Genomic DNA, 671,729 nt, shown 5'->3' with positions numbered 1-671,729 from the left:
GTGGCGCCTGGGTCTCGGGAGCTGGTGGGTTCTGCGGCCGCGGCCGAGCCCCGCCCGCCGCGCAACCTCCGTCCCGACGCGCCGCCGCCGGCTCCGCCGCGGCCGCAGAACCCACCAGCTCCCGAGACCCAGGCGCCACAGGCCCGGCCGGGCGCGCCGCGCCGCGGCCCGGAAGGCGGCCAGCCGCCGGTGCCCCCGGCTTCTCCAGGCGTGCGCGGTTTCCGCGACATCACCGCGGACGCCGACGATCTCGGCCGCGCCGCGGCGCAAGCCAGCCGCAACGCGCGCAAGACCTACGCCAACGTGCCGTCGCCCTCGCCGGAGTTCGACCGGCTGGAGCCGAGCCTGGAAAACCGCGGCGGCGATGGCGAGGCGCCGTATTCCTACGACGAGTCGATCGAGGAAGCCGAGCGCTACACCCCGCAGCCGCCGCAGGGCCCGCCGCCGCAACGGTCGCGGGTCGGCAGCGCCGATCGCGAGCCGAAGCGGCCGCCGCGCGTCGGCTCGATGTTCCCGTTCAAGACCGCGATCGTGATCGGCATCCTGCTGATCCTGGTCGGTACCGGCATCCTGTTCCGGCAGCAGGCCACGACCCTGGTCAGCAGCCTGTTCAAATCCTCCGCGCCCGTCGAGGCTCCGAAGGATGCGTCGACGCCAGCGAGCAAGAAGATCACCGACCGCGTCGGCCAGCCCTCGTCGTCGGGCGAGCCGGTTGCCCCGGTGGCGCAGCGCGTGGTGCTCTATGACGAGGACCCGTCGGATCCGAAGGGCAAGCAATATGTCGGCTCGGTGGTCTGGCGCACCGAGCAGGTCAAGGGATCTGGCAACCAGAAGCCCGACATCGCCGTGCGTGCCGACATCGACATTCCCGATCGCAAGTTCAAGATGACGATGTCGTTCCGCCGCAACACCGATTCATCGCTGCCGGCGAGCCACACCGCGGAATTGACCTTCATCCTGCCGCAGGATTTCGCCAATGGCGGCGTCGGCAACGTTCCGGGCATCCTGATGAAGTCCAACGAGCAGGCCCGCGGCACGCCGCTGGCAGGCCTCGCGGTCAAGGTCACCGACGGCTTCTTCCTGGTCGGCCTCTCCAACGTCGACGCCGACCGCTCGCGCAATCTGCAGCTCCTCAAGGAGCGGTCCTGGTTCGACGTGCCGCTGGTCTACACCAACCAGCGCCGCGCCATCATCGCGATCGAAAAGGGCGCACCGGGCGAGCGCGCCTTCAACGACGCGTTCGCGGCGTGGGGTGAGTAACCGGCGTTGGCCCGCCTCTCGTTCCGCTGTCGTCGCCCGGCTCGACCGGGCGACCCAGTATTCCAGAGACGCCGGCGATTGAATCGACAAGCCGCGGCGTACTGGATGCCCCGCTTTCGCGGGGCATGACACCCGAGGAACGTTGGCGGCCCCTTCCGATTTTCCCCTAGCACCGTCGCGCGACTGCGTTACACTTGACCGACGCCGGGCAAGGGCACGCCATGAAACGCTATCTGATCTTCGCAGCCATCGGGCCGTTCATCGGCGGCTTCCTGCTGCTGCTCATGACCACCTATCAGTCCGGCTACTGGACCGAGACCGATCGCGGCGAGGTGACGAAGCTGCTCGTCGTGTTCGTGAAGTCGCTGCAATACAATTATCTGTTCGGCATCGTGCCGTCGCTGATGTTCGGCGCGATCGACGACATCCTGATGCATGTGCGGCGGATCGCGCCGACGCTGCGGATGCTGATCGTCGGCGCGGTGGCGTTCGTCGGCGCGGCGCTGACCTACGCCTCGCACGGCTCCGAAAGCGGCGCGGTGCAGTTCATCCTGTACGGGCTGGTCGGCTTCATCCCGGGTGTGATCACGTCCTGGCTGGCGCACAAATATGCCGAAGAGCTGCATGTGCCGGCGCAGCCGGCATCGCAGCACTAGATAAAATATACCAAGCCTGTCAGCGAATTAGGCGTCGGGCGGAAGCCTAGCGCGCTGCCTTCATACAACTGTCACATGGACGTCATGTAAACGTAGTCCCAATGTCACATGGCCGCTTTTGTCCTCCCGCGGCCGTGAGGGCGATCAGATGAGCGATGTAGCGTTACCTGGTTCGATCGAGCCTGCGCGGCGACGTGGCGGCCCGGATCTCGAGAAAGGCTTTCATCCGCTCACCGGCATTATCTACCTGGGGGTGATCGGAGCCGCGCTTCTGTTCGTGGCTTACAGCATCTACAGCGATGTCGGCGCGACTACGGCCGGCAAGACCTCCTATGTCGCGTTCCTGCTGCTGTTCGTTGCGCTGCTGATCTCGCTCGGCTTCGAATTCGTCAACGGCTTCCACGACACGGCGAACGCCGTCGCGACCGTGATCTACACGCGCTCGATGCCGGCCCATATCGCCGTCGTCTGGTCGGGCCTGTTCAATCTGATCGGTGTCCTGCTGTCGAGCGGCGCGGTCGCTTTCGGCATTGTCTCCCTGTTGCCGGTCGAACTGATCCTTCAGGTCGGCAGCAGCGCCGGCTTCGCAATGGTGTTCGCACTGCTGATCGCCGCCATCATCTGGAACGTCGGCACCTGGTATTTTGGATTGCCGGCCTCGAGCTCGCACACCCTGATCGGATCGATCATGGGGGTGGGCATCGCGAACGCCCTGATGCACGGACGCGAGGGGACGTCCGGCGTGGACTGGTCGCAGGCCGTCAACACCGGCAAGGCGCTTTTGCTGTCGCCGCTGTTCGGGTTCATGCTTGCGGCGATCCTGCTCTACGGGCTGAAGACTGCATTGCTGCGCGCAACGCCGGCGCTGTTCGGCGAGCCGAGAGGCGATCAGCCGCCGCCGTGGTGGATCAGAGGCATCCTGATCCTGACCTGTACCCTGGTCAGTTTCTTTCATGGATCGAACGACGGCCAGAAAGGCATGGGTCTCATCATGCTGATCCTGATCGGCGTGGTCCCGACCGCCTACGCGCTCAACCGCGCGATGCCCGCGAGCCAGATCGAGGCGTTCACCGCGAATTCGATTGCGGCGAGCAAGGTCGTCGAGGATCGGGGAGCCGATCGCAAGGTCACGGGCAATCCGCGTCCGGTCGTGACGAACTACATCGCGCTTCGGCAGCTCACCGACGATACCTATCCGGCACTCGCCGTTCTGGTCCGCGAAATCAGCGACCAGGTCACTCAGTACGGTTCGCTGGCAAAATTCCCGGCCGAGACCGTCGGCAACACCCGCAACGACATGTACCTGGTATCGGAGGCGCTGCGCTTGCTCATCAAGAGCGGCGATAGCGGGCTGAACGATGCCGATATTGCGACGCTCAACCGCTACAAGGGCTCGCTGGATGCCGCCACCAAATTCATTCCGTCCTGGGTGAAGATCGCGGTCGCCATCGCGCTCGGCCTCGGCACGATGGTCGGCTGGAAACGGATTGTCGTGACGGTCGGCGAGAAGATCGGCAAGACCCATCTGACTTACGCGCAGGGTGCCTGCGCCGAGATCACCGCCGCTATGACCATCGCCGCGGCGGACGGATACGGCTTGCCGGTGTCGACCACGCATGTGCTGTCGTCAGGCATCGCCGGCACCATGACTGCGAACGGGTCCGGCCTGCAATGGTCGACGATCCGCAACATCGCGATGGCCTGGGTCCTGACATTGCCGATGGCGATGCTGATCTCGGGCATTCTCTACTTTGTTTTTGCGCATTTGTTCTAGCCGGCGCCGCAGGGATCTGCGTCCGGGTTCGAGGAAGGGGATTTCGCGTGGCAGATGCAAGTTTCAGCCTTCTGACGGGCAACGATATCGAAACGCGGCTGGTCCGAGCCGGCGGTATCATTTTTCGCGAGGGCGAGCAGGCCAACGAGCTGTTCGTGATCAAGAGCGGCTATGTGCGCATTCAGGTCGGCAACAAGACCATGGCGGACCTCGCGCCTGACACGATCTTTGGCGAAATGGCGTTGATCGACAACGAGCCGCGGAGTGCGACCGCCACGGCGCTGACCGATGTCGAGCTCGTCCCGGTCTCGGAAAAGCAGTTTCTCTTCCTCGTCAGCCAGACGCCGCATTTTGCCCTGAAGGTGATGAGGACGCTGGCCCAGCGGCTCAGAACCATGAACAAGGGCGTCTACTAGAGCGCGAATGAGACAAGGTTGAATCGGAACGCTGCAAACAAAAAGCGGCGGACGTTTCCGTCCGCCGCCGGCGTGATGCAAAGGCCTGCGTGCCCAAATGCTCAGGTGCCATTGGCGCGGCAGCGCCCGCCCGGTCCGAGATACCAGCCGCGCGGACAGGCATGCATCCACGGCTGCGCGTAGTTGCGGCGGCAGCCGCCATAGGGGCCGCGATGCCAGCCGCCGCCGCAGCCGCCGGCGACCGCGATGACATCGGGGTTCTCGGTGGTTGTCACCGGCGCGAGCGGCATGGCGCCGGCGCTGCCGAGCGTCGCGAGAAGGAAGGCGGCCGCAATCAATCTGGTCATGAGTATCGTCCTCTGCTGATGTCAAAAGTCGTTCTTTGAACTCTCAAAAAGATCCGCTGCGCACTCTGCTCATGGTCTCCTCTGGCTGGCCCGCTTGTGTGCGGAGGCTCACGTTGAGCGGCTCTTCCGGCTGCGAGCCGGCGCCATCGGTAAGCCCCCGGCGGCACGCGCGTCTTGGACTGGGAAGCGCCGGAAGATTCCGGACTTGGACTATCCGGCGCTGTGCACAGGGCCGGTGGCTTTCATCCGCCGTTCATCTCGCGGCAGCCAGACTGTCGGCCAGCACCTTGGTCCCGTCCTTCCGATGTCCGTCATCAAGAAAAGGCTGTCGACCGACATGCTGCCGCCAGGTCTCGGCGAGCGGCAGCGCTACATGTTCTTCGCCGAACTGTTCGAGCATTTTTCCAACACCGGCGAGCTCGACCCGTCGCCAGCGGTGCCGTTTCGCGCGACGATGAATTCGATTCATATCGGCACCACCATGCTCGGCCGTTGCAACGGCAGCTTCACCAGGGTGCGGCGCGAGCGGCGCCAGGTGCTGGCGACCAATGACGACCGCTATTGCCTGGCGCGCAACACCGGCGACCGGGCCTCGACCGTGAGCCATCGCGGGCGCGAATTCCAGATGCGGCCGGGCGCGATGGTGCTGTTCAAGCTCGACGAGCCGTTCTTCACGGCCGACGGCGCCCACCACAAGCGCTTCACCAACGTGCATCTGCCGATGACGACGTTGCGATCCATGGTCGCCGGCGTCGATGACCTGGTCGGCCGCGAGCTCGCGCCGGGCGGCGCGCTGTCGCTGGCGATGGACTATAGCGATCTGCTGCTGCAATCGCCCGATGCCGTCGATGAGGCCGGCTTCGCCATCGCGGCGCATCTGCTGGATCTCGCAGCCCTCGGCCTCGGCGCCCGCGGCGATCTTGCGGCCGCAGCGCAACGCCGCGGGCTTCGCGCAGTCAGGCTGAAGTCGCTGCTGACGATCGTCGCCAAGCGCTTCACCGAGCCGGATTTCTCCGCCCACAAGCTCGCCGCCGCGACCGGCCTGTCGGAGCGCTATGTCAACGAGCTGCTCTATGAGGCCGGCGCGAGCTTCACCATGCGGCTGACCGAATTGCGGTTGACCAAGGCTGCTGAGTTGCTGGTCCGTGACGCCGAGCGGCGGATCAGCGACATCGCGTTCGATTGCGGGTTCAACGATCTGTCCTACTTCAACCGCTGCTTCCGCCGCCGCTTCGGCTTGACGCCGTCGGCGGCGCGCGGCACGTGATGCTTGAACGCGACACGGCCTTGAATGTGACACAGTGGTAATGTGACGCAACTTGAACCGACTGCCTGCGTTACCATGTGATGGCCATGCCCGAGGACGACATCTTCACGCCCCACGCCACGCGATCGCGGCCGCCCTTTGGCGGGGCGCAGGCGCGCGGCAAGGTCATCGATCAGGATGGGCACGAGCTCGCCGACGGCCTGCTGCATCCGCAGTTCCAAGGGTTTCAACAAGGCTTTCAGTTCGACTTCCGCAACTCCACCGCCAACCCGTTCGGCAATCTGACGCGCGAGGAGCGGCTGGCGCGGCTCGAGATGATCGCAAGGCTGCTCGACGTCGCCTTCGTCGTGCCGGGCACCAATGTCCGCTACGGCATCGACGGGCTGATCGGCCTGATCCCGGTGGTCGGCGATATCATCACCACGGCGATCTCACTGTGGCTGGTGCGCGAGGCCCGCCTGCTCGGCGCGCCCTGGCACATCACCGCGCGGATGCTCGCCAATGTCGCGGTCGACGGCGTGATCGGCATGGTGCCGGTGGCGGGCGACGCTTTCGACGTCATGTTCCGCGCCAATATCCGCAATGTGCGGATGCTGCGGCGCTGGCTCGACAAGCAGCCGCGCCGCGCATAATCCGGAAAACCGTGCGGCGGTGTTCCTTCGCGACAAACGCAAGGCGTTTGCACCGAGATGATGCGCCGGAGAGTTCCTTCAAAAAACAAAAGCCCCCGGATCGATCCGAGGGCTTTTCGTTGGGCGAGGCGCGGAAGCTTATGCGGCGTCAGCGTCGGTCTGGCTGGCGGCCGGGCGCGGACGACGCGGCAGCGGGAAGGCCTCGCTCTCATAGAGCGAGCGGATGCCGTTCTGGTCGAAACGGGCTTCCTCGACCTGCAGATAGGCGCCGTTCAGCGAATCCGACGGCAACTGCTCCATCGCGAACTGCACGGCCTCGGCAGCGGTGCCGAAACGGCGGTAGGCGAAACCCGCCCGCTTCTTCTTGCGGATCGCGGCAGGGAACAGTTCGGCTGATGTGTTATAGTTGAACGGACGCAGGGGACGCATGGTCGACGACCTCTTGTGTTCTTGTCAGTTAGCGTGGCGCAAGGGGTTTTGGGGGACGGCGGCCTATTCTCGGCGGCGCACCGTACATGTCATTTCGATCCCTAATATAGGCCTCTTTGACAAAAATGCGACCCCAGAAGCGCCCCTGACAGGGCACATGCTGAATCCGCGCATAGCACGCGGTTCGATCGAATAAGTTCATCTATTTCAGTGACTTATAGGCCTCAAATCTTGTCGAGCCAGGCCAGGATCGCGACCACGATCAAAATCACCCCGAAAAGGCCCATTCCGGAGTGGCCGAGCCCATAGCCATAGCCGCGGATCCGGCCGCTATAGCCGCCCAACAGGACAATCAGCAGAACGATGATGAGGATCAGTCCAAGCGACATGGCGCCCTCCTCAGAACGGGCGGCAGCCGCACGGGCGAGACGCCTACGGCCCCGCAATTCCGGATCAAAGCACATTCCGGCCCGCGAGTCGTTAAAGCCTCCGGCCGATCCTGAGGATGTAGTGGTGCCGTCCGCCGAAAACAAAGCCCCGCGCAACCGATTCCGGTCGCGCGGGGCGTCGATGACTGCCTGCCGCTACTTCTTCTCGTCCAGCTTCAGCGCCGCCGAGTTGATGCAGTAGCGCAGGCCGGTCGGGCCGGGGCCGTCGTTGAAGACGTGGCCGAGATGGCCGTCGCATTTCGAGCACAGCACCTCGGTGCGGATCATGCCGTGGCTCATGTCGCGCTCCTCGTCGACATGGCTCTCGGCCGCGGGCTTGGAGAAGCTCGGCCAGCCGCAGCCGGAATCGAACTTCTGATCGGACTCGAACAGCGTCTGGCCGCAGCCGGCGCAGACATAGGTGCCCTCGCGGGGATCGTGCTCATATTCGCCGGTGAAGGGCCGCTCGGTCGCCTTCTCGCGCAGCACGGCGTACTGCATCGGCGACAGTTCCTTGCGCCACTCGGCTTCGCTCTTGCGGACCTTGCCGTCGGTTTTGGTATCGGACATTCAACCTCCTTTGCGAGATGCTCAGTTGGTGGCCTTGGTGCTGCCCACCAACGTCGGCTTCTCGATGTAGTTCTCTGCAAAAATCTTCTTCAGGTTCTCGACCTTCGGGATGTCGTTATAGGCAATATAGGGCTGGCTCGGGTGCAGCGTCAGATAGTCCTGGTGGTAGCCCTCCGCCGGATAGAACGCCTCCAGCGCGCCGACCTTGGTGACGATCGGCTTCTTGTAGACCTTGGCGGCGTTGAGCTGGGCGATATAGGCGTCCGCCACCTTCTTTTGCTCGTCGCTGGTGGTGAAGATCGCCGAGCGATATTGCGTGCCGGAGTCGGGGCCCTGGCGGTTCAGCTGGGTCGGGTCGTGCACGACCGAGAAGAAGATCTGCAGGATCTTGCCGTAGGAGATCTTCTGCGGGTCGTACTTGATCTCGACCGACTCGGCATGGCCGGTGCTGCCGGTCGAAACCTTCTCGTAGTCGGCATTCGCCTTGCTGCCGCCGGAGTAGCCGGACACCGCGCTGACGACGCCGGCGGTGTGCTGGAACACACCCTGCACACCCCAGAAGCAGCCGCCGGCGAGCACCGCGGTCTTGATGCCGGTTTCCGGCGCGCTCGCGGCCGACGGCGGGATGATCACGGCGTCCTCGGCGGCAAGCGAGGGCGCAACGGCAAAAGCTGTGACGGCCAGCGCGCCGATCGCGGCGGCGCACAGCGTGAGACGGCTGAGGGAGCTCTTGGGCATGGGTTCCTCGTGGGATCGCAATTGGGGGCCAGTCTAGAGCGGGAGCCGGCATTGGGAAATCGGGCCGGTGCGCGCTGACGTCTCAAAATACGGGCACAGGGGCGTTTTGTTACAGCGCCGGCCACACGGTTTCGTGAGGGAAATCAGCGAGGTTCAGGGCTGGCGGTGATGGATTTTTGCCCGCGGCCTCTCCACGCCCGTCGTCCTGGCGAAGGCCAGGACCCATAACCACCGAATGCAACTGCAGGCGGGGTCGTGGCCCCAGCGTCCCGCACAACAAGCGGCCGGGGTAATGGGTCCTGGCTTTCGCCAGGACGACGCTGAATGTTGGTGTCGCCTGCGAGGCTTTCACACCACCACGCTCAGACGCTTCGCCGCCCGTGTGATCCCCGTATAGAGCCACCTTGCGCGGCTGTCCTGGAACGCAAAGCTCTCGTCGAACAGCACGACGTCGTCCCATTGCGAACCCTGCGACTTGTGCACGGTCAGTATGTATCCGTAGTCGAACTCGTCATAGGGCTTGCGCTGCTCCCACGGAATGCCCTCGATGCCGCCGTCGAAGCATTCGCCGCGCACCGAGACCTTGGTGACCTTGTGGCCGAAATCCTCATCCGGCATCACGCGCATGGTGATGATCCTGGATTTCGACTGCGCCCGCGCCTTGACCCGCCACAGCCCGCCGTTGAACAGCGCCTTCTTGCGGTTGTTGCGCAGGCAGACCAGCTTGTCGCCGGCGACGGGGAGGGGATCCTCGATGTTCAGCCGTTGCCGCATCCGCATGTTGTAGGCGCGGCGGGTGTTGTTGCGGCCGACCAGCACCTGGTCGGCGCCCATCACGCGGTCCGGATCGAGCTCCTTGCGCGACACCACCTCGCTCTCGCCGTGCCGGCCGATCTCGAGCTCGCGGCCCTCGCGGATGTCCATCGACATCCGCACGATCGGATCGTCCTGGGCCTGGCGGTGCACTTCGGTCAGCATCGCGTCGGGCTCGGCATCGGTGAAGAAGCCGCCGCCCTGGATCGGCGGCAATTGCGCGGGATCGCCGAGCACCAGCAGCGGGCACTCGAACGACATCAGATCGCGGCCGAGCTCGGCGTCGACCATCGAGCATTCGTCGATCACGATCAGCTTGGCCTTCGAGGCCGGCGCATCGTCCCACAATTCGAAGCTCGGCTGCTCGACGCCGGACTCGCGGGCGCGGTAGATCAGCGAATGGATCGTGGAGGCGCTGTCGCAGCCCTTGTTGCGCATCACCAGCGCCGCCTTGCCGGTGAAGGCCGCAAATTTCACCTCGCCGTCGACGCCCTCGGCGATGTGCTGGGCGAGCGTGGTCTTGCCGGTTCCGGCATAGCCGAACAGGCGGAACACCGGCGGCGTGCCGTTCTTGCCCGGCTTGGCCTTGAGCCAGTCGGCAACGGCTTTCAGCGCGGAGTCCTGGTGCGGCGTAAAGGTGGTCATGGGGCTTTCGGAAGAATGAGCGCGCGACCGATAGCGCCGCGACTCAACGCAGCACAAGCTAAACATTCATGCGTTCCAGGCAAGCCGCCTCCCGCTGCACGGAATTGGAGTTTCGCCCCCGAGGCTGGACTTGGCTTGCCCCGCCACTAGACTGACCGAAAACAACAAGCGGTCGGGACCACGACAAGTGGTCGAGCACCCGGCCTTGGGAGTGACGCCATGAAATTCGGCATCTTTTACGAGCTGCAACTGCCGCGCCCCTGGAACGACGGCGACGAGCTCCGTCTCTACCAGAACGCGCTGACGCAACTGGAGACCGCTGACCGGCTCGGCTACGACTACGCTTGGGTCGTCGAGCATCATTTCCTCGAGGAATATTCGCACTCGCCGGCGCCGGAATCCTTCCTCGCCGCCGCGAGCCAGCGCACCAGGAACATCCGGCTCGGCCACGGCATCTTCCAGCTCACCACCAATCATCCGGCGCGCGTCGCCGAGCGGGTCGCGGTGCTCGATCTGCTCTCGAATGGCCGCTGCGAGTTCGGCATGGGCGAGAGCGCCTCGATCACCGAGCTGACGCCGTTCGGCCGCGACATGGAGACCAAGCGCGAGGTGTTCGAGGAGGCGGTCAGCGCGATCTTCCCGATGTTCACCAAAGTCGGCACCGAGCATCACGGCAAGTATTTCGACATCCCGCTGCGCAACGTCGTGCCGAAGCCGGTGCAGAAGCCGCATCCGCCGCTGTGGATGGCGTGCTCGCAATTGCCGACCATCGAACGCGCCGGGCAGAACGGGTTCGGCGCGCTCGGCTTCCAGTTCGTCAGCGCCGAGGCGGCGCACGCCTGGGTGCACGCCTATTACAACGCGATCACCAAGCGGCTGAACAAGCTCGCCGACTATGAGATCAATCCCAACATGGCGCTGGTCTCGTTCTTCATGTGCGCGGAAACGGATGAAGAGGCGCGCCGCCGCGCCGACGGCGCGACGTTCTTCCAGTTCGCGCTGCGTTATTACGGCCAGGCGCAGAACCGGCAGCGGCCGGCGCCCGGGACCGTCAACATGTGGGACGAGTACAACAAGTGGAAGCGCGAGAATCCCGAGGCACAGGAGGCCGCATTGCGCGGCGGCCTGATCGGTTCGCCCGAAACATTGCGCAAGAAGCTGCGACGCTTCCGCGCCTCGCATATCGATCAGGTGATTCTGCTCAACCAGGCCGGCAAGAACACCCATGAGCACATCTGCGAGTCGCTCGAATTGTTCGGCAAGGAGGTGATGCCGGAGTTCCAGCGCGATCCCGAGCATGATGCCTGGAAGAAGGGCGTGCTCGACGGCTCGATCCAGCTCGAGGAGATCGACACCCAGGCGTTCTCGGACCGCTACGGTAAACTCGCGGTCAATGTCGGCCCGAAGACCGCAGCCGCGGGCTGATCAATTCCTGAAGCTTGGGCTCTGATTGAATCAGAGCCCAAGCTTCAGATTCTTGTTTGACGCGTTTTCTTCACGCGAACCGGTGTCCACTTCGCTCGAAAACGCTCCTGTGCAGCCACCTCGCGATCGCGTGAAGAAAATAATTCGCTACGCGCGACCTGCGCCTTGAACGAAACGGCACGCGCGATGCCTGCACCGAAGTGCGGGCATCGCTATTTTTGTGCGGTGCTCGACAGCTTCATTCGCGCGCCCCATCATCCTGACAACACGTGATCGTGCAGCGCGAGTGCGCGCGTGATCGTCAGGAGATTCTTGGAATGAAGCGTCGTGAGTTCCTTAGACTTTCGCTCGGCACTGCCGCGGCGGCTGCGCTGTCGCAGCGCGCGCTGGCGCAGACGGGCGTGAAGGAAATTCGTATCGGCTATCAGAAGAACGGCGTGCTGGTCATCGCGCGGCAGCGGGCGACCTTGGAAAATCATTTCAAGCCGCAGGGTATCGAAGTGAGGTGGGTCGAGTTTTCCTCCGGCCCGCCGATGATGGAGGCGATGAACGTCGGTAGCATCGACTATGGCGCGGTCGGCGATTCACCCCCGGTGTTCGCGCAGGCCGCAGGTGCTGCGATCGTCTACGCCGCGGGGCAGCCGATCACCAATGGGCAGGGCATCCTGGTGCCGCAGACCTCGCCGATCCAGTCGATCGCCGAGCTCAAGGGCAAGCGCATCGGTTTCACCAAGGGCTCCAGCGCCCATAACATTACGGTGCAGACGCTGGAGAAGGCGGGGCTGACCTATGCCGATATCACGCCGGTCTATCTGACGCCGCCGGACGCGGGTCCTGCGTTCGCCAATGGCAGCATCGATGCCTGGGCGATCTGGGATCCCTACTTTGCGATCGGCGAGACCAAGCAGAACGGCCGCGTGCTGGTCAACGCGCACGAGATCACCAAGACCAACTCGTTCTACATCGCCAATCGCGACTTCGCGAAGAACAACGGAAGCATCCTGCAACAGATCATCGACGTCACGGCATCCACTGCGGCTTGGGCGGAGACGCACCGCGACGAGGTTGCCAAATCGTTGAGCGCGGTCACCGGCATCGCGCTGGATATCCAGACCATCGCCGCCGACCGGTCGTCGTTCAAGGTCGGCCCCGTCACCGACGACATCATCGCGACCCAGCAGGGTGTCGCCGACCGCTTCTTCAAGCTGGGCCTGATTCCAAGGCAGATCGCGATCCGCGACATCGTCTGGCGCAACACCCAGACCTGATCGCACGGCTCAGTCAGTTCTTGGTCAATTCAATGCAGGGGACATTTCCATGACGCGTTTGTTTCGACGCTGGGTTGCCCGCGCGGTGCTGTCGGTGAGCATCGTCGCCGCGACCGTCGGCGCCTCCTACGGCCAGGACAAGGTCGTCCGCATCGGCTACCAGAAATACGGCAAGCTGGTGCTGTTGAAGAGCAAGGGCTCGCTCGAGGAGAAGCTGAAATCGGTCGGCTACAAGGCGGTGTGGACCGAGTTTCCGTCCGGGCCGCCGCTGCTCGAGGCGCTCAATGTCGGTGCGATCGATTTCGGCAACACCGGCGAGGCGCCGCCGATCTTCGCACAGGCCGCAGGGGCGCCGATCCAGTATGTCGCCTACGAGCCGCCGGCGCCGAAGGGCGAAGCGATCCTGGTGCCGAAGGACAGCCCGATCAAGTCGGTCGCTGATCTCAGAGGCAAGAAGGTCGCGCTGAACAAGGGCTCCAACGTCCACTATCTGCTGGTGAAGGCGCTGGAGAAAGCCGGCGTCAAATATTCCGATGTCGAGGTGGCCTATCTCGCGCCCGCCGATGCGCGCGCGGCGTTCGAGCGCGGCGCAGTCGACGCCTGGGTGATCTGGGATCCGTTCCAGGCCGCGGCGGAGGCGGCGACCGCGCCCGCACGCTTGCCGACGGCACCGGCATCGTCGCCAACTATCAGTTCTACTTCGCCTCGAAGCAGTTCCTGCAGACCGATCCGAAGATCGTCGAGCTGGTGCTGGCGCAGCTCGGCGAGGTCGATGACTGGGCCAGGGGCGATATCCACGCCGTTGCCGAACAGCTGGCGCCGACCATCGGCCTGTCGGTGCCGGTGGTGGAGGTCGCGCTGAAGCGGCAGTCCTATGGCATCAAGCCGGTCACCGATGGCGTGATCGCCGATCAGCAACAGGTCGCCGACACGTTCTTCGCGCTCGGCCTGATCCCCAAACACATCAAGATTTCCGACGTCGCATGGAGACCGGGCACGTGAGCACCCCAACCAACGCCAACGCCAATATCCTCTGGTTCCTGCCGACCCACGGCGACAGCCGCTATCTCGGCACGTCGATCGGCGGCCGCGAGGTGAACTTCAACTATCTGCGCCAGATCGCGCAGGCCGCGGATCAGCTCGGCTATTACGGCGTGCTGCTGCCGACCGGGCGCAGCTGCGAGGACTCCTGGGTGGTGGCGTCAGCCGTCGCGCCCTGGACCGAGCGTCTGCGCTATCTGGTGGCGGTCAGGCCCGGCCTGCAATCGCCGAGCGTGGCCGCGCGCATGACCGCGACCTTGGACCGGCTGTCGAACGGCCGTCTGTTGATCAACGTCGTCACGGGTGGCGATCCGATCGAGAACAAGGGTGACGGCATCTTCCTCGACCACGATGAGCGCTACGCGGTGACGCGTGAGTTCCTCAACGTCTACAGCGATCTGCTCGCGGGCAAGACCGTCAATGTCGAGGGCCAGCATATCCGGATCGAGGACGGCCGCCTGCTGTTCAATCCCGTGCAATCGCCGCGGCCGCCGCTGTATTTCGGCGGCTCGTCGGATGCGGGCATCGACGTCGCGGTCGACACCGTCGACAAATATCTGACCTGGGGCGAGCCGCCGGCGCAGGTCGCCGAGAAGATCGCCAAGGTCAAGGCCGTCGCCGCGCAGCGCGGCCGCAAGCTGTCGTTCGGTATCCGCCTGCATGTCATCGTGCGCGAGACCAATGCCGAGGCGTGGAAGGCAGCCGACGAGCTGATCCAGTACGTCACCGACGACACGGTGGCCGCCGCGCAGAAGATCTTCGCGCGGATGGACTCGGTCGGCCAGCAGCGCATGGCCGAGCTGCATGGCGGCCGTCGCGACCAGCTCGAGATCAGCCCGAACCTGTGGGCCGGCGTCGGCCTGGTGCGCGGCGGCGCCGGCACCGCGCTGGTCGGCGATCCCCAGACTGTGGCCGCGCGGATCAAGGAGTATCAGGACATCGGCGTCGATAGCTTCATCATGTCGGGCTATCCGCATCTCGAGGAGGCCTACCGCTTCGCCGAGCTGGTGTTCCCGCTGTTGTCGCTGACGCAAGGCGGCAACGTGACGCCGATCCGCGTCAACACCGGGCCGTTCGGTGAGACCGTCGGCAATGACTACCGTCCGCAGAAGCAGGCATCGCAATCATGAGCTTGATCGATTCACTCCCGCGCCGCAAAGCGTTTTCTAGCGAAGTGGATGCCGGTTCGCGTGAAGAAAACGCGTCAAAGCAAAAATCTGGAGATCCGTTCCGATCCGATCGGAACGGAAATAGCTCCAGCGCGCCAAAGTTACCCAAGGTCGACGGCCTGATTCCCTGGATCGTGCCGCTTGCCATCGTTTTGATCTGGCAGCTGGCATGCGTCACCGGCTTCGTTCCCTCGCGCGTGTTGCCGGCGCCGACCGATGTCGCGCTCGCCGGCTGGAAGCTGCTGCTCTCGGGCGAACTCGTCCGCAACATCTGGGTCAGCTTCTGGCGGGCCTCGATCGGCTTTTTGATCGGCGGCGGCATCGGCTTTGCCTTTGGCCTCGCCAACGGGTGGTCGCAGCTGTCGGCCAAGCTCACCGACACCACCTTGCAGATGGTGCGCAACATCCCGCATCTGGCGCTGATCCCGCTGGTCATCCTGTGGTTCGGCATCGACGAGTCGGCCAAATTGTTCCTGGTCGCGCTCGGCGTGTTCTTCCCGATCTATCTCAACACGCTGCACGGCATCCGCACCGTCGATCCGCAGCTGATCGAGATGGGCCGCATCTACGGCATGACCGACGGCGAGCTGTTCCGCCGGGTGATCTTCCCGGGCGCGCTGCCCTCGATCTTCGTCGGCCTGCGCTTCGCGCTCGGCATCATGTGGCTGACCCTGATCGTCGCCGAGACCATCGCGGCCTCGTCGGGCCTCGGCTACATGGCGATGCAGGCGCGCGAGTTCATGCTGATCGACGTCGTCGTGCTGTCGATCCTGATCTACGCCTTGCTCGGCAAGCTCGCCGACAGCGCCTCGCGGGGGCTGGAGCGGCTGACCCTGTCGTGGCACCCCGCATTCCAGAAGAAGTGAGAATGAGCATGCAAGAAGCACTTCGTTTCCGGCCCGTCGACGCCGAACCGGTCGACCGCGCCGACATCGTCGCGAAGTCGCGGCATTTGCGGCGCGTGACGGAAGGTACGGCCCGCGGCCTGTCGCTGACCATCCGCGGCCTGCGCAAGGCGTTCGGCGACAATGAGGTGCTGCGCGGCATCGACCTGCATATTCCCGCGGGACAGTTCGTCGCGATTGTCGGCCGCAGCGGTTGCGGCAAGAGCACGCTGCTGCGCCTGATCGCCGGCCTCGACGCACCGACGGCGGGCAGCATCGCCTTCGGCGAACAGCCGCGGGCGCAGGACGTCCGCGTCATGTTCCAGGAGCCCCGCCTGCTGCCGTGGGCGCGGGTGCTGTCCAATGTCGAGGTCGGTCTGGGGCGCGAGCGCTCGTCCGCCGACGCGCAGGCGCGCGCCGAGCGGGCGCTGGTCGAGGTCGGCCTCGGCGACAAGCGCGGCCAGTGGCCGTCGGTGCTCTCGGGCGGCCAGAAGCAGCGCGTGGCGCTGGCCCGCGCGCTGGTCAGCCAGCCGCGCGTGCTGGCGTTCGACGAGCCGCTCGGTGCGCTCGACGCGCTGACCCGGATCTCGATGCAGCAATTGCTGGAGCGGGTCTGGCGCGACCAGGGCTTTACCGCGATCCTGGTGACGCATGACGTTGCCGAGGCGGTCGCGCTTGCCGACCGCGTGCTTGTCATCGAGGACGGCCGCATCGCCGAGGACGTCACGATCGACCTGCCGCGGCCTCGCCGGCGCGGTTCAGCCGAACTCGCCGCGCTGGAAGGCGAGATCCTGAAACATCTGCTCGAAGGCAGCGAAGACCCGCAGTGAGGTTGCCATGAACTCCGTCGTCCGCAACGTTTCGATCGAGCCCGCGGTGTCGGCCGCTGACCTCCGTGGCGCGATGCGTCAGCTTACCGGCGGCGTCAGCGTCATCACGGCCGGCAGGGGCAGAGACATCTCGGGAATGACGGTGACCTCGGTATCGTCGCTGTCGGTCGAGCCGCCGTCGCTGATCGTCAGCATCAACCGCGCCGCCTCGTCATGGCCGCTGATCGCGCGCCACGGCGTGTTCGGCGTCAACATCCTGAACGCGGACCAGCGCGAGATCGCCGAGCGCTTCACCGGCATGGGCGGCCTGAAGGGCGCCGAGCGGTTCACCGGCGCCGAATGGACGACGCGCGCGTCAGGCGTGCCGCTGCTGGTCGGCGCGCTCGCGGCGGTCGATTGCGAGGTCGAGGAGATCATCGAGCGGCATTCGCACGCGATCGTCATCGGCCGCGTGCTCGACGTGATCGCGTCGCAACGCACCGCCGCGCTGGCGTATTGGCACGGCGAGTATGTCGCGATCGACCACGAGGAAGACGCCGCCAGGCTGGCCGAGGTCAGCCTGCCGTCGCGCCACGTCCACGGCCGCGGCGTGCGTTAGAGCGCTTTCGGCGAAGTGGATAGCGGTTCGCGTGAAGAAAACGCGTCAGAACAACAGGCTGGAGCCTCGGCTCTGAAGCGCTAGCTCATGATCGCGGTCAAGGTCGCGGGCGTGTCGATGACCACGGTGCTGCCGCGGACACCGGACCAGACCGCCTGAACAGTCTGCGCCGCGTTGCCGAGCGGAACGCCAACGACCAGCGTGGTCGGGACGCGGCCAAAGCTCGCAGGCGTGCCCTCGTTGTAGGTGAAGCCTGCGACGACCCCGGACATCACGCCATTGACGGTGATCCCGAAGCTCCCGCCAGGCGTATTGTTGCCCTCGGCGTAGGGGAACGGGACGTTCAGGATGACGATGGAGGTTATGCCGACGCCCTCGGGGAGCGTTATCGAAAGGCCGTTGATCGGGGTAAAGGAAGCCGAGTTGGTGGACAGGGTGCCGCTGGTCTGCGCGTAAAGGGCCATATCACTCTCCAGTTGTCAAAGAACGCTAAAGCAATAGGAGATTGTGTAAGGCAACCGCGTTCGGGTTTCAAGGGAGGAACGGCGACAAGGCCGGCGCGGCATGTTGGCCGTGGCGCTTTCCCGATCGGCGCATTAAATGGCGCGGATGTTTCGGAGAGGTGACGGCTGGATGAAGCGCGCAGGAACCTGGCTGTTCTATCTCGTCGGCGCAATCGCCGTCGCCTATCTCGCGCTCTATGCCTATGTGACGTTCACCGGCCGGGAGATCACGCCGGGTGACCCGATCCGGATCTTCCGCAAGCCCGACGCGCCCAGCTATTCCTGATCCGAGGCGAGCGGCTGGACCTGCTCCGCCGCTTCCGCTGTCTCAGCCGGCGCTCGCCATGCGCTGATAATCGGGCGCGCCATTGCCGGCCGGGGTGATCGGGATGCCGCCGTCGGCATATTCGTTCAGCTTGTTGCGCAGCGTGCGGATCGAGATGCCGAGGATGTTGGCGGCATGGGTCCGGTTGCCGAGGCAGTGCTTCAGGGTTTCCAGGATCAGGTCGCGCTCGACGTCGGCAACGGTGCGGCCGACCAGCGCGCGTGTGACCTGCTCGGCGGCCAGCGTGGCGTGCGCCACGGCGGGTGCGGTCTTGGCGAGGTCGAGACGGTCGCCGTCGGGGGTCAGGATCGCGTCGGCGCCGATCTCGTCGCCCTGTGCCATCAGCACCGAGCGGTGGATGGTGTTCTCGAGCTCGCGGACGTTGCCCTGCCAGCGGTTGGTCGACAGCACCCGGCGGGCTTCGGCCGAGATCGGGCGAACCGGCACGCCGTTGGCCTCGGCATATTTCTTGGCGAAGTGCAGCGACAATTCGAGGATGTCGGCCGGCCGGTCGCGCAGCGGCGGGATCTTCAGATTGACGACGTTGAGGCGGAACAGCAGGTCCTCGCGGAACGAGCCCTCGCGCACCGCCTCCGACAGGTTGCGGTTCGAGGTCGCGATGATGCGGATGTCGACCGGGACCGGCTTGGTGCCGCCGACCCGGTCGATCACGCGCTCCTGGATCGCGCGCAGCAGCTTGGATTGCAGCCGCACGTCCATCTCGGAGATTTCGTCGAGCAGCAGCGTGCCGCCGGTGGCTTCCTCGAACTTGCCGATGCGGCGGGCCACCGCGCCGGTGAAGGCGCCCTTCTCATGGCCGAACAGCTCGGATTCCAGCAGGTGCTCCGGGATCGCGGCGCAGTTGATCGAGATGAACGGCCGCTTGGCGCGGGCCGAGCGGGAATGGACGTAGCGCGCCAGCACCTCCTTGCCGGTGCCGGACTCGCCGGTGATCATCACCGAGGCGTCGGAGCCCGCGATCTGCTGCGCCAGCTTGATCACCCGGCCCATCGCCTCGTCGCGCCAGATCAGGTCGCGGGCGTCGTTGGCGACCGCGGCGAGCACCGCTGCGATCAGCTCGGGGTCGGGCGGCAGCGGGATGTATTCCTTGGCGCCGGCATGGATCGCGGCGACCGCGGCACGGGCGTCGTTGGAAATGCCGCAGGCGACGATCGGAACGTGGATGTGCTCGGCCTCGAGCCGCATCACGAGGTCGCGGATGTCGAGCCCGACATCGACCAGCAAGAGGTCGGCGCCCTTGCCGCCGCGCAGCACGTTCATCGCCTGTTCGGCGGCCTCGGCGTGGGTCACCGAGGCGCCGTTGTCCATCGCGATCTTGGTCGCGGTCGTGAGCTGGCCCTTCAGGGTGCCAACGATGAGAAGCCGCATGATGATCTCCTGTTCGTCTGGTCGCGCAGGTTCCGCGCGCTACCGTTGCATTCGTTTAAGAGCGTTCTGCCTTGATGATTTCGGTCATGGTCACGCCGAGCTTGTCTTCCACCAGCACCACTTCGCCACGCGCCACCAGGCGGTTGTTGACGTAGATGTCGATCGCCTCGCCGACGCGGCGGTCGAGCTCGAGCACGGTGCCCGGTCCGAGCTTCAGCAGGTCGCCGACGTCCATCTTGGACCGGCCGAGCACCGCCGAGACCTGCACCGGCACGTCGAACACGGCTTCGAGGTCGGCCGCGATGCGGGCGGCGTTTTCATCCTCGTTGTAGCCGATGTCGTCGATCCCGGGCGCGTCGGCGGCGTTGAGATCGGGAAGCGGGACTTGGGTGTCGGTGTCGCTCATGGTTCAGCCCTCAATCCTTCAGCCGGTCTGGCCGCGGGACGCCAGATAGCGCCCGACGAGTTCGTTGATCTTGCCTTCGATCGCGGCGCGCTCCAGCACCACGCCGCCATCGGCCCATTCGATCCGGCAGTCGCCGTTCGCGATCGCCGGCTCCGCCAGGATCACCAGCCGGCCCTGGAAGCCGGAATGCGCCGCCATCTGCTCGATGCTCTGATGCGCCGCGTCGTACAGCGCGTCGTTGATGCGGACCACGAGATGCGGGGTCGCCACCAGATGCGAGAAGCAGTCGGAGACCAGCGCGGTGATCTCGCCGAGCGGCTCGCGCGCGATCAGCTCGGAGCAGAGCTTGCGGGCGACCGCGACCGCGACATCGACGGCCTCGGTCTCCATCCGCGTCTCGATGCCGGCAAAGCGGGCCGCGATGGCCTTGATCGCGGTGCCGATCTCCTCCAGCGCCAGCGCCGTGCGGCGGTCGCTCTCGACCTTGGCTTCGCGCAGCGCGGCTTCATAGCCGGCGCGATAAGCCCGCGCCTCGGCGTCGGCGACCTTCTGCGCGACTTCGGCCGGGGTCGGCGCGCGCTCGCGGGCGCGGTCCGGGGCCGAGAAGTCGGTGTCGAACAGGAATTTTGCGGGTGCGGCCATCAGTACACCAGCTCGTCGTCGGCGCGGTTCTTGGTCAGCGTGATCTCGCCGCGGGCGGCGAGATCCTTGGCGAGGTTGACCAGCAGCGCCTGCGCCTCGTCGACGTCGCGCAGCCGCACCGGGCCCATCGCCGCCATGTCGTCCATCAGCATCTTGCCGGCGCGCGAGGACATGTTGCCGAGGAAGAAGCTGCGCACCTCCTCATTGGCGCTCTTCAGCGCGACGCCGAGCTTGTCCTTGTCGATGTTGCGCATCAGGGTCTGGGCCGAGGCGGCATCGAGCTTGATCAGATCGTCGAAGGTGAACATCAGCGCCTTGATGCGCTCGGCGGATTCGCGGTTTTCCTCTTCCAGCGAGGTGATGAAGCGGGTCTCGGTCTGGCGGTCGAAATTGTTGAAGATCTCGGCCATCACCTCGTGGGCGTCGCGGCGGCGGGTCTGCGACAGGTTCGACATGAACTCGGTGCGCAGCGTCTGCTCGACGCGCTCGATGACTTCCTTCTGCACCGCCTCCATCCGCAACATGCGGCCGACCACGTCGAGCGCGATGTCCTCGGGCAGGATCGCCAGCACGCGGGCGGCGTGCTCCGGCTTCAGCTTCGACAGCACCACGGCGATGGTCTGCGGGTACTCGTTCTTGAGATAGTTGGCGAGCACCTCTTCCTGCACGTTGGAGAGCTTCTCCCACATGTTGCGGCCGGCGGGGCCACGGATCTCGTCCATGATGCCGGTGACGCGCTCGGCCGGCAGGTACTGCTGCAGCAGCCGCTCGGTGGCGTCGAAATTGCCCATCAGCGCGCCGGAGGCCGACATCCGCGAGACGAATTCCAGCATTAGGTCCTCGACCACGTCGGCCTCGACCGTGCCGAGCGTCGACATGTGCACCGACAGCTCGCGGACCTCCTCGTCGTCGAGCATCGACCAGATCTTGCCGCCATACTGCTCGCCGAGCGCCAGCATCAGGATCGCGGCGCGCTTCGGGCCGGGCAGCGGCTTGCCCTTGGGGCGCGCGCTCTGCCGGTTCGCCAGCGTCGACAGGACGGTGGCGATATCGTTGGCGTTGGTGGTCTGGGGTACGGCGGCCATGTCAGTTCTCTACCGGCTCGCTCAGCCATTGACGGACGATGGAGACGGTTTCGTTCGGATTGCGTTCGGCGAGTTCGCCGACCCGGTGCACGGCCTGGGCGTGGACCTGGCCCTGGATCTGGGCGACGTCGATCAATTGGGCCGCGCCGCTGCCGCTCGGGATCAGCGCCTGGCTGGATGAACCGGCGCTCTCGGCATGGGCTTCGGCGAGCGCCGGCAGGCCGGCGCCGGCCAGCGACGGAATGGCGTCGGCGGCGACGATGCGCTTGACCAGCGGGCGGACCACCATGAACAGCACGACCAGGCCGAGCATCATCATGACGCCGAGCTCGATGACGTACATCACGTCGTCCTTGGTGAATTGCAGCATGCCGAGCAGGCCGGTCGGCTCGGCGATCGGCTGCGCGGTCGGCGGTTCGGCGAAGCGCAGGTTGACGACCTCGACCTGGTCGCCGCGCTTCTGGTCGAAGCCGATCGCGGAGCGCACCAAAGCGGCGATGCGGTCGAGCTGCTCCTTGGTGCGGTCCTGGTAGACCATCTCGCCTTTTTCGTTCTTGGCGTAGCTGCCGTCGACCAGGACCGCGACCGAGATGCGGTTGACGCGGCCGGCCTCGGTCACCTCGGTCTTGGTGGTGCGGGAAATCTCGTAATTGTTGGTCTCTTCGCTCTTCTTGCTCTGGTCGCGGGCGCGGACGGCGTTGTCCTGGTTCTGGTTGCCCGGCAGCTCGTTGGCGACGGTGACCTGGCCGGAATTGTCGGCGGTGGCGCTCGATTCCTCGCGGGTCTGGGTCGAGCGCAGCACGCGGCCCTCGGGGTCGAACTTGTCCGAGGTCTGGGTGATCTTGTTGTAGTCGAAGTCGGCGGAGAGCTGGACGCGGGCGCGGCCGCTGCCGACCACCGAGGAGACGATGTCCTCGACCTGCTTGCGCATCCGCTTCTCGAAGGCGGCGCGGCGCTCGTCGCCGACCGCTGCATCGGCGTCGGACTGGGCGCCGTCGGCGAGCAGCTGGCCGGCCTCGTCGACGATCGAGACCCGCTGCGGCTTCAGCCCGTTGACGGCGGAGGCGACGACATGGCGGATCGCCCGGATCTGCTGCGGCTCCAGTGCGCCGCGCACCCTGAGCACGATCGCGGCCGACGGCTCCGGCGTCTCGCGCGAGAACAGCGGCTTTTCCGGCAGCACGAGGTGGACGCGCGCGGCCTGGACGCGGTCGATGGCGCGGATGGTGCGGGCGAGCTCGCCCTCCAGCGCGCGCAAATGATTGATGTTCTGGACGAAGCTCGTGGTGCCCAAGGCGTCCGATTTGTCGAAGATCTCGTAGCCGACGCCGCCGCCCTTGGGCATGCCGCCCTCGGCGAGCTTCATCCGGAGCCGCGTCACCTTGTCCTTCGGCACCATGATCGCGGCGCCGTCACTGCGCAGCTCGAACGGGATCGCCTGGCGCTCCAGCTCCTTGATAATGGCCGAGGAATCCTCGGTCGACAGGTCGGTAAAGAGGGTGGTCATCTGTGGCGTGGTGACGCGCATGATGACGAAGGCGAAGAAACCGATCAGGGCCGCGGTGACCGCAACCATGGCCACGAGGCGGGCCGCACCAAGACCTCTCAGGAAAGCAACCAGACTTTGCACCAACGGCCCCCAGGGATTCGGCCCACGCGGGTCCGACTGGGCAAATATTGCCTAGGGTATGGTTTCCATATGGTTAACGAAGGTTAAGAACCGCGGCAAAAACGCGGACATGAAAAAAACCGGCTTCGCAAAGCGAGGCCGGTTTTCTTCAAATGCCTCTTTTCAGGCGAAACCTACTGCCGGTACTGCTGGATACGTGTGGTGCGCAGTCCGGCCAGACCATGCTGGTCGATCGAGAACTGCCAGGAAAGGAATTCATCGACGGTCAATGTGTAGCGGCTGCAGGCCTCCTCGAGGGAGAGCAGGCCGCCGCGGACCGCAGCGACAACTTCGGCCTTGCGGCGGATGACCCACCGTTTGGTACCGGGGGCCGGCAAATCCGCAATCGTTAACGGGCTGCCGTCAGGCCCGATGACGTATTTCACCCTCGGGCGATGGGGTTCTGTCATGGCGTACTCACAAACTCTCAACCACTGAACTCGCGAGAGGTAAGCTACGCCCACCGGTTTAAAATTTGCCTAAGCCCAAGGCTTCAATACGATTCTCGTTGGACGGGCCGGGAACAGGGGGTGGATTGGGGGCTAGACGCTGGGCTCAGCGCCGAGTTTCCCGGGTTCGTCGGGCTCCTGAACAAGCGGTACCCCTCTCCCTAACCCTCCCCCGCAAGGGGGGAGGGAACCCTGCCGCACGTGCGTCCCTCACGTTTCTGATGCGCATGGGTTGCGTGAGGTGAGCACACTTTTCAGGCTCCCTCCCCCCTTGCGGGGGAGGGTTAGGGAGAGGGGTAGCTCCGGGCGAGATGATCGATTGGAGACTTTCCTCAGCAATCACGCCGCGCCCGCGCAGCATGAACGATCGTCGAGTCTCCCGCTCGTTCAACTATCGTTGATGGCCATCCTTTCGGCAGCGCCGCATGTAACCATATGCCATTGCCTGCGTAGGAGAGATTGTCCGTGCACCGCAGGCCGGTGCGCTTCCCGATTCACTCCATCCGAGCTCCAATCATGATGATGAACAGACGCACTTTCTCGACCGCCTTGCTTGCAGGTGCGGCAGCTTCGCTGGTGTCCTCGCGCGGCATCGCCGCAACCACGCCGCCGGTGAAGGCGCGCAACGTCGTGCTGGTGCATGGCCTGTTCGCCGACGGCTCGTGCTGGTCCGAAGTCATTCCGCGCTTGCAGGCGGCCGGGCTCAATGTGACGTCGGTGCAAAATCCCTTGACCACGCTGCCGGACGCGGTCGCATCCGCGCAGCGTGTGCTGGATCGCCAGGACGGCCCGACCGTTCTGGTCGGCCATTCCTTCTCCGGCATGATCGTCACCGAGGCCGGCGTGCATCCGAACGTCTCGGCGCTGGTCTATGTCGCCGCGCGCGCGCCCGATGCCGATGAGGACTACACTGCACTTGCAAAGACCTATCCGACGCCGCCGGCGAGCGCCGGCATCGTGTTCGACGGCGACGAGGGCCGGCTCAGCGAAGCGGCGTTCCTGCGCGATTTCGCCGGCGACATCCCGGAAGCCAAAGCAAAAGTGCTCTATGCCGTGCAGCAGCCGTTCCACAAACAATTGCTGACCGGCAAGACCAGCCATGCGGCGTGGCGCAGCAAGCCGAGCTACTACGCGGTGTCGACCGAGGACCGCACCATCAATCCCGATCTCGAGCGCTTCATGGCGAAGCGGATGGGCGCCACCACGATCGAGGTGAAGGCCAGCCATCTCGCGCTGATCTCGCAGCCTGAGCCGATTGCGCGGCTGATCCTCGCCGCCGCAGGGCGGGCGGAGTAACAGGCGCCGGCAATCGCGGTGCTTTCCTTTGCGACAACGAAAACGGCCCCGGGAACGTCGAGACGTTTCCGGGGCCGCATTGCGTGTGCCGCTAGATGATATGCGCACCATGGCTGTTGAGAATGCCGTGATCGCCCGCAAGCGGAATCAGGTCATGCACGACGGCATCGACATCGACCGGCGCACTCGTCGTATTGCCGGAAGCGATGTTGCCGGACAGCGCGTGGCTGAGGTTGAGCCCGCCGAGCAGATTGCCCACCAGCCCATCCGTTCCGGTACCGCCGAGCGAGGCAATGCTGAGCGGGCTATTGCTGCCGGTCAGTGCGCCGAGATCGAGCAGATGCGGGCCGTTCGCGCCGACATCCACCGCGTTGACCTCGACGGTGTGATGATCGCCTGAGGTCGGCGCGGCCAGGATATCGATCGCCTGTCCGTTCGGCTGCGTCGGACCGACGTCGAGATCGACGAGATGGCCGCTGGTCGAGCTGCCGAGGCTGCCGACGATGCCGCCGAGCAGGCCGCCGTCGCCGGCATTGTTGCCGCCATTCACGGTCGCGAGCGGCAGGGTTTGCAGGTCGTGGCCGAGACTCTGGATCAGATTGTCGACCGGATTGGCCGGATCGTCCTTGCCACTGACGACCCCGGTCAACAATTCGGACGGCACGGCATCGACCGCATGCACGGTGTCGGTGAGATCGGCGCCGAGATGCGTCACGGCGTCGGCGGTATGGCCGGCCAGAACTTCGCCCGGCGTGTTGAGCACGTCGGTCAAGAGATTGGAGTGCTCGTCGGCAGCAGGCGTGGCGCCGAGTTGGCCCAAACCGACGGTGCCGGCGAGGTTCGTGACGGCGTGAACCGCGTTGTCCAGCCCGGCCTCGTGGCCGATCGTGGTGAGGAGACCGCCGGTGTCGGACGCGGCCGCGTTGACCGCATTCAGCACCGGTTGCAGCAGCCCGTCCTGTCCGGCGAGCGTCAGGCCGCCGTTCTGGCCGAGACCGGCGGGGATAGTGCCAACCGCATTCACGATATCGGTGAGATCGGCGCCGAGATGCGTCACGGCGTCGGTCGCGTGACCCGACAGGACTTCACCCGGCGTGTTGAGCACGTCGGTCAGGAGATTGGAGTGCCCGTCGGCAGCAGGCGTGGCGCCGAGCTGCCCGAGCCCGATGGTGCCGGCGAGGCCGGTGACGTTGTGAACCGTGCTGTCCAGTCCGGTCTGCTGCCCGATCGCGGTGAGAAGACCGCCCGCGTTGGACGCGGCCGCATTGATCGGGTTCAGCACGGGCTGCAGCAGCCCGTCCTGTCCGGCGAGCACCAGGCCGCTGTCGAGGCCGGGCGATCCGCCGCTTCCGGAGCCGCCGCCCGATGAGGTGCCGCCGCCGGAGCTGCCACCACCCGACGTACCGCCACCCGACGAGCCATCGCCGCCGCCGGCCTGGTGTCCGGAGCCGCCATCCGTTCCGCCGCCGGCGGATGTGCCGCCGCCCGAGCTACCTCCGCCCGACGTGCTGCCGCCTGCTGAGGTGCCGCCGCCTGATGTGCCGCCACCCGTGCCACCGGCGGAGCCGCCGCCGCCCGAGGCCCCAGTGCCGCTGCCCGACGTGCCCGAACCCGGTGATCCCGTCATGCCGCCCGATGGGGAGCCACCGCTTCCGCCATCTGCGCCGCTACCGCCCGACGATTGTCCTGGTGATCCGGAGCCGCTCGATCCGGACGAGGAGCCTCCGGAAGAGCTGCCCTGTCCCATGGCCAGGTACTGATCAGCATACGCATTCGGGTCGCTCATGTGGTTGTCTCCGTGTTGCGTCTAACCGGAGCAAAAACCGAAGCGCGAACGGAATGGTTGCGTCGCCAGGGCGCGGGCGCCCGAACGTGGCAAACAGCCGATCTCCGCCACGATTCAAATTTTCATCAAGGGCGTCAGGTTTGACGGAGCGGTGACGGCTGTCGGCTCTCGGCCGGAAGCGGTACTGCCTGCGCGAACGCCGGCTTTCCGGTTCGTCGCGGCGACGGATATCTCCCGGCCGACCGCACCCGCCGCGGGCTTGCGTCCGGTGCCGAGCGCGCTCAGAAGCGTCGCGACGGCGGTCATCAGCAGCACACCGACGAGACTGAGCGCGATCTGCATCGCAAGCCGGTTCGCGACGTCGAACAGATCGAGCTGGCTGACGAGCGCCAGCAGCACGCCGAGACCATAGATCGGCAGCGAATTCTCGCCACAGCGCCGCGCGCCGCGCAGCATCGGCGTCGATAGCCCGCGCCAGTCCGCCGGCACGAGCCATGAGGCCACGATCGCAACAGCCAGGAAATGCAGCAGCCGCAGCGGGCTCAGATTCGATTTGTCCAACGGAAACAGCAAATCCGTCAAAGCCTGCGGCACCGGCAGCTTGACGTGCTGGCCGAGTGCAAGGACGAGGCTGATCGCCAGAACGAACGCGGAGACGACCAGCGCCGAGCGCGACGTCACCCATCCGCGGATTGTCTTGCCCTCGATCACGTACCATGCGCCCAGCACGACCAGAAACTGCCATGCCAGCGGATTGAAGAACCAGACGCCGCCGGGCCAGGCAGCAACCCGCCAGCCGAAGACGTGCACCAGCGCATAGAGCGATAGCGAGACGCCAAGCGTCGCGTTCGGTGCGCGCAGCAGCAGCCACAACAGCGGTGCGAACAGGACGTGGCAGATCACAAAGACCGGCAGGACATCGGTATTGACGGGGTGGAATTGCAGGATCGCGGCCTGCGCAAGCGTCGCACCCGGACGCTCGAACAGGACCCGCATATTGCTCTCGTCGGCAAGACGATCGTTGCCTGAGACGTCGACGAGCACGGCGCAGGCGAGCACAAGCAGCAGAAATGCGGCATAGATGTCCCATCCCCGCCGCAGCGAGCGGCCGACCATGCCTGTCCAGCCGTCGCGCTGACGTGCCCTGCCGTAGGCCAGCGCGCAAGTCACGCCCGAAATGAACATGAAGATTTCGGCGGCATCGCAGAAGCCGTAGTTGCGCAGCGTCAGCCAGCTCGCTGCATTGTCGGGAACGTGGTCGAGAAAGATCCACCACAGCGCGATCCCGCGGCAGACGTCGATGCGCGCATCGCGGCCGGTCGATCTGAATGCCGGCGGAATTTCGCCGGTCAAGCGCTTCGAGCTGTGGGTTCGATCGTGCATCTGTCGATCTGTCTGGCGTGCGTGCGCGGCCTGGTCGGACATCGGCGCACCGGATGCTCCGCGGTGTGCGCGTGCCGGACGAGCCTCCGACCGGCCAAAGGGATTGGGTTGTCGAGCTAGCCGACGGTCGGTGACTGTTTCGTCATCCAGTCGGGATCATTGGGGCCGGAGGGATGATCGCCCTCCGGCGGCGGCGGCAGGATATCGCCGATGACCGGTATCAAGAACTGCTTCCGCATTTCGACGAGGCGGGCACGGCAGTATTCGCGATACAGCATTTCGAATAGGGTGGACATGATCGAACCTCTTCCTGTTCACCAAGGTGGATTTCCCATGTGACAGATTTCGACCATTTCAACCGGCGGCCAAAGCCAACAGTGCCGCTGGCATTTCATGTCCGACGAATCCTGCTAGCGATTTGGCTAAAGCAGCGAAATAAATCGGTATCCGCAATCTTTCAAACGAGCCTGCGCGCGGCGCCGTGAACCGGATCTGCTACGAACAGGGCACAGAGCTGATTTGCGCCTGCATGCCGCCGGGATGTCCAATGACTCCGATGGCGGCAATTACAGATAGAGCGCTCACGGCCGTCTCTTCCTAAAGGAGAAATAAAGGCCGCGACTTTCGCGATCAGTATAAACGTATTATTCTGACCGACAGGTGAACCAGTTCACATCAGCATCGATCACAGGCAAATGAGGCTAGCAGATCGATAGCATGGCATCTTGGACTTGCGCGCACGGATCGAGGCAATGCCGGTGCGTGAATCGCAAAATGCCGACGTCGATTGTGGTACCGCAGCATTTCATCCTGACGTTTTGTGAAAGCCGGAGGTCCCCATGCCTACGGACGCAGCCAATTTCACATCGTATCGATTTTCGACGAGCGACCTTCCGGAGCGTATTCGTATCCCGCTGTGGCGCGAGCACTTCGGACGATGCGTCGTGCACGCCGATATCGAGCCTCTGTCGAACGTTCCGCTCCAGGCCGATGCATCGCTGCGGGTCGTCGAGGGCCTGCGTACGCTCGCGCTGAAGGGCACTCCGATGCGCTTCAAGCGCTTGCAGGCGAACCTCGCCGACGGCGACGATTCCGTCGGCATCATCTTCTGCGCTCCCGGCAGCAGTCAGCTGACGCAGCGCGGCCGGGACGTCGAGCTTTGCGCAGGCGATGCAATCGCAATTCTGCATTCCGAGCCGGCCAGCGTCACCTACGTCGATGGCCTGCAATTCGGTCTGGCGGTGCCGCGCGCAGAGCTCGAGCAGCGCGTAACGAATCTCGAAAGCCTGGCCATGCGGCCGATCGGGCGCCGAACGGAAGCGTTCCGGCTGTTCGCGGCATATCTGAAGTCGGTGTTCAAGACGCGCGCACTGACCGCCCCGAAGCTTCGCCACAAGGTCGTGACCCACATCCATGATCTCGTCGCTCTCGCGATCGACGAGTGTCCTGAATTGGGCGAGAGCAGTGCGAGCGCCGTCGTGGCTGCGCGGCACAGTGCGGCACTCGAGTACATCACCGTGCACTTTCAGGAACCGGGGCTCAGCGTTCAAACGGTCGCACGTTGCCAGGGCATCTCGCCTCGCTATCTGCAGCGCCTGATGGCCTCATCGGGAACGTCGTTCACGGAGCGCTTGAACGAATTGCGTCTGCAGCGGGCGTTCGAATTGCTGACCGGGTCGCACACCGGCCGTCAGCGTATCTCCGACGTCGCGCTGGAGGTCGGCTTCTCCGACGTTTCGTATTTCAATCGCTTGTTCCGAATTCGTTTCGGAGAAACTCCGCGCGGCGTTCGGCTCGTCCGCAAGGCAGCCAACTGAGCCGTTTTGCTCGCCGCTGCCTGACGTGCCCGAACCCAGTGATCCTGCCATGCCGCCCGACGCGCAGCTGCCGCTATCTGCGCCGCTACCGCACGACGATGGCCCCGATGATCCGGCGTCGCTTGGTCCGGACGAGGAGCGTCCGGAGAGCTGCCCTGTCCCATGGCCAGATACTGATCGGCGCATACGTATTCGCGTCGCTCATGGCCATGTGAATGGCTTCACAGGTCGCGCCCTCTATCAATGATAGCATTGTTTCGATTTACAACGTTTGTTTCACGCATTTCTCATTTTCAGGAGACATTTTCATGCGCACCGTTTTCGCCGCCGCCGTCTTGCTTGCAAGCGTCCTGCCGTGCCACGCCCAGCAAGCGGTTTCCGGAACGCTGACTCAAATCCGCACCGGCTGGAACGACGACGCCTTCGGCGTCATGCTCAATGTCCCGCAGATCAATCCCGCCCATTGTACGCAAAACACCTTGGGCTATATCAGCACGACCAACAACGCCGGATACCACACGTATTATTCGGCGGCCTTGACCGCATATGTGGCAAGAAAGCCGGTCACGGTCACGGTGCACAATACCGAGTGCATCGACGGGTTTCCCAAGATCATCGGAATAAACATGCCCTGAGATTCGGCGAAGCTTCATTCGTCGTCCTCGACCTATGCTCAACCGGCTAGGGAGCATGCCTGTGTCTCCGATCAATTTGTCACGTCTGTGTGCCAGACTCGTGCCTCTGCTGCTAATCGCATCTTTCGTGCCGGCGATATCAATTTCGGCCCGGGCGCAGGACATTCAGAATGTCGTTGTGTTGCCTGCTGCGCCCGATCTCCACGTGGTGACGCCAGGCACGCCGGATGCCGTCCCGACGCTGGCCGCACCTGCGCGGCCGCTCGTCATCGTCCCCGTCCTGTCGGACGACGTGTTTCCGATCCCGCAGGCGTCGGAAGATGTCCTGACGCAACGAAACGACAACAATCGCACCGGAACGTCTCATGTGCCCGGTATCAATCAGCAGACGGTTCAGAGATTCAAGCGGCTCGGGTCCTTTGCCGTTCGAGGCGTCGTGCTTTCGCAGCCGCTATTCATGAGGGATGCCACGGTCAACAACGCGCGGCAGCCCGTGCTCATCGTCGCGACCTCGCACAACGATGTCTATGCCTTCTCGCCGTCGGAGGCTCGAACAACACCGCTATGGCACGCTTGGCTCGGTCGCCCGGTGGTCAGCAAAAAGCCCCTTCATCCGGGAGAGGATCCGCCTCCGGCCGATGGCGCCGCGTGCGCGCCAAACTCCCTGGCCGCCTGGCAGGAGGACGGAACGCTTGACGGGCTCGAGACCGGTCTGATCGGAATCGAGTCGACGCCTGTCATCGACCCGGCTCTCGGCCGGATCTTCGTCAGCTACAAGACTTTCGAAGGGCTGCAGCATGTTGCCGCCATATCGATGAACGACGGCACGGTGCTCAAATCCGTTATCGTGCCGGCTCCAAATCAGGAGTGGCACAAGCTGCACCGCAATCGCACGAGCCTCGTGCTGGCCAATGGCGTGGTTTTCGTTGGCTATTCGAGCTTGTGCGAGGGCTCGCCGATCCGGATGCACGGTTCGATCAGCGCATTCGACGCGGCCACGCTCGATGCGGTCGGCCGTTACCAGGTCACGGACGACAACACCGATGGCGGCGGCATCTGGCAGGGATCGACCGGTCTTGCGGCCGACAACGCGGGCAATCTCTATTTCACGACGGGCAATCGCCGGCTCTGCTTTGGTGTTCCGCCGGGGGAGCTGGACCAGCCCGACAAGGCCAGTCTCGCCAGCAGCGTTGTCCGGGTTCATACCGAGCGGACAGCCCCGCAAGGAAGCGAGCCCTACCATCTGAGCATGGAGGCGGCCGACTATTTCACGCCGTATCGGCGAACCATGGAGGATTGCTACGATCTCGACATGTCGGCGGCAGGCGTGGTGCTGATTCCGGGGACGCGCTATCTGGGCGCCGGTGGCAAGGAGGGGGTGTTCTATGTCCTCGATCGTGCCGACATGGGCGGACCGGAGACCTCCGACCCGGCGTGGACTTACGGTAGCGTAACCACCTGGCAGGAGCGGGTTAAGCACAAGGACTCGCTGGACGACGCGGCGCGCGACCACGTTCGCCAGAAGTTTCAGGCGACGCAGGTTCGTTGGCCGGCCGGTCAAGACTATCTGCTGAACAGCTGGATGGAATGGCCGCACATCCACGGCACGCCTGCTTTTGCGAGCTTCGGAAATGACCAGTTCATGTTCCTGTGGGGTGAAAAGGACAAGCCGAAGCGGTTTCGCTGGCACGACGGCAAGTTTGAACTGCCTCCGCTGGAAGGCGAACCGATCGCGCCTCCCTACGTGGACATGAGGTTGAACGGAATGCCCGGCGGTTTCATTTCGGTCAACGTCGATCCGACCGGCGGCAGTTCAGGCGTGGTGTTTGCATCGGCAGAAATTTGCGACGAACCCGGCTACCCGTCGTGCCGGACAAGCCAGGACAATGGTGTGCTGAGGGCCTACGACCCCTTCACGATGCGACAGTTGTGGAACGACACCACGGAACCGCAGAAGTACTGGTTCTCAAAGCTGGTCCCGCCGACGATTGCGGGCAACCGGGTCTTCCTCGCGACGAGATCCGGCAAGGTCTTGATCTACGGAGTGCCGTAGCAGGATTCGTCGGTTGTGTCGTTGAGTGATGTATCTCACGGCGCGAACGCGGGCAGCGCATCATCGTTGGGGCGTCGCATGGAGCGACGAATGGAAAACGAAGGACCCAACGTCATGGCCAATATCGACCACAAGCAAGGAACCTATACGATCGCCGCCAATTCGAGCCAGCCCTTCACGTTCTGGTGGGGACGGGATTCGAAGGCGCCGAACGAATTCTTCGACGTCTCGATCGCGCCGCATCTCGACACCAAGCATGCCTCGATGGAGCCCCTGCTTGAGACCAACAAGGCCGTGTATTGGGATCACCGCGGCGGCGTCGGCGTCGTGCTGATCCTGACACTGCAGAATCGCAATAATTTCCCGGTCACGTTCGAGGCCAATCACGTCCGCATCTATTGATGCGGCAGGCAGATGGAGCGGGCCGCGTCGGTTGCGCGGCCGGTGCCGTGCGTTGGCGGCCGGGGCTGGTACGGCGCCTGTTTTTTGCGCGGCGGGGATGGATTGTAAGGCGTCGGTCGGGGCGCAAGGGTGGCGCGAGACGACAGAACAGGCCGCAATGCTGGGGATTTGCCGGGGTTCGAAGCGGCAGGCCGCTTGTTTCGCTTGGCCCGTTTCCTGCTTTCTGAATGTCAGCGGGGAGCGAACAATGATTGCTGAGCACTTTTTGGTTTGGATTGGATTGCTGGCTGTGATGGCTTTTTTGGCCTTCCGATCGCCGGGGCACGGACGCGGCTAGGTTCACGCGAGCGCGAAATTGCGTCCCCACCCATAACTGTCATCGCCCGGCTTGACCGGGCGATGACACCGCGTGGCGTGACAACTTGAATCCAGAGCCATCATCCGCGTCGTCCCTGCGCAGGGACGACAGCTGTGGATGCGGCACCTCGTGACGCAAAGGCGCAAGTGCAATTCGCGCGAAGCTGAACGCCGGATTGGCGCAGATAGCGATGATACGACCTAGCTCGAGCTCGACGTGCCGCGTACCACGCGCTTGATCTTGTCGGTGGTGTAGGTCTGGCCGCCGATCGAGAGCAGCGGCGGCGACGCGGTGAGGTCGACGGAGTCGACCACGCCCTGAACCTCGGTCGAGATGGCGATGGGGTTGCCCTTGGAATCCTTGCCGGTGGCGGTCAGCGTGTAGGTGCCGGCCGGCCATTGCGTGCCGTCATTGCCCTTGCCGTCCCAGACGAAGCTGGCGTTGCCCTGCTTCAGGCTGAAATTGCCGGAATAGGCGGTCTGGCCGGTCGCGCTGGTGATCGTGACGGTGGCGCTGGTGGCTTGCGGCGACACCAGGTTCCAGGTCGCGGATTTGTCGAACTGCGTCTTGCTGCCGTCGACCGCGACGGTGTTGCCGACATAGACCAGCGCCTGGGTCGACTGCGCGCTCTTCTCGATATCGATCAGCGACTTCAGCTGATCGTTGGATTTCAGCTGCTGCTCGACGCCGGCGAATTGCACGAGCTGCTGGGTGAACTGGTTGGTGTCGAGCGGATCGAGCGGGTTCTGGTTCTGCAACTGCGTGGTCAGCAGCGTCAGGAAGGTCTGGAAATTGTCGGCGATGCCCTGCGACGAGTTCGTCAGGCCGCTGTTCTTCGTGCTGCTGCTTCCGGAGTTGCCGGTGCCCGGTGCTGAGACGACCGGCGTTGGCATGGTTGCATCGACTGCCATGGTGAACTCCTTACACTCTGATATCGACGCCGCCGAGGGCGCCGGTTGCGCGGCCGTAGGAGCGACCAGCCACCGCGGCGGGCGCGCTGTCCTCCTCGGTGACGATCAAACGGTGGGCGTTCGGATTGGACTGGCCGTTGTTGTTCTGGCCCGACTGCGACTGGTCGCGCAGGCTGAACTGCAATCCGCCATTGCCGGTCGACAGGCCGGCATTGTCGAGCGCGCGCTGCAGCTGGTTGGCGTCCTGGCGCAGCATCGACAGCGTTTCCGGGCGTTCGACGGTGAGATGCGAGGTCACCTGGCCGTTGCGGTCGACATCGATGCGGACATCGATGCGGCCGAGCTCGGCAGGGTCGAGCCGGATCTCGAAGCGGCTCTTGCCGCTCTTGGCGGAGGCGGCGATCTGCATCGCAAGGCCGCTGAGCGGCACCGCGGCGGCTTGCGCTGCGTTGGTCACGGTCAATTGCGCGGTCGCGGACGGCGTCGTCTGGCTGCTCGCCAATTGCGCCTGGAAGGTATTGGCCGCCTGCGCGCTGGAATCGGGCGTCGCGAGCGCGGGCTGCGCGGCCGCCTGGCCGCCGACCGTCGGCGTGGCGCTGCCGTCGCCCTTGGCATCGGACTTGATGGCATCGGCAGCACCGTCCGCGGCGGCCTTCGCCTTGCCGGCAACCGCGGCCGGTTGCGCGACCGGGGCAACGACGGTGGTCGGCGCGGCCGGCGCGGTATTGGCGCTGCCCTGGGCCGCACCGTCCTGGTCGGCAGGTGCCGTCGCAGCCGCGTCCGCGGTGGCGACCTGCGCCTTGACCTGCGTCGTCGTCTTGGTGGCCGGCGTTCCGGCGGCAACGGTGGCAGCGAGTGTCGCATCGCCGGTCGCGGTCGCGGCGCCCGGAACTGTCGTCGCATCGGCGGTGGTGATGATCTGCGCCTCGGTCTTGACGCCGGCCGTCTTGGCGACCTTGTCGGCGTTCGCCGTGGTGGTCGCCGCCGTTGCGGTGTCGGCGCCGGCTGGCGCACCGGTGCCGGCCGCGGCACCCGTGCCGGCGACCGCCGCGCTTGCCGCGATGGCCGCTGCCGCAATCGCGAGCGGTGCGGCGGGCTGGTCGGATGGCGCAGTCGCCGGTGCCGTTGCTGGCGCTGTCGCCGCTGTCGCGGCGACCGGAGCAATCACGGCATTGACCGCCGCCGCGTTGGATGGCTGCGGCTGCGCGGCGGCTTGCGTCGCGTCGGTCTTGTCGCCGGTGGATTGCGCATCGGTGCTCGACGTCTGGTCGTCGGATTTCGATTTCGGCTTGGTCTTGCGCGGCGCGCCGCTGTCGTTGTCGTCATCGACCGTCTTGTCGTCCCGCGCGCTGTTGGACGCGCGGTCGGGAGCGGTGCTGTTGTCGCGGGAGCGTGTGTCGGTCGTCGACGACGAATCGTCGGACCGGCGCGAGGGCGGTGGCGGCGAGTCGTACCGGCTGCTGTCGCTCGTGGACGTAGTATTGCTGTCGACCAGCGCGGCAAAGCCGTCGTTGCCCGCCTGGGACGCGGGATCGGGCCGCGCCGACCGCTGGGTCGCGCCCTGAAAAGACCGGCCTGCCAATGCTTCCGACGTGACGCTGACCACCGCAACCCTCGCAAATGAGACTTCCGGCGTTTTGTCAGCAAGGAGCGGGCCAACCATCGCGTGGAGAAAATAGCAAGGTATTTCAAATGGTTGGTGGTCGCGCGCACAGCCAGGAACGGGTTCCCGACGGGTCTCCTTTTTGCCCGGCGGCAAGATTTGCCGTCCGCGCGTGGCCAGGCTCGGATTGCGCCGGATTGCCTCCCCGGAATACGGCCTATATTAAAAGGTGGCCTCCGACGCGTCCCGAACCGACCGACCCGGCCTTGGACGCGTTCTAAGGCTTTCTGGACAAAGGCTTTTTCCAATTTCGTCGCGGAGCGCATAAGCTCGCCGCGACACTGACCAATGACCGCTTAGAGATGCTCAACAGTCTGGATCTTGAAGGCCGCCCTGAAGACACACGGATCGTCGTTGCCATGTCCGGCGGCGTCGACTCGTCGGTGACGGCTGCGCTGTTGAAGTCGCAGGGTTACGACGTGGTCGGGATCACGCTGCAGCTCTACGACCATGGCGCCGCGACCCATCGCAAGGGCGCCTGCTGCGCCGGCCGCGACATCCACGATGCGCGCAATGTCGCCGAACGGATCGGCATTCCGCATTACGTGCTCGACTACGAAAGCCGCTTCAAGCAATCGGTGATCGACAATTTCGCCGACAGCTACGCGCTCGGCGAGACGCCGGTGCCGTGCATCGAGTGCAACCGGTCGGTCAAGTTCCGCGACCTGCTCGCGACCGCGCGCGAGCTCGGCGCGCAGGCGCTCGCCACCGGACATTATGTCGCCTCGCGCCGGCTCGCCGACGGATCGCGCGCGCTGGTCTGCGCGGCGGATGCCGATCGCGACCAGAGCTATTTCCTGTTCGCGACCACGCGCGAGCAGCTCGACTTCCTGCGCTTCCCGCTCGGCGACATGACAAAGCCGCAGACCCGCGAGCTGGCGCGTCGCTTCGACCTCGAGGTCGCCGACAAGCAGGACAGCCAGGACATCTGCTTCGTGCCGACCGGCCGCTACACCGACATCATCGGACGGCTGAAGCCGAATGCGATCGCGCCGGGCGAGATCGTCGATCTCGCCGGCAACGTCGTCGGCCAGCACCAGGGCATCGTTCATTTCACCGTCGGCCAGCGCAAGGGCCTCGGCATCGCCTCCGGCCATCCGCTCTATGTGGTCAAGCTCGACGCGGCGACGCGCCGGGTCGTGGTCGGGCCGCGCGAGGCGCTGCGGATGGATCGCATCGCGCTGCGCGACGTCAACTGGATCGGCGACGGCGCGCTGGATCGCGTGATCGGCGAAGGCATCGAGATCTATGTTCGCGTCCGTTCGACGCGTGCGCCGCAGCCGGCGTGGTTGCGCGCCACTGACGCCGGCTATGAGGTCGAGCTCGTCGCCGGCGAGGAGGGCGTGTCGCCCGGCCAGGCCTGCGTGTTCTACGACGCAGCCTCCGGTCAGGCGCGTGTGCTCGGCGGCGGCTTCATCAAGAGTGCGAGCGCGAGCCGCGTGGCGCGGGCCGCGACGCAGGATGCGACAGCGCCGCTCGCGGAAGCGGTTCGCGGCTAGACAGAAGAAGCATCGGGGCAGGGGAATGGCTGGGGACATCGACCGCGAGGGGGTCGAAAAAGCGTATGGCCGCTGGGCACCGATCTACGATCTCGTGTTCGGCAAGGTGTTCGACCAGGGCCGTCAGTCGACCATCGCGGAAGCCGACCGGATCGGCGGACGGGTGCTCGACGTCGGCGTCGGCACCGGATTGTCGTTGTCGGACTATGCGCGCACGACGAAGCTCTGCGGCGTCGATATTTCCGAGCCGATGCTGCGGCGGGCGCTGAAGCGCGTGCACGCGCTGGGCCTCTCCAATGTCGAGACGCTGGCGGTGATGGACGCCAAGAACCTGGCGTTTCCGGATGCGTTCTTCGATGCGGTGGTCGCGCAATACGTCATCACCGCGGTGCCCGATCCGGAAGCGACGCTGGATGATTTCATTCGCGTGCTGAAGCCCGGCGGTGAATTGATCCTGGTCAATCACATCGGCGCCGAGAGCGGACCGCGTCGCGTCTTCGAGCTCGCCTTCGCGCCGCTGGCGCGGCGGCTCGGCTGGCGTCCGGAATTTCCCTGGGAGCGGCTGACCAATTGGGCCGCGAAGCATGGCGGCGTCAGCCTCGCGGAACGCCGGCCGATGCCGCCGATGGGGCATTTCTCGCTGATCCGCTTCCGCAAATCGTGAGGCCTGCCGCGATTTGACCGGGAACAACGGCGCCTCATCCCGGTTTTCTCGTCATGAGGATCAACCGAACACTCGCTTTGTCCTGTGTGCTGACGCTGGCGCCGGTTGTGGCCGCGGCGCAGGCGCCGCCGACATCAGCGACACCGCCGGCACAGACCGCGCCGCCAGCGCCGCAGCGCGCCGCCGCGAATTGCGCGCCGCAGCAGCCGTCGCATCCAGGCGCTGTGGTTCCGGAGGGAACCACCACCGGGCAGGGCGGCCAGCCGCTCGGCGACAAGCTCGCCAGATCCGACGGGGTGCTGTGCCCGCCGGCCGGCGTCGATCCCGAAATGCGGGCGCCGACCCCGCAGGGCGGCAACACGCCGGTGATTCCACCGCCCGGCAGCCCCGGAGGCGACCCCTCGGTCAGGCCGAAATAGCCTCTGTCTGCAATAAGTTGCCGCCTCGTCCGCCTTTGCTTGACAGGCGCGCATGCCACTCTTTATATGCCGCGCGTTCGCAACGTGCGGCTGATGCCGCCGATCGCGAGCCGATGGCGGGGTAGCTCAGCTGGTTAGAGCACGGGAATCATAATCCTGGGGTCGGGGGTTCAAGTCCCTCTCCCGCTACCATTGGCCCGTTCCCAGCCGAACGACGCATGACCCGTCGGGGCCTTTAGCAAACTATCGACATGTCCGCGCAGCTCGATTTCGAGCGTCGCGTGCTGCGGTGACGCGATTACCAATCATCCAGTTGTAAACCGCGCCGATGGCTGGTGACGCTTTGTCGATCAGGTCGAGCGCTTTCCCGATGGTCTTGGCGACTTCGGTGATCGTCGATCGATCTCAATCCGATGGGGCCGCCGCAGCATCTCGCGGATGGTTCGGTCATCAACGGCTTGACGAGCTTCACGCGTAGCGATGGCACGGCCGGTGTCGCCGCGGACACGAGTCTTGCCTATGCTGCCGCAACGCTGGCCGGCGGGATCAGTTCGCAGTTCAACCAGCTGATCCAGGCCATGGCGACATACTCGGCCGGCGGCGCCGCTTCCGAGCAGATCACGACCGCGGCTGCCCAGCCAGGCGAGCACACCGCGCCGATCATCGCACCTTCCTGGCATTGACGGCGCGGGTTCGGCGGCTGGTCGTATTGGAGCTTTCGCCATTTGGCGAAAACGGAAGTCATCTGCGGACGCGGCTGATCGCGCTGCTAGCTACGTCGCGGGGCGCGTTTGCTCAACCGGGATGACCGCTACCCAGCCTCGGGACCGTGACGCAACCTGCCCTTCGGCCATCCGTCGGAGGTGCGCCCTCAATGCCGAACGTTGTCGCAAGGCCTCTCACACCAAGAGGCGTCACGACGAGCGCGCGGCTGTCCCTGACATGCTCGACCCAATCGTGCTCGAGCGCGTGACGAAGAATGGCTGCGCCGAGTGCCCCGGCCAGATGCGGCCGGCGCTCGCTCCAGTCGAGACAGGGGCGACAGAACACCCGGCGCTTCGAGGCGAGGCGAAGATCGACGCCGAACTCATCGAAGAATGACCGACCGGCATCGGTCAGTTGTCCGCCATCCTCGTCGAGCAGAATATGCGATTGCCGGACCAGCCGGTCGGCGATCGCGACGGCGATGCGGCCAGCCATGTGGTCATAGCAGGTGCGCGCGTGTCGGAGCGTCTCTCCGCCGCGCCAGAGGTTGCGCTGCCGGGCGGGGCCGTCCTGCGCCACCACCATGAGACCTTCCAGCACGCGCGCGACGTGCGGAGAGGCCAGGCGGAAATATCGGCGTCGGCCCTGCTTTGCGAGCGCGAGCAATCCGGCGTCGTTGAGTTTCGCAAGATGGCCGCTCGCCGTCTGCGGCGCCACGCCGGACACATAGGCGAGCTCCGAGGCGGTCAAGGTTCGGCCGTCCATCAGCGCACTGAGCATGTTGGCGCGCGCCGGATCGCCGATGAGTGCCGCGACCTGGGCGATTTTGGGTCCCGTGTCCATGTCTTGTTTTAAGCCGACGGGGACGCAGTGCCAAGCACGAATACTTCGGCCAAGATCGTAGTGTTTCTGCAAGACCGGTTCAATCGCGGGACATAGGTTGTCCGGACACCACCAAGCCCCGGCGAAAGACATCGCCGCGATGGGACGAAAATCTCGCGGCTCCAAATGTTCGATTGGCATCGAACGATAATCGCGAAGCGGGCTGGTCTGATCCGTCAAAATCTCGCAGACAACCGAGTGTGATCAATGCAAACGACTTCGCTCGACACAAGGCAGCCGGAACAAGCCGGCTCTGACCGCGCATCATCCCGTTCGCCTCTCGCCGCGGCGCTGGCGCTTGCCGCCACGAGCCTCGGCCTCGGCGTGGTGCAGTTGGATATCACCATCGTCAATACCGCGCTCAGCAGCATCGGCACCTCGCTCGGCGGCAGCGTGGCCGAGCTGCAATGGGTGGTGACCGCCTATACGATCGCATTCGCTGCCTTCATCTTGACCGCCGGTGCGCTCGGTGATCGCGTCGGTGCCAAACGGATATTCATCGGGGGCTTCGCAATCTTCACGTTGGCTTCGCTCGCCTGCGCCCTGGCTCCGTCGGCGATGTTCCTGATCGTTGCTCGTTCGGTGCAGGGCCTGGCGGCGGCAATCCTGGTGCCGAACTCGCTGACGCTGCTCAATCACGCCTATACCGATCCGAAGGCGCGCGGCCGCGCGGTCGGCTTCTGGGCCGCAGGTGCGAGCGTCGCACTGACTGCGGGGCCGCTGGTTGGCGGCGCGCTGATCGCGCTGGTCGGCTGGCGCGCGATCTTTCTCGTCAACTTGCCGATCGGCGCCGCCGGCCTCTGGCTTGCCTGGCGCTACGCCGAGGAGACGCCGCGGGTCGCGCAGCGCGAGATCGATCTGCTCGGACAAATTGCGGCGATTGCAACCCTCGGCACGCTGGCCGGCGCCCTGATCGAGGGCGGCGCGGTGGGCTGGAGCCATCCGCTCGTCATCACGGGCTTCGTCGGGGCGGCCGTGATCGGACTGCTGTTCGTATGGCGCGAGGCGCGCGCGCCGCAACCGATGCTGCCGCTGTCGCTGTTCCGCCGTCACATGTTCGCGCTGACCGCGCTGGTCGGGCTCCTCTTCAACATCGCCTTCTACGGCCTGATCTTCGTGCTCAGTCTCTACTTCCAGAACGTCAATGGCTGGTCGCCGTTCGCAACAGGCCTCGCCTTCGTGCCCATGATGGCCATGGTGCTGCCCGCCAACCTGATCGCCGCGGCGGTCAGCGAGCGCCTCGGCGCGCCGCAAACCATTGCGCTGGCTTGCATGATCACTGCCGCGGGCTGCGTTGCGCTGCTGCCGATGGCTTCAGGCACCAGCTACGGGGCGATCTGCGCTCAGCTGATGGTGCTCGGCGGCGGGCTCGGCCTGCTCGTGCCGTCCTTGACCTCGACGCTGCTCGGCAGTGTCGAGAAGTCGCGATCCGGCATCGCCGCGGGTGTGCTGAACGCGACGCGGCAGACCGGCAGCGTGCTTGGCGTTGCCCTGTTCGGCTCGCTGGTCGGAGGGGACAACGCGTTCATGGCAGGCGCACATGCCTCGCTGGTGATATCGGCCGCTGTGTTGCTCGCAGGTGCGGTCGCGATCGTGCAGGGCCGTGCAAAGGAGGGGCGATGAAGCCGGAGGTGCAGGTCGAGCTCGTGTGGTGCCGGGAGGCCGGCCGACGGTTCGTCGCTTTCCACCGCGACGAAGCGCGCGCGTGCGGCGCGAGCGCTTTTTTTCCCTGAGCAGAGCCTCGTCAGTCGGCCGACCTGACCGTATTATGCGAATTCCAGCACATCGGCCACCGGACGGCGCGGCTTCTGCGGCCAGTTTCCCGGACGTTCCGGCCCGACTGACAACAGCATGACCGGCACCTCGTCATCGGCCAGCGCGAACTCGCGGGCCACTGCCTCGGCATCGAAGCCGATCATCGGCGTCGAACCGAGGCCCAGCGAGCGGGCCGCATAGATCATTGCCGCCGCGCCGAATGTGCCGGTGCGTACGGCTTCGTCGCGCTGGCGCTGCGGGTACTCCATATACAGATCGCGTGCGGGGATTTCCCATTCCGGCACCATCTTGGCCGGCATGATGCCGGCGTCGACCAGCGGTGCCAGGCGCTGCGGTACGACGCTGGAATCGGCCAACTGGCCGCAGACGATGAAGGTGACGGCTGCTTCGGTGATGGCGGGCTGGTCCCACGCGATCGGACGCAACCGAGCCTTGGCTTCAGCCGTGCGTACGGCGATGAAGCGCCAGTTCTGCAAGTGGAAGGAGGTCGGCGCGCTGGTGCCGATCCGCACCAGGTCGCGGATCTGGTCGTCGGTCAAAGCGGCAGCCGGGTCGTAGTACTTGGCGGCGCTGCGGCTCAGGATGCATTCGATGACGGCGTTGGTCATGGTGATTCCGATAGGTGAGGGGATAGGTCGAAATGCAGGCGTGTTTTCGCTGCATGCAGAGCTGCTTTCGTTCTGCATGCAACGATCGGCGTGCGCCGCTCAGGGGCGAATCCGGATGATCGTCTTTCCCTTGCGTCGCTGCTTCGGGTTCAGGGTGGCGACGGCCTCGTCGAGGGTCGAGACGTTGCCGATGTTGGTCCGCAGCCGTCCGTCCCGCACCCGCCGGACGATCTCGTTGAGCTGGGCGGGATCGGACTCGACGACGAAGTCGATCGCGAGGCCGTGCGCGGGCGGTGCCTCGGCCGGCCCGACGATGGAGACCAGCCTTCCTCCGGCCCGGATCAGGCCCGCCGATCGCTTCCCGATGTCGCCGCCGATGCCATCGAACACCAGATCGACTCCACCGACGTCTTCCAGGGCGTCGTTGCCGAGATCGACGAACTCGTTCGCGCCGAAGTCGAGCGCCGCCTGACGGTCGGCGGCGCGTCCGGTGCCGATGACGTAGGCGCCGAACTCTCGTGCGAGCTGTGTCACCATCGAACCGACGGCACCGGCCGCGCCGTGCACGAGGACGCTCTGCCCCGCCTGCAGGCGGCCGTGCTGGAACAGTCCCTGCCATGCGGTGAGGCCCGAGATCGGCAGGCTGGCGCCCACCGTGAAGTCGACGTCGCCCGGCAGCGGCGCGAGGTTGCGCGCCTCCATGGCGACGTATTCCGCCAGCGTGCCGTCACGATACCAATCGGCGAGGCCGAACACCCGCTGTCCCACCGACAGCCCCGTCGTGCCGTAGCCGAGCGCGGTGACCACTCCGGCCAGCTCGTGACCGGGGATCGACGGCGTTCGGTTGCGGTCGAGGCGATCGGTCCAGGTCGACGGCCACTCCAGCTCGGTCGGAACGAATCCCGACGCATGAACCTGAACGATGACGTCGTTTATCGCGGCCTGCGGCTCGGGCCGTTTCACCAGCCGCATGCCGGCCGTTCCCGCCGCCTGCTCCGTCACAACGATTGCCTTCATGATCTTCTCCTCCTCGTCGTTTGTCGCTTTGCCGCAGGAAGCGTGAACGCGCCGGCCATCTCCAGGATGTCGGCCATCGTCGAACGCGCGTCTCCGTGTCTGCGATGCTTGCGATGACCGGGGCTTTTCGCGAAGCCTGATGGATCGGGCTCGCTCCGGTCGCTGGTGTCAGCGAACAGATGCGTTACTGCCTGGTCATAAAACAGTACCAAGATTGCCGATTTGGGCTGTACCATCGCGCGATGGCTGCCCTTCCCATCCAACTCGATCGTGCCAGACGGGCTCCGCTGGCCGCCCAGATTTATTCGGCGATCCGGGAAAGCATCGAGAACGGGCGGCTTGCCTCAGGTGCGCGGTTGCCCTCTTGGCGCGACCTCGCCGCCCAGCTCGGCGTCTCGCGCGGAACCGTGCGCGTGGCCTACGAACGTCTCATCGCGGAGCAATTCGCAATCGGTCTCGGACCGGCAGGCACGCGTGTGGCCGAGCGCCCGTCGCGATCCTCAGCGCCGGACTGGTCGCCGGAGGCCTCGCCTCTGCCGGACCTGTTCTATGGGTTCGGAACCGCTCCGCTGCCATTTCAGATGGGTGTTCCCGCTCAGGATGCCTTCCCGTTCAAGCTGTGGTCACGCATCCTGACGCGTGAAACCCGGCGAACTGCCGCAGCGCCGGTGTCGTATCCGGATCCGCGTGGCGATCCGGAGCTGCGAAAAGAGATCGCTGCCTACCTGGGGCTCGCGCGCGGCATTCGGTGCAGTCCCTCCCAGGTGCTGGTCACGGGCGGATTCTCCGGTGCGCTGGGTCTGGCGATCCGCGGGCTTGAACTTCAAGGAGCGGGGGCCTGGATCGAGGATCCAGGCTTTCCGCTCACCCGCATCGCGCTCGGCCTTGCGGCGATGACGGTGACAGCGATCCCGGTTGATGCGCAGGGACTGGACGTTGCCGCCGCGATCCGGACTGCCGCCGGAGCGACATTGGCGGTTGTGACGCCGGGCCAGCAGGCGCCGCTCGGCATGACGATGTCGCTGCCACGGCGGCTTGCGCTGCTTGACTGGGCACGGCGAAGCAACGCCTGGATCATCGAGGACGATTACCTCAGCGAACTGCAGCTCAATGGACGGGCGGCTCCGGCCCTTGCGTCTCTCGATCATGGCGGACGGGTGCTGCACATCGGCAGTTTCAGCAAAACGATCAGCCCGACGCTGCGCCTGGGCTTCATGGTCGTGCCGCCGGAACTGGGGCGCCGGTTCGGTGAACTCGCCGCTTGCCTGGCGCCGGCGCCGGCCGCCGGCGTGCAGCGCGCTGTGGCGGGCTTCCTGCGCGAAGGCCACTATCTTCGCCATCTGCGCCGCATGAAGCGGCTCTACGCCTCAAGGCGGGCGGCCTTGCTTCGTTGCCTCGGAGAGATCGCGTCGGACTCGATCAAGGTTCAAGCAACTGCCGGTCTCGCACTGGTGATCTCGCTTCCCGAGTTTGCGTCGGACGTGGATATCGCTTCCCGCGTCCACACGTTCGGCCTGGCGCCGTCTCCCTTGTCGCCGTGGTACGTGGGTTCCCCCCGGCAAGGGCTGCTGCTCTGCGTGACCAACCTCAATGAACGGCGGCTGGCGGCCGACTGCCGCCGGCTGTTGGAGTTGACGCGATAGCAAGCGCAACCGGTGGGCCCACGGGTACGAGCGTCTGCATGATTTCGGAATATTGGAAATGTACCCCTGAGTTGCCCGACGTGTCAAGGCGCCTGGTCGAACGCCGGCGGCCGCGGCCTACTGTGCATGGGGTTGTTTTCGATATTTTGGCGGCGCGCACCGCGCGCCGGCATTGGTCGGTTGCCGGGTGATGCAGCCGACCCGGCTGCCAAGGGCTCGGAATCTCCGAGCCCTTGCGCGATGTCGCCTCGAACGGGCGGCGCCGGATCGGGCCTCCGTGCCTACTTCAGCATTGCCGCGACATTGTCCTTCGTCACGACGTCGAGGCCGGTGTAGATGATCTGCGGCACCTTCTGGCCCTTCTTGATGGCAAGCAGCGTATCCATCGCTTTCTCGCCCATCTCGAACGGACGTTGCCCGATCAGCGCATTGGCATAGCCCTCGTTCAGAAGCTCGAGCTGCATCCTGAGCGTGTCGGCGACGACAAGCGTGAACTTGCCGGCGTCGATGTCCTTCTTGCTCTTGCTGGCGAACGCCTTGAAGCCTTCCGGCGCGAACATCGGCCAGCCGCCGATCGGGACGATCGCCGCGAGGTCGGGCGTCGCGGTGCGCAGGTCGGTCATCTGCTGGACGCCGAGCGCGGGGTCGTCATTGCAGAAGGTCGGCGAACCCCCGACTTCGGTCCACTTCGAGCCCTTGAGCGCTTCACGGACGCCGTCGACGCGTTCGGCGAGGTTTTTCGCACCCGGTCCGCCTGAAATCATCGCGTACTTGCCGCCATCGGGCCGCAGCTTCAGCAATTGCTTGCCGAGCTGCACGCCGAACTCCTTGTTGTCGGTGCCGATATAGGCGATCCGCTTCGAGCCAGGGGCGTCCGCATCGAACGTGATGACGGCGATGCCGGCCGCATTGGCCGCCTCGATCGACTTGGTCATCGCTGCGACATCGGCGACCGAGATGGCGAGGCCGTCCACCTTCTGGGTGATGAAATCCTGGATGATCTGCGCCTGCGTCGCCGGTTCGTGCTCGACAGGGCCCTTGTAGATGCATTCGATGTTGCCGAGCTCCTTGGCGCGCTTCTGGCAGCCGTCGCGCGCGAAATCGAAGAACGGATTGTTCATCGCCTTGGGCACGATCACGAATTTGTAGTTCTGGGCAAAGCCGGGCGTCGCCATCATGGCGAGCACCGCGGCGACAGAAAATGTCTTCCTCATTGCTTCCCTCCACATTGTTCTTGTGTGCCTGTCCCTGAAATCAGCGGCTCCCGGAGGCGGGCAGGCGGACATTTGCGATCCTCCAGGACGAACTTGTCAGGCCATGCGCGAGCGGAGACGATCGACCAGCACGGCTGCGATGATGATCACGCCCACCAGGGTCTGCTGCCAATAGGAGTTGACCTGCGCGAGCACGAGGCCGTTGCGGATCACCTCGAGCAGCACGCAGCCGACGATGGCCCCGAGCGGGCCGCCGATGCCGCCGGCGAGATTGGCGCCGCCGATCACGGCGGCCGCGATGACGTTGAGCTCGTAGGACGTCGCCATGTTGGCCGGCGCCGATCCGAGCCAGCCCGAGATGATGATGCCCTGCAGACCCGCGGCGAGCGCGCAGATCACGTAGATCTCGATCTTCACGCGGACGACCGGAATGCCGGTCAGGGCGGCGGCTTTCTCGTTGCCGCCGATCGCAAAGACGTGGCGGCCGAAGCTGGTGTGGTGCAGCACCACCGCCATCGCCGCCGCGAGCACCACCAGATAGATGAACGGCGCCGGCATGCCGAGCACGACGCCCGATGTCAACGTGTAGAAGTAACTGGCTTCGGGGCCGCTCGGAAAGCTGCCGCGGCCGTTGGAGACGACGTAGCCGAGGCCGCGCACGATCGAGAGCATGCCGAGCGTGGTGACGAACGGCGACAATCCGAGCACCGCGATGCAGAAGCCGTTGACGAGGCCGACGATCAATGCGACGGCGAGCCCGGCCAGGACCGAGACCAGCAGGATCAGCCCTGGCCAATTGGCGATCACGGTCTTGCCGTCATCGGCCAAATGCACGAACCACTCCGCGCCAGGCATGCCCGGTGTCGAGATCTGCGTCATCACCATCGAGGTGATCATTGCGGAGAAGCACATCACCGAGCCGACCGAGAGATCGATGCCGCCGGTGATGATGACGAAGGTGACCCCGAGCGTGGCGATCGCGATGAAGGAAAAATTCTTCGCCACATTCTGCAGATTGCCCTCGGTGAGGAAGTAGGGGCTGGCGAAGTTCATCACCACGAACAGCGCCACCAGCGCCAGCAGCACGTAGCCGGTCTGCGAAGCGAACAGGCCGCTCCGCCACCATCTGGCCTTGCCGACATTGCTGAAGGTGATGGGCGATTCCAGGGGCGTGGCCATTACGCAGCCTCCTTCGCTCCCGTGATGAGGGAGGTGACTTCCTCGGGGCTGGTGTCGGCGATCGCCTTGTCGGCGCGTTTCTCGCCGCGGCGCATGACGACGACGCGGTCGCAGACCGCGAACACGTCGGGCATGCGGTGCGAGATCAGCACGACCGCGACGCCTTGTTCCTTCAGGCGATGGATCAGGCTCAGCACCTGCTCGACCTGGCGGACCGAGATCGCGGCCGTCGGCTCGTCCATCATGACGAGCTTGGCGTTGGAGAGCCGCGTCCGTGCGATCGCGACCGCCTGACGCTGGCCGCCCGACATCTGCCTGACGAGGTCGTGCGGACGGGTCTCCGAGCGCAACTCGCCGAACAGCTCCAGCGCGCGCGCCGCCATCGCCTTGTGGTCGAGCAAGGCGAACGGACCAAGCTTGCGCTTGAGCTCACGGCCGAGGAAGACATTGGCCGCCGCCGTGAGATTGTCGGCGAGCGCGAGGTCCTGGTAGACCACCTCGATGCCCACCGCGCGGGCATCGATCGGACGGACGAAATGAACCGGCCTGCCGTCGAAGCGGATCTCGCCGTGACTCGGCGGGAAGTTGCCGGCGATGATCTTGACCAGCGTCGACTTGCCGGCGCCGTTGTCGCCCATCAGGCCGACCACCTCGCCGGGAGAGATGCGCAGGTCGACGCCATGCAACGCACGAATGGCGCCGAACTCCTTGCCGATGCCCTTCAGCTCCAGGACCGCCAGCCCGGCGTCGTGAGGTGTTACCATGGCTGGCCTCGTTCGGGCATGCGGGCAGACTGCCTCTGGCTCAGAAGTGCACCAGCGTGCGCAGACCAAGCACCCAGGCATTCTCGGTCTTGATGCCGGCAGCATTGTAGCCGCGTCCGCCGGGATTGATCACGTACTGGGCGTCGAACTTGAGGTTCATCCAGCCAGTCGCCTGCCACCCGTACCAGGCTTCGATCGGAACTTCGTTGCCACCCGCATTCAGGGTGAGCGCAGCCGAATTCACGTGGGTCGTACCGACCGCGAAGCCGACTTCGTCCTCGGGGCGCCAGGAGAACGTTCCGGTGTGCCGGAAGCCCAGGGCGACCTGGTAGTCCTGATACGACGTCCGGTGATCGGCGACGGTCGTATTGAGGAACATGTACCAACCCTGTGCCTTCGCACCCTCGACGGTCAACCGCTGCAGGATCGATTCATAGATGCCATAGCGGCCGCGTTGATCGCCCAGATTCTGGTCCGAGACGCCACCGATGCCCGGCGCGATCGCGATGATGCCGGGAAGGCCACCGTCAATCGTCGAGGCGCTGTCATACCAGCCGCCGAATCGCCAGGTGCCGTTCAGCGGACCGCTCGGCGCCCAGACCACCTCGACCGGCACCAGCACGCCGGAGGCCCGGCTCGAGCCGGGGACGCCCGGCAGGAAATACGTCGCGGAGTCCGACGTCGTCAGATAGTTCGGATTGGCGTCGTAGACGCCGACCGACAGCTGCCATTCCTTGGCGAAGTTGTAGTGCGCGACGCCGGCCCATTGGCTCACCGGCCAGTTGTAGATGTAGCCGCCCTGGATGTTGCCGGGCTGGCCGCCGCAGAAGGTCAGGTTGATGAACTCGCACAGGCCGAAGAAGAAGTCGGAGCCGACCGGAAGACGGCCGCCCTTCAGTTCAAGGCGGTCATCGAACAGCTTCTGCGAATAGTAGAGTTCGGTGAGGCGCAGGATGTTGCCGCGGCCGAACACTTCGTTGGTCAGCTGCAGGGCCGGAATGCCCGCGTCGTCGTTCAAATTGTGGCCGAAGCGGTCGACCAGCGTGAGGCCGATCAGGCCGCCCTGAATGCCGGCGAGCTTCGCCATGTCGAACTTGGCCTGAAAGAACAGCTGTCCGGCGTTGGCGCCGACGTTCTTGTTTCCGCCCGACAGATTGCCGACGGCTTCGTCGCCGAGCGTCAGGGCCAGCGAGATGCCGCGCTCCTTCAGCTGCGTCCTGCCGAGATCGCCGAACAGGTAAGGTCTGGTCCAGAAATCATCGGTCTCCGTGTAAGGCACAGGCGGAGCCTTCGTTAAGAGATCGGCCGCGTGCGCGCCGCCGCCGAATAGAGATGACAAGGCGATCCCCGCGCCGCACGCCCACGCGGTGCTCACAGACCTAAATGACATTTTCTGCACTCCCAGCGTCCCCGGCTTTGTCCATTTTGTGTCGCGTTCCCGCCCAAAGCCCTTTAGCCCGAACGCGCCCCGTCAATGTATCGATCCGTCAACTTGAGATAGAAGCCGCGCGCGCACCTCAAACGATCTTGCACGCCGAACTCCCCCTCAAGCTCCTCTCCTCAAGTCACCGCGACCATGCTCGCTGCTCCCCGGTCGCGGTGGTTCCTGATCGTGTCGTCATGTCTGCTCGCCCGTGCCGGTTCGCACCGCAGCCGCGCTGAGCGTCGACGTGCTCTGCTTGCCTTGCCCCGGTGTCGCTTTCGGCGCTGTGCGGGCGAGGCCGGCCAGGGCGGCCTTGCGCCGCCGGCGGGCCTGCAATTGCTGATCCGCAAGCACGCCGATCAGGATCACCGTCCCCATCACCGCGAAGTTCAGCGAATTCGGAATGCCCAGGATGTTGACCAGGTTCTGCAGCACCTGCAGCAACGCGGTCCCCAGCACGATGCCGAGAATCGAACCCTCGCCGCCGCGCAGGCTGCACCCGCCGAGCACGGCGGCCGCAATCGCATAGAGTTCGTAGAAGTTGCCGAACGAGCTCGGTGAGACCGAGTTGGTGTAGAACACGAACATCACGGTCGAGACGCCGGCGAGGCCGCCGCTGATGACGTAGGCGGTCGCGATCACGACGTTGGTGTTGATGCCGGAGAAGCGCGCCGCTTCCTCGTTCTTGCCCACCGCATAGAGCCAGCGCCCGTAGACCGAGCGATGCAGCAGCACGCCGAGGATCAGCGCCAGGATGATCAGGAAGATGAAGGTGTTCGGAATGCCTGCGACATTGCCGGACGCGATGTTGCTCAGCGTGCTGGCCTCGTCACCGTAGCCGAAGCCGCGCGTCGAATCGCTGGTGTAGTAGCGCGCGGCGCCGCGATAGATCAGCAGCCCGCACAGCGTCACGATGAAGGGCTGCATTTTCAGCCGTGTGATCAGGAAGCCCTGGATGCCGCCCAGCGCCAGCCCGCCCATCAGCACCAGCAACAGCGCAAGCGGCCAGGGCACCTGATACGTCGTCAGCAGGTCGATGAAGATGACGCCAAGCAGCGCGAACATCGAGCCGAGCGAAAGATCGATGCCTCCGGTGATGATGACCAGCCCTTCACCGAGCGCGAATACCCCGAACAGGCCGATCAGATTGGCCATGTTCAAGAGGTTCACGAACGACAGGAAGGCCGGGTTGATCGCGCCGGTGATCGCCGAGATCACCGCGAGCAGCAAGAACAGGCCGAGTTCCTTCTTCATCATGGCGCCGCGGCCTCCATCGGTTCGAGCGCCTGGCCGACCGCCAGCCTCAACACGTTGTATTCGCTGAACTGGTCACGCTCGAGCACGCCGCTGACGCTGCCTTCGTGCATCACCGCGACCCGGTCGGAGACGCCGATGACTTCCTCCATGTCCGATGAGATCATCACGATCGCGACGCCCTGGTCGGCGAGGCTGCGCATCAGCGCATAGATCTCGCTCTTGGCACCGACGTCGATGCCGCGGGTCGGCTCGTCGAAGAACATCACGCGCGGCTGCATCGAGAGCCACTTGCCGAGCACCACCTTCTGCTGGTTGCCGCCGGACAGCGTCACGGCTTCCATGTCGACGCTCGGCGCCTTGATGGACAGGCGCCTGGCCTGGTCTTTCGCGATCTTGCGCTCGGCCGTGCCGTTGACCAGCCACATCCGCGCATGATCCAGCAGGCTCGCAAGCGTCACGTTCTCCCGGATCGGCAATTCCAGCACCAGCCCGGATTTCTTGCGATCTTCCGGCACCAGGTAGATCCCCAGCCTGATCGCATCCCGCGGCGTCGCGACGCCGACCGGCGCGTTGTCGATCCTGATCTCGCCGCCGAGCAGCGGGTCGACACCGAACACCGCGCGGGCAAGCGAGGTGCGGCCGGCACCAACGAGTCCGGCGAGGCCGAGGATCTCGCCGCGCCGTACCGACAGGTTGATCTGCCGGTCGGGAAAGGCCGATGTCACGACGCCGTCAATATCGCAGCCGCCCGGCTGCGGCGCTTGCGCCGGCGGCGTGTACAGCGCCTTCAGGTCGCGGCCGATCATCAGCCGGATCATGGCGGCATGGCTCAGTTCGTCCCGCGCCAGCTCTCCCACGGTGCGCCCGTCGCGCAGCACCACGACGCGATCGGCGCAAGTCATGATCTCGCACAGCCGGTGAGAGATGTAGATCACCGAGATGCCGTGCGTCTTCAGGTCGGCAATCACCCCCAGCAGCCGTTCCGTCTCCGAAATCGTCAGGCTGGAGGTCGGCTCGTCCATGATGATCACGCGTGCGTCGATCGAGAGCGCCTTGGCGATCTCGACCATCTGGCGCTCCGCGATCGACAGATTCTCGACCAGCGTGCTCGGCGTGAAATCGGCGCCCAGCCGTTCCAGCAGCGGCATCACGCGGGCGTGCATCTCAGCATTGTCCACCAGCTTCAGCGGGCCGCCGGCCAGCTTCTCGCGTCCGATGAAGACATTGGCTGCGACGTCGAGATTTTCAAACAGGTTCAGCTCCTGGTGCACAAAGGCGATGCCGCATTGCGTCGCCTCGGTCACCGTCATCCGGGCGTGCTCGTTGCCGCCGATGCGGATCACGCCGGCGCTCGGTGCGATCACGCCGGCCAGCACGCGCATCAGCGTCGACTTGCCGGCGCCATTCTCGCCGATCAGGCCCAGCACCTCGCCGCGGCAGACGCGCAAATTGACGTCGTCGAGCGCCCTGACGCCGGGATAGGTCTTGCTGATTCCGCTGAGTTCGAGCAGCATCTCCGCCATGCGGCATGTCCTCCTGCACCCGCCCGGCCGCCATCGCGGCCGGGCGGTGATGCCGGTAAAGTTATTTCTTCAGCAGTTCCTTCAGATGTCCGGCGAATTCCGCGACGTTGGTCTTGCTGATCACCTTGGTCGGCACGATCAGCTTGCTGTCCTTCGGAATCCAGGATTTGTCGCCGTTCAGCGTCTTGATGATGTTGGTGGCGGAGAGGTAGCCGAACTCGTAGGGCTGCTGCACGACCGTGGACTCGATGGTGCCGTCGGAGATGCCGCGCAGCGTGCGCTGGTCCTCGTCGAAGCCGACGATCTTCACCTTGCCGGCCTTGCCCGCGGCCTTGACCGCGTCATAGATCAGCGGCGTCTCGTAGCTCCACAGCCCGGACAGCAGCGCGATGTCGGGATATTTGACGAGCACGTTTTCCATGTTCGCCTTGGCCTTGGCAAAGTCCACCTGGTCGGTGAACACGTCGACCAGCTCGACCTTGGTGCCGGCGATGGCTTCCTTGATGCCCTGCACCCGCTCGCGGGCGTTGTCGGCATCCATGGTGCCGACGAACAGCGCGATCTTGCCGCCGTTCGGCAGCGCCTTCTTGATCTCCTCGCCGGCCTGCCGCCCGGCCGCGACGTTGTCGGTGCCGATATAGGCGAGGCGATTGCTCTGCGGCGCATCGCTGTCCGTCGTGATCAGGACGGTCTTGGCCGCAACCTTGTTGAGCTCTTCGGTTGCATGCGGCGCATCGTCGACGGAGATCGAGATGCCGGCGACACCGCGCACGAGCAGATCGTCGAGCTCGCGCCGCTGGCCCGCCGCCGTCCCTTCATTGGTGACGATCAGCTCGATATTGTATTCCGGGTGCTCCTTCTGCGCCTTCTCAAGCCCGCGGCCCGCGATGGTCCAGAAATCGGCCGCGACATTGGTCACCAGCGCGATGGTTTTTTTCTGCTGTGCCTGTGCTACTCCCGTTGCCATCGCGAGCGCGGCCGCGCCCGCCAACAGCGGCACGATCAATCTTTTCATTGAGTCATTCATATGCACCTCCCTGACGACACCCCCGATGAGGGGATTCACGCTTGGCGCTTTTCACGCCTTATTTTATTCACGTAACTAATAAATTAGCGCGACAAAATGTCCAGTCAAGGATGTTCGTGTCCATGTCTTCAAGCAATAATAGTATTAGGGTGATGTATTTTGGCCGCTATGTGCGCTTTTTAACCAACATCCGGGTTGTGTCCGTTGAATAATTTCATCAAGCGAATTAAAAAAGTCGGCATGAATGAGCAGTCCGAGCCGCTGAGACGTGCTTCAAATCTGGCCCGCGGATCGAACCGCGGCCGTCTCGTTGAAGTCTTGCGGCGTCAGGGGCCATTGCCGCGCGTCGAGTTGGCACGCAGCACGGGGCTGAGCTTCCCGGCCATTTCGGCCATCACGTCGAAGCTGATGGCGGAAGACCTGCTGTGCGAAGCCGAGCCGGATGCGGCGACGTTGTGGACCGACGATAGCGACGACGAGGATACCGATGGCCTGAGCGGGCGCCGCCGCGGCCGGCCGGCAGTCCTGCTGACCTTGAATCCCGAGTTCGGCCGCATCATTGCGGTCTCGCTGCGGATGAATCTGATCGAGACATTGATTGCCGATTTCAGCGGCTCCGCCCTGGCGCAATCGCGGCTTGAACTGACGACGCGCGGGCTCGATGCAGGCGCATTGTGCGACCTCGTGACCGCGCAGATCGAGGCCATGCTCGATGAGACCGCCACGCCGCGAGACCGGCTGCTCGGAATCGGGATTGCGCTGCAGGGCATCGTCGATGCCGACACCGGACGCCATCTGTGGAGCCCGGCGCTGTCGATCACCGATGTCGATCTGGCGACCCCGATCCGCCAGGAATTCGGCGTCGAAGTCGTGATGGCGAACGACGCGGTCGCGGTGGCACTGGCGCTCGTCGCGGCCGAACCGGCGCTGGCGCAGGGCCTGACGGCCACGCTCATGGTCGGTCACGGCATCGGCATGGGTATCATCGTCGATGGTGAAGCGCGCTGGGGCGCCGGCGCTGGCAGCGAGATCGGCCATGTCAAGCTGGCGGCGAACGGTCCGCAATGCCGCTGCGGCCAGCGCGGCTGCATCGAGGCGCATCTCGCCGACTATGCGCTCTACCGCGACGCCCGCACCTTTCTCGACCTGCCGCCGGCGGTGTCGCAGCAGCCGTCCGAGGCGCAGATGGCTCTGCTGCGCGCGCGTGCGCGCGCCGGAGATCCCCGTCTCGAGCAGCTATTCCGCCAGGCAGGCCACGCGCTTGCCGAGGCGGTCGCCACAACGATATCGGTGCTGCGCCCGCACCATCTCGTCCTCGCAGGCCCCGGCCTGCAGGCTTTCGACATGATGCGCAGTGCTTACGAGGAGCGGCTCGACCAGGCGGTGCTGCCGTGGCTGCTCAAGTCCACGGCGATCCACGTACGTCCCAGCGAGTCCGCGACGATTGTCGACGGCATGGTGCGGCGGACGCTGCGGGTCGTGGACCGAAACCATATGGAGACAACCGAGTAATTCTCGGGAGCTGTGGTCCATTGTTGGGCCGTAGCCAACCAACCGACGCCGTTCAGGCGTCCAATCGAGAGTATGCCAATGCAGGGTGCCATCTATCCAAGCCTCAAGGACCGGACCGTATTGGTCACCGGTGGCGGTTCCGGCATCGGCGAGGCGATCGTCCGCCAGTTCATCGGCCAGGGCGCGCGGGTCGGCTTCATCGACCTCGATCAGACCGCATCAAAGCAGCTGCTTGACAGCCTGCCGGCGCAGTCCCGCGTGCATTTCGAGCACGCCGACCTGCGCGACATCGCTGCCCTGCGACGCGCGATCGCTGGCATCCGCGAAGCGCTCGGCCCGATCACCATCCTGGTCAACAACGCGGCGCGCGATGATCGTCACGCGATCGAAGACGTCACCCCGGAGTATTGGGACGAGCGGTTCGCCACCAATCTGAAGCATCAGTTCTTCAGCGCCCAGGCGGTTGCCCCTGACATGAAGCAGGCAGGCGGCGGTTCGATCATCAACATGGGCTCGGTGAGCTGGGTGATCGGCCAGGGCAACATGCCCTGCTACACCACAGCCAAGTCGGCGGTTCAGGGGCTCACCCGTGCGCTCGCCCGCGATCTTGGGCCGAGCAATATACGGGTCAATTCCATCCTGCCCGGATGGATCATGACACAGCGGCAGCAGGATAACTGGCTGACGCCCGAAGGCGTGGCCGAGCTGATGCAGCGGCAATGCCTCAAGCGCAAACTCGTGCCTGATGAGATCGCCCGCGTCGTGCTGTTCTTCGCGGCCGATGACAGCGGCGCGTGCACCAACCAGAGCCATATCGTCGACGGTGGCTGGGTCTAGCGCTTGCGGGCCGGACAACAGGTAATCCGGCAACGTGAACCCGTCATAGAACCGATCCGACAGGATCGCGCTGTTGAAGGTCTGTGATCTGTAGCCGGCGACGATGTCCTGGGGAGAGTTCGCGTTGGCCGTCTTCACCGCGACCATCCCGGCGGGTTTCGGCAGCCAGGCGTCCGCTCGCGCGTGGCGTCCCTCCGCTTGGGACTCGCCGGCATTGCCGGCGAGTCGCGCCGCAAGGGCAGCGCACTGGTTGCGAATGTCCGGAATAGGAGCAGGCCGTTAGCCGTGCGGGCCGAAGAGAAAAATCTCGTGAAGGTTGTCGCGGCCTTCGGCTGCGGCGGATCGCGCTAGCTTGCGGCGCCAAGCCTGCAGGCGCCGCGTCATTCGACCAAAAGCGTAAAGCCAGGAAGAAGATGTTCGCCGCATAGAACCTCCTTCGCGTTGCAGTGCTCGCGGAGGATAGCATGGCTTGTCGGCGCTCGAGCGCGAATGTCGGTCGCCATCGCAACTTTGCAATCAAAGATACGCATTGATGGGTCCTGCAACAGACTATTTCTGTCGGCGAGGCGCGTCGAGAAAAAGCCTTCCCAAGCCGATCGCCAATCGGCCTCCCGCAATGCTGCGAATATGGCGGCATTGGCGGCGGATTCGGAATCTGGGATTTCCAGGCGATCAACCGCCTGCGGTTTGGGCAACGCGTTGCCGGGTTCCGGCGAGGGCGGACTTGCAATGGCCGGATTGCAACGCCGCGGCCCATTTCCTATACGTCGTAGAATTGTCCGACCGGATGGTCAATAAATGGCCGCCCCGGACGTAGCCCCCTGCGGGCGGACAGGGATGCTTGTGCCAGGCATTCCGTTGCCGGTTCGCAGCTGAAGACGAGGGCCGGATAGCCGGCCGATGGAACGCAAAAACATGGCCCGATCGCGCGCCAAGGACTACGACGACAAGCGCCTCTCGATGCTGCATCGCTCGGCCGAGCTGTTTGCTGCTTCGGGATATGTCGGGACGTCGATGAACACCATCGCGGAGGCGTGCGGGGTCTCGAAGGCGCTGCTCTATCACTATTATCCCGACAAGGAGGCGATCCTGTTCGATATCCTGTCGTCGCATCTAGAGAAGCTGGTGGCGGCGGTTCGCAAGGCGAGCGCGTCGGCCGGCGATCCGGTTGAGCGCTTCCGGACCATCGTTGCGACCCTGCTCGAGCTGTACCGGCATGCCGACGCCGAGCATCAGGTGCAGATCGCAAGCCTGAAGCTGTTGCCGAAGGAGAAGCAGCTGCCGCTGCTGGCGAGCGAGCGGATCCTGGTCGGGATCATGTCGGAGGCGCTGGCGGCGGCGGTGCCGGCGGCGAAGCAGAAGCGCGTCCTCAAGCCGCTGACCATGAGCGTCTTCGGCATGCTGAACTGGCATTATATGTGGTTTCGCGAGGGCGGGCCGATGACCCGCGCCGAGTATGCCGACTTCGTCGCGCAGCTGGTGCTGGCCGGTGCGGAGGAGGCGGCAGCCGCCGCCAACCGGCCGCGCGGTAAGGCGAAGCCCGCCGGCCGAAGCCGTCAGGCCGCGCTGCTCTGATGCGATACGCCCGGATCCGCGGTGCGGATCCTAGCTTCGCATCGCGTTCATCGTCAGCAACTCATAGGTCGCCGCGGTCTCGCCGGTGCCGGTCGTGATCTCGACGTCCCAGCGCACTTCGCCATACTGCTTGTTGCGCGGCGTCTTCTCCTTCGCGGTCAGCCGCACCTGGATCTGCTCGCCCGGCTGCACCGGCTTGATGAAGCGCAGCGAGTCGAGGCCGTAATTCGCCAGCACCGGGCCGTAGTCGGGATCGACGAACAGGCCCGCCGCGAACGACAGCAGCAGGTAGCCATGTGCGACGCGGCCCGGGAAGAACGGATGTCCCTTGGTCGCTTCCTCGTCCATATGGGCGTAGAAGGTGTCGCCGGTGAAATGCGCGAAGTGCTCGATGTCGTCGAGCGTGATCTGCCGCGATTTCGAGACCAGCGTGCGGCCGATCTCGAGATCGTCGTAGTGATAGCGGAACGGGTGCAGGTCGCCCTCGAGCATCGGGCTGCCCTTGAACCAGCGGCCGGTGACGCCGCTCAGCATGCGAGGGGAGCCCTGCAACGCGGTGCGCTGCATGTAGTGTTGCAGGCTGCGGACGCCGCCCAATTCCTCGCCGCCGCCGGCGCGGCCCGGGCCGCCATGAACCATCTGCGGCATTGGCGAGCCGTGTCCGGTGTGCTCGGTCGCGCAGTCGCGGTCGATGATCGCGACGCGGCCGTGAAAACTGCCGATGCCGAACGCGAGCTCGGTCGCGGCCGCGATGTCGTGGGTGTAGACCGATGCGACCAGGCTGCCGCCGCCGCGATTGGCCAGCGCGACGGCCTGGTCGAGATCGTCATAGCCCATCACGGTGCTGACCGGCCCGAACGCCTCGATCTCGTGCACAGCGGTTGCGGCGAGCGCCTTCGCGCAGTGCAGCAGCAGCGGCGGCACGAAAGCACCGCGCCTGGCGTCGGCGTCGATCAGCGGGAAGTTATCGGGATCGCCCGCCACCAGTTCGGCCTCGGCGCGAAGCCTCGCCACATGGCCGAGCACGTCGCTGCGCTGGGCGAGGCCGACCAGCGGCCCCATTCTGACCTTCTCGTTCTCGGGATTGCCGATCGCGACCTTGGCGAGGCGCTCGCGCAGCGCCGTGATCACGGCATCGATCTGCGCCGACGGCGCCAGCGCGCGGCGGATCGCGGTGCATTTCTGCCCGGCCTTGACCGTCATCTCCTTCGCCACCTCCTTGATGAAGAGGTCGAACTCCGGGCTTCCCGGCACGGCGTCCGGCGCCAGGATGGCCGCGTTGAGCGAATCCCGCTCGGCGATGAACCTGACCGCCTCGCGCGCGATGACCGGGTGCCGTTGCAGCTTCTGCGATGTGTCGGCCGAGCCGGTGAACGACACCACATCCTGGCAGGTGAGGTGATCGAACAGGTCGCCGGTCGATCCGACGATGAATTGCAAGGCGCCTTCCGGCAATACGCCGGATTCGGTGATCATCCGCACCAGCTCGTAGGCCACGTAGGAGGTGACGGTCGCCGGCTTGGTGACGACGGGAACGCCGGCAAGCAGCGCGGGCGCCAGCTTCTCCAGCATGCCCCAGCACGGGAAGTTGAACGCGTTGATATGCACGGCAACGCCGTGCAGCGGCGTGACGATGTGCTGACCGGCGAACGCGCCGCCCTTGGAGAGCCCCTCGACATTGCCGTCGAGCAGGAATTTGGTGTTCGGGAGCTCGCGGCGTCCCTTGCTGGCGTAGACGAACAGCGTGCCGATGCCGCCGTCGACGTCAATGGCAGCGTCGGTGCGGGTCGCTCCCGCATGCAGCGACAATCTGTAGAGCCGGTCCTTGTGCTGGTTCAGATAGTCGGCCAGCGCCTTCAGCAGGCCCGCCCGCTGATGGAACGACAGCTTGCGAAGATTCTTGCCGCCGACCGCGCGGCCGTAGGCCAGGATCTCGCGCATCTCGAGATCGCTCCGCGTCGTGAGCGCCACCACGTCGCCGGTCACGGCGCTGTGAATCTCCGCCGCAGGCTCGCCGGCGCCGCTCCATTTTCCCCGGATGAAGCTGTCAAGTTTCATGATGGTGTCCGCGGTCCGTGCGCCGCCGGATTGAGGCTGTGTCATCGAAATCGAATCCCTTGACCTGTGATCTCTGTTGCGTCTTGCCTTGTCGGCGGAACGTTCAATGCTACGCCCGTCCGACAAAGCGCGGCGAGCGCTTTTCGAGGAATGCGGTGACGCCTTCGGCGAAGTCGGACGTTCGCCCGGCGCGGCCCTGGAAGTCGCGCTCGAGCTCGAGTTGAGCATCGAGCGTGTTGGTCTCGGATGCATCGAGTGCCTGCTTGATCAGGGCAAGGCCGTCGGTCGGTTGGGTTGCGAGATTGGCGGCGAGGGCATGGGCCTCGGCCATCAGCTCCGCATCCTCGACCATCCTCCAGATCATGCCCCAGGCTTCCGCGCGTTCGGCGGAGACCGGCTCGGCCAGCAAGGTCAGGGCGCGCGCCCGCGCCGGGCCGACCAGCCGCGGCAGGAACCAGGTGCCGCCGGAGTCCGGGACGAGGCCGAGCTTCGCGAATGCCTGGATGAACTTGGCCGACCGCGCGGCGAGTACGATATCGCAGGCGAAGGCGACATTCGCCCCGGCACCCGCGGCCACGCCGTTGACGGCGCACACCACCGGCATCGGAAGGTTGCGCAGCTTGCGCACCAGCGGGTTGTAGAATTTTTCGATAGGCACCGAGAGATCTGGCGTTTCGCCCGGCGTGAACACGCCGTCCGAGAGATCCTGCCCGGCGCAGAATCCGCGTCCGGCCCCAGTCAGGATCAGCGCGCGGCAGGATTTGTCCTGCTCGGCCGCGACCAGCGCGGCCATCAATGCGGCGTGCAGCTCGGCGCTGAACGAATTCAGCCGGTCGGGCCTGTTGAGCGTCAGGACGCGATATCCGGCGCGGATATCGGTCAACACCAAATCGCTGACCATGATGACCTCCCGTTGCGGCTTCTGATGACCGAGCCTGTAAAGCCCGTGACCGGATTACTATTGACCGTCCGGTCAGTCAATTATAATTCCGCGCTCGATGGACGGCGTCTTCGGGCCTATCGGAGCGAGGACGATTTTAGTCCCGGCCGCGAATTCGGGCACGACCAACACGGCAAGATCGGAACAATTTCGCGCGCGCTGCACGGTGCTGCGTATTTGCGAAGCTTATGCGCTGCGCGCTTGACACTTGTCAGAACGAGGCATCGGCGGAACCCTCGAAAGGTTCATGTTTGCCTCCGGTTGCATGGCCCCCATGCTTCGCTGTGCGCGGCCACAAATCAGCCGTATATCGGCGGCGATTTCCGCCGCCATGAAAGCGAGCCAATGACAATGCAGTCGGGCGATATCACAGGGTTTCGGTTCTCGACTGCGCATCTCGGCGCGCGTGACCGCTTGCCGATCTTTCGCGAGCAGATCGGGCGGATGATCGTGAAGCTCGATCCGGAGCCGCTCGACGACGGCGGCTTTCATGCCGAAGCGAATGTGCGCGAATTATCCGGGCTCGGCATCGGATCCTGGGCGTGCAGCAATCTCAGGATCGCAAGACCGCGCGAGCTGCTCGACGGCACCGACGATTTGGTGCTGACCATCATCACGAGCGGCAACACCCGTGCCTCGCAACGCGGCCGCGACATCGATCTCGGTCCCGGGCAGGCCGTGCTGCAGACGAGCGCGGAGGCCGGCAACATGGTGGTGCCGGTTTCGCCGAGCCGCTTCGTCGGGCTCCGCCTGCCGCGCAAGGCGCTGGCATCGCTGGTCAGCGATCCCGAAGACATGCTGATCCGCCCGTTGCCGGCGAACACCGAAGCCATGCGTCTGCTGGCGCTCTACATCAGGGAACTCGACGATAGCTACCAGCTTTCGACTCCCGAGTTGCGAGGCGCCGTCGTCAAGCATCTGATCGATCTCGGCGCGCTGATCATCGGCGCCAACCGCGATGCCGCGGTGGCTGCGGAAGACGGGGGACTGGCGGCCGCCCGGCTCGCCGCGGTCAAGGCCGACATCAGCGACAATCTCGGCTATGGCGACCTCACTCTGCCCGCGGTGGCTGCCCGGTTGAGGCTCACGCCGCGTCATATCCAGCGACTGTTCGAAAGCGCCGGCTCGACATTCTCCGAATTCGTGCTCGGCCAGCGCCTGGCGCGCGCGCATCATCTGCTGACCGATCCGCGCCACAGCCGCAGCACCATCGGCACGATCGCGTTCGAGGTCGGGTTCGGCGATCTGTCCTACTTCAACCGTACCTTCCGCCGGAAATACGGCATGACGCCGTCCGATATTCGCGCGGTGCCGCGGCACTCCTGACCAGGTGTCTCAATTCCTGCGCCGCCGGACTGCGGGCAGCCATGCAGCGACAAGTTCGATCCACGTCGTGGAGCGATGTCGCTTACGTCCAAATCGATGTCGCATTGGTCCGTGCCGCATATCCCCGAACCACATAAAAGGCAGCTTCCGCGTGGTCTTGCCTGCGGGACGATGCCGCTCAGGCCGGTATTGGCACCATGGGCGTAGCATCGCGTGCATCGGCTCTAATACAGGAAGTAGCATGGCTCCGCCTCGCTTGATCGCCCGCCATCTCGCCCATCCGCGCGGCGTATTCGGCCGCTTTGTGGGTGGCCTGATGAACCGGCACAACAGTCGGATGAACCGCTTTGCGCTGGAGTTGCTCGATGTGAAGCCCTCCGACCGCGTGGCCGAGATCGGGTTCGGCGGCGGCGCGACGCTCGCCCCATTGCTCGACCGCGCTGCGCATCTGACAGCAGTCGATCGCTCGCAAGACGTGGTGGCGTGGGCGACGGCGCGATACCGGACTGCGATCGATGCCGGGCGCGCCGACTTTCGCACCGGAGAGATCGAGGCCCTGCCGCTTCAGAACGGTCAGTTCGATAAGGTGTGCAGCGTCAACACGGTGTACTTCTGGCGGTCGCTTTCCGCGGGCGCCAGCGAGATCAGACGGGTGCTCAAGACCGACGGCGTGCTCGCGCTCGGCTTCCTGCCGGGTGATGCGATGGAGCGCTCGGGATATCCCGAGGACATCTTCGCCTTTCGAGCCGTCGACGATGTTGGACATGCCTTGCGGCAAGCCGGATTCGGAACCGTCGAGATCCATCGTCCCGAGCCCGGCACGGCGTGGAATGTGCTCGTCGCGCGATAGCAAGCGTATCCACCGTTCAATGCCGCTTGCAACGAAGGCTGCGTGTGCATCGACATTGCTTCCGGAGAAGGATCACGACGCAGCGAACCTGTTCGGCGTTGGGCGCACTCATTCAGGAAGGATCGCGCGCATGTCGGCCTCACTCATTCGATCAGCATCGGTCTGCCTGCTACCGGGAATAGCGCCGATCGCCACCGAAGCCGCGGGTGCGGTCAAGGACGGATGCGACTGACTGCTGCGAGTTTGCTCCCCCAATCAAGAGAGAAGGAATGACCATGCCTCCGATAGCCAAAGGGGCCTTTCTGGTCCTGCTCACCGGGCTGACGTCCTGGTGCGCGCGGGCGAACGATACATCCGCCGCGCTAGAAACCGGGGGACTCCGCTTCAAGCAGGACCGCGATATCGTGATGCGCTCGGAGGATCTTTTCATCTCCGAGAAGCAGATCCGGATCGTCTACCGATTCTTCAACACCTCGGCCGCCGACAAGACGATCATGATCGCGTTCCCGATGCCCGATGTCGCTGGCAAAGCGAGCGACGAGAATGTCGCAATCCCCACCAACGATCCCGAGAACATCTTTGATTTCCACGTCTCCGTCGACGGCGAGGCGGCCTCGCCGCATCTCGAGCAGACCGCGCTGGCGAACGACGTGGACCAGACGGCGCTGCTGCGCAAGCTCGGCATTCCGCTGATGCCGATCAGGGGTCCCGCCGGCGAGCTGCTCGACAAATTGCCGAAATCGAACTGGCCGGAGCTCGTCAAGCTCGGTGTCGGCACCATCGAGACCTATGGGTCGGGTGGCCCGATGCAGGACCATCTGCTGCCGGCCTGGACGTTGCGCTCGGCCTATACCTGGACGCAGACCTTCCCTGCCGGCCGCGAGATCACGCTCGAGCAGACCTATCGTCCGAGCGTCGGGGGCTCGGTGCAGACGATCATCGGCGCCGACAACTGGCGCAGCAATCCGGAGGCGCCGGCGTTTCTCGCGTCATATTGCATCGACGACGACCTGATCCGCAGCCTGGAGCGGGCGCGTGCGACCAGGCGCGCTCCCTATCCCCCGTTCAGCGAACGGTCGATCGCCTATGTGCTCTCGACCGGCGCCAACTGGGCGGCGCCGATCGGCGAATTCCATCTCACCATCGACAAGGGCGAGCCCGGCAATTTCGTCAGCTTCTGTGCGGATGGCGTCAAGAAGACCGGTCCGACGCGCTTCGAAGTCCGGCACACGAACTTCACCCCGTCGCGAGATCTGAAGATCGTCATCTTCGTGCCGAACCCGAACTAGCTCCGGTGCAGCCATGAGGCGTGTACTCGAGATGGCGCTGGCGCCGGCCGTGTGCCTGCTGCACTGCATCGGCGCGTTCGCCGCGCCGGCATCGGCGCAGTCGACCGATCCGCATCATCCGGCGGCGCTTGGTCCGGGTATCAACCGTGCCAACATCACCAACGATGTCAGCGGCCATTACTACACCTTCATGGCAGGGCCGGGCCATGTCGATGTCGAGCTCGCCTTCAAGGAGATGGGCGTGTTCGGCCGTCCGCTGCCGCAGCATCTCAATTTCGATTTCTGGAACGCGGACGGCGTCCGGCTGTCCCACATCGAAGTCCTGTCTCAGGGCGGCATCGCCCACCGGCACACCGACGCCGATCTGCCGGCACGACAAAAGATCAATCTGGCGGTCTCGACGCAATGGGGCGCGATCAAGGTCGGCGGCTACTACGAGATCGAGTTGAAAGGTGCCGTCGAGAACGCGGCGCCGGTCGGGACTGACGTCAAGCCGGCAGAGCCCCAACCGCTGGTGCGGCCGTGATCGGGAGCCCGACTTCTATGTGCTCTCATGCACACAAGACTAATTCCAATCGCGCCGGTCTTGCGCATCATTCCAGGCACCAATGCACGGCAACGTGTTTCACATTGTTGCCCGATGTCGCATATGTCCAATCCCCCGTCGCCCCAGTCCGAGCCGGCCGGCTGCCGCGCGCATACAAGGCAGCCCCCGGTGATCGTCGCACCCAGCGAAATGAGTCGGTTGCGATGCATTGAGGCGACTTGAGACCATCGAGGAGAATGTGATGAAGTTTGCACTTGGATATTTTCTTGCGCTCGGCGCGAGCCTGGCCTTGTCCGGCGCGGCCATGGCCCAGGATATCAGTGTTGCCGTGGTCGGGCCGATGACCGGCTCGGAGGCGAGCTTCGGCCAGCAGTTCAAGAATGGCGCCGATCTCGCGATTGCCGACATCAACGCGGCGGGCGGCGTGCTGGGAAAGAAGCTGAAGCTGGAAGTCGGCGACGACGCCTGCGATCCGAAGCAGGCGGTGTCGGTTGCGGAGAAGATGGCGGGTGCGAAGATTCCGTTCGTCGTCGGGCACTTCTGCTCGTCGACCTCGATTCCCGCCTCGGACGCCTATGCCGAGGGCAATGTGCTGCAGATCACGCCGGGCTCGACCAACCCGCTGTTCACCGAGCGCGGGCTGTGGAACACGTTCCGCGTCTGCGGCCGCGACGACCAGCAGGGCATGGTCGCTGCGGCCTATATCATCAAGAACTACAAGACCAAGAACGTCGCGATCATCCACGACAAGACGACCTATGGCAAAGGCCTTGCCGACGAAACCAAGAACGCCATCAATGCGGCAGGCGTGAAGGAAAAGCTCTATGAAGCCTACACCAAGGGCGACAAGGACTTTGCGGCGCTGGTGTCCCGCTTCAAGAAGGAGTCGATCGATTTCGTTTATGTCGGTGGCTACTACGCCGAGGCCGCGCTGATCCTGCGCCAGATGCGAGAGCAGGGCGTCAATGCCGTGCTGATGGGGGGCGACGCCCTGGTCGACAAGCAGTTCGCGGCGATCGCGGGTCCGCTCGCCGAGGGTTCGCTGTTCACCTTCTCGCCGGATCCGCGCAAGAGGGTGACCGCGGCCGCGACCTTGAAGAAGTTCAAGGACAAGGGCATCGATCCGGACGGCTATACGCTCTACAGCTATGCCGCCTTCCAGATCTGGAGTCAGGCGGCAACCCGCGCTCAGACCACGGATGCCAAGAAGGTCGCAGCCGCCATCAAGGCCGGAAGCTGGGACACCGTGCTCGGCAACATCAGCTACACGCCGAAGGGTGACATCACCCTGATCGACTACGTCGTGTACCGCCGCGACAAGGACGGCAACTACGCCGAACTGGCGGCCGGTCAATGATCGCTGGCCGCGACATCGGCGCTCCTCCCCGATCGATGTCGCGGCAGCTTTTGTCCAGCTGCGCCGGCTCACAGCGCCAACGGACCAACCCTTTGCCAGCCCCGGGGTGTTGGCGCTGTGAGGCCTGGCGGAGCGATCACCGGCCTGCCGGCACCGATCGCCGGCACCGCGGCCGACGATGCTGCGAAGAGAGCCAGCGCATTCCGACAATCGAAGAGAGTCCATATGTCTGATATGAGTCTGACCAACGACGGCGGTCGGGGTGGCGGCGGTTCAGCCGAATGGCGCGGCGCCGGGACGTCGCAGGGATCGTCTCAAGGGCCGTCGCATTCCTATCCGCTGCTGGTGCGTGACCACGGCCTTGGCACCGCGCTGAAGCTGTTGTTCGAGACGCTGCCTTATGCGCTGGCGCGCTGGGGCGTGTTGCTCGGCTTTGCCGCGGCGTGCGCGGCTTGGGCCATCGTCGCCGTGGGCGGCGCGGTGTGGCTCGGCACCTATGTCGCCAGCGTGTTCGGTTATTGCTGGCTGCTCGGCATCCTGCTGCTCGGCGGCTGGATCTGGGGTGCCATCCTGCGCTACACGCTGCATGTGATCGCCTGCGGCCATGTCGCCGTGCTGACCGAGCTGATCACGCGTGGCCGTATCGGCAACGGCAGCGAAGGGCAGTTTGCCTATGGCCGCCGGATCGTGATGGACCGCTTCGGCGAGGTCGCAATCCTGTTCGGGCTCAATGCGCTGATCCGCGCCGTGCTGCGCGCATTCCACAATGCACTCGATACGCTCGGCGAATGGCTGCCGGCGCCCGGCATGAAGGCGATCGTCGGTCTGCTCAACACCATCCTGTCGGCCGCGACGCGCTATTTGGACAAGGTGGTGCTGTCCTACGACCTGGCGCGCGGCGGCGACGATCCCCGGCGCAACATCCAGGATGGCCTGGTCTATTACTGCCAGAACGCCAAGCCGATCCTGACGACGTCGGTCTGGATGGTCATCGTCGAGCGGATCCTGAGCATCCTGCTGTGCCTGCTGCTGCTCGTCCCCGCCGGCGTGGCGACGGTCTGGCTGCCGGAGGCGGTCAGGGAGTATGGCGCCCTGGTCACCGTGTTCATCGCGGCCCTGCTGGCGGTGACGGTGCGCGCGGCGTTCATCCAGCCGCTGTTCCTGATCTGCATGATGATCCGCTTTCATGCGCTGATCGAGCACCAGCCGATCAATTCGACCTGGGTCGGATATCTCGATGGCTTGTCCGACAAGTTCCGGCAGATCGGCCGCTGAGGCCGGCGGACGACAGGCATGCATCCGGGGCGTCGGTGCCCGATGCCGATCGTATTTTGGTAACGGAGGATTTGGTGACCGATCTCACGCTCGACAATGATGGCGTCAGGCTTGCCGCATCGGTCGACGGCCCGACGGACGGTGAGCCGATCCTGTTTCTGCACGGCCTGTCGCTGAGCCGCGACACGTGGCAGGAAATCGGCGGTCGGCTCAGCGATCGGTACCGGGTCTGGACCCTGGACTTCCGCGGACACGGCCACTCCGATCGGGCCGCGCGCTACGCGCTCGCCGACTATGTTTCGGACGCGGAGACGGTGCTGGCTGCAATCGGGCGCCCGACGGTGATCGTCGGGCACTCGCTCGGCGGCTGCGTTGCCGGCGTGCTGGCGCAGCGTAATGATGTCAATGTGCGTGCCGCCTTGCTCGAGGATCCGCCATGGTATCTCGGCCAGCCGGGCGAGTGGGAGAAATCGGCATTCCCAAAACTGTTTGCGATCGTCAGCGCGCGTCAGGCGGCGTGGCAGCAGGCGTGCGCGCCGCTCGGCACCTACCTTGCGTTCCTTGCCGACTCTCCGACGCCGATGGGCGGGATCGGCCGCGATCATTTCGGCTCCCGTCATCTGCTGAGCCATGCGTCGGCGCTGCAACGGCAGGACGGGCGGTGCTGGGCGGACGGAAACGTTGCGGCCTCGGTGCTTGCGGCGATTCCGACCGAGCGGGAATTCCTCTGTCCCGTCAGGATTATCCAGGCCGATCCCGGATGTGGGGCGGCCCTGCTCGAGGGCCACGAGGCGCGCTTCGCGCACGCCAATCCGCGCGCCGACATCGTCCGCTATGAGGGCTGCGGCCATTCACCCCACCGCGCCATCGCGTTCGAGCAGCGCTTCGCGGCGGACCTGCAGGCTTTCTTGTCGCGTGTATAGCCGGAGTGAGCACGGCGCGACAACGAAGCCGCGATGACGAACGGCAATCCGACCCCTGCCATTCACGAACTGACGCGGGTACTTCCATGCAAGAGACATCCGGCTACGACCCGAACTACGTGATGGGGCGCTCGACCGCGGAGACCGACAGGCTCAAGCGGCAGTCGCAGCTTTACGACGCATCGACCTGGCAGCTGCTGCGGGAGGCCGGACTCTCGCCGGGCATGAAGGTGCTCGATATCGGAAGCGGGGCCGGCAACGTGTCCTTCATCGCCGCAAGCCTGGTCGGCGAGAGCGGGGCGGTCGTCGGCGTCGACAGCAATCCCGCCATCGTCGCGGAGGCCGCGAGCACGGCGCGTTCGCTCGGCCTGAGCCAGGTCTCGTTCCGGGTCGGCGACATCACCGCGATCGAGCTGGAGCGCGATTTCGATGCGGTGGTCGGCCGGCTCGTGCTGATCTATGTCAGGGATCCCGCGGCGCTGGTTCGGCAGCTGCTTGAGCACGTCAAGCCCGGCGGCATCGTGGCGTTCCAGGATCTCGACTGGGGCGAGGGACCGATCGCCAATCCGCCGTCGCCGCTGCTGTCGCAGGCATGGGGCCAGGTGAGGGAGATGTTCCGGCGCGCGGGGTTGAACAACCGGATGGGTCTTGCGCTGCGTGGCGTCTTCGTCGCAGCCGGGCTTGCGGAGCCGCGCATGAGCCTGTTTGCGCCGGTCGGCGGCGGCGCTGATTTCGACGGCTATGACTACATGGCGAGCGGGATGCGCAGCAACCAGCCACACATCCTCAAGCTTGGCGTCGCCACCGAGGCGGAGCTCGCGCTGGACAGCTTTGCCGAGCGGCTGCGCGCCGAGGTGGTTGCGGCGAACGGCGTGTTCGCGCTGCCGACCTTTGTCGGGGCCTGGTCGCGCAAGCCGCCGCGCTAAGCGCGGCAGGCCCGGCCGTCACGCATTCTGCGCAAAGCGCGTGGTGCCTGCGACCGGCGCAAGCCATGGGACGGCGTGGTCGGTGTAGATCTCGATCTGCGGCTGCAGCCCGTCGGTGCTGTCGAGCGTGCCGGCCTTGACCACGACCTTGCCCGGCATCAGCGCCGTCTTCGCCAGGATCGGCGAGCCGCAGGCTGCACAGAAATGGCGATGCACCGGCTGGCCGCTGTCGCCGGTATCGATGAATACGGCAGTCTCGCCGGATTGCCGGTAGTCGGTCTCGCGGATCACGAGGTTGAAGGAAAACAGGCTGCCGCTCTGTCGCCGGCAGTGCGTGCAATGGCAGATCGCGATGCCGCGCGGCTCGGCCTTCAATTCGTAGCGCACCGCGCCGCACAGGCAGCCGCCCTTTCGATCCGTCATGATGATCCCTCCTGGAATGTCGACCAGACAAATCTCGCTCAGGCGCCCACCACCGCGTCGACAAAAGTCGCGGCTGACTCCTTTAACTGCTTTCGGCTGTCGCCGGCGCGTTCCATCACGGCGAGGCCGCGCGTGAAGGTCACGATGACCCGCGCCAGCCGGTGGGCGTCGGCCGCCCGCCGCCCGCCCGGCGTGGCACCGAGGGTCTTGCCGATCAGCTGCTCGAGCCGGCCCAGCACATCCTGCACGCGCTGGCGCACTGCGGCGCTCGAAATCCCGGCATCGAGCGCGGTGCGCGTGGTCAGGCAGCCGCGCGCCGGCGAGCCGTCGGTCATGTTGACGATGATCATGTCGAAGAAATTTTGCAGGGCCGTCGTCGTGTCGCGGTGGGCCAGCGCATTGCCGGCCGCTTCCAGGAACTGCGCGGCATACCGATCGAAGGCGCGCAGGAAGATCGCTTCCTTGTCGCCATAGGCGTTGTAGAGGCTGCCGCGCTGCACGCCGGTCGCCGCCGCGAGGTCCTGCATGGTCGCGTCGTGCAATCCCTTGCGCCAGAACACGTCGAGCGCGGTTGCGATCACCTCGTCCTCGTCGAATTGGCGCACGCCTACCATGTGATTTCGCTCCAGCAAGCCATTCTTGACACGATCGTCAATATTGACAATGATGTCAAGAATGATGCCGCAGGAGATCGAAATGATTACCGCCGTCACGACGTTCAGATTGCCAAAGCCGATCACGCGCGAGGAAGCCCGCAGCATCTTCCTGAGCACCGCGCCGATCTATCGCGGCGTTCAGGGGCTGTTTCGCAAGACCTACGTGCTGTCCGAGGACGGCATGACGGCCGGCGGGATCTATTTCTGGAACTCGCGGGGCGAGGCGGAAGCACTGTACACCGATGCATGGCGCGCCGGTGCCCGCGAGAAATATGGCGCCGATCCGACGGTCGCCTATTTCGAGAGCCCCGTGGTGGTCGACAACATCGCCGAGGAGATCCGCTCCGGCGACGAATAGGAAGGCGCCGTCATCGCAGATCGGCGGTGGTACGGAACTTTTGACCGTCGGTCGGCCCGTTGCCTGCATGTGAAGCGCGACGCGCGTCCGCTTGTGCTCGGCGCGCCTGCGAGGCTAGTGTCCCCTGCAAGCAAGAAAACTGCACGGGAGCCGTCACGGTGAACCAATCTTCATCCTCACATCTGGCGCCTGCTTCGGCGCTGCCGCGTCGCAGGCTCGGTCGCACCGGGCTCGATGTCTCCATCCTCGGCTTCGGCACCGCGCCGCTCGGCGATCTCTTCGTGCAGCTCGATGATGCGACCGCGATCGCGGCGGCGGAGCGGGCCTTCGCGCTGGGGGTCAACCTGCTGGATTCCTCCCCGCTCTATGGCCATGGCCTCGCCGAGCATCGCAGCGGCACCGCGCTGCGTCGCGTGGCACGCGACGAAATCGTCGTCTGCACCAAGGTCGGTCGCTGGATGGACCCATTTCACGGCCGCGGCGATGGCTCCAATTTCGCCGGCGGCGCGCCGCACCGCGCGGTGTTCGACTATTCCTATGACGGTACCATGCGCTCGGTCGAGCAGTCGTTGCTGCGGCTCGGCACCGATCGCATCGAGCTGCTGCTGATCCACGACGTCGACGTCTGGACCCACGGAGCCGACGCGATCGAGGCGCGGTTTCGCGAGGCGATGGAGGGTGCCTACGTCGCGCTCGACAAGCTTCGCGCCGAGCGCGTGGTCAAGGGCATCGGGATCGGTGTCAACGAGGCCGAGATGTGCGTGCGCTTCGCCAAGGCGGGCACCTTCGACACCATGCTGCTGGCCGGCCGCTACTCGCTGCTGGAGCAGCCGGCGCTCGCCGAGTTCCTGCCGCTGGCAGAGAAGCAAGGCATCGGCATGATGCTCGGCGGCGTGTTCAATTCCGGCATCCTGGCGACCGGCGCGGTTGCCGGCGCCAAGTACAATTACAAGGACGCGCCGCCCGACGTGATGCAGAAGGTCGCGGCGATCGAGCGCGTCTGCCGCGCCCATGGCGTGCCGCTGCCGACCGCGGCGCTGCATTTCGCGCTCGGCCATCCCGCGGTCGCGAGCCTCGTGCTCGGCGCGCAGACGCCGCAGGAGGTTGAGCGCAACGTCGCCGCCTTGTCGTCGCCCGTCCCGGCCGCGCTGTGGCGTGATCTGAAGGCCGAGCGGCTGCTCGACCTGCACGCGCCGGTGCCGGCATGATGCGGATCGATGCCCATCACCACGTCTGGACCCTGGCCCGCGCCGATTACGGCTGGCTGACGCCCGAGCGCGGGCCGATCTATCGCGACTTCGGCCTGGCCGATCTGGCGCCGCACCTCGCAGCGGCCGCGATCGAAGGCACCATCCTGGTGCAGGCCGCACCGACTGAAGCCGAGACGGCGTTCATGCTCGATGTGGCCAAAGGCACCGAGCAGGTGCGCGGCGTGGTCGGCTGGATCGATTTCGATGCTGACGACGCCGCGACGCGGGTCGACGCGGCAGCCGATCGCGAACTGCTGGTCGGCCTGCGGCCGATGGTGCAGGACATCGCCGACGATGACTGGCTGCTGCGGCCGGAACTGGCCGCGCCGCTCGAGGCTATGGCGCAGTACGGCCTCGTGTTCGACGCACTGGTGCTGCCGCGCCATTTGCCGCGGCTCATTCAGGTGGTCGATCGTCATCCCGACCTGCAATTCGTGCTCGACCATTTCGGCAAGCCGCAGCTCGCAACCGGTGACATCGCGGCCTGGAAGGACGACATCGCAAGCCTGGCCACCCGCTCCAACGTCGTCTGCAAGCTGTCGGGTCTTGCGACGGAGGCGGCGCCGAACTGGCAGCTCGCCGACTTGCGCGAGGCGGTGGATCATGCACTGGCATGTTTCTCCCCGCAACGGATGCTGTGGGGCAGCGATTGGCCTGTCATCAATCTCGCCGGCGGCTATGCACACTGGTTCGAGGCGGCGGAGACTCTGCTGGCTGATTTGTCAAGTGACGCAAAGGCCGCGATTTTCGGCGGCAATGCGGCGCGGGTTTATTTGTCAAGCCGCGGGCGTCAAACATCCCGGAAATAGATTGCGGCGTGCGCCCAATTTGATCCACAGCGCGCCTTGATGAATCATTCCGGGATGGTCCATAAGCGGCGTCCGCGCCGTCGGTGATCCGGCGACGCAATGGAATTTCAGAGAGATGAGCGTGGCAAAGATTCATCATCAGATTGCGCAGGAGCTGGGGGTTCGCGACGAGCAGGTCGAGGCGGCGGTGACGCTGCTCGACGGCGGCGCTACGGTGCCGTTCATCGCGCGATACCGCAAGGAGCTCACCGGCGCGCTCGATGACGCACAGCTGCGCACGCTGGAGGAGCGGCTGACATACTTGCGCGAGCTCGAGGAACGCCGCACCGCGGTGCTCAACTCGATCCGCGAGCAGGGCAAGCTCGATGCCGCGCTCGAAGCCCAGATCATGGCGGCCGACAGCAAGGGCCGTCTGGAAGACATCTACCTGCCGTACAAGCCGAAGCGCCGCACCAAGGCCGAGATCGCCAAGGAGGCCGGGCTCGAGCCGCTCGCCGATCAGCTCCTGAGCCAACCGCAGCACGACCCGAACGAGGCGGCTGCCCCCTTCGTCAATGCCGAGAAGCAGGTCGCCGACGTCGCCGCCGCGCTGGACGGCGCCCGCGCCATCCTGGTCGAGCGCTTCGCCGAGGATGCCGACCTGATCGGCGCGCTGCGCGAGGAGATGTGGTCGAACGGCATCATGGCCTCGACCGTCCGCACCGGCAAGAAAACCGAGGGCGAGAAGTTCAAGGACTATTTCGATTTCTCCGAACCGTTGCCGAAGCTGCCGTCGCACCGCATCCTGGCGCTGTTCCGCGGCGAGAAGGAAGAGATACTCGATCTCGCGATCAAGCCGGAAGCGCAGGAGCCTGTGGTCGGCGTGCCCGGTCTCTACGAGCTCCGGATCATGAACCGCTTTGCGATCTCCAGCCAGGGCCGCAAGGGCGACAAGTGGCTGACGGAGACCGTGCGCTGGGCCTGGCGCACCAAGATCCAGATTCATCTCAACATCGACCTGCGGATGCGGCTTTGGACCGCGGCCGAGACCGAAGCGGTGCGGGTGTTCGCTTCCAATCTGCGCGACCTGCTGCTGGCGGCGCCGGCCGGCCCGCGCGCCACCATGGGGCTCGATCCCGGCTATCGCACCGGCGTCAAGGTCGCGGTAATCGATGCCACCGGCAAGGTGGTGGCGCATACCGCGATCTTCCCGCACGAGCCGCAGCGGCGCTGGGACGAGGCGCTGGCGATCCTCGGCAAGCTCGCGATCGAGCACGGCGTCGAGCTGATCGCGATCGGCAACGGCACGGCTTCACGCGAGACCGACAAGCTCGCCGCCGAGCTGGTGAAGCGGCTGCCCGAGCGCAAGATGACCAAGATCGTGGTCTCCGAGGCCGGCGCGTCGGTCTATTCGGCCTCCGCCTTCGCCTCGAGCGAATTGCCCGACCTCGACGTCACCATTCGCGGTGCGGTCTCGATCGCGCGGCGCCTGCAGGATCCGCTGGCCGAATTGGTCAAGATCGAACCGAAGGCGATCGGCGTCGGTCAGTACCAACACGATCTCGGCGAGGCCAAGCTGGCGCGCTCGCTCGATGCGGTGGTGGAAGACTGCGTGAACGCCGTCGGCGTCGATGCCAACACGGCCTCGGTGCCGCTGCTGGCGCGGGTGTCGGGCATCGGGCAGGGGCTCGCGCAGAGCATCGTGCAGCACCGCGACGCCAACGGCCCGTTCAAGTCGCGCAAGGCGCTCAAGGAGGTGCCGCGGCTCGGACCGAAGGCGTTCGAGCAATGCGCCGGCTTCCTGCGCATCAGCAATGGCGAGGACCCGCTCGATTCATCCGGCGTGCATCCGGAAGCCTATCCGGTGGTGCGCCGCATCCTCGAGGCGACCAAGAGCGACATCAAGGCGCTGATCGGCAACGCCGACGTGGTGCGCGGGCTCAGGCCGCAATCCTTTGTCGACGATACGTTCGGCCTGCCGACCGTCACCGACATTCTGCGCGAGCTGGAAAAGCCCGGCCGCGACCCGCGTCCGGCGTTCAAGGCGGCAGTGTTCAAGGACGGCGTCGAGGAGGTCAAGGACCTCAAGAAGGGCATGATCCTCGAGGGCACGGTGACCAACGTCGCCGCCTTTGGCGCGTTCGTCGATATCGGCGTGCACCAGGACGGGCTGGTGCACATCTCGGCGATGTCGCGGAATTTCATCAAGGACCCGCGCGAGGTGGTGAAGCCGGGCGACATCGTCAAGGTCAAGGTGCTGGACGTCGAGGTCGCGCGCAAGCGCATCGCGCTGACCTTGCGGCTTGACGACGAGATCGGTCCGAAGAAGGACAACGCGGGACCGTCACGCGATTTCTCGCGCGGCTCCGCCAAGATGACGTCGTCGGCGCCGCGCCGTCCGCAGGAGCAGTCCGGCGGCGGCGCGCTCGCCGAGGCGCTACGCCGCGCCGCCGAGAAGAGCGGCCGCGGCAAGCCGACTTAGGTCCGCTATGCGGGCGCAATCCCCGTCATGCTGAGGAGGCCGCGTAGCGGCCGTCTCGAAGCACGACGGCCAGACTGTGCCCGTGCATCCTTCGAGACGCGCTGCGCGCTCGTCCAGCGACAATGGCTGCGCCATTGCGCGGGGATGACGGAGCGAAAGCGGTACTTGATCCGTCCCGGCTTGCGCTAAAGCTTTCCCGCCGCAAACCGCGCGAGCGCGTCAGCGACACCCTTGCCGTAACCCGGATCGGCCTTGCTGCAATTCGCGACATGCCGGTCCTGGATGTGCTTCGACGCCTGGCCGACCTGGCGGGCGGTGTTGTCGAACAGCGCCTGCTTTTGGGCCGCACTCATCTTGCGGAACAGATTTCCCGGCTGCTGCCAGTGGTCCTCATCAACGCGATGATCCCAATGCGCGGCCGCGCCTGAGATTTCCAGCGGCGGCTCGTTGAGCTGCGGCTGGTCGGTCCATTCGCCATGGCTGTTCGGCCAATAGGTCAGCGTGGCGCCGAGATTGCCGTCGGTGCGCATCGCGCCGTCGCGGTGATAGCTGTGGAACGGGCATTTCGGTGCGTTGACCGGGATCTGGTGGTGGTTGACGCCGAGCCGGTAGCGCTGCGCGTCGCCATAGGAGAACAGGCGGGCCTGCAGCATCTTGTCCGGTGAATAGCCGATCCCGGGCACGACGTTGGCCGGCGTGAACGCGGCCTGCTCGACCTCGGCGAAGAAATTCTCCGGGTTGCGATTGAGCTCGAAATACCCGACCTCGATCAGGGGATACTCCGCCTTCGGCCATACCTTGGTCAGATCGAACGGGTTGAACTTGAAGGCCTCGGCTTGCGCGTCCGTCATCACCTGGATGAACAGCGTCCAACGCGGGAAATCGCCATGCTCGATGCTGTTGAACAGGTCGCGCTGGTGGCTTTCGCGGTCCTTGCCGACCAGCGCCTCGGCCTCGGCGTCGGTCAGATTCTCGACGCCCTGCCGGGTGCGGAAGTGGAACTTCACCCAGACCCGCTCGTTGCCGGCGTTGATGAAGCTGTAGGTGTGGCTGCCGAAGCCGTGCTGATGGCGGAAGCTCCTGGGGATACCGCGCTCGCTCATGACGATGGTGACCTGGTGCAGCGCTTCCGGCAGCAGCGTCCAGAAATCCCAGTTCATGTCGGGGTCACGCACGCCAGTGCGCGGATGGCGCTTGATCGCGTGGTTGAGGTCGATGAAGCGCAGGGGATCGCGGAAGAAGAACACCGGCGTGTTGTTGCCCACCACATCCCAATTGCCTTCATCGCTGTAGAATTTCAGCGCGAAGCCGCGGATGTCGCGCTCGGCATCGGCGGCGCCGCGTTCGCCGGCGACGGTCGAGAACCGCGCGAACATCGGCGTCTGCTTGCCGATCTCCGCGAAGATGCTGGCCTTGGTGTAGCGCGTGATGTCGTGGGTGACGGTGAAGGTGCCGTGCGCGCCGGCGCCCTTGGCGTGCATCCGGCGCTCCGGGATCACTTCGCGGTGAAAATGCGCGAGCTTCTCGATCAGCCAGACGTCCTGCAGCAGCGCCGGGCCGCGCGGACCCGCGGTCATGATGTTCACATTATCGGCAACGGGTGCGCCGGAGGCGTGGGTCAAAAACGGGCGTTTGGTCTCGTCGCTCATCGATAGCTCCTTGCTGGAAGTCAGCACTCGTCGTCCCGGCGCTGAGAGAAGCCCGGTGAAGACGATTGCATCGTGGATGGGTTGCGGCCGGCGCGACGGAAACCCGGCGATCGACAAATTGTGAACCGGACCGGCGATCCCGCCACGACGACGTCGTGTTTTGGATAGGTGCAGGATTAAGAAACCCGGCGGATCGAATCAACGCGCGCCAGCCGCTGATTCCAGCCAAATGTCCGTCGATCTCGGCCAACGCAGTCGTGGCCTTGATCCAGCCATTTGCCGCACCTGCCGGCGCGTTCGCCAATCCTAAATCGGATGTCAGAATCTGGCGCATTTGTCAGTTGAAGTCGGCCTCACGCTTGCGTCTTCTGATCGTCCTCTGCATGCGGCGACGAGAGGTTCGCCGCGGTCCCAATCAGGGAGGGTTTCATGAAGAACAGGCTTCTCACGTGTCTCACGGCTGCGACGCTCGCAGTCAGCGTTGCGTTCGCACCCGCTGCCCTCGCCAGAGGCGGCGGTGGTGGAGGTGGTGGCGGACATGGCGGCGGCGGTGGCTTCGGTGGCGGCCACGGCGGTGGCTTTGCTGGTGCCATGGGCGGCGGCATGCACGGTGGCGGCTTTGGCGGCGGCATGCATGGCGGTGGTTTCGGCGGCGGTATGCGTGGCGGCGGCATGGCGTTTGCCGCCATGGGCGGCGGCGGGCATTTCGGCGGCGCGCGCTTCGCAGGCGCTCCCGCGTTCGGCCCGCGATTTGCCGGCGCCGGTTTCCACGGCGGTCGCTTCTTCCATCATGGCGGCTTCTTCCATCATCACCGCTTCCATCGCTTCGCATTCTTCGGCGGGCCTTACGTCTATGCCGATTATTACGACGGCTGTTACCGCAGGGTATGGACGGCCTACGGCCTGCAATGGGTCAATGTGTGCGGGGACTATTGGTGATCGCCCAACCAACCGCACCGTTGTCGCGGTCGTCGCCAGGCGTTCCATCCAGCCCCGGAATGGGATAGTCTGGCGGCGATCGTCGCGGGGCGCGGGCGCTCGGAGAGTGTGAGAACTCGGAGAGTTCAAGACAACTCGGAGAGTTCAACAAGATGACCGGAGCTCACCGCCGCATTCTCGTCGTCGAGGACGATCCTGAAACCGCGGATCAGCTCGTCGAGGAGCTCACCATCAGTGGCTACGAGGTGGACCTGGCGGCGAACGGCCGTGAGGCGCTCAGCCAGGGGGCGGCGCGCGACTATGCCGTGATCACGATCGATCGCATGTTGCCCGATATCGACGGCATTGCGGTGATGCGCCAGATGCGCGACGACGGCATCGCGGTGCCGTTCCTGATCATCAGCGCGCTCGGCGAGGTCGATGATCGCGTGCGCGGCTTGCGTGCCGGCGGCGACGACTATCTGGTCAAGCCGTTCTCCTTCGTCGAGCTGCTGGCGCGGCTGGAAGCGCTGGGCCGCCGTAGCGAGACCGTTGCCAAGGAGACCATTCTGCGGGTCGGCGATCTCGCGGTCGATCTGATCGCGCGGACGGCGAGCCGCCGTGGCCGGAAGATTCCGCTATTGCCGAAGGAATTCCAGCTGCTCGAGTATCTCGCGCGCAACGAGGGCCGCGTGGTATCGCGCGCCATGCTGTTGCAGCACGTTTGGGACCTGCACTTCGATCCCTCGACCAACATCATCGACGTCTATGTCGGGCGGGTGCGCCGCAAGGTCGACGATCAGCAGGCCTATCCGCTGATCCACACCATCCGCGGCATCGGGTACTGCCTCCGTGCTCCTGGCTAAGACCCTCAGGTCATCGACCTTCCGCCTGGCGTTGATCGCCATCGGCGTGTTCGGCCTGATCGTGTCCGCGATCTTCGCCTATGTCTACTGGTCGACGCTGTCCTATGTGCGCGACAGGTCCGACCGCGCCATCGTCACGGAGCAGGCGAGCCTCGACGATGCCTATGCGCGGTCCGGCCGCGATGGTCTGGCCGCGTTGATCGCGCAGCGCATCGCGGACAAGGGCTTTGCGGATCACATCTACCTGCTGGTTGGCCCAGGATCGGAGGTGCTGGCCGGAAATCTCAAACAATGGCCGGCGGACGTCGTCGGGCAGGGATGGCAGGAATTTCGGACCTCGTTGCCGCGGCTCGCTTCGGGAACCGCGCAGGTGCGAGCCGTGGCGGAGACCTTGTCGAACGGCGATCGGTTGCTGGTCGGCTACGACATCAGCGATCTCGACGGCTTCATGGCGCAGATCAGGGCCGCAGGCATTGCGGCCGTCGTGCTGATCATCGGGCTTGCGGCTGCCGCCAGCATCGGGGTCACGCGGCGAACCGTGGGGCGGATCGAATCGATCAATGCGACCAGCCGCGCCATCATGCTCTCCGGCCTCGACCAGCGCATCCCGCTGCATGGAAGCCACGACGAATGGGATCGCGTCGCCGAGAACCTCAATCTGATGCTGGACCGCATCCAGACCCTGATGGGCGACGTCAAGCAGGTCAGCGAGAACATCGCCCACGACCTGCGTACGCCGCTGACCCGGATGCGCGGCCGGCTCGAGAAGGCCTATCATACGCCGCGTAACGGGGAGGGCGACGCGGCGCTGATCGGCGACACCATCGCCGATCTCGACGCGGTGCTCGGGATGTTCGCGTCGATCACGCGGATCTCCGAAATCGAGACGCGGGCCCGCAAGGGCGCGTTTCGCACCGTCAATCTGGTCGAGATCGCCGGCGAGGTGGTCGAGCTCTACGATGCCGCGGCTGAAGAGGTCACCACCCGCCTTGATCTCGCCGGTGATGCGGCGGTGCTGGTGACCGGCGACCGTGACCTGCTGTTCGACGCCATCGCCAATCTCGTCGACAACGCCATCAAGCACGGCCGACCGGGCGGACGGGTGACGGTGACCTGCGACAATGATGAACGCGGCGCGGTGATTTCGATCACGGATGACGGCCCTGGCATCCCCGCCGAGCAGCACGATCGGGTGTTCAAGCGATTCTACCGGCTCGAGCAGAGCCGCTACACCCCGGGCAACGGCCTCGGCCTCAGCCTGGTCGCGGCAGTCGCGAGCCTACACGGCGCACGGATCGAATTGCGCGACAACGCGCCGGGATTGTTGTGCAGGCTGGTGTTTCCGGCAGCGGAAACGTAGGGAGGAGCACGGCGTAACCCACCAACGCCATCACCATCCGGCGACGATGCGGGTTACGCTGTGCTGACCCACCCTACGATTTACCATCGACCACACACTCGCCGTCGTCCTGGCGAAAGCCAGGACCCATTATCCCAATCGGCAATTGTCATGCGACGCTGGGGCAACGATCTCATTCACAATCAAATTCGGTGATTATGGGTCCTGGCTTTCGCCAGGACGACAGTGTGTGAGAGCCAGTCAAAACCTCCCCGCCATCTCCGTCAGCCGCCGCTGCGCCGCCTCGCGCGCTACACGGATCGGCTCCGCGGGCCCGGTGGTTGGGCCGATCGGCACGAAGCGCACGTCGCTGATACCGATGAAGCGCAGCACCTCGCGCAGATAGGGCGTCGCCATGTCGATACGGCCGCGGTTCATGCCGGTGACGAAATCGCTGCCACTGGCGACGATCACGACGGTGGGCCGATCCTTGAGCAGCGGCAGATAACCTAACGCCGGATCGAAGCGGAAGGTCAGCCCGGGCTGGATGATGACGTCGAGCCACTGCTTGAGCTTGTAGGGAATGGAAAAATTCCACATCGGGGTCGAGACCAGTACGCGATCGGCCAGCGACAGCCGCAGCGCCAGGCGCTCGGCGATGGCGAAGGCATCATGCTGCGAATTGGTGAAGGCCTTGCCGCCGATCCGGGCGTACTTGGCCTCGAGCAGATAACCCTCGAACTCCGGCAACGGTTCGCGCCAGAGATTCATCGCGTCGATCTCCCAGTCCGGCCGCGCCTCGCGGAAGCGATCGAGAAAGATCCGCGCGCCGGCTGCCGATTCCGAATCGGCACGGGGTGAGCAGTTCAGATGCAGCAGCTTCGGCACCGCGCCTCCTCAACCCAGCGCCTTGATGACGGTGTCGGCGTTGGTGACCACGGAGACGTTCTGCAGCGCGAAATTGATCGCGGCGTTGTGCCAGTCGGCATTCATGGTCGAGCAGCAATCCTCCGGCACGATCATGAAATAGCCCTTGTCGGCGCCGGTGCGCGCGGTGTGCTCGACCGACATGTTGGTCCAGGCCCCGGTGTTGATGATCATGTCGCGGCCGGTGGCTTTCAGGATGGTTTCCAGCCTGGTGCCCTCCCAGGCGCTCATCCGCATCTTCTCGACCACGAAATCGCCCGGACGCGGCTCGAGCCCCGAGACCGGAGCGGCGCCCCAACTGCCGCGCACCATCGCCTTGCTGTCGACCAGCCCCTCGAACAGCGGCGCGTTCAAGGTGACGCCGGGCGCCCCCGGCTCGACCACGAACCAGACATGGATGATGGCGACGCCGCGCGCGCGCGCGGCCTCGGCGACGCGGCGGACATTCTCGACGACATGCTGCTGGCGGGCATGCGCGGGCGCGCCGGATTCGGCGAAGGCGCCCCCGTCCATGATGACGTCGTTCTGCATGTCCTGGATGATCATCGCGCAGCGCTGCGGATCGAGTTGCATCTCGGCGGCCGTCAGGTTCGGCGCGGACGCGGACGTTGCGGCACTCGTGCCGCCGCGTTTGCCGCTCATATAGGGCTCGTGGCGCGGCCCGACCTTGGTCGGGATCGCGTAGACCGAATGGGTCGCGGTCAGATACAGCGTACGGAACTCGGCGCCGCCCCAGGCGAGATTGGCGACCAGTTCGGGCAGGCGGACTTTGCCGAGCAGGTTGCCGTCAGGCGAATAGACCCAGACGCCGCCGGGGGCGGTGACCCAGACATTGCCGCGCTGGTCGCACTTCATTCCGTCGGGCACGCCCGGCTCGAGCTCGGAGCGGATGCCGGAGGCGAACACCCGCGGATTGCCGAGCGCGCCGTCGGCGCCGACATCGAAGGCGCGGATCAGCGCCTGCACCGTGTCGTTGACATAGAGGATGCGTTCGTCGGGCGAGAAGCACAGCCCGTTCGGCTGCTCGAACAGATAACGATCGACCAGCAGCTTTGGCGCGCCGCCGCCCGGCGGCACGCGATAGACGCCTTGGAAGCCGAGCTGGCGCGGCCGCTCGACGCCGTAGACCGGCATGCGGCCGTACCAGGGATCGGAGAAATAGATCGCGCCGGAAGAATGCACGCAGACATCGTTCGGACTGTTGAGCTCCTGGTTCTCGTAATGCGACGCCAGTACCTCGCGTCGTCCGTCGGGCCGCTCGCGGATCAGCGAGGACGTCGCATGCTCGCAGACGATCAGATTGAGGTCGGCATCATAGGTCATGCCGTTGCATTTGTTCGATGGGCGCTTGACCTCGACCACGCCGCGCCGCGCATCCCAGCGCCGGCGCACGTCGCCGGGCATGTCGGAGAACAGCAGGAAGTGCTCGAGGGGATGCCAGATCGGGCCCTCGGTGAAATCGAAGCCGGTCCCGACCTGGCCGACCGGCGCATAGGGATCGATCAGGTCTTCGAACGCGCTGCGCAGCGTGACATGCGTCATCGCCTCAATCCTCTACGCCGGGAACCAGTTGCGCTGCGGCAGGCTCTGCACGACCGGCCCGGGCACCTGGTCGTGCAGACGACCGACCACCATGCCACCCTCGATCTTGGCCGGGCGATCATGCACCGGCAGCAGATAGCGCGAGCTGGAGAGCAGCTTCTTGATCGCGGCCTTCTCGGCGCGCTTGCTGGTGCCGTGGTTGCCGGTGGTGCGCGGCTCGGCGTCGTGGATCTCGTTGAAGGGATTCACGATCTGGTCGTTGAAATCATAGATCACGTCGCCGCAGATCGTCGCGATCCCGTCCGCGGTGTGGACGTGGATGTTCATCGAGCCCTCAGTGTGCGCATTGGCGGCGTCGCAATAGACGCCCGGCATCAATTCCGCCGGGCCGGTGATCTCGAGGTCGAGGAAGCGCAGCGCGCTCTTGGTGTGCAGGCGGTCGATCAAATGCTTGATGTCGGGCGCCGGGTATTGCGGATGCATCAGGCCGGAGACGGAGTATTCCAGCTCCTTGCGGTTGACCACGACGGTGGTGTTCATCGGGAACAGATCGTCCTTGCCGGCATGATCGATGTGCAGATGGGTGTGGCAGACGAAGCGAACGTCGCCCATCCGCACGCCGTGGCGGGCGAGCTGGTTTTCGATCATGTTCTCGTGGAACTGAAGGCCGCGCATGCCGAGCGTCTCCATGATCTGGTTGGAGCGATAACCGGTGTCGACCAGCACAGGGTAGGGGCCGCCGAGGATCAGGAAGCCGAGCGTCAGCACGCGGCGGGTGCGGCCGCAATTGTGCCCGAGCACGAGGAAGCTCGATTCCAGCTCGATATCGCCATAGTCCAGAATCTTGATCTCCAACGGCATCTCTGTCCCTCCCAATTCGTGTTCGTTGTTATGTCCGTGTGCGCGTCGCGCCTATGGCCCCAGCCGGTAGACCCGCGCTGCCGTTGTGCTGAAGATCGCTTCACGCTGCTCCGTGCTGAGCCGTTCGGCCGCCGTCTTGAAGGCGCCGATGAGATCGCGATAGCTGGTCCACAGCTTCTCGATCGGAAAGTTCGAGCCGAACAGGCAGCGCTCCGCGCCGAAGATCGCGACCGTGTCCATCACGATGCCGGCGATGTGCGCGGCATCGTTGCGATGAATGAAGGTGCCAAGCCCGGACAGCTTCGACACCACGTTCGGGCATTGCGCGAGCCGCGCCATGCCGGCGCGCCAGGCGGCGCGGCCCTGCGGCGACAGATCCTCCAGCATGCCGGCATGCTGCAGGATGAAGGTGACGTCCGGGCAGGCTGCGGCAAGGCCGGCGGCATCGGCCATCTGCGGCGCGAACACCTGCAGATCGAAGCTCCAGCCATAGTCGGTGAGGTGCGCGATATTGCGCCGGATCACCGGATCGGTGCAGAGATCGGGACGGGCCGCAAAGCGGTAAAGCGGGTTCTCGTGCCAGTGCAGCTGCATGCGCACGCCGCGCACCAGCGGATAGCGCCGCAACCGATCGAGCTGCGGCCGGACGTCGTCGACGGAGAAATCGGCATAGGCGACCAGCGCGTGCGGCCAGCCGTGCGCATCTGCGGTCTGCTGCACCCAGGCGGCTTCGTTCTCGAACTGGCCGTTCGGCCAGTTGGTCTGGACATAGACCGAGCGGGTGGCGCCGGTGTCCTTGAGGTCGTCGAGATACTCTTGAATCGGATAGTCGCGGCGGATCGGCTCATATGGCCCGAAGATGCGCGGCTGCATCGGGCCCGACAGCCAGGCGAGATCGGCCTGACGCCAGATGTGATGATGTCCGTCGATAATTCCAGTCACGCAGCTCTCCTCGCTCCGAGCGACAGCAGATGGGCGACCACCGCCGCGCTCGATCCGCCGTCCAAGAGATCATCGACAAAGCGCTGGATCGCGATCAGCGCCTCGGTCTGCGGCTTGAAGCCGGGCGCACTCGCGAGCGGCGTCAGCCAGCTCACCCGCCAGGCCCGCCGCGACAGCTTTGCCACCGCATCGCGCAGCGCGGTCGGATCGCCGCGCTCGAGGCCGTCGGAGACGATCACGACCGCGGCGCCGCGGGCATAGCCGCCGAACCGCGGCACCGCGAGGAACGCCTGCAGCGCGTCGCCGATGCGGGTGCCGCCGTCCCAGTCGCTGACCAGGAACGAGGCCGCGCTCAACGCCTGCTCGCGCCGCTTCAGCCGCAGCGCCGATGTGACCCGGGTCAGCCGCGTGCCGAAGGTGAACACCTCGACATTGCCGGCCGCCTGCACCAGCGCGTGCGCCAGCCGCATGTTCTCCTCGGTGCGCGCCTTCATCGAGCCGGAGACGTCGATCAGGAACAGGATCTTGCGTGGGCGCTGGCGGCGGCGCATCCGGCCGAGCCGCAGCACCTCGCCGTCATTGCGCACGCTGTCACGCAGCGTGCGGCGCAGATCGGCGAACGGTCCGCTGCGCGCACGCCGCCGCCGGTGGCCGCGCCGTCGCGGCAACCGCCGTGCTGCTTCGCGCGAGAGTTGCCGCAGCGGATCGCTGATCGGGACTTGCGCAAATCTGCGCTCGACCAGCGCCTTGGCGCGCGCCGCGGCGAGGCCCGATTCGTTGGCTTCGTCGGCGAGCGGCGGCTCGTCCTCGCCGCTTCCTTCCTCTTGCAGGCGGACGGTCTCCTCGTCCTCGCCCTCGGCCCGCTCGATCGCCTCGGCTCCGCGGAAATGGATGTCGAACAGCCGGTCATACGTCGTGCGGCGCTCGGGCGGCGGCGCCAGCGTGGCAAGCCCGGCCTGGTGGATGTGCTCGAGGCTGCGCGGCCCGAGCAGTTCGATCGCAGCCAGGAAGCTCGTGGTCTGCTCCGGCGCGACCGAGAAGCCGTTGGCGCGCAGCAGCGCGACGAACGACACGAAGATCCGCGCGGCGCGCGGCAACTGGAGGTCGTCACTCACGCGGCCGCCTCCGCGATGATCGCATCGAGCCGGGGAGAAATGTAATGCAGGTCCTCCTCGTCCTTCAACGCGACGCCGATCGAGCGCTTGAACGCGTCCGGCCAGCGCGCGCCGCCCTTGTTGAGCAGGGTCGCGGCCTCCGCCCAGTCGACCGCCTCGGCTATACCCGGCGCCTTGCTCAGCGGCTCGCGACGCAGCCGGCCGACGGCGGCGACCACGGCGCGGGCAGTGGCCTCGGCGACGCTGGAAGCGCGCATCATCACGATCCGCGCCTCGCGCTCGGCATTCGGATAGTCGATCCAGTGATAGACGCAGCGCCGCCGCAGCGCCTCGTGCAAATCGCGCGTCCGGTTCGAGGTCAGCACCACCACCGGATGCTCGGCGGCGCGGATGGTGCCGCGCTCGGGGATCGAGATCTGGAAGTCGGAGAGGAATTCGAGCAGGAACGCCTCGAACTCCTGATCGGCGCGGTCGATTTCATCGATCAGCAATACGGTCGCGTCGGGTGCGCGCAATGCGGCCAGCATCGGGCGTTCGATCAGGAACGACTCGCCGTAGATGTCGATGCTCTCCTCGCCGGCCTGCCGGATCGCCAGCATCTGGCGCGGATAGTTCCACTCGTAGAGCGCAGCCGAGGCGTCGATGCCCTCATAACATTGCAGGCGGATCAACCGGCGGCCGAGCACGGCGGCGATCGCTTTCGCAGCCTCGGTCTTGCCGACGCCCGGCGCGCCCTCGAGCAGCAGCGGCTTTCCGAGTGCGAGCGAGAGATAGGAGGCCGTCGCGATGCCGTCGTCGGCGAGGTAATAGGCCGCGCGCAGCGCCTTCTCCAGCGCCTCGGGGCTGTCGATGCCGACGATGTTGCTGCGGACCGGCATGAAGCGACCTCAGCGCCGCGGTTGCGGCCGCGCGCCGCCCTGCGCCTTGATCGCGCGCAACACTTTCTCCGGCGTGATCGGCAAATCGTCGATCCGCACCCCGACTGCGTTGAAGATCGCGTTCGCGACGGCGGGCAGCACCGGGTTGGCGCACATCTCGCCGGGCCCCTTGGCACCGAACGGGCCGTCGGGCGCGGGGCGTTCCAGCACCGCGATGTCGTGCGGGCAGATATCGCCAGGGCCTGGCATCAGATATTCGACGAAATCGCGCGGGCCATGAACCGGCTCCGGATAATAAGGCTCCGGCGTCTCGTAGAGCGCGTGGCTGACGCCCATCCAGGCGCCGCCGACCAGCTGCTGCTCGACCAGCCGCGGATTGAGCGCGCGGCCGAGCTCGTAGGCGGAATCCATCCGGACCATGTCGACCTCGCCGGTCTCGTCGTCGACCTCGACCTCGGCGACCAGGCAGGCATGCGCGTAGCACGTCGCCGGCGACATCTCGCCGGTTTCGGGGTCGACGTCGGAGAGCGGCACCAGGAAGATGCCGCGGCCCGAGATCGTCTTGCCCTGCTTGAACTGCGCGGCGATCGCGACGTCCTTGGTCGAGATCGAGCGGTGCGGCGCGCCTTTCACATGGATGTTGCCGCGGCCGTCGGTCTCGAGATCGGCGGCATTCACCTCAAGCTCTTCGGCGGCGGCCTCCATCATGACGCCGCGGGCTTCCCGCGCCGCCGCCATCACGGCATTGCCGACGCGATGGGTGCCGCGCGAGGCGAACGAGCCCATGCAATGCGGGCCGGTGTCGGAGTCAGCGGTGTCGACATAGACGTCCTCGACCGGCACGCCGAGCGTTTCGGCGCAGATCTGCCGGGTCACCGACTTCATGCCCTGGCCGAGATCGATCGAGGACAGCGCCACCGTGAACTTGCCGCTTGGGTTGGAATGCACCAGCGCCTGACTCGGATCGCCGCCGAGATTCATGCCGATGGGGTAATTGACCGACGCGATGCCGCGTCCGCGATGCCTGGTCATGGTCAGCGCCTCCTGGTGCCGAAGACGGAAGAGAAGCGGGTAGCGCCATGCGATGGCGCGCTCGGCCGCGGCGGGGAGGGAGGCGCCGGCGGAGGTGGCGGCGGCTCGCGGCTCGCTGCCGGGGCGCGATCATATGTCGTACGCGGCTGGGATGGCGTGACCGGCGGTGCATGTGATTCACGTGGCGTCGACGGCACCGCGGCACGGATCCCGCCGCCATCCTTGCGCGACGACATCCGCTTGAACTCCTCGCGGAGCGGCCATTTGGCCTTCTCCGCGGCGACCTGCACGCATTCGATCAGGGCGGTGTTCTTGGCCTCGCGGCGATGCGCCTTCATGTCGCCGTCGCGATACGCATTGAGAATCCGGAACTCCATCGGGTCCATGCCGACCAGGTGAGCCAGCTTGTCCATCTGGCATTCGATCGCAAAGTCCATCGCCGTGACGCCGAATCCGCGCATCGCGGTTGCGGGCGTGCGGTTGGTGAAGACGCAGTAGACGTCGCCATGGACGTTCGGGATCGTGTAGGGGCCGGGCAGATGCGCGGCGCATTTCACCGCCGCGTAGCTCGACAGCCGCGTATAGGCGCCGCTGTCGAAATAGGCGCGCACCTTGCGCGCGACGACGCGGCCGTCGCGCATCACGCCATCCTTGATGTAGATGCGCTCGGCGCCACGCGGTGGGCCGTATTGCATCTCCTCCTCGCGCCCGAACACGTAGCGTACCGGGCGGCCGGTCAGCATCGCGCCGAGGATGCAGAGCGGCTCGGTCAAGGTATCGACCTTGCCGCCGAAGCCGCCGCCGACGGTGCCGCCGATGAAGTGGAAGGTGTTGGAGGGAACGTCGAGGATCTTGGCGCAGGTGTCGACCGAGAAGAACAGCGCCTGCGTCGAGGTGTAGACGATGTAGCGGCCATTGGTGTCGGGCGCCGCGATCGAGCCGTTGGTCTCGGTCGGCGCGTGCTCGATCGGCGACATCTGGTAGCGCTGCTCCAGCACATGATCGGCGGTGGCGAGCGCGCGGTCGGCATCACCGAAGCGCAGCTGCTGGCGATCGTAGGTCTCGTGATAGGTGAAGGTGTTCTTGGGGTAGACCTCGTTGACCACGGGTGCGCCGGGCTTCAGCGCCTCCTCGACGTCGAACACCGCCGGCAGCGGTTCATAGTCGATCTTGACCTTCGCAATCGCCTCAAAGGCCTCGCGCGGGCTGTCGGCGACGATGGCGACGATCGGTTCGCCCTTGTAGCGCACCTTGTCGACGGCAAGCGACGGCTCGTCGTCCTTGCCGAAATTGATCAGGCTGAGAAGCGTGTTCAGGTTGCGCGGCACGTCGGTGGCGCGGATCACCCGCCGCACGCCCTGCGACCGTTCGGCCTCGGACGTGTCGATGCGCCGCAGCCGCGCATGGGAATGGGCGCTGCGCACCACCTTCAGATGCAGCATGCCTTGCAGCTTGTGGTCGTCGAAATAGGGCGAGGTGCCGGTGACATGGCCGAGCATGTCCTGGCGCTGCGTGCCCTTGCCGATTTCCTTCAGATTATCGTCGCGCTCGTCGGCGAAGAGGTCCTTGCGCAATTCCAGCATGGCACTGTTCCCTTACGCGCGAGCCCGGCCGCCGGAGGCGGCAGCCAGCACGGCGTTGATGATCGGCTCGTAGCCGGTGCAGCGGCAGATATTGCCGGAGATCGCCTCGACGACCTCTGCGCGGCTCGGCTGCGGATTGCGGTCGAGCAGCGCCTTCGCGGCCATCAGCATGCCCGGCGTGCAATAGCCGCATTGCGCGGCGAAATTGTCGGCGAAGGCGCGCTGCAGCGGGTGCAGATTGGGACCGTCCTTGATGCCGTCAAGCGTCTCGACCGACCGGCCGGCGACCATCTCTGCCAGCGTCAGGCAGGAGAGATGCAGTTCACCGTCGATCAGCACGCTGCAGGTGCCGCAGCCGCCCTGACCGCAGCCGAATTTCGGCGTCATGTCGCCGATCAGCTCGCGCAGCGCGACCAGGAGATTGGTGCCGCCGTCGACGAAGATCGCGACGTCGCGGCCGTTATGCTGGAATTGGAGGGCGGTCTTGGCCATCGCGATTATTCCTGACCGGACAATAGACGGCGGAGATGCACGCCGACGATCTCGCGGCGATACCACGCGCTGGCGAGCGCATTGTCGCCGGGGGAGGTTCCTTCGACCGCCGCCGACGCGGCCGAGTTGATCGCGGACGCATCGAGCGCGCGGCCTTCCAGCGCGCGTTCGGCAGCGCGGGCACGAATCGGCGTCGGTGCCATCGAGCCGAGCGCGACGCGGGCGCCGACGATGCGGCTGCCGTTGACCGGCAGGTGCGCCGCGAGCGTGATCACCGCGCCCCCCTTGGGCTTGATGCGCGCGATCTTGCGGTAGCGGAAAGCGTCCGCGCTGCCGGGCTTGGCGAAGGAGATCGCCAGCACCAGCGTGCCGGCCTGTCGATCGCGCGATTGCAGGAATTCCTCGAGCGCAATTTCACGGCCGCCAAGCCCACCCTGCACTGACACGACCGCATCGAGCGCGAGCATCGCGACCGTGAAGTCGCCATACGGCACCGGCGCGAACAGGTTGCCGCCGACCGTGCCCATGTTGCGCACCGCCGGTCCGCCGATCGAGCGGGCAGGGGCGTGCAGGAAAGCGAGATCGCGCTCGGCCAGGATGCGGGCGAAGGTGACGCCGGCACCGAGCGTGATGCGCGAGCCGGACGCATCGACCCGCGTCATCGCCTGGTCGCTGGCGCGCACCACGGTCGAGATCGAAATGTCGCCCTCGTTCAGCGCCCGCATCACCAGCGTGCCGCCGCCGAGATAGCGGGCGCTGTGATCCGACGACAGCGCCGCCGCGGCGTCATGGGTGCTGGTGAAGGTCTTCACCGTGACTGGCATGATGTGTTTTCCGCTTACGCGGCCTCCTTCAGATGCCGGCGGATCGCCTCAAAGCCGGCCTGGTAAATGTCTTCCGAAACCATCTGCGTGATGCGATCCCGGTCCTCGGTCCGCGTCGTGAAGCGCGATTCCCAGTGCCAGAAGGTGCGGTCGCCGTCGGTGACCGGCAGCAGGCGGACATGCGCCACGTAGTTGAACATCGGGATCGGCGTATCGAGCAGGCAGTAGCTGAAGCTCTGTTCCAGGTCGGACAGCGCCAGCAGCTGTTCGCGCAGCTCGGCGCCGTCCTTTAGCTTGAACCGCCGGACGCAGCCGATCTTGTCGGAGGGCTGCGCGCGCTCGATGCCGCTGGTCGCGACCGCCGGGTGCCAGCGGTCATGGCCGTTGAAATCGCGCAGCACGGCCCAGACCGCATCGGTCGGTGCATCCAGGATCGTGCTTTTGACGATATGCGGCACGGCCTAGCCCCCGAACGCCCGCTTCAGCGCGTCGAACCCGCCCTGGAACACGCCGCCGCCGATATTGTTGACGAGCTCGGTCTCACGCTCCGGCGCACAGTCGAACTCGGCCGTCCATTCCAGGAAGGTCTGGTCGCCGTCAGTGACTGGCGTGAGCCGCAAGGTCGCCACGTAGTTCTCGACGCCCATCGGCGATTCCAGGATCGAGTAGGTGCAGAACATGTCGTAGTCGGACAGGCCGAGCAGCTTCTCGCGGATCCGGTCACCGTTGCGCAGCCGGAAATCCCTGACGCAGCCGATCTTGTCGGATGGCTCGCCGCCCTCGATGCGGCTCTCCGCGATTGCGGGATGCCAGTTCGGCAGCCCGTTGAAATCGCGCACACGAGCCCAGACCCGGTCATTGCGGGCGTTGACGACAGTGGAGACGTAAACCCGTGCCATGTTGCGAGCTCAGTCCTTCTTGCGCGGCGTGCGTTCGGGGCGCGGCTCGCCGCCGCCCTCGGGCGCTGCCGGCTTGGCCTCACCGCCGCCCTTCCTTGCGGAGTCCTTGATGCCCTGCATGTCGCGGGCCTCACGGATCAGGCCGGGCATCTTGGCGAGGCTGCCGCCCTCGACGCCGATGTCGGACAGGATCGAGTCGATCAGCGGCGCCTGCACCCGGTAGCGCAGCGCGGAGTCGATCACCTCGTCGGTAGCGCTGCGGCCGGCGCCGCCGCCATTGCCGTTGAGGCCGTCGACCTGGAGGATGCGGATGCCCTCGATCTTCTCCATCGGCTTGACGCTCTCGCGCACGATGCCTTCGATCCGGTCGAGCAGTTTGCGGCGGAACAGCGAGTAGCGCGCCTGGTCGGTCAGCACGTTCTCGGCCTCGTTGAGCATACGCTGGGCCTCGGCCTCGACCGCGGCGCGCACCCGTTCCGCTTCGGCGGCGATCCTGGTCTCCTCGGCCTGCTTCTCGGCCAGCAGCACCTCGACGGTCTTGCGCCGCTTGGCGATCTCGCTTTCACGCGCCGTGATGACACGCTCGGCGGCCTCGGTCGCGCCCACACGCGCGTCTTCCGCCGCGGCCTTGGCGGCCGATTCTTCCAGGGACTTCTGGTAAAGCGCGATTGCCTTTTCCATCAATGCCGTTTCGACTTCCTTCTCGCGGTTGACCTCGAGCTTACGCAGGTCGCGCTCGCGACCGACCCTTGCCTCGTCGAGGCCGCGGTCCGACGCAATGCGGGCGCGCTCGACCTCCTCGCGGGCGGCGATTTCGGCCTCCTGCAGCGACTGGTTGCGGGCGACCTCGAGCTGCTCGATCGCACGGCGCCGCTCGATCCGCGCCGCCTCCAGCGCCTGCTCGCGCGAGACGTCGGTGGTGTCGACTTCCTTGCGGGCCACGATCTCGGCCTGCCGGACCTGCCGGTCGGCATCGATGCGCTCGGAACGTTTGGCGGCGAGCGCGATCACGCGCTCCTCGTCCGCGAGCTCGATCGCTCGCTTCTGGTCGATGTTGAGCACCTCGCGGGCCCGTGACGAGGCGATGCGCTCGCTTTCCAGCGTCAGCTCGACATCGATCCGCTGCCGCTCGATGGCGTCGCGGCGCTTCAACTCGGCGGCCTCGATCGCCTCGGTGCGCGCGATCTCCAGTCCACGGGTCTCACGTTCGGCGCGGATGCGCTGTGCCGCGACCGACTTCTCCTGCGAGATCCGTGCCGCCTCGATCGCCTCGCGCGAGGCGATATCGGCTTCCTCGATCGCGCGGGTGCGTGCGATCTCGAGTGAACGGACATGTTCCTCCTGCGCGATACGCGACGCTTCGGTGGCGTCGCGCGCAGTGATGCCGGCGATCTCGATTGCCTGGTTGCGCTCGATCTCGAGCTTACGCGTGGTGTGGTCGGCGGCAATGCGCTCGGCGGCCAGCGTCTTCTCTCTGACGATACGGGCGGCCTCGACCGACTTCTGCGCCTCGATCTCGGCTTCCTGGATGGTGCGGACCTGCTGGATCTCCAGCGCCCGGGTGCGCTCGTCGGAGGAGATGCGTTCGACATTGACCGTCATGGTCTGGGCGATACGCGCCTTCTCGGTGGCCTCGCGGGCCGCGATCTCGGCCTCGTCGACCGCGCGGGTCCGCTCGATCTCGCGCCGGCGGGTCTCTTCCTCATTGGCGATGCGCGCGTCGGTGATGACGCGGTCCTGCTGGATCCGGGCCTTCTCGATCGCCTCGCGGGCAGAAATTTCGGCTTCCTCGACCGTGCGCATCCGCTCGATCTCGCGCTGGCGCACCTCACGCTCCGATGCGATGCGGGTGGTGTCGACCGAGCGCTGGTTGGCGATCCTGGCCTTCTCGATCTCCTCGCGCGCCAGCAGTTCCCGCTCCTCGACGGCGCGGGTGCGCTCGATCTCCCGATGCCGGGTCTCGCGCTCCGAGGCGATCCGGGCCTCGGTGATCGCCTGCTCGTTGGCGATGCGCGCCTTCTCGATGGCTTCCCGCGCGGTGATCTGGGCCTGCTCGGCCTCGGTCTCGCGCAGCGCGCGCTCGCGGGCGACTTCGGTACGCTGCAGGGCGCGCCGCATCTCGATGTCGCGTTCCTGCTCGAGGCGTGCGGTCTCGCTCTCGCGCTCGATCTCCAGTGCCTGCCGCTCGGCTTCAAGATTGCGGGAGCGAATCTTGATCATCGAGTCCTGCTCGATGTCGTTGCGCAGCTTGCGCTTGGCTTCGATGTCCTCCATCAGCCGGGTCAAGCCCTCGGCGTCGAAGCGGTTCGAGGGATTGAAGTATTCGAGGTCGGTCTGGTCGAGATCGGTGATCGCGACCGACTCCAGCTCGAGGCCGTTCTGCGCCAGCGCCTCGGCGGCATTGGCCTTGACGCGCGCGACATAGTCGCCGCGCTGCTCGTGCATCTGCTCCATCGTCATTTCCGAGGCCACCGAGCGGATCGCGGAGATGAACTTGCCGGAAAGCAGGGTGTGCAGCTGCTCGGGCTCCATGGTGCGGCGGCCGAGCGTGGCGGCGGCGATCGAGACCGCCTCGCGGGTCGGCTCGACCCGGACGTAGAAATCGGCCTCGATGTCGACGCGCATGCGGTCGCGGGTGATCACGGCGTCCTGCCGGGAGCGCACGATGCCCATCGGCAGCACGTTCATGTTGACCGGCGTGTAGTCGTGGATGAACGGCAGCACGAAGGCGCCGCCATTGATCACCACGCGTTCGCCGAGGAATCCGGTGCGGACGAAGGAGACTTCCTTCGACGAGCGGTGATACAGCCAGTTCACGACGTAAACGATGATGACGATCGCGACGATTGCGACGATGAGCCAGAGGATCAATTCACCGACCAACATCCCCGACATCTCTTCCTCCCTTGGTCACAGCGGCTCTAGCGCGCGCCGATCGCCTTGAACTTGCGAACCTGATCCGTCAGCGCCCGCTCCACCGGCAGGCGCTCCATCGAGGAAGCGCCGTAGAATCCGTGGCAGTTGCGGGTCTGCTTCATGATGAAATCGGCATCTGCGGGATCCGCGATCGGACCGCCATGCGCGAGCACGATGATCTCGGAATTGACGCTGAGCGCGGCGTCGGCCCAGGCCTCGATCCGGGCCGGGCAATCGACGAGCTTCGGCGCAGTCTGCGCGCCGATCGTGCCGCCCGTCGTCAGCCCCATGTGGCAGACGATGATGTCGGCGCCGGCGATCGCCATTGCGGTCGCCTCCTGCTCGCTGAACACATAGGGCGTGGTCAGCATGTTCTTGTCATGCGCCTTCGCGATCATGTCGATCTCGAGCGCATAGGACATTCCGGTCTCTTCGAGATTGGCGCGGAAGGTGCCGTCGATCAGCCCGACGGTCGGAAAGTTCTGCACCCCGGAGAAGCCGAGCGCCTTCAATTGGTCGAGGAATGCGTCCATGTCGCGGAACGGATCGGTTCCGTTGACGCCGGCCAGCACCGGCGTTTTTGTCACCACCGGCAGGACCTCGCCGGCCATCTCGACGACGATGGCGTTGGCGTCGCCGTAAGGCATCAGCCCGGCGAGCGAGCCGCGGCCGGCCATGCGGTAGCGGCCGGAATTATAGATCACGATCAGGTCGACGCCGCCGGCCTCCTCGCATTTTGCCGACAGCCCGGTGCCGGCGCCGCCGCCGACGATCGGCTCGCCGCGTGCGATCATGGCGTGAAACTTCTTCAACAGCGCCGCGCGTTCAAACCTGGGCATGGGTCACCTCGCCACTCTCCGCCGGCCACCGGCGCGTCCGAGCAATGGCCGGAACGCGTTGACGATGCCGGCGGTGAACTCGGGATCGTTGATGTTGCGCTTGATGCGGATGATCTGCCGGCTGCCGGTCTGGCGCACGGTCCGCTCCAGCGCGCTGAACAGCGCCGCGTCGGCATCCGGATCCCAGAACGGCTGGCCGGGCGCATCCAGCGCGGAGACGCCGCCCTCGGCCAGGAAGAAGCGCACCGGCCCATCCATCTGGTTGAGCCGCTCGCCGATCCAGCGGCCGATCCGCTCGTTCTCTTCCGGCGTGGTCCGCATCAGGGTGACCTGCGGATTGTGGACGTGGAATTTGCGTTGCCGGTAGCGTTCCGGAATCGTGTCGGGTGCGCCGAAGTTCACCATGTCCAGCGCGCCGACCGAGCCGACATAGGGCACGCGGCTGCGGATGATGGCGCCGAAGCGATCCTCGGTCGCCGGGAACACGCCGCCCATCAAGAGGTCGCAGACCTCCGTCGTGGTGAGATCGATCACGCCGGCGAGTTGTCCGGACTCGACCAGCTTCTCCATCGAGCGGCCGCCGACGCCGGTGGCGTGGAAGACCAGGCACTCGAAATCTTGACGCAGGTCGGCCGCGATTTTCTGCACCGCCGGCGTGGTGACGCCGAACATCGTGATGCCGATAGCTGGAAGATTTGTCGCCGTATCGCGCTGCTTGCTCACCTGCGCGTCGAGCCGCGCCTTGACCATGCCGGCCAGCGCGTGGGCGCCATTGCCGAGCACGGTGCGCGAGATCGAGTTCAGGCCCTGCACGTCGGTCACCGAATACATCATGGTGATGTCGGCGGGGCCGACATAGGGCCCGACGTCGCCGGAGGCGACCGAGGAGATGATCAGCTTCGGTACGCCGACCGGGAGCGCGCGCATGCCGGGCGCGACCAGCGATGCGCCGCCCGAACCGCCCGCGGAGATGATGCCGGCGACGTTACCCTGGCGGCGCAGCCATCGCTCGAACGCGTCCGCCATTGCGGTCACCGAGGCGCCGCGATCGGCACCGAACACGCCGGAGCCGCCGCGGCCATGATTCAGTGCGATCTCCTGCGCGGTGACGTCGCAGCTCGCCGCCTTGCCGCTGGTCGAGACGTCGACCAGCCGCGTGCGCAGCCCGCTGCCCGCGATGATGTCGCGAATGAAGCGCAGCTCAGCGCCTTTGGTATCGAGTGTGCCGACGACCAGCACGACAGGCGGTCCGGAGATCCGGGACGTTGTTGCCGGCTCGCGCCGCTGGCGCGTCGCCTCTTCGAGTCTCGTAACTCCCGTGGACTGGGTCCGCGCCGCAGCTTCGATGCGAGCGATCGGCACCGGCTGCGACCAGCGCGTCGGCAGCACGGGATTGGATATGTAGACGCGGGTCGGCCCCTTGCGCTCCGGCTGCGCCGTGCCTGCGGCTTCGGCTCTCGCCGGCGCCGTCTCGGCGTCGGTCTCGTCCGCGCCGTGGGTGCCGACGCCGAGCAAGCGCTGCTGCAGCTCGCGGTCGGTGGCGAGACGTGCGGAGTCGATGATGCGGTTGATCCGGCCATTGACCATGATGGCGACGTTGCGCGACACCGCCGTCGCGACGCCGATATTCTGCTCGATGACGAGGATCGAGATATCGCCCTCATCGCCGAGCCGCAGCAGCATCTCCTCGACCTGCGCGACGATGACGGGTGCAAGGCCCTCGGTCGGCTCGTCCATGATCAGGAGCTGCGGGTTGGTGAGCAGGGCGCGCGAGATCGCGAGCATCTGCTGTTCGCCGCCGGAGAGCTGGTTGCCGCCATTGGTCTTGCGCTCGGCGAGGCGCGGGAAGGTGTCGTAGATCCGCTCGATGGTCCAGGCGCCGCGGCGCAGGCCGCCGGCCAGCGCGAGGTGCTCGTCGACGGTGAGCGAGCGCCACAGCCGCCGGCCCTGCGGCACGTAGCCGACGCCGAGCCGGGCGATCCGCGCCGGATTGAGCCGCGTGACTTCCTCGCCGCGGATCCGGATCGAACCGCTGCTGGCGCGGACCAGGCCCATGATCGCCTTGCACAGCGTGGTCTTGCCCATGCCGTTGCGGCCGACCACCGAGAACACGCCGCTGTCGAGCGTGAGATCGACGCCCTGCAGCGCGTGCGAATGGCCGTAATAGACGTCGAGGCCCTTCACCTCGAGCGCGGGCGCGGCGCGGCGGTCATTCATGGCCGCCTCCGAGATAAAGCTGCTGCACCTCGGGATCGGATTCGATCTCGCGCGGCAGGCCTTCCTTGAAGATGCGGCCGTTGTGCATCATCGTTACGCTCTCGACCACGCGCAGCGCGACGTCCATGTCGTGCTCGATGATGATGTAGCCGATATGCGCCGGCAGCGAGGTCAGGATCTCGATCAGCTCGCGCCGCTCGGTCGGTGACAGTCCCGCCGCCGGCTCGTCGAACAGGATGAAGCGCGGCGCGCCGGCCAGCGCCAGCGCGATCTCGAGCTGGCGTTGCTGGCCATGCGCGAGTTCGGCGACGCGCTGGTCCTTGACGCCGGCAAGGTGCACGGCCTGCACCAGCGTTTCGGTCGCGTGCATCAGCGCGTCGTTCTGTCCAGGGCGCAGCAACGAGAAGCGGCCGCGCGAGACGCCGCGGCAGGCGAGATAGACGTTGTCCTGCACCGTGAGACCGGGGAACAGCGCCGAGATCTGGTAGGTGCGGCGCAAGCCCCGGCGGATCCGCTCATAGGGCGGGAACTGGGTGATGTCCTCGCCGAAGAAGCGGATCGTGCCGGAGGAGGGTGGAAAGTCGCCGGTGATGCAATTGAACAGCGTGGTCTTGCCGGCGCCGTTCGAGCCGAGCACCGCGCGGCGTTCGCCGGGGCGCACGGTGATGGTGACGTCGGTCAGCGCCGCGAGCGCGCCGAACAGCCGGGTCACGCCGCGCAGCTCCAGCGCAGCACCGGCGCCGACCACGGACAGCCGCTGCGCGACGCTATCCATGGCGGCCTCCGCCTGAACGTTGTGCCGGGGATACATTGCGGCGTCGCCAGCGCTCCCAGAGGCCGATCACGCCGTCGGACGACCAGAACACGATGGCGAGGAAGCCGAGCCCGATCAGCAGGCGGAAGCGGTTGCCGTCGAGGCCGAACTTGATCAGCACGTCGAGCGCGAAGGTGCGCAGCAGCACGAAGATCAGCGCGCCGATGAACGGGCCGATCGGCCGCGTGATGCCGCCGACCACGGCGATGATCAGGACGTCGATGCAGGCGCCGACGCTGACCGAGCCGGGCGAGATCTGCCGGTAGTTCCAGACCTGCAGCACGCCGCCGAGTGCCGCGATGAAGGCGGCGAAGGCGTAGGCCGCGATGCGGTGCGCGTTCGGATTGAAGCCGAGCGCCGCCATGCGGCGGGAATTGTCGCGGACGCCCTGCAGCGCGAGGCCGAACGGCGCGCGCGAGACGTACTGGACGGCGAAGTAGCAGATCGCGGCGACGCCGAGTGTCACGTAGTAGAAGGCGATGTCGCTGCGCCAGTCGACGCCCCAGAAATGCGGCGTCGCGACGGTGTTGATGCCGGTGTGGCCGTTGAAGATCGCCCAGTTCTGGTTGGTGAAGTAGTAGAAGGCGGCACCGATCGCGAGCGTGATCATGATGGTGTAGATGCCCTCGGTGCGCACCGCGAGCGCGCCGCCGAGCGTGCCGAACAGCGTCGCCAGCGCCAGCGCCATCGGCGTTGCCAGCCACCACGGCCAGCCGAGGCTGATGTTGGCGTTGCCGCTGACGCCGAACACCGCGACCATGTAGCCGGCGAAACCGGCGATGGTGAGCTGCATCAGGCTGACCATGCCGCCATAGCCGGCGAGGAACATCAGGCTCAGCGCGATGATGCCGAGGATCAGCGTGGTGGCGAAGATCTCGATCAGGAAGAAGCCGTTGGCGATCAGCGGCATGATCACCAGGATCAGCGCGACCAGCCAGGCGGCCGGATTCTGGAATTCCGGCCAGGCCCGGATCAAGGCGCGGCGGGTTGCGTTGGCGGACGGGTCGGGGCGCAGCTGGGTGCTCTGAAGCAGAGACATCTGTCATCGCCTCGCGAGCAGGCCCTGCGGGCGGACTGCCAGCACCAGCACCATGATCAGGAAGGTGACGACGATGGCGTAGGTCGGGATGTAGACCGAGCCGAGCTGTTCGGCGAGGCCGATGATGACGGCGCCGAGCGCAGCTCCCGGGATCGAGCCCATGCCGCCGACGATCACGACGACCAGCGAAGCGAGCAGGAACCGGGTGTCCTCGCCCGGCGACAGCGACTGGAAGGTGCCGCCGACCACGCCGGCGATGCCGGCAAGGCCCGCGCCGAGCGCGAACACCAGCACGAATACCAGCTGGATCCGCACCCCGGTCGCGGCCAGGATGTCGCGGTCGTCGACCCCGGCGCGCACGATCATGCCGATCCGCGTGCGGTTGAGCGCCAGCCACATCGCGATCCCGATCACGACGGAGGCGGCGAAGATCACCAGCCGCACCAGCGGATATTGCAGATAGACCGGCTCGCCCGACGATTTGATCGCGGTGAGCAGCGGCAATTGTATCGGGCCGATCAGCCAGCTCGGGGTCTGGACCTGGTAGAAGTCGCCGCCGAACACCCACAGCATCAGATCGGCGAACACGATCGACAGCCCGATCGTCACCATGGTCTGCCTGAGGTCCTGCCCCTCCATGCGGCGGAACACGGCGAGTTGCAGGATCACGCCGACCAACGCCACCGCGATGAAGGCGACGATGAAGGAGAGGATCCACGATCCGGTCCAGGTGCTGACAGCGTAGCCGATATAGCCGCCGAACAGATAGAGCGAGCCGTGCGCGAGGTTGACGTTGCGCATCAACCCGAAGATCAGCGTGAAGCCGCTGGCGACCAGGAAATACAGCCCGCCGAGCGTGATGCCGTTCAAGACGGCATTGAGGAACACGCGCTTGCGGCCGATCGCGGCCTCCAGCCCCGGCGGCCAGATCGCGAACACCAGCCACGCGAGTACCGCGACCGCGATGATCACGATCAGCGCCCAGGCCGGATGGCGTTCGATGAACCTGGCCATCTCCGTCGCGTTCCCTCGGATGTCGCGACCGTCTGCCGGGCCGCGTGTCCGTTCATCCTACCGAGGGTGAAAGCGTGGGATTTGATCGAGAGTATCTTTTATCGTCTGCTCCGGAACTCCGTTACGGCCGCAACACCTTGGCGGCGCGGCGATAGTCGGTCGGGGCCATGCCGACATTGGCGGCGAAGAAGCGGGTGAAACCGCTCTGCGAGGAGAAGCCGAGATCGAAGCCGATGTCGGCGATCGGCGCCTCGGTCGCGACCAGCGCATCCAGCGCCTGCTCCATGATCAGCGTGTTCATGTAGAGGTGAGGGGTGACGCCGGTCTGGGTGCGGAACAGCCGGTAGAAGTGTGGCCGCGACAGCCCGGCTTCGCGCGCGATCGCGTCGAGCTCGATCTCGGCGCCGGGGCTTTCCGACATCAGCTTGATCGATTTGCGGACCCGGAAATCGGTCACGGCGGCAGCGGCGCGCGCATCCTGCGTCGCCTGCCAGCTCTCCTCGTAGCAGGAATCGATCAGCTGCCTGAGCTCGCAATCCAGGCTGCGCAGCGAGGGCGCGCCGCACACGAGTGCTGCGGTGCGGCGGATCAGCCGGTCGAGCGCCTCGGTGCGCGGAAAGAAGGTGCGGCCGAAGCGCAGCCCCTGCGCACTGGCGGGCTGCGGCGTGAACCATTCGGCGTTGACATAGAGCACGAAGAAGATCGCGCCGTGGTCCATATCGGTCGGCAGGAAATTGTGCGGTTCCCACGGGTTGACCGCGACCACGGTGTCGTCCTTGAGCAGCAGGCGCTGCTCCGAGACGTCGATCTGGGCCGGCGTGCCGCCGACATGAAAGATCAGGTGCCCTTCGCGGTGCGCATGCACGTTGAAGGGACGGTTCAACTGATAGACCGTCGCGCGACCGAACCGGCCGTGGAAGACGGCAAGCGCCCTGCTCATGCCTCCCCTCCCGCGGGATGTTCTTGTCTTTTCGACAAGCGTTCATCATCCGCCCGCGGAAAGCAAGGGCGAGCAGGGCTGTTCATGCAACCGCGCGCCTTCGTCACGGCCGGCTTGCTCGCACCTGCAGCAAATACGTCAGTACTTCTTGCACTCCGGGACCGTGCGGCTCGGCAGGCCGATCTTGGCGAACACCGCCGGATCGTAGCCCAGCGTCTGGTTGACGTTCGGGATCACCTTCACGACCTTGGAGAACAGCGCGCCCTTGCCGTCATCGACCACCTCGGTGACGAAGTTGGTGCCGATCGCCTGGCGGTTGGAATCGAGCTTGATCTTGCCGTTGGGCGCGTCGATCTCGATCTTGGCCAGCGCGTCCTTCAGCTTGGCCTGGTTGTTGGAGAGGTCGCCATTGACCTGCCGCAGCGCCAGGATCAGCGCCATCGTCGAGCCGTAATAGTTGGTGGCGAGCAGCGACGGGCTCGGGAAGCGTTTGTTCTCCGGGAAGGAGTCCTGATAGGCCTTCACGAATTTCTGCCAGCCCGGATCCTCCCAGGTATCGGCCTGGCCGCTCGCGGCGATGGTGCCGATCAGCGCGTTCTTGGCGCTGCCCTTCGAGGACAGGATGGTCTGGTCGATCATGATCGAGCCGCCCATCAGATGCGCCTTGCCGCCGGCCTGCTGATACTGGTTGAGGAAGTTGACGGCGTCGGCGCCGCCGAGGCCGAGATAGATCGCATCGACATCGTCGGGAAGCGCAGCGATCACGGAGGCGAAGTCCTTGGTGCCGAGCGGCACCCATTGCCGGTTGGTGACCTGGCCGCCGGCGCCGCAGAATTCGAGCACCAGGCCGAACACCTGGGTGTAGATGAAGGAGTAGTCCTCGCCGACGGTGGCGATCTTGCGATAGCCCTTGGTCTCATAGGCGTATTTGCCGAGGCCGACCTGCCACTGCGCGCCGTCCATGTTGTAGCGGAAGAAGTTCGGCGCCGGATCGACATAGGTCGTCTCCTGCGCGCCGGAGGCGGCGTTGACGAAAGTCAGCTCCGGATGGGTTTTTGCAAAATTCTTGACCGCGATGCCCTCGTCGCCGGACAGCGGCGACAGCAGGATCTGCACCTTGTCCTGCTCGATCAGCTTGCGCACCGCGCGCACCGCGGAGTCCGGCGTTGCGTCGGTCGAGGCGACGATGAATTCGAGCTCCTTGTCGCCGATCTTCTTGCCGAGCACGTTGAGCGCGGTCTGGTGCCCGCGCATGCCATCCTCGCCGAGCACGGTATAGGTGCCTTCGAGCGTTGCGGTGACGCCGACCTTGATCTTCTCCTGAGCGAACGCCGTGCCCGAAAGCAACAGGCTGCTCAATGCAATCAGTCCTAAACTGCCCTTCAACATCGCGGTCCTCCCTCTGTGTTGTCGCCGGCGTCCACCTGGCCTGAACAAGGCTGACGGACGTCCGGTTGTTGCCGGCAAAGCTAGCCGAAGGCGGGCGCGGCGCGGATGTCGTCGCCGCCATGTGGCTTAACGGGCAGTCTCATTTTGATTGTTGCGCCGCAGCGCGATTCGCGGCGCAATGTCGCGGAGTTCTGTTCGGTCTTGTTCGGTGTCATCACCCGCGAAAGCGGGTGATCCAGTATTCCAGAGGCAGCAGTGCTTGAATCGCGAGGCCGCGGCGTACTGGATCGCCCGGTCCATGTGCGCAATTGCGCGCAGGCCGGGCGATGACAGTTGAGGATAAGGACGCAGCTTCGCATTCTCGCGACATGTTTGCCCGAGCTTTGCTCTTCATTTCGCCGCCCTGAAATCAGAGGGCGCAGGCAAAGCCGGGTGCCGATCGCACCCATGGGTCCCGCGTAATGAAAAACGCGGGAGGTAGGACCACAGGTGTAACCGGAAACAACCCGGCTTTCCCTGCGCGATGGGTTACGGCTTATACGTGCTCTCCCCGGCGAGACTGGGCTTGCTTGTCACCGCCCGTGCATGACGCAACGCGTCTTGCACGAAGACACCTGCCGCTAGGGCGTCAGGACCACACGACTTCACCGTCCGCTCCAATCACGCGTCGTCTGTCGTGACCTCGGCGTCCACCGCATCTCACCGCAACACTCCTGACGATGCGCAGCGTCCCTCGATCGGGTGAGACGCGCGCATTAGACCGCTGAGTTGGGTGTCGCGTCAACAGTAAGTTCTGAAAAAGCGAATAATTGTGATTGCGCGGCCTGGAGCCGACCCGTGAGAGTTCGACATCCGCCCGCAAGCTAGAACCGATCAGTCTGCGCTGGATGTCGGCCGGTTTCGAACCGCGATGCGCGCGCACTGCCGAATGTGTGTCGTACTCGCAACGTCACAAGAGTTCCGTTGATCGGGGAGCCTGTTCGCGCTTCACAGCGCGGCAGATTCTCGGTCTAATCATGGCGGACCTGAGATGATTATTTTGATCACAGAGACGTTCATTTGAGACCAGGTTCAAGAGGCCGCTGACCAGCGCCAGCGGCCTCTTCGTGTTGCTTCATTGATTGCGGAGAGCCGTCCGATGCCGATGCAGGTATGGGCCGTTGCGGCGTCGATCGGTTGGACGGCCGTCGTGGGCGTGACGCTGCTATACATCATCTTCGGGCCCGGCTAACGCCACGCCACAAAAGGCGAGAGCGATCTGCTGCCAATGTAGACAGCGCGCCTTACTTCGGCGCCTGCAGGCCCTTCGATCTGGCCCAGTCGTCCAGGTGCGAGGCCGTATCGGCCTGCCGAGCCTTCTTCAGAAGTGCGTCACGTTCCCGGCCGGGCGAGAGCTTGGTTGCTTCCGCGCGCGCCGCTTCGGCGAACGAAGCGAGCCGTTGTTGAAGGGATTCTGTCTGCGTAAACCGCCGTCGTCTCATGTTCTGAACTCCCTCTGGGGTGGGCGGGAGCGCAACCGGCGTTCTCATCACCGATAGAAGCCAGGAGTCGTGCGGTGATGGAACCATGATGGCAGGTCGCCATGGAAAGTTATGTCCAATAGTGCACACAGGGCGAAGGTTCTTCGATGGTAAGCCCCCGAACGATCGACCCGAAATGGCGCTTCGCTGACGCGGGCCGCCCGCCGGGTCGATCCGTCCTATGGCATGTGATGGCCGGCAGCCTGTCCGCCGTCGACGTGGAGCACCTCTCCGGTCACGAAGCTTGCGCTATCGAGATAAAGCACCGCGCCGACGACGTCGGAGATCTCTCCCATTCTGCCGACCGGGTGAAGCGCTGCCAGCGCTGGATGCGCCTCCGCTGGGTGCATCGGGGTCTTGATGATTCCGGGCGACACCGCGTTGACGCGGATTCCGGTTCTTGCGTATTCGATGGCGAGCGCGCGGGTTGCGGCGTTCAAGGCGCCCTTGGTCAGCGAGGCGAGGGCGGCGGGAACGCTGCTCATCGGTTGGTCGACGAGACTGGTCGTGATGCTGACGACGTGACCGTGGCCCTGCCTGCTCATCAGCTCCAGCGCACGTTGGGTCATGTGGAAGAAGCCGGTCACGTTGGTCGAGATGTAGCTCGCGTAGTCATCCTGCGTGTAGGCCGTGAACGGCTTCGCCATGAAGATGCCGGCGTTGTTGACCAGCGTGTCGACGCGGCCGAAGCGCTCCAGTGCCGCCTTGAACACGTCGTCCGCCGTACCGGCTGCGCCGACGTCGGCCGCCACCGTGACGATGTCGGGGTCGGTGGCTGGCTTGATCGCGCGCGACGTCGCAACCACCCGGCAGTTGCGATCCCTGAAGGCCTGAACGAGGCCGGCGCCGATCCCCTGGGATGCGCCGGTGACGACCGCCACCTTCCGTTCTGTGCTCATGATTGCGCTCCTTCTTCACGCCGCGCCGCTTGCGGCGAGCGGGCTGTAGTCGCGGCTCTTGAACATCGTGTGCAGTTGCCGCCGCCGGATGCCGAGATTGCCGCCGTCGAAGATCGGCAGCGCAAGCGCGTCCTGCAGCAGGCCGCCGAATGGCGCCTCATGGTCATAGCTGTCGATCCCGACCACCCGCATCAGATCGGTGATGACGCGCACGGCGGCCTCGGAGCCGAAGATCTTGGCCTGCACCGAAAGCTCCTCGGCCGCCGGGGACTGGGTGTCCAGCGCGTGGCAGGCGCGCCAGCTCAGATAGCGGGCCGCCTCGATCGTGGTCTTGGCATCGGCGAGGGCGTATCCGACCGCCTGATGCTCGATGATGGGGTGGACGCCGCCGCGCTTTTCGCTGCGGGCAAAATCCAGCGCGAACGCGAACGCCGCGCGCATCAGCGCGACGCCGAAGATTCCGACCAGCGCCGCGGTGCCGGTGAACGCCGCGGCGGTCAGCGCCAAACCTGAGCCTTGCTGACCGAGTAGATTGTGGTGCGGTGCCGCGACATTCTGCAAACCAAATTGCGGGACAAGGTGCGCGCGATGGCCGATGCTGTCGATCGCGCGTTCGAACACGAGGCCCTCTACCGGTCCTTGCACGGCAATGATCGAGATGGCCGCGTCCGCCGCCGCCGCCGGATCGGTCCGGCATACGATGGTCAGGAGATCGGCGCCCTTGCGATTCCAGCCGGTCGCCGACGACACCCATTTCTTGCGGCCGTTGATCAGCCAGCTGTCGCCCTCTCGCCGGGCCGTGGTGCGCACCCCCTCGCCGGGCGGTGGCGAGGCGGCATTGGCGCTGCCGCCCGGCTCGCTGGAGCAAAAGGCGGCGAGCGGGGCGCCGCTGGTCTTCAGGAACGGAGGAAGCAAGCGCTGGCACTGTTCCGGCGTGCCGCCGAGCAGCAGCGGCAGCAGGCCGAGCACGCTGCCGAGCATGGTCAGCGTCACGCTGGGGTTCACGCTGTAGAATTCCTCGGCCAGGATTGCCATGTCGATCATGCCGGCATTGTCGCCACCCGCCGGCGCCGGAATGCATTTGCGCAGATAGCCGGCCGCGACCATCGCCTCGTAGGTCGGCTTGGTGGCGAGGAAGCGTTGCTCCGGCGTTGCCAGCTTTTCGGCGGCCCTGGCCTCGGCCAGCACCTCCCTGGCAAATTTGCGGGAGGCGAGTTGCAGCTCGCGCTGCTGTGCCGTGAGCGTGAAATCGATCGCCATGCCAATGCCCTCCGTGTCGGCCGTTTGCGCCATGGCTATCGTGGTGCGGTCCGGAAATCTTGGACGGCAGCGCCAGATTTCTTGGCGCGGAGTGAACCGGGCGCACGGATTGGACAAGTGGGATGCGCTCAAACCGAAACATCAGGGGCAAGATCCTAATGCATCGCAGCACGTGAAGCGGGTCCGATCCCGTCAAATTTCCTGGCCGGGCTGCTGCACGGCGTTACGGGTCGGACAGAGAGCGGCGAAACAGACGCCTTTCCATAGTCCGGGAACTCGCCTAGTTTTGTGCCGAGCCACCGAGACGAGAACGCCGAATCTACGTTTGGGCGAACCGGTAGCGCGCATGCCGTCGGCAGGCATCGGCAGCTTTTCAGCGGGCCTCGCTTTTTTTGACCTGCGCATTTTTTGTTTTAGGGAGATTGGCCATGAGAGCTCTGTTTGCGAGCGCTGGTATGGCGCTGTTAATGGCTTTGGCGTCAGGCGTCAGCGCTCAGGAGGCGCCTGAATGGATGAAGCAGACACTTCCCGATCAAGCGTTCAAGGCGCATTGGGACGAACAGCAGGCGTGATGAATCCAACGGGTGCTTTGGACGCAAAGACCAAGCACCTCATTGGCCTCGCTGTGGCGGCACAGATTCCGTGTGAATATTGCGTCAATGGTCACACCAAAGCGGCAAAAGCCGCTGGTGCGACGGATGCTCAAATCAAGGAGGCCATTGCAACCGCCGCGCTGGTCCGTTTCAACAGCACGATGCTGAACGGCTCGGACGGCGGCCGCGAGTGGTCTTCGCCGAAGTAGCCCCGGTGTTGTAGCGATTGAGCCTGCAAGCTCTTCTGGATCGCGAGATTCGCTTCAGTGCGCGGCGCTGCGGCGGAATTCGCGCGGCGCGAGGCCATTGTGGCGCTTGAACAGCCGGTTGAAATGCGAGATGTCGCGGAAGCCCGCGGCAAAGGCGATCTCGGCAATGGTCTTGTGAGCTGATGTGCGATCGAGCAGGGCGCGCGTACAGGCGGCGATCCGCTGCTCGTTGACGTGTTCGCCCACGGAACGGCCGGTAGCCGCAAACAGGCGGTGCACGTAGCGCTCGGAGCAGCGGAATTTCCTGGCCAGCGCCGGCGCGGCGAGTTCGGGGTCGGCGCTGTGACGGGCGATATGGTCAAGCATGACCGACAGCAGCACCGGCGTATGCACGCGCTCGGTCGGCATGTCGGCGAGCATGTCGGGTGCGTGCGCGATCAGCTCGGCGATATGCGTGCCGAGCATCGCCGAGGTCGTTACGGCTTGATGGCCGCTCAGGCAGAGCTCGGCGTAGCTCGCCAGCGTCCGCGAGAACGCGCGGCCGGTTTCGGTCGCGGACAGGCCGAGCCGCGGGCGATCGAACAGCGCGTCCGGCAGCAGACGCCGCGGCACGGCAAAGCAGAACAGCTTGAAGTCATACCGGTGGGCGATCTCGAATGGCTGCGTCGTATCGGCGACCGCGAGATCGCCGGGCGCGCTGATCTGCTCGTGGCCGCGCTGCGAGGTCCGTCCCAGCCCTTCGAGCTGGAGGTTGACGAAGCAAAGGTCGTCGGTACTTGCAGCGATGTGCGAGGCGAGCCGGTGCACGATGTGCCCGCTCGCCGTGACCCGCGATATCTGTAGCGGCGCGGCATCGACCTTGCAAATCGCGCCGGCAAACGATTGCTCGGCAATCCTGCGCGGCTCCAGTCGCACGAAGGCGGCCGCGAGGTCGTCTGCCCAACTGCCGAAGGGCTGATCCGGACGGGCCGGCCTGGTCGACCATTCCATGTGCGCCTCGAATAGACTGTCACTGCGAAGGGCCCAGCGCGCGAACGATATCGCCGGCCAAACCGGCGGTCAAATGCCACCGGTGGCCGGTTTCCCCTGCAAGGCATCGCGGGGTGCATACAGAGAACGATGGACCGTCAACGGTGCGAAAGCCTACATCGCCGGCTGCCTCGCCGGCCTCGGGCTGATCCAGATTCCGGCCTACGACGTGAAGCGGCATCTCGATGCAGGAGAGCTCGTCGAGCTGATGCCGGAGCATCGCGCGGCGCCGATGCCGATGACGTTACTTCATCCGCACCGCCAGCATCGGTCGCGGCGGCTGCGGGTGTTCAGCCGATTGGCTGACGGCACTGTTGAAAGAGAAGCTGCTTGTCGCAGGCTAGCGCTTCGGCGTGATGCCGGCGCTAAAGCGGCGCGTCATCGCCTGCTGTCAGCGGCGGGTCGAGGCCGTCCTCGTGGCGCGCTTCACCTCGGCCTTGGGCTGGAAAAACAGGCCGGGCATCACCGAGACCAGTCCAAAGGTCATTCCGAGGAATGCCAGGAACGTATCGAGATAATTCGTCTCCATTTCAGTTGTCTCCATTCGTCTTGCACCGGGCCAGCCAGTGCAATGCGTTCGATGACCTAGATATGGTGCGGTGCAGTGCACGGGACAATAGAAAACATTGATCTCGGAGCAATACTCTCAACGCTCCGCGTCTAGGCAGCAATCCGGCCGCGCTGCGCGTGCCGCTGCTCGATGGCGTTGACCGAGCCGTCGAATGCCTTTTCCAGCACGCCTCTGCCGACCGACCTGAGCGCGAGACCGAGGAGCCATCCTTTGAGGTTCTTGCCGTCGCGCACCACGACCGCGTCAATGTCGGTCGTGCCATCAGGCCGCCGCGTGAAGCTGTAGCTGTGGCCCGACCTACCGCCCCACACATTGGAGTCGGTCGTCGTCAGCACGACATGGTCGGGGTCGGACCAGTCGTAGTGCAGGCGCTCCCAGATGCCGTTCGAGCCTTCCGTGACGTCTGCGTGCGATGGGCCGCGATCATGCACCTTGAGATAGGCGTCGGCGCTGTTGCCGAACAGTTTGGAGCGGCCCGGGCCGAAGTCGGTCAGACCTGCGACGTATTGTTCAGGCGTCAACGTGGTCGTTCGATGAAGGTGGATCGTGGACATCTGTGGCTCCTGCACCCGTGAACCGCCCGTGCGGATTAATTGAAGAGCGCGCCCGACTTGCGGACGGTCAGGCTGTCGCCGTTGCGGCTGACCTCCAGCACGCCCGCCTGGTTCGGCGTCGAGAGCAGGGCACGCTGACCGGGTGCCAGCACCGAGACGAAGCGGACCGGCCTGCCGGTCTCGCCCTGCGCGAGCGTGGTCACGACGCGATATCCGTCGGGCTCGACCGTGTAGTAGGCGACGCCGGACACGTCGCCGAGATGGATGCTTTGGGCCTCGATCGGCCTGAGCCCGCGCGCCTGCGCGGCGCCAAGCGAGGTGCCAAGCGAACCGCCAAGTGGGGCGAGGGTGAAGGCGGCGGCGAGAGCTGTGCTGCGGATCGACATGGGATCCTCCATTGGCTTGAGTGTTGGAACCTGGGAGGCGGGCGATTGCCCGTCTGCTCGCTTGCCGGAGGAGATGGTCAGGCTATGATCATCGATCAAACAGATGGGATCGATAATGGCCATCGATGTCGTCAATTTGGGTCGCATCGACCTGAATCTGCTCGTTCATCTCGACGCGCTGCTGACCGAGCGGAGCGTGACGCGCGCGGCGGTCCGCGTCGGCATTGGCCAGTCCGCCATGAGTCACAATCTCGGCCGCCTGCGCGAACTGTTCGATGACGAGCTGCTTACGCGAGGGTCCGATGGCATGCGCCTGACCCCGCGCGCGATGACCCTGCTCGATCCGGTGCGGACCGCGCTCGCGCAGGTCGAGACGGTGCTGCTGCGCGACCAGTCGTTCGATCCGGCCACGGCAGTGCGGACGTTCAGGCTCGGCCTGTCGGACAGCATGGAAATCCTGATCGTGCCGCGCCTGCTGGCGCGCATGCGCGAGATCGCACCTGGCATTCACCTGCGGCTCTATAATGTCGATAGTTCCCGGCTGCTCGATGACCTCGATGCCGACGAAGTGGATATCGCGCTCTCCTACGGGCAGATCCAGCACGGCCAATTGCACCACAAGCAGCGCGTGCTGTTCACCGAGAGCTTCCTTTGCATGTTCAATGCCGAGAAGACCGGTATCACGCCGCCGATCTCGCTTGAGGACTACATCCGGTTTCCGCACGTGCTGACCAGCCTGCGGCCGGGGCTCACGGTGCGCGGCTTCGTCGATGACGCGCTCGAGGAGCTCGGCCTGCAGCGTTCCGTGGCGCTGACCACGCCGCGTTTCCTCACCGTGCCCTATCTGGTGGCGCAAGCGCCCGTCATCGTCACCATGGGCGCGCGGCTGGCGCGCCGCTTCGCCGCCGAGCTCGGGCTCAGCCTCAGTCCGCCGCCGGTGAAGGTGAAAGACGTCACGGTGTCGATGCTGTGGCATGCGTCCTACCAGCACGATCCGGCCCATGTCTGGTTGCGCGACCAGCTGGTCCAGCTGGTCGCCGAGCTGTGAGGCGGCACGGCCTGGCGCGGCCTCGTCAGAACTTCTGCGTGATGCCGGCGTAGACGCCGCGGCGCGGCCCGTATTGCGGCGCGAACACGCCGATGCCGGAGCCGTCGCGGATCTGGTAGACGGTGTCGAACAGATTGACGACGTCGAGGCGCAGCGTGGTCGGCTTGTTCGGCGCGACGATGTTGAAGTCGTGCGAGACGCCGAGGTTGACCTGCGTGTAGGCCGGCACCGTGCCGGTATTGGCGAAGCCGTCGCGCAGGCCCGAGCCGTAGATCATCGACGCGCTGAACCTGGTGTCGCGCCATTGGTACCAGCCGCCGACCGAAGCGGTCAGCGTCTGGGCATGGTCGGTGTTGACGTAGTTGTTGGCGATGTAGGCCAGCTCGTCCGGATCGAACAGATACTGGTTCGAGACGACCTGGGTGGCGACCTGCCGTGCGATGGCGACATTGCCGTAGAGATGCAGATTGTCGTGGTCGTAGGTCGCTTTCAGCTCGACGCCCTCATTGGTGCCTTTCGCATAGTTGAAGGCGGTGAGCACGTAGGCCGCGCCGAACTGGCCGTCGTCGAGCAGGTCGGTCGCGATCTTGTAATAGGCGTCCATGCCGACTTCGAGGCCGGGGATCGCATAGACCTTTTGCGTGACGCCGATGTCGAACACATGCGAGCGCTCCGGCAGCACCGGATCGTTCGCGGTGACCCCCGGCTGCGCCGTGGTGTTCTGCACCAGCGCAAGATTGGTCGGCGCGGCCAGCACCTGCTCGGGCGGCGTGAAGTTGCGGGCGTAGCCGGCATGGAAGGTCGTGCCGTCTAGCGGCTTCCAGGTCAGGCTGATCCGCGGGCTGAGCTGGTTGGCATCGACATATTGCCACATCTGGTCGAAGCGCAAGCCGGCATTGAGCGTGAGCTGGTTGGTGATCTTCCACTCGTCGGCGATGTAGGTCGAGAACAGATAGCCGGTCTTGGCGCTGGAATCGAACACCGAGAGCGGGGCATCGACGGGGTTGCCGGCGTCGTCGAGCGGCAGCACGGTCGAGCCGTTGTTGACCAGCGAGCGTTCGGCGCTGAACGACATGCCGAACTTCAGCGTGTGCGCGAAGCCCAGCCGGTAGGAGGTGTCCTCCTGGACGCCGTTGATGAAGCTCTGGCGATAGACGTCGGATGCAACCCCGTTGAAGACGAGGTCACCGACCGGATCGGGCATGAAGTGCAGCTGGCTGTAACGGTTGAAATAGGCGACCTGGTAGTCGAAGCCGTCGCCTGATTTCTGGTAGGCCACGACGTTGAACTGGTTGAACTCCTGCTGCCGCTCGTTCAATAGCGCGGAATCGAAGTTCGAGACGCCGTAGGCGGTGAAGGCGGGCGGTTGGCCGGGATTGTTGGGGATCTGATAGTTGCCGTTGGAGACGCCGCCGATATAGGTCAGCCGGCTGGTCGGATCGATCGCGGTCGAGACATAGGCAAAGCCCTTCTCCTGGTCGGTCCGGTCGTGGATCGCGTTATAGGCCGGCGTCGGGTTCTCGATGCCGACATCGCTGCCGAAATAGCGGCCCGAGACATAGTATTGGGTCTGTCCGATCGTGCCGCCATAATCGACGCTGGTGGTGAAGTTGCCGTGGCTGCCGCCGTAGACGCTGACGCTGCCGGAATTGTTGAAGGCGTCGGTCTTGGTCTGGATGTCGAGCACGCCGGCGGTGCGCAGGCCGTACTGCGCCGGCAGCGCGCCTGTTATCAGAGCCATGCTGCCGACGATCCCGGTGTCGATGATCTGGCCGAAAGCGCCGACGCCGTCCGGCAGCATGATCCCGTTGATGCGGTATTGCAGGTTGGCGTGCTCGTTGCGGACGTGCAGCTCGCCGCTGGCGGCCGAATCCTGCGAAACCCCGGGCGCCTGCAGCAGCGCCTTGTCCAGCGTGGTGTTGGTGCCCTGTGGCAGCGACTGCAGGAATTGCTGGCTCATCTGGTAGCTGTTGGCGCCGGTCGGTGCGAGCAAAGCGGCGCGGGCCTGGTCGAGCCGTTCATTCTGGCTTGCCACGCCACGCGCCTGACTCTGCTCGGCGGATTCGGGCGCAGCCGACACCGCACCGGTTCTTCGCGCACGGCGACCGCTTCCGGTCGCAACGCGTGTCTTCGGCTTCTTCGGCCCTGACGGCGCGGTGTGGTGCTGCGGCGCCGTCACGGTGATATCGGGGAGTTCAGTGGTCGGCGCCGTCGTCTGCGCGAATGCCGCGCCATTGATCCCGCAGACCAAAAGCGAGGCTGCGCCGGCGGCGGCGCGTCGTCTGAGATGTCCTGACATGTTGGTTCCCGATCTCGTGCGGCCGCGATCCAGGTCCTTGCGAACAGGACGCGGCCGAGCCCGCCGTCGCTGCGCGACGGCCTGATTCCCATTGATCAAACGGCAGCCGAGATGTGGCCGCGTTCGCGGTTCAGTCGTACAGGGGATGTCAGGAGATCGGAGGCGCGCGCGGCTGATAATGCAGACGGCCGATGCCGACCGGGGCGGCGTGATCATCGATGTGCCAGGAGAGCAGGGCTGTGGCATCGGGCAGTTGCAGAGGCGGCAACGCCGGCGCCGGCGTCGCCGTGCTCGTCATCGCGACGACGGCACAGATGGCGCAGAGATCCGCGGCCCGATCGGAATCAGGATTCGAGCGAGGCTCGTCGCGCGAGGAATTCTCGACATGCGCCGCGAACGCCGCCGTCGCCTGAGCCGCTGCGATGGGATGAAAATGGCCGAACGACAGCACGAACTGGATCGACAGCGCCAACAGCGCCAGCCGAGCCCCATGCCTGATGTTCGAACGAAACCACTTCATGACGACGCCATTGCCGCGTCGAGGGTCACAAGTCCGACGAATGGCACATGCGACGCGGTGTCGCACAGTTTCGAAAACGTGCTGGGCTGTCAATCCGCATTGCTGGGCGAGGTGATCAATTTCCAGGCGATCGGACGATTTTGCAACATCGCGACGCCGGCAAATGGAGGCCCGGCTTGCGCCGGGCCTCCATCCGTCACTCGACGATCGCGGTCACGACGCCCGCACCGACGGTGCGGTTGCCTTCACGGATCGCAAAGCGCGACCGCTCCTCGAGCGCGATCGGCTTGTTGAGCTCGATCGTGAACTCGGCGCTGTCGCCCGGCATCACCATCTCGGCGCCGCCAGCGAGCTGGACGGTGCCGGTGACGTCGGCGGTCCGGAAGTAGAACTGCGGACGATAGTTGGCGAAGAAGGGCGTATGCCGCCCGCCCTCGTCTTTCGTCAGCACGTACACTTCGGCCCGGAAGGTCCGGTGCGGCGACGCACCGCCCGGATGCGACAGCACCTGACCCCGCTGCACCGCGGCCTTGTCGATCCCGCGCAGCAGGCAGCCGACATTGTCGCCGGCCTGCCCCTGATCGAGGATCTTCCGGTAGCTCTCGATGCTGGTCACGACCGACTTGCGGGTGTCGCCGAGGCCGACGATCTCGACCTCGTCGCCGATCCTGACGACGCCGCGCTCGACGAGCCCGGTCACCACGGTGCCGCGCCCGGCGATCGACTGCACGCCTTCGATCGGCATCAGGAACGGACGATCCTTCGGCCGCTCGGGCAGCTCGATGTAGTTATCGAGTGCCTCGAACAGTTTGAGGATCGCCTGATCCGCCAGCGGACCGTGCTCGCCGCGCAACGCGGCCATCGCAGCCCCGCGCACGACCGGCGCGTTGTCGCCGTCGTACTGGTACTTCGACAACAGATCGCGCACCTCGATCTCGACGAGATCGACCAGCTCCGGATCGTCAGCGACATCGCATTTGTTCAGGAACACCACGATGCGCGGCACGCCGATCTGGCGCGCGAGCAGGATGTGCTCGCGCGTTTGCGGCATCGGACCGTCGACGGCAGAGACGACCAGGATCGCGCCGTCCATCTGCGCCGCGCCGGTGATCATGTTCTTCACATAATCGGCGTGGCCCGGACAGTCGACGTGCGAGTAATGGCGTGCCGCCGTCGAGAACTCGACGTGGCTCGTCGCAATGGTCAGGATCTTCGAGTCGTCACGCGTACCCTGCGCTGCCGACGCCCTGGCAACGTCCTGATAGGAGACGAACGCGCCCCAGCCGTGATCGGCTGAAACCTTCGTCATCGCTGCCGTCAGCGTCGTCTTGCCATGATCCACGTGGCCGATCGTGCCAACATTGCAGTTGGGCTTGAGACGGAGGAACTTCTCTTTGGCCATGGGACACCTGTGGTGTTCGAGCTCCCGTGCTGGTTTGCACGACTCGAGGCACCGCGAGAGCTCGTTCGGCGCCCGGAGCCGCTTCCGCTCCGGGCTGCCTCACATGTCAGGTGTGACGTTGGGTCAGGTCCAAAACGGAATAGCGGCGGACGAGGGCATTAGCCCTCCCGTCATCAGCACTGCTGCTCGCTGTGACTGCCGCATGTTGGAAACCTGGGTCGCTCGCTCTGAAAAGGAGGCGTGTACATAAGGGGTGAGCGCGCCGTTGGCAAGAGGTGCTGCGGTCGCATCGCGCGCGCCGCGCTGGCGTTGGCGACGCCGCAAGCGTATAGTTCGGGGGTACAGGTGACGGTCTTTCGAATGTCGATCTCCGCAAGCAAAACCGGTCTCGCAATCGTCGCGGCAGTGCTCTGCCTGAGCGGCCAGCAGGCCCATGCCCAGGCCGGACCCGTGCGCTACTGGACGCCGGGATCGCTGTTCGGCTTCGGCGGCAGCCTGGCCGACGGCCAGAAGGCGGATACCTACGGCAACTTCCCGAGCTTCGATGGCGCCAGTACGCCGGGCGGCGACTTCTCGTATCTGAACGGTAAGCCGGACGGCTGGTTCGTCGGCGGCGAAGGCGGCCGCTATGGCTGGAGCGCGCTCGGCCAATCGGCGGCATTCGGCTCGCTCGAATATCAGGGCGCGCAGTTCGGCTACAATTTCAAGGGCGTCGGCGATACGCCGGTGACGTTCTTCGCCGGCTTCGACAGCCTGAAATACAATCCGCCCGGCGCCGGCGGACCGCTGGCGCCGTTCAGCGGCAATCCCGGCGTCAACGCCGGCTATTCGGCGCGCGCGGGCCTCGAGTTCCGCCCGACCTCGAATGTCACCCTGTCCGTCGGCGCCGGCTTCACCCAGCTGGGCGCGGAACGCATGGACAGCGACATCCATTCGCAGCTGCTGCCCGGCCAGTCGCCGGTGCTGTTCGGCGGCCGCTAGCGCGTCAGCGCAAGACTGCAGAGCTGCGGTCCTGATTCAACCAGACTTCAATACGAACCAAGAAGGCTCGATATCGCGAGCACCATCAGGATCGAAACATGGACATGCAGGGCAAGATCGCACTCGTCACCGCCGCGGCGTCGGGGGCCGGCCGCGCCGGCGCACGCATCCTCGCGCGCGAAGGTGCAGCGGTCGCGGTGGTCGACCAGAACGAGGCTGGCGCCAAGGCGGTGGTCGACGAGATCAAGCAGGGCGGCGGCCGCGCGCTGGCGCTGGCCGGCGATCTCCGTGACGATGGCTTCTCGCGCGAGATCGTCGCGGCGACGGTGAAGGAATTCGGCGCGCTCGACTGCGTCTGGAATCATCTCGGCATTCCCGGGCCGTCCGTGATCGACGATCTGGAGGGCTGGGATCTCAGCGTCGACCTCAATCTGCGCTCGCAGCTGATCACCACCAATGCGGCGCTCGCGCAGATGACGGCGCGGCGCAAGGGCAGCATCCTGTTCACCGCATCGACCTCGGGCCTGGTCGGCTCGCCGTGGAGCCCGACCTATTCGGCGGCCAAGGCCGGCGTGATCGGGCTGTCGCGGGCGCTCGCCAAGCGCCACGCCAAGGACGGCGTGCGCGTCAATGCGATCTGCCCCGGCGCGATCGACACGCCGATGCTGCGGGTGTTCGTCAACCGGCCCGACCAGCCCGGCCACAACGAGGCCGATCCCGAGGAGCTGATCAAGGCCGCGGTGACCCGCAATCCGATGGGCCGCGCCGCGCGCCCGGAGGAGATCGCCGAGGTCGCGGTGTTCCTGCTGTCGGACAAGGCCTCGTTCGTCACCGGCATCGCGATGCCGGTCGACGGCGGGACGGTGGCGTAGGGCACCGATGCCGGAGGCGATAACCTGTCGTCGCAGGGGCGCACGGCCAAAATATCGAAAACAACCCCATGCACAGTAGCCGACGGCTGCCGGCCGACCCGGCAGCTTGACACGTCGGGCAACTCAGTGGCATTTTTCCATTATCCAGAAATCGTGCAGACGTCCTCGCGGTGCCATCACCCGCGCGTGCGCGTGTGCGTCAAAGCAGGCTCTAGAACTTCGCCCGGATGCCGGCATAGGCGGCGAGCGGCATGCCGGGCACGAAGGCGCGGGGATCGCTCAGCTGCGCCATCAGGTTGGGGCCGCCTCCGGCGCTGGCAAAGCCGCCGGTCTGGTAGAACGCGCCGCTCAGATAGTAGTGCTGGTTGAACACATTGTTGATCAGGCCGAACACCTCAATGTTCTTCGTGACCTGGTATGACGTGTGCAGGTTGACGACCGAGTAGGCCGGCACTTTCGGGCTCTGGTTGGTGTCGTCATGGATCAGCCACTGGCTGCCGACGACGTTGAGGTCGGCGCCGACCTTCCACGTGTCCGTCACGTTGTATTCGACGCCGGCCTTGAAGCGGTGCGCGGGAATGCCCGGGATGTGGTCGCCCGGAGTGACGTTGACATACTGCACGCCGCCGTCGCTGGTCAGCGCGTTCGGATTGTTCGGCGAGGACAGCGTGATTGCGCTTTGATAGGTCGCGTTGACAAAGGTGTAGTTGGCGTAGGCGTTCCAGCGATCGACGCGATAGTCGAGCTTGGCCTCAATGCCTTGGCGCAAGGTCTGTCCGGCGTTCTGGAAGTATCCGAAATTGTTGACGCCGAGCGGGCTTGCCACCTGGATGATGTCATCGTCGGACAGGGTGCGGAATGCGCCCAGCCCCCAGCTCAGTACGCCCGTCCTGGCATCGCGGCCCCAGCTGCCGCGGAGGCCCGCTTCGACGGTGTGCGACACCACCTGCTTGAGCGGCGGGTCGGCCACCAGGAAGGTGTCGATCATGCAGGGATGATTGGGATCGGAGCAGCCGAGCTCCAGCGGTGTCGGCGTGCGGTTGGCTTCCGAATAGCCGGCATAGGCGGTGAGGTTCGGGGTGATCTTGTAGGTGCCGCCGATCACCGGGTTGAACCGCTGGAAGCGGTTGCTGCTGTTGAGCAGGTCATTGGTTCCGGTCTGGTCCTGCAAATCGATCTGGGCGTAATTGAATCGCCCGCCAGCGGTCACTGAGAACCTGTTGGTCACATCGAACGTATCGGTGAGGTAGACGCCGGTATAGGTGTTGGTGGCGCGCAGATCGACCGGGCTGAGACCTGCGTCGGGCTGATTGATGAAGACACCGGTGCCGGTGACGAACAGGTTGTTGGGATCGATCGTGCCGAGCTCGCTGGTCGCCGAGAATTTCGTGTTGCCGTGATCGACGCTGACACCCATCACGACGTGGTTGTCATGCCCCAACAGCTGGTCCGAGTTGGTCAACTGCGCTGTGCCGCCGAAGCTGTTGGTGGCGGCACGGTTGCGGTCGATTTCGCCGAGAAAAGCGTTGCCCAGTGTGTTTGGAACCGAGGGTCCTCCTGCGGGGCCGTAAATCGGAAGGTCATCGCCGATGCACAGGGTCGTGGGATCGTCGCATGGCGCAACGTCAGTGCCGTTGCCGTCGATATGGCTCTGCCGGAAGCCGCGGAAATAGGCGTTGCCCTGGAACGACCAAGTGTCCGAGAAATTGTGGCTCAAGGTGGCGTTGACGAAGGCGAGCTGAAGCAGCGTCGATTGCGGCCAGGTGTAGACGCTCGACCAGCGCTGGTTGAGCATCTCGACCGGCGTTGCCGCGACGTTGCCGAGCAGGTTGCTGGCGCCGGTGAAGTTGACGTGGAATTCGGTCTGGTCGTTGCGCGCGCCGACGTCGATATACATCCGGTTGATGTGCGAGGAATTGGCATAGTCGCGCCAGCCGCGGTCATAGGCGGATTCGAACGCCGCATAGGCGGAGATGTTGTCCCTCTGGCCGCCGGCCTGCACGCTGCCCTGCACCCGTCCGTAGGAGCCGCCGAACAGTTCGGCCTCCGAGCCCTGATAGGTGAAGCCGTTCTTCATCTGGATGCTGAGCGCGCCGCCGATCGCGTTCAGGCCGAAGATCGGGTTGTTGGGCACCAGCGAAACCCGGTCGATGGCTTTTTCCGGGATGAAATCCCAGTTGACCACGTCGCCCCAGGATTCATTGATGCGGACGCCGTTCTGATAGACGGCGATGCCCTGCGGGGTGCCTTGAACCGGCGAGGCGACGAAACCGCGGTAGTCGAGCGTGCGCTGGAACGGATTGCCGGTCTGATCGGTCAGCGTGACGCCGGGCAGCTTGCGGTTCACCGAGTCCAGAAAGTTGGTCGAATAGTTGCGGCTGAAATCCGCCGAGGTCAGCACCTCGGTGTTGGACGGAATCTTGTCGCGGTCGAGCAGGCTGGAGTCGCGCTCGGAGGGACCGGGGACGCCGGTGCCACCTTCGGGCGCGGCGGCGGTCTGGGCCGGGGCGGCCCGTGGCCTGGTGTTTCGCGACGTCCGCACCACCGGTCGTGACGCGGGCTTGATGCTGCGCGTGCCTGAAAGCGGCGAGGGGGCGATCACGTTGACGGGGGGCAGTTCGGTCGGGGCGGGCGTCTGGGCTTGCAGCGTCGTCAGCGGTGCCGCGGCTCCGATGGCGGTGAGCACGGCCGCGGCGCCGCGCGTAGTGACCGAACAAGACAAAAATCGTGTTGCCGCACGCAACAACGTACCAGCCATGACGCCCACCCCTAAGTCGCGGTTCGACTTTTTCCCCGACGAACCTTGGTTTTGAGACTGCGGGAGCGCTGTGGCTTTGGCAAACAAGATCAGTCCCGGCGGGCCGGGATTCTTTTCCGTCTGTAATCGGGAAAAATTCCCGATCGGGGCGTCACGAGGCCGCTCGGGCCCCTAACGGCAGTCGCGCGGGCGATTTCAGCGGGCTTTTTTGCCGGTTGTGCCCAAGATGCAGGCATCTCGCGTCCCGGGCACCGGCGACACGTCTAGTCCTTGAACTCGCAGCCGAGCCGCGTGAGAGCCTCATCGACCCAGCGGCGGTCGCTGGTGCCGGCGAGCATCTGCTGGATGGCCTTTTCCTCGGTCGCCTTCTTGGCCTCGGTCAGCTTGCAGATCGCCTCCGCGTCGTCATGGGGCACGCAGAGCACGCCGTCGTCGTCGGCCACGATGAGGTCGCCGGGCTCGACGATCATGCCGTCGATCGAGATGGCGCAATTGATCTCGCCCGGACCGTCCTTGTAGGGGCCGCGATGGGCGACGCCGGCCGCGAACACCGGGAACGAGCCGGCGCGGAGCGCGCCGGCATCGCGGATCGAGCCGTCGATCACGAAGCCCGCGACGCCGTTCTTCTCGGCCAAGGTCGACATGATCTCGCCGATGATGGCGTTGACCAGCACGCCGCCGGCGTCGACCACGATCACGTCGCCGGGCTGGGCCAGGTCGATCGCCTTGTGCACCATCAGATTGTCGCCGGGCCGGGTCTTCACGGTCAGCGCCGGGCCGCCGAGCCAGCCGCCCTTGTGCATCGGCCGCAGCCGGTTGGTGCCCGCGATCCGCGACATCGAATCGCTGATATTGGCGACCGGCAGCGTGCGGTAGCGCGCGACCAGGTCGGGCGACACTTTCCGCTTCGCCTTATGAATTGCAAATCCTATGGCCATCGGTTTTCTCCGGGTTCTGCTTAAGCGCGGCTCAGTGCGCGCGGCGGTCGAGATGGGCGTTGAGGCGGGGATAGACGCGGCGGGCGTTGCCTTCGAAGATCTTGGCCTTGTCGGCCGCGCTGAGCGGCAGCGCGTCGATGTAGCGGCGGGTGTCGTCGAAATGATGCCCGGTCTCGGGATCGATGCCGCGCACCGCGCCGACCATTTCGGACGCGAACAGGATGTTCTCGACCGGGATCACCCGGGTCAGCAGCTCGATGCCGGGCAGATGATAGACGCAGGTGTCGAAGAACACGTTCTTCAACAGGTGCTCCGACAGCGGCGGCAGCTTCATGTCCTGCGCCAGGCCGCGGTAGCGGCCCCAGTGATAGGGCACCGCGCCGCCGCCATGCGGGATGATGAACCGCAGGGTCGGGAAGCGCTTGAACAGGTCCGAGGTCAGGAACTGCATGAAGGCGGTGGTGTCCCCGTTGAGGTAATGCGCGCCGGTGCCGTGGAAGCAGGGATTGCAGGACGAGGAGACGTGGACCATCGCCGGCACGTCGAGCTCGACCATCTTCTCATAGAGCGGATACCACCATTCGTCGGTCAACGGCGGATCGCACCAATAGCCGCCGGCGGGATCGGGATTGAGGTTGCAGCCGACGAAGCCGAGCTGCGTCACGCAGCGCTCCAGCTCCTCGATGCAGTTCGCGGGCTTGACGCCGGGGCTCTGCGGCAGCTGGCAGACCGGGACGAAGTTCTGCGGGAACAGGGTGCAGACCCGGTGCACGAGGTCGTTGCAGATCGTGGTCCATTCGCGGCTGGTTGCTTCCTTGCCGACGTGATGCGCCATTCCGGCGGCGCGTGGCGAGAAGATGGTGACGTCGGTGCCGCGCTCCTTCTGCAGGCGGAGCTGCGCGCCCTCGACGCTGGAGCGGATCTCGTCGTCGGTGATGCCGAGATTGGTGGTGAGCGGCCGCCGCGACTTGTCGGCGAGGCCGGCGAGCTGCTTGTCGCGGAAGATCTGCAGCTTGGCCGGCTCGGTGGTGTAGTGGCCGTGACAGTCGATGATCATGGTTGCTTCCTCAACAGGGTTGTCAGTGTACGGCGGACGACGGAATCGCGCCCGAAAGTTCCAGCTCGCGCGGCTTGACGCGCATGGTGGCGGCGATGGCGGAGGCGACGAACAGGAAGCCGGCGATGCCGACCAGCGCCCAGGAGAAGCTTCCGGTGGAGTCCTTGATCAGGCCGATGCACCACGGGCCGATCAGCCCGCCGAACTGCGCCAGCGTGTTGACCATGGCGATCGAGGCGGCGCCGGCCGCGCCCGTCAGCAGCGAGGCGTTGATGCTCCAGAACAGCGGATTGCCGGCATTCAGGCTGAAGCCGACGATGCAGAGGAACAGGAAGGCCAGCACCGGGCTCGTAACATAGGCGCTGCCGAGCATCGCGACCGCGGCGAGCAGGTAGACCGCGGCGAGATGAAACTTGCGGTCGCCGGTCTTGTCCGAGCTGCGGCTGACCACGATGGTGCCGACGACGCCGAGCAGCGGCGGGATCGCCGAGAGGAAGCCGACCTCGATGTTGCTGAGATTGCCCATGCCCTTGATGATCTGCGGCAGCCACAGCAGCAGGCCATAGATGCCGACCAGCGCGCAACCGAACAGCGCCGCCAGCAGCCAGACCCTTATATCGAGCACACATTCGATCAATCGGTGTTGCCCCTGTTGTTCGATCTCGGCCCGCTCGGCGGCGAGTTCGCCCTCCAGCCACGCCGCCTGTTCTTTCGTGAGCCAGCTCGCCTTGGCCGGGCGGTCGGTCAGATAATAGAGCGTGAACAGGCCGAGCAGCATGGTCGGCACGCCTTCGGCGATGAACATCCATTGCCAACCATGCAGGCCGGCCGCGCCGTCGTACCAGGTCATGATGCTGGTCGAGATCGGCCCGCCAAGCACGGCCGAGAACGATCCGGCGATGATGTATCCGGCCACCGCGCGGGCGCGGTAGCGCGAGGGGAACCAGTAGGTGAGGTAAAGCACCACGCCCGGCATGAAGCCGGCTTCCGCGACGCCGAGGCCGAACCGCATGACGTAAAGGCTGAGCGGATTCCAGACGAAGGCGGTCAGCGTGGCGACGAGGCCCCAGGTGATCAGGATGCGCGCCAGCCAGATCCGGGCCCCTAACCAGTGCAGCATCAAATTGCTCGGCACCTCGAGCACCATGTAGCCGAGGAAGAAGATGCTGGCGGCGAAGCCGAAGATCGCGGGGCTGAGGCCGAGATCCTTGTTCATGGTCAGCCCGGCATAGCCGAGATTGATGCGATCGAGATAGTTGAAGAACATCATCACGAACAGGATCGGGATCAGCCGCCAATAGACGCGGCGGATGGTTTGTTGTTCGAGCTCGCTGGCTGACGCCTGGCCCATTGGAATCCTCCCTGGTTTCTTGCCTTGCTTGTTGTTGTCGCGCCTGTGATCCGAACCGCGCGGAGCGCCGGTTATTCGCGGCGATTTCGCATGGCTGACCGGCTGCGCGTGTTGCCGCTTGGAGCAGCACCGTTTTGGCGCCAAGATCGGGAAACCGTCCTGGGAGGTCAAATACCGCTTTGACCCCTCACTTATAGGGAAACGGAATAAGCGATGGATTACAGGCAGCTTCGCTACTTCATCGCGGTGGCCGAAGAACTCAGCTTCAGCCGCGCCGCCAAGCGGTTGCATGTCAGCCAGCCGCCGCTGAGCACGCAGATCAAGGCGATGGAGGAGGAGCTCGGCACGCAACTGCTGTCGCGCACGCGGCGTGCCGTCGCGCTCACCCAGGCCGGCCAATTGCTGCTGGAGCACGCGCGGCGCGCCGTCAGCGAGCTCGACCTCGCCTCCGAGACCGTGCGCCGCGCCGCCCGCGGCGAGGCTGGCGCGGTTCGTGTCGGCTTTACCGACTCGGTTCCGATGCTCGACATGTTCGCCGAGCTGTTCCGCAGCTTCCGCGGCAGCTATCCGCGGGTGAAGATCGAGCTCAGGCATATGTCGACCGCAAAGCAGCTGCAGGCGCTCGCCGATGCCGAGCTCGATGTCGCGATCATGCGGCCGCCGCTGGATTTCCGGCCGGCGGCCGATCTGCAGGTCCATGTCGTCTGGCGCGACCGGCTGATGGTGTTCCTGCCGGTCGATCATCCGCTCGCTGCCGCGCCCGGCAAGGTCAGCGTCGCCGATCTTGCCGAGCATGAATTCGTCGGCATGGCGGAGAGCGGTTGCGGCGTCGGCGACCAGGCGGCGATGCTGTGCCGGCGGGCCGGCTTTGCGCCGCGTATCGCGCAGGAAGCTCATGAGCTGCGCACGGTGCTCAGCCTCGTCGCGGCGGGGATCGGGCTCTCGATCCTGCCGTCGTGTTACCAGCAGGCCGGCGTCATGAACGTGGTCTCCAAAGCGCTGGACACGCCGGATGCGGAGAGCCGCATGCTGGTGGCGATGCGTTCGAACGCCTCGCTGCTGCCGCGCCGGTTCGTCGAATGCGCATTGCAGGCGGCGTCGCGCAGTGCGCCGCCGCTGGTCCCCGAGGTCACGGCAGCGAGCCGCTGATCGAGCGGTCCGGAGGGCGGGCGGCCGCTTGCCGTGCGTGGCGCGCGACGGCCCGCGTACCCCATCTTTCGTCGGCAGTAGTCTCCCGGAATGCAGTCTGGCGCTGCACTTGCATAGCTGAATCCCAGGTGCTGGGGCGTCGATTCGTCGTGGTCTCGCCTGCGACGGCAATGTCGTGAGCGAACGGTTGGTGATGCGCGCCCGCAGCTGAATTGACATCTGCGGAGACGACAAGATGCACGTTCTCACACGTGCGGCAGTGCTGCTCGGGGCGGTGTGGTTGACATCGCCGACCCTGGCGCGCGACGACGGCCGCTACGCCAACTCACCTCTGAAACCCTGGTTTGAAAGCCTGCACAGCGGCTACGGGCAGTGCTGCTCGGATGCCGACGGATATGTGGTTGCCGATCCCGACTGGGAGTCGGACCACGGCCATTATCGCGTGCTGATCGACAGTGAATGGGTCGTTGTGCCTGATGAGGCCCTGATCACCGCGCCGAACAAGATCGGTCGAACCATGGTGTGGAAGCACTATATCGACGGCCATCCGCGCATCCGCTGCTTCATGCCGGGCAGCATGACCTGAGGCGGATCGTCCGGACAGCAATTCAGGCCGGTGGCACGAAGATCCGGTTCGGGAACGCCTGCTCGACGACGTCGAGAAACGCGCGCACCTTGGCGCCGACCAGCCGTCGCGAGCTCTGCAGTGCCCAGATCTCGACCGGAGGTCTGGCATCGGTTCCCCAATAGGCGAGGCGGCCCGCGGCAATGTCGTCGTCGACCAGCAGCTTGGGCAGCAGGGCCGCGCCGGCGCCCGCCAGCACCGCATCACGCATCATCAGCATCGATGAGAGACGCAACACCGTCCGCGGCCTGAGTATGGTCTCGTCGTGTTCATTCTTGATGCGCCAGAGCGTGTCCGGTGGCGTCTGCGACATCAGCACGGCATTGACGGAGATGCCGTCTAGATCGTGCGCGGAGATTGTCGGTCGCTGCAGATCGGGATGCGCCACGACCAGCAGCTCATCGTTGAGGAAGCGGCGGCCGACGAGACGCTCGTCCGGTGACGGATTGATGCGGATGACCAGGTCAAAGCCGTCCTCGACCGGATCGACCAGGCGATCCTCGGCGACGATCTCGAGCTGGACGTCGGGATAGGCGTGCGCAAAGCGCGCAGCGATCCGGCCGAACGCGACGTGCGCGAGCAGCACCGGCGCGCTGACCCGCAGCCGGCCACGCGGCATCGATGCGCCGAGCACCACCGCTTCGCCGGCCTCGGCGATGTCGGACAGCGGACCGCTGGTGCGCTCGTGCAGCGCGCGGCCCTCGTCGGTCAATCGCAGGCTCTGCGAACCGCGCTCGATCAGGCGGACGCCGAGACTTTGCTCGAGCTCGGCGACGCGGCGGGACAGCGTGGCCTTGGCCCGTCCGGAGGCACGGCTGGCGCGGCCGAAACCGCCATGCGCGGCGACCAGGTTGAAGTCGGTGAGCGCCTGGAGGTCCATCGCATCTGTTCCATATTCGAGACGGCGTGTTCAAATATTGGCATATTTGATAGAAAATTGGAACAGATAGCTTCTCCCCAACGGCAGACGGTCTGCCGCAAAGAGGAGAATTCGACATGGCTATTCTGGTGACAGGCAGCACAGGCACCATCGGCACCCAGGTTCTGAACCATCTCGCCGGTCACGGCGTCGAGGTTCGCGCTTTGACGCGCTCGCCCGGCAAGGCCCAGTTCCCGCAGCACGTGACGGCGGTTCGCGGCGATCTTGCGGATTTGGATTCGGTCCGCGCCGCGCTCGACGGCGTCAGCACGCTGTTCCTGCTGGTGCCGAACGCGGCCGACGAACTGACCCAGGCGATGCTGACGCTGGCCGCGGCGCGCGAGGCCGGCGTCAAGGGCATCGTCTATCTCTCGGTGTTCAAGGGCGAGGCCTATGCCGACGTGCCGCATTTCGCCGGCAAGCACACGGTCGAGCGGATGATCGAGGCGCTCGATCTTCCCGCGACCATCCTGCGTCCGGCCTATTTCATCCAAAACGATCTTCGGCTGAAGGAGCCGCTGCTCAACTACGGCGTCTACGGCATGCCGATCGGCGCGAAGGGCATCTCGATGGTCGATATCCGCGACATCGGCGAGGCGGCTGCGATCGAGCTGGTGCGCCGCGAGCGCGCGCCCGCGCCGCTTGGCCGCGAGACCTATGCGCTGGTCGGGCCCGATGTCGTGACCGGTGAGGGCGCGGCCGCGATCTGGCGCGATGAGCTTGGCCGTGCCGTCAGCTATGGCGGCGACGATCTCGTCGTGACCGAGCAGCGTCTCAAGGCCGCGATGCCGGCCTGGCTCGCGCTCGACATGCGCCTCATGCTCGGCCGCTACCAGAGCGACGGCGCGGTGGCGACGGCCGACGAGCTTGCGCGCCTGACGCGGCTGCTCGGCCGGGCGCCGCGCGCCTATCGCGATTTCGCCCGCGATGCCGCCGCGCAGTGGCGCAAGGGCTAGGTACGACGTGTGAGGAAGCGCGTGACCACGCCGCCGAGTGCGGCGTGGTCGAGCGGTTCGGTGAGCGACGCCTTGGCGGTTTCGACCACGGCATCGGGCGCGAGACCGCGGCGCAGGTCGCACAGCGCATCGGCGTAGTCGGCGGTGAATTCCGGATGCGGCTGCACCGACAGCGTGGTGCCGTTGGCATAGCGCAGTCCGGCGTGCGCCGTGAAGTCCGACGACATGATGGTGCGGGCGGAGGCGGGCGGGGTGATCACCTGGTCCTGATGCGAGGCGGCCACCGCGATCGTTGCGCCGTCGAGCAGGCCGTTGTCCGGCGCTATCCGATAGACATGACGGCCGATGCCCCAGCCGTTCTCCGATTTGCGCACGGTGCCGCCGAGCGCCTGCGCGATCAGCTGATGGCCGAAGCAGACCCCGACCATCGGAACGCGCTTGTCATGAGCTGCGCGCACGAAGGCTTCGAGCGGCGCGATCCAGGCGACATCGTCGTAGACGCCGGCCGCCGATCCCGTGATCAGGATCGCGTCCAAGGTCGCGGGATCCGGAAGCGCCTCACCCTTGGCGACGCTCACGACGTCGCAGGTCGCGGACGGATCGGCGGCAGCGACCATCCGCTGGAACATCTGCGGATAGCTGCCGTGGCGGTCGCGGAATTGCGGACTGACGAGCCCGGTTTCGATGATGGTGATGCGGGGCATGGCTGACGGGTGGGCGGGATGCCGCGGCATTTACTCCGAAAGCACCGATCGCCACAAGCCGCGCGCGGCGGCTTCGGATCAATTCCGTGACGGCGCCGCCGCGTCGATCGTTGCTGTGTGCTGTGCCGCCGGCGTCGGGTTGACGATCGCCGGCGTCGTCGCGACGATCGCGGGCTCGGTGCGGTAGCGCGGCAGCTGGTCCTCGAGCGAGTAGCCGACGCAGAGCGCGAGGCTCGACCACACCGCCATGCTGAAATACAGCGACATCCAGGCGATCTCCTCGCGCCACTCGGCGATGTCGTGGGTCACGACCCAGCGCCGGCTGACGTCGCGCAGGCCCTCGAGCGGATGCAGCAGCGTGCCGCCGGCGGCGAGGTTGGCGCGCCAGCGGTTCAGATACATCGGGACGTCGACGGTCATCAGGAAGGCGAGGAATGCGGCGATGCCGACGATCGCGACGATGAGGGCCCAGCGCACCGGGCCGTGAAACTCCGGTAGCAGCCGGCACAGCGCAATGCCGACCAGGAAGAACACCACGGCCCAGATCGAGTTCTCGATCGCGTTGCAGAGATAGTGGGTGGTCAGCACCGCATACCAGGAGAAGCATTCCGCGATCACGATCAGCGGCACGATGATCCAGGCGATGGTCACGGTGGTCTCGGCGCCGGTCATGGTGCCGAGCTGATGCAGGATGATCGCCCATTGCGCGGCGAAGCAGACCTCGGCGACGGTGGCGACGGTGCGGCCGACCATGACGCTCGACAGCCAGTGGTCGAACAGGCAAATGCGCTGCACGTCGGCACGCGGCAGCACCGAGCGGAACGCGCAGCCGAACACATAGGCTGCGCACAGCAGCATCATCAGGCCGATGCCGGAGGTGTTGCTGAAGCTGCCATTGGCCTGTTCATGGAACTGGCGGTAGAGCGCGAACCAGATCGCGATGTTGGCGGCGCTGACGAGGCTCAGGAAGCCCCACCACCGGACCACTGGATTCGACCAAGCCAGCGAAACCGGCCGCGCCCGCCACTCCATGCTCATTCACCGCTCCGCGTGTAACCGAACTGATATCGAACTGTAGTAATTCTGTCATAGAAGGCGGCGAATCACGACTAAAAAATGCGTGTGGCGCGGGCCGGGCGGGCTCCGATTGTGACAGCGTTTGTGACAGCGAGCGCGGTTTGTGACAGTGAGCGCGCGGCGCGCCATCCGCGCGTCATTCCGGGATGCGCCGGAGGCGAAGGCCCGGAATCGATTGGGCCGCCGTGTCGGTGATGAATGGATTCCGGGCTTGCGCTTCGCGCGCCCCCGGAATGACGATGGGGGAGTGCAGGCCTTCCCCCCTTCGCGATCGTGATCGGCGTCGACGCCTGCGCCGGTAGGCAGGCCCGGCGCCATCGTCTATTGAACGGCTTCCTCTTTCGGGCCGCACCTGCACGGGCTGGCTTCACGCGAAGGCGCCCTGTGACGACGGAAATCACGGCCAGCTACGACCCGCTGCTGCGAAAAATTCACTGGGCGACCGCCGTGCTGTTCATCGCGGCGATGCTGATCGGGCTCTATTGCGGGCTGCAGCCGGCGGGGACGTCGCCGCGCCGCGAACTGCTCGAGCTGCACAAGTCGCTCGGCGTCACCCTGTTCTTCCTGGCGATCCTGCGGCTGATGGTGCGCGCCGTGACCACGGCGCCGCCGGAGCCGGGTTCGTTCTCGCCGCTGGTCAGGATCGCGGCACGGCTCAATCACTGGGCGCTCTACGCCATCCTGTTCGTGATGCCGGTGACGGGCTACATGTTCTCGTCGGCCGGCGGCTACTCGCTGCGCTATTTCTGGACCTTCAGCTGGCCGCGGCTGTTTGCCGACAACAAGGTGGTGGCGGAGGCCGGCGAGCTGGTTCACGGCGTGCTCGCCTATGTCGCCTATGCCGTGGTCGCGCTGCACATCGCCGCGACGCTCTGGCATGTGCTCGTCAAGAAGGACGAGACGCTGGCGCGGATGTGGCCGCGCGCAAGCCGCAATCCGGGCTGACGCCGCGATAACCCGTCAGCCGCGCAGCGCGGTTTCGGGAATGGTCCGGCGCACCACCTCGCGCATCGCGAAGCTGGAATGGATGCGGGCGACGCCCGGCATCCGCGACAGATGCTGCTTGTGGATGCGCTCGAAGTCGGCGATGTCGCGGGCGATCACCTGCAGATGATAATCGTCGCTGCCCGACATCAGATGGCAGGACACGACGTCGGGGCAGCGCGCGATCGCGGCCTCGAACGCCGCGAGATAATCCTCGCTCTGCTTCTCCAGCGTGATGGTGACGACGACGGTGGTGACGAGGCCGAGCGCGCTCGGCTCCAGGTCGACGCGGTAGCCGCGGATCACGCCGATCTCCTCGAGATGGCGGATGCGCCGCGCACAGGCGGTCGGCGACAGCCCGACCTTCTCCGCCAGCTCGATCTGGCTCGCGCGGGCATCGGTGACCAGCTCGCCAAGGATTCTGAGGTCGATGCGATCGAGACCGTCCACGCAGTTTTCCTTCGAGAGCTGAGCCAAGAGCGAAGGATATGAGCGTATTTGGCTGTGAGCAAGCCGGAATTCGCTGAGAAACGCCGTGTGACGGGGCATAGCCTTGAGGCTAACGGAAACGAATCCTTCAAGGAGCGGACCATGCGCATCGGCGTGCCCAAGGAAATCAAGGTCGAGGAATACCGGGTCGGGCTGACGCCTGCCTCGGTGCGGGAATATGTGGCGCACGGCCACGAGGTCGTGGTGCAGCGCGGCGCCGGCGACGGCATCGGTGCCGGCGATGACACCTACACCCAGGCCGGCGCGCGGATCGCCGATACGGCCGAAGAGGTGTTCTCGGTCGCCGAGATGATCGTGAAGGTGAAGGAGCCGCAGCCGTCCGAATGGATCAGGCTGCGCGAGGGACAGATCCTGTTCACCTATCTGCATCTCGCGCCTGACGTGCCGCAGACGTCGGGGCTGATCGCCTCGGGCTGCACCGCGGTCGCCTATGAGACCGTGACCGACGCGCATGGCGGCCTGCCGCTGCTTGCGCCGATGAGCGAAGTCGCCGGCCGCCTTGCGATCGAAGCCGCAGGCGCCGCGCTGCGCAAATCCGCCGACGGCATGGGCAAGCTGCTCGGCGGCGTGCCGGGCGTGCCGCCGGCGCGCGTTGCGATCATCGGCGGCGGCGTGGTCGGCACCCATGCGGCGCGGATGGCCGCCGGCCTTGGCAGCGACGTCACCATCCTCGACCGTTCGTTGCCGCGGCTGCGCGCGCTCGACGACCTTTTCCTCGGTCGCGTCCGCACCCGTTACGCCACGCTTGAAGCAATCGAGCAGGAGGTCTTCGCGGCCGACGTCGTGATCGGCGCAGTGCTGGTGCCGGGCGCCAGCGCGCCGAAGCTGGTGTCGCGCGCGCAGCTTGCGGGCATGAAGCGCCGCGCGGTGCTGGTCGACGTCGCGATCGACCAGGGCGGCTGCTTCGAGACCTCGAAGCCGACCACGCATCAGGCGCCGACCTATCTGGTCGACGACATCGTGCATTATTGCGTCGCCAACATGCCGGGCGCGGTGCCGGTGACTTCGAGCCATGCGCTCAACCACGCCACCCTCCCGTTCGGCCTAGCCCTGGCCTCGAAGGGACTGCGCGCGCTGGTCGAGGATCCGCATCTGCGTGCCGGCCTCAACGTTCATCGCGGCCGCATCACCAACCGCGCCGTCGCCGAGAGCCAGCATTTGTCGGCCGTGATGCCGGAGGAAGCGCTGGCGTCGTAGGACATAAGGTCGAGCACTTGTAGCCCGGATGGAGCGAAGCGAAATCCGGGGCCGATCTCTCCGCGGAGGGACTGACCCCGGATTGCGCTTCGCTTCATCCGGCCTACGGCTACGGTGCTGCGTCTGTCAGTTCCTTCAGCCGACTCTGCATCACTTCAATGATGTGCGCGCGCTTTGCCGCGATGCGTTCGATCGGCCCGCCGATGCCGATCGCGAGCGGGGCGCGCCGCTTCGGCAGCGGAACAAGCATGCCTATCGTGTTTGCGCCCGGCGTCGTGCGGCCGCCTGACTCGGAATAGCCGCGGCGGCGAATACGCTCGACCTCCTCCAGAAAGCTGGATTCGCGAACCCGCGCCGACTGACTCGGCTCCTCGGCATTGTTGCGCCGGATAATGCCGCGAATTTTGGTGTTCGGCATCTGGCTCAGCAGCACGTGCCCGAGCGCGGTCCGAACCATCGGTCGTATCTGACCGGCTTGGGCCGTGTACTGAAGCTGGGAGCCGCCGGGGACCACGTGCAGATACTGCATCCCCGCGGCGCCTGCCTGTTGTCCAAGCATGACGGTTTCGCCGCCGGTCGCGGTCCAGAGTTCCTCCATCAGATCGGTGAGCTTTTTATCACGGAACGGAGAACGACGGATCCAGTCACCGAGCAGATTGACCCGATAGCTCGGGATGAAAAGCCGGCTCTTTCGCTCGTATTCAAGGTAGTTCAATTCGACGAGACAGCGAAGCAACACCGACGTGCTCGATTGAGGCATCTCCAGCGCGGAAGCTATCTCGGTCACGGAAGCCGCCCGCTTTGTTTTCCGAAAAAACTCCAGAACCGCAAACGTCCGCATCGCCGATTTGACGATCGCCGTCTTGCTCGGATTCGGCATGGCTGGCTCCTCGGCGGGTCAAGTACCGCACCTCCATCACATATATGATGTTAGGGCAAAACTGCTTCACTTGACGACAAGTTTGGCCCAGATTGGCGTCAAGAAGATCAAGCCGCATGGAAACGCAGAGAGCAGGGGAAGGCGGATGCCGGGCCGAAGTTTGCTCGAGAAGATCTGGGACCAGCATGTCATTGCTCGCCTGAGCGAGGACACGGATCTGCTTCATATCGACCGCCATCTGCTGCACGATCTCGGCGGCTCGCGCGGCCTGCTCGATCTCAAGAGCCGTGGTCTCAAGGTTCACAATCCCGAGCTGACGTTCGCGACGCCGGATCACGCGCTGTCCACCGCGCCCGGCCGCGCCGGGACCAGCAAGATTGGAATGGAACTGCTGGCCGCGTTGCGGGCCGAGACGGCGGCGAGCGGCATCACGCTGTTCGATGTCGACCAGCCTGGCCAAGGCATCGTCCATGTCATCGGGCCGGAGCTCGGCCTGAGCCTGCCGGGCGCGACGATCGTCTGCGGCGATAGCCACACCTGCACCCATGGCGGCTTAGGGGCGCTCGCCTTCGGCATCGGGTCGAGCGAGCTCACCCATGTGCTGGCGACGCAGGCGCTGATCCAGAAGCGTCCGAAGACGCTGCGCGCGCGGTTCGAGGGCAAGCTGCCGCTCGGCGTTACCGCCAAGGACATGATCCTGGCGCTGATCGGGCATATCGGCGCCGCCGGCGGCACCGGCTATGCGGTCGAATATGCCGGCAGTGCGATCCGCGAATTACCGATCGAGGGACGGCTGACGATCTGCAACCTCTCGATCGAGCTCGGCGCCAAGATCGGCATGGTTGCGCCGGACGAGACCACGTTCGAATTCCTGCGCGGCCGTCCCTACGCGCCGCAAGGCGAGATGTGGGATCTCGCGGTCAAGGCGTGGCGCGAGCTGCCGAGCGATCCCGACGCGGTGTTCGACCGCGAGGTCGTGATCGATGTCGAAAAGATCATCCCGCAGGTGACCTGGGGCACCAGCCCCGAGCATGTCGTTGGCGTCGACGGCGTCATTCCCGATCCGAAGTCGGTGGACGATCCCGCACGTCGCGCCGCGATCGAGACCGCGCTCGAGTATATGGGGCTGCAAGGCGGCGCGCCGATCGCCGGCACGCCGGTCGACTGGGTGTTCATCGGCTCCTGCACCAACAGCCGGCTGAGCGATCTGCGCGCGGCGGCTGAGGTCGCGCGCGGTCGCAAGGTCGCAGCCGGGGTCCGTGCCTGGGTGGTGCCGGGCTCGGAGAACGTCAAGCGTGAGGCGGTCGCCGAAGGGCTCGACAAGATCTTCATCGACGCCGGCTTCGAGTGGCGCGAGCCGGGCTGCTCGATGTGCCTTGCCGCCAATGGCGAGGTGGTGGCGCCCGGGCAGCGTTCGGTTTCGACCTCGAACCGCAACTTCGTCGGTCGGCAGGGGCCGCGGGCACGGACGCATCTGGCGAGCCCCGCAAGCGCGGCGGCCTCGGCCATTGCCGGTGCGATCGCCGATGTCAGGATGATGGGGCGCTGATCATGCCGAAGCCGTTCGACAAGCTGACCGCCACCGCCGCGCCGATCATGCGCAGCAATATCGATACCGACGTGATCATCCGCATCGAGCGCCTGGTCGGCAATGGAATCCGCGGCACGCTCGGCAAATGGGCGTTCGGCTCGCTGCGCTACCTGCCCGACGGCTCGGAAAATCCGGATTTCATCCTGAACCGCGAGCCGTACCGGGAGGCGGAGATACTCGTCACCGGACCGAATTTCGGCTGCGGCTCGTCGCGCGAGGGCGCGGTGTGGTCGCTGCAGGAGCGTGGCATCCGCGCCATCATCGGCTCCGGCTTCGGCGACATCTTCTTCGCCAACTGTTTCCAGAACGGCATTCTGCCCGTCATCGTCGACAAGGCGGTGGTCGATCAGCTCGCTGCCGATATCGAGGCGACGCAGGGCGCGGGCAAGGTCTCGATCGACTTGGAGACCCAGACCATCGTCTCGCCGTCGGGCGCGCGGCATTCGTTCGAGATCGACCCGCGGCGGCGCGAAGGGCTGTTGAAGGGGCTCGACGAGGTGGCGCTGACATTGCAGCGCGACGATGAGATCCACGCCTTCCAGGCTTCCGACCGCACCGCGCGGCCCTGGATTCATTCGACAAGGACACCCGCTTCAAGGACATCCGCATGAGCACGCAATCCAACATGGTCAAGGTCGCCGTGGTCGGCGGCGAGGGCATCGGCCCCGAGGTTACCGCGCAGTCGCGGCGCGTGCTCGATTGGTTCGCCGCGAAGCGTAACGTGCCGATGACCTTGCGCGAGGCGCAATACGGCCTGATCCCGTATCTGGCGACCGGCAAGGTGCTGCCCGAAGACACCGCGGAAGCGATGGACGAGGCCGACGCCATCCTGTGGGGCGCGACCGGCGGTCCCGAGACCACCGAAGTGCCGGCAGCCGCGCGCAAGGCCGGCAGCCTGCTGGGACTGCGCAGCAAGTACGATCTCTACGCCAATTTGAGGCCGATCATGGCGAGCCCGGCGCTGTCGGCGTCGGCGCCGCTCAAGCCCGAGGTGCTCGACGGAGTCGACTTCGTGATCATCCGCGAACTGACCAGCGGCATCTATTTCGGCGAGCCGCGCGGCATCGAGACCTTGCCCGACGGCCAGCGCCGCGGCTTCAACACCGAGCAATACACCACCAACCAGATCCGCCGCGTGGCGCGCTCCGCCTTCGAGCTGGCGCGGACCCGGCGCAACAAAGTGTGCTCGGTCGACAAGGCCAATGTGCTGGAGACCAGCGTGGTCTGGCGCGAGGAGGTGATCAGGCTGCACAAGGAGGAGTTCTCCGACGTCGAGCTGACCCATCTCTATGTCGACAATGCCGCGATGCAGATCGTGCGCGAGCCGCGGCAGTTCGACGTGATGGTGACTGGCAACATCTTCGGCGACATCCTGTCGGACTGCGCGGCGATGGCTTCGGGCTCGCTCGGCATGCTGCCGTCGGCCTCGCTCGGGCCGGTGGATCGCTTCGGCCGGCGCAAGGCGCTCTATGAGCCGGTGCATGGCAGCGCGCCCGACATCGCGGGCAAGGGCATCGCCAATCCGCTCGGTTCGATCCTCAGCGTCGCGATGCTGCTTCGCCTGACCTTGAACCGGCCCGAGGATGCCGACCTGCTGGAGCAGGCGGTGCAGACCACGCTGGCATCAGGCGCGCGCACCGCCGATATCGCCGAGGCCGGCGCGAAGAAGCTCTCGACGGTGCAGATGGGTGATGCTGTACTCAGCGCGCTGGACAAGATCTCGGCCAAGGAGCACGCGTGATGGCCCACCCCTCCATGCCCCATCTGTCGAGGCGATCGGCGCTGACGGTGATCGCCGCCGGCGGCGCCGCGCTGGCGACCGGGCGTGGATGGGCGCAGGCGGCCGCGGGACGGGCGATCTATCCGGTCGCGGTGCCGGTTTATCAGACGCAATTTGTGGCCGACCGGATCGGCTACTTCAAGGACGCCGGGCTCGACTGCAAGCTGGTGCAGGGCGGCAGCGGCGTGAAGACTCGCGAGATCATCGCCTCGTCGCAGGGCGATATCGGGATCGGCGACGTCACTCATCCGATGCAGCTGACCAATCACGGCCGCGCCGCGCGCGTGCTGCTGCCGGTCGATACGCGGTCGAACTCGGTGATGTTCATCCTGCGCAAGGATTTGAAGGACCAGGGCATCAACTCGCTGGAGGCTTTCACGCAATGGAAGCGGCCCGACGGCCGCAAGCCGATCGTCTCGGTCTCCTCGCTCGGCGGCACCAACCATGTCTGGGCGTCCTACTACATGGAAACCATGGGGCTCGACGACAAGGTGACCTGGATCGGCACCGGCAATGTCGACACCATGCTGGGGTCGCTGAAATCGAAGCAGGTCGATATCCTGGTTTCTTCGCTGTCGCTGCTGAACGAGGCGCAGCAGCAGGGCTGGGGCGAATTGCTGTTCGACGGCACCGACGAGGCGATCTGGAACAAGCATATCGGCGGCAAGGTGCCGGTCACCGCGCATTTCACATTGCAGGCGACCATCGACAAGGACCCCGCCAAGATGCAGGCCTATGTCACTGCGCTGTGGCGCGCCTCGCAATGGATCAAGACCCACAAGGCGACCGAGGTCTACGACGCCATCGAGCCCTATGTCGGCAGCACCTCGCGCGATGCCAATCTGCTCGAGATCACGGCGATCCAGAAGGTCGCGGACTATGAGGGCTCGGTCGACGCCGCAAGCTTCGCCCGCGGCGAGAAGGTCTGGTTCCGTGAGATGACCGGCATCAAGCCGCTCAAGATCGCCGATGTGGTCAACTCCAACCTGATCGACGCGGCGCGAAAGGCCTATCCGGGTTGAGCGCGCTCGAGACGAGCGCAACCGTGACGCCGCGCGCCGTGGCCGAGCGCCGCGTCGAGGTCAAGGGGCTGAGCAAGTCGTTCCAGCTTGCGAAGACCACGATCGAGGCGGTGCGCGACGTCTCCTTCGACGTGCGCCGCGGCGAGTTCGTCGCGCTGCTCGGGCCGTCCGGCTCCGGCAAGAGCACCGTGCTCAACATGATCGCATCGCTGATCCGCCCCACCGGCGGCGAGATCCTGATCGACGGCAAGCGCGTCGTCAGCGGCAAGGCGACACCCGATGTCGGCTATGTGTTCCAGCGCGACACGCTGTTTCCGTGGCGAACCGTCGGCGACAATATCGGCTACGGGCTGGAGCTGTCGGGCGTGCCGGCCCAGGAGCGGAAAGCGCGCATCGCGGAATGCGTCGCGCAGGCCGGGCTCAAGGGATTCGAGAACGCCTATCCGTCGGCGCTGTCGGGCGGCATGCGGCAGCGCGCGGCGCTGATGCGGACCCTGATCGTCGAGCCGCAGATCCTGTTGATGGACGAGCCGTTCGGCGCGCTCGATACCCACACCAAGATCGACATGCACGAGGTGCTGCTGCGGATCTGGGAGCGCGAGCAGCAAACCGTGCTGTTCGTGACCCACGATCTCGGCGAGGCGCTGACCCTGGCCGACCGCATCATCCTGTTCTCGGCGCGGCCGGGCCGGATCAAGGACATGTTCGAGGTCGACTTCGCGCGGCCGCGCGATGCGGTGAAGGTGCGCGAGACGCCGCATTATGCCGAGCTGTTCCAGCATATCTGGCACTCGCTCGGCGAGGAATTCGTCAAGGGCCGCAGCACATGAAGCGGTACGGCATGATGAACACGATCGGCTGGCAGATTCTGATCTGCGCCATCGTGCTGTCGGTGTGGCAATGGGGCTACGATCTCCGCACCAGGCTGCCGTGGCTGGTGCCCGATCTGCTCGATCCCTATTTCATCTCGAAGCCGTCGATGATCTTCGACAACTTCCTGATCCAGAGCTGCCTGACCTCGAAGCTCGGCGTCTTCAACGGCTGGTTCAACGGCGACTTTGGAAAGTGCCTGGCGCGCAACGAGAACAATCTCTGGGCGGCGACCGCGATCACGCTGAAGAACACTTTCTTCGGCTTCGTCACCGGCGTGGTCTCTGGCTTCGTCGCCGGGCTGATCCTCGGGCGGTCCGACCGCTTGAGCGCAATCTTCCAGCCGTTCATCACCGCGGTGAATTCGATCCCGCGGATCGCGCTGGCACCGATCATCGTGCTGGCGTTCGGGATCGGCGACATGTCGAAGATCGTGACGTCGTGGATCGTCGTCGTGTTCCTGGTGTTCTTCAACACCTTCGAGGGCGCGCGCTCGATCGACGAGGGCTTCACCAACGCCGCGCGGCTGCTCGGCGCCAGCGAGTGGCAGATCACCCGCACGGTGGTGATCCCCTCGACCATGGCCTGGGTGTTCGCCTCGCTGACGCCCGCGATCTCGTTCGCGCTGATCGGCGTCATCGTCGGCGAGTTCATCGGCGCCGAGCGCGGCATCGGCCGCCTCATCATCGAGTCGGAGGCGCGCGGCGAGGCCTCCGGCATGATGGTCGCGGTCGTGGTGCTGATGCTGGTCGGCGTCGTGCTGTCGGCGATCATCTGGCGGCTGCAGGCCTATCTGTTGCGCTGGCAGCGGCAGCGCAGCGCCGAATAGACCTGCGGCACGGCGTTTTGGCATGTGGGGCTGCCGGCCATCGAATGGCTGAGCCGGAGGCGGCGGTATAAAAGCGCCTGGTGGCCGGAGCCGTAAGCTCCGGCCGATCCACGGAGAGCCCTCTCTTGGCCCTGATTTCGAGCCTCGATGCCCACAAATATCTGCGCGCGTCGATGACCGCGTGCAGCTGGAAGGCCGGCTGGCGCTCGCTGCTGCTGCGGGCCTATGACGATCCCGCTGAAGCCCACGAATTCGTGACCCCGGCGACGCGTGACCATCTGATCGTGCTGGTCACCGGCGGCGCCTGCGATGTCGAGGTGCGCTATCGCGGCAACTGGCAGCGGTCTCGCTCCGAGGTCGGCCATATCGGCATGACGGCGCCGGGCGACGCGGCGACGCTGCGCTGGCGCGGCGACACCACCCACAGCACGTTGCAGCTGCATCTGCCCGCGGCGACGCTCGACCGCGTCGCACAGGACCTGCCGCAGCGGCGGCCAGCGGGGCCCGCATTGCCGAGCGGCCTCGGCACCGTCGATCCCCTGGTCAGTCAGGTCATGCTCAGTCTCGACCAGGCATTCAGGGCGGGGGCGCCCGATCTCTACGCCGAGACCGCCGCCGAAATGCTGGCGGCGCATCTGCTGGTCCGTCACGGCCGGTTCGACGTCCAACCGCAGAGCTGTGGCAACAGCGGAAGGCTGCGCCGGGTCGATGCGTTCATGCGCGACAACCTTGCCACGTCCGTCAGCCTCGAAATGCTGGCACAGGAGGCCGGCGTCAGCCGCTTCCATCTGCTGCGGCTGTACAAGAAGCATTTCGGGCAGACCCCGCTGCGGCGCCTCACCGAACTGCGGATGGAAGAGGCGAAGCGGCTCTTGAAGCACGGCGACGAGCCGGTGACGGCGATCGCCGCCAGATGCGGCTATGACAACCCGTCGCATTTCGCAACCGCGTTCAGGCGGGTCGTCGGGGTGTCGCCGGCCGCCTACCGGCAATAATCCTGCATTCAGCGGATTGTGAGCGGCCGCGGCAATTGCGCGGGCGGCACGGCAATCCTGCGAGAGACGACCGGGCCCGGCACTGTCATATGCCGTTCCGCCGGACGGAATCTCGCTGGGTGCAGAATGGCCTATGTTCTCAAGATAAATGGCGCGTCACATACGATCGACGCGGACGGTGACACGCCGCTGTTGTGGGTGCTGCGCGACGTGCTGCAGATGACCGGCACCAAGTTCGGCTGCGGCATGGCGCTGTGCGGCGCCTGCACCGTGCATCTCGACGGCGCGGCGACACGCGCCTGCATCACCACGATCGACAGCGTCGGCGATGCCGCGATCACGACGATCGAGGCGATCGGCCAGAGCGAGGCCGGCCGCAAGGTACAGCAGGCTTGGCTCGATCTCGACGTCGTGCAATGCGGCTACTGCCAGTCCGGCCAGATCATGTCGGCGACCGCGCTTCTGATGTCCAACGCGCATCCGAGCGACAGCGACATCAACGATGCGATGTCGGGCAATGTCTGCCGCTGCGGGACCTACAACCGGATTCGCGAAGCGATCAAGCTTGCCGCCGGAGCCAAGCCATGACGTTGACCGCAATCCATCGCGAGGACGCGGCTGCGCTGTCGCGCCGCACGTTCCTGAAGGCGAGCGCGACTGCCGCCGGCGGCCTGGCGCTGGCGTTCGTCGTGCCGGATCGGTCCGAGGCCGCAGATTCGGCGGCCGAGAGCGGAGCGCTGAACGGCTTCGTCCGGATCGAGCCGGACGGGCGTATCCATCTCACCATCCCGATGGTGGAGATGGGGCAGGGCACCTACACCTCGCTCGCGATGCTGCTCGCCGAGGAGCTCGAGGTGAAGCTCGACAGCATCGTGCCCGAGCACGCGCCGCCCAACGACGCGCTTTATGCCAATCCGATCCTGCATGAGCAGTCGACCGGCCTCTCCGCATCGACCCGCGGCTTCTGGCTGCCGCTGCGCCAGGCGGGCGCGGCGGCGCGCATCATGCTGGTGAGCGCGGCGGCGCAGCGCTGGAAGGTCGATCCGGCCAAATGCACCGCCAGGGACGGCGTGATCCGCGATCCCTCGGGCCAGCGCTCGCTGCCCTATCGCGAAGTGGCGCAGGCGGCCGCGCAGCTCAAGCCGCCGGCGCCCGAGCAGATCAAGCTGAAGACGCCTGGTCAGTTCACGCTGATCGGCACCTCGCCGAAGCGGCTGGAGGCCGCCGGCAAGGTCAGCGGCCGCACCCGGTTCGGTATCGACGCGATCGTGCCGGGGATGAAGTTTGCTGCGATTGCGATCGCGCCGGTCGGCGGCGGCAGGCCGAAGCAGGTGAACCAGGCTGCGGCGCTGGCGGTCAAGGGCGTCCGCCAGGTCGTTGTGATCGACGAGGCCGTCGCGATCATTGCCGACCATACCGGTGCTGCGAAGAAAGGATTGGAGGCCGCCGCGATCCAGTGGGATGACGGCCCGAATGCGCAGGTCAATAGCCAGGGCATCGTCGCGCAGCTCAAGGCGGGGTCCGAGCGCGCCGGCGTCATCGCGCGGAACGACGGCAATGTCGAGCAGGCCTTCGCCACGGCTGCACGGCGCTTCGATGCCGTCTACGAGCTGCCGTTCCTGGCGCACGCGGCGATGGAGCCGATGAACTGCACGGTCCACCTTCGCAAGGACGCCTGCGAGATCTGGGTCGGCACCCAGGTGCCGACGACGACACAGAGCAGGGTGGCCGCGCTGACCGGGCTGCCGAAGGACGCGGTCATTCTGCATAACCAGTTTCTCGGCGGCGGTTTCGGGCGCCGGCTCGAGCCCGACGGCACGCTGCTGGCGGTGAAGATCGCGCAGCATGTCGACGGCCCGGTCAAGGTGATCTGGAGCCGCGAGGAGGACATCCAGCACGACATCTACCGGCCCTACTACTACGACCGGATATCGGCGGCGGTCGACGATGCCGGCAATCCGGTCGCGTGGCACCACCGGGTCTGCGGTTCGTCGGTGGTGGCACGTTTTGCGCCGCCGCTGTTCAAGAACGGGCTGGATTTCGACGCGGTGGAGGGCGCTGCCCAGCCGCCTTATGCGTTTCCTAACATCCTTGTCGATTACGTGCGCGTGGAGCCGGCCAGCATCACGACCGGCTTCTGGCGCGGTGTCGGTCCGGTCCACAACGTGTTCATTGTCGAGAGCTTCATCGACGAGCTGGCGTTCGCGGCCAGGCAGGACCCGGTCGCGTACCGGCGTCGCCTGTTGACGCATAATCCGCGCGCGCTCGCGGTGTTGAACCTCGCCGCGGAGAAGGCCGGCTGGGGACAAAAGCTGCCGGCCGGAAAGGCGCGCGGCATCTCGCTGCAATTCGCGTTCGGCAGCTACCTGTCGCAGGTTGCCGAAGTCGCGGTCGATGCCAAGGGCAAAGTCAAGGTCGAGCGCATCGTCTGCGCGGTGGACTGCGGCATTGCCGTGACGCCCAGCATGATCGATGCGCAGGTGCAGAGCGGCACGATCTTCGGGCTGACCGCGGCGCTGCGCGGCGCGATCACCATCAAGGATGGCCGGGTCGAGCAGTCCAATTTCGACAGCTATCCGCCGATGCGGATCGACGAGGTTCCGCGGATCGAGACCCACATCGTATCGAGCACCGAAAATCCCGGAGGCCTCGGCGAGGCCGCGACCGCAATCGTTGCGCCGGCGGTGACCAATGCGATCTTCGCGGTGACCGGGCGGCGTATCCGGAAGCTGCCGATCGAGGAGGTCTGAGCATCGCGGCGCCGAGGCCGCGATGCTCGGCTGAGCCTTTACGCCGCGTGTTCGGACGGAGAGGTCGCGCCGTCGAGCCAATCCTGCTCCTTGGCCAGCGCACGCCAGGCCGCCTCCATGCGCTTGAAGCGGTTGTAGGTCGGATCGTCTTCCGCGCGCTCGGCAAGCTGCGCGCAGTTCTCCGCATTGTCGAGGAAGTGCTGCGATTGCTTCATGGAACGTCCTCCTTGATGAGGACGTGGGGCATCAAATCAGGCTATTCAACGCGTGGAACATGAGCATTTCGCCACACAGGTGAATGCCTGTTCAGCGAGGTTCCCCGAGCGATGTTCCACAAGGCGCGCGTGAGCATCTGCACCATGCTCGACTTAGGAACGCTATGTCGCACCCGGCGTTCGTCCTTCACGTCGCAACTGGAGGAGGAGAGACGTCATGAGGAAATATCTGTTTGCCGCCGCGATGGTGACCGCGATCGCGTCGCCTGCTTTGGCCGATGAAATCGGCGTTCGCGCCGGCCCCGTCGGCGCCGGTGTGACCGTCGGTCAGGCGCCCGAATATCGCGACCGCGATCGCGACCGCACCACCGTGATCAGGGAGCGTGAGCCGCGTTCCGACCGGACCACGGTCATCAAGAAGCGGGACGAGTTCGGCAATCGCAGCAAGACCGTGATCCATCACGACGACGACTGATGCCGATCAGGTCCATGAGCATGAAAGTCCGCCGCTGACCTCGTCGCGGCGGACCTTTCGTATGCTGGGAGTCATTCCGGGCTCGCGCATCCAAGTCGGCTATTGCCGACCTGGGCCGATTTAGAATGCCGAACTCGGGTAAACCCGAGTTCGGTGGCGCGCCCTCAGGTGCGCAATTGCGCACCGGGGAATGACGGGGAGGGTCTAGGTGACCGGCGCCGGGTTGAACAGCGTCAGATCGTTGTGGATGCCCCAGCGGTCCGACCACGGCTTGGTCCGGCCGCTCGCGACGTCGAGGATCAGACGGAACAGGTCCCAGCCGGTTTCCTCGATGGTCTTCTCGCCGGTCGCAATGCAGCCGGCGTCGAAATCGATCAGGTCCTTCCAGCGCCGCGCCAGCTCACTGCGGGTTGCGACCTTGATGACCGGCGCGGCGGCGAGGCCGTAGGGCGTGCCGCGGCCGGTGGTGAAGACCTGCAAGGTCATGCCGGAGGCGAGCTGCAAGGTGCCGCAGATGAAGTCGCTGGCCGGCGTCGCCGCAAACAGCATGCCTTTCTGGCGCGCCTTCTCGCCGGGCGACAACACGCCCGCGATCGGTCCGGAGCCCGACTTGACGATCGAGCCGAGTGATTTCTCGACGATGTTGGCGAGCCCGCCCTTCTTGTTGCCCGGCGTGGTGTTGGCGCTGCGGTCGGCGCCGCCGCGGGCGAGATAAGCGTCGTACCACGCCATCTCGCGGATCAGCGCGCGGCCGACCTCCTCGTTGATCGCGCGGCGGGTCAGAAGCTGGATCGCGTCGCGCACCTCGGTCACCTCCGAGAACATCACGGTCGCGCCGGCGCGTACCAGCAGGTCCGCGGCGAAGCCGACCGCGGGGTTGGCGGTGACGCCGGAGAACGCGTCGCTGCCGCCGCATTGCAGGCCGATCACGAGATCGGCGGCCGGGCAGGTTTCGCGCGTGCGGGCGTTGAGCACCTTCAGCCGCGCCTCGGCCTGGGTCATGATCGCATCGACGATCGCGCCGAAGCCGTCGAAGGCCTCGTCCTGCATCCGCACGATGGCGTCGCTGACGCCTTCCGGCACCAGCCGCTCTGGTGCAAGCTTCTCGCAGCCGAGGCCGACGACGAGAATCTCGCCGCCGAAATTCGGATTGAGCGCGAGGTTCTGCAACGTGCGGATCGGCACCACGGCGTCGGGCGCCGTGATCGCGACGCCGCAGCCATAGGCGTGGGTCAGCGGCACGACGTCGTCGACATTGGGATATTTCGGCAGCAGCTCGGCGCGGATGCGCTTCACAGCGTATTCCATCGTGCCCTTGACGCATTGCACGGACGAGGAGATGCCGAGGATGTTCTTCGTTCCCACTGAACCGTCGGGATTGCGATAGCCCTCGAAAGTAAAACCTTCGAGCGGCGGCAGCGCCGGCGGCACCGCGGTTGCGATCTCGAGCTGATCGAGCAGCGGCGCGTCCGGCATGCGGATGCGGGCCTCGTCGACCCATTCGCCGGCCAGGATCGGCGACAGCGCATGGCCGATCACCTCGCCATAGCGGATGATCGGCGCGCCCTCGGCGATGTCTTGCAGCGCGGTCTTGTGGCCCTGCGGCACGAAGGCGCGCAAGGTCAGGCCGCAGGCGAAGCGGGAGCCTTTGGGCAGGCCGAAATCATTCACGACGATCGCGACATTGTCGCGCGCGTTGAGCTTGATGTAGCGCGGCTGCTCCTGTGCGCCGATCGACTGGTCCATCGTGGACTCCGGAAGTTTGTAGGGCGGGTCAGCCGAAGGCGTAACCCGCCGATGCCTGGTACGTCGTGTGCGATGGCGGGTTACGCTAGCGCTAACCCGCCCTACAGGTCTCAACCCGGGAAGGTGTAAGCCGTCTTCACCGTGGTGTAGAACTCGCGGGCATAGGCGCCCTGCTCGCGCGCGCCGTAGCTCGAGCCTTTGCGGCCGCCGAACGGCACGTGATAGTCGACGCCGGCGGTCGGCAGGTTGACCATCACCATGCCGGCCTCGCTGTTGCGCTTGTAATGCGAGGCGTATTTCAGGCTCGTGGTGCAGATGCCCGACGCAAGGCCGAACTCGGTGTCGTTGGAGATCGCCAGCGCTTCTTCATAGTCCTTGGCGCGGATCACGCAGGCGACCGGGCCGAAGATTTCCTCGCGGGCGATCCGCATCTGGTTGGTCGCTTCGGTGAACAGCGCCGGCTGCAGATAGAAGCCGGGCGTCTCGCGGTTCAGCAACTCGCCGCCCCAGTGCAGGCGCGCACCTTCGTCCTGGCCGATCTTGATGTAGCGGAGATCCTGGTCGAGCTGGCTCTGGTCGACGACAGGGCCGACATGCACGCCGCTCTTCAGCGCGTCGTCCACGGAAAGCCCTTTCATCCGCTCGGTCATCGCGGCGACGAAGCGATCGTGAATGCCCGCGGTGACGATCAGGCGCGAGGACGCCGTGCAGCGCTGGCCGGTCGAGAAATAGGCGCCGTTGACGGCGACCTCGACCGCGACCTTGACGTCGGCGTCGTCGAGCACGACGAGCGGGTTCTTGCCGCCCATCTCGAGCTGGAACTTCTTCATCGGATTGGAGAGCACGCAGGCCTGCGCGATCTTGCGGCCGGTCTGCACCGAGCCGGTGAAGGAGATCGCGGCGACGTCGGGATGATCCAGCAGGGTCTGGCCGACCACCGAGCCCGAGCCGACCACGAGGTTGAAGACACCTGAGGGAATACCGGAGCGCGCGATGATCTCGGACAGTGCATGCGCGGAGCCCGGCACCAGCTCGGCCGGCTTGAACACCACCGTGTTGCCGTAGCAGAGCGCCGGCGCGATCTTCCAGGCCGGGATCGCGATCGGGAAGTTCCACGGCGTGATCATGCCGACGACGCCGACCGGTTCGCGAGTGATCTCGACGTCGAGGCCGGGGCGAACCGATGCGCCCTTCTCGCCCATCAGCCGCAGCGCTTCGCCGGCAAAGAACGCGAAGATCTGCCCGGCGCGCGCCACCTCGCCGATGCCTTCCGGCAGGGTCTTGCCTTCCTCGCGGGCGAGCAGGCGGCCGAGTTCTTCCTTGCGGGCGAGGATTTCGACCGAGATCCTGGTCAGCGCGTCAAAGCGCTCCTGCGGCGTCGAGCGCGCCCAGGCGGGGAAGGCGGCCTTCGCCGCCGCGATCGCCTTCTCGGTCTGCGCCTTGTCGGCCTTGGCGTATTCGCCGACCACATCGGCCGTGTTGGAAGGGTTGATGTCCCGCGTGATGCTGGTTCCGTCGACCCATTCGCCGGCGATGAAGTTCTTCTGGTGAGCGGTCATTGTTCTCTCCAACCTTTTGTTGTTAGCGCACGAGGCAGGGACGCTTGTCGTCGAAGGTCCAGCCAGGAATCAGGAACTGCATCGCCAGCGCGTCGTCGCGGGCGCCGAGGCCATGCTGCTTGTATAGCGCGTTCGCGGCCTCGATGGCACCGCGATCGAGCTCGATGCCGAGGCCCGGCCGATCCGGGATCGCGATCTTGCCGCCCTTGATCTGCAGCGGCTCCTTGGTCAACGCCTGGCCGTCCTGCCAGATCCAGTGGGTGTCGATCGCGGTCACCTTGCCGGGCGCAGCGGCGCCGACATGGGTAAACATCGCCAGCGAGATGTCGAAATGGTTGTTGGAGTGCGAGCCCCAGGTCAGGCCGTTGTCGCGGCAGGTCTGTGCCACCCGCACCGAGCCCTGCATGGTCCAGAAGTGCGGGTCGGCGAGCGGAATGTCGACCGCCCCGAGGCGCAGCGCGTGGGAGAGCTGGCGCCAGTCGGTCGCGATCATGTTGGTCGCGGTCGGCAGCCCGGTGGCGCGGCGGAACTCGGCCATGATCTCGCGGCTGGAGAAGCCGGCCTCGGCGCCGCAGGGGTCCTCGGCGTAGGCGAGCACGCCATGCATGTTGCTGCACAGCCGGATCGCCTCGTCGAGCGACCAGGCGCCGTTCGGGTCGAGCGTGACGCGCGCCTGGGGGAAGCGCTTGGCAATCGCGGTGACGGCCTCGATCTCCGCTTCGCCCGCGAGCACGCCGCCCTTGAGCTTGAAATCGGCAAAGCCGTAATGCGCCTGCGTCGCCTCGGCGAGGCGAACGATCGCGTCCGGCGTCATCGCGACCTGATGGCGCAGGTTGAACCAGTCCGCCTTGCCGGTCTCGCCCTCGACGTAGGGCAGGCTGGTCTTGCTGCGGTCGGCGACGAAGAAGAGATAGCCGAGCGTCTCGACGCTCGTACGCTGCTGGCCTTCGCCGAGCAGCGCTGCGACCGGGAGATTGAGATGCTGGCCGAGCAGATCGAGCAGCGCGGACTCCACCGCGGTGACCGCGTGAATGGTGACGCGCAGGTCGAAGGTCTGCTTGCCGCGGCCGCCGGCGTCGCGGTCGGCGAAGGCCTGGCGCATCGACGCCAGGATGTTGTTGCAGGCGCCGATGGTCTGGCCGACGACGAGGTCGCGGGCGTCCTCCAACGTCTTCTTGATCTTCTCGCCGCCCGGCACTTCGCCGACGCCGGTGTGGCCGGAGTTGTCGGTGAGGATGACGAGATTGCGGGTGAAGAACGGCGCGTGTGCGCCGCTCAGATTGAGGAGCATGCCGTCGCGGCCGGCAACCGGGATCACCTCCATCGCCGTGACGATGGGGGCGCCGGCAAAGCCGGTGCGGATCGTGTCTTGAATCATCTGCTCCTCCCTTGGTCGTTGGCCGTTCGGCCTATTCCGCCGCCTGCTGCGCCGCGGCCTGCGGCAGCTTTGCCACCAGCGCCGCGAGCTCGGCGATCTCCTGCTCGGTGAGATCGGTCAGCGGTGGCCGCACCGGGCCGGAATCGCGGCCGATCACCTTCATGCCGGCCTTGATGATCGACACCGCATAGCCCTTCTTGCGGTTGCGGATCGCGATCAGCGGCAGGATGAAATCCTTCAACCCTGCATGGATGGTTTGATGATCGCGCCGGCGCACCGCGGCATAGAAGTTGGTGGCGAATTCCGGCACGAAGTTGAACACCGCCGATGAGTAGGTCGTGACGCCCATGTCGAGATAGGGCAGGGCGAAGGTTTCCGCGGTCGGCAGGCCGCCGATATAGGTCAGGCGGTCGCCGAGCCTGGTGTAGACGCGGGTCATCAGCTCGATGTCGCCGATGCCGTCCTTGTAGCCGACCAGGTTCGGGCAGCGCTCGCAGAGCCGCGCCAGCGTATCGGGCTGCAGGATCGCATTGTCGCGGTTGTAGACGATGACGCCGATCTTGACCGACGAGCACACCGCCTCAACATGGGCCGCGAGGCCGTCCTGCTCGGCATGCGTCAGATAGGGCGGCAGTAGCAGCAGGCCGTCCGCGCCGGCCCTCTCGGCACCGATTGCGATCTCGCGTGCGATCGCGGTGCCGTAGCCGGTGCCGGCCAGCACCGGAACACGGCCCTTGGTCTCTTCGACCGCGATCTTCACGACATGGGGAACTTCAGCCGGCGTCAGTGAGAAGAATTCGCCGGTGCCGCCGGCGGCAAACAGGCCGGCGACGTCATAGCCGCACAGCCAGTCCATGTTGGCGCGATAGGTCGCCTCGTCGAACGAATAATCCGCGTGGAACGGGGTCACCGGAAAAGACAGGAGGCCGCCGCCGATTCTCGCGGCCATCTCCTGAGGGGTCATCTTGCTCATGGCGCCACTCCTTGAATGCTGTTGGGGAAGGGGATGCGCGAGCAGCGCGCGTCCATCGCGGAATTTCTAGGCAATGCTTCGATGCGCGTCCAAGCTAAACCCGGTATCGAGCGATGCAGAATCTGCATCAATCTCCGCGCAGATGCGGGGCTGCGATTTCGGTTGCGATCTCGATTAATGACGGCAGCAACTGGTTCTCGTGATCGCGCCGCCACACCATGAACAGCTCGACCGGCACCGGCGTGCGCAGCTTCAGCGGCTTCAACTTGACGTCCGCGATCTTCAGGCTGGCGGCGGCCTCCGGCACGATGGCAACGCCGAGCCCGGCGCGCACCATCGCGAGGATCGAGTGGATCTGGCTGAGGTGCTGGACATAGCGCGGCAGCACGTCGGCGCGGGTGAACAGCGACACCAGCAGATCGTGGAAGTAGCGCGCCTCATAGGGCGAATACATCACGAAGGGCTGGTCGTCGAAATCCTTGATGCTGACGGTCTCGGCTGTGGCCAGCGGATGCTTCTTCGGGACCGCGGCAAGCAACGGCTCGGCCACGACGCGTCGGCTTGCGAATTCCGGCCGGGCGATCGGCGGGCGCAGCAGCCCGACATCGATCTGGCCGGTGGTCAGCGCTTCGAACTGTTCGCCGGAGACCATCTCTTTCAGGGAAAAATCGATCTCGGGCAGCCGCAATCGGCACGCTGCGATCAGGTCGGGCAGGAAGCCGTAAGCGGCGGCCGCGGTGAAGCCGATCTTGAGCGAGCCGGTCTTGCCGAGCGCGATGCGGCGGGCGACCTGCGATGCGGACTCCGCCAGTTTGAGGATGCGCCGCGCCTCGGGCAGGAAGCTGCGCCCCGCCGGCGTCAGCCGCACCGAACGGCTGGTGCGTTCCAGTAGCGGCGCATCGATGATGTGCTCGAGCACCTGGATCTGCCGGCTGAGCGGCGGCTGCGTCATGTTGAGCCGCGCCGCGGCGCGGCCGAAGTGCAATTCCTCGGCCACCGTGACGAAACAGCGAAGCTGGTTCAGGTCGAACATCGATGCTAGCCTGGAATGGATCGGTCGAGGATTTGTACGTTCTAGCATCGATGCCTCCCAATGGCCAAGAAGACAAAAAAGCAGACAAAGACGACGGCCGAAGCCGCCGTTGAAATGTCGTTGCTGCGGCAGCAGCCTTATCGCCTGAACTTGCTCAGGTCGCCTTCAGCTGTACCCGCTTGATCTCGCCGACGATGAAAAGATAGGCGATCGCGGCGACCAGCGCGTTGGCGCCGACGAACACCAGCGCGCCGTTGAACGAGCCGGTGGCGGCCAGGATGTAGCCGATGATGATCGGCGTGGTGATCGAGGACAGATTGCCGAAGGTGTTGAACAAACCGCCGGAGACGCCGCCGGCTTCCTTTGGCGAAGTATCCGAGACCACAGCCCAGCCGAGCGCGCCGATGCCCTTGCCGAAGAAGGCCAGCGCCATGAAGCCGACCACCAGCGCCTGACCGTCGACGTAGTTGCAGGCGATGATCGACATCGACAGCAGCATGCCGCCGACGATCGGGATCTTGCGCGCCAGGGTCAGCGAGCCGGTGCGGCGCAGCAGGTAGTCCGAGATCACGCCGCCGAGCACGCCGCCGACGAAGCCGCACAGCGCCGGCAAGGTCGCGACGAAGCCGGCCTGCAGAATCGAGAGCCCGCGTTCCTTCACCAGATAGACCGGGAACCAGGTCAGGAAGAAATAGGTCAGCGTGTTGATGCAGTATTGGCCGATATAGACGCCGAGCATCATGCGGTTGGCGAGCAGCTGGCGGATGTGGTCCCAGCCGGGGCCGCTGTCCTGCGTCTTGCCGGCCTTCGCCGCGTCCATGTCGACCAGCGCGCCGCCTTCCTTGATGTAATCGAACTCGGCTTCGTTGATCGCGGGATGGTCCTTCGGCTCGTAGATCGTCTTGATCCAGGCGATGCCCATGATGATGCCGAGCCCGCCCATCACGTAGAACACGTGGCGCCAGCCGTATTCGTGCGCGATCCAGCCCATCAGCGGTGCGAAGATCACGGTGGCGAAATACTGCCCGGAGTTGAAGAAGGCCGATGCGGTGCCGCGCTCATTGCCGGGGAACCAGGCTGCGACGATGCGGGCATTGGCCGGGAACGACGGCGCTTCGGCGAAGCCGACCAGGAAACGCAACCCGAACAGCAGCACGACGGCGGCGCCCGCAGAGAGGAACCCGGTCAGACCCTGCATCGCGGTGAAGATCGACCAGACGATGATGCTGATCGCATAGACCCATTTGGAGCCGTAGCGGTCGAGCAGCCAGCCGCACGGCACCTGCGCGATCACATAGGACCAGCCGAACGCCGAGAACACGTAGCCCATCGCGACGGGGTCGAGATGCAGTTCCTTCGAGAGGGCGGGGCCGGCGATCGAGAGCGTGGCGCGATCGGCATAGTTCACCGTGGTGACGAGAAACAGCATCGTCACGATCAACAGCCGGACGCGGGACCGCCGCGCGTCGGTGGCGGACACAATTGCGCTCATTCGCGCCTCCTTAAAATTTCCTCGGGGTCTGTCCTAGAGAGATGACGGCAATGGGTCCAAGCCGAAACGGGTATTGATCCATACCGATTTTGAATGGATCGGCCCGGTGCAATGCCACCTTCGCCGCTCTTGCCCTGGTTACAAATTAGTGTACTATTCGTACAGTTATTGAGGGCGCAGCGTTGCGCCGTCCGTTCGAGGTCGATTGCGCATGACCACGCCACGCGACTATCAGGTGTTCGAGGCTGGCAAGGTAACCTTGCAGGGCGGTGCGGTGTTTCCGCAGCTTGCGCTCGCTTACCAGACCTATGGCACGCTGAATGCGGCCAGGGACAACGTCATCTTCTATCCGACGTCGTTCGCCGCGCACCACACCGACATTGAGTGGCTGGTGCAGCCGGGCGGCGCGCTCGATCCAGAGCGCTACTTCATCATCATCGCGAACCTGTTCGGCAACGGCCTGTCATCCTCGCCGTCGAATTCCGGCGAGGCGCTGGGCGGCGCACCGTTTCCAGCCTTCACCTATCATGACGCGGTCGCCATCCAGCGGCGATTGCTGATCGAGCGTTTCGGCGTAACGAAGCTCGCGCTGGTCTACGGCTGGTCGATGGGCGGCATGCAGGCCTATCACTGGGCTGCGCGCTATCCTGAGATGGTGGAGCGTGCGGCGGTGGTCTGCGGCAGTGCGCGGTGCTCGCCGTACAATCATGTCTTCCTCGAAGGCGTGAAGGCGGCGCTGACCGCCGATCCCGCCTACCAGGCCGGCCGGTTCGTCACCAAGCCGGAAGCGGGCCTTCGTGCGATGGGGCGCGTCTATGCCGGCTGGGCGATGTCGCATGAATTCTATCGCGAGCAAGTCTGGCGCGGGGCCGGCTTCACCTCGTTGGAAGATTATCTCGCGCGATCCTGGGACGGTGCCTTCGCGCGGCGCGATGCCAATGATCTGCTGGCGCAGATTGCGATCTGGCAAGCCGGTGACATCAGCCGCTGCGACGAATTCGGCGGCGACTTCGACCGCGCATTGGCGGCGATCACGGCGCACGTGCTGCTGATGCCGGGGCGCACCGATCGCTATTTCGACGCACGCGACAACGAGGACGAGCTCGGCCGCCTGGTCAATGCCCGCTCGGCCGTACTGCACGCGATTCCCTCGATCCACGGGCATCGGGCCGGCAATCCCGTCAACAACGCCGACGACCGCGCCTTCATCAACGCCGAAATCTCGGCGCTGCTGCAACGCTGACAAATGAGACGACCATGAGCACCGCCGAGACCCGTGACGACGGACCCCGCCTGAAGCCGCTCAGTCCGCTCGTCTTGCGCGATCTGTCGACCAAGTCGAACCTTGCCGGCGCGGTGCGCGCGGCAAGCCATTACGGGATGATCGTTGTTGTCGGCGCGCTGATCTGGCGCATCTCGTCGCGCGATGGTCTGGTGTGGGCGCTGCCGCTGATGGCCATCCAGGGTTATTTCGTAGCGTTCCTGTTCATGGTGGTGCACGAGACCGCGCACAAGACCGCGTTCCGCAGTCCTGCGCTCAACCTTATCGTCGGCAATCTGTCCGCTTTCATGATCGGCCTGCCCTATCAATATTACTGCCTGTTTCACTGGGACCATCATCGCTACACCCAGGATCCGGAGAAGGACCCGGAGCTGATCGTCGGTCCGAAGCCGGCGTCGGACACCCAGCTCGCGATCGCCTATTCCGGCCTGCTGCAGGTGCTGGTCCGGATTCGCCTGATGCTGCGCCATGCACTCACCGGAAAGGTGGTCGTGCCGTGGATTCCAGAGCACAAGCGCGCCGCGATCGTGCTGGAAGCAAGGCTCTATCTCGCCGGCTATCTGCTGTTGCTCGCGGCATCATTCGTGCTGCACGGCGCGATGCTGCTCTGGGTGTGGATCGTGCCGCTGCTGGCCGGTCAGCTCATCCTGCGTCCGTATCTTTATGCGGAGCACACCGGTTGCGAGCAGACCCGGAGTGCATTCGAGAACACGCGCACCACCATGACCGGCCGGATCATGAAATGGTTCGCCTGGAACATGCCGTATCACGTCGAGCACCACGCCTATCCGACCGTGCCGTTCCATGCACTGCCGAAGCTGAATGCCATCGTCGATGGCCACATCGTCCATCGCGGCCGCAACTACCGCGCGGTGACGCGCGAGACCTGGGCGTGGTTCCGCCGTCAGCGCCCGGCTTGATGTTCAAGTGTCGGCGCGCGGCCGCAGCACCAGATTGACGAGGTTGCGGGCATAGGCCGGCGTCAGCGGCTTGATGCCGAACACATAGCGATAGAACAGGCTGCCATAGATCGCATCATAGATGTCGCCGGGCACGCTAGGTGCGCCAATGCTGCCGTCCTTCTGGCCGGTGGTGATGATCTCCAGCATCCTGCTGCGGCGCAGGCCAAGGTACCGCTCATAGAACAATTCCGCCGTGCCGGTCTTGGAGATGCATTCCGAGATCACCGCGAGCTGCACCCGCCCGAACTCGCCCTGCAGCGCATCGACATAGGTCGCGACATGGCGGCGGATGCGGGTCACCGGATTGCCGGTCTCGGGCAGCGGCACGGCCCGCGAGGCCTGGTCGAGGAAGGCATCGATCAGCAAGGCCTCGCGCGACGGCCACCATTTGTAGATCGTCATCTTCGAGACGTTGGAGTGTTTGGCGATGGCGTCGATGGTGGTCGCGGCAAGGCCGGTGGTCGCCATCAGCGTATAGGCGCTGTGCAGGATCGCGGCCGTGGTCGCCGCTGAGCGTGGCCGGCCGCGCCGCCCGGTTGCCGCATCCTCCGTCTCCGCCTTGCTTTCCGCCATGGCCGCGGTTCGCGTCCTCCGTGTTGAACTATTGCCTCGTCCGTCCGGCATAGCATGGATTCGACCCATGTTTGAGATCATCGCCGCCGCCACAATAGGACGTAGCGGGCTTGCTTGTTTGCAACCAAAGTCGGATCATGCCGTTGGTATTCGGCGCTGGCTTATGATTCCTGCCTGGCGGCATCGGCCGGGCGGGCAGCAACGCGAGGGTGGCCATGAGTGACCTGCTTCGCATCGCCATCGTCGGCTTCGGCGAGATCGCGTGCCGGCAACATTTGCCTGCGATCGCGAAGACATCTGGTGCCGCTCTCGTCGCGGTGGCCGATCCCGTCAAGACGCCGCCCGGCCTGCCGCACTTCCGCGATCTGCAGGAATTGTTGCGCGACGGGCCGGAGATCGACGCGGTCGCGCTGTGCACGCCGCCGCAGCTGCGCCATGCGCAGGCGACAACCGCGCTTGCCGCCGGCAAGCACGTGCTGCTGGAGAAGCCGCCGGGCGCCACGGTCAGCGAACTCATGCCGCTGATCGCGGCCGCGCAAGAGGCGGGCCGGACATTGTTCGCGACATGGCACTCGCGCTACGCGCCCGCGGTCGGGCCCGCGCGGCAATTGCTCGCGGGCCGGACCATCAACAAGGTCACCGTCGTCTGGAAGGAAGACGTCCGCGTCTGGCATCCCGGCCAGGCCTGGATCTTCGAGGCGGGCGGCTTCGGCGTGTTCGATCCCGGCATCAACGCGCTGTCGATCCTGACCGAGATCCTGCCGCGGCCGGTCTTCATCAGGAGCGCGGTGCTGGACTTTCCGTCCAACCGGGAGGCGCCGATTGCGGCGGACATCGAACTCTCCGACGAGCGCGGCCTGCCGATCCGCGCTGAATTCGATTTCCGCCAGAGCGGGCCGCCGAGCTGGGATGTCGTGTGCGAGACCGAGGCCGGGCCGGTGACGCTGTCGAAAGGCGGACGTCAGCTGCGCGACGGCAACAGGCTGGTGGTCGATGCCGCGGATGAGGAATATCCGGCGCTGTACCGCCGTTTCGTCACGCTGACCGCGGACGGAAAATCCGACGTCGATCTCGCGCCCTTGCGGCTCGTCGCCGATAGCTTCATGCTGGGGCGACGGCGCCTGGTCGCGGCGTTCGAGGACTGACAATGACATCAGCCGGCATCGCTCGCGCTCCCTTCGGCAAATTGCACGACGGTACTGTCGTCGAGCGGGTGACGCTGCGCGGCGAAGGCGGTTTTGAAGCCGCCATCCTTCCGTTCGGCGCCACGCTGCAGGCGCTGCTCACGCCCGATCGCGGCGGACGTTGTGACGACATCGTGCTTGGCCATGACGAGTTCGACGGCTATCTGGCGCAGCGCAAATTCTTCGGCGCGACCATCGGACGCTATGCCAACCGGATCGCCGGTGGGCGTTTCGTGCTCGACGGCGATCCGGTGACGCTCGAGGCCAACAACGGACCCAACGCGCTGCATGGCGGGCCGCAGGGCTTTGATCGCAAGCTGTGGCGGATCGTCGAACTGTCTGATGATCCGGGGCCGACGCTGGTGCTGGAGCGCGAGAGCCCGCATGGCGAGGAGGGCTATCCGGGCAATCTCGCGGCGCGCGTGAGCTATCGCGTGCGCAATCCGATGGAACTTGCGGTCACCTATGAGGCAACGACCGATCGGCCGACAGTTCTCAACCTCACCAATCACAGCTTCTTCAATCTCGACGGCGCGCGCTCCGGCAGCCAGATCCTCGATCACCACCTGACGATCCCGTCCGAGCATTTCCTGGCGGTGGACGCCACTGCGATCCCGTTGCCTGGCCCGCCGCGGCCGGTCGACGGCACGCCGTTCGACTTCCGCAAGCCCACCGCGATCGGCGGGCGGATCAGGATGAATGACGAGCAGCTCCGGCTCGGCCGCGGCTATGACCACAATTTCTGTCTGGCCGAGGGAACGGGCCTTCGCCTCGCCGCGCGCCTCGAGGCGCCGCACAGCGGCCGCGCGATGGAGCTGTTCACCGATCAACCGGGCCTGCAGTTCTATTCCGGGAATTTTCTCGATGGCTCGACCGCCGGCAAGGGCAATCGGCTGTACCGGCAATCCGACGCGCTCTGTCTCGAGCCGCATGCCTGGCCGGATACGCCGAACCGGCCCGACTTTCCGTCGGCGCGGCTCGACCCCGGCCAGATCTATCGGCGCAGCATCGTCTACCGCTTCTCAACCGTGTGAGTGACGCAATGACCGATCGTACCGCCGAGCCGCTTCTCGAAGAGGTGCAGACCTCCGTGCTGTCGGCCGAGCGCTGTCATCTCGGCGAGGGCCCGACCTATGACGCGGCGACCGACACCGCCTGGTGGTTCGACATCCGCGAGCGGCGGCTGTTCGAGCATCGTTTCGCGGGCGGCCGCACGGTGATCCATGCGTTGCCCAAAATGGCGAGCGCATTGGCGCGGATCGACGGCGAACGGCAGCTGATCCTCACCGAGGACGGGCTTTATGTCCGGCAGGTCGCCGGCGGCCACCTGGAACTGTTCGCCGCGCTCGAAGCCGACAATCCGCTGACGCGCTCCAACGATGCGCGGGTGCATCCGTCGGGCACGTTCTGGCTCGGCACCATGGGGCGCGGCGCGGAGCAGGGCGCCGGCGCGATCTATGCGCTGCACCGGGGCCGCATCACGCGGCTCTATCCCGGCATCACGATCCCGAATGCGATCTGCTTTTCGCCCGCGGGTGATGTCGGTTATTTCGCCGATACCGCGACCAACGTGCTGCATCGCGTCCCGCTCGATCCATCGACGGGATTGCCGACCGGCGAGCCCGTCGATCTGATCAGACATCAGGGCACCGGCGGGCTCGACGGCGCGGTCGTCGATGCCGATGGGATGATCTGGAATGCGCGATGGGGCGGCGGCTGCGTCGATGTCTACGATCCCGGCGGCCGGCATCTGCGTTCGCTGAAGGTGCCGGCGAGCCAGTCGAGCTGCCCGGCCTTTGTCGGCCGCGATTTCTCGCGCGTGCTGGTCACCTCGGCGTGGCAGGACATGGACGAGGCGCAGCGTGCCGCCGATCCCGGGCGCGGCCAGACCTTTCTGCTCGACGCGGCGGCGCGCGGCCGCGCCGAGCCTGACGTCAAATTGTCCTGACTTCGGGTTTGCCGGGGGTCTCGTTGACGCGACCTGACCATTCGGACGATAGTGCAAAGATGGTCCGCAAGCCCGCCAAGTCCGACGTTAAGTCCGACGTCAAGTTCGATGTGAAGCCCGACGCGAAGGCCGCCGCCAGCACCCGCAAGCCGAACATGCGCGAGGCGATCCTCGCCGCCGCGGAGGAGTTGTTCTCGACCTACGGCTTCAACGCCGTGTCGGTGCGCGACATCGCGCAGGCCGCCGGCGCCAATCCCGGCAGCGTGACCTATCACTTCAAGACCAAGGACGGCCTGCTGCTGGAGATCTATCGGCGCCATTGCGGCCCGATGAACCGGCGGCGCTCCGAGCTGCTGGCCGCGGCGCGACGGGTGCGCGATCTGCAGGACCGGCTGGAGGCGATCGTGCGCGCCTATGTGCTGCCGGCCTTTACGTCGGGCAGCGATCTTGCCGGCGGCGGAACGCGGTTCACGCGGCTGCGCGCCATCATGTCGGCCGAAGGCAACGAGGTGGTGCGCAAGATCATCGCGCAGACCTTCGACGACACCAGCCATGCCTTCATCGATGCGATCCATGAGAGCCTGCCGCACATTCCGCGCACCGATCTGGTCTGGCGCGGCCACTTCCTGCTCGGCGCGCTCTACTACACGCTGGTGACGCCGGAGCGCGTCTCGCGGCTGTCGCGCGGCAGCGCCGACGGCACCGATGCGGGTCACGCGATCGAGGAACTGGTGCGCGCCACCGTCGCCGCGCTGCAGGCCGCGCCGCTCGATCCGCCGATGTCAGCGCCACGCAGCCACGCGACCGTGCCCGGCAGGCGTTGATTCCCCGACGCATCCCTGGCATCGACTGGGGAAGCAGGAGGCCTATCCGCCGCGTTCCCTGCCGGCGCGCAATGCGCTATTGCTCCGTGAACAGTTTTGTCCTGGAGGCACTCCCATGAAGAATTCCGGCAAGGTCGTCGCCATCACGGGGGCGGCGCGCGGCATCGGCAAGGCCTGCGCGGCGCGCTTCCTGGCCGATGGCGCCAGGGTCGTCATCTCGGATGTCGACGCCGCGGGGCTCGTCCACACCGCCAACGAACTCGGGCATGAGGATCGGTTGCGGGCAGTCGAGGCCGACGTCAGCAAGCGCGCCGATGTCGATCGCATCGTCGCTCACGCGGTGAAGGAGTTCGGCCGGCTCGACGTCATGGTCAACAATGCCGGGGTCGCACGCAACCGCGACTTCCTCGACATCAGCGAGGCCGAATTCGACGACGTGATGGGCATCAACCTCAAGGGCGCGTTCTTCGGCGTGCAGGCCGCGGCGCGTCAGATGATCGCGCAGGGTGGTGGCGGCGTCGTCATCAACATGTCTTCGGTCAACGCGCTGCTCGCGATCCCCTCGCTCGCGACCTACGCGATGTCCAAGGGCGCCATGAAGCAGCTCACCTCGGTGGCCGCGGTGGCGCTGGCGCCGCACGGCATTCGCGTCGTGGCGGTCGGACCCGGCACGATCCTGACCGAGATGGTGGCGACGGCGATCTTTTCGTCGGAGGACGCGCGGCGCAGCGTGCTGTCGCGCACGCCGGCCGGCCGCTGCGGCGAGCCGAGCGAGGTCGCCTCCGTCGTGGCCTTCCTCGCCAGCAACGATGCCTCCTACATCACCGGACAGACCATCTATCCCGACGGCGGGCGGTTGATCCTGAACTACACGGTGCCGGTCAGCGGGAAGTAGAGGACGGGCTCAATCGAGGCGCGCTGCCAAAATATCGAAAACAACGTTCGGCCGGGGCTGCTTGACATGTCGGGCAACTCAGCTGTATTATTCGATAATACAGAAATGCCGCGGCGTCACCATCTGTCATCGCCCGGTTTAGCCGGGCGATCCAGTACGCTGCGGCCTATCGGCCCAAGCACAACCGCCTCTGGAATACTGGATCGCCCGGTCGAGCCGGGCGATGACAGTTTGTTTGTTGTGTGGCGGCCGGTCTCCGATCCGGTAGCGGCGCGCGGCTAGGGCACGGCCGCCACCGCCGCGTTTGCTTCACGCGAACCGGTAGCCACTCCGCTCGAAAACGCTCTACCGGCCCTTGAACCGCGGCTTGCGCTTCTCCATGAAGGCGTTGCGGCCTTCGCGGAAATCCGCGCTGTCCATGCAGTCGATGCCGATCTGCCTGATCGCGGCCATGTCGCGATCGGCGGGATCCTTCAGCACCTGCGCGATGGTGATCTTGGCGGCCTTGATCGCCAGCGGCGCGTTGCCGGAAATGGTGCGGGCGATTTCCATGGTCGCGTCCCACAGTTCGGCATCGGGCAGCACGCGGTCGACGAGGCCGATCCGCAGCGCCTCCGCGGAGTCGATCCGCATGCCCGTGTACATGATCAGCCGCGCCCAGGACGGCCCGACCAGCGACACCAGGTGGCGCAGCCCGTCATAGCCATAGGCGATGCCGAGCTTGGCCGCGGGAATGCCGAACTGGCCGCTCGAGCCCGAGATGCGGATATCGGTCAGCATCGCGACCTGCATGCCGCCGCCGAGGCAAAAGCCGCGGATGCAGGCGATGGTCGGCTTCGGATAGTCGGCGAGCAAAGCGCGCTGGGCGGCGCTGCGCCGTGAGTATTCCTCGGAGGCTGCCGCGTTGTGGCGGGTCTTCTCGAACTGGCTGATATCGGCGCCCGACACGAAGGCCTTGTCGCCGGCACCGACCAGGATCACGACGCGGACATTGGGATCGTCGCGCAAGGCGGTCAGCGCCTCGCCGAGCCCCTCCCACATCTCCAGCGACATCGCATTGCGCTTGTCGGGATTGTTGAAGGTGATGACGCCGACGCCGTCGACCACACTTTGCAGGATCTTGCCGTCGGCGAGCGATTTGTCTGACATGTTGAGCCTATGAGGGTCCGGACTGATCTAGGCCGAGGCTAGCAGGCGGTTGCCAGCCGAGGCAGGCGGTTTAGGGCACGGCGCGATTGCATCGGCGTGTGGCAACTCTCCCGGTAGTTGTACGGCTCGCAAAGTAAACTGCCGCGAAAGGGTTGCGCCATAGACTGTGCCACCCGCACTTTGTGCCAGCTTAACTGTTTCCTAGTGTTTCGACGGTACGACTGTACGCACCTGCGCGCCAGGACCGTTCCGCGACGCGCTGGGGTGCGTGCCGCAGCCTCCCGCTGCCATCGCATCGGTAGCGGACGTCCTCCCATCGGACCGGCAGGGAAGCCGGTCACCCCCGACCTCCGTGCACTCCCATCGCCTCGGGCGAGGTCCAGTCGTGTCCGTCGAAAAGTTTCTCAAGCAACGCGGTGTCAGGATCACGGTCAACGGCAGCTACACGCTGCCGAACTGGTACGACGCGCAGGGCAAATTGCGCACCTTCGCCTGCCGCACCACGCGCGTCTCGCCGTTCCGCATGATCGTCGACGTGCCCGTCGTCGGCAAGATCGGCGACCGCCTGACCTCCTATTTCGAGGAGTTCGGCAAGTTCGAGGGCTGCATCACCGACACGATGAGCGGCAGCTTCCTGCTCGAGCTCGAGATGACGCATGCGATGCGCGAGAAGTTCGCCGACAAGCTGACCTGGATCGAGAAGAAGCAAAAGGATCCGAGCGTCCGCGAGGCGCGCAACAGCCCGCGCTTCGTTCCCGTCGCGCCGCATGCCATGCTGACGCTCGCGGACGGCACCATGCAGAGCTGCTTCATCATCGACATGTCGCTGTCGGGCGCGGCGGTGTCCTCCGAGGTGCAGCCGCCGATCGGCATGCCGCTCGCGATCGGCGCCTGCGTCGGGCGCGTGGTCCGGCATCTGCCGAACGGCTTCGCCATCAAGTTCGTCGAGACCTACAAGCAGAGCGAGCTACCTCGCCTGATCGCGCGCAAGTCCAAGGAATTGCAGGTGGTGCCTGCCGACGCGGACCCTGTTGTTTAGAGCGAGTATCGCCAAAAAGGCTTGTGGTCGTGAGGTCCCCTCGACATTCCGCCGCCCCAGCTCGGGACCAAAGCCCACGCGGAGCCGATAACGACCAATTAGGGCGCGCCTGATAGAATTGGCGCAATTGGATTATGGTGGTTCCCAATGCCTCAGTGGGTGATCGCATCGGTTTTCGGAGTGCTGGCCTTGTGTGCGGCCTGGGGGATCTATTCGTCTTACTCCACAGGGACCGTCTACGGAGAGCTGTCGCAATATTCGGAAGACCGCGAGCCGACTGCCTTCTTCATGGTTGTGCTCGGCAAAGTGCTCGCGCTCATCTTTTGTCTCGCGATCGCTTTGCATGCCGTCGGCCTACTGACCACGGACCCAATTGCAGAAATCAAGCATTGGCTTCCGTGGCTGCCGGATCGTCGATATTAGAGTGGCGGCAGCGATTGACCTAAGTCATGAGGGCACCGCCCTGATCGCCTCAACGTCCGCTAAGGGTAAAAGGGCGACGTCCATGTGGCCGGGCCGCGAGTCCGCTTTAAGTCTCGAACACGGACGGGATTTATGAGCACGCACCCTGGCCGGCGGCCGCGCGTCCGATTCGTGAATTACGCCAGCTCTTCCGGATCCTCGGCCGCGCGCAGGCGCGCGATGCCGTCTTCGGTCGCGGCGGTCCCTGCCGCCGCGATCGCGATCTCCCGCGCCCGGTTGGTGGATTCGGCCCACAGCAGGAAGAACACCAGCGGCGGGCGCTCGCGCGCCTCCAGCAGCTGCCGGCAGCGTTCCACCGCGCCGTCGAGCGCCCACCACTGCCGGGCGACGACCATGACCTTGCGGAAGCTGCGCAGCGTGCCGGAGAATTTTTGCGGATCGGCGCCGACGAGGCTGCCGCAATGGTTCAGCCAGTTCAGCGCGGCGTAGATCGCAATCCCGTAATCCTCGATCGCCGTCCCCGTGAAATCGACCACGGTCTTGTCGTGCGCGCGCTGGCGCAGGAAGGCGTCGATCATCTCCGCCTGGCGCGCCGGATCGGCCAGCAGTGCGGTGTCCTTGCGCGGCAGCATCGGGAGATAGCGCATCGCCTCGAGCCGGGTGTGCTCCCAGATCGCTCTGGCGTCGCCGAGCAGGTCGCCGGGCTTTCGCTTGCAGGCCGGATAGACCAGCACGCCGTTGTCGGCGAGATCGAGATAGCGCGGCACCACCTTGTCGAGCGCGGCGAGAAACGCGCAGGGATCGGTCAGGCCGCGCAAGTCGCTGGCGGCGTCTTCCGCTTGTGCAGGCTTGTTGCCGCGTGTCCAGCCGAAATTGGCCATCCCCGGACGCCCTGATCTCAACCTGTGCGTTAGGTTAAATGGAAAATGCGGCGAAGCAAATGCGGCATTTGCGGTCGCGCGGCCGCTTGTGTCGGCCGCTGCCGGTTGACGCCGAAGAGTGCCGCGCCTAGCTCATGGTTAACAGGGCGCAACGCAGGTTGCTGCCGCCTTCCGGACCGATCGCCATGACCGCTTCTGATCGACAATCGCATTGGCAGACCGTCTATCTGACCAAAGGCGAGCAGCAGGTGAGCTGGACGCAGACCGATCCGCAGCCGTCGCTGCGCCTGATCGAATCCACGGCGTCGGGCCGCGGCGCGTCGATCATCGACATCGGCGGCGGGGCCTCGCACCTGGTCGATGCGCTGCTTGCGCGCGGCTTCCACGATCTGACGGTGCTCGATCTCTCGGAAGCTGCGCTGGCGAGCGCGCGGCAACGGATCGGCGCGCCGGCCGATCAGGTGCGCTGGGTTGCCGATGACGCGACGGTCTGGCAGCCGCCGCGGGCGTTCGATATCTGGCACGATCGTGCCGCGTTCCATTTTCTCGTCGATGAGACGGATCGCGCGGCTTATCTCGGCCGGCTGCATCGCGGCGTCAAGGCAGGCGGCCACGCCGTGATCGGCACCTTTGCGCCGGACGGTCCGGAAAGATGCAGCGGCCTGCCGGTGCAGCGCTATGACCCCGCAACGCTCAGCCGGACCATCGGTTCGGCATTCGAGTTGATCGCGCATGAGGCGCACCGGCACGTCACGCCGTGGGGCGCGACGCAGTCGTTCCAGTTCAGTGTGCTGCGGCGGACGTGACCGGCCGCGGAGGGAGGGAAGAAATGACAGACGCGCCACGCACGGTCAGTGAGATCGCGAGCTACCACGCCCATGTCTATTACGACCCCGCGACCAGCCGGGGCGAGGCGGAACGGCTGCGCAACTGGATGGGCGAGCGCTTCCTGGTCACCCTCGGGCGCTGGCATGACGTCAAGGTCGGCCCGCACGATCAGGCGATGTATCAGGTGGCGTTTGCGGCCGAGCTGTTTCCGACCCTGGTGCCGTGGCTGATGCTGAACCACGGCAGCCTGAGCATCCTGGTCCATCCCAACACCACCAATCCGCGCCGCGATCATCGCGACGATCCGCTGTGGATCGGTGAGCCGCTCGCCGTCCACGCCGACAAGCTGCCCGAAGAGGCCGAGATGGAGCAGGCGCCGGCGCCGAACACGTCGCCGACACTGCGTCCCTGAGCATCGCGGCGGGTGCGTAAAGTTTGACGCAATTTCATTGCGGTCAAGTCGTTTTAAACTCATCGCGTTTTGCAACGTGAGGTTAAGTGACGGTTCCTAGGCTTACCCGATCATTTTGCGTCGGGCGCATTGGGCATGTTCTTTTCATTCCGAAGCTGGGCATTGTGGCGGGTGGTGGGGCCACTGCTTGCCATCGTGCTGCTGTTGGGCGGCCTGTCGGCGGGCAGCCTGCAGGTGATGTCCGCGGTGCGCGCCTATGTCGCCGGCGAGAGCATGTGGTCGAAGGGCCAGAAGGACGCCATTCACTACCTTCACATCTTTGTCTCTACCGGCTCGCCGCTCTATCTGCAGAAGTTCGATGCCGCGATCGCGGTGCCGCTGGCCGATCGCACGGCTCGGCTCGCGCTGGAGGCGCCCGGCAACAACGACGCAGTGGCGAGGCGTGGCTTTGCCAGCGCAGGCAATCATGACGACGACATCGGCGGCCTGATCTGGCTGTTCAAATATTTCCGCACGATGCACCATGTGGCCAACGCGGTGACGGCATGGCGCAACTCGGATGTCCTGCTCGATCAGTTGATCCAGATCAGGAACGAGGCCGCCAACGACGCCGCGCTGCATGATCCTTCGGCCGCGACCATCAAGCACTGGGTCGAGCGGATCGGTGTGGTCGACGCCGCGCTGAGCACGCTGGCGGTCGATTTCTCCGATCATCTTGGCAAGGCGTCGCGCCAGGTCTCCGCGCTGCTGCTGCTGGTCAATGTGCTGATCGCGGCTTGCCTTGCCGGCATCGTCTTATTCCACACCCGGCGGATGCTGTGGCGCCGCTGGCTTGCCGAGACCGCGCTTGCCGTCGAGAAGGAGCGCGCCCAGCTCACGCTGGCATCGATCGGCGACGCCGTCATCGTGACCACCGAGGACGACTGCGTCGGTTATATGAACGCCGCCGCCGAGCGGCTGATCGCCTCGGGGCAGGACGTGACCGGCTGGCGGCTTTCGTCGCTGTTCAGCATCGCCGAGCAGCCGGTGCGCGGATCGTTGCAGAGCGCAGACACCGATGCGGAAAGCCGCCCGCCGCAACGGCTGCTGGTGCGGCCGGATCATTCCAGCGTGCCGGTCTCGGTGGTCGAGACCCCGATCGTGCATGAGGGCGAACCGGCCGGCCGGGTCATGATCATTCACGACATGACGGCCGAGCGGCGGCTGGTCGAGGAGCTGGCGTGGGCCGCCTCCCATGACGCGCTCACCGGCCTTGCGAACCGGCGGCAATTCGAGTTCGAGCTGCACAAGGCGATGTCGGGCGCGCCCACCATCGGCTCCGATCTGATGTTGATCGACCTCGATCAGTTCAAGATCGTCAACGACACCTGCGGCCATATGGCGGGCGACCGGCTGCTGAAGCAGGTGGCGAGGCTGCTGGCGGCCGAGGTCGGCGACAGCGGGCTGGTCGCGCGGCTCGGCGGCGATGAGTTCGGCATCCTGCTGCACGACGACGGCTCCGCCACGTACGACGTCGCCGCCGACGTCGCGGAGCGGATCAGGGCCGTGATCGAGCAGTCGAGCTTCGTCCATGAAGGCTCGAGCTTCCGGATCAGCGCGAGCATCGGCCTGGTCGCACTGGCCGACAGCGCCGGCGTGCAGGACGCACTGCGCCTCGCCGACGTCGCCTGCTTCCTCGCCAAGGACAAGGGACGTAACCGCGTCCAGGAGCACCGTCCCTCCGATACCGGCATGGCGGTGCGCGTCGCCGAGATGAGCTGGGTCAATCGCATCCGCAAGGGATTGGACGAGGGGCGCTTCTGTCTCTACGAGCAGGAGATCCGCCCGATCAACGGTGCGCTGAAGGGCGGCGACCGGCGCGAGCTCTTGCTGCGGCTGCGCGACGAGAGCGGCGCGCTGGTGCCGCCCGGCAGCTTCCTGCCCGCGGCCGAACGCTACGGGCTGATGCCGCTGATCGACCGCTGGGTGGTCCGCCGCGCCTTCGAGATCATCGCCGAGCGCAAGCACCATCCGCGCAAGATTGCGAGCTACGCCATCAATCTCTCCGGCGCCACCATCGGCGACGGCGACTTCGTCGACTTCGTCGCCGGGCTGTTCGCGCAGCATGACATTGCGCCGGCGCTGGTGTGTTTCGAGATCACCGAGACCAGCGCGATCTCCAATCTCGACGAGGCGCAGACATTCATCGCGCGGCTGCGCGAGATCGGCTGCAGCTTCTCGCTCGACGATTTCGGCACCGGCATGTCCTCGATCGCCTATCTGAAGCACCTGCCGGTCGACGTCATCAAGATCGACGGCTCGTTCGTGAAGGAGATCCTGAACAGCAAGGTCGATCGCGCGATGGTCGAGATGATCACCAAGACCGCGAAGATCATGCAGAAGCAGGTGGTCGCGGAGTTCGTCGAGAGCCTCGCGATCCTGGACGAGTTGCGCCAGATCGGGGTCGACTACGCGCAAGGATACGCGATCGGGAAGCCCGTCCCGGTGCTCACCCTCTGGGAGGAAAAGATCGCCTGAGTCGCCAAAATTGTCCCGAATCGGGACTTTTTCCGCCATTTCAGCCCGCCCGAGGCTGATTCAGGGCTGATTCTGAGCACTTTCCATCCGAAAAACGTTTAAAAAACCTGTCGTTGCCCGCTTCGTCTCGATTATGCCTTACTCTAATTCCCTGATATGATGAGCGAACGGTGAATTCCACGCGGGCCGGGTAACAGGCCCCAGAGCACCGAACTTGGGGATGATGGGTCAACGTACGACGAAAGCTGCCGCGCGTAAGGGAAACCGCGGCATGTCTCTGGTGGGCAGCACGGCGTTCGCCGTGACCGCGCTCGTCCTGTCGTCTGGCCTTGCCGCATGGGTAGTCGGCATCGATCCCACCGCGTGGCTGCATGGACCGGCATTCGCCAACACCACCGCCTCGTTGAATTTCGACGACCGCTTCGGCTCCCGCTCCACGATCAACACGGCTTCGCTCTATTACCCTCTGCGCCGCGGATTCCGTTCGAGCCGCGGCGATTTCAATTCCGAGTTCGGCCAGATCGAGGACGCGCTGGCCGGCCAGCTGCGTGACTCGCAGACCGAGCCGTCCGTCAGCCAGCCGGCGATGGCGTCCGTTGCCGCCACGACGCCGGCGACGACATCCTCGGTGCCGATGCCGCGGTCGCGACCGGCCGAAGCCAACCTGCTGGCACGGAACGATCAGCCGCTCCCGCCGCAGGCGCCGGTGCAGCAGGGCGACAACCGGACCTTCCTGCAGAAGATCGCCGACATGATGCCGGGCAAGATCCAGCTGGCCTCGGTCGATCCGAATGACGGCTTGCTGTCCGGCCCGAGCCCCGACCTCGGCAAGCTCGGTTATGACAGCACCACGGCGGTCTACGACATCACCGGCCGCATCGTGTACATGCCCGACGGCACCAAGTTCGAGGCGCATTCAGGTCTCGGCAATCTGCTCGACGATCCCTCGCATGTGAACGCCCGCAACGCCGGTGCGACGCCGCCCGGCATCTATGAGATGAAGCCGCGCGAGAAGCTGTTCCACGGCGTGCCCGCGCTGCGCATGACCCCGGTCGACGGCAGCGATACGTTCGGTCGCGTCGGCCTGCTGGTTCACAGCTACATGCTCGGGCCGAACGGCGACTCCAACGGCTGCATCTCGGTCAAGCACTACGACAAGTTCCTGCAGGCCTATCGCAGCGGCATGATCAAGCGCATCGCCGTCGTGATCAGCATCAGGGACATCCAGTCGGCCTCGACCCGCGCCGCGTCGAACTCGTAAGCTGCGAGCAGCGGCGCTGGCGACTGATCCTCTTCTGCCTTTGTCGGTGTAAGCGGCTCGAGCGCGGTGAGGCGACCGCGGTTACCACACGCTCGGCTGTCATCGCCCGGTTTAACCGGGCGATCCAGTACGCCGCGGCCTCTCGGCTCAAGCACAACCGTCTCTGGAATACTGGATCGCCCGGTCGAGCCGGGCGATGACAGCGCGTTGTGCGGACATGCCGACGCCCGCTGATCGGCGCGGGGTCCGCACTTTCCGGATCATGCGCTAGCCGATCTCCTTCCTCACCGTCGCGGCGGCATCGCACATCGCCTTCAATTTGCCGAACGCGACCTGCCGCGGCATGTACTTCATGCCGCAGTCCGGGGCGACCACGAGCCGCTCGGCCGGCACGTGCTTGAGGCCGTTGCGAATCCGATCGGCGACGATCGCGGCGGGCTCGATCTCGGGATTGCCGAGGTCGAGCACGCCGAGCATGATTGTCTTCGACGACAGATCCTTGAGCACGCCGAGATCGAGCTTCGGCTGTGCCGCCTCGATCGAGATCTGATCGGCGATGGTGTCGTCGAGCTCGGCGAGGAAAGAGTAGCCGGCCGGCTTGGTCGAGCCCGGCACGACGGCGGCATAGCCGAAGCAGAGATGCACCACGGTCGGGATGGTGATGCCCTGCAGCGCGCGATTGATCGCCTTCACCGCATAGCGCTTCGCCAGCTCCGGATTGTTGCGCACCCAGGGCTCGTCGAGCTGGATGACGTCGGCGCCGGCCTTCTCGAGGTCGCGCGCCTCGGCATTGACGGCCTCGGCGAACGCCATCGCAAGCTCCTCGTCGTCCTTGTAGAACTCGTTCTTGGCCTGCTGGCTCATCGTGAACGGGCCGGGCAGGGTGATCTTGGCGGCACGGTCGGTGTTCCTGCGCAGGAACTGCATGTCGTGCAGTTCCACCGGCGCCTTGCGCTTCACCGGCCCGACCACGCGCGGCACCGGCGTCTGCGTGTTGCCGGTGCGTGCCGTGATCATTGCGGGATTGTCGGCGTCGACACCGTCGAGCGCCGTGGAGAAGCGGTTGGAGTAGCTCTCGCGGCGGATTTCGCCGTCGGTCACGATGTCGATGCCGGCGCGCTCCATGTCCCTGATCGCCACGATCGTCGCGTCGTCCTGGGCTTCCTCCAGATGCTCGGCCGGCAGGCGCCACATCGCGTGCATGCGGGTGCGCGGCACCGACTTCGACAGCATCGCGCGATCGACCAGCCACTCCGGCTGCGGGTAGCTGCCGACGACGGTGGTTGGCAGCAGGTGCTTGGGCAGGTTCATGATGTCCTCCTTCTTGTTGCTGCGCGGCCGGATCAGGCCGCGCGGGTTGCGCTTGCCGCGACCTCGTTCTTCACCGGGTTGCGCAGCACGCCGATGCCGGAAATCTCGACCTCGACGACGTCGCCTTCCTTCATCCAGAGCGGCGGCGTGCGATAGGCGCCAACGCCGCCGGTGGTGCCGGTGACGATGACGTCGCCCGGCACCAGCTCGGTGAAGGTCGAGCAGTAGGCGATCAGGGTGGCGACGTCGAACACCAGATCCGAGATCGGCGCGGCCTGTACCTCGACGCCGTTGAGGCGGGTTGCGATGTGCTGCTGGCTGATGTCGGTGAGCTCGTCGGTGGTCACCATCCACGGTCCGAAGCCGCCGGTGCCGACGAAATTCTTGCCGGGCGCGAATTGCGAGGTGTGGCGCTGCCAGTCGCGGATGCTGCCGTCATTGTAGCAGGCATAGCCCGCGACATGGCCGAGCGCGGCCTCGCGCGAAATGCGGCGGCCCGCCTTGCCGATGATGACGGCCATTTCGCCTTCATAGTCGAAGCGCTCCGACTCCAGCGGCCGGATCATCGGCTGTCCGGCGCCGACTTGACTGTTGGCGAAGCGGGTGAAGATCATCGGATGCGGCGGCGTCGGATGGCCGCTCTCGGCGAGATGCGTCGCATAGTTGACGCCGATGCAGAAGATCTTGTCGGGATCGGGCAAGGTCGGCAGCAGCTCGAGATCCCTGAGCGCGTGATCGGCCGGCTCGCTCTGCAGCTTCTTCAACTCATTGAGAGAACCCGCCGTCAGCAGCGCCTTCAGCGTCGGATAGGCCTTCAGCCGCTTGCCGGCGTCGATCACCCCCGCATCGGTCACGATGCCGTAGCTTGCGGCACCCGCCGCCTTGAAACTTGCGATCTTCATGGTCTCTCACTCTGTTCGATGGAGGAAACATAGCTCTGGATGGGCAGCGCGATCTCGCCGTTGCGGATCGGGACGCATTGCGGCGGGAAATCCTGACGCAAGCGGGCGCCGATCGCTTCGGCGCGATCGATGAAACGGTCGAGATGCGCCATCGCGCCGGTCGGCAAATCGTGCAGCACCAGCAATGTCCACGGTTGCGCGCGGCATTGTTCGAGCGCGCGATCGGTCCAGCCGTCGGGGTCGTCCCAGTCGCGCGGGATCGCGTTCCAGAGCACGCAGCTGTGTTTGTGGTGCGCGAGATAGTCGACCACGGAAGGTTTTAGCAGCCGGTCGTCGAGATTGCCGCCGCCGCCGAACGGCCGGAACCAGCGGTTGGCATGGGCGAGCTCGCCGATCGCGGCCTGCGTCAGGCCGATCTCGCGCTGTGCGGTGTCCGCGCCGGGTTGCTGGCCGAGCGGCACGCTGTGCGTATAGGTGTGGTTGCCGATCCAGTGGCCTTCGTCGCGCGCACGGACGGCAAGGCTGCGGCGCGCGGGATCGCCGAGTTTCTCGCCGATCACGAAGAACGTCGCCTTGATGCCGCGCTCGGCGAGGATATCGAGCACGCGCGGCGTCACCTCGGGCTCCGGTCCATTGTCGAACGTCAAGGTCAGGTCGAACACGTCGCGATCCCCTTACGTCGCCGGCTGCATCGCACCGGGGCCGACCTCGTCGGCCGCGCTCTGGCCGGCGCGCGTTCCGGTCTGCCAGATCGCGGCCTTGCGCTCGACCCAGCGGATCGCGGTGTTGAAGGCGATCGCCATGAACAGCACCAGCAGCACGCCGGCGAACACATGCGGGCTGTCGAGGATGGTGCGGTAGCGCGAGATCAAATAGCCGATCCCCGCCGAGGAGATCAGCATCTCCGAGACCACGACGCCGACGATGACGAGCGCGCCGCCGATCCGCAGCCCCGACAGCACGGTCGGGATCGCAGCGGGGATGATGACGCGAACCAGCCGCTGGCTCAGCGTCGCGCCCATGCTGCGGGCGGCGAGCAGCAGCTGCGGGTCGATGGTCTGGATTCCGGCTGCGGTCGCCAGCATGGTCGGCAGGAAACCGTAGACCGAGGCGAAGGCGATCTTGGATTCCGAACCGATGCCGAGCCACACCGTGAACACCGGATAGAGGATCACGAGCGGCACCGCATAGAGGCTCGAGATCATCGGCATGATCAGCAGCCGCGGACGCGGCAGGCTGCCGACGATGGCGCCGAGCAGGATGCCGCCGCCACAGGCAAATGCCATCGAGACGGCGACCTCGTAGAGCGTCACCGCAAGAGCATGGCCATATTCGGCGGCCTCGTTCCAGCCGGCGAGCAGGGTGGATGACAGCGACGGCAGGAACAGTTCGGGGATCAGCCCGGTGCGCGGCAGCAGCTCCCACAACACCAGCAGGCCGATCACGATCGAATGGCGGAGGGTTTTCGCGCTCATCGCGGTCTCACGCCGATTTGCGGATGTGGCGCCAGATGCGGTCGCGCAGCGCGCCGAAGGCGTCGCCGCTCAGCATCTCGTAGGTTCGCGGCCGCGGCAGATTGACCTGCAACTGGTCGACGATGCGGCCGGGCCGCGGCGACATCACGATCACCTCGTCGGCGAGATAGACCGCTTCGGTCAGGCTGTGGGTGACGAACACCACCGTCTTGCCGGTCGCGGCCCAGATCCGCAGCAACTCGTCGCCCATCGTCATGCGGGTCTGCTCGTCGAGCGCGGCGAACGGCTCGTCCATCAGCAGCACCGGCGGATCCTGCACCAGCCCGCGGGCGATCGAGACGCGCTGCTTCATGCCGCCCGACAGCTCGTGCGGGTGGCGCTTGCCGAAGCCGTCGAGGCCGACCAGCTTGAGCGCGTCCTGCGCCTTGGCCCGTCGCTCCGCCTTGGCGACGCCGCGCAAAGCCAGCGGAAACTCGACATTGTCCTCGGCGCTCAGCCACGGAAACAGGCTCGCTTCCTGGAACACGACGCCGACGCGGTTCGGATCGGGCTGCGGGATCGGCGCGCCGTTGATGGTGATGGTGCCCGAGGTTTGCGCGCGCAGTCCGGCCATCATCATCAGCAGCGTGGACTTGCCGCAGCCGCTCGGGCCGACCAGCACGACGAAGCGCCCCGGCTTGATGTCGAGCGAGACGTCCTCCAGCGCGACGACGTCCTGCGACCTGGTCCGGAACACCTGGCCGACATTCCTCACCTCGATCGCGCCGGCGCGCGGGGCAGGCTTCAACGGTGTCACGTTCGCCAATGGCTGCATCGTGTTTCCACCCATCTGATCAGTTCATTGAAGGTCATGGCGATCGCGGCGACCATCACGACGCCGGCGAGCAGCTGCTTCATCTGGAAGTTCTCGCCCCAGGTTGCGATCTGGTGGCCGATGCCGTCGCGCGAGGCATACATCTCGGCGAGGATCACGCCGGTGAGGTTGAAGATCATCGAGATCCGCAGCGCTTCCAGCAGCACCGGCAGCATGCTCGGCAGATAGACGCGGAACGCGGTCTGCATCCGCGTGGCGCCGTAGGAGCGAGCCACCGTCAAATGCTCGACCTTGACCGATTCCACCGCCGTCGTCGTCGACATGATCACGATGAAGATCGTCGAGAAGAAGCCGAACCCGACCTTCTGGGCGAAGCCGACCCCGAACACCAGGATGAACATCGGCAGGAAGATCGATTTCGGGATGCTGAAGGCGAAGAACAGCAGCGGCTTCGCGACATCGGCGAAATAGCGGTTCTCCGCGATCAGGAAGCCGATCAGCGCCCCCATCGGCACCGCGAGCGCGAAGGCGGCCAGCACCTCGGTTGCGGTCACCACAAGGTCGGTCCGGACGCTCGCGCGTTGCAGCAGGTCGCCGAGCGTCACGAGCGTGTCCGATGCCGACGGCAGCAGGCGCGGATTGACCAGGCCGGTCCGCGACAGCATCTCCCACAGCGCGAAGATCGCGATCACGATCGCGACCCGCGCGAGCTTGATGGTGAGGGTGGCCTGCATCTTACGGCTTGGTCGGAACTGGCTTGAATTTGGTCGAGATCACATCCTCGACCGCAACGATGTCCTTCAATCCGCCGAGCTTGGCGAGATCGAGCGACAGCTGCACCGCTGCCGGCACATTGGCCGCGGCCATGTTGCCGTCGGTCTCCAGCTTCATGATGGTGTTGTCGTATTCCATCACGGCGATCTCGGGCGGCATCTCGTAGAGGTCGGCGATCAGCTTCACGGTGACGTCGCGGTTGGCGCGCATGAATTGCACGGCGCCATAGAGCGCATTGACGGCCTTCTGCACCACCTCCGGCTTGGCCTCCGCGAACTTGTCGAGCACGATCCAGCCCGCGGTGAGGTTCGGCGGTGCGGCGGTCGCATAGTCGAGGATGGTCTTCGCCTCGCCCGATTTGGCGACCTGGAAGCTGAGCGGCGAATAGACCACGGCGGCATCGACGTTGCCGGCGAGCAGGTTCGGCACCAGCCCGCCGCCGCCGACCGGCACACGGGTGAAATCGATCTTCCTGTCCTGGATGGTCCAGAGCGCCAGCAGGTCGGAGCCGGAGCCGGCCGCGGTGATCCCGACCTTCTTGCCGTTGAGATCCTTGACCTCGAGCGCCGACTTGGCCGGTACCATCAGCTGCCAGCCGAAATTGCCCATCGCGGCGTTGGCGACGATCCGCGACATCACGCCTTTCTTGCGGCCGGCCGACACCAGCGACGGCGGATCGAGGATGATGTCGGCGGCTCCAGCCGCCATGCCCTCGAAGGTCTCGGCGCCGCTGCGGTAGATCGTCAGTTCGGCCTTGATGCCTTCCTTCTCGAACAGCTTCTGCCGGACCGCGGTCTCGGCAATCGTCGTCGGCCAATAGGTCTTGGTCGGCAGGCCGACGCGGATGGTTTCCGCCGCGCAGGCGGGACCGGTGAGCAGGGCAGTGGCGATGACAATTGCCAGCGCGCGGCGGCGCGTGATGTTCATGGTTCTGTTTCTCCCGGATACGATTGTTGTTGTTGTCAGGCGCGTTTTTGCGCCGGAGAGTCAGGTCCGGCCGTTGACCTCCGCGATACGCGGAGCAGCGAGCTCGACGAATTCCCTGGTGATGCCAAAGTGCTTTGACAATGCGCGAACTGCCGCATCCGCATCGCGCGCCAGAACGGCTGCCACGATCGCGGCGTGCTCGGCCTCGACGTCGCGGGTCCTGCCGACCTCGCGGCGGATCGAAAGCCGCCGGTAGCGCTCGCTCTGCTCGTGCAGCACGTCGCGGAAGCCGAGCAGCCATTGCGACCCGCAGGCATTGACCAGCGCGCGGTGGAAGATGCGATGCCGGACCACCCACTCCTCGTAATGCACGGTGGGGTCGTCGGGATAGCGATGCGGAACGGCCTTCAGCGAGTCCCAGGCGGCCGCGACCGAGGCGAGCCAGGCAGCGTCGCCGCGCTCGATCGAACGCCGGATCGCGAGCCCCTCGATGTCGATCCGGGTTTGCGTGACGTCGGCGAGATCGGCGAGCGAGACCGGGCAGACGCGAAAGCCGCGCTGGTCGGAAGCCTGCACCAGGCCGTCGGCCACCAGCCGCGACAACGCCTCGCGGACGGCGGCGAGGCTGACCGAAAACTGCTTGGCGAGGCCCGCGATGTGCAGCTTCTGGCCGGGAAGCAGCCGGGTCGACAGGATGTCGGCCCGCAGCCGCTCCTGAACCGCCGATGTCAGGCTTCGCGGCCCATCGCCGGCCAAGCCCTCGCGAAAACTCAACCCGATGTTCATGGCCCGAAGGTTGATTGACGGTCCCGTCGCCGTCAATCGAAAATCGATTTTTTGGGTAGTCTCCGATCGTGTGGCTGGTTATGTATACTGAAATGACTGAATGTACGGTAAAACTGACTGAATTTGCCAGATTGGAGACGGTAGTGTATACAGAGGGAATTCAGATCAGGGAGGATCGCGTGCCAAAGCCATTTCCGATGAACGCCTGGTACGCGGCGGGCTGGGATGCCGAGGTCAAGCACGCGCTGCTGCCTCGGACGATCTGCGGCAGGCATGTCGTGATGTACCGGAAGGGCGACGGCGAGGTGGTCGCGCTCGAGGATGCCTGCTGGCACCGCCTGGTGCCGCTCTCCAAGGGCCGGCTCGACGGCGACACCGTGGTCTGCGGCTATCACGGCCTCAAATACAACGCGCAGGGCCGCTGCACCTTCATGCCCTCGCAGGAGACGATCAATCCGTCGGCCTGCGTGCGCGCCTATCCCGTAGTCGAGCGCCATCGCTTCATCTGGCTCTGGATGGGCGATCCCGCGCTGGCCGATCCGGCGCTGGTGCCCGACATGCACTGGAATCACGATCCGGCCTGGGCCGGCGACGGCAAGACCATTCATGTCAAATGCGACTACCGCCTCGTGGTCGACAATCTGATGGACCTGACCCACGAGACCTTCGTGCACGGCTCGAGCATCGGCAATGAGGCGGTCGCCGAAGCGCCGTTCGATGTCACCCATGGCGAGAAGACCGTCACCGTCAGGCGCTGGATGACGGGCATCGAGGCGCCGCCGTTCTGGGCCAAGCAATTGCAGAAGCCGGGGCCGGTCGATCGCTGGCAGATCATCCGCTTCGAGGCGCCGTGCACCGTCAATATCGACGTCGGCGTCGCGCCGGCCGGATCGGGCGCGCCGGAGGGCGATCGCTCGCAGGGCGTCAACGGTTATGTGCTCAACACCATCACGCCGGAGACCGAGAAGACCTGCCATTACTTCTGGGCCTTCGTCCGCAATCACCGCATCACCGAGCAGCGCCTGACCAGTGAAATCCGCGACGGCGTCGCCGGCATCTTCCACGAGGACGAGATCATCCTGGAGGCGCAGCAGCGCGCGATGGACGAGAATCCGGACCGCGTGTTCTACAATCTCAACATCGATGCCGGCGCGATGTGGGCCCGGCGCGTCATCGACCGCATGGTGGCGGAGGAGCATCCGCCGCAGCTGCAGGCCGCGGAGTAGGCCGGGCCATGGCGGAACGCGAAACCGATCGCTCCGTGTCGCAGACCGTGCGGGCGCAGCTCGCACTGCGCGACCTGGTTCTCTCGGGCCGGTTGCGGCCGGGCGAGCGCATCTCGGAACTGCAGGCGGTCGAGATCACCGGGGTGTCGCGCACGCCGGTGCGGATGGCACTGGTGCGGCTGGAGGAGGAAGGCCTGCTGGAGGCGATCCCGTCCGGCGGCTTCATGGTCAAGGCGTTTTCCGAGCGCGACATTCTCGATTCGATCGAACTGCGCGGCACGCTGGAGGGGCTGGCGGCGCGCTTCGCCGCCGAGCGCGGCGTCTCGTCGCGCGATCTCGAGCCGTTGAAAGAATGCCTCAACGAGATCGATGGCCTGGTGCGGCAGGATCCGATCTCGGTCGACGCGTTTTCGTCCTATGTCGCGCTCAACGCCCGCTTCCACGCGCTGCTCACCGAGCTGTCGCGCAGCGCGCCGCTGATCCGGCAGATCGACCGCGCCTCGGCGCTGCCGTTCGCCTCGCCGAGCGGCTTCGTGATGGCGCAATCGGCGTTGCCCGAGGCGCGCCAGATATTGCTGATCGCGCAGGATCATCATCGCGTGGTGGTCGACGCCATCGAGAACCGCGAAGGCGCGCGCGCCGAGGCGATCATGCGCGAGCATGCAAGGCTTGCGGCGCGCAATCTGCGGTTGGCGCTGCGCAACCGCACCCACCTCGATCTGCTGCCGGCGCTGGCACTGATCACGGCCGGCTGAACGGAGCGCGCCATGCGATTCATCGAAACCTGGACGTCCGCGACGCTGCTGGCCGTGCGCGACCTCACGCCCGGCATCCGCGAATTCCTGCTGCGGCCGGACAATTTCACCGGCGCGCCTTATCCCGTCGGCAGCCATATCGATGTCGGCGTCACCATCGAAGGCCAGCCGCAAACCAGATCTTATTCGCTGGTCGGCGAAGCCGATCCGCGCGGCTACCGGATCGCGGTGCGGCACGCAGCGGAGTCCCGCGGCGGCTCGCGCTATATGTGGTCGCTGGCGCCGGGAGCGCGGCTCAACATCACGCAGCCTGTCTCGCTGGTGCAGCTCGACTGGACGCGGCGGCAGTTCTGCCTGATCGCGGGCGGCGTCGGCATCACGCCGATCGTCGGTGCGGCCGAGGCGCTGGCCCGCCGCGATGCCGGCGTTACGCTGCATTACGCCGTGCGCGCGCGCAGCGATGCGGCCTATCTCGAACCGCTTGAACGCCTGCTCGGCGACCGCCTGATCGTCCATGCCGGCGACGAGGACAGGCGGCTCGACCTCGACAGTGTCTTTGCGGACCTGCCGCAGGACACGATGGTGTTGTTCTGCGGCCCGATGCGGATGCTGGATGCGGCGCGGCGGGCCTGGCAAGCGTCGGGTCGGGCGACGACCGACCTGCGCTACGAGACCTTTGGATCGAGCGGGCTGCTGCCGACCGAAGCGTTCCGCGTGCGGCTCAGGGATGAGGGGACCGAGTTCGTGATCCCGCACGATCGCTCGATGCTGGACGTGCTCAACGAGGCCGGCCATGAGGTGATGAGCGACTGCCGGCGCGGCGAATGCGGTGTCTGCGCGCTCGACGTGGTCGATGTCGACGGCGAGATCGACCATCGCGACGTCTTCTTCAGCGACCACCAGAAGCAACAGAGCCGCAAGATCTGCGCCTGCGTCTCGCGGGCCCGCGGCACCATCACGGTCGACACCTTGCACCGCGCCGACGCGCCCTGATGCGACCGGTGCGGCGGCGCGCGGTCGGCGCTACGCCGCGTGCACCGAATGCTTCGGATGATGGTCGAGCAGGGCGGTGATATCGCTGCCCGACATCGGCCGGCCGATCAGATAACCCTGAACCTCGTCGCAGCTGGTCTGGCGCAGATATTCGAGCTGGTCGGCGGTCTCGACGCCTTCGGCCACGACACCGATCTGCAGGTCCTGTGCGAGGCTGATCACCGATCTGACGATCGCTGCGCAATCCGGCTGGGTCAGCATGTCGCGGATGAAGGATTGATCGATCTTGATGCGGCTGAACGGCAGCTTGCGCAGATAGGTCAGCGACGAGAAGCCGGTGCCGAAATCGTCCAGCGCGACCGTTAGCCCAAGCTCGAGCAGCCCGTTGAGGATCGCGGGCGCCGATCCGTATTTCGAGATCAGCATCGACTCGGTGATCTCGATCTCGAGCCGGTTCGGCGCCACGTTCGCCTCGGCGAGCGCATCGACGATGGTCTGCAGGATGCCGACGTTCTGGAACTGGACCGCGGAGAAATTCACCGCGATCCTGATGTCGTCGGGCCAGCGCGCCAGCATCGCGCAGGCGTGGCGGATCACCCACTCGCCGAGCTGGTGGATCAGTCCGCTCTCCTCGGCGATCGGAATGAAGACGGTCGGCGGGATCAGGCCACGCGTCGGATGCTGCCAGCGCAACAGCGCCTCGAAGCCGGTGACGCGGGCTTTGCGGATGTCGAGGAACGGCTGGTAGACCAGAAACAGCTGGTCCGCCTCGATCGCCTGTTCCAGATCGCGCTGCAGGGCACGGCGGTCGCGCGCCGCCTGATCATCGCTCGCCTCGAAGAAGCAGACGGTGCCGGGCGCTGATTTCTTCGCCCGGTAGAGCGCGATGTCGACATGCTTGAGCAGATCGTGCGACGTGCTGCCGTCGCGCGGCGCGAGCACGATGCCGATGCTGATCGTCCTGACGACCTCGAGGCCGTCGATCGGGAACGGCTCGGCGAAGGACGCGACGAAGCGCTCGGCGATCGCCAGCGCATCCTCCGGCCGTGTCAGATTGGACATGATCAGCGCGAACTCGTCGCCGCCGATCCGCGCGACGTGCTCGGCCGCGCGGGTGCAGCGCTGCAACCGCGCCGCAGCCTGCGCCAGGATCTCGTCGCCTGCCGGATGGCCGAACCTGTCGTTGATCTCCTTGAAGCGGTCGAGATCGAGCAGCAGCACGGCGAATTCCTCGCCCGAGCGCGCCAGCCGGCTCAGCGCGCCGTTGAGCTGCTCATTGAAGGCGACGCGGTTCGGCAGATGCGTCAGCGGATCCTGCCGCACCGTTCGCTCGGCCTCGTGTTGGGCGATGATCCGCCGCCTGAACTCGAACGCATTGACGAACACGCCGCGCAGCAGCACGGAGCCGTAAACCAGGACTAGCACCGCCATCAGGAGGTAGATGAAGTCGCCGTCCCGGCCGAGGCAGATCGCGGTGCCGACGAAGATCGGTGCGGTGAACGCGATCGCGGCGATCGGAATCGTGGAGAAGGCGAAGGCGCCGCCGGCCAGCATTCCGGCGCACAGGCAGGTGATCACCAGTTGCGCGCCGCTCGATGCGTTGGCGAAGAACGCGACCGGCACGACGCCCCAGGTCGCGCCGAGCGCCAGCGCGTTGCGCACCAGGCGGTACATGGTCCGGCGCGACACGAATTGTGGCTTGGCGATGCGGCGCGATGCGCGTGCCTGCAGGCCGAAGAACAGCGCGGCGCTGCTGACGGCGGCCGCCCATATCAGCGCGAAGACCCAGTCCGGCGATTGCCAGAGTGCCGCGGCGAGCACCAGCGCGTTGCAGGCATTGGCCAGCATGATGCCGAAGGAGTAGCCGAGCACGAGCGAAACCTGCTCGGCGCGGATGTGTCCGGCAAGCGCTTCATCGGTCGGCGGTGCGCCGAAGGCTGCGAGGTCACCCGCGAACAGGGCCGCGCAATATGATCTGAGATAGGTACGCATCTCACTACGTTGGCCGCGCGGTTGACCATGGCGCAGCACCGAAGAATTCTCTGCAAACCTTTGACAAACTATGAACTATTGGAACGGACCGTGCCACGGCGGGCTCACGTTTCAGTTCCACAGGCGGGCATTGCTAACAAATCGGTACAAATACGTGACGGGCGTCACGGGCCAGCCGTGACGGGTGTCACGGACCGGCAAAGGTTGCCCACTCCGCACGGCTTGATCCTCGGCCGGTTTTTCGCGATGACTTGAGTTCCCGCGAGCGGCAAAAACCAGAAGGTGCGCATGAGCCTCCCGATCACGAACCACGATCCCGGGTTCCGGATCACGCGGGCCAGCCATGTGGTCCTGACCGTGCGTGACCTCGCGGCGAGCCGGCAGTTTTACGAAAAGGTGATCGGGCTGATCCTGACCGCGCAGGAGGGCGATGAGCTCTATTTCCGCGGTGTCGAGGAGGCCTGTCATCACAGCCTTGTGTTGCGCAGGGGCGAAGGCGCGGTCTGTGCACGGCTCGGCTTGCGGGTGTTTAGGGATGACGACCTCGACCGGCTCAAGGCGTTCTTTGAAGCGCATGGATGCGAGGCCGCCTGGGCCGACGTGCCGTATCAGGGCCGCACCCTGCAGGCGACCGATCCGGCCGGCACGCCGCTGGAGTTCTGCGCGACCATGCCGGTCGAGCCGCGCATGATCACCCAATTCACCCGCCATGCCGGCGGCTCGGCGCTGCGGCTCGATCACTATCAGGTGCTGACGCCGGAGGTACGCAAGGCGTGCGAGTTCTACGCCGCGGCGGGCTTTCGGCTCAGCGAATACATCGCGCCCGCCGGCACGTTCGATCTGCGCGGCGTGTTCCTGCAGCGCAAGGGCAATCCGCACGACGTCGTGTTCTTCAACGGTGCCGGACCGCGGCTGCATCATTTCGCGTTTCTCGCGCCCGAGGTGCATCATTTGCTGAATGCCTGCGATCTCGCCGGCGAGCTCGGCTATGGCGCGGCCGTCGAGCGCGGTCCGGGGCGGCACGGGCCGGGGCATGCGATGTATGTCTACATGCGCGATCCCGATGGGCACCGCGTCGAGCTGTTCAACACCCACTACCAGATCATGGACATCGAGAACGAACCGATCGGCTGGGATCCGTCCGACCACAAGATCTCGTTTCCGTGGGGGTTGCCGGCGCGGCAGGCCTGGTTCGAAGAGGCGACGCCGTTCCAAGGTGTCGCGATCCGCGAGCCGCAAGTGAAGCCGAAGCCGCTGACGCTCGAAAGCTACCTCGCGAGGTAGCATGGCATTATCGGTCGATAACCCGATCCATGATGTCGCGATCGTCGGCCTCGGGCCGGTCGGCGCCATCCTTGCCAATCTGCTCGCGAAGGCCGGCCTGAGCGTCGCCGTCGTCGAGCGCGCTGCCGACATCTACGACAAGCCGCGCGCGATCACGCTCGATCACGAGGCGCTGCGCGTGCTGCAGGCGATCGGGCTCGGCGATTTCATGGAGCAGGCGATCGCGCCGCATAATGGCTCGCACTATCTCGGCGTCGATGGCGAGATCATCAAGATCTTCGATCCGATGCCGCCGCCGTTTCCGCTCGGCTGGAATCCGAACGTCACCTTCGTGCAGCCCGAGCTCGAGCAGGCGCTGCGCGAGAAGCTTGCCGAATATCGGCATGCCGACGTTTTGCTTGCGGCCGCCGGCGTGGCACTCGAGCAGGACGACGGCACGGTAACGCTGACCGCGCGTCGCGAATCCGGCGACGAAGTCTCGATTCGCGCGCGCTATCTGGTCGGCTGCGACGGCGCCAATAGCTTCGTGCGCAAGCAGCTCGGCGTCGGCCTGGACGACCTCGCCTTCGATGAATGGTGGATGGTGGTGGACACGCTGACCAGCGATCCCGCCAAACGGCCGGCCAGGAGCTTTCAATATTGCCGGCCGTCGCGTCCCGGCACCTTCGTGCCGGGTCCGCGCAATCTGCGGCGCTGGGAGATCAAGCTGCTGCCGGGCGAGGATCCCGAGGCGTTCGGCGCAGCCGACAACGTGGTGCAATTGCTGAAGGGCTTCACCGACATCTCCGACCTCACGATCTGGCGTTCGGCGGTCTATCGCTTCCACGCGCTGCTCGGGCAGCGCTGGCGCGACCGCCGCGTGCTGCTGATGGGCGACGCCGTGCACCAGACGCCGCCGTTCCTCGGGCAGGGGCTGTGCGCCGGCATCCGCGATGCCGTGAACCTGGCCTGGAAGCTGCGCCTGGTGCTGCGCGGCGATGCCGACGAAACGCTGCTCGACAGCTACGAGATCGAGCGCAAGCCGCATGTCCGCGCCGTCGTCGCCAGTGCCAAGGAGTTCGGCAAGATCATCGGCGAGCTCGATCCGGTGGCGGCCACTGAGCGCGACCTGCGGCTTCGCGCCGAGCTGAAGGCCGGCACGGCCGAAACCATCAGGCAGAAATTCATCCCCGATCTTGTCTCCGGCCTGATCGCGCGCGACGCAGCGCTCGCCGGACGGCTGTTCGTGCAGCCGCATGTCCGCGCGCCGGATGGGCGGACGTGCCGGCTCGACGATCTGCTGCAAGCGGAATTCGCGATCGTGACAGCGGCGGCCGAACCGATGGCGTGGCTGTCGGACGCGTCCCGTGCTGCCTGGCAGCATCTCGCCGGCCAGCGCGTCGTCATCACCGCGTTGGGCGAAAGCAGCGATGCCAACGGCATTTTGAGCATGGTCGAGCGTGACGGGCTGTTCGCAAACTGGATGCAGCAACATGACGTCGCGGCGGTCATCGTGCGGCCCGACCGTTACGTCTTTGGTGCTGCAGGGAACGCCGGCGAGCTCAATATGCTTGTCGGGCAACTGCTCCAGAACCTCAGCGCAGGGCGCTAGCTGGTGAGGCGATCACTCGGCTGCTGCCGGTTATGGCGTGGTCGGATGACGCGAGAGGGTTCTGACCTCTCGCGTCCCACGCTGGACCTAGATCGAGCACATCCCGCCGTCAACCAGGAGCTCCGTGGCGTTCACGAAGCTGCCGTCGTCCGACGACAAAAACAGGATCGCGGAAGCGATCTCCTCCGGTTGGGCCATCCGCCCGAGTGGAATATTGGCAGCATGCTTTGCTCGCGCCTGATCCGCTTCGGCCTTGGAGGACACCTGAGCATCGATTAGAGGGGTATCCGTCGGACCGGGGGTGATCGCGTTAACCCGAATTCGTCGGTCCTTCAATTCGGCTGCCCAGGTGCGCGCATAGGACCGGAGCGCCGTTTTGGAAGCGGCGTATGCTGACCGACCAGGAAATCCCCGCAGGGCAGCGATCGTGCTGGTCATCACGATCGCCCCTCCGTCACGCATCAAAGGCAACGCCTTCTGAACCGTGAAGAGAACGCCCCGTGCGTTCGTTTCAAAATTGCGGTCGAACGTCTCGACCGTGACGTCGCTCAGCTTGACGCTGTCGACGAAGCCGGAGTTAGCAACGACGATGTCAACCTTCTTCCCATCGCTCGCAACCTTTCCGTAGAGGCGATCAAGGTCAGCGAGGTTTTTTACATCGCCCTGGACAGTGGCAACGTTGGACCCGAAAAGCTTGGATACCTTGTCCAGTTCCTCCTGCCGGCGTGCAAAAACGTAGACGAAAGCACCCTCGGCGACGAAGCGCTGCGCTGTCGCTAGACCGATTCCGCTGCTGCCGCCTGTAATGACGGCGACCTTATTTTGCAGTCTCAATTTTGATCTCCCGCGTGATAGCTGCGGGCTGATGGCACCGCATGCCTCCACTATTCCGGCTCACTCATGCTCAGGTAGATGGGATCACCGAATAACGCTTATTCCCGAGGGGAATGGGAAACGACACCTGTCGCGACTGTCTTTCTGTTCTTCAAAATGACCATTTCTTAAGAGGACGGATATCGGATAGACCTTTTGCCTGTTCCACGCCCGCTACTTCGCGGTGCTACGATCTGTTGTTCGCTCTCAATCAGCAATCCCACCACGAGTTGGCAGAAGCCGGCCGCAATCGCGTGCTGGGCCGATCTGCTGAAGCGGCTGCGCGAACGCACGGCGATGCTGTCTGCGCCGACCGATCTGGTGCGCCAGGCGCGGACCCTGGGACGAGCATGCCGCGATCCTGCGCACCATCATCGCCGGTGACGAGCGTGCCGCGGCCATGCTGCCGAGCAGGTGATGCGCGCCGGCGCGGATTTTCCCTCCAGCCTCCATGTGCCTGATCAGGATGCCTCGCTGAAGGCGGCGTCGGCGAAATACGGCCTGCCGCGCCAATGTGCGTGCGGCTCCCGCGCGTGCGGCCGGAGGTCCGTTGGTACCGCTCCGGTTCGGCACGCCAACTTTCTTGACCGCATCTGCGACGCTCGCTAGGTCTCTTGTCAATGCTGGGCGGGGGCACAACTCTGCCGGTCGCGCCGTATGGCCCGGGGGAAACGAATGAACAACAACAATCGTGGCGCGTCGCCGAACGATGCGGCCGAGTATGATTACGTCATCGTCGGCGCCGGCTCGGCCGGCTGCGTGCTCGCCAACCGCCTGAGCGCCGACGGCAGGCACTCGGTGCTGCTGCTCGAGGCCGGGCCGAAAGACACCAACATCTGGATCCATGTGCCGCTCGGCTACGGCAAGCTGTTCAAGGAAAAATCCGTCAACTGGATGTACCAGACCGAGCCGGAGCCGGGCCTGAACGGACGCCAGGTGTTCCAGCCGCGCGGAAAAGTGCTCGGCGGCTCCAGCTCGATCAACGGCCTGCTCTATGTGCGCGGCCAGCACGAGGACTACGATCGCTGGCGCCAGCGCGGCAATGCCGGCTGGGGCTATGACGACGTGTTGCCCTATTTCCGGAAGGCGGAAGACCAGCAGCGCGGCGGCGACAAATATCACGGCGCCGGCGGCCCGCTGCCGGTGTCGGACTGGCGGCATCACGATCCGCTGTCGGAAGCCTTCGTGCATGCCGCGGCCGAAGTCGGCATCCCGACCAATCCGGATTTCAACGGCGCGACCCAGGAGGGCGCGGGCTTCTTCCAGACCACGACGCGGCGCGGCCGGCGCGCCTCGACGGCGCGATCCTATCTGCGGCCGGCACTGACCCGCGGCAATCTGCATGTCGAGACCTCGGCGCTGGCGCAGCGCATCCTGTTCGATGGCGTGCGCGCCAGCGGCGTCGCCTACAAGCAGGACGGCCAGTCGCGCATGGCCAAGGCGCGCAAGGAGGTGCTGGTGTCGAGCGGCGCGTACAACTCGCCGCAATTGCTGCAGCTCTCCGGCGTCGGCCCGGCCGAGCTGTTGAAGCAGCACGGCATCGCGGTGGTGCTCGATGCGCCCGGCGTCGGCAATGACTTGCAGGATCACATGCAGGTGCGCATCGTCACGCGCTGCGCGCAGAGCGTCACGCTGAACGACGTCGTCAACAATCCGGTGCGCCGCGTGATGGCCGGGCTGCGCTACGCGGCGCTGCGCAAGGGGCCGCTGACGATCGCCGCCGGCACGTCGGGTGCGTTCTTCAAGACCAGCCCGCGGCTGGCATCGCCCGACATCCAGATCCACTTCCTGCCGTTCTCGACCGACAAGATGGGCGAGAAGCTGCATCCGTTCCCGGGCTTCACGGCGTCGGTCTGCCAGTTGCGTCCGGAGAGCCGCGGCTCGCTGAAGATCAGGAGCGCGGATCCGAGCGTACCGCCGGAAATCCGCATCAACTATCTGGCGACCGAGACCGACCGCCGCGCCTTCATCGACGGCATCCGCATCCTGCGCAAGATCCTGGCCGCACCGGCGCTGAAGTCATACTCGGTCGGCGAAGTCGATCCCGGCGCCAAGGTGGTCAGCGACGACGATTTGCTCGAGTTCTGCCGCCGCACCGGCAGCACGGTCTATCATCCGACCTCGACCTGCCGGATGGGCAACGACGCGCTCGCGGTCGTCGATCAGCGGCTCAAGGTGCGCGGCATCGACGGCCTGCGCGTGGTCGATGCGTCGGTGATGCCGGACCTGATGTCGGGCAACACCAACGCGCCGACGATCATGATCGCGGAGAAGGCGTCCGACATGATTTTGGAGGATGCAAGGTAGAAACCCGCCGCTCTTCAGTCCGTCACCCTGAGGAGCGCGCAGCGCGTCTCGAAGGGTCGACGGCCCCGATGTTTCGGCGTGCGGCCCTCTTCACGCGTGGCCAGACCCGGGCCGTCGACCCTTCGAGACGACCGCTGCGCGGTCTCCTCAGGGTGACGGTGCGAGAGTGGCGTAGCCCGGATGGAGCGAAGCGCAATCCGGGGCCGTCCCATCGGCGGAGAAGAGTCCCGGATTGCGCTGCGCTGCATCCGGGCTACAGGCCTCAGCCCTTATACGCGCGCACCCGCGCGACCATCTGCTCGACATGGGCGATCGGCGTCTCCTGCAGGATGCCGTGGCCGAGGTTGAAGATCAGCCGGCCCTTGCCGAAATTCTCCAGCACGTCGTCCACCGCGCGGTCGAGCGCGGCGCCGCCGGCGATCAGGGCCAGCGGATCGAGATTGCCCTGCACGGCGACGCGGCTCTGCACGCGCTCGCGGATCATCGATGGCTCGGCGGCCCAGTCGATCGAGACCGCATCGACGCCGGTCTCTTCGACATAGGCCGGCAGCATGCCCGCCGCGCCGCGCGGAAAGCCGAGGATCCGGGCGCCAGGGACCTGCTTGCGCACTCCGGCCACGATGCGCCGGGTCGGCTCGATCGACCAGCGGGCGAACTCGCGCGGCGGCAGCACGCCGGCCCAGGTGTCGAAGATCTGCAGGCAATCGGCGCCGGCCTTGAGCTGGCCGACGAGGTAGTGGATCGAGTTCTCGACCAGGACGTCGATGATCCGGGCGAAGGCGTCCGGGTGGCGATAGGCGAGCATCCGCGCCGGCGCCTGGTCCGGCGTGCCCTGTCCGGCCACCATGTAGGTCGCAACCGTCCAAGGCGCGCCGCAGAAGCCGATCAGCGCGATCTCGGGCGCCAGCTCGCGCCGGACCCGGCGCAGCGCCTCGAACACCGGCTCGAGCTGGTCGAAATTGGCCTCGGTCGCCAGCGTCGCGATCTCGCCGGGCGTGGCCAGCGGATCGAGCCGCGGCCCTTCGCCGGCCTCGAAGCGCACCGAGCGGCCGAGCGCGTAGGGGATCACCAGGATGTCGGAGAAGATGATCGCGGCGTCGAAGTTGAACCGGCGGATCGGCTGCAGCGTGATCTCGGTGGCGAATTCGGGCGTGAAGCAGAGATCGAGGAAGCCGCCGGCCTTGGCGCGCAATTCGCGATATTCGGGCAGATAGCGGCCGGCCTGCCGCATCATCCAGAGCGGCGGAACGGCCTGTCGGTGGCCCGACAGGAGGTCGATGAACGGCTTTTTGGTGGAGTCCTGGGGCACGCGAAAGTTCCTGATCACGGTCGAAATTTGGGCCCCTGATACACGCTGCGGCGCAACCGGCCAAGGCGGTTCTGGAACCCCGGTTTGCGTGGGCGCGTTGTTTCCGTCAATGGAGGGACGACATGACCGAGAAATTCGATCCTGCCCCGCGTGACAAGCATGCCGAGAAGCCGCATGAGGCACAGGCCGCCGACCGCAAGGCGCGCTCCCGCCTGAAGGAGGGACTGGAGGATACCTTTCCGGCCTCCGACCCGGTCAGCGCCACGCAGCCGGCGCCATCGAAGCACGACGGCGATCGGGACAATTAGCTGGTATATCCCAGCGATTGCTAACCACGATGCGAAATGAGTTCAACCATGCGAGGAACGACTCGCCGCGCAGCGGTGGCTCGAAGCGCACCACGCCCGTGGTGTGGTGCGCGATCGTCGCGGCAGGACTTGCCGTGATCCTGTGGCTGATGCTGCACGTCTGACATGTTTGCGGGCGGCCTCGACCAGCGAAGCCGCCCGCATATCGTGATGCAAGGCTAGACCGGGCCGCTGTCGGGGCGCTGCATCCGCTCGAACTCGAAGGTCACGCCGAGCCGGCGCTCGAGACGCCAGACCAGAATGCAGTGCCGCCGGATCGGCTCGCTCTCGATCTCGAGGTCGAACGCGAACGGGACGGCGACGTCGCTCTCCACGGCAAGCCCCGCTCCTCCGGTCGAGATGTTGAGCACGACACAGTCGACGCTGGTGTTGCGGAAGAAGATCGTCCCGCGCTTCATCAGCGGCGTTCGCTGGCTGTCGGTCTTGTATCTCCTTATTGTTGTACTCAATGCAGTCTCCCTACCCCTGACGCCCGTCGCGGTCGTTCCCCAAAGCTCTTCGTCCTGACGCGGTAACGTTCTCAGTTCACCAGCACCGCGCCGTCGCAACGGATGCCGAGCACCCAGACGTCGACCTGGCCGAGTCCGATGCCGAGCGTCGACAGCAATGACGCCAGCACCTGATCGACCGAGCTCGTGACGCCGTTCAGGATGCTCATGACGAGCGCGCCCAGTCCCGGGATCGGCAGCCCGAGCGGGCCGACATTGATGGTGAGCGAGAGGTCGCCGAGCAGGCTTCCGGTCAGCGACGAGAGGAAGTTGGTCGTCGTCACCGTCTTCTTGGTCCCCGACTGGATATCGCTGTAGCTGAAATTGACGTTGGTCGGCGTGGTGTTGCCCATGCCGGCATGGGCGAGGCCGGTGACGGTGATGAGGCCGAGATTGACCAGCGTCGCCGGCGGCGGATTGGGCTTGGTCGTGAAGTTGGTCATGTCGGCGACCGTGACGTTGCCGATCCAGGCGTCCACGATCCCCGGCGTCACGCCGATCGTGACCTGCGACGTGCTGATGTTCGGATGGCCGCACGACACCGCGTTGAGCGTCGCGGTGCCCGAGGCGACCTCGACATAGACCGGGAGGTTGATCGCGGACACGCTGCCGGAGCCGAGCACGTTGATCGTCGCCAGGATCCGCGTCTGCGCGGTGTGGACGCTGACGCCCTGGGTGCCCATCGCGATCCAGCTCGAGCCGACCGGGCGCTCGCCGATCGTCGCGATCACGGATACGTTGGCGATGCCGGGCAGGCCGAGATTGATCGACGTCGCGATCTGATGGCTGCCGTTGGCGATCTGCGCCACGGTATTGACGAGGTCGAACACCGAAACGCTGGCGCCGACCTTGGGTTTCTGTCCCACCGTGAGGTTGGCGAAGGGGCCGAGATCGATCAGGCTGCCCGGCGAAATCTTGGTCGAAGAGCCGGTGACGGCCTGGGAGATCGTCGACAGCGCGGTCGTCGCCGCGCCCGCGCCGTTGGTGATCTGCTGGGTGGTCAGCGCGGCCGCGATGATGTCGCCGACCTTGAGGTTGCTGTTCAGCACGTCGTTGTAGGTTCCGGCGGTCAGGTTGACGCGGGTCGCCAGCGCCGACAGGAAGTCGAGGGCGTCGATCTTGGCGCTGATCAGCGAATTGTAGTCCATCACCGAGAGCGACAGCGTGGTGCCGAGCATGGAGCCGAGCAGCGCGTTGAGCGCCCCGCCGTTGACCGAGAGCAGCCGCGACCCGATCGCGAACGTGGCCATTTCGGTCGACGTCGCGGTGGCGGTCGTCGAGATCTTGAAGCTGCTCGCGCCGGTCAGATAGCGCGCGAAATACAGCGGGGTCTGGGTCGTCAGCGTGACGCGCGCGGCATTCGGAATGCCGACCGCCGGGGTCACGAAGCGGGACTGCGGCGCGATGGCGCTGTTTGCGCTGTAGGTCCCGGTCTCGACCTTGACCAGCGCGCTGGCCGGATAGTTGTTCTGTGTCACCGTCGCGGTGGCGGCGTTGACCGGATTGCTCAGATTGGCGGCGGCGACGATCGCGGCGAGGTCGGCGGTGCTCTGCGTCTTGCGCCGGTCGGCGAAGATGGTGCCGAGGTCGATCGCAAGCCCCGCGCACCCGATCAGGAGTGTCATCAGGCCGGCCGAGATCATCGCGAAGTTGCCGCGTTCGTCGGCGCCGAAGCGCCGCATCAGCGCGAGGATGCCCGTCATCCTAGAATCCCCCGTATTGAATCGCCGCGGAGCGCACGATGGTGCTCGCGGGCTTGGGCAGGAACGGCAGGCTGTAGATGAAGTTGCTGGCCGCGTTGTAGTTGACCGTCACGACGTAGACGTTGGCGTTCGCCGGCGACGGTGCGGCATTGACCGTGAGGTTGCCGGGAACGAGCAACGGATAGGTCGATGCATTGGCGGTGACGTAATTGGTCGCGAGGCTGTTGCGTTCGGTGTCGGTCATTCCCGCGATGGACGACCGCGCCGCTTCGGCGGCGAGTTGCTGAACGCCATGCACCATGGCGAGATACGAGCCGAATACGATGATGCCGAAAATGAAGGCAAGAAACATCGGCAGCATGAGCGCGAATTCGACAGCAGACGCGCCGCTTCGACAGCGAAAGAACCTGGTCATTGGCACACCTCGAAACGCAAACTACGCCGTCACGTTGCGAGGCTTTGATTAAGGAAAACTATGAAAACGCTTTCGCGAATCAGTGACGTCAATTCAGATGAATGACAGCGCCAGATCTTATCGGGTGCGCGATACGTTATGGGGCGATCAAAAACTTTGATGCCATGTCCGCAGAAATCCGGGGGACGATGATGCCGATCTGTCGCGCGCGTATGCAGATGCCGCCGTCTGATACCGTAGCATTACGTGGCAATGCACGTAACAATACATATGATGTGCAATTACGTTGGCGACGCGACAAATTGAAACTAAACGAAAGTGCAACCAAATGTTAGTATAGCTGAATCACATACTGGAGAACGTAATTGCGTCCCGTGCTGAGATTGGAGGGCTCGCGATGCACAGATCACGTCAGCATTTGAATATTCCTACCGAGATCGTTCGTACCGTCGTTGCGATTGCAGAGACGGGAAGTCTATCGAAGGCCGGTGAGCGTCTCGGCCTCAGTCAGCCGGCGATCAGTTCGCAGGTCAAGCGACTGCAAAGCCTGGTTGGTGGCGCGCTGTTCGTCAGAACGGCGAACGGCACCACAACCACCGAGCTCGGCAAGGTCGCCGTGCAGCAGGCAAGGCGGATACTCGAAGCCAACGACCAGCTGCTTCGACTCGGCGGCAATCATGAAGGGCCTCAGCCGTTGCGGCTGGGAATAAGCACGATGCTCGCCGAGGAATTCCTCAAGCTCCATCCGTCCGATGCACTTGCCGATGTGCTGGTTCACGCCGATATGTCGCCGATCGTCATCAGGGGATTGATCGACGGCTACATCGACATCGCGTTCGTCTACAGCAACCCTTCGCTGGAGAACGAAGACGAGGTGACGGTTGCCGCCGAGGCCGACGAGCGCTCGGTGTGGGTACGATCACGTGATTTTGTCCTGCGGCCGGGCGCACCGATTCCGATCCTGGCGTGGCCTGGTGACGACTGGATGATCCGGACGCTCACCAAGCACAACATCACGTACAAGATCGTATTCAGGAGCCCGAACCACCAGCTGCGACTCGAAGCCGCACGGGCCGGATACGGCCTGACGGCGTGCCCCGAGCGGATGATCCCATCCTCGCTGATCTCGGCGAAGGACTATTATCTTCCGGAGCTTCCGGTGCAGAAGCGCTTGCTGTGTGTTCGTCCGGGCCTCGAGGGAAGCCGCGCCACGGCGATGGTGCAGCGGCTGTCCAGCCTGTTCTTCAGCGGCGCGAAGCCGATGCGTCAGGTGAGCAACATGTAGTCCGATGCCGCCGCGACGCGGCGGCATCGATCAATAATGCGGTGGGGGCTCATTGGCGGGGCCCGGCGCCTGTCGTTCGGCGTCCTGAAGTCGGTCGCGCAACTCGGCGATCTGGCGCGTCAGCGCGTCGATCTGCTTCCATTGCGCCGTGATGGTCTGGTTCAACGTCTCGATGGTCTCGTCCTGATAGGTCAGGCGGACCTCCAGCGCATCGATCCGTTCGCTCAGCTTCGCCGTGTCACTCATGGACGGCGGCCTCGCAGCAGCCGGGCTCGCTCTCCGCTTCGTTCGCAACCGCGCTTGCACGCTCGCGCAGGCCATGGCCGAGCGCGACACGCTCGTCGAACACAAAGCAGTCGCCGCGCCAGCGGCTGCGCTGCTGCGGAGTTTCCTCGAGATATTTCAGGATGCCGCCCTTGAGGTGATAGACCTCGCCGAAGCCCTGCGCGAGCAGATAGGCGCTCGCCTTCTCGCAACGGATGCCGCCGGTGCAGAACATCGCAATCCTGCGGTGCGTCGCGGGATCGAGGTGCCGCGCGGCGAATTCCTTGAACTGGCCAAAGCTCGCGATCCTGGGATCCACCGCGCCTTCGAAGGTGCCCATCGCGACTTCGAAGGCGTTGCGGGTGTCGAGCAGCATGATGTCGGGAGCGGCGATCAGCTCGTTCCAGTCGGCGGCATCGACATAGGTGCCGACCTGGCGCGTCGGGTCGGCCATGCTGTCGCCGAGCGTGACGATCTCCTTCTTCAGCCGCACCTTGAGCCGCTGGAACGGCATCTGCGCGGCCTGGGAGAATTTCAGCTCGAGATTGTCGAGCCGGCCGCCGAACAGCGGCCCATGCCTGAGTTCGGCGACGAAGCCGTCGATGGCCTCGCCGGTGCCGGCGATGGTGCCGTTGATGCCTTCATGGGCGAGCAGCACGCTGCCCTTGAGATCGAGCCCGGCGCAGAACGCGCGCAGCGGCTCGCGCAGCGTGCGGAAATCGGGCAGCGCGGCGAATTGGTAGAAGGCGGCGACCTTGAGCGGCATGGCCGGGGTTTATCAGGCCGGTCAGGCCGACGAAACCCCGCAAAGCCATGCATTATCGGGATAATTCCTCTGGCATGCCAGGCATTGCCCTGCCGGGGATGAATGTGCCATGTACTTCGCATTCCCTTGGTAGCCCGTTGGCATCCATCCGCCGCGGCAGCATCAGACCACCACGATCAAGCGAGCACTCCGTTATGAGGAATTTCCATTTCGCCGGCCGGTCCACGGTCCACGCCCAGAACGCGATGGTGGCGACGTCGCATCCGGAGGCGGCGCTGGTGGCCATCGAGGTGATGCGCGAGGGCGGCACCGCCGCCGACGCCGCGGTCGCGGCCTGCGCGCTGCTCGGCGTCATCGAGCCGCAATCGACCGGCATCGGCGGCGACTGCTTTGCGCTGATCCAGCCGAAGGGCGAGGGCAAGATCACGGCCTATAATGGCAGCGGCCGCGCGCCGATGGCCGCCACTGCCGAGTGGTACCTCGAACGCAAGATCCATTCGGTGCCGCTGACCTCGGCGCACGCCGTCAGCATTCCCGGCGCCATCGATGCCTGGGACGTGATCCTGAAGGATCACGGCAAGTTCGGCTTCGACCGTCTGCTGCAGCCCGCGATCAAGGCCGCCGAAGAGGGTTACGTGGTCGCGCCGCGGATCGCCTTCGACTGGAAGAACGGTTTCGAGAAGCTGAAGAACGGCACCAACACCGAGCGCTATCTGTTGCCGCACGGCAAGCCCGCGGTCGCCGGCGACGTGATCCGCCAGCCCGAACTCGGCAAGACGCTGCGCGCGATCGCGCAAAAGGGCCGCGATGCCTTCTACAGCGGCGAGATCGCCGCCGACATGGTCGACACCCTGCGCGGCATCGGCGGCCTGCACACGCTCGAGGACTTCGCCGCGCATTCGACCGAGACGACCGCGCCGATCGGTACGATGTACAAGGGCCACGACGTCTGGCAGTGCCCGCCGAACGGCCCCGGCATCACCATGCTCGTGATGCTCAACATCCTGTCGCGCTTCGATCTGACCAAGTTCAAGCCGCTCAGCGTCGAGCGTTTCCACCTCGAGGCGGAAGCCGCGCGCATCGCCTACATGATGCGCGAGCAGCACATCGGCGATCCCCAGCAGGTGCATGTCGATGTCGCCGGCATCCTGTCCAGGGAATTCGCCGACGAGCACATCAAGAACATCCGGATGGACGGCCTGCTCGACCTGCCGAACGTCGCACCGCCGATGAATCCGTCGACGGTCTACATCACGGTGGTCGACAAGGATCGCAACGTCTGCTCCTTCATCAACTCGATCGCGCATTCGTTCGGCTCGGCGATCGTCTCCAACAAGACCGGCGTGCTGCTGCAGAACCGCGCCGGCGGCTTCCGCATTCAGCCCGGCCATCCGAACTGCATCGCGCCGGGCAAGCGTCCGCTGCACACCATCATCCCGGCACTGGCCACCAGGAACGGCCGTTCGGTGATGTCGTTCGGCGTGATGGGCGGGCAGTATCAGCCGGTCGGCCAGACCCATGTGCTGACCAACATGCTCGACTATGGCTGCGACATCCAGGAAGCGATCGATATGCCGCGCGGCCTGCACTACGAGGGCGTCTACCAGCTCGAGGACTCGGTGCCTGCCGACATCGTCGAGGGCCTGAAGAGGATCGGCCACAAGACCACCAGCGTGGTCGCGCCGCTCGGCGGCGGCCAGGGCATCTGGATCGATTGGGACAAGGGCACGCTGACCGGCGGCTCCGATCCGCGCAAGGACGGCTGCGCGCTCGGCTACTGATCGTCGCGGCCGGAGCGGCGGAACAAGGCGTCGTCGCGGGGGTTGGTGCTGAAAGCCATTCCCCGCGAGGCCGATCATCCGCACCCTCGATACAGATGAGACCGAACAGGCGGATCTGCGCGGCGGCGCCTCACCCTGGCTTGCCGCCGCGAAACAGCCTCCGCGCCCGACGCTCACGGAAAATCTCGCCTGCGATGCGCTGATCGTCGGCGCCGGCATCACCGGCGCACTGGTTGCCGAGCGGCTGACGCGTCAGGGACTCGACGTCGTCATCGTCGATCGCGAGCATCCCGGCCGCGGCAGCACGGCGGCGAGCACCTCGATGCTGTTGTGGGAGATCGATCGCCCGCTGGTCGAGCTCACCGCGATCTACGGCTTCGAGCGCGCCGCGCGCGCCTACCGTGCGAGCCTCGCAGCGGTGAGCGGCCTGAGGTCTCTCGTACACGACTTCAACATTCCCGGTCGGATCAGAGCGAAGCGCTCGCTCTATCTGGCGGCGGAAAGCTCCGCGGCCGAACTGCTCGATGAGCACCGGCTGCGCAGCCGCGCCGGCTTGCCCGGCGATTTCCTCGACCATGGCCGGCTGCTCGAGACCTTCGGCATGGCGCGCGTCGGCGCGATCGTGTCGCCAGGCGCCGCCGACGCCGATCCGCTTCAGCTTGCTCACAGTCTGCTTCGGCTCGGGGTCGCGCGCGGCGCGCGCTTGTTCGATGCCGAGGCTGTCGCGTTCGATCCGGCGGGTGAGGCGGTCACCGTGGGACTCGGCAATGGCCGCGAAGTCGCCGCGAAGGCGGTCGTGCTGGCGACCGGCTATGCGATGCCGGACATCGTTCATTCGAAGCTGCAGACCGTGTCGTCGAGCTGGGCGATCGCGACCGCGCCGCAGCCGCACAACATCTGGAAGGGCGGCGTGCTGATCTGGGAGTACGCGAAGGATTACCTCTACGCCCGCACGACGCCGGAAGGTCGCATCATCATTGGCGGCGAGGACAGCGAGAACGTCATCGAGCCCGGCGCGCGCGACCGCCTGATCCCGCAGAAATCGCGCGCGCTGGCAGAGCGCCTTGCCGCACTCTGGCCCTTTGCCGAGACCGAGATCGACTACCGCTGGGCCGGCACCTTCGACACCACGAGCGACGGCTTGCCGCTGATCGGTCCGGTGCCCGGCGCGAAGCGCGTCTATGCCGCGTATGGCTATGGCGGCAACGGCATCACCTTTTCCTATCTCGCGGCGCAACTGATCGGCGATCTCATCGCAGGCGGCGGTTCGCCGTTGCTGGACGATTTCGCGCTGGACCGCGATGTCGGCATGGCCGGTCACTGAAAAATGGCTATGGATTTCGTCCGCGCTGGGCTAGAGACGGCCGTCCTTCACGAGAGGTGCAAGATGCGATCTTCCCGACGCACGATCATCAGGACTGCGTTCGCCGGCGTTGCGGCGGCAGTCTCCACGTCCGTTGTCAGCGGGACGGCAACGGCCCAAACTGCAGGAAAGCCCATGACCACAGCTTCAGGCCTCCAGATCATCGACAGCCAGGTCGGCACCGGCGCCTCGCCGAAGCCCGGCCAGACCTGCGTCATGCACTATACCGGCTGGCTCTACGAGAACGGCCAGAAGGGCAAGAAATTCGACTCGTCGGTCGACCGCAACGAGCCGTTCGAGTTTCCGATCGGCCAGGGCCACGTGATCAAGGGCTGGGACGAGGGCGTCGCCACCATGAAGGTCGGCGGCAAGCGCACGCTGATCATCCCGCCGAATCTCGGCTATGGCGCGCGCGGCGCCGGCGGCGTGATCCCGCCGAATGCCACGCTGATGTTCGACGTCGAACTGCTTGGCGTAAAGTAAGCCACTGACCGTGACGTAACCGGCCCACGACAAGAGGGGCGCAGCGATGAAGATCTCGATCCTCGACGATTATTTCGACACGCTGCGCACCCTCGACTGTTTCCGCAAGCTCGACGGCTACGACGTCACGATCTGGAACGACCATGTCCAGGACGTCGATGCGCTCGCCGAGCGGCTGCGCGACACCGACGCGCTGGTGCTGATCCGTGAACGCACCCAGATCCGCACCGCGCTGCTGGAACGGCTGCCGAAGCTGAAGCTGATCAGCCAGCGCAGCGTCTATCCGCACATCGACATCGACGCCTGCACGCGGCTGGGCATCATCGTGTCGTCGAGCCAGCATGCCGACACGCCGTCCTATGCCACCGCCGAATTCACCTGGGGCTTGATCCTCGCCGCGATGCGCGCGATCCCGCAACAGATGGCGGCGCTGAAGGCCGGCAAGTGGCAGATCGGCGTCGGCAACACATTGCGCGGCAAGACGCTCGGCATCTATGGCTACGGCCGGATCGGAGCCGTGGTCGCGGGCTATGGCAAGGCGTTCGGCATGAATGTGCTGGTCTGGGCACGCGAGCCGGCGTTGGTGAAAGCGCGCGCCGACGGCTACGAGACCGCCGCCAGCAAGGCCGACTTCTTCGCCCGCTGCGACGTGCTGTCGCTGCACATGCGGCTGGTCGACGCGACCCGCGGCATCGTCAAGGCCGAAGACCTTGCGCGAATGAAGGACACCGCGTTGATCGTCAACACCAGCCGTGCGCCGCTGATCGAGCCCGGCGCGCTGGTCAACGCGCTGCACGCCGGCCGTCCCGGCATGGCCGCGATCGACGTCTACGAGAAGGAGCCGCTGCGCGACACCACGGATCCGCTGCTCAACATGGACAATGTGGTCTGCACGCCGCATCTCGGCTACGTCTCGCGCGACGAATACGAAATCCAGTTCACCGACATCTTCGATCAGATATTGGCCTACGCTGCCGGCACGCCGACCAACGTGGTCAATCCGGATGTGCTGGCACGTCCGGATGTGCTGGCACATCCGCGCCCGCGCGGCTGACCAGCGTCGCTCATGATCGAGCGGCCGGCTCGATGGGCGGCCGAGTCATCTCTCGTTCAGCGAGGCCAGTGAGCCGCTGCGGTCACCCTGCCGACGATCCTCTTGATGCCGCCGAGCGCCTTCTGTCCCCTGCCCTTGGCTTCCAGGATCGCGCCTCTGCCCTGCATCGCCGGAGAGCCGGTGACCTTGCCGAGACGCCGCTTGAACCTGCCGATCGCCTCGTTGGCCGTGCCCTTGATCCTGTCGGTCGTGCTACCCATGAACTTGCTCCTTCGGAATACGCCGAGGCAACGCGCCGGCACATCGCGGCGTTCCGATGCGGCGGCGTTCCGATGGGGCGGCGTTCCGATCTGGCGATGTTCCGATTTTCCGCTCGCCTGCGCGCCTGCTTTTCGCTAGCGTTCCGCGCACGAAATAAGACCAACGAGAGCAAGAACGATGAGCGGTTCCCACGATCACACCCATTCCCACGACCATGATCACCACCATCACGACGACGACCGCTGGAAGCACGACGGCGTCCGCGTGATTCCGGGCAACCAGCTCGATCCGAACGTACCGTCGACCGCCGGCATGGACCGCAAGGCCGCGATCAATTTCGCCCGGGTCGGCGCGCAGAAATTGTGGGCAGGCACCGTCAGCATCAAGCCGGACGCCAAGACCGGCGCGCATCATCACGGCCATCTCGAAAGCATCATCTATGTCGTGAAGGGCAAGGCGCGGATGCGCTGGGGCGAGAAGCTGCAATTCACCGCCGAAGCCGGTCCCGGCGATTTCATCTTCGTGCCGCCCTACGTGCCGCATCAGGAGATCAACGCCAGCCCCGACGAGGTACTGGAATGCGTGCTGGTGCGCTCCGACGGCGAGGCGGTCGCGATCAATCTCGACATCGAGCCGGTCGAGAAGCCGGAGAATGTGCTGTGGGTCGATCCGGTGCACCGGCATCCCGACGAGAAGAAATAATGATAGGCCCCGTCATTCCCCGGTGCGCAACTGCGCACCGGGGAATGACGATGGTAGCAGGGAGGCCAGCATGACGCTCGTTCGTTACGAGAGCTCCGATCACGTCGCGACCATCACGATGGACCGTCGCGAGAAGCACAATGCGCTCAACAACGCGTTGTGTACGGAGCTGCGCGACGCCTGGCTGCGGTTTCGCGACAGCGACGATCGCGTCGCGGTGCTGGCCTCGTCGGAGGAGAAGTATTTCTCCGTCGGTGCCGATGTCGCCGACCTTCCCGTCAATATGTGGCACGCGGTGCCCGGTCTGGGTGTCGATCTCGACAAGCCGGTCATCGCGGCGACGTCGGGCTGGGTGGTCGGCGGTGCCTTCGTGCTGGTCCAGATGGCCGATCTGTGCGTGGCGTCGGAGACGACGCGTTTCATCTACCCAGAGGGCAAGATCGGCACGACGGCCGGCGGCGTCTCATCGGTGATGGCGCGGATGCCGCACAAGATCGCGATGGAGTTCTTGCTGGTCGGCGAGGAAATGTCGGCGGAGCGCGCCTTCCAGATCGGCTTCGTCAACAAGGTCGCGCCGAAGGGGCAGCACCTCGCAATGGCACAGGAGATGGCTGCGAAGATCGCCGGCAACGCGCCGCTGGTGGTTCGCGTGCTGAAGAAGCTGGCCCGTGAGGCCATGCCGAAGGGGCCGCTGGAGACGGTCGCCGACGTGCGGCGGCTGCTCGATGAGGTCAGGGACAGCGAGGATCTCAAGGAGGGCGTGAAGGCCTTCGCCGAGAAGCGCAAGCCGAGGTTTACGGGGAAGTAGGCGGGCGCGCCGGGCCCTCCACTCGTCATTCCCCGGTGCGCCGTTGCGCACCTGAGGGCGCCGCGCAGCGTCGAGCCCGGAATCCATCGGGCCGTAAAATTTGTGGCTGGATGGATTCCGGGCTCTCGCTTCGCGATCCCCGGAATGACGGATGGTGAGACCTACGCAAACACCTTGTGATCGATCACCCCGCTCGGCACCACATAGCCGTAACGCGTGTTCGACGGCTCCGCGCCGGCCTTCTCATACTGCGCCTTCATCATCGCAAAGCGATCGCCCTTGATGTCGAGCATCGCGCGCTTCGGCTGGATGTTGTAGAGCCGGGCATTGTTGTCGCCGAAGATCGCGGTCTTCACCGGTCCGTCGGCGGGCCCGAGCGGCGCGTAGCCGAACTTCTTCTGCATCATCTCGGGGATCTCCAGCCGCCGCAGGCCTTCGATCTGCCATTGCGGCGCGCCGGTCCACAGCGCATCGGTGCCCCAGCAGACATGATCGACACCGAGCCCCTTGATCAGGGTGCCCATCAGCGCGGCGCAGACATTGGGCTCGGCGACCAACGTGGTGGCGAACAATTGCCCGACGTCGCCATAGACATTGTTGACGCCATACTGAGCCGGGATGTCGGCGAGGTCGGAGGTCCAGGCGATCCGGCCGGTGCGCTCGAACTCGGCGAGCGCCACCTTCGGATCGCCGCCGACATGGCGATAGGCCGAGTGATAGATGATGAAGTTGAGCTGCGGCCAGTCCTTGGCGGCCTGGCCGACATCGGCAACGTCGGCGAAGCCGCGCAGATTCGGATACTGCTTCTCGATCCCGGGCGGGAACAGCCCCTTGTGGACGCAGACATTCTTGATGCCGGCCTTCACCATCTTCTCGTAGCCCTTGTAGGTCACCTTCTCGTCGTCGAGCCGCCAGGGATAACGGCTGATCTCCTTGTGGGTGTTGTCGCCGATCGTGTAGCCCTTGCAGGACTCCGGCCCCAGCGCCAGCGCGGCGTCGAGCTTGTCGAGCCAGCCGGGCTGCCCGGGCGTGAAGATGGCGTGACAGAACACGCGCCGCGAGCCGGCCTCATCATTGATCTGTTTGCGCGCGGCGGCCATCTGCTCGTTGGTCAGGAACCAGTCCTGCTCGATATCCGACGGCGCCGAGGAGATCAGCGCGATCTTGGTGTCGGAATCGAGAAACATCTCCTTCTTGTAGTTATTGAACTTGAGGTCTTCGATGGTCTGCTCGTGATCGTTGAGCTCCTTGTTCCAGCCGGCCTTGCCGACCGCCTTGCGCATTTCCACGAATCCCATGATGCGGGTGTCGTCGCGCAGGAAATGCGTGTGCATGTCCATGATGAACTGGTCTTTCAGACCGTTGGCGCGCTCTTGCGCCATCGCGGGCGTCGCGGCCTCCGCGGGCGTCACGTCGAACAGCTCGCCATAGACCTGGTTCATCGCGACGAACGAGGCGGCCATGCCGGCCGCGGTCTGAAAGAAGCGGCGGCGATCGAGGCCCTGCTTGCCGCCGAGATCGTCGGCCATTGCGAGCAGCCGCGCCTCGACCTCGCGCTGCCGTTCGTTCTGCGGGTCGGGATAGAACTCGTCGCTGGAGACGATCTGGGTCGGGATCGGCGTCTGGTACTGGCACAGTTCGGAGGGCATCAAGGCGGCAAGTTCTTCGTCGGTGAGATTGCTGCTCATTCTTCGCTCCCGCTTCACGCCGGATGTTTCCGGTCAAACCGCGGCGGAGACTAGGACCAAGCCTGTCCGCCGTCCGCGCCGATTGCCGGAAACCACGTTCACAAAATCGTGCATCGGTTTGGAACAGGCGAAATGCGCCGGTTGCACAACCACATCTGCGCGCTGCTATGCTCGATCGCACCGGATCGAACGAAGAAATCCGGAAGGGAGCGAACCATGATTCAGCCAGATCATTCGCGGCGTACCATCATCAAGGGCATCGGCGTTGCGGCGGCCACCGGCGTGCTCGGCGAAGCACCGGCGCAGGCCGCGACCGCCGTTCCTGCCGACGGGGAAATATGGAGCAACGAATATTGGGCGAAGAAGGGTGACATTCCCTTGTGGATGTTCCGCAAGCGGGTCGGCGCGCCGAAGCCGGGCGAGCCGGCGCGGCCCGTGGTGTTCTTCGTCCACGGCTCGTCGGTGACATCGCGGGCGTTCGACCTCACCGTGCCGGGCAAGGGTGAGTATTCGCTGCTCAATGTCTTCGCGCGCTACGGCTTCGATTGCTGGACCATGGACCACGAGAACTACGGCAAGTCGGGCCGGACCTCCGGCAATGCCGACATCGCAAGCGGCGTCGAGGATCTCAAAGCCGCGGTCGAGGTGATCGCGCGCGAGACCGGACAGAGCCGATATCATTTCGTCGGCGAGTCCTCCGGCGCGCTGCGGGCCGGCGCGTTCGCGATGGCCGCGCCCGAGCGGATCGACCGGCTGGTGTTCGCGGCCTTCACCTACAAGGGCGAGGGCTCGCCGACGCTGGCGAAGCGCGCCGAACAGCTCGCTTATTACCGCAGCCACAACATGCGCAAGCGCAACCGCGACATGATCCGCTCGATCGCCACCCGCGACAGGCCCGGCACGTCGGATCCCGCGGTGATGGAAGCGTTGGCCGATGTCGAGATGCAGTTCGGCGACCAGATCCCGACCGGCACCTATCTCGACATGACCGCCAATTTGCCGGTGGTGCATCCGGACAAGGTGCTGGCGCCGGTGCTGCTGGTGCGCGGCGAGTATGACGGGATCGCGGCGGTGCGGGACCTCGAGGAGTTCTTCAACAAGCTGCCGAACGGCGACCGGCAGTTCATCATCCTGCCCGGCACGGCGCATTCGGTGGCGCTGGCCACCAACCGCGAGCTGTTCTGGCATGTGACGCGGGCATTCCTGACCATGCCGACGCCGATCGTGACCTGAGGCAGCCTGCGGCAGGACGTCGCAAGAAAAATCTCTGCTGTCATGTCGGGATCGGGCTATCCGGTTCGTCCTCGGGGCACAACCCCGCCAACAGGAGTTCTTCGCGTGGCTAACCCTCAAATGATCTTCGTCAACCTGCCGGTCAGCAATCTCGCCCGCGCCACCGCCTTCTACGAGGCGATCGGCGCGACCAGGAATCCGCAATTCTCCGACGATACCGCCTCCTGCATGGTGATCTCGGAGACCATTTTCGTGATGCTGCTGACCCACGACAAATTCCGGCAGTTCACCTCGAAGACGATCGCCGATGCCCGGACCACCAGCGAAGTGCTGCTCTGCCTCTCGGCCGCGAACCGCGATGCGGTCGACGGTTACGTGACCAAGGCGACGGGCGCGGGCGGCAGCGCCGATCCGTCGCCGCAGCAGGATTACGGCTTCATGTATGGCCGCAGCTTCGAGGATCCGGACGGTCACATCTGGGAAGTGATGTGGATGGATCTCGAGGCCGCGACCAAGGCGCAGGCCGCCACCGCCTGATCGCTTCCTGCCATCCCGAGGAGCTGACGCATGTCCAAGATATCTCCCTGCCTGTGGTTCAACGGCGAGGCCGAGGAGGCCGCGAACCTCTATGTCTCGCTGCTGCCCAACTCTGGGATCGAGACGGTCCAGAGGAATGTGATCGACAGTCCCGGCGGCAAGGCCGGCACGGTGTTGCTGGTCGAATTCACGCTCGCCGGTCAGCGCTTCATGGCGCTGAACGGCGGGATGAAGATGGAGCATAGCCACGCGGTCTCGTTCGCGATCGACTGCGTCGATCAGGCCGAGGTCGACCGGCTCTGGGCCGCGCTGCTCGCGAATGGCGGCAAGGAGGAGCAATGCGGCTGGCTGCGCGATCGCTACGGCGTGGCCTGGCAGATCGTGCCGGCGGCGGTCCGGCAATATCTCGGCGGCTCCGACGCCGCGGCCGCCGCGCGCGTGATGCAGGCCGTGCTCGGCATGATCAAGCTCGACGTCGAAGGCCTGCGCCGGGCCTATGAAGGCGAGGCGGCGGCTTGATTCGTACTTCCTCGCCCCCCTCTTGCGGGGCGAGGAACGCTCGTTTCAGTAATTGATCCGCAGGCCGATGCCGCCGTGCAGCGTGTTGCCGACCGGCTGCGGCCCGGCGGTGCCGTTGACGAACAGATCGGCGATCCAGCCCTTGGTGATGCGGAAGCCGACACGGCCGCCATATTCGAACCAGCCCTGGTTGCCCATCGTCGGCACGATGGTCCCATCGCCGGTGACGGTGGCGACGATGCCGGAATGGGTGGCGAAGGATTGCACCCAGCCGCCGTTGATGTTGGTTTCGATGTTCGAGCCGAACAGATGGGTCCACTGGCCCCCGATCTTGACCAGGCTGGTGCGATCGGTGCCGTCGGCGATGGTGGCGTCGAACGGATTGAAGGCCATGGCGGGGTCGCTGTAGCCTTTGACCCGCTGCCACAGCTGCCAGACCTCGACCGAGGCCGCGACCTCGTCACGCGCCGACAGCCGGCTGATCCAGCCTGCGCGCCCGTACACGCCGTAATTCTCGCTCGAGGTCTGGCTCGTGATCGACACCGGGCCGAGGCTGGTCGCGTAGTTGCGGGTATAGCGCACCCGCTCGGACGGCGAGAGGATGGTGCCGATGTCGAAGAACGGACGGGACGAGCCCCAGTCGACGAAGTCGTAGCGCAGCGCAAAGGCGCCGATCGGCGCACTGGTGACGTTGTAGCCGCCCTCGCCATATTGCGTGTAGGCGATGCCGGCGAGCAGCGACAGATTCGGCGTGATGGTCTTGCGGCCGTGGATGCCGGCCGAGAACGAGCCGGCCGACCCGAACGCGCTGATGCAGTCGTCGCAATTGATCTGCTCGTTGACGCCGAGCAGCACCGTGCCGAGCACGCGGTTGGTGATCATCTGGTTGAAGCGCTGGTCGGCGAGCCCGTTGATCGAGCTGCCGCTCGACGGCGCGCCGGTGATCGGCGTTGGGGTCGGAGTTGGCGTCGGGGTCGGCGAAGGGCTCGGCGTTGGTGTCGGTGTCGGTGTCGGTGTCGGAGTTGGCGTGGGGGTCGGGGTTGGCGTGGGAGTAGGCGTCGGCGTGGAGGTCGATCCGCAGTTCGGCGACACCGAGAACTCGGAATCGGGATTCGACGTGCAGTTCGTCGATGGCGTCGACGTCGGCCGCGGAGTCTGGGCCTGGGCCGGCGCAGCCACCGCCTGCAGCATCGCGAGCGACAGCGCCACCGTCAGAGCCGTCGACGGGATCAGGTGATGGATCCGGCGCAGCATCGTCACCGTCCGCACAGCATGCCGGTGGGATCGTCATTGCCCGGTGTGGCGTCGGCAAACTGGGTCACCGTGCAGAGTCCCGCCGCCTGGCTGCAGGTCGCGGCAAAGGTCCAGGGCGGAGTGTTGGTCTTCTGGATCGTGGTGCGGCCGCCGCTCGAGGTGATGATCGCGGTGTCGCCGGGCTGGGTCAGATCGAGGCACTGCTTGCTGGCAGTGCAGACGGTCGACGCGCCTTCCTGCAGCACGACGATGGTCTGGCCGCGCTGCGACAGGATGTCGAGCACCGTGCCGCGCACGCCGATGGTCGCAAGCGGCGTGTTGATCTTGTAGGCCGCCTTCTCCGAGTGGCCGGTGACGAAGCGGAATGCACCCGAGGTCAGGCGGATCGCGACATCGCGATAGTGATGCTCGTCGTCGAACACGGTGCGATCGAGCTTGAGCGAGGCATTCGGTCCGAGCGAGAGGTTGGTGCTGTCGGCCATCACCAGCCGCGCCGCGCTCTCGAGACCGGTGCGCACCGTCTCGTCGCGCAGCAGCGCATCGCCGACATTGATCGGCATGGTCGCAGCCGCAACGCGGACGACCTCGTTCTTCACCATCGCCGCTTCGCCGACGCGCGTCTGCGCCTGAGCGGGATGTGCCGTCAGCGCGACGGCAAGACCGATTGCAGCCAGGGAGAAAAAGCTGTGAGGCGAATTCATTGCAATACCGATCGACTGAACGCCGTCATCGTACCGGATCGCGCACGCACCTGATATTGTATATATGTCACAAACTCCGCCGAGGTGACTGGATGGTTAGTGTCCGTCGATTCGACTATGTTCAATGGTGCGTCTGTGAAAGTGAGTTCTGATCACACACGTCACATAATCACCCTCGTCACGTGCGATGCGTGCACGCGTAGCTCACACTTCGCTCACACTTGTTCCCTTCTCATCGTGCCCGCCCATTGAACACCGCAAGCAAATCGTCTTCTGTTGACCGCCGTCCAGTCACGCGCGCGGCGATCGCTGCGGCCATCATCTTCGTCGTTGCCCACGTCGTGCTGCTGATCGGGATCACGACGCCGGACAAGCTCTATTTCGATGAGGTGCATTACGTGCCGGCGGCACGGCAGATGCTGCTGCCGGTGCGCGAGGGCCCGATGCTCAACCCGATGCATCCGCCGCTTGCCAAGGAGATCATCGCGCTCTCGATCAAGGCGTTTGGCGACGTGCCGTTGGGCTGGCGCTATCCCGCGGCGCTGTTCGGCGCGCTGGCGCTGGTCGCGGTCTATCTCGGCGCGCTCGCGCTGTTCGCGTCGCAGGAGCGCGCGATCGCGGCGGTGCTGCTCGCCTTCTGCAACCAGATGCTGTTCGTGCAGTCGCGCATCGCGATGCTGGATATTTTTGCGCTGGCTTTCTGTCTGTTCGCGATCGCGGCGTTCCTCCACGGCTTCAGGCAGCAGCGGCCGCACTCCGCCTTTGCGCTGGCGGGGCTCTTCGCCGGGCTTGCGAGTGGCTGCAAATGGAGCGGGCTGTTCGTGCTCGCGACCTGCATCGCGATCGTGGCCGTGATCCGCGTGATGCAGGGCTGGCGCACCCGTTTTGCCGATGCCAATGCCGAGGATTGGTACCGGCCGGATTTGTGGCCGGATTTTCGCCTGCCGCATGCTCTTGTCTGCTTCGTGCTGATCCCCTCGGTCGCCTATCTCGCGACCTTCGTGCCGCTGTACGGCCTCTCGCTATCGGACATCATCGAGGCACAGCGCCGCATCTTCGCCGACAACACCACGAGCGCGATCGCGGGCCACACCTATATGAGCTCATGGCCGTCCTGGCCGTTTTTGGTGCGCCCGGTCTGGTACCTGTTCGAGAAGGTCGGTGACGACGCCTTCGCCGCGATCGTGTTGCTCGGCAACCCGCTCCTGCTGTGGCCGGCGCTGATCGCGCTGATCGTCGCGCTGCGCGACTGGATCGTCGGGCGCAGCCGCGATGCGTTCCTGGTGCTCGCGTTCTATCTCGGGCCGTATCTCGCCTGGGCGCTGCTGCCGCGCACGCTCGGCTTCATCTATTATTATCTGCCGGCGGCGACCACCGCGAGCTTCGTGCTGGTCTACGCGCTGACGCGCAAGGGCGCGCCGCGCTGGCTGCTGTGGGCGTTCGTGGCGGTCGGATGCGCAGGCTTCATCGCGATGCTGCCGGTCACGGCGGCCGCGATCGGGACCTCGATGGCGACCTTCAATCGGCTGATGCTGTTTCAGAACTGGATCTGAAACTGCCAGGATTGCGGACGCTGGATTACTGCGCGGCCGTCTTGGTATCCATGTTGACGACCTGCACGCGGCGATTGGTCGGGTCCATCGGCGCGTTCGGGTCCTTCGGCCGGGTCTTGCCGTAGCCGACGGTCACGAGGTCGGAGCCGTTGAGGCCGTAACGCTCGACCAGATACCGCTTGATGGTATCGGCGCGGCGCTCCGAGAGATCCTGGTTATAGGCCTCGCCGCCGATCGCGTCGGTGTGGCCGGCGACGACGAAGGTCGAGCCCTTCATGCTGGCGTCCGCCAGCGCCTTGCCGAGCTCCTGCACCGCCTGGGTCGAGCCCTTGGCGATGTCGGCCGAGTTGTAGTCGAAGTGAATCTCCAGATCGATCTTCGGCTTGTTGGCGGCGATGTCGGCGATCTCCTGGCGTTCGCCCAATGACAGCGAGCGGGTCTGCCGGTTGCGAACGGTGTTGAGGAAGCTCGCCTCCTTGGCCGATGCGGCCGGGTCGATCTGCGTGCCGGCGGAGAGGCCGCGGGTGGCCGATTTCGGCTTCAGCGCATTGAGGATCTGGGCGGCCGGAACGGTGTCGCTGCCGGCCAGTGCAACGCCCGCCGTCATCGACAGCGCAGCGCCGATCGTCAAAAGAGACATGGAAAGTGAGCGGGGCATGGTTTTCGTCCTTAAAGTGTCGAGCCAGCCGATCCGGCTTGCTGTCGTTTTGATGCCGGGAACCTAGGACGGGTTCAAAGCCCGGAATGTGATCTGGGTCACGGATAAGTGCGCCAGGGAGAGCTGAGAGGGAGAGCCGGCATGGCTCACGTCAATCGCGTGCTTCGCTCGATCAATGACGAAGACGGCGCGCGCTGCGTCGATATCTTCCTGCGCCCGGACGGCACCATCGGCTTCGAGGAGTATCGGCGGGACGTCGAAGACAGCAGGGGCTGGTTTCCGGTTGGCGGTCATTCGTTCGGGATCTTCCACGAGGAAGGCGCCGCGCTCGCGGCCGCGATGCGGGACGTTCCGTGGCTGCGGCGGGCCGTCGGATCGGACTAGCCGGTCCGCACGCCCAAGCCTGCATGATGATGCGGCGCTGATTTCCCGCGCGCGGCTCTCCACACAAGCGCGAATCTCACTACATTGCCGGGGCAATGCCCCGCGCCGCCGAACCCTTATCCCTGAACACTGCCGCTGCCCGCCACATTTGGCTGCGCGCGCAGCGGCTCGATATAACGGCCCCGTTCGGGGAGGGGGCGTCAGCGGTAGCGGCCGCCGTCGACCATCTCGGCTATGTGCAGATCGACACCATCAACGTGATCGAACGCTGCCATCACCACATCCTGTTCACCCGGATTCCGGACTACCGCCGCGCCGACCTCAAGCAGGCGCAGAGCCAGGACAAGAGCGTGTTCGAATACTGGACCCACGCGCTGTCCTACATTCCGTCCAAGGACATCGGCATCTTCCTGCCGGCGATGAAGGCGCACAAGCGCGACGGCCATAAATGGTTCTCGTCGGTGACCCCGGCGGATACCCGCAAGATCATGCGGCTGCTGCGCGAGGGGCCGCTGACCATCCGCGACATCGAAGACGACGTGCTGACCGAGAAGGAGCATCTCTGGCAGAGCCGGAAGCCTTCCAAGCGGGCGCTGCAGCTCGCCTTCTACGGCGGCGTGGTCACGATCAGCGAGCGCGCCGGCATGCTGAAGACCTACGAGCTGATGGGCAGGCATTTCGGCTGGGACAGGCCGCCGAAGCCCGCGCCGGCCTCGGCCCGAATTGCCTATCTGCTCGATCGCGCGCTGCGCTCGCAGGGCATCGTCAGCCTGGATTCAATCTGCCACCTCGACGCGCCGAGCAAGAAGGCGGTGCGCGGCCTGATCGAGGCGAGGGTGCGCCGCAAGGAGCTGGTCCGGATCGCGCTCGATGGCGCCGGCAAGCAGGAGCATTGGGCGCGGCCCGAGGTGCTGGAAGCAACCGGCGAGGGCGATCCCGCTTTGGTTCACATCCTCTCGCCGTTCGATCCGCTGGTCATCCAGCGCAAGCGCACCGAGCTGTTCTTCGGCTATGGCCACCGCTTCGAGGCCTATGTGCCGAAGCAGAAGCGGCTGTTCGGCTATTTCGCGCTGCCGGTGCTGGTCGGCGATGACATCGTCGCTGCGCTCGATCTCAAGACCGACCGGCAGAACAGGAAGCTCCTGATGCAGAAATGGAGCTGGGTCGGTAACGGCAAGAAGCAGGCCTCGCGCAAGGAACTGAAGCGCCGCATCGAGGAGGAGCTCGACCGCTTCGAGCGCTTCCAGCTCGCGGACTAACGCCTGGTCCGCACCGTCCGCGCGTGGCGCCCGTCTGCGGCCGGGCTGCGTTTGTGCTGTGTGCTATGAGGTTTTTGCCATTGCCCAATGCCGGGCCAGCCAATAATCCTCAAGGCAAGCATAGCCTTGGGGGGAACAGATGAGCCAATCCGCAACCGTCGCGCCCGATCGCGGCACCCGCAGCGAGATCGAGAACTCCACGATCCGCGCGATCTCCTGGCGGCTGATCCCGTTCCTGATCCTGGCCTACTTCTTCTCCTACCTCGACCGCGTCAATCTCGGCTTCGCCGCGCTGACCATGAACAGCGAGCTGAAGTTCTCGCCGGTGGTGTTTTCGTTCGGCGCTGGCATCTTCTTCATCGGCTATTTCATCTTCGAGGTGCCGAGCAATCTGGCGCTGGAGCGGTTCGGCGCCAGCAAGTGGATCGCCCGCATCATGGTGAGCTGGGGTATCCTCTCGGCGCTGATGGCGGCGGTCTATGACGAGCACAGCTTCTACGCGCTGCGCTTCTTCCTCGGCGTCGCCGAGGCCGGCTTCTTCCCCGGCATCATCCTCTATCTCACCTATTGGTACCCGGCCGAATATCGCGCGCGCTTCCTCGCCGCCTTCGCGCTCGCCGTGCCGATCTCGACCGTGATCGGCGCGCCGATCTCCGGCCTGCTGCTCGGCCTCGACGGCGTCATGGGGCTGAAGGGCTGGCAGTGGCTGTTCATCATCGAGGGCATTCCCTCGGTGCTGCTCGGCATCGTCACCTGGTTCTACCTCACCGACCGGCCGGAGAAGGCCGACTGGCTCTCGGCCGAGCAGAAGGCGTGGCTCAAGGCGAAGCTCGACGCCGAGGTCGCGGCCAAGCAGGCGGCCAAGCACTTCACGCTGTTCGAGGCGCTGTCCTCGCCGAAGGTGCTGGCGCTCAGCGCGATCTATTTCGGCTTCGTCGCCTCGCTCTACGGCATGCAGTTCTGGCTGCCGCAGATCGTCAAGGCGTTCGGCCTGACCAACGCGCAGACCGGGTTCGTCACCGCGATCCCCTATGCGTTCGGCACGGTCGCGATGATCCTGTGGGCGCGTCGTTCCGACGCCATGCGCGAGCGGGTGTTCCACGTCGGCGCGCCGCTGCTGCTGACCGCGCTGGCGCTGGCCGTCTCCAGCTATATCGCCGATCCAGTCATGACCATGGTTGTGCTGACGGTTGCCGCGATCGGCGTGTTCTGCACATTCGCGGTGTTCTGGACGCTGCCGACCGCCTGGCTGTCAGGCACCGCCGCCGCCGGCGGGATCGCGCTGATCAACTCGATCGGCAACCTCGCCGGTTTCGGCGGACCTTATCTGATCGGCTGGGTGAAGGAGACGACCGGCAGCACGTCGACCGGCCTGTTGGTGCTGTCGCTGTTGCCGCTCGCCGCCGGCCTGCTGGTCTTTCTCGGCAGCCACGAGACCAAGACCGAATTCGCCGGGGCGAAGTAGCGCCGCGCAATCCGGAATCGGTTGCCGTATAGCCGGCTGGACAAAAAACTCGAAAACAACCCCATGCACAGTACGTAGCCCGGATGAAGCGAAGCGTAATCCGGGGACTCTCTCGCCACTGGCATGAGCCCCGGATCTCGCTTCGCTGCATCCGGGCTACGCACTGTTCCAAGGCCGCCGCACCCCTTCCACGCCGATCCCGGCCGATCCTCACGAATAGGTTATCACTGACGAATATTGACATTCATCAGTGATAAATCGATACTCTTCATCAGTCGTCAGCCCGATGGAGATTTCAGATGTTCGTTCGTTCCGTTTTGTCGAGCTATTACAGGCTCTTAACCGGAGCGGCACTGGCTTTCGCGGTGTTCGCGCTGACCGGCTGCAACGAAAAGGCGGCCGAAACCGCCGATCCCGGACGCCCGGTTCTGGTGGCGACCGTCCATTATGAAGCCGAAACCCCCGAGCGCAGCTTTGTCGGCACCATCAAGCCCCGTATCGAAGCCGATATGGGCTTTCGGGTCGCCGGCAAGGTGGCCAAGCGGCTGGTCGAGGTCGGACAGACAGTCGACGTCGACCAGCCCTTGGCCACCCTCGACGAGGTCGATTTGAAGCTGCAGGCCGAGCAGGCGGAGGCGGAATTCAGCGCCGCCACCGGCGTGCTCGCGCAGGCCGCGGCTGCCGAGCAGCGCGCCAAGGACCTCAAGGCCAAGGGCTGGACCACCGATGCGGCGCTGGATTCCGCCAAGGCCGCCGGCGACGAAGCCCGCGCCCGGCTGAACCGCGCCGAGCGCTCGGTGGAGCTGACCAAGAACTCGCTCTCTTATGCAACGCTGGTGGCCGACACCCGGGGTGTCGTCACAGCGACCATGATCGAACCCGGCCAGGTGGTTGCCGCGGGCCAGGCCTCGATCCGTGTCGCCCGACTTGGCGAGAAGGAAGCTGTCGTCGCGATCCCCGAGACGCTTCTTGCTCGTGCCAGGTCGGGCGTTGCCACGGTGACGCTGTGGTCGGATGCCAAGAGGAGCTACGCCGCCAGGCTGCGCGAGGTCGCGCCGCAGGCCGATCCCGCCACCCGCACCTACCTCGCGAAATTCTCGCTGCCGGACGCCGACGAGGCCGTCTCGCTCGGCATGACCGCGACGCTGACCCTGGCCGACAAGGCGAGCGAGCGCGTCGCCAAGTTGCCGCTGTCGGCGCTGTACAGCCAGGGCGGCGATCCCTCGCTCTACATCGTCGACGACAAGGGCGATATCGCGCTGAAGCCGGTCAAGGTGAAGGCCTATGAGAGCAACAATGTGGTGATCTCCGGCGGCGTCGACGACGGCGCCAAGGTGGTCGCGCTGGGCGTGCAGAAACTCGATCCGAGCCAGAAGGTGCGGGTCGTGTCGTCGCTGTCGTTCTGATCAATCGTCCGTCATTGCGAGCGAAGCGAAGCAATCCATCTCGCCGCAAGACAAGTGTGGATTGCTTCGTCGCTAACGCTCCTCGCAATGACGGCCGTGGCGGTAACGGTTTGGGGAATTGGAGTCTGACATGAAGCGCTTCAACCTTTCGGCCTGGGCGGTCAGCCATCCGACGCTGGTGCTGTTCCTGATGATCATCCTCGGCGTCGCCGGCTTCTTCTCCTACGAGAAGCTCGGCCGCGCCGAGGATCCGTTCTTCACCGTCAAGGTGGTGAACGTCTCGGTGATGTGGCCGGGCGCGACCTCGCAGGAAATGCAGATGCAGGTCGCCGATCCGATCGAGAAGAAGCTGCAGGAGCTGCCGTTCTTCGACAAGGTGCAGACCTATTCCAAGCCGGGCTTCACGGCGATGCAGGTCTCCTTCAAGGATTCGACCTCGCCGAAGGACGTGCCCTATCTCTTCTATCTGATCCGCAAGAAGCTGGTCGACGTGCAGGGCGAATTGCCCTCCGGCATCCTCGGTCCCGTGGTCAACGACGAATTCTCCGACGTCGATTCGATCCTCTATATGATGACCGGCGACGGCGCCGATTACGCGCAGCTCAAGAAGGTCGCGGAAGGTTTCCGCCAGCGCCTGCTGAAGGTGCCGGGCGTCACCAAGATCGACCTCTATGGCATCCAGGACGAGCGCATCTTCGTCGAGTTCTCGCACGCCAAGCTCGCCACCCTCGGCATCACGCCGCAGGCGCTGTTCGATTCGCTTGCCAAGCAGAACAATGTCACCCCGGCCGGCACGGTGGAGACCTCGTCGCAGCGCGTGCCGCTGCGCGTCACCGGCGCGCTTGACGGCGTCAAGGCAGTTTCGGAAACGCCGGTCGAGAGCAATGGCCGCGTGTTCCGGCTCGGCGATATCGCGACCGTCAGCCACGGCTATGTCGATCCGCCGACCTTCAAGGTGCGTCAGGAAGGCAAGCCCGCGCTCGGCATCGGCGTCGTCACCGCCAAGGGCGCCAACATCCTGGAGCTCGGCAAGGAGGTCCAGCAGGCGGCCGCCGAGTTCCTCAAGGCGGTGCCGCAGGGCATCGATGTCAAGCAGATTGCCGATCAGCCCAAGGTGGTCGAGCACGCCGTCGGCGAGTTCGTGCACTCCTTCGTCGAGGCGCTGGCGATCGTGCTGTTCGTCTCCTTTGTCGCGCTCGGCTGGCGCACCGGCATCGTGGTGGCGCTCTCGGTGCCGCTGGTGCTCGGCATCGTCTTCATCGTGATGAACGCGATGTCACTCGATCTGCACCGCATCACGCTCGGCGCGCTGATCATCGCGCTCGGCCTTCTGGTCGACGACGCCATCATCGCGGTCGAGATGATGGTGGTGAAGATGGAACAGGGCTGGGACCGCATGAAGGCGGCGTCCTTTGCCTGGGAATCTACCGCGTTTCCGATGCTCACGGGGACGCTGGTCACAGCCGCTGGCTTCCTCCCCATCGGCTTTGCCAATTCGGCCGTCGGCGAATATGCCGGCGGCATCTTCTGGATCGTGGCGATCGCGCTGGTCGCCTCCTGGTTCGTCGCGGTGATCTTCACGCCCTATATCGGCGTCAAGCTGCTGCCCAACATCAAGGTGCACCAGAACCACGATCCGCACGCGATCTACGAGACACGGATGTATCGCGGCCTGCGCAGCATCGTGCAGTGGTGCGTCGATCACCGCATCAAGGTGGTGGTGGCGACGGTCGGCGTCTTCGTCGCCGCGATCGTGGGGTTCGGCCACGTCCAGCAGCAGTTCTTCCCGTTGTCGGAACGGCCCGAGCTGTTCCTGCAGCTTCGTCTGCCCGAGGGCACCGCGTTCAACGTCACTGAAAAGGCGGTGAAGCAGGCCGAGGGGCTGTTGAAGGACGACCAGGACATCCAGACCTACACGGCCTATGTCGGCCAGGGCTCGCCGCGGTTCTGGCTCGGCCTCAACCCGCAGCTGCCGAACGAGGCCTTCGCCGAGATCGTGATCCTGGCCAAGAACGTCGAGGCCCGCGAGCGCGTCAAGGCCAAGATCGAGCAGGCTGCCGCCGACGGCGCGCTGAACGAGGCGCGGGTCCGGGTCGACCGCTTCAACTTCGGTCCGCCGGTCGGCTTCCCGGTCCAGTTCCGCGTGATCGGGCCCGACGCCAACAAGGTGCGCGACATCGCCTACCAGGTGCGCGAGGTGATGCGCCAGAACAAGAACGTCAAGGACGTCCAGCTCGACTGGAACGAGCAGTCACCCTATTTGAAGCTCGCGGTCGACCAGGATCGGGCGCGCGCGCTCGGCCTGACCCCGCAGGACGTCTCGCAGGCGCTGGCGATGCTGATCTCGGGCGCGCCGGTCACCACGATCCGCGACGGCATCGAGAAGGTCGGCGTGGTTGCCCGCGCGGTGCCCTCCGAGCGGTTCGATCTCGGCCGCGTCGGCGATCTCACCATCACCACGCGCAACGGCGTGGCGGTCCCGCTTCAGCAAATTGCAAAAATCGAATATGCGCATGAGGAGCCGATCCTGTGGCGGCGCAACCGCGACATGGCGATCACCGTGCGCTCCGACGTCGTCGACGGCGTGCAGGCGCCCGACGTCACCAACCAGATCGCGCCGAAGCTGAAGGACATCCAGGCCCATCTCGAGCCGGCCTACCGGATCGAGCCGGGCGGGGCGTTCGAGGAATCCGCCAAGGGCAATGCGTCGATCTTCATCCTCTTCCCCGTGATGGTGATGGTGATGCTGACGCTCCTGATGATCCAGCTGCAGAGCTTCTCGCGCCTGACCCTGGTGTTCCTGACCGCGCCGCTCGGCATCGTCGGCGCCTCGCTCGGGTTGAACGTCGCCAACCAGCCGTTCGGCTTCGTGGCGCTGCTCGGCCTGATCGCGCTCGCCGGCATGATCATGCGCAACGCGGTCATCCTGGTCGACCAGATCGAGAGCGACGTGGCGTCCGGCCTGACCCGGCGCGAGGCGATCGTCGAGGCCACCGTCCGGCGCGCCCGGCCGGTGGTGCTGACCGCGCTCGCGGCGATCCTGGCCATGATCCCGCTGTCGCGCTCGGCGTTCTGGGGCCCGATGGCGATCACCATCATGGGCGGTTTGTTTGTTGCGACTTTCCTGACCTTGCTGTATCTGCCGGGCCTTTACGCCCTCTGGTTCCGCAAGACCCTTGATGAGAGCGGCCCCGAGCAGTCAGATACTGCGCCGCAGCATGCCGGCGATGCGCAACGCGCATTTCCGCTTGCTGAAGCCGCTGAATAATTGAAGATTGAGCAGGCCAACATGACACTGATCTCGGAACATAGCGAAACCGACACCCGCGAGCGCATTCTCGTGGTGGCGGAGCGCTTGTTCCGGCAGATCGGCTACCAGAAGACCACGGTCGCCGACATCGCCAAAGAGCTGCGGATGAGCCCCGCCAACGTGTATCGCTTCTTCGATTCGAAGAAGTCGATCCACGAGGGCGTGGCGCGCGGCCTGATGGGCGAGGTCGAGATCGAGGCGCAACGGATCGCCCGGTCGGAGGGCCCGGCCGCAACGCGCTTGCGCCAGATGATGACGACCATCAACCGGATGAACACCGAGCGCTATGTCGGCGATTCCAAGCTGCACGAGATGGTCGAGATCGCGATGCAGGAGGATTGGGACGTCTGCGTCGCTCATATGGAGCTGGTTGCCCGCACCATCGGTGAGGTGATCGCGCAGGGCGCGGCCTCGGGCGAGTTCGAGGTCGGCGATCTGGAGGTCGCCGCGCTGTGCGCCTGCACGGCCATGATGCGGTTCTTCCACCCGCAGATGATCGCCCAATGCGCCACCAAGCCGGGCCCGACCATCGACCAGATGATCGATTTCGTGATCGCCGGCCTGTCGCCGCGCGGCCGCGCCAATTGAGTGGCGGCACTGACATTTTCGTCAGTTGACTCTTCCCCCATAGCAGGCAAAGCGAGTTCGTAGCCCGGATGGAGCGCAGCGCAATCCGGGGTCATTTCCGCGTGTGACACGGTCCCGGATTACGCTGCGCTCCATCCGGGCTACGGCAAGAGGGGCTCTCCGTGACCGACAAAGACCTGCATTTCTACGAGCCGAAGAACGGCCACGGCCTCAAGCACGACCCGTTCAACGCCATCGTGGCGCCGCGGCCGATCGGCTGGATCTCCTCGCGCGACAAGGGCGGCAACGTGAATCTCGCGCCCTACAGCTTCTTCAACGCCTTCTGCTACGTGCCGCCGATCATCGGTTTCTCCTCCACCAACTGGAAGGACTCTGTCGCCAATATCCAGGACACCGGTGAGTTCGTCTGGAATCTGGCGACGATGGATCTGGCCAAGCACATGAACGCGACCGCCGCGCATGTCGCGCGCGACGTCGACGAGTTCAAGCTCGCGGGCGTGACACCGATCGCCGGCAAGCTCGTCAACGTGCCACGGGTCGCCGAGAGCCCGGTGTCGTTCGAATGCAAGGTGAGCCAGATCGTCCAGTTGCAGGGCGCCGACGGCAAGAAGGCCGAGGCCTGGCTGACGCTCGGCGAGGTGGTCGCCGTTCATATCGACAAGGCCTTCATCAAGGACGGCGTCTACCAGACTGGCTTGGCGCACCCGATCGTCCGTGCCGGGAGGAGAGGGGACTATTTCGAGATCAAGCCGGAAAACATGTTCGAGATGATCCGGCCGGATTAGCTTTTCTTCTCCCTCGCCCCGCTCTTGCGGGGAGAGGGCGGGGTGAGGGGCTGCTTCCACGAGTCGTGAACGCGGTGAGACCTGTACCCCCTCACCCGAAACGCATCTGGCGATGCGTCATAGCCGAAGCTTTGCTTCGGCGTTCTTAAGGACGGCCGCTGAAGGCGGCCTATGCCTCTCCCCTCAAGCGGGGCGAGGTAAGGAAGCGCTCTGCTCGCAACGTCGGCTCTCACCACAACAATGTGAAATTTCCGCCCGCTGTGATGAAAAACCGTCACTCGCAACCTCGGCGCGAGCAGTCTAACCTCCCGCGCGCCAGGCCGGATCAACGGCCGGTGAACAGAGTGGGAGGATGCGATGACACAGCGCAGCGATCAAACAGAAGAGCGGCGCGATCCGGGCGTTTCACGACGCGCGCTGGTCCAGGGATTGGCGGTCGGGGCGGCCGCTGCCGCAACCGGCGTTAGCAGCGCGCTGGCCCAGAACGCGCCCGCGCCGGTCGGGCCGCCGACGACGATCACCAGCCCGCCGCGCGACTTCAGTCCGCGCGGGGCGCCGACCACCTATTTCTGGGACCCCGACGTCGTCGCGGTCGATCCGTCCTTCAACGATCTTGCTCAGCCCAACACCTCGATCAAGCGCCTCCATACCGGGCTGTTGTGGGCGGAAGGGCCGGCCTGGAGCTCGCAGGGACGCTATCTGGTCTGGAGCGACATCCCGAACAACCGGCAGATGCGCTGGTCGGAGGATGATGGCCATGTCAGCGTGTTCCGGACGCCGTCGAACTACTCGAACGGCAATTCGTTCGACTTCCAGGGCCGTCAGCTGTCCTGCGAGCATCTCACCCGCCGCGTGACGCGCTACGAGAATGACGGCACCGCGACGGTGCTTGCCGATAACTATCAGGGCAAGCGGCTGAACTCGCCGAACGACGTCGTCGCGCATCCCGACGGCAGCTACTGGTTCACCGATCCGCCCTATGGCGGCCAGCTCTATGAGGGCGAGCCGGATGCGGCCGGTGGCCCGAGCAATTCCGCCGGCAAGCTCAATCCGCGGATCGGCCAGCCGGCGGGCTTCGTGCCGGCCAAGCGCGAGCTGCCGACCAATTGCTATCGCGTCGATCCCTCGGGCCGCGTCGATCTGGTCGTCAGCGAGGACCAGGTGCCGGACCCGAATGGCCTCTGCTTCTCGCCGGATTACAAGAAGCTCTACGTGGTCTCGACCGGCAAGGGACCGGGCGATACCGGCGCCGGCGGCAAGGGCGACGTCTTCGTGTTCGATGTCGGTGCCGACAACAAGCTCTCCAACGGCAAGCGGTTCAGCGACTTCACGATCGACGGCGTGAAGTGCGGACCGGACGGCATCCGCTGCGACGTCAACGGCAATGTCTGGTGCTCGAGCAATGCCGGCCGCGCGGTCGGTTACAACGGCGTGACGTGCTGGTCGCCCGAAGGCAAGCTGCTCGGCCGCATCCGGCTGCCCGAGGTCTGCGGCAACATCACCTTCGGCGGCCCCAAGCGCAATCGCCTGTTCATGGCCGCAAGCCAGTCGCTCTATGCGGTCTATCTGGCGACGCAGGGCGCCGGGCCGGCCTAGCACGCGGGAGCACGGCGCCGGCACGACCTGCCGGCGCCATCCCCGGCTACCTGATTGTCGCAGCTCGGCTTTCGGAACTGAACGCGCGGCCTGCCGTTAACAAACGGCGGCTCGGCCGCGTCAATTTCGCTTTATTTGAACAGCGAAGTGTTCACCGGTGAACGGCACTTTTCGGTAAGATCACCCATCCGGGCTGCCGTTTCATGAGGATCCCAGCATGAGCTTCCGCCGCGACTATGTGACAAAACCGATCTTCTCCTGGGCGCGTGGCGTGCTGCCGACCATGTCGGATACCGAGCGCGAGGCGCTGGAAGCCGGCGACGTCTGGTGGGACGCCGATCTGTTCACCGGCAATCCCGACTGGTCGAAATTGCTGGCGTTCGCGCCGGCCCAATTGACCGAGGAGGAGAACGCCTTCCTGCACGGTCCTGTCGACGAGCTCTGCACCATGCTCGACGAGTGGAAGATCAACTGGGAATGGCGCGATCTGCCGCCGGAGGCCTGGGCCTTCATCAAGGCGAAGAAATTCTTCGGCATGATCATCCCCAAGGAATTCGGCGGCCTTGGTTTCTCGCCCTATGCGCATTCCGAAGTGGTGCGCAAGATTTCCTCGCGCTCGCTGACTGCGGCCGTCACCGTGATGGTGCCGAACTCGCTCGGGCCGGGCGAGCTCCTGATGCGCTTCGGCACCAGGGAGCAGCAGGATAAATGGCTGCCACGGCTCGCCGCCGGCCAGGACATTCCCTGCTTCGGCCTGACCAGCCCCGAGGCTGGCTCCGATGCCGCCTCGATGATCGACACCGGCATCATCTGCAAGGGCAATTTCGAAGGCCGCGAGGTGCTTGGGCTCAAGCTCAATTGGCACAAGCGCTACATCACGCTCGGTCCGGTCGCGACGCTGCTCGGCCTCGCCTTCAAGGCTTATGATCCCGATCACCTGGTCGGCAGCGAGGACGAGCTTGGCATCACGGTGGCGCTGATCCCGACCCATCTGCCCGGCGTCTCGATCGGCCACCGCCATCTGCCGGCGATGCAGGTGTTCCAGAACGGCCCGAACTGGGGCAAGGACGTCTTCATCCCGCTCGACTACATCATCGGCGGGCAAGAGCGGCTCGGCCAGGGCTGGAAGATGCTGATGACCGCGCTCGCCGCCGGCCGCGGCATCTCGCTGCCGTCGCTGTCGGCCGCGGGTGCCGCCTATGCCGCGCGCACCACCGGCGCCTACGCCCGGATCCGCGAGCAGTTCGGCATTTCAATTTCCAAGTTCGAAGGCATCGAGGAGCCGCTGGCGCGCATCGCCGGCACCGCCTATCTGCTCGACGCCGCGCGGCGGCTGACCTGTGCTGCGCTGAACGAGGGGCATCACCCCGCGGTGATCTCGGGCATCATGAAGCTGCACGCCACCGAGCGGATGCGGATCGCGATCGATGACGCCATGGACATCCATGGCGGCAAGGCCGTGATCGACGGGCCGCAGAACTATCTCGGCGGGCTCTACCGCTCGGTGCCGGTCGGCATCACCGTCGAGGGCGCCAACATCCTGACCCGCAACCTGATCGTGTTCGGGCAGGGTGCGATCCGCGCGCATCCTTATCTGTTGCAGGAGATGAACGCGCTCGGCGAGACCGATCGCGACAAGGGCCTCACCGATTTCGACAGCGCGTTCTGGAAGCATGTCGGGCACAGCTTTGCGACCATGTTCCGCGCCTGGGGCCGCAGCTGGAGTTTTGGCCTGTTTGCACCGGCGCCGGATGCCGGCGATGCGACCGAGTTCTATCGCCAGCTGTCGCGCTATTCGTCGGCGTTCGCGTTGTGCGCCGACATGGCGCTGCTCACGCTCGGCGGCGCGCTGAAGCGCAAGGAAATGCTGTCCGCGCGGTTCGGCGACATCCTCTCCGAACTCTATCTGCTGTCTGCCGCGCTGAAACGCTGGCAGGACGAGGGACGGCAGAAGGAGGATCTGCCGGCGCTCGAATGGTGCATGGCCTCCGGCTTCAAGACCATCGAGAACCGCTTTGCGGAGATCCTCGCCAACCTGCCGAACCGCCCGGTGGCATGGCTGCTGAAATTCCTGATCCAGCCGTTCGGCGCACGCGTCACCGGCCCGTCGGACCGTATCGTGCATCTCTGTGCGCAGTTGGTGCTGTCGCCCTCAGTGGCGCGCGACCGCCTGACGCCGGACCTCGCCTTTGTCGAGGACGACGGCGGCATCGCGCGGCTGGAAAAGGCCTTCCGCCTCGTCACCGAGGCCGAGGATGCCGCCAAGCAGCTGCGCGCGGCGCGGCTGCATGACTGGAAGGAGGGGGTGAAGAAGGGCGTCATCACCGAGGCCGACGGCGACAAGCTCGCCGCCGCGCACGAGGCCGTCACAAAAGTCATCGAGGTCGATGATTTTGCGCCCGAGGCGCTGTCACCGATTTACAAGAAATCCGCCGACGTGCATCAGTTCTTCCAGGAGCTTGGTGATCAGAGGGCGGCGAGCTGATGGCGCGACCAGTCTTTATCGTCGACGGCAGCCGGACGCCGTTCCTGAAGGCGCGCTCCGGTCCCGGCCCGTTCACTCCGGTCGATCTCGCCGTGCAATGCGGCCGGCCGCTGCTGGCGCGGCAGCCGTTCGCCCCCACCGCGTTCGACCAGGTCATCCTCGGCTGCGTCAACGTGATCGCCGACGAGATGAACCCGGCGCGGGTCGCAGCACTCCGGCTCGGCATGGGCGAGCAGATGGTCGCCTTCACCGTGCAGATCAATTGCGGCTCCGGCATGCAGTCGATCGACACCGGCTACCGCTACATCCGCGAGGGCACCGCCGACCTGATCCTCGCCGGCGGCGCCGAGGCGTTGAGCCACGCGCCGCTGGTCTGGCCCAATTCCGGGGTGCGCTGGTTTGCCGGCTTTGCCGGCGCCAAGGGATTGGGCGCGAAGATCGCCGCGGCGTTGAAGGTGAGGCCGAGCTACTTCAAGCCGATCATCGGGCTGGAGCGCGGGCTGACCGATCCGATCACCGAGCTCAATATGGGGCAGACCGCCGAGAAGGTCGGCCATCTCTTCGGCATCACCCGCGCGCAATCCGACGCCTACGCCGCCGAGAGCCATCAGCGGCTCGCCAACGCGCAGAAGCAAGGCTTTCTCAAGGGCGAGGTCGAGACCGCGTTCTCCCGTGACGGCAAGTTCTACGAACATGACGACGGCGTCCGCCCGGACTCGACCCCGGACACGCTGGCAAAGCTGAGGCCGGTGTTCGAGCGTCCGTGGGGCCAGGTCACCGCCGGCAATTCCTCGCAGATCACCGACGGCGCGTCCTGGGTGATCCTGGCGTCCGAGACAGCGGTCGCCAAGCACGGGCTGACGCCGAAGGCCGTCATCCTCGACAGCCAGTGGTCGGCGCTCGATCCCTCGATCATGGGGCTTGGCCCGGTGCTGTCGGCGAGTGCGCTGCTCAAGCGCAATGGGCTGACCTTGCAGGAGGTCGAGACCTGGGAGCTGAACGAAGCCTTTGCCACCCAGGTGCTGGGCTGCCTCGCGGCGTGGAACGACGAGAGATTCTGCCGCGAAATTCTCGGGCTCGATGGCGCGGCGGGCGAGATCGACCGCGCCAAGCTGAATGTCGATGGCGGTGCGATCAGCCTCGGCCATCCCGTAGGCTGCAGCGGCAACCGCATCGTGCTGCATCTGGTCAATGCGATGAAGCGGCTCGGCACCAGGCGCGGCGTCGCCACCGAATGCATCGGTGGCGGGCAGGGCGGCGCGATGTTGATTGAGACGGTGTGATCATGGATTCACGGATCATGGACCTTCTCGCCGATCGCGTGCTCGAGCTCGGGCCGCAGCCTGCCGCCGACAGCCCGTACAGGAATTTCAAGCTGACCCGCGACGAGGACGGCATTGCCTGGCTGCTGTTCGACCGCGCCGGCGCCAGCGCCAACACGCTGTCCGCCGACCTGCTCGAAGAGCTCGATGCCGTCGTCACGGCGCTGGAGAACCAGCGGCCAGCCGGCCTCGTGGTGCGCTCGGCGAAAAAGAGCGGCTTCATCGCCGGCGCCGACGTCAATGAGTTTCGCGGCGCCAGCGATCCCGGCGCGGTCGAGACCCAGATCGGCCGCGCGCATGCGGTGATCGACCGGCTGGAGGCGTTGCGCGTGCCCTCGGTCGCCGTCATCCATGGCTTCTGCCTCGGCGGCGGCCTTGAGGTCGCGCTGGCCTGCCAGATGCGGATCGCGATCGACGACGCGCGGTTCGGCTTTCCCGAGGTGATGCTCGGCCTGCATCCGGGCCTCGGCGGCACGGTGCGCTTCACCGAGCTGGTCAACCCGATGCAGGCGATGACCTTGATGCTGACCGGCAGGACGATCGACGCACGCCGCGCCAAGGCGCTCGGCCTGGTCGATGCCGTCACCCAGGAGCGCCACGTCCGCAACGCCGTGAAGGATGCGGTGTTCGGCCGGCTGAAGCGCGCCAGGCCCGGCGTGCTCAACTCGATCCTCAATCTAGGCCCGGTGCGCGGCTTGCTCGCCTCGCGGATGCGCAGCGAGGCCGAGAAGGCGGCGCCGCACAAGCATTATCCGGCGCCTTACGCGCTGATCGATCTCTGGGAGAAGCACGCCGGCAACCGCGCGGCGATGCTGAATGCCGAGAAGGCCTCGTTCGCCAGTCTGATGGTGACGCCGACTGCGCAGAACCTGATCCGGGTGTTCTTCCTGCGCGAGCAGATGAAGAAGGTGGCGGGCAGCGGCAACAAGGTTGCGCATGTTCACGTCATCGGCGCCGGCGCGATGGGTGGCGATATCGCGGCCTGGTGCGCCAACCAGGACATGCGAGTGACGCTCGCCGACATGAAGGCCGAGCCGATCGCGGGCGCGATGAAGCGGGCTTCGGAGCTGTTCGGCAAGATCATGCGCAAGAAGATCGACCAGCGCGACGCGCTCGACCGGCTGATCCCCGACATGGACGGCGAAGGCGTCCGCAACGCCGATCTGATCATCGAGGCGGTGCCGGAAAAGCTCGAGCTCAAGCAGAAGGTCTATGCCTCGCTCGAGCCGAAGATGAAGCCGGGTGCGATCCTCGCCACCAATACGTCGAGCATCCCGTTGCAGGATCTGCGCACCACGCTGGCACGGCCGGAGCGGCTGCTCGGCCTGCATTTCTTCAACCCGGTGTCGCGCCTGCAACTCGTCGAGGTCGTCAACCATGACGGCACCGATGCCGGCATGCTGAAGGAGGCGCTCGCCTTTGTCGGCGCCATCGATCGCCTGCCGCTGCCGGTGAAGAGCTCGCCGGGCTTCCTCGTCAACCGCGCGCTGACGCCCTACATGCTGGAAGCGATGATGATGCTGGACGAGAAGACCGACCAGCGCCTGATCGACGCGGCCGCGATCGAGTTCGGCATGCCGATGGGCCCGATCGAGCTCGCCGATCAGGTCGGCCTCGATATCTGCCTCGATGTCGGCGACATGCTGCGCTCGAAGTTCGGCGATACGCTCCCGCCAACGCCCGCGTGGCTGCGTGAAAAGGTCGCCAAGGGCGAGCTCGGCCGCAAGACCGGCAAGGGCTTCTACACCTGGAAGGACGGCAAGGCCGAGAAGACGCCGCTGCCGGAGACCGGTCCGAAGGTGACCGACGAGATGATCGACCGCCTGGTGCTGCCGATCTCCAACGTCTGCGTCGCCGCGTTGCGCGAGGGCATCGTCGACAACGCCGACATGGTCGACGGCGCGATGATCTTCGGCACCGGCTATGCCCCATTCCGCGGCGGCCCGCTCAACTATGCGCGCAGCCGCGGCGTCGACAATGTGGTGTCGACCATGCAATCGCTGATGCGCAAGTTCGGCGGACGATTTGCGCCGGATCCCGGCTGGGAGGGCTTCAAGTGACCGACACCCAAACACCCGATACGCATGTTCACGCGCCGCCGATCAGCAGCAACGAGCCGCAAGGCGATCTCTGCATCCGCACGCTGGCGATGCCGGCCGACACCAACGCCAATGGCGACATCTTCGGCGGCTGGCTGCTCAGCCAGATGGATCTCGGCGGCGGCGTGTTCGCAGGCAAGGTGGCGAAGTCGCGCACCGTGACGGTTGCGATCGAGGCGATGAATTTCCGCAAGGCGGTCTATGTCGGCGATCTCGTCTCGGTGCACGCCAATCTCGTGCGGGTCGGTCGCACCTCGATCACGGTGCATCTCGAAGCCTGGGTGCTGCGCCGCCGCGAGCAGCAGTCGATCCTCGTCACCGACGGCAATTTCACTTACGTTTCGATCGACGAGCAGGGCCATCCGCAACCGATCCAGCGCGATGGTGCGACGATTTCGACCTGAGATCTTTCGCGGGACAATCGCTGTTGATTCGGCGTGAGAGGAACGCGTCGAAACTGAGACGGTCGTTCGATTTGGTTGCAAAAAGAGCCCGTCGGTTCGCAAATAAATCGAGGAACATTCGGACGGTGATGCCGTTGTCGGCTCGGAATCAAACCGAGGCCGACATGTCTGACTGCTGCGTGATCGAAGTGAGTTCACAGACCGCGGGTATCGTGGTGCGCGATACCAATGGTTACGAGTTTTTTGCCGCCTCGCACCGCTTCCAGGCCCTCGAAGGCCAGATCTTCCGCAACGCACGCGAGGCCGAGCGCGCCGCGCGACGGCTTGTCACTGGGCAAGATTTGCAGCTGGCCTCCTGACAGGGAGCTTGGCGGCGTGCCGTTTGCGCGCGCCGCCAGAGTCTGTATTGATGCATCCGAATTCACGGAAACGTTTTTTGGATGTCGCAGACACAAGGCCAGGCGTCGCAGACACGGCACAACGCGTCGCAGACACATCGCAACGCGTCGCAGACAAAAAGCAAAGCGCTGCTGTTCGATATCGACGGCACGCTGGCTGACACCGATCCGCTGCATCTGGCCGCGTTCAACCGGGTGCTCGGCCCGCACGGACACAGCTTCGATCACGCGCGCTTCGGCCGCGAGCTGCAGGGATTCTCCAACGCATCGATCGGCGAGCGTTTCCTCGCGCACGAGCCGCCCGAACGCCGCACGATCATCCTTGGCGAGAAGGAGCGGATCTTCCGCGAATTGGTCGCCGGCCAGATCGTGCCGGTGCCGGGATTGATGGCGCTGCTCGACCGGGCCGATCACGCCGGCGTGCCGATGGTGGCGGTGACCAACGCGCCGCGCGCGAACGCCGAATTGCTGCTCGCGGGACTTGGCATCGCGCACCGTTTCAAGGCGCTCGTGATCGGCGATGAACTGGCGCACGGCAAGCCGCACCCATTGCCCTATCTCGAGGGACTGCGCCTCGCGGGCGCGCAGGCACAGGCTTCGTTGGCGTTCGAGGATTCGCGCTCCGGCATCCAGTCCGCGACCGCGGCGGGCATCGCGACGGTCGGGATGCGAACCGGGCTCAGCCATGCCGATCTAATCGCGGCCGGCGCGGTTGCCAGCGCCCGGGCGTTCGATGATCCGGAATTGATTCGCCTTGTTGCATCGGCGATGGCGTGGTGAGGAATCGTGGCGGCACTCACCGGCGCGGCATTGCTGCAACGCAGTTCTTAACCTCGGCGCTGCTTGCTCGTTGACCTCGGTGCCGAACGGTCGCACCATGGGCTAGAAGCATGATCCGGAAAACTGGAAACCGGTTTTCCGAAATGGTCACGCTCCAACCGATTGCCGTTTCAAGGGGGCCGCCGTGGCCGGACTCTCCCATCGCCAGACCGAAATCCTCAACATCGCACGCGCGTTTGGCCGGGTCATGGTCGAAGACCTGGCCAAGCGATTCGAGGTGTCGGCGCAGACCATCCGCAAGGACCTCAACGATCTCTGCGACGAGCGGTCGCTGACCCGCATCCATGGCGGCGCGATCATCGCCTCGGGCGTCGAGAACCTCGCCTATGAGGCGCGCCGCTTCGTCGCCGCCGAGGAGAAGAAGGCGATCGGTGCCGCCGCGGCCGCGCGAATTCCGAACGGCTGCTCGCTGTTCATCAACATCGGCACCACGACGGAAGAGGTCGCGAGCGCGCTGACCTCGCACGAGGACCTGCTGGTCATCACCAACAACCTCAACGTCGCGATGCTGCTGTACCGCCATCCGCGCATCGAGGTGGTGGTGGCCGGCGGCACGGTGCGCCGCGCCGACGGCGCCGTGGTCGGCTCGACCGCGACGCAACTGATCGGCCAGTTCAAGGTCGACTACGCCATCATCGGCGCGTCCGCGATCGACGAGGAAGGCGCGCTGCTCGACTTCGACTATCGCGAGGTGCAGGTGGCGCAGGCGATCATCGCCAATGCGCGCAACGTCATGCTGGTGTCGGATGCGACCAAACTCCGCCGCAGCGCGCCGGTGCGCATTGCCCATATGAGCCAGATCCAGACCTTCGTCACCGACTCGCCGCTGCCCGCGGGCCTCGCCAACATCTGCCACAGCCGCGGCATCGAAGTGGTCGTCGCGATGGACAAGCCGGCCGTCGATATCGACGACAACGGCGCGGACGCGGCACCGGCGACGTTGCGCAGCGCGTAATTCCACATCCTCTCGCTGTCATCGCCCGGCGAAAGCGGGCGATCCAGTATTCCAGAGACATTCGCGCTTGAGCCGCGACGCCGCGGCGTACTGGATGCCCGCTTGAAGCGGGGCATGACAGCGGAATGCGGCGAAGCCGCACGCACACCTTTTTCACCGTCACCCCCGCGCAAGCGCTTCGCCCTTGTCGCTGGAGGAGCGCGCTACGCGCTCCTCAGGGTGACGGGTCTGGTAGCGGATGTGCCGGACAAACCTGCCTCCACCACGGTCATCCTGCCCAAAGAATCCCCAGCCAAAGTTCCCTATTTTCACTTTGCTTTCGTTTTCGGTTGTGATCTACTCCAATCCGAAAGTAAAACCGTCAAAGCGAAAACGGTTGCCGGGGGAAGCGTTCTTTGGACCGAATTTACGACCTCGCCATCATCGGAGGCGGCGTTAATGGCTGCGGCATCGCGCGCGATGCGGCGGGCCGGGGCAATTCTGTTTTCCTCTGTGAGATGAATGACTTGGCCAGCGGGACGTCGTCCTGGTCGACCAAGCTCGTGCATGGCGGTCTGCGCTATCTCGAATATTACGAGTTTCGCTTGGTGCGCGAGGCGCTGATCGAGCGCGAGATCCTTTGGCAGATCGCGCCCCACATCATTCGCCCGTTGCGTTTCGTTTTGCCGCACCACGCGGGCCTGCGTCCGGCCTGGCTGCTGCGTCTCGGCCTCTTCCTCTACGACCACATCGGCGGCCGGCATTTGCTGCCGGCGACGCGCTCGGTCGACCTGACCCGCGACGTGGTCGGCAAGCCGCTGATCCCGGGCCGCTATACCAAGGGCTTTGAATATTCCGACTGCTTCGTCGACGACGCTCGGCTGGTGGCGCTGACCGCGCGCGACGCTGCCGATCGCGGCGCCGAGATCCGTACCCGCACGAAGGCTGTCGAGATCAGGCAGGTCGACGGCGTCTGGCACGTCACGGTGGAGGACGCCGTCACCGGCGCCCGCAACACGATCCAGTCGCGCGTGCTGGTCAATGCCGGCGGTCCCTGGGTCGAGCAGGTGCTGGCGTCAGGCGCCGGCGTCAATGCGCGCGCCAAGGTGCGGCTGGTGCAGGGCTCGCACATCGTGGTGCCGAAACTCTACGACCACGACCGCGCCTACATCTTCCAGAACGCCGACGGCCGCATCATCTTCGTGATCCCCTATCAGGACGATTTCTCGCTGATCGGCACCACCGATCACGACTATGACGGCGACCCGGCCAAGGTGAAGGCGACGCCGGAGGAGATCGAGTATCTCTGCGCCTCCGCCAGCGCCTATCTCGCCAAGCCGGTGAAGCCCGAGGACGTGGTGTGGAATTACTCCGGTGTGCGACCGTTGTATGACGACGGCGCGAGCGAGGCCAAGGCCGCGACCCGCGACTATGTGTTCGAGCTCGATACGCCCGGCGGTGCGCCGCTGCTGTCGATCTATGGCGGCAAGATCACGACTTATCGCCGGCTCTCCGAAGAGGCGCTGGAGCGGCTGTCGCCCTACCTCCGCGGCGCAAAGGCGCAGGAAGGCTGGACCGGCAAGGCGCCGCTGCCCGGCGGCGACATGGATGTCTCCGCGGTCGCGGCGCTCGCCGCCGAACTGGTGCGCAACCATCCGTTCCTCGCGCAATCGCACGCCAACCGTCTCGCGCATGCCTACGGCACGCGCGCCAGCAAAGTCTTGGGCAATGCAGCATCGGCCGATGATCTCGGCCGCTCCTTCGGCGCCACCTTGACGGAGAGTGAAGTCCGGTACCTGATGGCGAACGAATGGGCTCGGACTGCGGAAGATGTCGTCTGGCGACGATCCAAGCTGGGCTTGCGGATGACGGCGGGTGAAATCGCCGCGCTCGACGAGTGGATGCTCGCCAACCGCGTGTCCGGTGAACGTCCCCTCCGCGAAGCGGGAGGACGGGCATGAGCGTTACACTGCAGAACGTCACGCGAACCGTGGATGGCATTGCGACCATCCGCGATGTCTCGCTGACGCTGGAGCGTGGCACGCTCAGCGTGCTGCTCGGGCCGACGCTGTCGGGCAAGACCTCGATCATGCGGCTGCTCGCGGGGCTCGACAAGCCGACCACCGGCCGCGTGCTGGTCGACGGCAAGGACGTCACCGGCGCCGACGTGCGGCAGCGCTCGGTGGCGATGGTGTATCAGCAGTTCATCAATTATCCCTCGCTGACGGTCTACGAGAACATCGCCTCGCCGCTGCGGGTGCAGGGCAAGCCGAAGGCCGAGATCGAGCAGCGGGTGGCGGAAGCGGCCAGCCTGTTGCGGCTCGAGCCGTTTCTGAAGCGCACGCCGCTGCAGCTCTCCGGCGGCCAGCAGCAGCGCACCGCGATCGCGCGCGCGCTGGTCAAGGGCGCCGACCTCGTGCTGCTCGACGAGCCGCTCGCCAATCTCGACTACAAGCTGCGCGAGGAGCTGCGCGCCGAGCTGCCGAGGATCTTCGAGGCCTCCGGCGCCATCTTCGTCTATGCCACCACCGAGCCGTCCGAAGCGCTGCTCCTCGGCGGCGATACCGTGTGCATGTGGGAGGGCCAGGCGCTGCAGACCGGCGCGACCCCGAAGGTCTACCGCCATCCCGACACGCTGCGCGTCGCGCAAGTGTTCTCCGATCCGCCGCTCAACATCATCGGCATCGAGAAGAAGGGCGACCGGGTGATCTATGCCGGCGGCGAGCAGGCGCCCGCGACCGGGCTCTATGCCAAACTGCCTGATGGCGCGTACCGGATCGGCTTCCGCGCCCACCAGCTCGAGGTCGGCAGCGCCACGGCCGGCCGCCACAAATTCTCCGCCACCGTGACGGTGACCGAGATCACCGGCTCGGAGAGCTTTGTGCACGTCCATGTCCACGGCTCGAACTGGGTCGCGGTGCTGCACGGCGTGCATGAATATGAACCCGGGCAGGTGCTCGACGCCGCGCTCGATCCCGAAAATATCTTCGTGTTTGACGCCGCCGACCGCCTGGTCGCATCGCCTGCGACCGGCTTTGCCAGCGAATTGCATGGCAGTTCGCGTCCGGCAAACGCGTCAGCCGGCAACAGCCAGTGAGGGAGATGCTCGATGGCCCGCATTGACCTCGTCGATCTCGCGCAATCCTACAGCGGCAATGACGCGCCGCTGGAGAGCTTTGCGCTCAAGCCCGTGACCATGACCTGGCGGCAGGGCGGCGCCTATGCGCTGCTCGGGCCCTCCGGCTGCGGCAAGACCACGCTGCTCAATTTGATTTCCGGCATCGTCACGCCGTCGCGCGGCAAGATCCTGTTCGACGGCCAGGACATCACGCCGCTGTCGACGCAGAAGCGCAACATCGCGCAGGTGTTCCAGTTCCCGGTGATCTACGACACCATGACGGTCGGCGAGAACCTGGCTTTCCCGCTGAAGAACCGTGGCGTCGCCAAGGCCGAGGTCAATGCGCGGGTCAGGCAGATCGCCGACCTGCTCGACCTGACGCCGTATCTGAATCGCAAGGCGACCCGGCTCACCGCCGACGCCAAGCAGAAGATCTCGCTCGGCCGCGGCCTGGTGCGTTCCGACGTCGCCGCCGTGCTGTTCGACGAGCCGCTGACGGTGATCGATCCCGAGCTGAAATGGCAGCTGCGCTCGAAATTGAAAGCGCTGCATCGCGAGCTCGACCTCACGATGATCTACGTCACCCACGACCAGACCGAGGCGCTGACCTTTGCCGATACCGTCGTCGTCATGCATGACGGCCGGGTGGTGCAGAGCGGCACGCCGGCCGAGCTGTTCGACAAGCCGGCGCACACCTTCGTCGGCTATTTCATCGGCTCGCCCGGCATGAACATCGTGCCCGCCGAGGTCAGTGGTCACGAGGCGCGGATCGACGGCCATGTCATCGGCCTGCGCCGCAACTACGGCGTCCTGCCGGCCGGCAAGAAGATCGACATCGGCGTGCGGCCGGAATTCGTCGACGTTGCGCCGCCGGCCTCGGGGCTGCTGTCGGCCAAGATCGAGCGGATCGACGATCTCGGCCGCATCCAGTTCGCCCGCGTCCGGGTCGGCAACACCAAGCTCGCGGCGCGCGTGCCGCCGGGCTTCGCGGTCTCCGGCGACACCGCCGGTCTCGTTTTCAATCCCGCCTATGTCCACGTCTATGCCGACAGCCATTTGGTGGAAGGGGTCGCCTGATGGACAAGACGATCAACCAGAAAGCATGGTTCCTGGTGCTGCCGGTGTTCCTGGTGGTGGCGTTCTCGGCGGTGCTGCCGCTGATGACCGTCGTGAACTATTCGATGCAGGACACGTTCGGCAACAACCAGTTCTTCTGGAACGGAGTCGGCTGGTTCAAGGAGCTGCTCGATCCCTCGACCGATCTCGGCGGCCGCTTCCTGGCCTCGCTCGGCCGCAACCTGTTGTTCTCGGCGATCATCCTCGCGATCGAGGTGCCGCTCGGCATCGTCGTCGCGTTGTCGATGCCGCGCGAGGGCTGGAGTGTCGCGGCCTGTCTCGTCATTCTCGCACTGCCGCTGCTGATTCCGTGGAACGTGGTCGGCACCATCTGGCAGATCTTCGGCCGGCCGGACATCGGCCTGCTCGGCTACACGCTGAATTACCTCGGCTTCAACTACAACTACGTCTCCAATGATCTCGACGCCTGGGCCACTGTCATCGTGATGGATGTCTGGCACTGGACCAGCCTCGTTGCGCTGCTCTGCTACGCCGGCCTGAAGTCGATCCCCGACGCCTATTACCAGGCGGCGCAGATCGACGGCGCCTCGCGCTGGGCGGTGTTCAAGGCGATCCAGCTGCCGAAGATGAACCGCGTGCTCTTGATCGCGGTGCTGCTGCGCTTCATGGACAGCTTCATGATCTATACCGAGCCGTTCGTGGTCACCGGCGGCGGTCCCGGCAACTCGACGACCTTCGTCTCGATCGAGCTCGTCAAGATCGCGCTCGGCCAGTTCGACCTCGGCAAGGCGGCGGCGCTGTCGCTGGTCTACAATCTGATCATCCTGATCGTGTGCTGGGTGTTCTACACCGTGATGACCAATGCCGGCACCGAGCGTCCGGCCAAGGAAGGAGCGGCGTGATGCACTCGATCCCCGGCCGCCGCCTGATCATGGCGCTGTTCCTGATCTTCCTGCTGTTGCCGATCTACTGGCTCGTCAACATGAGCTTCAAGACCAACGCCGAGATCGTCTCGACGATGACGCTGTGGCCGCATACGCCGACGCTGCAGCACTACCGGCGCATCTTCACCGACGAGAGCTGGTATTCGGGCTACATCAATTCGCTGGAATATGTCGTCATCAACACCGTGATCTCGATCGCGGTGGCGCTGCCGGCGGCCTATGCGTTCTCGCGCTACCGCTTCCTCGGCGACAAGCATCTGTTCTTCTGGCTGCTGTCCAACCGCATGGCGCCGGCGGCGGTCTATGCGCTGCCGTTCTTCAACCTGTACTCGGCGATCGGCCTGTTCGATACGCCGTGGGCGGTCGCGCTCGCGCACTGCATCTTCAACGTGCCGCTGGCGGTGTGGATCCTCGAAGGCTTCGTCTCCGGCGTGCCGCGCGAGATCGACGAGACCGCTTTCCTCGACGGCTATTCGTTCCCGCGCTTCTTCATCAAGATCCTGGTGCCGCTGATCGCGAGCGGGATCGGCGTCGCGGCGTTCTTCTGCTTCATGTTCTCCTGGGTCGAGCTGCTGCTGGCGCGCACGCTGACCTCGGTGCAGGCCAAGCCGATCGCGGCGATCATGACGCGCACGGTCTCGGCTGCCGGCATGGACTGGGGGCTGCTGGCCGCGGCCGGCGTGCTCACCATCATCCCCGGCGCGCTCGTGATCTGGTTCGTCCGCAATTACATCGCGCGCGGCTTCGCGCTCGGCCGGGTCTAGGAGGCACTTATGGAATCCATCGCATGGATGGCATGGACCTGGCCGACAGCGGTCTTCTTCGTGCTGCTTGCCTCTACGCTTGGGATGATGACCTGGCTCGCGATCGCCTATCCAGAGGCGGAGCGGGTCGGCGTGCTGCGCATTCCGACCACGCGCGGCGATCGTCTGTTCGTTTCGCTGGTGCTGGCGGCGGTGATCCATTTGCTGTGGATCGGCCTCGTCGGCACCGATCCGATCTTCACCCTGCCGATCGGGGAGGGCGTCGAGATTTCGAGCCTGTGGCTCGGAACGGTAATTTCGCTTCTTTCAGCCGTGGTGATCTTTCGCACCGTCTGAAGAACGCGAAAAAGAGCAGATCCGGGGTCTACCCGGGCCTGATTTAGTCGCTGCAACCGGAGGAATCTAATGCGACATTTACCAATGACTAGAGATAAGCTTTTGACGATGACCAGCGCGGTCGCGCTCGTCGCAGCATCGGTCACTCTTGTCGCGCCGGCACGCGCCGACGAGGCTGCCGCGAAGAAATGGATCGACAGCGAATTCCAGCCGTCGACCCTTTCCAAGGACGACCAGATGAAGGAGATGCAGTGGTTCATCAAGGCCGCTGCCCCCTTCAAGGGCATGGAGATCAACGTCGTCTCCGAGACCCTGACCACCCACGAATATGAATCCCGCACGCTCGCCAAGGCGTTCGAGGAGATCACCGGCATCAAGGTCAAGCACGACATCATCCAGGAAGGTGACGTCGTCGAGAAGATCCAGACCCAGATGCAGTCCGGCAAGAACGTCTATGACGGCTGGATCAACGACTCCGACTTCATCGGCACCCACTTCCGTTACGGCCAGGCCGTCGACCTGACCGAGTGGATGAAGGGCGAAGCCAAGGACGTCACCGATCCGATGCTCGACATCGACGACTTCATCGGCAAGTCGTTCACGACCGCACCGAACGGCCATCTCTACCAGCTGCCCGACCAGCAGTTCGCGAACCTCTACTGGTTCCGCTACGACTGGTTCACCAACCCGGAATACAAGGCCAAGTTCAAGGCCAAGTACGGCTACGATCTCGGCGTGCCCGTGAACTGGTCGGCCTATGAAGATATCGCCGAGTTCTTCACCAACGACGTCAAGGAGATCAACGGCGTCAAGGTCTACGGCCATATGGACTATGGCAAGAAGGACCCCTCGCTCGGCTGGCGTTTCACCGACGCCTGGCTGTCGATGGCCGGCAACGGCGACAAGGGCCTCCCGAACGGCCTGCCGGTCGACGAATGGGGCATCCGCATGGAAGGCTGCCGTCCGGTCGGCTCGTCGGTCGAACGTGGCGGCGACGTCAACGGCCCGGCGTCGGTCTACTCGATCGTCAAGTATCTCGACTGGATGAAGAAGTATGCTCCGCCGCAGGCGCAGGGCATGACCTTCTCCGAGTCGGGCCCGGTGCCTTCGCAGGGCAATATCGCCCAGCAGATCTTCTGGTACACCGCCTTCACCGCCGACATGGTGAAGCCGGGCATTGCCGTGATGAACGCGGACGGTACGCCGAAGTGGCGTATGGCCCCGTCGCCGCACGGCTCGTACTGGAAGGACGGCATGAAGCTCGGCTACCAGGACGTGGGTTCGGCCACGCTGCTGAAGTCGACCCCGGTCGACCGCCGCAAGGCGGCCTGGCTCTATCTGCAGTTCATCGTCTCCAAGACGACGAGCCTGAAGAAGAGCCAAGTCGGTCTCACCTTCATCCGTGAATCCGACATCTGGGACAAGTCGTTCACCGAGCGCGCGCCGAAGCTCGGCGGCCTGATCGAGTTCTACCGCTCGCCCGCGCGCGTGCAGTGGACCCCGACCGGCAACAACGTGCCTGACTATCCGAAGCTCGCTCAGCTGTGGTGGCAGAACATCGGCGATGCGTCGTCCGGTGCGAAGACGCCGCAGGCTGCGATGGACGCGCTCGCCGCGGCCCAGGATTCGGTGATGGAACGTCTTGAGAAGTCCGGTGTGCAGGGTGCCTGCGGACCGAAGCTGAACAAGAAGGAAACCGCCGAGTACTGGTACAAGAAGGCCGAGAAGGACGGCACCATCGCTCCGCAGCGCAAGCTCGCGAACGAGAAGCCGAAGGGCGAAACGATCGACTACGACACGCTGATCAAGTCGTGGCCGGCCTCGCCGCCCAAGCGCGCCGAAGCGAAGTAAGTCGACAAGGCGTACCAGCCCACGCCATCCGAAGACTGCAAAAGGCCGGGAGCAATCCCGGCCTTTTTTGCCGTCCGGCATTTAAGGCAGGGAGAGTGGAGGCCGGCTGCCGATTGTGCTCAAATGCGGGATGAGGTCATCATGCGTCTCCTTGTCATCGCATCATGATCCCGGAGTTTCGCCATGCGCATGACTTTTCGCTGCGATCCGCAGCTCGCCGATCATCTGCCGCGGCCACGTCCGGCCCGCACTGCGTTGCCCGATTGGCTGCGCGCGATGCCGGCGAAGGCGCATTCCGATATCCACGACCGCGAGATCCGTACGGTCAAGCAATGCCCGCCCTTCGTCGATGCGATGGCCTATGGGGTCATGATCCCGCTGCCTTGCGATATCAGGGTCGAGCGCGGCGCCTTCGCATGGGACTGGGACATTCCGGAGCCCGCAACGCAGGGCCATCCGCGCGCGCCGCTCAGCTTCCATCCCGTCGCGCAGTTCGCCGGCGCGCCGTTCGCCAACGGGCAGGCAGCGCTGAAATTCAACAGCTTCTGGACCATCGAGCTCGAACCGGGCTGGTCGCTGTTCGCGACCCATCCGGTCAATCGCGACGACCTGCCGTTCCGCGTGATCTCGGGGCTGGTCGACGCCGACCGGTTTCACGACGGCGGAATCAATTTCCCGGCGATCTGGACCCAGCCGGAATTTGCCGGTGTGCTGCCGAAGGGGATGCCGGTCGTGCAATGCTTCGCGGTGCCGCGCGAGGCCCCCGAACTGGCGTTCGAGGCCTTCGACGACGCGCACCGCGAAGCCTATTCGAAAGTCGTCGGCGAGGTGTTGGCCGCGCCCAACGTCTACCGCAAGCATTTCCGCGCCAAGCGCGGCCGGCTAGTGACCTAAAGCGCGATGAGATTGGATTGAATCGTCATCGTGCTTTAGCTCCTTGTTTGATCATGATCTTTCGGATCATGCTCTAGCGCTGCACGCAGCGCGCGCTCATCGAGCCACAGCCGGCCGTGCCGGGCCGAGGTCAGCGCCATTGCGATCGATCCGAACAGTTGGGGACGCAGGCCGTAGGCGCGTGCGAAGGCCTGCATCGCGGCGTCGGGCTCGCCGCTCTCCTGCAATGCGATCCCCAGATTGAGTGCGGCTTCGGCGTAATCCGGCTTGATCTCGAGTGTCTTGCGATAGGCGCGTGCGGCACCGTCGTGATCGCGCAAATCCTGCTTGACGACGCCAAGATCGAACCACACCGAGGCCGGCGCCGCGCTCGCAGTGGCGCGCGCGAGCAGGCTCAGCGCACCGGCGAGGTCGCCAGCCTCCCAGGCGTGCCGGCCGAGCCGCGCATTGGCTTCCTGGTGTTCCGGAATGGCCTTGAGGATCGCCTCCCAGGCCTCGCGGGCCTGCGCCTTGCGGCCGGCCAATTCCAGCGTGCGCGCCTTCTCGACGAAGGCCTCGCGTTGCGGATTGAGCGCGATGGCGCGGTCCAGATGCGTCAGCGCCGCATCGAGTTCGCCGCCGGCACGGGCGATGCGCGCCGCGAGCAGCCGCGCCGCCGCATTGTCCGGGCGCCGCGCCAGGCTGGCCTCGACATGGCGGCGGGCCGGCGCGATCTCGCCCTTGGCGAACAGCACGGCGGCCAGCAGATGGCTCAGCATCGGCTCACCGGGCCGCTGCGCAAGGCCGCGCTCGCAGAGCTCGATCGCCTCGCCATGCCGGCCGCCATTGAAGGCGGCGGTTGCGCGTCGAACGATATCCTCGGCGTTGTCCCTGCTCATTCCCGCATGCGACCGTGTTCAGGCTCGATACAGTCCATGCTATGCGGCGCCGGAGATCATGACCAGCACCTACCGCGCCCCGGTGTGCCCGGACGCCGCGCGCATCTGCATGCGCGCGTGGTGGTGCGCCAGTGTCAGTTCCTGGCTGATATGCAACAGCTCGGTCGCGGCGGCTTCCGCCGCCTCGCCCGCGGGCCGGGCGACGCGCACGAACATCTCCGCCTCGTAGACGCGAACGGCCTCGCGCCAGTCCGGCATTTCCACCAGACGCTGCGCCAGCTCCGCCGCATCCAGCATCGCGGCGTTGACGCCTTCACCGCCGAACGGCGACATCAAATGCGCGGCGTCGCCGAGCAGGGTGATGCCGGCGCGGTTGGTCCAATGATGCCCGACGGGCAGCGCGTGGATCGGCCGGAGCGCGAAGTGATCGTTGCTGGCGCGGATCAGGTCGAGCAGGGCATCGGCCCAGCCTGCGAACTCGCCGAGCAGCGCGTGACGCATCGCGGATGGCGAGGTGACGTCGAAGCGCCGCTCGGCCCATTCGACGGGTACGCGGAAGATCGCATAACCGCGCAGATGGGCGTTGCCGTTGCGCAGCACCATCAGGCTGCGGCCGGCGCTCTCCGCGCCTATCTTGCCGCGGCCGACCAGCTGCGACAGTGCAGCGTGCCTGGCGTCGACCTCGTCGATGCCGAACTCGACGAAGGTCAACCCGCTGTATTGCGGCTGATAGCGCGACACCAGCGGCCGCACCCGCGACCAGGCGCCGTCGGCCCCGATCACGAGATCGAACGGTCCTTCGCGTGCGCCGTCGAAGACGAGATCGTAGCGGCCGTCGTCGCGCGGCGCGACCTCGCGCAGGCCGCGCGCCCAACTGACGGCATCCGGCGGCAGGGATTGCAGCAGCAGATCGCGCAGCGCGGTGCGGTCGACCTCCGGACGATCGCCGGTCATGTCGTCATCAGCGAGCAGCAGCCGGCCGTCGCCGGTGTAGAGCCGGCTGCCCTGGTCCTCGTAGCGCGCGATGCGCAGGAAGCCGTCGGTCAGCCCGGCGCGCGCCAGCGCCAGCTGGCCGCTGTCGGCGTGCAGGTCGAGCGTGCCGCCCTGCGGCCGCTCGGTCGGGCCCGTCTCCCGCTCGAACACCGTGGTGGGGACGCCGGCAACATGCAGCAACCGGGCGAGCGTCAACCCACCGGGGCCGGCGCCGACGATCGCAATGCGAATTGGATTCGAACTCATGGACACCACGCTCACAACAGGATACATAGGGGCCTATCTAATATAAATAGGGACCTATGTAAATGGTGGGATCGTGACCGATTGGGACCTGTTCGATCGTCCGGCGCCGCTGGTCAACATGGCCTCACGCAGCTTCCTGCGGCTCGGCGAGCGGCGGGTAAGGCCGCACGGCTTCAGCATCGGGCAGTTGCCGGTGATCTATCTGTTGCGTGACGGCAAGGCGATGTCACAGCGCGATCTCGCCCGCGCCGCGAAGGTCGAGCAGCCGTCGATGGCGCAGATCCTGGCGCGGATGGAGCGCGATGGCCTGATCGAGCGCAGGCCGATGCCGGGCGACGGCCGCAGCCAGCAGGTCACGCTGACCAAGGCGGCGAGGGCGAAACTGCCCGCCGCGCGCAAGGCGCTGCATCGCAACCAGGATCAGGCGCTGGCCGGCTTCAGCGCGGCCGAAGCCGCCACGCTGCTCGATCTGCTGCGGCGGCTCAATCGCAACCTCGACCGCATGGTCGCGGAGGAGGTGGAAAGCGGCGAGGCTGTCGAGGCGTAGAAATGCCCGAGCGCGCAAATGCATAACGAAAAAGGCCGGGAGCGATCCCGGCCTTCTCTTTCGTCATTCTGGGGCGCGAAGCGCGAGCCCGGACTCCATCCTGAGGCGCGTGATGCGGGTCAATGGATTCCGGGTCTGCGCCTGGCGGCGCATCCCGGAATGACGATACGGAGAGTTCGAGCCGACCTCACTCCGCCGCCTCGGTCGCCTTCAACGTCGGATAGTCGGTGTAGCCCTTGGCGCCGCCGCCGTAGAACGTCGCCTTGTCCCACTCGTTGAGCGGGGCGCCGGCCTTCAGCCGCTCGACCAGATCGGGGTTGGAGATGAACGGCTTGCCGAATGCGATCAGGTCGGCCGCACCGGCTTCCAGCACCTTCTCCGCCAGCGCGAAGTCGTAGCCGTTGTTGGCGATGTAGGCCTGCTTGAAGCGCTTGCGCAGCGAGGCGTAGTCGAACGGCGCGATGTCGCGCGGGCCGCCGGTCGCGCCCTCGATGACGTGGATGTAGGTCAGCTTCAGCGCGTTGAGCTGGTCGACGATGTGGTCGAACAGCGGTTGCGGATTGGAGTCGGAGACGTCGTTGGCCGGCGTCACCGGCGAGATGCGAATGCCGGTGCGGTCGGCGCCGGCCTCCTTGGCGACCACCTTGGAAACCTCCAGCATCAGCTGGGCGCGCCTTTCGATCGAGCCGCCATAGGCGTCGGTGCGCTTGTTGGTGCTGTCCCTCGCGAATTGATCGAGCAGATAGCCATTGGCACCGTGGATCTCGACACCGTCGAAGCCGGCGGCCAGCGCATTCGCCGTGGCGCGTTTGAAATCTTCGATGATCCCTGGAATCTCCGACAATTCGAGCGCGCGTGGCTCGGAGACATCGGCGAACGTGCCGTTGACGAAGGTCTTGGTCTTGGCCTTGATCGCGCTCGGCGCCACCGGTGCGCCGCCGTTCGGCTGCAGCGCGACATGCGAGATGCGGCCGACATGCCAGAGCTGGATGAAGATGCGGCCGCCGCGCTCATGCACGCGATCGGTGACCTTGCGCCAGCCTTCGACCTGCTCCTTCGAATAGATGCCGGGCGTGTCCTGATAGCCCTGGCCCTGCTGCGAGACCTGGCTCGCTTCGGTGATCAGGAGGCCGGCGGAAGCGCGCTGGCCGTAATAGTCCACCGCGAGCGGGCTTGGCACGAAGCTTCCGGGCACCGCGCGGTTGCGCGTCAGCGGCGCCATCACGAAGCGGTTCGGCAGCGTCAGCGGGCCAAGCTTGTAGGGCTCGAGAAGTTTGGTCGGTTGGCTCATGTGAGAATGTTCCAGAAATGACGGATAATGGAGAGTTGTGCATTGCGGCGACGAGCGCAATGCCCCCGGCTATTCGCAGTTTGCAGACTAGCCGCGCACGATCCCGCCCATGTGGCCGGCATCGAGGAACAAGGTATGCGCGTTGACGTAGGAGGATTCGTTCGAAATCAGGAACAGCGCAGTATAGGCGACCTCCCAGCCGGTACCCTGGCGGCCGAAAGGCACTGTCAGGGCGCGGTCCGACCGCCTGCGGCTGGCATCGCGGCCCATCGGCGTATCCATGAAGCCCGGTGCGATCACGTTGCAGCGAATGCCCTTGTCCTCGCCGGCGCGGGCGATCGCCCGGCCCAGCGCGATCTGCGCCGCCTTGGAGGATTCATAGGCCGGGTTGCGGCCGCCGGCGCGCTGGCTCGCCATCGATGAGATCAGGATGATCGCGCCGCCCGGCGCCATCAGCTCCAGCGCCTTCTGCGCGAACAGCATGTGGCTGCGGACGTTGACGGCATAATCACGGTCCCAGGCTTCTGCCGTCATCCTGGGCAGCGACAGGCCCGAGGAGATGCCGACGTTGAGCGCCAGCCCGTCGAGCCCGCCGAGCTGTTGCGCACAGCGTTCGACCGCGGGAGCGATCGCCGCCACGTCGGAGACATCGACCACGTCGGTGAAGGCCTTGCCGCCTTCCTTCGCGATCTGCGCGACGGTGTCGTCGGCGGCTTCCTTGTTGACGTCGAGGCAGGCAACCGAAGCGCCCTCGCGCGCAAACAGCACGCTCATGGCGCGGCCGTTGCCGATCGGCGGCGCTTCATCCACGGTCGTGCGTTGTCCCGCGCCGACCACGATGATGCGACGGCCGGCGAGGCGGCCGTGGTTCTTCGCCAGTCCCAGCGCTTCGGCATGCAGCGAGGCGGACGGATCGACGGCTTTCGGTGCGTGGGTTGTGGTCGACATGGCGTGCTCCCTGACGTCTTGTTGTTGTCAGGGAGCAGTAGCACGGCTGCCCGCGCGAGGCGACGTGCCGCGCCGAAGCAGAAAATCCCGCTGCGGGGAATATCGCGTCAGCTCACGCCGAGGAAATCGCGCTTGCCGACCTCGACGCCGTTGTGGCGCAGGATGCCGTGCGCGGTGACGGCATGGAAATAGAAATTCGGGAACGAGAACGCGCTGACGAATTGCTGACCCTTCAGGGTCATGGTGCGCTCGGCGCCGATCGGGAAGGTGACGTCCTTGGCGTCGGCGCCGTCGAACTGCGCCGGCTTGAACGACTTCACATAGTCGATCGTCTTGGCCAGACGCTGCTTCAGTTCACCGATGCTCTTCTCGGTGTCGGGCGTCGAGGGCACCTCGCTATGGGTCAGCCGCGCGCAGCCGCGTGCGGCGTGATCGCAGACCAGCTGCACCTGTTTGCTCAGTGGCAGCATGTCGGGATAGAGCCGCGACCCCAGCAGTACCTCGGGCGCGATATTCTTCGCCTCGCAATGCGCCTCGGCCTTGGTCAGCTCGCCGGTCAGGCTGTTGAGGATCTGCAAATAGGCGGGGACGACGGCGTCATAAAAGGACATGTGATGCTCCCTGTTCTGATGAAGTCCGGATGTTACCGAACGGCGATGCTGCAAGTGGGGCCCCCAAGGGAAGAATACAACTGCGGGGAGCTGTAACAGTTGGTCAAATATTTCACGCGGCCGCGCGCCCTCTCAGTCCCGTCATCCCTGAGGTGCGAGCCTCTTTGGCGAGCCTCGAAGGATGAATCGGCCACCGGCCGGGCCGTGCATCCTACGAGGCTCGCTCCGCTCGCACCTCTGGATGACGGGCAGAGCCTGCGTAGCCCGGATGGAGCGCAGCGCAATCCGGGGCCTGCATCCGCGGAGGGATCATCCCGGATTTCGCTGCGCTCCATCCGGGCTACGGAAAATGAGCAGGAGAGACTACCGCGCCGGCACGGCCGCGTCCGCGGCCGGCTGCGTGCGGCCGCCGCCGCGCATCCGCGCCAGGAGCTCGGCGGTCGGCCAGGAATCCGCCGGCAGGCCGTACTTCATCTGCATCGCCTTGATCGCGCTGCGGCTGGCCTGGCCGAGCACGCCGTCGATCTTGCCGACATCGTAGCCGGCGCGCGCCAGCAGCGATTGCAGCTCCTTGATCTCGTTGAACGGCAGCTGTGCGACCGGCGCGTGCGGCCGCTGCATCGGCGGCGCGCCCGCGATGCGGCCGGCGAGATAGCCGGCGGTGGTCGAATAGATCAGCGAGTTATTCCACTCGGTGTAGGCGGCGAAGTTCGGGTAGGCGAGGAACGCCGGACCCATCCGGCCCATCGGCAGCAGCAGCGAGGCTGGCATCTCGTCATTGGCGAGCGGCTTGCCGTCGGTCGAGGTGACGCCGAGCGACGCCCATTTCGCGCGCGGCAGCTTGATGGTGAGGTCGGCCTGGTCCCACGGAAAATTCGTAGCCTGCGGCACGCGCACCTCCTGCAGCCACGGCTCGCCGCGCCGCCACTTCAATCCGTTTGCGATGTAGTTCGCGGTCGAGCCGATCACGTCGGGCCCGCTCTGCAGGAGATTGCGATGGCCGTCGCCGTCATAGTCGACGGCATAGTTGAAATAGTGCGTCGGCAGGAATTGCGTCTGGCCGAGCTCGCCGGCCCATGAGCCGATCATCTCGTCGGGCGAGAGGTCGCCACGCTCGATGATCTTCAGCGCGGCGATGGTCTCGCCCTGGAACATCTCGGAGCGGCGGCAGTCATAGGCCAGCGACACCAGCGATTTCAGCGTCGGCAGATTGCCCATCTGGACGCCGAAATCGCTCTCCAGTCCCCAAAACGCGGCGATCACCGCCGGCGGCACGCCATATTCCTTCTCGGCGCGCGCGAACGCGGCCGCGTAGGTCCGGATGTATTGCTGGCCCTGCTGCATCCGATAGTTCGCGGCCATGCGGCCGGCGAACTGGGTGAAGATCTGCCCGAACACGCGCTGGCCGCGGTCGCGGTTGACGATGCCCTGGTCGTAGACGAGGTACGGCGCGGCCTCCGCGATCGTGCGCTGCGAGACGCCGGCGGCGACCGCCTTCTGCTTCAGCTCGGCGAGGAAGCGATCGAAACTCTGGCCGTTGTGGCAGGACGCAGCCCGCGGCGACGCCACCGCGGCCGGGCGCGCCCGGACCGGGGCAGCGCCTGCGGGATTGGGCAGCGGCTGCTGCGCCAAGGCGAGGGAGGAGGCCAGCGGGGAGAGCGCCAGCGCGCCTGCGATCGTTGCGATCATGATCGGGGCGCGGAGCAGAGAAGCTGGCATCGATGTCACCGGCTGGAAGGGGGAGAACAAGGCCCATCCTGCATACACCAGGGCGACACCGGGCAACAACGGGGGTGCCCGGCTTTAGACCAATTGGGCTGAGGCAGGTCGAGCCACCGCCGCTATGATCGGCCAAGTGATTCGCGGGCAGGGGTGTCGGCGGATCGATCACGCCCGGAGGGACCCATGTGGAGTTTTCTCGAGCGTCTTTTGGATTCGTCGACGTTTTCGCCACACGGCATCTGCCTGTTGTGGGAGCCCGAGCTGATCTGGCTCCACGTGATTTCAGACGCGATCATTGCCGCTTCGTATTTCTCGATCCCGTTTGCGCTGGCGATCCTCGTCTCCAAGCGGCGCGACTTCCAGTTCGGCTGGATGGCGTGGCCGTTCGCCGCCTTCATCCTCGCCTGCGGCCTCACCCATGTGTTCTCGATCTACACGCTGTGGGTGCCGATCTACGGCCTCGAAGGCCTGCTCAAGGCGCTGACCGCGATCGCCTCGATCTTCACCGCGGTGCTGCTCTGGCCGCTGATCCCGAAGATCCTGGCGATCCCGACCGAACAGCAGTTGCGCGAGGCACACGTGGCGCTCGCCGAGGAGGGACGGCAGCGCCAGCGCTCCGAATTCCTGCTCGAGCGCTTCCGCGAGGCCGAGGCCAATGAGAGCAAGATCCGCCAGGCGCAGAAGATGGAAGCGGTCGGCCAGCTCACCGGTGGCATCGCGCACGACTTCAACAACATCCTCACCGTCATCACCGGCACCATCGACATCCTGGCCGAGGCGGTCACCCACAACCGCCAGCTCACCGAGATCACCTCGCTGATCCGCGACGCCGCCGAGCGCGGCGCGTCGCTGACGCGGCATCTGCTCGCGTTCGCGCGCAAGCAGCCGCTGCAGCCGAGCGATGTCGACATCAACGCGCTGATGGTCGACACCATCGAGCTGCTGCGGCCGACCATCGGCGACCATGTCGATATCGATTTCCGCCCGATGCCCGATCTGCCGCGCGCGCTGGTCGATTCCAACCAGCTCGTCACCGCGATCATCAACCTGGCGCTGAATGCGCGCGATGCGATGCCGAAGGGCGGCCGGCTCCGGATCGAGACCCGCACCGCCGAGCTCAGGCCATCCGACGTGCATGGCCATGACGGGCTCGCCGCCGGCGACTATGTCGCGATCGCGTTGATCGACAACGGCCAGGGCATCGCGGAGCGCGATCTGGCCAAGGTGTTCGAGCCGTTCTTCACCACCAAGGATGTCGGCAAGGGCACCGGCCTCGGGCTTTCCATGGTCTACGGCTTCGTCAAGCAATCCGACGGCCACATCGCGCTCGAGAGCGAGGTCGGCCGCGGCACCAGGGTGGTGCTCTACCTGCCGCGCGCCGCGGTGGTCTCGCCGGCCGCGGCGCCGGGCCGGCGGCAGCCGGACGTGCGCGGCACGCAGGAAATCGTTCTGGTGGTCGAGGACGACAAGCTGGTGCGCTCTTACGTTCTGACCCAGATCGAGAGCCTCGGCTACACGACGCGCTCGGCCAACAACGGCGCCGAGGCGCTCGCCGTGCTCGACAGCGGTACGCCGGTCGATCTCCTGTTCACCGACGTCATCATGCCTGGCGCGATGAACGGACGCGACCTTGCGACCGAGGCGCTGAAGCGCCGGCCCGGCCTGCGCGTGCTGTTCACGTCGGGCTACACCGATGACGCCATCGATCAGGATGGCAAGCTCGAGCAGGGCATCCTGTTCCTGGCCAAGCCCTACAGCCGCGCCCAGCTCGCCCGCATGCTGCGGGTCGCGCTGCGCGAGGAAGAGGCGGCGATCGCGCAGGAACCGGCGGAGTAATTCGCAAGCTCGTAGCCCGGATGGATTCGTAGCCCGGATGAAGCGCAGCGCAATCCGGGGCAGTCTGTCCGCGGTGAGATAGTCCCGGATTACGCTGCGCTTCATCCGGGCTACGGATCGCGCCGCACATGACCAATCGTTAATCCCCGCCGCGTCGCTGCGACGCACTGGTTCCTCTTGCGGCTTCAGCCGCAAAATCCCTACCTCAGCGGCGTCAGTTGTGGCAGCATTCCGCTCGCCGTGAGGGAACAACGATGAACTATTTCCGCACCGCGCTCCTGCTTGCCGGCCTCACTGCCCTGTTCATGGGCGTCGGCTATCTGATCGGCGGCGGCACCGGCGCCGTGATCGCGCTGATCGTCGCGGCGGCGACCAATCTGTTCACCTACTGGAATTCCGATCGCATGGTGCTGTCGATGTACGGCGCCCATCAAGTCGACGCGCGTTCGGCGCCGGATCTCTACAATCTCGTCGCCGAGCTGGCGCAGCGCGCGAGCTTGCCGATGCCGCGCGTGTTCGTGATGGACGAGGCGCAGCCCAATGCATTCGCGACCGGCCGCAACCCGGAGAATGCGGCGGTTGCCGTCACCACCGGATTGATGCAGCAGCTCAGCCGCGAGGAGCTCTCCGGCGTGATCGCGCACGAGCTCGCGCATATCAAGCATCACGACACGCTGACCATGACGATCACCGCGACGATCGCCGGTGCGATCTCGATGCTGGCGCAGTTCGGCATGTTCTTCGGCGGCAACCGCAACAATAACGGCCCGGGCATCATCGGCTCGATTGCGATGATGATCCTGGCGCCGCTCGGTGCGATGCTGGTGCAGATGGCGATCAGTCGCACCCGCGAATATGCCGCCGACAATTATGGTGCGCGCATCGTCGGCCAGCCGATGTGGCTGGCGTCGGCGCTCGCGAAGATTGAGAACGCCGCGCATCAAGTGCCGAACATGGAGGCGGAGCGCAATCCGGCCACCGCGCACATGTTCATCGTCAACCCGCTGTCGGGCCACGGCGTCGACAATCTGTTCGCGACCCACCCCTCGACCGCGAACCGCATCGCAGCGCTGCAGCAACTCGCAGCCGAGCTCGGCACCCAGACCGCGCCGCGCCCGGCGGGCGCGGCCTATCCGCCGCGCAGCCCATGGGGCGGTGCCTCGGGCCAGCGCGGGCCGTGGGGTTAGGGCGAGGTGAGATCAGGCTGAATTGCAGCGGCCAAGGCGGTGTGCTCCCTCGCCCTGTTCTTACGGGGAGAGGGTTGGGGTGAGGGGCTGTCGCCGCAGATGCGGCGATAGCTGCATTCGCGGAGAATCCCCCTCACCCGGAACGCGTCTAACGATGCGTTCACCTCTCCCCGCACGCGGGGCGAGGTGAAGTGAATCGCCCCGTCACGCGCTCGCCGTGTCCAGCCGTTCAATTTGGCTCTTGCTCAGCTCCAGCTTCGCCGCCGCAACCAGCGTTGCGACCTGCTCCGGCTTGGTGGCGCTGGCGATCGGTGCGGTGACGCCGGGCTTTGCCATCAGCCAGGCGAGTGCCACTGCGGCCGGCTCGGCGCGGGTCTCTGCGGCGACCTCGTCGAGGCCGGCCAGTATCCGCATGCCGCGCGGGTTCATGTATTTCGGAATGCTCCGCGTCCCGCGCGGGCTCTTGGCGAAGTCGCTCTCCGAGCGATATTTGCCGGTCAGGAAGCCCGCGGCGAGCGAGAAGAACGTGATCACGCCGACGTCATTCTCGACACAGACGCGTTGCAGCGCGCCCTCATAGCTCGACCGCTCCGCCAGGCTGTATTCGGGCTGCATGCTCTCGTAGCGCGGTAGCCCGTTGGCCTTGGAAATATCCAGCGCGCTCTTCAGCCGCTCGGCGGAGAAGTTCGAGGCGCCGATCGCCCTGACCTTGCCGGCCTTGATCAGTCTGTCATAGGCCGCGAGCGTCTCTTCCTGCGGCGTCGTCTCGTCGTCCTTGTGCGACTGGTAGAGATCGATGTGATCGGTCTGCAGCCGGCGCAGCGAGTCCTCGACGGCGCGCGCGATGTAGTCCGGCTTCAGCCCGACATTGCTGCCCCCCATGTCCATGCCGACCTTGGTGGCGAGGATGATGCGGCTGCGGTTGCCGCGCGCCTTCATCCATTTGCCGATGATGGTCTCAGACTCGCCGCCCTGATGGCCCGGCACCCAGCGCGAATAGACGTCGGCCGTGTCCAGGAACGTCAGCCCCTGATCGAGCACGATGTCGAGCAAGCGGAATGACGAGGCCTCGTCCACGGTCCAGCCGAACACGTTGCAGCCGAAGCACAGGGGAGGAACGGTGAGGCCGGAGCGGCCGAGTGCGCGATGCTTCATGTTTGTTCTTTCGCTTGTTCTTGTACTTGTTCTTGCGCTTGTTCTTGCGCTTGTTCTTGATGGCAGGCGCCGGACACTGCGGCAGATTGCCCTTGTTTGCAAGGCGTTGTGCCGGCCGCATGATGCGAGGCAAAGCCGCGGCCGAGATCCGCTTCGGGCTGTCGTGGGCACACCATGCTCGCGCGTGTGTCAGGCGCACTGCCCTACAGCGCCGCGTCGATCATGGTTCGATTTTCGTGACGGCACAGGGAACGCGATTTCATTTGCCGGGCGGTTGGTGTAGATTGCGCCGCGAGCTGCCACCGGTCACGCCGAATTCCGGAGAATGCGCGGCAGCGAGACTGGCCATCGGCAGGCCGCTTCTTCCTCATTTCAGTACGAAATCTTCTGCCTGGGCCCGGCGCCCGGGTGAATGTCGTTTTCATTCCAGCCAAACGGAGCGATTGCCATGCATTTCTGCTTCTCTGGTGAATACACCCCGCGTTCCCTCAACAACATCATGGAAAACCCGTCGACCAACCGCTACGAGGCGGCGAGGAAGTTGATCGAGGCGGCCGGCGGCAAGTTGATTTCGATGTACAGCACCTCGGCCGATGGCCCCGGCGTGATGGTGATCTTCGACGTGCAGGATCCGAGCTTCGCGCCGGCGATCAGCGGCGTGGTCGTGGCGGCCGGCGCCATGCAGAATGTGCGGCTGGTGCGGCTCTTCACCCAGGACGAGATCAAGGTGGTGCGTCAGCACGCGACCAAGCTCAAGGCCGCCTACACGCCGCCCGGTGGCTAGCAGGGCGGACGTTCAGGATCCGCGCAGATCGATCTGACACAGTCGTCTCTCTCGCGCGGCGGCGCCTCCGGGCGCGCCGCGCGAAGGCGAGGGCCGTTGCGCGCCACAGATCCGGGGCGCCGTCAACGGATGAGCAGTCGCTCAGGCGGATGTCCTGCGCGCATGCCGGCTCGCAAGCCCCGGCTGGTTGTGCCGTCGCATGACGTCCGCCACCTCGTACCGCAGGTCCTTCGCCGCTCACGCGGGCCGCGGATCCAGGTATACGTAAAGCGCCGCAATCTTGCCGTCGCGCGCGATGATGAAATCGACGCCGGTGTAGGCGGGCGTCTCGCCTTGCGGCCCGGAGCCCCATGCCAGGCGTCCCGAATGATGCAGCGCCTGCGGCGCGCCATGCGGCGTGTAAACGAAGTGCGGATGCGTGGCGCGGAGATCGCCAGCGAACCTGTCGAGCGCATCGTGGCCCACGACAATGCCCGGCGGCGCGTAGACCACGCAATCCGCGGTGTAGAGCTCGTCGATGGCGGCCCGTCGGCGCACCGGATCGGCTTCGCCGAAAACCTCGGGGAGATTGCGGGTCAGCAGCGTTTCGATCACGCGCGAATCTACGCCCGCCGACAGCGGGACGCCGGTTTTGCTGGCATGCTTGTTCATTCGAGATCTCCATGTCACACCCCAAGATCATGTGGCCGCAGGCGCCGTTGCGAAACGGCAAGGATGGAAAGGCATCGTTTCACGGTTTGATGCGTCGAGGTGACGGCCGTGGGTGATGCGCCGGGTCGTACGGCCGCGCGAAATGGAGTAGAGAGTGCTCTGCCGCGGGCGAGCTGCACGGCGGCATTGAGGGGGGCGGGCTTGAGGTCCGCGGGGGTGAGGTCTGAAAGTGCATCACTCGGTTTCGATGTTGGGCCGCGCCGCGTCGGCGGTCCGCGCGGGATGGCCTGCCCGCATGGTCGGGCTGGCCTCGGCGCTCGTGATCGGTTGCGCCGTCATTGGCGTCGCGCCGCAGCGGGCGGCGGCGCAGGTGCCGTTCTCCCTGTTTCAACCGGCGCGACAGATCGAAGCTGCGAAGCCGCTGGCGCGTGACGTCACCGGGCCGCCGGCCGTGAGCCAGCGGCTCGACGGCACCGCGTTCTTTGTCGACGATCTCGGCCACATGCTCACCGCGCGCCATGCGGTCGCGGACTGTGCCCGCATTGTCGTCAGCAAGGAGGGGCGGGCCGTCGCGGCGCGCGTGGTGGCGCTGGCCACGACCGACATGGCCTTGATCAAGGTGCCGCGCACGCTCGGCCTGGCGGCGGTATTCCCGCGCGCTAGCGCGTCGGTTGCCAACGACATGGTGTTTGCCGAGGCCTATGACCGGCTGAAGCCGATGCTGGCGCATGGCGGATCGCTCGGCAATGCGTTCGTCGACACCACGCTGCGCGATCCCGAGCACCTCGTGCTGCGCTCGAACGTCACCTTCGGCACCAGCGGTGCGCCGGTGCTGGATTCCCGCGGCCTCGTCGAGGGCGTGGTGAGCCGCAGGACCACGATCGACCGCGTGCTTGCGGTCGATGCCGCGCACGCCAAATCCTTTCTTGCCGCGCATGGCGTCCGTTTCCAGGAAGACGACCGGCCGCAGATGAGCGGCACCGCGTCGCGCGCGCATCGCGCCGCCAGCATCTCGGCACGCGTCACATGCCTGCAACAATGACGGACTAGTTGCTGCAACCGCCAATACTCTCGCGTCGTCCCGTCAGCCTGCTGTCCGCGGTCAACCCTTGTCCAAAACCATGCTCATCTTGCGGGGCACGCTCGTGCTCTCGTTCGGCCTGCTGATCCTCGCCCCGGCGCCGGGCCATGCCCAGGACGCCAACTTTCGCAATCCCGAGCAGGCGCCGCCGTCATGGGCGCAGTTTGCCAAGCTGGTCAAATACCGCTTCGAGGAATGGGTCGCGGCCGACGAGACCGTTGCCAATCGCTTCCGCAACTGGGTCATCGAGCATTCCGGCAAGGAGAACGGGCCGCCGCCGACGCTCGTGGTGCGCGCCTGGCTCAATCCTGACGGCACCGTCGAGCGCGTCACGTTTCCCGCGCTCAGCGATGCCGGCGCCACCGAGGACCTGCGCACAATCCTGAAGCGCGGCAATGTCGGCGAGGCGCCGCCGCCCGAAATGCTGCAGCCGCTGAACCTGCGCTTCTCGCTCAATCTGCGCAAACCCTGAGCGGTCGGCTGCTCATCGGCATTGCGTGGCATCACCCCTCGTCATTCCGGGGCGAGCGAAGCGAGAGCCCGGAATCCATTCATCTACACGTCATGCGGCATGATGGATTCCGGGCTCGCGCCAAAGAGGCGCGCCCCGGAATGACGTGGGAGAGAGGCGCTGCGCCTCAGAGCGATCTCCGGTGTCGTCCTCGCTTCCGCTGGGACGACGTCGAAGAGTCTCGTCTACAATGCCGCCGCGGAGAATGGGTTCCGGCTTTCGCCGGGACGACGCATGGGGTGAACACCATGGCCAAACGACAGTCCGAATGTTCGCGGCGTACCTTGATCGCTGCCACCATCACGGGAATGCCCGCGGCGCTGCTGCTGCGCACCGCCGCGGCCTCCGACAAGATGACGAAGCCGCAGGCCGAATATCAGGACAGGCCGAACGGCATCTACTCCTGCGGGCTGTGCACGCTGTTCGTCGCGCCCGACGGCTGCAAGGTGGTCGAGGGCGCGATCAGCAAGGATGGCTGGTGCAAGGCCTTTGCGCCGGTCGATTGATCTTATAGCTCCCGCGCGTTCGAGAACGCGAACGACGACACCCGCCGCGTGGTCTCGTCGAGGATCAGGGTGCGCGTGATCGGCGGCTCGGCGCGCTGACTGCAGTTCTCGCGCTCGCAGAGCCGGCAGTTGACGCCGATCGGCGTGCCCTCGACCTTCTCCAGATCCATGCCGGTGGCATAGACGAGTTTTGCCGCATGCCGGATTTCGCAGCCGAGCCCGATCGCAAAGCGCGGTTGCGGCTGCGGATAGGGTGCCACCGGCCGCCGCACCGTCTGTGCGATCGAGAAGTAGCGCGTGCCGTCCGGCAGCTCGATCACCTGGCTGAGCAAGCGGTCGGGCATGTCGAAGGTCGAATGCACGTTCCACAGCGGGCAAGTGCCGCCGAACTTGGAGAACGGGAAAGTGCCGGAGGAAAACCGCTTCGACACGTTGCCGGCATTGTCGACGCGCAGCAGGAAGAACGGCACGCCGCGTGCGTTCGGCCGTTGCAGCGTGGTAAGGCGGTGGCAGACCTGCTCGAAGCCGGCATTGAAGCGCTGCGCCAGCACGTGGACGTCGTAACTCAGGGCTTCGGCCGCGGAATGGAACGCCTGATAGGGCATCATCGCGGCCGCCGCGAAATAATTGGCGAGCGTGATGCGATAAAGCCTGCGCGCGGTGTCGTCGAGCGGGCCGGCGCGGCTGACGATCGCGTCGATCGCGGCACCGGATTCGACGAAGCCGATTTGCAGCGCGAGCTGGAAGCTGCGGCCGGCACTGTCGACCAGCTCGGAGATCAGGATCTGGCGGCGATGGCGGTCGAAACGGCGCAGCGTCTCGCGCATCACGTCGACCGGCATCACGCGGGTGACGATCGAATGCTTTTCCCGCAGCCGCGTCGCGAGCGCCGTGAACAGGCCTTCGGTCGGCACGTTGAGCTCGTCGCGCAGATTCTCCGCCGCGGTCTCCAGCTCCGGAAAGTAATTGCGGTTGGCCTCGATCAAATCGCGCACGCGCTCGATCGGGTTGGCGTCGAACTGCGAGCCCTCGCGATCGGCCATCTGCGCCGCCACCAGCGTCTCGCCGCGGCGCGCCTCGGTATAGGCGGCGTAGAGCCGCTGCAACGCATGGGTCACGCCGGGGCAGAGCTCGGCGAGATCGCGCAACTCCTGCTTCGGCAGATCGATCTGGCGGAACAGCGGATCGGAGAAGATCTCGTTGAGTTCGGCGAAGAAGCGGTCCTCGTCGGCGGTGGCGAGATCGCGCAGATCGAGATCGTAGGTCTCGGCCAGCCGCAGCAGGATCTGCGCTGTCACCGGGCGCTGGTTACGCTCGATCAGGTTGATGTAGGAGGGCGAGATGCCGAGCCCCTCGGCGATCTGGGTCTGCGACAGGCCCAATTGCTGGCGGATCCGCCGGAACCGCGGACCGACGAACAGCTTCTTTCCAGACTCCCCCGGCATGGCAGTCTTCCTGACCTATATTGTGACAAAATTTACAAATCGACATTTATTACAAGTTCAGATGTTACATGACATCACCAATAAAAAACAAGGTATCTGTACGAACTTCGCCTTTTCGCGTTTATCTCCTGACACGCACTTCGCGATGCTCTGTCAAGAATGTCGGTACAGTGGGCAGGTCGTGGGGATCAGAATTCAGGCGGCTGAGCAGGCAGCAGGATTTTTTAGAGGAGACTGACGATGAGCAAGGGCAGCAATTTCTGGGTGATCGGCGGCGAGTTCGGCTCGATGAACTTCCACAAGCTCGTCGAAGGCTCCGCCCAGGTCCGCGGTCCGTTCAAGACCCGCAAGGAAGCCGAAGAGTGCTGGAAGGAAGTCTCCGAAGAGAGCCGCCACAAGGCCGGCGTGCGCTTCTCGATCGTCGAGGAGCCGTCGCGGGTTTCGGCCTGACACCAAATTATCTGAGCTAAGAAACGTCCAAGGACGGCGGCCCCATCCGGTTCATCCGGGTGGGGCCGACCGCTTTTTGGGACAGCGCCGGGGATCTTTCAGCTGGGGATAAGTGGCCGCCTAGAGCCTGTCCCGTTCCGATTGAATCGGAACGGGGCTCTAGATTCTTGTTTTGACGCGTTTTCTTCACGCGAACCGGGATCCACTTCGCTCGAAAACGCTCTAAGTGCTTGGGAACCAACGTCCTTTGCGGACGTCATGGTTGCTGATAGGTTAATGGGTAAGGCAACCCGTCACCTACGAGGCCGTAAGGCATGTCCGATCCGCAGAACACCGGCAGCGAGGCGCGCGAGATGCGGCCGACGCTGCGAGAGGCGCTGCGGCGGGCGCGGATCGAGGCGGCCGACCGCACCGGCGTCGTGGTCGAATTGCGCGATGCCGAGGTGGCGCGGCTCGAGATCCTCAACGACGCGCTCGATCCGCTGTTCGCGCAGGTGCCCGACAAGGTCGATCTGTTCGATCGCGGCATCAGCCAGGGCGAGACGCCGCGGCTGTGGATCGATGTGGTCGCGCATGTGCTGATGGGTCGCGACAAGCGCATCTACCGTTTCGTGCAGGACACCCGCTTCGGCCGCATCGTGCTCGCCGAATCGCACGACGTCGCCGTGATCGTCGATGCGGTCACCGACTATGTCGCGCGGCGCATGATCGAGCGCGAGCATGCGATGGTGGCAACGCCGCTTCCGGTCGCCGAGCCGCCGGCACCGCCACCCGCGCCGGTCGTGGCGCCGAAGCGCCGCGGCGGGGTCGGCATGTTCGTGCTCGGCTTCGTCCTGGGCGCGCTGGCGCTGTTCGGCTTCGCGTTGCTGGCGAGCTTGCAGAATTTCTAGCCGCTGAGGGGCGGGGGGCATCGTGGTCATAACACCCGCCTCGGCATTTTTCGGCGTCCTGGCGGCCGCCGCGGTGGTCGGCAGCGCTGTGCTGTTCGGCAAATGGCAGACGCTGCGGCGCGCCGAATATATCCGCACCTTCAAATGGCCGGCGGGCCTGCTGGACCGGCTCGAGAAGCATCACCCCGGCTTCACCCGCAAGGACAGCGCGCTGGTCTCGCGCGGCCTGCGGCAATTCTTCCTCGCCTATCTGATGAGCGGCAAGCGCTACGTCTCGATGCCGTCGCAAGCCGCCGACGACCTCTGGCACGAATTCATTCTTTACACCCGCGAATACGACGCGTTCTGCCGGCGCGCCTTCGGCAGCTTCCTGCATCACACGCCCGCGGTCGTACTGGTGAAGGAGCGCCGCCGGAGCAATGAGGGGCTGCGGCGGGTCTGGTGGTACTGCTGCAAATACGAGAACATCGATCCTATCAGGCCGACGCGGCTGCCGCTGTTGTTCGCGCTCGATGCCAAGCTGAACATCGCGAACGGCTTCATCTACCACACCGACTGCGAGGCGCTGCGCCGCAGCGGCATCGGCGGCAGCAGCCCCTATTGCGGCGGAGATTTCTCGGACTCGTCGATCGATGGATCGTCAGCCGGCTTCGGCGACGCCGGCAGCGATGGGAGCAGCGGCGGCGATGGGGGTGGTCACGGCGGCGGTGATGGCGGTGGCGGCGATGGTGGAGGCGGCGGCGACAGCGGAGGCGGCTGCGGCGGTGGTTGTGGCGGCGGAGGCGGGGACTAGAGCGTTTTCGAGCGAAGTGGACACCGGTTCGCGTGAAGAAAACGCGTCAAAACAAAAAGCTCTAGGACAACCGCGCTTGCTTGAGCTCGCGAATGCCGTCGTGACTGCCGAGGCCGCGCACGGTCTGCTCGCAGCGCCAGCCATTGCCGTCATGCTCGATCGAGAACAAATTGTAGGCCGCCGCAGGATAGTGCTTGCGCGCCAGCGCCGATGCCGACGGCACGCCGATCGCCGGGATCTTGCGCTCGGGCCCGTCGAACCACATCGTCGAATGGATGTGGTCGTGGCCATGCAGCACCAGCTCGACGCCGTGCCGCTTGAGCAGCGCCAGCAGCTGATGCGAATCGGTCAGCCGCTTGGCGCGCCCGTCTGAGTGCAGCGGGTGATGCACCAGCAGGACGCGGAAGGCATCCTCCCGCGACAGCTGCGCGAGGATCGCATCCAGCGCGGTGAGCTGGGCATGGCCGAGCCAGCCGGTCGCCATCAGCGGCGGCGTCGGCACCGCCGAGGAGACACCGATCAGCGCCACCGGGCCACGACGGCGCACGAACGGAAAATGCGCCGCCGCGCCGTCGGCGTCGCCGCGCAGATAGTCGCCGAACTGACTGACGAAGCGATGCCGGGTGGCGCGCACATAGGCGTCGTGATTGCCGGGGACCACGGTGACGTCGGCCGCACCGCCGACGCCCTCCAGCCATTGCCGCGCCGGATTGAACTCGGCATCCAGCGCCAGGTTGACGAGGTCGCCGGTCACGGCGATGTGGTCCGGCTGCTGCGCCTGCATGTCCGACACCAGCGCGTCGAGCACGTCGCGGCGGTGATATTTGTGACGGTTGCGCGTCCAGTTCAAATAGCCGAAGGCGCGCTTGCCGGCGAGATCGCGTAGCCGCGCCGCCGGCAGCGGCGGCAGATGCGGGTCCGACAGATGCGCGAGGCGGAACGCCGCCATCATGCGATTCCCTTCGGATTGTCCGCGAAAAGTGGCCGGCAGCCGGTCATGTCGTGCTATCCCGAACGTGCTGCCCTGTATTGGCAAGAGCTGCGCAGCTGCGCAAGGATCAATGCAAGGATTCAAGCATGGATCAAACACCATGATGTCGAGGCTTCAGTGACGGTCCTGCTGACTTTACGCAAACGCTACGAGCCGCAGATCAGGTGGGTGTTTCATTTCTACTGGCGGTTGGTCCGCAGCATGACGCTGGGCGTCCGCGCTGTCGTGCTCGATGCCGACAACAAGGTGTTCCTGGTCAAGCACAGCTATGTCCATGGCTGGTATCTGCCCGGCGGCGGGGTCGAGGTTGGCGAAAGTTTTATCGAGTCGCTGCGGCGCGAGCTGGAGGAGGAGGGGCGGATCGAGCTCGTGGGCGAGCCGGTGCTGCACGGCATCTTCCACAACAGCCACGTCTCGCCGCGCGATCATGTCGCGGTCTATATCGTCCGGAACTACCGGCAGGACCGCCTGCCGGAGCCGAATCGCGAGATCGTGGCCTGCGGCTTCTTCGATCCGGCCGATCTGCCCGACGAGACCACCCCCGGGACGCGGCTGCGGATATCAGAGGTGCTCGAGGGCAAGCCGCCGACGGCGACATGGCGGTGATGTCGCCGACGGCGACGCGGCGGTGATGGACCGCGCCCGCGCCAGATGCTATCCCGCGCCCATAATGACCGAACTGTCCCTGACCATCCTGCCCGAGACCCCGAAAGACGCCCAGGCGATCGAGCGCCTGCACGAGCGCACCTTCGGGCCCGGCCGCTTCGTGCTTAGCGCCTACCGGCTACGCGAGCATGTCGATCATCTGCTCGATGTCTCCTTCACGGCGCGGATCGGCACGCTGCTGGTCGGCTCGGTGCGCCAGCTGCCGGTCACGATCGGCGACACGCCGGCCCTGATGCTCGGGCCGCTGACCGTCGAGCCACCGTTCCGCAGCCGCGGCGTCGGCCGCGCGCTGCTCGAGCGCGCGATCAATGATGCCCGCGCCAAGGGCCACCGGCTGATCGTGCTGGTCGGCGACGAGCCGTATTATGCGCGGGTCGGCTTCAAGCCGGTCCCGAAGGGGCGGATGACGATGCCCGGCCCGGTCGACTACAGTCGCCTGCTTGTCATGGAACTGGTCGACGGCGCGTTCGAGGGTGTGTCCGGGGCGATTCAGCCGGACTGGAGCAAGGCGATCTGACGTTTCCGCGAGTGTTGCCGGAACGGTTGCGCGCCTTCGGAAACTGAAGCACAGTTGAGGCAAGCGCCGGGACAAGACCGGCGCATGTCAACTCAACAGGGAGAGTGCGCGCCATGATCAAGGTCAGTGTGATGTATCCGAACAATCCAGGCGCACGCTTTGATCACGACTATTATCGCGACAAGCACATGCCGCTGGTGAAGGCGCGGCTCGGCGACGCCTGCAAATACTACACCGTCGACAAGGGTCTCGCCGGCGGCGCGCCGGGGCAACCCGCGACCTATGTCGGCATGTGCCACATCTTCTGCGACTCGGTTGAGGCCTTTGCAGCCGGCATGGGCAAGCACGCCCAGGAGATCATGGGCGACATTCCGAACTACACCGATCTGCAGCCGGTGATTCAGATCAGCGAAGTCGTCGTCGGGCATTGACGACTGAGTTCGTAGCCCGGATGGAGCGAAGCGAAATCCGGGACAGTCTCGACGCGGAAGTGGTGTCCCCGGATTGCGCTGCGCTTCATCCGGGCTACGCGACGAAAAATCCCTCTGCCGCTGACGGCAGAGGGACACGTCTGTCTCAGAACTTCAAATTGGCGAACGCCCGCACGCCGAGGCCCGGCATCAGCACTTCGTCCTTGGTGTAGGACACCGAGTTGCGGATGTTCTGGTTGAGCAGGTTGTTGCCGGCGAGGCCAAGCGTCATCTCGCGCGCGCCGATCCATGACTGGCTGAGCTTGGTGTTGTAGGTGATCTCCGCGTTCAGCAGGTTGTAGCCCGCAGTCGGCGTCTCGCCGATCACAGCGATGTCGTTCTGCGCGAAAGCGTGCACCAGGTTGACGCGGGTGAACCAGTTGCTGTCGCGCCAGTAGACGCCGCCGCCGAGCCGCACCGGCGGAATCCGCGGCACGTTGCTGCCGTCGGTGAAGGTGGCGCGCACCACGTCGAACTGGTTCTCGATGCCCCAGATGCCGCCATTGAGCGAGCCGATGTCGAGCTGGCTCTGGAACTCGGCGCCGCGGAAGATCGCGTCGCGCTGCGAATAGACCGCCTGGCGTGCCTCGTTGTTCGGATCGCCATTGCCGCAGGAATCGAAATCCTCGCCGCACATCACGCCGGTCAGGCGGCGATAGATGAAATTGCTGAAGCGGGTGTAGTAGGCGGTGGCCTCGAAGCGGAACGGTCCGGTCGCCTTGCGCAGGCCGATCTCGACCGATTTCGCGGTCTCGATGGTCAGGTTCGGATTGCCGATGTCGAAGGTCGCGGTCGCATCATGCGCGCCGCGCGAGAACAGCTCCGCGGGCTTGGGTGCGCGCTCGACATATTGCGCCGTGATGCTGCCGACGAGATCGCCCGGCAGGTTCTGGATCAACCCGACGCTGCCGCTGACCGGCGTGTAGGACGGATTGCGCGAAACCGAGCTCTGCGGCGCGCCGTCGGGCAGGAAGTCGGCTGGGAAATCCGGCGTCGATCCATGTAGCTCGACATGCTCGATGCGGCCCGCGACCTGCGCCTTGGTCGAATCCGTGAACTTGAACTCGTTGAAGACGTAGCCAGCGACACGGTTGTTGTTGTTCGGGCTCCACAGGCCGTTGAACAGCGCGCCCGGATCGTCCGGGCTCGGCGCGGTCAGTTCTTGATGCCCGGCCTGCAGGCCGAACGCGGTGGTCACGGTTGCGAAGCGCGCGTTGAACGGCATCATCTGCACCTCGACGCGGGCTTCCTGCTCCTTGTTGGTGAAGGTCTGGCGCACGCCGTCGCTGGTCAGGTCGGCCGGATCGGCAAGCCCGAGCTCGTTGTGGCGATAGTCGGTCGCACCAACCCAGAACCGCACCGCGTCGATGGCCGCGGCATCGGGCCGGTACTCGCCCTTCACCGCGATCTTGGTCTGGTGCGCATCGATCCGGGTCTGGTGATCGGCGCCGTCTATGCCGGGAATGTGGTAGAGCGCGTCGTTCTGGGTGATCGCCGCGCCGATATAGCCGCCCATGAAGAAGTAGGATGCGCCGACCGAGGCGCCGTCCGACTGCGTGGCGGAGTTCGGCTGGCGGCTGTTCACCGCGCGGGTCTGGTCGAACAGATACGGATAGCTCGGGATGCTGTAGTCGCTGGTGGTGCGGCCATAGACGTCGGCATGGACGGCGACATTGTTGCCGCCGGCATCGAGCAGCATGCCGCCCTCGACACCGCGATTGACCGAGCTCACCGAGGTACGGGTCTCGACATTGAGGCAACCCGGCGCGCCTGTGTCGGCCAGCGGCGCCTTCACCGGCAATCCGTAGCTTTGGAATGGCGTCGCGGCGCAGGTCGGCATCGCGTCGGGGATGCGGTTGTTGGTGGCGCTGACCACGCCGCCGATCGAGGTCGAACCGTAGCGCAGCGCGGCCGGTCCCCGCACCACCTCGATCTGGTTGGTCGAGAACGGGTCGATCGGCACGAAATGATCCTCGCCGAGATCCGAGACGCCGCCACCGCCGAGACCGTTCTCGACGATGCCGACGCGGTTGACGTCGAGGCCACGGATGATCGGGCGGCTCGACGCGCCGGGCGCGAAGCTCGAACCGGTGATCCCGGGCTTGGAGAACAGCAAATCGCCGAGCGTGGCGCCGCCGGAGCGCCGCAGTTCCTCGTTGGGCACCACGGTGACGGTCGCGAACTGGTCGGTGACGACGGGCAGCACGCCCTGCTGCGGCGCCGGCGCCGCTGCCGCTTGCGCCGGTTGCACGGCTGCGGCGCGTTCGCGGTTGCGGCCGGGTGCAGCCCGGACCGTGTGAACCGGCGTGCGCGTCCGCACGGTGCGGTGCCGCTGGATCGGGCTTGGCGCCGTCACGGTGACGTCGGGGAGTTGCGTCGGCGGGTCATCGGCCAGCGCCGCGCCGTTCATTGCGCCAAGCAACAGCCAGCTCGCGCCTCCGATGTGGAGTGCTCGTTTCTTCTGAAGTGTCATTGTCCTGGTCCAGACCCCGTCGCAGCGACGGATCGATTCCGATTTGCCTCGGCAGTGCAGGCCGCAATCGTGACGCGGCCGTCCGCTCAGGGCGTGCAGCAATCAGTCGATGTCAGGACAGAGGAGGTGCGCGGGAGTGGAACGCCGCAGGTGCCGACTTCAGATGGACGAATTCGGCATTGGTGGTGCGGAACAGAAGCTCGACGGCCTCGGGCAGCAACAGCACCGGCGGCGCCGTGAACAGCATGCTGCTCGCGAGCGAGATGACGGCGCAGATCGAGCAATAGTCGGCCGGATGCCGGTCGTTGTCATGTTTGGCGGGCGGCTCGGTCGCGGTCACCTGGACCGCGAGGTCCGGCGTCGCCGCGGTCCCGATATAGGCGAGATCGAGCAGCGACAGGCCGGTCTGGACGGCGGGCGCCGCTTGCGCGGCCGCGATCGGGTGGAAGTGTCCGAACGACAGCACGAACTGGACGGCCAGCGCGAACAGCGCCAGCCGCGAGCCAGTCCTGACGTGTTTCCGGAACCACTTCATGCCTGATTGCGCCCACCCGATCGGGCGCGCGCCATTTCCCCAGGCGGTCCCGATGTTACATTATAACATCGGATGGCGGACGCGATGTCAACCGAGGTTCAGACATATTGTGTCGACGTGTTGCCGCTGTGTGTTTGCCGCAACGCGGATGGCGATTCGAAGAAAGCCATCCCGCTCTAGCGTCCCTCACGCAGCCAGGTTGCCGCGAATGCGCCGAGCAACAGCAGCAGGCCGACCAGGCCGGCAAACATCGGCAGCACGCCGACGCCCTTGACCACGCTGGCGTCGCGCATCTTGACGCCGAGCCAGCCGTCGCCACGGAAGATCGTCGACGAGCGCACCGGCACGATGCGCGGCATGTCGAGGCTCGAGCCGTCGACGATGCGCCGCGCGTCGCCGCCGGTCGCTTGCGCCAGCGGCTTCAGCATGTCGGTGGTCGAGGTGACCTCGGAGAATTCCTTCGGGTTGGTCGGGCCGACATTGATCAGCGCCTTGAGCGTGCCGTCGGTGGCCTGCCACAGGCCAAGCTCGTTCGCAGGCAGCGTGGCGCGCCACTCGCCGGGGTCGCCGGCGGTCAAGGTCAGTTCATGGGTGGCGCCGCTCGGCGACGTCACGGTAACCGGCGCGACCGTATCGGCCATGGTCTGGCGAACCACCGCGAGGTCCTTGCCCTGCACCTGCATGCGCAGCGCCTCTTCGTCGAGGTCAGGCTGCTTCATCAGCCAGTGCGACACCCGCCGCAACAGATCGAGATGCGGGCCGCCGCCTTCATAGCCGCGCGCCCACAGCCAGATCTGGTCGGACAGCAGCAGCGCGACGCGGCCTTCGCCGAACCGCGACAGCAGCAGCAGCGGCTTGCCGTCGGCGCCGGTCATCACCGGCGGGTTGATCGCGTTGCGGGTGTCGACGGTGCGGAAGAACCGGCTCCAATGCGGCGGCTCGGCATTCGAGCCCTCCAGCCCGCGGGTCACCGGATGGCGTTTCCCGGCATCGCTCAAATGCGCGTAGAACGGCTTCTCGGTGACGCCGACCGGCTCGGCCGGCAGCACCGAATCCAGCGGGGTGCGCCAGATGCTGGTGGTCGAGGCGTAGTCGGGACCGGCCGAGACCAGCACGGCGCCGCCGGAGCGGACATAGCGCGCGATGTTGTCGAAATAGGCGATCGGCAACACGCCCTGGCGGGCGTAGCGATCGAAGATGATCAGCTGGAATTCGTTGATCTTCTGCTGGAACAGCTCGCGGGTCGGAAACGCGATCAGCGACAGCTCGTTGATCGGCGTGCCGTCCTGCTTCTCCGGCGGACGGAGAATTGTGAAATGGACGAGATCGACGCTGGGGTCGGACTTCAGCAGATTGCGCCAGGTCCGCTCGCCGGCATGCGGCTCGCCGGAAACCAGCAGCACGCGCAGCTTGTCGCGCACGCCGTCGATCGCGACCACGGCGCGGTTGTTGACCGGCGTCAGCTCGTTCTCGAGCGGCGAGGCCTCGATCTCGACGATGTTGGGCCCGGCGTGCTTGATGTCGATGTCGACACTCGAGGTCTGACCGCTGGTCATCGTGCGCTCGTTGATCACCTCGCCGTCGCGGCGGATCGTGACCTTGGCGCGCTCGCCGCTGACGCCCTGGTCGTCGAGCCGGAACGTGATGGTCTGGGTCTGGCCGACGATGCCGAAGCGCGGCGCGGCCGTGACCGCGATGCGGCGGTCGCGCTCGTCCTTGCGGCCGGTGATCAAGGCATGCACCGGTGCCTGGAAGCCGAGCGCCTGGGCGTTGGCCGGGATATCGTGCACACGGCCGTCGGTGATCATGAACGCGCCGGCGACGCGCTCGACCGGAACATCCGATAGCGCCGACGTCAGCGCGCCGAACAGTTTTGTGCCGTCGGTTTCGCCGTCGGCCTGGCCGGCCTCGACGACGCGGACCTCGAGGCCCTTGATCTGCTTCAGGCTGTCGACCAGCGCCTGCCGCGCCTTGTCGGTCTCCTGGTTACGCGTGCCGAAATTCTGGCTCGGGCTCTTGTCGACCACGACGGCCGCGACCGAGGTCAGCGGCTCGCGATCCTCGCGGGTAAAGGAGGGATTGGCCAGCGCGAGCAGGATCAGCGCCAGGGCGGCGACACGCACCGCGGCGCCGCGCGCGCGCGACAGCAGCAGCAATGCCGCGATGACGACGATCGCGCCGAGCCCGAGCCACAGCACGATCGAGGGAACCAGCGGTGTGAAGGCGATACCGTAGTTCATATTATTGTCCCAGCCGCTCGATCAAAGCAGGCGCGTGCACCTGGTCGGCCTTGTAGTTGCCGGTCAGCGTGTACATCACGATATTGACGCCGGCGCGGAAGGCGAATTCGCGCTGGCGAGGCTCGCCCGGCGTCAGCGGCAGCATCGGCTGGCCGTCGGGGCGGATTGCCCAGGCGCCGGCGAGATCGTTTGAGGTGATGATGATCGGCGAGACGCCGTCGCCGCCGCGGGCCGGGCGCTGCGCGCTCTCCTCGTCGTCCTCGCGCGGCAGCGCCTCGACCCAGGTCTGGCCGGAGTTGAAGCGGCCGGGGAAGTCGCGCAGCAGGTAGAACGTCTTGGTCAGCACGTGCTCGCGCGGCACCGGCTCGAGCTCGGGCACGTCGAGGGTCGACAGCAATTCGCGCAGCGTCTGCATGCCCGGCGTCTGCGACGAACCATTGTCGCCCGGGGGTGCCTCGACCGCGTCGCGGGTGTCGAAGATCACGGTGCCGCCCTGCTTCATATAGGCGTCGATCTTGTTGATGGCGTCCTGCGGCGGCTTCGGCGCGCCCGGCACGATCGGCCAGTAGATCAGCGGGAAGAACGCCAGCTCGTCGCGCGCGGGATCGATGCCGACGGGATCGCCGGCCTCCAGCGCGGTGCGCTGACCGAGGAAAAGCGTCAGTCCGGACATCCCGGCCTTAACGATGGAGTCGACGTCGGCATTGCCGGTCACGACATAGGCGAGGCGGGTCTGCGACACCGCCTTGATGGCGAAGTCGTCGGCGGCGCTGTCGGCCCGTGTCGATGACGGCCCGAACACCACAAGCGCGAAGGCGAGCGCGATCACGGCGGGGGCGGCGCGGCGCCGGATCAGCGCGGCGAGGCCGCCGCCGAGCATCGCCACCACGATGGCATCGAGCAAGAACAGTGCCAGCGCGGTCGACAGCATGATGCCGCGCAGGTCGCGCGGTTCGGCATTGGTGTAGGTCGCATGCTTGGCGCGCAGGCCGGACGTATCGAGCGGCGCGATGCGGTCGGCGGAAGCCAGCGTGTTGACCGCGATCGGGCTCTCGGCGGTGCCGTAGAAGCCGGGCGGATGGTCCGCGGTGCCGCGGTCGCGATAGTCGGCCGACATCGGCTTGGCAGTCGCCGGCGGCGGCCCGAAGGCGCCAAAACCGTCGAGCGTGCGCAGCGGCGCCACCGTCTCGGCATTGGGATCGCTGGCGACGCCGGGCCCGGGCTTCGAGGTATAGCCGGACATGTCGATCAGCCGGCGCAGCATCTCGACGAAGGTGCCGGACATCGGCAGATCGGACCAGCGCATGTCGGCGCCGACATGGAACAGGCTGACCACGCCCTTGCCGCGATGCTCGCCGGTGACAAGCGGGGTGCCGTCCTCGAGCGAGGCCCAGCTCTTGGTCGCGAGCACGGCGTCGGGCTCGGCAAGCACCTGGCGGCTGACGGTGATGTCCTTCGGCACGGTGAGGCCCGCGAACGGACCGTCGGCGGCGAACGAGGCCATGTGTTGCGGCTTCTCCCAGGTCAGGCTGCCGCCGAGCGTGCGTCCGCCGCGGCGCAGCTTGACGGGGACGAGGTCGTCATCGGCCTGGGCGAGGCGAGGGCCGGCGAAGCGCACCAGCACGCCGCCTTGCTCGATCCAGGCGTTGAGGCGGTCGCGGATCTCCGGCGACAGCGTGCCGACGTCGGCCATCACGATCATCGGCAGCCGCTGATCGAGGAATTGCCCGATCACCTGCTGCGGCGCGCCGCGATCGCCGAGCCTGACATCGGCGAACGGCGACAGCGCGCGGGACAGATAGAAGGTCGAGGCCAGCAGCGGCTGCGCGGTGTCGTTGCTGGCACCCGAGACGACGCCGATGGCGCGGCGGCGCCAGCGACGGTCGAGCAGCTGCACGGCGCCGGCCGAATGCTCGCCGGCGATTTCGAGCCGCGCGATGTCGTTGCGCAATTCGACCGGAAGATCGAAGGCGGCTTCGGTCTCGCGCTCCTGCGGGCCGAATGCGTAGCGGGCCTCGCCGATCGGCGAGCCCTTGGCGTCGACCGCGCGCACCGTTCCGGCCGCGATGCCGCTCTCGGTGCGCAGCACCTTCACGGTCATCTTGGCGGCGGCGTTCTCGGCCGCGACCAGCGCTTGCGCCGATTGCGCGCCGCCGGCATAGATCGTCAGATTGCGGCTCTCGATCACCTTGCCGAGACCTTCGGTGAATTCGCTGCCGCGGCCGGTGTCGACGCCGTCGGACAGCCAGGCGATGTCGCAGTCGCCGGTCGATTTGAGGAAACGCCCAAGCGTCGCCAGGGTTTCGACGCGATCGATCGAGTAGGGTTTTGGCGCGAGCTGGCGCAGCGCGACGCGCGCGGCGCCGGCCGGCATCAGCGTGATGTCGCGCGCAGGCTCCGACAGCGGCACCAGCGCGACGCCGCGGCGATCGCTGTCGGCATTGGCGATCAATTCGTCCGCCGCCTTGATCCGCGCATCCCAGCTCGAAGCGGCGCTCCAGCCGTCGTCGAGCAGGATCACCAGCGGCTGTTTGCCGGCGGCAACGCCGGTCTGCGGATTCCAGATCGGGCCGGCGGCGGCGAAGATGACGAGCGCGGCGGCGGCGAGCCGCAGCAGCGTCAGCCACCACGGCGTGCGTGACGGCGTCTCCTCCTTCGGCGCGATGTCGAACAACAGCCGCGTCGGCGGGAATTCGACCCGGCGCGGCCGCGGCGGCATCACGCGGAGCAGCCACCACAGCACCGGCAGGCTGACCAGCCCCAGCAGCAGCAGCGGTTCGGCGAAGGAGAGCGGGAGCCCTGCGATCATGCGCTGCGTCCCGCCTTGACGGTTGAGCGGCCGCCGCCCTTGCTCACCATCATGCCGGCATGCAGGAACAGCAGCAGCTCGGCCGCGGAGCGGCTTGTGGTGTGGGTCGAGAACAGCCAGTCGAGCCGGTTGGTCTCGGCGCGGATCTGGTCGCGATGCAGCGCGACGCGGGCGACATAGTCGCTCGCCCAGCTCTCGGCGCGGCCCGCGGTGATGACGCTGCCGGCCTCCGGCTCGACGAATTCGACGCGGCCGGAATAGGGGAAGGTCTCTTCGGCGGGGTCGACCACCTGGATCATGGTGCCGTGCGCGCCGGAGGAGGACAGCCCGCCCAACATCGCCGTGATCTCCGCGATCGGCGACCAGAAATCCGACAGCACGACGATCTCGGCCAGCGACGACGGCACGAAGGACGGCGGCAGGCTCGCGCGCGTCTGCTCGTCGTGCAGGATCGCTTCCGCCATCTTGTCGATCACGTTGAGGCTTGCGGTCGGGTTCATCAGGCCGGGAATGCCGACGCGTTCGCCGCCGGCGACGAGCAGTTCGGCCAGCGCGAAGGCGACGATCAGCCCGCGCTCCAGCTTGCTGTCGCGCGCGTCGCGTGAGGCAAAGGCCATCGAGGGCGAGCGGTCGGCCCAGATCCACACGGTGTGCGCGGCCTCCCACTCCTGCTCGCGGACATAGAGGTGATCGTCGCGTGCCGAGCGGCGCCAGTCCACGCGCTGCGCCGGCTCGCCCGAGACGAAGCGGCGGTATTGCCAGAAATTCTCGCCCGCACCGGCGCGGCGGCGGCCGTGCAGGCCATGGATGACGTTGGCGGCGACACGGCGGGCCTCAAGCACCAGACGCGGCAGCGACGCGGCGAGCGTTCGGCTTTCGCCATCGGCACGTCGGACCGCCAGAATCTCCTCGTTCAGATGCCTGTTGTCTGCCGCCATCAACCGATCCGCGTCTTCAGCTGCTTGATCACGTCCGGAATGGTGCGGCCCTCGGCGCGCGCCGAGAAGGTCAGCGCCATGCGGTGCTTGAGCACGGGCTCGGCGAGATCGAGCACGTCGTCGATCGACGGCGCGAGCCTGCCGTCGAGCAGTGCACGGGCGCGGACCGCGAGCATCAGCGACTGGCTGGCGCGGGGACCCGGTCCCCAGGCGATCAGCTTGCCGGCCTCGCCGCCCTCGGTGCCGGGGCGCGCCGCGCGCACCAGCGTCAGGATCGCCTCGACCACGGAATCGCCGACCGGCAGCCGCCGCACCAGGCGCTGCGCCGACAGCAGCGTCTCCGCGTCCATCGACGGCTTGGCCGTTGCCTCTTCGGCGCCGGTGGTTTCGAACAGGATGCGCCGCTCGGCGTCGCGATCGGGATAATCGACGTCGATTTCCATCAGGAAGCGATCGAGCTGTGCTTCGGGCAGCGGATAGGTGCCTTCCTGCTCGAGCGGATTCTGCGTCGCGAGCACGTGGAACGGCTTCGGCAGGTCATGCCGCGCGCCGGCAATGGTGATGTGCTGCTCCTGCATGGCTTGCAGCAGCGCCGACTGGGTGCGCGGGCTGGCGCGGTTGATCTCGTCGGCCATCAACAGCTGCGCGAACACCGGACCCGAGATGAAGCGGAACGAACGCTTGCCGGCCGAACTCTCGTCGAGCACTTCGGCGCCGAGAATGTCTGACGGCATCAGGTCGGGCGTGAACTGGATGCGCTTGGCGTCGAGCCCGAGCGTGACGCCGAGCGTTTCGACCAGCTTGGTCTTGGCGAGACCGGGCACGCCGATCAACAGCGCGTGGCCGCCGGACAGGATCGTCACCAGGGTGTTTTCGATCACCTGGTCCTGGCCGAAGATCACCGTGGAGACCGCTTCCTTGGCGGCCTTGATCTGGCCCGCGACCTGTTCGGCCGAACGGACGATCACATCCTCCAGTTTCTCGACGCTGTCTGCACCGGCCATTCGATCCGCTCCTTCTTGACGATGCGTGTGATTCCCGCGTCGTCACCACATGGCTCGCATGCTAAACCTGTGCGAAGGCCATGTATTCGTTGAATTAAACTATCCCCACCTTATCGGTATTTCAGGGTATGAACGGCATCACGATGTGGCGAGAATGACATCCCGACCACATCTCAGGATACGTGCACCAAATGTGCCAGATTGAGGGTAGGAAACTTTAAGGCAAACAATGGCGAAGCAAGGGCAGAGCGATTCCGGCAGTGAAACTACGGGGCTCGAAACCAAGCCTCTTGGAGGCAAGGGCCTCGAAGGGTTGACCCATGCTGCCAATCAAGCTGCGACATCGGGTCCTGCCGGACGCAAGGGCCTGCCGCCGGTTCACCTGTGGAATCCGCCATTCTGCGGCGATCTCGACATGCGAATCGCGACCGACGGCACCTGGTTCTACATGGGAACGCCGATCGGCCGCCCCGCGCTGGTGCGGCTGTTCTCCACGATCCTGAAGCGCGAGGACGGCAAGCACTTTCTCGTGACACCGGTGGAGAAGGTCGGCATCCGCGTCGACGACGCGCCGTTCCTTGCCGTGGAAATGCAGACCGAGCAAGACGCGCGCGGCAGGCTGCTCAGGTTCCGCACCAATGTCGACGATTGGGTCGATTGCGAGAAAGGCCACGGGCTCAGATTCGAGGCCGCCGAAGACGGCGGATTGACGCCCTATCTGCACGTCCGCGCCGATCTGTGGGCGAAGGTGACCCGTGCGCTCTACTACGATCTGGTTGACATGGGCGAGCAGCGGATGGTCGATGGTCAGGAGATGTTCGGCATCGAGTCCGGCGGCGAGTTTTTCGCGATGGCCGACGCCAGCCAGGTGAGGGACGCACTTTGAACGAGCCGTTGCTGAAGGTGAAGCCGGCGACGATCAGCTCGACGGAATTCTTCGCGCGGGCCCGCACGCGGCTCAATTTCGAAGTGCCGCCGGGCCTGGTCGATCCGCATATCATTCCGCGCACAGGAGATTCCGGCAACGACCGCATGCTCGAGATCGTCGCCCAGGAGCAGCCGGTGCGGCCGGCCGCGGTGCTGATCCCGGTGGTCGATCATCCCGAGCCGACCGTGCTGCTGACGCAGCGTTCGCCCCATCTGTCGAGCCATGCCGGCCAGATCTCGTTTCCCGGCGGCAAGATCGACGCCATCGACGCCTCGCCGCTCGATGCCGCGCTGCGCGAGGCCTGCGAAGAAGTCGGCCTGAAGCGGGAATTCATCGACCCGGTCGGCTATCTCGACCTCTATGGCACTGCGTTCGGCTTTCGCATCCTGCCGACGGTCGCCAAGGTGAAGCCGGGATTCACCCTTGAGATCAACGAGGCCGAGGTGGTCGATGCGTTCGAGGTGCCGCTCGCCTTCCTGATGAATCCGGAGAATCATCAGATCCACACCAAGGAATTTCGCGGCATGGACCGGTCCTATTATGCGATGCCGTTCGCCGAGCGCTACATCTGGGGCGCGACCGCGGGCATCCTGCGTGTGCTGTATGAGCGGATCTATCTGTCATGATCCGCACGGTGTTGACCGAGATCGGAATCTTTCTGGTCCCTTTCGCGGTCTATGCCATCTTCCTCATCGCGACGCGGTCCGGCGTGACGCTGCCGGCGTCATGGCCGCTCCACATGCTGGCGAAGCTGACGCTGGCGGCGCTGGTGATGGTCATCGTGAGTTTCGTGCTGCTGGCCGAATTGACCGGCGCGCCGCCGAACTCGACCTACGTCCCCGCCCATATCGAGAACGGCAGGCTGGTGCCGGGAGCTGAGAGATGAGCGAGGTGCGCCTGTTGTCCGACGCGCCATGGCTCGCTTCGGGGCCGGCGGCGCGCGTGCTCGGCCTGCTCAATGCCGACGGCGAGGAGGCGCGGGTGATCGGCGGCGCCGTGCGCAACGCCTTGATGCGGATTCCGATCGCCGACATCGACATCGCCACCACGGCACCGCCGGAGGAGGTGATCCGCCGTGCCAAGCGGGCGGTCATCAAGAGCGTGCCGACCGGCATCGAGCACGGCACGGTGACCCTGGTGGTCGACGGCCAGCCCTTCGAGGTGACGACGCTGCGCGAGGACACCGAGACCTATGGCCGCAAGGCCAAGGTGGCGTTCGGGCGCGACTGGGTGCGCGACGCCGAGCGGCGCGACTTCACCATCAACGGCCTGTCGGTCGACGCCTCGGGCGTCGTGCACGATCACGTCGGCGGCCTCGCCGACATCGAGGCGAGGCGGGTGCGCTTCATCGGCGATCCCGCGCAGCGGATTGCCGAGGATTACCTGCGCATCCTGCGCTTCTTCCGTTTCCACGCCGCCTATGGTGCAGGTGAGGTTGATCGTGCCGGCTATCTCGCCTGCATCAGCGGGCGTGCCGGACTTGCCGGTCTTTCGGCGGAGCGCATCCGCATGGAGATGCTCAAGCTCGTGATCGCGCGTGGCGCCGCCGGCGCGGCGGTCGCGATGGGCGATGGCGGATTGCTGCTGCCGCTGTTCGGCGGCGTCGCCTATACCGGGCCGTTCGCGGCGATGATTGAGATCGAGCAGCTGATGGGGCTCGCGCCGAGCGCGATGCGGCGGCTCGCCGCGCTGACGGTCGCCGTGACCGAGGACGCGCGGCGCATCGCAAGCCGGCTGAGGCTGTCCAACGCCGAGGCCAAGGCGCTCGATTCGATGGGCCATCGCTGGTGGCGTCTGCCCGGCATGGACGAGGCGCATGCCAAGCGCCGGCTCTACCGGCTCGACGAGGAGCCCTATCGCGACCGGCTGCTGCTCGCCTGGGCGCGAACCGGCGCGGGCCGCGATGTCGAGCAGTGGCGTGCGCTCGCCACGCTGCCGCAGCGCTGGCGCGCCCCTCACTTTCCGTTGAGGGCGTCGGATTTCATCGCGCGCGGGATTGCCGAGGGACCGGCATTGGGGCATGTCCTGACCTTGGCCGAGGATGCTTGGCTAGCCGCGGATTTCCCGCTGGATCCGCAGGTGTTGTCTGGCATCGCCGACCAGACCGTTTCCCGTTTCACCCGCGACCATCGGCTTTGAATTTCCTCACCGGCTTCGCAGACATCTCACTCCTGCAAATCCTGCTCGTCGCAGCGGTTGCGCTGTTTGCTTCGGTGATCGGAGGCCTCGCAGGTTACGGCACCGGCGCCTTGATGCCGCTGGTGCTGGTGCCGATGGTCGGCGCCGAGCCGGTGGTGCCGATCATTGCGATCTCGTCGATCTTCACCAACACCAGCCGCTTCGTTGCCTTCGTCAGATTTGCCGACCGCCGCAAGGCGATCATCGTGATCGCGGCGGCGCTGCTCTCTACCGCACTCGGTGCCTATGGCTATACGCGGCTGACCGGCGCCGGCGCCTCGCTGGTGATCGGCACCATGCTGATCCTGAGCGTGCCGCTCAGACGGCTGTTGCGCAAACACAGCGTCAGGATCGGCGAGCGCGGCCTTGCGGCAGGCGCCGTCGGCTATGGCGTCGTGGTCGGCGGCACCGCGGGCTCGGGAGTCATCCTGCTGTCGTTGTTGATGGCGGCGGGGCTCGAAGGCGCGGCGGTGGTCGCAACCGACGCGGTGATTTCGCTCACAAGCGCCGCGGTCAAGATTTCGGTGTTCGGGTTGGCCGGCGTCATCACCGCGCAGGTGATGGCGCTTGCGCTTCTGATCGGCCTGGTCGCGATTCCCGGCGCGTTCCTCGCCAAGGCCTTTGTCGAGCGGATGCCGGTGCATATCCACACCGCGATCCTCGATGCCGCCGTGATCACCGGCGGGGCGGTGATGATCGCGAACGTGCTGCGCGCATTTTGACGGGAAGCGGAAGCGATGCCGCCGGCACCTGCCGGGCAGCATCGCACCAACAGATCTCACGCCGCCTTGCGCTTCTTCTTGCGGTCGCCGTCGTCGTCCTCGTCTTCGTCGTCCTCTTCTTCCTCGTCGTCGTCTTCGTCCTCGTCGTCTTCCTCTTCATCGTCTTCCGGATCGATTTCGGTCGACTCGAGCGCGACAAGCGGCAGGGTTTCGCGAAACAGGTCGCCGTCCGTTCCCATCCACAGGCACTCGACCTTGTCTTCTTCGACTTCCACCACCGTGATCGGATGGCCGCCGGACTTCAGCATGACGACATCGCCTGGTTTCAGTTCCATGATTTTCCCTCCGCGCTGGATGACGCGGACGGCAAGCTAGCGACCGGTGATGACAGTCAAATCACGGCCGGCGCCAGCCTCGCTGGAATTGACGTGGAAAACAGCCGTTGCGGCTTATTTGCGCGCCGCAGGAACCAGCTCGCTCAGCGAGCGGATGATGCGGTCGGGCTTGATGGTCGACCCCGGTGGCAGCCCGACACCGTGCACGTCCATCCAGATCGCATAGATGCCAAGCCGCTGCGGCGCCACGACTTCCCATTCGAGATTGTCGCCGATCATCCAGGTGTCCGACGCGGTGACGCCGAGTGCCTGCATCGCGTGCAGATAGGCGCGCTCCTCCGGCTTGCCGAAGCCGTGCTCGCCCTCGATCTGGATGTGATCGAAGCGATGCCCGAGCGCGAAGCGCTCGACCTTGGCGCGCTGCATGTCGGCGGCGCCGTTGGTGACCAGCGCGAGCTTGATGCCGAGCGTCTTGAACGCATCGATCGCTTCATGCGCGCCGGGGAAGACGAACATCTCTTCCTCGCGATAGGCGGTGAAGCGGTCGGCGATGCGGTCCGCGAGGTCGTCGGGCAGCGCGCGATGGCCGGCCGCCGCGAGTGCCGCGAAGCCGCCCTTCACGGTGAGCCGCCGCGCCTCGCCGAGCTTGATCCGCCAGATCGGCTCGGCGGTCGACCAGAACTGCCGTGCGTAGGCCAGCAACGCGGTTGCGACCACGTCCGGGGGCAGGGGAGCCAGCTCCGCGGCGAATTCGGCGGTGATCGTGTTCCAGGCGATCTCGGGGCGTCCATAGGCCGACAGGATGGTGTCATCCATGTCGATCAGCATCGCGCGCGGCAGCTTCATTACGGCCATTTCACCTCCGGCGGCAGCGACGACAGGATCGAATCGACATTGCCGCCGGTCTTCAGGCCGAAGATGGTGCCGCGATCATAGAGCAGGTTGAACTCGACATAGCGCCCGCGCCGGACCAGCTGCTCGTCGCGATCCTCCGCGCTCCAGGCAGCTTCGAAATTGCGCCGCACCAGATCGGGATAGACTTTCAGGAAGCCGCGCCCGACGTCCTGGGTGAAGGCGAGATCGGCCTCCCAGTCGCCGCTGTCGTGCCAGTCATAGAAGATGCCGCCGATGCCGCGGGCTTCCTTGCGGTGCGGCAGATAGAAATAGTCGTCACACCACTTCTTGTACTTGTCGTAGTCGGCGACGCCGTTCGGCCCGCTGCACGCGTCTTTCATCGCGGCATGGAAGGCTATCGTGTCGGGGTCGTCCTGGGTGCGCCGCCGGTTCAGCACCGGCGTCAAGTCGGCGCCGCCGCCGAACCAGGCCTTGGTGGTGACGACGAAGCGGGTGTTCATGTGCACGGCGGGCACGTTCGGATTGCGCAGATGCGCGATCAGCGAAATGCCCGACGCCCAGAACCGTGGGTCGTCGGCGGCACCGGGAATCTGCGCGCGGAATTCGGGGGCGAACTCGCCATGCACGGTCGAGCAGTGCACGCCGACCTTCTCGAACAGGCGGCCCTTCATGATCGACATCACACCGCCGCCGCCCGGCTTGCCGGTGTGGTCGGTGCGATCCCAGGGGGTGCGCACGAACCGGCCGGCAGCGCCGGGGTAGAGCGCGGCGGGGGCATCGTCCTCGAGCTTCTCGAAGGCGGCGCAGATATCGTTGCGCAGTGCCTCGAACCAGCCGCGCGCACGCGCCTTGCGGTCCTCGATGATGGCGGGGTCTGTTGGCAGCATGACTAACCTTGCGGGCCGAAATAGGTGCAGCTTTCGTTGCAGCTGTCGCGATGGACGCTGACGCGGGTCAGCTTGCCGGCGTGTTGCAACCGCTCCCAGATGAAGCGCGAGAGATTCTCCAGCGTCGGAACCCCGATCGCCTCGATCCTGTTGAGGAACTTGTGGTCGAGCGTCTTCTGCACCTCGGCCATCGCGCGTTCGAGCAGGCCGAGATCGATCACCATCCCGGTTTTCGGATCGGGCGTGCCGCGAACCGTCACCTCGGCTCGAAACGAGTGACCGTGAATCTCCTCGCTGGCGGTGCCAAAGGTCGTTCCGGACAGCGCATGCGCAGCCTCGAACCGAAACGCTTTCGTCAATTCCCACATCTCGTTCAACAATCCAGTTCTGTCAGTTTAGTTTGGTCGCGTTTTCTTGACGCGAACCGGTATCCACTTCGCTGGAAAACGCTCCAGTCCATCATCTAATGCCGAGCGTCTTGTGCGTCTGCACGCTGAGGCGCCATTGCGGGTGCTTCAGGCAATAGGCGATCGCAAGCTCGGTATTCGCGATCACGTCGGGGCCGTCCATCGGCTGCAGCGAGAACCGCTCGAAGGCGAGCCCGGCAAAATCCTCCGGGGCGTTCTCCGGCTGCGGATAGACCAGCTTGAGCTCGTGCCCCTTGCGCACCACGAGCTCGGATGCGGCCTTCGGGCTGACGCAGATCCAGTCGAGCCCATCGGGCGGGGCGATGGTGCCGTTGGTCTCGATCGCGATCGCGAAGCCATGGCCGTGCAGGGCCTCGATCAGGGCCGTATCGACCTGCAGAAGGGGCTCGCCGCCGGTCAGCACCACGTAGCGGTCGCCCGCGCCCCCAGTCCATTGCGCGGCGATGATGCCGGCGAGCTCGGCCGCGTCGGCATAGCGGCCGCCCAGCGTGCCGTCGGTGCCGACGAAATCGGTGTCGCAGAACCGGCAGACGGCGCCGGCGCGGTCCTGTTCGCGGCCGCTCCAGAGGTTGCAGCCGGCAAACCGGCAGAACACGGAGGCCCGGCCCGCATGGGCGCCTTCGCCCTGCAGCGTCAGAAATATCTCCTTGACCGCGTAGCTCACCAAAAATCCCTTAAGTTACCGGACCGGCAATTCCCGAACCCGTCTGCCGCAGCGCTTCGCCGACGGCCATGGCCGCCGTGACCGCCACATTGAGCGAGCGCATGGTCGGCCTGATCGGAATCACCAGCTGCGCATCGGCAGCCGCCACCACGGCGTCGGTCACCCCTGCCGTTTCGCGCCCGAACAGCAGCACATCGGAGGCCATATACGCGAAATCAAGATAGGATTTCGCCGCCTTGGTCGTGAACAGCACCAGCCGGCATCCTGCCTCGGCCCGCCATTCCTCGAATTTCGACCATGAGTCGTGACGCTTCAACCGCACATGGTCGAGATAGTCCATACCTGCCCTGCGGAAATTGCGGTCCGAGGTGTCGAATCCCGCCGGTTCGATGATATGGGCTGCCACACCCAGGCAGGCGCAGAGGCGCAGAATCGTCCCTGTATTCTGGGGGATGTCGGGCTGGAACAGCGCGATCTGCATGGTGCGGACGACCTGTGAAATCCGGATGAAATTGTCTCAATAAAACATCGCTCGGCGCGGATTTCGTGCATTGCACGTGTGCGAGCCGATAGCGGGCTTGCGCTCGTCCGGCAAGGGTGCCAATAGAACGATTCTGGACTGCTGTTCCGCATTTTGGGGTGGGGAATAGCGGTTTTCTGCCGCCGCGGGGGCCGCGGGCGCCGGCAGCCTTTCTTGGGGCGCATCCCTGCGTCTCCGGGGCGGTTCCACCGGCTGCAGAAAAGAAAGGGCTAGGAATCGTGACGACAGCGTCTTCGGCGGACCATCCGACACGCCGTGATTTTCTCTTTGTTGCAACCGGAGCTGCCGCCGTTGTCGGCGCAGCCGCCACCGTTTGGCCGCTGGTTGCCCAGATGAACCCGGATGCCGCGACGATCGCGGCCGGCGCGCCGATCCAGGTCGACCTGGCGCCGATCGCCGAGGGCCAGGACATCAAGGTCTTCTGGCGCGGCAAGCCGATCTACATCAGCCATCGGACCAAGAAGCAGATCCAGGAGGCCCAGAGCGTGGCGCTCTCGAGCCTGCCCGATCCGCAGCCCGACTCGGCCCGCGTCAAGGCCGGCCACGACCAGTGGCTGGTCGTGATCGGCATCTGCACCCATCTCGGCTGTATCCCGATCGCCCATGAGGGCAATTACGACGGCTTCTTCTGCCCCTGCCACGGCTCCCAGTACGACTCCTCCGGTCGTATCCGCCAGGGGCCGGCGCCCGCCAACCTGGCGGTGCCGCCCTACGCCTTCCTTACCGACACCAAAATCCAGATCGGCTAAGTCCCGGGCCCTCCGGGATTTCGGCTTCCACTTGGACCCATCGCGTCGTTTTTCTTCTTCAGGATCGCATCAATGAGCGGACCATCTGATTTCCAACCGAGCAACCCCGCCTTGAAGTGGATCGAACGGCGCCTTCCGATCTTCGGCCTGATCCACTCCTCGTTCGTGGCCTATCCGACGCCGCGCAACCTGAACTACTGGTGGACCTTCGGCGCCATCCTTTCGATGATGCTGGCGCTGCAGATCCTGACCGGCGTGATCCTGGCGATGCACTACACGCCGCACGCCGACCTCGCCTTCAAGTCGGTCGAGCTGATCGTCCGCGACGTCAATTACGGCTGGCTGCTGCGCAACATGCACGCCTGCGGCGCGTCGATGTTCTTCTTCGCCGTCTACATCCACATGTTCCGCGGCCTCTATTACGGGTCGTACAAGGAGCCGCGCGAGGTGCTGTGGATCCTCGGCGTCATCATCTACCTGCTGATGATGGCGACCGGCTTCATGGGCTACGTGCTGCCGTGGGGCCAGATGAGCTTCTGGGGCGCCACCGTCATCACCAATCTGTTCTCCGCCGTGCCGTATTTCGGCGAGAGCATCGTGACCCTGCTGTGGGGCGGCTATTCGGTCGGCAACCCGACGCTGAACCGCTTCTTCTCGCTGCACTACCTGCTGCCGTTCGTGATCGCCGGCGTGGTCGTGCTGCACATCTGGGCGCTGCACGTCGCCGGTCAGAACAACCCGGCCGGCGTCGAAGCCAAGACCGAGAAGGACACCGTTCCGTTCACGCCCTATGCGACCATCAAGGACGCGTTCGGTGTGTCGTGCTTCCTGATCTTCTTCGCCTGGTTCATCTTCTACATGCCGAACTATCTCGGCGACGCCGACAACTACATCCCGGCGAACCCCGGCGTGACCCCGGCGCACATCGTGCCTGAATGGTACTATCTGCCGTTCTACGCGATCCTTCGCTCGATCCCGAACAAGCTCGCCGGCGTCGTGGCGATGTTCTCCGCGATCATCATCCTGTGCTTCCTGCCCTGGCTCGACAGCGCACGGACCCGGTCGTCGAAGTATCGTCCGCTGGCCAAGCAGTTCTTCTGGATCTTCGTGGTGGTCTGCATCCTGCTCGGCTATCTCGGCTCGCAGCCGCCGGAAGGCATCTATGTGATCGCCGGCCGTATCCTGACGGTATGCTACTTCGCCTACTTCCTGATCGTGCTGCCGCTGCTCGCGCGCATCGAGACGCCGCGCCCGGTGCCGAACTCGATCGCCGACGACGTGCTGGCGAAGAGCAAGGGCAGGGCCGCGACCGCGGCCTCCGTGATGCTCGCGATGGTGGTGGCCGGCAGCCTGCTGGTGGGCGGCACCCAGAACGCCAAGGCCGAGGAGGGTGGCAGTGCGCCGCCGGCCCAGAGCTGGTCGTTCTCCGGTCCTTTCGGCAAGTATGACCGTGGCTCGCTGCAGCGTGGCCTGAAGGTCTACAAGGAAGTCTGCTCGGCCTGCCACGGCCTGTCCTATGTCGCATTCCGCAACCTCGCCGATGCCGGCGGTCCCGGCTATTCCGAGGCGCAGGCTGCCGCGTTCGCGTCCGAGTACAAGATCAAGGACGGCCCGAACGACCAGGGCGAGATGTTCGAGCGTCCGGGCCGCCCGGCGGACTACTTCCCGTCGCCGTTCCCGAACGAGCAGGCCGCGCGCGTGGCCAATGGCGGCGCGGCACCGCCGGATCTCTCGCTGATCACCAAGGCGCGCTCCTACAAGCGCGGCTTCCCGCAATTCGTGATCGACTTCTTCAGCCAGTACCAGGAGCAGGGACCCGACTACGTCGACGCCATCCTGCAGGGCTTCGAGGACAAGGTTCCGGCCGGCGTCACGATTCCGGAAGGCTCGTACTACAACAAGTACTTCCCCGGCCACGCCATCAAGATGCCGAAGCCGCTGTCCGACGGTCAGGTGACCTTCGACGACGGCTCGCCGGCGACGGTCAAGCAGTACGCCCATGACGTCACCACGTTCCTGATGTGGGCCGCCGAGCCGCACATGGAGGAGCGCAAGCGGATCGGCATGCAGGTGTTCTTCTTCCTGGTGATCTTCGCCATCCTGATGTACTTCACCAAGCGCAAGGTCTGGGCGGACGCCCACTGACCTCAGGCATGGTTGCAAGACTTTGAAAAAGCCCCTTCGGGGGCTTTTTTGCTTTCGTGTCGTCCAAAGCCTCGTTCGCGACAAACGCGTCTTCGCAGCCTGGATTATGACGAGTGCGCGAGCGTGCTGCGGGGCGATTGCGTCCGTCTCCGAGTGCGGACAAGATGCCGGCCAATCAGCCGGCAAACATTGCGGAGGAACTCATGGGTACCAGCATCAACTTCAAGCGTCCGGACGGCAAGGAAGCCTCGGGCTATCTCGCCAATGCCGCGCGCGGCAACGCACCGGGTGTGGTCGTGATCCAGGAATGGTGGGGCCTGCAGGACCAGATCAAGGGCATGTGCGACCGCTTCGCACGGGCCGGTTTCGATGCGCTGGCGCCCGATCTCTACAAGGGCAAGGTGGTGCCGTATCACGACACCGATGCGGCCGGCAAAGAGATGAACTCGCTCGACTTCATGGACGCCACCACGCAGACGGTGCGGGGCGCCGCGCAATATCTCGCCAAGAACGGTGCCAAGGTCGGCCTGACCGGCTTCTGCCTCGGCGGCGCGGTGACCATCATCGGCGCCACCAAGATCCCGGAGCTGACCGCCGGTGTCGTGTTCTACGGCATTCCGCCGGAGCAGGCGGCGAAGCCTGCGGACGTTCGGATTCCGCTGCAGGGCCATTTCGCCACCAAGGACGACTGGTGCACGCCGGCGCTGGTCGATGGTTTCGAGAAGGCGATGAAGGCCGCGGGCAAGTCGCTGGAGCTGTTCCGCTATGACGCCGATCATGGCTTCGGCAACGAGCAGCGCCTGTCGGTGCACGACCGGCACTGTGCCGAGCTCGCGTGGGATCGGGCGACGGAGTTCTTCAAGAAGCATCTGGGCTGATTTGTAGCCCGGATGGAGCGAAGCGTAATCCGGGGAAGTCTCGCAGCGGAGAGGGCGATCCCGGGTTTCGCTGCGCTCCATCCGGGCTACGGCTGATCAGTTCTTGTCGCGCACCCCGTCCCACCACGGGCACGTTCCTGACATCAGCTTGAAATTGCCTTCCATCACCTGCACCGGCGCGCGCTTGCCTTCAGTGGCGGCGCGCATCCGCATTTCGCGCGCGACCGCGCGATCCTTCTCTGACAGCCAGACGCGCTCATGGCCCCACAGGCTCGGGCCGTCATGCATCTCGAACGGCGTCCAGTTCGCAGGATCGATCTCGCGGCCGCCCCAGCCGCACTCGACCATGAAGGCCGACGGCGACCTGGCGTAGAACGACGTCATCAAATCATTGGTGTGACGGCCGAGCGTGACGTTGACCCGGTCTTCCTGCTGCGCGATGTCGTAGGCCTGGCCGACATCGTCGAGCGAGAACAGCTCCACCATCAGATGGTGCATGCCGTTCGTCCCGGTCTCGATCAGCGCCAGCGAGTGGTGGCGCGCATTGACGTGGAAGAAATAGGCGCGGAACGGCTTCTCGATGTAGTCGCTGAGGCCGAAGCCGAGCACGTCGACATAGAAGCTCATGACGGGGACGAGATGTTCGACCGTCAGCACCGCGTGGCCGAGGCCGAGCGGCCCGGTGCGGAAGCCGGAGATCGAGCGTCCCGGCCGGAACGGCGTGTCGTCGATCTCGGCGCCGTGAAACGCCTCGAGCCGGTTGCCGGCGGGATCCCGGAACGAGATCAGGCCGCCCACCCGCCGGCTATCTGCGAGCGCCTGCGGTTCGGCGGTGACGAGGACGCCGGCGCGCTCCAGCCGTGCTGCCAGCGCGTCGAGCGCTCCAGCGTCCGCCACCTCCCAGCCGAAGAACCGCGTGCCTTCGCCCTGCGCGCGGTCGATCACGATGCGTTGCTTGCGGTCGTCCATTCGGAAGGCGAGCAGCGAGTTGCCGCGTTCGATCGCCTGCAGCCCGACCAGGCCGGTGCCGAATTGCCGCCAGTCGTCGAGCGCGTCGGAGCCGAAGCCGGCATATCCGAGACCTAAAATCGCCATCTGCGTCTCCACCATCTGTCTGTTTTTTGGGCGGCCGACCGGCCGCCATTTCGGCAAATCCTACGCGGATTCCCGTCCGCTCAAAGCCCCAAGATGCCGTCCAGGATTGGGGCAGGGGTGCCGGGCCATCCCTTGACACGGCCCGCGCCGGGTGGTGAGTAACGGCAATGAACACCGTTGCCAGTCCATCCCGTCGTTGGTGGCCCACCTTCTCATAGGTGGCCGGTGCGTTTTCATTCTACCAAAAACGTCGAAGGTCGCCATCGCAGTGCGACGGTCTCCTTCGTTTGTCCTGTGTGGCGCTCTCTCGGCAAGTCTCGTAAGAGGATCACATGAACAGGACAGTCTTCTCCCTGCCGGCCAAGAGCGAATACCTGACCAATGGCGGCCTCGCGGTCGCGCGCGTGGTCGAGCAGTTCACCGGCGGCGCCAACCGTCTCGACGATCTGATCGCGCTGCTGGACCGCCGCCGCGGCGTGGTGCTGTCCTCGGGCACGACGGTGCCGGGCCGCTACGAGAGCTTTGACCTCGGCTTCGCCGATCCGCCGCTGGTGCTGGAGACCTCCGGCACCGACTTCTCGTTGCAGGCGCTGAACCCGCGCGGCGAGGTGCTGATCGCCTTCCTCGGCGACGTCCTGCGCGAGCCCTGCGTCGTGATCTCGGAGCGGAGCGCGACGAAGCTCGTCGGTCATATCATCCGCGGCGCCGCGCCGGTCGAGGAAGACCAGCGCACCCGCCGCGCCAGCGTGATGTCGCTGGTGCGCGACATGGTGGCGGCGTTGTCATCCAATGCCGATCCGCTGCTCGGCCTGTTCGGCGCCTTCGCCTACGACCTCGTGTTCCAGATCGAGGACATCGTGCGGAAGCGCGCCCGCGAGGCCGACCAGCGCGACATCGTGCTCTACGTGCCGGACCGGCTGCTGGCCTATGACCGCGCCACCGGCCGCGGCGTGTCGCTGACCTATGAGTTCTCGTGGAAGGGCAAATCCACCGCCGGGCAGTCGCACGAGACCGCGCCGAGCCTCTACGCCAAGACCGGGCGGCAGGGTTTCGCCGATCACGCGCCCGGCGAGTACCAGGCGACGGTCGAAGTCGCGCGCGCGGCGTTCGCCCGCGGCGACCTGTTCGAGGCGGTGCCCGGGCAGCTGTTCGCCGAGCCCTGCGAGCGCTCGCCGGCGGAAGTGTTCCAGCGGCTCTGCCGCATCAATCCGTCGCCCTATGGCGCGCTGATGAATCTAGGCGATGGCGAATTCCTGGTCTCGGCGTCGCCCGAGATGTTCGTGCGCTCCGACGGCCGCCGGGTCGAGACCTGCCCGATCTCGGGCACCATCGCGCGCGGTTCGGATTCGATCGGCGATGCCGAGCAGATCCGCAAGCTGCTGAACTCGGAGAAGGACGAGTTCGAGCTCAACATGTGCACCGACGTCGACCGCAACGACAAGGCGCGGGTCTGCGTGCCCGGCACCATCAAGGTGCTGGCGCGGCGCCAGATCGAGACCTACTCGAAGCTGTTCCACACCGTCGACCACGTCGAGGGCATGCTGCGGCCGGGCTTCGATTCGCTCGATGCGTTCCTGACCCATGCCTGGGCGGTGACCGTGACCGGCGCGCCGAAATTGTGGGCGATGCAGTTCGTCGAGGATCACGAGCGGTCGCCGCGGCGCTGGTACGCCGGCGCGATCGGCTGCGTCAATTTCGACGGCAGCATCAACACCGGGCTCACCATCCGCACCATCCGCATGAAGGACGGCCTCGCCGAGGTGCGCGTCGGCGCGACCTGCCTGTTCGATTCCGATCCCGCCGCCGAGGATCGCGAGTGCCAGGTCAAGGCGGCGGCGCTGTTCCAGGCGCTGCGCGGCGATCCGCCGAAGCCGCTGTCGGATTTCGCGCCCGACGCCACCGGCTCGGGCAAGAACGTGCTGTTGATCGATCATGACGACAGCTTCGTGCACATGCTGGCGGACTACTTCCGCCAGGTCGGCGCCAATGTCACCGTGGTCCGGCACATCCATGCCCAGGACATGCTGAAGAAGAAGGGCTGGGACCTGTTGGTGCTGTCGCCCGGGCCGGGTCGCCCGGAGGATTTCGGCATCGCCAAGACCATCGACACCGCGCTCGAGAACAAGCTGCCGATCTTCGGCGTCTGCCTCGGCGTACAGGCGATCGGCGAATATTTCGGCGGCCAGCTCGGTCAGCTCGGCCAGCCTGCGCATGGCCGTCCGTCGCGTGTCCAGGTCCGCGGCGGCCGGTTGATGCACAACCTGCCCAATGAGATCGTGATCGGCCGCTACCACTCGCTCTATGTCGAGCGCGACAGCGTGCCCGAGGTGCTGGCGGTGACCGCGACCACCGAAGACGGCGTCGCGATGGTGATCGAGCACAAGACCCTGCCGGTCGGCGGCGTGCAATTCCATCCGGAATCGCTGATGTCGCTCGGCAATGAGGTGGGCCTGCGCATTGTCGAGAATGCATTCCGGCTTAATCCGCCGGCCAATTGAGGATTGCGAGACCAATGACCTTCGACCACGACATCAAGGCGACCGTTCGCACCATCCCGGACTATCCGAAGAAGGGCATCCTGTTTCGCGACATAACGACGTTGCTCGCGGATGCCCGCGCCTTCCGCCGCGCGGTCGATGAGCTGGTGCATCCCTGGGCGGGGGCGAAGGTCGACAAGGTCGCGGGCATCGAGGCCCGCGGCTTCATCCTCGGCGGCGCGGTGGCGCATCAGCTCTCCGCCGGCTTCGTGCCGATCCGCAAGAAGGGCAAGCTGCCGCACACCACGGTGCGGATCGCCTATTCGCTGGAATACGGCATCGACGAGATGGAGATGCATGCCGACGCCGTGCAGCCCGGCGAGCGCGTGATCCTGGTCGACGATCTGATCGCGACCGGCGGCACCGCGGAGGGCGCGGTGAAGCTGCTGCGCCAGATCGGCGCCAATGTGGTCGCCGCCTGCTTCATCATCGACCTGCCCGATCTCGGCGGCGCCGCCAAGCTGCGCGCGATGGACGTGCCGGTGCGGACGCTGATGGCGTTCGAGGGGCACTAGCGCCGCTCTCTCCACACGTCATCCCGGCGAAAGCCGGGACGACGGCTAACCCCGCTGCAACAGCATGCTCAGTTCGAGATCCCGGAACGTGGTGTAATTGCGCCGGATCCATTGATGCAGCTCGGTCGATGAATCCTTCTCCTGGCGCAGATAGCCGGTGAAGGAGAAGGTCAGCCGGTCGATATAGGTCTTCAGGAACACCGGCAGCGCGCGGAAGCGCAGCACCCGGCTGGCGGTCATGACCGGCGGCAGCTCGCCGCGCACCACGAATTCATTGTCGATCACGACGAGCGCGTTCGGCGGGATCATGCCGGCCAGCGTCTGGTAGCCGTGCACCGAGGCGCGGTCGGTATCCGCCACATACAGGATCACCGGCGCGACGCGGCGGCGCAGCGCCTCCTTCATCAGCCCGATCTGGTCGACCATTTTGAAGAATTCGTCGAAGGCGTGGTAGCCGAGGTCGATCACCTTGGCGGTGCCGTCATTGACGATGACGCGGTCCATCAGCTGCATCTTGCCGTAGGTGTCGATCACATCGGCGGTTTCCGTGATCCGCGGCAGATAGTCGAGCAGCGATGGCTCCTTCAGGTTGATGTCGTAGCAGGCCACATCGCCGTTCTTGAGCAGCAGGAATTCGCCGAGCAGCCGCGCGATCAGCGTCTTGCCGACCTGCGGGCGGGGCGAGCAGATGATGTAAACGGGCGTGGACGACATCGTCCGCTATATCAGGCCAAATTTTCGCCTAATCCAGCCCCATCGCCGCCCCGGGCGCGACTTTTTTCGCTGCCCCCGGTGCGATTTTTTCGCTGCCCCGGGTGCTGCTCCTGCGCTGCACGCGCGCGACTATTTCTCGCCCTTCGCCGACTTGGCGCCGACCAGGTCGGTCAGCTTGATCCGGTCGTACTCGCTCCAGACATTGGCGAGCCAGTGCCGGACATAGCCGCGCAGCACGAAGGAGTAGTTCGCGGCGTCGTCGTGGACGCCCTTGTTGGCGACGAACTTCAGGAACGGAACCGAGGAGACCTCGACCTGCTCATAGGCCATTTCGTTGAGCTTGGGGATCGTGAGGTCGGTCGCATCCTTGATCTTGTTGAAATAGGAGTTGTAGGTCGCCTGGTCCCACTGGAAGAATTGGGTGTCGTTGATGAAGTTCTTCACCAGGAAATACTTCGCGCCGCTCATGAAGCTGGAGGTCTCCGCGATCTCGTCCAGCGAGGCGATCGACGGGCCCAGGATATGGAACACGGCGAACGTGATCTGGCCGGAGCGCGCCGCGTCGAGGAAACCGATATCGCGCAGCGAGGCCAGCGCGGGCGACAGCAGGCCGGCGCGGACGTCGATCACGGTGACCGCGGGCCCCGAGTTCAGCGTATCGAAGATCTTCATCTGGTCCGCGGTCGTCGTCATGTCGACGATCTCGGTGATCTCGGGATGGAAGCGCTTCAGCGTGCCGCGCGGTGACTCGGTGTCGAACGCCCGGGTCTGCACATTGTTGGCACTGAAATAGTCCAGGAGCGTCCGCGAGACGGTGGTCTTGCCGACCCCGCCCTTGTCAGCGCCCACCACGATCACAACCGGCTTTGCCATGGAAGTCCCTTAAAGCGCGCTCCCGACCGCGATGGCGATCGGCAAGTCCCCACACTGCTTTGGGCGCGAACATGGCAGAAACGAGGGAGAATTCAATTCCTTAAGGTGCCCACACTGGGTTTGGTGGGGATTTCCTTAATGGACTGAGTAGCCTAGGGGCATGATCCGGAAAGGTGCGAAGCGGTTTTCCGACAAGATCATACCCGATCAAAGCGCTGGCGCGATCAGCGGTGGCGGCCCCAAGGCCCCTGAAGAGGTCCCTGGAGCGGACCCAGCGGTCCCAATGGTCCTTGTGCGGGGCCGGCGCCCGGCAGCGGCGGTGGATTGTTCGGCTGTGCAGGCGGCGTGTCGCCCCACGGGCCGTGGGTCACCGGCGGGGGCTGGTCGCCTGTCGCGCACGGCTGGTCCTGCGGTCCCGTCGCGTCCGATGTCTCATCCGGCAGCGCCAGCGGTCCGGGGTCGTGGCCGCCGGCATATTTCACCAGCGCATCGACCCGGGACTTCACCGAGGGGTGGGTGGCGAACAAATCGGCAAAGCCCTCGCGCGGATTGTCGACGCAGAGTTCCATCACCGCCGAGGTGGCGTCCGGCAGCTCGCCGCGGTTCTCGATCTTGCGCAGCGCCGAGATCATCGCGTCGGGGTTCTTGGTGAGCTCGACCGATCCGGCATCGGCGAGGAATTCGCGCGAGCGCGACAGTGCGAGCTTGACCACCTGCGACAACAGCCACGCCAGCATGATCAGCGCGACCGCGATGATGATCACGACGATCGCGCCGCCGCCCGAGCCCTTGCTGTCGCGATCCGAGGAGGATGACGACGATCGCGAAGAGGACGACGACCAGCCACCGCCGCTCGAGTTCCACGACAGATTCGTGAACAGGCGGAAGAACAGCTCGCCGAAGAAGCCGACCACGCCGGCGATGATCACGGCGATCACCATCAGCTGCACGTCGCCGTTCTTGATATGGGTGAGCTCGTGGCCGAGCACGGCCTCGATCTCCTGGTCGTCAAGCGCGTTCAACAGACCCGTGGTCACCGTGATGGCGTACTGGCTGCGGTTCAATCCGGTCGCGAACGCGTTCAGTGCCGGGCTGTCCATCACCTTCAGCTTCGGCATCGGGATGCCGCGCGAGATGCAGAGATTTTCCAGCAGATTGTAAAGCCGCGGCTGCTGCTGCCGCGTCACGCTCTCGCCGCCGGTGACGGCGTCGATCATCTTCTGATGGAAGAAATAGGCGATCACGATCCAGGCCGCGGCGGCGATCGTCGCCCAGGGCAGCGCGGAGACCAGGTCGCGCGAGGCGCGGGCCAGGTAATAGTCGACCGAACGGCCGCTATCGATCATCACCTCCGCGACCAGCGCGCCGGCATAGACCAGCACGTAGATCAGCAGGAACAGGCCGGCGAGCAGCAGCATCGAACGAAACTTGTTCGATGCGATATGCGTGTAGAGACCATAGGCGGCCATGACGGAGCAGCCTCTCGCCGGCGCGCGTTGCGCCTCAGAACTTCACGCTCGGTGCCGCCTCGACCTCCGTGCGGCTGGCGCCGAGGTCGAAGAAATCCTTGCGGGTGAAACCGAACATGCCGGCGAACAGCGCGGCCGGCATCTGCTGGATGCCGGTGTTGTATTCCTGGACCGCGTTGTTGAAGAAGCGGCGGCTGGCGGCGATCTTGTTCTCGAGATCGGACAGCTCGGAGGCGAGCTGCTGGAAATTGGCGTTGGCCTTGAGGTCGGGATAGGCCTCCGACAGCGCGATCAGCCGGCCGAGCGCGCCGGAGAGCTGGTTCTCTGCCGCCGACACCTGCGCCGGTCCCTGCGCCGAGATCGCCGAATTGCGCGCCTTGATGACGTCGTCGAGCGTGCCGCGCTCATGCGCGGCGTAGCCCTTGACGGTCTCGACCAGATTCGGGATCAAATCGTGGCGCTGCTTGAGCTGCACGTCGATGTCGGCAAAGGCCTGGCTGACCCGCTGGCCGAGCGCGACGAGGCGGTTGTAGGCGCCAAATGCAAACAGCACGACAAGAACGATGACGCCGATAACGATCCAGCTGGTCGACATGACGGGGCAGCTCCTGATGGACGATACGGCGGCACCGTAGCCCAAGATCGGGCGCAGGGCAGCCCGCCGCGAAGAGGTGGGCAATCGTTGGTCGGTGATGGTGTCCAATTAGTTCAATGGCGTCGTCCCGGCGAAGGCCGGGACCCAATCCACCAATCTTGATGATGAGCAAAGCCGACGCCGCTTGTGCCCCTTCCGCGGGCCGCGGCGTATGGTCCCGGCCTGCGCCGGGACGACGGAAGTAGACGTCTAGACCGCGTCGCCCCAGCGCCAGCGCCGGGCGCTGGCGTATTCGGCCTTGGTGCGACGCGGGATCCTCGCCACCGATACGCCCTCGGGCGTGCACAGCTTCGCCGTGATCTCGACCTTGCCGACATCCGGCTGCGCCAGCACGCGCGATGGCCTGCTCTCAACGCGCGCGCGGCTCAACGCCACATAGGCGAAACGCTCGTCCTCGAACGGAGCGTCGGCGCCCTTGACCTGCTTGTGCGCCCGCGAGCGTTGCAGGCGCTGCGAGAAATGGCACCAGTCGGGCGCCACCAGCGGGCAGCCGCCGTCATGCGGGCAGGGCGCTGTGACATGCGCGCCGACGGCGATCAGGCGTGCGCGCAGTGCGATGATCCGCGCGTAGCCCGCCGGCGTGCCGGGCTCGACGACCAGCAGCGTGTCGGTGGTCTTCGACCACAGTGCATCGGCCAGCGCCGTGCGCTCGGCGTCGCCCAGTTCGCCGATCATGTAGCTGGCGACGACGAGTTCGGCGGGCTCGGCCTTGTCGAGCAAGGCACGGGCCTGGCCGAGTTGATAGTTGGTGTCGTGCAGGCGAATGCTGCCGTCAAACAGCCCCTCGGCCAGCGTCCGCAGCGCGCCGTTGGCGTCGAGCAGCGTGAAACCCTTGAGCGAGGTGAACGTCTCTGCGGCTGCCCAGGTCGCGGTCCCGGGGCCGGCGCCGACATCGAGCAGGCTCGCCGGCGCGAAGTCCGGCCTGATCTCCGTCAGCGCGTTGAGGCTCGCCACCACGGCGGCATAGGTCGCCGGCATCCGCGCCAGCGCGTAGGCCAGCGCATCGGTCTCGGTCCTGATCGTCGCGGAGCCGCCGCCCTCGCGATAGGTCTGCGAGATCACGGCCGCACGGCCCGCGGCGTCGCTGCGCGACAGGCCTTCGAGGCGGCTGTTGAGCGCCGCGCGCAGTTCGGCGGGAAGATCGGGAGAGGTCATGGGACGCACTATCGCATGTCATTGCAAGCGAAGCGATGCAATCCACCGCGCCGCTTGCCGAGACATGGATTGCTTCGCTGCGCTCGCAATGACGGCGCGGAAGCAGGTGCGCGTCCGCCAGCCTTACGCCACGTTCTGGTCGAGGATGTCGACCGCGCCCTGCAGGTCGACCGACACCAGCTGCGACACGCCGCGTTCGGCCATGGTGACGCCGAACAGCCGGTTCATCCGCGCCATCGTGATCGGATTGTGCGTGATGATGATGAAGCGGGTTTCCGTCGACGACGTCATCTCGTTCAGCAGGGTGCAGAACCGCTCGACGTTGTGGTCGTCGAGCGGTGCGTCGACTTCGTCCAGCACGCAGATCGGCGACGGGTTGGTGAGGAACACCGCGAAGATCAGCGCCAGCGCCGTCAGCGCCTGCTCACCGCCTGACAGCAGCGACAGCGTCTGCGGCTTCTTGCCGGGCGGCTTGGCGATGATCTCGAGGCCGGCTTCGAGCGGATCGTCGCTCTCGATCAGATGCAATGCCGCTTCGCCGCCGCCGAACAGCTCGGTGAACAGCCGCTTGAAGTGGTTGTTGACGGTCTCGAACGAGGTCAGCAGGCGCTCGCGCGCCTCGCGGTTGAGGCTCTGGATGCCCTGCCGCAGCCGCTTGATCGCCTCGACCAGGTCGTCGCGTTCGGTGGTCAGCGCGGTGTGCTGGGTCTCGACTTCCTTGAGTTCTTCCTCGGCGCGCAAATTGACGGCGCCGAGCCGCTCGCGGTCGCGGCGCAGCTTCTCGAGTTCTTCCTCGACCTGCGTGACCGGCGGCAGCTCCTGGCCGGGCTCGATTTCGGCCAGGCCCACGACCGCCTGCGGCTCGACCTCGAGCATGTCGTGGATTTCGCGTTCGATGTCGGCGAGGCGGCGGCGCGTGCCCTCCATGCGCTCCTCGGCGCGCGCGGTCGCTTCACGGGAATAGGAGAGCGCTTCGAGCGTGGCCTTGGCGACGCGGTCGGTTTCGGCCATCGCGGCTTCGGCGGTCGCCAGCGCATCGGCGGCGATCCGGCGATCGCCCTCGGCGTGCTCGATTTCCGTGATCAGCGCGCTGCGCTTCTCGGCGAACACTTCCGGTGCATTGGCGAGTTCCTCGCGCTCCGCCGACACCTCGGCGATACGCTCTTCGATGGTCCCGACCTGCGAGGCGGCACTGGTCTTGCGGCTCTGCCACTCGTTGCGTTCGGCAACGATCGCCTGTACGCGGCGGTCGGCGAGCTCGGCTTCGCGGGCGAGCGCCTGCGCTTCGGCGCGGACCTGGGCTGCGGCACGGCGCTGGTTGTCGATCTCGGCGCGAACCGCGGCGAGCTGGGCCTCGGTCTCGACACCCGGCGGCAGTTCGGACAGCGCGGCAACTGCGTTCTCATGCGCCGCTTCGGCTTCGGCGCGGTCGGCGGCGACGCGGCTGTGCGCCTCGGTCAACGCCGATTTGCGCGCAGAGTGGCGGTTGATCTCGCGTTCGGTCGCGGCATGGCGCTCACGCGCGGCATCGGTCTCGCGACGGGCGGCGCGCACGGCTTCGCGCGACGCGCCCTCGGCGGCGGATGCCGAGCGCAATTCTTCCTCAGCCGTCTCGAGCGCCTGGCGCTTGGCGGCGGCATCGATCCGCGCCTGTTCCAGCTCATGCTCGATGTCGACCAGACGGGCGCGCTCGGCGAGGCGGCGGGCGGCGCCGGTCGGGGCATGGGCGTCGGCAACGAAGCCGTCCCAGCGCCAGACGTCGCCTTCGAGCGACACCAGCCGCTGGCCGGTCTTCAGCTGCGACACCAGCTCAGCGCCGCGTTCCTTGGCCACCACGCCGATCTGGGCCAGACGGCGCGCCAGTTCCGGCGGCGCCTGAACGTGATCGGCCAGCCGCTCGACGCCGTCAGGCAGCGACGGATCATCAGCGGCTTCACCGACATTGGTCCAGCGCATCGGCGCCGAGGAATCCACCGGCGCGTCGAGGTCGTCGCCGAGCACGGCGCCGATCGCCTTTTCGTAACCCTTGGCGACCGTGATGCCGTCGATGATCGGCGGCCACAGATTCTTGGTCTCGCTGGTGACGAGCTTGGAGATGGTGCGGGCTTCGGTCTCGAGCCGCTGCACCCGCTTCTCGGCCTCGGCGAGCGGATTGCGGGAGGATTCCAGGGTCTGCCGCGCGGCGGCGTGGTGCGCCTCGCCCTCCTGTACAGCCGCCTCGGATTCGGCGAGCGCCTGCTGCGCCATCTCCATGGCGGCGGCGAGCGCGTCGATATCGCCGAGATTGCCGGTCTCCTGCGCGAGCTTGGTTTCCTCGGCCTGGACGTTGGCGATCTCCTGATCGAGCCGCGCCAGCCGGTCGCGATGCGTCCGCACGCCGGCTTCTAGCTGGTTGCGCTTGGCGGTGAGGTCGGCGAGCTGCGTGGTCAGCTCGGAGAACTGACGCTCGGTGGCGGCCAGGATCTCCTCGGCCTCGGAGACGCGCTCGTCGACGCCGGAGCGCTTCTCGACCCGCGACTTGATCTCTTCCTTGAGCTCGGCGTCTTCAGTGTCGAGCCGCTGCAGCGCGACGTCGGCGTCTGAGGTCTGCTGCTGCTCGCGCGCGATGTCCTGGGCGAACTGGGTGAGGCGGCGATCGAGCTCGCCGACGCGCTCCTTGGCGCGCTGCTCCTCGCGATCGAGCATCTCGCGCGCATTGGTCAGGCGCTGCAGGCCGGCGGCGGCGCGCGCCTCGGCGTCGCGCAGCGCCGGCAGTTCGGTGGCGCGGATCGCCTGGATGCGCGCAGCTTCCGCCTGATGCTGGGTGCGCTCGGCCATCTCGCGCACCGCGAGATCATGGGTCCGTCCGGCGTCGTTGACGTCGGCATTGGCCCCGATCCAGCGCAGGTGGAACAGCATGGCTTCGGACTTGCGCACCTTGGCGGCGACCTCGCGGTAGCGGATCGCCTGGCGCGCCTGCTTCTTCAGGCCTTCCATCTGGCCGGTGAGCTGGCCGATCACGTCCTCGACGCGGGTGAGGTTGGTTTCGGCCGCCTTCAGCCGCAGTTCCGCCTCATGGCGGCGGGCATGCAGGCCGGCGACGCCGGCGGCGTCTTCCAGCACGCGGCGGCGCTGCTCGGGCTTGGCCTGGATGATCTCGCCGATCTTGCCCTGGTGGACCAGGGCCGGCGAACGCGCGCCGGTGGCGGCGTCGGCGAACAGGATCTGCACATCCCTTGCACGGACATCGCGGCCGTTGATGCGATAGACCGAGCCGGCCTCGCGCTCGATGCGGCGGGAGATTTCGAGCAGCTGGCTGTCGTTGACCGCGGCCGGCGCCGAGCGATCGGAATTGTCGATCGTCATCACGACTTCGGCGTGGTTGCGCGCCGGGCGGTTGCCGGAACCCGCGAAGATCACCGCATCCATGTCGGCGGCGCGCAGCGATTTGTGCGAGGTCTCGCCCATCGCCCAGCGCAGCGCTTCGACGAGATTGGATTTGCCGCAGCCGTTCGGTCCGACGACGCCGGTCAGGCCCGGCTCGATCATGAAATCGGTGGGTTCAACGAACGACTTGAAACCGTGCAGGCGGAGGCGCGTGAGCTTCATGTACACAAATCTCGTTTGGCTGGGCGCGAATCTCCCTGCCGTGACAATACCATGGAAGGCAATGTCGGTGTCTGGGGTGAATAGCTGCGTGCAGCTCTCATGAGCGGCGACAATGGCGATGCGGGCGCGTCAGGGCAACCGCTCGACCAAGCTTTTCCCAAGGGATTTACAGGGGATTTGCAGGGTTTTGTGGCCTCTGCATGTCCTCGAAGATTCGCATCAGGCGAATCAGGTTTTCAACAACGAAATAATGCGACGGCCGCGTGCCGTGATCGCAAATCATCCACAATTATCGTGCCCCGACTCGCAAGCGGAGCACGACGACGTCAGGCTCGAAGGCGTGATCAGCTCTTCAGCAGCGGATCGATGTGCTTGCTGAACTCCTCGAACGAGGTCTCGCCCTTCAGCATCTCGCCGTTGACGAAGAAGGTCGGCGTCGAATTCACCTTCAGCACGTCATTGGCGTATTTCTGGTCGGCGGCGATCTTGTCGAGCAGCTTCTGATCCTTCAGGCAGTCCTCGACCTGCTGCTGGGTGAGGCCGGCCTGCTTGCCGATCCGGGTCAGCGTCTCGGTGGTGTTCTTGACCACCCAGTCGTTCTGCTGGCGGAACAGGAGGTCGATCACGGCAAAATACTTCGGCGCGTCGTCCTTGGCGATGCAGCGCGCCAGCATCGAGCCGGCGGCGGCCTTGATGTCGAGCGGGAATTCGCGGAACACGTAGCGGACCTTGCCGGAGTCGATGTAGGTCGACTTGATCTTCGGGAACACGGTCTCGTTGAAATTGGCGCAGTGCGGGCAGGTCATCGAGGCGTATTCGACGATCGTTACCTTGGCGTCCTGCGGGCCGAGCCCCATGTCGGGCAGCGACTGCGGCTTGGCGACGTCGGCGGCGGTCTGCGCGAAGGCTTCCGTGATCAGGCGCAGCGGCGACAGGCCGGCGAGGGCGGCAAGCCCGGTCAGCGAGAGGGCGGTGGTGAAGGCGCGGCGCGTGATGATCAAGGTCAGCTCCCGGATTGGCGCATTCACGCCACAATGAAGGGGTCCCGAAAAGAAGCCTTCGCTAGCTTGAAACGACCATTGTGGCAATGCCGGGGTCTCGCGGCAGCGCCTGCGAAAAGCGTCAATTTCGCTTGATCGAGGCACCCAGCCGGGCCAGCGCCGCGCGCAGATCGTCGTCCTCGACGGCGCCGAGGTTTGCGGCCTCCCGGGCCACGGTCTTGGCGTCGGGCGGGCGCGGCCGCGCCACCCGGCCACGGCGCGAGAGCGGGGCCTGGCGGATGGTCAGGCGGCCGACCGCGTGCCAGCCGAAGAAGCGGTTCACCCGCTCCAGGATGACGTCGGAGGAGTGCTGGATCTCCAGCGCCATCGGCCCTTCGACCCGCAGCACCAGGGTCGCCGGCTCCTGCGGCTGGCCCTCCACCGGCCGCGGCCACTGGATCTTCATGGGCTCGCAATAGGCCGCGATCCGCTCGCCCGCGATCTCGGTCCAGCGCGTCACCAGTTCGCGCGCGGCAAAGCCCTGCTTGGCATAGGCGTCCTTGAAGACGTCGCTGAGCAGGATCGACAGGGGCTTTGCGCTGATCGGGCCGGGTTTGGACATCAGGGGGTTATAGAGCGGAGGCGACGCGGCCGAAACCGTGTTCATCATTGCGGCCGCGTGTCCGCCCGAGGATAAGCAAGGACAGGAAGGACAAGAAAGACGTGGATGTCCGGGGCAAGCCGGGGCATCACGTCGCGAGATTTGCCTTAAGATGGGTCCATGAGCTCGCGCGCGGCCGCCAAAACCAGACCGACCGATCACCAGGCCGACCGCCCGGCGCAGCTGCTGGCCTGGTACGACCGGCATCGACGGACGCTGCCGTGGCGCGCGGCGGCGGGGGAGCGGGCTGATCCGTATCGCGTGTGGCTGTCGGAGATCATGCTTCAACAGACCACGGTCAGGGCGGTCGGACCTTATTTCGAGAAATTCGTGTCGCGCTGGCCCGACGTCACCGCGCTCGGCCGCGCTTCGCTCGACGACGTGCTCAGGATGTGGGCCGGGCTCGGCTATTATTCGCGGGCGCGCAACCTGCATGCCTGCGCGGTCGCGGTGCTGGGCGACCATGGCGGGGTGTTCCCGGACACCGAGGAGGGCCTGCGCGGGCTGCCGGGCATCGGGCCATACACCGCGGCGGCGATCGCCGCGATCGCCTTCGACCGCCGCACCATGCCGGTCGACGGCAACATCGAGCGCGTGGTCACCAGGCTCTACGCCATCGAGGAGGCGCTGCCGCAGGCCAAGCCGTTGGTCAAGCAGATGGCGGCAACATTGCTCGGGCCGTCCCGCGCGGGGGACAGTGCTCAGGCCTTGATGGACCTCGGCGCCACCATCTGCACGCCGAAGAAGCCCGCCTGCGCATTGTGTCCGCTGAATGACGATTGCGCAGGCCGCGCCCGCGGCGACCAGGAGACGTTCCCGCGCAAGGCACCGAAGAAGACCGGCACGCTGCGCCGCGGCGCTGCCTTCGTGGTGACGCGCGGCAGCGAGCTGCTGGTGCGCTCGCGCCCGGCAAAAGGCCTGCTCGGCGGCATGACCGAGGTGCCGGGATCGGAATGGCTTGCGGACCAGGCGGATGCCGCCGCGCTGGCGCAGGCGCCGGAACTCAAGGGCGTCACGCGCTGGCACCGCAAGACCGGCGTCGTGACCCACGTGTTCACGCATTTCCCGCTGGAGCTCGTTGTCTACACGGCGACAGTTCCGGCGCGGACCCGTGCGCCCGACGGCATGCGCTGGGTGCCGCTGGCGACGCTCGACGGCGAGGCGTTTCCCAATGTGATGCGCAAGGTCATCGCGCACGGGCTGGATCTCTGACGTCGGCTCGTTATTTTTGAGCATGATCTCTTCGGAAAACCGGTTCCCACTTTTCCGGATCATGCTCCGACCTGCTGACATCATGCTGGCAGCAGCGCTCGGCTACGACCTCCGGGACAACGGAGGCTACCATGATCGCAACTGCGCTCGACCACATCCCGATGCCGCCGGTCGCCAAACTGCTCGGCTGGCGCCTGGTCGATGCACGTCCGCAGGACGGCTGGATCAAGATGGCCTTCGACGGCAAGCCGGATTTTTGCAATCCGGCCGGCTTCATTCAGGGCGGCATGCTGTCGGCGATGCTCGACGACACGATGGGGCCGGCGGTGTTCGTGATGACCGAGGGCAGGCTGTTCACCACGACCATCACGATGACTGTGAACTATCTCGCGCCGGCCCGGCCCGGGCCGATCACCGGCGAGGCCACCGTGACCCAGCTCGGCAAGACCATCGCCTTTGTCGAGGGTAGACTGATCGCCGAAGATGGCACGTTGCTCGCGACAGCGAGCAGCAGCATCCGCCTGGTGGAAGCGGCACGCGCGCTGCGGTGATGCCGCGCGCTGCAGCCTGTCCCGTCACCCGGAGGAGGCCGCAACGCGGCCGTCTCGAAGGGTCGACGGCCACCGGCCGGGCCGTGCATGCTTCGAGACGCGCGTTCCGCGCTCCTCAGCATGACGGAAAAAGATTGCAGCTCGGTCGACGTCAGCCCGCCCGCTGCACGATCGGCGGCTTGGCGTTCAGTCCCTCGACCTGGAAGCCGGCGACGCGCTTGTAGTTGGCGGCAATGTCTTCCAGCTCCTGCTGCGACAGCACCTCGGTGACGACGCCGAAGCCGTTGGGTGCGCGCTCCTCGACCAGCTGCATCACCTGCTCCGGGCCGTTGCGGCGGTTCAGCATCACGAGATCCGTGGTCGCGGGTCGCCGCTCGGCCTCGTAGGCTGACAGCGCCGCCTGTGTCGGGCCATGCGCCAGGATCTCGCGCGTCAGCGTGCGGGCATCCAGGATCGCCTGCGAGGCGCCGTTGGAGCCGATCGGGTACATCGGATGCGCGGCGTCGCCGATCAGCGTGACGCGGCCGAAGGTCCATTGCGGGATCGGATCGCGGTCGACCAGCGGATATTCGTAGGCATGGGCACAGTTCCGGATCAGGCCGGGGACGTCGAGCCAGTTGAAATTCCAGCTCTCGAACCACGGCAGGAACTCGTCGAGCTTGGCGGTCCGGTTATAGTCCTCGCGGCGCCACTGATAGGTCGGCGGCATGTGGCGCTCGGCGATCCAGTTGATGTCGTACTTGCCGTCGGCGCCGGCCTGCTTCGAGATCGGATAGCAGACGAATTTCAGAATCTCGTGGCCGGCCATGATCATGGTGCGGCCGGTCAGGAAGGCATTCGCCCGCGTGATGCCGCGCCACAGGATGCGGCCGTTCCAGATCGGCGGCCCTTCCTGCGGATAGAGCTTCTCGCGCACCGCCGAATGGATGCCGTCGGCGGCGATCAGCACCGCGCCGTCATGGCTGCCGGCCGGCTTGCCGGTGGCGCGGTCGATGAAGTCGGCGCGGACGCCGTCAGCGGTCTCGGTCCAGCCGGTGAGGTGGTGGCTGGTCAGGATGTTTTCGGCTCCCAGCCGTTCGGTCGCGGCATCGAGCAGCAGCTGCTGCAGCCGGCCGCGATGGATCGAGAATTGCGGCCATTTGTAGCCGGCCTCGAGCCCGCGCGGCTCGCTCCAGATCGGCTTGCCGTGCTTGGAGAAATAGGCGAGCTCGCGAGTGCGCACGGCTGAGGCGTCGAGCACATCGTGCAGGCCGAGCTCGATCAGTTCGCGCACCGCATGTGGCAGCACGTTGATGCCGACGCCGAGCGGCTTCAGCTCTGGCACGCTCTCGAACACGCGGCACGGCACGCCGATCTGATGCAGGCTGAGGGCCAGCGTCAGCCCGCCAATTCCGCCACCTGCAATGAGCACAGTCATGAAAAAAGCCCTCTCGATTGACCATGGTCATCGCATGGCGGCCGTGCCGCGGGCAAGGTCTGCGGCACGGCGCGGGGTGGACGGCAACGGATGCCGCCGCTAACCTCCAGCGCATCCCATAAAAAACCAGGGCCAGGCTCGCAACGAGCCGACAAGGCCTGCAGAGGACAACGACATGCTCAAGCTCTATACCGCCCCCGGCACCTGTGCGCTCGCCTCCCATATCGCGCTGGCCGAAGTCGGCGCGCCCTACACGGTCGAGCGGCTGGACTTCAAGGTCAACCAGCAGAACAGCCCGGAATATCTCAAGATCAATCCGAAGGGCCGGGTGCCGTCGCTGGTGACCGATCGCGGCGTGCTCACCGAGACGCCGGCGATGCTGGCCTATATCGCGCAGACCTATCCGCAGGCGAAGCTCGCGCCGCTCGACGACGCCTTCGAATTCGCCAGGCTGCAGGCCTTCAATTCCTATCTGTGCTCGACCGTGCATGTCTGCCACGCCCACAAGATGCGCGGCGCGCGCTGGGCGACGCAGGAGACCTCGTTCGCCGACATGAAGGGGATGGTGCCGAAGACCATGGGCGCCTGCTTCAACCTGATCGAGCGCGACATGCTCAGGGGCCCGTGGGTGATGGGCGACAGCTACACGGTGGGCGACGCCTATCTCTACACGCTCACCCTCTGGCTTGACGGCGACGGCGTCGACATCGCGACCCTGCCCAAGGTGAAGGCGCATCGCGCGGCGATGGAGAGCCGGCCTGCGGTGCAGAAGGTGCTGGCCGAGCAGAGGGGGTAAGGCACCAAAAACTCGGTGTCGCAAAAAAAACGGTGTCGTCCCGGCGAAAGCCGGGACCCATAACCACCGCTGCCCGTCGTTCAAGAACGCTGGGGCCCCAGCGTCGCTCCACACAAACATTCGGGGTTATGGGTCCCGGCCTGCGCCGGGACGACGTGTGGATGGAGCGCGCCGTCACGCCTTCCCGGTCTCCAGCTCCCGTCCGGTCTCCAGCATCAGCTTGCGCAGCCAGATCGAGCCGGGATCCATCTGCGCCCGGGTCGGATAGAACATGTGCTGCTCGTCGATCCCGGGATCGAGCGGCGGCGTCACGGTCACCAGCGACAATTGCTTCGCCAGCGCGGCGATCAGGCGGCGCGGCACGAAGGCAACGAGGTCGGTGCGCGCGGTGACGTGCAGCGCCTCGATATAGCCCGGCACCACCAGCGCAATCCGCCGCTCGATGCCCTTGGCGCGCAGCCAGGTGTCGATCAGATCTTCGTTGTGGCCACGGATGATCACGGCGACATGCCGCGCGGCCAGGAACGCCTCGCGCTTCCTGAGCTTCGCGCCGGCGGGGTGGCCGCGGCGCACCGCGAGCGCATCGATGTCGGTGTAGAGCCGCTGGCGGTGAAAGCCCTTGAAGGCATTGCCGATCGAGATCACGAGATCGATGGTGCGGGCGTAGTCCGGCGTGAAGATCGTGGAGCTCCGCCACGGCACCACGTCGATGGTGACGTTCGGCGCCAGTCGCGTGACCTTCTCCATCAACGGTGGCATCAACAGTTCGACCGCGAGGTCGGGCATCATCAGACGGAAGTGCCGCTCGCTGCGTGCGGCGTCGAAATCGTCCGCCACGAACAGCGTGCGCACCTGTTCGAGCGCCTGCGCCAGCGGCGAGCGTAGTGCCTGTGCCCGTGGCGTCAGCTCCATCCGCGCGCCGTTGCGCACCAGCAAGGGATCGCCGATCAGGTCGCGCAGCCGCTGCAGCGCATGGCTGGTCGCCGGCTGCGACAAATTGAGCCGCAGCGCGGCGCGGCTGACGCTGCCGTCGCGCAGCAGCGCGTCGAGCGCGACCAGCAGATTGAGGTCAAGCGAATTCAAATTCATCAGGTGAATATATATCATACCACCTATCGATTGGAAGAATGTCGATCAGGGCGGCATGTTGCGAGGCAAGGCGTTTTCACGCGAAGCGGTCACCGTTTCGCGCGGGCAAGCGCCTGACATCAGAGTCACCCCATCGCAAGGAGACGCGCCATGAGCGCAGCCGACAACAAGAAACTGGTGCAGGAGATGTTCGTGATCGCGGGCAGCCCCGATCCCGCGGTGCGCGAAAAATCGCTGTTCATGGCAACGCTTGCCGACGACGCGATCTGGACCGTGACCGGGCAATATTCCTGGTCGCGTACCTTTACCGGCAAGCAATCGATCATGAACGATCTGCACGGCCATGTCCGCTCGCGGCTGGTCGAGCGCGGCCGCACCGTCGCTCATCGCATCATCGCCGACGACGACATCGTCGTGATCGAGGCCAAGGGCAACAACCTGACCAAGGAAGGGCAGCGCTACGACAACGATTATTGCCTGGTGTTCCGCTTCGACGGCGGACGGATCAAGGAGGTGCGGGAATATTGCGACTCGGTCCTGACCGAGACGGCGCTCGGCCCGTTTCCGGCGGCCGCGGTTCGCGCGGCGGGTTGAAGCACTGACGGCAGCGCTGGTCTGGTTCGCCCAATGGCGCGAGAATCGGCGCGCATGGCGGCAGCTTGCCGTCATGAGTGAACGCGAGCTGCAGGATATCGGCGTCTGCCGTGCCGACGTCGTCCGTCATCGCCGTGATGAGAATGGCAGCCAGTACTGGCCGCCGTAAGCTGCGATGCGAAGTGCGCAGGGTGGGTCACGCGTCAGCGCGCCCACCCTGCGCAGCGTCTAACGACGGCTTATGCCACCTTGTTCTTGAGGTGGCCGAACATGATGTCGCGCGCCGCGTCGTCCATCTCGGCCTTGAAGGTGTGCTTGTCCTTCAGCGCGATGGCGCGCGCCGCCGCCGGTCGCGCCGAGATCTCGTCGACCAGCCGCTTCACGTTCGGGTATTTGGCGTAGTTCTCCTCGCCGAGCACGAACGGCGCCATCCGCGCCCAGCCCCAGAACGCCATGTCGACAATGGTGTAGCTGTCGCCGACCATGTAACGCTGCTTCGCCAGATGATCGTCGAGGATCTTGTAGTGGCGGTTCGCCTCGTACTGGTAACGGTTGTTGGCGTAGTCGAGATCCTTCGGCGCGAAATGCTTGAAGTGCACCGCCTGGCCGGAATACGGGCCGACGCCGGTCGCGATGAACATCAGCCATGACAGCGTCGCGGCGCGGTTGGCCGGGGTGTTGGCGGGCAGGAACTTGCCGTGCTCCTCGGCGAGGTAGAGCAGGATGGCATTGCTGTCGAACACCAGCACGCCGTCATCGTCGATCGCCGGCACTTTGCCGTTCGGGTTGACCTTGAGGAATTCGGGCGCGAACTGCTCGCCCTTGCGGGTGTCGACCGGAATCGCCTCGAACGGCAGGCCGGACTCTTCCAGGAACAGGGCGACCTTGTTCGGGTTCGGCGCGCCATTGAAATAGAATTTGATCATGAAGTGACTCCCTTGGTTCTTGCGACCGGCGAGACGGGACGCGGCGGGCGAGCGCCGCAGACGGCCCCTCATGCGCAAAATTCGCTGCAATGCGCAAGCGACGAGTTTGTGAATCAGGGTCGCGTGGCGCGCTGGTCAGCCGACCCAGAGGAAGCCCATGATACCCGCGACGACCAGCGCAATTCCCGCGACATCAAGCACGACGGCGGAGCGGGTCGCGGCGTGCAGGTTTGACATCTGCGTCGCACGCTCGGAGCCGCGGGCAACGCCGTGGACGATGACCGCTTCATTGAACTCGCCATGCGCCTCGAGGCCGAGCGTCAGTCCGACGCAGACCAGCAGGATGCCGAAGATGATCAGGCCGAAGAATCCGAGCAGGCCGATCAGCAGCATCGGAAACATGCCGAGCAGGAAGATCGGCAGCAGCGGCACCAGCAGAAGTGTCTCGGATTGTCTTCGCATCAGGCGACCAATCGAAACGGCGAGTGACGAGCCCATATCCTAGGCCCCGGCGTCGCGGCGTGGCAATCGAAAATCAAATGGCTGGCCTGCGTCCCCTGCGCTCAGCGCGTGGCGGTGCCCGTCCTGACAAAGGGCACGATGGTCGGCATCGTGACGATCTGGCTGGTGTCGAGCTTGAGCCGGCCGCCGCTTTGCAGGCCGTCCAACGCGCAGGGCGTCGCAGCGCCGTCCGGCGCAAGGAACATGGCGAGGTCGATGTCGCCGCCGCGGTGGTGCACCAGCGTGACGTCCGGCTTGATGCCGAGCAGCGTGGCGAAGTCTCCTGAATAGGGTGCGGCGGGATTGATCCAACTGCCGCTGCCCACGGGTGCTATGAACCGGATGCGCGACGGATCAACGCCGACGACTCCCGGAACCCCGCGAGGATCGTTGGACACCACGGTGAGCCGCGCGATGCAGGGTGCCGCGCCGGTGAAGACGAAGATGCTCGGGTTTTGATTGCGGATCACAATGTCGAGCGGCCCGCGATCGCCGGGGATTCGTATTTCGTGGGCGGTCGCGGCGCGCGGCAGCAAGACGGGGGTTTCCTGTCCGTCGAGGACATCGGCGATGAAGACACGGCGCGCCGGCGGGTCACCGCGGCGCCACACCGGTCGGGTGTCATCGGCGCAGTAGTTCATCCATCCCGCCGGATGTCCGACCAGGCCGCAGGTGTCGGCCGGCACCGAATTGGCGGCGCACGCCTCGGCCAGCACGTTGCGATAGCGCGTCAGCCGCTCGACTTTCTCGCACCAGCGCACCTGCCTGCGCAGCTGCATTTGCACCGAAGTCGCTGGATCGGCGGCGAGGCGTCGCATCGTCGCCCAAAGGCCCTGGTCGAGCGGCGCGGCCGCGATCAACTCGACGGCACGCTGCGTGTCGTCCGGCTGGCCGCTCGCGCTGAGCTGATCGGCCAGCATGCGCTGGTCCTCGATACTCAGCGCTTGCGGCGGCACGATGGTGTGCTCGTCGATACCGAGCGCCTTCAACACGAACTGACCCGGCTCCGGCGCCGCGATTTGCGAGCCGGCGACGGCCCGGTACCGCGGTGGTTCGCGCGGCCGCATGACGGGTCCGACGACCCAATGAAAATGCATCTCGGGGAAGCCGATGAACTCGTTGTATGCGACCACGCGCTCATCGCTGCCTTGGTGCAGCGCGAGCTCGAGCGTCCAGGTAACCGGCGTATTGAAGTCGCGATGCGTCGTGATCCAGGAATGCGGCGCGGTGAACGGATCGGGGTAGAACACGAGCCCGTCGCTCGGCACCTTGTCGGCCGGCACGGCGATCGCGCAGCTGCGCCATCCGGTCAGCACCACCATCTCGTCGCGCTCGGTGCGCCGCTTGCGGCAGTCGTCGCGCGCCGCGACCTCGATGCGCCATTTCTTCAGGTTGGCGGCGTCGTAGCGGGGGCCAAGCACCGCATAGATTTCGAACAGCCCGGTTTCGGCGAGGAAGTACGCGAACGGCTCGACCTCTTGCCGGCTGCTCTGAATGATCAGCACCCGCGGATGATCGTTGGCGCTCGGCTTGGCGCGCGGCCACGAGGCAATGTCGGCGGCCCGCGTGGAGGCGAGCGATCTGGCGGTCATCCACTGACCGGCGAAATAGCCGGGGGTCACGAGCCCCAGCACGATCAGGGCCCAGCCGGCCTTGCCGCGGCGGAGCAGCCACAGGCCGATGATGATCGGAATCAGCGTCAGCGCGTAGATGATCGCGCCGCGGAGGAAGATCAGGAGATAAAGCAGACCGAAAAATGCCATCCCGTCTCATCCTGCGAGGCGAGGTACGGCGGCTGCGCGGCGAATGCGAAGCGCCGCTACACGGTGGGCGTTCAGCCCACCGTCATCCCGGAGCGGATCTCGGCGCGCAGCTCGTCGATCAGCCGCAGGCCGTTCTTGGTCTCGACATGCCAGAAGGTCCAGCCGTTGCAGGCGCCCGAGCCTTGCGCCACCGCGCCGATGCGGTGGATCGAGCCGACCTTGTCGCCGAGCATGATGGCGCCGTCGGCACGAACCAGCGCACCGTGGCGCTTCTTGGCATCGACCAGTCTGGCGCCGGGTACGATCATGCCGCGCTCGATCAGCTCGGAGAACGCCACCCGCGGCGCCTCGCGTGCGGTCATGAACGGCGCCAGGGTTGCTTCCGGCAGCGGCTCGATCGCGGCGATGCGGGCTTCGGCGGCGGCCGCATAGGTCCGGTCGCGCTCGAAGCCGATATAGTTGCGGCCGAGGCGCTTGGCGACCGCACCTGTCGTTCCGGTGCCGTTGAACGGATCGATCACGAGATCGCCGGGTTTCGACGACGACAGCAGCACGCGGGCGAGCAGCTGCTCGGGCTTCTGGGTCGGATGAACCTTCTTGCCGTCGTCGCCCTTGAGGCGCTCCTCGCCGGTGCACAGCGGGATCAGCCAGTCGGAGCGCGCCTGCACGTCCTCATTGGACGCCTTCAGCGCTTCATAGTTGAAAGTGTAGCCCTTGGCCTTCTCGTCGCGCGCGGCCCAGATCATGGTCTCGTGCGCGTTGGTGAAGCGGCGGCCGCGGAAGTTCGGCATCGGATTGGACTTGCGCCACACAATGTCGTTCAGGAGCCAGAAGCCGAGGTCCTGCATGATCGCGCCGACGCGGAAGATATTGTGATAGGAGCCGATCACCCACAGCGTCGCCGACGGCTTCATCACGCGGCGGGCGGCAAGCAGCCAGGCGCGGGTGAAATCGTCATAGGCGGCGAACGACGAGAACTTGTCCCAGTCGTCGTTGACGGCATCGACATGCGATTCGTCGGGGCGCTTGAGGTCGCCCTTGAGCTGCAGATTGTAGGGAGGGTCTGCGAAGACCAGGTCGACCGAGCCGGCCTGAAGCTTCGACATCTCGGCCACGCAATCGCCAATGACGATGTGGCTCGACGGGGCACTCTCAAATTTAGTGCGGGGCGCCCTTGCAGACGCCCCGCGACGCGACACTACCATGACTCAAGAACTCTGACTCAGGCGACGCTGTCGGCGACGCGGGACTAAACAACCGACTGGCGTCACATTGACCGGGCAAAGTAAAAATCGACTTAATTGGAAATCGTCATGCAAAAGATTGCAGCATCTTTTGAACGGCGTGGCGCATTGCGATCGGCGTTGTGCTGCAACATCAGCGCGTTCGGCGAAAAATTTGCGGATCATCAAACCGGCACGATTCAGCCGGTAGATACGGCCTCATTCGCAGCCGTTTGCACCGCAAGCGTGTGCGTCTTCCGGACTAGGCAATTATTGCCGGGCAGGATATTGATTAACAGAATGGAAATTTTAAGTTGGTGTGTCCCACGTTGGGTCGCCGACTGGAATAAAGGGAAACCGCCATGCGCTATGATGATTTCCGCCGCAGCGACGACATCGAAGACCGTCGCGACGACAGTGGCGGCGGCGGCGGCGGTGGTGGCGGCTTCGGCATTCCGATGGGCGGCGGTGGCGGGCTCGGCATCGGCACGGTCATCGTGCTCGGCCTGCTCGGCTATGCCTTCGGCATCGACCCGCGCATCCTGATCGGCGGCGCCGAGATTCTCACCGGCGGCGGCCAGGCGCCGACCTACCAGACCGACCGCCAGTCGTCGGGCGGCCAGGCCAAGCGCGGCGCGCCGACCGACGAGATGGGCAGCATGATCGCCGGCATCCTCGGTGAAATCGACGATCGCTGGAGCGAGATCTTCCAGGCCTCGGGCCAGACCTATACCGGTCCGAAGATCGTGCTGTTCCGCAACGCCACCAATGGCGGCCGCTGCGGCATGGCGCAATCGGCGATGGGACCGTTCTACTGCCCGCCGGACAAGACCATCTTCCTCGACACCGGCTTCTTCCGCGAGGTCGAGACGCGCTTCCGCGGCTGCTCGGGCAACGCCTGCAAGTTCACTGCGGCCTATATCATCGCGCATGAGGCCGGCCATCACATCCAGAACCTGCTCGGCATCATCCCGCGCGTGAACCGGCTGCAGCAACAGGCCGGAAGCAAGGCCGAGGCCAACGCGCTGCAGGTCAAGGTCGAGTTGCAGGCCGACTGTCTCTCCGGCGTCTGGGTCAACCGCGAGGAGAAGAAGCGGCCGGGCTTCCTCGAGGCCGGCGATATCGACGCCGCGCTGACCACCGCGAACGCGATCGGCGACGACACGCTGCAGCGGCAGGCGACGGGCAGGGTGGTGCCTGATTCCTTCACCCACGGCTCCGCCGCGCAGCGCAAGCAATGGTTCATGACCGGCTACCAGCAGGGCACCGTGCAGGCCTGCAACACGTTCGGCGGGGGGTAGTCAGCTCTACGTCGCGTCATCCCCGGATGAGCGCATTCGCGCTCACTCGGGAGGTGCTCGCCCCTTCGGCGAGCCCCTCGAAGGATAAAGCGCCCGTGGCCCATCCTTCGAGGCTCGCAAGGGCTCGCACCTCAGGATGACGGCTGTGGGTCTGGAAAGAGGTGCAGATGTCCTCGATCGACGAATCCAAATCGTTCATCCCGCTCGGCATCGCGGTGTTGACGATTTCCGACACCCGCTCGCTGGCGGATGACAAGTCCGGCACCACGCTGGCCGACCGTCTCACCGCGGCCGGTCACAAGCTCGCGGCGCGCGAGATCGTCACCGATGACGTCGAGGCGATCCGCGCGGTGATCCGGCGCTGGATCGCGGATCCCGCCGTCGATGCCGTCATCACCACCGGCGGCACCGGCTTCACTGGGCGCGACGTCACGCCGGAGGCGGTCGAGCCGCTGTTCGAGAAGCGGATGGACGGCTTTTCGATCGCCTTCCACATGCTGAGCCACGCCAAGATCGGGGCATCGACGATCCAGAGCCGCGCCACCGCCGGCGTTGCCGGCGCCACCTTCATCTTCTGCCTGCCCGGCTCGCCCGGCGCCTGCCGCGACGGCTGGGACGGCATTTTGGCCGCGCAGCTCGATTACCGCACGCGGCCCTGCAATTTCGTCGAGATCATGCCGCGGCTGGACGAACATCTGCGCCGCCCGAAGGCGAAAGGCGCGAGCGCGTAAGCACGCTCTATCCACGTCATTCCGGGGCATCGCGCAGCAATGAGCCCGGAATGACGGAAGAGGATGTGGAGTCCTAAAGCTCCATCTCCCAGGTCTCTCCGACCAGGTCGACGCCGAAGCTATGGTGCTTCTCTTCCTTGATGCGCTGGAAGCCGGCGCGGGCGTAGATGCCGCGCGCGGCGAGCAGGATGCTCTGGGTCCACAGCGTCATCTTCGTGTAGCCCATCTCGCGCGCCGAGCGGATGCATTGCTCGACCAGCGCGCGGCCGACGCCGAGCCCGCGCGCCTTGTCCTCGACCGCCAGCAGCCGCAGCTTGGCGACCCCGTCGCCGCCATTGACCAGGAACACCGAGCCGACCGGCTCGCCGTCGACCTCCGCGATCCAGCAATGCTCGCGGGCCGGATCGAACGATCGCAGAAACTGGGCGCAGATCTCGGCCACCAGCGCCTCGTAGCTGATGTCCCAGCCATACTCCTCCGCATAGACGCGGCCTTGTTGCGAGATCACCCAGCCCATGTCGCCGATCCGATGGCTGCGCAGCAGGAAGCCGACCGGCTTTTGGGCCGCGGGCTCCAGCGACTGCTCGATCGTGCCCATCGCGCGCACCACCGCGGCGCGGCGGTCGCCGTCCATCTGCTTCAGCAGCGCGCCGACCTCGTCGCGCGAGCGGCGGTCGAGATCGGCGGCTGCGGTGCGGCCCCTGGCGGTCAGGGCGACCTCATTGACGCGCTTGTCGACCTTTGACGGCTTGCGCGTCACGATCTGGCGGCGCTGCAGCGCCGCCAACGTCCGGCTGACGAAGCCGGCATCGAGGTCGAGATCGCGCACCAGGTCGGTCGCGGTGCAGTTCGCACGATGCGCGAGCTCGTAGATGATGCGCGCTTCCTGCAGCGTGAAGATCGAGCGCAACAGCTTCGGCTCGATGATGCCGAGCTTGCGGGTGTAGAACCGGCTGAAGCCGCGGATCGCGGCGACCTGGCTCTCGAGGGCGGTGTCATTGGAATTTGATTTCATCAAACATATTATTTGATGAAATCAAATAATCCGCAAGGGCGCATAACGCGCTTTTTTGCGCGAACTGCTGCCCGCTTTGCGTTGAATATGCCTTACGCGACCATGATCCGGCTGCGCAGCATGGTGCGCGAGGAGCGGCCGAGCCGGCGCAGCAGCCGCGCCTCGGAGCGGCGGGCATCCGGCCGGTAGCCGCCGATCCGCTCATAATGTTCGCGCGCGATCAGGAGCCCCTGCTCGGCCGAGGGGCCTGAGATCATCCGGGCGACGAATTTGAGGCCGTCGCGCAGGCCGGGATCGGTGTAGGGCGCGCGGGCGTAGCGGAAGATGCCGGCGCGGTCCTTGCCGCTCGCCGCCACCATCTGGATGAACTGGGTCGTCTCTTCGATCCAGCCGGCATCGAGCACCGCGCCCGGATGCAGGAACATCAGCCAGGGCGACCGCGCCTGCCGGGCGCCGGCGGCGAGTGCCGCCGCGCGGGTGCCCGCGAAGCGCAGGAAGTGGCAACCGGCGACGTCGGCGACGCGCTCGATCACGTCGGTGTCGGTGCGGTCGACCAGCAGCACCTCGCGGACCACGCCGGCGGCCGCGCCCGGCACCAGCGCTGCGAGCGTCGCGACCGCAGTGCGCTCGACCCCGTCGGTTGGAATGATCACGCTCAGCATGAATTGAGGCTTCGCTGGCTCAAACGGTTCAAGAAACTCGCGCCGTGTTATCACCTTGTCATATTCAAAGCAGCCTGTGCGCCTGCAGATTTTTGCGTCATCAGTTTGTGGATTTTCTTGCGCCGTGTTCTTGATTTGTTCTTTCGATGTGCTAGCTTCAAAGCATGAGCCGAGCATCCTCTCATGCCCTCAAGCACCCGCCGGTAACGGCGCCCTCCGATAACCCGGCGGGTGCACCTTCACCTGTCCCTGCCCCTTTTCCCGAGCTTGCGGTCGCGATCGAGCGCGAGCGGCGGCGTGGCCGCGGCGCGCAGTCCAATGCCAGCGGCCGTTACGAGGCCGAGGCGCGGGTTGCCTTCGACGATGGTTGGCAGAGTCTCGAGGACCTGCCGCCGTTTACGACCAGCGTGGCGCTCGATACCTCGCGCAAGGTGATCACGCGCAACGACTCGCCCGACATCGGCTTCGACCGCTCGATCAATCCCTATCGCGGCTGCGAGCATGGCTGTGTCTATTGCTTCGCGCGGCCGACCCACGCCTATCTCGGTCTTTCGCCGGGGCTCGATTTCGAGTCCAAGCTGTTCGCCAAGCCGGATGCGCCGGCCTTGCTCGAGACCGAGCTGGCGGCGCCCGGCTACGAGGCGCGGATGATCGCGATCGGCACCAACACCGATCCCTACCAGCCGATCGAGCGCGATCGAAAGATCATGCGCGGCATTCTCGAGGTGCTGGAGCGCGCCGGCCATCCGGTCGGCATCGTCACCAAGTCCGCGCTGGTGACCCGCGACATCGACATCCTGGCGCGGATGGCCAAGCGCAATCTCGCCAAGGTCGCGCTCTCGGTGACGACGCTCGATCCGAAGCTCGCGCGCACCATGGAGCCGCGCGCCTCGACCCCGCCGAAGCGGCTCGAGGCGATCAAGCGGCTCGCGGACGCCGGCATCCCGACCACGGTGATGGTCGCCCCGGTGATCCCGGCGCTGAACGACTCCGAGATCGAGCGCATCCTCGATGCCGCCGTGCATGCCGGCGCCAAGGAGGCGAGCTATGTGCTGCTGCGGCTGCCGCTCGAGGTCCGCGATCTGTTTCGCGAATGGCTGATGGCGAACTATCCGGATCGCTATCGCCACGTCTTCACGCTGATCCGCGACATGCGCGGCGGCCGCGATTACGACTCGCAATGGGGCACGCGGATGAAGGGCACCGGCCCGATGGCCTGGATGATCGGCCGCCGCTTCGAGATCGCCTGCGAGAAGCTCGGCCTCAACAAGCGGCGGACCAAGCTGACCACCGATCACTTCGCCAAGCCGAAGCGCAACGGCCAGCAGCTCAGTCTGTTCTAGGTAACATGCGTAGCCCGGATGAAGCGCAGCGCAATCCGGGAAACCTGTGGCCGTGGAATGAGGTCCCGGATTACGCTTCGCTCCATCCGGGCTACGAAGAACCCATATGGCGACCAAGCTACAAAAGTGAGTGCACATCATGAGCAACGCCCCGACCGCACGCTTCACCGTCCTCACCCTCGGCGTCAGCGACATGCGCGCCAGCATCGCCTTCTACCAGTCGCTCGGCTTCGCCAGGAAGATGCGCGCGACCGGCGAGGAGGTCGCCTTCTTCGAGACCGGCGGCACCGTGCTCGGGCTGTTCCCGTGGCATCTGCTCGCCGACGACGCCGGGCTGCCCGATCAGCCGCGCCCGGCCGCATTCCACGGCGTCTCGATCGCCTGGAACTGCAACGACGATGCCGAGGTCGATCGCGTGATGGCGTTCGCGCTGTCGAAAGGCGCCAAATTGCTGAAGCCGGCGCAGCCGACCAGCTATGGCGGTTATTGCGGCTATTTCGGCGATCCCGACGGCCATGCCTGGGAAGTGGTGCGCGCGCCGGGTTTTGAGGTGCTGGAGAGCGGACTTGTGTCGATTCCCGACTAAAGCGCGCCGGACTGAATAGCGGGGAAGGGCGCCGGGTTCCCGGTTGCGCCGCGGGCCTTGCTTGATCACCATCCCCGCATGATTCGGGATAATTCCAAGAGCGCGTCAAAGACCGCGCCGAAGCAGGCGCCGGCCAAATCGGCCAAGCCGGCCAAGCCGGCCAAGCGAGTCGTTGCGGTGGCGCGGCCGAGCTTCCGGCGCGAGCGCGCGCTGATCAAGCGCGGCGTCTGGCCGGTCGCCGGGTGCGACGAGGCCGGCCGCGGTCCGCTGGCCGGGCCCGTGGTCGCCGCCGCCGTGGTGCTGGACCCCAATCGCGTTCCCAAGGGCCTCGATGATTCCAAGCGGCTGACCGCCGAGCGCCGGGAGGAACTGTTCGAGGAGATTTGCGCGACTGCGGCGTTCTCGGTCGCGGTGGCTTCGCCGGCGCGAATCGACCGCGACAATATCCTGCGCGCCTCGCTGTGGGCGCTGGCGCGCGCGGTGCACGCGCTGCCCGAGATGCCGAAGCACGTCTTCGTCGACGGCCGCGACAAGCTCGCCACGCCCTGCGACTGCGACGCCGTGATCGGCGGCGACGGCATCGTGGCCTCGATCGCGGCGGCCTCGATCATCGCCAAGGTGACGCGCGACCGCCTGATGTGCGCGCTGGCGCTGGATTGCCCCGGCTACGGTTTCGAGCAGCACAAGGGCTACGGCGTCCCCGAACACCTCGAGGCGCTGGACCGGCTCGGACCCAGCAGCCATCACCGCAGCTTCTTCGCCCCCGTCGTCGCGGCGCGGCTGAAGCATTTCCCTGTCCCCACCGAGCCCGACCTGTTCACGGTGGATGCCGAAAGCGAGGCCGCGGCCTCCGAAGCGGCGTAGCGCTCACCGTCCCAAGCCGACCTAACGCGTCATCACCCCACTCAACGCTGTCATCGCCCGGCTCGACCGGGCGATCCAGTATTCCAGAGGCGGCTGTGCTCAAGCCCAACCGCCGCGGCGTACTGGATGCCCCGCCTTCGCGGGGCATGACACCTGTATTGGCTTTGCACCGTGGACTCATCCGGCCCCGGTTGCCTCGACCGCCGCCGCCGTTTATCAAAACCCTCGGGATCAGATGGCGCCGCTGATTAGTGGCTGGGGCATTTCAGGCGTTTCATGCGGTTTACCTCCCTGGTTGTCGAACTGATCCGCGCCCGGCCGCGCCTCGTGGTGTGGGTCGTCGTGCTGGTGCAGGCGGCGATCTGGCTGTTGCTGCCGCTGATCTTCTACGGCAGCCCGCCCGGCAATCTCGCCACCGTCCTGGCCTTCGGCCGCGAATACCAGGTCGGCACCGACATGGGGCCGCCGCTGGCGTTCTGGCTTGCCGACATCGCCTTCCGCGCCGCCGGCAACCACGTGTTCGGCGTCTATCTGCTGGCACAGCTCTGCGAGATCGCCACCTTCATCGCCTTCTACCAATTGGCGCGCGCCATCGTCGGCGGCCCGCAGGGCGTGCTCGCGGTGCTGCTGTCGATGACGGTGGTGGTGTTCTCCTCGCCGAGCGTCGAGTTCGGCCCGCTGATCCTGGCGCGTCCGCTGTGGGCGCTGCTGCTGCTGCATTCCTGGCAGCTGATCGGGCAGAACCGGCGCAGCGCCTGGTTCGCCTGGTCGATCGATTGCGGCCTGCTGCTGCTGACGACGCCGGCGGCGATCGGCATGATCCTGCTCGTGGTCGGCTTCGCACTCGCAACCGAGCGCGGCCGGCGCACGCTGCGCGCGGTCGATCCGCTCTATGCGCTGCTGGTGATCATCGTGCTGGCGCTGCCCTATCTGATCTGGCTGATCCGCGCCGACGTGCTGGCGCTGCCGGCCTTGCCGGCGGCTGCCGACCTCAAGGCGCGGGCGCTGCGCTGGGGCGTCGTGCTCGGCGGACTGATCGTGGCGACGGGCGGGATCGTCGTGCTGGTGATCCTCAATTCGCGCCCGTTCGCCCGCGATGCCGAGGACGCGCCGATCATCTACCGTCCGCCGGTCAGTCCGCTGGCGCAGCAATTCGTCTATTTCTTCGCGTTCGCGCCGGCGATCGCGGGCAGCTTCATCGCGGGTCTGTTCGATCTCGATCGCGCCTTTGGCGGCGCCGGCGTCGCGCTGTTGATGTCGGGGCTCGCCGTCGTTGTCGCGACCGGCGAACTCATCCCGCTCAGGCGGCAGCGGCTGTTGCGCTCGGTCTGGGCCTTCGCGGTGGCGGCGCCCGCCGCCCTCGCGCTGGCCGCGGCGCTGTTCCTGCCCTGGACCAGCAGCACCGAGGCGCCGACGTCGCTGCCGGCGGCCGCGATGGGGCGCTTCTTCGACGACAGCTATGAGCGCCGCACCAACCAGCGGCTGCGCGCGGTGGCCGGCGATCCCGAGATCGCCAGCCTGATCGCGATGAACGGGCGCCGCCCGCATCTGTTGCTGGACGCCGCGCCGCAACGGACGCCATGGCTGTCGGTCGCGAAATTCGACGAGACCGGCGGCGTCGTGGTCTGGCGCGCGCAGGACACCGCCGGCACGCCGCCGCCCGAACTCGCGCAGCGCTTCCCGGGCCTGGTGCCCGAAGTGCCGCGCTCGTTCGATCGGCTGGTCAATGGACGGCTGCCGGTGCTGCGGATCGGCTGGGCGATCGTGCGGCCGAAGGGGTCGTGATGTGAAGCCGTAGCCCGGATGGAGCGAAGCGAAATCCGGGGCCACTTCCTCAACCTGCGCTGTCGGACCCGGATTGCGCTTCGCTCCATCCGGGCTACGAAGCTACAAGCTACGCCATCGCTTGCTGCAGCACCTTCGCGATCGCGCGCAGATCCTGCCACGACAGCCGCTTGTAGGACGGCGAGCGCAACAGATAGGCCGGATGGAAGGTGGCGACGGCGCGGATCGTGCGCGTGCCGGTGTCGTAGTCGATCCATTTGCCGCGCGTGCGCATGATGCCTTCGCGGGTGCCGAGCAGCGCCTGCGTCGAGGGATTGCCGAGCGTCACCAGCACGTCGGGATTCACCAGCTCGATATGGCGCTGGATGAAGGGCAGGCAGACCTGGGTCTCCTGCGGCGTCGGCGTGCGGTTGCCCGGCGGCCGCCACGGGATGACGTTGGCGATATAGGCCTTGCTGCGGTCGAGCCCGATCGCGGCGATCATGCGGTCGAGCAGCTTGCCGGAGCGGCCGACGAACGGCAGGCCCTCGATGTCCTCCTCGCGGCCCGGCGCCTCGCCGACGAACATCACGCGCGCCTCGGGGTTGCCGTCGGCGAACACCAGCCGGGTTGCGGTGTGCTTCAGCGCGCAGCCGTCGAACGTCTCCATCAGCGCACGCAAGGCTTCGAGCGTCGGCGCGGTCCGCGCGGCCTCGCGCGCGGAGGCGATCGCGGCCTCCGGTGCCACGGTGATTTCGCTGCGCGGAACGGCCGGCATCGGCGGCGGACGCAGCGGATTGAGCGCGACCGGCGGCCGCGGCGGCGCGGCGGGCGCGGGAACTGGCTCCGCCTCTTCCAGCCGGTTGATCGGCTCGTCGCCAAGCGCGCAATCGACCCCGGCCTCGAGGTAAAAGGCCAGCAATTGCTGCAGTGTAGGGGTGGGCTCGGGCGGCAGGGCCATCATCGCTGCAATCTAGAGCATGATCCGGAAAAGTGCAGGCTCCTTTTCGGAAAAGATTATTCTCTGCGGTATCCGGAGCGTTTTCGAGCGAAGTGGATACCGGTTCGCGTGGAGAAAACGCGTCAAAACAAGAATCTAGAGCCCCGTTCCGATTTCATCGGAACGGAAGGGCTCTAGACCGTGCAAATCCATGGAAGCGCAATTCCATGGTTGTCCTTCCGCCAAAAATCGGAAACAACGACTTTTGAAAAGCTTAGAAGCGTTCTCAATGGGCTGAGACCAAGATCATGAGTGCTGAAGACCTTCCTCCGCGCGAGTCTATGGAATTCGACGTCGTCATCGTCGGCGCCGGCCCGTCGGGCCTGTCGGCTGCGATCCGGCTCAAGCAGCTCAATCCGGAGCTCTCAATCGTCGTGGTGGAGAAGGGCTCCGAGGTCGGTGCGCACATCCTGTCGGGTGCGGTGATCGATCCGGTGTCGCTCGACAAACTGATCCCGGACTGGCGCGAGGATGCCGACTGTCCGTTGAAGACGCAGGTCACGAGCGACCGCTTCTACTGGACGACGTCGCAGGGCTGGTTCCGCATCCCGAACTTCATCATGCCGCCGTTGATGCACAACCATCACAACTACATCGGCTCGCTCGGCAACGTCTGCCGCTGGCTGGCGCCGAAGGCGGAAGCGCTCGGCGTCGAGATCTATCCGGGCTTCGCCGCCGCGGAAGTGCTCTATGACGACAAGGGCGCGGTGCGCGGCATCGCCACCGGTGACATGGGCATCGCCAAGGACGGCAGCCACAAGGATTCCTACACCCGCGGCATGGAGCTGCTCGGCAAGTACACGCTGTTCGCCGAGGGCGCTCGCGGCTCGCTCACCAAGCAGCTGATCGCCAATTACAAACTGGACGCCAACTCCGAGCCGCCGAAATTCGGCATCGGGCTCAAGGAAGTCTGGCAGATCGATCCGGCGAAGCACAAGAAGGGCCGGGTGCAGCATACGCTGGGCTGGCCGCTGAACGACAAGACCGGCGGCGGCTCGTTCCTCTATCACTACGACGACAACCGCGTCGCGGTCGGCTTCGTCGTCCATCTGAACTACAACGATCCCTATCTGTCGCCGTTCGATGAATTCCAGCGGATGAAGACCCACCCCGATATCCGCGAGCTGTTCGAGGGCGGCAAGCGGCTGGCCTACGGCGCGCGCGCCATCACCGAGGGCGGCTACCAGTCGGTGCCGCGGCTCTCGTTCCCTGGCGGTGCGTTGATCGGCTGCGCGGCCGGCTTCGTCAACGTGCCGCGCATCAAGGGCGTCCACAATGCGATGGGCTCCGGCATGCTCGCCGCCGAGCATCTTGCCGCCGCGCTCGGCGCCGGCCGCGCCAATGACGAGCTCGTCGAATACGAGAATGCCTGGCGTTCGTCGGCGATCGGCAAGGACCTGTTCAAGGTCCGCAACGCCAAGCCGCTATTGTCGAAGTTCGGCAATCTGCTCGGAATGGCGCTGTCCGGCTTCGACATGTGGTGCAACACGCTCGGCTTCTCGCTGTTCGGCACCCAGTCGCACGCCAAGCCCGACCGCAAGACGCTCGATCCGTCCAGGCAGCACCAGCCGATCGCCTATCCGAAGCCGGACGGCAAGATCTCGTTCGACAAGCTGTCGTCGGTGTTCCTGTCCAACACCAACCATGAGGAGGACCAGCCGGTCCATCTCAAGGTCGCCGACATGAACCTGCAGAAGACGTCGGAGCACGACGTGTTCGCCGGCCCCTCCAACCGCTATTGCCCGGCCGGCGTTTATGAGTGGGTCGAGGAGGGCGCCAGCCCGCGCTTCCAGATCAACGCCCAGAACTGCGTCCACTGCAAAACCTGCGACGTGAAGGACCCCAACGGCAACATCACCTGGGTTCCTCCGGAGGGCGGCGGCGGCCCGAACTACGAGGCGATGTAAGGCCAGGGTGAGGCGACGGCGGCCGACCACATTTGCGTGAGGCGCCGCGGTCAGGCTCCGTGCTCGGCTTCACCTCTCCCGCAAGGGGAAAGGTGGAACAGACCGCGTGGCGAGCCCCCTGAGGCGCTTTTTGCGTCCGCACGCGAATATGCGCGGCCCGGTCACGATACCGCCATAGTGGAAGCGTCTTGCGAAGGCTGGCTGGATCGGCGGGTCTAAGGGCCTAATCTGCCAATTGATTCGTCACGGATTGCCCCCGGGCGATCCTTGCGGATAGACGCCAAAACCGGCATTGTCCCCCGCCGTGATGCCGCCGCTTGGGTTCGCATTTTGAGACTGATCGCAAGATCTTAGCTTGTAGAGTTCTTGGCCGTAAAATCCATCTTGGCGTAAATCCCTGGAGCAAGGCGACCGTGATGCTGTCCACCCGATTCAACCGCCTGACGATTGCCGTTCTCGCTGCCGCGGCGCTTGCCGTGCCTGCGCAGCTTTCGGCGCAGACGCCCGACCATCCGACCGACAATGCTGCGCAGTTCCCGTCCAAGAACGACCTGAAATCGCTGACCACCGCCGGCAGCTATCTCGCCGCCCGCCACGCCAGCGTCGAGCGCGATGCGTCCTCGGCCGCGGCGTTCTACCGCTCCGCGCTGCGCACCGACCCGAAGAATTCCGAGCTGCTCGACCGCGCCTTCATCTCCTCGCTCGCCGACGGCGACATCGAGGAGGCGGTCAAGCTCGCCGACCGCATCCTGACCCAGGACAAGGCCAACCGCGTCGCGCGCCTGGTCGTCGGCGTGCGCGACCTCAAGCTGAAGAAGTACGCCGCTGCGCAGTCCAACATCAACCAGTCGATCCGCGGCCCGATCACCGACCTGGTGGCCACGCTGCTGTCGGCCTGGGCGGCCTATGGCGCCGGCGACGGCAAGGGGGCGGTCGCCTCGATCGACAAGCTGACCGGTCCCGAGTGGTATCCGATCTTCAAGGATCTCCACGCCGGCATGATCTACGAGCTCTCCGGCAAGGAGAAGGACGCCGGCGCCCGCTTCGAGAAGGTGTACAAGCTCGACGATTCGATGCTGCGCACGGTCGATGAATATGCGCGCTGGACCTCGCGCAACAAGGACGCCGCCGCCGCGACCGCGATGTACGAGGCGTTCGACAAGAAGCTGCCGCGACACCCGCTGGTGCTGGAAGGCATCAAGGAGACCAAGGCCGGCAAGAAGCTGCCGCCGCTGGTCGATTCACCGCAGGCCGGCGCCGCCGAGGCGCTGTACGGCATCGGTGCGACGCTGACCCGCCGCGGCGGCGAGGACCTCGCGCTGGTCTATCTGCAGCTCGCGCTCTATCTGCAGCCGAACCATCCGCTGGCGCTGCTGTCGCTCGCCGATCTCTATGAATCGGTCAAGAAGCCGCAGATGGCGATCAAGGTCTATGAGCGGATGCCGGCGTCCTCGCCGCTGAAGCGCAACGCCCAGATCCAGCTCGCGACCAATCTCGACGCCGCCGACCGCAGCGACGAGGCGATCAAGATCCTCAAGGAAGTCACCGCGGATCAGCCGAAGGACATCGAGGCGATCCTGGCGCTCGGCAATATCGAGCGCGGCCGCAAGAAGTTCGCCGACTGCGCCACCACCTATTCGCAGGCGATCGACGCGCTGCCGGCCGGCGGCGACAAGAACGCCTGGGTCACCTATTACTACCGCGGCATCTGCGAGGAGCGCTCCAAGCAGTGGAACAAGGCCGAGGCCGACATGCGCAAGGCGCTCGAGCTGCAGCCCGAGCAGCCGCATGTGCTGAACTATCTCGGCTATTCCTGGATCGACCAGGGCATCAACCTCGACGAAGGCATGAAGATGATCAAGCGTGCCGTCGATCAGCGCCCTGATGACGGCTACATCGTCGACTCCCTCGGCTGGGCCTATTACCGGATCGGCAATTACGACGAGGCGGTGAAGAACCTCGAGCGCGCGATCGACCTGAAGCCGGAAGATCCGACCATCAACGACCATCTCGGCGATGCCTATTGGCGCGTGGGCCGCACGCTGGAAGCCAGGTTCCAGTGGGCGCATGCGCGCGATCTCAAGCCCGAGCCGGAAGAGCTGCCGAAGATCCAGGCCAAGATCGACAACGGCCTGCCGGATGATGCCAACTCGTCCGCCGCCGCCGCCGACAAGAAGAAGGACGACGACGGCAAGGGCGGCTAGGGCTAGCTCGTGCGGCAAATTCGGTGTCGTCCCTGCGGAAGCAGGGACCCATAACCACCGACGGTTGTTGCTGCAGACTGCCTGAACGACGAATCCCGTTCACACCATCCGCCGCGGCTATGGGTCCCTGCTCCCGTGCGCAATTGCGCACCGGGCAGGGATGGCGGCGGTGGATGCGGCGCTTGGGCCGGATGCCCCCTGGAATTTCCATGCAAACAAAGGGATAGGATCGTGCGGCGATTTACGCTAATCGCAGCACGATGTTTGTTTTTTAGGGGTTTATCGCCGTGCCGGCGCTGATTGAAGAAGGGCGTGCCAAGGTCAACCTGACGCTCAGGGTTGTCGGACGGCGCGTCGACGGGTTTCACGACCTCGAAAGCGTGGTCGCGTTTGCCGATTGCGCCGATCGTCTCACGCTCGAGCCGGGGCCCGAATTGTCGCTCTCGATGCTGGGGCCGCTGGCCGACGCGTGCGGCGATACCTCGGACAATCTGGTGCTTAAGGCCGCGCGGCTGCTCGGCGAGCGCGTCGCGGACCTCGAGGTCGGCCACTTCACGCTGGAGAAGGTGCTGCCGGTTGCAGCCGGCATCGGCGGCGGCTCGGCGGATGCCGCGGCCGCGCTGCGGTTGCTGGCACGGCTCAATGAGCTCTCGCTCGACGACAGCAGGATCATGGAGGTCGCGCTGCAGACCGGCGCCGACGTGCCGGTGTGTGTCGCCTCGCGCGCCTGCGACATGACCGGCGTCGGCGAAGGCCTGCTGCCGCTCGATTTGCCGAAAATGCCCTGCGTGCTGGTCAATCCGCGCGTGCCGGTTGCGACCAAGGATGTCTTCAACGCGCTCGGCCTGCGTCACGGCGAGCTGCTGATCGGCGCCACCGATGTGATGATGCAGGCGCCGGACTGGCCGGACGCCGGCCGCGCGGTGGATGACTGGATCGCGGCGCTGTCACGCGGCACCAACGATCTCGAAGCCCCGGCCGCGCGCATCGAGCCCGTCATCAGCGACGTCTTGTCGGCGTTGCGTGCGACCGGCGGCGCTCGCCTGGTGCGCATGTCGGGATCCGGCGCGACCTGCTTTGCGATCTTCGCCACCGACGCCGACGCAGAGGCCGCGGGCGAGAAGCTCCGCGCCGGGCATCCCGGCTGGTGGGTGCATGCGGGCGCGCTGAGCTAGCGCGCGTCCATTCTCCCTCTCCGTCATTCCGGGGCGCGCGCAGCGCGAGCCCGGAATCCATTCATCCATGGATGATGCGGCCTGATGGATTCCGGGCTCGTGCTTCGCACGCCCCGGAATGACGACGGCGGCATCTGCGGCATCATCCCGCCGCAACGCCGGGCAGCCTTGCACCCCCGGTTGCTTGGCAAGCCAAATCCCGTTTGCCATAACAGGATGAACAACAACGTTGCGCGTGCGGGGCCGTTCGGAGACCGCCGGCAGCCAAAGAGCCGGGAGGATGCCATGGCCAATATCCGAGTTCTCGCCACCGATCTCGAATTTCCCGAAGGTCCGGTCGTGATGCCCGACGGCTCGGTCGTGCTGGTCGAAATCCGCGGCCAGCGGCTGACCCGGATCTATCCCGACGGACGCAAGGAGATCGTCGCCAAGGTGCCGGGTGGCCCGAACGGCGCCGCGCTCGGCCCCGACGGCAAGATCTACATCTGCAACAATGGCGGCTTCTCTTGGATCCCGACCAAGAACATGATCATGCCCGGACCGCAGCCGGAGGATTATCTCGGCGGCTCGATCCAGCGCGTCGATCTGCAATCCGGCAAGGTCGAGACCGTGGTGGCGAAGTGCGGCGAGCACGAACTGCGCGGACCGAATGATCTGGTGTTCGACAGGCAGGGCGGCCTGTGGTTCTCCGATCTCGGCAAGCGCCGCGCCCGCGAGATGGATGTCGGCGCGTTCTATTATCTGAAGCCCGGCATGAACGAGATCGTCGAGGCCGTGCACGGCATCCTGCCGGCCAACGGCATCGGTCTCTCGCCGGACGAGAAGACCGTCTACATCGCGGAGACGCCGACCGCGCGGCTGTGGGCCTACGAGGTCTCCGAGCCCGGCACCATCAAGCCGCGCGACGTGATCTATCGCGGCGAGCGCGGCAAGCCGATTGCCGGCCTCGGCGGCTACCAGATGTTCGACTCGCTCGCGGTCGAAGCGTCGGGCAATGTCTGCGTCGCGACGCTGATCTCGGGCTGCATCTCGGTGATCGCACCCGACGGCGCATTGGTCGAGCAGGTGCCGACCGGCGACCGTGTCACCACCAATATCGCGTTCGGCGGCCCCGACCTGAAGACCGCCTACATCACGCTGTCCGGTAAGGGCGAGCTGATCGCGATGGATTGGTCGCGGCCGGGATTGCCGCTGAATTTTCTGAACAAGTGACGTAAGAACGTCATTGAGAGGAGCGAAGCGACGAAGCAATCCATCGAGCCGCATCTGAGGACAGATGGATTGCTTCGCTTCGCTCGCAATGACGGAAAGGATATAAAATGCCCTGGCTCGAACCTGTCACCCTTCGCGGCGCGCATGCGCGGCTTGAACCGCTGTCGCACGCTCACGTCGATGGACTGACGGAAGCCGTGAAAGACGGTGGTCTCTCCAACCTCTGGTACACCGCGATCCCGCAGCCGGAGAACATGGCCAAGGAGATCGACCGCCGTCTCGGCCTGCAGACCGCGGGGACCATGCTGCCGTTCACGGTGTTCGACGCCGACGGCAAGATTTCCGGCATGACCACCTACATGAACGTCGATACGCCGAACCGCCGCGTCGAGATCGGCTCGACCTGGTACGCCAAGCGTGTGCAGCGCAGCGCGGTCAATACGCAGTGCAAATTGCTGCTGCTCCAGCACGCGTTCGAGAAGCTCGATTGCATCGCGGTCGAGTTCCGCACGCATTTCTTCAATCACCAGAGCCGGCGCGGCATCGAGCGCTTGGGTGCCAAGCAGGACGGCGTCCTGCGCAGCCACCAGATCGCGCCCAACGGCACGTTGCGCGATACCGTGGTTTACAGCATCATCGCCAGCGAATGGCCGACGGTGAAGGCGCATCTCAACTATCAACTCAACGAAAAGCCGCGCTGACATCCTGGTCGGCGCCAGAAACGAGACGATGGAAACGTTCGATTATGTGATCATCGGCGCAGGCTCCGCCGGGAGCGTGCTGACCAACCGGTTGAGCGAAGACGCTGCTGTCAGGGTGTGCGTGCTGGAGGCCGGGCCGAGCGACTGGCATCCCTACATCCATCTGCCGGCCGGCTTCATCAAGACGTTCCACATGAAGAGCGTGAACTGGGCCTACCAGCAGGAGGTGGGTCCCTACACCGGCGGGCGCAGCATCTATGCGCCGCGCGGCAAGACGCTCGGCGGCTCGTCCTCGATCAACGGCCACATCTACAATCGCGGCCAGCGCCAGGATTTCGACACCTGGGCGCAGCTCGGCAATCGCGGCTGGGGCTATCCCGACGTGCTGCCGTATTTCCGGCGCATGGAGCGAAGGATCGGCGAGGGCGACGACACCTATCGTGGCCGCGACGGCAATCTCACCGTCACCACGATGGACTGGCAGGACCCGCTCTGCGAGGCCTTCATGGCGGGCGCGGTCTCGCTCGGCATTCCGCGCAATCCCGATTACAACGGCCAGATCCAGGAGGGCGTGTCGTACTGCCAGCGCACCATCCTGAACGGCCGAAGGGTCAGCGCCGCCACCGCGTTCCTGCATCCGGCGCGAAAGCGGCCGAATGTCGATGTGCGGACGCATGCCCATGTCACCGGCATCATCTTCGAGGGCAAGCGCGCGGTCGGCGTGCGCTATAACCGCGGCGGCAAGCACGGCGATCCGTTGGAGATCCGCGCCACCAAGGAGGTCATCCTCTCCGGCGGCGCCTACAACTCGCCGCAGCTGTTGCAGCTCTCTGGCGTCGGTTCGCCCGACCTCTTGCAGTCGCACGGCATCGAGGTGCGCCACGCGTTGCCGGGCGTCGGCGAGGGCCTGCAGGATCACTACGCGCCGCGCTCGGTGGCGCGGGTCAAGAATATCAGGACCATCAACGAAATGCGCCGCGGCTTCAGCCTGTGGGGCGAGGCGATCAAATGGGCGACGACGCGGCGCGGCCTGCTGTCGCTGTCGCCGACCATGGTCTACTGTTTCTGGCATTCCGGCGAGACCACCGAGAGCTCCGATTTGCAGCTCACCTTCACGCCGGCGAGCTACAAGGAAGGCGTGCAGGGCCAGCTCGAGGACGAGCCCGGCATGACGGTCGCGTCATGGCAGCAGCGGCCGGAGAGCCGCGGCTATGTCCGGATCCGCTCGGCCGATCCGTTCGCACCGCCGATCATCCAGACCAACTACCTCGCCGAGGAGATCGACCGCCGCGTCGTTGTTGCCGGCATGAAGCTGGCGCGCCGGCTGCTCGCCTCCGAGCCGCTCAGCCCGTACTACGCCTATGAGGACTTTCCGGGTCCGAAGGTCACCAGCGACGACGAGCTGCTCGCGGCCGCGACCCAGCGCGGCACCACCACCTTCCATCCCGGCTGCACCTGCCGGATGGGTCCGGCCGATGCGCCGTGGGCCGTGGTCGACGACCAGCTGCGGGTCCATGGCATGGAGGGCCTGCGCGTGATCGACGCCTCGATCATGCCGCGGATGATCTCGGCCAACCTCAACGCCTCGACCCTGATGATCGCCGACAAGGCCTCCGACATGATCCGCGGCAAGACGCCCGAGGCGGCGGCGAAGCTGCCGGAGTATGCGTGAGGAAGTTGATAAGTACGACGATCATCGTTCAGCGTCGTCCCGGCGGAGGCCGGGACCCATAACCACCGATGGTTATTGTTGTGTGCCGGTGGAATGACGAATCCCGTGGGCAATATCCGCCGCGGAGTATGGGTCCCGGCCTTCGCCGGGACGACAGCGGAGAGTGTGCGACCGTTAGCCCCTCAGGATGACGGGACTGCTATCAGGCGCTCAGCCGTAGACGAACGCCTTGTCCTTGAGGTCGATCGCCGGGAATTCGTCCTTCTCGGCCCAGTAGTCCTGGTTGTGCTGCCACTCCGGCTTGTCGCCGCGCTTCGGCAGCAGGTGCATGCCGCGCATCATGTAGCCGGGGTTGAAGTTCTCCGGATCGATCCACGGCAGCAGCGGCATGTTGTGGTCTTCCGGCCGCAGCTCCGGCGTCACCTTGTTCGCGCCGGTCGCCTTCATGTGGTTGAGCATGCGGCAGACGAAGTCGCCGACCAGATCGACGCGCAAGGTCCAGCTGGCGCGGAAATAGCCGAACACCCAGACGAGGTTCGGCACGCCGGTGAACATCATGCCGCGATAGGTCACGGTGTCCTTGAAATCGAGCGGCTTGCCGTCGATCGCGAAGTCGATGCCGCCATTGGCGGAGAGGTGGAAGCCGGTCGCGGTGATGATGATGTCGGCCTCGAGCTGCTTGCCGGTCTTGAGCAGGATGCCGGTCTCGGTGAAGCGCTCGATCTCGTCGGTGACGACCGAGGCCTTGCCGTCCTTGATGGCGTGGAACAGGTCGGCGTCCGGAATGAAGGCGATGCGCTGCCGCCACGGCCGGTAGCGCGGCGTGAAATGGGTGGCGATGTCGTAGTCCTTGCCGAGAACGGCTTCGACCGCCGCCAGCAGGTCCTTCCTGGCGCCCTCCGGCTCGGCGAAGGTGCGCTTGGTGAAGGCGTCCTGCTCGAACAGGATCTTGCGGCGGGTGATCTCGTGGATCCAGTGCTCGTCGACCTGCAGCCGGCGCAATTCCTCGGCGATCTCGATCGCGTTGCGGCCGGTGCGGAAATAGGTCGGCGAACGCTGCAGCATGGTGACATGGCCGGCGTCCTTGGCCATCGCCGGGATCAGGGTCGCGGCGGTCGCGCCGGAGCCGATCACGACCACGCGCTTGCCCTTGTAGTCGAGGTCGTCGGGCCAGGTCTGCGGATGCACCACCGTGCCCTTGAACTTCGCCATGTCGGTCCATTCGGGCGTGTAGCCGGCGTCGTGGCGGTAGTAGCCCTGGCACATCCAGAAGAAGTTGGTGGTGAAGCGCAGCTGCTCGCCGGTGTCGATGCGCACAGCATCGATGGTCCAGAGATTGGTCTCGTTCGACCACTCCGCTGCGGTGATGGTGTGGCGATAGCGGATGTGGCGGGCGAGATCGTTCTCCTCGATCACCTCTCCCATGTATTTCAGGATCTCGGCCGCGCTGGCGATCGGCGCGCTGGTCCACGGCTTGAAGCGATAGCCGAAAGTGTGCAGGTCGCTGTCGGAGCGGATACCGGGATAGCGGTGCGTCGACCAGGTGCCGCCGAAGGTCTTCTGCGTCTCCAGCACCACGAAGCTGGTGCCCTTGCATTGCGTGGTGAGGTGATAGGCGGCACCGACGCCGGAGATGCCGGCGCCCGCGATCAGGACGTCGAAATGCTCGGTCGTGACGGGCTCGGCGGCGCGGATTTGGGTCTGGACGTTCATCTTCCCTGGTCTTCTTGCTTGTTGGCTTGTTCGTTGGGCACTGGAAGCAAAACGCCGGAGCCATCGCCCCGGCGTTTGCCGATCTCGTAACTAGACTTCGCGGCGGCTGAGGAACGCCAGCCGCTCGAACAGATGCACGTCCTGCTCGTTCTTGAGCAGCGCGCCGTGCAGCGGCGGGATCAGCTTGCGCGGGTCACGCTCCCTGAGCATCTCGGGCGTGATGTCCTCGTTGAGCAGCAGCTTGAGCCAGTCGAGCAGCTCGGAGGTCGAGGGCTTCTTCTTCAGGCCCGGCACTTCGCGGACCTCGAAGAAGATCCGCAGCGCCTCTTCCACCAGCCGCTTCTTGATGTTGGGGAAGTGCACGTCGACGATCCGGCCCATGGTGTCGGCGTCGGGGAACTTGATGTAGTGGAAGAAGCAGCGGCGCAGGAACGCGTCCGGCAGTTCCTTCTCGTTGTTCGACGTGATCATCACGATCGGGCGCAGCTTCGCCTTGATGGTCTCGCCGGTCTCGTAGACGTGGAACTCCATCCGGTCGAGCTCGAGCAAGAGGTCGTTGGGGAATTCGATGTCGGCCTTGTCGATCTCGTCGATCAGCAGCACCGGGCGCTTCTCGTGGGTGAAGGCCTCCCACAGCTTGCCGCGCTTGATGTAGTTCTTGATGTCGGAGACGCGCGCGTCGCCGAGCTGGCTGTCGCGCAGCCGCGACACCGCGTCGTATTCGTAGAGGCCCTGCTGCGCCTTGGTGGTCGACTTGATGTGCCAGGTCAGAAGCGGCGCGTCGATCGCCTTGGCGACTTCCTCGGCCAGCACGGTCTTGCCGGTGCCGGGCTCGCCCTTCACCAGCAGCGGGCGCTCGAGCACGATGGCGGCATTGACGGCGACCTTGAGGTCATCGGTTGCGACGTAGTCCTTGGTACCCGTGAATTTCATCTATCTCTTCGCCTTGCTTCGTTCGTTGGCCGTCTCGGCCTCAACATGAAACGACCGCTCTCGCAGCGGCCGTCGGAGATGCAAATTGTCCGGTCACGCGCGTCTGACGAACGACACGATCACCAGCACGATCACGGCGCCGATCGTCGCGTTGACGATGTCGCGGATCGCACTGCCGCCGAGGCTGATGCCCAGCCGCGGCAACAGCCAGCTCGCCACCAGCGCGCCGATGATGCCGACGACCATGTTGCCGATCAGTCCGAAGCCCGCGCCGCGCACGATCAGGCCAGCGAGCCAGCCGGCAATCGCACCGATCACCAGTGCCGCAATGATGCCCATTCAAACGTCCTGCCCGATGTCTTGTCAGGCGCAATTGTAATTGAAAAAGCCGGGCGGTCTAGGGTGGATTCCGCAGCGCAGCGGTACCCTGGACGGCACTTCGCGCATAGAGGGCGCTTGGCGCATAGTATGTCAGGCGTACTGTTTCCGCCCCGCGGAATGATTGTCACCGGCGAGCGACGAGGCCAGCACCGTGCGGTCGCGTCCGGAGCGTTTCGCCTCGTAGAGCGCGAGGTCGGCCTGGCCGAGCAATTCGCTCTCGCTCGCGGTCGCGGCCGTTCTGCTGGCGATCCCGAGACTGATCGAGACCACGCCGCGCCGCGCCGCCGGATTGGCGATCGAAAGCGAGCGCACCTGGAGCCGCATCGCTTCGGCGACCTTCAGCGCATCCTGCTCGCCGACACCGGGCAGGATGACCGCGAATTCCTCGCCGCCATATCGCGCGGCCAGCGCGGTGGTGTTGTCGGTGGCGTCCGCGATCACGCGCGCCACGCGCTTCAGGCATTCATCGCCGGCCTGGTGGCCCTGCGTGTCGTTGAAGCCCTTGAAGTGATCGATGTCGAGCATGATGAGCGAAATCTGCTCGCGGTCGCGGAACTCGCGCGGCAGCGCGTTGTCGAAGCTGCGGCGGTTGGCGAGCGCGGTCAGGCCGTCGGTCGTTGCAAGCTCGGACAGGCGGATGTTCAGCGCGTTGAGCTCGTCCTCCATCTTGTGGCGCTCGGTCACATCGCGCAGCACGCCGACCACCTCGATGGCGTGATGATCTTCCGCAAGCCCGGCCAGCTTGAAGTTGATCTCGACCCAGACCTCGCTGCCGTCGGCGTGGAAGGTCTTGAACTCGACGGTCTTGGTGGTGGTCCAGTTGGTCAATTCCGATGTCGCCCTGGCGACGTCGGCGAGGTGATCGGGGTGCACGAACTCGAAGCAGGTTTTGCCGATCAGGTCGTCCGGCTTGCGGCCGAGGATGGTCTCGACCGACTGCGACACGAACAGGAAGCGGCCATCGCGGTCGAGCAGGATCACGACGTCGGCGATGTTGTCGGCCAGCAGCCGGTAGCGCGCCTCCCGTTCCCGGAGCATCCGCGCGACCTTGGTTCGCTTGGCGAACTCGCGGCCCAGCAGGATCGCGAACAGGATCACGCTGCCCATCAGGATCACGGCGACGAACAGGTCGTTGCGCAAATCCTCATGCCATGCGGCCAGCACCTGGGCTTCCGGCAAGGCGACGGTGACCACGATCGGATATTGCGATGCGCGCTCGAAGCCGAGATATTTGACGCGGCCGTCGAATGGCGACGTGGTCTTGGTGTAGCCGGTCCGGTCCTGCTCGATCTGTGCCTTGAAGGCCGCGGAGACCTCCTTGTTCCACTTGCCGGCCGGCCAGTGCGCCAGCACGATGCCGTCGAGGCGAAGCAGGGTAATTCCGGCGTGCGGACCGAATTTGAAGGCCTGGTAGAAATTGTCGAAATAGCTGCTCTCGATGGTCGCAAACAGCACGCCGCCGAAGCTGCCGTCTTCCTTGGTGACGCGTCGCGACAGCACGATGGTCGGTTGCCCGGTCAGCCGCGACTGCAGCGGCTCGCTGATATGCAGCGTCGCATCGGCCGAATCGCGATGGCCGATGAAATAGCTGCGATCGGCATTGTTGTGCGCCGGCAATTCCGCGGCCGACGAGTAGATCCGGTTGCCGTCGGGGTCGATCACGCCGATCTCCCGGATCTGCGGCAGCGCGTCGGCGGTCTTGCGCAAGGCGGCGTTGAAGCGGTCGACGCGCGGCTTCTGGTATTTCAGCAGGTCGACCATCGCGTTCATCGACACGTCGATCGCCTGGACCGAATGCGAGGCGTGCTCCGCCAGCGAATGCGTGAGGTTACGGATGTCGCGCTCGCCCTGGGCGAGCGCCATGGTGCGCGCCTCGACCGCCTTCCAGATCAGCAGGCCGAGCACGAAGATGCTCATCGCCGTCACCACGGCGGCGACGATCGCCGTCGGCGAGAACAGTTTCGGCAGCTTGGCTGGGCTGTTGGGCAATCCGGTCGGGTCCACTGGTGTTGTGCTGCCTCCAGTGATCAACGTCCCATCTTAACGTCACGTTTCGGCCCCGGGAGCCGAAGCTGGCCGGGGTGGTTAAGTGAAAGTGAATGGCTGGTCCGCGGCCGCAACCGGGGCAGGGGCCCTTGACGGCACCGACAGGGCGGGCGATTTAAGTAAATATGTTCCTGCAGTTCTTCACATCGCTGCGCGACGCTCAGGTCCCCGTGACGCTACGGGAATATTTGACCTTGATGGAAGCGCTTGACGCCGATCTCGCCGAACAGACGGTCGAGAACTTCTACTATTTGTCGCGCGCCGCCCTGGTCAAGGACGAGCGCAATCTCGACAAGTTCGACCGCGTGTTCGGCACGGTGTTCAAGGGGCTCGAGAGCCTGCTCGATGCGATGGGCAAGGCGGAGATCCCCGAAGAGTGGCTGAAGAAGCTCGCCGAGAAATATCTCACCGAGGAAGAGAAGAAGCAGATCGAGGCCATGGGCTGGGACAAGCTCATGGAGACCTTGAAGAAGCGGCTCGAGGAACAGAAGGGCCGCCACCAGGGCGGCAGCAAGTGGATCGGCACCGCCGGTACCTCGCCGTTCGGCGCCCACGGCTATAATCCCGAGGGCGTGCGGATAGGGCAGGAGAAGAACCGCAACAACCGCGCCGTGAAGGTGTGGGACAAGCGCGAGTTCAAGGATCTCGACGGCAATGTCGAGCTCGGCATCCGCAACATCAAGGTCGCGCTGCGGCGGCTGCGCAAGTTCGCGCGCACCGGCGCGCCCGACGAACTCGACCTCGACACCACGATCAAGGAGACCGCCAACCACGGCTATCTCGACGTGCACATGCGTCCCGAGCGGCGCAACGCGGTCAAGGTTCTGGTGTTCTTCGATATCGGCGGCTCGATGGATTCGCATATCGAGCAGGTCGAGGAGCTGTTCTCGGCCGCCAAGAGCGAATTCAAGCACATGGAATATTTCTACTTCCACAACTGCCTCTATGAAGGCGTCTGGAAGCAGAACAAGCGGCGCTTCACCGATCGCACGCCGACCTGGGACGTGCTGCACAAGTACCCGCACGACTACAAGGTGGTGTTCGTCGGCGACGCCTCGATGTCGCCCTACGAGATCATGGTTCCCGGCGGCTCGGTCGAACACGTCAACGAAGAAGCCGGTTCGGTCTGGATCGATCGCATCACCCGCACCTATCCGCACGCGGTGTGGCTCAATCCGGTGGCGCAGAAGCACTGGGACTATTCGGAATCGACCACCATCATCCGCCGCCTGTTCTCCGAGCGCATGTATCCGATCACGATCGAGGGTCTGGAGAACGCGATGCGGGAGCTGGTGCGCTAAAACGCTACATGCGTCGCGCGCCGGCGGGCGCGCCAACAACATCCAGGGAGAGCCCCATGCCCCAGAACATCCACCGCGGCATCAAGGTGATGATCGACGAGGCCAATGCCGAGATCGAGACCATCAGCGCGGCCGACGCGATCACCCTGATCGGCAAGAACGACGTCGTCATCGTCGACATCCGCGATCCGCGCGAGATCGAGCGCGACGGCAAGATTCCCGGCGCATTCTCCTGCACCCGCGGCATGCTCGAGTTCTGGATCGATCCGAACAGCCCCTACGCCAAGCCGATCTTCCAGGAAGACAAGAAGTTCATCTTCCACTGCGCCGGCGGCCTGCGCTCGGCGCTCGCCGCCAAGACCGCGAAGGATATGGGCCTGAAGCCGGTCGCCCATATGGGCGGTGGCTTCGCCGCCTGGCGCGAGGCCGGCGGTCCGATCGAGGCCTGGGAGCCGAAGAAGAAGGGCTGAAAGGCCTCACGCCCGCAAGGACATCAGATCATGACTGTTGCCGACGATCCGCTCGTTTCGACCGAATGGCTGGCTGCGCATCTCGGCGACGCCAACGTCAAGGTGCTCGACGCGACCTTCAAGCTGCCCGGCGTGCTGCCGCTGCCGAAGGACGATTATCTCGCCGCGCATCTGCCCGGCGCGGTGTTCTTCGACGTCGACGCGGTGTCCGATCATGCCAATCCGCTGCCGCATATGTTTCCGAGCGCCGAGCAGTTCGGCCGCGACATCGGCGCGCTCGGCGTCGGCAATGCCGACACCGTGGTGATCTATGACGCGGGCGGCTGGGTCGCAGCACCACGCGCGTGGTGGATGTTCCTGTCCTATGGCCACCGCAACGTGCGCATTCTCAACGGCGGCCTGAAGAAATGGCGCGCCGAGGGCCGGGCGGTCGAGAGCGGCGAGGTGAAGCCGAAGCCTGCGACCTTCAAGGCAAGCTACGATCCGAAGCGGGTGCGCAGCATCGAGCAGATGATCGCCAATGTCGAAAGCCGTGCCGAGCAGGTGATCGATGCGCGCGCCGCCGACCGCTTCGAGGGCCGCGCGGCGGAGCCGCGGCCGGGCATCCGCGCCGGCCACATCCCGGGCGCCCGCAACGTGCCCTACAACCAATTGTTCGATGCCGTGACCGGCGAGATGAAGCCGCTCGACGATCTGCGCAAGTCGTTCAGTGGTGCCGGCGTGAAGCTCGATGCGTCGATCGTGACGAGCTGCGGCTCGGGTGTCTCGGCCGGCGTGCTGACGCTCGCGCTGTACCGGCTCGGCGTCACCGAGAGCGCGCTGTATGACGGCTCGTGGTCGGAATGGGGACAGGCGAGCGGTCCGCCGATCGCGACGGGACCGGCCTGACCAACAGCCGGGCGCTCCCGAGCGAGGTGGACCCCGGTTCGCGCAAGCAAGCGCATCGAGCAACAAGCCCTAGCGCCGCGTGACCGGCACCATGGTGGTCTGGCCGAACGGATCGATCTGCTGCTGCATCACCTGCCGGACCGGGCGCGCGCGGACAATCCGCCGCCGCTCCTTGCGCTGTGCCGGCTTGTCGCTCGCTTTGTGCTCCGGCTTCTTTGTCTCAACGGCCTTGGGCGCCGCTGGCGCCTCGACGACAACTTCAGGTCCGCCCAGCGTTGCAATTTTGGTTGCGGCCGCGATCGCCTCCGGTGACGGCGGCGGTGCGGGCTCCGGTGGCGCCATCGCGGGTGCTGGAGCAGCAGGCACGGGTTCGCTGGCCGCGGCGGGCGGATCGGCCAACGCGACGACCTTGGGCTCAGCCGCGGCAGGTGCCGCTTCGGCCGGAGCCGGCGCGGGCTGCGCTGCGGGCGAGGGATCCGCGGTCTGCGCCTGCGGAGCGGCCTCGGCGGATTGGGCCGGTGCCCGGGTCTCCGCAGCCTGGGCTTCCGGGTTCGGCGGGGCGGGCGGCGCCGGATCATCCGCCTTCAACGCTGCAACCTTTTCAGGCTCGGCCGGAGCCGAGACCTCGGCGGGAGCGGCAGGCTGGGATGCAGGTGGCTCGGATGCGGCCGGGTCGGACGCGGGCTGGGCTGCCGGAGTCTCGGTCGCCACCTTGTCAGGTGCGGGCGGCTCGACGCGCACCATGGCAAGCGCCGGCGGCACCTCGGGCTGCTGTGCGAATTGCGGCTCGAGCGGTGCCCGGCGGGCGGGAATGCTGGCGAATTCCTCATGCGCCGCGCGAAACAGCGCAGCTGCTCCCAATCCGAACACCAGAAGTGAAGTCGCCAGCACGATCGCAGCGAACAGGAAACGAAGGCCGGGGAGCATGGGCGCGGGTTCCCCCTTCTACGGGAGGGTGTTGATATCCAGGGAACGCGGTGACCACACGAGAAAGCCGGATCGCGAGCCGCGAATCAGGCCGATTCGAGGATATCGCAACGTCCCGGGACTGTTTGTTACAAAATGCGGGCGATTGGTGACTTTGGCCACGTAGACAGACTTTGCCGGACCATGAGACATCTTTGCCGCAGCGCTGACGCGTGATCACAAAAGGCCCGGAATAGCCCGGGTTTCGCGGATTTGTCTTGAATGCGCCGCTATCTTCCTGCATTGGGCCGTTAACGGTCCGGTGTGGCTTGGGGACTATACAAGAGCAATGATGATCAACCGCATTCTGACGATTTGCGCTGCCGCGGCTCTCGGCGTGGCAGGAACCTCGTTTGCGCATGCGCAGCAGGGTTATCCGGCGCCGCAAGGCACGGCCTATTCGACGGCGCCGCAGCCCTACCCCCAGGGCAGCATGCCGGATTTCGACGCGCTCAATGACGACGACGGGCAGGATTCGGCTGCGCTGCCGCCGCCCGGCCCGGTGACGTCGCCGAACGACCCGCGCTATGGCCGTCCGCCGGCCTATTCCGATCGCGGTGCGCCGACCGGTCCGGTGATGTCGCCCGACGATCCGCGCTATGGCCGTCCGATGAACGCTCCCCCGGTCTATTCCGACCGTGGCGCGCCGACTGGTCCGGTGATGTCGCCCGATGATCCGCGCTATGGCCGGCCGATGGGGCCGCCGCCGGTGATCTATGGCGATCGTCCCGGCGCGCAGCAGGCCAATCGCGACAATGGTGTTCCGGCCGCCGGCGTGTCCTATGGCGACGACCGCGGCGGCATGCGTCCGCCCGAGGGCGTGACCGGTGCGGTGCCGCAGCAGCAGGCGCCGGTCGATGCCAATGGCAAGCCGCTGCAGATCGCGTCGCTGCCTGCGGACGAGCAGCCGGAAGACGGCCCGGCGCAACTGGCCCCCAATCTGCGCCGCCAGGAAGTGGCGTTCGCGACCAAGGAGCCGGCCGGCACCATCGTCGTCGATACGCCGAACACCTACCTCTATTACATCCTGGGTAATGGCCGGGCGATCCGCTACGGCGTCCGCGTCGGCCGCGACGGCTTCACCTGGACCGGCGTGCAGAAGATCACCCGCAAGGCCGAGTGGCCGGATTGGCATCCGCCGACCGAGATGATCGAGCGGCAGCCTTATCTGCCGCGCTTCATGGCCGGCGGACCCGGCAACCCGCTCGGGGCGCGCGCGATGTATCTCGGCTCGACCGTGTATCGTATTCACGGCACCAACCAGCCGTCGACCATCGGCAAGTTCGTCTCGTCGGGCTGCATCGGCATGCTGAACGAGGACGTCTCGGACCTGTTCGAGCGCGCCAAGGTCGGCACCCGCGTGGTCGTGCTGCCCGGCGGCGCTGCCCCGGGGACGACGACGGCGTCCGCCGCACCGCCGCCGAACCCGATGGCTCCCGCACCGACCCAGGCTCAGGCCGCCCCGCTGCCCGGCACGCAGCCGACCACGGTGCAGCCGCTGCCCGCGCCGGTCACGGTACGCTAGACCAACCGGCACATTCGTCATTGAAAAAGGCGCGCGAACAGCGCGCCTTTTTTGTTGCCGGAGGACGTCCGCTGCTCAGGCGAGCCGCCGCGGCGGCTCGCCACCCCTGGTGAAGGCATCGATGCACGCGACCATCTGCTGATAATGCGTCTGCAGGCTCTCGCGCGTCGCGTAGCCGAGATGCGGCGTGATCACGACATTGTCGAGCTTGCGGAGCGGGTGATCGATCGGCAGTGGCTCGACCGAGAACACGTCGATGCCGGCGCCGGCGATCTTCTTCTCACGCAGCGCGACAAGCAGGGCGTCCTCGTCGACGATCGGCCCGCGCGCGGTGTTGACGAGATAGGCCGATGGCTTCATGCGGGCGAGATCTGCGGCACCCACCAGCCCGCGCGAGCGCGGGCTCAGCACCACGTGGATGGTGATGACGTCTGATGTCGCGAACAGCTCGTCCTTGCCGGCATAGCCGACGCCGGCCTCCTTGCACTTCTCCGGCGTCAAGTTGGGGCTCCAGGCAATCACGTTCATGCCGAACGCCTTGGCCATGCCGGCGACCTTGCTGCCGAGCTTGCCGAGGCCGATGACGCCGAGCGTCTTGCCCTCGATCTCGGTGCCGGCAAAGGTCTGCCAGGCACCGCCGGCGTGCATGCGCGCATTCTCGCGGCCGATGCCGCGGGTCAATTCCAGGATCAGGCCCATGGTCAGGGGCGCGGTGGGATCGCGGCTATACTGGGTGCCGCACAGCATCACCTTGCGGTCCTTGGCGGCCTCCATGTCGATCGCGGCGTTGCGCATGCCCGACGTGATCAGAAGCTTCAGCTTGGGCAACGCGTCGAGCAGGCTCTTCGGGAACGGAGTGCGTTCGCGCATCGCGCAGATGATCTCGAAGTCCTTCAGCTTGGCCGCTGCTTCCGCCTCGCTCGCGAACGGTTTGTCGAACACGGTGACCTCGACCCGATCCTCGATCGCCGGCCAGTCGGCCAGCGAGAGCGCGATGTCGAAATAGTCGTCGAGGATTGCACAGCGGAGCCGCGTCATCGGAAAGGTCCATTCAGGGTGAGGACGACGGTGGGAGATCGACCGTCGGGATGCCCGTCATGGTCGCGCGCAATCGGCAGGCGCGCAAGCGGCCGCGCTTTCAAAAAGCGGCGATTGCCGCGCGGGTCAGGATGGTTTGCGCGTCTTCGCGGTCCGGATATCGGCGAGCATCGACCGGACGGCCGGTGAGAGCGCCAATTGCTTGGCACGGCAGGCCGGGCCCGGGCCGCGCATATAGTGCAGTTCCGGCCGATAGGGATGGAAAGCCTTGGCGACGAAAGCCCGCCAGAAGGCGCGGAATTCGGCGAACAGCGTCGCCTCGCCTTTGATCGCCGGACGCGAAAGGGGTGCTGAAATAATGGTAGCCATGACGTGGCCTCAACTGTTTGGTCGCGGTTCTGCCGCGAAAATCGCCGTTTTCCGGCGTTGCGAACGAGTTTTGGCCTGATTTATTAAAAGATGGTTTCAATTGTCGTGATTCGGCGCACACATGGTGTCGAACCCGTAATCACCCGTGGTGAATGGACGCAACGTGGTGAACGGATGGAAAACGCACGCCCCGCGGTTGCGCTTTCGGGGGCCGGCCGTTACATCGGCGGCAGCAAAATTTCCAAAAATCCTCTCGTTTGCAGGGACCGCGAATGGCGCGCCAGTTCATCTATTTCATGCAGGGTCTGACCAAGGCGTACCCGACCCGCAAAGTGCTCGATAACATCCATCTGAGCTTCTACCCGGACGCCAAGATCGGCGTGCTCGGCGTCAACGGCTCGGGCAAGTCGACGCTGCTCAAGATCATGGCTGGTCTCGACAAGGAATATAACGGCGAGGCCTGGGTCGCCGAGGGCGCCCGCGTCGGCTATCTCGAGCAGGAACCGCAGCTCGATGCCACGCTCTCGGTTCGCGAGAACGTCATGCAGGGCGTCGCCAAGCAGAAGGCGATCCTCGACCGCTACAACGAGCTGGCCGTCAACTATTCGGACGAGACCGCCGACGAGATGACCAAGCTGCAGGACGAGATCGAGGCGCAGGGCCTGTGGGATCTCGACAGCAAGGTCGACCAGGCGATGGACGCGCTGCGCTGCCCGCCCGACGATGCCGACGTCACGAAACTGTCGGGCGGTGAACGCCGCCGCGTCGCGCTGTGCCGCCTGCTGCTCGACCAGCCGGAATTGCTGCTGCTGGACGAACCGACCAACCATCTCGACGCCGAGTCGGTGTCGTGGCTGGAAGGCCATCTGCGCAACTATCCCGGCGCGATCCTGATCGTCACCCACGATCGCTACTTCCTCGACAACGTCACGAGCTGGATCCTCGAGCTCGATCGCGGCCGCGGCATCCCCTACGAGGGCAACTACTCGTCCTGGCTGGTGCAGAAGCAGAAGCGGCTCGAGCAGGAAGGTCGCGAAGATGCCGCGCATCAGAAGACGCTGGCCCGCGAGCAGGAGTGGATCGCGTCCTCGCCAAAGGCGCGTCAGGCCAAGTCCAAGGCACGCTACCAGCGCTATGAGGATCTGCTGAAGCAGGCCAGCGAAAAGCAGACCCAGACCGCGCAGATCACGATTCCGGTGGCCGAGCGTCTCGGCCAGAACGTCGTCGACTTCGAAGGCCTCAGCAAGGGCTTCGGCGACCGCATGCTGATCGACGATCTCACCTTCAAGCTGCCGCCGGGCGGCATCGTCGGCGTGATCGGTGCCAACGGCGCCGGCAAGACCACGCTGTTTCGGATGATCACCAAGCAGGAGGAGCCGGACAAGGGCTCCATCACGGTCGGCGAAAGCGTTCATCTCGGCTACGTCGACCAGTCGCGCGACGCGCTCGACGGCAAGAAGACGGTGTGGGAGGAGATCTCCGGCAACAACGAGCTGATCCTGCTCGGCAAGAAGGAAGTCAACTCGCGCGGCTATTGCTCGTCGTTCAACTTCAAGGGCGCCGACCAGCAGAAGAAGGTCGGCGCGCTGTCCGGCGGTGAACGCAACCGCGTCCATCTCGCCAAGATGCTGAAGTCGGGCGCCAACGTGCTGCTGCTCGACGAACCGACCAACGACCTCGACGTCGACACGCTGCGCGCGCTGGAAGAGGCGCTGGAGGATTTCGCCGGTTGCGCCGTCATCATCAGCCATGATCGCTGGTTCCTCGACCGCATCGCGACCCACATCCTGGCCTTCGAGGGCGACAGCCACGTCGAATGGTTCGAGGGCAACTTCCAGGATTATGAAAAGGACAAGATGCGCCGGCTCGGCCAGGACAGCATCATTCCGCACCGCGTGAAGTACAAGAAGCTGACGCGGTAACCGGTTCAAGCGGTCGAACGCGGCCATCGCGCCGCGCTCGGTTGTTCCCCTTTGCAGGATCGTGACGGCATCGCGGCGCAATCTGCGGCCAGTTGTCGCTTTTCAAGCGCGCGGGATTGCGTAGATAGAGCGCTCCGCAATTTCAATTCCGCGAGCACTCCAACATGTCCGCTGTTTCCGACGCGCGTGCCCCTCTAAAGGGCCGCTCGCTGCGTCCCGTTCCGATGCTGATCTTCGGATCGCGCTGGCTGCAACTGCCGCTCTATGTCGGCCTGATCATCGCCCAGGGCGTCTATGTCGTGCTGTTCCTCAAGGAACTGTGGCACCTGTTCGCCCATGCCTTCGACTTCAGCGAGCAGCAGATCATGCTCGCCGTCCTCGGCCTGATCGACGTCGTCATGATCTCGAACCTGCTGGTGATGGTGATCGTCGGCGGCTACGAGACCTTCGTCTCGCGGCTCAATCTGCAGGGACATCCGGACGAGCCGGAATGGCTCAGCCACGTCAATGCCAGCGTGCTGAAGATCAAGCTGGCGATGGCGATCATCGGCATCTCCTCGATCCATCTGCTGCGCACCTTCATCGAGGCGGGCGCGCTGTCGTCCGGCAAGGGCACCTATACCGAGACCGGCGTGATGTGGCAGACCATCATCCACTGCGTCTTCATCCTGTCGGCCATCGGCATCGCCATCGTCGACAAGCTGTCGAACGACTCGATCGAAGGCGCCAAGCAGCAGGTTGGGCATTAAAGCGCGATGAGATCAGGTTGTATCGTCATCGCGCTTCAGCTCTTTGTTTGAGCATGATCTTTTCGGAAAACCGCTTCGCACTTTTCCGGATCATGCTCTAGCGCGGCCGCTGAAGGTTCACAGCAATCCGGTGTCGTGATAAGGCTCACGGCACTGGATATCGCGGGTGTTCGCCGAAGGGCGCGCCCGTTGGACCGCTGCGTGAACAGGTCGTTGCATTTGGCATTCCTCCGCGCGCTTGCCTTCGGGCTCCTGCTGGCATCCTCGTCCGCCGTCGTGTCACCTTCGCACGCCGCCGACGCCGCGTTCGCCCAGTTCATCGCCTCGGTATGGCCGGAAGCCGAGGCCGCCGGCGTGTCGCGTGAAACCTTCGATCGCGAGACGCGCTCGCTCGAGCCCGACTACAAGCTGCCCGACCTGATCCTGCCCGGACGTCCGAAGACCGGCGCGCCGGCGCAGGCCGAGTTCGTGCAGGTGCCGGCCGATTACATCAAGGAAGCCTCGATCGCGCGGCTTGCCGCGGAGGGGCAGCGGCTGTTGCAGAAGCATCGTTCCTCGCTCGATGCGATCGAGAAGCGGTTCGGCGTTCCCGCCACGATCGTGCTCGCGATCTGGGGCCGCGAAACCGACTACGGCCGCTATTCGCTGCCCTACGACACGCTGCGCGTGGTGGCGACGCAGGCCTATGTCGGCCGCCGCAAGGATCAGTACCGCACCGAGTTCATTCTGGCGCTGAAGATCCTCGGCGAGGGTGTGGTGACGCGCAAGGAGATGCGGTCGTCCTGGGCGGGGGCGACCGGCTACACCCAGTTCCTGCCGTCGGAGTATTACAAGCACGGCGTCGATCTCGACGGCGACGGCCGTGTCGACATCTGGCATTCGGTGCCGGACGCGCTCGCCTCCGCGGCGCAGCAGCTGGTCAACAAGGGCTGGCAGCCCGGCGTGCGCTGGGCCTACGAGGTCACGGCACCCGCCAATGCCGATTGCACGACAGGCGTGCCTGAGGTGACGAAACCGATCGGCCAGTGGCTGCGGGCAGGCTTCGTGCCGGTGCGCGGCGAGAAGCTCAGCGCCGCCGAGCAGGCGCAATCGGCCTCGCTGCTGCAGCCGGAAGGGATCTACGGTCCGGCCTTCCTGACCACGCCGAACTATTTCGTGATCAAGGAGTACAATTTCTCCGATCTCTACGTGCTGTTCGTCGGCCATCTCGCCGACCGCATGACGAGCCCGCAGCCGTTCGCGACGCCATGGTCGGCGTCGAAGCAGCTGCGCTCCGCCGATGTCGAGGCGATGCAGCAGCAGCTGACGAAGATCGGCCTCTACAAGGACAAGCTCGACGGCAAGGCCGGGATGCAGACCCGCGCGGCGCTCGGCGCCTATCAGAAGCAGGCCGGGCTGAAGGTCGATTGCTGGCCGAGCGAGGCGGTGCTGCGCGCGATGAACGGGCAGCGCTGATCCCAAGGTCCGCTCGGTGACGGAAAACAAAAACCCGGCCGCGAGGCCGGGTTTTCGAGTGTGATGCTGAAAGCGTGTCGGTCGATCAGTCGCAAACCTGGATGCGACGGAAACGCCAGCCGTAGCCGTCCCAGAAGCGCTCACGCACCCAGCGGCACGGAGCTTCTTCGACGTAGGTCGGGGCCGGTGCAACATAGACCGGGGCCGGGCGAGCGCCCGCGATCGCGCCGCCGAGCAGGGCGCCGCCGATCAGGCCTCCGGCAACGCCGGCCGCGACGGCGCCGCCGTCACCAGCCTTGGCGGCCGGAGCAACCGCCAGCGAACCGGCAATCGTGGTAACGGCGACAAGGGCAGCTAAAGTCTTCTTCATGTCTTTGGCTCTCCTGGAAGGTGGTGGCGTCGTGCTCCGACGCCGGGTTGAGGTGACTCGCACGCTGATCTCGAACTGCTGTCTTGCTAAACAGCGCAGAACAGTCAACCGAAAGTAAACGCCCGCAGGCTCATCGCGCAAAAAAGCGGTTTTTTCTGGCCATCTACAGCAGACGTCCCGGACAAACAGTCGGTTTTCCGGGACATCTGGTTCGATTTAATCTCGATGAACGGCGATCAATCGCACACGCGGACGCGGCGAACGCGCCAGGTGTAGCCGTCCCAGAAGCGCTGGCGCTGCCAGAAGCAGTCGGGGCCGTAACCGGGCTCGGCGACATAGGCCGGACCGGGCGCGTAGTAGCCATAGCCCGGACCGTAATAGCCGTTCTGCGAAGCGATCGCGCCACCGACGATGGCGCCGCCGATCAATCCCGCAGCGACGCCGGCGGCGACACCGCGTTGTGCCTGGGCGGGGGCGGGCACCGCCACAGCCGAAACCGCCAGAGTGGCGGCGGCGCAAAGCGCCAGCAATGTCTTCTTCATGACCTCACCTTTCTCACGGGAGCAGGGACAGCGTGCGTTGGCGATCTGTCTCGCCTGAGGGTTCCATATTCCGCTTGAATGATCAATGAACGACGCTGCCGTATTCGCGTCCAAATGCTTGCAGCTTTTGGAATATCTTGCAACGCACATGCCTGAGCGCAGGTGCTCGCCGCGGTTCGCGGCGACGGCAGCGGGAATTGGGCCTGCCAGACCGGCCCGGCGGGCTTGGTATTCCCGAAAGCCCGGGCCGGCCGATTTAGATTCATTCCAATATGAATCCCGCATCAGTTTGGAATTGCTACAAGAACTGCTTTTTCCTTTTGCATCCCGCGGGCGCCGACAATATCCATATTGGCAAGCATCACCCGTTGGACCCTGCCTTCTCTGATGATTGTCTGTTCCTGTAACGTCCTCAGCGACCACGATGTCCGCAACGCCGTCAATGGCGGTGGGTCCGTGACCCGAAATGCCAAGCAGGTGTACGGCTGCCTCGGCTGCAGTGCCGAATGCGGCCGCTGCGCGCGCACCATCAAGGCCATCATCGACGAGGCGCTCGGTCCCTGCGCCAAGGCCTGCTGCTCCGGCTGCCCCCACAGCGGCCATCCCCACGCCGCCAACGAAGACGCCGAGCCGGCCACCGAATTCGCGCTCGCGGCCTGCTAAGTCAATCTTCGGGTCCGAACCGAAGCTCCAGCTCCCGTTTCGACGCGTTTTCTTCCCCGCGAACCGGCTTTGCCGTCGCCGGAACGCCTTAGCCTCTGCCGATCCATCCGAATCCGGTTATCCACGCGCTGCTTCCGCGAAGGGTTGCTCTCTCCGGTAATCTGACTTAGAAGCGTTCTAAATTCAGGTGGCCAACGGTGGCCACGACAGGTGGAGTGGATCATGCAAGGCGACCCGAAGGTCATCGATTATCTGAACAAGGGGCTGCGCAGCGAACTGACCGCCATCAATCAGTACTGGCTGCATTACCGGATGCTCAACAATTGGGGCCTCCTGGAGATGGCCAAGGTCTGGCGCAAGGAGTCCATCGAGGAGATGGAGCACGCCGACAAATTCGTCGATCGCATCCTGTTCCTCGACGGCTTCCCGAACCTGCAGGTGCTCGATCCGCTGAAGATCGGCCAGGACGTCAAGGAGATCATCGAGGCCGATCTGGCCGCCGAGATCGGCGCCCGCACGCTCTACCAGGAGGCGGCGACCTACTGCCACGGCGTCAAGGACTACGTCACCCGCGACCTGTTCGAGAAGCTGATGAAGGACGAGGAAGATCACATCGACTTCCTCGAGACCCAGCTCGACCTGATCAAGCGCATTGGTCTTGAGCTCTACACCCAGAAGCACGTCGGCCATCTCAAGGGCGAGGAGTCCTGAGCGGCTGCTTCGCGCGCGGAGAGCGGCGCCTGAAATGCGAGAGGCCGTCCTTGCGGGCGGCCTCTTTTGCTTTCGCGATCCGGATTGCTGCGGTGGCCGTCAGTAGCACCGGATGATGTTGATGGTGCGGTCGCCGCCGCGGCCGGGCACCGTGACGCTCTCGGTCGGGCAGCTCGACACATAGGGCCGATCCGACGGCACCACGGCCGGCGGATAGCGATGCGCCCAGTCCCACGGCACGTCCTGGGTGTAGGTGTAACGGACGTCGTTCGAGGCCGGCGCCGGGACCTCGGCGGCGAAGGGCACGCCGGCGACGGCGTCGTCGTAATATCCGCTGGTCCCCGGCAACACGATGCCTGGCGTCCGGACATGATGGCGGAACGCCGGATGGTGCGAGGAGAACGTGCCGCGCGGCGCGATTCCGGATCTCGCATGGGTCTCGGTCGAGACAGCGAGCAGCAGCGCTGCGGCGCCAAGGGAAGCCACAAGGAAAGCCATCAGGGACGCCATCAGCGCCCCGCTTGTTCGATAGGCCATTGTTCGAAGGGGCATGGCGCGCACCAACTCGCGGTTACGGAGCATTGTGCGGACGCTAGGCCGGGCCGCGTAGCGCCCGCAAACTCATCCTTAATTATTGGTTAAAAAGTAAGGTTAACAAGGAGTAATTGTCTCAAATTGGCGCGATCTCGCGCGCGGCGTCGTGCGCAGACGGCAGGCGCCGTTCAGGCGGCGTCCGCCGGAACGAAGCAGCTGATGATGATGCTGCCGCGGTGGCGCACGTACCACACGACGGCCTCGCCGACCGGGTTGCCGCGATCGCGGATCACGGCGCGCTCCGGCACCATCATCCACTCGCCTTCGATCGGCACCCAATAGGCGCCGTTGCGCACGTCATAGCTCGTGCGATGCCCATCGGAGATGTCGCAGCACGGCACGCCATTCGGCGCGATCACGCTCTTGAACCAGGCGCGGATATCCGGCGGCACGTTGTCGTATTGGCCATTGTCGAACGCCAGCGCCGCGCCCGCCATGACGACGAGCGGCGCAAGCACTGCGACATGCATGAGCTTTCGCATTGCCTTCCTCCGGCGGAAACTTCTGCGTGACCCGCGCATCGCGCCGCGCGAATCCGGTGTTTGCGCGATTAGGCACGAAGCGTGCGCGGGATGCATGCTCAAAGAATCAGCGAAGCCGCGCAGTGCCGTGTGATGCAGTGCGGAATCGTGATCCCGCTCGCTACATCGTCCGCTGCGGCGCGCTCTGCAGCAATTCCTGCAATTGCCGGGCATAGAATCTGGCATCGCCCGTCGTGAGATGCCCGCGTGTCTCGCTGCTCGGCGGGATCAGATCGATCTTGCCGTTCTTGATCCGCTTCACCGCGGCCTCGGTGACGCCGGTCTCCGGCGGATTGCGCTCATCGTCGGCCGCGTTGATCGCGAGCAGCGTGGCCTCGATCTTCTCCATCCCTGCCGACGGATCGTAGTCGTGCGAGGCCTCCCACTGGTAGATGGTGTCGTTGGCGTCGGCGGTGACCGGCAATGCCAGCTGGTCATCGACCATCTTGTCGGCCTGCGCCGTCGATGGCGCCAGCGTCTGGTAGCCGAGCGTGCCGCCGGCGCTGGCGAAGCGATAGGCGGCGACGGCGTATTTCATCATCCGCGGCGGGCTGATGTAGTTGCCGTTGTTGTAGTCGGGATCGTTGCGGATCGTGTCCAGCATCGTCCGCCGCAGGATCCAGTTGCGCGCCGCCATCGCCGTCGGCTGCGAGGCCATCGGCACCAGCGCGTCCATCATCTGCGGATAGCGCACGCCCCAGATCCAGGTGTGCATGCCGCCCATCGAATTGCCGATCACGAGCCGCAGATGCTTGATGCCGAGCCCTTCGGTGACGAGCCGGTACTGCGCGTCGACCATGTCGTTGTAGTCGTATTTCGGAAAGCTGGTCCGCATCGCATCCGACGGCTTCGACGATTTGCCGTGGCCGATGCCGTCGGGGATGATGATGTAATACTTGGTCGCGTCGAGCGGCTGGCCCGGGCCGAACAATTGGCCGGCAAAGGTCGGCGTCAGCATGCTGGCGGCCGAGCCGCCGGAGCCGTGCAGCACCAGCACCGGCTGTCCGGTCGGTGCGCCGACCGTGGTGTAGTGCAGCCGCAATTCCGGCATCACCTCGCCGCTATGGAACTTGAAGTCTTTCGCGATCCACTCGCCATCCTGCGGGGCGGGATAATCTGCAGCCATGGCCGGTACCGACATCGAGACGAGAGCGGCCACAAGCGCCGCGCACCAACGGAACATCATGCTTCTTCCCACCCGCGGCGTGTTTGTCCAGCCGCTTCGGTGCAAGCCTAGCATGAGGGAAAGCGTTGTCCGAGAGCTGCGCCGCGCGCTTGACGCACAAGTGTCCGGTTAACTCGCCTTCAGCACGTTGAGCGCATACCATCCCCAATAGACACGGTGACGCTGGATCAGGCCGTCCTCGATCTCCATCACCTCGACGAGATCCATCTGGTCGCCGTCCGGAGACTGGCGCGGATATTCCCAGGTCAGGATCCGGCCGTCGCTGAAGAAGCCCTGCTTGAAGCGCCGCCGTTGCGGCGGATTGGTACGGAACACGCGCGTGATGAACTCGCGCAACGCATCCCGGCCGCTGACGATGCCGTCTTTGGTTTGCATCAGATGCTGGACCAGCGGGCTCTCGATCGAGGCGTCGGGCGCATAGAGCACCAGCGCCGCCTCGAGATCCTTGTTGCCGAGGGCCTGGTCCCAGAGCCTGTAGATGCGTTCCGCGTCGTTGCTGCCGGCAGTCATGACTGTTCCCTTGCATTCGGTTGAACTGCACCGATTTGATCGGAAGCGGTCATCGTGACGTTTCAGGAAAATCTGAAATGAGTTCCGCAACGTCGCGAATGTCGGTAGGACGTTCCGGCGTGATCTGGAGGACGACGGTGGGATCACCCCAATCGGTGCAGACGGGATTTTCGCGGATCGCCGAGGCATTGGGCGATCCGGCGCGCGAGGCGATGGTGAGCGCACTGGCCGACGGCAAGGCGCTGCCTGCGGGCGAGCTTGCCGCGGTTGCCGGCATTTCTCCGCAAGGCGCCAGCGCGCATCTGCAGAAGCTGGTCGATGCCCGCGTGCTGTCGGTGTGGGCCCAGGGCAGGTTCAGATATTACAGGATCAGGGACGACGACGTCGCGGCGCTGATCGAGAACCTGGTCGATCTCGCGGCGAAAGCCGCGCCGGGGCGCAAGCGTGCGATGCCGGCCGAGCAGCTCAGGCAATCGCGCACCTGCTACCATCACCTTGCGGGCCAGCTCGGCGTGCTGCTGTCGAATGCGCTGATCCGCCGCCGCCTCGTCATCGTCGAGGGCCGCGAGGGGCGCGTGACCGAGCAGGGGCTGGCCTGGTGCCAGGCCGAAGCAATCGATTTCGATCCGGCGCGGCAACCGCATCTGCGGCTCTGCAACGACTGGACCGAGCGGGTGCCGCATCTCGCCGGTCCGTTCGCCAATGCCGTGCTGGCGCGGCTGGTCGAGATCCGCGCCGTTGCGCCGCATCGGATTCCGCGCGCGTTGCGGATCACCGATCGCGGGCGGGCCTTCTTCGATCGGCTCGGCGTGCAGATCCCGTTCTGAAGCCGCGCGAGCTAGAGCATGATCCGGAAAAGTCCCGCCCTAGCGGCCGTCCTCGACCTCGGTCTCCGGGCGGTCATTGCCGGAGGCGGTTTCGGTCAGCCATTTGCCGTCCGAGGTCTCGTACTGGATCGCCTCGGTGCGCCCGGGAACGCGCTGTTCGTTGGCGGCGCGCCGGGCGGCGGCAAGGGCCGCGGCATGGGTTGGAAACGGTTCCGAGAACACCCCGTTGACGGTATAGGCCCAGCCGCCGTCGTGCTGGACCACCTTGTAGATCACGTGGCTCATCCGGAACCTCGCTTCCGCCGTGGACGATGAGGCTGCCAGAATAGACCACGATGTCGTATTTTGCAGCAGCCGATCGTCTTGGAGAGAGCCGCCCGACCGTGGGGGCGAGGGAGACCGACATGTGCCGTAACATCAAGACGCTGTTCAACTTCGAGCCGCCCGCTACCGAGGACGAGATCCACGCCTCGGCGTTGCAATTCGTGCGCAAGCTGAGTGGCTTCAACAAGCCGTCGCAGTCCAATGAGGCCGCCTTCAACCTTGCCGTGACCGAGGTCTCGGACGCCGCGCGCAAGCTGCTGATCTCGTTGCAGACCGCGGCGCCGGCGCGCGATCGCGAGGTCGAGGCGGAGAAGGCGAGGGAGCGTTCGCGGCTGCGGTTCGGCTGAGGCGAGGCATACCGTGACGCAGGTCACGGTACCGCGTCACGTTTCCGGGCAGCATGGTCGTTCAGCCGACCTGGAGCCACCCCATGAAGCCCGCCGCCCTGCTTATAGTCTGTTCGATTGCGTTTGCCGTGCTCTGGACCTGCGGCATGCTGTGGTCGAGCGGCACGATCGACCTCGCCAACGTCATCATCCTGTCGGCATGCGGAGCGTTCGCGGGCGTCGCCTGGTACTACGCGATGCGCTGGGTGTTCCAGCTGATGCGGCTCGCCCGGCCATCCGATCCTCCGACCTCGCCGGGCGCCGAGCGCTGAGCATTGCGCGACACGGATTTCGCCGGCCGTGTCTTCGCGCGATGACAGGACGGGTCACTTCTTGTCCTTCTTGCGGTGCTTCTTCTTTTTCTTGTGATCGTCGTCCTCGTCGTCATCATCGGCAAAGTCGATCGCGTCGACATCGAGGGCGATCGCTTCGGCGGCCGCGCGCTCGGCGAGCTCCGCGGCTTCTCGCTCGGCAAGCTCTGCGGCCTCACGCTCCCTGGTGCGCTTGTAGTCTTCCCAGGCGTCGAAGATCATGTGCAGCCACGGCATCACCTGCTCGATCGACGGCAATTGGCCGGGCGGTCCGGCTTCACCGCGCGGTCCCGCCGGACCTTGCGGCCCCTGTGCACCGGCTTCGCCGCGTGGACCCTGCGCGCCTGCCTTGCCTTGCGCGCCCGGCTTGCCCTGGGGACCGGCCTTTCCGACCACGCCCGCCTTGCCCTGTGGACCCGGCTTGCCGCGCGCACCTTCCGGCCCCGGTCGCCCCGGATGTCCTTGCGGTCCGGGCTTTCCCGGCTCGCCCTGACGGCCCTGCGGCCCCTGTGCGCCTCGTGCCCCCTGGCGGGAAGTTGTCTCGTCAGCCACTGATATGCTCCGTCGCGATGTGAAGCCGCTTGTAACAGAGGTTGGACGACCGCTTCAATTCTGCCTGAAGGCGCCGATGCGAGCGATCAACAGTCATAATTCGATGCGACGATTGTGACGGAGGATGTGTTGCGGGTTCTGGACGGCAGCTACGGCGAAGGATCGCAACCGCTCGACATCGTCGTGACGCGACGCGATGTCCTTGACGAAGCGAGCTTTCGCGGCACCGGCGTGCTCGATCTCTATGCCGAGCTGTTTCCCGCGAGCGAGCGCGACAGCCCCGACGACATCGTGCGCTGGCTGCTGTCCGACGATGTCGGCGCGCGGCGGCAGTTCAGTGTCGGCGGCCACGAGATGTCCTATCGTCTCGACTCGCGCTGCTTCATCCTGCGCGCCGCCGGGCGCGCGATCGGGCTCGGCTTCTTCACCTACGATCACGCAAGCGAGCTGATCTTTTGCAACCATGTCGGCATCGCGAAGACGTGGCGCGGCGGCGGCCTGGCGCGCGCGTTCTATCGCGAGATGCTCGGCATGCTCGATGCGCTGTTTCCGCGCAATATCGGCGTGGTGCTCGAGGTCGAGCCGTTCGATCGCGATCTTCTGGAAGCGACCATCGCGGATCTCGAGCGGACGGGCAGGCGGCAGCTCGCGGCGGATGAGCAGGCCGCGATCCGCAGATTGCTCCGCGTCGGCTGGTACGACAAGCTCGGCTATTCGGTGTTCTCTGATGCGCGCACCGTGCGGCCGTTGTCATGCCGTTCGCCATGTCTTGATCCGTCCCAGCCCGCATCGGAGTGGGCAGGCGGCGAAGACAATTACTGGCTGATGTGGCAGGCGCGGACCGGCACACCTTCCGTGGAAACGCGCGCTGGGCCGCTGTGGCACAAGGCCGTCACCGCGATCTATGTCGAGATCCTGGCAAAATCCCTGGTCGCGGCGGATCCGAGCGGCCGGCGCGCCTATTGGGACTATGCGACCGCGCTGGTGGCCGAGACGCTGCAACGGATCGCGGCGGCCGACGTGCGTCTCGTACGTTGCCTCGGTAACGCCGACAGCGCGCTGCTGTCGCGCTGGCGGCATCTTGCGATCGAGCTGCCGATCTGAGCTAGGCCGCGGCGTGTTCGCTCAGCGGCACGTCGATGCCGTCGGCCGAATATTCGCGGATCTTGTTCCGCAAGGTCCGGACCGACAGTCCGAGCACGCGCGCGGCGCGGGTGCGGTTGCCGTCGCAACGCGCGAGCGTTTGCAGCACCAGTTCGCGCTCGACTTCATCGACGGTCGCGCCGATCAGCAATGGGACGATTTCATTCGGAGCCAGCGACGGCAGCAATGCTTCCGGCGACGGTACGGTGGACGCGTAAGACATGAACTCCTCCCGATCAACGCCCGCCTCGTCGATGAGGCGCAGACATCGAGAACCAACTACCCCGTAGATCCACGGTGGGACGGTTTGGTTAACAGGTCCTTAACGCGCCGCTAACTCCCTGCTTTGTAAGCAAAATACCCAGAAATCGCCACGATTGCGGTTCCATCCGTCACAATGTCCGGTAACCGCCATCGACCATCACGATCGATCCCGAGACATAGGCCGAGAGATCGGAGGCAAGGAAGATCGCGGGTCCGACGATGTCCTCCGGCTTGCCGGAGCGGCCGAGCGGGGTGTGGTCCATGAAGACTTTCACGAGGTCGGGATTGGTGGCGCGCACCTTCTCGTTCAGCGGCGTCTCGATGAACCCAGGCCCGATCGCATTGACGCGCACGCCGTCCTTGCCGAGCTCGGCGGCCAGCGCCTTGGTGAAACCGAGCACGCCGTGCTTGGAGGCGGTATAGGCCGGCGAACTCGGCGTGCGCAGATGCACGAACGACTGGATTGAACCGATATTGACGATGCGTCCCTTGTTGTTGCGCAGCGGCGCGAGGAACGAATGCGTCACGTTGAAGACGCCGGTGAGGTTGATCGAGATGATGTCTTCCCAATCCTTGATCACGGCTTCATCGGTGCCGAGCATGCCGTTGCGGCGCGCGATGCCGGCATTGTTGACCAGGATCGAGACCGGTCCGACCTTGTCGGCCACCTGCTTCGCCATCGCGATGCAGGCGTCGCGATTGGTGACGTCGAGCGCAAAGCTGTCGGCCTTGCCGCCGGCGTTGCGGATCTCTTTGGCCGCTTCCGCCGCCGCATCGCCGTTCATGTCGAGCAGCACCACGCGCGCGCCCTCGCGGCCGTAGCCCAGTGCGATGGCGCGTCCGATGCCGGAGCCTGCACCGGTAATGACGGCGATGTGATTGTCGAGAAGGGCCATGGCGTTTCCTCGTTCTGATTTGTGAGCGTTGTCGACAACACTATTCAAAACTGCGCCAACCGAAACGCCAAGCCGTGTTTGCGCGTTGCTGTTATCCGGATTCGGATGACAGTACGGACCGATCATGGACCCGCATATCAGACACTGGAAAGTTGCGATCGAGCGCTGCTGCGCGGCGCCGGATCCCGACTATCGCGAGATGGCGAAAATGATCGCCGAGATCGCCACGACCGATATCGACGAGACGCTGCGGCAAGCCGCCGCACAGGTGCTGCCGATCCTGCGCCAGGCGGCGCTGAAATCGGCCGACCGCCGGACCAGATCGATGGCGCTGCGCCGTCTCGGCATCGTCAACGATGCGCTGCACATGCTGTCGGCGCCGCAATTCGGTCGGCGCGGCTTGACGCCGAAGATGCTGACGCAGGATGAGCGCTACCGGCAATTGCTCGGCCTGCCGTTCGGCCGCCATCTGGCGGCGACCGAAATCCAGCAGGCGTTCAAGCGCGCCGCCAAGACGGTGCATCCCGACGGCGGCGGCAACGGCGCGGCGTTCCTCGAACTCGCCGCCGCGCGCGACGCGCTGATCAAGCATCACTGACGCACGATCGGGCCTGACAGCACAAGGGCGGACGCCGCGCTGTTGCCGCGTGTCCGCCCTGTGCGCGATCGACTAACGGTGGCTCAGAACGAGCAGGTGCCGTTGTTGAGCAGGCCGGTCTTGTAGCTGAACGCGGCGTCGAAGGTCGGCAGCTCCTCGCTGACGACGGCGAAGTTTCCCGGCCACGGCGTGGTCGGAATGCTCTGGTCCCAGATCTGGCAGAAGCCGGTGTCCTGCCAGCGGATCAGATGATAGGGGTTGGCGCTGGCCGGGCTTGCGGCGGCAAGCACGGACACGGTGGCGGCAATGGTGGCGCAGGCAATCGCAAGACGACGCATCGAAAATCTCCGGTTTGAAATATGTATGCTCCGCGGGGGCAGTCCTGGAGCTCAGGGGCCGATCGCCCCGGACATGCAGTGAGTGTTGCAACCCCGGGAACAGGTTCAACGCCGGTGCTGTGCCAAATTGCGCCGGATTGTGCGCTTGCTACAGTCGGCGCGTTGCGATTCGTGCCCGCGTCGCGACGCGGGCAAATCGACGTGAGTAAATCGATGTGAGCAGATCTTGGGGAGACCACACATGAAACTTTCATCAACGCTTCGCACCGCGCTGGTCGCACTGATGGCCTTCACGGGTGCGGCCTTCTCCACCGCCGCTCGTGCCGACAGCGGCTTCGTGACGCTCACGATCTACAAGGCCGGATGGATCATCGGCGGCTCCGGCGGCAGCGGCGTGCTGACCTTCCGCGGCCGCTCCTATCGGCTGTCCACCGGCGGTCTCGATTACGGCCTGGTGTTCGGCGGCTCGAAGACCGTGCTGCGCGGCCGCGTCAGCAACATCAATCGTCCGTCGGATGTTGCCGGCGTCTACGGCGCAGCGGGCGCGGGGCTTGCGGTCGGCCGCGGTGCGCGTGCGATCGTGCTGACCAACCAGAAGGGCGCGGTGCTCGAGCTGACCGGCCACCAGGTCGGCCTGATGGCCAACGCCGATCTGAGCGGCCTTGCGATCACGATGCAGTAGACGATGTGGAGCGGCACTAGCGACAGCTGATCGTCGAGCCGGATTCACACCATCCCCGTCATCCTGAGGGGGCCGCAACGCGGCCGTCTCGAAGGATGAATCGGCCACCAGCGGGGCCGTCGATCCTTCGAGGCTCGCTTCGCTCGCACCTCCAGCGACAATGGCATGGCCATTGCGCGGGGATGACGGAGGGAGAGCATTATCGCCCCACTCCGATTCATCGGAACGGAAATGACCCCAGGGCCGGCGTGCGCCTGCGCAATTTCGGAATATTGGAAGCGTACCCGTGAGTTGCCCGACGTGTCAAGTCGCGCGCCGGCTACCGCCGGCTACTGTGCATGGGGTTGTTTTCGATATTTTGTCAGCTGGCCGCGATGCCGCCTCGGTCCAGGCCGGGCCGGAGTTCACTTGAACAGATGCAGCGCGGCGTATTGCAGCAGCATGATGGTCTTGGCGTCGACGATGCGGCCGTCGCTGATCATGGCGAGGGCGTCGTCGAGCGACAGCTCCAGCACCTCGATGTCCTCGCCCTCGTCCGCGAGCCCGCCGCCGTCACCGATGCGCATCGCGGCGTCGTATTCGGCGACGAAGAAGTGCAGCTTCTCGGTCACCGCGCCCGGCGTCATGAAGGCTTCGAACACCTTGCGCACATGCGCGAGCCGATAGCCGATCTCTTCCTCCGCCTCGGCGCGGATGCGCGCCTCGGGCGCGGCATCGTCGAGCATACCGGCGGCGGTCTCGATCAGGAGGTCGTCATAGCCGTTGGCGAAAGCGGGGTAGCGGAACTGGCGCACCAGCACCACGCTGCGGGTCTTGAGATTGTACGGCAACAGCGCCGCGCCGTTGCCGCGGTCATAGACCTCGCGCACCTGGGTCTGCCATTCGCCATTGCTGCGGCGATAGTCGAAGGTCGCGCTCTTCAGCTCGTAGCGGCGCTTCGACAGCAGCTGGACGTCCTTGATGCGGACGCGGTCGCCGATACTCATGCGTAACCCTTCAATTCCGTCACGACGTCGCTTCGCGGCCGTCGAGCCATTTGGCCAGCATCACCGAGGTCGATTCCTCATAGCCGAGCGATTGGTAGAATGCGCCGGCCTTGGCGTTCTCGCGCCGCACCAGCAATTGCAGCTTCGGCACGCCGGCCGCTCGCAGCCAATCTTCGACCGCCGCCATCATGGTGCGGCCGAATCCTTTGCCCTGGCTGCTAGGGTCGACCGCGACGTAATAGACCCAGCCGCGATGGCCGTCATGGCCGACCATCGCGGTTGCCACGATCGCCTCGGGGCTGCGACCGACCAGCAGGGCCGAGCTCGGTCCGCGCCGCGCCAGCGCGATGTCGGCTGAGGGATCGTTCCACGGCCGTGTCAGGCCGCAGGCCTGCCACAGCGCGACGACGTCGGCGATGTCGGCATCGGTGACTGGTGCAATGGCGAGTGAAGAGGAGGAGGGCATTGGCGCCTGCACGGTCACAGCACCTTGCCCGGATTCATGATGCCGAGCGGATCGAGCATCGTCTTGACTTGCCGCATCAGCTCGATCGCGACCTTGTCCTTGACGTCGGGCAACTCGTCGCGCTTGAGCACGCCGATGCCGTGCTCGGCCGAGATCGAGCCGCCCATCCGCAGCACGATCTCGAACACGACGGCGTTGACGTCGTGCCAGCGCGCCAGGAAGTCGGCCGCATTGGCGCCGACCGGCTGGCTGACATTGTAATGGATGTTGCCGTCGCCGAGATGGCCGAACGGCACCGGCCGTGCACCGGGAATCAGCTTCACCACCGCCGCATTGGCTTCCGCGATGAAGGCGGGTACAGCCGCGACCGGCACTGAAATATCGTGCTTGATCGAGCCGCCCTCCGGCTTCTGCGCCGCCGACATCTCGTCGCGCAGCTTCCAGAACGCCTGGCGCTGGCTCAGATTGGCCGCGATCACGGCGTCATCGACGATGCCGTCCTCCATGCCCTGGGCGAGGATCGCCTCCAGCGTGTCGCGGGCATCGTCGCGCGACGACGACAATTCCATCAGCACGTACCAGGGATGCTTGCTCTCCAGCGGATCGCGGATGTCGATGCCGTGGCGGATCGAGAACTCGACCGCGATGTCGGCGAGCAGTTCGAAGCTCGTCAGGCTGCCTGCCGCCTGGTCGCGCGAGATCGACAGCAGCTTGAGCGCTGCCGACGGCGACTTCAGACCGACATACGCGGTCTCGACTGCACGCGCCCGCGGAAACAGTTTCAAGGTCGCTGCGGTGATGATGCCGAGCGTGCCCTCGGCGCCGATGAACAGGTTGCGCAGATCGTAGCCGGTGTTGTCCTTCTTCAGCTTGGACAATGCATTGAGCACGCGGCCGTCGGCCAGCACGACCTCGACACCGAGCGCCATCTCGCGCGCCACGCCATAGGCGAGCGCGCCGGTGCCGCCGGCATTGGTCGAGAGATTGCCGCCGATGGTGCAGCTGCCCTCGGCGCCGAGCGACAGCGGGAACAGCCGGTCGACGTCGGCTGCCTTCTGCTGCGCGATTTGCAGCACAACGCCGGCCTCGCAGGTCATGGTGTTGGATTCGACGTCGATGTCGCGGATCTTGTCGAGCCGCCGCAGCGAAACCACGACCTCGCCATTGTGCGGCGTCTGGCCGCCGACCAGGCCGGTGTTGCCGCCCTGCGGCACCAGCGCGATCCGGTACTCGCTCGCCAGCTTGCAGATCGCGGCGACTTCAGCGGTCGAGCCCGGGCGCAGCACCAACGACGAGCGGCCGTGAAACAGGTCGCGCTCCTCGGTGACGTAAGGCTTGATGTCGGCGGGATCGGTCACGGCATATTTGTCGCCGACGATGGCGCGGAACTTGGCAAGCAATTCGGGCGGAAGCGGGGGCACCGCTGATTGGACGATGTTCATTTTTTCTTGGTCTTTCACTCAGTCGGGATCTTTATCGCGGCATGACCTCTGCGCAAACGCGTCGCGTTTGTCGCTGGGGAATCCGGATCGCGCTTTTCCGGGTCATGCTTGTTACCGCCCAACCGCTGCGCGGCGCAGCCGGTCATTGATGGCTTCGCCCAATCCGTCTTCGGGGATAGGCATCACGGCGATAGCATCCGCGTTTCTCTTGTCGAGCGTGCGAAGGTAGCCGAACAGATTGGCGGCGGCCTCGGCGAGATCGCCGCGTGTGGACAGGTTCATCTCCACGGAGGCGCATTCGCGCCGCGCGACCTTGGCCGGCCCGAACGAGAGCAGGGCTTCGCCGATATGGACGTCGCTGGCATTGAGCCGCACCGGCGTCCGCGGCGCATAGTGCGAGGCCAGCATGCCCGGGGCGATCGGCTGGCTGTCGTTCTCGGCGTCCTGCGGCGGCGACTGCAGCGGATGGCCGAGCACCCGCTCGATCTCGGCGCGGGTCAGCCCGCCTGGACGCAGCAGCACCGGATCGGAGAAGCAGCCGACGATGGTGGATTCGACGCCGACCTCGACCGGGCCGCCGTCGACGATCAGGTCGATGCGGCCTGCGAGATCGCCGTTCACATGCTCGGCGGTGGTGGGCGAGACGTGGCCCGAGAGATTGGCCGACGGTGCTACCACAGCACCGCCGAACGCCTTGATGATGTCGCGCGCCACCTTGTGGGCCGGAATGCGGATCGCGACCGTATCGAGGCCGGCAGTCGCGAGTTCCGCCACCGGGCAGGACAGCGCCTTCGGCAGCACCAGGGTCAAGGGACCGGGCCAGAACGCCTCCGCCAGCCGCAACGCCTGCCCGTCGAACAGCGCGATCCGGCGGGCGGCGCCGAGATCGGCGACATGGGCAATCAGCGGATTGAACGCCGGCCGGCCCTTGGCTTGGTAGAGCCGGGCGATCGCCGGCGCGTTGCCGGCGTCGGCGCCGAGCCCGTAAACCGTCTCGGTCGGAAACGCCACCAGGCCGCCCTCGGCGAGGATTCCGGCGGCGGTCGCCGTGGCGGCGGCGCCGGCGGGCAGAACATGCGTTTTCAGGCCTGTATCCACTGTGACTAGATTCCTCAATTGGGTGCCTCGTGGTCCCTTGCGGTCCCCGAAACGCGACGCTATAAGCCCGGCTCTTAGTCGGAGTGTGGCTCAGCCCGGTAGAGCACTGCGTTCGGGACGCAGGGGTCGCAGGTTCGAATCCTGCCACTCCGACCATCTTTCCAAGCACTTATAGTTTCTGCGTTTTTTGTGTGCAACGAAATGCGCATTGATTTCTGGCGCGGCGGCCATGTTCCGTCGATTTCGGCACGCATGTCCCTGATACCGGCGAGTCGCACGAATGGGTCGCCACCATCTTGCGCCACTCGGAACCAGAGCCGATGGGGCAGCCTCCCTTCCGATCCTTGAGCGGTTCTTGACCGACATCAAAGCACGAATGCCCCGTCGCGAGTAGTGCTCAGCGTGCCATCGCGGATTCGAATATGCGCCTGTCAGGGGTTGCCGACCTCGAAGGCCAGCAGAACGTTGCCGGGCAGGCCGCTCCATTGCGCGTAGCCGGAATTGACGTACAGCATGCCATCGACCACGACCGGGCCGGGTCCGTCCATGGCGCCGCCATGGGCCGCAACGCCGTTGACCGTGCTGTAGTCACGGGCGGTGTCGATCTCCCACAGCAGTCTTGCGTCATCAGTCGCGTAGGCGCGCAGGAAGCCGCTCACGCCGCCCGAGAACACGACGCCGGGAATGACAGTGACTGCTGCGGAGAGGGCGGGACTGCATTGCGGGCGGTCGCCGCAGGCAATCGGCGCCACCTGCATTTCGATTTTCCCGGTCGCAAGATCGAGGCCGAACAGGCCGCCGCCTTCGCTTGAGTTGAGACGCCGCGAGCCGTCCCTCAGGAATCGCACGTCGGAATTGGCGACATAGATTCGGGCCTGGTCCGCGGCCGAGCCCCACTCGGTTCCGCCCAACGCGCCACCCTTGCCGATCCGCGTCTGCCACAGGATCGTGCCGTCATGGTCGGGATCCAGCGCGTGGACGACGCCGGATTTCTGGCCGATCACCAGCGCGCGCTGTCCATCGCGCAGCTTCACCAGGATCGGCGATTGTCCGAAGTCATGGTCGGGACCGCGGTCCTGCGGACAGTTGCTCTGGTCGGCGCCGAAACACGCAACCACGAAGCTATCCTTCGGCGTCGCCTGCTGATGCCATAGCATGCGGCCGGTCGCGAGATCGAACGCGAGGATGGCATCGCTGGTGTCGGTCGCCGGGTCGGCATAGCTGTTCGACGTCGCGACATAGAGCGCCTGGCGCTCGACATCGATCGTCGGCGCGGACCAGACCGACGCGCCGGCCGGACCGAACAGCTGGGTCCCGATGGCGTTCGTCCGGGTCGGATGCGGCGCGTCAGGGATGGTGTAGGTCTTCCAGATCTGCGCGCCGGTGTCGGCCTTCAGTGCAACGACGCTGCCGCGAAAGGTGCAGCATTGGTAGGTGGGGCGGGATCCCGTGGCCTCCTCGATCGATGACACCCCGACATAGACGACGCCGGCATGAAGGACAGGTGCGCCGGTGATCCGGGCCGCCGGATGATCGTCGACCTTGCTCTTCCAGATCAGCGCACCGGTCGCAGCATCGACGGCGTAGACGTTGGCTCGCACATCGCCGAAAAAGATGGCCGGCTGGCCGTTATCGAGCGCGGCAAAACTGATCGCCGTGCGCACCGGTGCCTCGGTCGGAAACAGCCAGCGGGTGCATCCGCTCCTGGCATCGAGGGCGTGGACCTTGCGGTCGCCGCCACCGACGAACAGCAGTCCGCCGACCACGCTCGGCTGCGCGAAGGCCGTGGATGTGTCAGGGAATCCGAACGCCCATTTCAGGCGCAACCGCGGAACCTGGTCTGGCGTGAGGCCGGCCGCGGCCGCGGGCTGAGACCGGCTGTTGTTGAGATCCGCGCCCCAACCGTTCCACCGCGGCCCGTCGATCGGCTGCGGAAACCCGGTCTCGTTCTGCGCGCACTGCCCTGCATTCTCGGCCGCCGCGTGCGAGGCGGCCTTGCCGGTGACGAGCGAGGCGATTGCCGCCCGCTCGTCATGGCTCAGTCCCTGCGCGAAGGATGCCATCGGGCCCGTGGTGATCGCACCGAGCACCTCGTCGAACGATCTTGCTTGCAGCGCGGCGCGGCCCGGCGCGCGAACATCGGTGTTGCTGCCGTCGTGACATTGCGCGCAGCGCTGTGCGTAGAGGGCGGCACCGCCCTGCTGCGCTGTCGCGGGCAGGCAGGACCAGAACAGGACGACGGCAATCGCAGCACTCAGTTTCATCGTGATGCACCGGCGTTGGCTTTGATGAAGAGAGCGGCTGCAGCGTAGCACAACCTGCCGACGCCATCGTGGATGGGGAGGCCGGCGGTGTCGGCCGGACGGTGCGGCCGCCCCAAATCGGGCGCCTGGCGGCGCGATCTCCCATTGACAGGCCGCCCGATGTGATAGAATTATAACACAATAAGTTGCAAAAATAACAAGATGTCATCATCGCATCAGCGCCTGACGCGGGAGGAAAATGGAATTGTCCGGTTCGATCGCGGCAGAGCCTCGGCCGTCGTCGTCGCTGTTGATGGTCGGCGGCATCGACAAGCGCTTCGGTGGCGTGCGCGCGTTGCGCGATGTCAGCCTCGAGGTCCGTCCCGGCGAGGTGCATGCGCTGCTGGGCGAGAACGGCGCCGGAAAATCCACGCTGATCAAGATCCTCAGCGGGGTTCATGCCGCCGACAGCGGCACCATCGAGATCGCCGGCAAGCAGGTCGCGTTCGACAGTCCGGCAAGGTCGCGCGAGGCGGGGATCGCCGTCGTCTACCAGGATCTCAGCCTGGTCGAATCCCTGAGCGTTGCCGACAATCTGTTGCTCGGCCGCGAGCCGCGCGCGCGGTTCGGCTTTGTCCGCAAGCGCGAGCTGATGGCCAGGGCCGAGGCGTTCCTGAGCGAGCTTGGCATTCCCCTCGACACGAAAGCTGCGGTCGGCTCGCTGCCGTTCGCCTACCGCCAGATGACCGAGATCGCCAAGGCGTTGATGGGCGAGGTGCGGCTGTTGATCCTCGATGAGCCGACCTCCTCGCTGACATCGGATGAGGTCCGCATCCTGTTCGACGCGATCGGCAAGGCGACGCGCCGCGGCGTCGGCGTGATCTACGTGACGCACCGGCTCAACGAGGTGTTCGAGATCTCCCAGCGCGTCACCGTGCTGCGCGACGGCGCCAATGCCGGCACCTTCGTCACCGCTGATACCGATATGAAACGGCTGGTGAACGCCATCATCGGCACCGATCGATCGGCACCGGCTGCGTCGCGCGCCGCGCCCGCGGCAACGCGCTCGTTCGATTCGTCGCCCGTACTCTCGCTGTCGGGTGTGTCGAATGACCGGCTGTCGGCCGTCGACTTGTCGGTGATGAAGGGCGAGATCCACGGCCTGGCCGGCTTGATCGGCAGCGGGCGCACCGAGATTCTGGAGACGATCTTCGGACTTCGGCCGGCCGAGAGCGGCACGCTCGAGATCGAGGGCCAGCCGTGGCTGCCGCAGAGCGCGGCCGATGCGATCGACCGTGGCGTTGCGCTGGTGCCGGAGGACCGGCATGTGCAGGGCCTGGTGCTCGATCATTCGATCGAACGCAATATCACCTTGCCGCGGATTCCGCATTTCTCGCGCTGGGGCTTCATGCAGCAGCGCGCCGCCACAAGGCGCGCGGACACGGCGATCGCGAGGCTTTCGGTGAAGGCGCTGGGCGCCTCCAGCCTGGTCAGGACGTTATCTGGCGGCAACCAGCAGAAGGTCGTGTTTGGAAAATGGAATGATCCGCGGCCGCGCGTGCTGCTGCTGGACGAGCCGACAGTCGGCGTCGACGTCGGCGCACGCGAGGAAATCTATGGCGTGATCAGGAATGCCGCCCGCGACGGCAGCGGCGTGCTGGTCGTCTCGTCGGATCTCGTCGAGCTGATCGAGCTCTGCGACCGCATCTCCGTGATCGTCGACGGACGCGTGGCGCGAACGCTGGTGCGCGGCGAGATCGACGATGCCGAAGAGCTCCATCATTTGCTGCAGATGTACCAGGCTGCCGGACAAGGCGTACCGCAAGAGCTGCCCGCATGACTGAATTGACCGCGCCCAATGTCGTCGCCGCGTCGACGCGATCCGATCGCCGTCGCAAGCTGCTGCAGAACCTGCTGCGCGGCGAGCGGCCCTACATGCTGTACATCGCCTTCGTCGTGCTGCTGGTGGTGTTCAGCCTGTCCTCGCCCTGGTTCCTGTCGGTCGACAATTTCCTGAACATCGGACGCCAGACGACGCTGGTGTCGATCATCGCGGTCGGCATGACCTTCGTGATCATCGCACGCCAGATCGATCTGTCGGTTGCATCGACATTGGCGCTCTCAGGCATGGCGGCTGCGCTCGCCATGAGCCAGATCAACAACAGCTGGATCGTCGGCGCGGTTGCCGGGCTCGGTACCGGCGCGCTGGTCGGGCTGCTCAACGGCATCCTGACCACGCAACTCTCGATCCCGTCCTTCCTGGTGACGCTCGGCTCGCTCAGCATGGCGCGCGGCCTCGCCATGATGGTCACCAACACCAAGCCTGTCATCATCACCAACGAGACCTACTTCGCGATCTTCGGCGAAGGATCATTTCTCGGCATCCCCGTTCCGATCGCATGGACGCTGGTGGCGATGATCGTCGGCATCCTGCTGCTGCACTACAACGTGTTCGGCCGCCGCATCTATGCGGTCGGCGGCAATCCGACCGCGGCGCTGTATTCCGGCATCAACACCAAATGGGTGACGACCGCGGCCTTTGTGTTGACCGGCGCGCTGGCCGGCCTGGCGGCGCTGGTGTTGTCCGCGCGCTCGCATGCCGCGCGGCCCGACGTCGTGCAGGGCATGGAGCTCGACGTCATCGCCGCCGTGATCCTCGGTGGCTGCAGCCTGTTCGGCGGCCGCGGCTACATCCTGGGAACGCTGTTCGGCAGCCTGATCATCGGCACGCTCAACAACGGCCTCGTGCTGCTCGGCGTCAGCTCGCCGATGCAGCTCGTCATCAAGGGAGCGATCATCGTGGCCGCGGTCGCCTTCACGAAACGCTAGCGCGTGATGGTGCAGCGCATTGGCCGCAGGGTCAGGCGTTGCGAGGGTAGGGGCAAGGTCGCCGGCCTCCGGTCAATCGGCGACCAAAAAGGGAGGAAACAATGAAGCCAATCTTGCGACAAACCCCGCCGCTGACCGCACTGATCGCGGCGACGGCCATTTCGATCGCCCCCGCGGCGCGGGCCGAAGTGCCGGCAACCTGCGTCAAGGGCGTCGACCTTGCGACGCTAGGACCGAAGTCAATCGTCGGTCAGGGGCCGCACGGCGAGAAGGCCGCGTCGCCCGAGGTGCTCGCGCTCTCGGACGCCGATGCCGCCAAGGTCAAGGAGAAGCATTTCAAGGTCGGCATCTCGATGCAGACCGTCAACCTCGATTGGGCGCAGCTGCAGATCCAGGGCATCACCGACACGCTGAAGAAGTATGGCGTGACGGTGACCGGCGTCGCCTCCGCCGAATATCAGGTCGACAAGCAGATCGCCGACATCGAGAACACCATCCAGCAGCATCCGGACGGCATCATCTCGATCCCGGTCGATTTCACCGCGACCGCGCCGACCTACAAGAAGGTCGCCAAGGCCGGCATCAAGCTGGTGCTGATGGACAGCATCCCGACCGGTCTCAAGCATCCCGAGGAATATGCTTCGATGATTTCGGCGGACAACCTCGGTAACGGGCTGATCGCGGCCCAGATCCTGGCCTCCTGCATTCCGCAGGGCGGCACCATCGGCCTCGTCAATTTCGGCGTCGACTATTTCAGCACCAACGAGCGCACCAAGGGTGTTCGCGAGTGGATGCAGAAGAACCGTCCCGACATCAAGATGAAGCAGGTCGACTTTACCGATCCGCCGAAAGTGTCGCAGATCGCTGGCGACTTCCTCACCGGCAATCCGGACGTCAAGGGCGTGTATGCGGTTTGGGATCAGCCGGCGCTCGATACGCTGAGCTCGATGCGCGCGCAGGGCATCGACATTCCGGTCACGACCGTCGACCTCGGCCTGCAATCGGCGATCGAGATTGCCAAGGGCGGTCCCTTGAAGGCGACCGGGTCGCAGCGTCCCTATGACCAGGGCGTCGCGGAAGCGATGGCGATGATGAATGCGCTGCTTGGCAAGGAAACGCCGGCCTGGGTCGGTGTGCAGTCGCTGCCGGTGACGCAGTCGAACGTGCTGGAGTCCTACAGGACGGTGTTCAAGAAGGAGCCGCCGACGGAACTGACCGACGCCTGCAACAAGGCAAAGCCTGCCTGCAACTGAGCCGCAGCAGTTCGATGCGTGGTCCCGCGAGCCCGCGCATTGTGAGCAGCCTGATCCGGGCGTGCCAGCCCCCGCTCGGATCAGGTTGCGTTGGTCACGTACTCAACGGGGAGGCTGCGGAAGTGCTTGCGCATGTCCGCCGATGCCGCGCCGCCGACGATGATCTGCGAGAACGCGCCGATATCGGAGAAGAATGCCGATTTGAGGCTGCCGAGCTTGCTGGCGTCGATCACCAGGATGCTTTCCATCGCGGTCTCGATGACGGCTTGCTTGACCGCGACCTCGTGAAAGTTCGAGCAGCTCGCGCCGCGCGTCCAGTGCACGCCGCCGGCGGAAATGAACGCCTTGTTGATCCCGAGCCGGCGCAGATAGGACAGGCCGTCGTCCGACGCAAAGGACTGCGATGACGGATGGTAGAGGCCGCCCATCAGCATCACCTGCGTGGCCGGTCGTTGCGTGACGATCGACGCCACGTTCATCGAATAGCAGATCACCGAGAGCGGCAGATCCTCGGGCAGGCAGTCCGCCAGCGACTGCATCGTGGTGCCACAATCGATGAAGATCGTATCGCCTTCCCTGATGGAGGCGGCGGCAGCCCGGCAGGCGAGGCGCTTGTCCTGGGTGTGCTGGTCGATCTCCTGTTCGAACGCGTACTTGATCCCGGTCGGCGACGCCGCGTTGACGACGTAGCCGCCGAGCAGAGCGAGCGCGGCTTCCGGACCCGCAAGGTCGCGCCGCACCGTCATTTCGGAAACCCTGAGGAGCTCGGCGGCGTCCTTCAGATGCAGCGCGCCACTCGACTCGACGGCACGGCGCAGCCTCTGCAGGCGCTGGACGCGTGTCTCGCTTGGTCGTGCGGTGGGGGTTTCAGCCATTTTGATCGCCGAGCTTGCTTATCTGATTGACAATGATCTTACAATGTTGTGAGTTTATCAACGTCGTTTTGTTACAATAATAACATCCAGTCCGGCGGGCTGATCGAGTGTCGGGAACGTTGTCGTTCCGTGGCAGTCGGCAAACCCAGCGGCAAGGTCAGGGGAGGATCACATGTTGCGATCGACACATTCAGTCTATCTGGCCACCTCCTCGATTCGCTAGGACCGCACGGCGCCGCCATGACGCAGAGCGTCTTCATCCAGAATCCGTCCCCGTTGGCCGTGCAATCGCCTTCCCCCGGCGGCGAGCATCTGCACCCGCTCCCGCGCAACGCTGGCCGCGCGCTCGAGATGGATTGGGTCGACGAGATCAGGATCAATCTGTCGGCCGCCGAAAGGCGGGTCGCGAGCCTGCCGGGCCGGCGAACCGTGAAGAAGGATGCACAGGCGGCGTGGCTGCTCAAGGCGGTCACCTGCATCGACCTGACGACCCTCAACGGCGACGACACGACCGAGCGGGTGAAGCGGCTCTGCGCCAAGGCCAAGACGCCCGTGCGCGGCGATGTCATCGAGAAGCTCGGCTTTGCCGGCCGCGAGCTGCATACCGGAGCGATCTGTGTCTACCATCGCTTTGTCGCGACGGCCGTCGGAGCGCTCGATGGATCCGGCATCCCGGTCGCTGCGGTCTCGACCGGGTTTCCCGCGGGTCTCGTGCCGCACGATGTCAAGCTGAAGGAGATCGAGGCGTCGGTCCGCGACGGCGCGCAGGAGATCGACATCGTCATCACGCGAGAGCATGTGCTGACCGGCGATTGGCGGGCGCTTTATGCCGAGGTGCGGGATTTCCGCGCCGCCTGCGGCAATGCGCATCTGAAGACGATCCTGGCCACCGGCGATCTCAAGACGCTGCGCAATGTCGCCAAGGCTTCGATGGTCTGCATGATGGCCGGTGCCGACTTCATCAAGACCTCCACCGGCAAGGAAGGCGTCAATGCGACGCTGCCGGTGACGCTGGCGATGCTGCGGATGATCCGCGTCTATCAGGAGCGCACCGGCTACAAGATCGGCTTCAAGCCGGCCGGTGGAATCTCGACGGCAAAGGACGTGCTCAACTACCAGTTCCTGATGAAGGAGGAGCTGGGACGCGACTGGCTCGAGCCGGATCTGTTCCGCATCGGTGCCTCCAGCCTGCTTGCTGACATCGAGCGGCAGCTCGAGCATCACGTGACCGGCCACTACTCGGCCTTCAACCGCCACCCCGTGGGATGAGACTCCAGCGATGAGCGTCGCAAACTATTTCGAGACCATGGAGTATGGCCCCGCGCCCGAGGCGGACGGCGAGGCCCGCGCCTGGCTGGCGCGGCATGGCGCCACGTTCGGGCATTTCATCGCCGGCAAGTTCACGGCGCCGCAGGCGGGCAAGCATCTCACCACGAGCGAGCCTGCCACGGGCAAGACGCTGGCGCGCATCGCGCAGGGCACTGCTGTCGACGTGGAGGCTGCGGTAAACGCCGCGCGCACCGCGCAGGTCGCGTGGGCCAAGCTTGGCGGCCACGGCCGTGCGCGCCATCTCTATGCATTGGCGCGCATGCTGCAGCGTCACGCCCGGCTGTTCGCGGTGCTGGAGGCGATCGACAATGGCAAGCCGATCCGGGAGACCCGCGATCTCGACGTGCCGCTGGCGGCGCGCCATTTCTACTATCACGCAGGCTGGGCGCAGCTACAGGATCGCGAATTCGCCGATCAGGTGCCGATCGGCGTGATCGGCCAGATCATCCCGTGGAATTTCCCGCTGCTGATGCTGGCCTGGAAGATCGCGCCGGCGCTCGCCACGGGCAATACGGTGGTGCTCAAGCCGGCGGAATTCACCTCGCTCACCGCGCTGCTGTTCGCCGAGCTATCGGCCGAGGCCGGACTGCCGCCGGGCGTGCTGAATGTCGTGACCGGCGACGGCGCGACCGGCGCGTTGCTGGTCGAAAATCCCGGCGTCGACAAGATCGCCTTCACCGGGTCGACCGAGGTCGGACGGCTGATCCGCCAGACCACGGCCGGCACCGGCAAGTCGCTGACGCTGGAGCTCGGCGGCAAATCGCCGTTCATCGTGTTCGACGACGCTGATATCGACGGCGCCGTGGAAGGCGTGGTCGACGCGATCTGGTTCAACCAGGGCCAGGTGTGCTGCGCCGGATCGCGGCTGTTGCTGCAGGAGGGCATTGCGGAGACCTTCCGCCGGCGGCTGATCCGCCGCATGGAGACGCTTCGCGTCGGCATGCCGCTCGACAAGGCGATCGACATGGGCGCGGTGGTCGCGCCGGTGCAACTCGAGCGGATCAAGTCGCTGGTCGAGACCGGGGTGAAGGAGGGCGCCGAGAAGTACCAGGCGTCCGGCGCGATCCCGGCGGAGGGATGCTTCTATCCGCCGACCTTGCTGTGGAACGTGCACCCATCCTCGACGGTAGCGACCGAGGAGATCTTCGGCCCGGTTCTGGTGGCGATGACGTTCCGCACGCCCGATGAGGCGGTGCTGCTCGCCAACAACACGCGCTACGGCCTTGCCGCCAGCGTGTGGAGCGAGACGATCGGGCTGGCGCTCGACATCGCGCCGAAACTCCTGGCCGGCGTGGTCTGGGTCAATGCGACCAACCTGTTCGACGCCAGCGTCGGCTTCGGCGGCTATCGCGAGTCCGGATTCGGCCGCGAGGGTGGCCGTGAAGGTATGTACGAGTATCTCAAGCCGAAGGCCTGGAGCGGGCGCAAGGCGCGGGCCAAGGCGTCGCCGCTGCCGGCGGCGTCCGGTGTCAGCGCCGGCTTCGACGTGCCGCCGATCGATCGAACCGCAAAACTGTTCGTCGGCGGCAAGCAGGTGCGCCCGGACGGCAACTATTCGCGCGCGGTGCTCTCGCCGAAAGGCCGCCGGCTTGGCGAGGCGGGCGAGGGCAATCGCAAGGATATCCGCAACGCGGTGGCCGCGGCGCGCTCCGCCGAGGGGTGGGCGCGGGCGACGGCGCATAATCGCGCCCAGATCCTCTATTACCTTGCCGAGAATTTGTCCGCGCGCGGCGACGAGTTCAGCCGCCGCATCGCCGACATGACCGGCGTCTCGGCGGCAAAAGCGCGCACGGAGGTCGATGCGAGCATCGAGCGGCTGTTCAGCTATGGCGCCTGGGCCGACAAATTCGAGGGATCCATCCATGCGCCGCCGTTGCGCGGTGTTGCGCTCGCGATGCACGAGCCGATCGGCGTGGTCGGTGTCGCCTGTCCCGACGAGGCACCGCTGCTCGGCTTCATCAGCCTGGTGGCGCCGCTGGTTGCGATGGGCAACCGGGTCGTCGCCGTGCCGAGCGAGCGGCATCCGCTGGCCGCGACCGATTTCTACCAGGTGCTCGAGACCTCGGACGTGCCCGGCGGCGTCGTCAACATCGTCACCGGCGATCGCGAAGATCTGGTCAAGGTGCTCGCCGAGCACGACGATGTCGATGCGCTCTGGGCGTTTGGATCACAGGACGCGTCGACGGCGGCCGAACGGTACTCGGTCGGCAATCTCAAGCGGACGCTGGTCGATCACGGCCTCGCGCTTGATTGGTACGACAAGGCCGCGAGCGAGGGGCCGATCCTGCTCCGCCATGCCGTGCAGGTGAAGAACATCTGGATTCCGTATGGCGACTAAAGAAGTCACCTTGCGGTGATACGGATGGGGATCCGGACCGTCAGAGTTCGGTAGTCTTGAAGACGAGGGAGGGACGCAACATGCTTAAGGGCATCAATCCATTGCTCAATGCCGACGTGCTCTATGCCTTGCGGGCGATGGGGCACGGTGATCGCCTGGTGGTGTGCGACACCAATTTTCCGGCCGACTCGATCGCGCGCCAGACCGTGTTTGGCGAGTTGCTGCGCATCGACAATGTGAGTGCCGCCAAGGCGGTCGAAGCCGTCCTCTCGGTGATGCCGCTCGATACGTTCGTCGACGATGCCGCGATCCGGATGGAGATCGTCGGACAACCGCAGGAAGTGCCCCCCGTGCAGCGCGAGGTGCAGGCCGCGATCGATCGCGCCGAAGGACGATCCTGGCCGCTGGTCGGCGTCGAGCGCCATGCGTTCTACGAGCAGGCCAAGGCGGCCTATTGCGTGATCGCAACCGGCGAGCGCCGCTTCTACGGCTGCTTCCTGTTCAGCAAGGGCGTGATCGCGCCGGACGGGGAGTGACGACATGAGCAAGAATGCCGTCGCCGTCCTCGGCGTCTTCGTCGTCGACCTGGCGTTCCGCGCCGGCAACATGCCGGCGATCGGCGAGACCATCGCCGGCTCGGGATTTGCCATGGGGCCGGGCGGCAAGGGATCCAACCAGGCTGTCGCGGCCGCACGGGCCGGCGCCAGCGTGAGCTTCATTTCCCGGATCGGCAGCGACGCCTTCGGCGAGCTTGCGATCAAGACCTGGGAGGCCGAGGGAATCCGGCCGCGTGTGGCGAGGACCGCGGAGGCGCCGACTGGAGCGGCGTTCATCTATGTCCACGAGACGCGCGGCGACAACGCGATCATCGTGGTCCCGGGCGCGGCGGGCGGCATCGGTCCGGCCGATGTCGATGCGGTGGCGGATGCCATTCGCGACTCCAGCGTATTCGTGACGCAGCTCGAGCAGCCGGTCGATGCGGCGCGGCGCGGGCTCGAGATCGCGCGCGCCGCCGGCAGCATCACCGTGTTCAATCCGGCGCCGGCGATCAAGTTCGACGATAGCCTGTTCGCGCTCTGCGATTATGTCGTCCCCAACGAGACCGAGGCCGAGGCGCTGACCGGGATCGCGGTGAGCGATCTCGCCGGCGCCCGCCGCGCCGGCGATGCGTTACTGGCAAAGGGCGCTGGCACGGCGCTGATCACGCTCGGTGAGCGCGGGGCGCTGTTCCATACGCGGGACCGTTCGCTGCATGTGCCGCCCTTCGCCGCCGGCAAGGTGGTCGAGACCACCGGTGCGGGCGATGCGTTCGTCGGCGGCTTCGCGGCGGCGCTCGCTGACGGTGCCGATCCGCTCGAAGCGGCGCGGTTCGGTTCGGCCACGGCCGGAATCTCGGTGACGCGACCGGGCACCGCGCCCGCGATGCCGCAGCGCGTGGAGATCGACGCGCTGCTCAAGGGATGATCGCGCGATGATGCGGAACGATCCGATCAAGCACGTCTTCATCTGGCCGGCGGTGCTCGTCGTGCTGGCGATCTCGATCTTTCCGCTGATCTATTCGCTCACCACGAGCTTCCTGAGCTATCGCCTGATTCCGCCGATCCCGCCGCGGGTGGTCTGGCTCGGCAACTACGTCACGCTGTTGCAGGAGCCGCGGTTCTGGAATGCGCTGTTCACGACGACGCTGATCGCGTTGATCGCGGTCGGGCTGCAATACGCGATCGGGTTCGGCATTGCGCTGGCGCTGAACGCGCGAGTGCCGGGCGAGCGGCTGTTTCGCGTCGCGTTGCTGCTGCCGATGCTGCTGGCGCCGGTCGCGGTCGCGCTGGTGGCACGCATGATCTTCAACCCGACGATGGGGCCGCTCAATCAGTTCCTGTCGAAGTTCGGCCTGGTCAACCTGCCGTTCCTCACCAATGGACATTGGGCGCTGGCCTGCATCATCGCAGTCGAAGTCTGGCAGTGGACACCGTTCATCATCCTGATGATGCTGGCCGGCCTGCAGACGCTGCCCGAGGATGTCTATGAGGCCGCCGAGCTCGAGAATGCCAGTGCCTGGCAGCAGTTCTGGGGCATCACCTTTCCGATGATGCTGCCGATCTCGGCCGCCGTCGTCTTCATCCGCCTGATCGAGAGCTACAAGATCATGGACACGGTGTTCGTGATGACCGGCGGCGGCCCGGGCGTCGACACCGAGACGCTGACCTTGTTCGCCTATCAGGAAGGCTTCAAGAAGTTCAATCTCGGCTACACGTCGGCGCTCAGCTTCCTGTTCCTGATCGCGATCACGATCATCGGCGTCACCTATCTGGCGCTGCTGCGGCCGCATCTGGAGAAGCGCCGATGAGCGGGCAGGGCTTGACCGGATTGTCGCCATGGAGCCGCCGCCTCGTTGCGGTCGGCGTTCTGCTCTGGTGCCTGGTTACGGTGTTTCCGCTGTATTGGGTGGTGGTGACCGCATTCAAGACGCCGCCGGGTGTCGTCGGCGGGCCGACCTATCTGCCGTTCATCGACTTCACGCCGACCCTGCAGCCCTTCATCGATCTCTATCAGGGGATCCGCGGCGAGTTCTTCAGGACATTCCTCAACTCGACCATCGTCGGCCTGTCGGCGGCGGCGATCGCCACCGCGATCGGCGCGATGGCGGCCTATGCCCTGGTGCGGTTCGAATTCAAGGTGCGCCTCGGTGCGGGGCTGGTGTTCTTCCTGCTCGCGCTCGGCGGCTATCTGTTGTTCAACGCGACGTTCGGGTTGACCCGGCCGCAGGCTCTGCTGCTTGCGTTTCCGATTGCGCTGATCGTCGCTGTCGTCGCCAACCGCCTGCCGTTGCCCGGACCGATCCTCGGCAATGAGGACATCCTGTTCTGGTTCGTCAGCCAGCGCATGTTCCCGCCGATCGTCACGGCTTTTGCGCTGTATCTGCTCTACAGCGAGATCGGCCGGCTCGGCTTCCAGCTGATCGACAGCTTCGTCGGCCTGACGCTGTGCTACGTCGCGTTTTCGCTGCCGATCGTGGTCTGGCTGATGCGCGACTTCTTCGAGGCGATCCCGATCGAGGTCGAGGAAGCCGCGATGGTCGACAACGTGCCGAGCTGGCGCATCTTCATCGGCATCGTGGTGCCGATGTCGATGAACGGGCTGCTGGCGACATTCATGATCACGCTGGCCTTCGTCTGGAACGAGTTTCTGTTCGCGCTGTTCCTGACCAATTCCAGATGGCAGACGCTGCCGATCCTGGTGGCGGGACAGAACAGCCAGCGCGGCGACGAATGGTGGGCGATATCGGCTGCGGCGCTGGTTGCCATCGTTCCGATGATGATCATGGCGGCCCTGCTCAGCCGGATGATGCGGTCGGGCCTGCTGCTCGGGGCCATCAAATAGCAAAAGACTTTGTAGGGAGGACTAGACGATGTTGCGACGGACGTTCCTGATGTTGACCACCTCGCTCGCGATGGCCTGCGCCGCGGGCCAGGCGAATGCGGCCTGCAGCCCGGATTACACCGGCGTCACCCTGACGGTGGCGTCGCAGACCGGACCGTATATCGCCTCCGCGCTCAAGCTCGGCGCCGACGAATGGGCGAAGAAGACCTGCGGCAAGGTCAATGTCGTCGAGTTTCCGTGGTCCGAGCTCTATCCGAAGATCGCGACGTCGCTGACGGCGTCGGACGCGACGTTCGACCTCGTCAGCTTCGCGCCGGCCTGGCTGCCGGACTTCGTGCCCTATCTCAGCGAGATGCCGAAGGAAATGCAGTCCGGCAAGGATTGGGACGATATCGAGCCGGCCTATCGCGAACGCCTGATGGTGTGGGAAGGCAAGATCTATTCGCAATCGATGGACGGCGACGTCCACACCTATACCTACCGCACCGACCTGTTCAGCGATCCCAAGGAGAAGGACGCGTTCAAGGCAAAATACGGCTACGACCTTGCACCGCCGAAGACCTGGAAGCAGTATCTCGACATCGCGGAGTTCTTCCAGCGGCCCGACAAGGGCCTGTGGGGCACGGCGGAAGCGTTCCGCCGCGGCGGTCAGCAGTTCTGGTTCTTCTTCAGCCACGCGGCGGCCTACGCCAACAATCCCAACTATCCGGGCGCGATGTTCTTCGATCCCGAGACGATGGACGCGCAGATCAACAACCCGGGCTGGGTGAAGGGCCTTGAGGAATACATCCGCGCGTCCAAGCTCGGGCCGCCGAACGCGCTGAACTTCTCGTTCGGCGAGGTGAACGCGGCGGTGGCCGGCGGCCAGGTGGCGGAGTCGATCGGTTGGGGCGACACCGGTGTGATCGCAGCCGACCCCAAGCAGTCGAAGATCTCGGGCAAGGTCGGTTCGGCGATGCTGCCCGGCTCGGACGAGATCTGGAATGCGAAGAGCAAGAAGTGGGACAAGTTCCCGAGCGTCATTCCGGGCCCGTTCATGGCATTCGGCGGCTGGCAGATCGCCGTGCCGAAGGCCGGCAAGAACCAGCAGGCGGCCTGGGACTTCGTCAAGACACTGACCAGCCCCGCGGTGTCGGGCCAGGCGGCGATCACCGGCGGCAGCGGCGTCAATCCGTATCGCAAGTCGCACACCGCCAATCTGGAACTGTGGAGCAAGATCTTCACGCCGCAGGAGGCCAAGGAATATCTCGGCGCGCAGTCGGACTCGATCAACGCCAAGAACGTGGCGCTCGACATGCGTCTGCCCGGCTATTTCTCCTACACGGAGGTCGTGGAGATCGAGCTCGGCAAGGCGCTCGCCGGCCAGACCACACCGCAGGCGGCGCTCGATGCGATGGCCAAGGAGTGGAACCGGCTGACCGACGAGTTCGGCCGGGCCAAGCAGCTCGCGGCCTATCGCGCGGCGATGGGCCTGCCGCCGAAGAACTAGCTTTCAACCGAGACATCCCGGGTGATGCGCAAGTGTCATCCGGGACTTTATCTGCCGTCGACGAAGGGACGGAAAAGGATTCCATGGCGCACGTCGAGATCGAGAACGTCAGCAAGGCATACGGGCCCTACAAGATCATCGAGGGGCTCGACCTCAACGTGGCCGACGAGGAGTTTGTCGTGCTGGTCGGGCCGTCCGGCTGCGGCAAGACCACGACATTGCGCATGATCGCGGGACTGGAAGCCGTCACCAGCGGCACAATCCGCATCGGCAACCGCGATGTGACCCAGTTGCGCCCTGGCTTGCGCAACTGCGCGATGGTGTTCCAGAACTACGCGCTCTATCCGCACATGACGGTTGGCGAGAACATCGGCTACGGCATGAAGGTGCGCGGTGAATCGCGCGCCAGCATCGAGAGGGCCGTCAACGACGTGGCACGCGTGCTCGACCTGGAGCAATACCTGCAGCGCCGGCCCAAGCAGCTGTCCGGCGGCCAGCGCCAGCGCGTCGCGATCGGCCGCGCCATCGTGCGCAGCCCCGACGTGTTCCTGTTCGACGAGCCGTTGTCCAATCTCGACGCCAAGCTGCGCATCGAGATGCGGACCGAGATCAAGGCGCTGCACCGCCGCCTCGCCAAGACCATCGTCTATGTCACGCACGACCAGGTCGAAGCCATGACCATGGCAGATCGCGTCGTGGTGATGAACAAAGGCCGGATCGAACAGGCCGCCGATCCGATCACGATCTACGAGAAGCCGAGCAATCTGTTCGTCGCGGGCTTCATGGGTGCCCCCAGCATGAATTTCATTCATGGCGAGATCGCCGCCCGCGACGGCGCGCTGATCTTCACCGAGCCGTCGGGCACGGCATTGCGAGTGCCGAAGTCGCGTGAGGCGGCCTATGCGGGTAGCGTCGGCAAGCCCGTGGTGCTCGGCGTGCGGCCCGATCACGTGTTGGCGCAAGGTAAGCCTGCGGGTTCTTCCATCCGTCTACTCGTGAAGGACGTCGAGCCGCTCGGGCCGCATACGCTCGTGATCGGGACCGTCGGCGCGTTCGCGTTCACGGCCCAAATGCCGGTCGGCGTCGCCGCGGAGCCGGATCATGCCATCGACGTCGCGCTCGATCTCGAGCGAACCCATCTGTTCGACAAGGCCTCAGGGAAGGCGATTTGCTGATCGGCCTGCGCTGCTCAACAGCTGCTTGCCTAGCTGCTGAACCCTCGCACTCGCCGGACGGTGTCGGACGGATACAGGCCAAAAGCCGAGCGGTACACCGCAGCGAAGCGGCCCATATGGGTAAAGCCCCACTTCAGGGCAACTTCGCTGACCGGAAGCACGTTCTCCGGTCGTGACAGCTCATCGTGGATTGCCTCGAGCCGAATCTGCCGCAAATAGGCGACGGGCGTCGTGCCGTGAATTTTGCGAAAGCCCAATTGCAGCAGCCGGCTGCTGACACCGACCGTCGCGGCAATGTCCGATACCGTCAGCGGCAGATGAGGATTGGCTCGCATGTACTCAACCGCACGCCGAATGTAACGCGGCGGAGCATCCAGCGAGTGGCGGTTCAACCGGTCGATCAGCCGATGCGGGATATTCTCGAGGATGAACTGTATGGTAGCTTCCGAGAGTAGCGCGCTGGCCTTCGGAGAGCGCGCCAGCGTCCCGTCATACAAGCCGGTCGCACTCGTACGAACAAGCTGAAGCAGCGTTTGCCCGGCTCCTGTCGACAAGTCGACGATCGGCGTCAAATTGAGATCTTCGAGCGCTGCGCTGCCGAATGTCGCCGACAGCACCTTTGTGACGATGCCCGTATGCAGCGTAAGGGTTACGCTGGAGTATCTTCGATCGACCGCCTCGACGCGCTGCGCTTGCATCGTCGGGAGGGGGACGATGGCGATCTCGGACGGGGTTCGCTCGACGCTCTTTCCTGCAATGAGCGTCTCGGCCTTGCCGGCATTCAGCAGGCCTATTGCGAGTTCTCCGGCGGAGTCCTCGTATGAGTAGCGCCAATCCCAGCCTGCAGAGAGGTCCGCCCGGACGACGTCAACTTCCGCTCCAATTGCAATATCCGCGTGCCAGCAAAACGATTCATCAGGCTGCGGCGAAGAATGGGCATTGATCCCGTGCGGTCTGAGCATCTCAAGGAGATCTTCAAACGAAGACCCCGATCGTATGGGCGGAGCAGCGAGTACGTCTTCGATCATTAGTCCTAACCAATTTGCTGTGCGCGGCATGACCCGATCCATCAGAACCGCGGTCCATCATTGAGGACGTCTGCCACACGCACAAACCGTACGATCACATTAGCACAGCCTTGGGGAATTCAGCTCGTGTTCTCTTTTTCATCTCTCTCAATATCCAATTACCGAATAGAATATCCAGATTGCGAAAAACCGGGCCGCAAAAGGTAGGATCTGATCCAATTCGGCTGCCTCGATTGACGTCGATGCCGCGCCGCTCAGCACTCGCCGTGCCTTCGCTGACGTCACGCCTGTTGCCGTGCTGGTGTTCCGGAGCTCCGCGGGCGTGACAACGCTCGCGATCGATCGCTCTAGCCAAAATCCGAATGTCTCCATCCAGAATGCGATGGCATCCATGGACTCGTAGCCCATTTGGCCTAAATCGTCACGACCAACTCAAACGGGTTATGAAAGCATGCTTACAAGGATTACTTGCGTATTCGCGCTCACGGTTCTTTCCTCCATACCCGCGCTAGCCGATAGCTGCGCCGATCACGTCCAGAGCACCGGCGTTCCGATGGTCACGGGCATGACCCACAAGACCTGGATGATCTTCCCGTCGGTCAATTCCGCTGCCGCGCTCGACAAGGTGTCCCGTGCCGTTCTGGCGGAGGGTTTCGTCGGCGTGAACGTCGACAAGAAGCTCGGCACCGTGACCACGCAGCAGGAGACCACCGGATCCGGCCGGCCACAAACGTTGCAAGTCGTGGTCCGCAAGGACGGCAAAGGCAGCCGCGTCGATGCGACCTTCATCTTGCCGCCGGGACAACTGGCTCCTGGAGTCGGCGACAACCTTTGCCGTGTCGTGAACGCAGCCGGTCAGTGAACTCCATCCATCTGTGAAGCAAGGCTGACGCGCGAATTGTAACCGGCCGCGCGTGTAGGGATGTCGCCCGGTCTGAGACCGGGCGAGCCATCCATGTCGAGGAATTGGGATGCAGCGCCGGCCTGCGCCCACAGCAATAAAGCAGGAGATATGATGCGTAGGGCTCGCTTTCTGAAAATCGTTTTGACGGCCACCACCGGCGTTATGATGTTTTCCGCCTCCGCGATCTCGGCTCCGCTCCAGCATGGTGCCGGTGTTGCGGCTGCGGTGCCGTCGGTGACCGACAAGGTCTGGTGCCGTTACGGGAATTGCTATGACAACGGCGGCGGCGCTGCCGTCGGCGGACTGGTCGGCGGCCTGATCGGCGGCGTCATCGCGGCCGGCGCGGCCAACGCCGCCGCGCAGCAGGAAGCTGCCGCCGCCCAGCAGCACGCGGCGTCCTGCGCTCAGCGCTATCGCTCATACGATGCGGCGTCGAACACGTTCCAGGCAAAGGACGGCCGGCGCTATCCCTGCCAGTAGCCGGTTCGGCTGCCGCGACCACTGCAGTGGGCTTGCGGCCACCGGAGCGGGGGAATTGGACCCGCCGCTCCGGGGTATAGCCCTCGGCGACGGGCCGAGCACGCTCCGGCCGATGGGCCGGAGCAGGCGTTTGAACGCCGAAGGTGCCGTGCCGGGGAATCGGCCAGACATTTGACGCAACAGGTTCCCGCCCTGCGTCCAGGGGAGCGGATCGAGGCGACTTGATCGGGAATCGCGGGTCGGGGCCGCCCATGGCGGCTTCTGATGCGATGATTTTCTATGTTATCACGTGATCCGTCGAAACTGTGCTCGTGCGGCCTGCCCGAGCCTTACGAATCCGGATCCCGAAGATGTTGTCGCTTCCCAAGACCAAAATACGTGTGCTGCTGCTGGAGGGCGTGAACGATTCGGCGGCCCGGATGTTCGAGGCGAACGGCTACACCGAGCTGCAACGTCTGCCCAAGGCGCTGGGACCGAAAGAACTCAGGCAGGCGCTGTCAGGCATCCATATGCTGGGGATTCGGTCGCGGACCCAGTTGACCGCTGAAATCCTCGAGGCCGCCGACCGGTTGCTGGTTGTCGGCTGCTTTTCGGTCGGCACCAATCAGGTGGATCTCGACGCCGCGCGAAAGCTCGGGATTCCCGTCTTCAACGCGCCATATTCCAACACCCGCAGCGTGGCGGAGCTGACCATCGCCGAGATCGTCATGCTGTTCCGCCGGATCTTTCCGCGTTCGGTCTCCGCACATGCCGGCGGCTGGGACAAGTCCGCCGAAGGCAGCCGTGAGGTGCGCGGCAAGACGCTGGGCATCGTCGGCTACGGCAACATCGGCTCGCAGCTCTCGAACCTCGCCGAAGCCATGGGCATGCGCGTGATCTATTTCGATCACACCGACAAATTGCGTCACGGCAACACCGAGCCGGTCGACACGCTCGACGAACTGCTCGCGGCCAGTGACGTCGTATCGCTGCATGTGCCGGAGACGCCTGCGACCGCCAACATGATCGGCGCGGCCCAGCTCCAGCTGATGAAGCCCGAGGCCTATCTGATCAACAACTCGCGCGGCACCGTGGTCGATCTCGATGCGCTGGCGAGCGCCCTGCGTGAGGGCCAGCTGGCGGGTGCCGCGGTCGACGTGTTTCCGGTCGAGCCGGTGTCGAACGAGGCGCGCTTCGTCTCGCCGCTGCAGGGGCTGCCCAACGTCATCCTCACGCCGCATGTCGGTGGTTCGACGGAAGAGGCGCAGGATCGCATCGGCGGCGAAGTTGCACGCAAGCTGATCGACTATTCCGATGTCGGGTCGACCTTCGGCGCGGTCAATTTTCCGCAAGTGCAATTGCCGGCGCGACCGACCGGCACCCGTTTCATCCACGTTCACCGCAACGTTCCCGGCGTCATGCGCCAGGTCAACGACGCACTCTCGCGGCATGGCATCAACATCCTGGCGCAGTATCTGCAGACCGATCCGGAAGTCGGCTATGTCGTGCTGGAAACCGACGTTGTCGGCGGCGAGGGCGAGGCATTGCTGGCCGATCTGAGAGCCATCGACGGCACCATCCGCGCGCGGGTGCTGTACGACCAGACCCGACCGCAGGGGTGATCGAGCGCTCGTTGCAGCGGTTCCCAGCGAGCTGGGCAACGATTCGTGTGAAGAAAACGCGTCGGATCCAAAATCCAGAGCCCCGTTGCGATTCAATCCGAACGGACCAGGCTCCAGGCGCAGAGCCCTCGCGCGTGGCGCACCGTATCGGAGGGATACAGGCCGAAAGCCGACCGGTATTACGCGGCAAACCGGCCCATACGGGAAAAGCCCCACGTCAACGCAACTTCGCTGATCGGAAGCAAGTTCTCCGGCCGCGACAGCTCTTCGTGGATAGCTTCAAGCCGGACCCGTCGCAAACAGGCGACGGGCGTCGTGCCATGGATCTTGGGCCAAGGCATTACGTTAGACGTAATTGCTTTGAGTCCTGGCCGATGTGAGCGTCACAGGCAATGACACGACGATCGCAAGAAGCGCTGGTGACCGTCGCTCTATTTCAGCCGGCCAGCGGATCCTCCGCCGTCAACAACGCTCACTACAGGTACCAGCTCGATGCTTTTCCGCTGGAAAGTCGCAACTGCGGCTTTCGTGATCGCTACGTTCGGTTGGACGAGCGGCTTCTACGGTCCGTTCGTCTGTTTGCCAGTTCTGCATGCGGATCGCGGTTGGTCCATATCACTCGTCTCGTCCGCAATAACCGCTCAGTTCTTGATCGGCGCTGTGATGATCTGGCTATCGCCCGACTGGTACCGGGCAGCAGGGGCGGCGCGCGTCACACTCGCTTGCGTCGTATTTGCGGCAATTGCGATCTTGATTTGGGCGAACGCGCAATCTCCCTGGCAAATGTTCCTGGCCGCCTTCCTCGGAGGCATCGGCTGGGCAGGTACGAGCGGACCAGCGGTGAACGCGATCCTGGCGCCGTGGTTCAAAGAGGATAGGCACAAGGCGTTGAGCTACGCGTTGAATGGCGCAAGCGTCAGTGGTCTTATTTTCGTTCCGGTCTGGTCGGCCCTCATATCGAGCAAGGGATTGGAGTTCGCTGCCTGCGTCATCGCAGGCGCGATGGTCATGGTTCTTGGACCGCTCATCAGCCTATATGTCGCGTCGGCTCCTGCAAGCAGCGTGGCCGCTTCCTCCAGTCCTCTGGAAGCTTCACCCTTGTCAAACGCAGGGCGTCGAACCGCGGTGCGCCGGGGATTGCTGCAAGACAGACGATATCTTTGGCTGACCACCGCATTCACGTTCAGTCTATTTTCGCAGATGGGATTATACGCCCACCTCGTTTCGCGAATGTCTTCGCAGGTCTCGATCGAGCTGGCTGCTTACGCGGTGAGCTTGACGGCACTTTGCGCGATCGCCGGTCGTTTCCTGCTTGCGCAAGCTCTGAATAGTAGAGATCGATGCACTATTGCGGCGGGAAATTTCGTCCTTCAGGCTATCGGCACGTCATTCCTCGCGTTTGGTAGCGACTGGATCATCCTTGGCCTCGGTTGCGTGATTTTTGGCGCGGGAGCGGGCAACACCAACACGTTGCTCCCATTGATAGCGCAGCAACTCTTTCGTGAGGAGGAAGTGGCAGATGTCGTTGCAAAGGCGGCGGCCATAAATCAGGCGATCTATTCGTTGGCTCCAGTCATCTTCGGCATGTTGCGAGATTATCTGGGAAACTACACGCTGGCCTTTGCGACTGCTGGGGCGCTTCAGCTCATGGCGGCGTTCATCATTGCTGGAGTACCGAGGAAGCGGCGTGCGTGCGCTGCTGATAGTTGTATGTCCAGCTGAGAGGTGCCATGCCGCGCGAGCTCTTACCTGGCACGTAATTGCTGATCCGCCGGCGGAGTGCTCAAACGCATCCGTGTGTTCGTCCTGATACACCATACGACGTTTAACTTTCCGCAGGATGACAGGATAGGAGCAAGCAAGTGACTCAGCCGGCAGCGATAATCCCTTCGAGCCAATGGTCAGTTGAGGGGTTCAAGACATTCTGGGCCGCACCGGTTCTTTCGCTCGTGCCAGCAATTCGTCAGGTGATGGCTGGTGACATCATCGGTCACTGGCCAAGGCCGATCGGAGACATCACGGACCCGGATCTTTATCTCGGTATCATCGCTGATATCCTGACGATTTGTCCGGACTGGAAGTTGGAAGTGCCGGAATATGCGCAATCGGGCAATCTCCATTTCGTTCGCTGGACCGCTACAGGAACGGACGCCGATGGCCGCTTCAAATTCGAGGGCTGCGATCGCATAAAACTCGACGGCAACGGCCTCGTTCTGGAGAACTTCGTTTTTTGTGACCATCCATTCTTCTCAAGAATAGATCCGCGTCGCGGCGCAGCGCTATGCAAGAGCCTTCCTCCGGCTGAATGAATGCCAGCCAAGCGGCGGCGAGGGCGAGGCACTGCTCGCCGCTCTGAGAGCCATCGACGGCACCGTCAGCGCGCGGGGGCTGCACGACCAGACCCCACCGCAGGCGGGATCGGGCGCGTCAGTCCGCCGAGAACCCGAACGGGACGCTCGAGGTTCTGAAATCGTCGGGCAGGATCTCGCGCCCGATCGGCGGCGCCGATCGTGCCGCGCATCTCGGGCGATGGCAGACCCGGCAGGCGACGCCGATCGGCGTCGGCTCATCCGCGTTCGGCCCCTGTCCGTCTCGGGTGTAGATCAGCTGGCCCGCATGTTCGGCGGCGCAGCCGATTGCGATCGCCCGCTCGACGCGGATGGCGCCGAACGCGCCGCCGCCTGCGGTCACGGTGCGGGCGATCGAGAAGAACCGCTGCCCGTCGGGCAATTCCAGCCATTGCGTCACGATTTGCCGTGGCGTCTTGAAGATATCGTGCACTGACCACAGCGGACAGGCGCCGCCGTGCTTGGCAAACGGAAATCCGGCGCCGTCGAGCAGCTTGGAAATGTTGCCGGCCGGATCGACGCGGATCAGGAAGAACGGGACCTTCTCCAGCCCCGGCCGCTGCAGCGTCGTGGCGCGGTGCGCGGTCTGCTCGAAGCTGGTGCCGAACTGGCGCGCCAGCGCCTCCAGATCGTAGCGGCGCGTCTCGACCGCCTTCGCAAATACGGAGTACGGCATGATGAGCGCGGCCGCGGCGTAGGCTGCCAGTGCGCGGCGAGCCAGCAGCTCGGCGCTCTTGCTGGTGAACTTGCCGTCTTCCACCGCGGCGCCGATCTCGTCTTCGAGCTCGAGATAGGCGAGCTGCTTGGCGAGCTGGAAATTGAGACCTGCGGTATCGAGCGAGTCCTCGAGCAGCAATTGCCGGCGATGCAGGTCCAGTCGCCTGACCGAACCGAGCATGACGTTGGGGGGCAAATAGCGGACCTGGAGCTTGTGACGCTCGCGAAGCCGCTCGATGAATCCGGCTGGTCCGGCCGGTTCATGGACCAGACGCTCGGCGGCATCGTCGAGATTGGCGAAATTGTTGCGGCGCGCGGCGAGAAATCGCCGGACCTCCGCGACGGGATCGTTGGCGTCGAAGTTCTCCTGACCCGGGTGCGACGTGCCGCCCACCAGGTCCGGTGCACGTCGTTCCGCCAGCGCCAGCTGCTCTTCGCGATAGGCGGTGTAGAGGCGAAGGAACGCTTCAGTCATTCCGGGATAGCTGACCGCAAGGTCGCTGACCTCGAGCGCGGGGATGTCGATGTCCGCAAACATCGGCTCCTTCAGGACAGACTGCATCCGCGCGGTGTGATCGGCGCCGCCGTCGCCGGCGAGATCGGCCAGATCGATCTTGTAGGTTCGGGCCAGGCGAAGCAGCATGTCGGCCGTCACCGGCCGCTGATTGCGTTCCAGCAGCGCGACGTAGGGGGCGGAGATTTCGAGATCGGCGGCCATGTCCGCCTGGGTCAGCCCGAGGTCGCGGCGCAGCCGGCGCAGTCGCGGGCCCATGAAAACGGAGCGGGCGCTTGAGGTTACCATCGCCTCATCCAGTTCTTGTAAGATTCTTACAACAATACATCGGTTTCTTGTAAGTTATGACAAGTTTTCCGCGCCAGGTCTAGCTCCCGATGACGCCGCGGGTCACAAACGGTGCAGTTATTTCGTCACCGAAGGGATCACGGACATGAACTTCCAACCGCGCGGGATCAGCGACCGGGCCATCCAGGGGCCGGCTTCGTATCAGAGCGAGCTTGAGGCGGCCGAAGCGCTGCTCAAGACCAAGGACACCTGGAACGGCGTGACCGCCGAGGCCGTGGCGCGCATGCGTCTGCAGAACCGCTTCAAGACCGGTCTCGATGTCGCCCGTTACACGGCTGCGCTGATGCGCGCCGACATGGCCGCCTATGACGCCGACAGCACCAAGTACACCCAGTCGCTCGGCTGCTGGCATGGCTTCATCGCCCAGCAGAAGCTGATTTCGGTCAAGAAGCACTTCGGCAATACCGACCGCCGTTATCTGTATCTCTCCGGCTGGATGATCGCGGCGCTGCGCTCCGAGTTCGGCCCGCTGCCCGACCAGTCGATGCACGAGAAGACCTCGGTGCCGGCGCTGATCGAAGAGCTCTACACCTTCCTGCGTCAGGCGGATTCCCGTGAGCTCAACGACATCTTCCGTGCGCTCGACGCCGCCCGCAAGGAAGGCGACAAGACCAAGGAAAAGGCGCTGATCGAGAAGATCGACAACTTCCAGACCCACGTCGTGCCCGTCATCGCCGACATCGACGCCGGCTTCGGCAACGCGGAGGCGACCTATCTGCTCGCCAAGAAGATGATCGAGGCGGGTGCCTGCGCCCTGCAGATCGAGAACCAGGTCTCCGACGAGAAGCAGTGCGGCCACCAGGACGGCAAGGTCACCGTGCCGCATGAGGTGTTCATCGCGAAGATCCGCGCCTGCCGCCACGCGTTCCTCGAGCTCGGCGTCGAAGACGGCATCATCGTGACCCGTACCGACTCGCTCGGTGCCGGCCTGACCCAGCAGATCGCCGTGAGTCACAAGCCCGGCGACCTCGGCGACCAGTACAACAGCTTCCTTGATTGCGAGGAAGTGACGGCCGCCAATGCGCGCAACGGCGACGTCATCATCAACCAGAACGGCAAGATGATGCGTCCGAAGCGGTTGCCCAGCAACCTCTACCAGTTCCGTCCCGGCACGGGCGCGGATCGCTGCGTGCTCGACTGCATCACCTCGCTGCAGAACGGCGCCGACCTGCTCTGGATCGAGACCGAGAAGCCGCATATCGAGCAGATCGCCAGCATGGTCGATCGCATCCGCAAGGTCATTCCGAACGCGAAGCTCGCCTACAACAACTCGCCGTCCTTCAACTGGACCATCAACTTCCGTTGGCAGGTCTACGACGCGATGAAGGAAGCCGGCCAGGATGTCAGCAAGTACAACCGCGCCGAGCTGATGAAGCCGGAATACGACGACACCCCGCTGGCGAAGGAAGCCGACGAGCGTATCCGTACCTTCCAGGCGGATTCGGCCAAGCGCGCCGGCATCTTCCACCATCTGATCACGCTGCCGACCTATCACACGGCTGCGCTGTCGACCGACAACCTTGCCAAGGAGTATTTCGGCGACCAGGGCATGCTCGGCTACGTCAAGAACGTGCAACGCGCGGAGATCCGTCAGGGCATCGCCTGCGCCAAGCACCAGAACATGGCGGGCTCCGACATCGGCGACGATCACAAGGAATACTTCGCTGGTGAAGCCGCCCTCAAGGCGGGCGGCGCCCACAACACGATGAACCAGTTCGGCTAATCGACCGAACCGATCATTTCGACGATCGGCTGGAGGGCCTGGCGCGCGAGCAGCCTGGCCCGTCCGCCGGCGGCGGGGCGATTTTCGACCACGGTGACGTGGTCGAGATCGCCCCGTAACGTTTGCAAGGCCGCTTGCCATCAGGCTTACGTCCGTCTGGAGAGGCTCCTTCGTTCCGCGCGAGCGTGGTATTGCGTCAGCTCGATCTCGAGGGCATGCCACGCGATGAGTGTCGGGCACTACGAATCCGCCGTCACCAGCTCTGCCGTGTTGGAGCGGCTCAAGCCGTTCGATCCCCGTATCGTCGGGACGTTGCCGCTCGACCTTGCCGTGCCGGGCAGCGACATTGACATCGTCTGCCATGCGCCCGATCCGAACGCTTTCGCAGAGATCATCTGGACCCACTATCAATCAGCGGATGATTTCGTGATCTACCGATGGACCGCGGGACCACGGCCGGTGGTGGCCCGCTTTGTGTGGGACGGCTGGCCGTTCGAACTGTTCGGCGATCAGCATCCGGTGGAACAACAACGGGGCTGGGTTCATTTCGAGGTCGAACGGCGGCTGCTTGCGCTTGATGACGGAGGGCTGCGACGCGCGGTCGGCAGGTTGCGGGCGGAGGGCCTCAAGACCGAGCCTGCGTTTGCTGCCGCACTCGGGATAGCGGGCGATCCCTATCGCGGATTGCTCGACCTCGCGGCTGAGACCGACGCTGCGCTGCGCGCCCGGCTCGCGATGTGCGACTTCGGCTGATCGCTGCCCTCGCTCTCTCGCAGGCGCGCTGCCTTTCGCTGCGCGTTACGGGCGGGTGAGATTTATTCGCCTGGAACGAGGTGGCCGACCGGGGGCCGAGCGAGGCGCCGGTGCCCGCGGCGGGACAGATAGAGCAGCAAACCCGTCACGGCGAACAGCGGCATCACGGCGGCCGCCAGCATGAAGGCGAGCTTGCCGGGCCATCCCAGAATCGCGCCACGGTGGATGTCGAGCACGCCGGCAAGGACGCGCTCGCCGAACGTCTTGTCGGCGTAGCGGTCCCTGGAGATGACACGGCCGGTCACGGCATCGATGCGGAATTCGTCGCGCACGCTCTCGAGCGACGAATCCCGCGGCCACGACCGCACGCGCACCGCCGTGCCCGCGCCGGCCGGCATGGTCAGCAGCGCCCTTGCGTAGCTGTTGTTCTCCTGCTGCAGGAATGCGGACCAGACGTGATCGAAGACGAGCGGCTTTGGCTCGGCCTTCACGTCAGATTTGCTGTCGGCGGCCGCGGCGCCGCGCGGAGGCTTGGACTGCATCGCAGTCGCCTGCGGCCGCGCGAGCAGCCAGTTGGCGCCGGCCTTGTACCACTCGAACGAATACCACAGGCCGGTCAGCGTCATTACCAGATAGACCGGCAGCACCCAGGTGCCGATCACGGCGTGCAGCGAGCGATGCAGGCCGCGTCCGCGCAGCCCCAGATTTGGTTTCAGCCACATCTTCACGCTGCGTGCGCGATGCGGCCAGCGCAGCACGAGGCCGCTGACCAGCATCACGATCAGGCAGATCGCAGCTGACCCGGTGATCTTGCGGCCGATGCCATTGCCGTCGCCGGGCAGCAGCAGCCAGCGATGCAGCTTGCGGACGGTGGCGAAGAAGTCCTCGCCGCGCGGCGAGCCGAGCACGTGCCCGTCATAGGGATCGACATAGACCGAGGAGGGGCGTGAGCCGCCTTCGCTGCGGGCAAAGCGGACGCGCGCTGCGGCCGTCGGATCGCTGGCCATCGTCACGGCCGAGACCTTGCCGAAGTCGCCCGCCGCCTGAAGCCGCGCGACCAACTCGTCCGGCGTGAGCCGCCGGGCCGCACTGGCGTCGACCCGCATGATGTGGCTGTTCAGGCTGGCCTCGATCTCGTCTTCAAAGGCCATGGTCGCGCCGGTGAGGCCGACCACGGCCCAAAGCAGGGCCAGCACAAGGCCAACGACGGAATGGACCTGCAACAGCGCAGCCTTGATCGGGCGTCGGACGTCACTCATCAGAATTTCACCGTCGCCGAGAGCGAGAAGCGCCGCGCGTCGCCCATCGCGACTGTGAGAATGCTGTTGGCAGATGGATGATAGACCGTGTCGAACAGGTTCTTGACGTTGAACTGGTAGATCACCGGGAACGACTGCACCTTGGTCTCGTAGGTCGCGAAGACATCCGCGACCGTGTAGGCCGGCAGCACGAAGCTGTTCGCGGCATCGCCGGGCCGGTCGCCGACATAGCGCGCGCCGCCGCCGAGACGCAGCCGGCCGGGCAGGGTGGTGCCGAAATCGTAGACCAGATAGAGCGAGGCGGTGTTGAGCGCGACGTTCTGCAGGGCGTTGCCGGCGAGCGTCGGATCCTCGGTGACCCGTGCATCGGTATAGCCATAGCTGCCGATCATGCTCCAGCTGTCGGTCAGCCTTCCGGTGACGTCGAGCTCGACGCCGCGCGAGCGAACCTTGCCGGCGGTGCGGTACTCGACGATCCCGGTCGCGGCGTTGAGCTGCGAGACCAGCACGTTCTTCTTGTCGATATCGTAGAGCGCGAGCGTGCCGGAGATCCGCTTGTTGAAGTCGAACTTGACGCCGGTCTCCCACTGGGTGCCTTCTTCGGGCGCGATGTTGGAGCCGATCACGACGCCGCCCGTCAGCGGCGCGATGGTAGAGGTCGGCTTCAGCGACTGGGTGTAGCTCGCGTACAGCGAGACCTCGTCGGTGAGCTTGAGGATGGCGCCGCCGAGCGGCAGCGCCTTGTCCTGCGAGACATTGGTGTTGGTGATGAACGGCCTGCCCTTGCCCGCGATCTGGTCGTAATCCATGTAACGCACGCCGCCGACCAGCGCGAAGCGCTCGGTCAGGTGCAGCGTGTCCTGGAAGAACAGCGACCACTGGCCGAGCTTGTCGGTCTGGGCGCTGTCGGCGGCGGAGATCGTGGTGCCCGGCGTGATCAGGCCGTAGACCGGGTTGTAGAAGTTGAAGCTCGGCGTCGCCTGCCGGATCAGATTATCGCGGTAGATCGTGCGGTACTGGCCGTCGCCGCCGAACAGCACCTCGTTGCGGAAACCGCCGAGCCAGACATTGCCCTGCAGATAGGAGGTGCCGTAGCTCGCATTGCTGAGCGAGCCCCAGGTGCCGTCATTGCTGCGGGTCTCGACGCCGGTCTTGCTGTTGATCCCGGTGATGCGGAGCTGGTTGGCGCTGAAGGTCTCGGTGTTGTAGCTGTAGGCCGCGAACAGCTTCCAGTCCTGGTTCAGGCGGTGCTCGACCGAGGCCTGCATCAGGTCGGAGGTTCCCCACATGTTGTTGAAGGGTTCGTCGAGCCGGCGCGTCGCCGGGATCGCCAGCGGCGCCTTGGTCACGGAATCGAACGCGGTGCCACGGTCGAACGGATAGATGAATTCGCGGTGCTCGTAATTGAGCTGGACGGTGGTGTTGTCGCCGTACCAGGCCAGCGACGGCGCGACCAGCATCTCGCGGTGGCGGCCGAAATTGCGCCAATAGTCCTCGCTCACGCCATAGCCGATGAAGCGATAGGCGAGGCCGCCATCGCCGATCGGGCCGGTGATGTCGACGGTGCCGTCGGCGCCGTTCTTGTTGTTGGCGTAGGTCGAGCCGAGCAGGGTCACCGAGCCGTGCTGGTAGAGCTCGGGGCGCTTACTGATCGTGTTGACGATGCCGCCGGGATCCATGATGCCGTAGAGCAGCGACGCCGGGCCCTTGAGCACCTCGACGCTTTCGACCGCGGCGTTGAGGCTGCGGCCCTGCACCAGCGGCATGCCGTTGCGCATGATCGAACCGTCGCGGTTGTCGCCGAAGCCGCGGCGCATCACCGCATCCTGGGTGCCGGCCAGCGTGTTGGCCTGGGTGACGCCGCTGACATTGGCGAGCGCGTCGTCGAGATTGCGCGGCAGCTGATCCCTCAGCACCTGCTCGGGCACGACGTTGACCGTTTGCGACGTGTCGAGCGGCGAGGCGCCGCTGCGCAAGGTGGTCGAGCTTGGCATCGCGCGATAGTGGAGCTTGGCTTCGTTCAGCGCGGCGGCGCGAGCGGCCGCGCGCTGCGACGGTGTCGGCGGCGCCGGTTGCGCATTCCGGCTGCGCTGCTGTGCCGCTGCCTCCGTTCGCTGCGCCGGCCTTGCCGCAGCGGCTGCCGGCTTGCGCTTCTGCGCCGGCTGGTCGACCGTGACCGGTGGCAACGGGACGCTCGATTGAGCATTTGCCGGCGTCACCGCGGAGGAGACATCGGCGAGCAGGAAGGCCGCGCCGATCAGCAGGTGGGTGCGGCCCCTGTCGGCGGCATGTCGACGGTCGCCGACAACCCGGCGATCAGCATTCACAGGCACTCTTGGACTTCCGATTCACGCGAACTCGTTCGTGCCGCGCCTCTAGCAGTCGGCGCGCGCGAAAAGAACCGGAGCAGACTTGAATCCCTCTAACTGCGGTGGATTTGAATCGTTCTAAGAAGCGGCAGGGCTCGCGCGTGTGCGCGAGCCCTGCACGTCATGACTTGGTTGTCGCGTCAGCGCGTCAATTGGTCGCTCGATTCCGACGAGAGACGACAGTCGTCGTCCTGTCACGCCTCAGGCGTAGTGTAGGTCGCGTAGTGCGATGCGCCTCACGACATCGCCAGGCTCACCGGCGCCTTGCCGACCATTCCTGTGCTCACGCCGTCGCGAGCCATCGATTCGATCTCATTCCAGTTCTCGCGGAAGATCCGCGCCGCCTCATTGGCGCTCTCCGCCTGGATCGTCAGACTGCAAGCGCGTCTCGCGCCATTGCTGGCAAGCTGGAAGTAGAGAACATATCCAGACGATTCCGCACTCCGTGCGGTCGACGGTGCCTGCTGCATGTAGGTTTTCCCCATAGTGTTCTTGTTGCGCCACCCGCACGCAGGATTTGACAGAGATGCGGCACAGTCGTGATTCCGGGCACGCAATCTGCGCGATTGCGCGTTTTTGTCTGGCGGTGTTGCCGGGATTCAACAGACGGTGGAACCGGCGACGTGCATCGACCGTAACCTGGCTGCGACCGCGACGCGCTCTCAACTGCGGCGCTGCGGGCTTACGCATCGCCGTCGGGATGCACCATCAGGGTTTCCTGGATCGAGGTCGCGAGCATCGATCCGTCGCGGTCATGGACGCGGGCGATCGATAGCCCACGGCCGCCCTCGGCGCACGGGCTCTCGGTTTCGACATGCATCCAGCCGTCGGGCGAGAATGCGCGGTGAAACCAGATGCAATGGTTGAGGCTCGACAGATAGAGCGGCGCGCGCGCCTGCAGGTCGTGGAGATGGCCGCCGACGCTGGAGAAGTTGAGCCACCAGTCCGAGAGATAGGCGAACACCGCGGCCTGGGCGCGGGAACCAGGCTTTAGCGGCTGCCTGCTCCTGATCCAGAAGCGCAGGCGCGGCTCGGCCGTCGCGGCCGAAAGTTGCCGTTCGATCTCGGGGATGCGGAAATCCATGCTGGGCTTGATGTGCGGCGAATAAGGGCCGAGCGGTCGCAACTGCGCCATCAGTCGGTCGGGGATCACCGTCAGATCGGGCAGGCTTTCCGGATCCTCCGACGGTGCGAACGGAGCTGCGTGCCGCGGACCCGGCTGCGGCGCGCAGAACGTGGCCTGCGCGCTCAGGACGGTGCGCCCGTCACCCTGTGTGCCGACGACATGGCGCGACGAGAACCGCTTGCCGTCCTGCAGCACTTCCACGGCAAAGGTAATGCGCCGGGTGGGATCGGCGCCGCGCAGGAACACAAGTTGCAGCATCGCGGCGGGCCGATCCTCCGGCGCACTCAGCGTTGCGGCCATCATGGCCTGGCCGAGGATCTGACCGCCATAGGACCGGCAGTTGAGGTTGCCGTCGCCGAACCGGCTGCGATAGCGCAATGGGGCGCTGGTCTCGAGCGAGACCAGCGCTTCGGCGGCCCGGTTGTCCCATGGTTCGCACGCGGCTTCGTTGCTCTCCGCGACGCGCATGCCTTGCCCGTCCATCCCGGTCACATCGCCGGGAATTTCTGCGGTCCCGGATAGAGCGGATAGCCGGCGGCGACGCCGTACTCGCTGATGCCAAATCCGGTCTCGCTGCCGCTTTCGAGCCGAACGACATGGTCCGACAGCGTGCGTGCGATGGCGCGTGTTGCAGGGTCGTCGAGGTTCCAGATGTCGTGCGCGGCGTGGCTCTCGCCACGGTCGTCGCCGTGAGTCCAGCCTTGCAGGCCGCCATACATGCCGGCCTTGAGATAGAAGCGGGTCGGCAGTCCGTGCATCCTGACACGCCGCGGCTCGCCGCGCTCGAAGGCGAAGGTGAAATCGGCCACAGCTATGGTCTGGCCGAGCGGATCATCGGTCCATTCGATCTTGTGCTCCACCGAAATGACTTCGCGATGCGACACGGATCCGTCGGCCTCGCGGCGGAACTCGGTGCCCGAGAGGTAGTGCGGCTTGCCCGGCGTGCGCTCCTTGATGAAGATCGACAGCGCCGATTGCGGAAACTGGAACATCGACCAGGTCCAGAAGAAATTGCGATGGGTCGCAACCGGCGGCCGCGTCTCGTCGGTGCGCATCTCGGAGCGCAGGCCCCAGGAGCGGTCGCGCTGTCCCCACCATTGTTCCGGTTCAATTTCGTAGCGCTTGCCGTCGGCGACGATCCAGCCGCGCCAGCGGCCGAATTGCGAGACGCGCGCAAGGTCCTCTTCGACGTCGCCGTTGCGCTCGCGAAAGTTCTGCTTCTCCTGCGCCGCCGGAAAGCTCGCCTTGAACTCGAGCTCAAAGCTGATGCCGGACGGATTGTCGGCGAGCGAGACCCTGTGCAGGCTGTTACCCTCGACGATCTCGATCCTGAGCCCGCCGACTTCCGTCTCCAGCGGGCGCGTCCCGAGCCGGCGCGAGGCACGGAAATTGTGCTGGCGGCGGCCGATGGTGATGCCGGCGAAGCCGTCCATCACGTTGCGGTTCGGGTAATAGCCGAGCCCGATATCGATCAGCAGTTCGCTGCCGTCGATCGGGTGCGCGGTGTACCAGTAACGCTCGGTGAACCTGACATCGCCGCCGCCTGCCTTGGCAAACGGCTGCGGCGTCTGATGGCCGATGAGATCGTCCTGGGCTGTCAGCATTGTTCTTGTCCTTGTGTTTGAGCCTCGGTCAGTCGATGCGTCGTGAGGTCAGTCCTTGGCCGCCCCCGCGCCCACGATGTCGCCGAACAGCACCCAGGTCTTGCCGTCGAAGCGGGCAAAGCGGCGTTCGGTGATCGCCGCGTAGTCCTGCGGCGTGGTCTGGATGGTGATGCCCGGCAGCAGCATCGGCAGCTCGATGCCGCTGAGATTGGTGGCCTGCTTCAGCACGTTCTCCCGCGTGAGGTTGTCGCCGCAGCGCTGCAGGATGATTGCGCCGAGCTGGGCCGTGGTGTAGCCGGTCACCGCGATCACGTCGTTCGGATCCATGCCGGGCATGTATTTCGCAGCGAAGGCGAGATAGTCGGTCATGCCCTTGTCATTGGCCCAAGCCGGATCGTTCGGCGTCTTGTAGGAGGTCGTGGTCAGGATGCCGGTCGAGGCCTCGATGCCCGCCGGCACCAGCACGCCGGCGATCGAGTTCGCGGTCGAGCCGAGGAAGATCAGCGGCTTCCAGCCGAGCTCGTGGATCTTGCGGATCGCCATCGAAGCGAACTTGTTTTGTGCGGCGATCAGGATGGTGTCGGCGCCCGACGCCTTCAAATTCACGATCTGGGAGTCGATCGTCGGCTCGGTCGACTGATACATCGCCTCCTTGACGATCATGGTGTCGGCCTTGGCGCCGAGACCTTCCTTCAGGCCAAGCACGAAATCCTTGCCGATGTCGTCGGCCTGCAGCAGCACGCCGATTTTCGCGTCCGGCTTCTCGCGCAGCACGTAGCGCGCGATGATCCGGGACTCGTTGACGTAGGTCGGCGAGTAGGGCGTCGTCCAGGGAAATTGCTTCGGATCGTTCCAGCGGGTGCCGCCGCTCTGCACCAAGAGATGCGGGACGCCGTTGCTGTTGAGATATTTCTGGATCGCAGCGTTGGTCGGCGTGCCGAACGGCGCCATGATCGCGAGCACCTTGTCGTTCTCGACCAGCGCGCGCGTCACCTCCACGGTCTTGGGCGGACTATAGGCGTCGTCGCGGGTCAGGAAGTTGATGTGGCGGCCGTTGATGCCGCCTTTCTCGTTCAGCATCGTGAAATAGGCGAGCATGGTCTTCGGGAAGCTCGCATAGATCGATGCCGGCCCGCTGTAGGGCGCATTGGCGCCGAGCAGGATTTCGGTGTCGCTGGCCCCGGGACCATAGGCCTTCTGGGCGTTCGCAGTTCCGAGCGCGCCGGTGAGCGCGAACGCCCACACGGCAAGCGTGACCATTGGCTTCCGCATCTTCCCCTCCCATGACGCCCTCTTTTGCGGGGCTGGTTGATCCGGCGATGGAAGCCTTGAAAGGCTTTACCCCTCGCGTCGGCTATGTAATAATAGACCGTCTGTCCGGATTATCAACTGAAATCTCCGGCGGCAGTTCGGCATCACGCAACGACGGAAACATCCGCAGGCGTGCGCGGCCGCATGGCGGCGAGGAGGAAACATGAAACTGACGCAGGCGCTGATCGCGGCGGTGCAGTTGCGCAAGGACGCACCCGGAACCATCCATGCGGGACGGTCGCGGAGCTGGAAGGAGATCGGCCATCGCGTCGCCTGTGCCGCGGGCGGGCTGCGGCGGCTCGGCGTCGAGGCCGGCGATCGCGTCGCCATCCTCGCGCACAACAGCGACCTCTATATCGAGGCGCTCTATGCCATCGCCTGGGCCGGCGCGGTCGCGGTGCCGCTCAATACGCGCTGGGCGGTCGCCGAGAATGCCTATGCGATCGACGATTCCACGCCAAAACTGCTGCTGGTCGACAAGGCCTTCACCGAGATCGGCTCGGCGCTGCGCGGCGCAAAATCACTCACCGCGATGGTCTATCTGGACGAGGGGCCGGTCCCCGACGGCATGCAGGGCTATGACAAGCTCGTTGCGCACGCGCCGGTCGAGGATGCCTCCGGCGCCTACAACGATCTCGCCGGCATCTTCTACACCGGCGGCACCACCGGCTTTCCCAAGGGCGTGATGCTGTCGCACGCCAACATCATCTATGAATCGCTGGTCTGGATCTATGCGCTCCGCTTCCGCGAGGACACGCGGTATCTGCACTCGGCCGGCATGTTCCATCTCGCCGGCACCTCACCGATGATCGCGCTGACGCTGGTGGGCGGCACTCACGTCACCATCCCGAAATTCGAGCCCGAGCTCGCGATGCGGACCATCGCCGAGCACAAGATCGATTACTGCCTGTTCGTGCCGACCATGCTCAACATGATGCTCAATCATCCGTCCTTCGGCACATATGACCTGAGCAGCGTCAGGGATTGCGAATATGGCGCCTCGCCGATGCCGGATGCGCTGCTAATCAAGCTGATGCGGGTGCTGCCGAGCTGGCGCTTCCACCAAGGCTACGGCATGACCGAGAGCGCGGCGCTGGCGACGATCCTGCCCTGGGAGTACCACGCGCTGGAAGGGCCGCTCGCGGCCAAGCGGAAGTCGGCGGGGCGGGCGGCGCCTGGCGTCGAAATCCGCATCGTCGATACCGCGGGCAATGAGGTGCCGCGCGGCACGGTCGGCGAGATCGCGATCCGCGGCGCCGGCGTGATGCTCGGCTATTGGCGCAAGCCCGAGGAAAGCGCGCGCGTGCTGCGCGACGGCTGGCTGCACACCGGCGATGGCGCCTGGATGGACGAGGACGGCTTTGTCTATATCGTCGATCGGCTGAAGGACATGATCGTCTCCGGCGGCGAGAATGTCTATTCCGGCGAGGTGGAGAACGCCATCTTCCAGCATGAGCATGTCAAGGAATGTGCCGTGATCGCGGTGCCCGATCCGCAATGGGGCGAGGCGGTGCACGCGATCGTGGTGCCGAAAGACGGCGCGCGGCTCGATTCGGAGGCCGTGATCGCTCATTGCCGCACCCTGATCGCGGGCTACAAATGTCCGCGCTCGGTCGACATCCGTCTCGAACCGTTGCCGCTGACCGGCTCCGGCAAGATCATGAAGTCGGCGCTGCGCGAGGAGAAGTGGCAGGGCTATACGAGGTCGGTCAATTGATGCAGGAGGCTGCGAAACAATCCGACGATGTGCGGGATGCTGTGCCGGAACCGGCTCGTCCCGCTGCGGTAAATGATGACGCAGTGCGGACGGCGCTCGCGCAGCATCTGTCGCGGATATTCGGAAGCCGGACGGAGATTGTCAGCTTCGGCCGTAAATCGTCGGGCTTCTCCTGGATCACCTACGCCTTCGTGGCGCGCTCCGCCGCTGAAGCGGATCGCAAGCTGATCCTGCGTGTCGGTCCGCCGAACGGGCTGTTTGCGCCGTATTCGGTGCTGCCGCAGGTCTATGCGCTGCAGGCGCTGCATGGCAGCGGTGTGCCGGTGCCGGCGCTGGTGTCGGCAGAGCAGGACGGCGCCGAGATCGGCTTTCCCTTCTTCATCTGCGCTCACATCGAAGGTGATGTTCCCGCGCCGTGGGCGGCGAGCGAGCTCGATCCGGACCACAAGCGCGCCATCGCCCAGCAGTTCATCGAGATCCTCGCGTCACTGCACCGGATCGATCCGGGCGTGACTTCATTCGCATCGCCGCAACAGGGAGAGCAGCGCGCCGAGCTGCGGGCGATCGCCGGCTGGCGCGCTTCGCTGGCACGTCCGACGGCGCGCTATTATCCGTTGCTCGATTGGGGCGGACGCTGGCTGCACGACAATTGTCCGCAGCCGCCGCGCCGCACCATCGTGCATGGCGATTACCGGATCGGAAATTTCATCGAGCACGAGCGGAAGATTGCCGCCATTCTCGATTGGGAGCTCACTCACCTGGGCGATCCGCATGAAGATCTGGCCTGGGCAATGATGCCGACCTTCAATGCCAGGAGCCGGAAGCTCTACGGCGTGCTCGAGCGCGCGGAGGTGATCGATCTCTATCAGCGCGCTTCCGGCATTGCGGTCTCTGACAAGAGCCTCGCCTTCTACGAGGCCTATGCGCTGTATCAGGCCGCCGCGATCCAGATGTGCGCGGTGCGTGCCTTCGAGGTCGACCGTTTCAACGATATGAGGCTTGCAGTGATGGCAAGCCAGATGCCCTCGATCGTGCGGGCCTTCGAGCGCGCATTGGAGGCCGCGGCATGAGTGCATCCTTCGAGCGGCTGATCGACGGCATCATCGATGCCCTGCAAAGCCATGTCGTGCCGAACAGCAACGATGATTTCGTCCGCGGCCAGGTGTTCTCCGCGATCTACGCGCTGAACGGGCTGAAGCTCGCCGCCGATTGGAAGGTAGGGCCGCTGCTTGAGCAGCTACGGCTGCAGGACGATACGTTTGCGGCAGTCAAACGATTGGCCGATGGCATGGCGCATCCGGAGACCCCCGCCACGCCACGCATCCGGGGCGACACCTCCGACGCCGCTGCGGTCGAGGCGTTGCGCGACGATGGCGACCGGCGGCTAGGGCAGCTTCTGCTGTGGGCAAGCGGCGAGGAGGCGCGTGCAGCCAATCCCAATGCTGCGACCGAGATCGAACGCCTGCTGCGGCGGGCGATCTGCGACCAGCTCAAGATCGAGCTCGCAACGACGCCGAAGTCGATGCTGCAGCAGATCGCGGGTGGCGAACGCGACGGCGGCGCCGCACAGGGTTGAGACGATTGCGGCGCCAGCTACTAGGAATTGCATCGTTGCGCGCCGTTCCGGGATGAGCCGCGACGTTCGAAAGAAGCTTGCCGCCCCGCAGCGCCCGTGCTATTAATTCACCGAACGGTCGTTCGGATTATTATTGAGCGAGCAGCAAAGACGTTCGCGGCAAGTGGCCGGCGAGGGAGACGGAGCGATGAACATGATGACCGGCGTCTCGCCATGGGAACGGCTGATCCGGCCCGACCGGGTGCACGGATCGCTCTACACCGACCCTGACGTCTTCGAGGCTGAGCTCAAGAACATCTGGTACCGCACCTGGGTCTATGTCGGACACGAGAGCGAGGTCCCGAACGCCAACGACTACGTCGTCAAGTCGATCGGCCCGCAATCCGTGATCATGACGCGCGACGAGCAGGGCAAGGTCAATCTGCTGCTGAATCGCTGCTCGCACCGCGGCAACCAGGTCTGCTCGTTTGAGCGCGGCAACGCGCGCTCGTTCACCTGTCCGTTCCACTCCTGGACTTTCGCCAATGACGGCCGCCTAGTCGGCTACGCCTTTCCTGACGGCTATGAGGGACAGGACAAGTCGCAACTCGCGCTCGGGCGGGTGACGAGCGTCGAGTCCTACCGCGGTTTCGTGTTCGGCTCGTTCGCAGCCGAAGGCCCGACCCTGAAGGAACATCTCGGCGGTGCCGCCGAGACCATCGATCGCCTGGTACGATCATCGCCGGAGGGCGAGGTCGAGATCACGGCGGGCTTCCTCAAGCATCGCGTCAAGGCGAACTGGAAGTTCATCCTTGAGAACGAGTGCGACGGCTATCACCCGGCCTTCGTGCACACCTCGATCTTCGGCGTCGCCGACAGCATGATCGGCAAGCTCTACGGCGGCGCCTCGACCGCGCTGACCCGCGATTACGGCAACGGCCATACCGAGATCGATCTGCGGCCCGAGTTCCGCAAGCGCGACGCGCCGATGAGCTGGTTCGGCACCAGCGAGGAGCGGCTGCCCGACTACACCGCGCGGATGAAGACGGCTTATGGCGACACTGCGGCGCGCCAGATCATGATCGACGGCACGCCGCATGTGATGATCTTCCCGAATCTGTTCATTGCCGAGATCCAGATGTTCGTGATCCAGCCGCTCGGCGTCGACGACAGCGTGCAGCACGTCACGGCGCTGCAGTTCAAGGGCGCGCCCGATCTGAATCGAAGGCTGCGCCAGCAGACCATGGGCTCGGTCGGCCCGGCCGGCTTCCTGCTCGCGGACGATTCCGAGATGTACGAGCGCTGCCATCGCGGGGTGCTGGCGCGCAATCCGGAATGGATCTTCCTCGGCCGCGGCGAGAAGCGCCAGCGACAGGATGAGCTCGGCTTCACCGTCGGCCACGTCACCGACGAGGTGCCGTCGCGCGGCATCTGGACCCATTATCGCAAGCTGATGGAGCCAGCCTGATGCTGTCGCGCGAGAGCAGCGCCACCTTGATGAGCGCCATCACTGCTTTCCTCTATCGCGAGGCGCGGCTGCAGGACGAGCATCAATACGAGGCCTGGGAGAAGCTCTGGACCGACGACGGCGTCTATTGGGTGCCGGCCAACGGCGCCGACATCGATCCGGAGCGGCAGATGTCGATCATCTACGACAACCGCTCGCGGATCGCGCTGCGCGTCCGCCAGCTGATGACCGGCAAGCACTTCACCCAGACACCGCAGTCGAACCTGCGCCGGCTGATCTCCAACATCGAATTGATGGACGAGCAGCCCGACGATGGCGACATCGCGGTTGCCAGCAACAGCCTGATCTTCGAGTCAAGCCTGCGCGACGACACGCTGTGGGCGGCGCGCAATGAATACCGGTTGCGTCATGTCGATGGCGAATTGCGGATGGCCGGCAAGAAGGTGATCCTCGTCAACAACGACAAGGCGATCTACACGCTGTCATTCCTGGTTTAGGGGAGGTCTCGCCATGATCGACAAGGGCCCCGTCCTGCTCGACATCACCGACGGCATCGCGCGGTTGCGGCTCAACCGTCCTGATGCGGCCAACGGCATGAGTGCCGAGCTGTTAAGCGCGCTGTGCGACGCCATCATGGTGTGCCACGGCCATCCCGATCTGCGCGTCGTGCTGTTGAGCGGCGAGGGCACGAACTTCTGTGCCGGCGGCGATGTCCGCGCCTTTGCCGCCAGGGGCGAGAAGCTGCCCGATTATATCCGCCAGGCCACCGCCTATCTGCAGAATGCGGTAACCGGATTGCTGCGGCTCGAAGCGCCGGTTATCGCCTCGGTGCAGGGCTTTGCGGCGGGCGGCGGCGGCTTCGGCCTGGTCTGCGCCTCCGACATCGTGATCGCAGCGGAGTCCGCAAAATTCCTCGCCGGTGCGACGCGGGTGGCGATGGCACCCGATGCCGGCGTCTCCGTGACGCTGTCGCGGCTGGTCGGCCTGCGGCGGGCGATGTCGATCCTGCTGACCAACCCGGTGATCCCGGCGGCGGACGCGTTGCAGATGGGCATCGTCACCAAGGTGGTGCCCGATGCGGAGCTTGCCGACGCATCGCTCGCGCTGGCGCGGGAGCTCGCGGCCGGTGCGCCGAAGGCGCTTGCCGCGACCAAGCGGCTGGTCTGGGCCGGTACCGGCACCAGCATCGAGCAATGCCTGTCGGAAGAGGCGCGCACGGTGGCCGAGCTCTCGGGGATGGCCGACGCGCGCGAAGGGCTTGCCGCCGTGATCGAGCGGCGCAAGCCTGTCTTCACGGGGCGCTGAGGTGGCGACCTTGCCATTCGGGCGTCTCGACGGCCGCCGGGCCTTCGTCTCCGGCGGCGCGCGCGGCATTGGCGCTGCGATTGTCCGCAGCTTTGCCGGCGCCGGCGCCAGGGTCGTGATCGCCGATCTCGACGTCGCCGCGGCCTCGGAACTCGCGCGCGACACCGGTGCCGTGGTCGCAGGACTCGATGTCAGCGATGCCACGGCGGTAAAGGCCGTGATGGCCCAGGACGGCCCGTTCGACATCGTCGTCAACAACGCCGGCGTCGATCAGCACGCCTTCTTCACCGACACATCTACGGAGGATTGGTCCCGCCTGATCGCGGTCAATCTCACCTCGGTGCTCGCATGTACCCACGCCGCTTTGCCGGCGATGCAGGCGGCGCGCTTCGGCCGCATCATCAACGTCACCTCAGAGGCGGCACGGCTCGGCTCGAAGGGCGGCGCGGTCTATTCCGCGGCCAAGGGCGGCGTGATCTCCTTCACCCGGAGCATTGCGCGCGAGAATGCGCGCTATCGCATCACCGCGAACGCGATCGCGCCTGGACCGATCCGCACGCCGATGCTGGAGCAGGCGGTAGCAAAGGGCGGCGACAAGATCCTGCAGGCGATGACCGCCGCGACGCTGCTCGGCCGGCTCGGCGAGCCGGAGGAGGTTGCGGCAGCCGCGCTGTTCCTGGCCTCCGACCAGGCCGCCTATATCACCGGCGAGACGCTCGGCGTGTCCGGCGGCATGGGAATCGGCGGCTGATGGCTATCGAGGGCGACGATATCGCCGTGGCGCCGGTCGAGCGCGCAATCGAGCGCCTGCGTGCGATCTATCGCGGCTGGACCCGCGAGACATCGGTGGCGCAGATGCGCCGCGATTGGGACCAAGCCTTTGCCGGCTGCTCAGTGCCGGTGACGTGTCAACCGGTCTCTGCCGACGGCGTCGACGGGGAATGGTTGGTGCCATCAGGCGCACCGCGCGACAAGGCGATCCTGTATCTTCACGGCGGCGGCTTCCGCATCGGCTCGATCGCCTCGCATCGCGAGCTGGCCGCGCGAGTTGCGGATGCATCCGGCTGCCGTGTGCTTACGATCGCCTATCGCCTCGCGCCGGAGCATCGCTTTCCAGCGGCGCTGGATGATGTGTTGATTGCCTTTCAGTATCTTCGCGATCAGGGCCCGCGTCCTGCGCAGATTGCCTTCGCCGGGGACTCGGCTGGCGGCAATCTCGTGCTCGCTGCGATGCTCGCGGCGAGGGATCGTGGCTTGCCTCTTCCCGCGGCGGGCGCGCTGATGTCGCCGTGGACCGATCTTGCCGCGACCGGGGCGAGCTATCAGAGCAGGGCCGCAGCCGATCCGATCCACCAGCGCGCGATGATCCTGGCGCTCGCCAGAAACTATCTCGGCAAGGACGGCGATCCCCGCGATCCGCTGGCCTCGCCGCTTTATGCCGATCTCGCCGGCCTGCCGCCGCTGCTGGTGCAGGTCGGCGACCGCGAGACCGTGCGCGATGACTCGACGGAGCTGGTCGCGAAGGCAAAGGCCGCCGGCGTCGACGTCGAACTCCAGGTCTGGGACGGCATGATCCACGTGTTCCAGATGTTCCCGGAGATTCCGCAGGCGCGAGAGGCGATCGCGGCCCTCGCGGATTTCCTGCGCAACCATCTTCACATCGGCCATCAAAGGGCGCCACAATGAACGTCATGACCTCGGATCCGCGCCAGCTCTCTGAGACCGAATTCCATTTCCCGGAGCAGCCCAATCTGCCGGAGGAGCTTCGGATGCTGCGCGAGCAGGTCCGCCGCTTTGTCGAGAGGGAAGTGGTGCCGCATGCCGAGGCGTGGGAGCGTGACGGCAAGATCCCGCGCGAGATCTATCGCCGCATGGGCGCGCTCGGTTTCCTCGGCATGCGCCATGCCCCCGAATATGGCGGCACCGACATGGGGCCGCTGGCCTCGATGGTGTTCGCCGAGGAGCTCGGTCGCTCGAGCTTCGGCGGCTTCACCTCGTCGATCCTGGTTCATACCGACATGTCGGCAGTGCACATCTCCTTGCGCGGTACGCCGGAGCAGAAGCAGAAATACCTGCCGGCGATCATCCGCGGCGAGACGGTGTGCTCGATCGCGGTGACCGAGCCCGATGCCGGATCGGACGTCGCGGGCCTCAAGACCCGCGCGCGGCGCGATGGCGATCATTGGGTGATCAACGGCGCCAAGATGTTCATCACCAACGCGGTCTATGGCGACATCCTGATCGTTGCCGCGCGCACCGACCCGCACGCCAAGGGCAGCCGTGGCATCTCACTGTTCATCGTCGAACGCAACACGCCGGGCATTTCGGCAACCAAGCTCGACAAGCATGGCTGGCTCTGCTCCGACACCGCCGAGCTCGGCTTCCAGGATGTGCGTGTGCCGGCGGAGAATCTGCTCGGCGAGGAGAACAGGGGTTTCTATGGCATCATGGAGACCTTCCAGAACGAGCGCATCTGCATCGGCGGCATCTGCGCCGGCGAGTCTGCCAAGGCGATCGAGCTGACGACGAACTATGTGAAGACGCGGCAGGCCTTCGGCGGCCCGCTCTGGAACCAGCAGGGCGTGCGGCTCAAGCTCGCCCAGCTCGCCGCCAAAGCGGCTGCGGCGCGCGCGCTGGCCTATCAGGCCGCCGAGCTCGCCACGGCCGGACAGGATTGCCTCCGCGAAGTGTCGATGGTGAAGGCGCTGTCGCCGGAGGTGCTGCACGAGGTCGTGCATGGCTGCCTGCAGCTGCATGGCGGTTCGGGCTTCATGCGCGGCACGGCGATCGAGCGCATGGTGCGCGACGCCCGCGTGCTGACGATCGGCGGCGGCGCCACCGAAGTGATGCTGGAGGAAGTCGCCAAGCGGATGTGAATGGGCCGCCCTTATGGCTCCGTCGGCGACCGCTGCCCAACGGTCCTTGCGGCCATGCCCGGCTTCAGCCGCCAGTCCTGCCCAAAATCCTCCAGCGGATGGAAGAACAGCGGCTCGGTGGTCTCGAGCCGTCGCAGCCGTTCGGCATAATCGTCGAGATAGCGGTGCCGCGTCGCCTCGTCGACGAAATTCACCGAATACGACACGAAGGGCGGCAGCACCTTGCAGCCGGCATAGGCCAGCGTGCCGTTCTGGATCGGCCACAGCACCACGTCGAGCGCGCCGACCAGCCCGTCGGGTGCGCACATCCCGGGATAGGCGGCGGTCGAGGTCACGACCATGGCGCGGCGGCCGGCGAGGCCGCCGGTGTCGTAGCGGCGGCCGCTGCCATAGACCGCGCCGTTGACGAACACACGGTCGATCCAGCCCTTCATGATGGCAGGCACCGAGAACCACCACAGCGGAAACTGCAGGATCAGCACGTCGCACCACAGCAGCTTCTCGATCTCGGCGGCGATATCGCCGCTGAGCGCGCCCTGTTGCAGATTGTATTTCTGCTCGCGGTCATATTGCAGCCGGTCGGGAAACCGCCGCGCGCCGAAATCGTCTGATGTCGCCACCGGATTGAAGCGCATGGCATAAAGATCGGAGATCTTGACCGTATGCCCGAGCGCGGTCAGCTCTGCCACCGACCGCGCCAGCAGCGCCGCATTGAACGACTGCGCCTCCTGATGAGCAAAGACGATCAGGACCTTCATGGTTCTAGTCCACCGGCTTGAAGCTGAGCGTTGCCGTATCGGCCTGCATGATCTGCAGCTTCTGGTTGGAGAAGCGGACGCCGGGGCCGAAGCTGATCGGCGCCATCACGCCGGTCTCGACATTTTTGGTCTTCTCCAGCTCCGAGATGGTGCAGGCCCAGGTCGGCTGCTTGCCGCAGCGCTCGATCGCCGCGATCAGGACCTTCGCGGCGGCATAGCCGGTCATGGTGTAGCGGTTGATGCCTTTGAACTCGGCTTCCGACACCAGCGGCTTGGCCTTTTCCAGGAACGCCTTGCCGGCCGCGCCGGCGAACGGCTCGACATAGTCGACCGCGTAGATGCCGTCGCCGGCGGGCCCCATCAGCTTCAGCACCGGCTCGATGCGGCCGGGCCAGAAGATGCCGGTCACCGGCTTGATGCCGAGCTTCTCGAGCTCCTTCATCATCGCGATGTTCTCGCCGATGATGCCGCCGGCCAGGAACACCTCGGCGCCGGCGTCCTTGAGCTGCAGCATGTCGGACGAGAAATCCTGCTGCCCCTTCTTGTAATTGCCGCTGTAGACAACGTTCAGCTTCTTGGCCTTGACGACGGTATCGAAGCCGTCGCGCACGGTGATGCCGTAATCGTCGTCCTGGGTGATCAGGCCCCATTTCCTGCCGGGGTTCTTGTCGGCGAGGAAATTGACGAGATGGACGATGCCCTCCTCGTAGGATTGCCCGACCACGAACACGTTCTTGCGCGCCGGCTCCCACAGGAATTTCACCGGCGCGACGTCGATCACGGTCGGGATCCCGGACTTTTCCAGCACCGGCATCACGGCGATCGACTGGCCCGAGCCGGAAATGCCGAGCATCGCAAACACCTTGTCGACGTCGATCACCTTCTTGACGCCCTGGATGGTGCGCGCGGTGACGTAGCCGTCGTCCTCAAGCACATATTTGATCTTGCGGCCGTTGATGCCGCCGGCGGCGTTGGCTTCCGCAATCGCGATCTTGTGGCCGATCGAGGCGGCGACGCCGAGCAGCGCCGGCGGGCCAGTCAGCGGCTCGACGTCGCCGATCAGGATCTCGGTGTCGGTGAACCCCGGGTCGGCGGCGGCAGCGGGGCCGATCGCAAGACAGGCCGTGGTGAGCAGCAGCGAGGCCGCCGCCAGGTGCTTGATCATTGTTTCCTCCTCATGATGTGTGTCTTTTTTTGTTAGTAACGCAGCGGCCAGTGCACCCAGGTCCGCCTGATGTCGTGCCAGGCGCCGACCAGTCCGCGCGGCTGGAAGCGCAGGAACAGGATGATGACGAGGCCATAGAGCATGCTCTTCAGCTCCTGCGCGCCCGTCGTGAAGGTCGCGTCCATCTGGGCGCTGAACAGGCTGAACACCAGCCGTGTCGCCTCCGGCAGCAGCACGATCAGGATGGTGCCGAGCACGGCGCCGAGCGCCGAGCCGAGCCCGCCGACGATCAGGATCGCCAGCGCCTCGATCGACAGCAGGAAGGGAAAGCCCTCGACGCTGACGAAGGAGAGATAGATGCCGTAGAGCGCGCCGGCGATGCCGGTGATGAACGCGGACGTGACGAAGGCGAACAGCTTGTAGGCGTGCAGGTTGATGCCCATGACGCGCGCCGCGGTGTCGTTGTCGCGGATCGCGACGAAGGCGCGGCCGACCCGGCTGCGGCGGATGTTGAGGGTGGCGAGCAGCGTCAGTGTCGCGATCGCGAGGCAGAGATAGGTGAAGGCCGCATCGCTGTCGAAGCTGATGCCGAAGATCTCGGGCCGCTGCACCTGGATGCCGCGGGCGCCGTTGGTGAGCCAGCGCATCTCCAGGATCACGGTGTTGATGATGAAGGAGAAGGCAAGCGTGGTGATCGCGAGATAGAGTCCCTTGAGCCGCAACGACGGCGCGCCGACGATCAGGCTCGCCAGCGCCGGCACCACGCCGGCGCCGAGAAAGCCGACCAGCGGCGGCATGTGATATTTCGACACCAGCACCGCATAGGCATAGGCGCCGGTAACGAGGAAGCCGACATGGCCGAGCGAAATGAGCCCGGTGTAGCCGGTCAGGATGTTGAGCCCGAGCGCGCCGGTCATCGTGATCAGGATGATCATCAGGAACGACAGCGCGTAGGAGTTCAACACAAAGGGTGCTGCGATCAACGCCAGCAGCAGCACGGCCGACCATAACCACACCGGCGGGGAATCGATCAGCGCGACCAGCTCGCCATAGCTCTGCTTGTAATCGCCCGTGCGCATCACACCCTCTCGATGTCGCGTTCGCCGAAAATGCCGAACGGGCGGACCATCAGCACGACGATGATCATGGCAAAGCCCGCGACCTCCTTCATGCCGGAGCCGAGGTAGCCGCCGGCGAGGTTTTCGGTGATGCCGATCAGCAGGCCGCCGAGGCCGGAGCCGAGCACCGCATCGAGCCCGCCCAGGATCGTGGCCGGAAACGCCTTCAGCCCGAGCTGGAACATCGCCGGCGACAGATCGTAGGACAGCGCGAAGAACACCCCGCCGATGCCGGCGATCACCGAGGAGGCGGCCCAGGCCAGCGCATGCACCCTGGTGGCGCTGATGCCCATCAACAGCGCGGTGCGATCGTCGGCCGCGACCGCGCGCATCGCGACGCCGACCTTGCTATAGCGGAAGAACGCCCAGATCGCGGTGAGCAGCAAAAGCAGCGTGACGATGACGGCAATCTGCCCGGTGCGTACGCCGATGCTGCCCAGATGCACGATGCCGCGGCCGATGCCGATATCGAGCCCATGCGGATAAGCATCCCAGATGAAGTTGATCGCGGAGCGCAGGATCACCGCGAGCCCGATCGTGACCATCACGGTGGCGAAAACCGGCTCCCCCAGCATCGGCCGCATCACCAGGCGCTCGATGATGAGGCCAAGCAGGACCGCGGCGAGGATCGCGCCCGCCGCGACCACGAACACATTGCCGCTGACCGTGGTCGAGATCGTCCAGGCGATATAGGCGGTGATCATGGTCATCTCGCCCTGCGCGAAATTGACCAGCCCGGTGGACTTGTAGATCACGGCAAAGCCCATCGCGATCAGGCCGTAGATCGCCCCGATCGCAAGCCCGGAGATCAGGAGCTGGACGAGATACTGCATTCAGCCCTCCGCCTGGTAGATGATGGCGAGCTCGCGCGCGAACTTCTTCTCGATCATGGCGCGGCGCACCTTCTGCGTGGCGGTCAGCTCGCCGTCGTCATGGTCGAGCTCCTTCTCGAGAATGGCAAAGCGCCTGATGTTCTCGACCCGGGCGAAGCGCTTGTTGGTTTCATTGACGGCCCGCTCGACCAGTTCGTGCACTTCAGGCAGCTGCGAGAGCGACTTGTAGTTGGTGTAGGCCAGCGCGCGGTCGCGGGCCCAGCGGCCGACATTGTCGTAATCGACCTGGACGATGGCGCCGAGGTACTTCCTGGCTTCGCCAACCACGATCGCTTCCTTGATGAATTCGGAGTCCTTCAGCGCGTTCTCGATCTCCGACGGCGCGATGTTCTTGCCGCCGGCAGTGATGATGATCGCCTTCTTGCGGTCGACCACGGCGATTTCACCATTGTCGAGGACATCGATAATGTCGCCGGTGCGCAGCCAGCCGCCCGGTTCGAGCGAGGCGGTGGAGGCCTTCTCGTCTAGGAAGTAGCCCTTGAAGACGCCGGGGTTGCGCAGCAGGATCTCACCGTCGCTGTCGAGTTTCCATTCGGTCTGCGGCAGCGGCACGCCGCAGCCCCCGATCCGGTGATGGCTCTCGGTCTGGATGAAGGCTACGCCGCCGCTCTCGGTGAGGCCGTAGCCTTGCGACACCGGGCGGCCGATGATGTCGAAAAAGCGCAACGTCTCCGGCGAGATCGAGGCGCCGGCGCACAGCCGGTGCCGGCTATGGGCGAAGCCGAGATGGCGCTGCAAATTGCGGAACATCAGCAGGTAAAGCAGCCCGTATACGGCGTGATCGAGCCAGTTGGCTTTGCCGGCCTGCCGCCGATCCGACAGCGTGCGCCCCCAGCCGAGGCAGGCCCTGGTAAAACCCTGCCGCAGCCGGCCGCTCTCGCCGAGCCTGAACAGGAAGCCCTGCTGCAGCTTTTCGTAGATGCGGGGCACGCCGACGAAGAATGTCGGCGCGATCTCGCGGATGTTGAGCGCGACGGTGTCGATCGATTCGGCGAACGAGACGGTGCCGCCGAGCACCAGATGCGTCACCGTGCCGTAGCAGCGCTCGGCGACGTGGCACAGCGGCAGATAGCTCACCGCCTCGAACGGCTTGTCGGCGATCCCGACGGTCTCGGCGTAGGCATAGGCGGCGTAGACCAGATTGCGGTGCGTCAGCATCGCGCCCTTGGGCGGGCCCGTCGTGCCCGACGTATAGACCAGGATGCAGACGTCGTCGGGCGCGCCCTGGCCGATCAGCCGGTCGAGCGTGGCGTTGGCGCCCGGGTTCGCCTCGGCATAGGCCTTGCCGCGCTCGCATAGTGCCTCGAACGACATCAGTTCCGACTGGCGGTAGTGCCGCAGGCCCTTCATGTCGATGCAGACGATGGCCTCGAGGTCCGGCAGTCCGCCATTGTTGGCCATCGCGTCGAGCACCTTGTCGGTCTGCTCCTGGTCGCCGGTGACGACGATCCGGGCGCCGGAATGCTTGACGATATATTGCAGCTCGACCCAGGGATTGGTCGGATAGATGCCGACCGCGACCGCGCCGATCATCTGCGTGCCGAGATCGGCATAAAACCATTCCGGCGTGTTCTCGCCGGCGATGGCGACGCGGTCGCCCGGCTTGATGCCGAGCGAGAGCAGGCCCAGCGCCACCGCGCGCGCGGTGTCGTAATAGTGCCACCAGGAATAGGGATTCCAGATGCCGTAGTCCTTCTCGCGCAGCGCCAGCGCGTCGCCATGCATGGCGGCGCGCTGCCGCAGCAGTTGCGGGATGGTGATGGCGGCATCCGCCAGCGCTGCTTGCAACGCGTCGGCGCCCGCCGCCGGCAGGTTGCGTGGCGCGCTGGCTTGCAACGGCGAATGAACGGTACGAAAACTGTCCATCGTCGACATCACGCGCCCACCTTCATGGCCTCGGCGCGCTGGCCGCCCAGATAGGCCTCCGCGACCGCCGGATCGCGCCTGATCTCGTCGGGCGCGCCCTCGGCGATCTTGCGGCCGAAATTCAGCACATGGATGCGGTCGGAGATGTCCATCACAATGCGCATCTCGTGCTCGATCATCACGACGGTGATGCCGAGCTGGTCGCGGATGTCGAGCACGAAGCGCGCGATGTCCTCGGTCTCTTCCTGGTTCATGCCGGAGACCATCTCGTCGAGCAGCAGCAGCTTCGGCTCGCAGGCGAGCGCGCGGCCGAGTTCGACGCGCTTCTGCTGTCCATAGGACAGCGTGCCGACCACGGCGTCCCTGACATGCTCGATCTCGAGGAATTCGATGATGTGCTCGACGCGCTGCCGGGCCGCGATCTCTTCCTTGCTGGTGCGGCCGAAGAACACCACGGCATCGAGCACGGTCGAGCGCAGATGGGTATGACGGCCGGTGAGGATGTTCTCGACCACAGTGCCGTGCTTGAACAGCGCCAGGTTCTGGAAGGTGCGGCCGATGCCGACGGCGGCGAATTTCCACGGCGAGATGGTCGCGAGGTCGATGCCGTCGAAGGTGATGCGGCCGCCGCTCGGTCGCAGCACGCCCGAAATCATGTTGAACAGCGTGGTCTTGCCGGCGCCGTTCGGACCGATCACGCTGCAGATCTCGCCGGGCGCGACCTGAAGGCTGACGTCGGCGACCGCCTGCAGGCCGCCGAAGCGTTTCGACAGGCTCTCGACTGTGAGCAGCGCGGTCACGACAGCCACCGTTTGCGGCGCTTGTAGTGCTTGACGTCGCGCAGGCTCTTGCGCCCCGTGGAGGAGACGCCGAGATAGAATTCCTGGACGTCCTCGTTGGCGGTGAGCCTTTTTGCCGTGCCGTCGAGCACGACGCGGCCGGTTTCCAGGATGTAGCCGTAGTCTGCGATGTCGAGCGCGCGCTGGGCATTCTGCTCGACCAGCAGCACCGTCATCTTCAGCTCGTCGCGCAGGCGCACGATCACCTCATAGATGCGGTCGATGATCAGCGGCGCGAGGCCGAGCGACGGCTCGTCGAGCGCCAGCAGCACCGGATCGGTCATCAGCGCACGGCCGATCGCGAGCATCTGCTGCTCGCCGCCGGACATGTAGCCGGCGATCTGGTCGCGCCGTTCATGCAGCCGCGGAAACAACGCAAACACCTTGTCGCGGCGCTCGCGCGCCTCGGCGCTGGTCCTGGTGTAGCCGCCCATCTGCAAATTCTCGTCGATGGTCAGCGCCGCGAACACGCGGCGGCCCTCCGGCACCTGCACGATGCCGCGGCGCACCAGTTCGTCCGGCGCGAGGCGATGCACCTCGTCATCGCGGAAGCGGATGCTGCCGTTCTCGATCACGCCTTCCTCGGTGTAGAGGATGCCGGACATCGCCTTCAGCAACGTCGACTTGCCGGCGCCGTTGGAGCCGAGCAGGGCGACGATGTTGCCCTCGGGCACCGCGATCGAGACGTCGCGGATCGCCTCGATCGCGTTGTCGTAGACGATCCTTATGTTGCGGAATTCGAGCAGGGCGTCCTGCGCCGGCGCGGAGCGTGGCGCTTCTTGCGGCGTCGGATGGGAGACGGTCGCCGGCATCGTGCTCAGACCCGGCCGGCCGACAAGCGCGGGCGCGCGGCGAGGATGGCATCGGTCACGATCCTGGCGGTCTCGGCGCAAGCTTGGGTGCCGCCATTGCCATATTGCTTCACGGCGTCGCCGACGCACCACAGGCCTTCGATGCCGGTCTCGCGCGGCAGGTCGTAACCGGCACAGCTGCGTTGCGCCGGCCAGTCGTCGCGCATCACCCGGATCGACAGGATTTTTGCCTGCTCGAAATTCGCGAACTGCTCGCGAAGGTCGTCGAGTGCCAGCGCGACCTCGGCATCGCTGTCGAAATCGCCCAGCGCCGGGACCGGCACGGCATAGGCGACATAGAGATGCCAGCCGGGCGGCGCCAGCTCCGGACAAGTCGCGGAGAGGTTCGCCATGTTGCAGAGCCGGCGCGTCTTGCCGAAGGTGACGATGCCGGGATGATTGATGAGTGGCTCGCGGCTCGCGATGTTGATGACGATGTTGGCGGCCGGGCGAAGGTCGTTCTTCACCCTGGCAACATAATCCGCGGGGAAGGCTTCGCTACCGGCAAGCGCGACGGTGGCCTTCGGTCCGGCGTTGCTGATGACGAGATCGGTGTCGATCCGAACCTTCTCGCCGTCCCTAAGCACGGTGACGCCTTCAACCTTGCCATTCGAGGTGTGGATCGTGGTCGCCGGCGTGCCGAGCCAGATGTCGCCATTGCGCCGGATCGCATTCCCGAGGCTATTCCAGACCCCGATCGTGCCCTGCGGGCAGAAGCCGAACTTCTTGAAGGCGCCCTTGCTGGTGAAATAGGTGAGGAAGGCGCGGGCCGGCAGCTCGGCGGCGTTGCAGGCGAAGATCGCCGCGCACAGGTTGCGGAACAGGGCATGCACCGTGGCGTTGCTGGTGTAGCCCTTAAGCCAGTCCTCGGTCGATTGCCGCCCGTCGGGCAGGTTGCCGGAACGGGCGTCGGCGAATTTCTCCAGGATGCGCGAGGCCTGTTTCGTGAGCTGCCCGAGCAGCAGCGACCAGCCGCCGCGCCCGACATCGATCACCTTGCCGTCGATGAAGAACGAGCTCGCCGGCTCCGGCGCGCGGATGTCGAGCGGCGCGCCGACGGTGTGGAAAGTTTCCTCGAACACGCCGCCGAACTCGATCGCGATCGCGCCGATATTGACCTTGAAGCCGTCGATCTCCTCGGTCGAGGCGCGCCCGCCAAGCCGATCCTTGTCGTCGACGACGAGCGTATGCAGCCCGCCATGGGCAAGCCGCGCCGCGGCGCACAGCCCGCCGGCACCGGCTCCGATCACGACAGCATCGACCTTGTGAGCACCCACGCGCAGCCTCCCTCGATACCGCCGGGTTGGTCCCGGCGTGCGCAATCTGCTTGCTTGACGGCAGGCACCCTAATATAATCCGACCGGTCGTTCAAATTATTTTTTGACGCAGGGCCGTGCGTATCGAAAGCGATGGACGAGTTCTGGTGGATGGTGCCCGCAAAGGGGAGGAGAGCGCGGAGCGGCGGTAGTATAGAGAGACGGGTGTCGTCCGATTCCGGCGGCGCCGATGGTGCACGAAAGAGACGGGTATGGCGCGGACGCGCTCGGAAAATTACGACGAGATCCAGCAGGGCATTCTCACCACCGCTTGCGGCCTGTTCGCGCGGCAAGGCTACATGCGTGCCTCGATCGCCGACCTTGCGGATGCCTGCAAGCTGTCGCGCGGCGCGCTGTATCATTATTTCGACTCCAAGGAAGCGATCCTGTTCGCGATCCTCGATGCCCATATCCGCGAGATGATCGCCGATGTCGAAGCCGCGATGGCCGGCAAGGCGACGACGCTGGAACAGTTCCGCGCCGCGATCCAGGCCATCGTCGCGCTCAACGCGCGCTCGAGCGACGAGCAGCGCGTGATCCTCAACGACCTCTCCTTCCTCGGCGAGACCGAGCAGGATGCGATCAAGGCGCTGGAGCGCCAGCTGGTCGATACGATCGCGGATCTCCTGGTCAAGCTCGACAAGGAAGGCAAGATCGTCAAGCGGACCAAGAAGATCTACAGCATGATGCTGTTCGGCATCCTGAACTTCAGCCACACCTGGTACGACCCGAAGGGCGGCGTCGATCCCGGCGAGTTTGCCGACATGGTGGTGGACCTGTTCCTGTACGGCTTCACCATGCCGGTGCCGGCAAAGGATGCCGCGCGGCCGCTGCGCCAGCGCGCGTGAGCTCATCGCGGCAGACGACCATCTTCATCACCTCGTCTGCACGGGATCGTGAAGGCCGCGAACGTGTCCTGCGCGTAACGCGTACGCGACGCGCTGCGTAGATGCCCACGAGCGCCGCAACAGCGGCCGATGGTGGCATCGCAGCGAGGGAAGCACATCCGCATGAATTTGTCGTTCAACATCGCCGAGCAAGGCGAGGGGTCCTATCGTCCGCTCGCGATCCTGCGCTGGGTCATGGTGGTGATCTTCGTGTCGTTCGGCATGCAGAAGTTCACGCTGCAATCGGCGCAAGGCATCGCGCAGTTCATCAGCAACAGTCCGTTCGTGTCGTGGCTGTCGGTGTTCGGATTGCGGGGCGAGGCCTACGTGCTTGGCGTCACCGAGTTCGGCATCGCGATCCTGCTGGCCGCCGGTGCGTTCAATCCGCTGCTCTCGGCGATTGGCGCGTTGATGGGCGTCGTCACGTTCGCGGTGACGTGGTCGTTCTTTTTCACGACGCCCGGGGTGGTGAAATGGAGCCTGTCGACCGATCCGATGGCCTGGAACTTGGCCGGCGAGTTCTTGTTCAAGGACATCGTGCTGCTGTGCGTCTGTCTCGTGCTGCTGCTGGCGTCGCTGCCGCGGTCGATCGTCCGATTGCGCGCGTCATAGGTCTCGCACCGCGCGGACAATGGTTAACTCGCGCTTAATCGGACGTTCGCATGCGTCCGGCATCTGGAACAGGACAATTCGTCGCGGGCGACCACGTCTTGTCAATCGAATCCGCGCGGCCTATGCAACCTTCGATTGACGAATTGTTGCTATTGGGAAACGGTCCCCGGTTGGGAGCGGAATGTGACGAAGTCGGACATATCGGCGGTCGGCCCGGCAAGCATTGGTTTTGCAGTCCCGTCGAAACTCGCTCCCGGCATTTTCAAACGCCCCGCATTTCTTAGTGTGATTGCAGTCCCCGCACCGTGGCTGGAGTGGGAGGGCGGTCGCGATCGCGGTTTCCGGATCTGACCACCGGAGCTGCGATCGGGCCGCCCCATCCCCAGCCGGGACCGGTAACGGTGGAATGCGCGCAATCGTGAATGCGGAAGCCTGAGTTAAATCGCTAGGATCGCGATGTCGCCATCTCTCGATGGCTGAACGTGGTCGCCAGAGGGCACATCGCATCGTTCCGATTCGGCGCTTTATGAAACAATGGTTCCCGATCCGCTTCGCGTCCATCCTGCTCGCCGTCGCGGTTAGCGCGCTTGCAGGCGCGCGCGCGGATTCCGACATGGATGCGCAGATCAGGGATATCGTCACGACGGAGCTGGTGCCGACCGCAACGGCGTCCGATCCCGGCGGCCTCGCCGCTGCGGTCTATGCGGGTGGCCGGGTCGCCTTCTTCAATTACGGTTTCGCCGACTCTGCGGCGAAGCGGCCGATCACTTCGGATACGCTGTTCAACCTCGCCTCGCTGCGCAAGCTGTTCGAGGCGACACTGGTCGCGCTCGGCACCGAGCGCGGCGAACTGCAGCCGGACGATCCCGTCAGCAAATATCTGCCCGAACTCAACGGCGGCTACGTCAGCCGCGTCACCATCGGCGAGCTGGTCAACCATACGTCGGGACTGCTGCTGCCGACCGATCACCCGCCGTGGCCGAACGAGAGCTTCAGCCGCGATCAGTTCATCGCGATGCTCAATGCATGGACGCCCCTGAACGGAGAGCAGCCGGGCAAGCAGCGCATCTACAGCCATGCCGGCTATGTCCTGCTGCAGCTGGTGCTGGAACAGCGCTATCGCATGCCGATCGCGACCTTGATCGAGGGCCGCATCCTCAAGCCGCTCGGCATGACCTCGACCTTCCTTCCCGACCGCGGCGAGGACAACCGCGCGTCGATGGCGCCGGAGTTCATGCCGCGCATGGTGCAGGGTTACGCGCACGACGGCACGCCGATCGGTCCACCCGGCAATCAGCAGAGCTATTACGATTTTCCCGGGACGGGCCAGATGTTCTCCTCCGCGCGGGATCTCGGCATCCTGCTGCGGGCCTGTCTCGACGGTGCGGTGATCGATCCCGAGCTGCGCGCGGCCTTGCAGATGACCGAGCGCGAGAGTTTTCGTGTCGATGCGAAGTTCGGCCAGGCAATGGCGTGGGAGCATGTGCGGCTCGACGGCGTCACCGTCGTCGACAAACCGGGCGGTCTCAACAACGCGTCCGCCTATATCGGCCTGGTGCCTGCACGCAGGTTCGGCATCGTGTTGCTCGCCAATCGCGGCGACTATCCGCACGAGATCGCGCGCTACAGAATTCTGCCGGCGCTCGCGCGGCTCTGATCAAACCAACATACTCTAGCCGTATCGCGTGCCGGTCCGATGACACGGGCCGGTGTGGGCGGGCAGGGGTCGCATGCAAAAATTGTCATGGCGCGGAACCATAGTCGGCTGTATAAGCCGGTAGCTTCTTCTCCTGCTTGAAGAGGCTGATATGACTGATTTTCACAATACTGATTTGCATACCCCTGATTTATACACTTGGCTTTCGCAACAGCCGCATGGCTTGCGGACTTACCGAACCCTCCAGGACAAACTCGAGACCTTGAGCAGGCATGACCCCGAGCAACGGGCGATGTGCCGGCTGCTGAGCGGTCTCGTCGGCAATTACATCGAGACCTTCGACGAGGAGCCGTTGCCGGTCGCGGTTGCCGACCGCGCCTATGGACGGCTGCTCGATCTCGTCGCAAGCCTTGATTTCAAGGGAAATTCCGACCGTCGCCTCGCCGACATCAACCGCATCGCGTCGTGCGATCTGTTGAACTGATCGCAGCGCGTTTGACGACGGCCTAGCTGCGCGCCGCCGCGAGCTCGCGATACAGCGCGGCATAACGGCCGGCGCGATTGTGCCAGGAGACATCGGTGGCCATGCCGGCCTGCTGCAGCCGGCGCCAGGTCACCTTGTCGTTGAACAGCAGGTTCGCCTTGCGCAGTGCGTGGGCCAGCGCTTCCGAGGTCACGGGTGCGAACTTGACGCCGGTGGCGGCGCTGCCTGTGACCGCGGCTTCGTCGAAGCCCAGCACGGTGTCGGCCAGGCCGCCGACATTGGCGACAACCGGCACCGCGCCGTAGCGCAGCGCGCAGAGCTGGGTGAGACCGCAGGGCTCGAAGCGCGATGGCACCGCGAGCGCGTCGGAGCCGGCCTGGATCAGGTGCGCCAGCGCCTCATCATAGCCGATCACGACCGCGATCCGTCCGGGATTGTCGTGCGCCAGCGCGGCATAGCGATCCTGCAGATCGTGATCGCCGCTGCCGAGCAGCGCAAGCTGAATGCCTTCGCCGAGCAGTGTCGGGATGTTCTCGAGCAGCAGGTCGAGGCCCTTCTGCCATGACAGCCGGCTGATGACGCCGAGCAACATCGCATCCGGCGCCGGCTCGAGGCCGAAGCGCCGCTGCAGCGCCGCCTTGTTGGTCGCGCGCTCGGCCATCTGTTCGGCGCTGAAGCGCGCGGCGATATCGGGGTCGGTGGCCGGATTCCACACCGCAATGTCGATGCCGTTGAGGATGCCGCTCAGCACGTCGGCGCGTTCGCGCAGCAGGCCGCCGAACCCCATGCCACCCTCGTCGGTCTGGATTTCCTGCGCATAGGTCGGCGACACCGTGGTGATGCGGTCCGCGAATTGCAGGCCGGCCTTGAGCAGGCTGATGGTGCCGTAATATTCGACGCCGTGGAGCGAATAGGCTTCGCCCGGCAGGCCGAAGGTCGCGAGCATGTCCGGCGAGAACTGGCCCTGATAGGCGAGGTTGTGCACCGTCATCACGGTGCCTGGCCGCGGTTGGCCGGCATAATGCAGATAGGCCGGCGCGAGGCCGGCCTGCCAGTCATGCGCATGCACGACGTCGGGGACGAAGGAGGCGATCGTACCGCGGCCGATATCGGCCGCCATCCGCGACAGCGCCGCAAATCGGATGCCGTTGTCGGGCCAGTCGCGTCCGTCGGGGCCGACATAGGGATTGCCGGGACGCGCATAGAGGTGCGGTGCGTCGAGGGCGAGAAGATCGAGGCCGTCATGCGAGCCGCTGAGCAGTCGGATCGGCCCGCCGTAGAAGTCGTCCTGATGCAGCAGCGTTTCTGCCGCGGCCAGCGCGTTCAGCACGGCAGGATAGCCCGGCACCAGCGTCCGCGTTGCGACGCCGTGATCCTTCAGCGCGGCCGGCAGCGCGCCGACCACGTCGGCGAGGCCGCCGGTCTTGACGATCGGGTAGACTTCCGAAGCGACCGCGAGGACGCGGATTGGCGTCATGTGCCGAGCCTGTCGATCATCGATTGCGTGATCAGCGTGATCCCGTTCTCGGTGGTGCGGAAGCGCTTGCCGTCGAACTCTGGATCCTCGCCGACCACGAGCCCCTCGGGAATTCGCACGCCGCGATCGATCACCACGTTCTTCAGCCGCGCGCCGCGGCCGACATTCACATAGGGCATGATCACCGCGTTCTCGACATTGGCGTAGGAATTGACGTGGACGCCGGTGAACAGCAGCGAGCGTCGCAGCGACGCGCCCGAGATGATGCAGGCACCGGAGACCAGCGACGTCACTGCCTGGCCGCGGCGGCCGTCCTCGTCATGCACGAACTTGGCGGGCGGGGTGATCTCGGCATAGGTCCAGATCGGCCATGACCGATCATAGAGATCCAGCTCCGGCACCACGTCGGTGAGGTCGATGTTGGCGCCCCAATAGGCGTCGACGGTGCCGGCATCGCGCCAATAGGAGCGCGGATCGTCGCCGGAGCGGACGCAGGAATCGTTGAACTGATGCGCGATCGCCCGGCCATGCTTCACGATATAGGGGATGATGTCCTTGCCGAAATCGTGGGCCGAGTTCGGATCGGCGGCATCGCGGCGCAATTCGTCGAACAGGAATTCGGAATTGAAGACGTAGATCCCCATGCTGGCGAGCGACTTGTCGGGCTTGCCGGGCATCGGCGGCGGGTCGGCCGGCTTCTCCAGGAACGACTGGATCAGGCCGCTCTCGTCGATATGCATGATGCCGAAGCCGGAGGATTCCGCCCGCGGCATCTCGAGGCAGCCGACCGTGACGTCGGCGCCGCTCTCGACATGCTGCTTCAGCATGATCTCGTAGTCCATCTTGTAGACGTGGTCGCCGGCCAGCACCAAAATGTACTTGGTGCCGTGCGCCTCGATGATGTCGATGTTCTGGTAGACCGCGTCGGCCGTGCCGACATACCACATCGTCTCGGACACGCGCTGGCTCGCAGGCAGGATGTCGAAACTCTCGTTTCGCTCCGGGCGGAAGAAGTTCCAGCCGCCTTGCAGATGCCGGATCAGGCTGTGCGCCTTGTATTGGGTCGCCACCGCGATGCGGCGGATACCGGAATTCACCGCATTGGAGAGCGCGAAATCGATGATGCGGGATTTTCCGCCGAAGTACACCGCCGGCTTGGCGCGCTTGTCGGTGAGCTCCTGAAGTCTGCTGCCGCGTCCGCCGGCCAGCACGAAAGCGAGGGCGTGACGCGACAAGGGTTCATTTCCGACTGATCTCATGGTCATCCTCCCAGAACTTCAGGTTGGCCCCGCTGCCTTCTCTTGTCCGGAAGGCCTGATCGGGCGCCGACGGGGCCGATTGGAACGTAGCAAGCGCGCCCCGGTTGGGCAAAGCGGGATGACAGACTTTCGTTCCCGCAACCCCTTCTCGTGAAGATCGGGGTTGCGGGCTGGTTAAGGCTATTGACGGCACGCGATTTCGGCCTACAGCAAGCTTGCCCGTTTCCTGCCCAGGCCAGCATTCCATGACAGTTTCTTCCGTCACACCCCAGAACATCCGTGCAATGCTGCTGCTGCGCCGGGAGATCGCGCTGCTCGACGTCAGGCATGAGGCGGAGTTCGCCACCGGCCACCCGCTGTTCGCCGCCAACATGGCGGCGGGCCGGATCGCGTTCGAGGCCGAGCTGCGCTTGCCGCGCAAGGACGTGCCGATCGTGCTCTACGACAATGGCGAGGGGCTGGTCGAAGCCGCGGCTCGGGAGTTGCAGGCACTGGGCTACAGCGGCGTCGCTGTGCTCGCCGGCGGCCTGCAGGGCTGGAAGGCGGCCGGCTACGAGGTGTTCGAGGACGTCAATTCCTACGCCAAGGCGTTCGGCGAGCTGGTCGAGTCGCGCCGGCATACGCCGTCGCTGAGCGCCGACGAGGTCGCCGCGCTGATCTCGGACAAGGCCAACATCGCGATCCTCGATGTCCGCCGCTTCGACGAATATGCCACCATGAACATCCCGGGCTCGGTCAGCGTGCCCGGCGCCGAGCTGGTGCTGCGCGCCGGCAGCGCGGCGCCCGATCCCGACACCACCGTCATCGTCAACTGCGCCGGCCGCACCCGCTCGATCATCGGCACGCAGTCGCTGATCAATGCCGGGCTGCCGAACAAGGTGCGGGCGCTGCGCAACGGCACGATCGGCTGGACGCTCGCCAAGCACGATCTCGAACATGGTGCCGGCAAGCGCGGCGGCGTCGGGCCGTTCGAAGGCGCGGCCGGCAATGCCCGCGACGTCGCCTATCGCGCCGGCGTCCGTCACATCGGCGCGGCTGAACTGGCCGCACTGGAAAAGGACGCGCAGCGCACGCTGTATCGCTTCGACGTCCGCGATGCCGACGAATACGCCGCCGGCCATCTCGCCGGCTTCCGCCATTATGCCGGTGGCCAGCTGGTGCAGGAAATCGACATGGCCGCCCCGGTGCGCGGCGCGCGCATCGTGCTCACCGACGACAGGGGCATCCGTGCCGACATGACGGCGTCCTGGCTTGCGCAGATGGGCTGGGAGGTCGATGTGCTCGAGGGCGGCTATGACGGCCGGCTCGAGATCGGTCCGCCGCGCGTCGTGCCGAAGCCCGACCCCGCGCACCGCTACCGGCGTCCCTATGAAGGCGCCGGCGTCGCCGAGCAGGCGATGCAGGCCTATCTCGATTGGGAATATGGCCTGGTCGAGCAGCTGCGCCGTGACGGCACCCACGGGTTTTATGTGATCTAGCGGATGACGCGGTGACGGTGGCGCGACCGCATCGGTGCCAGGTCGCAGGGGCGCTCCGCCAAAATATCGAAAACAACCCCATGCACAGTAGCCGGCGGCTGCCGGCGTTCGACATGGTGACTTGACACGTCGGGCAACTCAGCGGTACGTTTCCATTATTCCGAAATCGTGCAGGCCGTCCTTCGAGCCGCCCGCCGTTGGCAGGCTGTCGGGGGTTCTTGCTCAGTGTCATCACTCGCGCATGCGGGTGATCCAGTATTCCAGAGGCCGCAGTGCTTGAGCCGATAGGCCGCGGCGTACTGGATCGCCCGGTCGAGTGTTCAGCCCGGGGACATGACCGACGGGTGTTCGGGGACATAGCCGACACTTTTTCTGCTCGCCAAGTCAATGATAGCGACTTGGTGGGCGGCGAAGAAGACCCCGTATTGCGCACTGTTTGGTGAGGGGCGAATGGCAAGGCGCTCACCGCGGAAGGCCTGCGGGACCTTCCAGAGGCATCCCTTGAAGCTGATGTAGGCCTTGGTCGTGGAGACGTGGCGCACGATCTCGTGGCTGTCGTATTCGACCTCCGGCAAGCGATCGGGCATGGCCCGCAGGCTCGGCCGATATCGACTGGCCGGCACCTGCTGGCCAAGCGCCTCATGCGGCCGTTCGAAGTTGTAGACCTCCCGCCAGGCGTCAAAGGCGCGCTGTGCCTCCGCGAGATCACGGAAGTGCCGCAGCGCGAAGACCTCGGCGGCGAGCGTGCGATGGAACCGTTCGTTCTTGCCACGGCTTTGCGGATGATAGGGGCGACTGTGGATGACCGCGATGCCGAGCTTGAGCAGCCAGACCGAGAACCGCGTCCACCGCTCGCCAGAAGGATCCCCCCACGGTGAACCATTGTCGACGAAGAAGGCCTCCGGCAGACCGTAATGACGGAAGGTCTTCTCCAGACGGTTACGCACCGTATCGGTGCGTTGATCGGCGCAGGCCTGTAGGCACAGATCATAGCGCGAGTGGTCGTCGACCACTGTCAGAGGATGGCATTGAGCGTCGTTGCCGAGCCGAATCCAGCCTTTGAAGTCCATCTGCCACAACAGATTGGGGGCCGGCATCTCGAAACGCTGGCTTGCCACTGCGCCGCCGAGCGGAGGCTTGATGCGGCCGGCTCGACGCAAGATCTCATGGACCGTCGAAACTGCCGGCGCATGATCGCCTTCTCGTTCCAGGCAGCGAGCGATCTTGCGAGCTCCCCACGCCGGATGAGCATCGCGTACCGACAAAATGCGCTCTTCGAGCTTGCAATCGGTTCGTCCTGGGCTCGAATGCGGCCGGCGCGATCGGTCCGCGACGGATTGATCCGCCTGCCATCGTGCGAGCCACTTGTAAGCCGTGTCGGGATGAATGTTGAACCGACGGCAGAGCTCGCGCCGGTTCGCGCCCTCCTGCATCGCAAGCCGTACAAACTCGCGCCTTTGATCCATCACCGACACCTCACGCCAGGGCATGGACTTGGCCTCCCACTTTGCCAAATCCCTCCACTATGATGTGTCGGCTATGTCCCCGAACACCCGTCGGTCATGTCCCCGGGCTGAACATCGAGCCGGGCGATGACAGCGGTGGGCGAGCACGGAGCGTCACGTCCTCTCAGAGTGACGAGGTGATTGTTCAGCTCGCTCAGTGTCATCACCTGCGCATGCGGGTGATCCAGTATTCCAGAGGCCGCAGTGCTTGAGCCGATAGGCCGCGGCGTACTGGATCGCCCGGTCCATGTGCGCAATTGCGCACAGGCCGGGCGATGACAACGGTGGCTACTGCGGCAATGCCACCGGCGTCAGCTTGAACGGGCCGGGGTCCTTGCCCTTGTTGTCGCCGATCACATAGGACAGCTTGCCCTCGGCGATCCAGCCGACATCGCCGACCTGCGTCACGGAGACCGGCTCGGCCAGACCATCCTTGATGGTGTCGATGGTGGCTTCACTGCCCTTCACCGTGACCTTGTCGAGCTTGCCATTGCCCTCGATCAGCAGGAAGCCGCTGCCATGGGCGCGCAGCGCGTCGGCGTGGTCGAGCGGCCGCGACGGCTTCAGCTCGGTCACGGCGCCGGCCTTGCCGTCCTTCATCTCGATCTTGAACAGTTTTGCCGGGATGAAGGTGGTGACGTAGAGGTTGCCGTCGGCGCCGATCGCGATGCCGTCGAGGCCGACGCCGTCCTTGGCCGGCGCAAGCTGCGGATCGGTCGCAAACGTCGCCAGCGCCGTGCCGCCGGGCTTCAGGCTGTAGACGTACGGCGCGAAGGAGTCGCTGACATAGGCGGTGCCGTCGGCGCCGACCACGATGTCGTTGCAGAACGATTTCGGATCGCTCAGGGCAAAACTGCCCTTCGGCGCGCCGCTCTTGAGATCGAAGGTCTTCAGCCAGGCACCCTTGACGTCGCTCGGCCCGGCAACGCCCATCGCGCTGATGTCGTTGGAGCAGACATAGAGCGTACCGCTCTTCTCGTCGGCGAGCACGCCCAAGGTCGAGCGGCTGTCGGCGGCACCCGGCTTGACCAGCTGCTCGGCCTTGCCGCCGGAGATCCTGGTCACGCCGCCATGGTTGAAGCTGCCGACGTAAAGCGTCCCGTCGGAGGTCGAGGTCACGCTTTCCGGAAAGCTCTTGTCGGGAACGCCGACCGGAGCGGTTTCGGCGCAGGCGATGCCGGCCGTGCCAAGCGCTAAGATAGTGACCGCAGCACTCGCTAGCGACGCGCGGCGGATCTCGAGCAGTTCTCCCGTTGCGCGCGGACGTCCCGCGTCGCCATTCTTCTTTGTCATGATCGCGTTTCCTCAATGAACCTGGTTGGACCAGGCAGGATTTTTTTGGCGATCGTCTCCGGTCGATGGTTGTTGTCTGCAGGGTTCCCGACCGGATTGTTCACCCGCCTGCCTTGTCGGCTCGATATATACGATAGTATATAGCGTGAGGGAAGCAGCGATGGCCGGAGGCCTCGTCATGGAGCGGGAATTGGCGTCGCGCCACCAATGCGCGTGCTGCGCCGGTATCATCGATGGGATCATCGACGACGATGCGATCGGCCTCGATGCACGGATCGGCTTGTTTACGGATGCGTGTGCGTTCGTCTGCAACGAATGCACCGCGAGCCTGATCGCGGCCGCAGCACGGCGCCGGCAGGAGATGGTTCGGCGGAAATCGTAAGGTGGGATGTTTTCACCCCGTCATTGCGAGGAGCGCAAGCGACGAAGCAATCCATCTGTCCCGTGCGGAGAAATGGATTGCTTCGCTGCGCTCGCAATGACGGAGCCAGTGACTGATCTCAATCCGGGCTGAACGCATCATACACCAGCTTGCGGAAGGCCGGTGTGATGCGCTGGCGTTCGTTCTGGGTCTGCTCGAGCATGATGTAGATCATGTCGAGTTTCGGATCGATGCCGAAATAGGTGCCGCTGCCGCTGTCCCATTTCAACTCGCCGATCGAGCCGGGTGGCGGCGGCTTGGCGATGCCGGGATCGGTGCGCACCGCGATCCCGTAGCCGTAGCCAAAACCGTCGCCGGGGAAGTACCAATAGTCGCGGCCGACGCCGGAGCCCGGCCCGATATGGTCCGTCGTCATGGTCTTGAAGGCTGTGGGGCTCAGATAGCGCCTGCCGTCCAGCTCGCCGCCGTTGAGCAGCATCTGCGCGAAGCGCGCATAGTCGAGGATGGTCGACACCAGGCCGCCGCCGCCGGATTCCCATTCCGGATGCGCGCGCCGGTCGTTCTCGCCTTCGATCAGGATGGTGTCCGAGGGCAGCGGCTCGGCGAGCCGTGTCCGTTCGGTCTCGGCGTTGAGCACGTAGCTGGTGTCGTTCATCTTCAGGGGATCGAACAGGCGCTCCTTCTCGAACTGATAGAGCGTCTTGCCGGAGACGATCTCGATCACCCGGCCGAGCACGTCGGTGGAGTGACCGTAACGCCACATCGTGCCCGGCTGCCGCGACAGCGGCAGCTTGGCCAGCCGCGCGACGAACTCCTTGTTGTCGAATTGGCCGTCGAACAAATGTCCCGCGCGGTAGATTTTCTGGATCCAGTCGGCGCCGATATATTCGTAGGTGATGCCCGACGTGTGCCGCATGATATCTTCGATGGTCACGGGCCGGATCGGCGGCACCAGCTCGACCTTGGCCGGATCGTTGCCACCGTCCGGCTCGATGGCGACCTTCACGTCGGCGAAGGCGGGAATGTATTTCGACAGCGGGTCCTGCGGCGACAGCTTGCCTTCGTCGACCAGCATCATCGCGGCGGTGTTGGTGATCGGCTTGGTCATCGAATGCAGCGCGAACATGGTGTCCGGGCGCATCGGCGATTTGGTCGTGACGTCGCGATAGCCGAAGGTTTTCAGATAGACCGGCTTGCCGTGCTGCTGGATCAGAATGACCGCGCCCGGAATCTTTCCTGTCGCAACCTCGTTGTCGAAGAACGCGGTGATCCGTTCGAGCTTCTCCGGCGACGGGGCAGGGGCGTCGTTGGCGCGCGCCACGCCGGATATGACAAATCCAAGACACGCAATCGCGCTTGCCGCCCCGAGGAGCGTCCGCATGACAGGCCGCGCTGTCCGGTCATAGCTGCACGACATTGAGAAGCCCGCCCCTGCCTGATGCACTGAACGCCACGTTGTAGCGCAGGCGCCCCCGCACCATAATCATTTTCGAGCGAGTTTATTCCCTGACGATGGTCGAAATTCAGACAATTTGCGTGGCACCGACCGGCGTGCGCACGGCATTCGACAGCACCTGCAGCGCCTGGCTCAGCTCGGCGCGGTTGCGCGCGGCGCCGAGCGAGACGCGCAGGCCGCGCGGCGCGGCGTCGCCGGTCGCAAAGGCATCTTCGCCGACCACGGCGAGGCCGTTGCGCATCAGATGCGACAGCAGGTCGGTGCCGTCGAAATGTTTCGGCAGCGGCATCCAGAGATGATGGCTGGCCGGCCGCGCCGCGTAGGCGACGCCCTTGAGGAAGCGGGCCGCGAGCTGCTGCCGCGCGGCGGCCTCGTTGCGGATCGCGCGGATGATCTCAGTGGCGACGCCGGAGCGCAGCCATTGCGTCACCAGTGCGACCATCAGCGAGGGCGGCATCTGCATCGTCGCCTGCATGCCGGCGCGCATCCGCTGCTCGGCGCTCGCATCGGGCGCCAGCAGGTAGGCGACGCGCAAGGCCGGCGCGATGCATTTGGCGATACTCGCGGCGTAATAGGTGTGCCCGGGGATCAGGGTTGCGATCGGCGCCATCTGCGGCTCGAGCGGGCCGTAGACGTCGTCCTCGATGAGGACGCAGCCGCGCTTGCTGATGACATCGGCGATCGCCTTGCGCCTTGCCGCGCCCATCGTCGCCGTGGTCGGGTTCTGCTGCGTCGGAATCAGGTAGACCGCCTTCGGTCTGTGCTTGCGGCAGGCCTCGTCGAGTGCGTCGGGCCTCGCGCCCTCCGCGTCCATTGCAACGCCGACCAGGCGGACGTCGAGCCGCGCCGCCGCGGCCTTGATGCCGGGAAACGTCAATGCCTCCGTCAGCACCACGTCGCCGGGCGACGTCAGCGCCAGCAGGGCGTTGAAGATGATCGCCTGCGACCCCGGATAGATCACGATGCGCTCGGCCGACGCATTCGGCACGCGCGGTTGCAGCCATGCGGCGCCGGCCTCGCGCTCCTCGGTGGTACCGCCGGGACGCGTATAGCCGAGATAGGCCGAAAACCCTGCGGCAGAGCGGATGGTCTCCAGTCCCTGCGCGATGCGCAGGTCGAGATTGGCCTCGACCGGCTGCGGCGGCAGGTTCATCGACAGGTCGATGTTGACGGGCGCCGATAGCTCGGACGCCGCGCGTGCGGTGGTCTCCGAAACGAAAGTGCCCTGGCCGACGCGGGCATCAAGCAACCCGCGCCGCCGCGCCTCGCCATAGGCGCGCGTCACCGTGGTCAGGTCGATGTCGAGCGCGGTGGCCAGCGCGCGGTGGGTCGGCAGCCGCTGGCCTCGGATCAGCCGGCCGCTCGCGATATCGGCAGCCAGCGCATCGACGATGCGCAGGAACATCGGGCCGTGCCATTCCGAAACCGTAGGGATCCAATCCATGCAATTTGATGCTTTGTCTTTGATTGTATGCTCGTCAACGCATATTGTATGGATCATCACATCAGGTCAAGGACAACGACCAAGGACGACGACAATGACCGAGACGGTTTCCCTGCCAAAGGCGATGTTGCGCGGCTTCACCATGAAGTGCCCGAACTGCGGGCGCGGCCATCTCTTCGGCCGTTTCCTCAAGGTGGTGGATCATTGCGAGGTGTGCGGCGAGGACTTCACCCCGCAGCGCGCGGATGACTTTCCGGCCTATCTCGTCATCGTCGTGGTCGGCCACGTCGTGGTGCCGGCGCTGCTCTGGATGGAAATGACCTACGCGCCGCCGGCCTGGCTGCAACTGGCGATCTGGCTGCCGTTCACGCTGTTCAGCGCGCTCGGGTTGCTGCAGCCGACCAAGGGCGCAATCGTCGGATTGCAATGGCAACTCGGCATGGAGGGATTTGCGGCGACGCGGCGGGTGGCGGCGCCGGTGCGGGCGCGCAATGGCGTCGGCCGGACTCGCGAGGCCTGACGCGGGTTGAGGCCTCGTAGCCCGGATGGAGCGCAGCGAAATCCGGGTTCGTGCCGCAGGCAAGACCGTCCCGGATTGCGCTTCGCTGCATCCGGGCTACCGGTTCATCAAATCGGATGATGATGCGGCCGGAACATGCGGCCCTTTTCCGTCACCAGCACCACCGCAAGCGCGGCCAGCGTGCAGAGGAAGAAGCCGGTCGCGAACGGACCAAGCGTGCCGTCGTAATCCTGGCCGATCGTGGTGCCGACGCCGATCCCGAGCAGCGTCGTGATGGTGCCGTAGAGCGAGGAGGCGGTGCCGGCGATCTTGCCCTGCGGCTCCATCGCGAGCGCCGTGAAGTTCGCCATCATCAGCCCGAACGCGAACATCATCAGGCCGGCCAGCACCATGAACAGCGGCAGTGACAGCGTGTCGGTCTTCACCGCCAGCAGCAATGCGCCGGCGACCACGGCAAAACCGGTTAGCGCGGCGTGCGAGATCACCCGCATGCCGATGCGGCCGACGATGCGCGAATTGAGGAAGCCGGCGATCGCGACGCCGACCGCGCAGGCCGCGAAGGCGACCGGAAAGTAATGCCCGAGCTTGAAGACCTCGGTGAAGATCTGCTGCGACGAGAACACGAAGGCAAACAGCGCGCCCTGCACGCCGCCGGCGGCGAGCGCATAGCCGAGCGTGGTGCGGTTGGTGATGGTCTGGCGGAACGCAGACAGCACGTCCGGGATCGCCAGCGACTTGCGCAGTTCCAGCGGCAGCGTCTCCGGCATCCGCATCGCGCTCCAGGCCAGTGCGATCACGCCGTAGATCATCAAGAGCACGAAGATGCCGCGCCAATGCGTCAGCAGCATCACTGCCTGGCCGAATGACGGCGCGATCACTGGCACCGCGATGAACACCATCATGGCGAGCGACATCACGCTCGCCATCCGCCGTCCGGCGTAGCAGTCGCGCACGATCGAGGTCGCGATCACGCGCGTTGCCGCGGTGCCGAGCCCTTGCAGCGCGCGCGCCAGCAGCAGCGTCTCGAACGAGGGCGCCATGATCGCAAGCAGGCCGGCGATGGTGTAGACGGTCATGCCGCCGAGCAGCACCGGGCGGCGGCCGAAGCGGTCCGACAGCGGGCCCATCACGAACTGGCCGACGCCGAAGCCGACCAGGAAGATCGACAGCACCATCTGCGGGCGGTTGGCGTCGGCGATCTGGAATGCCGAGCGGATGTTCGGCAGTGCCGGCAGCATCATGTCCATCGCCAGCGGATTGAGCGCCATGATGGAGGCGATAACGACGACGAATTCCGGAAAGCCCATCGGGCGGTGGCCTGAGGACACCCAGGCATCGGCATTGATGTCAGACACTTAGCAACCTCTTGGGAATCCTCAGATCGTAACGATCTTGCTGCGATGCACAATCGTCGTTTCGGGATGGCTGCCCGCCGTTGGCGGTCGAGGTAACCTGGTCGGGAACCCGGTTGGGAACTTGGTCGGGGACTTGGGCCAAAAGCACAGTTCGCGGAAATATCGTTGCGACTGCAACGATTTTCTCGTGCTTGGCGAAAACCTCTGCTATTCCGATACCAGCACCCGTGCGGGACAGGCGCGTCGCCGCCGATCACGCCGCACGGACAAGAACGGGTTTGGGGAGGCCACATGTCCATCGAAATCTCCGCGCGCTCGCGCGGCGCTACGCTGTCGGAGGAGGAGCGCAAGGTCCTCACCGCAACGCTCGTCGGCACCACGATCGAATGGTACGACTTCTTCGTCTACGCCCAGGCCGCCGGCCTGGTGTTCGGTGCGCTGTTCTTTGCGCCGATGAACGCCAACAATCCGCTGCTGGCGCAGATCGTCTCGTTTGCGACGCTCGGCCTCTCCTTCCTGTTCCGTCCGCTCGGGGCCATCGTCTGCGGCCATCTCGGCGACCGCTTCGGCCGCAAGAACATGCTGGTCGTCACGCTGCTGCTGATGGGGGCGGCGACCGCGCTGGTCGGCCTGCTGCCGACCTATGCGCAGATCGGCGCCTGGGCGCCGGCACTGCTCATTCTGCTGCGCATCCTGCAGGGCTTCTCGGCCGGCGGCGAGTGGGGCGGCGCGGCGCTGATGGCGGTGGAATCGGCACCCGTCGACAAGCGCAGCTTCTTCGGCTCGTTTCCGCAGGTCGGCACCCCGCTCGGCATGATCCTCGCGACCGGCGTGCTGTGGGTGCTGACCACGACGCTCGGCAAGCAGGCGATGATCGAGTGGGGCTGGCGGATTCCGTTCCTGCTCTCGATCCTGCTGATCGTCGTCGGCATCGTGATCCGCCGCACGGTTGAAGAGTCGCCGGTGTTCAAGGCGATGCAGCGCCGGCACAAGGAATCCTCCGCGCCGCTGCGCGAACTCATGCGCAATCACAGCAAGGAGATCCTGCGCACCGCCTTGATCTTCATGGCCAACAATGCGGCCGGCTATATCCTGATCGCGTTCATCATCAGCTACGGCGCCAACACGCTGAAGATGCCGTCGGAGCAGTTGCTTTTGATCGGCACGCTGGCGGCGGTGAGCTGGTTCATCTTCACGCTGCTGGGCGGCATCCTCGGCGACAGAATCGGCCGCGTGCGCTGTTTCCAGATCGGCTACACATTGATGGTGCTGTGGGCGGTGCCGATGTGGTTCCTGATCGACAGCAAGAACCTGCTGCTGTTCTTCGTCAGCGCCGTCGGCCTCACCATCGCGCTCGGCCTGTCCTATGGCCCGCAGGCCGCGCTCTATGCCGAGCTGTTTCCGGCCAAGGTGCGCTACTCCGGCGTCTCGATCGGCTACGCGCTCGGCGCCATCTCCGGCGGCGCCTTCGCGCCGATGATCGCGCAATGGATCATCGGCAGCTACGGCCAGTCCTGGCGGGTCGGCGTCTATATCGCGGTGCTGTCGTTGATCTCGCTGATCACAGTGTCGACGATCAGGGATCCGCAGGGCGTCGATCTGAACGTGAAGGACGCGGGTACGTAGTTTGAGTAGGGCGGATTAGCCGCAAGGCGCAATCCGCCGCGGTCCTTGCTTCGCGGTGGATTACGCGGAGCCTGTCATCGGGCCGCCCTTCGGGCGGACCCGTTGGCTAATCCACCCTACGCAGCGGTGCACGCTCAGATGCGGGCGCCGCGATTGTAGCCGTCGACCAGCTGATTGTAGTCGCGCATCAGCCGGGGCGGCGATCCCTCCACCATCCAGCCCGCGCCGGCGTTGCTCAGCATCATCTTCTCTCCGGAGCTGTAGGGCACCTTGTCGCGCACGCGGCGCATCAGCTGCTTCGCCGTGGTGAGGAATGATTTGGCGCTGCCGATGAACATCGAGCCGAGCTTGACGTCGCCGTCCTTGCCCGATGCTTCCTCGGCTGCCTTCACCGTGGCCTCATATTCGCTGAGCGCCTGGGTGATCGCGTCGAGGTCGGGCTTGTCGGCCTGCTGCGCGCGGAGCACGCGCTTGGCCTGGATCATCAGCGCCTCGACATAATAGTGCGACTTGCGGCCTTCGCTCGCCTCGATCGCGGCCAGCTGCTCGGCGGCGCGCTTGTCATTGATCGACTCGACGCCGGCGCGCAGCGCCTTGTCGGCGCCGGCGAACGCATCCCATGCCGCGACCAGGCGCGGATGCAACGCCTTGCCCTTGGCCATCTTGTCGTCCTTGTAGTTCTCCTGGGTGTAATAGTCGTCCGCCTCCTTCAGCAGCGGCTCGAGCGTGGTGACCGCGGCAACGTAAGCATTCGCAGCCGCTTCAAGCCCGGCATCGTGCGGCTCCGCTGCATTGGCGGCCGCGACGTTCGTCTTGCAGTCGGACGTGTCGTAGATCGTGTAGGTGCCGTAGATGATCCGCTCCTTGCCGGTGGGGCCGCTCTTGGCGGCCCAGGAGAAGTAGCGTTCGCGGGATTCGTACGACCGCGATGAGAGACGATTGATGCAGCCGACATAGGCGTTCATCTTTTGCGTCAGTTGCGCGGTGGCTGGCGACGCAGGCGGGGCCTGCTGGGCGGCGGCCGGTTCGAGAGATGCAACGATCGCTGCAATCGCAAGAAAGCGGGTATTTCGCATCGGGAGTCTGCCCTCATCTCGGCCGGAAGTTGGCCACCCCAGCCAGGGAATATTGTGTGACGAGAGAAGGTGACGTCACACGAATCCGCCGAGGCTGCGCTGCAGACTATCGATAGACTTCAATGTCGGCTACGGGACAAAAGCCACTAGCGCCGGAGAGGCGATGACGGGCGCGCCTACTTGATTCCGAGCATCGCCTTCAGCTTCCTGACCGCGCTGTCGGGCGTCGTCAGCACCTCGCGGCCGGTCACCTCGGCGACGCGCTCGGCCGCCGGCGCCATGCTGTATTGCGCGAGCGCGATCAGGTCGCAGTCGCGCAGCTCCCTGGACGCTTCGACCACGATGCGGTCGTGCTCGGCGCGGTCGTCGCGATCGAGCGCCGCCAGCGCGCCCTCGGCGAGTTTTGGCACGAGCGTCACCGAGGATGGGAATTCGGGTGGCATCGACACCAGCGTCGGCGGGAAGGTGGAGAGCAGGCCGATCCGCTTGCCCTTCGCGACCGCCTGCTCGATCATCGCCTCGTTCGGCTTCAGCACCGGCATCGGCGCATGGGCGCGCGCCACCGCCTCGATGCAAGGCCCGAACGCCGAGCAGGTGAAGAGGATGCCGTCGGCGCCGGTGCTTGCCGCGTAGTTGCCCATGGTCAGAAACCGCTCGGTCATCCGCTCGGTCAGCTTGCCGTCGCGGGCGAGATCGGCCGACAGGCTGTCGTCGAGCAGGTTCATCAGCCGCGCCTCCGGCCAATGTTTCGCGAATGACGCCTCGATCGGCACGATCGAATGCTTCAGGGCGTGAATGAGGGTGATGCGCATGAACTGCTGCCGATTAATTTGCCTCTCCCCGCTCTTCGCGGGGAGAGGCGAAGAGCACTATTTGAACGGGATCGCGTACATCAAGCCGCCCTTGCTCCAGGTGGCGTTGAGGCCGCGCTCGAGCTTCAGGGGGCTCGCCTTGCCGACATTGCGCTCGAAGATCTCGCCGTAATTGCCGCCGGCCTTGATCGCCCCGACCAGCCATTTGTTGTCGAGGCCGAGCCGGCTGCCGAGATCGCCGGATGCGCCGAGCAGGCGCTGGACCGCCGGGACCTGCGACTTCGCCATCTCGTCGACATTGGCCTGGGTGACGCCGAGCTCTTCGGCTTCGACCAGGCCGTAGTGCAGCCAGGTGATGATGTCGCTCCAGACCTCGTCACCGTTGCGGGTGAACGGGCCGAGCGGCTCCTTGCTGATGGTCTGCGGCAGCACGACATAATCGTCGGCCTTCGGCGCCGCGGTTGCGACCGCGCCGGCAAGCGCGGAGGCGTCCTGGGTCATGGCATCGCAACGGCCGCCGAAGAAGGTCTGGTACATGGTGTCGGGGCGGTCGAACACCAGCGGCTTCCAGTCGATGCCGTTGGCGCGGCCGTAGTCGCCGAGCGTCACCTCATGCGTGGTGCCCTGGGCGACGCAGACGGTGGCGCCCTTGAGATCCTTCAGCTCCTTCACGCCGAGGTCCTTCTTCACCACAAAGCCCTGGCCGTCGTAGAAATTGACCGGACCCTGGCGCAGGCCGAGCGTGGTGCCGCGCAGATAGGTCTGCGTCGAGTTGCGGTAGAGCACGTCGATCTCGCCGGACTGCAGCGCGGTGAAGCGGTTCTGCGCGGTCAGCGCGACGTAGCGGACCTTGGCGGGATCGCCGAGGATGCCGGCGGCGAGCGCGCGGCAATAGTCGACGTCGAGGCCCTTAAAGTTGCCCTGCGAGTCCGGCGCCGAGAAGCCGGCGAAGCCGGTCGAGACGCCGCACACCAGCGTGCCGCGCTGCTTGACGGTGTCGAGCGTCGCCGCGCTTGCGCCGGCGATGCCGGCAGCGAGAACGGTTGCAGTGATGATACCCCTCAGCATGTCTTCCTCCTCCTAATGACCAACATCTTTCAATGCGCTGTCGACCGCCGTGCCGAGCCTTTCGACGATCATGTCGATGTCGCCGGACGTTGCGATATAGGGCGGGGCGAGCAGCACATGATCGCCGCGCTGGCCGTCGGCGGTGCCGCCCGACGGATAGCAGCCGAGGCCGCCGGCGAACGCCGCCGACTTGATGCGCTGGTGCAGCTTCAGCTTGGGATCGAACGGCTGCCGCGTGCCGCGGTCGGCGACCAGCTCGATCCCCCAGAACAGGCCGCGGCCCCTGATGTCGCCGACATGGCGGTGATTGCCGAAGCGCTCGATCAGCCGCTGCTCGAGCTGCCGGCCGCGTTCCTTGACCTGGTCGAGCAGTCTCTCCTCGGCGATCGTCTTCTGCACTTCGAGCGCGGCGGCGCAGGCGAGCGGATGCGCCAGATAAGTGTGGCCGTGCTGGAACGCACCGGAGCCGTTGCGCACGGTGTCGACGATGGCACCGCTCGCGAGCATCGCGCCGATCGGCTGATAGCCGCCACCAAGCCCCTTGGCGATCGCCTGGATGTCGGGCGAGATACCTTCCTGCTCCCACGCATGCAGCGTGCCGGTGCGGCCCATGCCGCACATCACCTCGTCGAGGATCAGCAGCGCACCGTGGCGGCTGCAGATCTCGCGCACCGCCTTGAAGTAACCTTCCGGTGCCGGCACGCAGCCGGCGGTGGCGCCCACCACGGGCTCGGCGATGAAGGCCGCAACGGTGTCGGGGCCGAGCCGCTGGAATTCGGCTTCCAGCTCGGCGGCGAGGCGGGCCACGAACGCCGCCTCCGATTCATCGTCGCGCTTCTCGTGATAGGCAAAAGCGGGGGTGACGTGGCTGAACGACGGCGACAACAGCGGCGCGTAGGGCTCGCGGCGCCAGGCGTTGCCGCCGGCCGACAGCGCGCCCAGCGTGTTGCCGTGATAGCTCTGGCGGCGGGCGATGAAGCGCGCGCGCTTCGGCTCGCCGCGCTCGATGAAATATTGCCGCGCCAGCTTGATCGAGGCCTCGATCGCCTCCGAGCCGCCGCTGACGAAATAGACATAGCCGAGCCCGCCGGGCTCGTGGCCGACCAGCCGCTCGGCGAGCTCTTCCGCCGGCTCCGACGAGAAGAATCCGGTATGCGCATAGGCGATCTTCGAGGCCTGCCTGGCGATCGCGGCCAGGATGCGCGGATGCTGATGGCCGAGGCACGACACCGCGGCGCCGCCGGAGGAATCGAGAATGCGGTGGCCATCCTCCGCGATCAGCCAGACGCCGTCCCCGCCGATGGCCTTGGGCGGGGTTTCGCGCAGGCTGCGATGCATCACGCGGCTCTTGTTGGCGGCCATGATACTTATCCTTTCTCGGCAAAATATTGCGACATCTCGGCAAGCCGGCCCTCGGTCTCCTCCAGCTTGCGCTTGGCGCCCGCGCCGCCCAGCGTGAAGGCGACGGCGGCGAGCGACTGCGCCACGGCAATCGCGCCGGTGAGGCTCGGGAAGAAGCCGGGCGAGGCGGCGGCCTCGAACAGCAAGAGGTGATCGGCGCCCTCGGCCATCGGCGCGCTGATCGTGTCGGCGATCGCGATCAGCGTGGCGCGCGCCTGGTGCGCCGCGCGCGCGGTCTCGACGCTGACGAGGGTGTAGGGCGCAAAGCCGATCACGACCACGGCGTCGTCGGCACGGAAGGCGCCGTGGTCGAGATCGAACGGGCCGGAACCGCCGACCAGCTGCACCGCGTCGGGACGGAACAGCCGCAGCTGGTAGGTCAGCAGTTCCGCGACGCTGCGGCAGCTGCGAAAGCCCGTGATCCAGATCCGGTTTGCAGCGTGCAGCGCACGCGCGGCGTCGGCGATCGCACTCGCGGAAATCCGCGCGAGCCCCGCGGCTTCGGCTTCCAGCTTGTCGTGCACCAGCTTGACGTCGGCATTCGGCCCGGCGCGGCGGCTCTTGGCGCGGCCGGAGAACGGCGAGCCTTGCGCCGGCCGGCGCGCCTCGGTGAGTGCGGCGCGCAATTCGTCCCAGCCGGAATAGCCGAGCGCCTTGGCAAGACGGGTGAAGGAGGCAGGATCGGCGCCGGCGACCGCGGCGAGCTCGCGCATCGAGCGGGTGGTGGCGTCGTAATCATTGGCTGCGACAAACCGACCGACCTCCTGCAACCGCATTGGCAGCGACGGCAATGCGCTGCACAATTCGTTGAGGGGCGATGGTTTCGGCTGAGCCTGGGCCATGAAACATATGTTGCACGAATATCAATTTGGTGCAACATATGAAGTGCGCAGCCCCGAATACGCGCTTGCGCATGGCAGAAGATCGCTTCTCACCGGGATCCTTGTGCTGTGACGACATCGACGCCGAAACGCCCTCCGTCTCGTCCCTGGCGGCTTTCGCTCAGCGACCCCCGCGTCGCCGGCCTGTTCTGGCAGGTCCTGGTGGTCGGCATCGCGGTCGCCGTCGTCGCCTTCCTGTGGTCGAACGCGCTGCATAATCTCTCGGTGCGGCGCATCTCGACCGGCTTCGCCTTCCTCGGCCGTGAAGCCGGCATGCCGATCGCCGACAGCTGGATCGACTACACGCCGAAGGACACTTATCTCCGCGCCTTCATCGTCGGCATCGTCAATACGCTGCGCGTCGCCGTGATCGGCATCGTGCTGGCGACCGTGATCGGCACGCTGGTCGGCATCGCGCGGCTGTCGTCGAACTGGCTGCTGGCGCGGCTCGCCGCCGTCTATGTCGAGGTGCTGCGCGACCTGCCGCTCTTGCTGCAGCTGCTGTTCTGGTACGTGCTGATGCAAGGCCTGCCGGCGGCGCGCCAGGCGTTCAAGCCGGTCGAGGGCGTCTATCTGTCCAATCGCGGTCTGATCCTGCCGTCGGTGCCGCTGCACGAGGCGAACTGGTGGACCATCCTTGCGCTGGTTGCCGGCGCGATCGTCTTCACTTTCGTCAGGCGCCGCCTGATCGCGCAGCAGATGCGCGACGGCAAAACGCGGCCGGCCTGGCCTTACGCGCTCGGCCTCGTCGTCGCGCTGCCGGTGCTGGTGTCGTTCCTCTTGGGCGCGAGCTGGAGCATCATGCTGCCGGAGCTGCGCGGCTTCAACTTCGTCGGCGGCCTGACGCTGGCGCCGGAATATTTCGCGCTGCTGATCGCGCTCGTCACCTATACCTCGGCGTTCATCGCCGAGATCGTGCGCAGCGGCATCCAGGCGGTGCCGCGCGGGCAATCGGAAGCAGCCAAGGCGCTCGGCCTGAAGCGCGGCTTCGTACTGCAGCACATCGTGCTGCCGCAGGCGCTGCGGGTCATCATCCCGCCGATGACCAGCCAGTATCTGAACCTGACCAAGAATTCCTCGCTCGCGGTCGCGGTCGGCTACCAGGACATCGTCTCGATCGCCAACACCACGCTGAACCAGACCGGGCAGGCGATCGAGTCGATCGCGCTGATCATGATGGTGTTCCTCACCATCAGCCTCGGCATCAGCCTGTTCATGAACTGGTACAATGCGCGGATCGCGCTGGTGGAGCGCTGACATGAGCTCGGTCGCCCACCTGCCGCAAGATCCGTTGCCGATCGGCCCGCGGCCCGCACCACGGGCGCTCGGCGGCCATTTCACCGCCTGGGTGCGTGCCAATTTGTTTGCGTCGATCCCGTCCGGCATCATGACCTTGCTGATGCTGGTCCTGCTCGGCAAGGCCTGCATCGCGTTCTGGCAATGGGGCATCGCCAACGCGATCTGGATCGTCTCCGGCAATGACAGCAGCGCCTGCCGCGCGCTGCGCGGCATCGGCGCCTGCTGGGCGGTCGTGCCCGAGAAGTACCGCTTCATCCTGTTCGGCACCTATCCGTTCGACGAGCAGTGGCGGCCGGCGCTCGCGGTTCTGATCTTCATCGCGCTGTTCGTGGTGTCGAGCCGCCGCAGCTTCTGGCGCAAGGAGTTGTTCCTGCTATGGGCCGCGGCGCTGATCGTGATCGGCTGCCTGATGTGGGGCGGCTTTCTTGGCCTGTCCTTTGTCACCCAGGATCGTTGGGGCGGGCTGCCGGTGACCTTGATCCTGGCGACCTTCGGGCTCGCGTTTGGCTTTCCGCTCGGCATTCTCGTTGCGCTTGGCCGCCGCTCGAAGCTGCCGGCGATCCGATCGCTCTGCGTGCTCTATGTCGAACTGATCCGCGGCGTGCCGCTGATCAGCCTGTTGTTCATGGCGAGCGTGATGTTCCCGTTGTTCATGCCCGACGGTGTCAACATCGATAAACTGTTGCGCGCGCAGATCGCCTTCATCCTCTATGCCGGCGCCTACCTCGCCGAAGTCGTGCGCGGCGGCCTGCAGGCGGTGCCGCGCGGACAGTATGAGGCCGCCGATGCGCTCGGGCTGTCATACTGGGAGAAGCACGCGCTGATCGTGCTGCCGCAGGCGATCCGCCACGTCATCCCGCCGCTGGTCAACACCTTCATCGCCTTCTTCAAGGACACCAGCCTGGTGTTGATCATCGGCATCTTCGACCTCTTGACGACCGCCAAGACCGCGATCGTCGATCCGGCCTGGCAGTCCTTCAGCGTCGAGGTCTACGTCTTCGTCGGCGTGATCTACTTCGTGTTCTGCTTTGCGATGTCGCGCTATAGCCGCAGCCTCGAGGCGCAGCGCACGCAAGGCTGAGCGATCCGGATTCTCCGTCGCTTGCTTCACTCACATGCATCCGCAGCCGCCTGCTTTGATTTTTGCAACGGCCTGTTCTGGCCTTAAGGATGTGGCAACCAAGACTTGGCCGGTGATTGGCGCAGAGCGCGGCTGGCACAGAGTGCACTTGGCGCAGCTCCACCTTTAATTTATCTTGAGTCATTGGTTCGCGAGTGTGCGCGATGACAGAAATCATTGTTCGTCTGGGCATTGTCCTGTTTGGATTGAGCCCGACCGCCATAGCTGCCGCTGCTTTGTTGATATGAACGCATGATGCGCGCCCGACAGGGCTTTATTTCTGATTTTTGCTGTACGCCAATGGCCGAAGACAACGCCGTCCATCCGGAGAGCACCGGAAGCCAGGTCCACGATGTCTTGCAGGCGTTTTCGGCTGACGAGCTTCGTCAACTCCTGGCAGAGATCGAGCGGTTCGTGAGCGTTGAAGCCGCGCCTCGCCGATCCGGACTGCGGCTGGCGGGAGGCACGTACGTCAACGAGTCCATCGCGCGCGCAAACCTTGATCGCCACCTCGATCCGCTCAAGCGCCCGCACGTTCCAGCCGACATGAGATCGATGCCCAGCGAGCGGTTGCTTGAGCAAGACAGCAGCCGCGGCCGCCGAAGCGAGCAAGTTGCGTTTGCCGAAAGCAAGGCGGCAACCTGCCGGGCTTGGGCCGATCGTCAACGGTATCTGGCGTCGTCGTTTGCCCCCGGATCGGTTGATCGCGAACTGGCCGAAGGTCTGCTAGCCAATCTCGAAGCGCTCGCGCAGTTCATTGACGGGTTCTGTCGCCGGATGCGCGTCACGGCCAACCAGTAGCGAGCCTTAAAACCGACCGGTTGGGGCCACCGGAGGCTTGCAGAGCTGTCCCGGTCTATTTATGATCATAAAATGGATAAATCGGCTCTTCCGTCCCTGGACCCCTCCCGGCGCGCCTCGATCAAGCGCAAGCGCTCGGATGCGGTCGCCGACCTGATCCGCAGCCACATCTTCCAGGCCGGGTTGCGGCCGAACGACCGGTTGCCGCAGGAGGGCGAGCTGATCGAGATGTTCGGGTGCAGCCGCTCGACCATCCGCGAGGCGCTCAAATCATTGGAGGTGCAGGGGCTGGTGCAGAACACCACGGGTCCCGGCGGGGGCGCGCGGGTGGCGCCGGTATCGATCAACCGGATCGTCGGCCTGCTCAGCAACTACTTCTATTTCCAGTCGATCTCGACCGCGCAGATCTACCAGATCCGCCGCCTGATCGAGCCGGAGCTCGCCTTCAGCGTGGTCGGCCACCTCACGCCTGAGCATTTCGCGGCGCTCGACAAGGCGATCGCGGTTCAGGAGCATCATCCCGGCGGCGACGCGGACTGGGAGCACCACCGCCACGCCGAGATCGATTTCCACGACATCCTGATCGAGGCCTGTCCCAATCCGCTGCTCGGCCTGGTCGCCCGCTTCGTCAACGAGGCGATCCGCCATCTGATCGGCAAGCTCGGCGTGCAGGAATTCGCGTCCAGCTTCACCTGCGAGAACATCGAGTTTCACAAGCGTCTGATGGCCGCGTTCCGCTCCGGCAACGCGGCGCGCGCAAAGCGCGTGATGCTCGACCATGTGCTGAGCGCCGAAGCGGTGGTCGTCCCCGCGGAGGACCGGCGCATGGATCTGCCCGTCTTTCACCAGCCGTTGCGGCTCGACTGAACCGCATCGGCCGGCTGTTGCATACGCGTTGGAGGAAACAACAATGGTCACGCGGCGCGAGAATGAGTTGTGGAGCTGGTCGGCCGTCGATCTGGCGCGGGCGATCGCGACGCGCGCGATTTCGAGCCGGGAAGCCGTGCGGTCCAGCCTCGACCGTATCGCCGAGGTCAATCCGGCATTGAACGCCATCGTCGCTGTCCTCGCCGACGAAGCGCTGGCTGCGGCAGATAGCGCGGACGCTGCGGTGAAATCAGGTGCGGAGCTTGGCGCGCTGCACGGCGTGCCGGTCACGATCAAGGTCAATGTCGACCAGCGCGGCCAAGCCACCACCAACGGCGTCGTCGCCTTCCGCGACGTCATCGCCACCGAGGACAGCCCGGTGGTCGCGAATTTTCGCAAGGCGGGCGCGGTGATTGTCGGGCGCACCAACACGCCGGCGTTCTCGCACCGCTGGTTCACCAACAACGACCTGCACGGCGCGACCTATAATCCGTGGGGCCGGCGGCTGACGCCGGGCGGCTCCAGCGGCGGCGCCGCATCGGCGGTCGCTTCCGGAATGGGCGCGATCGCACACGGCAATGATTTCGGCGGCTCGATCCGCTATCCGGCCTATGCCTGCGGCGTCGCCGGCCTGCGTCCGACGCCGGGACGAATTCCCTCCTTCAATCCGTCGGCAACGACCGATCGTCCGATCACGGCGCAAATGATGTCGGTGCAGGGGCCGCTCGCGCGCTCGGTCGCCGATCTGCGCGCCGGTCTCGCTGCCATGGCGCAGCCGGATGCGCGTGACGGCACGTGGCTGCCGGTGCCCTTGCAAGGCGGGCCGCTCAAGCGTCCGGTCGGCGTTGCCATTGCGCCTGCGCCGTTCGGCGACGAGGCGCCGGAAGTCAGCGCGGCGGTGCGTGCCGCCGGACGCTGGCTCGCTGAGGCCGGCTTTGCCGTGGAGGAGACCACACCACCGCGGCTCGCCGAGGCTGCCGATCTCTGGCATCGCCTCGTCATCAACGAGGAGCGGCGCGTGCTGGCGCCGATGATCCGCAAGTTCGGCGACGATCGGAGCCGCTACAATCTGGACTGCCATATTGCGTATGCGCCCGAGCTCGACGGCGATCAGGTGCTGGCCTGCTTCGAGCAGCGGCTTTCGATCGTGCGGGCCTGGCAGCTGTTCCAGGAGCGCTGCCCGGTCATCATCCTGCCGGTTTCGGCGCAACTGCCGTTCCGCTTCGATCAGGATCAGGAAGACGCTGATGTGGTGCGTGCGCTGCTCGACGCGCAGCGGCCGCTGCTCGCGGTGCCCGCGCTCGGCTTTCCGTCGGTCGTGGTGCCGACCGGGACCGCCGGTGGCGTGCCGGTCGGCGTGCAGGTGATCGCCGGCCGCTTCCGCGAGGACGTCTGTCTCGCCGTCGCCGAGGTGATCGAGGCGCGCGCCGCGACGCTGACGCCGATCGACCCGCGCGACTGAACCAACAACAAAGCGCTCAACATAACCGGGAGAACAACGTGACGAATGCACCGATCTGGCAATGGTCCGCCGTCGAGACGGCAGCGGCGATCAAGAAAAGCGAAGTGAGCTCGGAGCAGGTGGTTCGCGCCCATCTCGACCGCATGAAGGCGGCCAACCCGGCGCTCAACGCCGTCGTCGTCGATCTCGGCGCATCGGCGATGCACGCCGCCAAGGCCGCCGATGCAGCGCTGGCGGCGAGCAAGGGGAAGGGCGGTGAGGTTGGGCCGCTGCACGGCGTGCCGGTCACGATCAAGATCAACATCGACGTCGAGGGCCAGGCCAATTCCAACGGCGTGGTCGCGTTCAAGGACAATATCGCGCCGGGCGACTCGCCGGTGACGGCCAATCTGAAGAAGGCCGGCGCTGTCATCATCGGCCTGACCAACACGCCGGAATTCTCGCTGCGCGGCTTCACTGACAACCCGCTGCACGGCTTGACGCGCAATCCCTGGAATGCCGAGGTGACCTGCGGCGGATCTTCCGGCGGCGCCGGCGCGTCGATCGCGGCCGGCATCGGCACCATCGCGCATGGCAACGACATCGGCGGCTCGCTGCGCTGGCCGGCGCATTGCAACGGCATCGCCACCATCAAGCCGACCCAGGGCCGGATTCCCGCGTTCAATCCCAGCGCCACGGCGGAGCGGCCGCTGATGGCGCAGTTCATGTCGTCGCAGGGACCGCTGGCGCGCCACGTCGCTGACGTGCGCCTCGGCCTCGAGGTGATGGCGCAGCGCGATCCGCGCGATCCCTGGTATGTGCCGGCGCCGTTGCAGGGGCCGAAGCCTGCCGCGCCGGTCAAGGTCGCGCTCGCAAAGATCCCCGAGGACATGACGGCCGATCGCGGCGTGATCGCGCTCCAGCGCAAGGCGGCGGATCATCTGGCCGATGCCGGCTATGCCGTCAACGAGGTCGAGGTGCCCGATCTCAACAAGGTCTGGCAGCTCTGGTGCGACCTGATCATGACCGAGACCCGCATCCTGCTGCAGGACCAGATGCTGGCGACCTCCAGCGCCGACTTCCAGAAGACGTTCCATGGCTTCATGGCGCTGGCCAATCAGCTGGATCAGGCCGGCTACATGAAGGCGATCGCCGAGCGCTCGCGCCACATCAGGAACTGGATGACGTTCCTCGAACAGTATCCTCTGGTGCTGATGCCGACCTCGGTGCGCAAGACGCCGGAGGTCAATGCCGATCTCGGTGGCGACCAGCGCGTGAAGGATTTGTTCTGGAACGATCTACGCTTCATCTCGTCGATGAATGTGCTGGGGCTTCCGGCGGCCGTGGTGCCGGTCGGGTTGCATGAGGGCTTGCCGGTCGGTGTCCAGATCGTCGGCTCGCGCTATCGCGAGGACATGTGTCTCGATGCCGCCGAGGCGATCGAGCGCAAGGTGGGCATTCTGGTCAGGCAATTGTGGGAGCGGCGCTGAGGCGGTCTCGACGCCATCTCGTATTGGACATCGTATGACGCCGCGGCGAATTCTCGTCGCGGCGTTCGCATGATCGGCGTCCCCGTGTGTCGTCGCACCGGCCGCGTTCCTCCTCCCGGAATTTTGGTTCGGAATCGCAGGGCGCCATGCCGGCGCCGGGGTTGCCGGTGATCGCCGATTGCTTCAGGAAATCATCGGAAACGTCCAAACCCCCAAGGAAAGAAATGTCAATTACCAAGCGCTCGCATCTCCTGGTCGCAATTGCCGCCGTGTGTCTCTCCTTTGCGGCCGGCGCAGCTCGCGCGGAGGATGGCGTCCTGCGGGTCGGCATCATCACCGACATGAGCGGGCAATATTCCGACGGCAACGGCCCGGGCTCGGTGATCGCGGCGCAGATGGCCGCGGAGGAGATCGGCGGCACGGTCGCCGGACGCAAGATCGAGATCATCTCGGCCGATCATCAGAACAAGCCTGACGTCGCAACCGGCATCGTGCGCAACTGGATCGACAACAAGGGCGTCGACGTGATCGCCGAAGGCGTCAACTCAGCGGTGGCGCTGGCGATCCAGACCGTGACGCGCGAACGCAAGAAGCTGTTCCTGATCTCGGGCTCCGGTTCGTCCGATCTCACCGGCAAGCAATGCTCGCCGACCAGCGTGCAGTGGACCTACGATACCTATGCCTCCTCGAACGCGACGGCGAAGGCGGTGGTCGCGCGCGGCGGCACGCCGTGGTTTTTCCTCACCGCCGACTATGCGTTCGGCCAGGCGCTGGAGCGCGACGCCAGCAAGGCCGTGACATCGGCCGGCGGCAAGGTGCTGGGCGCGGTCCGGCATCCGTTCGACACCGCCGATTTCTCGTCCTTCCTGCTGCAGGCGCAGTCCTCCGGCGCAAAAATCCTGGCGCTCGCCAATGCCGGCTCCGACTTCCGCAACGCGGTGTCGCAGGCCGACGAGTTCAACATCCGCGCCAGCATGCAGCTCGTCGCGCTGCAGGTGACGCTCACCGACGTGCCGGCGCTTGGGCTGGCGCATGCGCACGACCTGCTGTTCACCGATTCCTTCTATTGGGATCGCACGCCCGAGACCCGCGCCTTCGCCCAGGAGTTCTTCAAGCGGCATGGCGCGATGCCGACCGCCTACCAGGCCGGCGTCAACTCGGCGCTGCGGCACTATTTCAAGGCGGTCGCCGCAACCAACTCGGTCGATTCCGAGACCGTGATCGCACAGATGCGCAAGACCCCGGTCAATGACTTCTTCGCCCAGAACGGCCTGGTGCGCGAGGATGGCCGCATGGTGCACGACATGTATCTGATGCGCATCAAGAAGCCGGAAGAGTCCAAGAGCAAATGGGATCTCTACGAATACCTCGCGACGGTGCCGGGCGACCAGGCCTTCCGTCCGCTCGATGAAGGTGGCTGCCCCTATGTTGCCAAGGGGCATTGAAGCGATCCGAGGCGCATGTCCGGGAATGCCGTGAGGTAAGCACGCTGTCAGGCTCCCTCTCCCCTTGCGGGAGAGGGTGGGGAGAGGGGCGGCCCCGGGCGAACTGGTCGGGCGAGCGTTTCGTTCTTGCAAAATTATTCGCCTGTCGCTGTGACGAATTCGGAGAGCGCACGTCGTGTGGCACCCCTCTCCCTAACCCTCCCCCGCAAGGGGGGGAAGGAACCCGGTCGCCGGTACGTCCCTCATGCGCGCGTGCCATCGAGTTGCTCGACGGGCAAAGCATTCGGTGTCGTCCCTATGGCAGCCGCACTGTCATCGCCCGGCCTGTGCGCAATTGCGCACATGGACCGGGCGATCCAGTACGCCGCGGCCTCTCGGCTCAACAATCACTGCCTCTGGAATACTGGATCACCCGCTTTCGCGGGTGATGACACCGCGTTGCTTGGCATCACTAATCGCGCATATCCTCCATCGCGAACCATCATTGCGACGACCGCATCCAGCATCCATCACGAGGCACCATGACCAGCACCATCGAGGCTCAAGACGGCGGCTACCGCTTCATGCCCGGCGTCAGTCAGTATTCCTGTGGCATTGGTGCGCTGCCCGGCTATGCCATCGAGCGGGTCAGGTTCAGCGAGCCGGTACCCTTGAGCGCCGGTTTTGCTGGGATTGCGGACATCATCAAAGCGGCCGGCCGCCCGCTGACCGCGTTCGCGGCCTGCGAGTTGCGCTCGCCGGCGCCGTTTACCGAGGAGGGCTTTAGGGCCTTCAACGAGATTTACATCCAGACGCTGATCGCCTGGGGCGTGATGCGCGATGGTGTCAATCCGGTGGCGCGCAGCAATGTCTGTCCGAAATTCGATCCGCCGGCTGAGCCGAGCTTCCACGCCTTCTGCTACACGGTGCCGGCTGCGAAGGATGCGCCGGCGAGCTTCGTCGTGGCCGGCAGCGGCGAGTCGGTCGAGGGCAAGGCCAATTATCGCGATCATACCGTAGCCCTCGGCGACACCAGCCCGGCCGGCCTCCTGGCGAAGGCCAAATTCGTGCTTGGCGAGATGGAGCGCCGGATGAGCGCGTTCGGTGGTTCCTGGCGAGACACCACCGCGGTGCAACTCTACACGGTGCACGACGCCTACCCGGTGCTCGACAGCGAATTCGGTCGTCGCGGCGTGCTGCGCAACGGCTTGACCTGGCATTTCGACCGGCCGCCGGTGGTCGGACTTGATTTCGAAATGGACTGCCGGCGCGTGCACCGCGAACGCGTGGTGTGATGCAACGGTCGCGTCACGCATCAAAAGCGCGTGTGGGTGCATGTGGAAGCGTGCGGCCTTTCTTGACACGGATCGCGTCAACCGTTTCCCTCCGTCATCGACGTCAGCGGCTGGGTGAACGCGGGTGCAGAACGAATCTGTGATCAGGCGGCGGGATTTGCTGGCGCTGATCGGGACCATCGCCGGCAGTTCGGCGATGTATCATGCGATGACGAGCCTCGGCTTCGCATCGGAGTCCGCCTACAAGGGACCGCTCAAGCTCGCGGGCGACGTGAAGGGCGCCTCGGTGCTGATTCTCGGTGCCGGGCTTGCCGGCATGACGGCGGCGCTGGAACTGCGCAAGGCCGGCTACAAGGTCCAGATCCTCGAATTCAACAATCGCCCTGGTGGCCGCAACTGGACGATCCGCGGCGGCGACAGCTTCACCGAACTCGGCGGCTTCAAGCAGACCTGCCAGTTCGAGCAGGGACTCTATCTCAATCCCGGTCCGTGGCGGATTCCCTATCATCACCGCGCGCTGCTCGATTACTGTCGCCGGCTCAACGTGACGCTGGAACCCTTCATCCAGCTCAACCACAACGCCTATCTGCACGCGACGCGCGCATTCGAGGGCAAGCCGCAGCGCTTTCGCAGCATCAAGGCGGATTTCCAGGGCGGCGTAGCGGAATTGCTCGCCAAAGTCAGCCAGCAGGGCCGGCTCGACGAGTTCGTCACCAAGGAAGACCAGGAGATCCTGCTGCTGGCGCTGCGCGACTGGGGCGCGCTGGATCGCGACTACAAGTACAATGCCAATCTTCGCTCCGCCGAGTTCCGCGGCTATGCCCGCGATCCCGGCGGCGGCTTGATGCCTGATCCGCTGCCCAGCGACCCGGTGCCGCTGCAGGAACTGCTGCGGTCGCGGATGTGGCGCTATTTGCAGAGCTATGCACGCTATGATTTCCAGACCACGATGTTCCAGCCGGTCGGCGGCATGGACATGATCGGCAAGGCGTTCGCGCGCGAGGTCGGCGACCTGATCCGCTATAACGCCAAGGTCACGCAGATCCAGCAGAATGGCTCCGGCGTCACCGTGAGCTATGTCGACACCGCCAGTCCCTCCGCGGTGCAGCAGGCCACCGCCGACTGGTGCATCTGCACGATCCCGCTGCCGATCCTGAGCCAGCTGCCCGTCGACGTCAGCGGGCCGATGAAGAATGCGATCGATTCCTTGCCCTACGCCGCCTCGGTGAAGGTCGGGCTGCAATTCAAGCGGCGGTTCTGGGAGGAGGATGACGCGATCTATGGCGGCATCAGCTACACCGACCTGCCGATCCGCAATATCGGCTATCCGAACTATGGCTTCAACCGCGGCGGCCGCGGCGTGCTGCTCGGCGCCTATCTGTATGAGGGCGCCAATTCCTTCGAGTTCACCGCGATGACGCCGGCCGAGCGGGTCGCCAGCGCGGTCGAGTTCGGCGCCGCGATCCATCCGCAATACAAGAGCGAGTTCGAGAACGGCGTCGCGGTGGCGTGGCATCGCGTGCCGTTCACGCTCGGCTGCGCCGGCGAATGGACCGAGGCCGGGCGGGCGCAGCATTACCGCAATCTCTGCCAGATCGACGGCCGGATCGCGCTGGCGGGCGAGCACGCCTCGCAGCTGCCGGCCTGGCAGGAGGGCGCGATCCTGTCCGCGCTCGACGCCATTACCCGATTGCACGAACGCGTGGTGAAGACGTGATGATGCGGACCGGCACATCTGTGATCGCCGCGCTGGCGCTGCTGTCGGCGCCCGCGGCTCTTGGGCAGGACAGCGGGGCGGCCAAGCGCACCTTCTCCTCGGGCTACCGTTTCGTGGAGATGACCGGCGAGGAGCTGTTCGGCAATGTCTGCCAGGGTTGCCACATGCCGGATGCGACCGGTGCGAGCGGCGCCGGCACCTATCCGTCGCTCGCCGGCAACAAGAATCTCGAATCCGGCGGCTATCCGATCTTCCTCGTCGTCAACGGCCGCCGCGGCATGCCGGCATTCGGCGACATGATGACCGATGGTCAGGTCGCCGCGGTTGTGAATTATCTGCGGACGCACTTCGGCAACAATTATCAGGACGCGGTGACGACCAAGGATGTCCAGGACGCCCGCCGCTAATCATTCCGGGGAGAGTTTGATGAAATTCACCGCTATCGTATTGGGCGCCGCGCTGTCGGCGATGGCGACCGCGGCCGTCGCGGACGTGGTCAGGCATCCGATTCCCAACTCGACATTCCCGATCGCGCAAGCCGTCACCGTCACCGGCAACACCACGACGGTCTATGTCAGCGGCCAGGTGCCGCCCGCCGTCAACAAGGACGCCGATCCGTCGAGCCCGCAGGCCTATGGCGACACCAAGACCCAGACCGTCGGCGTGCTCAACCGCATCAAGGCCATACTGGAGGGCCAGGGGCTCGGCATGGGCGACGTGGTCAAGATGCAGGTGTTTCTGGTGCACACCGCGTCGGCGCCGATGGACTTCAAGGCGTTCATGGAGGGCTACACCCAGTTCTTCGGCGGCAGCCAGCCGAACCTGCCGGCGCGCTCGGTGGTCGGCGTCGCAGCGCTCGCCAATCCCGGCTTTCTGGTCGAGATCGAGGTGATCGCGGCCAAGGATACGAAATAAGGACGCGAAATAAGGACTCCAAATAGCGTGCTCGAAACTGCGGAGCATGCGCGCGCAAATTGAAGGGCTCGCCGTCTTGCCAAAGCGCGTGTCGCCTGTCTGAATCCATCTCCGATCAGGCGGTGGAATTCTGGGAGAGCACGATGTCGCACGACGCTGGAGATTTGGTTCGATCGCTGCGGCTCGCGGCGGCGGTCGCTCCGCTGCTGCTCGCGACCGGCGCGACCGCGCAGGGGCTGACCGAGCAGCAGCAGTTTGCCCGCGGCATCTACCAGGAACTGGTCGAGATCAACACCACCACCGCGACCGGCGATACCCAGAAGGCGGCCGAGGCGATGGGCGCGCGGCTCCGCGCCGCGGGCTTCCCCGAGGCCGACGTGCATGTGTTCTCGCCGGCGCCACACAAGGGCAATCTGGTGGCACGGCTGCACGGCTCGGGCGCGCGCAAGCCGATCCTGCTGGTCGCCCATATCGACGTCGTGCCCGCCAACCGCGAGGACTGGACGGTCGATCCATTCAAGCTCACCGAGCAGGACGGCTATTTCTACGGCCGCGGCTCCAGCGACGACAAATACATGGCGTCGGCCTTCATCACCAATCTGATCCGCTACAAGAAGGAGGGCTACAAGCCCGACCGCGACATCATCGTAGCCCTCGAGACCGACGAGGAGATCCTCGATGCCAACGCTCTCGGCATGCAGTGGCTGATCAAGAACCACCGCGACCTGATCGATGCCGAGTTCGCGCTGAACGAAGGCGGCGGCGTCGGCCTGAAGAACGGCAAGGCGATCCGCAACAGCGTGCAGACCAGCGAGAAGGTGTCGGTCGGCTACCAGCTCACGGTGAAGGATCGCGGCGGCCACTCGTCGCTGCCGCGCAAGGACAACGCGATCTATCGCCTTGCCGAAGGCCTGGTGCGGCTGTCCAAATACGACTTCCCGATGAACCTCAACGAGACCACCCGGATCTATTTCACCAAGACCGCCGAGACTGAAAGCAAGGAGAACGCCGACGACATCAGGGCCATCCTTGCACCGCAGCCCGATCCGGCGGCGCTGGCACGGCTGTCGGACAAGCCCGGCTACAACGCGCAGCTCCGCACCACCTGCGTCGCGACCATGCTGGAGGGCGGCCACGCCATCAATGCGCTGCCGCAGCTCGCGAGCGCCAAGGTGAATTGCCGGATCCTGCCCGGCGAGCCGGTCGACGGCGTCCAGGCCGCGATCGAGCGTGTGCTCGCCGACAAGCAGATCGAGGTGACCCCGACCGGCAAGGCCGTGCTGAGCCCGCCGTCGCCGCTGAACGAGGAGATCATGGGATCGATCGAGAAGCTGTCGAAGGAATTCTGGCCGGATGCGGCGATCGTCCCCGTGATGAGCACCGGCGCCACCGACGGCAGCTATCTGCGCAATGCCGGGATCCCGACCTATGGCCATTCCGGGCTCGGCGCCGATGTCGATGACAATAGGAACCACGGCAAGGACGAGCGCGTGCTGGTCAAGTCGTTCTACGAAGGCGAGGAATATCTCTATCGCCTGGTCAAGATGCTCGCTGGCGGTAAATGATGGCTGACGGCAGGACAAAGACGCGGGTTGCGGTCGCAGGCCTCGGCGCGATCGGCACCGAAATCGTCAAGGCGCTCGATCAGGGCATCGAGGGCCTGACCTTGGTCGCGGTGTCGGCGAACAGCCCGGACAAGCACCGCGGCTGGGTCGCGGAGCTGAAGTCGGCGCCGAGACTGGTGCCGATCGACGAGCTCGCCGACGTCGCCGACATCGTGGTCGAGTGCGCGCCAAGCAAGGTGGTGCGCTCGATCGTGGCGCCGGTTGTCGAGCGCGGCAAGACCGCGATCGTGCTCAGCGTCGGCGCGCTGTTGCAGAACGAGGACCTGGTCGATCTTGCCAAAGCGCATGGCGGCCAGATCATCGTGCCGACCGGCGCGCTGATCGGGCTCGATGCGGTGACCGCGGCGGCCGTCGGGACCATTCATTCGGCCAGGCTCGTGACGCGGAAGCCGGTCGCGGGCCTGCTCGGCGCACCGCATCTGGTCGAGAACGACATAAGGATCGATGGCATCACCGAGCCGCTGCGCGTCTTCGAGGGCAGCGCGCGTGACGCGGCAAAAGGCTTTCCGGCCAATCTCAACGTCGCGGTGGCGCTGTCGCTCGCCGGCATCGGCCCCGATCGCACAAGGGTCGAGATCTGGGCCGATCCGACCGTGACGCGCAACACCCACCGCATCGAGGTCGATTCCGATTCGGCGCGGTTCTCGATGATGATCGAGAACATCCCCTCGGAGAACCCGAAGACCGGCCGCATCACCGCACTGTCGGTGATCGCCTGCCTGCGCAAGCTGCGCGCATCGTTGCGGATCGGGACGTGATGAAGATCGGGCCCGACGATCTGTTGCTGATCATCGACGTGCAGAACGATTTCTGCCCCGGCGGCGCGCTGGCGGTGGCTGATGGCGATGCCGTCGTGCCGGTCGTCAACCGGCTCGCCGCGCGGTTCGACCATGTCGTGCTGACCCAGGACTGGCACCCGGCGGGCCACAGCTCGTTTGCCACCTCGCATTCCGGCGCAGCGCCGTTCTCCCAGATCACCATGTCCTATGGGGCACAGACGCTGTGGCCGGATCACTGCATCCAGGGCACCGCCGGCGCCGCGTTTCACCCCGAGCTCGCGACCGACCGGGCCGAACTCGTGATCCGCAAGGGGTTCCGCGGCGCGATCGATTCCTATTCGGCGTTCTTCGAGAACGACCGGACCACGCCGACCGGGCTCGCCGGCTATCTGCGCGAGCGCGGCCTGAAGCGCGTCGTGATGGCCGGGCTCGCGACCGATTTCTGCGTGCAGTATTCGGCGCTCGATGCGCGGCGGCTCGGCTTCGAGACCACCGTCGCGCTGTCCGGCTGCCGGGCCATCGATCTCGGCGGTTCGCTTGCGGCAGCCACCGCCGCGATGCGCGAGGCCGGCGTGGCGCTCGTCGAGGAGATCGCCTGAGCGGCCCCGGACAGGGGCAAAAACCGTTGTTTTGACTGGCCTTTTGTTCTAATCCCCAGCCGTTGATGATCACCCAGCGGAGCTTTCGTGTCGGGACAGGTTTTGCGGATAGGGACGCGCAAGAGCGCGATGGCGCTGGCGCAGACGGACGAGGTCGCGCGGCTGCTGCGCGCCTCGGCGCCGGACCTGGCCGTCGACATCGTCAAGTTCGAGACCCGCGGCGACCAGGACCAGACCAGCAAGCTGCTGCGTCACGGCGGCAAGGGCGGCGCCTTCGTCGCCGAGATCCGCGAAGCCATGCGCGCCGGTACGCTGCAGGCTGCGATGCATTCGCTGAAGGACGTACCGGGCAATGAGGAGACGCCGGGTCTCGTCCTCGCCGCGATGCTGGCGCGCGATGCCGCCAATGACAGCCTCGTGCTGCGGCCCGGCCTGTCGCTGGAGACGCTGCGCGCCGCGCGCGGCAAGGGCTTCATGATCGGCACCAATGCGGTGCGCCGCGCCGCCTATCTGCACCGGCTGTTTCCGGAAGCGACCGTGATCCATTATCGCGGCGCCGCCGACACGCGGGTTGCAAAACTCGATCGCGGCGACAAGCAGCGGCTGCCCGGTGGCGGCGAGGTCGGGCCGGCCGATGCGCTGGTGATGGCGCGCTCCGGCCTCGAGCGCATCGGCATGACCGCGCGCATCGCGCATGATTTCTCCGTCGACGAAATGCTGCCCGCGGTCGGGCAGGGCATCGTCGCGGTGGAATGCGTCGAGACCGACTGGGCGACCCGGGCCCGGCTGGCTCAAATCGACAACGCGCCGTCGCGGCTGGCCGCCGAGGCCGAGCGCGAGGTGCTGTGGGTGCTCAACGGTCACTGCAATTCGCCGATCGCCGGCCACGCCACGCTCGCGGGGGCCGAGCTGACGCTGCGTGCCTCGGTGCTCGACGAGGCCGGGGCGGGATTCATCGAGGTGACACGGCGCGGACCGGCGGACCGGCCGCGCGAGCTCGGCCGCGCCGTCGGCATGGCGCTGCTGGAGAAGGGCGCCGCCGAGATCATCGCCCGCACGAGGGTGGACGAGTAGCGCCGCCGCGTACGGTACTTCAGGCGATGTCGGCGAAATCGCCGTGCCGGCCCTTGCCCGCTGCGAAGCGGCGCGCGCCGGCTTCGGTTTCACCGCTCGCCACCGTCGCAAGCCCGAGGCGAAACTCGTTGAGCGTCGCCTGCTCCCAGCCGAGTTCCCATTGCTCGATCGCGGAGAGCCGGTCGCTGCGCAACGCTGCCTGCGGCAGGCGACACAGATCGCTGGCGAGGCTGCGTGCCTCAGCGAGTGCCCTGCCGGGCGCGACCACGCGGTTGGCAAGCCCGATCCGTCCGGCCTCCTCGCCGGAGACGCCGCGGCCGGTGAGGATCATGTCCATCGCGCGGCTGTGCCCGATCAGCCGCGGCAGACGCACGGTGCCGAGATCCATCAGCGGCACGCCGAAGCGCCGGCAATAGACGCCGAAGGTGGCGTCGGTTGCTGCGACCCGGAGATCACACCAGATCGCAAGCTCGAGCCCGCCCGCTACGGCCGGCCCCTCGACCGCGGCGATCACCGGCTTCGACAGCTTCATCCGGGTCGGGCCCATCGGCCCGTCACCGTTCTCGACGCGGTGGCCGCGATGCCCGGCCGCGGTGTTCTTCAGGTCGAAGCCGGCGCAGAACGCGCCGCCCGCGCCGGTCAGGATCGCTACCGACAACGCCGGATCGCGATCGAAGCTGCGAAACGCCTGTGCCAGCCCCCGTGCGGTCTCCGGATTGACCGCGTTGCGCGCCTCGTCATAGCGATCGATCGTCACGATCGCGACGGCCTGTTCGGTTCGGTACTTGACGGTCGGATGGTCCAGCATGCTCGCTCCTCGATATCCCATGTTGGAATGGATCAGCGTGCGCTTGTGCGGCTCTCGATGATCGCAGCCAGGTTCTGGTGAAAATGCCTGATCGCGCCTTCGAACAGGCCGAAGGTGAAGTGATCGTTCGCCCGGGTTGCGAGCCCGCGCTGCGCGGCGCAGGCCATCTCGCGATCCTCGGCCGCGCCTGCAGTGACGAAGTCGCGTCCCTGGGCGACCGCGGCGCGGCCGTCTTCCGCTGCGATCTGGTTCGACAGCGTGTAGGTGACGAGCCGGGTGCGGTCCACCGCCAGCGGCTCGAGCACGGTCATCAGCCGGTTGGTCGGGAAGGTCGAGAGCATCACGTTCGGAAACAAGTGATAGACATGCGTCAGCATGCCGGCCGTCCCGCGCTCGCCCGGCGGCATGTTGCGCAGCTTCTCGATCCGCCGAAAGGGGAAGCTGATCCGGCTGTTGCGGCCGAACGATTCGATCACGTTGAGATTGTCGTACTGCAGCGGATAGAACGTATCCTGATGCGTCGACCGGATGTGGTAGCCTTCGAGGAAGCCTTCGGCGACGATCTTCCAGTTGGCCTCGACTTCCTGCGAGACGGTCGCGTAGAGCGTCCAGCCGTCACCGAACAATGTCGGCATGTCGCCGGCATCCGACGCCGCGGCGGCGTTGTCCTGGGAGACGAACACCAGGCCGTCGCGCTCGATGCAGGTGACCGGCACGAGGCCGTGCGTGCCCTTGTCGAGGCCGGGAAAACCATAGTCGTCCGGGATGCCGCGGAGCCGGCCGTCGAGGCCGTAGGTCCAGCCGTGATAGCGGCAGGTCAACGCCTTCTTGCAGCCGGCGCCGTCGACCAACTGCACGCCGCGGTGCCGGCAGGCGTTGCGGAAGGCGCGGACGACGCCGTCCGCGCCGCGGATCGCGACCACAGGCGTCAGCGCCGCGTCGCGCGCGACATAGGCGCCGATCTCGGCGAGCGCGGCCGACGGGCAGAACGGCGTCAGCGTCCGGCGGAACACGCGGTCGATCTCGGCCGCGAAGCGATCCTGCGACAGATAATGCGCGACCGGCTCGTGCCAGATGCCGTCGCTGAGATCGGTCGATTTGGCGTCGATATGCCTGAGGATACGATCGACGATGGATGCTTCGTCCGCGAGCCGTGCCGTCATTCGCCGTCCTCCCGCTCTGTCGGCCGGGCTTGCCGCCGGTCCGGTTCGAGCGGCAGGATTTCGCATTGCGCCTCGCGCGACAAGTGAAACTAGCCGAGTTCGGATGAATGACATTCATCCGAACCTATTTTTTCGCGCGACATCGACGGCGGCCGGCCGCTAGGATCAGCCGATGAGCAGGAACAACCCAAGGCCGGCGCGTCGGTCACGGCCCCAAACGAGGGACGATCTTGCGGCTGCGAGCCTCCGGCCTACGCATCTGCTGGCGCTGCAGGCGTTCGATGTCGCGGTCAGGCTCGGCAGCTTCAAGGAGGCCGCGGGCGTGCTCAACGTCAGCGCCTCCGCGATCAGCCATCGCATCCGCAATCTCGAAGTCCATCTCGGCGTCGCGCTGTTCCAGCGCGCACATCGCATCGTTCGGCCGACGCCTGCCGGGGAGAAGCTGGCCGCCGCGACCGGTCGCGCGTTCGGGCTGCTGGCACAGGCGGAGTCGGCCGTCGAGGCGGCCGGCCAGCGCCGGCTGCGGCTCAAGGTGCTGCCGCAGTTCGCGTCGGCCTGGCTGATCCCGCGGCTGTCCTCGTTCCTCACCCGGCATTCCGAGCTCGATCTTGCGATCGAGACGTCGAACCGCAATGTCGATTTCGACACCGAGACATTTGACGCCGGCATCAGCTTCGGGCCCGACAAGCCCGAGGGCGTCGTCGCGCATCGCCTGATGGAGGTGAGGACCGTTCCGGTCGGTGCGCCGGCGCTGGCCCGGCGGTTGAAGCTACGCACCGCCGCCGACCTCGGCCGCGCCGCGCTGATCCACGTGACGACATTTCCCGCGGCCTGGCCGCTCTGGTTCAAGCACGCCGGCGAGCCTGTGCCGCCGGCGACGCGCGCGATCTCGGTCGACAGCTTTGTGGCCGCGCTGCAGGCTGCCGAACGCGGCGCCGGCGTCGCGCTCGCGCTCGAACCCTTCATCGCCGAAAGCGAACGGCGCAGCACGGTCCGCAGGCTCCTGCCGGTCGGACACGTGACCGGCAGCTATTGGCTGGTTCATCCGCCCGGCGCGCAGCGCAATCGCGCGCTGCAGACCTTCAAGAAGTGGCTGCTGGCCGAGCTCTCGGATTAGCGGTGCTCGTGTCACGAGCCCTTCATGGTGCCCGTCATTGCGAGCGGGGCGAAGCAATCCATCGCACCGCACACGCGGAACCATGGGTTGCTTCGTCGCTATCGCTCCTCGCAATGACGGTGGCGCAGAGCGCCACATTCTCTCAGGAGGAGGGAGGCGTCGTTATTGGTCGTCGAGCAACGGCCAGCTGCCGATGATGCGGAAGCGGGATGCGCCGTCGGCCTGCTTGAACAGCGCGATGCGGTCGATCGCCAGCCGCGCAAGCTCGATCGCCGCGAACCGCTCGCGCAGCCGCGCCACGATCGGACCGCGCCGCTCGTCGCTCAACCGCCCGGTCAGCGTCATGTGGAAGCGGAATTCCTCCATGACGTAAGGATAGCCCCAGCGGTCGAGATAGTCGCGCTGCCGCTCCGTGAGCCGATCGGGTTTGCGCCGTGCGCGATCTTCCGGCGTCAGCGGCGCGCGGAACGCGTCGAACCCGGTGACGCAGTCGGAGGCGAGCTGTTGCAGATCATCCGAGCGGCCGGCCGGGATCACGGCGATGAAGCCGCTGATCGCATCGACTACAGGTGCGATCACGGGAATGCGCCGGGCGCGGCCGGCGAAGGCGGCGCAGGCATCCAGGAGCTCTGACTCGCTCTTGCCTTCGGCGAGCGCGGTCGGCGCCTTCAGCGTGGCGTGAAAACCGTATTTGCGTGGATCTTCCGTCACCTTGCGCCAGTCGGGCGTGACGCCGGCGGGAAACGGCAGGTCGTCGCCCGACACCGCATCGTAGCCGAGCAGCGTCGAGCCGAAGCGGTGCAGGGCGCTGTCGGGCGACGGCGCGTAGTAGATCGCGTAGCGGGGAGTGTTGGCCATGGCAGCAGAATAGGGCCTGACTATGCTGCCGCAACCGTCTTGCGCGGCGCGAGCGAATGAACGAGGCAGCTCGCATCCGCCAGATGCACCAGCCGCCCCGCCGCGATCACGGCGACGATGCGCGGCCGCAGCGGCACATTGTCATCGACGATGATGATATCGGCGCGATGGCCCGCGGCGAGCACGCCGCGGTCGGCGAGCCCGGCCGCGCGGGCCGGCGCCATCGAGATCAGGTCCCAGGCCTTGGCAAGCGGCAGGATGCCGTCGCCGGCCAGGCGGAACGCCGCAAGCAGCTGTGCCGGATAATAATAGTCCGAGGCCAGCACCGAGCAGAGGCCCTGCGCGATCATGTCGGATGCCTTGGTCCAGCCGGTGTGGCTGCCGCCGCGCACCACATTGGGCGCGCCGAACACGATGAAATCGCCCGCGGCAGCGGCATCGCGCGCGGTCTCCTCATTGACGGGGAATTCGGCGATCGTGGCGCCGAGCGCACGAAACTCCTGACGCATCGCCGGGCTGTTGTCGTCATGCGAGAGCATGCGGATATCAGCCGCGCGCGCGGCGGCGGCCAGTCGCGCGATCGAGGCCGGCACCTCGGGACGGCGCGCGACGATCCGGTCGAGCATGTCGTTGACCGCTTCGATCGAGAGCCCGGTGCGTTCGGCGAGCTGGTTGCGCTTCTTCGGCTTGACGTTGCTGTGGTCGTTGAAGGCGAACAGGTCGATGCGGCCTTCGGTGAGCCATTGAATGATCTCGGCCTCGGCCTCGAGATTGTGGGTCTCGTGGCGGAGATGGAAGCGGGTATCGGCGGCGAGCTGCGGCCGCAACGCCTCGATCGCATCGAGCAGCTTGCACGCATTCTCGGCACTGCGCAGGCCCGGCTCCCACGACCAGGTGGTGCCATGGAATACGGTGGTGATGCCGTTGGCGATCGCCTGCCGGTCGCTGTCGAGCAGAGCCACGTCGGTCGGGAAGTCGACGCTCGGGCGCGGCATCATCTGCCGCTCGAAGGCATCGCCATGCAGATCGATGATGCCGGGCAGCACCAGCAGGCCGGCCGCATCGATGTGGAGCGCGGCGCGACCCTGCTCGGCGTCGAGCGCGGCGATGTCGCGGCCTGCGGTCCGCAGCGAGGTCTCGACCAGTGCGCCGTCAACCAGCGTGCGTCCGCCTTCGATGAAAATGTCCGTCACGATGCGGCGCTCCGTTGTTTGTCTTGTGATTGGGATACGGCCTCGGCCTCATACTTGTCGAGGAATTCCTCGACCGCGAGCTTGCGGAAGTCGGGCAGGACACGGCGAAGTGTTTCGTGATCCCAGTCCCACCACGCGAGCGCGGCGAGGCGATCGGCTGTCGTCTCGGAGAAGCGCCGCTTGACTGGACGCGCCGGATTGCCGGCGACGATGGTATAGGCCGGCACATCCTTGGTCACGATCGCGCCGGCGGCGACGACCGCGCCGGTTCCGACGTTCCGGCCCGGTAACAGGATCGCACCATGACCGATCCAGACGTCATGGCCGATATGCACGTGATGCGCACGTCGCCAGTTGAAGAAGTCGGTGTCGTCGCTCTCGCCGGGAAAATAGGCGCTGGCGCGGTAGGTGAAATGCGCCTGGGTCGCGCGATGCATCGGGTGGTTGCCGGGATTGATGCGGGTCATCGCCGCGATCGAGCAGAACTTGCCGATCGAGGTGTAGGTGATCTGGCTGTCGTTCACGACGTAGGAATAGTCATCCATGCTGACTTCAAGCAGGATCGTGCGCGCGCCGACCTCGGTATATTTGCCGAGTTTGCTCTCGCGCACCGACGCAGTCGGATCGACGGTCGGCACAACCGAGAGTGTTTTTCCGGCCATTGGGGCCTCCGCAAATCTTCGAGAATCTTGGCCTTCCGGGGAATGCGCGCTCGTCATCGGGACGCTTGATGACAACATCATGACGTCGCAATGACGGCAAGGGAACGACAAGGCAGGGGTGTGGACGATCGCCGCACCGCAGCGCTGCCGTCACATAACTGTAAAACGCCAGGGATAGCGATGGCCCAACGAGGCGCGGTTGGAGCATTACATGCTGGTGGTGGAAGGTTTGACGTGCCGTTTCGGCACGAAAGCCGCAGTCGACAACGCGTCCTTCTCGATCGCACCGGGCAGCTTTGTCGGCGTGATCGGTCGCTCCGGTGCCGGCAAGTCGACCTTGCTTAGGATGATCAACCGTCTCGCCGATCCGACCTCCGGCCGTATCCTGTTCGAAGGCACCGACGTCACCGCCTTGCGCGGCAAGGAACTGCGGCAGTGGCGCGCGCGCTCCGCGATGATCTTCCAGCAATTCAATCTGGTCGGCCGCCTCGACGTGCTGACCAATGTGCTGATGGGCCGGCTGGCCCAGATTCCCTCGTGGCGCTCGCTGGCGCAGGTCTGGCCGGAGCAGGACCGGGCGCTCGCGCTGTCGGCGCTCGAGCAGTTCGACATCGCCCAGCTCGCGGCGCAGCGCGCCGACCAGCTCTCCGGCGGCCAGCAGCAGCGTGTCGCGATCGCCCGCGCGCTGGTGCAGGAGCCCGACATCATTCTCGCCGACGAGCCGATCGCCTCGCTCGATCCGCGCAACACCAAGATCGTGATGGACGCGCTGCTGCGCATCAACAAGCATTTCGGCATCACGGTGCTCTGCAATCTGCACTCGCTCGATCTGGCGCGGACCTATTGCGACCGCCTGGTCGGCATGGCCGCGGGTCGCGTGGTGTTCGACGGCGCGCCCGCGGCGCTCACCGACCATATCGCCCGCGAGCTCTATGACCTCGAGGCCAATGACGTGATCGGCGCGGCACCGCTGCCGGCGCCCGACGGCGCAACTGCTCCGGCACTCGGCACCGCAGCCGCGGCCTGAGCGTCGCGCATTTTTCAATCTGGGAGGCCGGGCATTTTGCCCGGCCAACAGGTGCAACTACGACAAAAGAGGGGTAGTCATGTTCACTCGTCGCATCATCCTGGCTGGCGCTGCCGCGCTGGCATTTGCCGGTTCGGCCTCCGCGCAGGACTGGAAGGCAAAATATCCGGAGCTCACCTTCGCGGTGGTTCCGGCCGAGAACGCCTCCGGCGTCACCGAGCGCTGGACGCCGTTCGTGGCGTATCTGTCGAAGGAGCTCGGCGTGAAGGTCACGCTGCGCATCGCCAACGACTACGCCGCCGTCATCGAAGGCCAGCGCGCCGGCAACATCCAGATCGCGAGCTACGGCTCGGCCTCGTTTTCTCGCGCACGCCTGACCGGCGTCAAGACCGACGCGTTCGCCAACGACATGAACGCCGATGGTTCGACCGGCTACTACTCGGTGTTCTTCGTCAAGGCATCGAGCCCGTACAAGACCGTCGAGGACCTGAAAGGCAAGAATCTCGGCCTGGTCGATCCGAACTCGACGTCCGGCAACAACGTGCCGCGCTTCGAACTCAACAAGATGGGCATCGGCAACGCCGAAGGCTTTTTCGGCAAGGTCGTGTTCACCGGCAGCCATGAGAACGCCGTCCTGGCGCTGTCGCAGGGAACCGTCGATGTCGCCGCCAACCAGTGGACCAACGAGGACGATTCCACGCTCGCCCAGATGCTGACCAAGGGCATGCTGAAGAATGCCGACGGCTCGGCGATGAAGAAGGATGATTTCCGCATCATCCACAAGTCGGCGCTGATCATCAACGGCCCCTATGCGTACAACGCCGATCTTCCGGAAGACCTGAAGGCGGCGATCGCCAAGGCCTTCTTCGACGCCCCGACCAAGGACAAGGCCGCCTTCGACCGCCTCTCCGACGGCCAGAAGAAGGGCTTCCACCCCGCCACCACCAAGGATTGGGACGGCACCATCGAGCTGATCAAGTTCGTCGACGGCTTGCGCAAGAAGGCGAGCTGATCGCACGCCCGACGTCACGAGGGCCGGGCGCATAGCCCGGCCCTTTCTCTCCACTCAACTCCGAACCGGACTGGCACGCGCCGATGGCGACCGCCGTATCCATTCTTCCAGCGCAGCAACTGGCGACGCTGGAGGACGCCTACCGCAAGTCCGTCGCACGCAAGCGGTTGAAGGCCGCGCTGGCAACGGCGGCATTCTGTGCGGTGCTGGTGATCGCGGCGTTCGGCGCGGAAGTGAACCTGCGCACGCTGTTCACCTATTTCGGCAACTTCGTCAGCTATTTCGATCGCATCCTGACGCTGGATTCCGGCGCGCGGGTCTGGACCGATCCCGCCGAATGGTTCTGGGGCTGGCACAAATGGCTGAAGATGCTCGGCGAGACGATCCTGATCAGCTATGTCGGCACGCTGACGGGGGCGGTGCTCGCCTTCGCGCTCAATTTCTTCGCGGCGCAGAATACCTCGCCGGGCCCGTGGGTGCGCTTCACGATCCGCCGCCTGCTGGAATTCGCGCGCACCGTCCCCGGCATCGTGTTCGCGCTGATCTTCGTGATCGCGTTCGGCCTTGGGCCGATGGCCGGCGTGCTGGCGATCGCGATCCACACCACCGGGGCGCTCGGCAAGCTGTTTGCCGAGATCGTCGAGAATGCCGACATGAAGCCGGTCGAGGGCATCCGCTCCACCGGCGCGAGCTGGCTGTCCTGCATGCGCTTTGCCGTGCTGCCGCAGGTCTCGGCGGGCTATGCCAGCTATGCGCTGCTGCGCTTCGAGATCAACGTCCGTGAAGCCTCGGTGATGGGCTTCGTCGGCGCCGGCGGCATCGGCCAGGAGCTCGTGGTCGCGATCCGCAAGTTCTACTATTCCGACGTCAGCGCCATCCTCGTCACCATCATCATCACGGTTTTCATCATCGACATCTCGACCGGCTGGCTGCGCGGCAGGCTGTTCGGCAAGGAGACCCGCCGATGAGCCAGATGCCGAGGCCGGACACCGCGGAACTGCGCGCGAAATACCCCGGCGTGTTCGAGCGTCCCGCATCGGCACGGCTGGCGATGCCGGTCATGATCGTGGCGGCGCTGGCGATCTTCGTGTTCGGACTGGTCGATCTCGATTTCTCGCCGTCCAAGCTGATCTCGGGCCTCGGCCAGCTCGGCTGGATCACCATGCTGATGCTCCCGCCGAATCCGGGCGCGTCGTTGCCGCTCTACATGCAGGCGCTCGGCGAGACGCTGTCGATCGCGGTGCTCGGCACCACGCTTGCAGCGATCTTGGCGCTCCCGGTCAGCCTGCTGGCGGCGCACAACATCATTCCCTCGAACCTGATCCGCTTTCCGGTGCGCCGCTTCCTGGATTCGATCCGCGGCGTCGATACGCTGATCTGGGCGCTGGTCTGGATCAATGTCGTCGGCCTCGGTCCGTTCGCCGGCGTGCTCGCGATCATGGTCTCCGATTTCGGTGCGTTCGGAAAGCTGTTCTCGGAGGCGATCGAGGCGGCCGACCGCAAGCAGGTCGAGGGTATCCGCGCCTCCGGCGGCAGCGCGCTGCACGAGATCCGTTTCGGTCTGCTGCCGCAGGTGCTGCCCGTGATCGCAGGCCAGGTGCTCTATTTCATCGAGTCGAACACCCGCTCCGCCACCATCATCGGTATCGTCGGTGCCGGCGGCATCGGGCTGCAGCTCGCCGAGCAGATCCGCGTGCTGGAATGGCAGAAGGTGTCGTTCCTGATCCTGATGATCCTGATCGCGGTCGCCGCGATCGATTTCATCTCGAGCAAGCTGCGGTTCGCCATCATCGGGCAACGGGCGGTGGTGTAGTTTCTTCTTCGCCTCTCCCCGCACCCGCCTTCGCCCGAAGGCGGGCTTCGGCGGACAAGAGAGCGGGGCGAGGGAGCAGAGAGATCAGCCGTTCTCGACCAAAAACTCGACGCGCTCGGCGGCGAAGCGCGAGCGCTTGGTCACCAGCGGCTGGTTCAGCATGTCGACGTCGGTGGCATCGACCACGAGCACCGGGCGTCCCAGCGGCAGATCGAGCCGCGCGGCGTCGGTGGCATCGACGATCGCCGCGGTGATCCGGGTCGAGGCGCGGTGGTAATCCCTGACGCCGTAGTGTCCGAGCAGCTTGGTCATCGAGCGAACATTGGCGAACACGCTGCCGGCATCGGGAAACCGCTCGGCCGACAGCCAGGTCGTGGAGACGCAGATCGGCGTGCGGTCGGCGAGGCGTACCGCTTCGATCCGGATCAGCGGCGCGCCGATCTTCAGCCCGAGCTCGCGCGCGATCTCGCGGTTGGCGACATCGCTGCCGGCATCGATCAACTGGCCGCGCGGCTCATGGCCGCCGGCGCCGACGATCTCCGAGAATCGTGTGCGTGAGCGCAGCGGATAGGCGAGGCGCTGGGCCTCGACATAGGTGCCGCTGCCGCGCTCGGCGCGCACCAGGCCGCGCTCGGCCAACGCGGCGAGCGCCCGCCGCACGGTGTGGCGATTGACGCGGTAAGTCTCGGCGATCTCCACCTCGCCGGGCAGCTTTTCGCCGGCGGCAAAGCGGCCGTCGGCGATGCCGCGCTCGATGCCGTCGGCGACCTGCCGCCACAAGGCGACGCCGGAACTTTCCTGCATGCTCATGGCGCGGTGATACCAGAAATCTTCCGTTTGTCACGAAACAGTCATGGCGCTCGGCTAACAAGTTGTCTATTATCATAGACAACTTGATGCAGACAAGGTTGCCCATGAGTTCGACGACCAGTTCGACGACCAGTTCGACCGGCCCGGACAGCAAGCAGGCGCAGCGCAAGGCCGCGATGGCCGTGCTGGCGCACTCCGCCGCCGCCGATATCGCAGGCCTGCTGGCGGCGATCGCGGTGCCTGCGCATGAGAACCTGCGCGAGCCGGAAAACGGCCTTGTGATGGTGCGCGGGCGGATCGGCGGCGACGGAGCGCCGTTCAATCTCGGCGAGGCGACGGTGTCGCGCGCGGCGGTGCGGCTTGCGACCGGCGAGGTCGGCTTCGGCTACACGCTCGGCCGCGATGCGCAGAAGGCGCGGATGATCGCGCTGTGCGACGCCATGGTGCAATCGGCGGCATTGTCCGGCGAGGTGGAGGCCAAGGTGATCGCGCCGCTGCGCGTCGCTGTGAATGCCGAACGCGCCCGCAAGGCCGCGGAGACCGCGGCGACGCGGGTCGATTTCTACACGATGGTGCGCGGTGAGGGGTGATGCAATGACGACGATTGCCGAAATGCCCGCGGGCTTTGCCGACAAGGTGCTGTCGGCGCAGTCAACATTCCGCTCCGTGATGGATGCGATGGCGCGCCCGGGCAGCGTGCAGCGCGTCGCTGCCGATGTCGGCACGCCGGCCGGCATGATGCGCGGTTCGGCCGCGATCGCGCTGACGCTGTTCGATCACGACACGCCGATCTGGCTCGATGCCGCGATGTCGGCGACGCCTGATGTCGCCCGCTGGCTGAAGTTTCATGCCAGCGCGCCGGTGATCGCGGATTCCGCGATCGCAAGCTTCGCGCTGATCGGCGATGCCGCGAACCTGCCGGCGCTGGAGCGCTTCGCGTTCGGCAGCAGTGAATATCCCGATCGCTCGACCACGCTGATCCTGCAGGTCGACAGCCTGACGCAGGGCCCGGCGTTCGAGTTGAAAGGGCCCGGCATCGACGGCAGCGCGCTGCTGCAGGCGATGATCAAGCCGCGCGATCTGTTCCAGCGGCTGTCGATCAACGAGGCCCTGTTCCCGCGCGGCATCGATGTCGTGCTGGTCCATGACGACAATATTGTCGCGATCCCGCGCACCACGCGGCTGATCGCAAGCGGAGTGTGAGCGATGTATGTAGCCGTCAAGGGAGGCGAGCGCGCCATCGAGAACGCCCATCGGCTGCTCGCGCATGAGCGGCGCGGCGATCGCGATGTGCCCGAGGTGACGCTGGCGCAGATCTCCGAGCAGCTCGCGCTCGGCGTCGATCGCGTGATGACCGAAGGCTCGCTGTACGACCGCGAGCTCGCGGCGCTGGCGATCAAGCAGGCGCGCGGCGACATGATCGAGGCGATCTTCCTGGCACGCGCCTTCCGCGCCACGCTGCCGCGGTTCGGCGCCACCGAGCCGGTCAATACCGGCGAGATGCAGGTGCGGCGGCGGATCTCCTCGACCTTCAAGGACGTTCCGGGCGGCCAGATCCTCGGACCGACCTTCGACTACACCCACCGCCTGCTCGATCCGCAGCTCGCGGAAGGCTTCGTGCCGGATCAGCCGGCGACCGCCGAAGCCTCGCAGGCCGCGACGCCGCGGGTCACCGACATTCTCGGCCGCGACGGCCTGATCGAATCCTCGCCGCAGGCCGATGGCGACGCGCCGGTCGGCGACCTCACGCGCGAGCCGCTGAGCTTTCCCGCCGATCGCGATCTGCGGCTGCAGAATTTGGCGCGCGGCGATGAAGGCTTTCTGCTCGCGCTCGGCTATTCGACGCAGCGCGGCTATGGCCGCAACCATCCGTTCGCCGGCGAGATCCGCTTCGGCGAGGTCGAGGTCGAGTTCTTCGCCGAGGATGCCGGCTTCGCCGTGCCGCTCGGCGCGATCGAGCTGACCGAGTGCCAGATGGTCAACCAGTTCAAGGGCTCGACGACCGAGGCGCCGTGCTTCACCCGCGGCTATGGCCTCGCGTTCGGCCAGAGCGAGCGCAAGACCATGTCGATGGCGCTGGTCGACCGTGCGCTCCGCGCCGGCGAGCTCGGCGAGGAGGCGGTGGCGCCGGCGCAGGACGAGGAGTTCGTGATGTCACACTCCGACAACGTGCAGTCGACCGGCTTCGTCGAGCATCTCAAGCTGCCGCATTACGTCGACTTCCAGTCCGAGCTCGGCCTGTTGCGCAAGCTGCGGCAGGAGTTCGCGGAGGCCAACGAGGCCGTGGCAATGCAGGAGGCCGCGGAATGAACGCGCCGACGTACAATTTCGCCTATCTCGACGAGCAGACCAAGCGGATGATCCGCCGCGCGATCCTGAAGGCGATCGCGATCCCCGGCTATCAGGTGCCGTTTGCCAGCCGCGAGATGCCGATGCCCTACGGCTGGGGCACCGGTGGCGTGCAGGTGACGGCCGCGATCCTCGGTCCCGACGACGTGCTGAAGGTGATCGACCAGGGCTCGGACGACACCACCAACGCGATCTCGATCCGCAAGTTCTTCGGCAAGACCGCGGGTGTCGCGACCACGACCTCGACGACGGATGCGACCGTGATCCAGACGAGGCACCGCATTCCCGAGGCGACGCTGCACGCCGGCCAGGTGATGGTCTACCAAGTGCCGATCCCAGAGCCGCTGCGCTTCCTCGAGCCGCGCGAGACCGAGACGCGGCGCATGCATGCGCTCGCCGAATACGGCCTGATGCACGTCAAGCTCTACGAGGACATCGCGCGCTTCGGCCACATCGCGACCGCCTATGCCTATCCGGTCAAGGTGAACGCGCGTTACGTGATGGACCCGTCGCCGACGCCGAAGTTCGACAATCCGAAGATGGACAATTGCGCGGCGCTGCAGCTGTTCGGCGCCGGCCGCGAGAAGCGCATCTACGCGATCCCGCCCTACACCACGGTGGTGTCGCTGGATTTCGAGGATCATCCGTTCACGCGCTATCGCTTCAACGCGCCCTGCGCGCTGTGCGGCGCCGACAATTCCTATCTCGACGAGATCGTCACCGACGACAGAGGCGGGCGGATGTTCGTCTGCTCCGACACCGACTTCTGCGAGCAGCGCCAGGCCGCCGGCCATCACGGCACCGAAAGCGCGGCGCCGCACAAGGAGAAGGCGCATGTCTGAGCTCGCGAGCCTCGACAACGACCAGCCGTTGCTGGTGGCCGAGGGGCTGGCCAAGAATTACGGCCGGCTCGCGGCCTGCCGCGACGTCTCGTTCGCGCTCTATCCCGGCGAGGTGCTGGCGATCGTCGGCGAATCCGGCTCGGGCAAGTCGACCTTGCTGCAATTGCTCTCGGCGCAGCTCGCGCCGAGCGCGGGGCATGTGTCCTACCGGATGCGCGACGCCGTGCTGCGCGATCTCGCTGAATTGGGCGAAGCCGAGCGGCGCTTCCTGTTCCGCACCGACTGGGGCTTTGTGCATCAGGATCCGGCACAGGGCCTGCGCATGGGCGTCTCGGCCGGTGCCAATGTCGGCGAGCGGCTGATGGCGGTCGGCTGGAATCACTACGGCCGTATCCGAGACACCGCATCGACCTGGCTGGATCGGGTCGAGATCGATGTCGGCCGCATCGACGATGCGCCGAAGACCTATTCCGGCGGCATGCGGCAGCGGCTGCAGATCGCGCGCAACCTCGTCACCGAGCCGCGGCTGGTGTTCATGGACGAGCCGACCGGCGGCCTCGACGTTTCGGTGCAGGCCCGCCTGCTCGACCTGATGCGCAACCTGGTCAGCGAACTTGGCCTTGCCGCCATCGTCGTGACCCACGACCTCGCGGTCGCGCGCCTGCTGTCGCATCGCGTGATGGTGATGAAGGGCGGCCGCGTCATCGAGACCGGCCTCACCGACCAGGTGCTCGACGATCCCCGCGAGCCGTATACGCAGCTGCTCGTTTCCTCGATTCTGCCGCCATGAGCTTGCCAATGACCGCGATGATCGAACTTGCCAACGCCGAGAAGACCTTCACCATGCACCTGCAGGGTGGCGTCGATCTGCCGGTGGTGCGCGGCGTCTCGTTCCACGCCGATCCCGGTGAGTGCGTGGTGCTGTCGGGCCCGTCGGGCGCCGGCAAATCCTCGATCCTGAAGATGATCTTCGGCAATTACCGCTGCGACAGCGGCCGGATCGGCATTCGCCACCGTGGCAAGGTCGTCGACCTCGCGACCGCCGAGCCGCGCCAGGTGCTGAGCATCCGACGCTCGACCATCGGCTATGTCAGCCAGTTCCTGCGCGCGGTGCCGCGGGTTGCGACCATCGACGTCGTCGCCGAGCCCTTGATCGCCAACGGAGTGGCGCGCGAGGAGGCCCGCGACCGCGCCGGCCGTCTGCTGCGCCGTCTGAATATCCCGGAACGTCTCTGGACCTTGCCGCCCTCGACCTTCTCCGGCGGCGAGCAGCAGCGCGTCAACATCGCGCGCGGCTTCATCTCGGACCTGCCGATCCTGCTGCTCGACGAGCCGACCGCTTCGCTCGATGCGGCGAATCGCGCAGTGGTGGTCGAGCTGATCGCGGAGAAGAAAACCAGGGGTGTCGCGATGGTCGCCATTGTCCATGACGACGAAATCCGTCATCTGATTGCCGACCGTATCGTCGATGTGACCTCGTTCGCCGCTGCTGCCTGAAGGACCGTTTGAAATGACCGCCAAGCAAGACACCATCATCGGCAACGCCCGGCTGGTCCTCGCCGATCGCGTGATCGAGCAGGGCTGGGTCGCGATAACAGACGGCAAGATCGCCGAGTTCGGTGAGGGCAGGGCGCCCGAGGCCGCGGAGGACGCCGGTGGCGATCTGCTGATGCCCGGGCTGATCGAGCTGCACACCGACCATCTCGAGATGCACTACGTGCCGCGGCCGAAGGTGTTCTGGAATCCGGTCGCGGCCGTGATCTCCTATGATGGGCAGCTCGCGACCTCGGGCATCACCACGGTGCTGGATTCGCTGCGGGTCTGGCGCGAGGACGGCGCCGAGGATGTCGACGGCCGCGCCGGCGTGCTGGCGGCGGCGATCTCGGCCGCGCGCGAGGAGAACCTGCTGCGTGCCGATCACTTCCTGCATCTGCGCTGCGAGGTGCCGATGCCCGATGTCGTCGCCGAGGCCAAGGAGCTGATCGACCGGCCGGACGTGCGGCTGATGTCGCTGATGGACCATACGCCGGGCCAGCGCCAGTTCCGCGACGAGGTGAAGCTGCGCGACTACTACCGCGGCAAGGGCGGCGGCATGACCGACGCCCAGCTCGATGTGCTGTTCGCGCGGCGCTTCGCCTATCAGAAGGAATACGCCGGCCCCAACATGCGCGCGATCGTCGCGCTGGCGCATGAGTACAAGATCCCGCTGGCGAGCCACGACGACACCACCGAGGAGAATGTGGTCGACGCCATCAACGACAAGGTCGCGGTCGCGGAATTCCCGACCACGATGGAGGCCGCGCGCGGCTTGCATGCCGCCGGCATCGACATCCTGATGGGCGCGCCGAACGTGGTGCGGGGCGGCTCGCATTCCGGCAATATCGCCGCCGTCGATCTCGCCAATGAGGGCATGCTCGATATCCTGTCGTCGGACTACATCCCGTCGAGCCTGCTGATGGCGGCGCTGCAATTGCCGCGGCATGTGCCAGCGATCGATCTCGCTTCCGCGGTTCGCACCGTGACCAAGACGCCGGCCGAGGCAGTTGGTCTGTCCGATCGCGGCGAGATCGCGGTCGGCAGGCGCGCCGACCTGATCCGCGTGCATGTCGCGCGCGATCTGCCTGTGGTGCGCAGCGTCTGGCGCGAAGGGGCCAGGGTCGCATGAACGAAGTCCCTGCCGTCGCCGCGCAGCATGCCACCACGATCGGTCCCGGCCGGTTGATCCTGGTGGTCGGCCCGAGCGGTGCCGGCAAGGATACGCTGCTGGGGCTCGCGAAGGCGGCTTGCGCCGACGACCGGGATGTCGTGTTCGCACGCCGCCTGATCACTCGTCAGGCCTCGGCGTCGGAAGACAATGAAGAGGTCAGCGCGGACACCTTCCAGCGCGCGGCCACCGCCGGCGACTACGCCATGCACTGGGAGGCGCACGGCCACCGTTATGCGCTGTCGCGGGCGATCGACGATGAGATCCGCGCCGGACGCACGGTGATCGCGAACGTCTCGCGCACCGTGATCGCGGCGGCGCGGCGCAACTATGCCAACGCGGTCGTGGTGTCGATCACCGCACCGCCGGAGGTGCTGGCCGCGCGGCTGGCCGCGCGGGCCCGCAGCAGCGACGGCCTGCTGGCACAGCGGCTGGCCCGCACCGTCGACGAGAGCACCTCGACGCCCGATTTCACCATCATCAATTCCGGCACCGCCGACTATCACGCGCGACAGCTTGTCCGCATCATCAAGGGCGAGCGCTGGGACGAGTAGCAACAACGAGCAGCCACAAAGGAGAACAGCACGAATGTCGGTGATCGAGACGATCGAGCAGCTTGAGGCGATCTACGGTTTCCCGAACGACGCGTCGACCGTGAAGGTCGCCGATCACGTGACGCCGCTCTATCGTGTGCTCATCGAGAAATCGCCATTCGTGTCGCTTGCGACCTCAGGCCCCGAGGGGCTCGATTGCTCGCCGCGCGGCGACCTGCCGGGCTTCGTGCGAATCCATGATCCGAAGACGCTGATGATGCCGGATCGCCGCGGCAACAATCGCTGCGATTCGCTGCGCAACATCGTTCGCGATCCCCGCGTCGGACTGCTGTTCCTGATCCCGGGTTCGGGCAGCACACTCCGCGTCAACGGCCGCGCCCATGTCTCGGCCGAGCCGGAGCTGCTGGCCTCCTTCAAGATGGAAGGCAAGGCCCCGCGCACGGTGATCGTGATGACCGTTGACGAGATCTACTTCCAGTGCGCCCGCGCGATCGTACGCTCCGACCTCTGGAATCCGGACAAGCAGGTCGACCCGAGGGCGTTGCCGACGCCGGGCCAGATCCTCGCCGAGATGAGCGAGCACACCGTCGGCGGCGAGAAATACGATCGCGAATGGCCGGAGCGCGCGCGACAGACGATGTGGTGACGTTGGGGCCGATCAGGCCTTCGCCTGCTCTGCAAACGCCTTCAGCGACACCGCCGCGATCTCGCGCAGCGCGTTGCGGTCGGCGCCCGAGGAGGCCATCACGCACATGCCCGATGTGACCGCGGAGAGATAACGCGCCAGCGTTGCCGGATCGGCGCTGTCGCCGAGGTCGCGTTCGGCCTTGGCGCGGACAAACCGTTCGCGCAACTGATCCTCGGTTCGGGTGCGGCGCGCCGCCAGCTCAAACGGAACATTCTCCGAGCCGGTACCGCAGGCAAGGCCGCCCTGGACCAGCAGGCAGCCGGGTGGGTTGGCGGGGTCGGTCTGGGCGTCCGCATGCTCCATCAGAAATCGTTCGGCCACCTGGTGCGCGGTCGGGGCATCGAGCACCTTGTCCATCCAGGCATCGCGCTTTTCGGTGTAACGGTCGAGCGCAGCCTTCAGCAGGCCTTCCTTGCTGCCGAAGGCGGCGTAGAGGCTGGGCGGATTGATGCTCATCGCCTCGGTGAGCTGCGCGATCGTCGCGCCCTCGTAGCCGTGGCGCCAAAACACGTCCATGGCCCGCTCCAAAGCGGCGTCCGCGTCGAAGGCGCGGGGGCGTCCCATTCCCATTTTTCGTTACTCCGTAAGCCGGGTGCCGTTTCTGTGCCGGATTGTCCCTAGCTTATCCTCTTGTTGCACGTGATGTTTTTGCGCGTCTTCCCATTTCCCCACGAATGAGATAATAAATTCATAGTGCTCGATACATAAGTATCTTGCGAACCGGCGTCCAGCTCCACATCTGTAGCGAACACTACAGATATCTGGAGCGCGTGAATGCCCCCGTCAACCCAAAATCCCCGTTCCGGCCGTTTCCGACGCGTCGTCGGCGGTGTCGTGATCCTTGGCGCCCTCGCGGTGGCCGGTTCGATCGCGACCGGCCATTATTTCCATGCCGCCCAGGCGACCGCCACGGCCGCCGCCCCTGAACCGGCGGTGCCGGTCACCGTCGCCGTGATCCAGCCTCGCGCGACCACCCTGTTCGATGACTTCTCGGGGCGGCTCGAGGCCGTCGACCGGGTCCAACTGCGGCCGCGGGTGGCCGGCGCGATCCTGTCGACCAATTTCACCGAGGGCGCGCTGGTGAAGTCCGGCGACATCCTGTTCAAGATCGACCCGGCACCTTACGCGGCCGAGGTCGACCGCGCCCAGGCCCAGCTCGAGGCCGCCAAGGCCCGTGTGGTGTTCACCACGAGTGAAGTCGAGCGCGGCGCACAGCTGGTCGGCAACAACATCGTCACCAAGCGCGATTTCGACCAGCGCGACAACGCCAATCGCGAGGCGGTCGCCAACGTCAAGGCCGCCGAAGCCGCGCTGCAGACCGCAAAGCTCAATCTCGACTACACCGAGGTCCGCGCACCGGTCGACGGCCGGGTCGGCAGGATCGAGGTGACCGTCGGCAATCTGGTCGCGGCGGGGACGTCTTCGCCGGTCCTGACCTCGCTGGTTTCGGTCAATCCGATCTATGCGAGCTTCGATGCCGACGAGGAAGTCGTGCTGCGGGCGCTTAATTCGATCGCGGATGCCTCCGGCAAGCGCGGCAATCTCGATCAGATCCCGGTCGACATGGTGACCTCGGGCGGCCTCAGCGCCAAGGGGCACATCCAGCTGATCGACAACCAGGTCAACGGGCAGAGCGGCACCATCCGGGTCCGCGCCGTGTTCCAGAACGACGACGGCCGGTTGATCCCGGGACAGTTCGCCCGCGTGCGCATGGGCCAGCCCAAGCAGCAGACAATGGTGCTGATCGACGAGCGCGCCGTCGGCACCGACCAGGACAAGAAGTTCGTCATGCTGGTCGGCGACGACAGCCGCGCCGTCTATCGTTCCGTCACGCTTGGCGGTGCGGTCGACGGCCTGCGGATCGTCACCGCCGGCCTGAAGTCCGGCGACCGTATCGTCGTCAACGGCCTGCAGCGCGTGCGGCCCGGCGCCCTTCTGAAGATGGAAGTCGCCGAGATGGGCGCGCGCGGCATGCAGCAGGCATCCACTGAAACCAACCAGCACGTCGTGCAGCGCTAGGCGCTGCGCGCGGGGGCGGAGCCATGAATCTCTCCAAATTCTTTATCGACCGGCCGATCTTCGCCGGCGTGCTATCGATCCTGATCTTCCTGGCCGGCCTGATCTCGCTGCTGGCGATGCCGATCTCGGAATACCCTGACGTGGTGCCGCCGTCGGTCGTGGTGCGCGCGACCTATCCAGGCGCCAATCCGAAGGTGATCGCCGAAACGGTGGCAACGCCGATCGAGGAGCAGATCAACGGCGTCGAGGGCATGCTCTATATGTCGAGCCAGGCGACCACCGACGGCGCGATGACGCTGACGGTGACGTTCCGGCTCGGCACCGACCCCGACAAGGCGACCCAGCTGGTGCAGAACCGGGTGCAGCAGGCCGAGCCGCGCCTGCCGGCCGTGGTGCGCCAGCTCGGCATCATCACCAAGAAGAGCTCGCCCGACCTCACCATGGTCGTGCATCTGCTGTCGCCGAATAACCGCTACGACATGACGTATCTGCGCAACTACGCGGTGCTCAACGTCAAGGACCGGCTGGCGCGGATCGACGGCGTCGGCGACGTCCAGCTCTACGGCGCCGGCGACTACTCGATGCGGGTCTGGGTCGATCCGCAGAAGGCCGCCGAGCATGCGCTGACCGCGAGCGACGTGGTGCGCGCGATCCAGGCGCAGAACGTCGAGGCCGCCGCCGGCGTGGTCGGTTCGTCGCCCAGCGTCAAGGGTCTCGACCTCCAGCTTTCCGTCAACGCCGAGGGACGGCTGTCGACCGAGGAGCAGTTCGGCGACATCGTGGTCAAAACCGGCGCAGCCGGCGAAGTGGTGCGGCTGCGCGACGTCGCCCGGATCGAGCTCGGCGCCTCCGAATACGGCCTGCGCTCGCTGCTCGACAACAAGCAGGCGGTCGCGATCCCGATCTTCCAGGCGCCGGGATCGAATGCGCTGGAGATTTCCGACCACGTCCGCGCGACGATGGCCGAGATCAAGAAGAACATGCCCGAAGGCGTGTCCTACCAGATCGTCTATGATCCGACGCAGTTCGTGCGTTCCTCGATCGAAGCCGTGATCCACACGCTGCTCGAGGCGATCGCGCTCGTTGTGCTGGTCGTGATCCTGTTCCTGCAGACCTGGCGTGCCTCGATCATTCCCTTGATCGCGGTTCCGGTGTCGATTGTCGGCACCTTCGCGGTGATGCATTTGTTCGGCTTCTCGATCAACGCGCTCAGCCTGTTCGGCCTGGTGCTCGCGATCGGCATCGTGGTCGACGACGCCATCGTCGTGGTCGAGAACGTCGAGCGCAACATCGAATCCGGCCTGTCGCCGCGCGACGCCACCAACCAGGCGATGCGCGAAGTGTCGGGCCCGATCATCGCGATCGCGCTGGTCCTGATCGCGGTGTTCGTGCCGCTGGCCTTCATCTCCGGCCTCACCGGCCAGTTCTACAAGCAGTTCGCGCTGACGATCGCGATCTCGACCGTGATCTCGGCGATCAACTCGCTGACGCTGTCGCCGGCGCTGTCGGCGCTGCTCCTGAAGGGCCATCACGAGCCGAAGGATTGGCTGACCCGGATCATGGAGAGGTCGCTGGGCTGGTTCTTCCGCGGCTTCAACAAGGTCTTCACCAGGTCCTCGGAGAACTACGGCCGCACCGTCACCAAGGTGATCTACGGCAAGGCCGTGGTGATCGGCCTCTACGTGCTGCTGATCGGCCTGACCGGCGTGCTGTTCAAGCAGGTGCCGAGCGGGTTCGTGCCGGGTCAGGACAAGCAGTATCTGGTCGGCTTTGCGCGGTTGCCCGACGGCGCCACGCTCGACCGCACCGAGGAAGTGATCCGCAAGATGAGCGACATCGCGCTGACCCAGCCCGGTGTCGAGAGCTCGGTGGCATTCCCCGGCCTGTCGATCTCCGGCTTCACCAATTCCTCCAACGCCGGCATCGTGTTCTCGACCTTGAAGCCGTTCGACGAGCGCAAGGATCCGTCGCTCTCGGGACCTGCGATCGCGATGGCGCTGAACAAGAAATATGCCGGAATCCAGGATGCCTTCATCGCCATGTTCCCGCCACCGCCGGTCAATGGCCTCGGCACCATCGGCGGCTTCAAGCTGCAGATCGAGGACCGCGCCGGCCTCGGCTATGAGGCGCTGAACGACGCCACCAAGGCGTTCATGGGCGCGCTCCAGAAGGCGCCGGAGATCGCTGGTGCGTTCTCGAGCTTCCAGGTCAACGTGCCGCAGCTGTTCGCCGACATCGACCGCACCAAGGCGTTGCAACTCGGTGTGCCGGTGACGGAGGTCTTCAACACGCTGCAGATCTATCTCGGCTCCTACTACGTCAACGACTTCAACAAATTCGGCCGTACCTATTCGGTCTACGTGCAGGCCGACGCGCCGTTCCGTGCTCGTGCCGACGACATCAGGCAGCTCAAGGTGCGTTCGTCGTCGGGTGACATGGTGCCGCTGTCGGCACTGCTGAAGGTCCGCCAGAGCGCGGGTCCGGAGCGTGCGATCCGCTACAACGGCTTCCTGTCGTCGGACATCAACGCCGCTGCGGCACCGGGCTACTCCTCCGGCCAGGCCCAGGAGGCGGCGACGCGGATCGCAGCCGAAACCCTGCCGCCGGGCTTTGCCTTCGAATGGACCGACCTGACCTATCAGGAGTTCATCGCCGGCAATTCGGGAATCTGGGTGTTCCCGCTGGCGATCCTCTTGGTGTTCCTGGTGCTCGCCGCGCTCTATGAGAGCCTGGCGCTGCCGCTCTCGATCATCATGATCGTGCCGATGGGGCTGTTGGCGGCGATGTTCGGGGTCTGGCTGTCGAAGGGCGACAACAACGTCTTCACCCAGATCGGCCTGATCGTGCTGGTCGGATTGTCGGCCAAGAACGCCATCCTGATCGTCGAATTCGCGCGCGAGCTCGAATTCGCCGGGCGCTCACCGATCCGCGCCGCCATCGAGGCGAGCCGTCTGCGGCTGCGGCCGATCCTGATGACGTCGATGGCGTTCATCATGGGCGTGCTGCCGTTGGTGCTGTCGACCGGTGCGGGCTCGGAGATGCGGCGCGCGATGGGCGTCGCGGTGTTCTCCGGCATGATCGGCGTCACGGTGTTCGGCCTGTTCCTGACGCCGGTGTTCTATGTGCTGCTGCGCACCGTCACCGGGATGAAGCCGCTGACGCAGCACGGCGAGGCGACCATCCCTGGAAAGGCACACGCGGCATGATGCCGCGTGTGTAAGCTTGATGTCAGCTTTGAACCGATCAGGCTGCGATATCGAGCAGCAGGAGTGACGAACCGCGGACCAGCACCTTGCGGCCCGCGGGCGTCAGCTCGAACGAGTCTCCTCGCAGCGCAACATAGCCGAGCGTGATCAGGCTTTCGACGGCGAACCGGTTCAGCCGTGACGGGTTTGCTGCGGGAGCCCGCAGCGCTTTCAGCGCATCCCACTGATCGGGTCTGAGTTCGAATTCTTCGCTCATTGCTCCAGGCACTCCAGAAGTTCTTGGCGTGCGAGATACAGAGCGCAGATGAATTTCGTGCGACCACAACGAGTCAGGATTTCGATTTATGTGGACGCGTCGTCACATCGCCGTGTCATTGGAATGCTTCAATTTTTTCGAATCATTGCGGCGCATTGACGCGTGATGTCGTCACAGTGATTAACCGCACATCGTCACAAAGATTAACCGCTTGGGTTAACCGCGCCGCACACTTGCGCCGCCATCGACCGGCAGCGTCACGCCGGTGATGAAATTGGCCTCGTCGGAGGCGAGAAACAGCGCGGCATTGGCGACATCCCAGCCGGTGCCCATCTTGTGACGCAGCGGCACCTTGCTGTCACGCTCGGCCTCGACCTCGGCGCGGCTCTTCTTGAATTCGCGGGCGCGGGTGTCGACTGCCATCGGCGTGTTCATCAATCCCGGCAGGATCACGTTTGCGCGAATGCCGTATTGCGCATTCTGGTAGGCGAGCTGTTCGGTGAAGGCGATCATCGCCGACTTGGTCGCCTTGTAGGCGACGTAGGGATAGGTCGTGATCGCGGCCATCGACGAGATGTTGATGATCGAGCCGCGCTGCTGCTGGCGCATGATCGGAATGACGTGCTTGGCGGCGAGGATGCAGCTCTTCAGGTTGATCGCCACGCAGCGGTCGAATGCCTCCTCCGATATGTCGAGCAGCTCGGCGTCGCCGCCGGAGAGGCTGACGCCGACGTTGTTGTGCAGGATATCGACGCTGCCCCAGCGGTCGTGCGCATCCGCCACCATCGTCTTGATGTCGGTATTCTTGGTGACGTCGGCCTTGCAGGCGACGGCGGTGCCGCCCTTGGCCGCGATCAGGTCGACGGTCTCCTGCGCCGATGCCAGGTTGTGGTCGACGCACAGCACTTTAGCGCCTTCGCGCCCGAAGGTCAGCGCGGTGGCGCGGCCGTTGCCGATGCCCTCGCCGGGGCTCTGGCCGGCGCCGACGACGATGGCGACGCGATCTTTAAGGCGCATCTCACTTCACTCCCTGGAGCGGGTACTGCTGCAGTACCTCTTTGTAGGTCGGCTCGTTGTCGATCTGCATGGTGGCCAGCACGCGTACCACGGCGCAATAGAATGCGATCGTCAGCACCAGATCGGTCATGTGCTCGTCGGACAGCTCTCGCTTGATCTCGGCGAAGGTCTCCTCCCGCATCGCAAGCTCGCGCACCATCTCGCGGGCACCCCTCAGGATCGCCTTCGTCAGCGGCTCGAGGTTCGAGGGCCTGTCGTCGGTCTCCGCGATCAGGCCCTTGATGTCCTCGTCGGTGACGCCGAATTCCCTGCCGATCTTCACATGGTGGGTGAACTCGTATTCCGACTTCTCCAGCCAGCCGACCTGCAGGATCGCAAGCTCGCGCAGCCGCGGATCGAGCTTGCTCTTGAAGCGGATGTAGCCGCCGATGCCGTTGAAGGCGCGCGCCATGTCCGGCGAGTTCACCAAGAGCTTGTGCAGATTGGTGTTGCGCTTGAGCATGTCGCGGTATTCGGGGGCGACTTGATCGGCTTCGAGATAGGGCAGGCGGGCCATTGTTGTTGTCCTTGTTGCGGCGGCTTGCAGAGGAGGTGATGTTACTTCAGCCGTAGAGGGCTTTGTGCTCGCGCTCGTAGTTGGCGTAGGAGTCCTTCATGCTGGCGCCGTTCAGCAGCATGGTGGCGACCACGGCGTTGTCGGCATCGAACACGGTGGAGCGCACCCACATGCTCTCGGTGCGCTTGCTGCCGGAGAGCGCGACGACCTCGCGCTCGACCCAATAGGTCTCGCCGGGGAATAGCGGACCGCGCACAAGCCGGATTTCCTGGTCGGCGAACAGCCCAACGGCGGGGCCGCGAACCGGCAGGCGATCTTCGCGCGCGCGGTACTGGAACAGCACGCTCAGCATCTCCATCGGGATGATGGCGCGGCCCCAGGGATTGTGCTCCAGCGAATAATAATCCGAAGGCTCGGTGATCACCTTGAGCTTGTCGGTCAGCGAAAACGGGTAGAGATCGCCCATGTTCCGGTCGAAATCCATTTTGATCGCCTGCCGTGGCGTCTTCATGCCGACCTTGATGTCGGCGAGGATCACGGGATCGGCCAGCGGCTTCAATTCGCCGAGCCGGTGCGCGAGTGCGGTCTCGGTACCGTCGCCGTCGATCGAGGCAGTGCCTCGCAGGATCTCGGTGCCGTCGCGCTTGATCATCCCGATCGTGCACACGGTCTGGCCCGGTTTTGGCTTCTCCATCTGGGCCTGCACCTCTTCGCCTTCAAACACCGGGTTGCGGTAATGCGCGGACAGGCATCCGGTCATGAACCAGGCGCGGCCCCAGATCCGCTCGCACAGCGGCGCGAACTGGCTGAAATGGGTCGGTCCCTCGATCGTGCCGCCGCGGAAGCCGAGCTTCTGCGCGGTTGCATCGTCGTGAATCGACGCGTGGGAATCGTAGGTCTGGGCCTGCAGCATCTGCTTCGGGCCGCGCCATGGGCCTACCAGCAGATTGCCGTTCTCCACGATTTCCGTCGTGAACGCGGATTCGACTGTAATCATCCTTGGTCTCCCTTTGCGCGCCACCGTTTCAAAGATGCCGGGGTTCGGCAAGGCCTCGCGGAGCACCAAGCCTAGCAGAGCAACAAACCCTCGCAGAGCACCGAGGCCTCGCACGCGCAACATGAGATATGTGCTGCGGCCATGGAACGGGGCTGTTCATGCATAACAAAATCAGTGCATGCTGATGCATGATCATTCGGCAAGATAACGAGACCGGTTCGGACCGGCACGACTAAAGGGCGGGGAGCCTGAGACTGATGGCGTTGATGGAAGTTGGACTGGACGACAAGTACCGGTTGGATACGAAACGAATCTTCCTCTCCGGTACCCAGGCGCTGGTCCGATTGCCCATGTTGCAGCGCGAACGCGACCGCGCGCATGGGCTGAACACCGCGGGTTTCATCTCCGGTTACCGCGGCTCGCCGCTCGGCATGTACGACCACGCGCTGTGGCGCGCCAAATCGTTCCTCAGGGAACACGACATCGCCTTCGTGCCCGGCCTCAACGAGGATCTGGCGGCGACCGCGGTGTGGGGCAGCCAGCAGGTCGGCATGTTCCCGGGCGCCAAGGTCGATGGCGTGTTCGGCATCTGGTACGGCAAGGGCCCCGGCGTCGACCGCTCGCTCGATGCGCTCAAGCACGCCAACTCCGCCGGCACCTCGCCGAATGGCGGCGTGATTGCGCTGGCCGGCGACGACCATGGCTGCCAATCCTCCACCCTCGCGCACCAGAGCGAGCAGGTGTTCGCCTCGGCGCTGATGCCGGTGGTCAATCCGGCGACGCTGCAGGACTATCTCGATCTCGGCATCCTCGGCTTTGCTCTGTCGCGCTATTCCGGCTGCTGGGTCGGCTTCAAGGCGATCTCCGAAACGGTCGAGAGTTCGGCCTCCATCGTCAGCGATCCCGATCGCATCAAGATCATCATGCCCGACGATTTCGAGATGCCGCCGGACGGGCTCTCGATCCGCTGGCCGGATCCGCCACTGGAGGCCGAACGTCGTCTGCACGGGCCCAAGATGGACGCCGTCGCGGCTTTCGCGCGCGTCAACCGCTTCGATCGCATCGTGCTGGATTCCAAGCCGGCGCGGCTCGGCATCATGGCGACCGGCAAGGCCTATCTCGACCTGCGCCAGGCGCTCGCCGATCTCGGTATCACCGATGCCGATGCGCAAGACTTGGGCCTTCGCATCTACAAGGTGGCGCTGACCTGGCCGCTGGAAGCGCGCGGCGCGCGTGCCTTCGCCGAAGGTTTGCAGGACGTGCTCGTCGTCGAGGAGAAGCGCGGCTTCATCGAGGACCAGCTGGTTCGCATCCTCTACAACATGGACGCGTCGAAGCGCCCCTCGGTGGTCGGCAAGCGCGACGAGAGCGGCGCGCCGCTGCTGCCGAGCGAAGGCGAACTGACGCCGACCATGGTGGCAGCCGCCGTCGTGGCGCGGCTGCGCCGGCTCGGTCATCACAGCCCGCTGCTGGAGCAGCGCCTGGCAAAGCTCGAGGCGTTCGATCGCCCGGCCGAGGGCACCGGCACGGCAAAACTGCAGCGGACGCCGTATTTCTGCTCGGGCTGCCCGCACAATTCGTCGACCAAGATCCCCGAGGGCAGCCGCGCCATGGCCGGCATCGGCTGTCACGGCATGGCGCTGTCGGTACCGAACCGCAACACCCAGACCATCTCGCATATGGGCGCGGAGGGCGTGAGCTGGATCGGGCAGGCGCCGTTCACCAGCGAACAGCACGTGTTCCAGAATCTCGGCGACGGCACCTACACCCATTCCGGATTGCTGGCGCTGCGCGCGGCCGCGGCGGCCGGCGTCAACATCACCTACAAGATCCTCTACAACGACGCGGTGGCGATGACCGGCGGCCAGCCAGCCGAAGGCGGCTTCACGGTGTCGCAGATCGCGCATCAGGTCTGGGCCGAGGGCACCAAGAAGCTCGCGATCGTCTCCGACGATCCCGACAAATATCCCGCCAATTATTTTCCGTCCGGCGCCACCATCCATCATCGCCGCGAACTCGATGCCGTGCAGCGCACCCTGCGCGAGATCGAGGGCCTCACCGTCCTGATCTACGACCAGACCTGCGCCGCCGAGAAGCGCCGCCGCCGCAAGCGCGGGCTGTTTCCCGATCCGGCCAAGCGCGTCTTCATCAACGAGCGCGTCTGCGAAGGCTGCGGCGACTGCTCGGTGGCGTCGAACTGCGTCTCGGTGCAGCCACTGGAGACCGAGCTCGGCCGCAAGCGCCGCATCGACCAGTCGAACTGCAACAAGGATTTCTCCTGCATCGAGGGCTTCTGCCCGAGTTTCGTGATGGTGCAGGACCCCAAGCTGCGCAAGGCCGACCGCACCGCCGCCGATCCGAAGGCATTGTTCGCCGACCTGCCGACGCCGCCTGTGGCCGCGCTGAGCGATCCCTACAACATCCTGATCACCGGCATCGGCGGCACCGGCGTCATCACCATCGGCGCGCTGCTCGGCATGGCCGCGCATGTCGAGGGGCTGGCCTGTTCGACGCTCGACTTCACCGGCCTGTCGCAGAAGAACGGCGCTGTCATGAGCCATGTCCGGCTCGCGCCGACCTCGGACATGCTGACCACGGTCCGCATCGCGCCGGGCAATGCCAATCTGATCCTCGGCTGCGATCTTGTCGTGGCAACCAGCGTTCCGGCGCTGAGCCGCGCCGAGCGCGGCGTCACCCGCGCCGTCGTCAACGCCGATCTGCTGCCGACCGCGAGTTTTGTGATCGATCCCGACATCGACTTTGAAGCCGGCGCGATGCGCGATGCGCTGAACGGCGCGGTGAGACCCGACGATCTCGACATCCTCGATGCCACCGGGCTTGCGACCGCGCTGATGGGCGACAGCATCGCCACCAACGCCTTCATGCTCGGCTTCGCGTTCCAGCGCGGTGCGATCCCGCTGTCGCTCGAGGCGATCCTGAAGGCGATCGAACTCAACGGCGCCGCGATCGAGATGAACAAGACCGCGTTCTCCTGGGGCCGGCTCGCCGCGCACGATCTGCAGCGCGTGGTCAGCGCCGCCCGCTTCAAGAACGCGGGTGCAGCTCCGGCGAAGAAGACGCTGGATGAGACGATTGCATTCCGCGTTAAATTCCTCACCGACTATCAGGACGCGGCCTACGCCAAGCGCTATCTCGACGACGTCGCGCGCGTCCGCACGGCGGAAGCCGCCGCGGCGCCGGGCTCGCAGGATCTGACCGAGGCCTTTGCCAAGGGCCTGTTCAAGCTGATGGCCTACAAGGACGAATACGAGGTCGCGCGGCTCTATTCCGACGGCGAGTTCAACAAGGCCTTGAGGGAGCAGTTCGAGGGCAATTCCGGTCTGAAGGTGTTGCTGGCGCCGCCGCTGCTGGCGCAGCGCGATCCGGTCACCGGGCGGTTGCAGAAGCGCGAATTCGGGCCGTGGATCTTCAAGGCGTTCGGCCTGCTGGCGGGGCTGAAGCGCCTGCGCGGCACCGCGTTCGACATCTTCGGCTACACCGCCGAGCGCAGGATGGAGCGCGCGCTGCCGGTGGACTACGCGGCGATGATCCTGCGTCACCTCGACGGCAAGAGGCCGTTCGATCTGCCGCGCCTGGTCGCACTGGCCAAGGCCGCGGACCTCGTGCGCGGCTACGGCCACATCAAGGAGGGCAACGTCGCGCGCTACCGCACCGAATGTGCGCGGCTGGAGCGGGCGATCGGCCAGCCGCTGGCGCAGGCGGCGGAGTAGGCTTGAAGCGTTTTCGAGCGAAGTGGCTACCGGTTCGCGTGAAGAAAACGCGTTAAAACAAGAAGAACCTGGAGCCCCGTTCCGATGCCATCGGAACGGGGCTCCGGAACTTTCCAGGGCCGCCTTGGTTGACCGGTAACCCTGCCCGCAACCTGCGGCTGGATTTGCGCGGCCGGGCCCCTACATGATGGCTGTTCTGTTCGAGTGATTTCAGGAGGCCCTTTTGACGGTCCTGAAAAGCGTTTTGGTTGCAGCTGTTTGCACCGCGTGCCTGGCATTGGGTGGCGTGGCGCTGGCTGACGAGTATCGCCCGAGCGAGTTCTTCAGCCTCGATCTCTCCCGCGCCGTGCTGTCGCCGAAGCCGCTGGGCCCGGCGGCGCAGTTCGAGCCGGTTCCGGTCGAGGCAAAGACCGACCGCGGTCCGGATCAGCACGCCAATGTCGAGCCGCAAGTCGAAGAGCCGAAAGTCGCGCCGAAGAAGGCCGTGCGGACCGCCAGGGTGACCGCGCCGCAAGAGCGGAAGCGCGCGGCCACGCATGTGCCCGCCCGCGCCAAGCTAGCGCGGCGACATTCGAACCCACTCGATGCGGAAGCCCGCGACGTCAGGATCCAGACCTGGCCGTGCCGCTCCGGCGGCATCTGCAACTGGCATCGGTGAGGCGGCGCGCCGCGCCTGCCTTCCCACTCACGTGTTAATTCTTAACCCGTCATCCTGAGGCGCGAGCGGAGCGAGCCTCGAAGGATGAATCGGCCACAGGCGGGGCCGTGCATCCTTCGAGACGCGCTACGCGCTCCTCAGGATGCCGGGCATGGCTTTGAGTGCTTGGCATTCCACACCGTTCTGCGATCCATCCCTCCCCCGAGTCATCCCGCCGTCGCAAAACCGTCGGCGGAGAGTCAAGAAACCGTAAGGGCGGAGTCAAACGGCGCAGGCAAAACCTTCGTTGCGATTCGACGAAGGTTATCAGATGCCGACAGCGATCTCCGCGAGGCGGCGAGGCCTCACAAGGCGTCAGCTGCTGGTGCGCTCGGCGTCGACGGCGGCGCTGGCGGGAGTGGGCGCGCTGGCAAGACCATATCTCAGCCGCGCCGCGGATCGGCCCGCGATCGCGGGCATCCAGTCCGGCGACGTCGCGAGCGATTCCGCGGTGATCTGGGCCCGCGCCGATCGCGCCGCGCGGATGCGGATCGAATGCGCCGCGGTCGAGAGCTTCGCCACCATCCTGCACAGTGCGACCGCCGATGCGCTCGCCGAGCGCGACTTTACAGCAAAGCTGCTGCTCGACGGCCTGCCGCCAGGCCAGGACCTGTTCTATCGCGTCAGCTTCGAGGACCGCGATGGTGTCGCGGGCGAAAGCCGCATTGGGCATTTCCGCACCGCGCCAGCCGACCGGCGCTCGGTCTCCTTCGTCTGGTCCGGCGACGTGGTCGGGCAGGGCTGGGGCATCGATCCCGCGCGCGGCGGCCTGCGCAGCTACCGCACCATGCTGAACGAGCGCCCGGACTTCTTCATCCATTCCGGCGATCACATCTATGCTGATTGCACGGTGCCGTTGGAGCAGGCGCTGCCCAACGGCGAGGTCTGGCGCAATATCGTCACGGAGGAAAAGTCCGTCGTCGCGCACACTCTTGAGCAGTTCCGCGGCAACTACAAATACAACTGGCTCGACGAGAACTTCCGCGCCTTCCACGCCGAAGTCCCGATGTTCGCGCAATGGGACGACCACGAGGTGGCCGACGACTGGTCGCCGATCGGCACCGCTGACGCGACCGGCTATGACGCGGACGGCGGCTCGCGCCTGGTGGCGCGGGCGCGCCGCGCCTTCCATGAATTCATGCCGATGCGGCTGATGCCGGAGCGCGACGGCCGGGTCTATCGCAAGATCGCCTATGGGCCGCTGCTCGACGTCTTTCTCATCGACATGCGCTCCTACCGCGATTCCAGCTGGAACAAGCAGGGCGATCCGGACCAGGCCTTCATCCTCGGCGAGAGCCAGCTCGCCTGGCTGAAGCGGGAGCTGGTGGCGTCGGATGCCGTCTGGAAGGTGATCGCGGCGGACCTGCCGATCGGCCTTGTCAGCCTGGACGCGGTCGCGCTCGGCGATGGCCCGCCCGCGCGGCGCGAGCACGAGATCGCCGATCTGCTGTCCTTCATGAAGCGCGCCGGGGTCCGCAACACGGTGTGGCTCACCGCCGACATGCACTACACCGCCGCGCATCATTACGATCCGGACCGCGCCGTGTTCCAGGAATTCGAGCCGTTCTGGGAGTTCGTCTCCGGCCCGCTGCATGCCGGCACCTGGTCGCCGGGCCAGCTCGACAATACGTTCGGCCCGAAGGCGATGTACCAGAACGGCTGCTCGGCGGAGCAGGGCGACAACCTCGCGCCGTGTTTCGGCCTGCAGTTCTTCGGCCGCGTCGACATCGACGGCGAGACCGGCGTGATGACGGTGACGCTGAAGGACGTCGACGACCACGATCTGTGGTCGGTCGACATCGCGCCGCGGCCGGACGCGCGGCCCGGCCAGATCCTGGCGGAACATATCTGAGCCCGCCAAAGCCGTCGCGACATCTTGATTTGCGGATACCTTGCCCGAAGGGGCGGTTTACGGGCAGACTGTGCGTGGCAGTTCTGCCAATTTCATTCCCACCAAACGATTTGCTGGCGTGACGTCGTCGATTTCCTCGGCGCCCCACGCGTCAGGAGCTATCCATGGACAATCTGCAGACACAGGGCATCAGCCTGCCGCAGCTCGGGCTCGGCACCTTCCGCATGCAGGGCGATGCCTGCCGCGCGGCGGTCGAGAGCGCGCTCGGGCTAGGTTATCGCCACATCGACACCGCCGAGATGTACGGCAATGAAGAGGCGATCGGGGCCGCGATTGCGGCCGCCGACATCGCGCGCAAGGACCTGCATGTCACCACCAAGGTCTGGCACGAGAATTTGGCGCCGGACGCGATCCGCAAGGCCTTCGACGCCAGCCTGAACAAGCTGCAGCTCGATCACGTCGATCTCTACCTGGTGCACTGGCCGTCGAAGAGCATGCAGCTGCCGGCCGTGTTCGAGACGCTGCTGCAGCTGAAGGAGGAGGGCCGCGTCCGCGCCATCGGCGTCGCCAATTTCACCACCGCGCTGCTCAAGACCGTGGTCGAGGACATCAAGGCGCCGATCGCCTGCAACCAGATCGAATACCACGCGATGCTGGACCAGACGGCGGTGCGGAAATATCTCGCGGCGAAATCGATCCCGCTGGTGGCGTATTGTCCGCTCGCCCAGGGCCGCTTCGCCACCGACGAGACGCTGGCGAAGATCGGCAAGAAGCACGATGCGACCGCGGCGCAGGTGGCGCTGAAATGGCTGCTCGATCAGGACGGCGTTGCGGCGATCCCGAAGGCGTCGCGCGCCGAAAGCCAACAGGCCAATCTCGACGCGCTGAAGATCAAGCTCGACGACGATGACCGCAAGGCGATCGCCGCGCTGCGCAAGGACATGCGCTGCGTCAATCCGGCCTTTGCGCCGGCGTGGGATTGAGCCTGTCGACCAGCCAATACGAATCTTGAAAAATAAATGGCTCCGCGAGGAGCCATTTTCCGTTGTTCGGTCTCTTGTGCCGGTCTCTTGGATGTATCGGCGATCAGTAGCGATCGCGCCGGATCACGACCGCACGGTCATGGTCGTGATGCCAGCCGCGATGCCAACCGCGGTCATGGCGCATCTCGGCGCGCGAACCCCAGCCGCGATCCCAGTGGTGGTGATGGCCGCGCTTGATCACGACGGTCTCGGCGCTCGCGATCGACGGAACGGCCACGGCAAGCGTACCAATCGCCGCAAGAACAAAACCAATCTTCTTCATTTCGTCCTCCTCAAATGATGCGAGGGGGAAACCGGGCAGACATCGAAACGTTCCTCAGGAACCGGCGGAGTTTTCTGAACGGCTGTTCAGGTGGCCTTGCCTAACCACTGCGTCCGACGCATCATCGCGCTATAAAAATCAATGTCGGGGGGCGTTGCTGTGAGTGGATTTTCACGACGGGACTTTTTGAGAGCGACGGGATCGACCGCTGCGGCCGCCATTGCGGGGCCGGCCGCAGCGGCGGCGATGGGGCCGGACGACAAGTTCGACCTCGTGATCAAGAATGGCGACATGATCGATCCCAGCCAGTCGCTGCGCGGCAAGCGCGACATCGGCATCCGCTGGGGCTTCATCGAGGCGATCGAGGATGAGATCCCGGCCGCGCGCGCCAGCAAGACCATTGACGCCTCGGGCAAGCTGGTGATGCCGGGCCTCGTCGATCTGCACTGCCACGTCTATCCCTACGGCTCGGCGATCGGCATTCCCGCCGACGAGCTGGTGCAATTCCAGGGCACCACGACCGTCGTCTCGGCTGGCGATGCCGGCGTCAACAATCTCGCGGCGTTGCGGCGCTTCATCGTGGCGCAGTCGCGGGCGCGGATCTATGCCTTCGTCCATATCGCCAATAACGGCCTGTCGGCCTTCCCGGTGGCCGAGCTCTACAACATCGACAACGCCCAGGTCGAAGCCTGCGCGATGGCGTTGGCCGAGAACCCCGACTTCCTGATCGGGGTCAAGGTGCGGATGTCGGAGAACGTCATCTTCAAGCACGGCGTCGAGCCGTTGAAGCGCGGCATCCAGGCCTGCGAGATGTGCGGCTGGCCGGCGCGGATGATGGTGCATATCGGCGGCGTCGAGACCAAGGAGTTGATGTCCGACATTCTCGATCTGCTGCGGCCGGGCGATATCCTCACCCACGCCTATTCCGGCGCGCCGAACATGTCAGGCGCTTTCACCAACATCGTGCAGGACGGCAAGCTGCTGCCGGCGGCGCTCGCGGCCAAGCAGCGCGGCGTGCTGTTCGACGTCGGCCATGGCGGCGGCAGCTTCGACTTCACGGTGGCCGAGATCGCGATCCCTGCCGGCTGCACGCCGGATACGATCTCCTCCGACATCCACGTGTTCTCCGGCAATTCGCCCGGCATCCCGTTCCTGCCGAATGTGATGAGCAAGTTTTTGGCGATGGGCTCCTCGCTGGAGCAGGTCGTCGCGATGGCGACCTCGGTGCCGGCGCGGATCATCAACCGCACGCCGAAGATCGGCACGCTGCAGCGCGGCGCCCCCGGCGACGTCGCGATCATGGACCTGGTCGAGGGCCCGGTCACCTTCGTCGACACCCGCAACAACAAGCGCGACGGCAATCTGCAACTGAAGCCGGTGCAGACCGTGGTCAATGGCGTGCCGTTCGGCCGGCCCTATCAGGCGCCGTTTTCGGTGCGGTGAAGGCAAGTCGAGAGATGGATTGCTTCGTCGCTGCGTTCCTCGCAATCACATGGAGAGAGGTTAGTCCGTCATTGCGAGCGAAGCGAAGCAATCCATCTCGCCGCGAGCGAAGCAGCTAGCCGCGCTTCTCTACATTGCTGCTGCGCGCCGGCACGCCGAACTCCTTGCGGCACACTTCGGCGAGCACGGCGACGCCCTCGCGGATCTGGTCGTGCGAGGGGCTGGCGAAGCAGAGGCGGAGCCGGCTCGCCGAATGCGCCTTGCTGGTCGACCATTCCGGTCCCGGATTGATCGAGACCCCGGCGGCGAGCGCCGCCTGGTAGAGCTTCAATGTGTCGACATTGTCGGGCAGCTTGACCCAGAGGAAGATGCCGCCCTTCGGCGCCTCGAACTCGGCCGACGTGCCGAACTGCTCGTTCAGCGCCTCCATGAGCGTGTCGAGCTTGGCGCGCAGCCCCTTGGTCAACCGCGGCACATGGGTCGCAAAATGCGGCGCGCAGTACTCGGCGAGCACCATCTGCTCCAGCGCGCCGGAGCCGGCGTCGGTCTTCAGCGGCAGCATCCGCGACATGATCGCCCAGGGCGCGACGATGAAGCCGACCCGCAGCGCCGGCGCGATCGACTTCGAGAACGAGCCGATATGGATCACGCCGCCATGCTGGCTCATGGCGTAGATCGCGGGCGGCCGTTCGCCGCTCCAGATCAGATCGGCATAGCAATCGTCCTCGAAGATCGGCACGCCGTATTCCTTCGACAGCTTCAGCATCTCGGCGCGGCGGCTCTCGGGCAGGATCGAGCCGGTCGGGTTCTGCACCGTCGGGATGGTGTAGATATATTTCGGCGTGATGCCGCGCCGCTTGTGATCGGCAAGCGCTGCGGCCAGCGCATCGATCCTGATGCCCTCGCCATCGAGGGGAATGCCGACCGCGTTGACGCCGAGCCGGGTCAGCCGGTTCAGCGAGCCCTGATAGGTTTCCTGTTCGATCAGCACGGTGTCACCTTTGGCGAGCAGCGTCTGATTGACCAGGTCGAGCGCCTGCAGCGAGCCGGAGACGATCATGATCTCATCCGGCGTGCAGGCAATTCCGGCATCGCGCTTCAGTTTCTCGGCCAGGAACCGGCGCAGCGGCAGATAACCCTGCGGCCCGTGTGCGAGGTTATAGGTCGCCAGATTCCTGCCCTCGCGCTTCAGCACCGCGTTCATCGCCTCCAGCAGCCCGTCGACCGGGACCTGGTCCGGGTCGTTGTTGCCGCCGACGAAGCTGTACTTGGCGAGCCCGGTCCAGCGCGCGGCGGGCGCAGGCAGGCCGGCCGGGAGCAGCGGTGTGAAGTCGAACTGGGCTGTGGTGGACATGGACGTTTCGCTCCGTGTTGTTGTCGTTGAGAAGGCCGCTGGGAAGGGCCCTCTGTGAAGTCAGTTCTTGCCGATCAGCCGGATCGGGCGGCCCTGGCTGATGAAGGCGTAGTGCCCGGCGCCGACGCTGCCGACCATCAAGGCCTCGACCGCCGGTTCCGCGATTTCGCCGGCGGCCGCCCAATCGACCACGAAATTCGCGCCGGTGCCGCCGCGGGTATCGGTGGTGGCGATCGCGACCTCGACGGTCGCAAACGGTTTTAGCGCGACCGGCGATTTGAGGTAGCTCTCCACCATCTTGCCTGATGTGTCGAAATAGGCGATCCGCTTCAGCACCAGCGGCCGCGTCTCGGAGGCGTTGTGCACGCTGAGCGTCACCGAGAAATCGGCCCTGAGCTTGCCCTGGCTCATCGATACGCTGGAATACACCGGCACGTAGAATGCACCGGAAGCGGTCAGGCCTTCGGATGGCACCGTGGTCAGCGAGTTCGCAAAATTTTGTTCAATACCTGCCGGGGATTGTGCTAGCGCGTCGGTCACGCGCACGGTGAGCAGGCAGAGCAAAACTGCCAGAAAAATGCCGCCTGCGCGGATGTGACACATTGCTAGGTTGATCCTCACGCCCGGCCCTCTAGGTTGCGGCAAAGGAAGTCTTTCACGCATGCATGAACTGATTCCCGATATCACGCTCTGTATCCTGTTCGCCTGGGGGATTGGGCTGCTCGCCCATTTCTCCCGGCAACCGCTGATACTGGCCTACCTTATCGCCGGCTTTTTCATTGGTCCATTCGGCATGGGCTGGGTCAAGTCCCAGGAATCGATCAGCGTCATCTCCGAGCTCGGCCTGATCTTCATGCTGTTCATGATCGGGCTCGAAATCGACCTCAAGAAGATCATCCGTGCCGGCAAGGTCATCCTGTTCGCCGGCGCCGGCGAGCTGATCGGCGGCTGCCTGATCGGCGTGGCGTTCTTCGCGGCAATCGGGCTTGCGATCGGCGGTGGCAAGTTCGACGCGGTCTATCTCTGCGTCGCCTGCGCGCTGTCCTCGACCGTGATCATCGTCAAGGTGCTGTACGAAAAGCGCGAGCTCGACACGCTGCCGGGCCGCATCACGCTCGGCGTGCTGGTGCTGCAGGACATCTTCGCGATCCTGTTCCTGGCGGTGCAGCCGAGCCTCGATAATCTGCAGATCAGCGTCGTGCTGCTGTCGATCGCCCGCGTTGCGGTGCTGGTCGCGACCGCTTTGGTGCTGAGCCGCTACGTGCTGCCGCGGCTGTTCCACCAGATCGCGCGGCGGCCCGAGCTCGTGCTGCTCGGCGCGCTCGCCTGGTGCTTCCTGATCGGCGAGATCGCCGAGCGGCTGCATCTGTCGCGCGAGATGGGCTCGCTGGTCGCCGGCGTTTCGATCTCGACCTTCCCCTATGCGCTCGACGTCACCGCCAAGGTCACGACGCTCAGGGATTTCTTCATCACGCTGTTCTTCGTCGCGCTCGGCATGACGATCCCGATTCCCGGCCTATCGGTGATCTGGCTTGCGCTGGTCATTGCGGCCTTCACGGTCATCAGCCGCCTGGTCACGACATTCACGCCGCTCTATCTGATGAAGCAGGGCCTGCGTGCCAGCCTGCTGCCGGCGATCAACCTGGCACAGATTTCCGAGTTCTCGCTGGTGGTGATCCAGACCGGCATCGCCGCCAACCATATCGGGACCGAGACCGCCAATGCGGTCTCGTTCGCGTTCGTGGTGCTGGCGGTGCTCTCGACCTTCGCGATGGCCCGCAGCGATCAGATCGTGCGCGGCCTGATCGGCCCCTTGAAGCGGATCGGGCTGCGCGACCTCGACCAGGAGGGCGAGGGCCGTGGCGAGGCCGGGCACGAGGAGGGGCATGGTGAAATCCGGCGCATCGTGATCCTCGGCTTTTTCCGCGCCGCGAGCGCGCTGATCAGCCAGATCGAGCGGCAGAACCAGTCGCTGCTCGAGCAGATCAGCGTCATCGACTTCAATCCGCTGGTGTTCCGCACGCTGTCCGACCGCGGCATGCACGTGATCTATGGCGACATCAGCAATGTCGACACGCTCGTCCATGCCGGCATCGGCAAGGCCGAGGTCATCATCCTGAGCGTGCCGGATTTCCTGTTGGTCGGCGCCGACAATGAGAAGCTGGTGCGCCACGTCCGCGCCCTGAATCCGACCGCGAAGATCGTCGCCACCGCGGACCTGCTGACCGGCGTCGACGACCTCTACGCGGCCGGCGCCGACTACGTGACGGTGACCCGGCTCAGCGACGCCGGCGAGCTCTATTCGGTGATCGAGGCCGCCGACGCCGGCCTGCTCGACGACAAGCGCGCCGAAATGGACGCCCAGCTCAGCGATCGGCGCGAGGTGCTGCCTTAAGAAGGCGGCTCTGTAGCCCGGATGAAGCCAACGGGTCGCGCGAACGCGCGCCCGATGACAGGCTCCGCGAAATCCGGGGACCGTGTACGTGGAAATGCCCGGATTGCGCTTCGCTTCATCCGGGCTACCGGCTCCTGGTATGCCTGCCGACGATGCCTGCCGGACGCATGGCGGGTTGCATAATGATACTGGCGCTGACATCGGAACCCGGCTAATCCACTGCCTGCATATAGCGAGATGTCAGGACAATGGCCGATACGATCCAGGAAGTGCTGCAAGCCTTTGCGAAGGGCGAACTCGTCGTCGTCACCGACGATGACGATCGGGAAGGCGAGGGCGATCTGATCGTCGCGGCGTCGTTCTGCACGGCGGAAAAGATGGCCTTCATCATCCGCCACACCTCCGGCATCGTCTGCGCGCCGATCACCACCGAGGACGCCCGCCGGCTGCGGCTCGACCCGATGGTGGCGCACAACGAGTCCAATCACACCACCGCCTTCACCGTCTCGATCGACTACAAGCCCGATGGCGGCACCGGCATCTCGGCCGAGGAGCGCGCCTCCTGCTGCCGTGCGCTCGCCAATCCCAATGCCGGCGCCAATGATTTCGCCCGCCCCGGCCACATCTTCCCGCTGATCGCGCGCGACGGCGGCGTGCTGCTGCGCTCCGGCCACACCGAGGCGGCGGTCGACCTGTGCCGGCTGTCGGGCCTGCCGCCGGTGGGCGTCATCAGCGAGCTGATGAACGACGATGGAACCGTGATGAAGGGCGAGCAGGTCGCGAAGTTCGCCGCCCGCCACAAGCTCAAGCATGTCACGATCGCCGATATGATCGCCTATCGCCAGGCGCGCGAGAAGCTGATCGAGCGGGTCGCGACCTTCACTACCGAAAGCCCGATCGGTCCGCTGCAGGGCTACGCCTATCGCTCGCCGTTCGACGAGATCATGCATGCCGCCTTCGTCTATAACGGCATCGGCGACGGCCGGGACGTGCTGACGCGGCTGCACAAGCCCAACATCGTCAAGGACCTGTTCACCGGCCCGGCACGCATGGAAGCCGTATTGCGGCATTTCAAGGATGCCGGCCGCGGCGTGCTGGTATATCTGCGCGACGGTGCCGCCGGTGTTCCGGTCCAGCCGGTGAGCGAGCAGAAGTCGGCGGAGGCCGACCGCAACAAGCAATGGCGCGAGGTCGGCGTCGGCGCGCAGATCCTGCGCGATCTCGGCATTAGCTCGATCCGGCACCTGACCTCGTCGGTGCACGACTACAAGGGCCTGTCCGGTTTCGGCATCGAGATCGTGTCGAACGAGAAGTTCGACGTCTGACGCGGGCCATTCCGGGCGCGATGCGCGCATCGCCCCCGGGATGCATGCGCCCAATTCAATTGCGCTTCGCAGCATAGCGCTTTAATTTATCCGCCAAATTCCGAGTGACGATACGAAAGGATATTTCATGAGCGTGCGCCCCCAGGCCAAGGACAAGCCGGCTGCCGCCAGCTTCCAGTGGGATGATCCGTTCCTGCTCGACGACCAGCTCACCGAAGACGAACGCCTGATCCGCGACACGGCGCGGGCCTATGCGCAGGACAAGCTGCTGCCGCGGGTCACCAAGGCCTATCTGGAAGAGAAGACCGACCGCGAGATCTTCAACGAGATGGGTGAGCTCGGCCTGATCGGCGTGACGCTGCCCGAGGAATATGGCTGCGCCAATGCGAGCTACGTGGCCTATGGCCTGGTGGCGCGCGAGATCGAACGCGTCGATAGCGGCTATCGCTCGATGAATTCGGTGCAGACCTCGCTGGTGATGTATCCGATCTACGCCTATGGCGACGAAAACCAGCGCAAGAAATATCTCCCCAAGCTTGCGACCGGAGAATGGGTCGGCTGCTTCGGCCTGACCGAGCCGGACGCCGGTTCCGATCCCGGCGGCATGAAGACCCGCGCCGAGAAGGTGGCCGACGGCTACAAGCTGAACGGCGCCAAGATGTGGATCTCGAATGCGCCGATCGCCGACGTGTTCGTGGTGTGGGCCAAGTCGGCCGCGCATGACAACCAGATCCGCGGCTTCATCCTCGAGAAGGGCATGAAGGGCCTGTCGGCGCCGAAGGTCGGCGGCAAGCTCAGCTTGCGCGCCTCGATCACGGGCGAGATCGTGATGGACAATGTGGTGGTGCCGGAAAGCGCACTGCTGCCCAACGTCTCCGGCCTCAAGGGCCCGTTCGGCTGCCTCAACCGCGCTCGCTACGGCATCTCCTGGGGTGCGCTCGGCGCCGCCGAGGACTGTATGCACCGCGCGCGGCAGTACACCCTCGACCGCAAGCAGTTTGGTCGCCCGCTCGCCGCCACCCAGCTGGTGCAGAAGAAGCTCGCCGACATGGAGACCGAGATCGCGCTCGGCCTGCAGGCCTCGTTGCGCGTCGGCCGCCTGATGGACGAAGGCAAGATGGCGCCGGAGATGATCTCGATCGTCAAGCGCAACAATTGCGGCAAGTCGCTCGACATTGCCCGCATGGCGCGCGACATGCACGGCGGCAACGGCATCCAGATCGAATATCACGTGATGCGCCACGCCGCGAACCTCGAGACGGTCAACACCTATGAGGGCACGCACGACGTTCACGCGCTGATCCTCGGCCGCGCGATCACCGGCATCCAGGCGTTCTCGTAAATCCCGGAGGCGTCATCCTGAGGTGCGCGCCCCTTCGGCGCGCCTCGAAGGATGACGCGAGGTGGTGCCCGACATCTTTCGAGGCTCGCAAGAGCTCGCACCCCCGAGTGAGCGCGGAGCGCTCATCCGGGGATGACGGCTCACAAGGAATCGGATCCCATGGCCGACAACGACGACATCCCGTTCAACCGCGACTTTCCGCTGAAGCCCGGCGTGGTCGAACAGGTCCGCCCCGGCGTGCGCCGCGTCCTCTGCAACAATCCGAGCCCGTTCACCTTCACCGGCACGGTCAGCTACATCGTGGGCGAGGGCAAGGTCGCGATCATCGATCCCGGTCCCGATGACGAGGCGCATGCGAAGGCGCTGCTCGATGCGGTCAAGGGCGAGACCGTGACCCACATCCTGGTCACCCATACCCATCGCGACCATTCGCCGAACACGCCGCGGATCAAGGCCGCGACCGGCGCGCCAGTCTATGCCGAAGGCCCGCACCGCGCCTCGCGGCCGCGCTTCGAGAGCGAGAAGCACAATCCGGAATCCGGCGCCGACCGCGATTTCCGGCCCGATATCGAGGTCAAGCACGGCGACGTCATCGAGGGAAGTGGCTTCGCGCTGGAAGCCGTCGCCACCCCGGGGCACACTGCCAACCATCTGGCGTTCGCCTGGACCGAGCGCAGCATCAATTTCGTCGGCGACCATGTGATGGGCTGGTCGACCTCGATCGTGGCGCCGCCCGACGGTTCGATGATCGACTACATGGCCTCACTGGAGCGGCTGGAGCAGCGGCCCGAGCAGCTCTATTTCTCCGGCCACGGCCCGGAGATTCCGGAAGGCCCGCGCTATGTGCGCTTCCTGGCGCGGCATCGCCGGGCTCGCGAGGCCTCGATCCTGCATCGGCTGGCTAAGGGCGAGGCCGACATCCCGACCATGGTACGGGCGATCTATATCGGGCTCGACCCGCGCCTCGCCAATGCCGCCGGCTATTCGGTGCTGGCGCATCTGGAGGACCTCGTCGCACGCGGTGTCGTGGCGACCGACGGCGATCCGGTGATCGGTGGCACGTACCGGATGGCTTAGCCACCGCCATCCATTCGTCATTCCGGGGCTCGCGAAGCGACAGCCCGGAATCCATCGGGCCGCAAGCTCAGAGACGAAATGGATTCCGGGCTCGCGCTTCGCGCGCCCCGGAATGACGGGAGAGGTTACTTCTTCACCGTCTTCGCCGGGGGTGCCTTTGGCGCGACCGGAGCTGCCTTCTTGGCCGGCTTGGAATTATCGTTCTCGGCGGCGGTGTTGAGGTCCTCGATCAGCTTCTTGACCCGCGCGGCGTTGCTGCCGAGATCGGTGTCGAAATAGCGCGACGCCGAACGGATATCGACGCGCGAATCCTCGTCGTCGGGGGTGACCCGGATCGACACGTCCTCGCGGAAACCCATGATCGGCGTGCGCGCCACCGCCTCGATGCGGCCGATCCGGCGTGGCGGCTGCGGCGCGCGGGCGTCGATCACCAGCCATTTGCGGCGGTTCACCAGCCGCAAGGTCAGCTCATAGGCGCGGTCGACCGGGATCTCGAGCTCGACGGTTTCGATATCGGGCCAGGCCGCACGCTGCTTCTCGGCCGAATACAGACCGGCATAGGCGGCCGGGTTGGTGCCTTCCCCGGTGCGCAGCCGTGCCAGCGCCTCGAATTTCGGCGGATCGATCGCGTCGGTGGTGACGTCGTAGATCCGCGGCAGCTTGCGGTACTGGTAGATGAGGTAGGCCGGGTAGGCGAGGATCGCGGCGTCGATCACGAGCGCCAACAGGATCCGGCCCATGCCGCGGGTGCCGTTCTGCCAGATCGCGGCGAAGGCGGCGAGCCCAAGCAGGATCGACAGGCCGGCGAGCCCAAGCGCGCCGAAGAAGGTCGCCAGCGCCGGTTTGACCTCCAGGAACCCGAAGCGGACGATCAGGATCGAGACCACCACCGCAACGACGGAGAAGATGGCGAGGTTGCGCGACCAGGTGGCGAGACCGGACACGGGCTCCTGCTGGTAGGGAGCGGAAAACCTGCGCGCCATCGTCGAAAAATCTGCCGGTTGCTGTCCCCGGCGACCTCAGCCGCCGCCAATCATCGTGTGAGACCACGGACCTGCGGCGAATTCAAGGGATTTGGGTGGGGTATAGGTCGTAGCCCGGATGGAGCGAAGCGAAATCCGGGGTCGGTCTTTCCGTCGCCGAACCCGGATTACGCTTCGCTCCATCCGGGCTACGGTTTCTCGTGTTGCGTCACGCCGCGGCGGTCGGGAAAGTGTAGTCCTTGAACTGGTCGCGCAGCGCGGTCTTCAGGATCTTGCCGGTCGCGGTGTGGGGAATGCCGTCGACGAAGGCGACGTCGTCGGGCATCCACCATTTGGCGATCTTGCCGTCCATGAACTTCAGGATGTCCTCGCGGGTGGCGCTCTCGCCCTGCTTGAGTTGCACGATCAAGAGCGGCCGCTCATCCCATTTGGGGTGATGGACGCCGATCACGGCGGCTTCGGCCACTGCCGGGTGGCCGACCGCGAGGTTCTCGAGATCGATCGAGGAGATCCATTCGCCGCCGGACTTGATCACGTCCTTGGAGCGGTCGGTGATCCGCATGTAGCCGTGCTCGTCCATCGTCGAGACGTCGCCGGTGTCGAAAAATCCGGCATCGTCGAGGATGTTGCTGTCGACCCGGAAATAGGCCTTGGCGATCGCGGGGCCGGAGACCTTGAGACGGCCGAAAGTCTTGCCGTCCCACGGCAGGTCCTTGCCGGCATCGTCGGTGATCTTCATCTCGACGCCGAACGGCGGATAGCCCTGGGTCTGCAGGATGTCGAGACGCTCTTCGCCGGTGCGTTCGGTGAACGGCGGCTTCAACGTCGCCAGCGTGCCGAGCGGGCTCATCTCGGTCATGCCCCAGGCGTGGCGGACCTGGCTGCCCATGTCGAGGAACGCCTTGATCATCGAGCGCGGCATCGCCGAGCCGCCGCAGATCACCATCTGCAGATCCGGCAGCTTGACGTTGTTGGCGGCCATGTATTGCAGCAGCATCAGCCACACCGTCGGGACACCCGCGGTATGGGTGACTTTCTCGGTCGACAGCAACTCGTACACCGAGGCGCCGTCGAGCTTCGGGCCCGGCATCACCAGCTTGGTGCCCATCGAGGGCGCGGAGAACGCGATGCCCCAGCTGTTGGCATGGAACAAGGGCACCACCGGAAGCATTGTGTCCGAGGCGGAGGTGCCGAGCGCGTCCTTCGAGTTGGCCATCAGCGCGTGCAACACGTTGGACCGGTGGGAATACAGGACACCCTTGGGATCGCCCGTCGTGCCGGACGTGTAGCACATCGCCGCCGCGGTATTCTCGTCGAAGGTCTTCCATTCGAACTTGCCGTCGGATGCCGCGATCCAGTCCTCATAGGCGACCGCGTTCTTCAGCGTGGTCTGCGGCATGTGGGCCTTGTCGGTCAGCACCACGTAGCGCTCGACGCTCGGCAGCTGGCTTGCGATCTTCTCCAGCACCGGAACGAAGGTGAGGTCGGTGATGACGATGCGGTCCTGGGCGTGGTTGACGATCCAGGCGATCTGTTCCGGAAACAGGCGTGGATTGACCGTATGGCAGATCGCGCCGATCCCCATGATGCCGTACCAGACCTCGAGGTGGCGCCAGGTGTTCCAGGCGATGGTGGCGACACGGTCGCCGAGCTTGATGCCGTCGCGCTCCAGGCTTTGCGAGACCTTCAGTGCGCGGGCATGGATTTCGGCGTAGGTGGTGCGATGAATGGGGCCTTCGACCGACCGGGTCACGACTTCCTGCGTGCCGTGATATTTGGCGGCGTGCTCAATAATCTTGTGGCACAGCAGGGGCCAGTCTTGCATCAAGCCAAGCATACGCAAATCCCTCCTCGATCCTCACGCATGATCTGCCGGCATCTTGGACGGCCGGCAGTAAAATCATGGAACTGACATGAACTGTAGCGCGGAGAAAGCAAGCCGAAAATGGCCTGATGGTGCGTTTCGTCGCGGGGCCGCGGCAATGGTTACCGCTGCCGCCGCGTTGCTTTGCCTTGGCATGCAAGCGGGGCCGGCTGAGGCCGCCCGCGGCGCGCCGAGCTTTCCATGGGACGATTTGTTCGGCGTCCGGCCGCACCGGGCGCACAAGGCGGTTCGCCGTTCGGCGGTGCCGCTGCCGAGGCCGCGCCCTGCCGAGGCGCCTGCGGCGGAAGAGCCGGCAGCAGAACAGGCGCCCCCCGCTGCCGAGCCTGCGCCGCCCGCGGCCGAGACGCAGCCTCCGGCGGTTGCCAGGCCTGCCGAAACGGCCAAGCCGGCCGAAGTCGCAAAACCGGCCGAGCCGCCCAGGCCGCAGCTGTCGGCCTGCCGGCAGGCGCTCACCGAGGAGATCGCGATCGCGCCGAGCATTCCGGATATCCACGGCGCCGGCGGCTGCGGCGGCGAGGACCTGGTGCGGCTCGAGGCCATCGTGCTGCCGGACAGACGCAAGGTCGCGGTCAAGCCCGCCGCGATCCTTCGCTGCAAGATGGCGGCTGCGGTCGTGGATTGGGTCCGCGCCGATATCGCGCCGCTGGCGCAGAGCCTCGGCGGCGGGATCAGCAATCTCGACAATCTCGATTCGTTCGAGTGCCGCGGCCGCAATCGCGTCGCCGGCGCGCAGCTCTCCGAGCACGGCCGCGCCAATGCGCTCGACGTGCGCGCCTTCGGTCTCGCCAACGGCAAGTCGATCTCGCTGACCGATCGCAGCGTGCCGCGCGATCTGCGCGAGACCGTGCTGCATTCGGTCTGCGCCCGCTTCTCCACCGTGCTCGGGCCGGGCTCGGACTGGTACCACGAGGACCACATCCATCTCGACCTGATCGAGCGTCGCGGCAATTACCGGATCTGCCAGTGGAACGTGTACGACCCGCTGCCGCATGTCGCACCGCTGTTGCCCGCCGAGCGCCCCGAAGAGGCGCCGCCGCGCGAGGTCGCCGCGAAATCCGACGGGGGCAAGACTGACGCGTCCAGGCCGGACGCATCCAAGGCTGACCACGGCAAGGTTGATGCCGGCAGCAAGCAGGATGCGACGAAATCAGATGATGCGGCCGCGCCCGACGCCGCGGTCGAGAGCAAGCCGCAGCCAACAAAAAAGCGCCGGCAAAGCCGGCGCCTTTGATCGCGATTGCGATGTGATCAGTGCGATGTGATCAGTGCGATGTGATCAGTAGGTGATGTTGGCGCCGCCCTGCAGGGCCATCTGCGGCTTGTAGGGCGAGTCGCCGTGCTTCGGCTCCAGCACCACGACGATGGTGCCGAGCTTGACGCGGTTATAGAGGTCGATGACATCCTCGTTGGTCATGCGGATGCAGCCCGAGGAGATCGACGAGCCGATATATTCCGGCTGGTTGGTGCCGTGGATGCGGAACAGGGTGTCCTTGCCGCCCGAGTAGAGATACATCGCGCGCGAGCCCATCGGATTGTCCGGGCCCGGAGCCACGAAGGTCGGAACGCCGAGGCGCGAGATTTCGCCGGGGGTCGGGTGCCAGGCCGGCCATTCGGTCATGCTGCCGACCTTGGCGATGCCTGACCAGGCCATGGCTTCTTCGCCGACGGTGATGCCGTAGCGGATCGCCTTGCCGTCGTTCAGCACGTAGTAGAGGTAATGGTTGTCGGAGTCGACCACGATGGAGCCGGCTGCTTCCTTGCGGTGATACTCGACGATCGCGCGGCGGAACGGTTCGGCGACCGGGGTCTTGACGTAGGTGGTCTTGGCCAGGAGTTCCTTGTCACGCGGCTTGAAGGCAGCGGTATTGGTTGCCTCGTAGGTCGTGGCTTGCATGCAGCCCGACAACATCAGGCCCGCGGCCAGGATCCCGAAGGTAACTTTGAGCGACGACATGATTACATTCCAATCGAAAATCCGCGCCCGAAAGCGCCAACAAAACGCCCCAAACGCCACGATTCCATGAGGGGCATTATCGCTGAAACCCGCCGTTCTTCCCAGACTTTAGATGGCTTTCCCGCATCGCGGGACGTGATCTGTGGCTTTTTTGCCGCAACTGTTCTGGCGTGGGTCGGTTTTTTGTGCAAACAGGCAACGGTCGTCGAGTCGGTGCTCCGTCGCCGCCACCCGGCTGCCACAAATATGGACGCCCGGTTAATGCCCCGGTCATGAAGCGCCCGCCAGAATCGCGCTAAGTCGGCGGGTCCTGCGAGTCCTGTTCCTACAAGTCCCTGTTTCCTGCCCTGTATCCCGGAGTTCGTGATGCTGTCGGTGTTCGTTCCCTCCGATTTCTCCCTCAAGAAGGCCGCCGCGACAGACCTCGGCGCGCTGCCTGAGGGCGCGGTCTGGGTCGATCTGGTGAACCCGACCGTGGAGGAGGACCGGGCCGTCGAGAAGCTCGCGGGGATCGCGGTCCCGACCCGGGAAGACATGCAGGAGATCGAGATCTCCAGCCGGCTCTATATCGAGAACAGCGCGCGCTACATGACCGCGACGCTGATGTGCCAATCCGACACCGATATGCCGCGCACCACGGCGGTCACCTTCATCCTGACCAGCCATCGGCTGGTCACGGTGCGCTACGACCTGCCGAAACCGTTTGCGCTGGTCGAGAACAAGCTGGCCCGCGCCTGCTCCCCCGGGATCACCGGCGAACAGGTGCTGATGGAATTGCTGGACGCGGTGATCGACCGTTGTGCCGACCTGCTGGAGCGCTGCGGGGCCGACATCGACCAGGTCTCCCACGACATCTTCGAGCCGGAGAGCGAGCGGCACGGCCACGCCAAGCAATATTCGCAAATCCTGATCGCGATCGGCCGCAAGGGCGACCTGACCTCGAAGGTCCGCGAAAGCCTGGTGTCGATCGGACGCCTCGTCACCTTCCTCTCGGCGATCGTGGAAGGGGTGAAATGGTCCAAGGACATGCGCGAGCAGCTCAAGACCATGCAGCGTGACGTCGCCTCACTGACCGACCACGCCTCCTATCTCTCCAGCAAGATCACGTTCGTGCTCGACGCCATGCTCGGTGTGGTCAATTTGGAACAGAACAACATCATCAAGCTGTTCTCGGTGATGGCGGTGGTGCTGATGCCGCCGACGCTGATCGCCTCGATCTACGGCATGAATTTCAAGATCATGCCGGAACTCGAATGGACGCACGGCTATCCGTTCGCGCTGGTGCTGATGCTGATTGCGGCGATTGTTCCGTACTGGATTTTCAAGTGGAAGAAGTGGCTGTAGCGCTGTTCCAGCGTCGCGTTTTGGGACGCGCTTTTCTGCCTTATTTCCTCTCCTAAAATTTGAGTGTTGCGCTGAACGTTTGGGCGAAACTTGTCTGCGATAACGCCCGCCTCGAAGCCGGAGGACAGCAATGGTTGAGAAGATCATAACGCCACGGCGTAACGTCATCGACTTTGCGCGCTATCAACAGGACCGCGCAGCAGGCAAGGTGCAGGCGATCTCGCCGAGACTTTGCCGTTACTGTGACGCGGCGCTGCTTGATGGCGAGGACGAAGACGAATGCTCCAGCGCGCTGAACGACGTCGCGCTGCGGCAGCCCGAGAAGAAGTCGCGTCGGTTTTACGCAGACTAGAGGCCGAAGCCTCGGAGGCAGAAGCCTCGTTTGCGTTGTTGCGCCTGCAAGTGAAGCAATCCCAATGTGACGGCCGCGGCGGCGGCCGGGATCGCCTCCAAACTTCCTTCCCCGAAATGACGGCTCATCCCAAGCTCAGACGTGCTGACCACCGTTAATGTGGATTTCCGCACCGTTCACGTAAGAGCTGGTCTCCGTACAGAGAACGTAAATGATCTTGGCGACTTCGTCCGGGGTGCCGAGACGATGCATCGGGATTTGCTGGTCGACGATCTTCTCGGTGCCCGGCGACAGGATCGAGGTGTCGATCTCGCCCGGCGCGATCGAATTGACGCGAACGCCGACGCGGCCGAAGTCCGACGCCATCTCGCGCGTCAGCGCCGCAAGCGCGGCCTTTGACGTCGCGTAGGCCGCGCCGGCAAACGGATGCACGCGCGAGCCGGCGATCGAGGTGACGTTCACCACCGCGCCCTTGGCGTGCTTCAGCTCCTCGATCAGCCCGCGTGCGATCATGACCGGTGCGAAGAAGTTGACGTGGAAAACGTGGGTCCAGGTCTCGATGTCGGTATCCATGGTGCCGAGCCGGCCACCGTCGGGCGCTTTCGGCGAGATCGCGGCATTGTTGACCAGCGCGTGCAATTCGTCGTTGTCCAGCCGCTGCCGGATCTCGGAGATCGCACGCACCGTGTCGTCATGGCTGCCGAGATCGACCTCGATGTGGTCTTCCGGTCCGGCGCCCCACGGGCACACCTCGGGAAACGCATGCCGCGACAGGGTGATGACGCGCCAGCCGGCGGACGAGAACCGGATCGCGGTGGCATGGCCGATGCCGCGGCTCGCGCCGGTCAGGAGCAGCGTGCGCCGCGGCGCATTGGATGGGCGGGTCATCGACGGTTTCTCTCGTTTTCGCCGCGCGCGGCGGCGTGCCGGGCATCGACGTCTCGGAACGATTGCAGATCAAGACTGTCGATGGCCGGGGCGATCTTACACGAAGACACGCTTCGTGCTTTCGCCCTTCCATGACGGTCGCGATTTTTCAGGGATAGAGCCGCACCTTCGACCAGGCGCTGCCGGCGCCGTCGCGGCGGAATTCAATGCGGTCGTGCAGACGGTACGGGCGGTCGTGCCAGAACTCGAACCGCTGCGGCGTGATCCGCCAGCCGCTCCAGCCCGGCGGCCGCGGCACCTCGCCGATGACGTATTTCGCGCCGGCCTTGGCAATCGCCTGCTCGAACGCGAAGCGGCTCTCCAGGGGCTGCGACTGCTTGCTGGCCCAGGCGCCGATCTGCGCCTGTTTCGGCCGCGTGGCGAAATAGGCGTCGGCCTCGGCATCGGCGACCGGCGTCACCGGCCCGCGGATGCGCACCTGGCGGCGCAGCGATTTCCAGTGGAACAGTAAAGCGGCCTTGGGATTTGCGGCCAATTCGCGGCCCTTGGCGCTGGCAATGTGGCTGTAGAACACGAAGCCGTCGGCATCGAAGCCCTTCATCAGCACCATCCGCACGTCGGGCAGTCCGTCGGCATCGACGGTCGCGAGCGCCATCGCGTTCGGATCGTTCGGCTCGGACTTGATCGCCTCCGCAAACCATTCCCCGAACAGGGCGAACGGCTCCTCCGCCGCAGTGAAATCACCCGATGTTAACGGTGTCGGGTGTTTGATGGAGGTCGTGTCGGTCATGTCAGGAGTCCCGATTTGCATCTGCCCGCGTCCGAGAACGCGTTACTGGCCCTATATAGGGCATGGCAGCGCGTTGGCCTATCGGCGATCCGTCCCGCGGGCGCGGTGGCGACATTGATCCTGGTCGGTGTCGGCGCCAGCGGCTGCAGCCTGTCGCGCACCGATGCCTTCGCCAGGATGGACGACAAGGATGTGACGGGCTCGATCAGCCCGACCCTGGTCAACGCGGCGATGCCGACCGAGAGCGATCTGGCCTTCGCGCGCAACGCCGCCTCCGACGTGCTGACCAAGGGCGACAAGGATTCCAGCCAGCCCTGGGAAAACCCTCAAACCGGCGCGCGCGGCTCGGTGACGCCGCTGGCTCAGGCCTATTCGGGCGAGGACGGCAAGACGTGCCGGGATTTCCTCGCCAGCTATGTCAATGGCGCCACCGAAAGCTGGCTGCAGGGCGCCGCCTGCAAGGCTGGACAGGGACGCTGGGAAATCCATAGTTTGAAGCCGTGGAGAAAGTCCTGAGAGTTCCGGCTGATACCGGTCCTGGACTAGTTGCAAAAATGCCACTGAGCCCCCACATCAAGGCAAAGTGGGCCCGGATGGGTTCCCGGCCAGAACCGATTTTCCCGTGAAGGAGACGTGACGGATGCGCGACCCCTATGAGGTCTTGGGGGTGCAGCGGAGCGCCAGCGCTGCGACGATCAAGAGCGCCTATCGCAAGCTCGCCAAGAAGCATCACCCTGACAACAACAGCAACGACCCGAAGGCGGCGGCCCGCTTTGCCGAGATCAACACCGCCAACGAGATCGTCGGCGATGAGGACAAGCGCAAGCAGTTCGACCGCGGCGAGATCGATGCCGACGGCAAGCCGCGCTTCCAGGGGTTCCCTGGCGGTGGTGCCGGCGGCCGTGCCGGTCCGGGCGGGTTCGAGTACAACTTTCGCTCCGGGCCCGGCGGCGGCACGGGCGGCGGCAGCTTCGAGGACATCCTCAACAGCATGTTCGGCAATGCCGCGCGTGGCGGCGGCGCCCGTGCGGGCCGGGCCAGTCCGTTCGAATTCGAAGGCGGCGGGGTCGGCGTCGACCTCGATCTGTCGGTCGCCATGACGGTGTCGCTGGAGGAGGCGGTCAGGGGCGGCGACAAGCGCGTCCGGCTGCCGACCGGCCGCGAACTCAACGTCAAGATTCCGCCCGGCGTCACCGCGGGCCAGCAGATCCGGTTGAAGGGGCAGGGCGACACCGCGCAGGGCCATCCGCCCGGCGACCTCCTGATCACGATATCGATCGCCCCGCATCCGTTCTTCAAGATCGAGGGCAACGATCTCAGGATCGACCTGCCGATTACCCTCTACGAGGCGGTGCTGGGCGGCAAGGTCCGGGTGCCGACGCTCGGCAGCGCAGTCGAACTGTCGATCCCGAAGAACACCTCGAGCGGCCGCACCTTCCGTCTCAAGGGCAAGGGGCTGTCGAAGGCGGGCGCCGTCGGCGACCTCTATGTCACGACCCGCATCATCCTTCCCGACGGGAACGATGCCGAGCTCGAGGCATTGATGCAGACGTGGCGGGAGCGAAATCCCTACAATCCGCGCAGCGATCTCGGCTGACCGCCGGGAGCGTGTCCCAGAAGACGCGAAGACGCGAAACTGCACCTACCCCGGACTCTATCGGGGTAGACGCGGGTATTGCGGGCGCGTCAAAAGATTACCAGCCGCCCGAGGTCCGTGTCTGCGGCGTGCAGACCGGATGGCGGAAAAGAGTGCGGCCTCGAGAGGGGGACCAGCGCGGTACACAAAACCCCAATCGAGGCCGCGTGCGCCGATCGGCGGATCGGGCGCAGATCATCTTCGCGTGAGCATCCGGTACGACAATGAGACGCGTCCATGACGCGAATCGAAATTTTCAATGTCGGAATTGGGACGCCGGGTGAGGCTGGATTCACTTGCTCGAAACGGCACGATTTCCCGCCGTGATCTCCCGTAGAATTACGGGAGATCAGCCGCCGCTCTTCTCCATCTGATCGTAGACGGATTGCGCGACCTGGGTCAGCCGGCTGCGGTCGGTCCCGCCGCTGACCACATAGGCGACGCCGCGATCGGCCCAGAACAGCGCGCCGTCGCTGCCCTGCACGGCATAACGCATCTGGGTCGCCTCGGTCTTGGCCTTGGCGGTGTAGACCGTGAAGCGCTCGCCGGACGTGCTCTCATACATCAGGAACGACGCCGGCCCGCTCGGCCCCGGCAGCAGGCGGCCGCCGACCAGTTTCAGCCCGCTGAGCTCCGGCGCGCGGACGTCCCAGCCGCAGCGCTTGGTCAGCCATTGCTGCAGATGGTCGCGCTCGCTGCCCGGCACCTCGACGGGGTGGCGGACCTCGACCACGTAGAGCCGGTGCGCATCCAGCGCATCGAGCGTGAAGCTCTGGAAGGTCGACGGTGTCGCCGAGGCGCCGCGCGCGATCCAGCCGACGCCGCCGCCGGCGATAAAGGCTGCGAGCGTTGCCGCCACCGCGCCATAGACCCAGCGGCGCGGCTGGCGCACCAGCCGCTCGAGCTCGAGCCGCTTCGGCACCGCCTCGTCCAACACGGTGTCGTAGCGCGCATGCAGCGTCTCGGCCATCGCGCGCCATGATTGCACCCGCGCCGCGTCGTCAGGATGCGTGGCGAGCCACGCCTCGACATCGCCGCGGCGTTCGGCCGGCAGCTCGTTGTCGACGTAGGCGTGCAGCTCGTCTTCGGTGACGGGGATGTTCGGGTCGGTCATATCAGTCGTCTCTGCCAAATCTTGTTCGAAAATCGCTCATCGGTAACGCCTGTCATCGTGCACATTATCATTTCACCCGCCGCAGCGCCGGGCGCTGGCCCTCGATCGAGGCCCGCACATGCGCGCGCGCGCGGGCGAGGCGGGACATCACCGTGCCGATCGGAACGCCCTGGATGTCGGCGACCTCGCGGTAGCTCATGCCCTCCAGCATCACGAGCAGCAGCACCGAGCGTTGCTCCTCGACCAGCGTCGACAGCGCGCGCTCGATGTCGCGCCCCTCGGCCTCGGTGCCGCTGGCGTCGGCATTGTTGTCGAGCAGCGGCATGAAGGCCGGCCGCCGCGCCAGCGAACGCCTGCGGTTCTTGTTCAGATTGGTCAGGATCGTATAGAGCCAGCTCCTGACGTCGCCGCCGAGGAACAGCCGTTCCGAGCGCAGCGCGCGCACCAGCGTGTCCTGCACCAGATCGTCGGCGATATCGCTGTCACGCACCAGCGCGCGCGCATAGCGGCGGAGCGCCGGGATCATGGCTTCGACACTTTGGCGAAACGCGGTCATGCATCCAGTCTTCGATGGTCGCGGCAATCGCCGCCTCTCCAGCATAACACCCTAATGGCGTGGCTATTCCGGTTGCGCCGAGCTGCGTGCATACCGCCTCGGCTGCGGCCGATTTGGGCTTGTCGCCAGCCGAAGCGCTGGTGTACCTCCGAGCCGAAAAAATTCGAAGCGTGGAAACCTTAGGTGAGGCGCCCGACAGCTCGCTCAGCAAGGACCAGCCGTTACGGGAATGCCGGTGCCAACGATCTACTACATCCGCCACGGCGAAACCTCGTGGAACGCCGAAGGCCGGCTCCAGGGCGTGCAGGACATCGCCCTCAACGAGCGCGGCCGCGCCCAGGCGGCACATGCCGGGCGCATCCTTGCCGATCTGCTGACGCGCGACGGCCGTGACAAGACGACGCTGCCTTTCGTCGCAAGCCCGCTGATCCGGGCGCGCGCGACCATGGAGCTGGTGCGGGCCGAGCTCGGCCTGCCGCCGGGCGGCTACGCCCTCGACGCGCGGCTGCGCGAGATCGGCTACGGCACATGGGAAGGCTCGACGCTGGCAGAGGCGCAGGCCGCCGACCCCGCCGTGTACGCCCGCCGCCTGGCCGAGAAGTGGCAGGTCGCGCCGGAGGGCGGCGAGAGCTATGTCGACGTGCAGGCGCGGATGACCGACTGGTACGGTTCGGTGACCTCGGACACGGTCGCGGTTGCCCATGGCGGCACCGCGCGGGCGTTGATGGTGGCGCTCGGCTTCGAGACCCCGGCCTCGGCCGCCGATCTCACGATCGAGCAGGGCGCGGTCTACGTGTTCGGCGCGGCAGGCCTGCGGAAATATAGTTAAGGGCGCCCCGCCAGCCGCGTCCTTGGGGTCATGAAACCCGTTTGACGCTGCCGACCCTGCGCGTTACGACACGCCATGTCCTTCAACACTTTCGGCCATATGTTCCGCGTCACGACCTTCGGCGAGAGCCATGGGGTCGCGATCGGCTGCGTGATAGACGGCTGCCCGCCGCTGATCCCTCTGACCGTGGAGGAGATCCAGCACGACCTCGACCGTCGCCGGCCCGGCCAGTCGCGCTTCACCACCCAGCGCCAGGAGCCGGATGCGGTGAAGATCCTGTCCGGCGTGATGGCGCATCCGGAGAGCGGCGTGCAGGTCACCACCGGCACCCCGATCGCGCTGTTGATCGAGAACACCGACCAGCGCTCGAAGGACTATTCCGAGATCAAGGACAAGTTTCGCCCCGGCCACGCCGACTTCACCTATGAAGCGAAATACGGCCTGCGCGACTATCGCGGCGGCGGACGCTCCTCGGCGCGGGAGACCGCGACCCGCGTCGCGGCCGGTGCGATCGCACGCAAGGTGCTGCCCGAGGTGAAGGTGCGCGGCGCACTGGTGCAGATGGGTCCGCACAAGATCGACCGCGAGAAGTGGGATTGGGACGAGGTCGCCAACAACCCGTTCTTCTGTCCCGACAAGGACAAGGCGGCGTTCTTCGAAAGCTATCTCGACGGCATCCGGAAGAGCGGCTCCTCGATCGGCGCCGTCATCGAGGTCGTCGCCGAGGGCGTGCCGGCCGGGCTCGGCGCGCCGATTTACGCAAAACTCGACAGCGATCTGGCTTCGGCGATGATGAGCATCAACGCGGTCAAAGGCGTCGAGATCGGTGCCGGCTTCGGCGCCGCAGAGCTCACCGGCGAAGAGAACGCCGACGAGATGCGGACCGGCAACAACGGCACGCGCTTCCTGTCCAACCATGCCGGCGGCGTGCTCGGCGGCATCTCGACCGGCCAGCCGGTGGTGGTGCGGTTTGCGGTCAAGCCGACCTCCTCGATCCTGACCACGCGCCGGACCGTCGACCGCAAGGGCGCCGACACCGACATCCTGACCAAGGGTCGCCACGACCCCTGCGTCGGCATCCGGGCGGTGCCGGTGGGCGAGGCCATGATGGCCTGCGTTTTGGCCGATCATTTTCTGCGCGACCGCGGGCAGACCGGGCGCTGATCCCCTATATAGTGATCACCGGATCGGGTGCTCACCTGGGGATTGCCATGAACGCGTCGGAGCTTCGGGACATCATCGCATGGATGATCGGCGGCGCGCGGTCGGCACCGACCCCGGCGCAGATGATGGCGGAATGCTGCGAACGCCTGGTCAGGGCCGGCCTGCCGTTGTGGCGCATCGGCGTGTTCGTGCGCACGCTGCATCCCGAGATCTACGGCCGCCATTTCATCTGGAAGCCGGGCGCCGAGGTCGACACCGGCAGCGTCGATCACAACATCCTGGACGCTCCGGAATTTGCCGTCAGCCCGCTGGCGATCGTGCTCAAGCAGGGCGTTGAGGTGCGCGCGCGGCTCGACGACCCCGCCAGCAAGCGCTTTCCCATTGTCGTTGACCTGCAGGCCGAGGGCGTCACCGACTACATCGCGGTGCCGCTGATCAACACCGATGGCCCCCCGAACGCCTCGAGCTGGACCACCAAGCAGCCGGGCGGCTTCACTGACGAGCAGCTCGACGCGATCCGCTCGATCACCGTTCCGCTGTCGCGCTATATCGAGATCGTGACGTTGCGCCGTACCGCGTCGCTGCTGCTTGACACCTACGTCGGCAACCGGGCCGGCGAGCGCATCATGGGCGGCCAGATCCGGCGCGGCCATGCCGACACGATGGACGCCGCGATCTGGCTGTCCGACCTGCGCGGCTTCACCGCGCTGTCGGACCGCCTGCCGTCCGAGACGGTGGTGGAGATCCTCAACCTGTATTTCGACTGCCAGGTCACCGCGATCCGCGACCATGGCGGCGAGGTCCTCAAATTCATGGGCGACGGCCTGCTCGCGGTATTCCCGGTCGACGAATATCTCGGTGACGAGGTGCAGGTCTGCACGCGGGTGCTGGAGGCAGCGCGCGCATCCCGCGCCGGCGTGGACGCGCTGCAATTTGCCAATGGCGATGCGGTCGAGCGCTTTCGTTTCGGCCTCGCGCTGCATCTCGGGCGTGTGCTGTACGGCAATATCGGCGGCGGCAACCGGCTCGACTTCACCTGCATCGGTCCGGCGGTCAACCTCGCCGCGCGGCTCGAGAAGATCGCCGGCCGTCTCGGCCGCACCGTCGTGGCCTCTGAGCGCTTCGCCGGCATCAGCGACGGCGGCTGGAGCGATCTCGGCGAGTTTCCGATCGCGGGCTTTGCCAAGGCCGAGCGGGTCTATGGCCTGTTCGACGAGGCACCGGTCGCTGCCGCCAGCTAGCGATTGCGCGCGGTGACTGATACGGACGCGCAGCACCGCAAGGGGATCGCGCTGGTCGTTGCCGCCGCCGCGGCCTGGAGCACGGCGCCGTTCTTCACCCGGCTGCTGCACTTCGATTCCTGGACCATCCTGTTCTGGCGCGGGCTGTTCGGTGGTGGCGCGATCGCGCTGTTCCTGGTCGTCACGCAGGGCCGGGGCGGCGTACGCGACCTCGTCGCGCTTGCGGGCGTCGCCATCACGGTCAGCGGCGCGGAGGGTATCACGGATTACAGGGGCATCGGCCTTGCCTGCGTGATGGTGCTGGCGATCTCGCTGATGACGGTGGTGATCCGGCGGCACAAGGGCACGCCGATGATCGCCGCCGCCGCGCTCTCGAACTTTCTCGGCAGCGCCGTCAGCCTGCCATTGGGGCTGGGCATCGGCGCGGTCACCGGCGCCGATCTCGGTGTGCTCGCGATGTTTGGCGCCTGTCAGGTCGGCCTCGGCCTCACCCTGTTCACGGTCGGCTCCCGATTGCTGCCGTCCGCACAGGCCTCGCTGATCGCGACCCTCGAAACGCCGCTGATGCCGTTCTGGGTGTGGCTGGCCTTCGCCGAGGTGCCGTCGCTGCGCGCCCTGATCGGCGGCGCGCTGGTGATGGGCGCGGTCGTTGCCGACATCGTGGTCAGCCAGCGGAATGGGCCGGCGCGGCGGTGACGCCCGCTATTCTTCCGGCTCGGTGGTGAACAGCAGCGGATAGCCCTTGGCGCGACCGGCGTCGGTGGCGCGCGTCGCCTTGGTCTCGGCGACGTCCCGCGTGAAGACCGCGACCACGCAGACGCCGCGTTGATGCGCGGTCAGCATCACCTTGTAGGCCTGGTCGTCGGTCATGCGGAATTCGCCCTTCAGCACCGTGACGACGAATTCGCGCGGCGTGTAGTCGTCGTTGACCAGGATCACCTTGTGCAGGCGTGGCCGCTCGACCTTGGTCTTCGTCCTGGTTTTCGGCTTGACGACGCTATCGGGCATTGCAGTCCCTCGGCACTCCCTCGCGATTGCCCCGTAAGAATACCGTCTTCCGGCGCGCCTTGGAACCGGTCGATTTGCACGGCGTCATTGCGGCAACGGCACGGCGCGTGCTGCCGCATTCGCGGCAAGTGAGTCCAGTCTGTGGGCGTCTAACCGGCAGGCGTCTAACCTGAATGTGAAGGACAGATGATATCTGCGCTTTTCGGCGCCTGATTTGCGTGTCACCATGACACCATACGACGGGAGGGCCGCAATGCGCTGGTATGTCTCGATCGGAGCGGTGCTTGTCGCGGGCATGTTGGCCAGCGGCGATGTGGCCGGTGTTGCCGCGCCCGGCCCGGGAACTCAGCCCGGCCATCGCGTTGCCGAGAAGGAATCCTCACCGAGCGTCGACATCGAGTTGATCATCGCGGTCGACGTTTCCTATTCGATGGACATGGACGAGCTTGCGATCCAGCGCGAGGGCTATGCGCAGGCGATCGTTTCCAAGGATTTCCTGCAGGCGCTGAAGGCCGGTCCGAACGGCAAGATCTCGATCACCTATTTCGAATGGGCCGCATCCAACGACCAGAAGGTGATCATTCCCTGGCGGGTGATCGACGGCCCTGAATCGGCGGACGCGGTCTCCGCCGAAATCATGAAGACGCCGGTGCGCCGCGCCTCGCGCACCTCGATCTCGGGTGCGATCTACTTCGCGATCCCGATGTTCGACGAGAACCCGCATCGCGGCCTGCGCCGCGTGATCGATATCTCCGGCGACGGGCCCAACAACAACGGCACGCCGATCACGCCGGCACGCGACGCGGCGCTCGACAAGGGCATCGTCATCAACGGCCTGCCGATCATGGTGAAGGAGCCGTCCTACTCGACGATGGATATCGAAAATCTCGACTACTATTACGAGGACTGCGTGATCGGCGGACCGGGCTCCTTCGTGGTGACGATCAAGGATCGCGAGAAGTTCAAGGAGGCGATCCGCACCAAGCTGCTGCTCGAGGTCGCCGGCCGCACCCCCGAGCGCCCGGTCGTACGGACCGCCGACAAGGAGCCGCGGGTCAGTTGCACGATCGGCGAGAAGATCTGGCAGGACCGCTGGGGACGGTAGCAGCCTTGCGGGGTGGGGTTAGCGAAGCGTAACCCACCATTCGCTCCGCGGAGGCGCGGCGGGTTGCGCTTCGCTAATCCGCCCTACAAATCTTCTGAACGTCGCTATCGAGTTCGCGCAAGGTCTGCATCGCGGTTGCATGTTGCCCGGCGCCGATCTGCCGCCACACCTCGGCGACACGCGTGGCGAGGTCGCGAACCGTCATGGGAAAATTCCCGGCCTGCGCCAGCGCTCCCTTTTCGTTGATCAGGTACTGTCCATTCAGTGCGAACAGCACCTGCGCGAGACAGGCCAGCGCGCGATAGGCGCAGCCGGCGATCTGCGTGCTGTCGCCGCGCGGCAGGGCGAGCTCGGCATTCTCGATCGCAAACAGGATTTCCCATCGGAAGCGCCGGAGCAGGGCTTCGCGCAACGCGGGCGGGTAGGGTGCGGTCTTCGCCTTCAGTGCCGCGATCAGTCCGTCGGGATCGTGCAGGGGACGGCACAGCGCGATCTCACCCATCCAGATCGCCGAGCAGAAGCCGTGCGGATGCCCTGGCTGGTAGTGCATGCTGATCTCGCCGTTCCGGCAGGCGCCGACGATATCGGTGACCTCATCGATACTGCGGTAGAGCAGGTCGACCTTGCGGCCGCCGATCGCAAGCCAGGCGCCGCCGACGATCCACGGGCCCATTCGCCGACCGGTGTCACATGGGCGGCAGCGGGATCATCGACCAGACCCGTCACGGCCGCGCGCAGCCGATCGACGTCCAGCGCGGCGTGATCCCGATAGTAAAGGCCGAGATCGGTGTCGGAGCCGTCATGCGCCGTGCCGCGCGCCCGCGAGCCGCCGAGCACGATGGCGGCGACGCCAGGAACGGCGGCGAGAACGGGAATGATGCGAGCGAGCAACGGATCGTGGGACATGATGCGCAGATTATAGCGAGGCCTCTGTGCACCGCGATAGTCGCAGCCTCAACGCGCGAAGCGCGCTACCAACTCGACATGCGGCGTGTGGCGGAACTGATCGACCGGCGTGACACCGGCGATCCTGTAGCCGCCATCGATCAGGATTTTGGCGTCGCGCGCAAACGTCGCGGCGTTGCAGGACACCGCAACGATGACAGGCACCTTGCTCGCCGCCAGCTGGGTGACCTGTGCCTGTGCGCCCTGGCGCGGCGGATCGAAAACGACGGCGTCGTAGTCGCGCAATTCCTGCGGCATCAGCGGGCGGCGGAACAGGTCGCGCGCCTCGGCCTTCAGCGGCTTCAACCCCGGCGTCGCTTGCGCGGCCTTCTGCAGCGCCGTGATCGCGCCCGCGTCGCTGTCGAAGGCGGCGATCCGCGCCTTCTCCGCGAGGCGCAGCGCAAACGGACCGACGCCGCAAAACAGATCGGCGACGTGCTTGGCGCGTCCGCAACATTCGCGCACCAGCGCCGCCAGCGTCTCCTCGCCCTTGGCGGTCGCCTGCAGGAACGCGCCAGCCGGCAGCACCACCTTCGCGTTGCCGATCGCAATCTCGGGCGAGCCGCGCTGCAGCACCAGTTCGCCATGCCGCGTCAGCCGCGCCAGCCGGTGCTTTTCGGCGACCCGCGACAAGGTGGTGATCAGGCTGGTCGGCAGCGCGCCGGAGCCGCGCACGTCAATGTCGAGGCCGTTCCTGGTCGCGGTCACCTGGATGTCGAGCGGCTTGCCGATCACGATCAGCGGTTCGGCGACTGCCCAGGCCGCCTCGAGCGCGCCGTCGAGTGCGGGATCGAGGATTGGGCAGCGGTCGACCGGGACGATGTCGTGCGAACCGGCAGCGGCGAAGCCGACCTTCAGCACTCCGTGGTTGCCCATGCGTCCGTGCAGCGTGATGCGGCGGCGGCCCGCGCCATGGGCGTCGAGCAGCGGCGCGACCTCGGCAGCAATCTTCGCCTGGGCCAAGGTCTCGACCACGATGTTGCGTTTCCAGGCCTGGTAAGGGCCGTCGTTCCAGTGCTGGATCGCGCAGCCGCCGCAGACGCCGAAATGCGGACAGAGCGGCGCGATCCGCTCCGGGCTTTCCTGCGTGACCCGCAGCAGCCGCCGCCGGTCGGGATGATTGCCGGGAACGTCTTCGACCTCGACGGTTTCGCCGCCGAGCGTGTAGGGCACGAAGATCGGCTGCGATCCCTCGATCGCGACACCGTCGCCGCGGTGGCCGACATGGTCGATGGTGACAGTCTCAGCCACGGCGTGCGCCGAGGAAGAATTCGATATTGCCGTCGCCGCCCGTGATCGATGACGGGAACACCTGAATGTCGGTGCAGCCCTGCGAGGCGGCAAAAGCGGCGATATCGTCGCAGATTTCCTGGTGGACCATCGCGTTGCGGATCACGCCACGCTTGGCGTGTTTGCGCGCCGCCTCGAACTGCGGCTTGATCAGCGCCAGCAGATGCATCGGCGCGGCCGCCAGCGACAGCGCCACCGGCAGCACCAGTTTCAGCGAGATGAAGCTGACGTCGATCACCACGACATCGGGCCGCGCCGGCAGCCGCTTGCCCTCGAAATTCCTGATGTCGGTCGCCTCCATGGAGACGATCTTCGGATGACCCTGCAGCGAGGAATGTAACTGGCCGTGACCGACATCGATCGCAAACACCAGGCTCGCGCCGTTGGCGAGCAGCACTTCGGTGAAGCCGCCGGTCGAGGCGCCGACATCGAGGCAGACATGGCCCTCGACCTCGATCGGATAGTGCTCGAGCGCGCCGGCGAGCTTGACGCCGCCGCGCGAGACATAGGGATGCGCCGGCTCGGCCGTGAGTTCGGCGCCGGGCGTGACGAGTTCGGATGCTTTCGCGATCGGCTTGCCATCGGCGGTGACGAGGCCGGCGTCGATGGCGGCGCGCGCGCGGGCGCGGCTTTCGAACAGGCCGCGTTCCACCAGCAGCACGTCGATCCGCTTGCCGGCGGATGCGGCGTTGTCGTTGTCACCCGCTCTGGTCACCGGTTTGGTCACCTGTTTCGCTACTTGGCGCTCTGCCGGCGCTGCGCGGCGGCGAGCCGCACGCAGGCCTCGAAGGAGGTGAGATCGTGCCAGAGATCGGCGGACGGCTCCCGCGGCGTCACCAGCGGGCTGCCGTGCAGGTCCAGCGCGTGCATCATCATCAGATTGTCCGGCAGTCCAAACTCTTCCACCGTCAGCCCCTCCGCGTCGATCAGGCGTCCGTCGGATGCCGGCACGACCTGCTGCTGCCGCGCCACGCGATTGGCGTAGGACGTGGGATCGTTCGAATAGGCGAGGCACAGTTTGCCGCGTCCCGCCATGTAGCCGAGTTCGTAGACCGTGCCTGCGTCGGCACTGGGGCCGCGAAACGGCGTCAAATTGGCGATGATGGCGTCGGCAGACTCCATCATCGCCTCATTGCTTTTGAAGATGGTGAGTGACGCGCCGGCGACCGTGGGATTGATGCTGTTGTCGAGCGGATAAAGCCCGCTTAGCCCATGATAGGCGCAGACCTCCGCCTTGCGGCGGCCGATCTCCACGGCATCCGGCAGGAACACGTCAGGACCTGCCAGATAGATTTTCATGGACTTGCCGGTGCTATGGCGTTTCGAGTGAACAGAGCTCCGGTTCTGATTCAATCAGAACCGGAAATGTTCGGGCCGCCCGAAACGATTACGCGAGCTTGACGGTCTCGGTCTTGTAATCCTTGCCGAGGGTCTCGAACACCTTGGCAACGATGCTCTTGGCGTCGAGACCGGCGCGGGCATACATCGCGGCCGGCGAGTCGTGATCGAGGAACACGTCGGGCAGGATCATCGAGCGGAACTTGAGCATGCCGCTGTCGAGCATCGCGTTGTCCGACAGGAACTGCATGACATGCGAGCCGAAGCCGCCGATCGAGCCTTCCTCGATCGTGATCAGGATCTCGTGGTCGCGGGCGAGCTTCATGATCATCTCTTCGTCGAGCGGCTTCATGAAGCGCGCATCGGCGATGGTGGCGGAGAGGCCGTGGGCGGCGAGCTCGTCGGCTGCCTTCTCGCACTCGGCAAGACGGGTGCCGAAGGAGAGCAGGGCGACCTTCTTGCCTTCGCGGATGATGCGGCCCTTGCCGACCGGCAAGGCAACGCCGACTTCCGGCATCTCGACGCCGCGGCCTTCGCCGCGCGGATAGCGCAGCGCGCTCGGACGATCGTTGATCGCAACCTGCGTCGCCACCATGTGGACCATTTCCGCCTCGTCGGAGGCGGCCATGATCACGAAATTCGGAAGGCAGCCGAGATAGGCGTTGTCGAACGAACCGGCATGGGTTGCGCCATCGGCGCCGACCAGGCCGGCGCGGTCGATCGCGAAGCGGACCGGCAGGCTCTGGATCGCGACGTCATGGACCACCTGGTCATAGCCGCGCTGCAGGAAGGTCGAGTAGATCGCGCAGAACGGCTTGTAGCCCTCGGTGGCGAGGCCGGCGGCGAAGGTTACCGCGTGCTGCTCGGCGATGCCGACGTCGAAGGTGCGGTCCGGGAACGCCTTGTTGAAGATGTCGACGCCGGTGCCCGACGGCATCGCCGCGGTGATGGCGACGATCTTGTCGTCCTTCTGCGCTTCCTTGACGAGGCTCTGGCCGAACACGTTCTGGTAGGCCGGCGCGTTCGGCTTGGCCTTGGCCTGGGTGCCGGTCGCGACGTCGAACTTGACGACCGCGTGATACTTGTCGGCGGAGGCTTCGGCCGGGCCGTAGCCCTTGCCCTTCTGGGTCACGACGTGAACCAGGATCGGGCCGGTCTCCATGTCGCGGACGTTCTTCAGCACCGGCAGCAGATGGTCGAGGTTATGACCGTCGATCGGGCCGACATAATAGAAGCCGAGCTCTTCGAACAGCGTGCCGCCGTCCATCATGAAGCCGCGGGAATATTCCTCGACGCGGTTGGCGCGGTTGGCGAGGATCTTCGGCAGGCGCTTGTTGATCTGCTTGGCGGCCTCGCGCAGCGAGCGATAGGTTTTGCCGGAGTACAGGCGCGACAGATAGGCGCTCATCGCGCCGACCGGCGGCGCGATCGACATGTCGTTGTCGTTGAGGATCACGATCAGGCGCGAGTTCATCGCGCCGGCGTTGTTCATGGCCTCATAGGCCATGCCCGCCGACATCGCGCCGTCACCGATCACGGCGATAACGTTGTTCTTGCCGCCGGAGAGGTCGCGCGCCACGGCCATGCCGAGGCCGGCCGAGATCGAGGTCGACGAATGCGCGGCGCCGAACGGATCGTAGTCGCTCTCGGTGCGCTTGGTGAAGCCGGAGAGGCCGCCGCCGGTGCGCAGGGTGCGGATGCGGTCGCGGCGACCGGTCAGGATCTTGTGCGGATAGGCCTGGTGGCCGACGTCCCAGATCAGGCGGTCGCGCGGGGTGTCGAAGATGTAGTGAATGGCGGTGGTCAGCTCGACCACGCCGAGGCCGGCGCCGAAATGGCCCCCGGTCACCGACACCGCGTCGATGGTTTCCTGGCGGAGCTCGTCGGCCACCTGCCGGACCTGCTCGACCTTCAGCTTGCGCAGGTCATCGGGCGTGTGAATAGTGTCAAGAAGCGGCGTTTTACTAAATGTGGTCACAGCGAATTTCCAATTTTTGCCTGTCGGAACGAACCGCCCGACGCGAGATGGGTTGGCGCGCACATCGCGCAGCGAATGCCAGACACTGGGTGCCGCCCCGGCAGACCGTGCCTGGTTGTAAGACTAGATTCACTCCGGATTGGACCACGTGATACGCATCACCTTGGTCGCTCTTCACCCGTCCCGGTTCAGTTTTGTCGAACCATTTGAGATGCATGCCGCCCGAAGAATTCGGGCCGCCCGCCAATCTCAAATGCCCATAGAACTGGAAGCATTACACCAAAGCCGTAACCAAAGCCAACCCGATAGGGCATGCAGGGTTCCTATGCGTTGTCTTGAAAAACCTAGACTTTTCAATGGTTGGGGCCAAAGGCGGGTTCCAATTTGGCCATTTTAGCTGCAGCCGGCCGGTCCGGATCGGCCGGATTCGCAGCCGCAGCCGGTCGCCGCGGTCAGCCCGCGGCGTGATGGATTGCCGGAAACAGGCAGCAACAATTGCCCGCCGTGGCGGACATCCTGTCGCAGGGTCGCGCCGTGCGGCGCTACTGCACGTCGAGCGGCTCGGTGCCGGTCGGCTGGCCGGAGGCGTCGGTGGTGATCTTGTCGACGCGGGCCTCGGCCTGGCGCAGCAATTCCTCGCAGCGCCGCTTCAGCGCCTCGCCGCGCTCGTAGATCGCGACCGATTCCTCAAGCGGGACCTTGCCGTCCTCGAGCCGCTTGACGATCGATTCGAGCTCCTCGATCGCGCGTTCAAAGGACAGCTTTTTGACGTCGGCTTGAGTGTTTTCGGCCATTCTTTGCGTTCCCGATTGCGTGGATCAGATCGCAACCTGATCTTGTCGTCCAAACATGACCCGTCGCAGGCCATGCTTGCCCCGGCGCAGAATCAATCGAATTTTTGCGGGCGTATTGTGGCGGGGAATTAGGCGCCCATCAATGCGGTGACATGAGATGCTACCGACTCTTTCAGGCCCTCGAGGTCGTAGCCGCCCTCCAGAACGGAGACGACGCGGCCGCCGGCGCTCTTGTCGGCGAGGTCCATCAGCTTGCGCGTGACCCAGCCGAAATCCTCGCCGGTCAGGTTGATCGACGCCAAGGGATCGCGGTGATGCGCGTCGAAGCCCGCCGAGATGACGACGAGCTCGGGGGAAAACTTCTCCAGCTGCGGCAGGATCAGGTTCTCGAAGGCTGCGCGGAACCTGGCGCCGCCGTCGCCGGGCGCCAGCGGCGCGTTGACGACGGTGTCGTGCTCGCCGCGTTCGCCGGCTGCTCCGGTGCCGGGGAACAGCGGCATCTGGTGCGTCGAGCAGTACATCACGGTCGGATCGGCCCAGAAGATGTCCTGGGTGCCGTTGCCGTGATGGACGTCGAAATCGATGATCGCGGCGCGCTTGATGCCGTATTTGCGCTGTGCATGGCGTGCGGCGATCGCGACATTGTCGAAGAAGCAGAAGCCCATCGGTGTCGACTTCTCGGCATGATGGCCCGGCGGGCGCACCGCGACGAAGGCGTTCTGGTGCTTGCCCTCCATCACGGCTTCGGTGGCAGCCACCGCGCCGCCGACGCCGCGCATCACGGCTTCCCAGGTGCCCGGCGACATCGAGGTGTCGCCGTCGATATAGATCATGCCGGAGGTCGGCGCGATGTGGCGCAGCTCTCCGACATAGTGCTCGCCATGACACAGCAGCACAGTGTCGAGGTCGCCTTCCGGCGCGAGGTCGCGCACCAGCGCCTTGAAGCGGTCTTCGCCGAGCACCTCGGCGACCGCACGCAGCCGGTCGGGGCGTTCGGGATGTCCGGGTGGGGTCAAATGATCGAGGCAGGCCGAGTGCGTCAGAAGCAGTGTCATGCAAATTCCCGGCGCAATCGATGCGCGTGCGAGGACGCATGATCCGGAAAAGTGCGCAGCGGTTTTCCGAACAAGATCATGCAAGAGAAGCCCCTAATCTAGGCCGTTAGCGGCCGACCGGAAAGGGCCTAGAGCAATCCCATCTCTCCGCGCGAGCTGAAGGACGGAGGTGTTCCACCTCAATTGATGCGCTCGATCCGCTTGCCGGCCGCCGGGCCGACCGGGCTGTTGGCCTTGAAGTAGGTGTAGAGTGCGTCGACGTCGTAGATGCCGAACTGCTGCGCCGTCCCTTCCTTGAACACGGTGAAGCCGTCGCCGCCCTCGGCGAGATAGTTGTTCACGGTGACGCGATAGCTCGCGGCAGGGTCGATCGGCTTGCCGTCGAGCGACATCCGCGCGGCGACGATGCGCGCGCCGTCGCCCTTGCTCGCATCCCACGCGTAGAAGAACCCCTTCGAGACCTGCAGGGCGCGCGGCCGCTTCGGGTCGGCCCATTGCTGCTCCAGCGCGTCCTTGAGCTGCTTGCCGGTCAGCGTCATCGTCACCAGCTGGTTGCGGAACGGCTGGCTGGCGAAGATGTCGGCATAGGTGACGGCGCCGTCCTCGCGCTTGACGATGTCGGTGCGCACGCCGCCGGGATTGGTGAAGGCGATCACCGCGCCGCCGTTCGGCTCGGCAGCGGTCGCAGCGAGCTGCGCGTCGGCAACGATATCGCCGAGCACGCTTTCGCCGGTCTCGGCCGGCGTACGCGACAGCGTTTCCGTGACCGAGCCCGCGGCGCGGTTCGCGATCGGCGCGGCCAGCCGGTCGTAGGACTCCAGCAGCGCGCTCTGCTCCGGATCCTTGGCGGTGCCGCCGATCTTGACGATGGTGTTGTCGGCCTTGGCGCTGATCACGTCATGGCTCTTCGGATCGAGCCGAAGATCGATCGCGGTGACCAGCGTGCCGTATTTGTCGCCTGATGTGACCAGACGCCCGTCGATCTGGCAGACATAGGCCTGGTGGGTATGGCCGGAGATCACGACGTCGACTGCCTTGTCGAATTTCTTGACGATATCGACGATCGGCCCGGAGATGCCCGGGCATTCATTGTAGTCGCCGGTCGGGAAGCCGCCCTCGTGGATCAGCACCACGATGGCCTCGACGCCCTTCGCCTTCAGCTCGGGGACCAGCGCATTGACGGTCTCGGCTTCGTCGCGGAAGTCGAGGCTCGCGACGCCGGCCGGCGACACCAGGTTCGGGGTGTTCTTCAACGTCAGCCCGATGAAGGCCACCGGCACGCCGTCGAACTCCTTGATCTCGTAGGGCGGAAAAACGGTCTTGCCGGTGATCTTGTCGAAGGTGCTCGCCGCCAGATAACGGAATTTCGCACCGGTGAAGGGATGCGGCCCCTGGCACTTGTCGACCGGGTGGCAGCCGCCATTCTGCATCCGCAGCAGCTCGTCCTTGCCCTCGTCGAATTCGTGATTGCCGACCGAGGAGACCGCAAGCCCCATCATCGAGAGCGACTCGATGGTCGGCTCGTCATGAAACATCGCCGACAGGAACGGGCTCGCGCCGATCAGGTCGCCGGCCGCAACGAAGATGTTGTTCTTGTGTCCGTCGCGCAGCTGCTTGACGGTTGTGGCCAAGCGCTCGGCGCCGCCGGCAGGCACCATGATCTTCTTGCCCGCATCAGCGGGATCGGCGATGCGGATGCCGCCCGGCGGCGGCCGCAGATAGCCGTGGAAATCGTTGATCGCGAGAATCCGCAAGTCGACCGGCGCGGCGTCCTGCGCTAGGCAGGGGCTGGCTGCGGCCAATCCGAGCGCACAGAGCGCGGCGAGGAGCGTAAGGCGGGGCTGTCTCATGACCTGTCCATGGTGTGCACGATCATGGAACACACGATCATGGCGCGGCGCCACTACAATTTTGCGACGCTTCGTTTCAATCCTTCGTGCGCGCCATGAAGGCCCGGAAGGCATCGACCGCTTCCTTGGAGCGCATCCGTTCGCTGAACAGATGGTTCTCCTGCTCGATGCGGCGGGTGACGTCCTCCGGTGGCAACCGGATCAGGCGGCGCGATATCGCCACCGCCTCGGCCGGCAGCGCGCAGATTTCGCGCGCCACCTTGTGCGCCTCGACCTCGGCATGGCCCGGCGCCACCACGGTGTTGACGAAGCCCGCGACGCGGGCGTCGTCAGCCGACATGGTGCGGCCCATCACCAGCATTGCGAAGGCGCGCTGGTGGCCCATCATGCGCGGCATCAACAGGCTCGAAGCGCCCTCCGGCACCAGGCCGAAATTGGAGAACGGTGTCGAGAACAGCGCGGTCTTGCTGGCCAGCACGTAGTCGCAGTGAAACAGCATCGTGGTGCCGATGCCCATCGCGACGCCGTCGACGGCCGCGATGATCGGCTTCACATTGTGGGCCAGCGAATACAGGAACTTGACCAGGTCGGAGGCAGGCGGCGTCTCGCTGGTCGAGGTGCCCTGCGCGAGCAGGTCCTCGATGTCATTGCCCGCGGTGAACACGCCGGAGCCGCCGGTGATGATCAGGCAGCGGATCTTCGGATTGTTCTGCGCCTTGTCGATCGCATCGCTGATCGCGCGAAACATCTCCTGGGTGATCGCGTTCTTCTTCTCGGGCCTGCGCAGCCGGATCACGCGCGTGGCGGCTTCGTCGGTCACTATGACATGCGCGGTCATCAAGCGGTCCCAGGGTCGGCCGGCGTCGTCGCCGAGCGGAGGTCGTGCCAACTATCCTACATGATCCCGTGCAAGCCCCAAGTGTTCTGGATCGCTTTTCCCCCCGGACGAGCATGAGGCCGGCGCAATGCAGTTAACCGTAATTTCGCGATTCCGGGGCGGGGGACGTTGGTCGTAGGCCGCAGGAGGGCCGCGTTGGCGCGGCGGGGCAGCCGGCTGGCGCTCGGCGAGAAACATTTCGCGGTTCGCGGCATTTCACCCAAGCCGCCGACAGGCGCGCGTCAGTTCCGTGCTCCATTGCGGCTGAACTCGAGGAGAGCGCATGCAGATCTCCGGACGTTTGGAACTATCCCGGCGCCATCTGTTGATTGTTGGAGCCGCCTCGCTGGCAGCGTCGTCGATCGCGGCGCCGCCGCCTGCGGCTGCCCAATCAGCCCCGACCGGAGCATCTGTGATGACGCGAGTATCGTTCGACGTGAACGGCGAAACCCATCAGCTCGAGCTCGATACCAGGACCACGCTGCTCGATGCCTTGCGCGAGCATCTGCACCTGACCGGTACCAAGAAGGGCTGCGACCATGGTCAATGCGGCGCATGCACGGTGATCGTCGATGGGCGGAGGATCAATTCCTGCCTGACGCTCGCCGTGATGCATCAGGGCGACGAGATCACCACGATCGAGGGGCTCGGCACGCCGGACGGACTGCATCCGTTGCAGGCGGCGTTCGTCGAACACGATGGCTACCAATGCGGCTACTGCACGCCCGGCCAGATCTGCTCGGCGGTCGCGATGCTGGCCGAGGTCAAGGCCGGCATCCCGAGCCACGTCACCGATGACCTCAACGCACCGGTGCGATTGACCAATGCCGAGCTCCGCGAGCGCATGAGCGGCAACATCTGCCGCTGCGGCGCCTATTCCAACATCGCTGAGGCGATCAGCGAGGTCGCCGGGAGGAGTGCATGAGATCTTTCAGCTATGAACGCGCCACTTCACCGGGCGACGCGGCCGCAGCGGCTGCCGCCACCGCACATGCAAAATTCGTCGCCGGCGGCACCAACCTGCTCGACCTGATGAAGCTCGAGATCGAGACGCCGGCGCATCTGATCGACGTCAACGACCTAGCGCTCGACCGGATCGAGGAAACCCCGGACGGCGGCTTGCGGATCGGCGCGCTGGTGCGCAACACCGATCTCGCCGCGGATCGGCGCGTACGGCGTGACTATGGCGTGTTGGCGCGCGCGCTGCTCGCCGGCGCCTCCGGCCAGCTGCGCAACAAGGCGACCACCGCGGGCAACCTGTTGCAGCGGACGCGCTGTCCGTACTTCTATGACACCAATCTGCCCTGCAACAAACGCAAGCCCGGCAGCGGCTGCGCCGCGATCGGCGGCTTCAGCCGCCAGCATGCCGTCGTCGGTGCGAGCGACGCCTGTATCGCGACCCATCCGAGCGACATGGCGGTGGCGATGCGCGCGCTCGACGCTGTGGTCGAGACGGTGCGGCCCGATGGCACCACGCGCAACATCCCGATTGCCGAGTTGCATCGGCTGCCCGGCGACAGCCCGGAGATCGAGACCGTCCTGCAGCCGGGCGAACTGATCACGGCGGTGATGCTGCCGAAGCCAGTCGGCGGAACGCAGCTCTATCGCAAGGTGCGCGACCGCGCATCCTACGCCTTCGCATTGGTCTCGGTTGCCGCCATCGTGCAGCCCGACGGCAGCGGCCGGGTCGCGCTTGGCGGCGTCGCACACAAGCCGTGGCGGGTCGAGACGGCGGAAGCGGAACTGCCTAACGGCGCCAAGGCCGTCTCGGCGCGGCTGTTCGCCGACGCAAAGCCGACCAGGGACAATGCGTACAAGCTGCCGCTCGCCGAGCGAACGCTCGCGGCGGTGCTGCGCGAGGCCAGGGTCTGAGATCAAAGTTTGAGGTGAGGGCTTAGCATCATGCGATTTGAACATCCCGCGACCTTCAATCCGATCGACCAGCTCAAGGTGATCGGCCATCCGACCAGCCGGATCGAAGGGCCGTTGAAGACCACCGGCACCGCGCCTTACGCCTATGAACGGCACGATGTCGTGGCCGACCAGGCCTATGGCTATGTGGTCGGCGCGGCGATCGGCAAAGGCCGGATCGCAGCGATCGATCTTGATGCGGCGAAGGCCGCGCCCGGCGTGCTTGCTATCGTTACGGCGGAAAACGCCGGCAAGCTTGGCAAGGGTGCGCGCAATGCGGCGCCGCTGCTCGGCGGGCCCGAGATCGCGCATTATCATCAGGCCGTCGCCGTCGTGGTTGCCGGCACCTTCGAGCAAGCCCGCGCCGCGGCACAGCTCGTCCGGATTGATTACGTCAAAGGTGACGGCAAATTCGATCTGGCCGCGGAGCGGGACCATGTGAGCGTCCCGGACCCAAAGATCGGCGGCCCTGCCGACACCGCCATCGGCGATTTCGCTACCGCTTTCGCCGCAGCGCCGGTGCAGCTCGATGCCAGCTACACCACGCCCGATCAGGGCCACGCGATGATGGAGCCGCACGCCTCGATCGCGGCCTGGGACGGCGACAGGCTCACGGTCTGGACCTCAAATCAGATGATCGCCTGGGGCGCCGAGGACATGGCGAAGACGCTTGGCATCCCCAAGGAGAATGTTCGCCTCGTGTCGCCCTATATCGGCGGCGGCTTTGGCGGCAAGCTGTTCCTGCGCGCCGACGTGCTGCTCGCCGCGCTCGGTGCCCGCGCGGCCGGCCGGCCGGTCAAGGTCGCGCTGCAACGCCCGCTGATGTTCAACAACACCACGCACCGTCCGGCGACGATCCAGCGGATCCGCATTGGCGCGGAGCGCGACGGCAGGATCACCGCGATCGGTCACGAAAGCTGGTCCGGCAATGTCAGCGAGGGCGAGCCCGACATGGCGGTGAGCCAGACCCGGCTGCTCTATGCCGGCGCCAACCGGATGACGGCGACGCGGCTCGCGGCACTCGATCTCCCCGAAGGCAACGCGATGCGCGCGCCCGGGGAAGCCTCCGGCATGATGGCGCTCGAGATCGCGATCGACGAGCTTGCCGACAAGCTCGACATCGATCCGGTCGCGCTGCGCATCGCCAATGACACCCAGGTCGATCCGGAGCATCCGCAGCGGCGCTTCTCGCAGCGGCAGCTCGTGCGGTGCCTGAACGAGGGCGCCGCGCGGTTCGGCTGGAACAAGCGTAACGCGAAACCGGGCCAGGTTCGCGACGGGCGCTGGCTGGTCGGCATGGGCGTTGCTGCGGCCTTCCGCAACAATCTCGTCACCAAATCGGCGGCACGCGTCCGCCTCGACCAGCAGGGAAGGGTGACGGTCGAGACCGACATGACCGATATCGGCACCGGCTCCTACACCATCATTGCGCAGACGGCCGCCGAGATGATGGGCCTACCGTTGGACAAGGTCGTCGTGCGGCTCGGCGATTCAGATTTTCCGGTGTCGTGCGGCTCAGGCGGGCAGTGGGGCGGCAACAATTCCACGGCCGGCGTCTATGCCGCCTGCACCAAGCTGCGCGAGGCCATCACGCAGAAACTCGGCTTCAACTCCGAAGAAGCCGTGTTCGCCGACGGCGCGGTCCGCTCGGGCAATCGCAGTGTGCCGCTGGCGCAGGCCGCCGGCGCGGGTGATCTGGTGGCGGAGGATGCCATCGAGTATGGCGATCTCGCCAAGACCTACCAGCAATCGACCTTCGGCGCGCATTTCGTCGAGGTCGGCGTCGATGCCGACACGGCGGAGATCCGCGTCCGGCGGATGCTGGCGGTGTGCGCCGCGGGCCGCATCCTCAATCCGAAGACGGCGCGCAGCCAGGTGATCGGCGCGATGACGATGGGCGTCGGCGCCGCGCTGATGGAGGATCTCGCAGTCGACAAGCGGCACGGTTTGTTTGTCAATCACGACCTCGCGGGGTATGAGGTGCCGGTCCACGCCGACATCCCGCATCAGGACATGATCTTCCTCGACGAGACCGATCCGATCTCGTCGCCGATGAAGGCCAAGGGTGTCGCCGAGCTCGGCATCTGCGGCGTCGCTGCCGCGGTCGCCAACGCGGTCCACAATGCGACCGCTGTGCGGGTGCGCGACTACCCGATCACGCTCGACAAGCTGCTCGCAGGGATGCCGGTCTAGCCGCGTCCGACGAACGAGCCGATGCCGCGGCCGATCGCGGCGCCGTGCTGGAACAGGGCGCCGAGGTGGCATCCCTGGCGCCGTCGACCTGGCCGAGCGCATTGAAGCAGGCGCGCACCCCGCCTTCGAGATCGGACGTCACCCATTCGGCGAGCTCCGGCACAGTGCGGCGGGCGAAGGTGATGAAGGCGGCATAGGTCAGCGGGCCGGCATTGCCGCGCGGCAATCCGGTGAGGAAATCCCAGCCGCCGATCGAGAGCGACGCCAGCCGCGACGGGAAGAACCGCGCGACGCCGACCGCGACCCAGCCGCCCATCGAATGGCCCACCACATGCGCGCGCTCGCCGCCGAGATCGTCGATCACGGCGACGATGTCGCCGGCACGCTGTTCCTGATCATAGAGTTCGGGATCGGCGGGCTTGTCGCTCGCGCCGTGTCCGAGCGAGTCGACGCAGACGACTTGAAAGCGATCGGCAAGCGCGTCGACCACGCCGCATTGCTTCCAGCTCGCGGCGTCGAGCAGCAGGCCGTGCTGCAGCACGATCAGCGGCCCGGATCCTTCGACGGTGTAATGGATGCGCTGGCCCCGATGACTGGCGAAAGGCATAGATGGAGTTCCCCACGTTTCACCAGAGGTGAGCGTGGAGATGGGCGTATTCAAGGCCCGGTTTCAGATCGGGAACCGTTCCCATCGCCCGATCACGGGCGCAACTGCGCGCTCAGCCGCCCCACACCGCGGCTTCCGTCCATCCGAGCTCGCTGAACTCGGCCGCGCGAAGCGGCGCTTCGCCGGCAGCGAAGAATTCATCAAGCTGCGGCGGCTTCACTTTGGTTTCGGAGAGCATCGCGTGGGCCTGGCCGCGATGATGGATCTGGTGTTGAAACAGATGCATCAGCAGGCGGTCGCGCCGCTCGGCCTGCACGGAGGTGTCGCGATTGATCTTCACCACATCGTCGAGCCGCTCCGGGGTCAGCGCATCGCAGTGAACGATCAGGCGTTGATCGATTGAGCGCTGCGCGCTCTTGAGTTCGACGACCGCCGGGTAGGGCACTTCATTCGCCCACGCCTTCGGCCCGAGCCAGCCGCCTTCGAGCGCATCGATGTAGAAGAGATCGATGACGTAGATGTGGTTCAGCGTCGCCTGCAAGCTCGGGAAGAACCCGGTCCGCGCCGCGGCGAACTCGGTCTGGCTGAGACCGGCACAGGCCGTGAGCAGGCGATGATTGGCCCAGGCATTGTTGTAGGCAAAAGCGCGAAAGGTCTGAACGAGGCCTGCTTGCATATCGGTCCTCACTGATCGTTTTCAGGCCGGCACCGCGGCCAACCGACCGACCCGCGACAGCAACAGCTTCAGGATCGGGGATTTGTTGGCCGTGTGGTAGGCGAGCACGAGGTCGAGCGTCGGCGCCTCGCCCCGCACCGGGCGGGTGGTGATCGTATCGGGCAGATAGTGCGCCGTGTAGGCCGGCAGCAGCATCACGGCATGGGTCGAGGTGATCATCGAGATCGCGTGCACGACGTTATGCACCTCGTGCTCCGGCCTGAGATCGATGCCGGCGCGGCTGAAATAGTCCAGCACGACACGGCGCACCGCCGGTGCGGATTTCGACGGCAGGTAGAAGGTCTCGCCCGCGATGTCCTCCGGCGCGATGGCAGCCTGCGCCGCCAGGCGGTGGTTGCTCGGAAATACGAACACCAGTGGATCGGTGCGCACGCGCCTGCAAGCCAGGTCCGCCATGTTGTCGTCCGCCCGCATGAAGGCGGCATCGAGCTTGCGCCGCATCAGGGCCTTGGCCAGCAACGGCGAGTAATCGCTCGACAGGCGGATATCGATGCCGGGAAATTCATCGCGCAGGATGCGGTTCACCTCCGGCAGCAGATCGATTTCTGCGCCGGACAGGAATCCAAGCGTGAAGACAGGCTTCGGCGGCTGCGCCGCACGCAGCGCGGCTTCCTTGGCGGCCTCCGCCTCCAGCAGCGCCATGCGGGCATGGTCGAGAAACGCCTTGCCCGCCGCAGTCAGCGCGATGCCCTGCGCGCCGCGGTTCAGCAGCTGCACGCCGACTTCCTGTTCGAGATCGCGGATCTGCCGGCTGAGTGAGGGCTGCGAGGTATGCAGCTTCTGCTCGGCGGCAACCGTCAGGCTGCCGGCGTCGGCCACGGCAACGAAATAGCGCAGATGCCGGAGCTCCATCACCGTCTCCCGATCGCAAATTCCCAACTGCCGCGGTCATGTCCGGCAGGCATGGGGCCAGCCTACAAAGTCTTTTTCAAGCCGGCCAGCGCTCTCTATAGCAGGCCGTGTTCCCATTGCGGGCTCTGCCTCGCAGGCAGAGGACCCGTGCGAAGCCAAGCCGGAGCCTGCGCATGCGGATGAGCCTTGCAGCATTGCTGTTGTCGTCGCTGGTGCTGACGGGGCTCAGCGGTGCTGCGGCGCAATCCGGCAATCAAACGAGGGCAAGCGCCATGGATACGGATGTCGCGACGATCAAGCAGGCACTCGCCGGAAGCTGGGAAAGCATCGCGCCCGAGATCCGGCCGAGCAAGAATCCGGACGGCTCGATCAAGCCATTCTATCTGAAGCGCGCCTTCACCTATCAGTCCTCCGACCGGTTCGAGCTTGTGGTCGTCAACTCGGCCGATCCCTACGGCAAGGTGCCGCTGGCGCGGATCAGGATCGTCGGGCACATGCAGTGGCAGGGCGTGCATCCGATCGCGCCGGGCGCGCAGAAGGTCGATTTCATCGCCGATGAGGCCTATGAGGTGACGCCGTTGGCGCAGGGCTTTGCCGATGTCCTCAACAAGGTCGCTTCCGCCGGCTACGCGCCGTGGGCGGTCGATGCGCCGCAGAGCATCTTCGGCAAATCCTTCGCGCCCTTCGCGCTGAAGGAAGGCACCAACTTCATGGAATACGACCTCGTCTATCTCAGGGGCGACCTGCTGTTCTGGGGCGCCCGCAATGTCGACGGGCGCGGCTTCGATACCGAGCAGAACCGGCCGACCAATCTGCAGATCCCGCTGGTGCGGAAGTAATCGTGGTGCTTGCGCGATGAGCCGATCCTTGCATAGCTAATCCGGCCCCTCGCGGGCACTTCGTCCAAGGTCGGCAGCAGATGCAACTCGCAAAGAACGTGATCGACATCGGCCTGTCCTCGAGCAATCTCGAGCCGATGCTGCGGTTCTGGCAGCATGACGCCGGGCTGCGCTTCGATCACGTGCAGCCGATCCGCCGCGGCCAGAAACAGTACCGGCACGACGCGCACGGTTCGGTCATCAAGCTCAACCATCATGTCGAGCCGCTGCCGGACGCGGCGCCGAGCGGCTATCGCGAGCTGATCATTGCACGCGAGGGCATTGAGGCGCCGCAGCGCATGGCCGATCCCGACGGCAACAGCGTTTGCCTGGTGCCGCCGGGACATGACGGCATTACTCAGATTGGCGTCGCGATGGCCGTCCGCGACCTCGCCGCGCATCGCCAATTCTACGGCGACATTCTCGGCTTCGCCGAGCAATCATGGTCGGACGGTCCGGCCTTTCGCCTCGGCGACAGCCTGATCCTGCTCAGGGAAGATCGTGCCGCGACCGTCGATCCGGTTCGGGGCGCGCGGGGCTGGCGCTACATCACGCTGCAGGTCGCCGATATCGACGCGGTGCACGCGGAGCTGCGCGGCAAGGGTGTGCGCGAGGGTCTCGCGCCGGTGACGCTCGGCGAGGTCGCAAGGATTTCGATGATCCTCGATCCCGACGGCAACTGGATCGAACTGTCCCGCCGCGCATCGATCGTCGGCAGCCTGTCCGAGCACTAGGCGGCATGTATCCGCGTTGCCGAGGCCGGGCACGCCGCTTTGCGAGACGGGCCGCCGGCGCAAACCGAAACATCGAGTCTGGAGCGGGTGACGGTCAAGCGCGTGCGCGATTTGCGCTTGGCGAGATCTGGCCGAGTTCCATGTCGTTGATCCGGGTCGCGCCAAGGTTCCAACACGTCGAGCCCGTAACGTCGATCGGTTGATGGCCGATCCCGCTGAACTTGCCCTCGCGGGAAAAGTGTGTATACTTATTGCGTTCGATTTGCCGTTGTGCCTTGTTGAATGGTCAAAGCGGCCCTTTTCCAAAGAACATCGTCGGTTGAAAGATGACGCGGAGCCCAGCGCGAATAGACGTGCGTCCGCTTTGGAGAAGAGAAATGCCCACAGGTACTGTGAAGTGGTTCAACGGCCAGAAGGGTTTTGGTTTCATTCAGCCTGATGACGGCAGCAAGGACGTGTTCGTTCATATCAGCGCTGTCGAGCGGGCCGGACTTGGCGGTCTCGCCGAAGGCCAGAAGCTGTCGTTTGAGCTCAAGACCGACAAGATGCGTGGCAAGACCAGCGCCGAAGATCTTCGTCTGGCCTGAGCCGCCCTGTCATTCCACGGATGTACTGGGATGACAGTTGCGCCCCGCTCGATCCCGTGATGGGTTGGGCGGGTTCGCTGCGCTTGAAGGGCTCATTCGCCGATGGCCAAGACGACGGAAGAACTTTCTGCTGAGCGTCTGGCCAAAGCCGAGCGCCGGCGGCTTGCCGCCGAGTCCGGTGCGCAGGCGATCGCGGAAATCGAGCGCGATGCAATCGCCGTGCGCAAGAACATGGAGCGGCTACGGGCTCTCCGTGAGACACGCGATGCCGCGGCGGCACAGGTTGGCCCGGCACCCTCGGCGCCGGCTGCCAAGAGGAGCAAGCGGATCAAGCGTATCGTGCGCTAGGCCGCGCACGCACGTCCTCGATCACGCCGCTGAGGCGGTCTATTTGGCGACCGTCACGACGAGGCCGTCTCACCCGGGCGGCTCGCGCCGTCCGTCCGCATTGGATCTCGCCGCCACATTTCGCAACCTGGGCAGGAACGATCGAGAGCCGGGCCATCTTATCGTGGCGATGGCGCGCTATTATTTCGATCTGCGTGATGGCTGCGGCTTGGCGATCGACGAGGAAGGCCTGGAGATGCCCGATCTCGCGGCGGTTCAAGAGGAGGCCGCGCGCGCTCTGGCCGACATGATCCGCGATTCCGTTCGCGGTCAAAATCTTGATCGGGCTGCGGTCGAAGTCCGGGACCACAACGGGCCGATCCTCGAGGTTGGCATCGCGTGGCGCATTCTCCGGTCGAATGGCTAGTCCGGTTGCGCGGCCACCCGTTGACCCGGCAGCGCGGCACTCTGCGTCAGGCGGTTCGAATTTGCTGCTCAACAATGATATCGATTCAAGGCATTGCGCACGCGCGAGGAACCGCTCACGCGCTCGTTTCGGCTGGCCGCTGTCGTCTTCGGGCTCCGATTTCGAACGCGCCTGAACCGTGAGAGGCAAATCCCGGAACTGGCGATTGCGCCTTGCATAGCTGAGATCAGTGCATAGGTTTGTTGAATCGACTGGCCTTGCGCCTTGTAGATCGGTCCCAATGGACCCTTTTCCAAAGACATCGTCGGATGGCGGCGAACGTGTGCTCGGTGCACTGCGGCTGCAGTTTCGTCACGTCGATGATCGGCTGCCGTTTCACGGATGTACTGGAACGGCAGTGCGGCCCGCCGTCTCGGTGATAGAGCGGGCGCTCGTATTGTTCATTCAACGTGCGTTGTAGCGCGAGAGAGGTGATCCATTGCAGGTTCTCGTCAGGGACAACAACATCGACCAGGCACTGCGCGTTCTGAAGAAGCGGTTGCAGCGCGAGGGCGTCTTTAGAGAGATGAAGCGCCGCAGATCGTTCGAGAAGCCGTCGGAAAAGAGGATTCGGGAGAAGGCCGAAGCAGTGCGGCGAGCGCGCAAGCTTGCCCGCAAGCAGGCGATCCGCGAGGGATTGATTGCAGCTCCGCCGAGGAAGCCCAAACTGGCGCCAAGAGCCACGGCAGCGGGGCAATCGCCGACGCGAACAAACGGCGCGCCGGAGCGTTAGTCCGTCCCGCAATCCTGTTGGAGGGAGCGAGCAAGATGAAGCAGCGACCTTATCGAGGCAACGGATGCCTCCAGGAACGTCTCTCCGATGAAATCTGTCGTCGGCAAGTCCAGGATCGCGATGTTCGGTCAAGGGGCGAGAAGCGGCGGCAACGCGCGCAGAACCTGGCCGGCGCGGCCATCAATACGATGGCAGATCGTTCGGCAAGCCAGATCGATCAGTCTGCCCGCAAGCGTGATTTGCTGGATGGTCCCAGGGAGTTCCGCGCGTCGCGCAAGGATCGTTGATCGGCCTCCGGCTTCCCTGCGCCCTCCGCTCACGGCAGGGCGGAACGAGAATGCAAAAAGCTCGGATTAATCGGATCACTCGAACGCGAAGGTATGATCCACCGGCAGCGCGGCGTACTCGCCGTCGTCCTGGCGAAAGCCAGGACCCATTACCCCAAATGTGCATTGTTGCGCGACGCCGGGGCCACGATCTCGTTCACGATTAAATGCGGTGTCTATGGGTCCTGGCTTTCGCCAGGACGACAACGATGAGTTCCGCCTGTGCCTGGGCGAGATTGCGAGGCCTACCCCGCCAACACCGCGTCGGCGCCGGTCACCGCCTCGGCGCTCTCCGTCACCGTCTTCTCCAGCGACGGCCCCTGCACGGCGACGTTCTCGGCGAAGAAGCGCGCCAGCGCGACATAGCGCTGCGGCTCGGCTTCGCCGTTCGCCTTGGCGGCCAGCGCCTCGCCGGCCAGCATGCAGCCGCCGAGCGTGGCGCCGAACAGCCGCAGATAGGGCGTCGCGCCGGCCAGCGCCTCGTTCGGTGCCGAGGCCAGTCGCTCGAGCAGCCATTTGCTGCTGCGTTCGAGCGCGGCATGGGCATCGCGCAGTTTTGCGCCGGTCGTGCCGAAGGCCGGATCGTTGGAGGCCTCGATCTGCTTGATGGTTGCGGCGAGCTCGTCGAGCAGCGCCCACACCGAGGCGCCGCCATTGGCGCCGAGCTTGCGGGTGACGAGGTCGATCGACTGGATACCGTTGGTGCCCTCATAGATCGAGGTGATGCGAGCGTCGCGATAGTGCTGCGCGGCGCCGGTCTCCTCGATAAAGCCCATGCCGCCATGGACCTGGACCCCGAGATAGGCGACCTCGTTGCCGATGTCGGTGGAGAACGCCTTGGCGATCGGGGTCAGCAGCGCGCCGCGGGCGGCCGCATCGGCGCGGACCTTGGCGTCCTTGGCGCGCACCGAGACGTCGAGCGCGACCGCGGTGGCATAGCAGATCGTGCGTGCCGCCGCCGTCATGCTGCGCATCTGCATCAGCATGCGCTTGACGTCGGGATGCACGATGATCGGATCCATGCCGTCGCTCTTGTGGCCGATCGCCTTGCCCTGCTTGCGCTCCTGCGCATAGGCCAGCGCCTGCTGATAGGCGCGGTCGGCAACGCCGACGCCCTCGAGGCCGACGCCGAGCCGGGCCTGGTTCATCATCGTGAACATGCAGCGCATGCCCTGGTTTTCCTCGCCGATCAGGAAGCCGATCGCGCCGCCCTTGTCTCCCATGGTCATGGTGCAGGTCGGCGAAGCGTGCATGCCGAGCTTGTGCTCGACGCCGCTTGCATGGATGTCGTTGCGCGCGCCGAGCGAGCCGTCGGCATTGACCAGGAATTTGGGGACGAGAAACAGCGAGATTCCCTTGGTGCCGGCAGGCGCATCGGGCAATCGTGCGAGCACGAAGTGCACGATGTTGTCGGTCATGTCGTGCTCGCCGTAGGTGATGAAGATCTTGGTGCCCTTGATGCGGTAGGTGCCGTCTCCTGCGCGTTCCGCGCGGGTGCGCAGCGCGCCGACGTCGGAGCCGGCATTGGGCTCGGTGAGCTGCATCGTGCCGGTCCACTCGCCGGTGACGAGCTTCTCGAGATAGATCTTTTTCAGCTCGTCGTTGCCATGGGCGTCGAGCGCCTCGATCGCGGACAGCGTCAGCAAGGGGCAGAGGCCGAACGCGACATTCGACGCGCTCCAGATCTCGGTGCAGGCGGCGTTGATCGCGAGCGGCAGGCCCTGGCCGCCGAACGCTTCCGGACCCGACACCGCGTTCCATCCGGCGGCGGTCCAGCGCTGATAGGCATCGGGCCAGCCCGGCGCGGTCGTCACCTTGCCGTTGTCGAGCTTGATGCCGTGCTCGTCGCCGACCTTGTTGAGCGGCGCCAGCACATCGGACGCGAACTTGCCGGCTTCTTCCAGAACCGCGGCGGTAATATCGCCGTCGAAATCGCCGTAATGGCCGGCCTCAACAGCGGCAGCGAGCCCCGCACCATGATTGAGGGACAGCAAGATATCGTTGATCGGCGCACGGTAGGTCATGGCGTTACTCCCGGGGAGGCGTTTGGAATTGTCATCCCATGAAACCGGCGGCCTCTCAACTGTCCGAGCGGACATCGCGCGGTCAGTTTCGGCCACCGCCGCGCCGGCCTATAATAATGTCACCTTCATCATCCTGCGGCTTTCGTGCCTTTTCGATCGCCGCCCTGTTGAAATGGCGGGACTCACCCTATAGACCGGCGTGGCCTTCAATCGGCACGTTGGGGCGTAGCCAAGCGGTAAGGCAGCGGATTTTGATTCCGCCATTCGGAGGTTCGATCCCTCCCGCCCCAGCCAGCAACCAAGCCATTGATTTAAATGTAGAAACTTATCCGTCCCGGACCGGGCTTCCACCCGCATTCGGGTAAGGGGATCTGGCCGTTGATCTAGGAATTCCGTGCCGTGTTGGTTGTCATGGACGGCAGGCGCCGAGTCGCGGTCTGGCGCGGAATTGAGCGGCGTTCAAATCTGGCCGGGATTGGCTGGACACCACAACCGCCGGCCCGGTTGCTCGGCGATGCGTTGGCGATCATGTGCGCTGTGCGGTCGGTCGTGGTCGGACGACATCGCGGCGCGTCTGCGGATTGCTCGCGCCGTCACGACGGGGTTCTCGGATTCGAGATCTCCGGATGTTGAACTGAATCCAATCCACGCGCGGAGAAATTTCTGCACGTTAGAGCAACGTGAATCGTCGTAGTTCATCGCGTGCGCTCAGCTTGCGCGAAGTCGCATCAGCTCACATCACGCAACGCAGAATGCGAGTGCGGCCGAATGGCGCGCAACGAAGGCGCAGCGCTGCGCAGTCATTCGCGTCACGCAGTGCGGACGAGACAATTACAACGGGAAACGCCACAAAACTGCAATGGCGCGATGCTAACGTCCATTGTCTGCCACGCGGCAGCTGCAATGAATGTCCGCAGTGCGTACGCCTCCCATGCATCGCCTATGTAATCGACAACTCGTTGTGACGGCGATGGCGGCGATGCTCGCGTCTGCTGCTGATGCCGCTGAATTCACCATCGTCAACGCGTCGAACACGCCGCTGCAGCATCTCTACATCTCGCCATGTGGGGCAGGGCAGTGGGGGCCGGACCAGTTTGCCGGCGCGTTGCCGCCTTCGCGATTTCACACCGTCTCGCGCATCGCGCCGGGCTGCTACGACATTCAGTTCGTCGTCGCGCCCTGGAACAATTGCGTCCTCGCCGGGGCGTCGCTTCGCCGCAACGAAGTCTGGAAGGTCACGCAGTGGACGGTGTTCGGTTCGCAGAGCGGCGATTGCTCGCATGTCGCGGGCTATGTTCCCGCGCGCCGGCAACCGTGGGTCTGGCAACCGGCTTCAAGCTCGGACATCAAGAGAGAGTGACGTGGCAAAGGTGCTGGTGACCGGCGGAGCCGGATTTCTTGGTTCGCATCTGTGTGAGCGGCTGGTCGCGCAGGGCCATGATGTGCTCTGCGTCGACAACTATTTCACCGGCAGCAGGGCCAATATTGCGCATCTGATCGGCAATCCCCGCTTCGAGATCATGCGCCACGATGTGACGTTTCCGCTCTATGTCGAGGTGGACCAGATCTACAATCTGGCGTGCCCGGCATCGCCGATCCACTACCAGTTCGATCCGGTGCAGACGACCAAGACCAGCGTGCACGGCGCCATCAACATGCTGGGACTTGCCAAGCGCGTGAAGGCGAAGATCCTGCAGGCCTCGACCTCGGAGGTCTATGGCGATCCGGAAATCCATCCGCAGGTCGAATCCTACTGGGGACACGTCAACCCGATCGGGTTGCGCTCCTGCTATGACGAAGGCAAGCGCTGCGCCGAGACGCTGTTCTTCGATTACTGGCGCCAGCACGGCCTGCGGATCAAGGTCGTGCGGATCTTCAACACCTATGGTCCCCGCATGCATCCGAACGACGGCCGCGTGGTGTCGAATTTCATCGTCCAGGCGCTCGGCGGCAACGACATCACCATCTATGGCGATGGCCGCCAGACCCGCAGCTTCTGCTACGTCGACGATCTGATCGAGGCGATGATCCGGACCATGAACACGCCGAACGATTTCACGGGGCCGATCAATATCGGCAATCCCAGGGAGTTCACCATCCGCGAGCTGGCCGAGCAGGTCATTGCGATGACCGGGTCACGCAGCAAGCTGGTGTTCGAACCGTTGCCGTCCGACGATCCGCGGCAAAGGCAGCCGGACATTTCGCTGGCGCGCGCGGTGCTCGGCTGGGAGCCGACCCTTGAGCTGCGCGCGGGCCTGGAGCGAACGATTGACTATTTCCGTGGCCATTTGCGAGCCGCGGCCGAATAGCATCCTCTGAATTGGCCGACCAACGCGGTTGCGATCGTTCACGCCGTCCGGCGGCGCCAGAACGCGCGCACTGTCAGATTGACCTTCAGGACAGGGTCGCCGGCTGCTCGCTCGGTCGATCCGCCCGGTTGCACCAGCAATGCGTCGACGAATACATAGGGCGCGCCGCTTTCCAGCCGATAGAGCAGCGTCTGCAACGCGGCGAGCGTGGCGTTCAGGGAGATCTGAAGCCGGATCGCGTCGCTTTTGTCGTCGCGATCGGCGGGAATCCCGGACGAGATCAGGATCGCGTGCTGGTTCGCCACCAGTTCGGCGAGGTAAGCCTGGAGCTGCGCGGTGGCGAGGCCGCTGGTCGGCGCATCCAGGAACGCGGCCGCCGGCGCCGCGAGGCGTTGGGTTTGCGCGCGCCTGTTTGCGGCTGGTCGCGCATGCGCCTCGAGTGCGGCCAGCTGGTCGCGCTGTTCGACGAGATGCTGCAGGGCATTGGCCCGCGTCTGCAACGCCCCCGCGATCGCAATCGCGCAGATCAGTAGCAGCGTACCGAAGCCGCCCACCGCGAGGACTTGCTCGCGCTTGATGTCAAAATTGAAATTGAGCTTCAGCACGATCTACTCTCCATCGATCCTGACATGCGGCTCGACGCGTGCCTCGATGTGGAACACGAAGCGCCCGCCGTCGGCGTTGCGTGTCGTCGGGGCGAAGAAATGCACGTCCTTGAAGTGCCCGGAGCGTTCGAGCGGTGCGATCAGCGCCGGCGCGTCGCCGGCGAGGCCGACGATGCGCAGCGTCGGACCGTCCATGTTCAGTTCCGTCAGGTAGGACGTCTCGGGGAGGGCGCGCGACAGCGCCTCGACCACGACCACCGCAACCGGCGACGTCTCCTTCAGGGCGCGTGCCCGCTCCGCCGGCGCGAGCGAGGCGATCGCCTCTTTCGACGTGCTGCCCCTGATCTGACGCTGCAACGTCGCAACGCGCGATCCGATCTCGTCGCTTTCGCCGTCCGCGGACGCCGCGGCCATGAAAGCCCAGATGTTCAGCGCCAGCGTCAGGCAGACCGCCGCGACGATCAGGCCGCCGATCATCCGGCGTGTCCATGAAAGGTTGGCGTCGGTCGCGTCGGCGAGGCGCGACCACAATGTGATCGGCGGCGTCGCGCCGTCACCGCCCTTGCCGGCAACGACACGATCGACCCGGAGTCCCCGTGCGCCGAGTTCGCCGCACACCGCGTCGAGCGTCACACGAGAGGTCGCGAGGACCTGCACGTTGAGGATATTCGGATCCTCGCCGGTCGCCACATTGAAGCCATAGGCCGCCTGGCTCGCCCGCCACGGAAACAGCCGCTCGATCTGATTGCGCACGATACCGGCGAGCAGGTCTCGCGCCTGCGCGGGAACGCTCATCGCGCGCGAGACCACATCACCGGCGGGGAGCTCCAGAATGACGAACGACTTTTGCGCGGCGCGCAGGATCTCGTCCGGGAGCGCGTTGCCCGCAGGCCCGGCTGTGAAGCTGAACCGCGCCGAATTCCTCGCGTCCTCAAACACCCATTGGCCGCCGTCTCGGCTGATCCGCACCCACTGCCGGGCGCGCCGCAGCTCCTGCCAGCCGAGCCACAGCCGGGCAAGGATATCGATCCAGCGCCGCATCATCATTTCGATGTTCATCAGCGTGCCTCCAGCGATACGACAGCGCCTGTCCTCGCGAACCGCGACACCGGCGTCCAGGCGAGAACCCGATACGGCTGCTTGTCCTCGGGGAGCAGCACGATGAACGCCTTGGCCGCCGCGGTGTATCCGTCGGTCGTGCCGGCGACGAGGTCCACCGCGACCACATGAGTCTGCTGGACCTTGAGGTATTTTTGCGCCGCTCCGAGCAGGAAGCCGAGGCGGTCGGGATCGACGAACGGCGAGCTTCGCGTATCGAGAAAGGCGTCGATCCGCTCGGTATCGAAGGACGGCAAGGCCCGCAGCACCGCGACCGGCGCGGTGAGCGGATTGACGCTGTCGCTGCCGAACACGGTGATCAGGGGCGCCATCGCCGCCATCCATTGCGGCTGCATGCCCGGAACATCGGCGATCTGCCCGATATCGGTGAACGGTGCAGGAGTGGGCGTGGCGGCCGGTTGCTCAGGCTTGCCCGCCGCTGGCGGCTTCGCTGCATCGTTCGGCTGCGCCTGCGCATCGTTCGGTTGCGCTTGCGCGGCGGTGTCGCGAAGCGCGACGATCCGTTGCGCCACGATGCCGGCATCGTCATCATCGGCTCCGACAGAGCGAAGCAGGGAGATCAGCAATTCGACCGGGGCCCTTCCGATGTCGATGCGGCCGCCTTCGTCGCTGACGGTGAGTTGCACGGACCCGGTTGCGAAAGTCAGCGTGGTGCTGCGCTCGGTGAGCGGCGCATCGCGCAGTGCCGCGACGATGCCGGCGGCGGCCTCGAGCCCCGCGCTCAGGAGTCCGTCGGCTTGCACGCGATCCCGGTGGATCCGGACGATGCCGGCGAGGCTGCGAAACGTCGTCGACGTCGCCATGGCGAGGACGGCGCACAGCGCGATCGCCCACAGCACGGCGAGCAGCACCATCCCGCGTTGGCTGTGCCGGCTCGTCATCGGCGTGCTCCGGCCGACGCGTCCTTCGCCGGCGTCTCCTTCGGCGACGCGGACTTGCCGGTGACGCATTCGGCGCTGGCGCCGGGCTGGGCGCATCCGATCGGCGCGTCGGCGTGCAGCGCGAACTCAACGCCGGGCAGGAGATCGGCGCCGCTGGCGCGGTCCCGGATGGTCAACCGCACCAGCCGCGGCAGCAGCTGCTGTCCGGTCCATGTCGTGCTCCAGGACATGGTCCCGTCAGGACCAGGACTTGCGAACGCAAAGGCGATGTCGACCTGGCCCTCGATCACCCGGACCGGGTCGTGCAGCGTGGCGCTCGCGAACGGCGAGCGTGGTCCATGCCATCGGGCCCGGCGCCGGACCAATCGGTTGATGCCATCGGTCTCCTCGACCTGCAGGCTGACGATCTCCTCGGTTTGGCCGCCACCTGCGCCGCTGCCGGTGACCAACGTCAGCTGGTTCGCATCGCCATTGAAGGCGGCCGCAGCTTCGGCACCGTCACCCTGCTTGACCTGCCGCGCGGACCCGATGTCCGCCGCGAGGCGGTCGACCGCGAGCAGCAACTGATCGGTCTTTCCGACCAGGCCTGTCCTGCGGTCGAAATTCAGCGCGACATTGTTGACCAGCGCCGCGGTTGCGGCAATCACCGCGGAGCCGATGGCGAGCGCCGCAAGTACCTCGATCAGCGTGAAGCCGGCACGGCTGCCCGATCGTAGCGTTGCGGTCATTCGTCGGCTCCGAGCCCGAGCCGCAGCGTGTCCGCGCTGACCCTCTGTCCGGGTGCCCACGACACCGTTGCGACAAGATGGTAGGCGATCCAGTTCGGGCGTTTGGCGGCGGGTTCCTGCTTCTTGTCCGCCGCGGCGCCGGCCGCAGCGTCCCGTCGCGCCACCATGGCATCGACGAACATGGGCTCCGACGTGACCGACCAGCGCAGCCCGGCGGTCTCGCCGTCGCGCGTGCCGTTTGCGAGGATCGCGCGGTCGATCGGCGCATCGAGCAGTGTGCGCAAGAGCACCTGTGCCGCGACGCGGCCGTCGATCCTGTCGGCGATGCGGCGCGCGTAAAACAGATGCGGGCCGAGCACGGAGACGAATCCCAACAGCAACGCCATTGCCACCAGTGCCTCGATCAGCGTGAAGCCGGCACGTGCATCGCGAGGGTCAGGGCAGGTCGACTGCAACGCGGCCATTATACCAGTTGACGTCCACCTCATAGCGCACATTCTCCCACGAGAATTTCAACACCGCGCCGGTTGAAGCGCCGTCCGGCTCGAACCGCACGACCGCCCGGCGTCCCGACCAGAATTCGTCCACACCCGTGACATCGATCATGACGTCGCGGGGAACTGCGATCGTTCCGCCTTGCCCGACGATCGTTCGCGCATTTCCGTCGAGCGACACAAGGCGGCTCTGCCCGGTGAGGATCGCGGCAAGCCGCTCGCGGCGCAGCAGCGCGGCGGTCTGCAGCGCCAAAGCCTTCAGCTTGCTGCGTCCCGTGCCGGGAACCGTCGCCACCACCAGCGACGCCAGCATCGCGATGATCAGCATCACCGCCATCATCTCGATCAGGGTGGAGCCCGCAGCCGAGCCGGTAATCGTCGTTCGCGCCATCGGTCATCCCTACATCGCAAGCTCGGTGATGCTGAGCAGCGCGCTCATGATCGACACGATCAACGTTCCGATGCCGATGCTGACGACGATGATGGTGATCGGGCCGATCGCGCCCATCAGCCGGTCGAGGCCGATCGCGAGCCGTTGCTCATAGAGGTCGGCGGCGTGCTGTGCGATCGCCGACAGATCGCCGGTCTCGTCGCCGACCCGCAGCATGCGGACCGCAAGCGGTGGCACCAGGTCGCTATCGGCCAACGCCTCGATGAAGCGGCGACCGTTGCGCACCTGTTCGTGCACCTGCTCCACCGCCGCCGCGTAGCGCGGTTCGGTCATGATATCGCGCAGGATCTTCAGTGCGGTCGGCAACGCGACCCCGTTCTCGACCAACAGCCCGAGCGTGCCGATGAAGCGGGCGGTGCGGCGATCGCTCATCGGGCCGGACACGCCGGGGATGGTCGCGAGCACCGCGATCAGCGATGCGCGCGCGGAAGGCTGGCGCAGGATCAGCCAGCCGAGCAGCAGCACCGCGCCGCAGCCGCCAAGGAAGCTGTCGAGATGGGCGCGCAACCAGGTCGACATCGTGAGCGCAAAGGCCGCGCCGGAATTGAGCCGTCCGCGCAGCTCCGCGAACACGGACTCGAACTGCGGCACGACATAGAGCAGGAAGAAGAACAGGATGACGACCGCCGAGCCGACCAGAAACATCGGGTAGCGAACCGCCCCCGAGATCCGTTGCGACAGCTGCTCGCGCCGCGTCCGGTCCTCGACGATCGCGCGCAAGACCACTTCCAGCTTGCCGGACGCTTCGCCGGCGCGCACCATCGCGATGTAGATCGGTTCGATGACCTGGTTGTGGCGCTCCAGTGCCTCGGCGAAACCGTCGCCGCCGGAGACCGCGGAGCGCAGCCCGCCGGCAAAGCGGGCCACCGCCTTGTTGGTGTCTTCTTCCAGCGTCTGCAGCGCAGCTTCCAGCGTCAGCCCCGAGCGGAGCAGCAGGGCGAGCAGGCGCAGGAAGGTGGTCAGTTCGCGCTGCCGGGGCAAGCTTCCGCCCGAACTTCCGGCGCGCAGCGCGGTGCGGCCGGCGACCTCGGCTTCGACCGGCAGGTGGCCGAGATACTCGATACGCCGCAGGACCTCCTCGCGCGATGGCGCATCGACATCGCCGAGAATGATCTCGCCGGCCTTGGTCAACGCGCGGTAGCGGTAGTGCGGCATGACCTTCCTACAGGCTCATGGTCAGTCGGAAGATTTCGTCGAGCGTGGTCTGTCCGGCGCGCAGTTTCGCGACGCCGTCCTCGGTCATCGAAATCATGCCGGCGCGCCGGGCGACGGCTTCGAGGTCGGAGGCATCGGTCTTCGGGCCGATCGAGCGTCGCAGCGTCGCACCGATCTCCATGATCTCGAACACCCCCTTGCGGCCGCGGAATCCGGTGTTGCCGCACCAGTCGCAGCCTTTGGGCCGACAGACCACTTCGCCGGCCTCGATGCCGAGCGCCGAATAGCGTTCGTCCGCCGCGATGTCCGCCGCCGACAGCGTGTAACGTTCCTTGCAATGGTCGCACAGGATCCGGACCAGGCGCTGCGCCACGATCACCCGCGCACACGACGCCAGCAGGAAGCTCTCGATCCCCATGTCGATCAGGCGCGTGACGGCGCCCGCGGCGGTGTTGGTGTGTAGCGTCGTCAGCACCAGATGGCCGGTCAGCGCGGCATGCACCCCGATATGGGCGGTCTCGGAATCGCGCATTTCGCCGACCATGATGACGTCGGGGTCGAGCCGCATGAACGAGCGCAGCGCCGATGCGAAGGTCAGCCCGATACCCGGATGCACCTGGGTCTGGGTGATACCCGGAATCTGGTACTCGACCGGATCCTCGATGGTCAGGATCTTGCGGGTCGGCTCGTTGATCACCGCAAGCGATGCGGCAAGCGTCGTCGTCTTGCCGGATCCGGTTGGGCCGGTGACGATGACCATGCCATACGGCGCGAGCAACGCCCTGCGCAGCACCGCCTCATGATGCGCGCTGAGGCCGATCTGGTCGAGCGAGACCAGGCCGGCTCCCTTGCGCAGCAGCCGGATGACGGCGCATTCGCCGTGCATCGTCGGCATGGTGGCGACGCGCAGATCGATCTCGTTGCCGCCGACCAGGATGTGCGCACGTCCATCCTGTGCCAGGCGGCGCTCGGTGATGTTGAGCCCGGCCATGATCTTGAGGCGCGACAGGATGCCCTTGGCCATCGCCATCGGTGGTGCCGGAACGTTCTTCAGCATGCCGTCGACTCGCAACCGAACCTGCAGCACATTGCCGGCAGGCTCGATATGCAGGTCGGTCGCACGCTGCTCGACGGCGAGGCGCAGCAGGTCGTCGAGTGCTCGCACCACCGGTGCGCCGCGCGCGAGGTCACGCAGATTGTCAAGGTCGTCCTCGCCGGCGGCCGTTCCGGCCAGCGGCGCATCGCTCGCCTGGTCCGGCTCGAGGCGCAGCGACAACGCGGCTTCCAGATCGTCGGCGGTGGCTGCCGCCAGCGCGACCGGCCGGCGCAGCATGAGCTCCACCGCACGCAACGTTTCATCGTCGATTGGGGAAGCCAGTGCGAGACGCAACGTGCCGGTCGCGCTCTCATAGGGAAACAGGCGTTCCTCCTTGAGGAACCGGATCGACATCTCGCCGCCGGCAAAGCGTCCGTCCACCAGATCGTCGCGACGGACCCGATCGCAGCGGTAGAAGCTGGCGAGCTCGTCGGCCAGCGCCGAGGGCGTCAGCTTGGTGACGGCGCTCCAGTCGACGTGGCCGGCTGAGCCGTCGCCGTTGCGTGCACGACCCGCCGTGTCGTCCTTCTGACCGTCGCGCAATACGCCCTTGCCGGCGAGATACGTCATGAAGTCGACCGGCGGTGCGGTAGGTGTTGCGGGCGCATTCGTTTCATGCGCTAGCATTGCGCCACTCCGGTTGAACCGGCCTGCACAGCCGGCCGACTATGCCACCCAGCGTTCGCGCTGGCAGATGCTGATGGACGCTGGCCTGCCATCGCACGTCACCTGCTGCCGCCTAACGGTAATTGCCGGCCAAGCACCGTGTCGCTCTCGCCCGTCGAAAGCAGCGCGGCACGGTCCCGCTCGCTGAATGCAGCTCGGCGCCGAAACGCCACCCTCGACATCTGCGCGTTCCGGTCGATACACACTGCGCAATGCACCAGCGCCTGCTTGATCTCGACCTGCACGGTGCGGACGCTGACGCCGAACCGCTTGGCGACCTGCTGCAACGGGATTTCTTCAACGCATATCGCCATGAAGATCTCGCGGCGACGGGTCGGCAGCTCCTGGATGGCGCGCCGAAGCGCATTGATCTCGGATCGCGCCTCGATGATGCGGTCCGGGCCGGGAGTGTCGTCCGGCAGATCGAACAGCGCATCTGCTTGCGGCACCGTGCGCCGCCGCCGCTCGGCGACGCGCCGGTTGCTGATGGCGCTCATCGCGACGCGGAACAGATAGGCAGGCAAATCGCGGACCGGTCCAATGCCGTCGGCCTTGCTGAGACGCAGAAAGGTATCCTGCAAGGCCTCGTCGGCGAGATCCGCCGATCCGGTTCGTCGCGTCAAACGTTGCTTGAGATCGTCGTAGCTTGTGACGAGGAGCGCGAGCAACGCCGTTCGATTGGTGTCGCTCATTGCAGGGGCCCCATCCCCAACCGCAGCGCTTCAATTCGGTCGCGACACTTCTAGCGGCGCTTGGTGACATGGAAATGAAACCACAACGAGTGCTCATGTCGCGACACGTCTGACCGCAGTCGATGATGCAGAATTGATCTGCGCAGGGAACACGCGACGAGCGTGCCGCGCTGCGCGCAGCGAGGATTGCGCGACCGCACGGCGCCCGCGCGGCGCCAAGTCCGGTGCAACCATGCCTCTGATCGCCGGCAACCGCACGCATGTCACAATCATCCGTTGACGGCTGCGCTCTGCTGCGCCGCCTGCACCCGCTCAATCCCATGCAATGCCGCAGCACTTTCCGCGTCGAGAGCCTGCGCTTCACGAAAACTTGCCGAAGCATCGTTGTGACGCTCGAGCAGCAGATAGAGATCGCCAAGCGCACAATGGGCGGTCACGCGGTACGGATCGAGCGCGACCGCATGCTTCAGGCTGATTTCGGCGCCCTGCGAATTGCCGCGGACAGCACAGGCGCGCCCAAGCGCTTCGTAAAATTCCGAAGACTGCCGCTGGTTGATCCTTGTCGCCGCCAGGAAGTGCAGCATGGCATTGTCGAGGTCGCCGAGCTCGGACAGCGCAAGTGCATATTGTGCATGCAGTGCGTCACTGGCAGGCGCGAGTTCCAGCGCCTTGCGGTAATGCTGATGAAGTTGGCGCTTCAACATATCGGCATGCATGCCGCTCGCCTGCTCGAGATTGGCCAGCTTTCGCAGCGCATTTGCGTACGCCGCGTGAGCATCGACGCTCAATGGTGCGAGCTCGATCGCCCTGCGGTATTGAGCGACCGCTTGCTCCGTCCTGTGCGTGGCGAGCAACGCGTCGGCGAGCGCGATGCGTGCCGGCGCCAGATCGGGCGCCGCCGTTACCGCGGCGTGCAGAAGCGTGTTGGCGCGTTCATGATGGCCGAGGCCGAGCTCGATCGCACCGAGATTGCACAACGTATTGACGTGTCCGTGATCGAGCGAAAGCACGTGCTCGAACAGTCGCCGCGCGCGGTCCAGCTTGCCTGCACCGTGCTGGCGGCATGCCTCGACGAACAGCGCGTCGCAGGTCAACGCGTCATTCTCCTGTTGTGGCACCGTCATGCCGCGCGTCGAGGTCATGATGGGATCGCTGAACTGCTCGGCCGGCAAATCAGTGGAAGCGCCGGCGAGGGACCTGAGCTCGGAGTTCAGCCGCCCGATCACCTCTACCCAATCGCCCGGTGTTGTTTGCCGGAACAGCCGGACGCGCGGATACCACGGTGTGTCGTTGCGATCGCGTAGCCAGCGCCAGTCGCTGCCATTGGCAAGCAGGATCCAGACCGGCTTGCCCATCGCACCGGCCAGATGCGCGATGGCACTGTCGATCGAGACGACGAGATCGAGATTGCCGATGAGTGCCGCCGCGTCGGCAAACGATGCGGCGTCGATATGCGCGCCGGCATCGAAGATACGATGGTCGAAGTCGGCGAGCTGCTCACGCCCGCGGCCGATCTGCAGGCTGACAAACCGCACGCCCGGACAACCGAGCAGGGGACTCAGCAGATCGAGCCGGATCGAGCGGCGCTGGTCGTTGAGATGACCGGGATTGCCCTGCCAGACCAGGCCGACCGTCATGCCGCGGGCGGAATTTTCAAGACGCTGGCCAAATTGCTCATGAAGCCGCTCGCGCCACCGCGCGACCAGATCCGGATCGGGAGCGAGATAGGGAACTGCCTCTGGCACCGTATCGACCTGGGTATCGAAGATCAGCGGCAAAGATAGCAGCGGGACCTGCACGTCGAATGCCGGCACGGTCTCCTCGTCGCTGATGACATCATCGATGCCGCAAGCGGTTTTCATCAAGGACGTCAGCACTTGCGGCGTCCGCAGGATGACGCGGCCGCCGCGCGCTTTCACCATCGGCGCATAGCGCACGAACTGGATTGTGTCGCCAAAACCCTGCTCGGATTGCAGCAGGATGGTTCGGCCGGCGAGATCCTCGCCCTGCCAACGCGGCCGGTCGGTCGGGATCAGGTGCTTGTTGACGCGCGGATCCGACAACCGTCCCTCATACTCCGCCCAGGCCGCGGACCAGTCGCCGATGCCGAACAGGCAGACGGCAAGCACGGTGCGCAGCTCCGCGCGCATCGGATAGCGCAGCAGCGCATCACGCAGTAGCGCGACGCCGACGTCGTGTCGATTGGTGTCGCTCAGCAACCAGCCAAAATCGACGATCGCATCAATATAGTCGGGAGCGCTTGCGATCAGGTCGCGAAACACGTCGTCGGCAAAATCGCTCAGCTCGAGCATCGCCAGCGCGCGGGCGAGGCCAAGCTGGGCGGGCGCATTGTCCGGCCGCAGCGTCAGCGCAGCCGTGTAGGCGGCCAGCGCCTGCGGATACTGGCGGCCCTTGAGCAGCAGGACCCCGAGATTGCCGTGCGCCTCACCGTCGGCGGGATTGAGCCGGATCGCCTCCTCGATCAGTTCCAGCGCCCGTTCATCCTCTTCCCGCTGCAGCGCGATCACGCCGCGGACGTGCAGCACGTGCGGCCGCACCAGAGGTTCATCCTGCATGGTCTCGAGCAACACGTCGGCGCTGTCGAGCTGACCGTCGCGAAACAGTGCGAGGGCGCGGTCCATGACGGTCTGGATGAATTCCGCGCGGCGCTCGGACGAAGCCTGGTTCAGCATCGCTAGTCCCGCACGCATCGCCTGCGCTTCGCTGATCTCTGCCTTCGACATCGATGCACCCTTACTGTCGGCCTGCCTATCGCTGGCGATATCGCGGCCGGGTACGCTTTGACCAATCCGGCGGCGGTCAGGCCGCTGCGTTCGTCGTGCGGGCGGCGCACCACTCCGCCCAGAGCTTCATCAATTCGTGCGAGAGATTGTCGGCGAAGCGCGGTGCGTCGCAGAGCGGAGAGGCGGCGACACGGTCGCGCAGGCCGCGGCGCAACTCGGCGAGCTCGTCGCGCCGCTGCGTCAAGCCGACGGCCATGGCGACGTAGTCGTCGATGCTGTGCGCGCAGAAGCTGCCCAGTCCGGCCGCGGTGAGGTGGGTCGCCGAGTGACGGCCGGCGAAGGTATCGCCGACGAAGGTCACGGTCGGAACGCCCATCCACATCGCCTCCAGCGTCGTGACGCCGGCGGAATAGGGGAACGGATCGAGCGCGAGATCGACCTCGCCATAGGCGACGAGCAGTTTGTCCTGCTCGGTTTCGCCGACCAGCTCGACGCGCTCGCGCGGGACGCCGCCCTGGCCGAGCACGTTATAGACGGCGTCACGCGTGCTGGTCTCGCCGAGACCGCCATAGACCATCAGGATGCGCGAATCCGGCACCTGCTCGAGAATGCGCGCCCATGCCTTGCCGAGCTCGCTGTTGAGCTTCGCCGGGCGATTGAAGCAGCCGAAGGTGAAGCGGCCGCCGCCGAGGCTTGGCAGCTGCGGCACCTCGGGAGCTTTCGCCGGCGGGTGATAGCAGACATAGCAGTCGGGCAGGCGGATCGGGCGCTCGACATAGCTCGCGTCGTGCTCCGGCGGAATCTCCACGGGATCGGCGATCAGCCCGTCATAGGTATCGAGCCCGACCGTGCCGACATAGCCGGCCCAGCTGAGCTGGATCGGCGCTGCGCGCGTCGCGAACAGCGAGAGGCGGTTGCCGGCGGTGTGACCGGCGAGATCGAACAGCACGTCGACGCGATCCTCGGCAATCTGCCGCGCCAGCGCCGCGTCGTCGACCCCGGATACGTCGCGCCAGGACAACGAGATGTCCTTGTAGCGTTCGCTGAAATCGTCGTCCTGCCGCTTGCTGTCGGTCTTGTAGCAGAAGATCTCGTAGCCGAGCGCTGCGAGGCCCTCGAAGGCGCGCAGCACCAGGAACGAGACGGCATGCCGGTGCAGGTCCGCCGACACCAGGCCAAGCCGCGGCTTGCGCGCCGGATCGGGTATGTTGGGGAATTCGAAGCGGTTGAGCGGCGCGCTAGGCCGGTAGAGTGTCGCCCATCGCTTATGCTCGCGCAGCAATTCGTCACGCGTCACGCCCGGTTTGTGCTGAAGCGCGAACAGCACGGTTCCGGCGATCGCTGCGCTGCCGGGATCGAGCTCGCCGGCGCGCCGATAGGCTGCGACGGCCTCCTCGATGCGGCCCTGTCCGAGCAATCCGAAGCCGCGGCCGACATGATGCTCGGCCTGCAGCGGATCGATCGCGATCGCACGGTCGACGTAAACCAGCCCGCGCTCGTAGGCGCGATGATTGATCAGGAAGTGGCCGTAGAGATATTGCGGCAGCGCGACGGTCGGCGCGCCGTCGGCAGCGATCTCGAACAGCCGCGCCGCCTGCTGATCCCGCGCGGCGATGCCGAAATTCATGCCGAGCTCGATGATCGCCTTGTAATTGTCGCTGTCGATGGTCGAGGCAGCGCGGAGATCATCGACCGCCTTGTCGAACTGTCCGTCCATCACATAGGCGAGGCCGCGGGTGCGATAGGCTTCGCCGTATCCGGCATCGAGCTCGATCGCCTTGTCCAGCGCCACCAGCGCTTCGCTGCGCCGGTTCTCGGTCAGCAGCGCAAGGCCGAGACTGAATTGCGCCAGCGGCATGTTCGGCAGCAGACGCAATCCATCCTGGAGATAGGGAATACCGTCGCGGGTGCGCCCGGTCCGGGCGAGGCAGGTGCCGATCTCGGCCAGTGCCGGTGCATGGGTCGGCGTCACCCTGAGTTCCGCGGCAAACGCCTCGCGCGCGTCGTCGAAGCGATCGAACCGGCACAGCGCGACGCCCTTGCAATAATTGAAGCCGGACTGGTCGGGCGCGAGCCGCGCGGCTTCGTTGAACGCGCGCAGCGCCGGGCGCCAGCGATCCTGCCGCGCGTGCGCGACGCCCTCCTGATGCAGCGCCTGCGCTCGCTTCAGGTCGGTTGATGGATAGCTGCCGCCAATCTGCGGGCGCGCCAAAATTGCATGGCCGCCATGCCCCACACGAATCGCAAGTCGCCCGCTCGAGTTGTCTTCCATGTGGGAGGCCTCGCTTGAATGAAAGCCCGCGGAGATTGCTCTAGAGATATTTTGCGATCAGACAGCGAGCCATCTGATGGAGAGTCCATAGAGCATCGCGTCATGTATTGCCAAGATATTTTTCGGAGACTGACTGAAAATAATCGCTGCGCTAAGCCGATCGTCGAATTGTCTAACAGACGTGAAGTCAATCATCGGCGGCGGAGACATGACGTCGGCGGCAGAGGTACTTACCTAAGCTTAGATTCATTCCGAGAATCTGGGATTCGGTGGCAAAATAAGCTTCATATTATTTGAAGATTACTTTGCGCTCTCATGACGACGCGATGACGATGTGCCGGTGGTGATCAACCCCACAGGAACAGCGCAATGAAAATGCAATCGTCCAAATACATGCTCGGCACCGCTTCGGTGTTTGCCCTGCTTGCGTCCTCGACCATCACTCCCGCGAACGCGCAGGCCTCGACGGCCACTGCCGGCATCTACGCGGGCGGCAGCACGCTCGCCTCGGAAGCCTTCCGCCAGATCTTCGACTGCTACATGGGTGGCATCGTCGGCTCCGGCACCAGCTATCCCGACGGCTTTGCGTTCTCTTCGAGCACCGGACCGGGCAAGTTGCCGACCACCTGCACGCTGGTGAGCGTGCCGGTTCAAGGCATGTATGCCGGTGTCGGCAGCGGCAACGGCGTCCGCGGCTTCATCACCAACAATCCGCAGCAGTGGTACAACGGCACGGCGACGCCGGGCAGCTCGGGCGCTCCGCCGCTGCCGGCGAACCAGCCCGCGATGATCGATCTGGCTAATCCGGGGACCCCGGCGACCAAGTTCGGCAGCTATCCCTATCCGCGCGTCGACATCGGCCTGTCGGACTCGCCGCTCGGCACCACCCTGGCCGCGCTCACGACGTCGTCGGTCAGCTTCAACCCGACCCAGAGCTGGACCACCACCGGTGGCGCGCTGGCGACCGTCACGGTGAACAGCACGTTCACGGCGTCGGTTGCCTACAACACCACGGTGTATGGCAACCCGATCCAGGTTCCGGCGTTCGAGGTCAACGTCGCGATCGGCGTCAACACCAGCACGATGACGGTGAACTCGGCGGTCGCCGGCACCGGCGCCACGCCGGGCACCCAGGCCAATCAGGGCGCCGCCATCCAGCTCTCGACGGCGCAGATGTGCGCGATCTTCACTGGCCTCGTGACCGACTGGAACGACGTCACCGCCAACAAGATCCCGTACCTCAACAACGCCGGCACGCAGGTGCTCGCGGCCTTCAACTATACCAACGCCAACAGCGGCGGCACGCTGCAGGCCTACTCGAGCTCGTCGCTCCCGATCCGGATCGTGTATCGCGGCGATGGCAGCGGCACCAGCTTCATCCTGACCAACTATCTCAAGGCGGTCTGCCCGCTGCTCGATTCCACCGGCGCGTTCGGCTACAAGTCGATCTTCAACACCACGACCCTGCCGAGCACTTCCTTTGCCAACCTGATCGCCCGCATCGACGCCGTCCGCGGCTCCGGTCCGTGGTCGGCGTCCACCACGGTGACGACCAACACCTGGATCAGCGCGACCGGCAGCAGCGGCGTAGCATCCGCGATCAGCACCAACAGCGGCAATGCTGGCCGCATCGGCTACGTCAGCGCCGATTTCACCCAGCCCTACACCACCCAGGTTGGGACGATCGCGGCGCCGCGTTCGGCGGCCTTGCAGAACGAGCAGCTGCGCGGTGCCGGTACCTACGTTCCGAACAACGCGACCCCGACGACCCTCGAGTTCATCGCACCGACGCCGGACGCTGCCGCCGCCGCGTGGGGTGACACCCGTCTCAAGACCCCGGTCACGACCTGGACCTGGAACGACTACAACATCTACGCCAACGTGTTCGGCACGGTCACCCAATCCGGCGTGACGGTGACCGGTCTGCCGGTGCTGCCGTTGACGAACAGGCTGAACGCCTATCCGCTGAGCGGCACCACCTTCCTCGACCTGTACAGCTGCTACAACGTCCAGGCCGATACCAACCGCGTGACCAACCTCGTCAACTTCCTGACCTGGTACTTCGCGGGCGCCGACGCCGGCGATCCGGACGTCGCGCAGGTCGCCGAGAACGCCGGCTTCCATCTGTTGCCGGTGACCTATGTGCGTAACATCCAGAAGCAGTACTGGGGCAGCAACACGACCAACATCGCTGCTGCAGCCGCCACCCAGGCCAACGGCTGCCTGAACGTCGCCAACGGCGCCAGCGGCGGCGCCAAGTAAGCTCAGGTAGACTGACGCAATGGCGGGCGGCGCAATCCCAACTGCGCCGTACCGAGATCGCGCCAAGCACATGATACGGCCGGGCGCCTCGATCGAGGCGCCCGGAACCATTGCGGGAGCGTCGACGCGACACGTGATGGCGCGCGGCCCCTGGCACATCGGACGAACAACAATGTCGAAGCAAGACGCCATCCTTGGTTCAGCGCGTATCGCGCGCGACGTGACGCGGCAAGGCGAGCGGGGATTTACGCTTGTCGAGATGCTGGTCGTCATCGCCATCATCGGCCTGATCATGGGACTGGTCGGCCCGCGCGTGCTGAGCTATCTGAGTGAATCGAAGGTCAAGGCGGCCAAGATCCAGATGCGGAGCTTCGCGAGCGCGCTCGATCTGTATCAGCTCGATACCGGCCGCTATCCGTCGACGGCGGAAGGGCTCACGGCGCTGGTGCAGCGGACGTCGGGCGCCGCCAACTGGAACGGTCCTTACCTCAAGGGCGGGCTGGTTCCGAATGATCCATGGAGCCATCCCTATCTCTATCGGGCGCCCGGCGAACATGACGCCTACGACATCCTCTCCTACGGCTCCGATGGTCAGGAGGGGGGCACCGGGACCGCCGGAGACATCTCCCTGGACAAGCTGACGAGCGCGGCCAGCAACCAGTGATGCTGCCGCGAGCACGCTGCTATCTTCTTTGCCTCGGCAACACGTGCTGGCCGGGTCTGCCGGCGGCCGCGGGCAAACGTTGATCGACCGGTTGCGAGTCCGTCGTTCCGTCTTCCAGATGAGGCTCGAGCCCGGCAAGCCATCGATCGTCAGGCGATGCGGGAGGCGGGCTGCGGCGTCCCGGTCGATCGGTCATGATGGCGCCCATGGCGCGCAGATCGTCGGGCGTCAGCCACGCGATCTCATGGGCATGCGTCGTCACCATCTGCCCGATGATCCGTGGCGGCACGCCGAACCCGCTTGCGACCCGCGCCATGGCGATCGTCGCCTCTTCGGTCTGCGCGGTCTCGTGGCCGAATTTGTCGGACACGCCGTGGACGCCGATCGCGGCCTCATAGCTAGCGAACTTCTCGTTTCCCGCCGCGAACACGATGAAGCAGGCCGATGCGCAGCGCGATCCGGTCGCGACGATGGTCGGCAGCTTTGCCCTGCGGATCAGGCCGGCCAGCTTGACCGCCTCGGCGACGCTGCCGCCCGGTGAATCGAGCCGCAGCGCCGAGATCAGGCGGTTGCCGTCGTTGGCGGTCTTGATCAGGGCTTCCGCCGCCTCGGTGTCACCGGCTGCCACGTCGCCGCTGAGCGCGATGATGGTGACGTCGCCCTTCAGTGTCACGCTGCTCAATTCGGCGGCGGTCGCGGCGGTGCTGAAGACCGCCGCACCCAGCACCCTCAGCATGGACGAAACGATCGCCATCGGCGGCCTTTGCTTCATTTGCGCGCGACAGCCGGCGGTGCCGCCTGCGCATCGAACGTCGTCGGCGCGCGCCGCATGCTGTCGAGGCGCTCGCGGAACTCTTCTGCGACGACCTGGGCGTCGTGCGGATTGCGCACGATCTTGGTGGTGACGAAGACGATGATCTCCGAGCGGGTCTTGCTGTCGCTCTTCTGGCCGAGCAGATCGCCGAGATATTTGATCTCGTTGAGGCCGGGCAGGCCGGACACCGTTCGCTCATCGTCCTCCTTGATGAGGCCGCCGAGCAGTGCGGTCTGGCCGCTGCTGGTGGCAATCGTCGAGTGGATGCGCCGCTGCGAGATGGTGGGCGTCAGGTTCTGGGCACTCGCGCCGGCGGGATTGACGACGTTGGAGACTTCCTGCTCGATCTCGAGCTCGATCGATCCGTTCGGGTGCACATGCGGCAGCACTTTCAGGATGATGCCGGTGTTCTGCCGGCTGATGCTGCTCACCACGTTGAGCCCGGTGACGGTGCTGCCGGTCGAGATCGGGACCTGGTCGCCGACCTCGAGGATCGCCGGCTCGTTGTCGGCGACCACCAGCGAGGGAGCAGAGAGCACCTTGACGGTGGTCAGGGTGGACAGCGCATTGAGCACCAGCTTGGGATTGGCTTCGGCGCCGAGCACTGCGTTGAACCCGGGCAGCACGCGCGAGAGCAAGGCGGTCTGTGCCGCCGATTGCGCGGCGGTGAACAGGCCGACCGATCCCTTGTCGGGGCCGGCGCCGGCGTTGGCGCTGGTCAGATAGGCCTGCACGCCATACTGCAGCTGGTTCGTCAGCGTGACCTCGGCAACCATGGCGTCGACGGCGACCTGGAGCCGCGGCCGGTCGAGCTGCTCCAGCGCGCGCTCGATCACGAGGTAATCCTCCTGGTTGGAATACACCATGATCGCGTTGGTCGATTTGTCGGCGCTGATGCGGACATTCTGGAACACGCCGCGCGGCAGCGAGCCGAGCGCCGTCCCGCCGGCGGGCCCGGCATTATCCTGGTCGTCGTCCTTGCGGTCGCCAAATCCAACCTGGGTCTTGTTGGCATTGCCCGAAACATCGGTGCTGCCGCCCGTCGCGCCCTGGGTGTTGTTATTATTGTTGCTGCTGCCGAGCGTGCCGGCACCGAGCGAGTCGATACGCGATGTCGTTCCGTTCTGCCCGGGCGCGGTCGCGCTGGTCTGGCTGTCACCGGCCGATTGCGAGCTGCGGCCCACGAACATCTCGTTGAGGGTGCGGGCGATGCTGCGCGCGTTGCCGAAGCGCAGGCTGTAGACCCGCACCGTGGTGCCGGTCGGGTCGGAGCGGTCGAGCCGGCGCACCCATTGCGTGGCGCGTTCCAGCACCTTGCTGTTCTTGCTCACCGCCAGCACCGCGTTCATGCGCGACACCGGCTGAAACTTGATCACGCCCTGTCCTTGTCCGCCGTCGGCGGTGTCGAACACTTTTTCGAGCTCGCGGATCATGGTATCGGGCGCGGTCGACTTCAGCGGATAGAGCCCGACCGACTGGTTGCGCAGCCATTCCACATCGAGCGTGCCGATGACGCCGAGCGCAGCCTGGCGCTCGGAGGCGGTGCCCTGGATCAACAACACGTTGCGCGCCTGATCGACCCGCACCGCGCCGGGCCGCGACAGGAAGCTTTCCGCGGTCTTGCCGATCGCTGCGGCCGATACGAAGCGCAACGGTACGATCGAGACGCCATAGCCGGGCTGTCCCGCGCCGATCACCGAGACACCGGCGCCGGCGGCTTCCGGCAGCGGCACGATGCGGACCAGATTGTCTTCGCGCAGCAGCGCCGCGTTCGACATCCGCAGCACGCTCTCGAAAATCGGCAGCACGTCCTTGCGCGGAATCCGCTGCGCGGAGGCCAGCGTGATGACGCCCTGCACGCGCGGGTCGACGACGTAGTTCATGCCGAGGCTGTCGCCGATCACGGACTTCACCACGGTCGGAATATCGGCATTGTCGAAATTCAGTTCGATGCCGCCGCCTTCGGCGATGACGTCGCCGTCAACCGCGCTCGCCATCCGGGTCGCGGTTCCCGCCGTTACATCCCGGGCATCTTGCTGCGTGGGCGAGGGCGCGAGATCCTGATCGGCGCCGGGAAACACCATGGGCTGCTGCGTCCGCACCGCTGCGGTTGCGCCGGACGTCCCGCCGACCGGGCCGGTCCAGCGCGCGCGCAGATCGGCATCGCGGATCGGATCCGTGACCTGATCGCGGCCGGGCAAGTCGATGGCCTTGTCCATCATGCAGCCGCCGAGCAGGCCGGCGAACGCAAGCCAGGTGCCGGCGACAGCGGCAATCGACGCCGCGCGCGGGAGACGGAGCCGTCGGACATTGTGCACGATGGTTCTCCGTTGGCCGCGGTGCTGGAGCCCGGCGGTGTCAGCGGCAGTCCGGTTGTCAATGCGCATCGCTTGCCGCCTTCCAGGGACGATCGGCGGGAGCCAGGCCGTTGCCGGCGAGCTCCTCGACCTCGTTGACCAGTGCCTCGGCGCGGCCAATCAGTGCGCGGGCGTAAGACGGATTGATCGGCCGATGCGCGAAAGCTGCGCCGTCGAGCTGCGCGTTGATCTCGCCTATCAGTGCGTCGCGCCTGGCGGTGATCGCGCCGATCGTGCCGAGATAGCGCTGATAGCCGGCATCGCCGCCCTTGATGGCCTGGGTCGCAAGGGCAAGACTGTTGCGCGCGAGCTGCCCGAGCGGGTCATTGATGGTCTTGCCGGCGCGCGCCAGCGCCGCATAGGTCTCGCGATCGTTCGCGATCCCCGCCGGCAATGCGCCCGCCTCGAGTGCGTCCACCAGCACGGTGCCGTCATGGACGTAGCGGTCGCCCAGCCCCAGCAGCGCCAGCAACGTGGGCCGCAGGTCCGCGTGGTGCGAAATAATGTCCGCCGTCTCGCCGCGGTGCGCGACGCCCGGTCCGGCCATGCCGAACCAGCTACCGCCGAGAATCTGTGCGATGTCGCCGCGCACCCACGTCGTCTCGGGATCGACCGCAACGCAGGCCGGCGGCTGCGCGCAGTCGATGCGGCTGGCGGCGGTCCGGATGACGTAATCGGGATCCGCGAACATGATGAGATGCGGGGTGCGTGCGGGGCTCGCGGTGACCATGTGCATCAACTGCATCTGCGCGCGGTCGGCGACCATCGATGTCAGGCGATCGCTCTTGCCGGTCAGCGGATTGAGGACGCCGAGCTTGCCGACGTCCTGTGCGAGGGTGCGCGTCAGCGGATCGGCAGGGAGCGGATTGCCGCGGATATAGAGCGGCGGTGCGTTGCCGGCCTGGACATCGAAGGCGGTGACGTTGCGCCGCTCGGTGGCGAGCAGGCGATCGACGGCGATGCCGATCGCGCCGGTCGGACCGTAGCTGCAAGGCACTGCGACGCCATCGCACGCTGGCGGGCTGGGCGGCCCGCCGACAAAGCGGTCGTTGCCTGTGGGCACGACGATGAACAGCGTATTGCGCGTCGTGATCCCGCTCGCGGCGAGCCGATCGAGGAAGGCCTTGAAGGCGGCATCGTCCGCGGCGAGCCTTACGACATGGTCGCGTTCGCCGGGGCCGAACGCGCGCCGGCGCGGCGCGGCCGGCCGGTGTGCGTCACCGATCCCGACATAGACCACGGGCACGCCGGCCTCCAGCATCGCCGCGGCATAGCCGAGCGATTGCGCGGCGGTCGTCTCCGCTGCGCCGGGAAAGCCTGGATGGCCGGCGTCGTCGTCGATGACATCGCCGTCCAGATCCCTGACCGGGCCGTCCGGCGAGATCACCGGCTGCACATGGCGGTTGCCGAACAAAGCGCTGAAGCCGGCATAGCCGCCGGGCTCGTCGGGCAACAGATCGGGCCGCGCATGGCCATTGCTGCACAATGGGCTGCCGCGGGCGCAATGGATGGCGACCCCGAGCAGATCGGCGCGTGCCCTGCGCGGATCGTTGACGGCGGCAAGCGCATCAGCCCCGCCGAGCGTGGCCACGATCTCGGGGCCGATCTGCTGCAGCGTCAGACCGGTCGTTGCGAACGCGCCGACGTCGCAGCCGGCCGAGGTGAACGGCACCCAGGGCGCGGGCACCGTCCGGCCGGTGTCGGCCAGCATCAACGGCTTGCCGTCGCTGCTGCTCGCGGTCCAGTAGGCGAAGGCGCTGGCAAAGCCGACGCTTCCGTCGCTGCGGAACGCGGCGCTGCTGTCGCCGATCGGGACGCCCATGCGGTCGCCATGCAAGCCGGTCAGGATGGTGAGAGTGTCGGGCTCCGTTTCAGCCAGCGGCGAGACCTGATGATTGCTCGCGATGATGCCGTCGCGGGTGAGGAAGTCGCGCAGATGCGGCATCTGCTCGAGATCGGAGGGCACGTTCGGGTTGTCGCGGCGCAGGTGAACGTTGTCGAGCTCGATCTGCACGACGTGCTTGATCGCACCGCCGCGCGCGCGCAGCTCACACGCGGCGAGCGCCTGCCCGGCCCCGGTGCTGCACGTCACAATGAAATCCAGCGCCAGCAACAGGGCGCCGAGCAGCAACGGCGTGAGGCCGGCACGGATGCGACTCGAACACATGACGCCACGTCTTTGATACCGATGTGTTTCGTCTCGACGGTCTTGATGTCGATAGGAAGCCGCAGCGTCGGCATGAAGGCGTCTGCTGCACGCCTGCAGTGTGTGCGGCTTGGATGACGCGGTCGTAACAGCAGCTCCGGCGCGATGCGCATGGCGACAATGCCCGGCTGTGATTCACCTTCACAGAGTTGACGCATACAGGTTGCGATGCGTGGCCTTTTGTCCGTCGCGTGCCGAGGAGGCTTGCAACACGCGCGCGCCTGGCGCAGTTTGATTGTCGCACGCGGCGATGACGATCCGTCGACGATGCTGCACGCTGACAAATGGACAGCAGACATATGCCGATCGCATTGCAGATGTTGATGGTCGTTGTGATTTGTCTTTCTGCGCAGCTTGCTCGCGCTGCGGAGGTGTCGACGGGCAACGCGGTCGTCGTCAACAATCCGGTCGAGCTTCAGCCGCTGGAGCAGCTGAGCACGACCAGGGACAAGCCTCTGTTCTCGCCGGCACGGCGACAGCCGGCCAAACCGGTCGTGCCGGTGGCGCGGCAGGAACCGCCGCCGCCACCCGCACCGCCGCCGAGCGTGGTGGTGCTCGGCATCGTCAGCGAGAACGGCGACGGCCAGGCTGCCATCCGCGCCGCAGGCAAAGGTGACAAGGTGGTGCGCGTGCGCACGGGTGACGACGTCGGCGGTTGGAAGGTCGAGCGGATCGAGCCGCGCCGGCTGGTTCTCAAGCAGGGCGAGCGCACGGTGGATTTCGCGTTGTTCACCACCGCTGCGAAGCCCTCGAAGCCTGTCGAGCGGCCGATCCGGCAGACCAAGGCCACATCGCCAAGCAATTGACTCGCTGCCGCTTTTGGCCTGCCGCGCGAATTTGCGGCTGCGCGCCGAGGTTGAGTTCCAGCGCAGGGTTAAAACTTTTTTGCGAAATCGCTTCGCGTTAGCCCGCCCCAAACTGTCTTAACAACAGGAGAGGCGTTCCGGACGGTCGGGCGCGTCCGCTTGGGGGCGGTCGCGCCGGTTGGGTTGCGCGCTTTTCATTGAGTTGTCGGCATCGGGCCAACTGGTTGCAGGCTGGCCGGTGCCTCGTTGCGTCACGATCGTTTCGCATCGCTTGCTGCATTGGAAGGCCCGCATGGATTCGCTCCCTCGCTCGACCTCGCGCCGTGGCCTGTTGCTCGCAGGTGTAAGTTCGATCGCGATCGCAATGGGTTCGCCTGCGGCAGCGCGCCCTTTCGGCACCTGGGGCGGGGTGAACAGCGCGGCCACGCAGGCCGCCGTCAGCGCTGCGCAAACTGCCGCACAACAGGCGCAGCAGGCCGCGCAGAACTCGCAAGCGTCGATGACGCGCGCTGCACAGGCGATCCAGGCATTGCAGGCGGCCCAGAGCGCCGCCCGCGGGCTTGCAGCGAGCGCGCCGAGCGCGGTGCCGAACGGTCTCAACGCCGGCGGCTTGGTGCCGAGCAGCGGCCTTGCCGCGTCCGGTGTTGCCAATCCCGTCACCAACTGGGTCGGCGCCAACACGCCGACGCAGACCGGCAGCGGCGGCCAGACCACGGTCAATATCAACCAGACCCAGGCTCAGGCGGTGCTGAACTGGCAATCGTTCAATGTCGGCAGGGACACGACCGTCAATTTCAACCAGCAGGGCAACGCGAACTGGGCGGCGCTCAACAGGATCGCATCGACCGGCGTACCGAGCCAGATTCTGGGATCGATCAAGGCCGACGGCGCGGTCTATCTGATCAACCAGAGCGGTATCATCTTCGGCGGCACCAGCCAGATCAACGTTCACACCCTGATCGCCTCGACGCTGGATCTACCGACCAAGCTGAGCGGCAGCAACTACCAGGGGTTCCTGCAGAGCGGTCTGTTCTCGCTGCTGGGCGACCTTCCGACAGCCGCGAACATCACCACGGCAAATGCGTCGGGAGCTGCGATCTTCAATCAGGGGACCGGTGGCAAGGTCACGGTTCAGCCCGGTGCTATCATCGATACGACGGGGAAGCTGAGCGCAAACGGCGACGGAGGCTATGTCGCGCTGCTCGCCGATGGCGGTGTCAGCAATGCCGGCGCGATCACCGCCAGGAACGGTCAGATCATCCTGGCCGCGGACAGCAACGTCACCTTGGTCACGCCGCTGTCCACTGCCGTCGGCAGCCAGACGGCGATGCGGGTCCTGGCCGGCGGCGGCGTGGTCAGCAACGAAGCTTCGGGCCTGCTTTCGTCCAGCTCCGGCGCGGTCACGCTGGCGGGCGGATCGATCAACCAGCTCGGCGGCATCGTCGCCACCACCAGCACGACGCGGACCGGCTCGATCAGCTTGAGTACGACCTGCGCGCAAGGTGGCTGCTTGTCGGGCGCCGACGGCAACATCGTGCTGGGATCGGCGAGCCTCACGGCGATCCTGCCCGACGAGACCAGCGGAACGTTGCCGACCGCGACGCTCAATTCCACCACGTCGGCGAACGGTGCCAGCAACGCGCCGTATTTCCAGACGGTGCTGCAGCCGCAGATCAACATCACGGCGGCGGGCAGCGTCGACGTGCGAGGCAGCGGCGCGGGCGATGCCGGCGCGCTGATCAAGGCGCCCGGCGCGGCGCTGAGCATTCGCGCCGGGGTCGTGGCAGATCCTGGCGCCGTCCCCACCAGCGGCACGGTCCTGCTCGAGAACGGCAGCACCATCGATCTCTCCGGCATCGCCGGCGTGACGCTGCCGATGTCGATCAACCAGATCAGCATCCTCGTCACAGCCGCCGAAGTCGCCGACAGCCCGCTTGCCCAGGCGCTGATCGGCAAGACCGTGACCATCGATGCACGGCTGAGCGGCACCCGCGCCGATGGCGTGCAATGGGTCGGCTCGCCGCTGCTCAACGCAGCCGGCTATGTCGGGCTGATCCCGCAGAGCATCGACCAGATCCTCACCGTCGGCGGCAATTTCGCGACATCGGGAAAGAATGTCGTGCAGCAGCCGGGCGCGACCATCAACGTGTCGGCCGGTTATGTGCAGTACACCGGCGGCACGATCAGCACCACCCGCCTGCTGGGCGCCGACGGGCGCATCTACGACATCGGCCGCGCCGATCCGACCATCGCCTATGTCGGCGTCGGCGGCGGTTTCACGGTGCTGCACAAGGTCAATGGCGTCGTCGATACCAAATTGACCGAGATCTATCTCAGTCCATGGGGCGGCGGCAGCAATACGCACTACGAGGCGAGCTACATCAGCGGCGCCAACGCCGGCTCGGTCACCGTCGCGGCGATCAATCCGATCGTCAACGACATCATCGGCAATGTGGTGGCAGGCAGCCGCCAGCGCGCGCTGGCCGGATCGTCGAATCTCGCACCCGCCGACCAGATGCCGAATGGCGCGTCGCTGAACATCACGTTCGCCGTTCCGGCACAGAGCGACAGCACGCAACATGTCGTGCTCACTCCGCAGGCCGATGCGGGATCGGACCCGTACGGCCTGAACGGCTTGAACTTGGCCAACGCGTCCAACTGGTCGCCGACGCTCGCCAACGGCATATTTCCGGTCTTCACCGATGTGCTGTCCAATGCGGCGCTCGGCGCGGTCTCGATCAAAGGGGCGCGCCGGCTCGACATGGCGACCAACGCCACCTTGTCAGTACGACCGGGCGGCAGCATCACCCTGGACAATGTCGCCATCATCGACGGTACGCTCAGCGCGCCCGCCGGCCAGATCAGCCTCACCGGCTTCACCTATCCCATCAAGAAGCCGTCACACCAGCCGCCTGTGCCGGCCGTGGTCCTTGGGCCGCATGCGGTCCTTGACGTCCGCGGTCGCTGGGTCAACGACACCGGCCTGTCGTCGGATCAGCTCGAAGGGCGTGCCTACGTCAACGGCGGCAGCGTGAGCATCACGACGATCTCCGCCAGCTATGGGCCGGATGACCATGACGGCGCATTCGTCGACGTCACCCAGAGCATCGTACTTTCCCCCGGAAGCGTGATCGACGTGTCCGGCGGCGGTTATGTCGATACCACCGGCAAGATCAAGATCGGGACCGATGGCCTGCCGGTCGGCAAGGGTGGTAGCCTGACCCTATCCACCTACACCGGCACCTTCTCCGGCCATCCAGGCAGCGACCAAGGCCAATCGGACTTCAACGTTCCCCCTCACGGAACCAATCCCGACGGCACTGTCAATCATCCCGATCAGGCCAATGTGTTGCTGGGTGGCACGATCTACGCGGGCGGCTTCGACGGCGGCGGGACGCTGACGCTGCAGACGTCCACCATTGCGGTCGATGGCGCGACGGCGGACGTCACATCGTACTTTTCCGGCGCAGTGGCCAACGCGATCGCCAACTACGCTGGATCGTCGATTGCGGGGGCAGGCGTATCAGACAACCGGGCGGGCCAGCTTGTGTTGCCGCCTTCGTTTTTCACGAGCGGTGGCTTCGCCCAGTATGCCCTGACTGGCATTTGTGGCGGCGTCACCGTGACCGCCGGCACGCAGCTGCAATTGACTCAACAGCCGACCGCCATGCCCACCGGCCGCGAGGTGCGGATTCCGACCGGCGCACGGGTGCGCGATTTCGCGACGCTCGGCGTGCTGCCCGACGGCTTGCGCAAGCCGGTCAGCCTGACATTGGGCGGGACGGATATCCTGATCGATCGCGGCGCAGCCATCGTCACCGATCCGCTGGCGAGCGTCTCGCTGAACTCGAACGCGAGCGCGACCATTCTCGGCAGCATCACGGCGCCGGCGGGCAGCATCAACGTCAATACGGTCGACCTGCGCGTCGGCGCGACCGCCGTGCTCGACGTCAGCGGCGTGTTCGTGCCCAATCCGCAGGTGATCAGCTATTCCACCGGCACGGTGCGCGACGGCGGCAGCATCTCGCTGTTGGCCACCACCGTGGTGGCGGAGCCGGCTGCGCAGTTCAATCTGCAGGGCGCAGCCGTGACCGCAGACAGCAACCTGATCCAATTGCCGGCGAGCAGTTCCGGGCCGCACTTCGTCGGGCAGGCGGCGTGGAGCAATGGCGGCAGCCTGCAGCTCTCCGGCACGACGGTCTATTTTGCCGGCACCGTCGATGCGGCCGGCGGCGCGCCGCTCGCGACCGGCGGCAGCCTGACCATCGGCGTCATCAACAACACTGCGGTTGGCGCTCCGCCGACGCCTGACACGATCGTCGTGGAGCAGCCCGGTGTGGTCGCAACGAACCTGCCGGCGTCGGGCGCGACAGCTGCGCCCGGCGCATTCATCGGCGCCGATACGCTGAGCAACAGCGGTTTCGATTCCGTGACGCTGAATTCGCGAAGCCTTGCGTTCGACGGTTCGCTCAATGTCACGATCCCCGGCGCCTTGACCCTCTATGCGCGCAACGGACACTTCGCGATTTCGGACGCTTCGACCGTCAATCTCAACGCCGGCTATGTTCGCGTGGTTGGCGGCACCGGGGCGCTCGGGTCGATCGTGCCGGCAACCGGCGCCGGCACATTGAACGTGACTGCGCAATGGATCGACCTCGAGCGCGCCATTGGGCTCGACAATGTCGGCAATGCGAACTTGACCAGTGCCGGCGCCATCCGGCTGCTGCCGAACTACTATGGCTTTATCGACGGCGGTCCGGGTTCTGGAGAGACGACCTTTGGCGGGGCGCTGGTCGTTCCGGGCAATCTCGCGCTGCGTGCAGCGGAGATCTATCCGGTCAGCAACACCGCTTTCCTGTTGATGTCGACCGGCACGTCGCCGTCCGCCAGCACGATCACCATCGGCCAGAACGGTGTGCCGACGGCACCGCTCTCGGCGGGCGGAAGCATCGTAGTGAGCGCGCAGACGATCGTGCAGGGCGGCACGCTCTGGGCGCCGCTCGGCAACATCATCCTGGGCTTGCGAACGGCCAGCGACCTCCCGGCCCAGATCGGCAGCGCGATCAAGAATGCGACTGGCCTCGACTTTACTCAGCAGGCATTAGCGCCAACGGAGAGCGTGAAGTTGACCGCGGGCAGCCTGACCTCGGTCTCTGCTGCGGGCCTCGTCATCCCCGACGGCTACACCATCGACGGCACCACCTGGTATGACGGCAATATCAACGGCACAGCCATCGTGCCGCCGGTGCTCGCCGCGCCGCCCAGCAAATCGATCAGCCTGTTCGGCACTGACGTGGCCACCCAGTCCGGCGCCGTGCTCGACCTCAACGGCGGTGGGGATGTCTATGCCACGGAGTTTGTCGCTGGCACCGGCGGCAGCCGCAACGTGCTCGCGACCTACCAGCAGAACCTCGCCAACGGCAACATCACATCGACCTACGCCGACGGCCGCCAGGTCTATGCCCTGGTCCCGACCTATTCGGCGACGGTTGCGGCCTATGATTCCAATCTGGCCTTCGCTCCGTATTATTCCGGCCTGGTGATTCCGGCCGGCACCAACGCCACGGCAGCGGCCGGATCCAGGCAGCCATTCGCCAACGCGATCGCGCCGGGCCAGTCGGTGACCATCGGCGCCGGCAGCGGCATTCCCGCCGGCACCTACACGCTGCTGCCGGGAATGTATGCCACGCTGCCCGGCGCCTACCGCGTCGTCCAGGTCGCCAACAACGTCAATCCGAACACGGTCGCGAGCACTTCCAGCGCCGACGGCTCGCAATACGTCACCGGCACGCTCGGCAACAGCCTGACCGGCGCGCGCGCGTCGCAATCGGCAGTCTTCCAGCTGCAGTCGCAGGCGGTGTGGTCGCAATACTCCCGGATCGACATCACCTCGGGCACGACCTATTTCCGCAACCAGGCGCTCGCCGCGGGCAAGGCGCCGCCACCGCTGCCGATCGACGGCGGCGTGCTGGTGCTCGGCGCCATCAACTCGCTCGACCTTGCCGGCACCAACCGCTTCGCGCCCGGCACCAGTGTTCTCGCACCGGGGCTGGTCGGTGGCGGCGGCCAGGTTCAGATCGGCGGCAGCAACATTCTGGTGCTCGCTGCCGACAAGACCGTGCCGGCGGACGATTGCCTCGGCGGCAGCGCGCCCGGCTGCACCGGCGCGGTGAATTATCTCGTGCTCAATGCCGATCAGATCAGCGGGCTCGGGGCGTCGTCGGTGTTGATCGGCGGCACCGCACAGATCGTCAACGGCGTGCAGAACATCACCGCGACCGCGCTCAATCTCGAGGTCCTGACCGACGCGGCGCATCCCCTGACCGGTCCTGAACTGCTTCTGGTTTCGCTGGCCGGCGATGGCGGGCTCGCCGTCGGCAGGGGCCTCGTCATCGGCGACGGCAGCGTCGTCAGGGCGGTCGGCACGGTGCCCAGCGGCACCGACCGTGACATCACGATCGGCGCGCTGCCGGTCAAGCAGGCCGACAACAGCTATGTGTTCGCCAGCGGCGACGGCGCGCTGCTGCGTGTCTCGAATGGCGACACGGTGAAGGTCAACCGCCTCTATGTGCCGGGACAATATGCCGGCAGCGGTCCGGCGCCGAGCAGCCCGGTGCCGCTCGGGGCGTTCTCAGTCGGCGCCGGCGCGGTCATCGACGGCGGCAATGCGCTGACGCTCGATACCAGCGGCAGCGGCACGCTCGCCTCCGATGCCAGCCTGAACGCCAGGAACTACGACATCGCCGGATCGGTGATCAATATCGGCGGCGGCAGCAGCGGCATCGTGCTGAACTCCGCGGTGCTCGCAAACTTCAACGACGCGGTCTCGGTGCGGCTGCGCAGCGCCACCGTGATCAATCTCTACGACGCCAGCGGATTGCAGATCGGCGATGCCGCGCATCCGATCGGCACGCTGACGTTCGACAGCGCCGGTCTGTACGGGCAGGGCGGCAACACCACGGTCAACGCCACCAACATCGATCTCGCCAACACCCGCGGCGCCACCGGAACCGGCATCACCGGCGCCGGCGGCACGCTGACCCTCAATGCCTCGGAGGTCATCACCGAGGACGTCGGCACCAAGCACCTCGGCGGCTTCAGCCAGATCTATTTCAACGCCGGCAAGGCTGTTGCGTTCACCGGCAACGGCACGCTCGATTCAGCATCGGTTGCGAGTGCAGCGCTGACGTTCAATATCGGCGGCATCACGATCGCGAACCCCGGCAGCGGCTACTTCGGCATCCCCGACGTGATCGTCTCGGGTGGCGGCGGATCCGGCGCCGAGGCCGTCGCATCGCTCGGCGTGGTCAGCATTGCCGTGGTCAGCGGCGGTTCGGGCTACAACAACGGCGATCTCGTCACGGTGTTCGGAACCGACAACAATGGCAACCCGATCACCGCGACCGGCACGGCCGTCGTCAATTCGAGCGGCGCGGTTACCGGCGTCAAGCTCACCTCGGCGGGGTCTGGCTTCCCCGGCTTTGTCGACTTCATCTCGATCGACAGCGCCACGGGCGATGGCGGCGCGGACTTCACCGCGTCGCTCGGCGTGGTCGGCGTGACCGTCACCAATCCGGGGACGGGCTATACCAGCATGCCCACGTTCTCGTTCGCCAATGCCGGCGGCGCAGGCACGGCGGCGCAGGCCGTCGTCAACGTGACCGGAATCAACCTGACCAATCCGGGTGACGGTTACCTCGGCACCCCGACCATCAAGATCAGCGGAACCAATACGACGGGCACGACCACGACCGCCACAGCGACGGTGTCGGGCGGTGCCGTCACCGGCGTGAAGCTGACCAATGGCGGCACCGGCTATTCGAGCCTGCCCGTGGTGACGTTCTCGGGCGGCGGCGGCGGTGCTGCGAACATGGTGCTGTCGGCGCCGGTCATCGTGGTCAACAGCGGCGCGACGCAATCGCTGAGCACACTGGGCAATGTCAGTCTCGTCACCGGCGCGGGCACCAAGCCGGCGAGCGTCGCCGGCAATATCGGCGGTGTCCTCGCCATCGCGGGCGCGTCGATCTCCGATACTGCGACGATCCAGGCGCTGTCCGGCAAGGTCAGCCTGACCGCGACCGCCGGCGATGTGGTGCTTGGCAGCGGCGCGGTCATCGATGCGTCGGGCTCGCGGATCACGATTCTCGATGTGGTTCAGGACGCACCGGGCGGCGACGTGCAACTCGCGTCGACGACCGGCAACGTGATCATCGGGCAGGGCGCCATCGTCAGTGTGGCCGGCTCGGGCCGCGGCTTCGCCGGTTCGCTGTCGATCCTGGCCGCGAACACCGCGACGCTCGACGGCGCCCTCGACGGCAGCGCGGCATTCAAGGATCTCGGCGGCAGTTTCACGCTGCAGGCAGCCAATCTCGGCGGAGCGGCCGGTCTGCCGCTCACGGCATTCGGCGGCGGCTTCTCGGTGCGCCTCGGCAATGGCGACATCCGCATCGAGGCGGGGCAGACCCTCAGCTCCGACAAGGTTCTGCTGGTTGCGAATAATGGCAGCGTGATCGTCGACGGCACCATCGATGCGAGCGGGCCGAGCGGCGGCCAGATCTCGCTGTACGGCGCCGGCATCACCACCGGCACGGTCACGACCGGCGGCGTCAGCATCGGCGGCAGCGCGGTGCTCAATGCGTCCTACGTCGCGGGCGATCCGTCCGATCCGGCCTACGCCGCGGCCAGCCTGGTGCAGACCGGCGGCACCATCACGCTCGGCACCACGGGCACGCCGGACGGCTCCGTCAATGCCACCTACGGCTACCAGAACATCACGACGTCGGGCACGATCAGCGTCGCGCCGGGCGCGACGTTCAATGTCAGCGGCGGTCCGGGCGGGGCCAACATCAACAATTCCGGCGGCTCGGTCATCATCCGTGCGCCGATCCTCGCCAACAACACCGTCAACGTCGATTTCCGCGGTACCGTCATCGGCGTGGTCGACGGCGGTGGCAATCCGATCGGCAGGGGCGTCGTGCTCAATCCCTACGCGGTGTGGAGCACCACCGACAGCTCGACCGGCAAGCTGCATTTCGACGGCATCATCGATCCCGCCGGATGGTTCGACGCGGCCGGCAATCCGCTGCCGGGCACCTACCAGGACGGCAGCACGACCGATCCAAACGGCAATCCGATCGTGGCGCCGACGCCGCAGGCGCCGCTGGCGACCGGGAACGTCTTCATCGTCTCGCTGGCCAATGACGATCACGTCGGCTTCTATCAGGACACGCTGGCCAAATTCGTCCAGAACGTCGCCGTGACGCCTGCGGGCGGCGGCGCGGGATTCGGCGGCATGCATGTGCGGCCTGAGATCGACCTGATCAATCCGAGCCTCGACATCAACAGCGGCAACATCACGGTCGCCAGCAACTGGAATCTCGGCGCCGGCAGCGTCGATGCGTCCGGCCACGTCTCGCTGGTGTATCGCACCGCCGGTGGCGGCGAGCCCGGATCGCTGGTGCTGCAGGCCAGGAACAACGTCAACATCAACGCGTCGGTGAGCGACGGTTTCTTCGTCAACTACAGGTCACTCGGCGGGGACGCCGCCTCGCTTTATGCGAGCGAGATCAATTCGAGCCTCTATCAAGCCTATTTCAGCATGCTCCCGGACGGCACCAATCCGGTCTACAGCTCGAGCGGCATCGTCGATTATCTGGTGAAGACCAATGGTTCGTGGTCAGGCCCTTCAGCGCCCACGGCCTCGCCCAACGCGGCTTTCTTCGGCCTGTCGGACGCCGCCTACAACGCGCTGGCGCTGCAGTTCAAACTGGCGCAGCCGGTCGTCATCTCCTCCAGCGATCCGGCGGTGATCGATCAGTACAATCTGTATTATTCGCAGTATCTGCGGATGTTCCGCGCCTACGAGACCGAGTTGATCGGGGTCAATGTCAACGGGATCAATCCGTCCACCGGCGTTTCGGCGCAAGGCGGGATCGTGCTGTCCTATGCCGATTTCGTGGCATACGCTCAGGCAAGAAACACTTTTAACCTGGATCCGTCCCTCAACGCGATCCCGGCCGCGCCCACCACATCAACGGTGTATTACAATCTAAGCAATCCCGGCAGGTTGGTGTACAATTCAGTGAGCGGCAACGTGGTCGCTGCGTCAGGGGACTATGCGACGAAGTGGACGGCTTATTTCCTCAGCGTCATCAATACCAACCTGGTCGACAGCGGTAAGGGCAGACTGAACAATCTGATTCCTTCGGCAAGCCTGTCGGCGGGCTTGGACAATGCCGGCGGGTTAGATTTCGCCGGCGGAGTTCTCGCCGCGATCGCGGTTACGCCGCCGGCACCGCCGCCGGCCTACACTGCATTGCAGGGGAGCTACATGCCTGCGGGAGATCCGATCGCTCCCGCCGACCGGATCGCCAACAACCCTGCGATCTATAATCCGCCTGGCGGAATCCCTAGCGTCGTCTTCAACACCACGTCGGCGTCGCAACTGATGTCGGCAGCCGTGAGCGGCAAGGGCAGCTTCTCCTATGACATCGTTGCCGGCGCTGCCTTCACCGGCAATGCATCGCCGGTCGATCCTCATGCGGTGATCTCGTTGTCGTCGCAGTCGCCCACCGTCACGGGCAACGTCGCCATCGATGGCCACACCTCCTATTCGAGCTCGCTGGCGATCGTTGGCGGCACAGTCTACATCCCAACATTGGTGCGCACCGGTACCGGCTCCATCACAATCGCAGCGGCCGGCAATGTCGAACTGCGCGACCAGTTGTCGCCCGGTGCGGTTTACACTGCCGGGGTTGGCACGGCGACCCCGGCGGATTTCAACGCACCGACGCTGGCTCTCGCCTATAGTCTCAGGCCGAACGGTCTCGTCAGTACGCCGACCTGGGCGACCGGAGGTGGTGCAGTCACCGTGACGGCGGGCGGATCGATCATTGGCATCGAGATGCCGACCGATTCCGATGGCAGCCAATTCGGTGTCGTCGGCGGCTCGACTGGCCAGATGTGGAGCGATTGGTACATCCACTATGGCCTCTCCAACGGCACATCGATCCCGTTCGCGGCTTGTGCGGCCGCAGGCTCGATTGCCTGCCAGACCGCCAGCTGGATCAACTACGCCACCTTCTTCCAGGGCTTCGGGGCACTCGGCGGCGGCAACGTCACGTTGGCGGCGGGCGCCAACATCATCGATATCGGCGCGTCGTTGCCAGAGACACTCGTCGTCGGCGGTGGCTTCACCGCGGCCGATCCGCCGAAGGTGACTTATTACGGCGGCGGCAATCTCAACGTCACCGTCGGCGGCGACCTTCTGAGCAGCGATTTCCTGGTTGGCCGCGGCGCCGGCCAGATCAAGGTGGGCGGCGTCGTCCAGGCTACCACCAGCAATCCGCTGAATCAGGGCCTGCCGACCCTTGGAATTGTACTCTCCGCGGACTCTGTCGTCGGCACTTACGCGCTCCCGTTGCTGCTCGCGGTGCAGGACGGCTTCATTACCTTGGCTGCGCGAGGTTCGGTGACGCTCGGCAACGTCTACGATCCTGCCGCGTTGCCGCTCAACGCCGCGGTGTTGACCGACAGCTATCGTTATCTGCCAGGTGCCGCGCCTGACGGGGGCAACGGCGCCTGGAGTAGCTATTTCACCAGCTATGGTCCCGGCAGCGGTATTTCACTGACCAGTCTAACCGGCGACGTGAGCGGCCCGACTGTTTCGCCGGTGTTGATCCCAGGGCTTTTTGTGCACAATGCCAACAGCGGCACGGTGTCGCTGGGCGGCAATGCGAACGCCTCGATCGTCGGGCTGCTGCTTCCCGCCACGCTCGATTTGGCGGCTCTCAGCGGTGATCTGACCCTCAGCAAAACCGACATCAGCAATGTGCTGCCGAGCAGCAGTGGCAACGTCAGCCTCGTCGCGGCCGGAACCATTGACCTCGGACTGGGTCTTGCGATGCCCGATCTTGATCCCGACATCACGCGATACATCGGCTCAAACAACATTGATTTAACCAAGCTCGTCAGCAACTCCATCAACCCGCTCGGGCTGCCTTGGGCGACCTTGACCCAGGCGCTGCATGCGAACGATCCGGTGCCCGTCGTCGTCGCAGCCGGCAAGGACATCTATGCCGTCGACCCCGATACCAATTTTGCGGCCAGCGTGACGCTGATCAAGCCGGCGCGGATCGAGGCGGGCAACAACATCTACGCGGGACTTGCCCCGGGCGGCGGCGTTTCGACGACCAGCAACGGCACGCCGCTGTCCGGTGCCAGCAGCTTTGTTTTCGTCGGCCAGAACAACGACCCGGGTGACATCACCAGCATCGCCGCCGGCAATGATCTGGTCGGCGGCTCCTATCTTCTTTACGGTCCCGGCACCTTCGTGCTGCAGGCCGGGCACGATCTGGGGCCGTTCTCGGCATCCGATACGTCGACCCGCGGCATCGCGACGCTCGGCAATGGCAGCGCAGTCGGCAGCGCGTTCAGTCTCACCAATCCGCTCAAGCCCTATCTGCCGTCGCAGGGCGCCGAGGTCGATCTGCTGTTCGGTGTGAAGCCCGGCATCAACTATGCGGCGGCGATCGCGCAATATGTCGATCCGGCCAACGCCGGCGCGGGTGGCATCGATTTCCTCACTGACATCGCCGCTGTCCTCGGCCAGCCGCGCGATCAGGCCTGGGCCGCCTTCCAGGGTCTGTCGCAGGCGCGGCAGCAACTGCTCGTCAACCGTGCCTTCCTCGATTTCCTGATCCAGGTCGGCAAGGATTTCAAGAACCCGGCGAGCACCTATTTCGGCCAGTACGCCCGCGCCTATACGGCGATCTCCACGCTGTTCCCGGCCGGCGATGGCTACACCGACAACAGCCTGAGCATTGGCGGCAAGGCGGCGCCGAAGATCGCCACCGGCAAGCTCAATGTCGCAGCCTCCGTGCTGGAGACCCAGATGGGCGGCGACATCAACATCATCGGGCCGGGCGGTGGCATCACCGTCGGCCACGCCTCGCTGGATACGCTGACGCCGAACCAGGAAGGCATCCTGACGCTCGGCGGCGGCGCCATCCGCGCCTTTGCCAACGACTCGATCCTGGTGAACCAGAGCCGCATCATGACCCAGCAGGGTGGTGACATCGGCCTGTTCACCGCCAATGGCGACATCAGTGCCGGCGCAGGGCCGAAGACCTATGTCTCGAGCCCGGCGCTCAGCGAGATCTGCACCGTCGACGGCTACTGCTACATCAATCCGCAAGGTTTGGTCACCGGTGCCGGCATCGCCGCGCTGGTCACGCTGCCCGGCCAGGATCCGACCAAGAGCAACGTCACGCTGGTGGCGCCGCGCGGCACCATCGACCTCGGCGCCGCCGGCATCCGCGGCAACGACATCACGCTGGTGGCGCTGGTCGTGCTCAACGCGTTCAACGTCCAGGCCACCGGCACGGTCACGGGCCTCGCCTTCACGCCGACGCCGAGCACGACGCTTGCCGCGGTCACCACCAACGCGACGGCTGCGACCCAGCAGGCCGGCCAGCCCGCGCCGAGCAAGCCCAATGACCAGCCTTCGATCGTGATCGTCGAGGTGCTGGGCTATGGCGGCAGCGGCGGCGATGATGCGACGCCGGGTAACAGCGGTGGGGGTAGCGACAGCCAGACGCCGAACAGCAGCGACGACGAGCGCCGCCGCCGCGGAGGCGAGCAGTAGTCTTCTTGCTGTGGTCCGGCTCGTCATTTGCAAGGAGCGAAGCGACGAAGCAATCCATGGCCCGCGTGTGCGGAAGGATGGATTGCTTCGCTTCGCTCGCAATGACGGGGATAGAGCTGCGCGCGTTAGCCTCGAGGTTCGGCGCGCTCCGCGCCACTCTTCGTGAGGTTCCATGATGTCAACTCCGTCAACCGCCCCGGCTGCCGATCCTGATGCGCTGAGCGCGTTGCTCGCGCCTGAACGGCTCACCGCCGTGGTCGATATCGGCGCCAACCCGATCGCTGTCCCGCCTTATGCGCCGCTGCTGCAGAAGCGCCTGTGCCGGCTGTTCGGCTTCGAGCCGCAACCCAACGCGCTGGCCGAGCTGAACGCCCGCAAGACCGATCTCGAAACCTATCTGCCGCATGTCGTCGGCAACGGCGAGCAGGCCCGCCTGCGGATCTGTGCCGCGCCCGGGATGACCAGCCTGCTGGAGCCCGATCCGCAGATGCTGAAGCACTTTCAGGGCTTCAACGAGTGGGGGCGCATCGTCGCCGACACCAGGATCGCCACCCACCGGCTCGACGAGATCGGCGAGATCGATGCGATGGATTATCTCAAGGTCGACGTGCAGGGTTCCGAGCTTGCGATCTTCCAGAACGGGCGGCGCCGGCTCGCGGAAGCTGTCGTCATCCAGGCCGAAGTCTCATTCCTCCCGCTGTACAAGAAGCAGCCGGTGTTCGGCGAGATCGACCTCGAGCTGCGCAGCCAGGGCTTCATTCCGCATGCCCTGATCGAGCTCAACAAGCGCATGATCTGGCCGATGCGCGGCGTCAATCCCTATGAGGCGTTCAATCAGCTGCTCGAAGCCGATGCCGTCTACGTCCGCGATTTCACCAAGGCCGATGCGATGAGCGCCGAGCAGCTCAAGCATCTCGCTTTGGTGGCGCATCACTGCTACGGCTCCTACGATCTCGCGGCGATCTGCATCCAGCATCTGCTCAACCGCGATGCGATCGTCGCCCAGGCGGGAAGCCGCTATTTCGAGCTCGCCGCGGCGCACCGCGCCGCGACCAAAGCCAGCTGAGGCATCAAGAAAACAGCCGGGCCCCAATCGAGAGCCCGGCTGCTGAAATCTTTGCGGAGATCGTGACCCGGAGCGTTCCGGATCACGATCTTATATTGGCATTACTTCGCGCCGCCGGTGACACCGGTGCAGCCGTCGGTCTGGGTGCCCGACGTGCTGTAGGCCGCAATCGCGGTCGACGAACCGCCGGCCGCGCTCGAGGTCAGGTACGCATTCAGGATGTTGGTCGCCCACACGCCGTCGAGCTCGTGGAAGCCGTTGTTGCGGATGACCTTGGCGACGTTCGGATCGTAGCCGGGATTGTCGGAGTTCGCGGTTGCCGGATTGTAGTTCGGCAGCCCGGTGATCGATCCGCCGTAGAACCAGGCAAGCCAGTTCTTCACGGCGGGCACCCGAGTCCCAGCGGTGTCGCTGTAGCAGCTATAGACGTTGAGGAAGCTTGCGCCGGTGACCGGATAGTCGGTCGGCGACTGCAGCGGGATGCCGATCACGGACAGGCCGTCATAGGTCACGCCGCCGAGCACGGTGCCGGCGGGATAGACCTGGGCATACAGGTTCCAGGCATCGTAGCTGCTGGAGATGTCCGGCGCGTTCAGGTTGGCGAACGCCTGCTGCGCATTGTTCGGCGTCGGCGGGACGAAGTTCTGCGCCCTGCCGTTGCTGCCGACCTGGCCGGGATGATAGACGCCGAGCAGGCGCTGCCGCTCGTTCTGGATGCTGGCTGAGAGCGGCGCCGCGGCGGAGATCGTGTTGCCGGCGATCTCCTCGGTCACGGTCTGTGCATAGGGCTGGGTGAAGTCGGCGCTGAGATAGCCGATCCGGCCGGCGAAGCGCGGATCGGTGCCGATCTTGAGCGCTTCGTGGTTGCTGCCCGAGGCGCTGATCCAGCGCGGATCCGGACGTTCCTCGTCGTCATCGACGTCGTAGGGATCGCTCTGGTCGGATGCCTTCACCGCCTTGATATTGTCGAGCAGGCGGACGAACTTGCCCGAAGGCAGGTTCGCCGTGGTGCTGCCGCCGACGCCGACGCCGGTGAAGATCTTCTTGTAATTGTAGGTGCCGGTCGGGTCGAGCAGCGGGCAGAGGTTGGCGAGGTAGTTGGTGAGGATGAAGCTCGCGCCGGCATCATCCGCACGGTAGACCACCTTGATCGGCAACCGGCCGCTGGTGTAGGCGACCGGGGTCAGCGAGCCGTTGGTGTTGGCGTCGTAGAAGTGCTGGAACTGCTGCACGCCGTTGGCGTCGAGTGCGGGGATCAGCGTCGAGGTGTCGTGCCAGTCCGTCACGGTCGCCGAGAAGATCGCGCAGAGCTGGGCGGCCGAGAGCTGGATCGCGCCGCCGGCCTGGTTGTTCGGCGACAGCGCCGACTGGTTGGTCCAAATGATGCCCGAGGCGGAATTCGCGGTGTTGACCGCAATTGCAACCGGGACCTCCATGGCCGGGACCTGGATCGGCGCGCCGACGGACGACGTGTTGAAGCTCGCGGCCGATTTGCTCAGGGCGGCGATCAGCAGGGTGTTCTGCCAATTGGTCGAGGGGAGGAAATTGCTGAACGAGATGGTGGTCAGGCTTGCAATCGAGCCGGCGAGCGGCGCATCGCTGGCGGCGAAGTCGAGCCGCGGATAGGGATAGCTCTTGAAAGCCGAATTGGCGGTGTCGCGGAACGGCGGCTTGGCGGAAGGCTTCCGCACCACGGCCGGCGCGGTATCCGGGCTGCCGCGGAACAGCTGGCGCGCATCGTCGGCGATGTAGGCGCGCTGGCCGTTGCCGGAGCCGACGGCGGCGAACAAGCCTTCGACCGAGGTCGAGAACATGGTGCAGCTGGCCGGCAGCAGGTTCGGGCTCGGCACCGCGGTCGAGAAGCTCGGCGAGAATGCCTGGCCGTCATTGGCCAGCGTCGCGCCGGCATAGCAGTCGAAGATCTGCCGCAGCGCCAGCGACGACAGCGTGCTGCCGCCGCCATAGATGCCGGTTTGGGCCGCAGCCGGTTGCTGGGCTCCGATCATGGCAGCGGCCGACAACACGACCAGCGAGGTCGTGCCCAGCACGCGTTCGGCGAACGATTTCGTCTTCATGATAACCTTCCCTGTTTTTGTTGCGTGACACGGCAGCGCCGCGCGACCGCCTGACGGCCTCGTGATGTCCGGAACGTCTCGTTCGATGGCTGTGAATGGGACGGCGATGAAGAAGACCTTGCAGGAACGTCTCAAGACAATCGAAGTTGTTCGCCGCGCAGGGCGAACAACCCTGCACGTCGTCGTCGGCTCGGCGCCGATGTGGCTCACACCCCTAAGACAATCTGAATTGGTGCGATGCGCAGCGAGCTTGCGGTGATTTTTCGGGCGGATGAGGTCTCGGATGAGGCGGCTGTTGCGTCTCACCGAGGTGATGCGCGAGCAACGCGATCCGATGCGAAGCTTCGGCCACGAAGAGGACGATGGCGCGCAGCAGGACATCTCACTGCCGCAATTGATCCTGAACCGGAAGCTATTCAACGCGATGGCGAGACTGTAAGGAGAGCGTTGGCCGCGTGCGTCGGGGGGCGCCGCCGGGCTGCGATCGACCGTGGGCGCTTGTCACCGGGCGATCGGACTTGACGAAATAGCGATGGATTTGACGTGGCGAAGACCAAGAAGGCCCGCGCAGCTGCTGGCGCGAAGAAGACAGGCAAGGCATCGGCGCGTTCCGCGATCTCATCGTCCGCACCGCTCGGCATGCTGGCGCTGCATCTGCTCGAACAGTGGACGAAGTCCGGCCGTGACGGCATCGTGTTCCTCGCCGACAGCGAGAACCGGGCGGAGCGCCTCGGCAGCGTGCTGCACTCGCTCGACCCTTCGCTCGAGGTGCTGGTTTTCCCGCGGCTGAATACCTTGCCGTTCGACGGGCTGGAGCCGTCGCGCGAGATCGCCGGCCGGCGCAGTTCGGTGCTGCGGCGTCTCGCCAGGAGCAAGAAGCCGGCCTTCCTGGTGTCGACGGCGGAAGCGATCATGGAGCGGCTGCCGTTGCCGGTAAGCTGGGCGCGCCTCAGCATCAGCCTGAAGGTCGGCGCGCTTTATTCCGAGCAGGATCTCAAGGATCGTCTGGAAGCGCTCGGATACGATCTCGACGAAGAGGCGGATTATCCGGGCAGCGTCCTGTTCCACGGCATGACCTTCGAAGTGTTTCCCGCCGGCGCGCTTGGGCCGTTCAGGATCGAGCATTCCACCGGCGTGATCCGCAGGATCGTGCGCGTCGATCCCGACGAGCACGACGTCGTGTTCGACACGCAGGAACTGGTGATCGATCCGATGTCGGAACGGATCGCGTTGGGAGGCAAGCGGGCGCAGCGTGCGGCGCTGGTGGATTATTGCGATCGCGCGCGCTGGATCGCGGACGCCGGAGTTTCAGGCCACGCCGACAGCTGGCTCGGCACGATCAAGGAGGCGGCCGGCCGCCGGGAGACGGAGCGCGAATATCTCGGTCCCGGCGACTGGAAGCGGCTGGCCAAACGCATCAGCGCGCTGCCGCGCAAGGCCACGTTCACGCCGACCCCCGATTTCTCCAAGGTCGCCTCGTCGCGAAAGGCTCTCCGCGCATTCGTTGCGGACACCGAGCGCGCCGGATCGCGGCTGCTGTTCGTCGCGGCGGTGGAGGACGACTTGCGCGCGATGGAGCGGATGAGCGGGATCAAGGCGGAGCGCGTTGCCGATTGGGACGAGGCGGCGAGCGGACGGGGTGGTGAAGCTGCATTGCTGGCCGACTTCGACACCGGTTTCATTGGTGCGGGCCGCAAGCCGCTTGTCGTGGTGACGGCGACCGACGTGCTCGGCAGCCGCGCCCATCATCCGCAGCCGATGGCCAGGGCATGGAGTGCGGCGTTCGATCATCCCGATGTGCCGGAGCGCGGCGCGGTCGTGGTTCATCTGCAGCGTGGGCTCGCCGTTCTCGACGGCTTGCAGACGTTCGACATGGGCAAGGAATCGGGCAAGGAATCGGGGAAGGGATCATCCCGCGAGATGATCCGGCTGACATTTGCGGGAGATGACGCCGTCCTGGTTCCGCCCGCCGACCTCGCGCTGATCTGGCCGTATGCGGCGGAGCTCGGCAGGCTGGCATTGGACCGGGCCGATGGCAGCACGTGGTGGGCACGACGCGGCAAGGCCGAGCAGGAAATTCAGATCGCCGCCAAGGCGCTCGCCAAGCACATCGCGCAGCGGCGCCGCCGGCGCGCGCCCAGGCTGGTCGCTCCCGGTCCCGCCTATGAGCGGTTCGTGGCGCGCTTTCCCTATTTCACGACGGTCGACCAGGCCAAGGCCATCCGGGACGTGCTGGATGATCTTGCGTCCGGGCATCCGATGGATCGCGTGGTCTGCGGCGACGTCGGATTCGGCAAGACCGAGGTTGCCTTGCGCGCGGCGGCCGCCGTGGCGCTGTCGGGCAAGCAGGTTGCGATCGTCGTGCCGACCACGGTGCTGGCGAGGCAGCACGTCGCGACGTTCCGCAAGAGGTTCGCGCCGCTCGGCATCGAGGTCGGAAGCCTGTCGCGCGCGACGTCGGCTGCGGAGATGAAGCAGACGAAGGAAGCGCTGCGCAGCGGAAAAATGAAGGTCGTGGTCGGCACCCAGGCGATCGCCGCGAAGGACGTGAAATTCGCCAAGCTGAGCCTGGTTATCGTCGACGAGGAGCAGCACTTCGGGGCGGCGGAGAAGGCGAAGTTGTCGGGCCTGGCGAAGGGCGTCCATACGCTCTGGATGAGCGCCACCCCGATCCCGCGCACGCTCGCGGCAGGCCTCGCGGGTTTCCGGGATCTCAGCGTGATCGCATCGCCGCCGGTTCATCGGTTGCCGGTCGCGACCAAGATCGCGCCGCTGTCGGACGCCGCCATTGCCGCTGCATTGCTGCGCGAGCAGCGGCGTCACGGACAAAGCTTCCTGATCTGTCCGCGCATCCAGGATCTCGAGCCGCTGTTGGCGCGCGTGCAGTCGGTCGCTCCGGAGCTGCGCATCGTGTGCCTGCACGGCAAGCTCCCGGCCGACGAACTTGACGACCGCATGATGAGTTTCGTCGAAGGCGAGGCGGATGTGCTGCTTGCGACCAACATCGTCGAGAGCGGCCTCGACATCCCGCGCGCCAACACCATCGTGGTGTGCTGGCCGGAGAAGTTCGGTCTGGCACAGCTCCACCAGCTCCGAGGGCGGGTCGGGCGCGGCGGGACACGCGCCTTCGCCTACATGCTGACGGAACAGATCTCGGAACAATCCGGCAAGCGTCTGGCGGTTCTGGAGGAGTTCAGCCGGCCGGGCGCAGGCTTTGCCATCAGCGAGCGCGATCTGGACCTCAGAGGTGCCGGCGATCTGCTGTCCGAGCGGCAATCCGGTCACGTGCAGGTGTTCGGACCGGTGCTCTACAGCCATCTTCTCAAACAGGCCTCGGAGAAGAGCAACGATCGGGCCGCCGATCTGTGGGTGCCTGATCTCAACCTTCCGCTCGCGGACCTCTTGCCCCGAAGCTACGTGCAGTCGGAAGCGATGCGGCTCGAAATCTATGGCCGCACCGCGAGGTGCCGGAGCGAGGACGATCTGGAAGACCTGGAGGAGGAGACCTCGCGCCGCTTCGGCAGGCTGCCGCCGGCGGCCCGCGATTTCTTCGCGGCGGCGAGACTCAGGATCGATTGCAAGCGGCGTGGCATCGTGCGGCTCGACGTCGGACCCGAGGCCGTCGCGGCGACGTTCCTTCCCGGCAGGCTGCCCAAATCGAGGGCACGATCGCTCGAGCGCGACGGCGACCGCGTGTTCTACGCGGAAAAGACGCACGAGCCGCCGTTCGAGCGGATCGAAGATCTCCTGGATATTCTGGATGAGTGAGTGCGGCGTCGTTCCGCGGCTCCGTGCGCTGATCTCTGTCCTTTCGCCTGCTTCGCGCGCAGTAAAGAAATTTCAGCGTACGCCGACTGCGGAGAACAAACCGACTGATCCTGCGCACTGACATCGCAGTGACATCTAGCGTCGTTACTGGACAGATGTGGCGGTCTGCCCGCCGTCTTCCGGCCTGCTCCGAGCCATCGGAATGCCCCCTTCAGGCGCGAGTCGGGCGGTATCCGGAGCGGGCTATCCTGTTTCAGATACAGGTGTTTTTAGGCCAAATTGCCCAATCCGTAGCCGGAATCAGTGGCGCCGAAACGGGCGCCGTTTGTTGCTGTCTCCGTAGGATTACCCGTTTTGCACATCGTTCCGCCCGGTGTTGCCCAAACTTGTGCCCGCCAGCGGTAACTTAAACATTCGCGTTATATTTCAATAACTTGTGGGGGCGTCACAGATCAAATGCCCGTGATATTTGTGCAACATTTGCCCGAAAACAGCCGCAACCGAGCCCAAACCAAGCGGACTTTTGTTGCGTGATCGGGGGCCTTCTGTCTCATATGGAACTGCGACGGAGGGGGGCATCCCAAGGTCGTCCCGTATTAGGTGGTTCGCTTAAGTCCCTCGCGTTCATGCGGGTGTGTCCGAAGGCGCGAAGCGACTGAGCGGGGATTTAAGGGACAAGGGAACCAACCTGAGGGTGTTTACCCGGCGGATCCGGAACCTTCCCTGAGATAGAGCAACTTGGAGGTTTAACATGAAGATGGTTAAGAGCCTTATCCTCGGCTCGGCGGCGGCTCTCGTCGCGGTCGGCGGAGCTCAGGCGGCCGATCTTCCCGTCAAGGCCAAAGCGGTCGAGTACGTGAAGGTTTGCTCCCTGTATGGTCCCGGATTCTACTACATCCCGGGCACCGACACCTGTATCAAGCTGGGCGGCTACCTGCGCGTGGACGTCGTGGCGAACACCAACTCGGACCACACCGGTAACTACGGTGGCGCTGGCGGTGCGAACAATCGTTTCACCAACGGCTACACCTGGCGCTCTCGTGAAGACCTGAACATCGATACGCGCACCGCGACCGAATACGGCGTGGTCCGCACCTTCTTCGATGCGACCTTCAACTGGACCAGCGACTCGTATGCTGGGCAAGGCAACGGCAGCACCGTTTACAGCGCGATCGGCACCACTGCGGCGCCGAACAACGCCAATAGCGGCGCGGTTGCGGCTGGTACGGTCGGCGTCTACTACGCCTTCATCCAGTTCGCCGGCTTCACCATCGGTAAGGCGGTCTCGCAGTTCTCGGCTCCGTGGGCCAACTATCCGGGCAACAACTTCGACGGCCTCGTCGGCGGCAACAGCACGATCACTGGTGTGAACCAGTTCAGCTATACCGCGCAGTTCGGCAACGGCGTGTCGCTGTCTCTGTCGGCTCAGGACCAGGTGGCCTACACCCAGGGTGGCGTGTTCAACCTCGGTGCTGCCCCGGGCGCGCTCGGCCCGTACGGCGCCGGCGACTATGCCGGCACGATCGCTCCGGACCTGATCGCGGCTCTCCGCGTCGACCAGGCTTGGGGTCTGTTCCAGGCGTCGTTCGCGGCGCATAACAACCACGCAGCCTACTACGGCGGCACCGAGTTGACCGGTCATCCGGACGACAAGTGGGGCTGGGCTGGTGCGTTGGCCCTGTCGATCAAGAACATCCCGACCGGACCTGGCGACACCATCAACTTGCAGGGCGTCTACACCAACGGCGCGACCCGCTATAACCTGCAGGAGCTGTCCGGCACGTCGGGCACCACCATCTTCGGCGGCACGGGCGTTCCCGGCGCCTATCAGAGCATCGGCTTCGGCATTGCGCCCGACTCGGTGTTCATCAACGGTGGTTCGCAGCAGCTGGTTACGACCTACGGCTTCCGTGGTGCGTACATCCACAACTGGAACCCCTACTGGAACACCAGCATCTACGGTGCTTGGGCCCAGGTTAACTACAACAGCACTGCCAAGGGCTACATCTGCGGCCCGGCCGGCAATGGTGTTGGCGGTTCGTTCGGCGCCACCTTCGGGACCGCCGGCCTGACCTCGTGCAACCCGGACTACAGCATCGCGCAGCTCGGTACCCAGACCCAGTGGACCCCGGTGAAGAACCTGACCTTCTCGGCAGACTTCACCTACACCCGCCTGGATCAGAGCTATGCTGGCACGATCGCCTATCCCGGCAGCGCCGCCATCGGCAAGCCGGCTCAGGTGTACGAGCTGAAGGACCAGAACACCTACATGTTGCTGCTCCGCGCTCAGCGCAACTGGTGATCCCCGGTTGATCTGATGTGATCTAACAGAGCCCCCGGCGCCAAAACGCCGGGGGTTTTGCTTTGTGGTGCCGGCTGCTGCGTTACGCGGCGAGCATGTCGCGCACCATCGGCGCCACCTTGCTGCCGTAGAGCTCGATGCTCTTCATCAGCTTCTCGTGCGGCAGCGGGCCGGCCGAGTATTTCAGCTGGAAGCGCGCCGCACCGAGCGCCTTCACGGTTGCCGCGATCTTGCGGGCCACGGTTTCCGGAGCGCCGACATAGAGCGAGCCGTGCTCGGCCTCTTGTACGAACTCGTCGCGGCTCATCGGCGGCCAGCCGCGCTCCTTGCCGATCCGGTCCCGCATCACCTTGTAGTCCGGCCACAGCTCCTCGCGCGCCTGCGCATCGGTCTCGGCAACGTAGCCCGGCGAATGCACGCCGATCGGCTTCGGCGTCCGGCCGAACTGCTGGTAGGCGCGCTGATGCAGGTCGACATAGGGGGCAAAGCGCTTGGGATCGCCGCCGATGATGGCGAGCATCAGCGGCAGGTCGTAATGCGCCGCGCGCACCACCGATTCGGGGCTGCCGCCGACGCCGATCCAGGTCTTCAGCCGGCCGTGCTCGATCGGCGGATAGACCGATTGGCCCTTGAGCGGCGGCCGCAGCTTGCCTTCCCAGCTCACCGGCTCCTGCTTCAGTAGCTCGGTGAACAGGTCGAGCTTCTCCTCGAACAGCTCGTTGTATTGCCGGAGGTCGAAGCCGAACAGCGGGAACGATTCGGTGAAGGAGCCGCGGCCGAGAATCACCTCGGCACGGCCGTTCGAGACCGCATCGACGGTGGCGAAGCGCTGGAACACCCGAATCGGATCATCCGAGCTCAGCACGGTCACCGCCGAGCCGAGGCGGATGTTCCGGGTGCGCGCGGCGATCGCCGCCAGCACGGTCTCGGGTGAGGAGATCGCAAAGTCCGCCCGGTGGTGCTCGCCGAGCCCGATGAAATCGATCCCCAGCTGATCGGCCAGCACCGCCTCGTCGACGACGTTGCGGATCACCTGGGCATGGGGCAGCGGCGCGCCGGCAGCGTCCTTGGTGACGTCGCCGAACGTGTCGAGCCCGAATTCGAGGGAGGTGGTCATCAGTAGTCCAGTTGTCGGCGTGGCAGAGATCCGCCACGGGCCACCCATCGCACGCAGGCCGGAAGGTCGTGTTGCTGCGGAATTGTCCGCAAGCCTGCGCTGTGGAGCCTTCGGTTGGAGATGATCTGGAGCTATGGCCTGTTCGCGGCCCGACAAGGTCACGCCGCGAAACGCTGGGTTTCCAGTCGCGCCGGTGTGCAGCCGGGGCTGCCCCCCCGCGGCGATCAGTCCGGGATGACCAGGAAGCCGGCCCGCGGGAAATGCACCACGACCTCGCCTGTGCGTTCGTCGGACCGGCGGATCGCGATGTGCTGCGCCGACAGCGAGACTATCTCGCCGCGGACCGGGACCTTGCCGTAGTCATCCGGCATCACGCTGACGATGTCGCCCGGCTCGCGCCCGTTCGGATCCGCAGGATCGCCGAAAGCGGGCGACTCCGGCCGCGCCTTCGCCGCGATCTCGAGTGCGTCGGCCGACGACATCTCGGTGCGCGCGCCGTGGCCGATGGCGCGGATGCGCTCCTCCCAGGCGGCCACGCGCGGGAACGGCTTCATGATCTCGTCGATCGTAGCGACGCTCTGTCGTGCGTACCACACGTTCATGTAAGTGCTGACGTCGGCGAGGCTGAACTCGCCGAACAGCCAGGGCCGGCCGTCACCGAGTTGCGCCTCGATCCAGTCGACATTGGCGCGGAACTGGTCGCGCATCTGCGGCAGTGCAGCGGTCATGGCGGCAACGTCGAACTTGGCGCCGCGCAGCTTCTCGCGATCGGCGATGAAATCCTGCGGGACCTTGTCGCCGATGAAGCCGAACGCGAGGGTGACCGTATTCTGGAAGAACGGCCGGTCGGTCCACATGCCGAGCGCCCAGGGCATCCCTGCATGGCCTGCGGGAAACAGCGTCGGCGTCGGATAGCGCCGTTCCAGCTCGCGGATGATGATCTGGGTGTCGCAATAGATATCCGCGCCGATCTGCATCGTCGGTGTGCGGCGATAGCCACCGGTCATCGGCATCAGATCCGGCCGCGGCATGATCCGGGAAATCCGTACCGAGTTCCAGGCCAGCTTCTTGAATCCGAAGATGACGCGGATCTTCTCGGAGAACGGCGATTGATCGAAATGATGCAGGATCGGCGTGGGCAGCGACATGGCCTTCTCCCGGGATATGGTGAGATCTCGACGGACCTTGCCGCATAGCCTGACAAGATTTCGGCCGATCGCAACCCATTTCCACGGGAGAACGGCGACGTGCCGTCAGAACTGTTCCGCCCACGGTCGCAGGTCGAGCTCCAGCGTCCATGCACTGCGATGCTGGTGATGCAGCACCCAATACGCGTCCGCGATCGCTGCGATGTTGAGCATGCCATCCGGCCCGCGCTCGTCCTTCAATTGCGGGCGCAGGCTCAGCAGGCGATCGCCTTCGATGCCGCCATCGACCACGACATGGCCGACATGGATGCCCTGCGGTCCGAACTCGCGCGCCACGCTCTGCGCCAGCGCACGCAGCGCCGCCTTGGCTGAGGCGAATGGCGCGTAATTGGCCTTGCCGCGCAGCGAGCCGCTGGCGCCGGTGAACACCAGCGTGCCGCCGCCGCGCGCCAGCAAGGCGGGGATCGCGGCCTGCGCGAGCTGGAAGCCGCCGAGCGCGTGTTCGCGCCAGTGCTCCTCGAAGCGCTGCTCGCTGACCTTGAGAAACGGCGCCGGCCGGTTGGAGCCTGCATTGTGCACGGCCATCGCCAGCGGCGCGAGTTTTTGCGCGGTCTCGACGAAACGGGCAACGTCGGCTGCGATGGACGCATCACCGACGACATGGGCGACCTTGGCGCCGCTTGCCGCGAGTTCGGCCGCCGTCGCAGCGAGCTTCTCTGCATTGCGACCCGCGATCGCGACAGGATAGCCGCCGGCCGCAAAGCGGCGCGCGATCGCGGCGCCGAGGCCGTTGGAGGCGCCGACGCCCGCGATCAGCACGCTGCCCTGCACCGCGGTCGGCCCGAGGCCGGAATGGTCGTTCATGGCTTGCTCCATCAAGGTGCCCGCGGCGCGGGCAAAAATCATTCGTCGGACGCCATCGCGATGATGGCATCACGCACCGTGCGCAGAACGGCGTCGGACCGCTTCGTGTCGGTAAGCACGCGCGAGATCGCGAGCGCACCTACCATCGCGCTCACCGCGACGATTGCGCTGCTGTCGTCATCGTCGTCGCCGAACGTCTCGGCGACCTTGGCGATGAAGGATTCGATGTGCGGCTCCATCACTGCGCGGCACTGCGCGTCGGCGCGGCCGACATCCGAGATCAGCGCGCCGATCGCGCAGCCTGACTTCGGCTGGTCGCGATGGCTGCGGCTGAGATAGCTTCGCACCAGCGCGTTGACGCTGACCGGCTTGTCGGGATCGCGCGCTGCGTGCGCCGACGCTTCGCCTGAATTCAGCGCCTGTTGCAGCGCCGCGGCGATCAGGTCGGAGCGCGAGGCGAAGTGCCCATAGAAGCCGCCATGGGTCAGCTTCACCTGCTGCATCAGGCTGCCGATGCTCAGCGCGTCTAGTCCCTTGTCGCGAATCTGCGTCGCCGCCTCGTTCAGAATGCGCTCACGGCTCCTGGCCTTGTCGGCCTGGGAATGGCCCATCTCGCAGTGCCCCTGTTTGACTCTCGTTCTGGATTATGACCATCATGCATCTGGATGACAAGTATCATCCTGAAAATGTCTGGTCACAAAGCAGGGAGGAACAGATGTCCGGCAGCGCGAGCGAAGGGCAGGTCCGCCACGAGCGGCATGATCGCATCCTGAAGATCATCATCGACAATCCCGCGAAGAAGAACGCGTTCAGTCCGGAGATGATGGCGGAGCTGTCCGACGCGCTGACGCTGCTCGACAATGACGACGGTCTTTGGGTCGGCGTGCTCTGCGCCGCCGGCGGCAGTTTCACCGCGGGTCTCGACATGCCGAAATTCTTCGGCCCGACCGCATCGCGCAAGCCGCTGCCGGATGGCAACGTCGATCCCTTCGGATTGTCGAAGCGGTGCCGGAAGCCGATCGTCACGGCAGTGCAGGGCATCGTGTTCACCGTCGGCATCGAGATGATGCTGGCCGGCGACATCGTGGTCGCCGCGGACGACAGCCGCTTCTGCCAGATGGAAGCGAAACGCGGCATCGCGCCGCTGGCGGGTGCGCATTTCCGCTACATCAGCCGCGCCGGGTGGGGCGATGCGATGTATCACCTCCTGCTGTGCGACGAGTTCACTGCCGCCGAAGCCCACCGGATCGGTCTCGTGCAGGAGGTGGTGCCGGCCGGTCAGCAGATCGAACGCGCGATGGCGCTTGCGGAGATCATCGCACGCAATGCGCCGCTCGGAATCCAGGTGACGAAGGAGGCAGGCCGCAAGTTCATCGAGGCCGGCGAGCAGGCGGCGATTGCGATCATTCCGCAGATCCGCGAACGCGTGCTCAACACATCTGATGCGGCCGAGGGCATCAAGTCGTTCGTGGAACGCCGCGCCGCGGTGTTCCAGGGACGCTAGTCGGCGAAGCGCCAGCCCTTGGCGCGGTAGCTCCAGCGCCGCGCGTTGCGTTCACGATACGTGCTCGGATTGCGGTTGTGACAATGTTGTCGCAGCCGCATCAATTTCGATCACGACGATCGTGCGACGACTCTTGTCGAGATTCGTCGAATCAGGGAGATTCGAGCCATTCATTAAATTCAATTTCGTCCTGCTTTCACTCAAGCGTCCGGTATGGATTCCCATGACAAACGCACGAGTAATTGTTGTCGGAAATAACAAGGGCGGCTCGGGCAAGTCGACAATTGCCATGCACGTCGCCATCGCGCTGATCAAGGCGGGTCAGCGTGTCGCCACCATTGACCTCGACAATAAGCAGAAGTCGCTGACGCACTACGTCGATAACCGGCGGGACTGGGCGCGGGAAACCTCGCTGGATCTCGGCGTGCCGACGCACATGTGCTTCGAGACGGTGAGCGGCAGGGGCAGCGAGGTCGAGACGCTCGGGCGCAGCGCGCTCGCCGAGATCGTCGAGCGGCTCAGCCGGTCGCACGATTTCGTCGTCATCGACTGTCCCGGCCACGACACCTATCTGACGACGTTCACGCATTCGCTGGCGAACACGCTGATCACGCCGCTGAACGACAGCTTCCTCGACTTCGACGTGCTCGGCACCGTCGATCCGAACGACTTCAAGGTGACCGGCATCAGCCACTATTCCAAGATGGTGGAGGAGGCGCGGCGCCAGCGCAGCGCGCACGAGCAGCCGCCATTCGAGTGGGTGGTGCTGCGCAACCGTCTCTCCACGCTCGGTTCGCGCAACAAGCGGCTGGTCGGCGAGGCCCTCGGCGAATTGTCGAAGACGCTGAACTTCCGCCTGGTCGACGGCCTGGCCGAGCGCGTGATCTTCCGCGAATTCTATCCGCGCGGATTGACCGCGGTCGACGACGTCAATCGGCTCGCGCTCGGTGGCCGGCCGACCATGTCGCATGTCACCGCGTGGCTGGAGATGGAGCGGCTGATGACCGCGATCATGCTCGGCCATCTGTTGGCACGGCCGGCGGAGACCTCCGACGCCAGCCGTGACGCGGCGTAAGGCGAGGTTGGATCGCTAGCGGCAATTGGTGTTGCCCGCGTTGGCAACGGTCAGGAACGTGATCGTTGCGGGAGCGAGCATGATTGTGCCGGCCGCGGCGGCGTCGCCATTCAGATCGGGCATCTGATCGGACGCGCCAAGCGCGAGCGCGCGACCATTGAGCCGCACATTGCTGTCGACGAGCTTTTCGCTCGTCAGTGTGTAGCGTTGCGAGGCAGCCGACAGCGTGAGGCTGTGTCGCATCCGTCGATCATTGTTGATGACGAGCAGGGCTATTCCGCCGGGCATGTCGCGCGCGCAGTGGGCATAGACGTGGAGACCGGCTTGCCTGGGGACGCGGGCATCGAGCACGGTGGTGCCCATCAACCGTCGCCATAGCAGCGCCGCCCAATAGTTCGGCCGCGGCAGATGGGTTCGCTCGTCGAGCAAGCCATAGTCGCTCGCGGCAAGCGTATTGTGCATCACCACCTGAACGCCGGCCCTGGCGAGCCGTCCGAGCTGGTCGAGGTAGCGGAACGTATCGGTGAAGGTCGCGGCCCAGCGGTTGCCGCCGCATGCGGTCTCCGCGGTCTCGGTCAGCCAGATCGGCTTGCCCGGTGCAAGCCGGTCGCGCAGCGTTTGGGTGACGGCAATTGTCTCGCCGGTTCGCGCCAGCCATCGGTCTGACAACGCCTGCCTTGCCGTGCGATCGCCGGAGCAGCGGGCCGAGAGCGCGCCATAGTGATGGTAGGAGACTGCATCCGCATCTGCCGCCGATACTGCGAAGCGCGCCCGGGCCTCGGCGCCGGTGCCGATCGTGCCCGGGCCGAGGATCGCGACGTCGGGCGCGGTGCTCTTCATGAACGTGCGGAAGGTTGCAAAATCGCGGCCGTAGGCTGCGGCATCGTAGCGATCGGGGGCGCCGCCGATCGCCGGCAGATCGGGTTCGTTCATGAACTCGGCTGCGGCGATCCGGCCGCCCGCCGATCGGGTGAACGCGAGAAGCTGGCGTGCCTGCCTGGACGTCCATCGTCCTTCGGCGTCGCGCGTGCCGGCGCTGATCGCAAAGGATGTGACGATGGGAGCGTCGACGGCGCGCGAGAACTCGATCACGTCCCGCCATTGCTGTCGCGTCAGGACGCCCTTGAAACCGGCCGGCGGTGCGGACGGTGGCATCTCGGTATCCGCAAAGAACGTGCTGTTGGCCCAGGTTCCGCTGACGCGCAGATACGCCGGTGAGAGCGCTGTTGCGAGCTTGCGCAGCCTGCCATCGTGCAGATCGATCGGCGTCCGCGCCGAGAAAAGCTCCGCTTTTGTACCGCCGGCTCCATACGGCTTCCAGAACCGTCCGCCGGTCACCTCGACCATCTCGATATTGTAGGACTGGAAACGCGGGTCGATCGTCGCGACGCGCGGCATGGTCGCGACGTCGAGGGTCAGGTCCGCCGCGATCGCGTTCGTGCAGGCCAAGGCGGCCCCGACGGCGCATGCGATGCGGCGAAGCGGATATGCGCTGGCGGCGCGCACGGGTCCTCGCGGCGTTCCGGATTGCGATGGCTCAGAATGCCGCCACGGCTTGCCTGAATCAACGCGGGTCTTGCGGCTCGCTTGCGATGCGGTCCCATAGCGCGCGGATCATGTCCTTCATGACCAGCGCGTCCTGCCAGCGGTCGGACAATTCCCTGCCGTCGGGCCCGGTGATGGCATAGGGCGGGGGACCGAGCTCGCACAGGAAGGTCAGGGTCGCATCGGGTCCGGCGCGCTTGCGCCACGAGCGGATGCCGTAGTCCCACCAGCCCATGAACAGCGAGACCCAGCCCTGGTGCTGGGGAAAGCCGAGCGAGATCTGCACCTGCTCGCGGCTCGCGATCCGGCCATGGATGCCCCAGGCATGGTCGAGGATGCGATGGATCATCGCATGGTTGACGTCGTCGACCGGCCAGGCGAATTCACGGCCGACCAGATAGTGCGAGAGATCGGCGGTCAGCCGCAGATCGGGAAAGCAGTCGAGCAGATCGAGGGTGAAGAACAGGTCGGTCGTCATGCGGTCGCGATGGGTCTCGACATGCACGGCGATCCCGGCCTCCGCGGCGAGCCGCCGCCAGCCTTCGATGAGTGGGATGCAGTCCGCCAATCGCCGCGGCCGAACGTCCGGCTGCAAATTGACGTGGTCGGCGCCGAGCCGCGCGACCAGCTCCAGCACCGGCTTCAAATCGTCGACGCTTTTCGGATAGCATTGCGCCTGCCAGATCATGCCGTGCGCGCGCAGAAAGCTCGTCACCTCGCGCGCGAAGGTCGGGTCGATGAAGCGCACGCCGGCGCCGTCAAACCCGGCATCGCGGATCATCGCGAGCTGGGTCTGCAGCGGCCATTCGGGCTCATCAGCCAGCCGCCGCTCCATCGCCCAGAGCGACTGCAGGATGCGCAGCTGCTGCGCCACCGGTCAGGCCCGCGCCGGGATCGCCACGGGCAGCTCGGCCTGTTCGCTTTCGTCGGCGGCGATGTTCTCCTGATAGGTCTCCGGCCCGATCCAGATCGCAACCACGGTGCAGGCCGACAGGAACATTGCGTAGCAGGCGACCGGCCACCAGGTGCCGTAGGCTGCCACCAGCGCGGTGGCGACGAACGGCGCCGGACCGCCCGACAGCAGCGAACCGAGCTCGCGCGCGAAGGCAAAGCCGGCGAAGCGGCGCTGCGGCGGGAACAGTTCGGCGAAATACGCCGCCTGCGGTCCGAACATCGCCGCCGTCACCACGGCGCGCGCCAGGATGAAGGCGAGCGCGATCATGATCCACTCCTTGGTGCCGACCATCCAGAAGAACGGGAAGGAAAGCGCCACGCCGGCGAGTGCACCGAACATGTACACCGGCCGCCGCCCGATCCGGTCCGACAACGCCGCAAAGCCGAGGATCGCGAACAACTCGATCGTGAAGGCCAGCATCAGCGCGCTAAGCGCGTCGGCTTTCGGTACGCCGAGCGTGGTGATGACGTAGCTCAGGCCGAACACCGGGAAGAAATAGCCGAGCCCGTTCTCGGCCATCCGCGCGCCGAGCACGACGAAGAAGTTGCGCGGGTGCCGGCGCAACGCCTCCATCGCCGGATTGCTCTCGACCTTGCCGCGCGCGACCACCGCCTCGGTATAAACAGGCGTCTCGGTGATGCGCATGCGGACGAAGATGCCGACCACGATCAACAGGAAACTCGCCAGGAAGGGCAGACGCCAGCCCCAGCTCATCAGCTGTTCGCGCGGCAGCATCGTCACCAGCGCGAAGGCGGCGGCGGCGAGCAGATTGCCGACGGAGACGCCGAGCGGCGCGAAGCCGCCCCAGAAGCCGCGATGTTTCGGCGGCGCATTTTCAACCAGATAGATCACCGCGCCGCCATACTCGGCGCCGGCGCCGAGGCCCTGGATGACGCGCATCGCGACCAGCAGGACCGGCGCCCAGACGCCGATCTGCGCATAGGTCGGCAGGAAGCCGATCGCGGTGGTGCCGATGCCGATCATCAGCAGCGTCGCGACCAGCACCGGCTTGCGGCCATAGCGATCGCCGAGGATGCCGAACAACAGGCCGCCGAACGGCCGCACCACGAAGCCGACACCGAAGGTCAGGAACGACAGCAGCGTGCCGACCACCGGATCGCTCTTCGGGAAGAACAGCTCGCCGAACACCAGCGCGGCGGCGGTGCCGTAGAGGAAGAAGTCGTACCATTCGAGCGCGGAGCCGATGCTTGCGGCCAGGATCACACGCAGGCGCGACGTGCGCGCGCCATCTCTTGCCATCTCGGTCATTCGTTTCCCCGTTGTTTTGTTTTTATGTCGTCTTGATCGGGCACGATCCCGGCGCGAACGCGTTTTGCGTTTGTCGCGGGGGATCGCACCCGTGAAAGCAGCAATGCCCGCGACGAGCCGCGGGCATTGTCGTCAGTTTCAAGCGGCGCGTGTGAAGTAGGATTTCTTCGACGCCGACTGGGTCTCGTAGATCGATCCCTGCCGCTTGGCCGGCGGCAGCGGCATCCGCACCGGCACGTCGGTCAGCCGCGGCGCGACCACCGGCGGACCCGCCAGCAGGCGGCTGTTGAATTCGTCGAAATCCTTCACGCCCATCAGCGGCCAGGCGTCGCTGGCGGCGACTTCGTAGAGCAGCAGGTTGCGCGGCCGGTCCGACGTGTTGGTCGCCGAGCCGTGCAGCGCGCGCACGTGATGGAACGACATGCTGCCGGCCTTGCCCATGCAGGGCACCGCGCGCTTGATGTCGCCCTCGATCTGGTCCGGATCGATCAGGCCCGCGAAGTGGCCGTCCTCGCCGTGGTGGTCCCACATCGTGGCCCCGGTGTGCGACCCCGGCGTCACCAGCATCGGGCCGTTCTCGATGTCGCAATCGTCGAGCAGCACGCCGATCGCGAGGATGTCGTCATTGGTGTGCGGATAGAACGCCCAGTCCTGATGCCATTCGACCGGCGAGCCGTATTGTGCCGACTTCATGTTGAGCTTGGAGCCGTGCAGGCGAAGCCCGGGGCCGATCAGTTTGGTCAGGATCGAGATCACGGCCGGGCTGCGGACGATCTCGTCGAACAGCGGGTGCACCTTGTGCGGTGCCTTGATGCGGCGGACGCGCGGGGTTTCCGGCGTATGGCCCGGCTCGAGGTCGTAGACGTCGGTGTGCTCTGTCACGCTGGCCGCGCCGGCCACCAGCTCCGCCAGCACGGTACGCACCTTGGCGAGCGTCTCCTGGTTGAGCACCTCGGGGACCACGATCACCCCGTCGCGCTTGTAGGCTTGGGCCTGCTCGTCCGAAATCATGCCGTTTCTCCCTCTTTGTTCCATGTTAGCGCTAACATAAGGCGATGCTAGCGCTAACATCATGGCTTGGCAACCTGGAATCGTGCAGGCTCCGGCCCATGAGCTCCGAACTGCCCGACCTCGCGACCGGCCCGGCCGGTGCCGCGCCCACCCTGTCAGAGGTGGCCAAGCGCGCCGGCGTCTCCTCGATCACGGTGAGCCGGGTGGTGCGGATGCCCGACCTGGTCGCCCCGGAGACAAGGGCACGGGTCGAGCAGGCGATGCGCGATCTCGGCTATGTTCCGAATCTGGTGGCGGGCGCGCTGGCGAGTGCGCGGACCAATTCGGTCGGCGTGCTGGTGCCGACCATCGCCAACTCGATCTTCGCCGACACGGTGCAGGGCCTGTCCGACAAGCTCGAGCCGCTCGGGTTCTCGGTGATCCTGGCGCAGTCGCGCTACGACGCCGCGCGCGAGGACCGCATGCTGGCGGCGCTGCTGTCGCGGCGGCCTGAGGCGATCATCATGGTCGGCTCGCCGGCGACCGAGGAGGGCAGCCGGCTGCTGCGCAATGCGCGGATTCCGATCGTCGAGACCTGGGATCTGCCGGCAAATCCGATCGATGCGGTCGCGGGCTTCGACAATTACCAGGCCGGTGTCGCCGTCGCGAAGCATCTGGCCGCGCAGGGACGCAAGCAACTCGCCTTCATCGGCGGCGACGATCCGCGCGGCACGCGGCGCTGGCTCGGCTACAGGGACGAGGCGTTGGCAAGCGGTCTTGCCGAGCCGCGCCGGCTGATCCTCGATCGCAAGGACTCCGGCAGCGTGGCGGCGCATGCGCGGCTGCCAGGTGTCGATGCGGTGTTCGCCGCCAACGATGCGCATGCGATCGGCTTCATGTCGGGGCTGCGCAAGGCCGGCGTGCTACGCGAGGGTCCTGCGTCGGCGCAGCCGGTCGCCGTGATCGGCCTCGGCGATCTCGAGATGGGCCAGCTGATCTCGCCGACATTGAGCACGATCAGCGTGCACGGCGACGCGATCGGCCGCACCGCGGCGACCTTGACGCTGGAGCGCGGCGGCGAGCGCCGCATCGACCTCGGCTTCGAGCTGGTGCTGCGCGACAGCGGCTAGGGCGCCTTCTCACAGATTTGCCAAATCCGCTTTGCCTGCTAGAGGCGACGTGGAACGCACCACCAATGCATGTCAGCTTTGGGCCAATAGGCGATATTTCACAGGTGATGTAGATTTTCGCCTGCTTGCATCTCGGAAAGCATGGAGCATACTGTACGATGAGCGCGGAAGGCTTGCGGGTTGTTTATAAACCCGATGAAGATGGGACCGGCGAAATCATTGCAACGGCAAAATCGGGCGATTTCGCTGCGCAAGGATCGGCATGGTTTAATCCCGATCGCGTGAAGGCTTTTTTTCTTGCCAACCTTCAAGCCTTCCCGCTGGCGTCAGCAAATCCGCCGATGCTGGAAGGAGGCTATCCGAACCGCGAGGGCGGTCTTGATCAGTGCCATCTGAGGATTAGCATCCAGCCCTATAATACGCGCGGAGCACTTGTAGTGCGCGTTGATCTTGCCTCGCCGGCCTATAACGCTGGTCATGCCGAATTGCGAAACAGTGCCACAATCAGCTTTCTGACTGAGTACGCGGCTGTCGCTGGATTTGCCAAGCAGTTTAGCCAAGTGCTCGATGGAAAAAAAGACGAAGCTGTCTTGGAAGCTTCCGCGAACTGAACCTACAATGCAAATTTTCTGGCGATAGGCTTCTGCTCTGGGTCACCAGCCGTCAATGACGATAAAGCTGGCGCCTTCCGCTTTTCCCCTCGGGAGCTGTCATTTGTGACAACACGCCTTAGTTCGCCGCCCGCCGCTGCCACCGCTCGACGCCGGCCAGCAGCGCCGCGATCACGCATCCCGAGATGATGCCGAACGTCAGGTCCTCGAACACCGTCAGGCCGAAGGTCGGGATCAGCACCGCGGCGCCCCGCCAGCGCGTGAGTAGATGCAGGAAATCTTCCTTCTCCGCCATGTACCAGCACACGACCACGAGCACGCCGGCCAGTGCCGAGAGCGGGATATAGCTCGCAAGCGGCGCCGCCACGACCATGAACGCCAGCAGGAACGCCGCGTGCAGCATGCCGGACAGCGGGCTGCGCGCGCCGGCGCGGATATTGGTCGCGGTGCGCGCGATCGTGCCGGTGACGCTGATTCCGCCGAAGAACGCCGATGCGATGTTGGCGATGCCCTGCGCCACCAGCTCCATGTTGGAGCGGTGCTTGCGGCCGGTCATGCCGTCGGCGACCTTGGCCGACAGCAGGCTCTCGACGCCGCCGAGCAGTGTGAAGGAGAGCGACGCGGGCAGGATCTGCAGCAGCAGTGCCCAGGAGAAGTCCGGCACATGCGGCACCGGCAGGCCGCGCGGGATTTCGCCGAACCGGGTGCCGATGGTCTCGACCGGCAGATGCAGCAGCAGCGCTGCGACCGATGCGATCGCAATCGCAATCAGCATCGCCGGCCAGGCCGGCCTCAAGGCGCGCAGCACGAAGATCACTGCCGCCGAGCCGGCGCCGACGGCGAGCGCCGACCAGTTCAGGGTCGGCAGAGCGTGACCAAGCGCCGCGAGCTTGGGCAGGAACGGACCGGGCTCGCTGCCTGCAAGCGTCAGCCCGCCAAGATCGCGCAGTTGGCTGGCCAGAATGGTGACGGCAATTCCGCAGGTGAAGCCGACCGTGACGGGATGCGGGATGTAGCGGATCAGCGAGCCCAATCCCGACGCGCCGATCAGCGTCAGCATCAGGCCGGACACCAGCACGGTGAGCAGCAGGCCTTCGATGCCGAACTTCGCGGTCGTTGCCGCGACGAGCACGATGAAGGCACCGGCCGGCCCGCCGATCTGAAAGCGGCTGCCGCCCAGTGCCGAGACCAGGAAGCCGCCGACGATGGCGGTGAACAGCCCGCGCTCCGGCGTCACGCCCGAGGCCACCGCAATCGCCATCGACAACGGCAGCGCCACCACCGCCACCGTCAGTCCCGCCATCACGTCGTGCCGGAAAGCGCCGAGGCCATAGCCTTCGGTCAGGGTGGTAACGAGCTTGGGACGATAGAGGTGTGTCGTAGAGGAGCCGTCAGGCATGAGGATGACCACAAGGCAGAGGATGAGGACAACGAGCGGAAGCACCGGATGCGAAAGACATACGGGCAAATGTCGGCGCGGGCGATCGCCGCGGAAGCGGGGCTGCGTTCATTCGGCAATCTTCCGGTAGACCGCTGCGGCGCGGCGCAGCAGCCGGCTCTTGCGCTTGCGCTCGTGCACGCGCCGATGCTTGGCCTTGCGCTCGTCGGCGTGCGGCGCCGGGGGATCGGCGCTTTCAAGCAGCGTGCGCCGGACCTCGTCGTCGTTCAATTCGCCGAGCAGTTGTTGCCCCTTGCGCAGATGCTTCAGCACATTGCGCCATGACGCGTATTCGTCCGGCGGCAATCCGCCTTCCGAGAATTCGATGGCGTAGCGCAGCCGCTTGCTGGCGAGCCGGACGCGGTGGCGCTTGTTCTTGCCCATGCCCTGCAGCCCGCGGCTCTTCTGACACAGCTTGCCATGCCACCGCGCCAGCCGCCGCGCGTGAAACACCGCGACCGGCACGGCCCGTCGTTGCGCGGCGCGGGGATCCTGCCGCGTGGTCCAGGGGCCGCTGCCGACCCAGTCCCACATGCCGTCGAACCATTGCCAGTAACGGTCGCTTTGCAGCGCTTCCCTGAGCGCCTCGAACGCGTCGGTTCGCGCGGTCTGCAGCATGCGCTCTTCGGGCAGGCCCTTGCTGTTCTCGATCGCGACGTCGAGATCGCGCGTTGCGCCGAGATGGGCGCTCAGCCATTTCAGCTCGGATTTCAGTCGCGTCCACTCGGTGTCCGCCACCATCGGGCCGTAGAACGCGATCGCGGCCTTCAGCCGCGTCAATGCGATACGGGTCTGATGCAGCGCGGCCGGATCGCCGGAACTCAGGGCCTCGTGATTGGTCGCGACTTCTTCGAGGCATTCGGACAGGATCAGGCGAAAGGCAGTCTCGCAACGCATGGCTTCGCTGAGATGGCGTGCCCGCTTCGGGCGGACAACGCGCTCCCTGTCCGGACTTGCCGCTGACGTCATGACACTCCCGTGGCGCCGCCCGCGCCGCGATGCGAACCGCGGCTCCCGGGCGCAAGATTTCCCGTTTGAACGTTGTCGATCAAGGGTTTTCTGCTGGAGCGCAGTGCAGCGATAAGGCGGCGCGATCAAAATGTCGCAAGTCCACCCGGTCGAGGGGGCCGATTCCACCCAATCCGCGCGGTTTCGTCCCGGCGGCGGCGCCGCATCGGATATTTCGCGCGCGAACTATCTTGATATTTCGCACGCGAAATATATAATTGCGGCATGAGAGCGGAACACCGGCTGATCTTCCTTCTGACCGTGGCCTATCGGCGGTTGCAGCGCGCCATCGATCAGGAGACGGCTGCGCATGATCTGACGTCGGCCCAGGCCGGCGTGCTGTTCTTCCTCGGGCGCAATGATGGTGCGCTGATCGGCGACGTCTCGCAGGCGCTCGACATCGTGCCGTCGGCGATGACGGGATTGGCCGACCGGATGGAACGTGCGGGCCTCGTCAAGCGCCGGCGCGACGGTGAGGACGGCCGCAGCCAGCGGCTGCATCTGACCGTGGCGGGGCAGGAACTCGGCAAGCGCGCCGCGACGCGGACCAGGGTGATCAACAACCGCCTGATGGACGGATTTTCGGAAGCGGAAATCGAGGTGGTGTCGCGCTGGCTGACCAGCCTGCAAGAGAAGTTTCCGAAAGACAAAGACGGCTAGAGCGTTTCCAAGCGAAGCAGCAATCAAAGGAGTGAGACATGAGCGAAGTGGTCGTGGCGCTGGACGGTGGCGTGCTCACCGTGACGATGGCGCGTCCGGACAAGAAAAATGCGATCACCAATGCGATGTACGGCGCGATGGCCGACGCGCTCGAACGCGCGGAAAGCGACACGACGATCCGCGCCGTGCTGCTGCAGGGCGACGGCGACAGCTTCACCGCGGGCAACGATCTTGCCGATTTCGCGGCGGTGTCGCGCGGCGTGCAGGGTGAGCGTCACGTGTCGCGCTTCCTCGCCGGCCTTGCCAGGGCGACGCGGCCGCTGGTTGCCGCCGTGCAGGGCAATGCGGTCGGCATCGGCACCACCATGCTGTTGCATTGCGACCTCGTCTATCTCGCGCCGACCGCGCGGCTGATTACGCCGTTCGTCAATCTCGCGCTGGTGCCGGAGGCGGCGTCGACCTATCTGCTGCCGCAGCGCATCGGCTATGCGCGGGCCTACGCGATGTTTGCGCTCGGCGAGCCGCTCGAGGCGGAGACCGCGGTTTCCATCGGCCTCGCCAATGCCGTGGTACCGCTCGCCGATCTCCGCGCCAGGGCGCGCGCTGCGGCGGACGCGCTGGCGAAGCGGCCGTTCGGCTCGCTGCAGCACACCAAGGCGCTGATGCGCGATCCGGTGAGGATCAGCGCGCAGATGGCGCGCGAGGGCGAAATCTTCCAGGAACGGCTGATGAGCGCGGAAGCGCGCGAGGCCTTTGCCGCCTTTGCCGAGCGGCGGCAGCCTGATTTCTCCGGGATCGCCGGGTAAGCTCAGATGGGGCCGCCCGCGTCGGCGGCCCCATCGCTTTGGGGTTGACGGTTTCGTTCGTATCGAACATCTCGTGTCAGGGCATGGCGCAACCGGCGAGGCGAGGCATGAGCGACAGTCACACGCTGCGCGGCGATGGAGTAGCCGCGACCATTCAAGCCGAGGGCGCCGAATTGTCGTCGCTCAGGAACGCCGAGGGGAGGGAACTGCTGTGGCAGGCCGGCCCGCAATGGCCGCGCCATGCGCCGATCCTGTTCCCGATCGTCGGCCGGCTGAAGAACGACACGCTGCGTCACAATGGCAAGACCTATCCGATGACGCAGCACGGCTTCGCGCGGGACCGCCGCTTTGCCTGGCTGGAGCAGGGGCCGCGATCCTGCAAGCTCGCGCTCACCGACGATGCGGAAACCCATGCGCGCTATCCGTTCGCGTTCAGGCTCGAGGTCACCTACACGGTTGACGGCGCCGATCTCGATGTCGGCTTCGACATCATCAACACCGGCAACGAGATGCTGCCCGCCTCGCTCGGGGGCCACCCCGCCTTCAACTGGCCGCTGGTGCCGGGGTTGCCGAAGGAGGCTTACACGCTGACCTTCGGCAAGACTGAACCCGCGCCGATCCGGCGCCTGAAGGACGGATTGATGCGGCGGCAGCCTGAACCCAATCCGGTCAAGGGCAGAACGCTTGCGCTGGCGGAGGAGCTGTTCGACGACGACGCGATGGTCTTCGATCAGGCCGCAAGTACATCGATCCTCTTCACGGCGACACGAGGCCCGGCGGCAGCAACGCTCGGCCCTGCAATCGAAATGTCGTGGCGTGGTTTTCGCGAACTCGGCGTCTGGTCGAAGGTCGGCGGCGCGCCGTTCCTCTGCATCGAGCCGTGGCACGGCTTTGCCAGTCCCGCCGAATTCGACGGCGAGTTCACGGACAAGCCCGGCCTGCTGCAGATCGCGCCGGGTGCGCGCCAGTCGCTGGGCTATCGCATTCGCGTGAGCTGATCGAAAATCAGATCAATGCGCACGAGGGCTGAGCGCACCCGTGAGCGCGCCCACCGATGGCGGATTTTCATGCGCCCAAGCCTCGTGCGCGGCGAGATCGCGGTAGTGCTCGGCCATGCGCAGCAGCCGCTCGCGGATGCCGGTATCCTCCTCGCCCTTGGCCTGATCGGCGAGCTGCGCGGCGCGTTCGAGAAGCGTTTTCGGATCGATCACGACAAGCTCCAAATCCGGTTTCGCCTGAAGCGTTTTCGAGCGAAGTGGATACCGCTTCGCGTGAAGAGAACGCGTCAAAACAGGAGTCTAGAGCCCCGCTCCGATTCAATCGGAGCGGAAAAGGCTCTAGCGGACAACGGTTGCAGCCAAGCACAGTTCCTGCCGTGGTTTGATGACAGCGGGTTCAGAGCTGGAACAAGCCCAGTCCTGCCATGACCTCGTGCCTGGTGCGCTCCGTAACCTCTCGTGCCTTCAGGGTTCCGCGCCTGATCACGTCGACGACGTGGTCGCGATGGGTCGCCAGCTCGGCGCGCCGGGTCCGGATCGGTGCGATCAAGGCTTGCAGGATATCCTCCAGCCGCCGCTTGACGGTCGCATCGCCGAGACCGCCGCGTCGATAGTGCGCCTTCAGTTCCGCGACGGCGTGGTGATCGTCGTCGAATGCGTCGAGATAGGTGAAGACGACATGGCCCTCGACCTTGCCGGGGTCGGCGACACGCAGGTGATGGGGATCGGTGAACATCGCGCGCACGGCGGCCGAGATGTCATCGGGCGAGGCCGATAGCGGGATCGCGTTGCCCGCGGACTTGCTCATCTTCGCGCGTCCGTCGACGCCGGGCAGCCGCCCCGCGCGCGGGATGATGGCCACGGCTTCCTGCAGCAGTGGACGGCCGGCGAGCGCGTTGACCCGCCTGACAATCTCGTTGGTCTGCTCGATCAACGGCGCCTGATCCTCGCCGACCGGGACGATTGTGGCGCGGAACGCGGTGATATCGGCGGCCTGCGCCACCGGGTAGCACAGGAAACCCGCCGGGATGTCGCGTCCAAATCCGCGTGCGCGGATCTCATCCTTGATGGTCGGATTGCGTTCCAGCCGCGCGACGGTGACGAGGTTGAGATAGAGCATCGACAGCTCCGCCAGCGCCGGGAGCTGCGATTGCAGGCAGATCGAGGTTCGGTCGGGATCGATCCCGACCGCGAGATAATCCAGCGCGACCTCGATGACGTTGCTGCGGACCTTGCCGACGTCATGCGCATTGTCGGTCAGCGCCTGCATGTCGGCGAGCAGCAGGAACTGCTGATGCGTGTCCTGAAGTTTCACGCGGCTTCGAAGCGAGCCGGCGTAGTGGCCGAGATGCAGCGGCCCCGTGGTGCGGTCGCCGGTGAGGATGATCGGTTTCGTCATAAGGTATCTCCATTCGGTTGAATGGGGACACCGCATGCGGGCCGGATCAGGTGAAAACAAAAGGCCGCCCAAATGCGGCGGCCCCGAAAATGCATGAACGCGTTCGGCCCGCCTGTCAGTCGGCGAGCCACCAGAAATTGGCGATCAGGATCGAGCGGTTCATGCCGCAAGCGGTAGGGCAAAGGCGCGGTGCGGTCAAGCCGGCGCGCCCTAGTTGAACGCCATGCCGCCGCTCAGCGCGACGGTCTGGCCGGTCATGTAGGGATTGTTGACCAGCAGCATCACGGCCTGCGCCACCTCCTCGGCGGTGCCGAAGCGGCCGACCGGGATCCGGCTGACCAGCTCGCTCTGTCCCTTCATCATGTCGGTCTCGATCAGCGACGGCGCGACGGCATTGACCGTGATGCCTTCCTTGACGAGGCGCGCGGCATAGCCGCGGGTCATGCCCTCCATCGCCGCCTTGGATGCGTTGTAGTGCGGGCCGATCGAGCCGGCGCCGCGCGCCGCACCCGAGGAGATGTTGACGATGCGGCCCCATTTCCGCCTCCGCATCATCGGCAGCACGGCCTGCGTGCAGAGAAATGCGGATTTGAGATTGACCGTGATGGTGCGGTCGAAATCCTCCTCGGTGAGGTCGTCGACGCCCCTGACGATGGCGATCCCGGCATTGTTGACGAGGATGTCGAGTGGGCCGAGCTCGGATTTGGCGCGCTCGACCAGCCCGGCGACGGCAGCCGCTTCCGAGACGTCGGCGGCGATCGCCACCGCCCGGCCGCCGGCGGCCACGATGCCCTTTGCCAGCGTTTCAGCTTCCGCCGCGCGTTCGCGATAATTGATGGCGACGGCAGCGCCGGCCTCCGCCAGCATCTTGACGATGGCGGCACCAATGCCGCGCGAGCCGCCGGTCACCAGCGCCACATGTCCGTGCAGACTGTTCGTTGTCATCGGCCATCCTCCATTGCGACTGGATGCAGGGTCGCAAAGCGGGAGCCGGGGTGCAATGCAACCCTGCTCAAATCTGCGTTGCGGCAGACGCCCTTGCGGCAAAAAACCGGCATTTTGGGCCGGAATCGGCCTTGCGTCCTGCGCGGGCCGGCGGCAATGGTTGGGGCATCACTTCTTCCAGCTACCCACGAGAGTCCGATGAGCAAACTGATTGTCCGTGCAGGCGATTTCACCTTTGACGCCCGTTTCGAGGAGCAACTCGCGCCGAAGACGGTCGCCGCGTTCCGCAAGGCGATGCCGTTCGAGAGCCAGGCGATCCATGTGCGCTGGAGCGGCGAGGGCGTCTGGATGCCGCTCGGCGATCTCGATTTCGGCGTCTCCTACGAGAACCACACCAGCTATCCGGCCCCGGGCCAGATCATCCTCTATCCCGGCGGCATCAGCGAGACCGAGATCCTGCTCGCCTATGGCGGCGTGCACTTCGCCAGCAAGATGGGCCAGCTCGCCGGCAACCATTTCATCACACTGACCTCGGGGCTGGAAAACCTCACCGCCTTCGGCAAGACCGTGTTGTGGAAGGGCGCGCAGAACATCCGCTTCGAGGAAGTCTGATGTGACCGAGGCCCGCTATCCGCGCGATCTCCGCGGCTACGGCCGCAATCCGCCCGACCCGAAATGGCCCGACGCCGCGCGCGTCGCCGTGCAGTTCGTGGTCAATTTCGAGGAAGGCGGCGAGAACAATATCCTGCACGGCGATCGCGCCTCGGAAGCGTTTCTGTCGGACGTGCTGGGCGCGCAGCCCTGGGTCGGGCAGCGTCATGCCAATATCGAGACCATGTTCGAATATGGCTCGCGCGCCGGCTTCTGGCGGCTGTGGCGGATGTTCACCGAGCGCAAGCTGCCGACCACCGTGTTCGGCGTCGCGATGGCGCTGAAGCGCAATCCGGATGTCGTCGCCGCGATGCAGCAGGCCGGCTGGGACATCGCCAGCCACAGCCTGCGCTGGGTCGAGCACAAGGACATGTCGGAGGACGAGGAGCGCGCGGAGATCGCGCGCGCTATCGCCGTGCATACCGAGGCGACCGGCGCGCGGCCGCTCGGCTGGTACACCGGCCGCTCCTCGATCAACACGCTGCGGCTTTTGATGGAGACGGGCGGCCTGCGCTATCTCTGCGATTCCTATGCCGACGATCTGCCGTACTGGATCAAGGCCGCCGGCACCGAGCCGCATCTTGTGATCCCCTACACGCTCGATGCCAACGACATGCGCTTCATCAACCCGCAGGGCTTTGGCGGCGGCGACGAATTCTACAGCTATCTGAAGGACAGTTTTGACGTGCTCTATGCCGAGGGCGCGACGTCACCCAAGATGATGTCGGTCGGGCTGCATTGCCGTGTCGTCGGCCGTCCCGGCCGCGCCGCCGCGCTGATGCGCTTCCTCGACTACATCCAGAAGCATGAGTACGTCTGGGTGCCGACGCGGCTCGCGATCGCCGAACACTGGCACGCCAATCTCAAGCATCTCGCAGTGGATGCGTTCGAGATCGGTTAGGCCGGCGTTGCGCGCGCCGCGAACTCCGTGTCGTCCCTGCTTTCGCAGGGACGACATCGTTGTATGGTCCAGAGTGGTTCGCAATGACGCGGATGATTCAATGCCCGGCCATGTGCCGGCCGATCTCGGTGAGATCGGCCTCGCTGGCGCGGGCCTCGTGCACGAAGGCGCCGTGGAACATCACGACCAGCCGGTCCGACAGCTCCAGCAGCTCGTCGAGGTCTTCGCTGACCAAAAGCACCGCCGCGCCGCGGTTGCGGGCGGCCATGATCTCGGCATGGATCTGCGCCACCGCCGCGAAGTCGAGCCCGAAGCAGGGATTGGCGGCGATCAGCACCTCGGCGTCGCCGCTTAGCTCGCGCGCCAGCACGGCGCGCTGCACATTGCCGCCCGACAGCGCCGCGATCGGCGTCTCCGGCGTCCGGGTCTTGATCTTGTAGCGGTTGATCTTGCGCTCGGCGTCGTCGCGGAAGGCCGAGCGGTTGAGCCACCAGCCGCCGCGCGCGAACGGGGCGCGGTCGAATTCGCGGAAGGCGATGTTGTCGGCGACGCTCATGCCGCCGACGCAGGCGTTCTTCAGCGGCTCCTCCGGTAGCAGCGACATCTTGTGGCGGCGCATCTCCTCGCGGCTTGCCGCATAGGTCTCGCCCTGGACGCGGACGGTGCCGCTCTCGGCCTCGCGCTGGCCGGCCAGCACCTCGACCAGCTGGCGCTGGCCGTTGCCGGACACGCCGGCGATGCCGACGATCTCGCCGCTCTTCACCGTCAGCGACACGCCATGCACGGCAATGGCACCGGCATCATCGCGTGCGGTGAGCTGGTCGAGCTCGAGCCGCGCCGCGCCGGTCTCGCCGGTGCGCGGCGGCTGCACCGTCAGCTGCTCGGCGCCGATCATGGTGCGGGCCATCTCGTCGGGCGTCAGCTCCGAGACTTTACCAGTACCCGCGAGCTTGCCGCGGCGCAGGATGGTGACATCGTCGGCAAACGCCATCACCTCGCGGAATTTGTGGGTGATCATCAGGATGGTCAGCTCGCCCGCGACCACCATGGCGCGCAGCATGCCGAGCACCTCGTCGGCTTCGCCCGGTGTCAGCACCGAGGTCGGCTCGTCCAGGATCAGGAAGCGGCGCTTCAGGTAGAGCTGCTTGAGGATCTCGCATTTCTGCCGTTCGCCGGCCGAGATGTCGGAGACCTTGGCGTCGAGCGGCACCTTGAACGGCATCCGCGAAAGGAAAGCCTCGAGCTCCTGCTTCTCCTTGCGCCAGTCGACCATGGCGGGCACGTCATCGCGCGCCAGCACCAGGTTCTCCGCGACCGTCATCGCCGGCACCAGGGTGAAATGCTGGTAGACCATGCCGAGCCCGAGCGCGTGCGCGTCCTTCGGGTTGGCGATGGCCTGCTGGCGATCGCCGACGATGATCTCGCCTTCGGTGGCGTGGTAGTAACCCATGATGCATTTCACCAGCGTGCTCTTGCCCGCGCCGTTCTCGCCGAGCAGTGCGTGGAACGAGCCGGGGCGCACCTTGAGCTCGACATTGTCGAGCGCAAGGAAGTCGCCGAACCGCATCGTCATGGCGATGGCGTCGACGCCGAACGCGCCTGATGGGGCGGGCGGTTCGCCGATGATCACGACAGCGCCCCGATCAGGTCGGCGGATGTCGCCACCGCGCCGAACACGCCGCCCTGCATCTTGATCATCTTCAGCGCGTGGTCGTGGTTGCCTTTGTCGGTCGCGCCACAGCAGTCTTCGACCAGCACGCATTCGAAGCCACGGTCGTTGGCCTCGCGCATCGTGGTGTGGACGCAGACGTCGGTGGTGATGCCTGTCAGCACGATGTTCTCGATGCCGCGCAGCCGCAGCATCAGTTCGAGGTCGGTGGCGCAGAACGAGCCTTTTCCGGGCTTGTCGATGATGGGTTCGCCCGGCAGCGGCGCGAGATCGGGAATGATGTCCCAGCCCGGTTCGCCGCGCACCAGGATGCGGCCGCAGGGCCCGGGATCGCCGATCCCGGCGCCGATCTGCCGCGAGCGCCAGCGCTTGTTGGCGGGCAAGTCGGCCAGGTCCGGCCGGTGGCCTTCGCGGGTGTGGATGATGTGAAAACCCTGCGCGCGCATCACCGTAAGCAACTTCTTGATCGGCTCGATCGGCGCCCGGGTCAGCGAGAGGTCGTAGCCCATCTTGTCGACATAGCCGCCGACGCCGCAGAAATCGGTCTGCATGTCGATGATGATGAGCGCGGTGTTTTGCGGCCGCAAATCGCCATTGTAGGGCCACGCGTAGGGCTCGGACTTGATGAAGCGCTCGGGCATGGAATGATCTCGCGGTCTATCGGGTGATCGACAATTCGGCCGGCGCACCGGTCAGCGTGCGCTTCGGCGAGCAGGTGATGATCATGATCGCCAAGGTCAGGATGTAGGGCGCGGCATTGAACAGATGGTAGCCGGAGGTGATGCCGACCGATTGCAGCGCCGGCCCGAGCGCTGCGGCGCCGCCGAAGGCGAGCGAGGCCCACAGGCACAGCATCGGGTCCCAGCGCGCGAAGATCACCAGCGCCACGGCCGTGATGCCCTGGCCGGAGGAGAGGCCCTCGTTCCAGCTGCCGGGATAGAACAGCGACAGGAACGAGCCGCCGATGCCGGCGAGGAAGCCGCCGACCATGGTGGCGCGCAGCCGGATCAGCAGCACGGAATGGCCCATCGCGCGCGCCGCGTCGGCGCTTTCGCCGGCGGTGCGGATCAGCAGGCCCCAGCGCGTGGTCTTGAACGCCCAGTACAGCAGCGGCGCGATCGCGACACCGATCAGGAACAGCACGTTGATGCGCAGCGCCGCGCGCAGCTGCGGGACGTCGCTCCACCAGCCGAAATCGATCGCCGGCAACCGTGCTGCCGTCGGCTCGATCAGCGGCTTGCCGAGGAAGAAGGCGAGACCAGTTCCGAGCAGCATCAGCGCGATGCCGACCGCGATGTCGTTGACCCGCGGCAGCGAGCAGATGCCGGCATGCAGCGCCCCGAACAGGGCGCCGGTGATGCCGGCCGCAAGCACGCCCAACCATGGCGAGCCCGACAGATAGGAGATGCCGTAGGCGCTCATCGCGCCCATCACCAGCGTGCCTTCGAGGCCGAGATTGATACGGCCGCTGCGTTCGGTGATGCACTCGCCGAGGCTGACGAACAAAAACGGCGTCGAGACGCGGATGGCGCCGCCGAACACGGCGAGCGGAACGGTCCAGAGCCCGAGCGATGCGTCCGCCATGTCAGGACTTTCCCTTCAGGAGACCGATCCGCCCGTAGAGCGCATCGCTTGCCAGCACGAAGACGAAGATGATGCCTTGCAGCACCAGCACGGAGGCGTCGGGCAGGCCGAGCCGCCGCTGCAACAATCCGCCGGAGGCGGAGATGCCGCCGAGCAGGATCGCGACCGGGATGATCGCCAGCGGATTCTGCCGCGCCAGGAACGCGACGAGGATACCGGTGAAGCCGTAGCCCGCCGCGAGATTGGCATTGGTGCGGCCCTGCACCGCTGCGACCTCGATCATGCCGGCGAGCCCGGCGCAGCTGCCGGCAAGGAAGCAGACAGTCATGATCAGCTTGCCGACCGAAAGCCCGACAATCTTTGCCGCGCGGATGTTGCCGCCGGCTACGCGCGCGGCGAAGCCGAAGGTGGTGTGATAGATCAGGATGTAGGCGGCAACCGCGGCGACCAGGCCGAACACCAGGCCCCAATGCACGTCGGTGCCGGGAATGCTGCCGATCATGTTGGCGGCGCCGATCTCGCGCGTCGACGGCTTGTTGAGGCTCGCCGGATCGCGCATCGGCCCTTCGACGAGATGGTTGAGGATCGCAAGCGCGATATAGACCAGCAGCAGGCTCGAGATCGTCTCGTTGACCCCGCGATACTGCCGCAGGCCGCCCGACAGCGCGATCCAGAGGCCGCCGCCGATCATGCCCGCGATTACCATCGCGATCTGCACCACGATCGGCGCGGCGCCCTGCAACGCTAGCGCCGCCGACGTCGCCGACAGCGCGCCGATCAGCAGCGCGCCTTCGCCGCCGATGATCACCATGCCGAGCTGCGCCGGCAGTGCCGTGCACAGCGCGGTCAGGATCAGGGGCGCCGCACGGGTCAGCGTGTTCTGCCAGGAGAACGCGGTGCCGAACGCGCCGTAATACATGTAGAAATAGAGGTCGAGCGGGTTCTTGCCGTAGAGCGCGACAAAGCCGCCGAACACCGCGAGCGCGCCGACCAGCGCAGCAGCGGGGATCAGGATATATTCGATGCTTGCGCCGTGGCGCTGGAGGAAGCCGGGATCGGCGGCCGGAGCAACGCCGGCCGCCTCCACCGTTTCCGCCGTCTCGGTTGTCACGCGGTGGCTCCGATCACGCCCTCGACCAGATAATCCATCTTCTCGAGTTCGGGATCCTGCTGGCCGCGGTCGGTGCCGCCGGCGATCACCGTCTTGCCCTTGTTGTCGGCGATCGGGCCCTTGAAGATGGTGTACTCGCCGGACATGAACTTGGCCTTGACGTCGTCGGCATGCTTGCGCGCTTCCGCCGAGACCATCTCGCCATAGGGCGACACCTTGACGATCTCTTCCTTGAGGCCGCCGCGATAGAAGTTCGGGATCGCTTCTCCAGCCACGATCATCTTGACGAATTTCGGGTACAGCGCTTCCCAATTCCATTCGGCGCCGGTGAGATAGGCTTTCGGCGCCAGCGGCGACTGGTTGACGTGATAGCCGCACACCATCGCGCCGCGGCGCGCGGCGTTCTCGACCATCGTCTTCGGTCCGTCGACATGACAGGTCAGCACGTCGACGCCCTGGTCGATCAGGCTGTTGGTGGCCTCGGCTTCCTTGACCGGCATCGACCAGTCGCCGGTGAAGATCACCTGCGTGGTCGCCTTCGGGTTGGCGAGCCGGGCGCCGAGCGTGAACGCGTTGATGTTGCGCAGCACCTGCGGGATCGGCTTGGCGGCGACGAAGCCGAGCTTGCCGCTCTTGGTCGAATAGCCGGCGACGATGCCGGAGATGTATTGCGCCTCGTCGATATAGCCGAAATAGCTGCCGGCGTTCTTCGGGTCCTTGTCGGACCACAGCCCGCCGCAATGCTCGAAATGCAGCTTGGGAAACTTGCCCGCCATCTTGACGACGTGCGGGTTGTAATAGCCGAACGAGGTCGGAAACAGCAGCGTGGCGCCGTCGAGATTGACCATGGACTCGATGGTCTTCTCCACCGCGTCGGTCTCGGCCACCTTCTCTTCCTCGACCACCTTGATGCCGGGAAGCTTCTTCACCGCGGCCGCGCCCTGCGCGTGGGCCTGGTTGTAGCCGTAGTCGTCGCGCGAGCCGACATAGATGAAGCCGACCGTGGTTTCCGCAGCCGCCGCACCGCGAATGCCGAGCGTGCTGCCGAGCGCCAATGCCGCGCTTCCCTGCAACAAATGCCTTCTTGAAATCCTGCCAAAATCCATCGCCTGCTCCCTCCGGCGGGTCCGGCCCGCCTGTCCTTGCCGCAGCCGCCCGACGGCGGCGCTTGAACGGAGTGTCGCAAGCTTCGTGCCAGAGCACGTTTGGCGGTCATCGATGCGTAAGTCGTTGAATATAAATGGAAATGGTGATTGTCGGGATCGAATTCACAAGTCGCCCAGGATCGGCATGCCCATTTTGTAGGCGATCAATCTCTGTTGTATGCAATGCCGTTAAGCAGTCGCTAACCGCCGGGCGGCCGTTACGGTCGCGGCCGGGGGCGGCACACAAGGCGCCATTTGCCGGCTGGTGAATCGGATCGGGCCTGCTACGAGTGAGGCGGGCCCCGCCGCCGGGTTGGACTGATGGGAAACAGCATGAGCGAGACAAAACCGTCCTCGAAATTGTCTTCGCTTGGCGAGGAGATCGTGGCGCGGATCAACCAGCTCGCGGCGATCTCCGAGACGCCGGAGCATCTGGCGCGTGTCTTCCTCACACCCGAGCATCGCAAGGCGGCCGATCTCATCCTGTCGTGGATGCGCGAGGCCGGGATGAGCGCGCATCTCGATGCGATCGGCAATGTCTGCGGCCGCTACGAGGGCGAACGGCCGGGCCTGCCGGCGCTGATGCTCGGCTCGCATTACGACACCGTGCGCGACGCCGGAAGATGGGACGGCCCGCTCGGCGTCATCACCGCGATCGCCTGTGTCGCCGATCTGAACCGGCGCGGCAGGCGGCTGCCGTTCGCGATCGAGATCGTGGGCTTCGCCGACGAGGAGGGCGTGCGCTTCGCCTCGACCTTGCTCGGCAGCCGCGCGGTGGCCGGCACGTTCGACGAGAGCGTGCTCAATACACGCGATCGCGCCGGCACGTCGATGCGCGATGCGCTGATCGCCTTCGGCCTCGATCCCGATCACATCGGCAAGGCGGCGCGTGCCCGCCGCGAGCTGCTCGGCTATGTCGAGCTGCACATCGAGCAGGGCCCCGTGCTGGAAGAAAAGGCGCTGCCGGTCGGCGTCGTCACCGCGATTTCAGGGGCGACGCGGTTGGCCGCCAGTCTCACCGGTATGGCCGGGCATGCCGGCACCGTGCCGATGCAGCTGCGGCGCGATGCGCTGGCGGGCGCTGCCGAATGCATCGTCGCGATCGAGCAATTCTGCCGGAGCGACGAAGCCGGCCTGGTCGGCACCGTCGGCTATATCAACGCGATGCCCGGCGCTACCAACGTGATCCCGGGCAAGGTGTCGTTCACGATGGACATCCGCTCGCAGAGCGACATGCACCGCAAGCGTGCCGTTGCCGACATCGTGCGGCAGATCGAGGCGATCGCGAAGCGCCGCGAACTCGCCTTGCAGATCGACGTCACCCACGAGAACCGCAGCGTGCCCTGCGCGCCGTGGCTGAAGACGCAGATTGCCGAGGCGGTCGCAGCCGAAGGCCATGCCGTGTTCGAGCTGCCGAGCGGCGCCGGGCATGACGGCATGGCGATGGTCGACGTCGCCGACATCGGCATGATCTTCGTGCGCTGCCGCGGCGGGATCAGCCACAATCCGGCCGAGCATGTCGAGCTCGCCGATGCCGACACCGGCGCGCTTGTGCTGCTGCGCTTCGTCGAGAATTTCCATCCGCACGGTGCAGTGAATAGCTGAGGTGGCCAACCGCGTTGCGACTCTGACACCGTCACCCCCGCGCAACGGCTTCGCCGTTGTCGCTGGAGGAGCGCGCAGCGCGTCTCGTAGGGGCGACGGCCCGGCCGGTGGCCGTGCATCCTTCGAGGTTCGCTCCGCTTGCACCTCCAGCGACAAAGGCGAGGCCTTTGCGCGGGGATGACGGTTCAGGTGAAGTTCGACCCGTGCCAGATCCGGACGGACCAGACTCGTCGCTTCCAGCCCGGCTGAGCCTATTTGCGACCCGGCCCCGACGCGCTAGACTTCGCGCAACGGGGGGAAGGACATGCGGTCGTCCGTCGTCCAGGACGTTCAGTTCCCAAAACAACCGGCGCTGCAGCTGATCTATGACACTGCACCGATCGGTCTTGCCTACCTCTCGCCCGACTGCCGTTACCTCCAGATCAACCAGCGGCTCACCGAAATCTGCGGCATCTCCGTCGAAGGTCATCTCGGACGCACCGTGCACGATTGCGTGCCCGCACTCGCCACCGCGGTCGAAGGCATCGTGCGCTCGATCATGGAGACCGGAGAACCCGTGACCGGCGTCGAGGTGTACGGCCAGCGCCCGGGCCACAATGACGAGCGCTGCTGGATCACGCATTGGCATCCGCAGCGCGAGCCGAACGGCAGCATCGTCGGCGTCAACGTCGCGGCCGAGGAGATCACCGATCGCAAGCGCAGCGAACGCGAGATCCGCGCCGCGCGCGACGCGGCCGAGAAGGCCCTGCATCATCTGCAGGAGACCCAGGCGTCGCTGATCGAGGCGGAAAAGCTCGCGGCGCTCGGCCGCCTGGTGGCCGGTGTCGCGCATGAGATCAACAGTCCGGTCGGCACCAGCCTGACGGTCGCCTCGGTGCTGGAGCAGAAATGCGCCGACTTCGCTGCGGAAGCCGCGCGCGGCAAGCTGAAGCGCTCCAGCCTGAGCGATTTCATCGAGGTCGTCGAAAGCGCGTCGTCGCTGCTGGTCGGCAACCTCAAGCGCGCGGCGGACCTGGTGCAATCGTTCAAGCAGGTCGCCGTCGATCGCAGCTATTTCGACCGCAGTCAGTTCGATCTCGGCGAAGTGACCGAGCAGGTGCTGTCGAACCTGCGTCCGGCGTTGCCGAAGAACAATCTGGCGCTCGAGGTCGATTGTCCGTCCGGTCTTGCGATGAACAGCTATCCGGGCCCCTATGGCCAGGCGCTGACCAACCTGTTCGTCAATTCCGTCGTGCACGCATTTCCGGATGGCAAGGGCGGCACCATCACGCTCCGGCTGCGCGCGTCAGGCGCGGACCAGGTCGAGATCCTGTTCGCCGACGATGGCTGCGGGATGAGTAGCGAGGTGCTGCGGCAGGCCTTCGATCCGTTCTTCACCACGCGCCGGGACCTCGGCCGTATCGGGCTCGGACTTCACATCGTGCACAACGTCGTCACGAACCGGCTCGGCGGCGAACTCCATCTCGACAGCGCCCCGGGCATGGGGACCAGCGTGCGGATCACGTTGCCGCGCCTGGCGCCGCAGCGCGGGACCGACGGTTGACGTCGGATTGGGGTGCCGAGAAGGAAATACTCCCCGGTCATGGGGCCGGGAAACGTCCTTCCAAGGTATCGGCGCAAAAGGCATTCCGCGACCCTTGCTTCCGCCCCCGTCGTTGCGACATTGTCACCATATTCACTGATGGTACGACGATGAGCCAATCCGCATTCGATCCCTTCGGCGAGCCGGTTCCCGCGGTCGATTCCTCGGCCGCGAGCGAAGGCGTGTCGAAATGGCTGAAGACCGCAGGCACCAGCGTGTTCTGGGTGCTGGTGGTCGGGATCGTGCTGGCGCGCGCCGTCTATTTCGAGCCCGGCGTGTTCAATTTCGAGCGTGCCGTTGCCTGGGCGCAGGGTCTGTTCGCCGCACTTTAGCCGCCACAATCCGCGCCGCCGCCGTCGCCGCGCGTGTCTCCCGAACGATCCCCTCGAACGCGACGGCTGCCGGCACATCGAGCCGGCCGGGCGATTTCAATTGCCACAGCGTGCGCTCGATATGGACGCCCTTGATCGGGATCACCTTCAGTTTTCCGAGCTTCACCTGATCGTCGATCGTCGCCACCGACACGATGGCAACGCCGACGCCTGCCGCCACCGCCTGCTTGATCGCCTCGGTGCTGCCGATCTCGAGGGTGCGCTGCGGCTCGACGCGGTGGGCGGCCAGCGCCTGTGCGACCACCTCGCGGGTGCCTGAGCCCGGTTCGCGCGCGATCAGGATCTCGTCGTTGAGCAGGCCGACGTCGATCGGGCCTGCGGCGGCCGCGAAGCGATGATCGGGGCCCGCGATCAGGACCATCAAATCGGTTCGCCAGGCGTCGCTGGTCAGGTTCTCGTCCTCGACCGGCCCCTCGACCAGGGCGATTTCGATCTCATGTCCGAGCATCAGCGCGGCGATGTCAGAGGTGTTGGCGCTCACGACATGGAGATCGATGCCGGGAAAGGCGCGGTGGAATACGCCGAGATATTCCGGGATCATGTAGGTCGCAATCGTGGTGCTGGCGCCGATCCGCAGCGAGCCGCTGTCGAGGTTGCGCAGCGCCTGCAATTCGTCCTCGGCGGCGCGCTCGGCCGCGAACAGCGTCTCGGCGTGCCGCGCCAGCGCCGCGCCCTCCCGGGTCGGCCGCACCCCCTTCGGGGTCCGGTCGAGCAGCCGGCAGCCGACCTGCAGCTCGAAATCCCGCACGCCCTTGGAGATCGCCGGCTGGCTGATGTGCAGGAGGTCGGCGGCGCGGGAGAAGCTTCCAGTTCTCGCCACGGCCGCGAACAGGCGGAGCAGATGCAGGTTGAGGGACATAACTTCTCTCTATCGGGGCAGTCCGAAAAGATATTAGCCAAGGCGCGCGTCAGGGCGCATAAAATCTTCTCCGAAAAGAGGATTTCGTGCCGGAACAAGAACAAGACAGGGGGCAGAAGCAGGGGGCGCTGAAGCGCATATTCCTGCTCATTCCGGGCATTCTGCTCTGCGGGGTGGTCACCGTCGTCTCACTCGGCATCCAGGCCGTCGAGGAGCGGGTTTTCGACCATCCCTATATCGAGGCCCTGGTGGTCGCGATCCTGCTCGGCATGGCGGTGCGGACCCTCTGGGAACCGGCGGCGCGCTGGCGCTCGGGCATCGCCTTCAGCGCCAAGCAGCTGCTCGAGGTCGCCGTGATGCTGCTCGGCGCCTCGATCAGTTTTGCCGCGATCCTGGCCTCGGGCTGGCTCCTGATCGGTGCCATCGCGGTCACGGTCGTGATCATGCTGGCGGTCAGCTACGGCCTCAGCCGGATGCTCGGGCTCAAGACCAAGCTCGCGATCCTGATCGCCTGCGGCAACTCGATCTGCGGCAATTCCGCGATCGCGGCGGTGGCGCCGGTCATCGAGGCCGATGGCGACGACATCGCCTCGTCGATCTCGTTCACCGCCATTCTCGGCGTGCTGATGGTGCTCGGCCTGCCGCTGCTGATTCCGCTGTTGAAGCTGACGGCGACGCAATACGGCATCCTCGCAGGCCTCACGGTCTACGCCGTGCCGCAGGTGCTGGCGGCAACCGTGCCGGCCGGCATCGTCTCGACCCAGATCGGCACGCTGGTGAAGCTGGTGCGGGTTTTGATGCTGGGCCCGATCGTGGTCGCGCTCTCGCTGTTGGTGGCGCGGCGGCGCAAGACGGGAACCGCCGGGGAGGGCAGCGCGAAGGCCGCCGCGATCAGCCCATTCAAGCTGGTGCCGTGGTTCATCATCGGCTTCCTGGTGCTGGCCGCGCTGCGCTCGTTCCAGCTGGTGCCAGACATTGCGATCGCGCCCGTGACGAAGACGGCGGCGATCCTCACCGTCGTCTCGATGGCCGCGCTCGGGCTCGGCGTCGACGTGCGCGTGCTCTCGACCGTCGGCGGCCGCGTGACGGCAGCCGTCACGCTGTCGCTGATGCTGCTCTTGGGCCTGAGCATCGGCCTCGTGCATTTTTTCAAGTAGAGCATGATCCGGAAAAGTGTGTAGCGGTTTTCCGAAAAGATCATGCTCAAATGAAATGCCCGGCTACTCGGCGGCCTTCGCGGTCTTGCCGAACATCCGTGTCGGCGCGGCAAAGCCGCAGGACGTGCCGTCGGTCACCTTGACCTGATCTTCCCAGGGCAGGCGGAAGCGGCCGGACACCATGTCCTGCATGAACGTGTAGGGGCAATCCATCGCGCCGCCCTTCACCGCGACATAGCCGCGGTGCCAGAGCTGATAGATGTTGTTCTCGACGCCCCAGTTGATCCGCGCCTCGCGCACCAGATCAGGCCGCACCTCCGCGGTGATGATCTCGTCGGCCCGCCCCGTGGTGCCGTGCGCGATGATGCTGCCGTCGAAATTGACGATCATGCCTTCGCCCATCGAGTCGAACGAGCCGTCCGAGCCGCACATGCAGACATTGGCCGTCACCATCAGGTTCTGGAACGCATTGGCCTGGTTGGTGAAGCGCCAGCTGTCGCGGATCGGCGCGGTATAGCCTGCGGTGCGGATCATGATCTCCGCGCCCTTGTAGGCGCATTCCCGCGCCATCTCCGGGAACATGCCGTCATGACAGATGATCAGCGCGATCTTGGCGCCGTTCGGTCCGTCGATCACGGGAATGCCGATGTCGCCCGGCTCCCACGGCTCGACCGGAATCCAGGGGTGGAATTTGCGGTAATAGAGCTTGATCTCGCCGTGATCGTCGATGATCAGCCCTGAATTGTAGGGATTGCCGTGCGGGTTGAACTCCATGATGGAGAAGCAGCCCCAGATCCTGTTGTCGATGCAGGCCTGTTTGAAGGCCGCGACTTCGGGCCCGTCGAGCCGGCACATGATCTCCGGATTGGTATCCATCGAGAGCCCGTGCAGCGAATATTCCGGGAAGACGACCAGATCCATGGTGGCGAGATTGCGCCGCGCCTTGCCGACCATCCAGACGATGCGCTCGGTCTGCCGTGCCAGATCGGCCCTGGTCGCCACCACCGGCAGCTGCAGCTGCACTAGCCCGATCACCACGCCATTGGGTGACTTGTTGAGACCGCCAAGTCCATTCATGCCTGTCCTCCCGTTCTTTCAGACGCGTTGCGTCATGTCGTGAACCATCGTCGTGGTTCGCTCGGGCTCGCGTCCGGCTCTCTCGCTAGCAACGATCATGCCAGCAAGATCGGAGGCAGCACAAATGTTGCGTGGGGTGAGGCGGTGCGCGCCGCGTCATTGCGCAATGGCACGCGGTTTGCTTAATCAGGCGTGGGTTTTCTCGCATTCGGGGCGTGCGTCATGGCGAATTCAAGCGGGACAATCGCGGCCGAGCCGGCACCGATCACGCTCGACTGGAGCAAGACCGCGCTCGTTATCATCGACATGCAGCGCGATTTCATGGAGCCGGGCGGCTTCGGCGCGACGCTCGGCAACGACGTCAGCCGGCTCGCTCGCGCGGTGCAGCCGATTGCCGCGGTGCTGGCCGCGGTGCGCGACGCCGGGCTGCTGGTGGTCCATACCCGCGAGGGCCATCTGCCCGATCTCTCCGATGCGCCGCCGGCGAAGGTCGAGCGCGGCGCGCCGTCGCTTCGGATCGGCGATCCCGGCCCGATGGGGCGGATCCTGATCCGCGGCGAGGCGGGGCATGACATCATTCCCGAGCTCTATCCGCAGGGCAGCGAGATCGTGATCGACAAGCCCGGCAAGGGCGCGTTCTACGCCACCGAATTCGGCGACATCTTGCAGAAATACGGCATCGAGAATCTCCTGGTCTGCGGCGTCACCACCGAGGTCTGCGTCAACACCACGGTGCGCGAGGCCAACGACCGCGGCTATCGCTGCGTCGTGATAGCAGACGGCTGCGCGTCCTACTTCCCGGAATTCCACGAGATGGGCCTGAAGATGATCAAGGCCCAGGGCGGCATTTTCGGTTGGGTCACCGATTCAGCCGCGGTGCTGGAGGCACTGGCTGCATAGAGTGAGATGCGATCAGGACGCGGACTCATCAACGCGCAGCCATGGCCGGATCGACGTGCCTAGCCCTTGGCGGCGGGTACGGGCGGCACCGGCAGAATGATTTCGGAAGCGACCTTCCAGTCCTTTCCGACCCGAAGCCAATTGATGATCATGAGAAACGGCCTGGCTGTTCCATCCTGCCCCGCATAAGAGACTGTGATGTTCATCGGCACGTAGGACTCGGCGACGTCGCGCGTCAGGCCGACAACCCTGAGCTTCGAATAATCCGGCTCGAGCACGACCGGACCGGAGCTGCCGATATCATGCAGCTTTTGATCGATTGCATCGTTGCCCCAAAAGCCGGCCCAGTTTCCCTCGGACTGGATCGCGCTCTTGGCCACCAACAGGGTCGAGGGCGATTGCCAGAACATCCCGTGCAGTGCCTTGAAGTCATGCTTGTTGGCCAATTCCATCAGCCTGCCGAACTTCGATTTGATCGCGCTGAGCGTGGCAGCATCCAGCGGCTCTTCCCTGACAGGGCGAGCAGACGCGGCAGTCCCGATGGCAAGAGCTAAGGCAGTGATGGCGACAAGAAGTGTCTTGTACATGCAGGAGTTTCCGTTCGATGCGTTCCGCATTCTTTGAGTAAGCGTGTGCGCTCCCGGCGCGAACGCGCCGGGAGCGGTGCCGTCACCTCGCGAGTGCGGCCTTTTCGATGACCTCGGCGACTTGCGTCGCGTGGACGACGAGCGAGGCGTGGCTGCCTGCGACTTCCGTCGTCTGCGCCTTCATCCTGGCTGCGAACGACTTCTGGGCCGCAGGCGCAAGGACTTTGTCCTTTGTGCTGATGACGTAGAACGTCGGCTTGTCATGCCAGGCCGCAATGTCGACGGGGGCCTCGAACGCAACGTGGTTCAACGGGAGCTGCGAGTTGGCCAGGTGCGCAGCAATTTCCGGAGGAAGGTCGGCCGCGACGGCCGACGGAAACACCTTTGGATCGATGTACAGATTGCCCTTCGCATCGGGATGGATCGCATTGCCGCCTTCGGTCGGCGGGCCGGCCTTTGCCAGCGACGCCAGCGATTCACCGACATCCGGCGCGAAAGCGGAGACGTAGACCAGCGCCGACACCTTCGGATCGTTGCCGGCCTGCGTGATCACCACGCCGCCCCAGGAGTGGCCGACCAGGACGGTCCTGCCGTCCTGCTTCGCAAGCGCCTGTTTGGTGGCATCGACGTCGGCGGCGAGCGACGTGAGCGGATTTTCGACGAGCGTGACGCTGTAGCCTTTCTTCGTGAGAATATCGGCAACCGGCTGCCAGCTCGTCTGGTCCACGAAAGCGCCGTGCACGAGCACGATGTTGTGGGCTGCTCCCTTGGGCAGTTCGGCGGAATGGACGGAGCCGACCAATGTCGTTCCGGCCAGAAGTACGGCGGCGGCTGAGAGGAAGATATTTCGCATTGATTGTTCCTGTTGGCGTATCGGACGAACATGGTCCGGAGGAATGGACAGGCGTTTCCAGCAAGGTCGCGGTTCTTCCATCCGCCGTCGGCGAAATGGTTGCCGCACGTGACGTCGGCCCGCCGCGACGTGACCTATTCCGCGGACGATCCGGACGATAGGCGTCAATCGTCCGGATGTTGTGTCCGATCGTCCACCGGACTAATCTGGGCGGCATGGACATCCTCGCCCAAGTGCTCGATCGCGTTCGCCTCGGCGGGACGCTGTTGTTTCACTTCGAGCTCGGCCATCCCTGGAATCTGGAGTTGCCGGCGCGCCCCTACGCCCTGTTTCACTATCTCAGCCAGGGCTCAGCGACCCTCGCGCTTGCACAGGGACAGCAAATCCAGATGACCGAGGGCGATTTTGTCGTGATCACACGCGGCGAGCCTCACGTTTTCTATTCGGATCGCCACGCCAAGCCGTTGCGGATCACGGATATCGATCGATCGTCGCCGCGCCTTGGCGTGGTTCGTCACGGCGGTCGTGCAAAGCCGCTCTCGACGATGATCTGCGGCAATTTCACGGTGTCACGGCCGCTGTTCGGCAGCGTGCTGGAACTGCTTCCGCCGGTGCTCCTGCTGAAGCCGACGGCGGACGGTGGCTGGCTTGAGGCAATCCTGCGCCGCATGGTCAGCGAGTCCGCGCTCGAGCGTCCCGGCCAACGCGTCGCGCTTTCACGACTGACCGAAGTGCTCTTTGTCGAGGTGCTGCGAAGCTGGATTGCGTCCCTCAGTCCAGGACAAGGCGGCTGGCTCGGGGCCATATCAGACCCTCATATCGGACCGGCGCTCAAGCTGATCCACGAAAACCCGGAGCGGCTCTGGACCCTGAGCGACCTCGGCCAGCGCGTGGGGCTCGGTCGTTCGGCATTTTCAGCCCGTTTCACCAGGCTCGTCGGCCAGTCCATGCATCGTTACGTCATCGAACGCCGGATGGCGGAAGCGGCGTTCCTGCTTGAAACCAGCGACGAGCCGATCGCGCGAATTGCGAGCCGGGTCGGTTACGAGACAGCGGCGGCGTTTTCGAAGCTGTTCCAACGGCATCACGGCCTGTCGCCTGGCCGGTACCGAGCGGCTCGACGGTCTGACGGCGGACGAAGGCAAGGCGACGTTCAGGAAGCGGAAGTTGCCGAATGACCTTGGCCCGGATGTCCGCTCACGGCCCGGCGCGGACGCGGTGCCAAAGGCACTCGCCGCCTGGCGTAGGATGACATTAGGGCTGCGGTGACGCGCAGCCATAGCGGGATCTCGATGAAGGCGAGGCAATTGGCCGCCGCGCCGCGCGGCTTGCCCGGAGCCTGGCTTTCGGCGCATCGAGCCGATCGTCTCCGAAATTCCAGGTGGCAACTGCTATTTCCCCTGCCGCGCACTTTCGAGCAGCGTCATGCAGGCATCGAGACAGGCTGCCGCAATCGTTCGGCCAAGCGGCCCCGGCTTCTTGTTCAAGAGCCGATGCATCACCACGCCGTGCAGCATCATCATGATCGGATAGGCGATGTGCGCGGCTTTGCTTTCATCGATGCCGGCGCGCACGATATGGCTGGTGTATCGTTCGATCTCGTTGGCTTGCGCACCCGTTGTGACGCGCTCCATCCAGCCGCGCCCGTAGAGCAGTTCGTAATCGCGGGGCTGGTTGGTGCCGAACTCGAGATGTCGTGCACACATGTCCTGGAAGTCGCGCGATTTTGCCAAGTGGGCAGAGAAGCGCTGGAAGGCAAGCTTGCGCAACGCCGTCAGCAACGCCTCCCGGTCGGCGTAGTAGCTATAGACCGTCGGCGTCGTGGTGGCGGCTTCCGCCGCGACGCCGCGTATCGTCACGGCCTCCTCGCCGCCCGACTGCCATAGCGCGTCGGCGGCCTTCAAGATTCTGTGAGGCAGTTCCGGATCGGCAGTTCTCGGCATTGGCCCTCTTGCTTTTACATCGTATAAGTTATACGTCGTATAAATAATAGCCCATACCCAGGAGCAAGCAAATGGCCCTTTCCCCGAAACTGATTGGACCCTCGATCTCCATGATCACCGGCCTGATCACGTCGACCAGCATGTCGTTCGTCGGTCTCGCCATGAACTATGGGTTCCAGTCCGATTTCGCGCTGCGCTGGCTGAAGGCCGCGGCAACGAGCTACGTCGTGATCGTCCCGATGTTGATCATCGTCATCCCGCGGATCCAGCGCTTCGTCATGCGGCAGGCCGGATTGCCAATCCGCTGAGGTCGGGTCGCCGTACAATGCGCATCGCACCTAAATTCAAGCTCCAGGCCTCAGAGATATCACGCCAGTTCGCCTTTTTGACGCAACCGAAGGCTCAGCAACATGACGACGAGACATCATCACGACAACCCCATTCTCGTGACCGGCGCAGCCGGCGCTGTGGGCGGCATCGGCCGTAGCCTCACCGAATTCCTGATCGACAAGGGCCACAAGGTGCGCGCCCTGGTTCGGCGCGAGGACGCCCGCGCCGAGGCTCTGCGGCGGCTCGGCGCCGAGGTCGTGCAAGGCGACCTGACGGACCTCGCCGCGATGCACCGCGCCATCGAAGGCTGCAGGCGGATCTATTTCGGAATGTCGGTCTCGGCGGCCTACCTGGAAGCCACCGTGAACACCGCCGCGGTGGCCCGCCACCATGGGGTCGAGGCTTTCGTGAACATGTCGCAGATGACGGTTTCGCAGATGAGCATCAGCGAGACCACCGGCAGCCCGCAACACAAGCTGCACTGGCTGGCGGAGCAGGCCCTGGCCTGGTCGGGCCTGCCGGTCGTCACGGTGCGGCCGACGGTTTTCCTCGAGGGCTTCTTTCTCATGATCGCCGCCCGCGGGGTAAAGGCCTCCGACACACTGGCGCTGCCGATGGGTGATGGCAGGACCTCGCCGATCTCGGCGGTCGACGTGGCGCGCGCGGTTGCTGTCATCCTCGACGATCCCGCGCCGCATATCGGCCGGATCTACGATCTGACGGGACCGGAATCCGCCGACTTGAACGATCATGCGCGGGCGTTCTCCGAAGCGCTCGGCAGGTCGATCCAATATCGCGACGTGCCGCTTTCCGCGTGGAGCGAAGGCCTGCGGCGGGCGGGGTTTCCTGAGCACGTTGTCAGCCATCTCTCGGCCATGACCGAGTTGAACAAGGAGGGGCGCTACGACCGCATGACGGATACCGTGCGCAAGCTGACCGGCCAGGCACCCATGAACATGCGCGATTTCGTGAAACTCCATGCCGCCGAATTCAAGTAACGTGGACGGCGCTTTGACGAGGTGTTCCGCACCGCGGACGCAGGCAGTCCAATGAGACCTATCAGGGAAGGGCCGTCGCTTTTGGCACGCTTCGTTCTGCTGCTGTTGTTGAGCGGCTGCGGAGAAGCGGACCAGTCGGCGGAGCGCGAGTGCCGTTCTTCGGATGCCCGCGGTTCGGTACTCAAGGTATTTTCGGACGATGAAAACAATAAGCTGGTGACCTACACTCTCAAATACTCGAGTTCGCTTGAGGCAATGATGAATGCCGCGAAATCGGAAACTGAAAAGGTGGCGATCCTGGAGAGTGCGAAGAAGAGCGCCGTCTACAGCTTGGATGGCACCATACTCGTGAAATCAAGGGACAAGGCCGGGCGGGAAGTCATCTGCATTGCGATCCTGTCCGTTGCCGTTTTGGATACGAGCGCGGAAAAAGAGATCGAATTCAGCGTGAAGCAAACGACCGATGGAAGACCGCCGCTTGTTTCGGTCAGTCCGTTTCTCTTCAAGGTAGACTAGTTCTGGAAGCCCGCAGCCCTTAGCTCGGTGCCGGACCGCGCAATCATCGCGGATAGCCACATCTCCCCGCGCAGCGCCTCCTTCAAGATCCCGTGAGCCAGCCTCTGTCAGCGTTTGACAGGTTGCTTTGACGCCGTATAAATTATACGTTGTATAAATAATTACCCGTCCGCAAGGAAGCGGCAGCGAAGGGACAAGTCGCCCCTTCATGACAGGACAACAGGATGAAGATTCCCAGGTTTTGGATTGTGGGACTGTCTGCCGCCGCGCTTGCGCTATCGGGCACTTATCTGTGGCGCGAAGGCATTCCGTCCAGCGTCATGAAGTCAGCCGCGAATCCTGCAACTGCGCGGCCCGTGCCCGTGACGGCCGGTGTGGTGAAGGATCAGGAATTCGGGATTTCGCGCGTCGGGCTCGGCACGGTCCAGGCCTACAACACCGTGACGGTGAAGGCGCGCGTCGATGGCGAAGTGCAGAAGATCGCGTTTCGCGAAGGCCAGGACGTGCAGGTCGGCGACCTGATAGCGCAGATCGATCCGCGCCCTTATGAGGCACAACTGCATCAAGCCGAGGCCGACAAGGCGCGCGACGAAGCGCTGCTCGCCAATGCCAGGCTTGATCTGGAGCGTTACAGCAAGCTCGTGGTCAAGGAGTTCGCCACCCGCCAGAGCGTCGATACCCAGGAGGCGCTGGTCGCGCAGTATCAAGCTGCGATCGCGCGCGACCAGGCGGTGATCGACAATGCACGCGTGCAGCTCGGCTATACGACGATCGTCTCGCCACTCGCCGGCCGCACCGGCATCCGCTTGATCGATCAGGGCAACATCGTTCATGCCTCCGATTCGGGCGGACTTGTCGTCGTCACACAGCTGGCGCCGATCGGCCTGATCTTCACCCTGCCGCAGAAATATCTCCCGGAGATCGCCGATGCGATGCGGGGAGGTGCGCTTGTCGTATCGGCGTATGATCAGGACGACCGCATCAAGCTTGCCGACGGCCGGCTCGAGCTGATCGACAACCAGATCGATCAGGGCACCGGCTCGATCCGGCTCAAGGCGATCTTTCAGAATCTCGACGGCCGGCTCTGGCCCGGCCAATTCGTCAGCGCCCGCCTGCTGCTCGGGGTCCGCCGCGGACCGGTCGTGCCGGGATCCGCACTGCAATCGGGACCTAACGGCAGCTATGCGTTCGTCGTTCGACAGGATTCCACGGTCGAAACCCGCTCGGTCCGGATCGCCGCCAGCCGCAACGGCGAGGCGCTGATCGAGAGCGGCCTTGCCGCCGGTGAAACCATCGTCCTGGACGGCCACTACAAGCTTCGGCCCGGCACACGCATCGCGCCGGTTCCCTCGCCGGCGGCTCCTGCGAAAGAACGCACCGCCTCGACCGCACAAGGCCGGGAATAAGGCGGCGCACGATGAATATTTCCGAACCCTTTATCCGGCGTCCGATCGCAACCGCGCTGGCGATGTCGGGCCTCGCAATGGTCGGCCTCGTTGCCTATTTGCTTTTGCCGGTCGCGCCGCTGCCGCAGGTCGACTTTCCCACCATTCAGGTGACGGCCCAGTTGCCGGGCACGAGCCCGGAGACGATGGCGTCCTCGGTCGCAAGCCCGCTGGAACGGCAGTTGGCGCAGATGTCCGGCGTAGCCCAGCTCACCTCCGTGAGCGGCATCGGAATATCGGTGATCTCGATCCAGTTCAACCTTGACCGCAATATCGATGCCGCCGGGCAGGACGTGCAGGCCGCGATCAACGCCGCCGGCGGGCAATTGCCGAAGAATCTGCCGTCACCGCCGACGTATCGGAAAACCAATCCGTCGGACCCGCCGGTGATGGTGCTGGCGTTGACATCGGACACCCTGCCGATGACGACGGTCAGCGACCTTGCCGACAATATCTTCGCGCAACAGCTTTCCCAGGTCGACGGAGTCGGCACCGTGCTGATTGCCGGCGCGCTGAAGCCTGCCGTGCGCGTCGAAGCCAATCCGCTCGAACTCGCTGGCCGCAGCCTGAGCCTGGAGGATCTGCGGTCAGCGATCGCGACCGCCACGCTCAATGCCCCCAAGGGCACGCTGAACGGCGAGCGCCAGGGCGTTACGATTGAGAACAACGATCAATTGTTCAACGCCGCCAGCTATCGGCAGGTTATCGTCGCCTGGCGCAACGGTTCGTCCGTCCGGCTCGGCGACGTCAGCTCCGTGGTGGATGGCGCCGAAAACATTCGCGGGTCTGGCACCTTTAATGGCCAACCGTCGGCCATCCTCATCATTCAGAGGCAACCCGGCGTCAACGTCATCGACACCGTCGAGCATATCAAGGCGGCGTTGCCGCGACTGAAGGCCGCGATCCCGTCCGCCGTCGACGTCCACGTCGTTACCGACCGCACCCAGACCATCCGTGCCTCGGTCGAAGAGGTTCAGTTCACGCTGATGCTCACCATCGCGCTGGTGGTGATGGTGATCTTCCTGTTCCTGCGCAACGGCTGGGCCACCGTGATCCCCGGCATCACTGTTCCGCTGTCGCTGGTTGGCACATTCGCGGTGATGTATGTGCTCGGCTACAGCCTCGACAACCTCTCCCTGATGGCATTGACGATCGCGACAGGGTTCGTCGTCGACGACGCGATCGTGATGGTTGAGAATGTGGCACGGTACCTGGAGCAGGGCCACTCGCCGCTCGCGGCGGCGCTGAAGGGTTCGCGCGAAATCGGCTTCACCATCATCTCGATGAGCCTGTCGCTGATCGCGGTGTTCATTCCGGTGTTGCTGATGGGCGGCATCATCGGGCGGCTGTTCCGCGAATTTGCCATCACGGTGAGCGTCGCAATCCTGGTGTCGACCGTCATCTCGTTGACGCTGACGCCGATGATGTGCGCGCAACTGTTGCGGGACGAAAAGGGCAAGCAGCACGGCCGGCTCTATGCGCTGAGCGAGCGGTTCTTCGAAGGCATGCTCGCGGCTTACGAGACGGGCTTGCGCTGGGTGCTGCGTCACCAGCGGCTCACGCTGGCTGCGACCGTCGCGACCATCATCCTGACCGGCTGTCTCTATGTCCTGATTCCGAAGGGGTTCTTTCCCCAGCAGGACACCGGGTTCATCGTCGCGGTATCGGAATCCTCGCAGGACATTTCCTATCCAGCCATGCTGGAGCGTCAGTCGGAACTGGTACGCATCCTTATGGCCGATCCCGGCATCGACGGCGTGATGTCGGCGGTCGGCGCCGGCACAGTCAACCAGACCGTGAACAACGCCCGCATGTTCATCAATCTCAAGCCGCGCGACCAGCGCGATGCCAGCGCCAGCCAGATCATCGACCGGCTGCGGCCGAAACTTGCCGCTGTGCGGGGTATTGCCCTGTTCATGCAGGCGTCGCAGGACATCAATGTCGGAGGACGCGCGAGCCGCACGCAATATCAATTTACGCTGCAGGACAGCGACCTCGACGAGCTCGATCACTGGGCGCCGATCCTGCTTCGATCCCTGCAGGGAATTCCGTTGCTGCGCGACGTCGCGACCGACCAGCAGATCGCTGGTCCGACCCTGCGACTCGAGATCAATCGAGATACGGCATCGCGGCTCGGCGTCGCGACGCAGGCGATCGACGACACGCTCTACGATGCGTTCGGGCAGCGTAAGGTCGCGCAATACTTTACGCAGCAGAACAGCTACTGGGTGATCCTGGAAGTCGACCCGCGATTCCAGCTTGATCCGAGCGCGCTCGATCTGATCTACGTGCCATCCAGCAGCGGACGGCAAGTGCCGCTGAGCGCATTGGTCGAACAGAAGCACACCGTGCGGTCGCTATCGGTCAGCCATCAGAGCCAGTTCCCGGCGATCACGCTGTCGTTCAACCTGGCCGCAGGCACCGCGCTCGGAGAGGCCGTCGAGGCGATCGAGAAAGCAAAGCGGGATCTCAACGTCCCGGCCACCCTGATCACCTCGTTCCAGGGCAACGCTCAGGCGTTTCAGGACTCGCTCAAGACGCAGCCTGTCCTGATCCTCGCTGCGGTGATCGCGGTCTATATCATCCTGGGTGCGCTCTATGAGAGCCTGATCCATCCGATCACGATCCTTTCGACGATCCCGTCGGCCGGCGTCGGCGCACTTCTCATCCTGATGGCATTCAACCTCGAGCTCAGCGTCATCGCGCTGATCGGCATCATCCTGTTGATCGGCATCGTCAAGAAGAACGCCATCATGATGATCGATTTTGCAATCCATGCCGAGCAGACCGAGGCCATGGACCCGGAGCAGGCGATCTTCCAGGCGGCGCTCAAGCGCTTCCGCCCGATCATGATGACGACGTTCGCAGCATTGCTCGGCGCCCTTCCGCTTGCACTCGGGCACGGCACCGGAGCGGAAATCCGCCAGCCGCTCGGTTACGCGATCGTCGGTGGCCTGCTGGTGTCGCAATTCCTGACGCTCTACACCACGCCGGTGGTCTACCTCGCGCTGCACCGCTTCAGCCGTCGCGGCGCCAGCAAGCTGGTTCCGCGCCCGGTCGAAGCGGGATGAGTCTTGTCATTCGTGACCCAGAGCGGAACAATCGCTTGCGCGATTACTTCATTTCCTGCGTAGCGCGCGCACGTCAGCCGCCGTCACGTCGGCCTTCCGTCCGCCAAAGGTGAGACGGACATAATTGGCCAGCTCTGCTGCCTCGCCATCACTCAGCTTGTCGGCGAAGCCCGGCATCGCCTCGATGTTCTTGCGATGCGGAAAGTTCTCGAGGCCGACGCCGTCCAGCATTGCAACGATCAGATTGCGAGGATCAGAGAGGCGCGGCGTACTGTTGTTGCGCAGTGCGACCACCGTGTTGGGCACGCCGTTGCCGTCGAGACCATGGCAACCCGAGCATAGCGCCACGTAGCTCGATCGTCCCAGGCCGGTTGTCGCAGCTTGAACTTGCGCTTTATCGAAGGGAGAGGGGCCGATTGGAGGCGGATTATCGCCGAGCAGAAAGGTTGTTACGGCCTCAAGGTCCTCGGCCGTCATGTTCCTGGTGCTCAGCGCGACCACCGTACGCATGTCGGCAAAGGCCGAGCCTTCCCGCGTGGTCGCGCCTCCCAGAAACGCACGTAATCCCGAGGCAGTCCAGCCGCGGGCCGCCAAACCTGCCGGAGTGATGTCCGGCGCCGCGACGCGCCCAAGCGCGAACCCGGTCAACGATCGCGACAACTCCATCTCACCCACGATGCCGCGCGGCGTGTGGCATTCGCCGCAATGGCCCAGCACGTTCACCAGGTATCGTCCGCGCTGCCAACCTGCAGATCGCCCTGTAGACACTGCTGGCAGCTGATCGTGCAGAAACAGCAAATTCCAGCCGACCAGGCTAAGGCGCACGTTGAAGGGAAATTTCAGGTCGGTGACGGGAGGAGCTACCTTCATCGGACGAAGTTGCATCACATAGGCGTAGATCGCGTCCGAGTCGGCGCGCGTCATGCCGCGATAGGACGTGTACGGCATCGCCGGATAGAGCTGTTGCCCGTCGCGCCTGACCCCGTCATGGAGCGCCCGCCAGAAATCGTCCGCGCTCCAGCGGCCGATGCCTTCATCCGGGTCGGGCGTGATATTGGTGGCATAGATGGTGCCGAAGCCGCTCTGCATGGCAAGGCCACCGGCAAATGGCGCGCCGCCCGGGGCGGTGTGGCAAGCGGCGCAGTCCGCCGCCGCGGCAAGATATCTTCCGCGCGCGATGACATCGGCGGGTGCTTTGACAGCCTGGATAGCGCCGCCGCTTTTTCCGGCCAGCAGGTTGTGGAGTGCAAGGGCGGCTGCGGCGATGACCGCAAGCAGGATGACGCTTGCGACGAGCAGGACCCGGCGGCGGCGAAGGCTCATCCGGCGTCCCGCGTCAGGCCGGGGGTCGCAAGGATCACGTCGCGCACGGCCTGATAATAGCGGACGTACCCGGTGCAGCGGCAGATGTGCGGCTCGAGGGCCGCGGATACCGTTGCCTCCACTTCACTTCGCGGCACGGGGACGCGCGCGAGCCGCTCGACGAGCACCGTGGCCGCCATCACGAAGCCTGGCGTGCAGTAGCCGCACTGGAAGCTGAACTTGTCCAGGACGGCCTGCTGCACAGGAGAAAGCGCGAGCACCCGCCCCGTGTCGTCGCGGCGGGCGATGCCCTCGATCGTGCGGATGCTTTTGCCTTCGAAGAAGTGGGCGCCGGTGATGCAGGTCCGGACCTCCTCGCTGGTGCGATCGTCCCGGTCCCAGATCACGACGCAGGCGTGGCAGATGCCGATGCCGCAACCGAGGCGCGGACCAGTCAGCCCGAGCATCTCGTGCAACACATCGATCATCATCAGGCCTTCCGGCACGTCGATCGGGCCGCGGCGATGGCCGTTGATGGTGACTGCCAGCGGTCGGGTCGGCAGGCTCATCCGAGCACCGCCATGATCTGGTCCGGCGTGACCGGCAGCGTACGAAAGCGATGGCCGATCGCATGCGCGATCCCGTTCACGATCGCGGCCATGATCGGTATCGCCGCCGCTTCGGCCATGCCCTTTGGCGGTTCGTCTTCCGACAGCGGCTGCAAGATCTCGGCGGTCTGCGTCCAGGTCGCCACGTCGCTGCCACGTGGGAGGTGATAGCGGTTGAAATTCCAGGTGCCATTGCCAGGACCGTCCTCGTAGAGCGGCATGGACTCATGCAGCGCAAGGCCGATGCCGGTCGCGGTGCCACCCTGGATTTGGCCTGATACGAGGTCCGGCACCAGCATGGTGCCGCAGTCGAGCAGCGTGTGATGTGCGAGCAGTGTGACTTGTCCGCTCGCGGCGTCCACCACGAGCTCGGCCAACGTGCCGGCCGCGGTGCTGAGCCCGACCATCGCGTTGTAGTTCTGGGTCGGCGGGAAGAACACAGCCTGACGGTCGAGCACCTGATAACGACCCGGTGCGGTGGCGGCCGACGCGTCGCTGCCCTCGCCATAGCGCACCGACAGCGCGTCGATGGGAGCGCGCACAGAGAGGCCGTTCACGACAAATTCGGCTTCGGCCCATCGCCAACGGTTGAAGCCGTGTACCGCCGCGCCGGTCACCAGGCCGCGCCTGTGCGCCTCCTGGGCGAGGCGAGCCAGCGGCAATGGCTCCAGGCCCCCGGCGGTCAGTGATCCCTCGCGCCAGCGCGCCTCTTCCAGCGCCGGCACGCGCGAACCCGCCGCGGCGTCGCTCGCCCAGATCGCGATGGCGGCCGGCCACAGTCCGTGGACGAAAACGATGCGCGCTGCCTCGCGGGTCGTATGCGAGAGGTAGTAGGACGAGTTGCTCGCGCTGGACGCCGACGCATAGGCCGGACTCCATCGCGGATTCTGCGCGAGGCGATCCTGTTCGTCCTGGCTCATCTTTCGGGGATCGCCGCTGGTTTCGACCGGCAGATCCGTCCAGTCGGTGACGGCAAGCTCGACCGCATCGGCCGGTCGGCCGAGCCAGCGCACGCAGGCCACAGCCTGTCCTGAAGACGTGCCGGTGCCGATCTCGGCGCCGCTGTTGAAAACCGCGATGCGTCCGTCGCCGGCGAGCTCGACCCTGGAAAGGCTGCCTTCCACCCCGTTGCCGAAGCGCCACTGGATGCAGCCGAACCCGACTCCGTAATATTTGCCGGGATGAGCAGCTTCGTAGACCTGCTTGCGCGCGAGGCGGCCGCTCCACAGCGGATGAACGCGAGCCTTTTGCATCACCGTCTCGGCGCGCAGGGTGCCGGTTGGAATCGCGCCCTGGGTGTTTCTCATCCCCGTCTTCAGAACGTTGCGCAGGCGAAACTCGATGGGATCGAGACCGAGTTCGCCAGCGATCTCGTCCATCATCAGTTCGGTCGCGGTCATGGTTTCGAGTGCGCCGTAACCGCGCGCCGAACCTGCGTCGACGGCGCGCGATGCGACGGCGGTCGTTGCCACATCGGTCTTCGGGAAATAGTAGGCCGAGCCAAGCGACGTCGCGCCCACCCTGACGAGAAGGTCCGAGACATTCTTGCGGCCCCCGCCATTGGCGATGATCCCGGCCCGCAATGAGCGTAACAGGCCGGTGCCGCGCTCCACGGCCACGGTGTAGTCGATATTGAACTGGTGGCGTTTGAGGCCGGCCTGGAATTGCTCGAACCGATCGTTGGCGAGACGCACCGGCCGGCCGCCGCCGTAGACCGCGGCCACAAGCGCATAATACGGCAAGGCGAAGCTGTCCTTCGAACCATAGCCGACGGTGTAGCAAGGATGCAGGAACAGCTGCTTCAGGCCGATGCGGCTCTGCTGCAGCATGGTCGCCGCGCGTTGCGCCATCTCCTGCGGCGACTGCGTCGGCACGACGAGGTGCAGCTCCTGCTTCTCGCTGTCGTACCAGCCATTGGCGTTATCAGGTTCGAGCGCTGCGGTATCGGCCGATTGCGTTGCGTAGCGACGCCTCAGCACAACCCAATCGGCAGGTGGGTGCTCCAGCTCTTCGCCGATGGCGCTCGCATGGTACATGCCCCGCGCCGCAAGATTGCCATCGCGTGCCGGAGCAGGCCAGACCGGCTCGTGCTTTTCGTAGCCGGGCGAGAACGGGGCGTCCTTGAGGCTGGAAAATACGTCGTCGTCATGGGGCGTTGCGCCGCCGACGCGCACGAAACGGACCGCCTCCCACGGATCGCGCTGCAGTGGCCCCGTGATCGCGCCATAGCGAATGACGGCGTCGTTGAACTGGAGTTTTTCCTTGGCGAAACGAAAGCGGACGAAATCCTGGAAGATCAGGATGGCGACCGCCTGGCCGAGATAGGCCGGCGTCTTGCCTTCCGGCAGCAGCATGTCTTCGCCATAGAAGTCGGGAAATCTGAGCCCGTCGCGCGTCAGGTCATTTGCCGTTACCACGCGGTCCGGCTTGAGCTCGTCGCCGAGCAATGACAGGTCGAAGCCGTCATAGCTGCAATCGGCCCTTGTGGTGCGCAGCACCAGCGCGTGCGCCTGCTGCTGCGGCCAATGCGGCATGTCCCGGGCGCGAATGTCGCGCGCGAACACTTTCGCGCCGGTGACCTTTGAGAGGCCATCGATCCGATATTTCAGAACACCGGCCGCTGCATCCCAATCTGGTCGCACCAGCAACTGCTGTTCGAAGAGCGACGCATAGGCTTGGCTGCCGAGGGGCGCAACGTACACAGCGATGCTACCGATGAGGCTTGCCCGCAGCACCTGTCGGCGCGACGGCCGCGAGCCAACGCCTGGCGTGGAGCGCATATCGGATGAAGGCGTTCGCACGACGATTGCCTCGACTCGATCACATCATCAATCCGAGGGACCGATCCGGTAACCATCCGCTCGTCCGCACCGGGATGATGGCACAAAGCCCGACTCGCGGAAAGCATTCGTTGTCGGTCAGGACTTACGTCCGCTGTTGGCCCGACTCGGACCTTCCACGATGTGCGGATTTGGGTAGCTGTTGGAGGATGAGCGGACATTGCCCGCACTTTTCCTCGGCTTGCCGAGGGGACGCTTGCAGGATTTCGGAATACTAGAAGAATACCCCTGAGTTGCCCGACGTGTCAAGTTGCCTGATCGAACGCCGGGCGCCGCCGGCTTACTGTGCATGGGGTTGTTTTCGATATTTTGGTAGCGCCCCCCCGCGACGGCGCCATAGCTCTATCCTGCTCTAGCCGCCTTTCACCGCGCCCGCGGTGAGCCCGGCGACGATCTGCCGCTGCGCCATCACGGTGAGCAGCAGCACCGGTGCCGTCACGATCAGTGCGGCGGCGGCGAGCGGGCCCCAGCTCAGCTGGTCGAACGAGATCATGTTGTAGACCGCGACCGGCAGCGTGCGGGTCTCGCGCCCGGCCAGCACGATGCCGAACACGAAGTTGTTCCAGGAGAAGATCACCGCGAGGATGAAGGCGACCGCGAGCCCGGGCTTCGCGATCGGCAGCGCGACATGGCGAAACACCTGCCAGCGCGTCGCGCCGTCGATCAGCGCGGCTTCCTCCAGCTCCAGCGGCGTGGTCTCGAAATAGCCGATCATGATCCAGATCACGATCGGCACGGTCACCACGAGGTGGATGATGATCTGCGGCACCAGGGTGCCGAGCAGGCCGAGCCACTGGAACAGCAGGAACAGCGGGATCAGATACGACAGGCCGGGCGTGATGCGCGCGATCAGGATCACGATCGCCGATTTATGCGCGGCCATCCGCGCGATGCCGTAGCCCGCGGGCACGCCGACCAGCATCGCAAGTCCCGTGGCGCAGCCGGTGACGATCAGGCTGTTAGCGAAATAGGTCAGGAAGCGGTTGGAGGCAAACACGTCGGCATAGTTCTTCCAGGCGATATGCTCGGGAAAGAACACCGGCGGATAGGAGGCGTTGTCGATCTCGAATTTCAGCGACAGCGAGGCCATCCAGAGGAAGAACAGGATCGCCGGCGAGACGATGACCAACACCGACAGCCACAGCCCGATCTGGCCGAGAATCTGACGCGGATTCATGCGTCGCTCCCGAGCGCTGACGTCCACAGCAGGCGCTTGCGCAGGTAGAGCAGCAGCGCCGCCAGCGCCACGATCAGCAGGAAGAACACCACCGCGATCGCGGAGCCGTAGCCGAGGTCGTAATAGACGAAGGCGACGCTGTAGAGATAGACGTTGATGGTCTCCGACGCCGAGCCCGGCCCGCCTTGCGTGATCGCGAAGATGATGTCGAAGCTCTTCACCGCGTCGATCATCCGGATCATGCCGGCGATGAACAGGAACGGCATGATCAGGGGCAACGTGATGAAGCGGAATACCTGCCAGAAATTGGCGCCGTCGATCTGCGCGCTCTCATAGGGTTCGGTCGGGATCGCGGCGAGGCCGCCGAGCACGATCAGCATCACCAGCGGCGTCCATTGCCAGGTTTCGACCAACACCAGCGAGGGGATCACCGTCGTTGGGTTGAACACCCAGAGCTGCGGCGGCAGGCCGACCAGCGACAGCAGGTAGTTCAGCACGCCGAGCTGAGGGTGGAACATCATGGTCCACACCAGCGCGATCGCGACGGGAGTGGCCATCATCGGCATGATGAAGATGCCGCGCAGGAAGCCGCGCGCGGCGAATTTCTGGTGAAACACCACCGCCGCCAGCGTGCCGAACACCAGCGGCAGCACCACCGACAGCGCGGTGTAGGACAGCGTATGCCCGACCGCCTCGACGAAGCGCGGATCGGTCGGCAGCCGCAAATAATTGGCGAGCCCGACGAAGACGGTCGGCGAGCCGACCTTCCACTCCTGCAGGCTCATCCAGATCGTGAACACCCAGGGAAAGATGATCACCGCCAGCACCACGACCAGCGCCGGGATCACGAACGGCCAATAGGACGGGGGACGCCACTCACGCGCCGGCGCGGTCTTGTCGGCCGCGACCGGCTCAGTCTGTGTAACGACGCTCACGCTTTTTCGCTACGCTCCAGGATGGGGCGGAACTGCTCGTGCGCCTTCTTCAGCTCGGTGGCCGGATCGGCGCCCGACAGCGTCGCGGTCAGCGCTGCGCCGACGATGTCGCGGAATTCGGCGACCGGGATGATGACGGGCAGGCCGAGCTTCGAGATCTTGGCGGAATCGACCACCGACTGCAGCCATTCCTTGGTCTTGACGCCCTTGGCGACCTCGGCATCGTCGACGATCGAGTTGCGGAACGGCACGCCGCCGCCGGCCTGCAGCAGCCGCGCACCCTGGCCCCGCGAGACCACCCATTGGCACAGCAAATAGGCCGCTTCCTTGTTCTTGCTCGCAGCGGCGATGCCGACGCCGTCGCCATAGGTCGACGAGAACTTGCCCTTGGGGCCGGCGGGCACCAGCGTGTAGCCGACCTTGCCGACGACGCGCGAGGCGGCGGGGTCTTCCAGCGGCGGCGCCCAGCCGTCGGCATCGATCCACATCGCCGATCGGCCTTGCGTGAACGAGGCCATCGACTCCATCCAGTTGAAGCCGGCGACGCCGGGAGGCGCGCATTTCGTCAGCAGCCTCTGATAGAGCTTGGTGGCCTCGACCGCCTCCGGGCCGTCGGTCAGGATGTTGCCTTTGGCATCGAGGAATTCGCCGCCATAGTTCAGGTAGAAGTTGGTCCACATCGCCATGTTGGCGTTGCGCAGGCCGCGGCCGACGAAGCCGTAGATGCCGTCCTTCGGATCGGTCAGCTTCTCGGCGGCGACCGCCATCTCCTCCAGCGTCTTCGGGACCTCGACGCCCTTCTTCTGGAACAGCTCCTTGTTGTAGTAGAGGATGAAATAGTCGACCGACCACGGCAGCGACAGCATCTGGCCCTTGTCGTTGCGCGCATATTGCAGGCCGGCCGCCGAGAAGTCGCTCTCGACGAGGTCCGGCGGCGTCAGGCTCGGATCCTTGAGAAAGCCCGACATGTCGGCGAGCCAGCCCGCCTTCTCGAATTGCCGCTTCTGCACGTGATAGCTGAGATGCACGACGTCGAAGCTCGGCTTGCCCGAGGACAGCTCGATCACGCATTTCTGGCGCTGCTGCTGCTCGGGGATCTGCTCGGACTCGACCTTGATGCCGCTGAGCTCGGTGAATTCCTTGATGTACTTCTGCAGATTGTCGCCGCGCGGCCCCTTGGCGAGGATCACCTCGAGCGTGGTGCCGGAGTACTTCTTCCAGTTGATCTCGGCGCGGGCCGGAAATCCGGTCAATCCGACCGCACCCGCGGCGGCCGTGCCCGCCAGCATCTGGCGGCGCGAGATCAGGTGATGCGACATGTTTCCCTCCCAGGACGGTCTTCTTGTTTGGGAGAGATACTAGAGCATGATCCGGAAAAGTGAACACCGGTTTTCCGGACCGACTGTGCATCAACCGATGCAGGACGCGCATTGATGCGGCCGCATCGCGTCGATGCTTGAGCGTGACGCTGGTCTGTCTGCCCCGGATGCGCGGCGCCGCTGCATAACGCCGCGCCGCGCGTCGGATTGCAGTTATGCCTTGACGAAGGCGAGCAGGGTGCCGTTGGCAGCCGCCGGCGGCACGGTGATGCCGCCGCCGCCCTTGACGCCGGCGGAGCCCAGCGCCTTTTCGGTGCCGGCAAGGTCGGCCGCGATCACGAGGCCGGCGCCGCCGCGCTCGGACAGGCCATCCAGCGACACGCCGGGATAGCGTTTGCCGAGCTGATCCCTGGTCAGGAACACGAAGTCGGCGCGATCGCCGCCGGACGGCACCGCAACCGCACCGTCGGGATCGTTTCTGACGGCGATATCGATCATCTTGGAGAGCTGCGCGGCGTCCGATGCGGGATCGGGCGAGACGATCAGCACCTGCTTGAGACGTTTTGCCCCATTGGCGTGCGTCATCAGTTCGGGAATCCACACCGTCTCGCGGGTCTTGTGCTGGCAGGCGAAGATGCGCACGCCGCCCGGCGCCTCCGCGGTCGGCCACTGGAAGGTGCGGAATTTTGCCGCGGAGACGGTGCCGCTCGGCAAGGTCACGGGGCGTTCGAAATCGGTCGGCCCGACCGGCGGATAGCCGCGGGCGCGGATCTCCTCGGCGCCGGCAGTGGAATCCAACGCGGTGAAAGCGATCCGTTCGATGCCTTCGCCGTGCTTCTCGAGGAAGGTGCGTGCCGGCGCATTATGTTCCGTCGGCGTCAGCACGCCGAGCAATTCCATGTAGTCGGGGTCGAACATGATGGTGTAGTTGCCCGATCCCATATGCGCGCTATGGGTGCCGCGCGGCGACACGGTGAAGCCGAGCCGCTTGTAGTTCTCGGCCGCCTTGTCGAGGTCCTTCACCATGACCACGGCGTGATCGATTCCGATGACGTTCTTGAGTGCCACTTCTTGTCTTCCCGGCTGGAATGAGAGAGTAGAGTAAACCTAACCAGAACGCGTAGGCCCCGCAAGAAAGGATCATGATGAGCAGCAATGCCGTGCGCTGGCCCAATTCGCTGTGGGCCGCGGCGACGCCGCCGGGGCCTGATTGCCCCGAGCTGACCGGCGCGCAACAGGCCGATGTCGTGATCATCGGCGGCGGCTTCACGGGCCTGTCGACCGCGCTGCATCTGCGCGAGGCCAATGTCGACGTCGCGATCGTCGAGGCCGCCGAGCCGGGCTGGGGTGCCTCCGGCCGCAACAACGGCCAGGTCATTCCGACGCTGTCGCGTCCCGATCCCGATGACATCATCAAGCGGCATGGTGCCGCCGGCGAGCGCTTCGTCGCGATGCTGCGCGACAGCGCGGCCATGCTGTTCGACGTCGTCAAGCGCTACAACATCGATGCCGAGCAGGAGCAGGCCGGCTGGGTGCAGCCGGTGCATTCGCCGGGCCGGATCAAGATCGCGGAGCGGCGGGTGCAGCAATGGTCGAAATTCGGCGCGCCGGTGGACTTGCTGTCGCGCGACCAGACCCGGGATATGCTCGGTTCGGATGCATGGTACGGCGGCTTCTGGAACCGCACCGGCGGTCACGTCAATCCACTGGCGCTGGCGCGGGGCCTGGCGCGGACCGTGCTCGGCCACGGCGCGCGGATCTACGCCCGTTCGCCCGCGCTGAGTTTCGAGCGTCGCGGCGACCGCTGGGTGGTGAAGACCGAAAAGGGTGAAATCTCCGGCCGCGCGCTTGTCGTCGCGACCAATGCCTATAGCGGCGAGTTCGCGAAGACGCTGGTGCCTGAGATCGCCACCGAGGTGATGCCGGTGCTGTCGTGGCAGATGGCGACGCAGCCGCTGTCGGACAATGTCCGCAAGACCATCATTCCCGGCCGGCAGGCGATGTCGGACACCCATGGCGAGCTGTATTTCGCGCGCTACGACGCGCGCAATCGGCTCGTCACCGGCGGCGCCGTGCTTGGCCCGGGCGACAAGACCGCGCGGCTGAAGGCGCGGGTGACCGAGCGGTTGCAGCGACTGTGGCCGCAGGTCGGCGACGTCTCCTTCGACTATGTCTGGAACGGCTATGTCGGGATGACCGCGGATTTCCTGCCGCGCATGCATCGGCTCGGACCGAACGCCTATGGCTGGACCGGCTGCAACGGCCGTGCCGTGGCGCTGACGATCCCGCTCGGCCGTGAGCTGGCGCGGGCCGTGCAGGGCGTGCCGGAGAACGAGCTGGCGCTGCCGTTCACCGAGCCGGTGCAGTACATGGCGCATGGATTGCTGCGCAAGCTCGCGCCGTGGATGCTGGTGCTGTACCGGCAGCGCGATGCCCAGGAGCTGGTCAGGGGCGATCGCTTCGAGCTGCTGCGCTGGGCGGAGCATTTGCTCGCCTCGCGCCGCTCACGGTGAACGCACGCCGACGCCACGCGCGCGGCTCGATCAGGCGATCAGAGCATCGCGCTTGCGCGTGAAATCGCCGCCGGGGATCGCGGACAGCAGCGCCTGCGTATAGGGATGCTGCGGTCTGCCGAACACCTCGGCGGTCAGCCCTTGCTCGACCACGGCGCCGTCCTTCATGACAGCGACGAGATCGCATATCTGCGCGGCAACCCGCAGATCGTGGGTGATGAAGATGATGGAGAGGCCGAGCTGCTGGCGCAGTTCGGCGAGCAGCCTCAAGACCTGCGCCTGCACCGAGACGTCGAGCGCCGAGACCGGCTCGTCCGCGACCAGCACATCCGGCCTCAGCGCCAGCGCCCGCGCGAGCCCAATACGCTGGCGCTGGCCGCCGGAGAATTCGTGCGGATAGCGATCGCCGGCAGACAGGTCGAGCCCGACCAGTTCGAACAGTTTTCGCGCTTCCGCGATCGCAGTAGCGCGGTCGGTGCCGTGCACGATCGGTCCTTGCGCCACCAGCTCGGCTGCCTTGCGGCGCGGGTTGAGCGAGGCGAACGGATCCTGGAACACCATCTGGATGTGGCGGGTCTCGCGCCTGATCTCCTCGCGGTCGAGCTTGGCCCAGTCCTTGCCGCCCAGCACGATCGACCCGGTGTCCGGATCGATCAGGCGGACGATGCAGCGTGCGAGCGTCGACTTGCCCGAACCGGATTCGCCGACGATGCCGAGCGTCGCGCCGCGCGGCAGGTGCAGCGAGACGTTCTTGACCGCCTCGGTGACCCGCGCGCCGCGGCCGAGGAAGCCGCCGGTACGGTAGGTTTTCGAGACGCTGTCGATGGACAGGATGTCCTTGCTGGAGAGGATACGAGGCGGCGGCGCGTTCAGCGGTGGAACGGCTGCGATCAGTTGCCTGGTATAGGCATGCTGTGGGTCGTTCAGCACCTTGTCGGCGGTGCCCTGCTCGACGATCGCGCCGTGCTGCATCACCACGACGCGGTCGGCGATCTCCGCGACGACGCCGAAATCATGGGTGATGAACAGCACCGCGGTCTTCTTGCGCTGCTGCAGGTCGCGGATCAGCTTCAGGATCTGTGCCTGCGTCGTGACGTCGAGCGCGGTGGTCGGCTCGTCCGCGATCAGGAGCTTGGGGTCGAGCGCCAGCGCCATCGCGATCATGGCGCGCTGGCGCTGGCCGCCGGATAGCTCGTGCGGATAGGCCTTTGCGGCGGCCCTGGGATGGGGAATCCGCACGTCCTCGAGCAGCGCCAGCACGCGCGCATGGATATCGGCCTTCGAGAGCGCGGTGTGGACCGCGAACATCTCGCCGATCTGGTCGCCGATGGTGCGCAGCGGATTGAGCGCGGTCATCGGCTCCTGGAAGATCATCGCAATGCCGGCGCCGCGCACCTCGCGCATTTCGGCGCCATCGGCTGCGCAGAGGTCGCGCCCGTCGAACATCATCCGGCCCTGCTCGATGGCAACCTCGTTCGGCAGCAGCCGCATGATGGCGTTGGCCATCATCGACTTGCCCGAGCCGGACTCGCCGACCACGCAAAGGATCTCGTTCGAGGCGATCGACAGCGAGACATCGGACAGCGCATGCGGCCGGTCGGCGCCCTTGGGCAGGCGCACCGTCAGCCCGTCGAGGGAAAGGACCGTGTCGCTCATCGGCTCTTCAGCCTCGGATTGAGCGCATCGTTGAGGCCCTGGCCGACCAGCGACACCGCAAGCACGGTGACGAGGATCGCAATGCCGGGGATCGCCGAGACGTACCATTGCACCCGCAGCACGTCGCGGCCGAGCCCGATCAGATTGCCCCAGGAGGCGACGTTGGGATCGGACAGCCGCAGGAAAGCCAGCGCGCTTTCCAAGAGGATTGCGACCGCCATCACCACGCTGGCATAGACGATCACGGGCGGCAGCGCGTTGGGCAGGATCTCGCCGAGGATCAGCTGGACGTCCCTCATGCCGAGCGTCTTGCCGGCCTGCACGAATTCGCGGTTGCGCAGCGACAGGAATTCGGCGCGGGTCAGCCGCGCAGGCGCCGGCCACGACACCACCCCGACCGCAATCGTCACCGTGGTTAGGGTCGAGCCGAACACCGCGACCAGCACCAGCAACAGCACGAAGTTCGGCAGCGTCTGGAACGCCTCGGTGATCCGCATCAGCACATTGTCGACCCAGCCGCCGTAGTATCCGGCGAAGGCGCCGACCAGAATGCCGATCAGGATCGCGATCACGGTAGCGACGCCGCCGATCAGCAGCGAAATCCGCGCGCCGTAGAAGATCTGCGCGGCGATGTCGCGGCCGGAATTATCTGTCCCGAGCAGGAAGCGCGGGTTGGAGAACGGCCAGACCAGCGGCCGGCCCGCCAGAGCGAGGGGATCGCGCGGATAGAGGAAGCCCGCGCTGACCGCCATCGCGATGATGAGCAGCAGCAGGATCAGGCCGATCACCGCGGCCGGGCTGCGGAAATAGCGTTTCACCGCGTCCATCGTCAGCCCTCCGCCGCGATGCGCGGATCGAGCCGCGCGTAGAGCAGGTCGACGACGAAATTCACCGATATGACGAGCAGGGCGGATACGAACACGATGCCGAGCAGGGTGTTGAGGTCGCGCTGCACCACCGATTCATAGGCGAGGCGGCCGAGGCCGGGCAGCGAGAACACGCTCTCGACCACGACCGAGCCGCCGAGCATGGTGCCGGCCTGTAATCCGATCAGCGTCACCATCGGCAGCAGCGCGTTGCGCAGCACATGGCGGGTGACGACGCGGGTCTCGTCCAGCCCCTTGGCGCGGGCGGTGCGGACGAAATCGAGGTTCAGCACCTCCAGCATCGAGGCGCGCATGATGCGCAGGTAGATCGCAAGGAAGATCAGCCCGAGCGTCAGCGTCGGCAGCACCAGATGGGAGGCGATATCGAGCACGCGCCAGATCCCGGTCTGGACGTTGCCGATGTCCTCGAAGCCACCCGGCGGCAGCCATTGCAGATAGACCGAGAACACCACGATCGCCATCAGCCCGAACCAGAACGACGGGGTGGCGTAGAAGATCAGGCCGAGCGTCGAGATCAAGGTGTCCGGCCAGCGGTTGACACCGCGCGCGGCGATCACGCCGAACAGCAGGCCGAAGAAGAACGCGAACGACAGCGACGCGGTCATCAGCAGGATGGTCGGCGGCAGCCGTTCCAGGATCACGGTCGCCACCGGCTTGCCGTAGATCGAGGAGAAGCCGAGATCGAGCCGCACCAAATGCCAGAGATAGTTGCCGAGCTGCGCCGGAACCGAGAGGTCGAGCCCGTAGAACTTGCGCAGCTCTTGCGCGGTCGCGGCATCGCCGCCGCCCATCTGCGCCATCAGCGCATCGACGGTGTCGCCCGGCGCGAGCTGCAGCAGCAGGAACACGCCGATCAGGATCAGGAACAGGGTCGGAATCGAGGCGGCCAGCCGCCGCCCCGCAAGGCTCAGGATACGCATCGGTTATCTATAGCGGTTTCGAACGACGTGGACACCGGCCTCTCTTACCTCGCCCCGCTTGCGGGGAGAGGTCGGATCGCATCGCAAGATGCGATCCGGGTGAGGGGGTACAGGTCTATCGATGGAGCACTATTGCGGAGAGAGCCCCTCACCCCAACCCTCTCCCGGTGAAGAACGGGGAGAGGGGGGAGCGGCCGCATTACGCCGAAAGCCAAAGATCGTGCCAGCTCGCGGAGCCCCAGCGCGGCGTGTTGGAGTGGTTGCGCGCCTTGGCCGTGATCACGGTGACGAAAATCTGCTCGATCGGCATCCAGACCGGGAGCTCGGTGTTCACCTCCTTGACGAAGTCGGCATAGAGCGCCTTGCGCTTGGCCGGATCGACTTCGGTGGCGGCATCGTCGATGGTCTTGTCGACGGTCTTGTCCTCCCAACCCCACTGGTTGGTCCACGGCGCGCCCTTGGGCTGGCCGGAGCGGTACCACACCGTGGTCGAGACCGCGGGGTCGTTGCGGTACTGATGCCAGCCGGTCGCGAGATCGAAGGCGTGGTCGTCATAGACCTGCTTGAGGAAGCCGCCGCCGTCATTGCGCACGATGTCGACCTGGATGCCGACCTCGCCCAGCGACTGCTGGATGAAGGTCGACCACAGCGAGATGTCCTCGCCCCAGGGCGCGGGCAGCAGCTTCAGCGCGAAGCGGTTGCCGCCGGAGGCCTTGAAACCGGCCTCGTCGAGCAGCGCGATCGCCTTGGCCTTGTCGTAAGCGTATTGCGGCGTGTTCGGCCCGGGATAGAAGTCGGTCGAGGTCGATGGGATCGGGCCGGTGCCGAGCTTGGCGAAATCGCCCAGGAAATTCTCGATGAAGAACGGCACGTTGATCGCATGCGCGATGGCGCGGCGGACGCGGATATCGGACAGTTCCTTGCGGCGGAAGTTGAACTCGATGGTGTTGGTGCGGGCGTTGCCCTCATTGCCCTTGGTCTGGACGATGAAACGCTTGTCCTTGCCGAGCCGCGCCATGTCCGAGATCGTCAGTCCCGAGAAGGGGCTGTAGTGCAGCTCGCCGGCCTCCATCTGGGCGGCCGCGGCGGCGCGGTCGGTGATCACCTTCCAGACGATGCGGTCGAGATAGGGCGCGTTCGGCCGCCAGTAATCCGGGTTGCGGTCCGCGATGATGTATTGCCCGCGCTCGTATTTGACGAATTTGAACGGGCCGGTGCCGACCGGCGCCAGATTGGTCGGGTTCTGCCTGATGTCGCCGCTCTCATAGAGATGCTTGGCCGAGACGTAGCCGAGGTCGGGCAAAGCGCGGAGCAGCAGGTTCAGCGGCATCGGCCGCTCGTAGCGGAAGATCGCGGTCTGCGGATCGGGCGTGTCGACCGAGGTGAGGAACAGCTGCAAGGTCGATCCGTAGTTGAGGATCTTCTTCCACATGTTCATCGCAGTGAAGGCGACGTCCTCCGAGGTGAACGGCTTGCCGTCGTGCCAGGTGATGCCCTTGCGCAGCTTGAAGGTGACGGTCTTGCCATCAGGCGTCGCCTCCCAGCTCTCGGCGAGCACCCCGACCGGCTGTCCCTGGGCGTCGAGGTCGACCAGATTCTCCTGGATCTTGCCGCCGATGATGTAGACGCCGGTCGAAGCCTGGATGCTGGGGTTGAGCTGGCGCTGCTCGGCGCCGTAATGGACGTTGAACACGCCGCCCTTGCGCGGGGTTTCCTGCGCGAAGGCCCGCATCGGATTGATAACATTGGCCGCAATCGCGGCCGAGGTCAGAAGGGCCGTGCGGCGGTTGATCTCGAGGCGGCTCAAATCCATACGCGGGTCTCCAGCACATACATAAAGGCTTGCATAAAGGCTTGCATCGGGCGGCCGGCCGATCGGTCGCGGCCGCAGCTCGCCGATGTTACCTTGGAATGGGAACCCAAGTCATTTTCTAATGCCTCGGACTTTTGGAGGATCGTTTCCGAAACCTGAAGTGGCCGGCCGCAGTGCTGCGCAACCCGGATTGCGCGCAGCATTGTCGCACTCCGGGCCGCGCGAGATATCTCGAGTGATTCTCTCGCGGGGGCGTTTCGGGAGCGCCGAAGCCGCGCAAACCCTGTAAATTCAGGGGTCGGAAGCGACTTGACTGGAAAAAACACTGGAAAAACCCCTGATTCGGGGGCTGTCCACAACGTTATTGCTGTGGTGAGTGCAGAAAACACTGTTTTTCTCGGCGTTTTCCGCCATATCGTGCCCACTCCAGAATCAATGGAGCAACCATGGCTACCCAACTGTCGAAGTCGCAAGTGATCGAGAAGATCGCGACCACCACCGAACTCTCCAAGCGCGACGTCAAGAACGTTTTGGACTCGCTCGTCGATGTCGGCCACAAGGAGCTGAAGAAGGCCGGGGTGTTCCTCGTCCCGGGCTTCGCGAAGTTCGTTGTGGTCAAGAAGCCGGCGACCAAGGCGCGCAAGGGCACCAACCCCTTCACCGGCGAAGAGATGATGTTCAAGGCCAAGCCGGCCCGGAAGATCGTCCGCGCACGGCCGGTCAAGGCCGCCAAGGACGCGGTTTAAGATGAAAGGCCTCCGGTGACGGAGGCCTTTTGCTTTTGAGCCGTCGCTTCCTGCCGTTGGTTGCCCGCTTGAGCGTTTTCGAGCGCAGTAGACACCGGTTCGCGTGAAGAAAACGCGCCAAAGCAAAGTCTGGAGCTCCGGACCGGGCTAGACCGGGACCGGAGCTCTAGACCACCGGCGACCGGCCACCATCGACATTGATGGCGGTGCCGGTGATGTAGGAGCCTTGCTCCGAGGCCAGGAAGCAGGCGAGGTTGGCGAACTCCTCCGCCGTGCCGATGCGGCCGAGCGGCGTGCCCTTGGCAAGGTTCTTGGCGAATTCCCCGAAATCGGTGTCCGGCGCCTGGGCGGCATGCCGCTTGACCCATTGATCGCTCATGATCAGGCCGACCAGGAGCGCATTCACCAGGATGTTGTGCTCGCCGCCTTCATTGGCCATCACCTTGGTCAGCGCCATGCCGGCCGCGCGCGACACCGAGGTCGGCGCTGAATTGCCGGCCGGCGCCTTCGCGAAGGTGTTGAGCACGTTGATGATGCGGCCCCATTTGCGCTGCTTCATGCCCGGCCACACCAGCCTGCTGAAGCGGATCGCGGCGAACAGCTTCAGGTCGAGGTCCTCCTGCCAGGCCTCGTCGCTGATGCTCTCGAACGCCAGCGTGCGAGCGGTGCCGGCGTTGTTGACCAGCACGTCGATGTTGCCGAGATCGGCGACGATCCGGTCATGGGCCTTGGTGATGTCGGCGGCCTTCGCAACGTCGCAGACGTAATCGCGTACCGTGAGGCCGTCCTTGGCCAGCGCCTCCCGTGCCGCCGCGAGGTCGGCGGCGCCGCGGGCGAGGATTGCGACCTTGGCGCCGGATTCCGCAAACCGGCGTGCCACCGCGATCCCGATACCCTTGCTGCCGCCGGTGACCACCGCGACGCGGTCCTTCATTGATAGGTTCATTGTTGTTCTCCCTGGGGCTGGCCCTGAGAGAACGCTATCAAACCGACAGCGCGACCAACAAGGTCATGCAGAGCAGGTGTGCCGTGACGATCAATGCGAGATGGAGCGGTCCGGGCATCTGTTGTCTCCATGGTGGTGCGGGTGAGCACCGCTGTCTGTCTCCCTCCCCCTGAAAGGGGGAGGGAGGGGTGGGGGTTGCTCTCCGCGAATGCCGGCGTCTGCGGAGGCAGGATCCCCACCCGGCTTGCGCGTTCCGCGCAATCCGACCTCCCCTTTTCAAGGGGAGGTGAAAGCGCCGGTTAGTTCAAACTTGCAGCCGCGGTAAAACTGCGGTCGACCGCCTTGCCGACATCCAGCGTCTTGCCGAGGATGCCGTAGCGCGTGGCGCGGTCGGAGGCGGCCTGTACTTCCTTCACCACGGCCTCGTCGATCGCGATCGGGCTCGTCTTCTGCGCGGTGTAGGCGGCGAGCAGCACGTCTTCCGGCAGTTTTGTGAGCTCGGCCGTGCTCGTCGCGTATTCGGCGAGATGGTCGAGCGACCACAGCCGCGCCTTGTTGAGCCGCTGCACCAGGTCCTGCACCGCGGCGCGCTTGGTCGCGATCGCATTGTCGGAGGCGACGATGAAGGTGACGGTCGGTGTTAGCCCCTCGCCGTCGGCGACGACGCGCGCATTGTCCTTCAGCCTGGCATAGGAGACGTAGGGCTCCCACACCGCCCAGCCGTCGATCGAGCCGGCGAGCAGCGCGATCTTGGCGTCGACCGGGCCGAGCGGGGCGAAGGTCGCGTCCTCGATCTTGTTGCCGGCCTTCTCCAAGGTCGCGTCGATCAGGAACTGGCCCCAGCCGCCGCGGGTGCCGGCGAGCCGCTTGCCCTTCAAATCGGCCGCAGTCTCGATCGGCGAATCCGCGCGCACCAGGATCGCCTGGGTCTTCGGATCGGCGCGCGTGCCACCGATCGCCTTGATCGGGGCGCCTGCGGCATAGACCGTGAGGAAGGCGAGATCGCCGGTATAGCCGACGTCGAGCGCACCGGCATTGAGCGCCTCGAGGATCGGCGCGGCCGCCGGGAATTCCGACCATTCGATCTTGTAGGGCAGGTCCTTGGCGAAGCCGGAGATCTCCAGCAGCGAGCGGTTGCCGCCCTTCTGGTCGCCAACCCGCAGCACGATCGCGTCGGCCGCGAACGCCGCCGCCGATGTCGAGAGCGTGATCACCGCCGTGATCAGCGCGGCCGCCGCGCGGCGCGTGAAGGGATTGGAAGGACCGGAGCGGATCAGTTTGCGCATATCGACTTTCTTTCTGATTCATTCGCTGCGCGGCGGAAAGTGCGGCAGCGTTGATCAAGTCTATGGGCAAGCCGTTTGCCGTCAACGAAACGGAAATCTGAATTCGCCTGCCGTACGGCAAGGATGATTTCGTCGCGCATGCCGAATGGAGAAGACACCGTGCGTGCGACCGCGAACTGCCTGGATTTGATGCAGTTGCAGTGCCCGCGCTGCGGCTTCGAGTTGCGACAGAGGCGAAAATCCTTTCATCGTCGCGCGCTGCGATCGTGGAGAGTTCGACTGCCGCGCCGATGACATTCGAAATTCCATTTCATTGACGGTGAACTTGCCGCGCCGCATCATTTGCGCGTTGCTTTGAGGGCAATAGCGCCGGAGAAATCGGCTTTTTCTGAACCATGAGCTTCGAACGACGGGGCGCACAGACGGCGACGTCTGCGCGCGGGGCGGAGCCTTGCCGAAATGCAGGAGTAATGATGTCGACCAACAAGAAGACGGTGATGGATCGCCGCACCTTGCTGCGTGCGGGCGCCGCCGCGGCCCTTGCCGCACCGATCGGTGCCTATCACGCGCAGGCCTTCGCACCGCGCGCGATCGCCCCGGCGATCGATTTCTCCGAATTCCCGATCTGCAAGACGGCCTCGGATGCACCGCCCCTGACCGGTGCGCCGCGCAAGCTGAAACTGTCCTGGAATGCCGGCGCAGTCTGCCTCGCGCCGCTGCCGGTCGCGATCGACCATGGCTTCTTCCAGAAGCAGAACCTCGACGTCGAGCTCGTCAATTATTCCGGCTCCACCGACCAGTTGCTGGAGGCGATTGCCACCGGCAAGAGCGACGCAGGGCTCGGCATGGCGCTGCGCTGGCTGAAGCCGCTCGAGCAGGGCTTTGACGTCAAGATCGCCGCCGGCACACATGGCGGCTGCATGCGCGTCCTGACCCGTACCAGCTCCGGCGTCGACAAGCTCGCCGATCTCAAGGGCAAGATCGTCGCGGTCGGCGATCTCGCCGGTCCCGACAAGAATTTCTTCTCGATCCAGCTGTCCAAGCTCGGCATCGACCCGATCAAGGATGTCGACTGGCGCGCCTATCCCGGCAATCTCTTGAACGTCGCGGTCGAGAAGGGCGAGGTGCAGGCCTTCCTGTCGTCGGATCCGCTGGCCTATCTCTGGCTGAAGGATGCGCAGTACAAGGAAGTCGCCTCCAATCTCGACGGCGAGTACCGCGACAAGAGCTGCTGCATCGTCGGCCTGCGCGGCAGCCTGGTGCGGGAGGAGCCGCATGTCGCGCGCGCCATCACCCAGGCGCTGCTCGATGCCGCGATGTTCACCTCGCAGAATCCGGACAAGGCGGCGAAATCGTTCCAGCCCTATGCGCCGAAGGCGGCGAGCCTCGCCGATCTCGAGGCGATGGCGCGCTACCACACCCATCACCATCACCCGACCGGCGAGGTGCTCAAGCGCGAGCTCAAGGGCTACGCCGACGATCTGAAATCGGTGCAGGTGTTCAAGCAGAGCACCGACACGGCCAAATTCGCGGAGCGGATCTATGTCGACGTATTCAGTGTCTGATACGACGGCCGCAGGGTCGCCGCGCGCCGCGGTCACGTTCTCGAACCTCTCCGGCAGCTACGGTGTCGGGCTTGCGGCGAGCTTTGTCTGGCTCGCGTTCGGGCTGTCGTGCCTGTATTGGCCCGATGTCGGCGACTGGTCGCGGACGGAATCGCTCGGCATCGGCGCGATCGTCATCGCGGCCTTCATCCTGTTCGGCACCTTTAGCGCGGATTATCTCGGCAGCGCCGGGCAGGCGTTGCGCAAGCGTGCGCCCTGGTTGGTGGCGTTCGGCGCGTTCGTCACGCTGTGGGAGGTCGCCACCGCGAAATTCGCCTGGTTGCCGCTGCCGTTCTTCCCGCCGCCGCAGTCGATCCTGGAAGTCTATACCGACGATCTGCCAAAACTGCTCGACAGCGTGCTCGCCTCGATCAGGCTGCAGCTCGGTGGCTACCTCATCGGCGCGACCATAGGCTTCATCACCGGCGTCTCGATCGGCTGGTCGCAGAAGATCGGCTACTGGGTGCACCCGGTGCTGCGCTTCATCGGCCCGCTGCCGGCCACTGCCTGGCTGCCGATTGCGTTTTTCACCTTTCCGTCGAGCTGGAGCGCCTCGACCTTCCTGATCGCGCTTGCCACCGGCTTCCCGGTGACGGTCTTGACCTGGTCGGGCGTCGCGAGCGTCAGCAGCGCGTATTACGACGTCGCGCGCACGCTGGGCGCCAAGCCATCGTTCCTGGTGCTGAAGGTCGCGATCCCAGCCGCGCTGCCGCACGTGTTCGTCGGCCTGTTCATGGGGCTCGGCTCGTCCTTTGCCGTGCTCGTGGTCGCCGAGATGATCGGCGTCAAGGCCGGGCTCGGCTGGTACCTGCAATGGGCGCAGGGCTGGGCGGCCTATGCCAACATGTACGCGGCGCTGATCGTGATGTCGCTGCTCTGCTCCGGCGCGATCACGCTGCTGTTCAAGACCCGTGACCGCCTGCTGGTCTGGCAGAAGGGGGTCGTCAAATGGTAGTGCAATCCACGGCCGAGGCGATCACCTATCCGGCGGTCGGCGCCGAGCTCGATATCGAGGGCGTCAGCCACGCCTTCGACATCGACGGCGCAACCTTGCCGGTGCTCGACAACGTCAACCTTTCGATCGCGCCCGGCGAGTTCGTCGCGCTGCTCGGCCCGTCCGGCTGCGGCAAGTCGACCCTGCTGCGGCTGGTCGCGGGGCTGGAGAAGCCACGCAGCGGCTCGCTGCGCGAGGATGACGTCCGCATCAATGGTCCGCATCCGTCACGCGTCGTCGTGTTCCAGGATCCGACGCTGTTTCCGTGGCGCTCGGTGTGGGACAATGTCGCGCTCGGGTTGGAGGCGCAGGGCATCCTGAAGACGCAGCGGCACCGGGTCGATGCCGTGATCGAGCTGGTCGGTCTGTCCGCGTTCCGCAATGCCTATCCGCACCAGCTCTCCGGCGGCATGGCGCAACGCGTCGCGCTGGCGCGGGCGCTGGTCAACGATCCGAAGATCCTGGTGCTCGACGAGCCGCTCGGCAAGCTCGACTCGCTGACGCGGATCGCGATGCAGGCCGAGCTGGTGGCGCTGTGGCAGCGCAAGGGCTTCACCACGCTATTGGTCACCCATGACGTCGAGGAGGCGCTGGTGCTCGCCAACCGCGTCATCGTGCTGTCCGATCGGCCGGCGCGGATCAAGGCCGATATCGCCGTGCAGCGGCCGTACCCGCGGCATCGCGGCGATCCCTATCTGGCCGATCTGCGCAAGCAGATCCTCGGCCTGCTCGGACTGGAGGCGACATGGTGACATCAGCGGCGAGGGAGCTGCCGCCGGCGGCGGAGCCTGAGCATATCGCGCGCGCCTTGCGGCTCGCCGAGGTGTTTGCGGCGCGCGCACCCGTACATGATCGCGATGCCAGCTTTCCTTTCGAGAACTTCGCCGACCTGTCGCGCGAAAACCTGCTGGCGTTGACGGTACCCGCGGCGCTCGGCGGCACGGGTGCGGGCGCCCGCGACGCCATGCGCGTGCTCGGCATCATCGGCAAGGCCGACCCGTCGACCGCGCTGGTGCTGTCGATGCATTACATCCAGCACCTGGTGATGGCGCGCAGCACGCGGTGGCCGGGACGCCTCGCGCGCAAGCTCGCAAAGGAGACGGTCGAAGGCGTGGCGCTGATCAACGCCTTGCGCGTCGAGCCCGAGCTCGGCTCGCCGGCGCGCGGCGGCCTTCCGGAGACTACGGCGCGCCGCACCGAAACCGGCTGGCGGCTGACCGGCCGCAAGATCTATTCGACCGGCGCGCCGATCCTGACATGGTATTCGGTCTGGGCGAAGACCGACGAGGTGGACACCCGTGTCGGCTTGTTTCTGGTTCCGGCCGGATTGCCGGGAACGCGGATCGAGGAGACCTGGGATCATCTCGGCCTGCGCGCCAGTGGCAGCCACACCGTGATCTTCGACGATGTGGTGTTTCCGCTGGATTACGAGATCGACGTCCGCAGGCCCGACGACTGGAAAGTTCCTGACCTCACCCAGGCGACCGTGCATGCGATCTTCGTCGCCGCGATCTATGACGGCATCGCCCGTGCGGCCCGCGACTGGCTGGTCAAATTCCTGACGGAGCGGGTGCCCGCCAATCTCGGCGCGCCGCTGGCGACATTGCCGCGGATGCAGGAGGTCGTCGGCGGTATCGAGGCCCGGCTTGCGGTCAATGCCCGCCTGATCGGCAGCTTCGCGGCCGATTTCGATAACGGCTTCCCGCTGTCCGCGATCGAGTCTAACATCGTCAAGCTGACGGTGACCAATAACGCCGCAGCAGTGGTGGAGGATGCCTTGTCGCTGACCAGTAACCACGGGCTGTCGCGAACCAATCCGCTGGAGCGGCATTATCGCGACGTGCTGTGCGGCCGCGTCCATACCCCGCAAGACGATGCCACCCGTGTCTCCGCCGGACGTTCCGCGCTGGGCGTCTGAAAACAACAGCCAACAAAAACGGAGTTCCCGTCATGCCGGTCGAGTTCATCGGCTTCATCACCAACAACAATGCCTCCGAGACCATCGTCCGGTCAGGGCCGGTGCTCGATCCGCCCTATATCGAGACGGTCGCCAAGGCCCATGAGCTCGCCGGTTTCGACCGCGCGCTGCTCGCGTTCCACTCGACGACGCCTGACGCGTTGCAGGTCGCGCAGCATGTCCTCACCATCACCAAATCGCTGAAGGTGATGATCGCGCAGCGCCCGGGCTTCACCGCACCGACGCTGTTGGCGCGCCAGCTCGCGACCTTGGATCAGTTCTATGGCGGCCGCGTCTCGCTGCACGTCATCACCGGCGGCAACGCCATCGAGCTGCGTCAGGACGGCAACACGCTCGACGACAAGGACGAGCGCTATGCCCGCACGGACGAATTCCTCGACGTGGTGCGGCTGGAATGGACCAGCGAGAAGCCGTTCAACTACAGCGGCAAGTATTACAACGTCGAGAACGGCTTCTCGCAGGTGAAGCCGTTGCAGAAGGGCGGCATCTACACTTTCGTCGGCGGCGGCTCGGATGCCGCGGTCGAGGTCGCGGGCAAGCATGCCGACACCTTCGCGCTGTGGGGTGAATCCTATGCGCAGGTGCGCGACGTCACCGCGCGGGTGCGCGACGCCGCGGCCAAGCATGGCCGGCCGACGCCGCGCTTCAGCCTGTCGGTACGGCCGATCCTCGCCGACACCGAGGAGAAGGCATGGGCCAAGGCCGAGCAGATCCTCGAGCGCGCCACCGCGTTGCAGGACCAGACCGGCTATCGCCGGCCCAACCACGCGACCGACGGCGCCAAGCGGCTGCTGGCGCTGGCCGATCAGGGCACACGGATCGACAAGCGGCTGTGGACCGAGATCGCAAAGCTCACCGGCGCCAACAGCAACACGACCGCGCTGGTCGGCACGCCCGAGCAGGTCGCCGAGGTGTTCGCTGATTACTACGATCTCGGCGTCAGCCACTTCCTGATCCGTGGCTTCGATCCGCTGGTCGATGCAATCGACTACGGCCGTGCACTGATCCCGCTGACCCGCAAGCTGATCGAAGCGCGCGACCAGCAGCGCGGGATCGCCGCCGAATGATCCGTCTCATTGTCGCGGCGGCGCTTGTGCTCGCCGCTATCGATGTTGCCGCCGCGCAGTCCACGCTGCGCGTCGGCGACCAGAAGGGCAATTCGCAGGCCGTGATGGAAGCGGCCGGCGTGCTCAAGGACGTCCCCTACAAGATCGAGTGGAAGGAGTTCGCCGCGGCGGCGCCGCTGCTGGAGGCGCTCGGCGCAGGTGCGATCGACACCGGCCTGGTCGGCGACGCGCCGTTCACCTTCGCGGCGGCCGCGAAAATTCCGGTCAAGGCGATCGCGGCGGTGCGGCAGTCGCGCGACGGGCTCGCGGTGCTGGTTCCGGAGAATTCCGCCATCAAGAGCTTTGACGATCTGCGCGGCAAGAAGATCGCAACCGGCCGCGGCTCGATCGGCCATCAGCTGATCCTGGCCGCGCTGGAATCCAGGGGCTGGAAGGCGAGCGACGTGCAGATCGTGTTCCTCGCGCCATCGGACGCGAAGGTTGCGTACACGCAAGGCGCGGTCGACGCCTGGTCGACCTGGGAGCCTTATGTCAGCCAGGAAGAGGTGCTGTTCAAGTCGCGCCGCGTCATCACGGCCGACGGCATCACGCCCGGCCTCGGCTTCCAGGTCGCAACGCCCGACGCGATCAAGGCCAAGCGCGCCGAGCTCGAGGATTTCGTGCGCAGGCTGGCGGCGGCGCGCGCCTGGTCGCAGCACAATGTCGAAGGCTACGCCGCGTCCTGGGGCAGGCTGATGAACATCCCGCCCGCGGTGGCGGTAAACTGGCTGACGCGCGCCAAAATCCGGATCGCGCCGATCGACGACAGCGTGGTGGCCGACGAGCAGAAGACCATCGATCTCTACGACCGCTGGGGCCTGATCCGGCAGAAGATCAACGCTGCGGATATTGTCGACCGGTCGTTCGGCGTGGCCGTCGAGAAGGGCGCGGGGCTGTAGGCAGTTTGCAAGCGACGCCGAACATTCAACGTCGTCCTGGCGAAGGCCAGGACCCATTACCCTGGACGGCAGTTGTTGCACGACGCTGGGGCCGCGATCCCGCTCACCATCAAATTCGTTGGTAGTGGGTCCTGGCTTTCGGCAGGACGACGGGCGCGGAGGGACGCGGGGCTGTGGCTTTGCGAATGCGCGACCTCTTGCACCTGTGTCGCGCATACTGTGAGAGCACGTCGTGTGGCACCCCTCTCCCTAACTCTCCCCCGCAAGGGGGGAGGGAACCGTTCCGTCCGTGCCTCCCTCACATCGGTGCGGCTAGCGTACGATCCTTATCTTCGTGAGGTGAGCGCGTTGGTCGGGCTCCCTTCCCCCCTTGCGGGGGAGGGTGGGGACAGGGGTAAGCCGCGGGCGCCTCTATTCGCGTGAGTGCGAAATAACCATCCACGTGTCGCTGCCTCAACCAGCACGATTTTTCCCGTTCCTCACCGGAGAGAATAGCAACATTGCTATTTTCGCCGCGCCCTTGCCGCACCCGCGAGCGCCGCCAAGATCAAACACACGAACAATCGAGTCCGGGAGATCACCATGGGCCTTCAAGAAACTCGCATCGAGTCGCTGCCGTTTGTGACCGCTGAACTGAATTATCTCGCGCCGACGCCGGGCAAGCCCCGGACCTACGCTTTCGATCCGCCGCCCGGCGAACCCAAATCCACCGCGCTGCCCGAAGCCCACAACGTCCCGATCTTCGACGGACGGCTGGTCGCCGACAGCTTCTCGCTCGACCGCGAGGGCTTTGCGCTGGTCAAGCATCCGACCAGCGTGAAGGACTATTACGACGACAATGAAGTCCGCAATGTCTACTATCCCGCGGTGGAAGCCTTCCTGAAGGCGACGCTGAAGGCCGATCGTGTCTTCATCTTCGATCACACCGTGCGCAAACGTGTCGAGGGCGCGGCTGATATCCGCGGCGGCGGCCCGCGCCAGCCCGCGACCCGCGTTCATGTCGACCAGACCGCCGTCTCCGGCCACAACAGGGTGTTCGAGCACCTGCCCGACGAGGCCGAGCAACTCGTCAAGGGCCGGGTGCAGGTGATCAATCTGTGGCGCCCGATCCGCGGTCCCCTGCGCGATTCACCACTCGCGATGGCCGACGGCACCACGATTGCGCCGGAGGACCTGATTGCCTCCGATCTGATCTACCCGAACCGCAGCGGCGAGACCTATTCGGTGAAGTACAATCCGAACCATCGCTGGTTCTACATTCCCGAGATGACGCCGGACGAGGCGATCCTGCTGAAATGCTACGACTCGGCGACCGACGGCCGCACGCGGTTTGGGCCGCACACGGCGTTTATCGACCCGACCACGCCGGCCGACGCCGCGCCGCGCGAGAGCATCGAGCTCCGCACGCTGGTGTTCCACAAGCAGTGACGTGACCTCGCCCCGCTTGGGGTAACCCTCTCCCCGTAAGAACGGGGGGAGGGCTGGCGAGATTGGCGCCGCCGTCCCAATAATGTTACGCCGCTCTCCAAAGACGCTCAGGGAAGAGGCGATTCGTGGACGGCGTGGTGACGAAGGAAGCGGCGGGGATCGGGTTCCGCGCCTTGGTTCTTGCACTTCTGGCATTGGCCTCCGGCCATATGCTGTCGACGTTGCTGCGTACCATCCCGGCGATCAGCCTCGATCTGATGGCGCGGGATTTCGGCACCTCGCCGCAGGCGCTGGCGAGCCTCACCTCGATCTATCATTTCTCCTTTGCCGCCTCGCAGATCCCGGTCGGTGCCGCGATGGACCGCTTCGGCGTGCGGCCGGTGTCGCTGAGCCTGCTCGCCGGTACCGTGGTCGGAACGCTGGTGTCGGCGGTTGCGGCAGGGCCTGCGAGCTTCGTGCTCGGGCAGTTGATGCTCGGCATCGCCACCTCGGGCATGCTGATGTGCCCGATGACGCTGGCGGCGAAACAGATGTCGGCGGCGAAGTTCGGCCTGTGGTCGGGATTGATCCTCTCGATCGGCAATATCGGCATGCTGCTGTCGGCAAGCCCGCTCGCCTTCGTGGTCGATCAGTTCGGCTGGCGCGCCGGCTTCTGGGTCTCGGCCGGCTTCGGCATCGTCGTGCTGATCGCGGTGTTTGCGCTGGTGCCGCGGCAGCCCGCCGCGCATGCGGATGAGTCTTCGCCGCTGCACCAGATGGCCGAGGTGCTGCGGCTTGGCCTGTCGCGCGGTCTGCGCGGATTGATCGCGCTGTCGCTGGTGTCGCTCGGCGCGTCGCTGACCTTGCGCGGCCTGTGGGGCGGGCCGTGGCTGATGGATGTGAAGGGGCTGAGCCGCATCGAGGCCGGCAATGTGCTCGGCCTGTTCACGCTGGCGATGATCGTCGGCCCGGCCTGCATCGGCGCGTTCGACCGCAAGTTCGGCCATCGCCGCACCATGGTTGCGGCAACGCATGCGATCGCCGCGCTGCTGCTGGTGCTGATGGCGGCCGGCGCGCCGCATTTCCCGGTCTCGAACCTGCTCGGCGTTGCGGTGATGCCGTCGCAATACGATTTGGTGCTGCTGATCCTGATCGGGCTTGCGACCTCGGCGCAGCCGCTGATCTACGGCATGACGCGGCAGCTGGTCGACGCCCAGAATACCGGCAAGGCGCTGTCGTCGGTCAACCTTGCGTTCTTCCTCGGCGCCGCGCTGCTGCAATCGAGCACCGCCGGCGTCGCCGCGCTGTTCGGACTGCCCGCGGTGCTGCTGTTCATCGCGGGCGCGCTGGTGATCGGGACCGTGCTGTTTCTGGTCTATACCAAGAGCTAGATCGTCTGCACCTGCTTACGGATCTCGTTGGCGATCGGCCGCAACGTTTCGGCTGCACTTGGTCCGACCAGGCTGTAGCCCATTCCTCCGTCGGCCCAGGAGAAGCCGGCGACGTCGCCGCCCGATAGCGGAGCCATTGGCCCGTTCTGATCTGTCGTCATCGGGCGCGTGAGCACAACGAGCCGGTCGCCCCGATCGTCGTCATACATGAACATGCCCGCGGGACCGTGCTCGGTCGGCACCACGCGTCCACCCATGAAGCGATAACCCGACTTGGTCAGGTCCGGCAGCTTGACCGGCTGATGCAGGCGGTTGGAGACCCATTGCACGAGCTCGGTGCTGTCACGCAGCTCGACCGGCCGGGCGCGGTCGGAAGCGTAGACTTTGTAGGACGCGCTTGCCTCTTGGGCCAGCGCCGACAGCCCGCCGGCCGGCGCCTGTGTCGCGCCGCGGATCACCCAGCCGCCGAGGCCGCCGATCGACAGCATCAGCATCGCCGCGATGGCCCAGCGCAACGACGAGGGCCGGCGGCGCGGGCTTTCGAGCATCCTGGCGAGGTTGAGCTGCGGCGGCAGCGGCTCCTCGGCAATCGGCAGCAGCGCCGATCGCAAAAGGTTACGTTCATCGGCGTAGGCCGCAATGCGCTCGGCGACATCAGCATGCTTCTCCAGATAGGCGCTGACCTCAGCCTCGCGTTCCGGCTCGAGCGCGCGATCCACAAAGGCGTGCAGATCGTCTTCGGTAATGGGTCGATTGCTCATGTCTTGTTCCGCAATTGCACGATATTACTGTTCTGATCGTCGGCAGTGCCCTCCAGCTCCTGATGCAGCCGCTCGCGGGCGCGCGCCAGCCGCGACATCACCGTGCCGATCGGCACACCGAGCACCTTGGCGGCATCGGCGTAGGACAAATCCTCGACGCCGACGAGCAGCAGCACCGCACGCTGGTCATGGGGAAGCCTTGCGAGCTTCGCCATGACGTCGCGATACATCACCTTGTGCTCTTGTTCGGCCTCCTGACCGAATGTGTCCTCGTTGGTTTCGTCGATCGCGACATGGACGCCGCGCGACGTTGCGCGGCGGAACTGGTTGATGGCGAGGTTATGCAGGATCGCGAACAGCCACGGCCGGGGATTGTCCGACCGCCGCTGCTCCCAATGGATGACGGCGCGCTCCAGGCAATCCTGCACCAGGTCGTCGGCCGCGGCGTGGTCGCGGACCAGCGCCCGCGCATACCGCCGCAAGGCGGGTATCAACGGCTCGACCAGGCGCAGCATGTCGTTCATGGCGTTTGCACCTGCACGACGGCGCCGAGCTTGGCCGGCTCGCCTGACGTGATGACGAGATAGCGTCGCTCGGCCTTGGCCGCGCTCTGCACGATCTGCCGGATCGGCCCGGTGGTGTTGACGATGGCGGAGCCGGCGGGATTGGTCATGAAGGCTGCCAGAGGCTCCACCGAGCCGGTGCCATCGGCACGTTCGGCCAATGCTAGCACGTAATGCTGCTTGGGTTCGAGCCCGGTGACCGATGCCTGCAGAACCTGGATCAGCCCCTGATCGAACAGCGAGACGCTGGTCGGCGGCTTGTCGCCCTTGGCCTGGTTCTTGGCCGCGAGCGCGAGGTGGGCGGCCTGGCCGGCAGCGCCGAGCGCCTGCAGGTTCTGGCGGTCATCCGGGTTCGGCACGGCGTTCGGCACGTAGGCGATGGCCTGCGGCGCCTGGCCGATCGGGATGTTGGCGATCACCTTGTTGGTCGCGGTGTCGATCGCGGCGAGCGCGTCGGCATTTTCAAGGCCGACATAGATCCGCGTGCCGTCGCCGGACGGCCAGACGCCATGCGGCAGATTGCCGACCGGAATGGTCGCGACCTGCGCGAAGTCGTCGGTGCGGAACACCTTAACCTCGTTGGTGCCGCCGATGGTGACATAGGCGAACGTGCCCTTGGCGGTCTTGGCGAAATTGACGTGGTTGGTGATCGCCCCGGTGTCGATCGTCTTGATCGGGTTGAACGGCGGTTTCGCGTTGAACACCTGGGTCTTGCCGGTATCCTTTAGCGTGAACCACACCTGCTCGCCATCCGGCGAAGCCGCGATGTTGGGGCAGAACGGGCTCTCCTGCTTCACCTTGGCGACGATCTGATGGTCGGCCACCGAGACCACGTCGGTCTCCGGATTGAACGACGAGCAGATGTAGCCGTATTTGCCGTCGGGCGAGAAGATCTGCATGCCCGGTCCCGCCGGCACCTCGATCCGCATCGTCTCCTTGAAGCTCGAGGCGTCGATCACCGAGATGTAGTTCTCGCCGCGCACGGTGACCCAGACCTCCTTGCCGTCGGGCGTGAAGAAGGCCTCGTGCGGCGAACGCCCGACATAGGTGACGTGCTTGACGGTGTTGGTCGCGGTGTCGATGAAGCTCACCGAATTCGAGCCGATCGAGACGATGGCAAGCGTATGATGGTCGGGCGAATAGCCCATGCCGTGCACCAGGACCTGGCCCTTGTAGAGCGGACTGAAATTGCCGGGCTGCGGGTCGCCGAGCCGGATGACGCCGAGCAGCTTGTTGTCGACGGGATCGGTGACCGAGACCGTGTTGGAGAACTGCTCGGCGGCGTAGACGCGGTCGTGGTGGCTAATCGGAATGTCGGGGGAGGATGCCGCGCCCGGCGCCTGTCCGGCGAAGGCGGAGCTCGACATCGCGAGCACGGTGGTGGCCAGCAGGCTCGTGAGGATCAGACGGTTCATCGATTGAGGCTCCTAGTGCTTCATCTCGTGGGACATGTTCATGTGATCGTGCGCGGCAGGCGCGGGGCCCGGCTGCGTCGGGGCCGGCGCGGATGCCGTCACCGGCTCGCCGATCGCGAGCTTCATGGCGTCGATCTCCTGCTGCTGCTCGACGATGATTTCCTGTGCGATCCGGCGCAGCCGCTCGTTCTTGCCGTAGCGCAGTTCGATCACGGCCATGTCGATCGCACCCTGGTGATGCGGCGTCATCATCGCGACGAAGTCGCGGTCGATGTCGCCGCTCGGCTTGGCGGCCATGTCGTTCATCATCTTGGTCATCGCGGCATCGTTCTCGGCGAGGAAGGCGCTCTCCGCCGTCGACTGCGCGGTCTCGGCCGGATGATGCGCTTCCTGGGCGAGCACCACCGGGGAAACCGCGACGGCGAACAGGACACGCATGCCGAACACCGCCGCACCTAAGCCGGGTCTCGGGAATCGCAGGATCATGATGTGTCACCCTGAAGGTTGTCGCGAAGGGCCTCCGCGATCCAGTTGGCTTGCATGGGTGGGACGCAGCAGTGTGAGTTCTATTCCGTCGCTGGGCGGAGTCTTCTCGATCACGACTTGCTGATCGACGGAATACCCGGTTACGGCCGAACCGGCCGGTTTGCGATTGGCAAGCCACTGGCTATAAGGGGGAATTCCGGTCGCGATCGGCCGGTTCCTCGATCCTCTCCGCGCAGTTCCATGCGCCCACAAGGGCAAAAATGTCCGCCAAGATCGATCCGATCACCCGCTCCGTCGTCCAGCACCGCCTGTCGTCGATCGTGAAGGAGATGGGCGAAGCCATGCTTCGCACCTCCTATTCGCAGATCCTCAATTCCAGCCGCGATTTCTCGCTGGCGATCTGCGACACCGGTGGGCGGTTGATCGCGCAGGCCGACCACATTCCGGTGCATGTCGGCGCCTTGCCGTGGGCGACGCTCGCGGTCGAGGAACGCTTCAAGGACGTCGCGCCCGGCGACGTCATCCTGCTCAACGATCCCTATCAGGGCGGCAGCCATCTGCCCGACTTGACCGCTTTCGTGCCGGTGTTCGACGGCGGCAAGCGATTGCTCTGGACCATCGTGCGCGCGCATCAGAGCGACATCGGCGGCGCCACCCATGGCGCCTACAATCCCGGCGCGACCGAGATCTATCAGGAAGGCATCCGGATTCCGCCGATCAAGCTCTACGAGGCCGGCAAGCCGCGCGAGGATCTGCTCGACCTGCTGGCGCTCAACATCCGCAACCCCCGCGAATTCCGCGGCGACCTCGCGGCGATGCTCGGCGCCGCGCATCTCGGCGAGCGCCGGGTCGCAAAGCTGTTCAGCGAGTTCGGCGCGGAGACGGTCGAAGCCGCGATCGAGGCCATTCTTGACGCCACCGAGCAGCAGACCCGCGCCGTGGTGTCGAGCTGGAAGGACGGCGTGTTCTACGGCGAAGCCTTGCTCGATGATGACGGCCATGGCCGCACCGACATCAAGATCGCCGCCAAGGTGACGAAAAACGGCAGCGACATCGAGGTCGATCTCACCGGCTCCGATCCGCAGTCGACCAGCTTTGTGAATTCCTCGCATGCCAACATGCAGGCCGCGGTGGCGATGGCCTTTGCCTATCTGATCGATGCTGACATCCCCAAGAACACCGGCGCGCTGCGGCCGCTCAAAGTGGTGGCGAAGCAGGGCACCATCGTGTGGGCCGATCCCGGCCGCCCCGTGACCTTGTGCACCAGCCATCCCTCCAACGAGATCGTCGAGGCCATCATCAAGGCGATGTCGGCGTCCTGTCCGGATCGCGTGATGGGCGGCTGGGGCCGCAGATTCCGGATCGCGATCCAGGGCGAGGATCCGCGCAACGGACGCAATTTCATCTGGCACATGTTCCAGGCGCGCCCCGGCGGCGGCGCATCGCCCGGTGGTGACGGCTATTCTTCGATCGGCGAATGGCACTCGGTCGGCGGCCTCAAATTCGGCAGCATCGAGGTCGCCGAGGTGCGCTTTCCCCTGCATTTCCGCCAGCACGAGTTCCGGCCGGATTCCGGCGGCGACGGCCAGCATCGCGGCGGCCTCGGCGTCGCGCTCGACATGGTGCTGGAGATTGAAAAGGCCGCCAAGGGCAACACCGCGGGCGACGGGGCGCGGCACGGCCCGTGCGGCATGCTCGGCGGCAATGACGGCGAGCCGCATCACTATCGCCTCTTGTCGGAAGGCCGCGCGCCACGCGTGCTGAAGACAAAGGAGGTTGGCATCGAGTTGCGCCCCGGCGATTGCCTGGAGATCCGCTCGTCCGGTGGCGGCGGCTGGGGTCCATCGGAGAAGCGATCGGCGGAGGCGCGGGCGCGCGACGCAGCGCAAGGTCTGGTTTCGAAGGCGGTAAAGGGCAGCGATGTATACGATTGGGGTTGACGTCGGCGGCACCTACACCGACCTGGTTGCGACGGATCAAACGGGACGCACCGTTTTCGCGAAATCACCATCCACGCCGGCAGATCAGTCGATCGGCGTCATGGCGGGACTGGAAGAGCTGGCGCGCCGTCTCGGCGTCACCCGCGCGGCGATGCTGGCTGCGACCGATCGCCTGGTGCACGGCACGACGGTTGCGACCAATGCGCTGCTGGAGCGCAAGGGTGCCAGGGTCGCGCTGCTCACCACCGAGGGCCATCGCGACATCGTCGAGATGCGCGAGGGGCTGAAGCCGGATCGCTACGATCTGCGCACGCCGCCGCCCGAGCCGCTGGTGCCGCGCGAGCGCCGCTTCGGCGTGCGCGAGCGGCTGAAGGCCGACGGCAGTGCGGCGGTCGCGCTCGATGGCGCCGCCCTCGGCGACGTCATCGCCGAGGTGAAACGCTCCGGTGCGAATTCGGTCGCGGTCTGTTTCCTCCACGCCTATCTCAACCCGGCGCATGAGCTCGCCGCGGCCGAACGTCTGGCGAAGGAGCTGCCCGAGGTCAGTGTGTCGCGCTCGAGTGACGTGCTGCCGCAGATCAAGGAATATGAGCGCGTCTCGACCACGATCGTGAACGCCTATGTCGAGCCGACGGTGCGGCGCTATCTCGCCAATCTGGAGCGCAGCCTGCACGACGCCGGCTTCAAGGGCTCGCTGTTCGTCGTGCTGTCGCATGGCGGCATGGCGCCGGTCGAGGAAGCCTCGCGGCTCGCCGCGGGCACCGTGCTGTCGGGCCCGGCCGGCGGCATTTCCGGCAGCCGCCGCTGCGCCGAGATGCTTGGGATTCCCGATCTGGTGCCGTTCGACATGGGGGGCACCTCGACCGACATCTCGCTGATCGCAGACGGCGAGGCGTCGCTGTCGGCCGACGGCATGCTGGCGGGCCAGCGCATCGCGCTGCGCAGCCTCGACATCGCCAGCATCGCAGCCGGCGGCGGCTCGATTGCTGGTGTCGACGGCAGCCGCACCTTGCGGGTCGGGCCGGAGAGCGCTGGCTCGGTGCCGGGCCCGGCCTGCTATGGCAATGGCGGCACGGCCGCCACCGTCACCGATGCCAATGTCGTGCTCGGCTATCTCGATGCGAGCGCCTTCATGGGCGGCGCGCGGCCGCTCGATCGTGTGGCCTCGGAAGCCGCCGTCGATCGCATCGCAGAAGCGCTCGAGCTGTCGCGGATCGAGGCAGCCGCGGGCATCTACAAGATGATCAATCTGAAGATGGCCGACGGCATCCGCCTGATGACCTTGCGCCGCGGTGTCGATCCCCGCAAATTCGCGCTGCTCAGCTTCGGCGGCGCCGCCGGCATGCATGCCGCCGAGGTCGCGCGCGAGCTCGAGATCAAGCGCATCATCGTGCCGACGGTGGCCTCGGTGCTGTCCGCCTGGGGCATGCTGACCAGCGATCTGCGCTACGAGGTCAGCCGCACCCACTACGGGACCGGCCGGATCTCCGCCGATGAGGTGCGGGCGCTGTTCGCCGCGCTGGACGAGCAGGCCGCAGTCCGCTTGCGCGACTGGTTCAAGGGCGACATCGCGATCGAGCGCTCGGCCGAGATGCGCTACGGCGAGCAGGTGTTCGAGATCGACGTGCCGCTCGGCGACCTCGATCTCGGTGCCGCCGACCTGGTGGCGCAGATCGAGGAGCGCTTCCATCGCCGCCATGAGGAGCTCTACACCTATGCTTCGCGCGGGCAGGAGGTCGTGTTCGTCAACGCCCGGGTCGCTGCGGTCGGCAAGGTGGCGCGCGGCGGCAGCGATGCCGGCGAGGCCGCGTCCGCTGCGCCCAGCGCGCCGCGCGGCAAGCGGCAGGCCTGGCTCGGTGCCTGGCGCGAGGTGCCGGTCTATGCGCTCGACGATCTCACGCCTGGACACACGTTCGCCGGTCCTGCCATCATCGAGGCCGAAACCACCACGGTTCTGGTCGACAGCGGCGATCGTGTCACGGTCAATCCGCTGGGCTGGCTCGACATAACATTGCGCTGAGGCCGGCCTCCGCCATCAACATTTCATTTTTCCGGCGTTGGCTTGGGCGATAAGGTCGGGTCGCTCGGGAGGAGCGCTGGTTGCGTGCCGGCGTATGTGGCGATGTTGATGCAAGCAAAAAGACAAACTGCGTTTTCGATATCCCTTGTCCTCGCAGCTGTCTCCGCAGTTGTCCTGGCGGCGCCGTTGCGCGCGCAGCAGGCGCCGGAAGCAAGCGGCGGCGAGATCCGCGTCGGCAATGTGATGCCATACACCGGGCCGCTCGCCGCGTTCGCGACCATCGGGCGGGCGGAAGCGGCCTATTTCGACATGGTCAACGAGCATGGCGGCATCAACGGCCGCAAGGTCAAGTTCGTCTCGGTCGACGACAGCTCCAATCCGAAGACCGCGATGGAGCAGACCCGCGATCTGGTCGAAAAGCAGAACGTGCTCTTGATGTTCGGCTCGTTCGGCACGCCGAGCAACCTCGCCGTGCGAAAGTACCTCAACGAGAAGAACATCCCGCAGCTGTTCGTCGCCTCCGGCGACGAGGAGTGGGCGCATCCGAAGACCTTTCCCTGGACCATGGGCTGGCAGCCGACCTTCCGCGCCGAGGGGCAGATCTACGCCAACTACATCCAGGCCGCCTATCCCTCGCGCAAGATCGCGGTGCTCTGGCAGAACGACCAATTCGGCCGCGATCTGTTCCGGGGATTGCAGGAAGGGCTCGGCGATACCGCCGGGATGATCGTCGCCGATCTGGCTTTCGATGCATCGGAGACCGCGATCCAGAACCAGATCGGAATTTTGAAGAACTCCGGTGCCGACATCCTGGTGTTCGACGGCGCGCCCGCAATCGCGGCCCGCGCGATCCGCGTTGCAGCGGATCTCGACTGGCATCCGGTGTTCATCCTCGACAATGCCTCGGCGTCGATCGCCAGCGCGTTGCGGCCGGCGGGCCTGCAGAACTCGCTCGGCGTGATCTCGACCTCGTTCCTGAAGGACGCCGGCGATGCCGCCTGGAAGAACGATCCGCAGATCAAGGCGTGGGACGCCTTCATGGACAGGTACTATCCCGACGGCGACAAGGACGACATCTACGCCGTATTCGGCTATGCCGCCGCCGATACGCTGATGCAGGTGCTGCGCCAGTGCGGCGACGACCTGTCGCGCGACAACATCATGCGGCAGGCCGCCTCGCTGAAGGACTATCAGAGCCCGATCGCGCTGCCGGGGATCGTGATCAACACCGGGCCGAAGGATTTCCGCCCGATCAAGCAGATGCGGCTGGTGCAGTTCGACGGCAACGCCTGGCAGCCGATCGGCGACGTGATCGAGAGCGCGTTCACGCCGGTGCGCGAGGACAATTGAGGCACGGTGGTTGAGGTGGCGTCGTCCCGGCGAAGGCCGGGACCCATTACCCCAACTGGAAATTGTTTTGCGCCGCTGGGGCAACAAACTTTTTCACACCGCGCAGCGGTGGTTATGGGTCCCGGCCTTCGCCGGGACGACGATGGAGAGCTACTTCTTCAGCCCGTAATTCAACAGCCCGCCCTTGTTCTTCGGCGGATGCGCGCGCAGGCCTTCTTCGTTCGGCTCGGTGCCCCAGCCCGGACGATCAGGGATCACGAGATGGCCGTCGACGAACTCGGGCACGTGGGTGAACAGCTCGTGGTCCCAGGCCAGCCGATCGATGTCGGTTTCCATGATCCGCAAATTCGGCACCGCCGCGCAGAAATGCGCGTTCATCATGGTGCAGAGGTGACCGTAGAAATTATGCGGCGCGACGTTGACCTCGAAATGCTCGGCGGCAGCGGCGATCTTCATCGACTGCCAGACCCCGTTCCACGGCGTGTCGATGATCGCGACGTCCATCGCCTGCTCGGTGAAATAGGGCAGGAATTCGCGCAGGCCCAAAAGCGTCTCGCAGGACGAGATCGGGTGCGGGCTCTGGCGGCGGATGTAACCCAGCGCCTGCGGGTTGAAGGTGTCGATCTCGACCCAGAACATGTCCATCTTCTCGATGGCGCGCAGGATCTTGAGATAACCTTCGGTCTTGGCGTTGAAGTTGAGGTCGAGCAGCAGGTCGACATCCGGCCCGGCGCCGTCGCGGATCGCCTCCAGATGCATGCAGAGATTGCGCAGCACTGTGCGGTCGACATTGATTTCGGGCTGGAACGGCGAGCCAAAGCCGGGGCGCCAGCCCACAGGCTTGCCATCGGTGTAGACGAAGATGTTGGTCTTCATCGCCGTAAATTTCTTCTCGCGCACCTCGGCCCCGATCGCCTTGACGCCGTCGAGATCTGATATTGCCGGCTTGTACCAATCCGGATGATTGATGCGCCAGGTCGCGCAATGCGACCAGTAGACCCGCACGCGGTCGCGGATCTTGCCGCCGAGCAGATCGTAGCAGGGCACGCCGAGCGCCTTGGCCTTGACGTCGAGCAGCGCGTTCTCGATCGCGCCGAGCGCCAGCGCCACCACGCCGCCGGCGGCCGGGCGCGTCGCGGCGAACAGTTCGACATAGATCCGCTCGTGCTCGAACGCGTTCTTGCCGACCACCCGCGCCGACAGCCGCTCGATCGCCGCGGTCACGCCGGGCGCGCCGAAACCTTCGTCATATTCGCTCCAGCCGACCAGCCCGTCCGTGGTCGTCACCTTGACGAAATGATAATTCCGCCAGCCGGCATCGCAGGCGAGCGTCTCGACGCTTTTGATGGTGGTTGATTTGCTCATGGTTTCCTGCCCGGCTTGTTGTTGGTGTTGAGCAAGTTCAACAACGGATCGCCGGACGCGTCAATTCGCGCCGGGTGCAGAGCGCTTAGGCGGATTGGCGGAGGTGACTGGTGGCCGTCGACCCTTCGAGACGCCGCTTCGCGGCTCCTCAGGGTGACGGGAGGGGTTTTGCGATCAGGGCCGGAACAGCTTCGGCCGCTGCCGTTCGAACGTCTTGCGGCCGCGCTTAAAACCCAGCAGCACATCAGGCAGTTCGGCGATGGCGTTGGTTCCGCTGTCGGTGTCGAGCACCACGATGTCGGCGGGATTGCCGACCGCGATGCCGTAATCCCTGAGGTTCATCAGCCGCGCCGGCAGCTCGGTGACGAGATCGAGGCAGGTGTCGAACTCGCCGAGCCCGGCATGCGCCACGTTGGCGTAGAGATTGGCCATCCGCAGCAGCGACGCATCGCCGAACGGCGTGAACGGATTTTGCACATTGTTGGTCGCGACCGAGCACAGCACGCCGTCGGCGACCAGCCGGTGCGCGGCGGTCAGCCCGCGCGGCGCGTTGTGGGTGGCCTCGCGGCCCATCAGATAGAGATCGGTCGCGGGCAATACGGTGACCGCGACGCCGGCCGCGGCGAGGCGCGCGGCCGCCGCCTTCAGCCGCTCGGGCGGCAGCGCGGAGAGTTTTGTGGCGTGCCCGATCGTGACGCGGCCGTGATAGTTGCGTCGCTCGGTCTGCCGGCAAACCTCCTCCATGTGCCACCAGGAGGGATCTAGGTCGAAATCGAGATGCAGGTCGACGTCGATGTCGAATTGCTGCGCGAGGTCGAAGATGCGCGCGATCTGCGCGTTCGGGTCGCTGTCGACATAGGGGCAGCCGCCGATCGCCCCGGCGCCGTCATTAAGCGCAGCGACCAGCAGTTCGTCGGTGCCGGGATCGTTGGTCAGACCCTCCTGTGGGAAGACGCAGAGCGACAGGTCCAGCGCCCAGGCATAGTCGCGCTTCAGCGCCTTGATCGCCTCGAAGCCGCGCAGGGCGATCCGCGGGTCGATCTCGACATGGGTCCGCATCCGCGTGGTGCCTGCCGTGATCGCGCGCTCGATCACTTTTGCGCCGCGCGCGTAGACGTCCTCGATGGTGAAATCGCGCTTCATTGCCGCGACCGCGCGGATTGCGTCCGCGACACTGGCATGGTCGTGGCCGCAGCGGCCGAGCAGGCAGGCCTTGTCGAGGTGGATATGGGTGTCGACGAAGCCGGGCAGCGCCAGCCGCCCGCCGAGGTCGACCTCGACGGCTTCGCAGGCAAGCTGCGGCGCAATCGCGGCGATCCGGCCGTCGGCGACGCCGATATCGACCGGGACGGCGGAGCTGCGCGTCACGGCATTGCGGAAGACCAGGTCGAAGGCAGGTTTCGCGATCATCGGAACGAAGACATCAGGATGGTCTGAGCCTAGCGGAAGGGCAGGGAACCGGCAGCACCAGATTGTGTGCAATCTGCCAGCCAGATTGTCCAAAAAATGTGCATACACTTTGGCGGCCGGATTGTAGAGTCCGACGATCCCCCGCCGGAGACCCGTGATGTCCATCACCGCCAAAGCCGATGCCCGCCCGCTGTCCGACGCCGAGATCGTGGAGGCCTATCTGACGGCGTCGATGATCCCCGATCCGGATGCTGCGGCGGCCTATATGAAGCCGGGGACGGTGATCACCTTCACCGGCGGCCGCGAGTTCGACCATCCGCGCGGACCGACCGGCTTCAACGCCAAGCGCTACCGTTGGGTGAAGAAGCGGATGGACCGCTTCGACGTCTGCCCGGGAGCAGGTGAGACTGTGGTCTACAGCGTCGGCACGCTGTACGGCGAATGGATCGACGGCACGCCGTTCGAGGGCAACCGCTATGTCGACCGCTTCGTGGTGAAGGACGGCCAGATCGTCAAGATGGACGTCTGGAACGACAGCGCCGAGCGGATCCTGGTGCAGCGGGGGATCGAGGGGTAGCCACAACTGTCATGCCCCGCGGGGGATCCAGTACGCCGCGACCTCCCGGTGGACAACAACACCTTCTGGAATACTGGGTCGCCCGGTCAAGCCGGGCGACGACACCGAGATTGGGGTTACCGTCCCCGCACCGCCTTCGGCAGCTTCACCACCTTCTCGCTGCTCGCCTCATCGGCGTACGGCGCCAAAATGTCCAGCAGATCGCGGCCGCGCTGCGGGCTCGGCGCGACCAGAGCGCGGGTCGCCACGGAATCCAGATGGCTGTGCATCAGCCCCATCACCTTGTCGACGTCGCCCTTCACCAGGGCTGCGATGATCGCGCGGTGCTCGTTGATCGCGCATTCCGATGAATGCGGCCGGCTGTACAGCGACAGCGTCAGGCAACAGCGGTAGGCGACCTCACTGACATAGCGCACCAGGATCGGGCTGTTCGTCATGTGGGCGAGCAGGATGTGGAATTCGGTGGCGAGCCGGATCGAGACCGCATCGGTGCCGTCGCGTGCGCGATCCTCGGCGTCGACATGGGCGGTCAATTCGGCGATCTGCGGCTTGGTCAGCTTGCCCGCGAGTTGCCGCACCACCAGCCGCTCCAGCTCGATGCGGATGTCGAAGGCATCGCGCGCCTCCTGCCAGCTCGGCGTTGCCACCACGGCGATGCGGTTGCGGCGCAGTTCGACCAGGCCCTCCGCGGCCAATTGCCCGAGCGCATGCCGCGCGATGGTGCGGCTGACGCCGAACCGCTCGCCGAGCGAATCCTCGGGCAGCTTGGCGCCGGGCTCCAGCGCCTGCTCGATGATTGCCCGCCGCAGCGCGCGGCAGATCACGCTGACCTTGTCCGACGGCTCCGCCGTCTTGCTGCTGTCGGCGCGTCCCGCCATTGCCGCGAATCCCTCTGAAGGTGCTTCGAACGCCTCTTTATCATACCGCCGAAACAATCGACCGCCCGAATTGCATGCAGTTTGAGCCGCAGATTGCCCAAAGCGAAGCCGGGTCCTGCGGCGCCGATCGCGCGATCCCCTTGATTTTCAAGGGGCCGGCCGCTGGCATCCAGCTTGCATGCACTTTGCTTGTGATGCGCATGCAACCAAACTCCGAATTTGCCGGCGAGCTGACCGCCGCCGGATCCGCGCCGGCCGCGATCGAGCTGTCGGAAGCCTCCGTCACGTTCGGCCGCGGCGCCCGCGCCGTGCCGGCGCTGTCGACCACCACGCTGCGGATCGCCGACGGCGAGTTCGTGGCGCTGGTCGGGCCCTCCGGCTGCGGCAAGTCCACGATCCTGCGGCTGGTCTCGGGCCTGGCGCGGCCGACCACCGGCGTCGTCATCGTCGGTGGCCGCGAGGTCGCGGCGCGCGCGCTGCGGGTCGGCATGGCGTTCCAGAACCCGACCATGCTGCCGTGGATGACGATCGAGAAGAACATCATGCTGCCGCTGAAGATCGTCGAGCCGTTCCGCTCGCAATTCCGCAGGCTGCGCAAGACCGCGTTCCGCGACAAGGCCAATGCGCTGCTCGAGCAGGTCGGGCTGAAGGGCTTTGGCGGCCGCTATCCCTGGCAACTCTCGGGCGGCATGCTCCAGCGCGCCAATCTGTGCCGCGCGCTGATCCACGAGCCGCGCATGCTGCTGCTCGACGAGCCGTTCGGCGCGCTCGACCAGTTCACCCGCGAGGAGCTGTGGGGCATCCTTCAGCAGCTCTGGATGACCCACAAGCCGACCGTGCTGCTGGTCACCCACGACCTGCGCGAGGCCGGCTTCCTCGCCAGCCGCATCTGCGTGATGAGCGCGCGGCCCGGCCGCATCCTCGACGATTCCAGGGTCGATTTCGCCCGCCCGCGCACCGTGGCGATGACGTTCGAGCCGGACTTCGTCGCGCTCAACCAGAAACTCCGCGCGTTCATCGTCGATGCGCGCACCGCGGCGCGCGAGGGAGCCTGACCATGTCCGTGTCAGATATCAGGCAGAAGGCCTGGTCCGCCGCCCTGATCGTGCTGTTCTTCGTCGCCTGGGAGCTGTTCTGCCTGATGACGGGCATGTCCGATCTCGTGCTGCCGCGTCCCTCGCAGGTCTTCATCACGTTGTTCGAGAAATTCCCGATCCTCTGGCCGCATATCGTCCAGACATTGGTGACCACGATGATCGGCTTCGTGCTCGGCGTGGCGCTCGGTGTCGCGCTCGGTGCGGTGATCGGGGTGTCGAAAACCGCCTACGACACCTGCTATCCGCTGCTGGTCGGGTTCTCCTCGATCCCGAAGGTCGCGGTGGTGCCGATCTTCGTGCTGTGGTTCGGCTCCGGCACCGTGCCGGCGGTGCTGACCGCGCTGTCGATCTGCTTCTTCCCGATCGTCGTCAACATCGCCACCGGCCTTGCCACCACCGAGCCGGAGCTCGAGGACGTGTTGAAGGCGCTCGGCGCCAGCAAGTTCGACATCCTGTGGAATGTCGGCTTGCCGCGGACGATGCCGTTCTTCTTCGCCTCGCTGAAGGTCGCGGTGTCCTACGCCTTCGTCGGCGCGGTGCTGTCGGAAACCGTCGCCTCGAACCGCGGCATCGGCAACGTCATGATGACCGCGTCCTCCAATTTCAACGTGCCGCTGGTGTTCGCCGGGCTGTTCGTGCTCGCCGGCCTCGGGGTCGCGCTCTACGTCCTGTTCTCGCTGATCGAGGGCCGGGTGACGGGCTGGGCGACGCGCAAGGACAATTTCATCGCTACCTGAATCGTTCCGCCGTTCACTGGAGTTGAGGAGGTCGTCATGCTGAAGACTATAAGCGCCGCGCTGTTGGGATTGGCTGTCGTCGCGGGATCCGCGCGCGCCGAGGACACCACCATCAAGTTCACGCTGGGCTGGAAGACGCAGGGCTCGGATGCCGCGTTCTTCTACGCCAAGGACAACGGCTATTTCAAAGAGGAAGGCCTCAATGTCGTGATCGACCAGGGCGAAGGCTCCGGCGCGACCGTGACACGCATCATGTCGGGCGCCTATGACGCAGGGTTCGGCGACGTCAACGCGATCATCCAGAACGCCTCGACCAAGCCGCAGGACGCGCCGGTCATGGTCTACATGATGTGGAACCAGCCGCCATTCGCGATCGTCGCCAAGAACTCGAGCGGCATCAAGACCATCAAGGATTTCGAGGGCCATACGCTCGGCGGCGCGCAGGGCACGCCGACGACGCGGCTGCTGCCGGTGTTCGTGCACAAGAATGGGCTCGATGGCGAGAAGATCAAGATCTCCAACATGGCGCCGAACCTGCAGGAGCCGATGCTGATCAAGGGCGACATCGACGCTGCGCTGGTGTTCAACATCACGAGCTATTTCAATCTGGTGCTCAATCGTCAGGACCCCGACAAGGACTTCAAATGGTTCTCGTTCGGCGATTACGGGCTCGACCTTTATTCCAACGGCGTGATGGTCTCGCGCAAGCTGATCGCTTCGAACCCGAAGGCGGTGGCCGGCCTGGTGCGCGCCATCAACAAGGGCGCGATCGCGGTCGCCAAGGACCAGAACGCCGCGATGAAGGCGGCGCTCAACTACGACAATCTGATCAATGTCGATGTCGAGAAGCGCCGGCTACAATATTCCTTCGAGAAGTTGATCGTCTCGCCGGAGATGAAGGACATCGGCATCGGCGACGTCAAGGACGACCGCATGGCCCGCGCCATCGGCTTCATCGTCGAAGGCTACCAGCTCGCCCGCACGCCAACACCTGCCGAAGTGTTTTCCCGCGAGTTCCTGCCGCCGCGTGCGGAGCGGGAGCTGGTGTATACGGCGAACTGAGTATTGCTTGTCATTGCGAGCGAAGCGAGGCAATCCGTTCTTCGGCACTGGGAAGGATGAATTGCTTCGTCGCTCCGCTCCTCGCAATGACGGCGGAGGGAAGCAATGGATGTCACGGCAACCCGCCTGTTCTCCGCTCCTGACCGCGGCATCCGCGACAACGTCGTGCTGCATCACGATGGCGGTCTCATCACCGACATCTCCGAGGGCGTAGCGGCAGCCCCGCGCTCGCTCATCCTGCCCGCTTTCGTCAACGCCCACGACCACGCCCGCCCGCGGGCATCGAGCTTCGGCGCGGTCGGCATGCCGCTGGAGAGCTGGATCCTGCGCACGGTGGCCGGCACACCGGTTGATCCCTATCTCACCGCGGTCTCGGCGTTTGCCCGCGCAGCCCAGGCCGGCTGCGCGGCGATGATGGTGCACTACACGCGGCCGAGCGGCACCATGCCGCTGGTCGAGGAGGCGCGGGCGATCGCGCGCGCCGCCGGCGATGTCGGCATCCGCATCGCCTTTGCGATCGCGGTGCGCGACCAGAACCCGATCGTCTACGGCGACAGCGAAGGCGTGCTGTCAGGCCTTGCGGCCGACGACCGCAAGACGATCGAGGAGCTGTTCGTGCGTGCTCCGATGGCGCCGAAAGCCTATATCGAGCTGACCGATGCGATCGCTGCGGCGATCGGCGGGCCGAAGGTCGACGTCCAGCTTGGGCCGGCGGGCGTGCAGTGGTGCTCGAAGCCGCTGCTGGAGGCGGTCGCGGAAAATTCCGCGCAGACCGGCCGCCGCATCCACATGCATCTGCTCGAGACGGTCTATCAGCGCGCCTGGGCCGACCAGCATTTTCCCGGCGGCATCGTGCGCTATCTCCGCGACATCGGCTTGCTGTCGGAACGCCTGACGCTCGCGCATTGCATCCACGCCCGGCCCGACGAGATCGAGATGATCGCAGCATCTGGCGCGCGCATCGTCACCAACTTCTCCTCCAACCTGCATCTGCGCTCCGGACTGGCGCCGATCGCGGCGGCGCACGCCTGCGGCTGCGCGATCGCGGTCGGCGTCGACGGCCTGGCGCTCGACGAGGATGACGACGTGCTGCGCGAGATGCGGCTGGTGCAGATGACGCACGGTGGCCTCGGGTTCAGGCGCACTTGGACTGCTCAGGAATTCTTCGCGCTCGCGATCCGCAATGGCCGACGCGCCACCGGCGCGCCGGGCACCGGCGAACTCGCGGTCGGTACGCCGGCCGATTTCGTCAGCATCGATCTCGACCGTCTCGAGCGCGGTCAGATTCTCGAGGCCGATCCGCTCGACTTGCTGTTCGCACGCGGCAATGCGTCGCTGATCTCGGAGCTTGTGGTCGATGGTCGCACAGTCGCCAAGGCCGGCCGGTGCCTTGGTGTTGACCTTGCCGCCGTTGAGCAGGAACTGCGTGGCATCCATCGCGCGAGCGCGGCCACATACGCGCATGTCTTGCGCGCATGGCCGCGATTGTCGAGCTCACTACAGCGTTGGTTCGAAGCGCAACTCACCTGCAATTAGCTGCACAATCGTCGCCTCGCGCTGAACAGCAGCGCCGATCACACGCGCGCTAATTCCGTCAAGCGGAAGAAAATTCCACTTGCATCACACAGTCGACGCGGCTTCAAGTTCACCCAACAAGAAAACTGAATCAGCCGCTGTCACCGGCTGGTCATGTTGTACGCGAGGAAGCCTGATGGGCGCGTTGTCGCATCTGCGGATTGTCGAGATCGGAAGTGCTGCGGCGACGAGTTATTGCGCGCGGCTGTTCGCCGATTTCGGCGCCGATGTGCAGAAGGTCGAGCCGCCGGCGGGGGATCCGCTGCGCCGTGCCGCGCCGCTGACGCAGCAGGGGCACAGCGCGTGGTTTGCGTTTCTCAATTTCAACAAATCGAGCGTCGCACTTGGCAAGGATGATGCAGCCCGTCTGCGCGAGCTGATTACCGGTTGCGACATCCTGCTCGATGGGCGCGGTATCGTTGCGGCGGATTGTCCCGCTATCGATCTCGACGCGATCAGGCGCGACAATCCGGGCCTGATCCATCTCGACCTCGCCTGGTTCGGCGATCGCGGTCCTTACGCCGGCTTCGCCGCGACGGACTCCACGATCCGCGCGCTGACCGGGCTCGTGAAGCTGGTCGGCCCCGAGCAGGGGCCGCCGATGCACGCACCGGATTTCCAGACCGGGATCCTGGGTGGGCTGTGGGGCTTCATCGCCGCGGCATCTTCGGTGCTCGGCCGCATGCAGGACGGGCGTGGACGCGAAAGTCATCTCAGCCTGTTCGAGGCCTCGATCGCCGTCACCGAATACATCATGTTCGAGGCGTTCCAGCGCGGCGACATCATGCGACGGATCGGCGTCAACCGGTTCTGGCCGACCTTTCCGGTCGGCATCTACGAGACCAAACAGGGCTGGCTCGGCGTCACCACGGTGACTCCGGCGCAGTGGCGCGCGTTCTGCGAGATGCTCGGGCTCAGCGAGCTGCGCGACGATCCGACGCTGGTCATGGGTGTCGACCGGCTGCGCCATGTCGCCGAGATCGAAGCCAAGATCCTGCCGAGGCTGAAGCAGCGCACCGCGCAGGAATGGTTCGCCGAGGGCCTCAGGCGCAAGATCCCGATCGTGCCGGTGCCGGAGATTTCAGACCTCATCGCCGATGGAGAGAAGCGTGCGCGGGGCGCGATCGTCCCGATCACGGTCGGCGACGAGACCGGGTTTTCCGCCGGCACGATGCAGCGGCTGACCGGAACGCCGCCGCTGCGTGGTGGCCGCGTGCCCGATATCGGCGAGCAGCAGGCCGCGCGCGCCGCCGTGCCGCACGTGCCGGTGCGCGAGCCTGCTGCGACCAATCGCTTGCCGCTCGAGGGCATCCGTGTCGTCGACTTCTCGATGGGCTGGGCCGGCCCGATCTGCACCCGCACGCTCGCCGATCTCGGCGCCGACGTCATCAAGATCGAGGCGACGCAATATCCGGACTGGTGGCGCGGCGTCGATCGCCGTCCGGCCTATGTGCTGGAGCAGATGTACGAGAAATCGGTGCGCTACTGCATCATGAACCGCAACAAGCGCGGCATCACGCTCGATCTGACCCGGCCGAAGGGGCTTGCGCTGGCCAAACGTCTGCTCGCCGATGCCGACCTCGTGGTCGACAATTATTCGGTCGAGGTGCTGCCCAAGCTCGGCCTCGGCTACGACGTGCTGAGCAAGCTCAATCCGAAGCTGGTGATGATGTCGATGTCGGCGTTCGGTGCCGGCAGCGTGCATCGCGACTGCCGCGCCTATGGCTCGACATTGGAGCAGGGCTCCGGCCTGCCGAGCGTGGTCGGCGATCCCGATGGTCCTCCGGTCATGAGCCATACTGCGTTTGGCGACGCCGTCGGCGGGCTCAACGGTGCGGCTGCGGTGCTGACGGCATTGATCCACGCCAGGCTGACGGGACAGGGCCAGTTCGTCGATCTCGCGCAGATCGAATGCATGATGCCGTTCGCGGCGCCCTGGATCGTCGCGCATTCGATCGACGGCAGAGAGCCGACCAAATACGGCAACCGCCACCCCGACTTCGTGCCGCATGGCTGCTTTCGCTGCGACGGCGAGGACAACTGGATCGTGGTCGCGGTGTCCGATGACGCGATGTGGCCAAAGCTTGCGCGGCTGCTCGGCCGTGAGGACTGGGCGACGGACGCCAAGCTCAGGACCGCCGCGGGCCGCCGCGCCATCGAGGCCGAGATCGAGGCCGCGATCACGGCCTGGACTGCGGAGCGCGATCCGGACACGGCGATGGCCGCGCTGCAGGCCGAAGGTGTGGCCTCCGGCGTCGCGCGGCTGCCGATCGACCTGCTTGACGACCCGCAGCTGCACGCGCGCGGCTTCATTCAGCAGGTCGACCGCGCCTTCATCGGTAAGCATCCGCAGCCCTCGATGCCGTTCCGCGAGGGCGAAGCGCCGTTTGCGATCCGCTCGGTGCCGCCGACGCTCGGCGAGCACAACCGCGAGATCCTTGGCGGCATGCTCGGCCTGTCCGACGCCGAGCTTGAAGAGCTCAGCCGCGAGGGCATCATCGGCACCGAGATGCTGATGGAGGAGCAGCTGGTGGAAGAGAAGAAGCGGGCGGCGGGTTGATGGGAGCAGGGCCACCGGCACAGGGCGGGACGGAGGGCGCGCGCGACGGCGCGCGGCCGCTGCTGTCGGTGCGCGGGCTCGGCATCCGCTTCAAGACCGCGCAGGGCATCTGGCAGGCGACGCGCCGGATCGATTTCGATATCGCGCCCGGCGAGCGGGTCGGCATCGTCGGCGAGAGCGGCTGCGGCAAGACCATCACGGGCCTGTCGATCCTGCGGCTGTTGCCGGGCAATTTTGCCGGCCTCGACGGCAAGATCCTGTTCGACGGCACTGATTTCGCCTCCTGCAGCGCGCGGCAGATGCGCGCGATCAGGGGCAAGCGGATCGCGATGATCTTCCAGGAGCCGATGAGCGCGCTCGATCCGGTGTTCACCGTCGGCCACCAGATCGCGGAGACGCTACGCGTCCATACCGATGTCAGCTACGAGGAAGCCCGCGCGAAAACGCTGGAGATGCTGCGCCGCGTCGGCATCGCCTCGCCGGAGCGGCGGATCGACGATTATCCGCACCAGCTCTCCGGCGGCATGCGCCAGCGGGTGATGATCGCCGCGAGCCTGATCTGCGGGCCGCAGCTCCTGATCGCGGACGAGCCGACCACCGCGCTCGACGTCACGGTGCAGGCGCAGATCCTCGAACTGCTGCGCGACATCAGCGAGACCTCGAAGACCGCGCTGATGCTGATCACCCATGATCTCGGCGTCGTCGCCGAGACCTGCACGCGGATGATCACGATGTATGCCGGCGAGGTGATCGAGGACGCCACCGTCGACGAGGCGCTGGTCCGGCCGCTGCATCCGTATACGTCGGGGCTGTTGCGCTCGCTGCCGCATTTGAGCCCGCGGCATGGCCGGCTGCCGTCGATCCCTGGCCGGGTGCCGTCGATCGCCGAGATGCCTGCCGGCTGCCGCTTCCGTGCCCGCTGTACGCACGCGACGAAAGGCTGCGAGGCCGAGCAGAAACTGCTGGACGCCGGCGGCGGCCGCAGGGTGCGCTGCTGGCGCTTTGCCGAGCTCAATCTGCCCGGTGCGCTGCATCCGCCGAGCGCACCGGCTGCTGCGAAGGTCGCGACGCAATGACCGCAGCAGCCGCCGAGCCGCACCGCGAGCCCATCGTCTCGGTGCGCGATCTCCAGGTCCGCTTCCAGACCTCGGACCGCCGCGCCACCGTGAAGGCGGTCGACGGCGTCAATTTCGACGTCCGCCGCGGCGAAACCTTTGGCATCATCGGCGAGTCCGGCTCGGGCAAGACCACGATCGGCCGCGCGCTGGTGTTCCTGCTCAATCCCAGCGCCGGCGCCATCCTGCATGACGGCATCGACCCGCTGGCGCTGTCGCGCCGCGCGTTTCAAAACCATCGCCGCGACTACCAGATCATCTTCCAGGATCCGAACGCGGCGCTCAATCCGCGCATGACGATCCTGGCCTCGGTGCTGGAGCCGCTGGAGCTCGCGCGCGTCGGCAATAGCGCTGAGCGCGAGCGGCAGGCGCGGGAAGCGCTGGAGCGGGTCGGGCTGCCGCAGGAGTTCGGCGAGCGCTATCCGCATCAGCTCTCCGGCGGCCAGAAGCAGCGCGTCGTGATCGCCCGCGCGCTGACCTTGAAGCCGAAGCTGATCGTCTGCGACGAGGTGGTGGCCGCGCTCGACATGTCGATCCGCGGCGACGTGCTCAATCTGTTCGCCGATTTGCAGCGCGACCTCGGGCTGACCTATGTCTTCATCACCCATGATCTCGCGGTGGTCTCGCATATCAGCGAGCGGGTCGCGGTCATGTATCTCGGCCAGTTCGTCGAGCTCGGCCCGACCGAAGAGGTCGCCGAGCGGCCGCTGCATCCCTACACCATCGCGCTGCTGTCGGCCGAGCCGCGGCCGCTGCCGTCGTCGATGCGGCAGGACAGCCGTATCGTGCTGCAGGGCGAGGTGCCGAGCCCGATCGATCCGCCGTCGGGCTGCCGCTTCCGCACGCGCTGCCCGCACGCGCAGCCGCTCTGCACCGACCGGGTGCCGGAGTGGCGCGAGCTGAAGCCCGATCACTGGGTGGCCTGTCATTTCGCCGACCGCCCGAATTTCTCGCCGAATGCACAGCCGGAGACGACGCCATGACGATGACGACACGACGCGAGGCCATGGCGCTGATCTCGGGCGCGCTGGCGAGCACCACGCTCGGCGGCCGCGCATTTGCGGAAGGCGCGCCGAAGAAGGGCGGCACCTTGCGGATCTCGGCGCCGGCCAATCCATCGAGCCTCGATCCGGCGACCGGCGGCGCCGGCTCCGACCACGCCTTTCTGTTCACGATGTACGACACGCTGACCGAGTGGGAATTCGATACGCTGAAGCCGAAGCCGGGGCTCGCCGAGAGCTGGAAGTTCACCGATCCCACCACGTTGGTGCTCAACATCCGCTCGGGCGTCAGCTTCCATGACGGCACGCCGCTCGATGCCGAGGCCGTCAAGTTCAACCTCGATCGCAACCGGAGTGATGCCAAGTCGAACATCAAGGCCGATCTGCTGTCGGTGGAGGCGGTCGAGGTCACCGGCCCGCAGCAGGTCACCTTGAAGCTGAAGACGCCGGATACCGCGCTGCCCGGCATCCTGTCCGACCGCGCCGGCATGATGGTGTCGCCGACGGCGCTGAAGGCGGCCGAGGGCGGCGTCGTCACCCGCAAGCCGGTCGGCGCCGGAGCTTATGCCTTCGTGAGCTGGGCCGATGGCGAGAAGATCGTGGTCAAGCGCAACGAGAAATACTGGAAGCCGGACCGGCCGTATCCCGACGGCATCGAGATTTCGATCATTCCGGAGCTGACCACCGGCGCCCGCTCGGTCAGCGCCGGGCAGAACGATCTGATCTATCAGCTGCCGCCGCGGCAGAAGGCGATCATCGAGCGCGCCCCGAGCGTCAAGGTCGTGCACGGCCCGACGCTCTACGTGCTCCAGATCTTCCTCAACTGGGCGAAGCCACCGTTCGACAACGTCAAAATCCGTCAGGCGCTGAACTTCGCGATCGATCGCGAATCCTTCGTCAAGGCCGCGCTCGCCGGCCTTGCCGAACCCGCCGCCATGAATCTGCCGAAGGCGCATTGGGCCTATGATGCCGAGGTGGCAAAACTTTATCCCTACGATCCCGACCGCGCGCGCAAGCTGCTCGCCGAGGCCGGCTTCAAGGAGGGCACCCCGATCGAGCTCGGCGGCTATCCGGACCAGGATTCGGTGCAGCGTCAGGAAATCCTGATCGAGCAATTGCGCAAGGCCGGCATCGGCGTGCGCTTTGTCAACGCCCCGGTCGCGGAAGCGTCCGCGGCCTTCTTCGGCGCGGAGAAGAAGGGGGCGGGATTGCTCTCGGCCTGGACCGGGCGGCCCGATCCGAGCCTGACCTATTCTTTGATGTTCACCAAGGACGCCTACTACAACGCCGGCCGCGCGCCGGTGCCAAGCGAGCTCGAGGCCGCGATCAAGGCGTCGCGCGCGTCCGAGGATATCGAGATCAGGCGCAAGGCCTTCTCCACCGTGCAGCGGCTGGTAATGGAGAACGCCTTCGTCGCGCCGCTGGCGTTCCAGTTCGAGCTGGTCGCCATGAACAAGAAGGTGCAGGGCTATCGGCCCAATCTGCTGGGTAAGCCGAAATACGACGACGTCTGGCTGGAGAACTAATCGATGGCGCGACGGTCACCAGTCAAGGTCATCGGCAGCCGCCTCGTGCAGGCGCTGCCCGTGATCCTGCTCGCGACCTTCATGGTGTTCGCGCTGCTCAAGCTGGTGCCCGGCGACATCGCCGTGACCTTGGCCGGCGACAACGCGACCGACGCGCGGATCACCGAGATCAGGCAGCTCTACGGCCTCGACCGGCCGTTCCTGGTGCAATATGGCGCCTGGCTCGGCCATGTCGCGCAGGGCGATCTCTCGCAATCGCTGCTGACCGGCGAGAAGGTCGCCGTTTCGATCGGGCGTGCGTTCCCGAATACGCTCCTGATCGTCGTGATCGCGCTGCTGCTGGCGCTCGTCACCGGCATTCCGATGGGCGTGCTGGCGGCGATCAAGCCGAATGGCTGGGTCGACAAGCTGATCAGCATGATCGCCTCGCTTGGCGTCGCGGTGCCCGGCTTCTGGCTTGCAATGATCCTGGTCGCGGAGTTCTCGCTGAAGCTGAACTGGCTGCCGGCGACCGGCGCAAAATCCTTCAGCGCCGCGCCGATCGAGGCGATCAGGCACGCGTTGCTGCCGGGGATTGCGATCGCGGCCTATGGCATGGCCGAGGTCGCGCGCCAGCTGCGCGGCGCGCTGCTGGAGGTGCTGTCGTCGCAATATGTCCGCACGCTGCATGCCAAGGGGCTGTCGATGTCCCGCATCCTCTGGCAGCACGGCCTGAAGAATGTCAGCGTCAACTTGCTGACGATCATCAGCCTCCTGGTCAATCGCATGCTGGCGGCGACCGTGGTGATCGAGGCAGTATTCGCAATTCCCGGGCTCGGCAGCCTGATCGTGCGCGGCGCGATCCAGCGCGATTTCCCGATCGTGCAGGGCGTCGTCTTCACCATGGTGGTGGTCGTGATCGCGGTCAATCTGATCACCGACCTGCTGTGTGCCGCGGTCGATCCGAGGATCGAGCAATGACCGACACCGCGCTCGCTCCGCTCAAGGCACCGGCGAGGCCGACGCGGCTGGGCCGCTTCGTGCGCTGGCTCGCCGGCGATCTGCGCGCGGCGCTGTCGATCCTGGTGCTCTCCGTGCTCGTCGTCGTCGCGATCGGCGCGCCCTGGATCGCGCCCTATGCGCCGACCGCGCAGGACGTCAACAACATGCTGGCGCCGCCGGGACCGTTGCATCTGCTCGGCACCGACGATCTCGGCCGCGATATTTTCTCCCGCCTGATCTACGGCGCGCCAGCGACCGTCTATGCCAGCCTGCTTGCGGTCGGTGTCGCGGTGCTGATCGGGTTGCCGGTCGGCCTGATCGCCGGCTATTTCGGCGGCTGGATCGACGACATCATCAGCCGCATCATCGACACCTTCCTGTCGTTCCCCGCGATCGTGCTGGCGATCGCGGTCACCGGCGCGCTCGGCATCGGGCTGACCAACGGCATGATCGCGGTCGGCATCACGATGTTTCCCGCACTGGCCCGGATCGTCCGCGCCCGCGCGCTGATCGTGCGGCAGGAGCTTTATGTCGACGCATCGCGCGGCTTCGGCGCGCCGACCTGGCACGTACTGTGGCGCCACGTGCTGCCGAATACGCTGCAGCCGGTCATCGTGCAGGTCACGCTGCTGCTTGCCGCGGCGCTCCTGGCCGAAGCCAGCCTGTCGTTCCTCGGCCTCGGCATCCAGCCGCCGGACCCGAGCTGGGGCGCCATGCTGGCGCGCGCCTATCAATACATGGAAATCGCGCCAGAGCAGATGTATGCGCCGGGCCTTGCCATTCTCGTCGTCTCCCTGGCGTTCAATGCGCTCGGGGAATCCTTGCGTGTCGTGCTCGATCCGACCATGAAGGATCGTTGACCTTTGATGGTGTTGTGATGTCGTTCAAGAAATTGCTGATTGCCAACCGTGGTGAGATCGCGATCCGCATTGCCCGCGCCGCGGCCGAGAGCGGCATCGCGACCGTCGCGATCTATCCGGCCGACGATGTCGCCTCGCTGCATGTCCGGTCTGCCGACGGCAGCCAGGAGATTCCGGGCCGCGGCGCGCGCGCCTATCTCGACATCGAGGCGGTCGTCGCGGCGGCAAAGGCCACCGGCTGCGATGCGTTGCATCCGGGCTATGGCTTCCTCAGCGAGAACACAGAGCTCGCGCGGCGCTGCGCCGAGGAGAAGATCGTCTTCGTCGGCCCGTCGCCGGAGGCGCTCGATCTGTTCGGTGACAAGGCCAAGGCCAAGGCGCTGGCGAAAAAATCTGGCGTGCCGATCATTGCCGGGACCTCTGGCGCGACCTCGCTCGACGAAGCAAAAGCCTTCTTCACCTCGCTCGGCGCCAACGCCGCTGTCATGATCAAGGCGATCGCCGGCGGCGGCGGGCGCGGCATGCGCGTGGTCGAGGACCTGACGAAGCTGGATGAAGCCTATGCGCGCTGCCAGTCGGAGGCCAAGGCGGCGTTCGGCAACGATGCGGTCTACGTCGAGCGACTGATCCGCAAGGCGCGCCACATCGAGGTGCAGATCATCGGCGATCGTCACGGCGCGATCAGCCAGCTCTGGGAGCGCGAATGCACTATCCAGCGCCGCAACCAGAAACTCATCGAGGTGGCGCCGAGCCCGTCTTTGAGCGATGGCCTGCGCGGGCGCATCATCGAGGCGGCAAAGCAGCTCGCCTCCGCCGCGCGCTATGACAATCTCGGCACCTTCGAATTCCTGGTCGACGACGAAGCCGGGGAGGGCGAAGGGGCGTTCGCCTTCATCGAAGCCAATCCGCGGCTGCAGGTCGAGCACACCGTCACCGAGGCGGTGCTCGGCATCGACCTCGTCCGTTCGCAGCTCGCGGTCGCCGCCGGCGCGACGCTGGCCTCGCTCGGGCTGGCGCAGTCGGCGGTGCCGCCGCCCCGCGGCTATGCCATGCAGCTCCGCGTCAACATGGAGGTGATGGACGAGAAGGGCGTGACCAAGCCGACCGGTGGCACGCTCAGCGTGTTCGACCTGCCGTCCGGCCCCGGCGTCCGGGTCGATACGTTCGGCTATTCCGGCTACCGGACCAGCGCCGCGTTCGACTCGCTGCTGGCCAAGGTGATCGTGCATTCGCCGAGCCCGAAATGGACCGAATTGGTGCACAAGGCAACGCGCACCTTGCGCGAATTCCGGATTGGCGGCGTCGCCACCAACATCCCGTTGCTCGGCGCGATCCTGGCGCATCAGAGTTTTGCGCGGAACAAGATCAGCACCAATTTCATCGATACCCATGTGGCGGCGCTGGTCGGTGCCGCGCAGGAGCATGCCGCGCCGCTGCTCGAGGTCAGCGAGGCGGCGACGACCAAGGCCGTGGCCGCCGAGGCGCCCGAAGGGTCGCTCCCGGTGCCTGCGCCGTTGCAGGGCACGATCGTGGCGGTCGAGGTCGCGGAAGGCGATCTGGTGCGTCCCGGCCAGCAGATCGCGGTGCTGGAATCGATGAAGATGGAGCATCTCGTCACCGCGCCGCACGGCGGCCGGGTCACGAAGATCGCGGGCGGCATCGGCGTCACCCTGATGCATGGCGAGCCGATCCTGTTCCTCGAGCCGGCCGAGGTCGATGGCCATACTGCTGCCGAGGAGGCCGCGATCGATCTCGATCACATCCGCCCCGATCTCGGCGAGCTGATCGCGCGCAAGGCGATCACGCTGGACGAGAACCGCCCGGCGTCGGTGGAGCGGCGCCGCAAGACCAACCAGCGCACCGCGCGGGAAAACATCGCCCAGCTGGTCGATGAGGGCTCGTTCGTCGAATACGGATCGCTGGCGATCGCGGCGCAGCGCCGCCGCCGCAAGGTCGAGGACCTCATCAAGAACACGCCGGCCGACGGCCTGATCTCAGGCGTCGCCACCGTCAACGCGAAAGACTTCGGCGCTGACGGCGCGCGCTGCATGGTGATCTCCTACGACTACACCGTGCTGGCCGGCACCCAGGGCCATATGAACCACAAGAAGATCGACCGCATGCTCGGCCTCGCCGAGCAGTGGCGCATGCCGCTGGTGTTCTATGCCGAGGGCGGCGGCGGCCGTCCCGGCGATACCGACCGGCTCGGCATGACCGGCCTCGACGGTCCGTCCTTCGTGCAGTTCGCCAAGCTCTCGGGGCTGGTGCCTGTGGTCGGTGTGGTCTCCGGCTATTGCTTCGCCGGCAACGCCGCGATGCTCGGCGTCTGCGACGTCATCATCGCCACCAGAAACGCCTCGATCGGCATGGGCGGCCCGGCGATGATCGAGGGCGGCGGGCTCGGCGTCTATCATCCGGCCGAGGTCGGCCCTGTCTCGTTCCAGTCGCCGAACGGCGTGATCGATATCCTGGTCGAGGACGAGGAAGAGGCCACCTCGGTGGCGCAGAAATACCTGTCCTATTTCCAGGGCGCGGTGCAAAACTGGAAAGCGCCGGACCAGCGGCTGCTGCGCCGCGCGATCCCGGAAAATCGCCTGCGGGTCTACGACATCCGCAACGTGATCGATCTGATCGCCGATGAAGGCTCGGTGCTGGAGATCCGGCGCGATTTCGGCGTCGGCATGATCACCGCCTTCATCCGCATCGAAGGCAAGCCGTTCGGCCTGATCGCCAACAATCCAAAGCATCTCGGCGGCGCGATCGACGCTGCGGCCGGCGACAAGGCCGCGCGCTTCATGCAGCTGTGCGATGCCTTCGACATCCCGATCGTTTCGCTGTGCGACACGCCGGGCTTCATGGTCGGCCCGGAAGCCGAGAAGACCGCTATCGTGCGCCACGTCGCGCGGATGTTCGTCACCGGCGCCAGCATCACGGTGCCGCTGTTCGGAATCGTGCTGCGCAAGGGCTATGGCTTAGGGGCGCAATCGATGATCGGCGGCGGCTTCCACGCCTCGTTCTTCACGGTGGCCTGGCCGACCGGCGAGTTCGGCGGCATGGGCCTCGAAGGCTATGTCCGGCTCGGCTTCCGCAAGGAGATGGAGGCAATCGAGGACCCCGTCGAGCGCGAGAAGTATTTCCAGACCAAGGTCGCCGAGCTCTACGCCAACGGCAAGGCGGTCTCGATCGCCTCGGTGCTCGAGATCGACGAGGTGATCGACCCCGCCGATACGCGGCACTGGATCATGGCGGGCTTGCGCTCGGTGCCGAAGGTCGAGCCGCGCACGCATCGCAAGCGGCCGTGCATCGATGCGTGGTGATGAGGGCGTAACTGCGTCCCACCCCAACTGTCATCGCCCGGCTTGACCGGGCGATCCAGTACGCCGCGGCCCATCGGTTCGATAACCGCTGTCTCTGGAATACTGGATCACCCGCCTTCTGTTTAGTCCGGAGACATGGCTGACACTTGTTCGGACACATCACTGACAGGTTGGCGGTTGGTCAAGTCGATTGATGCGACCTGCCAGCTGGCGAAGAAGACGCCGTAATGGCCGTCGCGATCCAGCGGCCTGATGGCAAGCCGTTCGCGCACGAAGGCCCGTGGAACCTTCCAGAAGCGTCCCTTGAAGGAGATGTAGGGTCTCGTCGATGAGACCCTGCGCACGATCTCGCCGCTGTCGTACTCGACGTTCGGGACGCGGGCCGGCATCGCACGGATACTCGGTCGGAAGCGATCGGCAGGAACGTGCATATCGAGGCCTTGGTGGGGACGCTCCAGATTGTAGATCGGCCGCCAGGCATCCAAGGCGCGTTGGACTTCCGGGAGAGTGCGGAAGCGACGCATCGCAAAGACTTCAGCCTTCAGGGTGCGATGGAAGCGTTCGTTCTTGCCGCGGGCCTGTGGATGACATGGCCTGGCATGCACCACTCTGATGCCAAGCTTGAGCAGCCACACCTTCAATCCGGTCCAGTGAATGCCGGAGGTATCGCCCCATGGTGAGCCGTTGTCGGTGTAGAAGGCCTCCGGCAAACCATAGCAGCGGAACGTCGTCGTCAGGTGATCCTGCACGGTGAGACGCTGCTCGT

617 protein-coding genes, 3 tRNA genes and 4 pseudogenes are annotated in these 671,729 nt (G+C 65.5%); 328 read left to right on the top strand and 296 right to left on the bottom strand.

Annotated features, from left to right (window positions below; translation table 11 throughout):
* From BRSPCE3_RS17820 to BRSPCE3_RS17805, 4 genes are all read left to right on the top strand, one after another.
* Window positions 1–1,260: hypothetical protein (locus BRSPCE3_RS17820; protein ID WP_244067242.1), on the top strand; the 1,260-nt coding region annotated here is incomplete at its 5' end.
* A gap of 221 nt (window positions 1,261–1,481) precedes the next feature.
* The gene (locus tag BRSPCE3_RS17815; RefSeq protein WP_244067241.1) at window positions 1,482–1,916 is read left to right on the top strand and encodes a DUF5413 family protein; all 435 of its coding nucleotides are present in this window, start codon (window positions 1,482–1,484) and stop codon (window positions 1,914–1,916) included.
* A gap of 148 nt (window positions 1,917–2,064) precedes the next feature.
* The gene (locus tag BRSPCE3_RS17810) at window positions 2,065–3,690 is read left to right on the top strand and encodes an inorganic phosphate transporter (protein ID WP_244067240.1); all 1,626 of its coding nucleotides are present in this window, start codon (window positions 2,065–2,067) and stop codon (window positions 3,688–3,690) included.
* Complete coding sequence (locus tag BRSPCE3_RS17805) at window positions 3,588–4,106, top strand: Crp/Fnr family transcriptional regulator (protein ID WP_244067239.1); 519 nt, start codon at window positions 3,588–3,590, stop codon at window positions 4,104–4,106. Before BRSPCE3_RS17810 ends, BRSPCE3_RS17805 begins: the two co-directional genes overlap by 103 nt.
* Window positions 4,107–4,207: 101 nt before the next feature.
* On the opposite strand, the gene BRSPCE3_RS17800 is transcribed toward BRSPCE3_RS17805, so the two are convergent.
* The gene (locus BRSPCE3_RS17800; RefSeq protein WP_244067238.1) at window positions 4,208–4,453 is read right to left on the bottom strand and encodes a CPW-WPC family protein; all 246 of its coding nucleotides are present in this window, start codon (window positions 4,451–4,453) and stop codon (window positions 4,208–4,210) included.
* Window positions 4,454–4,757: 304 nt separating this feature from the next.
* Here BRSPCE3_RS17800 and BRSPCE3_RS17795 point away from each other — a divergent pair, with 304 nt between their 5' ends.
* Window positions 4,758–5,720 (top strand): AraC family transcriptional regulator, encoded by a 963-nt coding sequence (locus BRSPCE3_RS17795; protein ID WP_244067237.1) that lies wholly within the window; start codon window positions 4,758–4,760, stop codon window positions 5,718–5,720.
* 80 nt (window positions 5,721–5,800) lie between these two features.
* A complete protein-coding gene (locus BRSPCE3_RS17790) occupies window positions 5,801–6,352 on the top strand; it encodes a DUF4112 domain-containing protein (RefSeq protein WP_244067236.1) in 552 nt (183 codons plus the stop codon).
* 138 nt (window positions 6,353–6,490) lie between these two features.
* On the opposite strand, the gene BRSPCE3_RS17785 is transcribed toward BRSPCE3_RS17790, so the two are convergent.
* The 5 genes from BRSPCE3_RS17785 to BRSPCE3_RS17765 form a co-directional block, all read right to left on the bottom strand.
* Window positions 6,491–6,781: a hypothetical protein gene (locus BRSPCE3_RS17785; RefSeq protein WP_244067235.1), complete on the bottom strand. Its 291-nt coding sequence runs from the start codon at window positions 6,779–6,781 to the stop codon at window positions 6,491–6,493.
* A gap of 224 nt (window positions 6,782–7,005) precedes the next feature.
* A complete protein-coding gene (locus tag BRSPCE3_RS17780) occupies window positions 7,006–7,170 on the bottom strand; it encodes a DUF3309 family protein (RefSeq protein ID WP_244067234.1) in 165 nt (54 codons plus the stop codon).
* Window positions 7,171–7,365: 195 nt separating this feature from the next.
* Window positions 7,366–7,779 (bottom strand): peptide-methionine (R)-S-oxide reductase MsrB, encoded by a 414-nt coding sequence (gene msrB, locus BRSPCE3_RS17775; RefSeq protein ID WP_244067233.1) that lies wholly within the window; start codon window positions 7,777–7,779, stop codon window positions 7,366–7,368.
* Between the two features lie 21 nt (window positions 7,780–7,800).
* Window positions 7,801–8,517 carry a peptide-methionine (S)-S-oxide reductase MsrA gene (msrA, locus tag BRSPCE3_RS17770; protein ID WP_244067232.1) on the bottom strand — a complete coding sequence of 239 codons (717 nt, stop codon included), beginning with the start codon at window positions 8,515–8,517 and terminating at the stop codon, window positions 7,801–7,803.
* Window positions 8,518–8,865: 348 nt separating this feature from the next.
* Complete coding sequence (locus tag BRSPCE3_RS17765) at window positions 8,866–9,975, bottom strand: ATP-dependent RecD-like DNA helicase (protein WP_244067231.1); 1,110 nt, start codon at window positions 9,973–9,975, stop codon at window positions 8,866–8,868.
* Window positions 9,976–10,194: 219 nt separating this feature from the next.
* On the opposite strand from BRSPCE3_RS17765, the gene BRSPCE3_RS17760 reads away from it, so the two are divergent.
* The 7 genes and pseudogenes from BRSPCE3_RS17760 (at window position 10,195) to BRSPCE3_RS17730 (ending at window position 17,190) form a co-directional block, all read left to right on the top strand.
* Window positions 10,195–11,400 carry an LLM class flavin-dependent oxidoreductase gene (locus tag BRSPCE3_RS17760; protein WP_244067230.1) on the top strand — a complete coding sequence of 402 codons (1,206 nt, stop codon included), beginning with the start codon at window positions 10,195–10,197 and terminating at the stop codon, window positions 11,398–11,400.
* Window positions 11,401–11,717: 317 nt separating this feature from the next.
* Entirely contained in the window at window positions 11,718–12,668 is a 951-nt protein-coding gene (locus BRSPCE3_RS17755) for a sulfonate ABC transporter substrate-binding protein (protein WP_244067229.1), read from the top strand.
* Between the two features lie 49 nt (window positions 12,669–12,717).
* Window positions 12,718–13,670 (top strand): annotated as a pseudogene (locus BRSPCE3_RS17750) (sulfonate ABC transporter substrate-binding protein).
* Window positions 13,652–14,839 (top strand): FMNH2-dependent alkanesulfonate monooxygenase, encoded by a 1,188-nt coding sequence (gene ssuD / locus BRSPCE3_RS17745; protein WP_244067228.1) that lies wholly within the window; start codon window positions 13,652–13,654, stop codon window positions 14,837–14,839. Before BRSPCE3_RS17750 ends, ssuD begins: the two are co-directional and overlap by 19 nt.
* Before the next feature lie 158 nt (window positions 14,840–14,997).
* Window positions 14,998–15,744, top strand: a complete 747-nt coding sequence (locus BRSPCE3_RS17740) for an ABC transporter permease subunit (protein WP_244067271.1) — start codon at window positions 14,998–15,000, stop codon at window positions 15,742–15,744.
* Between the two features lie 8 nt (window positions 15,745–15,752).
* Entirely contained in the window at window positions 15,753–16,592 is an 840-nt protein-coding gene (locus BRSPCE3_RS17735; RefSeq protein WP_244067270.1) for an ATP-binding cassette domain-containing protein, read from the top strand.
* Window positions 16,593–16,599: 7 nt separating this feature from the next.
* Window positions 16,600–17,190, top strand: coding sequence for a flavin reductase family protein (locus tag BRSPCE3_RS17730; protein WP_244067227.1), 591 nt, complete (start codon window positions 16,600–16,602; stop codon window positions 17,188–17,190).
* Between the two features lie 80 nt (window positions 17,191–17,270).
* On the opposite strand, the gene BRSPCE3_RS17725 is transcribed toward BRSPCE3_RS17730, so the two are convergent.
* A complete protein-coding gene (locus tag BRSPCE3_RS17725; RefSeq protein ID WP_244067226.1) occupies window positions 17,271–17,654 on the bottom strand; it encodes a hypothetical protein in 384 nt (127 codons plus the stop codon).
* 169 nt (window positions 17,655–17,823) lie between these two features.
* Here BRSPCE3_RS17725 and BRSPCE3_RS17720 point away from each other — a divergent pair, with 169 nt between their 5' ends.
* Window positions 17,824–17,979 (top strand): hypothetical protein, encoded by a 156-nt coding sequence (locus BRSPCE3_RS17720; protein ID WP_244067225.1) that lies wholly within the window; start codon window positions 17,824–17,826, stop codon window positions 17,977–17,979.
* 42 nt (window positions 17,980–18,021) lie between these two features.
* Here the strand turns inward: BRSPCE3_RS17720 and BRSPCE3_RS17715 are convergent, their stop codons facing one another.
* From BRSPCE3_RS17715 to BRSPCE3_RS17690, 6 genes are all read right to left on the bottom strand, one after another.
* The gene (locus BRSPCE3_RS17715; RefSeq protein WP_244067224.1) at window positions 18,022–19,407 is read right to left on the bottom strand and encodes a sigma-54-dependent Fis family transcriptional regulator; all 1,386 of its coding nucleotides are present in this window, start codon (window positions 19,405–19,407) and stop codon (window positions 18,022–18,024) included.
* Window positions 19,408–19,462: 55 nt separating this feature from the next.
* A complete protein-coding gene (fliN, locus tag BRSPCE3_RS17710; RefSeq protein WP_050631817.1) occupies window positions 19,463–19,813 on the bottom strand; it encodes a flagellar motor switch protein FliN in 351 nt (116 codons plus the stop codon).
* A gap of 18 nt (window positions 19,814–19,831) precedes the next feature.
* On the bottom strand, window positions 19,832–20,455 hold the full coding sequence (locus BRSPCE3_RS17705; RefSeq protein ID WP_244067223.1) for a FliH/SctL family protein: 624 nt from the start codon (window positions 20,453–20,455) through the stop codon (window positions 19,832–19,834).
* Window positions 20,455–21,540, bottom strand: a complete 1,086-nt coding sequence (fliG, locus tag BRSPCE3_RS17700) for a flagellar motor switch protein FliG (protein ID WP_029079136.1) — start codon at window positions 21,538–21,540, stop codon at window positions 20,455–20,457. The genes BRSPCE3_RS17705 and fliG overlap by 1 nt, the downstream gene beginning before the upstream one ends.
* A 1-nt stretch (window position 21,541) precedes the next feature.
* Complete coding sequence (gene fliF / locus BRSPCE3_RS17695; RefSeq protein ID WP_244067222.1) at window positions 21,542–23,170, bottom strand: flagellar basal-body MS-ring/collar protein FliF; 1,629 nt, start codon at window positions 23,168–23,170, stop codon at window positions 21,542–21,544.
* 173 nt (window positions 23,171–23,343) lie between these two features.
* Window positions 23,344–23,619 carry a DUF1153 domain-containing protein gene (locus BRSPCE3_RS17690; protein ID WP_002714638.1) on the bottom strand — a complete coding sequence of 92 codons (276 nt, stop codon included), beginning with the start codon at window positions 23,617–23,619 and terminating at the stop codon, window positions 23,344–23,346.
* A gap of 555 nt (window positions 23,620–24,174) precedes the next feature.
* Here BRSPCE3_RS17690 and BRSPCE3_RS17685 point away from each other — a divergent pair.
* Window positions 24,175–24,954: an alpha/beta fold hydrolase gene (locus BRSPCE3_RS17685; RefSeq protein WP_244067221.1), complete on the top strand. Its 780-nt coding sequence runs from the start codon at window positions 24,175–24,177 to the stop codon at window positions 24,952–24,954.
* A gap of 91 nt (window positions 24,955–25,045) precedes the next feature.
* On the opposite strand, the gene BRSPCE3_RS17680 is transcribed toward BRSPCE3_RS17685, so the two are convergent.
* The 3 genes from BRSPCE3_RS17680 to BRSPCE3_RS17670 all read right to left on the bottom strand — a co-directional run bounded on the left by BRSPCE3_RS17680 (window position 25,046) and on the right by BRSPCE3_RS17670 (window position 28,419).
* Window positions 25,046–26,581, bottom strand: coding sequence for a hypothetical protein (locus BRSPCE3_RS17680; protein WP_244067220.1), 1,536 nt, complete (start codon window positions 26,579–26,581; stop codon window positions 25,046–25,048).
* 273 nt (window positions 26,582–26,854) lie between these two features.
* The gene (locus BRSPCE3_RS17675; RefSeq protein WP_244067219.1) at window positions 26,855–28,123 is read right to left on the bottom strand and encodes an OpgC family protein; all 1,269 of its coding nucleotides are present in this window, start codon (window positions 28,121–28,123) and stop codon (window positions 26,855–26,857) included.
* 116 nt (window positions 28,124–28,239) lie between these two features.
* Entirely contained in the window at window positions 28,240–28,419 is a 180-nt protein-coding gene (locus BRSPCE3_RS17670) for a hypothetical protein (RefSeq protein WP_244067218.1), read from the bottom strand.
* Window positions 28,420–28,962: 543 nt separating this feature from the next.
* Here BRSPCE3_RS17670 and BRSPCE3_RS17665 point away from each other — a divergent pair.
* From BRSPCE3_RS17665 to BRSPCE3_RS17650, 4 genes are all read left to right on the top strand, one after another.
* Entirely contained in the window at window positions 28,963–29,940 is a 978-nt protein-coding gene (locus tag BRSPCE3_RS17665; protein WP_244067217.1) for an AraC family transcriptional regulator, read from the top strand.
* Between the two features lie 308 nt (window positions 29,941–30,248).
* On the top strand, window positions 30,249–30,575 hold the full coding sequence (locus BRSPCE3_RS17660) for a hypothetical protein (RefSeq protein ID WP_244067216.1): 327 nt from the start codon (window positions 30,249–30,251) through the stop codon (window positions 30,573–30,575).
* Between the two features lie 61 nt (window positions 30,576–30,636).
* On the top strand, window positions 30,637–32,628 hold the full coding sequence (locus BRSPCE3_RS17655; protein ID WP_244067215.1) for a hypothetical protein: 1,992 nt from the start codon (window positions 30,637–30,639) through the stop codon (window positions 32,626–32,628).
* A gap of 90 nt (window positions 32,629–32,718) precedes the next feature.
* Window positions 32,719–33,030, top strand: coding sequence for a hypothetical protein (locus BRSPCE3_RS17650; protein ID WP_244067214.1), 312 nt, complete (start codon window positions 32,719–32,721; stop codon window positions 33,028–33,030).
* 558 nt (window positions 33,031–33,588) lie between these two features.
* On the opposite strand, the gene BRSPCE3_RS17645 is transcribed toward BRSPCE3_RS17650, so the two are convergent.
* Window positions 33,589–34,299, bottom strand: a complete 711-nt coding sequence (locus BRSPCE3_RS17645) for a flagellar hook assembly protein FlgD (RefSeq protein WP_244067213.1) — start codon at window positions 34,297–34,299, stop codon at window positions 33,589–33,591.
* Between the two features lie 10 nt (window positions 34,300–34,309).
* Window positions 34,310–35,905 carry a flagellar hook-length control protein FliK gene (locus BRSPCE3_RS17640; protein WP_244067212.1) on the bottom strand — a complete coding sequence of 532 codons (1,596 nt, stop codon included), beginning with the start codon at window positions 35,903–35,905 and terminating at the stop codon, window positions 34,310–34,312.
* A 359-nt stretch (window positions 35,906–36,264) separates the two neighbouring features.
* On the opposite strand from BRSPCE3_RS17640, the gene mnmA reads away from it, so the two are divergent.
* The 5 genes from mnmA to BRSPCE3_RS17615 all read left to right on the top strand — a co-directional run bounded on the left by mnmA (window position 36,265) and on the right by BRSPCE3_RS17615 (window position 39,227).
* The gene (gene mnmA / locus BRSPCE3_RS17635; RefSeq protein ID WP_244067211.1) at window positions 36,265–37,461 is read left to right on the top strand and encodes a tRNA 2-thiouridine(34) synthase MnmA; all 1,197 of its coding nucleotides are present in this window, start codon (window positions 36,265–36,267) and stop codon (window positions 37,459–37,461) included.
* A gap of 25 nt (window positions 37,462–37,486) precedes the next feature.
* Entirely contained in the window at window positions 37,487–38,125 is a 639-nt protein-coding gene (locus tag BRSPCE3_RS17630) for a class I SAM-dependent methyltransferase (protein ID WP_244067210.1), read from the top strand.
* Between the two features lie 53 nt (window positions 38,126–38,178).
* On the top strand, window positions 38,179–38,544 hold the full coding sequence (locus BRSPCE3_RS17625) for a hypothetical protein (protein ID WP_244067209.1): 366 nt from the start codon (window positions 38,179–38,181) through the stop codon (window positions 38,542–38,544).
* A 115-nt stretch (window positions 38,545–38,659) separates the two neighbouring features.
* Window positions 38,660–38,736, top strand: a tRNA-Met gene (locus BRSPCE3_RS17620).
* A gap of 221 nt (window positions 38,737–38,957) precedes the next feature.
* Entirely contained in the window at window positions 38,958–39,227 is a 270-nt protein-coding gene (locus BRSPCE3_RS17615) for a hypothetical protein (protein ID WP_244067208.1), read from the top strand.
* Between the two features lie 112 nt (window positions 39,228–39,339).
* Here BRSPCE3_RS17615 and BRSPCE3_RS17610 read toward each other — a convergent pair whose 3' ends face one another.
* On the bottom strand, window positions 39,340–40,092 hold the full coding sequence (locus BRSPCE3_RS17610) for a helix-turn-helix transcriptional regulator (RefSeq protein WP_244067207.1): 753 nt from the start codon (window positions 40,090–40,092) through the stop codon (window positions 39,340–39,342).
* 246 nt (window positions 40,093–40,338) lie between these two features.
* On the opposite strand from BRSPCE3_RS17610, the gene BRSPCE3_RS17605 reads away from it, so the two are divergent.
* Window positions 40,339–41,754, top strand: coding sequence for an MFS transporter (locus tag BRSPCE3_RS17605; RefSeq protein WP_244067206.1), 1,416 nt, complete (start codon window positions 40,339–40,341; stop codon window positions 41,752–41,754).
* 143 nt (window positions 41,755–41,897) lie between these two features.
* Here the strand turns inward: BRSPCE3_RS17605 and BRSPCE3_RS17600 are convergent, their stop codons facing one another.
* The gene (locus tag BRSPCE3_RS17600; protein WP_244067205.1) at window positions 41,898–42,515 is read right to left on the bottom strand and encodes a nitroreductase family protein; all 618 of its coding nucleotides are present in this window, start codon (window positions 42,513–42,515) and stop codon (window positions 41,898–41,900) included.
* A gap of 99 nt (window positions 42,516–42,614) precedes the next feature.
* Complete coding sequence (locus BRSPCE3_RS17595; RefSeq protein WP_244067204.1) at window positions 42,615–43,532, bottom strand: NADP-dependent oxidoreductase; 918 nt, start codon at window positions 43,530–43,532, stop codon at window positions 42,615–42,617.
* Window positions 43,533–43,774: 242 nt separating this feature from the next.
* Between BRSPCE3_RS17595 and BRSPCE3_RS17590 the strand changes: the two genes are divergently transcribed.
* A complete protein-coding gene (locus tag BRSPCE3_RS17590; protein WP_244067203.1) occupies window positions 43,775–45,175 on the top strand; it encodes a PLP-dependent aminotransferase family protein in 1,401 nt (466 codons plus the stop codon).
* 281 nt (window positions 45,176–45,456) lie between these two features.
* Here BRSPCE3_RS17590 and BRSPCE3_RS17585 read toward each other — a convergent pair whose 3' ends face one another.
* The 7 genes from BRSPCE3_RS17585 to BRSPCE3_RS17555 all read right to left on the bottom strand — a co-directional run bounded on the left by BRSPCE3_RS17585 (window position 45,457) and on the right by BRSPCE3_RS17555 (window position 53,562).
* The gene (locus BRSPCE3_RS17585; protein ID WP_375709923.1) at window positions 45,457–46,353 is read right to left on the bottom strand and encodes a sugar-binding protein; all 897 of its coding nucleotides are present in this window, start codon (window positions 46,351–46,353) and stop codon (window positions 45,457–45,459) included.
* A 132-nt stretch (window positions 46,354–46,485) separates the two neighbouring features.
* Window positions 46,486–47,568 carry an ABC transporter permease gene (locus tag BRSPCE3_RS17580; protein WP_244067201.1) on the bottom strand — a complete coding sequence of 361 codons (1,083 nt, stop codon included), beginning with the start codon at window positions 47,566–47,568 and terminating at the stop codon, window positions 46,486–46,488.
* Window positions 47,568–48,332: an ATP-binding cassette domain-containing protein gene (locus BRSPCE3_RS17575; protein ID WP_244067200.1), complete on the bottom strand. Its 765-nt coding sequence runs from the start codon at window positions 48,330–48,332 to the stop codon at window positions 47,568–47,570. The genes BRSPCE3_RS17580 and BRSPCE3_RS17575 overlap by 1 nt, the downstream gene beginning before the upstream one ends.
* 40 nt (window positions 48,333–48,372) lie before the next feature.
* Complete coding sequence (locus BRSPCE3_RS17570) at window positions 48,373–49,722, bottom strand: carbohydrate porin (RefSeq protein ID WP_244067199.1); 1,350 nt, start codon at window positions 49,720–49,722, stop codon at window positions 48,373–48,375.
* A gap of 228 nt (window positions 49,723–49,950) precedes the next feature.
* A complete protein-coding gene (locus tag BRSPCE3_RS17565) occupies window positions 49,951–51,012 on the bottom strand; it encodes an ABC transporter permease (protein ID WP_244067198.1) in 1,062 nt (353 codons plus the stop codon).
* Complete coding sequence (locus BRSPCE3_RS17560) at window positions 51,009–52,535, bottom strand: sugar ABC transporter ATP-binding protein (RefSeq protein ID WP_244067197.1); 1,527 nt, start codon at window positions 52,533–52,535, stop codon at window positions 51,009–51,011. Before BRSPCE3_RS17560 ends, BRSPCE3_RS17565 begins: the two co-directional genes overlap by 4 nt.
* A gap of 61 nt (window positions 52,536–52,596) precedes the next feature.
* Complete coding sequence (locus BRSPCE3_RS17555) at window positions 52,597–53,562, bottom strand: sugar-binding protein (RefSeq protein ID WP_244067196.1); 966 nt, start codon at window positions 53,560–53,562, stop codon at window positions 52,597–52,599.
* A gap of 240 nt (window positions 53,563–53,802) precedes the next feature.
* Between BRSPCE3_RS17555 and BRSPCE3_RS17550 the strand changes: the two genes are divergently transcribed.
* Together BRSPCE3_RS17550 and BRSPCE3_RS17545 are read left to right on the top strand one after the other, a co-directional pair.
* Window positions 53,803–55,074: an ROK family protein gene (locus BRSPCE3_RS17550; protein WP_244067195.1), complete on the top strand. Its 1,272-nt coding sequence runs from the start codon at window positions 53,803–53,805 to the stop codon at window positions 55,072–55,074.
* A gap of 78 nt (window positions 55,075–55,152) precedes the next feature.
* Window positions 55,153–55,911: an SDR family NAD(P)-dependent oxidoreductase gene (locus BRSPCE3_RS17545; RefSeq protein ID WP_244067194.1), complete on the top strand. Its 759-nt coding sequence runs from the start codon at window positions 55,153–55,155 to the stop codon at window positions 55,909–55,911.
* A 380-nt stretch (window positions 55,912–56,291) separates the two neighbouring features.
* Here the strand turns inward: BRSPCE3_RS17545 and BRSPCE3_RS17540 are convergent, their stop codons facing one another.
* On the bottom strand, window positions 56,292–56,606 hold the full coding sequence (locus tag BRSPCE3_RS17540) for a hypothetical protein (RefSeq protein ID WP_244067193.1): 315 nt from the start codon (window positions 56,604–56,606) through the stop codon (window positions 56,292–56,294).
* A 220-nt stretch (window positions 56,607–56,826) separates the two neighbouring features.
* Here BRSPCE3_RS17540 and BRSPCE3_RS17535 point away from each other — a divergent pair, with 220 nt between their 5' ends.
* Entirely contained in the window at window positions 56,827–57,486 is a 660-nt protein-coding gene (locus BRSPCE3_RS17535) for a TetR/AcrR family transcriptional regulator (RefSeq protein WP_244067192.1), read from the top strand.
* Window positions 57,487–57,516: 30 nt separating this feature from the next.
* Here BRSPCE3_RS17535 and paaZ read toward each other — a convergent pair whose 3' ends face one another.
* The gene (paaZ, locus tag BRSPCE3_RS17530; protein WP_244067191.1) at window positions 57,517–59,544 is read right to left on the bottom strand and encodes a phenylacetic acid degradation bifunctional protein PaaZ; all 2,028 of its coding nucleotides are present in this window, start codon (window positions 59,542–59,544) and stop codon (window positions 57,517–57,519) included.
* Between the two features lie 109 nt (window positions 59,545–59,653).
* Window positions 59,654–60,445, bottom strand: coding sequence for a 2-(1,2-epoxy-1,2-dihydrophenyl)acetyl-CoA isomerase PaaG (gene paaG / locus BRSPCE3_RS17525; protein WP_244067190.1), 792 nt, complete (start codon window positions 60,443–60,445; stop codon window positions 59,654–59,656).
* Window positions 60,446–60,469: 24 nt separating this feature from the next.
* On the opposite strand from paaG, the gene BRSPCE3_RS17520 reads away from it, so the two are divergent.
* From BRSPCE3_RS17520 to BRSPCE3_RS17485, 8 genes are all read left to right on the top strand, one after another.
* Window positions 60,470–61,810 (top strand): AraC family transcriptional regulator, encoded by a 1,341-nt coding sequence (locus tag BRSPCE3_RS17520; RefSeq protein ID WP_244067189.1) that lies wholly within the window; start codon window positions 60,470–60,472, stop codon window positions 61,808–61,810.
* Between the two features lie 256 nt (window positions 61,811–62,066).
* Complete coding sequence (locus BRSPCE3_RS17515) at window positions 62,067–62,660, top strand: class I SAM-dependent methyltransferase (protein ID WP_244067188.1); 594 nt, start codon at window positions 62,067–62,069, stop codon at window positions 62,658–62,660.
* Window positions 62,661–62,929: 269 nt separating this feature from the next.
* The gene (locus BRSPCE3_RS17510) at window positions 62,930–63,949 is read left to right on the top strand and encodes a DUF4424 domain-containing protein (protein WP_244067187.1); all 1,020 of its coding nucleotides are present in this window, start codon (window positions 62,930–62,932) and stop codon (window positions 63,947–63,949) included.
* 13 nt (window positions 63,950–63,962) lie between these two features.
* Window positions 63,963–64,475, top strand: coding sequence for a hypothetical protein (locus BRSPCE3_RS17505; protein WP_244067186.1), 513 nt, complete (start codon window positions 63,963–63,965; stop codon window positions 64,473–64,475).
* 262 nt (window positions 64,476–64,737) lie between these two features.
* Window positions 64,738–65,853 (top strand): branched-chain amino acid ABC transporter substrate-binding protein, encoded by a 1,116-nt coding sequence (locus BRSPCE3_RS17500; RefSeq protein WP_244067185.1) that lies wholly within the window; start codon window positions 64,738–64,740, stop codon window positions 65,851–65,853.
* Window positions 65,854–66,078: 225 nt separating this feature from the next.
* Window positions 66,079–67,128 (top strand): hypothetical protein, encoded by a 1,050-nt coding sequence (locus tag BRSPCE3_RS17495; protein WP_244067184.1) that lies wholly within the window; start codon window positions 66,079–66,081, stop codon window positions 67,126–67,128.
* A gap of 74 nt (window positions 67,129–67,202) precedes the next feature.
* Window positions 67,203–68,051, top strand: coding sequence for an alpha/beta fold hydrolase (locus BRSPCE3_RS17490; protein ID WP_244067183.1), 849 nt, complete (start codon window positions 67,203–67,205; stop codon window positions 68,049–68,051).
* Between the two features lie 86 nt (window positions 68,052–68,137).
* Complete coding sequence (locus tag BRSPCE3_RS17485; RefSeq protein ID WP_244067182.1) at window positions 68,138–68,977, top strand: class I SAM-dependent methyltransferase; 840 nt, start codon at window positions 68,138–68,140, stop codon at window positions 68,975–68,977.
* An 18-nt stretch (window positions 68,978–68,995) separates the two neighbouring features.
* Here BRSPCE3_RS17485 and BRSPCE3_RS17480 read toward each other — a convergent pair whose 3' ends face one another.
* Window positions 68,996–69,400: a GFA family protein gene (locus BRSPCE3_RS17480; protein WP_244067181.1), complete on the bottom strand. Its 405-nt coding sequence runs from the start codon at window positions 69,398–69,400 to the stop codon at window positions 68,996–68,998.
* A 38-nt stretch (window positions 69,401–69,438) separates the two neighbouring features.
* Window positions 69,439–70,140, bottom strand: a complete 702-nt coding sequence (locus tag BRSPCE3_RS17475) for a TetR/AcrR family transcriptional regulator (protein ID WP_244067180.1) — start codon at window positions 70,138–70,140, stop codon at window positions 69,439–69,441.
* Here BRSPCE3_RS17475 and BRSPCE3_RS17470 point away from each other — a divergent pair.
* The 4 genes from BRSPCE3_RS17470 to BRSPCE3_RS17455 all read left to right on the top strand — a co-directional run bounded on the left by BRSPCE3_RS17470 (window position 70,124) and on the right by BRSPCE3_RS17455 (window position 74,934).
* Window positions 70,124–70,414: a monooxygenase gene (locus BRSPCE3_RS17470; RefSeq protein WP_244067179.1), complete on the top strand. Its 291-nt coding sequence runs from the start codon at window positions 70,124–70,126 to the stop codon at window positions 70,412–70,414. The genes BRSPCE3_RS17475 and BRSPCE3_RS17470 overlap by 17 nt on opposite strands.
* Window positions 70,415–70,596: 182 nt before the next feature.
* Complete coding sequence (locus tag BRSPCE3_RS17465; protein WP_244067268.1) at window positions 70,597–71,622, top strand: aldo/keto reductase; 1,026 nt, start codon at window positions 70,597–70,599, stop codon at window positions 71,620–71,622.
* Window positions 71,619–72,473: an amidohydrolase gene (locus BRSPCE3_RS17460; protein WP_244067178.1), complete on the top strand. Its 855-nt coding sequence runs from the start codon at window positions 71,619–71,621 to the stop codon at window positions 72,471–72,473. The genes BRSPCE3_RS17465 and BRSPCE3_RS17460 overlap by 4 nt, the downstream gene beginning before the upstream one ends.
* Before the next feature lie 115 nt (window positions 72,474–72,588).
* The gene (locus BRSPCE3_RS17455; RefSeq protein WP_244067177.1) at window positions 72,589–74,934 is read left to right on the top strand and encodes a Tex family protein; all 2,346 of its coding nucleotides are present in this window, start codon (window positions 72,589–72,591) and stop codon (window positions 74,932–74,934) included.
* Window positions 74,935–75,119: 185 nt separating this feature from the next.
* On the opposite strand, the gene BRSPCE3_RS17450 is transcribed toward BRSPCE3_RS17455, so the two are convergent.
* On the bottom strand, window positions 75,120–76,583 hold the full coding sequence (locus tag BRSPCE3_RS17450; RefSeq protein WP_244067176.1) for a catalase: 1,464 nt from the start codon (window positions 76,581–76,583) through the stop codon (window positions 75,120–75,122).
* Window positions 76,584–77,012: 429 nt separating this feature from the next.
* On the opposite strand from BRSPCE3_RS17450, the gene BRSPCE3_RS17445 reads away from it, so the two are divergent.
* The 3 genes and pseudogenes from BRSPCE3_RS17445 to BRSPCE3_RS17435 all read left to right on the top strand — a co-directional run.
* Window positions 77,013–77,522 carry a hypothetical protein gene (locus tag BRSPCE3_RS17445; RefSeq protein WP_244067175.1) on the top strand — a complete coding sequence of 170 codons (510 nt, stop codon included), beginning with the start codon at window positions 77,013–77,015 and terminating at the stop codon, window positions 77,520–77,522.
* 152 nt (window positions 77,523–77,674) lie between these two features.
* Window positions 77,675–78,367, top strand: coding sequence for a response regulator transcription factor (locus BRSPCE3_RS17440; RefSeq protein WP_244067174.1), 693 nt, complete (start codon window positions 77,675–77,677; stop codon window positions 78,365–78,367).
* A 424-nt stretch (window positions 78,368–78,791) separates the two neighbouring features.
* Window positions 78,792–79,727 (top strand): annotated as a pseudogene (locus tag BRSPCE3_RS17435) (sensor histidine kinase); the annotation flags it as partial.
* 240 nt (window positions 79,728–79,967) lie between these two features.
* On the opposite strand, the gene BRSPCE3_RS17430 reads toward BRSPCE3_RS17435, so the two are convergent.
* From BRSPCE3_RS17430 to BRSPCE3_RS17320, 23 genes are all read right to left on the bottom strand, one after another.
* Window positions 79,968–80,594 carry an FMN-dependent NADH-azoreductase gene (locus BRSPCE3_RS17430; protein WP_244067172.1) on the bottom strand — a complete coding sequence of 209 codons (627 nt, stop codon included), beginning with the start codon at window positions 80,592–80,594 and terminating at the stop codon, window positions 79,968–79,970.
* A gap of 9 nt (window positions 80,595–80,603) precedes the next feature.
* Window positions 80,604–82,175: an isochorismatase family protein gene (locus BRSPCE3_RS17425; RefSeq protein ID WP_244067171.1), complete on the bottom strand. Its 1,572-nt coding sequence runs from the start codon at window positions 82,173–82,175 to the stop codon at window positions 80,604–80,606.
* A gap of 12 nt (window positions 82,176–82,187) precedes the next feature.
* Window positions 82,188–83,036, bottom strand: coding sequence for an MBL fold metallo-hydrolase (locus BRSPCE3_RS17420; protein WP_244067170.1), 849 nt, complete (start codon window positions 83,034–83,036; stop codon window positions 82,188–82,190).
* A gap of 51 nt (window positions 83,037–83,087) precedes the next feature.
* The gene (locus tag BRSPCE3_RS17415) at window positions 83,088–83,978 is read right to left on the bottom strand and encodes an amidohydrolase (protein ID WP_244067169.1); all 891 of its coding nucleotides are present in this window, start codon (window positions 83,976–83,978) and stop codon (window positions 83,088–83,090) included.
* Window positions 83,975–85,093 carry a VWA domain-containing protein gene (locus BRSPCE3_RS17410; protein ID WP_244067168.1) on the bottom strand — a complete coding sequence of 373 codons (1,119 nt, stop codon included), beginning with the start codon at window positions 85,091–85,093 and terminating at the stop codon, window positions 83,975–83,977. Before BRSPCE3_RS17410 ends, BRSPCE3_RS17415 begins: the two co-directional genes overlap by 4 nt.
* Window positions 85,090–85,971: a MoxR family ATPase gene (locus tag BRSPCE3_RS17405; RefSeq protein WP_244067167.1), complete on the bottom strand. Its 882-nt coding sequence runs from the start codon at window positions 85,969–85,971 to the stop codon at window positions 85,090–85,092. The genes BRSPCE3_RS17410 and BRSPCE3_RS17405 overlap by 4 nt, the downstream gene beginning before the upstream one ends.
* Before the next feature lie 9 nt (window positions 85,972–85,980).
* Window positions 85,981–87,003, bottom strand: coding sequence for a xanthine dehydrogenase family protein molybdopterin-binding subunit (locus BRSPCE3_RS17400; RefSeq protein ID WP_028333322.1), 1,023 nt, complete (start codon window positions 87,001–87,003; stop codon window positions 85,981–85,983).
* A 2-nt stretch (window positions 87,004–87,005) separates the two neighbouring features.
* On the bottom strand, window positions 87,006–88,586 hold the full coding sequence (locus BRSPCE3_RS17395) for a xanthine dehydrogenase family protein molybdopterin-binding subunit (RefSeq protein ID WP_244067166.1): 1,581 nt from the start codon (window positions 88,584–88,586) through the stop codon (window positions 87,006–87,008).
* Between the two features lie 12 nt (window positions 88,587–88,598).
* Window positions 88,599–89,078: a (2Fe-2S)-binding protein gene (locus BRSPCE3_RS17390; RefSeq protein ID WP_244067165.1), complete on the bottom strand. Its 480-nt coding sequence runs from the start codon at window positions 89,076–89,078 to the stop codon at window positions 88,599–88,601.
* A gap of 5 nt (window positions 89,079–89,083) precedes the next feature.
* Entirely contained in the window at window positions 89,084–89,902 is an 819-nt protein-coding gene (locus BRSPCE3_RS17385; RefSeq protein ID WP_244067164.1) for a xanthine dehydrogenase family protein subunit M, read from the bottom strand.
* A 14-nt stretch (window positions 89,903–89,916) separates the two neighbouring features.
* On the bottom strand, window positions 89,917–90,360 hold the full coding sequence (locus BRSPCE3_RS17380) for an SRPBCC family protein (RefSeq protein WP_106326045.1): 444 nt from the start codon (window positions 90,358–90,360) through the stop codon (window positions 89,917–89,919).
* Window positions 90,361–90,363: 3 nt separating this feature from the next.
* Window positions 90,364–90,801: an SRPBCC family protein gene (locus BRSPCE3_RS17375; protein WP_028338488.1), complete on the bottom strand. Its 438-nt coding sequence runs from the start codon at window positions 90,799–90,801 to the stop codon at window positions 90,364–90,366.
* Window positions 90,802–90,810: 9 nt separating this feature from the next.
* The gene (locus tag BRSPCE3_RS17370; protein WP_244067163.1) at window positions 90,811–93,696 is read right to left on the bottom strand and encodes a flotillin family protein; all 2,886 of its coding nucleotides are present in this window, start codon (window positions 93,694–93,696) and stop codon (window positions 90,811–90,813) included.
* 26 nt (window positions 93,697–93,722) lie between these two features.
* Window positions 93,723–94,556 (bottom strand): phosphoenolpyruvate hydrolase family protein, encoded by an 834-nt coding sequence (locus BRSPCE3_RS17365; protein ID WP_244067162.1) that lies wholly within the window; start codon window positions 94,554–94,556, stop codon window positions 93,723–93,725.
* 3 nt (window positions 94,557–94,559) lie between these two features.
* Entirely contained in the window at window positions 94,560–96,773 is a 2,214-nt protein-coding gene (locus BRSPCE3_RS17360; protein ID WP_244067161.1) for an ABC transporter permease, read from the bottom strand.
* Complete coding sequence (locus tag BRSPCE3_RS17355; protein WP_207835482.1) at window positions 96,766–97,548, bottom strand: ABC transporter ATP-binding protein; 783 nt, start codon at window positions 97,546–97,548, stop codon at window positions 96,766–96,768. The genes BRSPCE3_RS17360 and BRSPCE3_RS17355 overlap by 8 nt, the downstream gene beginning before the upstream one ends.
* Window positions 97,541–98,626, bottom strand: a complete 1,086-nt coding sequence (locus BRSPCE3_RS17350; protein WP_244067160.1) for a branched-chain amino acid ABC transporter permease — start codon at window positions 98,624–98,626, stop codon at window positions 97,541–97,543. Before BRSPCE3_RS17350 ends, BRSPCE3_RS17355 begins: the two co-directional genes overlap by 8 nt.
* Before the next feature lie 3 nt (window positions 98,627–98,629).
* Entirely contained in the window at window positions 98,630–99,640 is a 1,011-nt protein-coding gene (locus BRSPCE3_RS17345) for a branched-chain amino acid ABC transporter permease (RefSeq protein ID WP_244067159.1), read from the bottom strand.
* Window positions 99,641–99,761: 121 nt separating this feature from the next.
* A complete protein-coding gene (locus BRSPCE3_RS17340; protein WP_244067158.1) occupies window positions 99,762–100,580 on the bottom strand; it encodes a helix-turn-helix transcriptional regulator in 819 nt (272 codons plus the stop codon).
* A 138-nt stretch (window positions 100,581–100,718) separates the two neighbouring features.
* The gene (locus BRSPCE3_RS17335) at window positions 100,719–101,969 is read right to left on the bottom strand and encodes an ABC transporter substrate-binding protein (RefSeq protein WP_244067157.1); all 1,251 of its coding nucleotides are present in this window, start codon (window positions 101,967–101,969) and stop codon (window positions 100,719–100,721) included.
* Between the two features lie 1,283 nt (window positions 101,970–103,252).
* On the bottom strand, window positions 103,253–103,450 hold the full coding sequence (locus BRSPCE3_RS17330; protein WP_244067156.1) for a hypothetical protein: 198 nt from the start codon (window positions 103,448–103,450) through the stop codon (window positions 103,253–103,255).
* A 218-nt stretch (window positions 103,451–103,668) separates the two neighbouring features.
* Window positions 103,669–104,388, bottom strand: coding sequence for an SDR family NAD(P)-dependent oxidoreductase (locus tag BRSPCE3_RS17325; protein ID WP_244067155.1), 720 nt, complete (start codon window positions 104,386–104,388; stop codon window positions 103,669–103,671).
* A gap of 15 nt (window positions 104,389–104,403) precedes the next feature.
* Window positions 104,404–105,648: an acyl-CoA dehydrogenase family protein gene (locus BRSPCE3_RS17320; RefSeq protein WP_244067154.1), complete on the bottom strand. Its 1,245-nt coding sequence runs from the start codon at window positions 105,646–105,648 to the stop codon at window positions 104,404–104,406.
* A 508-nt stretch (window positions 105,649–106,156) separates the two neighbouring features.
* Between BRSPCE3_RS17320 and BRSPCE3_RS17315 the strand changes: the two genes are divergently transcribed.
* Window positions 106,157–106,450, top strand: a complete 294-nt coding sequence (locus BRSPCE3_RS17315; RefSeq protein WP_244067153.1) for a carboxymuconolactone decarboxylase family protein — start codon at window positions 106,157–106,159, stop codon at window positions 106,448–106,450.
* Window positions 106,451–106,504: 54 nt separating this feature from the next.
* Here BRSPCE3_RS17315 and BRSPCE3_RS17310 read toward each other — a convergent pair whose 3' ends face one another.
* Window positions 106,505–107,440 (bottom strand): helix-turn-helix domain-containing protein, encoded by a 936-nt coding sequence (locus BRSPCE3_RS17310; RefSeq protein ID WP_244067152.1) that lies wholly within the window; start codon window positions 107,438–107,440, stop codon window positions 106,505–106,507.
* A gap of 121 nt (window positions 107,441–107,561) precedes the next feature.
* Here BRSPCE3_RS17310 and BRSPCE3_RS17305 point away from each other — a divergent pair.
* Window positions 107,562–107,823: pseudogene (locus tag BRSPCE3_RS17305) on the top strand (LysR substrate-binding domain-containing protein); the annotation flags it as partial.
* Window positions 107,824–107,870: 47 nt separating this feature from the next.
* Here the strand turns inward: BRSPCE3_RS17305 and BRSPCE3_RS17300 are convergent.
* From BRSPCE3_RS17300 to BRSPCE3_RS17290, 3 genes are all read right to left on the bottom strand, one after another.
* Entirely contained in the window at window positions 107,871–108,008 is a 138-nt protein-coding gene (locus BRSPCE3_RS17300) for a hypothetical protein (protein WP_244067151.1), read from the bottom strand.
* 131 nt (window positions 108,009–108,139) lie between these two features.
* On the bottom strand, window positions 108,140–108,604 hold the full coding sequence (locus tag BRSPCE3_RS17295; RefSeq protein WP_244067150.1) for a hypothetical protein: 465 nt from the start codon (window positions 108,602–108,604) through the stop codon (window positions 108,140–108,142).
* Window positions 108,605–108,639: 35 nt separating this feature from the next.
* Entirely contained in the window at window positions 108,640–108,990 is a 351-nt protein-coding gene (locus tag BRSPCE3_RS17290; protein WP_244067149.1) for a hypothetical protein, read from the bottom strand.
* Window positions 108,991–109,105: 115 nt separating this feature from the next.
* On the opposite strand from BRSPCE3_RS17290, the gene BRSPCE3_RS17285 reads away from it, so the two are divergent.
* On the top strand, window positions 109,106–110,038 hold the full coding sequence (locus tag BRSPCE3_RS17285) for a LysR family transcriptional regulator (protein WP_244067148.1): 933 nt from the start codon (window positions 109,106–109,108) through the stop codon (window positions 110,036–110,038).
* A 25-nt stretch (window positions 110,039–110,063) separates the two neighbouring features.
* Here the strand turns inward: BRSPCE3_RS17285 and BRSPCE3_RS17280 are convergent, their stop codons facing one another.
* The 3 genes from BRSPCE3_RS17280 to tuf form a co-directional block, all read right to left on the bottom strand.
* The gene (locus BRSPCE3_RS17280) at window positions 110,064–112,337 is read right to left on the bottom strand and encodes a TonB-dependent receptor (RefSeq protein ID WP_244067147.1); all 2,274 of its coding nucleotides are present in this window, start codon (window positions 112,335–112,337) and stop codon (window positions 110,064–110,066) included.
* 148 nt (window positions 112,338–112,485) lie between these two features.
* Complete coding sequence (locus BRSPCE3_RS17275; RefSeq protein ID WP_244067146.1) at window positions 112,486–112,857, bottom strand: hypothetical protein; 372 nt, start codon at window positions 112,855–112,857, stop codon at window positions 112,486–112,488.
* Window positions 112,858–113,053: 196 nt separating this feature from the next.
* Window positions 113,054–114,259, bottom strand: coding sequence for an elongation factor Tu (gene tuf, locus BRSPCE3_RS17270; protein ID WP_244067145.1), 1,206 nt, complete (start codon window positions 114,257–114,259; stop codon window positions 113,054–113,056).
* A gap of 360 nt (window positions 114,260–114,619) precedes the next feature.
* Here tuf and BRSPCE3_RS17265 point away from each other — a divergent pair, with 360 nt between their 5' ends.
* Together BRSPCE3_RS17265 and BRSPCE3_RS17260 are read left to right on the top strand one after the other, a co-directional pair.
* Window positions 114,620–115,240 carry a hypothetical protein gene (locus BRSPCE3_RS17265; protein ID WP_244067144.1) on the top strand — a complete coding sequence of 207 codons (621 nt, stop codon included), beginning with the start codon at window positions 114,620–114,622 and terminating at the stop codon, window positions 115,238–115,240.
* A 98-nt stretch (window positions 115,241–115,338) separates the two neighbouring features.
* Window positions 115,339–116,112, top strand: coding sequence for an SDR family NAD(P)-dependent oxidoreductase (locus BRSPCE3_RS17260; RefSeq protein ID WP_244067143.1), 774 nt, complete (start codon window positions 115,339–115,341; stop codon window positions 116,110–116,112).
* 211 nt (window positions 116,113–116,323) lie between these two features.
* On the opposite strand, the gene BRSPCE3_RS17255 is transcribed toward BRSPCE3_RS17260, so the two are convergent.
* The 4 genes from BRSPCE3_RS17255 to BRSPCE3_RS17240 all read right to left on the bottom strand — a co-directional run bounded on the left by BRSPCE3_RS17255 (window position 116,324) and on the right by BRSPCE3_RS17240 (window position 122,216).
* Window positions 116,324–118,798 carry a TonB-dependent receptor gene (locus BRSPCE3_RS17255; RefSeq protein ID WP_283843135.1) on the bottom strand — a complete coding sequence of 825 codons (2,475 nt, stop codon included), beginning with the start codon at window positions 118,796–118,798 and terminating at the stop codon, window positions 116,324–116,326.
* 335 nt (window positions 118,799–119,133) lie between these two features.
* Entirely contained in the window at window positions 119,134–119,808 is a 675-nt protein-coding gene (locus BRSPCE3_RS17250; protein ID WP_244067142.1) for an RraA family protein, read from the bottom strand.
* 31 nt (window positions 119,809–119,839) lie between these two features.
* Window positions 119,840–120,865, bottom strand: a complete 1,026-nt coding sequence (locus BRSPCE3_RS17245) for an amidohydrolase family protein (protein WP_016847664.1) — start codon at window positions 120,863–120,865, stop codon at window positions 119,840–119,842.
* A 22-nt stretch (window positions 120,866–120,887) separates the two neighbouring features.
* On the bottom strand, window positions 120,888–122,216 hold the full coding sequence (locus BRSPCE3_RS17240) for an MFS transporter (RefSeq protein WP_244067141.1): 1,329 nt from the start codon (window positions 122,214–122,216) through the stop codon (window positions 120,888–120,890).
* 213 nt (window positions 122,217–122,429) lie between these two features.
* Here BRSPCE3_RS17240 and BRSPCE3_RS17235 point away from each other — a divergent pair, with 213 nt between their 5' ends.
* Together BRSPCE3_RS17235 and BRSPCE3_RS17230 are read left to right on the top strand one after the other, a co-directional pair.
* A complete protein-coding gene (locus BRSPCE3_RS17235) occupies window positions 122,430–123,365 on the top strand; it encodes a LysR substrate-binding domain-containing protein (protein ID WP_244067140.1) in 936 nt (311 codons plus the stop codon).
* 235 nt (window positions 123,366–123,600) lie between these two features.
* Complete coding sequence (locus BRSPCE3_RS17230) at window positions 123,601–123,951, top strand: hypothetical protein (RefSeq protein ID WP_244067139.1); 351 nt, start codon at window positions 123,601–123,603, stop codon at window positions 123,949–123,951.
* 22 nt (window positions 123,952–123,973) lie between these two features.
* Here BRSPCE3_RS17230 and BRSPCE3_RS17225 read toward each other — a convergent pair whose 3' ends face one another.
* Window positions 123,974–124,870: a LysR family transcriptional regulator gene (locus BRSPCE3_RS17225; RefSeq protein ID WP_244067138.1), complete on the bottom strand. Its 897-nt coding sequence runs from the start codon at window positions 124,868–124,870 to the stop codon at window positions 123,974–123,976.
* Window positions 124,871–124,986: 116 nt separating this feature from the next.
* Between BRSPCE3_RS17225 and BRSPCE3_RS17220 the strand changes: the two genes are divergently transcribed.
* Window positions 124,987–125,865: an NmrA/HSCARG family protein gene (locus BRSPCE3_RS17220; protein ID WP_244067137.1), complete on the top strand. Its 879-nt coding sequence runs from the start codon at window positions 124,987–124,989 to the stop codon at window positions 125,863–125,865.
* Here BRSPCE3_RS17220 and BRSPCE3_RS17215 read toward each other — a convergent pair.
* Both BRSPCE3_RS17215 and BRSPCE3_RS17210 read right to left on the bottom strand, forming a co-directional pair.
* Window positions 125,862–126,569, bottom strand: a complete 708-nt coding sequence (locus BRSPCE3_RS17215; RefSeq protein ID WP_244067136.1) for a type 1 glutamine amidotransferase — start codon at window positions 126,567–126,569, stop codon at window positions 125,862–125,864. The two genes, BRSPCE3_RS17220 and BRSPCE3_RS17215, sit on opposite strands and share 4 nt — an antisense overlap.
* Window positions 126,570–126,647: 78 nt before the next feature.
* Window positions 126,648–127,601, bottom strand: a complete 954-nt coding sequence (locus BRSPCE3_RS17210; RefSeq protein ID WP_244067266.1) for a hypothetical protein — start codon at window positions 127,599–127,601, stop codon at window positions 126,648–126,650.
* 429 nt (window positions 127,602–128,030) lie between these two features.
* On the opposite strand from BRSPCE3_RS17210, the gene BRSPCE3_RS17205 reads away from it, so the two are divergent.
* The gene (locus tag BRSPCE3_RS17205) at window positions 128,031–128,591 is read left to right on the top strand and encodes a cytochrome b (protein WP_244067135.1); all 561 of its coding nucleotides are present in this window, start codon (window positions 128,031–128,033) and stop codon (window positions 128,589–128,591) included.
* A 15-nt stretch (window positions 128,592–128,606) separates the two neighbouring features.
* On the opposite strand, the gene BRSPCE3_RS17200 is transcribed toward BRSPCE3_RS17205, so the two are convergent.
* On the bottom strand, window positions 128,607–129,080 hold the full coding sequence (locus BRSPCE3_RS17200) for an Lrp/AsnC family transcriptional regulator (RefSeq protein ID WP_244067134.1): 474 nt from the start codon (window positions 129,078–129,080) through the stop codon (window positions 128,607–128,609).
* Between the two features lie 141 nt (window positions 129,081–129,221).
* Between BRSPCE3_RS17200 and ald the strand changes: the two genes are divergently transcribed.
* Window positions 129,222–130,337: an alanine dehydrogenase gene (gene ald / locus BRSPCE3_RS17195; RefSeq protein WP_244067133.1), complete on the top strand. Its 1,116-nt coding sequence runs from the start codon at window positions 129,222–129,224 to the stop codon at window positions 130,335–130,337.
* A 109-nt stretch (window positions 130,338–130,446) separates the two neighbouring features.
* On the opposite strand, the gene BRSPCE3_RS17190 is transcribed toward ald, so the two are convergent.
* Window positions 130,447–131,217 (bottom strand): IclR family transcriptional regulator, encoded by a 771-nt coding sequence (locus BRSPCE3_RS17190; protein WP_244067132.1) that lies wholly within the window; start codon window positions 131,215–131,217, stop codon window positions 130,447–130,449.
* Window positions 131,218–131,362: 145 nt separating this feature from the next.
* On the opposite strand from BRSPCE3_RS17190, the gene leuC reads away from it, so the two are divergent.
* The 9 genes from leuC (at window position 131,363) to BRSPCE3_RS17145 (ending at window position 141,054) form a co-directional block, all read left to right on the top strand.
* Window positions 131,363–132,766 (top strand): 3-isopropylmalate dehydratase large subunit, encoded by a 1,404-nt coding sequence (gene leuC, locus BRSPCE3_RS17185; RefSeq protein ID WP_244067131.1) that lies wholly within the window; start codon window positions 131,363–131,365, stop codon window positions 132,764–132,766.
* Window positions 132,767–132,768: 2 nt separating this feature from the next.
* On the top strand, window positions 132,769–133,419 hold the full coding sequence (leuD, locus tag BRSPCE3_RS17180; protein ID WP_244067130.1) for a 3-isopropylmalate dehydratase small subunit: 651 nt from the start codon (window positions 132,769–132,771) through the stop codon (window positions 133,417–133,419).
* Window positions 133,416–134,549 (top strand): 3-isopropylmalate dehydrogenase, encoded by a 1,134-nt coding sequence (gene leuB, locus BRSPCE3_RS17175; protein ID WP_244067129.1) that lies wholly within the window; start codon window positions 133,416–133,418, stop codon window positions 134,547–134,549. The genes leuD and leuB overlap by 4 nt, the downstream gene beginning before the upstream one ends.
* Entirely contained in the window at window positions 134,549–135,610 is a 1,062-nt protein-coding gene (locus BRSPCE3_RS17170) for an ABC transporter substrate-binding protein (protein ID WP_244067128.1), read from the top strand. Before leuB ends, BRSPCE3_RS17170 begins: the two co-directional genes overlap by 1 nt.
* Entirely contained in the window at window positions 135,607–136,440 is an 834-nt protein-coding gene (locus BRSPCE3_RS17165) for an ABC transporter ATP-binding protein (RefSeq protein WP_244067127.1), read from the top strand. The genes BRSPCE3_RS17170 and BRSPCE3_RS17165 overlap by 4 nt, the downstream gene beginning before the upstream one ends.
* Window positions 136,437–137,309 (top strand): ABC transporter permease, encoded by an 873-nt coding sequence (locus BRSPCE3_RS17160; protein ID WP_244067126.1) that lies wholly within the window; start codon window positions 136,437–136,439, stop codon window positions 137,307–137,309. The genes BRSPCE3_RS17165 and BRSPCE3_RS17160 overlap by 4 nt, the downstream gene beginning before the upstream one ends.
* Window positions 137,310–137,434: 125 nt before the next feature.
* On the top strand, window positions 137,435–138,304 hold the full coding sequence (locus BRSPCE3_RS17155) for an AraC family transcriptional regulator (protein ID WP_244067125.1): 870 nt from the start codon (window positions 137,435–137,437) through the stop codon (window positions 138,302–138,304).
* A gap of 126 nt (window positions 138,305–138,430) precedes the next feature.
* On the top strand, window positions 138,431–138,892 hold the full coding sequence (locus BRSPCE3_RS17150; RefSeq protein ID WP_244067124.1) for a (2Fe-2S)-binding protein: 462 nt from the start codon (window positions 138,431–138,433) through the stop codon (window positions 138,890–138,892).
* Window positions 138,889–141,054 (top strand): xanthine dehydrogenase family protein molybdopterin-binding subunit, encoded by a 2,166-nt coding sequence (locus BRSPCE3_RS17145; RefSeq protein WP_244067123.1) that lies wholly within the window; start codon window positions 138,889–138,891, stop codon window positions 141,052–141,054. The genes BRSPCE3_RS17150 and BRSPCE3_RS17145 overlap by 4 nt, the downstream gene beginning before the upstream one ends.
* 38 nt (window positions 141,055–141,092) lie before the next feature.
* On the opposite strand, the gene BRSPCE3_RS17140 is transcribed toward BRSPCE3_RS17145, so the two are convergent.
* Entirely contained in the window at window positions 141,093–141,269 is a 177-nt protein-coding gene (locus tag BRSPCE3_RS17140; protein ID WP_244067122.1) for a hypothetical protein, read from the bottom strand.
* Between the two features lie 217 nt (window positions 141,270–141,486).
* On the opposite strand from BRSPCE3_RS17140, the gene BRSPCE3_RS17135 reads away from it, so the two are divergent.
* A complete protein-coding gene (locus tag BRSPCE3_RS17135; protein ID WP_244067121.1) occupies window positions 141,487–141,744 on the top strand; it encodes a hypothetical protein in 258 nt (85 codons plus the stop codon).
* Between the two features lie 204 nt (window positions 141,745–141,948).
* On the opposite strand, the gene garD is transcribed toward BRSPCE3_RS17135, so the two are convergent.
* The 6 genes from garD to BRSPCE3_RS17105 all read right to left on the bottom strand — a co-directional run bounded on the left by garD (window position 141,949) and on the right by BRSPCE3_RS17105 (window position 149,925).
* Window positions 141,949–143,490: a galactarate dehydratase gene (gene garD, locus BRSPCE3_RS17130; protein WP_244067120.1), complete on the bottom strand. Its 1,542-nt coding sequence runs from the start codon at window positions 143,488–143,490 to the stop codon at window positions 141,949–141,951.
* A gap of 110 nt (window positions 143,491–143,600) precedes the next feature.
* On the bottom strand, window positions 143,601–145,049 hold the full coding sequence (locus BRSPCE3_RS17125; RefSeq protein WP_244067119.1) for an aldehyde dehydrogenase family protein: 1,449 nt from the start codon (window positions 145,047–145,049) through the stop codon (window positions 143,601–143,603).
* Between the two features lie 22 nt (window positions 145,050–145,071).
* Entirely contained in the window at window positions 145,072–146,427 is a 1,356-nt protein-coding gene (gene gudD / locus BRSPCE3_RS17120) for a glucarate dehydratase (protein WP_244067118.1), read from the bottom strand.
* Window positions 146,428–146,458: 31 nt separating this feature from the next.
* A complete protein-coding gene (gene kdgD / locus BRSPCE3_RS17115; RefSeq protein WP_244067117.1) occupies window positions 146,459–147,400 on the bottom strand; it encodes a 5-dehydro-4-deoxyglucarate dehydratase in 942 nt (313 codons plus the stop codon).
* Between the two features lie 127 nt (window positions 147,401–147,527).
* Entirely contained in the window at window positions 147,528–148,433 is a 906-nt protein-coding gene (locus BRSPCE3_RS17110; RefSeq protein ID WP_244067116.1) for a LysR substrate-binding domain-containing protein, read from the bottom strand.
* A 154-nt stretch (window positions 148,434–148,587) separates the two neighbouring features.
* Window positions 148,588–149,925: an MFS transporter gene (locus BRSPCE3_RS17105; protein WP_244067115.1), complete on the bottom strand. Its 1,338-nt coding sequence runs from the start codon at window positions 149,923–149,925 to the stop codon at window positions 148,588–148,590.
* A 211-nt stretch (window positions 149,926–150,136) separates the two neighbouring features.
* On the opposite strand from BRSPCE3_RS17105, the gene BRSPCE3_RS17100 reads away from it, so the two are divergent.
* Together BRSPCE3_RS17100 and BRSPCE3_RS17095 are read left to right on the top strand one after the other, a co-directional pair.
* The gene (locus tag BRSPCE3_RS17100; protein WP_244067114.1) at window positions 150,137–151,168 is read left to right on the top strand and encodes an alpha/beta fold hydrolase; all 1,032 of its coding nucleotides are present in this window, start codon (window positions 150,137–150,139) and stop codon (window positions 151,166–151,168) included.
* A gap of 14 nt (window positions 151,169–151,182) precedes the next feature.
* Entirely contained in the window at window positions 151,183–152,127 is a 945-nt protein-coding gene (locus tag BRSPCE3_RS17095; RefSeq protein ID WP_244067113.1) for a fatty acid desaturase, read from the top strand.
* Window positions 152,128–152,130: 3 nt separating this feature from the next.
* On the opposite strand, the gene BRSPCE3_RS17090 is transcribed toward BRSPCE3_RS17095, so the two are convergent.
* A complete protein-coding gene (locus BRSPCE3_RS17090; protein ID WP_244067112.1) occupies window positions 152,131–152,742 on the bottom strand; it encodes a TetR/AcrR family transcriptional regulator in 612 nt (203 codons plus the stop codon).
* Between the two features lie 215 nt (window positions 152,743–152,957).
* On the opposite strand from BRSPCE3_RS17090, the gene BRSPCE3_RS17085 reads away from it, so the two are divergent.
* The 5 genes from BRSPCE3_RS17085 to BRSPCE3_RS17065 all read left to right on the top strand — a co-directional run bounded on the left by BRSPCE3_RS17085 (window position 152,958) and on the right by BRSPCE3_RS17065 (window position 157,593).
* Window positions 152,958–153,887, top strand: coding sequence for a Gfo/Idh/MocA family protein (locus BRSPCE3_RS17085; protein ID WP_244067111.1), 930 nt, complete (start codon window positions 152,958–152,960; stop codon window positions 153,885–153,887).
* A gap of 2 nt (window positions 153,888–153,889) precedes the next feature.
* Window positions 153,890–154,960 (top strand): aldose epimerase family protein, encoded by a 1,071-nt coding sequence (locus BRSPCE3_RS17080; RefSeq protein WP_244067110.1) that lies wholly within the window; start codon window positions 153,890–153,892, stop codon window positions 154,958–154,960.
* Between the two features lie 8 nt (window positions 154,961–154,968).
* Window positions 154,969–155,874 (top strand): SMP-30/gluconolactonase/LRE family protein, encoded by a 906-nt coding sequence (locus tag BRSPCE3_RS17075; RefSeq protein ID WP_244067109.1) that lies wholly within the window; start codon window positions 154,969–154,971, stop codon window positions 155,872–155,874.
* A gap of 155 nt (window positions 155,875–156,029) precedes the next feature.
* Window positions 156,030–156,698, top strand: coding sequence for a TetR/AcrR family transcriptional regulator (locus tag BRSPCE3_RS17070; protein WP_244067265.1), 669 nt, complete (start codon window positions 156,030–156,032; stop codon window positions 156,696–156,698).
* 115 nt (window positions 156,699–156,813) lie between these two features.
* Window positions 156,814–157,593: an SDR family NAD(P)-dependent oxidoreductase gene (locus BRSPCE3_RS17065; protein ID WP_244067108.1), complete on the top strand. Its 780-nt coding sequence runs from the start codon at window positions 156,814–156,816 to the stop codon at window positions 157,591–157,593.
* A 345-nt stretch (window positions 157,594–157,938) separates the two neighbouring features.
* Here the strand turns inward: BRSPCE3_RS17065 and BRSPCE3_RS17060 are convergent, their stop codons facing one another.
* Window positions 157,939–158,742 carry an enoyl-CoA hydratase gene (locus BRSPCE3_RS17060; RefSeq protein ID WP_244067107.1) on the bottom strand — a complete coding sequence of 268 codons (804 nt, stop codon included), beginning with the start codon at window positions 158,740–158,742 and terminating at the stop codon, window positions 157,939–157,941.
* Between the two features lie 385 nt (window positions 158,743–159,127).
* Here BRSPCE3_RS17060 and BRSPCE3_RS17055 point away from each other — a divergent pair, with 385 nt between their 5' ends.
* A complete protein-coding gene (locus tag BRSPCE3_RS17055; protein ID WP_244067106.1) occupies window positions 159,128–159,781 on the top strand; it encodes a PilZ domain-containing protein in 654 nt (217 codons plus the stop codon).
* 147 nt (window positions 159,782–159,928) lie between these two features.
* The gene (locus BRSPCE3_RS17050) at window positions 159,929–160,204 is read left to right on the top strand and encodes a hypothetical protein (protein ID WP_212396801.1); all 276 of its coding nucleotides are present in this window, start codon (window positions 159,929–159,931) and stop codon (window positions 160,202–160,204) included.
* Between the two features lie 176 nt (window positions 160,205–160,380).
* Here the strand turns inward: BRSPCE3_RS17050 and BRSPCE3_RS17045 are convergent, their stop codons facing one another.
* On the bottom strand, window positions 160,381–161,085 hold the full coding sequence (locus BRSPCE3_RS17045) for a hypothetical protein (protein ID WP_244067105.1): 705 nt from the start codon (window positions 161,083–161,085) through the stop codon (window positions 160,381–160,383).
* A 185-nt stretch (window positions 161,086–161,270) separates the two neighbouring features.
* On the opposite strand from BRSPCE3_RS17045, the gene BRSPCE3_RS17040 reads away from it, so the two are divergent.
* The 4 genes from BRSPCE3_RS17040 (at window position 161,271) to BRSPCE3_RS17025 (ending at window position 166,103) form a co-directional block, all read left to right on the top strand.
* Entirely contained in the window at window positions 161,271–161,891 is a 621-nt protein-coding gene (locus tag BRSPCE3_RS17040) for a trans-aconitate 2-methyltransferase (RefSeq protein ID WP_244067104.1), read from the top strand.
* A 23-nt stretch (window positions 161,892–161,914) separates the two neighbouring features.
* A complete protein-coding gene (locus BRSPCE3_RS17035) occupies window positions 161,915–162,325 on the top strand; it encodes a DOPA 4,5-dioxygenase family protein (RefSeq protein WP_244067103.1) in 411 nt (136 codons plus the stop codon).
* A 135-nt stretch (window positions 162,326–162,460) separates the two neighbouring features.
* Window positions 162,461–164,842, top strand: a complete 2,382-nt coding sequence (locus tag BRSPCE3_RS17030; protein ID WP_244067102.1) for a bifunctional diguanylate cyclase/phosphodiesterase — start codon at window positions 162,461–162,463, stop codon at window positions 164,840–164,842.
* A 271-nt stretch (window positions 164,843–165,113) separates the two neighbouring features.
* Window positions 165,114–166,103: a DUF2778 domain-containing protein gene (locus BRSPCE3_RS17025; protein WP_244067101.1), complete on the top strand. Its 990-nt coding sequence runs from the start codon at window positions 165,114–165,116 to the stop codon at window positions 166,101–166,103.
* A gap of 267 nt (window positions 166,104–166,370) precedes the next feature.
* On the opposite strand, the gene BRSPCE3_RS17020 is transcribed toward BRSPCE3_RS17025, so the two are convergent.
* The 8 genes from BRSPCE3_RS17020 to BRSPCE3_RS16985 are packed head-to-tail and all read right to left on the bottom strand — an operon-like array spanning window position 166,371 to window position 173,092.
* Window positions 166,371–167,414, bottom strand: coding sequence for a cobalamin-independent methionine synthase II family protein (locus tag BRSPCE3_RS17020; RefSeq protein ID WP_244067100.1), 1,044 nt, complete (start codon window positions 167,412–167,414; stop codon window positions 166,371–166,373).
* A 32-nt stretch (window positions 167,415–167,446) separates the two neighbouring features.
* On the bottom strand, window positions 167,447–168,316 hold the full coding sequence (locus BRSPCE3_RS17015) for a fumarylacetoacetate hydrolase family protein (RefSeq protein ID WP_244067099.1): 870 nt from the start codon (window positions 168,314–168,316) through the stop codon (window positions 167,447–167,449).
* Window positions 168,313–168,978 (bottom strand): polysaccharide deacetylase family protein, encoded by a 666-nt coding sequence (locus BRSPCE3_RS17010; protein ID WP_244067098.1) that lies wholly within the window; start codon window positions 168,976–168,978, stop codon window positions 168,313–168,315. The genes BRSPCE3_RS17015 and BRSPCE3_RS17010 overlap by 4 nt, the downstream gene beginning before the upstream one ends.
* Before the next feature lie 12 nt (window positions 168,979–168,990).
* Window positions 168,991–169,791, bottom strand: coding sequence for an ABC transporter permease (locus tag BRSPCE3_RS17005; RefSeq protein WP_244067097.1), 801 nt, complete (start codon window positions 169,789–169,791; stop codon window positions 168,991–168,993).
* 7 nt (window positions 169,792–169,798) lie between these two features.
* Window positions 169,799–170,605 carry an ABC transporter ATP-binding protein gene (locus BRSPCE3_RS17000; protein ID WP_244067096.1) on the bottom strand — a complete coding sequence of 269 codons (807 nt, stop codon included), beginning with the start codon at window positions 170,603–170,605 and terminating at the stop codon, window positions 169,799–169,801.
* Complete coding sequence (locus BRSPCE3_RS16995; RefSeq protein WP_244067095.1) at window positions 170,584–171,339, bottom strand: ABC transporter permease; 756 nt, start codon at window positions 171,337–171,339, stop codon at window positions 170,584–170,586. The genes BRSPCE3_RS17000 and BRSPCE3_RS16995 overlap by 22 nt, the downstream gene beginning before the upstream one ends.
* 1 nt (window position 171,340) lies before the next feature.
* Window positions 171,341–172,306 (bottom strand): ABC transporter substrate-binding protein, encoded by a 966-nt coding sequence (locus BRSPCE3_RS16990; RefSeq protein WP_244067094.1) that lies wholly within the window; start codon window positions 172,304–172,306, stop codon window positions 171,341–171,343.
* A gap of 60 nt (window positions 172,307–172,366) precedes the next feature.
* Window positions 172,367–173,092 (bottom strand): GntR family transcriptional regulator, encoded by a 726-nt coding sequence (locus BRSPCE3_RS16985; RefSeq protein ID WP_244067093.1) that lies wholly within the window; start codon window positions 173,090–173,092, stop codon window positions 172,367–172,369.
* A 179-nt stretch (window positions 173,093–173,271) separates the two neighbouring features.
* Here BRSPCE3_RS16985 and BRSPCE3_RS16980 point away from each other — a divergent pair, with 179 nt between their 5' ends.
* From BRSPCE3_RS16980 to BRSPCE3_RS16970, 3 genes are read left to right on the top strand one after another with little or no spacing between them, the layout of a single operon-like run.
* Window positions 173,272–174,318: an aromatic ring-hydroxylating dioxygenase subunit alpha gene (locus BRSPCE3_RS16980; protein WP_244067092.1), complete on the top strand. Its 1,047-nt coding sequence runs from the start codon at window positions 173,272–173,274 to the stop codon at window positions 174,316–174,318.
* An 8-nt stretch (window positions 174,319–174,326) separates the two neighbouring features.
* Window positions 174,327–175,073, top strand: a complete 747-nt coding sequence (locus tag BRSPCE3_RS16975) for a GntR family transcriptional regulator (RefSeq protein ID WP_244067091.1) — start codon at window positions 174,327–174,329, stop codon at window positions 175,071–175,073.
* Between the two features lie 12 nt (window positions 175,074–175,085).
* Window positions 175,086–176,066, top strand: coding sequence for a PDR/VanB family oxidoreductase (locus BRSPCE3_RS16970; protein WP_244067090.1), 981 nt, complete (start codon window positions 175,086–175,088; stop codon window positions 176,064–176,066).
* Between the two features lie 30 nt (window positions 176,067–176,096).
* On the opposite strand, the gene BRSPCE3_RS16965 is transcribed toward BRSPCE3_RS16970, so the two are convergent.
* Window positions 176,097–178,058, bottom strand: a complete 1,962-nt coding sequence (locus tag BRSPCE3_RS16965) for a bifunctional diguanylate cyclase/phosphodiesterase (protein ID WP_244067089.1) — start codon at window positions 178,056–178,058, stop codon at window positions 176,097–176,099.
* A gap of 288 nt (window positions 178,059–178,346) precedes the next feature.
* Here BRSPCE3_RS16965 and BRSPCE3_RS16960 point away from each other — a divergent pair, with 288 nt between their 5' ends.
* Both BRSPCE3_RS16960 and BRSPCE3_RS16955 read left to right on the top strand, forming a co-directional pair.
* Window positions 178,347–179,342, top strand: a complete 996-nt coding sequence (locus BRSPCE3_RS16960; protein ID WP_244067088.1) for a VOC family protein — start codon at window positions 178,347–178,349, stop codon at window positions 179,340–179,342.
* 1 nt (window position 179,343) lies between these two features.
* On the top strand, window positions 179,344–180,933 hold the full coding sequence (locus tag BRSPCE3_RS16955) for a bifunctional 3-(3-hydroxy-phenyl)propionate/3-hydroxycinnamic acid hydroxylase (protein ID WP_244067087.1): 1,590 nt from the start codon (window positions 179,344–179,346) through the stop codon (window positions 180,931–180,933).
* A gap of 87 nt (window positions 180,934–181,020) precedes the next feature.
* On the opposite strand, the gene BRSPCE3_RS16950 is transcribed toward BRSPCE3_RS16955, so the two are convergent.
* Window positions 181,021–181,767, bottom strand: coding sequence for an SDR family NAD(P)-dependent oxidoreductase (locus tag BRSPCE3_RS16950; RefSeq protein WP_244067086.1), 747 nt, complete (start codon window positions 181,765–181,767; stop codon window positions 181,021–181,023).
* Window positions 181,768–182,481: 714 nt separating this feature from the next.
* On the opposite strand from BRSPCE3_RS16950, the gene BRSPCE3_RS16945 reads away from it, so the two are divergent.
* Complete coding sequence (locus BRSPCE3_RS16945) at window positions 182,482–184,113, top strand: GMC family oxidoreductase (protein WP_244067085.1); 1,632 nt, start codon at window positions 182,482–182,484, stop codon at window positions 184,111–184,113.
* A 262-nt stretch (window positions 184,114–184,375) separates the two neighbouring features.
* Here BRSPCE3_RS16945 and hemE read toward each other — a convergent pair whose 3' ends face one another.
* Window positions 184,376–185,422: a uroporphyrinogen decarboxylase gene (hemE, locus tag BRSPCE3_RS16940; protein WP_244067084.1), complete on the bottom strand. Its 1,047-nt coding sequence runs from the start codon at window positions 185,420–185,422 to the stop codon at window positions 184,376–184,378.
* Between the two features lie 122 nt (window positions 185,423–185,544).
* On the opposite strand from hemE, the gene BRSPCE3_RS16935 reads away from it, so the two are divergent.
* Together BRSPCE3_RS16935 and BRSPCE3_RS36055 are read left to right on the top strand one after the other, a co-directional pair.
* Window positions 185,545–185,730 carry a hypothetical protein gene (locus BRSPCE3_RS16935; RefSeq protein WP_244067083.1) on the top strand — a complete coding sequence of 62 codons (186 nt, stop codon included), beginning with the start codon at window positions 185,545–185,547 and terminating at the stop codon, window positions 185,728–185,730.
* A 29-nt stretch (window positions 185,731–185,759) separates the two neighbouring features.
* On the top strand, window positions 185,760–185,894 hold the full coding sequence (locus BRSPCE3_RS36055) for a hypothetical protein (RefSeq protein WP_283843134.1): 135 nt from the start codon (window positions 185,760–185,762) through the stop codon (window positions 185,892–185,894).
* Window positions 185,895–185,948: 54 nt separating this feature from the next.
* Here the strand turns inward: BRSPCE3_RS36055 and BRSPCE3_RS16930 are convergent, their stop codons facing one another.
* The 3 genes from BRSPCE3_RS16930 to BRSPCE3_RS16920 all read right to left on the bottom strand — a co-directional run bounded on the left by BRSPCE3_RS16930 (window position 185,949) and on the right by BRSPCE3_RS16920 (window position 188,396).
* Complete coding sequence (locus tag BRSPCE3_RS16930; protein ID WP_244067082.1) at window positions 185,949–186,239, bottom strand: PilZ domain-containing protein; 291 nt, start codon at window positions 186,237–186,239, stop codon at window positions 185,949–185,951.
* A gap of 71 nt (window positions 186,240–186,310) precedes the next feature.
* Window positions 186,311–187,981 carry a pilus assembly protein TadG-related protein gene (locus BRSPCE3_RS16925; protein WP_244067081.1) on the bottom strand — a complete coding sequence of 557 codons (1,671 nt, stop codon included), beginning with the start codon at window positions 187,979–187,981 and terminating at the stop codon, window positions 186,311–186,313.
* Between the two features lies 1 nt (window position 187,982).
* On the bottom strand, window positions 187,983–188,396 hold the full coding sequence (locus BRSPCE3_RS16920; protein WP_244067080.1) for a TadE/TadG family type IV pilus assembly protein: 414 nt from the start codon (window positions 188,394–188,396) through the stop codon (window positions 187,983–187,985).
* 397 nt (window positions 188,397–188,793) lie between these two features.
* Here BRSPCE3_RS16920 and BRSPCE3_RS16915 point away from each other — a divergent pair, with 397 nt between their 5' ends.
* The gene (locus tag BRSPCE3_RS16915) at window positions 188,794–189,681 is read left to right on the top strand and encodes a LysR family transcriptional regulator (protein ID WP_244067079.1); all 888 of its coding nucleotides are present in this window, start codon (window positions 188,794–188,796) and stop codon (window positions 189,679–189,681) included.
* 30 nt (window positions 189,682–189,711) lie between these two features.
* Here BRSPCE3_RS16915 and BRSPCE3_RS16910 read toward each other — a convergent pair whose 3' ends face one another.
* Together BRSPCE3_RS16910 and BRSPCE3_RS16905 are read right to left on the bottom strand one after the other, a co-directional pair.
* On the bottom strand, window positions 189,712–189,927 hold the full coding sequence (locus BRSPCE3_RS16910; protein ID WP_244067078.1) for a SlyX family protein: 216 nt from the start codon (window positions 189,925–189,927) through the stop codon (window positions 189,712–189,714).
* The gene (locus tag BRSPCE3_RS16905) at window positions 189,920–190,711 is read right to left on the bottom strand and encodes a rhodanese-related sulfurtransferase (RefSeq protein ID WP_244067077.1); all 792 of its coding nucleotides are present in this window, start codon (window positions 190,709–190,711) and stop codon (window positions 189,920–189,922) included. The genes BRSPCE3_RS16910 and BRSPCE3_RS16905 overlap by 8 nt, the downstream gene beginning before the upstream one ends.
* 194 nt (window positions 190,712–190,905) lie before the next feature.
* On the opposite strand from BRSPCE3_RS16905, the gene ggt reads away from it, so the two are divergent.
* Window positions 190,906–192,492 carry a gamma-glutamyltransferase gene (gene ggt, locus BRSPCE3_RS16900; protein ID WP_244067076.1) on the top strand — a complete coding sequence of 529 codons (1,587 nt, stop codon included), beginning with the start codon at window positions 190,906–190,908 and terminating at the stop codon, window positions 192,490–192,492.
* A 130-nt stretch (window positions 192,493–192,622) separates the two neighbouring features.
* On the opposite strand, the gene BRSPCE3_RS16895 is transcribed toward ggt, so the two are convergent.
* A complete protein-coding gene (locus BRSPCE3_RS16895; protein WP_244067075.1) occupies window positions 192,623–192,781 on the bottom strand; it encodes a hypothetical protein in 159 nt (52 codons plus the stop codon).
* Here BRSPCE3_RS16895 and BRSPCE3_RS16890 point away from each other — a divergent pair.
* From BRSPCE3_RS16890 to BRSPCE3_RS16880, 3 genes are all read left to right on the top strand, one after another.
* On the top strand, window positions 192,722–193,816 hold the full coding sequence (locus BRSPCE3_RS16890) for an FAD-dependent oxidoreductase (protein ID WP_244067264.1): 1,095 nt from the start codon (window positions 192,722–192,724) through the stop codon (window positions 193,814–193,816). The two genes, BRSPCE3_RS16895 and BRSPCE3_RS16890, sit on opposite strands and share 60 nt — an antisense overlap.
* A gap of 63 nt (window positions 193,817–193,879) precedes the next feature.
* The gene (locus BRSPCE3_RS16885) at window positions 193,880–194,338 is read left to right on the top strand and encodes an FKBP-type peptidyl-prolyl cis-trans isomerase (protein WP_244067074.1); all 459 of its coding nucleotides are present in this window, start codon (window positions 193,880–193,882) and stop codon (window positions 194,336–194,338) included.
* 46 nt (window positions 194,339–194,384) lie between these two features.
* A complete protein-coding gene (locus BRSPCE3_RS16880) occupies window positions 194,385–195,392 on the top strand; it encodes a D-2-hydroxyacid dehydrogenase family protein (RefSeq protein WP_244067073.1) in 1,008 nt (335 codons plus the stop codon).
* A gap of 56 nt (window positions 195,393–195,448) precedes the next feature.
* On the opposite strand, the gene BRSPCE3_RS16875 is transcribed toward BRSPCE3_RS16880, so the two are convergent.
* Window positions 195,449–195,652 (bottom strand): CsbD family protein, encoded by a 204-nt coding sequence (locus BRSPCE3_RS16875; protein ID WP_244067072.1) that lies wholly within the window; start codon window positions 195,650–195,652, stop codon window positions 195,449–195,451.
* Window positions 195,653–195,830: 178 nt separating this feature from the next.
* Here BRSPCE3_RS16875 and BRSPCE3_RS16870 point away from each other — a divergent pair, with 178 nt between their 5' ends.
* Window positions 195,831–196,355, top strand: coding sequence for a cupin domain-containing protein (locus tag BRSPCE3_RS16870; RefSeq protein WP_163160506.1), 525 nt, complete (start codon window positions 195,831–195,833; stop codon window positions 196,353–196,355).
* A 70-nt stretch (window positions 196,356–196,425) separates the two neighbouring features.
* Window positions 196,426–197,163 carry an enoyl-CoA hydratase/isomerase family protein gene (locus tag BRSPCE3_RS16865; protein ID WP_244067071.1) on the top strand — a complete coding sequence of 246 codons (738 nt, stop codon included), beginning with the start codon at window positions 196,426–196,428 and terminating at the stop codon, window positions 197,161–197,163.
* A gap of 161 nt (window positions 197,164–197,324) precedes the next feature.
* Here the strand turns inward: BRSPCE3_RS16865 and BRSPCE3_RS16860 are convergent, their stop codons facing one another.
* A complete protein-coding gene (locus BRSPCE3_RS16860; protein ID WP_244067070.1) occupies window positions 197,325–198,851 on the bottom strand; it encodes an amidohydrolase family protein in 1,527 nt (508 codons plus the stop codon).
* Between the two features lie 216 nt (window positions 198,852–199,067).
* Here BRSPCE3_RS16860 and BRSPCE3_RS16855 point away from each other — a divergent pair, with 216 nt between their 5' ends.
* The 3 genes from BRSPCE3_RS16855 (at window position 199,068) to BRSPCE3_RS16845 (ending at window position 201,140) form a co-directional block, all read left to right on the top strand.
* Window positions 199,068–200,084, top strand: coding sequence for an alpha/beta hydrolase (locus BRSPCE3_RS16855; protein ID WP_244067069.1), 1,017 nt, complete (start codon window positions 199,068–199,070; stop codon window positions 200,082–200,084).
* Window positions 200,085–200,204: 120 nt separating this feature from the next.
* Window positions 200,205–200,621 carry a VOC family protein gene (locus BRSPCE3_RS16850; RefSeq protein WP_244067263.1) on the top strand — a complete coding sequence of 139 codons (417 nt, stop codon included), beginning with the start codon at window positions 200,205–200,207 and terminating at the stop codon, window positions 200,619–200,621.
* Window positions 200,622–200,651: 30 nt separating this feature from the next.
* Complete coding sequence (locus BRSPCE3_RS16845) at window positions 200,652–201,140, top strand: VOC family protein (protein WP_244067068.1); 489 nt, start codon at window positions 200,652–200,654, stop codon at window positions 201,138–201,140.
* 45 nt (window positions 201,141–201,185) lie between these two features.
* On the opposite strand, the gene BRSPCE3_RS16840 is transcribed toward BRSPCE3_RS16845, so the two are convergent.
* On the bottom strand, window positions 201,186–202,394 hold the full coding sequence (locus BRSPCE3_RS16840; protein ID WP_244067067.1) for a hypothetical protein: 1,209 nt from the start codon (window positions 202,392–202,394) through the stop codon (window positions 201,186–201,188).
* Between the two features lie 2 nt (window positions 202,395–202,396).
* Window positions 202,397–203,095, bottom strand: coding sequence for a FecR domain-containing protein (locus BRSPCE3_RS16835; RefSeq protein ID WP_244067066.1), 699 nt, complete (start codon window positions 203,093–203,095; stop codon window positions 202,397–202,399).
* Between the two features lie 248 nt (window positions 203,096–203,343).
* Between BRSPCE3_RS16835 and BRSPCE3_RS16830 the strand changes: the two genes are divergently transcribed.
* Window positions 203,344–204,648 carry a phospholipid carrier-dependent glycosyltransferase gene (locus BRSPCE3_RS16830; RefSeq protein WP_244067065.1) on the top strand — a complete coding sequence of 435 codons (1,305 nt, stop codon included), beginning with the start codon at window positions 203,344–203,346 and terminating at the stop codon, window positions 204,646–204,648.
* A 25-nt stretch (window positions 204,649–204,673) separates the two neighbouring features.
* Here BRSPCE3_RS16830 and BRSPCE3_RS16825 read toward each other — a convergent pair whose 3' ends face one another.
* Window positions 204,674–205,306, bottom strand: coding sequence for an OmpA family protein (locus BRSPCE3_RS16825; RefSeq protein WP_244067064.1), 633 nt, complete (start codon window positions 205,304–205,306; stop codon window positions 204,674–204,676).
* 141 nt (window positions 205,307–205,447) lie between these two features.
* Here BRSPCE3_RS16825 and BRSPCE3_RS16820 point away from each other — a divergent pair, with 141 nt between their 5' ends.
* The 24 genes from BRSPCE3_RS16820 to BRSPCE3_RS16705 all read left to right on the top strand — a co-directional run bounded on the left by BRSPCE3_RS16820 (window position 205,448) and on the right by BRSPCE3_RS16705 (window position 233,565).
* The gene (locus tag BRSPCE3_RS16820; protein WP_244067063.1) at window positions 205,448–205,690 is read left to right on the top strand and encodes a hypothetical protein; all 243 of its coding nucleotides are present in this window, start codon (window positions 205,448–205,450) and stop codon (window positions 205,688–205,690) included.
* A gap of 95 nt (window positions 205,691–205,785) precedes the next feature.
* The gene (locus BRSPCE3_RS16815; protein WP_244067062.1) at window positions 205,786–206,949 is read left to right on the top strand and encodes a winged helix-turn-helix domain-containing protein; all 1,164 of its coding nucleotides are present in this window, start codon (window positions 205,786–205,788) and stop codon (window positions 206,947–206,949) included.
* 139 nt (window positions 206,950–207,088) lie between these two features.
* Window positions 207,089–208,414 (top strand): MFS transporter, encoded by a 1,326-nt coding sequence (locus BRSPCE3_RS16810; RefSeq protein WP_244067061.1) that lies wholly within the window; start codon window positions 207,089–207,091, stop codon window positions 208,412–208,414.
* 299 nt (window positions 208,415–208,713) lie between these two features.
* Window positions 208,714–209,820: an efflux RND transporter periplasmic adaptor subunit gene (locus BRSPCE3_RS16805; protein WP_244067060.1), complete on the top strand. Its 1,107-nt coding sequence runs from the start codon at window positions 208,714–208,716 to the stop codon at window positions 209,818–209,820.
* A 130-nt stretch (window positions 209,821–209,950) separates the two neighbouring features.
* On the top strand, window positions 209,951–213,088 hold the full coding sequence (locus BRSPCE3_RS16800) for an efflux RND transporter permease subunit (protein WP_244067059.1): 3,138 nt from the start codon (window positions 209,951–209,953) through the stop codon (window positions 213,086–213,088).
* A gap of 21 nt (window positions 213,089–213,109) precedes the next feature.
* Complete coding sequence (locus BRSPCE3_RS16795; RefSeq protein WP_244067058.1) at window positions 213,110–213,718, top strand: TetR/AcrR family transcriptional regulator; 609 nt, start codon at window positions 213,110–213,112, stop codon at window positions 213,716–213,718.
* A gap of 161 nt (window positions 213,719–213,879) precedes the next feature.
* The gene (locus BRSPCE3_RS16790; RefSeq protein ID WP_244067057.1) at window positions 213,880–214,503 is read left to right on the top strand and encodes a flavin reductase family protein; all 624 of its coding nucleotides are present in this window, start codon (window positions 213,880–213,882) and stop codon (window positions 214,501–214,503) included.
* Window positions 214,504–214,860: 357 nt separating this feature from the next.
* Complete coding sequence (locus BRSPCE3_RS16785; RefSeq protein WP_244067056.1) at window positions 214,861–216,099, top strand: SMP-30/gluconolactonase/LRE family protein; 1,239 nt, start codon at window positions 214,861–214,863, stop codon at window positions 216,097–216,099.
* Between the two features lie 217 nt (window positions 216,100–216,316).
* Window positions 216,317–218,584 (top strand): acyl-CoA dehydrogenase, encoded by a 2,268-nt coding sequence (locus BRSPCE3_RS16780; RefSeq protein WP_244067055.1) that lies wholly within the window; start codon window positions 216,317–216,319, stop codon window positions 218,582–218,584.
* Window positions 218,584–219,867 carry an acetyl-CoA C-acetyltransferase gene (locus BRSPCE3_RS16775; RefSeq protein WP_244067054.1) on the top strand — a complete coding sequence of 428 codons (1,284 nt, stop codon included), beginning with the start codon at window positions 218,584–218,586 and terminating at the stop codon, window positions 219,865–219,867. The genes BRSPCE3_RS16780 and BRSPCE3_RS16775 overlap by 1 nt, the downstream gene beginning before the upstream one ends.
* A 2-nt stretch (window positions 219,868–219,869) precedes the next feature.
* Window positions 219,870–221,966, top strand: coding sequence for a 3-hydroxyacyl-CoA dehydrogenase NAD-binding domain-containing protein (locus BRSPCE3_RS16770; protein WP_244067053.1), 2,097 nt, complete (start codon window positions 219,870–219,872; stop codon window positions 221,964–221,966).
* Between the two features lie 89 nt (window positions 221,967–222,055).
* Window positions 222,056–222,409 carry an acyl-CoA thioesterase gene (locus tag BRSPCE3_RS16765; RefSeq protein WP_375709922.1) on the top strand — a complete coding sequence of 118 codons (354 nt, stop codon included), beginning with the start codon at window positions 222,056–222,058 and terminating at the stop codon, window positions 222,407–222,409.
* A gap of 164 nt (window positions 222,410–222,573) precedes the next feature.
* Window positions 222,574–222,768 (top strand): hypothetical protein, encoded by a 195-nt coding sequence (locus BRSPCE3_RS16760; RefSeq protein ID WP_244067262.1) that lies wholly within the window; start codon window positions 222,574–222,576, stop codon window positions 222,766–222,768.
* 81 nt (window positions 222,769–222,849) lie between these two features.
* Entirely contained in the window at window positions 222,850–223,587 is a 738-nt protein-coding gene (locus tag BRSPCE3_RS16755; protein ID WP_244067050.1) for an HAD family phosphatase, read from the top strand.
* A 184-nt stretch (window positions 223,588–223,771) separates the two neighbouring features.
* Complete coding sequence (locus BRSPCE3_RS16750; RefSeq protein ID WP_163161530.1) at window positions 223,772–224,602, top strand: DeoR/GlpR family DNA-binding transcription regulator; 831 nt, start codon at window positions 223,772–223,774, stop codon at window positions 224,600–224,602.
* 102 nt (window positions 224,603–224,704) lie between these two features.
* The gene (locus BRSPCE3_RS16745; protein WP_244067273.1) at window positions 224,705–225,103 is read left to right on the top strand and encodes a hypothetical protein; all 399 of its coding nucleotides are present in this window, start codon (window positions 224,705–224,707) and stop codon (window positions 225,101–225,103) included.
* On the top strand, window positions 224,998–226,542 hold the full coding sequence (gene glpD, locus BRSPCE3_RS16740; RefSeq protein WP_244067044.1) for a glycerol-3-phosphate dehydrogenase: 1,545 nt from the start codon (window positions 224,998–225,000) through the stop codon (window positions 226,540–226,542). Before BRSPCE3_RS16745 ends, glpD begins: the two co-directional genes overlap by 106 nt.
* Complete coding sequence (locus BRSPCE3_RS16735) at window positions 226,539–227,678, top strand: ABC transporter ATP-binding protein (RefSeq protein WP_244067042.1); 1,140 nt, start codon at window positions 226,539–226,541, stop codon at window positions 227,676–227,678. Before glpD ends, BRSPCE3_RS16735 begins: the two co-directional genes overlap by 4 nt.
* Before the next feature lie 12 nt (window positions 227,679–227,690).
* A complete protein-coding gene (locus tag BRSPCE3_RS16730; protein ID WP_244067040.1) occupies window positions 227,691–228,776 on the top strand; it encodes an ABC transporter ATP-binding protein in 1,086 nt (361 codons plus the stop codon).
* Complete coding sequence (locus tag BRSPCE3_RS16725; protein WP_244067038.1) at window positions 228,776–229,678, top strand: carbohydrate ABC transporter permease; 903 nt, start codon at window positions 228,776–228,778, stop codon at window positions 229,676–229,678. Before BRSPCE3_RS16730 ends, BRSPCE3_RS16725 begins: the two co-directional genes overlap by 1 nt.
* Window positions 229,678–230,484: a carbohydrate ABC transporter permease gene (locus BRSPCE3_RS16720; RefSeq protein WP_021075985.1), complete on the top strand. Its 807-nt coding sequence runs from the start codon at window positions 229,678–229,680 to the stop codon at window positions 230,482–230,484. Before BRSPCE3_RS16725 ends, BRSPCE3_RS16720 begins: the two co-directional genes overlap by 1 nt.
* Before the next feature lie 9 nt (window positions 230,485–230,493).
* The gene (locus BRSPCE3_RS16715) at window positions 230,494–230,820 is read left to right on the top strand and encodes a DUF2160 domain-containing protein (RefSeq protein ID WP_244067037.1); all 327 of its coding nucleotides are present in this window, start codon (window positions 230,494–230,496) and stop codon (window positions 230,818–230,820) included.
* A gap of 108 nt (window positions 230,821–230,928) precedes the next feature.
* A complete protein-coding gene (locus tag BRSPCE3_RS16710) occupies window positions 230,929–232,671 on the top strand; it encodes an ABC transporter substrate-binding protein (RefSeq protein ID WP_194461197.1) in 1,743 nt (580 codons plus the stop codon).
* Between the two features lie 183 nt (window positions 232,672–232,854).
* On the top strand, window positions 232,855–233,565 hold the full coding sequence (locus tag BRSPCE3_RS16705) for a hypothetical protein (RefSeq protein ID WP_244067035.1): 711 nt from the start codon (window positions 232,855–232,857) through the stop codon (window positions 233,563–233,565).
* Window positions 233,566–233,600: 35 nt separating this feature from the next.
* Here the strand turns inward: BRSPCE3_RS16705 and BRSPCE3_RS16700 are convergent, their stop codons facing one another.
* Both BRSPCE3_RS16700 and BRSPCE3_RS16695 read right to left on the bottom strand, forming a co-directional pair.
* A complete protein-coding gene (locus BRSPCE3_RS16700; protein WP_244067033.1) occupies window positions 233,601–234,443 on the bottom strand; it encodes a tetratricopeptide repeat protein in 843 nt (280 codons plus the stop codon).
* A gap of 69 nt (window positions 234,444–234,512) precedes the next feature.
* Window positions 234,513–235,682 (bottom strand): NAD(P)/FAD-dependent oxidoreductase, encoded by a 1,170-nt coding sequence (locus tag BRSPCE3_RS16695; protein WP_244067031.1) that lies wholly within the window; start codon window positions 235,680–235,682, stop codon window positions 234,513–234,515.
* A gap of 73 nt (window positions 235,683–235,755) precedes the next feature.
* On the opposite strand from BRSPCE3_RS16695, the gene BRSPCE3_RS16690 reads away from it, so the two are divergent.
* A complete protein-coding gene (locus BRSPCE3_RS16690; RefSeq protein ID WP_244067030.1) occupies window positions 235,756–236,229 on the top strand; it encodes a MarR family winged helix-turn-helix transcriptional regulator in 474 nt (157 codons plus the stop codon).
* 187 nt (window positions 236,230–236,416) lie between these two features.
* On the opposite strand, the gene BRSPCE3_RS16685 is transcribed toward BRSPCE3_RS16690, so the two are convergent.
* From BRSPCE3_RS16685 to BRSPCE3_RS16670, 4 genes are all read right to left on the bottom strand, one after another.
* A complete protein-coding gene (locus BRSPCE3_RS16685; protein WP_244067028.1) occupies window positions 236,417–237,520 on the bottom strand; it encodes an alkene reductase in 1,104 nt (367 codons plus the stop codon).
* Between the two features lie 87 nt (window positions 237,521–237,607).
* Window positions 237,608–238,468, bottom strand: coding sequence for an SDR family NAD(P)-dependent oxidoreductase (locus BRSPCE3_RS16680; protein WP_244067026.1), 861 nt, complete (start codon window positions 238,466–238,468; stop codon window positions 237,608–237,610).
* 107 nt (window positions 238,469–238,575) lie between these two features.
* Window positions 238,576–239,079 carry a DUF1993 family protein gene (locus BRSPCE3_RS16675; RefSeq protein ID WP_244067025.1) on the bottom strand — a complete coding sequence of 168 codons (504 nt, stop codon included), beginning with the start codon at window positions 239,077–239,079 and terminating at the stop codon, window positions 238,576–238,578.
* Window positions 239,080–239,442: 363 nt separating this feature from the next.
* A complete protein-coding gene (locus BRSPCE3_RS16670) occupies window positions 239,443–240,798 on the bottom strand; it encodes a lytic murein transglycosylase (RefSeq protein WP_244067023.1) in 1,356 nt (451 codons plus the stop codon).
* A 186-nt stretch (window positions 240,799–240,984) separates the two neighbouring features.
* Between BRSPCE3_RS16670 and BRSPCE3_RS16665 the strand changes: the two genes are divergently transcribed.
* Both BRSPCE3_RS16665 and htpX read left to right on the top strand, forming a co-directional pair.
* The gene (locus tag BRSPCE3_RS16665; RefSeq protein WP_244067021.1) at window positions 240,985–242,637 is read left to right on the top strand and encodes an ATP-binding protein; all 1,653 of its coding nucleotides are present in this window, start codon (window positions 240,985–240,987) and stop codon (window positions 242,635–242,637) included.
* A gap of 254 nt (window positions 242,638–242,891) precedes the next feature.
* Window positions 242,892–243,824: a zinc metalloprotease HtpX gene (gene htpX, locus BRSPCE3_RS16660; protein ID WP_244067019.1), complete on the top strand. Its 933-nt coding sequence runs from the start codon at window positions 242,892–242,894 to the stop codon at window positions 243,822–243,824.
* A gap of 204 nt (window positions 243,825–244,028) precedes the next feature.
* Here htpX and BRSPCE3_RS16655 read toward each other — a convergent pair whose 3' ends face one another.
* The gene (locus BRSPCE3_RS16655; protein WP_244067018.1) at window positions 244,029–244,979 is read right to left on the bottom strand and encodes an aldo/keto reductase; all 951 of its coding nucleotides are present in this window, start codon (window positions 244,977–244,979) and stop codon (window positions 244,029–244,031) included.
* Window positions 244,980–245,427: 448 nt separating this feature from the next.
* On the opposite strand from BRSPCE3_RS16655, the gene BRSPCE3_RS16650 reads away from it, so the two are divergent.
* The gene (locus tag BRSPCE3_RS16650) at window positions 245,428–245,763 is read left to right on the top strand and encodes a GYD domain-containing protein (RefSeq protein ID WP_244067016.1); all 336 of its coding nucleotides are present in this window, start codon (window positions 245,428–245,430) and stop codon (window positions 245,761–245,763) included.
* Between the two features lie 237 nt (window positions 245,764–246,000).
* Here BRSPCE3_RS16650 and BRSPCE3_RS16645 read toward each other — a convergent pair whose 3' ends face one another.
* Complete coding sequence (locus tag BRSPCE3_RS16645) at window positions 246,001–246,414, bottom strand: nuclear transport factor 2 family protein (protein WP_244067015.1); 414 nt, start codon at window positions 246,412–246,414, stop codon at window positions 246,001–246,003.
* Between the two features lie 295 nt (window positions 246,415–246,709).
* On the opposite strand from BRSPCE3_RS16645, the gene BRSPCE3_RS16640 reads away from it, so the two are divergent.
* The 3 genes from BRSPCE3_RS16640 to BRSPCE3_RS16630 all read left to right on the top strand — a co-directional run bounded on the left by BRSPCE3_RS16640 (window position 246,710) and on the right by BRSPCE3_RS16630 (window position 248,512).
* Complete coding sequence (locus BRSPCE3_RS16640) at window positions 246,710–247,456, top strand: serine protease (protein WP_244067014.1); 747 nt, start codon at window positions 246,710–246,712, stop codon at window positions 247,454–247,456.
* 79 nt (window positions 247,457–247,535) lie between these two features.
* On the top strand, window positions 247,536–247,967 hold the full coding sequence (locus BRSPCE3_RS16635) for a hypothetical protein (protein WP_244067012.1): 432 nt from the start codon (window positions 247,536–247,538) through the stop codon (window positions 247,965–247,967).
* A gap of 287 nt (window positions 247,968–248,254) precedes the next feature.
* Window positions 248,255–248,512 (top strand): hypothetical protein, encoded by a 258-nt coding sequence (locus BRSPCE3_RS16630; RefSeq protein ID WP_244067011.1) that lies wholly within the window; start codon window positions 248,255–248,257, stop codon window positions 248,510–248,512.
* Window positions 248,513–248,514: 2 nt separating this feature from the next.
* Here BRSPCE3_RS16630 and BRSPCE3_RS16625 read toward each other — a convergent pair whose 3' ends face one another.
* Window positions 248,515–249,957: a short-chain fatty acyl-CoA regulator family protein gene (locus tag BRSPCE3_RS16625; RefSeq protein ID WP_244067009.1), complete on the bottom strand. Its 1,443-nt coding sequence runs from the start codon at window positions 249,955–249,957 to the stop codon at window positions 248,515–248,517.
* Window positions 249,958–250,197: 240 nt separating this feature from the next.
* Here BRSPCE3_RS16625 and BRSPCE3_RS16620 point away from each other — a divergent pair, with 240 nt between their 5' ends.
* From BRSPCE3_RS16620 to BRSPCE3_RS16610, 3 genes are all read left to right on the top strand, one after another.
* Window positions 250,198–250,407, top strand: coding sequence for a hypothetical protein (locus BRSPCE3_RS16620; protein ID WP_016839740.1), 210 nt, complete (start codon window positions 250,198–250,200; stop codon window positions 250,405–250,407).
* A 314-nt stretch (window positions 250,408–250,721) separates the two neighbouring features.
* On the top strand, window positions 250,722–251,297 hold the full coding sequence (locus BRSPCE3_RS16615) for a hypothetical protein (RefSeq protein ID WP_244067008.1): 576 nt from the start codon (window positions 250,722–250,724) through the stop codon (window positions 251,295–251,297).
* 22 nt (window positions 251,298–251,319) lie between these two features.
* A complete protein-coding gene (locus BRSPCE3_RS16610; RefSeq protein WP_244067007.1) occupies window positions 251,320–252,090 on the top strand; it encodes a hypothetical protein in 771 nt (256 codons plus the stop codon).
* Window positions 252,091–252,151: 61 nt separating this feature from the next.
* Here the strand turns inward: BRSPCE3_RS16610 and BRSPCE3_RS16605 are convergent, their stop codons facing one another.
* Window positions 252,152–253,039, bottom strand: a complete 888-nt coding sequence (locus tag BRSPCE3_RS16605) for a metallophosphoesterase (protein ID WP_244067005.1) — start codon at window positions 253,037–253,039, stop codon at window positions 252,152–252,154.
* Window positions 253,040–253,198: 159 nt separating this feature from the next.
* Between BRSPCE3_RS16605 and BRSPCE3_RS16600 the strand changes: the two genes are divergently transcribed.
* The 3 genes from BRSPCE3_RS16600 to BRSPCE3_RS16590 all read left to right on the top strand — a co-directional run bounded on the left by BRSPCE3_RS16600 (window position 253,199) and on the right by BRSPCE3_RS16590 (window position 254,695).
* Window positions 253,199–253,687 (top strand): NUDIX domain-containing protein, encoded by a 489-nt coding sequence (locus BRSPCE3_RS16600; protein ID WP_244067004.1) that lies wholly within the window; start codon window positions 253,199–253,201, stop codon window positions 253,685–253,687.
* A 64-nt stretch (window positions 253,688–253,751) separates the two neighbouring features.
* Entirely contained in the window at window positions 253,752–254,264 is a 513-nt protein-coding gene (locus BRSPCE3_RS16595) for a GNAT family N-acetyltransferase (RefSeq protein ID WP_244067003.1), read from the top strand.
* Between the two features lie 113 nt (window positions 254,265–254,377).
* Entirely contained in the window at window positions 254,378–254,695 is a 318-nt protein-coding gene (locus tag BRSPCE3_RS16590; RefSeq protein WP_016839733.1) for an EthD family reductase, read from the top strand.
* Window positions 254,696–254,840: 145 nt separating this feature from the next.
* On the opposite strand, the gene BRSPCE3_RS16585 is transcribed toward BRSPCE3_RS16590, so the two are convergent.
* The 6 genes from BRSPCE3_RS16585 to BRSPCE3_RS16560 form a co-directional block, all read right to left on the bottom strand.
* Window positions 254,841–257,207 carry a TonB-dependent receptor gene (locus tag BRSPCE3_RS16585; RefSeq protein ID WP_244067001.1) on the bottom strand — a complete coding sequence of 789 codons (2,367 nt, stop codon included), beginning with the start codon at window positions 257,205–257,207 and terminating at the stop codon, window positions 254,841–254,843.
* 112 nt (window positions 257,208–257,319) lie between these two features.
* Window positions 257,320–257,742, bottom strand: coding sequence for a DUF2946 family protein (locus tag BRSPCE3_RS16580; RefSeq protein ID WP_244067000.1), 423 nt, complete (start codon window positions 257,740–257,742; stop codon window positions 257,320–257,322).
* A gap of 176 nt (window positions 257,743–257,918) precedes the next feature.
* The gene (locus BRSPCE3_RS16575) at window positions 257,919–259,982 is read right to left on the bottom strand and encodes a hypothetical protein (RefSeq protein ID WP_244066998.1); all 2,064 of its coding nucleotides are present in this window, start codon (window positions 259,980–259,982) and stop codon (window positions 257,919–257,921) included.
* A 1-nt stretch (window position 259,983) separates the two neighbouring features.
* On the bottom strand, window positions 259,984–262,788 hold the full coding sequence (locus BRSPCE3_RS16570; RefSeq protein WP_244067261.1) for a DUF4159 domain-containing protein: 2,805 nt from the start codon (window positions 262,786–262,788) through the stop codon (window positions 259,984–259,986).
* Entirely contained in the window at window positions 262,788–263,729 is a 942-nt protein-coding gene (locus BRSPCE3_RS16565; RefSeq protein WP_244066996.1) for a DUF58 domain-containing protein, read from the bottom strand. The genes BRSPCE3_RS16570 and BRSPCE3_RS16565 overlap by 1 nt, the downstream gene beginning before the upstream one ends.
* On the bottom strand, window positions 263,729–264,733 hold the full coding sequence (locus tag BRSPCE3_RS16560) for a MoxR family ATPase (protein ID WP_244066995.1): 1,005 nt from the start codon (window positions 264,731–264,733) through the stop codon (window positions 263,729–263,731). The genes BRSPCE3_RS16565 and BRSPCE3_RS16560 overlap by 1 nt, the downstream gene beginning before the upstream one ends.
* Before the next feature lie 229 nt (window positions 264,734–264,962).
* On the opposite strand from BRSPCE3_RS16560, the gene BRSPCE3_RS16555 reads away from it, so the two are divergent.
* Genes BRSPCE3_RS16555 through BRSPCE3_RS16535 form a run of 5 tightly spaced genes read left to right on the top strand, consistent with a single transcriptional unit; the run spans window position 264,963 to window position 268,561 of the window.
* On the top strand, window positions 264,963–265,619 hold the full coding sequence (locus BRSPCE3_RS16555; RefSeq protein WP_244066994.1) for a DUF1285 domain-containing protein: 657 nt from the start codon (window positions 264,963–264,965) through the stop codon (window positions 265,617–265,619).
* Window positions 265,620–265,651: 32 nt separating this feature from the next.
* Window positions 265,652–266,287 (top strand): CoA pyrophosphatase, encoded by a 636-nt coding sequence (locus tag BRSPCE3_RS16550; RefSeq protein WP_375709921.1) that lies wholly within the window; start codon window positions 265,652–265,654, stop codon window positions 266,285–266,287.
* Window positions 266,284–266,547: a DUF6111 family protein gene (locus BRSPCE3_RS16545; RefSeq protein ID WP_244066990.1), complete on the top strand. Its 264-nt coding sequence runs from the start codon at window positions 266,284–266,286 to the stop codon at window positions 266,545–266,547. The genes BRSPCE3_RS16550 and BRSPCE3_RS16545 overlap by 4 nt, the downstream gene beginning before the upstream one ends.
* The gene (locus tag BRSPCE3_RS16540) at window positions 266,544–267,800 is read left to right on the top strand and encodes a CCA tRNA nucleotidyltransferase (protein WP_244066988.1); all 1,257 of its coding nucleotides are present in this window, start codon (window positions 266,544–266,546) and stop codon (window positions 267,798–267,800) included. Before BRSPCE3_RS16545 ends, BRSPCE3_RS16540 begins: the two co-directional genes overlap by 4 nt.
* Window positions 267,797–268,561 (top strand): TSUP family transporter, encoded by a 765-nt coding sequence (locus BRSPCE3_RS16535; RefSeq protein WP_244066986.1) that lies wholly within the window; start codon window positions 267,797–267,799, stop codon window positions 268,559–268,561. The genes BRSPCE3_RS16540 and BRSPCE3_RS16535 overlap by 4 nt, the downstream gene beginning before the upstream one ends.
* A gap of 56 nt (window positions 268,562–268,617) precedes the next feature.
* On the opposite strand, the gene BRSPCE3_RS16530 is transcribed toward BRSPCE3_RS16535, so the two are convergent.
* From BRSPCE3_RS16530 to BRSPCE3_RS16505, 6 genes are all read right to left on the bottom strand, one after another.
* Window positions 268,618–268,896 carry a DUF2158 domain-containing protein gene (locus BRSPCE3_RS16530; RefSeq protein WP_244066984.1) on the bottom strand — a complete coding sequence of 93 codons (279 nt, stop codon included), beginning with the start codon at window positions 268,894–268,896 and terminating at the stop codon, window positions 268,618–268,620.
* Window positions 268,897–269,010: 114 nt separating this feature from the next.
* Window positions 269,011–269,751 carry an HAD family hydrolase gene (locus BRSPCE3_RS16525; RefSeq protein ID WP_244066982.1) on the bottom strand — a complete coding sequence of 247 codons (741 nt, stop codon included), beginning with the start codon at window positions 269,749–269,751 and terminating at the stop codon, window positions 269,011–269,013.
* On the bottom strand, window positions 269,742–270,638 hold the full coding sequence (hemF, locus tag BRSPCE3_RS16520; RefSeq protein ID WP_244066980.1) for an oxygen-dependent coproporphyrinogen oxidase: 897 nt from the start codon (window positions 270,636–270,638) through the stop codon (window positions 269,742–269,744). The genes BRSPCE3_RS16525 and hemF overlap by 10 nt, the downstream gene beginning before the upstream one ends.
* A gap of 2 nt (window positions 270,639–270,640) precedes the next feature.
* Window positions 270,641–271,006: a 6-carboxytetrahydropterin synthase gene (locus BRSPCE3_RS16515; RefSeq protein WP_163156988.1), complete on the bottom strand. Its 366-nt coding sequence runs from the start codon at window positions 271,004–271,006 to the stop codon at window positions 270,641–270,643.
* A gap of 91 nt (window positions 271,007–271,097) precedes the next feature.
* The gene (gene queE / locus BRSPCE3_RS16510; RefSeq protein ID WP_244066979.1) at window positions 271,098–271,730 is read right to left on the bottom strand and encodes a 7-carboxy-7-deazaguanine synthase; all 633 of its coding nucleotides are present in this window, start codon (window positions 271,728–271,730) and stop codon (window positions 271,098–271,100) included.
* A gap of 10 nt (window positions 271,731–271,740) precedes the next feature.
* Window positions 271,741–272,211 carry a tRNA (cytidine(34)-2'-O)-methyltransferase gene (locus BRSPCE3_RS16505; RefSeq protein ID WP_244066977.1) on the bottom strand — a complete coding sequence of 157 codons (471 nt, stop codon included), beginning with the start codon at window positions 272,209–272,211 and terminating at the stop codon, window positions 271,741–271,743.
* A 278-nt stretch (window positions 272,212–272,489) separates the two neighbouring features.
* Here BRSPCE3_RS16505 and petA point away from each other — a divergent pair, with 278 nt between their 5' ends.
* The 3 genes from petA (at window position 272,490) to BRSPCE3_RS16490 (ending at window position 276,043) form a co-directional block, all read left to right on the top strand.
* Window positions 272,490–273,020 carry a ubiquinol-cytochrome c reductase iron-sulfur subunit gene (gene petA / locus BRSPCE3_RS16500; protein ID WP_050403972.1) on the top strand — a complete coding sequence of 177 codons (531 nt, stop codon included), beginning with the start codon at window positions 272,490–272,492 and terminating at the stop codon, window positions 273,018–273,020.
* A 72-nt stretch (window positions 273,021–273,092) separates the two neighbouring features.
* Complete coding sequence (locus BRSPCE3_RS16495) at window positions 273,093–275,165, top strand: cytochrome c1 (protein WP_244066971.1); 2,073 nt, start codon at window positions 273,093–273,095, stop codon at window positions 275,163–275,165.
* 203 nt (window positions 275,166–275,368) lie between these two features.
* Entirely contained in the window at window positions 275,369–276,043 is a 675-nt protein-coding gene (locus BRSPCE3_RS16490) for a dienelactone hydrolase family protein (protein ID WP_244066969.1), read from the top strand.
* Window positions 276,044–276,139: 96 nt separating this feature from the next.
* Here the strand turns inward: BRSPCE3_RS16490 and BRSPCE3_RS16485 are convergent, their stop codons facing one another.
* Window positions 276,140–277,138 carry a VOC family protein gene (locus BRSPCE3_RS16485; RefSeq protein WP_244066967.1) on the bottom strand — a complete coding sequence of 333 codons (999 nt, stop codon included), beginning with the start codon at window positions 277,136–277,138 and terminating at the stop codon, window positions 276,140–276,142.
* Window positions 277,139–277,470: 332 nt separating this feature from the next.
* On the opposite strand from BRSPCE3_RS16485, the gene BRSPCE3_RS16480 reads away from it, so the two are divergent.
* Complete coding sequence (locus BRSPCE3_RS16480; protein ID WP_244066965.1) at window positions 277,471–279,636, top strand: anthranilate synthase component I; 2,166 nt, start codon at window positions 277,471–277,473, stop codon at window positions 279,634–279,636.
* A gap of 14 nt (window positions 279,637–279,650) precedes the next feature.
* Complete coding sequence (locus BRSPCE3_RS16475; RefSeq protein ID WP_074131621.1) at window positions 279,651–280,190, top strand: adenine phosphoribosyltransferase; 540 nt, start codon at window positions 279,651–279,653, stop codon at window positions 280,188–280,190.
* 45 nt (window positions 280,191–280,235) lie between these two features.
* Here the strand turns inward: BRSPCE3_RS16475 and BRSPCE3_RS16470 are convergent, their stop codons facing one another.
* From BRSPCE3_RS16470 to BRSPCE3_RS16435, 8 genes are all read right to left on the bottom strand, one after another.
* Window positions 280,236–280,904 (bottom strand): hypothetical protein, encoded by a 669-nt coding sequence (locus BRSPCE3_RS16470; RefSeq protein ID WP_244066964.1) that lies wholly within the window; start codon window positions 280,902–280,904, stop codon window positions 280,236–280,238.
* Between the two features lie 129 nt (window positions 280,905–281,033).
* Window positions 281,034–281,777: a hypothetical protein gene (locus tag BRSPCE3_RS16465; RefSeq protein ID WP_244066962.1), complete on the bottom strand. Its 744-nt coding sequence runs from the start codon at window positions 281,775–281,777 to the stop codon at window positions 281,034–281,036.
* 224 nt (window positions 281,778–282,001) lie between these two features.
* Window positions 282,002–283,246, bottom strand: coding sequence for a M48 family metallopeptidase (locus tag BRSPCE3_RS16460; protein WP_244066960.1), 1,245 nt, complete (start codon window positions 283,244–283,246; stop codon window positions 282,002–282,004).
* 34 nt (window positions 283,247–283,280) lie between these two features.
* Window positions 283,281–283,841 (bottom strand): LemA family protein, encoded by a 561-nt coding sequence (locus BRSPCE3_RS16455; RefSeq protein ID WP_244066958.1) that lies wholly within the window; start codon window positions 283,839–283,841, stop codon window positions 283,281–283,283.
* Window positions 283,842–284,090: 249 nt separating this feature from the next.
* Window positions 284,091–285,056, bottom strand: coding sequence for a small ribosomal subunit Rsm22 family protein (locus tag BRSPCE3_RS16450; RefSeq protein WP_244066956.1), 966 nt, complete (start codon window positions 285,054–285,056; stop codon window positions 284,091–284,093).
* A gap of 123 nt (window positions 285,057–285,179) precedes the next feature.
* Window positions 285,180–288,644 (bottom strand): chromosome segregation protein SMC, encoded by a 3,465-nt coding sequence (gene smc, locus BRSPCE3_RS16445; protein WP_244066955.1) that lies wholly within the window; start codon window positions 288,642–288,644, stop codon window positions 285,180–285,182.
* Between the two features lie 344 nt (window positions 288,645–288,988).
* Window positions 288,989–289,645: a DsbA family protein gene (locus BRSPCE3_RS16440; protein ID WP_244066951.1), complete on the bottom strand. Its 657-nt coding sequence runs from the start codon at window positions 289,643–289,645 to the stop codon at window positions 288,989–288,991.
* 121 nt (window positions 289,646–289,766) lie between these two features.
* The gene (locus BRSPCE3_RS16435; RefSeq protein WP_244066950.1) at window positions 289,767–290,246 is read right to left on the bottom strand and encodes a DUF721 domain-containing protein; all 480 of its coding nucleotides are present in this window, start codon (window positions 290,244–290,246) and stop codon (window positions 289,767–289,769) included.
* A gap of 159 nt (window positions 290,247–290,405) precedes the next feature.
* Here BRSPCE3_RS16435 and mutY point away from each other — a divergent pair, with 159 nt between their 5' ends.
* Together mutY and BRSPCE3_RS16425 are read left to right on the top strand one after the other, a co-directional pair.
* On the top strand, window positions 290,406–291,497 hold the full coding sequence (mutY, locus tag BRSPCE3_RS16430; protein WP_244066948.1) for an A/G-specific adenine glycosylase: 1,092 nt from the start codon (window positions 290,406–290,408) through the stop codon (window positions 291,495–291,497).
* 131 nt (window positions 291,498–291,628) lie between these two features.
* On the top strand, window positions 291,629–292,048 hold the full coding sequence (locus BRSPCE3_RS16425; RefSeq protein ID WP_244066941.1) for a PaaI family thioesterase: 420 nt from the start codon (window positions 291,629–291,631) through the stop codon (window positions 292,046–292,048).
* Between the two features lie 151 nt (window positions 292,049–292,199).
* Here BRSPCE3_RS16425 and BRSPCE3_RS16420 read toward each other — a convergent pair whose 3' ends face one another.
* On the bottom strand, window positions 292,200–293,465 hold the full coding sequence (locus BRSPCE3_RS16420; RefSeq protein ID WP_244066939.1) for a flavin-dependent oxidoreductase: 1,266 nt from the start codon (window positions 293,463–293,465) through the stop codon (window positions 292,200–292,202).
* Window positions 293,466–293,640: 175 nt separating this feature from the next.
* Here BRSPCE3_RS16420 and BRSPCE3_RS16415 point away from each other — a divergent pair, with 175 nt between their 5' ends.
* Window positions 293,641–294,261 (top strand): glutathione S-transferase family protein, encoded by a 621-nt coding sequence (locus tag BRSPCE3_RS16415; RefSeq protein ID WP_244066938.1) that lies wholly within the window; start codon window positions 293,641–293,643, stop codon window positions 294,259–294,261.
* A gap of 174 nt (window positions 294,262–294,435) precedes the next feature.
* Here BRSPCE3_RS16415 and BRSPCE3_RS16410 read toward each other — a convergent pair whose 3' ends face one another.
* On the bottom strand, window positions 294,436–295,350 hold the full coding sequence (locus tag BRSPCE3_RS16410) for a LysR family transcriptional regulator (RefSeq protein ID WP_244066937.1): 915 nt from the start codon (window positions 295,348–295,350) through the stop codon (window positions 294,436–294,438).
* Between the two features lie 150 nt (window positions 295,351–295,500).
* Between BRSPCE3_RS16410 and BRSPCE3_RS16405 the strand changes: the two genes are divergently transcribed.
* On the top strand, window positions 295,501–295,944 hold the full coding sequence (locus BRSPCE3_RS16405) for a nuclear transport factor 2 family protein (RefSeq protein WP_244066936.1): 444 nt from the start codon (window positions 295,501–295,503) through the stop codon (window positions 295,942–295,944).
* Between the two features lie 4 nt (window positions 295,945–295,948).
* The gene (locus tag BRSPCE3_RS36050) at window positions 295,949–296,113 is read left to right on the top strand and encodes a DUF1127 domain-containing protein (protein WP_309296309.1); all 165 of its coding nucleotides are present in this window, start codon (window positions 295,949–295,951) and stop codon (window positions 296,111–296,113) included.
* 70 nt (window positions 296,114–296,183) lie between these two features.
* Here the strand turns inward: BRSPCE3_RS36050 and BRSPCE3_RS16400 are convergent, their stop codons facing one another.
* The 4 genes from BRSPCE3_RS16400 to BRSPCE3_RS16385 form a co-directional block, all read right to left on the bottom strand.
* A complete protein-coding gene (locus tag BRSPCE3_RS16400; RefSeq protein ID WP_244066934.1) occupies window positions 296,184–296,870 on the bottom strand; it encodes a glutathione S-transferase family protein in 687 nt (228 codons plus the stop codon).
* A gap of 135 nt (window positions 296,871–297,005) precedes the next feature.
* Entirely contained in the window at window positions 297,006–297,332 is a 327-nt protein-coding gene (locus tag BRSPCE3_RS16395) for a hypothetical protein (RefSeq protein ID WP_244066932.1), read from the bottom strand.
* A 101-nt stretch (window positions 297,333–297,433) separates the two neighbouring features.
* The gene (locus BRSPCE3_RS16390; protein WP_244066930.1) at window positions 297,434–299,134 is read right to left on the bottom strand and encodes a hypothetical protein; all 1,701 of its coding nucleotides are present in this window, start codon (window positions 299,132–299,134) and stop codon (window positions 297,434–297,436) included.
* Window positions 299,135–299,205: 71 nt separating this feature from the next.
* Window positions 299,206–300,339, bottom strand: a complete 1,134-nt coding sequence (locus BRSPCE3_RS16385) for a site-specific DNA-methyltransferase (protein ID WP_244066928.1) — start codon at window positions 300,337–300,339, stop codon at window positions 299,206–299,208.
* Window positions 300,340–300,719: 380 nt separating this feature from the next.
* On the opposite strand from BRSPCE3_RS16385, the gene BRSPCE3_RS16380 reads away from it, so the two are divergent.
* Both BRSPCE3_RS16380 and moaB read left to right on the top strand, forming a co-directional pair.
* Complete coding sequence (locus BRSPCE3_RS16380; protein ID WP_244066926.1) at window positions 300,720–301,658, top strand: neutral zinc metallopeptidase; 939 nt, start codon at window positions 300,720–300,722, stop codon at window positions 301,656–301,658.
* Window positions 301,659–301,825: 167 nt separating this feature from the next.
* A complete protein-coding gene (gene moaB, locus BRSPCE3_RS16375; protein ID WP_244066920.1) occupies window positions 301,826–302,389 on the top strand; it encodes a molybdenum cofactor biosynthesis protein B in 564 nt (187 codons plus the stop codon).
* A 73-nt stretch (window positions 302,390–302,462) separates the two neighbouring features.
* On the opposite strand, the gene BRSPCE3_RS16370 is transcribed toward moaB, so the two are convergent.
* Both BRSPCE3_RS16370 and BRSPCE3_RS16365 read right to left on the bottom strand, forming a co-directional pair.
* Entirely contained in the window at window positions 302,463–303,404 is a 942-nt protein-coding gene (locus tag BRSPCE3_RS16370; protein ID WP_244066918.1) for a helix-turn-helix domain-containing GNAT family N-acetyltransferase, read from the bottom strand.
* A gap of 92 nt (window positions 303,405–303,496) precedes the next feature.
* Complete coding sequence (locus tag BRSPCE3_RS16365; RefSeq protein ID WP_244066917.1) at window positions 303,497–304,066, bottom strand: glycosyl transferase; 570 nt, start codon at window positions 304,064–304,066, stop codon at window positions 303,497–303,499.
* A gap of 164 nt (window positions 304,067–304,230) precedes the next feature.
* Between BRSPCE3_RS16365 and BRSPCE3_RS16360 the strand changes: the two genes are divergently transcribed.
* The 4 genes from BRSPCE3_RS16360 (at window position 304,231) to BRSPCE3_RS16345 (ending at window position 308,644) form a co-directional block, all read left to right on the top strand.
* Window positions 304,231–305,409 carry a PA0069 family radical SAM protein gene (locus BRSPCE3_RS16360; RefSeq protein ID WP_244066916.1) on the top strand — a complete coding sequence of 393 codons (1,179 nt, stop codon included), beginning with the start codon at window positions 304,231–304,233 and terminating at the stop codon, window positions 305,407–305,409.
* A 139-nt stretch (window positions 305,410–305,548) separates the two neighbouring features.
* Window positions 305,549–305,995, top strand: coding sequence for a VOC family protein (locus BRSPCE3_RS16355; RefSeq protein WP_244066915.1), 447 nt, complete (start codon window positions 305,549–305,551; stop codon window positions 305,993–305,995).
* A 78-nt stretch (window positions 305,996–306,073) separates the two neighbouring features.
* The gene (locus BRSPCE3_RS16350; protein ID WP_244066914.1) at window positions 306,074–306,859 is read left to right on the top strand and encodes a ribonuclease HII; all 786 of its coding nucleotides are present in this window, start codon (window positions 306,074–306,076) and stop codon (window positions 306,857–306,859) included.
* Window positions 306,860–307,135: 276 nt separating this feature from the next.
* Window positions 307,136–308,644: a glycosyltransferase family 39 protein gene (locus tag BRSPCE3_RS16345; protein WP_244066913.1), complete on the top strand. Its 1,509-nt coding sequence runs from the start codon at window positions 307,136–307,138 to the stop codon at window positions 308,642–308,644.
* 109 nt (window positions 308,645–308,753) lie between these two features.
* Here the strand turns inward: BRSPCE3_RS16345 and BRSPCE3_RS16340 are convergent, their stop codons facing one another.
* Window positions 308,754–309,587 (bottom strand): uracil-DNA glycosylase family protein, encoded by an 834-nt coding sequence (locus BRSPCE3_RS16340; protein ID WP_375709917.1) that lies wholly within the window; start codon window positions 309,585–309,587, stop codon window positions 308,754–308,756.
* A gap of 284 nt (window positions 309,588–309,871) precedes the next feature.
* Between BRSPCE3_RS16340 and BRSPCE3_RS16335 the strand changes: the two genes are divergently transcribed.
* From BRSPCE3_RS16335 to BRSPCE3_RS16310, 6 genes are all read left to right on the top strand, one after another.
* Complete coding sequence (locus BRSPCE3_RS16335) at window positions 309,872–311,530, top strand: electron transfer flavoprotein-ubiquinone oxidoreductase (protein ID WP_244066912.1); 1,659 nt, start codon at window positions 309,872–309,874, stop codon at window positions 311,528–311,530.
* Window positions 311,531–311,946: 416 nt separating this feature from the next.
* Window positions 311,947–313,734, top strand: a complete 1,788-nt coding sequence (locus BRSPCE3_RS16330; RefSeq protein WP_244066911.1) for a tetratricopeptide repeat protein — start codon at window positions 311,947–311,949, stop codon at window positions 313,732–313,734.
* A 287-nt stretch (window positions 313,735–314,021) separates the two neighbouring features.
* A complete protein-coding gene (locus BRSPCE3_RS16325; protein ID WP_244066910.1) occupies window positions 314,022–314,909 on the top strand; it encodes a 4-(cytidine 5'-diphospho)-2-C-methyl-D-erythritol kinase in 888 nt (295 codons plus the stop codon).
* Between the two features lie 285 nt (window positions 314,910–315,194).
* Entirely contained in the window at window positions 315,195–316,121 is a 927-nt protein-coding gene (locus tag BRSPCE3_RS16320) for an SMP-30/gluconolactonase/LRE family protein (RefSeq protein ID WP_244066909.1), read from the top strand.
* A 107-nt stretch (window positions 316,122–316,228) separates the two neighbouring features.
* Window positions 316,229–316,822, top strand: a complete 594-nt coding sequence (locus tag BRSPCE3_RS16315; protein WP_244066907.1) for a GNAT family N-acetyltransferase — start codon at window positions 316,229–316,231, stop codon at window positions 316,820–316,822.
* Between the two features lie 28 nt (window positions 316,823–316,850).
* Window positions 316,851–318,494 carry a GMC family oxidoreductase gene (locus BRSPCE3_RS16310; RefSeq protein ID WP_244066905.1) on the top strand — a complete coding sequence of 548 codons (1,644 nt, stop codon included), beginning with the start codon at window positions 316,851–316,853 and terminating at the stop codon, window positions 318,492–318,494.
* A gap of 210 nt (window positions 318,495–318,704) precedes the next feature.
* Here BRSPCE3_RS16310 and BRSPCE3_RS16305 read toward each other — a convergent pair whose 3' ends face one another.
* From BRSPCE3_RS16305 to BRSPCE3_RS16290, 4 genes are all read right to left on the bottom strand, one after another.
* Window positions 318,705–320,207 (bottom strand): NAD(P)/FAD-dependent oxidoreductase, encoded by a 1,503-nt coding sequence (locus BRSPCE3_RS16305; RefSeq protein ID WP_244066904.1) that lies wholly within the window; start codon window positions 320,205–320,207, stop codon window positions 318,705–318,707.
* A gap of 90 nt (window positions 320,208–320,297) precedes the next feature.
* A complete protein-coding gene (locus BRSPCE3_RS16300) occupies window positions 320,298–321,140 on the bottom strand; it encodes a MoxR family ATPase (protein WP_212355359.1) in 843 nt (280 codons plus the stop codon).
* A 93-nt stretch (window positions 321,141–321,233) separates the two neighbouring features.
* On the bottom strand, window positions 321,234–321,479 hold the full coding sequence (locus tag BRSPCE3_RS16295) for a GlsB/YeaQ/YmgE family stress response membrane protein (RefSeq protein ID WP_244066902.1): 246 nt from the start codon (window positions 321,477–321,479) through the stop codon (window positions 321,234–321,236).
* Window positions 321,480–321,611: 132 nt separating this feature from the next.
* Window positions 321,612–323,510 (bottom strand): diguanylate cyclase, encoded by a 1,899-nt coding sequence (locus tag BRSPCE3_RS16290; protein ID WP_244066901.1) that lies wholly within the window; start codon window positions 323,508–323,510, stop codon window positions 321,612–321,614.
* Window positions 323,511–323,692: 182 nt separating this feature from the next.
* Between BRSPCE3_RS16290 and BRSPCE3_RS16285 the strand changes: the two genes are divergently transcribed.
* From BRSPCE3_RS16285 to sseA, 3 genes are read left to right on the top strand one after another with little or no spacing between them, the layout of a single operon-like run.
* Window positions 323,693–324,868 (top strand): VWA domain-containing protein, encoded by a 1,176-nt coding sequence (locus BRSPCE3_RS16285; protein ID WP_212017737.1) that lies wholly within the window; start codon window positions 323,693–323,695, stop codon window positions 324,866–324,868.
* A gap of 56 nt (window positions 324,869–324,924) precedes the next feature.
* Window positions 324,925–325,338: a rhodanese-like domain-containing protein gene (locus BRSPCE3_RS16280; protein WP_016847778.1), complete on the top strand. Its 414-nt coding sequence runs from the start codon at window positions 324,925–324,927 to the stop codon at window positions 325,336–325,338.
* A gap of 30 nt (window positions 325,339–325,368) precedes the next feature.
* The gene (gene sseA / locus BRSPCE3_RS16275) at window positions 325,369–326,226 is read left to right on the top strand and encodes a 3-mercaptopyruvate sulfurtransferase (RefSeq protein ID WP_244066899.1); all 858 of its coding nucleotides are present in this window, start codon (window positions 325,369–325,371) and stop codon (window positions 326,224–326,226) included.
* Window positions 326,227–326,295: 69 nt separating this feature from the next.
* Here sseA and BRSPCE3_RS16270 read toward each other — a convergent pair whose 3' ends face one another.
* On the bottom strand, window positions 326,296–327,153 hold the full coding sequence (locus tag BRSPCE3_RS16270) for a hypothetical protein (protein ID WP_244066897.1): 858 nt from the start codon (window positions 327,151–327,153) through the stop codon (window positions 326,296–326,298).
* A gap of 331 nt (window positions 327,154–327,484) precedes the next feature.
* Between BRSPCE3_RS16270 and BRSPCE3_RS16265 the strand changes: the two genes are divergently transcribed.
* The gene (locus BRSPCE3_RS16265) at window positions 327,485–328,717 is read left to right on the top strand and encodes a L,D-transpeptidase (RefSeq protein WP_244066896.1); all 1,233 of its coding nucleotides are present in this window, start codon (window positions 327,485–327,487) and stop codon (window positions 328,715–328,717) included.
* A gap of 75 nt (window positions 328,718–328,792) precedes the next feature.
* On the opposite strand, the gene BRSPCE3_RS16260 is transcribed toward BRSPCE3_RS16265, so the two are convergent.
* Window positions 328,793–329,755, bottom strand: coding sequence for a D-2-hydroxyacid dehydrogenase family protein (locus tag BRSPCE3_RS16260; protein WP_244066895.1), 963 nt, complete (start codon window positions 329,753–329,755; stop codon window positions 328,793–328,795).
* Between the two features lie 126 nt (window positions 329,756–329,881).
* Entirely contained in the window at window positions 329,882–330,124 is a 243-nt protein-coding gene (locus BRSPCE3_RS16255; RefSeq protein ID WP_244066894.1) for a hypothetical protein, read from the bottom strand.
* A gap of 272 nt (window positions 330,125–330,396) precedes the next feature.
* Here BRSPCE3_RS16255 and ettA point away from each other — a divergent pair, with 272 nt between their 5' ends.
* The 3 genes from ettA (at window position 330,397) to BRSPCE3_RS16240 (ending at window position 334,250) form a co-directional block, all read left to right on the top strand.
* On the top strand, window positions 330,397–332,046 hold the full coding sequence (gene ettA, locus BRSPCE3_RS16250) for an energy-dependent translational throttle protein EttA (RefSeq protein ID WP_244066892.1): 1,650 nt from the start codon (window positions 330,397–330,399) through the stop codon (window positions 332,044–332,046).
* Between the two features lie 164 nt (window positions 332,047–332,210).
* On the top strand, window positions 332,211–332,795 hold the full coding sequence (locus BRSPCE3_RS16245; protein WP_244066891.1) for a TIGR00645 family protein: 585 nt from the start codon (window positions 332,211–332,213) through the stop codon (window positions 332,793–332,795).
* A 252-nt stretch (window positions 332,796–333,047) separates the two neighbouring features.
* Window positions 333,048–334,250 carry a lytic murein transglycosylase gene (locus tag BRSPCE3_RS16240; protein ID WP_244067259.1) on the top strand — a complete coding sequence of 401 codons (1,203 nt, stop codon included), beginning with the start codon at window positions 333,048–333,050 and terminating at the stop codon, window positions 334,248–334,250.
* A gap of 85 nt (window positions 334,251–334,335) precedes the next feature.
* Here the strand turns inward: BRSPCE3_RS16240 and BRSPCE3_RS16235 are convergent, their stop codons facing one another.
* Together BRSPCE3_RS16235 and BRSPCE3_RS16230 are read right to left on the bottom strand one after the other, a co-directional pair.
* Window positions 334,336–334,620, bottom strand: coding sequence for a hypothetical protein (locus BRSPCE3_RS16235; protein WP_029084043.1), 285 nt, complete (start codon window positions 334,618–334,620; stop codon window positions 334,336–334,338).
* Window positions 334,621–334,856: 236 nt separating this feature from the next.
* Entirely contained in the window at window positions 334,857–335,162 is a 306-nt protein-coding gene (locus BRSPCE3_RS16230) for a hypothetical protein (RefSeq protein ID WP_050422015.1), read from the bottom strand.
* A 387-nt stretch (window positions 335,163–335,549) separates the two neighbouring features.
* Between BRSPCE3_RS16230 and BRSPCE3_RS16225 the strand changes: the two genes are divergently transcribed.
* Window positions 335,550–335,825 carry a bacterioferritin-associated ferredoxin gene (locus BRSPCE3_RS16225; protein WP_212017922.1) on the top strand — a complete coding sequence of 92 codons (276 nt, stop codon included), beginning with the start codon at window positions 335,550–335,552 and terminating at the stop codon, window positions 335,823–335,825.
* 222 nt (window positions 335,826–336,047) lie between these two features.
* Window positions 336,048–336,536, top strand: coding sequence for a bacterioferritin (gene bfr / locus BRSPCE3_RS16220; RefSeq protein ID WP_244066890.1), 489 nt, complete (start codon window positions 336,048–336,050; stop codon window positions 336,534–336,536).
* A gap of 99 nt (window positions 336,537–336,635) precedes the next feature.
* On the opposite strand, the gene BRSPCE3_RS16215 is transcribed toward bfr, so the two are convergent.
* From BRSPCE3_RS16215 to BRSPCE3_RS16200, 4 genes are all read right to left on the bottom strand, one after another.
* Window positions 336,636–337,034: a hypothetical protein gene (locus BRSPCE3_RS16215; RefSeq protein WP_244066888.1), complete on the bottom strand. Its 399-nt coding sequence runs from the start codon at window positions 337,032–337,034 to the stop codon at window positions 336,636–336,638.
* Between the two features lie 224 nt (window positions 337,035–337,258).
* Window positions 337,259–337,612: a hypothetical protein gene (locus BRSPCE3_RS16210; RefSeq protein ID WP_244066886.1), complete on the bottom strand. Its 354-nt coding sequence runs from the start codon at window positions 337,610–337,612 to the stop codon at window positions 337,259–337,261.
* Between the two features lie 160 nt (window positions 337,613–337,772).
* Window positions 337,773–338,834, bottom strand: coding sequence for an alpha/beta fold hydrolase (locus BRSPCE3_RS16205; protein WP_244067258.1), 1,062 nt, complete (start codon window positions 338,832–338,834; stop codon window positions 337,773–337,775).
* 111 nt (window positions 338,835–338,945) lie between these two features.
* Window positions 338,946–339,347, bottom strand: a complete 402-nt coding sequence (locus BRSPCE3_RS16200) for a nuclear transport factor 2 family protein (protein ID WP_244066883.1) — start codon at window positions 339,345–339,347, stop codon at window positions 338,946–338,948.
* 137 nt (window positions 339,348–339,484) lie between these two features.
* Here BRSPCE3_RS16200 and BRSPCE3_RS16195 point away from each other — a divergent pair, with 137 nt between their 5' ends.
* Entirely contained in the window at window positions 339,485–340,174 is a 690-nt protein-coding gene (locus tag BRSPCE3_RS16195) for a helix-turn-helix transcriptional regulator (protein ID WP_244066881.1), read from the top strand.
* Between the two features lie 39 nt (window positions 340,175–340,213).
* Here BRSPCE3_RS16195 and BRSPCE3_RS16190 read toward each other — a convergent pair whose 3' ends face one another.
* Window positions 340,214–340,459, bottom strand: a complete 246-nt coding sequence (locus BRSPCE3_RS16190; protein WP_016840968.1) for a DUF2188 domain-containing protein — start codon at window positions 340,457–340,459, stop codon at window positions 340,214–340,216.
* 119 nt (window positions 340,460–340,578) lie between these two features.
* Between BRSPCE3_RS16190 and BRSPCE3_RS16185 the strand changes: the two genes are divergently transcribed.
* Together BRSPCE3_RS16185 and BRSPCE3_RS16180 are read left to right on the top strand one after the other, a co-directional pair.
* Window positions 340,579–340,845 carry a DUF2277 domain-containing protein gene (locus BRSPCE3_RS16185; RefSeq protein ID WP_244066877.1) on the top strand — a complete coding sequence of 89 codons (267 nt, stop codon included), beginning with the start codon at window positions 340,579–340,581 and terminating at the stop codon, window positions 340,843–340,845.
* An 83-nt stretch (window positions 340,846–340,928) separates the two neighbouring features.
* Window positions 340,929–341,156, top strand: coding sequence for a hypothetical protein (locus BRSPCE3_RS16180; RefSeq protein WP_244066875.1), 228 nt, complete (start codon window positions 340,929–340,931; stop codon window positions 341,154–341,156).
* Between the two features lie 54 nt (window positions 341,157–341,210).
* On the opposite strand, the gene BRSPCE3_RS16175 is transcribed toward BRSPCE3_RS16180, so the two are convergent.
* Complete coding sequence (locus tag BRSPCE3_RS16175) at window positions 341,211–341,747, bottom strand: collagen-like protein (RefSeq protein ID WP_244066874.1); 537 nt, start codon at window positions 341,745–341,747, stop codon at window positions 341,211–341,213.
* A 129-nt stretch (window positions 341,748–341,876) separates the two neighbouring features.
* Between BRSPCE3_RS16175 and BRSPCE3_RS16170 the strand changes: the two genes are divergently transcribed.
* On the top strand, window positions 341,877–342,851 hold the full coding sequence (locus BRSPCE3_RS16170; RefSeq protein WP_244066872.1) for a hypothetical protein: 975 nt from the start codon (window positions 341,877–341,879) through the stop codon (window positions 342,849–342,851).
* Between the two features lies 1 nt (window position 342,852).
* On the opposite strand, the gene BRSPCE3_RS16165 is transcribed toward BRSPCE3_RS16170, so the two are convergent.
* Together BRSPCE3_RS16165 and BRSPCE3_RS16160 are read right to left on the bottom strand one after the other, a co-directional pair.
* Window positions 342,853–343,113, bottom strand: a complete 261-nt coding sequence (locus BRSPCE3_RS16165; protein WP_016840962.1) for a helix-turn-helix domain-containing protein — start codon at window positions 343,111–343,113, stop codon at window positions 342,853–342,855.
* A 169-nt stretch (window positions 343,114–343,282) separates the two neighbouring features.
* Window positions 343,283–344,050, bottom strand: a complete 768-nt coding sequence (locus tag BRSPCE3_RS16160) for an SDR family NAD(P)-dependent oxidoreductase (protein WP_244066870.1) — start codon at window positions 344,048–344,050, stop codon at window positions 343,283–343,285.
* A gap of 124 nt (window positions 344,051–344,174) precedes the next feature.
* Between BRSPCE3_RS16160 and BRSPCE3_RS16155 the strand changes: the two genes are divergently transcribed.
* Window positions 344,175–344,648, top strand: coding sequence for a hypothetical protein (locus BRSPCE3_RS16155; protein WP_244066868.1), 474 nt, complete (start codon window positions 344,175–344,177; stop codon window positions 344,646–344,648).
* 83 nt (window positions 344,649–344,731) lie between these two features.
* Here the strand turns inward: BRSPCE3_RS16155 and BRSPCE3_RS16150 are convergent, their stop codons facing one another.
* Entirely contained in the window at window positions 344,732–344,986 is a 255-nt protein-coding gene (locus tag BRSPCE3_RS16150; protein WP_244066866.1) for a hypothetical protein, read from the bottom strand.
* A gap of 241 nt (window positions 344,987–345,227) precedes the next feature.
* Between BRSPCE3_RS16150 and BRSPCE3_RS16145 the strand changes: the two genes are divergently transcribed.
* Complete coding sequence (locus BRSPCE3_RS16145) at window positions 345,228–345,668, top strand: hypothetical protein (protein ID WP_244066865.1); 441 nt, start codon at window positions 345,228–345,230, stop codon at window positions 345,666–345,668.
* A gap of 404 nt (window positions 345,669–346,072) precedes the next feature.
* Here the strand turns inward: BRSPCE3_RS16145 and BRSPCE3_RS16140 are convergent, their stop codons facing one another.
* The 4 genes from BRSPCE3_RS16140 to BRSPCE3_RS16125 all read right to left on the bottom strand — a co-directional run bounded on the left by BRSPCE3_RS16140 (window position 346,073) and on the right by BRSPCE3_RS16125 (window position 349,660).
* The gene (locus BRSPCE3_RS16140; protein ID WP_244066863.1) at window positions 346,073–346,654 is read right to left on the bottom strand and encodes an NUDIX domain-containing protein; all 582 of its coding nucleotides are present in this window, start codon (window positions 346,652–346,654) and stop codon (window positions 346,073–346,075) included.
* Window positions 346,655–346,673: 19 nt separating this feature from the next.
* A complete protein-coding gene (locus BRSPCE3_RS16135; RefSeq protein ID WP_244066862.1) occupies window positions 346,674–347,120 on the bottom strand; it encodes a GNAT family acetyltransferase in 447 nt (148 codons plus the stop codon).
* Between the two features lie 14 nt (window positions 347,121–347,134).
* Window positions 347,135–348,562, bottom strand: a complete 1,428-nt coding sequence (locus BRSPCE3_RS16130; RefSeq protein WP_244066860.1) for an FAD-binding oxidoreductase — start codon at window positions 348,560–348,562, stop codon at window positions 347,135–347,137.
* Window positions 348,563–348,673: 111 nt separating this feature from the next.
* A complete protein-coding gene (locus BRSPCE3_RS16125) occupies window positions 348,674–349,660 on the bottom strand; it encodes an L-threonylcarbamoyladenylate synthase (protein ID WP_244066858.1) in 987 nt (328 codons plus the stop codon).
* 79 nt (window positions 349,661–349,739) lie between these two features.
* On the opposite strand from BRSPCE3_RS16125, the gene BRSPCE3_RS16120 reads away from it, so the two are divergent.
* Window positions 349,740–349,816: transfer RNA gene (locus tag BRSPCE3_RS16120), tRNA-Pro, on the top strand.
* 275 nt (window positions 349,817–350,091) lie between these two features.
* Here BRSPCE3_RS16120 and BRSPCE3_RS16115 read toward each other — a convergent pair.
* On the bottom strand, window positions 350,092–351,924 hold the full coding sequence (locus BRSPCE3_RS16115; RefSeq protein WP_244066855.1) for a PQQ-binding-like beta-propeller repeat protein: 1,833 nt from the start codon (window positions 351,922–351,924) through the stop codon (window positions 350,092–350,094).
* Window positions 351,925–352,162: 238 nt separating this feature from the next.
* Here BRSPCE3_RS16115 and BRSPCE3_RS16110 point away from each other — a divergent pair, with 238 nt between their 5' ends.
* From BRSPCE3_RS16110 to BRSPCE3_RS16100, 3 genes are all read left to right on the top strand, one after another.
* A complete protein-coding gene (locus BRSPCE3_RS16110; protein ID WP_244066854.1) occupies window positions 352,163–353,743 on the top strand; it encodes a sugar ABC transporter ATP-binding protein in 1,581 nt (526 codons plus the stop codon).
* Window positions 353,740–354,732, top strand: a complete 993-nt coding sequence (locus BRSPCE3_RS16105) for an ABC transporter permease (protein WP_244066853.1) — start codon at window positions 353,740–353,742, stop codon at window positions 354,730–354,732. Before BRSPCE3_RS16110 ends, BRSPCE3_RS16105 begins: the two co-directional genes overlap by 4 nt.
* A 101-nt stretch (window positions 354,733–354,833) precedes the next feature.
* Complete coding sequence (locus BRSPCE3_RS16100; RefSeq protein WP_244066851.1) at window positions 354,834–355,985, top strand: substrate-binding domain-containing protein; 1,152 nt, start codon at window positions 354,834–354,836, stop codon at window positions 355,983–355,985.
* Window positions 355,986–356,065: 80 nt separating this feature from the next.
* Here BRSPCE3_RS16100 and BRSPCE3_RS16095 read toward each other — a convergent pair whose 3' ends face one another.
* Window positions 356,066–356,860, bottom strand: coding sequence for a DeoR/GlpR family DNA-binding transcription regulator (locus tag BRSPCE3_RS16095; RefSeq protein ID WP_244066850.1), 795 nt, complete (start codon window positions 356,858–356,860; stop codon window positions 356,066–356,068).
* A 351-nt stretch (window positions 356,861–357,211) separates the two neighbouring features.
* On the opposite strand from BRSPCE3_RS16095, the gene deoC reads away from it, so the two are divergent.
* The 8 genes from deoC to BRSPCE3_RS16055 all read left to right on the top strand — a co-directional run bounded on the left by deoC (window position 357,212) and on the right by BRSPCE3_RS16055 (window position 366,572).
* The gene (gene deoC, locus BRSPCE3_RS16090) at window positions 357,212–358,129 is read left to right on the top strand and encodes a deoxyribose-phosphate aldolase (protein WP_375709920.1); all 918 of its coding nucleotides are present in this window, start codon (window positions 357,212–357,214) and stop codon (window positions 358,127–358,129) included.
* A gap of 10 nt (window positions 358,130–358,139) precedes the next feature.
* Entirely contained in the window at window positions 358,140–360,527 is a 2,388-nt protein-coding gene (locus tag BRSPCE3_RS16085; protein WP_244066848.1) for an aldehyde dehydrogenase family protein, read from the top strand.
* Window positions 360,528–360,607: 80 nt separating this feature from the next.
* Window positions 360,608–361,063 carry an RbsD/FucU family protein gene (locus tag BRSPCE3_RS16080; protein WP_244066847.1) on the top strand — a complete coding sequence of 152 codons (456 nt, stop codon included), beginning with the start codon at window positions 360,608–360,610 and terminating at the stop codon, window positions 361,061–361,063.
* A gap of 4 nt (window positions 361,064–361,067) precedes the next feature.
* On the top strand, window positions 361,068–361,991 hold the full coding sequence (rbsK, locus tag BRSPCE3_RS16075) for a ribokinase (RefSeq protein ID WP_244066846.1): 924 nt from the start codon (window positions 361,068–361,070) through the stop codon (window positions 361,989–361,991).
* Window positions 361,992–361,998: 7 nt separating this feature from the next.
* Window positions 361,999–362,874 (top strand): carbohydrate ABC transporter permease, encoded by an 876-nt coding sequence (locus tag BRSPCE3_RS16070; RefSeq protein WP_244066844.1) that lies wholly within the window; start codon window positions 361,999–362,001, stop codon window positions 362,872–362,874.
* Window positions 362,871–363,908, top strand: coding sequence for a carbohydrate ABC transporter permease (locus tag BRSPCE3_RS16065; RefSeq protein WP_244066842.1), 1,038 nt, complete (start codon window positions 362,871–362,873; stop codon window positions 363,906–363,908). Before BRSPCE3_RS16070 ends, BRSPCE3_RS16065 begins: the two co-directional genes overlap by 4 nt.
* Window positions 363,909–363,936: 28 nt before the next feature.
* Window positions 363,937–365,397, top strand: a complete 1,461-nt coding sequence (locus BRSPCE3_RS16060) for an extracellular solute-binding protein (RefSeq protein ID WP_244066841.1) — start codon at window positions 363,937–363,939, stop codon at window positions 365,395–365,397.
* An 83-nt stretch (window positions 365,398–365,480) separates the two neighbouring features.
* Window positions 365,481–366,572: an ABC transporter ATP-binding protein gene (locus tag BRSPCE3_RS16055; RefSeq protein ID WP_244066835.1), complete on the top strand. Its 1,092-nt coding sequence runs from the start codon at window positions 365,481–365,483 to the stop codon at window positions 366,570–366,572.
* Between the two features lie 29 nt (window positions 366,573–366,601).
* On the opposite strand, the gene BRSPCE3_RS16050 is transcribed toward BRSPCE3_RS16055, so the two are convergent.
* Complete coding sequence (locus tag BRSPCE3_RS16050; RefSeq protein WP_244066834.1) at window positions 366,602–367,600, bottom strand: AraC family transcriptional regulator; 999 nt, start codon at window positions 367,598–367,600, stop codon at window positions 366,602–366,604.
* 565 nt (window positions 367,601–368,165) lie between these two features.
* On the opposite strand from BRSPCE3_RS16050, the gene BRSPCE3_RS16045 reads away from it, so the two are divergent.
* From BRSPCE3_RS16045 to BRSPCE3_RS16020, 5 genes are all read left to right on the top strand, one after another.
* Entirely contained in the window at window positions 368,166–368,462 is a 297-nt protein-coding gene (locus BRSPCE3_RS16045) for a hypothetical protein (protein ID WP_244066833.1), read from the top strand.
* A gap of 207 nt (window positions 368,463–368,669) precedes the next feature.
* Window positions 368,670–368,984, top strand: a complete 315-nt coding sequence (locus BRSPCE3_RS16040; RefSeq protein ID WP_244066832.1) for a BA14K family protein — start codon at window positions 368,670–368,672, stop codon at window positions 368,982–368,984.
* A 350-nt stretch (window positions 368,985–369,334) separates the two neighbouring features.
* Entirely contained in the window at window positions 369,335–370,585 is a 1,251-nt protein-coding gene (serA, locus tag BRSPCE3_RS16035) for a phosphoglycerate dehydrogenase (RefSeq protein WP_244066831.1), read from the top strand.
* 492 nt (window positions 370,586–371,077) lie between these two features.
* Window positions 371,078–372,307, top strand: coding sequence for an MFS transporter (locus BRSPCE3_RS16025; protein WP_244066829.1), 1,230 nt, complete (start codon window positions 371,078–371,080; stop codon window positions 372,305–372,307).
* Window positions 372,308–372,447: 140 nt separating this feature from the next.
* On the top strand, window positions 372,448–372,894 hold the full coding sequence (locus tag BRSPCE3_RS16020) for a nuclear transport factor 2 family protein (protein WP_244066827.1): 447 nt from the start codon (window positions 372,448–372,450) through the stop codon (window positions 372,892–372,894).
* Window positions 372,895–373,012: 118 nt separating this feature from the next.
* Here BRSPCE3_RS16020 and BRSPCE3_RS16015 read toward each other — a convergent pair whose 3' ends face one another.
* A complete protein-coding gene (locus tag BRSPCE3_RS16015; protein WP_244066825.1) occupies window positions 373,013–374,452 on the bottom strand; it encodes a short-chain fatty acyl-CoA regulator family protein in 1,440 nt (479 codons plus the stop codon).
* Window positions 374,453–374,597: 145 nt separating this feature from the next.
* Between BRSPCE3_RS16015 and BRSPCE3_RS16010 the strand changes: the two genes are divergently transcribed.
* Entirely contained in the window at window positions 374,598–376,235 is a 1,638-nt protein-coding gene (locus BRSPCE3_RS16010) for an isocitrate lyase (RefSeq protein WP_244066824.1), read from the top strand.
* On the opposite strand, the gene BRSPCE3_RS36045 is transcribed toward BRSPCE3_RS16010, so the two are convergent.
* Window positions 376,232–376,363 carry a hypothetical protein gene (locus BRSPCE3_RS36045; RefSeq protein ID WP_283843133.1) on the bottom strand — a complete coding sequence of 44 codons (132 nt, stop codon included), beginning with the start codon at window positions 376,361–376,363 and terminating at the stop codon, window positions 376,232–376,234. The two genes, BRSPCE3_RS16010 and BRSPCE3_RS36045, sit on opposite strands and share 4 nt — an antisense overlap.
* 97 nt (window positions 376,364–376,460) lie before the next feature.
* On the opposite strand from BRSPCE3_RS36045, the gene BRSPCE3_RS16005 reads away from it, so the two are divergent.
* Window positions 376,461–376,988: a DUF4269 domain-containing protein gene (locus tag BRSPCE3_RS16005; RefSeq protein WP_283843132.1), complete on the top strand. Its 528-nt coding sequence runs from the start codon at window positions 376,461–376,463 to the stop codon at window positions 376,986–376,988.
* A gap of 62 nt (window positions 376,989–377,050) precedes the next feature.
* Here BRSPCE3_RS16005 and BRSPCE3_RS16000 read toward each other — a convergent pair whose 3' ends face one another.
* The 6 genes from BRSPCE3_RS16000 to BRSPCE3_RS15975 all read right to left on the bottom strand — a co-directional run bounded on the left by BRSPCE3_RS16000 (window position 377,051) and on the right by BRSPCE3_RS15975 (window position 384,618).
* Window positions 377,051–378,247 (bottom strand): PepSY domain-containing protein, encoded by a 1,197-nt coding sequence (locus BRSPCE3_RS16000; protein ID WP_244066823.1) that lies wholly within the window; start codon window positions 378,245–378,247, stop codon window positions 377,051–377,053.
* Window positions 378,247–380,574: a TonB-dependent siderophore receptor gene (locus BRSPCE3_RS15995; protein ID WP_244067256.1), complete on the bottom strand. Its 2,328-nt coding sequence runs from the start codon at window positions 380,572–380,574 to the stop codon at window positions 378,247–378,249. Before BRSPCE3_RS15995 ends, BRSPCE3_RS16000 begins: the two co-directional genes overlap by 1 nt.
* 278 nt (window positions 380,575–380,852) lie before the next feature.
* On the bottom strand, window positions 380,853–381,086 hold the full coding sequence (locus tag BRSPCE3_RS15990; protein WP_244066821.1) for a hypothetical protein: 234 nt from the start codon (window positions 381,084–381,086) through the stop codon (window positions 380,853–380,855).
* Window positions 381,087–381,298: 212 nt separating this feature from the next.
* Window positions 381,299–382,225, bottom strand: a complete 927-nt coding sequence (locus BRSPCE3_RS15985; protein WP_244066820.1) for an acyl-CoA thioesterase II — start codon at window positions 382,223–382,225, stop codon at window positions 381,299–381,301.
* A gap of 5 nt (window positions 382,226–382,230) precedes the next feature.
* Window positions 382,231–383,346, bottom strand: a complete 1,116-nt coding sequence (locus BRSPCE3_RS15980) for a hypothetical protein (protein WP_244066817.1) — start codon at window positions 383,344–383,346, stop codon at window positions 382,231–382,233.
* Between the two features lie 48 nt (window positions 383,347–383,394).
* Complete coding sequence (locus BRSPCE3_RS15975) at window positions 383,395–384,618, bottom strand: ABC transporter substrate-binding protein (RefSeq protein ID WP_244066816.1); 1,224 nt, start codon at window positions 384,616–384,618, stop codon at window positions 383,395–383,397.
* 202 nt (window positions 384,619–384,820) lie between these two features.
* Between BRSPCE3_RS15975 and BRSPCE3_RS15970 the strand changes: the two genes are divergently transcribed.
* The 9 genes from BRSPCE3_RS15970 to BRSPCE3_RS15930 all read left to right on the top strand — a co-directional run bounded on the left by BRSPCE3_RS15970 (window position 384,821) and on the right by BRSPCE3_RS15930 (window position 393,578).
* Window positions 384,821–386,374: a long-chain fatty acid--CoA ligase gene (locus BRSPCE3_RS15970; RefSeq protein ID WP_244066814.1), complete on the top strand. Its 1,554-nt coding sequence runs from the start codon at window positions 384,821–384,823 to the stop codon at window positions 386,372–386,374.
* 83 nt (window positions 386,375–386,457) lie between these two features.
* Window positions 386,458–387,444: a phosphotransferase family protein gene (locus BRSPCE3_RS15965; RefSeq protein WP_244066812.1), complete on the top strand. Its 987-nt coding sequence runs from the start codon at window positions 386,458–386,460 to the stop codon at window positions 387,442–387,444.
* Window positions 387,441–387,950 carry a hypothetical protein gene (locus BRSPCE3_RS15960; protein ID WP_244066811.1) on the top strand — a complete coding sequence of 170 codons (510 nt, stop codon included), beginning with the start codon at window positions 387,441–387,443 and terminating at the stop codon, window positions 387,948–387,950. The genes BRSPCE3_RS15965 and BRSPCE3_RS15960 overlap by 4 nt, the downstream gene beginning before the upstream one ends.
* A gap of 187 nt (window positions 387,951–388,137) precedes the next feature.
* Entirely contained in the window at window positions 388,138–389,397 is a 1,260-nt protein-coding gene (locus BRSPCE3_RS15955) for a Rieske 2Fe-2S domain-containing protein (RefSeq protein ID WP_244066810.1), read from the top strand.
* The gene (locus BRSPCE3_RS15950) at window positions 389,397–389,894 is read left to right on the top strand and encodes an aromatic-ring-hydroxylating dioxygenase subunit beta (RefSeq protein ID WP_244066809.1); all 498 of its coding nucleotides are present in this window, start codon (window positions 389,397–389,399) and stop codon (window positions 389,892–389,894) included. The genes BRSPCE3_RS15955 and BRSPCE3_RS15950 overlap by 1 nt, the downstream gene beginning before the upstream one ends.
* A 13-nt stretch (window positions 389,895–389,907) precedes the next feature.
* Window positions 389,908–390,702, top strand: coding sequence for an enoyl-CoA hydratase/isomerase family protein (locus BRSPCE3_RS15945; RefSeq protein WP_244066807.1), 795 nt, complete (start codon window positions 389,908–389,910; stop codon window positions 390,700–390,702).
* A 1-nt stretch (window position 390,703) separates the two neighbouring features.
* The gene (locus BRSPCE3_RS15940; protein WP_244066805.1) at window positions 390,704–391,453 is read left to right on the top strand and encodes an SDR family NAD(P)-dependent oxidoreductase; all 750 of its coding nucleotides are present in this window, start codon (window positions 390,704–390,706) and stop codon (window positions 391,451–391,453) included.
* Window positions 391,453–392,388, top strand: a complete 936-nt coding sequence (locus BRSPCE3_RS15935; protein WP_244066803.1) for an alpha/beta hydrolase — start codon at window positions 391,453–391,455, stop codon at window positions 392,386–392,388. Before BRSPCE3_RS15940 ends, BRSPCE3_RS15935 begins: the two co-directional genes overlap by 1 nt.
* A complete protein-coding gene (locus BRSPCE3_RS15930; protein WP_244066801.1) occupies window positions 392,385–393,578 on the top strand; it encodes an acyl-CoA dehydrogenase family protein in 1,194 nt (397 codons plus the stop codon). The genes BRSPCE3_RS15935 and BRSPCE3_RS15930 overlap by 4 nt, the downstream gene beginning before the upstream one ends.
* An 11-nt stretch (window positions 393,579–393,589) precedes the next feature.
* Here the strand turns inward: BRSPCE3_RS15930 and BRSPCE3_RS15925 are convergent, their stop codons facing one another.
* From BRSPCE3_RS15925 to BRSPCE3_RS15890, 8 genes are read right to left on the bottom strand one after another with little or no spacing between them, the layout of a single operon-like run.
* Window positions 393,590–394,336: an NAD(P)H-dependent oxidoreductase gene (locus tag BRSPCE3_RS15925; protein ID WP_244066799.1), complete on the bottom strand. Its 747-nt coding sequence runs from the start codon at window positions 394,334–394,336 to the stop codon at window positions 393,590–393,592.
* Between the two features lie 4 nt (window positions 394,337–394,340).
* Window positions 394,341–395,501 (bottom strand): ABC transporter substrate-binding protein, encoded by a 1,161-nt coding sequence (locus BRSPCE3_RS15920; RefSeq protein ID WP_244066797.1) that lies wholly within the window; start codon window positions 395,499–395,501, stop codon window positions 394,341–394,343.
* Window positions 395,502–395,533: 32 nt separating this feature from the next.
* Window positions 395,534–396,580, bottom strand: coding sequence for a branched-chain amino acid ABC transporter permease (locus tag BRSPCE3_RS15915; protein ID WP_244066795.1), 1,047 nt, complete (start codon window positions 396,578–396,580; stop codon window positions 395,534–395,536).
* Window positions 396,580–397,452, bottom strand: coding sequence for a branched-chain amino acid ABC transporter permease (locus BRSPCE3_RS15910; RefSeq protein ID WP_244066793.1), 873 nt, complete (start codon window positions 397,450–397,452; stop codon window positions 396,580–396,582). The genes BRSPCE3_RS15915 and BRSPCE3_RS15910 overlap by 1 nt, the downstream gene beginning before the upstream one ends.
* Entirely contained in the window at window positions 397,453–399,378 is a 1,926-nt protein-coding gene (locus tag BRSPCE3_RS15905; RefSeq protein WP_244066791.1) for a long-chain fatty acid--CoA ligase, read from the bottom strand.
* 8 nt (window positions 399,379–399,386) lie between these two features.
* A complete protein-coding gene (locus tag BRSPCE3_RS15900) occupies window positions 399,387–400,178 on the bottom strand; it encodes an ABC transporter ATP-binding protein (RefSeq protein WP_244066789.1) in 792 nt (263 codons plus the stop codon).
* A complete protein-coding gene (locus BRSPCE3_RS15895; RefSeq protein ID WP_244066788.1) occupies window positions 400,175–401,029 on the bottom strand; it encodes an ABC transporter ATP-binding protein in 855 nt (284 codons plus the stop codon). The genes BRSPCE3_RS15900 and BRSPCE3_RS15895 overlap by 4 nt, the downstream gene beginning before the upstream one ends.
* 5 nt (window positions 401,030–401,034) lie before the next feature.
* Window positions 401,035–402,345 carry an NAD(P)/FAD-dependent oxidoreductase gene (locus BRSPCE3_RS15890; RefSeq protein ID WP_244066787.1) on the bottom strand — a complete coding sequence of 437 codons (1,311 nt, stop codon included), beginning with the start codon at window positions 402,343–402,345 and terminating at the stop codon, window positions 401,035–401,037.
* 251 nt (window positions 402,346–402,596) lie between these two features.
* Here BRSPCE3_RS15890 and BRSPCE3_RS15885 point away from each other — a divergent pair, with 251 nt between their 5' ends.
* From BRSPCE3_RS15885 to BRSPCE3_RS15870, 4 genes are all read left to right on the top strand, one after another.
* Window positions 402,597–403,232, top strand: a complete 636-nt coding sequence (locus BRSPCE3_RS15885) for a TetR/AcrR family transcriptional regulator (protein WP_244066786.1) — start codon at window positions 402,597–402,599, stop codon at window positions 403,230–403,232.
* A 162-nt stretch (window positions 403,233–403,394) separates the two neighbouring features.
* Window positions 403,395–403,883, top strand: coding sequence for a DUF417 family protein (locus BRSPCE3_RS15880; RefSeq protein WP_244066785.1), 489 nt, complete (start codon window positions 403,395–403,397; stop codon window positions 403,881–403,883).
* Window positions 403,884–404,409: 526 nt separating this feature from the next.
* Window positions 404,410–405,540 carry a serine hydrolase gene (locus tag BRSPCE3_RS15875; RefSeq protein ID WP_244066784.1) on the top strand — a complete coding sequence of 377 codons (1,131 nt, stop codon included), beginning with the start codon at window positions 404,410–404,412 and terminating at the stop codon, window positions 405,538–405,540.
* A 151-nt stretch (window positions 405,541–405,691) separates the two neighbouring features.
* On the top strand, window positions 405,692–406,024 hold the full coding sequence (locus BRSPCE3_RS15870) for a hypothetical protein (RefSeq protein WP_244066783.1): 333 nt from the start codon (window positions 405,692–405,694) through the stop codon (window positions 406,022–406,024).
* 22 nt (window positions 406,025–406,046) lie between these two features.
* Here BRSPCE3_RS15870 and glgA read toward each other — a convergent pair whose 3' ends face one another.
* Together glgA and glgC are read right to left on the bottom strand one after the other, a co-directional pair.
* The gene (gene glgA / locus BRSPCE3_RS15865) at window positions 406,047–407,501 is read right to left on the bottom strand and encodes a glycogen synthase GlgA (protein WP_244066782.1); all 1,455 of its coding nucleotides are present in this window, start codon (window positions 407,499–407,501) and stop codon (window positions 406,047–406,049) included.
* Window positions 407,498–408,760 (bottom strand): glucose-1-phosphate adenylyltransferase, encoded by a 1,263-nt coding sequence (gene glgC, locus BRSPCE3_RS15860; protein WP_244066781.1) that lies wholly within the window; start codon window positions 408,758–408,760, stop codon window positions 407,498–407,500. The genes glgA and glgC overlap by 4 nt, the downstream gene beginning before the upstream one ends.
* 245 nt (window positions 408,761–409,005) lie before the next feature.
* On the opposite strand from glgC, the gene BRSPCE3_RS15855 reads away from it, so the two are divergent.
* The gene (locus BRSPCE3_RS15855) at window positions 409,006–410,238 is read left to right on the top strand and encodes a rhodanese-like domain-containing protein (RefSeq protein WP_244066780.1); all 1,233 of its coding nucleotides are present in this window, start codon (window positions 409,006–409,008) and stop codon (window positions 410,236–410,238) included.
* Between the two features lie 320 nt (window positions 410,239–410,558).
* Here the strand turns inward: BRSPCE3_RS15855 and BRSPCE3_RS15850 are convergent, their stop codons facing one another.
* Together BRSPCE3_RS15850 and BRSPCE3_RS15845 are read right to left on the bottom strand one after the other, a co-directional pair.
* Window positions 410,559–411,728 (bottom strand): IS481 family transposase, encoded by a 1,170-nt coding sequence (locus BRSPCE3_RS15850; protein WP_244066779.1) that lies wholly within the window; start codon window positions 411,726–411,728, stop codon window positions 410,559–410,561.
* Window positions 411,729–412,031: 303 nt separating this feature from the next.
* On the bottom strand, window positions 412,032–413,036 hold the full coding sequence (locus BRSPCE3_RS15845) for a hypothetical protein (RefSeq protein ID WP_244066778.1): 1,005 nt from the start codon (window positions 413,034–413,036) through the stop codon (window positions 412,032–412,034).
* Between the two features lie 160 nt (window positions 413,037–413,196).
* On the opposite strand from BRSPCE3_RS15845, the gene BRSPCE3_RS15840 reads away from it, so the two are divergent.
* Complete coding sequence (locus tag BRSPCE3_RS15840; protein WP_244066777.1) at window positions 413,197–413,418, top strand: hypothetical protein; 222 nt, start codon at window positions 413,197–413,199, stop codon at window positions 413,416–413,418.
* A 118-nt stretch (window positions 413,419–413,536) separates the two neighbouring features.
* Here BRSPCE3_RS15840 and BRSPCE3_RS15835 read toward each other — a convergent pair whose 3' ends face one another.
* Both BRSPCE3_RS15835 and BRSPCE3_RS15830 read right to left on the bottom strand, forming a co-directional pair.
* Window positions 413,537–414,799, bottom strand: coding sequence for a serine hydrolase (locus tag BRSPCE3_RS15835; protein WP_244066776.1), 1,263 nt, complete (start codon window positions 414,797–414,799; stop codon window positions 413,537–413,539).
* 142 nt (window positions 414,800–414,941) lie between these two features.
* Window positions 414,942–416,318 carry a PLP-dependent aminotransferase family protein gene (locus BRSPCE3_RS15830; RefSeq protein WP_244066775.1) on the bottom strand — a complete coding sequence of 459 codons (1,377 nt, stop codon included), beginning with the start codon at window positions 416,316–416,318 and terminating at the stop codon, window positions 414,942–414,944.
* Between the two features lie 94 nt (window positions 416,319–416,412).
* Here BRSPCE3_RS15830 and BRSPCE3_RS15825 point away from each other — a divergent pair, with 94 nt between their 5' ends.
* A complete protein-coding gene (locus BRSPCE3_RS15825) occupies window positions 416,413–416,838 on the top strand; it encodes a DUF983 domain-containing protein (RefSeq protein ID WP_244066774.1) in 426 nt (141 codons plus the stop codon).
* A 107-nt stretch (window positions 416,839–416,945) separates the two neighbouring features.
* On the opposite strand, the gene BRSPCE3_RS15820 is transcribed toward BRSPCE3_RS15825, so the two are convergent.
* A complete protein-coding gene (locus BRSPCE3_RS15820) occupies window positions 416,946–418,145 on the bottom strand; it encodes a multidrug effflux MFS transporter (RefSeq protein WP_375709919.1) in 1,200 nt (399 codons plus the stop codon).
* A 339-nt stretch (window positions 418,146–418,484) separates the two neighbouring features.
* On the opposite strand from BRSPCE3_RS15820, the gene BRSPCE3_RS15815 reads away from it, so the two are divergent.
* Window positions 418,485–419,819 carry an MFS transporter gene (locus BRSPCE3_RS15815; RefSeq protein ID WP_244066772.1) on the top strand — a complete coding sequence of 445 codons (1,335 nt, stop codon included), beginning with the start codon at window positions 418,485–418,487 and terminating at the stop codon, window positions 419,817–419,819.
* Between the two features lie 134 nt (window positions 419,820–419,953).
* Here BRSPCE3_RS15815 and BRSPCE3_RS15810 read toward each other — a convergent pair whose 3' ends face one another.
* From BRSPCE3_RS15810 to BRSPCE3_RS15790, 5 genes are all read right to left on the bottom strand, one after another.
* Complete coding sequence (locus tag BRSPCE3_RS15810) at window positions 419,954–420,895, bottom strand: YiiG family protein (RefSeq protein WP_244066771.1); 942 nt, start codon at window positions 420,893–420,895, stop codon at window positions 419,954–419,956.
* Between the two features lie 176 nt (window positions 420,896–421,071).
* Entirely contained in the window at window positions 421,072–421,707 is a 636-nt protein-coding gene (locus BRSPCE3_RS15805) for an aspartate/glutamate racemase family protein (protein ID WP_244066770.1), read from the bottom strand.
* Window positions 421,708–421,764: 57 nt separating this feature from the next.
* Window positions 421,765–422,775, bottom strand: coding sequence for an amino acid ABC transporter substrate-binding protein (locus tag BRSPCE3_RS15800; RefSeq protein ID WP_244066769.1), 1,011 nt, complete (start codon window positions 422,773–422,775; stop codon window positions 421,765–421,767).
* A 12-nt stretch (window positions 422,776–422,787) separates the two neighbouring features.
* Window positions 422,788–424,137: an aspartate aminotransferase family protein gene (locus BRSPCE3_RS15795; RefSeq protein ID WP_244066768.1), complete on the bottom strand. Its 1,350-nt coding sequence runs from the start codon at window positions 424,135–424,137 to the stop codon at window positions 422,788–422,790.
* Window positions 424,138–424,142: 5 nt separating this feature from the next.
* On the bottom strand, window positions 424,143–425,018 hold the full coding sequence (locus tag BRSPCE3_RS15790; RefSeq protein WP_244066767.1) for a MurR/RpiR family transcriptional regulator: 876 nt from the start codon (window positions 425,016–425,018) through the stop codon (window positions 424,143–424,145).
* Between the two features lie 108 nt (window positions 425,019–425,126).
* On the opposite strand from BRSPCE3_RS15790, the gene BRSPCE3_RS15785 reads away from it, so the two are divergent.
* The 15 genes from BRSPCE3_RS15785 (at window position 425,127) to hemC (ending at window position 441,503) form a co-directional block, all read left to right on the top strand.
* Window positions 425,127–426,314: an amino acid ABC transporter permease gene (locus BRSPCE3_RS15785; protein WP_375709916.1), complete on the top strand. Its 1,188-nt coding sequence runs from the start codon at window positions 425,127–425,129 to the stop codon at window positions 426,312–426,314.
* A gap of 1 nt (window position 426,315) precedes the next feature.
* Window positions 426,316–427,437 (top strand): amino acid ABC transporter permease, encoded by a 1,122-nt coding sequence (locus BRSPCE3_RS15780; RefSeq protein WP_244066766.1) that lies wholly within the window; start codon window positions 426,316–426,318, stop codon window positions 427,435–427,437.
* 294 nt (window positions 427,438–427,731) lie between these two features.
* Entirely contained in the window at window positions 427,732–428,277 is a 546-nt protein-coding gene (locus BRSPCE3_RS15775; protein WP_244066765.1) for a hypothetical protein, read from the top strand.
* A gap of 72 nt (window positions 428,278–428,349) precedes the next feature.
* Window positions 428,350–429,144 (top strand): FadR/GntR family transcriptional regulator, encoded by a 795-nt coding sequence (locus BRSPCE3_RS15770; protein ID WP_244066764.1) that lies wholly within the window; start codon window positions 428,350–428,352, stop codon window positions 429,142–429,144.
* A 43-nt stretch (window positions 429,145–429,187) separates the two neighbouring features.
* The gene (locus BRSPCE3_RS15765) at window positions 429,188–430,606 is read left to right on the top strand and encodes an amidase family protein (protein ID WP_244066763.1); all 1,419 of its coding nucleotides are present in this window, start codon (window positions 429,188–429,190) and stop codon (window positions 430,604–430,606) included.
* Between the two features lie 38 nt (window positions 430,607–430,644).
* Window positions 430,645–432,075, top strand: coding sequence for an amidase family protein (locus BRSPCE3_RS15760; protein ID WP_244066762.1), 1,431 nt, complete (start codon window positions 430,645–430,647; stop codon window positions 432,073–432,075).
* A gap of 224 nt (window positions 432,076–432,299) precedes the next feature.
* The gene (locus tag BRSPCE3_RS15755; RefSeq protein ID WP_244066761.1) at window positions 432,300–433,520 is read left to right on the top strand and encodes an ABC transporter substrate-binding protein; all 1,221 of its coding nucleotides are present in this window, start codon (window positions 432,300–432,302) and stop codon (window positions 433,518–433,520) included.
* 521 nt (window positions 433,521–434,041) lie between these two features.
* Window positions 434,042–434,794 (top strand): hypothetical protein, encoded by a 753-nt coding sequence (locus tag BRSPCE3_RS15750; RefSeq protein ID WP_244066760.1) that lies wholly within the window; start codon window positions 434,042–434,044, stop codon window positions 434,792–434,794.
* A gap of 124 nt (window positions 434,795–434,918) precedes the next feature.
* A complete protein-coding gene (locus tag BRSPCE3_RS15745) occupies window positions 434,919–436,511 on the top strand; it encodes an NAD(P)/FAD-dependent oxidoreductase (RefSeq protein WP_244066759.1) in 1,593 nt (530 codons plus the stop codon).
* Window positions 436,511–436,918: a cytochrome c gene (locus BRSPCE3_RS15740; protein WP_244066758.1), complete on the top strand. Its 408-nt coding sequence runs from the start codon at window positions 436,511–436,513 to the stop codon at window positions 436,916–436,918. Before BRSPCE3_RS15745 ends, BRSPCE3_RS15740 begins: the two co-directional genes overlap by 1 nt.
* Window positions 436,919–436,937: 19 nt before the next feature.
* Window positions 436,938–437,426 (top strand): Rid family hydrolase, encoded by a 489-nt coding sequence (locus tag BRSPCE3_RS15735; protein WP_244066757.1) that lies wholly within the window; start codon window positions 436,938–436,940, stop codon window positions 437,424–437,426.
* 143 nt (window positions 437,427–437,569) lie between these two features.
* Window positions 437,570–438,991 (top strand): M20/M25/M40 family metallo-hydrolase, encoded by a 1,422-nt coding sequence (locus tag BRSPCE3_RS15730; RefSeq protein WP_244066756.1) that lies wholly within the window; start codon window positions 437,570–437,572, stop codon window positions 438,989–438,991.
* A complete protein-coding gene (locus BRSPCE3_RS15725; protein WP_244066755.1) occupies window positions 438,991–439,809 on the top strand; it encodes an aspartate dehydrogenase in 819 nt (272 codons plus the stop codon). Before BRSPCE3_RS15730 ends, BRSPCE3_RS15725 begins: the two co-directional genes overlap by 1 nt.
* Window positions 439,809–440,429: a bifunctional nicotinamidase/pyrazinamidase gene (pncA, locus tag BRSPCE3_RS15720; RefSeq protein WP_244067254.1), complete on the top strand. Its 621-nt coding sequence runs from the start codon at window positions 439,809–439,811 to the stop codon at window positions 440,427–440,429. The genes BRSPCE3_RS15725 and pncA overlap by 1 nt, the downstream gene beginning before the upstream one ends.
* 102 nt (window positions 440,430–440,531) lie before the next feature.
* Window positions 440,532–441,503 carry a hydroxymethylbilane synthase gene (gene hemC, locus BRSPCE3_RS15715; RefSeq protein WP_375709918.1) on the top strand — a complete coding sequence of 324 codons (972 nt, stop codon included), beginning with the start codon at window positions 440,532–440,534 and terminating at the stop codon, window positions 441,501–441,503.
* A gap of 19 nt (window positions 441,504–441,522) precedes the next feature.
* Here hemC and BRSPCE3_RS15710 read toward each other — a convergent pair whose 3' ends face one another.
* Both BRSPCE3_RS15710 and BRSPCE3_RS15705 read right to left on the bottom strand, forming a co-directional pair.
* Complete coding sequence (locus BRSPCE3_RS15710; RefSeq protein ID WP_244066754.1) at window positions 441,523–442,311, bottom strand: crotonase/enoyl-CoA hydratase family protein; 789 nt, start codon at window positions 442,309–442,311, stop codon at window positions 441,523–441,525.
* A gap of 32 nt (window positions 442,312–442,343) precedes the next feature.
* The gene (locus tag BRSPCE3_RS15705; protein ID WP_244066753.1) at window positions 442,344–443,474 is read right to left on the bottom strand and encodes an aromatic ring-hydroxylating dioxygenase subunit alpha; all 1,131 of its coding nucleotides are present in this window, start codon (window positions 443,472–443,474) and stop codon (window positions 442,344–442,346) included.
* A 172-nt stretch (window positions 443,475–443,646) separates the two neighbouring features.
* Between BRSPCE3_RS15705 and BRSPCE3_RS15700 the strand changes: the two genes are divergently transcribed.
* Window positions 443,647–444,591: a LysR substrate-binding domain-containing protein gene (locus BRSPCE3_RS15700; RefSeq protein ID WP_244066752.1), complete on the top strand. Its 945-nt coding sequence runs from the start codon at window positions 443,647–443,649 to the stop codon at window positions 444,589–444,591.
* Window positions 444,592–444,753: 162 nt separating this feature from the next.
* On the opposite strand, the gene BRSPCE3_RS15695 is transcribed toward BRSPCE3_RS15700, so the two are convergent.
* From BRSPCE3_RS15695 to BRSPCE3_RS15685, 3 genes are read right to left on the bottom strand one after another with little or no spacing between them, the layout of a single operon-like run.
* Entirely contained in the window at window positions 444,754–445,449 is a 696-nt protein-coding gene (locus tag BRSPCE3_RS15695; protein ID WP_244066751.1) for a DUF1045 domain-containing protein, read from the bottom strand.
* 20 nt (window positions 445,450–445,469) lie between these two features.
* Entirely contained in the window at window positions 445,470–446,642 is a 1,173-nt protein-coding gene (locus BRSPCE3_RS15690; protein ID WP_244066750.1) for an alpha-D-ribose 1-methylphosphonate 5-triphosphate diphosphatase, read from the bottom strand.
* Entirely contained in the window at window positions 446,639–447,304 is a 666-nt protein-coding gene (locus BRSPCE3_RS15685; protein ID WP_244066749.1) for a chloramphenicol acetyltransferase, read from the bottom strand. Before BRSPCE3_RS15685 ends, BRSPCE3_RS15690 begins: the two co-directional genes overlap by 4 nt.
* A 211-nt stretch (window positions 447,305–447,515) precedes the next feature.
* Between BRSPCE3_RS15685 and phnC the strand changes: the two genes are divergently transcribed.
* The 4 genes from phnC (at window position 447,516) to phnE (BRSPCE3_RS15665) (ending at window position 451,156) form a co-directional block, all read left to right on the top strand.
* Window positions 447,516–448,331 (top strand): phosphonate ABC transporter ATP-binding protein, encoded by an 816-nt coding sequence (gene phnC / locus BRSPCE3_RS15680; RefSeq protein WP_137477271.1) that lies wholly within the window; start codon window positions 447,516–447,518, stop codon window positions 448,329–448,331.
* 79 nt (window positions 448,332–448,410) lie between these two features.
* Complete coding sequence (phnD, locus tag BRSPCE3_RS15675; RefSeq protein ID WP_244066748.1) at window positions 448,411–449,343, top strand: phosphonate ABC transporter substrate-binding protein; 933 nt, start codon at window positions 448,411–448,413, stop codon at window positions 449,341–449,343.
* Between the two features lie 83 nt (window positions 449,344–449,426).
* Entirely contained in the window at window positions 449,427–450,311 is an 885-nt protein-coding gene (gene phnE / locus BRSPCE3_RS15670) for a phosphonate ABC transporter, permease protein PhnE (RefSeq protein WP_244066747.1), read from the top strand.
* Window positions 450,308–451,156 carry a phosphonate ABC transporter, permease protein PhnE gene (phnE, locus tag BRSPCE3_RS15665; RefSeq protein ID WP_244066746.1) on the top strand — a complete coding sequence of 283 codons (849 nt, stop codon included), beginning with the start codon at window positions 450,308–450,310 and terminating at the stop codon, window positions 451,154–451,156. The genes phnE (BRSPCE3_RS15670) and phnE (BRSPCE3_RS15665) overlap by 4 nt, the downstream gene beginning before the upstream one ends.
* Before the next feature lie 84 nt (window positions 451,157–451,240).
* Here phnE (BRSPCE3_RS15665) and phnF read toward each other — a convergent pair whose 3' ends face one another.
* Window positions 451,241–451,966, bottom strand: coding sequence for a phosphonate metabolism transcriptional regulator PhnF (gene phnF / locus BRSPCE3_RS15660; protein ID WP_244066745.1), 726 nt, complete (start codon window positions 451,964–451,966; stop codon window positions 451,241–451,243).
* Between the two features lie 104 nt (window positions 451,967–452,070).
* On the opposite strand from phnF, the gene phnG reads away from it, so the two are divergent.
* The 9 genes from phnG to BRSPCE3_RS15615 are packed head-to-tail and all read left to right on the top strand — an operon-like array spanning window position 452,071 to window position 459,061.
* The gene (gene phnG, locus BRSPCE3_RS15655; protein ID WP_244066744.1) at window positions 452,071–452,556 is read left to right on the top strand and encodes a phosphonate C-P lyase system protein PhnG; all 486 of its coding nucleotides are present in this window, start codon (window positions 452,071–452,073) and stop codon (window positions 452,554–452,556) included.
* A 4-nt stretch (window positions 452,557–452,560) separates the two neighbouring features.
* Window positions 452,561–453,169 (top strand): phosphonate C-P lyase system protein PhnH, encoded by a 609-nt coding sequence (phnH, locus tag BRSPCE3_RS15650; RefSeq protein WP_244066743.1) that lies wholly within the window; start codon window positions 452,561–452,563, stop codon window positions 453,167–453,169.
* Between the two features lie 3 nt (window positions 453,170–453,172).
* The gene (locus BRSPCE3_RS15645; RefSeq protein ID WP_244066742.1) at window positions 453,173–454,276 is read left to right on the top strand and encodes a carbon-phosphorus lyase complex subunit PhnI; all 1,104 of its coding nucleotides are present in this window, start codon (window positions 453,173–453,175) and stop codon (window positions 454,274–454,276) included.
* On the top strand, window positions 454,273–455,157 hold the full coding sequence (locus tag BRSPCE3_RS15640; RefSeq protein WP_244066741.1) for an alpha-D-ribose 1-methylphosphonate 5-phosphate C-P-lyase PhnJ: 885 nt from the start codon (window positions 454,273–454,275) through the stop codon (window positions 455,155–455,157). Before BRSPCE3_RS15645 ends, BRSPCE3_RS15640 begins: the two co-directional genes overlap by 4 nt.
* A complete protein-coding gene (gene phnK, locus BRSPCE3_RS15635; RefSeq protein ID WP_244066740.1) occupies window positions 455,150–455,947 on the top strand; it encodes a phosphonate C-P lyase system protein PhnK in 798 nt (265 codons plus the stop codon). The genes BRSPCE3_RS15640 and phnK overlap by 8 nt, the downstream gene beginning before the upstream one ends.
* 8 nt (window positions 455,948–455,955) lie before the next feature.
* On the top strand, window positions 455,956–456,654 hold the full coding sequence (gene phnL / locus BRSPCE3_RS15630) for a phosphonate C-P lyase system protein PhnL (RefSeq protein WP_244066739.1): 699 nt from the start codon (window positions 455,956–455,958) through the stop codon (window positions 456,652–456,654).
* A gap of 13 nt (window positions 456,655–456,667) precedes the next feature.
* Window positions 456,668–457,822 carry an alpha-D-ribose 1-methylphosphonate 5-triphosphate diphosphatase gene (locus BRSPCE3_RS15625; protein ID WP_244066738.1) on the top strand — a complete coding sequence of 385 codons (1,155 nt, stop codon included), beginning with the start codon at window positions 456,668–456,670 and terminating at the stop codon, window positions 457,820–457,822.
* The gene (gene phnN / locus BRSPCE3_RS15620; RefSeq protein WP_244066737.1) at window positions 457,819–458,415 is read left to right on the top strand and encodes a phosphonate metabolism protein/1,5-bisphosphokinase (PRPP-forming) PhnN; all 597 of its coding nucleotides are present in this window, start codon (window positions 457,819–457,821) and stop codon (window positions 458,413–458,415) included. Before BRSPCE3_RS15625 ends, phnN begins: the two co-directional genes overlap by 4 nt.
* 34 nt (window positions 458,416–458,449) lie before the next feature.
* Entirely contained in the window at window positions 458,450–459,061 is a 612-nt protein-coding gene (locus BRSPCE3_RS15615) for a pyridoxamine 5'-phosphate oxidase family protein (RefSeq protein ID WP_244066736.1), read from the top strand.
* Between the two features lie 12 nt (window positions 459,062–459,073).
* Here the strand turns inward: BRSPCE3_RS15615 and BRSPCE3_RS15610 are convergent, their stop codons facing one another.
* Entirely contained in the window at window positions 459,074–459,673 is a 600-nt protein-coding gene (locus BRSPCE3_RS15610; protein ID WP_244066735.1) for a TetR/AcrR family transcriptional regulator, read from the bottom strand.
* Window positions 459,674–459,877: 204 nt separating this feature from the next.
* Here BRSPCE3_RS15610 and BRSPCE3_RS15605 point away from each other — a divergent pair, with 204 nt between their 5' ends.
* Window positions 459,878–461,122 carry an efflux RND transporter periplasmic adaptor subunit gene (locus BRSPCE3_RS15605; protein WP_244066734.1) on the top strand — a complete coding sequence of 415 codons (1,245 nt, stop codon included), beginning with the start codon at window positions 459,878–459,880 and terminating at the stop codon, window positions 461,120–461,122.
* Between the two features lie 23 nt (window positions 461,123–461,145).
* Complete coding sequence (locus BRSPCE3_RS15600) at window positions 461,146–464,328, top strand: efflux RND transporter permease subunit (protein ID WP_244066733.1); 3,183 nt, start codon at window positions 461,146–461,148, stop codon at window positions 464,326–464,328.
* A 37-nt stretch (window positions 464,329–464,365) separates the two neighbouring features.
* Here BRSPCE3_RS15600 and BRSPCE3_RS15595 read toward each other — a convergent pair whose 3' ends face one another.
* From BRSPCE3_RS15595 to BRSPCE3_RS15580, 4 genes are all read right to left on the bottom strand, one after another.
* A complete protein-coding gene (locus tag BRSPCE3_RS15595; protein ID WP_106322126.1) occupies window positions 464,366–464,584 on the bottom strand; it encodes a hypothetical protein in 219 nt (72 codons plus the stop codon).
* A 216-nt stretch (window positions 464,585–464,800) separates the two neighbouring features.
* The gene (locus tag BRSPCE3_RS15590; RefSeq protein WP_244066732.1) at window positions 464,801–465,601 is read right to left on the bottom strand and encodes an SDR family NAD(P)-dependent oxidoreductase; all 801 of its coding nucleotides are present in this window, start codon (window positions 465,599–465,601) and stop codon (window positions 464,801–464,803) included.
* A 1-nt stretch (window position 465,602) separates the two neighbouring features.
* Complete coding sequence (locus BRSPCE3_RS15585) at window positions 465,603–466,157, bottom strand: carboxymuconolactone decarboxylase family protein (protein WP_244066731.1); 555 nt, start codon at window positions 466,155–466,157, stop codon at window positions 465,603–465,605.
* Window positions 466,158–466,203: 46 nt separating this feature from the next.
* Window positions 466,204–467,154, bottom strand: a complete 951-nt coding sequence (locus BRSPCE3_RS15580) for a hypothetical protein (protein ID WP_244066730.1) — start codon at window positions 467,152–467,154, stop codon at window positions 466,204–466,206.
* 257 nt (window positions 467,155–467,411) lie between these two features.
* On the opposite strand from BRSPCE3_RS15580, the gene BRSPCE3_RS15575 reads away from it, so the two are divergent.
* From BRSPCE3_RS15575 to BRSPCE3_RS15560, 4 genes are all read left to right on the top strand, one after another.
* Window positions 467,412–470,885, top strand: a complete 3,474-nt coding sequence (locus BRSPCE3_RS15575) for an indolepyruvate ferredoxin oxidoreductase family protein (RefSeq protein ID WP_309296305.1) — start codon at window positions 467,412–467,414, stop codon at window positions 470,883–470,885.
* A gap of 286 nt (window positions 470,886–471,171) precedes the next feature.
* Window positions 471,172–471,543, top strand: coding sequence for a hypothetical protein (locus BRSPCE3_RS15570; protein ID WP_244067252.1), 372 nt, complete (start codon window positions 471,172–471,174; stop codon window positions 471,541–471,543).
* Window positions 471,544–471,853: 310 nt separating this feature from the next.
* Entirely contained in the window at window positions 471,854–473,434 is a 1,581-nt protein-coding gene (locus BRSPCE3_RS15565; protein ID WP_244066728.1) for an alkaline phosphatase, read from the top strand.
* Window positions 473,435–473,598: 164 nt separating this feature from the next.
* Entirely contained in the window at window positions 473,599–474,417 is an 819-nt protein-coding gene (locus BRSPCE3_RS15560; protein ID WP_244066727.1) for an aldo/keto reductase, read from the top strand.
* A gap of 103 nt (window positions 474,418–474,520) precedes the next feature.
* On the opposite strand, the gene BRSPCE3_RS15555 is transcribed toward BRSPCE3_RS15560, so the two are convergent.
* Window positions 474,521–474,739 carry a hypothetical protein gene (locus BRSPCE3_RS15555; protein WP_244066726.1) on the bottom strand — a complete coding sequence of 73 codons (219 nt, stop codon included), beginning with the start codon at window positions 474,737–474,739 and terminating at the stop codon, window positions 474,521–474,523.
* 159 nt (window positions 474,740–474,898) lie between these two features.
* On the opposite strand from BRSPCE3_RS15555, the gene BRSPCE3_RS15550 reads away from it, so the two are divergent.
* Window positions 474,899–476,182, top strand: coding sequence for an amidohydrolase family protein (locus BRSPCE3_RS15550; protein WP_244066725.1), 1,284 nt, complete (start codon window positions 474,899–474,901; stop codon window positions 476,180–476,182).
* Between the two features lie 115 nt (window positions 476,183–476,297).
* Here BRSPCE3_RS15550 and BRSPCE3_RS15545 read toward each other — a convergent pair whose 3' ends face one another.
* Together BRSPCE3_RS15545 and BRSPCE3_RS15540 are read right to left on the bottom strand one after the other, a co-directional pair.
* Window positions 476,298–477,536 (bottom strand): PLP-dependent aminotransferase family protein, encoded by a 1,239-nt coding sequence (locus tag BRSPCE3_RS15545; RefSeq protein WP_244066724.1) that lies wholly within the window; start codon window positions 477,534–477,536, stop codon window positions 476,298–476,300.
* Between the two features lie 60 nt (window positions 477,537–477,596).
* Window positions 477,597–478,139 carry a DUF3124 domain-containing protein gene (locus tag BRSPCE3_RS15540; RefSeq protein ID WP_244067251.1) on the bottom strand — a complete coding sequence of 181 codons (543 nt, stop codon included), beginning with the start codon at window positions 478,137–478,139 and terminating at the stop codon, window positions 477,597–477,599.
* Window positions 478,140–478,197: 58 nt separating this feature from the next.
* Between BRSPCE3_RS15540 and BRSPCE3_RS15535 the strand changes: the two genes are divergently transcribed.
* The 4 genes from BRSPCE3_RS15535 (at window position 478,198) to BRSPCE3_RS15520 (ending at window position 483,675) form a co-directional block, all read left to right on the top strand.
* Window positions 478,198–479,931 (top strand): cation:proton antiporter, encoded by a 1,734-nt coding sequence (locus BRSPCE3_RS15535; protein ID WP_244066723.1) that lies wholly within the window; start codon window positions 478,198–478,200, stop codon window positions 479,929–479,931.
* A gap of 248 nt (window positions 479,932–480,179) precedes the next feature.
* On the top strand, window positions 480,180–481,256 hold the full coding sequence (ribB, locus tag BRSPCE3_RS15530) for a 3,4-dihydroxy-2-butanone-4-phosphate synthase (protein WP_244066722.1): 1,077 nt from the start codon (window positions 480,180–480,182) through the stop codon (window positions 481,254–481,256).
* A 127-nt stretch (window positions 481,257–481,383) separates the two neighbouring features.
* The gene (locus BRSPCE3_RS15525; RefSeq protein WP_244066721.1) at window positions 481,384–482,598 is read left to right on the top strand and encodes an acyl-CoA dehydrogenase; all 1,215 of its coding nucleotides are present in this window, start codon (window positions 481,384–481,386) and stop codon (window positions 482,596–482,598) included.
* Window positions 482,599–482,757: 159 nt separating this feature from the next.
* Complete coding sequence (locus tag BRSPCE3_RS15520; protein ID WP_244066720.1) at window positions 482,758–483,675, top strand: MBL fold metallo-hydrolase; 918 nt, start codon at window positions 482,758–482,760, stop codon at window positions 483,673–483,675.
* A 125-nt stretch (window positions 483,676–483,800) separates the two neighbouring features.
* Here BRSPCE3_RS15520 and BRSPCE3_RS15515 read toward each other — a convergent pair whose 3' ends face one another.
* Both BRSPCE3_RS15515 and BRSPCE3_RS15510 read right to left on the bottom strand, forming a co-directional pair.
* Window positions 483,801–484,658, bottom strand: coding sequence for a DUF1499 domain-containing protein (locus tag BRSPCE3_RS15515; protein ID WP_244066719.1), 858 nt, complete (start codon window positions 484,656–484,658; stop codon window positions 483,801–483,803).
* A 208-nt stretch (window positions 484,659–484,866) separates the two neighbouring features.
* Window positions 484,867–486,495 carry a fatty-acid--CoA ligase gene (locus BRSPCE3_RS15510; RefSeq protein ID WP_244066718.1) on the bottom strand — a complete coding sequence of 543 codons (1,629 nt, stop codon included), beginning with the start codon at window positions 486,493–486,495 and terminating at the stop codon, window positions 484,867–484,869.
* Window positions 486,496–486,571: 76 nt separating this feature from the next.
* Here BRSPCE3_RS15510 and BRSPCE3_RS15505 point away from each other — a divergent pair, with 76 nt between their 5' ends.
* Window positions 486,572–487,774, top strand: coding sequence for an extensin family protein (locus tag BRSPCE3_RS15505; protein WP_375709915.1), 1,203 nt, complete (start codon window positions 486,572–486,574; stop codon window positions 487,772–487,774).
* A gap of 45 nt (window positions 487,775–487,819) precedes the next feature.
* Here the strand turns inward: BRSPCE3_RS15505 and BRSPCE3_RS15500 are convergent, their stop codons facing one another.
* The gene (locus tag BRSPCE3_RS15500; RefSeq protein ID WP_244066717.1) at window positions 487,820–488,497 is read right to left on the bottom strand and encodes a L,D-transpeptidase; all 678 of its coding nucleotides are present in this window, start codon (window positions 488,495–488,497) and stop codon (window positions 487,820–487,822) included.
* A gap of 366 nt (window positions 488,498–488,863) precedes the next feature.
* On the opposite strand from BRSPCE3_RS15500, the gene BRSPCE3_RS15495 reads away from it, so the two are divergent.
* Both BRSPCE3_RS15495 and BRSPCE3_RS15490 read left to right on the top strand, forming a co-directional pair.
* Complete coding sequence (locus tag BRSPCE3_RS15495; protein WP_244066716.1) at window positions 488,864–489,841, top strand: magnesium transporter CorA family protein; 978 nt, start codon at window positions 488,864–488,866, stop codon at window positions 489,839–489,841.
* 130 nt (window positions 489,842–489,971) lie between these two features.
* On the top strand, window positions 489,972–490,193 hold the full coding sequence (locus tag BRSPCE3_RS15490) for a hypothetical protein (protein ID WP_163156661.1): 222 nt from the start codon (window positions 489,972–489,974) through the stop codon (window positions 490,191–490,193).
* Between the two features lie 135 nt (window positions 490,194–490,328).
* On the opposite strand, the gene BRSPCE3_RS15485 is transcribed toward BRSPCE3_RS15490, so the two are convergent.
* Together BRSPCE3_RS15485 and pdxH are read right to left on the bottom strand one after the other, a co-directional pair.
* Entirely contained in the window at window positions 490,329–491,081 is a 753-nt protein-coding gene (locus BRSPCE3_RS15485) for an SDR family NAD(P)-dependent oxidoreductase (RefSeq protein WP_244066715.1), read from the bottom strand.
* A gap of 148 nt (window positions 491,082–491,229) precedes the next feature.
* Entirely contained in the window at window positions 491,230–491,871 is a 642-nt protein-coding gene (gene pdxH, locus BRSPCE3_RS15480; protein WP_244066714.1) for a pyridoxamine 5'-phosphate oxidase, read from the bottom strand.
* Window positions 491,872–491,886: 15 nt separating this feature from the next.
* On the opposite strand from pdxH, the gene BRSPCE3_RS15475 reads away from it, so the two are divergent.
* Together BRSPCE3_RS15475 and BRSPCE3_RS15470 are read left to right on the top strand one after the other, a co-directional pair.
* Window positions 491,887–492,387 (top strand): RT0821/Lpp0805 family surface protein, encoded by a 501-nt coding sequence (locus tag BRSPCE3_RS15475; RefSeq protein ID WP_244066713.1) that lies wholly within the window; start codon window positions 491,887–491,889, stop codon window positions 492,385–492,387.
* 124 nt (window positions 492,388–492,511) lie between these two features.
* Complete coding sequence (locus BRSPCE3_RS15470) at window positions 492,512–493,468, top strand: DnaJ C-terminal domain-containing protein (protein WP_244066712.1); 957 nt, start codon at window positions 492,512–492,514, stop codon at window positions 493,466–493,468.
* A gap of 388 nt (window positions 493,469–493,856) precedes the next feature.
* Here BRSPCE3_RS15470 and BRSPCE3_RS15465 read toward each other — a convergent pair whose 3' ends face one another.
* Together BRSPCE3_RS15465 and BRSPCE3_RS15460 are read right to left on the bottom strand one after the other, a co-directional pair.
* Complete coding sequence (locus tag BRSPCE3_RS15465; protein ID WP_244066711.1) at window positions 493,857–494,621, bottom strand: anti-sigma factor; 765 nt, start codon at window positions 494,619–494,621, stop codon at window positions 493,857–493,859.
* A gap of 67 nt (window positions 494,622–494,688) precedes the next feature.
* A complete protein-coding gene (locus tag BRSPCE3_RS15460) occupies window positions 494,689–495,177 on the bottom strand; it encodes a sigma-70 family RNA polymerase sigma factor (protein WP_092124724.1) in 489 nt (162 codons plus the stop codon).
* A gap of 229 nt (window positions 495,178–495,406) precedes the next feature.
* On the opposite strand from BRSPCE3_RS15460, the gene BRSPCE3_RS15455 reads away from it, so the two are divergent.
* The 4 genes from BRSPCE3_RS15455 to BRSPCE3_RS15440 all read left to right on the top strand — a co-directional run bounded on the left by BRSPCE3_RS15455 (window position 495,407) and on the right by BRSPCE3_RS15440 (window position 499,107).
* Entirely contained in the window at window positions 495,407–496,006 is a 600-nt protein-coding gene (locus tag BRSPCE3_RS15455; RefSeq protein ID WP_244066710.1) for a histidine phosphatase family protein, read from the top strand.
* Between the two features lie 75 nt (window positions 496,007–496,081).
* Complete coding sequence (aroC, locus tag BRSPCE3_RS15450) at window positions 496,082–497,170, top strand: chorismate synthase (RefSeq protein ID WP_244066709.1); 1,089 nt, start codon at window positions 496,082–496,084, stop codon at window positions 497,168–497,170.
* A gap of 47 nt (window positions 497,171–497,217) precedes the next feature.
* A complete protein-coding gene (locus BRSPCE3_RS15445) occupies window positions 497,218–498,411 on the top strand; it encodes an adenylate/guanylate cyclase domain-containing protein (RefSeq protein ID WP_244066708.1) in 1,194 nt (397 codons plus the stop codon).
* 12 nt (window positions 498,412–498,423) lie between these two features.
* Entirely contained in the window at window positions 498,424–499,107 is a 684-nt protein-coding gene (locus BRSPCE3_RS15440; protein ID WP_244066707.1) for an EamA family transporter, read from the top strand.
* A 6-nt stretch (window positions 499,108–499,113) separates the two neighbouring features.
* Here BRSPCE3_RS15440 and clpS read toward each other — a convergent pair whose 3' ends face one another.
* Window positions 499,114–499,419, bottom strand: coding sequence for an ATP-dependent Clp protease adapter ClpS (gene clpS / locus BRSPCE3_RS15435; protein ID WP_024580653.1), 306 nt, complete (start codon window positions 499,417–499,419; stop codon window positions 499,114–499,116).
* A gap of 253 nt (window positions 499,420–499,672) precedes the next feature.
* On the opposite strand from clpS, the gene BRSPCE3_RS15430 reads away from it, so the two are divergent.
* Window positions 499,673–500,524 (top strand): DUF1194 domain-containing protein, encoded by an 852-nt coding sequence (locus BRSPCE3_RS15430; RefSeq protein ID WP_244066706.1) that lies wholly within the window; start codon window positions 499,673–499,675, stop codon window positions 500,522–500,524.
* A 73-nt stretch (window positions 500,525–500,597) separates the two neighbouring features.
* On the opposite strand, the gene BRSPCE3_RS15425 is transcribed toward BRSPCE3_RS15430, so the two are convergent.
* The 10 genes from BRSPCE3_RS15425 to BRSPCE3_RS15380 all read right to left on the bottom strand — a co-directional run bounded on the left by BRSPCE3_RS15425 (window position 500,598) and on the right by BRSPCE3_RS15380 (window position 510,612).
* Window positions 500,598–501,026 (bottom strand): hypothetical protein, encoded by a 429-nt coding sequence (locus BRSPCE3_RS15425; RefSeq protein WP_244067249.1) that lies wholly within the window; start codon window positions 501,024–501,026, stop codon window positions 500,598–500,600.
* Window positions 500,978–501,430, bottom strand: a complete 453-nt coding sequence (locus BRSPCE3_RS15420; RefSeq protein WP_244066705.1) for a nucleotidyltransferase domain-containing protein — start codon at window positions 501,428–501,430, stop codon at window positions 500,978–500,980. Before BRSPCE3_RS15420 ends, BRSPCE3_RS15425 begins: the two co-directional genes overlap by 49 nt.
* Window positions 501,431–501,478: 48 nt before the next feature.
* Window positions 501,479–502,720 carry a class I SAM-dependent RNA methyltransferase gene (locus tag BRSPCE3_RS15415; RefSeq protein WP_244066704.1) on the bottom strand — a complete coding sequence of 414 codons (1,242 nt, stop codon included), beginning with the start codon at window positions 502,718–502,720 and terminating at the stop codon, window positions 501,479–501,481.
* Window positions 502,713–503,474, bottom strand: coding sequence for a TlyA family RNA methyltransferase (locus tag BRSPCE3_RS15410; protein WP_244066703.1), 762 nt, complete (start codon window positions 503,472–503,474; stop codon window positions 502,713–502,715). Before BRSPCE3_RS15410 ends, BRSPCE3_RS15415 begins: the two co-directional genes overlap by 8 nt.
* Window positions 503,475–503,494: 20 nt before the next feature.
* Window positions 503,495–504,058, bottom strand: coding sequence for a nucleoside 2-deoxyribosyltransferase (locus BRSPCE3_RS15405; protein WP_244066702.1), 564 nt, complete (start codon window positions 504,056–504,058; stop codon window positions 503,495–503,497).
* 88 nt (window positions 504,059–504,146) lie between these two features.
* A complete protein-coding gene (gene dxs, locus BRSPCE3_RS15400) occupies window positions 504,147–506,075 on the bottom strand; it encodes a 1-deoxy-D-xylulose-5-phosphate synthase (RefSeq protein WP_244066701.1) in 1,929 nt (642 codons plus the stop codon).
* A 542-nt stretch (window positions 506,076–506,617) separates the two neighbouring features.
* On the bottom strand, window positions 506,618–506,869 hold the full coding sequence (locus BRSPCE3_RS15395; protein WP_028334494.1) for an exodeoxyribonuclease VII small subunit: 252 nt from the start codon (window positions 506,867–506,869) through the stop codon (window positions 506,618–506,620).
* Between the two features lie 128 nt (window positions 506,870–506,997).
* On the bottom strand, window positions 506,998–507,924 hold the full coding sequence (locus BRSPCE3_RS15390) for a histone deacetylase family protein (RefSeq protein ID WP_244066700.1): 927 nt from the start codon (window positions 507,922–507,924) through the stop codon (window positions 506,998–507,000).
* A 179-nt stretch (window positions 507,925–508,103) separates the two neighbouring features.
* Entirely contained in the window at window positions 508,104–509,774 is a 1,671-nt protein-coding gene (locus BRSPCE3_RS15385) for a bifunctional UDP-sugar hydrolase/5'-nucleotidase (RefSeq protein WP_244066699.1), read from the bottom strand.
* A gap of 76 nt (window positions 509,775–509,850) precedes the next feature.
* Complete coding sequence (locus BRSPCE3_RS15380) at window positions 509,851–510,612, bottom strand: crotonase/enoyl-CoA hydratase family protein (RefSeq protein WP_244066698.1); 762 nt, start codon at window positions 510,610–510,612, stop codon at window positions 509,851–509,853.
* A 322-nt stretch (window positions 510,613–510,934) separates the two neighbouring features.
* Here BRSPCE3_RS15380 and paoA point away from each other — a divergent pair, with 322 nt between their 5' ends.
* From paoA to paoC, 3 genes are read left to right on the top strand one after another with little or no spacing between them, the layout of a single operon-like run.
* A complete protein-coding gene (paoA, locus tag BRSPCE3_RS15375) occupies window positions 510,935–511,576 on the top strand; it encodes an aldehyde dehydrogenase iron-sulfur subunit PaoA (protein ID WP_244066697.1) in 642 nt (213 codons plus the stop codon).
* Window positions 511,573–512,523: a xanthine dehydrogenase family protein subunit M gene (locus BRSPCE3_RS15370; RefSeq protein ID WP_244066696.1), complete on the top strand. Its 951-nt coding sequence runs from the start codon at window positions 511,573–511,575 to the stop codon at window positions 512,521–512,523. Before paoA ends, BRSPCE3_RS15370 begins: the two co-directional genes overlap by 4 nt.
* A 30-nt stretch (window positions 512,524–512,553) precedes the next feature.
* Window positions 512,554–514,755 carry an aldehyde oxidoreductase molybdenum-binding subunit PaoC gene (paoC, locus tag BRSPCE3_RS15365; protein WP_244066695.1) on the top strand — a complete coding sequence of 734 codons (2,202 nt, stop codon included), beginning with the start codon at window positions 512,554–512,556 and terminating at the stop codon, window positions 514,753–514,755.
* On the opposite strand, the gene BRSPCE3_RS15360 is transcribed toward paoC, so the two are convergent.
* From BRSPCE3_RS15360 to BRSPCE3_RS15350, 3 genes are all read right to left on the bottom strand, one after another.
* The gene (locus tag BRSPCE3_RS15360; RefSeq protein WP_244066694.1) at window positions 514,718–515,362 is read right to left on the bottom strand and encodes an alpha/beta fold hydrolase; all 645 of its coding nucleotides are present in this window, start codon (window positions 515,360–515,362) and stop codon (window positions 514,718–514,720) included. The genes paoC and BRSPCE3_RS15360 overlap by 38 nt on opposite strands.
* A gap of 112 nt (window positions 515,363–515,474) precedes the next feature.
* Entirely contained in the window at window positions 515,475–516,038 is a 564-nt protein-coding gene (locus BRSPCE3_RS15355) for a DinB family protein (RefSeq protein WP_244066693.1), read from the bottom strand.
* A gap of 21 nt (window positions 516,039–516,059) precedes the next feature.
* Window positions 516,060–516,950 carry a LysR family transcriptional regulator gene (locus tag BRSPCE3_RS15350; protein ID WP_244066692.1) on the bottom strand — a complete coding sequence of 297 codons (891 nt, stop codon included), beginning with the start codon at window positions 516,948–516,950 and terminating at the stop codon, window positions 516,060–516,062.
* 173 nt (window positions 516,951–517,123) lie between these two features.
* Here BRSPCE3_RS15350 and BRSPCE3_RS15345 point away from each other — a divergent pair, with 173 nt between their 5' ends.
* The 7 genes from BRSPCE3_RS15345 (at window position 517,124) to BRSPCE3_RS15315 (ending at window position 520,962) form a co-directional block, all read left to right on the top strand.
* Window positions 517,124–517,789: a hypothetical protein gene (locus tag BRSPCE3_RS15345; RefSeq protein WP_244066691.1), complete on the top strand. Its 666-nt coding sequence runs from the start codon at window positions 517,124–517,126 to the stop codon at window positions 517,787–517,789.
* 80 nt (window positions 517,790–517,869) lie between these two features.
* The gene (locus BRSPCE3_RS15340; RefSeq protein ID WP_244066690.1) at window positions 517,870–518,562 is read left to right on the top strand and encodes a VOC family protein; all 693 of its coding nucleotides are present in this window, start codon (window positions 517,870–517,872) and stop codon (window positions 518,560–518,562) included.
* Between the two features lie 377 nt (window positions 518,563–518,939).
* Window positions 518,940–519,149, top strand: coding sequence for a cold-shock protein (locus BRSPCE3_RS15335; RefSeq protein WP_194455938.1), 210 nt, complete (start codon window positions 518,940–518,942; stop codon window positions 519,147–519,149).
* Between the two features lie 102 nt (window positions 519,150–519,251).
* The gene (locus BRSPCE3_RS15330; RefSeq protein ID WP_244066689.1) at window positions 519,252–519,497 is read left to right on the top strand and encodes a hypothetical protein; all 246 of its coding nucleotides are present in this window, start codon (window positions 519,252–519,254) and stop codon (window positions 519,495–519,497) included.
* A 43-nt stretch (window positions 519,498–519,540) separates the two neighbouring features.
* Window positions 519,541–519,903: a DUF6894 family protein gene (locus BRSPCE3_RS15325; RefSeq protein ID WP_309296303.1), complete on the top strand. Its 363-nt coding sequence runs from the start codon at window positions 519,541–519,543 to the stop codon at window positions 519,901–519,903.
* Window positions 519,904–520,381: 478 nt separating this feature from the next.
* Window positions 520,382–520,675 (top strand): 30S ribosomal protein S21, encoded by a 294-nt coding sequence (rpsU, locus tag BRSPCE3_RS15320; protein WP_244066688.1) that lies wholly within the window; start codon window positions 520,382–520,384, stop codon window positions 520,673–520,675.
* A 35-nt stretch (window positions 520,676–520,710) separates the two neighbouring features.
* Entirely contained in the window at window positions 520,711–520,962 is a 252-nt protein-coding gene (locus tag BRSPCE3_RS15315; protein ID WP_244066687.1) for a hypothetical protein, read from the top strand.
* Window positions 520,963–521,246: 284 nt separating this feature from the next.
* Here BRSPCE3_RS15315 and BRSPCE3_RS15310 read toward each other — a convergent pair whose 3' ends face one another.
* Window positions 521,247–523,025: an acyl-CoA dehydrogenase gene (locus tag BRSPCE3_RS15310; RefSeq protein ID WP_244066686.1), complete on the bottom strand. Its 1,779-nt coding sequence runs from the start codon at window positions 523,023–523,025 to the stop codon at window positions 521,247–521,249.
* Between the two features lie 219 nt (window positions 523,026–523,244).
* On the opposite strand from BRSPCE3_RS15310, the gene BRSPCE3_RS15305 reads away from it, so the two are divergent.
* A tRNA-Gln gene (locus BRSPCE3_RS15305) sits at window positions 523,245–523,319 on the top strand.
* Window positions 523,320–523,484: 165 nt separating this feature from the next.
* On the opposite strand, the gene BRSPCE3_RS15300 is transcribed toward BRSPCE3_RS15305, so the two are convergent.
* Window positions 523,485–523,724, bottom strand: coding sequence for a hypothetical protein (locus BRSPCE3_RS15300; protein WP_244066685.1), 240 nt, complete (start codon window positions 523,722–523,724; stop codon window positions 523,485–523,487).
* A 271-nt stretch (window positions 523,725–523,995) separates the two neighbouring features.
* Here BRSPCE3_RS15300 and BRSPCE3_RS15295 point away from each other — a divergent pair, with 271 nt between their 5' ends.
* Both BRSPCE3_RS15295 and BRSPCE3_RS15290 read left to right on the top strand, forming a co-directional pair.
* The gene (locus BRSPCE3_RS15295) at window positions 523,996–524,385 is read left to right on the top strand and encodes a hypothetical protein (protein WP_244066684.1); all 390 of its coding nucleotides are present in this window, start codon (window positions 523,996–523,998) and stop codon (window positions 524,383–524,385) included.
* Between the two features lies 1 nt (window position 524,386).
* Window positions 524,387–525,334: a UDP-glucuronic acid decarboxylase family protein gene (locus BRSPCE3_RS15290; RefSeq protein ID WP_244066683.1), complete on the top strand. Its 948-nt coding sequence runs from the start codon at window positions 524,387–524,389 to the stop codon at window positions 525,332–525,334.
* A 38-nt stretch (window positions 525,335–525,372) separates the two neighbouring features.
* Here BRSPCE3_RS15290 and gspM read toward each other — a convergent pair whose 3' ends face one another.
* The 10 genes from gspM to BRSPCE3_RS15240 form a co-directional block, all read right to left on the bottom strand.
* A complete protein-coding gene (gspM, locus tag BRSPCE3_RS15285) occupies window positions 525,373–525,939 on the bottom strand; it encodes a type II secretion system protein GspM (protein WP_244066682.1) in 567 nt (188 codons plus the stop codon).
* Window positions 525,940–525,942: 3 nt separating this feature from the next.
* The gene (locus BRSPCE3_RS15280; RefSeq protein WP_244066681.1) at window positions 525,943–526,998 is read right to left on the bottom strand and encodes a PilN domain-containing protein; all 1,056 of its coding nucleotides are present in this window, start codon (window positions 526,996–526,998) and stop codon (window positions 525,943–525,945) included.
* A complete protein-coding gene (locus BRSPCE3_RS15275) occupies window positions 526,998–527,939 on the bottom strand; it encodes a general secretion pathway protein GspK (protein ID WP_244066680.1) in 942 nt (313 codons plus the stop codon). Before BRSPCE3_RS15275 ends, BRSPCE3_RS15280 begins: the two co-directional genes overlap by 1 nt.
* Window positions 527,936–528,667: a type II secretion system protein J gene (locus tag BRSPCE3_RS15270; protein ID WP_244066679.1), complete on the bottom strand. Its 732-nt coding sequence runs from the start codon at window positions 528,665–528,667 to the stop codon at window positions 527,936–527,938. The genes BRSPCE3_RS15275 and BRSPCE3_RS15270 overlap by 4 nt, the downstream gene beginning before the upstream one ends.
* Window positions 528,664–529,131 (bottom strand): type II secretion system protein, encoded by a 468-nt coding sequence (locus BRSPCE3_RS15265; protein WP_244066678.1) that lies wholly within the window; start codon window positions 529,129–529,131, stop codon window positions 528,664–528,666. Before BRSPCE3_RS15265 ends, BRSPCE3_RS15270 begins: the two co-directional genes overlap by 4 nt.
* Window positions 529,103–529,552: a prepilin-type N-terminal cleavage/methylation domain-containing protein gene (locus BRSPCE3_RS15260; RefSeq protein ID WP_244066677.1), complete on the bottom strand. Its 450-nt coding sequence runs from the start codon at window positions 529,550–529,552 to the stop codon at window positions 529,103–529,105. The genes BRSPCE3_RS15265 and BRSPCE3_RS15260 overlap by 29 nt, the downstream gene beginning before the upstream one ends.
* 9 nt (window positions 529,553–529,561) lie before the next feature.
* Window positions 529,562–530,767, bottom strand: coding sequence for a type II secretion system F family protein (locus tag BRSPCE3_RS15255; protein ID WP_244066676.1), 1,206 nt, complete (start codon window positions 530,765–530,767; stop codon window positions 529,562–529,564).
* Window positions 530,768–530,774: 7 nt separating this feature from the next.
* Window positions 530,775–532,490: a GspE/PulE family protein gene (locus tag BRSPCE3_RS15250; protein WP_244066675.1), complete on the bottom strand. Its 1,716-nt coding sequence runs from the start codon at window positions 532,488–532,490 to the stop codon at window positions 530,775–530,777.
* A 98-nt stretch (window positions 532,491–532,588) separates the two neighbouring features.
* Window positions 532,589–533,221: an RNA polymerase sigma factor gene (locus tag BRSPCE3_RS15245; protein ID WP_244066674.1), complete on the bottom strand. Its 633-nt coding sequence runs from the start codon at window positions 533,219–533,221 to the stop codon at window positions 532,589–532,591.
* Between the two features lie 269 nt (window positions 533,222–533,490).
* Window positions 533,491–535,749 carry a tetratricopeptide repeat protein gene (locus BRSPCE3_RS15240; RefSeq protein ID WP_244066673.1) on the bottom strand — a complete coding sequence of 753 codons (2,259 nt, stop codon included), beginning with the start codon at window positions 535,747–535,749 and terminating at the stop codon, window positions 533,491–533,493.
* 112 nt (window positions 535,750–535,861) lie between these two features.
* On the opposite strand from BRSPCE3_RS15240, the gene BRSPCE3_RS15235 reads away from it, so the two are divergent.
* Window positions 535,862–536,026 (top strand): hypothetical protein, encoded by a 165-nt coding sequence (locus BRSPCE3_RS15235; RefSeq protein WP_244066672.1) that lies wholly within the window; start codon window positions 535,862–535,864, stop codon window positions 536,024–536,026.
* Window positions 536,027–536,041: 15 nt separating this feature from the next.
* Here the strand turns inward: BRSPCE3_RS15235 and BRSPCE3_RS15230 are convergent, their stop codons facing one another.
* Entirely contained in the window at window positions 536,042–538,237 is a 2,196-nt protein-coding gene (locus tag BRSPCE3_RS15230; protein WP_244066671.1) for a tetratricopeptide repeat protein, read from the bottom strand.
* Window positions 538,238–538,606: 369 nt separating this feature from the next.
* Between BRSPCE3_RS15230 and BRSPCE3_RS15225 the strand changes: the two genes are divergently transcribed.
* Window positions 538,607–540,499, top strand: coding sequence for a substrate-binding domain-containing protein (locus tag BRSPCE3_RS15225; protein ID WP_244066670.1), 1,893 nt, complete (start codon window positions 538,607–538,609; stop codon window positions 540,497–540,499).
* A gap of 172 nt (window positions 540,500–540,671) precedes the next feature.
* Entirely contained in the window at window positions 540,672–541,163 is a 492-nt protein-coding gene (gene gspG / locus BRSPCE3_RS15220) for a type II secretion system major pseudopilin GspG (RefSeq protein WP_244066669.1), read from the top strand.
* A 19-nt stretch (window positions 541,164–541,182) separates the two neighbouring features.
* Here gspG and BRSPCE3_RS15215 read toward each other — a convergent pair whose 3' ends face one another.
* The 3 genes from BRSPCE3_RS15215 to BRSPCE3_RS15205 are packed head-to-tail and all read right to left on the bottom strand — an operon-like array spanning window position 541,183 to window position 546,501.
* A complete protein-coding gene (locus BRSPCE3_RS15215; protein ID WP_244066668.1) occupies window positions 541,183–541,917 on the bottom strand; it encodes a hypothetical protein in 735 nt (244 codons plus the stop codon).
* 14 nt (window positions 541,918–541,931) lie between these two features.
* A complete protein-coding gene (gene gspD, locus BRSPCE3_RS15210) occupies window positions 541,932–544,295 on the bottom strand; it encodes a type II secretion system secretin GspD (RefSeq protein ID WP_244066667.1) in 2,364 nt (787 codons plus the stop codon).
* A gap of 58 nt (window positions 544,296–544,353) precedes the next feature.
* Window positions 544,354–546,501, bottom strand: a complete 2,148-nt coding sequence (locus tag BRSPCE3_RS15205) for a hypothetical protein (RefSeq protein ID WP_244066666.1) — start codon at window positions 546,499–546,501, stop codon at window positions 544,354–544,356.
* Between the two features lie 410 nt (window positions 546,502–546,911).
* Between BRSPCE3_RS15205 and BRSPCE3_RS15200 the strand changes: the two genes are divergently transcribed.
* The 3 genes from BRSPCE3_RS15200 to BRSPCE3_RS15190 all read left to right on the top strand — a co-directional run bounded on the left by BRSPCE3_RS15200 (window position 546,912) and on the right by BRSPCE3_RS15190 (window position 562,057).
* Entirely contained in the window at window positions 546,912–547,346 is a 435-nt protein-coding gene (locus tag BRSPCE3_RS15200; RefSeq protein WP_244066665.1) for a hypothetical protein, read from the top strand.
* Window positions 547,347–547,638: 292 nt separating this feature from the next.
* Entirely contained in the window at window positions 547,639–560,991 is a 13,353-nt protein-coding gene (locus BRSPCE3_RS15195; protein ID WP_244066664.1) for a filamentous haemagglutinin family protein, read from the top strand.
* A 175-nt stretch (window positions 560,992–561,166) separates the two neighbouring features.
* Window positions 561,167–562,057 carry an FkbM family methyltransferase gene (locus BRSPCE3_RS15190; RefSeq protein WP_244066663.1) on the top strand — a complete coding sequence of 297 codons (891 nt, stop codon included), beginning with the start codon at window positions 561,167–561,169 and terminating at the stop codon, window positions 562,055–562,057.
* A 101-nt stretch (window positions 562,058–562,158) separates the two neighbouring features.
* Here BRSPCE3_RS15190 and BRSPCE3_RS15185 read toward each other — a convergent pair whose 3' ends face one another.
* Window positions 562,159–564,132, bottom strand: a complete 1,974-nt coding sequence (locus BRSPCE3_RS15185; RefSeq protein WP_244066662.1) for a substrate-binding domain-containing protein — start codon at window positions 564,130–564,132, stop codon at window positions 562,159–562,161.
* Between the two features lie 283 nt (window positions 564,133–564,415).
* Here BRSPCE3_RS15185 and BRSPCE3_RS15180 point away from each other — a divergent pair, with 283 nt between their 5' ends.
* The 3 genes from BRSPCE3_RS15180 (at window position 564,416) to BRSPCE3_RS15170 (ending at window position 570,202) form a co-directional block, all read left to right on the top strand.
* Window positions 564,416–564,571 carry a hypothetical protein gene (locus tag BRSPCE3_RS15180; protein WP_244066661.1) on the top strand — a complete coding sequence of 52 codons (156 nt, stop codon included), beginning with the start codon at window positions 564,416–564,418 and terminating at the stop codon, window positions 564,569–564,571.
* A 200-nt stretch (window positions 564,572–564,771) separates the two neighbouring features.
* Window positions 564,772–567,900 carry a DEAD/DEAH box helicase gene (locus BRSPCE3_RS15175; protein WP_244067247.1) on the top strand — a complete coding sequence of 1,043 codons (3,129 nt, stop codon included), beginning with the start codon at window positions 564,772–564,774 and terminating at the stop codon, window positions 567,898–567,900.
* Window positions 567,901–568,651: 751 nt separating this feature from the next.
* Window positions 568,652–570,202, top strand: coding sequence for a porin (locus tag BRSPCE3_RS15170; RefSeq protein WP_244066660.1), 1,551 nt, complete (start codon window positions 568,652–568,654; stop codon window positions 570,200–570,202).
* An 82-nt stretch (window positions 570,203–570,284) separates the two neighbouring features.
* Here BRSPCE3_RS15170 and BRSPCE3_RS15165 read toward each other — a convergent pair whose 3' ends face one another.
* The 4 genes from BRSPCE3_RS15165 to BRSPCE3_RS15150 form a co-directional block, all read right to left on the bottom strand.
* Window positions 570,285–571,319: an LLM class flavin-dependent oxidoreductase gene (locus BRSPCE3_RS15165; RefSeq protein WP_244066659.1), complete on the bottom strand. Its 1,035-nt coding sequence runs from the start codon at window positions 571,317–571,319 to the stop codon at window positions 570,285–570,287.
* A gap of 224 nt (window positions 571,320–571,543) precedes the next feature.
* The gene (locus BRSPCE3_RS15160; RefSeq protein WP_244066658.1) at window positions 571,544–572,467 is read right to left on the bottom strand and encodes a glutathione S-transferase family protein; all 924 of its coding nucleotides are present in this window, start codon (window positions 572,465–572,467) and stop codon (window positions 571,544–571,546) included.
* 105 nt (window positions 572,468–572,572) lie between these two features.
* A complete protein-coding gene (locus BRSPCE3_RS15155; RefSeq protein ID WP_244066657.1) occupies window positions 572,573–573,331 on the bottom strand; it encodes an SDR family NAD(P)-dependent oxidoreductase in 759 nt (252 codons plus the stop codon).
* Between the two features lie 38 nt (window positions 573,332–573,369).
* On the bottom strand, window positions 573,370–573,942 hold the full coding sequence (locus BRSPCE3_RS15150) for a TetR/AcrR family transcriptional regulator (protein WP_244066656.1): 573 nt from the start codon (window positions 573,940–573,942) through the stop codon (window positions 573,370–573,372).
* 104 nt (window positions 573,943–574,046) lie between these two features.
* Here BRSPCE3_RS15150 and BRSPCE3_RS15145 point away from each other — a divergent pair, with 104 nt between their 5' ends.
* Window positions 574,047–574,835, top strand: coding sequence for a crotonase/enoyl-CoA hydratase family protein (locus BRSPCE3_RS15145; protein WP_244066655.1), 789 nt, complete (start codon window positions 574,047–574,049; stop codon window positions 574,833–574,835).
* Between the two features lie 51 nt (window positions 574,836–574,886).
* Here BRSPCE3_RS15145 and BRSPCE3_RS15140 read toward each other — a convergent pair whose 3' ends face one another.
* Complete coding sequence (locus BRSPCE3_RS15140; RefSeq protein ID WP_244066654.1) at window positions 574,887–575,126, bottom strand: hypothetical protein; 240 nt, start codon at window positions 575,124–575,126, stop codon at window positions 574,887–574,889.
* Between BRSPCE3_RS15140 and BRSPCE3_RS15135 the strand changes: the two genes are divergently transcribed.
* The gene (locus BRSPCE3_RS15135; protein ID WP_244066653.1) at window positions 575,125–575,910 is read left to right on the top strand and encodes a division plane positioning ATPase MipZ; all 786 of its coding nucleotides are present in this window, start codon (window positions 575,125–575,127) and stop codon (window positions 575,908–575,910) included. The genes BRSPCE3_RS15140 and BRSPCE3_RS15135 overlap by 2 nt on opposite strands.
* A 15-nt stretch (window positions 575,911–575,925) precedes the next feature.
* Here the strand turns inward: BRSPCE3_RS15135 and BRSPCE3_RS15130 are convergent, their stop codons facing one another.
* The 4 genes from BRSPCE3_RS15130 to BRSPCE3_RS15115 form a co-directional block, all read right to left on the bottom strand.
* Window positions 575,926–577,359: a hypothetical protein gene (locus BRSPCE3_RS15130; protein ID WP_244066652.1), complete on the bottom strand. Its 1,434-nt coding sequence runs from the start codon at window positions 577,357–577,359 to the stop codon at window positions 575,926–575,928.
* A 115-nt stretch (window positions 577,360–577,474) separates the two neighbouring features.
* Complete coding sequence (locus BRSPCE3_RS15125; RefSeq protein WP_244066651.1) at window positions 577,475–578,329, bottom strand: sugar phosphate isomerase/epimerase; 855 nt, start codon at window positions 578,327–578,329, stop codon at window positions 577,475–577,477.
* A gap of 3 nt (window positions 578,330–578,332) precedes the next feature.
* The gene (locus BRSPCE3_RS15120) at window positions 578,333–579,679 is read right to left on the bottom strand and encodes an MFS transporter (protein ID WP_244066650.1); all 1,347 of its coding nucleotides are present in this window, start codon (window positions 579,677–579,679) and stop codon (window positions 578,333–578,335) included.
* A gap of 138 nt (window positions 579,680–579,817) precedes the next feature.
* On the bottom strand, window positions 579,818–580,690 hold the full coding sequence (locus tag BRSPCE3_RS15115; protein WP_244066649.1) for a phytanoyl-CoA dioxygenase family protein: 873 nt from the start codon (window positions 580,688–580,690) through the stop codon (window positions 579,818–579,820).
* Window positions 580,691–580,788: 98 nt separating this feature from the next.
* Here BRSPCE3_RS15115 and BRSPCE3_RS15110 point away from each other — a divergent pair, with 98 nt between their 5' ends.
* Together BRSPCE3_RS15110 and BRSPCE3_RS15105 are read left to right on the top strand one after the other, a co-directional pair.
* Window positions 580,789–581,799 (top strand): LacI family DNA-binding transcriptional regulator, encoded by a 1,011-nt coding sequence (locus BRSPCE3_RS15110; RefSeq protein WP_244066648.1) that lies wholly within the window; start codon window positions 580,789–580,791, stop codon window positions 581,797–581,799.
* A gap of 158 nt (window positions 581,800–581,957) precedes the next feature.
* Window positions 581,958–582,410, top strand: a complete 453-nt coding sequence (locus BRSPCE3_RS15105; RefSeq protein ID WP_244066647.1) for a hypothetical protein — start codon at window positions 581,958–581,960, stop codon at window positions 582,408–582,410.
* A gap of 157 nt (window positions 582,411–582,567) precedes the next feature.
* Here the strand turns inward: BRSPCE3_RS15105 and BRSPCE3_RS15100 are convergent.
* Window positions 582,568–583,809, bottom strand: a pseudogene (locus tag BRSPCE3_RS15100) (SulP family inorganic anion transporter); the annotation flags it as partial.
* A 108-nt stretch (window positions 583,810–583,917) separates the two neighbouring features.
* Window positions 583,918–584,745 (bottom strand): CHAD domain-containing protein, encoded by an 828-nt coding sequence (locus BRSPCE3_RS15095; protein ID WP_244066645.1) that lies wholly within the window; start codon window positions 584,743–584,745, stop codon window positions 583,918–583,920.
* Window positions 584,746–585,081: 336 nt separating this feature from the next.
* Here BRSPCE3_RS15095 and BRSPCE3_RS15090 point away from each other — a divergent pair, with 336 nt between their 5' ends.
* The 3 genes from BRSPCE3_RS15090 (at window position 585,082) to BRSPCE3_RS15080 (ending at window position 587,320) form a co-directional block, all read left to right on the top strand.
* Window positions 585,082–585,516, top strand: a complete 435-nt coding sequence (locus BRSPCE3_RS15090) for a MarR family winged helix-turn-helix transcriptional regulator (RefSeq protein WP_244066643.1) — start codon at window positions 585,082–585,084, stop codon at window positions 585,514–585,516.
* A gap of 38 nt (window positions 585,517–585,554) precedes the next feature.
* Window positions 585,555–586,322, top strand: a complete 768-nt coding sequence (locus BRSPCE3_RS15085) for an enoyl-CoA hydratase-related protein (RefSeq protein ID WP_244066641.1) — start codon at window positions 585,555–585,557, stop codon at window positions 586,320–586,322.
* A 107-nt stretch (window positions 586,323–586,429) separates the two neighbouring features.
* Window positions 586,430–587,320, top strand: a complete 891-nt coding sequence (locus BRSPCE3_RS15080) for an aldose 1-epimerase family protein (protein ID WP_244066639.1) — start codon at window positions 586,430–586,432, stop codon at window positions 587,318–587,320.
* Window positions 587,321–587,332: 12 nt separating this feature from the next.
* Here the strand turns inward: BRSPCE3_RS15080 and BRSPCE3_RS15075 are convergent, their stop codons facing one another.
* The 3 genes from BRSPCE3_RS15075 to BRSPCE3_RS15065 form a co-directional block, all read right to left on the bottom strand.
* Entirely contained in the window at window positions 587,333–587,533 is a 201-nt protein-coding gene (locus BRSPCE3_RS15075) for a hypothetical protein (RefSeq protein ID WP_244066638.1), read from the bottom strand.
* Window positions 587,534–587,717: 184 nt separating this feature from the next.
* Window positions 587,718–588,719: a tryptophan--tRNA ligase gene (gene trpS / locus BRSPCE3_RS15070; RefSeq protein WP_244066633.1), complete on the bottom strand. Its 1,002-nt coding sequence runs from the start codon at window positions 588,717–588,719 to the stop codon at window positions 587,718–587,720.
* A gap of 210 nt (window positions 588,720–588,929) precedes the next feature.
* Window positions 588,930–589,664, bottom strand: coding sequence for an SDR family NAD(P)-dependent oxidoreductase (locus BRSPCE3_RS15065; RefSeq protein WP_244066630.1), 735 nt, complete (start codon window positions 589,662–589,664; stop codon window positions 588,930–588,932).
* 198 nt (window positions 589,665–589,862) lie between these two features.
* On the opposite strand from BRSPCE3_RS15065, the gene BRSPCE3_RS15060 reads away from it, so the two are divergent.
* Window positions 589,863–590,276 carry a DUF3830 family protein gene (locus BRSPCE3_RS15060; protein WP_050631209.1) on the top strand — a complete coding sequence of 138 codons (414 nt, stop codon included), beginning with the start codon at window positions 589,863–589,865 and terminating at the stop codon, window positions 590,274–590,276.
* Window position 590,277: 1 nt separating this feature from the next.
* Window positions 590,278–591,216 (top strand): allantoinase PuuE, encoded by a 939-nt coding sequence (gene puuE / locus BRSPCE3_RS15055; protein WP_244066628.1) that lies wholly within the window; start codon window positions 590,278–590,280, stop codon window positions 591,214–591,216.
* A 97-nt stretch (window positions 591,217–591,313) separates the two neighbouring features.
* On the opposite strand, the gene BRSPCE3_RS15050 is transcribed toward puuE, so the two are convergent.
* The 5 genes from BRSPCE3_RS15050 to BRSPCE3_RS15030 are packed head-to-tail and all read right to left on the bottom strand — an operon-like array spanning window position 591,314 to window position 596,686.
* The gene (locus BRSPCE3_RS15050) at window positions 591,314–592,846 is read right to left on the bottom strand and encodes an ABC transporter ATP-binding protein (RefSeq protein ID WP_244066627.1); all 1,533 of its coding nucleotides are present in this window, start codon (window positions 592,844–592,846) and stop codon (window positions 591,314–591,316) included.
* On the bottom strand, window positions 592,843–593,526 hold the full coding sequence (locus BRSPCE3_RS15045; RefSeq protein WP_244066626.1) for a cysteine hydrolase family protein: 684 nt from the start codon (window positions 593,524–593,526) through the stop codon (window positions 592,843–592,845). Before BRSPCE3_RS15045 ends, BRSPCE3_RS15050 begins: the two co-directional genes overlap by 4 nt.
* Window positions 593,527–593,542: 16 nt before the next feature.
* Window positions 593,543–594,469 carry an ABC transporter permease gene (locus BRSPCE3_RS15040; protein WP_163157718.1) on the bottom strand — a complete coding sequence of 309 codons (927 nt, stop codon included), beginning with the start codon at window positions 594,467–594,469 and terminating at the stop codon, window positions 593,543–593,545.
* Window position 594,470: 1 nt separating this feature from the next.
* The gene (locus BRSPCE3_RS15035) at window positions 594,471–595,580 is read right to left on the bottom strand and encodes an ABC transporter permease (protein WP_244066624.1); all 1,110 of its coding nucleotides are present in this window, start codon (window positions 595,578–595,580) and stop codon (window positions 594,471–594,473) included.
* A complete protein-coding gene (locus tag BRSPCE3_RS15030; RefSeq protein WP_244066623.1) occupies window positions 595,577–596,686 on the bottom strand; it encodes a BMP family ABC transporter substrate-binding protein in 1,110 nt (369 codons plus the stop codon). Before BRSPCE3_RS15030 ends, BRSPCE3_RS15035 begins: the two co-directional genes overlap by 4 nt.
* 372 nt (window positions 596,687–597,058) lie before the next feature.
* On the opposite strand from BRSPCE3_RS15030, the gene BRSPCE3_RS15025 reads away from it, so the two are divergent.
* From BRSPCE3_RS15025 to BRSPCE3_RS15015, 3 genes are all read left to right on the top strand, one after another.
* A complete protein-coding gene (locus BRSPCE3_RS15025) occupies window positions 597,059–598,330 on the top strand; it encodes an allantoate amidohydrolase (protein WP_244066622.1) in 1,272 nt (423 codons plus the stop codon).
* Between the two features lie 304 nt (window positions 598,331–598,634).
* Window positions 598,635–599,873, top strand: coding sequence for an ATP-binding protein (locus tag BRSPCE3_RS15020; RefSeq protein WP_244066621.1), 1,239 nt, complete (start codon window positions 598,635–598,637; stop codon window positions 599,871–599,873).
* Between the two features lie 149 nt (window positions 599,874–600,022).
* Window positions 600,023–600,244 carry a hypothetical protein gene (locus BRSPCE3_RS15015; RefSeq protein WP_244066620.1) on the top strand — a complete coding sequence of 74 codons (222 nt, stop codon included), beginning with the start codon at window positions 600,023–600,025 and terminating at the stop codon, window positions 600,242–600,244.
* Here BRSPCE3_RS15015 and BRSPCE3_RS15010 read toward each other — a convergent pair.
* The gene (locus BRSPCE3_RS15010) at window positions 600,192–601,163 is read right to left on the bottom strand and encodes a LysR family transcriptional regulator (protein ID WP_244066619.1); all 972 of its coding nucleotides are present in this window, start codon (window positions 601,161–601,163) and stop codon (window positions 600,192–600,194) included. The genes BRSPCE3_RS15015 and BRSPCE3_RS15010 overlap by 53 nt on opposite strands.
* Window positions 601,164–601,249: 86 nt before the next feature.
* On the opposite strand from BRSPCE3_RS15010, the gene BRSPCE3_RS15005 reads away from it, so the two are divergent.
* Window positions 601,250–602,320 (top strand): YeiH family protein, encoded by a 1,071-nt coding sequence (locus BRSPCE3_RS15005; protein ID WP_244066618.1) that lies wholly within the window; start codon window positions 601,250–601,252, stop codon window positions 602,318–602,320.
* A 63-nt stretch (window positions 602,321–602,383) separates the two neighbouring features.
* Here the strand turns inward: BRSPCE3_RS15005 and BRSPCE3_RS15000 are convergent, their stop codons facing one another.
* Complete coding sequence (locus tag BRSPCE3_RS15000) at window positions 602,384–603,397, bottom strand: formamidase (protein ID WP_244066616.1); 1,014 nt, start codon at window positions 603,395–603,397, stop codon at window positions 602,384–602,386.
* 222 nt (window positions 603,398–603,619) lie between these two features.
* On the opposite strand from BRSPCE3_RS15000, the gene BRSPCE3_RS14995 reads away from it, so the two are divergent.
* The gene (locus BRSPCE3_RS14995) at window positions 603,620–604,297 is read left to right on the top strand and encodes a cysteine hydrolase family protein (RefSeq protein WP_244066615.1); all 678 of its coding nucleotides are present in this window, start codon (window positions 603,620–603,622) and stop codon (window positions 604,295–604,297) included.
* A gap of 59 nt (window positions 604,298–604,356) precedes the next feature.
* On the opposite strand, the gene BRSPCE3_RS14990 is transcribed toward BRSPCE3_RS14995, so the two are convergent.
* A complete protein-coding gene (locus BRSPCE3_RS14990) occupies window positions 604,357–604,884 on the bottom strand; it encodes a hypothetical protein (protein WP_244066614.1) in 528 nt (175 codons plus the stop codon).
* Between the two features lie 82 nt (window positions 604,885–604,966).
* Complete coding sequence (locus BRSPCE3_RS14985) at window positions 604,967–605,737, bottom strand: alpha/beta fold hydrolase (RefSeq protein WP_244067246.1); 771 nt, start codon at window positions 605,735–605,737, stop codon at window positions 604,967–604,969.
* A 215-nt stretch (window positions 605,738–605,952) separates the two neighbouring features.
* Between BRSPCE3_RS14985 and BRSPCE3_RS14980 the strand changes: the two genes are divergently transcribed.
* Window positions 605,953–606,915, top strand: coding sequence for an AraC family transcriptional regulator (locus BRSPCE3_RS14980; RefSeq protein WP_244066613.1), 963 nt, complete (start codon window positions 605,953–605,955; stop codon window positions 606,913–606,915).
* A 213-nt stretch (window positions 606,916–607,128) separates the two neighbouring features.
* On the opposite strand, the gene BRSPCE3_RS14975 is transcribed toward BRSPCE3_RS14980, so the two are convergent.
* Window positions 607,129–607,641 (bottom strand): TetR family transcriptional regulator, encoded by a 513-nt coding sequence (locus tag BRSPCE3_RS14975; protein ID WP_244066612.1) that lies wholly within the window; start codon window positions 607,639–607,641, stop codon window positions 607,129–607,131.
* A gap of 110 nt (window positions 607,642–607,751) precedes the next feature.
* Here BRSPCE3_RS14975 and BRSPCE3_RS14970 point away from each other — a divergent pair, with 110 nt between their 5' ends.
* The 5 genes from BRSPCE3_RS14970 to BRSPCE3_RS14950 all read left to right on the top strand — a co-directional run bounded on the left by BRSPCE3_RS14970 (window position 607,752) and on the right by BRSPCE3_RS14950 (window position 614,040).
* The gene (locus tag BRSPCE3_RS14970) at window positions 607,752–607,988 is read left to right on the top strand and encodes a DUF2798 domain-containing protein (RefSeq protein WP_244066611.1); all 237 of its coding nucleotides are present in this window, start codon (window positions 607,752–607,754) and stop codon (window positions 607,986–607,988) included.
* 102 nt (window positions 607,989–608,090) lie between these two features.
* The gene (locus tag BRSPCE3_RS14965; protein WP_244066610.1) at window positions 608,091–609,008 is read left to right on the top strand and encodes an SDR family NAD(P)-dependent oxidoreductase; all 918 of its coding nucleotides are present in this window, start codon (window positions 608,091–608,093) and stop codon (window positions 609,006–609,008) included.
* A gap of 81 nt (window positions 609,009–609,089) precedes the next feature.
* Window positions 609,090–609,524 (top strand): hypothetical protein, encoded by a 435-nt coding sequence (locus BRSPCE3_RS14960; protein WP_244066609.1) that lies wholly within the window; start codon window positions 609,090–609,092, stop codon window positions 609,522–609,524.
* 248 nt (window positions 609,525–609,772) lie between these two features.
* A complete protein-coding gene (locus tag BRSPCE3_RS14955; protein ID WP_244066607.1) occupies window positions 609,773–610,930 on the top strand; it encodes an efflux RND transporter periplasmic adaptor subunit in 1,158 nt (385 codons plus the stop codon).
* 11 nt (window positions 610,931–610,941) lie between these two features.
* On the top strand, window positions 610,942–614,040 hold the full coding sequence (locus BRSPCE3_RS14950; protein ID WP_244066606.1) for a multidrug efflux RND transporter permease subunit: 3,099 nt from the start codon (window positions 610,942–610,944) through the stop codon (window positions 614,038–614,040).
* Between the two features lie 48 nt (window positions 614,041–614,088).
* On the opposite strand, the gene BRSPCE3_RS14945 is transcribed toward BRSPCE3_RS14950, so the two are convergent.
* From BRSPCE3_RS14945 to BRSPCE3_RS14915, 7 genes are all read right to left on the bottom strand, one after another.
* Window positions 614,089–615,363 (bottom strand): cytochrome c, encoded by a 1,275-nt coding sequence (locus tag BRSPCE3_RS14945; RefSeq protein ID WP_244066605.1) that lies wholly within the window; start codon window positions 615,361–615,363, stop codon window positions 614,089–614,091.
* On the bottom strand, window positions 615,360–615,911 hold the full coding sequence (locus BRSPCE3_RS14940; protein WP_244066604.1) for a (2Fe-2S)-binding protein: 552 nt from the start codon (window positions 615,909–615,911) through the stop codon (window positions 615,360–615,362). The genes BRSPCE3_RS14945 and BRSPCE3_RS14940 overlap by 4 nt, the downstream gene beginning before the upstream one ends.
* On the bottom strand, window positions 615,908–618,685 hold the full coding sequence (locus BRSPCE3_RS14935; RefSeq protein WP_244066603.1) for a xanthine dehydrogenase family protein molybdopterin-binding subunit: 2,778 nt from the start codon (window positions 618,683–618,685) through the stop codon (window positions 615,908–615,910). The genes BRSPCE3_RS14940 and BRSPCE3_RS14935 overlap by 4 nt, the downstream gene beginning before the upstream one ends.
* Before the next feature lie 457 nt (window positions 618,686–619,142).
* Window positions 619,143–619,967, bottom strand: a complete 825-nt coding sequence (locus BRSPCE3_RS14930; RefSeq protein ID WP_244066601.1) for a carbohydrate ABC transporter permease — start codon at window positions 619,965–619,967, stop codon at window positions 619,143–619,145.
* A complete protein-coding gene (locus BRSPCE3_RS14925) occupies window positions 619,964–620,902 on the bottom strand; it encodes a carbohydrate ABC transporter permease (protein WP_244066600.1) in 939 nt (312 codons plus the stop codon). The genes BRSPCE3_RS14930 and BRSPCE3_RS14925 overlap by 4 nt, the downstream gene beginning before the upstream one ends.
* Window positions 620,899–622,221, bottom strand: coding sequence for a sugar ABC transporter substrate-binding protein (locus BRSPCE3_RS14920; RefSeq protein ID WP_244066598.1), 1,323 nt, complete (start codon window positions 622,219–622,221; stop codon window positions 620,899–620,901). The genes BRSPCE3_RS14925 and BRSPCE3_RS14920 overlap by 4 nt, the downstream gene beginning before the upstream one ends.
* 213 nt (window positions 622,222–622,434) lie before the next feature.
* Window positions 622,435–623,289 carry a VOC family protein gene (locus tag BRSPCE3_RS14915; RefSeq protein WP_244066597.1) on the bottom strand — a complete coding sequence of 285 codons (855 nt, stop codon included), beginning with the start codon at window positions 623,287–623,289 and terminating at the stop codon, window positions 622,435–622,437.
* Between the two features lie 77 nt (window positions 623,290–623,366).
* Between BRSPCE3_RS14915 and BRSPCE3_RS14910 the strand changes: the two genes are divergently transcribed.
* Complete coding sequence (locus tag BRSPCE3_RS14910; RefSeq protein ID WP_244067245.1) at window positions 623,367–624,734, top strand: FAD-binding oxidoreductase; 1,368 nt, start codon at window positions 623,367–623,369, stop codon at window positions 624,732–624,734.
* 30 nt (window positions 624,735–624,764) lie between these two features.
* On the opposite strand, the gene BRSPCE3_RS14905 is transcribed toward BRSPCE3_RS14910, so the two are convergent.
* The 5 genes from BRSPCE3_RS14905 to BRSPCE3_RS14885 all read right to left on the bottom strand — a co-directional run bounded on the left by BRSPCE3_RS14905 (window position 624,765) and on the right by BRSPCE3_RS14885 (window position 630,213).
* Window positions 624,765–626,390, bottom strand: coding sequence for an ABC transporter ATP-binding protein (locus tag BRSPCE3_RS14905; RefSeq protein WP_244066596.1), 1,626 nt, complete (start codon window positions 626,388–626,390; stop codon window positions 624,765–624,767).
* A complete protein-coding gene (locus BRSPCE3_RS14900; protein WP_244066595.1) occupies window positions 626,387–627,217 on the bottom strand; it encodes an ABC transporter permease in 831 nt (276 codons plus the stop codon). The genes BRSPCE3_RS14905 and BRSPCE3_RS14900 overlap by 4 nt, the downstream gene beginning before the upstream one ends.
* A gap of 2 nt (window positions 627,218–627,219) precedes the next feature.
* On the bottom strand, window positions 627,220–628,197 hold the full coding sequence (locus tag BRSPCE3_RS14895) for an ABC transporter permease (RefSeq protein WP_244066594.1): 978 nt from the start codon (window positions 628,195–628,197) through the stop codon (window positions 627,220–627,222).
* 199 nt (window positions 628,198–628,396) lie between these two features.
* On the bottom strand, window positions 628,397–630,010 hold the full coding sequence (locus BRSPCE3_RS14890) for an ABC transporter substrate-binding protein (protein WP_244066593.1): 1,614 nt from the start codon (window positions 630,008–630,010) through the stop codon (window positions 628,397–628,399).
* Window positions 630,001–630,213 carry a hypothetical protein gene (locus BRSPCE3_RS14885; RefSeq protein ID WP_244066592.1) on the bottom strand — a complete coding sequence of 71 codons (213 nt, stop codon included), beginning with the start codon at window positions 630,211–630,213 and terminating at the stop codon, window positions 630,001–630,003. The genes BRSPCE3_RS14890 and BRSPCE3_RS14885 overlap by 10 nt, the downstream gene beginning before the upstream one ends.
* A 243-nt stretch (window positions 630,214–630,456) precedes the next feature.
* Between BRSPCE3_RS14885 and BRSPCE3_RS14880 the strand changes: the two genes are divergently transcribed.
* Complete coding sequence (locus tag BRSPCE3_RS14880; RefSeq protein ID WP_021077434.1) at window positions 630,457–630,756, top strand: HU family DNA-binding protein; 300 nt, start codon at window positions 630,457–630,459, stop codon at window positions 630,754–630,756.
* A gap of 166 nt (window positions 630,757–630,922) precedes the next feature.
* On the opposite strand, the gene BRSPCE3_RS14875 is transcribed toward BRSPCE3_RS14880, so the two are convergent.
* A complete protein-coding gene (locus BRSPCE3_RS14875) occupies window positions 630,923–631,702 on the bottom strand; it encodes an SDR family oxidoreductase (protein ID WP_283843128.1) in 780 nt (259 codons plus the stop codon).
* Window positions 631,703–632,001: 299 nt separating this feature from the next.
* A complete protein-coding gene (locus BRSPCE3_RS14870) occupies window positions 632,002–632,988 on the bottom strand; it encodes an ABC transporter substrate-binding protein (protein WP_244066591.1) in 987 nt (328 codons plus the stop codon).
* Window positions 632,989–633,461: 473 nt separating this feature from the next.
* Here BRSPCE3_RS14870 and BRSPCE3_RS14865 point away from each other — a divergent pair, with 473 nt between their 5' ends.
* From BRSPCE3_RS14865 to BRSPCE3_RS14830, 8 genes are all read left to right on the top strand, one after another.
* Window positions 633,462–634,553, top strand: coding sequence for an ABC transporter substrate-binding protein (locus BRSPCE3_RS14865; protein ID WP_375709914.1), 1,092 nt, complete (start codon window positions 633,462–633,464; stop codon window positions 634,551–634,553).
* Complete coding sequence (locus BRSPCE3_RS14860; protein WP_244066588.1) at window positions 634,531–635,547, top strand: ABC transporter permease; 1,017 nt, start codon at window positions 634,531–634,533, stop codon at window positions 635,545–635,547. Before BRSPCE3_RS14865 ends, BRSPCE3_RS14860 begins: the two co-directional genes overlap by 23 nt.
* Complete coding sequence (locus BRSPCE3_RS14855) at window positions 635,541–636,338, top strand: ABC transporter ATP-binding protein (RefSeq protein WP_244066587.1); 798 nt, start codon at window positions 635,541–635,543, stop codon at window positions 636,336–636,338. The genes BRSPCE3_RS14860 and BRSPCE3_RS14855 overlap by 7 nt, the downstream gene beginning before the upstream one ends.
* On the top strand, window positions 636,332–637,504 hold the full coding sequence (locus BRSPCE3_RS14850; protein ID WP_244066586.1) for an acyl-CoA dehydrogenase family protein: 1,173 nt from the start codon (window positions 636,332–636,334) through the stop codon (window positions 637,502–637,504). Before BRSPCE3_RS14855 ends, BRSPCE3_RS14850 begins: the two co-directional genes overlap by 7 nt.
* A gap of 32 nt (window positions 637,505–637,536) precedes the next feature.
* Window positions 637,537–638,631 carry an LLM class flavin-dependent oxidoreductase gene (locus BRSPCE3_RS14845; protein ID WP_244066585.1) on the top strand — a complete coding sequence of 365 codons (1,095 nt, stop codon included), beginning with the start codon at window positions 637,537–637,539 and terminating at the stop codon, window positions 638,629–638,631.
* Window positions 638,628–639,569, top strand: coding sequence for an ABC transporter substrate-binding protein (locus tag BRSPCE3_RS14840; RefSeq protein WP_244066584.1), 942 nt, complete (start codon window positions 638,628–638,630; stop codon window positions 639,567–639,569). Before BRSPCE3_RS14845 ends, BRSPCE3_RS14840 begins: the two co-directional genes overlap by 4 nt.
* 582 nt (window positions 639,570–640,151) lie before the next feature.
* Entirely contained in the window at window positions 640,152–640,997 is an 846-nt protein-coding gene (locus BRSPCE3_RS14835; protein WP_244066583.1) for a CmcJ/NvfI family oxidoreductase, read from the top strand.
* Window positions 640,998–641,131: 134 nt separating this feature from the next.
* Window positions 641,132–642,367, top strand: a complete 1,236-nt coding sequence (locus BRSPCE3_RS14830; RefSeq protein ID WP_244067243.1) for an MFS transporter — start codon at window positions 641,132–641,134, stop codon at window positions 642,365–642,367.
* Here the strand turns inward: BRSPCE3_RS14830 and BRSPCE3_RS14825 are convergent.
* From BRSPCE3_RS14825 to BRSPCE3_RS14810, 4 genes are read right to left on the bottom strand one after another with little or no spacing between them, the layout of a single operon-like run.
* Window positions 642,364–643,128 carry an anti-sigma factor gene (locus BRSPCE3_RS14825; protein WP_244066582.1) on the bottom strand — a complete coding sequence of 255 codons (765 nt, stop codon included), beginning with the start codon at window positions 643,126–643,128 and terminating at the stop codon, window positions 642,364–642,366. The genes BRSPCE3_RS14830 and BRSPCE3_RS14825 overlap by 4 nt on opposite strands.
* A complete protein-coding gene (locus tag BRSPCE3_RS14820; RefSeq protein ID WP_244066581.1) occupies window positions 643,125–643,652 on the bottom strand; it encodes an RNA polymerase sigma factor in 528 nt (175 codons plus the stop codon). Before BRSPCE3_RS14820 ends, BRSPCE3_RS14825 begins: the two co-directional genes overlap by 4 nt.
* Window positions 643,649–645,106 (bottom strand): YncE family protein, encoded by a 1,458-nt coding sequence (locus BRSPCE3_RS14815; protein ID WP_244066580.1) that lies wholly within the window; start codon window positions 645,104–645,106, stop codon window positions 643,649–643,651. The genes BRSPCE3_RS14820 and BRSPCE3_RS14815 overlap by 4 nt, the downstream gene beginning before the upstream one ends.
* A 12-nt stretch (window positions 645,107–645,118) precedes the next feature.
* Complete coding sequence (locus tag BRSPCE3_RS14810; protein WP_244066579.1) at window positions 645,119–645,592, bottom strand: DUF305 domain-containing protein; 474 nt, start codon at window positions 645,590–645,592, stop codon at window positions 645,119–645,121.
* 260 nt (window positions 645,593–645,852) lie between these two features.
* Here BRSPCE3_RS14810 and BRSPCE3_RS14805 point away from each other — a divergent pair, with 260 nt between their 5' ends.
* From BRSPCE3_RS14805 to BRSPCE3_RS14795, 3 genes are all read left to right on the top strand, one after another.
* Window positions 645,853–647,532: a hydantoinase B/oxoprolinase family protein gene (locus BRSPCE3_RS14805; protein ID WP_244066578.1), complete on the top strand. Its 1,680-nt coding sequence runs from the start codon at window positions 645,853–645,855 to the stop codon at window positions 647,530–647,532.
* Window positions 647,513–649,552 carry a hydantoinase/oxoprolinase family protein gene (locus BRSPCE3_RS14800; RefSeq protein WP_244066577.1) on the top strand — a complete coding sequence of 680 codons (2,040 nt, stop codon included), beginning with the start codon at window positions 647,513–647,515 and terminating at the stop codon, window positions 649,550–649,552. Before BRSPCE3_RS14805 ends, BRSPCE3_RS14800 begins: the two co-directional genes overlap by 20 nt.
* 108 nt (window positions 649,553–649,660) lie before the next feature.
* Complete coding sequence (locus tag BRSPCE3_RS14795; protein WP_244066576.1) at window positions 649,661–650,902, top strand: ABC transporter substrate-binding protein; 1,242 nt, start codon at window positions 649,661–649,663, stop codon at window positions 650,900–650,902.
* 150 nt (window positions 650,903–651,052) lie between these two features.
* Here BRSPCE3_RS14795 and BRSPCE3_RS14790 read toward each other — a convergent pair whose 3' ends face one another.
* On the bottom strand, window positions 651,053–652,267 hold the full coding sequence (locus tag BRSPCE3_RS14790) for a mandelate racemase/muconate lactonizing enzyme family protein (protein WP_244066574.1): 1,215 nt from the start codon (window positions 652,265–652,267) through the stop codon (window positions 651,053–651,055).
* Between the two features lie 174 nt (window positions 652,268–652,441).
* A complete protein-coding gene (locus BRSPCE3_RS14785; protein WP_244066572.1) occupies window positions 652,442–653,677 on the bottom strand; it encodes an amidohydrolase family protein in 1,236 nt (411 codons plus the stop codon).
* Window positions 653,678–653,834: 157 nt separating this feature from the next.
* On the opposite strand from BRSPCE3_RS14785, the gene BRSPCE3_RS14780 reads away from it, so the two are divergent.
* Window positions 653,835–654,254 (top strand): nuclear transport factor 2 family protein, encoded by a 420-nt coding sequence (locus tag BRSPCE3_RS14780; protein WP_244066570.1) that lies wholly within the window; start codon window positions 653,835–653,837, stop codon window positions 654,252–654,254.
* Between the two features lie 116 nt (window positions 654,255–654,370).
* On the opposite strand, the gene BRSPCE3_RS14775 is transcribed toward BRSPCE3_RS14780, so the two are convergent.
* On the bottom strand, window positions 654,371–655,132 hold the full coding sequence (locus BRSPCE3_RS14775) for a GntR family transcriptional regulator (protein WP_244066569.1): 762 nt from the start codon (window positions 655,130–655,132) through the stop codon (window positions 654,371–654,373).
* A 200-nt stretch (window positions 655,133–655,332) separates the two neighbouring features.
* On the opposite strand from BRSPCE3_RS14775, the gene BRSPCE3_RS14770 reads away from it, so the two are divergent.
* The 11 genes from BRSPCE3_RS14770 to BRSPCE3_RS14720 all read left to right on the top strand — a co-directional run bounded on the left by BRSPCE3_RS14770 (window position 655,333) and on the right by BRSPCE3_RS14720 (window position 670,963).
* Window positions 655,333–656,187: an ABC transporter ATP-binding protein gene (locus BRSPCE3_RS14770; RefSeq protein ID WP_244066567.1), complete on the top strand. Its 855-nt coding sequence runs from the start codon at window positions 655,333–655,335 to the stop codon at window positions 656,185–656,187.
* Between the two features lie 2 nt (window positions 656,188–656,189).
* Window positions 656,190–656,966: an ABC transporter permease gene (locus BRSPCE3_RS14765; protein ID WP_244066566.1), complete on the top strand. Its 777-nt coding sequence runs from the start codon at window positions 656,190–656,192 to the stop codon at window positions 656,964–656,966.
* 36 nt (window positions 656,967–657,002) lie between these two features.
* Window positions 657,003–658,028 carry an ABC transporter substrate-binding protein gene (locus BRSPCE3_RS14760; protein ID WP_244066565.1) on the top strand — a complete coding sequence of 342 codons (1,026 nt, stop codon included), beginning with the start codon at window positions 657,003–657,005 and terminating at the stop codon, window positions 658,026–658,028.
* Between the two features lie 105 nt (window positions 658,029–658,133).
* Window positions 658,134–659,564, top strand: coding sequence for an amidohydrolase family protein (locus BRSPCE3_RS14755; RefSeq protein ID WP_244066564.1), 1,431 nt, complete (start codon window positions 658,134–658,136; stop codon window positions 659,562–659,564).
* A 175-nt stretch (window positions 659,565–659,739) separates the two neighbouring features.
* Window positions 659,740–662,163 (top strand): CaiB/BaiF CoA-transferase family protein, encoded by a 2,424-nt coding sequence (locus BRSPCE3_RS14750; RefSeq protein ID WP_244066562.1) that lies wholly within the window; start codon window positions 659,740–659,742, stop codon window positions 662,161–662,163.
* Window positions 662,163–663,239 (top strand): ABC transporter ATP-binding protein, encoded by a 1,077-nt coding sequence (locus BRSPCE3_RS14745; RefSeq protein WP_244066561.1) that lies wholly within the window; start codon window positions 662,163–662,165, stop codon window positions 663,237–663,239. Before BRSPCE3_RS14750 ends, BRSPCE3_RS14745 begins: the two co-directional genes overlap by 1 nt.
* Window positions 663,236–664,261 carry an ABC transporter ATP-binding protein gene (locus BRSPCE3_RS14740; RefSeq protein ID WP_244066560.1) on the top strand — a complete coding sequence of 342 codons (1,026 nt, stop codon included), beginning with the start codon at window positions 663,236–663,238 and terminating at the stop codon, window positions 664,259–664,261. Before BRSPCE3_RS14745 ends, BRSPCE3_RS14740 begins: the two co-directional genes overlap by 4 nt.
* The gene (locus BRSPCE3_RS14735; protein ID WP_244066559.1) at window positions 664,258–665,805 is read left to right on the top strand and encodes an ABC transporter substrate-binding protein; all 1,548 of its coding nucleotides are present in this window, start codon (window positions 664,258–664,260) and stop codon (window positions 665,803–665,805) included. Before BRSPCE3_RS14740 ends, BRSPCE3_RS14735 begins: the two co-directional genes overlap by 4 nt.
* A gap of 3 nt (window positions 665,806–665,808) precedes the next feature.
* Window positions 665,809–666,765, top strand: coding sequence for an ABC transporter permease (locus BRSPCE3_RS14730; RefSeq protein WP_244066558.1), 957 nt, complete (start codon window positions 665,809–665,811; stop codon window positions 666,763–666,765).
* Window positions 666,762–667,646, top strand: coding sequence for an ABC transporter permease (locus BRSPCE3_RS14725; protein ID WP_244066556.1), 885 nt, complete (start codon window positions 666,762–666,764; stop codon window positions 667,644–667,646). Before BRSPCE3_RS14730 ends, BRSPCE3_RS14725 begins: the two co-directional genes overlap by 4 nt.
* 17 nt (window positions 667,647–667,663) lie before the next feature.
* A complete protein-coding gene (locus BRSPCE3_RS14720; protein ID WP_244066554.1) occupies window positions 667,664–670,963 on the top strand; it encodes a carboxyl transferase domain-containing protein in 3,300 nt (1,099 codons plus the stop codon).
* A 122-nt stretch (window positions 670,964–671,085) separates the two neighbouring features.
* Here BRSPCE3_RS14720 and BRSPCE3_RS14715 read toward each other — a convergent pair.
* The coding region (locus BRSPCE3_RS14715) for an integrase core domain-containing protein (protein WP_244066553.1) at window positions 671,086–671,729 on the bottom strand (644 nt) is incomplete at its 5' end.

Origin of the sequence: Bradyrhizobium sp. Ce-3 (assembly GCF_022835695.1) — a bacterium.
Classification (GTDB): Bacteria; Pseudomonadota; Alphaproteobacteria; order Rhizobiales; family Xanthobacteraceae; genus Bradyrhizobium.
This window is presented reverse-complemented; position numbering and strand designations above follow the sequence as displayed.

Bases quoted from the DNA above. Each gene is read 5' to 3' on its own strand.
- BRSPCE3_RS17815 (WP_244067241.1), top strand. From the start codon at position 1,482: ATGAAACGCTATCTGATCTTCGCAGCCATCGGGCCGTTCATCGGCGGC.
- BRSPCE3_RS17810 (WP_244067240.1), top strand. From the start codon at position 2,065: ATGAGCGATGTAGCGTTACCTGGTTCGATCGAGCCTGCGCGGCGACGT.
- BRSPCE3_RS17805 (WP_244067239.1), top strand. From the start codon at position 3,588: ATGGTCGACGATCCGCAACATCGCGATGGCCTGGGTCCTGACATTGCC.
- BRSPCE3_RS17800 (WP_244067238.1), bottom strand. From the start codon at position 4,453: ATGACCAGATTGATTGCGGCCGCCTTCCTTCTCGCGACGCTCGGCAGC.
- BRSPCE3_RS17795 (WP_244067237.1), top strand. From the start codon at position 4,758: ATGTCCGTCATCAAGAAAAGGCTGTCGACCGACATGCTGCCGCCAGGT.
- BRSPCE3_RS17790 (WP_244067236.1), top strand. From the start codon at position 5,801: ATGGCCATGCCCGAGGACGACATCTTCACGCCCCACGCCACGCGATCG.
- BRSPCE3_RS17785 (WP_244067235.1), bottom strand. From the start codon at position 6,781: ATGCGTCCCCTGCGTCCGTTCAACTATAACACATCAGCCGAACTGTTC.
- BRSPCE3_RS17780 (WP_244067234.1), bottom strand. From the start codon at position 7,170: ATGTCGCTTGGACTGATCCTCATCATCGTTCTGCTGATTGTCCTGTTG.
- msrB (WP_244067233.1), bottom strand. From the start codon at position 7,779: ATGTCCGATACCAAAACCGACGGCAAGGTCCGCAAGAGCGAAGCCGAG.
- msrA (WP_244067232.1), bottom strand. From the start codon at position 8,517: ATGCCCAAGAGCTCCCTCAGCCGTCTCACGCTGTGCGCCGCCGCGATC.
- BRSPCE3_RS17765 (WP_244067231.1), bottom strand. From the start codon at position 9,975: ATGACCACCTTTACGCCGCACCAGGACTCCGCGCTGAAAGCCGTTGCC.
- BRSPCE3_RS17760 (WP_244067230.1), top strand. From the start codon at position 10,195: ATGAAATTCGGCATCTTTTACGAGCTGCAACTGCCGCGCCCCTGGAAC.
- BRSPCE3_RS17755 (WP_244067229.1), top strand. From the start codon at position 11,718: ATGAAGCGTCGTGAGTTCCTTAGACTTTCGCTCGGCACTGCCGCGGCG.
- ssuD (WP_244067228.1), top strand. From the start codon at position 13,652: ATGGAGACCGGGCACGTGAGCACCCCAACCAACGCCAACGCCAATATC.
- BRSPCE3_RS17735 (WP_244067270.1), top strand. From the start codon at position 15,753: ATGCAAGAAGCACTTCGTTTCCGGCCCGTCGACGCCGAACCGGTCGAC.
- BRSPCE3_RS17730 (WP_244067227.1), top strand. From the start codon at position 16,600: ATGAACTCCGTCGTCCGCAACGTTTCGATCGAGCCCGCGGTGTCGGCC.
- BRSPCE3_RS17725 (WP_244067226.1), bottom strand. From the start codon at position 17,654: ATGGCCCTTTACGCGCAGACCAGCGGCACCCTGTCCACCAACTCGGCT.
- BRSPCE3_RS17720 (WP_244067225.1), top strand. From the start codon at position 17,824: ATGAAGCGCGCAGGAACCTGGCTGTTCTATCTCGTCGGCGCAATCGCC.
- BRSPCE3_RS17715 (WP_244067224.1), bottom strand. From the start codon at position 19,407: ATGCGGCTTCTCATCGTTGGCACCCTGAAGGGCCAGCTCACGACCGCG.
- fliN (WP_050631817.1), bottom strand. From the start codon at position 19,813: ATGAGCGACACCGACACCCAAGTCCCGCTTCCCGATCTCAACGCCGCC.
- BRSPCE3_RS17705 (WP_244067223.1), bottom strand. From the start codon at position 20,455: ATGGCCGCACCCGCAAAATTCCTGTTCGACACCGACTTCTCGGCCCCG.
- fliG (WP_029079136.1), bottom strand. From the start codon at position 21,540: ATGGCCGCCGTACCCCAGACCACCAACGCCAACGATATCGCCACCGTC.
- BRSPCE3_RS17690 (WP_002714638.1), bottom strand. From the start codon at position 23,619: ATGACAGAACCCCATCGCCCGAGGGTGAAATACGTCATCGGGCCTGAC.
- BRSPCE3_RS17685 (WP_244067221.1), top strand. From the start codon at position 24,175: ATGATGATGAACAGACGCACTTTCTCGACCGCCTTGCTTGCAGGTGCG.
- BRSPCE3_RS17680 (WP_244067220.1), bottom strand. From the start codon at position 26,581: ATGACGGGATCACCGGGTTCGGGCACGTCGGGCAGCGGCACTGGGGCC.
- BRSPCE3_RS17675 (WP_244067219.1), bottom strand. From the start codon at position 28,123: ATGCACGATCGAACCCACAGCTCGAAGCGCTTGACCGGCGAAATTCCG.
- BRSPCE3_RS17670 (WP_244067218.1), bottom strand. From the start codon at position 28,419: ATGTCCACCCTATTCGAAATGCTGTATCGCGAATACTGCCGTGCCCGC.
- BRSPCE3_RS17665 (WP_244067217.1), top strand. From the start codon at position 28,963: ATGCCTACGGACGCAGCCAATTTCACATCGTATCGATTTTCGACGAGC.
- BRSPCE3_RS17660 (WP_244067216.1), top strand. From the start codon at position 30,249: ATGCGCACCGTTTTCGCCGCCGCCGTCTTGCTTGCAAGCGTCCTGCCG.
- BRSPCE3_RS17650 (WP_244067214.1), top strand. From the start codon at position 32,719: ATGGAAAACGAAGGACCCAACGTCATGGCCAATATCGACCACAAGCAA.
- BRSPCE3_RS17645 (WP_244067213.1), bottom strand. From the start codon at position 34,299: ATGGCAGTCGATGCAACCATGCCAACGCCGGTCGTCTCAGCACCGGGC.
- mnmA (WP_244067211.1), top strand. From the start codon at position 36,265: ATGCTCAACAGTCTGGATCTTGAAGGCCGCCCTGAAGACACACGGATC.
- BRSPCE3_RS17630 (WP_244067210.1), top strand. From the start codon at position 37,487: ATGGCTGGGGACATCGACCGCGAGGGGGTCGAAAAAGCGTATGGCCGC.
- BRSPCE3_RS17625 (WP_244067209.1), top strand. From the start codon at position 38,179: ATGAGGATCAACCGAACACTCGCTTTGTCCTGTGTGCTGACGCTGGCG.
- BRSPCE3_RS17615 (WP_244067208.1), top strand. From the start codon at position 38,958: ATGGGGCCGCCGCAGCATCTCGCGGATGGTTCGGTCATCAACGGCTTG.
- BRSPCE3_RS17610 (WP_244067207.1), bottom strand. From the start codon at position 40,092: ATGGACACGGGACCCAAAATCGCCCAGGTCGCGGCACTCATCGGCGAT.
- BRSPCE3_RS17605 (WP_244067206.1), top strand. From the start codon at position 40,339: ATGCAAACGACTTCGCTCGACACAAGGCAGCCGGAACAAGCCGGCTCT.
- BRSPCE3_RS17600 (WP_244067205.1), bottom strand. From the start codon at position 42,515: ATGACCAACGCCGTCATCGAATGCATCCTGAGCCGCAGCGCCGCCAAG.
- BRSPCE3_RS17595 (WP_244067204.1), bottom strand. From the start codon at position 43,532: ATGAAGGCAATCGTTGTGACGGAGCAGGCGGCGGGAACGGCCGGCATG.
- BRSPCE3_RS17590 (WP_244067203.1), top strand. From the start codon at position 43,775: ATGGCTGCCCTTCCCATCCAACTCGATCGTGCCAGACGGGCTCCGCTG.
- BRSPCE3_RS17585 (WP_375709923.1), bottom strand. From the start codon at position 46,353: ATGATGGCGACGCCCGGCTTTGCCCAGAACTACAAATTCGTGATCGTG.
- BRSPCE3_RS17580 (WP_244067201.1), bottom strand. From the start codon at position 47,568: ATGGCCACGCCCCTGGAATCGCCCATCACCTTCAGCAATGTCGGCAAG.
- BRSPCE3_RS17575 (WP_244067200.1), bottom strand. From the start codon at position 48,332: ATGGTAACACCTCACGACGCCGGGCTGGCGGTCCTGGAGCTGAAGGGC.
- BRSPCE3_RS17570 (WP_244067199.1), bottom strand. From the start codon at position 49,722: ATGTCATTTAGGTCTGTGAGCACCGCGTGGGCGTGCGGCGCGGGGATC.
- BRSPCE3_RS17565 (WP_244067198.1), bottom strand. From the start codon at position 51,012: ATGATGAAGAAGGAACTCGGCCTGTTCTTGCTGCTCGCGGTGATCTCG.
- BRSPCE3_RS17560 (WP_244067197.1), bottom strand. From the start codon at position 52,535: ATGGCGGAGATGCTGCTCGAACTCAGCGGAATCAGCAAGACCTATCCC.
- BRSPCE3_RS17555 (WP_244067196.1), bottom strand. From the start codon at position 53,562: ATGAATGACTCAATGAAAAGATTGATCGTGCCGCTGTTGGCGGGCGCG.
- BRSPCE3_RS17550 (WP_244067195.1), top strand. From the start codon at position 53,803: ATGAATGAGCAGTCCGAGCCGCTGAGACGTGCTTCAAATCTGGCCCGC.
- BRSPCE3_RS17545 (WP_244067194.1), top strand. From the start codon at position 55,153: ATGCAGGGTGCCATCTATCCAAGCCTCAAGGACCGGACCGTATTGGTC.
- BRSPCE3_RS17535 (WP_244067192.1), top strand. From the start codon at position 56,827: ATGGCCCGATCGCGCGCCAAGGACTACGACGACAAGCGCCTCTCGATG.
- paaZ (WP_244067191.1), bottom strand. From the start codon at position 59,544: ATGAAACTTGACAGCTTCATCCGGGGAAAATGGAGCGGCGCCGGCGAG.
- paaG (WP_244067190.1), bottom strand. From the start codon at position 60,445: ATGGTCAGCGATTTGGTGTTGACCGATATCCGCGCCGGATATCGCGTC.
- BRSPCE3_RS17520 (WP_244067189.1), top strand. From the start codon at position 60,470: ATGACCGAGCCTGTAAAGCCCGTGACCGGATTACTATTGACCGTCCGG.
- BRSPCE3_RS17510 (WP_244067187.1), top strand. From the start codon at position 62,930: ATGACCATGCCTCCGATAGCCAAAGGGGCCTTTCTGGTCCTGCTCACC.
- BRSPCE3_RS17505 (WP_244067186.1), top strand. From the start codon at position 63,963: ATGAGGCGTGTACTCGAGATGGCGCTGGCGCCGGCCGTGTGCCTGCTG.
- BRSPCE3_RS17500 (WP_244067185.1), top strand. From the start codon at position 64,738: ATGAAGTTTGCACTTGGATATTTTCTTGCGCTCGGCGCGAGCCTGGCC.
- BRSPCE3_RS17495 (WP_244067184.1), top strand. From the start codon at position 66,079: ATGTCTGATATGAGTCTGACCAACGACGGCGGTCGGGGTGGCGGCGGT.
- BRSPCE3_RS17485 (WP_244067182.1), top strand. From the start codon at position 68,138: ATGCAAGAGACATCCGGCTACGACCCGAACTACGTGATGGGGCGCTCG.
- BRSPCE3_RS17480 (WP_244067181.1), bottom strand. From the start codon at position 69,400: ATGACGGATCGAAAGGGCGGCTGCCTGTGCGGCGCGGTGCGCTACGAA.
- BRSPCE3_RS17460 (WP_244067178.1), top strand. From the start codon at position 71,619: ATGATGCGGATCGATGCCCATCACCACGTCTGGACCCTGGCCCGCGCC.
- BRSPCE3_RS17455 (WP_244067177.1), top strand. From the start codon at position 72,589: ATGAGCGTGGCAAAGATTCATCATCAGATTGCGCAGGAGCTGGGGGTT.
- BRSPCE3_RS17450 (WP_244067176.1), bottom strand. From the start codon at position 76,583: ATGAGCGACGAGACCAAACGCCCGTTTTTGACCCACGCCTCCGGCGCA.
- BRSPCE3_RS17445 (WP_244067175.1), top strand. From the start codon at position 77,013: ATGAAGAACAGGCTTCTCACGTGTCTCACGGCTGCGACGCTCGCAGTC.
- BRSPCE3_RS17440 (WP_244067174.1), top strand. From the start codon at position 77,675: ATGACCGGAGCTCACCGCCGCATTCTCGTCGTCGAGGACGATCCTGAA.
- BRSPCE3_RS17425 (WP_244067171.1), bottom strand. From the start codon at position 82,175: ATGACGCATGTCACGCTGCGCAGCGCGTTCGAAGACCTGATCGATCCC.
- BRSPCE3_RS17420 (WP_244067170.1), bottom strand. From the start codon at position 83,036: ATGCCGTTGGAGATCAAGATTCTGGACTATGGCGATATCGAGCTGGAA.
- BRSPCE3_RS17405 (WP_244067167.1), bottom strand. From the start codon at position 85,971: ATGCCGGTCCGCAGCAACATCGTCGGCATCGACAGCCCCGAGGCGCTG.
- BRSPCE3_RS17400 (WP_028333322.1), bottom strand. From the start codon at position 87,003: ATGACCAGGCATCGCGGACGCGGCATCGCGTCGGTCAATTACCCCATC.
- BRSPCE3_RS17395 (WP_244067166.1), bottom strand. From the start codon at position 88,586: ATGCTGGAATTGCGCAAGGACCTCTTCGCCGACGAGCGCGACGATAAT.
- BRSPCE3_RS17390 (WP_244067165.1), bottom strand. From the start codon at position 89,078: ATGGCCAAGACCGCCCTCCAATTCCAGCATAACGGCCGCGACGTCGCG.
- BRSPCE3_RS17385 (WP_244067164.1), bottom strand. From the start codon at position 89,902: ATGCCAGTCACGGTGAAGACCTTCACCAGCACCCATGACGCCGCGGCG.
- BRSPCE3_RS17375 (WP_028338488.1), bottom strand. From the start codon at position 90,801: ATGGCACGGGTTTACGTCTCCACTGTCGTCAACGCCCGCAATGACCGG.
- BRSPCE3_RS17370 (WP_244067163.1), bottom strand. From the start codon at position 93,696: ATGTCGGGGATGTTGGTCGGTGAATTGATCCTCTGGCTCATCGTCGCA.
- BRSPCE3_RS17365 (WP_244067162.1), bottom strand. From the start codon at position 94,556: ATGCCCAGGTTTGAACGCGCGGCGCTGTTGAAGAAGTTTCACGCCATG.
- BRSPCE3_RS17360 (WP_244067161.1), bottom strand. From the start codon at position 96,773: ATGAATGACCGCCGCGCCGCGCCCGCGCTCGAGGTGAAGGGCCTCGAC.
- BRSPCE3_RS17355 (WP_207835482.1), bottom strand. From the start codon at position 97,548: ATGGATAGCGTCGCGCAGCGGCTGTCCGTGGTCGGCGCCGGTGCTGCG.
- BRSPCE3_RS17350 (WP_244067160.1), bottom strand. From the start codon at position 98,626: ATGTCTCTGCTTCAGAGCACCCAGCTGCGCCCCGACCCGTCCGCCAAC.
- BRSPCE3_RS17345 (WP_244067159.1), bottom strand. From the start codon at position 99,640: ATGGCCAGGTTCATCGAACGCCATCCGGCCTGGGCGCTGATCGTGATC.
- BRSPCE3_RS17340 (WP_244067158.1), bottom strand. From the start codon at position 100,580: ATGAGCAGGGCGCTTGCCGTCTTCCACGGCCGGTTCGGTCGCGCGACG.
- BRSPCE3_RS17335 (WP_244067157.1), bottom strand. From the start codon at position 101,969: ATGTTGAAGGGCAGTTTAGGACTGATTGCATTGAGCAGCCTGTTGCTT.
- BRSPCE3_RS17330 (WP_244067156.1), bottom strand. From the start codon at position 103,450: ATGAGACGACGGCGGTTTACGCAGACAGAATCCCTTCAACAACGGCTC.
- BRSPCE3_RS17325 (WP_244067155.1), bottom strand. From the start codon at position 104,388: ATGAGCACAGAACGGAAGGTGGCGGTCGTCACCGGCGCATCCCAGGGG.
- BRSPCE3_RS17320 (WP_244067154.1), bottom strand. From the start codon at position 105,648: ATGGCGATCGATTTCACGCTCACGGCACAGCAGCGCGAGCTGCAACTC.
- BRSPCE3_RS17315 (WP_244067153.1), top strand. From the start codon at position 106,157: ATGGATGAAGCAGACACTTCCCGATCAAGCGTTCAAGGCGCATTGGGA.
- BRSPCE3_RS17310 (WP_244067152.1), bottom strand. From the start codon at position 107,440: ATGGAATGGTCGACCAGGCCGGCCCGTCCGGATCAGCCCTTCGGCAGT.
- BRSPCE3_RS17300 (WP_244067151.1), bottom strand. From the start codon at position 108,008: ATGGAGACGAATTATCTCGATACGTTCCTGGCATTCCTCGGAATGACC.
- BRSPCE3_RS17295 (WP_244067150.1), bottom strand. From the start codon at position 108,604: ATGTCCACGATCCACCTTCATCGAACGACCACGTTGACGCCTGAACAA.
- BRSPCE3_RS17290 (WP_244067149.1), bottom strand. From the start codon at position 108,990: ATGTCGATCCGCAGCACAGCTCTCGCCGCCGCCTTCACCCTCGCCCCA.
- BRSPCE3_RS17285 (WP_244067148.1), top strand. From the start codon at position 109,106: ATGGCCATCGATGTCGTCAATTTGGGTCGCATCGACCTGAATCTGCTC.
- BRSPCE3_RS17280 (WP_244067147.1), bottom strand. From the start codon at position 112,337: ATGTCAGGACATCTCAGACGACGCGCCGCCGCCGGCGCAGCCTCGCTT.
- BRSPCE3_RS17275 (WP_244067146.1), bottom strand. From the start codon at position 112,857: ATGAAGTGGTTTCGTTCGAACATCAGGCATGGGGCTCGGCTGGCGCTG.
- tuf (WP_244067145.1), bottom strand. From the start codon at position 114,259: ATGGCCAAAGAGAAGTTCCTCCGTCTCAAGCCCAACTGCAATGTTGGC.
- BRSPCE3_RS17265 (WP_244067144.1), top strand. From the start codon at position 114,620: ATGTCGATCTCCGCAAGCAAAACCGGTCTCGCAATCGTCGCGGCAGTG.
- BRSPCE3_RS17260 (WP_244067143.1), top strand. From the start codon at position 115,339: ATGGACATGCAGGGCAAGATCGCACTCGTCACCGCCGCGGCGTCGGGG.
- BRSPCE3_RS17250 (WP_244067142.1), bottom strand. From the start codon at position 119,808: ATGGCCATAGGATTTGCAATTCATAAGGCGAAGCGGAAAGTGTCGCCC.
- BRSPCE3_RS17245 (WP_016847664.1), bottom strand. From the start codon at position 120,865: ATGATCATCGACTGTCACGGCCACTACACCACCGAGCCGGCCAAGCTG.
- BRSPCE3_RS17240 (WP_244067141.1), bottom strand. From the start codon at position 122,216: ATGGGCCAGGCGTCAGCCAGCGAGCTCGAACAACAAACCATCCGCCGC.
- BRSPCE3_RS17235 (WP_244067140.1), top strand. From the start codon at position 122,430: ATGGATTACAGGCAGCTTCGCTACTTCATCGCGGTGGCCGAAGAACTC.
- BRSPCE3_RS17230 (WP_244067139.1), top strand. From the start codon at position 123,601: ATGCACGTTCTCACACGTGCGGCAGTGCTGCTCGGGGCGGTGTGGTTG.
- BRSPCE3_RS17225 (WP_244067138.1), bottom strand. From the start codon at position 124,870: ATGGACCTCCAGGCGCTCACCGACTTCAACCTGGTCGCCGCGCATGGC.
- BRSPCE3_RS17220 (WP_244067137.1), top strand. From the start codon at position 124,987: ATGGCTATTCTGGTGACAGGCAGCACAGGCACCATCGGCACCCAGGTT.
- BRSPCE3_RS17215 (WP_244067136.1), bottom strand. From the start codon at position 126,569: ATGCCCCGCATCACCATCATCGAAACCGGGCTCGTCAGTCCGCAATTC.
- BRSPCE3_RS17210 (WP_244067266.1), bottom strand. From the start codon at position 127,601: ATGGAGTGGCGGGCGCGGCCGGTTTCGCTGGCTTGGTCGAATCCAGTG.
- ald (WP_244067133.1), top strand. From the start codon at position 129,222: ATGCGCATCGGCGTGCCCAAGGAAATCAAGGTCGAGGAATACCGGGTC.
- BRSPCE3_RS17190 (WP_244067132.1), bottom strand. From the start codon at position 131,217: ATGCCGAATCCGAGCAAGACGGCGATCGTCAAATCGGCGATGCGGACG.
- leuC (WP_244067131.1), top strand. From the start codon at position 131,363: ATGCCGGGCCGAAGTTTGCTCGAGAAGATCTGGGACCAGCATGTCATT.
- leuD (WP_244067130.1), top strand. From the start codon at position 132,769: ATGCCGAAGCCGTTCGACAAGCTGACCGCCACCGCCGCGCCGATCATG.
- leuB (WP_244067129.1), top strand. From the start codon at position 133,416: ATGAGCACGCAATCCAACATGGTCAAGGTCGCCGTGGTCGGCGGCGAG.
- BRSPCE3_RS17170 (WP_244067128.1), top strand. From the start codon at position 134,549: ATGGCCCACCCCTCCATGCCCCATCTGTCGAGGCGATCGGCGCTGACG.
- BRSPCE3_RS17160 (WP_244067126.1), top strand. From the start codon at position 136,437: ATGAAGCGGTACGGCATGATGAACACGATCGGCTGGCAGATTCTGATC.
- BRSPCE3_RS17150 (WP_244067124.1), top strand. From the start codon at position 138,431: ATGGCCTATGTTCTCAAGATAAATGGCGCGTCACATACGATCGACGCG.
- BRSPCE3_RS17145 (WP_244067123.1), top strand. From the start codon at position 138,889: ATGACGTTGACCGCAATCCATCGCGAGGACGCGGCTGCGCTGTCGCGC.
- BRSPCE3_RS17140 (WP_244067122.1), bottom strand. From the start codon at position 141,269: ATGAAGCAATCGCAGCACTTCCTCGACAATGCGGAGAACTGCGCGCAG.
- BRSPCE3_RS17135 (WP_244067121.1), top strand. From the start codon at position 141,487: ATGAGGAAATATCTGTTTGCCGCCGCGATGGTGACCGCGATCGCGTCG.
- garD (WP_244067120.1), bottom strand. From the start codon at position 143,490: ATGGACCAGTCGATCGGCGCACAGGAGCAGCCGCGCTACATCAAGCTC.
- BRSPCE3_RS17125 (WP_244067119.1), bottom strand. From the start codon at position 145,049: ATGACCGCTCACCAGAAGAACTTCATCGCCGGCGAATGGGTCGACGGA.
- gudD (WP_244067118.1), bottom strand. From the start codon at position 146,427: ATGATTCAAGACACGATCCGCACCGGCTTTGCCGGCGCCCCCATCGTC.
- kdgD (WP_244067117.1), bottom strand. From the start codon at position 147,400: ATGAGCAAGATGACCCCTCAGGAGATGGCCGCGAGAATCGGCGGCGGC.
- BRSPCE3_RS17110 (WP_244067116.1), bottom strand. From the start codon at position 148,433: ATGTTCGACCTGAACCAGCTTCGCTGTTTCGTCACGGTGGCCGAGGAA.
- BRSPCE3_RS17105 (WP_244067115.1), bottom strand. From the start codon at position 149,925: ATGAGCGCAATTGTGTCCGCCACCGACGCGCGGCGGTCCCGCGTCCGG.
- BRSPCE3_RS17100 (WP_244067114.1), top strand. From the start codon at position 150,137: ATGACCACGCCACGCGACTATCAGGTGTTCGAGGCTGGCAAGGTAACC.
- BRSPCE3_RS17095 (WP_244067113.1), top strand. From the start codon at position 151,183: ATGAGCACCGCCGAGACCCGTGACGACGGACCCCGCCTGAAGCCGCTC.
- BRSPCE3_RS17090 (WP_244067112.1), bottom strand. From the start codon at position 152,742: ATGGCGGAAAGCAAGGCGGAGACGGAGGATGCGGCAACCGGGCGGCGC.
- BRSPCE3_RS17085 (WP_244067111.1), top strand. From the start codon at position 152,958: ATGAGTGACCTGCTTCGCATCGCCATCGTCGGCTTCGGCGAGATCGCG.
- BRSPCE3_RS17080 (WP_244067110.1), top strand. From the start codon at position 153,890: ATGACATCAGCCGGCATCGCTCGCGCTCCCTTCGGCAAATTGCACGAC.
- BRSPCE3_RS17075 (WP_244067109.1), top strand. From the start codon at position 154,969: ATGACCGATCGTACCGCCGAGCCGCTTCTCGAAGAGGTGCAGACCTCC.
- BRSPCE3_RS17070 (WP_244067265.1), top strand. From the start codon at position 156,030: ATGCGCGAGGCGATCCTCGCCGCCGCGGAGGAGTTGTTCTCGACCTAC.
- BRSPCE3_RS17065 (WP_244067108.1), top strand. From the start codon at position 156,814: ATGAAGAATTCCGGCAAGGTCGTCGCCATCACGGGGGCGGCGCGCGGC.
- BRSPCE3_RS17060 (WP_244067107.1), bottom strand. From the start codon at position 158,742: ATGTCAGACAAATCGCTCGCCGACGGCAAGATCCTGCAAAGTGTGGTC.
- BRSPCE3_RS17050 (WP_212396801.1), top strand. From the start codon at position 159,929: ATGCCTCAGTGGGTGATCGCATCGGTTTTCGGAGTGCTGGCCTTGTGT.
- BRSPCE3_RS17045 (WP_244067105.1), bottom strand. From the start codon at position 161,085: ATGGCCAATTTCGGCTGGACACGCGGCAACAAGCCTGCACAAGCGGAA.
- BRSPCE3_RS17040 (WP_244067104.1), top strand. From the start codon at position 161,271: ATGACCGCTTCTGATCGACAATCGCATTGGCAGACCGTCTATCTGACC.
- BRSPCE3_RS17035 (WP_244067103.1), top strand. From the start codon at position 161,915: ATGACAGACGCGCCACGCACGGTCAGTGAGATCGCGAGCTACCACGCC.
- BRSPCE3_RS17030 (WP_244067102.1), top strand. From the start codon at position 162,461: ATGTTCTTTTCATTCCGAAGCTGGGCATTGTGGCGGGTGGTGGGGCCA.
- BRSPCE3_RS17025 (WP_244067101.1), top strand. From the start codon at position 165,114: ATGTCTCTGGTGGGCAGCACGGCGTTCGCCGTGACCGCGCTCGTCCTG.
- BRSPCE3_RS17020 (WP_244067100.1), bottom strand. From the start codon at position 167,414: ATGAACCTGCCCAAGCACCTGCTGCCAACCACCGTCGTCGGCAGCTAC.
- BRSPCE3_RS17015 (WP_244067099.1), bottom strand. From the start codon at position 168,316: ATGAAGATCGCAAGTTTCAAGGCGGCGGGTGCCGCAAGCTACGGCATC.
- BRSPCE3_RS17005 (WP_244067097.1), bottom strand. From the start codon at position 169,791: ATGAGCGCGAAAACCCTCCGCCATTCGATCGTGATCGGCCTGCTGGTG.
- BRSPCE3_RS17000 (WP_244067096.1), bottom strand. From the start codon at position 170,605: ATGCAGCCATTGGCGAACGTGACACCGTTGAAGCCTGCCCCGCGCGCC.
- BRSPCE3_RS16995 (WP_244067095.1), bottom strand. From the start codon at position 171,339: ATGCAGGCCACCCTCACCATCAAGCTCGCGCGGGTCGCGATCGTGATC.
- BRSPCE3_RS16990 (WP_244067094.1), bottom strand. From the start codon at position 172,306: ATGAACATCACGCGCCGCCGCGCGCTGGCAATTGTCATCGCCACTGCC.
- BRSPCE3_RS16985 (WP_244067093.1), bottom strand. From the start codon at position 173,092: ATGAACATCGGGTTGAGTTTTCGCGAGGGCTTGGCCGGCGATGGGCCG.
- BRSPCE3_RS16975 (WP_244067091.1), top strand. From the start codon at position 174,327: ATGGCGGAACGCGAAACCGATCGCTCCGTGTCGCAGACCGTGCGGGCG.
- BRSPCE3_RS16970 (WP_244067090.1), top strand. From the start codon at position 175,086: ATGCGATTCATCGAAACCTGGACGTCCGCGACGCTGCTGGCCGTGCGC.
- BRSPCE3_RS16965 (WP_244067089.1), bottom strand. From the start codon at position 178,058: ATGCGTACCTATCTCAGATCATATTGCGCGGCCCTGTTCGCGGGTGAC.
- BRSPCE3_RS16960 (WP_244067088.1), top strand. From the start codon at position 178,347: ATGAGCCTCCCGATCACGAACCACGATCCCGGGTTCCGGATCACGCGG.
- BRSPCE3_RS16955 (WP_244067087.1), top strand. From the start codon at position 179,344: ATGGCATTATCGGTCGATAACCCGATCCATGATGTCGCGATCGTCGGC.
- BRSPCE3_RS16945 (WP_244067085.1), top strand. From the start codon at position 182,482: ATGAACAACAACAATCGTGGCGCGTCGCCGAACGATGCGGCCGAGTAT.
- BRSPCE3_RS16935 (WP_244067083.1), top strand. From the start codon at position 185,545: ATGACCGAGAAATTCGATCCTGCCCCGCGTGACAAGCATGCCGAGAAG.
- BRSPCE3_RS36055 (WP_283843134.1), top strand. From the start codon at position 185,760: ATGCGAAATGAGTTCAACCATGCGAGGAACGACTCGCCGCGCAGCGGT.
- BRSPCE3_RS16925 (WP_244067081.1), bottom strand. From the start codon at position 187,981: ATGACGGGCATCCTCGCGCTGATGCGGCGCTTCGGCGCCGACGAACGC.
- BRSPCE3_RS16920 (WP_244067080.1), bottom strand. From the start codon at position 188,396: ATGACCAGGTTCTTTCGCTGTCGAAGCGGCGCGTCTGCTGTCGAATTC.
- BRSPCE3_RS16915 (WP_244067079.1), top strand. From the start codon at position 188,794: ATGCACAGATCACGTCAGCATTTGAATATTCCTACCGAGATCGTTCGT.
- BRSPCE3_RS16910 (WP_244067078.1), bottom strand. From the start codon at position 189,927: ATGAGTGACACGGCGAAGCTGAGCGAACGGATCGATGCGCTGGAGGTC.
- BRSPCE3_RS16905 (WP_244067077.1), bottom strand. From the start codon at position 190,711: ATGCCGCTCAAGGTCGCCGCCTTCTACCAATTCGCCGCGCTGCCCGAT.
- ggt (WP_244067076.1), top strand. From the start codon at position 190,906: ATGAGGAATTTCCATTTCGCCGGCCGGTCCACGGTCCACGCCCAGAAC.
- BRSPCE3_RS16895 (WP_244067075.1), bottom strand. From the start codon at position 192,781: ATGCTCGCGATCGACGATGACGACGTCGAGTCCCTGACGCGTCAGCCG.
- BRSPCE3_RS16885 (WP_244067074.1), top strand. From the start codon at position 193,880: ATGCGATCTTCCCGACGCACGATCATCAGGACTGCGTTCGCCGGCGTT.
- BRSPCE3_RS16880 (WP_244067073.1), top strand. From the start codon at position 194,385: ATGAAGATCTCGATCCTCGACGATTATTTCGACACGCTGCGCACCCTC.
- BRSPCE3_RS16875 (WP_244067072.1), bottom strand. From the start codon at position 195,652: ATGGGTAGCACGACCGACAGGATCAAGGGCACGGCCAACGAGGCGATC.
- BRSPCE3_RS16870 (WP_163160506.1), top strand. From the start codon at position 195,831: ATGAGCGGTTCCCACGATCACACCCATTCCCACGACCATGATCACCAC.
- BRSPCE3_RS16865 (WP_244067071.1), top strand. From the start codon at position 196,426: ATGACGCTCGTTCGTTACGAGAGCTCCGATCACGTCGCGACCATCACG.
- BRSPCE3_RS16860 (WP_244067070.1), bottom strand. From the start codon at position 198,851: ATGAGCAGCAATCTCACCGACGAAGAACTTGCCGCCTTGATGCCCTCC.
- BRSPCE3_RS16855 (WP_244067069.1), top strand. From the start codon at position 199,068: ATGATTCAGCCAGATCATTCGCGGCGTACCATCATCAAGGGCATCGGC.
- BRSPCE3_RS16850 (WP_244067263.1), top strand. From the start codon at position 200,205: ATGATCTTCGTCAACCTGCCGGTCAGCAATCTCGCCCGCGCCACCGCC.
- BRSPCE3_RS16845 (WP_244067068.1), top strand. From the start codon at position 200,652: ATGTCCAAGATATCTCCCTGCCTGTGGTTCAACGGCGAGGCCGAGGAG.
- BRSPCE3_RS16840 (WP_244067067.1), bottom strand. From the start codon at position 202,394: ATGCTGCGCCGGATCCATCACCTGATCCCGTCGACGGCTCTGACGGTG.
- BRSPCE3_RS16835 (WP_244067066.1), bottom strand. From the start codon at position 203,095: ATGAATTCGCCTCACAGCTTTTTCTCCCTGGCTGCAATCGGTCTTGCC.
- BRSPCE3_RS16825 (WP_244067064.1), bottom strand. From the start codon at position 205,306: ATGCCCCGCTCACTTTCCATGTCTCTTTTGACGATCGGCGCTGCGCTG.
- BRSPCE3_RS16820 (WP_244067063.1), top strand. From the start codon at position 205,448: ATGGCTCACGTCAATCGCGTGCTTCGCTCGATCAATGACGAAGACGGC.
- BRSPCE3_RS16815 (WP_244067062.1), top strand. From the start codon at position 205,786: ATGCCCCGCGCCGCCGAACCCTTATCCCTGAACACTGCCGCTGCCCGC.
- BRSPCE3_RS16810 (WP_244067061.1), top strand. From the start codon at position 207,089: ATGAGCCAATCCGCAACCGTCGCGCCCGATCGCGGCACCCGCAGCGAG.
- BRSPCE3_RS16805 (WP_244067060.1), top strand. From the start codon at position 208,714: ATGTTCGTTCGTTCCGTTTTGTCGAGCTATTACAGGCTCTTAACCGGA.
- BRSPCE3_RS16800 (WP_244067059.1), top strand. From the start codon at position 209,951: ATGAAGCGCTTCAACCTTTCGGCCTGGGCGGTCAGCCATCCGACGCTG.
- BRSPCE3_RS16795 (WP_244067058.1), top strand. From the start codon at position 213,110: ATGACACTGATCTCGGAACATAGCGAAACCGACACCCGCGAGCGCATT.
- BRSPCE3_RS16785 (WP_244067056.1), top strand. From the start codon at position 214,861: ATGACACAGCGCAGCGATCAAACAGAAGAGCGGCGCGATCCGGGCGTT.
- BRSPCE3_RS16780 (WP_244067055.1), top strand. From the start codon at position 216,317: ATGAGCTTCCGCCGCGACTATGTGACAAAACCGATCTTCTCCTGGGCG.
- BRSPCE3_RS16775 (WP_244067054.1), top strand. From the start codon at position 218,584: ATGGCGCGACCAGTCTTTATCGTCGACGGCAGCCGGACGCCGTTCCTG.
- BRSPCE3_RS16770 (WP_244067053.1), top strand. From the start codon at position 219,870: ATGGATTCACGGATCATGGACCTTCTCGCCGATCGCGTGCTCGAGCTC.
- BRSPCE3_RS16765 (WP_375709922.1), top strand. From the start codon at position 222,056: ATGCCGGCCGACACCAACGCCAATGGCGACATCTTCGGCGGCTGGCTG.
- BRSPCE3_RS16760 (WP_244067262.1), top strand. From the start codon at position 222,574: ATGTCTGACTGCTGCGTGATCGAAGTGAGTTCACAGACCGCGGGTATC.
- BRSPCE3_RS16755 (WP_244067050.1), top strand. From the start codon at position 222,850: ATGTCGCAGACACAAGGCCAGGCGTCGCAGACACGGCACAACGCGTCG.
- BRSPCE3_RS16735 (WP_244067042.1), top strand. From the start codon at position 226,539: ATGAGCGTTACACTGCAGAACGTCACGCGAACCGTGGATGGCATTGCG.
- BRSPCE3_RS16730 (WP_244067040.1), top strand. From the start codon at position 227,691: ATGGCCCGCATTGACCTCGTCGATCTCGCGCAATCCTACAGCGGCAAT.
- BRSPCE3_RS16725 (WP_244067038.1), top strand. From the start codon at position 228,776: ATGGACAAGACGATCAACCAGAAAGCATGGTTCCTGGTGCTGCCGGTG.
- BRSPCE3_RS16720 (WP_021075985.1), top strand. From the start codon at position 229,678: ATGCACTCGATCCCCGGCCGCCGCCTGATCATGGCGCTGTTCCTGATC.
- BRSPCE3_RS16715 (WP_244067037.1), top strand. From the start codon at position 230,494: ATGGAATCCATCGCATGGATGGCATGGACCTGGCCGACAGCGGTCTTC.
- BRSPCE3_RS16710 (WP_194461197.1), top strand. From the start codon at position 230,929: ATGACCAGCGCGGTCGCGCTCGTCGCAGCATCGGTCACTCTTGTCGCG.
- BRSPCE3_RS16705 (WP_244067035.1), top strand. From the start codon at position 232,855: ATGCGCATGACTTTTCGCTGCGATCCGCAGCTCGCCGATCATCTGCCG.
- BRSPCE3_RS16700 (WP_244067033.1), bottom strand. From the start codon at position 234,443: ATGAGCAGGGACAACGCCGAGGATATCGTTCGACGCGCAACCGCCGCC.
- BRSPCE3_RS16695 (WP_244067031.1), bottom strand. From the start codon at position 235,682: ATGAGTTCGAATCCAATTCGCATTGCGATCGTCGGCGCCGGCCCCGGT.
- BRSPCE3_RS16685 (WP_244067028.1), bottom strand. From the start codon at position 237,520: ATGAGCCAACCGACCAAACTTCTCGAGCCCTACAAGCTTGGCCCGCTG.
- BRSPCE3_RS16680 (WP_244067026.1), bottom strand. From the start codon at position 238,468: ATGTCGACCACAACCCACGCACCGAAAGCCGTCGATCCGTCCGCCTCG.
- BRSPCE3_RS16675 (WP_244067025.1), bottom strand. From the start codon at position 239,079: ATGTCCTTTTATGACGCCGTCGTCCCCGCCTATTTGCAGATCCTCAAC.
- BRSPCE3_RS16670 (WP_244067023.1), bottom strand. From the start codon at position 240,798: ATGCCAGCTTCTCTGCTCCGCGCCCCGATCATGATCGCAACGATCGCA.
- BRSPCE3_RS16665 (WP_244067021.1), top strand. From the start codon at position 240,985: ATGTGGAGTTTTCTCGAGCGTCTTTTGGATTCGTCGACGTTTTCGCCA.
- htpX (WP_244067019.1), top strand. From the start codon at position 242,892: ATGAACTATTTCCGCACCGCGCTCCTGCTTGCCGGCCTCACTGCCCTG.
- BRSPCE3_RS16655 (WP_244067018.1), bottom strand. From the start codon at position 244,979: ATGAAGCATCGCGCACTCGGCCGCTCCGGCCTCACCGTTCCTCCCCTG.
- BRSPCE3_RS16650 (WP_244067016.1), top strand. From the start codon at position 245,428: ATGCATTTCTGCTTCTCTGGTGAATACACCCCGCGTTCCCTCAACAAC.
- BRSPCE3_RS16645 (WP_244067015.1), bottom strand. From the start codon at position 246,414: ATGAACAAGCATGCCAGCAAAACCGGCGTCCCGCTGTCGGCGGGCGTA.
- BRSPCE3_RS16640 (WP_244067014.1), top strand. From the start codon at position 246,710: ATGGTCGGGCTGGCCTCGGCGCTCGTGATCGGTTGCGCCGTCATTGGC.
- BRSPCE3_RS16635 (WP_244067012.1), top strand. From the start codon at position 247,536: ATGCTCATCTTGCGGGGCACGCTCGTGCTCTCGTTCGGCCTGCTGATC.
- BRSPCE3_RS16630 (WP_244067011.1), top strand. From the start codon at position 248,255: ATGGCCAAACGACAGTCCGAATGTTCGCGGCGTACCTTGATCGCTGCC.
- BRSPCE3_RS16625 (WP_244067009.1), bottom strand. From the start codon at position 249,957: ATGCCGGGGGAGTCTGGAAAGAAGCTGTTCGTCGGTCCGCGGTTCCGG.
- BRSPCE3_RS16620 (WP_016839740.1), top strand. From the start codon at position 250,198: ATGAGCAAGGGCAGCAATTTCTGGGTGATCGGCGGCGAGTTCGGCTCG.
- BRSPCE3_RS16615 (WP_244067008.1), top strand. From the start codon at position 250,722: ATGTCCGATCCGCAGAACACCGGCAGCGAGGCGCGCGAGATGCGGCCG.
- BRSPCE3_RS16605 (WP_244067005.1), bottom strand. From the start codon at position 253,039: ATGGCGGCGTTCCGCCTCGCGCATCTGTCGGACCCGCATCTGCCGCCG.
- BRSPCE3_RS16595 (WP_244067003.1), top strand. From the start codon at position 253,752: ATGACCGAACTGTCCCTGACCATCCTGCCCGAGACCCCGAAAGACGCC.
- BRSPCE3_RS16590 (WP_016839733.1), top strand. From the start codon at position 254,378: ATGATCAAGGTCAGTGTGATGTATCCGAACAATCCAGGCGCACGCTTT.
- BRSPCE3_RS16585 (WP_244067001.1), bottom strand. From the start codon at position 257,207: ATGACACTTCAGAAGAAACGAGCACTCCACATCGGAGGCGCGAGCTGG.
- BRSPCE3_RS16580 (WP_244067000.1), bottom strand. From the start codon at position 257,742: ATGAAGTGGTTCCGGAAACACGTCAGGACTGGCTCGCGGCTGGCGCTG.
- BRSPCE3_RS16575 (WP_244066998.1), bottom strand. From the start codon at position 259,982: ATGAACTACGGTATCGCCTTCACACCGCTGGTTCCCTCGATCGTGCTG.
- BRSPCE3_RS16565 (WP_244066996.1), bottom strand. From the start codon at position 263,729: ATGGCGGCAGACAACAGGCATCTGAACGAGGAGATTCTGGCGGTCCGA.
- BRSPCE3_RS16560 (WP_244066995.1), bottom strand. From the start codon at position 264,733: ATGGCCGGTGCAGACAGCGTCGAGAAACTGGAGGATGTGATCGTCCGT.
- BRSPCE3_RS16555 (WP_244066994.1), top strand. From the start codon at position 264,963: ATGGCGAAGCAAGGGCAGAGCGATTCCGGCAGTGAAACTACGGGGCTC.
- BRSPCE3_RS16545 (WP_244066990.1), top strand. From the start codon at position 266,284: ATGATCCGCACGGTGTTGACCGAGATCGGAATCTTTCTGGTCCCTTTC.
- BRSPCE3_RS16540 (WP_244066988.1), top strand. From the start codon at position 266,544: ATGAGCGAGGTGCGCCTGTTGTCCGACGCGCCATGGCTCGCTTCGGGG.
- BRSPCE3_RS16530 (WP_244066984.1), bottom strand. From the start codon at position 268,896: ATGGAACTGAAACCAGGCGATGTCGTCATGCTGAAGTCCGGCGGCCAT.
- BRSPCE3_RS16525 (WP_244066982.1), bottom strand. From the start codon at position 269,751: ATGGCCGTAATGAAGCTGCCGCGCGCGATGCTGATCGACATGGATGAC.
- hemF (WP_244066980.1), bottom strand. From the start codon at position 270,638: ATGCTGCCAACAGACCCCGCCATCATCGAGGACCGCAAGGCGCGTGCG.
- BRSPCE3_RS16515 (WP_163156988.1), bottom strand. From the start codon at position 271,006: ATGTGGGAATTGACGAAAGCGTTTCGGTTCGAGGCTGCGCATGCGCTG.
- BRSPCE3_RS16505 (WP_244066977.1), bottom strand. From the start codon at position 272,211: ATGCAGATCGCGCTGTTCCAGCCCGACATCCCCCAGAATACAGGGACG.
- BRSPCE3_RS16495 (WP_244066971.1), top strand. From the start codon at position 273,093: ATGAGCGGACCATCTGATTTCCAACCGAGCAACCCCGCCTTGAAGTGG.
- BRSPCE3_RS16490 (WP_244066969.1), top strand. From the start codon at position 275,369: ATGGGTACCAGCATCAACTTCAAGCGTCCGGACGGCAAGGAAGCCTCG.
- BRSPCE3_RS16485 (WP_244066967.1), bottom strand. From the start codon at position 277,138: ATGGCGATTTTAGGTCTCGGATATGCCGGCTTCGGCTCCGACGCGCTC.
- BRSPCE3_RS16480 (WP_244066965.1), top strand. From the start codon at position 277,471: ATGAACAGGACAGTCTTCTCCCTGCCGGCCAAGAGCGAATACCTGACC.
- BRSPCE3_RS16475 (WP_074131621.1), top strand. From the start codon at position 279,651: ATGACCTTCGACCACGACATCAAGGCGACCGTTCGCACCATCCCGGAC.
- BRSPCE3_RS16470 (WP_244066964.1), bottom strand. From the start codon at position 280,904: ATGTCGTCCACGCCCGTTTACATCATCTGCTCGCCCCGCCCGCAGGTC.
- BRSPCE3_RS16465 (WP_244066962.1), bottom strand. From the start codon at position 281,777: ATGGCAAAGCCGGTTGTGATCGTGGTGGGCGCTGACAAGGGCGGGGTC.
- BRSPCE3_RS16460 (WP_244066960.1), bottom strand. From the start codon at position 283,246: ATGGCCGCCTATGGTCTCTACACGCATATCGCATCGAACAAGTTTCGT.
- BRSPCE3_RS16455 (WP_244066958.1), bottom strand. From the start codon at position 283,841: ATGTCGACCAGCTGGATCGTTATCGGCGTCATCGTTCTTGTCGTGCTG.
- BRSPCE3_RS16450 (WP_244066956.1), bottom strand. From the start codon at position 285,056: ATGACCTCTCCCGATCTTCCCGCCGAACTGCGCGCGGCGCTCAACAGC.
- smc (WP_244066955.1), bottom strand. From the start codon at position 288,644: ATGAAGCTCACGCGCCTCCGCCTGCACGGTTTCAAGTCGTTCGTTGAA.
- BRSPCE3_RS16435 (WP_244066950.1), bottom strand. From the start codon at position 290,246: ATGTCCAAACCCGGCCCGATCAGCGCAAAGCCCCTGTCGATCCTGCTC.
- mutY (WP_244066948.1), top strand. From the start codon at position 290,406: ATGAGCTCGCGCGCGGCCGCCAAAACCAGACCGACCGATCACCAGGCC.
- BRSPCE3_RS16425 (WP_244066941.1), top strand. From the start codon at position 291,629: ATGATCGCAACTGCGCTCGACCACATCCCGATGCCGCCGGTCGCCAAA.
- BRSPCE3_RS16420 (WP_244066939.1), bottom strand. From the start codon at position 293,465: ATGACTGTGCTCATTGCAGGTGGCGGAATTGGCGGGCTGACGCTGGCC.
- BRSPCE3_RS16415 (WP_244066938.1), top strand. From the start codon at position 293,641: ATGCTCAAGCTCTATACCGCCCCCGGCACCTGTGCGCTCGCCTCCCAT.
- BRSPCE3_RS16410 (WP_244066937.1), bottom strand. From the start codon at position 295,350: ATGAATTTGAATTCGCTTGACCTCAATCTGCTGGTCGCGCTCGACGCG.
- BRSPCE3_RS16405 (WP_244066936.1), top strand. From the start codon at position 295,501: ATGAGCGCAGCCGACAACAAGAAACTGGTGCAGGAGATGTTCGTGATC.
- BRSPCE3_RS16400 (WP_244066934.1), bottom strand. From the start codon at position 296,870: ATGATCAAATTCTATTTCAATGGCGCGCCGAACCCGAACAAGGTCGCC.
- BRSPCE3_RS16395 (WP_244066932.1), bottom strand. From the start codon at position 297,332: ATGCGAAGACAATCCGAGACACTTCTGCTGGTGCCGCTGCTGCCGATC.
- BRSPCE3_RS16390 (WP_244066930.1), bottom strand. From the start codon at position 299,134: ATGGCATTTTTCGGTCTGCTTTATCTCCTGATCTTCCTCCGCGGCGCG.
- BRSPCE3_RS16385 (WP_244066928.1), bottom strand. From the start codon at position 300,339: ATGGTAGTGTCGCGTCGCGGGGCGTCTGCAAGGGCGCCCCGCACTAAA.
- BRSPCE3_RS16380 (WP_244066926.1), top strand. From the start codon at position 300,720: ATGCGCTATGATGATTTCCGCCGCAGCGACGACATCGAAGACCGTCGC.
- moaB (WP_244066920.1), top strand. From the start codon at position 301,826: ATGTCCTCGATCGACGAATCCAAATCGTTCATCCCGCTCGGCATCGCG.
- BRSPCE3_RS16370 (WP_244066918.1), bottom strand. From the start codon at position 303,404: ATGAAATCAAATTCCAATGACACCGCCCTCGAGAGCCAGGTCGCCGCG.
- BRSPCE3_RS16365 (WP_244066917.1), bottom strand. From the start codon at position 304,066: ATGCTGAGCGTGATCATTCCAACCGACGGGGTCGAGCGCACTGCGGTC.
- BRSPCE3_RS16360 (WP_244066916.1), top strand. From the start codon at position 304,231: ATGAGCCGAGCATCCTCTCATGCCCTCAAGCACCCGCCGGTAACGGCG.
- BRSPCE3_RS16355 (WP_244066915.1), top strand. From the start codon at position 305,549: ATGAGCAACGCCCCGACCGCACGCTTCACCGTCCTCACCCTCGGCGTC.
- BRSPCE3_RS16350 (WP_244066914.1), top strand. From the start codon at position 306,074: ATGATTCGGGATAATTCCAAGAGCGCGTCAAAGACCGCGCCGAAGCAG.
- BRSPCE3_RS16345 (WP_244066913.1), top strand. From the start codon at position 307,136: ATGCGGTTTACCTCCCTGGTTGTCGAACTGATCCGCGCCCGGCCGCGC.
- BRSPCE3_RS16340 (WP_375709917.1), bottom strand. From the start codon at position 309,587: ATGATGGCCCTGCCGCCCGAGCCCACCCCTACACTGCAGCAATTGCTG.
- BRSPCE3_RS16335 (WP_244066912.1), top strand. From the start codon at position 309,872: ATGAGTGCTGAAGACCTTCCTCCGCGCGAGTCTATGGAATTCGACGTC.
- BRSPCE3_RS16330 (WP_244066911.1), top strand. From the start codon at position 311,947: ATGCTGTCCACCCGATTCAACCGCCTGACGATTGCCGTTCTCGCTGCC.
- BRSPCE3_RS16320 (WP_244066909.1), top strand. From the start codon at position 315,195: ATGGCCAATATCCGAGTTCTCGCCACCGATCTCGAATTTCCCGAAGGT.
- BRSPCE3_RS16315 (WP_244066907.1), top strand. From the start codon at position 316,229: ATGCCCTGGCTCGAACCTGTCACCCTTCGCGGCGCGCATGCGCGGCTT.
- BRSPCE3_RS16310 (WP_244066905.1), top strand. From the start codon at position 316,851: ATGGAAACGTTCGATTATGTGATCATCGGCGCAGGCTCCGCCGGGAGC.
- BRSPCE3_RS16305 (WP_244066904.1), bottom strand. From the start codon at position 320,207: ATGAACGTCCAGACCCAAATCCGCGCCGCCGAGCCCGTCACGACCGAG.
- BRSPCE3_RS16300 (WP_212355359.1), bottom strand. From the start codon at position 321,140: ATGAAATTCACGGGTACCAAGGACTACGTCGCAACCGATGACCTCAAG.
- BRSPCE3_RS16295 (WP_244066902.1), bottom strand. From the start codon at position 321,479: ATGGGCATCATTGCGGCACTGGTGATCGGTGCGATTGCCGGCTGGCTC.
- BRSPCE3_RS16285 (WP_212017737.1), top strand. From the start codon at position 323,693: ATGTTCCTGCAGTTCTTCACATCGCTGCGCGACGCTCAGGTCCCCGTG.
- BRSPCE3_RS16280 (WP_016847778.1), top strand. From the start codon at position 324,925: ATGCCCCAGAACATCCACCGCGGCATCAAGGTGATGATCGACGAGGCC.
- sseA (WP_244066899.1), top strand. From the start codon at position 325,369: ATGACTGTTGCCGACGATCCGCTCGTTTCGACCGAATGGCTGGCTGCG.
- BRSPCE3_RS16270 (WP_244066897.1), bottom strand. From the start codon at position 327,153: ATGCTCCCCGGCCTTCGTTTCCTGTTCGCTGCGATCGTGCTGGCGACT.
- BRSPCE3_RS16265 (WP_244066896.1), top strand. From the start codon at position 327,485: ATGATCAACCGCATTCTGACGATTTGCGCTGCCGCGGCTCTCGGCGTG.
- BRSPCE3_RS16260 (WP_244066895.1), bottom strand. From the start codon at position 329,755: ATGACGCGGCTCCGCTGTGCAATCCTCGACGACTATTTCGACATCGCG.
- BRSPCE3_RS16255 (WP_244066894.1), bottom strand. From the start codon at position 330,124: ATGGCTACCATTATTTCAGCACCCCTTTCGCGTCCGGCGATCAAAGGC.
- ettA (WP_244066892.1), top strand. From the start codon at position 330,397: ATGGCGCGCCAGTTCATCTATTTCATGCAGGGTCTGACCAAGGCGTAC.
- BRSPCE3_RS16245 (WP_244066891.1), top strand. From the start codon at position 332,211: ATGTCCGCTGTTTCCGACGCGCGTGCCCCTCTAAAGGGCCGCTCGCTG.
- BRSPCE3_RS16235 (WP_029084043.1), bottom strand. From the start codon at position 334,620: ATGAAGAAGACTTTAGCTGCCCTTGTCGCCGTTACCACGATTGCCGGT.
- BRSPCE3_RS16230 (WP_050422015.1), bottom strand. From the start codon at position 335,162: ATGAAGAAGACATTGCTGGCGCTTTGCGCCGCCGCCACTCTGGCGGTT.
- BRSPCE3_RS16225 (WP_212017922.1), top strand. From the start codon at position 335,550: ATGATTGTCTGTTCCTGTAACGTCCTCAGCGACCACGATGTCCGCAAC.
- bfr (WP_244066890.1), top strand. From the start codon at position 336,048: ATGCAAGGCGACCCGAAGGTCATCGATTATCTGAACAAGGGGCTGCGC.
- BRSPCE3_RS16215 (WP_244066888.1), bottom strand. From the start codon at position 337,034: ATGGCTTTCCTTGTGGCTTCCCTTGGCGCCGCAGCGCTGCTGCTCGCT.
- BRSPCE3_RS16210 (WP_244066886.1), bottom strand. From the start codon at position 337,612: ATGCGAAAGCTCATGCATGTCGCAGTGCTTGCGCCGCTCGTCGTCATG.
- BRSPCE3_RS16205 (WP_244067258.1), bottom strand. From the start codon at position 338,834: ATGTTCCGTTGGTGCGCGGCGCTTGTGGCCGCTCTCGTCTCGATGTCG.
- BRSPCE3_RS16200 (WP_244066883.1), bottom strand. From the start codon at position 339,347: ATGACTGCCGGCAGCAACGACGCGGAACGCATCTACAGGCTCTGGGAC.
- BRSPCE3_RS16190 (WP_016840968.1), bottom strand. From the start codon at position 340,459: ATGAGCCACGTGATCTACAAGGTGGTCCAGCACGACGGCGGCTGGGCC.
- BRSPCE3_RS16185 (WP_244066877.1), top strand. From the start codon at position 340,579: ATGTGCCGTAACATCAAGACGCTGTTCAACTTCGAGCCGCCCGCTACC.
- BRSPCE3_RS16180 (WP_244066875.1), top strand. From the start codon at position 340,929: ATGAAGCCCGCCGCCCTGCTTATAGTCTGTTCGATTGCGTTTGCCGTG.
- BRSPCE3_RS16165 (WP_016840962.1), bottom strand. From the start codon at position 343,113: ATGTCTTACGCGTCCACCGTACCGTCGCCGGAAGCATTGCTGCCGTCG.
- BRSPCE3_RS16160 (WP_244066870.1), bottom strand. From the start codon at position 344,050: ATGGCCCTTCTCGACAATCACATCGCCGTCATTACCGGTGCAGGCTCC.
- BRSPCE3_RS16155 (WP_244066868.1), top strand. From the start codon at position 344,175: ATGGACCCGCATATCAGACACTGGAAAGTTGCGATCGAGCGCTGCTGC.
- BRSPCE3_RS16150 (WP_244066866.1), bottom strand. From the start codon at position 344,986: ATGCGTCGTCTTGCGATTGCCTGCGCCACCATTGCCGCCACCGTGTCC.
- BRSPCE3_RS16145 (WP_244066865.1), top strand. From the start codon at position 345,228: ATGAAACTTTCATCAACGCTTCGCACCGCGCTGGTCGCACTGATGGCC.
- BRSPCE3_RS16140 (WP_244066863.1), bottom strand. From the start codon at position 346,654: ATGAGTATCGGCGACCGCGTCCGCATCAAGGACGTCCAGCTGCTGTCG.
- BRSPCE3_RS16135 (WP_244066862.1), bottom strand. From the start codon at position 347,120: ATGCCCTCCTCCTCTTCACTCGCCATTGCACCAGTCACCGATGCCGAC.
- BRSPCE3_RS16130 (WP_244066860.1), bottom strand. From the start codon at position 348,562: ATGAACATCGTCCAATCAGCGGTGCCCCCGCTTCCGCCCGAATTGCTT.
- BRSPCE3_RS16115 (WP_244066855.1), bottom strand. From the start codon at position 351,924: ATGAAACTGAGTGCTGCGATTGCCGTCGTCCTGTTCTGGTCCTGCCTG.
- BRSPCE3_RS16110 (WP_244066854.1), top strand. From the start codon at position 352,163: ATGGAATTGTCCGGTTCGATCGCGGCAGAGCCTCGGCCGTCGTCGTCG.
- BRSPCE3_RS16105 (WP_244066853.1), top strand. From the start codon at position 353,740: ATGACTGAATTGACCGCGCCCAATGTCGTCGCCGCGTCGACGCGATCC.
- BRSPCE3_RS16100 (WP_244066851.1), top strand. From the start codon at position 354,834: ATGAAGCCAATCTTGCGACAAACCCCGCCGCTGACCGCACTGATCGCG.
- BRSPCE3_RS16095 (WP_244066850.1), bottom strand. From the start codon at position 356,860: ATGGCTGAAACCCCCACCGCACGACCAAGCGAGACACGCGTCCAGCGC.
- deoC (WP_375709920.1), top strand. From the start codon at position 357,212: ATGGATTGGGTCGACGAGATCAGGATCAATCTGTCGGCCGCCGAAAGG.
- BRSPCE3_RS16085 (WP_244066848.1), top strand. From the start codon at position 358,140: ATGAGCGTCGCAAACTATTTCGAGACCATGGAGTATGGCCCCGCGCCC.
- BRSPCE3_RS16080 (WP_244066847.1), top strand. From the start codon at position 360,608: ATGCTTAAGGGCATCAATCCATTGCTCAATGCCGACGTGCTCTATGCC.
- rbsK (WP_244066846.1), top strand. From the start codon at position 361,068: ATGAGCAAGAATGCCGTCGCCGTCCTCGGCGTCTTCGTCGTCGACCTG.
- BRSPCE3_RS16070 (WP_244066844.1), top strand. From the start codon at position 361,999: ATGATGCGGAACGATCCGATCAAGCACGTCTTCATCTGGCCGGCGGTG.
- BRSPCE3_RS16065 (WP_244066842.1), top strand. From the start codon at position 362,871: ATGAGCGGGCAGGGCTTGACCGGATTGTCGCCATGGAGCCGCCGCCTC.
- BRSPCE3_RS16060 (WP_244066841.1), top strand. From the start codon at position 363,937: ATGTTGCGACGGACGTTCCTGATGTTGACCACCTCGCTCGCGATGGCC.
- BRSPCE3_RS16055 (WP_244066835.1), top strand. From the start codon at position 365,481: ATGGCGCACGTCGAGATCGAGAACGTCAGCAAGGCATACGGGCCCTAC.
- BRSPCE3_RS16050 (WP_244066834.1), bottom strand. From the start codon at position 367,600: ATGATCGAAGACGTACTCGCTGCTCCGCCCATACGATCGGGGTCTTCG.
- BRSPCE3_RS16045 (WP_244066833.1), top strand. From the start codon at position 368,166: ATGACCCACAAGACCTGGATGATCTTCCCGTCGGTCAATTCCGCTGCC.
- BRSPCE3_RS16040 (WP_244066832.1), top strand. From the start codon at position 368,670: ATGTTTTCCGCCTCCGCGATCTCGGCTCCGCTCCAGCATGGTGCCGGT.
- serA (WP_244066831.1), top strand. From the start codon at position 369,335: ATGTTGTCGCTTCCCAAGACCAAAATACGTGTGCTGCTGCTGGAGGGC.
- BRSPCE3_RS16025 (WP_244066829.1), top strand. From the start codon at position 371,078: ATGCTTTTCCGCTGGAAAGTCGCAACTGCGGCTTTCGTGATCGCTACG.
- BRSPCE3_RS16015 (WP_244066825.1), bottom strand. From the start codon at position 374,452: ATGGTAACCTCAAGCGCCCGCTCCGTTTTCATGGGCCCGCGACTGCGC.
- BRSPCE3_RS16010 (WP_244066824.1), top strand. From the start codon at position 374,598: ATGAACTTCCAACCGCGCGGGATCAGCGACCGGGCCATCCAGGGGCCG.
- BRSPCE3_RS16005 (WP_283843132.1), top strand. From the start codon at position 376,461: ATGAGTGTCGGGCACTACGAATCCGCCGTCACCAGCTCTGCCGTGTTG.
- BRSPCE3_RS16000 (WP_244066823.1), bottom strand. From the start codon at position 378,247: ATGAGTGACGTCCGACGCCCGATCAAGGCTGCGCTGTTGCAGGTCCAT.
- BRSPCE3_RS15990 (WP_244066821.1), bottom strand. From the start codon at position 381,086: ATGCAGCAGGCACCGTCGACCGCACGGAGTGCGGAATCGTCTGGATAT.
- BRSPCE3_RS15985 (WP_244066820.1), bottom strand. From the start codon at position 382,225: ATGGACGGGCAAGGCATGCGCGTCGCGGAGAGCAACGAAGCCGCGTGC.
- BRSPCE3_RS15980 (WP_244066817.1), bottom strand. From the start codon at position 383,346: ATGCTGACAGCCCAGGACGATCTCATCGGCCATCAGACGCCGCAGCCG.
- BRSPCE3_RS15975 (WP_244066816.1), bottom strand. From the start codon at position 384,618: ATGCGGAAGCCAATGGTCACGCTTGCCGTGTGGGCGTTCGCGCTCACC.
- BRSPCE3_RS15970 (WP_244066814.1), top strand. From the start codon at position 384,821: ATGAAACTGACGCAGGCGCTGATCGCGGCGGTGCAGTTGCGCAAGGAC.
- BRSPCE3_RS15960 (WP_244066811.1), top strand. From the start codon at position 387,441: ATGAGTGCATCCTTCGAGCGGCTGATCGACGGCATCATCGATGCCCTG.
- BRSPCE3_RS15955 (WP_244066810.1), top strand. From the start codon at position 388,138: ATGAACATGATGACCGGCGTCTCGCCATGGGAACGGCTGATCCGGCCC.
- BRSPCE3_RS15950 (WP_244066809.1), top strand. From the start codon at position 389,397: ATGCTGTCGCGCGAGAGCAGCGCCACCTTGATGAGCGCCATCACTGCT.
- BRSPCE3_RS15945 (WP_244066807.1), top strand. From the start codon at position 389,908: ATGATCGACAAGGGCCCCGTCCTGCTCGACATCACCGACGGCATCGCG.
- BRSPCE3_RS15935 (WP_244066803.1), top strand. From the start codon at position 391,453: ATGGCTATCGAGGGCGACGATATCGCCGTGGCGCCGGTCGAGCGCGCA.
- BRSPCE3_RS15930 (WP_244066801.1), top strand. From the start codon at position 392,385: ATGAACGTCATGACCTCGGATCCGCGCCAGCTCTCTGAGACCGAATTC.
- BRSPCE3_RS15925 (WP_244066799.1), bottom strand. From the start codon at position 394,336: ATGAAGGTCCTGATCGTCTTTGCTCATCAGGAGGCGCAGTCGTTCAAT.
- BRSPCE3_RS15920 (WP_244066797.1), bottom strand. From the start codon at position 395,501: ATGATCAAGCACCTGGCGGCGGCCTCGCTGCTGCTCACCACGGCCTGT.
- BRSPCE3_RS15915 (WP_244066795.1), bottom strand. From the start codon at position 396,580: ATGCGCACGGGCGATTACAAGCAGAGCTATGGCGAGCTGGTCGCGCTG.
- BRSPCE3_RS15910 (WP_244066793.1), bottom strand. From the start codon at position 397,452: ATGCAGTATCTCGTCCAGCTCCTGATCTCCGGGCTTGCGATCGGGGCG.
- BRSPCE3_RS15905 (WP_244066791.1), bottom strand. From the start codon at position 399,378: ATGGACAGTTTTCGTACCGTTCATTCGCCGTTGCAAGCCAGCGCGCCA.
- BRSPCE3_RS15895 (WP_244066788.1), bottom strand. From the start codon at position 401,029: ATGCCGGCGACCGTCTCCCATCCGACGCCGCAAGAAGCGCCACGCTCC.
- BRSPCE3_RS15885 (WP_244066786.1), top strand. From the start codon at position 402,597: ATGGCGCGGACGCGCTCGGAAAATTACGACGAGATCCAGCAGGGCATT.
- BRSPCE3_RS15880 (WP_244066785.1), top strand. From the start codon at position 403,395: ATGAATTTGTCGTTCAACATCGCCGAGCAAGGCGAGGGGTCCTATCGT.
- BRSPCE3_RS15875 (WP_244066784.1), top strand. From the start codon at position 404,410: ATGAAACAATGGTTCCCGATCCGCTTCGCGTCCATCCTGCTCGCCGTC.
- BRSPCE3_RS15870 (WP_244066783.1), top strand. From the start codon at position 405,692: ATGACTGATTTTCACAATACTGATTTGCATACCCCTGATTTATACACT.
- glgA (WP_244066782.1), bottom strand. From the start codon at position 407,501: ATGACGCCAATCCGCGTCCTCGCGGTCGCTTCGGAAGTCTACCCGATC.
- glgC (WP_244066781.1), bottom strand. From the start codon at position 408,760: ATGAGATCAGTCGGAAATGAACCCTTGTCGCGTCACGCCCTCGCTTTC.
- BRSPCE3_RS15855 (WP_244066780.1), top strand. From the start codon at position 409,006: ATGACAGTTTCTTCCGTCACACCCCAGAACATCCGTGCAATGCTGCTG.
- BRSPCE3_RS15850 (WP_244066779.1), bottom strand. From the start codon at position 411,728: ATGCCCTGGCGTGAGGTGTCGGTGATGGATCAAAGGCGCGAGTTTGTA.
- BRSPCE3_RS15845 (WP_244066778.1), bottom strand. From the start codon at position 413,036: ATGACAAAGAAGAATGGCGACGCGGGACGTCCGCGCGCAACGGGAGAA.
- BRSPCE3_RS15840 (WP_244066777.1), top strand. From the start codon at position 413,197: ATGGCCGGAGGCCTCGTCATGGAGCGGGAATTGGCGTCGCGCCACCAA.
- BRSPCE3_RS15835 (WP_244066776.1), bottom strand. From the start codon at position 414,799: ATGCGGACGCTCCTCGGGGCGGCAAGCGCGATTGCGTGTCTTGGATTT.
- BRSPCE3_RS15830 (WP_244066775.1), bottom strand. From the start codon at position 416,318: ATGGATTGGATCCCTACGGTTTCGGAATGGCACGGCCCGATGTTCCTG.
- BRSPCE3_RS15825 (WP_244066774.1), top strand. From the start codon at position 416,413: ATGACCGAGACGGTTTCCCTGCCAAAGGCGATGTTGCGCGGCTTCACC.
- BRSPCE3_RS15820 (WP_375709919.1), bottom strand. From the start codon at position 418,145: ATGGGCTTTCCGGAATTCGTCGTCGTTATCGCCTCCATCATGGCGCTC.
- BRSPCE3_RS15815 (WP_244066772.1), top strand. From the start codon at position 418,485: ATGTCCATCGAAATCTCCGCGCGCTCGCGCGGCGCTACGCTGTCGGAG.
- BRSPCE3_RS15810 (WP_244066771.1), bottom strand. From the start codon at position 420,895: ATGCGAAATACCCGCTTTCTTGCGATTGCAGCGATCGTTGCATCTCTC.
- BRSPCE3_RS15805 (WP_244066770.1), bottom strand. From the start codon at position 421,707: ATGCGCATCACCCTCATTCACGCCCTGAAGCATTCGATCGTGCCGATC.
- BRSPCE3_RS15800 (WP_244066769.1), bottom strand. From the start codon at position 422,775: ATGCTGAGGGGTATCATCACTGCAACCGTTCTCGCTGCCGGCATCGCC.
- BRSPCE3_RS15795 (WP_244066768.1), bottom strand. From the start codon at position 424,137: ATGGCCGCCAACAAGAGCCGCGTGATGCATCGCAGCCTGCGCGAAACC.
- BRSPCE3_RS15790 (WP_244066767.1), bottom strand. From the start codon at position 425,018: ATGGCCCAGGCTCAGCCGAAACCATCGCCCCTCAACGAATTGTGCAGC.
- BRSPCE3_RS15780 (WP_244066766.1), top strand. From the start codon at position 426,316: ATGAGCTCGGTCGCCCACCTGCCGCAAGATCCGTTGCCGATCGGCCCG.
- BRSPCE3_RS15775 (WP_244066765.1), top strand. From the start codon at position 427,732: ATGCGCGCCCGACAGGGCTTTATTTCTGATTTTTGCTGTACGCCAATG.
- BRSPCE3_RS15770 (WP_244066764.1), top strand. From the start codon at position 428,350: ATGGATAAATCGGCTCTTCCGTCCCTGGACCCCTCCCGGCGCGCCTCG.
- BRSPCE3_RS15765 (WP_244066763.1), top strand. From the start codon at position 429,188: ATGGTCACGCGGCGCGAGAATGAGTTGTGGAGCTGGTCGGCCGTCGAT.
- BRSPCE3_RS15755 (WP_244066761.1), top strand. From the start codon at position 432,300: ATGTCAATTACCAAGCGCTCGCATCTCCTGGTCGCAATTGCCGCCGTG.
- BRSPCE3_RS15750 (WP_244066760.1), top strand. From the start codon at position 434,042: ATGACCAGCACCATCGAGGCTCAAGACGGCGGCTACCGCTTCATGCCC.
- BRSPCE3_RS15740 (WP_244066758.1), top strand. From the start codon at position 436,511: ATGATGCGGACCGGCACATCTGTGATCGCCGCGCTGGCGCTGCTGTCG.
- BRSPCE3_RS15735 (WP_244066757.1), top strand. From the start codon at position 436,938: ATGAAATTCACCGCTATCGTATTGGGCGCCGCGCTGTCGGCGATGGCG.
- BRSPCE3_RS15730 (WP_244066756.1), top strand. From the start codon at position 437,570: ATGTCGCACGACGCTGGAGATTTGGTTCGATCGCTGCGGCTCGCGGCG.
- BRSPCE3_RS15725 (WP_244066755.1), top strand. From the start codon at position 438,991: ATGGCTGACGGCAGGACAAAGACGCGGGTTGCGGTCGCAGGCCTCGGC.
- pncA (WP_244067254.1), top strand. From the start codon at position 439,809: ATGAAGATCGGGCCCGACGATCTGTTGCTGATCATCGACGTGCAGAAC.
- BRSPCE3_RS15710 (WP_244066754.1), bottom strand. From the start codon at position 442,311: ATGCTGGACCATCCGACCGTCAAGTACCGAACCGAACAGGCCGTCGCG.
- BRSPCE3_RS15705 (WP_244066753.1), bottom strand. From the start codon at position 443,474: ATGACGGCACGGCTCGCGGACGAAGCATCCATCGTCGATCGTATCCTC.
- BRSPCE3_RS15700 (WP_244066752.1), top strand. From the start codon at position 443,647: ATGAGCAGGAACAACCCAAGGCCGGCGCGTCGGTCACGGCCCCAAACG.
- BRSPCE3_RS15695 (WP_244066751.1), bottom strand. From the start codon at position 445,449: ATGGCCAACACTCCCCGCTACGCGATCTACTACGCGCCGTCGCCCGAC.
- BRSPCE3_RS15685 (WP_244066749.1), bottom strand. From the start codon at position 447,304: ATGGCCGGAAAAACACTCTCGGTTGTGCCGACCGTCGATCCGACTGCG.
- phnC (WP_137477271.1), top strand. From the start codon at position 447,516: ATGCTGGTGGTGGAAGGTTTGACGTGCCGTTTCGGCACGAAAGCCGCA.
- phnD (WP_244066748.1), top strand. From the start codon at position 448,411: ATGTTCACTCGTCGCATCATCCTGGCTGGCGCTGCCGCGCTGGCATTT.
- phnE (WP_244066747.1), top strand. From the start codon at position 449,427: ATGGCGACCGCCGTATCCATTCTTCCAGCGCAGCAACTGGCGACGCTG.
- phnE (WP_244066746.1), top strand. From the start codon at position 450,308: ATGAGCCAGATGCCGAGGCCGGACACCGCGGAACTGCGCGCGAAATAC.
- phnF (WP_244066745.1), bottom strand. From the start codon at position 451,966: ATGAGCATGCAGGAAAGTTCCGGCGTCGCCTTGTGGCGGCAGGTCGCC.
- phnG (WP_244066744.1), top strand. From the start codon at position 452,071: ATGAGTTCGACGACCAGTTCGACGACCAGTTCGACCGGCCCGGACAGC.
- phnH (WP_244066743.1), top strand. From the start codon at position 452,561: ATGACGACGATTGCCGAAATGCCCGCGGGCTTTGCCGACAAGGTGCTG.
- BRSPCE3_RS15645 (WP_244066742.1), top strand. From the start codon at position 453,173: ATGTATGTAGCCGTCAAGGGAGGCGAGCGCGCCATCGAGAACGCCCAT.
- BRSPCE3_RS15640 (WP_244066741.1), top strand. From the start codon at position 454,273: ATGAACGCGCCGACGTACAATTTCGCCTATCTCGACGAGCAGACCAAG.
- phnK (WP_244066740.1), top strand. From the start codon at position 455,150: ATGTCTGAGCTCGCGAGCCTCGACAACGACCAGCCGTTGCTGGTGGCC.
- phnL (WP_244066739.1), top strand. From the start codon at position 455,956: ATGACCGCGATGATCGAACTTGCCAACGCCGAGAAGACCTTCACCATG.
- BRSPCE3_RS15625 (WP_244066738.1), top strand. From the start codon at position 456,668: ATGACCGCCAAGCAAGACACCATCATCGGCAACGCCCGGCTGGTCCTC.
- phnN (WP_244066737.1), top strand. From the start codon at position 457,819: ATGAACGAAGTCCCTGCCGTCGCCGCGCAGCATGCCACCACGATCGGT.
- BRSPCE3_RS15615 (WP_244066736.1), top strand. From the start codon at position 458,450: ATGTCGGTGATCGAGACGATCGAGCAGCTTGAGGCGATCTACGGTTTC.
- BRSPCE3_RS15610 (WP_244066735.1), bottom strand. From the start codon at position 459,673: ATGGGAATGGGACGCCCCCGCGCCTTCGACGCGGACGCCGCTTTGGAG.
- BRSPCE3_RS15605 (WP_244066734.1), top strand. From the start codon at position 459,878: ATGCCCCCGTCAACCCAAAATCCCCGTTCCGGCCGTTTCCGACGCGTC.
- BRSPCE3_RS15600 (WP_244066733.1), top strand. From the start codon at position 461,146: ATGAATCTCTCCAAATTCTTTATCGACCGGCCGATCTTCGCCGGCGTG.
- BRSPCE3_RS15595 (WP_106322126.1), bottom strand. From the start codon at position 464,584: ATGAGCGAAGAATTCGAACTCAGACCCGATCAGTGGGATGCGCTGAAA.
- BRSPCE3_RS15590 (WP_244066732.1), bottom strand. From the start codon at position 465,601: ATGCGCCTTAAAGATCGCGTCGCCATCGTCGTCGGCGCCGGCCAGAGC.
- BRSPCE3_RS15585 (WP_244066731.1), bottom strand. From the start codon at position 466,157: ATGGCCCGCCTGCCCTATCTCGAAGCCGATCAAGTCGCCCCCGAATAC.
- BRSPCE3_RS15580 (WP_244066730.1), bottom strand. From the start codon at position 467,154: ATGATTACAGTCGAATCCGCGTTCACGACGGAAATCGTGGAGAACGGC.
- BRSPCE3_RS15575 (WP_309296305.1), top strand. From the start codon at position 467,412: ATGGCGTTGATGGAAGTTGGACTGGACGACAAGTACCGGTTGGATACG.
- BRSPCE3_RS15565 (WP_244066728.1), top strand. From the start codon at position 471,854: ATGCCGACAGCGATCTCCGCGAGGCGGCGAGGCCTCACAAGGCGTCAG.
- BRSPCE3_RS15560 (WP_244066727.1), top strand. From the start codon at position 473,599: ATGGACAATCTGCAGACACAGGGCATCAGCCTGCCGCAGCTCGGGCTC.
- BRSPCE3_RS15555 (WP_244066726.1), bottom strand. From the start codon at position 474,739: ATGAAGAAGATTGGTTTTGTTCTTGCGGCGATTGGTACGCTTGCCGTG.
- BRSPCE3_RS15545 (WP_244066724.1), bottom strand. From the start codon at position 477,536: ATGTCCACCACAGCCCAGTTCGACTTCACACCGCTGCTCCCGGCCGGC.
- BRSPCE3_RS15540 (WP_244067251.1), bottom strand. From the start codon at position 478,139: ATGTGTCACATCCGCGCAGGCGGCATTTTTCTGGCAGTTTTGCTCTGC.
- BRSPCE3_RS15535 (WP_244066723.1), top strand. From the start codon at position 478,198: ATGCATGAACTGATTCCCGATATCACGCTCTGTATCCTGTTCGCCTGG.
- ribB (WP_244066722.1), top strand. From the start codon at position 480,180: ATGGCCGATACGATCCAGGAAGTGCTGCAAGCCTTTGCGAAGGGCGAA.
- BRSPCE3_RS15525 (WP_244066721.1), top strand. From the start codon at position 481,384: ATGAGCGTGCGCCCCCAGGCCAAGGACAAGCCGGCTGCCGCCAGCTTC.
- BRSPCE3_RS15520 (WP_244066720.1), top strand. From the start codon at position 482,758: ATGGCCGACAACGACGACATCCCGTTCAACCGCGACTTTCCGCTGAAG.
- BRSPCE3_RS15515 (WP_244066719.1), bottom strand. From the start codon at position 484,658: ATGGCGCGCAGGTTTTCCGCTCCCTACCAGCAGGAGCCCGTGTCCGGT.
- BRSPCE3_RS15510 (WP_244066718.1), bottom strand. From the start codon at position 486,495: ATGCTTGGCTTGATGCAAGACTGGCCCCTGCTGTGCCACAAGATTATT.
- BRSPCE3_RS15505 (WP_375709915.1), top strand. From the start codon at position 486,572: ATGAACTGTAGCGCGGAGAAAGCAAGCCGAAAATGGCCTGATGGTGCG.
- BRSPCE3_RS15500 (WP_244066717.1), bottom strand. From the start codon at position 488,497: ATGTCGTCGCTCAAAGTTACCTTCGGGATCCTGGCCGCGGGCCTGATG.
- BRSPCE3_RS15495 (WP_244066716.1), top strand. From the start codon at position 488,864: ATGCTGTCGGTGTTCGTTCCCTCCGATTTCTCCCTCAAGAAGGCCGCC.
- BRSPCE3_RS15490 (WP_163156661.1), top strand. From the start codon at position 489,972: ATGGTTGAGAAGATCATAACGCCACGGCGTAACGTCATCGACTTTGCG.
- BRSPCE3_RS15485 (WP_244066715.1), bottom strand. From the start codon at position 491,081: ATGACCCGCCCATCCAATGCGCCGCGGCGCACGCTGCTCCTGACCGGC.
- pdxH (WP_244066714.1), bottom strand. From the start codon at position 491,871: ATGACCGACACGACCTCCATCAAACACCCGACACCGTTAACATCGGGT.
- BRSPCE3_RS15470 (WP_244066712.1), top strand. From the start codon at position 492,512: ATGCGCGACCCCTATGAGGTCTTGGGGGTGCAGCGGAGCGCCAGCGCT.
- BRSPCE3_RS15465 (WP_244066711.1), bottom strand. From the start codon at position 494,621: ATGACCGACCCGAACATCCCCGTCACCGAAGACGAGCTGCACGCCTAC.
- BRSPCE3_RS15460 (WP_092124724.1), bottom strand. From the start codon at position 495,177: ATGACCGCGTTTCGCCAAAGTGTCGAAGCCATGATCCCGGCGCTCCGC.
- BRSPCE3_RS15455 (WP_244066710.1), top strand. From the start codon at position 495,407: ATGCCGGTGCCAACGATCTACTACATCCGCCACGGCGAAACCTCGTGG.
- aroC (WP_244066709.1), top strand. From the start codon at position 496,082: ATGTCCTTCAACACTTTCGGCCATATGTTCCGCGTCACGACCTTCGGC.
- BRSPCE3_RS15445 (WP_244066708.1), top strand. From the start codon at position 497,218: ATGAACGCGTCGGAGCTTCGGGACATCATCGCATGGATGATCGGCGGC.
- clpS (WP_024580653.1), bottom strand. From the start codon at position 499,419: ATGCCCGATAGCGTCGTCAAGCCGAAAACCAGGACGAAGACCAAGGTC.
- BRSPCE3_RS15430 (WP_244066706.1), top strand. From the start codon at position 499,673: ATGCGCTGGTATGTCTCGATCGGAGCGGTGCTTGTCGCGGGCATGTTG.
- BRSPCE3_RS15425 (WP_244067249.1), bottom strand. From the start codon at position 501,026: ATGGGTGAGATCGCGCTGTGCCGTCCCCTGCACGATCCCGACGGACTG.
- BRSPCE3_RS15420 (WP_244066705.1), bottom strand. From the start codon at position 501,430: ATGTCCCACGATCCGTTGCTCGCTCGCATCATTCCCGTTCTCGCCGCC.
- BRSPCE3_RS15405 (WP_244066702.1), bottom strand. From the start codon at position 504,058: ATGAAAATCTATCTGGCAGGTCCTGACGTGTTCCTGCCGGATGCCGTG.
- BRSPCE3_RS15395 (WP_028334494.1), bottom strand. From the start codon at position 506,869: ATGGCCGAAAACACTCAAGCCGACGTCAAAAAGCTGTCCTTTGAACGC.
- BRSPCE3_RS15390 (WP_244066700.1), bottom strand. From the start codon at position 507,924: ATGACACTGCTTCTGACGCACTCGGCCTGCCTCGATCATTTGACCCCA.
- BRSPCE3_RS15385 (WP_244066699.1), bottom strand. From the start codon at position 509,774: ATGAGACAGCCCCGCCTTACGCTCCTCGCCGCGCTCTGTGCGCTCGGA.
- BRSPCE3_RS15380 (WP_244066698.1), bottom strand. From the start codon at position 510,612: ATGACCGCGCATGTCATAGTGACCGACGAAGCCGCCACGCGCGTGATC.
- paoA (WP_244066697.1), top strand. From the start codon at position 510,935: ATGCAGATCTCCGGACGTTTGGAACTATCCCGGCGCCATCTGTTGATT.
- BRSPCE3_RS15370 (WP_244066696.1), top strand. From the start codon at position 511,573: ATGAGATCTTTCAGCTATGAACGCGCCACTTCACCGGGCGACGCGGCC.
- paoC (WP_244066695.1), top strand. From the start codon at position 512,554: ATGCGATTTGAACATCCCGCGACCTTCAATCCGATCGACCAGCTCAAG.
- BRSPCE3_RS15360 (WP_244066694.1), bottom strand. From the start codon at position 515,362: ATGCCTTTCGCCAGTCATCGGGGCCAGCGCATCCATTACACCGTCGAA.
- BRSPCE3_RS15355 (WP_244066693.1), bottom strand. From the start codon at position 516,038: ATGCAAGCAGGCCTCGTTCAGACCTTTCGCGCTTTTGCCTACAACAAT.
- BRSPCE3_RS15350 (WP_244066692.1), bottom strand. From the start codon at position 516,950: ATGGAGCTCCGGCATCTGCGCTATTTCGTTGCCGTGGCCGACGCCGGC.
- BRSPCE3_RS15345 (WP_244066691.1), top strand. From the start codon at position 517,124: ATGCGGATGAGCCTTGCAGCATTGCTGTTGTCGTCGCTGGTGCTGACG.
- BRSPCE3_RS15340 (WP_244066690.1), top strand. From the start codon at position 517,870: ATGCAACTCGCAAAGAACGTGATCGACATCGGCCTGTCCTCGAGCAAT.
- BRSPCE3_RS15335 (WP_194455938.1), top strand. From the start codon at position 518,940: ATGCCCACAGGTACTGTGAAGTGGTTCAACGGCCAGAAGGGTTTTGGT.
- BRSPCE3_RS15330 (WP_244066689.1), top strand. From the start codon at position 519,252: ATGGCCAAGACGACGGAAGAACTTTCTGCTGAGCGTCTGGCCAAAGCC.
- BRSPCE3_RS15315 (WP_244066687.1), top strand. From the start codon at position 520,711: ATGAAGCAGCGACCTTATCGAGGCAACGGATGCCTCCAGGAACGTCTC.
- BRSPCE3_RS15310 (WP_244066686.1), bottom strand. From the start codon at position 523,025: ATGACCTACCGTGCGCCGATCAACGATATCTTGCTGTCCCTCAATCAT.
- BRSPCE3_RS15300 (WP_244066685.1), bottom strand. From the start codon at position 523,724: ATGAACTACGACGATTCACGTTGCTCTAACGTGCAGAAATTTCTCCGC.
- BRSPCE3_RS15295 (WP_244066684.1), top strand. From the start codon at position 523,996: ATGGCGGCGATGCTCGCGTCTGCTGCTGATGCCGCTGAATTCACCATC.
- BRSPCE3_RS15280 (WP_244066681.1), bottom strand. From the start codon at position 526,998: ATGAACATCGAAATGATGATGCGGCGCTGGATCGATATCCTTGCCCGG.
- BRSPCE3_RS15275 (WP_244066680.1), bottom strand. From the start codon at position 527,939: ATGACGAGCCGGCACAGCCAACGCGGGATGGTGCTGCTCGCCGTGCTG.
- BRSPCE3_RS15270 (WP_244066679.1), bottom strand. From the start codon at position 528,667: ATGACCGCAACGCTACGATCGGGCAGCCGTGCCGGCTTCACGCTGATC.
- BRSPCE3_RS15265 (WP_244066678.1), bottom strand. From the start codon at position 529,131: ATGGCCGCGTTGCAGTCGACCTGCCCTGACCCTCGCGATGCACGTGCC.
- BRSPCE3_RS15260 (WP_244066677.1), bottom strand. From the start codon at position 529,552: ATGGCGCGAACGACGATTACCGGCTCGGCTGCGGGCTCCACCCTGATC.
- BRSPCE3_RS15255 (WP_244066676.1), bottom strand. From the start codon at position 530,767: ATGCCGCACTACCGCTACCGCGCGTTGACCAAGGCCGGCGAGATCATT.
- BRSPCE3_RS15250 (WP_244066675.1), bottom strand. From the start codon at position 532,490: ATGCTAGCGCATGAAACGAATGCGCCCGCAACACCTACCGCACCGCCG.
- BRSPCE3_RS15245 (WP_244066674.1), bottom strand. From the start codon at position 533,221: ATGAGCGACACCAATCGAACGGCGTTGCTCGCGCTCCTCGTCACAAGC.
- BRSPCE3_RS15235 (WP_244066672.1), top strand. From the start codon at position 535,862: ATGACGGTCTGGATGAATTCCGCGCGGCGCTCGGACGAAGCCTGGTTC.
- BRSPCE3_RS15230 (WP_244066671.1), bottom strand. From the start codon at position 538,237: ATGGAAGACAACTCGAGCGGGCGACTTGCGATTCGTGTGGGGCATGGC.
- BRSPCE3_RS15225 (WP_244066670.1), top strand. From the start codon at position 538,607: ATGAAAATGCAATCGTCCAAATACATGCTCGGCACCGCTTCGGTGTTT.
- gspG (WP_244066669.1), top strand. From the start codon at position 540,672: ATGTCGAAGCAAGACGCCATCCTTGGTTCAGCGCGTATCGCGCGCGAC.
- BRSPCE3_RS15215 (WP_244066668.1), bottom strand. From the start codon at position 541,917: ATGGCGATCGTTTCGTCCATGCTGAGGGTGCTGGGTGCGGCGGTCTTC.
- BRSPCE3_RS15205 (WP_244066666.1), bottom strand. From the start codon at position 546,501: ATGTGTTCGAGTCGCATCCGTGCCGGCCTCACGCCGTTGCTGCTCGGC.
- BRSPCE3_RS15195 (WP_244066664.1), top strand. From the start codon at position 547,639: ATGGATTCGCTCCCTCGCTCGACCTCGCGCCGTGGCCTGTTGCTCGCA.
- BRSPCE3_RS15190 (WP_244066663.1), top strand. From the start codon at position 561,167: ATGTCAACTCCGTCAACCGCCCCGGCTGCCGATCCTGATGCGCTGAGC.
- BRSPCE3_RS15185 (WP_244066662.1), bottom strand. From the start codon at position 564,132: ATGAAGACGAAATCGTTCGCCGAACGCGTGCTGGGCACGACCTCGCTG.
- BRSPCE3_RS15180 (WP_244066661.1), top strand. From the start codon at position 564,416: ATGAGGCGGCTGTTGCGTCTCACCGAGGTGATGCGCGAGCAACGCGAT.
- BRSPCE3_RS15175 (WP_244067247.1), top strand. From the start codon at position 564,772: ATGCTGGCGCTGCATCTGCTCGAACAGTGGACGAAGTCCGGCCGTGAC.
- BRSPCE3_RS15170 (WP_244066660.1), top strand. From the start codon at position 568,652: ATGAAGATGGTTAAGAGCCTTATCCTCGGCTCGGCGGCGGCTCTCGTC.
- BRSPCE3_RS15165 (WP_244066659.1), bottom strand. From the start codon at position 571,319: ATGACCACCTCCCTCGAATTCGGGCTCGACACGTTCGGCGACGTCACC.
- BRSPCE3_RS15160 (WP_244066658.1), bottom strand. From the start codon at position 572,467: ATGTCGCTGCCCACGCCGATCCTGCATCATTTCGATCAATCGCCGTTC.
- BRSPCE3_RS15155 (WP_244066657.1), bottom strand. From the start codon at position 573,331: ATGAACGACCATTCCGGCCTCGGGCCGACCGCGGTGCAGGGCAGCGTG.
- BRSPCE3_RS15150 (WP_244066656.1), bottom strand. From the start codon at position 573,942: ATGGGCCATTCCCAGGCCGACAAGGCCAGGAGCCGTGAGCGCATTCTG.
- BRSPCE3_RS15145 (WP_244066655.1), top strand. From the start codon at position 574,047: ATGTCCGGCAGCGCGAGCGAAGGGCAGGTCCGCCACGAGCGGCATGAT.
- BRSPCE3_RS15135 (WP_244066653.1), top strand. From the start codon at position 575,125: ATGCACGTCGCCATCGCGCTGATCAAGGCGGGTCAGCGTGTCGCCACC.
- BRSPCE3_RS15140 (WP_244066654.1), bottom strand. From the start codon at position 575,126: ATGGCAATTGTCGACTTGCCCGAGCCGCCCTTGTTATTTCCGACAACA.
- BRSPCE3_RS15120 (WP_244066650.1), bottom strand. From the start codon at position 579,679: ATGACCGAGATGGCAAGAGATGGCGCGCGCACGTCGCGCCTGCGTGTG.
- BRSPCE3_RS15115 (WP_244066649.1), bottom strand. From the start codon at position 580,690: ATGATTTCGGACGAGCAGGCCCAAGCCTACAAGCGCGACGGGGTGATC.
- BRSPCE3_RS15110 (WP_244066648.1), top strand. From the start codon at position 580,789: ATGAGCTCCGAACTGCCCGACCTCGCGACCGGCCCGGCCGGTGCCGCG.
- BRSPCE3_RS15105 (WP_244066647.1), top strand. From the start codon at position 581,958: ATGAGCGCGGAAGGCTTGCGGGTTGTTTATAAACCCGATGAAGATGGG.
- BRSPCE3_RS15095 (WP_244066645.1), bottom strand. From the start codon at position 584,745: ATGCGTTGCGAGACTGCCTTTCGCCTGATCCTGTCCGAATGCCTCGAA.
- BRSPCE3_RS15090 (WP_244066643.1), top strand. From the start codon at position 585,082: ATGAGAGCGGAACACCGGCTGATCTTCCTTCTGACCGTGGCCTATCGG.
- BRSPCE3_RS15085 (WP_244066641.1), top strand. From the start codon at position 585,555: ATGAGCGAAGTGGTCGTGGCGCTGGACGGTGGCGTGCTCACCGTGACG.
- BRSPCE3_RS15080 (WP_244066639.1), top strand. From the start codon at position 586,430: ATGAGCGACAGTCACACGCTGCGCGGCGATGGAGTAGCCGCGACCATT.
- trpS (WP_244066633.1), bottom strand. From the start codon at position 588,719: ATGACGAAACCGATCATCCTCACCGGCGACCGCACCACGGGGCCGCTG.
- BRSPCE3_RS15065 (WP_244066630.1), bottom strand. From the start codon at position 589,664: ATGACAACGAACAGTCTGCACGGACATGTGGCGCTGGTGACCGGCGGC.
- BRSPCE3_RS15060 (WP_050631209.1), top strand. From the start codon at position 589,863: ATGAGCAAACTGATTGTCCGTGCAGGCGATTTCACCTTTGACGCCCGT.
- BRSPCE3_RS15045 (WP_244066626.1), bottom strand. From the start codon at position 593,526: ATGCCCGAGCGCTTCATCAAGTCCGAGCCCTACGCGTGGCCCTACAAT.
- BRSPCE3_RS15040 (WP_163157718.1), bottom strand. From the start codon at position 594,469: ATGGCGGACGCATCGCTCGGGCTCTGGACCGTTCCGCTCGCCGTGTTC.
- BRSPCE3_RS15030 (WP_244066623.1), bottom strand. From the start codon at position 596,686: ATGGATTTTGGCAGGATTTCAAGAAGGCATTTGTTGCAGGGAAGCGCG.
- BRSPCE3_RS15025 (WP_244066622.1), top strand. From the start codon at position 597,059: ATGAGCGAGACAAAACCGTCCTCGAAATTGTCTTCGCTTGGCGAGGAG.
- BRSPCE3_RS15020 (WP_244066621.1), top strand. From the start codon at position 598,635: ATGCGGTCGTCCGTCGTCCAGGACGTTCAGTTCCCAAAACAACCGGCG.
- BRSPCE3_RS15015 (WP_244066620.1), top strand. From the start codon at position 600,023: ATGAGCCAATCCGCATTCGATCCCTTCGGCGAGCCGGTTCCCGCGGTC.
- BRSPCE3_RS15010 (WP_244066619.1), bottom strand. From the start codon at position 601,163: ATGTCCCTCAACCTGCATCTGCTCCGCCTGTTCGCGGCCGTGGCGAGA.
- BRSPCE3_RS15000 (WP_244066616.1), bottom strand. From the start codon at position 603,397: ATGAATGGACTTGGCGGTCTCAACAAGTCACCCAATGGCGTGGTGATC.
- BRSPCE3_RS14995 (WP_244066615.1), top strand. From the start codon at position 603,620: ATGGCGAATTCAAGCGGGACAATCGCGGCCGAGCCGGCACCGATCACG.
- BRSPCE3_RS14990 (WP_244066614.1), bottom strand. From the start codon at position 604,884: ATGTACAAGACACTTCTTGTCGCCATCACTGCCTTAGCTCTTGCCATC.
- BRSPCE3_RS14985 (WP_244067246.1), bottom strand. From the start codon at position 605,737: ATGCGAAATATCTTCCTCTCAGCCGCCGCCGTACTTCTGGCCGGAACG.
- BRSPCE3_RS14980 (WP_244066613.1), top strand. From the start codon at position 605,953: ATGGACATCCTCGCCCAAGTGCTCGATCGCGTTCGCCTCGGCGGGACG.
- BRSPCE3_RS14970 (WP_244066611.1), top strand. From the start codon at position 607,752: ATGGCCCTTTCCCCGAAACTGATTGGACCCTCGATCTCCATGATCACC.
- BRSPCE3_RS14965 (WP_244066610.1), top strand. From the start codon at position 608,091: ATGACGACGAGACATCATCACGACAACCCCATTCTCGTGACCGGCGCA.
- BRSPCE3_RS14950 (WP_244066606.1), top strand. From the start codon at position 610,942: ATGAATATTTCCGAACCCTTTATCCGGCGTCCGATCGCAACCGCGCTG.
- BRSPCE3_RS14945 (WP_244066605.1), bottom strand. From the start codon at position 615,363: ATGAGCCTTCGCCGCCGCCGGGTCCTGCTCGTCGCAAGCGTCATCCTG.
- BRSPCE3_RS14940 (WP_244066604.1), bottom strand. From the start codon at position 615,911: ATGAGCCTGCCGACCCGACCGCTGGCAGTCACCATCAACGGCCATCGC.
- BRSPCE3_RS14930 (WP_244066601.1), bottom strand. From the start codon at position 619,967: ATGAATCCGCGTCAGATTCTCGGCCAGATCGGGCTGTGGCTGTCGGTG.
- BRSPCE3_RS14920 (WP_244066598.1), bottom strand. From the start codon at position 622,221: ATGTCGCATCACCTGATCTCGCGCCGCCAGATGCTGGCGGGCACGGCC.
- BRSPCE3_RS14910 (WP_244067245.1), top strand. From the start codon at position 623,367: ATGAGCAGCAATGCCGTGCGCTGGCCCAATTCGCTGTGGGCCGCGGCG.
- BRSPCE3_RS14905 (WP_244066596.1), bottom strand. From the start codon at position 626,390: ATGAGCGACACGGTCCTTTCCCTCGACGGGCTGACGGTGCGCCTGCCC.
- BRSPCE3_RS14900 (WP_244066595.1), bottom strand. From the start codon at position 627,217: ATGGACGCGGTGAAACGCTATTTCCGCAGCCCGGCCGCGGTGATCGGC.
- BRSPCE3_RS14895 (WP_244066594.1), bottom strand. From the start codon at position 628,197: ATGCGTATCCTGAGCCTTGCGGGGCGGCGGCTGGCCGCCTCGATTCCG.
- BRSPCE3_RS14890 (WP_244066593.1), bottom strand. From the start codon at position 630,010: ATGGATTTGAGCCGCCTCGAGATCAACCGCCGCACGGCCCTTCTGACC.
- BRSPCE3_RS14885 (WP_244066592.1), bottom strand. From the start codon at position 630,213: ATGCTGCGCGCAATCCGGGTTGCGCAGCACTGCGGCCGGCCACTTCAG.
- BRSPCE3_RS14880 (WP_021077434.1), top strand. From the start codon at position 630,457: ATGGCTACCCAACTGTCGAAGTCGCAAGTGATCGAGAAGATCGCGACC.
- BRSPCE3_RS14875 (WP_283843128.1), bottom strand. From the start codon at position 631,702: ATGAACCTATCAATGAAGGACCGCGTCGCGGTGGTCACCGGCGGCAGC.
- BRSPCE3_RS14870 (WP_244066591.1), bottom strand. From the start codon at position 632,988: ATGCGCAAACTGATCCGCTCCGGTCCTTCCAATCCCTTCACGCGCCGC.
- BRSPCE3_RS14865 (WP_375709914.1), top strand. From the start codon at position 633,462: ATGTCGACCAACAAGAAGACGGTGATGGATCGCCGCACCTTGCTGCGT.
- BRSPCE3_RS14860 (WP_244066588.1), top strand. From the start codon at position 634,531: ATGTCGACGTATTCAGTGTCTGATACGACGGCCGCAGGGTCGCCGCGC.
- BRSPCE3_RS14855 (WP_244066587.1), top strand. From the start codon at position 635,541: ATGGTAGTGCAATCCACGGCCGAGGCGATCACCTATCCGGCGGTCGGC.
- BRSPCE3_RS14850 (WP_244066586.1), top strand. From the start codon at position 636,332: ATGGTGACATCAGCGGCGAGGGAGCTGCCGCCGGCGGCGGAGCCTGAG.
- BRSPCE3_RS14845 (WP_244066585.1), top strand. From the start codon at position 637,537: ATGCCGGTCGAGTTCATCGGCTTCATCACCAACAACAATGCCTCCGAG.
- BRSPCE3_RS14840 (WP_244066584.1), top strand. From the start codon at position 638,628: ATGATCCGTCTCATTGTCGCGGCGGCGCTTGTGCTCGCCGCTATCGAT.
- BRSPCE3_RS14835 (WP_244066583.1), top strand. From the start codon at position 640,152: ATGGGCCTTCAAGAAACTCGCATCGAGTCGCTGCCGTTTGTGACCGCT.
- BRSPCE3_RS14825 (WP_244066582.1), bottom strand. From the start codon at position 643,128: ATGAGCAATCGACCCATTACCGAAGACGATCTGCACGCCTTTGTGGAT.
- BRSPCE3_RS14820 (WP_244066581.1), bottom strand. From the start codon at position 643,652: ATGAACGACATGCTGCGCCTGGTCGAGCCGTTGATACCCGCCTTGCGG.
- BRSPCE3_RS14815 (WP_244066580.1), bottom strand. From the start codon at position 645,106: ATGAACCGTCTGATCCTCACGAGCCTGCTGGCCACCACCGTGCTCGCG.
- BRSPCE3_RS14810 (WP_244066579.1), bottom strand. From the start codon at position 645,592: ATGATCCTGCGATTCCCGAGACCCGGCTTAGGTGCGGCGGTGTTCGGC.
- BRSPCE3_RS14805 (WP_244066578.1), top strand. From the start codon at position 645,853: ATGTCCGCCAAGATCGATCCGATCACCCGCTCCGTCGTCCAGCACCGC.
- BRSPCE3_RS14800 (WP_244066577.1), top strand. From the start codon at position 647,513: ATGTATACGATTGGGGTTGACGTCGGCGGCACCTACACCGACCTGGTT.
- BRSPCE3_RS14795 (WP_244066576.1), top strand. From the start codon at position 649,661: ATGCAAGCAAAAAGACAAACTGCGTTTTCGATATCCCTTGTCCTCGCA.
- BRSPCE3_RS14790 (WP_244066574.1), bottom strand. From the start codon at position 652,267: ATGAGCAAATCAACCACCATCAAAAGCGTCGAGACGCTCGCCTGCGAT.
- BRSPCE3_RS14785 (WP_244066572.1), bottom strand. From the start codon at position 653,677: ATGATCGCGAAACCTGCCTTCGACCTGGTCTTCCGCAATGCCGTGACG.
- BRSPCE3_RS14780 (WP_244066570.1), top strand. From the start codon at position 653,835: ATGTCCATCACCGCCAAAGCCGATGCCCGCCCGCTGTCCGACGCCGAG.
- BRSPCE3_RS14775 (WP_244066569.1), bottom strand. From the start codon at position 655,132: ATGGCGGGACGCGCCGACAGCAGCAAGACGGCGGAGCCGTCGGACAAG.
- BRSPCE3_RS14770 (WP_244066567.1), top strand. From the start codon at position 655,333: ATGCAACCAAACTCCGAATTTGCCGGCGAGCTGACCGCCGCCGGATCC.
- BRSPCE3_RS14765 (WP_244066566.1), top strand. From the start codon at position 656,190: ATGTCCGTGTCAGATATCAGGCAGAAGGCCTGGTCCGCCGCCCTGATC.
- BRSPCE3_RS14760 (WP_244066565.1), top strand. From the start codon at position 657,003: ATGCTGAAGACTATAAGCGCCGCGCTGTTGGGATTGGCTGTCGTCGCG.
- BRSPCE3_RS14755 (WP_244066564.1), top strand. From the start codon at position 658,134: ATGGATGTCACGGCAACCCGCCTGTTCTCCGCTCCTGACCGCGGCATC.
- BRSPCE3_RS14750 (WP_244066562.1), top strand. From the start codon at position 659,740: ATGGGCGCGTTGTCGCATCTGCGGATTGTCGAGATCGGAAGTGCTGCG.
- BRSPCE3_RS14745 (WP_244066561.1), top strand. From the start codon at position 662,163: ATGGGAGCAGGGCCACCGGCACAGGGCGGGACGGAGGGCGCGCGCGAC.
- BRSPCE3_RS14740 (WP_244066560.1), top strand. From the start codon at position 663,236: ATGACCGCAGCAGCCGCCGAGCCGCACCGCGAGCCCATCGTCTCGGTG.
- BRSPCE3_RS14735 (WP_244066559.1), top strand. From the start codon at position 664,258: ATGACGATGACGACACGACGCGAGGCCATGGCGCTGATCTCGGGCGCG.
- BRSPCE3_RS14730 (WP_244066558.1), top strand. From the start codon at position 665,809: ATGGCGCGACGGTCACCAGTCAAGGTCATCGGCAGCCGCCTCGTGCAG.
- BRSPCE3_RS14725 (WP_244066556.1), top strand. From the start codon at position 666,762: ATGACCGACACCGCGCTCGCTCCGCTCAAGGCACCGGCGAGGCCGACG.
- BRSPCE3_RS14720 (WP_244066554.1), top strand. From the start codon at position 667,664: ATGTCGTTCAAGAAATTGCTGATTGCCAACCGTGGTGAGATCGCGATC.